The sequence below is a fragment of the Bosea vestrisii genome (assembly GCF_030144325.1).
Classification (GTDB): Bacteria; Pseudomonadota; Alphaproteobacteria; order Rhizobiales; family Beijerinckiaceae; genus Allobosea; species Allobosea vestrisii_A.
Genome location: NZ_CP126307.1, coordinates 1182245 through 2076330, shown reverse-complemented (window position 1 = coordinate 2076330; position 894086 = coordinate 1182245). Strand labels below are relative to the sequence as shown.

Sequence of the window (894086 nt, the reverse complement as noted above, 5' to 3'; positions counted from 1 at the left end):
GGAATTCGCGCAAAGGATCGAGGCTGCAGGCTCGTCCTACCTCGACGCGCCGGTCTCGGGCGGCGAGGTCGGCGCCAAGGCGGCAACACTCACCATCATGGTCGGCGGCCCGCAGGCGGCCTTCGACACGGTCAAGCCGCTGTTCGAGCTGATGGGCAAGAACATCACGCTGGTCGGTGGCAATGGCGACGGCCAGACCACCAAGGTCGCCAACCAGATCATCGTGGCGCTGACCATCGAGGCGGTCGGCGAGGCCTTGCTCTTCGCCTCCAAGGCGGGGGCGGACCCCGCCAGGGTGCGCCAGGCGCTGATGGGCGGCTTCGCCTCCTCGAAGATCCTCGAGATCCATGGCGAGCGCATGGTCAAGCGCACCTTCAATCCGGGGTTCCGCATCGGGCTGCATCAGAAGGACCTCAACCTGGCGCTGCAAACCGCGCGCGCCATCGGCGTCTGCCTGCCGAATACGGCGACGACACAGGAGCTGTTCAACGCCTGCGTCGCCCATGGCGGCAAGGACTGGGATCATTCGGCCATGGTGCGGGCGCTGGAGATCCTGGCGAACCATCAGGTCGCGAATCCATAAGAGCAAGAAAGGGACGGCCCATGAAGATCTGCATCTACGGCGCCGGCGCGATCGGCGGCTATATGGGCGTGATGCTCAAGCGCGGCGGCCTCGACGTCTCGCTGGTGGCGCGCGGCGCCCATCTGGAGGCGATCAAAACCAAGGGCCTGACCCTCGTCACCAAGACCGAGACGATCACCGAGCAGATGCCGGCAAGCCGGGATCCGAGCGATCTCGGCCGCCAGGACGTGGTGATCATCGCGCTCAAGGCGCACCAGGCCTGGGAGGCGGCGGAGAGCCTGAAGCCACTGCTCGGGCCGGATACCGCCGTCGTTACCGCGCAGAACGGCGTGCCGTGGTGGTATTTCCACGGCTTGGACGGGCCGCATGCCGATTTGCGCCTGCGCAGCGTCGATCCGAGTGACCGCCAGTGGAACGCAATCGGCCCCGAGCGTGTGATCGGCTGCACAGTCTATCCAGCAACCGAGATCATCGAGCCCGGCGTCGTCAAGCATATCTATGGCGACCAGTTCGGCCTTGGCGAGCCCAATCGCCAGGAAAGCGAGCGGCTGACGCGCTTTGCCGACGCAATCGCCACCGGCGGCATGAAGCCGAGGCTTTTCACCGATATCCGCGACGACATCTGGCTCAAGCTCTGGGGCAATCTCTGCTTCAACCCGATCTCGGCGCTGACCCATGCGACGCTCGACGTCGTCGCCACCGAGCCCGGCACACGGGCGCTGGCGCGCAGCATGATGCTGGAGGCCCAGGAAATCGGCGAAAGGCTCGGCGTCAACTTCCGCGTTGATGTCGAGCGCCGGATCAATGGTGCGGCCGGCGTCGGCGCGCATCGCACCTCCATGTTGCAGGATCTGGAGAAGGGCCGGCCGCTTGAGATCGACGCCCTGCTCGGCGCTGTTCAGGAGATGGGGCGGCTGACCGAAACGCGTACGCCCTTCATCGATGCCGTGCTCGGACTCGTCCAGCAGATGGCCGGCGTGAAGGGGCTCTATCCGACATTCCCGCCAGAGGCGCTCGCTGGGGAGGGAAGGGCGGCTGAACCCGCACAGGAGCGGCCGCGCCGGTTGGCGGCTTCGTGACGAGCGGAGGCGGGGTCATGTTGAACGCGACACTCAGGCAGGCAGTGCAGACAGAGAGCAGCCAGGCGAGCGCGCATTGGGTGCGCTTCGCGTATGCGGATCGCGACGGCTTCGGCACGCTTACTGGGGAGACAATCGCGATCCACAGCGGCGACATGTTCGCCGGCGCGCAGCCGACGGGTAAGACGGTGCCGCTCGACGAGGTCACGCTGCTGGCGCCGAGCACGCCCTCCAAGATCATCGCGCTCTGGAACAACTTCCACGCGCTCGCCGGCAAGCTGGCGATGCCTGTGCCGCCGGAGCCGCTCTATCTGCTGAAGGCGCCGTCCTGCGTGGCGGCGCCGGGCTTCACGGTGAGGCGCCCGCCATCCTATGCGGGCAAGGTGGTCTATGAAGGCGAGCTCGGCATCGTCATCGGCCGCAATTGCAGCCGGGTGAGCCCACAGGCCGCCGGCGAGTTCATCTTCGGCTATACCTGCGTCAACGACATCACGGCGCAGGACCTGATCGCGGCCGACCCGACCTTCCCGCAATGGGTGCGTGCCAAGAGCTTCGATGGCTTCGGACCTTTCGGGCCGGTGGTGGCGACCGGCCTCGATCCGTGGGAGCTCACGGTCCGGACGCTGCTGAACGGTCAGGAGCGCCAGAACTACCCGGTCGCTGACATGATCTTCCAGCCGCATGAACTGGTCAGCCGGCTCTCCCACGATATGACGCTGCTGCCGGGAGACCTGATTTGCTGCGGCACCTCGCTCGGCGTCGGTACGATCAAGGATCCGGTCAACACGATCGAGGTGACGATCGAAGGCATCGGCACGCTGGCGAACGCCTTCGTGCAGGACGGTTGATCGGGAAGGGGTCTAGTCGAAGATGTCGGCGTGCTCGTCGACATAGGCTGCAACGCCGAGCGTGTGGTCGCGCGACAATTGCTCGGCCAGCGTGACGTCGCGTCGCTCAAGGGCCTCGATGATCCGCAGATGCTCGACGATCGAGCGGCTGGCGCGGTCGTCGCGGCCGATCGTCATCTGGCGGATGCCGCGCACATGCAGCAGCAGGTTGTCAGTCATCTCGACGAGCAGCTGCGACTTGCTCAGCCCGATCAGGGTCTGGTGGAAGACGAGATTGGCTGACGAGTATTCGCCGACATGGTCAGACGGCTTGTGGGCCTCGTCGAAATCCTTGAACAGCGTGCGCAGCTTGCCGATCTCGGCGTCGCTGGCGCGCTGGACGACGAGGCGGGCGGCCATGCTTTCCAGCGCCGCCCAGGCCTGGATCATCTCGACGATCTCGTTCTTGGTCTTCTTCAGCACCATGATGCCGCGGCGCGGCAGCGACTTCACCAGCCCTTCCTGCTCGAGCATCGCGACGGCTTCGCGCACCGGCGTGCGGCTGACGCCGAGCTGCTCGGAGAGCTGGCGCTCGTCGATCCAGGTCGGCTCCCGCGAGCTATAGATGTCCATGGTGATGATCGCCTGCTTCAGCGAGGCATAGACCTTGGTCTTGAAGGTCTCTTCGGGCGCGAAGCGTTCGAGGACGAGCTTCTGTGTCGCGCTGTCGGGCGGGGTCGTGGCGCTGGGGGCTTTCAAGGTCGCTGCTCCTGCTTCCTGCAGCGCATAGCGCTCGTCTGACGCTACGTCCATGCAGGAGTCGCCGCTGATCCTCGTGGGGCGATCCCAAAAAGGCCTCGTGACCAGGGTGTCGCGGGGCCTTCAGGGATAGGAGGCCGGTTCAGCCGGTCACCGTGAGCGGTCAGAAGGACCACTCGATCTCGGCGCAGCGCTTCTGGATGCCGACCTCGCCGTTGAGCAGTTCCATCAGCGTCTTGCCGAGACGCGCCGGCGAGGGCGAGACCGTAATGCCGGCCGCTTCCATCGCCGCGATCTTGTCTTCAGCGCCGCCCTTGCCGCCGGAGATGATAGCACCGGCATGGCCCATGCGACGGCCGGGAGGCGCGGTGCGGCCGGCGATGAAGCCGACCATCGGCTTCTTGCGGCCACGCTTGGCCTCGTCCTTGATGAACTGCGCCGCATCCTCTTCGGCCGATCCGCCGATCTCGCCGATCATCACGATCGACTCGGTTGCGGGATCGGCCAGGAACATCTCCAGCATGTCGATGAACTCGGTGCCCTTGACCGGATCGCCGCCGATGCCGACAGCCGTGGTCTGGCCGAGCCCTTCACAGCTGGTCTGGAACACCGCCTCATAGGTCAGCGTGCCCGAGCGCGAGACGATGCCGACCGAGCCTGGCTTGAAGATATTGGCCGGCATGATGCCGATCTTGCTCTCGCCCGCCGTGACGATGCCCGGGCAGTTGGGGCCGATCAGCCGGGACTTCGAGCCGCTCAGCATGCGCTTGACCTTGACCATGTCCATCACCGGGATGCCCTCGGTGATGCAGACGATCAGCGGGATTTCGGCGTCGATCGCCTCGCAAATTGCGTCGGCGGCGCCCGCCGGAGGAACGTAGACGACGGACGCCGTGGCGCCGGTCTTCTCCTTCGCCTCGACGACCGTGTTGAAAACGGGCAGGTTGAGATGGCTCTGGCCGCCCTTGCCGGGGGCGACGCCGCCGACCATGCGGGTGCCATAGGCGATCGCCTGCTCGGAGTGGAAGGTGCCGTTCTTGCCGGTGAAGCCCTGGCAGATGACCTTCGTAGTCTTGTCGATCAGAATGGACATGGTCGCTCCCCCTGGATCACGTTGCATTGGTGGATTTTCGTCCCAATGCAGGAAGCGTGATCGTTTTTGGTTGTTCTGAGCATTTCCTCTACGGGAAACCTGTTCCCGCGCTGTCGCGCAGTGCCCTAGTTCTTGCGCACGGCGGCAACGATCTTCTGGGCGGCGTCGTCGAGATCGTCGGCGGGAATGACGTTGAGGCCGGAGGAGCGGATGATCGCCTTGCCCTCCTCGACATTGGTGCCTTCCAGCCGGACGACGAGCGGGACCTCAAGTCCGACCGTCTTCACCGCCGCGATCACGCCGCGCGCGATGACGTCGCATTTCATGATGCCGCCGAAGATGTTGACCAGGATGCCCTTCACCTGCGGGTCGGCGGTGATGATCTTGAACGCCGCGGTGACCTTCTCCTCGGAGGCGCCGCCGCCGACATCGAGGAAGTTCGCTGGGCTTTCGCCGTAGAGCTGGATGATGTCGAGCGTCGCCATGGCGAGGCCGGCGCCGTTGACCATGCAGCCGATCGTACCGTCGAGCGCGATATAGGCGAGGTCGTGCTTCGACGCCTCGATCTCCTTGCTGTCCTCCTCGCTCTCGTCGCGCAGCTTGTAGACGTCCGGATGCCTGTAGAGAGCGTTGTCGTCGAAGGAGATCTTGGCGTCGAGGCAGCGCAGCTTGCCGTCCTTGGTGACGATCAGCGGGTTGATCTCGAGCATCGCCATATCCTTGGCGATGAAGGCCGCATAGAGCTTCGCCGTCAGATCCTCGGCCTGCTTGGCGAGGTCCCCGGCGAGATGCAGCGCTTCGGCGACGGTGCGGCCATGCAGCGGCATGATCCCGGTCGCCGGATCGACCGAGAAGGTCTTGATCTTCTCGGGCGTATCATGGGCGACAGCCTCGATATCCATGCCGCCTTCCGTCGAGACAACGAAGGAGATCCGCGAGGTCTCGCGGTCGACGAGCATCGAGAGGTAGAATTCGCGGTCGATCAGCGAACCGTCCTCGATATAGAGGCGGTTGACCTGCTTGCCGGCCGGGCCGGTCTGGACGGTGACGAGGGTGTGGCCGAGCATCTGCTGGACGAATGCCTTCGCCTCATCAACCGATTTCGCCAGGCGCACGCCGCCCTTCTCGCCGGCCTCGGGCTCCTTGAAGCTGCCCTTGCCGCGGCCACCGGCATGGATCTGCGACTTGACCACCCAGACCGGGCCGCGCAGCTGCTTTGTCGCGGCTTCGGCATCGCCCGCCGTCAATATGGGAAACCCGTCCGGGACGGGCACCCCGAATTCCCTGAGCAACCCCTTCGCCTGGTATTCATGGATGTTCATCGCGATCTCTCTCGGATTTCGGGGAGAGCGACCGGGCCTTTCCGCGGCGCCGGCCATTCGGAACAGAAGCCTTGAATGATTTCGTCAGGGCCGCTCCCTCCTGCCGGATGGGGAGCGGTCACGCGATGCGTGCAGCCTGCGACGCTGGACGGAGTCCGGGCGTCGCAGGGAAACAGAGCCTGGCGCTCAGCCCTTGATCAGGCCGGCGGCGCGCGCCCATTTGTACTTGGCGCCGAGCACCTCGACGGGCGTCTCCGTGGTGTACGGATAGGCCACGATGCCGTGGTCGTAGAGCTTCTCGCAGGCCTTCTCGACCTCGACGTCGCCGACCAGCGACGCGACGATCGGCTTGTCGATGCCCTTGGCGCGGGCCTCGGTGACGACCTCGATCATCTTGTCGGCGAAGACCAGCGGCGGGGTCACGATCGTGTGCCAGTAGCCGAGGATGAGCGCGTGGATGCGCTCGTCGTTGAGGCCGAGGCGGACCGTGTTCTGGTAGGTCAGCGGCGGCTCGCCGCCGGTGATGTCGACCGGATTGCCGGCCGCGCCGAAGGGCGGGATAAACTTGCGGAAGGCCGCATCGAGATCGTCCGGCATCTTCATCAGCGTCAGGCCGTTGTCGAAGCAGGCGTCCGAGAGCAGCACGCCGGAGCCGCCGGCACCGGTGATGATCAGGACGTTCTCGCCCTTCGGCGCCGGCAGGACCTGCACGCCGCGGGCATATTCGAGCATGCCGCGCAGCGACGGAGCCCGGATGACGCCCGACGCCTTGAGGATGTCGTCATAGATCTTGTCGTTGCCGGCGAGCGCGCCGGTATGCGAGGCGGCGGCCTTGGCGCCATAGGCGGTGCGGCCGGCCTTGAGCACGATCACCGGCTTCTTCTTCGAGACGCGCTCGGCGACCTCGGAGAAAGCACGGCCGTCCTTCAGGTCCTCGCAGTGCATCGCGATCACCGAGGTGTTCGGATCCTGCTCGAAGAAGGTCAAGAGATCGTCCTCGTCGAGGTCCGACTTGTTGCCGAGACCGACGATCGCCGAAACGCCCATCTTGGTCGAGCGGGCAAAGCCGATGATCGACATGCCGACACCGCCGGACTGCGAGGACAGGGCCGCCTTGCCCTTGACGTCGAAGGCCGTGCAGAAGGTCGCGCAAAGGTTCTCCGGGGTATAGTAGAAGCCGTAGATATTCGGCCCCATGATCCGGACATTATACTTGCGGGCGGTCGCCAGCAGCTCTTCCTGCAGTTCGGGCTCGCCCGATTCGGCGAAGCCCGAGGGGATCATCACTGTGCCGGGAACGCCCTTGCGGCCGACCTCGTCCATGGCGCCATTGCAGAGCTTGGCCGGCACCGCGAAGACCGCGACATCGACCTCGCCCTCATAGTCCAGGATCGACTTGTAGGCCTTGATGCCCTCGATCGTGTCGGCCTTCGGATGCACGGGAACGATCGTGCCCTTGTAGCCGCCATTGATCAGGTTTCTCATTACCGAATTGCCGATCTTGCCGGCTTCGTTCGAGGCCCCGATCACCGCCACGGCCTTCGGATGGAAGATGCGGTTCATCGCCTTGACGATGCTGTCCTGATCCGGGCGGAAGCGCTCCTTGAGCGCCTCGAAATTGCAGACGATGCGGGCATCGACCGCGGTCGCGCCGGATTTCGTCGCGAAGACTGGGTTGAGGTCGAGCTCCTCGATCTCCGGGAAATCGTCGAGCAGCGCCGAGACCTGGACGAGGATCGAGGCAAGCGCGCCGCGGTCGACGGCTTCGCTGCCGCGCACGCCATCGAGCATCTCCTGGGCCTTGATCGAGCCGATCATCTCGAGCGCCTGCGCCTCGTTGACCGGCGCCAGGCGGAAGGTCAGGTCCTTCAGCACCTCGACGAGGATGCCGCCGAGGCCGAACGCCACGAGCTTGCCGAAGGAGGGATCGGTGATCGCGCCGACCAGCGTCTCGGTGGCGCCCGTCGGCAGCATCTGCTGGACCTGGATACCCTCGATCTTGGCGTCAGCCTTGTATTTGCGGGCATTGGCCAGGATCGTGTCATGAGCGGCGCGGGCCTCGGCATCGCTCTTGACGCCGACGATCACGCCCCCGGCATCGGTCTTGTGCAGGATGTCGGCGGATACGATCTTCATGACGACGGGATAGCCCATGCCGCCAGCGAGTCTGGCGGCCTCGTCGGCCGATTTGGCGAGGCCTTCCTTGGGCAGCGGAATGTCGTAGGCGTCGCAGACCAGCTTGGCCTCCGGGGCCGTCAGGCTGGTGCGGCCATCGGCCTTGACGCCGTCCAGGACCTTGCGGACCGTTGCCTGATCGACGGCCGTTTCGCGCGGCTTAATCTTGAGGGCTGCCTGGTTCGCCATGATTGCACTTCCTCCCATGGAATTTTCTTTTGCTGAGCCATCGTCGGGCTGTCCGCGTACTTCGGCGCGTTGGCCCGGTCGGGTTCTTGTTGGTATTTGGCATGCCAATTCGGGCCGCTGTCAAGAGGGGGAATGACGGCGTGAATCCGCGGAGCCGAGGAAGCGTATGCGGTTCACGGAAGGTGGTTGTTACAATCTGGTATTATGCATGCCAGAGGTTGGCACCTTAGAATCTTTCGGATAATCTCGCGTTTCGCCGCAAGTGCCGGATAACAGCACGAGGCAGACGGGATCCCGGTTCCGGTGAGGGAGGACATTTCGGCCGATGAGTGGGCAGCACGACCAGCGCAACCATAATGTCCACGCCTTCGAGCATCCCGGCCTTGGCCGGAAGCGCGCCAGATCGACACCGAAGGGGCGCCAGGTCGAACCTCGCGCACTGCAGGAGATCGCGGACCTGCTCGGCGAGCGCCCACGCCGGCGCGACCTCCTGATCGAGCATCTTCATCTGATCCAGGATCGCTACCACCAGATCTCGGCCGCCCATCTGGCGGCGCTCGCCGAGGAGATGCGGCTATCCTTCGCGGAGGTCTTCGAGACCGCGACCTTCTACGCCCATTTCGACATTGTGAAGGAGGGCGAGCCCGCGCTCCCGCCACTGACCGTGCGCGTCTGCGACAGCCTCACTTGCGCGATGCACGGCTCGGAAGAGCTGCTCGCAAGCCTGACCAACGCCGTCGGACCGTCCGTCCGGGTCGTTCGGGCGCCCTGCGTCGGGCTGTGCGACCAGGCTCCCGTGGCGGAGGTCGGCCATCATTTCATCCATGCCGCGACCACGCAGAGCGTCCTCGCCGCGATCGAGGCGGACGATACCCACCCGCATATGACCGATTACGTCGACTATGACGCCTATCGCGCCGGTGGCGGCTATGCGCTGCTCGACAGCCTGCGCTCCGGCGAGCGCAGCGTCGATTCGATCCTGTCCGTCCTCGACGATTCCGGGCTGCGCGGGCTTGGCGGCGCCGGTTTCCCGACGGGGCGCAAATGGCGCGCCGTGCTCGGCGAGCCGGGTCCGCGCCTGATGGCGGTCAACGGCGACGAGGGCGAGCCCGGCACGTTCAAGGACCGGTACTACCTCAACACCGATCCGCACCGCTTCCTCGAGGGCACGCTGATCGGCGCCCATGTCGTCGCGGCCACTGACGTCTACATCTATCTGCGCGACGAATACCCGCTGGCCCGCGAGATCATGGCGCGGGAGGTCGCGAAGCTGCCGCCGGGCGGGCCGGCGATCCATCTGCGCCGCGGGGCGGGGGCCTATATCTGCGGCGAGGAATCCTCGCTGCTCGAAAGCATCGAGGGCAAGCGCGGCCTGCCGCGGCACAAGCCGCCCTATCCATTCCAGGTCGGCCTCTTCGGCCAGCCGACGCTGATCAATAATGTCGAGACGCTCTACTGGATTCGCGACATCGTCGAGAAGGGCAATGGCTGGTGGAACTCCCATGGCCGGAACGGCCGCACCGGCCTGCGCAGCTATTCGGTCTCGGGCCGGGTCAGGGAGCCCGGCGTCAAGCTCGCCCCGGCCGGCGTCACCATCCGCGAGCTGATCGAGGAATTCTGCGGTGGCATGCAGGACGGCCACCGTTTCCGCGCCTATCTGCCGGGCGGCGCCTCCGGCGGCATTCTGCCCGCCGCGATGGACGACATCCCGCTCGATTTCGGCATGCTCGAGAAGCATGGCTGCTTCATCGGCTCGGCAGCCGTGGTGGTGCTCTCCGAGCAGGACGACATGCGCGCCGCCGCGCTCAACCTGATGCGCTTCTTCGAGGATGAGAGCTGCGGTCAGTGCACGCCCTGCCGCGCCGGTACGCAAAAGGCGGTGATGCTGATGCAGCACCCGGTCTGGAACCAGGAGCTGCTCGGCGAGCTCTCGCAGGCGATGCGCGACGCCTCGATCTGCGGGCTCGGCCAAGCGGCGTCGAACCCGCTGACCTGCGTGATGCGTTACTTCCCCGAGGAATTCATGACGAGGGATGCTGCGGAATGACCCAGAGCATCAGCTTCGAACTGAATGGCGAGCGCGTCGAGGCCGCCTATGGCGAGACGATCTGGCAGGTGGCGCAGCGTCTCGGCACCGCGATTCCGCATCTGTGCTACTCGCCGGAGCCCGACTACCGGGCCGACGGCAATTGCCGCGTTTGCATGGTCGAGATCGAGGGCGAGCGCGTGCTCGCCGCCTCCTGCATGCGCACGCCGACCGTCGGCATGAAGGTCCATACCGGGACCGAGCGGGCGGAGAAGGCCCGCAAGATGGTGATGGAACTGCTCGTGGCCGATCAGCCGGCGCGGGCGACCTCCCATGATCCGACCTCCAAATTCTGGAACTGGGCGGACAGAACCGGGGTCACCGAAAGCCGTTTCCCGGCCGTCGAACGCTGGAGCTCGGATGTCAGCCACACTGCGATGAGCGTCAATCTCGACGCCTGCATCCAGTGCGGCCTGTGCGTGCGGGCCTGCCGCGAGGTCCAGGTCAACGACGTGATCGGCATGGCCTATCGCAATGCCGGCGCCAAGATCGTCTTCGATTTCGACGATCCGATGGGCCAGTCGACCTGCGTCGCCTGCGGTGAATGCGTACAGGCCTGTCCGACCGGGGCGCTGATGCCCTCTGCCTTCCTTGACGAGAACCAGACCCGCACTGTCTGGGCCGATCGGAAGGTCGATTCGCTCTGTCCTTATTGCGGTGTCGGCTGCCAGGTCACCTACAACGTCAAGGATGAGGCGATCGTCTACGCGGAGGGGCGCGACGGGCCGGCCAACCGCAACCGGCTCTGCGTCAAGGGCCGCTTCGGCTTCGACTACATTCATCACCCGCACCGGTTGACCAAGCCGCTGGTGCGGCTGCCGAACATGCCCAAGGACGCCCGCGACCAGGTCGATCCCGCCAATCCCTGGACGCATTTCCGCGAAGCCTCCTGGGAGGAGGCGCTTGATCTCGCCGCCAAGGGACTGAACCGCGTCCGCGACGAGAAGGGGCGCAAGGCGCTCGCCGGCTTCGGCTCGGCCAAGGGCTCGAACGAGGAGGCCTATCTCTTCCAGAAGCTGGTGCGCACTGGCTTCGGCTCGAACAATGTCGACCATTGCACCCGGCTCTGCCACGCCTCCTCGGTGGCGGCACTGATGGAGGGCGTCAATTCCGGCGCCGTCACCGCGCCGTTCGCGGCCGCGCTCGACGCCGAAGTGATCATCGTCATCGGCGCCAACCCGACCGTGAACCATCCGGTCGCGGCGACCTTCCTCAAGAACGCCGCCAAGAAGGGCGCTCAGCTCGTCATCATGGACCCGCGGCGGCAGTCCCTGTCGCGCCATGCCTGGAAGCACCTCGCCTTCAAGCCGGGCAGCGACGTCGCGATGCTGAACGCGCTGCTGCACACCATCATCACCGAGGGGCTGACCGACGAGCAGTACATCGCCGGTTACACGGAGGGCTATGAGCGGCTGAAGGAGAGTATCCAGGCCTTCCCGCCGGAGAAGATGGCGGCGGTCTGCGGCATCCCGGCCGAGGAGCTGAAGGAAGTTGCGCGTGCCTATGCCCGTTCGCGCGCTTCGATCATCTTCTGGGGCATGGGCATCAGCCAGCACATCCACGGCACCGACAATGCCCGCTGCCTGATCGCGCTCGCCATGGTCACCGGCCAGATCGGCCGGCCCGGCACCGGCCTGCATCCGCTGCGCGGCCAGAACAACGTCCAGGGTGCCTCCGATGCCGGCCTGATCCCGATGGTCTATCCGGACTACCAGTCGGTCGAGAAGGCCGAGGTCCGCGCGATCTTCGAAGATCTCTGGGGCCAGTCGCTCGATCCGAAGAAGGGCCTCACCGTCGTCGAGATCATGAACGCGATCCATGCCGGCGAGATCAATGGGATGTATATCGAGGGCGAGAACCCGGCGATGTCGGATCCGGACCTCAACCATGCCCGCGGCGCGCTGGCGATGCTCGACCATCTGGTCGTGCAGGACCTGTTCCTGACCGAGACCGCCTTCCACGCCGATGTCGTGCTGCCGGCCTCCGCCTTCGCCGAGAAGGTCGGCACCTTCACCAATACCGACAGGCGCGTCCAGATGGCCCGCCAGGTCGTGCGCCCGCCGGGCGATGCCAGGCAGGACTGGTGGATCATCCAGGAGGTCGCCCGGCGGATGGGCTGCGACTGGCGCTATGACGGCCCGGCCGATGTCTTCGCCGAGATGGCGAAGGTCATGCCGTCCTTCCGCTACATCACCTGGGAGCGGCTGGAGCGTGAGGGGGCCGTGACCTACCCGGTCGACGGGCCGGACCAGCCCGGCAACGAGATCATCTTCGCCCGCGGCTTCCCGACCGAGAGCGGGCGCGCCAGGATCGTGCCGGCCCATATCGTGCCGCCGGACGAACTGCCGGATGACGAGTACCCGATGGTGCTGTCGACCGGGCGCGTGCTCGAGCACTGGCATACCGGCTCGATGACGCGGCGCGCCGGCATCCTCGACGATCTCGAGCCGGAAGCGGTGGCGCTCATGTCGCCGCGCGATCTGGGGCGCCTCGGCATCGCGCCCGGGGGCTTCGTCAGACTGGAGACGCGCCGCGGAGCGATCGCCGTCAAGGTGCGCTCCGACCGCGACGTGCCACAGAACATGGTGTTCCTGCCGTTCTGCTATGCGGAGGCCGCGGCCAACCTGCTGACCAATCCGGCGCTCGACCCCTTCGGCAAGATCCCCGAGTTCAAGTTCTGCGCGGTCAGGGCGCTCCCGGTCGAGGAAGCGCTGATCACCGCGGCGGAATGAAGCCCGGTGAGCTGCGCACTGCGCGAGATGCCATGGGGCAGGGCGGTCTCGCCGGGTGTCACCATCGACATGGTGGACGCGTGGGGAGCGGTTCTGGTCGGAATCGACACTATCCGGTGACGGCCTATCGGGCAGGCCCGTCGGCCAAAGCATCTCGTTGTCCGAAAAAGATCAGGCGGGCCGGGCGTTGCAGCGCCCGGCCCGCCTCTGCTGTGCGGTTAGGAAGGATCAGTAACCGAGGGCGGCTTCCAGCGGCCCCTTGGGCAGCGGCACCAGGAACCAGACCTCGAACATCATGAAATTGACGATCGCGATGCCGAGCGAGACGGCCAGGGCCTTCCACACCGGAAACTTGCCGAAGAAGACCATGAAGGTCCCGATATAGATCGCGGCCGAGACGTAGATGCCGATATAGTTCGTCGCCAGCACGAAGAGGACGGCGGGAACGAAGATCGCCGCCATGCGCTTGATGCCAGGTATGGTCGTCGCAATCCTCTCGCCCTCCGGCGTGCGTGGCAGCGCATTGGCCAGATTGACGAGGGAGGCAATGCCCATCGCCACGACGATGTAGAACGGGAACAGGCCGGGTTGCGGCCCCTCGTTCGGCTTCCAGGCGATGCCAAGACGCAGGCTGTCGGTTATCACGATCGCCGCGACGATCAGGAAGAAGATCGCGACCGAGATATCCAAGGTGCGATAGCTGACGAGTGGACGGCCTTCGGCTTCTTCGTTGCTGCTCATTATCTTGCTCCTGCTGCCGGCGCGCCAGCTCCGTGATGGTGGCTGATCGGAGCGCGGTCGCTAGCGCCGCGCTCCGGTGTCGAACTCACTGCGTCGCGAGGAAGCCGGCCTTCTTCATCAAGTCGGAATGCAGCGTCTCGGCGCTCGTCAACCACTTCTCGTAGTCGGCGCCGGTCATCACGGTCTGGTTGAAGGCGCCCTTCTCCATGAATTCCTTCCAGTCCGGCGTCGCCATCACCTTCTTGAGCAGGTCGACATAGAAGTTCACCTGAGCCGGCGTCGCGTTCTTGGTGGTGAAGATGCCGCGCAGCATCTGGTACTCGACCGGCAGCCCCGATTCCTTGCAGGTCGGGATATCGCTCCAGGCTTCCTTCTCGGTGACCTTGGCGGTGTAGGTCGAGCGCTGCGCATCGAAGATGCAGAGCGGCCTGAGCTGCCCGGCGCGCCATTGCCCGACGGCCTCGATCGGGTTGTTCACGGTCGAGTCGACATGGTTGCCGACGAGCTGCACCGCCACCTGTCCGCCGCCCGCATAGGGCACGTAGGTGAATTTCTTGCCGTCAGTCAGCTGCTCGACCGCCGCCGTGACGATCTGGTCTTCCTGTTTCGAGCCGGTGCCGCCCATCTTGAACTGGCGGTCCGTGCCGGCCTTGACCGCGTCGACATAGTCCTTCGCGGTCTTGTACGGCTTCTCGCTGTTCACCCACAGGACGAACTGGTCGAGCGCCAGCATTGCGACCGGCTTCATGTCCTTCCAGTTGAACGGCGAGCCGGTGCCGAGCGGGGTCGTGAACAGGTTCGACAGCGTGATCGTGATCTTGTGCGGGTCGCTGGCGCTGGCCTTCATCTCCAGGAAGCCTTCGGCGCCAGCACCGCCGGCCTTGTTGATCACGATGAGCGGCTGCTTCATCAGGTTGTGCTTCTGGACGACGCCTTGGATGAAGCGCGCCATCTGGTCGGCGCCGCCGCCGGTGCCCGCCGGGATGACCAGCGTCACGGGTTTGGTCGGTTCCCAGTTCTGCGCCCAGGCGGGCGAGGTAAGGCAGGCGCTTGCCGCCAGCGCTGCCGCAATCGTCTTGACCTTCGACACTTCTCTCCTGATCATCACGCTTCCTCCCATTATAGGCGGCTTTGTCGCCGCATTGGTAAAGTCATGAAGGCGAATATGTTGCGGGAACCGGGCCGGGCGGACGTCAGGCCGCGCGGGTAATGGCGCCGTTGCTCGAAAGTTTGACGCGCAGCGCCTGCAGCATCGGCCAGAACGCCATCACCAGGCCGAGGGTCATGATGCTGCCGCACAGCCAGTTCGACCAGAAAATGCCGACATGGCCCTGCGAGACCAGCATGGCCTGGCGGAAGGAGCTTTCCGCCTGGTCGCCGAGCACCAGTGCCAGCACGAGCGGCGGCAGTGGGTAACGCAGCTTGTTGAACAGATAGCCGAGCACACCGAAGGCCAGCATCAGCCAGACGTCGAACATCGCGTTGTTCACGGTGTAGGCGCCGATGGCGCAGACGAAGACGATCGCCGGGGCGATGATCGAGAAGGGCACGCGCAGGATCGCGGCGAAGAAGGGCACGCAAGTCAGCACCATGATCAGGCCGACGACGTTGCCGAGATACATCGAGGCGATCAGGCCCCAGACGAAGTCCGGCTGTTCGACGAAGAGCAGCGGGCCGGGCTGAAGGCCCCAGATCAGCAGGCCGCCGAGCAGCACTGCTGCGGTCGGCGAGCCGGGGATGCCGAGCGTCAGCATCGGCAGCAGCGCGGCGGTGCCGGCGGCGTGGGCGGCGGTCTCCGGCGCCACCACGCCCTCGAGTTCGCCCTTGCCGAAATTATCGCCCCGCTTCGACAAGCGCTTGGCGATGCCATAGCCCATGAAGGAGGCGGGCGTCGCGCCGCCCGGCGTGATGCCCATCCAGCAGCCGACGATGCAGCTGCGGAGGAAGGTCAGCCACATCCCGGGCAACTGCTTCCAGGTGCGGATGACCGCATCCATGCGCAGCTTGGCGGTGGCGCCATTGAACTTCAGCCCGTCTTCCATCGAGCAGAGGATCTCACCGATGCCGAAGAGGCCGATGACCGCGACGAGGAACTTGAAGCCGTTCAGCAGTTCGTCCTGCCCGAAAGTCATTCGCAATGTGCCGGTTACGCCGTCCAGGCCGACGGAAGCCAGCGCGAAGCCGAGGCACATCGAGGCGACGGTCTTGAACGCCGAGCCCCGGCCCATGCCGATGAAGCTGGCGAAGGTGAGAAATTGCACCGCGAAGAACTCCGCAGGGCCGAATTTCAAGGCGAATTTCGCGACCACCGGCGCAAGGAAGGTGATCAGGCAGACGGCGAAGATGGCGCCGACGAAGGAGGCCGTGAAGGCGCCGACGAGCGCCTCGTCGGCCTTGCCGTTCTGCGCCATCGGGTGCCCGTCGAAGGTCGTCGCCACCGACCAGGGCTCGCCGGGAATGTTGAAGAGGATCGAGGTGATCGCGCCGCCGAACAGCGCGCCCCAATAGATGCTGGTCAGCAGGATGATCGCCGAGGTCGGCGGCATGCTGAAGGTCAGAGGCAGAAGAATAGCGACACCGTTCGCGCCACCAAGCCCCGGCAGGACGCCGATGACGACACCGAGCGTGATGCCGATCACCATGAGCATGATGTGGTAGGCGCTGAGGGCAACGGCGAATCCGCCGAACAGGGCGTTCAGTTCATCCATAGCGCTTCGTCCCCATAGACTGGCCTTGTTCAGGGACCGCGCAAGTGACCAACGCAGAACCGACTGGCCTTGTTTGAGTTAGCCTAGGATGAAACTTCGTGGCATGCAATATGCCATATTTGGATGCGCTGCAGCATAATTATTGCGGGATTTCGGCCGTTGCGCGGCCTTTTCTTTCATTATATGGTATGCCAGAAACCACCGCTTCCGAAGCGCATGCTGCGCGCCGGTGGCGTCGCAAAGGCAACACGGAAATCGATTTCGCAATGGTCAAGGCACAGCTTGAAATTCAGCCCATCGAGGAGGTTCAGAGCCTCAAGAGCCGCACCTATGAGGCGCTGAAGGCCGCGATCGGAACGATGAAGATCTACGACGCCGGTGCCGAGCTGCGGCTCGACGAGCGCGCGCTGTCGCTTCAATTCGGTGTCAGCCGGACGCCGTTGCGCGAGGCACTCGCCCAGCTCGAGCAGGAAGGCCTGGTCCGGATCGCGCCGCGCCGCGGCATCTTCATCGTGCGCAAGACCAAGGCCGAGATTCTCGAGATGATCACGGTCTGGGCCGCGCTTGAAAGCATGGCTGCCCGGCTCGCCACCGAAGTCGCCTCCGATGCCGATATCGCCGGGCTGCACAACCTCGTCGACACCTTCGACAGCGCCGACATCGAAGAACATCTGGGCGAGTACTCGGACGCCAATATCCGCTTCCACGCGGCGATCGTCGCGCTCTCCGGCTGCAAACTCATCACCGAGATCACCACCGGCCTGTTCACGCATGTGCGCGCCATCCGCCAGCGCACGATCTTCGAGCGGGACCGGGCCCGCCGTTCCATCGTTGATCACAAGGAGATCGTCGAGGCGCTGGAAACGCGCAACGGCGAGCGCGCCGAGCGGCTCGTCCGCGAGCACACGCTCAAGCTGAGGCAACATGTCGAGCAGTTCGTCCAGCTCGACTGAGTGGGGCCAAGGCCAGCAACAAGAATAGCCAATAAGAAACAATCGACTAGGGAGAAAGCGGGATGTCCGCAGTCGTACAAAGCATCTCTTCTGCCGCGCCCGAAACAGAGCGCGAGCTGACCGACGGCTTCAACCTCATCATCGATGCGTTGAAGCTCAACGGCCTCGACACGATCTACGGCGTGCCGGGTATCCCGATCACCGATTTCGGCCGCATGGCGCAGGCGGCGGGCATTCGCGTGCTCTCGTTCCGCCACGAGCAGAATGCCGGCTACGCCGCCTCGATCGCCGGCTTCCTCACAAAGAAGCCGGGCGTCTGCCTCACCGTTTCGGCGCCCGGCTTCCTCAACGGCCTGACCGCGCTCGCGCATGCGACCACGAACTGTTTCCCGATGATCCTGATCTCAGGCTCGTCGGAGCGCGAGATCGTCGATCTGCAGCAGGGCGATTACGAGGAGATGGACCAGCTCGCCGTCGCCAAGCCGCTCTGCAAGGCGGCGTTCCGCATCCTGCACGCCCAGGATATCGGCATTGGCCTTGCGCGCGCGATCCGCGCCGCGGTCTCCGGGCGGCCCGGCGGCGTTTACCTCGACCTGCCGGCCAAGCTGTTCGGCCAGGTGATCGACGCCGAGGCCGGGGCGAAGTCGCTGGTCAAGGTGATCGATGCCGCGCCGGCGCAGATTCCGGCACCGGATTCGGTCCAACGTGCGCTCGACGTGCTGAAAGGCGCCAAGCGGCCGCTGATCATTCTCGGCAAGGGCGCGGCCTACGCCCAGGCCGACGACGCGATCCGCCAGTTCGTGGAAAAGAGCGGCGTTCCCTTCCTGCCGATGAGCATGGCCAAGGGCCTGCTGCCGGATCTCCATCCGCAATGCGCCGGCGCGGCGCGTTCGACGGTGTTGAAGGATTCCGACGTCGTCATGCTGATCGGCGCGCGACTGAACTGGCTCTTGTCGCATGGCAAGGGCAAGAGCTGGGGCGATCAGCCGAAGCAGTTCATCCAGATCGACATCGAGCCGAGGGAGATGGACTCCAATGTCGAGATCGTCGCGCCCGTGGTCGGCGACATCGGCTCCTGCGTCTCCGCGCTGCTCGCAGGCATGGGCAACGCATGGCCGGCGGCGCCAGCGGACTGGACTGCGTCCGTCGCCAAGAAGCGCGACGAGAACGTCGCCAAGATGGCGCCGCGCCTGATGAACAACAACGTGCCGATGGACTATCACGGCGCGCTCGGCGTGCTGCGCACGATCATCAAGGAGCGGCCGGACGCCATCCTCATCAATGAAGGCGCCAACACGCTCGACCTTGCGCGCGGTGTCATCGATATGCACCAGCCGCGCAAGCGCCTCGATGTCGGCACCTGGGGCGTGATGGGCATCGGCATGGGCTACGCCGTCGCCGCCGCTGTTGAGACCGGCAAGCCCGTGCTCGCCGTCGAGGGCGACTCGGCCTTCGGCTTCTCCGGCATGGAGGTCGAAACGATCTGCCGGTACAATTTGCCGGTCTGCATCGTCATCTTCAACAATAACGGCATCTACCGCGGCACCGACGTCAACAGTGGCGGCGACGATCCCGCCACGACGGTATTCGTCAAGGACGCGCGCTACGACCGCATGATGGAGGCCTTTGGCGGCGTCGGCGTCAATGCGACTTCGCCCGACGAGTTGAAGCGCGCCGTCAACGCGGCGATGGACAGCGGCAAACCCACTTTGATCAACGCGGTGATCGATCCGACCGCAGGCAGCGAAAGCGGCCGCATCGGTAATCTCAATCCGCAAAGCGCACTCAAGAAGAAGTAAGGGAGGAGGCAAAAATGAAAGCGCTCGAAGGCGTCAAGATACTCGACTTCACCCATGTCCAGTCGGGACCGACCTGTACGCAGCTCCTCGCCTGGTTTGGCGCCGACGTGATCAAGGTCGAACGTCCCGGCACCGGTGACATCACGCGCGGCCAGCTCTGCGACGTGCCGGATGCCGACAGCCTCTATTTCACGATGCTGAACCACAACAAGCGCTCGATCACGCTCGACACCAAGAACCCGAAGGGCATGGAAGTGCTCTGGGAGATGGTGAAGATCTGCGATGTGATGGTCGAGAATTTCGCCCCGGGCGTGCTTGATCGCATGGGCCTGACCTGGGCGAAGGTCCACGAGGTCAATCCGCGTATGATCGTCGCCTCGGTCAAGGGCTTCGGCCCGGGTCCCTACGAGGATTGCAAGGTCTACGAGAACGTTGCGCAATGCGCCGGCGGCGCGGCCTCGACCACGGGCTTCCGCGACGGCCTGCCATTGGTCACAGGCGCCCAGATCGGCGATTCGGGAACCGGCCTCCACCTCGCGCTCGGCATCGTCACGGCGCTCTATCACCGCACCCATTCCGGCCTCGGCCAGAAGGTCGATTGTGCGATGCAGGATGGGGTGCTCAATCTCTGCCGCGTCAAGCTGCGCGACCAGCAACGCCTCGGCCATGGTGCGCTCAAGGAGTACAGCCAGTTCGGCGAAGGCCTGCCCTTCGGCGACGCGGTGCCGCGCGCCGGCAATGATTCCGGCGGCGGTCAGCCGGGCCGCATTCTGAAATGCAAGGGCTGGGAGACCGATCCCAACGCCTATATCTATTTCATAACCCAGGCCCCGGTCTGGGAGAAGATCTGCGACGTCATCGGCGAGCCGACCTGGAAGACCGATCCGAACTACGCCAAGCCGCCGGCGCGCCTGCCCAGGCTGAACGAGATCTTCGGGCGCATCGAGCAATGGACGATGACCAAGACCAAGTTCGAGGCGATGGACATCCTCAACGAATACGACATCCCCTGCGGGCCGATCCTGTCGATGAAGGAGATTGCCGAGGAGAAGTCGTTGCGAGAGACCGGGACCGTGGTTGAGGTCGATCACCCCAAGCGCGGCAAGTACCTCTCGGTCGGCAACCCGATCAAGCTCTCCAACAGCCCGACCGAGGTCAAGCGATCGCCATTGCTCGGCGAGCACACCGATGAGGTGCTGCGCGACGTGCTGAAACTCGATGAGGGTCGCATCACGGCGATCATCGAGTCGGGCGCCACCGGCGCGTTGACACGGGCGGCGGAGTAACTTTCAAAGCCCGTCGGAAATTTTCGGGTGGCGCCTCGGCAGCGAGGCGCCACCTTTTTCGTGTCAGGCGGGAGCGTCCGACGAGGCCTCGATCGCCTCCGCGTCAGTCACTGACGAGCTTGCGTGCCTTCAGCAGCGCGAGCAGCCCTTCATCGCGGCGCTGTTCCAGTTCGGCGATGGAGCGGCCGGCCGCCTCTTCCGCCACGCCCGTGACGATCCTGGCTTGAACCTCTGCGTCCAGTGAAGGACTGCCCAGCGATTGCCAGCGCCGCACCTGGCTCGGCCCGAGATGGGCGAGATAGCCGGCGATGCCGCTTTCGCCGCCACCGAGGTGGTAGGTCATGTGTGGGCCCATCAATGCCCAGCGCAGGCCAGGGCCGTTGCATAAGGCTGCATCGATATCGGCGACGCTCGCGACACCCTGTTCGACGAGGTGGACCGCCTCGCGATAGAGCGCCGAGGCCAGCCGATTGGCGATATGCCCAGGCATTTCGCGGTTGAGCACCACAGGCCGCCTGCCGAGCGAGCGGTAGAATGCCGCGGCCCGCGCCACGATCCCGGTGTCGGCGCCGACGATCTCGACCAGTGGCACGAGATGCGGTGGGTTGAAGGGATGGGCCACGACGATGCGCCCAGGCCGGGCGCAATCGGCGACGATGGCGCTGCGGACGAGCGCCGAGGTCGAGCTGGCGATGATCGCCTCTGGCGCGGATAGCGCGTCGATTTCGGCAAGGAGCTTACGCTTGACCGCCTCGTTCTCCGGCCCGTTCTCCTGGACGAAGCCGGCCCCATCCAGAACTCTTTCGAGGTCGGTGGAGAAGCTGACCTCCGCAGTGCCCTCCAGACCCAGTTCCGCGAGCTGGTGGCGCGAGCGTTCCACATGGTCGAGGAAACGCCGCTCGGCTTCCGGATTGGGATCATAGGCACTGACTGGCAGGCCATGGGCGCAGGCGAGTGCGGCCCAGCTCGCACCAATCAGGCCAGCGCCCACAATCGCGAGACGTTCGATTTCCATCGTCATCATCCAAACCGGCTTGCGAGCAGGGTCATTCGGCCTTCAGGCCGGCGGCCTTGATCAAGTCGCCCCACTTCGCGATTTCGCTGTCGATCAGCTTCGCCGCTTCGGCAGGGGTGCTCGGCTTCGGATCGACGCCCTGCAGCGCGAGCGCTTCTTTCACCTTCGAGCTCCGGAGAGCCTTGTTCAGCTCCATATTGAGCTTGTCGGTGATCGCTTGCGGAGTGCCTGCCGGAGCAAGCAGGCCGAACCAGGACGAGACCTCGAAGCCGGCGAGGCCTTGCGATATCGCGGTCGGCGCCTCGGGCATGAACGGCGAAGGTTCGACACCCGTGGTTGCGATCGCTCGCAGCGAGCCCGCCTTGACGTGCTGCAGCACGGCCGGGATCGTGTCGAACATGACCTTGACCTGGCCCGCCACCATGTCGGTCATCGCTGGGCCGGAGCCGCGATACTGGACTGGGGGCATCCTGGTGCCGGCTTTGATGTTGAAGAGCTCGCCCGAGAGATGCTGGGGCGAACCCTGCCCGGACGAGGCGTAGGAGTAGCTGTCCGGGCTCGCCTTGATCAGCGCGATCAGTTCCGGAACCGTCTTGGCGGGGACGGAAGGATGGACGACGAGCGCCAGCCCGACATTGCCGGCGAGGCCGGCCGGGATCAGGTCCTTCTTCAGATCGAAGCCCGGCTTCGCCTGCAAGCCCATATTGATCGAATGGCTGGTGAGTGCACCCAGCAGCAGGGTGTAGCCGTCGGGCTGGGCGCGCGCGACCGCTGCTGCCCCGACGCTGCCGCCGGCACCTGCCCGGTTCTCCACCACCACGCGCTGGCCGAGGCCGTTCGACATCTCCTCGGCAACAACGCGGCCGATGATGTCCGTCGCGCCGCCGGGCGCATAGGGCACGACCAGCGTGATCGGCTTCTGCGGATAAGCCTGTGCGAAGGACGGGATGGGCAGCGTCAGCGCAAGGCTGGCAACAACGCTCATGACAAGGCGGCGGTCGAACATGCGTTTCCTCCGGGATGATTGTCGCGGACTGGTAGCTCCAGTCTCTCGGCAGACGTTTGGGCCGAGGTACCCGGCCAACAGCGTTCGAAGTCATCGTATGGGATTTCTGGAGTTTACGCCGGTGCAAATTGCAAGCGCCAGATCATTCGCCGTCGTCGGCGTCGGCGGTCTCATGACTGCCTGCGGTGGCCTTTCTCATGCCGTGCCTGAGGGCTTGGACCCGCTGGTTGAGCTCGATCATCTGGGGGATGTCGAAGCCGGAGTTGCGCAGGAGCGCATCGGTGAGGCAGCCGGTCCTGGGGTGGAGCGCGGTGCCCTTGGCGGTCAGATGGACCTCGACCAGCCGCTCGTCGACGGTGCTGCGCCGACGGGAGAGGAAGCCCGCCGCCTCGAGCCGCTTGACCGCCGGCGTGATCGTGCTGGGCTCGAGCGCGAGGCGCTCGCCGATCGCGCTGATCGTCAGCCCGTCCCGCTCCCAGAGGGCGCTCAGCACGAGATATTGCGTGTAGGTGACGCCGAGGCCGTCCAGCATCGGCTTGTAGACGCGCTGGATCGCCAGCGAGGCTGAGTAGATCGAGAAGCAGAGCTGGCCGTCGAGCGGCAGCGTCGGGGCGTCGGGCTTGGGCGTATTGGCCATTGGGCGAGCTCCGGAATCGGTCAATGTCGAGAAAAACAATATCGCGATAAAGAAAGTGCTTTACAAGCCTGAGATGGGTCTGTACGAGAATGCATATCGCGATAATGATTATCGCGAATAAAACGAACGGGAGCCCATCATGACCAAGACCCTGATCGCCGCCGCCGCCCTTTCCCTCGCCGCCGCTGTCGCCGGCACCTCCGCACAGGCCGCCCCCGCCGCCAAGAATGTCGTCCTCGTCCATGGCGGCTTCGTCGACGGCTCCGGCTGGCAGGGCGTCTACGATGTCCTGACCAGGAAGGGCTACAACGTCACCATCGTCCAGAACCCGACCACCTCGCTCGCCGACGACGTCGCCTTCACCCGGCGCGCGATCGCCCAGCAGGACGGCCCGGTGGTGCTGGTCGGCCACTCCTATGGTGGCGTCGTCGTCAGCGAGGCCGGCACCGACCCGAAGGTCAAGTCGGTGGTCTACATCGCTGCCTTCGCTCCCGATGCCGGCGAGTCCGTCTCCTCGCTGATCGCCAACCCGCCCCCCGGCGCATCGGTCCCGCCGATCCTGCCGCCGGTCGACGGCTTCCTTGCCCTCGATAAGGCGAAGTTCCACGCCGCCTTCGCCGCCGACGTCGATGCGAAGACGGCGGCCTTCATGGCGCACTCGCAGGTGCCCTGGGGCGTCGCGGCTCTGACCGGCGCCGTCTCCAGCCCGGCCTGGAAGCTCAAGCCCTCCTTCTACCTCGTCGCAACCGACGACCGCATGATCCCGCCCCCGGCCCAGCGCCAGATGGCCAAGCGCGCCGGAGCAGCCATCACCGAGACCAAGGCCAGCCACGCCCTCTACGTCTCAAAGCCAAAGCTCGTCGCTGACATCATCGAAGCCGCCGCGAAGTGAGCCAAGGCCCCGCAAGCGCATCTGCGCTGGCAAGCGACGACACAATCAGAAGCGGGCTCGAAAGAGCCCGCTTCTTGCTGTTCGGAGACGGACTGTGGCTGGGTATCTGGCGGACGCCGGAGGGTCGCGATGCGGTCCCGCTGTTCGACGACGATGAGCCTGTTCTAAAGGCCCAAATAGGCGGCCCGGATACGCTCGTCCGCGATCAGCTCGGCCGCCGGTCCAGCCATCGTGATCCGGCCGGTCTCCATGACATAGCCGCGATCGGCAATCTTCAGAGCGGCATAGGCGTTCTGCTCGACCAACAGGACCGTGACGCCGAGCGACTTCAGATTCTTCACGACGTCGAGAATCTGCGCCACGAGGATCGGCGCGAGCCCCATGCTCGGCTCGTCGAGCAGCAGGCAGGCGGGCCGCGCCATCAAAGCGCGGCCGATCGCCAGCATCTGCTGCTGGCCACCGGAGAGGCCGCCGGCCGGCAGGTTGCGCTTCTCCTTCAGGATCGGGAACATCGCGAAGGCGTCGGCCATGTCGCGCTCGACGCGTTCGTCTGCGAAGAGATAGGCGCCGAGCCGCAGGTTCTCCTCCACGGTCAGGTTGGTGAAGATCAGCCGGCCTTCCGGCGAATGCGAGAGACCCAGGCCGACGCGGCGATGGGCCGGAATCGCGTTCAGCGCCTCGCCCCTGAAGATGATCGCGCCGCCGCTCGCCGGCTGCACCCCGGAGATGCAGCGCAGCAGCGTCGTCTTGCCGGCTCCGTTGGCGCCGACGACGGTCACGATCTCGCCCGAGCCGACCTCGAGGTCGACGCCGTGCAGGACTTCGATGCGGCCATAGCGCGAGCGCAGCCCCTCAACCGAGAGCATGGCCCGTCTCCGTCGCTTGCGTGCCGAGATAAGCCTCGATCACCTTGGGATCGCGCGACACCGTCGCCGGTGAGCCTTCGGCGATCTTCTCGCCACGGTCGAGGACGACGATGTGGTTGGAGATGCGCATCACCAGCTTCATGTCGTGCTCGACGAGCAGGACGGCGACGCCGGACTTGGCGACCTCGGCGATCAGATGGTCGATCTCCTCGGTTTCGACCGCGTTGCAGCCGGCGGCAGGCTCGTCGAGCAGCAGGATGCGCGGCTCGAGCGCCAGCGCGCGGGCGATTTCGAGGCGCTTGAGGGCGCCGTAGGAGAGCGAGGATGCCTCGTGCTCGGCGGCGCGCGCCAGACCGACGCGCTCCAGCAGCTCGCTCGCGCGCACCTTCGTCACGGCACTGCGGCGACGCGAGGAGGGTAGGCAGAGAAGATCGCTGAGGATCGCGCCGCGCTCCTTCAGATGGCAGCCGGTCATGGCGTTCTCCAGCACGCTCATGCGCTGGAAGATCTGCAGATTCTGGAAGGTGCGCGACAGGCCGCGCTCGGCCAGCCGGTTGGGCGCCATTCCCGTCACGTCGTGGCCATCCAGCGTGATCTTGCCGCGAGCCGGCAGGTAAACGCCCGAGATCATGTTGAAGAGCGTGGTCTTGCCGGCGCCGTTGGGGCCGATCACCGAGACGATCTCGCCCGGCGCAACCGAGAAGCCGACATCGTTGACGGCACGCAAACCGCCGAAATCGATGCCGAGGCCTTCGACCTGGAGAAGCGCCATCAGCCTCTCCCCTTCAGGCGGCGCATGAGCGAGGGCAGGAGCCCATCACGCATGAAGATCATCACCAGCATCATGATCAGGCCAAGGATGAGATTCTCGTATTGCTGCAGCACGGTCAGCGCCTGCGGCAGCAGCGTCAGTGTGGCTGCGCCGAGGATCGCGCCCGGCACCGAGCCGACGCCGCCGAACACCGTCATCGTCACCAACTCGACCGAGTGCAGGAAGCCGGCGACATCCGGCGTGATGAAGCGGTTCATCAGCGCCAGCAGCGAGCCCGAAAGCGAAGCGTAGACGGCGGAGATCACGAACGCCGAGAGCTTCAGCCTGGCGACGTCGACGCCGACGGTGCGGGCCGCGACCTCGGAATCGTGCAAGGCACGCAGCGCCCGGCCGGTAGGGCTGTCCTGCAGGTTGAGCGCGATCCAGGCGCCGGCGAGCATCGACAGGCCGGTGGCGGCGTACCAGAACTGTGCGTTGCTGAGGCCGATGCCGATCGTGGCCAACGCGCTGCGCAAGCCGAGCTCGGCGACCTCGCGCCCATCCGGGCCGCCGGTGATCTTCGCCTCGTTGGCGAGCACCATCGAGACGAGGATGCCGAAGCCGAGGGTGGCGACGGCGAGGTAATAGCCCTTGAGCCGCAGGATCGGCCGGCCGATCAGCCAGGCGACACCACCGGAAAGCACGGCGCCGAGCAGCATGGCGAGGCCGGGATGCAGGCCGAGATAGCCTGGTGCGAGCGCGCAGGCATAGGCACCGATCCCGGCGAAGCCGGCGTGGCCGAGGCTGATCTGACCGGCAAAGCCGATCAGCACGACGAGGCCGGTGACCGCGAGCCCGTTCACAAAGATCAGCGCGCCGATGCGGTAATAGAAATTCGACGGGAAGAGCGTCGGCGCCAGCGTGATCAGCAGCGCCAGCACGATGAGGGTCAGATGCTTGCGGGACAGGCGCATGTCAGACCCGGTCCATCGCCTTGCGGCCGAACAGGCCTTGCGGCATGGCGAACAGGACCGCGAGGATGACCACGAAGGCGACGGCGTCCTTGTAGACGGAGCTGACATAGCCGGCCGTGAACGCCTCGATCAGTCCGAGCAGCAGGCCGCCGGCCAGCGCGCCGGCCGGGATGCCCATGCCGCCGAGCATGGCTGCAGCGAAGCCCTTCAGTGCGATCGCCACGCCAAGATCATAGCTCGTCAGGGTGATCGGCGTGACGAGCACGCCGGCCAGCGCGCCGATGGCAGCCGAGACCGCAAAGCTCAGCGTCATCATATGGTTCGGATTGATGCCGACCAGGCTCGCGGCGATGCGGTTGTTGGCGGTGGCGAGCACGGCCTTGCCGGTCAGCGTATGGGCGAAGAACAGCCACAGGGCGAGGAAGATCGCGACCGCGCCCGCGATGACCCAGAGGCTCTGGGGCAGGATCGTCGCACCGAGGATGCGGATCGGATCGTCGCCGGAAAAACTCGGAAAGCGGTGCAACTGCTTGTCGAAGACGAGTTGCGCGCCGCCGCGCAGAAAGATCGAGGCACCGATCGTGATGATGATCAGGCTGGCGACGGGCGCGCCCCGAGCCGGCTCGATCGCCAGCTTGTTGAGCAGTACGCCGACGCTCGCAGTGGCGATGATGGCCAGGATCGCAGCGAGCGGCAGCGGAATACCGGCCTGCCAGGCGAAGAAGCTGATCATGCCGCCCAGCATGACGAACTCCCCTTGGGCGAAGTTCACCACGTCGGAGGCGTTGTAGATCAGGGTGAAGCCGAGCGCGACCAGCGCATAGACCGCGCCGACCGTCACACCCGACAACAGGTACTGGAGAAGTTCCGCCACTCTATGCTCCCCGTGGCAAGCCGTCCCTGGCTGCCGACCGATGGTGGTCGCTTCCTCGTTCTAACAACGGCTCTCCAGCGGACGAAACCGATATGGCGGGCGCGGGGAACCCTTCTCCCGCGTGGGAGAAGGGCAGGGATGAGGGCCCGCCCCAACCGCAGAAGGCGCAACGGCGCCGCCTCGCCCTAGCAATCAGCGGCAATCCCTCACCCCTACCCCTCTCCCATCCGGGAGAGGGGATCCCACGCATGCTCTGTCTGTCACCGCTTGAAGGTGTTCAACCAGTGCAGCTTTACTGGACCAGCGCCCAGTCGCCGCGCTTGATCTCGAGCATCCGGAAGGCGGAGAGGTCGAGGCCAAGATGGTCGCCTGCCGCCATGTTGAAGGTGCCGGTCACGCCGACGAAGCCCTTGGTGCTTTCCAGCGCGTCGCGGATCGCCTTCGGCTCGGCCTTGCCGGCGCGCTTTATAGCGTCGACCAGCAGCCGCAGGCCGTCATGGGCGTAGCCGCCGAAAGTGGACGCGGGCAGATTGAACTTCGCCTGATAGGCGCTCGTGTAGGCGCCGACGACCGCCTTCTGCGGGTCGTTCGCCGGCAGAAGATTGGCGACGAGGACGGCGGTGCCGGGCAGGCGCACGCCTTCGGAAGCCGGACCGGCAAGGTCGATGAAGCTCTTCGAGGCGACGCCATGCGACTGATAGAGCGGCGTCTTGATGCCGAGCTGGCCATAATTGCGGGTGACGATCGCCGGGCCCTGGCCGAAGCCGGGATTGAGGATCGCCTGCACCTCGCCCTTGGAGCGGATATTGGTGAGCTGCGGGGTCATGTCGGCGTCGTTCGGGCCGTAGGTCTCCTCGGCGAGCACGGTAATGCCGAACTCGCCGATGACCTGCAGGCACTGCTTGCGCATCGAGGCGCCGAAGCCGTCGGAGCCCGAGATCAGGGCGATCTTGGTCAGGCCCTTGGCCTTCATGTCCTCGAAGATCTTGCGGCAGGCCATGCGGTCGGTATGCGGCGTCTTGAAGACGAAGGGCTTGACCGGATCGATGATCTCGATCGCACCCGCCAGCGAGATGAACGGGATCTTGGCATTCTCGACCACCGAGATGATCGACATGGTGGTGCCGGTGGTCGAGCCGCCAACGATGGCGACGACCTCGTCGTCCTCGACCAGGCGCGTGGCGAAGGTGCGCGCCTTGTTCGGGTCGCCGCCGTCGTCATAGAAGAAGAGCTTGAGCTTCTGGCCGAGCACGCCGCCGGCGGCATTGATCTCGTCGACCAGCAGCTTGAGGGTCTTGGCTTCGGGATCTCCGAGCGACGAGGCCGGTCCGGTCTCGGAGACCGAGGCGCCGATCTTGATGTCCGCGAAGGCCGGGCCAGCGAGGCCGAGCGTCAGCGCGAGCGCGCTGCCGAAGACTTTGAACTTCATCGTTTCCTCCCGGTGCCACGCATTTTTATGTCGCTCGTCGTCGCGCGGCTGAACGCTCAGAGCGCGGTCGTCGTCGTTCCCGCATGGCGCGTGGTCGACCTCAGGATCAGGCTCACAACCTTTGCCTAAGACCAATTCGCGCCTTCGTTGGATTAATAATTGACCGACCGTTCGGACTATGCAAGGGATTTTTTGAAGCGACGGCTCAAGGCCGCGACTGCATGGGAGGAAAAGCAGATGTCCGATACGGTCAAGGTGGCGCTCGCCGACGGCCTGCTCAGGCTGGCGCTCAATCGTCCGGACAAGCTGAATTCCTTCAATGAAGAGATGCATCTGGCCCTGCGCGCCGGCTTCCAGCGCGCGCATGACGAGAACGAAATCCGCGCGGTCCTGCTGACGGGCGCCGGTCGCGGCTTCTGCGCCGGCCAGGACCTGGGCGATCGCGACCCGCGCAAGGAGACGGCGCCGGATCTCGGCCGCACGATCGAGACCTTCTACAACCCGCTGATCCGCCAGATCCGCAGCCTCGACAAGCCGGTCGTTTGCGCGGTCAATGGCGTCGCCGCCGGTGCCGGCGCCAATATCGCGATCGCCTGCGATATCGTGCTCGCGGCGCGTTCGGCGAAATTCATCCAGGCCTTCTCCAAGATCGGCCTCGTCCCCGATTCCGGCGGCACCTGGAGCCTCGCGCAGCTGCTCGGCGAGGCGCGCGCCAAAGCGCTCGCCCTGATGGCGGAACCGTTGACGGCCGAGACCGCCGCTTCCTGGGGCCTGATCTGGCGCGTCGTCGACGACGCCGAGCTGATGGACGAGGCCGAGGCGCTCGGCAGGAAACTTGCCGCCGGCCCGACCTTCGGGCTCGGCCTGATCAAGCAGGCGATCCAGGCCTCGGCCGGCAATACGCTCGACCAGCAGCTCGATCTCGAACGCGACCTGCAGCGGCAGGCCGGGCGCAGCGCCGACTATGCCGAAGGCGTGATGGCCTTCCTCGACAAGCGCCAGCCTGAGTTCACCGGACGATGAGCTTCGACGTTTCCGATCCGGATGCGCTCGCCCGCGCCGTCGCCCAGGCGATGTGGGACAAGGATCTGGCGTCCCGCAGTCTTGGCATGAGCCTCGATTCAGCCGGCCCGGGCACGGCGACGTTGTCCCTGACCATCACGGCGGTCATGACCAACGGCCACAAGACCTGCCATGGCGGCTATATCTTCACCCTGGCGGACTCGGCCTTCGCCTTCGCTTGCAACAGCTACAACCAGAATACCGTGGCGCAGCACTGCTCGGTGAGCTTCCTGCGCCCCGCCTTCGAGGGCGACCGGCTGACTGCCAGCGCCCGCGAGGTCTCGCGGATCGGCCGCGGCGGCATCTACGACATCACGGTGACCAATCAGAACGGCGAGCATGTCGCGGAATTTCGCGGCCACTCCCGCACCATCAAGGGCACGCCGATCGCCGAACCAGGCTGAAGGCGCCGGCCGAGCCAAGAACAAAGCGGAGGAAGCCTATGGAAGACCTTTCGCCCCGTCCGGGCGATCTCGATCCCATCGAAACCGCCTCGCGCGACGAGATTTCGGCGCTCCAGCTGACGCGATTGAAGACGACGATCGAGCACGCCTATCGGAACTCACCGCATTACAGCGCGCAGTTCGACAAGGCCGGCGTGCATCCGGGTGACCTGAAGACGCTGTCCGACCTGTCGAAATTCCCGTTCACGGTGAAGCAGGACCTGCGCGACACCTATCCATTCGGCATGTTCGCGGTGCCGCGCGAGAAGATCGCCCGCATCCATGCCTCCTCTGGCACCACCGGCAAGCCGACGGTCGTCGGCTATACGCAAAACGACATCGAGATGTGGGCAACTTGCGTCGCGCGCTCGATCCGGGCGGCGGGCGGGCGAGCCGGCGACATCTGCCATGTCGCCTATGGCTATGGCCTGTTCACCGGCGGGTTAGGGGCGCATTACGGCGCCGAGAAGCTTGGCTGCACGGTGATCCCGATCTCCGGCGGCATGACCGAGCGCCAGGTGACGCTGATCCAGGACTTCAAGCCGCGCATCATCATGGTGACGCCGTCCTACATGCTGTCGATCCTGGACGAGTTCCGCCGCCAGGGCATCGATCCGCGCAGCTCCTCGCTCGCGGTCGGCATCTTCGGCGCCGAGCCCTGGACCAATGCGATGCGCGAGGAGATCCAGCAGGATTTCGACATGCACGCGGTCGACATCTACGGCCTGTCCGAGGTGATCGGCCCCGGCGTCGCCAGTGAATGCGTCGAGACCAAGGACGGGCTGCACGTCTGGGAGGACCATTTCTATCCGGAGATCATCGATCCGGAGACCGGCGACGTCCTTCCCGATGGCGAGCTCGGCGAACTGGTCTTCACTTCGCTGACCAAGGAAGCGCTGCCGATCATCCGCTACCGCACGCGCGACCTGACACGGCTTTTGCCCGGCACCGCGCGCGCCATGCGCCGGATCGAAAAGATCACCGGCCGCTGCGACGACATGATCATCCTGCGTGGCGTCAACATCTTCCCGACGCAGGTCGAGGAGCAGCTGTTGAAATGCGCTGGGCTTGCCCCGCATTTCCAGATCGAACTCGTGCGTGCCGGGCGGATGGACGACATGGTCGTGCATGTCGAAGCCATGCCACATGCCACTGATACGGCGGCGCGCACTGCGTCCGGCAGGGAACTTGCACACCACATCAAAAGCGTGGTGGGAGTCAGCACCAAGGTGGTGGTGGGCGATCCTGATTCGGTCGAGCGTTCGGCTGGAAAGGCGAGGCGCGTCGTCGACAACAGGCCGAAAGGATAGCAGGCGATGGCCCGGACCAGGGCTGCCGACTTCGACGAGAAGCGGCGCAGCATACTCGACAGCGCCGCGGCCGTTTTCACCAAGCTCGGCATGGAGCGCGCCTCGATGGCGCAGATCGCTCAGGAGAACAATGTCTCCAAGGCGCTGCTCTACCATTACTATCCGAGCAAGGACCTGTTGATCTTCGATATCGGCCGCACCCATCTCGTCGAGCTGGAGGCGGCGATCATCGAGGCCGACCGGCCCGACCTGGAACCACGGGCGCGCTTGCGCCACCTGATCGGCGGCGTGCTCGAAAATTACCGCACCGCCTCGAATTTCCACCAGGTGCTGCTCAACGGCACCGGCTCGCTCACCGAGCCGCAGAGGCTGGAACTGCGGGAGATGGAGCGCCGGATCGTCAAGGCGTTCTCGGATGTACTGATCGACATCAACCCGGCGCTGGCGCAGAGCCGCGCCGGCGTGACCCCGGTCACCATGTCGCTGTTCGGTATCCTGAACTGGGTCTACACGTGGTTCCGGCCGAGTGGTGCGCTCAGCCGCGAAGGCTATGCCGACATGGTCACCGCGCTGTTCCTCGACGGCGCTGGCGCGATAAAATAGGCCAGCGCAGCGATCGCGAAAACGCGGGTCAGGCGGCTTCCTTCGTGACCGCCACCGGGGCCTCGTTCAGCAGTTTCTCCACCGTCGCCTTGACCTGCATGACGGCAGCGTCCTTCACCGGGCCGTAGCCGCGGATGTCCATCGGCGCCTTGGCGAGCGGCAGCAGAGCGTCAGGCGCCTGCGCGGGCAACCGCGCCACCATCTCGTCGATGAGGCCTTCGTACCAGCCGATCAGCGCACGCTCCATTGTCCGTTCCGCCGTGTAGCCGAAGACGTCGAAGGCCGTGCCGCGCAGGCCCTTGAGCCTGGCCATCAGCCGCAGCGGCGTCTGGATCCACTGGCCGAAACGGCGTTTCAGCGGCCGGCCGCGCGCATCCTTGTCGCCGCCGAGGAAAGGCGGGGCAAAATGATAGTTCACCTTGAAGTCGCCGGCGAAGTTGCGCTTCAGCTCGTCGAGGAAGCCGGTCTGCATGTGGAGACGCGCAACCTCGTATTCGTCCTTGTAGGACATCAGCTTGAACAGCGAGCGGGCAACCGCATCGGTGAGTACTTCGCTGTCGAACGGCTTTTCCGCCGCGCGGAGCTTGTCGACACCAGTCCGGTAACGCTGCGCCCAGGCCGCATCCTGATAATCCACGAGGAAGCGCTCGCGCCGTGCGATCACCTCGTCGAGGCTCTCCGTCGCGAACGTAGCCGGGGGTGGCGCGAAGGCGGACGGATCGGCAGCCGCGAGCCGCCCCGCGGCAAAAGCCTGCCGATTGCGCTCAACCGCGATGCCATTGAGGTCGATGGCGCGGTGGAGAGCGTCCAGCTCGACCGGAATCAACCCCTGCTGCCAGGCATGGCCGAGCATGACGATATTGGCGAAGACGGCATCGCCGAACAGGCTCTCGGCCAGCGCATTGGCGTCGATGGCACGAACGTTTTCGGGACCGGCCACCTGTTCGATCTCCTTCAGCCGGCGGCGTGTCGCGAGGTCGGCGTCGCGCCGGCGTACGATGTCGCCCGTCGGCATCTCCGCCATGTTGACGATCGCGCGCATGCCGACCCGGTAGGTGGCGGAGGCCTTGGGCGAGGACGATACGACGATGTCGCAGCCAATCAGTGCATCGGTCGAACCGTTGTCGATGCGAACCTGATTGACCGCCTCTGGCGTTCCGGCGATCCGCAGGAAGGACAGCACCGGCCCGAATTTCTGGGCGAAGCCGGTGAAGTCGAGAACGGAGCTGCCTTTGCCTTCGAGATGGGCCGCCATGGCGATCAGCGCACCGATGGTGACAACGCCGGTGCCGCCGACGCCGGTTACGAGCAGATCATAGGGCCTGTCGAGCGTCGGCAAGGCGGGTCTCGGCAGCAACGCCGCCCGCCCGACGAAATCGCTTCCGCTCGCCTGGCGCTTGCGGCGGGTGGCGCCTTCCACCGTCATGAAGCTCGGGCAGAAGCCATCGAGGCAGGAGAAGTCCTTGTTGCAGTTCGAGAGGTTGATCTGCCGCTTGCGGCCGAACGGCGTCTCCTTCGGCTCGACGCTCAGGCAGTTCGACGCCACCGAACAATCGCCGCAACCCTCGCAGACGAGGTCGTTGATGTAGGCGAAGCGCTGCGGGTCGGCCATCGTGCCGCGCTTGCGCCGGCGGCGCTTCTCGGTGGCGCAGGCCTGTTCATAGATCAGTACCGAGACGCCCTTGATCTCGCGCAGTTCACGCTGGACCGCATCGAGCTCGCGGCGGTGGTGGATCGTGACGCCGTGCGGCAGGCCGGCGGGCGCGAATTTCTCAGGCTGGTCCGAGACCAGCGCGATGCGCTCGACGCCCTCGGCGCGGACTTCCTGCGCGATCGCGTGGACGCTGATCGGCCCGTCGACCGGCTGACCGCCGGTCATGGCGACGGCGTCGTTGTACAGGATCTTGTAGGTGATGTTGGCCTTGGCGGCGATCGCCTGGCGGATCGCCATCGAGCCGGAATGGTAATAGGTCCCTTCGCCGAGGTTCTGGAAGATGTGCCCCCTGCCGGTGAACAGGGAGGACGCCGCCCAGTTGACGCCCTCGCCGCCCATCTGGATCAGGGAGGTGGTCTCGCGGTCCATCCAGCTCGCCATGAAATGGCAGCCGATCCCCCGCCAGCGCCTTCGAGCCTTCGGGGACCTTGGTGGAGGTGTTGTGCGGGCAGCCGGAGCAGAAATAGGGCGTCCGGGTCGCGCCCGGCACCTGGATGAGCCGCCCTGACTCGGGGCTCAGCGTCGCAGCGCGCTCGGTCAGGTGAAGATCGGGGAACAGCGCGTCCAGTCGTTTCGCCACGATCGGCGCGAGCAGGCGCGGCGACAACTCCCCAATCCATGAGATCAGGCGGTTGCCGTCCTCGTCGCGCTTGCCGACCATGGAATGCGGCTTATGGCCGGGATAGTCGTAGAAATATTCCTTGAGTTGGCTCTCGATGATGCCGCGCTTTTCCTCGACGACGAGGATCTCCGTCTTGCCGCGCACGAACTCCAGCGCGGACCGGCGGGCCAGCGGCCAGACCATGCCGACCTTGTAGATGTCGATGCCGTGACTGCGGCAGGCCTCCTCGTCGAGGCCGAGCAGGCGCAGCGCTTCCATCAGGTCGAGATGCGCCTTGCCGGTGGTGACGATGCCGAAGGATGCGTCGGTGATATCGTAGATGCGCCGGTCGATCGGGTTTGCTTCCGCGAAGGCGAAGACGGCCATCTTCTTGGCCTCCATGCGCTCCTCGATCTGCGGCCCCGGCAGATCCGGCCAGCGATAATGCAGCCCTGTGGCCGGCGGCGTGTAGTCTGGCTCCTCGAACAGCCGCGGCTCCGGCAATTCGACCGACTGGCCGCTCTCGACCGTTTCCGAGATCGCCTTGAAGCCGACCCACATGCCGGAATAGCGCGACAGCGCGTAGCCATACTCACCGAAAGCGAGATACTCACCGACCGAGGCGGGGTTCAGCGTCGGCATGAACCAGGCCATGAAGGCGACGTCGGACTGGTGCGGCATCGACGACGAGACGCAGCCATGATCGTCGCCAGCGACGACCAGCACGCCGCCATGCGGCGAGGAGCCATAGGCGTTGCCGTGTTTCAGCGCATCGCCGGCGCGGTCGACGCCCGGACCCTTGCCGTACCAGAGACCGAAGACGCCCTGCACCGTCCTGTCCGGATTGGTCTCGACCTGCTGCGAGCCGAGCACGGCGGTCGCGGCCAAATCCTCGTTGACGGCCGGCAGGAACTCGATGCCGTGCTGCTTGACCAACTCCGTCGCGCGCCACAATTCGAGATCGACGCCGCCAAGCGGGGAACCACGATAGCCGGAAATGAAACCGGCGGTGTCGAGGCCTGCGGCGCGGTCCCGCCGGGCCTGGTCGAGCGCGATTCTGACCAGCGCCTGCGTGCCGGTCAGGAATACGCGCCCGGAGGTCCTGGTATAGCGGTCACTCAGCGCATACTCGGCAAGCTGGCTGGTGGACGACATATCGGCCATGGCATGGGCCTCCCGACAAGATTCATTCGGAAGATTCTAAACTCGGTCAGCTGGAAAGATTTGCCTGGTTTGCCGTTTCTCGTTGCCGCTTCGGTAAAATTGACCGACAATACCCTTGATTTGGGATAATATTTGCAGAGCGAGGTGATGCAGCTTACCGAACTGGACCGCAAGCTGATCACCCTGCTGCAAGCGGATGCTCGAATCTCCAATCAGGAACTGGCCGATGGTGCGGGCATGTCGGCCTCCGCCTGCTGGCGGCGGGTGCGGGCGCTGGAGGAAGCCGGCGTGATCTCGAGCTACCGCGCGGTCGTGGATCCGGCCAAGGCTGGGCTTGCCTTCAGTGCGATGGTGCATGTCGCGCTGGTGCGCCATGAGGCCGACCACGTGACGACGTTCATCTCACGTGTGGCGGCGCGGCCGGAGGTACTGGAATGCTTCGCGACCACCGGCGAGGCCGACTACCACCTGCATGTCGTCTGCCGCGACAAGGACGCCTACAACGATTTCCTGGAGCATTTCCTGTTCAGGCTGCCGGGCATCGCGAATGTCCGCACCAACCTCGTGCTGAGGGAGATCAAGGTGCACGGGCCGGTGCCGGTGTGACCGGCACCGTTTGTGCGACATCAAGGCTACTGCGGCCAGCTCTTCGCCACCATCGTCAGCACATCATACTGCGCGACGAGCTGCGCATCCTGATTGCTGACCGTGCAGTCCCAGCGCACCTCGCCATACTCTTCGGTTTCGCGCGGGTTGATCTGCTTGCAGGTCAGCGTCACCTGCAGCGCGTCGCCTGGATTGACCGGGGTCAGGAAGCGCAGCGCGTCGACGCCGTAATTGGCGAGCACAGGGCCCGGCGCCGGATCGACGAACAGCCCGGCCGCGAACGACACGATCAGATAGCCATGCGCGACGCGCCCGTCGAAGAACGGGTTCGCCTTGGCGGCCTCCTCGTCCATATGGGCGTAGAAGGTGTCGCCGGTGAAATGGGCGAAATGCTCGATGTCCTCCAACGTCACCATGCGTGAAGCCGTGACGAGCTGGTCACCGATCTCCAGTTCGGCGAGCGACTTGCGGAAGGGATGGACACCGTCCTGGCGCGTCTTCGCGCCCTGCATCCAGCGGCCGGTGACCTCCGACAACAGCCAGGGCGCGCCCTGGACGGCGGTGCGCTGCATGTAGTGTTTGACGGCGCGCATGCCGCCGAGCTCCTCGCCGCCGCCGGCACGGCCCGGGCCGCCATGGACCAGGACCGGCAAAGGCGAGCCATGGCCGGTCGAGGACTTCGCGCTGACGCGATTGCCGAGCATGACGCGGCCATGCCACGGCCCGAGCGCCTCTACGGCCTCGCGGGTGAAAGCGGGGTCATTGGTGAAGACAGAAGCGACGAGACTGCCCTTGCCACGGCGCGCGAGCTCCGCGGCCTCCTCCGCGGTCTCATAGGGGATGATCGTGCTGACCGGGCCGAAGGCCTCGACATCGTGCACCGCCCGGGCGGCACCCGGCTTGTCGCAATAGAGTAGCACCGGGCTGAGGAAGGCACCGGCTTCAGCATCGCCCGACATCAGCTTGGCTTGGCTCGGATCGCCCACGACGATCTCGGCATCCCCTTGCAGTTCGGCGATGCGGGCCCGCACCTCTTCGCGCTGGGCGAGGCTGGCGAGCGGGCCCATCCGCGTCGCTTCTTCGCCGGGATTGCCGAGCGCAGTCTTGGCGAGCCGGTCGCCGAGCGCCTTGATCAGCGGCTCGACCGCGGCGCGTGGCGCGATCACGCGGCGGATCGCCGTGCACTTCTGCCCGGCCTTCACGGTCATCTCGCGGGCGACCTCCTTGACGAAGAGGTCGAATTCCTCGGTCCCCGCGACGGCGTCAGGTCCGAGGATGGCGGCATTGAGCGAATCCGCCTCCATGGTGAAGCGCACCGAATTCTCGACGATCGCCTTGTGGGTCCGGAGCTTGCGCCCGGTCGCGGCCGAGCCGGTGAAGGTCACGACATCCTGGCAATCGACATGGTCGAGCAGGTCGCCGACCGAGCCACTGATCAGCTGCAGCGCGCCCTCCGGCAGGATGCCGGTCGCGATGATCCGGCGCACCATCAATTCGGTCAGATAGGCGGTCTGGCTTGCCGGCTTGATCAGCGCCGGCATGCCGGCGAGCAGCGTCGGCGCCAGCTTCTCCAGCATGCCCCAGCACGGGAAGTTGAAGGCGTTGATGTGGATCGCGACGCCTTCGAGTGGCGTCAGAATGTGCTGGCCGGAAAACGTGTTGTCGCGCGACAGGAGCTCGACATCGCCATCGACGAGCGTTCGCGTGTTCGGCAGCTCGCGCCGGCCCTTCGAGGCGAATGACAGCAAGGTGCCGATGCCGCCCTCGATGTCGATCCAGCTGTCGGTTCGTGTCGCGCCGGTGGCGGTGGAAAGGGCGTAGAACTCCTCCTTCGCCTCCATCAGCGCCTGGCCGAGCGCCTTCAGCATCAGGGCCCGCTCATGGAAGCTGAGCTTGCGCAGCGCCGGCCCGCCCGCCTCGCGGCCATGGTTCAGCGCACGCTTCATATCGAGGCCGCTGGCGTCGATCAGCGCGACTTCCGCCCCGGTCGCCGCATCGAGCAGCGGCACCGCCTTGCCGGCGCCGCGGACCCAGTCTCCGGCGATGTAGGATTCGAGCTGGCGGACGGTCTTCACTGGCGCGTTCATTCCTTGGAATCCCCTGTCGATCACGGGTGCGGCTTGTCGCCGTCCTCGGTTAGGTGTGTGGGTCAGGCCATGCCGATGGCGCGCAGCAGTTCGTCCACCTGCCGCTCCCAGGCGGCGGCGAGCTCGGCATTGCCGGTGTGGCGCAAGCCGAACTTCTTCTGCGTCGCGAAATGCGCCGAGCTGCCGCTGCCGAAGCTGGCGGCGACGCGCGGGCGCCAATAGGCGAGCGCCGCGACGACCAATAGCCGGTTGCCGGCGTCCTCCAGCAGCTTGCGCAAGCCTTCCTCGCCGAGCTCGGTATGCCGGCGCTCGCGCGGCAGGATGGCGCGAAAGATCTCGCCGAGCGGCTGGTAGGAAAGCCCGGCGAACTCCTCGATCTGGATCGTGACGGCCTGGCCCATCAGCACGTTCATTACGACCGCGTCGAGCCAGCCCTGCAGCGGGTAATGCAGCACGGCGAGCCGCATGTCGGAACCGTGCCGGGCGGCGCCGAGATCGCTGTCGCGCGCCACGCGGTCGGCCCAGGGATGATGGTTGGCATAGCGCGAGATGTCGGCGCCGAACTCGCCCATCACAGCGAGCACGCGCTCGGCATGGTCGAGCTTCTCCAGCACGATGCGGGAGGCGGCGATGCGCTCCTTGATGCCCGGCCCCTGGTTGATGATGTCGGCAAAGCCCGCGGCTCCGGCGAGCTCGCTGTCGACGAAGGTCGCCATCAGCCTGAGCAGTTCGCCGCGATAGCGCGGCGGCGCGTTCTCGGGCGTGGTCAGCTTGCCGCCCTGCGCGAGATAGGCCTCGAGCGGCATGGAGTCCGCGCTGTCGGTGGTGTCACTGGTCATAGGTCACCACCACGCGGTCCGAGAGCGGGTAGCACTGGCAGGTCAGCACATAGCCTTGGCGGACCTCGTAATCCTCGAGGGCGTGATTGGTCGCCATCTCGACCTCGCCTTCGACGACCATGGCGCGACAGGTCGAGCAGACACCCGCCTTGCAGGCATAGGGTGCATCGAGGCTGGCGCCGAGCGCGGCCTCCAGGATGGTCTGCCCGGTCTTGGCCATCTCGATCACCCGCGTCATGCCGTCGAGCGTGATCGTCGCGGTGCAGGTCGCGGCCTTGCCGTTGTCAGCAGCGGTCTTGACGACGTGCCTGGCGCGGCGCGGCGCGGAGGCGAACAGCTCGAACTTGATCTGGTCGTCGCGCAGGCCGTGCTCGCGCAGTGCCGCCGCGATCGCTAGCATCATCGGCTCGGGCCCGCAGATGAAGGCCATGTCGATGGCCGCGATATTGATCCAGCCCTTGAACAGCCTGGTGCATTTCTCGGCGTCGATGCGTCCGGAGAAGAGCTCGACGTCCTGCGCCTCGCTCTCCAGCACATGGACCACGTTGAAGCGGCCGAGATGGACGTTCTTGATGTCCTCCAGCTCTTCGCGAAACATGATCGAATGGATTGAACGGTTGCCGTAGACCAGCGTGAAGCGCGATTTCGGCTCGCGCGCCAGCGTCGTCTTGATCAGCGAGAGTACCGGCGTGATGCCGCTGCCGCCGGCGAAGGCGAGATAGTGCCGCTTTTCGCCCGGCTTCAGTGGCACATGGAAGGCCCCCATCGGCGACATCGCCTCGACCACGTCGCCGGGTTTCAGCTCCTCGTTCGCCCAGGTCGAGAAGGCGCCGCCGTCGACGCGCTTGATGCCGACCTTGAGCACGCCTTCGTCCCTGCCAGCGCAGATCGAATAGGAGCGGCGCAATTCTTCGCCCTCGAAGCTGCGGCGGAAGGTCAGGTACTGGCCTTGCGTGAAGTCGAAGGCGGCGCGGTCCTCGACCCGCGGTGCGAGCGTGACGACGACCGCGTCGCGCGTCTCGCGGCGGATATCGGCGACCTCCAGCGGAAAGAAGCGTGCCATCAGATGCTCTTGAAGTAATCGAAGGGTTCGAGGCAGTCGGTGCAGCGGAAATGTGCCTTGCAGGGCGTCGAGCCGAACTGGCTGATGCGCTCGGTCCGCTGCGAGCCGCAGCGCGGGCAGGACACAAGCAGCGGGACCAGCGCACCCGCGCAGGCGGCCGTGCCCTCGATCGGCGGCGCGATGCCGTAGTCGTGCAGCTTGACGCGGCCTTCGGCACTGATCCAGGCGGTGGTCCAGGCCGGTGATAATTGCCGCTTGAGCGAAATCTTCTCGATGCCGCGCTCGCGCAGGCCGCGATCGATCTCGAAATTGATGACGCCGGTCGCCGGGCAGCCGGAATAGGTCGGCGTGACCGTCACCTCCAGCACATCGCCCATCCAGGCGACGTCGCGGATGATGCCGAGATCGACCAGCGAGATCACCGGGATCTCGGGGTCCGGAATCTCGCCCAGCCAGGACCAGATTTCGGAGATGGCCGGGCGCGAGAGGATGACGGCGTCCATCAGCGCCTCCTCACCAGCGTGCACCGGGATAGGCGCGCTGCAGGAACTGCATTTCGGCAAGAATGAAGCCGAGATGCTCGGAATGGACACCACGCCGGCCGCCCTTCTGGGCAAAGCTCTTCTCCGGCGCCTTCAGCGTCGCATCCGCGAAGGTGCGGCCGACGTGCTCCTGCCAGGCAGCCTTCAGCGAACCGGGCTCCGGCGCGAGGCCTGAGGCCGCCAATTCCTCGTCGAGCGCATCGGCGATGAACATCTCGCCGGTATAGGGCCAGAGGAAGTCCACAGCCGCTTGCATGCGGTCATGGCTCTCCTTGGTGCCGTCGCCGAGGCGGATCACCAGATCGGCGCTGCGTTCCAGATGATAGGCGACCTCCTTGGAAGCCTTTTCGGCGATCGCGGCGATACGCGCATCGGCCGAGCTCATCAGCGCCTTCAGCAGCGGCAGATGCCAGGCGTCGAACAGATATTGCCGCATCACCGTGCGGCCGAAATCGCCATTGGGCTGCTCGACCAGGAGGAGGTTACGGTAGCCGGAGACGTCGCGCAGGAAAGCGAGCTGGTCGGATGTCCGGCCCTTGCCCTCGGCCTCGCAGGTGAGCTCCAGCCAGAGCTGGGTCTGGCCGATCAGGTCGAGCGCGGTGTTGGCGAGCGCGATATCCTCTTCCAGGGCCGGAGCATGGCCGCACCATTCCGAGTTGCGATGGCCGAGGATCAGGCAGCTGTCGCCCATGCGCAGCGCGAATTCGGCGATGGCCGGCGATGGGGCCAGGGCGCTCATCACATATGTCCCACTTCGTCGGGCACGTCGAAGAAGGTCGGGTGCCGGTACACCTTGGCATTGGCGGGATCGAACAGGGGCCCCTTCTCGGAGGGCGCGCTGGCGACGATGTCCGAGGAGCGCACCACCCAGATGCTCACGCCTTCATTGCGGCGCGTGTAGACGTCGCGCGCATTATGGATCGCCATCTCGGCGTCCGGCGCGTGCAGGCTGCCGACATGCCGGTGGTTGAGGCCGTGCTGACCGCGGATGAAGACCTCCCAGAGGGGCCATTCGCTCGACATCGTTTCGCTCCTTCCGCTGGCGCGCTATTCGGCGGCGATACGGGCGGCCTGACGCCGCGCCGCCTGTTTGTTCGCATGGGCGGTGAGCCCATCGCGGAACCAGGCGCCGTCATCCCAGGCCTTGCGCCGCGCCTCGAGCCGCTCGCGATTGCACGGGCCCTCGCCGGCGATCACCGCGAAGAACTCGTTCCAGTCCGGCTCGCCAAAGTCATGGCCACCCTTCGCCTCGTTCCAGGCGAGCGCCGGATCGGGAACGGTGAGGCCGAGGAATTTCGCCTGCGGCACGGTCTGGTCGACGAACTTCTGGCGCAGCTCGTCATTGGAATCCTGCTTGATGTTCCAGGCCATCGACTGCGCCGAATGCACCGAGGCGTCGTCGGAGGGGCCGAACATCATCAGCGACGGCCACCACCAGCGGTCGAGTGCGTCCTGCGCCATCGCCTTCTGCTCCGGCGTGCCCTTGCAGAGCACGCTCATGATGTCGAAGCCCTGGCGCTGGTGGAAACTCTCTTCCTTGCAGATGCGCACCATGGCGCGGGCATAGGGTCCATAGGAGCAGCGCTGCAGCGGCACCTGGTTCATGATCGCCGCACCATCGACCAGCCAGCCGATCGCGCCGATATCGGCCCAGCTCAGCGTCGGATAGTTGAAGATCGAGGAGTACTTCGCCTTGCCGGAATGGAGCTGCTCGTACATCTGGTCACGGCTGATGCCGAGCGTCTCCGCCGCGCAGTAAAGATAGAGGCCATGGCCGGCTTCGTCCTGCACCTTGGCGAGCAGGATCGCCTTGCGCTCCAAAGTCGGCGCACGTGTGATCCAGTTGCCCTCCGGCAGCTGGCCGACGATCTCGGAATGGGCGTGCTGGCTGATCTGCCGGATTAGCGTCTTGCGGTAGTCCTCCGGCATCCACTCCTTCGGCTCGATCTTCTGGCCGGCGTCGATGCGCTCCTGGAAGGCGCGCTCCTGCGGCTCCATCTCGTCGAGGCTGCGAACCCGCTTCGCCTCGGTCTTGACCATCTGGGCATACATCGGCCTGCCTCCTGTTTCGGTTCGCGCGTCAGACGCGCTCGAGGATCACTGCAATCCCTTGCCCCACGCCGACGCACATCGTGCACAAGGCGAAACGCCCACCGGTGCGCTGGAGTTGCCACATCGCCGTCGTCGCCAGCCGGGCGCCGCTCGCGCCCAAGGGATGGCCGAGCGCGATCGCGCCGCCATTCGGGTTCACCTGCGGGGCATCGTCCGGCAGGCCGAGCTCGCGCAGCACGGCTAACCCCTGCGCCGCGAAGGCCTCGTTCAGCTCGATCACGTCCATCTGCCCGAGTTCCAGCCCGGCGCGCTGCAGCACCTTGCGCACCGCCGGCACGGGGCCGATGCCCATGATGCGCGGTGCGACGCCGGCCGCCGCCATGGCGACGACGCGGGCGCGCGGCGTCAGGCCGTTCGCCTTTGCGGCAGCCTCGCTCGCCACGATCAGCGCTGCAGCACCATCATTGACGCCGGAGGCGTTGCCGGCGGTCACGCTGAGGTCGGGTCCGTTGACGCCCTTGAGCCTGGCCAGCTGCTCGAGCGTAACATCAGGGCGCGGGTGCTCGTCGCGGTCGACGATGACGGGATCGCCCTTCTTCTGCGGCACGGAGACCGGCGCCATCTCATCGGCGAAGCGGCCGGCGGCCTGCGCTGCAGCCCAGCGCTGCTGGCTGCGCAGCGCGAACGCATCCTGGTCGGCGCGCGAGACGCCGAAATCGGCTGCGACATTGTCGGCCGTCTCGGGCATGGAATCGATGCCATGCGCCTTCTTCAGCTTCGGGTTGACGAAGCGCCAGCCGATCGTCGTGTCGTAGATCGCGTTCGAGCGGGAGAAGGCGGCCTCCGCCTTCGGCATCACGAAAGGCGCGCGCGACATGCTCTCGACGCCGCCGGCGATCATCAGCTCGCAGTCGCCGGCGCGGATCGAGCGGGCAGCCAGGCCAAGCGCATCGAGCCCGGAGCCGCAGAGCCGGTTGACTGTGGAGCCGGGCACATCGACCGGCAGGCCGGACAAGAGCACGGCCATGCGCGCGACATTGCGATTATCTTCGCCGGCCTGGTTGGCGCAACCGAGAATGACATCGTCGATGGTTGCCCAGTCGACGGAAGGATTGCGCTGCATCAGCGCCGTGAGCGGGACGGCGGCCAGGTCATCGGCACGGATACCCGCGAGCGCCCCGCCATAACGACCGACGGGCGTGCGAACCGCATCGCAAATGAAAGCGTCCGCCAAGGTGCCTCTCCCTGAAATTCGTCGTCTCTTTTTATCAACCGACCGGTCGGTCATTTAATTGCATGAATTGATTCAAAGATCAACCGGGACTTCTCGCTGGAATCTCAGTTTTGCGGCGCCGCTGCCATGCCATACCGTGCCCCGCATTCTACGGATCGGGGTTCAAGCCGGGCCTACGGGCGCAGAGGAACGGAAAGCGAGAGGGCCTTCAGCAATCGCCCCAACCTGCCCAGGCCGGAAAAGCAAAAACCGCCAGGCAATAGGCTGATCTTGCTCCTCGGCTGCGAGGACGAGATCATGTCGATACGACGAGCGTTTCGGTTCGCTTCAAGGGCGACGACAGCCTGGTGCGGTTCGATCCACAGTTTGCCGGGGTAGAGACCACCTACCCCGCTGCGCCCGCTGAAGGCTTCGGCCAGGGGCGGGCGCCAGACCTGCCGCTGCCGCCAAGCCGCGCGTCTCAGTGCTTGGTCACCTTCGGTTCGGCCGGCCCTGCGGTTGAAGGCACGTGCCCGAGTGGGAAGCCGATGCTGATCAGGCCGATCGTGCCTTGCGGCCGATTCTCGACGCTGACCTCGCGCAAGATCTTCAGGCGGGCCGAGACCGGGGTTCCGGCGACGTTGAAGCTGTAGCCGATGGTGCCGCCGACCGCGGTGACCCGGCCCTTATAGGGGCCGAGCGAGGCGCCGCTGCCGCCGTCGCCGCTGACCTGTTGGTAGTGCGAGGCGACGACGCCGATCGACAGCTCCTTGCTCAGATACTGACTGATCGCGAGATCGGCATGGACGGCGTTGCCCGTCGAACTCTTCCTACATCAAGTTCCAGTACGATGCCGTCGGCGCGGCGCTCGCCAGCTCCCTGATCCTGATCTCGATTGTCGTGATGGTCGTCATCGACCGGCTCTCAGGTCTGCGTCGCGTGCTGCGTTGAGTTCCGGCGATGCCCGACCCGCAGAGATTTCGCCAATCCCGGATGCTCGAGGCGTGATCGAGCGCGCGGTGCTGAATAAGGAAGGACGCATCTCTGGTCGCTGCAGGCTCCGTTTGTGTTCGAGCAGAGGGCGAGCGGGTGACTTTCCTCGCTTCTCGGATTATCCGTGATCGGGTGTTCCGCCGTGTCGCGGTGCGGGCTCACGATGAACGCTACGCGATCACAGGTCTCAAGCTCATCAATGGCGGCGGTCGAGCTTCTTCGGCTAACGTCGAAGCAGGCTTCCTATGTTCCCTACCAATTGGCCTTTGGCCGCAAATGCGTGTTCGGTTTGACGCAGAATATAACCTGTCCTAGGCGCGGCAACCTCTACCGCGGCCGCTGATCGGCCCGAGGTTGGATGCAACCGAGCGACGCATTGGCCCTTCTCGACGTGGTCCCCGAGCGACATGCAATGCTCTACAAGGGCGGAAAATGGTGCCAGATACTGCCCTTCAGGGCCTGCAGTAAAATGCACCCCGGTAAAAGCGGACGGCTCTAGCTGCGGCTCGATCGCGCCGAAATTGGCCAGAGCGCGCAAGAGGCCTTCTTCCATGATCGCCAATTCTGCTGGCTTCATCCGTCCGCCGCCACCCTCGACCTCTATCGAGGCCAAGTCGGCGAGCTTGGCAGCGCCGCAAGCCGTCTCGTCGATGCCATCCACATGCTGGACGAAACGGTAGCCCCAAGCCTCCATCAGCAGATTGAGCCGGGCATCGTCGACCATGCTCTTTGCCGTCGCGAAACCGAACACCATCGGTACCACCGAGACGTCACCGCCACCGGCATGGACATCGATCAGAAGGTCGACGGCGGGGAAAAGGCGCTTCGTCACGAACGCGCAGAGCCGTTCCGTCGGCGTGCCGTCCTCCTTGCCGGGGAAACAACGGTTCATGTTCTGGCCGTCGAAGGGGGAGAGGCGCTTGCCTTTTTGCGCTGCTGGGAAATTGAGCGCGGGAATGATGATGACGCGTCCGGTGACGTCTGCGGGCTCCAGACGTTCGGCCAGCCGGCGCAGTACGATCTGGGCCTCGTACTCATCGCCATGGATGCCGCCGAGGAGCAGTACAGAAGGCCCTTCGCCATTGTTGATGCAGCAGAGGATTTCACCCTCGACCCCATCCAATGAACCCGCGACCGGGCCGAGATCGTAAACGGATTTGCCGGGGCGGGCAGCGTCGAAGTCGGTGAGCATGAAATCCATTTCCTGTTCGGCGGGAGATGCGGACAGCGCCGCATCTCCCGGTCTGAGCTTGACGATGTGGGAAAGTTCAGGCCGCTGCGCGGCCCAGAGCTGCGGCTTTGAGCAGTTCGGCCGGCTTGTGGAAGCGCAACGGCGAGAACGGCTCCAGCGCTTCCGGCTTCTCGTCCGTCTTGATCCAATCGGCCAACAGCTTGGTGAAGCCGAGCGAGATCGCGAAGCCGTGGCCCGACCAGCCATAACCGTAGATCAAATTCGACACCGCCTCCGCCTGTCCGATCAGCGGAACCTGATCGACGGCGACGGTCTCCACCCGCGATGCATCGGCGCTCAGGAAACTGGAATTGTCGATGAAGGGTAGCGTGAGAAGCGCGTCGGTGACGTTCTGCGTCATCGAACTCAGCGAACCCTTCCACAGCCCTTCCGGCGTGTAGCCGACATGGGCTCCACCCGAGAGCATGATCACACCGTCGGGAAGCTGCTTCACGGCAAGGCGGCGATGAGCGTGGGAGAGCAGATGGTTGATCGTCTTGTTCAGCGGATTTGAGACGAAATGCATCTGCGGCATGAGGTTCCAGACAGGGCCAAGTTCATGCGGCTTCAGAACTGGCTTCAGCAGGGCCTCGGCACCGGCGTTGGCGACGACGACCAGCCGCGAGCCGACCGGAATTATCTCTCCGCTCGCGAGCTTCACGGCCGTTGCTATACCGCGCGCCTGCACGATCTCGGCGACCTTGGCGCCGGTGCGGATGACGGCACCAGCCTTGGCGGCCTCCTTGGCGAACTGGCGCGTCGCAAGGGTGTGGTCGCCAACGCCGTCATGGGGGCACCAGATCGCGCCAAGGATGCCGGGAGCGAGCTCGGGCTCGCGCGCCAACGTCTCGTCACGCGAAAGAACTTCGGACGGCGAGCCGAGACTCGACTGCGCAGCCGCCGTCGCCTCCATGCGCCCGCGCACCTCATGCTCGCGATGGCCGTAGGATACGTCATAGATCTTGAGACCGCCGACGCGCCGGTAGCCGACCCCGCCCTCGAACTTCGCCTGATAATCCACCCACAGCTGCTGGGCGACAGCACAGACCGGCAACTCACGCAGATCGCGACCATTGGCGCGCACGCCGCGCTCGCCGGGACCCCCCGAGGCACCACCGGCGATCTCGGCAGCTTCAAGCAGAGTGACGCTGCGGCCGGATTTCGCGAGCTGGTAGGCCAGGCTCGTCCCATAGATGCCGCCGCCAACGATGACGACCTCGGAGGCGCTATTATGATCGGACATCGATCCTATCCTTCGTCTTTCAGCTATCTTGGACATGAGGGCGTTGATCCGCGAAATGGCAGCTCGCGGCACTGCGGCCCCCGGGCGCAGGGTGGAGAGCAGGGGTTTCTTGGACGCAGCGGCGTGGCAGGAGCCCGTCCGGGGTAGCGATGCTCGGTGTTCCCTCGGCGGCGCGCTGCCTGGCTAGAGGGCAGCGTGTGTGGAAGCTGCACCCGCTCGGGATGGCAAGCGGACTCGGGATTGAGCCTTCCAACAGGGCGAGCGATTGCCCTCGCCCCGACGGCGTCGCGGCCGCGGCGATTGCCATGAGGCTGCGGGTGTAAGGATGACGCGGCGCGCCGCAGACCTCCTCGACATCGCCCTGTTCGACGAAGCGGCCGAGATACATGACCCCGACCGCATCGGCCATGTGGGCAACCAAAGCGAGGTCGTGCGTGATGACGATGTAGGTCAGGGCGAGCCGCGCCTGGAGCTCTACCAGCAAATTGATGATCTGCGCCTGGACCGAGACGTCGAGAGCGCTCACCGGTTCATCCAGGACGAGGATGTCCGGCTCGCAGATGATGGCGCGGGCGATAGCGACGCGCTGACGCTGGCCGCCGGAAAGTTCATGCGGATAGCGGGCGAGATGGGCTGTGTTCAGCCCCACCATCGCTATAACGGCGTCCATGCGTTCGGACCGGGCGACACGCTCGCGGTGCAGGTCATGCACGGTCAACGCCTCCGCAAGCGTGTCGAACACGGTCATCCGGGGATCGAGCGAGGCGCGTGGATCCTGCAGCACCAGCTGAGCCTTGCGTCGAAGCGCGCGCAGGCCCGGTTTATCGAGGGTCGAGAGGCGCGTGCCGTCTACGATGACCTCACCGGCCGTCGGCCTCAGCAAGCCGACGATCAACCGAGCGAGCGAGCTCTTGCCAGAACCCGATTCGCCCACGATAGCGAAACAAGTTCCATGCGGGACGCTGAAGGACACGCCGTCGACAGCACGCACGACCGGCGCCGCCACACGGCTCAGCATTCCCTTCCGGCCGCCAAAATGCCGGCCGACACTGTCGACAACGACCACGTCGTCGATCTCGGCGGACGGATGGCGCCGCGGCGGGCGGAAAGCTGCGGTCATTGCAAGCCCTCCTCAGCGAAAGCGCAAGCAACGACCCGGCCAGCCAGCGGACGCGGTTCCGGCTCCTGCGCCGCGCATGCGGGACGGCCCTGCGTGCGTGGACAACGCGGACGGAAGGTGCAGCCATCGGGAAAGCGACCGACCAGCGGCGGCTCGCCGGGGATGCTGCGCAAGGGTTGGCCACGGCTCTCGCCACTGCCTGGAGCGGAGCTGCGCAGCGCCAGCGTATAAGGGTGTAGCGGCCGCTCCAGCACGGTTGCGACCTCGCCGCTCTCGACGATACGGCCAGCATACATCACCGCGACGTCGTCGGCGAAGCGAGAGACGATGCCAAGATCGTGCGTGACCAGCAGCACGGCCATCCCGCGTTTTTCCTGAATCTCACGGAGCAGGACGAGGATTTGCTGCTGGATCGTGACATCGAGGGCGCTGGTCGGCTCGTCGGCGAGCAGCACCTGCGGATCCTGGGCGAGCGCGATCGCGATAACGATGCGTTGCTTCATGCCGCCCGAGAACTGATGCGGGTACATGTCGAGACGCCGCTCGGGATCGGCGATCTTGACGTCCTTTAAAAGCGCGATGCAGCGCTGACGGACGGCTTGGGTGTCAAGACGCGTTCCCGTACGCACCGCCTCGGCGAGTTGATCCCCGATCGTCAGCACAGGGTTGAGCGCGCTCGCCGCATCCTGGAAGACAACGCCGATCTTGAGACGACGCAATTCGCGCAATGCCGTGGCGGAAAGTCCCAACGTCGGCTCGCCACCCACGCTGATGCTGCCTTGGGTGATCGCGATCTCCTGCGGATTGGCGAGGGTGCCAATCGCACGCAGCAAAGTCGATTTGCCGGAGCCGGATTCGCCGACCAGCGCAAGCGTCCGACCGGATTGGATCGCCAAGTCGACGCCACGAACGACATCAAGCGGCCCATCGCTGGTCTGGAACGCCATGCGCAGTGCCTTGACCGAAACAGCGCTCGAATCCGCGGAAGGCTCACCGTCGACGGCAACGGGTGCCATTACGGGACGGCGGCGCAGAAAGGCGAACAGGGGCGCCCGCCGGCCGCTTCGCCGGCTGGTGGGGTCGTAAATCACACGCAGCGCCTCGCCGAGCAGATTGAAGGCGAGCGCCGAGACGGCGAGAAACAGGCCCGGAAAAGTCGCCAAATACGGGTGGCTGCGAATGTAGGAGCGGCTTTCGCCGAGCATCGTGCCCCATTCCGGGAAGGGCGGCTGCGTGCCGAGCCCGAGAAATCCGAGGCCTGATGCCGAGAGCAAAGTCGAGGCGAAGAGCAGAGTCGAGAGTGTCAATAGCGTGCCGGCGATGTTCGGCAGCACATGGCGCAGAATGATGCGCATCGGACTCGCACCTAGGGCCGCTGCGCCCTCGATATAGGGCTCGGCCAGAATACTGAGCGTCACGGCGCGGGCCGTACGCGCGAAGACTGGAATCGCGACCACGCCAACCGCGATGATGACGTTCTGCGTATTGGCACCGAGGATCGCCACAACCGCCAATGCGAAGACGATGTCGGGAAAGCTCAGCATGATGTCGATGACGCGCATCAACAGCGCCTCGATCCATCCGCGCCGCCAGGCGGCGAGGATGCCGAGCGGCACGCCGATGAGGAACGCGACCGTAACGCCGCCGACGCCGATACCGAGCGTCGCGCGCGCTCCGATCAGCACGCGGCTGAAGACGTCCCGCCCAAGCTGGTCCGTTCCGAACCAATGCGCGGCAGAAGGTGGCCGAAGCGTCTGTGCGAAGTTCTGACGGAAAGCATCATGCGGAGCCAGCATGGGTCCGAGGATCGCGAGCAGCAGGTAAAGCACGACCAATGTCAGCCCGATCGCGCCCTTGGGCTGGACGAGGATGCGCCGCAGCAAAGTCCATCGCGGGCGTGGTGCGAGCGCTGCCGGGGCGGGAGGATGGCGCAGAGCGGCAGGCGCCATGTCCTGGAGCACGCTCATGCCGGCCTCTCTTGGTCCCGCGTGCGCGGGTCGAGCCATTGCGTCAGCAGGTCGGTGACGAGATTGATGAGGACGAAGAAGACCGCGAACATCAAGATCGCGTACTGGATGACCGGATAGTCTGCGCGCGATACCGCATCGACGAGCAGCCGCCCGACGCCGGGGATGCCGAAGACGGTTTCGGTCACGACCGAGCCGCCGAGCATGCCGCCGAACTGCACGCCGGCGACGCTGACCGCCGCGATCAATGAATTGCGCAGCGCGTGGGCGAGTACGACACGGGTCTCGCTGAGCCCCTTGGCGCGGGCCGTATCGAGATAGTCCTTGCCCATTGCCTCGGTCAGGCTCGCCGCGACAAGGCGACTAAACATGGCGGCGGGGCGCGTAGCGATCACAAGGATCGGCAGGACGAAATGCAGGGGCGTCGAGGCGCCTGCTGCCGGCAGCCAGCCGAGATTGACGGCGAACAGCCAGATGCAGAGCAGTCCTAGCCAATAGATCGGCATCGAGATGCCGGCGAGCGTCAGCACGGTGATTGCCGCATCCGCCGCCCCGCCCGGACGCATGGCGCTGACAATGCCGGCGAGCGTGCCGACGAGGACGCCGATCGCGAGGCCGCCGATCGAGACGATCAGCGTGTTCGGCAAACGCTCCGCCAGTTCAACCACGACCGGACGATGGGTGCGAAACGAGGTCGCGGCAGCCGGATCCCAGATGCCGCGGACGAAATGCCCGTAGCGTGTGAGCAGCGGCTCGTTGAGACCGAGGAACTTGCGAATGCTCTCGATCTCTTCGTTGGAGGCGGTCGGCCCAGCCAGGATCTGCGCCGGGTCGCCCGGAATGAGGTCGACGAAGAGAAAGACGAGGAGCGAGACCGCAAACAACGTCGGCAGCGCTCCGCCAATGCGTCTGAGAACGACCATCGTTCTGTCTCCGCTTCCGACGCTACTTGAGGGTCACCCTGTCGAAGACCAGCGTCTCGTTGGGCTGGACGGCAAAGCCCTGCACGCGGTTCGCAACGCCGATCGCCTGGGTTTGGTACCAGAGGAAGAGGAAGGGCTGATCCTTCCAGACGATCTCCTGGATTTCTCCGTAGATCTCCTTCTGTCTGGCCGGATCAGTCGTAGCGCGGCCTTCCTTCAGAAGGCCGTCCACGCGCGGATTCGAGTAGCCCGTGCGGTTGGCGCCGACGCCGGTGAAGAAGAGCCGGTAGAGGGTGTAATCCATCCCGGCCGTGGCACGCCCGACCATGCCCATATTGTCGGTGCGTTGGGCCGGCTCCATGCCGACCACCTTGGTCCAGGTGCCGCGATCGACGACGAGCGGTGTCGCCTTGATGCCGACATTCTCGAAGGACCCCGCCAGCGCCTGGCAGACCTGGACATCCTTGATGTAGCGCCCGGTCGGGCAGGTGAAGCTGAGAGCGAGCTGGCCCGGCTTGTAGCCGGCTTCCGCCAGCAGCTTCTTTGCTCCTTCGGGATCGAACTGGATCAAGGGGAAGGTCTTGCGCAATTCATCCTGCGTGCCGGGCCCCACCATACCGACCGACGGCGTGCCGAGTCCGCCGAGGACGCCCTTGGCGATGCCGTCACGATCGATCGCGAGGTTCAAAGCCTTTCGGACCCGCGGATCGGCGAGCGGACCGCGCAAGACCATCTCCATGTTGATGGAGAACATGCTCGGTGGCGTCACGACCTTCGCGCTCTTCAGAGCGTTGATCGCCTCAATCGACTCTGGTGGCACGCGCTCGACGATGTCGGCTGCGCCGGTTTCCATCAAAGCCATGCGCGATCCGTCTTCCGGCACGACGCTGAAGTCGATCGCTTTCAGGGTCGCGGGATAGTCGCCTGCATATTTCGGGTTCGGCACGAGCCTGAACCCTTCACCGCCGACGAAGCGCTCCACCATATAAGGACCGGAGCCGACCGGCTTGCGGCCGTACTCTGCCCCCATCTCCTTGAGCGCTTTGACGTTGACGATACTCGCTGCCGTGTTTGCGAGCAGCATCAGGATATGGCCGTTGGGTTCGGCGAGATGAAACTCGACGGTATCCTCTCCGACCGCCTTGATCGTGCCGAGCGAAGCGTAGAGGCCGCGATAGATCGAGCCTGTCTTCTCGTCGAGCATCCGATTGAAGCTGGCGGCGACAGCCTCGGCATTGAGCGGGTCGCCGTTGCTGAAGGTCCTGCCGGTCTTGATCTTGACGGTAAACACTTTGCCGTCTGGCGAGAAAGACGAATCCGTGGCCAGGTTCTTCTGGGCGTTGTTCTGCAGGTCAAGCCGGTAGAGCCCTTCGAGCACGGCGAGATCGACCGCGTTGCCCACGGGCAGATCGTTGAAGGCGGGATCAAATGTCGCCGGGTCGGCGCCCACCGCCACCCGCAGGACACCCGCGGGCTGAGCAAAGGCTTGCGCGGTGGCCAGAGACAGACCGGCGACGAGTGCCGCCACGGTGCACGAATGACGAAGACTGCGCATGTTCGCTGTTCCCCAAGCTGGCAATTTCGGCGGTCGCGCGAGCGCAGACGAACGCCTTTGCGCTCGCCGCTTTCGCGATGCGAAGTCAGTCTTTGGTTTTTTGGTCGCCTTCTTGCTCATCCTGTCGAGAGGCGATGGCGGCGACGAAAGCCAGCAGATCACAGTCTTTGATCTATCTCAAATTCATAAATTTACGATCTATATGAATTGAAGTTATGCTCGCCCCATGCATTACCGTCAGGTCGAAGTCTTCAAGGCAATCATGGATTCCGGCTCGATCACCGAGGCGGCCAACATCCTCCACATCTCCCAGCCGGCGGTCAGTAAGGCTCTCAAGCTGCTGGAGGCCGAACTCGGCCTGCGCCTCTTTGCCCGCACGACAAAAGGCATCGCGGCTACGGAGGAGGCTCGGTTGCTCTATACCGAGGTCGAGCGAACCTATTTCGGCATGCAAACCTGTCGCGCTTCGCCGCCAGTTTAAGGGATCGCAAGCAGGGGCGCATCGTCGTCAGTACGATACCCGCGCTCGGCATCGCCTGGCTTCCTGCAATGGTCGCGCGCTTCTCCGCGGCGCATCCGGATGTCTCGATCACGCTGCATTCGAGCAATTCCGTCGACGCCGCGCGCCTTGTTGGGAGTGGCGAGATCGACCTCGGCATCGCCCAACTCCGAAGCGAGGAATACAACCTCTCGCGCCGTAAGCTCTTCGATCTCGAAGGCATTATTGCTCTGCCCGAAGGGCACCCGCTCGCACGCAAGCCGGACATCGAGGCTCGCGACCTCGATGGGGAGACGATCGTCGCCCTCGGTCCGGAAGACGAATTCCGCCGCAAGTTGACCCAGGCTCTCGAGACAGCCGGGCAGCATCCGCGGACCGTCATCGATGCGAGCCTCGGCCTCACGGTCTGCGCGCTCGTCGCCGCGGGATGTGGCATCGGCATCGTCGACAGCGAGGCTGCTCGAGAGCGCAACAACCGCGGCCTCGTATTCCGCAGCTTTCGGCCTGCGATACACGTCCCGATCTTTCTGTTTCGACAGCGAGGCCGGCCGACCGGCAAGCTCGTCGAGGCGTTCAGCGCGGGCCTGAAGCCTCCGCCGCCGTTTTCCAACGCGCCGGACTAGGTCATCCTATTCGGAGCGGCATCAAAACGGCTCCGGGTCATCCACCTCCGCCCGTAACGCTACTTCCTTGCGGGGCGGGTTTCAGCGAACATCGCCTGCGCCGAACCTCGCAACCCTGACCACAAAGATGCGGCGGCCACATTCCTGCGAGGGGACCGATGACGATAAATCTCAGGCATGTTGAGCTTTTCCGCCACATCATGCGCTTCGGGACGCTCACCCAAGCGGCCGAGATGATGTCCGTTTCGCAGCCCGCCGCCAGCAAGATGCTGTATCAACTCGAGCGCGGAACCGGCATCATCCTTTTCCAACGTACGAAAGGGCGGCTCAGGCCGACGCGGGATGGCGAGCTGTACTTCGCCGAGGTTCAGCGTACCTGGGAAAGCGTCGAGCGTCTTGAGCGGATGACGAAGGACATCCGCGAGCTGCAATTTGGCCGTCTCAATCTCGGCGTCATGCCGATGCTGGCCGGGACGATCGTGCCGCCCCTGTTAACGCGCTTCTGCCGAAAGCACGAAAAAGACGGCGGTCAAGCTGCATTCGCGCAGTTCCGATCGCATTATAGAATGGGCCATTGCCGGGCAGATCGACCTCGGAATCACCGAGCATTCCACGCCGCATCCGAACGTCGTCTGCCGCATGATCGCACGCGTTCCCAATGCCTGCGTCTTTCCCGACGGTCACCGCCTGGCGACCCGGCAGAGAATCCGCCCAGAGGATCTCGACGGCGAGAGTTTCGTATCGATCGGATCGGTCGACCGCCGCGCAGCCGTTGAGAAGGTGTTCGAGCAAGCAGGCATCCTGCCGCGCATGTTCATCGACGCACCGATGGCCAACGTCGCTTGCGCCATGGTCGCCAGCGGCGCCGGAATTGCCCTCGTCGATGAACTCAATGCGCAGCAGTTCATCGGCCGTGGCCTCGTCGCCAGGTCCTTCGCTCCAGAGATATTCTCGCCGGTCTGGCATGTGCGCCCCAACAGCCTGATCAGTTCCTCGCTGGCCGAGGCGCTGATGCGGGACATCGAGGACGAGTTCGAGCGCCTTGGCTACCGCGTTGATCCGTGAGGTGGCTGCTCGCTACGGCGGCAGACATCATAACCTCAGGGAATGAACTGGCAAAATCATATTCTTTGACGCCCCGATTTTGCGTCCATACGCTGACCGTCATTGACTTAGATCAAGCAAGCCGACCGGTTTTTGGACGTGCCGAACAGCATATCCAGATCAGAGGCGATCTATTGTCAAAATTGAAGCGAGGATCCTTTTCGGGATGCGAATCGTCATCTTTCTTGCCAGAAGGTTGATCTTTGCGATCTTGCTGATGCTGGGCGTCAGTGCAGCAATATTCTTCCTCGTTAACGCCATCGGCAATCCGATCGAGCTTATGATGGCGGAGACGCCAGGCATGACTGGCGAGGTGATCGAGCGGATGAAGGCCTATTACGGGCTCGATCATCCTCCATTCACCCGCTATCTGCTCTGGCTCGGACGGCTGGTTCACCTCGATTTTGGCACCAGCATCGTCTACAACCAGCCTGTCGGATCGATGATCATGACCTGGGGCTGGGAAACCCTCAAAATCCAGCTCCCTGCCATCTTGATCGCTCTCGCGGTCGCAATCCTCTTCGGGGTCACAGCCGCACGCCGCCAGCATTCGCGCGCCGATTTTGCAGTGATGGGCACCGCGCTGCTTGGCCAATCGCTGCCCGCGTTTTTCCTCGGCATCCTGCTTATCTTCGTCTTCTCGTACACGCTCGACTGGCTGCCGAGCTATGGCGCCTATTCGACACGTAACCCGATCGGCGGAAGCCCCGTGCTCGACGCGCTCTGGCACATGGTGCTGCCGGTGGCGATGCTGACCTTCTTCAACACCGCCACGCTGACGCTGCTGATGCGCTCGAACATGGTCGACGTATTGAAGAGCGACTTCATCGCGGCGATGCGCGCCAGCGGCATTCCCGAACGACGCGTCATCTTCGTCCATGCGTTACGGGCGGCCTTCATCCCGATGCTGACCTATCTCGGGTTGCTGATCGGCCTGATGCTCGGCACGGCCCCGGTGACGGAATCCGTCTTCACCTGGCCGGGCCTTGGCTACCTCTACATCTCGGCGATCCATCAGCTCGACTACCCCGTGATCATGGGTGCGAGTGCGGTCATCGCCTTCATGCTGATCTGCACGACCCTGCTGACGGACGTCATCTACGTCCTCATCGACCCCCGCATCAGTCTGGAGTGAGCAGCGTGACCGATCAGACGATCACGAGCCGGCCATCTGTCGCGAGGCGGGTCGCCAAGCCCGCCAGGGGCATCTGGCGGCAGGGTTGGCAGCGCTTCACCAAGAGTCGCACCGGCATGCTCGGGCTGATCCTCGTGATGTTCGTCGTCGCGACCGCGGTGCTCGGCCCCTTCCTCGCGCCCTTTGATCCGCAGGACCAGAGCCCGATGATCGACCCCGGCTCCAAGGCACCGCCGAGCTGGACCCATCCGCTCGGCACGGACCGGATGGGCTACGACGTGCTCAGCCGGCTCATCTACGGTGCGCCGACAGCGCTCGCGGTGGGGCTGGGCGCCATGTCGATCGCCTCGCTGATCGGCGTTCTGGTAGGCGGATTCGCCGGCTATCGCGGGGGTACAACGGATGAAGTGCTGATGCGCTTCACCGACTTCTTCCTGGTTATTCCGGTCTTCGTCGTCATTCTGGCGGTGGTACGGCTGCTCGGGGTCGCGGTCGTCAACACGCCATTCGAGAGCATACCTTATCTCAATCTGAGTGTGATCATCCTGCTGATCGGCGTCTTTTCCTGGGCTCCGATCGCACGGATGACCCGTGCAGAATTCCTGCGGCTCAAGAATCAGGAGTTCGTCGAGGCAGCACGCTGCATCGGCGCTACCTCTGGCGACATCCTGTTCCGCCATATCCTGCCGAACGCTCTGCCCTCACTCGTCGTCATCATCGCGCTCGGTATCGGTGGAGCCGTGCTGTCGGAGGCGATGATCGGCTTTCTCGGCTTCGGTGACCCGGCTGCAGTGAGCTGGGGCCAGCTTCTCTACTTCAACTACGAGGCGCTGAAGGTCGCTCCCTGGGCCTCACTCAGCCCCGGCGCGGCGATCTTCGTCACGGTTCTCGGTTTCAATCTTCTGGCGGATGGGCTTACCGACGCCTTCAACCCGCGGGCGAAAAGCTGATGACGAGCCTCGCCGCCGAAAGACAGGCCCCAGCCGCTTCTTCTGAACGGCCCGAAGCCTCAAATTCACGGGCGCCAGTCCTGATCTCGGTCGAGAATCTTCGTATCCAGTTTCCGCCCTGGAGCGCGCCGGTCCGGATCGTCGACGACGTCAGCTATCAGGTCCGCGCCGGCGAAACGATGGGCATCGTGGGCGAGTCCGGCAGCGGCAAGACGCTCTCGAGCCTGGCGATCCTGAATCTGCTTCCACCTCCGGGACGGATCGCGGGCGGACGCATCGTCTTCGAAGGCCAGGACCTGGCGGCCAAGTCGCAGCGAGAGATGCAGAAGCTGCGCGGCCGGCGCCTTGCCATGATCTTCCAGAACCCCGGCTATTCGCTCAACCCTCTCTTGACGGTCGGTGCCCAGCTTGCCGAGATCCTGAAGGTTCACGAAAAGCTGCCGCGTGCTGCGGCATTCCAGCGAGTCGAGGAGCTGTTCCGCCTCGTCGGCATCACGGACCCCGGCCCACGCCTGTCGCAATATCCGCACGAAATGAGCGGCGGTATGAAGCAGCGCGTCTGCATCGCACGCGCGCTGCTGTGCAATCCCGCTCTGGTGCTGGCCGACGAGCCGACTACTGCCCTCGATGTAACCATCCAGGCGCAGATCCTCGACCTGCTGGATGAGTTGAAGCAGCGGCTCGGCATGTCGATGATCTTCGTCACCCACGACATGGGCGTGGTGGCGCGCATCGCCGATCGAATCACGGTGATGTACGCCGGGCAGGTCTGCGAAACCGGCGACAAGCATGCCGTCTTCGCTCGTCCGTCCCACCCCTACACGCAGGCCTTGCTCGCCTCGACGCCACGGATCGACAAACGCTACGTAATCGATGCCGAGGGGCGCCGCGAACGACTACCGACAGTCGGCCTCGCTGCAACCCCGGGCCAACCGCTCAGCGGCGGCTGCCGTTTCGCTGGCCGCTGCCCTGAAGCAATGCCGGAATGTTCCCGTCTCGTCCCGCAAGCAGCGGCGATCGAGCCCGGCCGTGTCGTCCACTGCCTGAAGCGCGGCAGCACCGGGGTGCCCGGCCATGGCTGAAACCTTGATCGAACCGATGGCCGATATTCGCCAGCGCGTCGCACAAAAGCCCCTGCTCAGCGTCGATGGACTCGTGAAAAGCTATCCGCTGCATCGACGCGGCCTCTTCCGCCAGACGGTCACGGGCGACATCCGCGCCGTAAACGACATCAGCTTCGATCTTGGCATCGGCGAGACACTGAGCATCGTCGGCGAGAGCGGTTGCGGCAAGACAACCGCCGCCCGCTCGATCCTGCACCTTGTCGCGCCCACATCCGGGACGATCCGACTCGGTGAAACCGATGTATGCGCGACCTTCGCCCGGGATCGCAGGCCCGACGTCCTCGCACTGCGCCGGCAGATGCAATACGTCTTCCAGGATCCCTATCTCTCGCTCAATCCACGCTGGAACGTCCGACAGATACTCTCCGAGCCGTTGCGGGTCCACCGCCTTCTCCCGCAGTCGCAATGGGACGGCGCGGTCGAGGCGCTGCTGGAGCGGGTCGGTCTCCCGGCCGAGCATGCCGAGCGCTATCCGCACGAGTTTTCCGGCGGCCAGCGACAGCGCATCGGCATTGCGCGCGCGCTGGCCGTCGAACCGCGTCTGCTGATCTGCGATGAGCCGGTATCCTCGCTCGATGTCTCGGTGCGCGCCCAGATCCTCAACCTGCTCGCCGAGCTGCAGGAGGAGCTGAAGCTCTCCTATCTCTACATCTCTCACGATCTGAGTTCGGTGCGGTTCCTGAGCAACCGCATCGCCGTGATGTATCTCGGCAATCTCGTTGAGATCGGGGAGGTCGACGAGATCTTCGCGCGTCCACGCCACCACTATACCGCGGCTCTCATCTCAGCGATCCCCGTGCCCGATCCGGCGCGACAAAAGCCACGCGACGCAATCAGTGGCGAGATTCCGAGCGTCCTGAAGCGGCCGCCCGGCTGCGTCTTCCATACGCGCTGCCCGGCTGCACTGCCGGTTTGCTCCCAGCAGGTTCCACCGCTGTCCGCTCCGGACGGCACCCACGCCTTTGCTTGCCACAACCCGCGCTGAATGCGGGCCAGACTACAGGACATGCCATGATGAACGTCATCGTCGTAGGAGCCGGAATCGTCGGCAGCTCGATCGCCTACCGCATTGCGCAGGGCGGTGCGAAGGTCACGGTGCTGGAGGCCGACCGCGTCGGCGGCGGCACCTCTGGTGTAAGCTTCGCCTGGACCAATTCCAACAACAAGACACCACGTCCCTATCACGACCTCAATGTCGCCGGCATGCGTGCCCATGCGGCGCTAAAGGAAGAGTTCGGCACCACACCCTGGTTCCACCAGAGCGGCAGCCTGGAATGGCGGATCGCACCGGCGGAGGTCGCCGCCCAGGCTGAGAAGGTCGCAAGGCTGCGCGCATGGGGTTACGACGCCCAGATCATCGATAAGAAGCGGCTCGGCGAACTTGAGCCCGAGATTGCGCTGGATGCGGTCCCGGATACCGCCCAGATCGTCTTCTGTCCCGAGGAAGGTTGGATCGATCCGGTGCTCTACGCCGGCACGATGCTGCGCGCCGCGCGCCAGCGTTATGGCGCTGCAATCAGGACAGGAGTCAGGATCACTGGCCTGGAGACCCGCAACGGCCGCGTGATCGGCGCACGCGATGATAGCGGCGCACTCCACGAGGCTGACCTCGTCATCAACTGCACCGGGCGCTGGTCGAACGAGACGGTCAACCAATCCGTGCCGAACATTCCGCTGGCACCAACCGTCGGCTTCCTGGTTTTCACGCCGCCGGTGGGTGTCGAGCTACGCCGACCGTTCCATGCCCCTGATGTCGATGTCCGCCCGGACGGCGCCGGACGGCTGATGGTGCGCAAGGACTCGCTCGACGACCGCTTTGCGGCTCTCGAAAGCCGCACGCCTGACTGCGAGGAAGCGCGGATCGCAATGGAAAGCGCCGCCGAGATCCTGCCGGGCCTGAAAGGCGTCAAGGCGGAGGCCGTGCGGACGACGGTGCGGCCCATTCCGGCCGATGGGCTCTCGACCGTCGGGCCGGCACGCGGTGTCGACGGCTACTACGTGGTCGTGACCCATAGCGGTGTCACGCTCTCCCCGTTCCTCGCCCAGGCTGTCGCGGACGAGGTGCTTCACGGACGCACGAGAGTCGAACTCGAACAGTTCCGTCCGGCCCGTTTTCAGGCCTGAGCCGCCAGCTTCCACTGCCGATCACACAAAAGAAGGGGAAAGCGATGACTGAGAAATCGACGCGACGTGACGTTCTCAAATGGACCGGCGCCGGAGCGGCGGCGCTCGCCGCTGGCGGGCTGCCGGAGCCAGCCTTGGCCAAGCCGCCCTTCTTCAAGCTCTATCTGATGATCTTCAACAACCTGCAGTCGCGGATGATCTGGACCGACCTGATAGGCAAGCAGTTTGCGCGGCTGGGCATCGACGTCAACGCCAGCTACCAGCCTCCATCGGTCGTGATCGCCAGGCGTGCGAACGACAGCGGCAAGACCCATGTCGAAGGCGGTTTCGACATGTATTCCGAGCGAATCTACTATAGTGGCCTGTCGCCAAGCCCGGAAACACTGTTTCACAGCAAGAACATTCCGCCCAACGGGCAGAACTACTACCGTGTCGCGGACAAGCAGATCGACGAGTCGATCGAGAGATACTCCCGCGCCGTGACGGCGGAAGACCGCAAGGCGGCGATGGGCGCGTTCGCGAAGCGCTGGTACGAGATCGAGCCGCTCCATATGGTCTTTTACCCGGAGGAGGTGATCATCACCAATCCCAAGCTGAAGGGCCTGGAATCGACGACCTACAACCCGGTCTTCTATCCGCGCCCGGAGGATTGGATGATCGAGGGGGCCACCGGCGACGTCACCGCCACTTTCGCTTCCTGGCAGCCCCCGAGCCAGCTCATCCCGATGTATGGCAGTGGCTATAACGAGGCCAACATCTTCGGCCCCGCCTACAACGCGCTGATGGAATATGACAGCTGGGCCAATAAGAAGCTGGTTCCGGCATTGGCGGAATCGGTCAAAGGTTCAGACGACGGCACGACCTGGGTGCTGAGCCTGCGCAAGGGCGTCAAATGGCATTCTGGCGAGGAGTTCACAGCCGAAGACGTGAAGTTCACCTGGGATACCATCATCGATAAAGCCTATGCGAGCCTGTTCCAGGCGCCACTCAGCACGGTGATGGGCTCGTCGGACGCCTACAAGATCACCGGCACCCACGAGATCACGGTTACGCTGCCGCAGCCGAACGCGATGTTCCTCGACTTCCTGATGCCGGTCATCGCGATCATGCCGAAGCACGCCTACAAGGGCCTCAAGCCGGAGGAACTGCGCGGCCATGTGATCAGCACCTGGTTGGGCACCTTCCCGGTCAAGACCTCGGACGGGACAGTCTTCGAAGCAAAAGGCGCCGTCGGCACCGGGCCGTGGATCCCGCAGGGTTTCGATCCTTCTCGCAAGGCTTACAAATACAGCAAGAACGAGAACTACTGGAAAAAGACGGAAGGCAACGTCAAGACCTTCTATGTCGTCAACATCCAGGGCGCGGATGCCCTGCTCAGCGCCATCAAATCCGGCGCCATCGATGCTCACGACCCGATGTACGACGTCGGCGGCCTGCTCGATACGGTCGATGCGTCCTGGGGCAAGGTCAATCGCTTCGACTCGTTCAAGTGGATGCAGACCTGCCTCAACATGGACCATCCGGTCTTCGGCACCGGTGTGGAGACGCCGCTCGGCAAGCAGGATCCCAGCCGCGCGGCCGAGGCCGCCGTGTATGTCCGCAAGGCGATGAGCCACATGATCCCGCGCGAGCAGATCATCAAGAACGTGGTTTCAGGGTTCGGCAAGCCAGGCACGGTGCCTCTGCCATTTACCTCCGAATACTACGATCACGACGCGCTAAAGCCGATCGCCTACGACTTCAACCTGGCCAAGCAGTATATGGAAAAGGCCGGTTACAAGTATTGACGCAAATTGCGTCCAGCATGACAGGCCGGACATGCATGCCCGGCCTGATCCGAAACCGCCAGCAACTCCCAAGGATCAGAACGATGCGTGTCGCAGTGCTCGGTGCGGGCTCGATTGCCTATGGCAATGCCGCTCTTCTTTCTTCTCTCGGCCACGAGCCGGTTCTATGGTCGCCGTCCGGGAAGAGCGGCCAGAGTATCGCCAAGGGCGAAGCGCTGACCGCGACAGGCAGCCTCGCAGGCAGCTTCAAGGTCGCCATGGCGGCGAGCGCAGCCGAGGCTGTTACCGGTGCTGGCGCGGTGCTTTTTGCCCTGCCGGCGAACGGTCACCGCAAGGCCATGGACGCCGCAGCGGCCGATCTTGTCTCCGGGCAGGTTGTGATCATCAGCTCCCATACGTCGTTCAGCGGGCTCTACATCGCGCGCCAGATCGCCGAGCGCGGCTTGGATGTGCCAGTCGCCGTCTGGGGAACGACGGTGACCGCCGGCCGCAGAACCGGCGATGCCAGCGTCAACGTTTCGACGATCCGCTCGAAGGTCGACATCGCCACAATCCCCGTCTCGGCTTCCGAGCGCGGCATGAAAATCTGCAAGGAGCTGTTCGGCGACCGTTTCGTTCAGCGCGACGACGCGCTTGCGATCTCGCTGTCGAATCTCAATCCGCAGAACCATCTCGGCATCGCCTTGTGCAACTTCACGCGCATGGAGCATGGCGAAACCTGGGGGCAAAACGAAAACAACACCGATTCGGTCGGGCGCCTCCTCGAAGCCCTCGACGCCGAGCGCCTCGCGATCGCGGAGGCGGCCGGCTACAAGGTGCGTACCATCCGTGAACACTACAACCTCTCCTTCCATGTCGAGCCCGCTCCCGTGGGCGAGATGGCCCGCCAGCTTGCCGCGCGCGGAAATGGTGGCAACGGGCCGAGCAGCATCGACACACGTTACGTGTTGGAAGACGCACCGTTCGGCCTGCACCCAACGGTGCTCCTCGGCAAGATGGCCGGCCGGCCCGCGACGCTGCACCAGGCAGGCGTGGACATCTTCTCGGCGCTATACGCTCGGGATTTCGCAGCCGAGAACGATTTGCTCGCTGAAATCGGATTGGAGACGATGTCGCTCTCCGAGCTGAAGTCGCTCGTGCGCGACGGCTGGGTCGCGAAGCGCGCGGCCTGAGGCCGGCATTTCCCTTCAAACGGATACGGATCATGACTGAGATCATCGTAGTCGGTGCCGGCGTCATCGGGACGTCGGTCGCCTATCGGCTGGCGCGTGCCGGCGCAAAGGTCACCGTGCTGGAAGCGACCCGTGTCGGCGGCGGTACGTCCGGCATTTCCTTCGCGTGGACGAACTCCAGCAACAAGTCGCCGCGCGCCTATCACGACCTAAATGTCGCCGGCATGAAGGCGCACGCCGCTCTGAAAGACGAATTCGGCGCGACGCCTTGGTGGCACGGCGGCGGCCGCGTCGAATGGAGGGCCGAATCCGAACAGGCCGCCTTGAAGGCCAAAGTCGAGCGACTGCAGAGCTGGGACTATGCGGTCGAGTGGATCGATCGCAAGCAATTGCTCGAACTGGAGCCGGACATCGCGCCCGAAGCGGTCGGCGATGCACCGATCGCGTGGTGTCCGAATGATGGCTGGCTCGATCCCGTGGTCTATGCCCACGCAATGATGAGTGCGGCCCGGCTCCACGGGGCGACGCTCCGCACCCAGACGAGGGTTGCCGGCCTGATCGTCGAGAGCGGCAAGGTTAAAGGCGTGCGCAGCGAAGGTGGTGAAAGCTTTTACGCCGACCTCGTTGTAAACTGCACCGGCCGTTGGTCAAATGATACCGTCGGCTCGGATCTCCCAAATGTGCCGCTGGCACCGACCGTTGGCTTTCTCGTTTTCACCCCGCCCGTACCAGCCAGCATCCAACGTGTCGTCGCATCACCGGTCTGCGATTTTCGCCCGGATGGAGCCGGTCGTTTGATGCTGCACTGGGGAGCTGCCGATGCGACCGTCACGCCGGAAATCGGCGTCAATCCTGGAATGGAACAGGCTGCCGATCTCGTCGACCGCCTCACCCGCATCCTGCCGGGCATCGCGCCGGTCAAGCCGGAGGCTGCGCGTGTAACTGTGAGGCCCATCCCGAAGGACGGTCTTTCAGCCATCGGGCCGGTCCCAGGCGTGGAAAACTATTACGTCATGGTGACCCATAGCGGCGCGACACTCTCCCCCCGCGCTCGGAGCTATGGCCGCGGATGAAATTATCAACGCGATCCAGCGGCCTGAGCTTGAGAACTTCCGGCCAGCACGCTTCTTTACTCAAGCGCGATAAACCGAGGCGGCGGCCGTAGAGCGCGACCCAATCGCACTCTACGGCACTCTGGTTACGGGATTTGCTCTCCAAGGGAGCAGTTCGTGCGCCGTGGCCCGTGCTCTCGTCACATCCCCGTGACGCAAGCTCTCGGCCGAAGATTTCGAAACGCGGGTGAGCAACCTGTCGGCGAAGAGCACACCGTTCGGCGCTTGCCACCAAGTCTATCCACCATGCATCCAGCTTGCAGCGCCTACCTCGGAAGTCGACCATGGTGTGTCGCGGTTAGTGCCTATCTGCGCGTCTACCCGCGTTCCACAGGCCTGGACATCGCCACGTCGCCACCTCAACCGCCGCCGTCGATTTTTGGATTCCTATAGCGCCAATTTATAATTATCGACGGCCATCTATAGCGGGTAGCATCATAAAAGCTTATCTACTCTCGATTCTGTAAAATCGTATTTTGCCGCCAAAATAAATGAATTGTATCGAAATATAACCGCCCTCATCTAAAACCTGTTATGATGTTTTACGGAAGATTTCTTCCGGTTCGGGAAGTCCGACATCATGAAAATTCCAGCAGAACTGAAGCCGGCCGCCTGGGGCGCCGTCGGCGGAGCTGTTGCACTCGCCGTCGTCGGTTTCACCTGGGGCGGCTGGGTGACGCAGAGCACGGCGGAACGTGAAGCCAAGGCACGCTCGAATACCGCCCTCGTCGCCGCTCTCTCGCCGATCTGCGTGGTGAGATTCCAGCAGCAGAACAATGCGACGGAGCAGCTCGTCGAGCTCAAGAAGATCAGTTCCTGGCAACAGGGCGACTTCATCGCAAAAGGGGGATGGGCAACAATGCCGGGCAGCTCATCGCCTGACTCGGACGTAGCCAAGGCCTGCGCGGCAGCTCTCGGTGTTCCGAAGACCTGAGATTGCTCGCCAGTCGCGCGGTTTGATGCCAGGCGGCTCCTCGTCGCGCGAAGCGGTTTCTCCGCATCGCGCGACCGGAGACCCCGGCCCGCCTAAGATACGCGCTTGAACTCGATCAGCTCCTTCGAGGATGATCTCATGAGTCTCCACTTCCCCAATCCGATCCGACGGTATGACGCCGCTCGAAACTGCGTCTGTTTCTGGGGCTCCGATTCCGCGCTGGAGATTGCATTCGAGGTCGAACTCGCGGCGTTGCACGGTATCGACGCTTCAGCCGGTCCGGACGAAGCGTCGACGCTAAGGGCGTATGATGGGCACCTTGCGACCATTCATAAAGCCGCCGGGGCCGCTTATTCCCGCAAGCGCCAGAGCTACCATCGCTTGACGGCCTCCGACTTCTAGTCGCGCTCGGGCTTTTCTGCCGACGAGGGACCAGCGGGTTTCTCTGAATCCCATGGCCGTCGCCTTCCGATCTTCCCATCGTCGTCAGCCGGCGCCGGCTTGGTTGGCGTGGCTGCCGTTTGCGGGGCAATGACTGGCTTATTGGTGTTTGCAGCCGGTTTCGGCTCGATCGTCCTGAAGCGGATCATCACTGTCCTGTCGGTTGGTCGAAGGCCGCAGCGTGCGCCTGGTCCCGGGGACCGCTGCCGAAAAGCACAAGACGCTATTTCTTTTTCGAAGCCGGAGCCTTCGCGACCGCAGTGGGAAGGCTGGCGGGGGCTGCGACTGCAATTTTCGGCTTTTCCTGCTTTGGCTTCTTGGTCTCGCGGTTTCCGCGTCGTTCGCCTTTTGACATGCCGTTCTTGTCCTTGTTCGGAGATCGCGATCGCGATCTCTCGGGTCGTACCGGCCGGAGCTGGCGCTTCGCAGGGCGATCGCCCATCGCAATGCGCATGCGTGGTTGAAGGCGCAGATGTCTTGCAAGGAGAGGCGAGCAGGTGCTCGTGTCAGCGCGGCCGGCTAGCAGCTGCCTGGGAACGGATCCAGGCAAGTCATGTCGAAGCAGAGTCGTAGCCTAGGCCAGGGCCGAGGAGAGCGCACGCCGTTTCTTTTGCATCTGCCTGCCGGGAGCGCCCGGGCCTCATCCGAGGATGGAGCGATACAGCTCGAGATAATGATCGGCCATGCGGTCGACGGTGAAGCGCGCCGCGACCGCTGCCCGGCAGGCGGCGCGGTCGATTTCGGAGAGGCGCGCGATCGCAGCCACGGCTTCCTCGGTGCTGTCGACCAGGAAACCGGTCACGCCGTGCTCGATCAGCTCCGGCATCGACCCGCGCCGTGAGGCGATGACCGGCGTTCCGCAGGCGAGCGCCTCGATCACCGACAAGCCGAACGGCTCCTCGAAGTTGATCAGGTGAAGCAGCGCCTTGGCCGAGCCAAGTGCATGCGTGCGGACGCTGCCGCCGACGGGGCCGAGATAGACGACGCTCTCGCCAGCCAGCGCGGGGGCGACCTGCGCGTCGTAATAGCCTTGGTCCTGGACGATACCGGCCATGACCAGCCGCCGCCCGGCGCCGCGCGCGGCGGCGATCGCCTCGGCCGCGCCCTTGTCGGGGTGGATGCGGCCGAAGAACAGCAGGTCGTCGCTCCCAATCGGATCGAACGGGAAATCCTCAAGCCGGATGCCGTGGTGGATCGTCGCCGCATAGCGCAGATCGGGGTGCCTATCGGCAGCGCTGATGGCAACATAGTGGACCAGGTCCTCATAGGTCTTGAAGGCCGGCAGGATGCGCTCCGAGGAGAAGCCGTGGATCGTCGTCACCACCGGCGTATCGACCAGGCGCGAGAAGGCGAGCGGCACGAAATCGGCCTGGTTGTGGATCAAGTCGAACTCGCCGGCGCGCTCGAAGACATGGGCGACGTGCAGCAGCTCCCAGACCTTGGCGTCGATCGTCGGATCCTCGGAATAGGGCGCAGGGCAGACGCCGGCCAAGGTACCCGCCGTGAGGCTGTCTTTCGTGGCGAACAGGGTGACGTCGACGCCGCGCGCCACGAGCGCCTCGGTCAGCAGGCTCGTCACCAGCTCCCATGGGCCGTAATGGCGCGGCGGCGTGCGCCAGGAGATCGGCGCCAGCATGGCGATGCGCAAAGCGTTCGTCCCTCCCTGTGGTCAGTCGGCGAGCGTCAGGATCACGCCCTCATCGGGCCGCAGCAGCAATGCGCCGTCCTGAATCGGCGTTACGTCGGCAAGCGTGGAGAGAAGGGGGCGGCAATCATGCGCCCATTCCGGCAAGGCCAGGCGCTGCGGCCGCGCCCCGAGATTGAGCGCCACGACCAGCCGGTCCGCACCATGCCGACGCTCATGGGCCAGGACGTCGTCCTCGGCATCCAGCAGCGCGAAATCACCTATCGCCAAGGCAGGATGGCTGCGCCGGGCCGCGAGCAGTTGGCGATGCAGCGTCAGCATCGAGCCAGGTTCGGCCAGCTGCCGCGCCACGTTCCGCGCCGGCCAGTCGGCGTTGAGCGGCAGCCAGGGCGGGGCCGTGCTGAAGCCGGCCTGCGCGCTGCCGTCCCACGGCATCGGCGTGCGGACCGGATCGCGCCCGAGGCCCTTTCCCGGCTCGCGCAGCTCGCGCGGATCCTGGGTCTGATCGAGCGGGATCGGCACATCATTCAGGCCGAGCTCATCGCCATAATAGAGGGTGGGCGTGCCCCGCAGCGTCAGCAAAAGCATCGCCGCGACCCGGGCCTGGCTTTCCCCGAGCCTGGTCGCGGCGCGCGGGCGGTCATGATTGCCGAGCACCCAGTTCGGCCAACCGCCGGGCGGCAGCGCCGCCTCGTATGCGGCGATGAGCGCGGCCAGAGACCGTGCCTGCCAGGGCGCCTCGATGAGCTGGAAGTTGAAAGGCAGGTGCACACCGGCCCGATCCTCGCCGTAATAGCGCATCAGCCGCTCGACCGGCAGGTAGATCTCTCCGATCAGCACACGTTCGCCTCGCCCCGCCGCGCCATACGCGTCCGTGAGTGTGCGCATGTCGGCTGCGATGCCATGGACCTCGGGCTGGTCGGTCGAATGCAGCTGGAGCAGGCGGTGCATCTCGCCGAGCGCAGGCCGATAGGCCGGGTTCGGCGGGTTGTCGGGAAAGTCGGCGGCCTTGACCAGGTGCCAGAGCACGTCGATGCGGAAGCCGTCGACGCCGCGGTCGAACCAGAAGCGCAGCACTTCGTGCATCGCGGCCCGCACCGCAGGATTGCGCCAGTTGAGGTCCGGCTGCTCCTTCAGGAAGGCATGGTAGTAATACTGGCCGCTGGCCTCGTCCCATTCCCAGGCCGGGCCGCCGAAATCGCTGATCCAGTTGTTGGGCGGCCCGCCTCCGGGGGCCGGATCACGCCAGAGATACCAGTCCCGTTTCGGATTGCTGCGCGAGGACCGGCTCTCCGCGAACCAGGGATGCCGGTCGGAGGTGTGGTTCGGCACGAAATCGAGCAGGACCTTGAGCCCGCGCGCATGGGCCTGCGCCAGCAGATCGTCGAAATCGGCGAGGGTGCCGAAGCGGGGATCGATGTCGCAATAGTCGGAGACGTCGTAGCCGAAATCGGCCATCGGCGAGGGATAGATCGGTGAAATCCAGATCGCATCGACGCCCAGCTCGGCCAGGTAGTCCAGCCGCCGGGTGATGCCCTTGAGGTCGCCGACCCCATCGCTGTTGGCGTCCTGGAACGAGCGCGGGTAGATCTGGTAGATCACGCCGCTCTGCCACCATGGCGCGATCATCGCCGCGTCACCGCATGCGAGGGCGATGCCTGAGAGCCGGCGGCGTGGGCTGGAATTCTATCCCCCTCTTCTCCGAACAGGCCCCGCACTGGACTTGTCGCCTTGGCTCGGAACAAAAGGCCTCCGGTGACGGTTGGTCTATTATGCCCATTTCCAGGACCATCCCGCCGACACCGCCTGTCGATCACGACATGGAACTGTCGCTTCCCGCAGATGCGCCGCGCAATATCGTCAGGAAGCGGCAGCAGCGGAAGGCGCGCTCGGTGGCGGGCAGCCATATCGATGAAGCGCTTTCGGGGCTTCCGATTTCCGATCAGGCCAAGGCCTCGCGCAAGGCGAGGCTGATCGACCTGCCGGATGACACTCCGCTCAAGCGGCGCGCCAAGGGTATTGAAGTCAAGCCGATTTGATCCGCGCCAGAGCGGAGCCGACCGGCCTTGCTCAGTCATCGGCAGCAGGCCCTTCATCTGCGGACAGCCGCCGGCAGGTACCCCGCGTAAAACGCTCGATCTCGGCTAGCGCGTCATCGAGGGATTTGAAGGGCCCCCGGCGCATGGCCTCCATCGTGTGCAGTGCCTGGCCCGCCGGATAAACCATGAACTCGCCCGCCGCTCTGTCCTCGATATATCCCATGTCGCGGCCGAGCAGATCGGTCAGCAACCAGGCCGTTCCATCCGACTTCTGGGTGACGTCGATATCCAAGCGAACTCCATGGGTTGGAACCCGCGATCAGCGGGTTCAAGGTGCGGGCTTCAGCCAGCTGGGAAAGCGGTCTTGTCGTCGAGGCTCCCGGAAATGGACATTGAGCCGGTCAAACAGTCCGTTTGCGCTTGGCCTTCGGTGGCGCAGACGCTGCAGCGGCGCGCTCGGCCTCTTCTTTCTGCAGCCGCAGCGCTTTCAAGCGCGCCGTGTTGGCGTCGCGCGCCTGGTTGATGGTCTCCGTTTCGGAAAGGACGCGGTTGCGCGTCAATGATTGGGTTTGCGTTCTCAGGAACGCGGCATCTGCCGTCACGCGGGACTTCGAGTTCTCAGCCAAGTGTCTTCTCCAGAAAAGTCGGCTTGCGGGATGAGATTAGCCTCGCAGTGAGCAATCATCCGGCGGGGCTGCGCACCGATTCTAGGCCGTCCGAAACAATCTGATCGTGCCCGATCGCCCGTTCATGGCCGTCGGCGCCGCGAACGCGATATTCACGCTCGCCGCTCGCCCGCGTCGGCATGATCCGCACGATCTCATACTCGCCGCTACCGGATTGATCGGCGAAGCCGAAGGACAGCCGGACCACATCCCCAAGCTTGATCGAGCGCTGGATTGCAGACTCGTGCTGGGTCATTTTCATCTTCCTTTCAATGAGCGGCGCCCTGCCGCAGATCGTGGGTCTCTTCCGCAGCAACGGGATCCAGGGCCTGCAGTAGCGCCTCGATCCTGATCGTCGCGAAATTGCAGTAGGTGTCGGAGACCGCGTAGGGCAGGACGATCTGTCCGCCATGACGCATCGCGCCGCAGGTATAGACGACGTTGGGAACGTAGCCCTCGCGCTCGGACGGCTCCGGTCGGACTAGAGGTTCGCGTGAGCGCGCAAGCACCCTCGACGGATCCTTCTTGTCGAGAAGGACGGCGCCGATCGCATAGCGCCGTACCGGCCCGACGCCATGGGTGAAGAGCAGCCAGCCCTCATCGAGCTCGATCGGCGAACCGCAGGTCCCGATCTGAATGAACTCCCAGGGATATTGCGGCTTCAGGATCGCGACCCCGCCGTCCCAGTTCATGAGATCGTCCGAATAGACGAGATAGAGGTTCTCGTTGTCCTGCCGCGCGATCATGGCGTAGCGGCCGCCGATCTTGCGCGGAAACAACGCCATCCCCTTGTTCACGGCAGCGCTGCCTCGCAGCGGTGACATCCGGAACGACAGGAAGTCGGTGGTCTCGATCAGCTCGGAGCGTATCCCCCTGCCGTTATAGGCCGTGTAGGTCGCGCGGAACACGGTTCGCCCACCCTCGTCGAACGCGACGAAGCGCGCATCCTCGATGCCATTCGACTGAGAAGCCGTGATTGGAAAGATCACCCGCTCGCTGATGTCGCCATCCGGGGAGAACACCACCTCGACGTCATCGCCATCGAGGCGCACCATGCGGTTGCGGAAGGTGGCAATCGTCGCGAGACGGGAGGTCGGATCGACGCTCAGGCTGCCGTCGGCGGCGACCGTGCCCGAGCGGAAGGTCAGGGATGAGATATGCCCCTCGCCGACCGCGCGCACGCTGAGAATGAAACGACACCCGCCTGGCGGAGCACCGGACTGGTCGGGGTGCAAGACGATGCTCGGGTTGAAGAGTGCCGCAGCCTCGAACGAATACTCGTGCAGGAAGTAAGATCCGACCAGCCGGCGCTGCGTTTTGGTGAACGCGCCGTGGACCGTGAACACCTCTTCCATCTCGTCGGCGCGCGCCTCGAAGCGCTCCAGCAGGTTCCGGTGCCGGCCGTTGAAGTTCTCCAGCACCTCGGCGAGCTGGCTTGCTGCCGCCTCATGGTCCAGTCCCATCACGCGAGCGACGATGTGGTTCGCACGCAGCTTGTCGGTCGGGTTCATGTCGCGCGGATCGGGCGAAGGCCCGAAACGGCGCACCACGACCCGGGCGGGATCCGGATGCAGGTGCAAGGCCTGCCGGTTCAGGAAGGTGGCTTGCGACACGTCGCCCCCAAGTCGGTTTGTGCGGATCGCCGGAGGCTCAGGCGTGCAAGACCCGAAGCGGCGCCAGTTTCGGGCGGTCCCCGCTCATGCGGGAAAGCTGGCGAATCTCGGCGAGGCTGAGAAGGTAGGATACCACGGATTCGCCGCCGCGGTTCTCATTGGGCCGATCGCGGTGCAGGCCGTCGCGGCAGGCGCCGGTATCCAGGTCGACCAGCGGGGTCGACAGATCGTTCTCACCCATGAACCAGGCGAAAGCTCTCACTGCTTCTGCCCGCCATTGCGGGTCGCCATCGGCACGCCAGGCAGCGAGGCAAGCCGAGATGGTCGCAGTGGCCTCCAGTGGCTGCTGGTCGAATGCCTTCGGCGGGCTAAGCCTGTCGCTGAAGCTGTCCGAGCCCACGGGCCTGAACAGACCGGCGGGCGTGCTCTGCACCCCGACCAGCCAGCGCAGCGAGCGCAGGCCAGCCTCGACATAGACGGGAGCCTGCATCGAAAGCCCGGTGGCGATCAGTGCCTGGGGCAGCCGGGCATTGTCGTAGGAGAGGCCTTCCTCGAACCAGGCCCAGTCCGGCGTCTCGACCGTCGACAGCAAGCCGAGCAGGCGGTCCGCCAGCAAGGAGCGCAGCCGGATGGTCGAGGGCGGCGCCGCGACCACGGCGCAGTAGGCATCGAGGCCGAGCAGTGCGAAACCCCAGGCACGGGGTGAGCTGAAGCTCTCGACGACAGGCAAGGCCTCGGCGAACAGCGCAGTCGCCCAGCGCCGCCGCGACGGGCTCGTGTCGCTGCGCGCGCACTCGCCAAGAGCCCAGAGCGTGCGGCCATGGCTGTCTTCCGAGCCGACCTCCTCGAGCCAGCGTCGATCGAAGCTCATGAAATTGCGGAAACGCTGCGCCTGCGGATTCCAGGCGTGCTGGACGAAGGACGCGAAGCGCGCCGTCAGCGGCTCGGGCAAGCGTTGCTCGCCGCCTCCGCCGAGAGCGCAGGAGAGCAGCAGTGCGCGGGCATTATCGTCGACGCAGTAGCCATGCGTGCGGTCGGGCACGGAATGAACGGCATGCTGGAACAGGCCGGTATCGTCGCACATGCAATGGAGATGCTCGGTGCGCAGCTCCGGTGGCGCCGAAGGCTGGAGGAACGGCCTTGCCTGCGCCGGTCCGGCGACCACGTTCAGCACGCGGCCGCGGCGCACCGTCTCGAATGTGGCGAGGTAGCGCTTTGCGGTCTGTTCCCAGGTCATGGAGCGGCTGCTGGCATAGGCGCGCCGGCGCATGGCCTGCCGCCTCTCGGCATCGGTCAGCAAAGCTGCGATCTCGTCGCCGGTCGCGACGACGTCGCCGAACGGCACCAGGACGCCGCGGCCGTCGGCAAGCAATTCCTGGGCATGCCAATAGGGCGTCGAGACGACCGCCTTTCCGAGGCCGAAGCTGTAGGCCAGCGTGCCCGAGGTCATTTGCGCCTCGTTGAGATAAGGCGTGACGTAGACGTCGCACATCGAGATGAAGCCGAGCAGCGTCTCGCGATCGACGAACTGGTCGAGGAAGACGACATTGTCCTCGATGCCGAGCTCGTGGACACGCTTCTGCAAGCCGATGCGATAGGTTTCGCCCTGCTCGCGGACGAGATGGGGGTGTGTTGCACCCAGGACGACGTAGATGGCGTCGGGCCGCCGTCTCAGGATCGACGGCATCGCATCGATCATTACCTCGATGCCCTTGTTGGGCGACAGCAGGCCGAAGGTCAGGATGACCGAGCGGCCGGCGAAGCCGTGCCTGGCCTTGGCGTCGTCCGGTTCGACAAAGGCGAAATCGGGAATGCCGTGCGCGATCACCTCGATCTTGTCGGCGGGAAGCCGATAGATTGTGCGCAGCAAGTCGCGCCCTTTCTCGGCCATGACGACCACCCGGGAGGAGGAATCGACGATCCGCTCCATGACGCTGCGCTGTGCCGGGCTTGGCTCCGACAAAACGGTATGGAGCGTGGTGACGACCGGCATCGTCAAACGCGACAGCAATCCTGTGACATGCGCGCCCGCTTCGCCGCCGAAGATGCCGAATTCGTGCTGCAGCGAGACCACGTCGAACCGGCCGGCATTCAGGAAATCGGCAGCGCCCGCATAATCCTGTATTTGGTCTTCGCGGATCTGGAAGCCGACGGAGCCTGGATAGTCGTAACCGTCACCATCGTTCATCGCCACGATGGAGGTTGCCAGATCGGGGTCCGATGCGGCGACCGCCTGCTGCAGATCCGTGGTGAAGGTCGCGATGCCGCAGCGGCGCGGCAGCGAGTTGCCGATGAAGGCGATGCGGTGAAGCGGGTTCAAGGTCGTGCCTCCATGAGGGGAGTGGGCGAAACGGCTGGTGCGGTGAGCTGGCGTTGCTGGCGAGATGCGGCACTCATCGGTGTGAGGGCGTCATTGGCCGCAAGGGGGCGAAGAAGGTCTCTGCTGGGTGCTGCGGCCGCGTAGGCCACGAGGCAGGTGAGGCCTTCTTCTCCTGCCTCGATGGAGAGGGTCTCGTTCTCAGCGAAGCAGCCCTCGCCGACACCAGCCTGCGCGGGGCCGAGCCACCCATCGCCGGCGATCACGATCAGCCAGGTCTCGGGCCGGGCACGCAGTTTCCACACGGATCCCGCTGTGAACTCGAGCCGTTCGAGCACGAAGAAGGGGCTCGCCACGAGCAGGGTCCTGGCGTTACCGAGCCGCCGCGGCGGCGCCTGCTCCGCAGCTGGGCCGGCATTGGCGGCAGCAATGCCGGATTCGACGTGGAGCTCGCGACCGCGGCCGTGATCGAACAGGCGGAAGGTTGTGTCGCTGCGCTGCTGGATCTCGGCGAGCACGAGGCCCGGACCGATCGCGTGTATCGTCCCCGCCGGCACGAAGATGACGTCTCCCGCCGCGGCGGTTCGCCAGGACATCTTCTCAACGATCGAGCCGTCCTCGATCGCGACTCGCAACTGCGCCCCTGAGAGCGATGCCTGCAGGCCGACCGCCACCGTGGCGCCGGGCTCGGCAGCAAGCACGTACCAGGCCTCTGTCTTGCCGCGTGTCAGCCCCATCGCCCGGGCGGCATCGTCACCCGGGTGTACCTGGATCGACAGGGCTTCGCATGTGAACAGCAGCTTGAGCAGCAAGGCTGGCTCGAAAGCCGGATCGTGACGCTGCAACCAGATTTCACCGATGGCGACGCCTTGATGATCAATTCCGCTCCACGGCAGGAGGTCGCGTGAACCCCAGGGTTTAGGTACGGCCTGTAAGCGAGCCGGTTCGAGAGCCATGGAGAACTCCAAAGTCGCCGGGCTTCGACAAGTTCGACAGAATTGTCGAACGACGCTGCGGCGGGGCCGGCAAGGCATTGATGTCGGCGGGAGACATCGGGTTCCCTCCGGGCTCGGTCTCTTGTGGGAACGAGTTCGAACCCAGGACTTTTAGTTCTCGACGATCACGGCAGCCGGCAGCTCTTCTCGAGGGCTGCAGTGAGGCTGCCAGCGTGCCTCGAAGTCCGGCAGCAGAAATGGCGACGAAAAGCGGACGGAAATTTCCGTGGCGCGATTGGTCGCGACGACCTCTTTCCTCAGAGCACGATCTCGAAGCGTCAGTGATTTCCGACAAACCGGGAAAGCGCTGCACGCAATAACCCGGCACTCGCGATCAGCGATTTTATTGCTGGTCGCCAAGGATCGGATATGGGTTCGACTCGGCTTTAAACAATGCACGAAAATATTTTTATTTTTAAGGCGACTCAAAATTGATCTTCAACAATAATTTTCTTACCTAAATCATTCTAAAAGGCTGATTACGTGCAGGTATTATTTTTTTCACAAAATCAATTGTTGATATTATTCTGCTCTTTGCCGCGTTCACCTTAGGCAATTTCGCTCGCACGATAAACAATCAAGGCCCGCCGAGTGCCGCTTGGCGGGCCCAATCGCAAGTAAAAGAACTCAGGCCGCTTTCGCGACGGCGGCCGAGTTCGTCGATTTGCTGATTTTGGTCAGCAGCTCGTCCGTCTTGGTCTCCTCGGCAAGGGTCGCGTCGAGCAAAGTGACGGCCTCCTTGTGGCCAAGCTGTTGGGCCCAGGATTTGAGGGTGCCATAGCGGGTCATCTCATAGTGCTCGACCGCCTGCGCGGAGGCCACCAGGCCGGCATCGAGTGCCGGGCTGCCGGCGTAGTCTTCCATGACGGCCTTGCCTTCCTCGAGAATGCCGAGGATGGCGTCGCAGGTCTTGCCGCGGGGCGCCTTGCCGATCGCCTCGAAGACGTCGCCGAGACGCTCGACATGGCCTTCGGTCTCGGTGCGATGGGCCTCGAAAGCCTTCTTCAGCTCGGCGGAATTGGCCGCCTTCGCCATCTTGGGCAGGGCCTTCAGGATCTGCTTCTCGGCGTAATAGACGTCCTTGAGCATGTCGTGGAACAGGTCGTCGAGGGCTTTGGGTGTGTTCGTTACCATGGGTCTCTCCGGCTTTTGAGGGATGTTGCAGGCTTAGTGATCAGACGTCGGCCCTGTCGCGTGCACGGCCACCGACGGTTGCGCCGTAGCTCGACGCCAGCGCGCCGATCAGCATCGCGATGAAAGAAGCCAGGGCGAACGAGGCAGCACCTTTACGGGCGGTATCTGCCGCCTCGCGGGCGGTTTGCTCCGCCTTGGCGGCGGTCTCCTTCGTCTTCGCGATTGCATCGTTGATGCGCTTTTCGGCGTCGGGCTGGCTGATGCCAGTCTGGGCCGCGATGACAGTTGCGACGTAGGTCTTGTCGGCCGGCGCGATGTCTCCATTGCGGATGCTCATGGCGACGATGCGGCCGACCTCGGCGCGAGCCGGAGCGGTGTCGGTCGACGCCGGAGCCGGGCGATCGGCGCGGAACAGGGTGTCGGTCACGTAAGCGGACGGGTCGAGGTTCGACAGGTCGACGCGGCCGGCTGCCTGACTTGCTGCACCGGAGACGGCCGAACCGACGCTCGATGCGGCATTGGCGCCAAGCCGGGCGGTGCCGCCAATAATCGCCGAGGCAGCCGAGGCCAGAAGAACGGCGCTGACAATCGCGCTGACGGCCCAGGTCATGAAGCCGTGAGCGGTATCGCGGAACGCGACCTCGTTGGTGTGCACGCCGACGCGCTTGGTCCGAAGCCGACCGGCGAGGTAGCCGCCGGCACCCGCAGCGATGAGATGAACGAGGGCCAGCCAGATCACGGCGGCGATGCCGAAGGTCGTGGCGGTGACGCCGGCGTTCGTCCATGGCGAGATCGATGTGAAGCCAAGGCCTGCGCCTGCGGCGAGGAGCATCAGGGATATCGACGCGCTTACGACAGCGCCTCCCAGGACCGCACCCCACGATACAGCGGAGGACGCGCGCGCAGTCGTGCCATCGGCGAGGCCGCTAGCGGTATAGTCTGTCATAGCTGAAGCACTTTAAGGGCGTCGCCTACTCGGCAATCGCGTTGCGGACGACCTGTTGGCCGTTTTATGTCGGTGCAACTGCCGAGCGCGTGAACAGTTCCGGATGACCCATCAGAAAGCTGTCGCGCCATCCGCGGATCCGACGTGTCGCCGAGAGATATCAACTACGACCTCGATCGATCGAGCCTTACGGGTTCTGTCTGCAGAGCATCGCGGTTAAATCTTGAGGGTGCGGGCGGCGCTCTTCGCAGGATAAGCCAGCAGGTTAGCAGAACGGTTAGAAGAACTATTGCGTAAAACCATTCGGTGCGATTTGGATTTCGGCGCATTTAAGCGTACTCATGCAGGCACCAGCCGAGCGAATAACACTTCTTAATTTCAGTTGTTCCGTAGATTTATTTATGGTGAGCAATTTAAAATTTAGGTTGAGTTTGGTTCTTTAAAAACTGCCATTGGAGGGAGGCCAGCCTCCTTCGTCTGATAGCCGTTTTCCGATCTCGTATGCGGCACGCAGGTGCGGCAGATCGGCTAAAGGCTCCGTCAGGAACCCACCAGGCGCGCAAGGTCAGCTTTCCACCCATTGCAAACGAACGCGGCTGAGCAGGCCGGCGCGATATTTGCGCCTTGGGCTCAGTCCGATTTCTGACGGCGGCGATCTCTTAAAAATTGATCGGTTCAGACAGTGCGCAATGGTCAACGCTGTTCCGACCGCAACAGCCAATGGCTGTCCGCCGCGGCCCGATTGATGACATTGCGAGCCGATCCCGAAGGACTCTGTCGGCGTTCACAATGTGAGTGGCAGTCACAGGGTAAGAGCCGCAATGGAAACGGGAGCCGGAAAATGATCAGGGCAACTCTCGCCAGCTTGGCCGGCGCCTGGGGCGCACGTGATATTGAGCAAGGAGATATCCCAGAGGGATTCTCAATGCCGCTCACGCTCTTGGTCGCCCGGCTTCCAGCACCTGTGCTCATCGCCGGGGCGATAGGTTACGGCATCTATCGCATGAATATCGAAGGCCGAGCGAAATGGGCCAAAGACATAACTCCAAAATCGCGTGCCAAGCCTCCGGTTCGAAAGGGAACCTCGAAACCTCGATCGCGCGCCAGGTAACTCCCCGGCGAAGTTACGCAGCCCCTGAGTGATCTGCAATCTGTCCAGAATCGCGAACTCAGCGCGAAGGGCCCTCGGGAAAGACCGTTTCAAGATCGTCAGCGAGTACGCAGAACCGCCTCGTTAGAGAGGCTGCGATTTTCAGAAGGTCAAGCTGGCCGTCGATCAAGACCGATTGAAGATCTCGATTGTCGAAGTCGCTGCCGCGGTTCGGAAGCTGCTTTTCAATCTCGAGATAGATCGCTTCTGCCAGCCGTTCGCAATCGCACGACATGCGTAATCCGGTCCTTCGATTTCTGCCTTTGCTACAGATGGGATCGGAATTTTTGAATGAAACCCCGGGGAGGCGCATGTACGGGAAACCGTATTGCGATACGCATTCCCCCGCCGACGCCATCCGCGTCGCAATGCCGGCCGCCGAATTCGCCGGCCTCGGCCAAAACCGCAAAAGCCTTCAGCGAGCGGTGAGGATCACGCATCCAGAAGGAATCCTAGTCGATCTCGCGCATTGCGAGTGAATTGCCTGGATTTGATGTCGTATAGACGGCGACAGCCGTTGCTTTTGGGGTCAACGCTCACTTAAAATGACAGTGTCTATTCTGAGGTCAAAAGCGTAATGTCAAGAAATTCAACGGAATTGCTCGAATTGTCTGCGATGGTAGTCGCGGCCTTCGTTCGCCATAACCGCCTTCCCCTGGCCGAGCTTGCCGGTCTCATTGAACAGACCCATGCAGCGCTGGGCCGCCTCGGCCAGGAGCCGGCAGCCCCGCCGGCCGAAAAGCCTGTTCCGGCGGTCCCGATCAGGAAATCCGTGACGCCTGACGCCATCTACAGCCTGGAGGACGGCAAGCCGTTCAAATCGCTGAAACGGCATCTGCGCTCGGCCTACGACATGTCCCCGGACGAATACCGCGCCAAATGGGATCTGCCGGCCGATTATCCGATGGTCGCCCCGAACTACGCCGAAACGCGCTCGCAAATGGCCAAGAGCCTGGGCCTCGGCCGGAAGAAGGGGCAGGCCGCCCCGCAAAGGCGAGAGAAGAGGGGCTGACCTAAGCTCCTGCGACAGCAGCGCCCTCGTCCGAGCGATGACTTCAATGCGGACGTGACCGCTTCCTCCCTAGCTGACATCCCGCCAGGTCACGCGTATCTTCCGCTTTGCCTCCTCGATGTCGTGACAACGGCCAAACTCGGCTGGCGACCGATGTTTGCCCTTTGACATCGCCCAGTGCCATCGCGGCGAGCCGTCCGGAGCGTACTTGTCGTGCGTGATGACGGCGATTTTCTCACCGGTTTCGTCTTCGACATGGAAGAGGTGATCGATTTCCGGCCACGTCCGCCGAACCCAAATTCGCGCCGCCATTGTTTGCCTCCCGCCAACCAGATGTTCTTAGTTTGTTCCGGAGAGCGAGATCAAGAGCATATCCGGACACAAGGCAGCGCACGTGCGGAAAGCAGACGAAATGCAGCCGATCGGGGAGCACGACAGTAAGCGAACGGCACCAGGCGTGCTGGGCGACGTTTCACATGCCCTGGTGGATGGAGCGGGTTACTTTTGGACGGTCAGTTAGGGGTTTCAGGCTCGTCAAGCATTTCGTGTATCGGCTCGGCCGCCTTTTCCGTCGAGATCGTCGTGACGCCCGAACTCGCAAGCCGGTCGAACATTTTCGCCACCGCTGCGATAGCGTCGCGCTCAGCTGAGATGGCCAAAGTGGCCTGAGCTAGGGCCGTGTCTCGATTGGCAAGAACAATCGGAGTCGACGACGAATGCAGCGTCGTCGCCATTTATGCGTCTAATGATCCCCAAACAGATCAACTATCTTGACGCGGCGTGTCACGACGCAAAGGCGATTGCCTGCGCAGAGGCGCGCATTGCGTCCGCAACGCCTCTGAATCTCCAGCCGACAAGCCAAATTTTTGCTGCGCCGCACAACGCGGCAAATGCTTTCTGCTGCTTGCCCTGCTTCCCGGCGGCGCCAGAGGGGCGGAGAAGCAGAAAGCGCCCCGAAGGGCGTACGCTAAGCGCTTGATTCTGTTGAGATTGTCTGGAGCGGGCGAAGGGATTCGAACCCTCGACCCCAACCTTGGCAAGGTTGTGCTCTACCCCTGAGCTACACCCGCATCCGAGACAGCCGCGCCGGTGGCGCGGCCGGGTTATTGCCCCAAAGCGGCGGCAAGCGCAAGCGCCTTGTTGCAGGAATTTCACACAGACCCGCGACGGGGCCAATTCTGCCCGTTGGAATCTGGACTTCCCAGCCTGTCGTTCCGATCTTCCCGCTTCAGCGATGAAGCGGGATCGGCATGGCGAAGGCGGCGGTAAGAGGCAGGGGCGAACGATTCGCGCGCGGGATGCTCCGCGTTGCGTTGATCTTGGTCGCATTGGTTCTCCTCTCCGCACTAGCGATCGTCGTTGGCGCCATTCCGCTTGCTTCCGGCCCGGCCCAGCCCGGCGAACGAAATGTCACGATCTATGTCGCGAGCAATGGCTTCCACAGCGACATCGTGCTGCCGACGGTAAGCGCAAATAGGGATTGGCGGCCGCTGCTGGCGGTCCCGCCATTGACCAAGCCCTATCGCGACGCGCCCTTTGTCGCTTTCGGCTGGGGCGCCGAGACGGCCTATACCGAGCTTGGCACCCTGGCCGATCTGTCGCTGGGCCTGATCCTGAAGGCCACCGCCTTCGATCGTTCTGTCGTGCATGTCCAGCCGGTGGCGGCGGTCCAGACAGGGATGGATCTGCGCAGCTTCACGATCAGCGAAGCGGGTTATCGCGCGCTCGTCGGCCATGTCGAGGCAAGCCTTGAGCTGGACGAGGCGGGCGGGCCCGTGATCCTGCCCGGAATCACGCATGGCGCCGGCGATGCTTTCCTGCGCGGGCGCGATCGCTTCTGGCTGTTGCGCAGCTGCAATGTCTGGGTCGGGGAGGGCCTGCGCAAGGCAGGCCTGCCGGTCGGGCTCTGGACGCCGCTCGTGCAATCGCTCATGTGGTCGCTCGGCCCTGGCGATGCCGGGGAGCGCTGACCAGAAAGCCCGAGCTGCCCGGATGAACTTCGCCCTGCCGATCGATATACCAAAGCCGGCGGCACCCGCCGACCTGATCGCCGCACTTGACGCGCTCGGCCTCGCGACCACGCGCATCGACCATGTCGCGGTCTTCACCGTCGCCGAATCGAAGGAATTGCGCGGCAAGGTCCCCGGCCACCACACCAAGAACCTGTTCCTCAAGGACAAGAAGGGGAAGCTCTTCCTGGTCTCGGCGCTGGAGAGCACGCGGATCGACCTGAAGCGGCTGCACGAGACGCTCGGCGCTAGCGGCCGGCTCTCCTTCGGTTCGGCGGAGCTCCTAATGGAGACGCTCGGGGTTACGCCGGGCTCGGTCACGGCCTTCGCCGTGATCAACGATCGCGGCAGGCGCGTTACCATGGTGCTCGACGCCGCCTTGATGGACGGGGATCGCATGAACTTCCATCCGCTGATCAACACGGCGACGCTCGGCATCGCACGCGACGACATGCTCGCCTTCCTGCGCGCAACCGGGCACGAGCCGCAGATCGTTGAACTTCCAGTGCCGTCGGACGATGGACAGAATGGCTGAAGCCACCCATCTATGGGACGGCCCGCTACGGCGGACATCCGGTTTCCCGGTTTTCAAGTCGACAGATTGCTAAGCGAAGGACGAGCCATGCTGGTCAATGGCGACGCGGCCCCGGACCAGGGGCTGATCAAGGATACGACGACGCAGGGCTTTCGCCAGGATGTCGTCACCGAATCGATGAACCAGCCGGTGCTGGTCGATTTCTGGGCGCCCTGGTGCGGCCCGTGCAAGCAGCTCACCCCGGTGATCGAGAAGGTGGTCAACGAGGCCGGCGGCAAGGTCAAGCTGGTCAAGATGAACATCGACGAGCATCCGGCGATTCCGGGCCAGCTCGGCATCCAGTCTATTCCCGCGGTGATCGCCTTCCAGCGTGGCCAGCCGGTGGACGGCTTCATGGGCGCTCAGCCCGAGAGCCAGGTGAAGGCCTTCATCGAGAAGCTCGTGGGGCCAATTGGCCCCGGGCCGATCGAGGAGGTGCTGGCAGCTGCGGCGGAGGCGCTGGAGGCAGGCGACGCCGCCGGTGCGAGCGAACTCTATGCCGAGGTTCTCGCAGCCGAGCCGGAGAACGTCGTGGCGATCGCCGGCCTGGCACGCTTGCATCTCGACGCCGGCGACATCGAGGGCGCCAAGGGCTTCCTCGCGATGGTGCCGGAAACGAAGACGCAGGAATCGGCCGTGGCTGCGGTCAGGGCCGCGGTCGAGCTTGCCGAGCAGGCTGCCTCGCTCGGCGACACGGCAGAGCTCGAGGCCAAGCTCGCTGCCAACCCGAAGGACCATCAGGCCCGTTTCGATCTGGCTTTGGCGCTGAATGGCCGCGACAGGCGCGAGGAGGCGGTCGATCATCTGATCGCGATCATCAAGGCCGATCGCAAATGGAACGACGACGGCGCCCGCAAGCAGCTGCTGCAGCTGTTCGAGGCCTGGGGGCCGATGGACGAGCACAGCGTCGCCGGCCGTCGCAAGCTGTCGGTCCTGCTGTTTTCGTGAGCTGAAGAGGAGCGCGAGCCCATGGGCATGAACGCGGTCTATTCCGGGCCGGAAGACTGCCCGGCGGTGATCCCGCTGTTTCCGCTCGCGGGTGCGCTGCTGCTGCCGCGCGGCCAGATGCCGCTCAACATCTTCGAGCCGCGCTATCTCACCATGATCGACGACGCGCTGCGCACGCATCGCGTCATCGGCATGATCCAGCCCGAACCGGAGAACGGGCGCCAGTCGCAGGTGCCGGCGCTGCTCCAGGTCGGTTGCCTCGGCCGCATCACCCAGTTCGCCGAGACCGGGGATGATCGCTACGTCATCACGCTCACCGGCGTCGCGCGCTTCCGGCTGGAGGAGGAGCTTTCCGTCACCACGCCCTATCGCCAGGGCCGCATCGCCTATGATGGCTTTACGCTCGATTTCCAGGCGCGCGCGGGTGAGGAGGGAGGTCGATCGCCCCGGTCTCATCAAGGCGCTGCGCCGCTTCGCCAAGGCGAACGAGCTCAAGATCGACTGGAAGGGCGTCAACGAGGCGCCGAACGAGGCGCTGGTCAACGCGCTCTCGATGATGTGCCCGTTCGGCCCGCCCGAGAAGCAGGCGCTGCTCGAGGCGCCGAGCCTGAAGAGCCGGGCCGAGGTACTGGTCGCGATCACCGAGATCGAGCTGGCGCGGGGCGGTTCCGACCCGGAAACGACGCTGCAGTGAGCGTCGTTTCCCTGCCTGCTTCCGACGAAGCGTCGGCGGTCTACCCGCCGCGGCGCTCGATCGTCGCCTGGATCTTTTTCGACTGGTCGGCCCAGCCCTTCTTCACCCTGGTCACCACCTTCGTCTTCGCGCCCTTCTTCGCGTCGGCGCTGGCGAGCAATCCGGCTGAGGGCCAGGCACTCTGGGGCTATGCGACGGGTCTCGCCGGGCTCGCCATCGCACTGGTCTCGCCCCTGCTCGGCGGCATCGCCGACAAGACCGGGCCGCGCAAACCCTGGATCGCGGTGTTCGGCGCCATGCTCGTCATCGGCTCGGCGATGCTCTGGTTCGCCAGGCCCGGTTCGCCCTGGGCGGTGCCGATCGCACTCGCCGGCTTCGTCATCGGCACGATCGGCGCGGAATTCGCGACGACCTTCAACAATGCGATGATGACGCGGCTGGTGCCGCCAGAGAAGCTCGGGCGGCTCTCGGGCACGGGCTGGGCGGTCGGCTATCTCGGCGGCCTGGTCTCGCTGGCGCTGACGCTCGGGCTTCTCGCCGCCGATCCGCAGACCGGCAAGACCTTGGCGGGCCTGTCGCCCCTGTTCGGGCTCGATGCCGCCGCCCGCGAGGGCGATCGCTTCTCGGGACCGCTCACCGCGCTCTGGTTCGTGATCTTCGTCACGCCGATGTTCCTGCTGACGCCGGATACGCCGCGCACCGGCATTCCGCTCAAGGCGGCGGCGGCTGGTGGCTTCTCGCATCTCAAGGCGACGATTGCCGAACTGCCCTCGCTGCCGGGGCTCGGCCGCTTCCTGCTCGCCAACATGATCTATCAGGACGGGCTGGTCGCGCTCTTCGCCTTCGGCGGCATCTACGGCGCCGGGGTGTTCGGCTGGCAGACGATCGAGCTCGGCGTGTTCGGCATCCTGCTCACCGTCACCGGCACGTTCGGCGCCTGGCTCGGCGGCAAGCTCGACGATCGCCTCGGTGGCAAGCCGGTGATCCTCGGCGCCATCGCCTGCCTGCTCTTCGCCTGCATCGGCATCCTCTCGCTCGGGCCGGGACAGGTCGCCTTCGTGATCGAGGCGGCGCCGGCGACGCTCGGCGACGGGCTCTTCGCCTCGTTGCCGGAGAAGGTCTATCTCGGCCTCGGGCTGCTGATCGGCCTCGTCGCCGGCCCCTTGCAGGCCTCCTCGCGCAGCCTGCTCGCCCGGATCGCGCCGCCAGCCCGGATCGGCGAGTTCTTCGGCCTGTTCGCGCTGGCCGGCAAGGTGACCTCGTTCCTCGGGCCGACTTTGGTTGCGCTGGCGACGACGATCTTCGCCAGCCAGCGCGCGGGCCTGGCGGTGCTGATCGGGTTTTTCCTGCTGGGCGGCTGGCTGCTGGCAGGGGTGAAGGTGAAGCGGCCCTAGTCTAACGCTGGGCGCATGCCTGGCATCGCTGCCGACTCCGGCTGGCAGCAGGCGCGCTATCGTTGCCCGCAAGCGGGTTCAAAGCCTGACTGCGCGGGAGGATGACAGTGCGGATCGTGGAAATGGACGCGCCCGCCGGGCAGGGCGCCCAGCTGAAACGGGTCGCGATCGGCGACAACCTCGTCGCGCCGCAAGCGGTGCTGAAATGGTATGAGATCGCCGAGGCGGGCATCGAGGCTGCGATCGTCGCGCTGGCGCGGCAGGCGGCGGAAGGCTTTGCCGCCGGCCGGCACGGCGAGGTCGGTTTCGCCATCCTGCACCGCTGCGGCGAGCACTTCCATTTCCTACTGCTCTGCACCTGGCGCGGCACTAACGAGCTCTGGGAAACCGTGCAGTTCATCGATGAGGGCATGGCGGCGTTTGCGCCCTTCGACGCGCCTCATGCCCATCGCGGGACGTTCTGCATCTGGGAGATGACCGCGGTTTCGCACGAGACCGCGGCATGGCGGAGGTTCCTGCTCTCGCCACGCCGCGAGGCCGATCTCGAAGACTATCTGCGCAATCGCTACGCCGGCGAGGCGTGAAAGAGCGTCATTCCCGGGCGGAGCGAAGCGCAGACCCGAGAATCTCGTGACCAGTGAGAGCTGGTTTCCGAGATGCTCGGGTCAAGCCCGAGCATGACGGCCTGCCTTACGGCAGCGACTTCAGGTATCTTACCGGCCGGCCCGGCGCCGCGGCGTTTGCCGCGTGCACGATCGCGTTCGCGTCGATGCCGAAATGGCGGTAGAGGTCGGCGACCGTGCCGGTCTGGCCGAAATGCTCGACTCCGAGCGCCTTTTGTCTGTGGCCATGGACGCTGCCGAGCCAGGCCAGCGTCGCCGGATGGCCGTCCAGCACCGAGACGATGCCGCAATCGCGCGAGAGCTCGCCGAGCAGGCGCTCGACATGGCTGGTGGCGGCCTGGTTGCCGCGCTGGCGCGCCCGCTCAGCCGCCTGCCAGCCGGCATTGAGCCGGTCGGCCGAGGTGATGGCGAGCAGGCCGACGTCGCGGCGGTCCTCGCCGAGCAGGCCGACGGCCTCGATCGCTTCGGGTGCGACGGCGCCGGTATAGGCGATGACGACCGAGGCGTTCGGGCCGGGCTTGCGTAGCCAATAGGCGCCGTCGATGATGTCGCGCTCCAGCTCCGGCGTCATGGCGCGCTTGGGTTGCTCGACCTGGCGGGTCGAGAGCCGCAAGTAGACCGAGCCGCCGGTCTCGTCGCGCAGCCAGGTGCGCTCGTCCGGGTCGCCCTCGCCATCCTTCTGCAGGTACTCGAACGACCAGCGCATCATCACTGCAAGCTCGTCGACGAAGGCGGGCTCGAAGGCGCAGAGACCGTCCTGGCTCATGCCGATCAGGGGCGTCGCGATCGACTGGTGCGCGCCGCCCTCGGGCGCGAGCGTGACGCCGGCGGGCGTCGCGACGACCATGAAGCGCGCGTCCTGGTAGCAGGCATAGTTCAGCGCGTCTAAGCCGCGCGAGATGAAGGGATCGTAGAGCGTGCCGATTGGGATCAATCGCTCGCCGAAGATCGAGTGTGACAGCCCAAGCGCCGAGAGGTTGATGAACAGGTTCATCTCGGCGATGCCGAGCTCGATATGCTGGCCCTTGGGAGAGAACTCCCATTTCTGCATCGAGGGGATGCGCTCGTCCTTGAAGGTGTCGGCCATCGAGGCCCGTGCGAACAGGCCGCGCCGGTTGACCCAGGGGCCGAGATTGGTCGAGACGGTGACGTCGGGCGCGGTGGTGACGATGCGGTCGGCGAGCGGCCCGCCGAGCTTGGCCAACTCGTCGAGCACCTTGCCGAAGCCCATCTGGGTGGACGTCACCGCCTGGATGCCGGCTTCCAGCTTGGCCGGGACAGGCAAGGCGGGCGACGAATGGCGCCGGCGGCCCTTGGCGAAGAAGGGCACCTTGTCGAGGAAGGCGCGGATCTCCTTCTCCGGCAGCGTCAGCCCTTCGAACAGATCCCATTCATGGCCGGGGCGGACCTTGTTGGCGGTCTTGAAGCCCTCCATCTGCTCCTTGGTCATCAACCCGGAATGGTTGTCCTTGTGCCCGGCCAACGGCAGACCGAAGCCCTTGACCGTGTAGGCCAGGAAACAGACCGGCCGGTCGTGGTCGATAGCCTCGAAGGCTTCGAGGATCGAGGGCAGGTCGTGCCCGCCGAGATTGCACATCAGCGCCGAGAGTTCGGCATCGGAACGCTTCTCGATCAGCTTGGTCACCGGGCCCTGATCCCCGAGATCGTCCATCAGCCGCTTGCGCCAGGCTGCGCCGCCCTGGAAGGTCAGGGCCGAGTAGAGCTGGTTCGGGCAGGAATCGATCCAGGCCTTCAGCCGCTCGCCGCCCTTTTCCTTGAAGGCGGCCTGCTGCAGCGAGCCGTATTTCAGCGTCACGACATCCCAGCCGAAATTCTTGAACATTTGCTCGAAGCGGTCGTAGAGGCCCTCGCGGATGACAGCGTCGAGCGACTGGCGATTATAGTCGATCACCCACCAGGTGTTGCGCAGGCCGTGCTTCCAGCCCTCCATCAGGGCCTCGAAGATGTTGCCCTCGTCGAGCTCGGCATCGCCGATCAGCGCGACCATGCGCCCTTCCGGCGCGTCCTTGGCCCAGCCATGGGCCTTCACATAGTCCTGGACCAGCGAGGAGAAGAGCGTCTGCGCCACGCCGAGGCCGACCGAGCCGGTCGAGAAATCGACGTCGTCGATGTCCTTGGTGCGCGAGGGATAGCTCTGCGCGCCCTTGTAGCCGCGGAAGTTCTCAAGCTTCTCCTGCGTCTGCAGTCCCATCAGATAGTTGATGGCGTGGAAGACCGGCGAGGCGTGCGGCTTCACCGCGACCCGGTCCTGCGGCTTCAGCGCGGCCATATAGAGCGCGGTCATGATGGTGGCGAGGGAGGCCGAGGAGGCCTGGTGGCCGCCGACCTTCATCCCGTCCTCATTGGCACGGATGTGATTGGCGTTGTGGATCGTCCACGAGGCCAACCAGAGGATCTTCTTCTCGAGCTCGGCGAGGATGGGTAGACGGGGATCGGACATGATGGCCTCCAGCGCAGGTCATCATGCATGGTTCGCGTGGTGAAAGCAGCTAAAGATCAGCTCCAACGTTGCCGGATTTGGCGGAAACCACCAAGATTGCCGGCAGTTCCTATTAGGGTGGCTGCTGCGGCAGGAGCCAATTCCTGTAGTCCTCGGCAAAATTGCCCGTCAACCGATCGATCGGCGCTGCCAGGAAGGCAGCATCGACGAGCGTGCCGCCTATGCCCTCGCCGGCGCGCGCGATCGACCGCTGCCCTGGGTGGGACAGGATCGGCACGCCGGTCTTGGCGTCGATGATCATAACGCCCGCAGTCATCTCATGCGGGCCTCCGACGAGGATGCGCTGAATGATCGAGGTCAGGCGGAGCTCGCGCAGCGCCACCACGACCTTGACCGGTCGCTGACCGACGAGCACAGGCCTGAGCTCGTGTTCGAGAGCGCCGGAGATCTTGTCCGAGGCGGCCTTGGCGATGAAAGCGCGGGCTTCCGGCGTCTTCGACAGCTCTTCCGAATTCTGTTCCGGCAGGCCCTTGCTGCGGGCATAGGCCCGGTCGCCATCGCCCCACCACAGGGTCGTCGCCGGGGTGATCTCGACGGTCACTGTCGTCAGGCGCAGTGTCTCGACCTGTTGCGGCGAGAGCGGATTGGGAACGGTGGCGCAGCCCGCGAGCGCGGCCGCGAGAAGGCAGAGCGAAAACAGGCGGTTGAGCATGTCGGAATCCGAGAGGAGGGAGCCCGACTAGACCTGAGTCGGGCTCGCAAGCCAGCGCTCGCCAACGCTGAAAACGCAGCAAAATTGCAACCGTGACGGGAATGTCACAATCATTGCCTGCACTTCCGCTTTTGGCGGCTTCCGCTAAGTTCGCAGTGTAAGGCGAGGGAAAATGCCAGAATTCAAACTTGACGAGATCGATCGCCGCATCGTCCAAGCGCTGCAGGCGGACGGGCGGATCAGCGTGCAGGAGCTGGCGGGGAAAGTCGGGCTTTCGCCGAGTCCCTGTGCCAGGCGCGTGCGCCTGCTGGAGGAAGCCGGGATCATCGAGGGCTATGTCGCCATCGTGAACCAGGAGAAGCTCGGCCTGCCGGTCTCGGTCTTCGCCTCGATCAAGCTGGAGCGCCAGCGTGAGGAGGAACTCGACCGCTTCGCTGCGGCCGTCTCGCGCTGGCCCGAGGTCGCCGACTGCTATCTGATGACCGGGCAGCGCGACTATCTCCTGCGCATCATCGTCAGCGACCTTGCCGCCTATGAGCGCTTCCTCAAGGACAAGCTGACAAGGCTCGACAATGTCGCCTCGATCGAATCGAGTTTTGCGCTCGGGCGGGTGAAGCGCTCCTATTCGGTGCCGGTGGAGCTGGGGCGGAGCTAGCCGGCCCCTCCGTTTCCGAATCGCATCCGATACTCGCCCGGCGCGACGCCATAGCGGCGCAGGAAGGCGCGGCGCAGGCGCTCGTCGTCGCCGAAGCCGGTACGGATGGCGATCTGCTGGATGCCGATATCCGTTTCTTCGAGCAGGTCGCGGGCGAGATCGAGCCGGACCGCCTCGACGGCCTTGGCCGGGCTCATACCGGTCTCCTGCGTATAGATCCGGGCGAAATGGCGCGGGCTCATCGCCATGATGCGGGCGAGTTCCGGCACGGAGAGGTCGCCGGCAGCGTGCTCGCGCATATGAGCGTGCAGGCGTTCGAACCGGCCCGACGCATCGCGTGACTGGCGCTGCAATTCGCCGCTGAACTGCGACTGGCCGCCCGGGCGCTTGAGGTAGAGCACGAGGTCGCGCGCCAGATTGAGCGCCGCCTTGCGTCCCAGGTCCTCCTCGACCATGGCGAGCGCCATGTCGATGCCGGTTGAGACGCCCGCCGAGGTCCAGATCCGGCCATTGCTGACGAAGATCGCGTCCGGCCGGACAGTGGTCGCCGGGTGGGCCGCGCCGAGCCGCTCGGCATATTGCCAATGTGTCGTCGCCTCGCCGCCATCGAGCAGGCCGGCGGCAGCCAGGATGAAGGCGCCCAGGCAGATCGAGCCGAGCCGGCGCGTCTTGCCGCTTTGATCGCGCAGGAAGGCGAGCAGTGCGGCCGAGCCGGCCGCGTCCAGCGCCGAGCGGCCACCTGAGACCAGTAGCGTATCGATCGGCTGTGCTGCGGCTTCGGCCAGTGAAACACTCGGCAGCGGCACGCCGGCATCGGTCTCGACCGGGCCGCCATTCTCCGAGGCAAGGGTGATCTCGTAGACAGCGCTGCCATCGGCGCGCTTCGCGTCGTTGAAAACCTGCAGCGGCCCGGTGACGTCGAGCAACTTGGTGCGCGGGAACAGCACGATCACGAGGCGGATCGGCGTCGTGGCAGCCATGGCAGGAAACGAGGTCATCTTGTCATTTATGACATCGCCTGATCATGGCATCCATTCCCCGTTAGGAGAGGAACGACGCCATGCTGCAACTTCGGCCGAACTGCGAACTCTGCGACTGCGACCTGCCGCCAGCCTCGCTGGAGGCGCGCATCTGCAGCTATGAGTGCACTTACTGCGCGGAGTGCGCCGAGAAGACGCTCGAAAATGTCTGCCCGAGCTGCGGCGGCGGCTTCGTGCAGCGGCCGGTCCGCCCGGTCGGCGATTGGGGCGGGCTCGGGCTCGGGCTCGCCAATCGGCCGGCCGCGACCGAACGCCATCACTCGCAGTGGACGGAGCAGCAGCGGCGCGAGCGCACCGAACTGCTGCGCAACGTGCCGCCGCAGGAACGCTGACGGGGCTGTGGCTCAGCGCCGCTCGAAATCGCGGTGGACGTCGTGGGTGACGATGCCGGCTCCGTCCGGCGGGATCGTCAGCCAGTCCTTGCGGGTCAGCGTCTGCTTGGTGTCCTCATAGCCGGAATGCCAGTGATCCTTCATCGAGGTGCGCGAGAACTCGTGGTCCTTGGCGTGGCTCTCATAGGTTTTCTGCTGGTAGATCAATTGCAGGATGGTGTGCTCGGGGATCAAGGCGAGTTCGTCGCGGAGCTTGCGGTCCTCCTCGCTCAGGGCGTCCTCGGGGATATGGGTCAGGGCTTCATGGGTCTTCTTCTTCCAGCCTTGCAGCGTCTGGAAGAGGTCGGTGACCATGCGGGTGCGCGAGGAGTACATGATGTCCTTGTGGCGGCCCATTACGTCCTGCATCGTGCGCGGGATCGGGCCACGCGACGAGAACAGATCGACCTGGAAGATCAACGAGTTCAGCGTGTCCTCCTGGGCGAGCAGATGCGACAGCGGCGTGTTTGAGACGATGCCGCCATCCCAATAGTGCTCGGTGCCGATCTGCACGGTCGGGAAGGCCGGCGGCAGGGCGCCCGAGGCCATGACGTGCTCGGGCGTGATCTCTTCCATCGTGTTGTCGAAATAGACAAAATTGCCCGAGAGCGCGTTGACGGTGCCGACGGAGAAATGCGTGCGCTTCGCGTTGATCAGGTCGAAGTCGACCAGCTCCAGCAGGGTCTCGCGCAAGGGCGAGGTGTCGTAGAAGCTGGTCGCGTCAGTGGCGCCGGCCGGTGCGAGCCAGGCGCTGGTGCGACGCGGCTCGAAGAAGCCGGGCTGCCCGAGCACCGTGGTCATGAAGGACGAGGTCGCATTGCGGGCCGGGCGAAAGACGTCGCCCTCGGGCGTGAACCACCAGACCTTGCGGTCGGTGATGCGGTTCCAGAAGGTCTCCAGCCGCTCGAGTCGGCGATCGCGCGGATTGCCGGCGATCAGCGCGGCATTGATCGCACCGATCGAGACGCCCGAGACCCAGTCCGGGGCGATATCGGCCTCGTGCAGCGCCTGGTAAACCCCGGCCTGGTAGGCGCCTAGCGCTCCCCCGCCCTGGAGCACGAGCGCGACGCGGTCGCAACGCTCCGGGCGCCAGCCGAGATGGCGCTCGGAGGAGGACGGGGACGGCGCAAAAGGGGCGTTCATGGCGCGGTTTCCGTTCGCTCGGTCTTTGGGGAGAGCTGGATTTCACCCATGTCTGAGGGGTGGGCGGTGACAGGCATGTGACGCGGGCAGGGTTGGATATCGGTGTCACGTCCCCGTCAGACAAGCTTCATCGCCCCGTCAGCTTGCTCTTCCACCTCAGCGGCATGGACCTTGCGACGAAGCATCGCGTCGTGTCCTCGCGGCTGGGAGATCAGAGCATGCTCAAGGGCAAGACTGCCGTCGTCACCGGCTCGACCTCAGGCATCGGGCTCGCGATCGCCCGCGCCTATGCAGCCGAGGGCGCCAATATCGTCATCAACGGCTTCGGCGAGCCCGCTGCGATCGAAAACGAGCGCGCCGGCATCGAGGCCGATTTCGGGGTGAGGGCGCGCTATTCGCCGGCCGACATGGCCCATGGCGGCGCGATCGCCACGATGATCGCCGAAGCTGAGGCCGAATTCGGCAGCGTCGACATCCTGGTCAACAATGCCGGCATCCAGTTCGTCGCGCCGGTCGAGGAGTTCCCGGTCGAGAAATGGGATGCGATCATCGCGATCAACCTCTCCGCCGCTTTCCACGCCATCCGCGCCGCGTTGCCGGGAATGAAGCAGCGCAAATGGGGCCGGATCATCAACACGGCTTCAGCCCATGCGCTGGTCGCGTCGCCGTTCAAATCGGCCTATGTCGCCGCCAAGCACGGCATCGCCGGGCTGACCAAGACGGTCGCGCTCGAGGCGGCGACCTTCGGCGTCACCGCCAATGCGATCTGCCCCGGCTATGTCTGGACGCCCCTGGTCGAGAAGCAAATCCCGGAGACCATGGCGGCGCGCAATCTCACCAAGGAGCAGGTGATCAACGACGTGCTGTTGCACGCCCAGCCGACCAAGCAGTTCGTCACCAGCGAGGAGGTTGCGGCGCTCGCTGTCTTCCTCGCCTCCGATGCGGCAAAGTCGATCACCGGCGTCATCCTGCCGGTCGATGGCGGTTGGACCGCGCAGTAAGGACGTCGCCATGAACCGCAAAGACATCCTCGACCTGCCCTCGATGCCGCTCGCCGGGCCGAGCTATCCGGCCGGGCCCTACCGCTTCATCGACCGCGAATACATGGTGATCAGCTACGAGACCGATCCGGAGCTGATCCGCCATCACCTGCCCGAGCCGCTGATGCCGATCGCGCAGCCGGTCGTGCATTACGAATGGATCAAGATGCCGGATTCCTCCGGCTTCGGCACCTATACCGAGACAGGTATCGTCATCCCCTGCCTGTTCGGCGAAGAGGAGGTCAGCTTCGTCTCGCAAATGTATCTCGACATCGAGCCGCCGATCTCGGCCGGCCGCGAGATCTGGGGCTTCCCGAAGAAATACGCCCATCCCAGGCTGGAAGTGGTCAAGGACACGCTGACCGGCACGCTCGAATATGCCGGCCAGCAGGTCGCCATGGGCACGATGGGCTACAAGCACGAGAGCCTCGCCGGCAACGGCGTCAAGACCACCGCGATGCTGACCAAGACGCAGGTCAACCTCAAGATCATCCCCGGCGTCGATGGCGAGCCGGAGATCTGCCAGCTCGTCGCGCTCAACCTCACCGACATCACGGTTAAGGGCTCCTGGATCGGTCCGGGCCGGCTGCACCTGATCCCGCACGTCAACGCGCCGGTCGCCGACCTGCCGGTGCGCAAGGTTCTGGGTGCGCATCATTTCATCGCCGACCTGACGCTGCCCTTCGGCCGCAAGATCCACGACTACATGAAGGGTTGATACCGCGGGTTGCGCTCGCGGCTCCGCCCACTATCTTGCCGCGCCGGGGGCGCGAAGGATTTCAGGGCGCGCATGATTGTCTCCTGGCTGGCGAAATTGCGCCAAGCGGTCGGTTCGAAGCTCACAATCGGGATCGGCGGATTGCTGGCGCTCGCCATCACCTCCGGCCAGAGCCTGCTCGAGGCGCTGGAGCCTCCGGTCCTGCCGGCGCTCGTCGCCGGCGCGCCGCTCGATGCCGGCCGCTGGCGCATCGCGCTGCACGAGGCCAAGCTGACGACGCAGTCGCGGCCAGATGGGCCGCCGGCGCCCGATGGCACGCAGTTCCTGGCGCTCGATCTCGACATCGCCAATCGCAGCTCGGAAACCGACAATACCTTTGCGCGCATCCTCACCGTCGATCCGCAGGTCGAGGGCCTGCAGCCCAGTCCGACCTTCTGGCTGATGCGCGACAAGGCGATGCTGAGCGCGCTGCAGCCCGGACTGCCGGAGCGCGTGCGAGTGATCTGGCGGCTTGCGCCTGGCGCGAAGGCGCCGGAGCGATTGCGCCTCGTCGTCAACGGCGAAACCTTCAAGCCGCGCGACAACCTCTTCGCGGCACCGGGCTGGTTCAATCGCAAGCCGATCGCGGCTGCGACCTTGCCGGTCGTCCGTGCCGAGGTGAAGCCGTGAGCGGCGCTTTCGCCAAGCTCGGCGCGCTCATGCTGGCCGCGATGCTGCTGGTCGGCATGCAGCGCTACACGCCGGGCTATGCCGAGATCACCGGTCCGATCCCGCTCAAGGGCGATCTCGGCGAGACGCTGGCCGGCCGTGGCTTCACGGTGCGGGGCGACAAGGTGCTGCTCGCCGAGACGCTGCGCTTCATGGCCTATGGCCGTGAGGTCGAGCGCAATACGGGCGGTATCTTCGCGCTGGTGATCGCAAGGCTCGAAGCGCAACCCGCCTCGGTCACGATCGGCAGTGCGATCTGGCGCAGTGCGCAGGGGGCTCGTTTCGTCGTGAGCCCGCGCTTTCAGGGAGCGCCACGGCTGCTCGGAACCGACCGGCTCGAGCCCGGCCTGCCGCAGCGCGGTGTCTTCATCTTCGAAGTGTCGCGCGAAGCTGTTGCAGGCGCGACGCTGTTGGTGGCGGCCTCGCGCTGGCCGCGGCTCGATACGCAGGCGGAAATCGCGCTGCCCGCGACGCTGGAGGCGCCTGCGCCGGTCCTCGACCTGAGTGAGCTCGCCTATGAGTGACATCGTCTTTTCCCCCGGCGCGGCGCGAGCGCGGCGTCTCGGCCTATGGGCGCTGCTGCCGGCGCTGGCTCTCGGTCTTTTCCTGCAATCCTATGAGAACGCCTGGGAGTGGTGGCGCTCGCGCGAGCTGTTCGCGCGGCAGGTCCCGGCCAGTGCCGCGGCGAACCTCGGAGGCGCCGAGTGGAAGCTGGTATCGCTGCGCCGCGTCGGCGAGCGCTCGGACGGCCGGGCCGTGATGCTGCTCGACATGGAAGCGGTGGTGCGTGATCCCGCAGCCTCCGCGGTACTGCCGTGCAAGCTGGTGCTGGAGGCGCAGGATGGCAGACGCTGGTCGCCGCAATTCCTGACGCCCAGCGAGGTCAACCGGTTGCCCGAGCGCCGCGGCCAGACCATTCCAACCTGCACCCAAGCGCTGGCGAGCAAGCCGGCGGCCGGTGCGACGCTCAGGATCAGCGAAGGCTTCGTCCTCCCGGCCGGGATGGCCGGAGAGGTCAGGCCGGTGCTCAGCCTGCCGGCCGGGCGGCCGGATTATCTGCGCTTTGAGGTTCCGGGCTAGCGCTGTCCCGGCTTTGTGCGGCGACGGCGCTCTCCATCACTGCCGCAAGCAGGCAGATGCGCAGGCTCTCGACCAGGATGCCGCCGCGGATCTCGCTGGGGCCGCCGAGCAGGAAAGCGATGAGGTTGGCGATCAGCTGCCAGCTGTCGAGATCGAGCGGGCCGATCAGGCGGGTGAGGCCGATCCAGAGCCAGGCGGCGGCGAAGCCGATGAAGCGATAGCCGATGACGAGTGCGATCAGCACGGAGAGGCTGGCGCCGAAGGCGAGGCGGACGCTGTTCACGACCGGCAGATAGCGCGAGCGGTAGCCGCCGATGAAATGCTCGGCGAAGTCGCGGGCGAATTTCGGGGCTGCCTGCCAGCGCGCCAGGGCTGCAGCGGCGCGCCGGTCACGGGCCAAGGCCGAGGGATCCTTGGCGTCGTAGCCATAGATCGTCGCGGCCATCAGCAACCAGACCAGCGGCAGCAGAGCGTAGAGGAAGAGGCTCTGCAGGCTGGTACTCAGCGCTGGTTCGGCGAGGTCGATCGCCTCCGGCATCGCCGCCTGCGCCTTGCCGACCAGCGCGAGCGTCCAGTCGTGCATAAGCCTAAGATAGGGCAGCGCGACGGTCTTGAGCCAAGTCCAGGCCGTGTCCTTCCAGCGCGACAATGCGTAGAGGCCGACGAAGATCCAGTTGGCGTCGCAGGCGATCACCAGGAACTGCCAGAAGGGAGAGGGCCGGTGCCCCTGAGCCGCCTTGGCGAGCTTGCGCACGAGCCAGGCCAGGCCGATGGCGAGCACGAACCAAAGCGAGAGCGGGACGTCGAGGACATTGACGCGCTCGCCGAGGCCGGCGGCGGCGAGTGCCCTGACCGAATAGTCGCGGACGGTGTCGCCGAGAAAACCCCAGGCAGCGTAGTAGGCGAAGAACGGGACGAGGGCGAGCGAGACCAGGCTGATCACGGCGCGCGCTCCGGCCGGCTGCGGCGCGTCGGATTGCGGGCCGGAGCCGGCGACCTGCAAGGCCGCCACCGCCGGCAGACAAGGCCGCAAGGCGACGAACATCAGCACGGTGACGATAAGTTTGGCGAGCACCAACAGCGCCAGCACGGCGAAGCCGGCGAGACTGTTGAGGTAGCCGAGCTTGACCGCAAGCGGCAGTAGGAGCTCGTTGGCGATCGAGCCGAGCGTCGCGAGCAGCAGCAGGACGGGCCAGGCCTGGCGCCAGAGCCGGACGAAGAGGCGGGCGAGGCCGGCGATCTCTTGCATGGGCTGCGTTTTACAGGCTCTGCCCCGAAGAGAGAACCCTCCGGGACCGATCAGGGCCTATCGCTGCCGCTCCATGCTGCGGCTCCAGCGCGAGAGCGCAAAGCAGATCAGCCAGTAGAGGCCGCCGGAGAAAACATAGGCCTCCATGTTCATGCCGACCCAATTGGGATCGGCGAGCGAGGCCTGGGCGATGCCGAGCAAATCGAGGATCGAGACGACGAGGACGAGCGTGGTGTTCTTGACCAGCGCGATGAACTCGTTGGTGATCGCCGGCAGCGAGATGCGCAGCGCCTGCGGCAGGATGATGAACCAAGTCGCCTTCCAGTAGCTCAGGCCGAGCGCGGTCGCGGCCTCGCGCTGGCCCTTCGGCAGCGCCTGCAGGCCGCCGCGGACGGCTTCGGCCATATAGGCGGCGATGCAGAAGCCGAGACCGATCACGGCGCGCGCCAACCGGTCGACGCCGATGCCGGCCGGCATGATCAGCGGCAGCAGCAGCGAGGCCAGGAAGATCACCGCGATGATCGGCACGCCGCGCCAGAACTCGATGAACAGCACCGAGATCAGCTTGACCACCTTGAGCTCGGATTGCCGCCCGAGCGCGAGCAGGATGCCGAGCGGGATCGCGATCAGGCTGGCATAGATCGAGATGAAGACGGTCAGCATCAGCCCGCCCCATTCGCGGGTCTCGATCGCACGCAGGCCGAAGCCGCCGCCGAGAAGCCAGACGCCGAGCGGCGGCAGGACGACGAGCGCGGCGAGGCCGAGGCTCAGCTTCAGCCGCTTCGGCGCGAAGACGATCGCTGCGCCGGACAGCGCGAAGGCGAGACCGGCGAGGTTCGGCCGCCAGCGTTCCTCTATCGGATAGAACCCGTACATGAACTGGCCGAAGCGCGCCTTGACGAAGACCCAGCAGGCGCCGGTGCCGGTGCAGTCGTTGCGAGTCTGGCCGTTCCAGGTCGCGTCGATCAGGGCCCAGCGGATGATCGGGACGGCGATCCAGGCGATCAAAGCGGCGAGCAGCAGCGTCACCACGGTGATGGTCGGCGTGCCGAACAGGCGTTCGCGCCAGCTCGTGGAGAGGGTTGCGGCGGCTCTCATCGGGTCACCAGCGCGATGCGGGCATTGTACCAGTTCATGAAGGCGGAGACGGCGAGGCCGATGACGAGATAGACAGCGAGCGTCATGGCGATGATCTCGATCGCCTGGCCGGTATTGTTGAGCGCCGAGCCCATGAACAGGCTGACCACGTCGGGATAGGCGATGGCGGCGCCGAAGGACGAGTTCTTCAGCACGTTGAGATACTGGTTGGTCATCGGCGGCGTCATCACCCGCAGCGCCTGCGGAATGGTGACGAGGCGCAGTGTCTGGGCGGGACGCAGGCCGAGTGCGCCCGATGCCTCGATCTGGCCGTGCGGGACCGACTGGATGCCGCCGCGCACGATCTCGGCGATGAAGCCGGCGGTGTAGGTCACGAGCGCCGCCAGCAGCGCGACGAATTCGGGAATGACGACGAAGCCGCCGCGATAGTTGAAGCCGCGCAGTACCGGGATGTCCCAGCGCGTCGCCAGCGTCGCCCAGGCGAGTGCCAGCACGGGGACGAGCAGGAGCAGGAAGAGGCCGACGCTCAGCACAGGCGCGTCCTGGCCGGTCGCCTCTTTGCGTCGCCTGGCCCAGCGCAGGAAGAGCCAGTGCAGCAGGCAGGAGATCGCGATCGCGATGAAGGCGTATCTGAAGCTCGCGCCGGCATCGGGGAGCGGGATGGTCAGGCCGCGATTGTTGAGGAAGGCGACGCCGAAGACCGAAAGGCTCTCGCGCGGCGCCGGCAGTGCGGCGATGACGCCGAAATACCAGAACAGCACGAAGAACAGCAGCGGGATGTTGCGGACGAACTCGACATAGGCGCCGGCGATGGCCTGAACCAGCCAGATCGAGGAGAGCCGGGCGATGCCGATCAGGAAGCCGAGTGCCGTCGACAGCACCAGCGCGATCACCGTCACCAGCATCGTGTTGGCGACGCCGGCCCAGAACAGCGCGAGGATGTTGTCCGACTGGGTGTAGTTGGTCAGGACGAAGGGCACCTCGATGCCGGAGGTGCGCCAGAGGAAGTCGAAGCCCGAGGCGATGCCGGCCTGGACCATGTTCTGCGAGGCGTTGCGGATGAAATAGACCAGCAGCGCCACGAGGCCGATCAGCAGCGCCGCCTGGTAGAAGACGTCGCGGACGCGCTTGTCGTTGATGAAGGCGAAGGCCTTGGCCACGGTGCTGGAGCTCGCTGGGATCGCCTGAGGAGCGGCCGTCATTCCGGCCGGAGCGAAGCGGAGTGCCGGGAATCCGTCGTAGGATTCCGGCGCTCTACGATGGCTTCCGGAGCTGTGTCGCCTCGCGGCTTGTCCGGAATGACGGCGGCTCAGATGTCGAGGCCGAGCCGCCGCTCTGCTCTCACTGGAACGGCGGGGTGAAGAGCAGGCCGCCCTTGGTCCAGAGCTGGTTCTGGCCGCGCTCGAGCTTCAGCGGCGACTCGAGGCCGACGGTGCGCTCATAGCTCTCGCCATAGTTCCCGACCTGCTTGATCGCCTTGTACATCCAGTCGTCGGCCAGGCCCATCATCGCGCCGAAGCCGCCCTCGGCGCCGAGCAGGCGGCGGACCTCGGTGTTCTTCGAGTTGGCCTTCATCTCGTCGACGTTCTTGGAGGTGACGCCGAGCATCTCGGCGGCGATGGTGCCGTTCAGCACCCAGCGCACGATCAGCTGCCAGCGCTCATCGCCGTAGCGGGTGACCGGGCCCTGCGGATCGTTCGAGATCGGCTTGGTCAGGATGGTGTGGTCGTCCGGAACCTTGAGCTTGGCGCGCTGGCCGGCGAGGGCGCCGACGCCGGCGGTGTAGGCGTCGCAGCGGCCGCTGTCATAGGCGGTGATGGCGTCGTCGTTCTTCTGGAAGTTGGTGATGGTGACCTTGAGGTTGCGCTCGCGGAACCAGTCGGCGGCGTTCTTCTCCTCGGTCGAGCCGGCGGCGACGCAGACCGAGGCGCCGTCGAGCTCCTCGGCCGACTTCACATTGGCCTTCTTGCGGACGATGAAGGTCTGGCCCTCGTAGAAGTTGATGCCCTGGAAGTTCAGGCCAAGCGTGGCGTTGCGCGAGAAGGTGATGGTCGAATTGCGCGAGAGCACGTCGACCTGGCCCGATTGCAGGATCGGCCAGCGCTGCTGCACCGAGGTCGGCGTGTACTTCACCTTGGTGGCATCGCCGAGCACGGCGGCGGCGAGCGCGCGGCAATAATCGACGTCAAGACCGGTCCACTCGCCCTTGTCGTTGGCGAAGGAGAAGCCGGGCAAGCCGAGATGGACGCCGCATTCGAGATGGCCGCGTGCCTTGATGGCGTCGAGCGTCGGGCTCGGGGCCAGCTGCTGCGCGGAAGCGGCGAGGGTGCCGGCGGCGAAGAGCGCCGCGGCGAGAACAAAGGTCTTCATGTGCGTTCCCCAGTCTGCGTCGGCGTAGCGCCGCGTTGGGGGCGACTATGCAACAGCCTGACCGGGGAAGGTAAGGGGGTGTTTGCTGTTTCCTGCCAAAGGCTGACGTCAGCAGCGCCTGCGGTCTACCAGCCGCGCTGGGCCTTGATCGCCTGCTTCTGCATGTCCTTCTGTTGGCGCCAATAGTCCTTCTGCGTATCGATCTGCATGCGCTGCCAGTCGCGAATGCGGTCCTTGCGCGAGGTCGCGTCGCGATAGTCGTTCCAGTCGTAATGGTCGTCATGGACATCGTCGTCGCCCAGCGCATCGAAGAACTTGCGCAGCGCCGAGCGGGCGGGCTCGACCGGCAGGGCGGAGGCTACCTTCGGCAGCGGTGTGAACGCCGGCGCGGCCGAGGCGTTGGAGCCGATGGCAAAGGCGATGGCAAGCAACGGGATAGCGGTACGGATCATGATGATGCTCCTCCTGTCACTGGGCCGCGCGGGCGAAGGAATGCGGCAGTTCAGGGCTGAGCCAGCGCATCTGCCCGATCTTGCCGGCAGCGTCGGTCTCGAAGCGCAGCCGGGTAAGGGGCTCGCCGCCGGACATCTCGGCCGGCGCGACGAAGGCCCCGGTCGGCGCCAGCCGCGCCTGGAACAGGTAGGGGTCGTCCCTGTTCGGCTCGAGCAGGATCTGCGCCTCGGTCTTCTCCAGCGTGAGGTTAAGCTTGCCCTCGGTGAGCGCGACGGTGGCGTCGCCGAGGATCGGCGAGGCGTAGCTGCCGGCGAAGGCCGCCGCGATCGGCGACAAACGCCCGGGCACGAAGCCCGCCGCCTCGGCCTGCGCCGCCTCTCGACGGCCTTTTGCACTGGCGGCCGCGAGCGCGATGTTATCGACGGCCGGGTTACCGAGCACGCGATCGTAGAACCACATCGCCAGCGCGTCGGGCATGCCGCCATTCTCGAGATTGGTCAGGATGACGATGCCGGTCCTGGCGTCGGGCAGGAAGCCGGCATGGGCGCCGAAGCCGGCGGTGCCGCCATTATGCCAGATGATCCGGCCGCGCGGCGTCGCGGTCGCGACCCAGCCGACGGCATAGCTGGTGCGCTCGTTCATGGCGACGCGCGGCATCCAGGTGATGTCGAGATTGGCCTCGGAGACCAGGATCTTGCCCTCGAACTGGCCGCGGCCGAGCTGCAGGCGCAGCCACTTCGCCATGTCGGGGATGTTCGAATTCAGCGCCCCGGCCGGGCCGAGCGCATAGGGGAAGGACGGGTGGAAGGGCACCGCGACCGGCTTGTCGGCGAGGCGATGTCCCTGGGCGTGGTTCGGAGCGGCGGTGATCGCCTCCGCCGTAGCCGTGGTCGCGTTCATGCCGAGCGGGGCCAGCAGGGTCTTCTGCAGCGAGTCGAACCAGGACGGCGCTGCGTTGACCTTGGCGATGATCTCGCCACCGACGACATGCGGGATGTTGAGATAGCGGAAATCGGAGCGGAACAGGCCGAGCTGCGGGGCGGCGCGCAGCGAGCGGATCAGCGTCTGCTTGTCGTAGCCGAGCATTGTGAGCGCGTCGTTGACGTAAGCCGTCAGGCCGGAGCGCTGGGCGGCGAGGTCGAGCACGCGGAAATCGCGGGTGACCCAGGGGTCGGCGAGCTGAAACTCGGGGACATGGTCGATGACCGGATCGCTCCAGCCGAGCCGGCCGGCATCGACCGCCTGCGCCAGCGTCGTGGCAAGGAAGGCCTTGGTCGTCGAGCCGATCTGGAAGATCGTCTCCGGCGTGACCTGCTCGGGCTTGCCGAGTTCGCGGACGCCGAAGCCCTTGGTGTAGATCAGCTTGTCGTCATGGACGATGCCGACGGCGACGCCCGGCACCGAGAAGGCCTTCATGCCCTCGGCGACCTGCTTCTCGAACTCCGGCAGCAGCGCTTCGATCGCGGCTTGCGCCGGCTGCTGTGCCTCCGCTTTCGTTACGCCGGAGAGGGCCGCGATGCCGAACAGGAGCGCGGCTCCGATAAAGCGCTTCATTCAATATCCCCCGGGGCATCGACAAGGCCAACAGATCACGTGACCGGAAGCGGGCCCGCCCGCCGGCGGCGCGACGATCTCACGCCATGTTCTGACCCTAGGTAAATCGGATCAGGAGATTGTGACGGGATTGGCGCCTTCGCCGGGGCGCCGCTCAGCCCGGCAGGAAGGCGAGGCGGCGTTGCGAGTGCCGAGGAAACTTAGTGTCTCGACATTGATCGAGCCGCCGAGCCCGGTCTCGAGCCCGCGCGGGCCTCGGGCATAATAGACGCTCGGGCGCTTCTCGGCGGGGATCGCGGCGATGCGGTCGCGGATGGTAGCGAAACTGTCCTCGCACCAGCGCGCCAGCGTCTCGGCGCGCGCGCTGCGGCCAGTGAGCTGGCCGAGGATGCGATAGCTCGCCGGGGTCTCGCTGAAACGGCCGTCGAGCAGGGCATAGGGGATCCCGGTCTGCTGCTGCACGCGCTCGGCGAGCTCGACATAGGTGCGGCCGGTCGAGCCGGAATCGATGATCAGGTCCGGCTTGGCCTGCAGCACGGCTTCAAGATTGGCGCTGTTGCCGCGGCCGGTGATGCGGCCGATCTCCGGCCGGTCGCCGATGCCGGGCAGCAGGAACTCGCGTTCCTCCGGCCGGTTGGCGCGCGGCCAGCCGATGAGAAGATCGGGAGCGAGCGTGTAGATCAGGATCGCCGCCGGCGGGCCGGCCGGAAAGATGCGCTCGACCTTGCCGGGAATCGGAATGTCGCGGCCGGCGCCGTCACGGATGGTCGCGGCACGGGCAATGCGAGGGGCGGCGATCGTCGCGCCGAGGCCGGCGAGGACGCTGCGGCGGTCAGGATGCGGCATGGGAGGTTTCCGTCGTGCCGTGCGAGTGGCTGCAGCGATGCGGCTTGATGTCGATGAGCGGCGTGCCGTCCAGACAGTCGAGCCCGCGCACCAGCAGGGCGCCGTCCTCGACGCCTTCGAGCTTCACCCGCGACAGCGCGATCGGGTTCGGGCGCACCGGCGAGCGCAGCGCAAAGGTGCCGAGCGTGCCGCCCCCGCGCGGCGTCTGCGTCAGCAGATCGCGCCTGGCTTCGTGCATCCAGTAAAGCAGATCGAGTTCAGCGAAAGCTTCGATGCCCTTGAGCGCCGCCTGCCAATGCGGGTCGATCTCGACCCGGCAGAGTGGCCCGTCCTGATCACCCTGGCGCGGGCAGTCGTCGCGCGTCGCGAAGGGCGTGCGGATGCGGCCGATGAAGACGAGGCGGGCATCGCTGCGCTCGGGCAGGGGCGCTTCGGTTTCGCCCGGCCGGGTCGCTTGCCAATCCATGATGGTGCCCTTCCCGCTATCTCGCGCGCGGCAGGCCCGGCGCGGCGAAGCCATGCCGGGCCAGGATCGCCTGCCCCTGCGGCGAGAGGATGTACATGGCGAGCCGGTAGCCGTTCGGCGAGGCCCTGTTCAGCACCGTCAGGCCGTAGTCGGCGTTGACTGCGAGCTGTTCTGGCAGGCGCAGCATCGCGATCCCCGGTTGTTCCTTCGCAAGCGGCTGGGCGTTGGTGCAATAGGCCAGGAAGATGTCGGCCTCGCCGCTCGCCAGCTTGTGACCGTAGACGTTGTGCCCTTCCGGTGCCGGCAGGCACTCCGGTCCGCCGGTCAGCTTCAGCGCCTTGGTCTCCAGCGCGGCCTTGGCGCCGGGCTTTATCGCCTCTGCCCTGGAGAAGACGGCGAAGGCGTAATCGCCTGATGGATCGGCTTTCGGCGTCGAGGTGCCTAGCTTGATCGTGGGGTCGAGCATCAGTTCGAGCAGGTCGGCGCTCGTGGCCGCCAGCCCCGGCCGCAGGAAGGCGCAGAGCTCGTTGCGGGCGAAGAGCACGGCCGGGCCGGCTAGCCCGGCGCGTGCCAGCGCCTGCGGATGCTCCAGATTGGCCGAGGCGAAGACCTCGCCGGCCTCGCCTCTGGCAAGCCGGTCCCTGAGCAGGCCGGAGGCGCCGAATTGCGAGGAGACGGGAACGCCCGTCTCGTTTTGGAAAGTGTCGGCGATATCGAGCAGGGCGCCGCGCAGGCTGCCGGCGGCGTGCAGGCTCACCGAGGCTGGCGCAGTCAAGATCTCACTTCCCCTCGCGTGGCAGGCTAGGCGCGACGAAACCGTGCCGCGCCAGGATGCGCTGCCCGTCGGGCGAGAGGATGAACATCGCCAGCCGGTAGGCGTTCGGCGAGGCGCCGTTCATCACCGTCAGCCCGTAATCGGCGCCGACCAGCAGTTTCTCCGGCAGCCGGACCATGCGGATGCCCGGCTGCTCGCGGGCGATCGGGTCGGCATTGGTGCAATAGCCCAAGAAGAGGTCGGCGGCGCCGGTCGCCAACAGATGGCCGGTGCCGTTGCGGTCGGGCGGGGTCGGGGCGCTGTTCGGGCCACCGACGAGCTGCAGCGCCTTGGCCTCCAGCGCCGCCTTGGCGCCGGCTTTAAGCTTCTCGGCCTTGGCGAAGACCTGCCAGGCATAGTCGCCGGACGGGTCGGCCTTCGGCGTCGAGGTGCCGAGCTTGACCTTGGGATCGAGCATGCGCGCGAGCAGCGTGTTGCTGGTCACGTCGAGCCCCGCACGCGCGAAGGCGCAGGTCTCGTTGCGCACGAAGAGCACGACCGGGCCGGCCTTGCCGTCCTTCGCCAGTGCGAGCGGATGGTCCATGTTGGCGGAGGCGAAGACCTCGGCCGGCTCGCCCTTGGATAGCGCCTCGCGGAGCAGGCCGGAGGGGCGGAAGCTGGTCGTAACCGGAATGCGTGCCGAGGCTTCGAAAGCCTTGGAGACCTCGGTCAGGGCATTCTTCAGGCTGCCGGCGGCATGGAGCAGCACCGGCTTTTCAGCCTGTTGCGGCGGGGCGAGCGCCGGCCACAAGCTGACGAAGGCGGCGAGTGCGAGCCTGCGCATCGGCTCAGGCGCCCGCCTGGCCGGCGTTCGGGAAGAAGAGCTGCTGGCCGTCGATCTTGTAGTCGGCGATCGCCTTCTGGCCTTCCGGGCTGGTCAGCCAGTCGGCGAAGAGCTTGCCGTCGGCGACCTTTACATGCGGGTGCTTGGCTGGGTTCACCGACATCACGCCGTACTGGTTGAACAGGCGCTGGTCGCCTTCGACCGAGATGACGAGATCGCCGCGGTTCTTGAACGAGATCCAGGTGGCGCGGTCGGAGAGAACATAGGCGCCCATCGCGCCGGAGGTGTTGAGCGCCGCGCCCATGCCCTGGCCGATCTCGCGGTACCAGGGGCCCTTCTGCGCGGCGATGTCGATGCCCGCGACCTTCCAGAGATTGAGCTCGGCGGCATGGGTGCCGGACTTGTCGCCGCGCGAGACGAAGGGCGCGGCCTTCTCCTGGATCTTTTTCAGCGCCGCGACGATGTCCTTGGTGCCGGCGACGCCGGCCGGATCGCTCTTGGGACCGATCAGGACGAAGTCGTTGTACATCACCGGGCGGCGCTCGGTCGAAAAGCCCTCCTCGACGAATTTCAGCTCCTGCGCCCTGGCGTGGACGAAGACGACGTCGGCATCGCCGCGGCGGGCGGTATCGAGCGCCTGGCCGGTGCCCTGCGAGATGACGCGGACCTCGATGCCGGTCTTGGCCTTGAACAGCGGCAGGATGTGGTTGAACAGGCCGGAATCCTGGGTCGACGTCGTCGAGGCCACGGTGATGAAGCGCTCGCCGGCCGGCGCCTGGGCGAGAGCGATGCCGGTCAGGCCGAGGAAGAGGCCGGCGGCGAGGAGGGAGCGGCGGGGCAGGGCGGTCATCGGGCGTTTCTCCTGTTATTGTCGTTGTGGTTCACCAGAGCAGCTCTCCTGCCAGGAAGGCGCGGGCCTCGGCCGATTGCGGGCCAGCGAAGAAATCCCTGGCGCGCGTGTCCTCGATGAGGCGGCCGCGATGCAGGAAGAGCACGCGGTCGGCGAGGCGGCGGGCCTGGCCGAGATCATGGGTCGACATCATCACGGTGATGCCCTCGGCGACGAGGCCGGAGAGCAATTCCTCGATCTGGCGCGTCGCGGCAGGGTCGAGCTGCGAGGTCGGCTCGTCCAGGAAAAGTAGCTCCGGCCGGAGCGCCCAGGCGCGGGCGATGGCGAGGCGCTGCTGCTCGCCACCGGAGAGCAGGCGGGCCGGCTGGCTGGCGCGCTCGGCGAGGCCGAAGTGCTGCAGCGCCTGGGCTGCGCGAGCCTTGCGCTCGGCGCCATTGCTGCCGGCGGCAGCGAGTGCATGGGTGATGTTGGCCTCGACCGAGCGGCGCAGCATGATCGGCTTCTGGAAGACCATGGCATGCCGCTTGGCGCGGCCGTCGGCTCCGGCGGCCCAGCGCACCGCGCCGCGGCTTGGCGCCAGCAGGCCGTGACAGAGGCGCAGCGTCAGCGACTTGCCGGCGCCGTTCGGCCCGAGCAGCACGGTCAAGCCCCCGGCCGGGATGGTGAAGCTGTTGGGCTCGACCAGAAGCTTGCCGTCGCCGGAGAAGGCGGCGGCCTCGACGGTGAGCGGCAGGATCGAGGTTGCGCTCAGCATGACGGCTCACCCGGCATAGCGCGCGCCGATCCGGCTTGCGCCGAAGGCGATGGCGTTGATGGCGAGGGTCAGCGAGAGCAGGACGAGTCCGAGGCCGAGCGCCAGCGGCAGGTCGCCCTTCGAGGTCTCCAGCGTGATCGCCGTCGTCATGGTGCGGGTGTAGCCGGCGATGTTGCCGCCGACGATCAGGACGGCGCCGACCTCGGCGCTGGCCCGGCCGAAGCCGGCGAGCAGCGCCGTCGCCAGTGCAAAGCGCCCGTCGAAGAGCAGGGTCGGGATGGCGCGCAGGCCTTCAAGGCCGACCGAACGCAGATGGTCGCGATACTCGCTCCAGAGGTCCTCGATCACCTGCCGGGTCAGCGCGATCACGATCGGCAGGACGAGGATTACTTGCGCGATGATCATGGCGGTCGGCGTGAACAGCAGGCCGAGCGGCCCAAGTGGGCCGGAGCGCGAGAGCAGCAGGAAGACGGCAAGGCCCGCGACAACTGGGGGCAACCCCATCAGCGCGTTCAGGCAGACGATGATGGCGGAGCGGCCCGGAAAACGCGCCAGTGCCAGCGCCGCGCCGAGCGGCAGGCCGATCAGCGCCGCGATCAGCACGGCGGTGAGCGTCACGCGCAGCGACAGGAAGACGATGCCGAGGAAGCCGGGATCGAGCCCGACCACCAGCGCAAATGCCGCCTGAAAGATCGCGCCGACGTCCAAAGCCTGCTCCCGCGCGCTCGCCTTGAGATTGCAAGCATTTGCAATTGGTAGAGTTCAATGCGACGAAATGCCAACAACGTAACCAACGCAGGCAAACGCAGGCTGATGCAGGATCAGGTCTGGCTTACGACAGAAGAAGCGGCCTCATACCTCCGCCTCAAGGACCGCAAGCTCTACGAACTGGTCGGGCAGGGGGCGGTGCCCTGCACCAAGGTCTCCGGCAAATGGCTGTTCCCGCGCGCTGGGCTGGATCGCTGGCTCGAAGCAGGGCTGGCGTATCCCGCTGGGCTCGAAGCGGCCTCGCCGCCGCCAATCGTTGGCGGCAGCCAGGATTCGCTGCTGGAGCTCGCCATCCGCGAATCCGGCTGCGGCTTGGCGCTGCTGGCCGAGGGCTCGCAGGCCGGGCTCGACCGGCTGGTGCGTAACGAGGTCGCGATCGCCGCGCTGCACCTGCATGCCACGCCGGATGACGACGCTGCCAATCTCGCGGCGATCCGGGCGGAGGTCTCGCTGCACGATGCGGTGGTGATCAATTTCGCCCGGCGCGAGCAGGGGCTGCTGGTCGCGCCCGATAACCCGCTCGGGATCGACGGTCTCGGCGCGGCGGTCGCGAAGGGCGCCCGCTTCGCCCAGCGCCAGCGCGGCGCCGGGGCGCAATTGCTGCTGCTGAGCCTGCTCGAACGTGCCGGGGTTCCGTCGGGGCGGATGGTCGTCGCCGACGGGACCTGCGCCACCGGCCAGGACCTGGCGCTGGCGATCCGCTCCGGGCGGGCCGATTGCGGCGTCGCCGCGCGCGCCATCGCCACGGCCTTCGGCCTCGCCTTCCTGCCGCTGGTCTGGGAGCATGTCGATCTGGTGCTGCGCCGGCGGAGCTATTTCGAGCCGGCGACACAGAAGCTGCTCGCCTGGATGCGTGGTCCTGACATGGCGGCGCGGGCGAGCGAGTTCGGAGGCTACGACCTCTCGATCAGCGGGAGCGTGCGGCTGAACCGCTGAGTTTCGGGCACTCGCGAAACAAGCTTGCAAATCGACCGGGCAATTGCAGCGCCTCTTGCGCCATCATCGAAATAGTGTTCGGGCCGGATACAGCAGGCGAGGACAGCCCGTGACGATTGATCTCGACACACTCGTGCAGGAGATGACCGGCTGGCGGCGCGACCTGCATGCCCATCCGGAATTCGGCTTCGAGGAGACGCGCACCAGCGCCTTCGTCGCGAGCAAGCTGCGCGAGTTCGGCTTTGACGACGTCGCCGAGGGCGTCGGCGGCACCGGAGTCGTCGGCACGCTGAAGCGCGGCAGCGGCAACCGGGCGATCGCGCTGCGGGCCGACATGGACGCCTTGCGTATTCCGGAGCAAGGCGAGCTGCCGCATCGCTCGCAGAACCCCGGCGTCATGCATGCCTGCGGCCATGACGGGCACACCGCCATGCTGCTCGGGGCCGCGAAGCTGCTGGCGACTGATGGCGGCTTCGACGGCACCGTGCGCTTCGTCTTCCAGCCGGCCGAGGAGTGGGGGCGCGGCGCGCTCGCCATGCTCGATGACGGATTGCTCGAGCGCTTCCCGTTCGAGGAGATCTACGGGCTGCACAATGCGCCGAGGCTGCCGGTCGGCCAATTCCAGACCCGGACCGGGCCGATCATGTCAGCGGAGGACAATTTCGAGATCGTCCTCACCGGCGTCGGCGGCCACGCCGCTCGCCCGCATGTCGGCAACGAGACCCTCGTCGCCGCCTGTGCCCTGGTCACCAGCCTGCAGACCATCGTCTCGCGCCGCCTGAGCCCGGCGCAGATCGCCGTGGTCTCGGTGACGGAACTGATCACCGACGGCACCCGCAACGCTCTGCCGGGACAGGCGCGCATCCTCGGCGATGCCCGCAGCTTCCACCCCGAGGTCAGCGCCGAGATCGAGGCGCAGATGCGGGTGATCAGCGAGGGCATCGCCCGCGCCTATAATGTCGAGCAATCGGTGAGCTACACGCGCGAATTCGTGCCGCTGCTGAACCAGCCGGCCCAGACGGAAGCGGCGCTGGAAGCTGCGCAGGCCGTGCTCGGCTCCGAGAATGTCTCCGTCGTCTCCGAGCCCTTCACCGGCTCGGAGGATTTCGCGCGCTTCCTCGCCCATGTGCCGGGCTGTTTTTCCTTCGTCGGCAATGGCGACAGCGCGCCGCTGCACAATCCGCGCTACGATTTCGACGATGCCGGCCTGATCCACGGCGCGCGCTTCCACGCCGAGATCGTCAGGCGACGGCTGGCGGTGGGGTGAGGTTGGAGGACGTGACGGACGTTTACGGTGCGATCCTAAGTTGATCTTGGTGCAGTCAACTTCTGGCCCTGCAGGCATCAGAACTGGTCAACTGACCACTTCGCAACCCCACCCGTCATAGGTTCCGCCCAGCTCCTTAACGCGGCGCGCAATGGGAACGACCACGTCATCAATGGCGTCGGGCTGATCAGCTCGTTCGAACCTCAGCATCACAGAGCCGCCGCCGACCTCCGGTTCAGAGACCGTGAAGCCCTGCCCGCCTAAAAGCTCTCGCAAGCTTGCTGCTGCGTGCGCGTTCGGCAGATAGGCGAGGTGATCGATAGGGCGCGCTTTAGAAAGCGCATCTCCGTGCTTTGCGAGATTGTCGGTGACCCTGCGGTTCAAGATGCGTTGCATGTCGTCAGCCGATGGATGGAGGAAGTTGAAGTAAGTCTCCCATTCGGGGTCGAGCCGCGCTCCCGTTTGAAATTCATAATCCGGGTAATCTGCCATCACCTCCTCAATGGAGGCCAAGAAAGCCGTCGTATCACTCGTATAGAAATAGAAGTCCCGATTGCCGCTTGATGTGTTTCGCCCGGTATAGGTTGTGATGCCGTTCGCAGCCACGCGCTCAATCAGAGCATCCTCCAATTTCAAGAGGACCGCGAACTCTTCGCTGCTCGACAGACCGTCCTCTCTTGGCTGCCGCATGAACACGCGCACATATCCCATATGCGGTTGATTCTTCACCGGCGCAGTCTTGGCCAGCCCCAAATCGGCATAAATTGAGGCAGGCTGGTTATCGATTAGGAGCGGATAGAAATCCCAATTATCGCTCACTGAATTTCTCCTGGCAGTGTCACCGCACCTTATTTGGAGGATTAGCCCATGTAATGTCGGCTACCTTCTCGAAGCGCCCCTCAGCCTCGCTCAAACCTCCGCCAAGCACAAACCCGATGCACAAACTCACGGTCGCGCTCGGCCTCGCCAAAGGGCGCGACCGGCCAGAGCCAGCTTTCGTCCTCCTTCGGCAGCTCGACGCCATAGGTCAGGTCGAGCCGGTCACGGAGCGCACCTTCGCGGTCGCGCTCGACCATCTCGACATCGCTGATCAGGCAGACATGGCCCTTGAAGCGGGCGAGGTCGTCGAGATGCCAGGCGATGCAGCGCGCCGGCAGGTTCGCAGGCAGCGCAGCGGCTCGGGCGGGATTGTCCTCGAGCCAGTCGGCCACCGGCCAGGCGAGTTGCGAGAGCAGATTGGCCGAGACGACAAGGTCGACGCTATCGTCGTTGACTAGATCGGCGAGCGGGTCCTGCCGGCCGTCCGCCTTGCCGGCGAGCCAGGCCATCGCGCCGGTGAGGTCGCGGGTAAGGAGGCTGACCTTCGCTTGCCGCCAGAGCTTCAGGCGCAGCAGCGGCAAATGGACGATGTCGACCAGCACGACCTCGTCGAAGCTCGCGCAGAGCGCCTCCAGCGGGATGTCGCGTGCGGGGCCGGAGCCGAGCACCACCGCCTTGCGGCGGCGTGGGAGTGCGGCCGCGACCTCAGCGATGATGGCGCGGCAGCGGGCCTGATGCGGCTCCCAGGCCTTGCGCTGGCGCCGGCCGCGCGACCAGAGCGATATGCCTTCCTTCAGCAGGCCGAACCGGCGCGCCATTGGCGCGGCCGGGGTCAGGGCTCGCAGCGCCAACTCTGCCAGCACGACTAGTTGAGCGCCCCGCGCCCTGCGACAGGCCAGACCGCCTCGACATGCGCATCCGGCCCTGAGAGCCCGCGCACGCAGACATACCAGTCGTGCAGGTTGACGGTCGGGTCGCAATGGCCGGGCACGAGTAGGACTCGGTCGCCGCGATGGGGCACCGCGACGGGGTCGCCGGTCAGGATGCCGTGCTCGTCGGACGGCTTGGTGTAGATCACGCCGTCGCGCTGCCAGGGCACCGGCATGCCGGAATCGACCGCGGCCGCCTTGTGGCCGGCATCGACGATGGCGCGGTCCGGCACCGGCTTGCTCATCACCCCGGCGAGCACGAAGAGCGCATGCTGGAAGGTGTGGAAGGGCGTGCCGTCGGCCATGCGGTTGCGGGAGTAGTCGGCATCCATGAAGATGTAGGAGCCGCATTGCAGCTCGTTCCAGATGCCGGAGCGGCTCTCCAATTCGAACGTGCCGGTGCCGGCCCCGCCGACGGTTTCGCAGGCGAGTCCGGCCTGAGCGAGGCGCTCGATCGCATTGCGCGTGAGCAGGCCGGCGCGCTCGATAGCTTCGCTGCGCTCGTCGATCGAGCGCATGTGCTGGGCCGAGCCGTGATAGGCCTGAACGCCGTGGAAGCGCAGCGTGTTGCTGCGTGCCACCGCCTCGGCGAGCCGCACCGCCGCCTCGCCGGGGGCGACGCCGCAGCGCCGGCCGCCAATGTCGAGCTCGACCAGCACATCGAGCACGACGTCGTTACGCGCCGCCGCTTCGGCCGCCTCATGGACTCCGTCGAGATGGTCGACGCAGAGCCCGATGCGGGCGTCGCGGGCAAGCTTCGCCAGCCTGTCGAGCTTGCTGGCCCCGGCGATCTCGTTGGTGACCAGCACGTCGGTAACACCGCCGGCGACCAGGATCTCGGCCTCGCTGACCTTCTGGCAGCATTGTCCGACCGCGCCATGGGCGATCTGGCGCATCGCGATCTCGGGGCTCTTATGCGTCTTGGCATGCGGGCGCAGGCGCACGCCGCTCGCCTCGGCGAAAGCCGCCATGGTGACGAGATTCCGCTCGAAGGCGTCGAGATCGATGATCAAGGCGGGGGTGTCGATCTCGGCGAAGGACTGTCCGGGCCGAGCCGGCGGGGTAAGGGGCATGGGCGCTCATATCTGGGGAATCAATCTGCGGCTATCGGACGTCAGGTTCTTGTCCGGAGCAAGACCGGCAGTGGCGCTCGCATGGCGGCCATGTTAGGCCGCGCCCCATGAAGATCGGCCGCGTCACCGACGACACCCTTGCGCTCTTTGCCCGAGTCTGGCGCGAGCGCGGACGGCAATACCTGCCGCAAATGCTCACCATCCTCGCCCTCGTCGTGGTCATCGCGGCGACGACGAGCTTCTATCCGCTCCTGATCAAGGCGGCCTTCGACGCCTTCGCCGACCCGATCGGGGCCGAGGCGACCGGCTTCGTGCGCCGGATGGAGCGGCTGGTCTCGAAGTCGATCAATATAGAGATCGGCGTCGTCAATGCCGTCGCCGTGGTCGTGGTGATCGTCACCGCGATCAAGGGCTTCTCGCTGCTGACGCAGACGGTGATGACCAACAGCGTCGTCAGCCGGATAGAAGCGGACATGCAGAGCGCGCTCTACGATCATCTGATCGACGCCGATCTGGCGCAGCTGCAGCGGGAGAACCCCGCCTCGCTGACCCAGCGCTTCACCACCGACTTCACCTTCGTCAAGGAGGCGTTGACGCGTCTGGTCAACATCGCGATCCGCGACGTGATGACGGCGATCGCGCTGGTCGGCGCCATGCTCTGGATCGACTGGAAGATGACCGCCGTCGTGCTCCTGATCGCGCCGATCGTCGCGCGGCCGATCGGCCGGATCGGCAAGAAATTGCGCCGGATGGCGGCCTCGCAGCAGGAGCAGACCGGCCTCATGGCGAGCCTGGTCACCGAGAGCCTGCAGGGCGCGCGCGTCGCCAAGACCGATTCGCTCGAGCCCTATCTGAAGGGGCGTGCCGCTGCCGCCTTCGAGACGATCCGGGCATTGAAGATGAAAGCGGCGAATGCGCGCGGCCGGCTCGATCCGCTGCTCGAGGTTGCCGGCGGCATCGCGGTTGCCGGCGTGCTCGCCGCGATCGGCGTGCGTATCACCTCGGGCAGTTCCACCGTCGGCGACTTCACCGGTTATGTCTCGGCGCTACTGCTGGCGGCACAGCCGATGCGCTCGCTCGGCAATCTCAACGCCATCGTGCAGGAGGCGGGCGCCTCGCTGAAGCGCTACTACGCGCTGATCGACGAGAAGTCGCTGATCACCGAGCGCCCCGATGCCAAGCCTCTGGCGGTCACGGGTGGCGAAGTCGCCTTCCGCGACCTGCGCTTCCGCTATCGCGACGACCAGCGCGGGCTCGAGGGCATCGACCTCGTCGCCGAGGCCGGCAAGACCACGGCGCTGGTCGGCCGCTCGGGTTCAGGCAAGTCGACCATGCTGGCGCTGGTGCCGCGGCTCTACGATCCGACCGAGGGCAAGGTCGAGATCGACGGGCAGGACACCCGCGACGTGACCTTGCACAGCCTGCGCAGCCAGATCGGCGTGGTCAGCCAGGACGTGGTGCTGTTCGACGATACTGTGCGCGCCAATATCGGCTTCGGCCGCCCCGGCGCCAGCGAGGCGGAGATCGTCGCCGCGGCCAAGGGAGCCGCGGCGCACGACTTCATCATGGCGATGCCCGATGGCTATGAGACGCGGGTGGGCGAGCGCGGTTCGCGCCTCTCCGGCGGCGAGCGCCAGCGCCTCGCCATCGCCCGCGCCATCCTCAAGGACGCGCCGATCCTGCTGCTCGACGAGGCGACGTCAGCGCTCGACACCCAGTCGGAGCGGCTGGTGCAGCAGGCGCTGGCCGAGCTGATGAAGGGCCGGACCACGCTCGTCATCGCGCACCGGCTCTCGACCGTGCGCGAGGCCGACCAGATCGTCGTGCTCGACGAGGGCAGGGTGGTCGAGACCGGCGATCATGACGGGCTGATCGCCCGCGATGGCACCTATGCGCGGCTCTACCGTTTGCAGTTCGCGGAGGGCTAGAGCCATTCGCCTGGAGACGGAACGCCTGATCCTCGATTTGCACGGCACCGAGCATTTCGAGCCGCTTTGCCAGATGTGGGGCGATGCGACGGTCGTGCATCATATCGGCCAGCCCTCGACGGTCCAGGAGGCGTGGATGCGGCTGCTGCGCTATCGCGGGCTCTGGCCGCTGCTGGGCTATGGCTATTGGGCGCTGACCGAGAAGGCGAGCGGCCGCTTCGTCGGCGATCTCGGCTTCGCCGATTTCCACCGGGCGGTCGAGCCGCCGATCCGCGGCATACCAGAGGCGGGCTGGGTGCTTGCGACATGGGCGCATGGCCGCGGTTTCGCCAGGGAAGCGCTGACGGCCGCGCTCGCCTGGCTTGATGGACAGACCGCGCATCAAAGCTCCGTCTGCTTGATCGCGCCGGGGAACGAGCCCTCGCTCCGGCTCGCCCGGGGGGCCGGCTTCCGCGACGAGCGCACGGTCGGCTTCCTGGGGCATGACACGGTGCTGCTCAGACGCGACCGGCCCGCGTAGCGCTGAGGTAGAGCTCCGGCACCAGCACAAGCATGCCGGGTATGCACAAGCGGCGGGCGGCTGCTGACAGGACCTGCCACATTCTGCAGGCAGTGTTCCGGCCTAAAAAATTGAAAAGAGATTTCGCCGTGACGACTTCGACTTCCGCCGCTGTGCCGGCGCGCAAGGCCACACGCCGCGAATGGCTGGGCCTGATCGCCATCGCTTTCCCGTGCATGATCTATTCGATGGACCTGACGGTCCTGAACCTGGCAGTGCCGACGCTGATGCGCGAGCTCAATCCATCGGCGGGGCAGCTGCTCTGGATCATCGATATCTACGGATTCATGGTCGCCGGCTTCCTGATGACCATGGGCACACTCGGCGACCGGATCGGCCGGCGCAAGCTCCTGCTGATCGGCGCGACTGCCTTCGGTGTGGCCTCGACCGTCGCAGCCTTTTCGACCAGTGCCGAGATGCTGATCGTGACGCGGGCGTTGCTCGGCATCGCCGGCGCGACGCTGGCGCCCTCGACGCTCTCGCTGATCGCGGTGATGTTCGAGGATGAGACCGAGCGCACTTTCGCGATCTCGATGTGGATCGCCAGCTTCTCGGCCGGTGCGGTCATCGGGCCGCTGATCGGCGGTGCGTTGATCGAGTATTTCTGGTGGGGCTCGGTCTTTCTGATCGCGGTGCCGCCGATGCTGGTACTGCTTGTGATCGGCCCGATCCTGCTGCCGGAATACAAGGCGCCGCAGGCCGGTCGGCTCGACATCGCCAGCGCATTGCTTTCCCTCGCTGCGATCCTGCCGGTGATCTACGGGGTGAAGCACTGGGCCGAGTTTGGGCTTTCGGTCTATGCCGTCGCCTTCATCCTCGCCGGGCTCGCGCTGGGCGTGGTCTTCGCGCGCCGGCAGAAGCGACTCGCCGATCCGATGGTCGACCTGACCCTGTTCGGGATTCCCGCCTTCCGGGCCGCGCTGGCGATCAATCTCGCCGGCATCATGGTGATGTTCGGCAGCTTCATCTTCGTGGCGCAGTACCTGCAGCTGGTGGCCGGGCTGACGCCGCTCGAAGCCGGTATCTGGTCTCTGCCGTCGGCGATCGCCTTCACGCTCGCGTCCTTCGCGGTCACGCCGCTCACCGTGCGCTTCAAGCCGGCGACGCTGATGGCCGGCGGCATGATCCTGTCGGGGCTCGGCTTCGTCTGGCTGGCCTTTGCGCCGAACCTTGTCCAGATCGTTGCTGCCTCGGTCATGTTCTCGATCGGCTTCACGCCGGTGATCGCGCTGACGACCGGGATCGTGGTCGGTTCGGCGCCGCAGGAGCGGGCCGGCGCGGCCTCCGCCATGTCCGAGACCAGCATCGAGCTCGGCGGTGCACTGGGGATCGCCGTCTTCGGTAGCCTCGGCACGGCGCTCTATCGCCAGAGCATGGCGGATATTTCGGTCGCCGGCGTCGACGGGGCGACGCTGGCACCGGCACGCTCGACCTTGGGCGGCGCGCTCGCGGCGGCGGAGCGGCTCGCGCCCGAGCAGTCGGCGCATCTGCTCCAGATGGCACGGGAGGCCTTCATGACCGGCTTCCACGCGGTCGCGCTGATCGCGATCGCCGGCATGGTCTTTTGTATCGCCGTGGCGCTGACCACGCTGCGTGATGCGCGGCCGACGGGCGCGCATTAAAGAGCGTCATTCTCGGGCTTGACCCGAGAGTGACGTGACGAGAAGGCGCTGAATGGTGACTCTTCCGGCCTGAGATGCTCGGGTCAAGCCCGAGCATGACGCCACTTATGGTTCGCGTTGCAATGCCTCGGCGGCGGCCGGGAAACCACGGAACGAGAGCGGCAGCGCGACCTCGCGCTTGGCGGCGTCGAGATATCGCATCTGGCCGGCCTCACCGAAACCGCGCCAGCGCTTGAAGACCTCGTCGCTCAAACTGGCTTCGGCGAAGCAGCCGCCGGGCAGGCAGCGCTGGAACACGGCGAGCGCTTCGTCCTTGTCTGCGACGGTGACGCGCACGCTCGCCTTGTCACCGAGCGAAAGGTTAGGCGGAACCTGGATCACGAGCTTGATCGGCTCGTCCTTGACCGGCCGCCCGATTGCGACCAGCGCGATAGGGCCGCGCTGGCCTTGCTGCTCGAGCGTCTGGACGATCTCGCAGACACGGGCCGCGACGCTCGCCTGACAGCGCATCACCCAGTCGCCATAGGTCGCGGTGGTGTTGTCGGGTTGGGAGACGGCGCCGGGGGCGGGCGCCGTCTGCGCCGGAGCCGGTGCGGTCTGCGCCTGGGCTGGCCGCTGCGGGGCAGGGCGCTGCGCGGGTGCCTGCGCCAAAGCAGCGCCAGCCGCCAGGACGGACATGGAGAAAGCGAGGATGGTCGGTCGGCTCATGGCAGGGCGTGTCCGGTCGCGGCGATAAATCGAGTTCAAGACCAGGATCGATCGTTGCGCAAGCCGGAGTTGTGAACTGCCGTCAAGGATGCCAGCCGGTGTCCTCAGCCGGCGCCTCATCCTTGGCCTCCTGGGCGCGCGCTTCCTCCACGATGGCAAAGACGGCACGCAGTGCCGCCTCGACGCCTTCGCCCGATGCGGCCGAGAGCGCGATCGGGGTGCGCCCGGCGGCGCGCTTGAGGCGGGCGAGCTGTTCCTTGCGCACTTCCGGCGTCAGCGCATCGACCTTGGAAAGCGCGACGATCTCCGGTTTCCCGTCGAGATCGGCGCCATAGGCGGCAAGCTCCTTGCGCACGGTCTTGTAGGCCTTGCCGGCATGCTCGGTCGTGCCCTCGACCAAGTGCAGCAGCACGCGGCAGCGCTCGATATGGCCGAGGAAGCGGTCGCCGAGGCCATGGCCCTCATGTGCACCCTCGATCAGACCGGGGATATCGGCGAGCACCATCTCACGAGCATCGACGCGCACGACGCCGAGGCCGGGGTGGAGCGTGGTGAAGGGATAGTCGGCGATCTTTGGCTTTGCCGCGGTGACGGTAGCGAGGAAGGTCGATTTGCCGGCATTGGGCAGGCCAACGAGGCCGGCATCGGCGATCAGCTTGAGGCGCAGCCAGACCCAGCGCTCCTCGCCCGGCAGGCCGGGATTGGCGTGGCGCGGCGCCTGGTTGGTCGCGGTCTTGAAATAGGCGTTGCCGAAGCCGCCATTGCCGCCCTTGCACAGGACAAAGCGCTGGCCGGGCTCGGTCAGATCGGCGACGAGCGTCTCGCCATCTTCGTCGAGCACCTCGGTTCCCGGCGGCACCTTGAGCACGATCGCGGTGCCATTGGCGCCATGCCGGTCCTTGCCCATGCCGTGCTCGCCGATCCGAGCCTTGAAGTGCTGCTGGAAACGGAAGTCGATCAGCGTGTTCAGCCCCTGGACGCATTCGATCACGACGTCGCCACCGCGCCCGCCATCGCCGCCATTGGGCCCGCCGAACTCGATAAACTTCTCACGCCGGAACGAGACGCAGCCGGCGCCACCGTCGCCGGCCTTCACATAGATCTTGGCTTGGTCGAGGAATTTCATGAGGAGTAGGTAGTCGCATGAGCGCTGGAGAGCAATGCGCTGCGACGCTTCTCGGGGCCAGCGGTGTCGCTCTTTTCCGAAATTATGTTGCAGTGCAGCAACGAATGACCATCTCGGACGTTGTCACCCGCCAGCGCCACTCCGGCAGCTCACGAAGCAAGGGCCATGACGATGCGAAAGCTCTCCGACACGATCGCCCGACTATCGGCCTACCGCACGCAGCTGGGGGCCGGGACGGGTATCGATGCGTCCGGCCGCCTCGGCACCTTGCCGGAGTTCGGCGGCAATCCCGGCGCGCTGCTCGCCCGGACCTATCTCCCACGCGAGCTTCCTGCCGGCGCGCCCCTCGTCGTGGTGCTCCATGGCTGTACCCAGACCGCTTCCGGCTACGATCTCGGCTCCGGCTGGTCGACCCTGGCCGACCGCGACGGCTTTGCGCTGCTATTTCCCGAGCAGCAGCGCGCCAACAACGCCAATCTCTGCTTCAACTGGTTCGAGCCCGGCGATACCCAGCGCGGCAAGGGCGAGGCGCTGTCGATCAGCCAGATGATCGAAGCCATGATCGCACGCCATGGCCTCGATCGGAGCCGCGTCTTCATCACCGGACTATCTGCTGGCGGCGCCATGGCCGGTGTCATGCTCGCGACTTATCCGGAGCTCTTCGCTGGCGGCGCGATCATCGCGGGACTGCCCTATGGCGTCGCAGCAAGCATCCCCGAAGCGTTTGACCGCATGCGAGCCCACGGGCTGCCGGACGAACAGCGGCTGCAGGATCTGGTGCGCTCCGCCTCCCGGCATGCTGGACCCTGGCCGAGGATTTCGATCTGGCAGGGCAGCGCCGATCGCACCGTCGCCCCTGCCAATGCCGCGGCGCTCATCGCGCAATGGCGTGGCGTCCACGGCCTGCCTGCCGAACCCTCGGCGAGCGAATCGGTGGCCGGCCATCGGCGCCGGGTTTGGCGCGACGCAGCGGGCCGTGACCTGATCGAGGAGTACAGCATTGCCGGAATGGGCCATGGCACGCCGATTGCTGGCGACGGCATCGGCCGACCGGGGCCGTACATGCTGGCCGCCGGTATTTCCTCGACGCAGCGGATCGCCGGCTTCTGGGGGCTGGCGGCCGGTGGGGCAGAGAAGGCCAGGCCGGACGCGAAAACGCCGGCCGCTTCCCTCCCGGTGAAAGAGCCCGCCATGGCTGCCGGTCCGGCGCGGCCGGAGCCTGAACGGTCGCGCGAGGCCGACAAGTGGGCTGCGCCGCCTGCAGCCGCCGGCGTGCGCAAGATCATCGAGGATGCGCTGCGGTCGGCCGGGCTGATGCGGTGACCAAATTGCCGGTCCCGCCCGAGGGCGGGACCGAGCGCGTCAGGCCATGCAGGGCTCTTCGCTGAAGCTCTCGGCCTGCTGCTGCTGTTCGGCAGCCGGCAGCGGAGCCCAGCCGGAGGCGCTCCAGCTCTTCAGCGCCGCCCAGGTCGAGCGGTCGAGCCGGAACTGCTCGCAGGGGAAGAGGCCACCGCGCGCCGGCAACGACTTGAGGAAGGAGCCTTCCTGCCGAAAGCCGCTCTTCTCCAGCACCCGGCGCGAGGCCGGGTTGATGACGCGGGTGTCGGCCTCGATCGCGTCGATCTCGACCAGCGAGAACATGGTGTCGATCAGTGCCTGCACCGCTTCGGTGGCGTAGCCCTTGTTCCAGTGGGGCGTGCCGAGCCAGTAGCCGAGGAAGGGCCGTCCGGTCGCCTGCTTGTGCGCGCCGATCATGCCGATGAGCTCGTTCGGCTTCTCGCGCGGGGTGATCGCCAGCACGAGATGCTCGCCGAGCGCATTGCCCTTGCGGGTGGCGAAGACGAAGGGGTCGGCCGCCTGCGTCGGATAGGGATGCGGGATCGAGGCCGTCATTTCCGCCACGGCCTTCTCGCCGGCAAGGCGCAGGATGGCGGTGGCGTCGGCGATCCGCGGCCAGCGCAGCCACAGCCGCCTGGTCTCGAGCCGGAAGACGTCGTCTCTCGTCAATTCGGGGAACATCAGGTTTCTCCGTCGGCGCAAACGAAAGGGGGAGATGGGCTTTGGTCCCATCTCCCCCTCGCTTGACCTTCGGGAAACCCGCTTGGGGTTCTTATTCCCTTGATCCGTCCGGTTCGATGGAACCGGCGGATCGAGAACATTCCCTATCCGCCGTTTACTCTGCGGCCTCTTGGGCCGGGACTACGTTCACGAAAGCTCGGCCGAGCTTCGTCGTGAATCGGACGCGACCGTTCGACGTGGCAAAGAGCGTATGGTCTTTGCCCATGCCGACGTTCACGCCGGCGTGCCATTTGGTGCCGCGTTGACGAATAATGATGTTGCCGGGCACGACCACCTGGTCGCCGAAACGCTTTACGCCGAGACGCTTGCTTTCGGAGTCGCGACCATTGCGCGACGAGCCGCCTGCTTTTTTGTGAGCCATAACGCCCTACCTCAAAAACTCTTCAGTCGATGTAACCCGAATCGGCGGCAAAAGCCACCCCGATCGGGCGTGAAAGCTGCGCGGAGCCTGTCAGCCCCGGTCAGTAGTCCTCGCCGGACGCCTGCTCGGCCTGGTCGGCCTTGGCACGCGGCGGCTTGCCGGCGAGCAGCTCCTTGGCCTGCTCGACCCACTCCTCACGGGTGGCGCGGCCACGAAGCTTGAGCTCCTCGTCCCACTTGGCGACATCGGCCTCGGTCCAGGCGGCGATGTCGTTCCAGGAGGTGATGCCGGCGGCACGCAACTTCTTCTCGATGGTCGGGCCGACGCCCGAGATCAGCGAGAGGTTGGAGGCGTCGAGGCCCTCGGCCTTGGCTTCAGCCTTGGCCTTCGCAGGCTTGGCCGCAGCGGTCTTGGCCGAAGCCTTGCCCTTGACGGTTTCGCTGCCGGCCTTGAGCGCGACGGGAGCGGCTTCGCCCTTCTTCATCTCAGGCTTCTTGCCGCCGGTGAGGATGTCGGTGATGCGCACAACGGTCAGCTCGGCGCGGAAGCCGCGCTTGCGCTTGGAATTCTGGCGGCGACGCTTCTTGAAGGCGATGACCTTCTCGCCGCGGGCCTGCTCGACGATCTCGCCGGCGACGGTGATGTCGCCGAGGAAGGGGGCGCCGATCGTCGATTTCTCGCCATCGGTCAGCATCAGGACGGAGCCGAAAGCGACGGTGTCGCCCGGGTTGCCCTCGATCTTGGCGACAGTAATGCGGTCATTGGCGGCGACGCGGAACTGCTTGCCGCCGGTCTTGATGACTGCGAACATCTTAGTGTTCTCCATGTTGAGCCCCGCCCTGTCATGAACCCCCTGAGGGGCGCACGCGGGACGGCTTTTTGGCAGTCGGTTGCGTGGTCGGGTTCGCTCTTGAAGCTCGCTGAGCCGTCCGCGTGGAGCGGCACCATCGGCAATAGCCAAAGAGATCAGGCGCGGGTTTCCCCACGCCGGATGCGGCTTCCTAGTCGCGCATGGGCGAGCCGTCAAGGAAAAGCAGCCTGGAGGCGAATGATTTCAGGGCCGCGACAGGCTCGTCACCGGATCGCATCGGAAAGGCTTGTGCGGAGGGGGCGCGTTGTGTAGTAACCAGCCCGCTTCGACCAGAGCGACCGCGGACAGGTGGCAGAGTGGTTGAATGCACCGCACTCGAAATGCGGCATACCCGCAAGGGTATCGGGGGTTCAAATCCCTCCCTGTCCGCCATTTTTTGATCTCACGCCAGTTCGATTCGCTCACGCCTCCGATGGCGCGGCCTGACTGGCCGACTGGCCGTCAGCTTTAAACGCTGCGCCTTCGATGCCCATGATCATGGAGCGTTCTGGCGAGCCCGCTCATTGCTGACCGCACCAAAGCTGAGCTGTCGGGCGCCTGATCAGGCATCCTTCCGCAGCTGCTCGCCGCGACGGAACTGTCTGATCCGTCGGCAGTTCTCCCGGCACTCGCCAAGCGCGAAAACCGGGAGAGCAGCAATGGACAGCATCATCTATCTGGTCGGCCTCGTGGTCGTGGTCATGGCGATCCTCTCCTTCATCGGCCTGCGATAGGAGCCTGCCATGGCAATCGAAACCACTGACATCATCGTCGCGCCGGCCGAACCCGCGGCGCATTCCGGCTCCTATCTCGAATGGAGCGCAATCCTTGGCGGGGCAGTCCTGTCCGCAGCCATCACGACTCTCCTCGCCACCTTCGGCTCGGCGATCGGGCTGTCCCTCGTCTCCGTCGAACCCTCGCGGTCGACAGGTCTGACCGCGCTGGCGATTGCCGGCGCGCTCTGGGTTCTGTGGGTGACCGTGATGGCATCCGGGGCTGGCGGTTATCTCGCGGGTCGGATGCGGCGTCCGGCCGCCGATGCCAGCATGCACGAACGCCACGTGCGCGATGGAGCCCACGGTTTGGTCGTCTGGGCTGTCGGGGCTCTGCTCGTCGCCGGGCTGGCGGCGTCCTCCGCTGTCGGACTTGCAAAGACCGCTGCAATGGGAGCCGCTGCCGCCACGAGCGCCGCTGGAACGGCACTGGGCCAGCAACCGGATCCGCTGGCGTCGGCGCTCGATACGCTGACGAGGACGAGCGGGACCGAGCCGGTGTCACAGGGCCAGCGCGAGGAAGCATCGCGCATCCTGTTGCGCAGCCTCGCGAGCGGCCAGCTCGATCAGGCGGATCGCTCCTATATTGCGAGCCGGATGGCGACCCGGATGAGCATTGCTCAGCCCGAAGCCGAGAAGCGGATCGACGACGCCTTCGCCCGTCTCAATCAGGCAAAGGAAACTGCCAAGCAAGCCGCCGAGCGCACCCGCAAGATGGGCGTTCTCTCGGCGTTCCTGACCGCAGCGGCGTTGCTGGTCGGCGCAGCCGCAGCCTGGATGGCGGCTCAGCTCGGCGGCAAGCACCGTGACGAGGAACTCGACCTGACGACCCTATGGGGCACGCGTTGAACGACAATCAAAGGAGCTCATCATGCGTGATGGACACGGCAATACATTGAGCCCTGAGCAGGAAGCGGACGTGAAATCCCGCCAGCCGGCGAAGCAGGACGCGGAGGGGCAATTCGCACCTTCGCAGGCGAAGCCGAATCCTGGAGGGTTGGTAAGCGCCAATCCGGTCGTGCTGTCGGGGGATGGCGACGCCACGCCCGGCAACGGTCATGGCCGCGATCGCGATCCGAGCGGGCCGCGCTCCGATTGATTGGAGCGAGCGATGGCAGCGCCGATGACGATTCTCGTCCTGCCCTTCGAGGAGCGCGGACCTATCCCGAATAATCCGCGCTTCCCGGCGCTCGTCTACCGGCAGGCTTTTCCTCGTGACCCGGCCGACCTCGCCAGCGCGATGGAGCGGCGTTTCGAAGAGAATGGCTGGCCGCCGGCCTGGCGAAACGGCATCTACGACTTCCATCACTATCATTCGAAGGGCCATGAGGTACTCGGCATCGCCAAGGGCTCGGCCGAGCTCGTCCTTGGCGGCGAGGGCGGCCGCGAGCTCAGCGTTTCGACGGGAGACGTGCTGCTGCTTCCAGCCGGCACGGGCCACCGCCGGCTCAGCGCCAGCAGCGACTTTCTCGTCGTCGGCGCCTATCCGCCGGGCAGAGCGGGGACATTCTGCGCGATGCCCCGAGCGGGGAGCTAAGGACGGCGATCAACCGCCTGGTCAGACCGGTGGCGGATCCAGTATCCGGGCGGGACGGACCGATGCTCGATCACTGCAGCGGCGGGCTCCAAGGATCGCGTTCAGACCGAACGCACCGCCCGGAACAGGAGTGAGCGGCTGGGCGTTTGCCGCGAGCATCTTCCGATGAATCTCGCGTTGGGGTCCGTGCCCGACACCTGGCTGAGGCGTGGCTATGAGCAAGCAGGCGAGACGCGCGCGTCAGCAAGAGCGCCCGGCGACCCGCATCGGTGTGTCAGGGTGGACGTATTCGCCCTGGCGCGGACACTTCTATCCGGAAGGATTGGTGCAAAAAAAACGAGCTCACCTTCGCGGCCCGGCAGTTTCCGGCCTTGGAGATCAACGGCACATTCTACGGGCTTCAAAAACCCGATGTCTTCGCGCGCTGGGCGCAGGCGACGCCCGACGGGTTCGTCTTCGCCATCAAGGGCTCGCGCTACATCACCCATATGCGCCGGCTCAGACATCGCGACGCCGCTCGCCAACTTCCTTGCGTCCGGCCTGCTTCAGCTTGGGTCGAAGCTGGGGCCGTTGCTCTGGCAGTTTCCGCCGAATTTCCGCTTCGATCCAGCCGTGATGGAGGATTTCCTTGCCTTGCTTCCGCAGGACACACAGGCGGCAGCGGCGCTGGCGCGACGGCATGACGAGCGTCTGGCGGGTCGAGCCTGGGTGCAGGCGGACGCGAAATGGCCGGTGCGGCACGCGATCGAGATCCGTCATGACAGTTTTCGCGACCCGGTTTTCATCGACCTGCTGCGTCGTTACGGTGTAGCGCTGGTTTGTGCCGACACGGTCGAGTGGCCCCGGCTGATGGATCTGACCGCTGATTTCGTCTACTGCCGGCTGCACGGTTCGGCGGAACTCTACCGCTCGCGCTACGAGAAGGCGGAACTGCAACGCTGGGCGGCGCGCATCGAGGCCTGGGCGGGTGGAGAGCCGATGCGGGACGGCGAGTTTGCCGGCGATGAAGGCGCTGCCCCCGCTCAGCCACGCGATGTCGTCGTGTTCTTCGACAATACCGATAAGCGCCATGCACCGGGCGATGCCGCAACATTGATGCGCATGCTGAAGCTGGTCTGGAATCCCGAGGCGGACAAGCAGGCCGCGTAAGACGACAGTCATCGCGGCCCGTTCTTTTGTCAGCTGCCGCTTTGGCACGATGCGGGAACAATCCCGTGGCGCGGAACGTTGCGCCGCCGTGATGAGCTTGTCCTCTCGTTTGAATGCCTTCTGGAAGGGCGATCGGCTGCAGCAGAATTCGGTGTCGCGGGCCTCGGCCTCGGTGCTCTGTCCCGGCCGCAACTGTTTCGATGTGGTGAAGGTGGAGCGCGCTGCCGTCCTCGTCGATGGCGCCGATTATTTCCGTCACCTCGAAAGCAGCCTTCGCCAGGCAAGGCGCTCGATCATCATCATCGGCTGGGATTTCGACGGTCGAATCCGTCTGCGGCCGCAAGCCGACGGCGAGGAATCGCCGCCTCTCGGGCAGTTGTTGCGCGCCCTTGTCGAAGCGAACCCGCAGCTTTGTGTTCACATCCTGATCTGGAGCGCTTCGGTGCTGCACGGCCCGAGCGCCATTGCGCCGGGCTGTTCGGCAGCGATTGGCGGGACCATCCGCGCATTGAGCTCAAATTCGACACGCAGCACCCGATCTATGGCTCGCATCACCAGAAGATCGTCTGCATCGATGGCGCGATAGCCTTCGTCGGTGGCATGGACCTCACGGTCCGCCGCTGGGATACACCGGAGCATCTGGCCAACGATCCGCGGCGGGTCGACTGCGATGGCAAGCCTTATCCGCCCGTCCACGATATCCAGATGGTCTTCGATGGCGGTGCGGCGGCTGCGATGTGTGCGGTGGCTGCCGAGCGCTGGCACTGCGCGACGGGCATGCCGCCGGGTGGTGCGGGTTCGTCAGCAGGCGCTGACGCAGGCGATGCATGGCCAGACGGCCTGATGCCGGACTTCCATCCTGCGGCTATCGCGATCGCGCGGACCGGACCGTCCTATGCCGGCCGCGCCGAGATTCACGAGTCCTCGACCCTGGCCCTCGACATGATCGCCGCGGCGAAGCGCGCCATCTACATCGAGGCGCAATACCTGACGGCGAAACGCATCGGTGCCGCTCTGTCGCGGCGGCTCAAAGCAGCCGACGGGCCAGACATCGTCATCGTGATGACGCAGGAATCCCGCGGTCTCCTCGAACGCCTCGCCATGTCGGAGAATCGCGATCGACTGATCCGTCGGCTTGCCCGGGCGGATCGCTTCGGCCGGCTTCGCGCCTTCTATCCGGTGGTTCCGGGCGCGAAGGCCGAGACCGAGGTCCTGGTCCACGCCAAGCTCATCATCATCGACGATCGGATGATCCGGATCGGCTCCTCGAACCTGAACAACCGCTCGATTGGCCTCGACACGGAATGCGACGTCGCAATCGAGGCGAACAGCCCGGCGGATCGTCGAAGCATCGCTGCTATCCGCAACCGGCTCCTGGCCGAGCATCTCGATTGCCCTGCCGGCGATGTCGAGACTGCCATCGCAGCCGATGGGCTCGCATCAGCCGTGGATCGGCTCAATCGCAATCCGCGCGGGCTCAGGCCATTCAAGATGAGCCCGACGGTAGGTCCGTTCCGATCGCTTCCAGGAACGCGGTTTCTGGATCCCGAGAGGATCTTGCGGCTGCCCTGGCCGTTCCGCTAGCCCTTGCGCCCGGACAGCAGGGGCGCGAGGAAGTAGACGGCGCCGCCACCACGGCCGAGCCCGAAATTCAAGAACGAGTGCGGAACGCGAGCCTTTTACAATGGAATCGTGGGTCGCTCCCGGTCCTGATTCCGAGAGCCTCTGGCCGATCTTCCGTTGTCGGAGAGTCGAATGAGCGAAGCTCCTGTAGGGCTCCGATTCAGCGGACAGCTTACGCGCCGAACAGCGGGATGCTCTTGGTCACGACGTAGGAATAGTAGCGCTCGATCCCGTTCGCCGGCTCCAGCAGCCGATCGATCAGGCGCTGATAGCTGTCGATGTCGGGCACGACCACCCGCATGATGTAGTCGATGCCGCCCCCGTGGCGTCGCAGGCGACGATGGCCGGCTCCCGGGCCATCGCCTCCTCGAAGCGGCGGAAATCCGCCTGCTGATGGCTCTTCAGGCTGATCTCGACGATCACCGTGGTGCGCGGAGCGTCGGGCTCCAGATCGACGATCGCGGTGTAGCCCTTGATCACGCCGGCTGCTTCCATCCGGCGCAGCCGCTCCCAGCAGGCAGCGGGCGACAGCGCCACCCTCTCGGCGAGCTTGAGCTTGGTCATGCGGCCGTCGCGCTGCAGGGCCGCGACGATCTTGAGGTCGATGGGATCGAGCTTCATCTTCGGTAGCCGCGCGTGCATAATGTCATGAACGATGCTTCTTAAGAACGAGACAATCTATGCGCCGTCAAGCCGACCAGTCTCCTGGCGCCCGACCTTCTCCGGCTCTGGAGAAAGCGGTCGAGTGGCAGCCGGTCCTGACGAAGCAGAAGGGGACGACCAAGCACGCCGCGCTGACCGAGCGCATCATCGCCGACATCGGCGCCGGCGTCCTGAAGCCGATGGACCGGATGCCGACCCATCGCGACCTTGCCCGCGAGCTCGGCATATCGGTTCAGACCGTCAGCCTCAGTTACAAGGAGGCCGAGCGCCTCGGCTATCTCAGCGGCGAGGTCGGGCGCGGGACCTTCGTGAAGAGCCGCGTCACCGAGCAGGCGGGGCGGCTCATGCTCGACCGCAGCCCAACGCAGGTCGTCGATCTCTCGATCGTGCGCGGGGTTTATCTCGATGCGCATGAGATGGCCTCGCGCCAGGCGCTGGCAGCGCTAGCAGAGGATGACAACGGCGCTTTCATGCGGCCTTGCCGACCGATCGCCGGTCTCGACCGCCATCGCGAAGCCGCTCGCCTCTGGCTGGAGCCGCTCGGCGTCGAGACATCGGTCGAGCGCGTCCTGATCACCAACGGCGCTGCGCATGCGCTGTTCCTGGCTCTGACCTGCGTGGTCCGCGCCGGCGACCTCGTCCTGACCGAGAATTTGACGGATCACGGTGTCATTGGCCTCGCCAACATCCTCGGCTTCAGCCTCAAGGGACTGCCTACCGACGAGGAGGGCATTCGCCCGGATGCGTTCGAGGCCGCCTGCCGTGCCGGCGGCGTGCGTGCCCTCGTCCTGATCCCGACACTCAATAACCCGACGAGCCATGTTGCCGGGCCCGAGCGTCGCCGCGCCATTGCTGAGATCGCGCAGCGTCATGGTGTCTTCGTCGTCGAGGACGAGGTCTACAAGCCGCTCATTGAGGAGCCGCTGCCCTCGATCACCGCGATGCTGCCCGAGCTCGGCTTCTTCCTCACCAGCTTCACCAAGACGGTGCTGACCGGCTTGCGCGTCGGCTATCTGGTCGTGCCGCCGCAATACTCGATCCGCGCCGCCTCGATCCTGCGTGTGACGAGCTGGAGCGGCACCTATCTGCCGGCCGAGATCGCGACGCGCTGGGTCGAGGACGGCACGGCGCAAAGGCTGCTCGCCGTTCAGCGCGAGGAAGCGAAGGCGCGCCAGCACATCGTCGCGGAGACCCTTGGGAAACACGTCGCCTCGAGCCATCCGCTCTCGCTCTGCGCCTGGCTCAAGGTGCCGGCGCATTGGACCGAGGACGGCCTCGTCCGCTCGCTTGCCGACCGGCGTATCGCCGTGACGCCGTCCGATCCCTTCGTGGCCGGCGCCGGCCATGGCGGCGGCATCCGCATCTGCCTGGGCGGGCGGATGAGCCATGATCTGCTGACCCGGACGCTGGCGAGCGTGCGACAAACCTTCGAACAGCTTCCGCCGGTCTTCGACATCGGCGCAATCGGCTGAATCTAGCGGCTTCGGACCGGCGCGGTTTTCCGCGTCGCCGTGGCATTCAACGGGCCAGTGTCATGATTGGATCATGACAATATAATAATTGACATGAATTTCTACCCCTCGCAGCATGACAAGCGAGAGGGGAATGACGGTGATCAAACCGCAGCTTGCCATCGTCGAGGCAAACCGACCGGCCGCGCCGCCGGCGTCAGTCGGCTTGCCCGACATCGAAGCGGCTGCAGCGCGCATAACCGGCAAGGTTGAGCGTACGCCGCTCGTCGCCTCGCCCTCCCTGAGCCGCCTGTGCGGCCAGCCCGTCCATCTCAAATTCGAAACCCGCCAGCCGATCGGCGCCTTCAAGCTTCGCGGTGCGATGAATGCGGTCCTGGCACTTGGCGAGGACCAGCGCCGGCGCGGCCTCGTGACCGCGTCGACCGGCAATCATGGCCGCGCGGTAGCTTATGCCGCCCGTGAGCTCGGCCTTGCCGCCGCCATCTGCATGTCGGCGCTGGTCCCGGCGAACAAGGTCGAGGCGATCCGCTCGCTGGGCGCTGAGATTCGCATCTTCGGCCGCTCGCAAGACGATGCACAAATCGAGGTTGAGCGGCTGGTTGCGGAGCGAGGGCTCATCCCGATTCCACCCTTCGACGATCCTGATGTCGTCGCGGGCCAGGGCACGATCGGCCTCGAACTGGTCGAGGAGCTGCCCGAGCTCGCCTGCGTGCTGATCCCGCTCTCGGGCGGCGGGCTTGCGGCCGGGATCGCCGTCGCGGTCAAGGCGCTGCGGCCCTTCGCGAGGATCGTCGGCATTTCGATGGAGCGCGGCGCCGCCATGGCCGCGGCGATCGTGGCCGGCCGCCCCGTCGAGGTGGTGGAAGAGGAGACTCTGGCGGATTCACTTGGCGGCGGCATCGGTCTTGCCAACCGGGTCACCTTCGCTCTGTGCCGTGAGCTTATCGACGAGGTCGTGCTGCTCAGCGAGGCCGAGATCGCCGCAGGCATCCGCCACGCTGCGCGCGAGGAAGGCGAGATCGTCGAGGGCGCTGGAGCGGTCGGCATCGCGGCCCTGCTCGCCGGCAAGGTCAGCCCGCAAGGCCCGACGGCGATTGTCGTTTCGGGCCGCAATATCGACGAGGCCGTGCACCGACGCATCGTCTCCGGAGCCGCCGCATGAGCCGCATGCTCGTCCTCACCGAAGCGGAACTGCGCCGCGTCGTCAGGCTCGATCTGAGCGCGATCGCCTGTGTCGAGGAGGCCTTCGCGGCGCTCGCGACCAAGGCTGTCGCCATGCCGCCGATCCTGCGGCTCGACATCCCCGAACATCGCGGCGAGGTCGACGTGAAGACGGCCTATGTGCCGGGCCTCGACGGGTTCGCCATCAAGGTCAGTCCCGGCTTCTTCGACAATCCCAAGCTCGGCCTGCCCAGCCTGAACGGGCTGATGATCCTGTTCAGCGCCAGGACCGGTCTGGTCGAGGCGCTGCTCCTGGACAATGGCTACCTCACCGATGTGAGGACGGCCGCGGCCGGAGCCGTCGCGGCGCGCCACCTCGCCCGGCCGGATGCGGCGGTCGCCACCATCTTCGGCGCCGGCATGCAGGCAAGGCTTCAGCTCGAAGCGCTGGCGCTGGTCCGGCCGATCCGCGAGGCGCGGATCTGGGCGCGTGACACGCAAAAAGGCCGGCAAGGTCGCGAGCGACCTCTCCCGGAAGCTTGGTTTTTCCGTCACGGCGATTATCGATCCTCGGGCGGCCGTACGAGGGGCGGATGTCATCGTCACCACGACACCCGCCGAACAGCCGATCCTGATGGCTGACTGGCTCGAGCCCGGCCAGCACGTCACCGCGATGGGTTCCGACAGCGAGCACAAGAACGAGATCGACCCCGCCGCCTTCGCTCGCGTGACCTATGTCGCCGACCGTCTCAGCCAGACGCAGCGCCTCGGCGAACTCGCCTCAGCGATCCGTGCTGGCGTCGCCACAGCCGATCAGGTTTTCCCTGAACTCGGCGAGATCATTGCCGGCGAGCACCCAGGCCGGACGCGGGCCGATGAGATCACACTGGCGGACCTGACAGGCACAGGTGTGCAGGACACCGCAATCGCCAATCTCGCCGCCGCGCGCGCTCGCAATGCCGGCGCCGGGCAGACCATCGACACCAAGGCCGAAGCGGGAGACGCCGCGTGACTGTGACCCTGAATTTCACGCGCGAGGAATATGCCGAGCGCCTCGCCAAGACCCGTACCGCCATGGAGCGGGCCGGCATCGAGCTGATGATCGTCACCGATCCCTCAAATATGCACTGGCTCACCGGCTATGACGGCTGGTCGTTCTACGTCCATCAATGCGTGCTGGTACCTCCCACGGGCGAGCCGATCTGGTATGGCCGCAAGCAGGATGCGAACGGCGCGAAGCGCACCGCCTATCTCGGCCATGACAACATCATCGGCTATCCCGACCACTATGTTCAGTCGACCGAGCGCCATCCGATGGATCTGCTGGCGCAGATCATCGCCGAGCGCGGCTGGGAGAGGCTCTCGATCGCCGTCGAGATGGACAATTACTATTTCTCGGCAGCGGCCTTCGCCTCGCTGCAAAAGCATCTGCCGAATGCCCGCTTCAAGGATGCCGGCGGGCTGGTGAACTGGCAGCGCGCGGTCAAGAGCACGGCCGAGCTCGACTATATGCGCAAGGCCGGCCGCATCGTTGAATTGATGCACCGGCGCATCGTCGAGGTCGTAGAGCCCGGCATGCGCAAATGCGACCTCGTCGCCGAGATTTACGATGCCGGTATCCGCGGCACGCCCGAATTCGGTGGTGATTATCCGGCGATCGTGCCGCTGCTGCCTTCGGGCGCCGATGCTTCTGCCCCGCATCTGACCTGGGACGACAAGCCGATGCGCTCGGGGGAGGGCACCTTCTTCGAGATCGCCGGCGCCTACAAACGCTACCACTGCCCGCTCTCGCGCACCGTCTTCCTAGGCAAGCCGACGCAGGCCTTCCTCGATGCCGAAAAGGCGACGCTCGAAGGCATGGAAGCCGGGCTTGCTGCGGCCAAGCCTGGCAATACCTGCGAGGACATCGCCAACGCCTTCTTCGCGGTGCTGAAGCGCTACGGCATCATCAAGGACAACCGCACCGGCTATCCGATCGGCCTGTCCTATCCGCCCGATTGGGGCGAGCGCACCATGAGCCTGCGGCCCGGTGACCGGACCGACCTCAAGCCCGGGATGACCTTCCACTTCATGACCGGCCTCTGGCTCGAGGATATGGGGCTCGAGATCACCGAGAGCATCGCGATCACTGAGAGCGGCGTCGAATGCCTGTCGAACGTGCCGCGCCAGCTCTTCGTCAAGGGTTGAGGGCATGCTGACCGCCTCGCCTCGTCCCTCGCCAGTGACGCCCACGGTCGATCTGTCGGTGCAGGGCGTCCAGCATGGCCATTTGCGCCTGCCTTATAGCCGCGACGACAGCGCCTGGGGCTCGGTGATGATCCCGATCTGCGTCATCGCAAACGGGGAGGGGCCGACCGCCCTCCTGATCGGCGCGAACCATGGCGACGAGTATGAGGGCCCGGCGGCGCTGTTCGCGCTGGCGCGCACACTCGACCCGGCTGAGGTCTCGGGCCGGGTGATCATCCTGCCGGCGCTGAACTATCCGGCCTTCCGCGCGGGAACGCGGACCTCGCCGATCGACAAGGGCAATATGAACCGCAGCTTTCCGGGCCGGCCGGATGGCAGCGTCACCGAGAAGATCGCCGACTACGTCACGCGCCATCTCGTGCCGCTGGCCGACATCGTGCTCGACTACCACTCCGGCGGAAAGACGCTCGACTTCCTGCCCTATGCCGCGGCGCATGAATTGCCGGACAAGGCGCAGGAAGCACGCTGCTTCGCGGCGGTCGCCGCCTTCTCCGCGCCCTACTCGATGAAGATGCTCGAGATCGACGCCGTCGGCATGCTCGACACCACCGTCGAGGAGATGGGCAAGGTCTTCGTCACCACCGAGCTGGGCGGCGCGGGAACCGCGAGTGCGCGCAGCATCGGCATCGCCCGCCGCGGCGCCGCCAACCTGCTCAGGCATGCCGGCATCCTCGCCGGAACCCCCGAGACTACGCCGACCCGCTGGCTCGACATGCCCTCGGCCGACTGCTTCAGCTTCGCCGGGGATGACGGGCTGATCGCCTTCGTGCACGACCTCGGCGAGTCCGTGCGCGCCGGCGAGGTGATCGCCCGCGTTTATCCCGTCGGGAAAACCGGGCTCGCCCCGGCAGAGTACCGGGCCGCCATGGACGGCATCCTCGCCGCCCGCCACGTCCCAGGGCTGATCAAGGCGGGCGACTGCCTTTCGGTGCTTGCCGTGCTGACGGAGGCGCCCTGACCCATTCGGCCGGGCGACCGGTCCAAGCCAATCCGCCGGCGCAAAGACGCCAGAGAAGCCGAAGCAATCGGCATGCGGAGAAACATCAACCAGAGGAGAATTGCACATGCCGTTTCTGAAGATCGCGGGGATATCCGCTTTCGCTGTCGCCATCGGCCTCTCGGCCGCCGGTGCCACCACGCTCAAGGACGTCAAGGACCAGGGCTACATCCGCGTCGCGACCGCCAATGAGGTACCCTATTCCTACATGAAGGATGACGGCACTTCGGCCGGCATCGGTCCCGACGTCGCCAACGCCGTGCTGAAGAAGCTCGGCGTCGCCGAGGCCAATTGGTCGGTGACGCCGTTCGGCACGCTGATCCCCGGCCTAAAGGCCAAGCGCTTCGACTTCGTCGCCGCCGAGCAGAACATCTCGCCGGAGCGCTGCAAGCAGGTCTCCTTCACCGAGCCGAACTCGTCCTATGGCGAGGGCCTGCTGGTGAAGAAGGGCAACCCGAAGAAGCTGACGACCTATGCCGACATCGCCAAGGATCCGTCGCTGAAGGTCGCGGTCGTATCCGGCGCCAACAATATCGACTTCCTGCGCGCCGTCGGCGTCAAGGACAGCCAGGTGATCTTCATCACCGCCAATGCCGACGCGCTCGCGACCGTGCAGAGCCGCGCCGACGCCTATGCAGCGACCGAGCTCACCGTCGCCTCGCTCGCCAAGGGCCAGGCCAATGTCGAGCAGGTCGCGCCCTTCACCGATCCGGTGGTCAACGGCAAGCCGGTTCGCAATTTCGGCGGCTTCGCCTTCCGGCCCGAGGACAAGGAGCTGCGCGACGCCTTCAACGCCGCCCTCGTCGAGTTCCGCAAGAGCGACGAGTACAAGAAGATCCTCGGCAATTACGGGCTGTCCGAGGCCAGCATCAAGGCAGCGGCGGATCGCAAGGTCGAAGACCTTTGCGCCGGCAAATAGCGCGCTAGCCGAATATCGTTCCGCTCGCCCAAGTGGCGGGCGGAACTCTGTGCCTGTTTCGACGCTCTTGCGGGAGTCTGCTGGATGGAGTGGCTGTCCTACCTGCCTGCGCTCTCGCGCGGCGCACTCGTCACCGCGGCGATCACGCTGTCGGCGATCGCAATCGGCGCGGTCGCCGCCTTCGTGGCCGGCATTGCCCGCGTCGAGGGCGGGCGCGTGCTTTCGACGGTTGCGCTCTGTTACACCGAGCTCTTCCGCGGGACGTCGCTGCTCGTGCAGCTGTTCTGGTTCTACTATGCCCTGCCTCTGGTCGGCGTCAGCTTCGAGCCCGTCGCCACCGGCATTCTCGTGCTGTCGCTGCATGTCGGCGCCTATGGCTCCGAGATCGTCCGCGGCGCCCTGCAGTCGGTCTCAGTCCAGCAGCACGAGGCGGCGCGGGCGCTGAACTTCGGCCGCGCCCAGACGCTCGTTCGTATCACCCTGCCGCAGGCGCTGGTCGAGATGATGCCGGCCTTCGGCAATCTCGCCATCGAGACCCTGAAGCTCTCGTCGCTGGTCTCGCTGATTTCGATCGCCGACCTGACCTTCCGGGCGCAGTCGATCCGCAACCTGACCCTCGACAGCGCCGGCGTCTACAGCCTGACGCTCGTCGGCTATTTCGCGATGTCGCTGGTGCTGATGCTGGTCATGCGCCTGATCGAGCGATGGGTCCGGCGCGGTGCGGCCTTCCCGCGCGCGGCGCATTCGTGAGGCTGACGGCATGATGTACGGCTTCGAATGGGACACGACGACGCCGCTGACCTATGCGGCCTCGATCCTGCCGATCATCCTGATCGGGCTTACCGTGACGCTGCAGGCGGCCGCAGCCGGCTTTGCGATCGCGCTGGTGCTCGGCCTCGTCTTCGCGCTGCTGCGCCGCAGCCGGCTCACGGCCGTGTCGTGGACCACGGCCATCGTCGTCGAATTCCTGCGCGACACGCCGCTGCTGGTACAGCTGTTCTTCCTCTATTACGTGCTGCCGGAATACGGCATCACGCTGCCGGCCTTCCTCACCGGGGCGCTCGCGCTTGGGCTGCAATATTCGGCCTATACCTCCGAGGTCTATCGCGGCGGGATCGAGGCCGTGCCGCGCGGGCAATGGGAGGCGGCGACCGCGCTGAATCTTTCCCGGCTGCAGACCTATCGCGACATCGTCGTGCCGCAGATCGTGCCGCGCATCCTGCCGGCGATGGGCAATTATCTCGTCGCCATGATCAAGGAGACGCCGGTGCTCTCCATCGTCACCGTGCTCGAGATGATGGGGCTCGCCAACATGATCGGCGAGCGCACCTTCGAATATTTGGTGCCGCTGACGCTGGTCGGCCTGATCTTCCTCCTCCTCACGCTGATCTGCTCGGCTGGCCTGCACCGGCTGCAGAAGGCGCTGCCGAAAGCAGGGATCCCGCTGCGATGACCGAGACTCCCAAGGTTGCCATTGACCCACAGCCGCCGATCATCGAGTTCGCCGGCGTGACCAAGCGCTTCGGCGCGCTGACGGTCCTCGACGATTTCAACTTCAGCGTCGCCCGCGGCGAGAAGGTCACGCTGATCGGCCCGTCGGGCTCGGGGAAATCGACGGTGCTGCGCATCCTGATGACGCTGGAGCCCTTCCAGGAGGGGCGACTGGCCCTCGCCGGCATGCCCTATCATGAGCCGAATGCCGGCGGACCGTTCAAGGCTTCGGACGCACATCTGCGCCAGATTCGCAGCCATGTCGGCATGGTCTTCCAGAGCTTCAACCTGTTCCCGCATATGACCGTGCTGCGCAATGTCGTCGAGGCGCCGCTGCGCGTGCTCGGCCTTCCGCGCGGCGAGGCCGAGTGCCGGGCGGTCGACCTGCTCGCCATGGTCGGGCTCGCCGACAAGAAGGACCACTATCCGGCGCAGCTTTCCGGCGGCCAGCAGCAACGCGTCGCCATCGCCCGCGCCCTCGCCATGCGTCCGCGCGTGCTGCTCTTCGACGAGCCGACTTCGGCGCTCGACCCGCAGCTCGTCGGCGAAGTGCTTTCGGTCATCCGCGGCCTCGCAAGCGAGCACGACCTCACAATGCTGCTCGTCACCCACGAGATGCGCTTTGCCCGCGAAGTCTCCGACCGGGTCTGCTTCTTCGACAAGGGTCGCATCTGCGAGCAGGGCGAGCCGGAGCGCATCTTCAGCGCACCCGAGCAGCCGCGGACGCGTGAGTTCCTGGCCTCGGTGCTGGGATGAACCGGCGCCGACACTCTATCGGCGGCGCCCCGAACTTCCGAGACTGTTTCGGCGCAAGGCCGGCACTTCAAAGACAGTCTCGCCAGTCTTCGACCTAGCCTCGTCGTCAACCGAGGGAGGATGGTCATGAACGCAATGACGGGTACAGCAAGGCGGGAAGCTGCGATCGCCAAGCTTGCTGAGCATCCCGGCCTCTTGCGCCTCGCCGATCGCCGCCTGCTCCGGCAGCTGTCCTATATCGGCGGACGCTGGACCGCCGCTCCCGACGGCGAGACCTTCCCGGTGACCGATCCCGCGACCGGCGCGCTCGTCGCGCAGGTCGCAGCGCTCGGCGCAGCCGAAGCGACGCGGGCGATCGACGCAGCCCACGCAGCCTTCCCGGTGTGGAAAGCGCTGCTGCCGCAGGAGCGTGCCGCGCTGCTGCGGCGCTGGCATGCCGGGATGCTCGCAGCGGCCGAAGACCTCGCTTTGCTGATGACACTGGAACAGGGCAAGCCGCTGGCGGAATCGCGCGGCGAGATCGCCTATGCCGCCGACTTCATCGCCTATTACGCTGAGGAGGCGCTGCGCCTGAATGCCGAGGGTGTGACCAGCCATCTGCCGGGCGCGCAGATGTCGCTGTCGCGCGAGCCGGTCGGCGTCGCAGCTTTGCTGACGCCCTGGAACTTCCCCTCAGCCATGTTGACGCGCAAGGCCGCGGCCGCGCTCGCTGCCGGCTGCACCATCGTCGCCCATCCCTCATCGCATACGCCGCTCTCGGCGCTGGCGCTGGCAGAGCTCGCCGATCGCGCAGGGTTGCCGGCTGGTGTGTTCAACATCGTCACCGGCGACGCCGCACCGATCGCCGAGACCTACTGCGCCGACACCCGCGTGCGGGCCGTCAGTTTCACCGGCTCGACCGAGATCGGCCGGATCGTCGCCCGCAATGCGGCGGCGACCGTCAAGCGGGTGGTGATGGAGCTCGGCGGCCACGCACCGCTGATCGTCTTCGATGATGCCGATCTCGATCGCGCCGTTGCGATCGCCATCGATGCCAAGTTCGCGACGTCCGGCCAGGACTGCCTAGCCGCCAACCGGATCTATGTGCAGCGCGGCCTCTATGAGCGCTTCTGCGCTGCCTTCGCCGAGAAGGCCGCGGCGCTGCGCGTCGGCTCCGGGCTGGAGGATGGCGTCGAGATCGGCCCGCTGATGCACGCCGCCGCCAAGCGCAAGGCCGAAGCCCAGATCGTCGATGCGCTGGTGCGCGGCGCAAGGCGGCTGACGCCGGAGCGCGCCATGCCCGGCCCGCTCTTTCTGGCGCCGACCGTGCTCGCCGACGTGCCGGACGGGGCTCTGATCATGCGCGAGGAGACCTTTGCGCCGGTTGCCGCCGTCGCCCCCTTCGACAGCGAGGACGAGGTCGTCACCCAGGCCAACGACACCGAATACGGCCTCGTCGCCTATGTCGTGACGCCCGACGGAGCGCGAGCCGCACGAATGGCCAGGGCGCTCGATTACGGCATGGTCGCGATCAACCGCGTCAAGATCACCGGCGCGCCGATCCCCTTCGGCGGGATGAAGCAGTCCGGCCTCGGCCGCGAAGGCTCGCGCCACGGCCTCGAGGCCTTCACCGACCTCAAATATGTCTGCCTCGATCTGAACTGAGGCGTCCTTTTTCCCGTTCCCGCGAAGGATGATTGCGATGCTCGACCAACCCGCCCGCACCGACAACGAACTGGACGCCTGGGACCGCGACCACTTCTTCCATCCCTCGACGCATATGGGCCAGCACGCCCGTGGCGAGACGCCGAACCGCATCATTACCGGCGGCGAGGGCGTCTACATCGTCGATCGCGACGGCAAAAGGAGCCTCGACGCCTTCGCCGGGCTCTACTGCGTCAATGTCGGCTATGGCCGCAAATCGATTACCGATGCGATCGCCGAGCAGGCGGCGAAGCTGCCCTATTACCACGCGTATGTCGGTCATGGCTCCGAGCCGTCGATCAGGCTCGCCAAGATGGTGGTCGAGCGCGCGCCCAAGGGCATGAGCCGGGTCTTCTTCGGGCTATCGGGTTCGGACGCCAACGAGACCAATCTCAAGCTGGTCTGGTACTACAACAACGTCCTGAAGCGGCCGGAGAAGAAGAAGATCATCTCGCGCTGGCGCGGCTACCACGGCTCGGGCGTGATGACCGGCAGCCTCACTGGCCTTGCCGCCTTCCACAATCTCTTCGACCTGCCGAAAGCCCCGGTGCTGCACACCGAGGCGCCCTATTATTTCCGCCGCGCCGATCGCAGCCTGAGCGAGGAGCAATTCTCGCAGCATTGCGCCGACAAGCTCGAGGAGCTGATCCAGGCCGAGGGACCGGAGACGATCGCCGCCTTCATCGGCGAGCCGGTGCTCGGCACGGGCGGCATCGTGCCGCCGCCCGCCGGCTACTGGGCGAAGATCCAGGCGGTGCTCCGGAAGTACGATATCCTGCTGATCGCCGACGAAGTCGTCACCGGCTTCGGGCGCCTCGGCAGCATGTTCGGCTCGGACCATTACGGCATCGAACCGGACCTCATCACCATCGCCAAGGGCCTGACCTCGGCCTATGCGCCGCTCTCCGGCGTCATCGTCGCCGAGAAATTCTGGCGGGTATTGGAGCAAGGTTCGGACGAGTTCGGCCCGATCGGCCATGGCTGGACGTATTCCTCGCATCCGCTTTGCGCGGCCGCCGGCGTCGCCAATCTCGAACTCGTCGACGAGCTCGATCTCGTGCGCAATGCCGGGGAGGTCGGCGCCTATTTCAATGCCGCGCTGAAGGAGGCCGTCGGCAGCCATCGCCATGTCGGCGAGGTCCGTGGCGAGGGCCTGCTGGCGGCGGTCGAATTCGTCCGCGACAGGGATGACCGTGTCTTCTTCGACACTTCGGAGAAGGTCGGTCCGCGCATCGGCGCCGCTCTGCTGGAGCAGGGCGTCATTGCTCGGGCCATGCCGCAGGGCGACATCCTCGGCTTCGCACCGCCGCTATGCCTGACGAAGCAGGAGGCCGATGAGGTGGTCGGTGCAACGCGGCGCGCAATAGAGAATGTGCTTTAACGTCGTCGCAGGCACTGCCTGATTCAGATCCGCTCCACGACGCCCTGCTTGAACAGCAATGACAGCTCCGGCGTCATGCCGTCGAAGACCGGCAGCGTCGCGGCGCCGAGGGCGGGCGTGTCCGGCCCCATCTCGGCGGCGATCAGGCGCGGCGTGTCGGCTGCCTTGTTGAGGCTGACGCTGCGCGGCAGCGGCTCGATCCGGGCGATCAGCGCCTCCAGCACGGGGCGGGGGAGCACGCCGCCGAGGATCACGGTCTGTGGGTCGAGCATGTTCTCGATCATCACCACAGCCTGGCGCAGGCTGGCTGCAGCCTCGTCCAGCCAGGCGAGCAGACGGATGTCACCATCTTCGAGCGCTTTGGCGATACGGTCCAGATCGCCGTGCCGGACGGTTGCCGCTTGGACATCGCCGAGCGCCTTCAGCGCGAGCGAGACCGAAGCGTAGCGTTCGAGACAGCCACGATTGCCACATGGGCACGGCCGCCCGTTGGTATCGACGACGAGATGGCCGATCTCGCCCGATTTGCCGTAGCCGCCGCGATAGGGCTGGCCGCGCAGGAAGAGCCCGCCGCCGATGCCGGCGCCGATATAGATGTAGGCGAAGTCGGTCAGAGTACGGCCGGCGCCATAGAGCCGCTCGCCGATCGCTGCCGCCGTCGCGTCGTTTTCGAGCAGCACGGGCAGGCCGAGCTTGTCCTGCAGCGATTGGCGCAGCGAGAAATCCTTCCAGCCGGGCAAGGCGACCTCGCCGAGCACCACGAGCCGGTCGTCCTGGAACAGGGCCGGGATGACGAGGCCGACGCCCCAGACACGCTGGCGCGCCACCTGCTGGCGCTCGAGCATGGCCGAGATCGTCGTCGAGATCTGGTCGAGCACCGCCTCGGGGGCATCGGAAGCAAGGTCGAGCTCGGCGCGATCACGCACCGTTCCGGCGACATCGGTGAGGATCACCAGCAGGACGCCATGGCCGAACGACACGCCGAAGGTGAAGCCGCCGTCCGGATTGATGTCGAGGTCGACCGCCGGCTGGCCGCGGGCGCCGCTGCGCCGGCTGACACTGCGCACCAGCCCGGCCTCGGTGAGCTCGCCGATGATGTTGGAAATGGTCTGAGGCGCCAGGCCGGTGGCGCGGGTGATCTCGGCGCGCGAGAGCGGCGCTTGCAATCGCACCGTCTCCAGCACGACCCGCCGGTTGAACCGGCGGGCATGATCCATGTTGGCGCCGAACAGCTTCATCTCAGCCTCTGAGTCATCGCCCCTGCCTACACCCGGGCGCTTGCCAGTCGAAGGGCTCTCTGATTAAATCACTTCATTGGAATAAATCAGGCGGCGGCGAAAGACCGCCCTGAACCAGCGGGGAACAGACCATGACGCAGCAGCGTGAAACGAAGAGTGGCCTGTCGCGCCGGACGGTGCTGGGCGCGGCCGGAACGATGGCGGCGAGCGCCTATGGCTTCGGCGCGCGGGCGCAGGAGATGAATGTCCGCTTCGTTGGCGAGCGCTACCCGGCTCTGGAATTCTACGTGAAGAAGCTTCAGAGCGCGCTGCCGAACGTCAAGGTCACCGCCGACCTGATGCCGAACGCGCCATTGAAGGAACTGCAGACGATCACGCTGTCGTCCGGTGCGGACTCGATCGACATCATGCTCGGCAACGATTTGACGATCGCCAATTTCGCCCAGAACGGCTGGCTCGAGCCGCTCGACGAGTACATCGCCAAGCACAAGGACGAGTACAAGCTCAACGACTTCGCCAAGACGGCGATGAGCTCGGCCTCGTTCGGCGGCAAGGTCTACGGCCTGCCGGTGCTGACCAACACCCAGCTCATGGCCTATCGGCAGGACCTGTTCGAGGCCAAGGGCCTGAAGCCGCCGACCTCCTTCGAGGAGTATATCGCCGCCGCCGGCGCGCTGAACTCACCCTCCATCGCCGGCACCGTGATGACGCTCAAGGGCGACGGCGTCCTCAACGAGGGTCACTGGTATCTGAATGCGCTCGGCGACGGCTGGTTCGACGCCAACAAGAAGCCGGTGTTCAACAGCCCGAAGGGCATCGCCGCGATCGAGACGATGAAGTCGCTGACGCGCTTCGCGCCGCGCGGCTACACCGCCAACGGCAACGACGAATCGACCATCCTGTTCCAGCAGGGCGCTGCCGCCATGGGCATGCAGTGGCTGACCCGCACCGCCGCGATGGACCGCCAGGACCAGTCCAAGGTGATCGGCAAGGTCAACTGGGCGCCGCCGCCGCGCGGCGGCCAGGTCGTGGTGGCCGACACCTTCGCCATCTCGAAGTTCACCTCGCGCAACAAGGACACGCTGTTCCGCCTGCTCGCCGCGACGCTGTCGCCGGCGAACCAGCGCGAGGGCGCGAGCCTCGCCTGTCCGACGCGCGTCTCGGTGCTGGAGGATCCGGAGCTGCGCCAGCGCTTCCGCTATTACAACGTGCTGGTGCCGGCGCTGGACAAGGGGGCGACCTTCCCGAAATTCGCCGAGTTCAAGGAAGTCAGCGAGACGGTGACGCGGCGCGTCCTGCAGGCCGTCACCGGCGAGATGCCGGTCAAGGAGGCGCTCGACACTGGCGCCAGGGAAGCCGAGGAATTCCTGACGCGCCGCGGCGTCTACAAGTGAGCAGGCTCGCTCCCGGAACGGTCCGGGCCTGAACCGGACCGTTCCAGCGCAAGGCAGATCAATGGCGTCGTCATCGGCGCGGGCCTATCCCCGCGAAATATCGCTCTGGCTGTTCGTGGTGCCGAGCGCACTCGTCGTGCTCGGCATACAGCTCTACCCGGTGCTCTACGCCGTTTATCTCAGCTTCTTCGACTACCATATCGGCCAGTCGCAGCCCCGTTTCGTCGGGCCCGACAACTACCTCGCTTTGCTTGGCCAGGACCGTGTCTGGGCCTCGCTCAGGACGACGGTGATCCTGGTCGCCTGCTCGCTTGCGGTCGAGTTCGCGCTCGGCCTGCTGCTCGCGCTCGGGCTCTACAAGCTGACGCGCGGCGCGCGCCTCTTCTCGACACTGATCTTCGTGCCCTATCTGATCACGCCGGTGGTCGCTGCGCTGTTCCTGCGCTGGATATTCGCGGCGCGCTGGGGGCTGGCCGACGCCGTCATCGCCTCCTTCGACATCTTCCCGCCGGACTGGCTGGGATCGCCCGTCTGGGCCTTCGTCACCATCATCGTCGCCGATGTCTGGCAGTTCACGCCCTTCGTCATGCTGATCCTCTATGCCGGCCTGCAGGGCATGGACGAGGCGTTGCTCGAAGCCGGCAAGATCGACGGCGCATCGGGCCCGCGCCTGGTCTGGCACATCATCCTGCCGTGCTTACGGCCGCAGATCCTGTTCGTGCTGGCGATCCGGCTGATGGATTCCTTCCGGACCTTCGACAGCATCTATGTGCTGACCGGCGGCGGCCCCGGCACGGCGACCGAGACGCTGACGATGTACACCTACGCCCTGGCCTTCAAGCAGCTCGACCTCGGTCGCGCCTCGACGCTGGGCGTCCTGACCATGCTGATCGTCACCGGGCTGACGCTGATGATCATCTCGCTGATGTACCGGCGCGAGCGGGGAGCGTTCTGATGCGCCGCCTCTTGGGCCAGCCGCTGGTCGTCTTCCTCCTGTCGCTGTTTGCGCTGTTCAGCCTGACGCCGATCATCTGGGCGGTGCTGATCTCGATCAAGCAGCCGGCCGATGCCTTCGCGATCCCGCCAAAACTGTTCTTCGAGCCGACCTTCCGTTTCCATTACGAGATCTGGGCCGAGCGCCGCTTCGTCGAGTTCTTCGCGAACAGCGCGATCATCGCGCTCGGCACCGTCTTCATCTCGGTGCCGCTCGGCACGCTCGCCGCCTACGGCCTGTCGCGGTTGGAGAGCAAGATGGCGCGCTCCTATCTGATGGGGCTCCTGGTGATCCGGATGTTCCCGCACATCCTGCTGCTGATCCCGTTCTTCATCGTGGCGCGCTCGCTCTCGATGATCGACACCTATCCGGCGATGATCGCGGCGATGGTGGCGATCAACCAGCCTTTCACCGTCTGGCTGATGCGCAGCTTCTTCCTGGAAATCCCGCGCGAACTCGACGAGGCCGCGACGATCGACGGCTGCAATGCCTGGACGACCTTCACCAAGGTGATCCTGCCGCTGGCCAAGCCCGGCATCGTCGTCACCAGCCTGTTCAGCCTGCTGCTCGCCTATAACGAGTTCCTGTTCGCGCTGATCCTGACCGGCAGCAACACCAAGACGCTGCCCGTCGCGATCGCCGAATATGGCGGCGAGGACCTGAACTACTGGTCGCTGTCGGCGGCCGGCGCGATCGGGATCATGCTGCCGATCCTGCTGTTCATGCTGTTCTTCCAGCGCCATCTCGTGCGCGGCCTGACCATCGGCGCGGTGAAGGGGTGACCATGGTCGACCAGAGCATCATCGACGGCTTCATTCGGGCGCAGGCGCAAATCGTGCCGGCGACGATCGTCGCCGTGCGCCAGCGACTGCGCGAGCTCACGCTTCCGCGGGCTGGGCACATCGTCCTCGTCGGCTCCGGTACTTCGCTCAATGCACTCATGGTGGCGAAGCCAGCGCTGGAAGCCAGCGGCGCCTTCGTCGAGGTGCTGAACCCGGGCGCCTTCCTGCAGCGAGAGCCTGTGCTCGGCCGCGAGACGCTGGTCGTCGCGCTGTCGCAGACCGGCACCAGCGAGACCACTGTCGCGGCGGTCAGGCGGGCGCAAGACAGCGGATTGACCACCCTCACCATCACTGCCGAGGCCGACAGCCCGATCGGGCAGATGGCGGCCGCGAAGATCGTGATGCCGATCGGGCCCGGAACCGGTTGGCCCGAAGACCAAGGGCTATGGCGGCTCGCTGGCGGCGCTGGCCGAGTTGGCGGCGGCGCTCGCCGGGCGCGATGGTGAGGATATTTCAGAACAGGCGATCGCCGGGCTGATCGAGGCGGCGACGCCGCCGGCCTTTGCCCTGGCGGCGGAGCTCGATGCGGTCGATGGGCTACTCTTCACCGGCGAGGGCCGCCATCTCGGCACGGCGCTCGAAGCCTCGCTCAAGCTCGCGGAGATGACCGGCGTGCCGGCGGCAGCCTTCCCGACCGAGGAAGCGATGCATGGCCGCCTCCATGGGCTGACGGCCAGGAGCCTGTGCGTCATGATTGCGGCGGACGCGGCCGAGTGCCAGCTTGCGGCCCATGCCGCGGGCGTGATGGCTGGGCTCGGCGTCGGTATCCTGATCCTCAATCTGACCGACGAGCCGACGCCGTTCGACTGGCTGCGGCTCGACGGTTTCGCGCCGCCCTATGACGCCCTCGCGGCGATCGTGCCGGTGCAGCGGCTTGCGCAGGCTATGGCAGCACGGCGCGGGATCCCGCCGCATCTGATGCGCTTTCCGGGTTTGTCCAAGAAGCTCGGCATCAAGATCGACCGGCTGCCATGAAGACCGTCTTCGCCTTCGATATCGGCGGCACTGCCGTGAAATTCGGGCTGGTGGCCGAGGGCGGCCGCCTACTGAAGCAAGGCGAGGTGCCGTTCGAGCGCGACCTGCCCTTCACAGCGCTCGGCGAGCGGCTGGCCCGGCTCTATGAGGACGTGATGGCGGGCGCCCCGGCCGACGCCCTGGCGGTCGCGATGCCGGGCTTCGCCTCGCCGGATAGCGGCATTGTCGTCGATGGCGGTGGCAATGTTCCGGCGCTGCGCGACGGCTCGATCGCGGGGGCGCTCGAACAGCGGCTTAGCCTGCCGGTCTGGTTCGCCAATGACGGTGTTGCCGCTGCGCTGGGTGAGATCAGGTACGGTGCCGGCCGGGCGCTCAGCCGCTTCGTCCTGATCACGATCGGAACGGGAGTCGGCGGCGCCGTCGTGCTCGACGGGAAGCCGGTCATTGGTCCGGACGGCCATCCTCCCGAGCTCGGTGCCATCGTCGTCGGTCTTGACGATGCGGGCAGGCCGCTTTCGCTCGAAGCCCGATCCTCGGCGCCAGCCATGCTGCAAGCTCATGCGGCCCGGATGGGGACTTCAACTGTGTCGGTACGGACGCTGTTCGCGCTGGCCGAGGCCGGCGACGCAGAAGCGGACGCGACCATCGATGCGGCCTGTCGCGGAATCGCCCAGGCAGCGGGCGCACTGACCAATACGCTCATGCTCGACGCGATCGTGCTCGGCGGCGGGGTGTCGGGAGCCGGCGAAGCCTTGGCGCGCCGGATCCGCGTGCTTCTGCCGGCCTATGTCTGGCCGGCTTTGGTGGCGAAGGTCGAGATCCGCATCGCCGAGCTCGGCAACACGGCCGGGTTGCTCGGCGTCGCCTCGCTTGCTTTCGAGGGGCTATCCGAACCGGCGAACGATCGCAGCGTCAGGCAGGTCGCCAAGTCCTGATCGGCTTGGCTGCCGGCTCCGGCATGTCCTGGCCGAGCACGCATCCCAGTGTTGGATGCAAGCTCGGCCCGGCTTCTCGTGACAAAGCTTTAGTTACAGAGTGGGTCCTCTAGAGACCAGCTCACTTGCCTTCAACGGAGCGGTGGCGCGTATTGCAGCCCGCCCTTGGACCAGAGATTGTTCGCGCCCCTTGGGATTCCGAGCGGCGAGTTCGGGCCGAGATAGCGCTCATAGCTCTCGCCGTAATTCCCGACCTGCTTGACGATCCGGTAGGCCCAGTCGTTGCTCAGGCCGAGGCCTTCGCCGAGCTTGCCGTCGACGCCGAGGAACCGCTTGATCTCGGGGTTGTTCGATTTGAGCTGCTCGTCGACATTAGCCGAGGTCAGGCCGAGTTCCTCGGCATTGACCATGGCGTAATGGGTCCAGCGGACGATGTTGGCCCAGGCCTCGTCGCCGCGACGCACCGCCGGGCCGAGAGGCTCCTTCGAGATCAGTTCGGGCAGGACGACGAAGTCCTGCGGATTCGTCGCCTTGAGCCTGTAGGCATAAAGCGCCGAGGCATCGGTGGTGAAGGCGTCGCAGCGCCCTGCCTCGAAAGCCTTGATCGCCTCGTCACCGGAGGCGAAGGAGACCGGGTCGTATTTCAGCGCATTCTTCTGGAAGAAATCGGCGATGTTCAGCTCGGTCGTGGTGCCGCCCTGGACGCAGATCGTGGCGCCGTTCAGCTCCTTGGCCGACTTGATGCCGAGGGTCTTCTTCACCATCAGCGCCTGCCCGTCGAAATAGGTGATCGCCGAGAAGGAGAGGCCGAGCGAGGTATCTCTCGACAGCGACCAGGTCGTCTGGCGCGACAGCACGTCGACCTCGCCGGACTGGACCACCGCGAACCGGTCCTTGGGGTTCAAGGGCACATATTTGATCTTGCTGGTGTCGCCGAGGACCGCCGCGGCCACAGCCTTGCAGAGGTCGGTGTCGAGCCCGTTCCATTGCCCTTGCGCGTTTGGCAGGGAGAAGCCCGGCACGCCCGGGCTCGTTCCGCAGACCAGCTGCCCGCGTGATTTTACCGCATCCAGGGTGGCGGCGCCCGCCGTCGACACCGAAAACACGATGCTCAGCGCGCCGAGCGCAGCACTCGTCAATCTCATATTCATCCCCTCCCGGGTAATTAGGTCATTAAACTAGCCTATATTCCTGTCTCGAAATTTGGTCAATCTACTGTTGCCCGCTTTAGGCAAGGCTATCTGTGGGGGCGGATTTCCTTGCCGCCTTGCATGTTGGCCTCGACAGCGCAGGGAAGATTGTTATAGGACATAAAACTAGCTGATAAGTTGAATATGGAGATGCTTCGCTTGGGCAAGATGCTGCTTCATTGGTCGCCGCGATCGCCTTTCGTCCGCAAGGCGATGGTGGCCGCGCATGAGCTCGGTCTGGTCGATCGGCTGACGCTGCGGCGAACCGTGGCGGCGATGACGGCGCCCAATCCGGACCTGCTGCCCGATAATCCGCTGAGCAAGATCCCGACCCTGGTGCTCGAGGACGGAACCGTCCTGATCGATTCCGGCGTGATCTGCGAGTATTTCGATGCGATCGCGGGAGGGGGCCTCATCATTCCCGCCGCCGGGCCGGAGCGCTTCCGGGAACTGAGCCGGCACGCCCTGGCGACCGGCCTCCTCGATGTCCTGATTCTGTGGCGCAACGAACGCGGAAAGCCGCAGGAGGCGCAGACAGCGGCATGGCTGACTGGTTTCGAGACGAAGTTCCTCGCCACGCTCGCACGGCTGGAGCGTGAGGCCAGGCCGATCGCGCCGGGACCACTTGGGCTGTCCTGGATCGCGCTCGGCTGCTGCCTGTCCTATCTCGACTTCCGCTTCGCCGATCTCGACTGGCGCTCAGGACGCCCGGCGCTCTCCGCCTGGCACGACGAGTTCCGCGCGCGTCCCTCAGCCATCGCGACCGAGATCAACGACGATGTCTGACCCCGCCAGCGCCCGACAGGGCCCCCTGTGCCATGTCCGCGTGCTGGATCTCAGCCGCATCATGGCGGGACCCTGGGCGACCCAGGTCCTCGCCGATCTCGGCGCCGACGTGATCAAGGTCGAACGCCCGGATGTCGGCGACGATACCCGCTCCTGGGGGCCGCCCTTCCTGAAGGATGAGCAGGGCCAGCCGACCCGCGAGGCCGGATATTATCTCTCGGTCAATCGCGGCAAGCGCTCGATCACGCTCGACATCGCAACGCAGGACGGCCAGGAGGCGATCCGCCGCCTCGCTGCGGTCAGCGACATCGTCGTCGAGAACTACAAGGTCGGAGCTCTGAAGCGCTACGGGCTCCACTATGACGGGTTGAAGGCCGTCAATCCGCGCCTGATCTACGCCTCCGTCACCGGCTTCGGGCAGAATGGTCCGCGCCGTGAGGCTGCCGCCTACGATTTCGCGATCCAGGCGATGGGCGGCCTGATGAGCATCACCGGCGAGCGCGACGGCATGCCCGGCGCCGGCCCGCAGAAGGTCGGCATCCCGATCGTCGACATCATGACCGGCATGTACACGGCCATCGGCGTGCTGGCGGCGCTGGCGCGCCGCGGCGAAACCGGGCAGGGCGACTATCTCGATCTCGCCATGCTCGACGTGCAGACCGCGTTCCTCGCCAATCAGGCGATGAACTGGCTGCTCTCGGGCAAGCCGCCGGCGCGCGGTGGCAATCGCCACCCGAATATCCAGCCGCAGGACGTCTTTCCCTGTGCTGACGGGGCGCTCGTCCTGGCCGTCGGGAATGACGGCCAGTTCGCCAAGCTCGCAGCCATCCTGGAACAGCCGGGCTGGGCGAGCGATGAACGCTTCGCGACCAACCCGGCGCGCGTCCGCAATCACGCTTTGCTCGACCCGATGCTGCGCGCGGCGCTGGCAAATCGCAGTCGCGACGTCCTAATTGCAGCGCTCGATGCTGCCGGCGTGCCCTGCGCGCCGATCAATACCGTGCCGGAGGTCTTCGACGATCCCCAGGTCAAGCACCGCGGCCTGTTGCGCGAGCTACCGCATCCCACCGCCGGCAAGGTTCCGCAGGTGGTCAGCCCACTGAATTTCCGGAACGAGCCGCTCGCCTTCGATCGGGCGCCGCCGCTGCTCGGGCAGCATACCGACGAGATCCTGCAGGAGATCGGGCTGGCTTGACGCCGGCTCGCGGAGATCAGCATGGCCCGCCTTCACCTCCCGACCCCCGACGAGCTGAGCGACGAGCAGCGCAAGGTCTATGACGAGGTCGTCTCAGGCCCGCGCGGCCGGCTCATCGGGCCGCTTCGCGCGATCATCCATAGTCCTGAGCTGGCGGCGCGATGGTCGCGCATGGGCGAGTTCCTGCGCTATTCGACGTCGCTTCCGGCAAAGCTGAACGAGCTCGCGATCATCGTCGTCGGTCGCCACTGGAACAGCCAGCTCGAATTCCATATCCATGCCGAAGCGGCGCGCGCGGCCGGGCTCGATCCCGCCTGTATCGAGGCGATCAGGCTTGGCGAGAGCCCGCTTTTCGTGGAGGCGGCTGAGGTCGAGATTTACGATTACGCCCGGCTCCTGCTGCAGACGGGGCGGCTTCCCGAGGCTGTCCATGCTGCCGTCGTGGCACGCTGGGGCGAGCGCGGCGCGGTCGAGCTGACCGGCGTCGTCGGCTACTACACCATGGTCTCGCTGACGCTGAATGCGCATGAGATTCCCCTGCCCGACGGGGCGCAGCCGCCATTGCCTGTCGAGGGAGCGGGCCCGACCGTGTTGCTGGCCTCACGGCAGGTCCAAAGCGCGGTGCAGGCAGGATGACCGAGACCACGACCCCAAGGTCGCATCGCCTGCCGGGCTGGAAGCTGCCTGACGGCGCCTGCGATTGCCATGCGCATGTCTTCGGGCCTTACGACGCCTTTCCGGTGTCGCATGCGATGCACTATGTGCCGCCGCTGGCTCCGGCCGGCGTCCATCGCGAGGTTCTAGATGACATCGGACTTACCCGCGGCATTCTGGTCCAGCCTGGCGCCTATGGCAGCGACCCGGCTGCGATCCTCGATGCTGCCAGCCGATCGGGCGGGCGCATCAGGGGCGTGGCGGCGGCGGATGGCGGCGTGAGCGATGCGCAGCTCGACGCCTGGCACGATCATGGCGTGCGCGGACTGCGCTTCAACGACATGACGGTTCCCGGCGGAACGGGGCGCTTCCCCGGCGCGGTCGGCACCGATGCATTGACGGAGCTGGCGCCGAGGTTGAGCGCGCGGGGCTGGCATGCCGAGATCTGGGCGAGCATCGACCAGCACGTCGCGCTGCTGCCGCTCTATCGGGCGGCAGGTCTCCCAGTGGCGCTCGACCATATGGCGGGCCTCGTTGCCGCGCGCGGCCTCGACGATCCCGCCTTCAAGGCGATCCTGGCGGCGCTGCGCGAGGGCTGGCTCTGGGTCAAGCTCGTGCTCTGCCGCTGCTCGCAGGCGTTTCCGGACTATGCCGATCTGCGGCCGTTCCACGACGCGCTGATCGACGCCAACCCGGACCGGGTGGTCTGGGGCTCGGACTGGCCGCACTTACGCCTCGCCGACAAGGCGCCCGATATCGGCCATCTGCTCGACCTGTTCCGGGACTGGGTTCCGGACGAAGCGCTCCGGCAGCGCATTCTCGTAGACAACCCGCGCATTCTCTACGGCTTCTGAGCCGACGCGGACAAGGAGACCGACATGACCGACGCCTATGAGTGCTTCAAGGTGAGCATTGCCGATCACGTCGCGACCGTGACGCTCGACCGCCCGCCGGTGAATGCGCAAAATCGCCGGTTCCGCGAGGAAATCGTCGCCATCTTCGACCGGCTGAACGACAGCGCCGAGGTCCGGGCGATCGTGCTGACCGGCGCCGGCAAGACGTTTTCGGCTGGCGCCGACCTCAAGGAGCGGCCCGGCCTGGCGGATGAAGCGGGAGCCTACCCCCGCCACAACCGGCTGGTGCGCGCCTCTTTCGATGCGGTGATGGAATGCGGCAAGCCGGTCATCGCTGCGGTCAACGGCGCCGCGATCGGAGCCGGCTGCGTGCTGGCGCTGTGCTGCGACATCCTTCTCGTGGCGGAAGAGGCGTTCCTCGCCATGACGGAGGTCGATGTCGGCCTCGCCGGTGGCGTCAGCCATGTCCGGCGCTTCTTCCGAGAATCCGATGCTCGCATGCTGATCTACACGGCGCGGCGGGTCCATGGCCCCGACCTCTACCGGATGGGGGTCGCTTCGGCCTGCCTGCCGGCGGCGGAACTGCTCGGCTTCGCACAGGACATGGCGCGCGATATCGCGGCCAAGAGCCCGCTCGCCGTCCAGGCCGCGAAGCGCTCGTTCAACGTGACCGAAGGCCTTGCGCTGCGGGATGCCTATCGCTTCGAGCAGTCGCAGACCGTCGCGCTCTCGCACACCGAGGACACGAAGGAGGCGCAACGCGCCTTCGCAGAGAAGCGCAAGCCGGTCTTCACCGGGCGCTGAGCATCGCCGGTAGCGTCACTTCAGCTTGACGTCGAACCTGACCACGTCGCCCCGGTAGAGCCCCTTGGCACTCAGGACCAGTACGCCGCGCTGGTCGACGGCCTGGCGATGCACGAAGGCGACCGGCGCATCGAGCGAGATCGTCAGGGCCTCGGCGGTTTCGACATCGGCCGTGCCGACGGTGAGGGTCTGGCGTGCATCGGCGATCTCCACGCCGGGCACTTCCGAGATCAGGCGCAGCGCCGTCTTCGATTCGAGATCGTGCTGCGAAATCCTGTCGCGCAGGGATTCGTCGATATGCAGGTCGGCCAACAGGAAAGGCTGGCCGTGCCGCCAATGACGGCGCCTGACCTCCCGGTAGGTCGGCGCGAGCTCGCCGATCTGGCCGTCGAAGGGGTGGAATACGCGGTCCGGCTCGTCGCGGAGGATCTCGATCGTGGCGCTGTAGTTCGGCCGCAGCAGGCCCGACCAATCCGTGCCGACCTCGCACCAGAGGTCCTCGGTCGGCCGCTTGCGGACGAAGGTGCCCCGGGCGCGATAGCGCTCGATCAGCTGATCGGCTTCGAGCAGATCGAGCGCCTGGCGGATCGTGGCGCGCGCCACGCCGCATTCGACAGCGAGGTCGTCGACCGTCGGAATCTGGGCGCCGACCGCCCATTGACCGGCTTCGATCCGCCGGCGGAACAGGGTCGCGAGCTGATTGTAGCGGGAGACCCCGGTGCGTTTGAAATCCAGCGGCTTCGTCACGGCGCGGCTAACGGTCATGCGGCTCCCTTCGCCGATGCGGTGTCGATCCGGCTAGCCCAACAGGATAGTTCATCATCCGCCCGAATGTAAGCCTGCCGACCGTGAGTGAGGCATAAAACATAATCAACTAGCTTATTGCCCTTTATGATCCGAATGAGCATGATCGGCTCCGGTCGCGCCACGGATGCGGCCGACTTGGGCAATCTAAAAGGTGACTGCGAATGCACGGCACGATCGAGATCACCGGGCGGGATCTCAACCCCGCGACGATCGTGCAGATCGCGCGGCATGGCGCGAAAGTCGTGCTCACTGCCGAAGCCGGGGGGCGTATCGAGGCCGCGCGGAAGGTCGTCGACGGGATCGTGAGCAGGGGTGAGAAGGTCTACGGCGTGACCAGCAGCGTCGGCGCCAAGACCGGCGTCATGCTCGCGCCCGAGCGGGTCGCCGAATTCAACCGGCGGCTGCTGCTCACACATAATATGGGGCACGGGCCGCTCGCCTCGCCGGAGACGGTGAGGGCGATGATGGCGGTGCTGCTGAACGCGATGGCCAGCGGCTATCTCGGCGTCCGCCGCGTGCTTGCCGACCGGCTCGTCGACGCCCTCAATACCGACCGCCATATCCCGGTGCATCTCTGGGGCTCGATGGGCGAAAGCGACATGTCGCCGGTGTCCGATCTCGCTCTCGAGCTCTACCGCGATCACGACTTTGCAGCCGGCGAGGCGCTCGCCCTACTGAATTCGAGCGCGCTATCGCTGGGCATGGGCGCGATGGCGTTCCACGACCTGTCGCGGATGCTGGACTTCGCGACCCTGGTCGGCGCGCTCAGCATGGAAGGGTTCGCGGCGAACCCATCGGTGGTATCGGAAGCCGCGTTGGCGTCGCGCCCGTTCGATGGCGTGCTCAGGCATGGCGGCGCGATCCGGCGCTACCTAGCCGGCAGCTACATCATGACGTCCGGCGGCCCGCGCCACCTGCAGGACCCGCTGAGCTTCCGCTCGCTGCCGCTGATTCACGGCAACGCCGCCGACAGCCTCGATTTCGCCGGGCGACAGCTCTCGATCGAGCTGCGCGCCAGCCAGAACAACCCGGTCGTCTCCGTCGAGCGGGGCGAGCTGGTCTCGGTCGCCAATTTCGACATGGTCGCCCTGGCAATGGCGCTGGACGTGGCGCGGCTGGCGATGTCGCCGGTGGTGACGAGTTCGACGGAGCGTCTCGCCAAGCAGGCCGACTCGTTCTGGTCGGGTCTGAGCGTCGGGCTGATCGAGGAGGATGGGGTCGGGCTGCCCGGGTTCAACGGCCTGGCGCAGTTCCACAAATCGATCACCTCGGAAGCACGCCTGCTGACGGCGCCGGTCGTCGGCGAGCTCGCCAGCTCGAGCCACTCGAATGGCAATCTCGACCGGGCCAGCATGGCGGGCCTCGCCGCGCGCCGCGCCGCCGAGCTTGCGACGCTGTGCCGGTCGATCTTCGCAATGGAGCTGCTCGTCGCTGCGCAGGCAGTCGAGATGCGCAAGGTCTCGCCGCTGGGCGCAACGACGCGCCGGCTCTTCGCCCTGGTGCGTGAGGCCGTGCCTTATGCCGGGCCGGGGCAGCGCGTGCCCCACATCACGGCGCTGCTCGATCATCTCGATGCGGAGGCGGCGCGGATCGACGCGTTGATGATGTCATCGGAGCAGGACTGACCAGCCTTGCGCGAGGAGCCGCACGGCCGCGACGAATGAACTGATCGACTGCACAAGACAAAAAGGGGAGACGACCATGAGAGCATCGCGTTTTCGAATAGTCGCGGCGGCGGTTGGCATGCTCGCGCTGAGCCTCAGCGGTGCGGCTGCGCAGGGTTATCCGACCAAGCCCGTCCGCATGATCGTGCCGTTCGCTCCCGGCGGGCGCGTCGAGGCGGTCGCGAGGCTGATTGCCGATGCGCTCAGCAAGGATCTCGGCCAGCCCTTCCTGGTCGAAAGCCGGCCTGGCGCAGGCGGAGCGATCGGCGCCGATTTCGTCGCCAAGGCCCAGCCCGACGGCCACACGCTGCTGCTTTGCTCCGCTGGCGTGCTGGCGATCCTGCCGAATGTCGACAAGAAGCTGCCCTACGACTCCGTCAAGGACTTCACGCCCGTCGCCCGGCTGATCGAGGGCTTCACCTTCATTGGCGCCTATCCCGGCCTGCCGGCGAAGTCGATCGCCGAACTCGTCGCGCTGGCCAAGCAGAAACCGAACTCACTTGGATATGCGTCGAGTGGCATCGGCACCTATAGCCATCTCGCTGGCGAACTGGTCGCCATCGCCTCGGGCGCGCCGATCAAGCATATCCCCTACAGGGGTAGCGGGCCGGCGCTGAACGACATCGTCGCGGGGCACGTGCCGCTGATGATCGGCGGCGAGCTCGGCGACCTCGCCAAGGCCGGCAAGATCCGCATCCTCGCGACCACGAACGAAAAGCGCTCGCCCGAATTCCCGGATGTTCCGACCATGAAGGAAAGCGGCTTTCCGCAGTTCGTCGCGCATTCCTGGGTCGGGCTGGTCGGGCCGGCCAACATGCCGTCCGCCATCGCTGACAAGCTAAACCTGACGCTGGCCCGCGTCATGGCCGATCCGGCGACGCAGGAGAAGCTGCGCGGGCTCGGCGGCGAGCCCGCCTATCTCGCGGCGGCTCCGTTCGGCAAGACGATTGCGAGCGATATCGCCATCTATGCCGACATCATCGCCAAGGCCGGGCTGAAGTTCGAGTAAGACAAGCCCGTCTCAGCCCGCGAGGGTCAGGCCCGTACCGGCTCCGGCCGGTACGGCGACCTCGCCGCCTTCCAGGCTCAAGCCCGAGAAGCGGTCGTCGTTCAGGAGCGCCATCTCGGAGAATTCGTGCGGAAAGCGCGGCGCCGGCAGGCTTGCCGCCAGATGCACGGTGTGGGCATGGATGATGCTCGAGCCGAACACCGCGCCGAAGCGAAAGCCGAGATCGGCGGCCCTGCAGATCGCGACCGCCTGCGCGGTCCGGCTCGGGCCGCCAAGGTTCAGGATCCGCAGGTTGATCGATTCGACATGGCCGGCCTCAGCGATCCGCAAGATCGAGGGCAGGTCCTGCGCGCTCTCATCGGCTTCCACGGGCACGTCGAGCGCACGCGCGACCGCGATGAAGCTCTTGAAATCGGTCGCCGCCGTCGGCTGCTCGACGAGCTCGAGACCGAAACGCGCCATCGCGTTGATGGCCCGCACCGCAGTCTTCGGGGTGTAGGCTTCATTGGCGTCGATCATCAGCGCGATGTCGGCCCCAACGGCGCTCCTCACGGAGCGGACACGGTCGAGATCGAGCTCGGGCTCGCCGGAGACCTTGACCTTCAGATGCCGAAAACCGGTACCCACGAGCCCCTCGGCGACCTCGGCCATGCGCTGCGGCGATTTCAAGGGGATGATCCGCGTATTGGCGAAGCGCTGCTGGCGCTTGCCGCCATAGAGATCGTGCAAGGGCACGCCGAGCGCGCGGGCCCGCAGGTCGAGCAGGGCGCATTCGATCCCGGCCTTCGCAGGCAAGGCGCCGTGCAGCCGGCGGTCTAATCCGTCCATGATCGCGCCGATCGCGGTCTCGTCCCGGCCGACCAGACCCTCGCAGAGATAGTCGAAGCTCGCTTTCACCGCCTCCAGCGGCTCGGTCCAGGGCGGCATGGCGCGGACATAACCATGCCCTTCGATGCCGTGCGCGTCGGACAGGATCACCGCGAAGCCCCGGATGCGGGTCAGCGGTCCCTGCGCGAAGCGCCATTCGGGGTCCGACAGCGTCTGGTCGATCGCGACCGTCCTGACTGCGCCGATTGCCATCGAAACTCCCGCTGCTTCGTTTGGTTGACTGGTCGATCCTATCACACCAGGCTTGTCATCAGGTCAATAGTATATAAAACTGGCCTAATGACATAATGAGCCGATCAAGGCTCTTGACCGTGGGGCGGCGAGGGAATGCAGAGCCAGGATGAAGCTCCTCCGGCAGGGCCGGGGGAGACGGTTGCCGAGGGCCCGGCCGTGCGTGCGGCCGGCGACATTCTGGCGGGCTTGCTGTTCGCGGGCCTGGGGCTCGCCGCGCTTCTCATCGGCCGCGCCTATCCGGTCGGCAGTTCGCTCGACATGGGGCCTGGTTATCTGCCGCGCGTCGTCGCGGGGGCCCTGGTGCTCACCGGCCTCGTCGTGATGCTCAGGGGCATGCGGCTGCGCGCCTTTCGCTGGCCGGCGTTGCCGCTGCGCGCAATGGGCTGGATCGCCGCTGCGATGCTGCTGTTCGCCGGCCTTGTCGAGAGAACGGGCCTGTTCGTCGCCTGCCTTGCCAGCATCCTGGTCGCGGCCCTTGGCGACCCGCAGGCGCGCTGGCGCGAGGTGCCGGTGGTCGCAGTGATCTTCGCCGGCTTCTGTGCGCTGCTGTTCGGCTATGTGCTGAGGCTGCCGGTCCGGGTCTGGCCGCTGTGAGCGAGGTTTTCTCCTCTCTCGGCATCGGGCTGGCCGTCGCCGCGACGCCGATGAATCTCTGGTACTGCTTTCTCGGCGCGCTGGTCGGCACGCTGATCGGCGTGCTGCCTGGGCTGGGGCCGATCGCCACCATGGCGATGCTGCTGCCGCTGACCTATTACCTCGAGCCGACCGGGGCGCTGATCATGCTCGCCGGGATCTATTACGGCGCGCAGTATGGCGGCTCGACCACCGCGATCCTGATGCGCTTGCCAGGGGAATCCTCCTCGGTCGTCACCTGTCTCGACGGTTACGAGATGGCGCGCCAGGGCCGGGCGGGCACGGCCCTGGCGACGGCGGCCCTGTCATCCTTCCTCGCCGGAACGATCACGACGCTGCTGATCGCCTTCTTCAGCCCGGCGCTGACCGCTGTCGCGCAGCGCTTCGGCCCGGCGGAGTATTTCTGCCTGATGATCCTCGGACTGACCGCGGCGATCGTGTTTGCACAGGGCTCGCTGCTGAAATCCTTCGGCATGATCCTGGTCGGGCTGCTGTTTGGCCTCGTCGGCGCGGACGTCAACACCGGGCTCGACCGGTTCACCTTCAGCATTGCCGAGCTGCGCGACGGCATTGGTATCGCGGCCCTGTCGATGGGCGTGTTCGGCATCGCCGAGATCGTGCTCAATCTGGCGCGGCCGGAGCAAAGCGGGGAGCGCGCCCAGAGCGTCTCGTCGCTGCGGCTGAGCGCGGCAGACTTCCGGGCGGCCTGGCCTGCCGCCTTGCGCGGGACGGGCATCGGTGCGCTGCTCGGCATCCTGCCGGGCGGCAGCGCCATGATGGCGTCGTTCGCGTCCTACTCGGCCGAGAAGAAGCTGTCCTCGTCGCCTGAGCGCTTCGGCCATGGTGCCATCGAAGGCGTCGCGGGCCCCGAAGCCGCCAATAATGCCGGCGCCCAGGCCTCCTTCATCCCGATGCTGGCGCTCGGCATCCCGAGCAACTCCGTCATGGCGATGATGGCCGGCGCTATGCTGATCCACGGCATTGCGCCCAGCCCGAACCTGGCAAGCGTCCAGCCCGGGCTGTTCTGGGGACTGATCGTCTCGATGTGGCTCGGCAACGTCATGCTGCTCATCATCAACCTGCCATTGATCGGCCTTTGGGTCAGGCTCCTGCAGGTGCCCTACCGGCTGATGTTCCCGGCGATCCTGCTGTTCTGCTGCATCGGCATCTATTCGGTGAACTACAGCGTTTTCGAAGTCGCCCTGCTCGCATTGTTCGGCGTCGCCGGCATCGTCTTCGCGCTGCTGAACTGTCCGCTGGCGCCGCTCGTCCTCGCTTTCATTCTCGGGCCGGCGATGGAGGAAAATCTGCGCCGCGCAATGCTGATTTCAAACGGAGATCTCGGTATTTTCACAAGTCCGGTGTGCATCGCCATGCTCGCCGCAGCGGTGATGATCTTGTCCATGATCATCTTCCCGTCGTTCCGCAGTGTCAGAGCCGTGGCCGCCGACGGATAGCTCCTCGACGACGGAACCCGCGCCTTCTGGTGAAGCGGATTCGTGGGCGGTTGAGCGACCGCGCTGGACGAGTGCCTGCGGCGCCGCGGGCTTTGCTTGCAGTCTGGAAGCGGACCTACCGAGCCAAACCTTCGGTGACCTCGGGGGACGCCGTTGGCGTTATCGCATCCTGAAGGCTATGTGGTCCGATGCGCGTGGATGTGCTCGGACTTCAGGCTTTCGTCAGCATCGCCGAGCGTGGCAGCTTCCGCGCCGCCGCCTCGCATCTGAACCTGTCGCAGACGGCGCTCAGCCATCGCATCCGCAAGCTGGAGGAATCGCTCGGTACGCCGCTTTTCCTGCGGACCACGCGCCAGGTCTCGCTGACCGCGGCCGGCACGACGCTGCTGCCGCGGGCGCGGCGCATCTTCGAGGATCTCGGCTTCGCCATCAACGAGGTCAAGGTCGAGCTGCGCGAGGGCGACGAGCAGGTCTCGCTCGGCTGCCTGCCGACCGTGGCGGCCCATTGCATGCCGGCGGTGATTGCCGCTTTCGCCGCGCGGCATCCCGGAGTGGGCGTCAGGATCCACGATAACTCCGCGTCCGAGATTGCCGACAAGGTCCAGTCCGGCGAGGCCGAGTTCGGTGTCACCATCGTCGCTGCCAATCGCTGGGATCTCGAGCTGAAGCCGGTCGTCAAGGAGCCATTCGTGCTGGTCAGCCATCGCGCGATGCCGCTGGCGCAAGCGACCTCTCTGACGTGGGCCCAATTGCAGGACGAGCCGCTGGTGCGGATCAGCGCCGAGACCGGCAACCGCATCCTGATCGACGATGCGCTCGGCGCGCGGCGTGAGACATTGACCTGGCGCTACGAAGTCCAACGCGTCGTCACCGCGGTCAGCCTGGTGCGCTCGCGTATCGGCTATGCGGTCGTGCCACAGCTTGCGCTCGATGTCGTCGATGCCGGCGATCTGGTCGCGATCCCGCTGCGCTCGCCGGCGGTGACCCGGACGCTCGGCATCATCACGCGCAAATCGGTGCCGTTGCGGCCGGTGACACGCGATCTCATCTCGCTGCTGAGCCAAGCCCTGAAGCGCAGCGTCGTGCCGCGGCGAGATGAAGAAAAGTAATCAATCGCTGCATTCTTATCATTTGATGGCAGAATAGCTTTGGCCGACCCTGACCGCGGGACGAAACGCGTGAGGAGAGGCCAGCGATGGCAGGCGCCAACACGGCAGCGATCGCCTTCATCGGCTTCGGCGAGGTCGGGCAGAGCTTTTCGCGCGGCCTTCTGGCCAATGAAGGCGTTGCCATCCGGGCCTACGATCTCCTGTTTGGCAGCGAGGCCGGCCGCCGTCTCGAGGTTGCAGCACAGGAACTCGGGGTCGTCTGTGCGTCCTCGGCGCAGGAGGCCTGCTCCGGTGCGGCCTTCGTCTTCTCGGCCGTCACCGCTGATCGCGCCGAGGTGGTGGCTACCGAAGCCGCAGCCTGGCTGAAGCCGGGGCAGATCTTCGTCGACGTCAACTCGGCCGCGCCCTCGACCAAGCAGCGGGCGGCGGCGGCGGTCACCGCGGGCGGCGCCGACTATGTCGAAGCGGCCGTGATGGCGCCGGTGCTGAAGCCCGGTCTCAAGGTCGCGATCCTCACCGGTGGCCCGAAGGCGCAGGCCGCATCCGACGCACTGAACACACTCGGGATGAACCTGACGCCGGTCTCGGAGGTCTATGGCCGGGCCTCGGCGATGAAGCTCTGCCGCTCGATCGTGATCAAGGGGCTGGAGGCGCTGATGGTCGACTGCGCCGCCGCCTGCGAGGCCTGGGACGTCAAGGATCCGGTCTTCGCCAGCCTCAACGCGACCTTCCCATCGATCGACTTCCATGCGCTTGCCGCGGACATGCGCGAGCGCGTCGCGACCCATGGCGTGCGCCGTTCCGCCGAGATGCGCGAAGCGGCTGAGATGCTGGCGGCAGCGGGTTTTCATCCGGGGCTCTCCGCCGCCATTGCCGATGCCCAGCAGCGCGGCGCCCGTCGCAAGGAGAGCGCTCGATGACGTTCGATCGCCGCTCCATCCTCGCCGGCCTCGGGCTTGCCGGCTTCGCCGGGCTTGGGCCGGTGCGCGCCCAGGCGGACTGGCCGAGCCAGCTCATCCGGATCGTCGTGCCGTTCACGCCCGGCGGCAGCACCGATGTGCTGGCACGGGTGATTGCCAACAGGCTCGAACGGGTCATTCCCGGCAAGGGCTTCGTGATCGAGAACCGGCCGGGCGCCGGCGGCATGACGGCCTCGGGACAGGTCGCCAAGTCCGAGCCGGACGGCCACACGCTGATGATGGGCCATATCGGGACGCTGGCCTTCGCGCCCTCGCTCTACGCCAATGTGCCCTATGATCCGGTCAAGGATTTCCAGCCGGTTGCGCTCGTCGCCATGCTGCCGAACATCCTGGCGATCAATCCGACACTGCCGGCCAAAACCCTCGCGGAATTCATCGCCTACGCCAAGGCGAATCCCGGCAAGCTAAACTACTCGTCGGGCGGGCAGGGCAGTGCCGCGCATATCGCCACCGCCTATTTCTGCCATCGCGCCGGCATCGAGGCGACGCATGTGCCCTATCGCGGCACTGCGCCCTCGGTGAACGACATCGTCGCCGGCAACATCCAGTTCACGCTAACCGGCGGGCCGGCCGTGTTGCCTCTCGCGGAAGGCGGCCAGCTTCGGGTGCTCGGCGTCGCCGGGCGCGAGCGTGTCGGCTTCGCACCTGATCTGCCGACGCTGTCCGAGAGCGGCCTGCCGGATTTCGAGGCTGTGCAATGGTACGGGCTCGTGGCGCCGGCGCGCACGCCGCGTCCGATCGTCGAGCGGCTCAACCGCGAGATCAACGCGCTGCTCGGCCAGCCCGATTTCGCTGCGGCCCTGGCCAGGGACGGCGCCATCGCGCGGCCTGAACCGCCCGAGGGCTTCGGCAAGCTGATCGCCTCGGAACTCGCGCTCTGGCGCGACGTCATCACCCGTGCCGGCATCAAGGCGGCGGAGTGAGGTAATGGGCCAGATCGCCGTTCCCTGCATGTTGATCCGCGGCGGCACCTCCAAGGGCGCCTATTTCCTGGCCGACGACTTGCCGGCCGATATCGCGGCGCGCGATGCCTTCCTGCTCGCGGTCATGGGCTCGCCCGACAAGCGTCAGGTCGACGGGCTCGGCGGCGCCCATCCCCTGACCAGCAAGGTCGCGATCGTCTCGCCCTCCAGCGAACCCGGCTGCGATATCGACTTTCTGTTCGCGCAGGTCGGCGTCGAGACGGCTTCGGTCGATACAACGCCGAACTGCGGCAACATCCTCGCCGGGATCGGGCCGTTCGCGCTGACGCGTGGTTTGGTAAAGGCTGGTGGCGCGCGCACCACGGTGCGGGTCCGGACGATCAACACCGGGACGATCGCCGACCTGACCATGGATACGCCGGACGGGCAGGCGAATGCCGAGGGCAATGCGCGCATCGACGGGGTTCCCGGAACCTCGGCGCCGATCGATATCGGTTTCCTCGATGCCGAGGGCTCGGTCTGCGGATCGCTGTTGCCGACCGGCAATGTCGTGGATGTGATCGAGGGCGTGCCCTGCACGCTGATCGACAACGGCATGCCGGTGATCGTGCTACGCGCCGCCGATGTCGGGCGGACCGGCTACGAGCCGCGCGACGAGCTCAACGATGATGCCGAGCTCAAGGCCCGGATCGAGGCGATCCGCCTTGCGGCGGGGCCGCTGATGAATCTCGGCGACGTCGCGAAGAAGGTCGTGCCGAAGATCGCGCTGGTCTCGGCGCCGCAGGCGGGTGGGGCGATCTGCACGCGCAGCTTCATCCCGCATGAGTGCCACGCCTCGATCGGCGTCTTCGCCGCGGTATCGGTCGCGACCGCCGCCGTGCTGCCGGGTTCACCTGCTGCGTCTGTCGTGGTGATGCCTGAGGGACGCGAGCGGACGCTCTCGGTCGAGCATCCGACCGGCGAATTCACGGTGACGCTGACGGTCGGTGGGTCGGCGGAGCAGCCGGTGGTCGAACGGGCTGGGCTGCTGCGTACCGCGCGCATCCTGATGGCCGGCGAGGCCTTCGTGCCGGCTGGCAGATTATGAGAGAGGAGCGCATTGCGATGAGCGCCCAGAAGACAGGCCTAGTGATCACAGCCCACCCCGGCGACTTCGTCTGGCGGGCGGGCGGCGCCATCGCGCTGCATGCGAAGCGCGGCATGCGCGTCAAGATCCTCTGCCTGTCCTATGGCGAACGCGGCGAGAGCCAGTTCGCCTGGAAGAAGGCGGGCGTGAAGATGGAAGAGGTCAAGGCGCAACGCCGCGAGGAGGCCGAGGCCGCTGCGACGCTGCTCGGCGCCGAGATCGAGTTCATGGATGCCGGCGATTACCCGCTGCGCACCACCGAGCCGATGCTGGAGCGCGCCATCGACATCTTCCATGAGCTGGGTCCGAGCTTCGTGCTGACGCATGCGCTCGAAGACCCCTACAATGTCGACCATCCCGAAGCGACGCGTTTCGCCCAGGAGGCGCGCATCATCGCGCAGGCCGCCGGGCATAAACCCGATCCCAGCCGCGCCTATGCCGCGCCGCCGGTCTTCCTGTTCGAGCCGCACCAGCCGGAGCAGTGCAATTTCAAGCCGAACGTCATTCTCAACATCGACGAGGTCTGGGAGCAGAAGCGGCGGGCGTTCGAGATCCTCGCCGCGCAGAAGCATCTCTGGGAATATTACACCCGCGTCGCGCTCAACCGCGGCATGCAGGGCGGCCGCAACTCCGGCAAGGCGATAACCTATGGCGAGGCCTATCAGCGCCTCTTCCCGGAAGCGCTGGAGACGCTGGCATGAACCCTGTCGTCATCCGCACGAAGAAGCGCGCTCCGGCCGCGGCGACGGCCGATCTCGCCGAGCTTGGCGTCTCCACCACGCATGAGGCGATGGGACGCTCCGGGCTGCTGAAGCCCTATATGCGACCGATCTATGCCGGCGCGCAGATCGCCGGCGGGGCGGTGACGGTGCTGGCCCAGCCCGGCGACAACTGGATGATCCACGTCGCGATCGAGCAGGTACAGCCGGGCGACGTGCTCGTCGTCGCCTGCACCGCCGACAACACCGACGGCATGTTCGGCGACCTGCTCGCGACCTCGCTCAAGGCGCGCGGCGGCATCGGCCTTATCATCGATGCCGGGGTGCGCGATGTGCGCACGCTCACCGAGATGGGCTTCCCGGTCTGGTCGCGGGCGATCTCGGCCAAGGGCACGGTCAAGGCGACGCTCGGCTCGGTCAATGTGCCGGTGGTCTGCGCCGGTGCGCTCATTCATCCCGGCGACGTGATCGTCGCCGACGATGACGGCGTCGTGGTGGTGCCGCGGCGCGATGCCGAGGCGGTCGCTGCCGCTGGTCGCAAGCGCGAGGCCAATGAAGACGAAAAGCGTAGACGCCTGGCTGCTGGCGAACTCGGGCTGGACATGTACGCTATGCGCGACGGCCTCGCCAAGGCAGGCCTTACCTATCGCGACGACGAAGACGTCTGAGCACAAGAAAGCCCCGGAAAGGGGTTTCGCAAAACACTCGGGAGGAACGACATGACGTATCGCAGGACGGTTCTCAAAGGAATGCTCGGCCTGGCGCTGGCGGCTTCGGTCAGCGGCGCGGCGCTCGCGCAGGACGCGGTCAAGATCGGCCTGATCCTGCCGATGACCGGCCCGTTCGCCTCGACCGGCCGGCAGATCGCCGCGGCTGCCAATCTCTACATTCAGGAGAAGGGCGCGACCGTCGCCGGCAAGAGGGTCGAGCTCATCCTCAAGGACGATACCGGTACCGCCGACGTCACCCGCCGCATCGCGCAAGAGCTGATCGTCAACGACAAGGTCACCGCGATCGCGGGCTTCGGCCTGACGCCGCTGGCGCTCGCGACGGCTCCGCTGGCGACGCAGGCCAAGACGCCGATGGTGGTGATGGCCGCGGCGACCGGGATCATCACCGAGCGCTCGCCCTTCATCGTGCGCACCAGCCAGGTCGTGCCGCAGATCGGCGCGCCGTTCGGCACCTGGATCGCCAAGCAGGGCACCAAGCGCGTCATCACCATCGTCTCCGATTACGGCCCGGGCCACGACGTCGAGAGCTCGTTCTCGGAGGCGTTCAAGGCGGGCGGTGGCCAGGTCGAGAACATCCGCGTGCCCCTGCAGAACCCGGACTTCTCGCCCTTCCTGCAGCGCGTCGCCGACGCCAAACCTGAGGCTCTGCTGGTCTTCGTGCCGTCCGGCGTCGGCGCCCAGTTCATGAAGCAGTTCGTTGAGCGCGGCCTCGACAAGAGCGGCATCAAGCTGATCGGCACCGGCGACCTCACCGATGACGACATCCTCAACGGCATGGGCGACATCGCCCTCGGCGTCATCACCGCCCAGCACTATTCGGCTTCGCATGACAGCCCGGAGAACAAGGCCTTCGTCGAGGGCTTCAAGAAGTCCAATCCCGGCATGCGTCCGAACTTCATGGCGGTCGGCGGCTATGACGGCATGCACGCGCTCTATGAGGGCCTGAAGAAGACCAAGGGCGAGGGCGGCGAGGCGCTGGTCACCGCGATGAAGGGCATGAGCTGGGTAAGCCCGCGCGGGCCGATCTCGATCGATCCGGAGACGCGCGACATCATCCAGAACGTCTATATCCGCAAGGTCGAGCGCGTGAACGGCGAGCTCTACAATCAGGAGTTCGAGACGATCCCCAACGTCAAGGACCCGACCAAGGCCAAGAAGTAAGCCGGCCAAGGCGGGCCCGACGTGCTCACCATCCTGTTCGACGGCGTCGCCTACGGCATGATCCTGTTCGTGTTGGCCTGCGGGCTGTCCGTGACCATGGGGTTGATGAACTTCATCAACCTCGCTCACGGCGCCTTCGCCATGCTCGGTGGCTATGTCACCGTGCTGGCGATGCAGCGGCTCGGCCTGCCGTTTCTCTGGGCGCTGCCGGCGGCTTTCCTTGCCGCGGCCGCCACGGGGCTGGTGCTGGAGCGGTTGGTCTACCGGCCGATGTACGCCAAGAGCCATCTCGACCAGGTGATGTTCTCGATCGGGCTCGTGTTCATGGCCGTCGCCGGCGCCGACTACCTGATGGGGTCGAGCCAGCAATTCGTGCATCTGCCGGCCTGGCTGAGCGGGCGCTTCGATCTCGCCGGCATCGGTGTCGGCCGCTACCGGCTCTTCATCATCGTGCTCTGCGGCGCCCTGGCCTTTGCGATGCAATGGGGCTTCACCCGCACGCGCTTCGGCAGCCGGCTTCGGGCTGCGGTCGACGATGCCAGGGTGGCGCGCGGGCTCGGCATTCCGGTCAACCGCCTGTTCGCGCTGACCTTCGCCTTTGGTTCCGGGCTGGCCGGCCTCGGCGGTGCGCTCGGCATCGAATTGATGGGGCTCGATCCTACCTTCCCGCTGAAGTTCATGATCTACTTCCTGATCGTCGTGACCGTCGGCGGCACCTCGACCATCTCGGGCCCGTTCTTCGCCGCGATGCTGCTCGGGGTCGCCGATGTCACCGGCAAGTACCTGGTGCCGCAGCTCGGCGCCTTCATCATCTACGCGCTGATGGTGGTCCTGCTGATCACACGTCCGCACGGCCTCTTCGCCAGGGGACGGGCATGAGCGGCGGCGGCATCGAGGCGCGCGTCCGGCGCTCGCTCTATGGCGCGCGCCGCTGGCATCCGGCCGAGATCGTGTTCTGGATACTAGCGGTGGCGGCCTTCTTCCTGCTGCCGCGCCAGCTCCTGATCCTGAACGAGATCGCGATCCTCGGGCTCTTTGCCGTCTCGCTCGACCTGATCCTCGGCTATGCCGGCATCGTCTCGCTCGGGCACGCCGCCTTCTTTGGCTTCGGCGCCTATGCCGCCGGGCTCTTCGCCAAGCATGCCAGCGCCGATCCGCTGGTGGGCCTCGCCGTCGGCATGGGGGCCGCCGGGCTGCTCGGGCTCCTCACCAGCCCGCTGATCCTGCGCGGCAGCGACCTGACGCGCCTGATGGTGACGCTCGGCGTTGCGCTGATCCTGGGGGAGCTGGCGAACTCGCTCGGCTGGCTCACCGGCGGTGCCGACGGCCTGCAAGGAATCGTGATGGGGCCTGTGCTGGGGCTGTTCGAGTTCGATATCTTCGGCAAGGTTGCCTATCTCTATTCGCTCGCCGTGCTCTTCGTGCTGTTCGTGCTGGCGCGGCGCATCGTCGGCTCGCCCTTTGGCCTGTCGCTGCGGGCGATCCGCGACAACCCGCTGCGCGCTTCCGCCTCCGGGGTGCCGCTGCACTGGCGGCTGGTTGCGGTCTACGCACTGGCGGCGGCCTATGCCGGGGCAGCCGGGGCGCTGCTCGCCCAGACCACGCAGTTCGTCTCGCTCGACGTGCTCGCCTTCCATCGCTCGGCCGACCTGATGCTCGTCCTGATCATCGGCGGGGTCGGCTACCTCTATGGCGGGCTGATCGGCGCGGTCGCCTTCAAGCTGCTGCAGGACGTGATCGCGAGCTTCACGCCGCAATACTGGATGTTCTGGATCGGGCTGTTTCTTGTCCTGTTCGTGCTCGGCGGGCGCGAACTGATCCATGGCGGGATCAAGGCTGTGGTCGGCCGCGTTGCGCGCCTCGGCCGGCGGTCGCCGACATGACGGCGGCGCTGCGCACCTTCGACCTCTGCAAGAGCTTCGGTGGCATTACCGCGACCGACCATGTCGATTTCACCCTGCAGAAGGGCGCGCGCCACGCGCTGATCGGCCCGAACGGCGCCGGCAAGACCACCTTCGTCAATCAGCTCACCGGGGTGCTGCGCCCAAGCTCCGGTCGGGTCGAGCTGCTGGGCGAGGACATCACCGCGCTGCCGCGCGAAGCCCGGGTCGGGCGCGGGCTGGCGCGGACCTTCCAGATCAACCAGCTCTTCGCGACGATGACGCCGGTCGAGATGATCGCGCTGGTGACGTCCGAACGCCTCGGCCGCGGCCGGCAGCCCTTGCGTGCGCTCGACAAGGACAAGGAGCTCGTCGCCGAGACGGCCGAGATCCTCGCCCGCTTCAGGCTCGACGACATCATGGACGAGCGCATCGCGACCTTGCCCTATGGCAAGCAGCGGCAGATCGAGATCGCTGCCGCCTTCGCGGCCAAGCCCAGCGTGCTGCTGTTAGACGAGCCGGCGGCCGGTGTGCCCGAGGCGGAACGCCGCGAATTGATGGCGATGGTCGCCGGCCTGCCCGAGGATGTCTCGGTGCTGCTGATCGAGCACGACATGGATCTCGTCTTCCGCTTCGCGACGCGGATCACGGTGCTGGTCAACGGCCATGTGCTGGCGGAGGGCGTTCCGGATGAGGTCGCCCGCGACCCGGCCGTCCGCGCCGCCTATCTCGGGGAGCACGCCCATGGCTGAGCTCCTCACCGTCGAGCGCCTCAGCGCCGGCTATGGCGAGGCCATGGTGCTTTTTGACATCGACCTTTCGCTCGCCGAGGGCCGTTCGCTCGCGCTGCTCGGCCGCAACGGCGTTGGCAAGACCACTTTGGTCAACAGCATAATCGGCGTCACCCGACGCCGCGGCGGCGAGATCGCGTTCGCCGGGCGAGACATCACTGCGGCCTCCCCCGAGCAGCGCGCCCATGCCGGCATCGGCTGGGTGCCGCAGGAGCGCAACATCTTCAAGTCGCTGACCGTGCTGGAGAACCTGACCGCCGTGGCGAAGCCCGGTTCGTGGACGGTGGAGCGGGTCTTTGCGATGTTCCCACGCCTCGCCGAGCGCAAGGGCAATCTCGGCAACCAGCTTTCCGGCGGCGAGCAGCAGATGCTGGCGATAGGCCGGGCGCTGATGCTCAATCCGAGGCTCTTGCTGCTCGATGAGCCCACAGAGGGCCTCGCGCCGATCATCGTCGAGGAATTGCTGCGCGCCCTGAAGCGGCTGGTCCGCGAGGAAGGGCTCTCGGCGATCGTGATCGAGCAGCACGCCCGCAAGATCCTCGACCTCACCGACGAGGCGATCGTGCTCGAGCGCGGCCGTGTCGTCCTCGCTGCCGGGAGCGCCGAGCTCCTCGCCGACCCGTCACGGCTGGAGCGCCATCTCGGCCTCGCCGCCGCCTGAGCCAACGACAGAACCGAGGAAAGGAAACGCCATGAGCCAGAGACAGAAGCCACCGTTCCGGGGCGACATGGTCGGCAGCCTGCTGCGCAGCGCGCCGGTCAAGGACGCCCGCGCCAAGCTCGCTGCCGGCGAGATCGGCCAGGCCGAGCTGACGGCGATCGAGGACGAAGAGATCAGAAAGCTCGTCCGCAAGCAGGAGGAGGTCGGCCTGCAGGCGGTGACCGATGGCGAGTTCCGCCGCGCCTTCTGGCATTTCGATTTCCTCGACGGCCTCTCCGGCGTCACCAGCTTCGAGACCGATTCAGGCATCCAGTTCAAGGGCGTCACCACCAAGGGGCATGCGGTCCGCGTCACCGGCAAGCTCGACTTCCCGGACGACCATCCGCATCTCGCCCATTTCAAGTTCCTGGCCTCGACGACCAGTCGCGTGCCGAAGATGACGATCCCGAGTCCGTCGATGCTGCATTATCGCGGTGGACGGAAGGCGATCGATCCTAGCGCCTATCTCAGGGTCGAGGACTACTACGACGATCTCGGCAAGGCCTACGCCAAGGCGATCAAGGCCTTCTACGATGCCGGCTGCCGCTATCTGCAGCTCGACGACACCAGCCTGTCCTATTTCTGCGATCCGGAGCAGCGCAAGATGCTGGCCGAGCGCGGCGACGACCCCGAACAGCTGGTCTTCATCTATCGCGACGTCCTCAACGCGGCGCTCAAGGCCAAGCCGGCCGACATGCAGATCACCACCCATACCTGCCGCGGCAATTTCAAGTCGACCTTCATCGCCTCGGGCGGCTACGAGCCGGTTGCCGAGATGGTCTTCAACGAGATCAATGTCGACGGCTATTTCATGGAGTGGGACGACGACCGCTCCGGCGGTTTCGAGCCGCTGCGCTTCCTGCCCAAGGGCGACAAGCAGGTCGTGCTCGGGCTGGTGACCTCGAAGTTCGGGGAGATCGAGAGCAAGGACAATCTCAAGCGCCGGATCGAGGAAGCCTCCAAGTACGCGCCGCTGGAACAGCTCTGCCTGTCGCCGCAATGCGGCTTCGCCTCGACCGAGGAGGGCAATGTCCTGGCCGAGGATGAGCAATGGGCCAAGCTCTCGCGCATCCTCGAGGTTGCCAAAGAGGTTTGGGGATGAGCGGGGAGCCCTGCTTCGACATCGCCCATCTCGGCCATGTCGAACTCTTCACCGATAAGCCGCAGGAGAGCCTCGACTTCTTCGTCAATATCTTCGGCCTGACGGAGAGCGGGCGCGAGGGCGACAGCGTCTATCTGCGGGCCTGGGACGACTATGAGTTCCACACGCTGAAGCTGACCGCGGCGAAGACCACGGGCGTCGGCCATATCGGCTACCGCGCCACCAGCGAAGCGGCGCTGCTGCGGCGCGTCGCGGCGATCGAGGCGATGGGCTGCGGCATCGGCTGGGTGGAGGGCGATCTCGGCCATGGCCGGGCCTATCGCTTCCGCGACCCGGACGACCATGTCTTCGAGATTTATTTCGAGACCAACAAATATGTCGCTCCCGAGAAGGAGCGGCCTGCCCTGAAGAACCAGGCGCAGCGCAACCATGGCCGTGGCTGCGCCGTGCGCCGGCTCGACCACCTCAACCTGCTGGCGCAGGACGTCGCGGCAATTCGCGACTTCATGCCGAAGGCGCTCGGCAGCCGAGTGACCGAGCAGATCGTGCTCGATTCCGGCGAGGTCGGCGGCTGCTGGTTCACCGTCAACAACAAGAGCTACGACATCGCCTATACCCGCGACCACACGCCGGCACGCGGGCGCTTCCACCATGTCACCTACGCCGTCGACCAGCGCGAGCACATCCTGGAGGCGGCCGATCTCTTCCTCGAGAACGGCGTCTTCATCGAGACCGGGCCGCACAAGCACGCGGTGCAGCAGACCTTCTTCCTCTATGTCTACGAACCCGCCGGCAACCGCGTCGAGATCGCCAATGCCGGCGCCCGCCTGATTCTTGATCCAGATTGGCAGACCGTGACCTGGACAGAAGAGGAGCGGAAGAAGGGCCAGGCCTGGGGGCTGAAGACGATCGAGAGTTTCCACACCCACGGCACACCGCCGTCGGCGAAGTAGCTCGGCTTTGAGAGCGCTGAAGCTGCGCTCTCAAACCACTTCCGAGACGATCTTGGCGATCAGCGCGTTCGACAGGATGACCGGGAGGCCGGCGGCAGCCGCCTCCTGGCGATGGCGCTCGACGAAGCCCATGCAGTCCATCAGCAGGATGTCGGCGCCGCGCTCGGCGAGCGCTTCGGCGGCCTCCAAGACCGACGGGCCGTCGCCACCATAGGGCGAGGCGGCGGCATAGATCGGCGGGCGGGCGAGCGGCGCCCATTTCCCGGCTTCCGAGGCGATCTGCTCGGCGAGCGGCACGATGATGCCGAGTTGGGCATCCTGGACCAGCGCCGCAACCGTCGGCGGCAGGATGCGGTCCGGCTCGATCAGTCGGGCACGCTCGGTCCGGAGACTCGCGAAATGCCCGGTGCAGAGCATCAGGATCGTGCTGCAGCCGGCCGCTTCGAGCGCGGCGAGCTTGGTTTGCGCTGCACGCTCGGTGCGCTGGCGGTCGATGACGACCGAGGTTCCATCGAGCAGCTTGGTGATCAGCAGCGCGCCGCCGGCCTCGGGTGCGAAGTCGCGGCTGATCTCCTTGCGCGACAGGCCATCGAGTACGCCGGCATGCAGTCGCAGCAGTTCCGGGCCCAATACTGAATCGAGAATCGGCGTGATGTCGGCGCGCGGCGCCTGGCCGATGGTGAGGGTGCCGAGCTTGGCCATGGAGGCCTCCTTCCAAAGATGCAGAGGCCCGGGTTGTTGCCAAGCCGGGCCTGTCGTCCTCAGCGCTTGAAAAAATTCTTCGAGACGGAGTCGAAGAAGGAGAAGATCGCGTCGCCGGCGATGACGCCCGCGGCGAAGACCTCCATGTCGCCTTCGCCGGACGAGCCGCGCAGCTTCTCCCAGACGAGGCGGCAGAGGATGCCGGCCAGCACCGCCCAGCCCGCCATCGGGAAGTTGATCAAAAGGCCGGTGGCGAAGAGCACGCCGATCTGCCGCTTCGGCCCACCGACAAATTGCAGGATCGCGCCGGGGATCGCCCAGAGGAAGAGCTGCCAGGCGACACCGGGCGCGACGCCGGCCTTGATCGTCGCGGCATAGACCTTGTCGACGGGGGCGACGAGGTTCTGGTCGAAATAGGACTGGTAGGAGACCAGCACGACCGCGCCGGCGATGACGAAAGCGAACATCGCGGCGAAGAGCTGCTGGCGGCGGCCTTCGCGCTCGAAGGCGGGATCGGCGCCATTGCCACGCAGGAGGTAGCCGGCCTTGAGGTCGTAGCCCATGTCGGCGAAGGCCGGACCGGTCGCGGCCGAGAAGCCGACGAGCAGCGCCAGCGCCGGCATCGGGAAGCCGATCAGCATGCCGATGATCAGGGTGATCAGCGCCACCGCGAAGGCCGGGAACCAGCCTGAATGCATCGCGGCCAGGCCGACGATCAGTTCATGCACATAGGCGGCGAAGGCGGCGTAGAGCACGAACAGGATCAGCATGCCGATCGACATGTCGGTCATCAGCCCGCCCACGAGCGCGATGAAGATGGCGATGACGAGATAACCGATCGTGCCGAGCCCGAGTGCGCGCTTCACCTCGGCGTCGGAGGTGCCGGAGGCGGCCTCGGCCTGCTTCTGGGCTTCGTCGCGGCGGAAGAGTAGGAGGCCGACCTGGAGCAGTGCGACGAGGCCGGCGCCGATCATGAAGCCGTGCGGGATATAGGCGGCCATCAGGTCGCCCTTGGGGATGACGGTCTCGAAGAGCGGGCCGCCGAAGATCTGGCCGGAATAGCCACGCAGCAACAGGCCGATGCCGAACATGGCCAGCGCCCAGATATTGCCGATGAAGGCGACGCCGAAGGCGGACATCGGAATGCCGGAGACGGCGGCCGAGCCGGCGAAGCCGATCCAGGCCAGCGGCACCTTGACGAAGCCTACGAGGATGGCGGTGACGAAGCCGACGCCCATCAGCACCGCCTTGCGGCCGCCCTCGTCGCCGGCCTTGATCGCTTCGGCGGCGGCGACGCCCGGAGGCCAGGCGCCGGTCGCCGGGAAGACACGGGAATCGAACATTCGGTAGAGCAGGTAGCCATCGAGCAGCATGGCGAAGAAGGCGCCGGCCAGCATCGGCAGCACCAGGTCCGGACGGCCGAGCAGCCAGGGGATGCCGACCGGCAGCAAGAGGCTGTTCGCCGCGCCGAAGGTGGCCGAGGAGATCGCGCTCTGGGCCAGGTTCTGGACATGGATCGAGCGGTAGCGCGAGAACATGGCGAGCGGCACACGCGCCAGCGCCATGGCGGCAAGCGCCCCGATCAGCGAGGTGTTGGCGGTGATGCCGAGCGACACCAGCAACTGCATCCCGATGATCGCGCCGAAGACGCAGAGGATCGCGATCAGCGCCAGCGTCGCCGGCTCGAACAGGCTGGGGTGCCGCCGAGGCACTCCGTCATTTTGCGTCGTCATGCCTTGCGTCCCCATTATTGGCCCCTTTGGGCGTGTCGTTCTCAATCGTTAGGCAACAAGGATGCCGGTCTTGGCTTCGCCGACATCCTGGGAAGCATGGGCGGCATGCATGCCGTAGTCGCGCCTGGCCGCCTCCGGCGAGACGAGGCCAAGCGCGATGTCGCGGGCGATCGCCTCGCGGGAGCGCTCGGTGGCCGGGCCGTAGCCGGCGCCGCCAGCGAGCACGAGCTCGACGATCTCATGCGGCTGCTTGACCTGGACGAGGTCGCCGGTGCCGACGTCCTTGAGGACATGGCCCTGCTCGTCGATGACGCGGCCCGAGGCGCCGCCGCCGGCCTTGCCCTCGAAGAGGCCTGGGATCGGGTTGTTGACCCCTTCCGGATAGAGCGAGACCAGCGTCGGCAAGCCGTCATCAGAGAGCTTGCGCAGGCGCACACGCTGGCCGAGGCCGCCGCGCCACCGGCCGGCGCCGCCGGAGTCGGTGAGGTAGGTCTTCTCGACCACCAGCACCGGCACACGCGATTCGAAGGTCTCGATCGAGGTGTTGGCCGCCGAGGTCGGGTAGAGCAGGCCGGACTTGCCATCGCCATGGGCCGATCCGCCCTGGCCGCCGCCGACGAAGAGCATGTCGGAATAGGTGTCGCCGGCCTGGTCGCGGCCATAGACGCTCGCGGCGACGGGGAGGCCGGTGAAAGCCTGAACCTGGCGAGGCGCCGCCTGCGACAAGGCGCGGAAGATGTTGGGCGCGAGGTACCAGCCGGTGCGGGTGCGCAGGTTGACCGCCAGCGGCTTGTCGCAGTTCAGGATCGAGCTCTTGGGCGCATCGATCGAGAAGGCGCGATAGCAGCCGGCATTGCCGCGCACCGACGGCGTCAGCATGCATTTCAGCGGGTAGGTCGCGTGCGCCATCGTATAGTTGAGCGTGCAGTTCAGTCCGCCCTGCGGCAGCTGCGGCGGCGCACCGGCGAAATCGAGATGGATCGTGTCGCCCTTGACCGTCAGCGCCAGCGGATAGGTCATCGGCGTGCCGAGCGGGTTGTTCGAGACGGTGCCGTGATAGGTGCCGTCCGGCAGTGCGCGGATGGCTTCGCGCATCGCCTTCTCGGAGCGGCTCTGCACGACATGGGCAAGCGCCCTGAGGTCCTGCATGCCGTAGTCGGTCAGGAAGGACGCCAGCCGTTCGGCGCCGATCGCGTTGGCCGCGACGAAGGAGTGGAGGTCGCCGAGCACCTGTTCGGAGTTGCGCACGTTCTCGGCGAGCAGGCGGACCAGCGTCTCGTTGATCCTGCCGGCTTCGTAGAGCTTCATCGGCGGGATCTGGAAGCCTTCTTCGTAGATCTCGCGGGCCCGCAGTGAGTCCTTGGTGCCGCCGATATCGGAGACGTGGCCGACCGTGCCCATCAGGCCGACGACGCGGTTGCCGAGGAAGACCGGAGTGACGATGGCGATGTCGAAGAGATGGCCGGCGCAGAGCCAGGGATCGTTGGTGATCAGGACGTCGCCGGGCTTCAGCGTCTCGGCCGGATAGCGTTCCAGCAGCGCCTTCACCGCGCGCGGCAGCGTCAGATTGAAGACCGGCATGGCGCGGGGCGAGTGCGCCAGCGTCTCGCCTTCCGGATCGAGCAGTTCGCAGGCGAAGTCCTGCGCCTCGGAGATCACCAGCGAGAAGGCGGTGCGGCAGACGGTCAGCCACATCTCCTCGACGACGTTGATCATCCGGCTCCACATGATCTCCAGCGAGATCGGATCGGCCTCGATGCGCCGCGCAGCCTCGGCGAGCGGCATGTCGGCGGTGATCGTGGTCTCGACCGCGTTGGCCTGGCCGACATGGATGATCAGGTTCAGGACATCGTCGATCGCGACGCTGTCGCCCGGCGGGACGATCGTGGTCGCCTCGCGCTCCTCGATGATGGCCGGGCCGCTGATGATGTCGCCCGAGCGCAGGGCGTAGCGGTCATAGACCTCGGCCTCGCTCCAGCCGCCCTCGAACCAGGCCTGGCGGCTGCCCTTGAGCTTGGCCATGGCGTCGCCGCCGCCGGCCGCGCCGGAGAGCGACAGCGTCGGCACCGGGCCGGCGCAGCGGACACGGAAGTTGATCGCCTCCAGCCGTGCGCCCTCGTAGACCGAGGTGTAGCGAGCCGAATAGGCCTTGCTGAAGGCGGCGCGGATCGCTTCCAGGCTCGACGCGTCGATCGCGCCGGAGGGCAGCGGCACGGAAATGTCGTGCATCTGGCCGACGAGGCGCATATCGGCCGAGCGCTCGACCGTGACGTCGGCGGGCTTCACCCCGGCTTCGATCAGGTGCTTGCGGCCCTCTTCTTCCAGCTCGGTCAGCACGCGGTTGACTGCGGTGGCATCGAAGCCTTCGGAGAATTCGACCGGCAGCGAGCGCACCTGGTCGAAGGAGAGCGGCGCGGCGAGGAAGCCGAGTGCCGAGGCAGCGCCGGAGGCCGGCGGGATGATGACCTGCTTGACGCCGAGCACGCGGGCGACATCGACGGCATGCGCCGGGCCGGCGCCGCCAAAGCCGACCATGGCGTAGTGGCGGGGGTCCTTGCCCTTCTCGACGAGATGGACGCGGGCGGCGGCGCCCATGCTTTCGACTACGACCTTGTGGATGCCCCAGGCCGCTTCCTCAATGGAGAGGCCGAGCGGCTCGGCCACCGTGGCGACGGCGTTGCGCGCCGCTTCCAGATCGAGCGCCATGCGCCCGCCGAGGAAGAAGCCGGGATCGTAATAGCCGAGCACGAGATTAGCGTCGGTGACGGTCGGCTTCACGCCGCCCATGCCGTAACAGGCCGGGCCGGGATCAGAGCCGGCCGAATGCGGGCCGACCTTGAGCAGGCCGACCTCGTCGATCGCCGCGATCGAGCCGCCGCCGGCGCCGATCTCGATCATGTCGATCACCGGCGCCTTGATCGGCAGGCCGGAACCCTTGGCGAAGCGGTTGACGCGGCCGGCTTCCAGCATCGGCGCGATCTCGGCGCGGCCGTCCTCGATCATGCAGGCCTTGGCGGTGGTGCCGCCCATGTCGAAGGAGATCACGTCCTTGTGGCCGGCGAGCTCGCCGAACAGGGCTGTGGCGAGGCCGCCGCCCGCGGGGCCGCTTTCGAGCAGGCGGATCGGGAAGGTGCGCGCCGTCTCGGGCGAGACCAGGCCACCGGCCGAGTGCATCAGCCGGAGTGCGCCGGTGAAGGAGCGGGCGGCGAGCTCGCGCTCCAGCCGCTCCAGATAGCGCCGCATCAGCGGCTGGACATAGGCGTTGGCGGCGGTGGTGACGAAGCGCTGGTACTCCCAGATCTCGGCGACGACCTCGCTCGACAGGGAGATGGTCAGCTCGGGGCAGGCCTCGCGGACGATGCGGCCGGCCTCCTGTTCATGCGCCGGGTTGCGGTAGCTGTTGAGGAAGCAGATCGCGATCGCCTCGCAGCCGGCGGCGGCGAGCTCGCGGGCGGCTTTGCGAACGGCCTCGGCATCGAGCGCGGTCACGACCTTGCCGTCGCGGTCGATGCGCTCGGGCACTTCGAGGCGGTGTTCGCGCGAAACCAGCGGATCGGGGAAGGTCAGGAACAGGTCGTAGATGTCGTAGCGCTGCTCGGTCCCCATTTCGAGGATATCGCGGAAGCCCCTGGTGGTGATCAGGCCGAGCCTGGAGCCCTTGCGCTCGATCACGGCGTTGGTGACGAGCGTCGTGCCGTGAACGATGTCGCCGACATCAGCGAGCGTGATCCCGGCCATCTCGACGAGTTCGCCGAGGCCGATCAGCGCCGCCTCGGAGGGGTCGTACGGCGTGGTCAGGCGCTTGTGCAGGAGGACCGAACGTTCCTGCCCGTCATAGAGGATGAAGTCGGTGAAGGTGCCGCCGATGTCGAAGCCGATACGCCAACGATTGCTCATGGAGCAGTCTCCGCGGGTGAGATGTTCAAGGGGAAAAAGCGTTTGTCGCGGGTCAGCGCGGCGATCTCGGCGGCGCCTTCGGCCAGGGATTCGATGATGGCAAGACGCTCGCCCGGCTCGACCGTCGCGGCCGGGAAGGAGATGCAGAGCGCGACCTCGTCGCCCGTCGCGGGATCGCCGAGGCCGACCGAGATGGCGCGCACGCCGCGCACCGCCTCGTCATGGGATTCGGCGAAGCCGGCGCGGCGGGTGTCGGCCAGCCGCGCCAGCAATTCGTCAATATCGCGCGGTGCGGTTTCGGACGGGGCGGCGAACCCGTCCGGGTAGAGCGCACGAACCTCGTCGTCGGACAGCCTTGCGAGCAGGGCTCGGCCGGTACTCGAGGCGAAGGCGGGAATGCGGTCGCCAATCGAGGTGACGACCCGAAGCGCGTGCCGGCCAGGATGGGCGGTGACGCCGATGATCTCGGTGCCACGACGCACGCTGATGTAGCCGGTATGGCCGATCTGGTCGGAAACGCGCCCGACCACGGCGTCGGCGCGGTCGATCAGCGATGCCGCGAAACGGTAGAGCTGGCCGACCTGGGCGAGCAGCAGGGACGGGCGATAGCGCTTGCTGTCGCCGACCGTCTCCAGAAGCCCCTCGTCGCGCATCGCCCGCAGCAGGCGCGAGGCGTTGCTTTTGGGCATGCCGAGCAGGGTCACGAGGTCGGTCACGGTCACGTCGTGACGCGTGCTGGAGAAGCAACGAAGTACGTCTGCGGCTGCCGTCAGGATGGACATCCGGTCGCTTCCAAGAAAGTTCCATAAAATGGAACTCTAGTTCCAATAAAGGGAACAATACTCTGGAGCGGTAATGAGTCAAGACGGTTTGTGTCGCGAGTGAAGGCGCACGCAGGCCGAATAATGCGCATGACCGCGCAACGGGCCGCGACACCCGGCAGAGCCGTCACATCATGCGGAAGCGCCTGCGAACAGGCTGCCGCAGAGGCATCGCCGGGTCGGACTGGCGTTATTTAAGGGGGATTTTTATCTTGCTAGAGCGTGCTGATGTCCCATGGAACCACCATCGTCATCCTGGGCGAGCGAAGCTCGGTCCGGGATCCATCGTAGAGCTCCGGACCCTTATGATGGATCCCGGAGCTGCGCGGCTTCGCCGCTTGTCCAGGATGGCGGCGGGGTTCCGAGTCAAATCAGCGGGCTTTAGCGGGGGCGAGGCCCGCCGCTCAGGGCACCAGGATCACGCCCGAGCTCGCAAAGGAGAGCCAGACCGGCGTGCCCGGCGCCAGCATGTCGTCGACGTCGTGGCTGATGACGAAGAGCTCGCCGACAGCGGTCTCGATCATCAGGTCGAGATGGTTGCCGAGATAGGCGCATTTGCGGACATTGCCGGGCAGAGCACCCTGGCTCTCATGGCGCGAGACCAGGAGGCTCTGCGGCCTGATCGCCGCCTTGGCCGCCCCGGGCTGCAGGCCGCGCGCCAGCAGCGAGACGTTCGCCGGGCCGATCGCGACCGCTGCTCGTCCATCCGCGACCGATTCCACGGTGACGTCGACCATGTTGGCATCGCCGATGAAGTCGGCGACGAAGGCGTCGGCCGGCTCCTCATAGAGCTGGCGCGGCGTGCCCTCTTGGGCAATGCGGGAATTCGACATCACGATGATGCGGTCCGAGACGGCGAGCGCCTCCTCCTGATCGTGGGTGACATAGGCGACGGTGAGGTTGAGCGTCTGCTGCAGCTCGCGGATCTCCTCGCGCACGCGCCGGCGCAATTTGGCGTCGAGATTGGAGAGCGGCTCGTCGAAGAGTAGGACCTGCGGCTCGAGCACGAGCGCGCGGGCGACCGCGACGCGCTGCTGCTGACCGCCCGACAACTCGGAGGGATAGCGCTTCTCGAAACCCTTGAGGCCGACGAGCGCCAGCTTCTCCAGCGCCATCTCCCGCGCCTTGGCCTTGGGCAGGCCCTTCACGGTCGGGCCATAGGCGGCGTTGTCGAGCACGTTCATATGCGGAAAGAGCGCATAGGACTGGAAGACCATGCTGACGTCGCGATCAGCGGCGGAAAGCCGGGTCACATCCTTGCCGCCGATCAGGATCTCGCCTTCGCTGGCGATCTCGAGCCCGGCGATCATCCGCAGCGTTGTGGTCTTGCCGCAGCCGGAGGGACCGAGCAGCGTCACCAGCTTGCCGGCCTCGACCGTGAAGCTGACATTGTCGACCGCCGTCACCGCACCATAGCGCATGCTGACATTGCGGAACTCGACGGAGGCGGGGCCGGCCTTGGACATTGGAAGCGCTTATCCTTGTTTGATCGGCTCGGCGGCGGAGGAGGCGAGGGCGGGCGTGCCGCGCCGGCCGAGCTTGCGCTCGCCGACGCCGAGCTGGATCAGGCTGATGCCGATCGCCATCACCACGATCAGCACCGAGGAATAGGCGATGGCGAGACCGAACTCGCCGGCCTCGACCCGGCCGACGATATAGGCGGTGGCGAGGTTGTACTCCGCCGAGACCAGGAAGATCACGGCGCTGACCGTCGTCATGCTGCGCACGAAACTGTAGACCAGCGCGGCGACGAGGGCCGGGCGCAGCAGCGGCAGCACCACCCGCCAGAGCGTGGTGAAGCTGCGGGCCGAGAGCGTCGCCGAGGCCTCGTCGAGACTCCTGTCGATCTGCGACAGGCCGGCGATGCCGGAGCGGACGCCGACCGGCATGTTGCGGAAGACGAAGGCGATGATCAGGATCAACCCGGTGCCGGTGATCTCGACCGGCGGGACGTTGAAGGCGAGGATATAGGCGACGCCGAGCACGGTGCCGGGAATGGCGAAGCTCAGCATGGTCGCAAATTCGAGCATGCCGCGCCCGGCGAAGCGCTGGCGCGTCAGCAGGTAGGCGGTGAGCAGGCCGATGATCGCCGTCAGCGGCGCCGAGATCGCCGCGAGCTTCAGCGTGGTGAAGAAGGATGGCCAGGCCGAGCCGTCGAAATAAAGCCCGCGGCTGAAATCGATCGAGAAGCCGGTGATGTAATGCTGCAGCGTCGGGGTGTAGTCGCGCCCCATCGTCTTCACGAAGCCGCCCATCAGGATGACGACGTAGATCACCGCGGTCAGCGCCACCCAGGGTACGATCACCAGCGCGGATATCCAGGTGATCCGACGCGGCAGTGGTGTCGGCAGGCCGGAATCGCCCTTGCCGGTGACGGTCGTATAGGACTTGCTGCCGAGCCAGTTCCGTTGTGCCCAGAACGCGGCCAGCGTAAATCCCAGCAGCACGACGGCGAGCACCGCCGCCTGGCCCTGGTTGTGCGCGGCGCCGACCACGGCGAAGAAGATCTTGGTCGAAAGCACCTCGAAATTACCACCGAGCACCAGCGGATTGCCGAAATCGGCCATGCTCTCGACGAAGCCGAGCAGGAAGGCGTTGGCAATGCCGGGGCGCAGCAGCGGCCAGGTCACGGTGCGGAAGGTGGTCCAGCGCTTGGCGCCGAGCGTCTGCGAGGCTTCTTCCAGGCTCGGTGCGATGCCCTGCACGACACCGATCAACACGAGAAAGGCGATCGGCGCGAAGGCGAGGACCTGGGCGAGCAGCACGCCGGGCAGGCCGTAAATCCAGCGCGAGCGCGGCACCCCGAACCACTCGAACATCATATTCGAGAACAGGCCGGACCGGCCGAAGAGCAGGATCAGCGCCAGGCCGATGACGAAGGGCGGCGTGATGATCGGCAAAACGGTGAGCAAGCGCATGGCGCGCTTGCCCGGCATGCCGGTGCGCAGGATGAGGAGTGCGCAGGCGAGGCCGAGCAGAGTGGTGATGACGCCGGTCAGCACCGCCAGGATCAGCGTGTTCCAGGCGACGCCGCAATTGGTGTTGGCGGAGAGGCAGCCCAGCCCCCCAGATCGAGGGGGCTCAAGAAGCGCTCGATGAATTCGCTGAGAACGAGGGCGCCGCTGGAATCGACCAGCGCGCTGCGCAGGATCGTCGAGACCGGCAGGAAGATGAACAGCGCGATCAGCATGACGACGATGCCGATCGAGGACGTCGTGAAGAGGTCGCCACGGCAGACGCCGCGATAGGCCAAGCCGTGGCAGAGCAGCAGCAGAAGCGAGACCAGCGCCACCAGCGCGCCAAAGCCCATGCCAGGCTGAGCGGCGCCGGCGCCACCCAGCAGGGCGGCCAGCGCCGGCATGCCCTGGTCTTTCAGGGTGATGGCGAAACCCTGGGCGAAGAAGAATACGAGGCCCGCGAGGCCGATCCAGGCCAGGAGCTTGCCGGTCACCGCGTTCTCCTGCCGGGCGCTGAGCAGGCTCGCCAGGACGAGGGCGATGCCTATCGGCAGGAGCCAGGGTGCTGCTCCCGAGAGCGCGAGAGCGAGCGCCGTGCCGCTCTTGCCGAACGGGTAACCGGCGAGGCTCATCCCCTCGGGCAGATACCAGGGGATGAGCGCATAGCCGAGCCAGCCGGCCAGCAGCACAAGCCTCGTCGCGGGACGCATCGTCTCTTGCCTCTCGTCTCAGATGTCCGCGATCAGTCTGCGCTCACTTGGGCAGCGCCTTGATCTCCTTGTCCCACTTCGTCAGCAGGCGGACGCGCTCGGCCGAGGAGCCGTATTTGACGAAGTCGTAGTTGATCAGCTTCATCTCGGACATCTTCGGCGCCTGGGCCGGCACCGGCGCATTCTTGTTCGACGGCACCTGATAGGACTTGGCCGGCGCCGCCAACGCCTGCGCCGCCGGGGTCAGGGCCCAGTCGTAGAACTTCTTGGCGTTGTCGAGATTGCGGGCGCCCTTGACGATCGACATCGAGCCGATCTCGTAGCCGGTACCCTCGCAAGGGGCGACGGCCTTGATCGGGTCGCCCTGCACCGCGAAGACGACGGCGTCATGGATGAAGACGATGCCGACGGCAGTCTCGCCGAGGCTCGCCGCCTTGGCCGGGGCGGCGCCCGACTTGGTGTACTGGCTGATGTTCTTGTGCAGCGCGCGCAGATAATCGAAGCCCTTGTCCTCACCCATCAGCTGCACGACCGTGGCGAGCAGGTTGTAGGCGGTGCCCGACGAATTCGGGTCGGCGACCTGGACGTCGTCCTTCAGCTTGGGATCGAGCAGGTCCGCCCAGCATTTCGGTTCGTTCAGGCCCTTGGCCTTGATCTGCTGGGTGTTGTAGCCGAAGCCGAGCGCACCGGCATAAATGCCCATCGAGCGCTTCTTGGCGGCGTTCCATTGCGCCAGAGCCCAGTCGTGCATGTCCTTGTTGGCCGGCGATTCATATTCCTGCGTCAGGCCTTCCTCGGCCGCCTGCAGATGCGGGTCGCCGGTGCCACCCCACCAGATGTCGCCGCGCGGGTTCGACGATTCCGCCTTGAGCTGGGCGTAGATTTCGCCGGCCGACTTGCGGGTCATCGCGACCTTGATGCCGGTTTCCTTCTCGAAGGCGCCGCTCATGGCGCGGCACCATTCCTCCTGCACGCCGCAATACATGACGAGCGAGCCCTGGGCCTGGGCCGGGGCAGTGGCGAAAGCAGCCCCGGTGGCCGCGACCGCGAACAGTCCGGCGCGAAGCCGGTTGAATGACAGCATGTTTTCCTCCCGATGTCTGGTTCTGACTTGTTCTTCTTGGGTCGATAGTGACCGTTTGCTCGAAAAGATCAACGATCCTTGCGCCGGCTTACTATGCCAGTGATGCGCTCCAACTCATCTTGCAGCTCCGGCGTGCAGCACAGGACGGGGTTTCCGGCCGCGATGGCATCGCCGCTGAAGAAGTCGTTGATCCGGGCGCCGGCCTCGGACGCGATCACCAGACCGGCGGCGACATCCCAGGCGTTGATGTGCAGTTCGGCATAGGCCTCGGTGCGACCGTTCGCGACGTGGCAGAGGCCGAGCGCGCCGGAGCCCGAGCGCTTCACGGACGCGCCGGCGGCGAAACCCCGGCCGACCATGGCGAGGTAATCCTCGTTCGGAATACGCGTCGACCAGCCGAATTCGAGATAGGCGCGGCGGATGTCGGCCGTGCCGGAGACTTTGATCGGCTCGCCGTTCATGGTCGCGCCGCGGCCGCGGCGGCCGAAATAGACCTCGCCCAGTGCAGGCGCGGCGATGATACCGATCTCGGGCACGCCGTTCAGCAGGAGGCCGATCGAGATGCACCAGGTGCGATCGCCGCGGGCGAAGTTCGAGGTGCCGTCGATCGGGTCGATGATCCAGACCGCATCCGCCGCTTCGCCGCCGCCCTCTTCGCCGATGACGGCATCAGCGGGGAGGAGCACGGCGAGACGTTCGCGCAGGAAGGCCTCGACGGCGCCGTCAGCGACGGTGAGCCAGTCCTGCGCGCCCTTCATGCTGACGCCGAGGCTGTCCTTGCGGCTGAAATAGCCGAGCGCCAAGCGGCTGGCCTCCTCGACGAGGCCGAGCACGGCGTACTGGCGCAGGTCCAGCTCTGCAGGTGTCATCACAGCGCCTCGAGCGAGACGGAGACCGGCTTGCCGGTGCGGCGCGATTCAGTCGCGGCCTCGGCCAGGATCTGCGCCTTCAAGCCGTCGAGCCCGGAAGGCGAGGGCGCGCGCCTGTCGCGGCAGGCCGTGATGAAGGCGTCGAGCTCGGCGCGATAGGCGGCGGCATAGCGCTCCAGGAAGAAGTTCTGCACCGGATCGGCGCGGAAGCCGGCGCCGGTCGCGATCTCGACTGTGGTCTCGTGGATGTTGCCGGCGCGCAGCATGCCCTTGGAGCCATGCACCTCGATGCGCTGGTCGTAACCGTAGGTGGCGCGGCGGGAGTTCGAGATCTGGGCGATGCGGCCGCTCGCGGTGCGCATCAGCACCGCTGCGGTGTCGACGTCGCCGGCGTGGCCGATCGCCGGATCGACCAGCGCCGAGCCGAGCGCGAAGACCTCGACAGGCTCCTCGGCGAGGAGGAAGCGCGCCATGTCGAAATCATGGATCATCATGTCGCGGAAGAGCCCGCCCGAGCGCTTGACGTATTCGACCGGCGGCGGGCCGGGATCGCGCGAGATCACGCTGACGATCTCGATCGCGCCGGCCTCGCCGGAACGCAGGCGCCCTTCCAGCGCGGCGAAATTCGGGTCGAAGCGGCGATTGAAGCCGATCATCAGCGGCTTACCGGATTTCGCGACCACCTCGAGGCAGCGGCGGATGCGGCCGGCGTCGAGATCGACCGGCTTCTCGCAGAACACGGCCTTGCCGGCGGAGATCGCGGCCTCGATCAGGTCGGCATGGGTGTCGGTCGGGGTGCAGATCACCACAGCGTCGATGCCTGAATCGGCGAGGATCGCCTCGGTGGTCGCGACCTTTGCGCCGGAGGCCTGGGCGAGCGAGGCGGCGGCGTCCGCCGAGGCATCGGAAAGCGCGACCAGCTGCGCATCGGAGCGCGCCGCGACATTGAGCCCGTGAATGCGCCCGATACGGCCGGCGCCCAGCAATCCAAATCTCATCACGTCCGTGGTCCTGCGGTTCGAGAGTGTTCCGGCGCTTCAGTCGTGCGCGCCGAGAATGGTCTGGTCGAAATCGACATTCGCGCCGGTCATCAACCCCGATTCGGATGACGCCAGATAGGCGACGGCCTTGGCGACCTCGCGCGGATCGATCAGGCGGCCGAATGGCCTTCCGGCTTGCGCCTGCTCCAGCCAGCCATCCTGCGCGCCATGGCGCAGGCGCATGATCGCGTCCTCGCCCGGCGTCGACATCCAGCCGATATTGAGGCCGTTGACGCGGATGCGATCGGCGAGGAGGCCGTAGGCGGCATTGCGGGTCAGCGTCGCCAGCGCGCCTTTCGAGACGCTGTAGGCGGCGAGGAAGGGCTGGCCGCCATGGGCCGACATCGACTGGATGTTGACGATGCTGCCTGCGATCTTCTCGCGCCGCATCAGGTTGGCCGCATCCTGGATCAGGAAGAAGGGCGCGGTCAGGTTGACCGCCATGATGTGGGCGTAGAGCTCGGGGCTGGTGTCGAAGATCGTGCCGCGATCGGTGTCTCCAGCGGCATTGACCAGGATGTCGAGCCGGCCGCAAGCTTGCTCGGCGGCAGGGACGATCTTGCGGACGGCATCGAGATCGGCGAGGTCCGCGGTATGGAAAATCGCTTTGCAGCGGGCCGTGGTAAGGCTGGTGGCGACGGCTTCGCCGCGTTCGCGGTTGCGGCCGGTGAGAATGAGGCCTGCAGCGCCGCGTGCCGCAAATTCCCGGGCGATCGCTTCGCCCAGGCCCTGGCTGCCGCCGGTGACGACGGCGACTTTGCCGTCGAGTTCGCGGCGGAAGTCGGTTGGCTGGGGCACCTCTGATCTCCCTGGCAGCGCCACTGTCACAATGGCACATTATTTTTATTGCGCTTGACTAATGGAACAAACATTCCATTCTCTCCCGGCACAAGTCAAGGCCGCGAAAGCCCCTATTCCCATGTCGTCGCCACTGCAGCAGGACCCGCCACGGGACGATTTCGACGGCTTCGTCGCGCTGCTGCGTGAGCGCGGGCCGAACCTGCCGAAACGGCTGCGGCAGGTCGCCGATTACGCGCTCGCCAATCCCGACGACATGGCGCTCAGCACCGCGGCGCAGGTGGCGCAGCAGGCGGGCGTGCAAGCCTCCACCCTGGTGCGTTTCGCCCAGGCGCTCGACTATTCCGGCTTCAGCGAATTGCAGCAGCTCTTCCGGTCGCGGCTGCGCCAGCAATTCCCGGATTATCGCGAGCGGCTGGTGGCGCTGCGCGAGGAGGGTGCGGCTGGGCCGAACATGGCCCAGGTGCTGCTCGACGGGTTTGCTGAGGCCAGCCGCAGCTCGCTGTCGCGTCTGCAATCGACGATCCGGCACCACGATGTCGACAAGGCGACGGACCTGCTCGCCGCAGCGGAGACGATCATCCTGATCGGCGCGCGCCGGATGTTCCCAGTGGTGTCCTATCTCGCCTATGCCTTTGGCAAGCTCGGCATTCGGGCGGTGCTGGTCGACAATATCGCCTCGCTCGGGCCCGAGCAGGCGGCGATCGCGCGCAAGGGCGATGTCGTCGTCTCCGTCAGCTGTGCGCCCTATACACCGGGAACGGTCGCGATCGCGGCTGCGGCTTACCAGAAGGGCATTCCGGTGATCGCGATCACCGACAGCGCGCTCAGCCCGCTCGCCCAGTACTGCTCCCTATGCCTCGAGGTCGAGGAAGCCGATTACGGCGCCTTCCGCTCGATGTCCGCCACCTTCGTGCTCGCCATGACGCTTGCCGTCGGCACCGCCGAGAAAGTCCGCTCCGATGTCTGAACCCGTGCTCGACCTGATCTCGATCGGCCGTTCCTCGGTCGACCTCTATGGCCAGCAGATCGGCGGCCGGCTGGAGGACATGGCCTCGTTCTCCAAGGCGGTCGGCGGCTGCCCGACCAATATCGCGATCGGCACGGCCCGGCTCGGCCTGAAATCGGCGGTGATCACCCGCGTCGGCGACGAGCAGATGGGCCGCTTCATCCTGGAGCAATTGCAGCGCGAGGGTGTCGCGACCAAGGGCGTCGTCGTCGATCCCAAGCGCCTGACCTCGCTGGTCATCCTTGGCGTGCGCGACGAGAAGACGTTTCCGCTGATCTTCTATCGCACCGATTGCGCCGATGCGGCGCTCGACGAGGGCGAGATCGACGAGGCCTTCATTGCCTCGGCGAAAGCGGTCGTGGTCACAGGCACGCATTTCGCGATCCCCAATGCCGCCAAGGCGCAAAGGAAGGCGATCGCGTTCGCCCGCAAGCACGGCCGCAAGGTCGTGTTCGACGTCGATTACCGGCCCAATCTCTGGGGTCTCGCCGGCCATGCCGCCGGCGAGGAGCGTTACATCCGCTCCGACACCGTGACCCAGCACCTCCAGGCGATCCTGCCGGACTGCGACCTGATCGTCGGCACCGAGGAGGAACTGCACGCCGCCGGCGGTTCCGAGGACACGCTCGCCGCGATCCGCAACATCCGCAGCCAGAGCAAGGCGACGATCGTCTGCAAGCGCGGGCCGATGGGCTGCGTCGTCTTTCCAGGCGCCATTCCCGCTTCGATCGAGGACGGCATCAAGGGGCCGGGTTTCCCGGTCGAGGTCTACAATGTCCTGGGCGCCGGCGACGCCTTCATGTCCGGCTTCCTGCGCGGCTATCTGCGTGACGAGCCGATCGAGACCTGCTGCACATGGGCCAATGCCTGCGGCGCGTTTGCGGTGTCGCGCCTACTTTGTTCGCCGGAGAGTCCGACCTTCGCCGAACTGCAATTCTTCCTGAAGCACGGCTCGCCGCACCGGGCGCTGCGCCATGACATCGCGATCAACCACGTCCATTGGGCGACGACGCGCCGGCCGCAGGCGCAGACGCTGATGGCGCTCGCCATCGATCATCGCTCCCAGATCGAGGCTATGGCCGACGAGGCAGGCGTGCCACGCGAGCGTATTGCGGTCTTCAAGCGGCTCGCGGTCGATGCCGCCGCGCGGATCGCCAAGGGTGCCGACGGCTTCGGCATGTTGCTCGACGGGCGCCATGGCCGCGAGGCGCTGTTCCGCGCCGGCGATCATGGCTTCTGGGTCGCGCGGCCGCTGGAGGTGCCGGGCTCGCGGCCGCTGCGCCTCGAAACCGATGCGGACGGCTCGCTCGGAGCGGTGCTGAACGAGTGGCCGGTCGATCATGTCGTCAAGGTGCTGGCCTTCTATCATCCCGATGATGATGCGGCGCTGAAGACTGAGCAGGAGGCCGTTTTGAAGCGCGCTGCGCTGGCCTGCCGGCAGGTCGGCCGCGAGCTTCTGGTCGAGATCATCTGCTCGAAGAACGGCCCGCTCAGTGATGACACCATGGCGAGCGTGATGCGCCGGCTCTATGACATCGGCATCAAGCCGGACTGGTGGAAGCTCGAGGGGCAGCCGACAACGGTGGCCTGGGCGGCGGTCGATGCCGCGATCGCAGAGAATGATCCCTATTGCCGCGGCGTCGTGCTGCTCGGGCTCGATGCGCCGCTGCCGGAGCTGGAGACGGCTTTCCGGCTGGCGCAGACGGCGAAGACGGTGAGGGGTTTCGCGGTCGGGCGCAGCATCTTCGGCGAGGCGGCACGCGGCTGGCTCGTGGGGACACTCGACGACGAGGCCGCGACCGCGATGATGGCCGAGCGCTTCGGCCGGTTGGTCGACGCCTGGCAAGGTTCGAATTCCTGAGTTTGCAAGACGCTTGCGCTCGTCCATCACAGGATAAGCGACGGGCGCGCCGAGGAGACGCACGATGAGTACTGTCAGGCTCACCATGGCGCAGGCGCTGGTGGCTGCGATGGCGGCGCAGAAGACGGTGGTCGGCGGCCGGACGCTGCCGCTCTTCGCCGGCGTCTGGGCGATCTTCGGTCATGGCAATGTCGCCGGACTGGGCGAGGCGCTGCATGGCGCCCGCGACATCCTGCCGACGCTGCGGGCCCATAACGAGCAGGCGATGGCGCACGCGGCGATCGCCTTCGCCAAGGCCTCGCGCCGGCGCCGGATGATGGCGGTGACGAGCTCGATCGGGCCGGGCGCGACCAATATGGTGACGGCCGCGGCGGTCGCGCATGTCAATCGCCTGCCGTTGCTCCTGCTGCCGGGCGATGTCTTCGCCGGCCGCCGGCCCGATCCGGTGCTGCAGCAGATCGAGGATTTCGGCGACGGCACCGTCTCCGCGAATGACTGCTTCAAGCCGGTCTCGCGCTATTTCGATCGGTTGACGCGGCCGGAGCAGCTGATCCCGGCTTTCGAGCGGGCGATGCAGGTTCTGACCGATCCGTCGGAATGCGGGCCCGTGACGCTGGCGCTGTGCCAGGACGTCCAGACGGAAGCCTATGACTATCCGGAGAGCTTTTTTGCCGAGCGGATCTGGACGCCGCGCCGGACACGGCCGGACGAGCAGGAACTGGCCCAGGCTGTCGCGCTGCTGAAAGCGGCAAAGCGGCCGCTGGTCGTCGCAGGTGGCGGCGCACTCTACAGCGAGGCCGAGGGTGAGCTTGCCCGCTTCTGCCTGGCGCACGGCATTCCGAGCGCCGAGACGCAGGCCGGCAAGAGCGCCTTGCCGCACGACCATCCGCTCAATCTCGGCGCGATCGGCGTGACCGGCACCGGCGGCGCCAACGACGCGGCGAAGGTGGCCGATGTCGTGCTCGCCGTCGGCACGCGCCTGCAGGATTTCACCACCGGCTCGCGCGCGCTCTTCGACGATCCGGAGTGCCGGATCGTCGGGCTCAATACGCAGGCCTTCGATGCCGGCAAGCACGGCGCTCAGCCGCTTGTCGCAGATGCCAAGGCGGGCCTCGCCGAGCTGGAAGCTGCACTTACGGGCTGGAAGGCGCTGGCTGGCTGGACGGCTCAGGCGCAGGCGTCCCGCGATGCCTGGCTCACCACCGCCGCGCGCTATACCGCGGCGAGCAACCAGGCGCTGCCAAGCGATGCGCAGGTTGTCGGCGCGGTGCAGCGCCAGAGCCGGACGAGCGATGTCGTGCTCTGCGCCGCAGGCGGCCTGCCGGGCGAATTGCACAAGCTCTGGCAGCCCGGCGCGCCTGGCGGCTACCATATGGAGTACGGCTATTCCTGCATGGGCTACGAGATCGCGGGTGGGCTCGGGGCCAAGCTCGCCGACCCGGCGCGCGAGGTCTTCGTCATGGTCGGCGACGGCTCCTATCTGATGATGAACTCGGAGATCGCGACCTCGGTGATGCTCGGGGTCAAGCTCACCATTGTCCTGCTCGACAATCGCGGCTTCGGCTGCATCAACCGGCTGCAGAACGCGACCGGCGGCGCCTCCTTCAACAACCTGCTGCGCGACACCCGCCACGAAACGCTGCCCGAAATCGATTTTGCCGCGCATGCCGGCTCGATGGGCGCGATTTCGCGCAAGGTCGCTGGTCTGGCCGAGCTGGAGACCGCGCTCGCCGAGGCCCGCGGTCATGATCGCACCAGCGTCATCGTCATCGATACCGACCCGCTGATCTCGACCGATGCCGGCGGGCACTGGTGGGAGGTCGCGGTGCCGGAGGTTTCGGGGCGTGACGAGGTCAAGGCGGCGCGCAAGCGCTATGACGATGCGCTGGCCAAGCGCGACAACTGACTGACGAGGACGACATGCCTATCCGTATCGGCGCCAACCCCATCGGCTGGTCGAATGACGATCTCCAGGACATCGGCGGCGCGACGCCGCTCGAAACCTGCCTGGCCGAAGCCCGTGAAGCCGGCTTCGTCGGCATGGAGCTCGGCCACAAGTTTCCGCGCGAGCCGAAAGCACTGAAGGCGGCGCTAGACCCCTTCGGCATGGCCTGCATCTCCGGCTGGTATTCGGCCGAGCTGCTGACGCGCGATGCGGATGCAGAGCTGCGAAGCCTCCGGCCTCATCTCGAACTACTCAAGGCGATGGGCTCGACCGTGCTGGTCTTCGCCGAGACTTCGAACGCGATCCATGGCGACCGCAGAAAACCCTTGTCGCAGCGGCCGGTGATGGCTGATGAGGATTGGGCCGAGTTCGGCCGGCGCATTACCCAGGTGGCGGAGCAGACGCGCGCCGAAGGTATCAGGCTGGTCTACCACCACCACATGGGCACGATCGTCGAGAGCGAGGCCGATATCGACGCCTTCATGGCGGCGACGGGCGAGGCAGTGCATCTGCTGCTCGACACCGGCCACGCGACCTGGGGCGGGGCCGATCCGGCCAAGCTCGCCGAGCGCTACCGGTCCCGTATCAGCCATGTCCATGCCAAGGATGTGCGCAAGGCGGTGATGGAGCAGGCGCGGCGGGAAGACTGGAGCTTCCTAGACGCGATCCTCGGCAAGGGCAAGGAATTGGGAGTCTACACCGTGCCGGGTGACGGCATGGTCGACTACACCGGCGTGTTCAAGGCGCTGCCGGACTATTCCGGCTGGGTCGTGGTCGAGGCCGAGCAGGATCCCGTGAAGGCCCACCCGCTCACCTATGCCAAGAAGGGCGTCGCCCATCTCAAGCAGAGCCTGAAGGAGGCCGGGTTCGCCTGAGCCCGGGAACGATCATGTCGAAGCTGCTGGTCAAGCCGCAGGCGCCCGATGCCGAGGGCCGCATCCACGAAGTCACGCCTGAAACGGCCGGCTGGGGACATGTCGGTTTCGCCGTGCACCGGCTGGCGGCCGGGCAGAGCCTGTCGCGCGAAACCGAAGACAGGGAGCATTGCCTCGTTTTGCTCTCGGGCAAGGTCGCGGCCAGCGCCGGCGGACAGGATTTCGGCGTGATCGGTGGGCGGGCCTCGCCGTTCGAGCCCGATCCCTGGTCATTCTATGTGCCGGCCGGCTCGAACTGGAGTGTCACCGCGCAGGGGCCGTGCGAAATCGCGGTCTGCTCGGCGCCGGGGACGGCCGGCACGCGTCCGCCCCGCGTTATCGGCCCAAGCGATGTCGGCAGCCTGACGCGCGGGGAGGGCAGCAACACCCGCCATGTCCGCAACATCCTGCCGGAGACGGAGGCCGCCGATGGTCTCCTCGTGGTCGAGGTGATCACGCCCTCTGGCTGCTGGTCGAGCTATCCGCCGCACAAGCACGATCAGGACAAGCTGCCGGCGGAATCGTTGCTGGAGGAGACCTATTACCACCGGCTCAACCCGCCGCAGGGCTTCGGCTTCCAGCGCGTTTACACTGATGACCGCTCACTCGACGAGACTATGGCCTTTACGGATGGCGACGTCGTGCTGGTGCCGAGAGGCTATCACCCGGTCGGCGCACCGCATGGCTATGATCTTTATTATCTCAACGTCATGGCCGGACCGAAACGGGTCTGGAAATTCCATAACGACCCCGCGCATCAGTGGATGCTGAAGGCGTGACGACCACGACGATGCAGGCCGAGCTGATCGGCGACGATGAGCTCGCCTATCTCCGCAGCCGGACGGCGTTGGTCGCCGGCGCTGGCATGGCGCTCGACGATGGCTACCGGCTGGCGCATCTGCCGCTGATCGACCCGCATCACCCAAAGGCGATCGCGCGCAAGGACGGGACGCATTACGAGAACGGCCGGCATCCGTCGATCTACTCGCTGGTGGTGCCGACGCTCGGCTTGCAGGAAGCGCCCGCCTACCGGGAACTCGAACAGGCGCTGCGTGACGCTCCGTTTGCGAGCAAAATCGCCTGGGACATCGTCGCACGGCGGCAGGCGAAGCTGCACGCGACGGTGTGTGGCTCACTCTCGGTCGGTGCGCCGCCGACGATCAACCAGGCTGCGCGGGACGCCCTGTCGCGCCTCGGCCCGGTTGAGATGGAGCTGCGCGGCCTGTTCTCCGGCAATGTCAATCGCGGCCGGCTCTATCTCAGGCTCTATCCGGAGCGTCGCGACGGGCAGAACGCCCTGCACCTGATGCAGCGGGCGCTCGGGAGGCCGACCAGCGATCTCTATGTCGTCGGCATCTGGAACCTCAGCGAGGATCTCGATGCGGCTGAGGCGGCAGTGCTCGCCGCCATCCTGGATCGCTGGTGGGACCGGCCGACCCTGCGCTTTACCGCGGATCGGCTCTGGCTGATGGGAGCGAGCGACGATCTCGTGCTCGACTCCGAGATCGTCGAAACGATCAGCCTGAAATAGGCCTTACGACGGAGAGGAGCGCCGTTGCGGCTTGCCTTGTCTGCGCGAGGGAGTTACCTCGCGCTCACAGCATTCTGCCGCCTCTGGGCGGCTCGCGATCCCTCGGCCCGCCCTGTGCGTTGCTGCCGGAGGGGTCGCCCAACCGACAAGGATCGATCATGGCCCGCAAGAAGTCGAAGCCGCTGGACGCCGCCTACGTCCTGTTCGATGTGTTCTACGAGGATGGCTCGCGCAGCTCCAATCGCCGCGTTCCCACCGAATTGCTGGGTGGGATCGACGGCGATGAACCGGCGCGAGATGCCATCCTGGAACAAGATCGCGTCATCGCTGAGCGGTCGGGCAAGCCGCCGCTCGCGATCACGAGCCTGGTCCGCGCTGGCGATGCCGAGAAGCAGGCAGCCCGCCAGGCGGAGAAGGCCTCGCGCCGGTCGGGCTGATTTCGCTCAATAGGACTTAGCGCTTGGTGCGGCGCGGCGCGGGCTCCGGCTGGCTTTCGCCGCGTAGCAGCGAGCCGATGACATAGAGGGCCAGGCCGACGCCGACCACGGCGGCGAGCGGCTCGCGTTCGCTGCGGCGCATCAGCATCTTTCCGCCTTCACGCGCATAGTCGCGGCCCATGTCGAGATAGTCCTGTCCGCGGGCGACATAGTCCCGGCTGTTGTCGAGCTGCTCGCGGCCGCTGCCGAGAAGGTTGCGGCCGGCGCGGATGGCATCGTCACTATAGTCGCGCAGCACGCGGTTCCAGCCGCTCGTATCCGGTTGCCAGCTCGAGCGGCGACCGGTGAAGGCCCAGGCGACGAGCCCAACGCTGACTGCGCCGATGGCAAAGGCTGCCAGGGGATGACGGCCTACCGTCTCTGCCGCAGCCTCACCGGTATCGCGGGCATGCCGCCCGGCCTCGCGCAGCGTGTCGCCAGGGTCGAGCTCGGCGAGCTTCTCCTTGGCGCGTCCGTAACCGTCCTTGACGGTCTCCGCCGTGCGGTTGGCGAGATCCGCGGCGCGCGCCGCAACGCTGCCGGTCGCGCGATCGATCTCGTCTCGCATGTCATCCGTATTGGGCACGTCCGGTGGCAGGCGCTTGTCGTTGTCCATCCGTCGACTCCATGAGCTGGAAAGTTTCTTGGCTCGAAAGCTCATGGTCGAAACGACGGAGCAGCGGCGTGGTTCCGCCGCTGCGCAAGAAAGCCGGATTTCGAATTACCGCGTCGCCCGGCGCGTGGTGCGAACCACCGTCGGAGCGGTGACCGCGCCGGCGGCCCCGCCGACCACGGCGCCGACTGGCCCGGCAACGACCGCCCCGGTGCCCGCGCCGACCGCAGCGCCGCCGACCCGTTGCTCGACCGTGCTGCAGGCGGCCAGGCCCGAAGCCATGATGGCGAGCCCGGCGAAGATGAAAGTCTTCATGATCTGATCCTTTATGTTGACCGGGGCTGTAAACGCCCGAGCAGCCCAGAAGTTGCCGCAAGGCGATGGCAGAGCTTCACATCGTTGGTTAAACTCGCCTCGGCGAGTTCGACTCACCGCCCCAGGGAGACTGCTCATGAAGACGCTTCTGTTCTCCACCGCCCTCGCTCTGATGACCGCAGGACTAGCCGCTGCGCCGGCCTCGGCCCTGACCATGAAAGAGTGCAGCACCAAGTATCAGGACGCCAAGAAGGCGAACACGCTGAAGGGCCAGAAGTGGAACGATTTCCGCAAGGCCAACTGCGCTGATGACGACGCCTCCGAAAACGATGCCGCGGCAGCTGTGACGGATGCTCCGGCGGCAACGCCGGCCGCGACCACGCCGGCCAAGCCCGCCGGCAAGGCCAAGGCAGCGGTCTTCCCGCGGGCCGTTGCGCCGAAGTACTCCGATGAAACCGCCGGCAAGGCGCGTCTCAAGACCTGCGTCGACCAGTACAATGCCAACAAGGCGGCCAACGCCAATGGCGAATTGAAGTGGATCGAGAAGGGCGGCGGCTACTGGAGCCAGTGCAATACGAGGCTCAAGGGCTGAGACGACAAACGGAGCGCGCCGGTTCACCGGGAGCGCTTCCGCCAGCGATCATCGAGCCTCCCGCGCATCGACGCGGGAGGTTTTTTCAATGCGCTTTGCCGGGCCGTGACGCTTCCCGCAGCAGCAGCTTCTGATAGGCGAGGCCGATGGCGACGAGGCTGGCGCCGAGTCCGATGAAGGACAAGGCCCTTAGCAGGCCTTCCAGCCCGGACATGTCGATCAGGAAAGCCTTGCAGATCGCGATCGTCACGACGCCGAGCGATGCGAGGCGCAGATCCTTCGACTGCAACCGGAAGCCGAGCGCGAGCAGCGCCACGCCATAGAGCAGGAGCGCTGCCGAATAGGCATAGAGCTCGCTGGCGCTGCCGGCATCGATCAGGAGATCGCGGCCGACGAAGCCACGCCGGACCTCGATCAGCAGATGGGCCAGCCCGCCGATGATGGCGGTGATACCGAAGATGCGCCGCGCCCCGGCGCCGGTGAGGTATTCCTTGGCCCAGCGCGCCGCCGCGAAGGTGAGCAGTGCCGGTAGGAGATAGCCGATCGCGGCGTTGTCGAGCAGGAGCGGGCCGGCGAGCGGCTGCTGCGTCACCAGCGGATTGGCGATGAGGCCGGGCAGGAGCGCGAACAGGCCGCAGGAGATGATCGCTGCCCAATCGGGGCCGACCGGCACCGAGCGACGGGGCAGGCGGACCGAGCCGGTGATCATGACGATGATGGCGGCGATGAAGCCGAAGGCGGCATAGAAACCCGCTTCGGCGAGGGTGACCGGGACGTCGGAGGCCAGCAACGGCCCGTGGAAGCCATGGCGTAGCAGGAGGAAGGCGCAAAGCGCCGACCCGGCCAGGGCCGTGCGCCGGAAGGCGACGCTGATCGCGGGCGTGATTTCGCGCAGCCACCAGGCCGCTCCGGCGAAGCCTGTGACCGCCGCGCCGTAACCCCAGAGGATGCGGTTGAAGATGACCGGCCCCTCGACACCGCTGTGATCGAACAGCGGATTGCGGCCGATGCCGAGCGCGATCACCGTCCAGCCGATCGCGATCATGGCGAGCGCGCGCAGGGCAAAGCCGGTTACGCGGCCGGGCGAGAGCTCGCGCCAGATCCGCGCCGCCGCCGTGAGCGCCAGCAGCAGCAGCGTGACCGTCACCACCTCGGCAAAGCCGGCGGTCCTGCCGTCCATCGGCGCCAGGACCGGGCCGGAGAAGGCATGCCGGACGATCAATATCGCACCGAGCGAGACCAGCACCGCAGCGCAAGCGTTGAGCGTGTCGCCCAGGCGCGAGCGGCCGTCTCGTCCGAGCCAGTAACCGAGCAGCCCGAGCAGGCCGCCGACGACGACATACCAGAGCAGCCGGTTGAATACCGGCCAGCCGAGCACCGATGTGCCGTCGAAGACCGGGTTGAGCACGGCGCCGAGCCCGCCGATGCCGACGAGAATCAGCGCGATCGCGGCGAGATCGGCGGAGATGCCGAAGACCCGTCCGCCGAGCCGGCGGGCAAGCAGGACGAAGCCTGCGCCGAGCAGCCCGAGCGCCATGACATGGCAGAAGACTTCCTCGAACAGGCGGTTGCGCGGGCCGAGATAGTGCAGGCGGACCAGATCGGCGGTCGGCACGAGATCCGGACCGGCGAAGGCCTGCCGGACTTCCAGCAAGACGAAGGCGGCGAAGAAGAAGGCGGCGAGCGCCTCATGGACCAGGCGCGGGCGATCCTGCCTTTCGCGCAGGGCCAGCGCGCCAATGGCGAAGCAGAGCGCCGGCAGGGCATAGGCCGGGATCAGCCAGTTGAGGATGGGCCAGGAGCCGACATCGCTGACGATCGGGTTCCAGATGAGCCGCGCCAGTGCGGCAGTGGCGAGCGCCGCCGACATGCTGCGCAGCAGCGGAATCGGACGCAGGGCGGACAGGAAGGCGACACCGGCGGCCGAAACCGCGAAGCCGACCACCAGCCAGGTCTCGCGCAGGGCGAAGGCAATGGCGAGGCCGAGCGCGATCGCACCGGCGGCGGCATAGGCGGCGGAGCCGATGAAGGCGAGCGGATTGGCGCGCGTCTTGGTGTTGCGGCGCTCGACCGGCAGGAGTAACTCCGAAGCGGCAAAGAGCGCGATCGTCAGCGCTAGGGCCAGTACGGCAAAGCCGGTCGAGCGCTCGAAGCCGTTGCTGCGCAGTGCCGTCGCCAGCAAAGGCAGACCGGCGCGAGCGCCGAGGCGAAGGCGAGGCAGCCGCGCGCCAGGACGCCGCCAGCGCCTGTCCCTTGCCGCGTCAGCAGAGCGAAGAATGGCGGAAGAGCAAGGAGCAGCGCAAAGAGACCGGCGGTCCAACGCAGCCCCGGGCCGGCGTCGGGCGCGAAGCTGAGGCGCATGAGGTCGAGCGGCAGCCTCAGTGACAGGCCGAAGGGGCCGTCATGGGTGGGCCAGAGCAGCACCATGCCGGCCGCCGCCGCGCCGGCGAGCAGCGCCAGCGGCGCCAGGTCGCGGTGCCGGACCGCGCCGGCAACGGCGACCGCCACCGTGACGATGATGGCGGCGTGCAGCGGCGCGGGTCCGCCATGGCTGGTCCAGAGGATGCCGGAGAGGACGAGCGGCACGCCGATGGCGATCAGGCTGGTCAGTTCGAAGCCAGCGATCCGCCAGCCGCCATCGGGCTGGACACGTCCGCGCAAGGCCGGCCATTCCCTGAGCAGGCCGAGCGCGAGAACCGAGCCGGAGGCGGCAAGCCAGGCGGCCCAACTCACATTGCCGCCGGCGAAGGCGATCAGCAGCGTCCAGGCGCCATGGCCAGCGACGGCGCCGAGTGTGACGACGCGGCTGGGCCGGCGCTGGTGCAGCAGGAAGGCGACAGCGGTGACGAAGGTGATGAAGAGCGCGAGCGCGACGAAGTTCGGCGCGGTGCTGGCGACCAGGAAGGGTGTCGCATAGGAGCCGAGCAGGCCAAACAGGCCGAGCGCCGGGCCGTGCAGCAACGAAGCAGAGAGCGCCGCCAGGCCGAGCAGACCCATCAGGGCGAAGGCGGTGCCCGGCCCAATGAAGCCGTAGACGGCATGGGCGGCGAAGATCACACCGAAGCCACTGAGCACGGCGACGCCCGCCAGCACGCCGGGAATGCTGGCATGGCCGAGGCTGGCGAGCGGGCCGGAGCCGGAGGTGATCGCGAGCGGCAGTTCGCGCCGGCGCAGATATTCGCTCGCGCCGGCTGCAGCGAGCGCGAAGGCGGCGCCGAGCAGCAGCCGGACGCCCGGGCCGAACAGGCCGGCTTCGATCGAGTAGCGAACCAGGAAAAGCCCGCCGAGTGCGAGCGCGACGCCACCGATCCAGACCGCCCAACGCGAGCCGATCGCCTCCTCGAAATCGCGCCGTGGCGCAGGCGCGGCGAGAGGCTCGGCTTCCGGCGGAAGCTCGCTGCGCTGGACGTCCAGATCCGGCTCGGGCGCTGCGGCGCTCGCGGCGAGCACCTCGATCGGAGTGGGCGCTTCCTCACGCACTGTCTGCGTGGTTGCGTCCTCGACGGCGCGCGTCGCGACGGGATCGATCTCCGGTGCCTCCTCGCGCGCGGCGGCGAGGTCGGCAGGCTGCGTCTCGGGGGTTTCCGCGACGATGGTGAGTGGTAGCTCGATGGCGGCGGGTGCTTCCACCGGTTCCTCGGTGTCCTCGGGGCGCGCCGCGACGACAGCGCCAGCGGCAATCTGCGCCCGCAAGATGCTCAGATCGGTACGTAGGGCGTCGATCTCCGCCCCCTGCCGCGCGGCGATGGCGAGCGCGGCATTGCTACGCGACAGGGCGGCGAAGGCGGCCCAGGGAACGGCGACGAACAGGAATCCGAAGAGGGCGAAGCCCAGGATCACGACTTCCATTGCGAAATCTCGATCCCTGCTGGCCGGTCGCGGACTCTGGTGGAAATAGCGCGGTGCGCGCTATCCTGTCCAATTATCGCGTTGCGAGCGGCTGAGCGCTTTTCGGGGTGGCGCAATGTCGATAGGCGGCCCCGCAAGGGAGATTTCGGAATGCCGGAAAAGGCGATCGGAGGCTGAGGGAGCCTCCGCTCTGTGCTTCAGCCCCTGAGAGCTATCGTTCCTAGGCCTTGCCGACGCTGCCGTAGACCATGCGGCCCTGATGGAAGGTGGCGCTGCGCGCCGGCAGACGCGCGACTGCCTCGGCGGAGCAACTGGCCCCCACCAATGTGAAGCCGGCATCGCTGCCGGCCTTCGGCCAGACCCGCTTGCCCTCGTCGTCGAGCGGCAGGATACCGCCGGTGGCGATGGCGAGCGAGCGCGACAGGCGGAACTCGTCGGAATTCCGGTAGACCTGCGCGTAGAAATAGGACCGCTCCAGCATGTCGCCGCTGCCGAAGGGCGACCAGTGATCGATCACGCTGTCGGTCCCGGTCATCACGAAGACGCCCTTCTCCTGCAGTTGCGGCAGCGGCATCGTCAGGGCGCCGAGCGGCACGGTCGAAGCGATCGTGATCTTCTGGGCCGAGAGGCGCGCGATCGTCTCGGCCTGGAGGCCCGGCGCCATCGTCGCCAGGGCAAAGCCGTGGCTGATCGTCACCTTGCCGCGCAGCGCCGGGTTCTTCTCGACCGTGTCGATCATGTAGGTGATTGCGGCGGCGCCGACCGGGCCGGTCTCGTGCAGGTGGATGTCGACGCCCTTGCCGGTGTCGAGCGCGATCTGGAACATAGCGTCGAGCGATTTCTCCATCGCCTTGTCGACATTGGTCGGGTCGAGCCCGCCGACATGCTGCACGCCCATCTTCATGGCTTCGCGCATCAGCCCGTCGACCTTGGAGTGCAGCAGGCCGTGCTGCGGGAAGGCGACGATTTCGCAAGCGAAGTCGTCGCGGTGATTTTCGAGCGCGCGAAGCAGGTGCTCAAGGCTCTTCAGCCCGCTGACCGGATCGATGTTGCAATGGCTGCGGGCGGTCGTGGTGCCCTTCGACTGCAGCAGGGTGATCAGGCCTTCGGCGCGCTCCTGCGAGGTCGGCAGCAGCGTGGGGATCAGCTTCTCCTCGAGCGCGATCATGTCCATGATCGTCTTGCCCTGGCGCGGACGCGGCGCCTGCCAGGGGCCGCCATAGAAGGTCTTGTCGAGGTGGATGTGCATGTCGCGCATCGCCGGCAGGGCGAGCTGGCCGTCGGCGTCGTAGCGCGGCAGCGTAGCGGGTAAGGGCGCGCCGGCGGGATGCAAAGCGGCGACCTTTCCGTCCTTGATCTCCAGCGTGTAGAGCCCGGTTCGGGTGCCGACCACGGTCTCGCCGTCATAGTCGAAGCCGTCTTCCAGCCGGACGTTTCCGAGATAATAGTGGCGGTCGGTCAGCGTGGTGACACCGGTCTTGCCGGCGTCCTTCGCGGTCTTGCCCGGCGCCGCCTGAGCGCTGCCACCGGACAGGCCGATGATCGCGGCGCTGGTGGTGAGCTGCCCCGTCTGCATGAGAAAACCCCTGCGGCTCTGCTGCTGCGCGCTGTCCATGTCGTTTCCCCGATCTGGATGTGAGCTTGTGGCTCTGATCTACGGGATGGCCGCGAGCGTTGGCAGCGATGTTTGCCCATGATGATCATTCGATTCAGCAATGATCAATGTGTTCAGCCCGATAGCCAATGTCCGCCGCAGATATCGTCCTAAGGCTCCAGCCCGCAGAAGGCGGCCAGCCTCTCAGCCAGGGCAGTCGCGGCAGCCGAGGCGGTATCGCGGTAATAGAGCGCCAGTTCGAAGCCGCTCACCTCCGGCAGGCCTTCCACTGATCCCAGCACGCGGTGGCCTTGCTGCCGGCAGCCCGCGGGCAGCAAGGTCAGGCCGAGCCCGGCGGCCGAGGCTGCCGTCAACGCGGCGAGACTCGTGCTGCTGTAGCTGACGCGCCAGCGAATGCCGAGCTTGTCCAGCGCTCCGCACAACTCCTCGCGGTAGAGCCCGTTCAATGGGAACACCGCCAGCGGCACCGGCGCGCGCTCGATGGCGGGTTGGGCCAGGCTGTCGAGCCAGAGCAGCGGCTCGGGCCGGGCAGCCCGCGGCGGCTGGCGGCGGCGCTGCTTGACCAGGACGAGGTCCAACTCCTCGCGCTCATAGGCGCCGTAGAGGTCGGCGCTGAGGCCGCTGGTGACGTCGAGCCGCAGATGCGGCTCCGCCAGGCTGAACTGCGCCAGCAAGCCGGCAGTGGGCACGGTGAAATCCTCGGGCATGCCGAGCCGCAACACGCCGTCGCGCCAGAAGCCGGTCAGCGCGTCATGCGCCTCCTCATTCAGGGCGAGGATACGCCGGGCATAGCTCAGCAGCCGGCCGCCTTCCTCGGTCAGTTGAACCTGGTGCGGGTTGCGCTCGAACAGTGGCTTGCCGAGCATCTCCTCGAGCCGCTTGACCTGCTGGCTGACGGTCGATTGCGACAGGGAGACCCGCTCGGCCGCGCGGGTGAAACTCATGCTGTCACAGACCGCGACGAAGCTCTGCAGCAGCTGCGGGTTGAACATCGGGTAGCGAGTCATCGTCGCGCCGCCATGCGGTTCGTGAGCCGATCAGCCACACTAGGCGGCGCAGGCGGCTGGAGCCAAGGCAGTACCCGCCGTCGATCTGACGACACCCACAATGCCGAACCGGGAGGCCGGTCCGTCAAGGCGTTTCAGTCAAGCGATTGCGGGAGATCAACGATCTGGCGTTGGCCTGGTGGAGCTGAGGTCCACCACACTGAGCTGACACAGGGTGCCAAAGCACGCCTTCTGTGCATAGGTTCAGTTTATGTCCCATCAAGTTCTTGCCCTGTTCTGCCTGCCCGTGCCACACAATGACCGCCGCCTGTTGGGGTAAAAGTTGGGGTAGCCGATGGCGCGAGCCGTCAAGAAGCTCTCTGCACGAACCGTCACGACACTGACGAAGCCGGGCCGCCATGGCGACGGGGACGGCCTCTATCTCGTTGTCGACCCGGCATCGACCAAGAATGATGGAGCAACAGCCGCTCGGCGCTGGCTCTTCATGTTCCGCTGGCAGGGCAAGCTGAAGGAGATGGGCCTAGGCGGAGTGTCTGCCGTCAGTCTGGCGGAAGCGCGCGAGAAAGCTGCCAACGCACGGAAGCTGCTCGATGCCGGCACCAACCCTATCGAAGCGCGCAGAGCTGTTCCGGTCGCCATTCCGACCTTTGGAGAGTTCGCTGATGATCTGGTGAAGGAGATCGGCGGAGGCTTCAGAAACGCGAAACACCTCTGGCAGTGGTCGCACACCCTCAAGACCTATGCTGCGCCAATTCGGGCGCTGCCAGTCAACGCCGTGACGACGGAACACGTGCTGGACGTGCTCAAGCCGCTCTGGTCGACCAAGCAGGAAACGGCATCTCGCCTTCGTGGCAGAATCGAGCGCGTTCTGGATGCCGCGAAGGCCAAAGGCCGGATTGCATCACCATGGGAGAACCCGGCCCGTTGGCGCGGCCATCTCGACAAGCTCCTTCCTCGCCGCAAGAAGCTCCAGAGGGGACATCACCCAGCGATGGCCTATCCAGACGTGCCGGCTTTCATCGCCGAGCTGCGACAGCGAGAGGCTGTTTCCGCGCTCGCGCTGGAATTCCCTCATTATCTGCGCCAGCCGGACTGGAGAGGTCATCGGAGCCAAATGGCCCGAGATCGATCGCAAGGCGAAGGTCTGGACGATTCCGCCCGAGCGCATGAAGGCCGGTAAGGAGCACCGGGTGCCGCTGACCGAGCGCGCGCTCACGCTTCTTGATGAGGCCGAAAAGGTAAAGACGAGCGATTACGTGTTTCCTGGCCAGCAGAAGGGAAAGCCGCTGTCCAACATGGCAATGGCGACATTGCTTAACGATCGAATGAAGAAGCCCGACATCACCGTTCATGGTTTCAGATCTAGTTTCCGCGATTGGGCCGGAGAAACCACGTCCTTCCCGCGCGAGGTCACCGAGGCGGCCCTGGCTCACTCGATCGGCGATGCGGTCGAGCGCGCTTATCGCCGCGGCGATGCACTGGAGAAGCGCCGGAAGCTCATGGACGCGTGGGCTCGATACATCAACTCGCCGAAGGCGAAGGATGGCGTAGTCACGCGGTTCCGCAAGGTAATGGATAGCGATTCAGACGGGCGGGGATAGGCCGGCCAGCCGACAAACCGAGGCGCACCACTCGGCTTCCCCGTTCCAACATTTAGGTGCGTCGCGGGGTGCGACGATGGTTGTCCGATTGGGATTGCCCGAAGGAAAAATTGTTCGTCTTCAAGAGGCGCTCACCTGGGCTTTCACGGGATGGAGCTGGTCGAACGCGACTGCTACCTTGAAAGAGGTCAGCGATGTCTCGCAGCGTGACGATTATCCCGCACCAGGGTCGCTGTACGCAGTATATGGCCTATTGCCCGAGCTTCCTGAGGAAGAAGCAAGAGAACGCGATCTATCCTTCTTTGCCCGGTTCGATGCGCTGCTAAGCGATGCGTGCTTTAGGGGAGACATCGTTCTGACTGCTCGCCGACCCGGAACCGCTCAGTCCGAGACGGTCCCGAACAGCTATTTCTTCAAGCCAAGGGGATTCAGCTTCTTTGGCGGAAACAAGATCGACGACACTCCCGCAAACGCCTCAATCGACACGATCCTAGACAGCGGCCGAGATGGCGATTGGGAGGATGCCAGCCTTGAGCGCGAGCTATTCCTATCCTGGTTCACCCGCTCGAAATCAGAGATCCTTGGCGAGCCTGCGGACGGTGCTCGCGGCCAGGGATTTGAGGGAGTAGGCGAAGCCGGCAGTGTCGCCGGCCTCTAGGTAGGTTTGCGCGAGGCCCGCGTGCATGCGGATCAGCCCGAGCTGTTCGAACAGGAAGGCCTCGGGGTCGATTGCAGCCGAGACAGGCTCGCGGTGTGCGGAGGCGGCGCCGATCATTGGAGCCCCCCGGTCTTGTCGATCAGGGGTAGCCCGAAGTCCGCAGCGAGCTCACCAGCGACCCGGCTTGCAGCGGGACGGCTCCTGCCGCCCCAGAGCATCGAGTAGGCGCCGTCAGCCTCGACGAGCAGGATCATGAAAAGATCCTGGCCGATGTCCGCTGGGTTCTCGGCGTCGGAAATAACCCCAGCGTCGATTTCGAGGTGTCGGGTGTGGAGCGGGACGACGTTGCTCATGCCGCCCTCCGCTCGATGACTTCGACCGGCACACTCAGGATGTACCGGGCGTGAGTGCCGGCGTAAGGGCCAGCATGCTTCTCGTCGTGGGTGACTATGCCGACCCCGCCACGGCGCAACTTGTAAATGTAATGGGACCAGCGCGGGCCGGGGTGGTCGATCGGCGTGCAACCGCGCTCGCCGGCGGCAATGAGGTTGTCCAAGGCCCAGGCATCGCGGCCCTTAAAGGTGCGCAGCGTCGGGTCGCCCTCCAACGCGACCGTGATGCTCTTCAGGTTTGCCATCAGCGCTGCTCCCGGATCAGGCCGGCATGGCGGGCCATGAGGAGCGCAACCGGCTCTGAAACGGCGACGCGGGCATAAATCCGCTTGAGCGCGAGAGCCGTCGTGGTAAGGTCCGATTGCGTAGCTGCCCAGCTTTGCAATTCGGACCCCGTGAACGCCCTGCCAGGCGTCGCGGGGTTCAGCTTTTCAAGGTGCATGGCGTTACGCGGCCTCCAAGTCAGCGACAGGGAGGTTGGCGAGCCAGTTCTTCAGATCCTCAGCGAGGATCAGCGTCTTGCGGTTCGACTTCCTGGCCTTGAGGTCACCAGCCTTCAGGCGGCGGTAAATGGTCCGCGGGCTCATGGCCGCCTCGTGGGCTGCCTCGCGGATAGTAAAAGCGGCTTTGTGCATCTGCAGCGCTCCGTGCCGTTGTCATCCGGCGGGAGGCGCCAAGCCTTGCCGCGTGATGACTACGCGAAGCTGCCGCACATCGAAATTTGGCTAGAAGCCCTAGCTAATTGGAACTCTATTTAATTAGGCCTCTCCTTTTCTGCTTACGGACTTGGGGCGGGGTCCGCGCTTCGCCGGTGCATTGGCGGCAGTACGGGCAGCAGCGATAACGTGTTCATCAAAGGCACGGCGCGACAAAGCATTGCCCGACGCTCTGACAGAGTCGTAAACGGATGTCTCGGTCGCTAGGTTGTTGTTTTCCCAAGCGCCAGTAGCCGTCACTATTGCCCGACGCACGTCTGAATTCATCGGGCCAATGGGATCATTGATAGACCGCGGGGCGTCCGTTTGCTGACCGCCCGGACGCGCGCCGTCGTCGGATTGGTCAATGACCTTGAGGCGCGCCAGCCGGAGGACCGCGCCAATGGGTGAGATCGACACTGATGGGTTGACGCTCGCGAGCGGCGCGAGGCCGATCCCCTTGAAGCTGGTCAACGGCGGGGGCTGGCCGCGGCCGGTCCCCATCGTCAGCACGCTTCCGCCGGTCGCCCGGTTTACCGCCGATCTGCTGCCGGACGATCTGCGCCGGTACGTCTTCGATGTGGCTGAGCGCCAGCAAAGCCCCGTCGACTTCGTGGCGGTCGCGATGCTCTGCGGCCTCTCTGCCGTCTTCGGCAACAAGGTTCGGGTTCGACCGAAGCAGCACGATGACTGGACCATCACGCCGAACCTGTGGGGCGCGCTGGTCGGGCCGCCCTCGGCGATGAAGTCCCCCACCATGCAAGCCGCGCTCGCCCCTGCTTACATGTTGCAGGACGAGATGCGGGCTCTTTGGGAGCAGCAATGCGCCTCGATTGCCGAGGACGAAATGCTGGCCGAACTCAGCGCGAAGACGGCGAAGAGCCAGGCGGCCAAGGCCATGAAGTCGGGCGATCGAGAGGCCGCTCGCAAGCTGCTGAAGGAATCGCAGGGCGACGGTGAGGAGATGCCACCTTGCCCCCGCCTGATCGTCAACGACGCGACAGTCGAGAAGCTCGGCGAGCTGCTGAACGAAAACAGAAACGGCCTGCTGCTGATCCGCGACGAGCTTCCGGGCTTCCTCTCCCGCATGGAGGATGTCGAGTGCCAGGGCGAGAGGGCGTTCTATCTCGAAGCCTTTAACGGCGATGGCTCATTCACCTTCGAGGCTGAGCGCTTGGCCCGCGTCGAGATCAGCGACACGATTCATTGAGGCGCCGAACACGACCGAACCCAACTGGGGAAGGAGCCTCAGCCCGGCCTCTATGAAATCTCGGGACCTGCCCATTGGCGCAACAAGGCCGATGCGGGCATCGTCGTGTACCGCGACTACGACGCCCGGAAGACCATCGTCTCAGCGAAGAAGATCCGGCGCCAGCCGATGTGTGGTGCGCCTGGCCAGGTCGAGTTCTGGTTCATGGGGCAGGAGCGGCGGTTTGAGGCGGTCGCCGGAAGTTATCGAGCTCTGGGAGCTGCGCCCTGAGATGGGAGTACGAGGGCGGCGCAGGGAAGCGCGACGGCGTGTGGATTTGGGGGCCGTCAGCAAAAAAAATCTGTTGGTAAGTGACGAAAACATGAGTCGCACCAAAGCCTTGGACGAAATTACCGCGATGATAACCCTGTGGAAAAGCTGTGATCTAGCGGGGATTCACGTAGATAACTCAATGAGTTATTCTCTGATTCGCTGCTTCGTGCTTGTTAGCGGCTGCTGAGAACGCGACACGGTGAAATTCTGCTTGCCGTAGCACCATCTGGGCAGATGGGAGCGCTTTGTGGGGTTTAAAGCAGGCCCCATCGTTCTCGGAAATGGCGGGCGACTTAGCCCAAGTCGCCCGCCTTCATATTTCAGTGTAGCGCTTGAGTTTTGACCGCAAGTCAGACGGCCTAATTTTGTACATTGAACAAACCCAAAGCTCATGGCCGCTAGCCGTTTTTTTTAGCGTAACGTGATAGTTTTGATCATCTTGCTCTAAAATGAAGAACACATACGGTGTTTTATTGCCTCGTATAAAGGATTTTCCTAAAGCTATTACAACAGGAAGTCGAAGCAGGGAGTACGTATCTATGTCTTTATGCTTTTCAAGAATGTGCTGCGCCGACCCTTTTTCGAGATAGACACACCCGGTAGAGCATTTTAAGCGGGCGCGAACACGCTCCGGGACCCCGCAAATCCAAAGCGGATTACTGCGGCCAGCAAGCAAGTTAGCGATTTGAGAGTGCTCTAGGGCCAAAATTTCGATAGCCTTCGGTCACGCTAGGTTAGCACGCCGCCAGTAGCCCTCCAATGGAGGCTGACCGGATGAGCTAACGCACGCTGGCGATCATAATGTATTGCTCGCTATTACTTACCCGGCGGTGGTCTTCCCGCCAAGCCATCCCCGACGAGTACGCAGTTAGGCACGGGCGGTCGTTGTGGTGGTGCGTACCGCGATGTGAGCGCGCGGGCCGTCGGGAGCCTGCTCTGTGTCGCGATTCTGGTGGCCGTGGCAGCTTGGCTGACCTCACTGGCGCTGGCGGTGGTCGAGGCCGGTTCTTGGGTCTTCGGCTAAGACCCGAAACCGCAGGACCGCGGCTCGCATCTGGCCAGCGCAGGCCCGGGCGCCGACGAGGATCGACCTCTGCCGCGACGGACCGCCCCTCCAGTGCAAGATGTGGCGCGCGGCTGCCAGTCCTACTTTTGCTCGCCGTCCTGAACAGCGGCGATTTCCCGAGCCAGCATAAGCACCTTGGCGTTGGCTTCGTGGAAAACTGCTGACGCTCCGCCGCCATCCTGCGCATCCAGGGCTGCAAGCGCTTCGCCTGCCGCCGAGCGCAGTGCTTCGAAAAAGCTCCCGCAAATCACGGATGCTGTGCGACGTTGCGTCGGACATACGCACTCCAAATATGAGGCCGCCGCTTTATAGCTACGGATCTCTGCCGACTGGTCAGGACTTCACTGATCTTGGGCCTGCCGGGAATTTCGCTAGCCCTCCGATCGGCTGCGGCCAGTACATCCGTGGCGACGCGATCAATGGAGAGCAGCAGCATCGTCTCCGACGCCGCGCATCCAACCGATTGGCTCGCTGTTAGTTCCTTTGAAAATCGGCATGGCGGTATCCTTCCACGACGCTCGCCTTCGTCATGAAAGAGCTGCGTTTGGCCAGGGTGCGAAATTGGCTATTGGGTCGCGTGAACAGGCTCAATACCGCAGTTTTTGTGCGTCGGATTGGTAGCCGTCCATTTTGGACAGTGGCCGATTCCGTGCGCTCACCGACAAACGACACCCTGTCCCCGCATCGCGCAGGTGACGTTAGACGCTCATCAGCGACGGTGGAAGTGCCGCCGACACCCGCCGACAGATAAGTCGATCCATCGCTTTGCATCGGATCGACGCCCAAGGGTCCCGACGCGCCGGGAGCAACACAACCGGCTAGCAACATGCAGCACGCGTTGCCGGTGCGATCCTGCCGGGGAGCGGAAGTAAAGTCACCTCCAGCGACGCGACCTTGCCGCGTTGCTGACACTGATCGGGACTGCGCGAGGCAGGAAACCGTATCGCGGGTTCGAGGGAGGGCGGTTCCGTCGAACTCAGGATCTAGCACTCGCCTTCCTGCAGCCACTTCCGAGTGCTCGACTTCGGATGCCGAAGGGGTGTCCAGCTCTGCTCGAACTTCTACACCCGGCAGGGCCAAGCCACGGAGATAGCGCCGGTGAGGTTAGGCAACGGTCCTAATCGGACGGGATGGAAGGTGTTGGCGCCCGTCGCTGGCCATCCTCCGATCGAATGATGTCCCGCAACAACCGAGATGGTAGAACCGCTTCGCGAGCTGGCGGAGCATTTGTCGATGGCGTTGGAGTCGGAGCTCTTCAAGAACGACCGCAAGCTTGAGGCTGCTGCGGTTTCAGATCATTCGCATGTGTTGAAGGGAGCGAGCGGCGATCATGTTGCCAAGATTCAGCAAGCGCTTCAGCTCCTCGATTCCGCCGTCATTGCCAAGGCCGAACTTAGTTCCAAACGATACGGCGCTTCCACGGCCAGTGCCGTTCTAACGTTCAAGCGCCGACGCGACATCGTAGCGAGGCCGCGCCAATCCCAGGCAGACGATGTCGTGGGCAAGATGACAGTGGCCGTTCTCGACGAAGAGATGAAGGCCTTTGAATTGTCAAAGCAGAGGAAAAGCGCTTATATTTGTGCAGATTACTATGGATGTGCGGAGCACGACCACTCCAAGTGCCGCCGGAAAGATAAAGAAGCGCAAGCCGAGATTGAAGTATCGCCGGATGGCACGATGAGTCATTTCGGCACGCCACGTAACCCGCTGGGGTCGGGTCGGATGGTCTGCATTGGAGGCGCTTGGGAGGCCGAATACCTAGGCTTCGAGAACTTCGTTCCCGACCCGCTCCAGGATCCAGACATGCTCCACAGCTGGGTCGGTGGCAGGCCGTTCACCCACACTCTTCGCCCCCAAAGCGTTAGCGACATCTGTTTCCGGAGCACCCCTCTGGATCGATTTATGCGCTGGGAGATTCTGCGAATCTGCATGCAGGGCGCCCGGCTGACCTATGTCAGCGATGATCCCGTGGTGAGGTCCTTGATGCGCTATTTCTCGGCGATCGGGCGGGTGATCGAAAGCGGAACGATCACCGAGCCGAGAGCAAATGCCGATGCGCCCAAAGTATCCAGCCGTTATGCCGTGACGACGGTGCTACGCATCAATCCGTGGCTTGATCCAAAATTGTTGTCGCGCATCTGACTGAGTGCAGCCCCAACGGAGGCCATGTTCTTGACTCAGCCGTGGCCGCTGCGATGGCCGCAGTGCTGGAACCTACAACCGCCGGACTAGGTTGGTTCGTTTACCCCTGGAAGGGAGGCGACGACATGAACCAGATCCTTAGAATCTGCCGACTGGGTAGCGACTGGGCCATGAAGGACGCTACTGGCTCCTTCTACTGCCGTTCCCCCAACCTCGACGAGGTGAAGGCTTACGCCGAGAAATGGGCCTCCCGGCTTGGCGCAAGGGTGGTGGTCAGGGATGAGCAGGGAGAGGAGAAAGCCTCAACCGGAAGGCGTCAGCATTAACTCGCGCTTCACCACGATCGGCGGCATTTGCCTAAAATACGATGCGCTCCCGGAACGACCTCGGCGTTGGGCAATTGTCCGGCCAAGAGGAGAGGTCCGATGCTGTACCGTATTCCTTTGGAATTCTGGATGTGGTGGGCACTCAGCGTGAACGTCGCGCTTGCCATTGGCATGTGCTTCCGCCCAATCGCCGTCGCTGGAGGGTAAGACTTTCCATGGGGATCGGCGCAGTTCTGCGCCAGCTGTTGCCCTCCTGGGTTCGATTGAACCACCGGAAATCGAACCCACAGGCCTATGCCTGTTCAGCCTTTCTCGAACCGACCCGGGGATGGACACGAGAGGCCCTGCGCACTCGGACGCAGACAATTGCCGCCGTCATGGTCGCGGCACCTGCCAAGCCAGCACCGAGAGCGAGCACCCGCGGTCGTGCGGCTCTCGCCAAATGCAGGTGCGCGTATTGCGAACTCAACTCCGGCGGTGCCGAGACCACACGAGGCCGCCTGCTTACGAGGCGCGCAACGACAACGCAACTCGCCGCCACCGCGAGCAGGCCACCCGCTATCGTCAGGCTGGCCGCTATTGGACCGTAGCGGAACATCAGTGCCGTGTAGCCGGCGTTGAGCGCGTAACCGAGCGCGAAGACGGCGATCAACGCGCCGAGCGTCATGAGAGAGTAGGTTACCGCGGCGCGTTTTAGAGCAGCTGTTGCCCGTACCGCGAAAAAGGCCAGCAACCCGCCCACGACCTATCTCGCTGCCCAGAAGCCGAAAACGACCCCAACTGCAGCCGCCCAGCCGAGGGCCCGTAATGGGCGAGCTCGGACTTCGTCGATGATGAGCTGCTGTAGTTCGCTTACCCGCTCCGTCGCCGCCTCGGTCATCACGTCCGTGTCCACACCATAGGCATTGAGGCGATCTGAGGGACCGTCCTGCGAGGATCCGCCTTCGGCCTTCTGAGACATTACCTTGAAGCCGTCTTCCATCCCTGAACCCCTTCACCGCCGCTGAGCCTGTCTGCGCCGTGAAGCGCCGCAATGACGTTCTAACGGACTGACCGAGCAGCGGTTCCGTGACCGAAATCACATCGGTCTTGGCCTCGCGACAAGCAAATGCGGTCGGAAATTCCGCGACCGTGGGCAGGACACCCAAGATTGCGCACGGAATGACCGGATTTCCGGCTGATTTTGCCGGAGATTTTGCGCTGCCGCCTGCTAGAATCTCAGCAGGTAGGAGAGACCATGGCGCTGACAGTTCGACTTTATCTGATCGAGGAAGACGGCACGATCAAACGCATCCCGCGACGCGTAGCCGATAAGATGACATCCGGAGATGACGCTATTCCTGCATATGCCGGTACGCCGGCAGAACTTCGCCCTGCGTGACGCGCTGCGGTGTCACCTGACCAGCGACACGAGCAACCGGCTGGTTGGGGATAGCGGTCCCCATCCAAGGCTGAGAGCCGCCCTCGCTTTGGAAGACCGGCGGCATGGGCGGCGCCTCGACTGCCGCAGCAGTCTGGCGGAAGGTCTGCGGGCTCATGACCTGCAGCGCTGGGCCGGTCACATTGCCCATCGGATCGACCGCGGGCATGCCGGCATTTTGGCCGCCAGGGGGATAAAGAACCCACGCTCGCCGGTTTCAGCCTCAGCATAACCGCTTCCGGGAGCAGGCAAGTCGGCCTGAGCGCTGCGTGAGCCCCGAGCCCCGAGGCGCAGATAGTCCATCAGCGAGGTGCCATTGGCGTCGCTCGGATTATATCGCCCGCCGCTGGCGATGAACTTCGCGAGTCCCTCCTTGCCGCCGAGATGGGCAACGTTTCGCATGCCCTCAACCGTCACAGGGACGCCATTGATCGAGGAGCCCACGACTCGGTCGAGGCCATTGCGAGCGATGTACTGATCGATGTCGCCGAAGTGCCAGTTCTCTGCCGCCTTCTGAAGCTCGGGCGAGCGCATAAACTGCTGCGGCGTAGTGCCCGGAGGGATGGCGCCAGCGGCAGCCGCTTCCTGCAAACGAGCCTGCCCAAACTGAGCCCGGCCGAAATGACCGCGCTGGCCACCAGACCCCACTTCGTTATTCTGGGCGGCCCAGTTGCCGCCGCTCTCGCTGATCTTTAGTGCGGTCGGAAGAGCGCTATCTTGGCCCTGGGATGGCGCGCTTGCGCCCATCGGATATCCGAGCGATCCGAGACCGCCACCGAGAGCATCTCCAAGAGCGCGGCTTGCGTCAGCGCCTGCCTGCCGCTGCTTTGCTGCCTCGCCAAGCTTCAGGAATTCGACGACTCCACCAAGGCTACCCAAACTGGCGATACGCCCAGCTGCCTGATTGTAGTCGAGCGTGCCGCTGGCCAGGCCTTGGCCGATCTCCTTCATGGTCGCGCGCTGTTCATCCTCGCGCCCGCGCTTTTCAGCGCGGTCGTAGGCGTCGGTAAACGCCTTTCCGAGATTGGCGAGCGGAGAAAAATTCAAAAGGGGCGGCCCGAAACCTGCCATCAGCCTTGCCCCTTACAGATGCGAACCTCGCGATAGGCCCGGTGGTGGTCGTCGATATCAAGGAGAGCGCCCAAGGCATCGTCGTAGACGCGGGCGAACGTCGTCGTGTCCTGCGGCGCGTGGCGGAGCAGAAGCAGCAGCTGTTCGATCAGGCCGCGGGTTCGCTCGGTTGCCAGTGCCGTGCCAACGATATGTTGCTCGATCGGCAGCGAGGGCGCGAAGCTCTCCGGCCGCGGTGGCTCAGGCTCTACGAAGCTATGGGACAGGTTGCTCATCGGGCGCCCGCCAGTTGCCGCCCGGCGGCATTTTGCGCTGCGAGCTGAGCGCGGATCAGCGCCCGGATTGTGCTCGACATCGACGTGTCGCGGCGGGCAGCTTCAGCCTCGATCGCCGCTCGCAGCTCTGGCTCGGCAGCGAGTACGAGCTGTTCCGATCGCTTGGGTCGGTTGAGACGCATGAATGCCTCCATTGTCTGGAGGCGAGATATACACCGGATGGCAATAAAAATATAGCTATATCAATAGGTTAGCTAAAGTCACGTCAAGTCATTCGCTGGCATTCGGTGGCATTCGCTGACAATCACTTTGGGAGGCGCCGAAACGCGAGCCGCGCATTTATCCATCAGTTTGGCCCTGCCTCTCGGCGGCCGTGCATATTAACCATCTTGCCCAGCGTTCCGACAGACGCCGAACCCTCCCAACTGCGCTGCGTTGGTCCCCATCGGCCTACCCGGAGACGCCTATGCTTGAAGACCTGACGACGTTCGCCAGCGTCACAATCGGAATGCTGGTGAGTGTGGGGGTCGGCTGGCGGCTCGGCAGGATCATGTCTCCACGGCCGCGTGAGCTCCGCGAGTTGGCGCGCGATCTGGAGCACGAGCGCCAACGCTGAACGGTATGGAACCGGTAGCCTCGCGGCGCGTTTCCGAAGCTCCTTTGACCAAGCCACCTCGGCCCCGCTGGCACCCTCCGGCGGGGCTTTTTTGTGCGCCGTGCCAAGCCCGCAGCGGCATTGTGCCGAACCGACTATCGGGCCGAACGAAGCCTCAGAAAATGGGGGAACAGAGGCCCTCTTGAACTCCGTTTGAGCCAACCCAAATCGATCGGTACCGATCGCCAATTGAAAGGGATCGGGGGTCGAGCCGGCGTCGGTAAGGCCTTCGCTCGACTGTTTTTGTACCCATGTTGCTCAATGGAGGATGTGGCTATGAGAACCGTGTCTGATTTTTCGCCGCTCTATCGGTCGAGCATCGGCTTCGACCGTGTGTTCAACGCATTGGAAGCTGCTAGTCGGCTGGATCCTGCCGGGAGCAGCTGGCCGCATTACGATATTCTAAAGACAGGGGATAATGAGTATCGCATCGTAATGGCTGTTGCCGGCTTCGGGCCGGATGACTTGACCATCATGCACGAGCCGAATGTTCTCCTGGTTTCCGGCCAGAAGGCGAGTGAGGACAGTCGCGAGTATCTGCATCATGGCATAGCCGAGCGTGGTTTCCAGCGCCGCTTCGGGCTAGCCGATCATGTGCAAGTCGTGGCGGCCAGCCTTGAAAACGGCCTGTTGACCATCGACCTGAGGCACGAGCTGCCAGAGGCACTGAAGCCGCGTCGGATCCAGATCGCGACGGGCCAGGAGACGCCGAAAAGCGATGTCCGGCAGATCGAGGCCAAAAAGACTGCGGCCTAGGAAAGCAGAGTCCGATGTTGGGGCCGGGTGTTGAGCCTGGCGTCCGTCACGGATCAGTGCATCCGAGCGAACGCCCCGCTGGCGGCTGCCAGCGGGGTCTTTTTTCCCCTCTTGCCGATGGCCAGAGGCACTCTACAACATTCAATGCTTAAGGCTTTTCGGGGGAAAGGGGATGCCATTCTCATCACTGACAGACCCAGTAAAACTGGCTCGGGCAGGCGCGGCATTAAAAGCCGCATGGGAAGAGGTCAGGACAACGCTGCCTGATCAATGTGATGAGCGCGAACGAACTCGATTGGCCTATATCGTGGCCAGCTTGGTGACGCTCGCAGTGGACGAGGGCGACCTCGCTCGGCGCGCTATCGAGCGTTTCCTGGCGAGATAGCGGAACATGACTGGATGCGGCGCATTTCTCGCTAAAGGAGCCGCGCCATGCCTAAATTCCGTGACCACCAAGGATCCGAGCGGCTCCGGCCGTCATCACATCGATTTTCCGAACGAACAGATCGCATCTGCCGACGCGCGGCGCTCATTGGTAGATATGGCCAGGGATGCTCTACCCGACGGCGAGCGTGCCAAGTTCAAGGTGCGGGTCCAGGATGAAGCTGGCGACGAGGTCTATCGCGCTTCTCTCGACTTCAATGGCGGCGGCCGGCGAAAAGCCGCCACGCCGGAGGAACCGGCCGGCGATTAGCCAGTTCATTGCGTGGCGCTGGTTGGTCCCTCGCGCCACGCCTCTCGCATGCGGTTACCCCCCAGCCGCCGCAGCAAAGGCACCAAGAACCCGTCGGCTCACGCTGGCGGGTTTTGCGTCTGGAACATTGAAGCAGCTTAGCCCAAACATCTTGGAGGTCGCTGACCGAGAGACGCATTTGCATCAGCTGCCGAAGGCCGACCGCCTCCATAACTTTTTGGACCGGTGGCTGCATCTCTCCTCCAGTAAAGAATGGTGAGAGCTTCGGCCAAATTTCGCTAAGAAGGAGGTAAGCCCCAATATCAAGGCAATATTTATCGCGGAAGTTCAATTTGGCTTCTAAAGTGCCGCATTCTACTTCAGCAATGTCTTTGAATTTGCGTAACGTATCCCGTGGATTATCTAGAAAGGAAAATACTTCCAAGCTAATCTCCGGGACGGTGGAGTGCGGGCGCCTAAGGGCGGATCTCCACCGGCCCTGCCGATCTGAGACGAGGCCGTCAAGAATGAAATCAGGTCGATACCTCGTTGCCAGTTGCTGCCGATTGAAGCTGTATCGCCTTCGACCCTTCCGAATGGCCCGGCGCAGTTGCTTGATTTTTTTCCTTGAGAACCGAGTGCGATTTAGCTTCTCCGGAGCAGTGCCTCGGCCGAGCGAATGGGCGCCCGTGGAAAGGGACTTGCGCTTCTCTCTTAGGACGTGGCGAAGAAGCTGATCGGCTGCCTCAAGGGAAAGTGCCCCGGAATCCTCATAATTTTGCTCTGACGAAGCTGGGGAAAACACTCGAAGGAAGCGGAGGGCGGGCGGCAAACGCAAAGAGGATTTCCGAGTTCTATCGCTACAGCTGCTTCGATATTCGTCATTCAACTAATCTTTGCAACCGTCGGTTACCCGTGCGCCATTCTCGCCCAGCTGATCCTTCGGCCCATATGGTGCGCAAGCGGCTTTCCGCGTCAGCTCGCGGATAGGTCACGGCAAATCTCTCTAGCTGGAACGTCTATCGGCAACCGGCGTTGAATCGCCAGTTTGTGTCGGAGTGGCGTGCCATGTGGCATCGCTGGTTCAGCTCAGCCGTCTATGTGGAGACCGATCGCGCCGGAACTTCTTGTGCGGTCACATCAGTCGAGAAGGCCGCCGAGCTGCTCATGGTTTGGCCGGAGCGCGGCAATGAATGGGAAGAGGCCTTTCGAGCATGTGCAGCCGCTATCCACGGCAAAGGGACAGCCGTCGAGGCTCGCAGCGCGTTCGAGAAGGCTGCGGCAGCTGCCAATCGTCTGATTTTGGCTACCACCGGTTAGCGGGCCATTTCGCTCCATCGTGAGAAGGCGGATGAGATGAAGATCTACCGCGCCAGCTGATGGTAAACGGACACCCCCAGCCCAACCCGCAGGAGCGGCTCCTGATCATGACCGGGTTCTTAATCGGCTGCATAGCGGCGCAGATCTGGATGCGGTTCGCCTAGCGACGCGCCCGACGCCCTTCGATATCCCGACGTCGACGGCCGCTGTGAGAAGCCCGATATCAAGAGCGCGGCATCACGGGCACCGGGTCAGCGTTCGCCCGGTCGATACGATCTCGAACAGACAGTCATCGATGAAGCGCACCGGCGAACCGTCATCAAGCGCATATCGCGTGACGGTCAAGCCGGGGAAGGGGCGGGAGACGATTACGGTGTAACGGTTGCCGTCCTCGTCTTCGCAGAGCTCGCGATAGAGCTCGATGGGTGCTGACGCGGGGCGGATCGTAACCTTGTCGCTGAGCCGGGACTGTTTCGGCTGGGTACGCATGACAACCCTCCAACGCAACTCGCCATGAAACCGGCGCGCCTTCGCACTGTTCCACCCCGCGGAAATTCTTCCGTCGGCTTAGGAACGTCGCACCTTGGCTGACGTTGAGTCGCCGTTAGTGTGTTGCGTTTGATGGTGTTCGGAAATGGCAGAGCGTTTGCGCCGAGCTTTGAGGGCCACCCCTGCCAGCGAGGTGCTGCGCAGCGCGCCAGTGAGGGCGCGTCGCGGCGCTGACAAACCCGATCTCTTCACCGACCCGATGCCGGCGCGGATCGAGCCTTGCTTGGCTCTCCTGCAGGCGAAGGCCCCGACAGGCCCTAATTGGGCGTTCGAGGTGAAGTGGGATGGCTACCGCCTGGCGGTCCACCGCGATGCCGGCGGCGTGCGCGTCATCACCCGCGGCGGACATGACTGGACGCACCGCTTCCCGTCGATCGTGGCCGAAGCGGCGGACCTCGACGCTGGCAGCTTCATCCTCGACGGCGAGGCGGTGGTCCTCGACGAATCCGGCCGGGCGGATTTCGGCTTGCTGCAGCAGGCGCTCGGCGGCCGGGGCGGCAAGGCACAGGCCGAACGTGCCATGCTCTTCGCCTTCGATTTGCTTTACCTCGACGGGCACGACCTGACGCGGATGGCGCTGAGCGAGCGGCGCGACATGCTGGAGGATCTACTTGCCGGCGAAACCGGGATGATCCGGTTGAGCGAGGAGGTCGAGGCCGAAGGCGCGGCGTTCCTCGCTGAAGCCTGCCGGATGGGCCTTGAGGGCATCATCGCCAAGCGCCGCGATGCCCCCTATCGGCCCGGCCGCGGCGGCGACTGGCTCAAGATCAAATGCATCCAGTCCGACACTTTCCTGATCATCGGCTACGAGCCGTCCAGCGCGGCGCTCGGCGGGATCGGCCGGCTGCTGCTGGCGGGGCACGGCAACTACGGCCTGACCTATGTCGGCAGCGTCGGCACCGGCTTCACGCACACCAGCGCCACAGCGCTCGCAAGCAGCTCGATCGGATCACCGCCGGTTCTCCGCCGGCGCGTGGCCTGAGCCGGAAGGGTGTCGTCTGGGTGAAGCCGAAGCTCACGGCCGAGATCGCCTATCGCGGCTGGACGCATGACGAGAAAGCTGCGCCACGCCTCGTTCAAGGGGCTACGCGAGAAAGCTGACGAGGCGAAGGTCTACCGGCTGGGCTGACGCCCAGTCGCTCTTTGCAGACGAAAACCGCTGTTCGCTAGCTCGTCGTCAGGTGCCTGAATAGGTAGAGCAGACCTATAAGAATTGGGATTGCCAAAAGCGCTTTACCCAAAGCGACGTTCCTTTAGGATAAGTCTCATCCACGAGTCTCGTGAAAGTTGCGCGACAATGCCTCATTTTGCGCCACCCGTCCACGGTGATCTATGCCCGGTTGACCGATGCCAAGTGGGGGTGAACGGTGGCGATCGCTCTCTTTAGTGTCGCGGTTGCGGCGGCTTCTGCTCTGGCATTCGAAACGATAGAAGCCGGTGTCGCCATGGGCACTTTCGTTGGGGCAGCCTTGTGGCTTGGTCGTCGAGCCATGAGCGACAGCTAGCGACCGACCGCCACGCTTCAGGCGCGCCGGCGCGTCAGTTCAAGTCGCTGGGCTGCACGCGCTTGGCTTCCCGTACCCAGTAAATGCCGTGATCCGAGCTTCACCGCCGCGGAGAATCCACTTTGGCGATATCAGCTAAAGTCTGCAAAGCTAGAGTGCGAGCAGCCGCTTCATCCTGCAGCTCACGGCCTCCGATATCGACGCGGTCAGACTCGCCATCGAAAATATCGAAGAAGTAGAGCGGCATAAGCTTATAGAACTGGCTTCTTTCGCTTCTTCGGCGCCGCTACCGACGCCGCTTGTCTTTCCGCCGCCTCCTTCTCCAGACGCTGGTGTCTCTGCCTGGCCATGTTCACATCGCGTTGATGAGCGATGCTGTCGAGCTCAGAGGTGATCCGGTTCCGCGCGAGCGACTGGGTCTGGGTCTTCATGAAATTGTTCTCAGCGCTGATGCGCTGTGTCGATTGCTCAGCCATTCCAAATCACATCTAGTGCGGCATGCGCCAAGAACATAAAAAAAAAGGCCAAGCATTGAGCTTGGCCTCCCGGGAACTGCTGTCGGCAATGCCAGTACATCCGTGGTCATCACCGACGAGACAGTTCGATCACGCCGTCTGAAGCTGCTCGGCGGCCATCTTGCCGGAACGGTTGTCCCGAGCGACCTCGAAGCCGAGCTTCTGGCCCTCCTGCAGGTCGCGCATACCAGCGCGTTCGACTGCTGAGATGTGAACGAACACATCCTGGCTACCGTCGTCAGGCTGAATGAAGCCGAAACCCTTGGTGGAATTGAACCATTTCACTGTGCCGGTGGTCATGAAAAACCCTCCTTTTGGCAAGACCTGTCGTTCGCCGAACAGGGTGCTCGGCGAATTCAGAACGATTTCGAAAGGGGGAGATTATCAGAACCGCGCCAAAGCGCGAAAATAACAACGACCGACCAACAAATATCGACGAACATCAACCTAAGCGCGGCTATCACGATTGTCAATCAATATCGCTAAGACTGGAGGTTACATAAAAAAGCCAGATGGACGCAGCTGCAATGGCAGTTGATCGGTCCGCGTCGCTTAGCAAAAGCGGTTGCTTAAGCCGCCTGCGCATGTTCCTCCTACGCCCCATCTTACTCCTTTTTACCAATTAGACGGTTGAAAGCCTCGGTGATGGGAATGCGGGGACTACGCGGCTCGGCGGGTCGGTTTCCGTTCGGCGCTGCGTCACTGATTTGCGATTCCCCGATAACCCGTTCCCGGTCATCGCTACCTCTCACGCGATACTGGGGCTCGCCGTCAGTTTGAAACGGCAGCAGGCGCGTGACCTCATACAAGCCGACTGCATCATGGTCGTAGAAACCAAACGCAAGGCGAACCTGGTCTCCAACTGCGTAGCGGTGCCCCATTTTACGCTCCTCTGTGCAAAGCCTCAGGCGGCGTCTACTCCGAGGATCCGGCGAGGTTCATCCGTCAGATCGGGTGATCCTTCGGCCTGTTGGTTCAATCTCGAAATTGTGCTCGTCGATGCACTTCACCGCTGTGCCGTCATCAAGCGCGTAGTCGGTGATCCCTAGGAAGGGGTACGGCCGGTAGGCGATCACAGTGTAACGATTGCCGTCCTCGTCCCGGAAGACTGCAGGTTGGATCGCCGGGGCGGATTCCGCACGTTCCCTGGTGACTCCGCCAGTCTTCTCAGGTTCCTCACTCATCGCGATCACCTAATGCATCAGAGCTCAAAACTACCGGCGGGCAAGGGCTGTTCCGACCGCGTATTAGATTCTCTCCTCAGTTTAGGAACGCCGGTGGCCGGTTAACGTTGAGCGCTCTGAGGAGCTGCCGCTATGAACGAGCCTGATCTCCCTTCCAATGCGACGGCGGCCGAGCAGATCGCTTTTCTCCGCGCTGCAGCGGCAAGGTGCCGTCGCCTGGCCAGCGCCACCGCCGATTTAGATTTGACCGGCACCTTGCTGGCGATGGCAATGGACTACGACACAAAGCTTCAGGCGCTCATCCATTCTTCGGAGGCAGCCCGGGACGAGCCTTGAGGATGCGAGGCATATCGGCCCGCCAGATGCCGCTCTCGACCCTTTGCTGACATCTGCACGGTAACTCCGATGACGACGTATCCGGCGTCCTCGATGACGGCTGCCGTACTCATCCGGATGATGAGCTCGTCTTCGACGACAAGGACAGTCTTTGTCATGCGCGCTTTCGTTAGCCTAACAACGAAGAACTGCCGCCAAATCGAATGGTTGCCGACCGATGGAAATAAAACGGGCGGTAATGCCCGCATTGCGTTGGTGACCCGATGAGAGCCGCCACTCTAGCGAGAATTAGAGGCGCACCTTAAGTCCAAAATCGCGATGTGATGCCGAACTCTCAGCGATAATTGTTTCATGATTATCAGCGAGCACGCAAAACCGCCTCGTGAGGGAGGTCGCAATTCTTAGAAGATCCAATTGGCCATCGATTAAGACCGCTTGCAGGTCATGATTGTCATCGCCGCCGCCACGTTCGGGGAGCTGCTTTTCGATCTCTCGATAGATCGCTTCGGCGAGCCGCTCGCAATCGCACGACATGCGTAATCCGGTCCTTCGATTTCTGCCTTTTCAACAGATGGGATCGGAATTTTTGAATGAAAGTCCCTGGGGCGCATGCGCAGGAAACCGTACTGGCGATACGCTTTCCGGCTCCTCCGGCGTACTCGCTGTGCGGTTGCCGAGCCCGCGCAGACGGCGACCTACACGCCGCGACTCTGGAGCCAGCTAGGCAGTATCAACGCAAGGCCTTTGCGCAAAATCTCAGCCGTCGTTCGACGAGTTTAGTTCATCTGACCCGAGGCCCTCGTCTGCCGGGGCCGGCAATGCCTTGCGAAGAAAAGCATTGATCCGGTCCTGCCAGCCAGGGCCACCGTCTTGGAAGTGGGCGAGCACCTCGCTATCGATCCGGAGCGTGACAACCTCCCTGGCGCCCGGAACGACAGCGCGCTTTGAGACTGGCGTTGACGTCACGGGAGCAGGAGCCTTGAACAAGGCCTCCGCATTATCGCGCGCGCTCGTGGGGCGGCGGGTGGTCCGATCGTTGTTCATTCAATCCTCATGAGAAGATGGTTCACTTTGGGGCTCTCCCTTTGTCGCGCGCCTTCTCCACCATAACTGGTTCGCCGGTCAGCGCACCGCGTCGCTCGGCCTTTTCTTGCTTGGTCGCGTCCATGTCGCTCATAGCTTCGTCGGCCGCGCTGGCCGCCTGCAAGCGCACTTCGGTAGCGCTGGCCTTCATCTCGTCCGGCGTCGCTCGCGAAACGCCAGACGGCTTCGCCAGGCGCACGCCAGCGCCGCCGCCGTTCTCTGGGATGAACTCAACCCCACCGGCTTCTAAGGCCGACCGGATCGCATCGACTGTCCGATCCTGAGCGCCGAGCACGCCGGGTTTGCCTTCAAGGCGCTTTATTGAAGGCAGGGATACCTTTGAGGCTTCTGCCACGTCTTTTTGCTCCCACCGAAGAAGCGCTCGCGCGGCCCGAAGCTGCTCACTCGTCAGCGGCATTTCAATTCCTCAGGAACTATATGATACCTGAGGTATTGAGAAATCCTCAGGGACTAATTTATACCTGAGGTATCGCACATCGCGGTCGTACGATCAAATCGTGGACCCGGCGCGAACTGACTGCCTGAGCCACGCCTTCAACATCGCTGGAGATACCCAATGCCGAACGCCATCGTTCGGGCAGCCGCCACCGGCTTGCCGTCTACCGACTTCGCGTCGCAGATCTTCCCGCCATCCAAGCTCGCCGCCATGAGCATGCACGATCTGGCGCAGCTGTCGCAGCTTCTGTGGGTCGTTCAGGGCGCAATTGCGCAAAGCGCCATTATCAATCATCCGGGCCCGATCACGCCGGCCTGCAACATGCTGCAAGATTTCAGCGGCGAGGTCGTCAGTGCGCTTTCCGACATAGCGGCGACCGCCAGAGCGCATCAGCCGACAGATGCCGCCGAAGCGAGGTGGCGTGCCTGGCTGCTGCTGAGCAGCGCTGCGCTCTTCAGCAACGACCTCGCCGAAATTGCCGTGACCGCAACGAACGCTGTCGCGGACGAGCGCTCGTTCGCAGGCTCGCACCACTAACCCGCCACCGCTTCCCTTCCTAGAGGAGTGCTCCATGCCCGCATTGAACCGCCGCGCCGCGATTAAAGGCGTACTCACTTCCGTTGCGGTACCGGCTGTGATTTCCGGCTGCGCCAATTCGCCTGCCGCTGCCGCCATCTGCAAGGCGGTACCCTATGTGCCCCCTCCGCTCGCGCAGGATATCGGCGCTGACGGCGCGCCCGACGCCAAGCTGTTCGCGCTGTGCGCGCAGTTCCACCGCTTAGACAAGGCCGAGGCAGCGGTGTTTGAACGCTATTGCTCCCTGCCGACCGATAGCCAGGAAGCGAAGGCTATCTCGGCCGAATTCGAAGGGCGTTATGCAGTTTGGGCCGCCGTCTCTGATGCCTGTTACGAAGCAGCGCCGCGGACACCGGCCGGGGCCGCGGCGCTGCTCGATGTCATCTTTGCTCGCGACTCCGAGTACATCGACGAAGCAGTCCAAAAGCCCCTGAAGCTAATTCGCGACTGCCTCAAAGCGATGGCGGAAGCATGAGCGCGATCCGCATCAACCGCAGCCGCGGCCGGGGCAAGCCCTCGCGCTCATCCGCCGTAAAACCCATCAGCCTGCCGACGTACTCGTTCTATGGCCATCTGCCCGTCGTCTTCGTTGACGGGGAATTGGTCATCGGCAGGCGCGTCCTTCCAATGGAGCGCCGCGCATGAACCGCCAGCAGTTTTTCCGCGAGACGCCAGTCGCCGCAGCGACCGTCTACGCCCATGAAGTCGAAGCTGAAGCCAAACGGATTCCTCGCGTCATGGCCTGCCTCGATCGCTGCGGCGCGACATTTGAGGCCGTGCCGGGCTGGCCTGGTTGGTATGCCGCTCGATGGAGCGATCAAGTCAACTTCGGCGACCACCTGCGCCGTTGGGCGTGCTGCACGGATATCGAGATGGATTGCGAATGGCCTTACGCACTCGCGTTCAAGGCGCGCGTCGAAGAGAGGGGGCAGCTATGAGCCTCGTGGGCGAGAACCTCTTCCCGCTCTTCGCTCAGCCACTCTCTGGAAGCGAAGATCTAACGCCGGCCGAATCGCGCGACGTGCTCCTGATCCTGGGAGAAGTCGCGAACCGGCTGGCACGCGCCACCAACTCCGCCGCCGGCCTCCGGCGCAGGCTCGACGCCATTGCCGGCGCCGTCGTCGCCTTCATGGATCAGATCGACGGCGATCCGGATCTTGAAGAGCAGTGTGAGGACGAGGGCGGACAGTGCGACGACGAAGGCATGCCCGATGACAACGGCATCGCGGACTTCGACGGCGAGGCGGAGCAATGGAGCACGCAGCACCGGCAAGGCGGGTGGATGACATGAAACTCCGAGACATCACCGACGCCATCAGCGGCGAGGACAAGCCAGCGCTCAGGCGGGCGTTCTGCGCCCTGGTTGAGCATCCCGAGGGTGAGGTCGTTGAGGCCTCCTCGGGTGGACTACTGATCGTGGCGCTTAACCGGCTGTGCGTCGCGCTGAAGAATGATGCGGCTACGATGCCGCCCGAGACCTGCGCGGCACTCCAGCTGCCTGCGGGCGCGACCTATGCCGATGGCGCGGCTCAAGCGAAGCGGGACAGCGCTCGGCTGGCGCGGCAACTCATAGCGGCCGGCGAGCGCTCGCAACGGAACGCCTGAGGCCTCTGCTCGTTCAATGAGTTCGAGCATGAGGAGGAAATCATGGACCACTCCAAGCATATCCGTCTTTCCAGCTCCGAGTTGACTGCCGACGCACTCGATGGGGCCACTATCTATGGGCCCGGCGACGATAAGATCGGCTCGGTCTCCCACATTCACGGTTCCGGGCCGACCAGTCAGGTCGTAATCGATGTCGGCGGTTTCCTTGGCATCGGCGCAAAGCCCGTAGCTGTCCCGATTGGCGAACTTGACTTCATGCGCGACGAAGATGGCGAAGTTCACGCGCTCGTCAGCTGGACCAAGGATCAGCTGAAGGCGATGCCCGAGCACATCGACCGCTGAGACAAAGGGTATGACGGGGCAACACAGGCGGCTAGGTTTTCTGATGCCGATGCCGCCTGGCGATGAAGCGTTCGGCCTGAAGGTTGGCGTGAGCGGCGGCCAGAACTAGGGGAGGGGGCGAATCGCCCGAGCCATTGTCGATCGCGAGCGCTGATTTCGTTGCGCATCGTCAGCCGAACAGGTCTGGTGCTCAAATGGAGACGACGCCTGCCTTCGGCGCCTGTTGGGGTAAATGTTGGGGTAATCCCAACCAGTCCCGCTAAAAACCGTTTAATCCCATATATTTAGCGAAAAACCTGGTGGAGCTGAGGGGATTCGAACCCCTGACCTCTGCAGTGCGATTGCAGCGCTCTCCCATCTGAGCTACAGCCCCAAGGCGCTGGCCTTCTAGGCCTTGCGTCGCGCTCCTGTCAATCGCTTGCGGCAGGAGTTTTGTGGGCGCTTCCGGCGGAGCGCCCGGCCTTCTCGGAGATACCGTTCGATGCGTGCCGTTCTCGACGTCGTGATGTTGGCGCTGAACCTCTATGTCTGGATCCTGATCGCCTCGGCGGTGCTGAGCTGGTTGATCGCCTTCAACGTCGTCAACACCCGCAATCAGTTCGTCTCCACGGTCTGGGATTTCCTCTACCGTATCACCGAGCCGGCGCTGCGGCCGATCCGGAACATGATGCCCAATCTCGGCGGCATCGATATCTCGCCGATCATCCTGCTACTGCTGATCTTCTTCATCCAGAGCGTGATCACTCGCTACATTTACCCCAACGTCTTCTAGCAGCAGTGACGGCCTGGTCCGTCACGCCGGACGGGCTCGCGATCGCCATTCGCCTGACGCCGCGCGGCGGGCGCGACAGCCTGGGTGGGATCGAGACCCTGGCCGATGGTCGCCAGGTGTTGAAAGCCAGGGTCAGGGCTGCCCCGACCGAGGGGGAGGCCAATGCCGCGCTGATCGTGCTTTTGGCCGAGGTGCTCGGCGTTTCCCGCTCGCAGCTGTCGCTGACGGCCGGCGCGAGTGCGCGACTCAAGCGCATCGTCGCCCGCGGCGATGGCGAGGCATTGGCGGCGCAATTGCAGAAGCGGATTTGCGAGATTTGATGCTGCATTGCAGCAGAATCATGCCAGCCAGCTCTTGACGAAGGCAGTCGCCTTCTGGCCCAACTGCGCGCCATGGACCAGCCAGCTTCAGAGCCGTTCCCGCAGCGCCTGACGGAAGGCTATCGCACCTTCCTCGACGATCGTTTCGTCCGCGAGCAGAGCCGCTACGAAAAGCTCGCCGAGAGCGGACAGACGCCGAAGATCATGTTGATCGGCTGCTGCGATTCGCGGGTTTCGCCTGAGGTGATCTTCGATGCGAGTCCGGGCGAGATGTTCGTGATCCGCAATATCGCCAACCTGATCCCACCCTTCTCGCCGGACGATCAGCTACACGGCACCTCGGCCGCGCTCGAATACGGCGTCCAGGCGCTCAAGGTCGAACATATCGTCGTGCTCGGCCATGGCCGCTGCGGGGGCATCAGGGCTTTCGCCGACGATGCCCAGGGCCCGCTTTCGCCCGGCGATTTCATCGGCAGGTGGATCACGCTGGTCGAACCAGCGGCCAGGCGCTCGGGCGGGCGCAGCCGCAATGAGAGCTTCGAGGCTTATGTCGAGCGCCTGGCCTTGCTCTCGATCCAGCAGTCGATCGCCAATCTGCGCACCTTTCCCTGCATCAGCATCCTCGAGGGTAAGGGGAGGATCCATCTGCATGGCGCTTATTTCGCGGTCGCGACCGGCGAGCTGATGCTGCTCGATCCCCAGTCCGGGCAGTTCGTCCCGGCGGTTGGCGAGATGCCGAAGAAGGTCCAGATGATCCGCTGCTCGGAAGCCGAACCGAGACAAGGCGGTTGACGTCTGCCCCCCATGGGGTGAATTTTGAACGATCCGCCGCTTGAAACGGCGTCTCTGGAGAAAAATTCGGCAATCCGGCAGCATTTCGCCGGACCAGAATTTTTGCTGCGCCGCCCCGATGACGAACCCCGAAGCTTGCGCTAGATTGCGCGCTCCCGGTCACTATCGTTGAAGCTGCATGTTCGATCGTCGTAAGCCCGCCGCCCCGGCACCGTTCGTCACCCACGAGAATGTCGAAGCCAAGATCAAGTGGTTCGATCCGGAGAAGGGCTTCGGCTTTGCTTCTCCGGCGGACGGCTCTGGTGACGTTTTCGTCCACGTTTCATCCATCGGCCCGCAAGATCCGCAGGACCTGCAGCCCGGTGCGACCATCATCTGCGATCTCGGCGAAGGCAGGCGCGGCCTGCAGGTTGTCGCGGTCCACGAGATCGACGCCTCGACCGCGACTCCGGCTGCGCCGCGGGCGCGGGCGGCGGTGGCGCTGGCGGCGGTCGTCCGTTCTCGCCGCGCCCGCCCCGTGACGATTTCGGCGGCGGCTATGGGGGCGGCGGCGGTTACGACCGCGGCGACCGTGGCGGTTTCGACCGTGGCGATCGCGGCAGCTTCGATCGCGGCGCTAGCGCCCCGATGGAGGGACCGTTCGACGGCGCGGTGAAGTTCTTCAACACCGAGCGCGGTTTCGGCTTCATTGCCCCGGACCAGGGCGGGCCGGACGTGTTCCTGCACGTCTCTTCGCTGAGCCGAAGCGGTTTGCAGCCGCCGATGGACGGGCAGCGCGTACGCTTCTCGATCCGGGCCGGCAAGAAGGGCCCGGAAGCGGCGAATATCAGCTACGTCTGATCCGCCTGCCTTGCGAGCATCGGTTTGAATGAGCGGCGTGGCTTTCGGGCTGCGCCGTTTTTCGGTCAACGAAGCGGCGGCCCGCCAGATCCGCCGCGTCGACGGGGCCTATGCCGAGGGGCTCAGACCCGTTCGAGCGCGCGATGCGGCAGCGCCGGCAAGGTCACGGCGATCGCGTCGCCCGGCCTGACTTTGCCGCCTGCAATGACCACCGCCATGACGCCGGCCTTGCGGATGAGGCTGCCATCGGCGGCCCGGCCGAGCACTGCCTTGAGGAGGCCGGGCTGGAAAGCCTGGATCTGGATGCAAGGATTGCGAAGGCCGGTGATCTCGACGACGGCCTCGTCCCCGAGCTGCAGGCGGGCGCCGATGGGCAGGCCGAGCAGATCGATCCCACGGGTGGTGACGTTCTCGCCCATCTCGCCTGGCCGGACCGAAAAGCCGGCGGCTGCGAGTTCGCTGAAAAGCTCGGCGTGAATGAGATGAACCTGCCGCAGATTAAGCTGGGTCGGATCGACCGCGACGCGTGAGCGATGCTTCACCGTCGCGCCGCAATGGGCATCGCCCTCGATGCCGAGGCCGGCAAGCAGGTGGATCATGGGCAGGACAGGCTTGCTGAAGTGGTGGCGGTCATCCCGGGCCACCGCGACGATCAATCCCATCCGCTTATCTCCATGCTGTCGGTCTGGTCTCTGGCATGGTGCGCCCCAGTTGGCGAGCACGGCGCGCAACAAAAACCGGACCTGTCGCCAGGCCCGGTTGGTCATTGCCACGAATCACCGTTGCTCAGTGTTGGTCGCCCTCGAGCCCGCCGATATGCTTCTGGGTGTAGAGTTCGAGGCCGATGCGGCCGATCAGGTCGAGTTGCGTCTCGAGGAAGTCGATATGGCCTTCCTCATCCTTCATCAGATTCTTGAACAGCTCTTCGGACGGGTAATCACCGACCTCGCGGCAGTATTTGGCGGCTTCCTGATAGAGCGCGCGCGCCTCGATCTCGGCCTTGAGGTCGCATTCGATCACTTCCTTGACGTTCTCGCCGATGCGCAGCGGGTCAAGCGTCTGCATATTCGGGAAGCCTTCGAGGAAGAGGATGCGGTCGGTGAAGCGGTCGGCATGGACCATTTCCTCGATCGATTCCTTCTTCCAGATCTTGGCCATGTCCTTCAGACCCCAATTGTCGAGGATCCGGTAGTGCAGCCAGTACTGGTTGATGGCCGTGAGCTCGGAGCGCAGGCCCTTATTGAGGTATTCGATGACCCTCTTGTCACCCTTCATCGCTGCTCTCCTGGCAATGAGCTACATTAGAATGATCCTAATGTAGAGCTTGGAGGCGCGAAAGGGAAGAGGGAGATCGTGCGGTATCAGGAAAAATCGTGCAACCTTGATCAGGCTGCGACGCGGTCGTCGTTCTCCTCGATGCCGGCCATCATCAGGCCGATAGAGACATGCACCGAGCAGGCGATTTCATGGCTGGCGCAGCTATGGCACTGGCTGGCGCAGGCCGCGCGCGCCTCCGTGAGCAGAGCGCGGACCTCGCGGGCGCAACGGCCGCAATCCGGGCTGCAGCCGAGGCAATCATAAGCCTCGCCCGCAGTGCGCGGACCGCTCCCATCCGGCGCGATCGTACCCTTGATCTGCCGGCAGGATAAAACGTTGCAGGAGCAGACGATCACGCCCGGCGGCCACCGGCGACCTTCGTCACCGTCTCCTCTTCATCGGCGCGGCGCAGGCGCACAATCACTTCGACGGAGGCGATCAGCATGCCTTCCGGGGCGACCGGCAGACCCGAGACATGGATCTCGGAACCCGGAATGTCGACGACGGTCTCGTCGTCTTCGTTGTAGAAGTGGTGGTGCTCCGAGACATTGGTGTCGAAGAAGGTCTTCGGCCCGGAGACCGAGACCTGGCGCAGCAGGCCGACCTCGGAAAACTGGCGCAGCGTGTTGTAGACGGTCGCGAGCGAAAGCGGTTCGCGGGCGCGCAGCGCCTCTTCATAGAGCATCTCGGCGCTGACATGGCGGTCGCCCTTGGCGAAGAGCAACCAGCCAAGCGCCATGCGCTGCCGGGTCGGCCGCAAGCCGACGCTACGCAGGCGCGCCTTGACGGCGCTGATCGGGCAGGCGGCGGGCGCCTTTTGCGGCCAGGGAATCTGGTCCGCCTGGGCTCGCACCGGGCTGCCATCCTTGAGGGACAGAATGCTCATGAACGCTTTCCAACTCGCAGATCAGTTCCAATGCAGTTTAGAATTTATCTAAACTACTGATATTACTCATATTTTTGACGCTTCCGAAGCCGACTGTCAATCTCTTCGCACCTGCGGCAAGACGCATCAGGGGGTTGTCCACCACGCGCGCCGGGCGGAGTTGGCCGCTCTTAGTGGCCGCCGCCACCGCCGGCGGGGGCCACGGCTGGCGGCTTGGTCATGAACAGGGACAGCAGCACCAAAGCAGCGAAAATGACGGTCAAGGCGAGAAAGACGTCGCCGAACGCCATGACCAGTGCCTGCTTGTGGGCCCGCTGCGTCAGCAGCTTCAGCGCCATCGACTGGGCAATGTCGCCATATTCGATGAAGCGCTGGGTCATCGATGCCAGATTTTCCTCGGCGATCTGGCGGCCGGCGGAGACGGCCTCGTGCAGGCGCGTGATGTGTAGATCGGTGCGGCCGTTGAGCAGGGTGTTGATCACCGCGAGGCCAACCGCGCCGCCGAGATTGCGGGTGAGATTGTAGAGACCGGATGCATTTTTGAGCTGCTGCGGAGGCAAGGTCCCGAGCGCGAGATTGTTGATCGGCACCATGCACAGCATTAGCGAACAGCCACGCAGAATCTGCGGGATCAACAGTTCGTGAAAATCCCAGTCGGCGGTGATCGAAGAGGCGAGCCAGGTGCCGAGCGCGAAGCCGCCGAAGCCAATCATCATCATGATGCGCGGATCGAGCTTGGTCGACAGGCGCCCGGCGATCGGCGCGGTCAGGAACATGGCAAGGCCGGTGACGAACATGGTCTCGCCGATCATCAGCGCGTCATAGCCGCGGATGCGACTGAGATAGACCGGGTAGAGATAGGTCAGCCCATAAAGGCCGATGCCCATGGTGAAAGAGAACAGCGAGCCAAAGGCGAAGTTGCGGTTCCTGAAGGCGTAGAGATCGACCAGGGGGTCGTCGCGCGTCAGCGCGCGCCAGAAGAACATGATGGCGCCGATGATCATCACGGCCGTGAAGAGAATGATCTCGTGGCTCTCGAACCAGTCGAGGCGGGTGCCTTCCTCGAGCACGTACTCCATGCTGCCGAGAAAGGCGGCCATGGATATGAGGCCGACCCAGTCGAAGCGCTTGAGCAGGCTATGATCGGGCTTGTCGAAATCGATCAGCGTCCAGGCGGCGATGGTGACGGCGATGCCGGGCACGACATTGACCAGGAAGAGCCAGTGCCAGGAGAAGGCATGGCTGAGATAGCCGCCGACAGTCGGGCCGATCGTCGGGGCGAGCGTGGCGATCAGGCCGATCAGCGGCGAGACGATCGGCCGCTTCGAGGCCGGGAAGATCGTGAAGGCCGCGGCGAAGACGCCGGGAATCATGCCGCCGCCGATGAAGCCCTGGATCGCGCGCCAGAGGATCATCTCGTTGATCGAGCTCGATGTGGCGCAAAGTATGCTCGCCACAGTGAAGCCGGCAGCGGCGATCGAGAAGAAGACACGGGTCGACAGCGCCCGGCTGAGATAGCCGGACAGCGGGATCATGATGACTTCGGCGATGAGATAGGCGGTCTGGACCCAGGCGATCTCGTCGCTGGAAGCCGAGAGACCGGCCTGGATCTCGGCGAGCGAGGCCGAGACGATCTGGATGTCGAGGATCGCCATGAACATGCCGAAGACCATCGCCAGGAAGGCGAAGATCCGGCGCATGGGGATGGCGTCGGCAGCCGGTGGGGCGCCGGTGGGGATCGCAGTCGCGGCGGTGGCCATGCCGGCCTCCTGAGCGGGCTTCAGCTTCGGGCTTCAGCTTGGGGTTTGAACCGGGCCCCCGGCCCGAGGAGCGCCGTGAGGCGCGCTGCGGTTTGGCTCAGAAGGGGCGAATGAGCCGCTGCGCATCGCCATTTCCCGGTCGGAAATGGCTCCTCGGGTCGGGGGCCCGGGTGTCTTAGTTCCCTGCGCTCGGGCGCGGGTCGATCGAAACCACGACCGACATGCCGGGACGCAGCACATGCCTGGCCGCCGACTCGGGCGACAGCGCAATGCGGACCGGCACGCGCTGGACGATCTTGGTGAAGTTGCCGGTGGCGTTGTCGGGTGGCAGCAAGGTGAAGACCGAGCCGGTGCCGCCGGCGATGCCGCTGACGGTGCCCGCGAAGCTCTGGCCGGGCAGGGCGTCGATGGTGACCTTCGCCTTGTCGCCGATCTTCAGCGGGCCGACCTGCGTCTCCTTGAAGTTGGCATCGACATAGACCTTGTCGAGCGGGACGATCGACATCAGGCGCTTGCCGGCGCTGACGAGGTCGCCGAGCTGCATGTTGGTATTGGCGACGAGGCCGTCGATCGGCGCGGAGATCGTCATGAAGGAGAGGTCGCGCGTGGCCTTGTCCTCGGCGACCTTGAGCTCGTCGATCTGGCGGGCGGCCTCGACACGCTGCGCCTTCAGCACTTCGATATTGGCCGTAGCCTGGACCACACCGGCCTTGGCGCTGGCCAGCGAGGCGGCGGCCTGGTCGCGCGCGGCGGTGGCGGCGTCGAGCGTCGCCTGCGAGCCATAGGACTTGGCGGCGAGGTTGCTGGCGCGGTCGAAATCGGCGGTGGTGCGAGTGACAGCGGCCTCGGCCGAGGTCTGCTGCGCCTGCGCCTGCAGCAGGCTGGCACGGGCAGCCTCGATCTGCGCGTCGATGCGAGACAGGGTGGCCTTCGCCGTGGCGCTCTTGGCCTGCGCACTTTCCAGCGCGATGCGCTGGTCGCCGGCGTCGAGCGCGACCAGAGACTGGCCGGCCTTGACCTCCTGGTTCTGCGTGACCGCGATCGTGGCGATGTTGGCAGGCAGCTTGGCCGAGATCGTCGCCATTTCGGCGCCGACATAGGCATCGTCGGTCGAGATGATGAAGCGGCCATTGCGCCACCAGTCGACGCCGAACCAGAGGCCGGCGGCGAGCGCCGTGCCGGCGACGAGGATCAAGGCGATGCGCTTGCTGCTGCGGCTCTTGGGCGCCGGTTTGTCGCCTGCCTGTGGGGCAGCGGTGCGCTCCTCGTCAGCCTTGCGGGCTTCGACGGGCGCGGGGGTCTGCTCGAGCACCGGGTCGACCAGCTTCAGCCGGTCGCGGCGGTCCTCGGAGCGCTTTTCAATGGCGGATTCGACAGTCATGGTGACAATGCCCTGACAATCACAATTCGAACCGCTTGGTTCGATTGCGGTTGAAATAGCGCCGTCCGCAGTGCATATCAAGAGGAAATCGAACCAAGCGGTTCGATTATTTTTGCAAGCGCGAACATGCGCGAAACGGATGGAACACAATGAGCGCGACGCTAGAGCCGCGACACGTCAAGGCGATCTCCCGCAACCGGCGCGTTGCCGGTGCCGACCCCGACAAGCGTCACCAGATCCTCGAAGGCGCACATGCCGTGTTCGCGGCGCGCGGCTTCGACGCGGCCAGCATGAACGACATCGCCGCAGCCGCAAACGTCTCCAAGGGCACGATTTACGTCTATTTCGAGGACAAGGAGCACCTTTTCGTCGCGCTTATCGAACGTGAGCGCGAGAAGCAGAAGCAGGGCATGTACGCAGCTCTCGCCGAGGAGCCCGACCTCAATCTGGCGTTGACGAATTTCGGTGCCGGGTTGGTGCGCCTGCTGACCGGTGCCTTCGCGCTGAGCGCCCACCGGATCGTGCTTGGGGTCGCCGAGCGCATGCCCGATCTCGGCCGTGAATTCTATGAGCGTGGCCCGATGCAAGGCGCACAGCAACTGGCCGCCTTTCTCGCCCGTCGCGTGACGCAGGGCGAGCTTGCGATCGAGGACACTGCATTGGCGGCGGCGCAGTTCGTCGATCTCTCGCAGTCGACCCTGATGCGCCCGCGTCTATTCAATGCCGTGCGTATGCCGCCGAGCGAGGAGGAGATCGCAGGCGTCGTCGGCGAGGCGGTGACGATGTTCATGGCCCGTTATGGAGCGTCGCCCAAGAAGCCCTAGGCCTTTGTGAAGCGCACGATATCGGCGAGAACCGGTGCGCCGCCCCGGAAGCCGTTGTTCAAGGCGAGCAGGATCCCAGCGTGGCCGATGCCGGGGTAGGTTTTCAGTTCGACCGCTACTCCCGCAGCGCGAAGTTTTGCGGCGAGCGCAATGCTATTGCGTGGCCTGACAGTCTCGTCCTCGTTGCCGGTTGCGAGGAAGGTGCGTGGCGCGCGAGCGCTGGCAAAGCTGATCGGCTGGGTGTCGAGCGGTCGCGGAAACTCGCCGAAGGCGGCGATGCTGCGTGGATCGTCGAGCGGCAGGAAATCATAGGGGCCAGCAAGCCCGGCGATGCAGCGCACGAAACCGGAAGGCAGGCCAGCGCGGGCGAGGAAACGGCGGTCGAGCGCCAGCATCATCGCATTGTAAGCACCGGCCGAATGGCCACTGAGCGCAATCCCAGTCGCATCTCCGCCATATCTTGCGATGTGGTCGCGGACCCAGCGCAGGGCGAGGGCGCCGTCTTCGACGAAAGCAGGGAAGCGGACTTGCGGCACCTGCCGGTAATCAGGGATGACCGTGACGAAGCCTTGAGCGGCGAAGGCGCGGCCGACGAAGGCATAATCGGCGCGCTCGCCATTGTTCCAGCCGCCGCCATAGAGGAAGACCATGACCGGTGCGTTGCCTGTGCTTTGCACAGGCACGTAGACGTCGATCTTGTGGCGTTCGTCCGGGCCGTAGGCGATGTCGCTGGCCGCAAGGCGGCCGCCGGCATCACCGGGCGTGAGGGCATTGAGCAGTCCGAGCGGCGAGCAGGCTGACAATAGCGCCGAGCCGGCTGTGAGGAAGGCGCGGCGGCCGAGGGCGATGAGAGAGGCCATTGCGGACCGAGGCTAGAGTGCGGGCAGAGTCCTGAATAGAGCGCTGCCCGCGAACTGGATGCAGCTTCAGCCTATCGTCCCGTGACCATGCGCGCCCGGATGCGCTCACGATGGGCGGTGTAAAGCCCGGACGCGATGATGATCGCCGAGCCGAACCAGGTGAAGGCGTCGGGCAACACGGAAAACAGAATGAAACCGAAGGCCGAGGCCCAGAGCAACTGCACATAGGAGAATGGCGCCAGCAGCGAGGCGTCGGCGTGCCTGAAGGCCTGGATCACGAACCAGTGCCCGACGGTCGAGAATACGCCGATGAACAGGCCGACCAGCAGCGCTTCGGTCGTCAGGGGCTGCCAGGTCAGCGGCTGCAGCGCCGACAGCACAAGGCAGCCGACAACGGCCGACCAAGCGAGGGTGGTGACCGGGTTCTCGCTCGCGCTCATCATCCGGGTGACGATCAGGGCAAAGGCCCAGGTCACCGCCGAAAGGACGGGAAGGATCGAGGCGAGCTGGAAGTCGCTGCCGCCCGGGCGGACGACGATCAGTACGCCGATCAGGCCGACGGCTGTCGCAGTCCAGCGCCGCCAGCCGATCCTCTCGCCGAGGATCGGGATCGACAGCGCGGTGACGAAGAGCGGCGAGACGAAGCTCGTCGCGGTCGCATCGGCGATCGGCAGGTATTTCAGTGACGAGACGAACAGGATCGAGGAAACCGTGACAGCGACGCCGCGCAGGATCTGCATGCCCATGCGCTTTGGCTTCAACTGCGCGAAGCCGCCAGGGGCGGCCACCGCCAGCATGATCAGCGCGAAGGCAGCATAGCGCAGCCAGACGACCTGGAGTGCAGGGGTCGTTGCCGTGAGGTATTTCGAGGCGACGTCGGCAGCGGACAGGAAGACGCTGCCGATCAGCATCAGACCGATGCCGCGCAGGCTGTTGTCGCGCCGCGGCGCGGGGCGCTGCGGCGGCTCGGCCGGGGCTGGATCGACCGGCAGAGGCACTCTCGTCAAGGTGTCGGGCAAGGTTTCGGCAAATCTCGATGAAAGGCCGACCGTAGCCGATGATCGCGGCGGACCCTTGCGCAAATCCGGTACGGCCGTCATGCGTCCGCGCAAGAAAAAGGCGGGCATGGTGCCCGCCTTGGAATTTTATTTGAACTGCCCGGTCCGAATTCAGGCGGCCTTCTTGCGCGGCTGGATCAGCTTGCGGTTGATCAGAACCTCGGCGATCTGGACCGCGTTGAGCGCCGCGCCCTTGCGCAGATTGTCCGAGACGCACCAGAAGGCGAGGCCGTTCTCGACCGTGGCGTCCTCGCGGATGCGCGAGATATAGGTCGCGTCCTCGCCGGCCGCCTCATGCGGGGTGATGTAGCCGCCGGGCTCGTGCTTGTCGATGACGAGGATGCCGGGAGCGGTGCGCAGCACCTCACGCGCCTCCTCGACGGTGACCGGCTTCTCGCACTCGATGTTGACGCTCTCGGAGTGGCCGATGAAGACCGGCACGCGCACGCAGGTGGCGGTCAGCTTGATCTTCGGATCGAGGATCTTCTTCGTCTCCGCCATCATCTTCCACTCTTCCTTGGTGTAGCCGTCCTCCATGAAGACATCGATGTGGGGGATGACGTTGAAAGAGATGCGCTTCGGGAACTTCTTCACCTCGACCTCGCCGGCGGCGAAGACCGAGCGCGTCTGGTTGAAGAGCTCGTCCATCGCCTCCTTGCCGGCGCCGGAGACCGACTGATAGGTCGAGACGACGACGCGCTTGACGCCGAAGCGGTCATGCAGCGGCTTCAGCGCGACGACGAGCTGGGCGGTCGAGCAGTTCGGGTTGGCGATGATGTTCATCTTGGTGAAGCCGGCCGCAGCAGCGGCGTTCACCTCGGGCACGACCAGCGGCACGTCGGGATGCATGCGCCAGGTCGAGGAGTTGTCGATCACGACGCAGCCCTGCGCGCCGATCTTCGGCGACCACTCCTTCGAGACCGCGCCGCCGGCCGACATCAGGCAGATATCGGTGTCGGAGAAGTCGTAATGCTCGAGCGCCTTCACCTTCAGCGTCCTGTCGCCGAAGGAGACCTCGGTGCCGATCGAGCGCGAGGAGGCGAGCGCCACCACTTCGCTGACGGGGAAAGCACGCTCGGCGAGGATGTCGAGCATCTCGTGACCCACATTGCCCGTGGCGCCGACGATCGCGACCTTGAAGCTCATCTCTAAGAATTCCTTCTGGCGAAACCGGTTCAACCTCCCCGGGGAGCCGTCGCCGCTGGTCTCGTTTGCGGGTTCGGCCGGTTAACCCCGGCCGGGGGAGAACCCGGAATCGAGGCGACGTGTCAGTGGGACGTCCGGGTTTTCCCGGCCGTCGTTTTGGTCGTGGTTTTCGTCGTCAGACGGAACGTCACAGAGCCAACCTGAACATCATCGCGAAGCCGGAGGAGAATGTCCGGCGCGCAATCCCAAACACAAGCCGCCGTAAAAAGTCAATCGTCAGAGCCGCCCCGCAGCATTAACCCTGCCTCCTTACCCGCCATTGACCCTGTTTCACGATGGAAGGTGCCTGGTAACGACCCGCTCACTCGCCCCGGCGAAAGCTCTGCTGCGAGTGGGCGAGGGCTGCGTGCAGGGGTGCAGGCGGTCAAAAACGGGTCGGGGTCTATTGTGTTCGGGGACTGGATAAACGCCACCTGGCAGCGCCTTCAGCCGCGCCTGCACGTCCTGGCGAACGCTGCGCCGGGACGCTTCGATCTCGCGGCGCGACTGGTCGATCTTGCCGATGCGATCGAGACCGGCATTACACGGATCATGCGGCCGATGCGGCGTGTCCTGCGCTCGGGAGCCATCGGCCTGACAGGCGGCCTCATCTGGCGCGGGCTCGCCGCCGTCACCGGGATCGGGTTGACCGCGATGCTCGTCGCCGGGCTCTCGTCTGGCTCGTCGGAGCCGGCGCTCGCCGGCTTGCCAGGACCAACGGAACTTTCGACCGGACCTGCGATACGCGACGTTCGCCAACAGGCACTGCCACTTGCCGCCGGCGAGGAAGGTTGGGTGGCGATCAGCCGGCCGATCGCGCTCTTCGGTGTGGAATCGCCGGAGCTCGACAAACGCAGCGCCTATGAGGCGCGGCGCAGCCAGGACGGCCAGCGGCGCGAGGATGTACTGACCTTCGGTGCGTTCGAGGACGGCAAGTCCTTCCTGTCGCTCAAATTCCAGGTCAATCGCGATGCGCAGGTGCAAAAGGCGCTCTCCGGTCTGTCGCAACCCTTCGTGATCACGCTGGTGCGCGAAGGCGCGGCGCGCGGGCTTTCGGTCGGGCGCAGCGGCGCAACGACAGCGATCGAGACCAAATTCGGTACCGTCGAGACTGCGGATACCAGCCTGAGCGACGGCGCAGCGGGGCGGGCCTGCATCGCCTTTCGCCATCTCGACGAGGCGGCTCATCTCTCCATTTCGGGCTGGTGGTGCGGCAGCGAAACCAAGCCGGCCGACCGGGCGCAACTGATCTGCCTGCTCGACCGGATCAATCTCCTGAGCGCCGGCGACGATCCGGAGCTGCGCGCCAGCTTCGCCCGCACAGAGCTCAATCGTCGCCAAGGCTGTTCGGTGCCGCGGCTGGCCGCGACCGGGCGCAAGGGCTCCTGGCTCGACGCCGACGCCAAGGCGCCAGCCCTGCGGTCGACCAGCGGCAAGCATGCGCAGGCGCGGTAACGGCCTCGTGTTGCGGCGGCGCACTGGCGAGGCGCAATAAAAGCATTAACTCTGGAATTGTATCGTCAGCGACAGCCGGTCCGCCAACAGCCTTGGCGGGGGCAACCGCCTCAGGAGATCGTCATGCGTTCGCTTTCCCGCCTTGCCGCCGGCCTGGCCTTGTCCGTCGCAGCCGTCACGTTTGCCGTATCCGTGGCTGAGGCTCAGCAGCAGCGCCGCCCGCTGCGCGTCACCGTGCAGAAGCGCAGCTATTTCGACGCCGGCAATGTCGTGCCGGTCGGCAGCATGAACCGCTATTCCACCCAAAATATTGTGACTAGCCCGGTCTATTCCGCGTCGGGCGAGCTCTATGGCGAGGGTACGCTGCCGTCGCGCATCGGCTCGGGCGCCAACCCATTCGCCAACAGCTTCTCGACGCCGCGCTTCTGAGCCGGCAGCCGGTTTGAAACGAAAAGGCCCGCCGTGAGGCGGGCCTTTGCTTTGGTGTCAGCGCACCAGGATGTTGCGGAACTGCCAGGGGTCGGAGGTGTCGATATCCTCCGGGAACAGGCCCGGGCGGCCGTCGAGCGGTGTCCAGTCGGTGTAGTATCCGGCAACCGGGCCGAGATAGGGCATCTGGATCGCCAGGCAGCGGTCGAGATCCATCTCCTCGACCTCGACGATGCCGGCAGTGGGGTTCTCCAGCGCCCAGACCATGCCGGCGAGCACGGCCGAGGTGACCTGGAGGCCGGTCGCGGTCTGGTAGGGAGCCAGGGTGCGCGCTTCGTCGGTCGAGAGCTGTGAGCCGAACCAGTAGGCGCCCTTGTCGTGGCCGTAGAGCAGCACGCCGAGCTCGTCGATGCCGTCGATGACCTCGTTCTCTTCGAGGATATGGTGCTCCTCCTGCGGGCGGCCGGCATTGCCGAACATCTCGTGCAGCGAGAGCACGGCGTCGTTGGCCGGATGATAGGCGTAGTGGCAGGTCGGCCGGTAGACCGCCTTGCCGCTGTCGTCGCGCACAGTGAAATAGTCGGCGATCGAGATCGACTCGTTATGCGTCACCAGGAAGCCGTATTGCGGGCCAGGAGTCGGGCACCAGCTGCGCACCTTGGTCTCGGCACCGGCCTGCATCAGGTAGATCGCTGCCTGCGAGCCGGTCTCGTGGGTGCGGGCGTTGTCCGGCATCCACTTCTCATGGGTGCCCCAGCCCAGTTCGGCCGGCTGCACACCTTCGGAAATGAAGCCCTCGACCGACCAGGTGTTGACGAAGACGCCCGGCGGCTTGGGGTTGCGCGAACGCTGCGTGTCGCGCTCGGCGATATGGATGCCCTTGACGCCGACCTGCTTCATCAGCCCGGCCCATTCCTCGCGGGTGGTCGGCTGCGGCACGTTGAGGCGCATGTCGGCGGCGATGTTCAGCAGCGCCTTCTTGGCGAGCCAGGAGGCCATGCCGGGGTTGGCGCCGCAGCAGGAGACGGCCGTCGTCGAACCCGGCGCACGGGCGCGCTTGGCGGCGAGCGTCATCTCGCGCAGCGCGTAATTCGAGCGCTCGCCCGGGCCTTTCGTCTCGTCGAAATAGAAGCCGAGCCAAGGCTCGTTGACCGTGTCGATATAGAGCGCGCCGAGGCCGGAGCAGAGCTCCATGATGTCGCGCGAACCGGTGTCGCAGGACAGGTTGACGCAAAAGCCCTGGCCACCGCCCGCGGTCAGCAGCGGCTCCAGCATGGTCTTGTAGTTCTCGAGCGTCACGGCTTCCTGGATGAAGCGGATGCCGCGCTCGTCCAGAAGGGCGCGGTTGTCGTCATCGGGTGCGATCACCACGAACCGGCTCTTGTCGAATTTGAGATGCCGCTCGATCAGCGGCAGTGTCCCGCGGCCGATCGAACCGAAGCCGATCATCACGATCGGGCCGCTGATCTCGCCGTATACGGGCCAATCCGTCATTCTTTTCAACTCCTGGGTTGGTTACTTGCAGAACAAGCGGACGCTGGTATGGCCTGGCGTTCCGGGGGTCAATCCCGCCGGCGCCACGCTTCTGCCCGTCAGTCGTGCGCACCGGGATAGTCGGCGTTGAGCACGAAGGGGTAGGGGCCCGGATAGCGCTCGACATAGGCCATGTGGCTGACGAGCCCGGTACCTGGCCGATAGCTGTGCAGGTAATAGGCCGGCGGCTCCATGTGGAAGGTCGCTGGGCCCTCGGGCGCGAGGTCGAGCGTGACCTGATGCGTGACGCTCGGTGCGATCTGCGCGATCGTGCCGGCGAAGCGCGTCGTGATCGGCCGGTGATGATGGCCGCAGACGATGCGTTCGATGTTCTGATGCCGGATAATGATCTCGCGGAAGCCATCGGCGCCGTCGAGCAGGCGGATGCGGTCCATGTGGACGATGCCGCAATCGAAGGGCGGATGGTGCATGAAGATGACGACCGGCTTGCCGTTCGCGCCGGCGAGCGCGTTCTCCAGGAAGGCGAGGCGCTTGTCGCAGAGCGCGCCGGCGCTCTGGCCCGGCAGCAAGGTGTCGAGGCCGATCAGCCTGATGTCGCCGATATCGGCGCTGAACTGGATGAAGCCGTCGTCGAGAACCGCATGCGGCCCGAGCTGGAGGCCGGCCGTCAGGGTTTCGCGACGATCGTGATTGCCGGGGAGCAGCAGCACCGGCACCTCGATGCGCGTGAGCAGGCTCGCCAGCAGCTCATATTCCTCGGCGAGCCCGCAATCGGTGAGATCACCGGTAATCACCAGCGCATCCGGACGCGGACGCAGGCCGGCAATGACGTCGAGCGCGCGCTCGGTCAGGGCGTTGGTCTCGGAGACGCGATAGGCCGGCTTGCCGAGCGGGCGGATGTGCAGGTCGGTGATATGGGCGATCAGCATCGAGCGGTATCCATGGAGGATCCGAGCATCGTGCTCGGCCTTGTAGTGAGCGCCCCGCCAGGTGGCGTGAGCGCCGGGGAGACGCGCATGGCCGGGACCAGCCCGACCATGCCGGTGGCGGTTGCCGTTCAGTTCGTCGGCAGCTTGAGCGCGGTCTGCTCGACATAGGGCTTCATGATCTCGTCGGCGGTCTTCTGGGCCGAGACCAGCGCCTCCTTCGGCTGCTTCTTGCCCGAGAGCACGGCCTGCAGCTCGTCCTCGATCGCCTTGCGGACGACGACGGTCTTGTAGGTGGCGAACCAGGGCTTGGCATAGGCGAGCTGGTCGACCGCGACCTTGGCGTCGGGGTTCTTCTCGAGGAAGGCCTTCATCTCCGGCAGGTCATAAGCGTTCATGTTCGGGGCGAAATAGCCGGTGGCGCGGCTCCACCAGCCGGACTTCTCCGGCGAGGTCATCCAGGTGATCAGCGTCCAGGCAGCCTTCCTGCGCTCGCCATCGACGCCGATCGGGATCACCAGCGAGGCGCCGCCGATCGGGACCTGATTCTGCAGGTTCTTCGGCACGAAGGCGACCTTGAGCGGGAACTTGGCGTTGTTGCGGACATGGGTCAGCGATCCCGTCGAGTTCAGCATCATCGAGGCCTGGCCCGAGAGGAAGGCGGTGGTGACCGCGCCGCCCTGCTGGACGCCGGGCTGCAGAGCCTTCTGCTTGACGATGAGATCGTTCCAGAAGGTCAGCGCGCCGAGGGTCGAGGGCGCGTCGTAATAGACCTCTCCGGCGTAATCGAGGTTGAACCAGCGGCCGCCGTTCGAATAGGTCAGCGCCTGCAGGATCCAGCCGCCGGTGTCGTATTGCGACGGGATCGAGATGCCCCAGCGCGTGACACGATCGCCCTCGCGCTTGGTCAGCTTCTTGGCGGCGGCGGCGAACTCGTCCCAGGTCTTCGGCGGGTTTTCAGGATCGAGTCCGGCTTCCTTGAAGTGCTCGGCATTGATGTAGAGCAGCGGCGTCGAGTTGTGGAACGGCACGCCGTAGACCGAACGCTCGATCACGGCATTGCCGTAGAGCGCCGGGAAGAACTGGCCCATGAAGCCGTCATTGTTCTTGCCGTCGGCCTTGATCAGCTCGTCGAGCTTCTGGATCTCGCCCTCGATCCTGAGGTCGAGCAGGAAGTTCGCCGACATGATCGCCGCCGCCGGCGGCTTGCCGGCCTTCATCGCGGCGCGGGTCTTGATCAGGGTCTCGTCATAGGAGCCGGTATAGACCGGGGTCGCCTTGATCGCAGGATGGGTCTCGTTGAACTCCTTGATCAGGGCCGCCATGTCGCGGGCGAGCTGGCCGTCGACTGGAACCGGGAAAAACAGCTCGATCTCGGTCGGCGCCTGAGCCATGGCCGGGGAAAGGGCGAGGGCGGCGGCGAAGGCCGCGCCGCCGAGGATGGATCGGCGTGTCGTGATCATGGTGGTCCTCATTTGATGCCGGAGGAAACGAAGGAATTGACGAAAGCCCGCTGGAACAGCGCAAACGCGATCAGCAGCGGCGCACTGACCATCAGGGTGCCGGCGGCGATGACGCCCCAGGCCTGCGCGCCCTCGGCGCCGCGGGTGAACGAGGCGAGGCCGAGAGTGAGCGGGCGCAGATCCGGCGAGTTGATCACCATCAGAGGCCAGAGGAACTCGTTCCAATGGCTGGTGACGGAGACGATTGCGAAGGCGATCAGCGAAGGCTTCGCCAGCGGCAAATAGATGAAGCCGATGCGCTGGCAGACGCTGGCGCCGTCGATCAGCGCCGCGTCCTCGAGCTCGCGCGGGATCGCCCTGAAGGCCTGGCGCATCAGGAAGGTGCCGAAGGCGGAGGCGAAATAGGGCGCCATCACGCCGAGCAGACTGTCATAGAGGCCGAGCTTCGCGATCGTCGCCAGATTGGGCACGAGCAGCACGACCGGTGCCAGCATCAGCTGCAGCAGGAAGAGATAGAAGCAGAGCGTCCGGCCGGGGAACTCCAGCCTGGCGAAGGCGTAGCCGGCCAGCGTGATCATCACGATCTGCCCGGCAAGGATGCCGAAGCTGATGATCGCGGTGTTGAGGCCGTAGCGCGGGAAATCGGCCGAAGCCCAGGCTTCGGCGAAGTTGTTCAGCGTCGGGACGTAGGACGGCACCAGCGAGGCCATGCCGGAGCCGCCATAGGTATGCGGGTTGAAGGCGGCGACCAGCATCCAGAGGAAGGGCGTCATCCAGAGCGCAGCGAGCAGCAAGGTCGCGGCGTAGCCGAGCTTGGGGCTGATCTCGCGATTGGCGACGCCGCTCGAGGCTTCGATCATGGCTCGCGCTCCCCGAAGGAGCGCTCGAGCGTGCGCAGCGAGCTCGCCGAGATCGCGAGCAGCAGAGCCAGCATCACCAGCGTGCCGGCGGCTGCGCGTCCTGCATCGTAGCTCTCGACCGCCTGCTGATAGACGTAGAACAATAGCAGATTGGTCGAGTCCGATGGGCCGCCCTTGGTCAGGACGAAGACGTGGTCGACCTGGGTGACGACGTTGATCAGCCCGATCACCAGCACGAAGCCGATGGTCGGCTTGAGATAGGGCAGGGTGACGTAGCGCAGGCGCTGCCAGGGATTGGCGCCGTCGAGGATCGCCGCCTCATAGGCGTCGGCCGGAACCGCCTGCAGCCCGGCCAGGAAGAACAGCATGTAGTAGCCGGCGTTCTTCCAGATGGTCAGGCCCATGATCGACCAGAGCGCGATATCGGGATCGCCGAGCCAGTTCGGGCCAGAGATCGCCAGCTTGGCGAGGTGGTAGTCGAGCAGCCCGGCATTGGGCAGGAATATGAACAGGAAGATCGAGGCGGCGGCGACGAGCGGGATCAGCACCGGCAGGAAGAAGAGCGAGCGGAGAAGCGCGTTGACGCGGCTCGACCTGGCGAGCGCCATGGCGAAACCGAGTGCCAGAACAAGGCTCGGGATCACCGTGCCGAAGGCATAGAGCAGGTTGTTGGAAAGCGCCTTGCGGAAGGCGGCGTCGGCGAAGAGCGCTGCGAAATTGGCGAGGCCGACATAGGTCTGCGGACCGCCGATCCTGATTTGGTTATGCAGGGCCTGCCAGGCGACCTGGATCACCGGCCAGTAGGTGAACAGCGTCAGCAGGATGAGCGACGGCGCCAGCAGGCTGAAGGCCAGCATCGTCTGACGGCGAGGCCGCCAGGCCGCGAGCCGCATCGCCTGCGGTCTTGCCAATCCGCTCGTCAGAACCGTGTCCGCCATCGTCCCCGCCTTCGCCGCGGGTGATGGCGCTGCTGGACGACAGTCCGGTGAAGGTGGGATGACGCTTCAGCAACGAAGCCGGTGAAATAACGGGCGCCTGAACGTAGAACGGGCAGGCCCTGAGGCCTGCCCGTCAAAGATGGTGCATGTCCGAAAACTCAGGCGGCACGACGTCGGAGACCCTCCGCGCCCTCGGCCGGGACCAGTACCCCCGTGGCTTTCAGCACGCCGGTCGCGTCCTGAAGCGCGCCCTCGCGCAATTCGAGACCGAGGAAGCGCTCGCGCTCGACCGGGCCGGGCATGGCGAGATCGGCCATCGACGCAGGCGTGAAGCCGAAACGCTCGTAATAGAGTGCGTCACCGACGAGCAGGATCGCGCCATGGCCGCGACAAGCCGCGCGCCAGATCGCTTCGCGCATCATCGCCTTGCCGACGCCTTCGCCCTGAAGTTCGGGCGCGACCGCGAGCGGGCCGAGCAGCAGCGCCGGCTTGCCGTTGGCCTCGACATGCCAGAGACGCACGGTCGCGACGAGAGCGCCGTCGCGTTCCGCCGTGAGGGCAAGCCCCTGCGCCGGCAGGCGGCCTTCGCGCAGGCGCTCGCTCGACTTCGCCGTGCGGCGCTCGCCAAGGCAGCGGTCGAGCAGGGCCTCGCGGGCCGGGACATCGTTCTCGATCTCGTCGCGGATCGTGATCATGACGCACCTCCTGCCGGAGCGCCCGCCATCTCGCGGACCTTCCCGGCGCCGCCCGAAAAGGTGGCCACAAGCAAACAGGGATGTGTGGAAGAGGGTCCGGCGGGAGCCACGCCCGCGCTCCATTCTTGGAGACGCGGACGCTCCGCCCGGTTTCCCGGGCAGCCTGCCGATAGATGACAGGGCGCTTCGCCGGACCCGATTGGACAGGGGCTGGCGAACCAGCCCCTATTCGTCAGATGACGTACTGCTTCAGCGGCGGGAAGCCGTTGAAGGCGACGGCCGAGTAGGTCGTCGTATAGGCGCCTGTGCCCTCGATCAGGACCTTGTCCCCGATCTCGAGGCTGAACGGCAGCATGTACGGCGTCTTCTCGTACATGACGTCGACCGAATCGCAGGTCGGGCCGGCCAGCACGCAAGGAACCGTGGCGTCGCCGTCGCGGATCGTGCGGATCGGGTAGCGGATCGCCTCGTCCATCGTCTCGGCCAGTCCGTTAAACTTGCCGATGTCGAGATAGACCCAGCGAACCTGGTCGTCCTCGCTCTTCTTCGAGATCAGCACGACCTCGGCCTCGATCAGGCCGGCTTCGCCGACCATGCCGCGACCGGGCTCGATGATGGTCTCAGGCAGACGGTTGCCGAAATGCTTCGACAGCGCCTGGAAGATCGCATCGCCATAGGCCGGGACGCCTGGAATCGGCCGCAGATAGCGTGCCGGGAAGCCGCCGCCGAGGTTGACCATCGACAGCGAGAGACCGCGGATGGCGCACTCCTTGAACACGGCCGAAGCCGAGGCCAGGGCCGAATCCCAAGCGTTCACGTTCGCCTGCTGCGAGCCGACATGGAACGAGATGCCATAGGCCTGGAGGCCGAGGCGATGGCCATGCTCAAGCACGTCCGCGGCCATTTCGGGCACGCAGCCGAACTTGCGCGAGAGCGGCCAGTCGGCGCCGGCGCCGTCGCAGAGGATGCGGCAGAAGATGCGGGCATCCTGCGCACCGGTGAGCTTGGCGGCACGGGCGATCTTGTCGACCTCGGCCGTGCAGTCGACGGCGAACAGGCGCACGCCGAGCTCCATGGCGCGAGCGACGTCGCGCTCCTTCTTGATGGTATTGCCGAAGGAGATGCGGTCCGCGGTGGCGCCGGCCGCGAGGGCGAGCTCGATCTCGACGACCGAGGCGCAATCGAAGCAGGAGCCGAGCTTGGCGAGCAGGCGCAGCACTTCCGGCGCCGGGTTCGCCTTGACCGCGTAGAAGACGCGGGTGTCCGGCAGCGCCCGGGAGAAGGCGACGTAGTTCTCGCGCACGACGTCGAGGTCGATCACGACGCAGGGACCATCCTCGCGGCGGTCACGCAGGAATTCACGGATGCGCTCGGTCATGAGACGCTTCTCCTACGGCGCAGGCGGCGCCGATGCGACATGAAGCCGGCTGACGCGTCAGCGATTCAAGGCGCGATGGAGACGCCGAGAACAGCCGAACGTGACGTCCGGACTCTGATAACCGTCGCTTGGGGAGACCCCGCACGCCCGGCAATGAAGGACAAGCCTCTTCGGTGCTGGTCTTTGGAGGACCAGCGAGACCAAAAAAGCCCGTTCCGTCGTTGCTTTAAGCTGCGTCCCCCGTGGAGATTCGGGGTTCGCCGGTTTCGCCTCCGGCTGCCAGTCGCTGTTCGGGAGCGGCCTTCTTGCGAAGACCGGGAGCGTGATTTGAGGGGATATCCATCCCCCTCCATCCGTTTCCCATCCCTGGCGGCTGTCCGGCCTCTTGTCCGGATGCCCACCGACTGACACGCGGCCACAGGCACGTGCGAATTGGGTGAGCTCCATATACGGATGGGTGCCCCGCGCTTCAAGTTTTTTCTGACGGCCGGAAGCGGATTTTTTACAGGACGGGGCCGAGGCTGCCGGGCGCTATTCTCGCGCCCTCTTAACGCTGGCCCATGCAGGCCAAGGCTGCGCCCTAGACCAGCCCCATTTCATCGCCTAAGTCGTTGCTGGAACGCGCTTCGCGCGCCTGGAGACGACCCAGTCGGTCTCCAGTCAAGAGTTATATAAGTCGGGGCAAGTTTCGATCATGACGGTTATCGATCGCCGCCGGGTTCTCGCCGGGCTGAGCGCCGCGCTGTGCGCCACCGTCGCGCCGCAGGCTTTGCTGGCGCAGCAGCCGGAGCAGGCGCCGCCGCAGCCGCGCTTCGGATTCGACGAGGTTGCGCGCCGGGCTCGCGAGATCGCCGCTGTACCCTATGAAGCGGGGCCGGCGCTGCCCGAGGTGCTGACGCGGCTCGATTTCGATGCCTGGCGTGAGATTCGCTTCCGGCCGGAGCGCGCCCTGCTCGCCCAGTCGAATTCCGGCTTCCGCATGCAGATGTTCCATCCCGGCTTCCTGTTCACTCGTCCGGTGACGGTGAACGTGATCCGCGACGGCGTGCCGACGCCGGTGCCCTACGCCGCCAATCTCTTCGATTATGGGCGGACCAAGTTCGACAAGCCGCTGCCGGTCAATCTCGGCTTCGCCGGTTTCCGGCTGCACTATCCGCTCAACGATCCGCGTGTTTTCGATGAGCTGATCTCCTTCATCGGGGCGAGCTATTTTCGCGTGCTGGGGCGTGGGCAGCGCTATGGTCTCTCTGCGCGCGGTCTTGCGATCGGCGCAGGTGTACCAGGGGGCGAGGAGTTCCCGGTCTTCCGCGAGTTCTGGGTCGAGACGCCGGCGGCCGATGCCGATCGCGTCACGGTCTATGCGCTGCTCGATTCGCCCTCGGTCACGGGCGCCTATCGCTTCCATGTCTATCCGGACGGGGACAGCGTGGTCGATGTCGGTGTGGCGTTGTTCCCGCGCAAGCCGATCGACAAGCTGGGTCTGGCGCCTCTCACCTCTATGTTCTTCACCGGCGAGAACGACCGGCGCTTCCACGAGGACTTCCGCACCGAACTGCACGATTCCGATGGCCTGCTGATCCATTCGGGTACCGGCGAGTGGATCTGGCGGCCGCTGCGCAATGCCCGCATCGCGGCTGCCTCCTCCTTCGTCGAGCGCAATGTCCGGGGCTTTGGCCTGATGCAGCGGGACCGCGTCTTCGAGCACTATCAGGATCTCGACCTCGCCTATGAACTGCGACCCTCCTATTGGATCGAGCCGCAGGGCGACTGGGGGAGGGCGTGGTCGAGCTGATCGAATTGCCGACCACCGACGAGACCAACGACAACATCGTCGCGCTCTGGGCGCCAAAGATGCTGCTGGAGCCGGGACGCGAGTTCCGCTTCGGCTACAAGCTGACGGCGATGGTCGATTCCAACGACCTGCATCCCGGCGGGCGGGCGATCAACACCTACCAGGCCAAGCCCAAAGCGCTCGGCTCGGGCGAGCCGGTGACGGAGAACGCCCGCCGCTTCATCGTCGACTTCGCCGGCGGTGATCTCGGCTATTATCTGAAGCAGCCGGAAAAGGTCGAGATCGTGCCTTCGATCGCCTATGGCCGGATCAACCGGGCCTTCCTGGTGCCGAATCCGAAGACGGACGGTTTCCGCGCTTTCATCGATATCGTGGTCGAGCCGGGCCAGCTTGCCGAGATGCGCGCCTTCTTGAAGAGCGGCAGCAAGACCCTGACCGAGACCTGGAGCTATCCCTGGCGGGCGCCCGACGCGGGCTGAGGCCGCGGACTTTAGAACTGCGGCGCGCTCGTGGTTCGGGCCGGCTTGCGTCGCTTTTCGGGAGCTGCCGCAATGACCTCGATCTCGACCTTGAACTCCGGCAGGGTGAAGCCGGAGACGATCATCAGGGTCGAGGCCGGCGGCGGCGTGCCGACATGGGCGTCGCGCGCTTCCATATAGCCCTTCATATGGGCGCGGTCGGTGACATAGGCGTTGACGCGGACGATGTCCTTCAGCGTCATCCCGGCTTCCCCCAGGATCGCGGCGATGTTGGCGAAGCAGAGATCGGCCTGCTCTCTCGCGCCTTCGGGAATTGTGCCATCGGCGGCGATGCCGAGCTGACCGGAGCAGAAGACCAGTCGCTGGCCGGCCGGCAACTCGGCGCCGTGGCTGTAGCGGGCGAAGGGAGCGCGGATCGAAGAGGGGTTGAGCGGCTTCATCGGTCGGTCCGGATGGCGGGGGCATCGTTCTGCCATGCCAGCCGCGCACTGCAAAACCATGTTGAGACTTGACCGGCGCCCCTTTGCGGCCTTGAACGCGCTCATGTCACGTTCAGGCGGCATGACCATAATGCCACGGATGGTCAGAGCCGGATCCGATCAGATTGGAACAACCTGGTCGGTGAATCCGTCTTTGACTCTGTGATAGAGATCGGGCCGGGCTCCAGGCTATCGAGATGACGGGGATGAGCTTGAAGACTTCTGCGCTGCTGCGGGCTGCGAGCCTGCTGCCTCTCGTGCTGCTGACCGCTTGCGCCGGCTCGCAACGCTTCGGCGGGTATGGCTCGGGTTCGGGGCAGGCCGTCGCCCGCGCGCCGATTTATGGCGAGCCCATTCAGTCGGCGCCGCCGGTCCAGTCAGCCCCGATCACGTCCGAGCCGCTGCCGCCGCCGGGGGGCTACCCGAGCGCGCCGCCGCAATCGGGGGGTATCCGGCCGGCGGTCCCGCGCCGGGGCCGGGCGGCATGCCGCCCCAGAATGATCCGTTCTTCGATCCGCAGGCGGCACAGCCCGGCCAGCAACCGCCGGCGCAGCGTGCGGTCGAACCGGCCCCGCCCCAGGTCGCCAATGCCAGTCCAGGTGGAGCGCCAAGTGGCGGCTCGACCCGCGCTGGCGCGGTCTCCACGCGCGACGGCGTCATCGGCAGCTGGACGGCGCAGGAAGCGACCGGCGGCTCCTGCCGGGTGCAGCTTTCGAGCTCACCCTCGCTCGACCTCTACCGCGCCAATGCCACGGGCTGCAGCAATCGCGACCTGCAGCAGGTCAACGCCTGGGATTATCGCGACGGCGAGGTCTATCTCTACCAGCGCGGCGGCGCGGTGGTGGCCCGCCTGCGCGTCGGCAGCGGCGGCGCCATGAACGGTGCGATCACGAAATCGGGCGCCGGGCTCTCGCTCAACCGCTGAACGCGACGCTCGATTTCGGAGTCAGTGCCGCGAAGCAGCCCGGCCGAACAGGGCCGAGGGCCAGAATTGGCGCTGCAGCGAGAGCGACAGGGTCGCGAAGCTGCGGGCATTGTCCATCGCCTCGTCAAGCAAGGTGAACGGGGTCGCCGCGCCGGTGGCGATCCGGCCCTCGACATCGTTGTAGCCGCCGACCATCTCGGCCTCGAACTGGCGGGCGAGGTTTCGCATCGCGGCGTTCTCGGGCAGGCAGGTCATATAGAGCGTGCGGATGTTGCGGTTGCGCGATGCGGTGATCAGGCGGCCGAACAGCGCTTCGCCGATGCCGCGCCGGCGCCAGTCGCGCTCGACGCTGAAGGCGGCCTCGCCGGTCTGGATGACGATTTCCTCGAGCCCACGCAGTTCGGCGGCGCCGCGGACCTCGCCGGCCTCGACATAAGCGTAGACGAGCCCGCCGACGCCGAAAGTGGTCTCGGCGTAGCTCGTGAGAAACTCATCTGTGACCGCCGTCCCAAAGCGCTCGCGCCGCGTCGCGGCATCGAGGCGAAGGAGATGGGCGGTGAAGAGATCGCGCTCGGCAGGCCAGAGACGCCTGACCTCGCCGTGTCTGGCTTTAGCGCCAGCTTTGATCGAACGATTCAATTGCAACTCCTGTGAAAGCGCAAATGCGCTGCCCAAGGAGGCGAATCTTCCCTAACTCGGAGACGAAGATGAGCCTCCGATCAGGGAATACAAGAGGCGCGATTGCGGCAATTTACGGCTAAACGGCTGTAAAAATGGCGGGAATGGTTAAGGCCGCGCGCTAACGCCACATGGTCGCGATCGACGCCACCAGCGCCAACGCGAGCGCGACATTCAGGATGCGCCACTGCCAGGCGTGCCGCAGCAGCCGCGCCAGAAGCAGGCCGGCGACGCACCAGAGCATCAGCGACAAAAGCGCGAGGATGCCGAAGACGGTGCCGAGCAGGGCAGCGAGCTCGGCTGCGCTGCGGGCGAGGCCAGCGAAGGAGGCTGCGGCGCCGAGCGTCATCGCCCAGCCCTTCGGATTCTGCAGCTGGATCCAGAGCGCCCCCAGGAAACTGGTCGGCCGCGCGATGCTGCGATCGAGATGCGGCGGGCCGCTGCGGGCGATCTTGATGGCGAGCCAGAGCAGATAGGCCGAACCGGCCAGCTTCATCGCAAATTCGAGGGACGGCATCGCCAGAAGCAGGCCGGCGAGCCCGGCGGCAGCGGCCACAGCCATCGCCGCCAGCCCGATGGCGACGCCGATCATGAAGGGCAGGGAGCGACGAAAGCCGAAATGCGCGCCCGAGGCGGTCGCGAGCGTGGTGGTGGCGCCCGGCGTCACGGTCGAGACGGCGGCGAAGGCGATGAGAGGCAGGAAATGCTCGAATGCCATGGGCAGGCTCCAAAGGGAGCCTGTTGGGTAGGTGCTCAGCTTGGATCATGAAAACGAATGTTGAAGCGATACGGCATTACAGATCATAATATAGGCCATGCGGAATCTCGATCTCGAACTGATCCGTGCCTTCGTCGCCGTCGCTGACCATGGCAGCATGACGATCGCAGGCAATGCACTGCATCTGACGCAGAGCGCCGTCAGCCAGCAGATCATGCGGCTGGAGCGGCGGCTCGGGCAGGTCCTGTTCCTGCGCGAGCGGCGTGGGTTGAAGCTGACGGCCGCCGGCGAGCGCCTGCTCGCCAAAGCGCGCCGGTTGATCAGCCTCAACGACGAGATCTGGGCGGAGATGACGACCAGTTTCGGCGGCACGGTGCGGCTCGGTGTGCCCTATGATCTCGTCGGCACAAGTCTGGCGCCGATTCTGAAGGGCTTTGCCGAAGCGAGTCCGCTGGTCGAGATTTCGCTGGTCTGCGCCTCCTCGCCGCAATTGCTCGAGGCCCTCGGCAAGGGCGAGGTCGATCTCGCTCTGGTCGAGGAGTCGCTCGCGGCCGCCGGTGGGGAATGCCTCGGCATCGAGCGGCTGGTCTGGGTCGGTGCGCGGGCGGGTAACGCCCATCTGAAGCAGCCTTTGCCGTTGTCGCTGGTCGCCGATAGCTGCGCCTTTCGGCCAGCGGTGACCGAAGCGCTCGACGCGCAGGGGCGCGGCTGGCGCAGCGTATTCGAGAACGGCAATATCGACGCGACCACGGCAACCGTCAGGACCGACCTAGCCGTCACCGCCTGGCTCGCCTGCACGGTCCCGCCCGATCTCGACATTCTCGGATCGGCAGAAGGATTACCCGAGCTGCCGCCCTTTGCGATCACGCTGCATCTGTCGCGCTCGCAGCCCTCGGAAGCGACGCGCGAGCTCGCCCGCCATTTGCGGGCCGGCTGGTTGCGCCCACGCCAGGCCGCATAGGCCGCCTGTCTCGCCGAGGGTTGCAGGCCGGCCCGCCCTGCCGTAACCCCAAGGACGACGTCCTTTCCTGCCTCAAGGCCATGTCCGCCACGCTCCCCGAACGTTATGACGCCCTGGTCGCCTCAGGTGCGATCGAGCGCGATCCGGCGCAGATCGCCGTCATCAGGCGGCTGCAGGCGCTGTCCGAGATGCTCGCCAACCGCAAGTTGGCGAAGAAGAGCAGCGCGCTCGGCTGGCTCTTCAGTCGCAAGCAATCGGCTACGGACACGGTCAAGGGCCTCTACATCTGGGGCTCGGTCGGCCGCGGCAAGACCATGCTGATGGATCTGTTCTACGAGACGGTTCCAGTCGCGGCGCGGCGGCGGGTGCATTTCCATGCTTTCATGGCCGATGTACATGAGCGCATCCATGCCTATCGCCAGGCGCTCAAGGCCGGGACGGTCAAGGAGCCGGACCCGATCGGTCCCGTGGCGGCCGAGCTCGCGGACGAGGCGAGCCTGCTCTGCTTCGACGAGTTCACCGTCACCGACATCGCCGACGCGATGATTTTGGGTCGGCTGTTCACGGCGCTTTTCGCCGCCGGCGTCATCGTGGTCGCAACCTCGAACGTCGAGCCTTCGCGCCTTTATGAGGGGGGCCTCAACCGCGCACTCTTCCTGCCCTTCATCGAGCTGCTCGCCAGCAAGGTCGACGTGATCAAGCTGGAGGCGCGCACCGATTTCCGGCTGGAGAAGCTTGGCGGCGCACCGACCTATCACGTTCCTGCCGACGACAAGGCGAGGGCTGCGCTCGACAAGGCTTTCAGCCAGCTTTCCGGCGTGGCACAGGGCGCCCCGACCACGATCTCGATCAAAGGGCATGAGTTGCAGCTGCCTCAGGCGGCGGGCGCAGTTGCGCGGGCGAGCTTCGCCGACCTCTGCGCCCAGGCCTATGGCGCCTCGGACTATCTCGCGCTCGCACAGCGCTTCCATACGCTGATCCTCGACGGGATTCCGATCATGGACATCGAGCGGCGCAACGAGGCGAAGCGCTTCATCACCCTGATCGACACGCTCTACGAGAGCCACGTGAAGCTCGTCGCCTCGGCGGCGGCGGAGCCGATCGGTCTCTATGTCGCGCAGTCCGGCCGCGAGGCCTTCGAGTTCGACCGGACGGTGTCGCGCCTGATCGAGATGCGCTCGGAGGAATATCTCGCCTTGCCGCATGGACGGGCCGACTCGGCGGCGAGCGGCAGTACGACCGGGTTGGTGGAGACCTGACCTTGGCCACGCAGCGCGAGCCGAGCGAAATGCGCATTCTCTCGGTCGCCGGCGAGCACTTACGCCAGCACGGCCTGCGCCGCTTCACCGTGGTGGCGGTGGCGGAAGAGGCCGGCATGACGCATGCCAATGTCTACCGCTACTTCCCCTCGCGCACCGCGCTGATCGATGCGGTGGTCGATGTCTGGCTGAAGGCGGCCGAGCGCTCGCTCGCCGACATCGCCGACGGGCCGGATCCGGCCGAGGACAAGCTCGAGCGCCTGATCCTCGCGCTCGCCAAGGCGAACCGCAACCTGCTGCACGAGGAGCCGCATCTGTTCGCAGCGCTGTCGCAGGCGGTCGCCAAGCGTCATGCGATCAGCCGGCGCAACCGTACCCGCGTGCGTGCCCTGTTCGAGCGCGTGATCGACGACGGCATCGCGACCGGCGCCTTCGAACCGCGCGATCGCGATCGCGCTATCGCCTTCGTGATCGATGCCACGCACCGTTTTATCCATCCTGCTTCGCTGGAGCTCGAGGCGGATGTGCCGCAGGCCTCGGTCGATGCCAGGCTCGCGACCCTGATCAGGGTGGCGCTGCGAACGCTCGCGACGGGCGTGATCTAAAAAAATGACAGATTTTGTAAAATGTAACTGCCTCATTACCGGGCAGGTTGACGATCCGATTTTAGGGCTTAGCTTCTAACGACTTGGTTTTTCTAGATTTTCCGCGATTATGATGCTGAATCTGCGATTTGGGGCAGTTCCAATGTCCGATCTCGCACAGGGTTGAGCCCGGCGGCGGCTTGCGTCAAAGAACCGTCGGCTTTTTGGCTTCAACTGCTCTCGCATCCAACAACAAGGATTCGGCAATGGCCCGCAAGAAGATCGCCCTCATCGGCGCCGGACAGATCGGCGGCACGCTCGCTCACCTCGCCGGTCTCAAGGAACTGGGCGACGTCGTCCTGTTCGACATCGCCGAGGGCATCCCTCAAGGCAAAGGCCTCGACATCGCCGAGTCCGCTCCGGTCGACGGCTTCGACGCCGGCTACAAGGGCACGCAGTCCTATGAGGACATCAAGGGCGCCGATGTGGTGATCGTCACCGCCGGCGTGCCGCGCAAGCCCGGCATGAGCCGCGACGACCTGATCGGCATCAATCTCAAGGTGATGAAGTCAGTCGGCGAGGGCATCAAGACCTACGCTCCCAAGGCCTTCGTGATCTGCATCACCAACCCGCTCGACGCGATGGTCTGGGCGCTGCAGAAGTTCTCGGGCCTGAAGCCCAACATGATCTGCGGCATGGCCGGCGTGCTCGACTCCGCCCGCTTCCGCCACTTCCTCGCCGACGAGTTCAAGGTCTCGGTCAAGGACGTCTCGGCCTTCGTGCTCGGCGGCCATGGCGACGACATGGTGCCGCTGGTCCGCTATTCCGGTGTCGCCGGCATCCCGCTGCCCGACCTCGTCAAGATGAAATGGACGACGCAGGAGCGTCTCGACGCCATCGTCGAGCGCACCCGCAAGGGCGGTGGCGAGATCGTCAACCTGCTCAAGACCGGCTCGGCCTTCTATGCCCCGGCGGCCTCGGCGATCGCCATGGCTGAGAGCTATCTCAAGGACCAGAAGCGCGTGCTGCCGGCGGCTGCGGCTCTCAAGGGCCAGTACGGCGTCAAGGACATGTTCGTCGGCGTGCCGGTGGTGATCGGCGCCAAGGGCATCGAGCGGGTCGTCAAGATCCGCCTCAACGGCGCCGAGAAGGAGATGCTCGCCAAGTCGGTCGCCTCGGTCCAGACCTTGATCGACGCCTGCAAGACGGTCGACGCGTCATTGGCGTGAGACAGATCGGTGGCGTGATGCCGCGCGGCTGCGACGCAGCCAGCCGTCACGCCGCCGCCTCTCCCTTTTCCGGCACAGGACATCAGGCATGAACATCCACGAATATCAGGGCAAGGCGGTTCTCAAGGAGTACGGCGCCCCCGTCTCCGCCGGCTTCCCGGCGCTATCGGTGGCGGAGGCCGTCGAGGCGGCCAAGAAGCTGCCCGGACCGCTCTATGTGGTGAAGAGCCAGATCCATGCCGGCGGCCGCGGCAAGGGCAAGTTCAAGGAACTGCCGGCCGACGCCAAGGGTGGCGTGCGGCTCGCCAAGTCGATCGAAGAGGTCGAGAGCCACGCCAAGGAAATGCTCGGCAACACGCTGGTGACGGCGCAGACCGGCCCGGCCGGCAAGCAGGTCAACCGCCTCTATATCGAGGACGGCTCGGACATCTCGAAGGAATTCTACCTCTCGGCGCTGGTCGATCGCGAGACCTCGCGCGTTGCCTTCGTGGTTTCGACCGAGGGCGGCATGGACATCGAGAAGGTGGCCCATGACACGCCGGAGAAGATCCTGACCTTCTCGGTCGATCCGGCGACCGGCATCATGCCGCATCATGGCCGCACCGTCGCCAAGGCTCTCGGCCTCAGCGGCGAGCAGGCCAAGCAGGCCGCGAGCGTGCTCGGCCAAGTCTATGCCGCCTTCGTCGGCAAGGACATGGCGATGCTCGAGATCAACCCGCTGATCGTGACGACGCAGGGCCAGGTCAAGTGTCTCGACGCCAAGGTCTCGTTCGATTCGAACTCGCTCTACCGCCATCCCGAGTTGATGGAGCTGCGTGACGAGACGGAGGAGGACGCCAAGGAGATCGAAGCGTCGAAATACGACCTCGCCTATATCGCGCTCGACGGCACGATCGGCTGCATGGTCAACGGCGCCGGCCTTGCCATGGCGACGCTCGACATCATCCAGCTCTACGGGGAAAGCCCCGCGAACTTCCTCGATGTCGGCGGCGGCGCCTCCGAGGAGAAGGTCACCGCAGCCTTCAAAATCATCACCGCCGATCCGAAGGTGAAGGGCATCCTGGTCAACATCTTCGGCGGCATCATGAAGTGCGACGTCATCGCCCGCGGCGTCATCGCGGCGGTGAAGACCGTCGGACTCGAAGTTCCGCTCGTCGTGCGCCTCGAAGGCACCAATGTCGAGGAGGGCAAGGAGATCATCCGGACCTCGGGCCTGAACGTCATTCCGGCTGATGATCTCGACGACGCGGCTCAGAAGATCGTCGCTGCGATCAAGAAGGCTTGAGGTAAACCGATGTCCATCCTGATCGACAAGAACACCAAGGTCATCTGCCAGGGCTTCACCGGCAAGAACGGCACCTTCCATTCCGAGCAGGCGATCGCCTATGGCACGCAGATGGTCGGCGGCACCTCGCCGGGCAAGGGCGGGGCGCTGCATCTCGGCCTGCCGGTCTTCGATACCGTCGCCGAGGCGCGCGAGAAGACCGGGGCGACCGCCTCGGTGGTCTATGTGCCGCCGCCGGGTGCGGCCGATGCGATCTGCGAAGCGATCGACGCCGAGATCCCGTTGATCATATGCATCACCGAAGGCATTCCGGTGCTCGACATGGTCAGGGTCAAGCGCTCGCTCTCCGGCTCGAAGTCGCGGCTGATCGGGCCGAACTGCCCGGGCGTCGTCACCGCCGGCGAAAGCAAGATCGGCATCATGCCGGCCAACATCTTCAAGCCCGGCTCGGTCGGTATCGTCTCGCGCTCCGGCACGCTGACCTATGAGGCCGTGTTCCAGACCACGAATGAGGGCCTTGGCCAGACCACGGCCGTCGGCATCGGTGGCGACCCGGTCAAGGGCACCGAGTTCATCGACATGCTCGAGATGTTCCTCGCCGACGAGAAGACCACGTCGATCGTGATGATCGGCGAGATCGGCGGCTCGGCTGAGGAAGACGCGGCACAGTTCATCAAGGACGAGGCCAAGCGCGGGCGCAAGAAGCCGATGGTCGGCTTCATCGCCGGCCGCACGGCTCCTCCTGGCCGCCGCATGGGCCATGCCGGTGCGATCATCTCCGGTGGCAAGGGCGGCGCCGAGGACAAGATCGCGGCGATGGAAGCAGCCGGTATACGGGTCTCGCCGTCGCCGGCTCGCCTCGGAAAGACCTTGGTCGAGGTGTTGAAGGGCTGATCGTTAGGCGCGGCGGCCGGGGCGACCCGGCCATGCGCTTCCCATCAGTGATGTAGACGATGGTCGGCGCGGGGCCGACCGTGACGCGGTAGGAAAAGGCAGGACGACCATGGCTCGCCAGGACATCAATGAGGCTCTCGCGCAGACCGGGTTCCTCTATGGCGGCAACGCGGCCTATATCGAGGACCTCTACGCCCGCTATCAGGTCGATCCGAAGTCGGTCGATCCGGAGTGGCAGGGCTTCTTCGCCGGGCTGAACGACGACAAGCAGTCGGTCGTCGACAACGCCAAGGGCGCGTCCTGGAAGAGGCCGAACTGGCCGATCCCGGCGGGCGGCGAGCTGGTCTCGGCGCTCGACGGCAACTGGGCCGCGGTCGAGAAGGCGGTCGGCGAGAAGCTTGGCGCCAAGGCGAAGGCCGCCGGCGCGACGCTGTCGGCTGCCGATGTCCAGCAGGCGACGCGCGACTCGGTGCGCGCGATCATGCTGATCCGCGCCTATCGCATGCGCGGCCATCTCCACGCCCAGCTCGACCCGCTGGGGATCGAGAGCCAGAAGGATCCGGAGGAGCTGTCCCCGGCCGCCTTCGGCTTCTCTGACGCCGATCTCGACCGCAAGATCTTCATCGACAACGTGCTCGGCCTGGAGTTCGCCACCATCCGCGAGATGACGGCGATCCTGCAGCGGACTTACTGCCAGACCATCGGCATCGAGTTCATGCACATCTCCGATCCCGAGCAAAAGGCATGGCTGCAGGAGCGGATCGAGGGGCCGGACAAGGAGATCGCCTTCACCCGCGAGGGCAAGAAGGCGATCCTGAACAAGCTCGTCGAGACCGAGGGTTTCGAGAAGTTCCTCGACCTGAAGTTCACCGGCACCAAGCGCTTCGGCCTCGACGGCGGCGAGTCGCTGGTTCCGGCCCTGGAGCAGATCATCAAGCGCGGCGGCTCGCTCGGCGTGCGCGACATCGTCTTCGGCATGGCCCATCGCGGCCGCCTCAACGTGCTGACGCAGGTGCTGGGCAAGCCGCATCGGGCCCTGTTCCACGAGTTCAAGGGCGGCTCCTTCGCGCCCGACGACGTCGAGGGCTCGGGCGACGTCAAGTACCATCTCGGCGCTTCGTCGGACCGCGAGTTCGACGGCAACAATGTCCACGTCTCGCTGACCGCCAACCCCTCGCATCTCGAGATCGTCGACCCGGTGGTGCTCGGCAAGGTGCGCGCCAAGCAGGATCAGTTCGGCGACATCGTCGAGCGCTCCAAGGTGCTGCCGCTGCTGATCCATGGCGATGCCGCCTTCGCCGGCCAGGGCGTGGTCGCCGAGTGCCTCGGCCTGTCCGGGCTGAAGGGCCACCGCACCGGCGGCTCGCTGCACTTCATCATCAACAACCAGATCGGCTTCACCACCTATCCGCGCTATTCGCGCTCCTCGCCCTATCCGTCCGACGTGGCGAAGATGGTCGAGGCCCCGGTCTTTCATGTGAACGGCGACGATCCGGAAGCGGTCGTCTTCGCCGCCAAGATCGCGATCGAGTTCCGGCAGAAGTTCCACAAGCCGGTCGTGATCGATATGTTCTGCTATCGCCGCTTCGGCCATAACGAAGGCGACGAGCCCGGCTTCACCCAGCCGCTGATGTACCGCAAGATCCGCGGCCACAAGTCGACGCTGGAGCTCTACGGCGCCAAGCTCGAGGCCGAGGGTGTGATCCAACCCGGCGAGCTCGATCAGATGCGCGCCGCCTGGAAGGAGAAACTCGAGGTCGAGTTCGACGCCGGCCAGGCCTTCAAGCCGAACAAGGCCGACTGGCTCGACGGCCGCTGGGCCGGCATGAAGGCGATCCGCGCCGACGAGGACGATCCGCGTCGCGGCGCCACAGGCGTGCCGGAAGCGGTGCTGAAGGAGATCACGCAGAAGATCACCGAGGTGCCGGAGGGCTTCAACGTCCACAAGACGATCCAGCGCTTCCTCGACAACCGTCGCAAGGCGGTCGAGAGCGGGCAGGGGATCGATTGGGCGACGGCGGAAGCGCTCGCCTTCGGCTCGCTGATGCTCGATGGCAATCCGGTACGCCTCTCCGGCCAGGATTGCGAGCGCGGCACCTTCTCGCAGCGTCATTCGGTGCTGATCGACCAGGAGACCGAGGCACGCCATACCTCGCTGAACCATATCCGCGAGGGCCAGACCCGCTACGAGGTCATCAATTCGATGCTCTCGGAAGAGGCGGTGCTTGGCTTCGAATACGGCTACACCCTGTCGGAGCCGAACGCGCTGACCTGCTGGGAAGCGCAGTTCGGCGACTTTGCCAATGGCGCGCAGGTCGTGTTCGACCAGTTCATCTCCTCAGGCGAGCGCAAGTGGCTGCGTATGTCGGGCCTGGTCTGCCTGCTGCCGCATGGCTATGAGGGCCAGGGTCCGGAGCACTCCTCGGCCCGGCTCGAGCGCTTCCTGCAGATGTGCGCCGAAGACAACATGCAGGTGGCGAACTGCTCGACCCCGGCGAGCTATTTCCACATCCTGCGTCGCCAGCTGAAGCGCGATTTCCGCAAGCCGCTGATCCTGATGACGCCGAAGTCGCTGCTGCGTCACAAGCGCTGCGTCTCCGACCTCAGCGAGCTGGCGGAGGGCTCGACCTTCCACCGCGTGCTGCACGACGATGCCGAGCGCGGCAAGTCGACCACCAAGCTGGTCAAGGATTCGAAGATCCGCCGCGTCGTGCTCTGCTCGGGCAAGGTCTATTTCGACCTGCTCGAGGAGCGCGAGAAGCGTGGGATCGACGATGTCTATCTGATGCGCGTCGAGCAGCTCTATCCGTTCCCGCTGAAGTCGCTGGCGCACGAGTTGGCGCGTTTCAAGAGCGCCGACGTCGTCTGGTGCCAGGAGGAGCCGAAGAACATGGGCTCCTGGACTTTCGTCGAGCCTTATCTGGAATGGGTGCTGGGCCATGCCGGCTCGAAGTCGAAGCGGCCGCGCTATGTCGGCCGCCCGGCCTCGGCCGCGACCGCGACCGGCCTGATGTCGAAGCACGCCGCCCAGCTCAATGCCTTCCTGGACGAGACCTTCGCGGTCTGATCCGGATTCATCCAGCGGAGCATGATCTTTTCCGAAAACCGGTTTCCACTTTTCGGGATCATGCTCAGATTAAAGACACGAGAAGAGGCCTGACATGGCGACCGAAATCCGCGTTCCGACCCTCGGCGAATCCGTCTCCGAGGCCACCATCGGCAAGTGGTTCAAGAAGCCCGGCGACGCGGTGAAGGCGGATGAGCCTTTGGTCGAGCTCGAGACCGACAAGGTGACGCTCGAGGTCAACGCGCCGGCGGCCGGCGTGCTCGGCGAGATCGTCGCCAAGGAAGGCGAGACGGTCGGGGTCAGTGCGCTGCTCGGCATGATCTCCGCCGGCGACGGCAAGGCCGCCGCCCCGGCCAAGGACGAGAAGAAGGCCGACGCCGCCGTTGCCCAGGCTGCCGGCAAGGCCGGTGCCGCAACCTCGGCCGACGCGCAGAAGAAAGCCGGCGAGGTCGCGGGCGACACGCAGATCAAGCCGGCGACCAAGGCTGCCGATTCCGGTCCGGCTGTTTCGCGCCTCGCCGCCGAGAGCGGTGTCGATCCGTCCAAGGTTGCAGCCTCGGGCAAGGATGGCCGCGTCACCAAGGGCGACATGTTGGCGGCGATCGCCACCGGCCCGGCCGTCGCATCTGCGGCGCCTGCTGCTCCGGTCCAGGTCCGGGCGCCTTCGGCTCCGGACGACGCCTCGCGCGAAGAGCGGGTCAAGATGACCAAGCTGCGCCAGACCATCGCGCGCCGGCTCAAGGAAGCCCAGACCAACGCCGCCATGCTGACCACCTTCAACGAGGTGGACATGACCAACGTCATGGCGCTGCGCAACCAGTACAAGGACGTGTTCGAGAAGAAGCACGGCGTGAAGCTTGGCTTCATGGGCTTCTTCGTGAAGGCCTGCGTGCAGGCGCTGAAGGAGCTTCCGGCGGTCAACGCCGAGATCGACGGCACCGACATCGTCTACAAGAACTACTACCACATCGGCGTCGCGGTCGGCACCGACAAGGGCCTGGTCGTGCCGGTGGTGCGCGATGCCGACGAGCTCTCCATCGCCGGCGTCGAGAAGAAGATCGGCGAGTTCGGCAAGAAGGCTAGAGACGGCGCCCTCAAGATCGAGGAGATGCAGGGCGGCACCTTCACCATCTCGAATGGCGGCGTCTACGGCTCGCTGATGTCGACCCCGATCCTCAACGCGCCGCAATCGGCGATCCTGGGCATGCACAAGATCCAGGAGCGCCCGATGGTGGTTGGCGGCCAGATCGTGATCCGCCCGATGATGTATCTGGCAGTCTCCTACGACCACCGCATCATCGACGGCAAGGAAGCCGTGACCTTCCTCGTTCGCGTCAAGGAAGGCCTGGAGGACCCGGCGCGCCTCGTCCTCGATCTCTGAGGGCGACGACCCGTGACGAGCATACACTTCATGGCGCCACTGATCGCCGGGAGTGTCGTCCTGCTCCTGGTCCATATCGGCGTTCAAGCCATTACGGTCACGCGCGAATTTGGTTCGACCTGGAATGCCGGACCCCGCGATGAGGAACTGAGGCCAAAGGGCGTTCTTGCGGGGCGTGCCGAGCGCGCGCTCCGCAACTATCTCGAAACGTTCCCCGCTTTCGGCATCCTGGCCTTGACCCTGGCGGCGATGGAGCGGGTCGATGGGCTGGGTTTGCTCGGAGCGCTGCTCTGGCTTGTGGCGCGCATCGTCTACCTGCCGCTCTATCTTGCTGGCATTCCGTACTGGCGCAGCCTGGTCTGGAGCGCGGCTGCTGTCGGATTATTGCTGATGGTCGTCCGCACGATCCTTTAGACGCGAAGGAGTAGGCCGTGTCTTTCGGACCCAACCCGCCACCGATCCAGGCGCATATCTGCGTCAAGGGCGGCGACGAGGCGATCGCCTTCTACGAGAAGGCCTTCGGTGCGCAGTGCACCTTCAAGGCGATGGCGGAGGATGGCGCACGTGTGATGCACGCCAATCTCGCGCTCTTCGGCAGCGAGGTGATGCTGCATGATGAATTCCCGGAATTCGGCGGCGATGTCATGGCGCCGAGCTCGCGTAGCGGCGCCAGCATCGCGATCAGCATCAACCTGCCGACGCCGGCCGATGTCGATGCCGCCACTGCCCGGGCCGCGGCCGCCGGCGCCGATGTCCTCATGCCGGCGAGCGACGTGTTCTGGGGCGCGCGCTATGCTCGCCTGCGCGATCCCTTCGGCCATGTCTGGGCCTTCAACGCGCCGTTGGCGCAACACTCATAGAACAGACTGAAAGAGAGACCATGTCCTACGATCTCGTCGTCATCGGAACCGGCCCCGGCGGCTATGTCTGCGCCATCCGTGCCGCCCAGCTCGGCCTCAAGGTCGCGGTGGTCGAGAAGCGCAAGACCCATGGCGGCACCTGCCTGAACGTCGGCTGCATCCCCTCGAAGGCGTTGCTACACGCGTCCGAGATGTTCGACGAGGTCAGCCACACCTTCCCGAGCCTCGGCATCATCACGGCTAAGCCCAAGCTCGATCTGAAGCAGATGATGGTCCACAAGCAGGAGACCATCGACGCCAACGTCAACGGCGTCGCCTTCCTGTTGAAGAAGAACAAGATCGAGGCGTTCCACGGCACGGCCTCGATCCCGGCCGCCGGCAAGGTCGTCGTCACCGCCGAGGACGGCAAGGCGCAGGAGCTCGAGACCAAGAACATCGTCATCGCCACCGGTTCGGAATCGACGGCGCTGCCGGGCGTCACCACCGACGAGAAGACGGTGGTGACCTCGACCGGCGCGCTCGAGCTTTCCTCCGTGCCGAAGGAGCTGCTGGTGGTCGGCGCCGGCGTGATCGGGCTCGAGATCGGCTCGGTCTGGGCCCGGCTCGGCGCCAAGGTCACGGTGGTCGAGTATCTCGACCGCATCCTGCCCGGCATGGATGACGAGATCGCCAAGCAGTTCCAGCGCATCCTGCAGAAGCAGGGCTTCACCTTCCATCTCGGCTCGAAGGTCACCAAGGTCGAGACCGGCAAGAAGGGCGGCGCTACCGTCACGGTCGAGCCGGCCGCCGGCGGCGAGGCCAAGACGCTGAACGCCGACATCGTCCTGGTCGCGATCGGCCGGCGCCCGAACACGGACGGCCTCGGCCTCGACAAGGCCGGCGTCGCGACCGAGCGCGGCCGCGTCGTGATCGACGACCACTTCAAGACCAATGTAGATGGCATCTACGCGATCGGCGACGTCGTGCGCGGGCCGATGCTGGCGCACAAGGCCGAGGATGAGGGCATGGCGATCGCGGAGATCATCGCCGGCAAGGCCGGCCATGTGAACTACGACGCGATCCCGAGCATCATCTACACCGCACCCGAGGTTGCCGCGATCGGCAGGACCGAGGAAGAGCTGAAGGCGGCGGGCGTCGCCTACAAGGTCGGCAAGTTCCCGTTCACGGCCAATGCGCGGGCCCGGGCGATGCGGCACACCGACGGCTTCGTCAAGTTCCTTGCCGACGCGGCGACCGACCGCGTGCTCGGCTGCCACATCATCGGCCCGCATGCCGGCGACCTGATCGCCGAGGTGACGGTGCTGATGGAGTTCGGCGGCTCGGCCGAGGACCTCGCCCGCACCTGCCACGCCCATCCGACGCTGGCCGAGGCGGTCAAGGAAGCGGCGCTCGCCGTCGACAAGCGCCCGATCCATATGTGATCCGGGCTACCGCGTCATTCTCGGGCGGCGCTTAGCGCCGGCCCGAGAATCTCGTGCAGGAAAGGGCGCCTTCTCGTCTTGAGATGGTCGGGAAAGTCCGACCATGACGGCTGGGGGATTACCCTCTGGCCGTTTGCTTTGGTTCATAGCTGATCTGATATAAGACAGTGCCATGACCCGTGACGAAGCCACCGCCGAGTTGGTCTGCCGTGCCAAGGCCTTGCGTGATCGTGGCGCACAGGCCGCGTTCGTCTATGGGTCGACCGCTCGCGACGAGGCAAGGGAAGACAGCGACATCGACATTTTCATCGATGTCGATCCCGGCCGGAAATTCTCGTTGCTCGATCTTGTCGGAATGCAGCGCTACCTGACGGAGGAGCTTGGTGTCGCCATCGATCTGACAACGCGATCGAGCTTGCATCCCAAGCTCCGGGCGCAGATCGAACGGGAAGCGATCCAAATCTTCTGATGGGGCGTCGAAGCGATGTCGTCCTTGAGGAAATCCTCGACGCGATCGCGCTCATTGAACATGAGCTTGCCGGCCATACCCGAGCATCGTTCGCGGCGTCGCTTTTTCTGCAGCGGGGCACGGAGCGGTCGCTGGAGATCATTTCCGAAGCCGTGCGGCATCTTCCCGATGCCTTGCTCGCAATGCGGCCGGACATTGCCTGGAATGATGTCCGCGCAATCGGCAACAGGATCAGGCACGAATATTGGCGCGTCGATCCGGCGTTGATCTGGTCAATCGCTGCCGACGACCTTCCGGCTCTCCGCGCCGCAGTCGAGGATCTGCTCCGGCGTGCCTCCCCGTAAGCGACGATCGCTGTGATTGAAGGATTATCCCCGCCGCGCGCGATAGGCAGTTAGCGTGTTGCGCAGCAGGCAGGCGATGGTCATCGGGCCGACGCCGCCGGGGACCGGCGTGATTGCGCCGGCAACCTCGGCCGCCTCGGCATAATCGACATCGCCGGCGAGCTTGCCGTCGGGCATGCGGTTGATGCCGACATCAATCACCGTCGCGCCCGACTTGATCCAGTCGCCCTTTATCATGCGCGGGCGGCCGACGGCCGCGACGACGATGTCGGCGCGCTTCACGACCGCCTCGAGGTCACGCGTGCGCGAATGGGCGATCGTCACGGTGCAGTCGGCCTGCAGCAGCAATTGCGCAACCGGGCGCCCAACCAGCTCGGAACGGCCGACCACGACTGCTTCCAGCCCCGAGAGCGACGGCAGTGCCTGCTTCAGCAACAACATGCAGCCGAGCGGCGTGCAGGGTACGAGGCCGTTCTTGCCGCCGGCGAGCAGTCCGGCGTTGATCGGGTGGAGGCCATCGACATCCTTGGCGGGGTCGATCGCGTCGATGATGCGACCGGTATCGATATGCTTCGGCAGCGGCAGCTGGACGAGGATGCCGTCGACGCCGTCATCGGCGTTCAGCTCGGCGAGCTTCGCGAGCAACTCGGCTTGGGTTGTCTCGGCCGGCAGGCGGTGGGCGACCGAGTTCATGCCGATTTCGGTCGCAAGCTTCTCCTTGGACGCGACATAGACCCGGCTGGCCGGATCATCGCCGACGAGCACGACGTGCAGACCGGGCGTCGGCTTGCCGGCGGTCTTGAGAGCAGCGACCTCGCGGCCGATCTCAGCCCTGAGCTCCGCAGCCGCCGCCTTGCCGTCGATGATGCGTGCCGTCATGATCAGCTCCGTCCTGTGCCGCTTGATCGCCAATCGTCCTGCTGGACGCAACGGCGATCGAGCTCCTTGTTGAGCATCGGATCGAAAAGCGGATTCCAGTTTTCAGTTTGATGCTCTGCGCCGTTCTCTTGCTGCATCGCGACAGAACGGACAAGTGCGGCTTTGCCCTGAATGTCTCGCGGGTGGGATTTCGTCGGCGCCGCTTGATCGCGGCGCGGCGAGCCAGCATGGTCGGCCTGTGATTCAGAACGTGGCGTGCAAGCCGGAGACAGCGACGTGACCACCGGCTTTGCGGCAATCCCGGCTTCCGGCAGCTATCTGCTGCGCAATGCCCGGGCACCCGCCTTCCTGGTCGAGGCCGGCACTCTCGCGAGCGATCGCGACGGTCTCGCTTTGCTGGACATCATGGTCGAGGACGGCGCCATCGCCTCGATCCTGCCAGCGGGTACGCCAGCGTTCGATGCCGGACTGGCGTTCGATCTCGACGGCGGCATCGCGCTGCCGCGGCTGGTCGACGTTCACACCCATCTCGACAAGAGCCATATCTGGCCGCGTCGGCCCAATCCGGATGGCAGCTTCATGGGGGCGTTGAGCGCGGTCGCGGCCGATCGCGAGGCGAACTGGTCCGCTGGGGACGTGCGGGCGCGCATGGAGTTCGGCCTGCGTTGCGCCTTCGCCCATGGCACGGCGGCGATCCGCACCCATCTCGACTCGCTCGGCAAACAGATCGGCATCTCCTGGCCGGTCTATGCTGACCTGAAGGCCGAATGGGCCGGGCGGATCGCGCTGCAGGCCTCGCCCCTGTTCGGTGTCGATGCCGTTGCCGACCCAGCGCATATGCAGGCGATTACGCGTGCCATCACGACCTATGGCGATAGGCTGCTCGGTGCCGTCACTTATATGGTGCCGGAACTGGACGCCGCACTCGATACGCTGTTCCGGGCCGCGATCGAAAACGGCTTCGACCTCGACTTCCATGTCGACGAGACCAATGATCCAGGAGCGCGCTCGCTCGAGCACATCGCCGACGCGGCGCTGCGCCATCGTTTCCAGGGCAGGATTCTGGCGGGGCATTGCTGCTCGCTCTCGCTGCAGCAGCCGCAGGATGAGGCGCGCATCATCGGGAAGGTCAGGGAGGCCGGCATCGCCGTGGTCTCGCTGCCGATGTGCAACATGTATCTGCAGGACCGGCAGCGCGGGCGCACACCACGCTGGCGCGGCGTCACCGCGCTGCACGAACTCAAGGCCGCGGGCGTGCCGGTGATGATCGCCTCTGACAACACCCGCGATCCGTTCTACGCCTATGGCGATCTCGACCTCGTCGAGACGCTGCGCGAGGGCACCCGCATCCTCCAGCTCGACCATTCCGACCGCGACTGGTCGAAGGCGATCGCCGCCGCGCCAGCCGATCTCATGGGCCTCTCAGGCACCGGTCGCCTTGCAGCGGGCAGTCCGGCTGACCTGGTCCTGACCCGCGCCCGCGACTGGACGGAGTTCTTCGCCCGGCCGCAGGCCGACCGGACCATATTGGTGGCTGGGCGCGCCATTGACCGCACCTTGCCCGACTATCGCGAACTCGATCACCTCATGAGCCGTTCCGCATGACCGCACACTACGACATCGATGCCCTGAAGCGCCGCCTCTCCGGCATCCGAACCGAGGACAATCCGGCGCTGGTCAAGCAGAAGAGCCGCGACTTCTTCTGGTACTCGCCGAAGCTGAAGCGCCAGCTCGACCATGTCGTCGCCGACATCATCGTCTCGCCGACCAGCGAAGCGCAGGTGTTGGAGACGCTCGCGGCAGCGCATGCGCTCGGCATTCCGGTGACGCCGCGCGGCACCGGCACCGGCAATTACGGCCAGGCGATGCCGCTCTCGGGCGGCATCGTGCTCGACCTCTCCGGCTTCAACAAGGTGACGGGCATCGAGGCCGGGCGCTATGTCGCCGAGCCCGGCGCCGTGCTGGCCAAGATCGACCAGGAGACGCGCACTCACTCCCGCCAGGAGATCAGGCTGCACCCCTCGACCTATCACACCGCCTCGGTCGGCGGCTTCATCGCCGGCGGCTCCGGCGGCGTCGGCTCGATCAAATGGGGCGGCCTGCGCGACTGGGGCAACATCATCTCCCTGCGCGTCGCGACGATGGAGGGTACCCCGCGCATCCTCGAGCTGCAGGGCGAGGACCTGCACAAGGTCGCCCATGCATACGGCACCAACGGCATCATCACGCAGGTCGAGATGCCGCTCGGCCCGGCCTATGCTTGGGTCGACGTCATCCTCGGCTTCGGCGATTTGCGCGCCGCGACCGAATTCGCCAACGCGCTCGGCGAGCAGGATGGGCTGGCGCTGAAGAACCTCGCAGTGGTCGCCGCACCGGCGCCGCACGACTATTTCCTGCGCCACAGGAAGTTCCTGCCGCGAGATAGCCATTGCGTCATGATCATGGTCGCCGACTTCGCCGTCGAATCCATGCTGGCCTTTGCCCGCCGTTTCGGCGGCTCGCAATTGCTGATGCGTTCCGACAAGCTGCCGGCGGAAGAGGCGAAGGGTCTGCCGCCGACCTTCGAGCTCGGCTGGAACCACACCACCTTGCGGGCGCTGCGGGTCGATCCCTCAATCACCTATCTGCAGGTGCTCTACCCCTTCCCGAACCAGGTCGAGCTGGTCGACAAGATCCATGCCCGCTTCGGTGACGAGGTTACCTGCCATCTCGAATTCGTCCGTTTCGATGGCAAGATCACCTGCTTCGGCTTGCCGCTGGTGCGCTTCACCAGTGAGGAGCGGCTGGAGGAGATCATGGCGATCCATGAGGAGATGGGCGCGCCGATCTTCAACCCGCACCGCTACACGCTGGAGGAGGGCGGGATGAAGCAGACCGACGAGATCCAGCTCGCCTTCAAGCGCGAGGCCGACCCGCAAGGGCTGCTCAATCCCGGCAAGATGATCGCCTGGGAAGATCCGGCCTACGACTACCGCTCGGGCAAGACCTTCCTGTTCAAGGCCCTCGGCGAAGCCGGCGTCGGCGGCTGAGTCGTCCGATGCGCGCACTCGTGCTCTACGCTCACCCTGACCCTGCGAGCTTCGGGGCGGCGGTTCATGAGACGCTGGTTTCGGGGTTGCGCCGGGCCGGGCACGAGGTCGACGATTGCGATCTCTACGCCGAAGGCTTCGATCCGGTGCTGAGCCGTGAGGAGCGTGTCGGCTACCATGATCTCGCCAGAAATCAGAGTTCTGTAGCCGGCTATGTCGAACGCCTGATGCGGGCGGAGGCGCTGTTCCTCTGCTTCCCCGTCTGGAACTATGGCTATCCGGCGATCATGAAGGGCTATTTCGATCGCGTCTTCCTGCCTGGCGTCTCGTTCAAATTGGTCGACGGTTCGATCCGCCCCAATCTCTGGAATATTCGCCGGCTGACGACAGTGACGAGCTATGGTGGCTCGCGCTGGCGCACGATGCTGATGGGCGATCCGCCGCGCCGGCAGATCAAGCGGGGTTTGCGCGCGGTTTGCCATCCGGCAGCGCGGGTTTCCTATCTGGCGCATTACGACATGAACCGGTCGACACCGGAGAGCCGTGCAACCTTTCTGGCCAAGGTCGAGCGGGAAATCGCACGGATTCAAGAGCCTGTCTGACAGTTGTCATCAGCCTGTCATGAAGGCGCGCGATTGCACAGCCGGCGAAAAGCATCCGCAACCTTTTCCAAGGGCCGGCTCATGACCAAGTCCCTCGAAAAAGCGTCGGCCGGGCCCTCCTGGTGACGGCGCGCCTGCACAGAGCGCGGATGGGCGAGCGCCTCAACGCGCTCGGACTCTTTCCGGGTCAGGAGCAGGCGCTGAAATCACTGCAGACGGCGCCGATGACGATGGGCGAGTTGGCGAGCCTGCTGCGGGTCAAGCCGCCGACCGTCTCGAAGACGATCGGCCGACTCTCGCTGCAAGGGCTGGTGACGCGCGAGGGCGGAGGCCGCGACGGCAGGCTGGTTCAGGTGGCATTGACCGAGAATGGGCAAAAGACCGCGGTCGCGCTCGATGCGGTCTGGAACCAGGTCGAGGAAGAGCTGCTCGAAAAGCTTGACGCCAAGGAGCGCAAGCAGTTGCGCAAGTTGTTGCGCAAGGCAGCGAAGGGCCTGTCAAAGGCCGGAGCCGATGTCGACGAAGCCGAGGACGAGGCCGAAGACGCTGCCTGAGGCCGGGCGCGTTCTCGGTATGACTCGCATGCGCTGAGGGGCTGGTTTCAAGTCTTAAATCGGTTCAATGATGGCTCGTCATTCCTCCAGAGCATGACGAGACGCTCAGCCTTGTCGGCCGCTCCCGCTCCGCTTCCGGATACGCGCCGGACACGCCTGACCGCCATCGCGCTGATGAGTGGGGCGATCGTCTGCTTTTCGCTGCTCGACGCCTGCGCGAAATGGCTCGGCGGGACGATGCATCCGATGCAGGTCGTGCTGGCGCGCTATCTGGTCAGCGTCGCGCTGGTCTCGCTCCTCCTCAACCCCTGGAGTCATCCCGGCATCGCCCGGACCAAGCGGCCCTGGCTGCAGGGCTTCCGCTCGCTGCTGCTGCTCGGCTCGACGGCGCTCAACTTTGTCGCGCTGCAGTATCTGCAACTGGCCGAGACGGTCTCGATCATGTTCGCGGCGCCCTTGCTGGTTGCGCTGCTTGCCGGGCCCTTGCTCGGCGAATGGGCCGGCCCCCGCCGGCTGATCGCGATTGGCGTTGGCTTCCTCGGGGTGCTGGTGGTGACAAGGCCCGGGGTGGGAGGCCTGCACCCTGCGGCGCTGCTCAGTGTCTGCGGCTGTTTCTGCTACGCCTTCTACAGCCTGTCGACGCGGATGCTGGCCTCGAGCGATTCCCCGCAAACGACGATGTTCTATTCCGGCATCGGCGGCGTCGTGCTGATGCTGCCGTTGCTGCCGCTGTTCTGGTCCTGGCCCCAGAACTGGCAGAGCTGGCTGCTGATGGGCGGAACCGGCTTCTTCGGGGCGCTCGGCCACTGGCTGCTGATCCTGGCGCATCAGCGCGCGCCGGCAACGATCCTGGCTCCCTTCATCTATTCCCAGATCGTCTGGATGATCCTGCTTGGCTGGTTCGTCTTCGGGCAGATTCCCGACCGTTTCACCTTCATCGGTGCCGCGGTCGTTATCGCCTCCGGGCTCTATCTGCTCTATCGCGAGCGCGTCCGGGCCGTGCCCGAAGGCTCGGCCCGGCTCGACTGAAGTCGGGTTTAGCCGAGCGAGACCTTGCTTTGCCCGGCGACAAAGTCGGAGAGCATGGGCACATATTTCTCACCCATGCCGCTCGCGACGGCGGCCGCATAGACGTTCTTGACCGCTCCGCCGACCGGGTTCGGGACGCCCGCGGCGTTGGCGAGACTCTCCAGATAGCGCACGTCCTTCAGCGCGTTGGAGAGCGTGAACTTGTGTGCGTCCGGATCGCGTTCGAGCACGTATTTCATGAAGGTCTGGTAGAAACCGCACTCCATGCGTCCGCCGGTGATGACGCTGTTGAAGGTCTGCGGGGTGATGCCGACCTTCTGCGCCAGGGTCAGTGCTTCGGCATAGATCGCGCCATAGCCGAGCGAAAGGAAGTTGTTGAGCAGCTTCATCTTATGGCCGTCGCCGACCGGGCCGAGATGCACGATCTTCTGGGCCCAGGCCTCGCAGACCGGATGGATGCGCTCGAAAACCGCGCTGTCGGCCCCAATCATCGTCGAGAGTTGACCGAGCTTCGCCTGGGCGGGTGTTCCGCCCAGCGGAGCGTCGCAGAGGTGCAGGCCCATGGCAGCGAGCCGTTCCGCCAAGGCGACCGTGGAGACCGGGTCGGAGGTCGAGCAGTCGACGATGATCGTGCCGGGCTTTGCGCCGGCGGCGATGCCATCGGGACCGTTGATGACCTGCTCGACCTGGGGTGAGCCGGTAACGCAGAGGAAGATGATGCTCGCCTTCCCGGCCAGCTCTCGCGGCGTTGCGGCTTCCGTTGCGCCCGCGGCCTTGAGCTCTTCGACGGGCTTGCGGTTGCGATGGCCCATGACGGTGAGAGGGAAGCCCTTGGCGAGAATACAGCTCGCCATGCCCTGACCCATGTAACCAACGCCGATGAAGCCGATCGATTCTTTAGTCGTGCTCATCTTCAGTTTCTCCGAATTATATGAGATGGAACAAGGGAATGCGGAACGATTTGGCCAAGAACTGGTTGAATGCAGCGGCTTCCAGGCTTCAGGAGAAGCGATTGATGGCTAATGACGGACACTCGCGCGACCCCTCGGGGGCCGGGAGGGCGGGTGTCAAACCCGGTGGCCGTGGCCGCGTTACCTTGCAGATCATCGCCGACCGGCTTGAGGTCTCCACCGCGACCGTCTCGCTCGCGCTGCGCGAGAGCCCGCTCGTCGCCGACGGCACGCGCCTGCGCGTACAGCAGATCGCGCGAGAGATGGGCTACAGCTACAACCGTAGCGCGGCCTCGCTTCGGACCGATCGGACCAACATCCTCGGCGTCGGCTTCCACGACATCACCAATCCTTACTTCGCCGAGCTGCTCGCCGCGATCGAGGAGACGGCGACGACGCATGGCCGCTCGATCCTGCTCGGAACCTATGCGGAGAACCTGCAGCGGCAGGACCGCGTCCTCAACACCCTCAAGGAATACCGGCCCGACGGCATGATCATCTGCCCGGCTGGCGGCACGACGGCGGAGACGCTGCAGCACCTGATGGCGGCGCAGGTGCCGCTGGTGCAGCTCTCGCGCGAGATTCCCGGCATCGGCCTCGATTTCGTCGGCTCGGATGACCGGCACGGCACCGTGCTCGCCGTCGAGCATCTGCTCGGGCTCGGCCATCGCCGTATCGCCTTCCTCGGCGAGAGCCCGCTGATCTCGACCGGCCGCAATCGCTATCGCGGTTATTGCGAGACACTGGCCAAGCACGGCCTGCCGCTCGATCCGACGATCGTCTACTCGGCCTATGGCACGCGCGAGAATGGGCTGAAGGGCGTCCAGAAGGTGCTCGATGCCGCTGATCCGCCGACTGCCGCTGTCTGCTTCAACGACCTCACCGCCTTCGGCGCGATGCTCGGCTTGCGTCATCGCGGCTTGGAGGCCGGCGCGGACTTCTCGGTCATTGGCTGCGATGACGTCCAAGAAGCATCGCAATGGTATCCGGCACTGACGACGCTGAAAAATTTCCAGGATGATATGGGGCGGACATCGGCGGAGTTGCTGCTGCGCCGGATCGCCGATCCGTCGGCGCCGCCGCAGCGCGTCGTGCTGACGCCCGAACTGGTTGTGCGCGGGACGACGGCGCCGCCGAAGACGCGCTGAGGCTAAAGCACTTCCGCGTTTCTCCGAACCGCGGAAGTGCTTTAGATTTCTGTTTTGACGCATTTTCTTCACGCGAACCGGTGCCCACTTCGCTCGAAAATGCTCTCGTTCAGGCATCGTTGTCCGGCTTGCGGTTCAACGCCCGGTAGGCGCGCACCACATGCGAGTCGTCGCGCCCGCCATGGCCGAGGCCCGAGGCGGCGAGGAACATCTGGTGGGCGGCCGCAGCGAGAGGCAGCGCCGCCTTGGCGGCGCGCCCGGCATCGAGGACGATACCGAGGTCCTTGACGAAGATGTCGACGGCGCTAGCGACCGGCGGCTCGTTTTCGAGCATGCGCGGGCCGCGGTCTCTCAGCATCCAGGAGGAGGCGGCCGAGCCGCCCATGATCTCGAACAGTACCTTGCCATCGATGCCGGCCTTCTGCGCCAGCGAGAGCGCCTCGGCCGCCACCGCGATATGGACGCCGCAGAGCAGCTGGTTGACGGTCTTCACCGTCGCGCCCTGGCCCGGCTTCTCGCCAACATGGAAGACCTTGTCACCCATGGCCTCGAGGACGGGCCTGGCCTTGGCGAAGCTCTCCAAGGGGGCGCCGACCATGATTGTGAGCGTGCCGCCCTGCGCGCCCTTCACACCGCCCGAGACCGGTGCATCGACGAAGTGTCGGCCGGTCTGCGTGACAGCTCCAGCGATGGCCTCGACCTCGCCCGGCGGACAGGTCGCCATCAGGATGACGGTGGCGGCGGGAGCGAGCGCGGCCAGCGAACCGGCCTCAAACAGGACTGAGCGGGCCTGAGCGACGTTGACCACCATCAGCACGAGCATCTCTGCGCCCTGGGCTGCAGTAGCAGCGCTGTCGGCAGCATGACCACCGGCGGCCACGAGTGCAGCGCGCGCACTCTCCCTCATATCGAAACCGGTGACGCGGAACTGGCGCTTGACGAGATTCTCGGCCATCGGCGCGCCCATGGCGCCGAGCCCGATGAAGGCAATGGAAGTCACGTGTCTTGGCCTTGGCTAGGGGCGGCCGGGAGGCTGCCCGTCTTACGACATCACTCCTTCACCGCGCCGGTCAGCGAGGCGACGTAGTAGTCGACGAAGAAGGAGTAGAGCAGGGCGACCGGGATCGAGCCCAGCAAAGCGCCGGCCATCAGCGAGCCCCAGTGGTAGACGTCGCCCTCGACCAGCTGGGTCAACACCGCGACCGGGACCGTCTTCTTCTCGGCCGACTGGATGAAGGCGAGCGCGTAGATGAACTCGTTCCAGGACAAAGTGAAGGCGAAGATGCCTGCCGAGATCAGCCCGGGCAGAGCCAGCGGCAAGGTGATCTGCCAGAGGATTTGCAGGCGGGTCGCACCATCGATCATGGCGCATTCCTCAAGCTCGTAGGGGATCGACTTGAAGTAGCCGATCAGGAGCCAGGTGCAGAACGGGATGAGGAAGGTCGGATAGGTGAGGATCAATGCCCATTGCGAGTCGAACAGGCCGAGCTGGAAGATCAGCGTCGCCATTGGGATGAACAGGATCGAGGGCGGCACCAGATAGGCGAGATAGATCGCGAGGCCCACATATTGCGAGCCTTTGAACTTGAGGCGCTGGATCGCATAGGCGGCGAGCACGCTGGAGAACAGCGAGAGCACGGTCGCGACGGTCGCGACTGTCATCGTCGTCAGCAGCCATTGCGGATAATCGGTCTGGAACAGCAGCCGCTTGATGTTGTCCAGCGTCGGCGAACTCACCCAGAACGGGTTGTAGGTCTTGTAATCGTAGAGCTCGGCATTCGGTTTGATGGCGGTGATCGCCATCCAGTAGAATGGGAAGAGCAGCACGATCACGAAGATCGAGAGCGGCAGGTAGACGGTGATGAAGCGGCGCGGGCCCGAGGACCAGTCGATGACGCCGCTAGTCTCCTTCTCGACGAGGTGCGGGCGCTCCGCGGCAGCGTGATCAGTCATTGTCTTCTCCCTGCTGCCATTTGCGGCGGGCGAGCGCGTAGTAGCTGAACAGGGTGGCCAGCACGAGGAAGGGGATCATCGCCACCGCGATCGCAGCGCCCTCGCCGAGCTGGCCGCCGGGAATGCCGCGCTGGAAGGCGAGCGTCGCCATCAGATGGGTCGAGTTGATCGGGCCGCCGCGGGTGATGGCGTAGACGAGCTGGAAGTCGGTGAAGGTGAACAGCACCGAGAAGGTCAGCACCACCGCGAGAATCGGCATCAGCATGGGGAAGGTGACGTGACGGAAGCGCTGCCAGGCATTGGCGCCGTCGAGCATCGCCGCCTCGTAGAGCGCCGGCGAGATCGTCTGCAGGCCGGCCAGCAGCGAGATCGCGACGAAGGGGATGCCGCGCCAGGTATTGGCGGCGATCAGCGACCAGCGCGCCGCCCACGGTTCGCCGAGGAAGTCGATATAGCTGGTGCGCCAGCCGAGCACGTCGACCAGCACATAGGAAATGATCGAGAACTGCGGATCGTAGATCCACCAGAAGGCGATGGCCGAAAGCACCGTCGGCACGATCCAAGGTACTAGGATCAATGCCCTGAGCAGCGACTTGAACGGCAGGTGGTTGTTGAGCAGCAGCGCCAGCCAGAGGCCGAGCGCAAATTTCGCGACCGTGGCGACGCCAGTATAGAGCAGCGTGTTCCAGACCGAGGTGATGAAGACCCGGTCCTGCATCAGCGAGGTGAAATTCTCAAAGCCGATGAAATGGCCGGAGCGGCCGATCTTCGTGTCGGTGAAGGCCAGCCAGATGCCCAGGCCCAGCGGATAGGTCAGGAAGATCAGCAGCAGGGCGGCGGCCGGAAGCAGGCAGAGGAAGATAAGACAGGATTTGTTGTCGAGCAGCCGGACCAGCCAGTTTTGCGGCAGATGGTGAGTGGTCCTGGCTTCGGCGGCTATCGTCATGGCGCTCTTCCCGTGAAGCAGCCGCGCCGCCGGAAGGTCCCGGCGGCGCAGTCGTGACGATCAGGTGCGGTAGTAGCGCTTGGCGCGGCGTTCAGCCTCGGCGGCGGCCTCCTCCGGCGTCGCCTGGCCGGCGCAGACGGAAGCAACCATCTGGACCATGACATACTCGGCATTGACGGTGCCGGCAGCCTCGGTGATCGCGCCCTTGTATCCGCTCCACAAAGCCCGCTCCCAGGTGTCGCGATAGACCAGGATCTTGGGATCGCTCTCCCAGACCTTGCTCTTCGCATAGCCCTTCAGCGGCTGCGTCCAGTAACCAAAGCAGCCGGTCAGCCACTTGTCGTACTGGTCGTTCTCCATCATGAAGCGGAGATATTCCTTGGCGGCGTTCGGGAACTTGGTGTGCTTGAACACCATGGCGTTGATGACCAGCGCCGTCTCGGTCGGCCGCCCGACGCCGGCGCCGACCGGCATCGGCGCATGGTTGAGATCCTTGCCGATCGCCGCGGTCTTCTCGTCCTTCGCGTTCTTGATCGAGAAGTAGAGCGAGACGCCGTTCTGGGTCAGGCCGATTTCGCCGGCGCTCAGCGCCTTGTTGTTGCTGATGTCGAGCCAGGACAGCGTGCCGGGGATGAAGGTCTCGTAGAGCGCCTTGGCGTATTTCAGCGCCTCGATCGTCTCCTTGCTGTTGATCGCGACCTTGTTGTTCTCGTCGACCATGTAGCCGCCATGCGACCAGACCAGCCAGTTGCAGAACGAGTTGCCGTCGCCGACCGCGTTGCCGAGCGCAAAGCCAGCCGGGTGGCCGTTGGCCTTGAGCTTGCGGGCAAGGTCGAGGAAGCCGGCATGGTCGGTCGGGAACTTGTCGAAGCCCGCTTCCTTGACCCAGGATTCGCGATAGACCGCCGGGCCGCCGGAACCGCCCATCGGGATCGAGATCCAGGTGTTGGTCTTGTCCTTCTTGCCGTATTTCTCGGCGACCGGATACCAGCCACCATATTTCTTGCCGAGATCCTCGGCGACCTGCGTCAGGTCGACCAGCTTGTCGGCGAAGATGTGCGGATCGTCGGCCCAGCCGACGACGATGTCGGGGCCGGCGCCGGTGTTGGCGGTGACGGCGGTTTGCGGGCGCAGATCCTCCCAGCTCGCATAGTCGACGCGGACCTGGACACCGGTCGCCTTGGTGAAGGCTTCGGTGTTCTCATTGAAGATCGTCTGGTCAGGGTCGACGAACTTGGTCGGACGCAGCACACGCAGCGTCGCGCCTTTCTCAATATTAGCCGCCTGAGCAATCGACGGCACAGGCATGGTGGCGCCGGCTGCGAGGCCTGCGCCACCAATCAATACGTCGCGTCTGGAAATCGTCATTGCTGTTCTCCTCCGGGTGGCCGCGAGGCCCTGCATGGGAGCCTCGTCGCGATTTGTCGGTATGAAGGCCGCTGCCGGAGTGTTCTCCGTGCAGCGGCCTCAATGTCTCAGATGCGCTTGCCGCTCGCGGCGTCGAAGAGATGGGTCACCGAGGTATCGGGGCGGATCTTGATCGTCTCACCGGGCTTGGCGGTGATGCGCTCGCGGAAGATGCAGGTCAGGTCCTGGCCGCCGCAGCGAACGACGACCTGGGTTTCCGAGCCCATCGGCTCGATGACCACGACTTCGGCGGAAAGGCCGCTCGGATCGAGCATGAGATGCTCGGGGCGGATGCCCAGCACGGCGGCCCGGTCGTTCGAATCGGCCGGATGCTTGCCGATCGGCCAGATCACGCCGCCTTCGGTCTCGAAGCCGTTGGCGCGGATCGTACCTTTCAGCAGGTTCATCGAGGGCGAGCCGATGAAGGCGGCGACGAAGAGGTTGGTGGGATTGTCGTAGAGATCCAGCGGCGCGCCCATCTGCTCGACGATGCCGTCATGCATCACGACGATCTTGTCGGCCATGGTCATGGCCTCGATCTGGTCGTGGGTGACGTAGACCGTCGTGGTCTTGAGGCGCTGGTGCAGCTCCTTGATCTCGGTGCGCATCTGCACGCGCAGCTTGGCGTCGAGGTTGGAGAGCGGCTCGTCGAAGAGGAAGACCTGCGGATCGCGCACGATGGCGCGGCCCATGGCGACGCGCTGGCGCTGGCCGCCCGAGAGCTGGCGCGGATAGCGGTCGAGCAGCTTGTCGAGGCCGAGAATGCCGGCGGCCTTGTTGACGCGCTCGTCGATCTCGGCCTTCGGCGCCTTCCGCAGCTTCATCGAGAATGCCATGTTGTCGGCGACCGTCATATGCGGGTAGAGCGCATAGTTCTGGAAGACCATGGCGATGTCGCGCTCTTTCGGCGGCACGTCGTTGACGACGCGCGGGCCGATGCGGATCTCGCCGCCCGAGATGTTCTCGAGGCCGGCAATCATGCGCAGCAAGGTCGATTTTCCGCAGCCCGAAGGGCCGACGAGGATGACGAACTCGCCATCGTCGATGTCGATGTCGACGCCGTGAATGACCTGCGTCGAGCCATAGGCCTTGCGCACGTCGGCAATCTGGACGGATGCCATCTTTGGTTTCTCTCCCGCTCTTTAGGTTGCCCCGGGGTGCCTGACACAATCCCCGTCGGCGGCGCTGCAGATCATCGGTTTCTGACGACCGATCGACGCGAGATCACGCAATCCAGGCGAGCCGCCTGTTGCGTCAACCTCGTTCGCGGATAAAGTCATACGATAGAAAGAGGCGTGTCAAGCGCGGGGCAGCCAGCGGGAGTACCTCTCCGACGCTGCCGATCTTCGGAGGAAAGGCGCGGTTCGATGCGGCTCCATGTCCATGCGCGCCCGACGAGGCTCAACCCCGACCGGCTTTTCAGCCAGGTGGCGCACCGGCTTGCGGTCGCGATCATTACCGGGGCGTCGCCGGCTGGCGCGCTGCTGCCGAACGAGGATGATCTGAAGGGCGAGATTTCGGTCTCGCGCACCGCCTATCGCGAGGCGGTCAAATTTTTGAGCGGCAAGGGGCTGGTCGAGGCGCGGCCGAAGAGCGGGACGCGAGTGGCGCCTCGCGAGGCCTGGAATCTGCTCGACCCGGATGTGCTGGCCTGGCATTTCGGAGCCGATCCGAACGAGAAGTTCATCCGTGATCTCTTCGAACTCAGGCTTTTCGTCGAGCCGAGCGCGGCACGTCTCGCGGCGCAGCGGCGCAGTGCGGCTGACCTGCAGCGGATCGAGGCGGCCTATCGCGGCATGGTCGAGAATCCGCCCTATGCCGAGCGGACCGTCAATGCCGACCTCGCCTTTCACGAAGCGATCTTCGCCGCGACCCGCAATCCGCCGCTGCAATGCCTGGCGCCCGCCGTTTGCGCGACGATCCAATGGTCGCTGTTCCTGAAGGCGCCCGACGACCGCTTCTTTTTCACCGCGTCATTGATCGATCATGAGCGCGTGCTGGATGCAATCGTGCAGCGCGACGGCGAGCTCGCAGCGGCCCGGATGAGCGGGCTGGTGATCGACAGTCTGAACAGCACGCTGCGTCTGCTCGCTGGTCGAGCGGAGGCAAATGCGAGCAGAATCGCGTGATTAAATCATACTATATCGAGCTGAATCGACAGCCGAGCCGGGATGTCATAACCGGCTCTGCAAGCAGCCCCTGCCTGCGCGCCATGGTAATTCCCCGGCGCTGCTCCGGCAGCTATGCTGATCTAATCGTTTTAAAAGTTTGAAATCAAGCCACGTACGCCCTCCAAGAAAGCAGGACCATGACCGCGCAGAACAAGATCGAGATCGTCATGACCGGGCCGCTGATGGCCTATGCCGCCGACCAGCTCCGGGCGCGCTTCACCGTGCATGAGCTTTGGAAGGAGCAGGATCGCCCGGCGGCGCTCGCGGCCGTGAAGGACCGGGTGCGCGGCGTCGCCGGTGGTGGCGCGCATGTGCGCATCGACGACGCGCTGTTCGATGCGCTGCCGAAGCTGGAAGTCGTCTCGAATTTCGGCGTCGGCTACGACAATGTCGATGCCAAGGCCGCCGGCAAGCGCGGCCTCATCGTCACCAATACGCCTGATGTGCTGACCGATGAGGTCGCCGATCTCGCCATCGGCCTGCTGCTGTCGACCGTGCGCCAGCTGCCTCAGGTCGACCGCTATCTGCGCGCCGGCAAGTGGCTCCAGGGCGCCTATCCGCTCACCACCTCGCTGCGCAAGCGCAAGATCGGCATCGTCGGCCTCGGCCGGATCGGCAAGGCTGTGGCGCGCCGGCTCGAAGCCTTCGACGTGCCGATCGCCTATCATGGCCGCTCGCGCCAGGCCGATGTCGCCTATCGCTACTATCCCTCGCTGGTCGAGATGGCCCAGGATGTCGACACGCTGGTCTCGGTCGCGCCGGGCGGCGATTCGACCCATCACATCATCAATGCCGAGGTGCTGAAGGCGCTCGGGCCGAACGGCATCGTCGTCAATGTCGGCCGCGGCACGGTGATCGACGAGCAGGCGCTGATCGAGGCGCTGAAGGCTAAGACCATCCTCTCCGCCGGCCTCGACGTGTTCGAGGACGAGCCGCGCGTGCCGGCCGAGCTGATCGCGATGGATCATATCGTGCTTCTGCCGCATGTCGGCTCGGCATCTGTGCATACACGCGAACAGATGGGCCAGCTTCTGGTCGACAATCTTGTTTCATGGTTCGATGGCAAGGGTCCTCTGACACCGGTTGCCGAGACGCCATGGACAAAAGCCTGATCACGACGGGAATGCGCTGGATGCAGCGGGGCTTAGCGATCGCCGCTTTGGCGCTGCTCGCCGCCTCGCCGGTGGGCGCGCAGACGCAATCGCTGCCGCGCGGCGCCGAGCAGGCGCCCGAGGCGCTCAAGCCGTTCATCGGCTCCTGGGACATCGAGAAGCTCGGCGCGTCGCGGAAATGCACCGTGACCTTCGGGGCAGAGGTCGCAGGGCAGGGCCGGCAGATCCGTTTCCCGGCGACGTGCCGGCGCGCCCTGCCGATCCTGGATGATGTCGTTGCCTGGGACGTGTCCGGTGGCGCGCCGCGCCTGCTCGATGGCTCCGGGAAGGCACTCGTGAGTTTCGACGAGAAAGCCGATCCCGGGCGTCGCGGCAAGGGCACCGATGGCAGCCAGTATGGCCTCGATCCGAAGGGGTACGTCCGTGCCGCGGCGCGACCTGCACCGGGCCGCGCGGAGCTCGCGGCGACGGCCGCGGCGCGCCCGACTGCTGTCGATCCGGCGAATGCGCCGGCGGCAGGGAGTGTTCCAGGCCGCTATACCGTGATGCGGCAAGCCGGGCGCGACATCTGCAAGCTCGTGCTCTCGACCGCTCCCTCGGCCAATGCCGGTGCTTCGGTCGTGAGCTTCGACGGGCTCTGCCCCGATACCGGGCTGACGATCTTCTCGCCGATCGCCTGGCGCTATGAAGCAGGCCGGCTCGAGCTGATCGCCCGCAAAGGCCACAAGGTCGAGCTGGTCTTCGAGGGTGGGCAGTGGCGCAAGGACCCGGCGGTCGGCGCGCCATTGATGCTGAGGAAGCTGCCCTAGACCACTGTCGTCATGCTCGGGCTTGACCCGAGCATCCCTCGCTCATTGAGAAGAGATGGTCGGGTCAAGCCCGACCATGACGTCCCGTGTCACGCGACGAAGGTGCCGCCGAGTTCGTCGTCGATATGGGCGCGGATGATCTCCTCGAAGCTCGATTCCGCCTTGAAGCCGAGCGCGGGCGCGCGCTTGGCATCGAAATTGCGCGGCCAGCCGGCGACGATGGCGTCGATCACCGGATCGGGCACGCGCTTGATGCGCTTGACCACGTTCTCGCCGGCGACCTTGCGCAGCGCCTCGATCTGCTCGGCGACCGTCGCGGAATAGCCCGGCATGGTCAGGGCGCGGCGGGGACCGATCGCATTGGTGTCCATTGTCGCGGCGTGGATAAGGAAGCCGACGGCCGAGCGCGGCGAGGCATGCCAATGGCGGACCTGGTCGGAGACCGGCAGCACCGCGTCCTGGCCGGCGAGCGGCTCGCGGATGATGTTGGAGAAGAAGCCGGAAGCGGCCTTGTTCGGCGCGCCGGGGCGCACGCAGATTGTCGGCAGGCGGATGCCGACGCCATCGAAGAAGCCGCGACGGCTGTAATCGCTGAGCAGCAGCTCGCCGATCGCCTTCTGCGTGCCGTAGCTGGTCAGCGGCGTGGTGAAGAACTCGTCCTCGATCTTGTCATGGAAGGGCGCGCCGAAGACGGCGATCGAGGAGGTGAAGATCACGCGCGGCTTGTAGCCGTCGCCGACAAGGCGGATCGCGTCGAAGAGGTAGCGCGTACCGTCGAGATTGATGCGGTAGCCCTTGTCGAAATCGGCTTCGGCCTCGCCGGAGACGATCGCCGCGAGATGGACGATCAACTCGGGGCGCGAGGCGATCAGCTTCTCGGCCTCGCCCGGCTGGGAGAGGTCGGAGGTCAGCGACTCGAAGGCGAAGGGCGCATTCGCCGGCGCGGCAGCCGGGAAGACGTCCTGCGCCGTCACCTGGTCTATGGCCTTGCCGCCGAGGCCGCGGTCGCGCGCCAGGCGCTCGATGAACTTGCGGCCGACCATGCCGGCGCCGCCGATGACGAGGATATGCATGCTTTTGTCCGATCTATGCTTCTTACGTTCAGTTGGGTAGGCGGCCGCCGAGGTCGTCCTCGATATGGACGCGGATGATCTCGTCGAAATCCTGTTCGGCCCGGAAGCCGAGCGACAAAGCGCGGCGGGCATCGAAGCGGGTCGGCCAGCCCTTGACGATGTCGGCGGCGGCCTTGTCGGGGGCGCGGCGGATCAGCTTGACCGCCTTGTCGCCGGCGATGCGGCGGAGTGCCTCGATCTGCTCGCCGACGGTGACGCAGACGCCCGGCATGCTGAGATTGATGCGCGGGCCGAGCTCTTCGCGGCTGAGCGAGGCGCCGTGCAGCAGGAAGCCGACGGCTGAGCGCGGCGAGGCATGGGTGAAGATGACGCTTTCGTCGACCGGCAGCAGTGCCTCCAGACCCTGCAGCGGCTCGCGGATGATGCCGGAGAAGAAGCCGCCGGCAGAGGCGTTGGGCTTGCCGGGCCGGATCACGATCGAGGGGAAGCGGATGCCGACGCCGTCAATGAACCCGCGCCGCGAATAGTCGGCGAGGAGGAGTTCGCCGATCGCCTTCTGTGCGCCGTAGCTGGTCAGCGGTGTGACATGGAACTCGTCGGAAATCGCAGGCGGGAAGGGCGCGCCGAAGATGCCGCTCGACGAGGAGAAGACGAGCTTGGGCACATAGGAGCCGTTACGGATATCCTCCTGCCGGATCGCCTCCAGCAGATTGCGCATGCCGTCGAGGTTGATGCGGTAGCCCTTGTCGAAATCGCGCTCCGCCTCGCCGGAGATGATCGCGGCGAGGTGGAAGATGATGTCGGGCCGAAGGGCCGCGAGTTCGGTCGCGATTGCAGGCGAACTGGAATCCTCGGTGCGGGCCTCGATCGGCCCGGCGAAGCCGGTCGGTCGCGGTGGCTCGAAGACGTCGGTCAGCGTCAGTCTGGAGAGCGGCTTGCCGTTGCATGCGCCCTCGCGGGCGATGCGCGCAGCCAGCCGCTGGCCGATCATGCCGGCGGCGCCAGTGATCAGGACGTGCATGGCGCTACTCAGAGCGCGAAGCCGCCATCGGCGAGATGGATCTGGCCGGTGGTATAGCTCGCCTCGTCCGAGCCGAGATAGACCGCAAGCCAGGCGATCTCCTCGGCGGTTCCGAGCCGGCCCATGGGCTGGCGGTCGACGAAGGCCTGGCGGGCGGCCGCCTCGGTCGTCTTCGTGACCTTGGCGAGCTCGACGATGCGCTGGTCGAGCGAGGGCGACTGGATCGTGCCGGGGCAGATCGCGTTCGAGCGGACGCCTTTCTTGATGTAGTCGGCCGCGACTGCCTTGGTCAGGCCGATCACCGCCGCCTTGGTGGCGCCGTAGACATAGCGGTTCGGGATGCCGCGGACCGAGCCGGCGCCGGAGGCGATATTGACGATCGAGCCCTTGCCGGCGGCGAGCATGCCGGGGACGAAGGCCTTGATCGTGCGGTGCATCGATTTGACGTTGAGGTCGAAGGAGAACTCCCAGGCCTTGTCGTCACATTCCAGGATCGTGCCGTGATGGACGTAGCCGGCAGCGTTGACGAGGATGTCGATGGTGCCGACCTTCTCGGCGAAGGCCTCGACCGCCTTGGTCGAGAGCACGTCGAGCTTGCGCTTCTTCGCCTTCGGGATGCCGTCAAGCAGGGCAACGTCCTTGTCGGTCGCCCAGACGGTCGCGCCCTCGGCGACGAAAGCTTCGGCGATCGCCCGGCCGATGCCCTGGCCGGCTGCGGTGACGACCGCGACCTTGCCCTTCAAACGTCCTGCCATGTCGTTTCTTCCCTTAATTGTCCGATTATCGGAGGCTGGTTATCGGAGGCTTTTGCGCATATGGATCAGCCGGCGATCCGGCAGATCCTCGAAATGGGTGGTCTGGTAGCCGAGCCGCTCGTACCAGCCGATGCGGTCGGCGAGCTTGGCGTGCGTGTAGAGATGGACGGCGTCATGGCCGAGCGCCTTGGCCCGCTCCTCGGTGAAGTCCATCAGTTGCGAGCCGATCTTCTTGCCGGTGGCAGCGGGTGAGACGGCGATGCTCCAGAGCGTGAATTTCGCCGGCTCGTCCTCGAGAACCAGAACGCCGTCGAGCGCCTCGTCGCTTTCCGCGAGCCAGACCTCGTGCTCCGCCAGCACCTGATGGTAATCGGCGATGCGCGGCAGCGAGGGGACGCCGATGATGCTTTCGTTCGGCAGATAGGCGGCCTGCGTCAGCGCAACGATCGCCGGGATATCGTCTGTCGAGGCGCGGCGCAGGGGCATGTCAGGCGGCCCCCGCAGTCTTCATGACATCAGCCAGCGAGGTCTTCTGCTGGCCTTGCGCATCGAAGTTCTCCGGCGCGAGCCAGTTCCGGAAGGCCTGCCCGACCTGCGGCCATTCGCTGTCGAGGATCGAGAACCAGGCGGTATCGCGGTTGGCGCCCTTCACGACCTGATGCTGGCGGAACAGCCCCTCATACTGGAAGCCGAAGCGCAGCGCGGCGCGCTTCGAGGGCTCGTTGAGATTGTTGCACTTCCACTCATAGCGGCGATAGCCGAGCGAGAAGCCATAATCGCCGACGAGATAGACGGCCTCGGTCGCCATACGCGTGCGCTGCATCGACGGGGAGTAGGTGATCCAGCCGACCTCGAAGACACCGTGCTCGGGCCGGATCTCCATCATCCAGAGATGGCCCTTGGCCTTGCCGTCGGCTTCGTCGATCACGGCGAAAGGAATGATGCCGGCCTTGCCCGCCATCATCGTCAGGAGTTCGCCATAGACCTCGCGGCTCGGCGGCAGTGTCGCGGGCAGCCAATCCCATACCGAGGCGTGGCCGGCCATGGCCTGCCAGATATCGTCGAGATGGCGGGCCGGATCGAGCGGCTCGAGCCGGCAATAGCGCCCCTGCAGCACCTTGGTCGGCGGGAAGGTGCGGGGTGTCCAGTCGAGCGTCATCATGCCTTGATCGTCCTGCGCCAGGCGGTGAAGTCGTGGCTGATCTGCCAGCCCGGGCCGAGTTCTTTGGCGATCGCGTCGGCCAGAGCGGCGCCTTCCGTTTCCCAGGCGAGCCGTTCGACTTCGCCAGCGAAATCGGAGGCTGCCTCGTCGGCCTCGTCGTAGATGGCGTCGAAGACGTCCATCCAACTCTCCAGCCGGTCGGCGAGATTGTCAGACAGGCCGACATCCTCGGCATCGACCGGCTTGCGCTTTCCTTTGGCGTCGATCAGCCAAAGCCCGCTCTTGCCGAGCCATTCCGGGACGATGAGAAGCTGCCCGCTCACGAGCGCCCCTTCAGATCGTCGCGGAAGAACGGATTGAGCGGGGCCGAGGGGCCGTTGCCGGCGAAGCCCTTGAAGCTGCCTTCGTCCTTGATCAGGCGCGTCGCCTCTATGAAGGCGGCCCAGGCGGCCCGCGCCAAGGCACCTCCGATCGAGATGCGGCGAGCTCCGGCGGCGGCGATGTCGGACACGCTGAGACCGAAATCGCCATAGACCAGAGCGTTGACCGGCTTGCCGCCGGCGGCTGCGACGATTGCCGCGATGTCGGCGGCAGTCCTGGGGCCGGGGGCATAGAGCACGTCGGCTCCTGCCTCGGCAAAGGCCTCGATCCGGCGGACTGCCTCCTTCAGCGGCTCGGGATGGCCCGTCAGGAAGCACTCGGCGCGGGCGGTCAGCAGCACGCCGGAACCAGTCTCGTCCACGGCGCGGCGCGCTGCCTTGATGCGTTCGACGGCAAGCTCGAACGGGTAGAGCGTCTCGCCTGCACGTCCGGTCGCGTCCTCGATCGAGAGGCCGGCGACACCGGTCGCGATGCAGAGCTTGACGTTGGCGGCGACGCCATCCGGCGTGTCCGCATAGCCGTTCTCGAAATCGGCGTTGACGGGCAAGTCCGGGACCGCCTTCACCAGCTCCGACAGATGCGCCAGCATCATGTCGCGCGGCACGTCCTGGTCGGCACGCGCCTGCGTGAAGGCGAAGCCGGCGCTGGTCGAGGCCAACGCCCTGAAGCCCTGGCCGCGCAGCCAGCGGGCCGAGCCCTCATCCCAGGGGTTCGGCATGACGAAGCAGCCGGATTCGTGAAGTTTGCGAAACGCGTCGACTTGCGGGCTGTAAGTCATTTTAAATCGTTTCAAATGAGCTCAGGGGCGTCATACTGTCGCTCGGCGAGCGATTTGTCAGCCCCGTTCGTACGCACTGGCCGGCGAGCGGCGATGCGCAGCGGGAATGCCGCCGTTCGCTGGGTTTCAGCCGCCAAGAAGGTTGGCCAGTCCGCCGAGGATCACGAGCAGGACGATGGCGACGACGATCACGCCGAAATGGACCATATAGGCGATCGCCGTGAGCGGCAGCAGGATCGCGCCAATGATAGCTCCGGTCGCGATCATGCCGCGCCCGCGGAACCAATGGGCAAGCGCACCTCCGAGCAGCGCGCCGACGACCGCCAGCAGGCCGGCGAGCGTCAGCATCTGCCGATCCATGCCGGCCAACTCCGCCAGCGAATCCATCATGTCCTCCGTCGAAAGACGTGAAACGGTCCGTCAGAGATGGAACACGAAGATCGCCAGCACGAGAAGCCCAACCAAGACCGAGCCGAAATAGCTGCCGAGCAGCGACGCCGCCGCAAGTCCCGCGACGGCGCCAATCGCTGCCGCGAGGGGAAGGGCCAGCCGCCGGCGCAGCGCGAGCTGCCGGCCGGCGAGGCCACCCAGCAGCGCGGCGAGCGCTGCCAGGGCGATGTCGAAGACGCCGAACGGCATCCGAAAGAGCAGTTGGAGCCGCTCAGTGATTGTCGCGCGGGATGCCGAATTTCTTGTGGATCTTCTGGTACTTGACCGCCGGCTTCAGCACCATGCCCTCGGAGAGCTCGTCGACGATCTTGCGCTGGATTTCCTGCCAGGGGGTCTGGCTCTTCGGATATTTGTAGCCGCCGGCAGCCTTGAGTGCGGCGCGACGCTTCTCCAGCTCTTCGTCCGAGATCAGCATGTTGGCTGTGCGCTTCTTCAGGTCGATGCGGACCTTGTCGCCGGTCTTGAGCAGCGCGAGGCCGCCGCCGGTCGCCGCTTCCGGCGAGGCGTTGAGGATCGAGGGCGAGCCCGAGGTGCCGGACTGGCGGCCGTCGCCGACGCAGGCAAGCGCGGTGACGCCCTTCTTGATCAGGTAATCCGGCGGCCGCATGTTCACCACCTCGGCCGCGCCGGGATAGCCGACCGGGCCGACGCCGCGGATGAACAGCACGGTGTGCTCGTCGATCCCGAGCGCGGGATCGTCGATGCGGTGGTGATAGTCTTCCGGCCCGTCGAAGACGACGGCCTTGCCCTCGAAGGCCATCAGATCCTTCGGATTCTCGAGATAGCGCTGGCGGAATTCCGGCGTGATCACCGAGGTCTTCATGATCGCCGAGTCGAACAGGTTGCCGGAGAGGTTGAGGAACCCAGCCTCCTTCTTCATCGGCTCGTCATAGGCCTTGATGACCTTGCGGTCGCCGGTGAAAGCGCCCTCGCAGTTTTCGATATGAGTCTTGCCGTTGGCGGTGATCGCGGGCTTGAGCCGGCCCTTGGCGATCAGCTCGGCGATCACGGAAGGCAGGCCGCCGGCGCGGTAATAATCCTCGCCGAGATACTCGCCGGCCGGCTGCATGTTGACCAGCAGCGGCGTGTCGTAGCCGATCTTGGTCCAGTCCTCATTGTCGAGCTTGACGCCGATATGCTTGGCGATGGCGTTGACGTGGACCGGCGCATTGGTCGAGCCGCCGATCGCCGAGTTGATGACGATGGTGTTCTCGAAGGCTTCGCGCGTCAGGATCTTCGAGGGGATCAGGTTCTCCCAGACCATCTCGACGATGCGGCGGCCGGTGAGATAGGCCATCTCGTAGCGGTCACGATAGGGCGCCGGAATCGCGGCGGCGCCGGGCAATGTCATGCCCATCGCCTCGGCCAGCGCGTTCATGGTCGAGGCCGTGCCCATAGTGTTGCAGTGACCCGCGGATGGCGCGGACGATGCAACAAGGTCGACGAAGCCGCGATAGTCGATTTCGCCGGCCGCCATCATCTGGCGCGCCTTCCAGACGATCGTGCCCGAGCCGGTGCGCTCGCCGCGGAAGGAGCCGTTCAGCATCGGCCCGCCCGGCAGGGCGATCGCCGGGATGTCGACGGTCGCTGCCGCCATGATCTGCGCCGGCGTGGTCTTGTCGCAGCCGGTCGTCAGCACGACGCCGTCGATCGGGTAGCCGTAGAGGATCTCGACCAGCGAGAGGTACTGCAGGTTGCGATCGAGCGAGGCGGTCGGCCGCTTGCAGGTTTCCTGGATCGGATGGATCGGGAACTCGAAGGGCACGCCGCCCATCTCGCGGATGCCGTCCCGGACGCGATGGGCGAGCTCGAGATGATGGCGGTTGCAGGGGGCGATGTCGGAGCCGGTCTGGGCGATGCCGATGATCGGGCGGCCCGACTGCAACTCCTCGCGCGACAGGCCGAAATTCATGGTCCGCTCGATATAGAGCGCGGTCATGTCGGCATTGGCCGGGTTGTCGAACCAGGCCTTGGAGCGCAGCTGCTCCGGCTTGATCTTCCGCACCGGCTTCTTGCCGTTCGGCGTCTTGCTGCTCGGCGTCTTGGCCATCCCGTCATCCCCTCTCGCGCCCGGGCGGCTTCGCGCCGCTTCGGCATCGTCTTTAAATCGATTTGACCGACAGGTCATGCCGGCCGCGGCAGAACGGCAAGGGCGCTTGCCGCAATCGCTGTATGCTGCATACAACGACTTGAGGCGCCGTGCCAATCGCTTGGAGGGCGCCTGCGCCAGCAAAGGTCGCCGCGGCGCAGTTTGCAAGTGTTCCAAATGCGTCCCTGTCCGGACCGGGACGCAAGAGGCGCACTTGCGCGGCTGCCGGCTTTGCGGCCAAGACAGGTTTGAGACGTCGCGGCGGCGCGCAGACCGACCGCGAGCGAAGAGGAAACCGCCATGACGCTTCAAGTCGTTCCCTCCTTCGGCCGCATCGGTGAGGAAAACGCTTTCGCCGTGCTCGCCCGGGCGACCGAATTGCAACGCCAGGGCAAGGACATCATCAATCTCGGCATCGGCCAGCCGGACTTTCCGACGCCGGAGCACATCGTCGAGGCGGCGGTGAAGGCGCTGCGCGACGGCCATCACGGCTACACCCCGGCCAACGGCATTCTGCCCTTGCGCGAGGCGGTGGCGGCCGACCTGCACAAGCGCTTCCAGGTCGACGTCTCGCCGGAGGAGGTGATGATCGTGCCGGGCGGCAAGGTCACCATGTTCATGGCGATCCTGATGTTCGGCGAGCCCGGCGCCGAGATCCTCTATCCCGACCCGGGCTTTCCGATCTACCGCTCGATGATCGAGTACACCGGTGCGACGCCGATCCCGGTGCCGATCCGCGAGGAGAACGGCTTTGCCTTCTCGGCCGAGGAGACGCTGGCGCTGATCACGCCGAAGACGCGGCTGCTGATCGTCAACTCGCCAGCGAACCCGACCGGCGGCGTCACGCCCAAGGCCGAGGTCGACAAGCTCGTCGCCGGCCTCGCCCGCTTCCCCGATGTCGCTGTCATGTCGGACGAGATCTACGACCAGATGCTCTATGACGGCGAAAAGCATGTCTGCCTCTTGAGCTATCCCGAGATCCGCGACCGCCTCATCCTGCTCAATGGCTGGTCGAAGACCTACGCCATGACTGGTTGGCGCATGGGCTTCTCGGTCTGGCCGAAGCCGCTCTACGACAACGCCCGCAAGCTCGCGGTGAACTCGCATTCCTGCGTCAACGCGCCGGCGCAATGGGCGGGGCTCGCGGCGCTGACCGGCCCGCAGGATGCGGTCGCGATGATGCTGGCGGAGTTCGACCGGCGCCGGAAGGCGGTGGTCGCCGGGCTGAACGGCCTGCCCGGCGTCTCATGCATCGTGCCAAAGGGAGCGTTCTATGCCTTCCCGAACGTGTCGCAGACCGGCTGGAAGGCGAAGAAGCTGGCCTCGGCCCTGCTGGAAGATGCCGGCGTCGCCACCATCGGCGGGCCGGATTTCGGCGTCCATGGCGAAGGTTATATCCGGCTCTCCTACGCCAACTCGCTGGAGAATATCGAGCGGGCGCTCGGGCGGATGGGCGAGTTCCTCAAGAACGCGAAGGCGGCCTGAGGATGATCACCTGCCATCTGCGTTACATCGTCGACCCCTATCAGCTCCCGGCCTTCGAGGCCTATGGCAAGGCCTGGATCCGGCTGGTCGAGAGGTTCGGCGGCAAGCACCACGGCTATTTCATGCCGTCGGAAGGCACGTCGAACGTGGCGCTGGCGATGTTCAGCTTTCCGTCGTTCGCCGCATACGAGACCTATCGCGAGGCCTCGTTCAAGGATGCCGAGTGCCTGTCGGTGGTCGCGGAGAACGAGAAGCACCGTTTCATCATCAGCTATGAGCGCAGCTTCTTCCGGCCGGTGTTCGAGGATGATCAGGGCGTCAGACGCGCGCCCTGATCATCGACTCGTCTCGCTGCTCAGGTGGCAGGCCGGACACGCCCCGGCACGAGCCGCACCTTTCGCGGCGCCGCCAGCCAGATCGCCGCCGCCGAGATGAGGCAGCAGACGATCGCCAAGAGGAAGGCCAGGCGATAGCTGCCGGTGGCATCGTGAATCGCGCCGGCCAGCCACGGGCCGGCGGCGCCGCCGCCGAGCAGCGCCACCGTGACCGTTCCGAAGATCGCGCCGAAATGCGGCCCCTCGAAAATCTCGACGACGATCGCGCCCATCACCGAGGCCAGCGCGTAGCCCAGAAAGCCCTGCGCGATCACCATCACATAAAGCAGCACGGGCGACGGTTGGTGCTCGAGCGCGATCAGCGCGCCGTAGCAGATGGCGAAGCCCAGGCAGCCCACCATCCAGATCCATTCCCGGCCGATGCGATCGGACAGGGCACCGAGACCGATCTGACCGGGGATGGCGACGGCGCTGACCAGCCCCAGCGCCCAGGCCGCGGTCAGCGGGGAAAAGCCGACCTCGATCAGGTACTTGGTCTGGTGGACCTGTACGGCATACCAGGCGACCAGCGCGCAGAAATAGCCGAGCATGATCCACCAGAAGCGCGTCGTGCGCAGCGCTCGTGCCAGCGTCCATTCGACTGCGACCCAGGCTTTGTCGACCACCGCGGCCGCATTGCGCGCTGCGCCGGCCGGAGCCGAGCCGGTCTCGCCGTCCGGGAGCAGGCCCAAATCCTGCGGCCTGCGACGAACCAGCAGATTGAGCGGACCGAGCAGAAACAGCACGATCAGGCCCATCACCCAGCAGGCCGCGCGCCAGCCTTCACGGCTAATGATCGATTGCAGCCAGGGCAGGAGCAGCAGCGCCCCGACGCCGACGCCCGAGAACGCGATGCTGATCGCAAAGGCTCGGCGGCGCACGAACCAGTTCGGCAGAAACAGCGATTGCGCTGCAAAGCCCATTAGATTGGCGCCGCAGCCGACCAGGACGCCGAGCGTCAGATAGAGATGCCAAGCCGTGCTGATCGCGGGCGCGATCAGCAGGCCCGCCGCCAGCATCGCTACGCCGGTCTCGATCACGACGCGCGGGCCATGCCTGTCCATGACGCGGCCGACGAATGTACTGGTCACGGCCGAGAGCAGGAAGCCGAACGAGAAGGCGCCTGAGGCGAGGCCGCGATCCCAGCCGAACTCATCGATCAATGGAGGCAGCAGCAGCGAGAAGGCCGTGCGCGCGCTGACCGCCACCGCCATGGTGACGAAGGCGATGCCGATGATGAGCCAGCCATAGTAGAACGGCAGGCGCGCCGACCAATGCGGAGATGGTGATCGCATCCCCTATCCGTCGGCCGGGCGCGCCGGGCGGTCAATCCGCGCCTGCGCACTCCGGGCCTGCGTCAGAGGTCAGACCTTCGCAGCACTCGCCGCTGCGTCGATGTTCGCGACCAGCTCGGCATCGAGGCCGAGCGAGCCGGCAAGGCCGGCGAGGAAGTCCTTCTCGGCCGGGGTGTCCGGATTGATGGCGACGCGGGCCGCAGTATAGATCTGCGCGGCGAGCTCAGGGGTCTCGGCGCCCTCGACCAGCGCATCGACGCTTGCCGGGTTGGCCAGCTCGTTGGCGAGCCATTCATTGGCCTCAGCGTCGAGCCCGGCTTCGCGCAGGCCGCCGAGGATTGCGTTGCGCTCGGTCTCGTCGATATGGCCATCGGAAGCAGAGGCGGCGATCATGGCCCGGATGAAGATCAGGGCGCTGGCATTGCTCGCCGCTTCCGGCTCGAAGCCGGAGCCGGACGGAGGCGGCAGCACGGCCTGCTGGTCGGCGCCGAGCAGCGGCTTGCCGGCCTGATAGTTCTGATAGGCCTTGTAGGCGAGGCCGCCGATGAGAGCGAGCCCACCGACCTTTACGGCCGAGCCAGCGAGCGAGCGGCCGGCTGAGGTCCCGAAGATCAGGGCGCCGAGCCCGCCGAGCAGAGCACCAGCGCCGAGCTGATTACCGCCAAGCATGCCCTTGGCCTGCTCGATCAATTGCTCAGGCGTCTTGCCGCCGGAGAACTGGCCGACGATGTCGGTCGTGCCCTGCTGCAGGCCGGTGTTGCGGGCGGCGTCCTGCACGCCCCGCGTCGCCTGGCCGAAGATCTGGCCGGCCATGCCGGTCAGGCCGCCGGGGCCGCCCGCCTGCTGGACCTGCTGGGCGAGATTGCCGAGCACGCCACCAAGGCCGCCGCTGGCCTGGCCACCCTGAGCCCCCTGGGCGCCGATCTGGCTGCCGGCGTTGACGAGGGCGTCGAGGAGGGACTTGGCGTTGAACATCGAGAAAACTCCCTGATAGGTCGACCGCGGCTGCAATCTAGGTATGCGCCAACCGGGATGCTAGGGCGGCCACGCGATTGCGACGGGAGCATGACGGGCCGTACAAGGCGCCGGAAATATGCGCCGGGGCCTTGCCAATCGTCGCAAAATCCTTATACAGCCGGCATCGCATCAGGCGCGCATGTCGTTTGTTCGATGAGAGCCGGTTCCGGTTCGCGTCGCGCCTTTCGTTTTGACCGATCTGGCCGAAAGGTCGATCGACGGGAGTCCGGACCATGAAGATCCGCAATTCGCTGAAGTCGCTCCGTGCCCGTCACCGCGACAACCAGCTCGTGCGCCGCAAGGGCCGCGTCTACATCATCAACAAGGTCCAGAAGCGTTTCAAGGCGCGTCAGGGCTGAGGCTTCGCGCGGCCCCTGGCCGCGCTGCAGGCTTCCTTGTCGAGATCGAAGAGCGGGCTGCACAGGGTGCAGCCCGCTTTTTTGGCGTGCGCTTCTCCCGCCCGCTCGCGATCTCGCCAGCCTGTGAATTGACGCGGACGCCCGCCCGTCCCACTTTGGGGATATGAGGTTCGCTCGTCTTGCCCGTCTTGCTCTGATTCCGGGGTTGCTTCTTGCGGTTGCGCCGGGAGCACTCGCGCAGGAAGCGCCGCTGCGCGACGGCGCGGTGCCGAATGCCGATCGCGACGACAAGCCGAATCTGCCGGAAGCGCCGCCGGCGCGTAGCCCGGCTGCTACGCTCGACCGCCTGTTCGAGCGACTCGCCGCGGCGAAAACCTCGGAAGAGGCGAAAGGCATCGCCAGCCTGATCCAGCGACGCTGGTCCCGTTCCGGTTCGGACACTGCCGATTTGCTGATGACCCGGGCGCAGGAGGCGCTGAAGGCGCGCGAACTGCCGCTGGCGATCGAGCTGCTCGATCGCGTCGTCACCCTGGAGCCTGACTGGGCCGAGGGCTGGAATCAGCGGGCGAATGCGCTTTTCGTCGCGGGCGATCCGATTCGCTCGATGCTCGACATCGCCGAGACGCTGAAGCGCGAGCCGCGCCACTATGGTGCGATGATGGGGCTCGGCACGATCCTGCGCCAGCAAGGCGACGACAAGCGGGCCATGGTCGCCTATCGGCGCGCGCTCGTGGTCTACCCGCAGCTCGACGCGGTGAAGGACGCTGTCGAGGCGCTCAAGCTCGAGGTCGACGGCCGCGACGCGTGAGGTCGCTCGGGCGGCCGGAAGTCCGTCATGCTCGGGCTTGACCCGAGCATCTCGAGCCGAGTGAAGCTTCCAATCAACGCTTTCTCATCCTCAGAATCTCGGGTCTCCGCCTCGCTCTGCCCGAGAACGACGCGCTTTCGAGTGCCCCCTTGCCATTTGGCAGCATTTTATCTATATTCTGCCAAATGGAGATTATCCGATGAGCCAGCTCTCGCCGGTTCCGACTTTGCCGGACGACTTTTCGCCCGCAGCGATCACCGAAGCCGAAGCGGCGGCAATGTTCCGCGCGGCGGTGAATCTGTTCCGGCAATGGGGTCTGACCGATGACGAAGCCGCGGTGCTGCTCGACCAGCCGGTGCGCAGCTATCGGCGCTGGAAGGCGGGCGAGATCGGCCGCCTCGACCGCGATGCCAGGGCGCGGCTTTCCAACCTGATGGGCGTCCACAAGGCGCTGCGGTTGATCTTCCGCGAGCCGCAGCGCGGCTATGCCTGGATCAAGGCGGGTAACGATGCCTTCGGCGGCAATTCGGCACTCGGTGTGATGCTGGGCGGCGAGCTCACCGACCTGATGCGGGTGCGCCGCTATCTCGACGCGGAGCGCGGCCTCTGGTGAGCGGCGCCGAATACCCGGTCGCGCGGGTCGAATGGCCCGGCGCGGTCCGTATCATCCGCAGCGCCTTTCCGCCGATCGACCTGTTCGAGGACATCGCCGACCCGGCCGACTGGCCGCTGCTGGTCCAGGCCGAGATGAAGACCAATCCGCGATTGATGGAGACGATCGGCAATCTAGACTTGGTGCCGCCGGCCCGCCGCGTCTCGGGACCGGGTGCAAGCTGGCTGATGGCGCCCTTCACCCATATCAGTCGCGATAGGCCGAGCCGCTTCAGCGACGGAAGCTATGGCGTGCTCTATGTCGCCGACAGCTTCGAGACGGCGCTGTTCGAGACCATTCATCACCACGGCCGCTTCATGGCGCGAACGAAGGAGGTGCCGGGCTGGACCTCGCAGTTCCGGGAGCTCGTGCTGTCGGTCGATGCCGCCCTGCACGATCTGCGCGGTGAGAAGGCGGAGGCGAGCGCGCTGCTGCGACCTGACGATTACATGGCCGGCCAGGCGCTGGGTTTGAGGCTGCGTGCCAACAAGTCGGAAGGCGTCGTCTATCCGAGCGTGCGCCGCAGGGATGGGGAGTGCGCCGGGCTGTTCTGGCCCGATCTCGCAGGCAATCCCGTCCAGGGGCGGCATCTCGACTATCACTGGAACGGGGAGCGGGTCGATCTTTACCGCGAGGCCGGGACCGGGAAGGTCTTCCGGATCGGCGAGGCCGCGACCTCCTAGACGGCGCGATGGAGCGAAAGCCGGCTTTTGCGTTCATGGGCCGGAAGGCAAGGATTCCATCGCCGCCTGCAGAGCGCGGAATGAAGCCCGGATAGCCGATCAGGGACGGCATATGCCGTATTGACCCATGCGGCTTCCTGACAGCAGGTTGCAGCCCAACGAGTTCCTGGGAGGGATTCGTATTCTGTCCCGGGGGCTGCGTGAACGTCCTGCCTATGCCTACCGTTGCGGCGCTGCTGCTGTCGACGGCTCTCATCACTCCGGCTGCGGCCCAGTCGTCCGGCCTGCTCACCGATCCCAACAGCTGGCGCACACCTGAATACAAGGCGCAGTGGGGGCTCGAGACGATCCGCGCCGCGAATGCCTATGCGCGTGGCGTCGACGGCACCGGCATTGTCATCGGGATCATCGACTCCGGCATCTTCGCGGCACATCCCGAATTCGCCGGCCGCTATGGCGGTGGCTACGACTACCCGACGGAGACGGCGCAGACGATCGACCGCGATGGTCACGGCACCGGGGTCGCTTCGGTGATCGTTGCCAACAGGAACGGCATTGGCATGCACGGCGTGGCCCCGGGCGCGACCGTCATTGTGGTCGGCGCCGATCACAGTGAGGGAGGGATCAGTTGGGATTTCGCCGCACGGGGTTACAACGAACTGATCGCGCGAGGCGTTCGGATCATCAACAACAGCTATGGCGATGACCGCCCGGTTACGGCATTCACGAGGGACAGCTACCTGTCGGAGGATGCGTCAAGCATCTCTGCCTATCAGCGCGCTGTCGCTGCAGGAGTTCTCAGCATCTGGGGCACGGCCAACCAGGGCCTGAATCAACCGAGCGCCCAGGCCGGCCTGCCTCACCTCTTCCCCGAATTGGAACGGGGCTGGCTCGCGGTTACGGCCGTCGGGCCGGGCTACGAGCCCGATTACACCAATCGTTGCGGCGTGGCGAAGAATTGGTGCCTGGCGGCACCCGGCGGCGGTGACTGGTGGTTCCCCAATCCCTATCCAGACGATCCCATCGTCGTCGCCAGCAAGGATGGGGGTTACACCAAGACCAATGGCACTTCGTTCGCCGCCCCGCATGTCGCGGGCGCCGCGGCGCTGGTCTGGCAGATGTTTCCGTTCTTCACGGCTGATCAGGTGCGCCAGACCCTGCTCGGCACCGCCCGCGATATCGGCCCGCCGGGCGTCGACGAGATCTACGGCTATGGCTTGCTCGATGTAGGCAAGGCCGTGCTCGGCCCGGGCCGCTTCGATTGGGGCGATTTCATCGTCGAGCAGCCCGGCGGTGTCGCTTTCTTCGAGAACGACATCGTCGGCGCCGGCGGGCTGGTCAAGCGCGGCGCTGGCGAGCTCGTGCTCACTGGCCAGAGCTCGTATGGCGGGGCGACGCGGATCGAGGGCGGCTTCCTCTCGGTGATGGGCAGCATCGTCTCGCCGACCAGCATCGCTGCTGCGGGCACCCTTGCCGGCACCGGGGTGATCACCGGGACGGTGACCAATGCCGGTGCGATCTGGGCCGGCGACCGGGACGGTATCGGCACGCTGACCATCAACGGCAATTATGTGCAGGAGGCCGGTGGCCTGCTGGTCCAGCAGGTCGGCTGGTCCGGCGGCCAGAACCGTCTTGCGGTCACCGGGACGGCGAGCCTCGCCGGCTGGGTTACCCTCGGCGGGCGGCCGCAGCTTCTGCCGCGTTCCCTCTCCGCGGCGATGCTCACCGCCGACCAGGGCATCACGGGCCGGTTCGCCGGCGTCGAGGGACCGTTTGGCGACGGCAGCGCGCCCTTCCTTCATGCAAGCCTGCGCTACCAGCCGAACACGGCCTATCTCGATATCCGGACGTTGCCCTTCGACACGCCAGGCATCTGCGCCTCAACCAATCAATGCGCTGTCGCCGTGGCGCTCGAGCACAGCCTGGCCGGCGCGGATCAGGATCTGCGCGACGTCGCCGGCCTGCTGCAGGCGGCCGGCACGCGAGAGGGCGCCCGGGGCGCGCTCTCCAGCCTCTCCGGCGAGGTGCATGCCGGTCTCTCCACCCTGGCGCTGGGCGGAGCCGCCCAGTTCGGCGGCATGATCTCGCAGCGCCTCGGCGCCTTGCGCTCCGGGCAGGCCGGAGCCAGCCTCGCCGACGCACCGCTTGCCTATACGTCGAGCATGGCGGCCAACCCTGCCGCGGCGATGCTGATGCGGCTGCCTGCGCAGGCGCCTACGTCAAACAACGCCTGGGCACGCGGCTATGGCTTCGGCGGCAAGCTCGGCGGCGATGCCAATGCCGGTGGCGCCACCTATCGCGGCGGCGGCGTGATCGGCGGATTCGACCGGCAGATCACGCCCTCCTTCCTGGCCGGGTTCAGCCTCGGCTATTCCAGCACCGACGCCGATTTCCGTCGGTTCTCCGGCAAGGGCAGCGTCGACGCCTATGAGGGGGCGCTTTATGGCAGCTATACCGCCGGGAAACTGCGCCTCGACGGCCTCGTCGGCTATGGCCGCCTCGGCCTTGAAAGCGAACGCAGCATCGCTTTCGGCGGTCTCTCGCGGCAAGCGAAGGCGAAGTATGACGGCGACCGCTTCACCGGCGCGCTGGAGGCCGGCTATGCCTTCGACCTCGGCTGGTCGACGATCGAGCCGCTGCTGGCGCTGCGCTACACCTTTTTGCGCCAGGACGCATTCAGCGAAACTGGTGCGGGCAGCATCGGCTTGTCTGTAGCCGGCCAGTCCGCTTCGAGCCTGCTCGGCAGCATCGGGCTGCGTCTGGCGCGGGAGTTCACGCTCGGCGAAGGCCGTTTCGCGGCCGAGGCGAGAGGCCGCTGGCAACACGAATTCCTCGATGACGCGGTGGCAGTCGATGCGGCTTTCATCGGGGCGCCGGCTGCGACCTTCTCCGTCGAGGCTGCCAATATCGTCCGCGACAGCGCGATCCTCGGCGTCGGCCTGTCAGCGCGTGCCGGCCGCAATGTCACGCTGTTCGCGGACTACGATGTCCGGCTCAACAGCGATACCACCGCACACGCGGTGACCGCCGGGCTGCGCGCCAGCTGGTAGCTCGATGCCAGCCGAGCATGGCGCATATGTCCGCCGCCTGCCGGCCGGACCTTCGATGTCCTCGCCTTCGCGGTCGTCGAGCAGCCCGAGGTTTCGGATCACCGGCCGCTGCTGCTCGAAATCTAGAAGCGCATTCTGCGCATCGCGCGAGTTTGCTCGCGAAGGGGCCGGCAGGAAATCCGCAGAAGCAGCGCGGCAGCAAGGTAGCTATCACGTCCGAGCTCGCTTCTGCGCGGCCACGGTTCAGGCTATCCTGAAAGAGTTGGGTGGAGGCTTTGCGGCGTGGCCAAGCTCGTATTCGGAATGAACCTGTCCCTGGACGGCTATGTCGATCACGAGGCGTTTGCGCCCGATGCCGTGCTCTTTCGCCACTGGATCGAGCATGTAAGGGGCCTCGCTTGCAGCATCTATGGTCGCCGCATGTACGAGATCATGCGCTATTGGGACGAGGACCATCCCGAATGGAGCGAGGATCATCGCGACTTCGCAGCGGCATGGCGGCGCCTGCCGAAATGGGTCGTGTCGCGCTCGCTGACGTCGGTCGGCCCCAATGCAACGCTCATCGCGGATGACATGGAGACGGCGATCCGCAGGCTGAAGGACAAGCTGGCCGGCGAGATTACGGTATCCGGGCCGAAGCTGGCGCATAGCGTGACCGAGCTTGGTCTCATCGACGAGTATCGGCTCTACTTCCACCCGCATGTACTGGGCCACGGCACGCCGTTCTTCGCAGGCCCCCGGCCGCCGCTCCGCCTTGTCGCCAGCGACCGCATTGGCGAGAGCGTGGTCAGGTTGATTTATGTTCCAGCCTAGCCGCGCAGGGCGCTTGCTGGTCCAGGCTGAAGCGGGAGGTCGGCTTCGGGTGGAAAGCGGACGTTCGCTCTCAACACCTCAATCGCGCGGTGGAACGGTGTCGTATTGCGGCAGGCCGTCTGCGATCTCGTAGTAGTCCCCCTTGTCGGCGCCGTAGATATGCAAATTTGCAGTGGTCTCTGTCGGTCCGTCGAAAGCACCCATTGCCACGGCGATCCAACCCCGATCCGACCGATCCCAGAATAGAGACGATCCGCATGTCGAGCAGAAGCCGCGTCGGACGTTCTCCGACGATTGAAACCACGTCAACTTCTCCTCGCCGACAATCGTCAAGGCAGTCCTAGTCACATCAGTGGACGCGAAGTGGTGGCCCGAGTGCTTGCGGCACATGCGACAATGGCAGAAGTTAGGATTTGGCAGACTGTCAGCCACTGTTAAGGTGACCGCACCACAAAGGCATGAGCCGCTGTGCATCCTCGATTTACTCCCACAGGCGTCTAGTCGGGGAAGCGTGGCATCGGGATTGCGACGTTGGCAAGAGCGTCCGCTATGGGTCGGAAGCTGACGTACAGAAAAGCCCGCTGCTAAACCCTCACCGCCTTCGCCTTCCGATCCGCCCCACCGAAGACCCTGAGATACCTTGTGATCTCGGCCGGGTCACCGGTCGCCTTGTTCGGGTTGTCGGAGAGCTTCACCGCCGGACGGCCATTGGCGCTGACGACCTTGCAGACCAGCGAGATCGGATCGAGATCGGGCGTGCCGACCGGCGAGCAGCCGACGAAGTCGTTGGTCAGGTTGGTGCCCCAGCCGAAGCCGGTGCGGACGCGGCCATGGAAATGCCGGTAGGCCTCCTCGATCGAGTCGATGTCCATGCCGTCGGAGAAGATCAGGAGCTTGGTCTTGGGGTCGCGGCCCTGGGACTTCCACCAGGCGATGATCTGCTCGCCTGCCTCGATCGGCGGGGCGCTGTCAGGGCGAAAACCGGTCCAGTCGGCGAGCCAGGACGGGGCATCGTCGAGGAAGGCGGTGGTGCCGAAGGCGTCCGGCAGCACGATCAGCAGGTTGCCGCCATAGACCTGGCGCCATTCGTCAAGCACGCGATAAGGCGCGCGCTTCAGCTCCTCGTCGCCATCGGCGAGGGCTGCGAGCACCATCGGCAGTTCATGGGCGTTGGTGCCGATCGCCTCGAGATCGTGCTCCATGGCAAGCAGGACGTTGGAGGTGCCGGTGAAGGTCGGCCCCAGTCCTTCCTTCAGCGCCTCGACGCACCAGCGCTGCCAGAGATGGCCGTGGCGGCGGCGCGTGCCGAAATCGGAGATGCGCAGGTCAGGCAGCTTTTTCAGTCGCTCGACCTTGTCCCAGAGCTTCGACTTGGCGCGGGCGTAGAGCACGTCGAGTGCAAAGCGGTCCCAGCCCTTCAGCGCCTGGCGCGAGCGCAGTTCGTTGACGATGGCGAGCGCCGGGATCTCCCACATCATCGAGTGGGTCCAGGGGCCGGCAAAGGTCAGTTCGTACTGGCCGTCGACCTTGCGCAGTTCGTATTCGGGCAGGCGGAACTCGGCGAGCCAGCCGATGAAGTCCGGCGTGAACATCTGGGTCTTGCCGTAGAAACTGTTGCCGGCGAGCCAGATCAGCTCCTTCTTGGTGAAGCGCAACTCGCGGGCGTGGTCGAGCTGGGCGCGCAACTCCGCTTCCTCGATGACGTCGGCGAGGCGGATCTGCTTGGAGCGGTTGATCAGGCCGAAGGTGACCCGCACTTCCGGATGGAAGCTCCTGATCATCTGCAGCATCAGCAGCTTGTAGAAATCGGTGTCGAGCAGGCTGCGGATGATCGGGTCGAGCCGCCAGCTGTGGTTGTAAGTCCTGGTGGCGATGTCGGTCAGGGCCATGGGCGTCGCGGGCTCGCAGAGGCTGATGGCTCAAGCAGTAGAGCAGGCATGGCCGCAGGGGAATGCGTAGGCTGCGAACCTCACCGTCTTTCCGGGGCAGGCCGAAGGACTGAGCCCGGAACCCATGAACACCGCGCTTGTAATGACCGGCATTCCCCAGGTCGCGTCTTCCTGAGGTAGGTCGTGTTCATGGGTTCCGGGCTCGACGGTGCGCGTCGCCCCGGAATGACCGAGAGGTTGGTAGGAATACGGTCAAGAAGCAGGCACTCACGCCTGCTCGACATGCTCTTTCGCGACGAAGGCGATGCGGACCATGTTGGTCGCGCCCGGCGTGCCGAAGGGGACGCCGGCGACGACGATGAGGCGGTCGCCCTCAGCGGCAAAACCCTCGCGCACCGAGAACTTGCAGGCGCGGAAGGCCATGTCGTCGACGTCGCTGGCGTCCTTCGTCACGACGGCGTGAACGCCCCAGACCAGAGTGAGGCGACGCGCCGTGGCGGCATTCGGCGTCAGCGCGATCACGGTCGAGTTCGGCCGTTCGCGGGCGATGCGAAAGGCGGTCGAGCCCGAGGAGGTCCAGGCGGCGATCGCCTTGAGATGGAGCGCGTCGGCGATCTCGTGCGCGGCCTTGGCGATGGCGTCGGCGCCGGTCGCCTCCGGCTCGGCCTTCTGCGATTCGAGGATCGAACGGTAGATGGATTCGCTCTCCACCTCCTCGGCGATGCGGTTCATCATCGTCACCGCCTCGATCGGGTACTGGCCGGCGGCGCTCTCGGCCGAGAGCATCACGGCGTCGGCACCCTCGAAGACGGCGGTGGCGACGTCGGAGACCTCGGCGCGGGTCGGGACCGGCGCGGTGATCATGCTCTCCAGCATCTGCGTTGCGACGACGACCGGCTTGCCCATTTTCCGCGCCATCCGGGTGATGCGCTTTTGCGTTCCCGGCACCTTCTCGATCGGCATCTCGACGCCGAGATCGCCGCGCGCCACCATGATCGCGTCGGAGGCCTCGATGATCTCCTCCAGCCGGGCCACCGCCTGGGGCTTCTCGATCTTGGCGAGCGCCAGCGCCCGGCCCCGCACGATCTTCCGGAGGTCCGCCATGTCCTCCGGCCGCTGCACGAAGGAGGCCGCGATCCAATCGACGCCGGCCTCGGCAGCGGCTTCCGCGTCGGAACTGTCCTTCTCGGTCATGGCCGAGACTGGGATCGTGGTGTCGGGCAGGCTGACGCCTTTGCGCGAGGAGAGCCGGCCGCCAATGATGACCTTGGTCACCGCCTGCTTTGGTGAGGCCTTCTCGACGACGAGCCGGATCTTGCCGTCGTCGAGGATGAGATGATGGCCGGGCTCCAGCGCCGTGAGGATCTCCGGATGCGGCAGGTGCACGCGCTTGGCCGTGCCGGGCGCCGGATCGGCATCGAGGATGAAGCGGGCGTCCTTCTCCAGCATCACGCCGCCATCGCCGCCAAACTGGCCGACGCGCAGCTTCGGCCCCTGCAAATCGGCGAGGATGCCGACCGGCCGGCGGAACTGCTTTTCCAGCCCACGCAGCATCGCGATCCGGGCCGGCAGGTCCTCGCGCTGGGTGTGGCTCATATTGATGCGGAAGACGTCGACGCCGGCCTTGAACAAGGCAGCGCACATCTCCGGCGTGGACGAGGCCGGGCCCAGCGTCGCGATGATCTTGATCCGCCGTTCCCGCTTCATCACGTCATTCCCTTAAAACCACATGTACCTGCCAACCGCAGGCCTCGCCGATTCAACCGATTAGAGCAAGCCGGTTATTGCGCCGCCGTTATGGGCGCGGTGCCGCCCCCGCCGTGTCGGTAAGCTGGATCGTCCAACCCTTCTGCTCGCCAGTGTCGACCTCGAAGAAACCGGAGCGCTCGTAGCCGCGCGCCAGGCAGTCTTCGATGCCGCGGATGGTGAATTCCTTGTTGCGCGTGCACATGACGGACTTTCCCGTCCACTCGCCGCCTTTGTCATAGTCGACAGCGTGAACGTAATAGAAGCGCGCGGCGAGCGTGCCGCGCAACAGGGTCTCGCAGGCGCGCGGCGCCAGGTTCCACCAGCCCTCGGTGATCCAGCCCTGTGCATCGCGATAGCCGAGGGCGACGCCGACGCGGCTGCCGGTGGTGTTGCACATGCGCAGGTCAGCCAGCGCGGGACTGGCGCTGGCAGCGAGCAGTCCTCCTGCCAGCAGGATGGAATGAAGGCGTCCACTTAGGCTCATGTATCGTTTCTTGGATCGATCAGAATCACGCGGCAATCGTTGACATTGGTCAGGGTCGGGCCGGTCTGCAACAGATCGCCGAGGGCACTGAAGAAGCCGGTCGAGTCGTTCTGGGCCAGTGATTGGGCGGGATCGAGGCCAAGGCCCTGTGCGCGTGCCAGCGTGGTCTCGTCAATGAGCGCGCCAGCCGGGTCGGTCGCTTCGCCGCCACCACCATCAGTGCCGTCGGTGTCACCGGAGAGCGCGATGATGCCGGGCTCGCCGGCGAGCGCGATCGCCAACGCCAGTGCGAATTCCTGGTTCGGCCCGCCACGGCCATTGCCGGCGATGGTGACGGTCAGCTCGCCACCGGAGATCAGCGCGACGCGGCGACCGGCGGCCTTGAGCGCGAGCGCCCGCTTTGCCTGGGCGGCTGCGACCTCACGCGCCTCGCCTTCGAGATCGGGACCGAGATTGATCGGCTCGTAGCCGGCCTCGGCAGCCGCCTTCACCGCGGCAGCGATGGCATCAGCCGGGCGGGCGACGATGCGGTATTCGCTTCCGGCGAAGGCTGGATCGCCCGGCTTCGGCGTTTCGCTGGCATCATCCGCAAGCAGTGCTTGCGCGGCCGGTGGCAACGCCAGCCCGTAGCGGGCGACGATGGCGCGGGCATCGGCCATTGTGCTGGGATCGGGCACGGTCGGCCCCGAGGCGATCGCGGCTGGGTCGTCATGCGGCACGTCGGAGACCGCGAGCGTGAGCATTCTGGCCGGCGCGGCAGCGAGCGCGAGCCGCCCGCCCTTGATGCGCGAAAGCCGCTTGCGGACGATGTTCATCTCGCCGATCGGCGCGCCGGAGCGCAGCAGCGCCTTGTTGACTGCCTGCTTCTCGGCGAGTGCTAGCGAGCCGGCTGGCGCGACCCAATTGGCCGAGCCACCGCCGGAGAGCAACACGAGGACGAGATCGTCGGCGGTGGCGGAGGCTGCGAGTTCGAGCGCCCGCGTCGCGCTGGCGATGCTGCCTTCGTCGGGCACGGGGTGGCCGGCTGCGAGCATCGGGATGTGGCGGGTCTGCGCCTCGTAGCCATGGCGGGCGACGGCGTGGCCGAGGAAGCGCTCGGGCGGCAGCTTCAGCGTATCGAGATAATGGGCTTCCGCCAGGACCGTCATGCTGCCGGCGGCCTTGCCGGCGGCGAGCAGGATCAGGCGGCCATTCTGCGGAGGAGAAGGCAGATGCGCGGCAAGCCAGCTCTGCGGATGGGCTTTGGCCACAGCAGCGTCGAAAATCCGGCGTGCGGTCCGGCGCCGCTCCGCGATTGCGTCTTGCCGCTGCTCCAAGCCGCTTCCTCGTGCGAATCTGCTGTTGGCAATCGACTTTCGTCTCAGCCCCTTCTATGTCGCGCAAGGCTGGGCGTCACCCGCGATTTGATGATGTAGTTCGAGGTCATGATGCGTGCGGACGAGAGCTTGCAGAGCAGTGCTCCGGTTCGGCAACCCGGTGATGTCGAAATCATCCCCGGCGATCCTGCGACCGGCGTGCTGCTGCTGTGTGACCATGCGACGAACGCGATCCCGCCCGGGCTGAACCTGCTCGGCCTGCCGCCGCAGCAGCTCGAGCGCCATATCGCCTATGATATCGGCGCTGCCGAAATGACCCGCGCCATGGCGCGGGCGCTCGGTGCGCCCGCCGTGCTCAGCAACTTCTCGCGCCTGCTGATCGATCCCAATCGCGGCCGCGACGATCCGACCCTCGTAATGCGGATTTCGGACGGCGCAATCGTGCCCGGCAATGCCCGGATCGACGAGGCCGGGATCGCCGAGCGGATCGCGCGCTATTATGCGCCTTATGACGCGGCGATCGATGCTGCGATTGAAACTGCGATCGCGGCCGGCCATCCGCCGGCGATCGTCTCGCTGCATTCCTTCACGCCGTTCTGGAAGGGCGTGCCGCGGCCCTGGCATGCCGGCGTGCTCTGGGATCGCGAGGGCCGGCTGGCAAAGTCGCTGATCGCTTCGCTGCAGGTGGAGGGCGACCTGATCGTCGGCGACAACGAGCCCTATAATGGCGGCCTGCCCGGCGACACGATCGACCGCCATGCGACGCGGCGCGGCCTGCTCGACGCGCTGATCGAGATCAGGCAGGACCTGATCGGCGAGCCGCACGCGGCCCGTGCTTGGGGCCTCAGGCTGGCGCGGCTGCTGCCGGGCGCGCTCGCTGCGGCACGAGAGATGTGAACTCAAGGCCGTTCTTGCTTGACCTCGCCGCTCATCCTTGCGAACCCCTGCGGCCGAATTCCGAAGAAGGGTTTTGAGAATGGACGATCCGGTTGCAGGCGATCAGCTCAAGAGCATCGTGCAGCGCATCGAGCGGCTTGAGGAAGAGAAGAAGACGATCTCCGACGATATCAAGGAGGTCTATTCCGAGGCCAAGGCCAATGGTTACGACGTCAAGGTGCTGCGCAAGGTCGTTGCGCTGCGCAAGCGTGACCTCGACGAGCGCAAGGAAGAGGAGGCGATCCTCGACCTCTATCTCCAGGCGGTTGGCGAGAGCGCCTGAGCTTCAATCTGTCGAACGTAAAACGCCGCCCGGGACTTTTCGGGCGGCGTTTTGCTTTTCAGGGATGTTATTCAGGCGACGGGCTTGAGCTTGGCGTGGGCGGTGCCGCTTGATCCCGAGCCCCGGTCAACGATGGGTGCGGAACCGCAGCTCATCATCGATGAAGGTCTTCTCCTGGAATGCCGCCTCATTGGAGCCGAAAGGCATTTGCGCAGTGAGCTTCCAGGACGCAGGGATGTTCCAGGTCTTGGCGACTTCCGCGTCAACGAGCGGATGGTAGTGCTGAAGGCTCGCGCCGATACCGACATCGGCGAGCGTGGTCCAGACCGCCAACTGCGCCATGCCGGTCGAATGTTCCGACCAGATCGGGAAGTTGTGCGCGTAGAGCGGGAAGTTGGCCTGAGAGCCTTGATCGGCTCCTGATCCTCGTAGAACAGCACGGTCCCCGCGCCGCTCGCGAAGCCGTCGAGCTTCTTACTGGTCGCTTCGAAATCGGCAGCCGGCACGATCGCGCGAAGCGCCTCTTTGGCGATGTTCCAGAACTTGTCGCTCTCCTTGCCGAAGAGAATGACGGCGCGCGAGCTTTGCGAGTTGAAGCTGGAGGGAGACAAGCGGATCGCCTCCCGGATCAGGCCATCCACCTGCGTTTCGGAGATCGGCAGATTCTTTCCAAGCGCGTATTGCGTACGGCGCCTTTTGAGCTTTTCGAGCATGGCTTCCTCATCTGTGAACGCGTGTCACGCCGGCAGGCCGATGAAACGGGTGGTTTTTCTCGGAGCGCCTCGTAAGGCGCCATCCCTGCGGAACCGGGATTTGATGAGGGAGAGGTAGCGGTTCACTTGCCGCACCGGAATGCCCATATTGGGCACCAGTCTGTTGCTCATCCAGGAACGCTTCATGTCCGAGATTGACGATATCAGGAGCTTCATCGCCGTCGCCGATGCCGGTGGCTTCGGCCGAGCCGCCCATAGTCTCGGCCTGGCGAAATCGATCGTCAGCCGCCGCATCGCTCGGCTGGAGGCCGATCTCGGCACAAGGTTGCTCAGCCGCACGACGCGCGGCGTCGCCGCCACCGAGGCGGGTCTGGAATTCAAGGCGCGCGGCGAACGCATCCTCTCGGAGCTCGCCGAGGCGCGCGAGGCGATGGCGCAGCAATCCGAGGGCGTCGCGGGACGCCTGAGGCTGTCGATGCCGCTCTCGTTCGGATACCGGCATCTCGCGCCGGTGCTGGCGGAACTCGCACAGCGGCACCCGCGGCTGGAGCTCGACGTCGAGGCCAGCGACCGCCAGGTCGACCTGATCGGCGAGCGCTTCGATGCCGCGATCCGGATCGGCTCGCTCAAGGATTCCAGCCTGGTCGCTCGCCGCATCGCGCCGGTGAAAGGAGCGGTGCTGGGCAGCCCGGATTATTTCGCCCGGCATGGTCGGCCGGAGACGCCGCTCGACCTCGCCCGCCATGAATGCCTGGTCTATTCCGGCAACAGCGTCGTCGACTGGGGGTTTCGCATGAACCGGCGCTGGGTCTCCGTGCGCCCCTCCAGCCGCTTGCGCTCTGACAATGGCGACACGCTGTTGCGCTGGGCCGAGGCCGGGCTCGGCATCACCGTCCTGCCGACCTTCATCGCCAGCGATGCGATCCGTGCCGGCACGGTCGAGCACATTCTCTGGCGCTATCCGATGCGTGAGAGCGCCCTGCATGTCGTGCGCCCGCCGGGGCCTTACGTACCTGGCAAGGTGCGGGTGCTGATCGACCTGATGCTCGAACGCTTCGGCAACACGCCCGCCTGGGACCCTTGCCAGGCGGCGGTGCAGGAGAAGATCGCGGCGGGAGAGCTGGCGCCAGAAGACTATCCGGCCGACGAGCATCAAATGGCGTGAAGTCAGGCTTCACGCGAATTGGCGTGGCAAGCGGCGCGCCAGCAGTCAGTGTTCCTCCCACAACAATGGGAGATCGCAATGCTGCTGGTTGGAATGCTCGACAGCCCTTATGTGCGGCGCGCCGCCGTCACCGGGACTTTGCTCGGCGTTGAATTTGAGCACCGCTCCGTCTCGGTGTTCCGGCACATGCCGGAATTCCGCAAGATCAATCCGCTGATCAAGGCGCCGACGCTCGTCACCGACGACGGCACCGTGATCACGGACTCGTTGCTGGTGATCCAGCATTTCGAGGATGTCGCCGGCCGCTCATTGCGGCCGCTCGATCCGGTGGCGCGGGTCAGGGATCTCAGCCTGACCGGCATCGGCATCGTCGCCGCCGACAAGGCGGTCTCGGTCGAGTACGAGCGCAAGCGGCCGGAAGAGAAGCGCTACGAGAACTGGCAGGAGCGCATCCTGGCTCAGCTCCACACAGCCCTCGACCTGCTCGACCAGGCCGCCCAGCGTGGCGAGATCGGCGCGGGGCCTGAGCTCGAGCCTGGCGACATCGCCGCGGCGATCGCCTGGGGCTTCTGCCGCTTCGTCATCCCGGATTTCGCCCCGGACGGGCGTTGGCCGGCGCTGGCGCGTCAGGCTGTGGCTTGCGAGGCGCTCGACGTGTTCAAGGCCTGGCCGATCGATAAAGAGTAAGCGGCGGGAGCGCGTTCGCGCTCCCGTTTCTTATTCTATCGCATTTTCTTCACGCGAACCGGTATCCACTTCGCTCGAAAATGCTCTGGGCGGTTCAGTTCTGAACGAAGGTCGTCGGCAAGGCCTTGACGGCAGGCCCGCTGAAGCCGCTCGTGCCGACATCGCTCGGCTCGGCGGCGGAGAAGCCGAGAGACGCGGCCGGGCTGGCGCCGACGACCCAGCCCTTGGCCTGGGCATCCGCACCGGCCTTCGGTCTGGCGGTCGCGACGGTTGCCCGACGCGCGGACGGCGCTTCCGGCGCCGCAACGGCAGCGAAGAGTGTGTCGAGGCCGGCGCGGTCGGCATTGTATTCGGCGGCGATCGGGGTGGCACGCGGCTGTGCGGCAATCTGGGTCGTGCCGGGCTGCTCAGGCGCAGCGCCCGGCGGACGCGGTCGGATCGGCGGCAGCGGATGGCGGACCGCGACGAGCTTTGCCCCGGCGGGAACGGCGTCCTCGGCCTCGTCGCTGAGCCGCAAGCCCTCGGTCGACAGGCTCGCCAGCGCGACCGGGCGGGAGGGCGGCAGGGGGGCCGAGACGGAGCGACCGGTGACGATGGTTTCGAGCGAGGGACCGGGCAGGTCGTGGGGCCGGCGCGGCGGAAGCGAGGCGAGGATGAGCTTCTGCTCGGCTGCCGGCAGCGGCAATGCCGAGGCTTCGGCGGCGAGGGCAGCGAGCTGCGGCGAACCGGCTGGCGGATTCGGTATCGGCGGTGTCAGGCCGCTCGGGCGTGCGACGGGGAGCGCGGTTGCGATCGGGCTTGGCTTCGGCGGCTCGGGCGGCGCCACTTCGGCGGGAGCGAGCGCCGCGACCTGGGTTTCCGCCGGCGGCTGTGTGGTGGTCGTCGTCGCGCGGTTCGAGCGCTCGCGGAGGACGGCGCGGCCGGCGGGCTCGGACTGGGCCGGCTGTGCGTTGAAAACGGCGAAGCGGCCGCCATCGCTGTTATTGCTGTCACCCGCATAGGCCATGACTGTCGGTTGCGGGGTCGGGGCACGCCGGGCTGCGGCGCGGCCGCGAGTCGGACGGGCGTCGGCTTCCTCATCGTCGCCGCCGAACAGCGCAGCCCAGAAGCTCTTGCCGCCTCCGCTGGAGGCCATGATCGCGCCTTCGTCAAAGTCCCCGGCGGCGTAGCCCATCACGGAGCCGCCGCTGGACATAATCTCGGCCTTGGCGGTTTCGTAGCCGCTGAGCGGTTTGCCATCCGCCGGCAGATGCACGGTCCTCTCATCGGGGAAGAGGCGCACGAGCTGATCGCGAGTCATGCGCGGCCAGGAACGGACGGAGCCGGCGTCGAGATGGACGAAGGGCGTATGGGCCCCGGGATAGAAGCCGACGCCGCCGCGCTGCATCCGCATCGCCGTCTCGCGCATGCGGGCGGTCGGAGTATCGGGCAGGTAGAAATCCATCGCCTTGCCGAGCATGTGCTGGCTGTGCTTGGCGACGCCGCGCGAGCGCCGGCGCAGCATCGAGTTGGTGCCGGGCGAGCGGTAGGCGGAGACGACGTGGAAGGGCTGGTCGGAGCCGACCTTGCGATGGACCTCCCAGGCGATGTCGAACAGGCGCGGATCCATCCGGATCGGCTCGTCGGTGCGCCAGTCGCGCAGTGCCCAGTTGAGCTTCTCCAACGCCGAGGAATCGTAGCGGCCATCACGCTTGAAGGTGACGGTCGTCTCTTCCTTGGTATGCATATGCTTGATGGTGATGGTGCGCGTGTCGCCATTGGCAACGGCATTCTGCGTGCCGCGGACCCCGATAACGAGGAGGCTAGCGCTGGCGGCCAGGAGCAAACCGACGCGTGTGCTGCGCCGCAAAGAATGCGGGAGCCGTGCTGCGATCTCGGCGTTCGACCTGCTCACTCTGTCTGACCCGTCTCGAAGCGCCGGGCGAGCCGGAGCGATAAACGTGAAGGAACAGTTGCCGAGAAGGCTTAACGGGAGGTTACCGGCGAGACAACTCCCCCGCCGGAATCCGGCAAGCAAGATTGCTCGCTACCGGCAGATCATGGCGAAACCGTGCCGAATGGGACTTTCCCAGGCCGAGATGGTCAGGAACGTTGCTCGAGTGCGTTCCGCACCAGCCTGTGGAAACCGTAGATGTCGTCGAATGTGGAGACCGCACCAGCCTCGTTGACGACGAATGTCTCGTAGACGAGGTGGATCGCCAAAGGCTGCGGCAGCTTGATGGTGCGCTCGCCAGAACCGATCAGCCGCTTCAGCCGCTCGGCTGTCCATTCCGGCCCGAGCACCTGGTCGGCGAGGGCGAACGGATTCTCGACGCGCACGCAGCCATGGCTGAAGGCGCGCTTGCCGGCACCGAACAGGCTGCGGTTCGGCGTATCGTGCAGATAGACGGCATGGTCGTTCGGGAACATGAACTTGATCCAGCCGAGCGCATTGCGCTCGCCCGGCGGCTGGCGCACCGAGATGTTGCCGTTCTTGCCGCGCGTCACGACGTAGCCGCGCCTGGCGCCATAGTTCGGATCGTTGGCGAGCCCTGGCAGGAATTCCTTCTTCAGGATCGAGGGTGGCACGAACCAGGACGGATTGACGACGACGTGATCCATCTTGTGCGAGAAGACCGGCGTCGCCGATTCCGGCTTGCCGACGATCACGCGTGCCTCGTGCACCAGCTTCTCGCCATGCATGACGCGCATCTTGTACTCGGGGATGTTCACGACGATACGGTTCTCGCCGAGATCCGTCGGCAGCCAGCGCCAACGCTCCATCTGGGCGACGATGTCGCTTTCCAGCCGCGTCGAGGGCGGCATCGCGAGCGCGGCGACGGTCTGGTCGCTGAGCACGCCGTCGGCGCGCAAGCCGGCCTGCTTCTGGAAATCGGCCAGCGCCAGCGCGGTCGAGCGGTCGAAGACCGGCTCCTCGCTGCTGCCGAGGCCGAGCCGGGCGCGGACGAGCGGCACGCGGGCATCGCGCATGCCGACCTTGAGGGCGGGGCCGGCCGGGATGCGAGCGACGGGCGTCTCGGGCTTGTGTATGCGCAGCTCGGCGAGCTTGGCCTTCAAGCGCTGGTAGCCTGCGTGCTGGGGATTGTAGGCGGCAAGCACTGCGCCGGCATCGGCAGAGCCCGTGAGCTCGGACAGCACCTCTGTCGCCGACGGCAGCTCGAGCTTCGGCGTGATCAGTTTCGAGAGGCGACGGGGATCGATGCGTCCGCCGCGGGCGTCGCGAGCATAGAGCACAGCGAGCGCCGAGAGCCGGATATCGGCCGCGGCGAGGCTGTCCTTGTCGTTCGCCTCGAAGACCGGCAGCAGGTAGTCGCCGGTGCGCAGGCCATCCTCGCCGGCATGGCCGAGACGGGCGGCGATCTGCTTGCCGGCGGCGCTGAGATCCTTGCCGTCGATCCAGAACGGCCGGTTCTCGTTGGCGGCATAGGCGGCGACGATATCGGCGCGCTCGCGAGCGGACAGGCGCGGCAGCGCCGCTGCGATCTCGGCTTGGGCGGCGATCCGGCCGGAGAGCTCGAGCCCGGCCGGCAGCGTGACCGCGACATCGGGCAAAGGCGGCAGGTCGATCTGCGGTGCGGCCGGCTTGGCCAGCTGCGGTTGCACCGGCTCGATCGGTTTGGTCAGCGCCGGGTCGACCGGCGGCATCTCCGGTTCGGGCAAATCGAGCTCGGGCTCGGTCAGGCTGCGATCCGGTTGGGTCGAGAGCGCGCCGGTGACCATGTCCTTGGCCTCGGCGGCCTCGGCCGACTGCAGATCTGTGGACGGGCGCAGATCGAGCGTGACCTCGGCCGGAGCGGGGATATCGAGCCTCTGCGGCTCGGCATCGCGCTTCACGATGACCAGGGCCGGCTGTTCGGGCAGCGGAATGCCGAGTTCGCCGGTGGTCTCCTGGGCAGTCGCTGGAGCGAGCAGGAGCGCGAGACCAAGAGCGGTGGCTGAGACGGTTTCCACCAGGCGGCGAAGGCGCATCGATTAACTTCCCCGGTCCTTGCCGATCCACGCCGATAACTGCGTGACTCGACCTGCTTCGACAAGATGCCGCCCTGCAACAGCGGCCGATATTCGCCCTCTGCAACCCGTCCCTGTGAGTCGCAGAGCGCGTTTCGATTTTGACGGACTTAAGCCGCGTCGGCGCCGTCGGAGACGTCCTCGCCTTCGATCAGCCCGTAATCCTTGAGCTTGCGGTAGAGCGTCGAGCGGCCGATGCCGAGCTTGCGCGAGATCTCGGACATGTGGCCGCGATAATGGGCGAGGGCGAACCGGATGATCTCGCGCTCCAGCTCGTCGAGCGTGCGCATGTCGGAGCCGGCGACGAGATCGAGCGCATTGGGATCGCGCACTGGCACCTGGATGATGCGCGGCGGCGCCTCGCCGCGCGGCTCGGCGGCGATCGAGGCCGGCGCAGGTGGAATCCGGACGTCGAAACCGTCCATCTGCGCCGCGATCTGCGGGAATTCGGCCACGGTCAGTTCGTCGCCATCGGAGAGCACGACGGCGCGGAACATCGCATTCTCGAGTTGGCGGACATTGCCCGGCCAGTCGTAGTCGGCGAGCAGGCCGAGCGCCTCGGCGCTGATGCCGCGCAGCTTGCGGCCTTCTTCGGCGGCGAAGCGGGCGAGGAAGCCGCGGGCGAGGTCGGCGACGTCCTCGCGGCGACGGCGCAAGGGCGGCAAGGTGATCGGGAAGACGTTGAGCCGATAATAGAGGTCCTCGCGGAACTCGCCGCGCTTGACCTGCTCCAGCAGGCTCTTGTTGGTCGCAGAGATGATGCGGATGTCGACGCGCACGGATTTCTTGCCGCCGACCGGGTCGACCTCGCTCTCCTGGATGGCGCGCAACAGCTTGACCTGCGCATCGAGCGGCAGTTCGCCGACCTCGTCGAGGAAGAGGGTGCCGCCATTGGCCTCGACGAACTTGCCGATATGGCGTTCGGTCGCGCCGGTGAACGAGCCCTTCTCGTGGCCGAACAGGATGGATTCGACGAGATTATGCGGGATCGCGCCGCAATTGACCGTGACGAAGGGCTTGCCCTTGCGGTCGCTGGTGCCCTGGATGGCGCGGGCCAGCACCTCCTTGCCAACGCCGGATTCGCCTTCGATCAGGATCGGGATGTTGGAGCGGGCAGCGCGTTCGGCCAGCTGAATGACGCGGCCCATGTCCTGGCTCTTGCTGGCGAGATCGCGAAAGCCGAGCTGGCCGGAGGCGCGCCGCTTCATATAGCGGATCTCGTGCTCGAGAGCTCCGAGTTTGAGCGCGTTCTTGAGCGAGATCTGCAGGCGCTCGGCGCCGGCCGGCTTGACCACGAAATCGACGGCGCCGGCGCGCATCGCCGTGACCACGGTCTCGATCGAGCCGTTCGCGGTCTGCACGATCACAGGCACTTCGCTGCCACGCTCGCGCAGCGCCGCAAGCACGCCCATGCCGTCGAGACCGGGCATGACGAGATCGAGGATCAGGCAGTCGATGCGCCGCGATTCGTCGACGAGGACGGCTAGGGCCTGCTCGCCGCCTTCTGCCAGCGCGACCTCGTAACCGAAGCGCTTCAGCATCGCGTCGAGCAGCCGGCGCTGTACGGGATCATCGTCGACGACGAGGATGGTTGCTGACATGAAACCTCGACAGGCCAGACTGTTAGCCGGAATCGGCTGTTCCGTTTCGGGTCACTGTCGAGGAGAACGGTTAAGCGCCGCTTAAGCCGGCGAAGCTGGCAGGAAATCGGCGCCTGTGACAGCGTCGCCGTTGATCGCGGGCGGCAGCCCGCGCATATGAGGGGGCCACAATCCTTCCCGACAGGCCGAGGCTGACGACGACATGACCCGCCCCTTCGACCGTCCCGCACCTGCCCGCGCCGCCCATGCCGGGGGCGCGGCCGAGGCGCTCGGCGCCCTGCCGGAATGGGACCTTACGCATCTTTATCCGGCGATGGATTCGCCTGCTTTCGCCGCCGATGTCGAGCGCGCGGCAGCTGAGGCGCGGCGTTTCGCCGAGCTCTATCGCGGCAAGCTCGCGGCGCTTGCCGCACGCGACGATGCCAGCGCGGCGCTCACCGAAGCCGTCAAGGCCTATGAGCGGCTCGAGGACCTGGTCGGCAAGATCATGTCCTATGCTGGCCTCATCTATTCCGGCGACACCACCGACCCGCAGCGCGCCAAATTCTACGGCGACACGCAGGACAAGGTCACCGCGATCTCGACCGAGCTCTTGTTCTTCGGGCTCGAGCTCAACCGGATCGACGAGGCGGTGCTGGCCAAGGTCGCGGCGCAGGCGCCGCTCAGCCACTGGAAGCCCTGGCTCGACGATCTCGCCAAGGACAAGCCGCACCAACTCGAGGATCGGATCGAGGAACTCTTCCACGAGAAGTCGGTCACCGGCCACGGCGCCTGGAATCGGCTCTTCGACGAGACCATCGCCTCGCTGCGCTTCAAGGTCGGTGACGACGATCTCACCCTCGAACTGACGCTGAACCGGCTGCAGGACGCCGACGGCGCCGTGCGCAAGGAGGCGGCTGAAGTGCTCGGCACGGTCTTCCGCCAGCATTTGCGCACCTTCGGCCTGATCACCAACACGCTCGCCAAGGACAAGGAGATCTCGGACCGCTGGCGCAAGTTCGAGGATGTCGCCGATTCGCGTCATCTGGCGAACCGGGTCGAGCGCGAGGTGGTCGATGCGCTGGTCGCGGCGGTGCGCGATGCCTATCCGCGCCTGTCGCACCGCTACTACAAGCTGAAGGCGCGCTGGTTCGGCCAGGAGGTGCTCGACTATTGGGATCGCAACGCGCCGCTGCCCAAGGTCGAGCAGCGCACGATTCCCTGGACGGAAGCGCGCGACACGGTGCTCTCGGCCTATGGCGCCTTCTCGCCGGAGATGGCGGGGATCGCACAGCGCTTCTTCGACGAAAGCTGGATCGATGCGCCGGCCCGCCCCGGGAAGGCGCCGGGCGCGTTTGCGCATCCGACCGTCCCGTCGGCGCACCCTTACGTGCTGCTCAACTACCAGGGCAAGCCGCGTGACGTGATGACGCTGGCGCACGAGCTCGGCCACGGCGTGCACCAGGTTCTCGCCGGTCCGAACGGGGCGCTGATGGCGCCGACGCCGCTGACGCTGGCCGAGACGGCGAGCGTGTTCGGGGAGATGCTGACCTTCCGCAAGCTGCTCGACGGGACCACGGATCAAAAGCAGCGCAAGGCGATGCTGGCGGCCAAGGTCGAGGACATGATCAACACGGTCGTGCGCCAGATCGCCTTCTATTCCTTCGAGCGCAAGGTCCACGAAGCCCGTCGGCAGGGCGAGCTGACGGCGGAGAATCTCTGCGATCTCTGGCTCAGCGTGCAATCGGAGAGCTTGGGCCCCGCGATCCGGCTCGGGCCAGGTTACGAGACCTTCTGGGCCTATATCCCGCACTTCATCCACTCGCCGTTTTACGTCTACGCCTATGCCTTCGGCGATTGCCTGGTTAACTCGCTCTACGGCGTCTACCAGAACTCGGCCTCGGGCTTTCAGGAGCGCTATTTCGCGCTGCTTTCGGCCGGCGGCACCAAGCATCATTCCGAGCTCTTGAAGCCCTTTGGCCTGGATGCGCGCGATCCGGCCTTCTGGCAGATCGGGCTCAAGATGATCGAAGGGCTGATCATTGAGCTCGAAGGAATGGAATGAAGCGAGGCGCGCGGTGAGCTCCGTCGTCTTCGACCGCGCGCTCTATCGCCGCCGCCTCGCGGCAGCGCTCGCAGCCGGCTATCCCGATTTTTTGTTGGCGCGCTGCGTCGCCGATCTCGACGAGCGACTTTCTGCGGTGCTGAGGCGCTTCGAGCGGGCGGCCGATCTCGGCACGCCGCTGCCACTGGCGGATCAGGCGCTGCGGGCGCGGGCAGGCGAACTGCTGCGCATAGCGGAAGTGCCAGACGCCAGCGCCGGCCTGGTTGGCGATCTGGAGGCGTTGCCCTTCACGGCGGAATCGCTCGATCTCATCGCCTCCCTCCTGTCCTTGCACGCCGTCAACGACCTACCCGGCACGCTGGTGCAAATCAGGCGGAGCCTGCGCCCGGACGGCCTCTTCATCGCCTGCCTGCTCGCTGGCCAGAGCCTGACAGAATTGCGCCAGTCGCTGCTTACGGCAGAAGTCGAGGTGACCGGCGGTGCGAGCCCGCGCGTCGCGCCTTTCGCCGATCTGCGTGACCTCGGTAGCCTGCTCCAGCGCGCGGGCTTTGCGCTGCCCGTCATCGACAGCGAGAGCGTCGCCGTGCGCTATGGCGACATGTTCGGGCTCTTGCGTGATCTGCGCGCCATGGGCTGGGCCAATGTGCTCACCGAGCGCAGCCGCAAGCCGCTGCGCCGCGGCGTGCTGCTGCGGGCAGCCGAACTCTATGCCGAGCGCTTTTCCGATCCAGACGGCCGCCTGCGCGCGACCTTCGAGGTCGTCTGGCTTTCCGGCTGGGCACCGCATGAGAGTCAGCAGAAGCCGCTTAGGCCAGGCTCCGCCAAGGCACGGCTGGCCGACGCGCTCGGCGCGGTTGAGATGGGCACCGGCGACAAGGCGGGCGGGGGAGAGCGATGAGCGAGAAGCCGGTCAGGCTCGGGCGGGCTGATTTCCGCCTGTTCCGCACGATCCCGACGCGCTGGGCCGACAACGACGTCTTCGGTCACGTCAACAACGTGATCTACTACAACTGGTTCGATACGGTGGTGAACGCCTGGCTGATCGAGCAGGGCTTCCTCGACGTGAAGGAGAGCAAGATCGTCGGGCTCGTGGTCGGCACACGGTGCGACTATTTCGACAGCGTCGCCTTCCCGGAGATCGTCGAAGGTGCGTTGGCGGTCGAGAAGCTCGGGCGCTCTTCTGTGACCTATCGCATCGGGATTTTCCGCCAGGGCGGTGCGCTGACGGCGGCGCAAGGGCTATTCACTCATGTCTATGTCGAGCGCGGCCCGCAGACGCCGGTGCCGATCCCGGCGAAGCTGCGCGCGGCCATGGCGGAGATCGGGGTGGGGTAGCATCACGCGATCAGCAGGCCGCAATGCTGGGCGAAAGGTTCGAAATCGCGATCCTGATGCAGAAGATGATGCCCATGCGCGATGCAGTAAGTCGCGATCACGAGATCGGGTGATTTTCGGATCGTCACGCCGAGGCCGCGCAGCTTGCGATAGTGGCGCGCAGCCTGAGACGCCAGCTCAGGAGACAGCATCGGCCGTAGCTGGAAACGGCGCAGTCGCTTTTCGATCGCAGCGGCATGAGCTTCATCACGAGCGCCGCGCAACACTTCTAGGAGCACAATGTCACCGACGAGGATTGATCTCGCGCTTTCGATCGCATTCAGGCGAGTGACAGCTTGAGAGGGCGTTCGGCGCAGAAGCGCGATCCAGACGGACGAATCGACCGCAATCACAGGCGCTGAGGGTCTGTGAGATCGGTCCTCATCTCGTCGAGGTCCCCTTCCCAGCCCAAACCCATCAAATCCCGGAGGGCGCGCCGTGCGTGATGCTCGCGCACGAGAATCCGCAACGCTTCTTCCACGGTCGCGCGCTTGGTCGGCAAGCCCGTTGCCTCCATAGCCTCGGCGAGCAAGTCGTCATCGAGCTCGATATTTGTGCGCATGGCAGCCTCGATGTGTATGAGATGTGTAGAACATACACATCATGTGCGTGCCGTTCAATCTGTGCGCTCCGCCGCGATTGTCTCAGCCGCCGCTTTTAGGCTATTGCCCCCGCTTGTGATCGAGCCCTGCGCTCGCCCCCTCCGTCAGGAACAGGCCGCGTGATTCCCAACGACATCAAGATCACCCCGCAGCTGGTCGCCGAGCACGGCCTCAAGCCGGACGAATATCAGCGCTTCCTGCACCTGATCGGGCGCGAGCCGTCGATCACCGAGCTCGGCATCGTCTCGGCGATGTGGAACGAGCACTGCTCGTACAAGTCGTCGAAGATCCATCTGAAGACGCTGCCGACCAAGGCGCCATGGGTGATCCAGGGCCCGGGCGAGAATGCCGGCGTGATCGATATCGGCGACGGGCTCGCCGTGGTCTTCAAGATGGAGAGCCACAACCACCCCTCCTTCATCGAGCCCTATCAGGGTGCGACCACCGGCGTCGGCGGCATCCTGCGCGACGTCTTCACCATGGGCGCGCGCCCGATCGCGGTGCTGGATGCGCTGCGCTTCGGCGATCCCAGCCATCCGAAGACGCGCCATCTCGTCTCCGGCGTCGTCGCCGGCATCGGCGGCTACGGCAATTCCTTCGGCGTGCCGAATGTCGGCGGCGCCACCGGCTTCCACCGGCGCTATGACGGCAACAACCTGGTCAACGCCATGGCGGTCGGCCTCGCACGCACCGACGAGATCTTCTACGCCAAGGCCTCGGGCGTCGGTAAGGCGATCGTCTATCTCGGCTCCAAGACCGGCCGCGACGGCATCCATGGCGCGACCATGGCCTCGGCCGCCTTCGGCGAGGGCGCCGAGGAGAAGCGGCCGACCGTGCAGGTCGGCGATCCCTTCGCCGAGAAGCTCCTGCTCGAAGCCTGCCTCGAGATCATGGCAGCCGGCCATGTCGACGCGATCCAGGATATGGGCGCGGCCGGCCTGACCTGCTCGGCCGTCGAGATGGGTGCCAAGGGTGATCTCGGCGTCGAGCTCGATCTCAACGCGGTGCCCTGCCGCGAAGACCAGATGAGCGCCTATGAGATGATGCTGTCGGAAAGCCAGGAGCGCATGCTCATGGTGATCAAGCCGGGCCATGAGGAGCCGGCCGAGGCGATCTTCCGCAAATGGGGTCTCGACTTCGCCGTCGTCGGCAAGACCACCGACACGCTGCGCTTCGTCGTCAAGCATGACGGCGAGACGATGGCCGACCTGCCGATCAAGGAACTCGGCGACGAGGCTCCCGAATATGACCGGCCCTGGGTCGAGACGCCGAAGCGGCCGGTGATCGAGGCCTCCAGCGTCACTCCGCCGATGTCGAACGCCGAGGCGCTGCTCGCGTTGGTCGGCTCACCCGATCTCTCGTCGAAGCGCTGGATCTACGAGCAGTACGACACGCTGATCCTCGGCAATTCGGCGGTGACGCCCGGCGGCGATGCCGGCATCGTGCGCATCGAGGATGGGCCGAAGGGCCTCGCCATGACCGCCGACGTGACGCCGCGCTATTGCGAGGCCGATCCGTTCGAAGGCGGCAAGCAGGCGGTCGCTGAAGCCTGGCGCAACCTGACCGCGGTGGGAGCCTTGCCGCTCGCCATCACCGACAACCTGAATTTCGGCAATCCGGAGCGGCCCGAGGTGATGGGCCAGCTCGTCGGCTGCATCCGCGGCATCGGCGAGGCCTGCAAGGCGCTCGACTTCCCGGTCGTCTCCGGCAATGTCTCGCTCTACAACGAGACCAACGGCGTCTCGATCCTGCCGACCCCGACGATCGGCGGTGTCGGCGTGCTCGCCGACGTGACCAAGCACGCGACGATCGGCTTCAAGGCCGAGGGCGAGGCAATCGTCCTGATCGGCGAGACCAAGGGCTGGCTCGGCCAGTCCTCCTATCTTGCGACGGTCTGCGGCCGCGAAGAGGGCGCGCCGCCGCCGGTCGATCTCGTCGTCGAGCGCCGCAATGGCGAGTTCGTGCGCTCGCTGATCACCGCGGGTCGTCTCACTGCCTGTCATGACCTCTCGGATGGCGGCCTCGCCGTCGCGCTCGCCGAGATGGCGATGGCGAAGGGCATCGGCGCCACCATCGCGGCTCTGCCCGCGGGGCCAGCTCATGCGGTGCTGTTCGGAGAGGACCAGGGCCGTTACCTGCTCTCGCTGTCGGCCGGCGCCGCTGAGGCGGTTGTCGCGGAGGCGAAGGCCGCGGGCGTACCGGCTGAGATCATCGGCAAGACCGGTGGCAGCGAGCTAGCCCTGCCGGGTGAGTCCGCCGTTTCGATCGCCGCCCTGCGCAAGATTCATGAGAGCTGGCTGCCGGACTACATGGCCGGCAAGGCCGCTTGAGGAGACCACCATGGCGATGGAAGCAAGCGAGATCGAGCGCATGATCAAGGCGGCGTTCCCCGACGCCGTCGTCGAGATCAAGGATCTCGCCGGTGATGGCGACCACTATGCCGCGACAGTGACCTCGGCCGCCTTCAAGGGTAAGTCACGCGTCCAGCAGCACCAGATGGTCTATGCCGCCTTGCAAGGAAACATGGGCGGCGTGCTGCATGCCCTTGCGCTGACGACGACGGTTCCCCAAGATTAGAACGAGTTCATCCGGCGGGCCTTGAACCCGCATTTGGAGATAAAGCCATGAGCGATGTGAACGCCCGTATCGACGCCGAAGTGAAGTCCAGCGACGTGGTGCTCTTCATGAAGGGCACGCCGCAATTCCCGATGTGCGGCTTCTCCGGTCAGGTCGTGCAGATTCTCTCGTACGTCGGCGTGCCGTTCAAGGGCGTCAATGTGCTCGAGGATCAGGAGATCCGCGAGGGCATCAAGGCCTATTCGAACTGGCCGACGATCCCGCAGCTCTACGTCAAGGGCGAGTTCGTCGGCGGCTGCGACATTACCCGCGAGATGTTCCAGGCCGGCGAGCTGCAGGCGCTGCTCGAAGAGAAGGGCATCGCTGTCAAGCAGGCGAGCTGAGTCCGCTCAAGCTTCGGCGCAGGCGGGCAATGCTTCGAGGGCGCTCCAGAGCGCCTTCGGCAGGCTGTCAGATCGCTCCATGAGAGCGAGGCAGCCCCTTTGCCCTTCGGCTACGACCTGCGGGCGCAATGTGGCGTTGTTGAAGACGCGCCACTGATCGACGGAGCCGATATAGGTCGGCAAGTTGGATATCGCTCTATCGAAGCGGCGGCGAACATCGGCTTCGGCAACGTCATGCCCGCCTTCGCTCACGCGGCGGGCGATGCGCGACAGCGATACTTCCGGCGAGGCGACCAGGAAAAAGAGCAGGTTGATTGCGAAGCCGGCTTCACGCGCGGCAGTGATCGTGCGCAGGTGCGTTTTACCCGACAAGGTCGTCTCTATCGAGAATGAGCGCCCTTCGGCGATCAATGACCGGGTCATTGCCAGCGCTACACGGGCTGCGCGTTGTTGCTCGGCCGACGGGTCGAGTGGGGAAAGGCCACGCGCGATCTCGTCGAGATTGACAAAGCTCGTGCTGCCCGAGACCGCCCTGATATGCCGGAAGGCGTAAGTGGTCTTGCCGACGCCGTTGGGCCCGGCGACAATCCAGAACTGCGGTTTTTGGGCGGTCATTTCGCTTGGCTAGCACGCCGTGACATCGTAGGCCACGGTCCGGTAGGCGATCACTTCACCAGCAGCCAGTCCTCGACCACGAGCGCATCGAGCCCACTCGTATAGAACATCAGGATGGCGTCCTCGCTGCTGTGCAGGATCGGCTTGCCCATGATGTTGAACGAGGTGTTGAGGATCACCGGCACGCCGGTGAGCTCGTGAAACGCCTTGATCAGCGCGTGGTAGCGCGGATTGCGCTCAGCGGTGACGCTCTGCAGGCGCCCGGTCGCATCCTCGTGGACGACGGCGGGAACGCGCGAACGCACCTCCGGCTTCCAGACAAGGGTACGCTCCATATAGGGCGAGTCCTGGTAGTCCTCGAACCAGTCGGGGCCGTGCTCGGCCAGGATCGAGGGCGCGAAGGGTCGGAAGGCCTCGCGATACTTCACCTTGGCGTTGAGGAGGTCCTTGGCGTTGGCCGGGCGCGGATCGGCCAGGATCGAGCGATTGCCGAGGGCGCGCGGCCCGAACTCGGCCCGCCCCTGTGCCCAGCCGATCAGCTTGCCTTCGGCCAGGAGCTTCGCCGTCGCGGTGATGATCTCGTCGGGTGAGAGCTTGCGCAGTCTGGGCTCCCAGGCGGCCATGCGCTCGAAGGGCTCGGTCGAGAGACCAGAGCCGAGATAGGGCGTCATCGGCCCCTTGGGCGCCTGCCAGTCCGGATTTGCCTCGGCATGGGCGAGCCAGGCGGCGCCGATCGCGTTGCCGTCATCGGCCGGGGCGGACGGGACATAGACCTGCTGGAAGCCGTGGCGGCCAACGATCTTGCCGTTGAAGGAGGAATTCAGCGCGCAGCCGCCGGCTAGTACGAGATTCTCGGATGGGCAGAGCGCGGCGGTCTCGACGAGCAGCGCTTCCATCATCTCGGCGAAGACGTCCTGGCCGCAGCGCGAGAGATCGGCCCAGCCCCTGTCGAGCGCGTCGGCCGGGCGGCGGGCGAGGATATCGGCGGCGACCTGCTGGACCGTCGCGGCATCGGCGAAGGTAAGCTTCGTGCCCTCGACGCGATAGAGCTTGCGCAGCAAAGCGAGCAATTCAGGATCGCTTCGGCCATAGGGCGCGAGCCCCATGATCTTCCATTCTTCGCCCTTGGCCTGGTCGAAGCCGGCGAGGTCGGTGACGAAGCCGAAATAGAAGCCGATCGATTCCCGGCCGCGATGGCGCTTCAGCTCGGTGAGGCGGCCATTCCTGAGCGCGAAGATCGCGGAAGCGCCGGTCTCGCCCATGCCGTCGACGACGAGGCAGGCGGCATCGCGGAAGGGCGACGACCATGAGGCGTAGGCGGCATGGCTGAGATGATGGCCGTAGCGCTTGATCCCGGTGACCTTCGCCTCGCCGAAGGCGCGGTCGAGCCCGAGCAAGGTGCCGAGGCCGGCACGCTGCTGCTGGTGATGCAACGAGGCGATCAAGGCGCGCTCGCTGCGCTCCGGCACGAGGGAGCGATTGAAGGCCGGCGAGAGCTTGAGGAGGGAGTCGAGGCTGAAGGCGCCACCGCGGCTCATCTGGTCGAGGAAGCCGGTGAATTCCTCGCCCCAGCTGGTCGCGAGCCTGATCTGCGCGCCCTTGGGAATATAGCGCTTGAGCAGGCTTTCCATCCGCACCGCCGTGTCCGGCTCGCAGTTCGGCGCCCGCTTGTATTGCAAATAGCGCTCGGTGGCCTCGGCGAACAGGACCTCCCCGCCAGGGTCGATGATGGCGATGGCCGGGTCATGGAAAGTGGTGGCGAGGCCGATGGTGTAGCTCATGGCCGGCAGCGTATGGAACAGCCGGCCGGCCATGGCAAATGTTGCAGATCGGCGACCCCAGGCCGGGACCGGCTGCGCCATCTGGCCTATTTGGCGAAGGTGATGCTGTCGGCGATCGTCTTTATCGCCGGCTCCAGCGTCGGGAACGTGGCTTCGTCGGCGCTGACGATCATGCGCACGAAGCGACCATCCGCGCCCAGGCCGATGTACTGGACGAAGCGTTTGGCGACCGCACCCTCCGTGGTCTTGCCCGAGAGCATCGCGCCGCTATCGCTGCCGGCGAAGGCGACCGTGTCGCGCTTGGTGATCTCGGCCTTCTCGAAACCGCGCGTCGTCGACAGCAGCTTTTCACCGACAGCGGCCAGTTGGCCGGCGGCGACCTGGCCGCCCGTCTGATAGCTGACGATCAGCATCGGCTGCGAGCCCTTCGGGTCGACGTTCAGCGGGCCGGAGGTCATCAACACGCCGAGGCCACCGAAGGTATCGACGACGCGGAAGGGCTCGGCGGCGCGGACACGGAAGGGCAGGGCCGCAAGCTTCTGGTCGAGCGTCGGCTCCGCCCCCAGCGAGACGGTCTTCAGCATGGCGACGACATCATCGCCATCGAGATCGGAATCATCCGGCGCCTGCACCGTGATCATCACGGTCTTGGCGCCCTTGAGCAGCACGATCCATTTGTCGAAGGTCGCAGCGCCCAACGCCTGCTGGCCGGTCAGGATGCGGCCCGTGCCAGCTGCGGTCTCGATGTCCTCGGCGTCATCGATGGTGATGTTCTGCTTCGCGAAGTTGGTCTTCGCCGTCTCCAGATTGGTGAACAGCGCCGACAATTGCGGATGCGCCTCGGGCGGCAATTCGACGACGAGCACGGAGGCTTTCGCCTCGACGTTCTCCAGGCCGGCGAACTTGGCCGACGGGGCAAAGCCCTTCAGCGGCGTCAGCGAGACCGTGGTTCCGGAAATCGCGGTACGCTCCTGCGCCTGCGCATTCGCTGTCAGCCCGGCGACCAGAAGGCCGCTCATCGCCAGGCGAAGGGTCGTTCGGGCGGCGTGGCGCACTGTACTCATGTCGAATCGGATCATCGCATCGCTCCTGTACGATCGGTGGGGCCCGCGTCGCCGACGGCAGACCGTGTTGTAATTGGCTCGGCGGGTACGGGTTCACATCCCGCGATCTTACGATCGAAGGATGAGGCCCGGGCCGCTTGTCGCTCTTGTGCGTGTCAGCGTCGTGATCGATTGAGCGTGATGGTCAGCGCCGGCCGATCGCAGTCGAGATCATCTCCTGGGCGTCGGCTCCTGCCCATTCGGCCGGGCCCTGGAGCAAGGCGAGCTCGCAGCCGGCCGGATCGATCAGCAGGCTGATCGGCATGCCCTCGACCTTCTTCACGGCGCGGATGTCCTGGAAGACCTTGGCCTGCGGGTCTGCATAATAGGCGAGGCGAGAGATGTTCTTGTCGGCCAGCCACTTCTTCGGCTTGTCGGGATGGCGCGTGTCGATATTGATCGCGACCACCTCGAAGTCCGGGCTGCCGAGCGCGCCCTGGAGCGCATCGAGTGCCGGCATCTCGGTCAGGCAGGGCAGGCACCAGGTCGCCCAGAGATTGACCAGCACCGTCTTGCCGCGAAAGGCTGACAGCGTCGTCGGCTTGCCGTCCGGGCCGTTGAAGGCGAGATCAGGCAGCAGCACGGGCTGCTTTGCGACCTCAACGGCCGCGACCTCGCCCTTCGCGAGGGGACGTAGCGCCTCCACTTTCGCTGTAGCTGCGCTGCAAGTGGAATTGCCCGCCGCCCCCCGCACGGAGTAGAAGGCCGCAACGCCGCCAAATACCAGCAGCGCCAGGCCCCCGCAGGCCACCACCATTTTCGACCGAGACGTCATCGCACGTCCTCAAAAGCAGGAAAGACTGATGTGAGCAACCGGATGTGGGGTGGGCGTTTCGCCACAGGTCCCGACGCCATCATGGAGGAGATCAACGCCTCCATCGATTTCGACCAGCGCCTGTGGCGCCAGGACATCCGCGGCTCGCTGGCGCACGCCGCCATGCTCGCTGAGACCGGTATCCTGACCCGTGAGGACGTGGACGTGATCTCGGCCGGACTCAAGGGCATCGAGGCCGAGATCGAAGCCGGGCGCTTCACGTTCTCGCGCGCGCTCGAAGACATCCACATGAACATCGAGAGCAATCTCAAGGAGCGGATCGGGCTCGCCGCCGGGCGCCTGCACACCGCCCGCTCGCGCAACGACCAGGTCGCCACCGACATGCGGCTCTGGGTGCGTGATGCGCTCGACCAGCTCGACGAGCAGGTCGCCGACCTCCAGCTTGCGCTGGCGCAGAAGGCCGAGACCTATGCCGGCGCGGTGATGCCGGGCTTCACCCATCTGCAATCGGCCCAGCCGGTCACCTTCGGTCACCATTTGCTCGCCTATGTCGAGATGCTGGCGCGCGACCGCAGCCGGCTCAGGGATGCGCGCGAGCGCATGAACGAATGTCCGCTCGGCGCCGCCGCGCTCGCCGGCACCTCCTTCCCGATCGACCGGCACATGACCGCCAAGGCGCTCGGCTTCACACGTCCGACGGCGAACTCGCTCGATTCGGTCTCGGACCGCGATTTCGTGCTGGAGACACTCTCGGCCGCCTCGATCTGCGCCATGCACCTGTCGCGCCTCGCCGAGGAGATCGTGCTGTGGGCGACGCCGCAATTCGGCTTCGTCAAGCTTTCAGACAAGTTCTCGACCGGCTCCTCGATCATGCCGCAGAAGCGTAATCCCGATGCGGCCGAACTGGTGCGCGGCAAGGCGGGGCGGGTATTCGGCGCGCTGCAGGGCATGCTGACGATGATGAAGGGCCTGCCGCTGACCTATTCCAAGGACATGCAGGAGGACAAGGAAGGCACCTTCGACGCAGTGCAGACCCTGTCGCTCTGCCTCGCTGCGAGCGCCGGAATGGTCCGCGACATGTCTCCCGACCTGAAGACGATGAAGAAGGCGGCTGGGCTCGGCTATGCCACGGCGACCGATCTCGCCGACTGGCTGGTGCGCGTGTTGAAGATGCCGTTCCGTGACGCCCACCATGTCACCGGCCGGCTCGTCGGCATCGCCTCGGCCAAGGGCGTCGGGCTGGAGAAGCTCTCGCTTGCCGAAATGCAGGAGGTCGAGCCGAAGATCGGCGACGAGATCTTCGCCGTGCTCGGTGTCGAGCGCTCGGTGAAGAGCCGCACCAGCTATGGCGGTACCGCTCCCGTCAATGTGAAGCGGCAGGCCAGGCGCTGGCTGAAGCTGCTCGCCAAGGACGCGAAGCCGCAGCCATGATCCCGGCGCAAAGGCTCGCAAGCTTGCACGCCATTCGCTACACTCGTCCCGAAGCTTCGCCCAAGGATCATCGTTCGTGCCGCAATCCCGCCTGAAACTCGGCCGCACCGTGCTGGTGGTCGGCCTGCTCGGCCTCGCGCTCGCGGCTTGCGGCCGCCGTGGACCGTTGGAGCCGCCGCCGAACGCCAAGAATGCGATCGACCTGCCGGACAAGCAGACTGGCGCCGTGGAGAACACTTTCGCGACGGACGCCTCGCCGCTTGGCAAGCCGCCGAAGCGCAACAAGGCGATCGAGGTTCCCGAAAAGTTTTTCGTGCTCGACCCGTTGCTCTGAGTCCCCGATGCATCACTTTGCCTATCGCGACGGCGCGCTCTTCGCCGAGGATGTCGACCTGCGCGAGATCGCGGAGAAGGTCGGAACGCCGGTCTACATCTATTCCTCGGCCACGATCGAGCGGCATTACCGCCTCTATGAAGCGGCGATGAAGTCGACCGCGCCGGGCAAGCCGGCGCATGTCTTCTACGCCATGAAGGCGAACAGCAATCTCGGTGTGCTGAAGACGCTGGCGGCGCTCGGTGCCGGCGCCGATACGGTCTCCGAGGGCGAGATCCGCAAAGCGCTCGCGGCGGGCTTCCCGGCCGACAAGATCGTCTTCTCCGGCGTCGGCAAGGCTGAGAGCGAGCTTTCCTTCGCCGTCGAGGCCGGCATCTTCCAGGTCAATATCGAGACGGAGGGCGAGCTAGACCTCCTGTCGAAGGTCGCGCAGCGCCTGGGCAAGCGTCAGGAAGCGGTGTTTCGGGTCAATCCCGACATCGGCGCCGGTGGTCACGCCAAGATCACCACCGGCTCCTCCGCCAACAAGTTCGGCGTCTCCTTCGAGGAGGTGCACCGGCTCTATGCCCGCGCCGCCAACATGGCGGGCGTCAGGATCATGGGCCTTGCCGTGCATATCGGCAGCCAGATCCGCGAGGTCGACGCCTTCGAGGCGGCCTATGCCAAGATGCGCGACCTCGTGTTGGCGCTGCGGGCTGAAGGGCACCGCGTCGACCGGCTCGATCTCGGCGGCGGGCTCGGTATCCCCTACGACATTCCCAGGGAATTCGATCATGGCCCCGGTCTGATCGAGGCCTACGCCGCGATGGTTGCCAGGGTAACCGAAGGGCTCGACGCCGAGCTCGGCTTCGAGCCGGGGCGGCTGATCGTCGGCAATGCCGGCATCCTCTTGACCAGGGTGCTGCATCTCAATCCTCGCCCGACCAAGCAGTTCCTCGTCGTCGACGCGGCGATGAACGACCTGCTGCGGCCGGCGATGTACGAGGCCTATCACGAGATCTGGCCGGTGGCAGAGCCGGCGGAAGGCGCGAAGACGATCGCCTATGACGTGGTCGGACCGATTTGCGAATCAGGCGACACCTTCACCACCGGGCGCGATTTGTCAGAGTTGAAGCCCGGTGACTTGATCGCCTTCATGACCGCCGGCGCCTATGGCGCCAGCATGTCCTCGACCTATAATCAACGCCCGCTGATCGCCGAAGTACTGGTGAAGGGCGACAAATTCGCCGTTACGCGGCCGCGCCAGACTTATGAAGAGCTGATCGGCACGGATCGTGCACCGCCCTGGCTGCCCTGACGACGCTTCACAATAAGCGGAGCGCCTGTGGGGTATCGCGCCTGAGTGCTGGTCACGCCACAATCACGTGCTAGCCTCTCCGCTCGATCGATGAAGCCAAGAGAGGCGCCGCGGGGGGCGGCTCGGAGCATCGGATGAGCGAAACACCGCGCCGGACGGCGCTCGACACAGGTGGGACGATCCGCAAGCGGCTGGAACGCCTCACCATGGCGTCGAGGCTGTCGCTGGCGTGGGAGCGTATCTGGCCGAAGCTGTGGGTGCCGCTCTGCGTCGTCCTGCTGTTTCTCGCCGTCTCCTGGTTCGGGCTCTGGCTGCATCTGCCCTGGTGGGGCCGTGCCGCCGGCTCCGCCGTCTTCGCCTTGGCGCTGCTCGGAAGCTTCTGGCCGGCCGTCACCGGCCGCTGGCCGAGCCGCCGCGAAGCGCTGGCCCGGCTCGACCACTCCATGGATGGCGCGCATCGCCCGGCGACTGCGCTCGAGGACACGCTCGCGGTCGGCGGCAAGGACCCGGTCTCGCAGGCGCTGTGGACGCTGCATATGCAGCGGCAGAGCGCCCATGTCGCGAGATTGAAGGTCGCGCCTCCGCAACCGCATATGGCCGGGCGCGACAAGCAGGCGCTGCGTGCGGCGCCTCTGGTTGCCGCTGTCGCCGGTTTCTTCGTCGCCGGGCACGAGGTCCTGCCGCGGCTCACCGCCGCCTTCGACTGGCGCGGACCTGCGCTCGCCGCCGCCGCGGTCCGGATCGATGCCTGGATCGACCCGCCGGCCTATACGCGGATGCCACCGATCCTGATCGACTTCGCCAGGCTGGCGAGCCCAAATTTCAACGTGCCCGAGAAGTCGACGGTGGTGGTGCGCATCGCCGGGCGCAGCGGCATGGATGTCGCGACCACCGGCCGGCTCGATGTCGTGCCGGTCGAGGGTAAGCCGGGCGAAGCCAAGCCGGCTGATGCCAAGGCTGCGCCGACCAATACTGTCGCGGTGACGGAGAAGCGCTATCTGCTCGCCGGCGACGGCACCTTGCGCATCACCGGCTCGGGCGCTCCCGCCCAGACGCTGAGCCTGCATGCGATCATCGACCAGAAGCCGGAGATCGCCTTCGTCGAACCACCGAAGCCGGTCAGCGGCGTGCAGGGCGGGCTCGGCATCAGCTATCGCGCCAAGGACGATTACGGCATCGCCTCGGCCGAAGTCATCGTCTCGCGCGTCGCTCCGCTCGCGGGCGGCCGCTCGCTGGTCGAGGCGCCGAAGCAGATCCTGCCGGTGCCGTCCTCCGGCTCCGGCGAAGACGAGATGAAGAGCACGGTCGACTTCTCGGCCCATCCCTGGGCCGGCGCCAAGGTCAATCTGAACCTCCTGGCGCGCGACGAGACCGGGCAGGAGGGGCGCAGCGAGACCGTCGAGATCGTGCTGCCGCAGCGGACCTTCACCAAGCCGCTGGCCAAGGCGCTGGTCGAGCAGCGACGCAAGCTGATCATGGACGTCGATACGCGCAAGAAGGTTCAGCTTGCGCTCGACGCGCTGATGATCGAGCCCGACCAGTTCATGAAGGAGACCGGCGTCTATCTCGGCATGCGCATGATCGGCGAGCGGCTGCGCCGGGCCGCTAGCGACGACCAGCTGCGCGACGCCGCCGAGATGATGTGGGCGCTGGCGCTGCAACTCGAAGATGGCGACCTATCGGACGCCGAAAAGGCGCTGCGGGCCGCGCAGGAGAATCTGCAGCAGGCGCTCGATCGCGGCGCCACCGAGGACGAGATCAAGAAGCTCACCGAAGAGATGCGCCGCGCCATGGACCGGTTCATGCGCGAGCTCGCCCAGCAGATGCAGCGCCAGCAGCAGAACGGCGAACGGAACCAGGCGCAGCTGCCCGAGAATTTCCGCACGGTGACACCGCGCGACCTGCAGAACATGCTCAACCGCATCGAGGAATTGTCGAAGCGCGGCGACATGGCCGAGGCGCAGCGCCTGATGGAGGAACTCAACAACCTTCTCAACAATCTCAAGACGGCGCGTCCCGGCCAGCAGGACCCGCGGCAGCGCGAGATGAACCAGGCGCTCGGCGATCTCGACCGGATGACACGCGAGCAGCAGCAATTGCGCGACGAGACCTATCAGCAGGATCAGCAGCGCCAAAATCGGGCCCAGCAAGGCCGCCGACCCGGCCAGCAGCAGGCGCGCCCCGGCCAGCAGGGCCAGCGCCAGCAAGGGCAGCAGGGCCAGCGCGGGCAACGTGGCCAGCAACCCGGACAGCAGCCGGGCGAGAACGGCGAAGAGGGTGAGGGCGAGGACGGCCAGAATGCCGAAGGCGGGCAGGGCCAGGGCCTGTCGCAACGCCAGCAGGCCTTGCGCGAGCGCCTGCAGGACCTGCAGCGGCGCATGCGCGGCATGGGCGCCGATCCAGGCGAGCTCGGCGAGGCCGAGGACGCGATGCGCGACGCGGAAGGCCAGCTCGGCCAGGGACAGGATGGGCAGGCGGTCGACGCGCAGGGGCGCGCGCTCGAAGCTTTGCGCAAGGGCGGCCAGAACCTCGCCCAGCAGATGCAGGGCGAGCCCGGCGAAGGCGAGGGCAACGAGAATGCCTATGGCGATCCGGACGGCCGCCCGGCTGGCCGGCCTTCGGCCCAGCAACCCGACAACAACGATCCGCTCGGGCGGCCGCAGCGCCAGCGTGACTGGGCCGATGGCCGCGTGCGCGTACCGGGTGCCGACGAGAGCGCGACACAGCGGGCTAGGCGCATCCTCGAAGAATTGCGCCGGCGCCTCGGCGATCCGCTGCGTCCGACCGAGGAACTCGACTACCTCGAGCGCCTGCTGCGGCGGAACTGATCCCGCTGTTTCACCGTCATTCCGGGGCGCCGCGCAGCGGCGAGCCCGGAATCCATGAACTCCGTCGTAGCTAAGTGGAACGCGGCGATTACCGCGCTTTAATTGCGATGACCTGTGTTGATGGATTCCGGGCTCATGCCTTCGGCATGCCCCGGAAAGACGGTTGCGGTACTGGTCGTTCAGCCGGCGCGATTGCCCGAGACAACCGCGAGCGCCGCGATGAAGCGGTCGAGGTCCGCCTCGGTCAGATAGGGCGCCGGCGAGATGCGGATGGTGTTGCCCTTGGCGACGCCGCCGCGACGCACCGTCATTACCTTGTGCTGGTCGCGCAGCGCCACGACGACGGCGTTGCAGTCGGCTGCGGAGCGCTTTCCGGTGAGCGCGAAGGAGGTGATGCCGGCGACCATCTCGGGATCGTCCGGGGTCTGGATCTCGACGCCCTTCAGCTCGCGCGCCCGGGCGACCCAGTAGTTGCGCAGGTGCCGGTAGCGCGCTTCCTTGGCCTGCGGTCCGACCTCCTGATGTAGCGCGAGCGCGGCAGGGACGGTGAGCTGGGCGGCGAAGTTCGGCGTGCCGGTGTGGATGCGCGAGCGGACATCGTCCGCCTTGAAGTCCTCGTCGCCATAATGGGTGTCGATGTCCGCCAGCCGCTCGCGGGCGATGTACATGACGCCGACGCCGAGCGGCGCGCCGATCCATTTGTGCAGGTTGAAGCCGATGAAGTCGACGCCGAGGTCCTTGGCCTTGAAGTCGACCTGGCCCCAGCTATGGGCGGCGTCAAGAATGACGTCGATGCCGCGCGCCCTGGCCATGGCGGCGAGCTCCTTGACCGGCATCATCAGCCCGGTGCGGTGGCTGATATGGGTTAGCAGCAGGAGCTTGGTCTTCGGATTGGCCTTGAGCGCGGCCTCATAGGCTGCGAGCACATTGGCCTTGGTCGCGGGCTCGGGGATGTCGAATTTCGCGACCTCGACGCCGCGCCGGCTCTTCAGCCAGTTCATCGCGTACTGCATCGAATCATAGTCGAGATCGGCATAGAGCACGCCGTCGCCGGGCTTGAGCTTGTTGTAGCCCGCGATCAGGGTCTGCAGCGCCTCGGTCGCGCCGCGGGTCAGCGCGACCTCCTCGCGCGCCACGCCGAGGAATCCAGCCACCGGTGTGCGGACCTCGTCGAGATCCTGGCCGATCTTGGTGCGGGCGTAGACCGTGTTCTCGAAGTTCACGAAATCGGTCAGGCGCTTGTACTCGGCCTTCACAGGCTCGGCCATGATGCCCCAATAGCCGTTCTCGAGGTTCACCATGTCGGGCGTTACGCTGTAGAGGCGCGCAACCGCGTCCCAGTAGCCGGTATCGGTGCCGAGGCCATTGGTGGGCAGGGCGGGGAGCGAGCGGGCGAGGGCCGGCGCGGCGAGGGCGACGGTGCCGAGGGCGGCGAGCAGCGTGCGGCGGCTAAGGGCGGTCTGGTCGGTCATGGCGGGTTTTTCCTGCGGGGTTGGCACTCGCTAGACACCGGCTGTTTCAGGGGCATGACGATGGTAGGGCCGATTTATCCCCGCGATGCGAAACCGGTGCATACTCGCGCAAAGCGCAAACGGGAGTGCCGCCATGTCGATGCAGGGATCGCCAGCCGAAGAAGCGCCGATCGAGGAGCCGCAGGTTCCGCGGGTGCCGGATCTTGCCGTCACCGTCGCGCGGCTCGCCCGCCTGGCGCCGATCGGCAAGGCGGAGCTGATGAACAATATCGCCCTGCATTTCGAGCGGCTGGCTGCCGAGGGCGATCTGAGGACGCCGCTGCGAGTTTGCCATTTCCTGGCGCAGGCCGCGCACGAGACCGACCGTTTCCGCACGCTCGAGGAGAAGGGCGGGAAGAAGCAGTTCGCTCGCTACGAGGGTCGTGCCGATCTCGGCAATACCGAGCCCGGCGACGGCGCGCGCTATCACGGCCGCGGCATCTTCCAGCTGACCGGCCGGGCCAATTACAAGCGGATCGGCCGGATGCTGAACATCGATCTGGAAGGGCGGCCGGAGCTCGCGCTCGACCCGCGCATCTCGGTCCAGATCGCCTTCGCCTATTGGCGCGACCGCAAGATCAACGCCGCCGCCGACCGCGATGACGCAGCGCGCGTCACCCAGCTGATCAATGGCGGTGCCAACGGCCTCGCCGACCGCCGGCAATTGCTGACGACGGCGAAGGGAATCTGGTTCTAGGCGTCATTGCGAGCGGAGTGAAGCAATCCAGGAGTGCCAGCGCTCGACGGCTCTGGATTGCTTCGTCGCTGACGCTCCTCGCGATGACGGGAAGCAGCCTCAGCGATGCCCGGCCTTCAGAGCCTGGTCGAGATCGGCGTAGAGATCGTCGACATCCTCGATGCCCGTCGAGAGGCGCAGCAGGTCGGGCGGGCAGGGTGAGCCCGCGCCCTCGATCGAGGCGCGATGCTCGATCAGGCTCTCGACGCCGCCGAGCGAGGTGGCGCGCTTGTAGAGCTCGACATGCGCGGCCGATTTAATCGCCGCCGCCTCGCCGCCGGTAACCTGGACCGAAAGCATGAAGCCGAAGCCACCTTCCATCTGGCGGGCCGCGATGTCATGGCCGGGATGCTGCGGCAGGCCGGGATAGAGTACGCGCGAGACCAGCGGGTGGGCGGCAAGCTTCTGCGCCAGTGTCATGGCTGAAGCCGACTGGCGCTCCTGCCTGACATGGAGCGTGCGCATGCCGCGCATCAAGAGATAAGCCTCGAACGGGCCGAGGATACCACCCTGGCCCTTGCGCACGGTCTTGATGCGCGCCCAGAAATCGTCGCCCTGCCGGGCACAGAGCGCGCCGGCGATTACGTCGGAATGGCCGTTCAACACCTTGGTGGCCGCATGCATGACGATGTCGGCGCCGAGCGTGAGCGGGCGGGTGTGCACGGGCGAGGCGCAGGTCGAGTCGACCGCGAGCCTGGCGCCGGCCGCATGGGCGATCTCGGCGGCGGCGGCGATATCGGTGATTGTCCAGAGCGGGTTGGATGGCGTTTCAATCCAGACCAGCTTGGTGACGCCGGGCTTCACGGCGGCCTTCAGCTTGGCGAGATCGTCGCTCTCGACGAAGTCGATCTTCAGCCCCCAGCGCGTCGCCTCGGTCAGCAGCCAGGAACGCAGCGCCCAGTACATCACCTTGGAGGCAACGACGTGATCGCCAGGAGAGAGCGCCTGGAACACGGCGGTCGCGGCCGCCATGCCCGAGCCGAACAGCAGGGCGCCGGCCTTGGCCTCCTCCAGCATGGCGAGCACGGCTTGCGCCTCGTGCACCGTCTCATTGTCCGGCCGGCCATAGATGAAACCGGATGAGTAGGCGTTGTCCTCGTCGCGGATATAGGTGCTGGAGAGATGGATCGGCGGCACCACGGCCTTGGTGAGCGGGTCGATCTTGCCCATCGCCTGGGCTGCCAGCGAGCGGGGATGGAGAGGGCGCTTGGTCATGCTCGATCCGATTTCTACTATGAGAGACAATTCATCTCATCGTGCTTGCTGCAGTGCAAGAGGCCTGTCTTGCCTGGGGTGCAGATGCACCCCATTCTCGCCGCATGAGCATATCGACAGATAGCGCCAGCCGTCAGCCGGCAGTGTGGCTCGCCGCCCTCATCGCCATCCTGCCGGTGTGGCAGCTTCGCTGATCGGCAGCGCGGTGACGGTGCCGCAAATTCCTGGCTGGTATGCCGGCCTCGCCAAGCCAGCCTTCAATCCGCCGAACTGGCTGTTCGCTCCCGTCTGGACGGCTTTATTCGCATTGATGGCGCTGGCTGCTTTTCGCGTCTTGCGTCTGCCGAATGGTACGCCGGGCAGGATGCAGGCGCTGCTTGCCTACCACCTCCAGCTCGCGCTCAACATGCTCTGGTCCTGCGTGTTCTTCGGCCTGAACAGCCCGGTCGGCGGGCTCGTCGTGATCGCGCTGCTGCTGGTGGCGATGGTCTGGACGATGCGGTGTTTCGCAGCACTGGGCGACCGGCTGTCCGTGGCCCTGTTCGTACCCTACCTCGCCTGGGTCTCGTTCGCGACCCTGCTCAACGCGTCGATCTGGTGGCTGAATCGCTGAACCAGTGAGCGCTCATCCGATCGAGCGCTCGATTACGCGCAGCACCGTCTCGCGCAGTTCGGCGATGGTGAAGGGCTTGGTCATCACCTCCGAGACGATCGTCTCCAGGCTCTTGGCCCGCTCGCGCTGCTCGGCATAGCCGGTCATCAGCATGATGGTGAGGTCGGGGAACTGTTGCTTGGCGGCGAGCGCCAGCGCGATGCCATCCATCAGCGGCATGCGGATGTCGGTGAGCAGCAGGTCGAACCGACCTTGCTCGGCCATCAGGATGTCGAGCGCTTCGGCGCCGTCGCCGGCGGTCAGGCAGTCGTGCCCGTCCAAAGCGAGGCCACGCGCGACCAGCGAGCGCAGGCTCTCTTCGTCGTCGACCACGAGAATGCGCGACATCGATCAGATCCCCGGCAGGCCGGCCTGGTCGGCGGTCTCGATCACGCCGACATAGGGCAACTGGCGGTAGGAATGGGCGACGTCCATGCCGTAGCCGACGACGAAATAATCGGGGCACTCGAAGCCGACATAGTCCGCCTGGATATTGACAGCGCGCTTGGCCGGCTTCTCGAGCAGGACGGCGGTGGAGACCCGAGCGGCCCCCCGCGCGGCCAGCAAGTCCTTGGCGAAGGCGAGCGTGCGGCCGGATTCGAGGATGTCGTCGACGAGCAGCACTTGCCTGCCGCGAACATCGCTCTGGACGTCGCGCAGGATCTCGACCTGGCCGGAAGAGATGGTGGCGGCGCGATAGCTGGAGAGGTGCACGAATTCGACCTGCGGGGTCATGCCGGTGCGATGCATGGCCCGGATCAGGTCGGCGACGAACATGAAGCTGCCCTTCAGCACCGCGACGACGAGCAAATCCTCGCCGGAATCGGCTGCGATCTCGGCAGCCATTTCGGCATTGCGGGCGGCGATGGCCGCCTCGTCGTAGAGAACGCGGATACGTTGGGGCTGGGACATCGACGACCGTTCCTTATCGGCGTGGGCCCGTGCCCGCGCAGCCCCATGATCGCGGGCTAAACTCTTCAGGCCTCAGTCATAGCGTCCATGCGCCGACAATTGAAGCGGCCTGGGCCCAGGAGTCGGGAAACCAGGTGTGGGAAATCAGTAGAGAGCGGCGATGCCGTTGGGGCTACTGGCGCCAAAGCGCAACTGGACCGAGCGGCCGTTTTCGGGCGGCGAGGCGAGGCGGGCACGAAAATGCATCAACTCGGCCGACTCCAGCGACGTGCGCGGTGGCTCCGTCGTCCAGCTGTAGAGGACTTTGCCGTCCTCGGCCTGCACCGTCACCGTGATCGGCGGCACCTTGGCCGCGCCCTTGGTGATGTTGGTGACGTCGCCCGTGACCACCAGGAAGCGCCCCTGCGGGTCCAGAACCAGCTCGCTTTCCACGGCGCTGAAGGTCAGACCGCGCACATTCACGGGCAAGCCGATTTTCGCGTAGAGCGCGGCAAATTGCGGCGCTGCCCTCACGACGCGCTCGCGTTGCCAGAGGCCCAGTCCGAGGATGGCGATACCTACCACCACGAGGACACTCGCGGCAGCCGATGGCAGGCGGGCAAGCGGGTTGCGGGCGCCGGCCCAGCTCCGCTTCCGAGAAGGAGGCTGTTCTAATGCGTCTGGCTGCCGGGACTCGGCCCGCTCAGCCGTGATCGCGGAGATGCCGGCGTCGATCTCGCTGGCGCGGCGCAGTTCCTCCTCCAGCTCTGCGGCGGTCTGTTCCGGGCTGGGAGCGGTGGGAAGGTCCGGGATCGCGGCATCCAGGTCGGATTGCAGGATGTCGTTCGCCGGGCGTGCTTCGGCAGCCTGCGGCGCCTCGATCGTCCAGGTCGTTTGGCAACTGGCACAACGCACCTTGCGGCCGCCGGCCCCGATCTTGGCCTCGGCGATCTCATATCGGCTGGCGCAGTTGGGGCAGACAATCAGCATGGTCCAGAAACGGTCGCTCCGTGCGGCATCGGTACGGAGCCTGATCCTCTCGCCGCCCCATGCAAGCAGAAGCGGAAGCGGCATGCGGCTCCACGCCTCATAGGGTCGATTTATGGTTAATGTCGCGTAAAGCCGGCTGTCAGCTTGGGCCGCGACCGCTTTATCGGTGACCTTGCCGTTCGGGCCGAACGAGGCGTACTCGATGCGGTTTGAGGAAAACACGTTCGGCGCTTCCCGCCGGGCTATGGTCTGGGTGTAGGATCGCGCCGGCTTGGCAACCGTCCGGCACGATTCGGACGCGAGTGAGCGAGAGGAGCGGCGTTGGTTCGGTTCGAGAATGTCGGGTTGCGGTACGGGATGGGGCCTGAGGTGCTGAAGGACATCAACTTCAGCATTGCGCCGCGCTCGTTCCAGTATCTGACCGGGCCGTCGGGAGCCGGCAAGACCACGCTGATCCGGCTGGTCTTGATGGCGCTCAAGCCGACCCGCGGCCTCGTCAATCTGTTCGGCCAGGACGTTTCGCGCCTCGAAGCCAACACGCTCACCGATTTTCGTCGCCGCATGGGCGTCGTCTTTCAGGATTTCCGGCTGCTCGACCATCTGACGGTCTATGAGAATGTCGCTTTGCCGCTGCGCGTCATCGGCAAGGAGGAGGCGAGCTATCGCGCCGAGGTCGTCGAGCTGCTGCGCTGGGTCGGGCTCGGCGAGCGCATGCATGCGGTGCCCGCCGTCCTCTCCGGCGGCGAGAAGCAGCGCGCCGCGATCGCGCGCGCCCTGATCAGCCGGCCGCAATTGCTGCTCGCCGACGAGCCGACGGGGAATGTCGATCCCGGTCTTGGCCGACGGCTGCTCCGGCTTTTCATGGAATTGCAGTCGCTGGGAACGGCAGTGGTGATCGCAACCCACGATATCGCCCTGATGGAGCTCTACGACGCACCGCGCCTCGTGCTGGCGGATGGGCATCTGCATGTCGATGCCTGAGCCTCTCGATATGGACGATGGGGAGGAGGAGCGCCCGCGCGCCGGCCAGCGGCTGCCGGCCAGCCTGCGCCGCGACCAGCCTTTGGTCCCGGTCGATTCGGTCGCTGGGCGCGCGCTCGTCGTCGTCATCGCCATCCTGACCTTCCTCGCTGCGCTGAGCGCCGGGGCGGCGCTGCTCGCCGCGCGCGCCTCGGAGCAATGGCGCGGTGCGGTCGCCAACGAGATGACGATCCAGGTCCGGCCCGATCCGCGCCGGAACATCGAGCAGGACATTGCGCGCGCGGTCGAGCTCGCCCGGGCTGTGCCGAGCGTGGCCGAGGCGCGGGCGATGCCGCGTGCTGAATCGGACAAGCTGCTGGAGCCCTGGCTGGGGGCAGGGCTCGATCTCGTCGAATTGCCGGTGCCGCGGCTGATCGTGCTGCGGCTCTCCTCAGCCGCCGCCAACGATCTCGTCGCCTTCAGCCAGGCACTGCGACGCGAGGTGCCGAGCGCGACGCTCGACGACCACCGGCTCTGGGTGCGCCGCCTCTCGACCATGGCCAGCACCATCATCCTGGCCGGCGTCGCGGTGGTTCTGCTCGTGTTGGTGGCGGCCGGGCTCGCGGTCGCCTTCGCCACGCGCGGGGCCATGGCGGGCAGTCGCGATTCGGTCGAGGTGCTGCATTTCGTCGGCGCAACCGACGAGTTCATCGCGCGCGAGTTCCAAACGCGCTTCGTCGCACTCGGCCTGCGTGGCGGCGCAGCCGGTGGATTGGCGGCGATCCTCGCGATCGCGTTGCTCGGCCTTTTGTCCTCGGCCTGGAGCGCTACGCCTGAAGCCGATCAGTTGCAGGCGCTGTTCGGGGCCTTCGAGATCGGCTGGTCGGGCTATGCGGCCGTCGTGCTCGTCGCGGCTGTGGTTGCGGCGATTGCGGGACTCGTCTCGCGGCTGACGGTGCGGCATTATCTGCGGGCGATGGGCTGACTCGCTTCGCGGCGGGATTGCGAAGGTGCCGTCATTGTGCCCGATTGGGCGGTTAGTTCCTGAACGTCATGGTGCTGCTTGGAACCCGGCAAGGCCATCTTCCCTATGTTGAGGACAGCCCGGCTGCCCTGCGACCGATGACGACGCTCGTCTCTCCGCGGCGCCGCTTTCTTCGCCGTTTCCTGTTCTGGTCATGCTTCGCCGGCGGCCTGGTCCTGGTCGCCGGCTATGTCCGGTTCGCCACCGCGCTGTCGGTGACGGAAGCTGGCTCGCCGCCCAGGACGGACGCGATCGTCGTCGTGACCGGCGGAGCGCAGCGGATCGGCGACGCCATCAGCCTGCTCAATGCCGATCGGGGACGCCGCCTGCTGATCAGCGGCGTCAATGAGAAGACTGGCCGCGACGAACTGGCCAAGCTCAATCCGACGGCGCGCGAGGCGCTCGCCTGCTGTGTCGATCTCGATTATCGCGCCCGCAACACGATCGGCAATGCGATCGAGGCGCGGCGCTGGGTCCGGCGTCACGCTTTCCGGTCGCTGCTGGTGGTGACCTCGAACTATCATATGCCGCGCACGCTGCTCGAACTCGCGCATGCGATGCCGGGCGTGCGCTTCGTGCCGCATCCTGTGGTGACCGACCAGGTCGACGTCAGCGGCTGGTGGCGCGACTGGCACGCGATCCGCCTGCTGGTGCCGGAATACCTGAAATATCTCGTTGCCGGCGTGCGCAGCAAACTCGAGACAGACCCCGAGACCTCGCGCCTTTCCGTGATCATCGGCGGGCGGAAGCCCGTCTCGCCGAAGCCCGGCGACCAGATCGGCCCCGAGCACGACAAGCGTTCTCGGGCGCCGTCGCCGGCACACGGGGCCTGACCCGATGCAAGAGGGCTCTTGACGCATTCGGGCTGTCGGGGTTCTTGCGGACCATGCTGCTGATCCGCTCACTCCTGTTCAACGTCGCGTTCTACCTGAACCTCGCATTCTGGGTGCTCGCAGCCATGGGGACGATGGTGTTGCCGCGGCGCTTCCTGCTGGCGATCGCGGTGCGCTGGGGACAGACCTCGCTTTGGCTGATGCGGGTGATCGTCGGCACGCGCTGCGAGATCGTTGGAACTGAGAACATTCCGCCGGGCGGCATCATCATGGCGGCCAAGCACCAGTCGACCTGGGAAACCTTCGCGCTGGTGACGGTGTTCCGCAATCCCGTCTATATCCTCAAGCGCGAACTGACCTGGCTGCCCTTCTTCGGCTGGTGCCTTATCAAATTGAGGATGATCCCGGTCGACCGCGGGGCGCGCAGCCGCGCCCTGCAGGAGGTGACGCGGCGTGCCAAGATCGAGCTCGGCGAGAACGGCCGGCAGCTGATGATCTTCCCCGAGGGCACACGCCGCCCCGCCGGTGCCGAGCCAGCCTATAAATATGGCGTCACCCATCTCTATACCGAGCTCGGCCTGCCTTGCGTGCCGGTCGCGCTCAATGCCGGGCTGTTCTGGCCACGCCGCAGCCTGATCAAGCGGCCGGGCACGATCCGCGTCGAGATCCTGCCGGCGATTCCGCCCGGCATGAAAAAGCTGGAATTCCACGCCCTGCTGCAGGAACGTATCGAGACGGCGAGCAACCGGCTCCTGGCAGATGGCCTTGCCGAACTCGCCCGCCTCGGAGTGCCTCCTCCTGTCAGTATACGGCAGGAGCCTCAACCCCGCGCCTGATCGGCCTTGACAAAGGTCGGGAGTGTTCCGATTTTGTTCTAGAACAAAGGAGGAACGACATGGCTGCTCTAGCCCGAGCCCGTTTCCCATTCGACCGCCACCGGTCGATCGACAAGATGCCGCGCCAGCTCAACCTGCTGGAGGCGCTGCAACCCGCCAGGACGGAGCGTGCTGCTCCATTGTTCGGCGATGATGCCACGCTGCCAGGACAGGTGCGGGAGATGCCACTGCGCGCTACCGCCCATCTCGCCGAGCGCCGTTTTACCGCCTGGCGCGGCCGCTCCGGCCGGCGCTATGTCGCCTCGGTCTTCGCCATCCAGGACGGGCACGCGCTCAGCTTCAGCGATGTGGTGCTGCTGGCGGTCTCGCCCGATCGCACGATCGTCGCTGCGCGCGACAGCGGGCCATTCGGCATCGATGCGGCGCTGACGCGCTGGCGCGATGCTGTCGCCATGGCCGGTGCCAGCGAGATCCATGTCCATCTGCTCGCCGAGGACGGCGCCAGCCGCCGCGCCGCGCTGTGCGACTTGATGCCCGAGGCGTGAGCGCTCAGATCGGCGCTGGCTACCCCGTCCTGTCGAGCTCGGCCACGAGATGGGCGAGCAGCGGGTCGTGGATGCCCATCTCGTGCAGATGCTCGTGGGTGCGCCGGACATAGTCCGGGTTCTCGCCCGAGACGCCCTTGCCCTGGCGCACCAAAGCGAGCACCGCCGCCTCCGGCAGGCGCCCGGCATATTGCTCATGCGCGCGGTCGGCGATGTAGGTGATGGCGTTGAGGCGCCGTCCGTCGTCGAGCCGTAAAGCGAGCCTGCGCTCAAGATAGACCGCCGTCGCCTGCTCCCGGGCGCGCAGATAGTCGATCGTCTCTTCCGCTTGTTCGGCGGGAATGCGGAAGGCGACCCCGCGGCAGATCCCGCCCCGATCGAGACCGAGCACCAGCCCCGGCACTTCCGGCGTGCCGCGATGGACATGCGAATAGATGCAGAGCGCGCGATGATAGCCGTGCAGGCGCGCGCTGGCACGCTCGACGAAGGCGAAGCCCGGGCGCCAGATCAGCGAGCCGTAGCCGAACACCCAGAGATCTTCCGGCGGAAGCGGCGCCGTCATCCCGTCCCTCACAATTTAGCCTGCTTGCCTCGCCAGAGAGGGCCTTCGCGATCCGTTGCTGGCAACCTCCGCCGGCGCTGGCGCGCAGCGGCCCCGGTCGCTATCAACCCGCCAAGGTTTTCGCAATGGAGCGCCCGCGCATGCCCGATATTACAGCCGTGCGCCGGCACAGCCGCTTTTGGCTCTATGCACCCTTCGTGCTGCTGGCACTGCTGGCTGCCGGCTGGTCGGGGATCTGGGGCTTCGCGCGCAACAAGGTCGACCAGGAGCTCGATGCCGGCATCGCCCGCGAGGCCCGCGCCGGACGCAACTGGACCTGCCGCGAGCGCGATGTCGGCGGCTATCCCTTCCGCATCGAGGTGCGCTGCGCCAGCCTGACGCTGACCTCCTCGCGCTGGGGCGACGAGGTCAAGGTCGATGCCGGCCAGGCGGTCGCGGTCGCGCAGGTCTGGACCCCCGGCCACATCATCCTGCAGATGACCGGGCCGATGCTGGCCAACCTGCCGCAAGGGCGGAAAGCTGCCCTCGACTGGAAGGGGCTCGCCGCCAGCCTGCATCTCAGTGGCCTCGCCTTCGAGCGTTTCTCGCTGGTGCTCGGCGAGCCTGTGCTGACCGTCACCGAGCCCGGACAGGCCGCCGCCGAGACCTGGCGGGCGACTGCCACTGAGATACATCTGCGGCCCAATCCGCAACGCTTCACCAGTGAGGGTACGGTCGATCTCGCTGTCAACGCCAAGGGCGGCGTGCTGCCGGCGCTGGAAGTGCTGATTGGCAATGGTCAGCTCGCCGATCTCGACCTGCAGGCCAGCTTGTCGCGGGCGCCAGCCTTCCGGCGCGGCTTCAACCCCGATGCGCTCGAAGCCTGGCGTACCTCTGGCGGCGGGCTCGACGTGACCAAGCTCGTCCTGACGAAGGGGCCGGTGCGGCTCGAGGCCAGCGGCCTGATTGCGCTTGACGAGGCGCATCGGCCGGCTGGCAAGGTCTCGGCGGCAGTCGCCGGCGTCGATCGTATCGCTGGCATCAAGGTCGGCGGCCTGGCGGCAGGCCTCGGCGCCCTGTTCGGTGGACGTGGTGGCGATGGCACGCAAAACAATACGGCGGCAGGGCTTTCGCCCCTGCCGCCGCTGGTCCTGCGCGAGGGCAGGGTCTTCCTTGGGCCGCTCCGGCTGCCCTTGCAGCCGTTGCTACCGCTCTACTGATCAGGCCGCGGGCAGGGCGGCCCGCGGCGCCTCGATCTTCACCAGCGCCTTCTTGACCGCGTCCTGCACCTTCTCGAAGGCGCGGACCTCGATCTGGCGGACGCGCTCGCGCGAGACGCCGAACTCCTCGGAGAGCTCCTCCAGGGTGATCGGGTCCTCGGCGAGACGGCGCGCTTCGAAGATGCGGCGCTCGCGATCGTTAAGCACGCCCAGCGCCTCACGCAGGGCCAGATGGCGGTTGTCGCTCTCTTCGGAGTCGGCAAGGCGGCGCTCCTGGCTCTCGCTGTCGTCGACGAGCCAGTCCTGCCATTCGCCTTCGCCATCCTCGCGTAGCGGCGTGTTCAGCGAGGCGTCGCCGCCGAGGCGGCGGTTCATGTCGATCACGTCCTGCTCGTTGACGCCGAGCTTGGTCGCGATGGTCTTGACCTGGTCGGGCTTGAGATCGCCCTCGCCGAGCGCCGAGATCTTGCTCTTTGCCTTGCGCAGGTTGAAGAACAGCTTCTTCTGGTTGGCGGTGGTGCCCATCTTCACCAGCGACCAGGAACGCAGGATGTATTCCTGGATCGAGGCCTTGATCCACCACATCGCATAGGTCGCGAGCCTGAAGCCCTTGTCGGGCTCGAAGCGTTTGACCGCCTGCATCAGGCCGACATTGCCTTCCGACACGACTTCGCCCATCGGCAGCCCGTAGCCGCGATAGCCCATGGCGATCTTGGCGACGAGGCGCAAATGCGAGGTCACGAGCCTATGGGCCGCGTCGCGGTCGCCATGCTCGCGCCAGCTCTTGGCCAGCATGAATTCCTCGTTCGGTTCCAGCATCGGAAACCGACGAATCTCATCCAGGTAACGTGAAAGTCCGCCCTCCGCGGACATGACGGGCAGCGATGCAATCGCCATGCTCGTACTCCTTTTCCGGCTCCCGCTTCACGGCGAGCCAACCACCCGATGTTCCATCGGGCAGGATTTTTCGGTGCTCCCTCCAGCGACGACCTCCGTCGAATCGCTGGCTCAGCACCTCAGCGGCGCCCCTTTAGCCATCCGCTTTCGCAGTGCAGTATAGACGATGCGAGGGTGGCGGAAAGTGGGCAGCGCAGCAAAAATCCGTCACAGGATCGAGAGCTCGGCTTGCAAACGTGCAAAGTCGGTCGGCGGTTCCGACTCGAAGCGCAATTCCTCGCGAGTGACCGGATGTTCGAATCCGAGCAGGCGCGCATGCAGCGCCTGGCGGCCGAGATCGGCGAGCGCGGCCTGGGCTTTCTCCGGCAGGCGGCTCGCTTTGGTCATGAAGCCGGAACCATAGAGCTGGTCGCCGAGCAGCGGGTGGCCGATATGGCTCATATGCACGCGGATCTGGTGCGTGCGGCCGGTTTCGAGCTGGCACTCGACCAGGCTCGCCAGCGCCTCGATCTCCTCATGACCGCGCAGCAGAGGCGGGTAGCGCTCGATCAGCTCGATATGCGTGATCGCCTCGCGGCCGCGCCCCTCACCGACCACCATCATCTTCTCGCGATTGCGGTTGGAGCGCTCGATCGGGGCATCGATCGTGCCGGTCTGCCGGCGGGGCGAACCCCAGACTATAGCGAGATAGGCCCGCTCCAGCGGCCCGGTGCGGCCATGGTCGGCGAATTGCTTGGCGAGGCCGCGATGGGCCTTGTCGTTCTTGGCGACGACGAGCAGGCCGCTGGTGTCCTTGTCGAGCCGGTGGACGATGCCCGGCCGGCGCACGCCGCCGATGCCGGAGAGGCTCTCGCCGCAATGGGCGATCAGCGCGTTGACCAGCGTGCCGTCCTCATGGCCGCCGGCGGGATGGACGACGAGCCCGGCCGGCTTGTCGATCACGATCAGGTGCTCGTCCTCGAAGACGACGGTGAGCGGGATGTCCTGGCCGATCGGCGCGGCGGGCTTCGCTTCGGGCATCACGAGAGAAAGGCGCTGGCCGGCGACGACCTTGCGGCTGCCATCGACGACAACCGCGCCGTCGACGCTGACGCCGCCCTCCTTGATCACCTGCTGCAGGCGGGCGCGCGAGACCTCGCCGCCGAGCAGTGCGAGAGCCTTGTCGAGGCGCAGGCCTGCCTGCTCGGGGGCAATGACGAGTTCGGTGGCAGTTTCGGGTGTGGTCATGCGCCGTCTATAGGCGCTCGGGGAAAAAATCACACCCTGGGATCATGCGTCATGCTCGGGCTTGACCCGAGCATCTCAGGCCGGAGGAGGCTCCGATTGGAGCTTTCTCGTCACGAGATTCTCGGCTCTTCGCTACGCTTCGGCCGAGAATGACGTGCTTGTCAGCTGAAGATCCGGAAGCGACCCTTGGCCTCGCCTGGCGCCTGCTGCTCGGGGCCCGGATCGTCCGGGGCATGCGCGACCGGGAAGACAACCGGGGCGGGTTTGGCCTGCTGCGGCGCCGGCTTCGTCGTTACTGGCGCGATCTCGACGACAGGCTCCGCCGGGGGCGGAGCCGGCGCGGCAGGCGGTTCCACTTTGGCCTCAGCCTTGGGCTCCGGCTTTGCCTCGGCTTTTGGCTGCTCGATCGTCACGGGCGGGGCAAGCCCGGCCGGCACCGTCACTGCCTCCGCGACCTCGGCCTTGCCTTCCAGCAATGGCGCCGAGGGCTCGTCGAGATCGGCGAGGACATCGTCGTTGAGATGGGCGCCCTGGCTGCCGAGCGTCGCCGGCGGCACGGTCCAGACAAAGGCATCGAGCCGGCCGGAGATCGGCGAGACCGGCAGCCACTGATCGGAGACGAGGCCATCGGCGACCCAGGCGGCGTCACGCGGGGCGCGGGTGGCGCGCCCCAGCCATTCGCGGACGCGGCCGGTTGCGCCGTGCTCGGCCTCTTCCAGCTCGGCCATCAGCAGGCAGGCGCGGACCGAAGCGCCGCCGGCGAGCAGCGGCTTCAGCGTGGAACGGGCGCGGGCAAAATCCTGGGCGTGGATGGCGGCGCCGGCCAAGGCCAGCACGCCTTCGGGATCAGCCGGGCGCAGCTTGGTCAGCGTCTCGGCACGGGCAAGGCGGTCGCGGGCACTGTCGCCGGGCCGGACGTCGAGATAGGCGCTGGCGACATCGGGATGCGAGACCTGCTTCCAGGCCGCTTCGAGCAATCGTGCCGCCTTCTTGATGTCGCCGCGTTCCGACAGCATTCGGCCGGCCAAGGCGGCGGCTGGGGTCAGACCTGGCGCGAGCTTGACCGCTTCGAGCGCGGCGGCAAGCGCCTTCTCAGGCTCGCGATCCTTGGCGTCGAGCGCCTCGGCTGCGAGCAGGACAGCGCGCTGGCGTTTGGCCTCGCCCTTGTCGGAGAGGCGCAGCGCGGCCCGGCGCTCGACCGCGGTGCGAGCCGCCTGCCAGTCGCCTGCGGCGGTGTGGAAGTCGAGCAGGGCGTCGTTGGCCCAGGCGAGCGAAGGCGAACGGCGCACCGCATCGTCGGCGAAGGCACGGGCCGCGGTCATGTCGCCGCGCCGGCGCGCTTCGACGAAGAGCCCGCGCAGGCCGAGCACGCGGGTTTCCGGCTTGTCGAGCATCGCCTTGAAGGCGGCCTCGGCCTGGCCGCGATCGCCGGAGAGCTGGGCCGACTGCGCTTCGAGCAGCAATGTCAGCGGCTCATTGGCCACGAATTTGCGGGCATCGACGGCATGGCGTCCGGCGGCGATGGGATCGCCAGCACCGATCGCGACCATGCCGCGCGAGATCGCCTCGAAACCGCGAGCCCGGCGCCGTGCCCGCGAGGCAAAGCCGAAAGCGGAGGGCAGGCCGAAGACGAAGCGCATGATCGCCCAGGCGACCAAAGTGAGAAAGGCGAGCACGACGACGCCGATCGCGGCGATCGCGACGCTGGTCTCGATGCGGTAGCCCTGCCAGAGGATCGAGACCTCGCCCGGCCGGTCGGCGAGCCAGACCGCGCCGATGGCGACGAGCGCGATGATGAAGAGATAGACCAGTACGCGAACCATCGGGATCTATCCTTCTCAGCCTGCCGTACCCAGCGCCGCGACCGCATCCTGCGCGATGCGGTTGATCGTCGATTCCGCGATCGCTCGCAGCCTCAACGCCAGGCCGAAAGCTTCGCTGCCACGCCGTGCCGGCTCGGGCAATTGCGTCCAGAGCTCAGCCGCCTTCACGACGTCGTTCTGGGTGAGCGCCGCTTCCAGCCGAATCGGCAGGGTCGCGGGATCGGTTGAGCCGGACTCGCCGACCGGGCGGATGGTGACGATGCGGCTCGCCAGCCCAAGCAGCTTGTCTTCCCAGCTGTTCGCGGCCGGCACGGTTTCGCGCACGAAAAGGGCGCGATGGCTCCTGAATTGCGTCAGCAGCTGGTCGCGAGTCGCGGCGCCAGTACCGGCCACCGCGGCGAGAGCTGCGCGCTGCTCGGCGGGGATGTCGCCGAGGGCGGCGAGATCGGGCTGGAAGGGCCGGCCCGATCCGATCGCGTCGCGGATGCGCTCGGCCAGGACGACGCGCGCAGCGGCCACTGCCTGCTTGCTCGGCTGGGCAGCGCTCTTGGCGGCCGCTTCGACGCCAGCGAGACGCTGGCCCAGCGTCGCGGCTGCGTCGCGAGCCGCGGTCGCGGTGCTGTCGGCGCGGTCGAGCTTCTCGTTCAGCCCGGCGGCGATCGTCGCACCGGCAGCCGGAGCTGCCTTGGCCAGTTCGGCGAGCCGAGCGGCATTGGCCTGCGCCTCGCCGCTTGCCTTGGCGGCGCTCTCGGCCGCTGCCGCTGCCTTGCGGTCGACGGCATCGAGTGCTGCGCGGTTGGGCAAAGCGGCGCTCTGTGCCTGCAACGTCTCGACGCGCTTGGCAAGCTCGGCCAGTTGCGCGCCGTCATCCGGACCGGAGAGGCGCAGACCCAGCAGCACCAGGCCGGCGCCGATCACGCCACCGGCGAGGCCGGCGAGCGCGACGGTCGGCAGATTGTAGCGGCGCTGATGCTCGGGCACCGGTGGCGGCGTGAATTCCTGGGCGAGCGCTTCTGTCGGTAGCACCGCTTCGGCTTGTGTCTCGGTGCGCTCGGCCGCGGCCGCGCTTGTCGCCGAAGCGGTGGCCTCGGCAGATAAGGTCTCGACAGTGTCGGTAGCCGCAAGCTCGATGGTCGGCGGTGTCCTGCCGGAGCGATTGCGGCGCTTGCCGGCCGGGCCCTGTTCGCTGCTCGGCTCTGCCGTCATGCCGTCCTTGTCCTCTGCCGCTTCCGGCTCCTTAGCATCGCCAGTCAGCAGAGTGCGAGCGGGAAGCTGGTCGAGTGCGGCGAAGAGGGCTGCTTCTTCGGGATGTTCGGCGACGAGCACGGTGTCCGAACCGGCCGCGATCAGGGGCGCGGCGACCTCGATCGAGAGTGCGATCTGGGGCAGCGCCTGTGCCTGCTCGGCCAGCCCGGCCTTGCCGGCGAGGTCGAGGAAGATTTGGGCGCTGCGCGGCGAATAATGCAGGGCGGCGTCGGCCGAGCCGTCACGCAAGGCGTCGGCGGCCGGGGCGGGCAGGGCATCGACAGCCTTCGCCTCATAGGCCGTCCACAGGGCCACCTCGTGACCGGCATCGCGCAATTGCTGCGGCAAGTCCTCGTGGCGATCACGGCCAGCGACGAAGAGCAGCTTCTGGCCCTTCGGCAATTGTTGGAGGATCAGCGCCAGCAGCTCGGCGCGCCCGCCTTGAGCGCTGTGCGCGGTGAAGCCGAGCTTGCCGACCGTGTCCGCCGTGCGCGTGCCGACGCAGAAGGCTGGCAGGGTCTCGCGCCAAGCCTTCGGCAGGGTTTCCACTGCCGGCACGGCATTGGCGCTGGTCAGGACGAGGGCGTCGAACGGCCCCTTCGGCGGCTTCTCGCCGCTCGGTATGATCTGGAACAGCGGCGCGACCACCGGATCCTGGCCGCGCTCGCGCAAGGCTTGCGCGCTGCGCTCGGCATCCTGCTGAGGTCTGAACACCAGAACGCGCATATCGTCTCCTCGTGCGGACTTTGCTCAGGCCGGATCGTAGATGCCGGCCGGGGCGCGGGCGCGCAATTCGCGCCCAAGATCGGCTCCCAGTTGCGCGGCCTCCGTGACGGAACCAAGGCGCTCGCCCTCGGCGCTCGCCTTACCGTCGGGCGAGAGCAGAAGGCCACGCAAGTGCAGGCGGTCGCCGTCGACGGTGGCGTGGCCGGCGATCGGTGTGCGGCAGGAGCCGTCGAGCTCGGTCAGGTAGGCACGCTCGGCAGCAAGGGCATGGCCGGTGTCGCGGCAGATGATCGGGCCGAGCGCTGCGGCGGCGGCAGCGTCATTGGCGCGAATCACCACGGCGATCGCGCCCTGTCCAACGGCGGGCAGGCATTCCTCGAGCGAGAGGATGCCGCTTGCCTTGTCGGCAAGGCCGAGGCGGCGCAGGCCGGCGAGGGCGAGCAGGGTCGCATCGATCTCGCCGCTCGCGACCTTCTCCAGTCGCCGTCCGACATTGCCGCGCAGCAGTGTCACCTCGAGATCGGGGCGGGCCCGCTTGAGGATGGCCTGGCGCCGCAGCGAGGCTGAGCCTACGACGGCGCCCTGCGGCAGGTCGGCGAGGCGCGAGATGCCGCGCGCGATCAGCGCGTCGCGAACGTCCTCGCGTGGCAGATAGCCGGCGATGACGAGGCCATCGGGCAGGGCGGTCGGCAAATCCTTGGCGGAATGGACGGCAAAATCGATGGTGCCGGCGAGCTGGGCGGCGTCGATTTCCTTGGTGAAGAGCCCCTTGCCGCCCGCTTCCGACAGCGCGCGATTCTGGATCGCGTCGCCGGTGGTACGGATCACATCCAGTGGCAACTCGGCGCTGTCCCAGCCATGGGCGGCGCCGAGCCGGCGCGCAAGCTCGTGCGCCTGCGCCAGGGCCAGTGGGCTGCCACGCGTGCCGAGAATGAAGCGGCCAGGGAGCCGGCTTTCGCGTGGCGGGGTCGGCATATCGGTCATTCGCTGCGAGGTCTCCGCTTTCGCGCCATCAACCGGCGCTGGCCATTGGCCTTCGCCTTCATGCAGCACTATACGGAGGAAATCCCCGCGCGAAACCGCGCACCCTGGCGGCGCCCCGGCTTCAGGGTCGATGCCCGCCCAACGTCACGATGAGCATGCGAGTTCTGGGCATAGAGACGACCTGCGACGAGACGGCCGCCGCGATCGTCTCGGTCGAACGCTCTGGCGAAGCCAAAATCCTGTCGAACGAAATCCTCAGCCAGATCGCGGCGCATGCCGCCTATGGCGGCGTCGTGCCCGAGATCGCCGCGCGGGCCCATGTCGAGGCGATCGACCGGATCGTGATGCGCGCCTTCGAGACCGCCGGCATGAAGCCGTCCGAGATCGACGGCGTCGCCGCAGCGGCTGGGCCGGGGCTGATCGGCGGCGTCATGGTCGGTCTCACCACCGCCAAGGCGATCGCGCTGGTGACGGGCCGGCCCTTCATCGCGATCAACCATCTCGAAGGCCATGCCCTGACGGCGCGGCTGACCGACGACATCGCCTTTCCCTATCTGCTGCTGCTGGTATCGGGTGGTCACACGCAGTTGCTCGCGGTGCGCGGCGTCGGCGACTACCTCCGGCTCGGCACCACGATCGACGATGCGGTCGGCGAGGCCTTCGACAAGATCGCCAAGATGCTCGGCCTGCCCTATCCAGGCGGTCCCTCGGTCGAGCGCGAGGCGAAGGCCGGCGATCCCGAGCGCTTCGAATTCCCGCGGCCGATGAGCGGACGGCCCAATCCGGATTTCTCGCTGTCGGGCCTTAAGACAGCGGTGCGGTTGGTTGCCGAGCGGATCGCGCCGCTCTCCGACCGTGACGTCGCCGATCTCTGCGCCTCCTTCCAGGCGGCGGTCGTCGACGTGCTGGTCGACCGGACGCGGGCCGGCCTGCGCGCCTGCCGCGAGGCCGGGATCAAGCCGACCTCGCTGGTCGTGGCCGGGGGCGTCGCCGCCAACCAGCAGATCCGCAACGGGCTGGTGCGGCTCGCGACAGAGGCCGGTCTACCGATGGTCGCGCCGCCGATGGCGCTGTGCGGCGACAATGGCGCGATGATCGCCTGGGCCGGTCTGGAGCGCCTGCGGCTCGGCCTGGTCGACGATATGACCGCAGTGGCGCGCCCGCGCTGGCCGCTCGACGAACTCAGGGCGAAGGCATGAGCGGACAAGCCCGTTACGGGACGATCGGCGTCGCCGGTGCCGGCGCTTTCGGCTCGGCGCTGGCGCTTGCCGCGGCGCGGGCCGGGCGCCGGGTGCTGCTCTGGGCCCGCGACGAGGAGACCGTGGCGAGCCTGCGCGACAAGCGCGAGGCACCACGATTGCCGGGTGCAAAGCTACCCGACGCGATCGAACCGGTTTCGGATATCGCGGCACTGGCACAGGCCGAGGCGCTGATCCTGGCGGTGCCGACACAGGCGCTGCGTGCGGCTTCCGAGCTACTCGCCCCGCCGCTGCGCGAAGGGCTGCCGGTGATCTCGGCCGCCAAGGGTATCGAGCAGGGCAGCGGACGCTTCACCACGCAGATCATCACCGAGGCAATGCCGCATGCGGTTCCTGCGGTGCTGTCGGGGCCGAGCTTTGCCGCCGATATCGCCCGTGGCCTGCCGACAGCGCTGACACTTGCCTGTAGCGACGCCGTACTGGCACAGGGACTGGCCGAGGCGCTGAATTCATCCGCGCTGCGCATCTATCACAGCAGCGATCCGCGCGGCGTCGAGATCGGCGGTGCCGCTAAGAACGTGCTTGCCATTGCCGCTGGCATCGCGATCGGTCTCGGGCTTGGCGAGAGCGCCCGGGCCGCACTGGTGGCGCGCGGCTTTTCGGAACTGCGCCGCTTCGGCGAAGCCCATGGCGCGCAGGCCGAGACCTTGATGGGGCTTTCGGGACTGGGCGACGTCGTGCTCTCCTGTGCCACGGCGCAATCGCGCAATTTCGCTTATGGCCAGGCCCTGGGGCAGGGCAGATCGCCGACCGAAGCCGCCGGTGGCAAGCTCGCCGAGGGTGCCTTCACCGCCTCCGTGCTGGTCGAGATGGCGCGGGCGCAGCAGATCGACATGCCGATCGCCGAGGCGGTCGCGACCATCATCGCCGGCACCGTCGGCGTACGCGAGGCGGTCGCCGATTTGCTGGCTCGGCCGGTGCGGGCCGAGAATTGATGAGGTTGATGCTGAAGCGCATCGTCATTCTCGCCGTTGCAGGAGCGGCTCTAGCTGTTGGCCTGGAGTTCATGCAGGTGTTCCGGGTGCCGCCGGCGGTCGCGTCAACCGAAACACAGGCGACGCGGGTCGTGGTCGAAAAAGCCGCCCGTCGGCTGACACTCGAACGCGATGGCCGGGTGCTCGCCCGTTATGCCGTCGCCCTCGGCCCGAGCCCGATCGGGCAAAAGGCGCGTGAAGGCGATGGACGCACGCCGGAAGGCGTCTACGCCGTCGATTTCAAACATCCGCGCAGCCGCTATCATCTGGCCCTGCGCATCTCCTATCCCGATGCGCGCGCGAACGAGGCGGCGCGGCAGGCCGGCGTCTCGCCCGGCAGCGACATCATGATCCATGGCATCCGCAATGGCCTCGGCTGGCTCGGCAGGCTGCATCGCGAACGCGACTGGACGGATGGCTGCGTTGCCGTCACCAATGCCGAGATTCGTGAGATCTGGTCGCGTGTTCCCGAAGGGACGCCGGTCGAGATCCGGCCATGAGGTTCGGTAGCGGAGACACTAATGGCGAATGACTGGTCCGATCTGACGAAGCGCGTGGCGCGGGGCATCGCCGAGGTGCGCAAGACCACTGGCGCGGAACTGGTGAGCGAGAGCCAGCCGGTGCCGCTCGCCGGGCGCATCGCCGGGCGGGTGATCGAACTGCGCCGTCGGCGCGCCGAGGACACGCACCGCTTCGTGCTGATCCTGCCTTTCGGCGAGGGCGAGACCCGGATCGAGCTCTCGCCCGAGGATTATGCCGCGCTGACGCGCGAGATGGTCAGGTTCTGGAACGAGAACGGCGAGGCGGCGTCGCGGCCGCCGGTGCCTTTGAAGGAAGAGGATGAGGGCTGATGGCGCACTGGTTGATCAAATCGGAACCCTCGGTGTTTTCCTGGGAGGACCAGGTCAAGGCCGGTGCCAAGGGCACGCATTGGGACGGGGTGAAGAACCACACCGCCAAGCTCAACCTGATAGCGATGAAGAAGGGCGACCAGGTCTTCTTCTACCATTCCAATGAGGGGCTCGAGGTCGTCGGCATCGTCGAGGTCATCAAGGAGCACTATCCCTGGACCGAGGCCGGCCCGCCCTGGGTGCTGGTCGACTTCAAGGCGGTGAAGCCCCTGCCGAAACCGGTCTCGCTCGCCGCGGTCAAGGCCGAGCCGAAGCTCGCCAAGATGGCGCTCGTCACCTCCTTCCGCCTTTCGGTTCAGCCGGTCACGAACGAGGAATGGGCGCTCGTCTGCAAGATGGGCGGGCTCTGAGCGTTCCCATCCTCGCCGAAAGTCGCAGCAACCAAAGTGCGAGCCCGCTGCGGCTTGCCGGCTGAGGTTCGCGCCCTATGATGCGGCGAAATTCAAGAAGCCGATGGGATGTCGGGCTGACGCTGCGCGCCAGCTGGCGCTGATCGGCCCCAACGATGGCCCAAGTCTGGGGAGACGCCTGAGATGACCGAGATGATCTACGATGTGCCGGCTTCCTGGGCCAAGAAGGCATGGCTGAACGACGCCAAGTACAAGAAGATGTATGCGGCCTCGATCAAGGATCCGGACAAGTTCTGGGCGGAGCAGGGCAAGCGGATCGACTGGTTCAAGCCCTACAGCAAGGTCCGCAACGTCAGTTACAAGCCGGGCAAGGTCTCGATCAAATGGTTCGAGGACGGCACCACCAACGTCGCGTATAACTGCATCGACCGGCACCTCGCGACGCGGGCCAAGCAGACGGCGATCATCTGGGAGGGCGATGATCCCTCAGAGTCGAAGAAGATCAGCTATGGCCAGCTCTATACCGAGGTCTGCAAGTTCGCGAACGTGCTGAAGGCCAAGGGCGTTAAGAAGGGCGACCGGGTCACGATCTACCTGCCGATGATTCCCGAGGCGGCCTACGCCATGCTGGCCTGCGCCCGCATCGGTGCAATGCATTCGGTGGTATTCGGCGGCTTCTCGCCGGATTCGCTGGCGAGCCGCATCGAGGACTCCGATTCAAAGATCGTGATCACGGCCGATGAAGGCCTGCGCGGCGGCCGTGCCGTGCCGCTGAAGAAGAATGTCGATGCTGCCGACGACAAGGTGAAGGGCGGCATCGCCACGGTGATCGTGGTCAAGCGCACCGGTGGCAACGTCACCATGAAGGACGGCCGCGACGTCTGGTACCATGACGAGGCCGCTAAGGTCTCGGGCCATTGCCCGCCGGTCGAGGTCAAGGCCGAGGATCCGCTGTTCCTGCTCTACACCTCGGGTTCGACCGGCAAGCCCAAGGGCGTGCTGCATACGACCGCCGGCTATCTCGTCTACACCGCGATGACGCATCAATACGTCTTCGACTACCATGACGGCGACATCTACTGGTGCACCGCCGATGTCGGCTGGGTCACCGGCCACAGCTACATCCTCTATGGCCCGCTCGCCAACGGCGCGACGACGCTGATGTTCGAGGGCATCCCGACCTATCCGACGATCTCGCGTTTCTGGGAGGTCATCGACAAGCACAAGGTCAACATCTTCTACACCGCCCCGACCGCGATCCGCTCGCTGATGGGCGCCGGCGAAGAGCCGGTGAAGAAGACCAAGCGCAAGTCGCTGCGCCTGCTCGGCTCGGTCGGCGAGCCGATCAACCCCGAGGCCTGGGAGTGGTATCACCGCGTCGTCGGCGAGCGCCGCTGCCCGATCGTCGACACCTGGTGGCAGACCGAGACCGGCGGCATCCTGATCTCGCCGCTGCCGGGCGCGACAAAGCTCAAGCCCGGCTCAGCGACGCGGCCCTTCTTCGGGGTCAAGCCCGAGCTGGTCGACGCCGAAGGCAAGGTGCTGGAGGGCGCGGCCGAGGGCAATCTCGTCATCGCCGAGAGCTGGCCCGGCCAGATGCGCACGGTCTATGGCGACCATAAGCGCTTCGAGGAGACCTATTTCGCGACCTATCCGAACAAGTACTTCACCGGTGACGGCTGCCGGCGCGACGCCGACGGCTACTACTGGATCACCGGCCGCGTCGACGACGTGATCAACGTCTCCGGCCACCGGATGGGCACGGCCGAGGTCGAATCGGCGCTGGTCGCGCATCCCCAGGTCTCGGAGGCCGCGGTCGTCGGCTATCCGCACGACATCAAGGGGCAGGGCATCTACGCCTATGTCACGCTGATGGCGGGCGAGAAACCCTCGGCCGACCTGAAGAAGGAACTGGTCTCCTACGTCCGCAACGAGATCGGCCCGATCGCCTCGCCGGACCTGATCCAGTTCGCGCCCGGCCTGCCCAAGACCCGCTCCGGCAAGATCATGCGCCGCATCCTGCGCAAGATCGCTGAGGACGAGTTCGGCGCGCTCGGCGACACCTCGACGCTGGCCGATCCGGCCGTCGTCGACGACCTGATCGCCAACCGGCAGAACAAGCGCAAGGCGGGGTGAGGCCATAGAGGCCGCCGCGACGTCATGCTCGGGCTTGTCCCGAGCATCCACGCCTTGAAAGCCGTTTCTCACGAAGGAAGACGTGGATGGTCGCCACAAGGGCGACCATGACGGAAAGGGGCGTTACGCTTCCTTCTTGCCGGGCTTGCGCCGCACCGGCTTGGTCTGGCGCCCATACAGTTCCAGCTTGTGCCGGACGATCTCGTAGCCGAGTTCGGCCGCGATCTTGGCCTGGAGCGCCTCGATCTCCGGCGAGGAGAACTCGACGACCTGGCCGGTCTCGACATCGATCAGATGATCGTGGTGCTGCTGGTCGGCGTGCTCGTAGCGCGAGACACCGTCCTCGAAGGCGTGGCGCTCGATCGCGCCTTGGGTCTCCAGCAGCTTCATCGTGCGATAGACGGTCGAGAGCGACAGCGTCGGGTCGTGCACGAAGGCACGCGTGAAGATGCCCTTCGCATCGGGGTGGTCGTCGGCCTCGGCCAGGACCCGCAGGATCAGCCGGCGCTGCTGGGTCATGCGCAGCCCCGCCTTGCGGAGCTGGAGCTCGAATGCCGCCACGCGCTGGTCGATTCCCTTCATGCGCGAGAGGTAGCAACCCTGAGAGGCATTTGCAAAAACTGCTTTATCGCAATTCGTTTGCAACTGCGTTGACAGATGCAAGTGGTTTGCAATAGCGTTACATCATCGCCTGTTTCGCTATTGGAGAGACCATGTCGTCGCGCCGCTATTTCCTTGGCCTTGCCGCCGCCACGACACTGGCCTTCGGCCTTGCCGGTTCTGCCTTTGCGCAGGCCACGCCGGGCAAGCCCTTGCGCGTCGTCACCACCTTCACGGTGATCCAGGACATCGCCCAGAACGTCGCCGGCACGGCCGCGATCGTCGAATCGATCACCAAGCCCGGCGCCGAGATCCACGATTACCAGCCGACGCCGCTCGACGTGGTGAAGGCGCAGTCGGCCGATCTCGTCTTGTGGAACGGCATGAACCTCGAGCGCTGGTTCGAGAAGTTCTTCGACAATGTGAAGAACGTGAAGAGCGCGGTGGTGACCGACGGCATCGCGCCGATGGGCATCAAGGAGGGTCCCTATGAGGGCAAGCCCAACCCGCATGCCTGGATGTCGACGGCTAGCGCGCTGATCTATGTCGAGAACATCCGCAAGGCGCTGGCCGAGGCCGACCCGGCCAATGCCGCGACCTATGCCAGGAACGCCAACGACTACGCAGCGCAGATCAAGGCGATGGATGGCCCCCTGCGTGCTCGGCTCGACAAGGTCCCGGCCGACAAGCGCTGGCTCGTTTCCAGCGAAGGCGCCTTCAGCTATCTGACGCGCGACTATGGCTGGCGCGAAGCCTATCTCTGGCCGATCAACGCCGATGAGCAGGGCACGCCGCAGCAGGTGCGCCGGCTGATCGACCTCGTCCGCAAGAACAAGATTCCGGCTGTGTTCAGCGAGAGCACGATCTCGGACAAGGCTGCCAAGCAGGTCGCGCGCGAGACCGGCGCCAGATATGGCGGCGTGCTCTATGTCGACTCGCTCTCGGATGCCCGCGGCGCGGTGCCGACCTATCTCAAGCTGCTCGAAGTCACCGTCGATACGATTGCGAAGGGGTTCGGCCAGTGAACCGGCAGACCGCGGAGATCCGCGCTGGGCAGGGACCGACGCCGTCGATCGTGGTCAGCGGCGTCACCGTCCGTTACGCCAATGGCGTCACCGCGGTGAACGACGCGTCCTTCGCGCTCGGCCCGGGTACGATCTGTGCGCTGGTCGGCATCAACGGCTCCGGCAAGTCGACGATCTTCAAGACGCTGATGGGCTTCCTGAAGCCGGCGCAGGGGCTGGTCAGCATCGCCGGCATGGAGGTGCGCCAAGCGCTGAAGCGCGGCCTCGTCGCCTATGTGCCGCAGGCCGAGGAGGTCGACTGGACCTTCCCGGTGCTGGTCGACGACGTCGTGATGATGGGGCGCTACGGCCATATGGGCTTCATGCGCCTGCCGCGGAAGGCCGACCGCGAGGCGGCCGAGCAGGCGCTGGAGCGCGTCAACATGCTGGAGTTCCGCCGCCGCCAGATCGGCGAGCTCTCCGGTGGCCAGCGCAAGCGCGTCTTCCTCGCCCGCGCGCTGGCGCAGGGCGGGCAGGTGATCCTGCTCGACGAGCCCTTCACCGGCGTCGACGTCAAGACCGAGGATCAGATCGTCGGGTTGATGCGCGAGTTGCGCGCCGAGGGGCGGCTGATGCTGGTCTCGACCCATAATCTCGGCTCGATCCCGGATTTCTGCGACCAGGTCGTGATCGTCAACAAGACCGTGCTCGCGGCCGGCCCGACCGAGACGACCTTCACGCAGGATAATCTGCAGCGGGCCTTTGGCGGTGCGCTCCGACATTTCCGCCTGGAAGGCGCCAGCCTGCACGCCGATGCCGACGACCGGCGCGTCACCGTGATCACCGACGACGAACGCCCGCTCGTCTTCTATGGCGAGCGCGACCATGAAAAGCCCGCTGCCGGCAGGAAGGATGGCCGGCCGTGATCGAACTCCTGCTCGAACCCTTCGGCTACCAGTATATGGTCAAGGCGATCTGGGTCTCGGCGCTGGTCGGCGGCGTCTGCGCCTTCCTGTCCTGCTATCTGATGCTCAAGGGCTGGTCGCTGATGGGCGATGCGCTGGCGCATGCGATCGTACCCGGCGTCGCGCTCGCCTATCTGTTGAAGGTACCCTATGCCGCCGGCGCCTTCTTCTCCGGCCTGCTGGCGGCGCTCGCCATGGCGCTGGTCCGGGTGCGCACGCAACTGCGCGAGGACGCCGTCATCGGCATCGTCTTCACCAGCTTCTTCGCCGTCGGCCTGCTGATCGTCTCGATCAACCCGACCTCGGTCAACGTCCAGTCGATCGTGCTCGGCAATATCCTCGGCATCTCCGACGAGGACGTGATCCAGGTTGCGATCATCGCGTTCGTCTCGCTGGCCATCCTGCTGCTGCGCTGGAAGGATTTGATGCTGGTCTTCTTCGACGAGAACCAGGCGCGCGCCGTCGGGCTGTCACCGACACGGCTGAAGATCCTGTTCTTCGTGCTGCTCTCGGCCTGCACCGTCGCGGCCCTGCAGACGGTCGGCGCCTGCCTCGTCATCGCCATGGTGGTGACGCCGGGTGCGACCGCCTATCTGCTGACCGACCGTTTCGGCCGGCTGATCGCGATCGCGGTTGCCATGGGCGTCGTGACCTCGGCGGTCGGGGCCTATGCCAGCTATTTCCTCGACGGCTCGACCGGTGGGCTGATCGTCGTCTTCCAGACGGCGCTGTTCCTCCTCGCCTTCCTGTTCGCGCCCAAGCATGGCCGCCTCGGCGCGCGCCGCGCCGCCAGTGCAGGAGGCGCGGCATGAGCCTGCTTCAAACCTGGCTGCTCGCACCCTTCGCCCACGAGTTCATGCTGCGCGGGCTCGCCATTGCCGTGATGGTCGGTTTCGTCTGCGCTGTTCTTTCCTGCTTCCTGGTGCTCAAGGGCTGGTCGCTGATGGGCGACGCGGTCTCGCATGCCGTGCTGCCCGGCATCGTGCTGGCGCATATCGCGAGCCTGCCGCTGGCGCTCGGCGCCTTTGCGGCGGGCCTCACCTGCGCCTTTGGCATCGGCTACCTCAAGGAGAACAGCCGGGTGAAGGAGGACACGGTGATGGGCATCGTATTCTCCGGCATGTTCGCGCTCGGCCTCGTGCTCTTCGTCAAGGTCGATAGCGACCAGCACCTCATGCACATCCTGTTCGGCAACATGCTCGGCGTGACCTGGAGCGACATCGCCGAGACGGCGCTGATTGCCCTGCCGGTTGCCGGCCTCATGTTGATAAAACGACGCGATTTCCTGCTGCATGCCTTCGATCCGGCACATGCGCGAGCGATCGGCTTGCCGGTCAGGGCGCTGCATTTCGGCCTGCTGGCGATGCTGGCGCTGACCATCGTCGCGGCGCTGAAGGCGGTCGGCATCATCCTGGTCGTCGCGATGCTGATCGCGCCCGGTGCGATCGGCTACCTGACGACGCGCCGCTTCGACCTGATGCTGCTGGTTGCGATCGCCGCGGCGGTGACGTCGAGCGTCCTTGGCACGATCCTGAGCTTCCATCTCGATGTCGCGACCGGACCTTGCATCGTCGTGGTGCAGGCAATGCTCTTCCTGGCCGCGCTGGCACGCAGCCTCCTTAGGGCGCGAAGGCTGGCCGCGGTGCAGCCGGCCTGAATCGTACGCGAAAATCGTCCCCTCCGGAATAAGGCCGATCGCCACTCGTTCTTCCCAAATCCGCCAAGTTGTCCCGCTGCCATGGGGCATGGTCGGTATAGAGGAGACGATGATGAGCGAGACCGACGAAGGACGGCGGAAGCTGCTGCGGCTGGCGCTTTTTGCGTTGCCCATGGTGATCGCCGGCTCAGTGCTGACCGCGACGGCAGCGCGGGCCGACGATGATGACGATGATGACGATCGTCGGCGCCGCCGGTGGTATCGCCGCCGCTATTACGACGATGGCTACCGGCGGCGCTGGCGCGATGACGATTACTATCGCTGGCGGAGACGCAGCCGCCGTCGTGACGATGATGACGACGATGATTGATCGCCGCGGCTGAGCGGCCGGCTCATCACCGGGTCAGGCCGCCTCGGCCGGCTCGCTGTCCTCGATCCGCGTGACCTCGACCCATTGGCTGAGGCACTGGCACAGGCTGCCGCTGGTCAGGAAGGCGATGTCGGCGGCGTCGCGCCCGGCGGCGATCCGGACCATGCCGTCGATCGGTGCGAGCCGGGTCGGATCGACCAACCACCAGCGCCCGTCGAGGAAGACCTCGAAGACCGCGTGGAAATCCGGCGGATTCAGCTCGGCGGCATAGACGCTGACGGCACGCGCCGGCAGGTTGAGCGCGCGGCAGAGCGCGATGCCGAGATGGCTGAAATCGCGGCAGACGCCGGCGCGGTCGATGAAGGTCTGTTCGGCCGTGGTCTGGGCGTTGCTGACGCCATGGACGTAGTCGACATGCTCCTGCAGCCAGTCGACCACGGCGAGCACCTTGGCACCGCCGGCCTCGATGTCGCTGAACTCGCGCTGGGCGAAGCGCATCAGGCTGTCGGAGGGACAGAAGCGGCTCGGCAGCAGATAGGGCAGCACCTCCGCCGGCAATTCGGCCCAGGCATGCTGATGCGCGCCGGCCTGCAGGAAGGGGCGCGCGCCATTGTCGATCACGCCCTGGTACTGGATCGAGACCTGCCCGGAGAGCACAGCGCGAAAGCGACGGACGCCCGTGGCGGGATCCTCGTCTCGGATCAGCTCGGCCGCCTGGTCGATCAGCAACCGGTCCGAGAGGATGGACTGGTCCGAGGACCGCGCCGGCTCGATCGCAACGATCACCGGCGTTTCATGGTCGAAGCGATAGACGAGAGTGGCGACGACCTTCAGCTGCACAACCTGCTCCTTGCGCGACCGCGCCGGGTGGCGCGTGCGTCAACCTGATGGGGAGCAGGATGTTCCGCTGGTTCCGCGACAGCAGTGCGAAGGTTTCGCGCCGTCGTCAGCGCTTGGTGAGGAATGCCATGAAGGCGGCCTGCGCCTCGGCTGACTGCAGCCGCTCGCCGAAATGGCGCGCCTCGGTCGCGATCGTCTCCGCCACGGCGGCGGCACTGCCGCGCTTGAGCAGGGCCTTGGTCAGCGCGACCGACTGTGGAGGCAGGGCCGCCAGCGCCTTGGCTTTTTCCAGCGCAAGCGCGAGCGCGCCGCCTTCTTCGGCGACGCCGTTGATCAGGCCGGCTTCCTGCGCCAGCTCGGGGCCGAAGGCCTCGCCCAGCATCAGCAATTCGGCGGCGCGCTTGCTGCCGGCGACCAAAGGCAGGAGATAGCTCGAGCCGCCCTCCGGGCAGAGGCCGAGGCTGACGAAGGGCAGGCGAAAGCTGGCCTCGCGTCCGGCGAAGGCGAGGTCGCAATGCAGCAGCATGGTGGTGCCGATGCCGACGGCGAAACCCTCCGCCGCCGCGATGATCGGCTTCTTCGCCGTCGAGATCGCGTTCAGGAAGTCGATGGCGATCTCGGCGCCGACGCCGGTCGCAGCCGCCACCGCGAAATCCTTGATGTCGTTGCCGCTGGTGAAGCAGCCGCCCGCGCCGGTGAGCACGACCGCACGCACCGAGGCGTCGGCGTCGGCCGCGGCGAGCGCATCGATCAACCCTTGATAGGTGACGCGGTCGAGCGCGTTGCGCCGGTCGGGCCGGTTCATGATGATCTGCCTGATGCCCTCGGCCGGGGTCTCGCTCAGAACGGTCTGCGTCATGCCAGCCTTCTCATTTCGATCCCGCCGAAAGCGGGCGGCAGACGATGGGCGAGGCAAGCTGGCCGGTCAAGGAAGGGGCGGGGCAACGGTACCCCGGCTTGACAGCACCCCTCCCGCCCGGCTCCTTGCGGCGCGCAGCACAAATGGAGGCAGGCATGCAGACCGTCACCCTCACCCGCCAAGGCCAGGTGGCGATCGCGACGCTGCACAATCCGCCGGTCAACGCGCTCGGCGCTGCGCTGCGTGCCGATCTCCTGCAGGCGCTGACGCAAGCGCTGGCCGACAGCGACGTGGTTGCACTGGTCATTGCCGCACAGGGCAAAGCCTTCATCGCCGGGGCCGACATCAGCGAATTCGGCAAGCCGCCGGCGCCGCCGATCCTGCCCGATCTGCTCGATGCCATCGAGAAAGCCGCGAAGCCCGTCGTCGCGGCGATCGAGGGTGTCGCGCTGGGGGGCGGGCTCGAAGTTGCGCTCGCCTGCCAGGGCCGCGTGGCGACGCCTGCCGCCAGGCTCGGCTTGCCGGAAATCAAGCTCGGACTAATCCCCGGCGCCGGAGGCACGCAGCGTCTGCCGCGCCTGATCGGGGCAGCCGCCGCCTTCCCGATGATGCTCTCGGGCGAGCCGATCGCGGCCCAGAAGGCGCTTGCGCTCGGACTGGTCGACAGGCTGGTCGAGGGCGATGCCGTCGGAGCGGCGGTCGCGCTGGCACAGGAGCTGGCAGGCAAGGATGCTCCCGCGAAGACCGGCGAGCGGGCCGACAAGCTGACAACGGGCGATCGCGAAGCTTTCGAAGCGTCGGCGAAGGATGCGCTGGCGAAGTCCGGCGACATGCCGAATGTCGCGGCGCTGGTCGAGGCGGTGCGCGGCGCTTTCACGCTGGCGCCGGCGGCGGCGCATGCGAACGAGCGCGCACTGTTCGTGAAGCTCCTCGCCGACGAGCGCTCCAAGGCGCTGCGCTATGCCTTCTTCGCCGAGCGCGAGGCGGCGAAGGTTCCGGGCATCGACGACAGCATCAAGCCGCGCTCGATCGCGCGCGCTGCGGTGATCGGCGCCGGCACGATGGGCGGCGGCATCGCCATGTGCTTCGCCAATGCCGGCATCCCGGTGACGCTGATCGAGACGACGCAGGAGCAGATCGACAAGGGTTATGCCCGGGTGCGCGACACCTATGGCTTCTCGGTCAAGCGCGGCTCGATGATCGAGGCGGTGCGCGAGCAGCGCATGGCCCTGATCACGCCGGCGGTCGGGCTCGCCGCTGCCGCTGAAGCCGACATCGTGATCGAGGCCGCCTTCGAGGAGATGGGCGTCAAGCGCGAGATTTTTGGCGCGCTCGATGGGATCGCCAAACCGGGCGCGATCCTCGCCAGCAACACCTCCTATCTCGACCTTGCCGAGATCGCTGCGATCACGACCCGACCAGGCGAAGTGCTCGGCATGCACTTCTTCAGCCCGGCCAATGTGATGAAGCTGCTCGAGATCGTCCGCCCGGTCGGAGTCGCTGGTGATGTCGTCGCGACCGCGATCGCGCTCGGCCGCAAGCTCGGCAAGGTGCCGGTGGTGGTCGGCAACTGCTTCGGCTTCGTCGGCAACCGTATCCTGGAAGCGCGGACCCGCGCGGCCGAGCGCCTGCTGGTCGCAGGCGCCTTGCCGCATGAAGTTGATGCGGCGCTGACCGGCTTCGGCTTCAAGATGGGGCCTTTCGCCATGTCCGATCTCGCCGGCAATGACATCAGCTGGCGCAGCCGCAAGGCGCGCGGCAAGACCGCCGCGGTGGCGGATGCGATCTGCGAGCGTGGCTGGTTCGGCCAGAAGGCCGGGCGGGGCTATTATCGCTATCCCGAGGGCGCCCGCAGCGGCGAGCGCGATCCCGAGGTCGAGGCCCTGATCGCCGCGGTCTCGACAGAGAAGGGCGTGACGCGGCGCAGCTTCACCAGCGAGGAGATTCTGGCGCGGCTGCTCGATCCGATGGTCAATGAGGGCGCGCGCATCCTCGAGGAGGGCATCGCGACGCGCGCCGGCGACATCGATACGGTCTGGCTCAACGGCTACAACTGGCCGGCCTGGCGCGGCGGGCCGATGCATTGGGCCGAGAGTGTTGGCCTCGAGGTCATCGTCAAGCGGCTGGAGCAGCAGGCGGCGGAGAGCGGCGATGCTTCGCTCGAACCTGCGCCGCTGTTGCGCAAGCTCGCCGCCGAGGGCAAAGGCTTCTCCAGCGTGAAGGCTGCAGCCGCCTGAAGGCGGCCCGACACGAGCCGACACCCAAGTTAAAATGGCGGCCGCGGCCGCAATGCCAGACAGGATGTGAAGCGCCATGACCGAAGCCGTCATCGTCTCGACAGCCCGCACGCCGATCGGCAAGGCGCATCGCGGTGCCTTCAACCAGGTCCGCGGCGCCGACATGGCCGCCCATGCGATCAGGCACGCCATGGCCCGGGCGAAGCTCGAGCCGGAAGGCGTCGAGGAGGTGGTGCTGGGTTGCGGCTATCCTGAGGCTGCGACTGGCGGCAATGTCGCGCGCCATGGCGCGCTCGTCGCCGGCATCCCGGTGCAGTCGGCCGGCGTCACCGTCAGCCGCTTCTGCGCCTCGGGGCTGGAGGCGATCGCGCATGCGGCGCGGCGGGTCGTGATGGACGGCGTACCGGTCGCGATCGGCGGCGGGGTCGAGTCGATCTCGCTGGTGGGGCCGGTGGTGCGGCGCGACCTGACCGAGAACGAATGGCTGAAGGCCAACAAGCCGACGATCTACACGTCGATGATCGAGACCGCCGACATCGTCGCCGAGCGCTATGGCATCTCGCGTCAGGCGCAGGACGAATTCTCGGTCGAGAGCCAGCGTCGCACGGCCGGCGCCCAGCAGCGCCAGCTCTTCGACGACGAGATCGTGCCGATGAGCGCGGTGATGGCCGTCACCGACAAGGCGACCGGCGAGGTTCGGCAGGAAGAGGTCACGCTGTCGAAGGACGAGGGCAACCGCCCCGAAACCACGCTGGAGGGCCTGCTCAAGCTCAAGCCCGTGCGTGGCGAGGACAAGTTCATCACTGCCGGCAATGCCAGCCAGCTTTCCGACGGCGCTTCCGCCAGCGTGGTGATGTCGGCCGAGGAGGCCAGGCGCCGTGGCCTCACGCCGCTCGGCATCTTCCGCGGCTTCGCCTCTGCCGGCTGCGAGCCCGACGAGATGGGCATCGGCCCGGTCTTCGCCGTGCCGCGCCTGCTCGAGCGCAACGGCCTCAAGGTCTCCGACATCGATCTGTGGGAGCTGAACGAGGCCTTCGCCTCGCAGTCGCTCTATTGCCGGGACACGCTCGGCATCGATCCCGAGAAGGTCAACGTCAATGGCGGCGCGATCGCCATCGGCCACCCCTTCGGCATGAGCGGGGCACGGCTCGTCGGCCACGCACTGCTGGAGGGCCGCCGCCGCAAGGCGCGCTATGCCGTCGTCACCATGTGCGTTGCCGGCGGCATGGGCTGCGCCGGTCTGTTCGAGATCAACAGGTAGGCCATTTCCCGTACATGGTCGGGCTTGTCCCGACCATCCCCGTCTTTGCTGGTCGAGGGCCGTGTTCAAGACGTGGATGCTCGTCATAAGGGCGAGCAGGACGGAGAGGAGATCACCCCTCGGTGGCGAAGCCGAGCGGGATCGCCGTGGTCGACTTCAGCTCCTCCATGGCGAACATGGAGGTGACGTCGCTGAGTTCGATGCGGGCGATCAGCTTCTTGTAGAGCGCGTCATAGGCGGCGATATCCGAGACATAGGCCTTGAGCAGATAGTCGATGTCGCCGCTCATCCGGTAGAAGTCGACGATCTCGGGCAGATCGTGCACGGCGGCGTGGAAGCGCTCGAGCCATTCCATCGTATGGCGCGCCGTCTTGACCGCGATGAAGACGGTGACGCCGGCCTTGAGCTTGTCGCGGTCGAGCAGCGCGACCCGCCGCCGGATGTAGCCTTCCGCCTCGAGCTTCTGGATGCGCCGCCAGCATGGCGTCGGCGACAATCCGACGGCCTCGGCGATCTCGGCCAGCGGCTTGCTCGCATCCTCCTGAAGCAGCGCGAGGATGCGCAGATCGAAGGCGTCGAGCTTGACCACAGGCTATGGACCTTCTCGGAACAGAATACCGCTCGCTATGCGCGAGTAGAAATTCCTTTCTCATATCTTGGTCGGGATTGGTATCAGTTTCCAAGTTTGCCTTGCTTGGAGCGGAGGATCGCAAACCATTCCCACTGTGTCCGGCCTATCATTCTCCCTCATTGGACGTGACCGGAGATGAGGGACAATGCAGGGCTTTCTCGGCGAGGAGCGGCGTGGCGCGGTGCTGAATGCGTTGCGGACGCATGAGGGAACCTGCTCGCGCGACTATCTTGCCGCGGCGCGCAGCGTCCTCAACGAGCTCGTCGCCATCCCCGACCTGATCCAGCGCCTGCCGCTGCTGCGCAAGCAAGGCGGCTATACCCGCAACCTGCTCGCCGGCAATGAGGCGGTCAGCGTCTGGGCTATCGTCTGGGGTGATGGCGCCACCACCTGCATCCACGACCATCATTGCTCATGCTGCTTCGGCGTCGTCTCGGGCACGGTCACGGAAACCTGGTATCGCGCCATTGATGCGAGCCGCGCCGTGCCGACCGAGGAGCAGGAGCGGCAGGCCGGTTATGTCGCCTGCATGCTACCGACGGGTCCGAACATCCACCGCATGCAGAACCGTGGCGTCGGTGACGCTATCTCGATCCACATCTACGGCTACGATCACCAGCTCCACGATTCCTCGGTCGAGACCGAGTACACCGCCGTGGCGGGCTGAAGCGCGCGACAGCTCGGTTGGAGCACCGGCGAGGATCGGGCAGCACTGCATCTCCGCCATCAAGATGTCGCAACCCTCGCCAATTCTGCCGGCGGGGAGATCATTGACGATCAAAACGGGTGGGCTAGCTGTCAAGGAGACTTGAGGCATGAGCCTGAACGTTCGACAAATCCGTTGGGACGGCACCGAGGGTGATGATTCCTGGGTGGCCGACGACATCACAAAAAGTTGGGCCGCTTACGGCAATGGCGGCGATGACCATCTCACGGGTGGCTCGCTCGGCGACACATTGTCCGGTGGGGACGGCTTCGACGTCATTTATGGCGGCGGCGGCAATGATCGCCTCTACGGAGGCGAAGGCCAGGACCAGCTCTACGGCGGTGACGGCAACGACCTCATCGACGGCGGCGGGCAGTACGACCTGATCTATGCCGGCAACGGCAATGATGTCGTGCTCGGCGGCGGCATCGCCTATGGCGAGGCTGGCAACGATACGCTCTACGGTAGCGACGAACGCGACATCCTCGTTGGCGGCGACGGCAACGATACGCTTCAGGGCGGCAATGGCGCCGACTACCTCATAGGCGGCAACGGCTCCGACACGATCCATAGCGGTGGCGACAATTCCGGCAATTTTTTCTACACGGACGAGCTGCAGGGCGATGGCGGCAAGGACTTCCTTTACGGCGATCTAGGCCGCGATGTCTTCTTCTACTGGAACGCCAGCGACAGTGCTCCAGGACCAGCCGGGCGCGACATCATCTACAACTTCACGCAGGGCGCAGACGACATCCAGTTGGCGATCGATGCCAACGCCAACACGGCCGAGCAGGAGGATTTCGTCTTCATCGGCACGGATGCGTTCAGCGGCGAGGCGGGTCAGCTTCGCTACGAGATTTCGAACGGCAGCACCTTGGTCACCGGCGATGTGAACGGCGACAGCCTGGCCGATTTCGAGATCGAGCTCGTCGGCGAGGTCAACCTCTTGGCCTCGGACTTCATGTTCTGAGTCCAAATGCTTCGAGCTAATCCAGCCAGCTGGTGAAGCCCTCGACTGGCTCGCGCTCGGGCACGAGCCGGTTGGCGGGGGCATCCGGATCGGCCTTGCCGAGCGCGATGCCGCAGACCACGACCTCGTTTTCCGGGATGGCGAGCTCGCGCCTGACGACCCCGTGGAAGCTGGCGAAGATCGCCTGCGGGCAGGAATCGAGGCCGTGGCCCTGCGCCGCGACCAGCATGGTCTGGACGAAGGCGCCGAGATCGAGCCAGGAGCCGATCTCGAGATCGCGGTCGACCGTCAGCATCAGCGCAATCGGTGCGCTGAAGAAGCGCAGATTCGCCTCGGTCTGGCGGCGCATGCCGGCATGGTCACCCTTGGCGACGCCGAGCAGGCCGTAAAGATCCCAGCCGACCTTGCGGCGGCGCGAGAGATAGGGCTCGCGGAAGGTCGCCGGATAGTAGCGGTATTCCTCCTCGCGTGGCGAGGGATCATCGAGCGCAGCGACGAGGGCTGTCTCCAGCCTGGCACGCGAGCGAGGGCCGAGCACGCGCAGGCGCCAGGGCTGCATATTGGTGCCGCTCGGCGCCCGCGCCGCCAGTTCGATGAGGCGGCGCAGCAGCGCAGGATCGACCGGGTCCGGCAGGAAGGCGCGCACGGCGCGGCGGCCGGTGATGGCCTTTTCGACCGCCTCCGACGCCAGCGCCGCCATGGTCAGGCGCTGAGCTGCTGGCGCGCCGCCAGGAAGGCCTCGTGCTCGCGGATCAGGCCGCCGTCGAGGGCCTTGGCGATCAGCTTGCGGGTGTTGTCGAGCCCGTAGATCGCGGCGAAGGAGCCGAAGCGCGGGCCCTGATCCTCGCCGAACATCACCTGATAGATCGCCTTCCACCAGTCGCCGGAGACGCCCGGCCGTTCCGGTGTCGCATTCTTGGCGGTGAGGTTCTGGTAGCGCGGGATGGCGCGGGCCACGTCGAGCGCTGCATCCTGCACCGCCTCGGCGCCGGCATCGGCCGGCAGAGCGGCAATCGCGGCATCGAGTGCGGTGAAGGCCGCACGCTCGGTCTCGTCAGCCGAGCGATAATGCTTTGCCGGCTTCACGAAGTCGCGGAAATAGGCGAGAGCGTAGCCGACGAGAGCGTCGAGCTGCGGATGGGTCGCAGGCGAGATGCCGGGCGCATAGCGCTGCAGGAAACCCCAGAGCACGGCCTTGTCCTCGGAGTTCGCGACGGCGACGAGGTTCATCAGCAGCGAGAAGGTGATCTGCGTGCGCACCGCATTGTCACCCGCGCCGGCGGCGATCACCTCCGGCTGCGGCGGTTCGCCGGCATGGATGTGCCAGGCCGGGTTGCCCAAGCGATTCTTCCAGTCCTGCCGGTCATAACCGCCGAGGAACTGCAGGTAGTCGTCGACCGCGCGCGGGATCACGTCGAAATGCAGCTTCTTGGCCTCGCGCGGACGCGAGTACATGAACAGCGCCAGCGACTCCGGCGGGCCGTAGCTCAGCCAGTCCTCGATGGTGAGGCCGTTGCCCTTCGACTTCGAGATCTTCTGGCCCTGCTCGTCGAGGAAGAGCTCGTAGTTGAAGCCCTCCGGCGGCGTGCCGTCGATGGCGCGGGCGATCTGCGAGGAGACCTTGACCGAGTCGATCAGGTCCTTGCCGGCCATCTCGTAGTCGACGCCGAGTGCGACCCAGCGCATCGCCCAGTCCGGCTTCCATTGCAGCTTGGCGTGGCCGCCGGTCACCGGGGTGGTGAAGCTCTCGCCAGTCTGCGGATCGCTCCAGGTGATGGTGCCGGCCTCGACGTCGCGCGCCTCGATCGGCACCTGCATGACGATCCGGGTCTTCGGGTGGATCGGCAGGAAGGGCGAATAGGTCGCGGCGCGCTCCTCGCGCAGGGTCGCCAGCATGATCGACATGATCTTGTCGAAGCGGGCCAGCATCCTGAGCAGGGTCGCGTCGAACTCTCCGGCGCGGTAGGCGTCGGTCGAGGACTTGAACTCGTAGTCGAAGCCGAACTGGTCGAGGAAGGCGCAGAGCCGGGCATTGTTGTGCCGGCCGAACGAGTCGTGCGTGCCGAACGGATCCGGCACCTCGGTCAGCGGCTGGCCGAGATGGCGGGCCAGAAGCTCCTTGTTCGGGACGTTGTCCGGCACCTTGCGCAGGCCGTCGAGATCGTCCGAGAAGGCGATCAGGCGGGTCGGGATGGCGCCGTCGGTCAGGACCTGAAAGGCGTGACGCACCATCGAGGTGCGTGCGACCTCGCCAAAGGTGCCGATATGCGGCAGCCCGGAGGGGCCATAGCCGGTCTCGAACACCGCCTCCCGCTTGCCCGATTTCTGCAGCCGCGCGACGAGCTTCTTGGCTTCCTCGAACGGCCAGGCGGCCGAGACGCGGGCGGCTTCGATCAGCGCGGGGTCGAAAGCGGGCATTTTGGCTTCAGGTCTCGCTGGATAGGGCAGGGAAGCGCGCGGTTTCGCAGATATGCGCTTGCGGTGCAACATCCGCGGAGCAGCCTGCCGGCAAGATGGAAAACGCCTGCCCAAAAAAGCGGCAGACAACCCCGGCCGGTCGATTGACTCCCGATAAGGCCCCGCTAGCGTCGTCGTACAACATAAGCAGGGGTCGGCTTCGATGGTTCGTGATGTGAAATGGGGGCAGTCCGGCTCGCAGCCGGCCGGCGAAGGTCTGGTGTGGGCACTCACCCGCCGTATCGCATTGGCGGGTGCAGCGGCTCTGGCCCTGGGAGCGATGTCTCCGGCACAGGCGCAGACCGCGGTGAAGTTCACGCTCGACTGGGTGTTCCAGGGGCCGACCTCGCCCTTCCTGGTGGCGCTGGAGAAGGGCTACTACAAGGCCGAGGGGCTCGACGTGACCATGGATCCCGGCCAGGGCTCGGCCGGCGCGGTCCAGCGCGTCGCCACCGGCGCCTACGATATCGGCTTCGCCGATGTGAACTCGCTGATCGAGTACAACGCCAAGAACGCCGGCAAGGAGATCCTCTGCGTCTTCATGGCCTATGACTTCCCGCCCTTCGGCGTGCACACGCTGAAGAAGACCGGGATTTCGAAGCCGGCCGATCTCGCCGGCAAGAAGCTCGGCGCGCCAGTGTTCGACGCCTCGTTCCGGCTCTTCCCCGCCTTCGCCAAGAAGGTCGGCATCGACGCCAAGACCGTCAATCACGTCAACCTGACGCCGCAGCTGCGCGAGCAGTCGATGGTGCAGGGCACGGTCGACTTCATCAGCGGGCACTATTTCTCGTCGGTGCTCGACCTCAAGGCGCGCGGCGTGAAGCAGGAGGACATCGTCTCCTTCAACTACTCCGACTACAAGATGGACGTGTACGGCAACGGCATCATCGTCTCGCCGGCCTTCGCGGATAAGCCGGAGGTGGTCAAAGGCTTCCTGCGTGCCACCGCCAAGGCCTGGAAGGAAGTCGCCGCCAATCCGGCTCTCGGTATCGCCGCCGCCAAGAAGCGCGACCCGCTGATCGACGAGAAGCTCGAGACCGAGCGCCTCGACCTGTCGCTGAAGATGAACGTGCTGACGCCCTTCGTGAAGGAGAACGGCATGGGCGATGTCGATCCGGCGCGCTTTGCCCGCTCGGTTGTCGACGTCGCCGATGCCTTCGGCCTGCCTGCTGCGCCGGCGGCCGACAAGGTGTTCACCAACAAGTTCCTGCCGCCCATGGCGGAGCGCATGGTCGCGCCGTAGTGCTCAGCGGAAACGGCCGGGCTTGACCCGGCCATCTCCTGGAGTTTCCTCGTCCTGAGTTTCTCGGGACAAGCCCGAGAATGACGCCTTCCATGCCGGCTTCCTCCGACACCCCCCTCGTCGAATTGCGCAAGGTCAGCCTCGCCTATGGCAGCGGGCCCTCGCGCATGCTGGCGCTGGAGGATGCGACGCTCGACATCGCCAAGGGTGAGTTCATCGCCGTGGTCGGCCCCTCCGGCTGCGGTAAGTCCACGCTGATGAAGCTCGTCACCGGCCTGCTGCCGCCGACGGGTGGCGAGGTCCGCGTCCACGGCCAGCCGGTCAAGGGGCCGATCCGCGGTGTCGGCATGGCCTTCCAGGCGCCGACGCTGATGCCCTGGCGCACGACGCGCGACAACATCCTGCTGCCGCTCGAAGTGGTCGAGCCGCACAAGCGCCGCTTCCGCAGGAACAAGGCGGAGTATATCGAGCGCGTCGAGAAGCTCTTGGCTTCGGTCGGTCTCGGCGGCTTTGGCGACAAGTTCCCCTGGCAGCTTTCGGGTGGCATGCAGCAGCGTTCCAGTCTGTGCCGGGCGCTGGTGCACGAGCCCGAGATCCTGATGCTCGACGAGCCCTTCGGCGCGCTCGACGCCTTCACGCGCGAGGAGCTCTGGGGTGTGATGCAGGCGCTCTGGCTCGAGCGGCGCTTCACCGCCGTGCTGGTGACGCACGATCTGCGCGAAGCGGTCTATCTCGCCGACACCGTCTACGTGATGAGCCGGCGGCCGGGCAGGATCGTCAAGGTCAGCAAGATCGAGCTGCCGCGCCCGCGCACGCTGGAAACCACCTTCACCGCCGAGTTCGTCGACATCGTCCACGACCTGCGCGAGCGCATCCATATGGAGCATGCGTGATGCAGCCCCCGGCAGGATCGAAAAATGACTGATCGGCAGAGGCAGGTCCTGCTCGTCGCCATGCCCTGGCTCGCCATGGCGGCGCTGCTCATCCTCTGGGAACTCGCCTGCATCGTCTTCGACGTGCCGGAGATCCTGGCGCCAAGGCCGACGCGCATCTTCGAGGTGATGGTCCTGCGCTGGGACATCCTGCTGAAATACTGCCTGGAGACATTGTGGACGACGGCGATCGGTTTCGTGCTGGCGATCGGCTTCGGCGTCCTGCTCGGCCTCGCTGTCGGCGCCTCGCCCTTCGTCTATTCCGGGCTCTACCCGCTGCTGATCGCGTTCAACGCCGTGCCCAAGGTCGCGATCGTGCCGATCCTGATGATTTGGCTCGGCGTCGGCGCCTTGCCGGCGATCATCACCGCCTTCGTCATCTCCTTCTTCCCGATCGTGGTGAACGTCGCCACCGGCCTCGCCACGATCGAGCCGGAGATGCGCGATGTGATGCGCTCGCTCGGCGCCAGCCAGTGGGAGATCCTGACCAAGGTCGGCGTGCCGCGCGCCATGCCCTATCTCTTCGCCAGCCTGAAGGTGGCAGTGACGCTCGCCTTCATCGGCTCGGTGATCTCCGAGACGGTCGGCGGCAATCGCGGCATCGGCTTCCTGATGCTCTCGGCCGGGGCGCGTAACGACTCCGCCACGACCTTCGCCGGCCTCTTCGCCATCGCGATCATGGGCGTGCTGATGTACGCAGCCTGCGCGCTGGTCGAGCGTCGCATGACGCGCTGGGCTTTTCGCGGCGAGATCGTGGGCTGAGAGGACATTCCGCCGCTAGTGACAGAGCGTTCGCGCAACAATATACAGTCAATCCATTCAGCGCTTCGCCTCACTCGGACCCGCATCGATGGATTGGCTTCCGGACCTGACCCAGAGCGACAAGCCGCGCTATCTCGCCATCGCGGACCGCATCGCCGCCGATATCGCAGCGGGAGCGCTCATAGCCGGTGACAGGCTGCCGCCGCAGCGACGGCTGGCTGAGGCGCTCGCCGTCGACTTCACCACGGTGGCGCGCGGCTATGTCGAGGCGCAGCGGCGCGGCCTGGTCGAGTCGCGGGTCGGGCAGGGGACTTTCGTCAAGGTCGCGGCGGCGAAGGTTGCGGCGCCGCGGGCGCCATCGCCGGAACTGGTCGATCTCTCCATGACCTTGCCGCCGGAGCCCGACGATCCGGCACTGGTTGCCCGGCTGCAGCAGGGCATGGCAGAGATCGGCCAGCGGCTGGTCGGCCTCATGCGCTACCAGCCGCTTGGCGGCTCGCCCGCGGACAAGGCGGCGGCGGGGCTATGGCTGGGCCGGCGTGGGCTCACGCCGGCGCCCGAGCAACTCTTCGTCGTGCCGGGTGCCAATGCGGCGCTGCTGGCGATCCTGAGCAGCCTCGCCAAACCGAGCGATGCGGTGCTGTGCGAGGCGCTGACCTATCCCGGCATCCGCTCGATCTGCGCACAGCTTGGCCTGTCCCTGACTGGCCTGGCGATGAATGGCGACGGGCTCGATCCCGGGGCCTTCGCGGAGGCCTGCGCGCAATTGAAGCCAAAGGCGCTCTATCTCAATCCGATCCTGCAGAATCCGACCACCATCACCATGCCGGAGCGGCGGCGCCTTGAGATCGTGGCGATCGCCCGCCAGCACGGCGTGGCGATCATCGAGGACGATGCCTATGGCTTCGTGCCGCTGGCGGCGCCCGCTCCCTTCGCCGCGCTTGCGCCTGAGCTGACCTGGCACATCGCCGGCTTGTCGAAATGCCTCGGGGCCGGCTTGCGCCTCGCCTATGTGGTCGTGCCGGATATCCGCTCGGGCTGGCCCTTTACTGCTGCGCTGCGTGCCAGCTGCATCATGGCCTCGCCATTGACCGCTGCGCTGGCGACGCATTGGATCGACGATGGCAGTGCCGATGCGCTGCTCGATTTTCTCAGGACGGAGACGGCGGCGCGGCAGCGGCTCGCGGCAGAGATCCTGCCGGTGGGCTGCTATCGCGTCGATCCGCTGAGCTTCAATCTCTGGCTCGAATTGCCGCCGCCCTGGACCCGCTCCGCCTTCGTCGGACAGATGCAGGCGACCGGGATCGGCATCGTCGCCAGCGATGCCTTCGCCGCGTTGGGGCCGGCTCCAGAGGCCGTCCGCATCTGCCTGGGCGGGCCGATCGGCCGCAAGGCGCTCGGCGACGTGCTCGCCTTCATGGCGCACGCCCTGGAACATGCGCCGGAAGTCAACGCCCGCGCGCTCTAGCGAGGCGAACGCGCGCGGAGCGCACGGCCTGCGACATTGTTGCATGTCCGCCAATATTGACTGCAATCAATATTGGCATTATGTAGCGATTGATCTCCGGTGAATGCAGTCAATCATGTTGCGTCACCGCTAGGAGGACGACATGGCACATCAGCATTGGCCGGCGCTGTCTCCGCTCAAGACCGGCTTGCGCGGCCGCTGCCCGCGCTGCGGCGAAGGCCAGCTCTTCGACGGCTTCCTGACGCTGAAGCCGCGCTGCGAGGCCTGTGGGCTGGACTATTCCTTTGCCGATCCGGCGGACGGCCCGGCCTTCTTCGTGATGATGTTCGTCTGCGTGCCGGCGGTCGCCTTCCCGCTCTGGCTGGAGCTAAGCTACCAGCCGCCGACCTGGGTGCATCTGGTCACGACGCTGCCACTCGTCCTGCTGACCTGCATTCCGCCCTTGCGGCCGCTGAAGGGTTGGCTCGTCGCCTCGCAATTCTTCTACAAGGCCGAGGAGGGTCGGCTGGCGAAGCCGAGCCAGCCCGCCAAGGACGAGCCTCAGAACGGGCTCACCGGGAAGAACCGGATGAATAGCCTGGCATAAGTGCCATCGTCCCAGAGGCCCTGCAGCGCGTAGTCGACCGCCCGCTTCAAAGCGAGGTCGTCCTTGCGCAGCAGGAAGCCGATGCCTTCGCCGAAATAGCGCGCCTCGAGATAGGGGCCGCCGGCGAAGGCGAATTCGCTGCCGCCACGCCCGGCGATGGTCAGCGCCAGCGAGACGCCGTCGCCGAAGACGTATTCGGCGTCACCGCTGCGCAACAAGGCCAACGCCGCCTGCAGGTCCGGCGCCGAGCGGCGCTGGATGAAGGGCGCGAGGCGTTCGAGGAAGGCTTCGTGCGCCGTCCCGGCGACCACGGCGACGCGCTTGCCGCGCAGCGCGATCAATTCGAGCTCCGGCTGCGCGTTGCCGCGCGTCGTCAGCAGTCGGCCCGGCGAGCGATGATAGATCTGGCTCGCGGCGAAGCGGGTGCGCAGCTCAGCCGTGACAGGAATCGCGGCGGCGAGCACATCGCCGCGACCCTCGGCCAGTGAATCCAGCAATGTGTCGAAGCGGCGGGCCTGGATGGTGCAGCTCAGGACGAGCTTTTCGCAGACCGCGCGCGCGAGCTCGACAGAGAAGCCGGTGATGCCGCCCTCCGGCGTGGCGAAATGCATCGGCGGGAAATCGTCGTCGGTGAGGAAGCGGATCACCCGCGGCGGGCCGAGGTCGGGCCGCTCGACCCGGACATTCGGATCCCAGTAGTTCGGCACGACGTAAGATGAGGCCGGCTGCGCCTGGGCCTTCGCTCCGCACGAGGGCAGGAGCAGCAGCGCGGCGAGGGCGCTCGTGGCCAGGGCGTTGGCGAAGCGGGCGATCATGCCGGCATCTGGCGCCAGGGTGAGGTGGGGATCAAGAGGGACGAGGCGCGTCATTCTCGGGCGAAGCGAAGCGCAGACCCGAGAATCTCAGGACGGAAAGGCACGATGGGAGGCTGATCCGGCCTGAGATGCTCGGGTCAAGCCCGAGCATGACGGGTGTCCTTACCCCAGCGCTGCAGCCGTCGCCTTCGCGCCCTTCTGGAACAGGCTGTCGAGATGGCGCGCCACCTGCCCGATGAAGCGCTCCTCTCGCGGCAGGTCATCGCCGAAGATCGCGCCGATGCCTAACAGGGCCGTGCTCAGTGCCACGGCATCGCGGCCAAGGGCCTTGGCGCGTAGCGCGAACTCGGCCGCCAAAGGATCGCGCACGTCGATCGGCTGGCCCTTCTCGTCGATCCCGGCGGCATAGGCCATCCAGGCGGCGACGCCGAGCGCGAGATGCTCGATCGGCGCGCCAGCCTTCAGCCGCTCGCGGATGGTGCCGAGCAGGCGCTGCGGCAGCTTCTGCGAGCCGTCCATGGCGATCTGCCAGGTGCGATGCCTGATCGCCGGGTTCTGGAAGCGGGCGAGAAGATCGCTGGCATAAGCCTTGAGATCGACGCCCTGCGGTGCCGGCACGGTCGGGATGATCTCGCCCCAGAGCCCTTGCAGGAAGCGGGCGAAGACCGGATCGCCGCTCGCGGCCGCGACCGTCTCGTGCCCGGCGAGATAGCCGAGATAGGCGAGGCTCGAATGCGCGCCGTTGAGCATGCGCAGCTTCATGAACTCGAAGGGGGCGACCTCCGAGACCATCTGCGCGCCAACCTCGTGCCAGCGCGGGCGGCCAGCAGCGAAGACGTCCTCGACCGCCCATTGCCGGAAAGGCTCGCCTATCACGGGCGCGGCATCATCGAGCCCGAGCAGGCTCGCGACCTCGGCGATGTCGGCGTCGGTCGTCGCCGGCACGATGCGGTCGACCATGGTCGAGGGGAAGGCGCCGTTGGCCTCGATCCAGGCAGCCAGGGCGTCGTCGCGCAGCGCAGCGAAGTCGCGGACGAGGCCGGCCAGCACATGGCCGTTGGAGGGGAGGTTGTCGCAGCAGAGCGCGGTGAAGGGGCCGAGGCCCGCGGCCTTGCGCGCCGCGAGGCCGGCGACGATCAGGCCGACGGCCGAGCGCGGTGCATCCGGATTGGCGAGGTCGTGGACGATGTCGGGATGATCGGCCTTGAGCTTTCCGGTCGCCGGGTCGTGGCAATAGCCCTTCTCTGTGACGGTGAGCGAGACGATCCTGGTCTCGGATGCGGCGAGCCTTGCGACCAGCGTCTGCGGGCTCTCGGGGGCGACGAGGACGTCGAGCACCGAACCAATGACGCGCAGCTCCGGTCCGGAAGGCGCGCGCTTCAGGAAGGTGTAGAGCCCGTCTTGCGGTCTGAGCCGGTCGCGCTGGTCGGGCCGCTGCAGGCTGGCGCCGATGATGCCCCAGGCGCCGAACTCGGTCTCCAGCGCGTCGTCGGTGAACTCGCACATATGGGCGCGCGTGAAGGCACCGAGGCCGAGATGGACGATGCCGGGCGTGAGCGTGCTCCGATCATAGCCCGGCCGCCTGACGGCAGCCGGAAGGGAAGCGAGCGTGGCGGAGGACAGGCGCGTCAATGGAACAGCCTCGGCAGCCAGAGGGAGATGCCGGGCACATAGGTCACCAGCAGCAGCACGGCAACCGAGGCGCCGTAGAAGGGCCAGATCGTGCGCATGGATTCGCCGATAGAGATCCGCCCGATGGCGCAGGCGACGAACTGCACCGAGCCGACCGGCGGGGTGTTCAGTCCGATGCCGGCATTGAGGATCAGGATCACGCCGAAATGCACGGGGTCGACGCCGAAGGCCTTCACCACCGGCAGGAAGATCGGCGTGCAGATGATGATCATCGGCGCCATGTCCATGAAGGTCCCGAGCACCAGCAGGATCAGGTTGATCATCAGCAGGATGACGAGCGGGTTGTCGGAGACCGCCTTCATCGCCGCGATCGTCGCCTGCGGCACCTCCAAGAAGGCCATCAGCCAGCCGAAGGAGCCGGCCGTGCCGATCACCAAAAGCACCATCGCCGTGGTTCTGACAGCGCCGAGCGTCGCCTCGACGAAAGCGGTCCAGGTCAATTGCCGGTAGACCAGGATGGTGACGAGGATGGCGTAGACCACCGCAACGCAGGAGGATTCCGTCGCGGTGAAGACGCCGGAGCGAACGCCGCCGAAGATGATGCCGATCAGCAGGATGCCTGGCGTGGCGACGACGACATAACGGCCGACGGCGGCGAAGCCCGGAAAGGCCTCGCGCGGATAGCCGCGCTTCACCGCCACTGCCCAGGCGGCGAACATCAGCGAGCCGCAGAGCAGCAGGCCGGGAACGACGCCGGCGGTGAACAGGTCGGCGATCGAAATATTGCCGCCCGCCGAGAGCGAATAGATGATCATGTTGTGCGAGGGCGGGATCAAAAGCGCGATGATCGCCGCGTTCGCGGTGACGTTGACGGCGTAGTCGGCGTCGTAGCCGCGCTTCTTCATCTGCGGGATCATCAGGCCGCCGACGGCGGAGGCATCGGCCACGGCCGAGCCGGAAATGCCGCCGAAGAGCGTGCAGGTCACGACATTGACCTGGCCGAGGCCGCCGCGCAGATGACCGACGAGGCTCGACGCCATCTGGATCAGCCGCTCGGCGATGCCGCCGCGGATCATCAGGTCGCCGGCATAGATGAAGAACGGGATCGCCATCATGGCGAAGGCGTTCATGCCGGAATTCATCTGCTGGAAGACGACGACCGGCGGCAGGCCCATATAGGCGACGGTCGCGACCGAGGCGATGCCGAGGCAGAAGGCGACGGGCACGCCGATCAGCAGCAGCAGCGAGAAAGTGCCGAAGAGAACCCAGAGTTCCATTCCTCAGACCTCCTGCTCGGAGCCGAAATGGCCGAAGCCGAGCGGGGCCTGCGTCAGGCCGGTGACGAAGAGCAGCATCTTCTCGAGCGCGAACAGCGCGATCAGCGCACCGCCGGCGGCGATCGGAACATAGTCCCAGCCGCGCGAGATGCCGATGATCGGCATGCGGTCGCTCCAGGTCCCGGCGGCGAGCTGGCTGCCATAGCCGAGCATCGCCAGGCCGAAGAGGCAGACCAGGCCCTCGCCGATGAGAACGAGCGCGGCCCGCAGCGGCGGCGGCGACATGGCGAGCCCGACTTCGAAGCCGAGATGGTCGCTCTCGCGGACGCCGACGGCGGCGCCGAGCAGGATGAACCAGGACATCAGGAAGAGCGAGCCGGCCTCGACCCAGATCGGCGTGTCGTTCAGCACATAGCGGCCGAACACGCCCCAGGCGACCATCACCGTCATCAGCACGAGGCCGGTGCCGGCGGTGAACAGGGCATAGAGGCTGAGCTTGGCGCCGAGGCGCGTCAGAAGCGCGGTGAAGGCGTGCATGGGATGTCCGGTGCCGGGTTTTCTATGCTCAGCCCTCATCCTGAGGAGCCGCGAAGCGGCGTCTCGAAGGATGGTTCCAGCGTGCACTGGATCATCCTTCGAGACGCGATCTGCGATCGCTCCTCAGGATGAGGGCTTTGGAAGTCGGGGCGGCCCGGAGGCCGCCCCGCAGTTCAGCTCACTTCACCGCCTGGATGGCGGCGACCATGTCCTTGAGCTTCGCGTCGGTGACGAACTTGTCGTAGACCGGCTTCATCGCGTCGATGAAGGGCTGCTTCTCGATGGCGTTGACCTGGGCGCCGCCGGCCTTGACCTTGGCTTCCGAGGCCTTCTCGCGGGCGTCCCAGAGCTCGCGCATCTTGAGGACGGACTCCTTCGCTGCCGCCTTGATCAGCGCCTGGTCGGCTGCGTTGAACTTGTCGAAGCTCTTCTTCGACATCACCAGCACTTCCGGCGAGAGCGAGTGCTCGGTCACCGAATAGAATTTCGAGACCTCGAAATGCCGGGTCGACTCGTAGGAGGGCCAGTTGTTCTCGGCGCCGTCGATGACGCCGGTCTGCAAGGCCGAATAGACTTCGCCGAACGGCATCGGCGTGGCGTTGGCGCCGAGGGCCGAGACCAGCGCGACGAACATGTCGGACTGCTGTACGCGGATTTTCATGCCCTTCATGTCGGCGGGCGTGTTGATCGCCTTCTTCGAATTGTAGAAGGAGCGCGAGCCGGAATCGTAGAAGGCGAGGCCGATCAGGTCGTGCTTCTCGAAATCCTTGAGCAGGTTGTCGCCGATCGAGCCGTCCATGACCTTCCGCATGTGGTCGACCGAGCGGAAGATGAAGGGCAGGGACGGCACGTTGGTCGCCGGGATCAGGTTGTTGAACGGCGCCATGTTGATGCGGTTGATGTCGATCACGCCGAAGCGCGTCTGGTCGATCGTGTCCTTCTCCTGGCCGAGCTGGGCCGAGTGGAAGACGTTGATCTTGATCCGCCCTTGCGTGCGCTCCTCGAGCAGCTTGCTCATGTGCCGGACGGCCTCGACCGTCGGATAGTCGGTCGGATGGATGTCGGTCGAGCGCAGGGTGACGTTCTGCGCCTGCGCCGAGGTCGCGAGCAGCGCGGCGAAGGCGACGCCGGCGAGCGCGGAGAAACTCCGTCGATTGAGCATGGTCTTGTCCTCTCCCCAAAATGATCGCCGGCTTATTCCGGTCGTTCTTGTCCCCTGACGGGAGCCGCGCCGGCACGGCCGGCACGGCGAGCTCTCACAAAAATTCCGTCCGCATCGGTGTGAAGGAATCGATCAATTGCCCGGCCTCGATGTTGACCACGCCGTGGACGAGGTTCTCGGGCACGAAGAAGGTGTCACCGGCGGCAAGCCGGCTGGTCTTGCCGTCGATGGTGACGTCGAAGACGCCGCTCTCGACATAGGACGCCTGGCGGTGCGGATGCTGGTGCGCCTTGCCGATCGCACCTCGCTCGAAGACGACGCGCACCACCATCAGGTCCGGCCCATAGGCCATGATCTTGCGCCTGACACCGGGCTCGGTCGGCTCCCAGGCGATGTCACCGTCGCGCTGGAAGAAGGAGTTGAGACGGTTCGTCATCGGGCCAGCCAGCCTCCGTCGACGGGAAGGATCGCGCCGTGGATGTAGGCGGCCGCGTCGCTCGCCAGGAACACGGCCGCGCCGCCGATATCCGAGGGCTTGCCCCAGCGGCCGGCCGGGATCCGGGCGAGGATCGCGGTGTTGCGGTCGGCGTCGGCGCGCAAGGCTTCGGTGTTGTTGCTCTCGACATAGCCGGGGGCGATCGCGTTGACGTTGATGCCCTTGGCCGCCCATTCGCAGGCGAGCAGCCGCGTCAGGCCAGCGAGCCCGCTCTTGCTCGCCGTATAGGAGGCGACGCGGATGCCGCCCTGGAAGGAGAGCAGCGAGGCGATGTTGACGATGCGCCCGCCGCGGCCGGCGGCGAGCGCCGCCTTGGCGAAGGCCTGGGCCAGGAAGAAATTGGCCTTGAGGTTGAGGTTCATCACCTCATCCCAGTCGCTCTCGCTGAAATCGAGCGCGTCGGCGCGGCGGATGATGCCGGCATTGTTGACGAGGATGTCGAGCGGGCCGGTGAGATCCGAGGCCTGTTCGATCACGCGCTGGGCGATGCCGTTCTGCTGCAGATCGACCTGAAGCGCGAAGCAGGTCCCACCTGCCTCGGCGATCAGCTTTTCCGTCTCCGCCATGCTCGAACGGCCGGCCGCGACGACCCTGGCGCCGGCCTCAGCCAACGCCAGCGCAATGCCCTGGCCGATACCGGTATTGGCGCCGGTGACCAGCGCTCTGCGGCCTTCCAGCGAGAAGGGCGAACGCGTCACCATCAGCGCAGCGTATCCACCGGGGCGGCGTCCATGTCGGTGAACTCGACATTGTCGCCGGCCATGGCCCAGACGAAGGCATAGTTCGAGGTGCCGCAGCCGCAATGGATCGACCAGTTCGGCGCGATCACCGCCTGCTCGTTGGCGACGAGCAAATGGCGGGTCTGCTGCGGCTCACCCATGAAGTGGAAGACGCGGTGGGCGGGATCGAGGTTGAAGTAGAGATAGGCTTCCATCCGCCGCGTATGCGTGTGGCAGGGCATAGAGTTCCAGACCGACCCCGGCTCCAGCGCCGTCATGCCCATCACCAGCTGGTTGGTGCCGGTGCTGTTCGGCATGATGTATTGCCGGATAGTGCGCTTGTTCGAGGTTTCGCTAGCGCCAAGATGGATGGTGTTGGCGTCTTCCTTGCGGATGAGCTGGTGCTTGGCTTCGCGATGGGCCGGAGCGCTGGTCAGGTAGAACTTCGCCGGGTTGGCCGGGTCGGCGCTGGCGAAGGAGACGTCCTTTGCGCCGAGGCCGACATAGAGCGCGTCGAGCGACGGCAAGTCGAAGCGCTCGCCATCGACCGTGACCGAGCCGGCGCCGCCGAGATTGATCACCCCGAGCTCGCGGCGTGCCAGGAAGAAGGGCGTGCCGGTCGGCGGGAACGGATCGAGCGTCAGCGGCTTTGCGGCCGGCGTCGCGCCGCCGACGATCATGCGGTCATAATGGCTATAGGTCAGCGCGACCTCGCCGGGCACGAAGATGCGCTCAATCAGGAAGTCCTGGCGCAGGGTCTCGGTGTCGTAGCCCTTCACGTCACGCGGATGGGCAGCCTGACGTTCGTCGATGGTTTTTGCAGCACTGGTCACAGCCGGTAAGCCTCCTTGGCCAGGCGGTAGGCGAGATCATGGGCGACTTCGGCAGCCTCGTCCTCGTCGAGCCGATGCTCGGCGACGAGCTTGGCGAGGTAGGCGCAGTCGCAGCGGCGGGCGACGTCGTGGCGCGCCGGGATCGAGAGATAGGCGCGCGTGTCGTCGTTGAAGCCGACGGTGTTGTAGAAGCCGGCGGTCTCGGTGGTGAGCTCGCGGAAGCGCAGCATCGCCTCGGGCGCATCGAGGAACCACCAGCCAGGCCCGAGCTTCAGCGCCGGGTAATGGCCAGCGAGCGGAGCGAGCTCGCGCGAATAGCTGGTCTCGTCGAGGGTGAAGGCGATGACGGTGAGGTTCGGCTCGTTGCCGACGGCGTCGAGCAAGGGCTTCAGCGCCGAGACATAGTCCATGCCGCGCGGGATGTCGGAGCCCATGTCGCGGCCGAACTGTTCGAACAGATGCGGGTTGTGGTTGCGGTGGGAACCGGGATGGATCTGCAGGACGAGCCCGTCGTCGAGGCTCATCTTCGCCATCTCGGTCAGCATCTGGCCGCGGAAGACGTCGGCGTCCTCGGCCGAGAACTTGCCTTTCAGGATCTTGGCGAAGAGCTTCTCGCACTCGGCCGAGGTCAGGTTGGCGGTGCGGGCCGTGGCATGGCCATGGTCGGAGGAGGTCGCGCCGTGCTCGATGAAATAGGCGCGGCGCTTGCGGTGGGCTTCGAGATAGCCGTTCCAGCTGCCGACATCCTCGCCTGTCAGCTCGCCGAACTGCTCGAGATTGCCCTTGAAGCCCTCGAATTCGGGATCGACCACGCTGTCGGGACGATAGGCGGTGACGACCTTGCCGCCCCAGCCTGAGTCCTTGATCATGTCGTGCCACTTCAGCGGATCGAGCGCGCCCTCGGTCGTCGCGATCGCCTCGATGTTGAAGCGCTCGAACAGGGCGCGCGGGCGCATCGCGTCCTGCTCCAGCTGCTCGGCGATGCGGTCATAGATGCGGTCGGCGCTCTCGGCCGAGAGGCGCTCGGTGATGCCGAAGATCGTCCAAGCCGCATGCTCGAACCAGAGCCTGGTCGGCGTGCCCCGGAACAAATGCCAGTTGCTGGCGAAGAGCTTCCAGACCTTGCGCGGATCGGCTTCGACCTCGCCACCGTCCTTGCGGGCGATGCCGAGCTGTTCGAGCCGGACACCCTGCGAATAGAGCATGCGGAAGATGTAGTGGTCCGGCTTGACGAAGAGGGTCGCCGGATCGGGGAACGGCTCGTTCTCGGCGAACCAGCGCGGATCCGTGTGGCCGTGCGGCGAGATGATCGGCAGGTCGCGAATGCCGGCATAGAGGCGGCGCGCGATTCCGCGGGTCACCGGTTCGGCAGGCAAAAGACGATCGTCGTGCAGCAGCATTGCTGGCGTTTCCTCTGGCGGGCCGGACCATAGGGCCGGCGCTGGTGGCGCGTCAATATACTAATATACTAGTATGCGTTGGTCCGACGTGTTACGCCCTTATTGGCTGCGGAGCGCGCATCGTGGTCCAATAAGGGACTGATCATGGCCGGGATAGGACGATGTCGGAAGCGCTAGGGGGAGGCGAGATTGGGGCACTACGCCGCGAGCGCAAACCGCAGCGCCTGGCCGCGGCATCCGCAGGCCGCGCCACGGCCGCTTCCGTCGTGCAGGACGAGCTTCGCCGCGAGATCCTCGACATGGTGCTGCGGCCCGGCGTGGCCCTGTCCGAGAAGGATCTCACCGCCCGCTTCGGCATGAGCCGCACGCCCGTACGCGAGGCGCTGATTCGGCTGAAGGAAGAGGGGCTGGTCGAGATCTTTCCACAGGCCGGCACCTTCGTCGCCCGCATTCCGGTGGGCGCGATCCCCGAGGCGGTCTTCATTCGCCAGGCGCTTGAATGCGCCACGGTCGAGGTGCTGGCGCGGATCGCGAGCGCCGACGATATCGCCCGGCTCGATGCGACGATCGCGACGCTGCACGAATCGCATGAGGCGAACGACCAGGAGCGTTTCCACCTTGCCGACGAGGCTTTCCACGAGGTGCTCGCCGAGGGGGCCGGCTATCCCGGCGTCTGGAAGCTCGCCCATGCCGCGAAGAGCCAGATCGACCGCTGCCGGCGCATGACGCTGCCGGTGCCAGGACGGATGGCGATGGTGATCCGCGAGCACCTCGCCATCGTCGACGAGATCAGGCGGCACGACGCCTCGGCCGCGGTCGTCGCGATGCGACAGCATTTGGGCACGCTGCTGCCCGACCTGGTGCATCTCAAGGCGAGCTATCCGGATTATTTCGTGTGATCGAAGCCGTCATTCTCGGGCGAAGCGAAGCGCAGACCCGAGAATCTCAGGACGAGAGGACGCTATCGGAGCCTCTTCTGGCCTGAGATGTTCGGGTCAAGCCCGAGCATGACGCCCTCTTCACTGCACTTGCCTCGCTCCCATCTCCCGCGCCATCTTGCGCCGCCACATCAGGGAGGCGGGATGATGACGACGCGGCGCGATCTTCTGGCGGGAGCGGGCCTCACCGCGCTTGCAATTCAGCTTCCGCTCTCCGCCTTCGCGCAGGCTAAGGATAGCGTCACCATCGGCATGACACTGGAGCCTCCGACGCTCGACCCGACCTCGGGCGCGGCCCAGGCGATCCGCGAGGTCGTGCTGCAGAACATCTTCGAGGGGCTGGTGGCGATGGATCGCACCGGCAAGCTCGTGCCAGCGCTGGCCGAGAGCTGGACGCTCGCCGCCGACAACCTCACCTACACCTTCAAGCTCAGGCCCAACGCGCGCTTCCATGACGGCACGCCGTTCTCCTCGCGCGATGTGAAGTTCTCCTTCGAGCGGGCGGTCGGACCCGATTCGACCAATGCCCAGCGCTGGATCTTCACGCCGATCGAGAGCATCGAGGCGCCCGATCCGGTCAGGCTCATCATCAAGCTGAAGCAGCCAACGGCGAACTTCGTCTACGGACTGAGCTGGGGTGATGCGATCGTCGTCTCGTCGGCGACGGCAGCGAACAACAAGACCAATCCGATCGGCACTGGCCCTTTCAAGTTCGCGCGCTGGAACCGCGGCGACCGGCTCGAACTGGCACGCAACGACGAGTACTGGGGCGCCAAGCCTGCGCTGGCGAAGGCGGTCTTCCGCTTCATCTCCGACCCGCAGGCGCAGGTCGCGGCGCTCAGGGCCGGCGATATCGACGTCTTCACCAATCTCTCGGCGCCGGAAGCGATCCCGCAGCTCAAGGCTGATCCCAAGCTCAAGGTCACGCTCGGCAAGACCGAGGGCGAGACCATCCTCGCCATCAACAACGCCAAGGCGCCGTTCAGCGATGTCCGCGTACGCCAGGCGATCTCGCATGTGCTCGATCGCAAGACGATCGCGCTCGGCATCTATGGATTCGACCTCGACTATATCGGCAGCCATTTCTCGCCGCTGCACCCGGCTTATGTCGATCTGACCGGGACCTATCCGGTCGACCTCGCCAAGGCGAAGAGTCTGCTCGCTGCGGCCGGCTTCCCGAAGGGCTTTGAATGCACGCTGCGCCTGCCGCCGCCGGCCTATGCCAGGCGCGGCGGCGAGATCGTCGCGGCGCTATTGGCGCAAATCGGGATCACCGCGAAGATCGAGCCACTGGAATTCCCGCAATGGCTGGAGCGGGTGTTCAAGGCGCGGGATTTCGACCTGACGATCATCTCGCACACCGAGCCGCTCGACATCGCCAACTACGCCCGCGACGACTATTATTTCCAGTACAGGAACCCCGAGTTCAAGGCGCTGATCGAGAAGATCGATCGCACCGTCGACGAGGCCGAGCGCAACAAGCTCTATGGCGACGCCCAGCGCATGCTGGCGCGCGACGCTGTCAACGGCTTCCTCTTCATCCTGCCGAAGATCACGGTGACCAAGGCTGATCTCGACGGCATGTGGACCGACTGGCCGCTGCCGCTGACGCCGCTGGCGGAGGTGCGCTGGCGCTGAGGCTCCGCGATGACGGGCTACCTCCTGCGCCGGCTGCTGTCGTTTTTCGCGACGTTGCTCAGCGCGGCGATCGTCATCTTCCTCGTGCTGGAGGTCCTGCCGGGTGATCCCGCGGCGGTGACGCTCGGCCTCAACGCGGCGCCGGAAGCGCTCGCGGCACTGCGCGCCGAGATGGGCCTCGACCAGCCGGCGCTGCTGCGCTTCTTCTCCTGGATCGGCGGCCTCATCACCGGCGACCTCGGCCTCAGCTACACCTATCGCGTGCCGGTGACGCAATTGATCGGCGAGCGCATGGTGGTGACGCTGCCGCTCGCCTCGATGGCGATCCTGCTCGCCTCGGCTATCGGGATTCCCTTGGGGGCGCTCGCCGCGGCCAACCACAACCGTGCTGGCGATGCGGCGGTGATGGTCTTCGCCCAGGCTGGGCTCGCCATCCCGAACTTCTGGTTCGGCCTCCTGCTCGTGCTGGTCTTCGCGGTCGGCGCCGGCTGGCTGCCGGCCGGTGGCTTTCCGGGCTGGCATGCCGGCTTCTGGCCAGCACTGAAATCGCTGCTGCTGCCCGCCGTTGCGCTCGCTCTGCCGCAGGCGGCGATCCTTGCCCGTGTCACCCGCTCGGCCATGCTGGAGACGATGCAGGAGGACTATGTCCGTACCGCCCGTGCCAAGGGCGTCAGCCGGCGCCGCACCATGCTGCGCCATGTGCTGCGCAATGCGCTGATCCCGGTCGTGACCGTGCTGGGCCTGCAGTTCTCGGTGCTGCTGGCCGGCGCGATCATCATCGAGAACGTCTTCGCCCTGCCTGGTCTTGGCCGGCTCGTCTTCCAGTCGATCGCCCAGCATGACCTGATCGTGGTCAAGGACCTCGTCATGCTGTTCTCAGGCCTGGTCGTCTTCATCAATTTCGCGATCGAACTGCTCTACGGGCTGATCGATCCGCGCCTGCGGCAGGCGTCATGAGCGCGGTCGCGCCCCGTTCGCGCCCGCGGCGCTGGTGGGCCGGCCCGTCCTTCCTGGCCGGCCTGCTGCTCGGCGGGCTCGTCGTCGCGATGGCGCTGATCTCCTATCTCTGGACGCCCTATGAGCCGACCCAGATGGCGATCCTGAAGCGCCTGCGGCCGCCTTCGGCCGAGCACTGGTTCGGTACCGACCAGTTCGGCCGCGACGTGTTCTCGATGATCATGGTCGGCGCCCGCAATTCGCTGGCGGTGGGACTTGGCGCAGTTGGGCTCGGCCTGACCGTCGGCAGCGCGCTCGGGCTGATCGCGGCGATCCGGCGCGACGGGCTGCTCGACAACCTGATCATGCGTATGGCCGATTTCAGCCACGCTTTCCCGGCCGTGCTCTCGGCGATCATGATCAGCGCGGTCTGGGGTCCCGGCATGATGAACGCCGTGATCGCGATCGCGCTGGTCAGCCTGCCCTATTTCGCAAGACTTGCTCGGGGAGCGGCGCTGCAATGCTGGGCGCTCGATTATGTGCTGGCGGCGCGCGCAGCCGGGCTGACCGAGATGGCGATCACGCGCCATCATGTCCTGCCCAACATCGCCGGCGTGCTGGTGGTGCAGGCGACGATCCAGTTCGCGCTCGCCATCCTGGCCGAGGCCGGCCTGTCCTATCTCGGGCTCGGCACGCAGCCGCCGGCGCCGTCCTGGGGCCGGATGCTGAACGAGGCGCAGACCTTCATGGCGGCGCAGCCCTGGCTGGCGATCTTCCCGGGCGCAGCGATCGCGCTCTCGGTGCTGGCCTTCAATTTGCTGGGCGACGGCTTGCGCGACGCGGTCGATCCGCGCATGCGCCGGTCCCGGGATTAGTCTGGATATGCTTGCGGAGCCTTCCTCATGATCGAGTTCGCCGATCTCAGCGCCGTCGACATGCTCCGGGCCTTCCGTTCGCGCGAGCTTTCGCCGCTTGAGGTCACCGAGGCGGTGATCCAGCGCATCGAGATCTGGGAGCCGTCGCTGAAGGCGCTCTATGCCTATGATCCTGATGGCGCCCGCGCCGCCGCGAAGGCGAGCGAGGCGCGTTGGCGCAAGGGCGAGGCGCTGGCGCTCGACGGCGTGCCCTGCACCATCAAGGAGAACATCGCGACCAGGGGCACCCCCGTGCCACTCGGCACGGCGGCGATGGAGCTTGCCCCCGCAGCGGCCGACGCCCCGCCGGCGCAGCGCCTGCGCGAAGCCGGCTGCGTCATCCTCGCCAAGACGACGATGCCCGATTACGGCATGCTCTCCTCCGGCCTGTCGAGCTTCCATGAGCTGGCGCGCAACCCGTTCGACCTCACCAAGAACCCGGGTGGCTCGTCGGCCGGGGCCGGGGCGGCGGGAGCGGCCGGCTACGGGCCCCTGCATGTCGGCACCGATATCGGCGGCTCAATCCGCCTGCCGGCCGGCTGGTGCGGGCTCGTCGGCCTGAAGCCGAGCTTCGGCCGCGTGCCGATCGACCCGACCTATTACGGCCGCGTCGCCGGGCCGATGACGCGCACCATCGCCGATGCTGCGCTGATGATGCGCGAACTCTCCAAGCCGGACGAGCGCGACCCGATGTGCCTGCCACCGGAGGAGATCGCCTGGGGCGAGCTCGAGCGCGAGCCGCGCGGGCTCAGGATCGGATTGCAGCTCGAAGCCGGCATCGGCCTGCCGGTCGAGCCGGAGGTGAGAGCGGCGATCGTCAAGGCGGCCGACGCCTTCCGCAAGGCGGGTGCGATCGTCGAGCTGGCGCCGCCCTTCCTGACGCAGGACATGCTCGACGGGCTCGACGATTTCTGGCGCCAGCGCGCCTGGGCCGAGATCGGCGCGCTACCGAGGGAGCGGCAGGACAAGGTGCTGCCCTATATCTACGCCTGGGCCGAGCGCGGCCGCTCGCTCACCGGAGCGCAGGTCCATCGCGGCATGAGCCAGATGCTGACGATCCGCCATGCGGCGCTGAAAGCGATCGCGCCCTTCGACTATGTGCTCTCGCCGGTCTCGCCGGTGCCGAGCTTTGCCGCCGAGCTCGCTTCGCCACTCCACGATCCCGAGCGGCCGTTCGAGCACATCGTTTTCACCGTTGCCGCCAACATGTCGGACCAGCCGGCGATCTCGGTGCATGCCGGCATGACTTTATCCGGCCTGCCGATCGGTCTGCAGATCACCGGGAAACGCTTCGACGATCTCGGCGTGCTGCAGATGGCGCGGGCCTGGGAGCGCTTGCGCGGGCAAGGACCGGAATGGCCTCGCGCTCCCCAGCACGCGGGTTGATCAGGCCTTCTTCGGTTTCTTCCCGGCCGTGTTCAGCGCTACCGCAGCCCGAATGAGCGCTGCCAGCGCCGCTTCGTCGATCGCGGAGCTCGCATGGATGTCGATCGCGCGCCTCGTGTTGCCGTCCAGGCTGGAATTGAACAGGCCGGCGGGATCGGGCAGCGAAGCGCCCTTGGCGAAGGTCAGCTTGACCGCGCCCTTATAGGTCTCGCCGGTGCAAATGATGCCGGCATGCTCCCAGACCGGGACGCCGCGCCATTTCCAGGTTTCGACCACCTCGGGATCGGCCTGCCGGATGATGGCGCGGACCCTGGCGAGCGCCGCCCCGCGCCAATCGGTCAGTTCCGCGATCCGGGCGTCGATCTGCTCGGAGGCCGAGGCTGCGTCGGTTCTCTCATTTGCCTGCTTCATGGGGCCGATATCCTCGTTGTCACATCTTCTCGCCGGGCAAGGTGGCGGCCTGCTTCACCCAGGCGCTGAACTGCGCCTCGTCGAGTTCGTCATCCTCGCGGATGTCGAGATAGCGCACCTCCTTCTGCTTGGAGGGGCCGGGTGGGACAGGATCGAGCCCGGCGCCGCGGAAGAAGGCGACCTTCACATATTTTGCGAAGACATGGATGCCGAGGAACCAGTAGTCGTCCTCCATGCCGTAGAGCGGCGAGTTCCACTTCACCGCCTTCCTGACGCCGGGCACGGCGGCGGTTATCAGCGCGTCCAAGCGGGCTCCGAGCCTGCTCTTCCAGCCAGGCATGGCGGCGATATAGGCCTGCACCGGCGCCTCGCCATAGCCCTTGGCGATCTGCGGATTGCCGCCCGAAAGCAGGACGGGTTCCGTGCTCGCGCCGGCCCCTCCTGCCGTCTTCGTCGCTGTCTTCTTCGCCGATGCTTTGGTGGTCTTGCCCGCCATGTCTCGACTCCTACCCGTCAACCCGCTGCCCGCTCCGCCAGCCGGCGACGTAGGGCAGTGCGAACATATAGAGACCCGAGAAGATCAGCAGGAACAGCGGCAGCAGCGGCGAATAGACGATCCAGGCCGGTGGTGGTCCCAACGCCATGACGACGAAATTGGCGATCACCGTTGCCGTGAAGATGATGGCGAGCCAGCGATGGCCCTGACGAATAGCGCTGCTCCAGGTCACGAGAACCTCCTTGCAAATATGAGAATCGACATGGTCACTCCGCCCGCTCCAGCAGCTGCTCCAGCTTGCCGAAGAACTCCTGCCAGCCCGCCCGGGCGCCGCCAAAAGCCTGCTTCTGCTCCGGCCGGAAGCCGGCCTGCTCCATGCGCAGCAATGTGCCTTTGGCCGTCGGGGTGAGCGTGAAGGTCACGACGCTCTTCATGTCGAAGGCAGGGTCGTCATGGGCAAAGTCCCAAGTGTAGGACAGCGTCCGGTTCGGCTCGATGTCGAGGACTTCGCAATCGAGCACGCCGCCCCACTCGCCGCGCAGGTTGAAGCGATGGCCGACGACCGGCGCGAAGTCGTTCTTCATCAGCCATTCCGCGATCAGATGCGGCTGCGTCAGCGCGCGCCAGAGCTTTTCCGGCGGATGGGCGATCTCGCGCTCGACGGTGACGGAGCGCGTTTGCGTTGCGGCGGTGCTCATTGATCCATCCTTGTGAGCAAATTTTCGAGGTCGTCGAACCGCGCCTCCCAGAACCCGGCCATCTGGCTGGTCCAGTCGATCAGCGGGGAGAGCGCGCCGAGCTGGGCGCTGTAATGGGTCTGGCGGCCGGCATGGCGATCGCGCACCAGCCCGGCCTGCTTCAGCACGCCGAGATGTTTCGAGACCGCCGGTTGCGAGACCCCGGCCTGCGCGGTCAGCGCCCCGACCGTCTGCTCGCCGTCCCGGCACAAGCGCTCGAAGATGGCGCGCCGCGTCGGGTCGGCCAGCGTCCTGAACAGCAGATCGTGAGCATCCTGCATCGAGATCGATAACCCGTTGGCTATGGGTTTATTCATAACCACAGAGATATGGGTGGTCAAGCGCTCTCGCGAACGATGCGGGGCAGAGCCGCGGCAGACGCGCTGGACCATGTGGCGCGGCTCCCGCAGGATGCCTAGTGAAACTGCGGGAACCTTGCTGTCAGCACGCTCCCACGATCACGTCTTCAAGGAACCCCACCATGGATCTGATGCTGAACGGCAAGCGCGCTCTGGTCACGGGCGGCAGCAGGGGGATCGGCCGCGCCATTGCGCGGCAGCTGGCGCTCGAGGGCGTCGACGTCGTCATCGCCGCGCGCAACCAGGCGGAGCTCGACGCTGCCGCTGCCGAGCTGGCGCGGGAGACCGGCCGCAAGGTCGTCGGCCTGACCGTGGACACGCAGGACGATGCCTCGGTGAAGGCAGTCGTTGCCGGCACGGTCGCGGCGCTGGGTGGGCTCGACATCTTAGTCAATGCCGCTGCCAAGCCGGGCGGGCAGGCGACGCCGCCCAAGCTCGCCGAGATCACCGACGCGCTGTTCTTCGACGACGTCAACGTCAAGGTGATGGGTTATCTCAGGATGGCGCGCGAGGCGGCGCCCGCGATGGAAGCCAATGGCTGGGGCCGGATCATCAACATCAGCGGGCTCGCGGCGCGCCTGACCGGTTCGACCATTGGCTCGATCCGCAATGTTGCCGTCGCGGCGCTGACCAAGAACCTCGCCGACGAGCTCGGCCCGAAGGGCATCAACGTCACGGTAGTGCATCCCGGCACGACGCGCACCGAGAAGACGCCGGGCGTGGTTGCGGCGCGGGCTGCGGCGTCCGGAATGGCGGCCGAGGAGGTCGAGCGCCGCATGGCCGCCAATGTCACGATCGGCCGGCTGGTCGACATGGCCGAGGTCGCCGACATCGTCGCCTTCCTGGCCTCACCGCGCAGCGTCGCGATCAATGGCGACGCGATCGCCTGCGGCGGTGGCTCGAAGGGCGCGATCCACTACTGAGCGGTCGCCCCGCTCGCCGGCTAGAACAGCGCGGTCGGCGCGACCTCGGCGACGATCATCAGCGCAAGCCCGAGTGCTCCCAGGCCGACGCCGGTCCAGGCGAGCAGGGCGACGCCGGTGATGATCGCCGCCGAGGCGACGACGATGGCGATCTGCAGCAGGCCCGAGACGATGTCGTATTTGTCGTCGCGGGCGCTGGAGATGTCGCGCCTGGCCTCGGCCGCCTTGGCGCGGACGATCAACTCCTTGCGGCCCTCATTGGTCTCGGGCTCGGATTCGTAGCGGGCGATCGTCGCCTTCCAGCCGTCGATGCGCTTCTGCAGGCGTTCGCGCACGGCCGGATCGGTGGCGCCCGCAAGCTCGACCTCCATCGCGTCGGCGGCGGTACGCAGCGTCGTGCCGCGGATCGTCTTGGCCTGAAAGAAGGCCCAGAGATTGGAGGCTTCGATGTTCTTGGACAGCGCGTCCTGCTCGGCGTTCTTGCCGCCGATTTCGGAGAAGGCGAGCAAGAGCGCGAGCACGCCGATCAAAAGGGCGATGCGCTTGTTGGATTTGCTGGTCGGCTGATTGTCTTCGGTGACGTCTGGTGCAGCTGAGGCCACGAACTGATTCCCCCGGAAAGGCCCTGCGTGATGGCCGGGTCGGGTGACGGAATCAAGACGATTTTACGGAAGGTAAGGGAGTTATCCGCGGGCTCGTGGATGGGCGGAATCATAGGCCGCGAGCAGGCGGGTGGAATCGATGCGGGTATAGATCTGCGTCGTCGAGAGCGAGGCGTGGCCGAGCAGCTCCTGGATAGCACGCAGATCACCGCCACGGCCGAGCAGATGCGTGGCGAAGGAATGGCGCAGCGCATGCGGCGTTGCGCTGCCCGGCAGCCCGAGCGAGCCACGCAGGCCCTCGACGGCGAGCTGGATGATGCGCGGCGAAAGCGGTCCACCCTTGACGCCGACGAAGAGCGGGCCTTCGGGCGCGAGCCGCCACGGGCATTGCGCGAGATAGGTGGCGATGGCCTCGATGACGATGGGCAGCACCGGCACCATCCGGGTCTTGCCGCCCTTCCCGAGCACGGTCAGCGCATCGGCGGTGCTCACCGGGGCCTGCGAGCGTTTCAGGCCGAGTGCTTCGAAGATGCGCAGGCCGCTGCCATAGAGCAGCGAGAGTACTGCGGCATCGCGGGCCAGCACCCAGTCGGGCCGCTCCTCACCGGCACGGCTGTCGGCTTTGGTTACCGCCGCGGCTGCTTTCGCATCGAGCGGGCGGGGCAGGCCCTTGCCGAGTCGCGGTCCGCGCGTCGCGGCGAAGGCGGCGGCGGTCAGCCGGCCGCTGCGCTCGCCGAAGCGAGCCAGCGAACGCAGGGCCGCCAGTTGGCGCATCAGCGTGCGGTTGCCGACGCCGTCGCGGCGGCGATAGCCGAGAAAGGCGCGCAGGTCCGCCGGCTTCAGGGCGGCAACAGCCTTCAGCGTCGGCGCTGTATCGAGATGATGGGTGAGGAAGGTGGCGAACTGGGCGATGTCGCGGCCATAGGCCTCGAGCGTCTTCGGCGAGAGCCGGCGCTCATGGCCGAGATGGGCGAGCCAGTCGCGCCGGAGGGTGTCGAAATCGCTCATCGTGCCGATCTTGCAGCGCGAGGCTTAACAAGCGTTGTCTGGCTCGACCACCGCCTGCTATGAACCCCCCATAAATTTGTTCAGGGCTGACCAAGTTGCACGCTCCCGATCCGCACGGCCTGATCTTTCCCTTTCCCGAGCCGCCGGCGCCCGGCCAGCTGATCGAGGTCGCGCCGGGCATCTTCTGGGCGAGGATCGCGCTGCCGTTTCGGCTAGACCACGTCAACATCTACCTGATCGAGGACGGCGACGGCTTCGCGGTGATCGACACCGGCATCGGCGACGAAGCGACCAAGCAGGCATGGCTCGCGCTGACCGCGGGCGCTCTCGCCGGCAAGCGGCTGACCCGGCTCTTCGTCACGCATTTCCATCCCGACCATATCGGGCTTGCCGGCTGGCTGCACGAGCGCTTCGGCACGCCGCTCTTGACCAGCCAGACGAGCTATCTCGGCTGCCTCAACATCTCGCTCAGCCCGGGGGCGGCGGAGGCGCCGGTCTACAAGGATTTCTACCTGCGCCACGGTCTCTCTGCCGAGGTGACTTCGGTCGTCTCGACGCTTGGCCATGGCTATCTCCGCCAAGTCACCCCGCTGCCGCCGACCTTCACCCGCGTCGTCGCCGGCGATGTGCTGCGCATTGGCGGCCGCGATTTCTTCGTGCTGGCGGGCGACGGCCATGCGCCGGAGCAGCTGATGTTCCACTGCCCGGAGGCGAACGTCTTCCTGGCGGCGGACCAGGTGCTGGCCAAGATCACGCCCAACATCAGTGTCTGGGCAGTCGATCCCGAGGGCGATCCGCTCGGCCTCTATCTGCGCTCGCTGAGCGCCCTGCCGCAGGCGATCCCGCCGGGGACGCTGGTCCTGCCCGGCCATCAACTGCCGTTCTACGGCCTCGCAGAGCGCTGCGCCGCGCTCGCCGCCCATCATGGCGAACGCTGCCGGCTGATCTCCGATGCGGTCGCCAAGGGGGCGCATTCGGTCGCCGAACTGGTGCCGGTGATGTTCACCCGGCCGCTCGACCCGCACCAGCTCTCCTTTGCCTTCAGCGAGGTGTTTGCGCATGTGAACGCGATGCTGCGGCAGGGGGAACTGCGCTGGGCCGAGCCGCAGGCCGGCACCATGCGGGTCATGGTGGCCGGCTGAGACCGGGGCATTTGAAAATTAAGGATGATCCGAGAAGACGGGTCCACTGAGCCCGCCGGTCCACCCGGAATTAGGATTCCCATCGCATCAATGCACGTGATGAGCGCGGGCGGTTCGGAAGAATCCGAACCGGGCGGTGTCATGTGTTGGGCAGGCGGCGAAGCGGGGACGATGGCTCTACCGGCGATGCTTCGGGCGATGCGGCCGCATCATTGGGCGAAGAACGGCCTCGTCTTCGTGCCGATCCTGCTCAACCATGATGTCTTCGCCTCGAAGGCGCTGCTCTACGGCCTCGTCGCCTTCGTTTCCTTCTCGCTGATGGCGTCGTCGATCTACCTCCTCAACGACATCATCGACGTCGAGGCCGACCGCCGTCACCCGACCAAGTGCAAGCGCCCGCTCGCGGCCGGCGAGATCACCAAGGGCCAGGCCTATGGGATGGTCCCGGGCCTGCTGATCGCCTCGGTCGCCCTGACGGCGCTGCTGCCGCGGCCGGATCTCTACCTGATGGCCTGGGGCGCCTATCTCGTTCTGGCGCTCGCCTATCTCTTCGTGCTGAAGCGCAAGCTCCTGGTCGATGTGCTCGGCCTCGCCGCTTTGCACACGGTTCGCATCATCGCCGGCAATGCGGCGGCGGCGATCCCGATCTCGTCCTGGCTGCTCGCCTTCTCGATGTTCCTGTTCCTGAGTCTGGCGCTGATGAAGCGCTATGCCGAGCTGCGCATCACCCAGGACCAGTCCGGGCTGAAGAAAGCGGGCCGCGGCTACCAGGCCGAGGACATCGAGGCGCTGTCGCAACTCGGCATGGCCTCGGGCTGCACCTGCGCGCTGATCATGGCACTCTATGTCGACAGCGCCGCGGTCAAGCAGCTCTACCGTCATCCCGAGATGATCTGGTTGGTCTGCCCGATCATCCTCTATCAGATCGCGCGCATGTGGTTCCTGGCGCGGCGCGGCAACATGCCGGACGATCCTCTGATGTTCATGATCCGGGATTGGCGCAGCCAGCTGATGGGTGCGGTCGTCGTCTTGATCATGCTCGGAGCGAAAGTGCTGCCGTGAGCAAGGAGCGCGCCGTGTTGCGCTCATGGGGCGGGCTGGAAGCCAGGGATTCCACGCTGATCGAACCGGATGACTGGCTCGTGGGGCTCCGGGGCAGCGAACCGGTGCTGGCCTACGGCAATGGCCGCTCCTATGGCGATTCCTGCCTGAACGATGGCGGCGGCCTGATCGCGGCGCGCCGGCTCGGCCGGATTCTCTCCTTCGACGCCGGGACCGGGATCATGGTCTGCGAGGCCGGGGTGCTGCTCGACGAGGTGCTGAAGCTCTGTGTGCCGGCTGGCTGGTTTCCCCCGGTGTCGCCCGGTACCAGCCTCGTCACCATCGCCGGGGCGCTCGCCAACGATGTCCACGGCAAGAACCATCACCGCGCGGGGACCTTCGGGCGGCATGTGCGCAGTTTCGAGCTGGCGAGATCGGACGGCTCGGTCCTGACGTGCTCGCCGATTCAGAATGCCGAGCTCTTCGCGGCGACGATCGGCGGGATGGGGCTGACCGGGCTGATCACGCGGATCGAGCTGCAATTGATGCCGGTCGATTCCGCCGAGATGCTGCAGGAGGTGATTCGGTTCGACGGGCTCGACGGCTTCTTCGCCATCGCCGCTGCGTCCGACGCGACGCATGACTACACCGTCGCCTGGGTCGATTCACTTGCCGGTGGTCGACAGTTCGGGCGGGGCGTATTCTTCCGTGCCAACCATGCACCAGCCTCCGACGTCCCGCCGGCGAAGGCCGGGCCAACCCTGCCGTTTCCGCTGACGCCGCCATTCCCGCTGATCAATCGGCTGAGCTTGCGCGCCTTCAACGCGCTCTATCGCGCCGCCCAGCCGCGGACGCCGGAGCCGCGGCGCATCGCCTATCACCCGTTCTTCTATCCGCTTGACCGCATCCGCGACTGGAACCGCGCCTATGGGCCCAGGGGCCTGCGCCAGTTCCAGTGCGCCGTGCCGATAGCGAATGCGCGCGAGGCGGTCGAGGAGATGCTGCGCCTGACACTGAGGGCCGGCGAGAGCTCGTTCCTCACCGTGCTGAAGCTGTTCGGCGACGGGCCCTCGCCGGGGATGATGTCTTTCCCGATACCCGGCGCGACACTGACGCTCGATTTCCCGCATCGCGGCGAGCGCACCCTCAGACTACTGGATGCGCTCGACCGCATCGCGATCGAAGCCGGCGGACGGGTCAATCCCTACAAGGACGCGCACATGTCGGCTGCGACCTTCGAGGCCTCGTTCCCGCACTGGCGCGACTTCGCGCGCCATATCGATCCTGGCTTTTCCTCGAGCTTCTGGCGGCGGGTGACGGGCGTTTAGCTCAGCCTGGCCCGGCCTTGCCAGCCACGACGATGTCCGTGCGGGTAAAGTCGTCCCCGACGAAGAGCAATGGGCAATCATGCTGCCGCGCCAGTTGGTAGGAGAAGCAGTCGCCGAAGTTGAGCCCGGCTGGAGCGACACCCTTGCCCCAGGCGCGATAGGCATCGGCGACGCCGTGCGCGGTTGAAAGATCAGCCGTCTCGACCGCGAAGCCGAGACCGCCAAGCAAGTCCGTCATCTCGGCCTGCACGCCGCGCCGCTCCGCCACGATCAGCGCCTCGGCAATGGTCACCGCCGAGATCGAGAGATTTGGCTCCTCTGCGAGCGCGGTCATGCAACGCTTTGCTTCCGGCTCGTCGAGCACGATCGCCATCAGTGCCGAGGTGTCGACGACGATCATCGCGGCATGCCGTCATCGTCGTAGAGGAAGTCCTGACTGCGCGCCGCGTCCGGCCCGGTCAGAGCTTTCGCCGCTCCCGAAAGCCGTACGCGCTCCATCAGTGTGCGGCGCTCCACTCTTCCGACAATGCGCTGTACTGGAACCAGACGCACGGCTTCTTGGCCGTGCCGGGTGAGAACGACGGCTTCGCCCGCTTCTGCCCGGCGAACCAATTCGGTGAGCTGAGCTTTAGCGTCGCTGACGGATATGCGCATGGCGGGGCGACCTCCGATACGGTCGCCAATGTGGACCATTCAATAGTCGATATCAATGAAAGAAGAGAGTCAGATCGCGGCCATGGCTGCCTGCTCGACCGCCGTCACCGTCAGCACGTGCTTCTTGCCGTCGCGGGCGGTCCAGGCGATCGACTGACCGGCGGCGAGGCCGATCAGTGCCGCGCCGATCGGGGTCAGCACCGAGATGCGGCCCTGCTCGATGTCGGCCTCGCCGGGATAGACGAGCTGGACGCGGCGATGCTGGGCGCTGTCGGAATCGAAGGTGACGAAGGAGCCCATGCGCACGACGTCGGCCGGCAGCTTACCCGGCGCGACGACCTTGGCACGGTCCATCTCTGCGAGCAGTTCCTCGGCGACCTCGGGCACGCGCTCGAGGGCCGTGGTGGCGAGGCCGGTCAGGCGCTCATGGTCGATCTCGCCGACGATGATCTTCGGCTTGCGATGGGTCTTCTGGGTCGACTGGGTCATGGGTTTCGTATCCTGCGATGACGCGCACAACGGCGGCGCCAGAGCGCGACCGGCAAGTTCGGGAGGTTCTTTTGGGGAGAGACGCCTTGGAGGCCATGCTGCACCAGGAAAGGACAGCATCGGTGGCGCCCCTGGACTCGGGGCGCGCTCGGGCCGAGTCCGGGGCTAGAATTCCGCGATCGGGGCGACCCGGAATATGAGGCTGCTGCGCTTCGTCGTCATACCCATAGACTTGGGGGCTTGGGCCTTGCTGTCAAGGCTGGCTGGAGCTTCGGCCCAACGCAAAAGGGCCGGCACGAGCCCGCCCTTTGGGCAAGTGAGGTAATCAACCGGGCTCAGCTCTTCGCCACCGCGACCTTGCGCAGATAGTCGGTGACGATGCGGGTGATGCCGCGCGAGAGCAGGTCGTCGAGCGCGTCTATGAACTGATCGCACTGCTCGCGGGTGACGATCAGCGGCGGCTCGAGCCGGATGACGTTGCGGTTGTATTCGGTGAAGGCGACGAGGACGTCGTAATCCTTCAGCAGGAGCGCGCCGATGAAGCCGCAGAGCGAGCCCTTCAGCTTGTCGTCGAGCAGCGCGACCATGTGCTTCACGCCGAAGGGCATGGCCTCGCTGATGTCCTGGAACTCGACGCCGATCATCAGGCCGCGGCCGCGGATTTCCTTGAGCAAGGTCGGGTGCTTGGTGCGAAGTTCGCTCAGGCGCTCGATCAGATAGTCGCCCTGGCGCCTGGCATTGCCCATCAGGTCCTCGTCATAGAGGACGTTGAGGGCCTCGATCGCGCTGACGCAGGCCTCGCCCATGCCGCCGAAGGTGGCCTGGGCATGGATCAGCGCCGTCTTCGGCTTGCCATAGGCCTTCATGTAGAGCTCGCGGCGGGCGATCATCGCGCCCATCGCGGCCTTCGAGCCGCCGAGGGCCTTGGCGAGCGCGGTCACGTCCGGGACGACGCCGTCGCGCTCGAAGGCGAAGAACTGGCCGGTGCGGCCGAGCCCGCACTGCACCTCGTCGGCGATCCAGAGCACGCCGTGCTTGTCGCAGAGCACACGCAATTGCCGCCAGAAGCCATCAGGTGCCTCGACGATGCCGCCGCCGCCCTGGATCGTCTCCATCACGACGATGCCGATCGATGGATCGCTCTCGAGCGCTCGGCGCACCGCGTCGATCTCACCGAACGGCACTTTCACCCGGTTTTCGACCAGCTTGAACCCAGACTGGTAGAGCGTCGAATCGGTGATCGAGAGCACGCCCTTGGTCTTGCCGTGGAAGGAATTGGCGGCGTGCAGGATCTTGGACCTGGCCGGCCCCTGCGCCTGTTCGGCGACCTTCAGCGCCGCTTCCATCACCTCCGAGCCGGTCGAGCCGAGGAAGACCATGTCGAGATCGCCGGGCGCGATGGTGGCGAGGTTCTTCGCCAGCGCCGAGGCGTATTGCGACATGAAGGCCATGCAGATCTCATGGCGGTTCTCGTCCTGGAACTTCTTCCGGGCGGCGACGATGCGCGGATGGTTGTGGCCGAAGGCGACCGAGCAGAAACCGCCGAAGAAATCAAGGATCTTCCGCCCGTCCTTGGTGATGTAGTGCATGCCCTCGGCGCGATCGACGATGATCTTGTCGAAGCCAAGCAGCTTGAGGAAATGCACCTGGCCCGGGTTGATATGAGCGGTAAAGAGCTCCTTGACCTGCTGGGCGTCGAGCTGCTTGGCGGCCTCGACGCTGATCAGCTGCGGGCGCGAGGGCTGCGAAGCGGGCTCGTCCGTCTTGTAGGCGGGCATGCTCATGCGGCCTTCCTTCTCTGTTCGTGCGTCTTCAGCGCGTCCTTGGCCTTGCGGTATTCCGTATAGGCCGCCAGCAGCATGTCCTCGTCGCGATGTTGCGGCGCCCAGCCGAGCTCGCGCTTTGCCTTGAGGTGTCGAGGATGCAGATCTCGTCGGCGATCATGTACTGCTCGGGGTCCATGATCGGCAGGTTGATCGCGTCGAGACCGTTCAGCGTCAGCTTGACCAGCGAGGCCGGCGTCGGCAGCAGGATCGACTTCGAGCCGGCATGGCGGATCAGGTCGCCGAGCAGCTTCTTCACCTGCGGCGGGTCGTCCGAGCCGAGATTATAGGCGCTGTTGGGGAAATCGGCCTTCCAGGCGGCAATGCAGGCGCTGGCGCAGTCGAAGACCGAGATGAACTGGTAGGGGTTGTTCCCTGAGCCGATCATCGGCACCGGCAGGTTCATGTCGATCAGGCGGAAGAGCTTGACCAGGATGCCGAGCCGCCCTGGCCCGATGATCAGGCGCGGCCGGAAGATCGGGATGCGGAAACCCTTGTCGCGGTAGCTCTGGCAGAGCGCCTCGGTCGCGAGCTTGCTCTCGCCGTATTCGCCGAGTGGCTTTGCCGGATGGGTCTCGTCCTGCGGGACGGTGACCGAATGGCCGTAGATCATGTCGGTGGTGAAGTGGACGAGCCGATTGGCGCTGCCCTTCTCCATCCAGGACAGGATGTTCTGCGTGCCGTGATAGTTCACCGGCCAGAAGAAGTCGTGGCGCTCCTTCCGGGTCACGATCGGCGACAGCATTTTGGCCGAGAGGTTGTAGACGAGATCATCGGGCGTCAGCGCGATCGCCTCGACGCTCGCTGGATCGGTCACGTCGATGCGCTGGAACGGCACCTTGCCGTAGTGCGGATGGGCGCTCTGCTGGATGTCGCAGACGAGAACGTCCTCGCCCATGGCCGCGAGATCCGCTGCCAGATGCGAGCCGACGAAGCCATCGCCGCCGATGATGATGTGCTTCATGGATCAGCGTCGCTGGTCGGGGCGGCGCGCCGGGACCGGGATCGGCTTCAGCTGCAGGCTGCGCCGGAGCGAAGAGGGTGCCGAGACGGAGAATGAAGCGGGCGAACAGGTCCATGACGTCCCTCAGCTCTGTGCGATGAAAATGGTGCCCAGGACGATGAAGCCGATGCCGGCGATGCGAGCCGGGCTCAGATCTTCCTGGAAGACGAAGTAGGCGTAGACGGCCACCACGACATAGGCGAGGCTCAAAAACGGATAGGCGTAGCTGATCTGCACCTTCGATAGCACGATCAGATGCGAGGCCATGCTGACCACGAAGGTGCACAATCCGGCGAAGACGAAGGGGTTGAAGACGACGCGGAAGACGGTGGGAATCAGTCCGTCATTGCCGACGTCGAGCGCCCCGACCCCGCCCATGCCGCGTTTCAGCATCAGTTGCGCCGCTGCGTTGGTCAGCACCGTGAACAGAATCAACGGCAGGTAGGCGTTCATCGGCGCTGGAATTCCGCGTGGCAGATACAGCCTTGGATTGCGCGAAAACTACTTCAAATGCCTTACGCTACAGAAGGTTATCGGCCTGTAACCTTAAGAGTGTCCTGCACCGAACGATGAAACCCGCAAGAGATGCGCGTGTCGGGGTGCGCGGGAGGCGATGCTGGTGGACAACGCGACGATTGAACCATGCCGCCGGCTCGCTTATGGCTAATGAATCGTTAACCGAGGATGCCTTCCGATATGGCCAGTCTGTTCCGGCTCGTGCCCGATATGCGCGCCGAACTGCTGCAGGTGAATTCCTGGGCGCGGCCGCATCAGGCCGGCTTTGTCGCTGCGCAGCGTGCGGCGCGCTACGGCGCGGCTGGGCCGGAGGCCTCTGCCTTCATGGCAGCCAGGCGCGAGGCGACGCTGGCGCGGCTCGGAGAGGGAGCTGCGAGCTGGAACGGCTGGGCCGGAGAGATGGCGCGGCTGCGCGGCCGGATCGGTGCCGACGGGCCGTTCCTCGCCCTCTGGCGCCTGCTCGCCGATGTCGAACTGGTCGACGAGATATTCGAGGGCGAGTTCAACGTCGCCGGCATCATCTTCCCGGCGGCAGCCCGTTTCGCCGGCAGCGCCTTTTGCGGCGACGCCTGGTTTTCCGAGGCGCATTTTCACGGTCCCGCCAGCTTCCGCGATGCGAGCTTCCGCAGCGATGCCTTCTTCGACCGGGCGCATTTCGCCGGAGATGCCGATTTCGGTGCGGCGACCCTCCACGGCACGGCTGAGTTCCGCGACATGCGCTGCGAGGGCACGGCCTGCTTCGTCGAGGCGGAGTTCACCGGCGACGCCTGGTTCCGCGGCTCGCGCTTCGATGGCGTGACGCAGTTCCGCGGCGTGCGCCATGCCGGCGAGGCCGGCTTCGGCGAATGCCGCTTTGCCGCTGCCGCCGATTTCGGCGAGGCCGAATTCGCCGGCAATGCCGGCTTCGAGGAAGCCCGTTTCGGGCAGCTGGTGACGTTCGCCGGCGCGCGCTTCGATCGCGGTGCCTGGTTCAGCAACGCTGCCTTCGACGGCCGCTCGAATTTCGAGCGTGCCCGCTTCCGCGGCCGCCGCCACTTCGAGGGGATTTCGCTGGCGACCGAGGTCTCTCCGGTGGCGCAGCAGATCGCGGCGCTGGAGCGCCTGCAGTTCAGCAGACGCTGATCCAGCGACCACCGGTTCTTCATCCACTTCCGCCGCTTCTGGCCCGTGCCTTGCTAGCCCTCCTGCCAACGACCGCCGTGAGCGGTTGCGGTCAGCGAGGACGAGATGAAGCGCGAAGAGCTCACCGAGAAGATTCTCGACATCAAGCGCGAGAAGGGCTGGAGCTGGAAACATATCACCGATGAGATCGGTGGCATGTCCGAGGTACTGGTGGTCGGTGCCCTGCTCGGCCAGATGAAGCTGGTGAAGCCGCTGGCCGAGAAGGCGGCGGCGCTGTTCGGCCTCTCGGAGGTCGAGAAGCGCATGCTCAACGAAGTGCCCTATCGGGGCACCGGCACGCCGATGCCGCCGACCGACCCGCTGATCTACCGCTTCTACGAGATGGTGATGGTCAACGGCCCCGCCTGGAAGGCCTTGATCGAGGAGGAGTTCGGCGACGGCATCATGTCGGCGATCGACTTCAACATCGCCTTCGAGCGCGAGCCGAACCCCAAGGGCGACCGGGTCAGGATCGCCATGTCCGGCAAGTTCCTGCCATATAAATATTACGGCAACGAGCAGGGCATTCCGGACTACGGCTTCAAGGAGGAGTGACTGGGCTCAGGGCAGCTTGCTCAGGGTACTTGGCCGGGCTCGAGCGTGCCGTCCTTCTGCATGGTCCGCTGCAGGGCGGGGCGCTCGATCATCCGCGCCATATAGGCTTCGAACACCGGCAGGCGCGGCAGCACGCCGACGATGTTCATGCCGAAATGGATGCCGGCGCCGAGCTGGGTGTCGGCGGCGGTGAAGCGCTCGCCGGCGGCATAGGGGTGCTCGCCGAGCTTCTTTGCGAGATTGGCGACGGTGTCGGCATGCGAGCCGAAGGAGAAGCCGCGCGCCTCGTACTGGTATTTGTGGACGGAGGTCGCGATGATCGGGTCGAGCACGGCGTCGGTATAGACCAGCGAGGTCAGGAAGCTCGGGCGGTCGGCATCGCCGATGGCGGGAGCGAGCCCGGCATTGGGGAACTGCTCGGTGAGATAGAGGCAGATCGCGGCGCGCTCGGTGACGGTGGTGCCGTCATGCACGATCGCCGGCACCTTCTTGTGCGGCTGGACAGCGCGATAGCTTTCCGGCGGGCCGCCTTCGGCGCGGATATCGACGAGCTTCATCTCATAGGGCTGGCCGAGCTCCTCGAGCAGCCAGAGGATCGAGAACGAGCGCGATTGCGGCGCGTGATAGAAGGTCAGCATGGCGGTGTTCCTTTTGGCGTTTCCCTGAACGATGGCCGAGGCTGATAGGGGCTTTGGATGTCAGTAGTTGTCAGGAGCGACGCAGCCCTGGCTAACTCGCTTGGATCGAAACGCGGGTCAGTGCGGATTGCTCCGCGCAGTCCGGGTCGCCCGGATCAATTCCTGCGTGCCATGATGAAGGGACGGCTGTCCTTGCCCCGGCTCGCATGGCTCTCCGTATTGAGGATCTCGAAGCCCGCAGCCGATATGAGCTGCTTCAGATCCGGCGCCCGGAAGACGCTGACATAGGGCGCTTTGCCAATGGCGCGCGCCAGCGGTAAAGCAAGCCGGATGAGCAGGTTCATGTCGCCGAGACAGGCTGTCTTCGAGATGAACAACCCGCCCGGGGCGAGCAGTGTGTGGATGCTGCGCAGCGTGCCGGGAAGGTCGCGCACGAGATGAAGATAGTTGAACCCGAGAACCGCATCGAACCGGGCCGGCTCGGATGCGAGCGCTTCCGCCGTCGCGGCGCGGAAGGCAAGCCCCGCAATCGGGCTGGCTGTGCGCTTCTCCTCGGCGATGGCGATCATGCCTGAGGAGATATCCGTCGCGAGATAGCTTTCGACCTCGCTTGCAAGCCGCAACGCCGTCGTCCCGGTTCCGCAGCCGAGTTCCAGCACCCTGTCGTCCGGCTTCAACAGGGCGCGGGTCCGTTCTAGCGTGCACTCATATCCGGCCTGGTCCGAGATCGGCGACTTGGCATATTTCTGTGACGACCGGTCCCAGAAACTGGCATCGCTCGCTGTGCTCATCCCGTGTCCCCATTCTGCGCGGCGGCCCAGCATCGGAGCCGGTACGGTTCGTAAGCCCTCGGCTTGCGAGGCAGGCTGCGAAATCACACAGTTCTTGTTGCCGAGAGATGACCTGACTGATCGGCAGGTTCAAGCAGCAGGTCTTCATCTCACTGTATTGTTATAATGTTACAATACACTCGGCCAAACAGTAATCATAGTGTCATCTCGCGCGCCTAACGGACCGCCCACCGGGCTTTCACTGGGGTGGAGAGGTATCATGCAGAAGCGAACTTGGCTGATGGCGGCGGCGATGCTCGCCAGTGTGGCGCCGTCGGCGGCGCAGACCATCTATCCGCTGAACCGTGCGGAGATTCTCGAAGGCTCGCGCTTCGACTTCAAGGTCGAGTTCCCCAACGCCCCGACCTCCGCCGACGTTAAGGTCACAATCAACGGCAAGCCGGTGAACGAGGCCTTCGGCCGCGAGGCCCAGTTCGTCCAGAACGAGGAAGGCCAGAAGCACTCGGCGCTCTGGCTGCGCGGCGCGCAGCTTCCGGCCGGCCAGTACGCCATCGAGGCGACGCAGGGCAGTGAGAAGGCGACCGTCAACTGGACCGTCTACGCGACCGAAGCGCGCAAGGCCAAGAACGTCATCCTCTTCGTCGGTGACGGCCTCTCGGTCGCGCATCGCACCGCCGCCCGCATCCTGTCGAAGGGCTGGGAGCAGGGGCTGTATGGCGGCGAGCTCGCCATCGACGACATGCCGAACATGGCGCTGATCTCGACCTCGGGCACCGACTCGATCGTGACCGACAGCGCGAATTCCGCCAGCGCCTACACCACCGGCCACAAATCCTGCGTCAATGCGCTCGGCATCTACTGCGCCAAGAACGCGCTGACCCTCGACCATCCCAAGGTCGAGACCATCTCCGAGGTGATCAAGCGCAAGCGCGCCGGCATGGCGATCGGCGTCGTCACCAATTCCGAGATCGAGGATGCGACGCCGGCCGCGATGGTCGCCCACACCCGCCGCCGCTCGGACTTCAACGACATCGTCAAGATGTTCTTCGACGTGCAGCCCGACGTGATCATGGGCGGCGGCTCGCCGAACTTCCTGCCGAAGTCGACCCCGGGCACCAAGCGCACCGACGATCTCGACTTCATCGCCAAGTTCAAGGAAGCGGGCTACGCGCTCGCCACCACCAAGACCGAGATGAACGCCGCTGTCGCCGGCGGCTCCAAGAAGCTGCTCGGCCTCTACAACACCTCCAACATCGACGGCGCTTTCGACCTGCGCCTCGCCAAGAAGGGCTCGATCTCGAAGTTCCCGGATCAGCCGGATGTCGTCGAGCAGACCAAGGCTGCGCTCGAGATGCTGAAGGGCGCGCAGGACGGCTTCTTCCTGATGGTGGAATCGGCCCGCATCGACAAGTACAGCCACTCGCTCGACTGGGAGCGCGCGGTGTTCGACACGATCATGCTCGACAACGCGGTCAAGGCAGCCAAGGACTTCGCCGGGGATCGCAACGACACGCTGATCATCGTCGTGCCGGACCATGCCCATCCGATCTCGATCATCGGCACCTATGACGATGATCGTCCCGGCCAGCTGCTGCGCGACAAGCTCGGCACCTACAACGAGTCGCTGCCGCCGAACTACGGCCCGCGCGATGCCGACGGCTACCCGACCAAGCTCGACACCTCGCGCCGCCTCGCTGTCGCCTTCGGCAGCTATCCCGACACCTGCGACACCGGCCGGCCCTATCTCGATGGCGAGCGCGTACCGGCCGTGAAGGGTCCGGACGGCAAGACCAACATCGCCAACGAGAAGGACTGCACCGGGCCGCTCGCCACCCGCAAGCAGGGCAACCTGCCCTTCGACGCCAACTCCGGCGTCCATGCGGCCGATGACGTGCTGCTCACTGCCATGGGCCCGGGCGCCGAGCGCTTCCGCGGCCACAAGCCGAACACCTTCGTCTTCCGGGTGATGGCGGAAGCGCTGGCCCTCGGCGGCAAGTGATCTATGATCCGGTAGGACGCATGATCTCGCATCGGCCGCACCTGCTCCCGACGCTCTCCCGCCGCGGGCTCCTCACGGGGCTCGCGGCGTTGCCTGTCTCGCTGCGCGCATTTGCGGCGGAGGCGGAGACATTGACCTTCGACGGGCTCTACAAATCCTTCGGCGTGCTCGGCTTCCAGTTCTCCGACCGGGCGACCTTTCTACGCGGCAAACCGGTCAGGATGCTCGGCTACATGGCGCCGCCGCTGAAGCCGGAGAGCCATTTCTTCGTATTGACGCGCGAGCCCTTGGCGATCTGTCCGTTCTGCCAGTCGGATGCCGACTGGCCGGTCGACATCGTCGTGGTGTTCATGCGCGCGGCGACGCCGATGGTCAGCGCCGGCCAGAAGGTCGCGGTCAGCGGCCGGCTCGAGATCGGCTCGGCGACCGATGCCGAGACCGGCTTCGTCAGCCAGATCAGGCTCGTCGATGCCGGTTTCCACAGTGTCTGAGTGGCCTCCCGGCGTGGCCCGGCCCTTGCGGTTTTCCGGTATCCAGGTCGATCACCGCGACGGCGACGGGCGGCCTTTTCGCGTGCTCGACGTTCCCGACTTCGCCGTGCCGCCCGGCGCGCTGATCGGGCTGCGCGGTCCGTCCGGCTCAGGCAAGACCTCGCTGCTGCATCTTGCCGCCGGCCTGTTCTCGCCCGATGCCGGCAGTGTCGACTGGGGCGATATCGCGGTCTCCTCGCTGCCGGGCGGGAAGCGCGACCGCTGGCGGCGCGAGACGGTCGGCTTTGTCTTCCAGGATTTCCATCTCGTGCCCGAGCTCGACGTGCTCGCCAACATCACCCTGCCGGCGAGTTTTTCGCGTTGGCGGCGGACGGACAGCCAGATCTCGCATGCGACCGCGCTCGCCCACCGCATGGGGCTGACCGATCTGCGCCGCCGCGCCGCCGTGCTCTCGCGCGGCGAGCAGCAGCGCGTCGCGATCGCCCGCGCCCTGTTCAATGAGCCGGCGCTGATCCTTGCCGACGAGCCGACGGCGAGCCTCGATCCGGCCCATGCGGCCGAGGTTGGGACCCTGCTGGTCGAGATCGCGGCCGAGAGCGGCGCGACGCTGCTCTGCGCGTCGCATGACCAGGCGCTGCTGGCGCGGATGCAGCATGTCGTGGCGATCGGCGATGGTCCGCTTCTCCTGAAGGCGGCGGCATGAACCCGCTGCCGATGGTGATCGCCGATCTCAGGGCACTGCGCTGGACGGCCGCGGCGATCGTGGCGCTCGTTGCGCTGGCGGTGGCGATCGGCGTTTCGATCGGTGCGCAGGAGCGGGCATTGCGCCAGGCTTCGGCCCGGGCGGCAGATGATTTCGACCTGCTGATCGGCGCGCCCGGCAGCCAGATGCAATTGCTGATGTCGGCGATCTATCTGCAGCCGGAAGCGCTGCCGCTGATCGATGGGCGCCTGCTCAACGAACTTTCCCGCGACCCGCGCGTCGCTGCCGTGGCACCGCTCGCCTTTGGCGACATTGCCCGCGGGCATCCGGTGATCGGCACCACGCTTGCCTTCGCTGGCCGCTGGGGCCGCCTGCGGCCGAGCGAGGGCCGCCTGTTCGCACGCGAGGGCGAGGCGGTGCTCGGCGCCGACGTCACCTACAGGCTGGGCGACAAGATCGAGCCTTCGCACGCCATCGCCGGGCATTGGCCGAAGCGCGGCGTCGCCGATGCGGAAGAGGCGAGCCATCGCCATCAGGGCCATGCCTATGTCGCGGTCGGCCGGCTGCCGCGGCTGGGCTCGCCCTTCGACCGGGCAATCCTGGTGCCGGTCGAGAGCGTCTGGAAGGTGCACGGGCTCGGCAACGGCCATGCCGTCGAGGGCGCGGCGCTAGGGGCCGCCTTTCGACAGCCAGCGCATTCCCGGCGTGCCGGCATTGGTGGTGAAGCCGAGGGCGGTTGCCGACGCCTATGCGCTGCGGGCGCGCCACCGGCAAGGCGGCACCACGGCCTTCTTCCCGGCCGAGGTGTTGGTCGGGCTTTACCGCACGCTTGGGGATGTCGGGCAGGTGCTGAGTGTCGCCTCTGTGCTCAACGCGGTGCTGATCCTGGCTGCGATCTTCCTGCTGCTCGTCGCGGTAACTGGCCTGAGGCGACGCCGCTACGCCGTGCTGCGCGCGCTCGGCGCACCACGCGCCTATGTGCTGCTGGTGGTCTGGCTCGGCATGGCCGGGCTGGTCGCAGCCGGCTGCCTCGCCGGCCTCGGCCTGGGTGCGGCCGCAACGCTCGCGGTCTCCGAACTGTTCGAGGCGCAGACGGGCCTAAGGCTCTCTTTCGCGCTGGGCCGGCCGGAGCTGGCCCAGGTCGGGTTGATCCTGCTCCTCGGCTCGTGTGCTGCGCTCATTCCGGCGGCGCTGTCCTATCGCCGTTCGATCACTGCCGGCCTGCGCGGCTGAGCCGGGGTTGACCCCGCTTTGCCTCTTCCGGTTAAATCCTGCTGGGGGGCGTTGCAGGGATCATCATGCTCCGCGCCATTATTCTGACTGCCACGATTCTCGCCTTCGCTACGCCTGCGTCGGCCTATTCCAATCCGATCAGCCGCGGGCTCGCGGACTTCCTCAACATCTTCAGCGAACAGCCGGTGCCACGCCAGGTCGTGCCTTGGAGCGGCAAGCAGCCGCCCGGCACGGTCGTGGTCTCGACCAGCCAAAGGCGGCTCTACTACGTGCTCGGACAGGGGCAGGCCATCCGCTATGGCGTCGGCGTCGGCCGGCAGGGCTTCAGTTGGTCCGGCACCAAGACCGTCACGCGCAAGCGCGAATGGCCGGACTGGCGCCCGCCCGCGGCGATGCTGAAACGTCGGCCAGACCTGCCGCGCTACATGGAGGGCGGAATGGAGAACCCGCTCGGCGCACGAGCGATCTATCTTGGATCGAGCCTCTACCGCATCCACGGCTCGAACGAGCCCGATACGATCGGGGCAGCGGTCTCGTCGGGCTGCATCCGGATGACCAATCGCGATGTGACGGATCTCTACGATCGCGTCAGGCCGGGCACCAAGGTCATCGTGCAGCGCTAGCTGTCGCTGTGGCCGCGCCTGATGCGCCGGACCATCAGCCAGACGCCGAGGATCGCGACCGGCACGAACAAGGCGGTCGCGATACCGACATCGATCGGCAGGTAACCGGCATCCTTGGCGCCCTTGGCGAGATAGCCGAACAGGCTGACGATGTAATAGCCGATCGCCGCGACCGAGAGCCCCTCGACCGTCTGCTGCAGGCGCAGCTGCAGCCGGGTGCGGTCGTTCATCGCCGCGAGCAAATCGCGGTTCTGCTGCTCGAGCGCGACATCGACGCGGGTGCGCAGGAGATTGGCGGCGCGGGCGAGCCGGCGCGACAAATCGAGCTGGCGCTGCTGCAACATCTGGCAGGTGCGCATCGCCGGCGCCATCCGCCGGGACAGGAAGGCGGCGATGGTCGGCCAGCCGCCATAGGGCGCCTCGCCGATCGCCTCAAGCCGCTGGCCGACGATGCTGTCATAGGCGCGGCTGGCGCCGAAGCGGTAGTTCGACAAGGCCGCTTCCGATTCCATCGTCGCGGCGATGGCGGTCATCTCGTCGAGCAGGGCATTGTCGGCGTCGAGCCCGTCGGTCTGCATCATCGTGCCGGCGATGTGCACCAGCACCTCCTCGGTGCCGCGCACGGAGGGGGCGAGGCGGTGCGCCTCCGGCAGGCCGAGCAGAGCAAGAACGCGATAGGTCTCGACCTCGAGCAGTCGCTGCGCCAGTGCGCCAGCCCTTGCCGGGGTGAGCGCCCGGTCGAGCACCAGGATGCGCACGAAGCCGTCGGCGCCGGCGCGGAAATCGGTCGCGGCAATGGCCGCCTCGCCATCGACCAGCGAGGCGGCGAGGCTCGCCGGGTCGAATAATGGTTCCAGATCGGGTGCAGCCATTTCGGGCAGCAGATGCAGGTCGACAGCCACCAGATGCGGCCCGGGTTGCGGCAGAGCGTGCATGCCGTGCGGCAGGACGGTGCTCGCCGGCAGGAAGGGCGGCGCGCCGGGCGAGGGCAGTTCCCAGGTGTAGGTGGTGAACTCGCTGTGCTGCTCCCAGCGCAAGCTGACGTCGCTGAGCCGGGCGCGATGGTGCTTGGCGCCCTCGGCCGGGCCGGGCACGCCGCGCTCGGCGCAGAAGCGGGCCAGCGCCTCGCGATCGGCGGCGGCCTGCGCCTGGTCGGTCATGAATGCGAAGTGCAGCAGCCGCTGTGGCGTCGACAGGGCTGCGAAAGGGCGGGCATGAATTTCGCCGAGGATCGCGCCGCGCGAAGGATGCGCGACGAGCGGCTGAGCAGCGCTCTCGGTCGTCTGGTCCATGCCGTCCTGCCCCTTTGCGCGCTCGCCCCCCTTCGGCTTGTCCGCGCATTGGGAACCTTGCCGGAAAGCGAGGAGTGCCGCGAGTCCGGCACGGTGTCGCAAGGGCAGTGCGCTGGTGACATGATCCGGCGTCGCCGCTGACTAGGCTCGCCCCATGCCGCTGCCCAACCGCATCCGCCCCGACGGCTCGCTCTTCGCCGACCCGGCGCGCGGCCTGCTGTTCGGCAATCGCGGCGGCAAATTTCACGATCCGGCGACGCAGGCGCTGCCGACACGCCTGTTTGCGACCAAGCAGTGGATCTGCTGCGTGCTCTCGTTCAAGGGCCGGCAGCGCAATGTCTGGGGGCGCTACTACACCGAGCTGTTCTTCTGCGACGAGGTGACGGCGCTCGCTGCCGGCCATCGCCCCTGTGTCGAATGCCGGCGCGCCGATGCGCATGCCTACCGGGCGGCGCTGGTCGCGGGGCTTGGGCTAGGTGAGGTGCCGCTCTTCCCAGCGATCGACGAGCGGCTCGATCACGAGCGGCGCGATGGCCGCAGGAAGCGCCTGCACCAGCTGCCGGCGGAAAGCCTGCCGGACGGGGCAATGCTCGCCACGCCGGAGGGCGAATTCCTCGCCTTGCGCGGGGACAAAGCCTTGCTCTGGTCGCCTTCCGGCTATGTCGCGGCGCGGCCTCTGCCGACCGGTTTGGTCACCGCCGTCACCCCGCCGTCATCGCTGGCCGCGCTTGTGAACGGCTATCAACCGCTCTGGCACCCGACAGCCGCCGAACTGGCCTGAATCGCGGTCTGCGCGCCTTGTCAGCGTGAAGCGCGGCAGCGCAACGTCCCGCCTCGTGGGCTCGCGGGCCGAGCCGATTCCGGGGAGTTCCGATGTTGAAGATGGTTTTTGCGCTCGCTGTCGCGCTGGTCGGTTTCAGTGGCTTGCCGGCGCTCGCCGGGGCGCTTCAGATCACTGATGAGGATCCCGTCGCCGTGGTCACGGTGCCGGACGCCTGGACGACGGCGAAGATCAAGCGCGGCGTCGAGATCAAGACGCCGGACGATGAGATCTATCTCTGGTTCGAGCTCGTGGCACCCGACCAGATCGATACGCTGCAGAAGGAGCACAACGGCTATTTCGACAAGGAAGGCGTCACCATCACCGGCGCTTCCGAGACGATCAAGCAAGAGGTCAAGGGCAAGGCCTGGTCGTTCACCGAGCTCAAGGCCAAGAGCAAGGACGGCGATTCGCTGATCCGCTATGTCGCGATCAATCCGAACGTTGCGAGCGGCAAGATCATCATGATGACCTATTGGGCCTCGCTCGACGGTCACAAGACGCATGACGCGGCGATGAAGGGCATCATCGACAGCATCGCCTACAAATAAGATCGGCTTTGCGCGAGGGAACCAGCGGCCGGCTCACGACGTTGTCCCGTCATCTTCATCCGATGACAATCAAGGGGTTAGCGTCGATGCGTTCAATCATTCTGTGGCTGGTGGGCATTCCGATCCCGATCATCATCCTGCTCTGGTTCTTCATGCGCTGACAGGAACTGGTAGAAGGACTTGCTATGGCCGGGCTTGCCCGGCCATTCTTGTTTCGCGGGATGTCGTGCCGGCAGGGCGAAACGGCACCATCTCGCCTTCACCCCTTTGCCGTGCTGCGAGTATAGCTTTCGCCCATGCAACCCATCATCCAGATATCCGACCTGTCGAAGACCTATGCTTCGGGCTTCCAGGCCTTGAAGAGCGTCACGCTCGACATCAGGCGTGGCGAGATCTTCGCCCTGCTCGGGCCGAACGGCGCCGGCAAGACGACGCTGATCAGCATCGTCTGCGGCATCGTCAATCCGAGCACCGGCAAGGTCCTCGCCGACGGCCACGACATCATCGGCGACTATCGCGCCGCCCGCAGCCAGATCGGGCTCGTGCCGCAGGAATTGACCACCGACGCCTTCGAGACGGTCTGGGCGACGGTGTCGTTCAGCCGCGGCCTGTTCGGCAAGCCGAAGAACCCGGCTATCGTCGAGCAGGTGCTGCGCGACCTCTCGCTCTGGGACAAGCGCAACAGCAAGATCATGACGCTGTCGGGCGGCATGAAGCGGCGCGTGCTGATCGCCAAGGCGCTGGCGCATGAGCCGCAGATCCTCTTCCTCGACGAGCCGACCGCCGGCGTCGACGTCGAGCTCAGGCAGGACATGTGGAAGCTGGTACGGCGGCTGCAGGAGAGCGGTGTCACCATCATCCTGACCACGCACTATATCGAGGAGGCCGAGGAGATGGCCGACCGGGTCGGCGTGATCAGCAAGGGCGAGATCATCCTGGTCGAGGAGAAGGCCGAGCTGATGCGCAAGCTCGGCCAGAAGCAGCTCACCCTGCACCTGCAGACGCGGCTGGACGCGGTGCCCGAGGCCCTTTCCGGCTACGGCCTGACGCTTCAGGCCGAGGGCGAGGAGCTCGTCTATACCTACGACACAAAGGCCGAGCGCACTGGTATCACCGCCCTGATGAAGGATCTCGCCGACGCCGGCATCCGCTTCAGCGACCTGCGCACCAGCCAATCCTCGCTCGAGGACATCTTCGTCGGCCTGCTGAGGGCGAACGCATGAACCTGCACGCAATCAAGGCGATCTATCGCTTCGAGATGGCCCGCACCTGGCGCACGCCGCTGCAGAGCATCCTCTCGCCGGTGATCTCGACCTCGCTCTATTTCGTCGTTTTTGGCGCGGCGATCGGCTCGCATATGGGCGCGATCGACGGCGTGCCTTACGGCGCCTTCATCGTGCCCGGCCTGATCATGCTCTCGCTGCTGACGCAGAGCATCGCCAACGCTTCTTTCGCGATCTACTTCCCGAAATTCGTCGGCACGATCTTCGAGCTGCTCTCGGCGCCGGTCGCCTGGTGGGAGGCGGTCTTCGCCTATGTCGCGGCAGCGGCGACGAAATCGGTGATCCTGGGATTGATCATCCTCGCCACCGCCTTCCTGTTCGTGCCGCTGAAGATCGAGCACCCGATCTGGATGCTGCTGTTCCTGATCCTGACGGCGGCCACCTTCAGCCTGTTCGGCTTCATCATCGGCGTCTGGGCCGACGGGTTCGAGAAGCTGCAGGCGATCCCGCTCCTGATCATCACGCCGCTGACCTTCCTTGGCGGCTCGTTCTACTCGATCGACATGCTGCCGCCGTTCTGGCGGGCGGTGACGCTGGTCAACCCGGTCGTCTACCTGATCAGCGGCTTCCGCTGGAGCTTCAACGGCGTCGCCGATGTCGGTATCGCCGTCAGCCTTGCCATGACGCTGGTCTTCCTCGCCGCCTGCATCGCGGTGATCGCCTGGATCTTCAAGACCGGCTACCGGCTGAAGAACTGAGGCCTCTCAGGCGGCCTTGATCTGGCCGAAGAAGGTCGCGACGGCGCCGCGTAGCGCTTCCGCCTCGCGCGCCAGGTTCTCGGCGGTGCGCAGCGTGACGGACGCCGCGCCGGTCGCCTCGCCGGAGGCCGCGGCGAGGCTGTCGAGCGCCAGGGCCGCGGTCGCAGCGCCGTCGGCAGTCGCCTGGGCGCTGCGGGCGATTTCCGAGGTGGTGCTCTTCTGCTGCTCGGTCGCGGCGGCGATGGCCGTGGTGTGCTGCGATACCTCGGTGATCGTCGCGGCGATCGCGCCGATTGCATCGACGGCGCTCGCGGCCTCGCCGCGAAAGGCCCCGATCTGGCTGGCGATGCTGCTCGTCGCCTCCGCGGTGCGGCTCGCCAATGTCTTGACCTCGGTGGCGACGACGGCGAAGCCGCGCCCGGCCTCGCCGGCGCGGGCGGCCTCGATCGTCGCATTCAGCGCGAGCAGATTGGTCTGCTCGGCAATGTCGCGGATCAGGTCGATGACGCTGACGATGCGCTCCGAGGCCCGGGCGAGACCGTCGACGCGTTGACTCACGTCTTGTGCCTCTTGGGCGGCGCCGCTGACCATGGCGCTCGCCCGCATCACGCGGTCGGCGATCTCTGCGATTGAACTCGACAGTTCCTCGGCGGCGACGGCGACATGCTGGACCTTGTCGGACGCGTCCTGGGAGGCGTTCTGCGCTCCACCGATCTGCACCGTGCGGGCGCTGGCGATCTCGCTCACGATCCGCGCCGCGCCCTCGAGCGTGTGGGCACCGGTCTCGACGGTTTCGAGAGCATCGGCGAGCCTGGCGTCGAAGGCTGCGACGATCTCGGCCATCCGCTGCTGGCGCGCGGCGCGTCCGGCGTCCTCCTGAGCGGCGGCGACCTCAAGCATCTCGCGAGCCAGGGCGTTGTCCCGAAAGACTTCAACCGAGCGTGCCATGCCGCCGATCTCGTCATGGCGCCGTACCAACGGAACATCCTTGACCGGTTCTGCTGCGGCCAGACTGTTCATGGTCGTCGCGAGCTTGCGCAGCGGGCGGGAGACGCGGCGATGAACGACCAGGACGGCGAGACCTAGTCCGGTCAGGATCGAGAGGACGCCGAAACCGATCTGCAGGTTGACGCTGTCGCGCTGCATGGCTTCGAGCCGGGCGTCGAGCGCCGCGCTGCGCCCGTCATAATTGCCGGCGATGCGTTTCAGGGTCTCGTTGAGCGCCTTTCGGTTCTCGCGATTGGCATCGTCATTGCCGGCTGCGCGCGCCGCCCGCGTAGCGCCCTGACGTCCGAGCCGGACGATCTCGCGCCGGAAGCGGATGAATTCCTGAACGCGCGCGTCGAGGGTTTCGAAGGTGGTCCGCTCATGATCCTCGACGAGCGGCCGCCAGTCAGCCATCAGCAGTTCGATCTCGGCGAGATTCTGCAGCAGCGGCGGCGCAAAGCGTTCTGCGCCCGGGGCGTCCTCGCTCATGTAGATGCCACGCGACTCCATCACGACCGCGTTCACCAGCCCGTTGATCCGCTCGGCGATGGCGGAGCGGTGCGAGACAGCCTGCATCTCGTTCGTCGTCGTCGCATAACGGTCGAGGCTGTGGACGCCGAGGCCGATCGCGATAGCAGCGGCTATGACGAGAAGCGATATCGCGGCGAGGATCTGGCTCGAGATGGTGCGCAGCGTAGCCATCTGTGTCGCGAGTCAGGAGGCCGCGGCTTTGTCACGGTGCGCAGCTGGGAACCTGCCGGCCACCAAAGCATGGCTCGGTTAAATTTGCGTTGGAGGGCACGCGATACGCGCGGCGCGGCGTGGCGATGACAGCGCGCCGGATTGACTTGCGCGGCGCATCCTGTCTTGACCACGCGATGACCGATCCTTCGACCCTCGACATCCCGGCTGGGGCCGCGGCGCCCCATGCGCGCCGGCGCACCTTCGCCATCATCTCGCACCCCGACGCGGGCAAGACCACGCTGACCGAGAAGCTGCTCTATTTCGGCGGCGCCATCCAGCTCGCCGGCGAGGTGCGCGCCAAGGCCGGCCGGCGCCAGACCTCCTCCGACTGGATGAAGATCGAGCGCCAGCGCGGCATCTCGGTCGTCACCTCGGTGATGACCTTCGAATATGACGGGCGCGTCTTCAACCTGCTCGACACGCCGGGCCACGAGGATTTCTCGGAAGATACCTATCGGACCCTGACTGCCGTCGACTCGGCGGTGATGGTGATCGACGCCGCCAAGGGCATCGAGGCGCGCACCAAGAAGCTGTTCGAGGTCTGCCGTCTCAGAGACATCCCGATCGTCACCTTCATCAACAAGGTCGACCGCGAGACGCGCGATCCCTTCGACCTGCTCAACGAGATCGAGACGACGCTGGCGCTCGACGTCGCGCCGATGACCTGGCCGGTTGGGCGCGGGCGCGAGTTCGTCGGCACGCTCGACCTCGCCTCCAACACGCTGCGGCGCAACCAGAAGGGCGACGAGAGCGATGCCGGCCAGACGGTCGATGGAGAGGACGACAAGCTCTTCGACGAGCTCCTGCCCAATGGCGCCGTCGACACCTTCCGCGAGGAGGTCTTCCTGGCGCGCGAGGGCTGCAAGCCCTTCGATCTCGAGGCCTTCCGCGAGGGGCATCTGACGCCGGTCTATTTCGGCGCGGCGCTGCGCGACTACGGCGTGCGCGACCTGATCGATGCGCTGGGGCGGCTCGCGCCGAGCCCGCGCGCGCAATCGGCCGATAAGCGGACGATCGAGGCGGGCGAGCCGAAGATGACCGGCTTCGTCTTCAAGATCCAGGCGAACATGGATCCGAACCATCGCGACCGCATCGCTTTCATGCGCGTCTGCTCGGGCAAGCTCTCGCGCGGAATGAAGGCCAGGCTGGTGCGCACCGGCAAGCCGCTGCCGCTGAACGCGCCGCAATTCTTCTTTGCCCGCGACCGCTCGATTGCCGAGGAGGCCTATGCCGGCGACATCGTCGGCCTGCCGAACCATGGCACCCTGCGCATCGGCGACACGCTGACCGAGGGCGAGGACATTGTCTTCCGCGGCGTGCCGAGCTTCGCGCCGGAAATCCTGCGCCGCGTCAAGCTCAAGGACGCGATGAAGGCCAAGAAGCTGCGCGAAGCCTTGCAGCAGATGGCGGAGGAGGGCGTGGTCCAGCTCTTCCTGCCGCATGATGGCGCCCCGGCGATCGTCGGCGTCGTCGGCGCGCTGCAGCTCGACGTGCTCAAGGAGCGCATGGAGGCGGAGTACTCGCTTCCCGTGGATTTCGAGCCCTGCCAGTTCGCCATCGCGCGCTGGATCTCGAGCGACGACAAGGCGGCGCTGCAGAAGTTCGTCGGCGCCAAGCCCTCGTCCATGGCGGACGATCTCGACGGCGACCCGGTATTCATGGCCTCGTCGCAGTTCACCCTGAAATACGATGCCGAGCGTGCGCCGGAGATCAGTTTCTCCGATGTGAAGGACTATCAGAAGGTGGCGGGGGGCTGAGAACGACGGCTCGTGGGCATCATGGAAATGTGCATCGTTTGATGTTACATTTGATGCGCGCACCGGAGGGCAGGCCTGATGCGGACGACCGTAACGCTCGATGATGAGCTTATCGAGAAGGCCCAGTTCTATACAGGCATCACCGAACGCTCGGTGCTGCTGCGGGAAGCGCTGACCGCGTTGATCCAGCGAGAAGCCGCGCGAAGGGCGATCAAGCTGGGTGGCTCCGACCCCGATGCGACTGCGGCACCGCGCAGGCGTCAGCCTGCGGCGTGATCCTGCTCGATGCCTCGGTCTGGATCGACCATCTGCGGCGCGGCGAGCCCCGCCTTATCGGGATGTTGTCGGAGGGGGATATCCTGATCCATCCCTTCGTGACCGCCGAGGTGGCGCTCGGTTCGATCGCACGGCGTAGTACCGTGATAGCTGTACTTGATGCACTTCCCCAGGCGCCGGTCGCGACACATGGCGAAGTCATGCGCCTGATAGCGCACGAGCATCTGCATGGGCTCGGCATTGGTTATGTCGATGCCCATCTCCTGGCGTCAGCACGCCTTGCCGACGCTGGCCTCTGGAGCAGAGATCGCCGATTGCTCGCTGCAGCGGAGCGGCTGGGCGTCGCAGCCGAGGCAACCTGAGTCCCAGCCATGCGACGAGACGGTGAGTTTCCAAAGCGATCGTGGCGCCGGCGCTGGATCAGGCGCTTTACGATTGCGGTAACGGGCCTGCTCGTCCTCGTCGTCGCGCCGCTTGCGGTCATCCTTTACCCGACGCTGAAGCGTTACTCGCAGGAGAGTTTCCCAACGGCTGTCTCGAAGCGGGACAGGAACCTGCAGGACCTCGCGCATCTGCGGCGCCTGCCGGAGGTCGAACGCAGCTTCACGGCCGAGAACCGGGCGGCGTTCGACCAGGCCATCGCCGCCATCGAGCAGCGTGCGGGCGAGCTCGACCGGGCAGGCCTGGCCATGGCTGCGGCTAAGGCCGTGGCTCTCGCGGACAACGGCCATACCAACGTGCTCGGGCTTGCTGGCGACCACGGCTTCAATGCTGTGCCGATCCGTCTCGGCTGGTTTGCCGACGGGCTGTTCGTGATCGCAGCCGACGATGACCGACGTCATCTTCTCGGCGGGCAGGTGCTCGGCGTGAATGGACGTGCGATCGCGGCGCTGGTGGAGGCGCTGCGTACCTATGTCGGTGGCCCCGCCAATCTCGCGAGGGAGTTCGTGCCGAACCTTCTGATCTCGCCGGAGCTTCTCAATGCAGCCGGTCTTTCCGAAACGGCGAATGGCAGCACCTTCGAAATCCGCCTCGCAGAGGGAAGCGCAGCTTCAGCCGACCTCGCCGCTGAGCCGGCCAAATACCCGTCCTTGACCGCGCAGCTCTGGCCCAAGCGCAATCTCAGCCCTACCGGAGACGCCGCCCGCCCGACACGGTGGCGGCATGTCCTCGACGGAGTCGCACTGCCGGCCTACCTCTCGCGCCCTGACACGAACTACTGGCACGATTATCCGGCGGCCGATCTGCTCTATGTCCAGATCAACCGGGTGAGCGACCAGGCGCCGGTCGATACATCCCGCTATCTCTCCGACATGCTCGATGAAGCTGCGAAGAAGCCCATTCGCAACGCGATCGTCGATCTGCGCCTCAACCGCGGCGGCGACTATACCTTGACGGCCGATTTCACACGCCGGCTGCCGCAGCTTCTGCTGCCGACCGGCAAGCTCTTCATCCTGACCAGCGCCAACACCTTCTCCGCCGCGATCAGCACGGCGGCAAGGCTGAAGCATTTCGCCGGAACGCGTGCCGTTCTCGTTGGCGAGCCGGTGGGTGATCGTTCGCAGTTCTGGGGCGAGGGCGGGCTCACCTTGCTGCCTAACGCGAAGATTGCGGTCCGCTACACGACCGCCTTCCACGATTGGGAACACGGTTGCGGCCTGTCGCAGGTCACGACCTGCTTCCTGCTGAACTACGTCTATGACGTGCCGGCAGGGTCGCTTCAGCCGGTGGTGACATTAGCGCCGAACTTCGCCGACTATGCCGCCGGCAAGGATCCCGTGATGTCCGGAAGCCATGCGCCAGCTGGCACCGGGCCAGGGGCGCTGAAGCGTTGGACTCGCCTCAGCCCTGCCAGCGACTCAGCGCCTCGGCGATGGTCCGGTTGCCGGCGCCACCCTTCTCGAAGGTGATGATGCCGCGCCGGCCGGAGGCGAAGCGCACCGGCAGGTCGATCCAGGTGCGATTGCGCAGCAGGTCGAGATTGCGCTCGGCCTCGACCGGGACGTTCGACAGGGCCGCGACGAAGAGGTTTTCGCCCAGCGCCGAGGAGATTGCCGAGAGCGGAGCGCCGCGCTCGCCCTCTTCGAGCTTGAACTGCGGCACGCCGACCTCGCGGATCGCGTCATTCGCGGCTTCGCCGGTGGTGGTGAAGCGCATGCCGATGATATGCGAGGCCGGGAAAGCCGGATCGGTGTTGCGCCGGATGGTGAAGTCGAGCGAGAGCCCGGCATCGGCGACCTCGACGGTGCTGCGGACGATGGTTTCGACCGGCTGGCCGGGGCCGGTGATGTCGCTGTCGAGCCGCCAGAGGACGCGCCCCTGGACAATGCGCGGCTGTGCATCCGGCACTTCGATATAGAGGATGGCGCGCTGAGCCACGGCGATGTCGCTACCAGGCTGGGCGCCGGCCTGCTGGTTCGGGCGCTGGCCGGTCTGCGGGTTCGGCGTCGGTGTCGGTTCGCCTCCGGCGCGCTCGCTGATCTTGCCAGCCTGGTCCGGCTGTGCGGCTGGTGCCTGAGCCTCGACGCGCTGCCGGACCGGCTGATCCTGCGGCGCGATCTTGTTGACGTAATAAGCCGCGCCGGCGATCACCGCGACGGCGAGCGCGACGCCGCCGCCGACGATGGCAGTGCGGACATGGCCGGGATCGACGCTGCGCTTTCGCGGCGGCGCGACGCGCGGACGGATCGGTTGCGCATCTTCCTGGGGTGCTGCCCGCTCGTCGAAGCGCGGCGTCTCCTGCGGGAGAGCCTGGCGTGGCTTCGCCTCGGGTTGCGGGCGGGCAATGGGAGACGCAGGCGCGGGCACCGGCTCGTCGGTGGCCAGGGGCGGCAGACTCGGCTCGATCGCTTCGGCGAGCGCGATCTCGGCCTCGATGCGCGACACGGCCTCGTCGAGCGAGAGCCGCTCGCGGGTGATGTCGGCTTCCGATAGCGGCGGGTCGAGGCTGCGCAATTGCCCGAGCAACGCCGTGCGCGCCCGGTCATAGACGGAGCGGCGCGCTTCCGGCGACTTGTCGGTCAGTCCGGCGATCGCACGCGCCAGAATGGGGTGGAAATCGGCCATTGGCCTCACATGTCCGCGTTATTCGGGCCCGTCAACCCTCGAACGGGTTCTGGACCAGGATCGTATCGTCGCGCTCCGGGCTGGTGGAGAGCACCGAGACGGAGGCGCCGATCAGCTCTTCGATGCGCCGAACGTATTTGATCGCCTGCGCCGGAAGCTCCGCCCAGGAGCGGGCCCCGGCGGTCGAGCCTTCCCAACCCTCGATCACCTCGTAGATCGGCTCGACCCGGGCCTGGTCGCTCTGGCCGGCGGGCAGATGCTCGATGATCTCGCCGTCGAGCCTGTAGCCGGTGCAGACCTTGATCTCCTTGAAGCCGTCGAGGATGTCGAGCTTGGTCAGGGCGATGCCGTCGATGCCGGAGGTCTTGACCGTCTGGCGCACAAGGCAGGCGTCAAACCAGCCGCAGCGGCGCTTGCGGCCGGTGACGACGCCGAATTCCTTGCCCTTCTGGCCGATCAGTTCGCCGATCTCGTCGAAAAGCTCGGTCGGGAAGGGGCCTTCGCCGACGCGGGTGGTGTAGGCCTTGGCGATGCCGAGCACATAGCCGACGGCGGAGGGACCGAGGCCCGAGCCGGTCGCGGCCTGACCGGCGACGATGTTCGAGGAGGTCACGAAGGGATAGGTGCCGTGGTCGACATCGAGCAGGGCGCCTTGCGCGCCCTCGAACAGGATGCGCTTGCCGGCGCGGCGCTGGGCATCGAGCAGGGCCCAGACCGTATCGGCATAGGGCAGGACCTCGGGGGCGATCGCGACGAGCTGCTTCAGCAGTTCGCCGCCGTCGACTTCGGCGATGCCGAGCCCGCGGCGCAGCGCGTTGTGGTGAGCGAGCAGGCGCTCGATCTTGGCCTTGAGGACTGCCTCGTCCTTGAGGTCGATGACGCGGATGGCGCGGCGGCCCGCCTTGTCCTCATAGGCCGGACCGATGCCACGCTTGGTGGTGCCGATCTTCAGCGCCGAATTCGAGGTCTCGCGAAAATGATCGAGCTCGCGGTGCAGCGGCAGGATCAGCGTTGCATTGTCGGCGACGCGGAGGTTCTCGGGAGAAATGGCGACGCCCTGCGTGCGCAGCCGGGCGATCTCCTCGACCAGGTGCCAGGGATCGACGACGACGCCGTTGCCGATCACCGAGAGCTTGCCCGGGCGCACGATGCCGGAAGGCAGCAGCGAGAGCTTGTAGACGGTGCCGTCGATGACGAGGGTATGGCCGGCATTATGGCCGCCCTGGAAGCGCACCACCACATCGGCCTGGCTCGACAGCCAGTCGACGATCTTGCCCTTGCCCTCGTCGCCCCACTGGGCGCCGACCACGACCACGTTCGCCATGGTGGTGATTCCCTCTCGCTGACTTACAGGGCCAGCGCGAACTCCTATCGCCCGATCGGGATCGGTCGATTTCGGAAACCACACTGACGCAAGCGCCCGCACGAACAAAAACCCCGGCGCAAGGCCGGGGTTTCGGGTGGGTCCTTGCAAGCCCTCTTCGGCCAAGAGCATGGCAAGGTCAAGGCTGACGGCGGCAAAGCCGGGGAAAGAATTTTTCGGGACGCTGTCGATTCCGCCGTTTCTCCTTCGACGCCTGGGCAGAGGGGCAGCGCAGTGCTGCTCGGCGGATCATCGGAGAAGCAGCATGCGCAAGCTCGTCGTCACCCAGTACATCTCGCTCGACGGTGTCATCGAGGACCCGGTCGGCATGGAGAACTCCGGCCTCGGCGACTGGACCGGACCGTTCTCGCGCGGGCCGGAAGGCGAGCGGCTGAAGCAGGAAGAGCTCGACGCCGCGGATTCGCTGCTGCTCGGCCGCCGGACCTATGACGCTTTCGCCGCGGTCTGGCCGCACGTCGCCGACAGCCCCTTCGCCGACCAGATCAACGCGCTGCCAAAGCATGTCGCCTCGACGACGCTGGCGAAGGCCGAGTGGCAGGGCACCTCGATCCTCGCAGGCGACGCGCTCGCTGCCATCGCTGCGCTGAAGCAAGGGCGCGGCGGCGACATCCTGGTCTATGGCAGCCTGAAGCTCGTCCACGGCCTGCAGCGCGCCGGGCTGGTCGATGCCTACAACCTGATGGTCTATCCGGTCGCGCTCGGCGCCGGCGGGCGGCTCTTCGCCGCTGGTGTGCGCAGCAATCTCGTGCTCGCCGGGGCCAAGACCCTGGGCGAGGGCATCCAGTGGTTGCGCTACGAGGCCAGACGCTGACGGGCAGGGCAGCCCTGCGGGAATGGCCGTTGCCGGCGCGCAGCGGGAGGATTAACCCGGCGCCATCAACCCTGCGGGACCCAAGCTGATGCAGCCGATCGCCATTTCCATCCTCACCATCTGCGGGATCGAGGAGCTGCCGGCGCAGAGCGCACGCAAGGTCAGCCATGTCCTGTCACTGCTCGATCCAGACCTGCCGGAGATCGAGTCCTTTGCGGCCTATAACGCCCATGAGCGCGTGACGCTGCGCTTCCACGACATCATCACGCCGCAGGAAGGCCGCGTGCATCCGACGGAAGCACATGTCGCCGAGATCCTCGACTTCGGCGCCAGCTTGCGTGAGACGGCGCTGAAGCGGCAGGAGGGGCATCTGCTCGTCCATTGCCATATGGGCATCTCGCGTTCGACGGCGGCGATGCTGTCCTTGATGGCGCAGGTTCATGCCGACGAGAGCGAGGATGCGCTGTTCGCGCGCCTGCGCGATATCCGGCCGCAGGCCTGGCCGAACTCGGTGATGATCGGCTTCGCCGATGCGCAATTGAAGCGCGGCGGCCGGCTCACTGACGCACTCCGCCGGCACTACGCCCATCAGCTCGAGGCGCAGCCGCGCTATCGCCAGTGGATGGCCGATCTCGGCCGCGGCGCCGAAGTCGCGATGGCGGGCTGAACGGCTTTACCTCGGCCCATGCTCATCACCCCCGATCTGCCGTCAGTCTCCTGGAGCATGGCTGTTTTGCCGTGTTCGCAGAATGAGTTGGCCGCGATCCGCCGTATGAGATTGAAGAGGCGGCGAACGGCACTGGCATGAGCCGTGCTTGCAAAAGAACGCCGCAGGCTGGGAAACGACAATCATGACGAAGCTCGACGACTGGCTCGGCGCGCACCACGCCGAATTCACGGCGATCCGCCGTGACATCCACGCCCATCCCGAGCTCGGCCTCGAGGAATACCGCACCGCCAAGCTGGTCGCCGACAAGCTGCGCGAATGGGGCGTCGAGGTCACGGAAGGCATCGGCCAGACCGGCGTCGTCGGCGTGATCCGCGGCAATGGGCCCGGCCAGCGCGCCATCGGCCTGCGCGCCGACATGGACTGTCTTGCGCTGGAGGAGCTGACGGAGCTGCCGCATGCCTCGAAGTTCCCAGGCCGCATGCATGCCTGCGGCCATGACGGCCACACCACCATGCTCCTCGCCGCGGCCCGCTATCTCGCCGAGAACCGGGATTTCGGCGGCACGGTCAACCTGATCTTCCAGCCGGCCGAGGAAGGCCGTGGCGGCGCCAATGCCATGCTCGCCGACGGGCTGTTCGAGCGCTTCCCCTGCGACGCGATCTACGGTCTGCACAATACGCCCGGCGTGCCCGCCTCGCATTTCGGTACGGCGGTCGGTCCCTTCCTGGCGTCGGCCGACTCTTGGCGAGTGACCTTCCATGGCGTCGGCGGTCATGGCGGCTCGCAGCCGCATCGCTCGACCGACATCACCTATGCGCAGGCGCATTTCGTGCTCGGGCTGCAGGGCATCGTCGGGCGCAATGTCGCGCCGCTCGACACGGCCGTGATCAGCGTCGGCTTCATCCATGGCGGCGACGTGAACGCGTCGAACGTCATCCCCTCCGAACTCGTCATCGGCGGCACGGCGCGCACCTATTCGAAGGAAGTGCGCGATCTGATCGAGCGGCGCATAGCCGAGCTGGCGACGGCGACGGCGCAGGCCTGGGGTTGCGAAGCCGAAGCTCACTATCATCGCGGCACCAGCCCGCTGGTGAACGCAGCCGAGCAGGTGAAGGTCGCTGTCGCGGCGGCGTCCGCCGCCGCCGGGCCTGCGCATGTCGATGGCGAGATGCGGCGCGGCACGGGCGGTGAGGATTTCGCCGAGATGATGCTGGTCTGCCCCGGCGCCTTCATGCGCATCGGCAACGGCGTCGAGGCGGACGGCTCGTTCAAGGGGCTGCACACCCCGCTCTACGACTTCAACGACGAGATCATCCCGGCGGGCGTGCGCTACTGGGTCGGCCTGGTCGATCAGGAGCTCGGCCAGGGCTGGCAGGCGATAGCGGCCGAGTAGGGTGTCGGGAACGGGCTAACCCGTCATTGCGAGGAGCCGCAGCGACGAAGCAATCCAGGGCAGCAGAGCTCTACGTCCCCTGGATTGCTTCACTTACGCTCGCAATGACGGGAGCTACCGCCGCGTCTGATCGAAGATCACTTCGCGGTCGCCGGGATACTTGATCCGGTAGGCGAGGCGGATTTCCTTCTGCGCGCCCGGCGCGAGCTCGAAGCTCCAGGCCGAGACGCCGCGCTTGTCGCCGACCTGCTTCTCGGTCGGCGGCGTGCTCTGCGACAGGAGCTCGACCGTGATCGCGCTGTTCTCCGAGAACGGCACGCGCTCGATCACGGTGAGCTTCACCGGCTGGGCGTGCAGACTCTTCACCACCGTCCTGAACTCGCGCTGGTCGGTGCGCGTCGAGCCGAGCCAGCCGGAATCGTTCTCGCGCCGGCGCACGGGCACGCGCGTCACCTTGAGGCGATCGTCGGCGCCGAAACCGAGCTCGACCTTGTCGCCGGGCGCGACCTGTCCGAGGCGGCCCTTGCCGATATAGGCGCCGTCGCGGTGGAGAAAGACCTCGCCGGCGAGCAGTGGCGCCTCGTCCTCGTGGCTGAAGCTGGCCTCGAGATAGGCCTTCTCCTCGAGCTCCGGCGTGGCGCGGGCGGAGAGCTCCGGCTTGACCTTGGCTTGCGTCAGCACCACCGCCTTGCTGGAGCCGTCCTGCGGGATGCTGACTCGGCCCGGCACCTTGAAGCTCGCCTGATAGGCCCCGGCCGTCACGGTCGCGGTCTGGACCTCGGCGCGCTGCTGTTCGGCTTCCTTGGGGGCGGGGGCGACGACCGCATCGACGTCCGGCGCGGCGCCCAGAGGCGCTGCCGGTCGCGCCGTCGCGGGGGCGCTGCGGCGGAGGCGCTCCTCATAGACCACCGGCGGCTCGTAGAAGGCGATGCGCAGCGGGTTGAGGTCCGGAGCGCGGGTGCCTTGGGCCGAGCGTGTCGTTGAGAGCTCGACCGCGACCTCGCTCCAGTCTTCGCCGGTGCGCTGGCGCAGGTCGGCGCGGCGGGTGAAGGCGATCTCGGCGGCGTCATTGGCACTGCCGGTGGTCAGCCTCGCCTCGTAGACCGGCAACCAGCTGGCGCCGGAGACGCGGTAGCTGACGGAGATATCGGCTGCGACCGGCGCCTTGGCCTCGACGGCGATGGCGACGTCGCGCTTGGGCTGGCTGGCGCGCGGCGCCAATGGCCGTGCCTTCTCCAGCGCGGCGATCTCGGCGTCGAGATCGGAAATGCGGTTGCGCAAGCCGAGCAGTTCGCCCTGGACCTTGACCAGCGCGGTGCCGATCGCGTCGAACACGGCCGGCCAGTCGCTCACGGGGAGGACCTTGCCGCCTTCGCCGAGCCTGTCCGGGCCGACCTTGCCAAAGTTTTCGATGGTGGCGCGCTTGGCCTCGATCGCGCTGATCTCGCCGGTGAGCTTGGCCTTCTCGCCCTGAAGAGTCCGGATCTTGCCCTCGAGGACCTGGTCGAGGGCAGGGCGGGCTTCGCCCGGAACCTGGCGGACATCGACCGCGCCGATCGAGAAGGCGCCGTCGCCCTGCGCCTCGACCCGGATCGAGGCCGGGTCGATGCTGGCGGGCAGGCCACGCAGCACGATCTGGGAGGCGCCTTGCAGCAGTGCGGCCTTGCCGAGACGCGTCACCACCGCACCATCCGGATAGACGGTGACGCGATCGATCTTCGAGGCGAATTCGATCTCGGCCGCGCCAGCGAGGCTCGGCGCGAAAATCAAGGCTGCGGCCAGTCCGGTCTTCATCATGGTGTCCCCCGACAAATCAAAGCAGCCGCGATTTGCCCGGTGGATTTCGGCGCGGCGAGGGCGGAATTGGGCCGGAAGGTGGAAAGGCGCCGCGAGGGCGCAATCACCGCCCGGCGACGATGGCTGCCCCTTGCCGCTGCCAGCGCGGTTTTCGCTACGTCAGGTGCTAATTCGAGCCTTCACGGCGTAGGCAGCGCTGGGACCATCGGCTCGAAGCCGTCGGAATTCTTCTGCCGGGCCCGGTCGTGCAGGTAAGCTACGATCTGCGCCAGCGTGTTGGCGTTGTTGAGCGCTTTGGCCGTCGTATCCACCCCCTCGATATCGTCGACGCCGATGATGTGGAAATATTCATGGGTCACGACATCGCGCTGGAGATCAGCACTGGCGTTGAACCAGATGGTGCAGAGATCGATGTCCGGTGGATTGGTGCCGCCGTTCGCCGCGGCCCAAGGCTGCGGGGAACGGGCGCATTTGCCGCCGTCGCGCGCCGCCTTGAGCGATTTGGGCAAAGCCAGGTTCTGCTCGAACAGGCGGATGGTGCTCGCCAATGCGCTGCGGAAAGCCGGATCCATCGGATTCAACGGCACCAGGAGCTTGCGCGAGATCACAGCCATGTCGCGCCGATAGTTCCGGCGCAATTCGTTGAAGGCATCCTCGCTGCCACCCGAATCCTCGAAATACTTGATCTGCCGCTGCAGCAGCTTCAGCCGGTTCAGCGCGAAGCGGAGTGAAGAGCGGCTTGCCTCCCAGGCTTTGTCGATCAGGTTCGCATCGGTCGGTCCCGATGGCGGGCTCGGCGACGGAGCGATGTAGCCGGTTTTCTCGATCCGGTACTTGCCGCGATAATAGGGTGCCTCGTACCAGGTGTGGTCGTTGCCGGTCGTCAGCGGCCTTTGCCAGCTTTCGCGGGTGGTCGAGCCCTTCCACCACATGTTGACCAGCTTGGAGGTGGCGGCCCAATTGCCGACGCCGCTTTCCATACTGCCGAGATCGCGCCAGGTCACGCCACCATCGCTGCGGAAATCATACTCCCAGACCCAGCTCTTGACCCGGACCGTCCAGGTTCCGATCAGCAAATCGAGATCGCCGGCCATCTGCCATCTCCATCCGGAGCCAAGTCGAGGCTACCCGGTCGGGCGGCCTGTCCCTACGAAAGGCAAAGTACGCATCTTCAGAAGAATGATGACTAGACTTGCACGAAGCGATGACGCCAACAAGATGGTGGTGGGCAGTCCGCATGCCAGTAGTTTAGCCAGCGAATTCGGTCCATTTGTAAGCGATGTCCGCGCAGATGACGCGTGGCTCGGTCAGCAGACGGCGCCTCCAGTTCAGCTCCGCAAGCCCGGCGCCTCCTGGCCGGTGCTGGCGACGTATTCGGTGTAGCCGCCGCCGTAATTGTGGACGCCGTCCGGCGTCAGCTCGAGCACCCGGTTGGAGAGCGCCGCCAGGAAATGGCGGTCATGGCTGACGAACAGCATGGTGCCCTCATATTGCGCGAGCGCCGTGATCAGCATTTCCTTGGTGGCGATGTCCAAGTGGTTGGTCGGCTCGTCGAGCACGAGGAAGTTCGGCGGGTCGTAGAGCATCTTGGCCATGACCAGCCGCGCCTTCTCGCCGCCGGACAGGAAGCGGCAGCGCTTCTCGACATCGTCGCCGGAGAAGCCGAAGCAGCCGGCGAGCGCGCGCAGCGAGCCTTGCCCGGCCTGGGGGAACGAGCCTTCGAGCGATTGGAAGACGGTTTCGTCGCCGTCGAGCAGCTCCATGGCGTGCTGGGCGAAATAGCCCATCTTGACGGTGCCGCCGACAACGACCGTGCCTTCGTTCGGCTGCGTGGCGCCGGCGATCAACTTGAGCAGGGTCGACTTGCCGGCGCCGTTGACGCCCATCACGCACCAGCGCTCCTTGCGGCGGACCTGAAAGTCGAGCCCCTCATAGATCGTCTTGCTGCCATAGCGGACATGCACATTCTTGAGGGTGGCGACATCCTCGCCCGAGCGCGGCGCCGGCTGGAACTCGAACTGCACGGTCTGGCGGCGCTTGGGCGGCTCGACGCGCTCGATCTTGTCGAGCTTCTTGACACGGCTCTGGACCTGCGCCGCATGTGAGGCGCGGGCCTTGAAGCGCTCGATGAAGGCGACCTCCTTGGCGAGCATCGCCTGCTGGCGCTCGAACTGCGCCTGCTGCTGCTTCTCGGCCAGCGCCCGCTGCTGCTGATAGAACTCGTAGTCGCCGGAATAGCTGGTCAGCGTGCCGCCATCGATCTCGACGATCTTGCCGACGATGCGGTTCATGAACTCGCGATCGTGCGAGGTCATCAGCAGGGCGCCGTCATAGCCTTTGAGGAAGCTTTCCAGCCAGATCAGGCTTTCGAGGTCGAGATGGTTGCTCGGCTCGTCGAGCAGCATGGCGTCGGGCCGCATCAAGAGGATGCGGGCAAGTGCCACGCGCATCTTCCAGCCGCCGGAGAGCGCGCCGACATCACCCTCCATCATCTCCTGGCTGAAGCCGAGGCCGCCCAGCACCTCGCGGGCGCGACCGTCGAGCGCATAGCCGTCGAGCTCCTCGAAGCGCCCCTGCACCTCGCCATAGCGGGTGATCAGATCATCCATCTCGTCGGCGCGATCGGGATCGCCCAGCGCGACCTCGAGCTCCTTCAGCTCGGCGGCGATGGCGCTGACCGGGCCGATGCCATCCATGACCTCGGCCACGGCGCTGCGGCCGGCCATGTCGCCGACATCCTGGCTGAAATAGCCGATGGTGATGCCACGATCGACCGAGACCTGGCCCTCATCCGGAGCTTCCTCGCCGGTGATCAGCCGGAATAAAGTGGTCTTGCCGGCGCCGTTGGGGCCGACGAGGCCGACCTTCTCGCCCTTCTGCAGCGCCGCCGAGGCTTCGATGAAGATGATCTGCTGGCCGTTCTGCTTGCTGATGCTTTCGAGGCGAATCATGGTGTCCGGGGCGCTGAGAGACTGGAGTTGCCGCGGACTTACAGGGCCGGCGGGTGCCGAGCTAGCCCTTTGCGCTGCGCGCGACCATGGCGGTGATCGTCTCGAACAGCTCCCGCTTCGCCTCCTCGGCGCCGACCTCGCCGGTCGCGGCAGCATGCGACAACGCCTCGGCGGCGCCGAGCATGGCGCGTAAGCCCGCAGTCGGGATTGTCCTGCCCTCGGCGAAGGGTGCGAGCAGGGCCCGGCAGCGCTCGAGGAAGATCACGTCGCAGTCGCGCTTGACCGCAGCGAGCTCGGGCGAACCCGCCAGGGCCGCCACGACGCCCGGGATCTCGCGCCCCTGGGTCAGCACGCAATCGACATAGGACGAAGCGATCGCCCCGGCCTTACCGGCAAGGCTTGCCTCGCTGCCTTCGAGCGCCGCATCCATGATCGCGTATTCCCGCAAGTCGAAGTCGCGATAGAGCGCGATCAGCAATCCGCTGCGGGTGGAAAAGTGGCTGTAGACCACCGGCTTGGTGACGCCGGCCCGCTCGGCGAGGCGGCCGAGCGTCAAGGCGTCGGTGCCTTCCTCGCCGACGATCCGCCAGGCGGTCTCGATGAGCTGGCGCTGGCGATCCTCGCGCGTCAGGCGCTGACGGCGCGGCCGTTCGGTTTCGAGACTTGACATGTCTTATATACCAAAAGTAACTTACAATAAGTATATAGCGATTGCACGCCGATCGCAATCAACCCAGGAGACATCGCATGCATGCCCTTATCGTCGTCGCTCATCCCGATCCCGCCTCGCTCAGCCATGCCGTGGCGCAGGCGCTGGCCGACGGCGTTTCAGGCGCCGGCCACAGCGTTGAGATCGCCGATCTCGCCAGGGAAGGCTTCGATCCACGCTTCTCGCTGAACGATCTTGCCGTCCATCGCCGCGAGATCGCCCAGCCCGCCGACATCGCCTTCGAGCAGGCCAGGGTCGACCGGGCCGATGCGCTGGTGCTGGTCTACCCGATCTACTGGTGGTCGATGCCAGCACTGCTGAAGGGCTGGATCGACCGGGTCTTCGCCAATGGCTGGGCCTATGAGGAGCTCGAGGAGATGAAGACGATCAAGAAGCTCGAGCACCTGCCGGTCCATCTCGTCGCGCTCGCCGGCGCGGACATGCGCACCTTCGCCCGCCACGGCTATTACGGGGCGATGAAGACGCAGATCGACCACGGCATCTTCGGCTATTGCGGCGCGCCGGTCGTGACCTCGGAGTTCCTGGTGCCGGTGCCGGAGATGTCCGACCATCTCGATACGGCGCGTGCGCTCGGCGGCAAGGTGTTCGAGGCGGCGGTGAACAAGGTGGCCGAGGCGGCGTAGCCCTGTCATTCCAGACACCGCGATTTCCGTCATGGTCGGGCTTGTCCCGACCATCCACGTCTTTCCTCCTGCAATGCAGTGTTTCAAGGCGTGGATGCTCGCCAGAAGGACGAGCATGACGGTCTCACGCCCGCCCGCGCACGCTGGCCTGCGGCTTCACCCGCATCTCGAGGAAATTCCTGAGCTCGGTCACGCGCTTGACGGGATCGAGTACCTCCTCGTCGAGGCCGTGCGCCCAGGCCAGGTCGCGGCGGGCGGGATCAGCGTCGAGCGCGTCGAGATCGGCAAGCCAGGCATTCGTGTCGGCCTCATCCTTGCGGGAAGCCCTGCTCGATCAGGATCCGGCTGTGCCGCCGCAGGATCGTGGCGACAAGGCGCAGCGAGAACTCCGGGTGGTACTGTACGCCCCAGAAGCTGCCGCCATCCTGGCGGAACTCGGCGGCCTGGATCGGGCTCATCGCGTTCGAGGCGAGGATGGTCGCGTCGGTCGGCGGGGCGACGATGCTGTCGAAATGGATCGCCGGTGCGTCGAAGGCGGCAGGCCGGCCGGCGAGCAGCGGGTGCTGCGCGCCGGCTTCGGTCAGGCTGATCCGGCGGGCAAAGCCGATTTCGAGCCCGTTCGGGTTCAGCGCAACCGCCCCGCCCGCTGCGACAGCACCGATCTGGATGCCCCAGCACGAGCCGAAGCAGGGCGTGCCGCTCTTGTAGATCGCCCGCATCAGCTCGATCTGGCGCGTCACCGCCGGCTCCGGGCTGTGGATGTGGAGCGAGGAGCCGGTCAGAGCGATGCCGTCATAGGAGGCGAGGCCGGAGCCGTCGGGCAGGTTGGCGCCTTCGTCGGCCGGCAGGCAGATATCCGTCACCAGCGCCGGCTCGATCCGGCGCAACTCTGCGGCATAGGCTTCCGACGGGGTCGCGCCGGCGTCGCGAATATACTCCTCGCGCTGCTCACGCTTGTAGCCGTCGACGACGAGGACACGCAGCGGCTTGCGACTGAACATGTTCATGGCTTCCTCGGCACGTTTGCGTGCGGCGACGGGCTGCATTGCGCCTCCTCTCATAGGAAAAGCGCGGCCGGCAAGGCTATGCAAGCGCTTCGCAGACATGAGGATCATGCATCTTGCAGCCTGCCGCCTCCCTTTCTCAGCGCGTCTGGGCAAATGCCTATGTCCTGCTGACGCTGACGACTCTGATGTGGGCCGGCAACGCCGTCGCCAGCCGGCTCGCCGTTGGCGAGATCGCGCCGATGACGCTGACCGCGCTGCGCTGGGTCTTCGTCTGCGCGGTCATGCCCTACATGTTCCGTCAAGGCCTGCGCGAATACTGGCCGGTGCTGAGGGCGAACTGGCTCAAGGTGACGCTGCTCGGCGCCTTCGGCTTCACCGCCTTCAACACGCTGATGTACATCGCCGCCTATTCCACCACGGCGATCAATATCGGCATTCTGCAAGGCTCTATCCCGGTCTTCGTGCTGCTGGGCGCCTTCCTCGCCTTCCGCACGCCGATCGGCGGCCTGCAGGCGCTCGGCGTCGCCGTCACCATCCTCGGCGTGTTGGTCACGGCGAGCCGCGGCGACTGGCACATCCTGCTTCAGCTCAGCTTCGTGCCGGGCGATGTGTGGATGATCATCGCCTGCGTGTTCTATGCCGGCTACACCGTCGGCATCCGCACGCGGCCGCCGATGCCCGGGCTGATCTTCTTCACTGCGATGGCGATCGTCGCCTGCCTGGTCTCGCTGCCGCTGCTCGGCGTCGAAATCGCGACCGGCCGGGCCAATTGGCCGACGCTGAAGGGCTGGCTGATTCTGATCTATGTCGTGATCGGCCCCTCGATCCTGTCGCAGCTCTTCTTCATGCGGGCGATCGAACTGATCGGCCCTGGCCGAGCGGGCGTCTTCGTCAACCTCGTGCCGGTGTTCGCACCCTTGCTCGCGGTGGCGATTCTCGGCGAGCAGCTCGCGACCTATCACGGGTTGGCGCTGGCTCTGGTGCTGGGCGGCATCTGGATCGCGGAGCGCAAGCTGCGCTGAAGGGCGCGACAGCGGCTGGCGCAAGCGCACGAAAGGGTGGGCGCGTCGATGACATGCTGGACGCTACGCGCCTATGTCGCGGGCATCGAGAGGCGCCGGGGCGTTGCTGTGGCGACCCGTGCGGTCGCTAGGAGAGGGCTACTTTGCTCGCCGAGCCCTGGGCTTCTTTGCCGGTTCGCTTGGAGCCAGCGCCGCGGTTGCGGCATCGGCAGCCTCCTTGGCGAGTCGGAGCGCGCGCAGCCTTACAGTCTTCTCGGCTACAGCGCGCTGTTCGGCGCGCACCGCTTCGAGCGCGCTCTCCGCTTCTTCCCGCCGCTTCTCGACCTTGGCGAAGTTCCGTTCCGCCCGAAGCTTGGCTTCCTCGGCGGAGAGTCCCTTGGTTGCCATGGCTGCGGCTCCTCTGACCTGGATCAGGCGACGGCCGGGCGCGGCGGCCGGGCCGGACGCGGCTTCGGCTTGGGAGCGGGGAGCAAGCCCTCGCGCTGCGCCTGCTTGCGGGCAAGCTTGCGGGCGCGCCGGATGGCATCGGCCTTCTCGCGGACGCGCTTCTCGGACGGCTTCTCATAGGCAGAACGCCGCTTCATCTCGCGAAACACGCCCTCGCGTTGCATCTTCTTCTTCAGGACGCGCAACGCCTGTTCGACATTGTTGTCGCGGACGAGAACCTGCATTCGGACTTCCTCGTGTAAACGTCTCTTCGAAACAAAAAAGGGCCGGGCTGATCCCGACCCTTCCTCAGCTATCCTGCGCGGAGCGGGTCTGGCGCCGGTACATCCGCGGTCGCCTGCCCCTGATCTCTTATGCTGGACAGCGCGTCAGCTCACTCGGCGCGCAGGTTGTCGGCCGACATCTTGCCCGAGCGCTTGTCCTGGACGAGCTCGTACGAGATCTTCTGACCGTCGCGGAGATCGCGCATGCCGGCGCGCTCGACAGCGCTGATGTGGACGAACACGTCCTGGCCGCCATCATCCGGCTGGATGAAGCCGAAACCCTTGGTCCCGTTGAACCATTTCACTGTGCCACTGGCCATAATCATATTCCTTCTTGCGAGCGGTAGTTCACGCACAGCAGCATGCCATGCGTGTTTTCGATTTGAGCAGGAAGGTCGTCAGCGGTGCGCAGAAGCTGCGCGGGCCAATTCGTTCGGCCTAGATCGAGCGCCATAAATGGGGGTTTGCCCTGCATTTGTCAACGCAACTTTGCCGGGCATGAGTGATAGGGCATCGACCGGACGGCCAGGGTGGGAGCGGCGATGAGCCGATCGCAGGCTCATTGCTGCCGGCGGGGGCGCGGTCAACCGCGCGATACGGCCATCCGCGCGACCACGGACAAGGCGAATTCCACGAGATAGCTGTTGAGCGCCAACGAGGCCGCGCTGGCTCCGGACATGTCCCTCGCGGCGATCGCCCGCAGGATGGCCTGGTGCAGCAGCTTTCCGTGCGCGATCTCCTGTTGCTCGTCCCGCACATGCATGACCCAGAAACGCCGGGAGAGGGTCTGCAGCGGAACCATCACGGCTTCCAGATAAGGGTTGTGAGCAGCCTGAATGATCAGCGCGTGCGTCTGGCGAACAGTCTGCGAATAGTCGCGAAGATCGAACTGGCCATCCAGCGCTACCGACAACGCCTCGATCTCCCGGATGTCCTTCGCCGAACCCCGGCTGCAAGCGAGCTCGACCGCCAGAACCTCGACGGCGCGACGGACTTCCAGTCCGCTGAGCTGGTCCTCGACGGAGATCGCTGGAATCTCGATGCCCTTGTTGGGGTGGATCCGCAGCATGTGATTGAGGGCGAGGCGCTGGATCGCCTCGCGCACCGGCGTCCGGCCGAGCCCGGTCAGCTCCATCAAGCCGCGTTCGGACACCATGGAGCCCGGCTTGAGGGCGCCTTGCTCGATCAGGCGCTCGAGGGCGCCGAGCGCCTGCTCCGACTGATTCATCCGGCCTTTCCAGAGCGATGGCCGGGCCCGGTCAGGCGCGGCGAATCCCGAGAATGTCGATAGCCGAATTCACGGGCTTTCCAAACCGCCATTCATCCGATATATCGGTAAGATATTGTTTGAATGCCACTCACGCAGCGGGATGCACCATGAAGTATTCGCCCCAGACCGAGGAAAGCCCGCTGCCGTATTCGCCGTTCAAGAGTTGCACCGTGCCGCGGCCGATCGGCTGGTTGTCGAGCGTGAGCGCCGCGGGCGCCGAGAACATCGCGCCCTACAGCCAATGGCAGAACCTGACCTTCGACCCGCCGATGGTGATGTTCTCGGCGAACCAGTATCCGGACGGCCGGCGTAAGGACACGGTGCTCAACGCCGAGGAAACCGGCTGGTTCGTCTGGAACATGGCGACCTACGATCTGCGCGAGGCGGTCAATCTGAGTGCGATGGCGCTGCCCCCGCATGAAAGCGAATTCGATCGCCTGAGCGTGACCCGGGAGTATGCGGACAATGCGCGCATCCCGATGGTCAAGGAAAGCCCGGTCAAGTTCGAGTGCCGATATCTCAGCACGCACCGGATGAAGGGTAATTCAGCCGTCGGCACGATCGATATCGTCTTCGCCCAGGTCGAGACGATCCATATCGACGACAGGTTCATCACGGCTGATGGCAAGCTCGATATCGCAGCGATCAAGCCGATCGCTCGCCTCGGCTATTTTGACTACGCGGTGGTGAAGGAAACCTTCGAAATGCGCGTGCCGGGGGCCGATGCCGACGCCCGCTTCGGCCTTGAAGGTCGTGCCGCCAGCCGCTGACGCACGGCGCGGAACGTCTCGTCCGGACAAGAACAAACATCAATAAAAGAGGGGGGTCATCATGTCTGAAATCGCTGCAGCAGGCGAGCTTCGTCCTGCCGTGTCCCGGCGGATGAAGGATCTCATCGCCGTCAATTTCGGCAACACGCTCGAATGGTTCGATTGGGCGATCTACACGATCTTCGCGCCCTATTTTGCGCTCCAGTTCTTTCCGTCGGCCGACAAGTCGGCGGCGCTGCTCGCGGCTCTCGCCGTCTTCGCTGCCGGGTTCCTGACCCGCCCGCTCGGGGGCTTCCTGTTCGGGCTCTATGCCGACCGCGTCGGACGCAAGAAGAGCCTGACGCTGGCGATGTTCATCACCGCCGGCGGTAGTCTCGTCATCGCCTGCGCGCCGACCTTCACGACCGTCGGGCTTGCCGCCTCCGTCATCCTGCTCGTGGCACGGCTCGCCCAGGGCATCGCCCATGGCGGCGAGATGGGCACATCCGTCACCTATCTCGTCGAGCGTGCGCCGCGGCATCGGCGCGCCCTCTATGGCAGCACCTCCTGGATGAGCGTCGTGCTCGGCACCATGATCGCGACCGTCACCGGCCTCCTGCTCAACGCCAATCTCGACCGCCCGGCGCTGGAAAGCTGGGGCTGGCGCATTCCGTTCGCGCTCGGTGGCTTGCTCGGCCTCTACGGGCTCTATCTCAGGCGCAAACTCACCGAGACCGACAGCTTCGAGAAGGTGAAGGCAAAGCGCTCCGGCACCGAGACCGGGCTCCGGCCCCTCGTCCGGAACTGGCGCGGCGTTGCCGTCGTCTTCGGACTCTCGGCCGGCGGCTCGATCATGTTCTACACATGGCTGATCTACAGCCCGACCTTCGCGCAGATCAATCGCGGCCTCGATGCCCGATCGGCACTGACAGCGAGCCTGATCGCGCAGGCCGTTTTCTTCATCGCGATCCCGATCGTGGGCTGGCTCGCTGACCGCTTCGGGCGGCGCATCTTCATCATCCTGTTCGGGGTCGGCTTCATCGCCGCGACCTTCCAGCTCGACGCTCTGATCACCAACAGCTTCTCCGGCCTGCTGACGGCGATGATCTCAGCCCTGCTGATCCTGGCCTGCCTGTTCGGCGTCAACACCGCGGTCTGGGCCGAGGTCTTCCCGACCGAAGTCAGGGCGACCGGGGTGAGCGGACCGCTCTCGCTCGCGACCGCGATCTTCGGCGGCACCGCCCCCTATGTGAACACTTATCTCTCGCAAGTGGGCGAGCACCGGCTGTTCCTGGTCTACCTAATGGTGGTTTCCGGGATCACCCTGATCACCGGCCTGCTCATTCCGGAGACCCGGACGCTCGAGCTCGACCGGCCGGACACCGGCCGCCTGTCCAACTAGGCGACCCCGCTCGCAGAAACCTGCGGGCGCGCTCCGGGATCGGGTGCGCGCCCGCGATGACTTTGCGCGTTATCGCAAGCTCTCCACCGCCAGGCGCGCCACCGCGGCATGGGCCGCCTCGCGCTCCTTCTCGCCGACCTGCGCACCGGCGAGATAGACCGCGATCGCGAAGCGGCGCCCGTCCGGCAAGGTGACAATGCCGATATCGTTGGTGGCGTGATTGAGCCCGTCGGCGCTCGGTCCGAGACCGGTCTTGTGGGCGAAGCGCGCTCCGGCCGGAAGGCCGGCCTTGATCCGGCTCGGGCCGGTCTTGGCCTCGAGCATGATCTTGTCGAGCAGCGCGGCGTTTGCGGGATCGCGCAGCCAGGTGCCCTTGGCGAGGCCTTCGAGGAAGGCGATCGAGGCCTCGGGCGTCGCAGCGTCGCGCTTGTCAGTCAGCGTCGCCGCGAGGCGCTTCTTGCGCTCGGCTGCGGGGATCGCCTGGATCGCCTTGTAGAACTTGGCGGTGTCGATCGCCTGGTCCCAGCCATAGCCGGGCAGCCCCAGAATCTCGGGCTGGAAGACGCGCTCATAGCGATCGACCGAGATGCCGCTGACGCCGCCATCTTTCAAGAGCGCGGTCAGCGCCTGCGGGCCGCCGATCAGGCGCAGCAGCAGGTCGGCGGCGGTGTTGTCGCTCTCACGGGTCGATCGGGCCAGAAGCTCGCGCAGCGGATACTCGTTGCGTTCGCCCCTGAAGGCCTTGGCGAGCGGGCTGTGATAGAGCGAGAGATCGTTGCGGGTGACGGTAATCTTCTGGTCGAGCTTCAGCTTGCCGGCCTCGACCGCCTGCAGCACGCCGATCGCCAGCGGCAGCTTGAAGACGCTCTGCAGCGGGAAGAGCTCGGCCCCGCGAGAGGACCAGCCCTTGCGGTCCTTGAGATCGATCAGGCCGACGCCGAGGCGGCCCTTCGTGCTCTGTTCGATCGTCTTGATGCCGCTATCAAGTTTCGCCTTGTCCCAGTCGGCGAAGGCGGGCGAGGCAGCAAGGCCGGCAAGAGTGAAGGCGAGGGCGCAGGCAAGGCGGGTCGGCATGAAAAATCCCCTGTGACGGATGCCACAGGGGAGGGAGATTGCGGCGCGGTTTGGGCGCGATCTCGGCAGTCTTCAGAACTTCAGCCTTCTCGCCCGCTTGACCATCGGGATCTCGTGGATCTTGGCGAGCAGTTCGTCCGAGACCGGTTCGTCGACGGCGACGTAGCAGATCGCGTCGCCGCCCGGCTTGTCGCGGCCGAGATTGAAGGTCGCGACATTGACGCCGGCATTGCCGAGCAGCGAGCCGAACTGGCCGATGAAGCCCGGCTTGTCGGCATTGCGGACATAGAGCATGTGCGGCGCGAACTCGGCGTCGACCTGGATGTCGCGGATCTCGATGATGCGCGGCTTGCCGTCATGGAAGACCGTGCCCGAGGCATGGCGCGGCATGTCCTCGGCCTCGACGACGATGCGAATGACGCTTTCGAGATTGCCGGCGACCTCGCGGGTCAGCTCCTCGACGACGATGCCCTTCTCCTTGGCCACCATGGCCGAGTTGACCATGTTGATCTCGGGCAGGAAGGGCCTGAGCACGCCGGTGATCGCCGCCGCCGAGATCGCCTTGAGGTTCAGGCTCGCGACCGCTCCCTCGTATTCGATCCGGATGCCCTTGACCGGCGCCTCCGTCAGCTGGCCGAGGAAGGAGCCGAGTTTTTCCGCCAGATCGACGAAAGGCTTGATCCGCGGCGCTTCCTCGGCCGAGATCGACGGGAAGTTCACCGCATTGGTGATCGCGCCCTTGAGCAGGTAGTCGCTCATCTGCTCGGCGACCTGCAGCGCGACATTCTCCTGCGCCTCATTGGTCGAGGCGCCGAGATGCGGGGTGCAGACGACGTTGTCGAGACCGAAGAGCGGGTTCGATTCAGCCGGTTCCTGCGAGAACACGTCGAAGGCGGCGCCCGCGACATGGCCGGACTTGATGAGGTCGGCGAGCGCGGCTTCGTCGACCAGCCCGCCGCGGGCGCAGTTGATGATGCGCACGCCCTTCTTTGTCTTGGCGAGGTTCTCGGCCGAGAGGATGTTCTTGGTCATCGCCGTCATCGGCACGTGCAGCGTGATGAAGTCGGCGCGCTTCAGCAGGTCCTCGAGCTCGACCTTCTCGACACCCAGCTGCACCGCCCGCTCCGGCGAGAGATAGGGGTCGAAGGCGATGACGCGCATCCGAAGGCCGATGCCGCGCTCGGCGACGATCGAGCCGATATTGCCGCAGCCGATCAGGCCGAGGGTCTTGGCCGTGATCTCGACGCCCATGAAGCGGTTCTTCTCCCACTTGCCGGCCTGGGTGGAGACGTCAGCCGAGGGGATCTGCCGGGCGAGCGCGAACATCATCGCGATGGCGTGCTCGGCGGTGGTGATCGAGTTGCCGAAGGGCGTGTTCATCACGATGACGCCGCGGGCGGTCGCGGCCGGGATCTCGACATTGTCGACGCCGATGCCGGCGCGGCCGATCACCTTCAGCCTGGTCGCGGCCTCCAGCAGCTTGGCGGTCGCCTTGGTCGCCGAGCGGATGGCAAGGCCGTCATAGTCGCCGATCACAGCGGCGAGCTTGTCCTTGTCCTTGCCGAGGTTCGGATCGAAGGTCACGTCGATGCCGCGATCCCGAAAGATCTGGACGGCGGCGGGGGAAAGGGCGTCGGAAATCAGGACGCGGGGTTTTGTCATCGGGATGGCTCCGGCTGCGCCGCGCTGCACGAGGAGCGTTTCGGCGCTGAGAAGGGGGGAGGGCGCCCCGCCTGTCATTCCGGGGCGGCGAAGCCGAACCCGGAACCCATGACGGGGTGCAACGCTGCGGTTCTGGATCAAGCGGTGGAGAGGGCTCGCCCGGTCGTGGGTTCCGGGTTCGCGGGCGAAAGCCCGCGCCCCGGAATGACAGGGAAAAGCGCCTCAGGCCGCCTTCTTGCCCAGCGAAGCCTTCGCCTCGTTGAAGGCGTATTCGATCCACGGCAGCAGTGCCTTGAGGTCGCGGCTCTGGACGGTCGCGCCGCACCAGATGCGCAGGCCGGGAGGGGCGTCGCGGTAATGGCCGAGATCGTAGCCGGCGCCGGCCTTCTCGATGATCGAGACGACCTGCTTGGCGAAGGCCGCCTGCGCGTCAGCCGGCAGCGCCGTCACCGCCGGATCGGTGAACCTGAGACACACCGAGGTGTTCGAGCGCGTCTTCGGCTTGACTGCGAGGAAGTCGATCCAGTCGTTCTCGCGCACGAACTTGGCGATGACGCGGGCATTGCCGTCGGCGCGCTTCACCAGCCCGTCGAGGCCGCCGACCTTCTTGGCCCAGGCCAGCGCATCGAGATAATCCTCGACCGCGAGCATGGACGGCGTGTTGATCGTCTCGCCGGCAAAAATGCCCTCGGAGAGCTTGCCGCCCGAGGTCATGCGGAAGATTTTTGGCAGCGGCCAGGCCGGCTTGTAGGTCAGCAGCCGCTCGACCGCGCGGGGCGAGAGCACGATCATGCCATGCGCGGCCTCGCCGCCGAGCACCTTCTGCCAGGAGAAGGTGACGACATCGAGCTTGGGCCAGTCGAGGCGCTGGGCGAAGGCGGCCGAGGTCGCGTCGCAGATCGTCAGCCCCTCGCGGTCATCGGCGATCCAGCTGGCGTCGACGACGCGCACGCCGGAGGTCGTGCCGTTCCAGGTGAAGACGACGTCGCGGTTCCTGGTGTCGACCTTCCTGAGGTTCGGCAATTCGCCATAGGGGGCGGTGAAGGTGCGCACATCCGCCAGCTTGAGCTGCTTGGCGACGTCGGTGACCCAGCCTTCGCCAAAGCTTTCCCAGGCGACCATGTCGACGCCGCGGGCGCCCAGCATGCTCCACATCGCCATCTCGACGGCGCCGGTATCGGAGGCCGGCACGATGCCAATGCGATAGTCGGCCGGGATCTGCAGCACCTCGCGCGTCAGGTCGATCGCGAGTTTGAGCTTGTCCTTGCCGATCTTGGCGCGGTGCGAGCGGCCGAGTGCTGCGTCACCGAGAGCCTTGAGGGTCCAGCCGGGGCGCTTGGCGCAGGGGCCGGACGAGAAATGCGGCACGCGCGGGCGCGCTGCCGGAATCGTATTCGCCATCAATGTCTCCATCCTTACAGATGGGCGCGCCGCGTTGGGGCGGCGTGTCCCGTCGATGGGCGTAGGATGGGGAGGGTGAGGGAGTCAAGCGGGGGCGTTAATGTCGCGCTAATAGCCAAATGACCGGCCGATCGAAAATTCTCACAGAGCGTAAGCGTCCGGCTCGGGGGATCGAATTTCGTCCGAGCGGCTGAGTTCAATCATTGAGCCTTGAACCTGGGGTACGCTTAGCCCAGGGCTGAAAAACATCGCTTCTGTCCCTCGACCGCGCTCGCGAGCGCTGTACCCAATGCTGTATCGAAGCAAAGGCGCATCGCGATAAAGATCTAAGATCGGGCCGACGTCATCGTATGAAACGATCCAGTGCACATTCTGGAGATTGTGAGTAGCGAATGCTACATCAGCATGATCGCCGTGTTGATAGAAATTATAGTACAGTTCTCGACCTTTATCATAATACGGTGGATCGAGATAAATTAGCGCCTTTGGTCCCCACGATTTGCTCTCGGATTTGAGAAGCTCGACCGCGTCAGAATTATGAAGCGTGACACGTTTCTTAACGCTGCTGATCGCTCTTATTCGTTCACATAGTTCCACTTTGTTAAATCGAGCATCTATTTTCCATTTACCGGTCTGCGCTTTGCCTCCAATAGCGCCGCCATTGAGGATTCCTGATCGATTAGTTCGATTTAGGAAGAAGGTCGCGAAGCCTAGTTCTAGCCCTTGGCTAGAACGATCCATAAAAATCGTTTTTGCACGCTCCCGTGATTCTATTGTCACCGGGGTGCTTTCGATTAACTGAATAAGTTGCTCGGTTCTCGTAAGAACCGACTGCCAAAATTCAAAGACCGGCTTGTTCAAGTCATTAATTACGACTCGCCTAACCACTCCTGTCAGTAGAAGCTCCCAAGCTACAGCAGCCCCTCCAGCATACGGCTCGATGTATGTGCCGTCGCTGAGGTTATTGATCCTAACAATGTCCGCGATGAAATTCGCGAGCTTTCCCTTTCCGCCAGGATATCGCAGCGGAGAGAAACGACCTGACTGGGTCTGGAGCGGTGCGGACCTCACTTTGCTGCTCCGTATACAGCAGTAAAAAATGGCACTGCGTGTTCCCAAGCGATCCGAAGGTTTTCGGCAGTTGGCATTTGGAAACTATTATGAATAAAACCATTAAGAGCGCCTACTGACATAGGTCCGGTGTTAAGAGTTGAACGAATGGCCGCTAAATCAGCATTTTTAGCGCGGCTATTAGAAACAAGATGTGTGGTCACTCGGTCCAGTCGCTGTTGTAGGTTTAATTCTTTGTTTTGTTCGAAGGCCGGGATGCCGTGCGCCTTCATATAGGTATCGACGGTATACTCTATGACAGCGCGAAAGCAGAAAGCGGCGCTGAGCGGTGTTTCGCGTATTTTCAGGCGGGCTGCTTCCCTTAAAAGCTGTTGTCCTTTTTCGCCTGGCGGCGCGGCGAAAGTGTGCTTCTGGGGCGCGAGAGTTCGACGGGGTGGAGGCGTTTTCTTCTCTTTTTTAGTGGGAGTGGGATTGATCTTCGGTAATTGTCGTGGCCGGGTCTTCCCGTCCTTAATCATGGTGTCAGCGAATGCTTTTGGAGCGCCGGTTTTAACACCTTTTGCTTTCAATTCTTTTGGAAGCGATTCAAAATAACCATCAATATCAGACGCAGTGTTATGCGTTCGGCTAGTTACCGCGCCAGCGTCTATATCGGCTACCACTTGGGACAGGACGGATAGGACAAATTCTGGATCTTTTGTGAAGGTCGGGCCTGCCTGTTTTACACCGGCGTTATACCCGATCACGTTCTTGCCAGGCTTCGAATCCAAGAAACGCTTCAGTGTGCTCGTATTTTTACGACGTGACCTTTGATTCGGTTCCACTCATCGTCAGCAAAAGTGGAATTTTTTTCAACGAACTCGATTACATCGAGTACGGAGCGGTCATTTTGGAAACGCTGGATTTCAAAAGAATTCCAGGCAATGCGGCCTTCGCCGTCAGGCCCTTGCCGTGCCGCCGCTCGATCCATTCACCTGCATCTTCGCGATTTGCAAACAATACGGCACTCACCGAAAAATCGTCGGGCAGCTGGAAGCCCTCAGTCTCTTTGACGAGAGGGCGCTGGATGGTATCGGGCAATTGAGTGCCCTTTAGAAGATCGGGGTTCTTCAGCACCTTGAGAGCCGCCAGTCGGCGGTTGCCATCCACGACCGTGTATTCAGCGTCTATATCCAATTGGACAAGGTAGAAGGAGTCCCCAGGATCAAGCCCATGATCTTTTATGCTTCTCATCATGTTGCGGAAATTCGATGTGCTCAGCCGAATTATCGCGGCGAGGGCCTCGGCCTGAGAGCCGACATGGCCAGTGCGTGGATTATCTTGATCGAGGAGCAATTCCTCGATCTCCACATCGAGTTTATCTACCATTTTTCCCCCAGACCCCATAGTTCGTATACAGCCCGAACTGATAACAGCGCGTGACCACCTCCTGCGCAACCTTTGCGTGAGATCAAATGCGCTACCACTGCGAAAGTATGACTTCCTAACCTGTACCGACTTCGAGCGCGATCACCCGTCGTTTTACAAATTGCCCTCAGACTTCACTGGCGCTCACGCCACCTTCTCTCATGTGGAATGGGACGAGGTTCCAGCGCTCAATGGTGATAGACCGCCAACTTATCCCGACCTCCCGTATACTCCGCCGCATCCCATCCCCGAGGGGCGGCCATCCGGAGGCATGTCGTTTGGCGGGGTGGGTGCGGCGCCTGCGGGCGAGGGTTGCGCCTCGCTCCCGGGAGGCTTCGGGAACCGACCTGGGGGTACTACGGCCCCTGCGCGAGGAGCTCGCTAGCTGGACGCCCGCCGATGACCAACCGCCCGAGCGCCGACGCGACGACCCGATGAGGGACACTGGCGAAGGCGGCGGGCGGGATCGGCGGCCGATCCGAAGAAGCGCGGCCCGGAGCTTTAAAATCGCCGATGGCGGAGCGCCACGGGGCGTGCGGGTGGTGGCTCAACCCATCCGCCGCTTCCTGGCTCAATGGAAGCGGAATACCAAACGCGCCTCGCGGCGCTCCGCTGCCCCTCGATTGCGATAACGCCCGCGGGACGAGCCTGCGGGCGGGGATGATGCTTGGGCGCGGGAAGCGCGGGGAACCCCTCTCCTGGAAGGAGAGGGGCAGGGGTGAGGTGTTCGGACTGGAAACGTTCGCCTGAACCCAACCGCGCGGTGAGCGCTCGCAGCACTGGTCCGATCTCCCACACCTCACCCTGCCCTCTCCTTCCAGGAGAGGGTTCCCCGCGCTCTTCACCTTCGGACGGAGCCCTCTGGAAAGGAGCCTCTCATGCCCCGCAATCCCGACCATCGCGGCGCGACGAAAGAGGAGTTCGAGCGCTTCCAGCGTGAGCGGCCGATCATGCTGCGCAGGGTCGCGACGATCTGGGAGCTCTGGCGCCTGTGCGGCCGCAAGGACTGCCGGCGGGCAAAAGCCTGCACCGGGCCGAATGGCGACCAGTGCGCCGGCGAGTTCATCTCGACCGCGCTCTCGGAGGAAGAGCGCGCGACCTTCCAGGAGGCGATCCGGCTGCGTAGCCAAGGTGCCGACGCCGACACGGCGTGGCGCGAGGCGGAGCGGCGGATCGCCGCGCACAAGGCGCAGCTCGAGGCGATTCCGGGGATGCGGGGCGAGCGCTATGCGGGCAGGCTGCTATAAGCTCGCCTTCAATCGCGATTCACGGAAAACACAGATCATGGCCAGGAAGACCCCCGAACAGCTCGCCAAGGAATTCGAGGGCCGCAAGGCCAAGGGATTGGCCAAGGGCGGCGCGGCCTTCTGGCCGAACGTGCTGTCGAATGCGGTGCTGAAGCTCGTCGCCGCCGGCGAGGTGCTCAGCGTCGAGGCCCTGATCGCCCGCATCGAGCAGGATTCCGGCTCGCTCGACATCCAGGTCAAGGCAGGCGCCGACGAGGCGATCGCGCGGCTGCGCCAGGCCGTGGCGAAGGCGAGCTGAGTAGGGCGGGAGACGCGACGGAACCCCCTCTCCCCTTGCGGGAGAGGGTTGGGGTGAGGGGTCTCTCCACCTAGCGGGAGTGGTACTTCTTCTCTGCCAAAGCCGACAGCGCAGCGCGACCCTCATCCGGCCCTTCGGGCCACCTTCTCCCGCAAGGGGAGAAGGAAAAGGCTCACTCCCCCATCGCGATCAGCGAGGCGTTGCCGCCCGCCGCCGCGGTGTTGATCGTCACCGTCTGCTCGGTGGCGAAGCGGGGCAGGTAGTTCGGGCCGCCGGCCTTGGGGCCGGTGCCCGACAATCCGTGGCCGCCGAAGGGCTGCACGCCGACGACCGCGCCGATCATGTTGCGGTTGACATAGATGTTGCCGGTCGAGAGCCGGTCGACGACCAGCTCGACCGTCGTCTCGATGCGCGAATGCAGGCCGAAGGTCAGGCCGTAGCCGGTCGCCTCGATCTCGGCGAGCACCTTGTCGAGCTGGCCCGCCTTCCAGCGCACGACATGCAGGACCGGGCCGAAATGCTCGGCGGCGAGGTCCGCGACCTTGTCGAGCCGGATGATGTGCGGGGCGACAAAGGTGCCGGGCAGAGAAGGCATCTTGCCGGCATAGGCGACGCGGCCGGCGGCGCGCATCGCGGCGATGTGGGCATCGAGCCGTTCCTTGGCGGCGGCGTCGATCACCGGGCCGACATGGGTCTCGATCGCACGCGGATCACCCAAGGTGAGTTCGCTGGCGGCGCCCTCGATCATCTCGACCATCTTGTCGGCGACGTCCTCCTGCACGACGAGCAGGCGCAGCGCCGAGCAGCGCTGGCCGGCCGAGCGGAAGGCGGAGAGAACGACGTCGTCGGCGACCTGCTCGGCCAGCGCGGTCGCGTCGACGATCATGGCGTTGAGGCCACCGGTCTCGGCGATCAGCGGGACGATCGGGCCGTCCTTGTTGGCGAGGGCGCGGTTGATGGCGCGGGCGGTCGCGGTCGAGCCGGTGAAGGCGACGCCGGCGACGTCCTTGTGCGCGACGAGGGCAGCGCCGAGCTTGCCGTCGCCGGGGGCGAAGTGCAGCGCGGTCTTGGGGATGCCGGCCTCGTGGAGGAGGCGCACGGCGAGCGCAGCGATCAGCGGGGTCTGCGGCGCCGGCTTGGCGACGACGCTGTTGCCGGCGACGAGCGCAGCGGCGACCTGGCCGACGAAGATCGCGAGCGGGAAGTTCCAGGGGGCGATGCAGACAAACGGGCCGCGGCCGCGCAGGATCAGGCGGTTCTCCTCGCCGGTCGGGCCGGGAAGGGCGGTCGGCACGGCGAACTTCGCTTCGGCCTCCGCCGCGTAATAGCGCAGGAAGTCGACGGCCTCGCGCAGCTCGGCGATGGCGTCGTCCAGCGTCTTGCCGGCCTCGGACTGGAGCAGCGCCAGGATCGGGCCGCGGCGCGCTTCCATCAAATCGGCGGCCTGGCGGAGCGAGGCGGCGCGGTTGCGAGCCGGTGTCGCGTTCCAGGCGTGGAAGCCGGCCTTGGCGGCGGCCATCGCCTTGTCGGCGCTGGCGGCATCGCCCTCGGTGACGCGGCCGACCGGTTTGCCGTCGATCGGCGAGAGCACGTCGCGGGTCGTGCCGGAGCCGGGCTTGCCGTCGATCAGCGGCACGGCGTCGGGCACGGGCTTGGCCGCGGCGGCGCGGATCTCGGCAAGCAGGGTCGCGAGGCTTTCCGCATCGCCGAGCTCGACGCCGGCGGAGTTGCGGCGCGAGGGTCCGAAGAGCTCGGCCGGCAGCGGGATGCGGCGATGGCGCGCCGCGCTCGGCGTACCGATCAGGTCGGCTGGCGGCACCAGGAGCTGGGCGACAGGCACGTCGGGATCGCCCGAGACCGAAACGAAGGAGGAGTTGGCGCCGTTCTCGAGCAGGCGGCGGACGAGATAGGCGAGCAGGTCCTGATGGCCACCGACCGGAGCGTAGGTCCTGCAGGCGAAACCGGAATCTTCCTGCAGCAGGCGCTCATAGAGCGCCTCGCCCATGCCGTGCAGGCGCTGGAACTCGAAGTTGTCGGCGTTGCCGGCCATCTCGGCGACGGCCGCGACTGTCAGCGCGTTATGCGTGGCGAACTGGGGGATGATGCGCGGGCGCAAAGCGAGGAGCTGCCTGGCGCAGGCCTCGTAGTTCAGGTCGGTCATCGCCTTGCGGGTGAAGACCGGATAGTCGGGCAGGCCGCGCTCCTGGGCGCGCTTCAACTCGGTGTCCCAATAAGCGCCCTTGACCAGGCGCACCATCAGGCGGCGGTCGTAAGTCTCGGCGAGGGCAGCGATGTGGTCGATCACCGCGGCGGCGCGCTTCTGATAGGCCTGGATGGCGAGGCCGAAACCGTCCCAGCTGGCGAGCGAGGGATCGGCTAGCACTGCGGCGATGACGTCGAGCGAGAGCTCGAGCCGGTCGGCCTCCTCGGCGTCGACGGTGAAGTTGAGGTCGTACTTCTTGGCCTTGCGGGCGAGCTCGACGACCTTCGGGGTGAGTTCGGCCAGCACGCGCTCGCGATTGGTCGCCTCGTAGCGCGGGTGCAGCGCCGAGAGCTTGACCGAGATGCCGGGCCGGTTCGGCAGCTTGTCGTTGCCGGCCGAGCGGCCGATGGCGTCGATCGCGTCGGCGTAGGAGGCGTAGTAGCGGTCGGCGTCGGCTTGGGTGCGGGCGCCTTCGCCGAGCATGTCGAAGGAGTAGCGGTAGAGCTTGCCGGAGCCGGAGCGGGCGCGCTTCAGCGCCTCCTCGATCGTCTGGCCGAGGACGAAATGATTGCCCATGACGCGCATGGCCTGGCGCGTCGCGGTGCGCACCGCGGGCACGCCGAGGCGCTTGGAGAGGCTGCCGATGATGCTGGTCGGGGTTTCGCCGGGCTGGATGATGCGGGCGGTGATGCCGAGCGCCCAGGACGAGGCCGAGATCAGAAAGGCATCGGACTTGGATTCATGGTGGGCGAAGTCGCCCTGGCCGAGCTTGTCCTCGATCAGCCGGTCGGCGGTGGCGGCGTCGGGCACGCGCAGCAGCGCCTCGGCCAGTACCATCAGCGCGAGGCCTTCCTTGGTCGAGAGCGAATACTCGCGCAGCAGTTCCTCGATGCCGCCGAGGCCGACCTTGCGGGTGCGGATCGCCTCGACCAGCGAGGTGGCGCGGGCATCGATCCGGGCCTTGGCGGCAGGCTCGCGCCGGCCGCCGGAGAGCAGGCGACCGGCGATCGCGGCGTCGTCCTCGGCATAGGGCGCGTGGAAGACGGGCGCAGTGTCGGCGGCAGGTCGCGGGGCAAAGGCTGCCATGAAGAGGGCTCCGGGTCTCGGCGGCGGGATGATCTGCAGAATCATCGCAAGCGGGCTGGATATCAATGAAGATTTCAGCGAATATGCCGTAGGTAATCCCGTAGGAATTTCAGATGGCAGAGAATAATCCGGTTCTTGATCGGACCGACCGGCGCCTGCTCGCTCTGCTCCAGAACGACGGCCGCGCAGCCGGCGTCGAGCTGGCGGAGAAGGTCGGCCTGTCGCCGACTGCGACTGGCGAGCGGTTGAAGCGGCTGGCGCGCGAGGGCTTCATCACCGGCTATCGCGCCACGCTCGATCCGGTGAAGCTCGGCCTGCACCTCCTGGTCTTCGTTGAGGTCTATCTTGACAAGACGACACCCGATGCCTTCGAGCGCTTCGCCGCGGCGGTGAAGCGGGCGCCTGAGGTGCTGGAATGCCATATGGTCGCCGGCGGCTTCGATTATCTGGTCAAGACCCGGGTCGCCGACATGAACGCCTATCGCCGCTTCCTCGGCGAGGTCCTGCTGGCGCTGCCGGCGGTGCGCGAGACGCGTACCTATGCGGTGATGGAGGAGGTCAAGACCGACGGGGCGCTGCCACTGTGACTCTGGTAGCGCTGCCGTAGAAAAACGTAACCATTTCCGCGATTTCGCCGTGTTCTCGCCCTGTTGCCGCTTGACCTTCCGGCTAGTTGGGTCCTTCTAGGCGAATGCTTCTCCGGCACGATGTTTGCTGGAACGGAGTCCGTGAGTTGCTGCCGCCTCTAGATCACGTGATTTTGGATCGAACCGATCCAAAATCATAAACGTGATCGGTTCTAAGAGTTTAGAGCGGGATCGACGCGAAAAACCGGTTCCCACTTTTCGCATCCCGCTCTATCGGCCGCCGTTATTCCGGAGCCTGACATGTCCGCTGCGATCCCCCCGTTTCACGTGCCGTTGTCGCGGCGCGGCTTCGGGTGCGTTCTCGCCGGAGGCGCGCTGGCCGCGTCGACGGGGTTTTCCGGGCGCGCCACAGCCGCAACGCAGCTCAAGTTCACGCTGGACTGGCGCTTCGAGGGGCCGGCGGCGCTGTTCCTCATCGCGCTGGAGAAGGGCTATTTCGGCGACGAGGGCCTCTTTGTCACGATCGAGCCCGGCACAGGCTCGCGCGAAGCCATTCCGCGGGTCGTGACCGGTGGCTATGACGCCGGCTTCGGCGATGTGAACTCGCTGATCCGCTTCCGCGACGAGAATCCCAGCGTCGATCTCAAGGCGGTGATGATGGTCTATGACCGGCCGCCCTTCGCTATCGTCGGGCGCAAGAGCCGCGGCATCACGACCGATCCCAAGAGTCTCGAAGGCAAGAAGCTCGGCGCGCCAGCGGCCGATGGCGCCTTCGCGCAATGGCCGGTCTTCAAGAAGGTCAACGGCATCGACGATGCCAAGATCAGGCTCGAGAATATCGGGTTCCCCGTCCGCGAGCCGATGTTGGCTTCCGGGGAGGTCGATGCGATCTTCGGTTACGCGCATACCTCCGTCGTCAACATGAAGGCGCGCGGCGTACCGGCCGAGGACATCGTCACCCTGCTGATGGCCGATCATGGCGTCGAGCTCTACGGCAACGCCGTGATCGTCTCGCCGAAGCTGCTGGCCGAGAAGCCGCAGGCGGTGCGTGGCCTGCTGCGGGCGATCACGCGCAGCGTCAGGGACGTCGTCGCAGATCCCGATGCGGCGATCGCCGCCGTGCTCCAGCGTAATGAGGGGGCGCGCCCCGAGATCGAGCTGCAGCGCCTCAGGATGGCGCTCGATCACTATGTGATGACGCCGAACGTCAAGGCGAACGGCTTCGGTGGCATCGACAAGGCCCGCTGGCAGAAGGCACTCGATCAGATCGCGCTAACCTTCCCGTTCAAGGACAAGGCGAAGGCCGGCAACGCCTTCGCCGAAGGCTTCCTGCCAGCCGAAGCCGAACGGGCGTTCTGAGCCGCCCGCTGGTTTACTTTAGGCCAAGGTGACAATGCGTTCGGCCTTCGCATATCGTGCGCGCCCTCAGACCCAGGGCCTGCCGCATGCTTCCCGATATCCGCGACTATGAGCGCCTGCGCGCCGCGTTCCGCTGGCGGATTCCGGAGCGTTACAATATCGGCGTCGATTGCTGCGATCGTTGGGCCGTAGCCGAGCCCGGCAAGGTCGCGATCCTCGAAATGCAGCCCGACTGGTCGGTCGTACCGGTCAGCTATGGCGAGTTGCGCGCGCAGTCCAATCGGCTGGCCAATGCGCTGCGCCGACGCGGTGTCGGGGAGGGCGACCGCATCGCGATCCTGCTGCCGCAGGGACGGCATGTGCCGATCGCCCATATGGCGGCCTACAAGCTCGGCGCCATCGCGGTGCCGCTTGCGGCGCTGTTCGGAGCCGATGCGTTGTCCTATCGGCTGCGGGACAGTGCGGCAAAGGCGCTGATCACCAATGCCGCGGGGCTTGCGAAGCTCGGCCAAATTGTCGAGCCGCTGCCGGAGCTCGAACTGGTGATCTCGGTCGACGGATCGGATGGGCGAGCGGAGGGGTTTGCTCGCGCGCTGGAAGCCGAAAGCGGGGAGTTCGCGCCGATCGACAGCGGACCGGACGATCCGGCGCTGATGATCTACACCTCCGGCACCACCGGCAACGCCAAGGGCGCGCTGCACGGCCATCGGGTCATGCTCGGCCATCTGCCAGGGGTGGAAATGCCGCATGAATTCATGCCGCAGCCGGGCGACCTGCTCTGGACGCCGGCCGACTGGGCCTGGGCCGGCGGCTTGCTCAACAACCTGCTGCCGGCACTGCATCACGGCATCCCGATCGTGGCGCGACCGGCGGCGAAGTTCGATCCCGATGAGGCATTGCGGCTGATGGCGGATGTCGGGGTGCGCAACTGCTTCATTCCGCCGACGGCGCTGCGCATGCTGCGGGCGGTCGAGAATCCGCGCGGACGCTACGATCTCAAGCTGCGCACGGTCGCCTCGGGCGGGGAATCGCTCGGAGCCGAGACCCTGGCCTGGGGCCGCGAGAAGCTGGGCCTCACCATCAACGAATTCTACGGCCAGACCGAGTGCAACCTCGTGCTCGCCTCCTGCGCCGCGATCGGCGTGGTCAAGCCGGGCTTCATCGGCAAGGCGGTGCCGGGCCATGAGGTCGCGGTGATCCGGCCTGATGGCAGCCTGTGCGAGCCGGAGGAGGAGGGGCAGATCGCGGTGCGCCGGCCCGACCCGGTGATGTTCCTGCATTATTGGCGCAAGCCCGAGGCCACGGAAGCCAAGTTCATCGGCGACTGGATGACGACGGGCGACCAGGGCTCGCAGGATGCGCAGGGCTATATCCGCTTCGTCGGCCGCGACGACGACGTCATCACCTCGTCCGGCTATCGGATCGGGCCAAGCGAGATCGAGGATTGCCTACTGCGCCATCCGGCGGTCGCGCTCGCCGCCGTGGTCGGCAAGCCCGACGCGCTGCGAACCGAGATCGTCAAGGCTTTCATCGTGCCGAAGCCCGGCTATGAGGCCTCGCCGCAGCTCGTCAAGGAGATCCAGGGCTTCGTGCGCGAGCGGCTGGCCGCGCATGAATATCCGCGCGAGATCGAATTCCGCAGCGAATTGCCGATGACCACCACCGGCAAGATCATCAGGCGGCTGCTGCGCGACGCCGGATGATGATCGGTGCACGGCGGGCCGCCGCCGTCGAGACGGAAAGCCGGATGTCGCGGAGCCGCAGCGGCGCCGTGACGGCGTGCGGGCCGGGGACGTCGCCGATGATCTCGCGCTGGCGACCGCGCCGGCCGAGCCAGGCGACGAGCTGCGCCAGCGGCGCGAAGCTGACGAAGCGATCATCCTCCGCGCCGGAATAGAGCCAGAGGCGTGGTCCCTTGCCGATCAGGATAACGCCGGCGATGGGCTTGTCGTCGAGGTTGAGCAAACCGACTCGGCAGCGATGCGCGCCCGCGAGATTGCGGGTCATGGTGCGCAGGAAGGCGCTCTCGCGGATGTCCTGAAGCGCGGCGGCGCCGGCGCGTGCCAGTGGGCCAGAGGCTTCGAGCGCGAGGTGAAGCTCGACCATGTCGCGCAGTTCCTGGCGCGAGCCGGACTCGGTGAAGGCGAGCTTGCCGTGGCGCGACAGGCCGTGGCGCAAGGCCGTGAGATCCGGTGCGCCCACGCTGGCTGGCGGTTCCGGCGCCGGTTCGAGCGAGGCGGCGTGGCCCGTGTGTTCGGCAACCCGCAACAGGCTGCGCAGGAACGGGCCATCGAGATCAAGGTGGTGCAGCTGGAGGTTTTGCGTGTTGGCAAGACCCCATCGGCCGGGGGCGTGGAGCAGGGTGGCGACGACGCGCTCCGCCTGATCCGCGTCGATCAGCGGCGTGGCGATGCCAAGGCGGGGGTTGCTCAAGCCGGTCAGCTCGTCATGACCGAGCAAGCGGCGTTGGAGACGAGCCGGGACGAAGCCGAGCAGGCGCCGCGATGCGGCCGCACCGCTCCAGATCAGCAGCACGGGCGTGTCGCGGAAATCGACGAGGTGCTGGGCGGCAGGGAGGGCGAAATCGGGCTCGAAGAAGGGGTTTGCCTCGATGGCGCGGGCGGCGAGGTCGCGCCATTCAGTCTCGATGGCGGCGCAGGCGGCGAGCGTGCGGCGCTCGAGCCGGAGCGGGCTTCCGTCTGCAGAGGGCTCGACGGTGCGGGCACGCTCGAGCGCCGTCAGGCTCGCTGGCATCGCAGAGGCGGCAAGGTTCGGCATGGCGCAGCCCTTTCGCGGCTCGCCCTGCTTCGGGGCGCTTTCGTGCCGGATCGGCACGCAGGCGCGGGACGGCGCAGGGGTCTGCGCGCTACGAACCAAGAAACGGGCCGGGCGGGGCAAGCCGGTCAGGCGTGATGGTGGTGGTGATCAGGCTGCGCCTGGGCAGGTGCGGGTCGGCCGAGGAAGGCCGACCAGAGCCGGGCGACCGTCTCCTCCTCCAGATCCTTGACGATCAGGACGAGGCGGGAGCGATGATCAGCATCCGGCCAAGCAGGGAGCATCACCGGCGGGTGCAGGATCTGCTGGACGGCATGGACCAGCAACGGTCCGTCGGGATGCTCGGCGAGCGCGACCAGCCCCTTCAGCCGGAGCAGCCTGGCGCCATGGGTCGAGCGCAGCAGGGTCCAGAACAGGTCGAAGGTCGCCTCGCGGATCGGCGTCTCGGCCGTCAGCGTGAAGGCGCGGATGCTGGCGTCGTGGCGGTTGATGTCATGGTGATGATGGTTGTGGCTGCCGTGATGGCCATGGGTCTCGCCATGATCGTGGTGATGATCGTGATCGTGATCATGGCCATGCAGAGTTTCGGCGGCGAGCCAGCGGCGCAGTTCGTCCGGGCGCTCGGCGATGTCGTAGAGACCGGCGCCGACCAGCGCCTCAGCCGGGGCATCGGGAGGCAGGATCGCAATGCCGGGATTGAGCTCGCCGAGCCGCTTGCGCAGTGCTGTGACGGCCTCTTCGTCGGTCGCGATGTCGGCCTTGGTCAGCACTAGCCGATCAGCTGCAACCACCTGTCGGAGCGCTTCGGGGTGTGCGTCGAGGGTTGCCATGCCATTGACGGCGTCGACCAGCGTGACGACGCCGTCGAGCTTGAAGCGCATGGCGAGATAGGGGTGGTTGATCAGGACGTTGAGGACCGGCGCCGGGTCGGCGAGGCCGGTGGTCTCGATCACCAGGCGCTTGAACGGGGCGACGCGGCCATTGTCGAGTCGGCGCAGCAGGTCCTCAAGGGTGACGATCAGGTCGTCGCGGATGGTGCAGCACAGGCAGCCCGAGGCAAGCAGGATCATGCCGTCCTCGATGCCCTCGACGAAGAGATGGTCGAGGCCGATTTCGCCGAACTCGTTGACCAGCACCACGGTCTCGGCAAGGGCCGGGTCCTTGAGCAACCGGTTGAGCAAGGTGGTCTTGCCGGCGCCGAGGAAGCCGGTCAGCAGCGTCAACGGAATCGGCGCGGGGCGCAGGGGCTGCTCAGACATGCGCTTCAGGTTCCTGGCGCGGCCACCACCGGCAGCCGGCGGGCTCGCTTTTGTTCCAGTATTACATTGGCGATGATCGCGGCGACGACAAGAGCGCCACCGGCATATTGCAGGGAGCCGACGCGCTCGCCGAGGAAGACCGCGGCGATCGCCACGGCGAAGACCGGCTCGGCGCAGAAGGCGAGAGCCGCCGGTCCGGGCGCGACGCGTGCCAGCGCCAGCACCTGGAGCAGAAAGCCGATCAGATAGCCGCCGATCGTCACCGCGACTGCGATCGGTGCGAGCGCCAGCGCCGAGGGCGGCTGGAACAGGCCGGTGAGGGCGAGGATCGCCAGCGTCACCGGCAGGATGATGAGATGCGACCAGAACAGCTTGGGCAAGGTTCCGGTGTCGCCGCAGCGGGCCGCCGAGAAGAACTGCACTGCGGCCAGCACGCTCGCGGCGAGCGCGAGCGCGAGGCCGCGCGGGTCGAGCCCGTGCCAGTCGGGCCCGACCACCATGGCGACGCCGAGGAAGGCGACGAGCGCGATCACGACCCGGTCGAGGCTGAAGCGGGCCGGGGTGAAGAGTGGCTCGGTGAGCACGATCAGGATGGGGAAGGTGTAGAAGACCACGGCCGCCACCGTGATCGGCAGAAAGGCGACCGAAGAGAGATAGGCGCAGGCGGTGAGCGCCGTGCTGATGCCGAACAAAGCGAGCGCCGGCCAGCGATGGCGCGGCACGGAGAGGCTGGCGCGCCAGAGGAAGGCCGCGCCGACGACGAGCGCCAGCATCAGGAAGACGCGGTAGAAGACGATGAGCGGGCCGCTCAGCCCGGCATGGCCGGCGAGCTGGGCACTGACGATGTTGGTGCCGAAGGCGGCGGCGGAGGCAAGCGCGAGCACGAGGCCATGTTGGGCCGAGGAGACGCCGCGCTCGTGCACGTTACGCCGCCGGGTCAGGCGTCGGGCTTGTTGGTGTCGGGCTTGGCAGCCGGCTTCGCGCCCGGCCGGGCCGGCGGCTTCGCGAGAGGCTTGGCCTGCGCCTGGCTCGGCTTGGCTTTGGCCGGAGCTGCCTTGTCCGAAGTCGGCTTGGTCAGCAGCGGCTTGGCGGCGGGCTTGTTCGCCGCCTTGATGCCGGCGGCAGCACCGGGGCGCAGGCTCGTAGGTGTCGCGGCACCGGGCTGGATCGCGCCCTGCAGGCGCATCGGGCCGGAGCCGAGCGCGGCAGCCGCAGGCCGTTCCTCCGGCGTCGGTGTGACTGGCGCGAAAGCGGAGGAGGAAGGCGGGATCGCGCCATTGCCGGAGAAGGTGCGGCTACCGGCGACGAGTCCGGCCGCGACCGGGGCACCGGGCTTGATCGTCTCGCGCGCGACCTGGGTCTCGGGCCTGGCCACGGCATTGGCGGCGAGCGGCGCCGAGGCCGAGCCGGGCGAGCGGCCGAAAGAGACCTGGACGGGGTCGAACTTGACGCGCGGTCCTAGCGTGATGCGGCCCGAGGGCGAGCGGCCCAGCACCGAGCCGGAAGCGCCACCCTGCGGAACGGCCACGGCGAAGCGGTCCGAGGTGCCTTCGGCATTGCCGCCGAGGCTGAAATTGCTGCTGGTGAAGCTGATCGGCCCGGCCGTCTCGGCATCGTCGCCGAGTGCGTGGCCGCCGCGGCGGACGCTGTCGCAGATGCTGTAGGCGCGCCCGCCATTGCCGGAGGACATGCTGGAGATGCTGCCGCCGAAGCCGCCCCATTTGCCGAAGCCATCATCGAGCAGCTGCGCCGCCTTGACGGTGCGTTCCGCGCCCGAGGTCGCGCCCATGACCACCGCGATCAGGGTGCGGCCGTTGCGCGTCGCGGTCGAGACGACGTTGAAGCCGGAGGCGCAGACGAAGCCGGTCTTCATGCCGCTGATGCCGTAATAGCGGCCGACGAGACCGTTGGTGTTGTTGAGCACCTGCTTGCCGAGCTGGACCGCGCCGGTGTTCCAGTAGTCAGAGTACTGGCTGAACTCGTTCATCAGCGCCATGGCGAGCACGGCGAGGTCGCGGGCGCTGGTCTGCTGGTCCGGGTGGTGCCAGCCATTCGGATTGACGAAATGGCTGTCGCGCATCCCGAGCCGCTGCGCTTCGGCGTTCATCATCGAGACGAAGGTCTCGACATCGCCGCCGACGCCCTCGGCAATGACATAGGCGATGTCGTTGGCCGACTTCACCATCATGATGCGCATGGCGTTGTCGAGCGTGATCTCCTGGCCGGCCTTGATGTAGACCTTGACGCGCGGCTGGCTGGCGGCGCGCTTCGAGGCGGGGATCGCAGTTTCGAGCCCGATCTTGCCCTCGCGCACGGCCTTGAGCGCGAGGTAGAGCGTCATCATCTTGGTTGTGGAGGCCGGATGCCAGGCCTGAGTCGGGCTCTCGCTCGACAGCACGGCGCCGCTCGAGGCGTCGACCACTACGCTCGTGCCGGCTTCAGCCGGAGCGGCGACAGCGAGAAGCGAGGCGAACGTGGCGCCGGCGGCGAGGCGGAACGAGATCATCGGCTGGGGTCTGAACCTGTCTTGGCGGGGGTCGAGGGCTTCAACGCGACGCTTGAGGCATTTTCGAGACGGCGGGCGACAAATCTGCCTCGCTGATGACGCATACCTACCCCTCATCGGACGATTTGCCTAGCGGGGCGTGGCGGTCCAAAGCATCCGCGGTGCTTTTTCTTCGGGATGCCAGCGCGTGAGTCTCAGCCTTCTGTGGATACCGGTGACGCTCGTCGCCTCGCTGCTGCAGACGGCGCGCAACCTGACCCAGCGCTCGTTGACGGAGGTGATCGGCGTCGTCGGCGCGACGCAGGTGCGCTTCCTGTTCGGGCTGCCCTTCGCGCTGATCTTTCTCGCCCTCGTCTGCCTCGCCAGCAGCAGCCCGCCGCCGACGCCGGATCTGCGTTCCTTCGGCTTCGCCGTATTCGGGGCGCTGACCCAGATTCTGGCGACGGCGCTGATGCTGGCAGCGATGCGTGAGCGCTCGTTCGCTGTGACGACCGCCTACACCAAGACCGAGCCGGTGCAGGTCGCGCTTTTCGGCACGGTGCTGCTCGGCGATGCGCTGGGCTGGGCGAAGTTCGCAGCGATCGTCGTCGCCACCGCCGGCGTGGTGCTGATGTCTTGGCGGCCGGGCGACAAGCTCAGCGCCGCGGGCTTGCGCCCGGCGGCGCTCGGGATCGGCGCCGGCGCTGCCTTCGCGCTGTCGGCGATCGGCTTTCGCGGCGCGATCCAGGCCTTGCCGGAAGGCCATTTCCTGATGCGGGCGACCACGATCCTGGCGTTGGGCCTTGCTATGCAGACCCTGATCCTGACGCTCTACATGCTCATTGCCAATCGTGCGGCACTGATGCTCAGCCTGCGCAACTGGCGCCGCTCGCTCGCTGCCGGCTTTCTCGGCGCCGCCGCCTCGCAATGCTGGTTCATCGGCTTTTCGCTGACGACGGCCGCCAATGTGCGCACGCTCGGGCTGGTCGAGGTGCCGCTGGCGCAGATCGCCTCGCGCCGGATCTTCTCGGAAGGCACGAGCTGGCGCGAGCTCACTGGCATGGCGATGATCGTCGCCGGTGTCGGTGCCCTGCTTCTGCTGGCGATTTAAAAAACCGAGCCACGCATTTGTCGCAGTCCGTGCGTAGGCCGACGGGATTGGCCTTGGGAGACGTGCGATGGCGGCGAACTATCACTACGTTGGAACCTACGACGAGCGGATTTTCGAGCAGGAGTTCAGGGACCGCTTCGGCAAGAAGCCGCGTTACAACGCCAACGCCATTCCGGATCTGCTGGTGCTGCTGCGCCTGATCAGCCGGGACACCAGCATCACCGACATCCGCTGGGCCGCCTATATGCTGGCGACCGTCGCCTGGGAGACGACGAGCCCGGTCACCCAGTTCGTTCAGGCCAAGAACAAGAAGGGCAAGCCGCTGGTCGACAAGGCCGGCAAGGCCGTCATGCTCAAGCGCAGGGCCTGGCTGATAACGATGGCGCCGGTCGACGAGGTCGGCCACGGCAAGGGGCGGAAGTATCACGAGCCGGTCAAGGTCGCGAAGCTCGCCGACGGCAGCGTCCGGATCACCGAGCAGGACGGCGACCAGTTCAAGGTCACAGCCGGCGGGGTGGTCTCGAAGCTGACCAAGGGTGCCAAGATGGGCACCGTCGATGGCGGCGCCGCCGACAAGGCCTATAATGACGACACCGGTGCCGAGCTCGCCTATTTTGGCCGTGGCTATGTCCAGCTGACCTGGTGGTCGAATTATGCGACGACGGGCGCCGCCATAGGCCAAGGGCTCAATTTGCTGCTCGATCCGGAATTGGTGAAGACGCCCGCCATCGCCTACGCGGTGATGTCGCATGGCATGCTCACCGGCGACGGCTTTGCCAATGGCCGCAAGTTTTCGACCTATTTCAGCGGCAAGTTGCGCAATTATGTCGGCGCACGCGCCATGGTGAACGGCTCCGACCACGCCAAGGACATCGCTGCGATCGCCGAGGTGTTCGAGGCGGTGCTGCTCGCAGCCGGGCCGCAGCGGCCGATCACCTTCGCGCCACCGATCGATTCCAGCCTCGCCGGCATGCCGCTTCCGGGCGCGCGGTTCACCAGCCAGTCGAGGTTCTTCCAATGAGCCGTCGGTCGTTCGCCGGAGCCGCGGCAGCATTGATCCTTGGCGCCGGTGTCGCCGTTGCGCAGCAGCCGGTCAGCGCGCAGCGCTGCGGCTGGCTCGACAATCCGACCCCGGGCAATGCCTCGCTCTACGACAAGGATGGCGAGTGGACGATTGCCGTGCAGGGTGGGCATCAGGCGAAGGGCGACTGGCCGCCGCCCTACAAGGCGGGCGAATGGCGCAAGAGCGGGAACGGCAGCTACGGCTATGGCTGTGCCTGCATGACCGTGAAGGTCGACTTCGAGGAGAAGAACGTCCTTGAGATCGTCTCCGCGAAGGCGAGGCCGCTGGCCGCCTGCCGGAAGGACAAGGCGCTGTCGGAGGTCGAGAAGACGCTGCGCTAGCTTTTCCATCCGCCGCAAGCGATCGAACGAGGGTTTTCCGCGGGGTCTCGCCATGCCCTGATTGCAGGGGCGGTCTCCGCTTGCCCGAACAGCGTCCTATCTGGCTTGACTTGACCCGGCTTCCGTTGGCCTTTCCACGCACGGGAGGAATGCGCGCTTGCCGGCTTGCAGCCGCAGGCGCGCAGGGGCAGATACAGTGTATCTGCACATTAATCAGGAGAAGGTCATGAGCGCTGCAATCGTCGGCTGGGCACATACCCCCTTCGGCAAGCAGGACACCGAGACGGTCGAGAGCCTGATCGTGCGCGTCGCGACCGATGCGCTGGTCGATGCCGGCATTACCGCCGATCAGGTCGACGAGATCGTGCTCGGGCATTTCAACGCCGGCTTCTCGGCCCAGGACTTCACCGCCTCGCTCGTGCTGCAGGCCGACCCGGCGCTGCGCTTCAAGCCGGCGACGCGCGTCGAGAACGCCTGCGCCACCGGCTCGGCCGCGGTGCATCAGGGCGTTCGTGCGATCAAGGCCGGCGCTGCCAAGGTGGTGCTGGTGGTCGGCGTCGAGCAGATGACGACGACGCCCGGCCCGGAAATCGGCAAGAACCTGCTGAAGGCCTCCTATCTCGCGCAGGAGGCCGACGTGCAGGGCGGCTTCGCCGGTGTCTTCGGCAAGATCGCCAGCTCCTATTTCCAGCGTCATGGCGACCAGTCGGACGCGCTCGCGATGATCGCGGCGAAGAACCACAAGAACGGCGTCGACAACCCTTACGCTCAGATGCGCAAGGATCTCGGCTACGCCTTTTGCCGCGAGGAGAGCGAGAAGAACCCCTACGTTGCCGGCCCGCTGAAGCGCACCGACTGCTCGCTGGTCTCGGACGGCGCCGCGGCGCTCGTGCTCGCGGATGAAGAGACCGCCAAGACGATGCGCCGCGCCGTCGGCTTCCGCGGCATGGCCCATGTCCAGGACTTCCTGCCGCTGTCGCGCCGCGACATCCTGAAGTTCGAGGGCGGCGCGCGCGCCTGGCAGCAGGCGCTGGCGCAGGCCGGCGTCGTGGTCGACGACCTCTCCTTCGTCGAGACGCATGACTGCTTTACCATCGCCGAGCTGATCGAATACGAGGCGATGGGCCTGACCAAGGAAGGCGACGGCGCCCGCGCCATCAAGGAAGGCTGGACGCAGAAGGACGGCAAGCTGCCGGTCAACGTCTCCGGTGGCCTCAAGGCCAAGGGCCATCCGATCGGCGCGACCGGCGTCTCCATGCATGTGCTCTCGGCCATGCAGCTCGTCGGCGAGGCGCCAGAGGGCATGCAGGTGCAGGATGCCCGTCTCGGCGGCATCTTCAACATGGGCGGCGCAGCGGTGGCGAACTACGTCTCGGTGCTCGAGCGGGTGAAGTGAAGCGAGGGGCCGCCGTCGAATCTGAAGCGGCGGTCGTCCTGCAACTGGCCGGAGGCGCGGCGTGACCATCTTTTTCGCGCTGCTGCCGGCCTATGTGCTGTCGATCTTCTATCGCTCCTTCCTGAGCGTGATCGCCGGGCCGGTGATGGGCGATCTCGGTATCGGGCCGGCCGAATTTGGCCTGCTCGGCGCCGCCTGGTTCATGGCCTTCGCGCTGGCACAGTTCCCCGTCGGCTGGGCTCTCGACCGGATCGGGCCACGCCGGACGGTCGCGGTGACCATGGCGATCGGCAGCGTTGGCGCCTTCCTGTTCGCGCAGGCCGGTAACGCCGACACGGCAACGGTGGCGATGGCTCTGGTCGGGGTCGGCTGCTCGCCGATCTTCATGTCGTCGCTCTATCTGTTCGCGCGGACCGAAGCGCCGGCGCGTTTCGGCCTGCTGACCTCGATCTTCATCGGCCTCGGCTCGCTCGGCAACCTCGTCGGGGCTGCGCCGCTGGCGCTGGCGGCACAGGCCTATGGCTGGCGCCCGACCATGCTCGCTTTCGCCGTGGCCTTCCTGCTCGCGACCGTGCTCGCAGCTGCGCTGGTGCGCGATCCCCCGCCGGTCACCGACGCCTCGGGCAAGCATGAGGGGCTGCTGCAAGGTCTCAGGAGCATCGTCGCGATCGGGCCACTCTGGCTGCTCGCGCCGATCACGCTCGTCGGCTACGCGATCATCGCGACGGCGCGGGGCCTGTGGATCGCGCCCTATATGACGCAGGTGCACGGGCTCGACGGCATCGCCGCCGGCCATGCGACGCTCGGCATGGCGACGACCATGATCGTCGGAGCCTTCGTTTATGGCGGCTTGCAGAAGCGCGCGGGGCGCAGCAAGGCGCTGGTCGCCTGGGGGACAGTCGTGACCGGAATAGGCTTTGGCCTGCTCGCGCTCGTCGGCGATCGGTCCATGCTCGGCGCCGTGGCCCTGTTCGCGCTCGTCGGTGCGACGGGCTTCACCTATGCGATCCTGATGGCGCATGCGCGCGAGTTCTTCCCGCCGCACCTGGTCGGGCGCGGCATGACCTTCATCAATTTCCTGTTCATCGCCGGAGCCGGGCTGATCCAGTGGGGCTCGGGCTGGTTTGTCGCGACGCAGCGCGCCGGCGGGCAGGGCGCAGCGTTGGCCTACGCCAACATGCACTGGGGCTTCGCGGCGCTGCTGCTCGTCTCGACCGCGATCTATCTGGCGACGCCGGAGCGGAAGGCAGCCTGAGGCTCAGGCCTCTCCTGGTGCGCGCGCCACAATCGCGAGCGCGTGCACGCTGCCGGCAAGTTCCTCGGAGAGCGCCGCATTGACCAGGCGGTGTCGCTCGAGCCGGCTCTTGCCGGTGAATGCAGGCGAGACGATCTCGACGCGAAAATGCGTCTCGCCGCCCTCACGCCAGCCGGCATGGCCGTGATGCTGATGCGATTCGTCGATCACCTTGAGATGCTCGGGCACGAGCTGAGCGGTGAGCTTGCCGGTGATCCGGTCGGCCATGGTCGGCATGCGGGCTCCTATCAGGTTCATTGGAGCTGCTTGCTCCGGTTCCGGGGCAGTCTCATAGTCCCTCGGGGGCAGGGCGGATACGCGTCTTTCGCGTGGAGGCGATGATGATGATCTGGCGTATGCTCGCCCTGGCTCTTTCCGTCGCTGCAAGTCCGGTGCTGGCGCAAGACGAAGGGCGTGTTGCCGACTACAAGCAGAGCGAGGCAGTGCTGGCGCGCTACAAGCCGGTGCCGATCGCGCTCGCGACACCGGCGCTGACGCGCGGCACGCCCGGACTGACGACGCAAGCCGAGCTCGACGCCTTCGTTGCTGACCTCGCCGCCAAGGCCTCTGGCCGGGTTGCGCTCGGCTCGCTCGGCAAGTCGCAGCAGGGGCGCGATCTACCTTATCTGATCTTCTCCAAGGAGGGACTGAGCGACCCCGCCGCGCTGAAGGCGCTGGGGCGGCCGGTCGTCTGGTTTGTCGGCCAGCAGCATGGCAACGAGCCGGCCGGGGCTGAGGCGATGCTGGCGCTGGCTCATGACCTGGCGACCGGCGATCTTGCCGCTGTGTTCGACAAGCTCGTGGTGGTGATCGTGCCACGCAGCAATCCGGATGGCGCTGCCGCCGACAAGCGCCCCGGCGCCAGCGGCTTCGACCTCAACCGCGACCATCTGCTGCTGACCCTGCCGGAGACGCGGGCGCTGCATGCCAAGCTCGCCGAGCTGCCGGCCGACGTGATCGTCGACGTGCACGAATTCTCGGTCGCCAATCGCTGGCTGGAGAAATTCGGCGGGCTCAATGCCGCGGACGCGATGATCCTCTACGCCACCAACCCGGCGGTGCCGCAGCCGACGACCAAGATCGCGGCCGAGTTGGTCAAGCCGGCCATGGACAAGGCGATGGCGGAGAAGGGGCTCTCCTCCTTCTGGTACTTCACCACCAGCTACCGCAAGGACGACAAGCTGGTCTCGATGGGCGGCAATGCGCCGGGCATCGCGCGCAACCTGTTCGGGCTTTCCGGCGCGGTCTCCTTCCTGATCGAGACGCGCGGGGTCGGCTTGCAACTGGAGAACCTGGAACGCCGCATCGCCACGCATTACGTGATTGCGCGCGCCGTGCTCGACACGGTCGCGGCCAATGACGAGGCCGTGCTAGGGGCGGTGAAGGCGGCGCGGGCGGAACTGGCGCGCAACCAAGGCGAGCTGATCGTCGGGCACCGTATCGCGACGGAGACCGTCGCGATCCCGCTCGTCGATCCGGCGACCGGTGCCGATATGCCGACCCCGGTCGAGTTCCGCGACTCGCGCAAGGTCACGGTGACCAGCCGCCGGGCGCGGCCGGAGGGCTATCTCGTCCTGCCGGCAGGGCAGGCGGCGCTCGATGCGCTCAGGCTCAAGGGCATCGCCACCTGCGCGCTCGGCGGCCCCGCGACGCTCGAGGTCGAGGCCTTCATGGTCGAGCAGAAGGGGCCGGTGAAGAAGATCGACCGCGAGAACATCAACCCGGACCAGGCGGTGAAGGTCGAGCTCAGGCCGCGCCGGCTGGAGGTATCAGCCAATGCCGTCTTCGTGCCAATGACGCAAACAGGCGCCAATGTCATTGCCGCCTCATTGGAGCCGGATTCTCCGGGCTCTCATGTCGGTGTCGGGGTGGTGGAAACCGCTTCGGCTTCCGGAGAGGCGCCGATCTATCGCGTGCCTCGTGGAACCAGGCTCGCGCTTGCGGCCGGGGGCGATCCTGCCTGCGGCCGTTGAGTTTCGAGCGTGGAAACACTATTTAGGGGAGGTTTCGGCCGTCTCGGCCGAGCCGGGTTCCTTAAGCAATCAGGGTCAAGCTGTCGCCAAGGCGATTGGCTTGCTGCAGGTGCGGGGCGATCCGCGCAGCGGCCGGCTTGTCGACGCAGCATTCCACCCGCATAACCATGAGACGATGAACTTCAACTCGCGCCTCTTCGACCGGATCAGGATCGGCCCTTCCGAAGCGGAAGAGGTGGTCGAGGCCGATGCGCGCCATTGCGACCACGCCGGCTGCACCAAATTGGGCGAATTCCGCGCGCCGATGGGGCGCGGCAAGGAAGGCAAGTTCTTCCAGTTCTGCCTTGAGCATGTGAAGGCCTACAACGCCACCTACAACTACTTCTCCGGCATGAACGACGAGGCGCTCGCGGCTTACGCCAAGCAGGAGGAGATCGGCCACCGGCCGACCTGGAAACTCGGCGTCAATGCCAGCGCGGCCCGAATGGCGCAGCGCGGGCGCGGTCCCAGCGAGCAGGATGGAGCGGACATGCAGGACGCCTTCAACCTGTTTCGGGGCCGCACCGGTCGCGAGCAGGAGCAGGCTGCGCCGCGCGTTGGTGTGGTGGCCAGGAAGGCGCTCGAGACGCTCGACCTCGACGAAACCGCCGACCGGGTCGCGATCAAGGCGCGCTACAAGGAATTGGTGAAGCGTTTTCACCCAGACGCCAATGGCGGCGACCGCTCACGCGAAGGCCGGCTGCAGGAAATCCTCAAGGCCTACCAGACGCTCAAGACGAACGGACTGGTCTAGCGCTTCGCAGTCTGGACCGAGACCTTCGGTCCCGATAGGAACCCGCAGACATATCAGTCGGCGGAGCAAATCCATGGCCACGGACTCGCAGATGATCGCCCCCGTCGATGCGGCGGAGCGGCGGGCCAGGCCGCCGGTCGTGGTCTATCCCAATGGCAGCCTGCCCGGCGCCGACATGGCGATGCTGGAACAAGCCCGCCAGACGCTGACCAAGCGCGACGAGATCATCGTCCCGCCGCGCGAAGCCGGCAGCTTCCACGTGCCGAAAGGCCATTTCTTCCGCGTCGTCAGCATCGAGGGGCCGCAGGTCGGCGACCTCAACCTCTGGAATGCCGATGATCTCGACGAGCGTTTCTTCAGCGGCAAGACGCGTGCCCTGCACGCGACCCATGTCGGTACCGGCGACCGGCTCTGGAGCAACCTACCGCATCTTCGGCCGATGGCGACGATCACTCATGACACGCTAGGCTGGTACGGCTTCGACCAGGATGGCGCCGGCGTGCATGACGTGATCGGCACGCGCTGCGATCCGTATACGCATCGGCTGCTCGGCGATGGTGGCGAGTACCACCATTGCTGTCATTCCAACCTCGCCCGTGCCTTGGGGCAGGCGAGGGGACTGCGGGCGCGCGAGGTCGAGCATCACGTCCATGACGTGCTCAACGTTTTCATGTGCACCGGCTTCACCCGCGATACGCAGCAGTACTTTATGAAGGCGAGCCCGGTCCGGCCAGGCGATTTCCTCGAGCTCTTCGCCGAGATCGACCTGCTCGGGGCGATCTCGGCCTGTCCGGGCGGCGATTGCGGCCAGACCCATTCGAGCGATGTAGCCGTCTGTCATCCGCTCAAGGTCGAGATCTACGAAGCCGACCCCGCCGCGCTGGTCGGCCGGCGTTCGCCGCCGCGCAGCCCCTATGGGCGCAGCCACGGCGAGGCTGGCTGAAGGCCGACAGGCTTTGAGAAACTCGTTGTCTTTCCGGGGCAGGCCGTAGGCCTGAGCCCGGAATCCACGAACACTGCCATTTCCGTCATGGTCGGGCTTGTCCCGACCATCCACGTCTTCACGTCACTGATCGCAGGTGGTGTTCAAGACGTAGATGCTCGCCACAAGGGCGAGCATGATGAGCTGGATCGGCGTCGTGTTCATGGGTTCCGGGCTCTTCGCTGCGCGAAGCCCCGGAATGACAGCTACCGCTCAGTTCTTCAGCAGCGAATTCATCCCGTCGGTGTCGAGATTGTCGGAGCCGCGCACCGCGCTGCGCTCGGTCGAGCTTGGCTGGTCGTCCTGTCCGCCGCCCGACGCGACCGAGCCGCCATCCGCAGCCGGCGCCTGCCCGCCCGCACCGGCCATCTTGCGCAGCAGGGGGCTGGCCTGGAGCAGCGCGGTCATGCTGGTGGCGGTGTTGTAGCTGTTCGGGTCGTTGGGCGCGAGGCCGCCCTGCTTGTGCAGCGCGATACCGGAATTGCTGGCGTTGTAGAGAAGCGAACCGGAAGAACCGCCGAGCGTGTCGCAGCGATGGCGCAGCTCGGCTGCCTCGCCTTGCTGGCGTGTCGCCATGCAGCGGAAGCGGCTCATCACCTTGGGCCGGCCGGCCGGATGATGGATGACCATCAGCGAGGGGGCGCCGCCGGACGGCGTCGCTGCGAGCTTGACCGAACCATAGGTCGCGGTCGGATTGCCCTTCGCCTTGGCGATGGCGTAGTCGAGATTGGCATTGAACTCGACCGGCTTGGGATCGAGTTCGAAGACTTTCGCGCCTTTGCCGTCCTGCGTCAGGAAATCCATCACGATGATGGCGCGCACTGGCGTCATCTCGCCGCTCTGCGGCAAGCAATGATGGTTGGTGAGGACATAGTCACCCGGCAACAGCTCGCCGGTGCAATGGGCGCCGGACTGCTTGCCGGTCTTGTTGTCCTTCAGCAGGATATCGATGCGCCCGACAGGCTTGGCCATCTTCGCGAGCGGATCGCGCTGATCGAGCTCCGCGATCGGCTCGAAGGCGCCCTTGTTGTTCTCGATCTGGGTCGCGGCGTCGCCGGTGCTCTGCCGGCGCGGCATGCTGACCTTGCCGAAGTCGCTGGGATCGAAGCCCATGGTCTGGGCCGCGGCGGGGCCCGCAAGGGCGAGGCCCATGGCACCGATCAAGGCGGCGCGGATGTTGGCCTTGGTCGAATTGGTCTGCAGCCATGCGGGCATGCGCTTCTTCCTCTCCTCAAGCGGGTCCCTCGCGGCCCTGCCGACGACCGCCTTCAGGCACGGGCCGGCGCCGCGGAAAGCGGGCACGACCGAGCAGTACCGGGACGATAGTCGTCCGCACGCGCTTGGGAAACCCTGAGTGCTTTTCGCACAGGCGAGAAGCTGGGGAAGGCGATCGGCTCTCAGCGCTTCTTCGCCGCCAGCCCGGCGACATCGGCGATGATGCCATCGAGGGCGAAGTCCTTCGGGGTATAGACGCGCGCCACGCCCATGTTCTTCAGCGCGTTCTCGTCGTCGGGCGGGATGATGCCGCCGACGACCACCGGGACGTTCATGCCGGCGACGCGCAGCCGAGCCGTGACGTCGCGGACCAGCGGCAAATGCGAGCCGGAGAGGATGGAGAGTCCGATGATGTCGGCCTCGGTCTCCTGCGCCTGCGTCACGATCTCCTCGGGCGTCTGGCGGATGCCGCCATAGGAGACCTGTATGCCGGCGTCCCGGGCGCGCACCGCGATCTGCTCGGCGCCGTTCGAGTGACCGTCGAGCCCCGGCTTGCCGACGAGGAAGCGCGGCGGCCTGCCGAGTTTCTCGGTAGCCAGGGCGACGGCTGCCTTCACGGTAGCGAGCCCGGCATCGTCACCGAGCTTGGTGGTGTCGACACCGGTCGGGGCGCGGTACTCGCCAAAAATCTCGCGCAGGGTCTGGGCCCATTCGCCGGTGGTGACGCCGGCCTTGGCGCAGGCGATCGAGGCCGGCATGACGTTGCGGTCTTCTTTCGCTGCGTTTGCCAGTTCGGCCAGTGCCGCTTCGGCTGCTCTCGTATCGCGTGCGGCGCGCCAGGCCTTCAGCCGGCCGACCGCCTCGATCTCGACCGAGTCCGGAACCGTGACGACATTGCCTTCGCCGGCGGAAAGCGGCGAGGGCTCGCTGGTGGTGAACTTGTTGACGCCGACGACGATCTGCTCGCCGCGCTCGATCGCCTCGATGCGGCGGGCGCCGTTCTCGACCAGCGCCATCTTCATATAGCCGCTCTCGACGGCGGCGAGCGCGCCGCCCATGGCGTCGATCTTCGCCAGCTCCGCGAGCGCGGCCGCTTTCAGCTCTTCGACCTTGGCATCGACCTCTTTCGAACCGTCGAATATGTCGCCGAATTCGAGCAGATCGGTCTCGTAGGCCAGGACCTGCTGCATGCGCAGCGACCATTGCTGGTCGAAGGGGCGGGGCAGGCCGAGCGCCTCGTTCCAGGCCGGCAATTGCACGGCGCGGGCGCGGGCCTTCTTCGACAGCGTCACCGCCAGCATCTCGATCAGGATGCGGTAGACGTTGTTCTCGGCCTGCGGCTCGGTCAGCCCGAGCGAGTTGACCTGCACGCCATAGCGGAAGCGGCGATGCTGTTCCTCCAGCACATTGAAGCGCTTCAGCGTGATCTCGTCCCAGAGATCGACGAAAGCCCGCATCTTGCAGAGCTCGGTGACGAAGCGCATGCCGGCATTGACGAAGAAGGAGATGCGGCCGACGACGCTGCCGAATTCCTCTGGGGCGACTTCTGGCCGGGCCTTGATCAGAATCGAGGAGAGCGATCGCGGTCGCGAGCGCGAAGGAGAGTTCCTGCACCGGCGAGGCGCCGGCCTCCTGCAGGTGGTAGGAGCAGACGTTGGTCGGGTTCCATTTCGGCAATTCGCGCGCCGTGAACACGACGATGTCGGTGGTCAGCCGCATCGAGGGGCGCGGCGGGAAGACGTAAGTTCCGCGCGACAGGTATTCCTTGACGAGGTCGTTCTGGGTCGTGCCCTGCAGAGCAGCGCGGTCGGCGCCCTGCTCGTCGGCGGTGGCGATGTAGAGCGAGAGCAGCCAGGCCGCCGTCGCATTGATCGTCATCGAGGTATTCATCTGCGCCAGCGGGATCTGGTCGAACAGCGCCCGCATGTCGCCGAGATGGGTCACCGGGACGCCGACCTTGCCGACCTCGCCGCGCGACAGCACATGGTCGGGGTCGTAGCCGGTCTGGGTCGGCAGGTCGAAGGCGACGGAGAGGCCGGTCTGGCCCTTGGCGAGATTGTTCCGGTAGAGCTTGTTGGACTCCGCGGCATCGGAATGCCCGGCATAGGTCCGGAAGATCCAGGGCTTGTCGCGCTGGGTCTGTTTCCCGAGCGGGTCGATCGCGTTCATGGTCGCTCCCCTGCCGTGCCGTCTCTGAGCTCGTGCAAACTGATTGTTGCACTGCAGCGAAGATAACGCCAGTGGGTGGGAAAGGTCGCGTCAGACGTTCGGATAAGAGGGCGCGCTACTCCGCCAGCTCCCGCATCAGCCTGATCAGGTCGCTCTTGCCCTCGAAACCGATGCCGGGCAGCTCCGGCATGGTGATGACGCTGTCCTCGACGCGGACCGAGTCGGGAAAGCCGCCATAGGGCTGGAACAGGTCAGGGTAGCTCTCATTGCCGCCTAGTCCGAGGCCGGCGGCGATGTTGAGCGACATCTGGTGGCCGCCATGCGGGATGCAGCGATCCCAGCCCCAGCCAGAGACCTTGAGCGCGGCCAGCGTGCGCTGGTACTCGCAGAGCCCGTAGGAGAGGGCGCAGTCGAACTGCAGCCAGTCGCGGTCCGGCCGCATGCCGCCATGGCGCAGCAGATTGCGGGCGTCCTGGTGGCTGAACAGGTTCTCGCCGGTCGCCATCGGGCCGGGATAGAACTCGGCCAGCGCCGCCTGCAGCGCATAGTCGAGCGGATCGCCCGCCTCCTCGTACCAGAACAGCGGATACTCCCGCAGCGCCTTGGCATAGGCGATGGCGGTCTCCAGATCGAAGCGGCCATTGGCGTCGACAGCGAGCTCAGCATCACTGCCGATCTCAGTCAGCACCGCCTCGATGCGGCGGCGATCCTCCGTGAGGGGGCGCCGCCGATCTTCATCTTCACGACGCGGTAGCCGCGGTCGAGATAGGAGCGCATCTCGGTGCGCAGCGCATCGTCGTCCTTGCCGGGGTAATAGTAGCCGCCGGCGGCGTAGACGAAGACGCTCGGGTCGGCCTCGCGGCCATGGCGGTCGGCGAGCAGGCGGAACAGCGGCATGCCGGCGATCTTGGCGGTCGCGTCCCAGATCGCCATGTCGAGCGTGCCGACGGCGACCGAGCGTTCGCCATGGCCGCCCGGCTTCTCGTTCTTCATCATGGCTGCCCAGCAGCGGTCGGGGTCGAGATTGTCGCCGGAGTCGTTCATGAGGCTTTTGGCCTCGGCTTCCAGCAGGCGGGGCGCGAAGCGCTCGCGGATCAGCCCGCCCTGGCCGTAGCGACCATTGGAATTGAAGCCGTAGCCGACGACGCGGCGGCCGTCGCGGACGACGTCGGTGACGACCGCGACGAGGCTCGTCGTCATCTTCGAGAAGTCGATATAGGCGTTGCGGATCGGCGAGGCGATCGGCTGCGTGACCTCGCGGACATCGACGATGCGCATGCTCTGTTCTCCCTCGCTTCGCTTATGCCCCGGCCGGGGCTGGCGAGCCACTGCCGATCCCGATCGAGGCCATGCGTTTGCCGTGGTTTCGCTGGACAGCCTGGCTCTGTAGGCTTCGCCGCCATCGTCACGCAGTATCAGGCTAGGCATGTCCTCTCCCAAATCGCCCCCCGCCCGGCCGGCCTTTGCCCGCTGGCTCTCGACCGGCAACAGCATCACCCAGCAGTTCATGGCGATCGGCGGGCGGGCGGATGTCGTCAGCCTCGCTGGCGGCCTGCCGGCTCCCGAGCTCTATCCGGTCGAGGCGATCGCCGCCGCGCAGGAGCGGACGCTGATGCGGTGGGGCACGCAGATCCTCGAATATGGGGCGATCGAAGGGCTGCCGGCGCTGCGAGCCGCGATCGCCGAGCGCTTCAGCGCTACGACTGGACGCCGCTTTGGGCCTGAGAACGTACTGCTGACCACGGGCGCGATGCAGGGGCTCGACCTTGTCGGCAAGACGCTGGTCGATCCCGGTGAGATGATCCTGTCGCAATTCCCGACCTATCTCGGCGCACTCGATGCCTGGCGGCCGCGTATGCCGCGTTATGAGAAACTCGACTGGAGCCTTGAGGCGCCCGGGCAGGACGCGGCGCTGCGGCAGGCGAAATTCGTCTATGCCGTGCCGAACTATTCCAACCCGACCGGGGTGCTGGTGCCGCAGGATCAGCGCGCCGCCATGCTCGACAAGGTCGAGGCGGCCGGGACCTGGCTGCTCGAGGACGATCCCTATCTGCCGCTGCAATTCGACGGGCCGGCCGGACCGAGCATCCTCGCCCATCATGCGCAGCGCCATCCCAACGGCGCCTATGCCGGGCCGGTGATCTATCTGGGCACGCTGTCGAAGAGTCTGGTTCCGGGCCTGCGCGTCGGCTGGGTCGTGGCCGACGCCTCGCTGATTGCGACGCTGGCGCTGGCCAAGCAGTCGACCGACATCGCCTCCAGCCTGCTGACGCAGGCGATCGCGCTGGAGATGATCGAGAGCGATTTCGAGGCGCAGCACATTCCGAAGATCGTCGCGACCTATCGCGAGCGGCGCGACGCGCTGTGTTCCGCGGCGGCCGAGCATCTCTCGGAGTGGTTCGACTGGGAGGTGCCGCCGGGCGGCATGTTCGTCTGGATGCGGGCCAAGGATGGGGCGATCGACACCGACGCGCTCTATACTCATGCGCTGGCCGAGAACGTCGCCTTCGTGCCGTCGAGCGTGTTCGATCCGACGGGCGCCCTGAAGAGCGCGATGCGGATCAATTTCACCCGCTCGGCGCCGGACGTCTTGGTCGAGGGCGTGCGCCGGCTGGCGCGGGCGGTAAGGCGTCTTCTCGCCGAGCGGCCCGGCCGGGCGGCGTGAACCTGACAAACAATAAAACGAGGAAACGCCGATGCCGACCCGTCTCGCCACGCCTGCCCATCCGCGCCTGCCGCAGGTCCTGATCGATGCTTGGCAGGCGGTGCCGAGCTCGGTGATCGCCGACCAGCTCGGCGGCATCGGTCATGCCGATCCGGCGATCCGTCCGATCCGGCCGTTCGCGCCGGGCAAGCGCCTGGTCGGCCAGGCGATCACCGCCTGGTGCGAGCCGGCCGATTACGGGCCGGTGCATCATGCGATCAGCATCGCCGAGCGCGGCGATGTCGTGGTGGTCGCGGCCGGCGGGCGCAAGGATGCGGCGATGATCGGCGACCTGCTCGGCGGCGCCGCCCGGCGCAAGGGCATTGCCGGCGTCGTCGTCGACGGCGCCGTGCGCGATGTCGGGCCGGTCTCGCAATGGCCCGACTTCGTGTTCTTCTCGCGCTGGATCATGCCGCGCGGCCCGTCCTCGATGGAGCGCGGCGTCGTCAACGGATCGATCGTCTTCGGCGGGGTCGCCGTATCGCCGCATGACCTTGTCGTCGGCGACGATGACGGGCTCGTCTTCGTGCCGCACGGTCTAGTCGAGGCCAAGCTTGCTCCCTGCCTGGCGCGGGTGAAGGCCGAGGCCGAATGGGAGGTCCTGCTCGCCGGCGGCGCCTCGACGGTCGAGACCTTCAAGGTGCCGCCGATCGAGAAGCTCTGACCGGCGTCAGAAGCTCTCGAGCCAGGGCCTGAGCTCGACCTCGAGCGACCAGGCGCTGCGCGGCTGTCTGAGCACGTCGAGATAGCTCTGGGCGATCGCATCCGGGTCGAGCGTGTTGTCGTTCGTATCCGGATGGCGGGTGCTGCGCACGGCGCCGTCGATGACGAAATGCGCGACATGGATGCCCTTCGGCCCGAGCTCGCGCGCGGCGCTCTGGGCGAGGCCGCGCAGGGCGAACTTGCCCATAGCGAAGGGCGCCGACAGCGCGAAGCCCTTGATGCCTGCGGTCGCACCGGTGAGCAGGATGGCGCCGCGCCCATGCGGCAGCATCCGCCGCGCCGCCTGCTGCGTCACCAGGAAGGCGCCATAGGCGGTGACCGCGAGCGCCTGCGCGACCCCTGCTGGATCGAGCTCCGTGATCGGCCCGCGCAGCCGGCCGCTGGCGTTATAGACAACGATGTCGGGCTCGCCGATCTGGGCCTCAGCCGCTTCGAACAGGCCGGCGACGGCGGCCGGATCGGAGGCGTCGACTGTGAAGGTCGCGGCGCCCGTTTCGGCAGCGAGCGCCGCGAGCTTGTCGGTATTGCGCGCGGCGAGGCCGACCTTGATGCCTTGTGTGGCAAGCGCACGGGCGACCGATGCGCTGATGCCCGAGCCGGCTCCGACGATCAGGGCGCTGCGATAGGGAAGGGATGTCATCGTCAGGTCTCCGTTCAGGCGGCTGCGGGCACGGGCTTCGCCTCGCCACCGCGCATCATGATGCAGAAGCCGGCGGCGAAGAGGCAGAGCGCGCCGGCGATGAAGAAGGCCGGCAGATAGCTGTCATAGACGGTGCGGCTGAAGCCGGCGCCATAGGCGGCGAAGGCGGCGCCGAGCTGGTGGCCGGTGAAGACCCAGCCGAAGACGAGCGTGGCCTTATCGCCGAAGCGGTCGGCGGCGATCTTGATCGTCGGCGGCACGGTCGCGACCCAGTCGAGCCCGTAGAAGATGGCGAAGATGGAGAGGCCGTAGAAGGAGAAGTCGGTAAAGGGCAGGAACAGCAGCGAGAGCCCGCGCAGGCCGTAATACCAGAACAGCAGCCAGCGGCTGTCATAGCGGTCGGAGAGCCAGCCGGAGCCGACCGTGCCGAGGAAGTCGAAGATGCCGATCACGGCGAGCACGCTCGCCGCCGTCACCGCCGCCATGCCGTAATCGCCGCAGAGCGAGACGAAATGGGTCTGCACCAGGCCGTTGGTGCTGGCGCCGCAGACGAAGAAGGTGCCGAACAGGATCCAGAAGGTGCTGGTCTTCGCGGCTTCGCGCAGCGCGACGATCGGGGAGGCGAGCATCGCCTTGAGGCTGGTGGCTTGCGCCGGTGCCGGCACGATCTGCGTCCCGCCATACGGGGCAAGGCCGACATCGGCCGGGCGGTCACGCATCAGGGCGAGCACGCCGACTGCCGCGAGAGCGATCATGCCGAGCACGAAGATCATGGCGGCGCGCCAGCCGACCTGCTCGGTCAAGGCTGCGAGCAAAGGCAGGAAGACGAGCTGGCCCGTCGCCGTGCTGGCGGTGAGCAGGCCGACGACGAGGCCGCGGCGATGCACGAACCAGCGCGTCGCGACGGTTGCGCCGAGCACCATGGCGGTGAGCCCGGTGCCGAAGCCGAGCACGATCCCCCAGAGCAGCACCAGCTGCCAGAGCTGCGTCATGGCGAAGGAGCCGAGGATGCTCACGGCGATCAGGCTGAGCGCGACCATGGCGACGGGCCGGACGCCGAAGCGGTTCATGAAGGCGGCGGCGAAGGGCGCCATCAGCCCGAACAGCAGCAGCCGGACCGCCAGTGCCGAGGAGATTTCGGAGGTCGCCCAGCCGAACTCCTTCTGCAGCGGCAGGATAAGCACGCCGGGCGCGCCGACCGCGCCGGCGGTGACCAGCATGGTCAGGAAGGTCACCGCCGCCACGGCCCAGCCATAATGGATGCCGCGGCGGGCGAAGGCGGCAGCGAGGCCGATGGGTTGAACTGGTTCTGCGAGGTCGGTCGGCATTAGTGGCTCCCTTTGCGGGTATATGCCCGCATATGCATGAGAAAATCAGAGTGAATCGAGCGCGACGTGAAGTTGTCGCATGAATTCGACGCCGAGGCGGTCGTCGAGGGACTTCTGGGCGCCGTCCCACAGGGGCGCGCCGTCTTCCAGTACCTTGTGTCCGGCCTCGGTCAGCGTGACCGTGGCCTCGCGCTGGTCCTCGCCACGGCCGAGCACGACCAGGCCCATCTTCTCGAGCACGCGGACATTGCGGCCGATGGTCGAGCGATCGAGCTCGACGCGTCGGCCGAGTGCGGTCAGCGTCACCGGTTCGACCCGCGCAATCGAGCGCATCAGGCTGAACTGCGCGATGTTGACCCCGACCGGAGCGATCGTCTCGTCATAAAAGGCGATCATCCGGCGGGAAGCCGAGCGCAGGGTCGTGCAGATGCAGGGAACCGACATGGGTGCGGGTATATGCCCGCGATGGGGCGAATGCAAGCGGTATGAGTGGGAAGCCGAGCGAACCTCTCACTGTCATCCCGGACAAGCCGCGTAGCGGCGCAGAGCCGGGATCCATTCCTGAACCTTTATCGTACAGGTTCAGGAATGGATCCCGGGTCCCCTGCGGTCGCCCGGGATGACCAAGTTTTATTGATTAGATGGGCGAGACTAGTTCCGCCCTTCCGGCAGGCGTGGCAGCGGCATGAACTCGACGCCTTCCTCATGCAGCATCTGGGCGTCTTCGGCGCTGGCCTCGCCATAGATGGCGCGGCTCTCGCTCTCGCCGTGATGGATCTTCAGCGCCTCCTCGGCGAAGTTCTTGCCGACAGGCTCGGCATTCGCGGCGACATGCTCGTGCAGTGCGGTCAGCATCGCGCGAAACGCCATCTCCTTCTCACCCATCAGCGCGGCAGGCTGAGCGGCGGGGGGCAGGGGAAGGAGCGGGGGCGGACGGCGGCGCGGCAGCCTCCGGTGCAGGCACGGCCGGCCGTGGCCCGCGATCGGTCCGCGCCACGGCCGGGGCCATCACAGCGCGCTCGACCTTGGCGCTGTCGCAGATCGGACAGGTGACGAAGCCGCGCTTCGCCTGCTCGTCGAAGCTGCCGGAACTCGCGAACCAGCTCTCGAACTCGTGGGCGTTGTCGCAGATCAGGGTGTAACGGATCATCTCAACTCAAAACCGGCGGTAACGGCTGCAGATAGGGGCGCGGCCGTTCCGCGACAAGTTTTGCTCCCAATGCTCACTCGGCTGCGTCGAGCTTGGGTTGTTCGCCCTTGCGGGCCTCGACCGCGAAGGAGCGGGTGTGGCGCAGGGTCGGGATGCGCTGACGGGCGTCCGCGACCAGGGCAAGATCGATCTCGGCCATGATCAGCCCGGGCTCGTTGCCGGCCTCGGCCAGCACGCGGCCCCAGGGATCGACGATGATCGAGTGGCCGTAGCTCTCGCGGCCGTCCTCGTGCACGCCGCCCTGCGCCGCCGAGATCATGAAAGCGCCGTTCTCGATGGCGCGGGCCCGCTGCAGCACCTGCCAATGCGCCTCGCCGGTCTGGCGGGTGAAGCAGGCCGGCGCGGTCAGCATGAAGGCGCCGGCCTCTGCCTCGGCGCGATAGAGATAGGGGAAGCGGACATCGTAGCAGATCGACATCCCGATCAGCCCCCAGGGCGTCTCGACCAGGGTCGCCCGGTCGCCGCCGGAGAAGGTGTTGGATTCGCGCCAGGTCTCGCCATTGGGCAGGTCGACGTCGAACAGGTGAATCTTGTCATAGCGCGCAGCGATCTCGCCGGCCGGGTCGATCATATAGCCGCGGTTGGCGATCTTCTCGCCAGCCCTGACCGAGAGCGAGCCGATCTGCAGCCAGATCCTGGTCTCGCGGGCAGCCTCACGCAAACCGGCCAGCACCTCGTGCTGCTCCTCGCCCTGGCTGATCTCGCGCAGCCGCTTGGTATCGCGCTCGCAGAGATTGGTGACCTCCGGCGTCTGGACGAACTGCGCCCCGGCTGCCGCCGCCTCGCGGATCAGGCGCACCGCGTCGTCGCGATTGCGCAGCGGATCGCGCGTCGAACGCATCTGGACGCAGGCGGCGGTGAAGCGGGGCGCGGTCATGTGCGTTCTCCGGTCAGGCCGCCTTCAGCAGCGCATCGAGCTCGCCACGCGCATCGAGCGCGTGCAGGTCGTCCGAGCCGCCGACATGGCGCTCGTTGATGAAGATCTGCGGCACGCTGGTGCGCCCACCGGCCTTCGCCGTCATCTCCTGGCGCAGCTCGCGCTTGCCATCTACGTCGATCTCCTCGAAGGCGACGCCCTTCCTGGTCAGTAGTCCCTTGGCGGCCTGGCAATAGGGACACCAGCCCGTGGTGTAGATCGTAACCTGCGGCATCGGCCTGTCCTGAAAAAATGCTTCGCCTCGCAATATAGGGAGCCGTCACGCTTCCGTCACGACCCGGGCGAAGGTCAGCACGTCGACGGCGCTCGCTCCACCACGCAGCAGCGCGCGGGAGGCGGCATTGGCGGTCGAGCCGGTGGTCAGGACGTCGTCGACGAGCAGGATGCGCCGGCCCTCGACCAGCGGTCGCATCCCCGGCAGGACCTTGAAGGCGCCCTGCAGGTTGTCGGCGCGCTGCGCCCTGGTCAGCCCGACCTGCTGCTTCGTTCGTTTGACGCGGGCGAGCGCCTGTGGCGCGAAAGGGCGTCCTGATTGCCCGGCGATCGCCGCGGCCAGCGCCGCTGCCTGGTTGAAGCGCCGCGTCCACAGGCGGAAGCGATGCAGAGGCACGGGCACGATGAGATCGGCCTCGGCGATCAGCTCGCGGCCGGCCTGTGCCATCATCCGCCCGAGCATCAGGGCAAGCTCGGTCCGGTCGCCATATTTCCGCCGGTGCACCAGCTCGCGCGCCGTACCGTCGAAGCGGCAGGCGGCGCGCGCCCTGGCGAAGACCGGCGGATCGGCGATCGCGGCCGGTGAGATCAGCCCCGGGCCGAGATCGATCTCGAACGGCGTGCCGAGCCGCTCGCAATAGGGTCGCTCGATCAGGCTGAGTCCGGCCCAGCACTGGGCGCACAGGCCCTGCGCCTCGCTCGTGGCGGCCCGGCAACTGACGCATGAAGGCGGGTAGACGAGGCTGACGACGCCCGTCGTGCCGCTGAGCAACCAGCTGCGCCCTCGACGCAACCAGCGCAGGGAGAGCGTTTTTTCTACGTCCTCGGGATTTTCGGAAAGGCTCATGCGCGATCGGGTCCGCAAAGGGAGAGTCTTCGCTTTCTCGCGAGCAGGGCAGGGCGGCCTCTGCCAATTCCTGCCATGTGGCCTATGTTCTTTGCGACGGCCCCGGCCCGCATGACGGTGACTGGCGCCATGGATGCCTCCCTCGGCCTTAGCGCCGCTTCGCGACAAGGATCGCCACGATGAGTCATGCCTCCCCCGCCAAGCTGTTCACGCCATTCCGCCTCGGCGACCTCGAGCTGAAAAACCGCGTCGCCATGGCGCCTTTGACCCGCAACCGCGCCAACAAGCACGATGATGCGCCGAACGCGCTCAATGTCGAGTATTACCGCCAGCGTGCCGGCGCCGGGCTGATCATCACCGAGGCGACGCAGATCTCGCAGCAGGGCCAGGGCTATATCTGGACGCCCGGCATCTATCGCGATGCGCAGGTGGCCGGCTGGAAGACGGTGACCGACGCCGTGCATGAAGCCGGCGGGCGGATCTTCGCGCAGCTCTGGCATGTCGGGCGCGTCAGCCACGTCTCGCTGCAGCCCGGCAACCAGGCGCCGGTCGCGCCTTCGGCCGTGCTGGCCAAGACCAAGACCTATATCGAGAGCGGCTTCGCCGAGGTCTCGGAGCCGCGTGCGCTCGGGCTCGACGAGATTCCCGGCATCGTCGCCGATTTCGTCAGGGCGGCGGAGAACGCCAGGGCGGCCGGCTTCGACGGCATCGAATTGCACGGCGCCCATGGCTACCTGCTCGACCAGTTCCTGCGCGACGGCTCCAACCAGCGGCAGGATGCTTATGGCGGCTCGATCGAGAACCGTGTGCGCCTGACGCTGGAAGTGGTCGATGCGGTCACCAAAGTGTTCCCGAAGGAGCGTGTCGGCATCCGCATCTCGCCGGTGAGCCCCGCCAATGACTCCCGCGATACCGACCCGCAGGCGCTGTTCGATTACCTCGTCGCCGAACTCGACAAACGGGGCATCGCTTTTATCCATGTCGTCGAGGGCGCGACGCGCGATGCGCGCGACTACCTGCCCTTCGACTACCAGCGCCTGCGCAAGGCCTTCCGCGGCGCCTACATCGCCAATAACGGCTTCAACCGCGAGCTCGCCATCGAGACGGTGGAGAAGGGCGAGGCCGACCTCATCGCCTTCGGCCGGCTCTTCATCGCCAATCCCGATCTGCCGGAGCGGCTCAAGGTGGACGCCCCGCTCAACACGCCGGATGTCGCGACCTTCTATGGCGGCGACGCCAAGGGCTACACCGACTATCCGGCGCTGGCGCCGGCCGAGCGCTCGCACGCCGCGGGTTGAAGGCCAGCCAGCTCCTGCGTGTATCGCTTTTCTGCCGCAGGTTTTTCTTCCACGACTGCACGGAAGGGCTTGCAGCGCGGTCCGGTGCCGATTATACGGACGGCCTTGCCGCGCTGCTCCCATCGTCTAGCGGTTAGGACGTCGCCCTCTCACGGCGAAAACTGGGGTTCGATTCCCCATGGGAGCGCCATCGGCCAGCTAAGTCCTTGAAGGACTTAAACTCTCGAAAAATCAACGGTTTACTCGGCTCGGGCTGTCATACATTTTGGCATACATGAGCAGCGAGATCGTGCCCAAAACGCCCTATCTGATCGTCCGTAACGGTCGGTTCTATTTCGATATGCGCGTGCCGGAGGACGTAGTCGGAGCCTTCAAGCACAAGTTCAAGCGAAAGACCGGGACCATCCGGGAAAGCCTCAAGACGAAGGACCGGAAACGGGCGCTTCGCGAGATGGGTGAGAAGCTAAGCTTCTACTTAGCTCAGTTTGACGAACTGCGCCGCACGAGCGACGCGGAGCTGGTGCTCGCGAACAAAGTCAGTCGCCGTGATCTGTCCAAGCTCAGCAGGGCCGAGCTGGAGAAGCTCGTCGTCAGCTACTATCGTGATGTGCTCAGGCCTTCCGCCCTCAGCCCGCCAATCGATAGCGAAGACCGGGCCGAGCTTGTCGAGGAATGGTCCGACACGCTCGCCCGCGTGAAGGATCGTCGTGACGAAGAAGGCAACGAGCGGGTCCAGAACACTGCCGATCATGTCTTGCTCAAGGCCGGTTGGCCGAGCACCAGAACTAAGGCAGGCACCATCACGCGGCATTTGCCCAGCGTTGACGTAGATCGGGCGGCCGAGCAGTACGAGGCGCTCATGGACCTTGTGCGTCGCGCTAGCATAGACGGCAGCCGTCTAGCCTTGGCCGAGTTGAAGGGCGCGTCGTTCACGCCAGTCGATCCTCTGTTTGCAACCGGGTTCAATCTCGCTGAGGCGAACGACAAGCTCGGGCCGTTCCTATCCGAAGCCTTGGCCGGATGGAAAGTGGGCAGTGGCGTCCGAGGCAGCCGGAAGCCACGCGAGCTAACCGCGATGGAGGCCGCGAGCGCTGTTCAGCGGTTCATCGAGCTTCACGGCGACATTCGCATCGGGGAAGTCAGCAAGAAGCGAGTGCAGGAATTCGCCTCCGCCATGTCGGCGCTGCCAGCGCGGCTCCCGAAGAAGCTCTCCAGTATGGCGTTGCCGGAGCTACTGCGTGAGGACTTGAGCGCGTTTCCATCCAGGGCGCCTGCCACGATCAATAAGGCGTTCACGCTCCTCTCCGCGATAGTGGAGCATGCTCGGAAGCAAAGCGACCTAGAAGACGCTACGTCGTGGCCCAACCATTTTCCGTCCGCGTGGATCGAGGAAAACGGGCATACGCAGCCTGATCGAGTGCCTTTCACTGCTGACGACCTTCGCCGCATCTTCGTCGATGGGCCGGTGCATGGGCAGGGCAGGCGGCAAGAAGGCGGGCAGGGGGAGGCGCAATACTGGATGCCCTTGCTGGCGCTTTTCGCGGGTGCGCGGCTCTCTGAGCTGGGCCAGCTCCGGGTGTGCGATGTCCGCTTAGACGATGGCGGGGTGCCGTATCTGGATATCGGGACGTCCGGCGGTCGCACTGTGAAGACGCGCAACAGCGTTAGAAGGGTGCCGGTACATCCAGCGCTGCACCAGCTCGGTTTCCTCGCCTATGTCGAGCGCGTTAAGTCCACTGCCGGAGTTGAGGCGACGCTATGGCCCCGTATGAGGTCGGCGGAGCGTCGGGCGCGGACCGCCTCGTGGTCGCAGTGGTTCGGGAACTACATTCGTCGGAAACCGATCTCCATCGGCGACAAGTCAAAGGTATTTCACTCGTTTCGGCACCTCTTCAAGGACATGTGCCGCGATGCAGGCCTCTCAGAGGACGTGCATGATGCTCTGACGGGGCACGCTGCCGGCAAGAGTGTGGGGCGCAGCTACGGCTCGGGCCATTCAGTGGCGCGCCTGTATGCCGAGATCAGCAAAATAAAAGTGCGGGTAGACCTCACGCATCTCCATACGACGTAGGTACGCAAGGCGCCGGCCGGTTGGGCTTCGCTATACCGCAGCGTGCCTCCGGGCCGCCGATCAAGCAGGAGCTTGAGCAAAGTCTAAGAAAATCAGCTGATTGCCTCGAAATGCTTCCACTCGTATGAGTAGTAAAACGTGGGCTGCATTGGGGGAATTGTGGGGTTTGAACGCACGGGTCTTTGGAAAAGGACGCTCTCGCAGGAAGCCGAGTTCGCCGACCGTCACGGACATGACAGGTTACGTTCAGGCTTTCTAAGCCTTCGAGATAAGGCAGCGCAGTTAGTCGAAAAGATCGCCGCGGACTGTCCAGGGCTCACTGTGCACAATGTAAGCCATCTCGACAGTCTCTGGGAGATGGCCGATCTGATTGTCGGAAGCGATTACAATTTAAATCCGGCGGAAGCATTTGTTTTTGGCTGTTCGGCGTTGCTTCATGATGCGGGAATGACTATTGCCGCCTTTCCCGGCGGTCTGGATGAACTTTCGAAAACGGCTGAGTGGCAAGATGCCGAAGCTTTTATCAAAAAGAAATTGGAGCAAGCAAATGGAGTAACTATTTCAGATTTGCCAGATAATATTAAGAGGCAGGTGAATTTTACTGCCCTTAGAGCGCTTCATGCTGAAAATGCCGAGCGTCTGTTAGATATAAATTGGCAAAATGGCAAAACCGGCGCACCTCAGCGGTTGTTGGATGATGAAGCGCTTCGGGCGGCGTACTCCCGCAGCATTGGTCGCATTGCGCACAGTCATCATTGGAGTTTTGAAAAGCTCCTCGATAATTTAAATCATGCTGTTGGTGCGGCTCCAGAAATAGACGGAAACTGGCCAATCGATGAGGTTAAGATAGCGCTTATATTGCGGTGCGCCGATGCTGCTCATATCGATAGAAGAAGAGCCCCGTCTTTTGATTTTGCGCTTTCGAAGCCAACCGGTCTATCGTTTGATCACTGGGCATTTCAAAATAGGTTAAATGCCCCAACCGTCGTTGGCGAGGAATTATTTTTCTCAAGCGGTACAGATTTTCCAGTAGAAGAGGCCGGTGCATGGTGGCTTTGTTACGATGCATTACGAATTTTAAATAAAGAAGTATCGGGGTCAAACGCTATATTGGTCGAGATGGGGTCGCCTCCATTTTTGGTAAAGCGTGTACATGGAGCTGATAGCCCTCGGATAATGGCCAAGAGGATAAGGCCCCAAGGCTGGAAACCCGTGGATGCTGAAATTCGCGTGAGCGCGCCGGCCGAGTTGGCTAAAACGCTGGGCGGAAAAAACCTTTACGGCTCGGGACCGCTCGCCCCAATAAGAGAGCTCCTTCAAAATTCTGTTGATGCGATCCGCGCGCGCCGTGTCCACGAGCAAGACCCAGACCTCGGTCAAATAAAAATATCGATTGATCTAGGGCAGGGCGGGCAAAAGTGGCTTCATATTGAAGACGATGGGGTCGGGATGTCCGAGCGGGTGCTAACTGGGCCCCTTCTGGATTTTGGGCAATCTTTCTGGTCCTCCGCTGCCGTGCAGCAAGAGTTTCCCGGGCTTCTTTCCAAGGGCATGAACCCTATTGGAAAGTTCGGAATTGGTTTTTTCTCTATATTCTTGCTAGGAGACCATGTGAAAGTGGTTTCGCGACGTTTCGATGCTGCACGATCTGAGACGAAAGTACTCGAATTTTCGTCTCTTGACGCTAGGCCTATTTTGCGGGCTGCCGACTCCTCCGAAAATCTCAAGAGTTTTTCTACGAGGGTTAGTGTGGCGATTAAAGAAAATCTCAGAGAAATCCATGTGGCAGATGATGTATACCCCGGCGCATCGGTTAGAGAATATTGGGACTTGAGTAACACGCTGTCAAAAGGCGTCCGCCATTTGGTATCACCACTCGACGTAAGAGTAGAGTTTGAGGATGATACGGCATCATCAACAGTGGGATTTTTGCACAAAGCCGAATGGGGCAGTACCTCTCCAGATATATTTTTGGGTGAATTGCTTTCTAGGAGTGAAAAGAGTGATGTTGGCGAGGTGATCTATGCTCACGCGCCTCAGGTTAGAAATTTAACTGACGCCGAAGGCCGACATTTTGGCCGAGGTGCATTAGATATGCTTCATGGTGAGCGAGATGGGCGCTTGAACGGTTGCTATATATCGGTTGGGGGATTTTGCTCACCTGGGACTTATCGGCGGACACTGGGGGATCGCCCCCTATTTTGGGCGTTCTCAGTGGAGAAACAGAAGATATCAGCCGGCGGACAGCGGAACACAATGTGCCGGCGGCAGTCCTCAAAGCCTGGGCTACAGAGCAGGCGTTGCTGATCGACCAAAGGGGATTTTCGAAGTATAATTTGCTAAGAGCTGCTGCTAGAATTCTATCTATCGGTGGCGATCCAGGACCACTGCCGTTCTGTTTTATTGGTGGACGTTTCGCGACATTTAACGAATTTCGAGATGTTGCGCTGAGTTCGTCTCGAATAATTATTCCTGCCAAACGTAGTTACGCTCATAATTTTAACGTCACCGGTATTAACCAGGCTCCATCGACCTTGTTTTTTGAGCGACCCATTGAGAATGTGGCGCTCCTCGAAATCGATGATGTCTCAGATGTGTTGGATAAATTGCATGCAGCTGAGACGGAGCACTCAAACGTTATTGTGATGGACAAGCCGGAGATCGATCGGCTTGTGTCACGCCCCTACGCGCCTCTCGGCTTCGCTCTAAAAGTATTGGAGGAGAACTGGGGGCGCTCCCCGCGGTTCTCATTCTCAAGATTGGAGCTTCTCTCGCCCGACTACAAGCTCGGCGGCGGATTGCGGTGGGTTCTAAACATAGAACGTTCCGAATTAAATTAAGGGGATTTTGACTTACCGCTTTGGCTTGCCGGGCAGCCCCGGAACTCGGTGAGCATCGCCGTTCGCGGGCTGCCCAATGTGGCGCAACAATTCCGCGGCTTCCGTGCCCAGTACAGCAGCGAGCCTATCGACAACGTCGATACTCGCTGCGTATCGGCCGCGCTCCAGCGCGCTTACGTAGGTCCTGTCAATGTCGGCCCGGTGCGCCAGTTCCTCTTGAGAAAGCCCCACGGCGCGCCGGTAGCGCTTTAGGTTGACGGCGAAGACATCTCGAATGCCCATGGGTTCGAGAGGGCTCTGATGATGAGTATTTCACCACGGAGTATTTCCAACATTTGTAGGTTCCTGCTATGACTGCGGAGCGCCATCCATCCAACCTTGCGGCGCTCCGGGGGCCATCCAATGATCCGTATTGCTCTCTCAGCTGTTGCGCTTTCGGCCGTTTTTCTCTGCCCGCGCGCGCAGAAAACCCGATCCTAGCGGCCGACCTTGTCGGCAAATATAGAGCCTATAAGTCGTACTGCTCGGGCGAGACCGACCGCGTCACAGAACCGGAGGTGAAAGCGCTTTCCCAAATAGCTGTGGTGCTTGGCTATGACGGCAAGGATAGCAGCCTAAATGACCTCGCCTACAAACGGGAGAATGATTACACAACACTCTGGATAAATATGGGCAGGAAGTACTCGACTTGCGTCGAGACGCTGGCCTTTCTGCGAAGCCTCGCTAAGCAGGTGGCGCGATAGGCTTCGATCCGGAGTATATTTCTGCTCACATGCATCGGTTAGGGCGTTGCAACTGGGTGCACGCTATAACAGCCGAAGCAATGCTTGTCGCCCCGTTGTCTTGTGCCTCTTTCGCGAAACGCGAGCGTACGCCAGCGCTTTCGGTTACGCCTCAAGTGCGCGGTAGACGGATGCGCGGCCAATCCCAAGGCGCCGGGCAATCTCGGTGGCGCCGATACCTTCGGCATCAAGTGCGCGAACTTGCGCTGTGTCGATGGAGGGCTTCCGGCCCTTGTAGACACCTTCGGCCTTCGCCTTGGCTATACCTTCCATCTGGCGCTCCTTGCGGATGGCCGTCTCAAACTCGGCGAAGACGCCGAGCATCTGGAGGAAAGCGCGGCCGGCAGCGGTGCCGGTATCGATAGGCTGTTCCGTCGCCCGGAGGGAGACGCCTTTAGTCTCCAGCGTGCGGACGATGCCAGCGAGGTCGGCGATGGACCGAGCAAGACGATCAATACGGGTGACCACGATGGCATCGCCCTTCCGGGCGAAGTCGATCAGCGTCCGGAGCTCAGTGCGGCCTTCGGTGCTCGTGCCCGAGCGCTTCTCCGAACGAACGATCTCGCAGCCGGCGGCGCGGAGGGCAGTTTCCTGAATGGCCAAGTCCTGATCTGTGGTGCTGACCCGAGCATAACCGTAAGTCGCCATGATCTCCGCCCCCAATTATCTCGATAGGCTCTAGACCCTTTTCTTGTATCGTCTCGCAATTTGAATGTAAACCCTATTGAGACAGAATTTCTGTCTCAGCCCATTGCCTCGCAGGGGTATACCCTTCTTGGACAAACCGGGCCGGTAGGCCTGCTCGGTGGACCGAGGCATTCGCGTGGCGGTTGCAGGTAGTGATAAGCTGCCGCTTCGAGGGCCAAAAACCTCGCGGGGCTGCTTAGATGTTCAATGTAATTATGCGCCATTATGATTGGAACGATCAGACGGCATCAATGGACCTTCGTCGGATGTTCGAACACACCGATGAAGGGGTCGCTGCGCAGTTTCAGGATGGCAATTTTCCTGCGTTAGATCGCCTTATGCGCCTGCCTTGCCTCTTCATTCCAGAAGGTATCGGCGACGAAATTTGCCGTGTGGGAACCGTAACTTCGGCGCGAATTACGAACGGAGAAGTGCGGTTCGAGTACACGCTCGATCCTGATGTTCCCCCAATGCAAAATTCAACCCTTCACGCGCAGAAGGGTCGGCTCGACATGGACCGGGATAGGCATAACTTCGACTGGCACCGCAATCATTGGGCGGTAAAGGACATCGATCTGTACCGTATCCTCTTCCGAAGCGTGAACCCTCGCCGGCAGCGGCCCTCGGTGTTCAACATTCCGGAGCATGAGAGGATTGAAGCGCAGTTGATGTCGGTGATGATGCCATTCGATGCTGGTTTCGCGTCGGTCTACGCCGCCATTCAAGAGGCAGGAGTTGCCTGCAACCTCCTCACACGACGCGCAGACGAGATATGGGAGGCCCCAGGCATAATCCAAGACGTAGTAAGCTTGATTGATCGGGCGCGCATCGTTGTGTGCGACCTTACGGGTAGGAACCCGAACGTCTTCTATGAGGCTGGGATCGCACATACTCTCGGCCGTGAAGTAATAATTATCACACAGAGCGAACATGACGTTCCGTTCGACCTTCGGCATCTTCGCCATATTCGCTACCTCAACAATAATGAGGGCCGCGTCGCCTTGAGGCAGGCTTTGCAAGCCCGGATCGCAACAATCCTGGGCCACTGACCGCGATTTCTGAGCACGCATATCCGCGAGCGCCATGGGCCGCAGTGCAACGCTGGGTCGGCTTGACTCATTCTCGGCTCAAATGTTCTTATTATGTTCTCATTTTCGAGGACGAGAACCATGTCAGCGCAGCCAGCCGACCAGCGGGTCGAGGACGCGTCCCTTGATGCTGAAATCACGGGGATGATCGCCGAATTGATAGAGGAGCACGGTTCCGAACAAGCCGCGCTGCGCGCATTGGCGCATGACTTTCTCGTGTTGCTCGCCGACGCTGATCGCTCAGTCTCGCGCGGCTTCTTACGCGGCGTGTTCTCTCAGGGGGCTCGTCCCGTCTCTGGAGAGGACGACTGATGGTCAAGCGGTCGAAGCGCAGTCTCTATCCGAGCGACGCAGCGGCGATGCAGGAGAAGGTGAGAGCGTTCCACTGGGAGGTTCGGAAGTGGTGCGGTGAAATTCCGCTCGGCTCAACCGTCTACGTGGCGCTGGAGGGCCTCAATAGCGCGCTGGAGCTGGCCAACCGCCAGCTCAATGGCGCGCTTGATGATGCTAGGCGTGACCCGGCGGGCCATGGCAGAAATGGGCTGGAGGACTTCTAAGAGGCCCATAGGTAAGGAGCGATTGCGTGTGCGGCAGGTTTAGCCAAGCCTACACATGGGGTGAGATTTACGATTTCAGTCAGCCGCTGACGGTTCCGGCCGAGCCGGCGCGCAACCAGCAGGCGCGCTACAATATCGGCCCTACCACGCTGATCGATATCATCGTGAAGACACCAGCTGGCCGCGAAATCTGGAAGGTGCGCTGGGGGCTGATCCCGCCGTGGCACAAGGGCACGGCGAAGCAGATCAAGCCGCACATCAACTCGCGCATCGAGGCCGTCGACACCAACGGCCTTTTCAAGCGCGCCTACGTCAAGAACCGCTGCATCATCCCGGCAAGCGGCTTCTACGAGTGGACCACCGAGGCGAATGGCGACAAGACGCCCCACTACATCAGCGCGAAAGACGGCACGATCCTCGCGTTCGCCGGCATCTGGGAGCGTTGGCGTGACGAGAACGGTGAGGAGATAATCAGCGCTAGCATCATCACCCGTGACGCTGACCGATTTATGGAGAGCATTCACAACCGCATGCCGGCGATGCTCCACCCGGACGACTTCGATGCTTGGCTGGACGGTACAGCGGGCAAAGAAATCTTGATGAGGCCCCCTCCAGAATTGCGCGAGTGGATCGTCAGCCGCCGGATGAATAAGACCGGCTTCGGAGATGACGATCCGGCAACAACCGCCGCGCAGGTTGAGCCCGAGGTCTCACCACCGCCGGCAGAGCCTCCGCCCCAAGGTAGCCTGTTCTAATGGGTCACTGGGAGCAGATTGGCGTCGAGAACCGCAAGGAACGCGAACGGCGGGCAAAGTGGCCGAGCTGGCGGCGGGAACTGTATCGCTATGCGGACGCAGCGATCCCCGTGGCAGCCACGGCTGTCCTATTGGCGATAGGCCTCTGGGCTTCCGGCCTGCTCTGAGAAGTCGTCAGGCTCGAACTCGAGTTCGTCTCGCCATTCGCGCAGCAGAGCCAGTGTGATCGTGCCATCCGCCTCGACGCGCAGCTCTGCCTCGGCTGACCATTCACCGTCGTTGTCAACCAGAATTGGCTCACGCCCGCTTGCCGTTAGTGGTTCCGGCAGGCGCCTCTGGCTTCTCAACGCTGCACCGGAACCGGAGCGACTTGAAGGTCCGTAGGGCTCTTCGGTGCGTCTCTCTGGTCAACCTGACCCGTCTGCCGCTCGCGCAGGGTGTCCGCGTGATAGAGATTGAAGCCAACGAAGATGGCTACGACCATCGCCCCGATTATGGCGACTGCCAACAGGGCAGCCTTTCCGGCCTTCTTAGGCGAGGGAGGGCTTTCGGGCATTGGTTCGCTCCCTTTGGGTTCCTGCCCTAAGAACCTTTGGAGAGCGTGCACCGTTCCGCCTTGCCCATGAGCGGCGAGGGGGCTGTCACGGTGCGCAGACAATGAGCGTCCCGCATTCGTTGTCGCTGATCTGGGAAAGGACCAAGCGGCGAGCCTGGACACCGGCAGCATCGAGGCACCCTGCCGCTGACAGCGCAGCGTGACAGAGGTCGCGGTTGTCACTCCTCGTGCGTTGTCCCTGTCGGGGCGTGGGGCAGCTCCTTGAGGTCGGTGCCATCATCGAGCGAGAGGCATGAGGTCACTAGCTCCCGGAACATCCCGATCAGATCATCCGTCGAGTTGCCGTCGCGCTGCTGGCGTTCGGCGAGGGTATGTATGCGGAAGTGGTCGAAAGCTCCCAGCTCGCGCATCCATTCCCGGCTCTCTTTATCTTCGGCGAGCTGATGCCGCAGAACGTCTAGCTGGGTGCGTACATCGCCGCGAACCTCTGCCTGCGCTTGCAGACGGGCGAGGGCGCGGGCGCGAGCGTCCCGTTCGGCCCTGTGCTGAGCGACCAGCTCTTCTACAGTCTCTGATCGAACGCGTTCCACGGCGTTGTCGGTGGCGCGGCGGATGATCTCACCAACGGTGCTCGGGTGGACGCCGATGGCGCGGGCGATGTCGGAACGGGTGCAGCCACGAGCCTTCATGCGCAAGGCGATGTCGAGTTGTTGGGCTTCGTCCACGGGGCGCGTGCGGCGCCGGACGGTCGGGGTAGCCGAAGTATTTTGGGGCACGGCGTTGCAACCGGGTGCAACGGTCTCACCGGCTGGAGCGCTAACCATGTGCTCCTTACGGTGGCGATGCAAAGAGTTCCGGTTGAGATTGGGATAGTCGGCGGCCACAGCACGAAGAGACCGCCCCGCTTGCAGGGAAGCCTCTATGGCTATCCGGTTAGGGTGGCGGCAGATGATGCACATGGTCAGGCAACGGCGCGAGCACGCTTCCGGGGGCGAGGCGGCTTCATCACGGTGTAAACCAAGGCGGCGCGGTATTCGACATCATGGACGCCCGAGCTGTCGGCGGCCAATGGGGTGTCCTGCATTTCGCCTCGGCTAACGCGAGCATAATTCTTCAATGCGGTTGACGTGGCCAGTGCCTTGGTGGTCGAGCAGGGCATAGCAACCGTCATTGCAAGGGTTCCACTTGTGCGGGTGCATAGTTCTGTGAACTCGACGCATGCACCGTCCTCGCGGAGTTTTCCGGCAAGCAGGTCGAGAACATCGCGGAGCTTGCGCACAAACGCTGTCGGGTCAGGATCGAAGATTGGCATTGCTCAGTTCCTTTCTCAAAGGCTCTCGCGCAGCGCGTTCAGCCAACCGAGCGCCAGCCAAACGGGCCAGAACAGGATGAAGCACCAGCGGGTGAAATGCGCGTCGATGCGGCGAGCGGCGAGGTCGGCACGGAACGTGCTGCTCTCGGCCAAATCGGGATGGACAGCGGCGTCGTGGCGCTCAATCAGGGTCCAATGGGCGCGGCCCCCTTCGATGTAGATGAAGGTAGCGAGAACAATCAGCAAGGCGTCGGCAACAGGCATGGCGTGATCCTGTTCGGGGTGGAGGTGAAAAGAGGGAGACCGGCTCGCACCGATCTCCCTCTGGGGCGCCCGGATCGTCAGGCCGGGCTACGGCGCGGGGAGGATGAGACCGCGCGCCGATCTGGTCAGAGTTTGCAGCGCCAGTAGCTGTTGGCGAGGGGCTCAATGAACCCGAGCTGGGCGGCCTTGCGCGTCAATTCCTCGGCGCGCTGCGTCGTGATCCCGAGGCTGCGGCCGATGTCGCTTTCGAAGACCTGTGCCGGCCCGTTCATCGCCTTGGATGCCCGGTGGATGATCGCAACGGCCTCTAGCATGGGCAGGTCCGTGACCCCGGCCTCGGTCGCGAGCTTCTGGACAACCTGCGGGAGAGCGTCGAGCCGAGCGGCGCGGGCATCCTTTTCGGCCTGTTCGGCCTTCCACGACGGCGCATACGCATCTGCGAAGCTGACGCCCATCCCCGACGATGGGGCTGCCGGGGCAGTCTTGGCGCTGAAATCCATGAGCGGGCCGCTGTGGTTCCGGTTGCCGAAGGCAGTAGCTGCTGCTGCGGCGCGGCGGCGCTCATCGCGAGTATGTTGGGTGTCGGAGACCGGGGCGCTTTTCCGGACATCGCCGTACGGGATCATCAGTTCTGGTCCTTTTTCTGTTCGGAGGCGGTGCTGGTCTGTGCCAGTCCGCGCTTGATGAGGTCATTGATGACGGCAGCGCGCGTAGCTGCCCGGCCCGGCGCGTTCTGAATGCGACGGGTGAAGACCATCCGGTCGACCGCGTTGAGCGATCCGGGATCAATGCGAAGTGTAATGTGCGGCTTTTCCATATCGTCGCTCCTTCGTGCTAAGAGATCATGAAATCACGCCAAGTCAATATGCGTTTATCAAAAATAATTTGCACCCAGTTTCAAACTTTGCACCGTACGAAGACAGTGTATCACTCTAGAGATGTAGGCACTCGCAGCGAACGAAAACTGTCAGTTGCTTATATTTCGTGGTCTGATACCACGTTGGAGCTGGAGTATGGAGGTGCCACGATGAACGGGGTAGGTAAGGGAGCAGGCGCCGCTGCGGCGCCGGCCGATCCTGTCCGCAAGGCGCCTTGGGTCACGCGCCCGGATGTCGAGTTCTTGAACTCGCTACATCCTCGTGGCGGAGTTGAGTTCCCGCAGATGGACGAATTTATCGGCGATCATCGCGAGTTGCAGGACGCATTTAAGATCGGCTTCCGGGCGGTGAAAGACCGCTGGGAAGCCAAGATGCCTGAGGCGATCCGTGACCTAAGTAAGTATGAGCTCAAGGTATATTGGGCGATCAAGTCGCGAACATTGGATTTTGGAAAGCTGTTCGAGAAAATTCCAGAGCGCCACTTTCGAGATGGGCTGTGCAATGACGACGGATCGTTGAAGATTGGAGATAATGACTATCCGATATTTCCACCGGTAGGCATCCCAGATCACGGCAATTTAGGTAGAACTATCAAAGCGCTCCTAAGGAAAAAGGCCATTAGCCGCTTTGAGAGCGACAAGCATCCCGTGCACGGGATGGCGCACATCTACACACCTATGAACCTGATGGTCCTGTGGAACACCCTCATAAGGGCGGCACGGTTCGCGTACATCGGGGCAAACCAGTCGCGTGAACAGGATGAGTGGAAATCCTTCGCGAACGTTCTGAGAAGCCGCACACGCCGCCTAATGGATGAGCTAGACAATGAACCAAGGCGCCCTACTGCTCCGTCGGATGCCCATCGCGCGGTGGTCGCGGCCAACGATCAAGGTGACGGATCAAAGCCGCAAGTGCGCAAACGGGTCCGTAGCTTGGTCAGGGCTGCCGAAGGGTAGGTCAGATTTCCGGTCGGGCTGGATCGGATTTTTCCGGAGTCGAGATTTTCGGTCTGGTCCGGGTCGGATTTTGGAACCGCGACGGAAAACGGTTTGGGCTCCGAGATCGGATTTTCCAATAAAGCCAATCAGACAGCTCGGCGATAGCCGGGCTAGGTGACTTGGTTCTTTAGGTCTTGGTCTTTTAGATATTGAGGGGGTCTCCCTAGACACAGCCGCAGTGTCTCTACAGACCCGCGATCTGTGTCTCTACAGACACAAGGATTTCCGAGAGGCCGCCCCATTACGGGCGCTTCGAGGTTCGTCCATCGCCAAAGAGATCGCGTGACTTTTGTCATACATTTTGGCATGCATGCCCCCATGACGACCTGCTCTCAGGGCCGTATTTTTCGATAGTTTCGTGGCGAAACGCCCCTTCCCCATGGGAGCGCCAAGGTTTCCCCAAGTAGCTAATTTTTCTGGAAACCCTTGTCTAACAAGGCGTGCGGCTGACCCGGCCGCTTCCTGATCGACGCCCCTACCATATTCTGAACGCCAGCTCGTCAGCAGGGCTGGCAGAATCCGCGGCATCGATGCTGCGGCGGGCGCTCGCCGTTCTTCCAGTCGCTGCCGGATGTGCCGAGCCTCGGCATTGATAGCCCTGCCTTATGAATACATAGCGTTTATCGGGATTGCGGCATGTTGTCGGCCCGGCAAAGCTTTGTCCCGTCAGGCGCCGCGCTGCAATGGAGGGCGCGAGAACAAGGGGCGACACCATGGAGCGCGACATCCTCGGCAGGACAGCGAAGACGCTCCTGATGGCCGCGGCCTGCGGCCTAAGCCTTGGTCTTTCGGCGGCACAGGCGGCGCCGACGATCTCCGTCGATGGCGGCATGCTGGAAGGCGTCGCCAAGGGAGGTGTCGAGCAGTTCCTCGGCGTGCCCTTCGCAGCGCCTCCCGTCGGGGAGCTCCGCTGGGCGAAGCCGGCGCCGGTGAAGTCATGGCCGGGCACCCGCCCTGCGACCGCCTTTGCAAGCAAATGCGTCCAGAATGGCTGGGTGAAGCCGATCCAGCTCTATCGGGATGAGGATTGCCTCTATCTCAACGTTTACCGGCCGGCGGCGCCTGCCACGTCACCTCGTCCCGTGCTCGTCTGGTTCCATGGCGGAGCCTCGGTGGCAGGCGCTTCGCAGGACATTGACGGCTCGGTCTTCGCCGAGAAGGCGGACCATGTCGTGATCGGCGTGAACTACCGCCTCGGCGCCTTCGGCCTGGCATCCTTCGCGCAATCGGGCAGCAATTTCTGGCTGATGGATCAGCAGGCGGCCTTGCGCTGGGTCAAGGCGAACGCAAGGGCGTTCGGCGGCGATCCCGACCATGTCACCATCATCGGGCAGTCGGCGGGCGCCTATTCCGTGGCCGCGCACATGGTCTCGCCGGAGAGTGCCGGGCTCTTCCACCGGGCTATCGCGATGAGCCTGCCGGTCGGGCCGCTTCATGCCGCTCTTTCAGCGGAGGAGGAGCGCCAGAAGGGCCCGACGGCGCGGATGGTCGAGAAGGCCGGATGCAGTTCCGCCGCGGACGTGCTCGCCTGCATGCGTGGGAAATCCACTGAGGAGGTCTTCGAGGCGGGCGGCGGCGCGGCGACGCGGGCGGCCGGCTGGCAGATGGTCGTCGACAAGCAGACCATTCCCGACACTCCGATGAAGCTGTTTGGTCGCGGCGAGTTCCACAAGGTGCCGGTGCTGGTCGGCTTTGCGAGCGAAGAGCAGGGCTTCTTCCTGCAAGCCCGCCGGGCCAGCGGCCAGCCGCCTCTCAGTGCCGACGCCCTGGCGAAGACGATTGCGTCACGGCCGAACGGCGCGCGGATCGCCGAGATCTACAATGTCGCGACCTATGGCTCCCCGACCCGCACGGACATTGCGCTGACCAGCGATCGCTGGGGCTGCGACGTCCGGCAATGGATCAAGGTCGTCTCGAGCGCGATTCCGGTCTTTTCCTATGAGTTCGCCGATCCGAAGGCACCGACGACGATCTTCCATGTCGACGAACCTGTCGATGGGCCGTTCCATAATTCGGATATCCCATACGTTTTCCAGCGCGGTTATCCGAACGAGCAGCAGGCGGACGCCCCTGCCTGGACGCCGGCGCAGAAGACTCTGTCGGACCGGATGCTGGGCTATGTCGCGAGCTTCTCCAGGAGCAGCGTGCCGTCCGCCGATTGGCCAAAGGTGGAGACGATGATCCTGCATCCCGAGGGCGACAGGGCCGAAGCGGATGCGGCCTTCGTGAAGCGCCATTCCTGCGAAGTCTGGGAGCGCTAGAGTATTTCCGCATTTCTTCGAATCGCTGAAATTCTCTATCTCTTTGTTTTATCGCATTTTCTTTACGCGATCCGGTGCCCACTTCGCTCGAAAATGCTCTAGAACCAGACGATCGAGATGCTGGTCATGCCCTCGAGCCTGATCATCTAAGGCTGCCCTCCAGATCGCCGATCGGGGCCTTTTCTTCCTGCGCTCAGCCGTCGAGGAAGGCGGCGATCTCCGGGGAGGCTCGCAAGGTCGCCAGCTCCTCCGGCGTCGGCAAGGCAGGGCGGTCCCGGGTGGCGTCGACCAGGCATAGAAAGCCGAGCGGCTCGTCGGGCGCGGCCTTGAACTGATGCCAGGTCCAGCCGGGGATGGTGACAAGGTCGAGTGGGCCGATCTCGCTCACGTCAGAGCCGACGAGGCAGCGTCCACGGCCGCGTACGATGACGACACCATGGACATGGCCGTGGCGCTCCAGCGTGGTATGGCCGCCGGGACCGACCTCGAAGTAACGCAGCTCGCCGGCGAGGTCAGGCCGCGAGAACAGGGTCTGGCGGGAGACGTCGTGGAACGGCGCATCTCCGTCCTGCTTGTAGGCGAGGCGTTGCACACCCTGCCAGGCGAAACCGTCTTCGTGACGACGCAGGTTAGGTGCCTCGTTCTTGATGGCGTCAGACATGGGATTCTGCCCGGACTTGTGCTTGCGAGTGCTGGTGGACCTGCGCGACGAACTCGGCCGTGGCCTCGCGCAGCCTGGCGCCTTCGGCCAGCAGGTTGCCACCGATCAGCAGCATGACGTCGCGGCCGTAGAAGTCGAGTATCTCCGGGACGCGCGCGACGCTCATGCCGCCGGCCGGAACCGGAGCGCTCGTGGCAAGCCCCGGCTCGGGTGCGAGCGCGGCCTCGGCAATGCGCCGGCAGGTATCCGTGGAGTAGCCGAAGCGGCCGCCATGATTGGGGAAGATCACCGCATCGACGCCGGTGAGCCGCCAGAGCTTGGTCAGGCAGGCGGGGTCAATCCGGGCGGCGCCCGCCGGGCTCGGATGGGCGAAGAACGCAACCTGCGGATAGTCGCGCTTCAACGCCTGAACGTTGGCGAGGCCGAGGATCGCCGGCGCGACCATCGCCGTGTCGAGCCCTTCCTCTTTGACGATGCGCAACTGCGCGCGCACGGCGTCGAGGCTGCCGGAGAGGCTCGGCACATAGCGGGTCGGATGACCCGTCTGCGCGGAGGCGCGGCGCACCGCGGCGGCGCAGGCCGCGACGCGCTGCGGGAACGGACTGTAGCGCTGCGTTGCCAGCCCGTGATCGTCCTTGACGTAGTCGATGCCACCGAGCGCGAAGGCTTCCGCCAGGCGCGCCAGGTCCGCCGGTGGCAGCCCTTGCGGTTTGATCGCTGAGCAGGTCAGAGCCCGCGCTCCCGCGCCGACGCGTTCGCGCAGACCGTCGAAGCCGATTTGCGGACCGTCGCCGAGCGCGGAGCGTAGCTCCTTTGGCAGGGCGAAGTCTGCGAGCGTCAGATCATCGTGTAGCGAGGAGTTGCCGAACAGCATGTTGAGAAGCTGGCCGGCATCGTCGCCCACTGTCGCGGCGGCGAGCAGGATGCGGATCGCGTGCAGGCCGCAGCCCCTGGGCTCGACCCCAACGACGCGGCCGAGGATCTCGCCGAGAACGAAGGGATCGTCGACCGCCTCGGGCGGCATCTCGATGCTCTGCTCGATAGCGATCGCCTTGGCGCGCACTTCGGCCTCCTCAGGCGCACCGCGCAGATGATAGGTGACTTCGATCCAGCTCATCGTCGATCCCGCCGAGGTGGGGCTCCGCCATTCCTGTCCCGCACCACTATAGCGCTGCGGGGGCGAGCGCACCTCAGCGCAGCGCGAAGCCGAGCGCGGTCAATGCATCGCGGATACGGTCGCGACCGCTCAGGGATTGCGGACCGGCAACGCGGGCGAGCGCCTGTCGCGACCAAGGCACCTGTGGGATCTTCTGCTCGCTTTGGAAGTCCTGGATCGCGCCGTCATAGGCCGCGACCGGCTCCGGCGCATAGCCGGCGCCGTATTGCTCGCGGTGGAGGACGAGGGCCGGCGAGAGCCGCGGCTTGATGCCAGTGACGACCTCGGGGGCGGGATAACCGACACACAGCCCGAACACGGGGAACACCTTCGGCGGCAGTCCGAGCTCCCCGGCGACCCGCTCGGGATCGTTGCGCAGCGCGCCGATATAGACCGTGCCGAGGCCGAGGCTCTCGGCGGCCAGAACCGCGTTCTGCGCGGCGAGCGCCGCGTCGATGATGCCGACGAACAGGGTCTCGAGATAGTCGAGGGCATCGACCGCATGCGCCCGCGCCGCGCCAAGCTCGCCCAGCCGGCTGAGATCGGCGAGGAAGACCAGCAAAGTCGGGGCCTGCAGAATGTGCTTCTGATTGCCGGTGACCTCGGCGAGGCGCGCCTTGCGGGCGGCGTCGGAGACCGCAACCACGCTCCAGGTCTGCAGGTTGGAGGAGCTGGCGGCGGATTGCCCGGCCGCGACCAGCGTCTCGATCGTGCCTTCGGGCAGCGAGTCGGGCTTGTAGGAGCGCACCGAGCGATGCGCCAGGATCTGCCCGATGACCTCGTTCCAGTGCGCCGGTTCCGGCTGGCCCGCGGCGCGATAGCGCGCCCGCAACAGCGTTTGCGCGTCGTCTCCGGCGGAGACCTCGGAGAGTGCGGAAGGAGGGGCGGCGTCGGCAGTCAGGGTCGCGGTCATGGGCTGAAGTCCGTTCAGGAAAGCATGCGTCATCGCAAGCGACAGCGGCATCAGCGCGCCATCCCCCAGCGCCGGATCGTCGTTTTCTCGATCGCCGCGAAGACGAGGTTCTCGACGGCGAGGCCGATCAGGATCACCAGGAGCAGGCCGGCGAAGACCTTGTCGGTATAGAGCTCGTTGCGGTTCTGGAAGATGTACCAGCCGAGGCCGCCACGGCCCGAGGAAGCGCCGAAGACGAGCTCGGCGGCGATCAGCGTGCGCCAGGCGAAGGCCCAGCCGATCTTGAGGCCTGACAGGATCGCCGGCAGCGCCGCCGGTACGAGAATGCCGAAGACATAGCGCAGACCGGTGAGCCCGTAATTTCGGCCGGCCATGCGCAGCGTATCGGGCACGCCCTGGAAACCGGCGAAGGTGTTGAGCGCGACCGGCCAGAGCACCGAATGAATCAGCACGAAGATCAGGCTGCCCGAGCCCAGGCCGAACCAGAGCAGCGCCAATGGCAGGAGCGCGATCGCCGGCAATGGGTTGAACATCGCGGTCAGCGTCGAGAGCAGGTCGCGCCCGATCTGGGTCGAGATCGCCAGGGTCGTCAGCAGGAAGGCGAGCGTCAGCCCTGCGACATAACCCTGCGCCAGTACGACCAGCGAGAGCCGGGCGCGTTGGAGCATTTCGCCACTAGCCAGCCCTTCGACCAGGGCCTCGACCGTCGCAAGAAAGGTGGGCAGCAACAGTTCATTGTCTTGCCAGCGTGCCAGCGCCTCCCAGAGAAGGGCGAGGACGACGAGGATCAAACCCTTGCGCAGCCAGCCCTGTCCGGCGAGGCGCTCGACCAGCGGACGCGGCCGCTCGAGCGCCGTCGCGACGAAGAGCGGCAGCGGCTGGTCATATTCCGGCCGGATCGGCGGCTGGGACAAGCTCATGGCTTCGCCTCTCCCGCGACGGCGTGCTCATGCTCGAACAGCCGCTCGTGCAGGCGCCGAACGGCGGCCTGAAACGGCGCCCCGCCAGTGCTGGCAAGATCGAATTCGTGGCTGTTGAACTCAGCGCGCAATCGACCGGGATGGGCTGACAGCACCGCGACCCGGTTGCCGACGATCAGCGCCTCCTCGATCGAATGGGTGACGAAGAGCAGGGTGAAGCGGACCTCGTCCCAAAGCGCGAGCAACTCTTCCTGCATCCTGCGCCGGGTCAGCGCATCGAGCGCGGCGAAGGGCTCGTCCATCAGGAGGATGCTCGGCTGCATTGCAAGAGCGCGGGCGATCGCCACACGCTGCTTCATGCCGCCGGAGAGCTGGTGCGGATAGCTGTCGGCGAATTTGGCGAGCCCGACCTTCTCGACATAGTGATGCGCCCGCTCTTCAGCCTCGCGGCGGGGAAGCGTGCGTGAGGCCGTGAGCGGGAAGATGACGTTCTGCAGCACGGTCTTCCAGGGCGGGAGCTGGTCGAACTCCTGGAAGACGACGATGCGGTCGGGACCCGGTCCGCTGACCGGCCGGCCGCCGAGCCTGATCTCGCCCTCGACCGGGGCGATGAACCCGGCGACGGCCTTGAGCAAGGTCGACTTGCCGCAACCGGACGGGCCGAGCAGCACGAAGCGGTCGGCCTCGTAGACGTCGAAGCCGACCCGGTGCGTGGCCCGAACGATCGTCTCGGCCGTGCGGTATTCGAGGCTGACGCCGTCGACTTGCAGGAGCGGGGCGGGCAGGGCGGGCGAGGCCAGTTCCTCATCGGCCCGCGTAGCCACACGGTGCAGAGGCAGCAGGCTGTCCTGCTGCCGTCTCTCGGCGACGAGTGTCATGCCGTCGCTCAGCTGCCGGTGGCGATGCGCGGGTCGGTGAAGAAGTAATCCGACAGCGCCTTGGGCTCGTTCTTGATCGCGCCGACGCGGTGCAGGAACTGGCCGAGGCCGAGCGTGTTCTGCGGCTCGACCTTGAAGGTCACCTCGGGATTCCTGATGACCTGGAGCAGCAGCTTGCGGTCACCCTTGCCGCCATTGGCCTTGAGATAGATGTCGGCGGCCTCATCGGGATTGTTGGCGATGAACTTCGCGGCTTCATCGAGCGCGTCGAGGAAGGCGCGATAGGTCTTCGGAGCGTCCTTGTAGAATTTCTCGGTGCCGTAGAGCACGGTCGAGGAAGCCGGCCCGCCCTGGACCTCGTAGGAGTTCAAGACGATGCGGGCTTTCGGGTTCTCGGCCAACTCCTGCTCCTGGAAGGGCGGGTTGCCGAAATGGCCGGTGATCTCGGTGCCACCCTTGATGATCGCGGCGGCAGCCTCGGGATGGGGCAGGGCGACGCTGATTTTGTCGAGCCGGTCGAACTCCTTATCGCCCCAAAGCTTGGCCGAGGCCCATTGCAGGATGCGCGACTGCACGGAGACGCCGACGGCCGGCAGGGCGATCCGGTCCTTCTCGGTGAAGTCGGCGATCGTCTTCACATTCGGATTGTTGGTGACGAGGTAGTAGGGGAAGTTGCCGAGCGAGGCGACGCCCTTGACGTTCTGCCTGCCCCTGGTGCGATCCCACAGCGTGAACAGCGGGCCGACACCGGCGCCGGCGATCTCGATCGAGCTTGAGAGCAAGGCATCATTGACCGCCGCGCCACCGGAGAGCTGCAGGAATTCGACCTTGATGTCGACGCCGGCCGCCTTGCCATGCTTTTCGATCAGCTTCTGCTCGGCGGCGAGATCGAGGAGCAGGTAGACGACGCCGAACTGTTTGGCGATGCGCAGCTGGCCCTCGGCGGCCGACGCCGCCCCGCCGATACCGAACGACAGCGCCGTGCCGACCATCAATGCGGCCGCCTGCCGGCGCGACAAGAGGTTGTTCCAAATCGCCATGTCGAACTCCCGAAAACGCTGCGGCGGCCCGTGTCCAAGGCCGCGTTGAGCCATGCCGAAATTTGCGGCTCGACAGAGAAAGCGTCAATGAGAATGTTCTTTTTAAAGAACGAATGGCGAGGGTTGTTTATTATCTCGAACGCAGTAGCGAGGAAAGATTTATCTTCTTGGCTTAAAGCTTCGACGTGCCTTCGATTGACGGGAAGAATTCAGGGATATTTTGCAGGTGTATCGTTCTCTTTAAAAAACGTTCACCGGGAAGCTTGCCCCGCCATGAACGCGGCGAAGAAGTCGGCCAGCGCGGCGTAATCATCGAGTGGTAGCAAATTGGCGACGTACTGATCGGGCCTCACGACCACCACGCAACCGCGCTCGCGATCGATGCCGCGTGCGTCGAAGATGTCCTGACCGCTGCGAAGATCGGGGCAGAACACCTTCTCGTAGTCGATCAGGCCGAGGCGGCCCTTGCGGGGCAGGAGCAGGCTCGGCAGCGTCTCCACGGCGACGTCGCGATGGGCCTGCTGGAGGATGGCGCGAAGATCAATGACCGCGTCGATGTCGTCACCCGACCGCGTGTGCCGGCGCAGGGGCGAGGAGGGCGCGTCCACCAGGAAGTCGCAAAGCGCCCGCAGGCGCGACGTTGCCGAGGACGGATCGGCCCTGTCGGCGAAGGCATAGAGGCGCCAGCGGCCGTCGGCCTGCGCGACATGGCCGAGCTCGACCGGCTTGGCGTCGCCAAGGCGGATGACAGGCGCGGAATGGAAGCGCGCGCCGATCGGCAACCCTGTCGCCAGGCCAGCATGGGTCGGCTCGCCCGTCAGGGTCGAGGGCGCATAGCGGGTCGCGGTGCCCGCCGTGTAACGGCCATGCCTGACGAAATAGGCCTCGACCTCCTTGGGATCGACACCGTCTCCGGTCTCCGAGGTCTTCAGGGGCGCGCTCAGCATCTTCGCCCATTCGCGATCGAAATCGATCAGCTCCTTGGCGATCGCCTGGCGTTCGGCCGAGTAGCTGTGCAGGAGCTTCGGCGGGCATTGCCTGCGCAGGACTGCGGCCAGCTTCCAGCCGAGGTTGAAGCTGTCCTGCATCGAGACGTTCATGCCCTGGCCGGCCTTCGGGCTGTGGGTATGGCAGGCATCGCCGGCGATGAAGACGGCCGGCAGGCGCTGCCCGACCTCCTCCGCCGGCACGTCGTCGAACTTGTCGCAGAGGCGTTGGCCGATCTCGTAGACCGACCACCAAGCGACCTCGCGCACCTCGAACGTATACGGACGGAGGATGCGCTGCGCCGCGGCGATGAGATGCTCGACCCCGATATTGCGGCTCGCGACTCGCTCGTTCTCGCTGAGCTTGTCGAGCTCGACATAAATCCGGATCAGATAGCCGCCCTCGCGGGGGATGATGATGATCGTGCCTTCGCCGGCGGACTGGATCAGCGCCTTCAGCCGGACATCCGGGAAATCGGTGACGGCGAGAACGTCCATGACGCCCCAGGCCTGCTGGGCGGAATCGCCATGCAGCGTGCGCCCGATCGATTTGCGCACAGCGCTGCGGGCGCCGTCGCAGCCGACGACATAGCGGGCCCTAACAGTCTCGACCTCTCCCTCATGGGCGGGATCGAGCCGCTCCAGTTGCACCGTCACCGGGTGCGATGACGCGCTTCCGTCGGCATTGCGGGCGGTGTCGATCTGTAGGTCGAGCAGGCGCCGGGAATAGTCCGGCTCCAAGCGGCTCGGCGAGCGCCGCATCACGTCGAGGAAAAAGTCATGCACCCGCGCCTGGTTCAGGATCACATGCGGGAACTCGGAGAGCCCGTCCTCGACATCCTGGATCCGGCCGCTGCGGACGATTGCCTCAGGCCGGTTCGCGTCGGGCTTCCAGAACACCGTCTCGTTGACCCAGTAGCTCTCCTTGAGCACGCGCTCGGAGAAACCGAAGGCGTCGAACATCTCGATCGTGCGGCAGGCGATGCCGTCCGCTTGGCCGAGCTCGAGAGGTCCGGGCTTCTGCTCGACGATCCGCGTCGTGATCTCGGGAAAGGCCGCCAGTTGCGCCGCAAGCGTCAGTCCTGCAGGGCCGCAGCCGACGATGAGGACGTCGACCTCAGTGGGCAAGGAGGCGCTGGCGGAGGAGGCCGGGAGATTGGTGGCGGGCTCGGAAACGGCGGGATCGCCGGTCCGAAAGCCGTTGAGATGAAACTGCATGGAAGCCCCCTTCAACGAGGCGGAATGATCGAGGCGGCTGCGTCAGCCAATCGCCGTTAGCGCCGGCGTGCGTGGGCCTGTTCGAGCCACATTTCCCAGGGGCGATGGACCTGCGCCTCGATGCTGGCGACGCAGGCGCGGCTTTCACCCTCGGTGAGGTAAGTGACGTCACCGAGCTGCATCGCCTGGAGCTGATAGCGCGCATTGAGCTCGGCATAGACGGCCCGGTAGACCGCCTGTTTGATCGAGCCGCCGACCACGGTCGAGCCATGGCCGCGCATCAGGACGATGTCGTGCCCGTCGAAATGCTCGGCGAGGGCGCGGCCGAGATGATTGTTGCTGATCAGGAGATCGGTCGCGTCGCCTCCGGCCTCGCGGATCTCGAAGACGGGCGCGCCCTGGCCAACGAAACCGGCCATGTGGAACATCGCCCTGAGCCGCGTGCCCTTGACGACGCTGAGGGGCACGATCGAATGCGAGTGGCTGTGGACGACGGCCATCACGTCCGGGCGCTTGCGGAAGATCTCGGCGTGGATGAAGCGTTCGAGGTAGACCTTGCGGCCGTTGGCGTTCACCGCCTCCCCATCGAGCGTGAACTCGACGATATCCTCGGCCTCGACCCGGCTCGGCGCCATGTTGCGGGCGAGCAGGAAGCGGTCGGGCCGGCCGTCATGGCGCACGCTGATATGGCCGAACGCATCGACGACGCCCTGATCGAACAGGATGTGATTGGCCGCGACGAGGTCCGCGACGATCGCCGGTGACGGCGCGACCGAGGCTGTGGCCGTGTCGGCGACGTCGACGGCGATGGGGTGGTTGCCATGGTCCGAAGTGCACATAGGTCGGTCTCTCCGAAATCGCCTTGATCGAAGCGTTCTACAGGCCAGCCAGTGCCGGCACAGCAGTCGATCGCCGTGCCGGCGCAGACCATCAGAAGGGATCGAGGATGGTGCGAAGGTGTTGCGGCACCGCGAATTCCCGAAACCGGAAATCGCCAGGCCATCCTCCCATCTGCTCGATCTTTGATAGATCGTCCGTATACTGATTAACAGGATACGCGCAGATTTTGGGCTGTCAACCGCCGGCGGCGTCGGGTGTCATAGCGCTCTGCAGGGTAGGGCCAAGGGCTCGGTTGCGTGATCGAGATACGCCGTCGCTTCGTGGCGAGCGCTGGGATCAGTTTGACCGCTTACGGAATGAAAGCATACGATCTATAGCGGAAGCTCGCCGATCTGGCCGGGCAATATTCGCTTCGGCCAGCTGACGAACAATCTGCGGTTCTGACATTCAGGCGGCGAGACCTGCCGCTATTTCATTAAGACAAAGCGACGATGGCGATGGACGATATCTATCATATGCCCGGCCATCTCATCCGGCGTGCGCAGCAGATCGCCGTCTCGATCTTCCTCGAGGAATGCGCGCCGCTCGACCTCACGCCTGTTCAGTACGCGGCGCTGGTCACGGTCCGCGAGAATCCCGGCATCGACGCGACCCGTCTGTCGGCCCTCGTCGCCTTCGACCGTTCGACGCTCGGCAACGTACTCGAGCGGATGGAGGCGAAGGAACTGATCCTGCGTTCGGGCAGCAAGGACGACAAGCGCATCAAGGTGCTGCATCTCTCGCCCAAAGGCGAACGCGTCCTGCAGGAAGCCGGGCCACTGGCGCAGCGCGCCCAGGAGCGCATCCTCGCCCCGCTTATTCCCGAGGATCGGGAGGCCTTCATGCGGATGCTCGCGCAGCTCGTCGAGCTCAACAACGACGCCTCGCGCGTGCCGCTGCGGCTGGCTGCGGCCCGTTCCTCCGACGCGGCCTGACCGCTCCGCATTTCCCGCATCAAGATCGCGGTCAAAGCCTCCTGACGAACTCCGATGTGCCGGAGTTCGTGAGCTTGCGTTTGACAGGTCCAATATGTGATGCATACTGATAATGAGTATGCGTTCTTATCTCGCGAAGCGGGCCTGCAAACATGCTGACCGCACCCGATCCGGATCGCGGACGGACCTTTCGACGTGAATCGAGAACCGCCGGCAAGGCGGCCATATCTGGAGGAAATCCTGGTGATCATCACACGACGTGCCGCCTTGATCGGGCTTGCTGGCAGCGCGCTGGCGTCCCGGGCCGCCCTGGCTCAACGCAAGATCGTGAGGCTCGTGGTGCCTGCCGCCGCGGGCGGCGCGATCGACGTCATCGGGCGGCTCTATGCCCAGCGCATCGCGCCGGCGCTCGATGAATCCTGGGTGGTCGAGAACAAGGCCGGCGCCAGCAATACGCTCGGCGCCGCCGACGTCGCGCGGTCCGCGCCCGACGGCACGACCTATCTGACCAATGCCGACATCCACATCATGGCGAAGCACGTGATGCGCAGCGTATCCTACGACCCGCTAACGGATTTCACGCCGATCTCGCGATTTGCGACCTCGCCGATGGTGCTGATCGGCTCGACCAAGACGCCCGCGACGATGCCGGCGCTGATCGCCGACATGAAGGCCAACCCCACCGAATACACCTTTGCCAATTCGGCGCTGGGCAGCATGGGCCATCTTGCCACCGAGAGCTTCAAGCGCCGCACCGGCACGAGCGCGGAGCTGGTCAATTATCGCGGTACCGCCCCGGCGATCACCGATGTCGTCGCCGCCCAGGTCCCGCTGATGGTCGCCCCGCTCGGTTCGGCCCTGTCGTTCATCACCGACGGGAAGGTGCGTGCCTTCGCCATCATGGGCGCGCAGCGCAGCAAGCTCCTGCCGAACGTGCCGACCGCCGGCGAACTCGGATTGGCGGATATCGACTTCACGCTCTGGTATGGCCTGTGGGGGCCGAAGGGCCTGTCGGCGGAGACAGTGCAGCGCGTCAACGCGACGGTGCAGGCGGCCTCGAAGGATCGCGAGATCGTCGAGAAACTGACCGCGCTCGGCGCCGAAGCGGTGACCGAGGACGCGGCGAGCTTCGCCAAGTTCATCGAGGCCGAGACCCAGCGCGCCAACCGCGTGGTCGAAGAAGCCGGCATCAAGCCGGGCTGAACAGCTCGGTCGCGGCCGGAGTCCGGCTCGAGCCAATAGGCGCGATGCTGCGCGCTTCGCGCCTGAGATACTGCGTCAGCCCTGCGCCGGCTGTCTGCTCGCCTTGCCGCTCTTCAGCGAGGCGAGGATGGTCCAGCCGATGATGCCGATCGTGATCGCGGCGAGGACGGCGGCGATCGGCCGGTCGACCAGGCCGATCAGCCGGCCGTCGGACTTGATCATCGAGTTGATGAAATACTCCTCCAGCAGCGGCCCGAGCACGACGCCGAGGATCACCGGCGCTACCGGAAAGTCGTTCTCCTCGAGGATGAAAGCGAGCACGCCGAAGGCGAGCATGACGCCGACGTCGAACAGCGAGTTGTTGATCGCGTAGGAGCCGACGATCGCGAAGAGCAGGATGATCGGCATCAGCACGCGTCGCGGCACGGAGAGCACGCGCGTCGCGACCTTGATGATCGCCCAGCCGAGCGGCAGCATCAAAAGGTTGGCGATGACGAAGACCAGGAAGACCGCATAGACGTTCTCCGGGTTGTTGACGAAGATCGTCGGCCCCGGCGCCATGTTCTTCATCATCAGCACGCCGATGGCGATGGCGGTGATCGAGTCGCCGGGGATGCCGAAGACCAGGGCAGGAATCCAGGCGCCGGCGAGCGAGGAGTTGTTGGAGGCGCCGGCCTCGATCAGGCCCTCGGGGTGGCCGGTGCCGAACTTCTCCGGCTCCTTCGAGAAGCGCTTGCTCATCGCATAGGACATCCAGGCCGCCATGTCGGCGCCGCTGCCTGGCTGGATGCCGATTATGGTGCCGAGCGCGCTGCCGCGGATGAGCTGCCAGGGGTACTGCTTGGTCAGGCGCCACATATTGGCGAAGATCGGCCCGATCTTCTTGACCACGGCATGCGGGGCGCTGCCGTCGGAGACCATGTGGCGCATCACCTCCGAGCAGGCGAACATGCCGACCATCATCGGGATCAGCGAGACGCCGCCGAGCATCTCGGTCGAGTCCATGGTGAAGCGCGGCTGGCCGGCCGGATTGTTCATGCCGATCATCGCGATCAGCAGGCCGATCAGCAGCGAGATGCAGGCTTTCAGCGGCGTCGAGGAGCCGATGAAGACGGCGCCGCCTAGGCCGAGCATGACGATCCAGAAGAACTCGACCGAGCCGAAGCCAAGCGCGAAATCGGCGATGGCCGGGGAAGCCACCATCATCACCGCGGTGCCGAACAGGCCGCCGAGCACCGAGAACCACAGGCCGATGCCGAGCGCGAGCTCGGGCTTGCCCTGCAGCGTCATCTGGTAGGAATCGTCGACATAAGCGGCCGAGGCCGGCGTACCCGGGATGCGCAAGAGGCAGCCGGGAATATCGCCGGAGAAGATCGCCATGGTCGAGGTGGTGACGATCGCGGCGATCGCCGGTACCGGCGGCATGAAGAAGGTCAGCGGCACCAGCAGCGCGGTCGCCATCGTGGCCGAGAGGCCAGGAATGCAGCCGACGATGAGGCCGTAGATCGCCGAGGCGGTGATGACGAAGAGCACATAGGGATCGAGCACCATCCCCAGCGCGGTGACATAGGCGTCGAGCATGGCGGCTTACCAGCGCAAAGGTTCGAGCGGGCCCCAGGGCAATTGCACGCCGAGGGCAAGATAGAAAATCGAGTGGATGACGAGCGCCGCTGCGAGCGAAAGCCCGATGGCCTGCAGCGACCTGGTGCCGCCGGCCAGGAAGAGCACGACGAGGATCAGCGGCGCACAGATCAGGAAGCCGAGCGTCTCGGCGAAGAGCATGTAGAAGATCACCGCTGCCGGGACGAGCAGCAGGCGCGCGAGCGCACTGCCGCTGCGGGCCCAGTCGGCAAGGCCGACCAGCGGCCCGCCTTGCGTCGCGCGGGCGCCGTTGACGGCGAGGATCGCGGCGCAGAGAGCCAGCAGTCCCGACAGGATCAGCGGGAAGGCCGACGGACCGAGCGGCTGCTCGGACGGGTTCGGCAGGCTCCAGGATGCGGCTGCAACCAGGCCCGACAGGACGAGGACGAGGAGGCCGGTGAAGAGATCGTTGAACTTCATGATGTGCCCGGTGTGCAAGGGGCGGGCGCGGCGAAGGACGCCGCGCCCCGATCATGCGAAAGGCGGATCGACTACTGGCGCAAGCGCAGGCCGAGCGCGCCCATGATCTCGCCGTTGTTCTTGTGCTGGGTCGCGAGGAAGGTGCCGAAGGCCGGGCCCTTGGCGAAGGCGTAGCCGAAGCCGCGCTCGGCCAGGAAGGACTTGTAGGCCTCGGAATTGGCGACCTTCTCCGTCGCCTCGACCAGGCGGGCGGTCACATCGGCTGGCAGGCCCGCAGGAGCTGCGAGGCCGCGCCAAGTGCCGCCCTCATAGTCCTTGCCGATCGCATCCTTGACGGTCGGTACGGTCGGGAAGGCGCCGATCTTCTCCTTCGACATCACCGCCAGCGACTTGACGCGGCCGGCATCGAACATCGGCTTGCCCTCGGGCAGCGAAGACGGGACGATCTGGGCGCCTCCGGAAGCCAGTTCCTGGAAGCCGGGAGCCGCGCCCTGGCTCGGCACCACCGTGACGCTCTTGGGGTTGATGCCCTCGAGCTGGAGCAGGCCGGCGAAGGCGAGGTGATAGGCGGCTCCGGCGGCCATGCCCGAGAGCTTGTAGTGGCCGACAGGCTGCTTCTTGATGTCGTCGAGCGCGGCGCGCAGATCGGCCCAGGGCGAGTTCGCGGCGACGTTGAAGGCGGCCGAGTCGAAGTTCACCAGCGCGATCGGGGTGAGCTTCTCATAGGTGAAGGGAGCGGTGTTCGACCAGTAATAGGTCGTGACCTCGGCTGTCGCGAGGCCGATCGTGTAGCCGTCCGGCTTGGCGTTGACCATTTCGGTATGGCCGACCACGCCGCCGCCGCCAGTGCGGTTGACGACGTTGACCGGCTTGCCGAGCTCCTTCTCCAGCCCGGCTGCCAGGATGCGGGCGACGGCGTCGGTTCCGCCGCCGGCGGCCCAGGGCACGACCAGGGTGATCGGGCGCTCCGGCCAGGCTGCCGAGGCGGGCAGCGACACCGCTGCGACGGCGGCAGCGAGCAGCAGCTTTGCGAATTTCATGGCGTTTCTCCCTGTTTGATTTTTTGGGTCGGGTTGGTTCCACCCGCGAGAGCGAGGCTGGAAAGCATGTGGCCGCGCGTGTAGCCAAGCACCTGCCGCATCGCCTGGCGGGCCTCTTCAGGTTGGCCAGCGGCGATCGCATCGACGACCGCGGCATGGTTGGCGAGGTTGCCGGCGAAGACGTCGACGGTGAAGTCGAACATCGCGCTCAGGATCGTATCGATCGCGCCGCGGAAGCTGCGCAGGATCGGGTTGTTGGTGGCGTCGAGGATCGAAAGGTGAAAGCGCTTGTCGGCGGCGATGGCGGCTGCCGGATCGTCCTGGCCGGCTTCCATGTCGGCGAGCGCGGCGCGAATGCGAGCGAGATCCTCAGGTGTGGCGCGGCTCGCGGCCAGGGCAGCGGCTTCCGGCTCGATGATCTCGCGCGTCTCCTCCAAAGCGAGCAGCAGGTCGCGATCGAGCCCGTCCGCACCGCGCATCCAGCCGAGCACTTCGCGGTCGAGCAGCGTCCAGTCGTGCTGTGGGCGCACCTGCGTGCCGTGGCGCGGGCGCACGGTGAGCAGGCCCTTGGCGACGAGGGTCTTCACGGCTTCGCGGACGACGCTACGGCCGACGCCATAGCGCTCGGCCAGCTCCGGCTCGGCCGGCAGCACGGTTCCCGAGGCGATCTCGCCGCGCACGATCGCGGCGCCGAGCGCCGCGACCATCGTGCCGATCTTTCCTGGCTTGCTGCCTCGCGCCATGACCCGTTTTCTCTCCCGCGGCGGGAAACTGTCACGACCAGGGCTTGCATGCAAGCATTCATCTGATGTTTAACATCTGACCATTGAAGCGAGGCACGGCCATGACCACTCAGACCGCGTTCACCGGCATCCATGCGATCCTCTATGCGCTGTTCGACACGCAGGAGCGGCTCGACCGAGAGGCGATGCGGCGGCAGGTCGAGATCTGCCTGCAACACGGCGCCCATGGCATTGCGGCGCTCGGCCTCGCGACGGAGGTCTCCAAGCTGACGGTGCCCGAGCGGCGCACGGTGATGGAGTGGACCTCGGAGGATGTCGGGGGCGTGAAGCCGCTCGGTTTCACGATCTACGGAACCTCGGTCGGCGAGCAGGTCGAGCTGGTCAGGGCCGCGGAAGCGGCGAAGGCCGATTGGGTCATCCTGCAGCCGCCGATGGTCGGCAGCTTCGCGGCGGGCGAGTACATCCGCTTCTTCGGCCGGGTCGCGGATGCGACCAACCTGCCGGTCGCGATCCAGAACGCGCCGGCCTATATGGGCCGCGGTCTCTCGGCGGAGGATATCCGCAGCCTCGTCGCGCAGCACCCCAACATCAAGCTGGTGAAGGGCGAGGGGGCGGCGACCGAGATTCGGCAGCTGATCGAGACGACCGAGGGTCGGCTGCCGGTGATGAACGGCCGCGGCGGTCTCGAGCTGATCGAGAACCTGCGCGCCGGCTGCGTCGGCATGATCCTCGCCCCCGAGATCATCGATTTCACGACCAGGGCCTATGACAGCTTCCTCGCCGGCAACGAGGCCGAGGCAGAGCGCATCTATCGCGACATCCTGCCCGTCATCGTGTTCATGATGCAGTCGCTGGAGAGCCTGATCTGCTACGGCAAGCGCATCTTCGGAGCGCGGGCCGGTATCGTAATCCACGACCGTGCGCCTGCCATGCGGCCGACGACCTTCGGCGAAGAGCTCGTTCGCCAGCATGTGGCGAAGCTCGGTGTCTTCCCGGGTACGCCGGCAGCCGGTCGCGGTTGAGACCGGCCCTCGGTCCGCTCAATCGGCCGGGGCGTCCGGCGCGTCGCTGCCGACGCCGGCCATGGCCTGCTCGAGCTCGGCGAGCAGGCTCTGCAGCTCGGCCAGCTTGTCCGCGCCGAAGCGCTGGCTGATCTCGCGGTAGATCGCCTCCGACACTGGTGTCACCGTGTCGATGAGGGCGGTGCCGGCGGGGCTGAGCGAGATCATCCAGCGGCGCAGATCGGCCGGGTCGGCCGTCCGGACGATCAGTTTGCGCTGGTCGAGATCAACCAGGATCCGCGACAGGCTGGGGCCGAGCAGGAACGTCGCCCGCGCCAGTTCCGCCACCTCCATCTGCGGCATGGTGCTCAGCGCCCGCAGCACCCGCCATTGCTGCTCGGTTACGCCGAATTCGCGCAGGGATTTGCGGAAATGCCGCATCACCGACTCGCGCGCCCGCAGCAGCGACATCGGCAGCGATTTGGAGAAATGGCGCAGCCTTAGCCTGGTCGCAGCCGGACCCGTGGCGCCCGTGGTCTTCGAATCGTCGGTCAAACCTTGAAACCCATCTGAGATTTGCGCCACCCTAGCGCAGGCAGCAGTCCGAGCCAAACTAGCTTGCGACGATAAATTTAACATGTTATCTAATTTGGATACGGAGGAGCAGCGTGCCCCATATCGTCGTCGAATACTCCGCCAATCTCGAGGACGAGGTTCGCCCGATGCGGCTGGTCGAGGCACTGCACGCCGCCGCGCTGGAGACGGGTGTCTTCCCGCTGGCCGGGCTGCGATCCCGCGCGGTGCGGCGGGAGCATTATCTGGTCGCCGATGGTGATCCCGAAAACGCCTTCGTCGCCGTTTCGGTGCGGATCGGCGAGGGACGCGATGCCGCGACCCGCCGGCGCGTCGCCGAGGTGCTGATGGCGGCGCTCGAGCGCGAGACGGCCGAGACCTTCCAGCGCCGGGGTCTCGCTCTCAGCGTCGATGTCGCCGAGATCGACGGCACGGCGTCGCTGAAGACCAACAATCTGCACGAACGCCTGAAAGCGAGGGCGAAGCCATGACCGTGACCGATACGAAGCTGACCGCGAACCTCGCCAAGGCACGCCAGGCTATGGAGCGCTTCACCACAGGCACCGTGCCGCATCTGATCGCAGGCGAGGCCGTCCTTTCGGCCTCGGGCGCGACCTTCGATACGCTGGACCCGACCACGAACGAACGCCAGGCCGTCATCGCTGCCGGCGACAAGGCGGAGATCGACCGGGCGGCCAAGGCGGCGCGCAAGGCCTTTCCGGCCTGGAAGAAGGCCTCCGGCGCCAAGCGCCGTGCCGTGCTGCATGCGATCGCCGATGCGATCGAGGCGCGGGCCGAGGAGATCGCCCTTGTCGAGAGCAGCGATACCGGCCAGGCCATCCGCTTCATGTCGAAGGCGGCGCTGCGCGGGGCTGAGAACTTCCGTTTCTATGCCGACCGGGCGCCGGAAGCCGGCAACGGCCTGTCGCTGCCGGATGAAGGCCATATCAACTACACGCTGCGCCAGCCGATCGGTCCGGTGGGTGTGATCACGCCGTGGAATACGCCGTTCATGCTCTCGACCTGGAAGATCGCGCCGGCGCTCGCCGCCGGCTGCACGGTCGTCCACAAGCCGGCCGAATGGTCGCCTCTGTCCGCCACGCTGCTCGGCGAGATCATGGACGAGACCATCCGCAAGCACGGCTTTCCGGCAGGCGTGGTCAACGTCGTCCACGGCCTCGGCGAGAGCGCCGGCAAGGCGCTGACCGAGCATCCGGACATCAAGGCGGTGGCCTTCGTCGGCGAGACGACGACCGGCCAGCACATCATGCGCCAGGGCGCGGACACGCTGAAGCGCGTCCATTTCGAGCTTGGCGGCAAGAATCCGGTGATCGTGTTCGAGGATGCCGATCTCGACCGCGCCCTCGATGCGGTGCTGTTCATGATCTACTCGCTCAACGGTGAGCGCTGCACCTCGTCCTCGCGCGCGCTGGTTCAGCGTTCGATCTACGACGCCTTCTCCGCCAAGGTCGCCGAGCGGGTAAAGCGCCTGCGCGTCGGCCATCCGCTCGATCCGGCGACCGAGATCGGGCCGCTGATTCATCCGCGCCATGCCGAGAAGGTGTTGTCCTATCCTGCCCTTGCGCAGGGCGAGGGCGCCCGTGTCGCCTGTGGCGGCGGGCGGGCAATGGACGGCGCCGGCAACTACGTCGAACCAACGCTCTATCTTGATGCCAGCAACGGCATGCGGATCGCTCAGGAGGAGATCTTCGGGCCGGTCCTGACCATGATCCCGTTTGAGGACGAGGCGGACGCAATCGCGATCGCCAACGACGTCCAGTACGGGCTGGCAGGCTATATCTGGACCCGCGATGTCGGGCGCGCCCATCGCGTCGCGCGTGACCTCGACGCCGGGATGATCTGGGTCAATTCGGAGAATGTCCGCCACCTCCCGACCCCGTTCGGCGGGGTGAAGTCATCCGGCATCGGACGGGATGGCGGCGACTATTCCTTCGACTTCTACATGGAGACGAAAAACGTCGCCGTGGCCTTCGATACCCATCAGGTGCCGCGGCTGGGGATCTGAAACCGCGGCCTAGAAAGACAAGAAGAACGATCTCCAGGAGGAACCATGCCCGTCCCGTCCAGCGTCCTCAATCCGTCCTTCCATGTCGTGCGCCTGAACCACGTCGTGCTGACGGTCCGTGACCTCGTCGCTGCGAAGGCGTTCTGGGGCGACACGCTCGGTCTGCAGCTCACGCAGGAGACGCCGGAGCGGCTCTATTTCCGGGCCATGGAAGAGCGCGGCCATCACTGCATCGTCCTGGAGAAGGGAGCCGAGCCCGCTGCCCGCCATCTCGGCTTCAAGGTCTTCTCCGAGGAAGATCTCGACAGGGCCCAGCACTTCTTCCGCAGCAAGGGCCTGAAGGCCGAGTTCGTCGAGGAGCCCTATCAAGGGCGAACCTTGCGCACCAGCGATCCGCTTGGCGTTCCCCTGGAATTCTACTTCCATATGGACAAGCTGCCGTCGGTTCACCAGAAATACGCGCTCTACAAGGGGGTGAAACCCCTGCGCATCGACCATTTCAACTGCTTCTCGGACGATGTCGACGCCTCGGTCGCATTCTACAACGAGATCGGCTTCCGGGTGACCGAATACACCGAGAACGAAGATCGCACGCGACTCTGGGCCGCCTGGATGCATCGCAAGGGCGGTGTCCACGACATGGCCTTCACCCATGGTGTGGGGCCGCGGCTGCACCATGTCGCCTTCTGGGTGCCGACGCCGCTCAACATCATCGACCTGCTCGATCTGATGGCGACCACCGGCTATGTCGGCAATATCGAGCGCGGTCCGGGGCGCCACGGCATCTCCAACGCCTTCTTCCTCTATATCCGCGACCCCGACGGCCATCGCATCGAGATCTATTGCTCGGATTATCAGACGATCGATCCCGATCACGAGCCGATCCGCTGGGATCTGCGTGATCCACAGCGCCAGACGCTGTGGGGTGCCCCCGCGCCGAAGAGCTGGTTCGAGGAAGGCACCGCCTTCGAGGGTACGCCTGTGCGCCAGCCGGCCTACGCAGCTTCTCCGATCATCGCCGCCTGAGGGCGCTGCCCGGTCGATCGAGGACGGATTGCCGGTCAGCCAATGGCCCGCAGCGGCAGCTCCGTCGTCGTCTTGATCGATTTCAGCACCACGCCGGTCCGCAGCGAGGCGAGGCCGCCGGTGACGGCGATCAGCCGGTCGATGAAGTCGCTGAGATGAGGAAGGTCGCGCGCCACGATCTTGAGGATCATGTCGGCATCGCCGGTCTGCGCGTGGCATTCGAGTACCTCCGGCGACTCCAGCAGGAACTGCTGCAGCATTGCGTTCTGCGAGGCATCGTGCGCCCGCAGGCTGAGCAGCGAATGGGCCATGACCTGCAGGCCCAGCGCCGCCGGACTAAGCAGGCAGACGACCTTCTCGATATAGCCCTGCTTGCGCAGCCGCTCGATGCGCCGGGCGCACTGGCTCGGCGAGAGATGGACGCTTTCGGACAGTTCGACATGGGCGGCGTCGCCCTTGCGCTGGAGCGCGGAGAGGAGTTTCACGTCGTAAACGTCGAGCATAGGCGGCGATCTCCGTGATCCAAAGGGCATCGCGCTATTCTCACGCGCAGAATGCTTCAATTATGCAGGAAACTAGCAACGGTGCCTGAAATGGTCATCACGAAAGCGCGGACACTGCATCGCCGCCGCGTTACGGTTGCCTGAACTTGGAGCGGAACATGTTCGAGAGCCTGAAGCCGAAGCCGGCAGATGCGATCCTTGCCCTGATCTCGGCGTTCAAAGCGGATCAGCGAACCGGCAAGATCGATCTCGGTGTCGGGGTCTATCGCGACGAGCAGGGCCGCACGCCGGTGTTTGCGGCGGTGAAGCAGGCGGAGCGCATCCTGCTCGATGAGCAGCCGAGCAAGTCCTATCTCGGCATCGAGGGCGATCCGGTCTTCGTCGACCTGCTGAGGCCGATCGTCTTCGGCCAGCGCATCCCACAGGACGACATCGTCGGCTTCCAGACCCCAGGCGGCAGCGGCGCGCTGCGCCTCGGCGCCGACCTGATCGCCGCGGCGCGGCCGCAGGCGCAGATATGGCTGGGACTGCCGAGTTGGCCCAACCACGCCCCGATCTTCCAGGCCGCCGGGTTGACGGTGCGCGACTATGCTTTCGCTGACCTGACGACCCAGACCCTCTCTTTCGAGGCGATGATGGCGGCGCTGTCCTCGGCGCAAGCCGGCGATGTCGTCCTGCTGCATGGCTGCTGCCACAACCCGACCGGACTCGACCTGGACGCGGCGCAGTGGGGGGCGGTGACGGCACTCTGCCTCGAGCGCGGCCTCATTCCCTTCGTCGATCTCGCCTATCAGGGCCTCGGCGAGACGCTTGACCTGGACGCAGCCGGAGCGCGGCGCATCGTCGAGGCCTGTCCCGAGGTGCTGGTCTCCTATTCCTGCGACAAGAATTTCGGGCTTTATCGCGAGCGGACAGGGGCGCTTTACGTCAAGTCGCGCACGCCGGGGACGGTCGCCAGCAACATGGCTGCGGCGGCGCGGGTGAGCTGGTCGATGCCGCCCGATCACGGCGCGGCCGTGGTGCGCGCGATCCTCGAAAGCGAAGCGCTGACCGCCAATTGGCGTGGCGAGCTCTCCGGCATGGCCGAGCGCATCCATTCGGTTCGCTCTGCGCTCGCCGCCCTGCATCCGGCGCTTGCCGGCATCGCCCGGCAGCGCGGGCTGTTCTCGACGCTCAAGCTGACGCGCGAGCAGGCCCAGGCGCTGCGTTCCGAGCACGCCGTCTATCTCGTGCCGAGCGGGCGCATCAACCTTGCCGGATTGCGCAGCGAGGATGCGCCGCGTTTCGTCGAGGCGCTCATCGCCGTCGGCGTGCTCGCCCGGCCCTGACCTTAAACCGCTCCCTTCCAACACAGCCGGGATGCCAGAGATCATGCTGAAACCTGTTCTGCCGCAGCAGATGACCGGCGGCGCCGCTATCGTCGAAGCGCTGATCGCCAATGGGGTCGATACCGTCTTCGGCCTGCCCGGCGCCCAGATGTACGCGTTCTTCGACGCGCTGCAGCAGCGCTCCGACGCGATCAGGACGTTCGGCGCGCGGCATGAGCAGGCCTGCGCCTATATGGCCTTCGGCTATGCCCGCTCGACCGGGCGGCCGGGCGTCTACTCGGTGGTGCCGGGGCCGGGCATGCTCAACACCACTGCGGCGCTCTCGACCGCGCTCGGCTGCAACGCGCCTGTGCTCTGCATCACCGGCCAGGTGCCTACCGCTTTCATCGGCCGCGGCAGGGGCCATTTGCATGAGCTGCCGGACCAACTCGCGACGCTGCGCACCGTGACCAAATGGGCTGAGCGGATCGAGCGGGTCGAGGACACCGGCGCGATCCTCGCCGAGGCCTTCCGGCAGATGATGAGCGGGCGGCCCGGGCCGGTCGCGGTCGAGATGGCCTGGGATGTGATGGCCGGGTTGGGGAGGACGCCCGAAAGCTTCTCCGCGGCGACACAGGAGGCTGCTCCGGTCGCGGAGGAGGCTGCGATCGAGGCTGCGGCGCGGGCGCTGCTTTCGGCCCGCTCGCCATTGATCATGCTGGGCACCGGCGCGCAGGATGCCGGCGCCGAGATCGCCGCGCTGGCCGAGGCGGTCGGCGCGCCGGTCGCGGCCTTCCGCGGCGGGCGTGGTGCGGTGCCGGAGGATCACCCCTTCAGCCTGTCCTCCTATGCCGCAGCAAAGCGCTGGGCCACGACCGATCTCCTGCTCGGCATCGGCTCTCGCCTGGAAGCGCCTTATATGCGCTGGGCCAATCCGATGAGCTATGTGCAGGAGCCTGCCGGCGCGCGTCAGCTCATCCGTATCGACATCGATCCAGCCGAGATGGAGCGACTGGTGCCGACGATCGGCATCGTCGCCGACGCGAAGCCGGCTGTCTCGACACTGCTCGCGGCCGTGCGCCGTCTCGGGAGTTCAGCGCTACCGGAACGGACAGCCGAGCTGCAGCAACTGCGCGCCTCGGCTAGGGCTGAGACCGAGCAGGTCCAGCCGCAGCTCTCCTATCTCGATGCGATCCGCGAGGTCCTGCCGCGCGACGGCTTCTTCGTCGGCGAGCTCTGCCAGGTCGGCTTCACCTCCTATTTCGGCTTCCCGGTCTACGAGCCGCGCACCTATGTCAGCGAGGGCTATCAGGGCACGCTCGGCTTCGGCTTCCCGACGGCGCTCGGCGTCAAGGTCGCCCACCCCGATCGCGCCGTGGTCTCGGTTACCGGCGATGGTGGCTTCATGTTCGCGGTGCAGGAACTGGCGACGGCCGTGCAGGAGAAGATCGGGCTCGTCACCATCCTGTTCAACAACAACGCCTATGGAAACGTGCTGCGCGACCAGACCAACAATTTTGGCGGTCGCCAGATCGGCTCGGCACTGGTCAATCCCGACTTCGTTCGGCTGGCGGAGAGCTTCGGCGTCAGGGCGCATAGCGTGACATCACCGGCGGCGCTGCGTCCGGCGCTGTCCGAGGCGATCGCCTCGAACGCGCCGACGCTGATCGTCGTCGAGGTCGAGCGCGGCTCGGAGGCCTCGCCCTGGCCGTTCATCCATCCGCGCTTCGACTGATCGGCGGGCCCTAGACCAGGTCGAGCGCGGGCGGAAGGACCTTGCCGGGGTTCATGATGTTGTCGGGGTCGAGGCTTGCTTTAAGCGTGCGCATCACCTCGACGGCGGCGTCGCCATGCTCCTTTCGCAGGAACTTCGCCTTGCCATAGCCGACGCCGTGCTCGCCGGTGCAGGTGCCGCCGAGTTCGATGGCGCGGTTGACCAGGAGCCCGTTCAGCCGCTCGGCCTCGCGGATCTCGTCGGGCGAATCCATCCTGATCAGGAAGCCCATGTGGAAATTGCCGTCCCCGACATGGCCGAGCGCCGTCACCGGGAAGGGCGCGTCCTTGGCGTGCTCCCTGATTTCGGTGATGCAGGTGGCGAGCTGCGAGATCGGCACGCAGGTATCTGTGCCCCAGCTGCTGGCGCCGGGACGCAAGGCGAGCAGCGCGTAGTGCAGGTTGTGCCGGGCCTGCCAGAGTTTGCTGCGTTCCTCGGCGCTGGCGGCAAAGCGCCAGCCTTCGCCCCCATGGCCTTCGGCGAGCGCCTCGACCATCTGCGCCTGCGAGACCACTGCCGCGTCCGTGCCGTGGAATTCGAGGAAGAGTGCGACCGTCTCGGGATAGCTCAGATTGTTGTGGCGGTTGATCGCGCGCATGCAGGTCTCGTCGAGCAATTCGACGCGGGCGACCTGGATGCCGCACTGGATCGTCTCGATGGCGCAATTGACGGCGCTGGCGATGTCCGGGAAGGAGCAGACCGCGACCGAACTCGCCTCGGGGATGCCGTAGAGCTTCAGCGTGATCTCCGTGATGACGCAGAGCGTGCCTTCCGAGCCGACGAAGAGACGGGTCAGGTCGTAGCCGGCCGAGGATTTGCGTGCCCGGCCGCCGGTCTTCACGATCGAGCCGTCGGCGAGCACCACCGTGAGCGCCAGGACATTGTCCTTCATCGTGCCGTAGCGCACGGCGTTGGTGCCGGAGGCGCGCGTCGCGGCCATGCCGCCGAGCGTGGCGTCGGCACCGGGATCGACCGGGAAGAACAGGCCGGTGTCGCGCAAGTGCTCGTTGAGCTGCTTGCGGGTGACGCCGGCCTCGACCGTGCAGTCGAGGTCCTCGGCGTTGACTTCGGTGATCGCGGTCATGCGCGAAAGGTCGATGCAGACGCCGCCGTGCAGCGCAACGACATGGCCTTCGAGCGAGGTGCCGGCGCCGAACGGAATGACCGGCACCTTCGCCTGATGGCAGAGCCTGACGATCCTGCTGACCTCCTCGGTGGTCTGCGGATAGCAGACGACGTCCGGCGCCTTGGCCGGATGATAGGATTCGCCATGGCCGTGATGCTCGCGCTCGCTGTCCGAGGTCGAGCAGCGCGGGCCGAGAAGCTCGCGCAGGGAGGCGGTCAGGCCGTCGAGGGCGGGATGCCGGGCGGTGCCCGGCGTGGTGGCGGCAATGGTCATGCAGCTCTTCATATCCGATGGAGGCGGCGTCAACCTTCCTTGTCCCGAGGGCGTCCGCCATGGCGGACGCAGCATGGCTGTCCTGCGCCGGAAACGGAAGAGACGCTTTATGCCGTGCCGCGCTCAGTCGAGATGCAGTCCGTAGACCGCGGTGAGCGCGCTGCGCAGATCGTTCCAGTCTGCAGCGGCCAGATGCGGCACGGCGCTGGTGTCGCGGCCGCTGGCCTTCAGGCCGCAAGAGGTCGAGATGTGGATGATCGGTCCTTCGGGTACCACGTTCTCATCGGCCCAAACGCGCAGAGCCGCGAGCCCCGCGGCCGAGGCTGGCTCGCTCCACAGCCCGTCCCGCGTCAACGCAGCTTGTGCAGCTGAGATCTCGGCGTCGCCGACAGGGATCGCATAGCCCCGGGACCGGCGCAGGGCGGCGAGCCCGCGATAGCCGGCGCGCGCCGAGCCGATGCCGTGAGCGATCGTGGTGGAGGGCTCGCGTGTTGCCGGTGCGACATCGCTCCAGAGCCGTCCCAGCGCGTTGCCGCCTTCGGGCTCGGCGGCGATCAGCATCGGCTCGCTGGTGGTAAGACCGAGCGCCTTCAGCTCGGCGAAGCCCTTGCCGATGCCGAACAGCAATTCGCCGTAGCTGGTCGGCACGGAGACGGCGGCGGGCACCCGGCCGAGCTCGAGGAAGAGTTCATAGGCGATTGTCTTGTAGCCCTCGGGGCCGAACGGGTGGCCGGTATGGGTCGGCGCCGTGTTGCCGATCAGATACCAGCCTGGCTGGCGCGACAGGAGATCGAGCAGCGGCCAGCGGGCGGCGCGCGGCATGGCGACCACGGCGGCGCCATAGGCGCGCATCTGCCGTGCATGAGGCAGCGAAACCGCGTCGTCGCAGAGCACGATGCATTTCAGCCCGGCGCGGGCGGAATAGGCGGCGGCCGAGGCGCCATGGTTGCCGGATGAGGAGATGACCGTGCCGATCGCGCCGGCGGCCGCAGCGGCACTGACGGTGCACAGGCTCAGCCGGTCCTTATGGCTCCAGCTCGGATTGGCGCTCTCGTCCTTGACGAGGAGCTCGGGCAGGCCGGCCCAGGCGGCGGCCTGGCGTGCCGGAACCAATGGTGTCCCGCCCTCGCCGCAGGACAGGCCGGGCAGGAGAGGTGGCAGCAGCGGCGCCCAGCGTTCGAGGCCACTGCCGAGGTGCGACGCGAACAGGCCCTCGCGAAGACGCTCGTAGGCGTAGCCGACCTCGTAGGGATAGTGGAACGGCTCGTCGCCTGCCTCGTCGACATGGGCGACGAACGGGGCAATCTGCGGATAGAGCGGGCGCCGATCGCCATCGAACATCGAGATCAGGGCGTCGGCCAGAGATGGCGAGGTGGTGACCCAGGACGGCAGAGCCGCCTCCGGGCCACGATCGGCAAAGCAGTCCATATTCACTTCAGCGCAACGGCAAGGCGTAGATCTGGCCGCCGCGCGTCCAGAGATCGTTCTGGCCGCGATCGAGGCCGATGCGCGAGCCCTTGCCGAGATTGCGCTCGAAGATCTCGCCATAGTTGCCGACCGCGGTGATCATCCGCGCCACCCAGCGCTCGTCGAGTCCGAGCGCCTTGCCGAGGCCGGGCTCGCTGCCGAGCAGGCGCTTGACGGCGGGCGGGCCTTTCGCGGCGAGCTCGGCGGCATTGGCGGAGGTGACACCCATCTCCTCGGCTTCCATCAATGCGAAGATCGCCCAGCGGACGACGTCGTAGAACTGCTCGTCGCCCTTGCGGATCGCCAGCGCAGTCGGCTCCTTCGACAGGCGCTCCGGCAGCAGGATGTAGTCGTCGGGCCGTTCGGCCTTGAGCCGCATGCCGATCAGCGGGGTCGAGTCGTTGCTGTAGGCGTCGCAGCGGCCCGAGAAGAAGGCATCCTCGACCGCATCGAGCGTCGCGACCGTCACCGGCGAGAACGTCATGCCGTGCGTGCGGAAATATTCGGAGAGGTTGAGCTCGGAGGTGCTGCCCTGCTGCACGCAGATGGTCGCGCCACTGAGCTGCCTGGCGCTGGAAACGTTCAGCTTGCGCGCGACGATGATCGCCTGTCCGTCATAGAACCAGATGGGCGCGAAGCGCAGGCCGAGCTGGGCCTCGCGGGTCAGGGTCACTGTCGCGGTGCGCGAGAGGACGTCGATCTCGCCGCTCTGCAAGGCGGTGAAGCGCGTGACCGTGGTCGTCGGCACGAAATCGACCTTGGTCGCATCGCCAAGCACCGCGGCCGCGATGGCGCGGCAGAGATCGGCATAGATGCCGGTCCACTTGCCCTCCCGGTCCGGCATGGTGATGCCGGGCGTGCCTTCGGAGGTGCCGCATTTGAGGATGCCGCGCTGTTTCAGGACATCGAGATGCGGCCCGGCGACGGCCGATGGCAGAGAGAACAGCAGCAGGCCGGCTGCGAGCGCCGTTGTCTTGAGCAATTCCGTGATCATTCGCCCCTCCATTCTTGTCTGCTTGGGGCGAGGCTAGGCAGGGCGACGCTATGCGTCCAATATCGAAGTCCGGCCATTTGATAACAAGAGCTGATAGGCATGCAGCACCGCCAGCTCGAAGCCTTCGCCGCCGTCATGACCAGCGGCAGCGCGTCGCGCGCAGCCGAGCTGCTCGGCGTGAGCCAGCCGGCGATCAGCCGCTGCATTGCCGAACTCGAGCGCGACCTCGGTTTCAGCCTGTTCGATCGGATTCGTAGCCGCATGGTTCCGACCTTCGAGGGGCGGATGTTCTTCCGCGAGGTCGACAGTCACTTCCTGGCGATGGCCAAACTGGAGGCCGCCGCCGCCCGCATCCGGGAGTTCGGAGCCGGCGAGCTCAAGGTCGCAAGCCTGCATTCGCTCGGAGGCCGGCTGGTGCCGAAGGCCCTGGCATCGTTCCAGAAGGCGTTCCCGCGCATCAATGTGACCCTGCAGGTGCAATCCTCCAGCCAGGTCCGGGATCTCGTCGCGTCCGGGCAGTTCGATGTCGGGCTGTGCTCGGAGGAGATTGATCTCAACGGCGTCGAGCACCAGCATTTCGCCGATTACCGGATGGTCGCCGTGCTGCCGCGCGCTCATCCTCTCGCAAGCCGGGCCGTGATCCGGCCCGAGGATCTGCACGACCAGCCCTTTCTGCAGCTCGACTTCGACGAGCGCCTGTCGCGCGATCTCGCCGCTGCGTTTGCGGCTGTGGAGGCAAAGCCGCGTGTGGCCGTGGATGTGGAGTATTCCGCCACCGTCTGCGCGCTGGCCTCGGAAGGGGCGGGGGTCGGCCTCGTCAATCCCGCTGCGATCGCCGGGCTTGACCGCTCCGGGTTCAGGGTGCTGCGCTTCGAGCCCGCGCTTTATTTCCGCAAGCATCTCGTCTTCCCGCCGGGGCGGCCGCGGCCGCAACTCGTCCGCGATTTCCTGGCGGTGCTGACGGAGGTGCGAAACCGGTTCGCGCTCGAAGCGGAGACCGCCTGAGCCGGCGGCTCACTGCTCCCGTTCGGCCACCCCGAGCAGGTACTGGCCATAGCCGCTCTTCGACAGCGCCTGGCCGAGCGCGCGCAGTTGCTCGCGGTCGATCCAGCCGTTTTCGAAGGCGATCTCTTCCGGGCAGGCGATGCGGAAGCCCTGGCGGCGCTCCAGCGTGCGCACGAACTCCGAGGCCTCGACGAGGGAATCCGGTGTGCCGGTGTCGAGCCAGGCATAGCCGCGACCGAGCCGCTCGACGCTGAGCGCGCCGCGTTCGAGATAGGCGAGGTTGACGTCGGTGATCTCGAGCTCGCCGCGGGCCGAGGGCTTCAGCTTGCGGGCGATCTCGACCACCTCGGCGTCATAGAAATAGAGGCCGGTCACCGCCCAGTGCGAGCGCGGGACCTTGGGCTTCTCCTCGATCGAGAGCGCCTTGCCGGCGGCGTCGAAGGAGACGACGCCATAGCGCTCGGGGTCGCTGACGCGATAGGCGAAGACGGTGGCGCCGCTGGTCCGGGCCGCGGCGCGGTGGAGCACATCGGTGAGGCCGTCGCCGTAATAGAGATTGTCGCCGAGGATCAGGGCGGAGGGGCCGCCGGCGACGAAATCGGCGCCAATATGATAGGCCTGCGCCAGGCCCTCCGGCCTGGGCTGCACCGCATAGGAGAGCTTGAGGCCCCAGCGCTCGCCATTGCCGAACAGCGCCTCGAAGCGCGGGGCGTCCTCCGGCGTCGAGATGATCAGGATCTCGTTGATGCCGGCGAGCATCAGCGTCGAGAGCGGGTAATAGATCATCGGCTTGTCGTAGATCGGCAGAAGCTGCTTCGACGTCACCATGGTCATCGGGTGAAGCCGGGTGCCGCTGCCGCCGGCGAGGATGATCCCCTTCATCGATAGCTCCTTCAGCTTCAGGGTTGCGCGAGCAGCGTGGCGACGCAGGCTTGGACCGAGTCCTGCCATGGCGGCAGGTGCAGGCCGTGCCGTTCGGCTAGCAGGCTGCAGTCGAGCCGCGAATTGGTTGGCCGCCGGGCAGGGGTGGGGTAGTCCAAAGTCGCGATGCGCCTGACGGTCGCGCTCGGTCCGCCGAGTGCTGCCGAGGCGGCGAAGACGGTCTCAGCGAGATCGGCCCAGCTTGCCTCGCCGGTGCCGGCGGCATGGAAGATGCCGCGCAGCGAGGCATCGCCGGGGCGGGCGACCAGCGCCTTCGCGACCGCGATGATGGCGTCAGCGAGGTCGAGCGCGCTGGTTGGCGAGCCCAGCTGGTCGGAGACGACACCGACCTCGTCCCTGCTCTCAGCGAGGCGCAGCATGGTCTTCACGAAGTTCGCGCCATAGGGGCTGTAGACCCAGGCGGTGCGCAGGATGGCGTGGTTACGCGTCGCGGCCGCGACTGCGTCCTCGCCGGCCAGTTTGGAGAGGCCATAGGCGCCGAGCGGGGCGGTCGGATCGTCTTCGCGCCAGGGCCGCGAGGCCATGCCGTCGAAGACATAGTCGGTGGAGATCTGGATCAGCGGCACGCCCAAGGCGGCAGCCGCTGCGGCCACAGCACCGGCTCCAGCGCCGTTGATCCGCATGGCGAGCTCCGGTTCGGTCTCGGCCTTGTCGACGGCAGTGTAGGCGGCGGCGTTGACGACGCAGTCGGGCCTTGCCGCCGCGAGAGCCTGCTGAACGCTTTCCGGCTGCGCCAGATCGAACTCAGGCCGGCCGACCGGGATGACCGTGACGCCGGCCGCCCCGGCGCGGGCGAGGAGGGATTGGACGACCTGCCCGGTCCGTCCGGTCACGGCTATGCGCATCGGGCCTTCGCCATCGGAAGCATGGCGGTCGGTCTAGAGCATGCGTCCGGTGGGCTCAACCCGCGGCCTCGAAGCGGCGGGCCTCCTCGCAGAGCCAGGCGACCAGCGTGTCGAGGGCCGGGCTGTGCTCGCTCTGCGAATTGACGGTCAGCCAGCAGCCGGTCGCGCTGTCGAAGTCGAGGCCGAGCGGATTGACCAGCGCGCCGGAGGCCAGTTCCTCGGCGACATAGCAGCGAGGGGCGAGCGCGACGCCGAGCCCGGCGACGGCGGCGCGGATGATCACGGAATAATAGCCGTAACGCACGGTATGGGCCGGCACCGCGCCACGCAGGCCATGCGCCTCGGTGAACTCGGCCCAGAAGGCCGGCATCTGGAAATGCTGCAGCAGCGTCATCTTCTGGATGTCGGCGGCACGGGCAAAGCCGCCCAGGCGTTCGAGCGCTGCGGGTGCTGCAACCAGCGCGACCCGGCGGCCGAAGAGATAATGCGACTCGCGATCCTGCCAGGGGCCGAAGCCGTGGACGATCTCGAGGTCGGCCTCCTCGATCTCCTTCTCGCTGACGAAATTGGTGAACTGGACGTCGATCTCGGGATGGGCCTGGGCGAAGTCCGGGAAGCGCTCCATCAGCCAGCGCTCGCCGGCGATGGCGATCATGTGCAGGCGGATCGGCCGGCCGATCGCGGCGCGCTCGGCGAGGCGGCGGGCGCCGCGCTCCATCTGCTCGATCGCAGCTTCAGCATAGGGACGGTAGATCGTGCCGGCCTCGGTCGGTTTCAGCCCGGCCGGGCTGCGCTCGAACAGGACAGTACCGAGATGCTCCTCCAGCGCCTGGATCTGCTTGGAGACGGCGCTCTGGGTCAGGTGCACCTCGCCGGCCGCCTTCGCCGTCGAGCCGAGGCGGGCGACGGCAAGGAAGACCCGAAGCGCCGTGGTCGACGGCGGGAGGTTGCGACCGGCCAAATAGATATTCCTTCAGCGACTACCCTGGAGGAGATCGTTTCGTTTGCCGGTTGCGCGGTCAAGGGGGCAGTGTTTTGCGTAAGGGGAGAAGCATCATGAACCAGACCACGCGTCTCTGGGGCGGCCGTTTCCGCAAGCCGCCGGACCCGCGCATGATGAAGCTGTCGAGCGCGGCCGGCGCCCATGCCCGGCTGGCGCCGCAGGACATTGCTGGCGGCAAGGCGCACGCGGCCGAGCTCGAACGTGCCGGATTGCTCAGCCAGGATGAGTTCCGGACCATCGTCGCGGCGCTGGAGGTGATTGCCGCCGACCTCGCGGCCGGGACGCTTGCACCGGACGAGAGCGACGAGGACGTCCATACTTTCATCGAGCGCGTGCTGATCGCGCGGATCGGCGCTACTGGTGCCAAGCTCAGGGCCGGGCGTTCGCGCAACGACCAGGCCGCCAACAACCTCAAGCTCTATCTGCGTGCCGAGGCGCGGACGATCGGCGCGATGCTGGCCGAATTGCTCGATGCGATCGCCGGCCAGGCCGAGCGGCACGCAGGCTCGGTCTGCCCCGGATTCACCCATCTGCAGAGCGCCCAGCCGGTCACCTTCGGCCATTGGCTGATGGCGCATGGCCAGGCGCTGTCGCGCGATGCCAGCCGCCTTCAGGACTGGGAGAAGCGCTCCTCGCTCTCGCCGCTGGGCGCTGCGGCGCTGGCCGGCTCGGCGATCGCGCTGACGCCGGAACTCAGCGCCAAGGCGCTCGGCTATGACGGCCCCTGCGAGAACTCGGTCGACGCGGTCGGCGCACGCGATCATGTCGCGGAGTTCCTATTCGTTGCCGCGATGCTGGCGACGAACCTGTCGCGACTGGCGGAGGAGGTGACGCTCTGGACCTCGCGCCAGTTCGGCTGGGTCGTGCTCGACGACGCCTTCGCGACGGGCTCCTCGATCATGCCGCAGAAGAAGAATCCGGATATCGCCGAGATCTCGCGCGGCCGGGCGGCGCGCCTGACCGGCGATCTCGTCGCCATGCTGGGCGCGCTGAAGGGCTTGCCGCTCGCCTATAACCGCGACCTCGCCGAGGACAAGCGCGCCGCCTTCGACGCGGTCGACGTGCTCGGCGAAGTGCTGCCGGCCTTTGCCGGGCTGGTCGCGACGATGGAGGCACGCATCGACGTGATGCGGGCGCAGGCCGGTGCCGGCTTTGCGCTCGCGACCGAAGTCGCCGATCATCTCGCCCGCAAGGGCGTGCCTTTCGCCGAGGCGCATGAGATCAGCGGCGCGCTGGTGCGCTATTGCGAGGAGATGGGCCGCGAGCTCGAAGGGCTGGAGCCGGTGGAATTGCGCGCGATCGATCCGCGTCTCGACGAGAGCGCGCTCAAGGTGCTGACGCTCGATGCGGCGGTGGCGGCACGCAGCGGCCATGGCGGGACGGCTCCGGCCAGGGTCGCCGAACAGATCGGCCGCTTCCGCGACTGGCTCGCCGGCTTCTCGCAATGGACGAGGGAGGGCGCGGCATGAGTGACGCAAGCCGGACCATGCCGGATCGCGGCCTCGCCGAGATCGCCGGCCTGACCATCGTGCCCAAGCGCTTCTATGGGCGCTGGATCGCCGCCGCGGCGATCCTGTTCGTGCTCGCCTGGATCGTGAAGGCGTTCGCGCAGGGGCAGATCGCCTGGCCGGTGGTGGCGCAGTTCTTCACCGCGCCGGCCATTCTGGCCGGCCTCGTCAACACGCTGATCATGACCGCTTGCGCGATGGGGCTCGGCATCGTGCTCGGCGTGGTCTTCGCGATCATGTACATGTCGCCGAACCCGGTGCTGCGCGGCGTCGCATTGTTCTACATCTGGTTCTTCCGGGGCACGCCGCTGCTGCTGCAATTGCTGCTTTGGTTCAATCTGGCGCTGGTCTTCCCGACGATCGGCATCCCCGGCGTGATCGAGTGGCGCACCATCGACGTGATCGGGCCGTTCATGGCGACACTCCTGGGTCTCGGCATGAACCAAGGCGCCTATACCGCCGAGGTGGTCCGCTCCGGCATCCTCTCGGTCGATCTCGGGCAGACCGAGGCCGCCAAGGCGATCGGCATGACAAGGTTGACGACTTTGCGTCGGATCGTGCTGCCGCAGGCGATGCGGGTGATCATCCCGCCGGTCGGCAACGAGGTGATCAGCATGGTCAAGCTGACCTCGGTCGCCAGCGTGATCCAGTTTTCCGAGATCCTGCGCAATGCGCAGAATGTCTATTACGCCAATGCCCGCGTCATCGAATTGCTGATCGTCGCGGCCGGCTGGTACCTGCTCGTCGTCACTCTCCTGCAGATCGGCCAGTTCTTCCTCGAACGCGCCTTCTCGAAGGGCAGGGGCGAGCGCCGCGCCAAGCCTCAAATCGCCGAGGAGGCCGCCGCGTGACCGCTTTGTCCCCGATCGTCGTCGCTGCCAGCGTCACCAAGCAGTTCGGCCCGTTGAAGGCGCTGAACAAGGTTTCGCTGTCGGTCCTGCCGGGCGCGGTGCAATGCATCATCGGTCCGTCCGGCTCGGGCAAGTCGACCCTGCTGCGCTGCATCAACCAGCTCGAGAAGATCGACGCCGGCGCGATCACCGTCGCCGGCGAGCTCATCGGCTATCGCCGCGTCGGCAATGAGCTGCACGAGCTCAGCGATGTCGAGATCGCGCGCCAGCGGCTGAAGACCGGCATGGTCTTCCAGCGCTTCAACCTGTTCAACCACATGACGGTGCTGCAGAACATCATCGAGGGCCCGCTCACGGTGCTGAAGCGGCCGCGGCGCGAGATCATCGCCGAGGGCATGGCCCTCCTCGAGCGTGTCGGCCTCGCCGAGAAGCGCGATTCCTATCCGATCGAGCTCTCCGGCGGCCAGCAGCAGCGCATCGCGATCGCCCGCGCACTGGCGATGAAGCCGCAGCTGATGCTGTTCGACGAGCCGACCTCGGCGCTCGATCCCGAGCTCGTCGGCGAGGTGCTGAACGTGATGCGCGACCTTGCCGCCTCCGGCATGACCATGATCGTCGTCACCCATGAGCTCGGCTTCGCCCGCGAGGTCGCGAGCGACGTCGTCTTCATGGACAAGGGCGAGATCGTCGAGCAGGGGCCGCCGCAGCAGGTGCTGGTCGCGCCGCAGCAAACCCGGACCCGCGACTTCATCGCCGCCGTCCTCAAATGACTCAAGACCGAGCCGATCCAAGCAAAGACAAGAGGGAGATCACCATGCTTCGCCTTTCGCTCGCCGCCGCGCTGCTCGCCGGCACCGCGCTCGCCGCCCAGGCCCAGGCCCTGCCGGACCGGATCAAGACCGCCGGCAAGATCGTCATCGCGACCCAGCCGAACTATGCGCCGATCGTCTACAAGGACCCGGTGACCAACACGATGGCGGGCTTCGACTACGAGCTCGGCGAGGCGATCGCCAAGGAGCTCGGTGTCAAGGCCGAATGGCAGGACACCGCCTTCGCCCAGATGCTGCCCTCGCTGACCACCGGCCGCGTCGACATGGTGATGGCCGGGATGAGCGACCTGCCGGCGCGGCGCGAGACGGTGGATTTCGTCGACTACATGGTCTCGGGCGCGCAGTTCTATACGGTCACCGCCTTCGCCTCGACGATCAAGTCGGTCGAGGATCTCTGCGGCAAGAGCGTCGGCGCCAGCCGCTCGACCAACTGGCCGAAGCAGATCGGCGAGTGGAGCGATGCCAACTGCGTCGCCAAGGGCAAGCCGGCGATCACCGTGGTCGGCACCGAAGGTTCGGTCGACGCCCGCACCCAGCTCAAGACACAGCGCCTGCAGGGCGGCGTCCAGGGCAGCGAGACGATGACCCACTTCCAGAAGCTCGAGCCGAACACCTATATCCCGCTGGGCGAGCCCTTCACCCGCTCGCTCACCGGCATCCCGTTCCCGAAGACGGCCGAGGGCGGTCAATTGCGCGACGCGGTCAAGGGCGCGCTGGAGCGGCTGCAGGCGAACGGCACCTATGACGCGCTGGTCGCCAAGTACGTCCAGCCGAGCAACGTGCTGAAGCCGATCTCGGTCAACAAGGGCGAGTGATCGCTTGACCCTGCCGGCCTCGGCGGCTTCGCTGCCGTCGATGCCGGCGGCCTCCTCGCCGGAATGCCAGCGAGGATAACGTGCTGACCTTCCGCCAGATCGAGGTGTTCAAGGCGGTGATGGCGGCCGGCAGCCTCGCCGGCGCCGCCCGCGAGTTGCGCATCGCGCAGCCGACGGTGACGCGGATGATCCTGCGCATGGAGGATCAGCTCGGCGCCAGGCTGTTCAACCGGGTTCGTGGTCGGCTGACGCCGACGCAGGAGGCCTCGCGCTTCCTCGCCGAGATCGACCGCGCCTTCGAGCAGATGCGCTCCGCCGTGGAGCGGGCGGCGCAGGCGGCGCTGCCGGAACGCGCTGTGTTCCGCTGCGGCGCCTCGCCCAGCATCGGTCGCGGGCTCGTTCCCGCCGCGCTGGCGCGGCTGCTCGGACGCATGCCGACGGTCTCGCTGCAGCTCGACATCCTGACCGTCAGCCAGGTGCTGCCCTATCTACTCGACGGCTCGGCCGATGCTGCGGTGACGCTGTTTCCGGTCATGCATCACGAGGTGGTCAGCACGCAGGTCGGCAGCGGCCGGCCTATGCTGCTGATGCCGGCAAGCATGGACGATGTGCCCGCTGGCGAAGCAAACCTTGCCAGCCTCGCCGATCGCGCCTGGATTGTCTTCCAGCCGCGCTCCGTCCACGGCGACATGGCGGCCGGCATTCTGTCGGATCACGGGTTGCGGCCCGCCCGGACGCATATGGTGCGCTTCGCCGAAACGGCGGTCGCGCTGGTCGAAGCGGGAATCGGCGTCTGCATCGTCGACGAGTTCACGGTGCGTGCCGCCGACATGTCGCGTTTGCGCTGCCTGCCGGTGCCGACGAGCAGGCGATACGAGGCCTATCTGCACCGCCCACTCGCAGCGGGTGGCGAGGTGACAGAGCATTTCGAGAATTGCCTGAAGGATGAGCTGCAAGCCGGCTCTATGCCTTAAGGCTATAGCCTTGGCATACAACGTCGCTTGAATCGGCCAGCCGGCTCCGTTTGAGTGCGCGCAGAAAAATCCAGGGAGGGTTCCAGCATGCAGAAGCGTCAACCGGCCGTGAGCCGGCGGTTCGTCCTGTCCGGCATGGCGGCCACGATGGCCTGCCCGGCGCTGGCGCAATCCTACCCGGCCAAGCCCGTGACGCTGATCGTCACCTTTGCCGCCGGCGGCGGTGTCGATGTCACGGCGCGATTGATCGCTGAATCGCTCAGCCAGATCCTCGGACAGCGCGTCATCATCGATAATCGCGGCGGTGGCGCGACGATGACGGGCACGCAAGCCGTGACCAAGGCCGATCCCGACGGCTACATGCTGCTCGCCGCGCCGACGACGATGGTGATCAATCCGGCGCTGCGGGCGAGCATGCCGTTCGACTGGCGCAGCGACCTCGTGCCGATCGGGCTGATGGCGAAGCTGCCCTTCGTGGTGGTGACCCGGCCGGATTCGCCGGTGAACACGATGAAGGATTTGGAAGCGCTAGCGAAGAAGCGGCCTGAGCCCGTCCTGTTCGCGTCGGGCGGCACCGGGACCGTCGCCCATCTCGCTGGCGAGCTTTTCGCCATGCGCACCGGAAGCAAGATGCAGCATGTGCCCTATCGCGGCGAGGGACCGTCACTCGCGGATGTCGCGGGCGGGGCGCTCGACGTCACCTTCGCGACGCTGGCGGCGGTCGCAGGACAGGTGGAGGGCGGCTCGCTGAAGGCGCTGGGCGTCACCACCAGCGAGCGGGCCGGGCTGCTGCCGAAGGTTCCGACCGTTGCCGAGCAGGGCTATGCCGATTTCGACGTCTCGGCCTGGGTCGGCCTGATGGCGCCTAAAGGCACGCCCGCGGCGCTGACGGAGAAGCTGCGCGCCGCGCTGGCGACGGCGCTGGGCGACGCTGAATTGCAACGCAAGCTCGCGGCCAGTGGCTCGATCCCTGCGGCCGTCGGCTTCGACTTCGACGGCTTCCTCAAGCGCGAAAGCGAGATCTGGAGCAAGGTCGTCAAGGAAGCCGGCGTCAAGGTCGACCCGTAAGAGCGCGGTCATGCTTGCGATCCGCAAGGCCACGCCGGAGCCGGGGCTCGTCTGCCGCGAGGTCGAGGCGCCCGTTCGCGGGCGCGACGACGAGGTCCTGGTCCGGGTCGAAGCCGCCGGCATCTGCGGCACCGATCTGCACATCGCCGATTGGACAGCGGGCTATGGGGCGATGGCGAGCGCCATGCCGGTGACGCTTGGCCATGAATTCGCCGGCAGAATAGAGCGCGGCCCGTCCGAGTGGCTCGGACAGCGCGTGGTGATCAGGCCGTCGGTGACCTGCGGGCGTTGCGAAGGCTGCCGGCAATGCGGCGAGGATGGCTGCACGGCGCGCACCGGCATCGGCATCCGCCGCGATGGCGGCTTCGCCAGCATGGCGAGCGTGCCGGCGCGCAATTGCGTTCACGTGCCCGACGAGCTCGATCCGGAGCTCGCGGCCCTGACCGAGCCGCTGACCGTCGCGGCGCAAGCCGTGGCGCGCGCCGGCTCTGTCGAGGGCAAGCGCGTGCTCGTGCTCGGGCCGGGGCCGATCGGGCTCAGCGTCGCGCTCTTCGCCGAACGGGCCGGAGCGGCCGCGCTGACGATCGCCGGGCGCGACGATGGGGCGAGGCTGGCTTGCGCCCGCGCACTCGGTTTCGCCGATACCAGGGACGCGCTCGCCGATAGCGAACCGTTGGCACCCGCCGGCTTCGATGTGATCTTCGAGGCGACCGGGGTGCCGGAGGTCGCGAGCGCGGCGCAGCGCCTGCTTGCGCCCGGCGGCGTCCTCGTGATCTGCGGTATCCATGCCCGGCCGGCCAGCTTCGACCTGACGGCGATGGTACGGCTGGAGCAGAGCGTCGTTGGCTCCTATCGTGCCCCGCTCGCGCGCTGGGGCGAAGTGGTCGCGGCGATTGCCGCGGCGCCGGAACGCTTTCGCAAGCTGATCAGCCATCGTCTGCCGCTGAGCGAGGCGCTGGACGGCTTTGCCCTGATGCGCAGCCGTGCCGCGATCAAGGTGATGCTGCAGCCATGACGTCCACCGCTTCAGTGAGCAGCGCTTTCCTCGTCTTCGCCAACGATGTCGTTTCCGAGCAGCGCGAAGCCTATGAAAGCTGGCATGGCCGCCATCATGTCCCGCAGCGGCTGACGGTGCCGGGCATCCTGCGCTCCACGCGCTACCGGACGAGCGGCGGCTCACCGGAATACCTGACGGTCTACGATCTCGCTGACATCGCAGTGCTCGCTTCGCCCGATTATCGCCGGCTCGCCGAGCAGCCCGATGCGGTTACGCAGGCGATGCGGCCTTATCTGCGCAATCCGCTGCGGCTCGCCTGCCGCGCCCTGATCGGCGCCGATTGTCCGCATGGCGAGTTCCTCGTCATTCTGCGGATGCCCGATGCGAGCGCGACGCGCGCAGCCGAATGGATGGCGGCCAAAAAACCCGCGACGATCAGGCTTGGCAGGACCGCGCCCGATGCCGGCGGCCATCCGATCATGAAGCAGGCGGGCATGCCGGAGGAGGCGGTCGCGCTCGTCTTCGCCGCAACATTCCGGGCGGCTCGGGCCATGGCCGAAGGCATGCGGGATGCAATGCAGGTCGAGACCCTGTCGGCTCCCGGCTCGGGCCTGATCTATGAGCGGATCGAGAGCTTTCCCTGACCTGGCCGGCCGGCTCCCACTGCCTGCCGGGCTGCGCGTGGGCGGAGTTCGTGTTATACGGTTTGTATAACGCCGCTCAAGGAGCACGCCATGAACAAGCCCGAGAAGCCTGCCGGCGAGCAGGCCATGGTCCTGCAGGTTCGCAAGATCGGCAATTCAGTCGGCATCATCCTGCCGAAGGAATTGCTGGCGCGGCTGAAGCTGGCGGAAGGCGACAAGCTGACGGTGGTCGAGCAGCCGGAAGGCGCCTTCAAGCTGACGCCTCATGACGACCTGCACGAGCGCACCATGGCGATCGCGCGCAAGGCGATGAAGCAATATGCCAATGCGTTGCGCGAGCTGGCGAAATGAGCGAGCCGTTCTGGCTCACGCCCGACGTCGTCGCCGATATCCATTCCGAGCAGTTGGCGCTCTTTGGCGGTCCTGACGGTATTCGTGATCGGGGCTTGCTGGAATCGGCTCTGGCACGGCCGATCAACCGCTTTGCCTATGGCGAGACCGACATGGCTGCACTGGCGGCCGCTTATGCGTTCGGCATCGCCAAGAACCATCCCTTCATCGATGGCAACAAGCGCGTCGCGCTGCTGGCGCTGATCATCTTCCTTCGGCTGAACGGGATCGAGTTCGCGCCGAGCGAAGCCGATGCAGCTGCCATCATCCTTGCGCTCGCGGCCGGCGAGGTCGAGGAAGAGGGGCTGACGCGCTGGATCCGTGACAACTGGCCGAAGGATGCGCCTGCATGACCACGCCGATCTGGATCGAGGCTGCGATCAACGGTCCCTGGGGCAAGGAACGCCAGCCCGGCATCCCGATCGCAATTCCCGACATCATCGCGGACGGGATCGCGGCGGTCGAGGCCGGTGCGGCGATCGTCCATCTGCATGTCTACGACGTCGAGACCGGCCGGCAGCGCGACGATTGGGAACTGTATGCGCAGGCGATCGAAGGCATCAGGGCCAAGGTGGATGCGATCATCTATCCGACGATTCCGATCCTCGGCTCTGGTTATGCCGGCGACATGATCGGCTCCGGCCGCTACACGCATCTGGAGGAGCTGGCGAAGCGCGGCCTCGTCGAATGGGGCGTGCTCGATCCCGGCTCGTGCAACTGGACGACCTTCGCCGGAATCCCAGACGGCGAGCCGGGCTTCATCTACCAGAACCCCGGCGAGCATATCCGCGAGGGGATGGACGTCGCGCAGCGCCACAAGATCCATCCGAGCTATGCGATCTACGAGCCCGGCTTCACCCGGCTGGGGACAGCACTTGCCAAGGCTTATCCCGGCATGCCGACGCCGATCTACCGGCTGATGTTCTCCGATGCCTTCGCCTGGGGCTTTCCGCCGAAGCCCTACGCACTGGACGCGCATCTCGCGCTGCTGGCCGACTGTGCGCCGCAGGTGCCGGTGATGATCGCGGGGCTAGGTGTCGACCTCGGCGAGATTGTCGGGCCGGCGGTGGCGCGCGGCGTCCATGTCCGCGCCGGGCTGGAGGATGCGGCCTTCGGGGAGACGCGCAGCAATGCGCAATTGACTACCGACATGGTCCGCAAGGTCGAGGCTGCCGGCGGTCGACCTGCGAGCGTGGCGGAAGTCAGGGCGAGCTTGGCGGCTTGACCGAAGTGGCGGCGACCGCCACGAGCGGTTAGCCTCTCGTGTTTCCGGTACGCGAGGGGAACGCCATGGCGTCGGTGACGGTCGAACTGCGCAATGTCGAGGGCACGCAGGCGGCGATGGGCTGGGCGGGTGCGCATACCGTCATCGTCGATCGACCGGAGGGCAGGGCCGGCGGGATGGGGCTCGGCTTCAACGGCGCGCAATTGCTCGGGCTCGCACTGGGCGGCTGCTTCTGCAACGATCTGCGTTATGCCGCCGATGAACTCGGCGTCGCGCTCGGGCGGATCGCCGTCTCGGTCACGGTCGAGCTGGAGGGCAGCCCGCTGCTGACGACGGCGGCGACGATGAGCGTCGCGTGCGAGATGCAGGACGGCTCAGACGCTGCTGCCGTCATCGAAAAGGCCAAGGCGATCTGCATGGTCGCCAACTCGCTCGGTCGCGGCTTTCCGGTGGCGATCGAGCAGGCCGGGCGCTCCTGAGGCAGCGCGCCTGCTGGCTTTCCGCGGCGGAGCGCCTACATCGGGTAGCAGCCCGTCATAGCGCCGTGAGCCTCAATGTCCGAACGCGATAGCGAAGCCAACCGATTCTCCGCCCGTGCGGCGCGCTACGCCCGTGTCGGCGCCAATGTTGGCGGCGTGGCGGCGCGCATCGCCGGCACCAAGCTGTTCGGACTGGAAGGCCGCAATGCCACCAATGCGGAGGCACTCGCCAAGGCGCTGGGCGGGCTGAAAGGCCCGCTGATGAAGGTGGCGCAGCTCGTCGCCACCATCCCCGACGTCGTGCCGCCGGAATACGCTGCCGAATTGCAGAAGCTGCAATCGGAGGCACCGCCGATGGGCGCCGCCTTCGTCAAGCGCCGGATGCAGGCAGAGCTCGGCGCGAGCTGGCGCGAGCGCTTCGCCGAATTCGACTTGAAGCCGGCAGCCGCTGCCTCGCTCGGGCAGGTACATCGGGCGACCGCGCAGGGCGGCGCCCCGCTCGCCTGCAAGCTGCAATATCCCGACATGGAATCGGCTGTAGAGGCCGACATCTCCCAGCTGGAGATCCTGTTCGGGCTGCACCGGCGCATGGGCGCGGTGATCGACACCAGCGAGATCGCCAAGGAGATCAGCGCCCGCGTCCGCGAGGAACTCGACTATCGCCGCGAGGCCAAGCATGTCGCGCTCTACCAGAACATGCTGGCTGCCACGCCCGAGGTCCGCGTGCCCGATGTCGTGCCGGAGCTGTCGACGCGCCGGCTGCTGACCATGGGTTGGCTCGAGGGCGACAAGATCCTCAACCACAAGCAGGCGAGCCAGGAGGTCCGCGACCGGATCTCGACCGCGATGTTCCGGGCCTGGTGGCGGCCGTTCAGCCATCACGGCGTCATCCACGGTGATCCGCATCTCGGAAACTACACGGTTTTCCAGGAGGGCGGCGAGCCTGGAGGCATCAACCTGCTCGACTATGGCTGCATCCGGATCTTCCCGCCGAGCTTCGTCGGCGGCGTGGTCGATCTCTATCGCGGCCTGCTCGAAGGCGAGGAGGGGCGCGTCGTCCACGCCTATGAGATCTGGGGCTTCAAAGGCCTCAACAAGGAGTTGATCGACACCCTCAACATCTGGGCGAAGTTCATCTATGGCCCGCTGCTGGAGGATCGCACGCGTCGCATTGCCGAGGGCGTCAAACCGTCGGAATACGGCCGCAAACAGGCCTTCCAAGTTCATTCGGCCCTGAAGGCGCGTGGGCCGGTGACGGTGCCGCGCGAGTTCGTCTTCATGGACCGGGCTGCGATCGGCTTGGGGGCGTCTTCCTGCATCTCGACGCCGAGCTCAACTTCCACCGCCTGTTCGAGCAGGAGATCGAGGCTTTCAGCGTCGCGAGGGTGGCAAGCGAGCAAAGTGCGGCGCTGGCGGCAGCTGGTCTCAGCAGTTCCTGACGATCAGAATCGTCAATGCACTTATGATCTGGTGCAGGTCCGCCGGAGCTGCTGCCATAAGCCGCGCTCATTGCCTTGTATTTAAATCGATTTAATTGACAGGGAGCGGGGTTTTCCCTAGCGTTGTGTTGTGTCCGCTCAGAAAATGAGCACAGCCACTCCGGCGCTCCGTTGCCGACCCTTGGCAGGTGCGGTACAGGGCGTCAGGATAGGGTGAAACTCGGGACTTTTTCATGGCCGACCACGGACACGCTGCCGACATTCCGCAGATGGATTACCCGGAGCATGAGCGCACCTATGTGGGCTTCGTGCATTTTGCCGAGGTCGGTACGGTGGCTTGCCTTGCCATCGTCGCTGCGCTCGCAGTCGGTGGCACCAAGCACGCCTGGGGTACCGCCATCATCGGCACGCTGCTGACCCTGATCGGCACCGGCGTCGGCATCGCCGCCCCGTCGATCGGCTGGCGTGCCACGCTCGTTCCCTTCGTTCTGATGCTGCTCGCGCTCCTCCTCTACTAAGCCCGAAAGGCCTGGCCTCCATGCGCATCGCTGTCCCAGCCGAAACGCAAGGGGCGGAGACCCGCGTCGCCGTGACGCCGGAAACCGTCCGCAAGTTCATTGGCCTCGGGGCCGAGATCGCAGTGGAGAAGGGGGCAGGGCTCGCTTCCGGGATTACCGACGGTGATTACGAGGCGGCTGGTGCCAAGCTGGCAGGCAGTGCCGCCGAGGCGCTGGCCGGCGCTGACATCGTGCTGAAGGTGCGCCGCCCGGGTGAGGGTGAGATCGCCGGCCTGCCGGCCGGTGCGCTCGTCGTCGGCATCATGGACCCCTATGGCAGCGAGGCGCAGGTCGAGGCGCTGGCCAAGGCCAATGTCGCGGCCTTCGCCATGGAGTTCATGCCGCGCATCACCCGCGCGCAGGTGATGGACGTTTTGTCCTCGCAGGCGAACCTTGCGGGCTACCGTGCCGTGATCGACGGCGCGGCTGAATATGGCCGCGCCTTGCCAATGATGATGACGGCGGCCGGCACCGTGCCGGCGGCAAGGATCTTCGTCATGGGCGTCGGTGTTGCCGGCCTGCAGGCGATCGCCACCGCGCGTCGCATGGGCGCCATCGTCACCGCGACGGACGTCCGCCCGGCCACCAAGGAGCAGGTCGAGTCGCTCGGCGCAAAGTTCCTCGCTGTCGAGGACGAGGAATTCAAGCAGGCGCAGACCGCCGGCGGCTACGCCAAGGAAATGTCCAAGGAATACCAGGCCAAGCAGGCCGAGCTGACGGCGAGCCATATCGCCAAGCAGGACATCGTCATCACCACTGCGCTGATCCCGGGCCGCCCGGCGCCGAAGCTGATCTCGGCGGCGATGGTCGAGAGCATGAAGCCCGGTTCGGTGATCATCGACCTCGCGGTCGAGCGCGGTGGCAATTGCGAGCTCGCCAAGCCAGGCGAGGTCGTGACCACGCCGAACGGCGTCAAGATCGTCGGCCATCTCAACGTGCCGGGCCGCCTGCCGGCGACCTCCTCCAGCCTCTACGCCAAGAACCTCTTTGCCTTCGTCGAGACGCTGATCGACAAGGCCGAGAAGAAGCTCGCGGTGAACTGGGACGACGAACTGGTCAAGGCGACCTGTCTGACCAAGGACGGCGCGGTGATCCATCCGAATTTCGCGGCGAAGGCCTAACAACAGCGCAGAGGGAGTGTCACTTCATGGCTAATCCGGCACCCGAACAGGCGCTCGAACAGGCTCGCTCCGCCGCGGCACTGGCGAAACAAGCAGCAGAACTCGCGGAGAAGTATGCAGAGCAGGCCGCCGCCGCCGCCGGCGCCGCGACCGGTGTCGACCCGACGGTCTATCGCCTCGCCATCTTCGTGCTCGCCGTCTTCGTCGGCTACTACGTCGTCTGGTCGGTGACGCCGGCGCTGCACACGCCGCTGATGTCGGTCACCAACGCGATCTCCTCGGTCATCGTCGTCGGCGCGCTGCTCGCGGTCGGCGTCCAGGCCGCGCCCGCGATGGGCGACGGCCCGCTCTGGGCCAAGGTCTTCGGCTTCATCGCGCTGATCCTGGCTTCGGTGAACATCTTCGGTGGCTTCCTCGTCACCGAGCGGATGCTGTCGATGTACAAGAAGAAGGGCTGACGCGCATGGCCGCCAATCTCGCCGCCCTTCTCTACGTCGTCTCCGGCGTCCTGTTCATCATGGCCCTGCGCGGGCTGTCGCATCCGACGAGCTCGCGCCAGGGCAACCGCTACGGCATGATCGGCATGGCGATCGCCGTGCTGACCACGGTCATCTTCTATCCGCCGGCCGGCTTCTCCGGCTGGCTGCTCGTCATCCTCGGCATCGCGATCGGCGGCGGCTTCGGCGCCTATATGGCCAAGCGCGTGCAGATGACGCAGATGCCGCAGCTCGTCGCCTTCTTCCACTCGCTGGTCGGCCTCGCCGCCGTGCTGGTCGCGGCCGCGGCGCTCTATGCGCCTGAGGCGTTCGGCATCGGCCAGGTCGGCAAGATCAAGGGCGCCAGCCTGTTCGAGATGGCGCTCGGCGTCGCCATCGGCGCGATCACCTTCACCGGCTCGATCATCGCCTTCCTCAAGCTCGACGGGCGCATGAGCGGCAAGCCGATCATGCTGCCACAGCGCCACGGCATCAATATCGGTCTCGGCATCGCGCTCCTGGTGATGCTGCTGATCTTCCTGAAGACGGAGAGCCATCTCGTCTTCTGGCTGATCGTCCTGGTTTCCTTCGCGCTCGGCGTGTTGCTGATCATCCCGATCGGCGGCGCGGACATGCCGGTCGTCGTCTCGATGCTGAACTCCTATTCCGGCTGGGCAGCGGCGGGCATCGGCTTCACCCTCGGCAACATGGCGCTGATCATCACCGGGGCGCTCGTCGGCTCGTCTGGCGCGATCCTGTCCTACATCATGTGCAAGGCGATGAACCGGAGCTTCATCTCCGTCATCCTCGGCGGCTTCGGCGGCGATGACGCTGCGGCCGGTGCGGGCGGCGCAGCCGAGGCGCGGCCGGTCAAGCAGGGCTCGGCCGACGACGCGGCCTACATCATGAAGAATGCCGGAAAAGTCCTGATCGTGCCGGGCTACGGCATGGCGGTGGCGCAGGCCCAGCACGCGCTGCGCGAGATGGCCGACCTCCTCAAGAAGGAGGGCGTCGAGGTCAAGTACGCGATCCATCCGGTGGCGGGCCGCATGCCCGGTCATATGAACGTGCTGCTGGCCGAGGCCAACGTGCCCTATGACGAGGTCTTCGAGCTCGAGGACATCAACTCGGAATTCGGTCAGGCCGACGTCGCCTTCGTCATCGGCGCCAACGACGTCACCAACCCGGCTGCCAAGACCGACAAGAGCTCGCCGATCTACGGCATGCCGATCCTCGACGTCGAGAAGGCCAAGACCGTGCTCTTCATCAAGCGCGGCATGGCGGCCGGCTATGCCGGCGTCGAGAACGAGCTGTTCTTCAGGCCCAACACGATGATGCTGTTCGGCGACGCCAAGAAGGTCACCGACGACATCGTCAAGGCCATGGCGCACTGACCAGCGCAGCGATCGTCACAGCGATGTTGCAAGGGGCCGGCTCGATGCCGGCCCTTTCGTTTCAAGCGGCTGCCGAAGGCAACAGGCGATGCGCAGAATCCTGAAGCTTCTCGTGATCGGCGGGTTCGGCGCCTATGTCGCGGTGCTGGCGCTACTCTACGTCAAGCAGGGCGACCTGCTCTATCCGCGCAACCCGGCTCGTATCGCTATCGCGACCGTCGACCTGCCGGGCGTCGAGGAAACCGATCTGACGACCTCTGATGGTGAGCGGCTCATTGCCTGGGTGGTGCCACCGCGCGAGGGCAAGCCGGTGCTGCTGTATTTCCACGGCAATGGTGGCAATCTCGGGCGCGGCAGGCGTCCGGCACAGCTCAGCTCGCTGACTGAGGATGGCACCGGGCTCTTCGCCGTGAGCTATCGCGGCTATGGCGGCTCTACCGGAATGCCGAGCGAGGAGGGGCTGTTGTTCGATGCTCGCGCTGCCTATGCCGCTGCCGTCGCGCGCTTCGGGGCCGAGCGCCTGATCGGTTATGGCGAATCGCTTGGCACCGGCGTCGTCCTGAAGCTCGCGGTCGAGCAACCGCTCAAGGCCGTGATCCTGGATGCACCCTATCTATCGACGGCATCCGTGGCGCAACTGGCCTACCCTTATGTCCCGGTCGCGTTGTTGATGAAGGACAAGTTCCACTCGGACGCGGTGATCGGCAAGATCCACGCGCCGCTGCTGGTGCTGCATGGCGAGCGCGACAGGGTCGTACCCTTCGCGCAGGGGCGGGCGCTCTACGAGATGGCCAATCCGCCGAAGCGCTTCATTCGCTTCCCGAATGGCGGGCATAGCAACCTGTCCACCCCGGGCTCGGTGCCGGAGATCCGACGCTTTATCACGGATGTCGTAGCCGGTTCGTTTTCCGGTGAAGAGACGCGAACGGTACCGTAAGTCGCTGAGGCCGGGCCTGGCTCAGAAGCGGAACATGCCGCCACCGCCGCCGAGGCGAGCCGCGCCGGCGCGAGCGATCTGGTTGTTGCCGTCGAGGCCGAGGGCGCGCTGGTAGGCCTCGCTCGCCTCGGTCTTCTTGCCCTGCTTCTCGAAGGCAAAGCCGCGGCCGGCCCAGGCAGCGGCATTGCGGTTGTCGACATTGAGCGCGGCGGTGAAGTCCTCGAGCGCCGGGTCGTATTTGCCCAGCGCGTTGAGGCTCTCGCCGCGGGCGATGTAGGGCGGGGCGGTATAGGGGTTGCGGTCGATCACCGAGTCGAAATCGGTGACGGCGTGCTGGTGCTGGCCTTCCTTCTGATAGACCAGCCCGCGGGCATGGAAGGCTTCGGCGGCTTCCGGGTTGAGGCGGATCGCGGTGTTGAGATCGGCCAGCGCCTGCTGGCTGTTGCCCTGCACGCGCAGCAGATTGGCACGGGCGATGTAGGCCGGGGCGTAGTTCGGATTGGCCGTGGTCGCGCGATTGAAGTCCTGCAGCGCGGCGTCGTTGCGCCCGCTCTGGCGCAGCGCCAGGCCACGATTGGTGTAGGCCGGCGCGAAATTGGAATCGATCTGCACCGCCTTGGTGAAGTCGGAAATGGCGTCGGAGTAGCGGCCGACGCGGGCATAGGCCGCGCCGCGGGTGTTGTAGGCCTGCGGGTCGTTCGGGTTGCGGCTGACCACCTCGCTGAGCGAGCCGATATTGACGCTCGCAGCTTCGGTGTTCTCGGTCTGGAGCTCGGCGATGCCGGCGCCGGAGCCCATGCTCACTGTGTCGCAGCCTGCGAGCGCGAGCGCGAGGCCCGTCGCGATCAGCCAGTTCCTGCCTGTGACCATGCTCTTACCCATTGCTCAAGCTCTCGCCTGCCATGCGGCACGACCGCCCCGGTGTGCCGCCCGTCCTTCAAAACGCCTAACCCCTGACAAAGTTTGGTTAACGACGCTAGAGCCGGATGACCTCAAATGGAATCGCTAAGCGATCCCATTTGAGGTCTGAATCCGTCTCTTATCAAAAAGTTAGAGCAGGATTTATGCGAAAAACCGGTCTCCACTTTTTCGCATCCTGCTCTGAAAAACAACAGCGCCCGGAGAAGCTCCAGGCGCAGAAAGATATCGGAAGAGAGCTGGGCGGCTGCCAAGCCTCTTGCGCGGTCAGATCGCTGGCCGAGCGGGGCGCTCAGGACGCTTCGGCTTGACCGGCGCCGGCAGGAGGCCTTCGCGCTGCAGCTTCTTGCGGATCAGCTTGCGGGCGCGGCGGACGGCCTCGGCCTTCTCGCGCGCCTTCTTTACGGACGGCTTCTCGTAATGGCCGCGGAGTTTCATCTCACGGAAGATGCCCTCGCGTTGCATCTTCTTCTTCAGCGCCCGCAGCGCCTGATCGACGTTGTTGTCGCGAACGAGAACCTGCACGTGGGTGTCCGTCGTTGTCGGTGGTCCGGAATCAGGGCGGCGACCTCTCCAGGGAAAGACCGCCGCGAAGGTGGTGCGGATACCAGAATTCCCGTGACCTGTCCACGCCGCACCGCGGCAAAACCGGCTAAAATACGCGGTTTTGGTGGGCTTGGGCGTTCTCCGCTCAGCCGGCTTCGGGGAGGATGCGGGTGACGTGGCCCATCTTGCGGCCGGGCCTTGCCTCGCGCTTGCCGTAGAGGTGCAGGTGCGCGCCGGGTTCCGCCAGAAGTGCGCGCCAGTCCTGCGCCTGGGCGCCGATCAGGTTCTCCATGGTGACGCGGCCGCGCCGCGCCGTCGCGCCGAGCGGGAAGCCGCAGACGGCGCGGACATGCTGATGGAATTGCGAGGTCTGCGCGCCCTCGCTGGTCCAATGTCCGGAATTGTGCACGCGCGGAGCGATCTCGTTGACGACGACCTGCTCGCCGCTTTCACCCTCGACGAGGAAGAACTCGACGGCGAAGACGCCGACATATCCCAGCGCCTCGCCGATGCGCCTGGCGGCCTCGATGGCTGCGTCGGCGGCGGCTGGGCTGATGCGCGCCGGTACCTGCGTCAGCGCCAGGATGTGGTCGCGGTGCTCGTTCTCGCAGACGTCGAAGGCGGCGAAGGAGCTGTCGGCGGCGCGGGCGGCAACAACCGAGACCTCGCGCGCGAAGGTGACGAAGCCCTCGAGGATCGCTGGGAAATGGCCGATCTCGTCCCAAGCCTGCGCGAGATCGACGCCGTCGGCGATCTTGATCTGGCCCTTGCCGTCATAGCCGAAGCGCCGCGTCTTCAGCACGGCCGGGCGGCCGAGTCTGGCGACGGCCTGCTCGAGATCAGCGAGCGAATCGACCTGCTCGAACGGGGCGACCGCAAGGCCCAGCCCTGCGACGAAGCGCTTCTCGCTGAGACGGTCCTGCGTCACCGCGAGCGCCCGCGCCCCGGGATGCAGCGGGGTGCGGGCGGCGAGGAAGGCTGCGGTCGCGGCCGGGACGTTCTCGAATTCGTAGGTCACGACGTCGACGGCATCGGCAAAGCTGGCGAGCGCCGCCTCGTCCTCATAGGCGCCGATGGTGTGGCGGGCGGCGACCTCATAGGCCGGGCTCTCGGGTTCGGGCGCGAAGATATGGGCGCGCACGCCGAGATCGGCGGCCGCCAGTGCCAACATGCGGGCGAGCTGCCCGCCGCCAAGGATGCCGAGGACGGCGCCGGGGCCGAGCCCGCGCGGATCGGGCTGGCTCATGCCTCGTCCTTTGGCCGTTCGGCGACGGCGTTGCTCAGCCTTGCGCGCCAAGCGTCGAGCCGTTCGGCGAGGGCCATATCGGAGAGGGCGAGCACAGCAGCCGCGAGCAAAGCGGCGTTGATCGCGCCGGCTTTGCCGATGGCGAGCGTGCCGACCGGAATGCCGCCCGGCATCTGCACGATGGAAAGCAGGCTGTCCTGGCCGGAGAGCGCCTTGGACTCGACCGGCACGCCGAAGACGGGAAGGGGAGTGAGCGAAGCGGTCATGCCCGGCAGATGCGCGGCGCCGCCGGCGCCAGCGATGATCACCTTGAACCCTTCCGCCCTGGCGCCCTTGGCGAAAGCGTACATCCGGTCGGGCGTGCGATGAGCCGACATGATGCGCGCGTCGAAGGCGATGTCGAGCTCGCCTAATGTCTCGGCGGCGTGGCGCATCGTCGCCCAGTCGGACTGGCTGCCCATGATGATGGCGACGGGAGGGGTCGACTCGGCCATGAAATGCGCGCTTCCCGGGAGGAGGGAGGAAGCGCGCGATCTAGACCGGCCGCAGCGTCACAGGCAAGCGCCGAATCAGGATTCTTCCGGAATTCCCGCACCCTAGGCGATGATATCCGGCGTCAGCTGATCCTCGAGATAGGAGATGCGGTCGCGCAGATAGAGCTTGCGCTTCTTCAGGCGCTGGATCTGAATCTGGTTGACCGGGCCGAGCCGCTCGAGGGCGTCGATGGCGCTATCGAGGTCGCGATGCTCCTCGCGCAACCGCGCCAGCTCCGCCTCCAGGACTTCGATCTCCTCCTGGCTCAGTTCGAATCCCATGAAGCCGTCTCATCATCGCCGCGATCGGGCGTGACTATGCGCAGGCGCGGACGGCGCGGCAAGGGTGCCGACCGTGCAGATGCGGGCCGGCTCGCTCGCATTCACGCGCCTCGGGAAAGGTCTCGGAAGGGATCACAGAAACTCATGGTGCGGTGCACGTCTGCCCCGCAGACGTGAAGCCGGCTCTGTGTCAGAGTTCACCCTGCCAGAACGCTCATCAGGAGGATCCAGATGTCGCTGCAGACACATCTCGTCGAGCTTGAACGCAAGCATCGCCAACTCGAGGAAGCTATCGCCCAGGCGGTATTGAGCCCCTCGTCGAACGATCTCAGCGTGGCCGAGCTCAAGCGAAAGAAGCTGCTGCTGAAGGATGAGATCGAGCGCGTGCGGCTAACCATGCCGTCACCGACATTACACTAAGCCACAGCGGGCCGCGGCGGCCCGCATCGAACTCACCGCAATGCGGACAGCCGGCCCCGAGAGGGGCCGGTTTTTCTTTGAGAGAAATCGGCTCCCGGATGTGTTGGGACATGGCTGATTCGGGGGCGAGAACAGCAGAATCGGCGGCGACCCGCTGCTCTGGAATCAGAGGGTTTGAAGCGCTCGGCCAACAATGCAAGAATCAGCCGAGACAGGGAGACGTGCCGTTGCCTCGCGTCGATCCACGCAACACCACCCGCTACTGGAACGCCTCCGGCGTCGATGGCCTCAGCTGCCTTCACGCCGACTTCACGACGCATGACTATGCGCCCCACCAGCACGAGGCCTTCGTCGTCGCCGTGACGGAGAGCGGCGGCTCCGAATTCAAAAGCCGCGGGCGCAGCGACGAGGCCCGGGAGAGCGTCCTGCTGGTCTTCAACCCCGCCGAGCCGCACTCAGGCCGCATGGGCTGGAGCAAAAGCTGGCGCTATCGCTCGCTCTACCTGACGCAGCCCGCCATCGAGGCAGTGACCGCCGATCTGGGGATCGCGCAGCCAGCCTATTTCACGCGCAATGTCGTTGCCGATGCCGATCTGATCGCGGCCTTTTCCCGCCTGCATCGCAGCCTGGACGATGGTCACGACCCGCTCGAAGAGCGCGAGTTGCTCGTCGCCAGCTTCGGCCAGCTCTTTCTGCGCCATGGCGACGGCGCCCGATCGATCCCGATCGCCCCGCGCGACGAGGCCGCGGTCTCATTGGTGGCGAGGCGGATGGCCTCGCAGCATGCCGAAAGCGGGCTGAGCCTGAGTGAGATGGGACTCTGGGTCGACATGACGCCGTTCCAGCTCATCGGCCTCTTCAAGCGCACGGTCGGGCTGACGCCTCATGCCTATCTGACCCAACTCCGGTTGAAGGCGGCGATCCGGCAGTTGAAGGGCGGCGCGCCCATTGCGGAAGCTGCCCTGACCAGCGGCTTCTATGATCAGAGCGCGCTGACCAGGCACTTCAAGCGCTCGTTCGGAATCACGCCCTTGCAGTATCAGCGGGCAGGTGCGGCCGGCTTGGCCCGCTGATCAGTCAATTTCCGCCAATACCGCGCTGAAGCAGCCCGCCAGACTCCTCATGGAAAAGGAGTCTTCGGGTGACGCGCTATTTCTGCCTGGACGAGCCGGAGGTGTTCGACCTTGAAACCGCGGTGACGGCTGCCGAGCCGGGCCGCGTCCAGCTAGATCGTTCGCCATTCTACCCCGGCGGCGGCGGCCAGCTCGCCGACAGGGGCATGCTGCAATGGTCGGGCGGCGAGATCGCGATCATCGGCTTCGAGACACAAGCCGACGGCATTTGGCACCTGCTCGCCGAGCCGGTCATGCCCTCGGGCGCTGTGATGGCGCAGGTCGATCGTCCGTTCCGGCAGCTGATGCGCGAGCTCCACACCGACCTGCACATCGTCAACGCGCTCGTCTACCAGGGCTTCGACGGTGCGCTCGTGACCGGTGTGCAGATGAACGATGACGGCACCGCGCGGATCGATTTCGACTTAGCCGAGGCCGACAATGAGCGTCTGCGCGGCCTCGAAGGCGCGATCAACGACGTGATCAGGCAGAACCTGCCGGTTCGCGAGACCTATGTGAGCGAGGACGAGGCTTTCGACGAGCCCGGCCTGATCCGCTCGCGCTCTGTCACGCCGCCGCCGACGGCCGACGGCCGGATCAGGGTCGTCGAGATCGCCGGGCTCGATCGACAGGCCTGCGGCGGCACGCATCTGGCGGCGACGGGAGGGTCGCGCCCGCTGCGCATCCTGAAGATCGACAACAAGGGCCGCCATAACCGGCGTCTTCGCATCGGCCTTGACGGCGTGTGAGGCCAGCCATGTCAGCCTTGCTGAACGGGCTCTGGGCGCGGCCGCTCCTACTGCTGTGGCTGCCGCCGCTATTCTGGGCCGGGAACCTCGTCCTTGGCCGCGCGCTGGGCGCGAGCTTTCCGCCGGTTTCGCTCGCGGTCGGGCGCTGGCTCGTGGCGCTGGCCTGTCTTGCCCCCTTCATCGGCCGGCAGGCCTGGCGGGAGCGGGCGTTGCTGCGACAGCACTTCGCCCTGATCGTCGCCTGCGGTGCCTTCGGCGTTGCCGGCTACAACGCGCTCGGATATCTCGCCTTGCGGACGACGCCTGCCGCCAGCGTCGCCTTCCTGAATTCGATGCTGCCGCTGATGGTGCCTTTGGCCGCCTTCGCCCTCGGGGTCGAACGCGTTTCCGGCCGGACGCTCGCTGGCATCGCGATCTCCTTCGCCGGGGTCGTCTGGATCGTCGCGCGCGGTGATCTGCAGCAGCTCGGCGGCTTGCGGGCCGATGGCGGCGAACTCCTCGTGCTCATCGCTGTTGCGAACTATGCCGTCTATTCCGTCCTGCTGCGGCGCAAGCCGGCAGCCTTGAGCCCGCTCGTCTTCCTGGCCGCCACCATGGCTGCCGGCCTGCTGGTGCTTGCGCCGTTCTGGGCCTTCGAAATAGCGCAGGGTGCGCGCATTCCGACCGATGCGGGCTCGTTCGCGGCCGTTCTCTATATCGGCGTGTTCGCCTCGCTGCTCGCCTTCATCCTCTGGGGTCATTGCGTCGCGACCCTCGGGCCGAGCGTCACCGGCGTCTCGTTCCATCTCGTGGCGCTGTTCACCGCCATTCTCGCTGTGGCGGTTCTGGGTGAGCCGGTGCGCGGCTTCCACCTCGTCGGCATGGCGCTGATCCTCGCCGGATTCTTCTTGGCAACCGGCAACTGGACAGGTGCCCGGCTGCGGCCGGCACGGCCACCCGGCGCGTCCCGGCTCTGAAGGTGACCATGGATACGGTCGATATCCTGCGCCGGCTCGTGGCCTTCGACACCACGTCGCGGCGCTCCAATCTCGATCTGGTCCACTGGGCCGCCGACTATCTGGAAAGCGCGGACGCTCGGGTGCGCCTGACCCGCGACGATACGGGTTCGAAGGCGACCATCCTGGCGACGATCGGCCCCGATGCACCGGGCGGCATTGTCCTCTCCGGGCATACCGATGTCGTTCCGGTCGACGATCAGGATTGGGCGAGCGATCCTTTCGTGCTCGCGAGCCGGGATGGGCGCCTCCATGGCCGAGGCGCCGTCGATATGAAGGGCTTTGTCGCGGCCTGCTTGGCAGCCGTTCCGTACTGGCAGGCCCGCGGGCTGCGTCGGCCGATCCACCTTGCCCTGTCCTATGACGAGGAGGTCGGCTGCCTCGGCGTGCCGCTCCTGATCGCCGACATGCTCGCGCACGGCCCACGTCCGGCGCTCGCGATCATCGGCGAACCCACCCAGATGCGTATCGGGCTCAGTCATCGCGGCTTCTACGGTTATCGTAGCGTTTTCCATGGCCGCGCCGCGCATTCGAGCGACCCTAGTCTCGGCGCCAGCGCGATCGAGCCGGCTGCGGCACTCGTCGCGGCGCTTGCCACGTTCGGAGCAGGGCGGGGCGACGGAACCACCGTTAACATCGGCAGAATCGAGGGTGGCAGCGCCATCAATATCATCCCCGAGCGCTGCGAGATCGTCTGGGAGTTCCGCCCGTCCGATGGAGCTGCGTCACGGGCCGTGCTCGCCGTCGTGGAGGGCTTGGCGGCTGGGCTGGCTGCCGGGGTGAGCGTCGAAACGGTCTCGCTCGCCAGCGTGCCGCCGCTCAACTGCGATCCGGACGATCCAGCGGTCGCAGTGGCGCGCGAGCTCGGTGGCCTATTGCCGCCGATCGCGATGCCGTTCGGGACCGAGGCCGGTTTCTTCCAGCAGGCGGGCATCCCGGCTTTGGTCTGCGGCCCCGGCTCGATCGCGCAGGCGCATCAGCCGAACGAGTGGATCGCTCTCGCCGAGCTTGCCGCGGCGGCTCGCTTCATGAGGCGTGTCGGAGACTGGGCAGCCGCCGCGCCCTGAGGCCCGGTCACGCCGCGGTGAGCTTCTGCTGCGCGGCCTGGACCAGTGCCTCCAGCGTCGGGCGCGTTGGAGCGAAGAAGGTCGTGCCGGTGTGCGGTGTCGAGACATCCAGCAACCGGTCGTAGGCCCCCGGCGGGTCGCCGAGATACATGCGCTGCAGCATCTTCTCGATCACCCAGAGATAGCGCGAATAGCCGATGAAATAAGTGCCGAACTCCCGTTGGCCCGGCCGGCCGAACGGCATGTTGTCGCGCAGGATGTCATGTTCGTTGCCGTCGGCATCGACGATCGTGGCGAGCGATTTGTGTGACTTGCGCGGCGCGTTGTCGTCATCGATTTCGATGTTGTCGATCTTCGTACGCCCGATGATCGCTTCCTGAAGCGGTGTCGGAACCGCCGCCCAGGCCTTGAGATCGTGCAGGTATTTCTGGATGACGACGTAGCTGCCGCCCGCGAAATCGGCATCCTCGTTACCGACGAGCGCCGATCTCGGCAGATCGAGGCCGGTCGGATTGGCAGTGCCGTCGACAAAGCCGAGGAGGTCGCGCGCATCGAAATAGCGAAAGCCCGAGACTTCATCGACGACCGACACACCGGCGCCGAGGCTGTCGAGCAGAAGCCGCTCGAACTCGAAGCACAGATCGGGGCGTTCGGACCGGATATGGAAGAGAAGATCGCCTGGTGTCGACGGCGCGGTATGGACCGCTCCCGCAATCGGCGCGAAGGCCTTCAGTTCGTGCGGCCGCTTGCCGAGGCCGAGACGATCCCAAAGATCGCTTCCGATTCCGACGATGCACGATAGCCGGGCGGACAGATCGCGAAACCCCACGGTCTTGACGAGATCGTCGAGACCGGCGAGCGCCGAGCAGGCCTTTGCCAGAGCAGCCTGCTCGTTCGCGACGGTGACCACGAGGAAGATGGCGGCACGCGACAGAGGCGCATCGATGCTCTGCGCCTCGATCGGCACCCGGTCCCAGTTCTTCCCCGTCATGCCGAGCTCTCCGCCTGTTCCTGGCAGAGTTATAAACACGGCGGCTGCGGTCCTGCCATCGCGGGCGCTGGCGGGGTTTTTGTTTCAGGGAGCTGCGGCGAGGGAAATCTCACGACTTCGGGGGGCTCGGCTGACCGCCGGAGCCTCGACGCGGCAGGCTTCGTCGACTGTCGGCCTGGTGGCGGTTCTGGTCAGGTCGAATCTGGAGCAGAGATTGCCGTATCCGGGTGTCGCCACCGTGCCCGACATACCCGCCCCGCCCGATGCGATCCGCCCGTGGAGGTCGACGGTGATGTAGCCGGCTGGCCGCTTGATCCAGGCTGCGCCGACGATGTCGACCGCTCCGCCGCTTCTGATCCGGCCTGAGACCGTGAAGCACCCTTCCGGCACTGTGATGTTCTCGCGCACGGCGTAGAACTGGAACACGCCGGAAAACTCGCGGCCGTCTTGCCGGTCGATCGTCAGGGTCAGCCCGGTCTTGCCCTGCGCGCAGACATAGGAGCCCTGCCAGTTTCCGGTGACGGATGCCTCCTGCGCCTGAACAGGCGCGAGCCCGGCCAGAAGCACAAGGGCCGGGGCCGTGATCGATCTCGCCTGGCGCAGCGACATCACAGTGCCCGCGCCATCTCGCGCAGCTTGAACTTCTGGATCTTGCCGGTCGAGGTCTTCGGCACTTCGGTGAAGACCACGGTCCGCGGGCATTTGAACGAGGCGAGCAGGGTCTTGCACCAGGCGATGATCTCGCCTTCCGTCACGCTCTGGCCGGGCTTCAGCTCGACGAAGGCGCAGGGCGTCTCGCCCCATTTCTCGTCGGGGCGGGCGACGACGGCGGCGGCCTGTACCGCCGGGTGCTTGTAGAGCGCGTCCTCGACCTCGATCGAGGAGATGTTCTCGCCGCCGGAGATGATGATGTCCTTCGAGCGGTCCTTGAGCTGGATATAGCCGTCGGGATGCATCACGCCGAGATCGCCGGAATGGAACCAGCCGCCCTCGAAGGCGGCCTTGGTCGATTTCGGATTCTTGAGGTATCCCTTCATCACGACATTGCCGCGGAACATCACCTCGCCGAGCGTCTGGCCGTCATGCGGCACCGGCTCCAGGGTCTCGGGATCACGGACATCGAGCCCTTCCAGCGCCGGATAGCGCACGCCCTGGCGCGCCTTCAACGCCGCCTGCTCGCCGCCCGGCAAGGCGTCCCAGGCGCCGTTCCACTCGTTGACCACGGCGGGGCCGTAGACCTCGGTCAGCCCGTAGAGATGGACGACGCTGAAGCCGGCCTGCGCCATCCCCGCGAGCACCGCCTCGGGCGGCGGCGCGGCCGCGGTAAAGAAATTGACCTTCTGGGCGAAGCTGCGGCGCTCGGCATCGGGCGCGTTGAGCAGCGCCGACATCACGATCGGCGCGCCGCACATATGGGTGACGCCATGGTCGGCCAGCGCGTCGTATATCGCCTTGGCGCGGACCTGGCGCAGGCAGACATGGGTGCCGGCAAGCAGCGAGATCGTCCAGGGGAAGCACCAGCCATTGCAGTGGAACATCGGCAGGGTCCAGAGATAGACCGGGTGCTTCCCCATGCCGCCAGTGAGCACGTTCGAGGTCGCGAGCAGGTTGGCGCCGCGATGGTGATAGACGACGCCCTTGGGGTCGCCGGTGGTGCCTGACGTGTAGTTCAGCGCGATCGCGTCCCACTCGTCCGAAGGCATGACCCAGTCAAAATCGGGATCGCCCTGCTTGAGGAAATCCTCGTATTCGATGCTGCCGAGGCGTTCGCCCGGCCCGTCATAGACCGGGTCGTCATAGTTGATCACCAGTGGCTTCACCTTGCAGAGCGCCAGCGCCTCCTTGACCGTCCCAGAGAACTCGCGGTCGGCGATCAGGACCTTGGCCTCGCCATGATCGAGCGAGAAGGCGATGATCGCGGCGTCGAGGCGGGTGTTGAGCGTGTTGAGGACGGCGCCGCACATCGGCACGCCGTAATGGCATTCGAGCATGGCCGGGGTATTCGGCAGCATCGCCGCGACGGTGTCGTTCTTGCCGATGCCGTGCTGCTTCAGTGCCGAGGCGAGCCGGCGGGTGCGGGCGTAGAGCTCGGCGTAATTCCGTTTCAGCGGGCCGTGGATGACGGCGACATGGTTCGGGAAGACGCTGGCCGCGCGCTCGAGGAAGGGCAGCGGCGAGAGCGGCTGGAAATTCGCCGGGTTGCGGTGGAGATCGGTGTCATAGGGCGAAATCGGCATGGTGTTCAGCGTTCCCGGCTGTCGTTGCCGGTCAGCCTAGAAGCGCTGCCCGCTGCGGGCAATCAGCCGAAGAGCGGACGCAGGCCGTCGAAGATCAGTTTCACGCCGACCGCGACGAGCAGCCAGTAGATGATGGTGTAGAAGCGCTCGGCGGGGACGCGCCTGACCAGCCAGACGCCGGCGATGGTCGAGAGGATCGCCACGGGTGCGAGCGCGGCCGAAGCCGAGAGGTTCTGCGGGCTGAACTGGCCGAGGATGAAATAGGGCAGCACCTTGATCCAGTTCATCAGCGCGAAGAACAGCGCGCCGGTACCGACGAAGACGGCCGGAGGCAGGCGCTGCGGCATGGTGTAGATCTGGAAGGGCGGGCCGCCGGCATGGGCGATCATGCTGGTGAAGCCGCAGATCGCCCCCCAGATCGTTCCGGCCGTATAGTTTGCCTGCGTCACCGGCTGGGCCGCCGTCTTGCCGGCGAGGAGCCGGCGCAGCGCAAAGCCGATCGAGATCACCCCGACCGCGAGGCCGACGATGGCGTCGGAAACCTTCGCCGCCAGCAGGTAGCCTGCGAGCACGCCAAGCAGCATGCCCGGCATCAGCGTCGCCAGGTTCCGGCGGTCGAACTCGCGGCGATAGGACCAGACGGTGACGACGTCCTGGATGATCAGGATCGGCAGCATGATCGCGGCCGCCTGCACTGGCGAGACGATCAGCGCCATCAGCGGCAGCGAGAGCAGGCCGAGCCCCGAAAAGCCGCCCTTGGACAGCCCCATCAGGACGACGGCGGGGACCATGACGGCGAAGAAGGTGAGGTCGAAGGTCATCGTCCCGCGCGGCTGCCGGCTGAGCCGGTTGTGCAGCGCAGCCCATCCGGTTGCGCTGAAAGTCTGAGAGGCGGACGCTTGCATGCTGACGGCAGGACTGGGCACAGTCCGCGCCAAATCCGGCCGGGCGCTGCATCTCTGATGACGCTCTAGGCTGAATGCCGGCGGAGAGGAACGCTTTTGATGACTGCCAGCCATGCAAGCCGCTATGCGCAGACCTATGCCGCCTGGCAGCGGGATCCGGAAGCCTATTGGGCCGAGATCGCTGAGGGCATCGAGTGGATCAAGCCGCCACAGGCGATCTTCGATGCGAGCGCCGGCATCTATGGCCGCTGGTTCCCCGATGCGAGCTGCAATACCTGCTTCAACGCACTCGACCGGCATGTCCGCGACGGCCGGGCCGAGCAGACGGCGCTGATCTACGACAGCCCGGTCACCGGCACCAAGGCGAGCTTCACCTATGCGCAGATGCTCGACGAGGTTTCGACCCTCGCGGCCGTGCTGCAGGATCAGGGCGTCGGCAAGGGCGATCGCGTCATCCTCTACATGCCGATGATCCCGGAGGCCGCAATTGCCATGCTGGCCTGCGCCCGGATCGGCGCGGTGCATTCGGTGGTGTTCGGCGGCTTTGCGGCCAAGGAACTGGCGACCCGCATCGACGACGCCACGCCGAAGCTGATCATGACCGCGACCTGCGGTATCGAGCCGACCCGCGTGGTCGAGTACAAGCCGCTGCTTGACGCGGCCATCGAGATCGCGACGCACAAGCCCGACGCCTGCATCGTGCTGCAGCGGCCGCAGGTCGACGCCTCGATGCACGTCACGCGCGACAAGAACTGGCGGACGCTCGTCGCAGCCGCCCGCGCCAATGGCCGCAAGGCCGATTGCGTCGAGGTCGCCGCGACCGACCCGCTCTATGTGCTCTACACCTCGGGGACAACGGGTAAGCCCAAGGGCGTGGTGCGCGACAATGGCGGGCACATGGTCGCGCTGCTGGCGACGATGACGCAGCTTTACGACGTGAAGCCGGGCGAGGTGATGTTCACCGCCTCCGATGTCGGCTGGGTCGTCGGCCACAGCTACATCGTCTATGGGCCGCTGCTGCTGGGTGCGACCTCGATCCTCTATGAGGGCAAGCCGGTGGGCACGCCCGATCCCGGCGCCTATTGGCGGGTGATCGCCGAACACAAGGCGGTGGCGATGTTCACGGCGCCGACCGCCTTCCGCGCCATCCGCAAGGAGGACCCGCAGGCGACCTATCTCAAGAATTACGACCTGTCGGCATTCCGCACACTGTTCCTCGCCGGCGAGCGGGCCGATCCCGACACGCTGAAATGGGCCGAGGACGTGCTCGGCGTGCCGGTGGTCGACCATTGGTGGCAGACCGAGACCGGCTCCTGCATGGTCGGCAATCCGGTGGGGCTCGGCCTTCTCCCGATCAAGCACGGCTCGCCGAGCGTGCCGCTGCCGGGCTATGACATCCGGTGCCTCGACGAGGGTGGCAAGCCGGTTCCGCCCGGCACGATGGGCGCGATCGTCGCCAAACTGCCGCTGCCGCCCGGCGCGTTGCCGACTTTGTGGCACGACGATGCCCGCTTCCGCAGCGCCTATCTCGAGACCTATCCGGGCTACTACAACACCTCGGATGCCGGCTTCATCGACGAGGACGGCTATGTCTTCATCATGGGCCGCACCGACGACATCATCAATGTCGCTGGCCACCGGCTCTCGACCGGCGGCATGGAAGAGGTGCTGGCCTCGCATCCGGCGGTGGCGGAGTGTGCCGTGGTCGGGATCAGGGACGCGCTCAAGGGCGAGCAGCCCTGCGGCTTCGTCGTGATGAAGGCCGGGGTGACGCAATCGCCGGCCGAGGTCGAGAAGGAGTTGGTCGGGCTGGTGCGCGACAGGATCGGCCCCGTCGCCGCTTTCAAGCTTGCGATCACCGTGGCGCGGCTGCCGAAAACGCGCTCCGGCAAGATCCTGCGTGCGACGATGAAGAAGATCGCCGATGGCGAGGAATACGCCATGCCGGCGACGATCGAGGATCCGGCGGTGCTGGCCGAGATCGGCGTCGCGCTGAAGGGCAGGGGGCTGGGCTGAAGGCGCTGCCGGGCGGTTCGACGAAAGTACAACTTTACGTTGTTTTAAATAGAATCGTTCAGGATCGCAGGCGCTTATCCCGCCGGATTTAAACGATGGCGTTTCGCCCACGCATCGGACTGCTGGCCCTGGCGATCGGTGCGCTGCTGGCGCCGATCGGCGTCGTTCTTGCGCCGCGCGACGGCGCAACCGTTCTCGTGCTTGCCGCGAGTTCCGCGGCGGCCGCGGAGGCGGTGAGCCTTGCGGATGGCGTGATCCTCGCATCGGTCGGCCGTTTCGGCTTGCTGGCGCGTTCGCAATCTCCCGGTTTTTCAACGCGCCTCTATCAATCCGGCGCCGCGCTCGTCCTGGCAGGACTGGGCGGCGGTTGCTCCGGCCAGGCGCGCGATCCCCTCATCTCAGCGAGACGGTCTCCATGAACCAGAGCCTCGAGACGTTCCGCCGGGCCTTTGCCGCACCGCTCATGACAGGGCAGTGGCTGCTGGTGCCGGTGACCTGCGGCGTTGGCTGGCTCGCCGGCCATCCGGCGCTGCTCGCGATCGGACTGGTCTCGACCCTGCTTGCCGCAGCCACGACGCTCGCCTGGCGCTCCGACGGGATTGGTCTCTCGACGCGCCTGATCTCGACCATCGCGATCAACGGGCAGGTGGCGCTGCTGGTCTTCGCCTGCGAGGGCACGCGCTATCAGATCGACCTGCACATGGCCTTCTTCGCCGCGCTCGCGGTGATGACGGCCTGGTGCTGCTGGCGCTCGATCGTGGCCGCGACGGCGGTGGTGGCGGTGCATCACCTCGTCCTCAATTTCGCCTATCCGGCGGCGGTATTCCCTGATGGCAGCGAGTTTCTCCGCGTCGTCGTCCATGCCGTCATCCTGCTGGCCGAGGCGGGAGCGCTGATCTGGATCGCGCACCGGCTCGCGGCTGCGCTCGACCAGGCCGACGAGGCGGCGGCCACTGCCCTGCTGAACCAGGAGAGCGCCGAGGCGCTACGCCATGACAGCGCGGAGGCGGAAACCGGGCGGGGCGAAATCGAGGCGCGGCTGATCGAGGCGGTCTCGGTCGTGGTCGATGCGGCCAAGCGCGGCGATTTTTCGGTCCGGACCGCGCAGACTGCCGAACTCGGCCGCTTCAGCGCGCTGGTGCGCGGCATCGATGAGTTGACCGGGGCCTGCGAGAGTTTCCTGGACGAGACTGACCGGGCCCTCGCGGCCCTGGCCGATGGCGATCTGACGGCGAGAATGTCGGCCGGCTTCGAGGGACGGCTTGCCGCCGTCGCCGGCAATTTCAACCGTTCGACGGAGGCGCTCGCTGGGGCGCTGGCGGCGGTAGTGCAGAACGCGGGGCAGACGCGCACCGCAGCCGAGGACATCCTCTCGGCGACGCTCGACCTGTCGCAGCGTGGCGAAAGCCAGGCCAGTGCGATCCAGGACACCTCCAGCGTCATCGAGGAGATCGCCGCGACCGTGCGTCAGACCTCCGACATCGTCCAGGCAGCGGCGCGCAAGGCGCGCGCGACCGCCGACGATGCCGGAGCCGGCGTCGCGGTGGCCGAACGCGCGGTCGAGGCGATCGACAAGATCGACCAGCAGTCGCGCCGGATCGTCGACATCGTCGAAGTCATGGACGGGCTCGCCTTCCAGACCAACCTCCTTGCGCTCAACGCTTCGGTCGAGGCGGCGCGGGCCGGCGAGGGCGGGCGCGGCTTCGCCGTGGTCGCGACCGAGGTCCGCCGGCTCGCCCAGCAATCGGCCGACGCGGCGCGCGACGTGCGGGCTTTGATCAGCGAAACCAAAGTGCATGTGGACGAGGGCGTGAAGCTGGTGCGCGAGGCCGGCGCCAGCCTCACCACCATCTCCGGCGAGGTCGAGGAGGTCGCCCAGGCCTTCGGCGAGATCAGCCAGGCGACGGCAGAGCAGTCGCAGGGCGTCGGCGCGATCGAGCGGGCACTGGTCGAGATCGACGCCGCTACCCAGGACAATGCCCAGGCCGCGGCGCGCACCGCCGCAGCCGGGCGCGGCATGGCGGAGGCCGCCGAAGCGGTCGCAAAACTGGCGGGAGGCTTCCGACTCGGCGGCGTGCAGGATCGTGCGGGGCTGCGCCGGGCGGCCTGAGCGGCAGCTCGCTTATCAGAACCCCAGCGCGGCGCCGTTCCAGCGCAGCAGTCGCGCCGGCAATTCCAGCCGCATCAGGTCTTCTCCGACGATCAGCGGCCCGGCATAACCGCCAGCGCGAACCTCGGCGAAGAGCGACGTAGTGTCGGCCCCCGGCGGGACGATATGGGTCAGCGCCAGCGCCTTGACGCCGGCGCGCTCGGCAAGGCCGGCCACAACCGCCGGCGTCATGTGATAGCTCTGGACCGAAGCGACGGTCTCGGCCGAGCGGACGCCGGCGGTGACCGGCATCTGGCTGTCGATGAAGACCTCGCAGACGAGGAGGTCGCAACCCTGCGCGGCCTGCTTCAGCGACGGCGTCAGGCGCGTGTCGCCGGAGAAGACGATACGGCTGCCGCCCGCCGACAGCGATAGTCCGAAGGCTGGCTCGACCGGCTTGTGGTCGACGAGGAAGGCCTCGACCACAAGAGAGCCCAGTCCCGCGATCGGGCCTTCGCGCAATTCCTCGAAGACGACCTCGAGACCGGTCGCGTCCGGACGTTTCTCGAAGGCGATGCGCAAGGCGCGCTCGCGGGTGAAAGCCTGGTACTGGCCGCGCATGTTGGCGAGCGCCGGCTCCGGCGCGATCACCCGCCAGGGCCGGTTCCGACCCTGGTGCCAGGACGAAACGATGAGCTGGTAGAAATCGACCAGATGGTCGGAATGCTCATGCGTGACGATGAGTGCGTCGATCTGCGCTCCGGCATGGCCGGCGGCGACGAGGCGCTGGCTGACGCCAGAGCCGCAATCGATCAGAATCTTGACACCAGCTGCCTCGACGAGATGAGCCGGGCCAGCGCGGCGCAGGCTGACCGGCGGTGCTCCGGTGCCGAGGAAGGTGAAGGCGAGATCAGTGGTCACAGTCACTCGCCTCCAGCTTTGTCCGGTCAGCCGAGCTCAGTAGCCGCCGTCGTCGTCCTCGTCGGCCGGGCGCTTGAGCTGCTTCAGCTTGGCGAAGACGGAGTCGACGTCGATCTTCTCCTCTTCCTCGCGCTTCGGCCGGCTCATATCGGCGAAGGGCTGCGAGGCCGGTGCCGGCTGCGGTGCAGTCGTCACCTCGGCGGGAAGCAGGGTCGAGCCGGTTTCCTGCACGACCATGGCCGGGCGGTCCTTGGCGGCGCGCGCGACTTCGAAATCGAGGTCGATCTGCGAGGACAGGCCGAGGCTGACCGGATCGATCGGCTGCAGCTGCTGGGCGTTCCAGTGGGTGCGGTCGCGGATCTGGGCGATCGTCGTCTTGGTCGTGCCGATCAACCGGATGATCTGCGCGTCCTTGAGCTCGGGATGGTTGCGCAGCAGCCAGAGGATCGCGTTCGGACGGTCCTGGCGCTTGGAGACGGGGGTGTAGCGCGGCCCCTTGGTGCGCTTGATCTCGGGCACCTTGACCTTGCGCTCGGCGAGCTTGAGCTGGTGCGCCGGATTCTTGGCGGCGCGCTCAAGCTCCTCGCGGGTGAGCTGGCCGGAGGTGATCGGGTCGAGGCCCTTGATGCCGGCCGCGACTTCGCCGTCGGCGATGCCGCGCACTTCGAGCGGGTGCAGTTTGCAGAACTCGGCGATCTGCTCGAAGGTCAGCGAGGTGTTCTCGACCAGCCAGACCGCAGTGGCTTTCGGCATCAGCGGCGTTTGTGACACGGGCCGTCTCCTGGAATGTCGCGGGCAATAGCTCTCAGGCGCAGACCGGCCGCCCCGGCCGGTCATCCAAATCATCGACGATGAGGAGGATGGCGGGCCTTATAGGCAAAGCCGCGATTGCTGTCCAATCAAACCAATGGATCAGATTGTCAGCACGATCTTGCCAATATGGGCGTTGCTCTCCATCAGCCGGTGCGCCTCAGCGGCCTGCTCCAGCGGGAAGCGGGCATGGATCACAGGCTTGCAGCGCCCTTCGGTCAGCAGCGGCCAGACCTTCTCCTCGAGCTCGCGTGCGATTCCCGCCTTTTCGGCGATCGTGCGCGGGCGCAGGGTCGAGCCGGTATGGGTCAGGCGTTTCATCATCAGGCGGCTGAAATTGACTTCGGCCTTCGGTCCATTGAGGAAGGCGATCTGGACGATGCGGCCGCTCTCGGCGGCGGCGTCGTAGTTGCGGTTGATGTAGTCGCCGCCGACCATGTCGAGGATCAGGTTGACGCCGCGCCCGCCGGTTGCCGCCTTCGCCGCGGCGACGAAGTCCTCGCTGCGGTAATTGATGGCGTGGTCGGCGCCGAGGTCGCGGCAGGCGGTGCATTTTTCGTCCGACCCTGCAGTGGCCAGCACAGTCGCGCCGAAGGCCTTGGCGAGCTGGATCGCTGTGGTGCCGATGCCCGAGGTGCCGCCATGCACCATGAAGCTCTCGCCCTTCTTCAAGCCGCCGCGCTGGAAGACATTGGTCCAGACGGTGAAATAGGTCTCCGGGATCGCGCCGGCTTCCTCCAGCGACAGCCCGGCCGGGATCGGCAGGGCATTGTCCTCGTGGACCACGGCGTACTCAGCATAGCCGCCGCCGGCGACGAGCGCGCAGACCTGATCGCCGACCTCGTAGCGCGAGACGCCCTCGCCGAGGGCGACGATCCGGCCGGCGATCTCGAGACCGGGAATATCGGAGGCGCCGGGCGGCGGAGCATAGCCGCCCATGCGCTGCAGCACGTCGGGCCGGTTGACGCCGGCGACCGCGACATGGACCAGGACCTGGCCGGGACCGGGCTGCGGCACCGGGCGCTGCTGGGCTTTAAGGACCTCAGGGCCGCCAGGGGTATCGAAGCCGATGGCGGTCATCAATGCGGGCAGGGTGGTCATGGATATCTCCTCGCCTGTGGTGCTGGCGTTCGCCTCCGATTAAGCTCGCGTGTCCGGAGGATGCAAGGCGAGGCTACGATGGCTGGATTTCTCGACGACGACCGCCCGTTGCCAAAGCGGGCTCACGAGATCGGGCAGGACCTGTCGCAGCTCGCCGTTGCCGAGCTCGACGAGCGGATCGCCCTTCTCGAAGCGGAGATCGCGCGGCTGAAGGAGGCGTTGGAGAAAAAGACCGCCTCGCGCTCGGCTGCCGACGCCTTCTTCAAGGCGAAGGCTTGAGGCGAAACCGCGGCGGTCAACCGCGAAGGCAGGGCCGGCGGCACTTGGCGAGCGGTTGAGTCCTTCCTGCCACGCGACAAGATGCGCCAGCAGATGAACGGATATTCATCTTCGCCTGGAGGGCCGAAGCACCTATCCTGAGGGCGTGGAGAAGGCGGCCGGATGCCGCCTGCCCGCGCCGACGCATTGCCTCGGCCGGGGCCACTTCCGACAATGACAGCAGGTGGAAACGAGGCGGCAGAGACGGCTGAAGGCCGTACCCGATCGTGCGCCTGCCATCGACAGGAGAGAGCCGATGCGCTTGGTCGCGCTCGCCATTGCCTTGCTCGCGGCCGCTCCGGCCGCCGCTATCGAGGACACCGCCCGGGTAGGGCTGCGGGAGGATGGCGGAAAGCCCATGGCGACCTTCCAGCTCCGCCTGCCGCAGACTGTCCTGATCATGCAGGCGCCGGTCGCGATGCTCGGCGGTCACAGCATCGAGATCCGGCGCGAGATCGCGCCCAGCATCAGCCTTGGCGGGACCTATCGTTATTCGCTCGGCGAGCGCTTCGTCAGCGAGCGTTTCGGCCTGAAGCTGACGGTCACGCGCTAGCAATCCAGATTTGGCTCAGGATCGTTCGAATTTGTCGCATTTTCGAGTGCCGTTAACGGTCGCTTAACGATTCCAAAGTATGAATCGCATCATCCAGTTTGTCTGGATGTCGAGTGGCTCCTGCCCACTCTGTTTGACGCCTCCCTGTTGACCTTCGAGCCGCCTTCGGGGCGGCTCTTTTTTTGTCTCTGCCCGGATTTTCCGGGCGAGGTGAGGGCGTCACCGCGCCGGACCATCGCACCGTTAACCTTAACGACACGTTACCGCGGCGCAGACAACGCTGTGGCGTTATCCTTGCGATGTCCCGGCAGGAGTCGGCGTCGCGTCCTTTAATCGCGCGCCATTGTGCCGATTGGAGACATGGGTATGACCGATCTGACGATGCTGAGGCCCGAGGCCGAGGACGGCGCGATCTCGTTCGCGCGCGGCTTCGTCAAGTCGGACGCGTTCATGCAGCTCTTCCGCGAAGGAATGGGGCTGGTCGAGGCAACCGCATCCTATCTCGACGGCGACGGGCGGGCCGAGTCGGCGGCGCTGCCGCGCGAGGTCTCGCTGACCTATGCGACCGAGAGCATGCGCCTGACGACGCGCCTGATGCAGATCGCCTCCTGGCTGCTGGTGCAGCGCGCCGTCGCCGAGGGCGAGATGAGCGCCGACCAGGCGCGCAACGAGCACAATAAGGTCCGCATCGCCGAGTCGATGCTACAGCCGAGCAGCGCCGAGGCCGAGCGCCTGCCGCAGCGCCTGCGTGATCTCGTCGCCCATTCGGTCCGCTTGCAGGAGCGCATCCGCAATCTCGATGAGCAGATGTCCGGCGCGGGCCGACCCGTCGCGGCGAATCCGGTGCGCGGCCAGCTCGAAAGCCTGCAGGCGCGGCTCGGTCTGTTGCGCTGACGGCGGCTAATGGCCTTTTTTGAAGCCGCGTCGCCCTTAGACGCTGGATATCCACTGCCGACGTCGCTGCGCGGGCCCTTGGAAGCCCAAAGCGCTTTCCACGCGCATATTTGTTAAACTAGGCTTCCGAATCGGATGAGCCGGCGTGGCCGGCCGCAGAGGAAGAAGCGTGGCGTCTCCAGGACTGGATCACGCCCTGTCGCGTCTCGAAGGCGCGCTCGGCCAACTCGAAGCAGCCGCCCGCAGGCGGCTCGAGGTCGAGCGTGGCCGCGGCAATCTCGAAACCGAGCTGACCCTGATGCAGGACGACCGTGCCCGCCTCGCCGTCGAATTGGACGGCGCCATGGCCAGGATCGGTCAGGTCCAGGGCGTTGCGGAAGAGGTCGATCGCAAGCTCGACCGTGCCATGACGGCGCTCGCAGAGGTCATCGCGCGCGTCGAAGTCCGCCCTGACGACGAAGCCGAACAGGACGCGTGATGCCGCAGGTCAACGTCACCATCTCCGGCAAGGCCTACCGCATGGCGTGCGGCGAGGGCGAGGAGCCGCATCTGGAGGGGCTCGCGCAGTTCTATGACGGCAAGATCGAGGAAATGCGCCAGGCTTTCGGCGAGATCGGCGACATGCGCCTACATGTCATGGCGGCGCTGATGGTCGCCGACGAGGTCAGCGAGCTGAAGAAGAAGGTCGAGACGCTTGAAGGCCGGCTGCAATCGATCCAGGGCGATGCGGGTACCGCCGACCAGCGCGCCGGCGAGGTCGAAGAGAAGGCGGCCGCCGCCCTCGTCGCCGCGGCCGAGCGCATCGAGGGGGTGGCGCGGAGCCTGCTGCCGGGGCAGACGGGTTAGGCGATCAATTCCACACGGGCGTCATGCTCGCCCTTGTGGCGGGCATCCACGTCTTGAACACCACACTCGATCAGTAAGGAAAAGACGTGGATGGTCGGGACAAGCCCGACCATGACGACCAACTATTGCAGCCTGCCTTTGCAATTCCTCAATCATGCCTGACTGACGCTCGCAGCTGAGATGAGTCGATGAAGGCAGGGACAATGAGCGACAGGGTGCGGGTGGCAATTCTCCTCGGTGGCAAATCGGCCGAACACGAGGTCTCGCTGATGTCCGCCACCAATGTGGTGAAGGCGATCGACAAGGCGCAATACGACGTCGTGCCGATCCTGATCACCAAGGCCGGGCAATGGCGTGAGCTCGAACTGCAGAACGGCGTCCTGCCTGACCCGATCCCGCAGGACGGTGCCGAGCTCTGCCTGCTGCCGGGCGGGGGTGGACGCCTGCTGCGCCTTCAGGACGGAGCTGCTCCGCAGACGCTCCAGAAGATCGACGTGCTCTTCCCGGTGCTGCACGGCCTCGACGGCGAGGATGGCTCGGTCCAGGGCTTGGCCCAGGTCGCCGGCATCCCGCTGGCGGGCTGCGGCATCGTCGGCTCGGCCAATGCGCTCGACAAGGACATTGCCAAGCGGCTGCTGCGCGAGGCCGGGCTCGGCGTTGCCCGCTCGCTCACCGTCCGGCAGGGCGAGACACTCAGCTTCGATCGCGCCAGCGCGGCGCTCGGCCTGCCACTCTTCGTCAAGCCGGCCCGGCAGGGCTCCTCGGTCGGCGTCAGCAAGGCGACGAGCGCGGAGGCTTTCGCGGCGGCACTCGCCGAGGCCTTCCGGCACGACCGCGTCGTCCTGGTCGAGGAGTTCATCGAAGGCCGCGAGATCGAGCTCAGCGTGCTGGAGCAGGCCGATGGCGAGACGATCGTCTCGCTGCCGGGCGAGATCGTCGCCGCCGCGAGCCACGGCTTCTATACCTATGAGGCCAAATATCTCGATGAGGACGGTGCCCGGGTAGATGTGCCGGCCGACCTGCCCGAGGACGTCATCGCGAATCTGCAGGTGCTGGCCAAGCGCGCCTTCTACGCGCTCGGTTGCGATGGCATGGCGCGTGTCGACTTCTTCCTGCGGCCGGATGGTAGCGCGCTGGTCAACGAGATCAACACCATTCCCGGCTTTACCGACATCAGCATGTTCCCAAAGGCGCTCGCCGCCAGCGGCATCGCCTATCCCGACCTGATCGACCGGGTGATCCGGCACGGGATTGTGCGCGGGGCCTGACGGCACGAAATTCCCGCACCTTCCACCAAACGCCTCTGGCGCTTTGCCGGCATGCGTCTTACCTTGGCTTGGCGGGGCTGCCTGGTGCGTGCGAGTTATGTATTCCCGGGCCCATACGACTCCCTAGGGAGCTGTCCCTGACCGGGTCCCTGGACCCGGACACACGGCGCCCACCTACTTTGTAGGTGTCCCGGGATCGAAATCTCCACGGCCAAGGTGGCTCCGCACTTCCCATGACCGATGCCGTCTCTCACACTCCCTCTCCGCGCAAGGCGGTGCTGCGTGCCGAGGCACTGGCCCGGCGCGACGCCCTCGAACTCGACGATCGCCTGATCTGGGACGAGGCGATCGTCGCGCGTGCCCTGGCGCTGCCAGTGTTCGCGCAAGGGCCGGTCTCGGCTTATTGGCCGATGCGTTCGGAGGCCGATCCGCGCCCGATCCTGGAGGCCCTGCACGAGCGCGGCCTTTCGCTCTGCCTGCCGGCGATCGTCGAGAAGCACATGCTCTTCCGTCGCTGGGCACCGTGGGAGCCGATCGTGCCCGGTGGCTTCGGTACGCTGGTGCCGGCCCCTGAGGAGCCCGAGGCCAGGCCCATGATCCTGATCGTCCCGCTCGCCGCCTTCGACCGGCGCGGGTATCGCATCGGCTACGGCAAGGGTTATTACGACCGCGCCATCGCCGAGCTCGAGCCGGTCACGACCATCGGCATCGCCTATGCCGCGCAGGAGATCGCGGAAGTGCCAGCCGAGCCGCACGACCGCCGCCTCGACTGGGTTGTGACGCAGGACGAGGCGATCCGCTGCGGTTGATTTCGCTGCGATGATCACGTCATTAGCACGCGCCTTTCATTCAAGACGCAGTCGTCCCGCCGTGCTTTCCTCAAAACCGCGAAGTCCTGCGTGGCCTCGCCGCTCCGGCCGGGACGACGGCACCTTGGGTGAAAGCGCGACGGAACGGGCCGCCATGTGGCGGCCCAATCACTGGATAGTGTCATGCGTCTACTCTTTCTCGGCGACATCGTCGGGCGCGCCGGCCGCCTTGCCGTGCAGGATCGCCTCCCTGGTCTGCGCGAGCGCTGGAAGCTCGACTGCGTCGTCATCAACGGCGAGAACTCAGCCGGCGGCTTCGGCATCACCGAGGCGATCTGCGACGAGACGCTGGCCGCCGGCGCCGACGTCATCACGCTCGGCAACCATTCCTGGGACCAGCGCGAGGCGATGGTCTTCATCGAGCGCCAGCCGCGCCTGATCCGGCCGGCGAACTATCCACCCGGCACGCCTGGCCGTGGCGCGACCGTGATCGAGGCCAGGAACGGCGCGCGCGTCCTCGTCGTCAACGTGATGGGCCGGCTGTTCATGGACGCGCTCGACGATCCCTTCGCCGCGCTTGAGCGCGAGCTTGCCGCCTGTCCGCTGGGGGATGCCGCCGACGCCGTCATCGTCGACGTCCATGCCGAGGCGACCAGCGAGAAGCTCGCCATGGCCTATTATCTCGACGGTCGCGCCAGTCTCGTCGTCGGCACCCATACCCATGTCCCGACCTCGGATACGCGCGTGCTGCCGGCCGGCACCGCCTATCAGACCGATGCCGGCATGTGCGGCGACTACGAGTCGATCCTCGGCATGCAGAAGGAGGAGGCGATCCGCCGCTTCCTGCAGAAGACGCCGGGCTCGCGGCTGGAGCCGGCGCTCGGCGAGGGCACGCTGTCGGGTATCGCTGTCGAGACCGATGACCGGACCGGCCTCGCCAAGGCGGCCTGGCCGGTGCGTCTCGGCGCCACGCTAACCGAGACCTGGCCGACCGCCTGGGATCAGCAGGGCTGATGTCGCAGCTCTTCTCCGCTGTTGTCGCCGTCTTCGTCGGTTATGCGGCTTCGGTCGCGGTGATCCTCGCCGCTGCGCAGGCGCTCGGCGCGACGCCGGGACAGACCGTCTCATGGCTCGCCGGGCTCGCGATCGCCAAGGGGCTCGCCAGCCTCATCCTGTCCTGGCGGCACCGCATGCCGATCATCTGCGCCTGGTCGACGCCGGGCGCGGCGCTGATCGCGGCGGCGAGCGGCCTCGACATGGCCTCGGCCGTCGGCGCCTTCCTCGCAGCGGCTGCGCTGATGATGGCAACTGCCGCTTTCCGCCCGCTCGGTGCGCTGGTCGAGCGCATTCCGATGAGCATCGCGGCGGCCATGCTTGCCGGCGTGATCTTCCGCTTCGTCGTCGCGGTCTTCGACGAGATGAAGCTGCAGCCGGCTTTGGTGCTGACGTTGCTCGTCGTCTTCCTGCTGGCGCGGCTGTGGAATCCCTTCCTCGGCGTCATCGCGGCGCTTGCTGCCGGCCTCGCGCTCGCCTTCGCCACGGGCACGGCGACGCTGCCGGCCGGGCCGGTGGCGCTCACGCATATCGAGCTGATCGCTCCACATTTCGACCTGACTGCGATCGTCGGCATCGGCATCCCGCTCTACCTCGTCACCATGGCGGCGCAGAACCTGCCGGGCTTTGCCGTGTTGCGTGCTTCCGGCTACCAGCCGCCGACCGCCTCGTGCCTGTTCGTCACCGGGCTGATGTCGGCCCTGACGGCGCCGACCGGCGCGCATATGGTCAACATGGCGGCGATCAGCGCCTCGATCTGTACCGGCGCCGACACCCATCCCGATCCGAAGCAGCGCTGGAAGGCTGGGATCTGGTACGGCTTCTTCTGGCTCGCCATTGCGGCGACCGCCGGCCTCCTGCTCGCGTTGATCCTCGCCATGCCCAAAGCGCTGATCGTCGCGGTCGCGGGCCTTGGCCTCGTCGGCTCGCTGACCGGGGCGCTCGGCCAGGCGATGGGGAGCGAGAAGGATCGCTTTGCCGCGGTCGTCACCTTCGCCGTCGCGGCCTCCAGCCTATCGCTGTTCGGCGTCGGCTCGGCCTTCTGGAGCCTGGTCGCTGGACTTATGGTCTTGACATTGGATCACGCGGCGGGCCGTTTGCGCGCAAGATCATGACCACGACCCCGCCCCGCACCCGCCTGATGCTCGTCACGCCGCCGATCCTGGATCCCGGCGCGATCACCTTTCGCCTGATGCAGGCCTTTGCCGGCGGTGATGTCGCCGCCGTGCTGCTGCGGCTCGCGCCCGGCGACGAACGCAGCCTGACCGAACGGGTCAAGGCGCTGGCCCCACCGGTGCAGGCGCAGAACGTCGCTCTGGTGGTCGAGGCCTCGGCCCAGGTCGCCAGCCGCGGCGGCGCTGATGGCGTCCATTTGACCCAGGGTGCCGATGTGATCGCCGATGCGCGTTCCAGCCTGAAGCAGGAACGCATCATCGGGGTAGGGGGCCTGCGCTCTCGTCATGACGCGATGGATATGGGCGAGGCCGGCGTCGATTACGTCATGTTCGGCGAGCCACGGCCGGACGGTTCACTGCCGCCCTTGCCGGCCGTGATCGAGCGCGCTTCCTGGTGGGCCGAGATCTTCGAGACGCCCTGCATCGCCTATTGTCCGGATGCCGAGTCCGTTTCTGCGCTGATCGAGACCGGCGCCGAGTTCGTCGCGCTTGGCGAATGGGTGTTCGCCGAAGGCGTCGACATCCGTGCCGCGGTCACCGACGCCGATGCTGCGATCGCGGCCCAGCACGCCCGCAGGACGGCGCGATGAGGCTTGCGCTAAGCGCGCTCGCCTTGACGCTTGCCCTACCGGCCGCCGCGGCAGGGCCGGTGCCGGACCTCGCTTACGGTGCCTATCAGGCCGGGCATTACCGGCGCGCCCAATCGGAAGCCTTGAAGCGGCTCGAGGCCGATCAGAACGACGCTGCGGCAATGACGTTGCTCGGCGAGATCTATCGCCAGGGGCTCGGCGTTCGTGACGACGCCAAGGCCGCAGCCGACTGGTATCGGCTCGCGGCCGACAAGGGCGACGTCAACGCCACGTTTGCGCTTGCCATGGCGATGCTGGAGGGGCGCGGCGTTACGCGTGAGCCGAAGAAGGCCGGCACCCTGCTGGAGAAGGCCGCTGCCGCCGGCCACCCCTCCGCCAACTACAATCTCGCCCTCGCTTTGCTCGCGACAGGACAGCCGCAGGACGACCAGCGTGCCATCGGCTGCCTCAGGGTCGCTGCCTCCGCTGCTCTCGGCGACGCTCAGCATGCGCTCGCCGTGCTCTACAAGATGGGCCGCGGCCTGCCGCAGGACGACGGGATGGCCGCCGAGTGGATGAGCAAGGCCGCCGCCAGCGGCCTCATCGCCGGCGAGGTCGAGTACGCAATCATGCTGTTCAACGGCGACGGCGTCGCCAAGGATGAACGCGCCGCGGTGAAGCTCTTCATCCGCGCTGCCAACAAGGGCAACGCCATCGCCCAGAACCGGCTGGCCAAGCTCTACCAGTTCGGCCGCGGCATCTCGCCGGATCTCTCGGAAGCTGCCGCCTGGCACCTCGCAGCGCGGGCGCAAGGCCTGTCAGATGCCACCCTCGACCAGGTTCTGGAGCGGCTGTCGCCGGAACAGCGCGCTCGCGCCGCCCGCCTCGCTGCCGACCGAATCGAGGCCACGGCCTTGACGACGCCGAGCCAACCGAGCAAGTGACGGCGAAATTCGCGCCGCGTCGTCGGCGCCGCTCTTTGATAGCCTGTTCCATTCTGCCGCGCTTCGAGCGCCGGAGGTCTCGACAATGATCCGCTCCCCCTGATGACAGTGATGACCGATGCCGTGATGAAGGCGTCGCGTTCGCTGAAGCGCGATTTCGGCGAGGTCGAGAATCTGCAGGTTCTGGCCAAGGGCCCGGGCGACTTCGTTTCCAAGGCCGACCACAAGGCCGAAGAGATCCTGCGCGCGGCGCTGGAGAAGGCACGGCCGGGCTACGGCTTCGTCATGGAGGAGAGCGGCGTCGTCGTTGGGACCGACGAGAGCAATCGCTGGCATGTCGACCCGCTCGACGGCACTCACAACTTCCTGCGCGGCATCCCACACTGGAACATCTCGGTTGCGCTGGAGCGCGACAACCAGTTCATCGCCGGCGTGATCTATGACGCGGCCAAGGACGAGCTCTTCATCGCCGAGAAGGGCAAGGGCGCCTATGTCAACAATCGCCGCATGCGCGTCTCCGGCCGGCGCGAATCGCCGGACATGCTGATCGGCATGGGCGTGCCCCATATCGGCAAGGGCGGCCACCCGCTCTTCCTGAAGGAGCTCGGCGCGGTGATGAGCCGCTTCGCCAATGTCCGGCGCATGGGCTCGGCTGCGCTCGATATCGCCTATGTCGCCGCCGGCCGCATGGATGCTTATTGGGAACGCGGCCTCAACACCTGGGATTTCGGCGCCGGCGCGGTGATGGTGCGCGAGGCGGGTGGCACCTTCGGCACGCTCGACGGCAAGCAGCCGACATCGGCCAAGGATGTGATCTGCGGCAACGAAGCCGGTGAGCCGGCTTTGCGCGCAGCTCTCAAGACCGTGCTGTGAGCGCGACACCGCGCTTTCCTGCTTGATCCTTGCGTGGCGGGAGGCGACAGTCGCCGCCGCGACGAAACCGGATCGGATGAGCAGGCATGGCCAATGACGAGGCGGCCCCCGAGGTCCAGCCGCTGGAGCCCCTGGCTGAGGGAAGCTCGGCGGCGGCGATGCATCGGCCGCAGACGTTCCGGTTCTCCCGTCCGCTGCGCTATTTTCTTCGCGCGCTGGTCTTCCTCGCGCTGATCGGCTTCCTCGTCTACATCCTGCACGCTGGCCTCGTTACCGCCGTCATGGCCAATCCCGGCCTCAACGGCCTGATTCTCGGCGCGCTCGCTGTCGGCATACTGATTACGCTGCGCGAGCTCTGGCGCGTCGACAGCGAGGCGCGCGCCGCCACCCGTCTCGCCGCCAACCCGGCGGGCGTGACGATCCGGCGCAACCAGGTGATCAGCCCACTCGGTGCTGTGCTGCCCGCGCTGGAGCGGCGCACGCTCGCCCCGGCGCAGGCTGCGACTCTGCTCGAGTCGATCGCGGTCCGGCTCGACGACGGGCGCGAGGTGCTGCGCTATATCGCCGGACTTCTGGTCTTCCTCGGCCTGCTCGGGACGTTCTGGGGCTTGCTCGATACGATCTCGTCGATCGGCAACGTCATCAAGAGCCTGCGCACCGGTGCGGAATCCGGCGTGCTCTTCGACGAGCTCAAGACGGGCCTCGCCGCACCGCTCGCCGGTATGGCTCTGTCTTTCTCGGCCTCGCTGTTCGGCATTGCGGGCGCGGTTCTGCTCGGCTTTCTCGATCTTCAGCTCGGCCAGGCGCAGCGCCGCTTCCGCAACGAGGTCGAAGACTATCTCGGCTCCGCCACAGCAAACTCCGCGACGATCCCGCTGGCGATGCCGGTTGCCGGCTCCGCTTCGGGCGACATCGTGGTCGAGCGCCTCGACAAGCTCCAGGCGGCGATGCAGGACGGGAGCAACAACCGCGCCGCGACGCAGGCGCTCGCCAACCTTGCCGAGGGCATCCAGGGCCTCGTCCAGCACATGCGCTCCGAGCAGCAATTGATCCGCGACTGGGTCGAGGCCCAGGCGGCGCGCGAGAAGGACTTGAAGCGCCTGATCGAGCGCCTCGCCGCCGAACGCGTCGGTGAGTCATGACTCTGCCATGGTGCTGCGGCATCGCAGGCGCTGATCGCAAGAAAGGCTGAGCATGGCCCTGTCGCGCGCGCATCGCCGGGAAGAGACCAACTTCTGGCCGGGTTTCGTCGACGCGCTCTCGACGATGCTGATCGGCATCGTCTTCCTGCTCTCGGTCTTCGTCCTCGGCCAGTTCTTCCTGTCGCAGGAAATCAGTGGCAGGGACACGGTGCTCGACCGGCTGAACCGCCAGATCTCCGAGCTCAGCGACCTGCTCGCCCTCGAGCGGTCGACCGGCAAGGAGGCCAAGGATTCGCTCGCCTTGCTGCAGTCCTCGCTCACCAGCGAGCAGGCCGAACGCGCCCGCGTCCAAGGCCTGCTCGACGGTGCTGCCAGCAATGCTCCGGCCCAACTCGCCGAGACCCAGAAGGCGCTCGACGCCGAAAAGCAGCTCTCGGCCAAGGCTCAGACGACCGTCGAGATGGTCAACCAGCAGATCGTCGCCATGCGCCGCCAGCTCGCGGCGCTGGAGGAGGCGATCGGCGCGGCCGAGGCCAAGGACAAGGAATCGCAGACGCGGATCTCCGAGCTCGGCTCGCGCCTCAACGTCGCGCTGGCCCAGCGCGTCCAGGAGCTGGCGCGCTACCGCTCCGATTTCTTCGGCCGCCTGCGCCAGGTGCTCGGCACGAGGCCCGATATCCGCGTGGTCGGCGACCGCTTCGTCTTCCAGTCCGAGGTCTTCTTCGACGCCGGCCAGGCCGTGCTGAAGCCGGAAGGTCGGGGCGAGCTCGACAAGCTCGGCGCCATCATCGTCGATCTCGGCCGCGAGATGCCGCCGGACCTGCCCTGGATCCTGCGCGTCGACGGCCATACCGACAACCGGCCGATCCGCTCGGCGCAGTTCCCGTCGAACTGGAACCTGTCGACGGCGCGCGCCGTCGCCGTGGTCGAATATCTGGTCAGCAAGGGCATTCCCGCCGACCGCATCGCCGCGACCGGCTTTGGCGAATTCCAGCCGCTCGACATCGCCAACAATGACGACGCCTGGCGCCGCAACCGCAGGATCGAGTTCAAGATCACCGAGCGCTGAGGGGAAGGCGGACAGCGCCCGCTTGATACTCCAGCCCTCATCCTGAGGAGCAAGCGAAGCTTGCGTCTCGAAGGATGCTCCAGCTGGTTCGGGAGCCTCCTGAAGCATCCTTCGAGACGCCGCTGACGCGGCTCCTCAGGATGAGGGCTGAGGGTGTTTTCGCGTGGACTTCAATGCCGCTGGGCGATCTGGATCAGGTTGCCGCAGGTGTCGTCGAACACGGCGGTCGTGACGGGCCCCAGATGGACCGGCGGCTGGGTGAAAGCGACGCCGAGCGCCGACAGGCGCTGATGCTCGGCATGGACATCCTCGACCCCGAACGAGGTCGCCGGGATGCCGTCGGCGACGAGCGCGGTCTTCCAGGGCTGCGCCGCGGGGTGCTCGTCCGGCTCGAGCAATAGTTCGACGCCATCAGGATCGCCGGGTGAGGTCAGGGTCAGCCAGCGATGCTGGCCCATCGGGATGTCGTGCTTCGGCTCGAAGCCCAGAATGTCGCGGTAGAAGCGCAGCGCCTTGTCCTGGTCATCGACCAGCACGCTCGTCACGACGATCTTGATCGGCATCCGTCTTCTCCTTCTCCGGCGGCTCGGCCAGCGGCCGCATCCACACATCCCACATCTGCCGCAGCGGCACGCGCTCGAGGAAATGATGCTTGCTGCGCCAGCGCCATTCGGTTCGGATCAGGCTGGCCTCCTCCAGCAGTTGGAGGTGCTTCGACAGAGCCTGCCGGGAAAGGCTCGCCCCGTGCCAGCTGATCAGGCGCACATGCAGCTCGAACAGCGTCTGGCCGTCCCGCTCCGTCAGCTCGGCCAGCATGCGGCGGCGCGTCGGATCGGCCAGCGCCCGAAAGAGGCGGTCGAGGTCCATGGGCTGTTGCTAGCACGTGTGCTTCTCTCATGCAATCATGTGGTTGCATGATCAGTAAACGGTAGAAGGCCGAAGTTCACGCTCTATGACCGGCGCAAGCCTGCTGAAGACCCTAGGTGAGAGACCATTCGGATGTCGGTCGGGGCTGGTGGAACAGACTTGAGGCCGCTTAATCCGCAGACGTATTGAAGACCGGCATCTGCTGTTAGCATGGCGCCTCCTGAGGCCCGGTACCAAGGCTCACTATGCCCGCAAATAACCCGCTGTCATGGAGCGCGGACAGCCTCCGGCGTGCGATCGGCGCGGCCGGGGTCGCCCTGTGGTCGTGGAACGTCGAGACCGACCGGTTCGCCATGGACGAACGGGGATATGCCTTATGGGCTCTGCCGCAGAGCGAGCACGTCAAGTTCGAGGATATGTCGGCCCGCGTTCACCCCGCCGATCGGGATAGGGTCAGGGCAGCCTTCATGGCGACCCGAGGCGTCGTCGGCGCCTATGAGATCGACTTCCGCATCATCATCGGAGACGAGATCCGCTGGATTTCGGCCCGCGGCATCGGCGACGATTCGGCGCTGCACGACAACGTAGCTTACGGCATCTTCCTTGACGTAACCGGGCGCAAGCAGGCCGAGGAAGGTCACGAACTTCTCGCCGGCGAGATGAGCCATCGGGTTAAGAACCTGCTGGCCATCGCCGCGGGACTGACTCAGATCTCATCCCGATCCACCATGACGGCCAAGGAGATGGCCACCGAACTCACAGGCCGGCTGGCGGCACTTGGCCGGGCCCACGACCTGGTACGGCCTCTTCCCGGTCATCAGGGCCAGGCGGCGCTGCTAGGCGACCTGCTTTCGATCCTGCTCGCGCCCTACGAGGACATGGGAGCCTTCAGCGGGCGAATTCGGGTCGCCGTTCCGCGCATGGGTGTCGGCGAAGTGGCCGCAACGACGCTTGCCCTGATCATCCACGAACTTGCGACGAACTCGCTGAAGTATGGATCTCTATCCGCCGAGACAGGAACGCTCGACGTCTCGGGCAGTCTTGAAGACGCAGATGTGAAAATTATCTGGGTCGAGCGCGGAGGGCCGAGCGTCGAACCTCCCAACGGCGCAGGCGGCTACGGCAGCCGTTTGGTCGTGCGCAGCATATCGGGGCAACTCGGCGGCTCGATCGACTACGATTGGTCGGCCGAGGGCGTCATCGTCGCCCTGAAGATGAATACGGCGAAACTGGCTGGCTAAGCGGCCTCCCTGACAGCGGCGAGAACCGCTGCCTCGCTGTATGGCTTTCGAAGAAACGTGACATCGGTAGGCATCTGATCAGGCTCGGGCCGGATGCGGCCGGAAGCGATGATAATCACTACAGGAGGCCAGCGGTCGCGCACCGCGAAGGCAAGTTTCAAGCCGTTCATCGACCCGGGCATCTCGATATCAGTGAAGACAACGTTGATGTCTGACCGAGCTTCCAAGATGACGATCGCCTCATCGGCGCTTGTTGCCTCGATCGCTTCGAATCCAGCCTCAATGATCATCGATGCGGTATCCATCCGGACAATCGCATCATCTTCGACAACTAGCACGACTAAGGGCATGGGACTGACTCGCTAGCGGAGTAATCTCAACGCGGCCGCCTTACGAGAGTTGCAGGTTATCAGAATGAAATGCGCGCCACGCCTGACATTCACCGGTGGTTGTGAGCGTGCCCCCGGTCGAAGCTGGGCCTCGGCTCAACGGCGGCCATAGAGGGACTGCGCGCTAAGGTGGTTTTCCCCGTTGGTCTCTGGCTTAAACGAGCGGCAGGATCGGGCGTCATAGTGCCGGAGATGGGTTGAAAGCCCGCTGTAGCGTACCTCGCAATGTTCCGTTGCCGCTAATTCGATGAACGCCCCAAGCGTGAGCCTGAGGGCGCGTGCAAACCTATGCGCGCAAGTCAGGCAGAAAGCTGCAGCGCGCCATGCCTTTACGACAGGTGCGCGGTCTCGCGCCCGTGCTAGCGTGAGGTCTGGTATGGTAGTATACCACCTCGTCAAAGCCGGCAGGACCCGCATGATCGATATCCGCATCACCCCCGACAAGAACGAGCTCGGCCGGCAGGCCGCCGCGCTCGGCGCCGAGACGATCCGGGCTGCGATCGCTCGCCATGGCGAGGCGACGATCATCGTCGCCACCGGCGCGAGCCAGTTCGAGATGCTGCAGAACCTCGTCGCGGCCGAGGGCATCGACTGGTCGAAGGTCACCGCCTTCCATCTCGATGAATATGTCGGCCTGCCCAAGAGCCATCCGGCGAGCTTCCGCGGCTATCTGGAAGAGCGCTTCCTCGCTCAGCTCCCGGTCAAGCCGGCCTTCATCCCCGTCAATGGCGAGGGCGATCCCATCGCGGAGACCAGGCGCCTCAATGGGCTGATCGCCGGACGCCGTATCGATCTCTGCTTCGCCGGTTTCGGCGAGAACTGCCATCTTGCCTTCAACGATCCGCCGGCCGATTTCGACACGGATGAGCCCTTCATCGTCGTCACGCTCGACGACGCCTGCCGCCAGCAGCAATTCGGCGAGGGCTGGTTCGAGAGCCTTGCCGCGGTGCCGGAACAGGCGATCTCGATGAGCATCCGCCAGATCCTGAAGAGCGAGTTGATCATCCTGTCTGTGCCGGACGCCCGCAAGGCGCAGGCGGTGAAGGATGCGCTCGAAGGCGAGATCACGCCGCTGCATCCGGCCTCGATCCTGCAGCGCCATCCCAACACGGTGCTGTTCCTCGACCCGCCAGCCGCCTCGCTGCTGAAGACGGGCTAAAGCGGCGATGCCCGTCTCGCCCGGCCTGGTCGACCTCCAGATCAACGGCTTCGCCGGCGTCGATTTCAACGACCCGGCGATCACGGCGGCCGATCTCGACCGGGCGCTGGAGGCGATGCTGGCGACTGGCGTCACCGCCTGCCTGCCGACGATCATCACCGCCCATCCGCACGAGCTCGTGGAGCGCTTTCGCGCGCTCGATGTGGCGGTGGCCGGGAGCCGGCTCGGCTCGCTGATGTGCCCGGGTTATCATCTCGAAGGCCCGTTCCTGAACCCGGCGCCGGGCTATCATGGCTGCCACCCGCCGCAGGCGATGACGGCGGCCAAGGCCGAGCTGATCGCCGAGGTCGAGCGCGGCCTGTCGCGGCCGATCCTGATGGTGACGCTCGCCGTTGAAAGCGAAGGCGCTGTCGCGCTGACGAAAACCCTGGCCGAGGCCGGCAAGATCGTCGCCATCGGCCACTCAGCCGCCGATTTCGATCAGGTCTCGGCCGCGGCCGATGCGGGCTTGTCGCTCTCGACCCATCTCGGCAATGGCGTGCCGCAGACCCTGCACAAGCTCGCCAATCCGATCTTCGCCCAGCTCGCCGAAGACCGGCTGATGGCGGGCTTCATCGCCGACGGCATCCATGTCCATCCTAGGGCGCTTGCCGCGCTGATCCGGGCCAAGGGCTTCGAGCGCTCGATCCTCGTCACCGACGCGGTGGTGGCCGCCGCTACGCCGGTCGGCCGCTATCATTTCGCCGGCATGGCCGTCGACCGCATGCCGGATGGCTCGGTCCGGCAGGAAGCGGGACTGCTCGCCGGCTCGGCGCTCTGCCTGGACGAGGCCGTGCGCAATGTCGTCGCCTGGGGCATCGCGACGCCCGAGCAGGCTTTCGCCATGGCGGGGAGCCACGCGCTCGCCGCGATCCGGCCGGCGCTTGAGGCGCACGGCATCGCGCTTGCGGAGGGCGAGGTCGAGTGGTCGGATGAGCTTTTCGTCCGGCGGGTCCGCCTCGCCGATCAGGAACGTCGCTACGACGCATGAGTGCCGCCATCAACGGCGCGACAACAAAGGGGGAAGGCAATGACCAAGCATCTTCATGGCATCGACCGTCGCACCGTGCTCGGTGGCCTCGGCGCGCTTGCCGCCGGCGGCCCGGCATTCGCCGCCTCGCCGCCGCTGCCGACCAGTCCCGTCGTGATCAGCGTCATGGATGTCGGCGGTGCGCTTGCCCTGATGCAGCGGGCGTTCGAGGATTACCGCACGGCCAATCCCAAGCTGGTCTCGCGCATCGCCTTCGTGAAGGCGCCAGCCCCCGAACTCGCCAGCAAGCTCAAGGCTCAGCAGGATGCCGGCAAGGTCGATCTCGACCTGATCCTGACCGGTAGCGACGGCCTTGCCGCCGGCCTCGACCAGAAGCTCTGGCAGAAGATCCTGCCCGATTTCTCCGACAAGTTCCCGAACATCGAGGCCAATTACGAGCCGGCCGCGCTCAACCTGCACAAGGTCCAGGGCGACGGCTTCGGCGTCGTCGTCAACTACTACCCCTCCGGCCCGCTGCTCGAATACATGCCGGACCGGGTCAAGACCCCACCGACCACCGCCGAGGAGCTGCTCGCCTGGGCCAAGGCCAATCCGAACAAGTTCATGTATGCCCGCCCGACCAATTCCGGCCCGGGCCGGACATTCATGATGGGGCTGCCCTACATCCTCGGCGACAAGGATCCGCAGGATCCCGTCGGCGGCTGGGACAAGACCTGGGCCTATCTGCAGGAACTCGGCCAGTACATCGAGTATTATCCAGCCGGCACCGGCGCGACGATGAAGGAGTTCGGCGACGGCTCGCGCGACATCATCATCTCGACCACCGGCTGGGACATCAATCCGCGCGCGCTCGGCATCGTGCCCAAGGAGGCGAAGATCCAGACGCTGAAGGGCTTCCACTGGGTCTCGGACGCCTTTTTCATGTGCGTGCCGAAGGGCCTGCCGAACGATCGGCTGGCGGTCGTGCTCGACATCATGGCGCATGTGCTGACGCCGAAGATGCAGGCCTATTCCTATGACGAGGGCTATCTCTATCCCGGCCCAGCGGTGAAGAACGTGCCGCTCTCGCTGGCGCCCGAGGCGAGCCAGAAAGTCATCGCCGAGTTCGGCCGGCCGGAATATGCCGACCTGATCGCCAACAACCCGATCGAACTGCCGCTGAAGCCCGACAAGATGGTCGTCGCGTTCCGCAAGTGGGACGAGCTGGTGGGGGCGAAGCGGGCGAAGTGAGCCTCCACGCGAAACCCCTCTCCCGGATGGGAGAGGGGTAGGGGTGAGGGACCTCCGCTGATCATTGGCGGGATGCGGCGCAGTTGTGCTTCCTGCGAGTAGGGCAGGCCCTCATCCGGCGCTCCGCGCCACCTTCTCCCGTGCGGGTTCCTCTGCGAAAGACTGATCGCCTGGGCTCCTCCCTTCCCCCTTGTGGGGAAGGGTATGGGGATGGGGGCGACCGACTGGGTGCAAGGTTGCTTGTAGAAGCGGATCGGGCCAATTCCCCGTGAATTCGCTTCGACTTTCCGCCCCCACCCCTTCCCCTCCCCACAAGGGGGAGGGGTTTCGCGAGCCTCGTCCGGTTTCGCAGAGGAATCCATCCGGGAGAAGGAAGGGGGCGTTGTGGCCGGCATCGCCAGCGATTGACTCCACCGCCGCCATGCGCTTTTCATCGCTGCAGAGCGCATGGGGCGCCACCAGTCCGCGGCAAGGGAGCCTGCTCCCACCCATATCCAAGCGACGACATCGCATCATCGCTTTCTTCCGGCCTGTCGAGCGGACATCAGGCTTTCTTCGGAAGGAAGACCCATGTCCGACGTTACCCGCGAACTCACGCCCCGTTCGACCCTCGAGACGATCCGCCGCCAGGCCAAGCGCTGGCTGAAGGAGATCGAGGCCGGCGATGGCGAAGCGATCGCCCGCTTTCGCGAGCTGATCCCGAACCATGCCGGTGCGCCCAAGCTGCGCGAGGTCCAGCACGCGCTGGCCCGCGATTACGGGCTAACGAGCTGGGCGGTGCTGAAACAGGAACTCGCCGTGCGCGAGGCTGCGGCGCGCGGCCATGCTGCGCTCGTCGAGCTGTTCCTGGAAAAGTCTGCGTTGCGCTACGGCGTCAGGCCGGGAACGCAAAGCTGGGGCGAGTACGAGGCCGACCGGCCGGCACGCGGCGCACTCGCCCAGCGCCTGCTCGAACGCCATCCGGAGATCGCCGGCGACAGCATCCACACCGCCATCGCCGCGCATGATCTCGATGCCGTTCGTGATTTTCTCGGCAGGGACACGATGCTCGCGGACAAGCCGAGCGATTTCGACGGCTGGACGCCGTTGGTTCGCCTCGCTTTCACCCGCTTGCCGAACGAGGCGCTATCACGCAATGCCGTCGCGATCGCGCGGCTCCTGCTCGATCATGGCGCCGACCCGAATGCGCTCTTCAGCGATGGCAGCAACCATTTCACCCCGCTGACCGGCGTCATCGGTGGTGGCGAGGGCAACCAGCCGCCGCATCCCCAGGCGGAAGCGCTGGCACGGCTCCTGATCGCCCGCGGCGCCGATCCGCTCTACGGCCAGGCGCTCTACAATTCGTCGCTGGGCGCCGACGAGGTGTTCTGGCTCGATCTGCTCTGGAGCGAAACGGAGAAGCGCGGGGAGGGCGCGCGTTGGCGCGAACCAGTGCGCGAATTGCCGGCGCCGCCGCTCGACTACCTGCTCGGCAATGCCGTGCCGCGGCAGCCGAAGCGCGCAGCCTGGCTCCTTGCTCATGGCGCCCGGGCCCAGGCGCTCAACGCCTATTCCAAGCAGAGCCTGGTCAAGCAAGCCATGCTCGATGGCCGCAGCGATCTCGTTCGCCTGCTCGTCGACAATGGCGCCAGCCCGGTCGAGCTCAGCGGGCAGGAGGCCTTCACCGCTGCGGTCGCCCGCGGCGATGAAGCCGAGGCACGCCGGCTGCTCGACGGCAATCCGGACTTCCTGATCAACCCAGCCCCGCTGCTGGTCGCGATTCGGCAGAGCAAGCCGGAGACCGCGGCGCTGGCGCTGCGACTGGGCGTCTCGCCGGATGCGCAGACACGCGATGGCGTCCGCGCCCTGCACGAGGCGGCTGGCAGCGATGCGATCGAGATCGTCGCTCTGCTGGTCGAGGCGGGTGCCGCGATCGATCCGATCGAACGCCGCTATGGCTCGACCCCGCTCGGCTGGGCTCGCCATCAGGGTGCAAGCGCCGCGCAGATCTATCTGGCCTCGCGCAGTCACGACATCGAAGCTCTGTGTCAGGCCGGCGAGATCGAGCGACTGGAGACGCTCTTCGCCGAGGCTCCTGTGCTCGCCAATGCGTCGGCCCGCTCAGGCGAGCCGCCCTTGTTCTGCCTGCCTGATGACGACACCAGCGCCTGCGATCTCGTCGAATTCCTGCTGGCGGCGGGGAGCGATCCGAAGGCGCGGAACAAGCAGGGGCTGACGCCCGCGCAGGCGGCGCGCAAGCGAGGCCTACTGGATACCGCGGCGCGGCTGGAGGCGGCTCTCCAGTCGGCGGGCTGACTATGCCGCCTCCAGCCCGAACTGGAGCGCGGCCAGCCGCGCATAGAGCCCGCCCTTGGCGACGAGGGCGGCATGCGTGCCTTCCTCGACCACCCGTCCGTCCTCCATCACCAGGATGCGGTCGGCGGAGAGGATGGTGGCGAGCCGGTGGGCCACGACCAGCGTGGTCCGGCCCTGCATCAGCCGGTCGAGCGCGTCCTGTACGGCGCGCTCGCTCTCCGAATCGAGCGCCGAAGTCGCCTCGTCGAGTAGCAGGATGGGCGCGTCCTTCAGCACGGCGCGCGCGATGGCGAGGCGCTGGCGCTGGCCACCCGAGAGCGTGACGCCGCGCTCGCCGATGACGGTGTCGTAGCCATCAGGCAAAGCCCGGATGAAGCCGTCCGCAGCGGCGAGCTGCGCGGCTTCCTCGATTTGCGCGCGCGCCGCACCCGGCCGGCCATAGGCGATGTTGTCGGCGACCGAGACGCCGAACACGGTCGGCTCTTGAGGCACCAACGCAAAGCGGCTGCGCCAATCGGTCGGGTCGGCTTCCGGCCCCGCGACGCCATCGACGACGACGCGGCCGGCGAAGGGGTCGTAGAAGCGCAGTGCCAGTTGCAGCACCGTGCTCTTGCCGGCGCCGGACGGGCCGACCAGCGCGACCCGCTCGCCCGGCCTGATCGTAAGGTCGAGATCGGCGAGCGCGAGATTGCTGCGGCCGGGATAACGGAAGGAGACGCCCTCGAAGGCGAGGGCGCCGACCGGCGGTGTCGGCAACGCCTTGGGATGGGGCGGAGCTGAAATCGCCGGCTTGGTCGCGAGGATTTCGCCGAGCCGTCCGGCAGCACCGGCCGCAGCCGAGATGTCGCCATAGACTTCCGAGAGCTGGCCGAGCGAGCTCGCGGCGAGGACGGCATAGAGCACGAATTGCGACAGGCGCCCGCCGCTCATCCGGCCGGCGAAGACCTCGGTCGCACCAACCCAGAGCACCAGCACGACGCTGGCCGAGACCAAGAAGATCGCAATGCCGGAGAGCCAGGCGCGGGAACGCGTCGCATCGCGCGAGGCATCATAGGCGCCATCCGAGGCGCCTTGGAAGCGCTGCGTCGTCTCGCGCTCGGCGCCGAAGGACTGCATCGTTCGAATCGCGCCGATCGCCTCGGCGGCGAAGGCGGAAGCGTCGGCGAGGCGGTCCTGCGCGGCCCGGGCCCGCTTGCGTACGCTGCGGCCGGAAAAGACCAGCGGCAGCACGATCAGCGGGATCGCGCCGATGACGATCGCCGAGAGCTGCGGGCTGGTGAAAATCATCATCGCCAGCGCGCCGAGGAACATGATGCCGTTGCGCAGCGCGATCGAGGCGGTCGAGGCGAAGGTCGACTTGATCTGGGTGGTGTCAGCGGTCAGGCGCGAGACCAGGTCGCCGGCCCGGCTGGCGTCAAAGAAGGCCGGCTCAAGCCTTGTTAGGTGGCGGAAGACGTCAGCACGCAGCTCCGAGACGACACGCTCACCAACCGTCATCACCAGGTAGAAGCGGAACGAGCTCGCCAGCGCCAGGATGGCGACGACGCCGATCAGGATTGCGAAATAGGAATTCGCCAGCTGCTGCTCGCCACCGGAGAAGCCGACATCGATGACGCGCCTCACCGCCATGGGCAGTGCCAGCGTCGCCACCGAGGCGACGATCAACGCGACGAGCGCGAAGGCGATCCGTTGCTTTTGCGCCAGCGCATAGGGCCAGAACGAGCGCAGCGCGCTGAAATCCGGCCGCGCCTTGTTGTCTTCTTTGGTCTCGTTCGCCACGCTTACCTATCCCGAAAAGCTTGCACCGTCGCTGCGGCTGCGCTATGGGCACCCGACTTCACGACAGGCTCATACGAATTGTTCGAAGAGCCGGCGATGTGCGCCGAGTTCCGGCCACCCGCTTTTCGACAATTGAGGATTTCGCCATGAAGACCGGCATTCATCCCGACTACCACACCATCAAGGTCGTCATGACCGATGGCACCGAATACTTCACGCGTTCGACCCTCGGCAAGGAGGGCGACACGCTGAACCTCGACATCGACCCGAAGACCCACCCGGCCTGGACCGGCGGCACCCAGCACATGCTGGACCGTGGCGGCCGCGTCTCGCGCTTCAATTCGCGTTTCGGCGCGCTGGGTGCGCTCGGCAAGAAGTAATCCGCGTTTTCGCAACCTTTTCGGGCTTGCGACCGCAACAGGAAAGCCCGGCCTCGCGGCCGGGCTTTTTGCATGGATGGCGACGATCCGCCGCGGCTCGTGCCTTATCGTTCGGGCGATCGCCAAGCCGTGCGCCGGAATTGTTCGCGGGACATGCATTCTTTGATCGCTTCCAAGCGGCGCATGGCGAATTGACTCAGCTTGAGCCGGCGGCCTATCGAACGCGCGACCTTTTTCGCAAGTTCGCTGCTCGCTGCCGGCCAGCTCCGGCGCGCGAGTCTCGTTCCCGCCTCGCCGGAGAGACTTCATGACGACGCCCGCGATCGACCGCGCTTTGCACGAGCGGCTGGCCAATGCCATCCGCTCGCTCGCCATGGATGGCGTCGAGCAGGCCAAGTCCGGCCATCCCGGCCTGCCGATGGGCGCGGCCGATGTCGCGACCGTGCTGTTCACGCGCATCCTGAAATATGATGCGGCCGAGCCGCGCTGGCCCGACCGCGACCGCTTCGTGCTCTCGGCCGGCCACGGCTCGATGCTGATCTACGCGCTGCTGTACCTAACCGGCACGCCCGGCCTGGAGCTCGACGACCTCAAGAAGTTCCGCCAGCTCGAATCGAAGACCCCGGGCCATCCCGAGAACTTCATGACGCTCGGCGTCGAGACCACGACCGGCCCGCTCGGCCAGGGACTCGCCACCGCCGTCGGCATGGCGATGGCCGAGCGCATGCTCGCCGCCGAATTCGGCAAGAAGCTGGTCGACCACAAGACCTATGTCCTCGCCTCTGACGGCGACCTGATGGAGGGCATCAGCCAGGAGGCGATCGCGCTCGCCGGCCATCAGAAACTGAACAAGCTGATCGTGCTCTGGGACGATAACGGCATCTCGATCGACGGGCCGCTCTCGATCTCCGACTCGGTCGACCAGGTCGCTCGCTTCAAGGCCTGCGGCTGGAAGGCCGAGCGCGTCGACGGGCATGATCCCGATGCGATCGAGGCAGCCGTCCGCCGTGCTCAGAAGTCGAACAAGCCGACGCTGATCGCCTGCAAGACCGTGATCGGCTTCGGCGCCCCGAAGAAGGCCGGCACCTCGAAGGCGCATGGCGAGCCGCTCGGCGCGGAAGAACTCGCCGCCGCCAAGAAGGCGCTCGGCATCACCGGCGGGCCGTTCGAGGTCGCGGCCGATGTGCTCAAGGCCTGGCGCGGCTTCGGCGCCACCGGCTTCGCCGAGCGCAAGGACTGGAATACGCGTCTGGCTGCGCTGTCCGAGCGCAAGCGCGGTGAATTCGAGCGCCGGCTGTCGCTGACTCCGCCGGCCAAGCTCGCCAAGGCGCTCGTCGCTCACAAGAAGGCGCTCGCCGCGAGCCCGGTCACGGTCGCGACCCGCAAGGCTTCGGAGCTGGCGCTTGAAGCCATCATGCCGGTCATGCCGGAGCTGGTGATGGGCTCGGCCGACCTCACGCCGTCCAACAACACCCGCACCAAGGCGGCCGAGGACTTCACGCCGAAGACTCCGAAGGGCCGCTATGTCCGCTACGGCATCCGCGAGCACGGCATGGCCGCGGCGATGAACGGCATCACGCTGCATGGCGGCTTCCGCACCGCCGGCGGCACCTTCCTGGTCTTCGCCGACTATGCCCGCCCGTCGATGCGGCTCGCCGCGCTGATGGGGCTGCCGGTGGTCTACGTCATGACCCATGATTCGATCGGCCTCGGCGAGGACGGCCCGACCCACCAGCCGGTCGAGCAGATCGCCAGCTTGCGCGCCATGCCGAACATGCGCGTGCTGCGCCCGGCCGATGCGATCGAGACGGCGGAAGCCTGGCAGATCGCGCTGGAGCGCACCGACGGGCCGACCGTGCTGGCGCTGTCGCGCCAGAACCTGACGCCGGTCCGCACCGATGGCACCGCGACGAACCGCTCGGCCAAGGGTGCCTATGAGCTGCTGCCGGCCGAAGGCGGCAAGGCGCAGGTCTCGCTGTTCGCCTCGGGCTCCGAGGTCGAGATCGCGGTCGCTGCCCGCAAGCTTCTGGCAGAAAAGGGCATTCGCGCCCGCGTCGTCTCGGTGCCATCGCTTGAGCTGCTGCTCGAGCAGGACGAGGCGACCAAGGCCGGGATCATCGGCGAGGCGCCGATCAAGATCGCAGTCGAGGCTGCCGTGCGCTTCGGCTGGGATGGCGTGATCGGCGCCGATGGCGGCTTCGTCGGCATGTCCTCCTTCGGCGCGAGCGGCCCCTACAAGGAGGTCTACAAGCATTTCGGCATCACGCCGGAGGCGGTGGCCGAGGCGGCGATCAAGCGTCACAACGGCTGAGCCTTCTTGAAATTTTTAAGGCCTGCCCTTGCGTTCCGCCATGGTTTGGCCGATTTGCCCGCGTGAATGACGGCGGCGACGCTGAACGGCGAAGGAGAGGATTGAGATGACGGTCAAGGTGGCGATCAACGGCTTCGGCCGTATCGGGCGCAACGTGCTGCGCGCGATCATCGAGTCGAAGCGCAAGGACATCGAGGTCGTGGCGATCAACGATCTCGGCCCGGTCGAGACCAATGCCCATCTCTTCCGCTTCGACTCCGTGCATGGCCGCTTCCCCGGCACGGTGACCGTCTCCGGCGACACGATCGATGTCGGCCGCGGCCCGATCAAGGTCACTGCGATCCGCGATCCCAAGGACCTGCCGCACAAGGCGCTCGGCGTCGACATCGCGCTAGAATGCACCGGCATCTTCACCACGCGCGACAAGGCGGCGGCGCATCTCGTCGCCGGCGCCAAGCGCGTGCTGGTCTCGGCCCCCTGCGACGGCGCCGATCTGACGGTCGTCTTCGGCGTCAACAACGACGCCCTGACCAAGGACCACATCGTCGTCTCGAACGCCTCCTGCACCACCAACTGCCTGGCCCCGGTGGTCAGGGTGCTGCATGACGCCGTCGGCATCGACAAGGGCTTCATGACCACGATCCATGCCTATACCGGCGACCAGCCGACGCTCGACACGATGCACAAGGACCTTTACCGCGGCCGCGCCGCCGCGATGTCGATGATCCCGACCTCGACCGGCGCCGCCAAGGCGATCGGCCTCGTCATCCCCGAGCTCAAGGGCCGGCTCGACGGCACATCGATCCGCGTGCCGACGCCGAACGTCTCGGTCGTCGACTTCAAGTTCATCGCGAAGCGCAAGACCACGGTCGAGAAGATCAACGACGCCATCATCAAGGCGAGCAAGCGCGGCGCGCTGAAGGGCATCCTGGCCGTCACCGACCAGCCCAACGTCTCGATCGACTTCAACCATGATCCGGCGTCGTCGACCTTCGCGCTCGACCAGACCAAGGTCCTGGACGAGAAGTTCGTCCGCATCCTCACCTGGTACGACAATGAGTGGGGCTTCTCGAACCGCATGAGCGACACCGCTGTCGCCATGGCGAAACTGATCTGACCCATACTCCCTTCGCAGCCGCGCCGGACAGGCGCGGCTGCGCCTAAAATTGCCGAGGAACGGACCGCGCAATGAACAAGATCGAGCCGACCGTCGCCACGTCGACCACGCCCGTCGAGACCATTACCGTGCCGCCGGCGCAGAGCATGGCCGAGGTCGCCGCATCGCGCGTTACCGAAGCGAAGCCGGCCGAGCCACTCGCCGCCAGCGACCCGCGCAAGCTCGACCAGCTTTCCCGGATCGAGGACAAGGCGGCCCGGATCGAAGAGAAGTTCGCGCGCTACGAGGCGGTGCTGACCCGCGCCGAGGCGTCGCTCGATCGCAGCGCCCAGAAGGTCGAGCTCGCCGCCGGCACCATGGATTTCGCCGGCCTGCGCGAAGAGCTCTCGGCGCTGCGTCAGCGCGTCAGCGCCACGCCGCGCTTCGGGGCGCTGCTGCTCACCGGCATCGTCACCGCGATCCTGACCGTCGTCCTGACGGTGATCGTACTGAAGAGCGGCGTTCCCGGCGTGCTGCCACCGATCCTGCCGCGATGAGCTTTCGCCCGGCCGCTCGATCACGTCGCATTTTGACGCTTCCGTCAAAATGCGAAAAACGTGATCGATTATAAAAGTTCAGAGCATTGCTCTTGCGAAAAACCGGTTCCCACTTTTTCGCGCAATGCTCTAGCCTCGCGGGCGGGCGCAATGTCCGCTGGCGGGCGCTGGAAGGCGACGGGCTCGAACATCTGACGCTGCAGGCAGACGCGGACGGCTTTCGCGCCGATTCCGTGCTGATCGGCGAGCGCGGCGGGCAGCGCTACGGTGCGACCTATCGGATCGACTGCGATCCCGATTTCACGGTCCGCTCCTTCGAGATCACGACGACCGATGGCCGCGACCTCGTCATGACCCGGCGCGACGGTGCCTGGCACGACAGGGCCCGCGGCCATCTGCCGGCGTTCGACGCCTGCATCGACATCGACCTCTCGGCCACACCCTTCACCAACACGCTGCCGATCCGCCGCTGCGCTTGGCAGCCGGATCAGCAGCGGCGCATCGCCATGCTGTTCGTGCCGTTCGACAGCCTCGAGCCCTTCGTCACCGAGCAGCTCTATACCTGCCTTGCGCCGAGGCTCTTCCGGTTCGAGACAGCCGATGGCAGTTTCACTGCCGAGCTTCCGGTCGACGAGGACGGTCTCGTCATGGATTATCCCAGCCTGTTTCAACGCTTGTGAGAGAGTTCTCCATGCCTGCTTTCCGCACCCTCGACGACGCCGATCTCGCCGGCAAGCGCGTCCTCGTCCGTGTCGATCTCAACGTGCCGACGGAGGAGGGCAGGGTCACCGACACCACCCGCATCGACCGCATCCTGCCGACGATCCGCGAGATCGCGCAGAAGGGCGGCAAGGTCATCCTGCTCGCGCATTTCGGCAGGCCGAAGGGCCGTGACGAGAAGAACAGCCTGCGGCAGATCGTGCCGGCGCTGGCGCATGCGCTCGGCCAGCCGGTGATCTTCGTCGGCGATTGCATCGGCACGGAAGCGCCAAAGGCGATCGCCGCCGCCAAGAACGGCGAGATCCTTCTGCTCGAGAACACCCGCTTCCACGCCGGCGACGAGGCGAACGATCCCGACTTCGTCAAGGCGCTCGCCGCCAATGGCGATCTCTATGTCAACGACGCCTTCTCGGCGGCCCATCGCGCCCATGCCTCGACCGAAGGGCTGGCGCATCTTCTGCCGGCCTATGCCGGGCGCAGCATGCAGGCCGAGTTGGAGGCACTCTCTTCCGGTCTCTACAATCCGGCCCGGCCGGTGATGGCGATCGTCGGCGGCGCCAAGGTCTCGACCAAGCTCGAGCTGCTCGGCAACCTCGTCAAGAAGGTCGACGTGCTCGTCATCGGCGGCGGCATGGCCAACACCTTCCTCGCCGCGCGCGGCGTCAATGTCGGAAAATCGCTCTGCGAGCACGATCTCGCCGGCACCGCCCGCGAAATCGAGGAGAAGGCCAAGGCGGCCGGCTGCGAGATCCTGCTGCCGGTCGATGCGCTGGTGGCGCGCGAGTTCAGGGCTCATCCCGGCCACCGCGTCGTCTCGATCGGCGAGGTCGGGCCCGACGAAATGATCCTCGATGCGGGCCCGCTCAGCGTCGCCGAGGTCGTGCTCAAGCTCAACACCGTGAAGACGGTGGTCTGGAACGGCCCGTTCGGCGCCTTCGAGCTGCCACCCTTCGACACGGCGACGGTCGCGGTCGCCAAGGCGGTGGCGGAGCGCGTTCGGGACGGCAAGCTCGTCGCGGTCGCCGGCGGCGGCGACACGGTTGCGGCGATGAACCATGCCGGCGTCGCCGAGGACCTGACTTATGTTTCGACCGCCGGCGGCGCCTTCCTCGAATGGATGGAAGGCAAGGCCCTGCCGGGCGTCGAGGCGCTGCGGAAGGGCTGAGCGGCGACGCAGCTTCCGATTGCGCGGCGCAGTGTTTATGCTATGTTCTCGTTACGGCATGACGATTTCGCTGGAGCCGCTACGCGATGAGCGAGAATGTCCAGACTGCAATGTTCGAGATTCTGAAAAGGCTTCAGAGCGACTTTGCGTCTTTCCGGTCCGAAACGAGCGAGCGTTTCGAGCGACTGGAGGACCTCGTCCGCAAGCAACGGCGTGACACGGCCGGCTTGCTCGTCATGGCCAAGGCCGTGACGGGCGACTTTGCCGAGCAGGTCGCGGCGATCGAGGAGCGCGTCAGGGTCCTGGAAGCGCGCGGGCGCTGATCGCGTTCACGTTTTTGGCCGGTTTCGCTTTGCGTCCGCCACAGTTCGATTCTAAACCCTCCGGATAAGCAGAGCCCAACCGGAGGATCATCGTGGCCCGCATCACGCTTCGCCAATTGCTCGACCATGCTGCCGAGAACGACTACGGCGTTCCGGCCTTCAACATCAACAACATGGAGCAGGCGCTCGCGATCATGGCCGCGGCGGACGCGACGGATGCGCCGGTGATCATCCAGGCCTCGCGCGGTGCGCGTTCCTACGCCAATGACATCATGCTCAAGCACATGATGGACGCCGTCACCGAGATCTATCCGCATATCCCGGTCTGCGTGCATCTCGACCACGGCAACGAGCCGGCGACCTGCATGACCGCGATCCAGGCCGGCTTCACCTCGGTGATGATGGATGGCTCGCTCAAGGCCGACGGCAAGACCCCGGGCGACTGGGACTACAATGTCGGCGTGACCAAGACCGTCACCGAGATGTCCCATCTCGGCGGCATCTCCGTCGAAGGAGAACTCGGTGTCTTGGGTTCGCTTGAAAGCGGCGAGGGCGAGAAGGAGGACGGCCACGGTTTCGAGGGCAAGCTCAGCCACGACCAGCTCCTGACCAATCCGGACGAGGCGGTGAAGTTCGTCGCCGAGACCAAGGTCGATGCGCTCGCCATCGCCATGGGCACCTCGCACGGCGCCTACAAGTTCACGCGCAAGCCCGACGGCGCGATCCTGGCGATGCACGTCATCGAGGAGATCCACAAGAAGCTGCCGAACATGCATCTCGTCATGCACGGCTCGTCCTCGGTGCCGCAGGACCTGCAGGACGTGATCAACCAGTATGGCGGCAAGATGCCCCAGACCTGGGGCGTGCCGGTCGAGGAGATCCAGCGCGGCATCAAGCACGGCGTGCGCAAGATCAACATCGACACCGACAACAGGATGGCGATGACCGGCCAGATCCGCAAGATCCTCTCCGAAAACCCCGGCGAATTCGATCCGCGCAAATATCTGAAGCCGGCGATGGAGGCGATGACCGCGCTCTGCAAGAAGCGGCTCGAGGAATTCAACACCGCTGGCCAGGCCTCGAAGATCAAGCGCGTCATCACGCTCGCGGACATGGCCAAGCGCTACGCCAAGGGCGAGCTCGACCCGACCTTCGGCGCAAAGAAGGCGGCGTAATCGCAGCACCTGCCAGCGCTTCGGCTCCTGCAGCCAAAACGCCCGGCTCAGGCCGGGCGTTTCTCGTTTCGGGCAGGTCGATCGAGCAAGGAACCGGAGCGCCTCAGGCGGCGCGGTTCTGCCGGGTCAGGTTCTCGAAGGCTTCTGTCAGGGTTTCGGCCTGGCGCGTCAGCGCCTGGGCGAGGCCGAGCATCTCGTCGACGCCCAGGCCGGCGGCCTGGGCGGACTCGTTGACGCTGGCGATGGCGTGAGAGACCTCCTGCGTGCCTTGCGAGGCGAAGCTGACGCTGCGGGCAATCTCCTGGGTCGCTGCCCGCTGCTCGTCGACGGAGCTCGCGATCGTCAGCGTCGTGTGGTCCATGTCGCCGACGAAGCCGACGATGCTCTCGATCGCTTCGACCGCCTCCTGCGTCGCGGCCTGCATGGCCGGAACCTGGGCCGCGATCTCGTCCGTTGCCTTGGCGGTGCGGGCGGAGAGCTGTTTCACCTCTTGCGCGACCACCGCGAAACCCCGCCCCGCCTCGCCGGCGCGCGCCGCCTCGATCGTCGCGTTGAGGGCGAGCAGATTGGTCTGTGCGGCGATGTCGCGGATCAGGCCGACGATGGAGCCGATCGTCTGCGCCGATTGTGCGAGCCCCTTGACGATCGCCTCGGTTCGCAACGCTGCCTGGCTGGCATCGTGCGCCTTGGTCGTGGCGCGGGCGACTTCCTCGGAAATCTGGCTGAGCGAGATGGAAAGCTCCTCGGCGGCGCTGGCGACGCTGGCGACATTGTCGGAAGCCTCGTCCGACGCACGTGCGGCTGCGACGGCCTGCGTGCCGGTCTCCTTGACGATGCCGTTCATGCTATGCGCCGTCGCCTCGACGACACGGGCGCTACCGGTCACCGCGCCGACCACATCGCGAACCGTGACCTCGAACGCCGAGATCTCGCGCTGGATGGCCTCGCGACTCTGCCGCTGGACATGCGAATAGGTCTCGAGCAGCAGTTCGAGATCGAGCTGTACCGCCTTGTTCAGGGCCGCGCGCAGGGCGATGCGCCGGTTGTACTCCTTCGCCTGCCAGACATGGCTGAGCTTGGCGAGGCCGTCGCGCAGCAGGCCGAGTTCGGCGCCGATCGCGTTGCCGACGATGGCATGACAGATCGCGACGGCGTGGGCGGGAACGCCATTATCGTTGAAGGCGCCGGCAACGGCGTGCGCCGATTGCAGATACCCATCCTCGATCTCGCCCGACACCAGCCTGATCCAGTGCGCGAGCCTGAGCTCGTGCACCTCCGGGCGCTGCATCGCGCTCAGGATTTGGGGCCAGGCCTCGAAATGCTCATGCAACTCAGTCAGCAAGGCCGGCAGGCGCCGGCGCGCGAACTCAGCCTGCTGCCGCAAGAGGCGGATGTCGATTGCGTCGATCCGAAAGGTTCGCAGGCGCGCCGCGTGCTCGGCGATTGCGTTAGTCATGCGCGCTGCGTTCTATTCCGCTGGTGGGCCTGCCTCCGACATTGCGGACAGTTCGCGAATAAACGCTTAAGCATGAGCCCGCCGGAAACGCTGCCGCCGCGCTTGCCTCGCGTCGAGCCGGCTGAGTATAAGCCGGCCGACGCATGAAAGCGGAGATCTGGGCGTATGGCCGGCCATTCACAGTTCAAGAACATCATGCACCGCAAGGGCAAGCAGGACGCGGTGCGCTCCAAGCTGTTCTCGAAACTGGGCCGCGAAATCACCGTCGCCGCCAAATTGGGCATGCCGGACCCGAACATGAATCCGCGCCTGCGCATGGCCGTGCTGGCGGCGCGGGCCGAGAACATGCCGAAGGACAATATCGAGCGCGCGATCAAGAAGGCGCTCGGTGGCGAGGGCGACAACTATGACGAGGTCCGCTACGAAGGCTATGGACCCGGCGGCACCGCCGTGATCGTCGAGGCTTTGACCGACAACCGCAATCGCACGGCCTCGGCGGTGCGCTCCTACTTTACCAAGTCCGGCGGAGCGATGGGCGAGAGCAACTCGGTCTCGTTCATGTTCAACCGCGTCGGCGAAGTGAGCTATCCCGCTGAAGCCAATGATGCCGACAAGGTGATGGAAGCGGCGATCGAGGCCGGCGCCGACGATGTGATTTCGGACGAGAACGGCCACACCATCCTGTGCGCCTTCGATGCGCTCAACGAGGTCTCCAAGGCGCTCGAAGGCACGCTAGGCGCGCCGACCTCGGCCAAGCCGGTCTGGCGACCGACCACCACGACGCCACTCGACGAGGAGAAGGCAGCATCGATGATGCGGCTGATGGAGGCGCTGGACAATGACGACGACGTCCAGAACGTCTTCGCCAATTTCGAGATTGCCGACGAGGTGATGGCCAAGCTCGGCAACTGAGTTCAGCGCCCGATCAGCCCGTCCCAGAACGGCAGGCTGACGAGCGCGCTCAGGAAAATCGTCAGATAGGCGATTCGGCGGAAGGTCTGCTCGGAGGCCAGGCCGAAGGCGTGGGTTCCGAACCAGAGGCCGACGCCGTAGACGGCAAAGAGCGGTAGCGCCATCACCAGCGAGGTGAAGGTGATGATGGCCTTTGCCCACAGCACCGCGCCGCTGACAACTGTGCTCAGCCCGAAATACGTTTGCATGTTGGCGCGCGTCTTGTGCCGATCGTTGCGCTGCGCGCCGAGCCAGAACACGGCGAGCGGCATGCCGCCGATGCTGGCGAGACCGTTGCACAAGCCCGAGGCCGCGCCGACGCCGAGCGAGAGCGGGATGCCGGGCTTGCCGTGATAGCGCCAGCCGGATGCCATCAGCGCGACGGCGGCGAGCACGAGCAGCGCCAGGAGCCAGCGCATGGTCTCGCGATCGAGCCAGGTCAGCAGGGCGATACCGAGCGGCAGGGTCAGCGTCGCGGCGATCAGGAGTGGAATGACCTCGCTCCATTCCGCCCGCTTTGCCGAACGCGCCGCAAGCGGCAGGGCGAATGGCAGGTCGATCACCCAGATCAGGCCCAGCGCCGCGACCGGGCCGAGCACAATCGAGGCCAGCGGCATGAACACCATCGCGAAGCCAAAGCCGGTGAAGCCGCGGATCAGCCCGCCGAGCAAGGTCGCGCCGATCAGGACGGCGATGCCGTCGAGCGAGACACCGGGAAAGAGCGAAGTCAGGAGAGCTGTCATCGGTACGCCGGGGAAGGATCTTCTTTCCTTCACGCAAGGTGGGAAAGGATCAACCCCCGTTGCCGTGATGGCGGCGATGAGTATCGCTCATCGATGATGTCAGCCGCGTCCCTGCCTTCCGTCCTTTTCCCAAGGTCGGCGGGTGCTTCGCGCCGGTCAGGGCCGCGACAGGCTGCTGGGCCAGATACCTTACAAAACTTTAATACAACCCGTCATTGCGCGTTCATCTTGGCGGTCCTAGCGTCCTTTGGCCGCGTGACCTCCCGGAATGTTTCGCCTGGCCGACGCTGCATCAACCTGGCCCCACAGGGGATTGCGATCATGACACGCACCAGATTTGCGCTTGCCGCCGGGCTCTTCGCACTGACCGGCAGTCTCATGCTGCAGACATCGTCGCCGGCACTGGCGCTGACGATGAAGGAGTGCAGCACCAAGTACAATGCCGCCAAGGCCGGGAATACGCTGGCCGGGCAGTCATGGAACGACTTCCGCAAGGCGCAATGCGGTGACGCAGCTGCACCTGCTGCCGCGACTGCTCCGGCTGCGGCGACACCGGCCAAGCCTGTTGCCAGCGCCCCTGCCAAACCCGCGGCCGCTACGCCTGCCGCAGCCGGGAATGCCATGTTCCCGAGCAAGGTCGATCCGAAATACTCGACTCTCTCGGCCGGCAAGCAGCGCTTCAAGACCTGCAACGACCAGTACAACGCCAACAAGGCCAATGGCGGCAATGGCGAGCTGAAGTGGATTCAGAAGGGTGGCGGCTATTACAGCCAGTGCAACACCCGGCTGAAGGGCGCCTGAGCAAAGCGCTCTCATTTCGCTTCACCCACAAAGTGGCCGGGGCTCTTGCCTCGGCCTCTTCTCGCGCCGCGACAGGGTGCGCCGGAGACCGATCGGGAATAGCGTTCGCGCATGTCCGATCCGATTCGCATTCTCGGCCTCGATCCCGGTCTCAGGAAGACTGGGTGGGGCATCGTCGTCAGCGAGGGCACGAAGCTGTCCTTTGTCGCCTGCGGCGTGGTCGAGAGCGACGAGAAGCAGTCGCTCGCCGAACGCTTGCGGCAACTGCATGACGGCATCGCCGGCGTGATCGCGCGGCATCAGCCGCATGAGGTCGCGGTCGAGGAGACATTCGTCAATCGCGATCCGCAATCAGCCTTGAAGCTCGGCCAGGCGCGCGGCATCGCGCTGGTCGTGCCGGCGCTGGCTGGGCTCGATGTGGCGGAGTACGCCGCCAATCTGGTGAAGAAGACCGTGGTCGGCGTCGGCCATGCCGACAAGAAGCAGGTACAGGCGATGATCCGCGTGCTGCTGCCCAAGGCCGAGACGCGCAGCGCCGACGCGGCGGATGCGCTCGCGGTCGCGATCTGCCATTCGCAGCATCGTGGCGCCAGGGCACTGCTGGCGCGGTATCAGCTGCGGAAGGCGTAGAGCTCGGCGTCCGGATCGCCCTTGCCGAGGAGGCCGGAGCGAATGATCTCGGCACCGACACGGCTATAGGTGATGCCGTTGCCGCCGAAGCCCATCACCGTCCAGCAATTCTTGAGATCCGGCATCGGGCCGATGGTCGGCAGTCCGGTCGTCGAGGCTCCGAACGTGCCGGTCCAGGTGTAATCGGCCTCGGTCGAGACCCCGGGAAGGAGCTTGCCTAGCTTGCGCTGGATGGCTTTCGTCTTCTGGCCCATCAGCGCGTCGCGCTTGTCCTCGTCGACGAAATCCTCGTCCTCGCCACCGCAGATGATGCGGCCGTCGGGGGTCGTGCGCATGTAGAGATAGGGGTCGGACGCTTCCCAGATGAAGCAGCATCGTGGCCAGAGGCTACGCTTCTGGGGCGCGGTGGCGAGGGCCCAGGTCGAGAGCACGCCATGTCCCTTTGGCATCTCGCCGAAGGGCAGTTCGTAACCGGTGCAGAAGACGAGATGGCGGCAGCGGATGCGGTGGCCGTCCCTGGTGCGCAGGCTGACCGAGCGTGGCTTGGCGTCGAGGTCGACGATCTCGACCGGCCAGGCGAGGCGGGCGCCGCGGGAGATCGCCATGCGCAGGAAGCCGGTCGCGAGCACGACCGGATCGGCCTCGATGTTGTCGTAACCCAGCAGCGCCGCATCGCGGTCGATGCCGAAGCGCTCGCCCAGCGTTGCAGCGTCGAGAAAGGCGTTCTCGATGCCGGCGTGGCGGCGGGCCTCGTGTTCCTGCTTCAAGGCTGCGACATCCAGCACATCGCCGGCGAGGTAGAGCGAATCGCGGCGTATGACCGGGGCGATCGATAGCGCCCTGATGCGCGACCCGAGCCCGTCGACGGCGAGGCGCGAGCGGCGCCAGGCGCGGATGGCGGCCTCCTCGCCGATCTGGCGCTTCAGCTTGGTCAGGGGTTGGTCGATCTCGTATTGCAACAGGGCCGTGCTTGCAGGCGTCGAGCCGCGGACCGGGCCGCGGCGGTCGACGACCAGCACGCTGAAACCCGCCTCACTCAGCGCGTCGGCCTGCATTGCGCCGGAGATGCCGGCGCCGATGATGACGACGTCGCTCTCGATATCCTTGGTGATGCCTTGCTTCGGAAAGCGCGGTGGTCGCTCGCCCTGCCAGACCGAGCGCCCGGTCCGCAGGTTCCTCGCTTTCGTCAGCACGTGCCACACCCTCCATATCGCCGGTGGAGAACGCATGATCGCCACGAATGATCCGGTCTGGCGGCGGGCTACCGCCATGCTAACAGGAGGCATGATCGGAAAGCTCAAGGGCCTCATCGATTCGTATGGCGAGGACTTCGTCATCGTCGACGTACAAGGCGTCGGTTATGTCGTGCAGTGCTCCTCGCGCACGCTGCAGCGCCTGCCCAAGGTTGGCGAGGCGGCCGCGCTGTCGATCGAGACGCATGTCCGCGAAGACGCGATCCGGCTCTACGGCTTCATGTCGGACAATGAGCGCGACTGGTTCAGGCTGATGCAGATGGTGCAGGGAGTCGGCGCCAAGGTCGCGCTCGCCATTCTCTCGACGCTCGATCCCGGTGCGCTCGCGACCGCGATCGCCAGCAACGACAAGGCGGCGGTGGCGCGCGCGCCCGGCGTCGGCCCCAAGCTCGCCCAGCGCATCTGCGCCGAGCTCAAGGAGAAGGCGCCGGCCTTCGGTCATGTCGACCCGGCTATCGCGCAGCTCTCCGGCGCACTCGAGGACAAGAGGCTGCCGCAGCCGGTGGCGGACGCCGTCTCGGCGCTGGTGAATCTGGGCTACCAGCAGGCGCAGGCGGTGGCGGCGATCGCGGCTGCGTCGCGTGCGGCGGGTGAGGGGGCCGGTACGGCGCAACTGATCCGGCTCGGGCTGAAGGAGCTTGCCAAGTGAAGAACGGACCGACGGCGATCTTCCGGGAGATCGCCGACAAGTCGGCGTTCCTTGCGCTGATGATGCGGCATTGGGGCTCGCATCGCATGGTGATCGGCCTGAAGCTCTACGACTGCGCCGAATTACCCCTGCTCGGCATGTTCACGGCCGAAGGCGAGCTGCTGGCGGTGGCGAGCTGGGCGCATGACGGCGAGATCGCGGTACTGTGCGCCTTGCATTCCCTGAAACAGGGGGAGGGCGCCGCGTCCCACATGCTCGAAGCGGTGAAGGCGGCGGCGCGAGCCGCCGGCGCGCTCAAGCTCAGGGCGATGCTGACCAATGACAACATGCCGGCCCTGGCCTTCTACCAGAAGCACGGCTTCCGCTTCTCCGGCCTCTATATCGAGGCCATCGATGCCTATCGTTCGGTGATCCCGACGATCATCAAGATCGGCTACCAGGACATTCCGGTGCACGATGCATTGGAGCTGGAGATCGCATTGTGAGCGAATCGAAGCGGCCCCGCCTGATGACGGCGGACAAGCGCGACGACGATAGCGAGACCTCGCTGCGGCCGCTTTCGCTCGCCGATTTCACCGGGCAGGCGGCGGCGCGCGCGAACCTCCAGGTCTTCATCAATGCGGCGCGTAGCCGTGGTGACGCGCTCGACCATGTCCTGTTTGTCGGGCCGCCGGGGCTGGGCAAGACCACGCTGGCGCAGATCGTGGCGCGCGAGCTCGGTGTCAGCTTCCGCTCGACCTCGGGGCCGGTCATCGCCAAGGCCGGCGACCTTGCGGCGCAGCTCACCAACCTCGAAGAGCGCGACGTGCTCTTCATCGACGAGATCCACCGCCTCAATCCCGCGGTCGAGGAGATCCTCTATCCGGCGATGGAGGACTACCAGCTCGACCTGATCATCGGCGAGGGGCCGGCGGCGCGCTCGGTCAAGATCGACCTGCCGAAGTTCACGCTCGTCGGCGCCACCACCCGCGCCGGCCTCTTGACCACGCCGCTGCGCGACCGTTTCGGCATCCCGATCCGGCTGCAATTTTACACGGTCGAGGAATTGCAGAGCATCGTCGCGCGTGGCGCGCGGGTGCTCGGGGTGCCGATGTCGGATGACGGGGCGAACGAGATTGCGCGCCGCGCGCGCGGCACGCCGCGCATCGCCGGCCGGCTGCTCAGACGGGTGCGCGACTTCGCCATCGTCGACGGCGACGCCATCGTCACCCGCAAGGTCGCCGACAAGGCGCTCGGCCTGCTCGATGTTGACGCCATTGGCCTCGACCAGATGGACCGGCGCTATCTCACCACCGTCGCGATCAATTTCGGCGGTGGTCCGGTCGGGATCGAGACGATCGCCGCCTCGCTCTCCGAGCCGCGCGACGCGATCGAGGAGATCATCGAGCCCTTCCTGCTGCAGCAGGGCTTCATCCAGCGCACGCCGCGCGGGCGGCTGCTGACGCCGCACGCTTTCCGGCATCTGGGCATGCCGGAGCCGAGCCGGGAGGGTGCGCAGTTCGGGCTGTTCGGTAGCGAGGAAGAAGACTGAGCTTCCTCCACGCGAGCCCTGCATTTGGATGATGCGGCGCATGCGTGATCGTGATGTTGTCCAGGGCGAGATGGGCGCCCAGGAGAAACTCATGCGATCTGCGCTTGTGGCGGCCGGCCTGATGTTGGCATCTGTGCTCGGTCACGCTGCCGAGCCCACGCCCGATGCCACGGTGCGCAAGGCCTATGAGGTCACGCAGAGGACCCTGGATGGCGGTGGTGAGCCGCCCTGGAGGCCGCCGCATCGCGACGCGCTGATGAGCAAGAGCCTGGCGGCGCTGTTTGCCCGCGACGACCGTTACCAGGACGAGAGCGGCGATATCGGCCATATCGGCGCCGATCCGTTCATCCAGGGCCAGGACGGCGAGGTGAAAAACCTCAAGGTCACGGTCACGCAGGCTCCGGCGGCCGGCAAGGCACTGGTAACCGCGAGTTTCCGCAGCTTCGGCAAGGCGATGTCCGTGCCGTTCCGCATGATCGAGGAAGGCGGGGGCTGGCGCATCGACGACATCGGCGCCGGCAAGAACTCGGTGCGGCGCGACCTGTCGCAGCCCTATGATTGCGGCTCGTTCATGGGCAAGCCCTGCAAGCGCTGACGCCTCACTGGCAGTTGTACTGCACTCTGGCTCGTTGAAAGCTTGCCGGCATAACTCGTGATCCGCTGTGCCCCTGCAGATGACGCGCCGAATCTAGCGTAACAGAAGTGTACCCTGATGAAGGGATAGGGAGCGGCCTGTGATTCTAGGCGACGGAAATCCCCACTTCCTGCACTCCACGCTGCGTGAAAAGATCGCCGAGCACCTTTTCGTCGGTGAGCTTCTCCGTCGGCTCTGGCAGCTTGGCGTGTTCGACGCCGAGGTGTTGCGTTCTGAATTCGATGCCGGGGGCTATGATCTCGTCCTGAGCTGCCGCGAGATTGTCAGGCACATTCAATTCAAGACGATCATCGCCGGCGGTAAAGCGCAAAGCGTCAAGCTGAGTCTTCGCCTGGCGGAGAAGCCAAGTGGTTGCGCGGTCTGGATGGTTCTTGGCCAGGATTTAACAATCAGGTCGTTCTTTTGGTTCGGCGGAGAGCCCGGCCAGCCGCTCCCGGATATCCAGGGAGGTAAGATCGCCCGGCACACCAAGGCTGATGCAACTGGGAAAAAGGCTGGTCGCGAAAATCACCGCGTTGTCGCCCGCAGTCGTTTTGATGAAGTACCGTCACTTGACAAGCTGATCACGAAACTGCTCGGCACTGTGAATGTGCCTATCAAAACAGACCAAGCTAGTTCCCGATGATCGATTTGCAGCCCAAGCCTAGCGCCCACAGCATCTCTGTCCGTGTCTACTATGAAGACACCGACTTCTCCGGCGTCGTCTACCACGCCTCCTATCTGCGCTTCATGGAGCGTGGTCGCACCGAGTTGATCAGGGCGCTCGGCATCGAGCAGCGTGAGCTTTTCGACGGCGACGCGGCGCTCGGCTTCGCGGTCCGGCGCATGCTGATCGATTTCGTGCGGCCTGCCGTAATGGACGATCTGCTCACGGTCGAGACGAAGCCGACGGTGGCGCGCGGCGCCACCATGGAACTCGACCAACGCATCCTGCGCGGCGAGGAGGTGCTGATCACGGCGCAGGTCAAGGTCGCCTGCGTCGGCGGCGGCAAGGCGCGGCGCATCCCCGACGTGTTGCGGCATCGGCTCGGACTGGAAATCGTCTGACCGGTGGCAGTGGCCTGGCATCGACGCTGGCCGGTCACCATGTTAGGGCCCGTAACATGAGCTGGAAACGCAACGAGCCCGAGCAGCCGCGTGGCTATCACCACGGCAACCTCAAGGAGGCGCTGGTGCGCGCCGCTTTGGGGCTGATCGGCGAGAAGGGCCCGAACGGCTTCACCTTCGCCGAGGCCGCGCGCATGGCCGGTGTCAGCCCGGCAGCGCCCTACCGGCATTATCGCGACCGCGACGAACTGCTGGCCGATGTCGCGGTGCGGGGGTTTACCGCCTTCGAGGCAGCCCTGGCCAAGGCCTGGAACGGCGGCAAGCCGGATGCCGAGACGGCCTTCCACCGGCTCGGCCCGGCCTATCTCGCCTTCGCCCATGATGAGCCGGCCTTCTATTCGGCGATGTTCGAAGCCGGCGTCCCGCTCGACGCGAGTCCGGAGCTGCGCGCCGCCGCCGATCGCGCCTTCCAGCAACTGCGCCAGGCCGCGGAGACGCTGATCGCGGTGCTGCCGCAAGGAAAGCGACCACCTGCGCTGATGATGGCGCTGCATATCTGGGCGATGTCGCACGGCGTCGCGGCGCTGTTTGGCCGCGCCGATGCCGGCCGGCGGCCGCTGCCGATGTCGGCCGCCGACCTGCTCGAGGCTGGAATGCTGGTCTATCTCAAAGGCTTGGGCCTGCCCCCCGATCAAGCCGTCTGACGTTCTGCAGAAAATTTTGATCCGGCTGCCTTGAAAGCCTTGGCAGGTGCGGCCAGATATGTGAATGTGATTTACATTCACACGGTCGGCGAGGGCCGGATCTGATCAGGTTGGATAACCTGATCAGTGAATCCGTCCCTCACTCCAAGACGGAGTCGATCGGGAGGTTGGCCGGCAGCGGCATCCGCCGCTGCCATTCAGGTTCGAGAGGAATCGATGCCGATCGTCGCAAAGCTTGATGAATACGGAAAAGGAGCCTGGCTCGCCTTTGCGGTGCTCGGCTTCATCATTTTCTGGCCGCTGGGTCTGGCGACCCTGGTCTTTCTGTTCTGGAGTGGACGCATGGGACATGGTTGTGGACCGGCACGTTACGAGCACCGGATGAATCGCCTGCAGGACAAGATGGAGCGCCTGCGCGAACGCATGGGCGGGGCTCAGCCCTTCGGTCGTGGCGGTTTCGGCGGCGGCTGGGGCCGCGGCGCGTCGAGCGGCAACCGCGCCTTCGACGAGTATCGCGACGAGACGCTGCGCCGTCTCGAGGACGAGCAGCGCGAGTTCCATGATTTCCTCGGCCGGCTGCGCATGGCCAAGGACAAGGCGGAGTTCGACCAGTTCATGAACACGCGCCGTCCCAGCACCGGCACGGATACTGTCGAAAGCGCCTGACCCGCCCCGTCAGTCCTGTCGACTATCGGCGGCCCGCTTCCTTACGGAGGCGGGCCGTTGGCTTTTCCCGGGGTTGCTGCAGCCGGTGGCGGCTCCGGCTTGCCCCTGTTCGTGGTCACGAAGAAGATCACGATGGTCAGGGCCGAGGTCAGCGAGGCGAGGACCGCGGTGATCTGGGCTTTCAGGCTCTCGATCTTGCCGATGCGTCCCGTGACGATGTTGTGACGCAGCTGGAGCGCGGTCAGCCGCGCGCCTGCTCCAATCACCATTGCGCTTTCGATCGCCTGGATGGTCTGGACCGTTCCGGCGTCGCTGTAATCCTGGTCGACCAATGCGTCATAGGACGCCATCCGGCTTTGCCAGTCCTGCGGATGGACGATGGCGGCCATGCGGCGCACCGCCTGTTTCGCATTCTGTCGGAACAGGCGATCGAGCAGGTATTTGTGCTGCATGTCGGCTTGCGAACCATTCAGCACCAGCAGCAAGGCGCCGCGGCCGAGCTGCAAGGTCTCGAAGGTCTTCACCTGTCCGTCGAGCCCGGCGAGGTCGCGCGTCAGGGTGTCGCGCTCGTCGGTGAAACGCGCGATGCGCCGGTCGAGGGAATTCGACAGGGCGAAGGTGGCGATGGACGAAACGATCGCCGGCGAGACGATTAGGAGCGCGCTGAGCGTCGTCCGGTTCCAGACATAGTGCCGGGCATGGCCCGCGATCCGCTCGCTAAACCGCATCGACCCAGCCCCCGCCGCGCCCGCTTCGTGATCAGCCGCATGGCCGTCATAACGCGATATTAACCATGACGGTCCTTAACCTCGATGGGGATTTAGCGGGACACAAGGCCTCCGGCGCACGCGAGCACCGCCGTTTGGCCCATCTTTCGCCGAATTCAGCGGCAATTGGTGTCAATGGCATATCCCCGGAGCGCAGATCGGGCGGCGGCGCGACCTTCGCGGCGCAAGCTACAGGCTGTGCGGGACTGAACTTAGTTTCGCGCCAGCCAGGCAGAAGGATGACAGGATGAACCCCGCCGTGGAGATCGCGCAGGCCGCGCCGCAGATCGACATGTCTTTCTGGTCGCTGTTCTGGCATGCCCATATCGTCGTCAAGCTCGTGATGATGGGTCTGCTCGGCGCTTCGGTGTGGTGCTGGTCGATCATCGTCGACAAGACCCTGCTCTACCGCCGTACCCGCCGCGATATGGATGCCTTCGAGGAGGTGTTCTGGTCCGGCCGTTCGCTCGAGGAGCTCTATCGCGATCTCGCCAACCGGCCGGTCAACGACATGGCCGCTGTCTTCGTCGCGGCGATGCGTGAATGGAAGCGTTCTTTCGAGAATGGCGGACGTTCGGTTGCGAGCCTCTCGGCGCGCATCGACAAGGTGCTCGACGTCACCATCCAGCGCGAGGCCGAGCGCCTCGAATCGAAGCTGCTCGTACTCTCGACCATCGCCTCGGCCGCCCCGTTCATCGGCCTGTTCGGCACGGTCTGGGGCATCATGAATTCCTTCACCGCGATCGCGGTCTCCAAGAACTCCTCGCTCGCCGTCGTTGCGCCTGGCATCGCCGAAGCGCTGTTCGCCACCGCGATCGGCCTGTTCGCCGCGATTCCGGCGCTGATGGCCTACAACAAGCTGCAGGCCGAGGTCGCCAAGGCCCAGAACCGGCTGGAAGCGTTCGCCGACGAGTTCTCCGCGATCCTGTCGCGGCAGATCGACGAACGTCTGGCGGCGTGAGGGCCTGAATCATGGGCATGTCAGCCGCAGCCGGGGGCAAGGCCGGAGGACGCCGCGGGCGTCGCCCGCGCCGCCATGGCGCCATCGCCGAGATCAACATGACGCCGTTCATCGACGTCATGCTGGTGTTGCTCATCATCTTCATGGTCGCCGCGCCGCTGATCGCGACCGGCGTGCCGATCGACCTGCCGCAGACCGGTGCCAAGCCGATCAATGTCGATCAGAAGCCGATCACCATCGCCATCGACGACAAGGGCCAGATCTTCCTGCAGGACCAGCCGACGCTCGAGCCCGATCTGGTGCAGAAGCTGCAGAGCATCGCCAAGCAGGGCTTCGAGGACCGGATCTATGTGCGTGGCCACAAGATGGTGGACTACGGCCGCGTCGCTTCGGTGATGGCGACGATCACCAGCGCCGGCTTCAGGCGGGTGGCGCTGGTCACCGAACCGAATTCGCGTTGAACGAGAAGGTGCCGTCGCGTTGATGGTTTCGCGTTCCGAGCCGGGCTTGGCGATCTCCGCCCTGGGCCACGCGACCGTTCTGGTCGCGGGGCTGCTGGCGTTTGCAGGCGCCGACGCCGCTGCCCGAGCATCAGGAAGCGATTGCGGTCGAGGTCGTAGATCCCTCGGCGCTGAACCAGGTGACGCGCGGCGAGCGCCAGGCCGAGAAGGTCCAGGAACAGCCACAGCAGCGCGCCGAGCGCCAGTCCGAGGTCGTCGAGCGCAAGGAGGCGGGCGAGGCCAAGCAGGATACGCCTGCGCCGCCCTCGCGTCCGCCGGAGCTCAAGGTCGCCGACGACAATGCCGCGGCGCCGCTGCCGCCGGCACGTCCGACTCCAAAGCCGACGCCGCCGGCCGAGCCGGTCAAGCAGCCGCCGCAGAAATCCGAACAGGCCGCCGCTCAGGAGGCCGAGCAGCGCCGCGAGGAACTGGCCAAGCTCGCCGAGGAAGCCGATCGCGAGAGCAAGGCGAAGCAGGCCGAGCAGGAGGCCAAGGCCGCCGCCAAGGCGAAGGCCGAAGCCGACGCGCAGGCGCGCGTCGAAGCGGCCAAGGCTGCCAAGCAGAAGGCCGAGGCTGAAGCCAAGGCAAAGGCGGAAGCCGAGCAGAAGGCCAAGATCGCTGCCGAAGCCAAGGCTAAGCGCGAGGCGGAAGCAAAGGCCAAGCGCGAGGCCGAGATCGCCAAGAACTTCAACCCGAACGATATCGCCAAGCTCCTGCAGTCGAAAGAGCAGGCGCAGTCCTCGGGTTCGAGCGCGCCGCAGATCAACCGCACGGCCTCGCTCGGCACCCAGACCGGCTCCTCGCAGAAGCTCTCGCCGTCGCTCAGGGCGCAATTGATGGGCATCATCCAGGACCAGCTGCAGAAGTGCTGGAACGTGCCGATCGCGCTGCAGAGCGCGCAAAAGCCGGTGGTGCCGCAGGTGCGAATGAAGCTCAACACCGACGGTTCGCTGATCGGCCAGGCGAGCGTGACCAATTCCTCGCCCGACCCGCTCTTCCGGGTTGCGGCGGATTCGGCGCTGACGGCGACGCGCCGTTGCTCGCCGCTGCGCATTCCCGCGCAATTTGCTTCCTATTATGACGATTGGCGCGACGTCATCGTCAACTTCGACGCCAGGGACGTGCTGTGACCGCCATGGACCGCATCCATCATCCTGCCCTTCACCCGGCTGGCAGGGCTACCGGGCCGACCCGCCGGCACGCGCTCGCGCTGGCCGGCTCAACGCTGATCTTGCCGGCGCTGATCGCCCCGGCGCAGGCCGAGCTGGTGATCGATCTGCGCAAGGGCACTTTCCAGCCGATGCCGATCGCGGTCGCCGACTTCGCCGGCGAGGGCGGCGCGCTGGTCTCCGGCATCATCACCAACAACCTGAAGCGCTGCGGTTATTTCCTGCCGATCGAGAAGGCGCGCCACCCCGAGAAGAACCCGCCCTTCGACGCCGCTCCCCAGTTCGAGGCCTGGAAGGCGGCCGGCGTGCAGGCGCTGGTGATCGGCCGGGTCTCGCGCGATGGCGGCCGGCTCAAGGCCGAGTTCCGACTCTGGGACGTGGTCGCCGGCCAGCAGATCGACGGCCAGCAGTATTTCACCGACCCGAACAATTCGCGCCGGGTCGGCCACATCATCTCGGATGCGGTCTTCACCAAGATCACCGGTGTCGGCGGCTTCTTCGATACCCGCGTCGTCTTCGTCGATGAATCCGGCTCGAAGGAGGCAAGGCGCAAGCGGCTCGCCATCATGGACCAGGACGGCGCCAATGTGCGCTACCTGACCGATGGCGCAACCTCGGTGGTGACGCCGCGCTATTCGCCGGTGGCCCAGGAAGTGACCTATATGGCGCAGCGCACCGGCGAGCAGCCGCGCGTCCATGTGCTGAACATCGAGACCGGGCAGCGCCAGGTCGTCGGCAATTTCCCTGATATGACGACGAGCCCGCGCTTCTCGCCCAATGGCGCGCGGATCGCGCTCAGCCTGCAGCAGGGCGGCAACGCCAATCTCTATGCGATCGACATCGGCTCGCGCACCACGCAGCGGCTGACCTCGACCGCGGCGATCGACACCTCGCCCTCCTATGCGCCTGATGGATCGCAGATCGTCTTCGAAAGCGACCGCGGCGGCTCGCAGCAGCTTTACGTCATGGGAGCCGGCGGCGGCGAGGGCAAGCGCATCTCCTTCGGCCAGGGCTCCTATTCGCAGCCTTCCTGGTCGCCGCGCGGGGACCTGATCGCCTTCACCCGTCAGGGCGGCGGCGCCTTCTCGATCGGCGTGATGAAGCCGGACGGTTCGGGTGAGCGCATCTTGACCGAAGGCTTCCACAACGAGGCGCCGAACTGGGCGCCAAACGGCCAGTACCTCATGTTCTTCCGCGATCCCGGTGGGCAGTCCGGCGGCAAGCTCTACATGGTCGACATCACCGGCCGTGTCGAAGTCCCGGTGCCGACGCCGGCCTTCGCCTCGGACCCGACCTGGTCGCCGCTGCTGACCGCCGCGCGCTGATCGAGGTCACGGTCGACCTCTACTATTCACGAGGGTGTGAGCGCCGTCGCCTTGGACATGGTGCCGACCTATTCATCAGCAACACGCGGTGAATGGAACGGGAGGTAGCCCAATGACGCAAGCCGGTCTCGCGCAAGACGATGTAGTGGCACCCGCACCGTCGCGCCGGAGCGTGAAGGTGTTGCTAGGTATACTGGTCGCTCTACTGATCGGCTATTGGCTGTCGCCTTACGTTGGGGTGGCGCGCTTCCTCATGGCGGCCCAGACGGGGCGGGGCGAGGAGGTGCTCGGCCGGGTCGATCTTCCTGCCGTGCGCGGCGCGCTGGCCAAGCAAGTGGTTCGCGCCTACGTGGCCCGCGAGCCGCAGATGCGCGAGTTGGATCCGCTTGCGCGCCGGGTCGTTTCGGGCGCCGCGGTGGGCTATGTCGATGCGATCATCGCCGAGCACATGACGCCGGAGGCGATTACGGCTCTGCTGGCGGCGCGAAATGCTGGGAGCCGGTCTGGCACAGGTCCCGCCGGTTTGACCTTGCCGCGTGCGGGCGAATTCGCTGGCGCTTGGGACCTCTTCGCCGCGTCAGGTTTCGATGGGCCGGCAGATTTCGTCGTCGTGCTGCCGCAGGCAACCGACGCAAACGAGGCAGAGCGCTATCGATTGCGGTTCGGCCTCAAGGGCTGGCGCTGGCAGCTGCGCGCGATCGAGCTACCTTCGGCAACCATTTCACGCCTCGTCGAGGAGCTGAAGGCGCGCGTTGGTCGCGGCTCCTGATGCAATATTGCATCACTCTCTGGAATGCCGCCCACCGCCACATTTGGTTAACCATACGCCGCAATGCCGCCACTTCGCCTTGTTCTGGCAAGGTCTCGTTTAGGTTGACACTTCATTGATGGGTAACGCGTGACGCCGCCCGGCGCGCTCCGCGTCCGAAATTCGGAGAGAATTGACATGCTCGCCTCGTTTGCCGCCAGCGCCCGTAACGTGCGCCTTGCTGCCGCCCTCATGGGCGCGCTCGCCCTCGGCGCCTGCGCCAAGGATCAGAACGCCGATGGTTTTGGCGCTGGTGGCGCCGCCACTCCCGGCAGCGCGCAAGACTTCGTCGTCAATGTCGGCGACCGCGTCTTCTTCGAGACCGACTCGACCGATCTGACCTCGACCGCGGTCGCAACTCTCGACAAGCAGTCGGCCTGGCTCGGGCGCTATCCGCGCTACACCTTCACCATCGAGGGCCATGCCGACGAGCGCGGCACGCGCGAATACAACTACTCGCTTGGCGCCCGCCGCGCCCAGACCGTGCGCGACTATCTCGCCTCGCGCGGCATCCCGGGCAACCGCATTCGCACGATCTCCTATGGCAAGGAGCGGCCGGTGGCGGTCTGCAACGACATTTCCTGCTGGTCGCAGAACCGCCGCGCCGTGACGGTGCTCGACGCCGGTGGCGGTGTCTGAGCCCAGGCTCGACAAAGCTTGACGTGGCCGGCGCTTACCGCAAGGAAAGCGCCGGCTTTTCCATATTTTGGCCGTGGTATTCGCGTGTAGTAGTTCTGACCCCCGGGGCGATGCGGTTTGCTTGACATGAGCTTTGCGACGATTTCGATTTTGAGCCCTAAGCGGCTCTCGCTGCGGCGCGGCCTGCTTGCTGGCTTGTCGCTCCTGGCGATCGGCCTGATCCAGCCTGCCGCTGCGCAGGATGCAGCCGATCTCGTGGTGCGGACGAGCCGTCTCGAGAACCAGTTGCGCCAGCTCTCCGGCCAGATCGAACAGTTGCAGTTCGAGAACCGGCGCCTGACCGAGCAGCTGCGGAAGTTCCAGGAAGATGTCGACTTCCGCCTATCGGAGCGCGGCGGACAGCGCGGCAATGCCAGCCCAGCGCCGCAGGGCGCCCGTCCGGCCAATCCTCCGCCACCGCCCGGGCGCGAGCGTCGCGGTGACGCCTTCGATCCGGCTGCTCAGCCGGGAGCCGCGGGCGGGCCGCGTCAGCTTGGCCAGATCATCGACGAAGAATTCGCCGGCAATCAGGGGCAGGGTCCGATGGACCTTTCCAATGTCGGTCGTCCCGTGCCGGACGGCGCGCTACCGCCGACGGCGCCGCGTGGCCCGAGCGTCGCTGCGACCGGGCAGGCCGGAACCCCGCGCGAGCTCTACGATCTCGCCTATGCGCATGTGCTGCGCAAGGAATACGAGCGCGCCGAGATGAGCTTCCGCGAGTTCCTGCAGAGCTATCCGCGCGACCGGCTGGCGCCCGACGCGACCTTCTGGCTCGGCGAGAGCTATTTCCAGCGCCAACGCTATCGCGAGGCTGCCGAGCAGTTCCTGAAGATCTCGCGCGACTATCCGAAGGCCGGCAAGGGCCCCGACAGCCTGCTCAAGCTCGGCATGGCGCTGAACGGGCTTGGCGCGCGCGACCAGGCCTGCGCCACCTTCGCCAAGGTCGGCGTCGACTATCCCGCCGCCTCGAACACGGTACGTCAGGGCGTGGAGCGCGAGCAGCGGCGCGCCCGCTGCGCTTGATCGCGACGCCTCCAGAGACTGCCGAATACGAACCCCTGACGGCGGCGGATGCCGCCGTCCTGTTTGCTCCGCTCGCCGGTGAGGACGCCTTGGTCGTCGCGGTCTCGGGTGGGCCGGATTCCGTCGCTCTCCTCGCGCTTCTCGCCGAATGGGCCAGAAGCGGCCACCCGCGACTCCTGGTGGTCACCATCGATCACGGCCTGCGCCCCGAGGCGGCAGCGGAGGCGCTGATGGTCGGCGAGCTCTGCGCCGGACTGAAGCTCGAGCATCGTACGAGGCGCTGGTCGGGCCATAAGCCGCAGACCGGGCTACAGGAGAAGGCACGAGCTGCGCGCTACGCCCTGCTGGCAGAGGAGGCGAGGGCGTCTGGCGCCACTGCCATTGTCACCGCCCATAATCTCGACGACCAGGCCGAGACTCTGCTGATCCGCATGGCTGCAGGCTCTGGCCTTACTGGCCTCGCAGGGATGGCACCGCGCAGCTCGGCGAGCGGAGTCGTGCTCGCAAGGCCGCTGCTCGGGACCGAGAAAGCCCGGCTCGTCGCAACCTGCAAGGCGCGAGGGCTCTCCTTCGTGCGCGATCCGTCCAACGACGACCCGCGCTTCGCCCGCATCCGCTGGCGCGAGTTCTTGCCGGAGCTGGCGCAAGAGGGATTGACCGCCGAGCGGCTCGGTCAGCTCGCCCGCCGGCTGGCGCGGGCCGATGAAGCCCTTGATGTTCTGGCAGTGCGTGCCTTGGCGACGTTGCCGGCGGGCGGGGAGGCGGGAGAGCGCTGGTTCGATTTCGCGCGGCTCTGCCACGAGCCCGAGGAGATCATCATCCGGAGCCTCGCTCTCGCGCTCGCCGCGGCGCAGGACAGCGACGAAGCGGCCGACGGGCCGTTGCGCCTGGCACGGATCGAGGGCTGCGCGCAGGCCCTGATCATCGCAGCCCGCGAGGGCAGGGCGCTGCGCCGTACGCTCGGCGGCTTCCGTCTCTTGCTTGCCGGCGACGGCCTCTTGACACTCAGGCGCGAGGGCGAAAGGCGCCGCGGCGTTCACCCTGCGACGGTATAACCCGAAGAAGGACCGCGCTTCCCTTGGCAAGGGGGCATGACAGTCTTAGATTAAGCAGCGAAAACCACAGGCTCGCGCGGCAATTCCGCTGGCGAGCGGATCGGAACCCTGATGAATCCGAACTTCCGCAATTTCGCCCTCTGGGTGGTGATCTTCCTGCTGGTTCTGGCGCTGGTCACCTTGTTTCAGAGCCCGAGCCAGCGCGCCAGCACCAACGAAATTCCCTTCAGCCAGCTGATCAACGAGTCCGAGGCCGGCCGCATCGCCAGTGTGGTGGTGGCAGGGCCGGAGATTACCGGCACCTTCTCGGACGGCCGAAGCTTCGTTGCTTACGCGCCATATAACGATCCGCAACTCGTCAGGACCCTGGCGCAGAAGGGCGTGCAGGTCTCGGCCCGCGCTCCCTCCGAGGGCACGCCCTGGTTCATGGCGCTGCTCGTCAACTCGCTGCCCTTCGTGATCTTCATCGGCCTGTGGATATTCATGTCCCGCCAGATGCAGAATGGTGCCGGGCGGGCGATGGGCTTCGGCAAGTCAAAGGCTAAGCTCCTCACCGAGGCGCATGGCCGCGTTACCTTCGAGGACGTTGCCGGCATCGACGAGGCCAAGGAAGATCTGCAGGAGATCGTTGAGTTCCTGCGGGATCCGCAGAAGTTCCAGCGCCTCGGCGGGCGCATCCCGCGCGGCGTGCTGCTGGTCGGCCCTCCCGGTACCGGCAAGACCTTGACCGCGCGCGCCGTCGCCGGCGAAGCGAACGTGCCGTTCTTCACCATCTCGGGCTCGGATTTCGTCGAGATGTTCGTCGGCGTCGGCGCCAGCCGTGTGCGCGACATGTTCGAGCAGGCCAAGAAGAACTCGCCCTGCATCATCTTCATCGACGAGATCGACGCGGTCGGCCGCCATCGCGGCGCCGGCCTCGGCGGCGGCAATGATGAGCGCGAGCAGACCCTGAACCAGCTCTTGGTCGAGATGGACGGGTTCGAGCCGAATGAGGGCGTGATCATCATCGCCGCGACCAACCGGCCCGACGTGCTCGACCCGGCACTGCTGCGCCCCGGCCGCTTCGACCGCCAGATCGTGGTGCCGAATCCCGATGTCGCCGGGCGCGAGAAGATCCTGCGCGTGCATGTGCGCAAGGTGCCGCTCGCCCCCGATGTCGATCTCAAGGTGCTGGCTCGCGGCACGCCGGGCTTCTCCGGCGCCGACCTGATGAACCTCGTCAACGAGGGCGCGCTGCTTGCCGCCCGGCGCGGCAAGCGCATGGTCACCCATGCCGAATTCGAGGATGCCAAAGACAAGGTCATGATGGGCGCCGAGCGCAAATCCATGGCGATGTCCGAGGAGGAGAAGAAGCTGACCGCCTATCACGAGGCCGGTCACGCCATCGTCGGCCTCTACGTGCCCGCCGGCATCCCGGTCCACAAGGCGACGATCATCCCGCGCGGCCGCGCGCTCGGCATGGTCAAGTTCCTGCCGGAAGGCGACCGCTACTCGATGAAGTTCAAGGAGTTTACCTCGCAGCTCGCGGTCGCCATGGGTGGGCGCGTGGCGGAAGAGATGACCTTCGGCATGGAGAACGTGACCTCCGGAGCCACGGGCGACATCCAGCAGGCGACCAAGATGGCCAAGGCCATGGTCACGCAGATGGGCTATTCCAAGGAACTCGGCATGGTTGCCTATGGCGACAACCAGGAAGAGGTTTTCCTCGGCATGTCGATGGGCCGGACTCAGAGCCTGTCGGAGGCGACCGCGCAGAAGATCGACTCCGAGGTGCGCAAGCTGGTCCATCAGGGCTATCTCGACGCCACGGCGATCCTGACCGAGCATCACGAGCAATTCGTCGCCGTCGCCGAGGCGTTGCTCGAGTTCGAGACGCTGACCGGCGACGAGATCCGCGACCTGATCGCCGGCAAGCGCCCGTCGCGCGATGCCGACGACACCCCCCACGCGCCGCGTGGCTCGGCGGTGCCGAGCGCCGGCAAGGGCCGCAAGCGCGACGAGCCCGATGCAGGGCTGGAGCCGCAGCCGCAGGCCTGAGAGAGCTTGAGACTACCAAGATCAGCGAGGGCGGTCTTCGGGCCGCCCTTTCTGTTGGCCTGTCCCCGCAATTCACGTGGGACGGCGCTACCGGAGCTTGACGGATACTGTCCGACACAATTTGTGAGAAGCTGAGCAGGCGAAGAGCCTGTATGAGCTGAAAAAAAGCAACAGTTCGGACCGGGCTCCGAGGGCACTCCTGATGACACGCAAATATTTCGGCACAGATGGCATTCGCGGGCGCGCCAATGGCGTGATCACGCCCGATCTGGCGTTGCGGGTGGGCCAGGCTACCGGCATCGCCTTTCGCCGCGGCGAGCACCGCCATCGCGTGGTGATCGGCAAGGATACCCGTCTGTCGGGCTACATGATCGAGAACGCGCTGGTCGCGGGCTTCACCTCGGTCGGCATGGACGTGCTGCTGCTCGGCCCGATGCCGACGCCGGCCGTGGCGATGCTGACCCGCTCGATGCGAGCCGATCTCGGTGTGATGATCTCGGCCTCGCACAACCCCTACGAGGACAACGGCATCAAGCTGTTCGGGCCGGACGGATACAAGCTCAATGACGAGGTCGAGGCGGAGATCACCCGGCTGATCGATTCCGATCTCGGCAAGCAGCTGTCTTCCTCGGCGATGCTCGGCCGCGCCAAGCGCATCGAGAGCGCGCATGCCCGCTATATCGAGTTTGCCAAACGCACGTTGCCGCGCAATCTCGGCCTGGACGGCCTGCGCATCGTGCTCGATTGCGCCAATGGCGCCGCCTACAAGGTCGCTCCGGAAGCGCTCTGGGAACTCGGTGCCGAGGTCATCACCATCGGCGACGAGCCGGATGGCTTCAACATCAACAAGGATGTCGGTTCGACCAAGCCAGCGGCGCTCAGCCAGAAGGTGCGCGACCTGCGTGCCGATCTCGGCATCGCGCTCGATGGCGACGCCGACCGTGTCCTCGTCGTCGACGAGCAGGGCCAGATCGTCGATGGTGACCAGCTGATGGGCGTGATCGCGCGCAGCTGGCAGGAGGATGGGCGGCTTTCCGCGCCCGGCATCGTCGCCACCGTGATGTCAAATCTCGGCCTCGAGCGCTATCTGGCGGGCCTCGGCTTGTCGATGGCGCGCACTGCTGTCGGCGACCGCTATGTGCTGGAGCACATGCGCGCCAACGGCTTCAATCTCGGCGGCGAGCAGTCCGGCCACATCATCCTCTCCGACTACGGCACGACCGGCGACGGGCTGGTAGCGGCGCTGCAGCTCCTCGCCGTGGTCAAGCGGCAGGAGAAGCCGGTCTCCGAGGTCTGCCATTGCTTCGAGCCTTTGCCGCAGATCCTTAAGAACGTCCGCTACAAGCAAGGCCGTCCGCTGGAGGAGAAGCCGGTGGTCAGCGCGATCAAGGCGGCTGAGTTGATGCTCGGCGAGACCGGACGGCTGGTGATCCGTCCCTCGGGCACCGAGCCGGTGATCCGCGTCATGGCTGAAGGCGACGATCGCGACCTCGTCATGCGCGCCGTCGACGAGGTGGTCGATGCGGTGACGAAGGCAGCGGCCTGAGCGGACGTCGTCGCGGTTTCCGGGCGGGCCGTCGGACCCGAGCGGAGAATCAAGGACCAGCGCTGGCGCCGGGAAGGCGGGCCAGCAGCTTTGCCGGCCAATCGCCATCGTTCTGGATTCCGCCGCTTTGCATCGCTCCTTCGTGTAGGAGAAGGAATCCCGCGACCCGCAAAGCAGCCGTTTACGGGGCGATAGGGTTAGTTTTTAGGGTTAAGCCTCGTTTAAGAAATCCGTGGCAAGGTTTCCCCATCGGTAACTCGCGTGCGCTTGAGTCCAGCTGCATGCAAACTCGAAGGGGCCTGCCATGCGCAGCCTGAAAACCCTTGCGCTTGCAGGCGCCATGGCCGTGAGCGCGTCCGCCATCGCCCAGGCCGCAGACTTTCCGATGGCCCCGCCGCCCGCTCCCCCGCCGCCGGAACTGCGGGGCACGATCAGCTCGGGCATCTATCTGCGCGGCGATATCGGCGTCGGCGTCACGAATTACGGTAGTTACCAGCAGGCGGAGATCAGCCAGTTCGGCGGAAGCTTCGTCACCAAGGAAGACAGTTCCACCTCCTTCTTTGCCGGCGCGGGTATCGGCTATCGCTTCAATAACTGGTTCCGCGTCGACGGCACGTTTGAATATCGCGGCGGAGCCACGATCGGCGCCACGGACGTGGTGTTCAACCCTTTCATCGGCGGCAATCAGACCAACACGTACAAGGGCAACCTCTCTTCGATGGTCGCCCTGTTCAACGCCTATGTCGATCTCGGCACCTGGAACTGCCTGACGCCCTATATCGGCGCCGGTATCGGCTATGCGACCAACCGCATCAGCGGCATGACCGACCAGGGTCTGCAGTTCACCGGTGCCGGCACGCTGGGCACGGCCGGCAATGGCGACAAGTCGGGCGTGGCCTGGGCGCTGATGGCCGGCGTCGGCTACGAGGTGAACAAGAACCTCACGCTCGAAGTGGGCTATCGCTATCTCAATCTCGGCGATGCCCATTCGGGTCGTATCCGCAACGCCTTCCTGAACGAGACCTACTCGCCGCTGAAGGTCAAGGATATCGACAGCCACGATTTCCGCATCGGTATGCGCTGGAACTTTGGCGAGCCGGATTGCTGCGGCCCGGTCGAGAGGCCGGTCACCTACGCGCCAGCCCCGGTCGTCCGCAAGTACTGACCAATCCGCCAATCCACACGGACAGCCGCGCGAGCCCAGCTCGCGCGGTTTTTCTTTTGGCGGCACCCTGATCAGGGATCGCCTCGACACGATGATTGACATACTCCCATGGAGTATCTTAGCCGTATGGCATGAGGTGCCATGCCGCATAGCCCGGACGAGAAGAAGCGCGCCGTTACACGCCTGCGCCGCATCAAAGGCCAGGCGGAAGCGCTGGAGCGTGCGGTCGAAGCCGGTGTGGATTGCAGCGCGCTCCTGCAGCAGATCGCTGCGCTTCGCGGGGCTGCCAACGGGCTGATGGCCGAGGTCCTGAAAGCCATCTGCGCGAGACGTTCGGGCAGGCGCAGGAGACTGGCGGGCTGGCTGGACGGGGCGGGGAGACCCGCCTTGATCTCAATGCCGAGATCGACGGAATCATCCGGACATTGCGAACCTATCTAAAATAGGCGCGACTGAGAGTTGAGGGAGATATCGAGATGAAGACACGTGCCGCAGTCGCCTGGGAAGCCGGAAAGCCGCTGACGATCGAGACCATAGAGATCGGCGGGCCGAAGGCCGGCGAGGTGCTGGTCGAGGTGATGGCGACCGGCATCTGCCACACCGACGCCTACACGCTCTCGGGCCTGGACTCCGAGGGCAAGTTCCCGGCGATCCTCGGCCATGAGGGCGCGGGCATCGTCCGCGAGGTCGGGGCGGGCGTCACGACGCTTAAAGCCGGCGACCATGTCATCCCGCTCTACACGCCGGAATGCCGCAGCTGTAAATCCTGCCTGTCGCGCCGCACCAATCTCTGCACCTCGATCCGCGCCACGCAGGGGCAGGGCCTCATGCCCGATGGCACGAGCCGCTTCTCCTGCGATGGTGGCGAGGTCTTCCACTATATGGGTTGCTCGACCTTCGCGAACTTCACGGTGCTGCCCGAGATCGCGCTCGCCAAGGTCCGCGAGGACGCCCCCTTCGACAAGATCTGCTATATCGGCTGCGGCGTCACCACCGGCATCGGCGCGGTGATTTACACCGCCAAGGTCTGGCCGGGCGCCAATGTCGTGGTCTTCGGCCTCGGCGGCATCGGCCTCAACGTCATCCAGGGCGCCCGCATGGTCGGCGCCGACAAGATCATCGGCGTCGACATCAATCCGGCCAAGCAGGAGATGGCGAAGAAGTTCGGCATGACCGACTTCATCAACCCGAAGGAGGTCGGCAACGACAAGGTGGTGCAGGCCATCGTCGATCTGACCGGCGGCGGCGCCGATTTCTCCTTCGACGCCACCGGCAACACCAATGTGATGCGCCAGGCGCTGGAGTGCTGCCATCGCGGCTGGGGCGAGTCGATCATCATCGGCGTCGCCGAAGCCGGCAAGGAGATCGCGACCCGGCCGTTCCAGCTGGTCACCGGCCGTGTCTGGAAGGGCACCGCCTTCGGCGGGGCGAGGGGCCGTACCGACGTGCCGAAGATCGTCGACTGGTACATGGAGGGGAAGATCAACATCGACGACCTGATCACCCACAAGCTCTCGCTCGACGAGATCAACCACGGCTTCGACCTGATGCACGAAGGCAAGTCGATCCGCTCGGTCGTGGTCTACTGAGAATACGAGGCCGGCCCCCGGAACGCTTCTGCCTGATCATGGTTGATCGGGACGGCACATTGGGGGACCAGCCATGACAGCAGCCAAACCGGGGAGCGGCAGCCGCTCGCTTTTCACGCGCCTGTCCCAGGCGACGGCGCATTGGGCCGGCAGGCCGCAGACCTTCTTCATCGCGCTCGCCATCATCGTCGTCTGGGCGGTGTCGGGACCGTTCTTCGGTTTCAACGATACCTGGCAACTGGTGATCAATACCTCGACGACGATCGTCACTTTCCTGATGGTGTTCATCATCCAGAACAGCCAGAACCGCGATACCGCGGCGATGCAGATCAAGCTCGACGAGCTGATCAACAAGATCGAAGGCGCGCGCGAGGAACTGCTCGATCTCGAGGAGCTCGACGAGGACAAGCTCGAGGAGATGCGGGATGAATTCGAGGAGCTGGCGCGCAAGGCACGCGCGGCTCGCGAAGCCCGCTCCGGCTGAAATTAGCTGATCGGCGGCTGGAGTCTTACCCAACTAGACGCTGGCAGGCGCCGCGCTATCCTTCGTCGCGGAGCGCGGTTGCGTTGCGAATCGGCTGGGGACGACGCCATGCGAGGGGCGGGTTGGCGCAGGCTTGGTCTGGCAATGTTGCTTTGGGTCGCGGGTACGGCCGTAGGTGCGGCCGAACCGCTGCTCGATATCCAGGACGTCGCGACGCTGCGCCGCCTCGAAGGAGCAGGCTACGCGCTGGCGGATGTTCTCGGTGCGGGCGGGGCCGACAGCACTGCCGCATTGGCTCGGGACAGCACTGCCTTCCGCACGATCGCCAGCCATGTCGGCGAGGACGTCACGGCGCTGCGCGCCGAGATGCTGGCCAATGGTCGCAGGCTCTATGAGGTCACCGATGGCAATGTCGGGCGCGTGATCGACCTGCGCTGGCTGCGCTCGCCGATCGCGCGCTTCCAGCTGGCCGCCGTGGTCAACCGGCTCGACCGGCAGGACTTCGCCGCGCTCTCCGGCGAGACCGGCTGCGGCGAGGTGCGCCTGATCTACCGGCTCGCCTATGCCTTCGACGATGCGAAGCTGAAGCGCCGGCTGGCCTCGCGCCTGCCGTTTACGCTGAACGCGGTCTTCAGCGTCAGAGCGGGCGAGGGCGGCTCCTGCGGCGAGGCCGCGCAGGCTTGGCTGATCGCGCCCGGTGGCGATCCGGCCTTGGTGGCGCGGCAGCTCGTCAGGGGACCGCTGGCGAAGGAGCGGCTCAGCCTCAAGCAGATCGAGGTCAACGCCCAGATCGTGCGCTTCCCGTCCGGCATGGAGACCGAGTTCGGCGGGCAGGCTGCCTATCTGCAGCGCGTCTTCGCGGTATCGCGCAGCGACGGAAGCCTCTCACTCAAGCCGAAGCCGCTGGAGAACACGCCCGATGTGGCGCGGCTGAAGAGCGATGCCGCGCTCCGACAGGAGCTGATCGACTATGTCAGGAGCAATCTCCCGGCGATCGACCGGGGCGTCTACCAGCTGCCCGAGCGCTTCCTTACCACCAAGGCGATCTCCTATTCGACCTTCGGCAGCGCCCGGCTGGCGAATCACCCCTTCACCGAGGCCTTGCCGGCGAGCGCACTGACGGGGCTCGATTTCAGCCGGGCTCGGCTGGTGCGCAACGAGAAGGCGCTGCTGGAGCGGCTCGACAACGGCTCATGCATGGGCTGCCATCAGGCCGGCGCCACCGCCGGCTTCCACATGTTCGGGCTCGATGACGGCTCGACCTCGGCGCTGAACCGGATCAAGACCGGCATATCCCCGCATGTCTATGCGGAAGGTTTTCGCCGCGCGGCCTATGTCGCAGCGGTCGCTGATGGCACCGAGCCGGAGCGCTACCGCCCGCCATCCTTCGCGCCGCCGGCAACCTGGCAGGCGGGCCGGAGCTTCGCCTATCGGCAGGCGGCGCTGACCATGCCGTGCCTGACGGGCGAGAGTGCGAAAGCCTTCGGCGAGGGCTGGGGGTGCGCCGCGGGCTCGGTCTGCAAGCCGCTGGTCGAGAGCAAAGCGGTCGGGATCGAGTTCGGCCAATGCGTCAGACTTGACGAAGCCCGCAACTTCTCCGGCCAGCCCTGCCTGAACGGCGCGATCACCACCGCAGTCGGCAAGCCTTATCTCGACCGCTACCGCAAGACCGGACAATTCGGCGCCTTCGCCACGGGCTTCTCGCAGAGCGCCTTCAACTGCCGGCCGGCGAAGATCGGCGTTCCCGCCGGAATGGCCTATCGCCAGTGCACGCCGGCCGACCGGACCTTCGCTGGTTTCGCCAACGGCAAGGTGCCGGACGAGATCTGCGGACTCGCCGGCGGCAAGGCCTTCGATGATTGTGTCGCGACCAACCGTTTCGATGACTGTCTGTCGAAGGCGGTGACGCGCGGCAATCGCGGCACCTGCAGCGCCAACAGCTTCTGCCGCGAGGACTATATGTGCCAGGCGATCCCCGACGACGTGCCGGGCGCGACCACGACGGTGAAGGATTACGGCTTCTGCTCGCCGACCTATTTCCTGTTCCAGATGCGGATCGACGGGCATCCTGATCCGCAGGCGCAGCTGTAGCGCTTATCCTGCCAGCACGAAATCGAAACGGCCGAGCTGGCCGCCTTCGGCCAGGCGCAGGCTCATCAGCAGCTTCTGGTCGAACAGGCCATCGCGGCGATTGCCGGGCTCGTCCGGGAAATAGAGCTGGGTGGTGAGCACCGGGCTCTGCGTGCCGGCGCGCACCTTCACATGAAGATGGCGGGTGCGGCCGGTGTAGAGCCCCGGGGCGCGGGTGATGAACTGGTAGCGTCCCTGCTGGTCGGAGAAGAGGTGGCCGCGGAAGCGAAAGCCGCGATTGTCGTATTGGCCGTCCGCATCGGCATGCCAGAAATCGAGCAGGGCGCCCGCAACCGGCCGACACTGCCGGGTCAGCACGAAGCCGCTCAGCACCAGCAAGGTGCCATTGCCATCGGCCCGCAGATCGGCCCGCTGGGGAGAGGACGGGGTGAAGAAGGGGCCTTCGGTCTGGCGTGGCGTCGCGGTGGCGTGTCCCTCGCAGGCTGGGGTCGCCGGCAGTTCGACGCCTTGTGCGAATGCATCGGCGGGGGAGGGTGAGGCTTGCAAAGCCTGCGGCCGAGAGGCGTGCGAGCAGGTCACGGCGGCTTGGAGCGTCTGACATGGTTTCCCTCCTCACGCCTTGCGGCGCCGCCATTCTTGCCACAGGAGCCATGTCCGATTTCGGGCGAAGGCGACGCCTCGCCGAACTGTGATGGTGCAGGGGCCGGAAGTCTCCTGTGGGCACATTGCATCCATGTGCCGGCGCGCTGGCGACCGGCGGCGTTTTTCGGCAATAGTCGCGCCCGCGAGGGAAATGGCCGGCGAGGCGTCCCGTTTGAGCAGACGCTGAGGGACGGCATGTCGACCGATATCGAGATCGCCCGCGCGGCGACACTTAAGCCGATCGGCACGATCGCCGACGAGGCCGGCATTCCTGATGCAGCGCTGCACCCTTATGGGAAGTACATCGCCAAGGTTGAAACCGACGCGATCCCGGATTTCGCGGCGCGGCCGGACGGCAAGCTCATCCTCGTCACCGCGATCAGTCCGACGCCAGCCGGCGAGGGCAAGACCACGACGACGGTCGGCCTCGGCGACGGGCTGCGGCGCCTCGGCAAGCGCACGATGATCGCGCTGCGCGAGCCTTCGCTCGGCCCCTGCTTCGGCCAGAAGGGCGGAGCGGCTGGTGGCGGCTATGCCCAGGTCGTGCCGATGGAGCAGATCAACCTGCACTTCACCGGCGACTTCCACGCCGTCACGAGCGCCCACAACCTGCTGGCGGCGATGCTCGACAACCATGTCTATTGGGGCAACGGGCTCGATCTCGACGAGCGCCATATCGCCTGGCGCCGCGTCGTCGACATGAACGACCGCGCGCTGCGCTCGATCGTCTCCTCGCTCGGCGGGGCGATGAACGGTTTCCCGCGCGAGGATGGTTTCGACATCACCGTCGCTTCCGAGGTGATGGCGATCTTCTGCCTCGCCAATGATCTCGCCGATCTGGAAGAACGGCTCGGCCGGATCGTCGTTGGCCGCACCCGCAGCAAGCGCCCGGTTACGGCCGCGGAGCTCAGGGCGCAGGGCGCGATGACCGTGCTGTTGCGCGATGCGCTGATGCCGAACCTGGTGCAAACGCTGGAAGGCACCCCTGCCTTCGTCCATGGCGGGCCCTTCGCCAACATCGCCCATGGCTGCAATTCGGTGATCGCGACGCGTGCTGCGCTGAAGCTCGCCGACTATGTCGTGACCGAAGCCGGCTTCGGCGCCGATCTCGGGGCCGAGAAGTTCTTCGACATCAAGTGCCGCAAGGCCGGCCTGAAGCCGGCCGTCGCGGTGGTGGTCGCGACCGTTCGGGCGCTGAAGATGCATGGCGGCGTCGCGCGCGACATGCTCGGAGCCGAGAACCTCAAGGCGCTGGAAGCGGGCCTTTCCAATCTCGCGCGCCATGTCGAGAATATCAGAAAGTTCGGCGTGCCGGCGATCGTCGCGATCAACCATTTCACCAGCGACACGCCGGCTGAGCACGCGCTGATCCAGAATTTCTGCCGCAACCATCTCGGCGTCGAGGCGGTGATCTGCCGGCATTGGGCCGAGGGCGGGGCAGGCACCGAAGAGCTCGCGACCAAAGTTGCGGCGTTGACGGAAAGCGGCGAGGCCGATTTCGCGCCGCTCTATCCGGACGCGATACCCCTGCGCCAGAAACTCGAGACGATCGCGCACGAGATCTATGGCGCCGCCGGTATTTCCACCGACGCCAAGGTCACGGCCCGCATCGCCGAGCTCGAAGCGGCCGGCTATGGCAACCTGCCGATCTGCGTGGCGAAGACGCAGTATTCCTTCTCGGCGGACCCGACGCTGCGCGGTGCGCCGTCCGGCCACATCGTGCCGGTGCGCGAACTCAGACTCTCGGCCGGCGCCGGCTTCATCGTCGCGATCTGCGGGGACATCATGACCATGCCCGGCCTGCCGCGCGAGCCAGCGGCCGAGCGCATCTACATCGATGCGCACGGCCAGATCGAGGGGCTGTTCTAACGGCGCAGGGGGCTCGCCCGCCGCATTCGTCAACGAACCGTAAACCACATCTCTGCCACCATGGGCCCTGCGCGATTCCGAACATGTCGGAAGGCGGGGGGATGCCGACGAAATGGGTTTGCTGACCGCCTGGACCAATTCGGGCCTGAAGGCGCGTGTGCTCATGCTCGTCCTGGCGACGCTGGTCGCGATCGCGGTTCCCGCCTCCGGCATCTTCCTCTGGATGGTCAACGGCACGGTGGTGAAGCTCGGCACGCTCTTCGCCGAGAAGCAGATCCTGTTCGATCGCTATCGCGGGCTGGAAGCGTTGATGCGCGAGGTCTCGCTGGCCGAGACGGTGGCGCGCGCGCCGGTGATCGTCGAATGGGCCCAGGATGAGGCCGATCCCGAGAAGGCCAAGCGTGGCCTCGCCGAGCTCGAGCACTACCGGCTCTCCTTCACCGACCGCAGCTATTTCGCCGTCGTCGACAAGAGCGGCAACTACTATTTCAACGACAAGGACAACAGCTACGAGCACAACCGGCTGCGCTACACAGTCTCGCCGAATGCGCCGCAGGACATCTGGTACTTCAAGACGCGCGCGCTCGGCACGGGCTGCCATCTCAACGTCAACCGCGACGAGGTGCTGTCGGTCACCAAGGTCTGGATCAACTGCATCATCCAGAAGGACGGCAAGGTCCTCGGCCTGATCGGCACCGGCGTCGACCTGACCCAGTTCATCAAGGAGGTCGTCGAGTTCCCGCAGACCGGCGTGCAGAGCATGTTCGTCGACCTGCAGGGCGCGGTGCAGGCGCATCGCGACCCGCGCGTGGTCGACTTCCACAGCCTGACCAAGGATGCCGCGGCCAAGAAGACGATCTTCCGCCTGCTCGACGAGGAGGGCGACCGCAAGGCCCTCGCCGACATGATGCAGCGCGTCGCCAAGGGCGAGGCGCTGGTGCTCTCCCGCTTCATGCAGATGGATGGGCACGAGGTCCTGGTCGGCGTCGGTTTCCTCGATCGGCTCGGCTGGTTCAACGTCACGGTGATGGATGTCGACGCTATCATCGACCGCAAGCTGTTCGCGCCGATCGCCGGGTTGATGGTGGCGATCCTCATCGTGGCCGCCGGGCTGATGACCTTGCTGTTCAAGCGCAAGGTGCTCGACCGGCTGGCATGGGTCGAGCAGGGCGTCGTTCGGGTCCGCGCCGGCGACTTCTCGGCCGTCGCGAAGGAGGACGGGAATGACGAGATCTCGCGGCTGTCGCGCGCCTTCAACGAGATGGCCCAGGCCGTCGGTGACAATACCGGGCGGCTCGAGGCGATGGTCGCCGAGCGTACGCAGAAGCTCGAACAACTGGCGCAGCATGATCCGCTGACCTCGGTGCTGAACCGTCGCGGCTTCGAGGAGGTTTTCGCGCGCGAGCAGAACCGGGCCCGGCGCGATCGCAAGGCCTGCGGGCTCATCATCGTCGACCTCGACCGCTTCAAGCTCGTCAATGACGACTATGGCCACCATGCCGGGGACGAGGTGCTGATCGCTTGCGTACGCCAGATGCGCTCGGCCTTGCGCAGCTACGATGCCTGCGCCCGCTGGGGCGGCGACGAGTTCATCCTGCTGATCAGCGACTGCACGGCGGATTCGCTCGCGACGATCGCGGGCAAGATCGGGGCACTGCTCCGCGAGGCGCCGGTCGCGCTCAGCGATGGCCGGGCAGTGCCGATGACGGCGAGCCTGGGCGCAGCGATGGCGCGCCCAGAGGACAGCCTGACCGATGCGGCCGCGCGTGCCGACGCGGCGCTCTACCAGGTCAAGCGCAACGGCCGCGACGGCGTCGCGATCGATGAGCCGCAATCGGCCGCCATGCTGCGCCGGTTGGTTTAGGCGAAGGCGTCATTCTCGGGCGTAGCGAAGCGCAGACCCGAGAATCTCAGGACGAGAAGGAGCTTGGCCGGCGCCCCACCCTGCCTGAGATGCTCGGGTCAAGCCCGAGCATGACGTGGTTCAGCCGAAGACCAGCTGCACCTTCATCGCCCGGGACTTGTCGGCAGCGAGATCGAACGCCTCGACGGCGCGCTCGATCGGGATCGAGGCGGTGAGCAGCGGCGAGAGGTCGATGCGGCCCGATGCGATCAGCTCGACCGCCCAGTCGAACTCCTCATGGAAGCGGAAGGAGCCGCGCAGGTCGAACTCCTTGGCGACGACGACATTCATCGGAATGGTGAAATTGCCGCCGACGCCGATCTGGACGATCACCGCGCCGGGGCGCAACGCATCGAAAGCGCCGGTCAGCGCGTGCTGGTTGCCCGAGCACTCGAACATCACGTCGAAGGCGCCCTTCTCAGCGCCATAATCGGCCTTCAATCGCTCCGGCTCGGCCATGACGTTGATCGCTGCTGTCGCGCCCATCTTGAGGGCGATCGGCAGCGGGCCGTCGACCACATCTGTGACGACGATCTCGCTGGCGCCGGCGGCGCGGGCCGCGACCACAGTCAGCACGCCGATAGGCCCGGAGCCGGTGACGAGGACGCGCTTGCCGAGGAGTGGTCCGGCGCGCTTGACCGCATGCAGGCAGACGGCGAGCGGCTCGGCGAAGGCGGCCTGCGCTGCGCCGACACGGCCGGGCAGCTTCACCGCCTGGCGCTCCTCGATGACCAGCACCTCGCGGAAGCCGCCCTGGACATGGGGGAAGCGCATGGCGCTGCCGTAGAACAGCATGTCCAGGCAATGCTGCTGCTGGCCGGCCTGGCAGTAGCGGCAGCGGCCGCAGGCCCGGCTCGGATTGACCGCGACGAGGTCGCCCGGCTTCACCCGCGAGACCTCGCTGCCGACCGCCTCGACGATGCCGGCGATCTCATGGCCGAGGATCAGCGGCTCACGGACCCGGATCGTGCCGAAGCCGCCATGGAGATAATAATGCAGGTCGGAGCCGCAGATGCCGCCAGCCTTGATCGCGACCTTGACGTCGAGCGGGCCGAGTTCCGGAACGGCTGTTTCCTCGACCCGCAGGTCCTTCTCGGAATGGATCACGACGGCACGCATGGCGAAGTCTCCTGTGAGCGGCGGCCATGCGGCAGCGGCATTGTCTAATCGTTTTAAACCGCTTACCCAAGCCTGGACGCACTGCCAAGTCGCAAGATCAGCCGCCGTACGGGAGGATAGGATGTCGCTCAATCTGTTCAAGCTCGACGGGCGCATCGCGCTGGTCACCGGTTCCGGCCAGGGCATCGGGCTCGCGATTGCCGAAGGCCTTGCTGCCGCCGGCGCCCATGTCGTGCTGAACGGTCGTGACACCAGCAAGCTGGAGAAGGCGTGCAGCGCCATCGCCGCCGCCGGCCACAAGGCCTCAGTCGCTGCCTTCGACGTCACAGACCAGAAGGCGGTCGAGGCCGGCGTGGCCAAGGTCGAGGCCGAGATCGGGCCGATCGACATCCTGATCAACAATGCCGGCACGCAGAAGCGCGGCGCCTTCGTCGACTTCCCGGTCGAGGACTGGCACTTCCTGATGGCGACGAACCTGCATTCGGTGTTCTATGTCAGCCAGGCGGTGGCCAAGCGCATGGCCCCGCGCAACCGTGGCAAGATCGTCAATATCGGCTCGGTGATGAGCAAGCTCGGCCGGCCGAGCATCGTGCCCTACACCGCCTCGAAGGGCGCCGTCAGCCTGATGACACAGGGGCTCGCGGCCGAGCTCGGCAAGCACAACATCCAGGTCAACGCGATCGGCCCCGGCTATTTCGTGACCGAGCTGAACCAGGCGCTGCTCGCCGACGAGACCTTCTCGAACTGGGTCAAGAGCCGCGCTCCGGTCGGCCGCTGGGGCGAGACCAAGGAGCTGGCGGGTGCCGCGATCTTCCTGTCCTCGGAAGCGTCCGACTATGTCAGCGGCCATCTGCTCATGGTCGATGGCGGATTGACTGCGGTGGTGTGAGACTACTGCGTCATGCTCGGGCTTGACCCGAGCATCTCAGGCCGGATGAGGCTCCTAACAGCGCCTTCTCGTCATAAGATTCTCGGGTCTTCGCTACGCTGCGCCCGAGAATGACGGCCTACATTCGCACGGAGCTTAGGCGGGCTCATCGCCTTGCTTCGACATAAGGCCCGAGTTTGCTCAGCGACGAGATCGTCAGGTCCGCGCCTTCGCCGAGCTGCTCTTCCTGCATGCGCAACGCCTTGAACAGGCTCTTGGGGCCGATCACCGCTGCGCCTGCGAGTTCGTCGCACAGGGCATGCGGCGTTACCCGCTCGATGCGCGCCACCGTCATGCCGTAGGCCTTGGCGCCGGCGATGTCGAAGCCGTTGGAGGAGACGAACAGGATCTCGTCGCGCGTCAGGCCGAGCCGTTCCTCGACCAGACGGTAGCCGCGCGGATCGGGCTTGTAGGTGCCGATCTCGTCGACGCTGATCACGGTCTCCAGCAGCGTGTCGATGCCTGCCTGCCGGGTGAGATTGGTCAGCATGGCGGGGCTGCCATTGGAGAAGATGGCGAGGCGTGTGGGGGCGAGACCCTGCAGTGCCGCCAGTGCTTCCGGATAGAGCGAGAGCGCATCATAGGCCGCAGCGATGCGTGCGAGGAAATCGGGCGTCGCTTCGAGCCCGAGCGTCTTCAGCGTGAAGTCGAGCGAGGCCTGCGTCACGCTCCAGAAATCCTCGTAGCGGCCCATCAGGGCGCGCAGCCAGGTGTATTCGAGCTGCTTCAGCCGCCAGATCTGGGTGATGGTCTCGCCATGGCCGGGGAAGGCGGCATCGGTGACGCCGGCGACCGACTGCACGTCGAACAGGGTTCCGTAGGCATCGAAGACGACAGCCTTGATCGGCATGAGGGCGTTCTCCTCCGCAGCCTTTGCGCGGGCTGCGCCACTATTCTTAGCGCTCGCCTTGGCCGCGCGGAGCGTGATATCCGCACAAGCACTTGTTCGCAGACGCACAGGATACGCGAATGTCCAGCCGCCCCGTCATGCTGATGATCCTCGATGGCTGGGGCTGGCGCGACGACAGGGACAACAACGCGGTCCTCTTGGCGAAAACTCCGAATTTCGACCGGTTCTGGGCCTCGTCGCCGCACGCTTTCCTGCGCACCTCCGGGCTCGATGTCGGCCTGCCCGAGGGGCAGATGGGCAATTCCGAGGTCGGCCACCTCAACTTAGGCGCCGGCCGCGTGGTGATGCAGGACCTGCCGCGCATCAACCAGGCCGTTGCGGACGGCACGCTGAAGCAGGCGCTGGACGGAAGCGGTCTGATCGATCGGCTCAAGGCCAGCGGCGGCACCTGCCATATCCTCGGCCTGGTCTCGCCAGGCGGCGTCCATGCCCATCAGGACCATGCGGTGGCGCTGGCCAAGCTCGTCGTGGCGGCCGGCGTTCCGGCGGTCATGCATGTCTTCACTGACGGCCGCGATACGCCGCCACGCTCGGCGAAGGACTATGTCGCGGCGCTCGAAACGGCGCTGCCGCCGCAGGTCAAGGTCGCGACAGTGAGCGGTCGCTATTACGCGATGGATCGCGACAATCGCTGGGAGCGGGTCGAGCTCGCCTGGAAGGCGCTGGCGCTCGGCGAGGGCGAGCGGATGCCGACCGCGGGCTCGGCGATCGAAGCCGCCTATGCCGCTGACGTCAGCGACGAGTTCATCAAGCCGGCGGCGATCGGCGATTACAGCGGCATGGCCGATGGCGACGGCCTGCTCAGCTTCAACTTCCGCGCCGACCGTATCCGCGAGATCCTGGCGCCGCTGCTCTTCGCCGAATTCAGCGGTTTTTCGCGTCCGCGCATGCCCAAGCTCGTCGGCGCGGTCGGGATGACCTCCTACAGCTCCGAGCTCGACCCGATCATGCCGGCGCTGTTCGCGCCGCAGAGCCTCGCCAACGGGCTCGGCGAGACGGTGTCGCAGGCGGGCCTCAAGCAGATCCGCTTCGCCGAAACCGAGAAGTATCCGCACGTCACCTATTTCTTCAACGGCGGCCGCGAGGAGCCTTTCGCAGGCGAAGAGCGCAGCATGACGCCGTCGCCGAAGGTCGCGACCTACGATTTGCAACCTGAGATGTCGGCTCCGGAGCTGACCGAAAAGGTCGTCGCCGCTGTCGAGAGCGGGCAGTACGACCTGTTCGTGCTGAACTTCGCCAATCCCGACATGGTCGGCCATACCGGCGTGCTGTCGGCGGCGATCAAGGCTGTCGAGACGATCGATAGGAGTCTGGGCCAGATCGCCGAGGCCATCCTGGCCAAGGGTGGGGCGTTGATCGTGACCGCCGATCACGGCAATGCCGAGCTGATGGTCGATCCCGTGACGGGCATCCCGCATACCGCACACACCACCTTTCCCGTGCCGGTCATGCTGATCGGCGGGCAGGCGACTGGGCTGGCCGAGGGCCGCCTCGCCGATGTCGCGCCGACGCTGCTCGCGCTGCTCGGCTTGAAGCAGCCGGCCGAGATGACGGGCCAGTCGCTGCTGCGCTGACCGGAGCGCTCAGGCCGGTGCGATGCCGGGGATCGCGGCAATCTCCGCAGCCAGGAAATCGATGAGCAGACGGACGCGGGCGACAGATGCTCGCTCCGGAACGATCAGCATGCTGAGTGGCACGGTCGACAAAGCGTAATCGGTCAGTATCGGCTCCAGCCTGCCAGCCGCCAGCAGGTCGTCGACCAACCAGCGATGGGTCGGGGCGATGCCGCGGCCAGCGAGAAGTGCCTCGCGCACCGCCAAGCCGTGATCGACCCGTAATCGCCCGTCGAAGGGAACGCTGTAGTGCTCGCCGCCGGCGCCCTCGAATGCGATCAGGGCACTGCCGGCAACGTTCGACATGCGAATTCCCTGATGCCCCGCAAGATCGTCCGGCGACACAGGGGCTCCGTGGCGCGCCAGATAGTGCGGTGCGGCGACGAACAATCGGCGTGACCGGCCGAGTGATCGCAGCTTCATGGTGCTGTCGGCGAGCGGACCGAGGCGGATGGCGATGTCGACGCCGTCGCGGACGAGATCGACGCGCTCGTCGCTCAAGCTGAGGTCGACGCCGATATCGGGGTGGCGATCCTGGAAGGCGAAGATCAGCCGCGTCATGTGCAACACGCCGAAAGCGGCAGTGCAGGAGACGCGTACCGTGCCGGAATGCCCGCCGCGGGCGCTGCGCGCCTCGTCGCCGGCGTGTTCGACCAGCCGCAGGATGGAGAGGCTGTGCTGGTAATAGCGGCTGCCCTCGTCGGTCAGCGTCACGCGCCGGGTCGTGCGGCTGAGCAAGGGGACGCCAAGGGCCTGCTCCAGTTCATTGAGATGCCGCGTCACCGTCGATTGACCGAGGCCGAGCTCGCGCGCGACCGCCGACAGGCTGCCGCGCTCAGCGACGCGGACGAAGCTGCGCATCCGTTCCAGCGTGACGTCAGATTTATCCATAAATCGGCATAATCATATGCATTGCTGCATTGTAGCGCGGATCTGAAACAGCGCCTAGCTCGGAAGCCGGTTCCCACTCGGAAAGGCTCTCCCATGAAGGTTCTGCTGGTTTTCGCCCATCCTGAAAGTCATTCGCTCAACGGCGCGCTGCGCGACGTCGCCGTCGCCGAACTCGAAGCCCAGGGCCATGAGGTTCGTGTTACCGACCTCTACGCCGAAGGCTGGAAGTCCGAGGTCGATCGCGCCGATTTCCCGAACTGGCCGGAAGGGGAGCGTTTTGCCGCCGGCGCCGCCTCGAAGCAGGGCCTTCGGCGAGGGTACGCTGACCGACGACGTCAAGGCCGAGATCGAGAAGCTGCTCTGGGCCGACATGCTGATCCTGCAGTTTCCGCTGTGGTGGTACACGATGCCGGCGATCCTCAAGGGCTGGGTCGACCGCGTCTATGCCTATGGCTTTGCCTACGGTGTCGGCGAGCACAGCGACAGGCGCTGGGGCGACCGCTTCGGCGAGGGCACGCTCGCGGGCAAGCGCGCCATGCTGATCGTCACGGCCGGCGGTTGGGAGGAGCACTATTCACCGCGCGGCATCAACGGGCCGATCGAGGACCTGTTGTTCCCGATCAACCACGGCATACTTTGGTACCCCGGCTATGAGGTGCTGCCGCCTTACGTCGTCTACCGGGTCGACCGATTCGGCGATGCAGATTTCGACCGCGCCGCCGACCGGTTGCGCGAGCGCATGCAGACGCTGGCGACGGCGGCGCCGATTCCATACCGCCGTCAGAATTTCGGCGACTACCTCATCCCGGCGATGACGCTGCGGCCGGGGCTGGAGCAGCCTGAAGCGCGCGGATTTGCGCTGCATGTCGACGGTGGAGCCGGATCCGATCAGATTGAATCAATCTGATCGGTAAAACGTTCTCTAGAGCGGCAGGCAGCCGTAGCGACGGAACCCGTGAGGCATGGGGCGGTTGTCCAACATGAAAGGATCGCCTCATGCCGCACAAGCACAACGATCGCCCAACCGATACGCCCGCCGCCTTCGCGACCGCGCCGCGCCCAGGCCAGTCCGGCGCGCAAGAGCAGCGACGAGCAGGCCCGAATCCACGCTCTGCTCACCCGACCGGGCCGCATGCCCCCTATGAGCCCGACGACCCAGAAGGCTTGGCCGCTAGCAAGCACGAGCGTGATCAACCGATCCGCAAGGGCTGACTGCTTCAAATCCCAAGGTGATTTGCGTCGTGCCATAAACGTAATCTTTGGTGTGCTGCCTGATTCGGGCGGCGTTGTGGTATAGTGGCAGAATTGCAGCCGGTGTCAGGTGGCTTCTGGCTTGGCTATTCCTGCAGAAAATGCCAGTAAGTAGGTATATGTTTTAGATTTGAACTATCGTTTGGTTGAATAATTATGGACGACTGTCGCGTTTGGGGTGGAAACGGATAGGTTGTCGTCTTGATCTGTTGCGCAAGGGAAAGTAGTACGCGGCCCAGGGCCTGCGGGCCATGCGTTCACCGGGTTTGGACTTCGTGGATGCCAAGGGCGAGCGGGCCAGGAATGAAACTGCGCAGTGCGAGACGGCCGGCAAGCGCCGGAGCTGTGGATACGGCGAAGCAGAACCCGATGCGAGGTGAGATACTCGACGCAGCAGCCGAGATCATCGTGCGGGACGGCTACGATGCCTGCACGATGCGGGCGGTGGCGGCGCTAGTCGATATGAAGGCGGGCAGCCTCTACTACCACTTCAAGTCGAAGGACGAGATCGTCGAGGAGATTCTCAACCAAGGGATCGAGGCGCTCTATGCCCGAGTGGCGCAGACGCTTCGCGAACTGTCGAAGGAAGCCCCGTTCGCAGAGCGGGTTTCTGCGGCGGTCGGGGTGCATGTGTCCAGTCTGGTCGGCAAGGATCAGACCTACATGCACGTCTACGAGCATTTGCCGCCGATCATCAAGCGGCGCAGCCGCAAGATGCGCGAGACTTATGCACGGCTCTGGCACGATCTCTTTGCTGGAGGCGTGGCGAGCGGGGCAGTCGATGCCGACATCGATCTGCGCCTTCTGGTGCCTTATTTCCTCGGTGGACTGAACCGGGTGCCGGAATGGATCCGCACCAGCGGCGCCAATGGCGAGCAAGTCGCCAGGCTCGCCATTGCCACCCTGCTCGACGGAATCAGCGCCAAGCGGTAGCAGGTGGCGGTGCGGCCGCGCGATGCGGCTGCTTGATGCCATCAGCCCTGCTGGAAGCCATGTCCGAGACCTTAGCCATCAGCCTGAATGACACCACCGATCTGCCCGCCGGCAAGATCGCAGCGGTCGTGACCTCGCTGGAGATGTTCTCGGCGCCGGCGCGACGGCCCGATCCGCCGGGCGTCGAGGGGTTCTCGCTGGAGCCGATCGGGTGCGAGGACGTGGCGCGGTATCTGGCGGTCTATCGTCTCCTCGGCGAACGCTGGATGTGGTTCAGCCGCCTGGTCAAGCCAGTCGAGGAACTGCGGGCAATCCTCTCCGACTCCGCCGTCGACTTCTTTGCGGTACGCTTCGATGGGCGTGACGTCGGCCTGCTCGAACTCGACTTCAGGGTTGAAGGCGAGGGTGAGCTCGCCTTCTTCGGCCTGGACGAGAGCGTCGTCGGCAAGGGGGCAGGACGCTGGCTGATGAACCGGGCGCTCGAGCGTGCCTGGGCAAGGCCGATCGGGCGCTTCTGGGTGCATACCTGCACGCTCGACCACCAGGGGGCGGTCGAGTTCTATCAGCGCTCGGGCTTTTCGGCATTCAAGCGCGGGATCGAGGTGGCTGACGATCCGCGGCTCGGCGGGGCGATGGCGCGCACCGCAGTCCCGCATCATCCGGTGATCGACTAGGCGCCGTCTTCAGGCGCGCGAGCGCAGGCCGATCGAGTCCATCATCGCCTGGTCGCGGGCGGCTTCGGCGGCACGCTCGGTGGCGCGTTCGCGATCGTCGAGGATCTCGACCTTCTTCATGTCCTCGAAGGCTTCCTGCAACTCAGCCTTGGCCTCGTCGAGCTGGCCCTGCAGGTTGTCGGCGGACTGGCGCAGATTGTCACGACGCCCGAGTGCCGCCTTGGCATAGGTCGGATAAGCGAAATGGGCCGGATCGGAGATACCGGCACGCGTTTCCTCATTCTGGATCTCGCGATCGAGATCGGTCGCCATCCGGTTGAATTCCGCGATCATCATCTCAATCTGGCTTACCCGGCGGCGCTTTTCGTCCACCTGGAAGCGTTTGAGACGCAAAAGGGTCTCTCGCGACTTCATGTCGTGCCCAACTCCTGATTACGCATCGAGTTTCGGCATTCAAGCGCGGGATCGAGGTGGCTGACGATCCGCGGCTCGGCGGGGCGATGGCGCGCACCGCAGTCCCGCATCATCCGGTGATCGACTAGGCGCCGTCTTCAGGCGCGCGAGCGCAGGCCGATCGAGTCCATCATCGCCTGGTCGCGGGCGGCTTCGGCGGCACGCTCGGTGGCGCGTTCGCGATCGTCGAGGATCTCGACCTTCTTCATGTCCTCGAAGGCTTCCTGCAACTCAGCCTTGGCCTCGTCGAGCTGGCCCTGCAGGTTGTCGGCGGACTGGCGCAGATTGTCACGACGCCCGAGTGCCGCCTTGGCATAGGTCGGATAAGCGAAATGGGCCGGATCGGAGATACCGGCACGCGTTTCCTCATTCTGGATCTCGCGATCGAGATCGGTCGCCATCCGGTTGAATTCCGCGATCATCATCTCAATCTGGCTTACCCGGCGGCGCTTTTCGTCCACCTGGAAGCGTTTGAGACGCAAAAGGGTCTCTCGCGACTTCATGTCGTGCCCAACTCCTGATTACGCATCGAGCCCGTTACGGTCTGCTTGCATTGCAAGCCGGCCGTAAAACGGTCTCCAACTTTCGTTCAGAGACGGATTCACCGATCGGGTTGGTTCAACCTGATCGGATCCGACTCTGGCGGCGTGCCGACCCCTCGGCTCGCCACCGGAACACTTCCGCGAGACGAAAATCACAATGGCGCAAGGAGGTTGATCGTTCCTTACCAGGATCGCTCGCTTTCGATGCATGCAACGGGTGCGTTCCAGGCTCTGCCGATCGAGGGTGGCCCGCGCTAGGCTGGTGCGAATCAAAACAAGGGGCGCGCACCGGCGCGCCGGACACATCCTTGCCCGCCTCGCGCCGCCTTCCCGAATATAGTCTGCTGCTGAGCGGACTTGCCCTGACGCGGATCATCGGCTGGGGCTCGATCTACTATTCGCCTTCGGTTCTGGCGAGCTATCTCGATCGCGAACTCAAGCTCGGACCTGCTGTCATCTTCGGTGGGATCACGATCCTGCTGGTGATCGGAGCGGCGATCGCGCCCTTGCTCGGGCGCCATCTCGACCAGCGCGGCACGCGTCACGCCATGGCGCTGGGCGCCGTGATTTCGGGACTGGGGCTGGCGTTGCTGGCGCTGGCGCAGGGGCCGGTCAGCTATCTTGCGACCTGGCTCGTGATCGGCATCGGCCACGCGATGCAGCTCGCCAATACCGGCAACGTCACGGTGGCGCAGCTGATGGGCGAGCGTACCCGTCGCGTTATCGGGCTGATGATGCTGGTGACGGGTCTTGCCTCCAGCGTGTTCTGGCCGCTGACCGCCTGGCTCAGCGCAGACTATGGCTGGCGCGCCTGCCTCATGGTCTTCGCGGCGATCCAACTCGTGATCGTGCTACCAATCCATCTCGCCATCCCGGCCTATCGCGCCAAACCATTGTCCGAGCCCGGCCCGTCCGCCATGCCGGCCGAAGAGCAGGGCAGGGTGCCGGTTGGCGAGCGGCGACCGGTGTTCTGGCTGCTGACGCTGAGCTTTTCGGCGAGTGGCCTGGTCTCCTGGGGATTGCCGCTGCACATCATCGGTCTGATGCAGGGCGCTGGCATCGCCGGTGTGAGCGCAGTTGCGATTGCCTCGCTGAGCGGCCCTGCGACCCTGGTGGCGCGAGCGGTCGATGCTGCCGCGGGCGAGCGTCTCCCCGTCGAGCGGGTGGCTCTGGCCGGGCTCGCGCTCGGACCCGCAGCCTGCCTGCTGATGGCGTTGGCGCCGGGGTCGAGCGCTATCGCGGTCGCCTTTGTCATGCTGTTCAGCGCGGCCATGGGCGTGATCGCGGTCGCGCGCGCGACCCTGCCGCTGGCGCTATTCGGCCGCCAGGGCTTCGGCACGATGCTCGGCCGCCTGACCGTGCCGCAGAATCTGACCTTCGCGGCGGCCCCGCTGCTGTTCGCGCTGATGATCGAGCGGCTCGGCGCATCGGGCACGCTCGTTGTGTCGGCGATGATCCAGAGCAGCGCCTTGCTCGCGATGATCGTGCTGGTGCGCAGGCTCAAGAGCTAGCGCCGTCTCGGAAACGACATGGCCGGCTGCGTCACTGACGCGATCGTGCATAGGGACATGGCGGACGCCGCCCTATCACGCGGCCTTTCCGACGTAATCGAGCTTAAGACGACATGCCGCCCTGTTCATTGACCCGCCGCCTTGCCCTGCAGGCCACACTCGGACTGCTCATGGGGCCGGCCGAAGCGCGGCTGCCGCAGTTCCGCACGGCGCGCTACCAGTTCATCGAGCTCGACCCGGTCGAGGCCTTGGCGCCGCTCTCGCTGCAAGGGCTCGACGGCAAGCCCGCCATTGCCCGCCCGGTGCCGGGCAAGGTCTGTCTCATCTATCTCTGGGCGACCTGGTGCCCCGTCTGCCGAATCACCTTGCCGCGCTTCGAACGGCAACTCGTCGACTTCAAGGCGAGGGACGTCGAGCTCGTGACCATCAGCACCGATGAGCGCGAGCTCGCTCATGTCCGACAATATCTGGCGCGCCTCGGCATCAAGCGGCTGCCGGTGTTCTACGATCGTGCCGGCAAGGCCATTGCGACGGCAGGGGCGAAGCAGCCGCTGTCGACAGCTGAAGGGCTGCCGGTGGTTTACGTCACCGACCGGCGTGGCGGCGTGCGCGGCTATATGCTCGGCGAGGCGGACTGGGCGTCGCCGCAGGCGACAGCGCTGCTCGATCATGTCGGGCGGCTGTGAGGCTCACATCCCCATGATTCGGGCGAGCCGGGAATAGCCGTCGGCAAGGCCGGTCGCCTCGTCCTTGGCCTGCTTCAGGAAGGCTTCGAGCTCGGGATTGAGCCGGATCGCCTCGTCGACCTCGGCGGAGGCGCCCTGGCGATAGGCGCCGAGCCGAATCAGCTCTTCCATGTCGGCATAGGTCGCGAGCGTGGCGCGGGCCTTCTGCACGACCGGATAATAGAGCGGGTCGCAGGAGCGCGGCATGGTGCGCGACACCGATTTCAGGATATTGACCGCCGGGTAGCGGCCGCGCTCGGCGATGGAGCGCTCCATCACGATATGGCCGTCGAGGATGCCGCGCACGGCATCGGCGACGGGCTCGTCATGGTCGCCGCCGTCGACCAGCACGGTGAAGAGACCGGTGATCGCACCGTCGCCGGTGCCAGGGCCGGCGCGTTCGAGCAGGCGCGGCAGTTCGGCGAAGACGGTCGGGGTATAGCCTTTGGTCGTAGGCGGCTCGCCGGCTGCGAGGCCGATCTCGCGCATCGCCATGGCGAAACGCGTGACCGAATCCATCAGGCACATCACCTGCAGGCCCTGATCGCGGAAGAATTCGGCGAGCGTCAGCGTCGTCAGCGCCGCCTGCTTGCGCATCAATGCCGGCTCGTCCGAGGTCGCGACCACGACGATCGAGCGAGCAAGGCCATCCGGCCCGAGATCGTCCTGGAGGAATTCCTGAACCTCGCGGCCCCGTTCGCCGACGAGGCCGATGATGTTGACGTCGGCCCTCGCATAGCGCGCCAGCATCGAGAGGAGCACCGATTTGCCGACGCCGGAGCCGGCGAAGATGCCCATGCGCTGGCCGAGGCAGCAGGTGAGGAAGGCATTGAGGGCGCGCACGCCGAGATCGAGCGGCCCGCCGACGCGCCTTCGGGCATGGGCTGACGGTGGATCGTTGCGGAAGGGTATGGTGTGCTCGCCCTGCGGCAGCGGCGGGCCGCCATCGACGGGCCGGCCGAGCGCATCGACGACGCGGCCGAGCCAGGCGGGAGTCGGGCGCAGGCCGGCGACGGTGCGGTCGACATAGGCCGGGCAGCCGCGGCGAACACCGTCGAGCCCGCCATAGGGCATGACCAGTGCCTTCTCGCCGGAAAAACCGATGACCTCACAGGGAACACGGACGCCAGGCGCGATCTCGATGCCGACTCGGCCGCCAAGGCTCATCGCGCTGATCGGCCCGGAGACCTCGACGAGCAGGCCGCGCACGGCGGTGACGCGACCATAGACCGAGGTGGCCTCGAGCTCGCCGATCATCGCGGCGAGTGTGGATAACCGATCCTGGCCTGTCGAAGTGCCGCTCATGGACCCTGCCGTAAACCTTTCATTAAGCTGAGTGATTAACACTGCGTTTCGAAGCTGCGTCGGAGAGTTAAGCGTTTTGCGCCTGATTCCTCGACGCGAGCTTACGCGAAAGGTGCTTTCGCGGCTGAAGCGCGTACGATCCGTGTCAAATTCGACTCACCTCGACAAGGATCGTCAACCTTTCGCCAAGAAGCGCTTGCGCCAGGGAATCAGGGTTTGTTAACCATTTCCCCGTAGCGTGTCGCGTGGCGTTTCATCGGGCAAGCGTTCGTCTCCAGGACCACGAGGGTTTTGGGGGAATGAACGGGATCGCTGCCTCGGGGCGAAATTGGGGACGTGACATGCGGGTTCTGCTGATCGAAGACGATAGCGCGACCGCTCAAAGCATCGAGCTGATGCTGAAGTCCGAGAGCTTCAACGTCTACACGACCGATCTCGGCGAAGAGGGCGTCGATCTCGGCAAGCTCTACGACTACGACATCATCCTGCTCGACCTGAACCTGCCCGACATGTCGGGTTACGAGGTGCTGCGCTCCCTGCGCGTCGCCAAGGTCAAGACGCCGATCCTGATTCTCTCCGGTCTCGCCGGGATCGAGGACAAGGTGAAGGGTCTCGGCTTCGGGGCCGACGACTATCTGACCAAGCCATTCCACAAGGACGAACTGGTCGCCCGCATCCACGCCATCGTGCGCCGCTCGAAGGGCCACGCCCAGTCGGTGATCACAACCGGCGACCTTGTCGTCAACCTCGACACCAAGACGGTCGAAGTGGATGCAGCCCGGGTGCACCTGACCGGCAAGGAATACCAGATGCTGGAGCTGCTCTCGCTCCGCAAGGGCACGACGCTCACCAAGGAAATGTTCCTGAACCACCTTTATGGCGGCATGGACGAGCCCGAGCTCAAGATCATCGACGTCTTCATCTGCAAGCTGCGCAAGAAGCTCGCCAACGCCTCCGACGGCAAGAACTACATCGAGACGGTCTGGGGCCGCGGCTACGTGCTGCGCGAGCCGACCGAGGTCGAAGAACGCATTCCGGCCTGAAGCTCGTCATCCCGGCGTCATCGTGGACGCCCAAGAGTTAGATCGCCTGATCGTCGGATGTACACGACAGGTGAACGGGGACCCCGCCGCGAGGCGGGGTTTTTGTTTGTCGGCGAGATCAGCCCTCGTCGAACACCGGGACGATCGCCCAGCGATCAGGTCCGGGCGGTCTTGAGCGGGGAAGCGCGCTGCCGCGCTCTGCCGCAGCGGCAAAGCCCGGCCGTCGCGCCTGTGCGGTCGAAGCGGCGTCGCGGTAGACACCGCGGTATTGCGGGTCCGGCACCAGCGTCGTGGTGATGCCGATGACGGTTTCTGCCGCGCCGAGGAGGAAGGCGCCGTTTTGCGCGAGCCGTGCAGCGAGCGCGGCCATCACGCGCGCCTTCGTCGGGACGTCGAAATATATCAGCACGTTGCGGCAGAAGATGACGTCGAACTGGCCGAATTGGTGATTCGGCTCCAGGAGGTTGTGCTGCTTGAGTTCAACCCGGTCACGGATGCGCTCGGACAGACGCCATTTGTCGCCCTCCTGCCGGAAATGCTTGAGCAGGAGCTGGATCGGCAAGCCGCGCTGCACCTCGAACTGGCTGTAAAGCCCTTGGCGCGCCCGCTCGAGGACATCGGCGGAAATGTCCGTGCCGACGATCTCGACCGTCCACCCGACGAGGCGGTCCGCTACCTCGTCGAGCAGCATGGCGAGCGAATAGGCTTCCTGCCCGGTCGAGACCGCGGCGCACCAGATGCGCAGCGTCCGGCTCTGCGCATTACTGGCGAGCTTCTCGGGCAGGATGACATCGCGGAACAGGTCGAAGGGCGTGCGGTCGCGGAAAAACAGCGTCTCATTGGTCGTCATAGCGTCGACGACTGCGGCTTCGAGTTCGGAAGCGGGGCAGATGCGCAACTGCGCCACCAGGGCCGGTATCCCTGCGATTCCGCGCCGCCGGCAGAGCATGCCGAGCCGGCTCTCGACGAGATAGCGCTTTTCCGTGCTGAGAAAGAGGCCTGAACGCCGTTGCAGGAGCACGCGCAAGAAATCGAAATCCAGCTCAGTCATGCGGGATGGCTCCCACAGACGAGTGCCCGGATCGCCGGGCCGATATTGCCGAGCGGCAGGACTGCGCTCGCTTGCCTGGCGCGTACGACCGAGCCCGGCATGCCCCAGACCGTGCTCGAGGCCTCGTCCTGGGCGATGACCGCGGCGCCCGTACGCCGCAAAGCAGTCGCTCCTTCGGTGCCGTCGCTGCCCATGCCGGTCATGACGAGGCCGAGCGCGGCCGGGCCGAGATGGCGCGCGGCTTCATTGAACAGGACATCCACAGCCGGCCGGCAGAAATGCACCGGCGGGCCGTCGCTGATGCTGGCGACGATATGGCCGAGCTTCCGTTCTATGCCGAGATGGCGCCCCCCGGCGCGACGTAGATTGTGCCACGGGCGAGCCGCTCGCCGTCATGTGGCTCGCGTGCCGGCAGCCCAAGCTGCGCAGAAATCTGCTCGGCGAAAGAGGCGGTGAAGAGCGGCGGCATATGCTGGACGACCAGTATGGCCAGGCTGGCTGCCGCGTCGCCGAGATCGCCGAGGACGCGCGCGACGGCACGCGGCCCGCCGGTCGAGGCGCCGATCACCAAATAGCGCGGCATCGCCGACACCAGCGGGCGCAGGTCGACGATGCCGCTCGGCGGCGAGGTCGCATGGTTCGCCTCGGCGCCACCGTCGCCGTGACGCAACCGGGTCTGTGCAATGCTTCCCAGCTTGCTCAAAAGCTCGCTGCGGAAACCCAGCGACAGCGTCAGGCCGCTGCGACTGTCCGGCTTGGGCAGGACGTCGACGGCGCCCATGCTCATGCATTGCAGCGCGAGTTTCGCATTGCGCTCGGTGAGCGTGGTCGTCAGCAGGATAGCGGTTCTGGGACTCTGCTTGACGATTATGGGCAAGGCCTCGACGCCGTCCAGCACGGGCATGTCGAGATCGAGCACCATGATATCGGGGTGATGGCGCTCGGCATGCTCGATTGCCGCTTCCCCGTCGCCTGCGACGCCGACGACATGGAAGCGACCGCTTTCGCCGAGCCAGCGCGCGAACAGCCCACGCACGACCATCGAGTCATCGGCGATCACGACCGTGCTCGGACGCACACGGGCCTGGTCGGCGAGATTCGGCAACGTGATCATCGCGCAAAATCAAGAAGTTGAGCAGGCTCCGACCGCAAAAGTGGGATCCACTTTTGCGGAACATGCTGTGGTGCAGCCGACGTGCAGGGATGTCGCATGTCGTGCGGCTTTTAGAGCAGGCCGACCTGATGGAATTTCGAGGCCACGATCTCCTTGTCGAACGGCTTCATGATGTACTCGTCGGCGCCTGCATGCATGGCGCGGGCGATGTGGGCGATGTCGTTCTCGGTGGTGCAGAACACGACCTTGGGCCGTTTGCCGCCAGGCATCTGCCGGAGATTCCGCAGGAAGTCGTAGCCGTCCATGACCGGCATGTTCCAGTCGAGCAGGATGGCGTCCGGCATCTCGCCCTTGCAGGCGTCGATCGCGCGCGCGCCGTCCTCGGCTTCGGCGATGCGGAACTGCAGCCCTTCCAGGATGCGGCGGGCAACCTTGCGGATGACGGCGGAGTCATCGACGACGAGGCAGTATTTCATGGCGTGGCTCCAGGCAGCGGCGATGCCGTCAGGCGGCGACCGGCAGTTCGATATTGAGGACGGCGTCGACGTCGATCACGACCAGGAGGCGATCGTCGAGACGGTGAACACCCTTGGCGAGGGCAGCCCAGGCGCGATCGAGATGGATCGGAACGAGCTCGAAGGTCGTGCGGCTGAGGCGCATCACCTCGCCGACCGTGTCGACGATGAGCGCGAAGGCCTCGCCGCCCTGATCAATGCCGACGGCGGTCAGTTCGCTCTTGTCGGCGCCGCCCGGCGCGGCGTCTGCGTGACCCATCCGACGGCGCATGCAGATCGCGGTGACGACGCGCCCGCGCAGATTGATGAGGCCGACGATCTCGCTCGGCGCCAGCGGCACCGGCGTGATGCGGGTGGCGATGAAGACGTCCTGGACGCGCGCGATCGGCAGGCCGAGCAGCTGTCCACCGACCGTGACGGTGACGTAGTCGAGCGAATCCTCGAAAGCCGCCAGGCCGGGTTCGATAGCGTCGCTTGCGCTGGTCATGCGGCTTGCCTCAGCTTCGGCCGGCATTCTGCGAGTTCCGCAATCAGCGCGCGCCGATCGAATTTGGCGACAACTTCGTCGAATTGCGCCTGCGCGGCCATGACATGGAGTTCGGGGGTCGGCAGACTTGCGAGCCCGATGATGCGCAGACCGGTATGCCGACCTTCGGCGCGCAGGCGCGCGGCGAGTGCGAATGCGGCCTCGGCGTTACGGTCGAGATCGATCACGACGGCGTTCAACTCGGTGCCGCCTGAGGCGAGGCCGGCCGCCATGCCGAGGTCGGCTGCGTGAATCACATGCAGGCCGGCGGCCTTCAGTATGGGGGCGAGCATCTCGCGCAGAAACTCGGAGGGCTCGACCAGCAGGACGCGTGCTCCACCCGGCTCGCTCCGGCGCACATGCAACCAATTGGGGTTGGCCTTGGGAAGGTAATGGGCCAGGTCGAGGATCTCGGTCGCGCGGCCTCTGACGATCGCCGAGCCAAGCAAACCCTGCTCGGGCATGGCCAGCATCTCGATGTCGAGCACTTCATCGACGATGTCGACGATGGCATCGACTGCCAGCGCCATGCTGAAGTCGCCTTCCGAGAAGATCACCAGCGGCTGCAGGCCGGTCTGCCGGAGTTGAACCTCTTCGACGGGGACGACCGGCATCAGCCTGCCGCGATAGTTGAGCAGCGTACGCCCGCCGCCGCTCTCGAACAGGCCAGCATCGACCTCCTCAAGTCGTGTGACCAGGGACAGCGGGACGGCCTTCAGCCTATCCTTGCCGGTGCGGAAGACCAGCATCGTGGTACGCTCCAGGGGGAGGACGGCTTCGGCGGAGATGTCCGAGCCAGCTTCATCCTGAGGCGCCGTCACGCCGACCAGGCGCGCCACGCCATTGGGATCGACGATCAGCACGACGGCACCGTCGCCGAGAATGGTGTTGCCCGAAAAGAGCGGGATATGGCGCAGCCGCGTCGACATCGGTTTGACGACGATTTCCTCGGTGTGGAACACGGATTCCACGAGAATGCCGAACTGGCGCTCACCGACTTGCGTCACGACGATGAAGCCGTCGTCGATGGCCGCGTCGCTCGCCTTGTCCATCACCCCGGCGAGGGCGATGATCGGCAGCAACCGCTCGCGCAGTCGCAGCACGGGCGCGTTGTTGATGCGTTCGATGCTGTGTTCGCCGCCGGCCTTGACGCGCACCAGTTCGCGCACAACCACCTGCGGGATGGCGAAGCGCTGGCCAGCGGTCGCGACGATCAGAGCCGAGACGATCGCCAGCGTCAGCGGGATCTTGATCGTTATGGTGGTGCCTGCGCCAGCGATGCTGGTGACGTCGATCATGCCGCCGATCGCATCGACATTGACCTTGACCACGTCCATCCCGACGCCGCGTCCGGAAATGGCGGAGACGGTATCGGAGGTCGAGAAGCCCGGATGGAAGATGAAGCGCAGGACCTGCGTTTCGCTCAGCCGTTCTGCCTCCGCCTCACCGACCAATCCCCGCTGCACCGCCTTGCGGCGGATCCGGGCGGTGTCCATGCCGCGGCCATCATCGGTGATCGCGATCGTGACCGAGCCGCCTTCGTGATAGGCCGACACACGGATCGTGCCCATTTCGGGCTTGCCGAGCGCGGCGCGCTCCTGTGGTTCCTCGATCGCATGGTCGGCGCAGTTGCGGACCATATGGATGAGGGGGTCCTTGATCAGTTCGAGGATTTGCCGGTCGAGCTCGGTGTCGGCCCCTTCCGTCACCAGCTCGATCTTCTTGCCGAGATCGGTGGAGAGATCGCGGACGATGCGCGGCAGCTTCGACCAGGCATTGCCGATCGGCTGCATGCGCGTCTTCATCACGCCGTCCTGCAACTCGGCGGTGATGAGCGAGAGCCGCTGCAGCGGTCCTTTCAAGCCGGCATCCTCCTGCCGGCGGGCGATCTCGAGCAGTTGGTTGCGGGTCAGCACCAGCTCCGAGACCATGGTCATCAGATGCTCGAGCGTGTCGACATTGACGCGCAACGTCGCCGGCCCAGCTGCCCTTGCGTCCCGGGCAGCATCGCCATGAGCCTGTCCGGGCTGGTCGAGCGGGCTCGGCGCTGCGCGGAAGACAAGGTCCATCTCGTCCATCGCCGCAGCGGGCGGGGGCGTAGGCTCTGCCGGGCGAGTCCCAGCAGTGCGGGCGAGATAGGCTGCAACCGGATCGAGCGGCTGTGTCTGCCGGACGGCCAGTTCCTGCTTCGCCCGCTGGGCGAGGGCGCGCAATTCGTCGATCAACTGGCCGTCATGGCCTGGCGGCTCCTGCCCCTTCTCGGTGAGCTCGGCCATGATCTCCTTGATCCGGTCGATGGTCTCGAGGATTGCGGTGACCGCGGTCGAGGAGACGCTCGCGCCGTCGCGGAACTGACCGATGACGGATTCGGCCGCGTGCGTCAGCGCTTCGAGCCGCGGCAGCCCAATGAAGCCACAGGTGCCTTTGACCGTGTGAACGAGCCGGAAGATGTTGCGCAGGATATCCCCGTTATTGGGCTCCTGCTCGAAGCGGACGAGCTCCCGATCGACCATATCGAGATGCTCGCCGGTCTCGCCGAGAAACTCTTGCAGCAACTCGTCCATGCACGGACTGCTCACTTACATCACGGATTTGCTCCGGATAGTGCGGTGCAAGGGTTTATGATCAGTTGAGAGCGAGCGGAAACCGCACAATATTACATTAGCCAAAAGCTGTTTTTCTGGCGCTCAGGCCGCTTCCGCATTGATGCTGACGGTATCGCCGTCGATCGCGAAGGCGATCTTCATCCCGGCGGCGCGGGCGACCAGGCCGGTATAAAGTGGCTGGACCGCATGAGCGTCGATGACGCCGCTTTCGGAGCGCCCGGCAATCAACTCCTCGACATGGGCGGGAATGCGCGCATGCGAGCCCGTCGCGGTGATGGCGAAGCTACCCTGCTCGCCGGTGACGGTGGCTCGGGACGTGATCTTGCCGCCGCGCGGGATCGCCTGCGTCGCCAGAACAAGCAGGTTGAGCACCAGCTTGACCTGATTCTTCGGCAGGAGGGCACGCGGCGCCTCCCAGTCGAGCGACAGTTTCTCGTCGTTGAGAAAGCCGTTGGCGACGGCGCCGGCATCGCCGAGATCGATCATCGCGCCGGCCGAGCCGGCCGCGCCGAAGGCGAGCCGCGCGAATTGCAGGCGGGCGGAGGCATTGCGCGCGCTCTTCTTGATCAGGTCGAGCGCGAAATCCTTCATCGAGGGGTCGTCTTCCTCGAGCACTTCGAGCGCGTTGACGATCGCGCCGACCGGACTGATCACATCATGGCAAACGCGGCTGCAAAGAAGCGCGGCCAGATCGAGCGGCTCGAGCGAGATGGCGGTCATGATCCGGTCCTGCGATCAAGAGAATCAGGGCGGTACGCGCCCAATGTGATGGTGCAGCATGCGCTACGCTGGTTTGCAGCTGGTTAACCATAGCCGCGAGAGTATCACGGTCGGAACGTCCCGCTCCGGCATGCCGGCGCAAGATGGCTGCCAGAAGGCGAGCCGGCTTTTTCTTTAGTACGCCATGCACTATCTAGCAGAACGAGACCGCCGGAGGCGCCGCCCGGCATTCGCACTGCATGGCATACGGCGCCGGCGAGACTGGTTCGGGACATGACCATCGCTCACGACGATCCTCGTCTGACCGACCGGGACGGGCTTGCACGCTCGCTCGGCGAGGCGGCGCGGCGCACGGCTGCGGTCTTGCTGGCGAAGCGGGCGGCGCGCGATGTCAGGCTCAAGGCGGACGGCTCGCCGGTCTGCTCTGCCGACCTCGCTGCGGATTTCGCCGCGAAGCAGGCGCTGGCCGAGTTGCTGCCCGGCTTTCCGGTGGTCAGCGAGGAAAGCGTCGGCGAAGTGGCGCCAGCTTCGGTCTTCATTCTTTTAGATCCGCTCGATGGCACGCGTGAGTTCCTGGCCTCCGGCGACAGCTATTGCGTCGCCATCGCCGTGATCCACGATGGGCGGCCGCTCGCCGGGGCGATCGCCGCCCCGGCCATAGGCCGGCTCTGGTATGGTGGAGACCGGAGCTTCGCGCAGGCATTGGACGCAGACGCGGCGCCGCTGGGCGCAGCGTGCGAAGTCCATGTCCGCACGGAGCCGACAGACGGGCCGCGGATGCTGGTGAGCCGCTTCCACGGAGATACGGTCAGTGCCGGGGTTGCGACTGCGCTCGCGAAGGGGGAGGGCGCGCCGGTGTCTTCGGCCGTGAAGTTCGGGCTTATCGCCAGCGGCGAGGCCGACCTGCATGTGCGCGGCGGCACCACGATGGAATGGGACATCGCCGCCGGCGATGCGATCCTTGCGGCTGCCGGCGGTGTGCTTTTGACCCTCGACGGCGAAAAGCCTGTTTACGGCAATGCCGATCGCGATTTCCGCAATCCGCCTTTCGTCGCTGCGAGCTGTGAGAGACTGGCTAGGCTCGCGATCGAGAAGGCGGCGACCTGCCGCTGCTGAACCGGCCCTTGCACGCCTTCAGCGTGCGATCAATGTGGTCACCGCTGACCAGCGTTCCTGGGCTTTCACCCGCAACGTCGCCTCGGCGAGGAAGCGCTGGCGATTCTCGTCGCTGCGGAAGAAATAGAGACGTGATCCGATAACGGCGAAACGGCGCGGGTCGGCATCGACCGCGCGTCCTTCCGCGACACCGCTGGCATCAAAGCCGCCGAAGCGTGGGGTATAGACCTCCGGCGCTTCCCGAAAGGCGTCCCGATTGGCGGCGCTCGCGAAGCGCCAGACCGTTCCGTCGGAGATCAGTTCGTAATCGGGTAGCCCCGGCACTGCGGCGTCGTTCAGGAAATAGGCGACGGGATCGAAGCCGGAGAGCGCAAAGCCCGAACGATTGTCGCGCTGCATGCTCTCGCCGAGGCTAGGCATTTGCGGCAGGCCCGGGGGCAGGGCTGACGCCCGACTCGCTACGGCCGCGAACGGAAGCGCACAGCTTAATCCGATGCCGGCGAGCACAATCCCGGCATGCCTTGCTGCGGCCTTCATCGACACCAATCCTTGGCTCAAGTCGCGTCACGGCGCGTTCTGCGCCGCAGTTCACCGCTTGGATACACATACAGCGTATCCAGGAGGTTACCGTGGTCACGAGGATTCGCACGACCCACCGTCGACGCCACCCGGCAGGAGGCCGAATGCCCATGCCCGGCGCTTGCCTGGAGACGATGAGATGAACCATACCCGCCGCACCCTGTTCGCCAGCGCGCTGCTGCTCGGCGCAGGCCTGGCCGCCGGTCCCGCCGCCGCGCAGCAGAACGAGCGCTCCTTTTCACAGAACGAGCTGGTTACCTCCGGCCATCAGTTCTTCGGCAATGTCTCGCGCGGTCTTGCCCTGACGATCGAGGAGGCGGTGCGTCGCTGGGGCGAGCCGAACGGCTATGTCCTCGGCCAGGAAGCGTCCGGTGCTTTCGTCGGTGGGCTGCGTTTTGGCGAGGGCACGCTGTTCACCCGTAATGCGGGCGACCGCAAGGTGTACTGGCAAGGCCCCTCCGTCGGCTTCGATTTCGGCGGCGACGGCGCCCGCACCATGATGCTGATCTACAATCTGCCGAGCGTGGGCGCGCTCTATCAGCGTTTCGGCGGAGTCGACGGTTCGGTCTATTTCGTCGGCGGCTTCGGCTTCACCGCGCTGACGGCCGGAGGCGTGACGGTCGTGCCGATCCGGACCGGTGTCGGCTGGCGGCTTGGCGTCAACCTCGGCTATCTGAAGTTCACGCCGCAGGCGACCTGGAACCCGTTCTGATCTGATAATTCGGCGCCGCTGGTCTTATCTTGCAAGGCATGGCAGCCTGACATCGGGCTGATCGCAGACACGGGAGCCGTTCCGCCTTGATTGAAGCCGTCATGCTCGTTGCGCTCGGCTTTCTGTCGGCTAGCCTGCTCGCCCTCACGGCGCTGCCGGCTCTGAGCCGCCGGGCCGACCGGCTGGCGCGGCGGCGAGCCGAGGCCGCGTTTCCGCTGTCGCTCGCCGAAATCGCTGCAGACCGCGACCATTTGCGCGCAGAGCAGGCGATCCGCGAGCGGGCGCTGGAGCAGAGGGCCGAGAGTGGCTTTGCCGCGAAGGCCGGCGCGATGAGCGAGCTCGGCCGGCGCGACATGACGATAAGCCGGCTCGAAACCGACCTGATCGAGCGACGGCAGAAGATCGCTGACCTCGAAACGGAGCTGCGGCAGGCGACGCAGGAACTCGCGGAGACACGCGAGGCGCTGGCCGGGGAGAGCACCGGGCATCAGACGACGCAGGCGACGCTTTCGACCCGCATCGCTGATCTTGCTGCCATCGAGGCGCAGCTTTCCGAGACCCGCCAGGCGCTCAGCGGCAGCTCTGCCGATCTGGCGGCGCGCAACCAGGACCTCGCCGAGCTGCGGGCGCTTCACACCCAGCTCGAAACCACGCTCGCCGAACGCGACCAGGCGCTCACGGTGCTGCGCGGCGAAACCGACGGCCAACGGGTCGCACTGATCGAGGCAGGCACATTGCGGCTGACGCTGGACGCTGAGCGGGACGACCTGTCGGCGCGGTTGACGATGGCCGAGTCGGCGCTCGCCGAAGCGCGCGCGAGCCACTCTGCCATGAAGCTGGACCGCGACAGCGAGAGGCTACGCGCTGACGCTCTTTCGACGCGCGCGACCGAGGCCGAGGCAGCGACGCGAGCTGCCGATGCGAGCGCCGTCAAGCTCGGCGCTGAGATCGCACGACAGGAGGCGGCCGTGACGCAGGCATCCGTGGAGCACGCCGAGGCGCTGGCCCAGATCAAGGTGCTGGAAGACAAGATCGAAGCCGCCGTTGCGGCCGAAGCCCGCTTGAAGGGACAGCTGGCCAGCGATGCGGCGGCTCACCGCGACGCCTTGCGCGAACGAGACGAGACGGTCGAAGCGCTCCATGCCGAGCTGGGCACCGTCCAGGGCGCCCGCGATCAGGCGCGGACCGACCGGGCCGGCCTCAAGCGTGAGCTTGCGGCCTTGCGCAAGCAGAGCGGTGGCAAGGTGCCCGGTGAAGCGGCCTTGCGTCAGGAGATCGTTCGGCTGGCCGATGCTCTGCTGGTTGCATCGGAAAGCCGCGAGGCGGCGGAATAGGCGCCTGCCCGGCAGGGCCTTTCCAGTTTTGCCGAACATGTTCTAGGGAGGACCGGGTCGCGCTTGCGGCCGGCGGTTTCGGTTGGGATGATGACGGACATCGTTTGTATCGGCGAGCCTCTCGGCGAGTTCAACGCGACGCGGGGCGAGACCGGCGCCTATCGCTTCGGCCAAGGCGGCGACACCTCCAACTGCGCGATCGCGGCGGCGCGGCAGGGGGCAAAGGTCGCCTATATCGGCGCGTTGGGCGATGACGAGCCGGGCCGTTCCTTCCGGACGCTGTGGGCTGAAGAAGGTGTCGACGACACCCATGTCTCGACGCATCCCTCGGCGTCGACCGGGCTTTATTTCGTTTCCCATGGGCCGCAGGGCCACGTCTTCTCCTATGTGCGTGCCGGCTCGGCTGCTGCCCTCTATGGCCCGGCGCAATTGCCTAGGGATCTTATCGCTTCGGCCAAGGTGATCCAGGCTTCCGGCATCAGCCAGGCGATCTCGGCGAGCGCCTGCGATGCGGTGTTCGAGGCTTTCGCGACGGCGCGCGAGAACGGCGTGCTGACAGCCTACGATACCAATCTCAGGCTGAAGCTCTGGCCGCTGACACGGGCGCGGGCGATCATCCATGCCGCCTGCGGGATGGCCGACATCGTCTTGCCGGGCGACGGCGACGCCAAGCTGCTGACTGGGCTGGAACAGCCCGACGCGATCGTCGATTTCTACCTCAAGCTTGGCGCCAGGGTCGTGGCGCTGACGCTCGGCCATGAGGGCTCGCTGGTGGCGACGCCTTCCAGCCGCCAGCGCTTCGTGCCGATCAAGGTCGACGCGATCGACGCGACCGGCGCCGGCGATTGCTATGATGGCGCTTTCCTCGCCGAATACATCCGCACCGGCGACGCCTTCGCGGCCGGCGCCTATGCCAATGTCGCGGCGGCACTGTCGACGCAAGGGTACGGCGCTGTAGCGCCGCTGCCGCGCCGGGCCGAGGTCGAGGCGCGGATCGCGCAGGAAATGGCTAGCCGAGCATGAGCGTTCCAGTCCTGATCGAAGCGGGCGCGCTACTCGCTCGCTATGATGTGCTGATCAGCGATGTCTGGGGCGTCGTGCATGACGGTGTGCTGGCGCTCGGGCCGGCCTGCGATGCCCTGATGCGCTATCGCGAAGGCGGCGGCACGGTGGTGCTGCTCTCGAACGCGCCGGGGCCCTCGGCGCAGATCGCCGGCGTGCTCGACGAAAAGCGCGTGCCGCGCGCCGCCTGGGATCGGCTGGTGACCTCGGGCGACGTGACGCGGGCACTGATCGCAGAGACGCATCTGCGCAAGGCCTACCATATAGGCTGGCATGAGGACCGTGCGGTGTTCGAAGGCTTCGACATCGAGCTCGTCGGCGAGGCCGAGGCCGAGTTCGTCGTCGCGACCGAGCTCAACGATTATCGCCGTGAACAGCCCGAACAGTACCGGCCGCTGCTGTCGCGTTTTGCCGAGCGCGAACTGCCCTTCATCTGCGGTAACCCCGACCTCGTCGTCCATGTCGGCCATGACCTCCTGCCCTGCGCTGGGGCGCTGGCGACGATCTACGAGGAGCTCGGCGGCCACGTCGCCTGGGCCGGCAAACCACATCGCCCGGCCTATGATCTTGCGCTCGCAGCGGCCCGTGAGGCGCGCGGCGGCCGGGATGTCGGCCCCGCCCGCGTGCTGGTGATCGGCGATGCGGTGCGCACCGATTTGGCCGGCGCCAAGATGATGGGCTTCGACAGCCTGTTCATCGCCGGCGGCATCCATCGCGACGAGACGATCCGGGATGGCTCCGTCGTTCCCGACGGGCTCGCGCGGGTGCTGGCGGCGCACCGGCCGCTGCCGGTCGCGGCGATGGCGGCGCTGGGCTGATCAGACCGGCGGCGGGTTCGCCTTGCGGATCCGCTCGCCAATCGCGTGATAGAGCCCGTCGAGCGGGCGGAAGACGAAGCGGATCGTCGAGCGGCCGGGCGGTACCTGCACGGCGCGGAAGATGACGTTGGCGCGCAGGAGTTCGGCCGGCTTGCCGTCGACCTCGACCTGCCACCAGGGCTGCCAGACATCGTTCAGCACGACGAAGCCGCCACGTGGCGCGTCGGCGTCGAGCAGCACCTCGGTCGTGCCGTAATTGCGGATGCGGACGCTTCCTGCCTGGGCCGGGCCGGTCGGCAAAGGCGGCGGCGCCTTGTCGAGCAGGACGGTGCGGCGCGGATCGAAGCCGGCGGGCCATTGCCCGTTCTTCAGGATGGCGCCGAAATCGGCGGCTTGCGCTTCCGTGACGAGGAGCACGCGCGGCAAGGCGCGCGGGTTCTCGTAGACATAGGCGTCTTTGGTGCGCGCGATCTGAACGAGGTCGCCGGGCTTGAGCTTCTTGTCGATCTCTTCGACAGGAACGCCGGTCGCGATGAAGCGCAACCCCAGCATGTCGGCGAGCAGGGAGCGGTAGGATGGCATCAACGCCGAGAAGGTGCGCTGGTCGGGCAAGGCGACATGGTCGCCGGCGCCGGTCGCCTGGCTATAGAGACCGAGCCGCAGCGGGTTGTAGCCCAGCGTGTTGTCGAGCCCGTGCACCAGGCTGGCATTGGGCCAGTGGAAGTTGATGCCGGCGAGCTCGATGCGGTCGCGCCGGTCCGGGCCGGCGGTGCGGGCCGTCTCGCGCTTGAGCAGGGCGATCGTCTCGTTGGTGCTGTCGGCGCGCAGCACCTCGTAGTGCTCGGCCGGCAGCGCGGTCGACTCGCTCGGGCCGTTGTTGACCGAGAGATCGACGACCATGGCGATGGCGAGAATGATCGTCGCGGCCATGCCGGCGCCCTGCAGAGCGAGCCCGCGCGCCGCGACCAGCGCACCCGCGACCAGCATCAGGCAGAGCGCCGCCGTGACTAGTGGCACGAAGGCGACATGCAGGCGGCCGACCGTCCAGGCTAGCCAGATCGCGAGACTAAAAGCCGCCAGTAGCAGCAGGATTTCGAGCGCGATCTGCCAGCGGCGCGGCCGCGGCGCGGTATCGGTTAGGACGAGATGGGTCAGGTAGCCGCCAAGGATCGAGAGCAGCGCGCCGAGGATGAACAGCGCATCGGCCGGACGGCGATAGAAATCGATGCCGGGCAAATGGAAAAGCAGGGCAAAGCCCGGCGTATAGCGACCAAGCGCAAAGACCAGCACGATCAGCGCGGCGGCGCTCAAAGCGACGATCTCTCGACGCAGCAAGGCGCCGCGGACGATGCCGACACCGACGACGAGCAGGATCGGCAACAGGCCGAGATAGAGCTCGCCCATATTGCGCGCGAGGTAGAGATCGAGTGAGCCGAAGCGCTTCTCCCATGCCGGGCTGGGCGGCCCCCAGAAATTCTCCAGCGGCCCGGAGGCACCGTAGAGATTGGCGATCAATCCGGTCAGCAGCGAGCCGGGATTCAGCGAGCCCTTGCCGGCCCCGGCGAGATCGATCACCGGCCGGTTGGATTCCTCTGCCAGGACGGCGGTGAGCAGGATCGGCACCGTCGCGACGATGATGGCGCCGAGCACGCCGAGCAGCAGCGGCATGAGGCTCGCCCGCAGCGCCGCGAGCGGCTTGTCGGCCATGGCGATGGCGGCGAGCACCAGCCCGGCGAGGACATAGACGCCAAGCAGCGCGACCTGGTCACGCCCGAGCACCATGAAGCCGGCGGCAAGGCCCGCCGCGAAACCGTAGCGCCAGGAGCTGCGTTCGAGCGCACGGGAGAGCAGCAGCAACGTCACCGCGAAATAGGACAGGCTCAACACCTGGCCGACATGCTGGATGCGCCAGGCGGCGGCGGCGCCGAACGCGAAGGAGAGGGCGCAGACGACTGCGCCGGCCGGATGCCAGCCGCGATCGCGGAAGAGCAGGACAAGGCAGAGTGCGCCGACGAGCAGCGAGCCGAGCAGGGCGCCGTCGCTCCAGCGGAAATCCGGCGTCGGATTGAGCAGGGCGATCAGGAAGAAGGGCGGCGAGAAGATCAGCGATTGCGGATCGGCGACCTGCGGCGAGCCGGCGAAGACGAAAGGCGTCCAGAACGGCGACAGGCCCTTGTGCAGGGCGCTGGCGAGGAATTGCAGCTGCGGATGGAAATGCGCCTTGGCATCCCAGGGGATGGTCACGGCGCCGGAGAGCCAGGGCCAGGACAGAGCGAGCCAGCCGGCGCAAACGAGCAGCATCACCCTGGCGGTCGGCCAGGGTGCGGGTGGCGGTTCGGTGTTTAGGCGGTCCCGATCGGGCATGGTGGCTTCCTGCCCCAGGCCCGGCGCGGGATCAATGCCGGCTCCAATCAATCCTTCGGAGCGGCACGCGCCATCAGCGCATCCATGTCGATGAAGTGGCCGGCGCGGTCACGCTTGGAGGCGAGATAGCGGACATTGTGGACGTTCGGGCGGCCGAGCACGCGCTGCGTCGCGGCGACTTCGAGCCCTGCGGCCTTGATCGCCCCGACCTTGAGCGGGTTGTTGGTCAGCGCCGTGACGCTGGAGACGCCGAGCTGCTTCAGCATCGCGGCGGCAAAGTCGAAATGCCGCTGGTCGAGATCGAAACCGAGCACCTCGTCGGCGTCGTAGGTGTCCCAGCCCTGGCTCTGCAGCTTGTAGGCGCGCATCTTGTTGGAGATGCCGTTGCCGCGGCCTTCCTGATCGAGATAGAGCAGGATGCCGCCCTCGTTCTCAGCCATCCACTGCACGGTCTCGCGCAACTGGTCACCGCAATCGCATTTCAGCGAACCGAACAGGTCGCCGGTCAGGCAGGCCGAGTGCAGCCGCACGGGCACGGCAGTCGAGAGGTCCGGCTTGCCGACGATGATCGCGACCTGATCGCGCAGGCCTTCGCCGCCGCGGAAGACGACGAATTCGGTATCGGGCGCTCCCTCCAGCGGCACCGGCGCACGGCCGACGATGGAGAGGCGCGCGACCTGAGCGGCGCGATAGCCGTTGACGGCTTCGGTGGTGACCTCGATCAGCGGCTCGCCGGCGATCTGCGCAGCCGAAACCGGGACGAGGATCACTGCCGGCAGCACCAGTGCGAGGCGGGCGAGTTCGAGTGCGGCATTGTCAAGCACATTGGCGGGCCCGACCGGCGCATCGACGCGGGCGTCGAGCTTCAGCGCAAGGGTCTCGACGCGGGGAAGATCGATCACCGGCATGGCAAGGATGCCGGTCTCGGTGCGGCCTTTGGCGCCCAGACGACGCAGACGCGCGGCGCTCATCACGAGGCGGGCATTGCCAGCGGAGAGGTCGTCGAGACGGGCGGCAAAGTCGGTCTCTGCGAGCTCGGCCGACAAGGCCAGCGCCAGCTCCTCGCCATGGCGCAGCAGCACCGGGCGAGCGGCGCGGAACTCGGCGAGAGCGCGGTCTACGGTGACCAGATCGGTTTCACCCGGCCGGCCGAAAAGCGTACGCGACTGAGGCATCGGAAGGTCCGTCAGATTGCGCCCGAAAGCGGCGGAGGAAGTATGCTTGCTACGCGCGTATCGCTCGGACGGATGCATCCGATGCAATATCGCGTTCGTACAACGTGCCCGTTTCTGCGTGGTTCCCAAGACAGTGCCTGCAATCCACCTGATCGCCAGCGGATTGCAGACTGGCCTATAAAAGCGCGAGATTGAACACCAGATGAATAGTCCCAGCAGGGGCCGAATATGGCGATCGGGAGCGTCGAAGGGAAATGACGCAGCGACATGACGAGGTGACGGCCGGAGCGGGACACGCCGCCGTCTACAGCGCGATGGCGCGGCGGCTGCATTGGATCACGGCCGCGGCGGTGTTCGTAATGGTGCCGCTGGGACTCGCCATGACCTATCGCGGCAACACGCTCGATATCTGGGACGGCGTGACCGACGCGCTCTATTCGACTCACAAGCTCCTCGGCTTCCTGGTGCTCTGGCTCAGCGCCGGCCGGCTGATCTACCGGCTGATGCACGGCGCACCGCCCGACGAGCCGACACTGGAGTGGTGGCAGAAGGCCGCCTCACATCTCGTGCATTGGGCGCTCTATGGCCTGCTGCTGATCGTGCCGCTCCTCGGCTGGATCGGTATCTCGCTGTTCCCGTCGCTGACGGTGTTTGGCCTCTTCGACTTGCCGGCGCTGGCGCCGCCCAATGAAGACGCCGCCAAGCGCGTGCTCTTCGTCCATGGCTGGCTCGCCATCCTGCTGGCGCTGCTGGTCTGCGGGCATATCGCGGCCGCGCTATTCCATCATGTCATCCGCAAGGACGGGGTGCTGCGCCGGATGCTGCCCGGGCTGAAATAGCGCTACCATTCCGCCGGCAGCGCCGTCCCGTCGATGATCTCGGCGAGCCGGCGGCGAGTGCCCGGCGTCGTCTTGTCAGGCAGGGCCGAAAGCGGGAAGAAGCGCGCTTCGGCAATCTCGTGATCCGACTCTTTCGGCGCGCTCTGCGTGAAGGCGCGGACGATGAAGACGGCGACATGATCGCGGTCGGAGGCATGGCGGTTTAAGAAGACACCGTGCAGCACGGCCGGAGCGGTCAGTGCGATGTTCGCTTCCTCGCGCAGCTCCTTGGCGACCGCGTCGGCCAGCGTCTCGTTTGGTTCGACGCCGCCACCGGGCAGGTGCCAGCCGGGGGGTGTAGGTGTGGCGCACCAGCAGGACCTCGCCGGCCTCGCTCAACACGGCGGCGCGCACACCGAGCGTCATGCCGCGGCGCAGGCGGAAATAGAGATGCAGGCCGCGGCCGGCCAATCGCCGGAGCCCTCGCGGCACCCGCTCTATTCCCGCCGCGCCGGAGCGCGGCCCGGACCCATCATCATTGCTCACGATTTGGGCAGATCCCAGTGCCGGGGTTAATTCTTCATGCGTCACATGCATATCAGAACTCTATTTCGCCTCTCGATATAACACAAACGCGCCTTATATGAGGGTTACAAACTTCGCATCACCGCTGGGGAATTGTCATGCTTCTCGCCTTCATCACTGCCCGTCTGAACGCCAAGCCCCGCTTCGTCTGGAAGCCGGCGGTCACCCTGACCGATCCGCGCATCGTCTCGGAGCTGATGGGTTCGGCCAACTGAGCCTTTTCAGGCTGCGTCATCTTCGCCCGCCGCCGCCGTCGCGCTTGACGCGGCGCGGGCGTTGAAGGCAAGCGCTGGAGCGTGTTCACGCTCGCGCATCTCTCCGACCCGCATCTTGGGCCGCTGACCAAGTTCTCGCTGCGCGAGCTGATCGGCAAGCGCGCGACCGGATATGTCAACTGGCGACGCAAGCGCCGCCATGCTCATGACATGGAGATTCTCGGGCTGATCGTCGCCGACATCCTGGCGCAGAAGCCCGACCATATCGCCTGCACCGGCGATGTTTCCCATATCGGCCTGCCGACCGAGTTCAAGACGGCGCTCTCCTTCCTCGATACGCTCGGCCCACGCGATACTGTCAGCTTCGTGCCGGGCAATCACGATTGCTATGCCCGCTCGTCGCTGTCGGCGTTGGCGCGCGAGCTCGCGCCCTGGTGCGCCAGCGACGGCGGCGAGGCCGGTTATCCCTGGTATCGCAAGCGAGGGCCGGTCGCGCTGATCGGAATGAACACCGGCATCCCGACCATGCCGCTGATGGCGACCGGACGGGTCGGCTCGGCCCAGATCGCCGCGACGGAGAAGCTGCTGGCACGGGCCAAGGCCGAAGGGCTGATCCGCGTCGTGCTGATCCACCATCCGCCCTATGTCGGCGGCGCGCGGCGCACGCGTGAACTGATCGACGCCGATGCCTTCGAGGCGATGCTGCGCCGGGCCGGGGCCGAGCTCGTCCTGCACGGCCACAACCATCGCTTCTCGCTGGCGTGGCGGCCGGGGCTCGATCACGACGTACCGATCGTTGGCGTGCCCTCGGCCTCGATCGGCCTGCGCGGCGGCGATAGTGAGCTTGCCTGCTGGCATCTCCTGCGCATCGAGGGGCCGCCGGCGGCCCCTCATATCAGCCTGGAGCGCCGTGCCTTCGATCTCGACGGCACGGTCAAGCTGCTGCAGTTGATGCCGCTTACGGGCGGGGGGATGGTCTAGCCGTCATTCTCGGGCGGAGCGAAGCGCAGACCCGAGAATCTCTGGAGGAGAGGGGCCGGGAGGAGCCCCCTCCTGCCTGAGATGCTCGGGTCAAGCCCGAGCTGACGCTTGTTCGAGCCGTCAGACGCAGCGGCCGCCGTCGACCGCCAGCACCGAGCCGGTCACCATCTCCGACTCGTCCGAGCACAGGAACAGCGCCGCATTGGCGATGTCCTGCGGCGTCGAGAAGCGGCCCCAGGGAATCGTCGCGGTGAAGGCCTTGCGTTTCTCCGGCGTGTCCTCGCCCATGAAGGTCGCAAGCAGCGGCGTCTCGCCAGCGACCGGGGCGATGGCATTGACGCGGATGCGGTCAGGCGCGAGCTCGACCGCCATCGACTTCGAGAGCAGGTTCGCAGCGCCCTTCGAGCCGTTGTACCAGGTCAGACCGGGACGGGGGCGGACGCCCGCGGTCGAGCCGATATTGAGGATGACGCCGCCGCCATGCTCGCGGAAATGCGGCACGGTGGCCTTGGCCATCAGGTAGATCGACTTGACGTTGACGTCGAAGACGCGGTCGAACTCGGCCTCGCTGACATCGAGCATCGGCTGGTTGCGATGGCTGATGCCGGCATTGTTGACGACGATGTCGAGGCGGCCGAAACGGGCGATCACCTTCGCCACGGCGCTGTCGACGCTTTTGCCCTTGCCGACGTCGCAGGCGACCGCGAAGGCCTTGCGGCCGATCGCCTTCGCCGCTTCCTTCGCCTTGTCGCCATTGATGTCGAGCACGGCGACGCGGGCGCCCTCGCGTACGAAGGTCTCGGCGATGCCGAGGCCGAATCCTTGCGCCGCGCCGGTGATCAGCGCGGTCTTGCCCTTCAGTCTCATGGTGTTCCCTCGGATGCTTTGTGCCGAGTGACTGTGGGGCGATTTGGCGGCCGAGATAAATACGCTTTCGCGATTGGGCGGATAGCAGAATTGTATGGGCGGCAGCGTCATTCTCGGGCGGAGCGAAGCGCAGACCCGAGAATCTCAGGACGAGAAGGCGCCGACCCGAGCCTCTTTCGGCCAGAGATGCTCGGGTCAAGCCCGAGCATGACGGCTGGCTCAGGCCTCGATCTCCTCGCGCAGCATCTCCAGCGCGAGCCAGCGCTCCTCGGTTTGCGCGATCTCGCGCGTGACCTCGTCGAGCCTTGCCGTCGCCTTGGCGAAGAGCTTGGGATCGCGCGTGTAGAGATCGCCCGCCAGCGCCGCATTGAGCTTGCCGGCCTCGGCCTGCAGCTTTTCCACCTGCTGCGGCAGGGTCTTCAGCGCGTGCTGCTCGTTGAAGGAGAGCTTGCGCTTCGCGGCGGCCTGGCTTGAGGCAGGTTTCTGCGTTTCGGCTGCGGCGACCTTCATCGGGACTGCCCGCGCCTTGGCGCCGACGCCGCGCCCGCGCTGGGCCAGCATGTCGGAATATCCGCCGGCGAACTCGGCCCAGACGCCGTCGCCATCCGAGATCAGGGTCGACGAGACGACCCGGTCGAGGAAGTCGCGATCATGGCTGACGAGCAGGACGGTGCCGGCATAGTCGGCGAGCAGCTCCTGCAGCAGGTCGAGCGTCTCGATGTCGAGATCGTTGGTCGGCTCGTCGAGCACCAGAAGGTTCGACGGCTTGGCGAGGGCGCGCGCCAGCATCAGCCGGCCGCGTTCGCCGCCGGAGAGGGCGCCGACCGCGGTGCCGCGCTGGATCGGCTGGAACAGGAAGTCCTTCATGTAGCTGATGACATGGCGTGGCGTGCCGCCGACCATGACCTGGTCGGAGCCGCCGCCGGTCAGCGCATCGCCGAGCGGTGTCGCCGGATCGAGGCTCTCGCGGCGCTGGTCGAGCGTCACCATTTCGAGGGTGGCGCCGAGCTTGACCTTGCCCGAGTCGGGCTTGAGCGCGCCGGTCAACAGGTTGATCAGCGTCGTCTTGCCGGCGCCGTTGGGACCGACGATGCCGATGCAGTCGCCGCGGGCGACGCGCAGCGAGAAGTCCTTGACCACCGGCCGGCCGTCATAGGCCTTGGCGATGTCGACGGCCTCGATCACCAGCTTACCCGAGGCCTGCGCCTCGCTCGCTTCGAGCCGGACCGAACCGACGGCCTGGCGGGCGGTGCGGCGCTGCTCGCGCAGGCCATGCAGTTCGCCGAGCCGACGCTGGTTGCGGGTGCGGCGGGCACTGACGCCATAGCGCAGCCAGTCCTCCTCGCGGGCGATCTTGCGGTCGAGCTTGTGGCGGTCGAGCTCCTCCTGCGCCAGGACCTCGTCGCGCCAGGCCTCGAACTCGCCGAAGCCGCGCTCGACACGGCGGGTGACGCCGCGGTCGAGCCAGATCGTGGCGCGCGAGAGCGAGCTCAGGAAGCGACGATCATGGCTGATCAGCACCATGGCCGAGCGCAGCGATTTCAGCTCGCTTTCGAGCCATTCGATCACCGGCAGGTCGAGATGGTTGGTCGGTTCGTCGAGCAGCAGGATATCGGGCTCGGGCGCGAGCACGCGGGCGAGCGCGGTGCGGCGCGATTCGCCGCCCGACATGCTGGCGGGATCTTCCTCGCCGGTCAGGCCGAGTTCCTCGATCAGGTATTGCGCGCGATAGGCATCGTCGCCGGGTCCGAGCCCAGCCTCGACATAGGACAGCGAGGTCTTGTAGCCGGAGAAGTCGGGCTCCTGCGGCAGATAGCGGATGGTCGCGCCCGGCTGGACGAACCGCTCGGCGCTGTCGGGCTCGACCAGTCCGGCGACGATCTTGAGCAGGGTCGACTTGCCGGAGCCGTTGCGGCCGACCAGGCAGACCCGCTCGCCGGCCGAGACGGCGATTTCCGCGCCCTCCAGCAAGGGCTGGCCGCCGAAGGTGAGCGCGACGTCGCGTAGGTGGAGTAAAGGAGCCATGGGGCGGGGGGATAGACTGCGGCGGAGCCCCTGTCACCCCGCCGGGTCTTGTCGGGTGCTCCGCCTTGATCCACTATGAGGTACGATTTGTATCTCATATGAGATGATACTCATGAGACAGCCGGCTCTCCGCAAGCCCCGCACCGCCCGCATCGGCGATAATGGCGGCCCTCCGCTGGAAGAGAAGCAGCGCAAACCGGCAACCGACAAAAGCGAGATTGGCCATTCCTTTGACTGGCGCTTCGCCCATCGCAAGGCCTGGAAGAAGCCGCGCGAAATCGCGCTGCGGCGCCAGGAACGGGCCGAGGTCCTCGGCCTGACCTATGAGGAATATACGCTCGAAGTGCTGGAGCGCGGCTACTTCCCGCAGCTCGAACATGTCGAGACGATCGTCGCCAAGCGGCCCCAGCGCCGGCGCGATGGCGGCGTGGTCGGGCAGTCGTTGAAGGGGATGCGGTTGAAGAAATCGTAAACTGTCATTCTCGGACGGAGCGAAGCGCAGATCCGAGAATCTCCTGACCAGCTAGCTGGTTTCCGAGATGGTCGGGTCAAGCCCGACCATCTCGGGGTGCTAAGCCCGCAGCGCCCGCCGCAACACCCTGGTCATTGGCCGCTCGAACCAGTGGTAGACCGCCAGCGCCGCGAGCACCGCGGCCACTAGCGCCAGGACGATGAAGAGGCCGGTTGCACTTGGAGCGAGCCGGGCGAAGACCTCGCGCAGCGCCCGCATGGCGAAGGGGTGGACGAGGTAGAGCGCATAGGAGGCATCGCCCAGAACCGCGAGGGAACGCACCAGCGCCGATGGAGCGGTGACATTGCGCCCGCAGGCGGCAGCGGTGACGAGGAGGAGCGCGGCGGGCCCGCGCAGCGCGACGGCGCCCCAGGAGGTCTGGGCCCAGCCGTCGCCGGAGGCGAGCACGAACAGGGCGATCCCCCCTGCCGCCATCAGCCAGCGCAGGCGGCCGTCGAGCCTGAGGCCGTTCTGGCGCAGCAGGCCGATCGCCATGCCGGCGGCGAATTCGAGCACGATCGGCTGGCCCCAGAAGCCGAAGGGCAGGGGCAGCGGCCCGGCGAAGGCCTGTGCAGCGACCAGTCCGGCAAGCGCGGCACAGACGAGCGGCACGACCAGCCGGCCCGGCGCGAGCAGGGCCGCGCCGAACAGGACGTAGAACAGCATCTCGTAGTTCAGCGTCCAGCCGAGCGAATAGATCGGCTGCAGCTGGCCGGCGACGTTCGGCATCGGCCAGAACAGATAGGAAGCGGCAAGCTGCTTGAGGCTCGGCGTGTCGGAATTGATCAGCGCGGGCGAGGCGAGGAGGACGGCGAGAAAGAGCGTCGTCGCGGCCCAGTAAAGCGGGACGATCCGGGCGATACGACGGGCGATGAACAGGCGCGCGCCGTCCGGCTTGCCGAACAGCCCGGCCGAGGAGTGCACCATGATGAAGCCGGAGATGACGAAGAACAGGTCGACGCCGGCGGTCCAGGGCAAGGCATGCGAGGGCGTGAAGCTGGTGCCGGCCTTGGCTGCGAGGAATCCGGCATCGCCCTGGACGTGATGGACAGCGACCATCAGCGCCGCGAGCGCGCGCAGGACCTGAATGCCGTAGAGCTGGGGCAAGGTGGGAATCGTCTTTGAAAGAGGTCAGGTGAGCGCGGTTGCGCTCAGCCAAACCACAAGCGCGCGGGATCGTCGAGACCGAACCGGTTAGGAGTGGCGGCGATCGCTGCCAGGCCCTGTTCGGCAGCGTCATCGGTGGTGATGACGTTGAGCGCGAAGCGGGCGGCGAGATCCTCGACCGGCGGCTTGCCGGCGAAGACCGCATGGATCGTCGCCTTGTCGGCGAGCGGCAGGATGCGCGGGGCGATGCCGCCGGCGAGGTAGACCCCTCCCGTCGCCTTGAAGCCGAGCGCGAGATCGCCGGCGACGCGGGCCAGCAGCCGCCAGAAGCAGACCACAGCCATCAGCGCGGCCGGATTGCCGTCGAGGGCGAGCGCGGAGACGTCGGCTGCGCTGACATCAGGCTCCGCGACATCGGATTGGCGCATCACCGCGCGGTGGAAGCGGATGAGGCCGCTGCCGCTGAGCAATTCCTCGACGGTGACGCGCGGCAGGCCCTCGGCCAGAGCTGGCCAGAGCTTCACTTCGGTCGGGTCCTCGGGGCCGATGCCGATATGGCCGGATTCAGTCGGCACCAACATGCCGGTCTCGCCACGTCGTAGCAGGGCGGCGGCGCCGAAGCCGGTGCCAGGGCCGAGCACGAGGCGCGGACCTTCAGGCTCCGGTTGGCCGTGGACGAGATTGAACAGGTCGCGATCCCTCAAGACCGCCAGCGAGGCCGCCAGCGCCTCGAAATCGTTGACCAGCAGGCCCTGCTCGAAGCCGAGCGCCTTGCCGAGTGCCGGGCCGTCGAAGTGCCAGCTGGCATTGGTGAGTTGTGCCTTGCGCCCATCGAGCGGGCCGGCGACGGCGAGGATCGCCGAGCGCGGCTTCACCGTGAGGGTCGAGAGCACCGAACCGAGCGCTGCCTCGGGCGTCGGATGCACGCCGGTGCTGATCCGCGCCAGCGGTTCGTGCAGGGCGCCCGGAGTCGGCACCAGCGAGAGTCGGCAATTCGTGCCGCCGATATCGGCGACGAGGACTGGATGAGGGAATCTTGAACCGCTCACGCGTGCTTCTTCCAAGGCGAGAACCAGCCGAGGCCTTCGAGCGTGCCGGCGCGCGGGCGGTATTCGCAGCCGACGAAGCCGGGATAACCGAGCGAATCGAGCTGCGTGAACAGCGTAGGGTAGTCGGGTTTCGTTCCGTCGGGCTCGTGCCGCCCCTCGGCATTGGCGATCTGGACATGCCCGACCAGCGGGTAGAGCGCCTCCAGCCGCGCGCCGACATCGCCGTGGATCAACTCGCAATGATACATGTCGAACTGCAGCTTGACGTTCGGTCGGCCGGATTCGCGGACATAGGCCGCCGCCTGGTCGAAATCGTTGAGGAAATAGCCCGGCATATCCTTGCCGTTGATCGGCTCGAGCAGGAGGTCGACGCCATGTTCGCCGAGCTTGTCAGCGGCGTAAGCGAGCGAGGCGCGATAGGCCTTCTGCGCCGCCGGATCGTTCGGGTCGGTGAGCCCCGCCATCATGTGTACGCGCTTGACGCCGGTCTCGTGGACATAGGCCAGTGCCGTCTCGATGCCGTCGCGGAATTCCTGCTCGCGGCCGGGCAGGGCCGCCATCCCGCGCTCGCCCTTGGCCCAGTCGCCGGGCGGTAGGTTGAACAGCGCCTGCTCGAGCTCGCCGCCAGCGAGCGCAAGGCCGACCTTCTCCGGCGCATGCTCATAAGGGAAGAGGAACTCCACCGCCTCGAAGCCGGCCTCGGCGGCCGCCTTGAAGCGGTCGAGGAAATCCCACTCGTTGAACATCATCGAGAGATTGGCGGCAAAACGCGGCATGGACAGTCTCGTCAGTCAGATTGTGGGCGGCAAGCTAGCCCGTTCGGATGGGCACGTCATTGGTAACCTGTAGGGCGCGGGACAGTTCCGCGTTCTTAGCCACCGAGCAAACGTGGCAGCGACGACATCAGTAATGCGAGGCCCGACAGCGTCAGCAGGGTCAGCACAACGCGACGGAAGGCCTGCTCACTGATGCCGATATAGAGCCGCCCGCCGAGGAGGGTCGGGATCAGCATCGCCGGTGCGACGATGGCGAAGGCCGGCCACATCGAGCGTGTGACGTTTCCGGCCAGCACATAGCCCAGCATGGTGGCGGCGAGCATCGTCAGGTTGAAGTTCTGGACGATCGAACGCTGCACGTCCTTGTCCATGCGTCGCAAGCTGCACCACAGCGTTGGCAGCACGCCGGTGAAGCCGCCGAAGCCGCCCATGACGCCTCCCATCAGGCCGATCGCGCCATCCGCCAGGCGCCCGCCGGCGCGGACCGGCGGCAGATGCGGCGCGAACAGCATGATCGGGCACCAGACGGCCAGGAGGATGCCGAGCCCGGCCTTGAACAAATTGGGCTCGACCAGCGGCAGCAGCAGGACGCCGACCGGGATGCCGGCGAGGCCGCCGAGCAGGAAAGGCCAGAGTCTGGCGAAATCGAAGCCGCGGCGCACGGTTACGGCCGCGATGGTCTGGCCGGTCAGGCCGCCGAACACCGCCATGACTGCGGCGAGCTTGGGATCGAGCGTCCAGGCCCAGACCGACATGGCGACGAGGCTGAAGGCGAAGCCGGATAGACCCTGCACGAAGCCAGCTAGCACCGCGCCAAGCACGAGGCTCGCGATCGGGATGTCCATCAGCTGCCCCGCAGCGCCTTCAGGCCGAGCGCGCTGGGCTCACTTCTTCGCTTCCGGCTTGGCGGGCGGGTTCGGGTCTTTCGAGAAGTTGCGGAAGACCATGTCGGGCGAGGAGGTGTTGTGGCGCGAATGGGTGGTGCGGCCCATCCAGACATCGGTCGCCTTGCCGCCGGTGAAGGGCATCAGCGCCTCCTCGCGCCAGCCCTTGGCGCCGGGCTCGCGGATGGCGATGCGGGCGACGTCGTTGTTGAACTCGGTGACATACATCGAGCGCAGGGCGGCGAAGGCCTTGCCACCGGTGACCGGCTTGTCGAGCACGGCGTCGAGCACCATGCGGTTCTCGTCGACGCTGTCGAGCTTGAGGGTACCCGAGCTGCCATCCTTGAAGGCGAGGTTGAAGGAGAGCGTCTTGGGATCGAAGGCGATCTCCCTGAGGTTCACCACCGGCCGCGCGCCGTCCTGCTCGACTGGTCCGAACAGGAAGGAGGAGCCATAGGCGGCGGCCGAGAGCTGCTGCGGCGGCAGCGGCCGGACGCGCCAGTAGCCATCCTGCGGATAGACGACCAGCACCTCATAGGAGCCGGTCTTGCCGAGCTTCCAGAGCTGGACGAGGTGCAGGCCCTTCTCGACGCGGTCGCCGACCCGGAAGGTCGTCTCGGCCGGGCGCCAGAAGCTCTCGAAGGTGTAGCCGACGAGCCAGTACTCGATGCTCTCGTAGAAGGTGATGCGCTGCGGCGGTACCGGCGCCTTGTGGACGGGATCGCCGCTCATGTCGCAATCGGTCCAGTCGGCATCCCAGTTGTCGCGCAGCAGGCCGGCGATGTAGGCCGGGTGCGCGGCCTCGATGCGGAAACGGCGGACCTCCGGCGAGATCGCCTTGATGCTGACGTTGTCCTTCTCGGCGCAGGCGACCTGTTCCGACTCGTTCTTGATCTCGACGGCGACGTCGCCGGCGGCGTGGGCAATGCCGGTGGTGAGCAGGGTGAGCGGAAGGAGCAGGGCGCGCAGCCGTGCAGTCAGGGTCATCATCATCGATCAGCCTTGCAGAAGGGCGTAGACGTCGCCGGAGTTCGCATCATGCGGCAGCTCGCGGATATAGCCGGCCATGGCTGCGGCGGGAACCGCTTCGGGGAAAGCGAGCGTCTGGCTCTCACCCAGCGCGACGTTGAAGCGATAGGGGCCGACGGCGGCGAGCCGGGCAAGGCACGCCTGTGCGACGTCGCGCTGGATGGTGGTGAACTCGAAGGAGAGGGCAGGTGGCGTCTGGTTGAGCCCGGCGAGCACCTGCGCCTCGAAGCCCTCGACGTCGATCTTGACGAAGGCGGGCAGGCCGTATTCGCCGATCAGCGCATCGAGCGTGGTGCAGGGCACGGTGAGCTCGCGATCCCAGACCTGCTCGCGCCAGCCATCCTGGCCCTGCGCCGCATCGACGAACTCGGCCGACAGGGTCGAGACGGTCGGGTTGGCGCTGTTTATCCTGAGCGTCGCGGTGCCCAAGCTGTCGCCACAGGCCGCCTCGACCAGCGTCACCTTGGGATCGCGGCCATGGATCAGACGTAGCGCCCGGGCCGGACCGGGTTGTGGCTCGAGGGCGATGACGCTGGCGCCGAGCCGGCGGAAGGAGGAGATGCGGTCGCCGACATGGGCGCCGATGTCGAAGGCAAGATCGCCCGGCCGCAGGAAGCGGGCATAGAGCGAGTCCATCGCGACCTTGCGGATATGGTCGCCATGATAGATGCGCAGCGAGCGCCCCAGGCTTTTCGCCGTGCCCTTCGGATAGGCGACCGGCTTCATCGGGCGTCGCTACCCTGGATCGCGACGATCTCGGCCGGCGGATCGAAATCCTCGGGGATGCCACAGAGGCCCGAGCGGACGAACCAGCCTCCCAGCGCCGGCGCGGCGGTCAGCATGGCGAAGGGGATGGCGAGGATGTAGCCGGCGGTCAGCGGCAGCGACCAGATCAGCACGGTCGGCGACAGCACGGCGAGCGTGCCGAAGATGTAGAGTCCGAACAGCAGATGCGGCCAGAGGCCGGCGAAGGCGGTGGCGAAGGAGAGGGCGTGGGCATCGCGCGCCTGGCCGTTCCAGCCGATTCTGGCCTTGCCGAAGGCGAGGCCGATCATGAAGAGCGTGGTCCGGAAGGTCGAGACCGCGCCCTGCAGGAAGGCGAAGACGATCTCGATCAGCGAGGAGACGACGAAGCGCAAGGTGCCGCCATAGCGCTGCGTGCCGCCCTTGCTCAGCAGGATATCGGCGAAGCCGGCGAGCTTCGGCGAGAGATACATCGCGAAGAACAGCACATAGAGGAAGGCGGCGAAGCCAGCGGGATAATCGGCGATGCCGCGATCCTCCAGGACCTTCAGCGGCAAGAGCGCGATCATCAGCGTCCATGCCGGCAGGCCGATGAACATCAGGATCGCCCAGGCGAGCTGGAAGCGGCTCATCGCCTTGAGGCCCGGGATATCGAGTATCTTCAGGTATTGCAGGTTGCCGAGGCACCAGCGCAGGTCGCGCCGGGCGAATTCCAGCATGGTCGGCGGGTTCTCCTCCCAGCTGCCGGCCTCAACCGGGAGCACGCGGACCTCGTAGCCGGCGCGGCGCATCAAGGTCGCCTCGACCTGGTCATGACTCATGATTGGCCCACCGAGCGGCGGCCCGCCCGGCACGGTCGGCAGATGGCAATGGTCGCGGAAGGGCGCGATCCGCACCATGGCGTTATGGCCCCAGAACGGGCCGCATTCGCCGATCCACCAGGCCGAGCCCATGGTGTAGGGCCGCATGCCGTGGCGCATGCCGAACTGGAAGATGCGGGCGAAGGCCGATTTGCTCGGCATGCCGACGACGAGGCTCTGCAGAATGCCGAGCTTCGGATAGGCCTGCATCATCCGGGCGAGCTTCACGATGGCGTCGCCGGACATGACGCTGTCGGCGTCGAGCGGCAGCATCAGCTCGTAGCGGTCGCCCCAGCGCTCGCAGAAATCGCGGACATTGCCGGCCTTGTAGCCGGCATTGTCGCTGCGGCGGCGGTAGACGATCGTGCAATCCTCGCCTGCATCGCGGGAGAGTTCGGCCGCAAGCGCCTCCTCGCGGGCTGCAACCGCGGGATCGTTCGTGTCGGAGAGCACGAAATAATCGAACCAGCCGCCTTCGCCGGTGGCGTTGACGCTGTCCTTGACGATGCGCAGCCGCGCGAAGGCGCGGGCCGGGTCCTCGTTGCGCAGCGTCATCAGCACGGCGGTGCGGACGGTGAGTGGCGTATCGACCTCGCCGGCGGCGGCGAAGGGCGCGACCTGCTCGAGTCCATCCTTAGTGCCATGAAGCAGCCAGAGCCCGATCACGGCATTCCAGAAACCGAGCACCGTCCAGGGCGCGCCGAACAGAAAGGCGATGAAGATCGCGATATCGGCAAGGCTCCAGCCGCCGGCAGAGAGCACGCGCGACAGGCCGTAAAGCAGCGCTGCCAGCGTGATGAGGTTCAGGGCCGCGACGAGCAAGCGCCGCGCCCGCAAGGTGGAGAAGGACTGCAGCCCCGCCGGCGTCAGCCTGGTGTCCTCTTGCGCCGCCGCCTGGAACGTGGTCGGAGCGGGACGCTGGTTCATGGCGGTTTCCGTCATGTGCTCATCAGGCTGGCGGGGAACGGCGCGGAGGGCGATGCGTGGTAAAGCCGGCAACTGCGAATGAAGCAAGCGCGCAGGCGACCGCGCTCTGGTATGCCGCCGCGCGTGAATGCGTCCTGAACACGGAAGAGCTGACAGCGCCGGGGCCGGACGAGTGCCTTGTGCGCACGCTCTGGAGCGGCATCAGCCGCGGCACCGAGCGGCTGGTCTTCGAGGGGCGCGTGCCCGAGAGCGAATATGAGCGCATGCGAGCCCCCTCCAGCAGGGCGCGTTCCCGTTTCCGGTGAAATACGGCTACTGCGCCGTCGGCATGGTGGATGCGGGGCCGGCCGAGCTGCTGGGCCGGACGGTGTTCTGCCTGCACCCGCACCAGGACCGCTTCGTCGTTCCGGCGGGCCGCGTGGCACTGGTTCCCGAGGGCGTTCCGGCAAGGAGGGCCGTGCTCGCCGCCAATATGGAAACCGCGCTCAACGCGCATTGGGATGCCGGCTCGGGGCCGGCTGACCGCATCGTCGTGGTCGGCGGCGGTGTCCTCGGCCTGCTCGTTGCGTATATCGCGGCGAGGCTGCCGGGCGCTGAGGTGACGCTGGTCGATCTCGACGAGAGCCGCGCCGGGCTCGCCGAGGCGCTGGGCTGCCGGTTCGCGCTGCCGGCGGACTGCCCGCAGGATGCCGACCTCGTCTTCCACGCCAGCGCGAGTGCCGCCGGCCTTGCCACGGCGATCGGCGCAGCCGGATTCGAGGCGCGGATCGTCGAGCTGAGCTGGTATGGCGAAGGCAGCGTCGCGGCACCGCTTGGCGGCGCTTTCCATGCCAGGCGCCTGCAACTCGTCTCCTCGCAGGTAGGGCAGGTTTCGCCGTCGCGGCGGGCGCGGTTCGATTATGCGCGACGTGCCAATGCCGCACTGGCGTTGCTCGCCGACATTCGGCTCGATGCGCTGATCACGGACGAGATCGCGTTCAAGGATGCGCCTGCGCACTTGCCGGCGCTGTTCGCCGGCGCAAGGCTGACGGCGGTTCTGCGCTATTGACGTCGCGCACCGGCCTTCGCCAAGACTGCGCGCGCTGAAGGAGACTGCCCATGTTTTCCGTCGAAGTCCGCGATCGCATCATGATCGGCCATTCGCTGCCCGACCCGTTCTTCGGCCCGGCGCAGGGGATGCACGGCGCGACCTTCGTCGTCGATGTCGCCTTCTTCCGCGAGACTCTCACCCGACAGAATGTCGTGGTCGACATCGGCGCGGCGCTGACCGTGCTGAACCAGACGCTGAAGCCGCTGAACTACCAGAACCTCGATGCTCTGCCGCAGTTCGCGGGCGTGCTGACCACCACCGAATTCCTCTGCAAATACATCTTCGACGCGATGGCTGCCGCGGCGCGTTCCGGCAAGCTCGGTGCCGACGCCGCCGATCTCGCCAAGATCCGCGTCATCCTGCACGAGACCGATCTGGCCAGGGCAAGCTATGAGGGCGCGCTCGCGTGAGCGCGATCGTCTTCGCCATTCCGGGCGACCTGTCGCTGCCGACCGGCGGCTATGCCTATGACCGGCGATTGCTGAAAGAGTGGCGCGAGATGGGCGTCGCGGCACGGCATCTGCCGCTGCCGGGAGGCTTTCCGAATCCGAGCGAGGCCGATCTCTCCGAAACCGGCCGGGCGATCCTGTCGCAATCCTATGACCGCGTGCTGCTGATCGACGGCCTCGCCTATGGCGCCTTTCCGGAGAGCATAGCAGCTGGGCTTGCGGGCCGCGTCGTCGCGCTGGTGCATCACCCGCTCGGGTTGGAGACGGGGCTGTCGCCGGTGCAAGCGGCGGAGTTCGTCAGGCGCGAGGCGGCGGCCTTGCGCTATGCGGCTGGAGTCATCGTCTCCAGCGAGACGACCAAGCGGCTGCTCGTCGCCGATTTTGCCGTGCCCGCGGAGCGGATTACGGTGGCCGAGCCGGGCGTCGACCCGGCGGAGAGGGCGACCGGTTCCGGTGGCGAGAGCGTCGAGTTGCTGGCGGTCGGCTCGCTCGTGCCGCGCAAGGGCTATGACGTTCTCATCGCAGCGCTGGAAGGATTGGCCGGCAAGCCGTGGCGCCTCACCATCGTCGGTGCTGACGATCGCGCGCCTGCCACCACAGCTGCGCTGAAGACGCAGGTCGCAAGCACTGGGCTGTCCGAGCGGATCAGGCTTGCCGGCGCGCTCAGGCAGGCCGAGCTCGACGCCGCCTATGCCAAGGCTGATCTCTTCGTCATGCCGTCGCTGTTCGAGGGCTATGGCATGGTGCTGACCGAGGCGCTGGCGCGTGGCCTGCCGATCCTGTGCACGACCGGCGGTGCAGCGGCCGAGACAGCTCCCGACGAAGCTGCGCTGAAGGTACCGCCGGGCGACGTCGCGGCTTTGCGCGCCGGGCTGGCACGGTTGTTGGATGATGGGGACCAGCGTCGACGCCGCGCCGACGCGGCCTGGCATGCAGCCCGCGCATTGCCGCGCTGGCGGCGGACTGCGACGATCGTCGCCGAAGTTTGTGCGAAGGTTATTCCATGAGCGGATTTTCTCCCGATTGGCTCGCTTTGCGCGAACCGGCCGACCATGCCGCGCGCAATCCGCAGGTGCTCGCCGCGGTCGGTTCGACCTTTGCCGGCCGGCAATCGCTGTCGATCGTCGATCTCGGCTGCGGCGCCGGCTCGAACCTGCGTGGCAGCTACAGCGTGCTGCCCGTGCGCCAGCACTGGACGCTGGTCGATGCCGATTCGCGCCTCTTGTCCGTCGCGCGGCGCAAGCTCGCCGAATGGGCGCAAGAAGCGCAGGAGCAGGGCGAGGAACTCGTCCTGCGCAAGGACGACAAGACGCTGACGGTGGATTTCCGCCAGGCGGACCTCAACAAAGATCTCGAATGGGTGCTCGGCTGGCAGCCGGACCTCGTCACAGCCGCGGCGCTATTCGATCTTGCCTCGGCGCGCTGGCTCGAACGTTTCGTCGCCTCGCTCGTCAGCATGCGGCTGCCGCTCTACACGGTGTTGACCTATGACGGCCGCGAGAACTGGGAGCCCGCGCATGCCGATGACCAGCGCATGCTCGCCGCCTTCCACCATCACCAGCGCAGCGACAAGGGCTTCGGCCCGGCGGCCGGACCCGATGCCACCGAGGCGCTGGCCCAGGCCTTCCGCAAGGCAGGCACTGCGGTCACGGTCGGCGAAAGCCCCTGGCAGCTCGGAGCGGGCCAGCCCGATTTGATCCGCGAGCTGGCGGCCGGGATCGGCGGTGCCGTCGCCGAGACCGGGCATGTCGCGCCGGAGGCGATCGCGAGCTGGCTGGAGGCAAAGCGGAGCGCGACGTCCGTCCGCGTCGGCCATCAGGACCTCTGGGCGCGGCCGGTGTGAAGCCGGCGCCATTGCCATTCCTGCCGAATTCGGCCATGCCGCGAACCCGACCATGACCTCGCTTCCCCTCACCATCCGCCAGGAATTGCCTGGCGACGCCGCGGCGATCGAACGCCTGCACGAGCGCGCCTTCGGGCCGGGCCGCTATGCCCGCACCGCCTTCCGTCTGCGCGAGGGCGCGCCGCCCGATCCGGCGCTCTCCTTTGCCAGCCATGTCGGCACCTTTCTGGTCGGCGCGGTCCGGGTGACGCCGATCCTGGCCGATGGTGCGCCGGCTTTGATGCTCGGGCCGCTCACGGTCGATCCCGCCTTCGAGGGCCGGGGGATCGGGGCAGCGCTGATGAATGCCGCGATCGAGGCGGCGCGCGAGCGCGGCCACGAATTGATCCTGCTGGTCGGCGACGCGCCCTATTACGCCCGCTTCGGCTTCAAGCCGGTGAAGCCGGGCCAGCTCGTCCTGCCGGGGCCGGCCGATCCGGGGCGTTTCCTCGCGCTGGAGCTGACCGAGGGCGTGCTGGCGCAGCGCAATGGCGCGGTTACGGCGCTCAGATAGGGAAGGGCGTCATTCTCGGGCTTGACCCGAGAATCTCGTGACAAAAAGGCGCAGACCGGAGCCTCTTCCGGCCTGAGATGCTCGGGGCAAGCCTTAGCATGACGGCGGGGATTACGCCTCGCGCTTGAATCTGCGACCGCTCTCGCCGATCCAGCCGGCGACCAGCGCGCCGAACAGGATGGCAAGCCCGATCAGCCCGACGAAGAGCGGCGAGATCGAGACGCCGCGGACGATGCCGGAATCGCTGATGCGCAAGCCGATCCAGTCGGCGCCGGCGAACTGACGCCCCGAGCGCACCGGCACGATGCGCGGGATGGTGACGCCCGAGCCGTTCTCCTGTCCGATCCGGCGCGAGGAACCGCCGGTCGCTTCCGCCAGAGCCTGCAGCTTGCCGGGGTCGCTGACCACCTCCATCAACTCGCGCGGGTTCTCCGGGCCGATGCTGGCGAAGGCGGTGAGGTTCTCGGTGGTGATCTTGTGCAGGCCGAATTCGCTCGCCGCGGTACGGGCGATGAAGAGGCCGGGGCGGCCGGGCTCGAACGGCACGGTACGGGTCGAGCCATCGGGCGCGGTAATGATCGCGGGCGCCGGGTTGTCGCCGAGCGTCTGCCGCTCGATCTCGATATTGCGGCCGCGGGCACTGGCCCGCAGCGCCTCTTCTTCCAGGTCCGGCTCCTTCATCAGCCAGTGGCCGAGCCGGCGCAGCAGGTCGAGATGCGGGCCGCCATCGCGGAAGCCGCGAGCCCAGAGCCAGGCATGATCGGAGAGGAAGAGCGCAACGCGGCCCTTCTGCTCGCGCGCCAGCAGCAGCAGCGGGCGCTCGCCCGGCCCGGTCATGACGGCCGAGCCAGAGCGGGTACGGGCGCCGACCATGCGCAGCCACTCACCCCAGCGCGGCGGTTCGGTCTCGGAGCCCGGCAGGTCGCGGGTGACGGGGTGGCGCTTGCCGGGCTCGCTGACGCGGGCGCGATAGGCCTCGTCGATGACACTGCCATCAGGCTGCGCCGGCAGGATCTGGCCGAGCGGGGTGCGCGCCAGCGACTGGGCGCCTGAGTATTCCGGCCCCGCCGCGATCAGGAGCGCGCCGCCGTCGCGGACATAGCGGACGATGTTGTCGAAATAGACCAGCGGCAGGATCGACTGGTTGGCGTAGCGGTCGAAGATGATCAGGTCGAAATCCTTGATCTTGACCTGGAACAGCTCGCGCGTCGGGAAGGCGATCAGCGAGAGCTCGTTGATCGGCGTGCCGTCCTGTTTCTCCGGCGGACGCAGGATGGTGAAGTGGACGAGATCGATATTGGCATCGGCCTTGAGCAGGTTGCGCCAGGTGCGTTCGCCCGGATGCGGTTCGCCGGAGACCAGCAGCACCCGCAGCTTGTCGCGGACGCCCTCGATGGTGATGACGGCGCGGTTGTTGGCGAGCGTCAGTTCGTTGTCGAGCGGAGCCGCCTCGATCTCGATCACATTCGGGCCGCCGCGGTCGATGCGGACAGGGACCTGGATCGTCTCGCCGGTGATCGCCTCGCGCCTCGCGATGATCTCGCCGTCGCGGCGCACCGTGATCGCGGCCCGGCCTGGCCCGCCCTTGTCGACGACGCGCAGGCGGACGTTCTGCTCCTTGCCGACGATGCCGAAGCGCGGCGAATCGACCAGCACGATGCGCCGGTCGGTCTCGCGCTCGCGGCCGGTGGTCAACACATGCAGCGGCGCGCGCAGGCCGAGCGCCTCGGCCGTGGCGGGGGCGTCATGGGCAAGGCCGTCGCTGAGCAGGATCGCCCCGGCGACGCGCTCGGACGGCACGTCGGCAAGCCCGGAGGCGAGCGCCTCGAACAGGCGGGTGCCATCGCCGGCGCCCTGCTGGTCGGTGACCTCGATCGTCCGCGTCTCGACGCCGGAAATACCGCGCAATTGCCGCTCGACTTCGGCCTGGGCCGCTTGCGTCTGCTGCGAGCGATCGGAGAGGCGGTTCGAAGCGGACCTGTCGACGACGACGGCGACGACGTCCTTGACCGGCTCGCGGTCCTCGAAGACGAGCGAGGGGTCGGCCAAGGCGACGGCGAGCACGGCAAGCGCCAGCGCGCGCAGGATCGCGCCACGGCCAGCCAGCACGAGCGCCATGCCGGCGGCGACCGCGGCCAGGATGGCGAGGCCGATCAGCAGCGGCAGCGGGACGAGCGGGGCGAAGGTCAGGCTCCACATTAGCCTGGAATCCTCTCGTTCAGCACCTCGGCATCATCCATGAGGCGCGGGAGCCCTCTCCCGGAACGGGGGAGGGTGGGGAGGGGGCTGGCACTGGCTGGCGTTGAGCAGGCCCCCTCTCTATCTCTCCCCCTGAAGGGGGAGAAGACCTGTCGCGGTTCCCAGGCGAAACGCATCGTCATTGTCCCAGCCTTTCCAGCAAAGCCGGGACATGGACCTGATCGGCCTTGTAGTTGCCGGTCAGCGCGTACATCACAAGGTTGACGCCGGCGCGCAGCGCCATCTCGCGCTGGCGCGGATCGGAACCGGACATCGGCACGAGCGCCTCGCCGCGCCGCCCGACGGCCCAGGCGGCGGCAAGGTCGTTCGAGGTGATCACGATCGGCGAGACGTTGTCGCCGGCGCGGGCCGGGCGGCGGCCATCCTCGCTGGCAGGCGGCAGCACCTCGACCCAGGTCGTGCCGGTGTCATAGCGACCGATGAAGCCGTCGAGGATGTAGAAGGTCTTGGTCAGGACGTGGTCGCGCGGGATCGGCTCCAGCTCGGGAATGTCGAGCGTCTGCAGCATGCGGCGGAGCTGATCGCCCTCGGGCGTGGTGCCGCCGCCCGGCCGGGTGCTCATCGCGTCGCGCGTGTCGAAGATTACGAGGCCGCCGCCCTTCATATAGGCTTCGAGCTTGCGCAGCGTCTCGGCTGCCGGGATCGGCCGGCCGGCGACCACCGGCCAATAGAGGATCGGGTACATGGCGAGCTCGTCGCGGGCGACGTCGACGCCGGCCGCCTCGCCCGGCTCGAGCGCGGTGCGGGCGCCGAGCACGATGTTGAGGCCGGCCATCCCGGCCTTGGACATGTCGTCGACCGCCCTGTCGCCGGTGACGACATAGGCGAGCCGGGTCGCGCTCGCGGCCGTGACGATGTCGCGGGTCACAGGGGGACGCTGATCGGCCGGCGGGGCAGGGGGCCCAGGCTGCTGAGCGCGCGCCGCGTCCGGAATGAAGAGAGTTCCGAGAGCTAAGCCTAACAGCAGCGCAGCCGGTACCGCGCGGCGGAAGCGCGCGAGATTCATCCGGCCGCCGAGCCAGAGCGTCGCCAGGGTGTCGGCGACGAGCAGAATGAGGGCCAGTACCAGGAGCTGCGGGCGGATATCGCGGGCGACCGGCTGGTCGATCGGCAGCACGGTTGCGCCGAGCGCGGGGAGGTCGAGCGCGGTCAGTGTGTCGGCGGGAGCCAACGTGTTCACCGCCATGGCGCCGTCGGTCGGGCCGTAGATGCCAGGCGGATGGGCGAGTGTGGCGCGCCCGGCGAAGGTGCGTGCCACAGGTTGGGCGGTTGCCGGCGGGCTGCGGAAGGCGCCCTGGCCGTCGAGCACGCGCGTCGGCGACAGGGTCTCGACCTTGACCTCGCCGCCTTGTCCCTCGGTCGCGCTGGTGCCGGACATGGCAACGACCTTGCGCAGCATTTCGACGAAGAGGCCAGAGAGCGGCAGGTTCGACCAGGTGGTGTCGGCGGTGACATGGACCATGGCGAGCACGCCGTCGCCGCGGCGCTCGCCGGTGACGACCGGGGTGCCGTCCTCCAGCGCCGCCCAGGTCTTGCGAGCGAGATCCGGCTCGGGCTCGGCCAGGATCTGACGAGTGACGCGGACATCCTCGGCCAGGGACGAGCCGAAGAACGGGCTTTCGCGGGTGAAGGGCGCGAGCTTGCGCGGGGTCTCCCAGGAGAGGCCACCGCCGAGGGTGCGGCCGCCGCGGCGCAGCCGCACCGGCGTCAACTCGTCCGAGGAGGCAGCCAGGCGCGCCCCGGCAAAGCGCAGCAGCACGCCGCCACGCTCGACGAAGGCCGAGACCTTGGCCGCCGTGTCGCTGTCGAGCGCGCCGATATCGGCGAGGACAAGGACGGAGAGGTTCTGCGCCAGAAGCTCGCCGACCGGATCGGTCGAGCCGGAGCGGGGCTCGCGGATCTCGGCGAAGGGCGAGAGCGCGCGCGAGACGTAATAGGTCGGCGACAGCAGCGGCTGGGCGGTGTCGGCGGTGGCGCCGGAAACGATGCCGACGCGGCGACGCTTGGCACGGTCATCGAGGAGAGCGACGGCGCCGGCGCTGCGCTCGCCGGTGATCTCGAGCCGGGAGACGGCGTTGCGGACCTCGATCGGCAAGGTCAGCCGCGCGGTGGTCGCGAGCTCATTGCCGCCGAAGACGAAGGGGGCGTCGCCGAGCGGCAGGCCCTTGAGGTCGAGGGCGCGGACCTGGCCGCTCGCTGCGGTGTTCACAGTCGGGCGCAGCACCTTGACGGTCAGCGCGCCGGCGAGGTTCTCGGGCGCGGTGAGTGCGCGCTGGTCGGCCGGGCCGGCATGGATCGACAGCCGGTTGGCACCGGCCTCCTGCTTCAGCCGGGCGAGGAAATCGGCGTCACCGCCACCGATACCAAGCGCATCGGCAACCCAGACCGTCTCGGCCTGGGGCTGGGCGCGCCAGAAGGCTTCGAGCCGCTGGAGATGGGCGCCGCGATCGGGCGCATGCGGCTGAAGGCTGAGCGCGCGCAGGCGCTCGAGCGCGCCCTGCGGCTGGGAGAGGGCGATCTCTGCCGGCGCCTCGGCGAGGCCGACGACCGCGACCGGGCGGCCCTCGCGGGTCGCCGCAGCAATGCGGCTCTCGGCGATGGCCTGACGCTCGGGCCAGTCGGTCGCGGCGCCAAAGCCGTTATCGACCAGGAGCAGCAGCGGGCCGCGCAGGGCTGCTGCGTCGCGTACCGGATTCCAGACCGGGCCGGCGACGGCTAGGATCGCCAATGCCGCCACTGCCATGCGCAGCGCCAGCAGCCACCAGGGCGTATGCGCCGGCGTCTCGCGCTGCGGGATCAGGTCGCGCATGATCTTCAGCGGCGGGAAATCGATGCGCTTGGGCCGCGGCGGCGTCACCCGCAGGATCAGCCAGAGCACGGGCAGGACGGCCAGCGCGATCAGGGCCAGCGGCGCGGAGAAGGCGATCGGCAGCGATGAGAGCATCGTCCGTTCTCCCCTCAACCTGCCGGGCCGCCGCGCGAGGCGGCGATCAGGCTGGCGATGCGTAGAACCCCTTCGCTCGCCGGGCGGTCAGTGCGGTGCAGGGTCAGCGTCCAGCCGGCATGGCGGCAGGCCTCGCGGATGGCGTCGCGATGAGCTAGCAGCCGTTCGCGATAATCCTCGCCCCATTTGCCGGCATCACCGACCCGCAGCGACAGGCCATCCTCCAGGTCGAACAATTCGGCCTGTCCGGAGAAGGGAAAGGTCTCCTCGATCGGGTCGGCTATCAGGAGGATATGGCCCTTGGCTCCGCTGCTTGCCAGCGTGGCGATGCGCTTGGCCAGCGCTGCGGCCGGCGTCAAACCGTCGGTGATCAGGATCGCGTCGGCGAGGCGTGGAAGCGGCTCTGCCGGCGGCAGGTCGGCCTCGCCATTGCGACGGTCGGCCAGGATCGCCTGCGCCAGCATTTCGACGATCCGACGCGAGGCCATCGGACGGGTGAGGCCGAGATGGCCGACGCGCTCGCCGCCCTCGACCAGCGCTTCCGCCAGCGCGAAACCGGCGATCAGCGCGCGATCGACCTTGCTGCTTTGCGCGAGCGAGGACGCAAAACCCATCGAGGGCGAACGGTCGATCCAGAGCCAGATCGCATGCGAGGCCTCCCATTCGCGCTCGCGCACGAAGAGGTGGCCGTCGCGGGCCGAGCGGCGCCAATCGATGCGCGAGGCGGCTTCGCCGGTGACCAGCGGCCGGTATTGCCAGAAGGTCTCGCCGGGGCCGGAGCGCCGGCGGCCATGAATGCCGTGCACGCTGGCCGAGACCCGCCGCGCTTCCAGCACCAGCCTGGGCAGGCGGGCGGCGAGATCGAGCGATGCCTTGAGGACCGGCTGTCCCGGCTGGCGTTCAGCTTGGCCGAGGACGCGCGTGCGCAGCATCAGCTTTTCCTCAACCCAGGCGCTCTACCAGCTTGGCGACGATACCCTCGACCGTCTCGCCATCGGCGCGGGCGGCGAAGGTCAGCGCGATGCGGTGCTTCAGAACCGGAGCGGCGAGCGCCGCGACATCATCGACCGAGGGCGCGAGCCGGCCTTCGACAAGGGCACGGGCGCGGGCGGCGAGCGTCAGCGCCTGGCTGGCGCGCGGGCCGGGGCCCCAGGCGAGCTTGTCGGTGATCGCCTTCTCGCCATCGCCGGGGCGGGCCGAGCGGACGAGATCGAGGATCGAATCGACCACCGCCTCGCCGACCGGGAGGCGGCGTACCAGGCGCTGCGTCGACATCAGGGTCTCAGCGGTCATTGCCTGTACCGGCTTGTGCTCGGCGGCACCCGTGGTCTCGAGCAGGATGCGGCGCTCGGCTTCGCGATCGGGATAGCCGACATCGATCTCGAGCAGGAAGCGGTCGAGCTGCGCTTCCGGCAGAGGATAGGTACCCTCCTGCTCGATCGGGTTTTGGGTGGCGAGCACGTGGAACGGCGCCGGCAGGTCATGGCGCTCGCCGGCGACGGTGACGTGGTGCTCCTGCATCGCTTGCAGCAGGGCCGATTGGGTGCGGGGCGAGGCGCGGTTGATCTCGTCCGCCATCAGCAATTGCGCGAAGACCGGGCCCTTGATGAAGCGGAAATGGCGCTTGCCGCCCTCGCTCTCGTCGAGGACTTCGGAGCCGAGGATGTCCGAGGGCATCAGGTCGGGCGTGAACTGGACGCGGCGGGCCGAGAGGCCGAGCACGGTGCCCATGGCTTCGACCAACTTGGTCTTGGCGAGGCCGGGCACGCCGACGAGCAGGCCGTGGCCGCCGGCAAGCAGGGTGATCAGCGAGAGATCGACGACCTTCTGCTGGCCGAAGATGACCTGGCCGATCTCGGTGCGGGCGGCGCCGATGGCGGCGAGCGCCGCCTCGGCCGCCTCGACCACGCCGGTGTCGAGGTTGATCGGGGCGTTGGCATCACGGGCTTGCGCCACCATGTCGATCTCCTTCAGCCTCGCGCTGGCGGGGCCTTCCTGTCCGATTCCAAACTCTGACCCTCGCGGGAAACATGCTCAAGGGGCAGAGAGCGGCGGTGCACAACAGTCCGCTTCACGATTATGTAGAGTTCAAGGCGAGAGGACGATGCAACCGGCATGCCGATGACGAAAGCGCGAGGTGAGATGACGACCGAGGCGGGCGGGGCGATGAATCGACTGCTGAGCGCGCTCGGGACCGGTCCTTCCCGTGGGCTGCCGCCGGTCGAGCGCTGGAATCCGCCCTTCTGCGGCGATCTCGACATGCGTATCGCCGCCGACGGGACCTGGTTTTATCTGGGCACGCCGATCGGTCGACCGGCCCTGGTCAAGCTGTTCTCTTCGGTGCTGAAGCGCGAGGGCGACGATTATTTTCTCGTGACCCCGGTCGAGAAGGTCGGAATCAAGGTCGAGGATGCTCCCTTGCAAGCCGTCGAAATGGCGGTGGAGGGTGAAGGTGACCAGCGCAGCGTCGCGTTCCGGACCAGTACCGACGACCTCGTGACGGTCGGGCCTGACAACATGCTGCGCTTCGCCCGGGCTGCTAACGAGGGTGTGAAGCCCTATGTGTATGTCCGGCGGGGGCTCTGGGCCCGGCTCACGCGGGCGCTGACCTATGATCTCCTGGCGCTCGGCGAGATCAGCGAGGTCGATGGGCAGGCGCAGTTCGGCATCGCGGCCGGCGGCGCCTTCCACATCGTCGCGCCGGCCAGCGAGATCGAGGGACTGTGATGCAGCATCCGGCGAAACGGCCGGCCGAGACCGCGTTCTGGAACGGCGACGACCTCGAGGCGCTGCTGCTCCGCAGCCTGCGGGCTGAGCCGCCGGCCCATGGCGATCTGATCGCACGGCCGCGCGGCGATCACGACCTCCAGTCCGAGCCGATCGACATCCCGGACGAGACGAGCGCGATCGAGGCGGCGGTGCTGATCCCGATCGTGTTGCACCCGGGCGAGCCGACGGTGCTCTTGACCCAGCGCGCAGCGGCGTTGCGCAAGCATTCGGCGCAGATCGCCTTTCCGGGCGGGCGCATCGACGCCACCGACGGCTCGCCGCTGGTTGCGGCGCTGCGCGAAGCGGAGGAGGAGGTCGGGCTTGCTCCCGACAAGGTTCGCACGGTCGGCTACCTCGACGCCTATCTCACCGGCACCGGTTATCGCGTCACGCCGGTGGTCGGGCTGGTCGAGCCGCCGCTCGCCCTGACGATCAATCCGCACGAGGTCGACGAGGCCTTCGAGACGCCGCTCGCCTTCCTGCTCGATCCGGCCAATCACCAGCGCCATGGTCGCGAATTCAGGGGGCGTCATCGCACCTACTATGCGATGCCGCATGGCGATCGCTATATCTGGGGAGCGACGGCCGGCATGATCCGCAACCTCTACGAGCGGCTCGCCGGACACTGAGACTGGACGGATTGGACTGGCCCGATGCTGCGCTCGCTGATCGAGGAGTTCTTGCTCTTCGTCCTGCCTTTCTGCCTGTTCGCGGGCTATCTCGTGATCCGGCGACGCAATCCGTTCGACGTCGAGCACTGGAGCCGGCATCTGTTCTGGCTGTCGGTGACGGGGCTCGTCCTCGGCATCGCTTCCTTCATCTTCGCCGGGCTGGTCGCGCCGCAGCACACCGGCCCCTTCGTTCCGCCACATGTCGAGAACGGCCGGCTGGTGCCAGGCTATTTCGACGACCGGCCGAAGCCGTGACCGGAATCGAGCGGCAGCGCCTCGTCGCACTGCTGGCGCGAGCCGATGTAGTGACGCTTCTCGCCGCGCTGAACCGCGACGGCGAGGAGGCTCGCATCGTAGGCGGCGCCGTGCGCAACGCGCTGCTCGGCGAGGCGGTGGCGGATATTGATATCGCAACGACCTGCCTACCGGACGAGACGATGCGGCGCGCGCGCGCGGCCGGCTTCAAGGCGGTTCCGACCGGGATCGATCACGGCACGGTTACGATTGTCATCGATGGTACGCCGTTCGAGGTCACGACGCTGCGCCGTGATGTCGAGACCGATGGTCGCCATGCCGTCGTCGCCTTCGGCCGCGATTTTCGCGAGGATGCGCTGCGGCGCGACTTCACCTTCAATGCGCTCGGGCTCGATGCCGCAGGCGTGCTGCACGACTATGCCGACGGGCTCGCCGATCTCGCAGCGCGGCGCGTGCGCTTCATCGGCGCGGCGAGCGAGCGGATCGCGGAAGACTACCTGCGCATCCTGCGCTTCTTCCGCTTCCATGCCCGCTATGGAGCAGGCGAGCCGGATCGGGCTGCGCTTGACGCCTGCATCGCGGGGCGTGCCGGGCTCGATGGATTGTCGCGCGAGCGGGTTTGGGCAGAATTGCGCAAACTGCTTGCCGCGCCGCGCGCTGCCGAGACCGTGCAGGCCATGGCGGGAGCGGGACTGCTGGTGCCGGTGATCGGCGGCGTGCCCCATCTGTCGCGTTTCGCCGCGATCGCCGATGCGCCAGGGGACAAGGTATATCCGGCGTCCCGGCTTGCGGCGCTCGCCGTCACAGTCGGCGAGGATGTGCTCAGGCTGCGCGAGCGGCTGCGACTCTCCAACGCCGAGTTCGAGCGGATCGCCGGTATCGCTGCGGCACTGGAGGCGTTGTCGGGCCGGGAGACGTTGCCGGAGATCGCGACGTTGCGCCACTTGGCTCATCGCATCGGAACGGATGCTGTCGCGGGCGGGCTGGTGTTGTCGGCGACAGCCGGAAGATCGGCTGACGTTCATGCGCTAATTGCCGAGATGGCGCGGACGCCGCCATTCCTGCCGACGGGCAAGGACGTGTTGGCGCTCGGCGTCAATGCCGGTCCGAGGGTCGGGCAGGTACTCGGTTCGGCGCGGGAAGCCTGGATCGAGGTCGGTTGTCCGGCTGGGCGGGAAGCGCAATTCCAGATGCTGGCTGAAGCCGCGGACGGGTCGGATCGCTGACCCGGAAGCTTTCGAGCAGTGTCGCGGTCAGGCGACCTCTTTCATACCCACGCGCTCATAGAGTCGCCGCGCGCCGGTGGGATTATCGATCTCGACCTTGAGATCCACGATATTGGCGCCGCGGGCGGTGAACTCGACGAACGCGTGGTGCAGAAGCGCCTCGCCGAGCCCCTGCCGTCGCGCCGAAGGGTGCACCACGAGGTCTTTGACGAAGGCCGAAGCCCAGCACTGACAAACCGCGGCGATGACGCCCTGCGCATCGCTGACGACAAAGACCAGAGCCGGGTCGAAATCGCTGTCGCCGAGGAGAGCGGCCTTCCACTCCTCGAACGCGGGGACGCGGCCGCCGCCGAGGCTGTAGCCAACGCGCAGCAATCCGTGAATCGCCGACATGTCCGTGATGGCGAACGGCACGAGGCGATATCCTGCGGGCCAGATTGGAGCGGGCGCAGGTATCGCCAGCTCGCGCCGCATGCGAACCCACGGCGGCGGGGTCACGGCGACCTCATGGCCACCTGACCGTCGGCGGCATCGAGGACAGGATCGAGGCGACGTTGCCGCCCGTCTTCAGGCCGAAGATCGTGCCGCGGTCGTAGAGCAGGTTGAACTCGACATAGCGGCCGCGGCGGACCTGCTGCTCATGGCGCTCGGCATCCGTCCAGGACTTCGTAAGGTTGGCACGCAGGATGCGCGGGTAGCTGTCAAGGAAGGCTTCGCCCACCGCCTTGGTAAAGGCGAGGTCGGCGTCCGGATCGCCCGACCAGAGATAGTCGTAGAAGATGCCGCCGATGCCGCGCGGCTCATTGCGGTGCTTCAGGAAAAAGTACTCGTCGCACCAGGCCTTGAAGCGATCGTAGTCGGCGACGCCGGCATGGGCCTCGCAGGGCGCGCGCATCGCGGCATGGAAGGCGATCGCGTCGGGATCGTCCTGTGTCCGCCGGCGGTCCAGCACAGGAGTCAGGTCCGCGCCGCCGCCGAACCAGGGCTTCGTCGTCACGACGAAGCGGGTGTTCATGTGCACGGTCGGCACGTGCGGGTTCCAGGGATGAGCGATCAGCGAGATGCCGGTGGCATGGAAGCGCGGGTCCTCGGCCGCACCGGGGATCTGGGCGGCGAATTCCGGCGCGAAGCTGCCATGCACGGTCGAGACGTGGACGCCGACCTTCTCGAAGACGCGCCCCGACATCAGCGACATCACGCCGCCGCCACCCTTCGCGCCGTCATGGTTGGTGCGCTGCCAGGGCGTGCGCACGAAGCGGCCGGGCTCGTCGGTTTCGGCGGGGAGGGGGCCGGTCGTTTCGTCCTCGATCTGCTCGAAGGCGGCGCAGATGCGGTCGCGCAGGCTCTCGAACCAGGCGCTCGCGCGCGGCTTCAGTGCCTCGACGACGGCGGGATCAAAGGCGGCGACTTCAGTGGCTTGTCCGGTCATGGCGGCCTCTTTGTCAGATATCGGCCGGCCCGGGATAGGCGCCAAGCTGACGCAGCGCTTCGCCCACGACCATCGCCGCGGCCATGGCGACATTGAGCGAGCGCAAATCGCGGCGCATCGGGATATGCACGCTCGCCTCGGCGGCGGCATAGACTTCCGGCGGCACGCCGGCGGATTCACGGCCGACCATGATGATGTCACCGGGGCGGAAGGCGAAATCCGTGTGCGCGCTGGCGCCGTCGGTCTCGGCCAGCACGAGGCGATGGCCGGCCTCGCGGCGCCAGGCTTCGAAGGCGCGGAAGCTGTCGTGGCGGGTCACCGCTGCCCGCTCGATATAGTCCATGCCGGAACGGCGGAAATTGCGGTCGGAGACGTCGAAGGCGGCGGGCTCGACGATATCGACGGCAACACCGAGGCAGGCGGCCAGGCGGATCATCGTGCCGGCGTTCTGCGGGATGTCGGGCTGGTAGAGGGCGAGGCGCAACATGGCGAGCGTCATGCTGCGCCTCGCCCGCCATCGTCAAGCTTCGCCGCCGGCCGGGTCGCCCCGGCTCTGACCAAAAGTGAGAGACGGTTTCACCGATCAGGTTGATTCAACCTGATCGGATCCGGCTCTAGTGGCGAAGCAATGCGTCAGACGGAGTGCATCTTGCCGGCGAGCTCCCACATGGCGTCGACCAACTGGTCGACATCGCCCATGTTGCTCCACAGATGGGTCGAGACGCGCACGCCGTAGTGCTCGTCCTTCTGGCCCGCGACCGGGAAGTTCGAGTTGCGGATGACGAAGCCGTACTCGTCCAGCATGCGCTTCACGAACGTGTCCGACTTCACCTTGTCCTTCACATCCATCGGATTGCGGAACGGATTGAAGGCGGTGAGCGCGCAGACAAGGCGCGGATCGTCCTTCGGCGAATAGAGGGAATCGACACCCCATTTCGCCGCGATCTTCTCCTTGAGGTGCTGCGCCATGCCGACCGTGTAGGTCGCGATCTTGTCGCGCCCGATCCGGTCCCAGATCTCGACCGACTTGGCGAGCGCCAGGTAGACGGGCGCGTTGCGGCTGCCGGTGCTCTGGATGCGCGCGGCGAGGTCGTCGCTCTCCTTGCTCGTCCTGGTGCGCTGGGGGAGGCCGCCGGAGGCCGGATAGGCGCTGGTCACCACCGGAAAATAGTCCGGCAGTGGCAGCGGGTTGAACTGCGGCAGCACCTTGTTGCGGACATAGAGGATGCCGGTTCCGAGCGGCCCGCATTGCCATTTGTGGCCGGCGCCGGCGAGGAAATCGACGCCGAGGTCGCGCATGTCGATGTTGATCATTCCCGGCAGGTGCGCGGCGTCGCAGACGCTGACGATGCCCTTGTCCTGGGCGAGCTTGGCCAGCATCTTGACCGGCAGCAATGTGCCGGTCTTGTAGGTCGGCGCCGAGAAGACCATCGCCTTGGTCCGAGGGCCGATCGCGGCCGAGAACAGCTCGACATAGTCCTCCGCCTTCTGCTTGTTGCCGACCGGCAGGATGACGCGCTTGATCACCACGCCGTAGCGATCCTGCAGCAGCGCCATCGGCGCGTTGCCGCCGGAATGCTCGTGATTGGTGGTGACGATCTCGTCGCCCGGGCGCCAGACCATGCCGAGCAAGGCGTGGCACATGCCGTCCGAGGTGTTGCCCGACATGACGATCTCGTCCGCGTCGCAGCCGAAGCTCTTCGCCAACGCCTGGCGCTGCGGCAGATAATTGCCATAGCCGCTCATCGACTCGTGAGCGTGCCGGCGCGACTCGGCGTGGAGGAAGGCTTGCGTCTCGACCGGCATGGAACCGGCAGTGCCGATGTTCATGTAACGGACGCCGGGCTTCTGATCGAAGAGCTTGCGGACATCCGCCCAGAAGGCGGCGTCATTGGCGAGGGCCGCGGCCGCAGGCGCCTGAGCGCTCGCGCCAGTCGGTACGAAACTCGCCAGCGAACCGGCGAAGGCGGCGGAAGAAGCGAGGGCGCCGATAAAGGCGCGGCGGTTCGGGTCGAAAGCGAGCGTCTTCTCTTCCGAGGCTTGCATGGGCCTACTCCATGGTTGCGAGGGATCCTGTTGTCGGGCGGTGAGCTGCCGGGCGGTGCGGCAGCTCAGGGGCGGACGGCGATAGCGCCGATCTCGACCTTCACGTCTCTGGGGAGACGGGCGACCTCGACGGTCGCGCGTGCGGGCGGCGCGGTCTTGAAATAGGTCGCATAGACCTCGTTCATCTTGCCGAACTCGTTGAGGTCCTTCATGAAAACGCTCGTCGAGACGACATTGTCCATCGTCAGCCCATCGGCCTCGAGCACGGCCTTGAGATTGTCGAGGACGAGCTTGGTCTGATCCTCGATGCTGGCGTCCTTCATCAGCTGCTTGGTCTTGGGATCGATCGGGATCTGCCCGGCCAGGAAGACCGTGTTTCCGGCCCTGATCGCCTGCGAATAGGGACCGATCGCCTCCGGTGCGTTCGGCGTCGAGATCACCGTCTTGCCGGCGGTCTGCGCCTGCACGGAAACCGGCAGGACAAGCGCGCCCGCCAGAGCGAGCCCGCAAAGCATCTTGGTCATTGTCGCCTCCAAATCGCCGCTGTCACTTGCGGCGCAGGGGCATGCTCGGCGTGTCCGGACGACGCAGGCAAGGATGCAGATGTGCACTCCGTCATGCGGAAGTAGCAGTTCTTTTGTCGTACGACTGTTGGTAAGATTCTTCCAATAATGCGCGCTCAGGTGGAATTTTATTCTACGTTCCCGCAATGCCTGTGCAAGCGCCTGAACGGTCCGCACTCCCTAGCCTTCCAACCGCCAGTCTTCCGTCCGTCATGCATTGCTGTCATGGCCTGACCGGGGTGCGTCACAAGCTCTGGCCACGGCGCGCGATGCGCCCCATATCGGTATCGACCGATCCGAGGAGGGCGGCGCCCCGCATGTTCGCCCCGCTCTTCCGTTTTCTCGAAAGCCGCATCGATGTCTTCGCGCCGTTCGACGAGCGCGAAACGCCGCCGACCGGCGTGTTCCGTTTCATGTGGCATCACATCCGGGGCGCGAAGGGCTGGATGGCCCTGATCATGCTGACCGGCCTCGGCTTTTCCGGCATCGAGGCGGCGATGTACCTGATGGTCGGCTGGTTCGTCGATCTATTGACGAAGAACTCGCCGGAGCAGGTCTTCAGCGAGCACGGCTGGCTTCTGATCGGCGCGGCGGTGCTCGTCACCGTGTTCAGGCCGCTGGTCTATTTCGCCAATCACGCCATCGTCGATCAGGTCGTGGTGCCGCAGATCACCAACCAGATCCGCTGGCGCAACCATGTCTACACGCTCGGCCACGCGCTCTCCTATTTCCAGAACGACTTCGCCGGTCGGCTCTCATCGCGGGTGATCCAGGCCGGGCAAGCGATCCGCGGCGCGACGATCGAGGTGATCGACGATCTCTGGTACGCGCTGATCTTCGCCTCGGTCGCGCTCGGCTTTTTCGGCTCGACCAGCATCTGGCTCGCCATGCCGGTGATCGTCTGGCTCGCCGCCTATGTCGTGCTGCTGGTCTATTTTGTGCCGCGCGCCAAGAAGCGTTCGGAGGCGAACTCGCTCGGCCGCTCGACCACGACGGGCCGGATCGTCGATGCCTACACCAACATCCTGACGGTCAAGCTCTTCGCCCGCGCCGATGCCGAGCGCTCGGCGGTGCGCGACGCGCTGACGCGCTGGAACGCCTCTTTCCTCAACCTGTCGCGGCTGATCACCGGCGTCAGCGTCATTCTGCAGACGATGAACAGCCTGCTCGTCGTGGCAACGGCTTGGCTCTGCCTACTGCTGTGGAGCCAGGGCGAAATGTCGCCGGGTGCGGTTGCCGCCGCCATCGGCCTCGTGCTGCGCCTCGTGCAGATGTCGAGCTGGCTGATCCATCTGGTGCGCGGCGTCTTCGAGAATATCGGCTCTGTGCAGGAGAGCATGGAGACGATCGCCAAGCCGCATGACTTGCCGGATGCGCCGGACGCCGTGCCGCTCAAGGTTGCGCAGGGCGGCGTCCGCTTCGAGCATGTCCGGTTCAATTACGGCAGGCCGTTGGGGCTGTTCGAGAATCTCGACCTCGAGATCAAGCCGGGCGAGAAGATCGGGCTCGTCGGCCCCTCAGGCGCGGGCAAATCGACGCTGGTCAACCTGTTGCTGCGGCTCTACCCGCTCGATTCGGGCCGCATTCTGATCGACGGGCAGGACATCGCCCGGGTTACGCAGGAATCGCTGCGCAGCCAGATCGGCATGGTCACGCAGGACAATTCGCTGCTGCACCGTTCGATCGGCGACAATATCGCCTATGGCCGCATCGGCGCGACCCAAGAGGAGATCGCGATAGCGGCAAGGCGCGCCGCCGCGCATGATTTCGTGCTCGGCCTCAGCGACCAGGACGGGCGCAAGGGCTTCGACTCGCGCGTCGGCGAGCGCGGCGTCAAGCTGTCCGGTGGCCAGCGCCAGCGTATCGCGATCGCGCGCGTGCTGCTCAAGGACGCACCGATCCTGATCCTCGACGAGGCGACCTCGGCGCTTGATTCGGAAGTCGAGGCCGAGATCCAGGCGCAGCTTTCCACATTGATGGAAGGAAAGACTGTGATCGCGATTGCGCACCGCCTGTCCACCATCGCCGCACTCGATCGGCTGATCGTGCTCGACAACGGCCGGGTCGTGGATATGGGCAGCCATGACGAGCTGGTGCGGCGCGAGGGCCTCTACGCAAGGCTGTGGGCGCGGCAGTCGGGTGGCTTCCTGGCGCTTGCCGATAGCGACCGGATGCCGGTCTGAGTTGGCTGCACGGCGGCCTTGCTGCGATGCGGTGGGCTGCGGCACGGGGAACAGTAGACTTCGTCAAAACTGCATGCCAAAGAGCGCGGCAGGCGACGCGCCGCTTCACGGCGGCTTGGCGCTCGCGCCCCCGTGAGGGCGCCTGAGGTTGTTTCAGCCGGTCAAGCCGGCCGCCGAGCAGGGAATTGGATCGTGGCGCACGTGACCGGAACGACAGGCACCGAACCCACCCGCCGCGATTTTCTGATGCTGACCACAGCCGCTGTCGGCGTCGTCGGCGCCGGCTCGCTGCTGCTGCCGCTGCTTGGGCAATTGGCGCCAGATGCGCAGGTCGTCGCCGCCGGCGCTCCGATCGACCTCGATCTCGCCCCGATCGCGGAAGGCCAGGCGATCAAGCTGTTCTGGCGCGGCAAGCTGATCTTCGTGCGTCACCGCACCAAGAAGGAGATCGACGAGGCCAAGGCCGTCGACGTCGCGACGCTGCGCGATCCGCAGACCGACGAGCAGCGCACCAAGGCCGGCCATGAGCCGTTCCTCGTCATTTACGGCAACTGCACCCATCTCGGCTGCGTGCCGCTCGGCACCGCGCCGGGCGAGCCGAAGGGCGAGTTCGACGGCTGGTTCTGCCCCTGCCACGGCTCGCACTACGATTCCTCCGGCCGCATCCGCAAGGGTCCCGCGCCGCTGAACCTGCCGGTGCCGCCCTATGCGTTCACCGCGGACACCAAGATCAAGATCGGCTGAGCCTCTTAAGGCGAAGACGGCATCGGGCGGATTTGAGAGAGCTTGAGGCGAGCAGAATGAGCGGTCACAGCAGCTACCAGCCGAAGACAGGGATCGAGCGCTGGCTCGATGCGCGCCTGCCGATCGTGCGGCTCATGCACGATTCAGCGGTGTCCTATCCGGTGCCGCGCAACCTCAACTATCTTTGGACCTTCGGCGGCATCCTCACCTTCATGCTGGTGGCGCAGATCATCACCGGCGTGATCCTGGCGATGCACTACACGCCGAACGCGACCATGGCGTTCAATTCCGTCGAGCACATCATGCGCGACGTGAACTATGGCTGGCTGCTGCGCTATCTGCACTCCAACGGCGCCTCGATGTTCTTCGTCGCGGTCTACATCCACATCTTCCGCGGCCTCTACTACGGCTCCTATAAGGCGCCGCGCGAGGTGCTGTGGATCCTCGGCGTCATCATCTTCCTCCTGATGATGGCCACGGCGTTCATGGGCTACGTCCTGCCCTGGGGCCAAATGTCGTTCTGGGGTGCGACGGTCATCACCAACCTGTTCTCGGCGCTGCCAGTGATCGGCGAGACGATCGTCACCTTCCTGTGGGGTGGCTACTCGGTCGACAACCCGACGCTGAACCGCTTCTTCTCGCTGCACTTCCTGCTGCCGTTCATGATCGCTGGCATCGTCGTCCTGCACATCTGGGCGCTGCACCATGTCGGCCAGAACAATCCGACTGGCGTCGAGGTGAAGGACGTCAAGAAGGACACCGTGCCGTTCACGCCCTATGCGACCATCAAGGACCTGTTCGGCATGGTCTGCTTCATGCTGGTGTTCGCCTGGTTCGTGTTCTACCAGCCGAACTTCATGGGCCATGCCGATAACTATATCCCGGCCAACCCGGCGGCGACGCCCGCTCACATCGTGCCGGAATGGTACTTCCTGCCGTTCTACGCGATCCTGCGCGCCATCCCCGACAAGCTCGGCGGCGTGCTCGCCATGGGCGGCGCGATCGTGATCCTCGCCTTCCTGCCCTGGATCGACACCTCCAAGGTCAAGTCGATGACCTACCGACCGATCGCGCGCCAGTTCTTCTGGATGTTCGTGCTGGTCTGCATCGGGCTGGGCTATCTCGGTGCGATGCCGGCCGACGAGCCCTACGTCACCATCTCGCGAATCCTGACGGTGCTGTATTTCGGCTTCTTCCTGGCGCTGGCGCTGATCGGCATCTTCGAACGGCCGGCCCCGCTGCCGACCTCCATCGCCGATTCGGTGCTCGGCGGCTCGGGCGCACGCCTCGCCCACGCCACCGCTTCGGAACCGCAGGCCAAGGGCTGAACGCGACCATGAGCAAGATGTCCCTCCGCCTGTCGCTTGCTGGCCTCGTTGCAGGTCTTGCCATCGCCGCTGCCGCACCGACCCTGGCCGCGGAAGGCGGCCCGAAGCCGCCGGCGCAGAGCTGGTCGTTCTCAGGCCCGTTCGGCAAGTTCGACCAGGCTCAGCTCCAGCGCGGCTTCAAGGTCGCCAAGGAAGTCTGCGCCAGCTGCCATGCGATGAGCCTGGTCCGGTTCCGCAACCTGGCGCAGCCGGGCGGCCCAGGCTTCACGCCCTCGCAGGTCGCGGCGCTGGCCGCGAGCTATACCAACATCAAGGACGGCCCGAACGATGCCGGCGAGATGTTCGAGCGCCCCGGTCGTGCCGCCGACGCCTTCCCTGCACCGTTCCCGAACGAGCAGGCAGCGCGTGCCGCCAATGGCGGCGCCTATCCGCCGCCGATCGACATGCTCGCGAAGGCACGTACCTATGAGCGCGGCTTCCCGAAGTTCGTCTTCGACATCTTCACCCAATATCAGGAGCAGGGGCCGGACTACATCGTCGCGCTCCTGACCGGCTATAAGGATCCGCCGAAGGACTTCCCGCCGCTGCTGCCGGGCCAGAACTACAACACCTATATGTCCGGCCATCTGATCGCGATGCCGAAGCCGCTGAACGACGGTCAGATCGAATACCCGAAGGGACCTGACGGTAAGTCACCGGTGCCGGAGACCGTCGAGCAGTACGCCAAGGACGTCTCCGCCTTCATGGTGTGGATGGCGGAGCCGCATCTCGAGGCGCGCAAGCGCATGGGCATGCAGGTCATGCTCTTCCTCGCGCTCTTCGCCGGCCTGCTCTACTTCACCAAGAAGAAGATCTGGTCGCGCCTGCCCGACCACGCCTCGACGCATTGAGCGGAATTGAAATCAGAAGGGGCCCCGGAAACGGGGCCTTTTTCGTTCGTGGCCAAGGCTGTGGATCGACGTGTGTCGCAGCCGTCCGCGGTTGCGCGGACGTCACAAACTTCTGATCCTTGGCCGGGAAAGCTTTCGAGGGCAGGCGACATGGCTGAAGCGGTTCTGGGCATCATCGGCGGCTCCGGCATCTACGACCTGCCTGGGCTCAGCGACCTTCGCGAGGAGCGGATCGAGAGCCCCTGGGGCGAGCCCTCCGACGTGCTGCGGATCGGCCGGATGGGGGAGACGAAAATCGTCTTCCTGCCGCGCCATGGCCGCGGCCATGCGATCCCGCCGTCAGAGATCAACTACCGCGCCAATATCGACGTGCTGAAGCGGGCAGGGGTCACCGATCTCGTCTCGCTCTCGGCCTGCGGCTCCTACAAGGCCGAGCTCTATCCCGGCCTGTTCGTGCTGGTCGACCAGTTCGTCGACCGAACGGCGGGGCGCGCGAGTTCCTATTTCGGCAAGGGCTGCGTTGCCCATGTCTCGGTGGCGCATCCGGTCGGACCGGCTCTGCAGGAGCGGATCGCGGCTGCTGCCACCGCGGAAGACCTACCTTTTGTGCGAGGCGGCACGCTCGTCACCATGGAAGGCCCGCAATTCTCGACGCTGGCCGAATCGCTGACCTATAAGCGGCTCGGCTACGACCTGATCGGCATGACGGCGATGCCGGAGGCCAAGCTCGCGCGCGAGGCCGAGATCACCTACGCGACCGTCGCGATGGTGACCGATTACGATTGCTGGCATGAGGAGCATGGCGCGGTCGACGTCGCCTCCGTGATCGCCGTGCTGCACGCCAATGCCGACAAGGCTCGCCAGCTGGTGGCGCGGCTCGCGGCCGATTTCCCGCGCGAGCGCGAGCCTTGCCCGGTCGGCTCGCACAATGCCCTCGACTTCGCGATTGTCACCGCGCCGGAGTTCCGCGACCCCAGGCTCATGGCCAAGCTCGATGCAGTGGCCGGGCGGGTGCTCAAGGCGCAGGGCTGACGCTGCGCCGGCTTTCCCGCAGCAGGCCCCTTGCGCTAAGAGGGGCCCCCAGCCGATGGACTTTGTCATGGACCGCAGCGCGCTCGACGATCTGAAGAATGCGATCCGGACGATTCCCGACTATCCGGCGCCCGGGATCCAGTTCCGCGACATCACCACGCTGCTCGGCGATGCCCGCGCCTTCCGCCGCACGGTGGACGAGCTGGTTCAGCCTTTCGCCGGGCTGAAGATCGCCAAGATCGCCGGTATCGAGGCGCGCGGCTTCATCCTTGGCGGCGCCGTGGCGCATCAGCTCTCGGCCGGTTTCGTGCCGGTGCGCAAGAAGGGCAAGCTGCCGCATGAGACCGTCGGCATGCCCTATTCGCTCGAATACGGCGCCGATGAGATCGAGGTGCACAAGGATGCGGTCTCGCGCGGCGAAAGGGTCCTCCTGGTCGACGATCTCGTCGCCACGGGCGGCACGGCTGAGGCGGCGGTGAAGCTGCTCTCCTCGCTCGGCGCCGAGGTGGTCGCGGCCTGCTTCATCATCGACCTGCCGGACCTCGGCGGCGCCGACAAGATCAGACGGCTCGGCGTGCCGGTGCGCACGCTGGTCTCCTTCGCCGGACATTGACGCCATGAAGATCCACGGGCGGCACTATCGCACCATCTGGCTCGACGAGGATGGCTGGGGCGTACGCGTCATCGATCAGACGCGGCTGCCCTTCCATTTCGAGACGGCCAGGCTCGCGACTGCCGAAGAGGCAGCCCACGCCATCCGCCACATGACGGTGCGCGGTGCGCCCCTGATCGGTGCGACGGCGGCCTATGGCGTGGCGCTGGCGCTGCGGATCGATGCCTCTGATACCGCGCTGGAGCAGGCGCTGGCGATGCTCGGCGCCACCCGGCCGACCGCGGTCAATTTGCACTGGGCACTGGCGCGGATGCGCCGGAGCCTGATCGATCTCCCGGAAGCCGAACGGGTCGCTGCGGCCTATGCCGAGGCGGCGGCGATCTGCGACGAGGATGTCGCGCTCTGCCATGCCATCGGCGAGCACGGGCTCGGCGTGATCCGCAAGATAGCGGCAAATAAACCGGCGGGCGAGCCGGTCAATATCCTCACCCATTGCAATGCAGGCTGGCTCGCCACGGTGGATTGGGGCACGGCGCTGGCGCCGATCTATCTCGCGCATGATGCCGGCATCCCTGTCCATGTCTGGGTCGACGAGACGCGCCCGCGCAACCAGGGCGCGGCGCTGACGGCCTACGAGCTCTGCAGTCATGGCGTGCCGCATGCCGTGATCGTCGATAATGCCGGCGGCCATCTGATGCAGCGCGGTGAGGTCGACATGGTGATTGTCGGCACCGACCGGACGACCGCAACCGGCGACGTCGCCAACAAGATCGGCACCTATCTCAAGGCGCTGGCGGCCAGGGACAATGGCGTGCCGTTCTATGTGGCGCTGCCGTCGCCGACGATCGACTGGACGTTGCAGGACGGGCTGAAGGAGATTCCGATCGAGGAGCGCGCAAGCTACGAGGTCACGCATCTGTTCGGACAGAGCGAAGATGGCCGCACCGGTTTCTTCCAGGTCACGGCACCCGGTAGCCCGGCGTGTAATCCGGCCTTCGACGTCACCCCGGCGCGGCTCGTCACCGGCCTGATCACCGAGCGCGGCGTCGCGCCGGCGAGCGCCGAGGGACTGGCGAGGCTCTTTCCTGAGATGACGAGTGGTGTGGCGGCATGAACGAACTGACACTGCGTGAGGAGATCGTTGCGGTCGCGCAGGCGATCGACAAGGCCGGCTTCTGCCCGTCGAAATCGGGCAATGTCTCGGCCCGTTTCGAAGGCGGGCTGCTGATCACGCCGTCCGGCCTGCCTTATGCGAAAACAAGGCCGGAGGACCTGATCCATCTCTCGCTCGATGGCACGACGCTCTCGGGCGAGCGCAAGCCCTCGTCGGAATGGCCGTTCCATGTCGAGATTTACAAGGCGCGGCCTGATGCGCAGGCGATCGTCCACACGCATTCGCCGCGGGCGACGGCGCTCTCTTGCGCGCGTCGCGGCATCCCGGCCTTCCACTACATGATCGCGCTGTGCGGCGGGGCTGATGTCCGCTGCGCCGACTATGCCACGTTCGGCTCGCCGGAGCTGGCTGCCAACGCGGTTCGAGCGCTGGAAGGCCGCAAGGCCGTGTTGCTCGCCAATCACGGCGTGATCGCGCTCGGCGCGAGCCTGGCTGGCGCGCATACCATCGTCGCCGAGGTCGAGAATCTGGCTGGGCAGTATCTCGACCTGCTGGCCTCCGGGCTTGAGCCGGTTATCCTCGACGCGGCCGAGATGGAGCGTGTTTCGGCTCGATTCTCGGGTTACGGAAAGGTCGGTTGATCTTAAAGACCGATCTCACCGGTTGTTAACGGCTCTCGTCTAATGACGTTGGGATGAAGCTCTCGCGCTATCTGCTCGATTCGCTCGACGCCCTTGGTATAGGCGTTTGCGAATACGATGAGCAGATGAGGGCCCTGTGCTGGAACCAGACCTTCCTGCAGTTCTTCCCCGAGGACGAAGGCGAGATCTACGTCGGCGAGCCTTACGGGGACAATCTGGTGCGGTTCTATCAGCGCCGTCTCTCGCCGGAGGAAATGCCGGACATCGCGCTGCATGTCGCCGAGGGCGTGACGCGCCACGAGAACCAGACGCAGCCCTTCGAATTCATCCATAACGGCCGCAAGCTGCGCGCGTCATCGCTGCGGGCCCCGGATGGCGGCCGCGTGCGGCTCTGGCAGCGGCTGGATGTCGAGAGCCATTCCGAGACGGCCTCCGAGCTGGTGCTGCCGGTGATGGATGCGCTGCGCTTCATCCCGGACGGCGCCACGATCCTGGATGCGAAGGAGCGGGTGATCGCCGCCAACAACGCTTTCAGACGGCTCTACGATCTGCCCAAGGGCACTCCGGTTGTGGGTCGCACATTGGACGAGATCATCGCCTGGTGCTGGCGCGAAGCCTCGCCGGTCGGCGCCTGGCGGGCGGCGATCAGCAATGGCCTGCGCTATGACGGCGTGCCGTTCGAGATCGAGTTGCCCGGCCAGCGCTGGCTCCGCCTGATCGCGCGGCACAGCACCGGCGGCGTCAGCTTCTTCACCCATGCCGACATTACAGCCACCAAGCGCCAGCAGATGGAGCTGTTGGAAGCGCAGGAGGCCTTGCGCCGGGCCAATGTGGCGCTGGCAGAACTCGCCGAGACGGACGGGCTGACCGGCCTTGCCAATCACCGCCGCTTCGTCGGCCGTCTCGCCGATGCGTCAGCCCGACCGGAGCCGCTCTCGCTGCTGATGATCGATGTCGATCATTTCAAGACGATCAATGACCGTTTCGGCCATCTGGTCGGCGACGCCTGCCTCAAGGCCATCGCCGGGGTCATCGCGGCACAGGTCACGTCGGCTTCGGCGCTGGTGGCTCGGGTCGGCGGCGAGGAGTTCGGTGTCCTGCTCGGCGACACTTCGATCGAGGCGGCTGAGGAGGCTGCGATGGCCATTTGCCGTGCCTTGCGGCGAGTACCGTGGCGTCTGCTTCATAGCGAACTGACAGGGGTGACTGTCTCGATCGGACTTTGCGCGGGAGAAGGACCGTTGGACGGCACGAGCCTCCACGCTCGTGCCGACGAGGCGCTCTATGCCGCCAAGCGCAATGGCCGCGACCGTATCGAGGTGGCGAGCCCGCCGGCGGCTTCGCGGCGCGTTGCCGGATAGAGCAGGTTTCCAACCGGAGCGGCCTGCCCGAAGCAGTCTAGAGCCCTTTCGGAAGGGTCTCCAGCGCACCTTCCAGATCGGCGAGGAGGTCCTCGACCTCTTCGAGCCCAATGTTCAGCCGCACGAGGCGCGAGCCGTAGGCGCGATGCTGGCGCCGGACGTGGAAGTATGGCACCGCCAGGCTGGTGACGCCGCCCCAGCTATAGCCGATCTTGAAGAGCGTCAGCGCGTCTATGAAGCCGAGCAGGTCCTTCTCCGCATAGCCGGCCTTGAAGACGATCGAGAAGACGCTGGCCGAGCCGGTGAAATCGCGCTTCCAGATCGCATGCCCGGGCGAGGCGGGGAGGGCTGGATGCAGCACGCGCTCGATCTCGGGACGCTGCTCCAGCCATCTAGCGATGGTGAGGCAGGATGCTTCGAGCCTCTCCAGTCGAACGCCCAGCGTCTGCAGCCCGCGCAGCACGAGGCTGCAATCGTCGGGTGAGACCGCCATGCCGAGCATCTGGTGCATCTCGCCGATCCTGGCATAGCGCACCTCGTCTTTGACGGAGATCGAGCCCATCAGGATGTCGCTATGGCCGCCGATGTATTTGGTCAGCGCCTGCAAGGTGACATGGGCGCCGTGGCTGAAGGCATCGAACATCACGCCGGCGGAATAGGTGTTGTCGATCGCGATGGTGATGTCGCGTCCAGTTGCGGCCCGTGCGATCGCCGGCAGGTCCTGCACTTCCATCGTCACCGAGCCCGGGCTCTCGCACCAGATCACCCGGGTGTTGTCACTCAGCAGCCCGGCGATGCCTTCGCCGATCAACGGGTCGTAGTATTCGACCTCGATGCCGAACTTGCGCAGCAAGCCGTCTCCGACGAGGCGATGGGGACCATAGATCGATTCCGGTATCAGGACATGGTCGCCGGGGCCGAGGAAAGCGAGATTGACCAGCGCGAGCGCGGCCTGGCCGCCTGGAGCCAGAAAGGTATGCGTCGCGCCCTCCAGCTCGGCGATGCGCGCCGCCAGCTCCAGCGTCGTCGGTGTGCCGTAGAGTCCGTAGGTGTAGGCCGCCTCGTCCTGCCGCCAGGTATCGCCGACTGAGGCTGCATCCCTGAACAGCGTCGTCGAGCCGCGATAGACCGGCGTGATCAGCGAGCTGAAGCCATCTGGAGCCTTGGCGGCCGAGTGAACCAGCTTCGATTTCCAGCTGAGCTGCCGTTCCTTGGCCATCGCCTGCTCCCGCCCTTGCTTCTTGGACAGGAAGAATCACGCAAGGTGGCAGTGGCGGCAACGGGCTCCGGCGCCGGTAGCCATGCGCCAGCCGTGGACATCAGGCCGGCTTGCGCTCGATGAAGACGCAGCCGTCGAAGCTGAAGACCGTCTCGCCGTTCTGGTTGACGCCGGTGTTGTGGTGGAAGAACAGGCCCCACTCCGGACGCGAGAGGCTCGGGCGCTTGTCAGCAACGGTCGAGTGATAGGTGATGCGGTCGCCGGCATAGACCGGCTTCAGCCAGCGCAGGTTCTTGAAACCGGGGGAGGGGCCGAGGCGCGGCGCTGCGGCTGGCGCGACTAGTGCCTCCTGCCGGCGGCGGTGGCTGACCATCGCCGCCATCCAGCCGGCCGCCGTGTGCCAGCCGGAGGCGCAGAGGCTGCCGAAGGAACTCTTGCGCGCGGCCTCCTCATCCATGTGGAAAGGCTGCGGGTCGAAGGAGCGGGCGAAGGCGACGATCTCCTCCGGCGTGAAGACGAGGCTGCCCAGCTCCCAGGTCTCGCCGATCACCAGTTCGTCGAAGAAGCCAGAAGGCGCGGTCGGCAGAGCGGGCGGCTCGACGACAACGGTCGTGTGTGGTGGCGCGTAACCTACCGAATGCCCGAGCCAGTCACCGCCTGCCGTTTCGAAGCCGGAGCCGCGGCGGCCGAACATCACCCAGTTGTTCTGTTCGACCACCGACTCGCCACGCTGGTTCAGCAGCTCGAAGCGGAATTTGACGAGTCCCATTTCGGGTCTGGAGCGCGACTCCTTGGTTTCGCTGATCGTCCAGCGCAGTTTCAGCACGTCACCCGGCTTCACCGGCCGCAGCCATTTGACCTCCTCGACGCCGGGTGAGCCCATCGAGGTCGAGTCGAGGAAGAAGGCCTCGGCTGCGAGCCGCATCAGCAGGGCGCAGCTGTGCCAGCCGGACGCGATCAGCGAGCCGACGAAGCTCGCCTTGGCCTTGTCGGGATCGATGTGGAAGTCCTGTGCATCGAAGCGGCTCGCATAAGCGAGGATGTCGTCCTGCGAGACAGGAAGCGCGCCATACTCGCTCACGGAGCCGGCGATGAAGTCCTCAAAATAGAGCATTGGTAGCCCATCTCACTGATCAGGCCCGCATTCTGCTCGCGGGATCAATCACGAGCGAGCGGTAAACGTGCAAACTCCGAACGCCGACCATGCATGGCGCCGGAGCGGATCGCGTTCCGGCGCCGCAGGCTCAATTGGCGAAGCGGAAATGCAGCACGTCGCCATCTGCGACCACGTATTCCTTGCCTTCGAGCCGGAACTTGCCGGCCTCGCGCGCGCCGCTCTCGCCCTTGTTGGCGACATAGTCGTCATAGGCGATGGTCTCGGCGCGGATGTAGCCCTTCTCGAAATCGGTATGGATCACGCCGGCGGCGGCAGGGCCCTTGGTGCCCTTCTCGATCGTCCAGGCGCGGGCTTCCTTCGGGCCGACGGTGAAATAGGTGACGAGGTGGAGCAGCGCATAGCCGGCGCGGATCACACGATTGAGGCCGGGCTCTTCGAGGCCGACGGCCTCGAGATAATCGGTCTGCTCCGCGGCCGGCAGCACGGCGATCTCGCTCTCGATCTTGGCCGAGACGACGACGGCGACCGCGCCTTCCTCGGCGGCGCGGGCCTTGACCTGCTCGGAGAAGGCATTGCCCTTGTCGGCACTGGCTTCCTCGACATTGCAGACATAGAGCACCGGCTTCGACGAGAGCAGGCCGAGCGTCTCGAAGGCGCGGCGCTCGTCGGCCGCGACCTGGACGAGGCGGGCCGGCTTGCCCTCGCGCAGCAGCACGAGGCAGCGATTCATCAGGTCGGCCAGTTCCTTGGCTTCCTTGTCACCGGACTTGGCCTTCTTCTCCAGCGGCAGCACGCGCTTCTCGAGGCTGTCGAGGTCGGCGAGCATCAGCTCGGTCTCGATCGTCTCGATATCGTCGATCGGCGAGATCTTGCCTTCGACATGGGTGATGTCGCCATCCTCGAAGCAGCGCACGACATGGGCGATGGCGTCGCATTCGCGGATATTCGCGAGGAACTGGTTGCCGAGACCCTCACCGCGGGAGGCGCCGCGGACGAGGCCGGCGATGTCGACGAAGGTCAGCCGCGTCGGGATGATCTCCTTCGAGCCGGCGATCGCGGCGAGCTTCTCCAGCCGCTCGTCGGGCACAGCGACGTCGCCGACATTCGGCTCGATCGTGCAGAACGGATAGTTCGCCGCCTGCGCGGCAGCTGTCTGCGTCAGCGCGTTGAAGAGGGTCGACTTGCCGACATTCGGCAGGCCGACGATACCGCATTTGAAGCCCATGCTTGCTCGTCCAATGCATCGCGGGCCGGCTGCGGCCACCGCGGAAAGATCTCTCGGTTCTCCCCGGCCTTATTGGGTGCGGAGCAGCAAAAGACAAGATGGCGGGCGCGAGCGTGGATCACGCGAAAGTGCATGGCGGCGCGATTGCCGACCGCGCACGAGTGGAGCGCGACTGAAAAGATCGGCTAACGGAGCTGCTCCATGCGCCTCGCCTCATTCACCCTGATCGGTCTCGTCACGCTTTCCGTAGCGGGTGTACTGGCGCAGACGCCCCAGACACCCCAAACACGTGTGCGCGGCACGGTCGAACGTCTCGAAGGCCAGTCCCTGACGGTCAAGACGCAGGAGGGCACGACGACGACAATTGCTCTTGCGCCCAATTATTCAATCGGAGCCGTGGTCAAGGCCGCGATCGCCGATATCAAGAAGGGCAGCTTCATAGGTGTCGGCGCGCGCCCGCAGGCCGGCGGCGGGCTGACGGCCGTGCAGGTCTTCATCTTCCCTGAGGCGATGCGGGGCACGGGCGAGGGCCACAAACCCTGGGGCGTTCTGCCGGATTCGACGATGACGAACGCGACGGTGGCCGAGACGGTCTCGCAGGTCGAAGGCGGCAGCGTCACGCTGACCTATCCCGGCGGCGAGCAGAAGATCGCGATCCCGCCCGAGGCCAACATCATCATGGCGGCGCCGGCGCAGACCGGCGACCTCGTCGCCGGAGCGCAGGTGGCGATGACCGCAAGCCGGGAGGCGGATGGCAGCTTGTCGAGCAGCCGGGTGACGATCGCCAAGGCGGGTGCCCAGCTCCCGCTGTGACAGCGAGCCCTAATCCGTTGCCTTCTCGCCAAGGCGCTTCACCGCGCCGTGGCCGCGCGCCTCCATGAAGAGGTGGACCTTGTTCTGGAAGCCGGCGTCGTCATGGCTCGCCAGCAGGGCCGCATTGTCGGCGCAGGCGGTGCAGAGGTCCTCGACCCAGGGCTCCTCGGCCTTGCCGAAATCGTTCAGCACATAGGGATGGACGAGTGCCTTGTCGCCGGGATGGCCGATGCCCATCCGCACGCGGCAGTAATCGTTTCCGATCGCTGCCGTGGTCGAGCGCAGGCCGTTATGGCCGGCATTGCCGCCGCCGAGCTTCACGCGCAGCTTGGCCGGCGGCAGATCGAGCTCGTCATGGAAGACGATGACGTCGGCAGGCGCGACCTTGAAGAAGCGTGCGGCTTCGCCGATCGCGCGGCCGGATTCGTTCATGAAGGTCTGTGGCATGAGCAGCAGCACCTTCTCGCCGCCGATCGTCGCCTCGCAGGCATGGCTCTGAAAGCGGGCGCGCCAAGGCGCGGCACGGGCAGCGCGAGCGATCGCCTCGACCGCCATGAAGCCGATATTGTGGCGGTTGCGGGCATAGCGGGAGCCCGGATTGCCGAGGCCGGCGAAGATCAGCATGGTTCGGTCCCGCACCGGTTGTCATAGCAAAACGGCCGGGCATGCCCGGCCGTCCGCAAGCGTTCGTTCCGCAGGGAACGTAAAGCTCAGGCCTTGGCGGCTTCGGCTTCGCCCTCGGCAGCAGCGGGCTCCTCGGCCTCGACCGTCGGCGGAATGATCGTGACCAGGGTCCGATCCTTCGCCGAGGTCAGGCTGACGCCGGCCGGCAGCTTGAGTGCGTTGCTGTGGAGCGTATCACCGACCTCGAGGCCGGCAACCGAGACCTCGATGAACTCAGGGATGCTCTCGGGAGCGACTTCGATCTCGAGCGAGTGCTCGACGATCTGCAAAGCGCCGCCGCTCTTCAAGCCGGGCGACTGCTCCTGGCCGACGACGTGCACGGGAACCTCGACCTTGATGGTCTGGCCGGCAGCGATGCGCAGGAAATCGACATGGATCGGGAAATCCTTGACCGGGTCGAGCTGGTAGTCGCGCGGGATGACGCGCGTCTTCTTGCCGTCGACGTCGATCTCGAACAGCGTGGTCAGGAAGTGACCAGCATAGATCATCTGGCGGGTCTTGTTGGCATCGAGCGCGATGGCCACAGGCGTTTCGCCCGCACCGTAGATGACGGCGGGAGTGAGGCCCTGGCGACGAACTTCCCGGGCGGCCCCCTTGCCGACCTGGGCGCGCGCCGAAGCCTGAATCTGCTTCACGGCGGTCATGTGTTTGATCCTTAGCTTTTTAAAGACATGGCCGCCAGCGGGCGGCCATTGCGGTTCGCGTCCCTGCCTCCAAGGGTGTCAGTGGGACGCGAGCAGGCTCATAGGCGAAACTGCGGACAATCTCAAGCCCGCAGGCCGATTCAGGCGGCCGTGGCGGCCGAATGCGATATTGCGACAGGTGCTGGCTGGGCGAAGCTGCGAACGAAGGCGGCGACCGCTTCGGCCGGCATCGGCCGCGAATAGTGGTAGCCTTGGCCGAGCGGGCAACCCATCGCGGCCAGACGCCGCGCCTGGCTCTCACTCTCGATGCCTTCCGCGACGAGCCGCATGCCAAGTCGGCCCGCGATGCCGACGAGCGCCTCGACGATCGCTCCGCTTCTCTTTCCGCCATCGATGCTGCCGACGAAGGAACGGTCGATCTTGATCGCGTCGACCGGGAAGTCGAGCAGGTGGGTAAGCGAGGCGAAACCGGTGCCGAAATCGTCGAGCGCGACCATGATGCCGCGCTCGCGCAAGGCGGCCATGGTGCGCGCGACGCCGTCGCGGCGTCCGCCCATGATCACCTGCTCGGTGATCTCGACGACCAGATGCTCCAGTGGAACCTGCATCCGCTCGAAGGCCCTGACGATGCGTTGAACAAGGTCGCCCTTCTGAAAGTCGGCGGAGGTAACGTTGATGCCGACATAGCGGATGGGCAGGCCCTCGCGCAGCCATTGCGCCATGTCGACCGCAATCGCCGCCAGCATCTGGCCCGAAATGCGGTAGGCGAGCTTGGGGTCGAGCAAGGCATCCTGGAATTCGCCGGCCGCCACGATACGGCCGTCGTCGAGGCGCAGCCGCGCCAGGGCCTCCATGCCGGTGATCTCGCCAGTGTCGAGCCGAACGACCGGCTGATAATAGGGTACGAGGCGTCCCGCGCTCAGTGCCTCGTCCACGGTTCGGACCGTCTGGATGCGGCGGGTCATCGCGGTGCGCAGGCCGCCCTTGAAACGGACATAGCCGCCGCGCCTTGTCTCCTTGGCGTGGTAGAGCGCGAAGTCGGCATTCTGGCGCAAGGTGACACTGTCGGCGCCATCCTCCCCGGCGATGGCTCCGCCGATCGTGACGCCGGGGACGATGGTCGTGCCCTCGCAGTCGAGTGGCCCCTGCATCGCGGCGAGGATAGCGCTGGCCACGCCGCGCAATTGCCCGGCCTTGTCGCAGCCGGGCAGGAGGACCGCGAATTCGTCGCCGCCGATCCTGAATGCTGTTCCATTCGGCGCCACCGCAGCAAGCCGCGAGCCGACAGCTTCGATCAGCAAGTCGCCGACGGCATGACCCATCGTATCGTTGATCGCTTTGAGGTGGTCGATGTCGATCAACATCAGACCGAATCCGGACCGGGACCGGCTCGTTGCCTGGGCGATCGCCTCATTGAAGCGGGCCCGGTTCGGCAGTCCGGTCAGCGTATCGAAATAGGCGAGGCGGTGATTGCGGGCGTTGACCTCCTCGTGCTCGATCGCGATGGCGCAGAGATGGACGCAGGTCTCGACGATCCGGCGCTCGAAGGGCGTCGCACCGCGCTGCTCGCGATAATAGAAGGCGAAGCTGCCGACGATCCGGCCGTCACGCGCTGCGATCGGGCTCGACCAGCAGGCGCGCAGGCCGAGCGGCAACACGAGCTCGCGGTAACCCTCCCAATGCGGGTCGGTGGCGATGTGGGTCACTTCGACCGGATGCTTGCGATAGATTGCCGTGCCACAGGAGCCGACGCGCGGGCCGATCGGCGTGCCGTTGATCGCCTCGCCATAGGAGCGCGGCAGGCTGGGGGCAGCAAGAGCGCGCAGCCTGAATTCGTCGTCGATGGTCACGACCGAGCAGACCACGTCAGGCGCAAGCGCTTCGACCTGCTCACAGAGCGCCGTCATGATCGCCGCCAGCTCCTCACCGCGGGCGATCGATTCCAGAATGGCGTTTTGCAGGGATTGCAGACGCTCGACGGAATCGTGACGGCGCATCGTGGCACTCGGCGGACGGGAGGCGCCATCATGCCGCAGGGCAGTGAAACCGCGGTTTCCCCCTTAGATCGAATTGTCGGCTTTTGCGGCCTTCAGGCGGGAGCGAGCCCGATCCGCTCATCACGCCGACGCAGCAGGTGCATCAGCGGCAGTGCGAGCAGCACCATCCAGGCCTTGCCGATGATCTGACCGGTGAGGAAGTCGAGGCTGCCGAAGGCGAGCCAGAGGAAGACGAAGCTGTCGACCACGAGTCCGAAGACGCTCGACGCGGCGACGGCGGCGACGAAATTGCGGCGCTGGAGCGGAGTGTAGACCGCAAAGTCTGCCAGCTCGGAGAGCAGGAAGGCTACGGTCGAGGCCAGAACGATAGCCGGCGGTGCCAGCATGCCGGAAATCAGCGTACCGATCGCAATCGCGCCGAGGCCTGCGAGAGGGCCGAGGCGCCGCTGAACGATATCGCGCAGGACGAGTGCGAGGCCCACCATCAGAACACCGCTCGGTGCCTTTATGCCGGGGGCGACCGGGACAAGGCAGGGGCCATCGGGCACGCAGATCGTGCCGACATTGCCGATCAGCCAATTCGCGAGCGGGATGGTGACGGTGAAAAGGGCGAGAGCGACGAGGCCCTCGATACGGCGTTGCCGATCAATCGTCATGGTTCGGTCCGCTGTCGTTCGGTGCGGCCTCATAGGCCGCAAAGCCCCGGGCTCGCAAGTCGCAGGCCGGGCAATGGCCGCAGCCATAGCCCCAGGCATGCCGCTTCGTTCGGTCGCCGAGATAGCAGCTATGGCTCTCCTCGACCACAAGGTCGAGCAACGCCTCGCCGCCCAATTCCTTGGCCAGGGCGAAAGTCTGGGCCTTGTCGCGCCACATCAGCGGCGTGTGCAGCACGAGCCGGCGGTCGAGCCCGAGGCCAAGCGCGACCTGCATCGCCTTGATCGTGTCGTCGCGGCAGTCGGGATAGCCGGAATAGTCGGTCTCGCAGACGCCGAGCACGATGTGCTTGGCATGGCGGCGATAGGCCAGCGCCGCTGCGAAGGTCAGGAAGATCAGGTTGCGGCCTGGGACAAAGGTCGTCGGCAGGCCGGCATCAGTGAAGGCGATCTCGCTCTCGCTGGTCAGCGCGGTATCCGAGATCGCGCCGAGCGTCTTGAGGTCGAGAAGATGATCCGGCCCCAGCCGTTCGGCGTAGGCCGGCGACAGTCCGGGGAACTTCGCCCGGATCGTCTCGCGGCACGCAAGCTCGATATGATGACGCTGGCCGTAATCGAAGCCGACCGTCTCGACCGCACCGAAACGGGCAAGCGCCCAGGCCAGCGCGACGGTGGAATCCTGGCCGCCGGAGAAGAGGACGAGGGCCCGGTCCGCGCCGGTCGTGGCGGCCGTCATCGCCCCGTTCCCATCAGTCGAACAGGCTGGAGACGCTCGATTCGCTCGCGGTGCGCTCGATCGCTTCGCCCATCAGCCCGGCGATCGAGATGACGCGGATGTTGCGTGCGACCTTCACCGCCTCGGTCGGCATGATCGAGTCGGTGATCACCAGCTCTTTCAGCTTGGAGGAGGCGATGCGGGCCACGGCGCCGCCGGAGAGCACGCCGTGGGTGATGTAGGCGTAGACTTCCTTGGCGCCCTGATCGAGCAGGGCCTCGGCGGCGTTCACCAGCGTGCCACCGGAATCGACGATATCGTCGAGCAGGATGCAGGAGCGGCCTTCGACCGAGCCGATGATGTTCATCACTTCGGATTCGCCCGGCCGGTCGCGGCGCTTGTCGACGATGGCGAGCTGGGCGTCGATGCGCTTGGCCAAGGCACGGGCGCGCACCACGCCGCCGACGTCCGGCGAGACGACCATGGCGTTCTTCCAGTCGAGCCGGTCCTTGATGTCGCGCGCCATCAGGGGCGCACCGAACAGATTGTCGGTCGGGATGTCGAAGAAGCCCTGGATCTGGCCGGCGTGCAGATCGAGCGTCAGCACGCGGTCGACCCCGGCATGGGTGATCAAATTGGCGACGAGCTTGGCCGAGATCGGGGTACGGCCGGAGGCGCGCCGGTCCTGCCTGGCATAGCCGAAATAGGGGATCACCGCGGTGATGCGCCTCGCCGAGGAGCGGCGCAGCGCATCGGTGATGATCAGCAGCTCCATCAGGTGGTCATTGGTCGGAAACGAAGTCGACTGGATGATGAAGACATCCTGGCCGCGGACGTTCTCCTGAATCTCGACGAAGATTTCCATGTCGGCGAAGCGGCGGACCTGGGCCCGGGCGAGTGGGACATCAAGATGGCCACAGATAGCTTCGGCGAGGGCGCGGTTGGAATTGCCGGCGACGACTTTGAAGGTAGAGGGCATGCCGGGCGCACCAGAAACGCGGGTCAAGGCGAGCCGTCCGAGCGGGGGCGGCTCAGTTTCGAAGGGCTCATAACAGCGTGATGACGTCGAGTCGACCGAGGAGGCGCGGCGTCCCCATGCAAATGCTGCACTGCACCCGCGAATGATGCACGTTGTCCGGGATATCTGCGACGCATTCGACCCGAAGGCGCACGCGGGCCGCGAGCTGAGCGACTAGCGCTTCTTTTCGGGAGCCGCCTGGGCCGTGCGTGTCTTGCCCTTAGCGTCTTCCTTCGGCTCGGGCACTGGCGCCGTCGTCAGGAAGCTCGCGATCGCGTCGGCCGATTCGGATGCGGCCTTGGCGACGATGGTCTGGTCGATGCCGGCCCATGGGTCGGAGCCTCCGCCGCGTCGGCCGAGGCTCTCGCCCTGGACCCGCTGCGCCCGCTTCTTGCTCTCGTCATAGACGTCCCAGACGAAGGCGAGAGCGGTCTGGCCATCCTCGGTCGGCTGGGCGGTGAGATAGCCGCGCACCCGGAAACGGGCCGGCTTGTCGCCCGGGACGATCTCCATCTTGCGCTCGGCTGCGGCCTCGCCGAGCAGGCCGGCGAAATGCGCCGTCACCTGGTCGGGGGCACCGGAGATGCTCTGGACCGAGACCGGGACGCCCGGCGCATCGACGCGCGGCCGCGCGGCGGTGGTGGTTTCCTGGCAGCCTGCGAGCGCAAGCGCAACAAGCGGCCCCAGAACGAGGCCGTAAGAACGAACCGACATGACGCCTCCCGCCCATTGTTTGGGCTCGGATTGCTGGTCTTCCCTGCGGCGCTCGTTGTAGGCGCAACCATCGGTCAGGTCCAGATAGGGCAGGCGAGGGCCGGAACGAACCCGTCGCGCCACGGTGATTGCGCTGTGGACGCTCCTTCGCCATATCTCCCGGCAGGCGCATGGGGCGCCCGCCGGAGAGCTTCGATGGTCAGCACGTCCAACCGTATCCTCGACGATATCGCCCGGCTGGCGACCGATGCGGCCGGCGCGGCGCAGGGCGTGCGCCGCGAGGTCGAGACCGTGATCAAGACGCAGATCGAGCGGCTGCTGCGCGATCTCGACGTCGTGACGCGCGAGGAATTCGAGGCAGTGCGTGAGATGGCGCTGCTGGCGCGCGAGGAGAACGACAAGCTCGCTGCCCGGCTTGCGGCGCTCGAGGCGCGCGCGGCAAAGGAATGAGCCCGTTCCGGCGCGCGCTGTGGACAGTCGCGCGTAGGGATTGAGCCGACGTCCGAATCCGCAGAGTCTGCATCGCGTTGTGGGCGGGTTAACCGGCCTGCGCTATCGTCGATGAAGAGAGGTGATTCGTCGTTCGGCCCTGCCTCAAGGGGTGGTTCGACGGAGTGAAGGTCGCCCAGCGGCTTTCTTGTCGGGTTGTGTGCCTTACGCTTTTCCAGTCGCCGTGTACCCGTTCTCAGACAAGCCGCGCCTGCCCTTAAAGGTCAGATGCCGGCTGTTGGACCTTGGGCATGATGGACCTTGATCTGGACGCCGATACCGAACGCCCCTCTAACCCCCTCGACCTCGTCGAACGCCTGGCCGCGCTGAACGACTGGAGCTTCGATCGCGACAGCGATGACGAACTCTCCGTCTCCGTCACCGGTGGCTGGGCCGATTATCACGTTGCGATCACCTGGCTCTCCGAGGTGGAGTCGATCCACATCGCCTGCGCCTTCGACCTCAAGGTGCCGGACCGGCGCCGCAACGAGGTCATGAACCTCGTCAGCCTCGTCAACGAGCAGCTCTGGCTCGGGCATTTCGATCTCTGGAGCCGCGAGAACGTGGTGATGTATCGCCACGCGCTCCTGCTCTCCGGCGGCGCCGAGCCGACCGAGGAGCAGGCAGCCGGGCTGATCAAGGCGGCGATCGACGCCTGCGAGCGCTATTACCAGGCTTTCCAGTTCGTGGTCTGGGCCGGCAAGAGCGCGCGCGAGGCACTCGAAGGCGCGTTGCTGGAGACGGTCGGCGAAGCGTGAGCACCGGCCAGGCCCGGGCTTGACCCGGGCCGCGCTTGGCGGTTCAGGTCCGTGCGTAACCGCGCATCGACCGGAGAGAAGCCATGCCCAGCCCGCTTCCGCAATCGCTCACCCTCGTCGGGGCCGGCAAGATGGGCGGCGCCATGCTCGAGGGCTGGCTGCGCATTGGTGTGAAAGGGGCGGGGATCACGCTGATCGACCCGCATATCTCGAACGAGATGCAAGCCCTCGCCGCTGCCGAGGGCATGGCCGTCAACCCCGTTGCTCCGGCACAAGCCGAAGTCGTGGTGCTCGCCACCAAGCCGCAGATGCTCGACACGGCCGCGCCCGCCGTCCAGGCGCTGATCGGCCCGAGGACGCTGCTGATCTCGATCCTCGCCGGCAAGACGCTCGGCGACCTCTCGGCTCGCCTGCCCAATGCCGGCGCTATCATCCGCGCCATGCCGAACCTGCCGGCCTCGGTCAAGCGCGGGGTCACCGCTGCCGCCGCAGGCGAGGGCGTGAGCGACGTACAGCGGCAGCTGGCTGATGCGCTGCTTGCCGGTGTCGGCAAAGTCGAGTGGCTCTCGGATGAAGGGCTGATCGATGCCGTCACCGCCGTCTCCGGTTCGGGGCCGGCCTATGTCTTCAACATGGTCGAATGCCTCGCCGCGGCCGGGACCGCGGCGGGTCTGCCGGCAGATCTCGCCGAGCGGCTGGCGCGCGCCACCATTGAAGGCGCGGGCGAGATGCTGTTCCAGTCGCCTTTGCCGCCGGCGACACTGCGCCAGAACGTGACCTCGCCCGGCGGCACGACCGCTGCGGCGCTCGAAGTGTTGATGGCCGACAATGGCCTTGCGCCATTGATGCGACGCGCGGTCGCTGCTGCCAAACGCCGCGCCGAGGAGCTTTCCGGCTGAGGCGGCCTTTCAACCAGCCCGCGCAAGGCCTAGCTTCTCTCCATCAATTCGCGACAGGAGAGATACCGATGGCGCGCAAACCCGTTTCCCCCGAGGCCGAGAAACCCGCTGCAAAGCCCGATCCGCGGCGCGCCGTGGTCGATGCCCTGTTCCGGTTGGCCGCGACGCAGGGCTGGGACGAGATCGAACTGCCGGCGATCGCTCGCGAAGCCGGGATCAACCTCACCGAACTGCGTGGCCTCTTCCCTTCGAAGCTCGCGATTCTCGGCGGCCTGGGTCGCATTCTCGACGATGCCGTGCTGGCCGGCAGTTCCGACGACCTGGCGGAGGAATCCTACAAGGAGCGCGTCTTCGACCTGGTGATGCGCCGGCTCGATGCGCTCGCGCCCTACAAGGCCGGCCTGAAGGCGCTGATGCCGCATCTGCGGCGCCAGCCGCTGGCTCTCGCCGCGCTCGGGCGCAATTCGGTGAATTCCTGGCGCTATCTGCTGGCTTCGGCGGGTATCCCGACCGAGGATGACCTCGGCTCCGTCCGGGTCAGGGGCGCGACGCTGCTGATGGCGCGCGTGCTCGACACCTGGCTGGAGGATGACGAGCCCGAGCTGTCGCGCACCATGGCGAAGCTCGACCGTGAGCTGAAGACGGCAGGCCAGATCATGACGCGCGTCGAGGACGTCCACCGGCTGACGGCGCCGTTGCGCGGTCTTGCCCGCACGCTCTGCTCGGGCGTTCGACGGACACCGCGGCGCGAGCGCATGCGCGGCGAGGAAGGCGACGATTACGCCCCGGCGATCTGAGCGCAATCACAGATTGTAGTCAGCAACCGGCGATTGTGGCGAAATCGTGGCAGCGTTAAGCAGGCATTAGCCGTTTCTTGCGAATTTCGAGAATCACGTTCGCAAGGGGCGACCATGTCGTTGATGAAGAAGCTTACTGCGCTGTCGATCAGCCGCTCGTTCGGGCTGGTCGCGATCCTGGCCGCGGTCGTTACGGTCGCGAGTGTTGCCGTGACGCTCCGGCAGGCGCGCATCGACATGCTCGATCTCAAGCGGGCCGAGGTGAAGAATGCGGTCGAGGCCGCAGCCTCCACGGTGAACGCCTATGTGGCGAAGGTGGAGAAGGGCGAGCTCAAGGACGCCGACGCGCAGAAGCTCGCGCTCGACGCGATCGCCAATGCCCGCTTCGACGACGGCAACTACTTCTTCGTTATCCGCTATGACGGCGTCAACATCGCCCATGCCAGCCCGAAGCTGGTCGGCACCGACATGTCGCCGCTCAAGGACCCGACCGGCAAGCTCTTCGTCAAGGAACTCACCGATACGGCGCGGACCAAGGGAGCCGGCTTCGTCGACTACATGTGGTTGAGAATCGGCGACAAGGATCCCTCGCTGAAGATCTCCTATGTGGCTGGCGTGCAGAAATGGCAGTGGGCGATCGGGACCGGGATGCATGTTCATGCGGTCGACGTGGCCTTCTACGGCATGATCAAGGATGTCGCCGTGGTGCTGGTGCCGCTGGCGCTGCTGCTGCTCGGGCTCGTCATCATGCTGAGCCGCCGCGCTTCCGGGATGCTGCGCGCGGTCGCCGGCAATATGAGCGCGCTGGCCGCCGGCGACCTCAAGGCGCCGATCGCCTATCAGGAACGCCAGGACGAGGTCGGTAGCATGGCGCGTGCGCTCGTCGTCTTCCGTGACGCGGCGCTGATGAAGCAGCAGGTCGAAGCCGAGAAGACCCAGGCCGAAGCCGATGCCGGCGAGCAGCGCCGGGCTGCCGATACGCAGCGCAGCCTCAACGAGGCGCAGCGCGGCGAGGAGGCGAAGAAGCAGGCCGTCGTCGTCGATGCGCTCGGCGCCGGCCTTGAGCGCCTGACCGAGGGTGACCTGACCTACCGCATCGAGGCCTCCTTCAGCGCCGAATACGCCAAGCTCAAGAACGACTTCAATGCTGCGATGGTGCATCTCGAAGAGACGATGCGGCAGATCGCGACCAACACCGAGAGCATGAAGGCTGGCGCCGGCGAGATCAGTCAGGCGGCCGATGACCTTGCCAGCCGCACCGAGCAGCAGGCCTCCTCGGTCGAAGAGACCGCAACCGCGCTCGACCAGTTGACCGCCACCGTGCGCCAGACTGCGGAGGGCGCGCGCCAGGCCAGCCTCGCCACCAGCCAGGTCAAGGGTGAGGCCGAGCAATCGGGCGAGATCGTCCGCGATGCGGTCGCCGCGATGGGCGGCATCGAGAAGTCGGCTGAGGAAATCTCGCAGATCGTCGGCGTCATCGACGAGATCGCCTTCCAGACCAACCTGCTCGCACTCAACGCCTCGGTCGAGGCGGCCCGTGCCGGCGACGCCGGCAAGGGCTTTGCCGTCGTCGCCTCCGAGGTCCGGGCGCTGGCCCAGCGTTCGGCCGAGGCGGCCAAGGAGATCAAGGGGCTGATCACCGCCTCGTCCATCGAGGTCGAGAAGGGCGTCGCTCTGGTCGGCCAGACCGGCAGCGCGCTTGGCCGCATGTCCGGCGAGATCACGCGGGTCACCTCGCTGGTCGCCGAGATCGCCTCGGCGGCCCAGGAGCAGGCGACCGGGCTGCAGGAGGTCAACACCGCGGTCAACGAGATGGACCAGGCGACGCAGCAGAACGCCGCCATGGCCGAGCAGTCGACCGCCGCCTCGCAGGCGCTGGCCCAGGAGGCCGACAGGCTCGCCGCGCTGGTCGGGCGCTTCCGGCTCAGCGGCGATGTCGTTGCCTTGAAGACTATGGCGAGCAAGATGGCCAAGGCTGCGGCGCCTGCGCCGCGCCCGGCGCGCGCCGCCGCGCCCGTGCAGACTCATGGCAGCGCCGCGCGCAAGGTCGCCAATGGCGGCGATCGCGGCTGGGAGGAATTTTGAGCGAGCCCACCGAGATCGCCGCAGAGATCGGCTTCGATGATTTCCTGAAGGTCGACATCCGTGTCGGCACCATCGTCGAGGCCGCTCCCTTTCCCGAAGCGCGCAAGCCGGCGATCAAGCTGGTGATCGATTTCGGCGGCACGATCGGCCGCAAGAAATCATCGGCGCAGATCACCAGGCATTACCGGCCCGAAGATCTCGCGGGCCGGCAGGTGCTGGCGGTGGTGAACTTCCCGCCGCGCCAGATCGGCAAGTTCATGTCGGAGGTGCTGACATTGGGCGTGCCGGACAGCGACGGCGAGGTCGTGCTGATCGGCCCTTCGTTCGACGTGCCCAAGGGCGGGCGGCTCTTCTGAGGCCAGCCGTCAGGCGGCTTCGTGGTGCCGCCAGGTTCCGGTCGCCAATGTGGTTGGCGCCGGCTCGGCTTCGGCCCAGCGCAAGGGCAGGGCCGCCTTGCGCCGCCAGGCGCGCGTCACCTCGATGTGCATGAGACGCCTGGCGCCATCGAGGCCGGCCAGCTCAGGCCCGTCCCAGACGATCTCCGCCATGCCCTGCAACTGCAGCAGGTCTCCCTTCGCGAAATCGATGAAGAGCAGGGACGTGGCCGGCTCGCGCAGCAGATTGCCGAAGGTGTTGAAATAGCTGTTGCCGGCGAAGTCCGGCACCGTCAGCTGCCCGCCCTCGATCCGGACGAAGCCCGGCCTGCCGCCGCGATGCGAGATGTCGAGCCCGCTTTCCGAGCCGCTGGCGATGAAGAGCGTGTCCGAGCGCAGGACCAAGTCCCGGGCCGATTCATCCAGACTGGTGAGTTCCTCGGCTGCAGTGCCGGCTGTGGTGGGCGCGAACGCGTGCTGCCTGAGCTGGATGTACTTGGCGCAGTTGCCGAAGCTCTGCGTCACGGCGATCCGCAGCCCGTTGCCATCGCGCTCGCTGATGATGCCGTTGGCGCGGTTGCGGCGGCGGGTGCGCAGATCGAGCCCGAGCAGGCCAATGGGAGCGCTTGCGCTCAGTGCGGGACCGGCCGGATCGTCGGGAGCGGGCAGGGCAGCGATGGCGAGCGCATTCGGTGCCGGGCTGGTGATGAAGCCTTCCGGCCCGGTGAGGATGGTCGCGATCGGCCTGCCCTGCGCATCGCGGCCGGCCGCGAAAAGGTAGGGCAGCAGCGCGAAGAAATCGCGGTGCTGGTCCGGCATGAACTCGCGGATGCCACCCCCTCGCGAACTCTCGCCGGCGCGTGCCTGCGCCTCCAACTCGCCTTCGTGGAACGGAGAGGCGTCCATGGCGTCAGCCTTTCACGGGTATGGGCGATGGCGGGATCGGCTTGAAGAAGGGCAGGGCCTCGACACGCGCTAGCCAGGCCCGCACTGCCGGATAGGCATCGAGCGGAATGCCGCCTTCGGGTGCGTGCGCCACATATGAATAGCAGGCGAGGTCGGCGAGCGTCGGGTGTTCGGCGGCGAGGTAACTGCGGCCAGCGAGATGCCCTTCCATGAAGGCGAGCAGCCGGGCCGCGATACGCTCGGCCCGCGCCGGGTCGTCGGGGAAGCCGAACTGCGCGATCATCCGGGCGATCGACGGACCGTGCATGACCTCGCCGGCGGCGATCGAGAGCCAGCGCTGCACTTGCGCGGCCGCGACCGGCTCGGCCGGAAACCAGTCGCTCTGCGGGGCGTAGCGCTTCGCCAGATAGACCATGATCGCATTGCTGTCGGCCAGGGTGAGGTCGCCGTCCTGCAGTACCGGGATCTGGCCGAGCGGGTTGAGCGTCGCCCGGTATGCCTCGCTGCGGCGGACTTCTGCGGGGGCCGGAGCGAAGTCGAAATCGAGGTCGAGTGCGCGCAGCAGGAGCTCGACGCGGTGGGTGTGGCCCGAGAGGGCGGTGCCGTGGAGCGTGATCTTGGCTTGGGTCATGCGGGCCTCGCGATTGTGCGAGGTGGAGTGTGATTGTTTCAGAAATTGAGCGATAGCTGATAGATTGGCAAATCAGAATTCCCTCTGATGGAATTATCATGGATCGACTCGACGAACTCGCCATCTTCGTCGCAATCATCGACACAGGCAGCCTCGCCGGTGCGGCGCGCCAGCTTCGGCGCTCGCGGCCGGCGGTGACGCGGGCGCTTGCCGCGCTGGAGGAGCGGGCCGGCGTCAGGCTGATCGCGCGCACCACCCGGCAATTGATGGCGACCGAGGCGGGGCGGGAACTCGCAACCTCGGCCCGCAACATCCTCGCCGAGTATGAGGCTTCGCTCTCCGGCGTGACGGCGGCGCCGATGCGCGGGCTGATCAGGATCACCGCGCCGCTCGCCTTCGGCCGCCGCCATGTCACGCCGGTCGTCGCCGAATTCCTCGACCTGCATCCGGAGATCCAGATCGAACTGGTGCTGGCCGACCGCAACCTCGACCTGATCGAGGAGGGCCTGCATCTGGCGGTCCGGATCGGCCCGCTGCCGAGCTCGCGATTGGTCGCGCGCAGGGTCGGCGAGGTCCGGCGCGTGCTGGTCGCGGCACCGGCCTATCTCGAGCGCCGCGGCACGCCGATGCGGCCGGCCGATCTGGTGGACCACGACACCATCGCCAGCATCGCGGCCGGCCAGACCATGCTCTGGCGTTTCGCCGGTGGCGCGCGCAGCGCAACCGTGACGGTGACGCCGCGCCTGATCGTCAATGAGGTCGAGGCGGCGTTGATCGCCGCGCGCTCGGGTCGCGGCATCGCTCGCGCCTTGTCCTATCAGGTCGCTCCCGATCTCGAGGCCGGCACGTTGGTGCGGGTGATGCGCGACTGGGAGCCGCCTGCAGCGCCAGTCCAGCTCGTCGTGCCGAGCGGGCAGCACCTCCAGCCGAAGGTGCGTGCCTTCCTTGACTACGCCGCTGTGCAATTGCAGCAGCTGCCGGTGATCAGGCCGGAGCGATAAAGGTCAGCGCAGCGAGCCGACGAAGCCGGTGATCGCCGAGACGACGGCGCCTTCACGGCCGATGAAGCCGTGATAGGCGCGCGCCTGGCAAGGGTCGCCGGACGAGCTGCCGCCGTCGATCCAGAGCAGGCGGGCGCGATTGCCGGTCCATTGCTGGAAGGCGATAGCGGACTCCGGCAGCGTCAAGCGGCAGCTGTCCTGGCGATGCTGGATGATCAGTGTCGGCGGCAGGCCGGCGGGATCGCCGAGCGAAGGCTTGGCGGCATCGAGCATGGCTGAGGCGAAGACGATTCCATCGGGCCGGGTCGAAAGCGTGCCCGGCACTTTCAGCGCGCCGCGGCTCATCGCGACCACGACGACGCGGGGCGCGATGGTGCGCATCAATTCGATCGCCTTGTTCGGATCGGCGCCGCCATCGAGCGTGATGCTGGCGATGCCGCTCCTGGCATAGGCGGCGCGGGTGCGGACGATCCAGTTGCCGCTGCGCTCGACGCTGCCGTCGCCACCGATGCCGATATAGCCGTCGCCACCGGTCAGCAGCACGACCCCGGCCCGCGCCTTGCCGGCAGGCTTGTTGAGCAGCGCCTTGCCGCCACCGAAAAAGCCGCCGAGATCGACAACTTCCTCTGCTGAAGCAAGGCCAGGGACCAGCGCCAACAGCGCCGCGAGCAGCAATTGTCTCATCATGGCGATCATCCCCTGCGGCCTCGAGCCGGATCACGCGTCCCGCCCGGATCATGAAAAATCGGGCGTCGGCACGCCAGCCCCATTTGAGGGCAAGCGCGCCGGGATCAGCGCAAAGTCGCGTGCTTGGCCGCCTCGTCGTGGATCCAGCTGCGGAAGGCTGCGATCGCGGGCCGCTCCGCCACCGCCTCGGGGCAGACGACATAGTATTGGGAGGCGCCAGGCAGCTGCTGTGGGAAGGGACGGACCAGGCGCCCGGCTTCGAGATAGTCGCCGATCAGGGCGCTGGTCGCCAAGGCGACGCCCTGGCCGGAGGAGGCGGCCTGCAAGGCGAGGAAGGTGTGCGAGAATCGCGGGCCATGTTCCGCATCGATGTCGTCGACGCCGGCGAAGGCGAGCCATTGTCGCCAGGTCACGTATTCCGGGATGCCTTCGGCGAGCTCGTGCAGCAAGGTGTGATGGCGCAGGTCTGAAGGTTGGCGCAGCGGCCGCTCCGGATCGTTGAGGAGCGCGGCATTGCAGACCGGGAAGAACGTCTCCGTCATCAGGAGTTCCGAGCGCAGGCCGGCATAGGCGCCCCCGCCCATAGCGGACCGCAACATCGACATCCTCGCGGGCGAAATCGGTGAGGTGCAGCGACACCGAGATGCGCACCTCCAGCTCAGGGTGGCTCTGCTTGAGCGAGCCGAGCCGCGGGATCAGCCAGCTCAGCGCGAAACTCGGCATGGTGCTGACCGTGATCACATTGGCCGCGTCGGGCCGCAGGGCCCTGGCCGTGGCCTCGTCGAGCTGATCGAGCAGTTGCGAGATCGCGGTGGCATAGCGCTGGCCGACTGTGGTCAGGGCGACACCCTTGCTCGGCAAGCGCGTGAAGAGCGGACGGCGAAGCCAGGCTTCGAGAGTCTTGATTTGCTGGCCGACGGCGCTGGCGGTGACGGCGAGCTCGTCGCCCGCCCGCTCATAGTTGAGATGCCGTGCCGCGGCCTCGAAGGCGCGTAGCGAGGTCAGGGGCGGCAGGTGGCGGCGGATCATGGCGTGGCCAAGTTCTGCTTGGGCTTAGGCAAAGAACTTCTCATTTGCTTCAGAGCGCTGCAACCCCCAAATTCTCGGGCATAGAACTTGTCAAAGGAGGCCGCCATGTCGGCCAGGATCGCCACAGAAAATCTTTCGTTCTCCGCGACGCAGCATGCTGCGCACGGGCTCGCCGGGCTGTTCCTTCGCTTCGAGGACTGGCTCACCCAGCGCGCCAGCGCGAGGACGCTTTACCGCATGGACGACCAGGCGCTCTCCGATATCGCCCTGTCGCGCAGCGACGTTGAGCGGGTGAACGATACGGCTCGCAAGGCTCTGTGGCGCCACTGACGCAGTCCCCGTCATTCCGGGGCACGCCGAGGGCGTGAGCCCGGAACCCCTGAACACCGTCCCGTTCGCAAAGACGTGGCAATTGCCGCGTCTTTCTGGGCATCGTCGTGTTCATGGGTTCCGGGCTCTTTGCTGCGCAAAGCCGCGGAAAGACGGCGCGACTCCTTGCGCCGACCTTGTTAGACCGGCAGCCTGACGGTCGCGCGCAGGCCGCCCAGCGGTGACTCGCCGAGGATGATGTCGCCGCCATGCGAGCGGGCGATGTTGCGGGCGATGGCGAGGCCCAGGCCCGTGCCCCCGCCATCGACATTGCGCGCCTCGTCGATCCGGAAGAACGGCTTGAACACGTCCTCGCGCAGCTCCGACGCGATGCCGGGGCCGTCATCGTCGACCATGACGATCAGGTAGCGCGCGTCATGGGTAGCGCGGATGGCGATGCGGTCGCCGAAGCGCGCGGCATTCGAGACCAGATTGGTGAGCAGGCGCCGGATCGCGTCCGGCCGGACCACGACCAGCGGGTCGCCGATGACGGTGAGCTCGGTCTGGTGGCCCTGCCGCTCTGCATCGGCTTTGAGGGCTTCGAGCAGAGCGCGGATGTCGGCCTCGACCGGCGCCTCGCCGGCATCGCCACGGGCGAAGGCGAGATAGTCCTCGAGCATGCGGCTCATCTCATCGACGTCCTTCTCCAGTGCCTCGAGGTCGGGAGACCTTTCAAGAAGCGCAAGGGAGAGCTTGAAGCGGGTCAGAATGGTGCGCAGGTCGTGGCTGACGCCGTTCAGCATCATGGTGCGCTCGCCGATCGAGCGCTCGACGCGGCGCTTCATCTCGATGAAGGCGTTGCCGGCGCGGCGGACCTCGCTCGCGCCCCGCGGTCGGAACTCGGCGTCGCGGCCCTTGCCGAAAGCCTCGGCGGCATCGGCGAGGCGCAGGATCGGGCGGATCTGGTTGCGCAGGAACAGCACCGCGATGGTCAGCAGGATCAGCGAGGTGCCGATCATCCAGAGCAGGAAGATGTGGCTGTTCGAAGCATAGGCCTGGCTGCGGCGGGTCAGTACCCGCATCACGTCCTTGCCGAGCTTGATGCGGATCTCGATCAGGCTGGAGCGGCCGACCGTATCGAGCCAGAACGGGCGCTTGACCTGCTGGGCGAGTTCGGCCGAGAGCGCGCTGTCGAGCAGGGAGAAGAAGGGGCGGGGGCCGGGCGCCGGCAGGTCGGTGTCGGGTAGGATCTCGACATCCATGCCGAGCCGATCCTCGGCGATGCGGCCGAGAATCGTCGCCTCGTTATCCTGCGGGTAGCTCTCATAGACGTCGATGAGGGTTGAGATCTCGGAGGCGACCGCCGACGACAGACGCTGCGTCACCGTCTGCCAGTGCCGCTCCATGAAGACATAGGCAACGACTGACTGAAGCAGCACGACCGGTGCGATGACGATAACGAGCGCGCGCGGATAGAGCCCCTTCGGCATGATGCGCGCGATCGGGCGCAGCGACCGGTCAGGCAGGCGTCGCAGCGGCTTGAGCACGGTGGAAAGCGTTGACGCGGCCCTGTTCCAGATGGCCTGCAGTCCGGCCGCCGCCCTTGCGACGAGCGGAACGAGGCGACGCCGGAACGAAGCATCCGCCATGCCGGTCAGGTCCTGTCGACGACGAGGCGGTAGCCGATGCCGCGCACGGTCTGGAGATAGAGGGGATCGGCTGGATCACGCTCGATCTTGCGACGTAAGCGGTTGATCTGCACGTCGATGGTGCGGTCGTTGGCGGCGGAGCCCTGGTTGGCGAGCTGTTCGCGCGGGACATGCTCGCCGGCGCGCTCGGCCAGTGCGGTCAGGATTTCGCGTTCGCGCTCGGTCAGGCGGATCGATTCCTCGCCCTGGCGCAATTCGCCGCGGGCAAGGCCGAAGACGAAGGGGCCGAAGCGGACATAGTCGGGCCGCATCGGCGCAGCGGGCGCCTCGGGCTGGGCGTTGCGCTTCAGGACATTGCCGAGGCGCAGGATCAGCTCGCGTGGCTCGAACGGCTTGGCGAGGTAGTCGTCGACGCCGATCTCCAGGCCGTTGATGCGGTCGTTCGGGTCGGCCCGGGCGGTCAGCATCAGGATCGGCACCTGCGAGCTCTGGCGCAGGCGGCGGGCGAAGTCGAAACCATTCTCGCCGGGCATCATCACATCGAGCACCATCGCGTCGAAGACGAGACGGCCCAGCCGGGAATCGGCGTCAGCCGCGTTGGCTGCGGTGGTGACGCGGTAGCCATGGTCGCCGAGGAAGCGCGCCAGGAGATCGCGCAGACGGCGGTCATCGTCGACCACCAGAACATGCGGGGCGTCGTCTGGCACTGGCTTGAGCACGCTGGCCGCCATCTGGGCACCTTTTTCGTCTTCGGCGCCGGCTGAGCGCACCGCTTCGTTCTCCCAAGGTAGCACAGGCCGTCCAGGCAAAGGCCGGGCTTGGTCAAGTCTCAGATAACATTGTCTAACGTTCTGCAACCGCTTCGGCAGGGCGTAACGCGCTTACCTTGGCCCGGCGAGCAGGTCCTGCACCTTCGGGCGCTCGGATGGGTCGATCAAGGCCGCCAGATAACGCGCGATGACCTCATTCGCTTCGGGCCCGACGAGGGTGAGCGCGCTGTTGATGCGCTTTGCTTGCAGCTGCGCCAGCCTGATGGCGAGTTCGCGGCCGGCGGTTGTGGCGTGGAGATTGCGCTGGCGCTTGTCCTGCGTACCTGTGCGCGACTCGACGAAGCCGGTCTCGACCAGCTCCTTCAGCACCCGGTTCAGGCTCTGCTTGGTGATCTGCAGGATGTCGAGCAGCTCGGCGATGGTCAGCCCCGGCCGGCGCTGGACGAAGTGCAGCACGCGGTGATGGGCGCGGCCGAAGCCGTAATCGGCGAGGATACGGTCGGGGTCGCCGACGAAGTCACGATAGGCGAAGAAGAAGAGCTCGATCAGATCGTAGGGCACGTCGGTATGCGCCGCCTCGGGCGGGGCGGCAGGCGCTGGATGCAATACGGGGGTGCTCAACGTCATGCTCATTTTTTATGTCAGCCTTGTTGACATATCTCAGACGTAAGATTACCGGTCAAGCACGCGGGGCGACCGATTATGTCGCATGTGCCGGTTCCGGCGCAGCAAAGATACCGCGCTTGCACGCCCTCAGCGCCTGTGGCGGAGTGCCTGCAAGAAGACCATCTGGAGGACTGTACCATGTCTGTCATTCCTTTCGACCAGCGCGACGGCGTCATCTGGTTCGACGGCAAGCTCGTGCCGTGGAAGGAGGCCAAGGTGCACGTACTCACCCACGGCCTGCACTACGGTTCCTGCGTCTTCGAGGGCGAGCGCTCCTATGACGGCGTGATCTACAAGTGCACCGAGCATTCGCAGCGCTTCCACAAGTCGGCCGAGATCATGGATTTCACGATCCCGTATTCGGTGGCCGAGCTCGATGCCGCCAAGTATCTCTGCCTGAAGGAGAACGGCCTCAAGGACGCTTATCTGCGCCCGGTCGCCTGGCGCGGCTCGGAGATGATGGCGGTCTCGGGCATGAACAACACGATCCACACGGCGATCGCGGTGTGGGAGTGGCCGAGCATGTTCGACATGGCCCAGAAGCTGAAGGGCGTGCGCCTCGACCTCGCCGAATATCGCCGGCCCGACCCGGCCTGCGCGCCGGTCCATGCCAAGGCGGCGGGTCTCTACATGATCTGCTCGCTGTCCAAGCATAAGGCGGAGCGCGGCGGCTATGCCGACGCGATGATGCTCGACTGGGAAGGCAATGTCGCCGAATGCACCGGCGCCAACATCTTCTTCATCAAGGACGGCGTCGTTCATACTCCGCAGGCCGATCGCTTCCTGAACGGCATCACCCGCCAGTCGGTGGTCGATCTCTGCCGGAAGCGCGGCTTCGAGGTGGTCGAGCGCCGGATTCGGCCGGAGGAGCTCGAAGGCTTCAGCGAGTGCTTCATCACCGGCTCGGCTGCCGAGGTGACGCTCGTTTCCGAGATCGGGCCCTACAAGTTCATCACCGGCAATATGGGCAAGGTGATCATGGAGGACTATTCGGACGAGGTCCGGCAGAAGTCCAAGGTCGCGGCCTGAACCTCAGCGCTGTCCTGATCAAATCCGTCCCGGGTGGTCTTGGCCGCCCGGGATTTTTCATTTCACCGCTTTGTGCTCGCTGCGGAACAGGTTGAGCCACTCGTCGGGTGGCAGCCCGCGGCAGACGCTCATCTCGTTCCAGCTCGCCAGGACGAAGCTGCGGCCGTTCCAGGCATAGATGCCTGACGTGCCGCAATCGGCGGGGCCCCGGCCTTTGCTGAAGAAGTCCATCAGGCCCGAAGCTGGGTCGTAGCTGCTGTTGACCAGATCATCCTGCGGCTTGCCCGACGGCGTCGGGAAGGCGATGCGACGTGAGCTCGCCACCTTGCCCTGCTCGACCAGCCAGTAGCCGGCACCGATATTGTAGGCGCCGCGATAGCAGACCAGGCTGACAAGGTGGGTGCGCGGACCCAGTGGCCAGGCGCTGTCGTAATTCTCGGAGCCCTCTTCCGCTTCATCGCAACTGTCCGGCGCGGCGCGCTTGAGATGGGCGCGCAGCTCGCGTGGCAGTGCCTTGGCGTCCTTTTCGCTCAGCTTGGGCAGGCTGGCAGTCGCCCGCGATTCCACGACCGGCAAGGTCGGCGCAGCCGGCAGCGAAGCTGCCGGCTTGTCGCCTTTCCGGATCAGCGCCGTCACCGTGCCGAGCCGGCCTTGCTGCTCGTCGACCCAGAGCAATGCCGCAACCGCGCCGGCGAGCGAGAGGGAGAATGTCTTGTCGTCGAAGGCGATGTCGAGTTTCGTGCCCTTGCGCGCGGCTGCGATCAGCGCCTCACCATCCTGCGGCGGCAGGTCGATCTCGCCAACTTCACCATCGCTCGAGGTGCCGCCGAATGTCCGCCCCGCTGTGGGGAAAGCGGCTCCGTCAATCGTCAGCCGGGCCTCGAAGGACTTTTTCAGCTTGGTGTCGCGGATCTGCAGGGACAGCGTCGCGGTATCGCCGGGACCGCCACCGCGCGCCATTCGGACATAGGAGACCGTGTCGGCGGCTTCGCCCGGCAAGGACAACGCGGTGCATTTGCGAAGATTGTCGCAGCCGGCGACCCAATCGCGAAAGACCTTGCTCGCGCCCGCGCTCGCCTGACCCGCAGCGAGGCTCGCAGCCAGCGCGAAGCAGAGGCCGGCAAGGCTGCGAGGCGATATCATCGATTCGTCTCCCAGCGCCTCGCCGAATCGTCGTCGTCCGCCTTGGCCTCGACCCAGCCGCCGAGCGTGCCGTCGGCGAGGTGCTCGCGCTTCCAGAACGGGGCGCGGGTCTTGAGATAGTCCATCAGGAAGTCGGCGGCTTCGAACGCCTCGCGGCGATGGCTCGAGGTCGCGATCACCAACACGATCTGCTCGCCCGGCCGGATCAGCCCGAAGCGATGAATGGCGACGAGGCCGGAAAGCGGCCAGCGCTTGGCGGCTTCTGCCGCGACGCGCTCGATCTCGGCCTCCGCCATGCCCGGATAATGCTCGAGTTCGAGCGCGTCGAGGCGACCGCTCTCATCGCGGCACAATCCGGCGAAGCTGACGACGGCGCCGATACTGGCGTTGCCGCGTGTCAGTGCTGCGATCTCGGCGCCGATGTCGAAATCCTCGCGCTGGATGCGGACGAGCGGCGTCATTGTGCCGGCTCAGCCGCCGGTCATCGGCGGGAAGAAGGCGATCTCGCGCGCGCCGGTGATCGATGTCGCTGGCTTGGCATGGGTCTGGTCGATCGCGGCGCGCACGATCGCCTCGTTCTCGAAGGCGAGTTCATAGCCTTCGCCACGCGTCTTCAGCCAGCGGACGAGGTCGGCGATGGTCGTCGTGCCGGCGGGTGGCATGACGGTCTCATCGGTGAGGCCGATACGCTCGCGCACCCAGGCGAAATAGACCAGGCGCAGGCCGGCGGGCTCGGTTATGGCCGTGTTCATGACGTGCGCTCGTCTTCCTGGACGAGGTGGCGGATGCCGGAGTTGAGATAATCCCAACCGGTGTAGATCGTCAGCAATGCCGCGATCCACAGCATCACGATGCCGATCTGGGTGTTGTAGGGCAGGACCTTGTCGCCAGCGGGGCCGGCGACGAGGAAGCCGAGCGCGAACAACTGCGCCGTGGTCTTGTATTTGGCGACCTTGCTGACGGGCACGCTGACCTTGAGCTCGGCCAGGAATTCGCGCAGGCCCGAGACCAGGATCTCGCGGCAGAGGATGACGATCGCCGCCCAGATCGCCCAGCCCTTGATCGTTTCGGTGTGGACCAGCATCAGGAGGAGGGCGCAGACCAGCAGCTTGTCGGCGATCGGGTCGAGCATGCGGCCGATCGCCGATTGCTGGCCCCAGCTGCGGGCGAGCCAGCCGTCGAGATAATCGGTGACGGCGGCAACGACGTAGATCCCCAGCGCCGTCCAGCGCGCCCAGGCATCCCAGGGCCAAAACAGCAGCGCGACCAGCGCCGGAATCGCGAGGATCCGGCCGTAGGTCAGGAGATTCGGCAGGGACCAGGGGCCGCGCCGGCGGATGGCTTCGTTCAGACTCGTCACGACGCTCACCAAAACAGCCCCTTCATGACAGCGTCAACACGCCAGAGTGTGACCCGGCCATTCGCCACACATGCCCCGCACCAAGGACAGCAGCTTCGCGGCGAGAACATGCTCAAATTTGTGAGCTGGCGCGAATTCTCGCCGCTTCGCCGATGTCACCCGAAATGAGTTCACTAATGCTCGTGGAAATGGGCATGGACCGCCTTGGCGGTGGCCGCATTGACACCGGGCGTGCGCATCAGATCGTCGAGCTTGGCGCGCTGGATGGCCTTCACCGTGCCGAAATGCAGCAGCAGTGCCCGCTTGCGCGACGGGCCGATGCCTGGAATCTCGTCGAGCGGGTTTGTCTTGATGTCGCGCTTGCGCTTGGCGCGATGCGTGCCGATGGCGAAGCGGTGGGCCTCGTCGCGCAGGCGCTGGATGAAGAACAGGGCGGGATCGCGCGGCGGCAGCTTGAACGGCTCCTTGCCGACCATGAAGAAGGTCTCGCGCATGGCGTTGCGGTCCTCGCCCTTGGCGATGGCGACGAGCGCGATGTCGGTCATGCCGCATTCGGCCATGATCTTGCGGGCAGCCTCGAACTGGCCCTTGCCGCCGTCGACGATCACGAGGTCGGGACGGGAGGGGAAGGTGTCTTCGGGCTCTGAGATGTCCGGTTCGGGCTCAACCCCTCCCCCTTGTGGGGAGGGGATGGGGTGGGGGCGTCCCGCTCGGCGAGCGCTGGCAGAACGACTTCGATGGCATCGACCGGGAGGCTGGCAGGGCTGGCGGGTTGCTCTGGCTTTTCGCCCCCCACCCCTATCCCCTCCCCACCAGGGGGAGGGGAAGCGCCTTCGTTGGGAAGCGCTGACGCTGCCCCGCTCTCCTTCGCCAGCCGTGTGAACCGTCGCTTCAGCACCTCGCGCATCATGCCGAAATCGTCGCCGGCGATGGTGTCGGACGAGATGTTGAAGGTGCGGTAGTGGCTCTTCATGAAGCCGTCCCGCCCGGCGACGATCATGCCGCCGACCGCGTTGGTGCCCATGATGTGCGAGTTGTCGTAGACCTCGACGCGGCGCGGCGCTTTTTCCAGACTGAACGCGGCTCCGAGCGCGTTGAGCAGGCTCTGTTGGCCGGCGCTGTCGGCAAGCTTGCGGGCGAGCGCCTCATGCGCGTTCTTCTGGGCATGGGCGACAAGGTCGCGTCGTTCGCCGCGCTTGGGCGTCGCCAGCTCGACCTTGCGGCCGGCACGTTCGCAGAGCGCCTGCGCGATGAGATCGGCCTCGGCCAGTTCATGCGAGAGCAGGACGAGTCTCGGCGGCGGCTTGTCGTCGTAGAACTGGGTGACGACCGAGGCCAGCACCTCGGCCGGGGTCAGGCTCTTGTCGGCGCGCGGGAAGAGGGCGCGGTTGCCCCAGTTCTGCTTGTTGCGGAAGAAGAAGATCTCGACGCAGAACTGCCCGGCCTGCTCGTCGATGGCGAAGACGTCGGCCTCCTCGACCCCTTGCGTGTTGATGTCCTGCCCGGCCTGCACGGCCGAGAGCGCCGCCAGCCGGTCGCGATAGCGCGCCGCCTTCTCGAATTCGAGTTCCTCGGCCGCCGCCTGCATGCGCTTGGAGAGCAGTTCCTTCACCGCCGAGGAACGGCCGGAGAGGAAGGCGCGCGCCTGGTCGGCGAGGCCCTGATAGTCGGTATGCGAGATCTCGCCGGTGCACGGCCCCGAGCAGCGCTTGATCTGGAAGAGCAGGCAGGGCCGCGTGCGGTTCTCGTAATAGCTGTCCGAGCAGGAGCGCAGCAGGAAGGCCTTCTGCAGCGCGTCGATGGTACGCTCCACCGCCCAGACCGAGGCGAACGGCCCGAAATAGTCGCCCTTGCGCTGGCGCGAGCCGCGATGCTTGGCGATCTGTGGTGCTGGGTGATCGCCCGAGAGGAAGATGTAGGGGAAGGATTTGTCGTCGCGCAGCAGCACGTTGTAGCGCGGCCTGAGCTGCTTGATCAGGTTCGATTCGAGCAGCAGCGCCTCGGTCTCGGTGCCGGTGGTGACGAACTCCATGTTCGCGGTCTCGGCGATCATCCGCGCCACCGCATTGGTGTGCGCCATGCCGCGCGCATAGGCGGTCACCCGGTTCTTCAGGCTCTTGGCCTTGCCGACGTAAAGCACCTCGCCGGCACGATCGAACATCCGGTAGACGCCGGGCCGGTTCGGCAGGTGTTTGGCGAAATCGGCGATCACCTCGATGCCGGCCTTGAGCGCGCCGGGAGGCGCCTCGCCGGGATCGAGCGCGGCCTCGGGCGGGGGAAGGATGTCCTCCTCGTCCTTGAAGTCCTCGTCCGGCAGCTCTTGCTCCGGTGGCTCTTGGCGTTCGCGATTCATGACCTGCATGTAGGATGCCGCAGGCGCTTCGTCATGTCAGGAGCGCAGCCAAGATTTCGGAGCTGTCTCTAGGCTGCAGCGATGCAGTCGATCTCGATGTCGAAAGGCCCGAACCAGACCGGCACGCAGAGAAAGATGCGGGCCGGCGGATCCTTGGGGAAATAGCGGGCATAGACCGCGTTGACGGCGGCGAACTTGTCGGGGGAGGTGCAGTAGACATTGCATTTGAGCACGTTCGCCAGCGACGAACCGGCGGTTTCGAGACAGAGTTTCATCTGCTCCAGCACGATCTCCGTCTGGCGTTCGACCGGCGCCTGGACGATTTCGCCAGTGGCAGGATCGAAGGGCGGAATGCCGGAGACATAGAGGGTGTCGCCATGGCGGACCATCGGCGAGAACGGTACTTTTAGGCGCTCGCCCCAACTCGAGAATGGCTCGACGCGAATGACTTCTCGGTTCATTGGGCTCTCCTGCGTGGCCAGGCCGCCAGGCTAGCAGGCGTTTCGACGATGCGAGAGCGCGAACGCTACGGTTCTGACCGAAGTATTCCGGCCTCCATAGCGGCAGCGAGTGGCAACAACTTCTTTGCCAATCCAGCGGGTTGCGCTTCGGGTTTGCCGCAGGGATCGGTAGAAGCGGTCTGCTCTCGCCCGAGGCCTGCCATGTCTACCGACTCGTTGATGAAAGCGGCGCTGTTCGTTCCGGCCTTCATGGCGCTGACCGCGCTTTGCGTCTGCCTGCAGCGGCGGCGCGCGCGGCGGCATGGCGAGTGGAAATATCTGACGCCCGGCCCGTATTTCTGGCTCGGCCTGTTCGCCGGCCTGCTGATTACCGCTGTCGCGACGCTGGTGGTCGCGGCTGGGCGCGTCGAGCGGAGCTCGGGCCTGCTCTTCACCAGCGCGTTCGCAGGCATCACCCTGTTCCTTGCAGCTCAGGCCTTGATCGAACAGGTGCGCTGGAACGGCCAGCGCATCGAGCGCCGCACGATCACCGGCCGCGTGATCTCGCTGAGCTGGCATGAGCTGGCGCGGTTCGGCGAGGAGGTGACCGGCTATCTCTGGATCGCCTCTTTCGCGGGGCCACGTCTGCGCTTTTCGACATATGACAACGGCTTCGACGAACTCATCCTGACGATCCACCAGCATTTGCCGACCGATCTGCCACCGGCCTCGCCCGAACTGGGCGGCGAACCGATGCTGGCGGAAGCGCGGGTTCGCGGGCGGGCTTGAGCGCGGCTCTCTGACCTCTTGACCCGGATGCCGCGCCGCCTGCATCACCGCAGCGCGCAACCCGGACCCATCGCCCATGCCCGTCTTCGCCATTCCCTTCCCGGTGATCGATCCGGTCGCGCTCCAGCTCGGGCCGCTCTCGATCAAATGGTACGGGCTCGCCTATGTCGCCGGCCTGCTCGGCGGCTGGTGGTATGCGCGCCGGCTCGCCTCGGCCGAGCGGCTCTGGGGCGGGCGGACGCGGCCGGACCCGGATTCGCTCGACGATTTCCTGCTGTTTGCCGCGCTCGGCGTCGTGATCGGCGGCCGGCTCGGCTTCGTCTTGTTCTATAATCTCGGCGAATATCTCGCCAATCCGCTGGAGATCTTCGCGGTGTGGAAGGGTGGCATGTCCTTCCATGGCGGGCTCGCCGGCGCCGCGATGGGATTGTGGGTCTTTGCTCGGCGGCGCGGCTATCCGCCGCTCTCGGCGCTCGATCTCGGCGCTGTCGTCGCTCCGATCGGCCTGTTCCTCGGCCGTATCGCCAATTTCGTGAATGGCGAGCTCTGGGGGCGACCGGCGCCTGATGTGCCCTGGGCGATCGTGTTTCCGCATGGCGGCCCGGTGCCGCGCCATCCGAGCCAGCTCTACGAGGCCTTCAGCGAGGGGCTACTCCTGCTGGTGATCCTGATGATCGTGGTCCGTGTGGGTGGGCTGAAGCGGCCGGGCCTTGCGGCCGGGCTGTTCGGCATGGGCTATGGCATTGCCCGCACCACCTGCGAGTTCTTCCGCGAGCCCGATCCCCAGCTCGGTTTCCTGTTCGGGACCGGCTGGCTGACCATGGGCATGGTGCTGTCGGTGCCGCTGTTCCTGGCCGGCGTGGTGCTGGTGCTGCGGCAGCGGCGGGAATCGGCTGAAGCGTGAATTCCCTGGCGCAGGAGCTCGTAGAGCTGATCCGCCAAGAAGGGCCGATCAGCATCTCGCGCTACATGGCGCTCTGCCTCGGCCATCCGCGCCATGGCTATTACATGAAGCAGGACCCATTCGGGGCCGACGGGGATTTCACCACTTCGCCCGAGATCAGCCAGATCTTCGGGGAGCTGATCGGTTTATGGGCCGCGAGCATCTGGCAGGCGATGGGCGCGCCGGCTTCCGTCCGCCTGATCGAGATCGGGCCGGGGCGCGGCACGCTGATGCAGGACATGCTGCGGGCAGCGCGGGCGCTCCCCGGTTTTCGCGATGCGCTCTCCGTCCACTTGGTCGAAACTAGCCCGGTGCTGCGCGAGCGGCAGAGGACGACGCTGGCCGGAAGTGGCGCAACGCCGCAATGGCATGAGCGGATCGACCAGGCGCTCGAAGGACCGGCAATCGTCGTCGCCAACGAATTCCTCGACGCGCTGCCGCTCGACCAGTTCGTGGGTACGCCGGAGGGGTGGCGGGAGCGGCTGATTGGGCTCGATGGCGAAGGGCGCCTGGCCTTCGGTTTGGCGGCCGAGCCCGACAACGCCGTCACGGTCGCGGCGCCCATTGGCGCCGTGCTGGAGCAGCCGGCAGTGGCACTGGAGGCGGTTGCGGCCGTCGCGCGCCACGTTGCGGCGGAAGGCGGTGCCGGGCTCTTCATCGACTATGGCCCGACCTGCTCCGGCTTCGGCGATACGCTGCAGGCCATGAAGCGCCACGCCTTCGTCGATGTGCTCGCCGAACCGGGCGATGCCGATCTCACGGTGCATGTCGATTTCGCCCGGATGGCGCAGGCGGGGCTCGCTGTCGGCGCCGCGGCGCATGGCGCTGTGACGCAGCGCGACTTTCTGCTGGCGCTTGGCCTGCAACAGCGGCTCGAAGCGCTGTCTCGCCGCGCGACGCCGGCGCAGGCCGAGGCACTCGCGAGCGGCGCTGAGCGCTTGATCGAAACCGGGCCGACGGCGATGGGCGAACTCTTCAAGGTGCTGGCGGTCGCGGACCCGAATCTACCGCCCCTGCCCGGATTTGACCTTCATCGCCTGCCAGAGCAGGGCTGACCTTTAAATGGATGCGCCGCCATGTTCATCACCTCGCCCGATCTCGCCCATGAGCCCGGCATCCGCCATGCCTTCTTCACCCGCGAGGGCGGCGTCTCGACCGATATCTACGCCTCGCTGAACGGCGGGCTCGGCTCGAACGACGACAAGGCGCATATCGCCGAGAATCGTGCCCGCATGGCCGGGCAGATGGGTGTCGAGCGCGACCGGCTGGTCAGCGTCCATCAGGTGCATTCGCCGGATGTGGCGATCGTAACCGGGCCCTGGCCGGCGGAGCGGCCCAAGGCCGATGCGATGGTTTCGGTCGCACATGGTGTCGCGCTCGGAGTCTCCACCGCCGATTGCGGCCCGATCCTGTTCGCCGACAGCGAGGCCGGCGTCATCGGCGCGGCCCATGCCGGCTGGAAGGGCGCCTTCTCGGGCGTGATCCACGCGACCGTGACCGAGATGGAGAAGCTCGGCGCCCGGCGCGAGCGCATTATCGCCGTGCTCGGGCCGACCATCAGCGCCGCCGCCTATGAAGTTGGTCCAGAATTCATCGAGCGCTTCAAGGGCGAGAACGCGACCTTTGCCCGTTTCTTCCACGCTTCGGAGCGGCCGGCGCATGCGATGTTCGATCTGCCGGCCTTCATCGCGCATCGCGCGCAGGAAGCCGGCATCGGCCGATTCTATGATCTGGGCCTGTGCACCTATGGCGACGAGGCGCGCTTCTACAGCTACCGGCGCACGACTCATCGGCAGGAAGCCGATTACGGGCGCCTGATCTCGGCCATCGCGCTGGGCTAGAGGTCATTTCTCCTGGCTTGGGCGCAGCGGGCTCGTGATTTCGGTTCGTAAGTCGGCGCAACGTACCGTTGCAGGCGCCGTTTCCATCGATGCCGAGTTGCGCGCGCCATGACGGAGAGGCATCCTCCCTTCGCCATCCACCTTGGCTGAGGGATTGAACATGGAACAGATCCTGATGAACCTGGTCGCAGGCGCGATCGGTGGTAATGCGGCCGGCAAGGCTTCGCCGACCTTCGATATAGGTACGATCGGCAATACCATCGCGGGCCTTGTCGGCGGCGGCGTACTCGGCCAGCTGATCCCGGTCCTGCTGCCGGCGATCTCCGCCGCAGCAATGGGCGGCAATCTCAGCGTTGGTGGCATCATCACCAACCTGATCAGCGGCGGCGCCGGTGGCGCTATCCTCACCGCGATCATCGGCGCCATCAAGAACAAGGCGGCGGCCTGATCCCTCTCTCGTGGCGCCGCCAAGGCGGCGCCACGACCCTGTTGATCGAAGCGATCACGACAATTGACGCCGGGCGAGCTTGCCCGGTTCAGCCATCAGCGGGCATCGTCCGGCTCTTGCTTGCCTGAGGACGCCGATGTCACGCCAGATCGACTATTATTTCACGCTGCTTTCGCCCTGGACCTATCTCGGTCACGGCGCCTTCATAGAGCTGGCGAGACAGCACGGGCTTTCGGTTCGCTATCGGCCGACGCCGCTGCGCTCGGTCTTCGACGAGACCGGCGGCCTGCCGCTGCCGAAGCGGCATCCGGTGCGGCAGCGCTACCGCGTGCTCGAGCTTCAGCGCGGGCGCGCCAAACGCGGCCTGCCACTGACGCTTTTCCCGAAGTTCTTTCCCTATGACGTGTCGCTGGCGGACAGGATCGTGCTCGCCGTCATCGCGCGCGGAGAGGATCCCACGGGCTTTGTCGGCGAGGTGCTGGCCGATGTCTGGGCCCGCGAGCTGGACATGTCACGGCCAGAGCTGATTCTGGCGGCAGCCGAGCGGGCCGGGCTCGACACTGCCGGCCTGGCTGAGGCGGCTGGAAGCGAGGCGACCACTCAGGCCTATCAGGCGGCGATCGCGGAGGCGGTCGAGGCCGGCGTGTTCGGCGCGCCGAGCTATGTGCTCGATGGGGAGATATTCTGGGGGCAGGACCGGCTCGACCTTCTGGCCGACGCGCTCGCTGCCGGCAGGGTGGCCTATCGCAACGACGCGACGGTCTGAGACGATTCGCGTCAGTCGACGATGTCGGGCGTGCGCCAAGCGATGTGCTGACCGGCATCGACAGCGATCATCTGGCCGGTGATCGCCTTGGCACGCGCGAGATAGAGCACAGCCTCGGCGATATCGGCGGCCTCGACCTTGTGGCCGAGCGGAGTGCCGCCGGCCTCCGTCGTCAGCAGCGCCTCGCCGTTGTGCGGGTTGGCGAAGGTCGGGCCGGGGCCGACAGCGTTGACGCGGATGCGCGGCGCCAGAGCCTGCGCCATGGTCGTGGTTGCGGTCAGCAGCGCCGCCTTGGTCAGCGTGTACGAGTAATATTGCGGCGTCAGTTTCCAGACGCGCTGGTCGATGATGTTGACGATCGCGCCCTGCCTGTCCGGCGGCAGGCGGTTGGCCATCGCGCCGGCGAGCACCGAGGGCGCGCGCAGATTGACTGAGAACTGGCGGTTCCAGGTCGGGACATCGAGCGCGAGCAGGTCGTCGACCAGGAAGCTCGAGGCGCTGTTGACGAGCAGGCTGACCGGCCCGAGCGCGGCTTCGGCCTCGGGCACGATCCGCTCCACGGCTGTGGGATCGGCGAGATCGGCGACGATGACACAGGCCCGCCCCCCTGCCGCAGCGACGTCGGCGGCGAGAGCCTCGGCCTCCGCGCGCGAGGTGTTGCAATGGATGGCGACTGAATAGCCGGCGCCGGCGAGGCGCAAGGCGATCGCGCGGCCGATGCGCTTTGCGCCGCCGGTGACAAGGGCGACCTCAGCCACCATGCTAGTTTCCGTTTGCACGCGAGCCGCGGCGCCGAAGCCGGCGCTCCCAGTGCTTGGCGACGCGCAGATAGCGATAGAAGGCGTAGTTCATCGCGGTCATGAAGCCATAGACGCCGCGCAGAGCGTGACGTCGCCCGATATAAGCCTTGATGAAGTTCGCCGGAAACTCGGCAACCAGTCGAAAAACGGAGAGCGTCTCGCCGCGCGCGTCGAGATCGTCGGCCTGCGCGTCGCTATAGGCATTGAGCTTGGCCATTTGCTCGCCGAGCGAGCGAACCGAGTAGTGATGGAGCGTGCCCTTGAGCTTGCCGATGCGGGCATCCGAGGCGAGATCGACACGGTCATGCACCGGGGACGGGGAGTAGCGTCCCTTGTCCATCCGGTAGAGACGAATCGGTGACAGCGCATAGGCGAAACGATGCGGCGCGCCTTCGCCCGGGAAAGTCTCGGCGATGCGGATGCGGTAGGCGTCGCGCGTCGGCTCGCCCTCGGCGAACAAAGCAGCGATCTCGGCCGCGAGTTCCGGTGGCGTCACCTCGTCGGCGTCGAGGTTGAGCAGCCAGGGATGGCGGCACTGCTCCTCGGCGAAGCGCTTCTGCGGGCCATAGCCCGGCCAGTCGCGCTCGATGACGCGCGCGCCGAGATTCATGGCGATGGCCTGCGTGCCGTCGGTCGAGCCGGAATCGATCACGACGATGTCATCGCTCAACACGCGAACCGCGGCTATGGTGCGGCCGATGCGGTCGGCTTCGTCGCGCGCGATGATGAAGATCGAAAGCGGTAACACTTAAGGCGGATCTCGAAAGGCGGGGCCCAGTCGGCTAAAGCACGCGCGAGGGCAGGCTGCAAGCACGGGGCGCATGGCGGATTTGCGCCAGCCAGGGAACCCAAACCGGTTTGCGGCGGTTATGTGATGGCCGTGCGTAGTCGCTGACGTTGCGTTAGTAATTGGTTAGCCATTCACACTGTCTTAACAAAGACTAACCGGAATTGACCAATATGCCTTGCTTGTTCCGGATCGTGCCGCAATTTCGCCTCGGTCTGGCAAGCAGATGTGTTCTCGCCGCAACAGACACGGCCCGCTACAAACCCTATAAAGGGGTCACTGAAATCACCTGCCGGCCAGCGCCGGGAAATACGATGACTAAGGAGTTTGTCATGAAGAAGTATCTGCTTTCGGGCGTTGCGGCCCTCGGCCTCCTCGCTGCCGGCGCTGCCTCCGCTGCCGACCTGCCGAGCCGCAAGGGTCCGGTTGTTGCCCCGGTCTACGCTCCGGTGTTCACCTGGACTGGCCTCTACGTCGGTGTTAACGCCGGCTACGGCTTCGGCAACGTGAATGCCAACGGCTTCGCCAATGTCGGCGATCTCGACGGTTTCATCGGTGGCGGCCAGATCGGCTACAACTACCAGATCGGTCAGCTCGTCCTCGGCGCTGAAGCCGATTTCCAGGGCGCTGACCTCAGCAGCGGCAGCAACCTCGGCCTGGTCAACGTCAAGACCGAGTACTTCGGTACCGTCCGTGCTCGCGCTGGCTTCGCCTTCGACCGCTTCATGGTCTACGCGACCGGTGGTTGGGCCTACGGCAACGTCAAGACCGCGATCCCGGCACTGGCCTTCTCGTCCGACCGCACCCACACCGGCGGCTTCGCTGTCGGCGGCGGCGTCGAGTATGCCTTCACCAACAACATCATCGCCGGCGTCGAATACCTCTACGTCGACCTCGGCGAGAAGAACATTGCTGGCGCTGGCACCAAGATCGGCACCGACTTCTCGGTCGTGCGCGCCCGTCTCAGCTACAAGTTCTGATTTCTCCTCACGGAGACAGAGCGAACCCGGTGGCCTCGGCCACCGGGTTTTTTGTTGTTCGTTGTCATGTCGAGCCGTCATTTCGGGTGCACAGCTCCGGGTACCCGCCTTTGTGGAGGCAGCGACCTAATCCAGGGAGACGGAACTCTGCCGTCCTCGGATTGCGTCAACGTTGCGCTTCTCGCAGTGGCGGCTCCGGTGGTCGGGGTCGATCGAAAAACGCTTAGCCTTTGAAGCGCGTCGCCTCGAAAGCGGGCACCCGCGCGGCGAATGCGTCGAGCCAGGCGACCAGGGCTGGATGGCCGGTCCGCCAAGCTCCGTCGAAGCGCAGATCGAGATAGCCGAGGGCGCAGGCGAGCGCGATCTCACCTATGCGCGGCCGGTCGTAGACCGGGGGCACGGCCTCGAGCGAGGCGAGCGCGCGGGCCACCTTGCCGGCCTGATTCTCGACCCAGGCGGCATTGCGCATCTCGGCCGTGCGCAGACGAGCCTCATAGACCTGTAGCAAGCCGGCGTCGCAAATGCCGTCGGCGACAGCCTGCAGGCGCAATTGCGCGAAGCGGGCGTCGCCCGCCTGGAACAGCCTGCCGCCGCCAGCGAGATGGTCGAGATACTCGGCGATCACGCGCGAATCGAACAGCGTCGTGCCGTCCTCGAAGACCAGAGTGGGCACCTTGCCGAGGGGATTCTGACGCCGCAGCGATTCCGCGGGGTCGTTGGTGTCGGCCGGCACGATCTCGATCCGGTCTTCCAACCCCAATTCCGCAATCGCGATCTTGATCTTGCGGCCGAAGGGGGAGGTGGGGGGAGGAGCGCAGGATCAGCATCGGTCATGGCCTTCGGCTTGGCGGACGGGAACGCTCAGCCGTCGGGGCTGATCGTTTCACAGCGATAGCGCGGGCTCGGTCCCTGCGCGAGCCGCTCGCATAGGGCGGGCAGCAGAATCTCGGCTTCCTCCGCCAGCAGCCAGGGCGGATTGACGACGAGCATTCCTGTCGCGCTCAGGCCGCCGGCGGCATCGGGCCGGTCGACATCGACCTCGAGCCGGAGCAGGCGGCCGATGCCGGCATCGAGAATCGCGTCGAGCAAGCGATCTACGGCGCGTTCGTCCTTGATCGGGTACCAGAGCGCGTAGATGCCGGTCGGCCATTTGCGGTGCGCGGCGATGAATTCGGCCGCCAGCGTCGCAAACTCGTCCTTCTCCTCGAAGGGCGGGTCGATCAGGACGAGGCCGCGGCGCTCCTTTGGCGGGACATTGGCGCGCAAGGCCGTCCAGCCGTCGATCTCAAGCGTCTTGCAGCGCTCGTCGCGGGCGAGCGCCTGTGCGAGCTTGCGGAAGGTATTCTCGTGCAGCTCCGCCGCGATCAGGCGATCATCCGCTCGCATGGCATGCCGGCAGAGCCAGGGCGAGCCGGGATAGGTCTCGGCACAGTGGCGGGCACGGGCGGCGGCGAGTGCCTCGCGCCAGGGCGTCAACAGGTCCTCGACCTTCGGGGCGAGCGGCGCCTGCTCGAGCCTGGCGACGCCGTCGCGCCATTCATGCGTCTTCAGGGCCTCTTCGGAGCCGAGATCGTAACGGCCTGCGCCGGCATGGGTGTCGATGACACGCCAGGGCTTATCCTTGGCGTTGAGATGCGTGAGGATGCGCATCAGCACGACGTGCTTGAGCACATCGGCGAAATTGCCGGCATGGAAACCGTGGCGGTAGTTCATCCCGGATCAGCGAATCGCGTTGACGCGAAAATCCCGCGCGCGGCAACCGGAGCGGTCGACCTCCTCGCAGGTCCTGAAATTACGTAGGTCCTTGCTGAAGCAGATGCGGACCTCCTCCAGCACGCCGCGTCGACAGGAGACCGACATCATGTCGGTCCGCAGTCCCGGATTGGCGGCGACGAAGGCGCGTTCGAGATCGAGCGCTGTCCAGCTCTGCTCGCTGTCGCCCTTCTGCAAGGCGGATGGGATCACGACCTTGTCGCGGGCCCGGCGCGCATCGGCGAAGTAGTCGGCCGGGCTCGAGCCTGAGCAACTGCCGTGCTTGCGCCATTGGTAGCGGGCGAGACTCTCCGTCGGGAACAGGCCCTCGGCCTGCTCCATGGCGATTCGCGAGGGTGAACGGCCCGACGGGCCGCAATCGCTCGGGAAGCCACGCTCGTATTGTGGCCAGAGGCCATGCACCACGAAGCCGAGATTGGCGCCGGCGGCGCATTGCTCGCGGTTGCGGCCGCGGCCGCCATCGAGTTCGCAGAAGCCCGGCGACCAGGAGAGCGCGAGGACGTAGAAGTCGAAATCGCCCGGCGAGCCGCCGCGCTCATAGCGTCCTTGCGCGAGAGCCGAGCCGGCCAGCGTGCAAGCGGCCAGAAGGCCAAGGGCGACTCGCTTCAGGGACATGGTCTGTCGGATCAGGGCCGCGCCATCTTGCAGTCGGGCGCATAAGCGCGATGGCGGTCGAGGCCGGAGACGCACCAATTGACGTTCCAGGACCAGCCGAACAGCCCGAGGTTCTCGCGGACCGAATAGTCGACCCGGCGCAGCACGCCGTCATTGGTCAGCACGCGCGCGGTGCAGAAACGGCGCGGGATGAAGTCGTCGCCCCAGGGCCGCCAGGCGACGGGCCGGACGCGGTCGAAGCTGATCGCCTGCAACGGTCCCCAGAACTTGGCCTCGCGCGAATTGAACCAGCTGGTGATCTCGCCGAGCACGGCCAGATCCTCGCAGACCGGCAGATTGCCATACATCGGAATGATTCGTTCTTCCGCCCGGTCGGCCGGGTGGACGTAGCGCCCGCCCGCCGCCTGGGCGGAGAGGCCGGCCAGGCACAGCCCGGCGATGAGAGCAGAGAGAAACGAAACGCGGCGCATAGGGGCCTCGCGAGGGGAGTGGATCCGTTGCGGGCACGATGGCCGGGGGGCGGCTACGGTCAAGGCGGATAGGCGGGGCACCACATGTCGAGCGAGGCCTGTGGCTTTTCGATCCGGCCGCGGGCTGCGGCAGATAAAGAAAAAAGGCCGGCGTCCCGAAGGAGCCGGCCTGAAAGTTTGAAACATCCAGCGCAAAAAGCGCCAAACATCTCAGAGGGGAACGGCTGGAACGAACTCAACGCCGGGAGGAGATGCGGAGCCCGTTCCGAACAACCGTGAGTGAAATATCGAGCAGACCCTGCCTTTTTGCAATGCAGCATTGGTCGGGTCGGTTATGCGCTGGCGACATGACTTATTGCTAGAATTCGTCACAATTGCCAGGAGACCGCGCGTGGCACGCATGCGCAGTCGGCGTAAGACACGGTGCTGCCGGATTTTCCGGCAGCACCTGCCTGTCGTTCAATATGTCCAGCGCTGCGACTTCTGGATCAGGAAATCGCGGAAGACCTGCACGCGCGCGACCGATTTCATCTCCTCCGGATAGACCAGATAGCTCTCGAGCTGCGGCATCTCGGTCTCGCGCATCAACTGCACGAGCGGCGAGCCAGCCTCGATCAGATAGTCGGGCAGGATGGCGATGCCGGCGCCCGAATCGACCGCGCGCTTCATCGCCGTGATGTTGTTCACGGTCAGATGGATCGGGCGCGGATTGCGCTGGTCGCGGCCGAGCGTGCCGAGCCAGTGCACCGCCGTCAGATACGACGGCGAGGACGCCCCGAAGGACAGCAGCCGGTGGTTGTCGAGTTCCTCGTAGCTCTTCGGTTCGCCGAAGCGCTTGATGTAGGCCGGCGAGCCGTAGACGTGAAAGTGCACCGTGAAGAGCCGGCGCTGGATCAGGTCGGGCTGTTGCGGCTGGCGCAGGCGAATCGCGATGTCGGCCTCGCGCATCGACAGGTCGAGTTCCTCATCGGTGAGGATCAGCTCGACCTTGATGTCGGGGTAGAGATCGAGGAACTCGGCGAGGCGCGGCGTCAGCCAATGCCCGCCGAGCCCGCGGGTAGCGGTGACCTTGAGCTCGCCGGAGGGATGCTCGCGGGTCTCCGAGAGCTGGGCGCGCGTTCGCTCCAGGCGCTGCGTCATCTCGCGCGCAGCGCGCCAAAGCAATTCACCTTGCTCGGTGAGAATGAGGCCACGTGTGTGCCGATGGAACAGCGGGGCGCGCAATTCGCGCTCCAGTGCACCAATCTGGCGGCTGACTGCCGACTGGCTAAGACCCAGCCCGTCGCCTGCTTTGGTGAAGCTTCCCGATTCAGCGACCGTGTAGAAGATTCGGATGCGGTCCCAATCCACCGCTTTCCCCCTGTTATGCGTTCAGCGCATGATGGGGGGATAGAGTTGTCCGGTCAACGACTCCTTTGCCGGGGCGGTTGATTTTAGCCGTTAATATCGTGCTGAAACTGATCAATTCCAGTGATGGGAGCGGCTTCCCGGTTATTCCGCTGCCTCGCGAATTCCCAGTTCCTGCGCCATTAGCCAGCGCTCGGCGTCGAGCGCCGCCATGCAACCGAGGCCGGCGGCCGTCACGGCCTGACGGTAATGCTCGTCGGTGACGTCTCCGGCGGCGAAGACGCCGGGCACATTGGTCTGGGTCGTACCAGGGGTGACGTCGAGATAGCCCGAATCGCGCATGGCGAGCTGGCCGGCGAAGAGCTCGGTCGCAGGCTTGTGGCCGATGGCGATGAAGACACCGTGCGTTGCAAGATCGCGCAGCGCCCCGCTTTTCAGATCGCGCAGGCGGACATGCGTGACGGAGGGGGGCTGCGTGCCGCCGAGTATTTCGGCAACCTCCGCATTCCAGACCATCTCGATCTTGGGGTGCTTGAACAGGCGTTCCTGCATCACCTTCTCGGCACGCAGCGAATCGCGCCGGTGCACCAGCGTGACCTTGCTGGCGAGATTGGCGAGATAGAGCGCTTCCTCGACCGCGGTATTGCCGCCGCCGACCACGACGACCTCCTTGTTGCGGAAGAAGAAGCCGTCGCAGGTGGCGCACGCCGAGACGCCGAAGCCCTGGAATGCCTGCTCGGAAGGCAGGCCGAGCCATTTCGCCTGCGCGCCGGTCGCGACGATCAGCGAGTCGCAGGAATAGGTGTCGCCGGCGTCGCCCCAGAGCCGGAAGGGGCGCTGCGAGAGATCGACCTTGGCAATATGGTCGGAGACCATCTTCGTGCCCATATGGACGGCCTGCGCCTGCATCTGCTCCATCAGCCAGGGGCCCTGGATCACATCGGCGAAGCCGGGATAGTTCTCGACATCGGTAGTGATCATCAGCTGGCCGCCGGCCTGCAGTCCGGAGATCATCACCGGCTCGAGCATGGCGCGGGCGGCATAGATCGCGGCGGTGTAGCCAGCCGGGCCGGAGCCGATGATCATCACCTTGGCATGGGTATGGGCCATTATCTGGTTCCTGAGCCGGTACGAGCCGGAGATATCGGTATGGGAGTGGCTTCAGTCCAGCCCCGTTGCAGCCTTGTGATGCCGCCAGCCCTCGAGCACGGCCGCAGCGATCGTTCCGGTCGAATCTAGCGGCTCGTAGCGGGAGCCTTCAAGCTTGCCCTGGAAGTGATGCACAGCGCCGTGGCGTTTCAGTGCCTCCAGGAACTTCGCCAGCTTGCCGTGGCCGCCATGCGGCTCGAACACCAGGATGGGCGCGCCGGTGGCGGCCGCCTCGCCGATCATGTTGGTCGAATCGGCGGTCGCGACGATGGCGTCGGCATTGGCGAGCAGTGGCACATAGGGATTGTCGCCGCTGCCATCCCACCACCAGCCGCCATGGCGGCGGAAGACCTCGGCGATGGCGGCGTCGAGCGCCGGCGGGGTCCGGCGCGAGCGCGAGCCCATCAAGGCGACGCCGGAGGCGGCGAGTGTGTCGAGCTCGCGCGCGAAGCGTTCGATATCGTCCGGCCGGAAGCGGTGGTGGCGGCTGTCGCCGCCGACGAGCACGGCCGCGCGAGGCGACGGCAGGGCAGCGAGCTCGGGTGGTGGCGCGGCGCGGGCAGTAGCGAGGGCTTCCGGCGCGAGCCGATGAGGCGAGGTGATCGTCACAAGCACGTTCTCGCCGCGCAGGCGGTCATGCTCGGAGACCCAGATCAGGTCGGCAGCGTCGGGGCCGATGCGCGGGTCTTTCAGGAAGACGGTGAAGGTCGCGCCGTTCGAGGCCTTCTTGACGGCGCGGAGATAGGCGACGGCGCGCCGGCCCGAGGCAATGGCGATGTCGGGGAAGGGTGGGCGGATCGGGCTGCCGGGCCGGTCCGGGGCCTCGCGCGGATCGATCGGCCCGCGCGGCATCAGCCAGCTCCAAGGCCGGCCGGGATTGATCCGGCGAAGCTCGGGAGCGACACCCAGGCGCTCGGCGACGCCGAGGCATTGCACCTCGTCGCCGGCCTTGCCGTCGGTCAGCACCCAGAGGGAAGGCGTCGATTCTGGCGGCACGGTCGGCTGGCCCGGGTTTGACGTGGTCGACGCCTTGTATCGCGTCAGCGGCCCGTCTACACCAGCGCGTTCCATTTTCAGGAGGATTTGTGCGCGCCAAACTCGACGAGATCGATCTCCGTATCCTGACGGAGCTGCAGAGCGACGGGCGCATGACCAATGTCGAGCTCTCGAGCCGGGTCGGCATCTCGCCGCCGCCCTGCCTGAGGCGCGTGCGTGCGCTGGAGGAGGCGGGCGTCATCACCGGTTATCGGGCGCTGCTCGACGAGCGAAAGCTCGGCATCGAGGTGGTGTGCTTCGCCTTCGTCCATCTCGCCAGCCAGGCCGAGGCCGATCTCGCCATCTTTCAGCAGCGGATCCGCGAATGGTCGCTGGTGCGCGAATGCTGGACGCTGTCGGGCGACATCGACTTCATCCTGAAATGCGTCGCGACCGATCTGAAGGCCTTCCAGGATTTCGTCGCCGACCTGACGGCGCTGCCGAATGTGCGCAATGTCCGCACGGCGCTGGCGCTCGACCGGGTCAAGGACGAGCCGATCGCGCCGCTTTAGGACGCTCGTTCAGCCACCGACCGCGCGCCTGATCCATTGGGCGTTGCTTGCAACGAGCGCCTCGACCCGGCGCTGGTTGACGTCCGGGCGGTACCACGCCCCGCCGGAGCTCGGAGCCATGATGGCGAGGATCGGGTAGCGGGCGATCTCGCGGCCATCTGAACCGATAAGCACGGCCTCGCTTTCCAGCGTGTCATTGCCGAGCGTCGCCGCCGCGCCACCGGCATAGCTCGTCAGATAAAGGCCGGTGACCGTGACCTGCAGGATCGCGCCGCGTCTGCTGTCGGTCGTGCGAAGGCTGGCGAGCTCGCGCTCCAGCATCGGCTTGATCAGTGCCGCGGTGGCGCTCTGGCCTTTGGCCGCCAGGGGCGCAGTGTCGACGCGAATCGTCTGGATTGCGACAGGTGGAGCGGTTTGAGACGTCGTCCGGCAACCTGCCAGCAACGTAGCGGCTAGGCCTGTCAGGACGATCCGGCGTGCGAGGAGCATGGCGTCAAGCGCCGAGATAGCGCTTGATCCACTGGGCGTTGTTCTCGAGCAGGGCCGTGACGCGGTATTGATCGACATCGGGCCGGTACCAGGCGCCGCCGGAGGAGGAGAGCAGCATCGAGCGGATATCGCGGCTGAAGAGCACGCGGCCGCGGTCGATCACCTCGGCGACGCTGTCCATATTGTCGTTGTCGCCGCCATCGCCGGCGCCGCCGGTGCCGGCCGAGCTGGCGAGCCAAAGGCCTTGCAGCGTGACATGAAGCGTGGGGCCGCCGCGCTGGCGCAACGGTGCGAGCTGGCGTGCGAGTTCCTGCTCCATGGCGCGCGCGATCCGGGGGCGTTTTCGCCCCAGCCCTGCGGGCCAAGGCGTCGCGCATCGACGCGGATCCCGCCGATGGCGATGCCTTGCGCCCGGGCCGGAAGCGAAGCGAGCCCGCCGGCGGCAAGCACGGCGGACCCGGTGAGAAATGCGCGGCGCGTGGTCATGGGTGGTCTCCGGCGGCAGTCAGGCCCTCAATGTAGGGACTGCCGCCGGTCTGGCCAAGCGGTGCCGTCAGCGGAAGGCGACGCTGACGACCTCATAGGACTTGCCGCCGCCAGGCGTGTTGACGTGGACGGAATCGCCGACCTTCTTGCCGATCAAAGCGCGCGCGATCGGCGAGCCGATCGAGACCTTGCCGGACTTCACGTCCGATTCCGGCTCGCCGACGATCTGGTAGAGCTTCTCTTCCTCGGTGTCGTCGTCGATCAGCTTGACGGTGGCGCCAAACTTGATCGTGTCGCCGCCGAGCTTGCTGACATCGATGATGTCGGCGCGGCCGATCAGCGATTCGAGCTCCATGACGCGGCCCTCGTTCAGCGACTGGGCTTCCTTGGCGGCATGATACTCGGCATTCTCCGAGAGGTCGCCCAGCGCGCGCGCTTCGGAGATCGCCTGGATGATGCGCGGGCGCTCGACCTGCTGACGCTGCTTCAATTCGACCTCGAGGGCGGCGAAGCCACCCGCCGTCATAGGAACCTTTTCCATCGTCCCGTCCCAGTTATAAAAAACGAATACGCGCGCCGGCAATGGCCGACGCGCCCGCATCGCTCCGATCGTCAGAAAACTATTTCGCCGCGCGGCCGATCAGGCGGCGCGGCCGAAATAGGATTGCAGCGACCTCACTTCGAGATCGCCGCTGCTATAGGCCTTGATGCCCTCCGCGGCGGCGATCGCTCCGGCCAAGGTGGTATAATAGGGCACCTTGTGCAAGAGGGCCGCGCGGCGCAGCGAGCGCGAGTCCGCGAGAGCCTGCGGGCCGTCCGTGGTGTTGAAGACGAGCTGGATCTCGCCGTTCTTGATGGCGTCGACAACGTGCGGTCGGCCTTCCAGCACCTTGTTGATCTTGCTGGCGCGGATGCCGTGCTCCTGCAACAGGCGCAGGGTGCCGCCGGTGGCGACGATCTGGAAGCCGAGCTCGGCCAGCATCGCCATCGCGGGCAGGATGCGCGGCTTGTCCTCGTCACGGACCGAGACGAAGACCGTGCCCTTGACCGGCACCTTCGAGCCGGCGCCGAGCTGGCTCTTGGCGAACGCGACGTCAAAGGACCGGTCGAGGCCGATGACCTCGCCGGTCGAGCGCATCTCCGGGCCGAGCAGCACGTCGACGCCGGGGAAGCGGGCGAAGGGGAACACCGCCTCCTTCACGCCGACATGCTCGAGCTTCTCCTGTTTCAGGTTGAAGCTTGCGAGCTTCTCGCCCGCCATCAGCCGCGCCGCGATCTTGGCGATCGGCTGACCGATGACCTTGGCGACGAAAGGCACGGTACGCGATGCCCGCGGATTGACTTCGAGCACGTAGATGTCGCCGTCCTTGATCGCATATTGGACGTTCATCAGCCCGCCGACATCGAGGGCGAGCGCCATCGCCTTGCTCTGGCGTTCCAGCTCGGCGATCAGCTCGGGCGAGAGTGAGCGCGGCGGCAGCGAGCAGGCCGAATCGCCGGAGTGGATGCCGGCTTCCTCGATATGCTCCATGATCCCGGCGATGAAGGCGTCCTTGCCATCGCAGAGGCAGTCGACGTCGACCTCGATCGCGTCCGACAGATATCGGTCGAACAGCAGCGGGTTCTTGCCGAGGACGGTGTTGATCTGCCCGGTCTTGTCGTTCGGGTACTTGGCCTTGACCTCCGAGGGGATCAGCGAGGGCAGCGTGCCGAGCAGGTAGTCCTCGAACATCACCTCGTCGCGGATGATCGCCATGGCGCGGCCGCCGAGGACGTAGGACGGGCGCACCACGAAGGGCAGGCCGAGCTCGGCCGCGATCATGCGCGACTGCTCGACCGAATAGGCGATGCCGTTCTTCGGCTGCTTGAGATGCAACTTGTCGAGCAGGCGCTTGAAGCGGTCGCGATCCTCGGCGAGGTCGATCGCGTCGGGTGTGGTGCCGAGGATCGGGATACCGGCCTGCTCCAGCGCATGCGCCAGCTTCAGCGGCGTCTGGCCACCGAACTGGACGATGACGCCGTGCAGCGTGCCGTTCTGCTTCTCGGTCTCGAGGATCTCAAGCACATCCTCGGCGGTCAGCGGCTCGAAATAGAGCCGGTCCGAAGTGTCGTAGTCGGTCGACACCGTCTCGGGATTGCAGTTGACCATGATGGTCTCGTAGCCGGCGTCGCGCAGGGCGTAGCAGGCATGGCAGCAGCAATAGTCGAACTCGATGCCCTGGCCGATGCGGTTGGGGCCGCCGCCGAGGATGACGACCTTCTTGGCGGAGGAGGGCTGTGCCTCGTCGGCCGGCGCGCCGGCGAAGGGCATGGCGTAGGTCGAATACATATAGGCCGTGGGCGAGGCGAACTCGGCGGCGCAGGTGTCGATGCGCTTGAATACCGGACGCACCTTCAGCGAGCGGCGGAGCGTGCGGACCTCGTCCTCGGTCTTGCCGGCGACGGCGGCGAGGCGCTTGTCCGAGAAGCCCATCGCTTTGAGCTGGCGGAAGGCGATCGGCGTCTGCGGCAAGCCGTGGGCGCGGATCTTTTCCTCGGTCTCGACGATGCCGCGCATCTGTTCGAGGAACCAGGGGTCGATCTTGCAGCTCTCATGGATCTGCTCGTCGGTGAAGCCGGCGCGCATCGCCTGGGCGACCTGCAGGATGCGGTCCGGAGTCGGGGTCGAGAGCGCCGCCTTGATCGCGTTCTTGTCGTCGCCATGGCCGACGCCCTCGATCTCGATCTCGTCGAGCCCATCGAGCCCGGTCTCGAGCGAGCGCAGCGCCTTCTGCAGCGATTCCTGGAAGGTGCGGCCGATCGCCATGGCCTCGCCGACCGACTTCATCGCGGTGGTCAGCGTCGGTTCGGCGCCCGGGAATTTCTCGAAGGCGAAGCGCGGGATCTTGGTGACGACATAATCGATCGTCGGCTCGAACGAGGCCGGTGTCGCGCCGCCGGTGATGTCGTTCTCGATCTCGTCGAGCGTGTAGCCGACCGCGAGCCGCGCTGCGACCTTGGCGATCGGGAAGCCGGTGGCTTTGGACGCCAGGGCGGACGACCTCGACACACGCGGGTTCATCTCGATGACGATCATCCGGCCGCTCTCGGGATCGACCGCGAACTGGACGTTGGAGCCGCCGGTCTCGACGCCGATCTCGCGCAGCACCGCCAGCGAGGCGTCGCGCATGATCTGGTATTCCTTGTCGGTCAGCGTCAGCGCCGGAGCGACGGTGATCGAATCGCCGGTGTGGACGCCCATCGGGTCGATGTTCTCGATCGAGCAGACGATGATGCAGTTGTCCGCCTTATCGCGGACGACCTCCATCTCGTACTCCTTCCAGCCGAGCACGCTCTCCTCGATCAGCACTTCGCTTGTCGGCGAGGCGTCCATGCCGCGCTCGACGATGTCGATGAACTCGCCCTTGTTGTAGGCGATGCCGCCACCGGTGCCGCCCATGGTGAAGGACGGGCGGATGATAGCCGGCAGGCCGATATCCTCCAGCGCGTCGAGCGCGGCGCCGAGCGTCTTGACGTGGTGCGAGCGCGGGGTTGAGAGGCCGATCTTGGTCATCGCCTCGCGGAAGCGCTCGCGGTCCTCGGCCTTGTCGATCGCGTCGGCGGTGGCGCCGATCATCTCGACGTCGAATGTCTCCAGCACGCCCATCTTCTGCAGCGAGAGCGCGCAGTTGAGTGCGGTCTGGCCGCCCATGGTCGGCAGCAGCGCGAAGCCGCCGGGCAGGACGTTGCGCTCCTTTTCGATGATCTTGGCGACGATCTCCGGCGTGATCGGCTCGACATAGGTCGAATCGGCCAGGTCCGGATCGGTCATGATCGTCGCCGGGTTCGAGTTGACCAGGACGATGCGGTAGCCCTCGGCCTTCAGCGTCTTGCAGGCCTGGGTGCCCGAATAGTCGAACTCGCAGGCCTGGCCGATGATGATGGGGCCGGCGCCGATGATCAGGATCGTCTTGATGTCTGTGCGCTTGGGCATGGTCTCGACCGGTTCCGTGCGGGCGCGCACGGCCCCTCCGTTCGAAAGGAGCGGAAGCCAGCGAGCGCCAAAGATGAATGCTAGGCGCTCGCTATAGACGTGGGAGGCGGCGGGGGGAAGCGGAAAGCGCTTCTTCCTGTCATGCGCGCACAGGTGGCGAGTTTCTCCCTTTGCGCAGTTGAGCGTTGCCATGCGGGGTATAGCATCGGCCGCTGCGATGGCGTCGAGCCGGTTCGCGTCGGATTCCGGCCACGCCCTCCCCAACCAGAGGAGCCTGGCCATGCGTCAATCCGATCCGCAAAAGCTCGATGCCTTGGTGGGACGTCTCGTCGGAGATGTCGGAGCCTGCGTCACGGGCTCCCTCATCGTGCTCGGCGACCAGCTCGGCCTCTACCGGGCCATGGCCGATGGCGAGTCCGTCACGGCGGCGGAACTCGCCGGCAGGACCGGCTTGAAGGAGCGCTATGTCCGCGAATGGCTCTCGGCTCAGGCCGCTGCCGAGTACGTCCAGTATGACGAGGGGAGCGACAGTTTCAGCCTGTCGCCGGAGCAGGCCATGGCCTTCGCCGAAGAGGGCAGCCCGGCCTTCTTCGCCGGCGCCTTCGAGATCGTCCAATCCATGTGGGTCGACGAGCCCAAGGTCGAGGAGGCCTTCAGGACCGGCGCCGGGCTCGGCTGGCACGAGCACAGCAACTGCCTGTTCCGCGGCACCGAGCGCTTCTTCCGGCCGGGCTACAACACCAACCTCGTGAACAGCTGGATTCCGGCGCTCGACGGCGTCAAGGCCAAGCTCGAGGCGGGAGCCGTGGTCGCCGATGTCGGCTGCGGCCATGGCGCCTCGACCATCCTGATGGCGCAGGCCTATCCGAAATCGCGCTTCTATGCCTTCGATTACCACGGCCCCTCGATCGAGAAGGGTAGGGAGGCGGCGGAGAAGGCCGGCGTCGGCGATCGCATCGTCTTCGAACGGGCCAGCGCCAAGGACTTCCCGGCCGCGAGTTACGATCTCGTCGCCATGTTCGATTGCCTGCACGACATGGGGGACCCGGTCGGAGCCGGCCGCCATGTCAGGGAGACGCTGGCCGAGGACGGCACCTGGATGATCGTCGAGCCCTTCGCCCACGACAATCTCAAGCAGAACATCAACCCGGTCGGCCGGATCTTCTACGGCGCGTCGACGATGATCTGTACGCCGGCCTCGATGGCGCAGGAGGTCGGATTGGGACTCGGGGCCCAGGCCGGAGAGTTCCGTTTGCGCAAGGTTGCGCTCGACGCCGGCTTCTCCCGCTTCCGCCGCGCGACCGAGACGCCGTTCAACATGGTGTTCGAGGTGAGGGCCTGAGTTCGGCACACGCCGCGTGGTCGCTCAAGCCTGGGTAATGATACTGCTAATGCAAACTAGTTGCAATTATAATGGAGAAATGGCCAAGCGAGAAGGTTGAAGGAGTACGAGACATGCGAGCGACTGCTTTGGTCACGGCGCCCCCTTTGGCTCCGCTCTGCGAAGTGCGTTCGATCCTGAAGGGCGCCGGCTTGCGGCCGACCCGCCAGCGCCTCGCGCTCGGGCGCGCGCTCTCCGGGTCCAGAAAAGTATCCTGACGAAAAGTCGTATCAAGTTTCCGTGTGGCTCGTGTCCCCTTGCGGAACCAAATCAGATTTTCCTTAGTTGACGGCCGTGAGCTTGATGCAATTCATCATGTTATCGCGCGCATTGGCCAAGATGTGCGGCAATTATTTCGCCTGCGACTGAACGGCCGGGGGGCTCGTTTCCCAGTATCGTCACCACGATGCTCCAAGCCCGAAAGACGCCACCATGAACAGACGCTCCGTTTTGACCGGCATCGCATTCGCCGGAACTCTCCATGCGACCCTCGCACGGTCCCAAAGCCGCGGCGCGGCCATGCCCGCGATGGCGGCGACGAATCTGGCGGAGGTGAAGACCGCCGCGCAGTATTACGCCGGCGTGATCGGCCGAGCCGAGATGTCGCTGGCCACCTCCGCCATGGCCGTCGAGATGACGACGAACAAGAACGCGCTCGAATTCGCCGGCTTCGAACTCGGCGAGGCCGTCGGGGTCAACATGGTCCTCAAGGACATCGGCACGACAGCGCCCAAGATGGACGCCGCCGGCATGGCCGTGATCGAGACGATGAAGGCTGCCGCCAAAGGCGCTTCCTTCGACCGCGAATACATCGCCTTCCAGCTGACGAATCATGAGCAGCTGCGCGATCTTGCCGACGCCTATCTCCACAATTCCGCCGGCGCGAGCGATCCGGCCGAGAAGCAGGGCCGCCATCTCGGCGCGCTGATGCTCGGCGCGTTCAAGGAGCATGTCGCGATGTGCAAGCGCATCGCCGGCGAACTCAGAGCCTGAGTTCTCGGATTCATGCCGCGCGACAGCCGAGGGTTTCGCGCGGCCTTTCAGATCGAGCACCGGCGCACGCCGGACCCCTCCTGCAATGACAGAAAGATCATCATGAAAACCGTAATTCGCTCTTCTGCGCTGGCGGCCCGTCTTTTAGCCGGTGTCGCGCTGTTTGCCGCGCCCGTCGCGTTCGCGCAGGCGCCAGCACCCGCGAGGATGGCCGCCAATGCGCTGGCGGAAGCGCCCGATAGCGGCACGATGAAGCGCGCCGACAAGGAGGACATGGTCCTCGTTTTGAAAAAGCTTCACGAACTTGGCGCAAAGCCGATCGAGTCGCGCAGCGTCGACGAAGCCCGCGCCCAACCGACCCCGGCCGACGCAGTCAAGGCCGTCTTGAAGGACCAGGGCAAGGACCCGATGGCGCTGATGGCGGCGATGAAGGTCGCCAAGAAGGATATGACCTATCCAATCGCCGGCGGCACGCAACCGATCCGGATCTACACGCCGGACGGCGCGGGCGCCGGCCCGCTGCCGGTCGTGGTCTATTATCACGGCGGCGGCTGGGTCATCGCCGACATCGACACCTATGAAGCCTCGGCCATGGCACTCGCCAAGAAGACCGGTGCGATCGTCGCCAGCGTCGAATACCGCCACGCGCCGGAGCACAAATTCCCGGCCGCGCATGAGGATTCGTTCGCGGCCTACAAATGGGTGCTGGCGAACGCAGGGCAATTCGGCGGCGATCCAGCGCGTGTCGCGCTTGCGGGCGAAAGCGCCGGCGGCAACCTCGCGGCCAATGTCGCCATCATGGCGCGCGATCAGAATCTGCAGAAGCCGCTGCACATGCTGCTGGTCTATCCTGTTGCCGGCACCGATATGACGACGCCGTCCTATGTGGCGAACCAGAACGCCATGCCGCTATCCAAGGGCGCGATGGGCTGGTTCATCGATAAGGTTCTGGCGAAGCCCGAGGACGCCAAGAGCCCGATGCTGAACCTGACCACCATGGCCGACCTCAAGGGCCTGCCTTCAGCGACCATCATCACCGCCGAGATCGATCCGCTGATGTCGGACGGTGTGCTGCTGGCCGAGAAGCTCAAGGCCGCCGGCGTCCAGACCAGCTACCAGAACAGCGAAGGCGTGACGCATGAGTTCTTCGGAATGGATGCGGTGCTCGACGACGCCAGGCGGGCTCAGGACTTTGCTGCGAAAGGCCTGAAGCAGGCTTTCGCAGCGCCCGTGCCGACGCGCTGAGACGTTGCATCGGAGCCGAGCCGCCATCGCCAGACGGCGCTCAGCCGGGCTTGCACCCAGGCTGAAAGCTCGGTTCGCTCGTGACGAGAACGCCTCAGCGCACCGGCGGGGCGATCGCGATTTCGCTGACACGGGCTGCATCACGCATGGCCGCCTTGCGCCGCCGCGTCGCGATCAGCAGCAAAGCGAGCGCGCCGAGCTCGCAGGCTGCTCCGACGAAGCCGAGCTGCCAGGAGGCGCCATGGCGCAGCACCTGCTGGCCGAGTGCGGCACCCGCGGCGATGCCGACATAAAGCGCCGAGGCATTGAGTGAGAGCGCGACCACGACGGCATCCGGGGCCATCGCAGCGAGGCGCGACATCTGCGAGGGATGTCCGGCCCAGCCGGCGCCGCTCCAGATCATCAGGATCACCGGCAGGACGAAGATCGCGACCGCTGGCGGCAAGGTCACCGCGACGAGCGAGGCGGCGGCCAGCGAGGCTGCGAGCAGGGTCAGCACGAAGGTCAGCGTCGGCACGGGGCCGAAGCGGTCGCTGGCCTGGCCGCCGAGCTGGTTGCCGAGCGCCGAGCCGATGCCGGTGATGACCAGCGTCGCGCTCAGCCAATGGCCGGAGATGCCGGCATGGGCCGAGAGGAAGGGCGCAACATAGGTATAGAGGGTGAAGGCGCCGGTGGTCCAAAGCGCGGTGGTGCCGAGCGCCAGCAGGACGTCGCCGCGGCGCGCGACCTGCAGCCGCTCGGCCAGCGTATTGGCGCCGCGCGGCAGTCCGGCTGGCATCTTGAAGAGCAGGCCGGCGAGCGCGAGCGCGCCGAACAGCGCCACAACCAGGAAGGGGAAGTGCCAGCCCAGCGTGGCGACGGCGGTGCCGAGTGGGACGCCGAGAATCAGCGAGACGGTCATGCCACCGGTGACGAGCGCGATGGCGCGAGCCCGGCGCTCGGGCGGCACCAGCGCGACCGCGACGGCGTTCGCTGCCGGCATGAACACGCCGGAAGCGAGCGCCATGACGATGCGCGCCAGCATCAGCGAGGAGAAATCGCTGGTGAACGCGGCGACGAGATTGGCGAGCGTGAAGACCGTGAGCGAGCCGACGAGCACGAGCTTGCGGTCGAGATTGCCGAACAGCGTCGAGAGCACTGGCGAGCCGATGGCGTAGGCGATGGCGAAGATCGAGATCAGCAGGCCGGCGGTGTCGACGCTGACGCCGAAGGCGGCAGCGAGATTGGGCAGGATGCCGGTGATGACGAGGCTGCCGGTGCCGATGGCGAAGGCGCCGCCGGCCAGCAGGAGGAGACGGATATCCATGGCAGAGGGCTCCGTGGGGAGTTGCCGACAATTTCAATGATCGTTGAATCATGATCGTCGGGCGACCATGAGTCAATCTTAATTTCAAGGATCGTTGAAACTTGTCAGGAGCCGCCGCGTCAATTAAGTCGGAGAGGTCATGAAGCAGCAGCTCTTCCATCCGGAGATCGAGGACGTCCTGCCGGCCGACGTGTTCGCGGCGCTGGGCGATCCGATCCGGCTCGGCATCCTGGTCTCGCTCGCCGATTGCGACGAGGTCGACAAGGCGCGCTGCGGCGCCTTCACCGAGCTCGCCTCGCCCTCGCTGCTCTCCTACCATTTTGCCAAATTGCGCGAGGCGGGGATCACGCGGTCGCGGGCTGAAGGGACGGTGCGCTATCTCAGCATCCGCCGCGAGGAATTCGACCGGCGTTTCCCAGGCCTGCTCGACACCGTGATCGAGACGGCGCGGCGCGATCCTTCGGTACCGCGCGCCAAGCTGATAGTCTGATCAGCCGCAGCACGGACAGCCCGGCCCGAACACCGCCCGGCTGCCGAGCGCCGCGAGCCTTCCGCGCCAGCCTGGGACATGCTCCTTGATGCGCGCCATCGTCCTATCGCGGTCGAGGCGGGTCGGGCGGCCATGCTCGACCACGATCGCCCCGTCGACGATGCTCGTCACCACGTCGCTCGCTTTGGCGTAATAGACCAGCGCGGCGTAGTCGCCGTAATAGGGCTGGAGGTGCGGGCGGTCGATGTCGATCATGATCAGGTCGGCCTTCTTGCCCGGTTCGAGCGAGCCGATCTCGTCCTCAAGGCCCATGACGCGGGCGGCGCCGATCGTGTGCAGTTCCAGCGCCTGGACGCAGGAAAGGGCGGTCGGGCTGGCGAGGCGCAGGCGCATGGCGTTGAGGGCGTTGCGCATGCCCTCGAACGGGTCGTTCAGCATCCAGTCGGTGGCGAAACCGGTCGGGATGCCGCGCGCCATGATCTCCTCCAGGGGCGGATAGCGGCCGCGGCGCGGATAGATCGTCGGGCAATGGGCATAAGCCGCGCCGCTCTCTTGGACGGCGTCGAGATCGCCCGCCCCGGCGAAGACGAGATGGGCGAGCACGACGTCGGGGCCAAGCATGCCGACATCTCTAAGGAACTCGACCGGGCCGCAGCCATGGGCCGCCTTGATCTGCTCGACCTCGGCGACGCTCTGGGCGGCGTGGATATGCATGCCGATACCGAGCCGGTTCGCCTCTGCGCGGGCAGCTTTCAGCAGGTCTGCCGAGCAGGTGTCGGTCGCGTGCGTGCCGATGCGCGCGGTGATGCGGCCATCGGCGACGCCATGCCAGCGCTCGGCGAAGGCGACACCATCGCGCAAACGCGCCTCGCCGATGTCTGGATGATGCGTGTAGTCGCCGCGCCAGAGCTCGTGCAGGCGGACGTCGAAGACCTTGTGGGCGATCTGGGCGCGTAGGCCGCAGGCTTCGACCGTCTGCGCGAGCCGGTGCGGCGCGTACCAAATGTCGTTGATGGTGGTGATGCCGGCCTGGAGCATGTCGGCGCAGCCGGCCTCGGCCAGCAGCGCCCACTCGTCCTCGCTGATGTCCTTTTCCATCCGGAAGGCGACTTCGAGCAGCGCCGCCTTGGCGGCGTGGTCGTCGGTCTGGCTGCGGAAGACCAGCGATGCCGCGTGCGAATGGCAGTTGACGAAGCCGGGCAGCACGGCCCGCCCGGAGCCGTCCAGCGTGCGGGCAGGGGCCCAATATCCGTCCGGCTGGCGTGGGCCGGCATGGAGGATGCGCCCACCCGCGATCGCGACCTCGCCATCCGGGATCACCGGCAGGCCGGGGCTGACCGGGTAGAGAAACTCGGCGCGGACCAGCAGGTCGATCTCGATCATGGCGGCCCTTCCATCGGCATCTGGAGGGCAGCTTAGGGCTCGGACTGTGGAAGGCCAGCGACCTGCCCGCACGGCAGCCTTGCGTCCGCGATTTGCTCTCGCTATGAAATGTTACAACATAACAATATAGGAATCCGAGATGGACGCCCGCCTTCCCGTCACCGTGCTCTCCGGCTTTCTCGGCGCCGGCAAGACGACGCTGCTGAACCACGTCCTCAACAACCGCGAGGGCCGCAAGGTCGCGGTCATCGTCAACGACATGAGCGAGGTCAACATCGACGCCGATCTGGTGCGATCAGGCGGCGGCGATCTCTCGCGCACCGACGAAAAGCTGGTCGAGATGAGCAATGGCTGCATCTGCTGCACCTTGCGCGATGATCTCTTGGCCGAGGTCAGCCGGCTCGCGCGCGACGGCCGCTTCGACTACCTCCTGATCGAGGGCACCGGCATCGCCGAGCCGCTGCCGATCGCGGCGACCTTCGAATTCCGCGACGAGGACGGTTTTTCGCTCTCCGACCTCGCCCGGCTCGACACCATGGTGACGGTGGTCGATGCGGTGAACCTGCTCAGGGATTACGGCTCGCGCGACTTCCTGCGCGAGCGGGGCGAGACCGCCGGCGAGGGCGACGAGCGCACTCTGGTCGATCTCCTGGTCGAGCAGATCGAGTTCGCCGACGTCGTCGTGCTCAACAAGGTCGGCGATGCCGGGCCGGAGGCGACGGCGCAGGCCAGGCTGGTGATCCGGGCGCTCAATCCTGATGCACGCCTGATCGAGGCCGATTTCGGCCGCGTGCCGCTGGACGCGATCCTCGATACCGGCCTGTTCGACCATGAGAAGGCGCAGGAGCATCCGCTCTGGCACAAGGAGCTCTACGGCTTCAAAGACCATGTGCCGGAGACCGAGGAATACGGCATCGCCTCCTTCGTCTACCGGGCGCGCCGGCCCTTCCACCCAGAAAAATTCAACGCTTTCCTTGCGAAGAGCTGGCCCGGGCTGATCCGGGCCAAGGGCCATTTCTGGCTGGCGACGCGGCCCGAATGGGTCGGCGAGATGTCGCTTGCCGGCGCGATCTGCCGCACCGAGGCGATGGGGTTCTGGTGGGCTGCGGTGCCGCGCCCGCGCTGGCCCGACCACCCGGAATGGAAGGCGATCCTGAATCGGCACTGGCACTCGGTCTGGGGTGATCGCCGGCAGGAGCTGGTCTTCATCGGCTCGGGGATGAACGAGCGCGCCATCCGCGCCGGGCTCGATGCCTGCCTGCTCGGCGAGACGCCGACCATCGCCTTCAAGCCCGAGCGCTATCGCGACCTGCCCGACCCGTTCCCGGCCTGGCGCCGTGCCGATGCCGCCTGAAACCTCATCCGATCCGTTCCGCCATTCCCTTACTGCCCGTCCTGGAGACTGCCATGCGTCCGCTTTCCCTGTTGTCCTCCCTCGCGCTTTCGGCCGTATTCGCGAGCCTGCCGGCGCTCGCTCATGACCATGCCGTGCTGCGCGGCCGGCTGGTCTTCGCCGATCATGAGAAGCCGGTCGTGCGCGTGCTCGATCTCGATACCGGCGAGGTCACGCACAGCTTCGACCTGTCCAAAGCCAATCCCGGTTTCGCCACCGCGCAGGGCGGCCGCTTCGTCGTGATCAAGACCGGCGACGATGCCGGCACGATCCGCTTCCTCGACACCGGCCTGACGATCGAATCGCATGGCGACCACAACGACATCGAGAAGGGGGCGGTGAAGCTCGTCGACCTGACGCTGACCGGCCAGAAACCAGCCCATGTCATCTCGGGCCATGGCCAACTCGCTTTGTTCTATGACGGCATCCGCCCCTGGGACGGCCAGAGCACGGCGAAGGCGGTGCTGGTCGCGATCAACGATCTTGCCAAGGACAAGCCGGCGCTGACGGAATGGCCGAGCCCGGGCCCGCAGCACGGCATCGTCGTGCCGATGGGCGAGGGGCGCTGGCTGATGTCGGTGCCGAACCCAGCCTACGTCAAAGGCGATGACCGCAGCGCCTCGTCTCGGCCGGATGGCTTCGAGATCCTCGACCGGACCAAGGGCGGCTGGGCCAGGCTCGCCAGCTTCAACGACCCGGCCAAGGCGGACGCCTCCTGCAAGCTCTATCACGGCCATGCCGCGGCCGATGGCCGGCATGTCTTCGGCTGCGCCGAAGGCGAGGGCGGTGGCATGCTGGTGCTGTCGCAGGCCGGCGCCAAGTTCAGCGCGCACAAGCTCGCCTATCCGGACGAGCGCCGGATCAGCGCGATCAAGGCGAAGACCGGCGCGAAGTTCATGGTCGCCAATTACGGCAAGACCTCGCCCTATGACGGCCTGCTCAGGGTCGACCCCGCCGCCAAGTCGCTGACCTCGGCCGATGTCCTGCCGGTGCCGGGCGGCCAGTCGGCCTGCCAGTTCGAACTCTCTGCCAATGGCCGGCGGCTCGCCAATCTGACGCCGGACGGCAAGCTGCGGGTCTATGACGTTGCCGCCTGGAAGGAGCTTGCCAGCTTCGACGCTGTGCCGGCTTTCGACTGCCAGTACGGGGCGAAGACGCCGACGCCGTCGCTCGCGGTTGTCGGCGGCAGCGCCTATGTCAGCGATCCCGGCAATGGCCGCATCCGCGAGTACAATCTCGAGACGCTGAAGCAGGCGCTCGACCTCCCGGTCGAGGGCATGCCGGCCAATCTCGCCGGAAGCGATGCGGGCTGAATACCGATAGGCTTCCGTTCAGCATCCGGGGTATAGGCATCCCGGATGCTGCAACGTCTTCCTCGCCACAGCCGCCAGGTCATTGCCTATGCCTTCTCCGGCGGGGTGACGGCCGTCGCGCATTACGCGCTGCTGATCGGCCTCGTCGAGCTCGGCGGGGTCGATCCCGTCCCGGCCTCGCTTGCGGGCTTTGCGCTCGGCGCGGTCGTCTCCTACACGCTGAACCGCTGGCTCACCTTCGAGGCGACGCGGACCCATGGCGAGGCGAGCTGGCGCTTCGGCCTGATCGCCTTCGGTGGCTTCCTGCTGACCGGCGTGCTGATGCACCTTTTCGTCAAGGTCGCCGGCCTGCCGTATCTGCCGATGCAGGTGGTCACCACGCTGATCGTGATGATCTTCACCTTCGCCGGGCACAAATTCTTCTCCTTCGCCGACCGGGCGGAGTGAGAGCCTGCTCCGCTTCTAGGACTGGACACCGCTCAAGGTCTTGCGCCCCGCAGCGAGGTCGGCAAGCAGCGCGACATGGACATCGAGGGCATCGACGATCCTGTATCCCGGGTCCTGCCCATCGAAAGCCAGATTGAGATCGGTTCCGGCGAGAACGATGGCGTCGGCCCCGGCGGCGACCATGCGCCGTCCTGCATCGAGAAACAGCTCCTGTTGTGAGGCTGAGCAGGTGCCGGCGACGGCGACGTCTTGGTAGGCTTGGCCGAGGATCTCGATCTCGTCGTCCAGCGCCAAAGCCTCGGTGCGGGCGAGCTGGCCGTAAAGGCGCGTGCGCATCACCACCCTCGTGCCGAGCAGCCCGACCCGCTTGATACCCTGATCGACGAAATAGGCGTCGAGCGGGGCGACGGCAGAGACGATCGGCAAAGGCGACATGGCCGCCAATTCATCGAAGCAGAAATGCGCGCCGAGCGAGGACAGGGCGGCGCAATCGCAGCCCGCGTCCTTCAAGCGGGTGACGAGAGGCAGAAACGCCTGCGCCTGTTCGGCCCTGCGGTCGGCGAGATTGTTACGGATCAGTTCATGGATCTCGCCGTGGACGATCGTGAGCTCGAGTTTCGGCACGCCCCGCGCCGCTGCAGCTGCTGTCAGGCGCTGGTAGTAGACCACCGTCGCCGCAACGCCGATGCCTCCGATCAAGCCGATATGCATTGGATCCCTCGCGTGATCAGGCCTTGCCGGCTGCGTAGAGCGCCCAGCCGATGAGGCCGAGGGTCGCGACGCTCGAGACCGTGCGGATGTGATTCCACAGCGTCCAGGGGATCGAATAGCTCTCCCAGACCGTGCGAGCAGCCTCGATCTCTGTGGGGATCCCCGTCCGGGCGAGCCTTTCATTCATCGGGACATTGAGCACCATCGTGACCAGGAAGGTGCCGACGAGATAGGCGATGGCCGCAAGCGCCAGCAGAAGGGCGACATCGTGCAGGCCCTGTGCTCGCCACAGCCCGGCGGCGATGAGCGCCACCACCGGCGTGCCGAAGAAGGCCGGGAAGAAGATCGCATTGCGCACGATGATGTTGATGCTCTGCATCGACGCGATCGCGGCCTTCGGATCGACCGCGTCGAGCGCCCACATAACCGACATCGAATAGGCGTAGAAAAAGCCGGCCATGGCGCCGGCCAGCACCAGCGCGACGAAGGTGAGAGCGAGCGCGAGCGAGGCCATGGCGTCAAACCTCCGGTATGAGCTGCTTCCTGGCCGAAAAGGCCATGCGATGCGGGTTGTGGCCGAAATTCTGGCGGCGCGCGACGCCCTTGAAGCCGGCCGCCTCGACCAGCGCGGCGATGCCGACGGCGCTGTAGGTCGAAAGACCGTATTGGGCGCGCAGCTTGCGGTAGTCCGAGAAGGCGGTGCGGACCAGCCCGCCGAGCGCCGCGACGAGGAAGCCGCCGCGCCAGGCGAAGCCGAGCAGCTCGGTCGCGTCGGTCAGCGGCGAGAGGGCGGGCGGGATGACGTCGGCGAGGATGAGCTCGCCGCCCGGCTTCAGCTTGGCGAGCCAGGTCGCCAGCGCCCGCTTCAATTCGTCCTCGCTCAAATACTGGATCAGCGAGTTGGCGACGACGAGATCGAGCGAATCATCCGGCAGCGCCTCAACCTCTTCCGGCGAGACGACCGAGAGATTGGCGAGCGCGCCGAAGCGGGTTCTCAACTTGTCGCGGACGGTCGGCGCTGCCTCGCACAGAATCAGCCTGCCGCTGGCCGTGGCGACGAGATCGGCCGAGAGCGCTTCGCCGCAGCCGACATCGAGGACGGCGGCGTCCTTCGAGGGGACGGCGGCGGCGATGTCCTGCGCGATGCGGCGATAATGCAGGGCCTTGTGACGATCCGAGACGTAGATCGCATGCTCGCCATTCCAGAAATCACGCCAGGACATCGGGTCTCCGTATCGAGAACGGCGCCGGAAGGTGCCTTTGCCCTAAGCCCTAGCATGGCCGCAGCGACTGTGGAGTCAGGTTGATTGCACGCGGGCTTTACGGGACGGCAGGCGAGACAATAGCTTGCGCGACCGACCGGAGCCTGCCCGACCATGCTGCTGTTGCCGAAACTGCTGAAGCGCTCGATCCGCAAGGGCCGGTTGACCGTGATCGCGCCGGATGGAAAGCGGCATGTCTTCGGGCCGGGCCGGACCGAGTTCCCCTTCGCCGGCAAGCCCGTCGTCGCCGGTGAGGTGACGGTGCGCTTCAAGGATACGAAGATCGAGCGCGAGCTCTTCCTCAATCCGGAGCTGGCGCTGGCCGAAGGCTATATGGACGAGCGGATCGAGTTCGAGGACGGCTCGACCATCCACGACCTGCTGACGTTGTTCTGGATCCAGCGCAGCGAACTGCGCAAGCATCCGCTCCAGGCGGCGATCCGCAAGATCCGCTTCAAAATCCGGCGCTGGCGGATGCACAACCCGCTCGGCGTCGCCGGCAGACGAGTCAAGCACCACTACGACATCCCGACCGATTTCTACCGGCTCTGGCTCGACGAGACGATGACCTATTCCTGTGCCTATTGGCATAGCCCCGAGGTCGGACTGGAGAACGCGCAGAAGGCGAAGCTCCGGCACCTGGCCGCCAAGCTGAAGATCGAGCCGGGCATGCGCGTGCTCGACATCGGCTCGGGCTGGGGCGAGCTTTCGATCTATCTCGCCAAGGCCTGCGGGGCGAAGGTCACCGGCCTCAACGTCTCGCCCGACCAGATGGCGGCGGCGCAGAAGCGGGCCGAGGCTGCCGGCGTCGGCGATGCCGTCAGCTTCATCAACAAGGATTATCGCGAGCTGACCGGGAGCTTCGACCGCATCGTCTCGGTCGGCATGATGGAGCATGTCGGCGTCGCGCATTACCTCGAATATTTCGAGAAGATCCGCGACCTGCTCACCCCGGACGGGATCGCGCTCGTCCACTGCATCGGCCGCGTCGGCCCGCCCGGCTTCACCGGCCCGTTCTTCGACAAGTACATCTTCCCGGGTGGCTATGCCCCGGCGCTGTCGGAGGTCTTCGCCGCGGTCGAGCAGACCGGGCTCTGGCATTCCGACTGCGAGTTCTGGCGCCGGCACTATCACTGGACGCTGGAGGCCTGGCGCGAGCGCTTCATGGCGCACCGCCCGGAGGTGGTCGCGATGCTCGGCGAGCGCTTCGCAAGGATGTGGGAGTTCTACCTTTCCGCCTGCTCGATCTCCTTCGACATCGGCGGCGACATGGTCTTCCAGCTGCTGCTTGGCCCGCACAAGAGCGCCGTGCCGGTGATCCGGGACTACATCACGGAAGCCGAAGCCGAGCTGGAACAGCGGGGCTTCTAGCGATGGCCGGACATTTGCCGATCGGGCAGGTCTCGGACCTGCTGCGCGAGGTCGCGGCTGAGGTGGTGATGCCGCGCTTCCGGAAGCTGGCGGAGGCCGAGGTTCGAGTGAAATCACCCGGCGAGGAGGTCACGATCGCCGACGAGGAAGCCGAGCGGCTTCTGAATGTCCGGCTGCCGACACTCCTGCCTGGATCGCGGGTGATCGGGGAAGAAGCGGTCTCGGCCCAGCCGGAGCTGTTGCAGGGGCTGGGCGAGGGCACCGTCTTCGTGGTCGACCCCGTCGATGGCACCGCCAATTTCGTTAAGGGCAGCCCGTGCTTCTCGATGATGGTGGCGCTGCTGCGCGAGGGCGAGCCCGTCGCCTCGTGGATGCTGAGCCCGGCGACCGATACGCTGCATGTCGCCGAGCGCGGCGCCGGCGCCTGGATCAATGGCGAGCCCGTCAGAGTCGGGCAGCCACCGCAGTGGACTGCGCTGCGCGGCGGCGTGCTGACCCGCTTCCTGCCCGCCGAGATCACGGCGCGGGTGCAGGCCAATGGCCGCGATCTCGCCGCCATCCTGCCGGGTATGCACTGCGCCGGCGAGGAATATCCCGCGATCGTGCGCGGCGAGCAGCATTTCGTCGTGTTCTGGCGCGGTTTGCCTTGGGACCATGCGCCGGGCACGCTCTTCCTCGAAGAGGCCGGCGGCCGGGCGGCCCGTTTCGACGGGCGCCCCTACAGACCGGCCGAGCAAGGCTTCGGCATCCTGGCAGCGCAATCGCCGGAGCTGTGGGACGAGCTGCAGCGACGGCTTTTCGCGGAAGATTAATGGCAGGCTTCGCCCACGCAGTGGATCAGGGCCTGCGCCAGATATAGCGTATGTCGGGCTCACGCTCTTCATTGCGCGTCCCGTCCGTCAGCTCTGCCGCGACGAAGCCCTGCCGTTCATAGAAGCGACGGGCGATGGCGTTGCGCTGAAATGTCCAGAGGTTCAGCTCGGGGTAACGATCCCGCGCGATCTCCAGCAAGGCGCTGCCCACACCCTGGCCCTGATAGGCCGGCAGCACGTAAAGCTGGTCGATCCAGCCATGACGGAAGGCGATGAAGCCGGCCAGCGCCGGGCCGTGGACACTGCCCCACACTTCGCATTCGTCGAAGACCACGCTCCCGAAATAGGCACGGTCTTCCTCGGGCGTATGGAGCCCCGCTAGCCAGGGTAGGCGATCGTCGAAACTCGCGCGGTGCACGGCAGCCACCGCGTCCATGTCACTTCGCTGGAGCCTGGTCGGGTGACTGAGCATTCTCCCGCGTAGCAGAGGCTCGCTCAGCCCGGCAACGGTTGGTCGATCGCACTCAAAACCCCGCCGGCTTGCACCGCGAGGGTTTGAGGCAGAACGCCATCCGAGGGAGGGCGCGGGGCTAAGGCGGCGTCGCAGTCGACGGCTGCGTGCCGAATGTCGATGTCGAATTGTCGAGGCAGCGCCACTGGCCACTGCCCGAACCCCGCGCGCGGTTCTCTGTGAGCTTTCGGCGTCTGTTTATGTCCGGCGGGACCGGGACCGCATGTCCCGAACGACGATCACCCTCCGCAGCTACGTTGGACCCGCAACAGTCCTTTCGCCACGGACACCGCTCTCCCGCCCGGCCTCATGATGCCTCGCGAAGCCCCCTCGGTTCGGGCGGGACGGGGAGAAGCATACGTGAGGTTTTTGCAGCGGGGATTGATTGGGGAGTTGTCCCCGCATGAGGTCGCCGCGCGTGAAGCAGAAGCGCGGGGAACCCTCTCCTGGAAGGAGAGGGCAGGGTGAGGTGTAGGCCCTGTGACCAGTGCCGTGAGCGCTCACCACGCGGTTGGGTTCAGGCTCACGATTTCCCTCCGAACACCTCACCGCTGCCCCTCTCCTTACAGGAGAGGGGTTCCGCGTCGCGGTTGCCGTGGTTTCTGCAGAAGCTGGGCTATGGCGCCCTTGTCGCTCAATACTAAGGAATTGACCTAAGTATTGAGTCCGCCTATCACTGCCTCGCGCAGACCGCTGCGCAGCCGTCGGCAGGGAGGAAGGCTGTGACACCGCAAATCGGCGCCAGTGCGCAGCAGGCGCCCCATCCTGTCGTCGTGGACCAGGTCTTCCGGGCCTTGTCCGATCCGACGCGGCGGCATGTTCTGGAGCGCCTGACCGCGCGGCCGGCTTCGGTGAGCGAACTCGCCGCACCCTATGCCATGGCCCTGCCGTCCTTCGTCGAGCACCTGAAGGTGCTCGAAACAAGCGGTCTCGTGCGCTCGCACAAGACCGGGCGCGTCAGAACCTACGAGCTGGCTACGGACCAGCTGAAGCTCGCCGAGGATTGGCTCGGGCGCCAGCGCAACCTCTGGGAGCGCCGCCTCGACCAGTTCGACGCCTATGTCATGACCCTGAAGGAAGAGGAGAGCAAATGACCTTGCCTGCGATCACGATCAATCCCGAGCTCGACCTTGTGCTCGAACGCAAGCTCGACGTCCCGGTCGAGCTGGTCTGGCGTGCCTGGACGACGCCGGAGCACCTGCGCAACTGGTTCGCGCCGAAGCCGTGGGCGATCTCCGCCTTGGACCTCGACCTGCGTCCCGGCGGCGCGATCAACTTCACCATGCGCTCGCCCGAGGGCCAGGAGTTCGCCAACACCCAGTGCTATCTCGAGGTGAAGCCGCTGGAGCGGCTGGTCATGACCGACACGCTGCTCGGCGGTTATCGGCCTTCGCCGAACCCATTCTTCACCGCCATCCTGGATCTCGCCAGTGATGGCAACGGCACGCATTATCGGGCCGTCGCCATCCATGGCAATGATGCCAGCCGCAAGCAGCACGAAGAGATGGGCTTCCACGAAGGCTGGGGCACGGTCGTCAGCCAGATGGTCGAGTACATCAAGGCCGGGCGCCTCCAGCCCTGACAGGCGCACGGACCGATCGATCCCGAGGGCGGCGCCGTGGCGCCGTCCTCGCCCGTCAGCGCTTCGCGCCGCCTTCTTCCCCGTAGGGAAGGGAAACCCGCTCAACCCGGCAACGATTGGTCGGCCGCGCTCAAAAGCCCCGCCAGCTCATGCCGCGAGGGTTTGAGGCAGAACGCCATCCGAGGGAGGGCGCGGGGCTAAGGTGGCGTCGCAGTCGACGGCTGCGTGCCGAATGTCGATGTCGATGATGTCGAGCCAGCGTTACGGGTCGCTGCCCGAGCCCGCGCGACGGCAGAATTGAAAGCGGGGATGCTCGCCGCGGGGGCGAGCGGCCGGCGTGCGGTCAGGCGCTGACGATTTTGCGGCGTGCCTTGGGCTTGGCGGGTGCCAGGGCCTGCGCCTCGCGCTCCAGTGCTTCCTTTTGCAGCCGCAATTGCCTCAGCTTCGCTGTATTCGCATCGCGGGCCTGGGCGATGCTGTCAGCCTCGGAGATGATCCGGTTGCGGGCAAGCGACTGGGTCTGCACCTTCAGGAAGTTGTTGTCGGCATCGGTGCGCTGCTTTGAATGATCAGCCAAGATGGCCTCCCGTTAGTTTCGCTGGTGAGGTCAGGCACAAAAAAGGCCAAGCATGCGCTTGGCCTTCCCTTGGAAGTCATTCCAGTCAGTGGTGCCGGTACATCCATGGTCACCGCGACGAATGACGTCCGGATCACGCAGCCTGAAGCTGCTCAGCGGCCATCTTGCCCGACTTGTTGTCGCGAGCGACCTCGAAGCTGATCTTCTGGCCTTCCTGCAGATCGCGCATTCCAGCGCGCTCGACAGCGGAGATATGGACGAAGACGTCCTGGCTGCCGTCGTCAGGCTGAATGAAGCCGAAGCCCTTGGTGGAATTGAACCATTTCACTGTGCCGGTGGCCATTGAAGAACCCTCCTATTGGCAATACCTGTCGTCCGCCATGCGATTGCTCGGCGGATTCAGAACGATTTCGAAAGGGGGAGTTCATCAGAAGCGTGCCGAAGCACGAAAATAAAACCGACCGTCCAAGCAAATATCGACGAGGACAATCTACGTTTTTCTGAGCGAGATGTCAATCGTCGCTCTTGTTTTTCATTTCCACTGCGTCGAATTCAGGGCCTGAACTCGGGTTTTTAGTGAATGAAGACCAGATTTAAAACCCGAGTTCAGTGAATTTTTGCAGTATCATCTGCTTCGTTATTTTTCAGGGTCGGTGCGGGCGAGCGGGCTCGCGCCTCACCTCTTCAGAGTGGCGATCGCCACTCCAGCCAGCGCCATCGCGCTGCCGATCAGGCCGAGTCCGGTCGGGATATCGCCGAGCCATGGCGCGCTCGACCAGCAGGACGTCCCAGCCCCTCTCCTCCTGGGAGAGGGGCTCCTCAGCGAATCTCAGCCCGCCGGCATCGCTGACGTGTCGAGGAAGACGGCCTCGAAGGTGTGGCCGTCGCCGTCCTCGAAGGCGCGGTTGTAGAGCCAGCCCATATCCATTGCCGGACGCGGATCGGCCTTGCCGCCGGCATCTGCCGCAGCCTTGACCACCGCATCGACCGCAGCGCGGCTCTCCTGCGTGAGCGCCAGCAACACCTGCGCCCCGGCATGGGCGTCGGCGACGGGCTTTGCGGTGAAGGTCGCGAAGTAGTCGCGGCTCAGCAGTTGAAAGGTGATCGTCTCGGACCAGACCATGCTCGAGGACTGGTGATCGCTGAAATCGGGGTTCTGCGTGCAGCCGATCGCCTCGTAGACGCGGGTCGCGGCAGCGATGTCGGTGACGGGCAGGTTGATGAAGATCATCTTGGACATGGTGGTTCTCCTTCTTGCTGGGGTGGGGGGACGTCAGAGGTTCTGCTGCAGGATCCGCCCGTTCGGGTGGACGCAGATCAGCTCTAGCCGGCTTTCGCCGACATTCTCGAAGCGATGCGGGACGTCCGGCGATGCGACGATGATGTCGCCGGGATAACCGCGGGTGGTTTCGCCACCGACGGTGAACTCGGCCTCGCCCTTCTGGACGATCCAGGTCTCGGAATAGGGGTGGACATGCATCATCGAGCCCTGGCCCGGCTCGGCATCGACCATGAAGAACGAGATCGGCCCGCCGAGCGCTTGCCCCTCGAAGCGTAGCGTGCGGTTGGCGCCGCGCTGCTGGTCCTGTGCACGAAGGATATTGAACATCGCTGCCTCCCTGGCTGCCAGTGATTTATCTTCACGAGAAGATATCTATCGCAGGGGTATCTTCCCGTCAAGATAAATATCTTTGCGCAGAGATATCTTGGCCAAAGGGCACGTGCCGTGTATGTCTCACCGTTGGGGCAGCGACGGCCAAGGCACGGAAATGACGAACGAATCGGGGAATCTGGAAGAGGTGGGCGAGGACCATGTCGACCGCCTGCGCCGGCAATGGGCGCGGGAACTGCCCGGCCTCAACACCGAGCCGATGGCGATCCTCGGCCGGGCTTTTCGGCTCGGCAACATGATCCGGCCCAGCATCGAGGCGACCTTCGCCGGCTTCGGGCTCGATCGCGGCGAGTTCGACGTGATCGGGACCTTGCGCCGGTCCGGCCCGCCTTACCGGCTGACGCCGACCGAGATGTACGCGCTCCTGATGATCTCCTCGGGCGGGCTGACCCACCGGCTCGACCGGCTGGAGAAGGCCGGGCTGATCCGACGGGAAAAGTCGCCGCAGGACGGGCGCAGCGTGCAGGTCGCCCTGACGGAAAAGGGCTCGGCGCTGGCCGAGCAGGCGTTTCGGACCGACATGGCGAGCGAGCTCGCTTTCCTTGAGCCGCTCGATGCGCAGGAGCGGGAGATGCTGGCGGGGCTGCTGCGGAAGCTGATCCTCGGGGTCGAGCAAATGGCGGCGACACGGGGACCGCAGTGAAGACCCGTCATGCTCGGGCTTGTCCCGAGCATCTCAGACCAGGTGAGGCTCCAATCCGCGCCTTCTCGTCACGAGATTCTCGGGCCTGCGCTTCGCTTCGCCCGAGAATGACGACGTGTTCACCGCTTCAAATTGACGATCACCACGCCGGCTAGCGCCATGGCGCCGCCGATCAGGCCGAGCGTCGTCGGGATCTCGCCGAGCCAAAGGAAGCTGATCAGCATCGCCGCCGGGGGCACGCAGTACTGGAAGTTGGAGGCGCGGGCGGCCGGCAGGCGCGACAGGGTGATCGCCCAGGTGCCGTAGGCGACGACGCTCGAGACCAAAGCGAGCCAGACCACAGACCAGATCGCCTGCGCCGGGGCGGCCGGCAGTTGCTGCAGCGCGCCGGGCAGGAAGGGGGTGAGGGCGAGCCCGCCGAGCGCCATGTTCCAGGCCGCGACGGTGAGCGGCTTGTGGCGGGCGAAGAGCGGCTTCTGGACCACGGTCGAGACCGAGTTGCACAGGGCGGCGCCAAGGATCAGCAGGACGCTGACGCCGATATTGAGGTCGAGCCCGTTGCCGAGCGCGATCACGCCGATGCCGGCGAAAGCGATTGCCGTGCCGAGCCAGGCGATCAGGCTGAAGCGCTCGTTCAGGACCAGCATGGCGAGCGCCGCCGTCATGATCGGGTTGGTGTTGATGATGAAGCTCGCCGCGCCCGCCGGAACGACGCGCTGGCCGAGATTGAGGAAGATCGCATAGAGCGCGATGAAGACGATGCCGCCGGTGAGGAAGCGCCAGATGTCGGCGCGCTCGGGCAGCTTCGGGCGCATCACGATCAGGAAGAGCGCGGCGAACACGCCGGCGATGGCAAAGCGCAGGGCAGCCAGTTCGAGCGCGCCGAAGCCGGCAAGGCCGGCCCGGATCGCCGGGAAGGAGGAGGCCCAGGCGATGACGGTGAAGGGAATGGTGAAGAGCAGCATGGCGTCGAGGGTGGAGCCTGGCCGGGAAGACGCGGCGGAGGGTACGGTTGTCATGACGAGCCCCTTTCGGGCGAATGACGGTTCGCCCCCGATAGACGCCTCAGTGAGCTGATTGACAAACGAGTAATTCAATGACGAGCTGTGAGCATGGATCACAGCTCGCCACTTCCGCCTTTGGACACGCTGCGCGCCTTCGAGGCCGCTGCCCGCTCCGGCAGCTTCTCGGCCGCAGCCGAGGCGCTGAACCTGACCCATGGCGCGATCTCGCGGCAGGTCGCCAAGCTCGAGCATTGGCTGGGCCTGCGCGTGTTCGAGCGCCAGGCGCGCGGGGTCGCGCTGACGCCGGAGGGGCAGCGCCTGTTCCAGCGCACGCAGGAGGCCTTCCAGGTCTTCGCCGACTCGTCCGACCGCTGGAGCGAGCCGCGCGGGACGGCGGTGGTGCGCTTCAGCGCGACGCCGTCGGTCTGCTCGCTCTGGCTGATGCCGCGCTGGCAGCTTCTGGAGAGCGGCGATCCCGCCGTGCGGATCATGCTGCAGGTCGACCATCGCAAGGTCGACCTCGAGGAGGAGGGGATCGACCTCGCCATTCGCTGCGGCCGCGGCGGCACGCCGGGACGGGTCTCGGTGCAGCTCTTCGAGGAATGGTGCTACCCGATCGCCTCGCCGGAGCTGGCCAGGGCGATCGGCGACGGCAAGCCGGAGCGCTTCCTCGACCAGCCGCTGATCCATGATTCGGACGCCGCCGGCTGGCGCGCCTGGTTCAATGCACAGGGGCTCGACTTCCGGCCGCGCCAGCAGGACCGGAGGTTCGAGGACTACAACCTCGTCCTCGATGCCGCCGCCAGCGGGCTCGGCGTGGCGTTGTCGCGCCCGCCCTTGGCGCAGGCGCAGGTCGATGCCGGGCGGATCGCCAGGGTCGACCAGCGCACGGCGCTCAACCCGGTCTCCTATTGGCTCGACCGGCCGATGGGCCAGCCGCGGCCGGCGGCGGTGGCGCTGGCGACGCGGATCGCAAGCGAGGCCGGGCTGCCGGCGAGCAAGCTGGCGGGGTTCCTGCGGCAGGAGGCGAAGGCGGCCTGAAATCGCTCCGGTCAGATCGTTTCGATCCAATTTTGGGGCTTCCGGATCGGGCGCAACCCTCCCCCTTGTGGGGGAGGGTTGGGAGGGGGGTATGCAGGGCTCCGCCCGTTTGAGGGGCTCGACTGCAAAGCCGATGTTTCCCCCGCGCGGCTGACTACCCCCCTCTCCAGCTCTCCCCCACAAGGGGGGAGAGGGTGCGTTGCGGCTCCAGTGCCAATAAAGGACCGGTGTCGTTGGAGGCCGAGTGGTCCAGATGCGCCCGCATCTCCTCGGCCAGGGCAAAAAACCGGTCGCGCACCGGCCGCGCATGCGGGTTGGCCTGCTCGATCGCCATGAAGACGCCGGGGCTGTCATGACGCACCATCTCGGTGGCGCGCATCAGGAGGTCGAAGCTCGCCGTGGTCATCCGGCGCGGCAAGGGCTCCATCTTAACCAGGATCTTGGCGATGAGATGGGTCAGGCCCTGGACCAGCGCCGCCTCGCGGTCGTGCGCCTCTGGCGTCGTCATGATCACCTGAAGGCGAAGCACACGGCGCAGGAAGGCGGCGATACGCCAGGCGCTGCGCCCCCTGATCGGGCAGATCGCGATCTTGAGGCCGGCAATGCCGTCGCGCCCGCTCTGCGGACCGAAGAGCGGGTGCGTGCCGACGATCTCGACGTGATCGGGCAGCTCGGCCAGCATGGTCGCTGCCGGGCCGATCTTGACCGAGCCGACATCGATGACGATCGCGCCGGCACGCAGATGCGGCCGCAGGGTCGCGATTGCCTCCGAGAGCGCCGCGACCGGCACGGCGAGGATGACGATGTCGCAGGCGGCGATCCCGGCCGGTGCGGCGGCAATGATGCCGCCCGCGGCTGCGTCGGCCGGCAATGCCGGATCGAAGGCGAGCAGTCGGCAATGCGGTCGCAGATGGCGGGCGATCAGGCGGCCGAAGGCGCCGAAGCCCATCAGGCCGACGGAAGGATTGTGGTTTTTCGGGATAAGCATCGCGTTGTCCTCGGGAGGGGCCGCGATGCCGGGTGACTGCCTGATTTCAACCGCCAGCGCGGCGGTTGAGCATGGGAGTGCGACCGCCTTCTATGAGGACGGCGCGTAATAGTTGCGGGCGAGCAGGCAGGGACCAGTCATGGCGCGCTTAGAGCGCGGGCGGGCGGGCCTGTCAATCACAGGGGCGGAGAATAGTCGGTCGGCATCAGCACCCGGTCCTCGATCGCGCCGACGAGGTCGCCGTGCTCGATGACGCTGACACGCTTGATTTCGATCCATTCGGGGTCGGCCATGAATGCGGTCCAGCGCGCCGTCTTGGTCTCGAGATCGGGCCAGGCGAGGAGATAGGCGAACTCGGTACGCCCGGCGCTCCTGGTCTCCCACATCGCCAGGATGCGGAAGCCGTGGCGGGCCATGATCCGGCTGGCATGATCTCTGAAGCGGGCGTGGAACGCCGCCTTGTTGCGTTCGAAGATCTCGTTGATGCGCAACTGGTGGATCATGGCGAGCTCCCTGGAGCATTTCCGCGTTTCTTCGAATCGCGGAAATGCTCCATCTTCTTATCCTATCGCATTTTTTTTCACGCGAACCGGTGCCCACTTCGCTCGAAAATGCTCTAGTCAGGCGGCCTTCTTCGCCTTCTCCGCTTCCATCAGCTCGACGAAGCGGGCGAAGAGGTAGTGGCTGTCCTGCGGGCCGGGCGAAGCTTCCGGATGGTGCTGGACGCTGAAGGCCGGGCGGTCGTTCAGGGCGATGCCGCAGTTCGAGCCGTCGAACAGCGAGACATGGGTCTCGGTCGCGTTGGCCGGCAGCGTGGCGGGATCAACCGCGAAGCCATGGTTCATCGAGACGATCTCGACCTTGCCGGTGGTCTTGTCCTGACCGGATGATTGGCGCCGTGATGACCCTGCTTCATCTTCATGGTCTGGCCGCCGATGGCGAGCGCCAGCATCTGGTGGCCGAGGCAGATGCCGAAGGTCGGGATCTTGCGATCGAGCAATTCCTTGATCACCGGCACGGCGTATTCGCCGGTCGCGGCCGGGTCGCCCGGGCCGTTCGACAGGAAGACGCCGTCGGGATTGAGCGCGAGGATGTCCTTGGCTGATGCTGTCGAGGGCACGACCTCGACCTCGCAGCCGGCCTTGGCCAGCAGGCGCAGGATGTTGCGCTTGACGCCGTAGTCGATGGCGACGACGCGGTGGGCCGCAGACTCGCGCTTGCCATAGCCGCGCGGCCACTGCCAGGGCGTCTCGTCCCAGTCATAGCGCTGGGTCGCGGCGACGAGCGGGACGAGGTCGAGACCGGCCATGTCGGGCAGGGCGGCCGCCTCTTTCTTCAGGCGCTCGATGTCGAAATTGCCGGCGGGATCATGGGCGATGACGGCGTTGGGCATGCCGTTCTCGCGGATCAGCGTGGTCAACGCGCGGGTGTCGACGCCGCAGATGCCGACGATGTTGCGGGCCTTGAGCCAGGCGTCGAGATGCTTGGCCGCACGCCAGTTCGAGGGCTGCGTCACCTCGGCATGCAGCACGATGCCGCGCACGCCGGAGGAGGCGGCGGCGTTGACCGTCTCGGTGTCCTCTTCGTTGACGCCGACATTGCCGATATGCGGGAAGGTGAAGGTGATGATCTGCCCGGCATAGGACGGGTCGGTCAGGATTTCCTGATAGCCGGTCATTGCCGTGTTGAAGCAGACCTCGCCGGGCGCCTGCGCGATCGCGCCGAGGCCGAAGCCTTCGAGCACCGTGCCGTCGGCCAGCACCAGCACCGCGGTCGCGCGCGGCTCGCTCCAGCCTTCTTGCCAGCCCTCTTGCCCGCCTTGCGCGGCGGGGTTTCCTTCATGAGCGGTCATGTCTATGTCTCGTCCAGGCCGCTGGAAGCTGCGGCAAGCGTGAAGGCTGCGCGCGGGTGGCGCTGCCGGTCTGGAGCGCGAGCCTTAATCAGGCGCCCGCGCCCCGTCAATGAATGAAGAAGGTTTGCAACATCATGTCCAACCTGCGTGAGCAGTTCACCGCTGACCTGAAGACCGCGATGAAGGCCGGCGAGAAGGGCAAGGTCTCGACCATTCGCCTGGTCCAGGCGGCGCTGAAGGACAAGGACATCGAGGCGCGCGGGGCCGGCAAGGGCGAGGCGACGCCGGACGAGATTCTCGCGCTGCTGCAGAAGATGATCAAGCAGCGCCAGGAATCGATCGCGATCTACGACGCCAATAGCCGGCCGGAACTGGCTGACGGCGAGCGCGCCGAGGTCGCGGTGATATCCGCCTATCTGCCGAAGCAGATGAGCGACGAGGAGATCAAGGCGGCGATCGAGGAGGTCATCGCCGAGACCGGCGCGGCTTCGGTCAAGGACATGGGGAAAGTGATCGGCGCACTGCGCGGCGCCTTTGCCGGCCAGATGGACTTCGCCAAGGTCTCGCCTATGGTAAAGCAGTTGCTGGGCGGCTGACCCGCGGGCGGCATTTCCGCCACTTCGACGGGCAGCGTTTCGGCAAAGGAGGCTTCCGATGTCGAAACAGCTGATCGCTGTCCTGGCGCTCGGACTGGCCTTGCAAGGCCCGGCCGCCCTTTCCCAGTCACAAGGCTGGAGCACCGGCTACCAGATGGGCACGTCCTATGCTGGGGTGAGCGGTTCCGACGGGACGCGGCTCACCTTCTATTGCGGGGATGCGGCGGCTGCTCGCGCCAACCCGGCGATTGCCGGCGGCCCCTATCTGATGGCCGTTCTGCCCAAGACACAGCTCAAGGAGGCCTTGCCGTCGGCGATCGAGATCGTGACCGATGGCAAGGCGACGCGCGTGCCGGTCAAGGCCCAGGCAGGCATCGACGAAGTCGAATTGACCTGGACACCTGACGGTAGTTTCGGTCTGGCTCAGATGAGCCCGGTGGTGGCGGGCCTGCGCGAGGCGAAGCGGATCGAATTGCGCGCCGCCGAGGCCTCGGTCCTGCTGCCGACGGAGGGCGTGGCGACGGCCCTGGCTGACGATCCGCTGCGCTGTCCGTAAGGAGCCGGCTGCTTACGGCGAATAGCTCGTGCGCTGCATCACGCGCTCCTCGATCGCGCCGACCATGCGGCCGTGCTCGGCGGCGCTGCTGTCCTTGATCCTGGACCATTCCGCATCCTGCATGAAGCGGGCCCAGCGCTCGCGCATCGTCGCCTCGTCGGGCCAGCGCAGCACATAGACGAACTCGGTACGGTCCTTGCCCTTGGCTTCCCACATCGCTGCGATGTCGAAGCCATGGATCTTCATGATGCGGGCGGCATGGTCGCGGAAGCGGGCGTGGAAGGCCTCTTTGTTGCCGTCGAAGATCTCGTAGATGCGCAGTTGCTCGATCATGGTCGCTCGCTCGGTCGCTGAGGCAGGGATGGCGAAGGCGGCCGCCGCGGTGAGCGCGGCCGCAAGCAAGGCTGATCGCCGGATGGGGCGGTGCATGAGCTGAAGCTCCTCGGCTATTGCTGTGCGAGGAGCCTGCCTGCCTGGCTGCTCTCAGTAAAATATATTGTTCGTCCTATTTTGATACTTTTTGCATATCACTGGCTGCCTGCCGAAGCACGGCAAGGAAATTGTCGCGCGCCGGTGCGCTGCGCGTCGCATCCCAGGCAGCGATCAGTTCGACATGCGCCATCTCCGGCGGCGCCTCGACAGCGATCGGCCGGAAGGCAACGCCGGCGCGCGGCATCAGCGCCAGCGAGGCCGGGATCAGCGCGACGCCGAGCCCGCTCGCGACCAGGCTGGCGACAGTCTGCATCTGGCGGGCTTCCTGGGCGATGCGCGGCGAGAATCCGGCGAGCCGGCAGAGCCCGATGATCTGGTCGTGGAAGCCGATGCCGAGCTGGCGGGGCGTGCCGATGAAGTCGTCGCCGGCGAGATCGGCGAGGGCGATGGTCTTGTGTCCAGCGAGCGCGTGATCGTCCGGCAGGGCGGCCAGGATCGGCTCGCGCAGCAGGCATTCGCTCGCGAGCTGCGCGACCATGATGCCAGGCTGGCGCATCAGGCCGATATCCGCCTCGCCGGCGGTGATCGCCGCGAGCTGCTCGCCGGTGGTCGCCTCGCGCAGGATAAGCTCGATGCCGGGGAATTCGGCGCGAAAGCGGCGCAGCGCCAACGGCAGGAGATCATGGGCGGTGCCGACGAAGGTGATAGAGAGGCGGCCGGCCTGGCCGGCGGCGACACGCTGCGCCTCCCTGATGCCGTCGTCGAGCTGGGCGAGGACGCGCCGGGCGGTGACGAGGAACGCCGCGCCGGCAGCTGTGAGCGTGACGCTGCGGTTGCTGCGCTCGAACAGGCGGAGGCCGAGCGCATTCTCAAGCTTGCGGATCGCCTGGCTGAGCGGCGGCTGCGCCATATGCAGCCGCTCGGCCGCGCGGTGGAAATTCAGTTCTTCGGCGACGGCGATGAACTGGCGCAGCAGCCGCGTCTCGATCATCGGGCGCGCTCCTGCCTCGCTTCGCCAGCATGGCTGGCTATCACGCGCTGTGGATTGCGCCAATAATCGGGGGAGCGCTGCGATCGGCGATTGGCACAAGCTCTCCGCATCGCCAGATAGGAAGCCATGAAGTTCCCGCCCTCCGTCCTTGAGGAGATCAAGGCGCGGCTGCCAGTCTCGGCGGTCGTGGGCAAGCGCGTGCGCCTTGCCAAGGCCGGCCGCGAATGGAAGGGGCTTTCGCCCTTCAATGCCGAGAAGACGCCGTCCTTCTTCGTCAACGACCAGAAGGGCTCGTTCTTCGATTTCTCCTCCGGCAAGAACGGCGACATCTTCAAGTTCGTGATGGAGACCGAGGGGCTCTCCTTCCCCGAGGCGGTCGAGAAGCTCGCCTCGGAAGCCGGCGTTGTCTTGCCGAAAGTCTCCGTCGAGGCGCAGGTACAGGAGGAGAAGCGCAAGGGGCTGCATGAGGTCGTCGAGCTCGCGGCGCGCTTCTTCGAGGCCGAACTGCAATCCGAGCGCGGCGGGCTGGCGCGGCGCTACCTTTCCGGGCGCGGGCTGGAAGCGCAGGCGCGCCAGCTCTTTCGCATGGGCTATGCCCCGCCCGACCGATTCGCGCTGCGCGACCATCTCGCGGGCAAGGGCGTCGGCGCGGATGCGATGATGGAGACCGGGCTCCTGGTGCATGGCGAGGAGATCGCCGTACCCTATGACCGTTTCCGCGACCGGGTCATGTTTCCGATCCACGATGCGCGCGGCCGGGTCGTTGCCTTCGGTGGCCGGGCGATGAGCGCCGATGTCCCCGCGAAATACCTGAACTCGCCGGAGACGCCGCTCTTCCACAAGGGCGGGCTGTTGTTCAACCATCACAATGCCCGCAAGGCTGCGCACGACACCGGCCAGGTCATCGTGGTCGAGGGCTATGTCGACGTCATCGCCATGACGCTCGCCGGCTTTCCGCAGGTGGTGGCGCCGCTCGGCACGGCGCTGACAGAGGATCAGCTTTCGCTGCTCTGGCGCATGGCGGGTGAGCCAGTGATCTGCCTCGACGGCGACAAGGCCGGCCGCAAGGCGGCGGGACGGGCGATCGATCTCGCCTTGCCAATGCTCGAGCCGGGACGCTCGCTCTCCTTCGCGTTGCTGCCGGAAGGACAGGATCCCGACGATCTCGCGCGCTCGGGTGGCAAGCAGGCGGTCGCGGAGGTGATCGGCTCGGCGAAACCGCTGGTCGACATGCTCTGGGCCCGCGAGTTCGAGGCGAGCCAGCTTGACACGCCCGAGCGGCGCGCTGCCTTCGAGCGCCGGCTGAAGGAGCCGCTGGGCCTGATCCGTGACGAGGCGACGCGCCGGCATTATCGCCGCGAGATCGACGAGCGGCTCAGCCAGCTCTTCGCGCCACCCCAGCAGGAGCGCTTCGAAGGGCGCCGGCAGGGCGGGTTCAGCGGCAATGCGCGCGGCGGGCGCGGTTTTCAGCGCGCCCCAGAGAGACAGCCGCTGTCGCTGGTGCGGCCGAGCCCGCAGCTCACCAATTCACCGATGCTGCAGCGCAGGCATGGCGAAAATCCCCGAGAGGCGTTCATCCTGCTGGCGCTGGCGAGCCATGCGGATCTGGTCATGCGCTGCGTCGACGAGATCGCCGAGCTTGCGCTCGACGGACTGGCGGCCGAGCGTTTCCGCCAGGCGCTGCTCGAAGCCGCCTTCGATGGCAGCTTCGACCAGGAGGCGTTCGGGCGCAGGCTGGAGCAGACTCGCGTGGCGGAGGCGAGGGCGGCGCTGCTGGCAGTCACCCAGCCGGCCGAGCGGCTGAAACTCCTGCAAACGGCTGATCTGGAATCGGTTTTTGATTCGATTCGTCAGGCTCTCGTCTTGCATCATCGCGCACGAACGCTACATAGCGAGCTGAAGGCAGCCGAACGCGCATTGGCTGACGAACCAACGGAAGCCAATTTCGCCTGGATGAAGGACGTCAAGGCCCGCCTCGAAGCTGTCGAGGGGACCGAGGCCAATCCTGAGGACTGACCAGGCAAGGTGCGTTGCTCATTCGTCGGCAGATCCGGGGTGACTTTCGAGATGGTGCACGATTCATCAATGATGGTCGGCGCTATCTGTGACGGATGAGTAGGTTGGGGTGCGCGGCAGCAACGGCAGCCGCGGCGCCCTTTTCTGCGTCGGAGCGGCTGCATCCGACGCGCAAGATGGCGGAGCGCTGATTTATGGCGACCAAAGTGAGCGAGCGGGACAAGTCCGAAGCGGGTTCCCCGGAAGCGCCCCCGAGCCCGGACAGCCCCCTGCTGGATCTCACCGATCAGGCCGTCAAGCGGATGATCAAGCTCGCCAAGAAGCGCGGCTATGTCACCTATGACGAGTTGAACGAAGTTCTTCCCTCGGAGGAGTTCTCCTCCGAGCAGATCGAGGACGTCCTCGGCCAGCTCAGCGAGCAGGGCATCAACGTCGTCGACAACGAGGATCCGGAAGCTGCCGGCGAGGAGCGGGCCGCGCGCGGCAAGGAAGGCGAAGAGGACGAGGCCGAAGGCGGCGATCTCGTCGAGGCTTCGCGTCCGTCTCTGCCGGTCGAGACCAAGCGCAATCTCGAGCCGACCGAGCGTACCGACGATCCGGTGCGGATGTATCTGCGCGAGATGGGCTCGGTCGAGCTGCTCTCGCGTGAGGGCGAGATCGCGATCGCCAAGCGCATCGAGGCCGGCCGCGAGGCGATGATCGCAGGGCTCTGCGAGAGCCCGCTGACCTTCCAGGCGATCATCATCTGGCGCGACGAGTTGATGGAGGGCAAGGTCCTCCTGCGCGACATCATCGACCTCGAAGCGACCTATGCCGGCCCCGACGGCAAGAATCCGGACCAGATGCCGGGTGAGGGTGAGGAGCCGGCCGAGGCCGAGGAGGCTGCGCCTGAGGGCGAGGCCCCGCCCGAGGGCATGGACGACGACGACATGGAGAACAACGTGTCGCTCTCGGCCATGGAAGCCGAGCTCAAGCCGCGCGTGCTGGAGACCTTCGACTCGATCGCCAGCAACTACACGAAGCTGCGGCGCCTGCAGGACCAGGACATCGCCAACCGGCTGGAGAACACCAAGCTCTCGCCGTCGCAGGATCGCAAATACAAGAAGCTGAAGGACGACATCATCACCGCGGTGAAGTCGCTTTCGCTCAACAACAACCGCATCGAGGCGCTGGTCGAGCAGCTCTACGACATCAACAAGCGCCTGATCTCGCACGAGACCCGCCTGCTGCGCCTGGCCGAGAGCTATGGCGTCGGCCGCGAGGACTTCCTGAAGCAGCATATCGGCGCCGAGCTCGATCCGAAGTGGCTGCTGCGCGTCTCCAAGCTCGGCTCGCGCGGCTGGAGGGAGTTCGTCGCGCAGGAGAAGGAGCGCATCCGCGAGCTGCGCGAGGACGTCCATACCCTGGCGTCGGAGACCGGCCTGGAGATCCAGGAGTTCCGCAAGATCGTGCTGATGGTCCAGAAGGGCGAGCGCGAGGCCAGGCAGGCGAAGAAGGAGATGATCGAGGCCAATCTGCGTCTCGTGATCTCGATCGCCAAGAAGTACACCAACCGCGGCCTGCAGTTCCTCGACCTCATCCAGGAAGGGAACATCGGCCTGATGAAGGCGGTCGACAAGTTCGAGTACCGCCGGGGTTATAAGTTCTCCACGTACGCTACATGGTGGATCCGGCAGGCGATCACCCGTTCGATCGCCGACCAGGCCCGCACCATCCGCATCCCGGTGCACATGATCGAGACGATCAACAAGATCGTCCGGACCTCGCGCCAGATGCTGCACGAGATCGGCCGCGAGCCGACCCCGGAGGAGCTGGCCGAGAAGCTCGCCATGCCGCTGGAGAAGGTGCGCAAGGTCCTGAAGATCGCCAAGGAGCCGATCTCGCTGGAGACCCCGATCGGCGACGAGGAGGATTCGCATCTCGGCGACTTCATCGAGGACAAGAACGCGATCCTGCCGATCGATGCGGCGATCCAGAGCAATCTACGCGAGACCACGACGCGCGTGCTCGCCTCGCTCACCCCGCGCGAGGAGCGCGTGCTGCGCATGCGCTTCGGCATCGGTATGAACACCGACCACACCCTCGAAGAGGTCGGCCAGCAGTTCAGCGTCACCCGCGAGCGCATCCGGCAGATCGAGGCGAAGGCGCTGCGCAAGCTCAAGCACCCGAGCCGCAGCCGGAAGCTCAGGAGCTTCCTGGACAACTAGTCGCCCGGCTTCTGGCCTCGGGGCACGCATGGAAAACCCCGGAATGCGTGCCCCGGGGGCCAGCGCTGCCGCCATCTGGCCGCCGCTCGCCGGCTTCATCGATTTTGAACATCGCCTCGGCAAGCGCATGGCCGGCCGTCCGGTCATGTCGGGCGTCTACGAGTTCATCCGCTTCGGCATGAAGCAGGCCTGGGCCTGCCTGTTCGGCGGCATTGTCGTCTTCCTGCAGATCGCGACCTATCTCGTCTATCCGCGCGATGCGGCGTTGGCGCGCTACGATTTCCTCTTCCTGAGCATGGTGGCGGTCCAGGCCGGGCTGATCCTGACGCGGCTCGAGACGGCCGAAGAAGCCAAGGTCATCCTGATCTACCATGTCGTCGGCACGGCGATGGAGATCTTCAAGACGGCTGTCGGCTCGTGGATCTATCCGGAGCCGAGCTTCTTCCGCATCGGCGGCGTGCCACTGTTCACCGGCTTCATGTACGCCTGCATCGGCAGCTATATCTGCCGGGCCTGGCGGCTGTTCGATTTCCGCTTCTCGAACCACCCGCCGGGCTGGGCCCTGATCGCGCTCAGCGTGCTGATCTACGTCAATTTCTTCATGCATCACTATGTGGTCGATACCCGTATCGGGCTCTTCCTGCTCGCCGCGGTTCTGTTCGCGCGGACGAAAATCTATTTCAAGGTCTGGCGCGTGCATCGGTCGATGCCGCTCCTGCTCGGGCTGTTGCTGGTCGCGCTGTTCATCTGGTTCTCGGAGAACATCGGCACGTTCACGCGGACCTGGCTCTACCCTTCGCAATTACAGGGCTGGTCGATGGTCTCTTTCGCCAAGCTCGGCTCGTGGTCCTTGCTGCTGATCATCAGCTACACGCTGGTGACGCTGGTCAATCGCCCGCAACCGCTCGACCGCCCATGATGGACATCCGGCCGTTGCGGCGTGTCGTGCTCGCGCTTTTCGCGATCGTCATCATCGCGATCGGCCTGACGACGCGCCTGCCGGGCGTCGCCTGGCCGCCCATATTCGCAAAGTGCCTCGGCTCCGCACTCTGGGGCGTCATGGTCTATTGCGTGGTCGCATGGCTGCGCCCGGGCTGGCACCTCGCCCGGGTCGCGCTTGCCGCATCGTGTGTTGCAGTGGCGGTCGAGCTCAGCCAGCTCTGGCATCCAGCCTGGCTGGATGCGTTTCGGGCAACGCGTATGGGCGTTCTGCTGCTCGGTCGCTTCTTCGCATGGGCTGATATCGTGGCTTATCTTGTGGGGATCGGCGCAGCAGCGGCCACCGATGCCGCTTTGAGGGCGCGCTAGCGATTGCGTTCCATGGTTTCGTTGTACTCGTTCCACGCATCCCGAATGTCCAAGCCTGCGAAGAGGACGGGAAGGTACACACCGGCCCTTGTGGCCGATGCAGCTGCGCTCTTGTGCTTGGCTATCTCCGCCGTGCGTGTCGCTACGCGTGTCATGTTGTCGGCCACCCTGCGGGCCGCTTTCTCTGAGGCCTTCCGGGTCAGTCCTTCTTGAGCGAGCCGAGCCGAGTATTTGTTGATCTCGCCTTGGGCCGAGCGCATCGCCTGCTGGGCCTTCGCCGATCCGGCGAGGGCTTTTTCGAGCGTGTGCTCCACGGCCCGGTCCCCTACGTGGCCTACCAGAGTTTTCCCCACTTCCTTTCCGACATCCTCGTTCACGATCACAGCCACTTGAGCCTCCGCGCCGGCCTCCCAGTTCTTGATGATCGAATGGGTGATCGAATGAGCGAAGCCGGCAACAGCAAACCCTCCCGCCGTGGTGCCCGCCTGGAGGCCGAGAATCGTGAGACCGCCGCCGGCGGCCAGAGTGCCGCCGACTAGCACAGGCGCGACAAATCCGACTCCGACGATGCCGCCGATGACTGCGACGCCAACCTGCGCGCCGAGCTTGATGCGAGCGAGATTCTTGATGCCCTGCTGTGTTTCCCGGATGACGTCGCTATTGATGCCGGAGACCTCGCGATAAAGGTTCAGGATGTCGTTCCGCGCCATGTCGCGAAGGTGCCCGAGGAACGACAAGTACTCTTGTCCGGCGCGGGGGCCCTGTTCGGCCAGTTTTCGGACCCAGGCCAAAATGAACCGCTCGAACATCTGATCCGTGCGCCGTTCGATTTCGGCCGGAGCCCCATCCTTCACCACGGCTATGCCTGGCGGTTCCTTCCAGAAGAAGACCGTATAGATGGCATTGATGACCTTGCTGTCCCGGTAGGTTTCCCATTCAACCTTCATGGAATGCTGTGTCGCGATGACCAGCGCGCAGGAACGAATAAACCGGCTGATCGTGGGTAGATCATAGCAGACGACTGAAATATTCTTTTGCATGTTTCTGCCCTTGCTGGAGTCGAATCAAGTTTTTCGATACCCTGATGATGACGTAAGGAAATTTGATGCGTCTCGAGGAATGTCATTCGTGCCACGATCAGCTTTCATCGCTGGATCGCAGGGCGCGATTGGGCACTTCAGGGCTGGTTTCGACCTGGCGTTGCTGGCCAAGGGCGACGCGAGCCGCCCTTTCTGCTCCGAAGTCAGCCTGCCGGCGCGACGAGCATCGCGGTGATCCGACGGGCCATCGGCAGCGCCAACAGCAGGACCGGAAAGGCGATCAGCCAGCTCAGGCCCCAGGCGCCGGCCCAGTTCTGCAGGAAGGCCGGCGTCGGGCCGAGGACGCGCAGCGTCGAGATGCCTGAGACGATCAGGGTCATCAGGCCAGAGAGGATCAAGGGGGTGACGAGCGCGCCATAGCGCGCCGGGAGCTTGCGAAAGCGGTTCATGGAAACATCCGTAAGGATTGGCCGCGCCGTCATGGCCTTAATGCATCCTGGCGGCGCTAAGCCGGGTGGATGCGTTGCCTGACGTGAGACGCTTACGGCCGCCCAGAGGGACGCGCGGGTTGCGCTTTACGGCCGGCCTGGGCAGGAGGCAAGCAGAATCCGCTCAGTCCGCCACAGTTCTGCTAAGGTCAGCCCCACAATCGGGGCTTCCTTGGAGGAGCAGGAATGACCGGTATCCCGACCGCCGATGAGATCGAAGCCACCAAGGCGGCGCTGCAGGCGAATCTTCCACCGCAGGCAAAGAAGCAGGAAGAGGAAGGCTCTGGTGTCGGCGAGATCGTCGAGGGTGTTCTTGATATCGCCAGCAATGTCTCGATCGAGGCGGTCGGCGTTGCGGTCAAGGCCGTCGGGACCGTGATCGAAGGCGCCGGGACCGCCGTGGTCGCCACGGGGGAGGTGGTCGTCACGGTGATCGGCGGCATCTTCGAAGGGCTGGGCTAGCAAGGCCTCGGCAGTCGGGATATCGATGCGGCTCCGGCAGCGTCGCTGGAGCTGGAGTGAAGCATGTCCCTCGAATTCCTGCTGACCTCGCTGATCATCGTCGCTTCGCCCGGGACGGGCGCGATCTACACCATCGCCGCCGGGCTGACGCGCGGGGCCAAGGCCAGCGTGCTCGCCTCCTTCGCCTGCACGCTCGGCATCGTGCCGCATCTGCTCGCCGCGATGATGGGCCTCGCGGCCCTGCTGCACGCGAGCGCGCTCGCCTTCGAGATCGTCAAATATGCCGGCGTCGCCTATCTGCTCTGGATGGCCTGGCAGACGCTGAAGGAGCAGGGCGCGCTCAGTGTCGAGACCAAGGCCGACAAGCGCTCGGCCTGGCGCGTGCTGGTCGACGGCATCGCGATCAACGTGCTCAACCCCAAGCTCTCGATCTTCTTCGTCGCCTTCCTGCCGCAGTTCATCGCCGCCAACGAGGCGAGCCCGATGGCGCGCATGCTCGAGCTCTCGGGCGTGTTCATGGCGATGACCTTTATCGTCTTCGCGCTCTACGGCCTGTTCGCCGCGGCGATGCGCGACAAGGTGGTGAGCCGGCCAGCGGTGATGGCCTGGCTCCGGCGCACCTTCGCGGCGGCCTTCGTTGCTCTGGGCGCCAAGCTCGCCCTGACCGAGCGCTGATGGCCGCAAAGCAGACCCGCCTCGCGATCGAGACACGCGGAGCGGGACTCTATGAATTCACCGATGCCGCCGTCCGCTTCGTGCGCGAAGCAGCGGTCGATCTCGGCCTGCTGACGCTGTTCGTACGCCATACCTCCTGCTCGCTGCTGATCCAGGAGAATGCCGACCCGGACGTGCAGCGCGATCTCGTCGCCTTCTTCACCCGCCTCGTGCCGCCGGCGGACGATCCATCGATGGCCTATCTGACCCACCGTGCCGAGGGGCCGGACGACATGCCGGCCCATATCAAGGCGGCCGTGCTGCCGGTCACGCTCTCGATTCCGGTGAGTGGGGGTAGGCTCGCACTCGGGACCTGGCAGGGAATCTACCTGTTCGAGCATCGCACCAGCCCGCACCGGCGCGAGGTCGTGCTGCATCTCGCCTGAGCCGGTCAGCTCCCAGCCGAGTGGGTGAGCAGCCGCGTGAAGGAGCGGTAGCATTCGTGCAGATCGTCCGGCGACAGGCCGAGATCGAGCTGCTGGAAGCCGATGAAGGCGGCGTATTCGACGCGGGCCAAAGCGAGGGCCTCGTCGGGCGTGAAGCGCTTGGTGTCGCTATGGAGCTTCTCCAGATAGCCGATGCGCTCGCGGTCGACCTCGGCGCAGGTTGCCGCGACACCGGCATCGAGCTGGGCGAGGCGGCGCATGCCCTGCTCGACGCGGACGTCGAGGGCCAGCGCCATCCGGTCGAGCGCGATCAACCTGTCCTGCGCCGCTTCGCCCTTGTCGGCCTCCTGCATCAGGCGAAGCGTATAGGTCTCGCGCCAATGCAAGGCGAGCGCGGCGTGGTAGGCTTCGATCGCCGGAAAATGCGCGTAGAATGAGCCCTTGGTCTTGCCGGCGCGCCGGCAGAGCGCCTCGATCGTCAGCCCGGCCGGTCCCTGCTCGGCGAGTGCGGCGAGGCCGAGCGCGAGCCAGTCGGGCGGGCGGAAGCGGGGAGGGGGAGCTACTGCCACAGGCCGATCGCGCCGCTGACGGCGGTCGCTGCGAACAGCGCCCATTGCGGGAAATGCGCGATCCGCAGGCGGAACAGCCCGATCATGGCGAGGCTCCACAGGCAAAACAGCGCAGCGCCGGCGGTGGCGAAGAGGGCGAGGTCGCGACTGCCCTGGCCGGTCGCCGCGAGGCCAAATGCGAGCGCCAGCGCGGCGAGCACGATCGTGACCAGATGCCAGCAATAATACATGGTGAATTTCGGCACGGCGTGCAGCCGCTCGGTCGCCAGCAGAGGTGCGGCGACGTGCCTGCCACCGAGAATGAAGTGGATCAGCGTGGTGGCAGCCGCCAAAGCGGCGGCAAGGGCGAGCCAGATGTTCATGGCGATCTCCGGAATAATACCATCTAGTATGGTATTATTCCGGAGATGAACGCAAGCGCCCCGTCAGCGGGGGAGGCGATGTGGGGAAATAGGGTGGCTGCGCTGCTGACGCCGGGAGCGTCGTGCAATCTGTCCGCGCGACCTGCCGAGCTCTCATCGGCCGGCATAATGCTCGTACTCAGGCGGCGGCTCCCAGGACTGCCCGGTGGCGATCAGGCAGCTCACGCCATACGGCAAGGTCGCGAACAGGGTGAAGGAGCCGTTCGGAGCGGCGAAAAAGCTCGATCACGCTGCCGTTCGCGGCAAGGCCGTAGCCGATCCGGCGCTCGCCATAGAGTTCACGCAGTTGCGTCGTCGCCAGGTTGCGATCGGCACAAGGAAGATCGGCGGGAACCTGCGCGCGGGCGTTGCCGGACAGAAGTGGCAATGCCAGCAAGAACGGCAGAAGAGATTTGAAGAAGCGCGTCATGGCTGCTCCTGCGACAGAGCGGGCCAAGAAGAGCGCGAAAGGTGGACGGGCCTCTATTCCGCCCTGTCTTCAAGAAACATGGGGATGCTGGCGCCGTTTCGCCAGTGGCCCTGTACCCGCAGACGCGCAAGCTCGTGTGGCCGGTCGCCCTTGCCGTTCCTCACGCCCGGCAAGGGATGGCATGGCCCCTTGGCCAAGCAGGCAGCATCTGCGCTATACAGCGCGGGTCAGATGGAGCCCGCTCATGTCCTTTCTCAAATCCCTGTTCGGTCGCAAGGAAGCCAAGCCGGCCGGTCCTGCCGCGCCGCTGAAGAGCACCGAGTACAAGGGCTTCACCATCCATGCGACACCGTTCCCCGAGGGCGGGCAGCAGCAGCTTGCAGGCGTGATCGAGAAGGAGATTGACGGCGAGGTGAAGAGCCATCGCTTCATCCGGGCCGATCGGTTTCCGGGCGCGGACGAGGCGGCTGACTTCGCCATCATCAAGGCCAGGCAGTTGATCGACGAGCAAGGCGAACGCCTGTTCAAATAGGGATTTACGATAATCTCGACTCTGCCGAGAGCAATGTTTCAGACAGACATCCGTGGAAATCGATTAAAATTTTTATGTTTCAGTGAATATCGCTGTGCCCTTGGGACACTTAAAGAATTTGACTTGAATTATACGTCTTCCGTGAATTGTTTCTCGATGACCCGGTTAGGTATTTGGCTGGGGTGCAGCCTGGGCTCCTGCCATTTAAAACTTTATTCGGTTTTTCGGGCTTTGATATCGTCATCGCGCCTGTCTTACCGAGACCCTTTTCATGCCGCCGAAGCCCCCCGGTAACTCGAAGCCGGAGAAATCCCAGGATGTGGGGCCCGGCCGCGGTGGCGACAGCCAATTTCGCGAGATCGTGGCACGGTTGCCGGTGGCGCTCTATGCGACCGATGCCGACGGGTTCGTGACTTATTTCAATCAGGCGGCAGTCCGTCTCGTCGGGCGCGAGCCGCAGCTGGGCCAGGATCGCTGGTGCATCAGCCATAAGCTGTTCCAGATCGACGGCTCGCCCCTACCGCTCGAAGATTGTCCCTTGGCGGTCGCGCTACGCGAAGAACGCGAGGTGTGGGGCGTCGAGGCGCTGGCCGAACGGCTCGATGGCAGCCGCGTGCGCATCATGCCGTTGCCGACACCACTCTACGATGCCGCGGGCAAGCTCACCGGCGCAATCAATCTGCTCGTCGACGTCACGTCGGGGCAACAGCCCGGTCCAAGTGCTCCGAGCGGCCGCCATCATCTCGCCGAAGATCTCGAAGCCGCGATCACGCAGAAGCGGCTGCATCTGCACTATCAGCCGGTCTTCTCGGCGGCGGGCGTCCTGACCGGCTTCGAGGCGCTGGCGCGATGGATCCACCCCGAACGTGGCGTCGTTCCGCCGTCCGAGTTCATTCCGGCGGCGGAGGAAAGCGGGCTGATCCTGCCGCTGGCGCGGGAGCTGTTGTGCCAGGCCTGCACCGAGGCGGCGAGCTGGGCGAAGCCGCTGCGCATCGCCGTCAACGTCTCGCCGCTGCAGTTCCGCCATGGCGACCTGCCGGGGCTGATCGACGAGGTGCTGATCGAGACCGGCCTCGAGCCGGAGCGGCTCGAGCTCGAGATCACCGAAGGCGTGATGATCACCGATTTCGACCGCACCATGCTGGTGCTACACCGGATCAAGGCGCTCGGCGTGCGCATCGCGCTCGACGATTTCGGCACGGGTTATTCCTCGCTCTCCTATCTGCACATGTTCCCGCTCTCGACGCTGAAGATCGATCGCAGCTTCGTCGCCAATCTCGGCGTCGCCTCGGAGGCGGCGGCGATCACGCGCGCGGTGATCGCGCTCGGCCATGCGCTCGACATCGAGGTGGTGGCGGAAGGCGTCGAGACGCGCGAGCAGCTCGACTTCCTGATCGACGAGGGCTGCAACTACATGCAGGGCTATATGCTCGGGCGGCCGTTGCCTGCCGAGCAATATGCCGAGCTGACCGGGCGCAAGAGCTGAACTAGCTCCGCCTGGCGCTTGTTCGCAGTTCAGCCAGCAGAGTCTCGCCGCTCCAGCTCTGTTTTCCGCCGCTCGCCTCGGCTGCATGGATGAGCGCGACCAGTCGCTCGTTCGCAGGGGCGCTGCGAACGAGCCGCTGTGCGAGGCGCACCACCTCGCCATTGATCCAGTCGACCTCGGTCGCGCGGCCGGCGGCAAGATCGTCGGCCATGGACGAGCGGGCCAGCGGGTCGATCGCCAGCATCTTGCGGGCGAGCCGCGTGAAGAGCGCGTCGGGCAGGCGCAGCAGCGCCGGGATCCAGCGCGCCGGCAGCGGCGTCAGCCGGGCGGGCGTGATCCTGGCTTGTGCCATTAAGTCGAGCGCCTCGGCCTGGGCGAGGGCAAGGCAGCGGCGATAGCCGCGCTGCCCGAGCTCCTGCTGCAATGGCAGGCCGGAGAGGGCGTTGACGGCGTTGTTCAGGTTGAACAGCAGCTTGGCCCATTGCACCGGCAGGATGTCCCTATGCCGGGCCAAGGCGAAGCCGGCGCGGGTGAAATCGGGGAGAAAAGGAGCCAGCGCGGCTGCGTCCTCGACTTCGGGTTCGCCCTCGGATGCCTGATGGAAGGCGCCCGGGCTGCGCCGAACGACATTGAACGGCACCACGCCGGCGAGCACGGTGCGGCCGGGCAGGGCGGCGCGCAGGGTGTCGGCATTGCCGAGGCCGTTCTGGAAACTGATCACGACGGCTTCTGGCGCAACCACATCCGCAAGCTCGGCCGCGGCCTGCGCTGTCGCACCCGATTTCACCGTGACGAGGACGAGATCGGCGTTCGCTGCTGCGCTCGGATCGGTCGAGAATACGATGGCATTCGGCGCGACCCGCCAGCTCCCGCCGTCATAATGCGTCAGCGTCAGGCCATGGGCGCGGAGCTCTTCGCCGACGCCGGAGCGGCCAATGAGTCCGACCTCGGCGCCACCGGCAGCGAGGCGCCCGCCGAGATAACAGCCGATCGAGCCGGCGCCGTAGATGCAGATCCTGGCCATCGCGCTCCCGGGGACAAGGCGTGCAGCATGCCGAGCGCGTCGCTTCAATGGCAAGCGCTGCGGGCAAAGTGGCATGATGCACCCACATCCGCGCTGCATCGCCCCGGCGCCCGCGCGCTTGTGGCGGCGTTCAACGCTGCCTAATGCTCGGGCAGAGAGAAGATCGTTCTCCGTCGCGCTCGCGAGGAAACATGGACGCCCAGGACGCGCGCTATGCGCCGGATTCGCCCTATGCCTGGTTCAGGCTGGCGCTTGCCCTGCTGATCGGGACTGTGGCCTGCGTCGGCTCCTGGTCGGCGGTCGTGGTGGTGACGGCGGTGCAGCAGGAGTTCGGCGTCATGCGCGCCGATGCGACGCTGCCCTATACCTTCGCCATGATCGGCTTCGGCATCGGCAATATCGTCATGGGCCGCCTGGTCGATCGCTTCGGCATCATGTGGCCGATCGTGCTCGGCGCATGTTTGCTGGCCGCCGGCTATTCACTGGCATCCGTGTCCGGCACGCTCTGGCAGTTCACGCTGGCGCATGGCTTCCTGATCGGGCTCGGCGCCGCGACCGGGTTCTCGCCGCTGATCGCCGACCTGTCGCACTGGTTCAAGCGCTATCGCGGCCTCGCCGTCGTCTTCGGGGCTTCGGGCAGCTATCTCGCCGGCATGTTCTGGCCGCAGCTCATCAACTGGGGCGTCGAGACGCATGGCCTGCGCACGACGCATCTCTGGCTCGGCATTGCGGCGTTCGCGGTGATGATGCCATTGGCGCCGCTGTTCCGGCGCCGGCCGAATGCGGCGACCCTGGCGGCGGCCGAGGTGATGAGCGCTGGCGCACGCGGCAGCCTCGGGCTGTCGCCGAACCAGCTGCAGCTGCTGCTGGTCGTCGCCGGCTTCTGCTGCTGCGTCGCGATGTCGATGCCGCAGGTGCATATCGTCGCCTATTGCAGCGACCTCGGCTATGGCGTGGCGCGGGGCGCCGAGATGCTGACGGTGATGATGGCGCTCGGCATCGTCAGCCGCGTCGGCTCGGGCTTCGTCGCCGACAGGATCGGCGGGACCGCGACGCTCGCTCTGTCCTCGCTGATGCAGGGCATGGCGCTCTTCCTCTATCTCTGGTTCGACGGGCTGAGCTCGCTCTTCGTCGTCACCGGCATCTTCGGCCTGTTCCAGGGCGGCATCGTGCCGATGTATGCGGTGGCGATCCGCGATTACATGCCGCCGCGCGAGGCAGGGGCGCGCATCGGCGTGGTGATGTCGGCGACGATCTTCGGCATGGCCTTCGGCGGCTGGGTCTCGGGCGTGATCTTCGACGCGACCTCGTCCTACCGGCTCGCCTTCCTCAACGGCCTCGCCTGGAACCTGATCAATCTCGCGATCGTCTGCTGGCTGATGCTGAAGGCGCGGCCGAAGCTGGCGGCGGCGTGACGCCCACAGCCCTCATCCTGAGGAGCAGACGTCAGTCTGCGTCTCGAAGGATGCTCCAGCTGGTTCCAGAGCTTCCTGAAGCATCCTTCGAGACGCCGCTTCGCGGCTCCTCAGGATGAGGGCTCCACTTGTTCCGGCTCTCGGTCAGGCCGAGGCAGCTCCCGGCCGGTAGGTGCCGAAGCACCAGATGTGTCCCTCCGGGTCCTTGCAGATGAAGTCGCGGCTGCCATAGGTCTGGTCGCGCGGCTCCATGCAGATTTCGGCGCCGGCCGTGCGGGCGCGCTCGCAGAGCGCATCGATGTCGGTCGTCGCGATATAGGGCGAGGCGGTCGTGCCGCCGAGCTCGGCCGGTGTCTGGACGAGCTTGGCGAAGTCGGTGCCCTCGCTCGAGCCGAACATCACGATGCCCTCGCCGAGGCGCAGCTCGGCATGCACGACCTTGCTGCCGTCATCCGAGAGGAAGACGGCGTGCTTTTCGAAGCCGAAGGCCTCGACGAGCCAGTCGACCATCTTGACCGCATCGCGGTAGCGCAGGCTGAAATAGATAGCGGCGGGCTGCGGCATGTGCGGCATCTCCGGTTGCATGTCGCGCCAGCAAAGCCGATCGGGCGCGCGCGGTCTTGAACGAAACGGACTTCAGCCCGGTTCCAGGATGCCATGCTCGCCGGCGTCGTTGCGGGCGAGGGCGGCGGGCGGCAGGCCGCTCAAAGCGGTGAATTCGCGGGTCATATGGGCCTGATCGGCATAGCCGGCGGCCTGGGCGATCGCGGCCCAGCCACCCGGCTGGCCGCGCGCCGCCAGTTCGCGCGCATGCTCGAAGCGCTGGATGCGGGCGATGGTCTTCGGCCCGGCGCCGGTCTCGCTGACGAAACGCCTGGTCAGGTGGCGCTCGCTCCAGCCGGCCGCAGCCGCGAGTTCGCGCATGCGGCCCCTGCCGCGCCGCGCCGCCAGCCAGGCGAGACCGGCGGCGACCTCCGGCGACAGGTTGCGCCCGCGCGCCAGCCTTTGGCCGATGACGCGATCGAGCAAAGCGAAGCACGCAGCCCAGGACAGGCACTCGCGCAGGCGCGGGCCGAGATGGCGCAATTCACCGAGATCGTCGAGGTCGACGATGCGGCCGGCCATGTCGCGCTGGTCGAGCTGGAAAAAGCCATAGGCGCCGGCCGGGGTGAAATCGACCTGCACGCAGGCGGCGAGGCCGGTGGAGGAGACCAGGACCGGGCGGTCGATCAGGCCGGCTGCGAAGCCCTGCGGCGCGCTGCTTTCGCCACCGGCGACGGACAGCGTGAAGGGGGCGGCGAAGTTGACGATCAGCGGCAGGATCAGCCCGGGCACTTCGCGGCGCAGGACCGGCTCGGCGCGGTGCTCGCGATAGCCGGTATAGCCGAGCACGGCGCCCGCCAGATCGGGCCGCGGCGGCGCCCGCACCAGTTCCCAATCCGCCTGCATTGCCGGCCCCGCGATGTTCGGCGAATAGTGGCGCGTATCGGCTGCCGGCTCAACGGCAAAGGGGGTATGCCATGCTCATGACCAGACCGTCCGACACCCCGTTCGGACTGCCCCGACCCGCCGAACTGACGAGGTGGTGATGCCGCGCCTGATGCAATTCGAACGCCGCCATGAGCGGCTGGTCCCGATAAGGCGCTTTGCCCTGCGTCTGGGGCGGGCGGTACTGCTCTGGCTGGCGCTGACCGTGGTCGGGCTCGCTATCGGCATGGCAGGCTATGCGGTCAGCGAGGGCATGAGCGCGGTCGATGCGTTCGTCAATGCGGCGATGATCCTGTCGGGCATGGGGCCGGTCGCCGAGCTCAAGACCGTCGGCGGCAAGATCTTCGCAGGTGCCTATGCACTCTTCTCGGGTCTGTTTGTGGTGATCGCCACCGGCTTCGTGCTGGCGCCGATCCTGCATCGTGTGCTCCACTCCTTCCATATCGAGGAAGGGAAGGGCAACGATGACTGAGCCTGGCGTCAATCCCGTCGAGGAGCCGTGCGGCACACTGACCGTGCGCACCATCGCCATGCCGGCGGACACCAACGCCAATGGCGACATCTTCGGCGGCTGGGTGATGTCGCGGATGGACCAGGCCGGCGGCATCGCCGGCGTCGAGCGGGCGCAGGGACGCGTGGTGACGGTCGCGGTCGAAGCGATGACCTTCATCCGCCCGGTCAAGGTCGGCGACGTGCTCAGCGTCTACACCTCGGTCAAGTCGGTCGGGCGGACCTCGATGAAGATCCAGGTCGAGGCCTGGGCCAAGCGCTTCCGCACCACGCTCCACGAGAAGGTCACCGACGCGAGCTTCACCTTCGTCGCGATCGACGATGACGGCCGGCCACGGCCGGTGCCACCGGTGTCGGAGGGGTGATTCCGGCGCCGTAAATCCTAACGGAACCTGAACCGGCCCGCAGGCCGAGTGATTCAGAAGAATCCGGCAACTTAAGCGTTCTTTAAGCGAACCTCCGCAATTCTGCCGGGGATCGATCCACCGGGATCGGTCAGCCTGGGGCTGGGAGGTCCTGCATGATCGATCGCCGTCGCATGTCGACGGACGTGGCCCGGCTCGCGCCGCCGCTCGCACGCGGCACGATCGAGCCGGCGAGCCTTTGCTCCGAGTTTTTCCAAACGCATCCATTCCACGGCTGACCATTGTCGGCCGCCGCCTATCGTCCGTGATCCGCTACCGGCCAGCGCCGCGCTGCCGGGCTTGTCTTCAGGAGTACCGCGTCAATGTCGAAGACTGAGAAGCCTGCGCGCCAGAAGGCGTCGCGTGTCGGCATCGCCGCCCGCATCTATGCGGCGCTCGGCGTCCTGACGGTGTTGACGATCGCAGCTTCGCTGGTCGCCTGGTTCTCCTATGGCCGGGTCGGCAGCACAGTTGCCGACATGGTCGAGCGCAAGATGCCGGTGGTCGAGTTGGCGCTCGAGCTGTCGCAGGCGGCGACGGCCTCGACGGCGCTGGCGCCGCGCTTCATGGAAGTGCAGACCGTGCGCGAGCGCGCGGCGCTGACCGGCGAGTTCGACAAGGTCGAGGCTCGGCAGTTCGATCTGGTCCGCAAGATCGGCGAGCAGGGCAATGTCGACAACAAGAAGGCGCAGAGCGCGCTCGACGGCCTCTCGCGCCAGATCAACGACATCAACGACCTGACCGGCGAGCGCCTGCGCAACGCCTCGGAATCGGCCGCCGCGCTGGAGAAGCTCGGCAAGGCCTACGAGGCCTTCGTCAAGGCGGCGAGCGGCGAAGCCGAACAGGCCAAGTTCGCGGTGACCTTCGGGCTCGACGATCTCGCCGTCCTATCCGGCGAGGCGCTGACCGGCGCCGTCAAGACGCTGATGGACCGTGACTTCGCCATTTTCGACCTGGCGCGGACGCTGCAGGCCAATGTCAACGAGATGGTCGGCGTGCTCCGCGAGATCGCGCAGATCAACGACAAGGAGAAGCTCGGCTTCGCCCGCGAGCGCTTCAACGGCATCGCCTACCGGCTGCGGACCCTGCTGGCCGACGCCGAGAAGATCACCACCAACAAGGCGCGGGCCAGCACGGTCGAGGCCCTGATCGCGGTCGGCGAGGGCAGCGACGGGCTGGTCGACATCCGCATCCGTGACATCACCACGCGTGAAGGCATCACCCGTGGGCTGAAGGAAGTCGACCAGGCGGCGGCGAATCTTCGCCGCGAGGTCGATGCACTCGTGCAGGGCGCACGTGGCGAGGCGCAGGCCGCCGTCGTTTCGACGCAGAAGCTGATCGAGACGAGCAAGCTCTGGCTCGGCATCATCGGCCTCGGCTCGCTTATCGTCGCGCTGGCACTGGCGCTGTTCTATGTCCGGCGCCAGATCGTCGGCCGCCTCAACCGGCTCTGGGCTGCGACCAGGGCGATCGCCGACGGGCAGCTCGAGACCCAGGTCGAGACCAAGGGCAATGACGAGATCGCCGACATCTCGAAGAGCGTGCTGCTCTTCCGCGACAATGCGGTGGCGCTGCGCGCCGCCGAGCTCGCCAAGGTCGAGGACGAGGAGCGCGCCCGCGAGCAGCGCCGGCAGATGATGGCGGAGCTCGGCGAGGCCTTCGGCGTGGTCGTCGCGGCGGCGGCGCAGGGCGATTTCAGCCGGCGCGTCGACGCCAACTTCGCCGACGCCGAGCTCAACGCGCTCGCCGGCTCGGTGAACGAGCTGCTGGAGACGGTCCAGGCCGGTCTGTCGGAAACCTGCGAGGTCCTCGGCCACCTATCCGATGGCCGCCTGGTCGCCCGCGTCGAGGGCCGTTACCAGGGTGCCTTCGCCGAGCTGAAGAATGGCACGAACAGCCTCGCCGGCGAGTTCGAGAGCACGCTGGCGCGCCTGTCGGAGACCGTCTCGGCCGTGCGCAGCGCGACCAGCGAGATACTCGACGGCGTCACCGATCTCGCCGAGCGCACCAGCGAAGAGAGCAACGCGGTCTCGGTGGCGACCAACCAGCTCGGCGCCTTCGCCAGCAATGTCCAGAAGACCGCCAAGGACGCCGCCCAGGCGGTCGGCATGGCCCAGAGTGCCGAGGAGCGCGCCCAGCAGGGCGAGCAGGTCGTCGCATCGGCGCTGGAAGCGATGCACCGCATCCGCGTCTCCTCCAGCAAGATCTCGGAAGTGATCTCGATGATCGACGAGATCGCCTTCCAGACCAATCTCCTGGCGCTCAACGCGGCGGTTGAAGCTGCTCGCGCCGGCGATGCCGGCAAGGGCTTCGCCGTCGTCGCCAGCGAGGTGCGCAGCCTCGCCAAGCGCTCGGCCGACGCCTCGAACGACGTCAAGAAGCTGGTCGAGGCGGCCCATGGCGACGTCAAGGTCGGCGTCGGCCTGGTCGAGCAGAGCTCGGCCGTGTTCGGCAGCATCCTGACCTCGGTCAACGATCTCTCGGCACTGATGAACGGCATCTCGCAGACGGCGCGCGGCCAGGCGACCGATGTCTCGACGATCAACAAGGAGATCGACGGCATCGGCACCATGGCGCACCAGAACGCCGCGCTGGTCGAGGAGACCAATGCCGCGCTCGCCCTGACCGACGAGCAGACCCGTTCGCTCACGGAGCACATCTCCCGCTTCAGCTTCCGCGAGGGCGGGGCAGCGGAGCACGAACACGAGCAGGCAAGGGCGGCCTGATCCAGGCTGTCCAAGACAGGTTCACCAGAACGCCGCCGCTCTCATCGAGCGGCGGCGTTTTCATTACTGCCGGCTGCCGCCTCACGCCGGCATGACGGGAAGGTGATGGCCCAGCCGATGGACTTCGCCGGCCGCGGCTTCTTAGATGGGACAGACAAGACGATGCGTCGGGCGGAGGCCCGTGGCTGCCTCCGGCCATGCCGCCCAAAGTCTTTCCTGACGTCAGATGAAAATGGCGAGGATCAGATCATGACCGTGACGATCATCCATCCCAACCGCAGGATCCTGCTCCTTGGCGCAGCTTCTGCGGGCGTCGTCGGCCTGCTGCCACGACATCTTGCTACCGCGAGCGCGCAGACCGGCGTTCATGCTCCGACCCAGACGATGCCCGGCGGCGCCAACAACTACATGCCGGGCGCGCCTCTGGTCGAGAACCTCGGAACCGGCTTCGTCGCGTCGGGCATCGTGCGCAAGGCCGGTAGCGGCGAGCCGTTGCGCAATCTCCGCATCCAGATCTGGGCGGCGACCGATCGTGGCGGCGAGCGCGAGCCGAGCAATCGCGGCAGCGTCATGACCGACGCGAACGGCCGCTATCGGCTCGATATCTCGCCGATCGTGCCGCAGTTCGGCCAGCCGCATATCCATATCGCCTATGACGATCCCGGCTTTGCGACCCTGTTCCTGCGGCCGGTGCTGAACAGCCGCCACGACAAGAGCATGGCCGTCGACTTCGTCCTCGCTCCCGCCGCGGGCAATGCCGGCAAGTCGAGCTGACAAGAGCCGACGGCGCATCGCCTGGCTGGCGATCGCGGCCGTCGCCACCATCCCCGTGGTCGCGGCGGCGGTAAGCCCGCTGCAGCGCGGCCGCGAGTTCCTCTGGGTCATCGGCGGCATGGCCGGCGTCGTGGCGCTCAGCCTGCTGTTCGTGCAGCCGCTGCTGACCGCCACCGCTCCGGTTCTCATGCCGGCCGCGCGCGGGTTGCGTTGGCATCGCTGGGGCGGAATCGCGATCGTTGCCGCAGTCGCGCTGCATATCGGGGCGCTCTATGCCTATAGCCCCGAGGACGTGATGGATGCGCTGCTGCTGGTCGCGCCGACGCCGTTCTCGCTCTACGGCGTGATCAGCCTGTGGTGCCTCGTCCTCACAGCCCTCCTCGCCGCGACGCGCCGGCGCTTGCGCCTCTCCCATCGGAACTGGCGCATCGCCCACAGCGTGCTGGCCGTGGCGATCGTCAGCGCCGGGGTGGTCCACGCCATCCTGATCGAAGGCGCGATGGAGGAGATCTCGAAGCTCATGGTCTGCATCGCCGCGCTGGCTGCGACCACGGTCGGCGCTCTCGAGATCAATGTCCTCGGCCCCTTGCGCCGGCGCCGCAATCTGCAGCGCGCCTAGCCCGATGCAATTGCGGATGGGATCGGTGACTTCCCGGCTGACAATTCCCAGGTTCGCCGCAAAGCCGTTGCACGCCTCGCCGCCCGGATGCTAGGCGTGCTGCGGGCCGGTAGCTCAATGGTTAGAGCTCGCTGCTCATAACAGCGCCGGTGCCGGTTCGAGTCCGGCCCGGCCCACCAGCCTTCGCTCTGCGGGCTACGGCTCGGCGAGCCGGAGTGCCGCCGCTCACCCCACGACGATATCGTCATACTCCGGATGGCGGCTGACCCAGCCGGCCATGAAGGAGCAGCGCGGCACGACCTTGCGGCCCGAGGCCTTGATCTGCTCGAAGACGCCCTTGGCCAGCCGCGAGCCGACGCCCTGGCCCGACAGCGCCTGGGGAACCTCGGTGTGGGTCAGCACGACGCGGTCGCCGTCGAGCCGGTAATAGGCGAGGGCGAGTTCGTCGCCGACGGCGAGTTCGAAACGGTTCTGGTCGGGCCGGTCGACGACTCCGGTATCCATCGGATCATCCTCTTTCAGTCGTGGGCCGCGGGTGCGGACGCTTGATCAACGGCAGTCTGGAGCAGCGGCGCGGTACTCGGCAAGGCAGGCCGGCATCGAGGCGGCGAGCGCAGCGATGCCGGGCAGGCGCGCTGCGCCGATCCGAGCCTTCAGGCCGCGAGCTTTGCCGCGATGCCGGCGACGTGGCGGCCTTGATAGCGGGCGCCTGCAAGCTCGTTCTCGGAGGGCTGGCGCGAGCCGTCGGCGCCGGCGATCGTGCTCGCGCCATAGGGTGAGCCGCCGCTGATCTCCGTCATGATCATCTGACCCTGGAAGGCATAGGGCAGGCCGACGATGACCATGCCCTGATGCAGCAGGACGGTGTGGGTCGAGAGGATCGTGCTCTCCTGGCCGCCATGCTGGGTGTTGCTCGAGGAGAAGACGCTGCCGACCTTGCCGACCAGCTTGCCCTGGAACCAGAGGCCGCCGGTCTGGTCGAGGAAGTTCTTCATCTGCGCCGGCATGTTGCCGAAGCGGGTCGGCACGCCGAGGATGATCGCGTCGTAATCGGGGAGCTCGTCGACCGTGGCGATCGGCGCGGCCTGATCGAGCTTGAAGCCGGATTTGCGGGGGACCTCCTCAGGGACGAGTTCGGGCACGCGCTTGATCACCACCTCGGCGCCGGCCTCGCGCACGCCCTCGGCGACAGCCTGCGCCATCGTCTCGATATGGCCGTAGCTGGAATAGTAGAGAACCAGAACCTTCGTCATCGGAATCATCCTTCTCGGGCCAGTTGTCGGATCGGAGAGGTCAGGCAGCTCAAGTTGAGCGTACGAGAGCGCCCGTCCATTCACGAGCGCGACAATCCGGACGCGCGAGCGGGAGCCGATAGCAAAAGCGGCCGAGCATCTGCCCGGCCGCCATTGAGTGCCTTACTATCGGTGGTCTCGCCTACTTGAACGCGATCACCACGCCGTCGGCACCGATCGTGGCCTGCAGGCCCTGGCGGCGCGTGTCGAGGCTAAGGGTCACGCCCTTGTCGTTCTTGAGCCAGACACGGCCCTGGCCGGCGCGGCCAACTGCCCAGCCTTCCTTGAGCTGGACATAAGGACCGGCGAGGTCGTTGCGGGTTGTCAGGCCGTAGACGCGCCCGCTGGCGACGACGCGCGCGGCGCCGATGCCGCCGATCCCGAGCCCGCCGACCGAGATCGGATAGGAGCGGCCGCGATAGGTGAAGGTGCCGCCGCCGAGCTCGCCGGAGGCGATGAAGGCGACGGAGATCTGCTCGATCTTGACCGTGCCGGTCTGCGGGCCGAGCGTGCGCGGCTGGGCCATGGCGGAGCCGGAAACCAGCATGAGCGCAGCAGCGCCGGCGAAGAGGGATTTGATGGCGGGCACGGTCAGTACTCCTTGGTGATGCAACGGAGTCTACAACTGCCGGGAAGCCCGGCAGTTCCGTGCGCTCGCCGCGCCGCCTAGCGGAATGGCGGGCTGTACTGGATGCCGCCCTTGCTCCAGAGCTCGTTTGGGCCGCGTGCGAGCTGCAGGCGCGAGCTCTTGCCGAGATGGCGCTCGAAGCTCTCGCCGTAATTGCCGACGGCTAAGATGATGCGCACGACCCAGTCGTTGCTGACGCCCATCGCCTCGCCCATCTTGCCGTCGAGGCCGAGGAAGCGCTTCACCTCGGGGTTCGAGGACTTCAGCATCTCCTGGACATTGGCCTTGGTGATGCCGAGCTCCTCGGCGTTGATCAAGGCGAGCACGGTCCAGCGCACCAGGTTGAACCAGGTCTCGTCGCCGGTGCGTACCCAGGGGCCGAGAGGCTCCTTCGAGACCACCTCCGGCAGGATGACGTGTTCGTCGAGGTCCTGCAGCTTCATCCTGACGGCCGAGAGGGCCGAGATGTCGGTGGTGTAGGCGTCGCAGCGGCCGGACTCGTAGGCCTTGAGCGCCTCCTCGGAGGTGCCGAAGGCGGCGGCCTCGTATTTCATCCCGAGCTTGCGGAAGTAGTCGGCGAGGTTGAGCTCGCTGGTCGTGCCCTGCGCGACGCAGACCGAGGCGCCGCCGAGCTGAGCCGCGGAGGAAACGCCGAGCTTCTTCGAGACCATGAAGCCCTGGCCGTCATAATAGTTGACGGTGGTGAAGGTGACGCCCTGGCTGGCATTGCGCGACAGCGTCCAGGTGGTGGTGCGCGGCAGGACGTCGATCTCGCCGGCCTGCAGCGCGATCAGCCGATCCTTCGAAGTCAGCGAGACGAAGCCGGCCTTCTCGGTGTCGTTGAAGATGACGGCGGCGAGCGCCCGGCAGATGTCGATGTCGAAACCCTGCCAGCGGCCATTGGCATCCTGGGTCGAGAAGCCGGCGACGCCGGGGCTGGTGCCGCAGATGATCTTGCCTCGGTCGCGGATCATCTTGAGCGTGTCGGCGCCGGCGGGTGCCGCGAAACCGGCGGCGAGCGCGAATGCGGCTGTGAGGCGAAGCAATATCCGTTTCATCGTCGATCCCCTGTTGTTGTTTTCAGGCAAAGCTCTCCCGCCGCGGCGGAGGCGTGCCCCGCCGCGTTCGTCATCTGTCGTCTTCCCGTCTCAGGCGACCTTGGCGGCCGCCGGCTGTTCGAGCGCGACCAGCAGCGTGTCGAAGTCGTTCCAGAGGTCGTCCGGGTCCTCGAGGCCGATGCTGATGCGCAGTGCCGGTCCCGGATGTGGCCAGGGGGTGACGGTGCGCTCGCCTTCCGGAGCCAAGGGCGCGATCAGGCTGCGCGTGCCGCCCCAGGAGGCGCCGATGGCGAAGACCTCGAGCGCCGAGAGTGCCGCCTCGAATAGTGCGTGCGGCACCGGCTTCAGCACGATACTGAACACGCCCGACGAGCGGCCCATGTCGCGCTTCCAGAATTCATGACCGGGGCAGGAGGGCAGGGCCGGGTGCAGCACCGTCTCGACTGCGGGCGAGCGGGTGAGACGCCGGGCGAAATCCTCGGAGACCTTGCCCATATGGGCGAGGCGCAGGGCCAGAGTTTCCAGGCCGCGCAGAGCGAGCTGGCACTCGTCGGGCGAGACGCCGACGCCGAAACCGCGCAGCGTCTCCTTCAGCTTCTCACGCAAGCCGAGATCGGCAACGGTGATCGAGCCGAGCAGCAGGTCGGAGTGGCCGCCGACATATTTCGTCAGCGCCTCGCAGGCGAAGTCGGCGCCGTGCGCCAGCGGCTTGAAGATCAGCGGCGTCGCCCAGGTGTTGTCGCAGCCGACGAGCACGCCCTTCGCCTTCGCCGCCTTCACGATGGCGGGCACGTCCTGCACTTCTATCGTATTCGAGCCCGGTGACTCGACCCAGACCAATTTGACCCGCTCGTCGATCAGCCCGGCGATGCCGGCGCCGATCAGCGGGTCGTAGACGGCGTAGTCGATGCCGCGCGGCTTCAGGTACTCCTCGCAGAAGCTGCGCACCGGCTGGTAGACCTGATCGGGGATCAGCACCTTGTCGCCGGGCAGCAGCACCGAGAGCATGACGATGGTGACCGCCGCCTGACCGGAGGGAACGAGCACAGTGCGCACACCGCCATGCAGGGCCGTGAGCTGGGCCTCCAGCGTGCGCGTCGTCGGTGTGCCGTGCAGCCCATAGGTGTAGCCGTCGAAACCGCGATGCTTGCGGGCGAAGAAGCTCGCCGCGTCGGGGTAGACGATGGTGGAGGCGCGGTGGGTCGGCACCGTCAGGCTGGCATAGCCGTCCTCGTTGACGGCCGGATGGTGAACGCTGCGGGTGGTGTCGTGCATGGGGGCTCCTTTGAAGGGCATGTTCCCTCCACGGCGCCCTGCCGGCTATCAGCGAAAACTTATGGCTCGATGCCGCAATGTTATAGCTTTTGGTCTTGCGCGAATTCTTGTCGTTCGACCGATTTCGGCCGAACGGAATGCGCGTCAGCGGACTTCCATCAGGCAGTCGATGAAGTCGCGCACCAGCTGGGATTTCGGCCGGTCGAGCGGCAGGATCAGCAGGCTGCGGCTCTGCACCTCCGGCTCGAAGGGCCGCAATACCAGCCGCGACGGATCGGCGCCGGCGACCGCATAGGGGCTGACCAGACCGATGCCGACGCCTTCGGCGACGAGGGCGCAGACGGTCGCGGCATAGATGGTCTCGACGACGATGCGTGGCTTGACGCCGGCCTCGGCGAAGATGCGGTCGAGTCGCTGGCGGGCGCGGTCTTCCGGGACATAGGCGACGAAGGGGACGCCATCGAGATCGGCCGGCTTGATCAGTTCCTTCTCGGCCAGCGGGTGGCCGAGCGGCATTGCGCAGAGCGCGCGTGGCTGCACGAAGGGCTGGTGGAGGACGCCGGATGTGTCGATCTCGTCGGCGGCGAGGCCGATGTCGAAGGCACCGGAGGCGACGCCGTCGCGGACATCGCGCGAGGGCAGGACCATCAGCGTCACCGCGATGTCCGGGCGCCGGTCGCGGAAGCGGCGTACCGCCCGGGGTACCAGCGAGGAGCCGAGCGCCGAGAGCGAGCCGACACGCAGTTGCCCGGCACCGTGGTCGCGGATGCGGGCGGCGGTGGCGCGCAGCGTGTCCATGCCGAGGAAGGAGGCCTGGACCTGGGCGTAGAACAGCTTGCCCTCAGGCGTCGCGACGATGCGGTTGCGGATACGATCGAAAAGCATGAAGCCGAGCGAGCGCTCGAGCTCGGCGATGGCGCGGCTGACGCCGGGCTGGGTGACGCCGAGGAGCTCGGCGGCGCGCGAGATCGTGCCGGCCTTCATCACCGCGGCGAAGGTTTCGAGCTGTCGGCTGTTCAAGCGGTGCGTCCCAGGCTGTCGTCCCGCCGGCAGCCTAGTCGTGGCGCCGGGCCGAGGAAACCGCACGCGATAGGTCTTAAAGGAGCATCCGCGCCATTAACGGCGGATTTACCGCATTCCTTTAGGTTCGCTTGGCAGAACTCCAACATGGATGCGCAGCGTAAATGCACGCCCAGGCCCTGAAGTTGCCTGATCCCGCCAATGAGGATGCGCCCGGGGCGGAGGCCGCGTCACGCGCGGTGCGCGAGATCGCCGAGCGTTTCGGCAAGCTCAGCGCCGAGATCACCGACATGTCCGGCCGTATCGGCGACGTCAATGCCGAGCTCGACAGGCAGACAGACGGGTTGCACCGCATGGTCGCCTCGGTCGATCAGGTGTCGCGCTCCAACAAGGCGATCCAGCACTCCGCCGAGGCCGCCCAGGAGGCGGCGTCCGTGGTCAAGAGCGGGCTCGAACGTGTCACCGGTGCGGTCCGCCAGGGCCTCAACGCGGCGCAGAACGATATCGCCGAACTGTCCGACGGTGCCCAATCGATTTCGCAGGCGCTGAGCGAGGCGGTGAGCCGGGCGCACAAGGTCCGCGAGGCCAGCGAAGCGATCCAGACGATCACGCGCGAAATCCAGCTGCTGTCGATCAATGCCGGCGTCGAGGCCGCGCGCAGCGGTGTCGCTGGCCGCGGCTTTGCCGTCATCGCCGCGGCGGTGAAGCAGCTTGCCGAGCAGACCCGCGACGCCACCTCAGCGAGTGCCAAGCAGCTCGAGGCGCTGGTCGCGACCGTCGACCAATTGGCGAAGCAGAGCAAGGCGAATGCGCAGGCAGCTCGGCGCGCCAGCGAAGAGAGCCAGGGCATTTCGCAACAGATCGGCGAGCTCGACCATTTCGGCCGCTCGGTGGTCGGGCTGATCGGCGAGATCGACTCGATCTCGATCCCTGCACGCGAGAACGCCGTCGCCTTCGCACAGGTCGGCGACGAGCTGAGGGATCTCGTTGCCGGCGTCGACCAGTCCGGCCGCAACCTCGAGGTCGCGGCGCGGCGAGGGGCGTCGCTGGTTTCGACCAGCGAGGCGATCCTGGGCGCGATCGCTGGCTCGGGTGTGCGCACGCCGCAATCGGACATGATCGAGATCGCCGTCGAGGCGGCGGCGACGATATCGGACCTGTTCGAGCAGGCTGTCGCGAAGGGCGAGGTCGGCCTGGCCGAGCTGTTCGACGAAGCCTATCGACCGGTCCCTGGCAGCGATCCCCAGCAGTTCCTCAGCCGCTTCACGGCCTTGACCGACCGATTGCTGCCGCCGGTGCAGGAGAGACTGCTGACGGTGAACAAGCGCATCGTCTTCTGCGCGGCCATCGATCGCAATGGCTACCTGCCGACGCACAACCGCAAATATTCGCAGCCGCAGGGATCGGACCCGGTCTGGAACAACGCCAATTGCCGCAACCGTCGGATTTTCAACGATCGCACCGGGCTCGCTGCCGCGCGCAACCAGAAACCGTTCCTGCTCCAGACCTACCGGCGCGACATGGGCGGCGGCAATTTTCTGGTGATGGAAGACCTGTCGGCGCCGATCTTCGTCCGGGGCCGCCACTGGGGCGGGGTCCGGTTCGGGCTCAGCGTCTGAGAGGCGGTACGGGAACCGGAGCGGTCGTCTCCAATGTCGTGTTGAGTACGGGTTTTGAGTTGCCGACATGCATATCGCGCCATCCTTCCCCAACCTCTCGGTGCTGCTGATCGACCCCAGCCCGCACTATCGGCGCATCATCCGCACCATGCTCTACCAGGCGCAGCTCCAGCGCGTCTTCGAGGCGGCCGATCTCTCCACCGCCGCGACGACCTTCATCCAGAAGCAGCCCAACATCGTGATGCTGGACTGGGACCTGCCCGATGGCGACAGCCTGAAATGCCTGGCCTCGATCCGCTCGTTCAAGACCTCGCCCTTCGCCAAGGCGCCGGTGCTCGTGATGATGGAGAAGCCCGACCGGCGCTCAGTGGTGCAGGCCGCCAAGCTCGGCGCGCACGAGATCATCGTGAAGCCGATCTCGCCCAATAATCTCTGGCTGCACCTGTCCGGCATCATCAACGTGCCGCGCAAGTACAAGGAAGCGAACGGCGCCATCACGCTGGTGCCGCGCGCGATCAGCAACAGCCTGTTCTGAAGCAGGAATTGTTGCCCCGGAATGGTCACAATCCTTGCCGCGGCAGCGCCAGCTTAGTGAAATTTTTACTAATCGTGCAGATTCTGCCTAGTCACCAATCACAGGGCGCGCCGTCGTGGTCATCACCGTCTCCCTTCCGCCTTTCCTCGGTCGATCAGAGGCTGCTGCGTTCCGCAATCAGCTCCTCGTCGCGCTGGAGCAGAAGGAAAGCATCGCAGTCGAATGCGCTGAGGCCGGTCCGTTCCCGAGCCTGTGGATCCAGCTGATGCATGCGGCGGCGACCAGCGCCAAGGCGCGTGGGCTCAGCGTCACGCTCAAGGCGGTGTCCGACGAATGCCGCCAGTCCTTTCAGGCGATCGGGTTCAACCCGGCCCAAAGCGCTCTCGTTCTGGAGTGACCCCGCGATGAAGATTCTCGCGATCGACGATACCAAGACCCTGCTCAGCCTGCTCAGCATGACGCTGCGCAATGCCGGTCATGAGGTCGCAGAAGCGGAGAATGGCGAGGAAGGGCTGGTGCGCTTCGACCAGTTCAAGCCCGACCTCGTCATCACCGATCTCAATATGCCGATCATGGACGGCATCGAATTCACGCGCGCCTGCCGCGCGCGGGCTGCGGGCCAGAACACGCCGATCATCGTGCTGACCACCGAGAACGGCGCCGAGATCAAGGCGGAAGGCCGCCGTGCCGGCGCCAGCGCCTGGATGGTCAAGCCGTTCGAACCCAACACCCTGCTCGGCCTCGTCGCGCGCTACCAGAACTGAGGCGGTCTATGGATCCGTTGGCGGAACTCAAGCAGACCTTTTTCCAGGAGTGCGAGGAACTCCTCGGCGCGCTGGAGCAGAAGCTCCAGTTGCTCGATGAAGGCTCGAGCGATCCCGAGGACGTCAACGCCGCCTTCCGCGCCATCCACTCGATCAAGGGTGGCGCAGGCGCTTTCGGCTGCACCGACCTTGTCGGCTTCGCACATGTCTTCGAGGCGGCGCTCGACCATCTGCGCTCGGGCCGCGTTGCGCTCGGGGATGCGCCATTCGCCCTGTTCCTGCGCTGCTCGGACGCGGTCTCCGATCTCGTCAACGCTGCGCGCAACGACGAGGTCGCGCCGGTGCGCTCCGATCTGCTCGCGGCGCTCGAGCAGGTCGGGCAGGCCAAGCTGGCCCCATCGGCTGCCCCGGCTCCGGCCGCTCCCGCGGCCGATGCACCACCCGGCATCGCCGCGCTCGGCAATCTCCTTGCCCTGGTCGACTCCAAGATGGGCGCGCCGGCACCGGCCGCGCCCGCGAAGGCCGATGACGGCTGGGACGACGAGCCCGCTGCCGCCGCGCCGGTCCGCAGGCTCGGCCATGACGTCCGCATCAAGATCACGCCGGAAGCCGACCTGTTCCGCCGGGTGATCGAGCCGCGCGTGGCGATTGGCATCCTGCCGGCGGAGGAGATCGTCTCGGTCGCCTGCGATCTCAGCCACGTCCCGCCGCTCGAGACGCTCGACGTCACCGATTGCCATATGCGCTTCGAGGTGATGCTGCGGACGGCATTGTCGGCCGAGGAAATCGTCTCGAAATTCGACTTCACCCTCGCCAATGAGGAGTTCGAGGTCGAGGTGCTGACAGATGCCGAGCCGGAGGCTGACCCGGCCGCGCCGGCAGAGGTGCCGCAAAGCGTCGCTGCCGACCTGTCGGCGATCCTTGCCCGGCTCGGGCCGAGCGCCGATGCCGCGCCGCAGCCCGACATCCAGCCCGTCGCTGCCGTGGTTCCGGTCGCGGCTGCCGCTGTGGCCGCAGCCCCGGCGGCGCCGCGCGCGCCGGTGCGGCCCGCCGCCAACGATGCCGCCGCCGCCCGCCAGCGCCAGGCGGTCAGCGTCCGTGTCGATCTCGATCGGATCGACCGGCTGATGAACCTGGTCGGCGAGATCGTCATCACCCAGTCCATGCTGGTCGAATGCGTGCGCTCGCTGCCCTATGACGTCTATGCCAAGACCGCCGAGGGCATCCTGACCCTGTCGCGTCAGACGCGCGAGTTGCAGGACCACGTCATGGCGGTGCGGGCCCAGCCGGTGAAGGCTGTGTTCCAACGCATGCCGCGCCTGGTGCGCGAACTCGCGCAGACGCTCGGCAAGGAAGTGAAGCTCGTCCTCGAAGGCGAGAACACCGAGGTCGACAAGACCATCATCGAGGAGCTGGCCGATCCGCTCACCCACATGATCCGTAACTCGATGGATCACGGGGTGGAGACGCCGGAGGAGCGCATCGCCGCCGGCAAGCATCCGGAAGGCACGATCAGGCTCATCGCCGAGCACCGCGCCGGCCGCATCGTCATCAGCGTCACCGATGACGGGCGCGGCATAGGTCGCGACAGGCTATTGGCCAAGGCGAAATCCCGCGGCCTTGTCGGAGCGGACGAGAAGCTCGCGCCGGAGGAGATCGATCAGCTGATCTTCGCCGCGGGCCTGTCGACGGCGGACGCGGTCAGCGACATCTCCGGGCGCGGCGTCGGCATGGATGTCGTCCGCCGCAATGTCGAATCGCTCGGCGGCCGCATCAGCGTCGATTCCGAGCCGGGTCGCGGCTGCAAGTTCACGCTCGCCTTGCCGCTGACGCTCGCCGTCCTCGAAGGCATGGTGATCCGCTGCGGCGACGACCGCTACGTCATCCCGATCGCCAGCGTGATCGAGACGCAGCACCTCGCCAACACGCCGATAGAGCACCTGACCTTCGGCCAGGAAGTGCTGCGCTGGCGCGGCGAGATCACGCCGCTCCACCGGTTGGGGGCCGTGATGGGCTCGGCCGGCACGCGCGACGAGAACATCATCATCATCGCGGAGACCGAGCGCGGCGGAAATGTCGGCATCGCCGTCGACGAGATCGTCGGCCAGCAGCAGGTCGTGGTGAAGAGCCTCGAGTCGAACTACGGCACGGTCAACGGCGCCTCCGCTGCGACCATCCTGGGCGACGGTCTCGTCGCGCTCATTCTCGATGTCGACTCGATGCTGCGCGTGGCCGCATCGGGCGTCCGCCAACCCGTTCCCGAACTCAAACTGGCTGGATGAACCATGTCCCTGCAGCTCAGCGAAAAGCACTTCACCTCGGCGCAGCCTGAGTCCGCGGCGCGCCGGATCGTCACCTTCCGGGTCGGCGACCGTACCTTCGGCATCGATGTCGGCATGGTCCGCGAGATCAAGGGCTGGCAGGCGACGACGCCGCTGCCGCATGCAGCCCCGCATGTGCGCGGCGTGCTCAACCTGCGCGGCGTGATCCTCGCGGTCTACGATCTGCGCACCGCGATCGGTCTCGGCAGCACGGATGCCACCGCGACTCATGTCATCGTCGTCGTCGATGTCGAGGACAAGACCGCCGGCCTCTTGGTCGACTCGGTCTCCGACATCGTCGACGTGCCGGTCAGCGCGGTGCGTCCGGCGCCGGACCTCGAGCGCGACGAGCACGGGCTGATCGAAGGCCTCGTCCTGCTCGACACCGAGATCGTCGCCCTGCTCGACCTTGCGGCGGTGATCCGTGACGGCGGTGACAACCAGGACAAGCAACTGCGCGTCGCCTGACCATCCGATGGCCCGCCGGCAGCGCCCAGCCGACAGGCCAGAGATCAGTTCGATCGCTTGAGAGACAACGAGCCGATGAGCCAACTGGGCGTCCTCTCGAAACTATCGGTCAAGCTGCCGGCGCTCTTCGCCGGCGGCGTTGCTGTTTCGGGCGGGCTCGTTGCATTTGCCGTGCAACAGAGCGCGGCGGCCCGGCTTGGTGCCCTCGGCCTGTCCAGCCAGCAAGCCGAGGCGACGTTGGCGGGCCTCGCAAGTCTGGCGCTACCGTTCGGCGCCGCCGGCCTCGCCATCGCCGCCGGCCTCGGCTGGCTGGCGGCCCGCTCGCTGACGCGGCCGGTAGCGGCGCTACGCGAGGGCATGGAAAAGCTCAGCGAAGGGGTGCCCGGCGACCTGCCGGAATTCGCCCGCCGCGACGAAATCGGCCAGCTCTCGCGGGCACTGCGCCAGGTCCAGGAGAGTTCCATCGAGGCTGGGCGCATCCGTGCCGCGCTCGACGGCTGCCGCACCTGCATCATGGTCTGCGACGCGCAGGACCGTGTCGTCTACGTCAACAAGTCCCTGCTGAGCTTCTTCAGCGGGGCGCAGGAGGATTTCCGCGCCGCCTTCCCGGGCGTCTCGGCCAAGGACATGCTCGGCAAGGTGCTTGAGCTGTTCGCCGGTCCGCAAGGCGTCCCCGAAGCCCGCACCATGCGCGTGCCGCTAGGCCGGCGCATGGTCGCGCTGACGCTGACCATCATGACGCAGCCTGGCGGCCAGAGGCTCGGCTCGACGATCGAATGGCGCGAGCTGACCGAGGAATTGCGTGCCGCCGATGAGGTTGCGGCAGTCGTCGCGGCCGCCGCCGGGGGCGATTTTTCCCGGCGCGTGCCGCTCGCCGGCAAGCCGGAGGCGCTGCAACGCATCGCCGAAGGCATCAACGAGATCAATACGATCGTCGAGGCTGCCACAAACGAATTCGCGGCGGTTCTGTCAGGGCTCAACGAGGGCGACCTGACCGGCCGCGTCGACGGGAGCTATGATGGCCGTCTCGGCGAGCTGAAGGCCGGGCTCAACCAGACGCTGGCGCGGCTGACCCAGACGGTCTCAGGCATCCAGGTGGCAACGGCACAGGTCGCCGCGACGGCCGAGGAAATCAGGGCCGGTGCGGAAGACCTCGCCGGCCGCACCGAGCAGTCGGCTGCCGGCCTGGAAGAGACATCGGCGACGACCGGCCAGCTCGCGGTCTCGATCGGACAGAGCGCCAGCCGTTCGCGCGCCGCGACTGCGCTTGCCGGCGAGGCGATGGCGGTCGCCGGCAGCGGCCAGGAGGCCGTGGCCGAGACGATCGGCGCGATCGGGCGGATGGAGCAGTCCTCGGCGCGCATCGCCGAGATCGTCTCTGTGATCGACGGCATCGCCTTCCAGACCAATCTGCTGGCGCTGAACGCCGCGGTGGAAGCGGCCCGGGCCGGCGATGCCGGCAAGGGCTTCGCGGTGGTCGCGAGCGAGGTGCGCACGCTGGCACAGCGCTCGGCCACGGCCGCCAAGGACATCAAGGGCGTGATCGCCAATTCCAACGCGGAGGTCGCCGAGGGGGTGCGCCTTGTGCGCAGGACCGGCGAGACGCTCGGCCGTATCGTCACGGCGGTGGAACAGGTCTCGGCGACGGTCGCGGAGATTTCGCAGGCAAGCGCCGGGCAGGCGACCGACATCGCAGCGATGAGCCGATCCGTCGCGACGATGGACGAGGCGACCCAGCAGAATGCGGCGCTGGCCGAGCAGAGCGCCGGCTCGGCTGCGAACCTCGCCGAGCAGACACAGGCGCTGCGCGAGCTCGCCGGCTTCTTCCAGCTGGGCAGGGCGCCGGTCCAGGCGCGGCCGGCTCCGATCGAACCGAGCTGGCAGCGCCCGGCCGCCGCGAATGCGCCGACCGAGCCGCGGCGCCTGCCCGCCCGCCAGGACACCCATTCCACCGAATCCCGCCCCGTCACTCCGCGCCGCCGCGTCGCCGGCGGAGGGCGGAAGGACGAGTGGGCCGAGTTCTAGTTCTTATCGCCAAGGCCGAAGCATGCTTGCGCCTCAAACCGTCCAGTCGGACACCACGCTCAGCCGGGACGACATGGCCCTTGTGGCCAAGCTCGTCTACGAGCATGCCGGCATCGTCATCCGCGAGCACAAGGAGGCAATGGCGCGCGGGCGGCTGGCGCGCCGGGTCAAGGTACTGGGCCTCGGCTCGATCGCGGAATACTGCGCCTATTTGCGTACCGCGTCGGCAGTGGATGAAATTCCGGAGCTGATCAACGCGGTCACCACCAACCACACCGCCTTCTTCCGTGAGCGCCACCATTTCGACCATCTGCGCAAGGATGTGCTGCCGCGCCTGATCCAGGAGCGGGCTGGCCGCCGGGGGCGCATCCGGATCTGGTCGGCGGCCTGCTCGTCGGGCGAGGAGCCCTACAGCGCCGCGGCGATCTCGCGCGACGTGATCGGCCATCGCAGCGATCTCGACTTCAAGATCCTGGCCACCGACATCGACACCGACATCCTCGACCGGGCAGCCTCCGGGCAATACCCGACCGAGCAGTTCGACAGGCTGCCGGCGGACTTACGCCCGCTGCTCAAGCTGGAAGGCCAGAACGGGCGCGGCGAAGCGCGTATCGCCGAAGAGCTCAAGCGGCTGATCGCGTTCAAGCGGCTGAACCTGATCGAGAACTGGCCGATGAAGGGGCCGTTCGACGTCATCTTCTGCCGCAACGTCTTCATCTATTTCGACACGCCGACCAAGGCCGCGATCCTCGACCGCTACGTCGCGCTACTGCAGCCCGGCGGCTTCCTCTATCTCGGCCATTCTGAATCACTGCCCCAGCCACACCCGCAATTGCGGCTGATCGGCCGGACGATCTACGAGCGCACGCCATGAGCCTGAACCGATCCTCACGGCGCTATTTCGATCAGCGCTTCGACGCCACCATCATCACCGTCGCGCCGGGCGAGCACGAGATTACCGCGGCCAAGGACGAGATCGTCGCCACCGTGCTCGGCTCCTGCGTCTCGGTCTGCATGCGCGATCCGCAGATCGGCGTCGGCGGGCTCAATCATTTCCTGCTGCCCAAGAACAATGGCGGCACTGATACCCATGCCGGCGAGCGTTATGGCGATACCGCCATGGAGGTACTGATCAACGGTCTGTTGAAGCGGGGTGCCAGGCGCGGCCAGCTCGAGGCCAAGGTCTTCGGCGGTGCGCGCGTGCTCTCCGGCGCTACCATGCTGGCGATCGGCGAGGGCAATATCATCTTCGTCAACGACTTCCTCGCCCGCGAGGGCATCCCGGTCGTCTCCAGGGATGTCGGCGGCACGCGCTCGCGCCGGATCCACTACCAGCCCGCGACCGGGCGCGCCTGGGTCCAGCATGTCCAGCAGGCGGCGCGCGATCCCGAGCGCGAGCAGGAAATGGCCTATCTCAACCGCCTCAAGACCCAGCCTGTTGCCGGCGAAGTGGAGATCTGGTGATGAGCATGCTGACCTCCGGCGGCCCGGTCAAAGTCCTCGTCGTCGACGATTCCGTGCTGATGCAGAAGTTGATGACGCAGATCGTCAACTCGACGCCGGGCTTCCAGGTGATCGGTGTCGCCGGCAGCGCCGAGGAGGGCTGGGATGCGATCCAGGACCTGCGGCCCGACATCCTGACGCTCGATATGGAGCTGCCGGGCCGTCACGGGCTCAAGTTGCTGGCCCGGGTGCTGAAGCAGGACCCGCTGCCGGTGCTGATCGTCTCGGCCTTTGGCGGGCCGGGTGCAGACAACACTATCCAGGCGCTCGAGCTCGGCGCGATCGACTTCATCGAAAAGCCGGACGGGGCGACGCATACGCTCGAAGGCTTCATGAAGCATGTCGCCGCGGCGCTGCAGCGCGCCTCGGCCAGCCGGCGCCTGATGGCGGCTGCGAAGGAGATGGTCACGCAGCAGCGGCCCCAGAGCGCTCCGGCCCGGCCCGTCGCGGTGCATATGCCGGCCAACCACGGCAAGGTCTCGCTGATCGCGATCGGCGCCTCGACCGGTGGCGTGCCGGCGGTGCAGACCGTGATGCGCGATGCAGCGCATCTGCGCCTGCCGATCGCCGTGGTCCAGCACATGCCGGCCGGCTACACGGCCAAGTTCGCGGCGAGGCTTTCAGCAGCGACCGGGCTCGATGTGCGCGAAGCCGCCGATGGCGAGCGCTTGCGCCCGGGCATGGCGGTGGTGGCGCCGGGCGGGCTGAAGCATCTCGAGATCGAGGAGCGGCGCGGCGAGCTCATCTGCCATCTCAAGGACGCGCCGCTGGTCAGCGGACATTGCCCCTCGGTCGACGTGATGTTTCATTCGGTGGCCCGCTCGCTCGGCAGCCATGCGATCGGCGCACTGCTGACCGGCATGGGCCGCGATGGCGCTGACGGTTTGTTAGCCATGCGCAAAGCCGGTGCTGCGACGTTAATCCAAAGTGGCGAGACCTGTGTGGTAAACGGGATGCCGAAAGCCGCGTTCGAGTTGGGCGCCGCTGATCGGGTCGTGCCGCTCGACCAGATCGGAGGCGCCATCGCGGGACTGCTGGGCGAGCGCCCGCAGCAGCGCACCGCGTAGATCATCGCGCGTCCGAACGGACGCGGTCACGATGATCTATCACATTGTTATCGCATCGGATTCCTCCGAAAAGTGGAATCCACTTTTCGGTCCGATGCCAGGGAGAGTGCCATGTCCAAGGCGAGAAGCGAGTACCGCATCCTCGTGGTCGACGACCAGAAGAGCATGCGCGGACTCGCGACCTACTTCCTCAAACAGATCGAGTTCCAGGACATCGACGAGGCGGAGAACGCCCGCGAGGCCCTGATGAAGATGCAGACCAAGCGCTACGATCTGCTGCTGCTCGACTGGAACATGGACGGGATGAGCGGCATCGACCTCCTGCGCGCCATCCGCTCGGTGCCGGAGCTCAACCAGATCAAGATCATCATGGCGACCTCGGAGCGCTCGGTCGACAAGATGGACGAGGCGACCACCAACGGCGCCGACCATTATGTCGTAAAGCCCTACGAGCTGCGCGATCTCGAGGTCCGCGTGAAGAAGGTTCTGGCCTGCTGAGTGGCCGGCGCCCCTCGCGAACGATCGACGCCCCGACCCGCGCCGGGGCGTTTTCGTTTCCGCTCGCGGATATCTTACTTGGCGAGTAGGCTGTCGCGGCAGTAGCCTGGCACCATCGCGGAGCTTCCCATGCGCTTCCATCGCCGCCAGATCCTCGCTCTTCTCGCGCTCGCACCGGCCGCTCCGGCGCTGGCCGCGCAAGGGGAGAGCAATGCCTACGCCTTCAGCTTCGACCGGGCCGAAGGCGGGCGCATTCCGCTCTCGGCCTATCGCGGCAAGCCGATCCTGATCGTCAACACGGCGACGCAATGCGGTCTTGCCGGGCAGTTTGCCGGGCTCGAGCAGCTCTGGCAGCGCTATCGCGACCGCGGCCTCGTCCTGATCGCGGTGCCGAGCAACGACTTTGGCGGGCAGGAGCCGCTCGACGGCGCAGCGATCGCCGAAGCGGTGCGGCAAAGCCATGGCGCGAACTATCCGATCACCCAGAAGAATGTGGTCCGCGGGCCGGAGGCCCATCCGTTCTACCGCTGGGCGGCGAACCAGCGCCCGACGGAATTGCCGAACTGGAACTTCCACAAATACCTGATCGGCCGCGACGGCAGCCTGATCGGCAGCTTCAGTTCGGGCAGCGATCCGCTGGCGCCCGAGCTCATCCGTGCGATCGGGCAGGAGCTGGAGAAGGGCTGAGTAGTCGAGCTGGGCACTACACCGTCATGGTCGGGCTTGTCCCGGCCATCCACGTCTTCATTTGGAGCGGGTGGTGTTCAAGACGTGGATGCTCGCCACAAGGGCGAGCATGACGGACTCGAAACACGCCGCCGCGAGCAAATCTCTCAGCTGCGCGCGTAGATGTCCTCGATGCGAATGATGTCGTCCTCGCCGGTATAGCTGCCGACCTGGACCTCGATCAGCTCGAGCCCGATCTTGCCCGGGTTCTTCAGCCGGTGCGTGCAGCCGATCGGCAGGTAGACCGACTCGTTCTCGTGGACGAAGCGGACCGTGCCGTCGAGCGTGACCTCGGCCGTGCCTGTGACCACGACCCAGTGCTCGGCGCGATGGAAATGCTTCTGCAGGCTGAGCTGGCCGCCTTCCTTGACGTGAATGTGCTTGACCTGGAAGCGGCTGCCGATGTCGATGCGCTGGTACCAGCCCCAGGGCCGGTAGATGCGCAGATGCTCGCTGGCCTCGGGGCGCCCTTCCGCCTTCATCTGCTCGACCAGCGCCTTGACCTTGCCGGCGGCCGCCATCGAGGCGACGAGCACGGCGTCGCGGGTCGAGACCACGACGACGTCGTCGAGGCCGACCACGGTGGTCAGCACGTCCTCGCTGCGGATCAGCGAGCGGCGTGTGTCGAGCGCGACCGCGGGGCCCTCCAGCACGTTGCCGTCTTTGTCCTGCGGCTTGATCGCGTGGATCGAGTCCCAGGAGCCGACATCGGACCAGTCGAAGGAGGCGGCGAGCATGCCGGCATGGGAGGTGCGCTCCATCACGGCATAGTCGATCGAGATCTTGGTGGCGCGGCTAAAGCTCTCCGGATCGAGCCGAAGGAAGTCCAGATCGCGTTTGGCGCGGCCGACCGCGGCTTCGGCGGCGGACAGCACCGCCGGCGCGTGGCGCGCCAGTTCCTCGCGCATGGTGCCGGCCGAGAACAGGAAATTACCGCTGTTCCAGAGATAGCCGTCGGCGAGGTACTGCTTCGCCAGGTCGAGCTTGGGCTTCTCGACGAAGCGTTCGAGGCGGCTGGCGCCGGGCTCGGGCAGCGCTTTACCGGGGGCGAGATAGCCATAGGCCGTCGAAGGCTGCGTCGGCTTGATCCCGAGCGTCATGATCAGCCCGCTGGCGGCGAGGCCGGCGGCGCGCTTGCAATCCTGGCGGAAGGCCTCGGCATCGGCGACGACATGGTCGGAGGCGAGCGCGACGCAGACCGCATCGGGATCGCGCTTTTCCGCCATGACCATGCCGACGGCGATGGCCGCGGCGGAGTCGCGCCGCTCGGGCTCGAGCACGATCTCGCCCTGGATGCCGAGCGCCAGCATCTGCTCGGCAGCGATGAAGCGGAAATCATTGTTGGTGATGACGATCGGCGCGCCGAAGGCCGGATCGGCGAGGCGCTGCAGCGTCGCCTGGAAGGTCGAGAGACCGTCCTCCAGCAGCGGGATGAACTGCTTCGGCATGGTGTCTCGCGACAGCGGCCAGAGCCGGGTGCCGGAGCCGCCTGCCATGACGAGAGGGACGATCTTTGAAGCCATGGAGGGGTTCCGGCGGGATCTGACCCCAATTCCTACAGCATCGAAGCTACCATCCGATAAACGCTCATATGGGGAGGGTAGCGGTATCCGTCGAGGTATCGTTCACCCTTTCGGCTTCTGCCCCGGCCGAAAGGCGACGATCATCGCGGGATCTGTCTCCAAATAGGGTCCCTCGATCAGGTCGATGCAGTAGGGGATGGCTGGCATCACCGCATCGAGGCACTCGGCGATGGCACGCGGGCGGCCGGGCAGGTTGACGATCAGCGACTTGCCGCGAATGCCGGCGAGCTGGCGCGAGAGGATCGCGGTCGGCACCTTGGCGAGGCTGACCTGGCGCATCAACTCACCGAAGCCGGGCATCAGCTTGTCGATCACGTCCTCGGTCGCTTCGGGCGTGACGTCGCGCGGGGCAGGGCCGGTGCCGCCCGTCGTGACGATCAGGCAGCAGCCTTCCTTGTCGGCGAGCTCGATCAGCGTCTGCGCAATGCCGTTACGCTCATCTGGGATGACGCGTGTGATCGCCTGCCAGGGGCTGGTCAGCGCCTTGGCGAGATAGTCGAGGATGGCCGGGCCGCCTTCGTCGGCATAGACGCCGGCCGAGGCGCGGTCGGAGACGGTGACGATGCCGATCTTCGCAGGCGAAGCCATGATTTCCCTCAGACGCGGTAGAAGTCGCGATACCAGCGCACCATGCGCCCGATGCCGTCGGCGAGCGGGGTATGCGGGCGAAAGCCCACCGCCGCCTCCAGCGCCGAGACGTCGGCGGCGGTGCGCAGCACGTCGCCGGGCTGGCGCGGCTTCATCTCCATCACGGCTTTCCGGCCGACCGCCTGCTCGATCGTGGCGATGAAATCCATCAGCGGCACCGGATCGGAATTACCGATGTTGTAGAGCCGCCACGGTGCCGAGGAGGTCGCGGGGCTTGGCTCGTCGCTCGACCAGCCGGGGTCGGGCGCCGCGACCTGGTCGAGCACGCGGACCACACCCTCAACGATATCGTCGACATAGGTGAAGTCGCGCTCGTGCTTGCCTTCGTTGAAGACCTCGATCGGCTCGCCGGCCAGGATCTTCCTGGTGAAGATCATCGGCGCCATGTCAGGCCGGCCCCAGGGGCCATAGACGGTGAAGAAGCGCAGGCCCGTGGTCGGCAGCCCGTAGAGATGGGCGTAGGCATGGGCCATGCCCTCATTCGCCTTCTTGGTCGCGGCATAGAGGCTGACAGGGTGGTCGACATTGTCCTCGACGCGAAAGGGCGTGCGGGTATTGGCGCCGTAGACCGAGCTCGACGAGGCATAGACCAGATGCTCGACGCCATTGCGGCGGCAGCCTTCGAGGACATGGCCGAAGCCGGTGAGGTTGGAATCGAGATAGGCCTGCGGATTGTCGATCGAGAAGCGCACGCCGGCCTGGGCGCCGAGATGGACGACGCGCTCGAAACGCCCCTCGGCGAAAAGCTTGGCCATGCCGTCGCGATCGGCGAGATCGAGCGTCTCGAAGCTGAAGCGGTTATGGCCATCGAGGCGCGCCAGCCGCGCCAGCTTCAAAGCGGGATCGTAATAGTCGTTGAGATTGTCGATGCCGACGACCTCGTCGCCGCGTTCGAGCAGAACCCGGGCCGTCTCGTTGCCAATGAAGCCGGCAGCCCCCGTCACCAGAACGCGCATGATCCTCCTCGCGCCAATCGCGCCGTTGCCGGACATGTCTATCGAGCAGCTTGCAGCCCCGGTCAACGCGAGGGCTCGCGGGCGGCGGCGCGATCTGCTAGCGCCGCGGCATGACCACCGTGCCGAGCAGCGCCATCCTCGATCAGCCCGTCCCTGGCCGCGGCTTCGCAGTGACCTTCGTCGCTGTCGTCGCGGGTGTCCTGCTAATGACGGCTGCAGCGACTCTTTGGCGCGACCCGTTCTGGGTCTTCCGCGCCGCGCCGCCCTGGACCCGTGACGGTGCAGGGGCCAGCCGCCTGCTCGACACGCAGATGCGCCGGATCAAGCCGCTGCAGATCGCCAATCTTAGGCCAGGAACGCTGCTTATCGGCTCCTCGGTGATCTATCGGGGGCTCGACCCGCGCGACCTCGCGCCCGGTCTGCCGCAGCCGGCCTACAATGCCGGTATCGCCTCGCTGATGGCACAGGAACTACCCGTGCTGGCCATGCTTGCGCGCGATGTCGGGAGCGTGCGCCGCGTCGTCATCGGGCTCGACTACTACATGTTCACCCGGCTGCCGCCGCCTCCACCGCTGCGGTCGGACCTGGCGAGCGCGTTCGGGCGCGCCGAGATGCGGCTAAAGCTGATGTTCAATTCGGACGCGCCGGAGAACCTGCGGGGCGGCGGGCAGCGGCGTACCGAGCCCGGCCTCTGGCGCGGCGACGGCTTCAAGACGACACCCGATTTCGACGCTGCGCTGACGCGCAAGATCGCGGCGGCCCAGGATATCGCGGCAATGGCCTATGAGCCGGAGCGGCTCGCGGCGCTCGACACTGCGCTTGGCGCTCTGCGCGGCCTCGACATCGCGCTCTATCTCTCGCCGTTGAGCGCCGCGCAGCTTCGCCTGCTGGCGGAAGGTGGGCGGCGGCCTGAGTTCGAACGCTGGCGTATGGACATAGCCGCGGTGACGGCCCGGTATGGCCTCACCTTGTATGATCTGGCGACGGAGCATCCCTTCGACGATTTCGATCCCGACAAGGGCTCGTCGCGCTTCTGGGTCGACAATGTCCACTTCAAGCCTGAGGTCGGGCGCTGGGTTCTGGCCCAGCTCGGACTCGCGTCAGGCACGGCCGCGCCAGCGCCTTAGCCGCATGCGCCCCGTCGCTGCCAGCCGGGGCAAGAGCGCGGAGCCGCCCGCGAGCGCGACGATCGCGTTCGCCATCTCCTGCCGCTCGCCCCAGGGATAGGCTGAGGGATCGACCCCGTCGCCGGCGCCGCTGTCGAGCCGGAACGGGCGACCGGCGGCGAAATCGGCACGCAGCATCTCGATGGCGAGGGCCCGGCCGGGCGAGAGCCTGGCCTTGGTCTCGTCATAGGCGATCTTGAGGAAATGCGACTGCCCGGCGAGATCGAGCAGCAGTCCGCCGGCGATCGGCGCGCCATCCAGCTGGAGCAGGTCGATACGGATGCCATCGGAAGCGGCGAAGTTCCGGACGATCTCGCGGATATAAGCGACATGCTGCGGCAGGCGGGCGAGCGCGGTGCCGCCACGGCCCTTCCAGCCGGCTGCTTCGAGCGCGAGGAAATCTTCCAGCGCGGCGACGGCGTCAGTGCCGCGATGGCGCTCAAAGACAAGGGCGCCGGCCTTCTCGAGCTGGCGATGCTGCTGCATGCGCTTCTTGTGGCCCTGGCCGAGCGCACGGCGCAGATAGCGCTCGGCATCGTCACCCGGCTCGGGGACCAGCATCGGCCGCTGCCAGCGCTCGAAGCTCGCGATGGTGCTGCCGGTCGCCGCCAGCGCGGATTCGATAGCGGCGAAGACGTTACCCTGCATGGGTAATAGCGGCAGCTTCAGGATCTTCGGCAGGTCGGGCGTCTCGGCGATGGCCCGCACCAGTGCCAGGACGGCTTCGCCCGCGTGCTCACGATCGAGCACCGGCGCTGAAGAAATTTCGTAGAGCGGCACCAGTGGCGCTTCGAGGACGCGGGCGAAGCCGGTATGGGGGCTGCGGGTTCGGCGCAGAGCCCAGAGTCCGAGCAGGCGTTCTTCCGCGGGCGCTTGGGCTGCGAGCACAACGATATCGTCTTCGTCGATGCCGAAGCTCAGCGCAGCTGCAATAGCGGCGGGAGCCATATGGAGGTTGGGCGCCTCGGCCCTTCGGCAGAGATCGGCGAAGGCTTCGGCGTAATTTGCGCCATAGGTCCCGGCCGGCAGGCGGCGGACCGCGACAGCTGAGCTCATGGGCGCGGCGGGCCACCGCTGCGGCGGCGCAGGCCGAGCACGAAGGCGATCACCTGCGCGGTGGCGAGATAGAGCTCCTCGGGGATGCTGTCTTCGAGCTCGACGGCCGAAAGCGCCTGCGCGAGGGCGGCGTTCTGCTCGACGGCGATGTCGTGCTCGCGCGCGGTCTCGATGATCTTCTCCGCGACGACGCCATGGCCCTTGGCGGTGACGCGAGGGGCGCCTTGACCGTCATATTCGAGCGCGACGGCGAGCGGCAGCGGCAGAGACTGGGTCATGAGCGGCGGTCCAGGAACTGGCCGGCGCTCGCCTTGGCCTGCTGCGGGTGGCCGGTGAAGACCTCGAATTCGGCGCTGTCGAAACGCGACCTGAGCAAGGAGGTCTCCAGATCGGGCGTCGCCTGGCGTAGCAGGCGGCTGGTCTCTTCGCGCTCGGCCCAGAAGGAGACGCCGATCGCACGGCCCTGCAATGTCACCACGCCCTGCAAGGCGCCGAGCGGTTCGACATCGAGCGCGAAGCGCACGCGCCAGAGCGGCGCGTCGGGCGTCGCCGAGCCGGATTGCGGCGGATCGCGCTCGATCTCGAGCGGCAGCACGGCCGTGCCGTTCGGCAAGGCGAGCGGGATTTCCGTCAGCCAGCGCGCCGGTGGCTGCTGGTCGAGGCGAGCGGCCTCCTGCGGCAGCGAGGCGTATTGGGCGAGCGCGATACGGTCGAGCGCCGCCTCCGCCTGGCCGAACAGTGCCTGTGCGATGGTGGCCGGACGGGCGGCGCTGTTGAGGCTCGGCTCGGCGGCGGGCTGCGGCGTCAGCAATCCGTCGCGCGGCGGGGCAGGGCGGGCCTTGGCCGGGGTCGATGCGGCGGCATCCTGTTCGGGCGTGCTGCGGATGGCCGAACGTCCAGGCTGCGGTGTGGCCTCCGTCGTGGTCTCGCCGGGAAGCGGCGGTCTCGCTGTGGGCGCACCCTCGACCGCGGGCTTCAGCAGATCGCGCAGGCTTTGCAAGGCAGCCTTGAGGTCGGTCTGCGGCGTCGGCGCCTCTCCGGCCGCCTGCCTGGCTTCGAGGAAGACACCGGAGCGGGCGACGGCTGCCTTCAATGTTTCAGCCGTGACGGGTCTCGTTTCGGCGGTCGGCAGGCGCTGGGCGAGGATCTGGTCGACCAGGGCCATCAGCGGCTTCGGCAAGGTCAGCGCGACCGAGCCCTGTGCCAGGCCGCCGAGATTGGCGAAGAGCGGGGCGAGGCTGTCCTGCCGCCCGAGCGCGGCACCGAGCAGCGGCCCGGCGATCGCGCGGGGTGAAGCAGGCGCGGTCTGCGGAGCGACTGGGACGGTCGCGGTGGGAGTCGTGCGGCCGGCCTGCAAAGCAGCGGCGGGCGTCGCCACCTGCGCCGTTGCCGAGGGGATCGTTGACGGGATCGCCGCCGGCGTCGACTGCGGAGCTGGCGGCGTGGTGCCGACAGTTGGTTGTCCGGCCGGTGCCGAAGGGGTGGCGTTGCTGGCCGGTGGCGGGCGGATGCCGACCAGTGTCGCCTGCAGCGGCGCGCCTGGCTCGGCCGGCGCGGCGAGCTTGAGCATCAGGCTGGCGCCCGGCTGCAAGGCCACCTGCCTGGCTTCGGGGCCGGCCAGCACGAGCGCGACCTTGATGCCGTTGACGAGGGCCGTGGCGTTGCCGTCTGCATCGAGCGCGACGAGCTTGGCCTCGACCGTCTTGCCGGCGGCGAGGCCGCCATTGCCAGTCATCGTCGCGAGCAGGGTCGCGAGATTCTGGCTCTTGATGAGCGCCGCGAGTTGCGCCGGATCGGGCGGGATGGCTGCCATCCGAAAAGCCTGCCACGAAATGTTAAGGATTTTCTTGCGCTGGACGGCGTTGCGCTTTCGGCGCTGGTGCGAGCGCCGGCTCTGCGGCAGGTTTGCTCGCCTGCTCAGGAGAGATCGTCATGGACTACCGCGCACTCGGCCGTTCCGGCCTCAAGGTCTCGCCGCTCTGCCTGGGCACGATGATGTTCGGCGCGCAGACCGAGGAAGCCGATGCGCGGGCGATCATCGACAATGCCGCGGCCGCCGGGATCAACTTCGTCGACACGGCGGATGCCTATGCCGAAGGGCGCTCGGAGGAGATCACCGGCCGCGCCATCGCCGGCAACCGCCATGGCTGGGTGCTGGCGACCAAGGCGGCGAATGCGATGGGCGAGGGGCCGAACCAGCGCGGGCTCTCGCGCAAATGGCTGATTGAGGCCTGCGACGCCAGTCTGAAGCGGCTCGGCAGCGATTTCATCGACATCTACTACCTGCACAAGGAGGATCACGAGACGCCGCTCGCCGAGACGGTACGCGCGATCGGCGACCTCGTGCGGGTCGGCAAGATCCGCTATTTCGGCGTCTCGAACTATCGCGGCTGGCGCGTCGCCGAGATTTGCCGCCTCTGCGACGATCTCGGCATCGACCGCCCGGTGGTCAGCCAGCCCTATTACAACGCGATGAACCGCATGCCCGAGGTCGAGCACCTGCCGGCCTGCGGCTATTACGGCCTCGGTGTCGCCAGCTATTCGCCTTTGGCCCGCGGCGTGCTGACGGCGAAATACGCGCCCGGCCAGGCGCCGCCGGAAGGCACGCGGGCCGGCCGCGCCGACAAGCGCATCATGCAAACCGAGTGGCGCGAGGAATCACTCGTCATCGCCCGCACCATCGCCGACCACGCCGCGGCGCGCGGGCTGACGCCCGTGCAGTTCGCGGTCCGCTGGGTGCTGAACAACAAGCTCCTGACCGCGGCCGTGGCCGGCCCGCGCACCATGGAGCAATGGCAGGGCTATCTCTCGGCGCTGTCAGCCGATTTCACCGCCGAGGACGAGGCGCTGGTCGACAGCCTGGTGCCGGCGGGCCATCCCTCGACGCCGGGCTATAGCGATCCGGCCTATCCGCTGGAGGGGCGGCTGGGGCGGACGGAGTGAGGACTCCGTTCTTCCCTTCTCCCCCTGCGGGAGAAGGTGGCCCGCAGGGCGGATGAGGGTCGCGCTGCGCTTTCCGTCATGCTCGCCCTTGTGGCGAGCATCCACGTTTTGAACACTGCCCTCGATCACGGAAGGCGTGGATGGTCGGGACAAGCCCGACCATGACGATGAAGCGTCGCGCGACCCCTCACCCTAACCCTCTCCCGCAAGGGGAGAGGGGACTGCCGCCGCTCTATGGATGCAGCTTCAGCCCCTTGATCGCCTTGTCGACCGCCTTGCGCTCGCCATGCAGCGCGATTCCAACCAGGTCGAGCGCATCGGTGGCGACAGCCGCGACGGCGGCGCGGTTGGCCTCGTCATGGCCGGTCGCGAACAACTCGCGAGTGTAGAGCGAGGGCCTCAGTCCAGCATCGCCGGCGCGGCGCAGCACGCGGGTGAGGTCGGCGGAGCTCGCGGCGAAGATCAGGATCGGCTGGCGCACCAGCGGACCGTAGACCTTGCCGGACCGGTCGCGGTAAGCTTGCCCGCCGAGTTCCGGCGCGGCGGCGACCAGCCCGCCCGACAGGAAGGCGGTGACATTGAGCCTCTGCCAGGCGGCGAGCTCTTCTTGGACGATGATGGCGATCTTGGTGTCGAAGCGCATGCCGACAGCGATAGAGCCCGCCCGCCCCGGCGGTCTTGAACGTTCGTGCGCGACCGCCTCGCCCGGCGACTGGATTCGTACCGCGCCGGACGGCGAGGGGCCGGAGCGGATCGAGGCCTTCTTCAGCGGCCATGCCTATGACACGCACCGGCATGACACCTACGCCATCGGCTACACGATCAGCGGGGTGCAGAGCTTCGACTATCGCGGCGCGCAGCGGGATTCGACGCCGGGCGACCTGATCGTGCTGCATCCGGACGAGTTGCATAATGGCCGGGCCGGGATCGAGAGCGGCTTCCGTTACCGGATGGCCTATGTCGAGCCGGGCCTGATCATGGCGGCGCTCGCCGGGCGCGCCAGCGCGATCCCGTTCATCGGCAATGCGGTCTGCCGCGACGGCAGCCTGATGCGGGCACTGGTCGGCCTGCTCGGCGATGTCGAGCACGCGCTGGAGCCGCTGGAGCGCGATGCGGCAGTCGGTGCGCTGGCCGACGCGCTGCTCCGGCTCGATCTGTCCTGCGCGCTGAATGGCGGGGAGACGCCGGCGATGCGGGCCTGCGAGCGGGCGCGCGACTTCCTCAGTGAGAGCCGAGATGAGACGATCGACTCGACCATGTTGGAGGCGGTCACCGGGCTCGATCGCTATGCGCTGGCGCGGCAGTTCCGCCGCCGCTACGGCACCAGCCCGCATCATTACCTGGTGATGCGCCGGCTGGAGCGGGCGCGATTGCTGATCCGCCGGGGCGAGGCTTTGGCCGACGCCGCTGCCGTCAGCGGCTTCGCCGACCAGAGCCATATGACCCGGCATTTCCGCCGCGCTTATGGACAATCGCCCGGGCGCTGGCGGGCGATGCAGGTCGGTGGCGTGCCGGAAGCCGCCTGAGCGGCACTCAATTCAGGATGCAGAAGCCGCCGACAACCACCTGCGAGCGGCACCAGACACGCGCGTCCGCGGACTGCGTGCCGCGGAGATCGGCCGTCTCGACCGCAGCGGCAGCGGGCGTCGCGACGCGGAGAGGCTCGCTTGCCGCGGCGTTCTGTGTCTGGCGGTTGCGCAGTGTCGGCGTCACCACGACATGGGAGCCGTCACGATGGCCCTGGCCGGCATGGGTGGTGGACGAGCGGCCGCCACCGAAGCGGAACTTGGCGGCTTCGGCGCTCGCCGGCAGCAGAGCGACAGCGAGGGCGGCGACGGCGAGACGACGGATCATGCCAGGCTCCATTGCGCGGCATGACTGTGCCCGAGCGGGCCCGGACTGCCCAGCAAAGCCTCGGATCAGGCTGAGCAAGGCGTTAAACGGATAGCGTGGGCTGTGCGACCTTCAGGCCCGGGCTCTGGTCAACCCTTCCCAGGCCAACATCGCCCCGTGCGCCACGGCTTCGAGCTCGGCGCGGGTCGCCCCGTCACGCGCGCGGATCGACATGCCCTGTTGCACCGTGATGTAGAAGGACGCGATGGCTGAGATGTCGCATGATGCGGGAAGGGCGCCTTTCGCGGCCTCGGCCCGCAACCGGGCCTCCAGCAGCCCCTGCATCTCGGCGCGGGCGTCGCGCAGTTCGCAGGCGGCCTCCTCGCTCACTCCGGCAGCCTGGATGACGGAGAGCACGACCATGCAGCCTGCCGGTTTGCCGGGGCGGGTGAAGAGCCTGGCCGACCCTATGAGATAGGTCTCGATCGCCGCGTGCGCGTCCGGAGCGGCAGCGAGCGCGGCGGCGAAGCCACCGCCTTCGTAGTCGTCATAGAGCGCCATCGTCTGGCGATAGAGCGCTTCCTTGCTGCCGAAGCAGGCGTAGAGACTGGGCGCGTTGATGCCCATCGCCGCGGTGAGCTCGCTCATCGAGGTGCCCTGATAGCCCTTCTCCCAGAACAGCAGCATTGCCCGGTGGAGGGCTTCTCCCCGGTCGAAGGCGCGTGGGCGGCCTCGTTCGGCCATGGCTGTCACCTTTCTGTATCGACCGATAAATAAATCGCTTGACGCGCCGGGGCAAGCGCATCATCTGTATTTGTATCAATCGATACAGATATAGGTGACCCATGACGAAATTGACGGGCAAGAAAGCCCTGGTGACCGGCGGCAGCCGGGGCATCGGCGCGGCGACGGCTCTCAGGCTGGCGCAGGATGGCGCGGATGTGGCGCTGACCTATGAACGCGCCCGCGACAAGGCTGAAGCGGTGGCCGCGCAGATCCGCGCGCTTGGCCGCAAGGCCGTGGTGCTGCAGGCCGACAGTGCCGATCCGGCTGCGGTGACGGGCGCGGTCGACAAGGCGGCAGCCGAGCTCGGCGGGCTCGACATCCTCGTGAACAATGCCGGCATCTGGCACTATGGCGAGGTCGGCAGCTGGGACCTCAAGGAGATCGACGCGATCATCGCGGTCAATGTCCGGGCGGTGATCATCGCCTCGCAGGCCGCCGCCAGGCACCTGCCCGATGGCGGGCGGATCATCACAACCGGCTCATGCCTCGCCGAGCGCGTGATGGAGCCGGGCATCGCGCTCTATGCGATGAGCAAGGCGGCGCTGATCGGCTTCACCAAGGGTCTTGCCCGCGATCTCGGCCCGCGCGGCATCACCGTCAACGTCGTCCATCCCGGCTCGACCGACACCGACATGAACCCGGCCGATGGCGAGCATGCCGAGGCGCAGCGCCAGCGCATGGCGATCCCGCGCTATGGCAAGGCGGAGGATATCGCCGGCCTCGTCGCCTATTTGGCGAGCGAGGAGGGGCGCTTCATCACTGGCGCGGGGATCGCGATCGACGGCGGGGTCAACACCTGAGCGCTGCGGCGCTCAATGCCCAGGCAGGACGATGATCGTCGGCTTGGCTGGCAGCGTTGTCTTCGACAGCACGATCTCCGGCCGGTCGCGCCGCTCGACCGGCCAAAGATCCTGCGAGCGGCCGAGGAAGCGGTTGAGCGTGCCGCCGCCGAAGAAGTGCATGGGGATCATCACGCGGGCCTGCAGGGATTTCAGCACCTCCAGCATGCCTTCCTGGTCGAGTGTGTAGCTGCCGTCGACCGGGAATAGCACGATGTCGACCCGCCCGAGCGCACGCAGATGGCCGGGCTCGAGCGGGTGATGGAGATGGCCGAGATGGGCGATGCAGAGCTCGCCGATCTCGAAGACGAACATCGAGTTGCCGTCGAAATCGGTGCCGCCGGAATAGGTGCGGATATTGGTCGGGACATTGCGCACGCGCATGTCGCCGAAGGTGACGTCATGGGCCGCGGGGCCCTTGCCGGAGGGGTCCCAGCCCGGCAGCACCTGCTTGATGGCGGGATCGGGCGCGCGGGAATAATGCGTCGAATGCGCCTTGTTCATCGTCGCGATGTCCGGCGTCACCGGCGGGCGGACATAGTCGTTGTAGTCGGTCGCGACCTTCACGCCGCCCGGCGTCTCGATCAGGAACGTGGCGTGGCCGATGAAGGTCAGCCGGACCTCGTCCTTCGCCAGATTGGCGCGCTGGATCGGCAGGCGGTAGCTCGCCATTTCCGGCCGGCAGCCGGGATCGTTCGCCTGAGCGAGGGCGGGAGAGAGCAGGGCAGGCGCGGCGAACGCGAGCACGCCGAGAAGAAGCTGCCAGCCCGCCCTGATGCCGAAGCCCGCCATGCCAATTCCTCCGCCGTGCCGCCTATCGGAGCTTAGCTGCTCGCAAGAGCGGGGCCAGCCCTCGCGGCGTCCGCTCGCGAATTCGTGGGTGAGCGGGCGCATGGTAGTGGATAGTCCTCCGCCCGTTGCCTTCGCCGGCCTCGTCGCCTATCTAGCGGCCAGATTTCCCCAAAGCCCGAACGCCAGCCGCAAGCGGAGCCCGCACGCCTCATGTCTCGTCAGTTCATCTATCATATGCGCGGCCTGTCGAAGACCTATCCGGGCGGCAAGCAGGTCCTGAAGGACATCCACCTGTCCTTCTATCCGGATGCCAAGATCGGCGTACTCGGCGTCAACGGCGCCGGCAAGTCGACCCTGCTCAAGATCATGGCCGGCTTCGACAAGGAGTGGACCGGCGAGGCCTGGGTCGCCGAGGGCGCGCGCGTCGGCTACCTGCCGCAGGAGCCGAAGCTCGACGAGACCCTCAACGTCCGCGACAACATCATGCTCGGCGTCGCGCCGCAGAAGGCGATCCTCGACCGCTATAACGAACTCGCCATGAACTATTCGGACGAGACCGCCGACGAGATGACCAATCTCCAGGACGAGATCGAGGCCAAGGGCCTGTGGGATCTCGATTCCAAGGTCGACCAGGCGATGGACGCGCTGCGCTGCCCGCCGGACGACTGGGAGGTCGGCAAGCTCTCGGGCGGCGAGCGCCGCCGCGTCGCACTGTGCAAGCTCCTGCTGGAGCAGCCGGAGCTCTTGCTGCTCGACGAGCCGACCAACCATCTCGACGCAGAGACCACCGCCTGGCTCGAAGGCCATCTGCGGACCTATCCGGGCGCGATCCTGATCGTCACCCACGATCGCTACTTCCTCGACAATGTCACCAGCTGGATCCTCGAGCTCGATCGCGGCCAGGGCATCCCCTATGAGGGCAACTATTCGGCCTGGTCGGTGCAGAAGCAGAAGCGCCTCGCCCAGGAAGGCCGTGAGGACGTCTCGCGCCAGAAGACGCTGGAGCGCGAGCAGGAGTGGATCTCGGCCTCGCCGAAGGCGCGCCAGGCCAAGAGCAAGGCCCGCATCCAGCGCTATGACGAGCTGGTGCAGAAAGCCTCGAACAAGGGGCCGGACACCGCGCAGATCATCATCCCGATCGCCGAGCGGCTCGGCAACAACGTCGTCGATTTCGAGGACCTGTCGAAGGGCTTCCAGGACAAGCTCCTGATCGACGGGCTCTCCTTCAAGCTGCCGCCGGGCGGCATCGTCGGCGTGATCGGCCCCAACGGCGCCGGCAAGACGACGCTGTTCAAGATGATCACCGGGGTCGAGAAGCCCGATGCCGGCACGATCAAGATCGGCGAGAGCGTCCAGCTCGGCTATGTCGACCAGAGCCGCGACTCGCTCGACGACAAGAAGAACGTCTGGGAGGAGATCTCGGGCGGCAACGACATCATCTATCTCGGCAAGAAAGAAATCAATTCAAGGGCTTATTGTTCCGCCTTCAACTTCAAGGGTGGCGACCAGCAAAAGAAGGTCGGCTCGCTCTCGGGCGGTGAGCGCAACCGCGTCCATCTCGCCAAGATGCTGAAATCGGGCGCCAACGTCCTGCTGCTCGACGAGCCGACCAACGACCTCGACGTCGACACGCTGCGGGCGCTCGAAGAGGCGCTGGAGGATTATGCCGGCTGCGCCGTGATCATCAGCCACGATCGCTGGTTCCTCGACCGCATCGCGACCCACATCCTCGCCTTCGAGGGTGACAGCCATGTCGAGTGGTTCGAGGGCAATTTCCAGGACTACGAGGAAGACAAGCAGCGCCGGCTCGGGATCGATTCCACCATTCCGAAGCGCATCCAGTACAAGAAGTTCACGCGCTGAGCCGCCTCGCTTTCCGGCGGATTTCGTGTTAGCTAGCCTAGCTAATGTCGCGATCCGCCGCGGAGGCGCCGATGACCGTCGTCAATGTCCATGAGGCCAAGACCAACCTGTCGCGCCTGATCGAGCAGGCGTTGCGGGGCGAGGAGGTCGTGATCGCGCGCAACGGAGTCCCGGCCGTGCGGCTGGTGCAGGTCGAGGCTGCCGAGCAGAAGCCGAAGCGGCAGGGCGGGTTCTGGGCTGGTCAGATCAAGGAGATCGATCCGGACTGGTGGAAGCCTGATGATGAGCTTGCCGATCTTTTCGAAGGTAGCGAAAGCTTTGAAGACCGTGACGGCAATTGGCTGAAGCCGAAGTGAGGCTGCTGCTCGACAGCCACATCCTGTTCTGGTGGGCGACAGGCCAGCACGATCGGTTGCCGCCCGCTGTCAGCGAAGCGATCGGAGCCGCCGAAGATATCTTTGTCAGCGTCGCGACGGCTTGGGAACTTGAAATCAAACGCAATGCGGGCCGATTCAACGCTGGCTCCCTGGATTGGGCGGCTCCGCCAAGCCATGGCATAACTCTGTTGCCGATCGATCTCGACGACACACTCGCCGCGGCCCGTCTGCCTCTCATCCATCGCGATCCGTTCGACCGGATGATCGTGGCGCAAGCAATGCGGCGCAGGCTTACTCTGGTCACCGCCGATAGTGTGCTCGGCGAATACGGGGTGGCGATCCTCAAGGCGTAGCGGCCATCACGGCCGAGCCTCCCCGCCGAGCAGCCTCTGCAGCGCCACGAGATCGGTGCCGGCGAAATCCGAGGAGCGGCTGACATCCGCCCATTCGGCAGCCTGCTTCTGTCGCTCGGCCTCGGCCTGGGCGAGGACGAAGAGCGCGTCGCTGCCGAGGACGAGATGGGCCGGCAGGGTCTCGCGCCGGCTGAGGTTGAGGACGATCCCGGCAATTCTTTCGAGATCGCCGATTTCGTTGCCGACATAGGCCTTCAGCAGGTCGAGCACGGCGCCGACGCTGGGCTGGTAGTCCGGCATCACGGAAGGGGCGTTGCCGCGAGCGATCTCGCCCCAGCCGGTGCGCATGCCGCCGGGCTCGACCGAGACGATGCTGACGCCGAGCGGCGCGACCTCCTTGGCGATCACCTCGGTGAAGCCGCCGACCGCCCATTTCGCCGATTGATAGGCGCTGAGGCCGGGCGTGCCGGTGCGGCCGCCGACCGACGAGATGTTGATGATATGGCCGGCGCGCTGGGCCCGCAGCACCGGCAGCGCGGCGCGGGTGAGGTTCACGACGCCGTAGAAATTGGTCTCGATCTGGGCGCGGAAGCTGTCGTCGCTGGTCTGCTCGAAGGCGACGGCATGGCCGTAGCCGGCATTGTTCACGAGCACGTCGAGCCGGCCGAAGGTGTCGACCGTGACGGTCACGGCCACGCCCGCGGCCGCCATGTCGGTGACGTCGAGCGCGAAGGAGAGCAGCGTGTCGGGGTATCGGACCTCGAGATCGGCAAGGCGGCCAGGATTGCGGGCGGTCGCGACGACGTTGTCGCCGGCGGCGAGAGCCGCCTCGGTGATAGCGCGGCCGAGGCCGCGGGAGGCGCCGGTGATCAGCCAGGTCTTGGTCATGAGATGTCCTCTCGATATTGTGAGTGAGTACTTGCTCATTTAAATCAGTCAAAAAAGGGCCCAAGCGGTCCTTTCTCGGCAGGTGTTAGGCGGAGATGCCGTCCCAGAAGACCGAAAAACCGGTCTTCCTGTAGTACTCGTGCCGGCTCGGCTCCTGCGCGATCAGGTCGAGCGTCATGGTGCCCATGGCGTCGAGAACCGCGCCGATGAAGCTCTGCGGCTGGTTTTTGAGCACGCCGTCCTGGTGACCCTGCTCGAACATGGCGCTGATCTCGGCGAAAGCCGTGGCGGCCTTGCCGCGGGTTTCCTGGGTGATCCGGTCGGAAACGGCGAGCTGGCGCAGAGCCTTACGCTTGGCGGGATATTTCGCGCCCCAGTCGATGAAGCCGTTCCAGAAGTGCTCGAACCGGTCGCGCACGCTGCCATTGGCCGGATAGGAGGCCACGGTGAGCTTGGCGAAGTCGGTCTTGAGGTCGAGATAGAGCTGGTTCAGCAACTCGTCCTTGTTGGCGAAATAGGTGAAGAGCGTGCCCTCGGCGAGCCCGGCCTCCCTGGCGATCTTCGCGGTCGGCGCGCCAGTGCCGTGTTCCGCCACCAGCTTGCAGGCAGCGGCCAGGATCGCTTTGCGCTTCGCTTCGCTAAGGGGGCGGGCCACGGTTTGCTCGAACCAGAATGAGTGAGTGATTGCTCATTTATCTGGATGCGGTGCGTGCGAGAGTCAAGGCCGCCGGCGTTCGATTTTTTAAAGCGAGCGCCCGACCCGCTCGATCGTCGCCAGGAACCAGGACAGGGCCGGGTCGCTTGTGGCGCGGCGGCTATGCAGCAGGTCGATCGCGAAGGGCGGCGCGTCATAGGGCAGGGGCATGAGCGCGACGCCAGCGAACGCAGCGAAGCGCGTGGCGATGCGCCTTGCCATGGTCGCGACGAGATCGGTGCCGGCGACGGCGAAGGGCACGGCGACGACATGGGCGAGCGTGACCGCGACCCGGCGCTTGCGCCCTTCCATGGCAAGGATGGCGTCGACGACGCCGGGCGACCCGTCGCCACCGGCGGAGGAGAACAGCGCATGCGGCAGCCGGACATAGTCGTCGGGGGTGAGCGGCGCGGCGTGCGCCTTGTCGCGAATGCAGACGAAATCCTCCTCGAACAGCCTGTGCCTGACGATACGTGCAGAGTCCGGGAGATGGCCGCCGATCAGCGCATCGACATCGCCGCGCTCGAGGGCGGCGAGGCTGGCTGTGGGGTCGGCGATCGGCCGGACGATGAGATCGATGCCGGGCGCCTCCTGCCGCAGCAGGGCGACCAGCGCCGGCACGACGACGAGGTCGCCATAATCGGTCACGGCGATGGTCAGGCGGCGGCGTGCCGTCGCGGGATCGAAGCCGGTATCCGGCGCGAGCGTTGCCCTGATCTGAGCGAGCGCCTCGCCGATCGGCCGGGCCAGCGCCAGTGCCCTGGCGGTCGGCTGCATGCCCGCGGCGGTGCGGATGAAGAGTTCGTCGCCGAACAAGGCGCGCAGACGGGTCAGCGCGCTGCTCATCGAGGGCTGCGCCAGGCCGATGCGCTGGCCGGCGCGGGTGACGTTGCGCTCCTCCATCAGCGCCTCGAAGGCGACGAGGAGGTTGAGGTCGACGGCAGCTAAATTCATTTGAGCAATAGTACCGATAGTAAAAATCGATTTCCACAATGCCGTGCGAGCTGGTGAAAGGAGCGCGCTTGAAACGACCGGACGAGGCGCATGCGAGCATCCCTATCGCGCCTCGTGCCGCGCGGGCCGACGATCCTGGCGCTCGGCGTCATCGTCGGCCTTGCCTTTCCGGCGCTGGCGGAACTGATCCGGCCGTCGATGCCGGCGATGATCTTCATCATCGTGCTCGGCACGCTGCTGCGGACCGACGGCAACGCCGTCATCGCCGTGCTCGGCCGCCCGGCGCTCTCCGTTCTGCTCCCCGTCACCGTCATGGTCGCGTGCCCGGTCCTGGTCGGGCTGATCGCCCACCGTCTCGGCCTCGGCGCCGAGCTGGCGCTCGCGCTCGTGCTGGCGACCGCGGCGCCGCCATCGAGCGGCACGGCGGCGGTGGCGCGGATGCTGGGGCTCGACGGCACCGTTCCGCTCGCCGTGACGCTGCTCTGCATGGCGCTCGCGCCGCTCACCGTGTCGCTTCTCGCCGGCTGGTTCGGCGGGATCGGGCTCAACGCCGTCGATCTCGCCCTGCGCCTGGCCTTGCTGGTCGGCGGCGCGGAGGGCGTCGCCCTGCTGCTGCGACGCTTTGCGGGATCGCAACTGCACAGCCATGGCGAAGCCGTCGACAGGATCGTGGTCGCGGCGCTGCTCATATTCGTGGTCGCCACCATGGCGGGCGTGCGCGCGCAGATCGAGGCGGACTGGCAAAGCGCGCTCCTCTGCCTCGCGCTCGCCTTCGCCTGCAATCTCGGCCTGCAGGGCGCCGGTGTCTTCCTGCTGCCGGGCACGCTTGCCGAGCGGCTGACCGTCGGCCTCATCCTCGGCAACCGCAATGTCGGGCTGGTCTGGTCGGCGTTCGGCGCCGCCGCCTCGCCGCGCATGGCGCTGTTCTTCGCGGCGACTCAGTTGCCGATCTATCTCACCCCGCGCCTGATCGACATGATCATCAGCTACGCCAGAGCAAGGAAGCCAACATGACCGCTGCCCGTTTGACGGAAGAGCTCGCGCTCCGCTTCGCCCGCATCGCGCTCGGGCATGTCGGGCGCGAATATCCCAACAAGCCGGACCATACGCTGGCAGGGCCGCAGGATGCGCTGACCCCGCGCGAGCTGCATCCGATCTTCTATGGCAGCTATGACTGGCATTCCTGCGTCCACAGCTACTGGATGCTGGCGCGGCTGCTGCGGCGCTACCCCGGGTTCGAGGCGGCTGCCGATATCCGCGCGCTGTTCGACGCGCAGCTCACGCCGGAGAAGGTCGCGGTCGAATGCGCCTATCTCGCGGCTCCGACCGCGCGCGGCTTCAAGCGCACCTATGGCTGGGGCTGGCTGCTGAAGCTGGCGGCGGAATTGAGCCTGCTCGACGACAAGCGCTGGTCTGAAGTCTGCACCCCGCTGGCCGAGGTCTTCGCGCAGCGCTTTCGCGACTTCCTGCCGCTCGCGACCTATCCGGTGCGGGTCGGCACGCATTTCAACACCGCCTTCGGCCTGCGCATGGCGGCCGATTATGCGACCGCGACGGCGGATGACGATTTCGCCGCCTTGCTGCGCGAAACAGCCCTGCGCTGGTATGGCGCCGATGTCGACTGCCCGGCCTGGGGCGAGCCGAGCGGCGACGATTTCCAGTCCTCGGCCCTGATCGAGGCCGAATGCATGCGCCGCCTGCTCGCACCTGAGGCGTTCCTGCCCTGGTTCGACCGTTTCCTGCCGAGGCTGGAGCGCCAGGAGCCGGCGACGCTGTTCCGCCCCGCGACCGTCACCGACCGCAGCGATGGCAAGATCGCGCATCTCGACGGGCTGAACCTCAGCCGCGCCTGGTGCTGGCGGGCGCTGGCCGGTGCATTGCCGGAAGGCGATGCCCGCCGGGCGGTGGCGAAGACAGCCGCGGCCGAGCATCTTGCCGCGGGCCTCCCGCATATCGCCGGGGACTATATGGGCGAGCACTGGCTCGCCAGCTTCGCCGTTCTCGCTTTGGAAGAGGAGCCCTGAGCGCAAGGACCTCAGCGGCTTTTCGAAAACTCCGAGCCCTCATCCTGAGGAGCGATCATGAGATCGCGTCTCGAAGGATGCTGCAGCTGGTTCCGGAGCTTCCTGGAGCATCCTTCGAGACGCCATTCCATATGGAATGGCTCCTCAGGATGAGGGCTATGGGGGCTGTCAGGCCTTGCCCTTGACCAGGATGTTGGCGTCGACATCCTGGATGTCGCGCTTGCCGCAGAGGGCCATGGTGATGTCCATCTCCTTGCGGATGATCTCGAGCGCGAGCCTGACGCCCTCCTCGCCCATGGCCCCTAACCCGTAGAGGAAGGGGCGGCCGATCAGCACGCCGCGGGCGCCAAGAGCCACCGCCTTGAGCACATCCTGGCCGGAGCGGATGCCGCCATCCATCCAGACCTCCATGCGGCCGCCGACCTGCTCGACGATACCGGGCAGGGCCGCGATCGAGGAGACCGCGCCATCGAGCTGGCGCCCGCCATGGTTGGAGACGATCAGCGCATCGGCGCCGCTCTGGGCTGCGAGCTCGGCATCCTCGGCGTCGAGGATGCCCTTCAGGATCAGCTTGCCGCCCCAGCGGTCCTTGATCCACTTGACGTCGTCCCAGCTCAGCGTCGGGTCGAACTGCTCGGCCGTCCAGGCCGAGAGCGAGCTCATGTCGCCGACGCCGGTGGCGTGGCCGACGATGTTGCCGAAGCTGCGCCGCTTGGTGCCGAGCATGCCCATGCACCAGCGCGGCTTCAAGGCGAGGTTGATCAGGTTGGCGAGCGTCGGCTTCGGCGGCGCGGAGAGGCCGTTGCGGATGTCCTTGTGGCGCTGGCCGAGGATCTGCAGGTCGAGCGTCAGCATCAATGCCGAGCAGCCGGCGGCCTTGGCGCGGTCGATCAGGCGCTCGATGAAGGCGCGGTCGCGCATGACGTAGAGCTGGAACCAGAACGGCTTGTCGGTGTTCTCGGCGACGTCCTCGATCGAGCAGACGCTCATGGTCGAGAGCGTGAACGGTACGCCGGCCCGGGCGGCTGCCTTGGCGGCGAGGATTTCGCCGTCGGCGTGCTGCATGCCGGCGATGCCGGTCGGCGCCAGCGCCACCGGCATCGAGACCTGCTCGCCGATCATGGTCGAGGCGAGCGTGCGATTGGTCATGTCGACGGCGACGCGCTGGCGCAGCTTGATCCCGGCGAAATCGGCCTCGTTGGCGCGGTAGGTGCTCTCGGTCCAGGCGCCGGAATCGGCATAGTCGTAGAACATGCGCGGGACGCGGCGTTTTGCCAGCAGACGCAGGTCCTCGATGGTCAGAAGCTGGGCCATGGTCGCCAAATCCCGCGTTTTCTCCGTGTCGCTCGGTCGCATGGAACGGCACGGGAGGCAACCGGGGAGGGCGCGCGCCCTGGCATGGCGGCCTCGCTTCAGGCCTCGTTCATCGCAATGCGGCGATGGCGGCGGTTGAGCCCAGCGGCCCGATCCTGTAGGGGCCGTTCATCCCTTCCGCCCGTTCAGCGAGACATTCCTCATGCTTCTGCGGCTCGTCGCTGCATTCCTGTTCTGCGGCCTTGCGACCTTTGCCCACGCGCAGCAGCAGGGCGTCGGCTGGAAGAGCGGCCGCGAGGCCGCCGAGATCGAGCGCAAGATCACGACGCTGATCGGGAAGATGACGCTGGAGGAGAAAGTCGGCCAGCTCCACCTCTCCGGACGCGGCGAGGGCTTCGACGTCAACCAGGTCAAGGCCGGCCGCATGGGCGCGGTAATGAATTTCGTCGTGCCTCAGGAGGTCCGGCAGGTCCAGGAGGCCGTCAGACAGTCCCGCCTCAAGATCCCGTTGATCATCGGGCTCGACGCCGTCCACGGCTTCTCGACCTATTTCCCGCTGCCGCTCGGCCAGGCTGCGAGCTGGAATCCGCAACTGATCGAGCAGGCGGCCTATTGGACCGGGCGCGAGGCGCGCGCCGCCGGCGTCAACTGGACCTTCGCACCGATGGTCGACATCTCGCGCGATCCACGCTGGGGCCGCGTGCTGGAAGGGGCGGGCGAGGATGCCCATCTCGCCAGCGTCATCGCGGCGGCGCGGACGCGGGGCTATCAGCGCGGCGGCGTTGCGGCGAGCGTGAAGCACTTCGTCGGCTACGGCGCCGCCGAGGGCGGGCGCGACTACAACTCGACCTGGATCCCGACCAGCCAGCTGCACGATCTCTTCCTGCCGCCGTTCAAGGCCGCCTTCGACGCCGGCGCGATGACGGCGATGGCGGCGTTCAACGCGCTGAATGGCATGCCGGCCACTGCCCATCGCGGCATGCTGACCGATCTTCTGCGCGGGCAATGGGGTTTTCGCGGCTTCGTCACCTCGGATTTCGGCTCGATCACCGAATTGCGCCTGCACGGCATCGCCAAGGATGATGCCGAGGCGGCGCGCAAGGCGCTGCTCGCCGGCATCGACATGGACATGATGGGCGACGTCTACCACAAGCACCTCGCCAATGAGGTCAAGGCCGGCCGCGTGCCGGTGAAGGCGCTCGACGAGGCGGTGCGCCGGGTGCTGCGGGTCAAGTACCATCTCGGCCTGTTCGAGCAGCCGGATGTCGACGTCGCCGCGGCGCCCTCCCTGATGCAGACCGAGGAGGCCCGCAAGGTCGCGCGGCAGGCGGCGCGCGAGGGCGTGATCCTGCTCCGGAACGACAAGCAGACGCTGCCGATCGCGCCGGCGGTGAAATCCGTCGCGGTCATCGGCGCCATGGCGGTGCCGGAGGACGAGCGGGTCTGGACCGATCCGGCCGGCCTCGGCCGCCGTGTCGTGCAGCCGCTGCCCGAGGCGCTGCGCGAGCAGCTGCCCTCCGATGTCACGATCGCTTACGAGCCCGCCTTCGCCAAGGCCTGCGGGACCGAGTTCAAGGACAAGGACGCCGCGGTGAAGGCGGCGGCCGCCGCCGACCTCGTCGTCGCCATGCTCGGCGAGGATTGCGAGTTCATGGGCGAGGGCGCCTCGCGCACCGATCTTGGCCTGCCCGGCGTGCAGCAGGAGCTGCTCGAGGCACTGGTCGCGACCGGCAAACCGGTGGTGCTGGTGCTGGCGACGGCGCGGCCGCTGGTCCTGACCTGGGCCGACAGGCATGTCGCGGCGATCGTGCAGACCTTCCATGGCGGCACCGAGGGGCGCGCCGCGATCGCCGAGGTGCTGGCCGGCAAGGTCAATCCGGCGGGACGCACGCCGATGAGCTTTCCGCGCTCGGTCGGCCAGATCCCGGTCTATTACGACCAGCTGCCGACCGGCCGGCCGCAGAAGATCCGGCAGCGCTACGAGTCGATCTACATGGATGAGGCCAACGAGGCGCTCTACCCGTTCGGCTTCGGGCTGTCCTATAGCCGCTTCGCCTATGCCAATCCGCGCGTGACGAACGGCCGGGTGCCGTTCAATGGCGCGACCGAGGTCGCCGTCGACGTGACCAATCAGGGGGATCGCGACGGCCAGGAAGTCGTACAGCTTTATATCCGCCAGCCCGTGGCCGAGCGTTCCCGTCCGCTGCGTCTGCTCAAGGGTTTCGACAAGGTCGCGCTCAAGGCCGGGGAGACGAAAACGGTCACGTTCCAGCTGGAGGGCAGGGCGCTTGGCGGCCATGACGATGCCGGCCGCTACCAACTCGATCAGGGTATCGTCGAGGTTTATCTCGGGGGTTCTTCACTCGCGACGGTAAAGATACAATTCGAATTGACGAAGCCTTGACCGGACGTAACGGAAACTGCCGCCGCTTTCATCTCGACAAGCTTGCGTTTTCGGTCAATCCTTGCTGCGCGGGGCCTTTTCGACGTCGATGCCGAGGGGCTCCGTTGCGACCACGGATGCTCCAAGGGATGCGGCGATGGCGACCGGAACCGTCAAATGGTTCAATACCGAGAAGGGCTACGGCTTCATTCAACCTGCCGATGGCGGCAAGGATGTGTTTGTGCACATCACGGCCGTCAAGGAAGCGGGCCTGATGTCCCTGACCGAGGGACAGAAGCTCTCCTTCGACCTGAAAACCGAGCGCGGCAAGACCGCTGCTGGTGACCTGAAGCTGCTCTGAGGCAGCTGCGGGCATGATCGAGGTGACGAAGGCTGCGCCTGCGGCAGTGAAGACTGCGCCCAAAGCCGGCAGGCTCGTCGCCACATTGACAACCGGCCCCGACCGGCGCCGTAGCCACGCGTTCGTGACAGTGCGCGCCGCCGCCCTCGATTTCGACCTCCTCGGTATTCCCGGCGATCTCCACCATGGCCCGTCGCGACGCGCCGGTGCCCGCGAGCCCTGGCTGCCGCGCGGCACGGTGATCCGCAACGACCGCCAGATTTCCGCGCTCGGCCTCGACGAGCTCGCGGAGGTCGCCGGACGCCTCGGCCTGGCGGCGCTGGAGCCGGAATGGCTCGGCAGCAATCTCCTGATCGACGGCATCGCCGATTTCTCGCGGCTCGCACCGGGCAGCCGGCTCGCCTTCGGCGGCAGCTGGGGTGGCAAGGGCCGCTTCGACGGCGGCGTCGTGCTGCGCGTCGAGGCCTACAACGCGCCCTGCCGCCAGGCAGGACGGGCGGTTGCGGCGATGGCGGATGATGCCGCGCTGGAGTTCGCCTTCGTCAAGGCGGCGGCCGGCCTGCGCGGGCTCGTGCTCAGTGTCGATCGCGCCGGACGGGTGGCGCCCGGCGATGCGGTGATCGTCCTGCCGCCGGTCACGGCCTGACTCTAGAGATCGGTGAATCCGTCTCTCACTTTGAGTTAGAGACCGTTTTACTGATCAACTCGTGGTGCAAGTTGATCGGAACGGGCTCTGGTCAGCGCGCGTAGCGCCGGGCTCCCGCGACGCAGAGGACCACCGCAGCCGAGGTCGCGATCATCTGCCAGCCGACGGTCTCGCCGAGCAGCAGCCCTGCCAGCGCCAGGCCGAAGAAGGGCTGCAGCAATTGCAATTGCCCGACCGCGGCGATGCCGCCCTGGGCGAGGCCGCGATACCAGAAGACGAAGCCGATCAGCATGCTGAACAGCGAGACATAGGCTAAGCCTAGCCAGGCGCCGCCGCCGGCCTGCGCGAACGAGGCCGGCAGTGTCATCAGCGTCAGGCCGGCCATGATCGGCAGCGACAGGACGAGTGCCCAGGAGATCACCTGCCAGCCGCCGAGATGGCGCGACAGCCGCCCGCCCTCGGCGTAGCCAAGGCCGCAGATGATGACCGCGGCCAGCATCAAGAGGTCGCCGATCGGGGAGGCGGCGATGCCTTGTGTCCAGGCGAAGCCGACGACGCAGAGGCTGCCGAGGATGGCGAAGAGCCAGAAGGCCGGGCGCGGCCGCTCGCCGCCGCGCAGCACGCCGAAGATGGCGGTCGCCAGCGGTAGCAGGCCGATGAAGACGATCGAATGGGCGGAGGTGACGTGCTTCAACGCCAGCGCGGTGAGCAGCGGAAAGCCGACGACCACGCAGAGCGCGACCACGGCGAGCGGCAGCAGGTCGGCTTGGGCGGGCCGCTTCTGCCGCAGTACCAGCAGGAGGGCGAGCCCGAGCAGCCCGGCTATGGCAGCGCGTGCGACGGTGAGGAAGACCGGATCGAAATCGGCGACGGCGACGCGGGTCGCCGGCAGTGAGCCGCTGAAGATGACGACGCCGATGAAGCCGTTGAGCAGGCCGTTCGCAGTCCGGTCCATGATACCTCCTGAAGCCAGCCTGCATGCGGCGAAGCCCTGCAGATTTCCAGAGACAGTCCAGTACAGTTCGGGCAAACTGTGCTGATGCTGGAAGCAGGACAGATTAAGCATTCCGCCGATTTTGCGGCGGCCGGCGACACCCTCGTCGGGCGCGTCATGGCAGCGATCCGCCAGCGGATCGCCGGGCGGACGCTGGCGCCGGGGGCGAAGCTGCCCTCGATCCGGGGCCTTGCCGAGAGCATGGGCGTCTCGAAATCGACCGTGGTCGAGGCCTATGAACGGCTGGCGGCGGAGGGGGCGATCCAGGCAAGACGCGGCTCCGGCTTCTATGTCCGGCGCCTGCCACCACTCTCGCTCGCCGATGTCGCGCCAAAGCTCGACCGGGCCGTCGACCCGCTCTGGATCTCCAGGCAATCTCTGGATGCCGGTGTCGGCAGCCTGAGGCCAGGCTGTGGCTGGCTGCCGCCCGACTGGATGCCGGAAGCCTCGCTCCGCCAGGCGCTGCGCCGGCTCAGCCGGGCCGAGGCCGGGACATTGGCCGAATACGGCACGCCGCTCGGCCTGCCGGCGCTGCGTCATCTGCTCGCCCATCGCCTGGCCGAGCGCGGCGTCGAAGCTTCGCCCGACCAGATCGTCCTGACCGAGTCGGGCACGCAGGCGATCGACCTCGTTTGCCGCTTCCTGCTCGAGCCTGGCGACACCGTGCTGGTCGACGATCCCTGCTACTTCAATTTCAATGCGCTTTTGCGCGCGCACCGGGCGAAGATCGTCAGCGTGCCCTATACCCCGTCGGGGCCTGATCTTGCCCTGTTCGCGCAGGCGCTGACCGAGCACCGGCCGCTGCTCTACGTCACCAATTGCGCCCTGCATAACCCGACCGGCGCGACGCTCTCGGCCGCGACCGCGCATCGCCTGCTCAAGCTCGCCGAGCAGGCCGGGCTGACCATCGTCGAGGACGATATCTTCGGCGATCTCGAACCGGAGGCGGCGCCGCGGCTCGCCGGGCTCGACGGTCTGGAGCGGGTGATCCAGATCGGCAGCTTCTCCAAGACGCTGTCGGCGTCGGTACGCTGTGGCTACATCGCGGCGCGGCGCGACTGGATCGAGGGGCTGATCGACCTCAAGGTCGCGCTCTCCTTCGGCGGCGGGCGGCTTGCGGCCGAGCTGGTGCTCGACCTGTTGAAGGACGGCAGTTATCGCCGGCATGTCGAAGCACTGCGCCAGCGTCTGGGGCGGGCCATGGCAGAGACGCGGGGCCGGCTTGCCGAGCTCGGCATCGAGCCCTGGCTGACGCCACGCGGTGGGCTGTTCCTGTGGTGCCGCCTGCCGGGAGAGCTCGACGGCGCCGAGATTGCCCGGGATGCGCTGGGCGAGGGGGTCGTACTCGCGCCGGGCAATGCCTTCAGCCTGTCGCGGACGGCCCGGCATTTCATGCGCTTCAACGTGGCGCAGGCTGCCGACCCCAGGATTTTCACCGTGCTGCGTCAGGCGATGCGGGTGGGATCAGCGCAATGATTTCCGGAACCGTTACGCCGCCGCAATGTCGGTCTGTGAGAAATCATTGCCCTTGAAGAGCAAAGGTTCTCCGCTCGCTTTCGCGAGGGCATAGGCAAAACAATCGCCGAAATTCAGTCCCGCCCGGTGGCGCCCCTTGCCGAAATCGAGGAAAGCCTGACGCGCCAGATCACCATGATCCACGGACACCGGCTCGATGATGATCCCTGCACGCCGGAAGAACGCTTCGGCTTGGCGCATCCCCTCGGGGCCAAGCTGATGTTCGACGACCATCGATAGCTCGACATAGTTCGCAACGCTGATCCGGCTGGTTTCGGCCGCGTGGATGCGCTTGACGAAGGCTTCAGCTTCGGGCTCGCGATAAAGGATCGCGACGAGCGCAGATGTATCGACGATCATTTCGGGATACCGCTCTCATCATAAAGCAGGTCCGCGTGGTCGGCATATGGGCGCTTCACATGGCCGGCGGCGCGTTCGGCAATCTGCAGAAGCTCCTCGACGCTTGCGCGCCCCTTTTGCCGTTCGATTTTGTTCCAGCGTTCCCGCAAGGCTTCGGTCACGACACGGGTCATGCTTTCGCCCGTGGCATGAGAGATCGCCTGGGCAAGGCGATGGGCTTCGGGATCTTTGATGCTGAGACTCATGATGCTCCTCATTCTAGAAATATTTCGTATGTTCTACCATTCTACCGTGCGGTCGCTCGAATTCAAGCGACCTGCAAAGCGTCCAATAAAGCCGCGAATATCGATGTCGGTGAGTGATGCGGGCTTGCATAATTCCTGCGTCTGACATAAAGATATCTTTATATCTTTCACAGAGAAAATCGAGGCCACTCGTAGTGACCCGTCCTTCCCATCATTCGCTGCCGACCTTGCTGTCCTGCCTGCGCGCGGCGGGCGAGGAAACGCGCCTGCGGATCCTGGCGTTGCTGGCGGAAGGCGAGCTCTCAGTCTCGGATCTCACCGACATTCTCGGCCAATCGCAGCCGCGCATCTCGCGCCATCTCAAGCTGATGGCCGAGGCCGGGCTGCTGCGCCGCTCGCGCGAGGGCGCCTTCGCCTTCTTCCGGCTCGACGACGGGACGGCGGGCGGTACGCTGGCGCTAACGCTCGCCCGCGATCTCGATCCCGCGGATCCTGTCCTGGCGGCCGACCGCGAGCGCCTCACGGCGGTGCGTGCTAGCCGGGCTGCGGCGGCGCAATCCTATTTCGCCAATGTCGCGCGTGAATGGGACCAGCTGCGCTCGCTGCACGTGCCGGACGCGGCCGTGGAAGCGGCCGTCGAGGCCGCTGTCGGCGAGACGCCGATGCAGGCGCTGCTCGATCTCGGCACCGGCACCGGGCGCATGCTCGAGCGGCTGGCGCCAAAGGCGGCGCGCGCGGTCGGCGTCGATGCCAGCCACGCCATGCTGGCGGTGGCGCGGGCCAACCTGGAGAAGGCAGGGCTGTCGCGGGTCGAGCTCCGGCAGGGCGACATCTATGCGCTGCCCTTCGCGCGCGGCTCCTTCGACCTGGTGATCGTGCACCAGGTCCTGCATTTCCTCGACGACCCGGCGCGCGCACTGCGCGAGGCGGCGGCACTGCTTTCGCCGGGCGGGCGGCTGATCCTGGTCGACTTTGCTCCGCACGAGATGGAATTCCTGCGCACCGAGCACGCCCATCGCCGTCTCGGCTTCGAGAAGGACGAGATCGCCGCCTGGTTCGCCGAGGCCGGCCTCGACTGCGATCTCGCCGAGGAGGTCACGGCTCCCGACGGGGCTTGCGGCCAGCTTGGCGTCATGCTCTGGCGCGGGCGCGACCGGCGCCTCCAGGGTGATTTTCCGATTCGTCAGTTCGATCGTGAGGTTGCGTGATGAACGCGTTCCGTCCCAGCCGCCACGGCTCGCGCCGCCCGCGCGTCTCCTTCGAGTTCTTCCCGCCGAAGAACGAGGAGATGGAGGTCAATCTCTGGGACAGCGTGCGCCGGCTGGAGCCGCTCGGTCCGGCGTTCGTCTCGGTGACCTATGGCGCCGGCGGCTCGACCCGCGAGCGCACCCACAACACCGTCAAGCGCATGATCGACGAGACGGGCCTGAAGCCGGCGGCGCATCTGACCTGCGTCTCCGCCTCCTGCGCCGAGGTCGACGACGTCATCCGTTCCTATTGGGCGGCGGGCGTGCGCCATATCGTGGCGCTGCGCGGCGATCCGGCCGGTGGGCTCGGTACCACCTATGAGCCGCACCCTGAGGGCTATCACCAGACCTCCGACCTGGTCGAAGGCATCCGCAAGATCGGCGAATTCGAGGTCACCGTCTCGGCCTATCCTGAGAAGCACCCGGAGGCGGCCTCGCTCGATGCCGACATCGATGCGCTCAAGAAGAAGGTCGATGCCGGCGCGACCCGGGCGATCACCCAGTTCTTCTTCGATAACGACGTCTATTTCCGCTATCTCGACAAGGTCCGTGCCAGCGGCATCGATATCCCGATCCTGCCCGGCATCGTGCCGGTGCAGAACTTCAAGCAGACCGCCGGCTTTGCCCGCCGGACCGGGGCGAGCGTGCCGCAATGGCTGGCCGACCGCTTCGAAGGGCTGGAGGACGACCCGGCGACGCGCCGGCTGGTCGCCGCCGCCGTCTGCGCCGAGCAGGTGCTCGACCTGATCGATCGCGGCGTCTCCGACCTGCATTTCTACACGATGAACAAGGCCGACCTGGTCTATGCGATCTGCCATCTCGTCGGCTTGAAGCCGGAGAAGGCGCAGGCGCAGCAGGTGGCGGCGGAGTAGCCTGATGTCCGACTACAAGCCCACTCCCGTCGACGGCGCCGAGATCGAGCGCGCCCTGCGCCAGGCCGCCTCCGAACGCATCCTCATCCTCGATGGCGCGATGGGGACGCAGATCCAGGACCTGAAGCTGACCGAAGCCGATTTCCGCGGCGAGCGCTTCAAGGGCTGGAACCATGACCTCAAGGGCAATAACGACCTGATCGCCCTGACACTGCCCGACGCGCTGCGCGACATCCATCTCGCCTATTACCGGGCCGGCGCCGACATCGTCGAGACCAACACCTTCTCCGGTACATCGATCGCCCAGGCCGACTACGGCATGGAGGCGATCGTCTATGAGCTCAATGTCGAATGTGCCCGGCTCGCCCGCGAGGCCGCCGAGATCGCCCGCAAGGAGGACGGCCGGCGCCGTTTCGTCGCCGGCGCGATCGGCCCGACCAACCGCACGCTCTCGATCTCGCCCGACGTCAACAATCCCGGTTTCCGCGCCGTCACCTTCGATCAGGTGCGCGACTCCTATGCCGAGCAGGTGCGCGGGCTGATCGACGGCGGCTCGGAATTGCTGCTGATCGAGACGATCTTCGACACGCTCAACGCCAAGGCCGCGATCGTCGCGATCCAGGAGGTTTTTCGCGAGAAGGGCATGAAGCTGCCGGTGATGATCTCCGGCACGATCACCGATCTCTCCGGCCGCACGCTGTCCGGCCAGACGGTCGAGGCCTTCTGGAACGCGGTGCGCCATGCCGATCCGTTGACGATCGGCCTCAACTGCGCGCTCGGCGCACGCGAGATGCGCGCCCATATCAAGGACATGTCGCGCGTCGCCGGCACCCTGGTCTGTGCCTATCCCAATGCCGGCCTGCCCAACGAGTTTGGCCTCTATGACGAGCGGCCGGAAGCGACCGCCAAGATGCTGGGCGAGTTCGCCGATGCCGGCTTCGTCAACATGGTCGGCGGCTGCTGCGGCACCACGCCGGACCATATCCGCGCGATCGCGGAGGCCGTCGCCGGCAAGGCGCCGCGCAGCGTGCCGGAGCCGAAGCCTTATCTCAGGCTCGCCGGGCTCGAGCCGTTCACGCTCGACGAGACCATTCCTTTCGTCAATATCGGCGAGCGCACCAACGTCACCGGCTCGGCCAAGTTCCGCAAGCTGGTCACCGCCGGCGACTTCGCCGCCGCGCTCGATGTCGCGCGCGATCAGGTCGCCAATGGCGCGCAGGTGATCGACATCAACATGGATGAGGGCCTGCTCGATTCCGAGAAGGCAATGACCGAGTTCTGCAACCTGATCGCCTCGGAGCCGGACATCAGCCGCGTGCCGATCATGGTCGATTCCTCGAAATTCCATGTGATCGAGGCCGGCCTCAAGACGATCCAGGGCAAGCCGATCGTCAACTCGATCTCGATGAAGGAGGGCGAGGAAGCCTTCCTCGAGCATGCCCGCATCTGCCGGCAATATGGTGCGGCGGTCGTGGTCATGGCCTTCGACGAGACCGGCCAGGCCGACACCTACCAGCGCAAGATCGAGATCTGCACGCGGGCCTACAAGCTGCTGACCGAGCAGGCCGGCTTCCCGCCCGAGGACATCATCTTCGATCCGAACATCTTCGCGGTGGCGACCGGCATCGAGGAACACGACAACTACGGCAACGACTTTATCAACGCGACCCGCACCATCCGGGAGACGCTGCCGCACGCCCATATCTCAGGCGGCGTCTCGAACCTGTCCTTCTCGTTCCGCGGCAATGAGAAGGTCCGCGAGGCGATGCATTCGGTCTTCCTGTACCATTGCATCAAGGTCGGGATGGATATGGGCATCGTGAATGCCGGCCAGCTCGGCAGCTACGATGATCTCGATCCGGAATTGCGCGAGCTTTGCGAGGACGTCGTCCTCAACCGCCGCAAGGATTCGACCGAGCGCCTGCTCGATGCCGCTCCGCGTTTCAAGGGCGACGGCTCGGCGGCGGTCTCGGGCAAGGATCTCGCCTGGCGCGAGACCGATGTGCACGAGCGCCTCAAGCACGCGCTGGTCAATGGCATCACCGAGTTCATCGACCGCGACACCGAAGAGGCGCGCACTCAGGCCGAGAAGCCGCTTCATGTCATCGAAGGGCCGCTGATGGCCGGGATGAACGTCGTCGGTGACCTGTTCGGCGCTGGCAAGATGTTCCTGCCGCAGGTGGTGAAGTCGGCCCGCGTGATGAAGCAGGCGGTCGCCTATCTCATGCCGTACATGGAGGAGGAGAAGCGCCTCAACGGCGGCGGCGAGCGCTCGGCGGCCGGCAAGGTGCTGATGGCGACGGTGAAGGGCGATGTCCACGACATCGGCAAGAACATCGTCGGCGTCGTGCTCCAGTGCAATAATTACGAGGTGATCGACCTCGGCGTGATGGTGCCGACGCAGAAGATCCTCGACACGGCGCGCAAGGAGAAGGTCGATATCATCGGGCTCTCCGGCCTGATCACGCCCTCGCTCGACGAGATGGTCACCGTCGCCTCCGAGATGGAGCGCGAGGGCTTCGACATCCCGCTCTTGATCGGTGGGGCGACGACGAGCCGCGTCCACACCGCGGTGAAGATCCACCCGGCCTATGAACGCGGCCAGACGGTCTATGTCACCGACGCCTCGCGTGCGGTCGGCGTCGTCTCCAGCCTGCTCTCGCAGGAGCAGAAGGGGCCTTACGTCGAGGGCATCCAGGCCGAATACGAGAAGGTCGCAGCCGCGCATCGCCGCTCGGAGGCCGACAAGCAGCGCCTGCCGCTGGCGAAGGCCCGCGCCAATGCCTTCAAGCCGGACTGGACCAGTTACCAGCCGCCGAAGCCGACCTTCCTCGGCACGCGCGTCTTCCGGACCTATGATCTCGCGGAGCTCGTTCCGCTGATCGACTGGACGCCGTTCTTCCAGACCTGGGAGCTGAAGGGCCGGTACCCTGCGATCCTCGAGGACGAGAAGCAGGGCGAGGCGGCGCGCGCGCTCTGGGACGATGCGCAGGCGATGCTGAAACGCGTGGTCGAGGAACGCTGGTTCAATCCGAAGGCGGTTGTCGGCTTCTGGCCGGCGAACGCGGTCGGCGACGACATCCGCCTCTATACCGGCGAGAGCCGGCAGGAGACGCTCGCCACCTTCCACGGCCTGCGCCAGCAGCTCTCCAAGCGCGACGGCAAGCCGAACATGTGCATTTCCGACTTCATCGCGCCCGAAGGTATCGAGCGGCCCGATTATGTCGGTGCCTTCGTGGTGACGTCGGGCGCGGAGGAAGAGCGCATCTCGGAGAAATTCGCGCGCGACAATGACGATTACCGCTCGATCATGGTCAAGGCGCTGGCCGACCGCATTGCCGAAGCCTTTGCCGAGCGCATGCATCAGCGCGTGCGGACCGAATTCTGGGCCTATGCGCCGGACGAGAGCTACTCGAACGAGGACCTGATCCGCGAGGAATACCAGGGCATCCGCCCGGCGCCGGGCTATCCGGCCCAGCCGGATCATACCGAGAAGGCGTCCTTGTTCGAGCTGCTCCAGGCCGAGCGCCGCGTCGGCGTCAAGCTGACCGAGAGCTATGCGATGTGGCCGGGTTCCTCGGTCTCCGGCCTCTACCTCTCGCATCCGGAGGCCTACTATTTCGGCGTCGCCAAGGTCGAGCGCGACCAGGCCGAGGACTACGCGGTCCGCAAGGGCATGGACATCCGCGAGGTCGAGCGCTGGCTCTCGCCGATCCTGAACTACGAGCCGAGCGCTTATGCGGAGGCGGCGGAGTAGAGGCGATTGGGCCTCACCCGCCGCAGCGCTGCGCCATCACGGCAAAGCCCTTCTGCCCGCCGGCGAGCGGGAAGCTCTGGGTCTCGCCCTCGATGCGAAGCGTCAGGCTCTGGCCCTTTCGCAGCACCGACTGGAGCGCGGGCGTCAGCGTCGTCGTCGTCTCGAAATGATTGCCCATCTCGTCGTTGATCAGCTTCATGCTCAGATCGGCCTGCCCGCCGCTCGACGATAACCGGGCGCTTGTGACGGCGTTGTCCTTCATGCCTTCCTTGAAGAAGGGAACCCGCACGGTCAGGCTCTTGCTGGCGAAATCGCAGGAGAAGAACAGGCGCTGATCGTCCGTCTGCGGCATCTCATAGGCGACGACGATGCCCTCACCATCCTGCCGAATCCCCCAGCTCAGACCGTCCTTGGCCAAAGCAGCGGCGGTCTGGAGCGCCAAAGCGGGCGCCAGCAGGAAAATCGCCTTCGACGTCATGATAGCTGTCCTCGTATCCGGTAGTCGCCGCGCCCTTGCGCGGAGCAGGCGCCAATTCGCGTGTTGCACCGCCATTGCGGCTGCTTGGTTTCGCTTGCAATCACGACCAAAAATTGAGCGGACAAAAGCAAACAGGCCGCCCGAAGGCGGCCTGTCCACAACCCAGCGATGTCAGCCAGCTCAGGCCGGCACGGCGGCGGCGCCGAAATCGCCGGCTTCGCGGCTCTGCTTGCTGGCCTCCGTCACCGGCACGACACGTGAGACCGAGCGGCGCTCTTCATCGATGCGCTCGATCAGGAAATAGGCGCGCTCGGCCGAGCCGAGCAGCGCCAGGATCGCGCCACGCTCGACCCAGGGCAGCTCGGCGCCAAGGCGCAGGCAGCGCTCGCGGACAGCCGTGAGGGCGGAGATGCGCGGCTCGGCCTCGGCCGAAACGATCGGCCCGTCCTGCCCGGCCGGAACGATGGCGCGCATCGCCTCGGCGACCTGGTCGACGACGCTGTCGACGATCTCCCGGCCAGGCGCGCCGAAGGGCTGGCGCTCGATGCGGCGGGCGATCTGGTAGAGCGTCTCGCCGAGGCTGGCGGTGAAGTCCTCTTCCTCGATCAGGCTCGCCACCAGGTCGGCGCGGGCATAGGGCATCTCCGACGTGAACATGCCGGAGGTATAGGCGCGGATGTCGCGGTTGAGCACGTCGATCGCAGTGTAGAGTTCGTCGCTCTTCTCCGGCGCGTCCGGCTTGTTGCGGGCGATGTCGAGAAAGAGCTGCGTCGCCTGGAGATAGCGACCGGTCTCCTGCTGGATGTTCGCGACGGCATGGCCATGGTCGGTCGCCTTGGCGAGGAAACGCGGCTGCGAGTAGTCCTCGACATCGTCCAGATGCGACGCGCCGACCTTCAGCAGCACGCGCTCGAAGACGCCGACGAAGGGGAAGAGCAGGACGGTGTTGAAGATGTTGAAGAAGGTCGAGTAGAGGCCGATCGCGACCGGGATCAGCGGGAAGGTCTCCTTGCCGTCCTTGATGACCGCCACGCCCGGATTGCCGCCGAACCACTGCATGGCCCAGGTCAGCACGTCCATCGAGACGAAGAAGAGCGGTATCGTGATGGCGACGCCGATGATGTTGAAGGAGATGTGGAAATAGGCGGCGCGCTTGGCGTTCTTGGTCAGGTTGAGCGAGGCCATCCAGGAGGTGATGGTGGTGCCGAGATCGGCGCCGAGCGAGAAGGCGACGGCGGTCTTCCAGTCGAGGATACCGGCGGCGCCGAGGCCCATGACGATGCCGATCGTCGCCGAGGAGGAGTGAATCATCGCGGTGATGCCGGCGGCGATCAGCACGCAGTAGAGCAGGCCGAGATAGCTGTCGGCCTTGAGCGAGGAGATGACGCCCATCACCTCCGGCATCGAGCGCAAGGGGCGCAGGCCGCCGGTCATCAGGTTGAGGCCGTAGAAGATCAGCGCGAAGCCCATGCAGGCAAGCGCGATGTTCTTCACCTTGTCGGTCTTGGCGAAGATGTGCAGCAGCGCGAAGATGCCGGCGAGAAACAGGCCTAGCGGGCCGAGCGGCAGGGCGATCAGGCCGTTGCCGAGGGTCGTGCCGATATTGGCGCCCATGATCACGCTGATCGCGGGCCGCAGGCCGATCACCCCGGCGTTGACGAGGCCGACCACCATCACGGTCATCGCGGTCGAGGACTGGATGATGCCGGTGATGAAGGTGCCGGCGAGGACGCCCTTGACCGGCGTGCCGGCGATCTTGGCGAGCAGCGCCCGCATCTTGTTGACGGCGAGATTCTGGATGCCGTTGCTCATGAATTCGAGGCCGAGCATGAAGATGCCCAGGCCACCGATCACAGGCACGATCACCTGCGTGAAGATATCGACTTGCATGCTCTCGACTCCGACAAGGGGGCGCGGTCGCCTCTGCGGCCGGTCGGGGCATCACGGCGAGCATCAGCGCACGCGTCCCGCAACGGACACGCGCGCTCTTCCGTGCCGGTTTCCCCACCTGGCCAGCGGAGTCCTAGGCAGGTCGTGCGACAGCCCGGTGACTATGCGTCACGACGGTGGCCGGTCGCTGGCAGTGCGTGGCCGCCGGCTCCAATGCCTGCCGGCGGCCTGTTGTCGGTTGCTCAGGCTGCTGCCTCGTCGAGATCGAAATGGAAGACCTTGGCGATCACGCGCCAGTGTCCGTCGAGCCTGACAAAACTCAGGAGGTCGGTGAAGCGCTTGGGGCCGATGGCGCATTCGACCCGGGCGAGGGCGGTCACCGGCCCGGCGAATTCGATCGAGAGGATGCGGTCATAGCGGGGCTCGCCGCGACTTGCCGGTGAAGGCCGCTTCGCCACCATCGGCAGATACTCCGCCATGGTCAGGTAGGTCAGGCTACCCTCGGTGCCGCAGGCATAGATCGCCTGCGGGTGGAAGAGCTGCCCGAGCTTGCCGGCATCGCTGTGATGGAGCCCGTCGAAATAGTCGCCAAGCGCGGCAACGATCTCGGCAAAGCGCGGATCGGCGCTCACTGGAGCAAGCCCTCGGCCCGCATTGCCTCCTGCACGCCGACGCGGGCGCCGATCCGCGCCATGAACGCTCGCAGCTTCGGGAAGGCGTCGAGCGGAACGCCGCGGCTGTCGGACCAGTTGACGATGGTGAAGAGGTAGCCGTCGGCGACGGTGAAATGCTCGCCGAGGAGATGGCTGCGGCCATCGGCGAGGAGGGCTTCGATATAAGCGAGCTTCCTGGCGACGCGGGTCCGCGCCGCCACCTTGCCGTCCTCGGTGGTGTCTGGGAGGAAGAGCGGCGTATAGGCCTTGTGCAACTCGCTGCCGATGAAGTTCATGACCTCCTCGAGCTTGAAGCGCTCGAAGCTGCCGGGCTTGGGCGCCAGATCGGCAGCGGGGGCAAGATCGGCGATGTAGCGGGCGATGACCGCGCCTTCGGTCAGCACAGTGCCGTCGTCGAACTGCAGTGCGGGGACGTAGCCCTTCGGATTGACCGCGGCATAGTCGGCGCCACTCTCGGTCCGACCGGCGATCAGGTCGACTTTCTCCAGGGTGACGGGTAGGCCGGCCTCGCGCAGGGCGATATGGGGCGAAAGCGAGCAGGCGCCCGGCGAGTAGTAGAGCTTCATGGTGGTTTCCTCATCCGCGTTGACGATGGCGGAGAGCTAGGCGGAGGCAGTTACCTTTGTATATGGGGTAACTTGTTGTAACTGCGTTTTCCGGTATCCTCCCGGTAACCGGAGGGATTGCCGCATGGCCTTGAAACTCAGGAAGAACCGCGCTTTGCCGCAGCCCGAGACCTGCAATGTCGGCGCCTGCATGCAGGTGCTCGGCGGGGCCTGGACGCCGAATGTGATCTGGTTCCTGAGCGGCGGGCCGCGTCGCTTCGGGGAACTCAGGCGCGACATCCCGGCGATCTCGGCCAAGATGCTGAGCGCGCGCCTGCGAGTGCTGGAGAGCAAGGGTGTCGTCCACCGCAAGGTGGTGCCGACGACCCCGCCCTCGACCGAATATGCGCTCACCGACCTTGGGCAGGAGTACGTACCAGCGATCCTTGCGATCGCCGAGGTCGGCGCCAAGCTGAAGGCGCAGGCCACGGTGCGAGCGCAGGCGGCCTGAGCGGCGGAACTCAGCCCTTTGCCGCGGCTTCCAGTCCGGCGATGTCGAGCTTGACCATCTTCAGCATCGCCTCGGCGACGCGCTGGGCCTTGGTTCGGTCGGTGTCGCGGATCAATTCGCCGAGGCGCTTGGGCGTGATCTGCCAGGACACGCCCCAGCGATCCTTGAGCCAGCCGCATTGCTCGAATTGGCCGCCCTCGCCGAGCGCCTCCCAGAGCCTGTCGATCTCGGCTTGCGTTTCGCACTCGACCACGATCGAGAAGGTGTGGTTGAACGCATCGGAGCGCCCGGCCTCGAAAGCCTGGTAGCGCTGGCCGCCGATGGTGAAGGAGGCGATCTTGACGCTCTCCGCCGGTCCGCTCGGCGATTCCGCCGGCAAAGCGCTGCTCCATTCGAGCGCCGAGTTCGGGATCAGCGAGGTGTAGAGGCTGATCGCGGCCTCCATATCCTTATCGAACCAGAGATTCTGGGTGACCTTCATCGCGATGCTCCCTGCTGCGCCATCAAGCCAGAGATTGGCCTGTCGCTTCAAGGACGAACGAGAGAAGAAGGTTCCGACAAGGACGAGACGATTTTTCCGGAGGAGGTTGGGACCGCGAGGGTTGAGGGCGCCTCATCCCGCTTGCCTCCTGCTCACGCTCCCCGTGTGCGTGCAGCGGCCCCGCTTCTTAGCGAGGCCGCTGCTTCAGCTCACCAGCGATCGTAGCGTGGGCGACCATAGCCGTCGCCATATCCGCGCCGGTAGCCGTAACCGCCTCCGTAGCCCCCGCCATAACCGCGTCCATAGCCACGCCCGTAACCGTCGCCGTAACCGCGCCCGTAGCCGCCACCGCGGCCATAACGCTGGCGATCGAGGTTGTTCTGGATGATCTGCATCCGCCGCATCTTAGCGTCGCTGGCGGTGAACTCGGTCGGCAGTTTGTCGAGTTGCTGCGCGGTCGCGGAGGGAAGCGATCCGCTGAGCTCGGCCGCGGAGGCGGTGTTGACCGCCGTGGCGGAGCCGATGAGCAGGGCAGCGGCGATCAATAGATGTCGCATGAAAGGTCTCCTGATTTGTTGAGGCGATGATCGCAGTCGCAATTGCAACGCCACCTGAACGGAATTGTTCGCTCGCGTTCAGCGAACGCGCGGACCGAGCGGCCACTTTGGACACGACGCGAGCGCCGTCAGCCGAATCGGCCCGCTTGCGGACGATGGTCCAAAGAAGGTTGCCGAAAGGTTGCGGCGCTGTCTGACGGATTTACGTCAGATCACGCCAGCGCGGCTGTGGCGCGCTCCACGATGATGGGTGGCGTCGATGTCCGGAGTGGGGGGAGAGCGGACGCTTCTGAACTGCAGTCGGCGCAATCAGCTCGTCACCGAAATTTCTTAACGCGTGAGCGTTATAGGCCTTGCCACCCAAGGTAGTGAGACGGCATGGGCGGAGGCGAACGTGAGGAGCTTGATCGCTTGGTGGTGTGCACTGTTTGGGCTGAAAGATCAGGTTCTAGTCAACTTGGTCACGGCCATCATTGCGGCTGCCACCCTCCTGTGGGCGCTTTCGACCATTGTTTCGGTAGTGGTCGCTTTCTTGTTTCGCGCTTTTGTGTGGCGTTGACGTCTTCCGGAAAGCACGCACTACCGGCCGGTGAGCGATGGGAGCCCGCCACACTGCCGGTCGATGAGTAAAATTTCGGCAGCTATCCATCGCAGGGAGATTTCGGTGAGTGTTAGATCCTTAAAGCTGCTCCATGATGCAGGGTGGATCCTTACCATTCTTCCGCTTGCCCTAATGTCTTTTGAACGAATTTACACTCCGTGGCTGCTGATCGCCAATTTTATTGGCTGTGGTATGATAATATTTGCCTTCGTTATCACAAGAAAAACTCCTGAAGCTCGCCTTAACGACGAGCTGATACAGAATGAGACCAGGGAGTATTATCTCCAGGGAGTATTATCTAAAGTATCCTTGGCGGCCTATTGCAAAATGTTTACTCGTTTCATTTGGATTATTTCTGCCGATTATCAAAGGATATTTTACTTCACAGATTCTCAAGTAATCTACATCGCGTTATTGTTATGGTATACGCCGCACATGATCGGCAATGCGTTTTTCGGCGGCCGGCGAGCGTTGCGGATCAAAAGCCCGCAGCGAGTGGGCGGCCAATAGTAGCGAATGTCCGTGACGGGTCGGGAGCTGCCACTCCAGCCCAGCAGTTCTCTGCCTAGACCGCGCGCAGCGCCCCAACGCCGACCATCGCCACATCCCCCGCCTCCTGCACCGGATCGCCGAACAGGCGCAGGCAGTTGCGGCCGGCCGCCTTGGCGACGTAGAGCGCCGAATCCGCTTCGGCGAAGCGCCGCTCGGGGTCGTGCAGGAGGCCGGGGCGCAAGATGGTGGCGCCGATCGAGGCGCTGACCTCGATCTGTGTCTCGCGCCACGTGACCGGACGGGACAGGGCCTTCTGGGCCTGCTCCAGCCGGTGGAGCAGATAAGGCCGGCCGGCGGCCGAGCAGAGCAGGAGGCCGAATTCGTCACCACCGATGCGGGCGATGATCGGGGCATCGCTCAGCGAGGTCTCGAGCCGCATCGCGATCTGGCGCAGGCATTCATCGCCGGCGGCATGGCCGAAGCGATCGTTGATCGGCTTCAGATTGTCGAGGTCGACGATGGCGAGCAGGCCGAGCGCGCAATTGTCGCCGGTGTGGCGGCGCAGATCGGAGAGCTGCATCTCGAAGGCGCGGCGGTTGGCGAGGCCCGTCAGCGGGTCGCTATAGGCGAGCCGGCGCAGCCCCAGCCACATGTCCTTCTCGCCGGTGATGTCCTGCTTGGCGCCGTGGATGCGGACCGGCCGGCCGTGCTCGTGCGTCACAGAGGCGGAGAGGCGCATCCAGCGCTCGGCGCCGGCGGCGGTACGGATCCGTGCGTCAATGCTGAAGCCCTGTCCGGATGCTATCAGCCGGCCACGGAGACGCTCCATCTCGGCGCGTGAGTCATCGTAGTAGAGATCGACGATCGAAGGGCGGTGGATCGCCGAGCCGCGTGGCAGGCCGAAGAGGTCGTAAATGCCGTCGGTCCAGCTCAATTGGGTGTCGGCGAGCCGGCATTCCCAGGCGCCGATGCCGGCCATCAGCGCAGCCTGGTCGTAGAGGCGTCTGGCTTCGGCGTCGGAGAGCGGCATCGTCTGGCTCTGCGCCCTGCGTCAGGTGATCGGCGAGTCCCGTGACGCTAGAGCGCAACGGTTAACGAAGATTGCCGAGTCACTCGCGTCGCAGCGCCTCGATCGGGTCGAGCCGGGCGGCCTGGCGTGCCGGGTAGAAGCCGAAGAACACGCCGATCAGGCCGGACACGCCGACGGCGACCAGGATCGTTTCCGGCGAGATCACGAAGGGCCAGCCGGCGAAACGGGCGATTCCGGTGGCGGCGCCGATGCCGAGCGCGATGCCGACGGCGCCGCCGATGGTCGCCAGCGTCGTCGCCTCGATCAGGAATTGCGAGAGCACGTCGCGTTGGCGGGCGCCGACGGCGAGGCGCAAGCCGATCTCGCGGGTGCGCTCGGTCACCGAGACCAGCATGATGTTCATGATGCCGATGCCGCCGACCAGCAGCGAGACGCCGGCGACCGCCGCGAGCAGCCAGGAGAGGGTGCTGGCGGCGGCGGTCGCGGTATTGGCGATCTCGGTGAGGTTGCGGACGATGAAATCGTCCTCCTGATCCTCGGCGAGCCGATGGCGCTGGCGCAGCAGCGCGCGCGTCTGCTCGATGCCGGGGTTGATCGCCTCCTCGCTGGCGAACTTGACCATGATAGTCTGGACCGAGCGGTCGCGGGCGTAATTGCGGCCGATGATGCGGCGCCGGCCAGTGTCGAGCGGCACGAAGATGACATCGTCCTGGTCCTGCCCGAGCGCCGACTGGCCCTTGCCCGCCATCACGCCGATGACCTTGAACGGCACGTTGCGGATGCGGAACATCTGGCCGAGCGGATCGCTCTCGCCGAAGAGGTTCTTCGCCACCGTCTGGCCGATGATCGCGACGATCTCACCGCGGCGCAGCTCCTCGGGCTCGAACAGGCGGCCCTCGGCCAGTGCCCATTCGCGGGCGGCGAAGAAATCGAGATCGGTCGCGGTGATCGTCGTCGACCAGTTGGTGCCGGCATAGACCGCCTGGGCGCGCGTGGTTATCACCGAGGCGGAAGCGGTGACGTTCTCGACCTCGTTCAGGACGGCGCGAGCATCCTCGTCGGTCAGGGTCGAGGAGGCACCGGCGCCGAGCCGGACGCCGCCCTGCGTGACGTTGCCGGCCTGGATGATGGCGAGATTGGCGCCGAGCGACTTGATCTGGCTGTCGACGCGCTCGCGGGCGCCCGAGCCGATCGCGACCATGGCGATCACGGCGGCGACGCCGATGATGATGCCGAGCATGGTCAGCGCCGAGCGCAGCGCATTGGCGCCGATGGCGGAGAGGGCGGAGCGGATCGCTTCCAGCAGGCTCATTCGGCGGCCTCCGGCAAGGGGGAAGCCGTATCGTGCGCGGCCAGCGCGGTGCGCGCATCGGCCGGCTCCTGCCTGGTGTCGGCGATGACATGGCCGTCGCGGAAGCGCACGACCCGGCGGGCATGGCGGGCGACCTCGGCATCATGCGTCACCAGCACGACGGTGACGCCCTCGCGGTTGAGGTCCTGGAAGAGGGCCAGGATCTCGAGCGCGGTGCGGCTGTCGAGTGCGCCGGTCGGCTCGTCGGCGAGGAGCAGGCGTGGCTGGTTGACCAGCGCGCGGGCGATCGCGACGCGTTGCTGCTGGCCGCCGGAGAGCTGCATCGGCCGATGATGGGCGCGGTCGGCAAGGCCGACGCGGGCCAATGCGGCAAGTGCACGCTCGCGCCGGGTTTTGCCGTCGAGCCCGGCATAGACCATCGGCAATTCGACATTGGCGCAGGCATCGACCCGCGGCAGCAGGTTGAACTGCTGGAAGATGAAGCCGAGCTTGCGGTTGCGGAGTGCGGCGAGCCCGTCGCTGGAGAGCGTCTCGACCGCGACGCCGTCGAGACGGTAATGGCCACCGGTCGGCCGGTCGAGGCAGCCGATCAGATTCATGAAGGTCGACTTGCCCGAGCCGGACGGCCCCATCACAGCGACGAGTTCGCCGGCCTCGATGTGGAGCGAAACCCCGCCGAGCGCGGTGACGCGGCCGGAATCGAGATCGTAGACCCGGGAGAGATCGCGCACCTCGATCAGGGGCATGGCTGCGGCCCTCAGAACAGGCGCGGGCCGCGCGGGGCGGGACCACGACTGGCGGGCGTCGGCTCGGCGGTGCGCGGGCCGCCGCCGATCAGGACCTCGATACCCTCGGCGATACCGGCGGCCGGCAGGATTTGGGTGAAGGCGCCGTCGCTCGGCCCGAGCCGGATAGCGACCGGTTTGGGCTGGCCCTGGCCATCGAGCACGTAGACGCGACCGGGTGTGACCTCACTTTGTGCCGCCGGGCGGCCTTCCTGGATCAGCGCCTCGAACTTGGCGCGGCGCTCGGGATCGAGCACGGCGGCGACCTTGGCGCGCAGCTCGCTGCGGGCTGCGCGGAAGGCGGCGCGGCGCTCCTCCTCGGACAGGCCGGCCGTGGCCTGGCGGTTGCCGGCGCGCTGCTCGGACATGATCGCGGCGATCGCCTGCTTCTGCTCCGGCGTCGGCTGGACCTCCTCATCGATGCGCTCACGCAACGCGCCCGCGGCACGGCCACCACCTCCGGCCCGCCCCGCCGGCGTCTCGGCCGGCGCAGCAGCGGGCAGGGCGGTCGGCCCGCCGAGCGGGCGGAAGCGCAGTGCCGCATTGGCGACGCGCAGCACGTCCTGGCGGTCATCGGTGACGATCTGGAGATTGGCGGTCATGCCCGGCAGCAGAGCAAGGTCACGGTTCTCGACACGGACGACGCCGGTATAGGTGACGACGTTCTGGATGGTCTGGGCGCCGAGGCGGACCATCTGCACCTTCCCCTGGAAGGTCCGGTTCGGATAGGCGTTGACGCTGAACGAGACCTCCTGACCGACCTTGAGCCGGCCGACATCGGCCTCGTCGATATTGGCGTAGATGTCGATGGTGCGCAGGTCCTGCGCGATCTGGAACAGAACCGGTGCCGAGAGCGAGGCGGCGACGGTCTGGCCGAGATCGACCTGGCGCTGGACGACGACGCCGTCGACAGGCGAGCGGATATCGGTGCGCTCGAGATCGATCAGGATGTCCTTCAGCTTGGCGTCGCGCTGGGCGATCAGCGCCTCGCCGGACTGGACCTGGCCTTCTGCCAGCGCGATGTCGGCGTCGAGTCCGCTGATCTCGGCCTGGAGCGAGGCGATCTGCGCCTCGTTCGAGGCGAGTGTCGCGGTCTGGATCTCGACCTGGGTGCGGGCGCTGTCCAGGCCCTGCTGCGCACCGGCGCCGCGCGTGAACAATTCGTTCTGGCGATCATAGGTGCGCTTGGCGTCGGCGAGCTGGGCGCGCGTGCGGTCACGCTGGGCCTCGAGGTCGTTGACGGTCGAGTTCGCCTTGGTCCGCGCCACCTTGGCCCGCGCGAGCTGGGCGCGCTTGACGACGAGATCGGCCTTGGCCTGCTGCAGGTCGGCGGCGGCTGCGTCGCGGCGGGTCTTGATCTGGTCGCTGTTGAGGCGGGCGACGACCTGGCCGGCCTTCACCTGCGAATTATAGTCGGCGAGGATCTCGACGATCTGCCCGGAGAGCTGCGATCCGACCACGACGGTGGTCATCGGGGTCAGCGTGCCGGTGGCGCGCACCGAGGCGGTGATCCGGCCGCGGTCGATCGCGGCAGTGCGATAGGGTGTGTCATTGGCTGCGCCGCCGGTCGGCCGCAGCGCGAAATAGCCGGCTGCCAGCGCGCCTGCGCCGACCACCGCACCGATTGCCCAGAGACGCACGTCCGTTCACCCTCCGAGGCCGAGGAAATACCAGCCTTCCATTGCCGCGCATCATGCCAGATTCACGCGGCGCAGACGAGTTAACTCGCTGCAATGTTGCGGAAAGCTTGCGCGACGCGGTGGTTCAGGTCGTCCGGGCTTCCTGCGTGAGCGCCAACAGGTCGCGCAGGGTGGTGATGGTCGAGCCATCGGCGACACCGTCGACCTTCTCCGGCCGCCAATGGCGTTGGAAGGCGGCGACCACCGCCTCGAAGTGCTCGTCATAGGTCCCGTCGACCGAGACGCCGTAGCCGAGCATCGCGAACATCGCCTGCAATGCCTCGACCGGCGGGCCGGCATCGCCGCGGGCGAAGAAGCGGCCGCCCTTGATCGGCGCCGGTTCCGTCCAGAGGCCGATGCCGCCCTCGGCAAAGCGGCGCCAGGGGAATGTCTCGCCCGGATCGATCTTGCGGCCGGGCGCGATGTCGGAATGGGCCAGCACGCGTTCGGGCGGAATCTGCCAGCGCTCGCAGATGTCGCGGCAGAGGTTCAGCGTCGCAGCGATCTGCGCCTCGGGGAAGTCGGGCAGGCCGCCGGGATGGCCGGGATTGGCGATCTCGATGCCGATCGAGGCCGAGTTGAGATCGGTCTCGCCGGCCCAGTGCGAGGCCCCGGCATGCCAGGCGCGGCGCGCCTCCGGCACCAGCTGGAGCGTGTGGCCATTCTCGAAGACGAAGTAGTGCGACGAGACCTGCGAGACCGGGTTGCACAGCCACTGCAGCGCCTCGCCGGCGTCGGGCATCCCGGTATAGTGCAGGATCAGCGTGTCCGGGCGGCGATCGGTCGAGCCGTCACTGAACTTGCGCTCGCCATGATTGGGCGAGGGGAAGACCTTGGCGGCGAAGCGGCTATCGGGTTCGAGGACGAGGCTCACGCCGGCTCCGCCTGCTTTCGCCCGATGCCGCGTTCCTTCTCGATCGCGTCCCAGGCCGCATTGATAGCGGCGAGGCGGCGGGTCGCGATGCAGATCGCCTCCTCGGGCAGGCCGCGGGCGATCTCGCGATCGGGATGGTTCTCGATGACGAGACGGCGATGGAGCTGCTTGAGCTCGCCGTCGCTCATCTCGCGGTCGGCGCCGAGCACGATGTAGGGATCGTCGCGGCGGCGCAAATGGCGCGCCTCGATGCGGGCGAAACCGGTTTCGTCGATCCTGAAGATCGTCGCGACGTCGCGCAGATAGGCGTGCTCGTGCTCGTGGATCGCGCCGTCGGCGGCGGCGATCAGGAAGAGACCGTCGAGCACGTCCTCGATCAGAGCCGGCTCGTCGCGGAAGGCTTCGGCGATCTGTTGCGCATAGGCCTCGAAGCCGGCGCTGGTCTGCTTGGCAAGATCGAACAGGCGCTCGATATGGGCCTGCTCCTCGGGAGGTACGGTGACGATGCGCTGGAAGGCTGCGATCTCGTCGCGGGTCACGACGCCGTCGGCACGCGCCATCTTGGCGGCGAGCGCGACCAAGCCTGTCGTGAAGATCAGCTGCTTGGGCGCGGGCCCGAACAGCGCTCCTTCACGATCGACCAGCACATGCCCAGCCACAGCGCCGACGAGCGCGCCGAGCGGTCCGCCGAAGGCGAAACCGAGGCCGCCGCCGCCCAATGCTCCCCCAGAAAGACGACTTCATCGCTCATCCAGCCATGGCCGTTCCGGGCCATGGCATCTGCGTAGAATGCCAGCGGCTCAGCGGCAATAGAGCCGGCCGTAATAGTCGCGGTAGTAGCCGTAGGGACAGCCGCCGTAGCCGTCGTCGTAATAGTAGCCGCCGCGGCGATAGGGCGAGGTCGCCGAGCCGATGATCGCGCCGCCGGCTCCGCCGATCGCGGCTCCGGCCAGCGCGCCGCCAGCCCGGCCGGTGGCGAGCCCACCGATCACGGCGCCAGTGGCCGCGCCGACCAGGGCGCCGCCACCGACACGTTCCTCATGTGGTGTGCAGGCGCCAAGAGCGAGCCCGACAACCGCGATTGCCATCAATGTCTTCATCTCATTCCCCCTTCTCGGGTCGCTTGCAGCGGCACGATCCCAGCCTCAGCCGACTTTTTGCATTGCGACCGGGAATTGCGGTCGCAGTGCGGCGATGATTTGGCGTGCCGCCATAACTGCGTCAACGCCGGGCAGGGTGAATCGTTCCGCCGCTCAATACATGATAATTACTGCTCTCGAAACGAGGCTAAAGTATTTATCGACGTTCGGTAATGGCTTGGTTATCTGTCGTATCGGCCAGATTGTCGTCACATTCATCTATCATTGCACCGCCCTGTTTTGCGCTGCACAAGAAAGATGAGGCTTCCTCTGCATGAACAAAATCTCCGGTAGCGGCTGCGCCGCCTTTGCGATTTGCCTGGCCTTTCTTCAGCCCGCTTCTGCCCAGGTGAACGCCGAGACGGACGCCCGCGCCTTCATCGTGCGGGAGGCCGAAATCCGGCGCCAGGCCGCCGCTGCCGAGCAGGGCCAGGATCCGCAGAAGGAGACAGCCGAAACCGCCCAGACGAAGGGCGGGCGGAAGGCGCAGGCCAAGGGAGGCAGGACCGTTCGCGAAGCTCGCACGCCACTCGCGGCACCCGCCGGCTCCGAGGGCTGCGCGCGCTGGTCGCCCGTCATGCCGCTGCCAATGGCGTGCCGTTCTCGCTGGCCGACGCCGTGGTGCGCATCGAGAGCCGCTACAATCCGCGCGCTGCCAATGCCGGCAACTTCGGCCTGATGCAGATCCGCCATCAGACCGCGCGCGGCGTCGGCTACAGCGGCGGCGCAGCAGGCCTGCTCGATGCCGACACCAACGCCCGCTATGCCATGAAATATCTCGGCCAGGCCTACAAGCTCGCCGGCGGCGACACCTGCCGCACCGTGATGATGTACCAGAGCGGCCACATGGCGACCCGCATGAGCGGCGCCAACCGCGCCTATTGCGGCAAGGTGCGCACCATCACCGGTGCGGCCCAGGCCAGCAACTGAGCTTTGAGTCCGGCAGATCGCTTCGCGATGCCGGATTCATCCATCGTTGAAAATCAGGCACTTGCGTGATTTTCAACGAGCGGAGTACGCAATCCCTCAACGGGATTGCGTATGCGCTTGACGGCTCCGGCCTTTACAGCGCACAGGGGGCCGGCCAGTCGGCCGGACGGCCGCTCCCGCAAGAGCTCAGGTTCTTTCGGGGGAGGAAAGTCCGGGCTCCACGGAAACACGGTGCCGGATAACGTCCGGCGGGGGCGACCCCAGGGAAAGCGCCACAGAGATCGAACCGCCTCGCGCTTCGGCGCGCGGTAAGGGTGAAAAGGTGCGGTAAGAGCGCACCGCGGACCCGGCAACGGGGACGGCATGGCAAGCCCCACCGGGAGCAAAACCGAATAGGGACGATGCTCGCCCGCAAGGGAGGAGGGGCCGGTTTCCAGGTCCAGTCGTCCGGGTTGGTTGCTCGAGGCGCGCAGCAATGCACGTCCCAGAGGAATGGCCGTCACGTCGGGGGCAAGTTCCTGCGGGAGCCTGCTCCCGGCCATCCAAAACCCGGCTTACAGGCCGGCTGGCACCCTCATCGCAGCGAAAAGGGCCGGGAGCGATCCCGGCCCTTTCGTGTTTGCGTAAGGCTGCGATCAGAGCGTGTAGCTCCACTCCGCCGTGGCGAAACGGTAGCCATTGCCTTCCTTGCTCACCTTGCCGAAGCCGGGGAAGGGGATGTGGGCGCCGCTGATCACCAGCCTGTCTGCCGCCGCCATATCGAGCACACGCCGGCGCGAGGCGACGGCCTGCTTGGCATCGGCGTCGAAGGTGAAGGTGATCTCGGGCTGGGCGGTCTGCAGCACGACATTGTGGATGCAATCGCCGACGAGTAGGAGCTGCTGGTTGCCGGAGGACAGCCGCAGGATGCTGTGTCCCGGCGTATGGCCGGGAGCGTGCTCGAGCGTCAGGCCCGGCGCCACCTCGCCCGCCTTCACCTTGCGGGTACGGCTGGCATAGGGCGCAAGCGCCCCGCGGGCGGAGGCGAAGAACGGCTTCACCTCCGTCGGCGCCTGGCTGAGGATGCCGTCATCATGCCAGAAGGCGTGTTCGGCTTCGTGGATGATCAGCTCGGCATTGGGGAAGCGGGCCGTCTTCTCGGCTGTGAGCAGGCCTTCGTGATGATCCGGGTGAGCATGCGTCAGGATGATCGCGTCGATCTGCGCCGGCTCGATCCCGGCGGTGCGCAGATTGCTCTCGGCCCGGCCCATGGTGTTGCCCATGGCGCTCCAGGCGCCCGAACCGGTGTCGACGAGATAGGTCCGGTCCTTGCTGTTGACGACGAAGGCGTTGACCGAAGTCGGCAGGCTTTCGTCGAGGCCGGCGCCGGCGATGAGCTGACGGACGGTTGTCGGCTCAGGGCCGGCGAAGGACTGGGCGCCGAGCGGGACATAGCCGTCAAGAAGCGCAGTGATTTCGAGGTCGCCGAGCTTGCGGCGATAGATGCCCGGCACCTGCGCGCCGGTCAGAGGAGCGCGGGCGTGCGCGGGCAGGGCAGGCGCGAGTGCGGCTGCTGCAGCCGCTGTGAGGAAATGGCGGCGATCGATCATGGGATGTTCCAGAGGCTTTGAGGTTGAGGCTTCCGGAAACGAGGCCGGCGGCAGGGCAGGCCAAATCGTCTCACGGCCGGAGGGATGCCCGGCCGTGAGGATCAGATGGGTGGCGCCAGTTCAGGCCGCAACCGTCAGCTGGACGTCAATATTGCCCCGGGTCGCATCCGAATACGGGCAGACGATATGGGCCTTCTGGACGAGGTCCTCGAGCTTGGCCTTCTCGATGCCGGGCGCCGAGATCGTCAGCTTGACGGCGATGCCGAAGCCCTTGCCGTCATCGCGCGGGCCGATGCCGACATCGGCGCTGACGCGGGCATCGTCCGGGATCTTCACGCTCTCCTTGCCGGCGGCGAACTTGAGCGCGCCGAGGAAGCAGGCGGAATAGCCCATGGCGAAGAGCTGCTCGGGATTGGTGCCCTCGCCACCGCCGCCGCCGAGTTCCTTCGGCGTGTTCAGCACGAGCTTGACGTTGCCGGTATCGGTCGCGGCCTGGCCTTCGCGGCCGCCGGTGGCGGAACCATGGGCGGTGTAGAGGATCTTCATCGTTGCTCTCCTTGCTGGGCGGGGCGTCCGCCGTGGTCGATGCAAATTAGATTGTGCACAATCGAATTGTCTGCAATTCAAATTTCCGTGAACAGGCAGCGCTCGGTGCAATGAAAGAGTATCTTGGATCCATCGCAGGGTGAGACTGTTTCATGGGCGGGTTGTTCCAATCCGATCGGATCGCTCCCCCTCTCTGAGGAGCCATGATGCGGTCGACTGACGGCAAGGCCATGACAAAGGATGCGAAGGCGACATTGGTGCGCGGGCTCGACGAGCAGATCTGCTTTGCGGTCTATTCGGCCGCACATGCCTTCAACCGGGCCTATCGGCCGTTCCTCGCCGAGCTCGGGCTGACCTATCCGCAATATCTGGTCATGCTGGTGCTGTGGGAGCAGGACGGCCAGAGCGTGAAGGCGATCGGCGATCGATTGATGCTCGATTCCGGCACGCTGACGCCGCTGCTGAAGCGCCTCGAAGGCAACGGCCTCATTCTGCGCAAGCGTGGCCGCGAGGACGAGCGGCAGGTGCTGGTCGAGTTGACCGGCGCTGGCAATGCCCTGCGCGAGAAGGCGAGCCTGTCAGCCAATCCCGTGCCCTGCGCGATCGAGGACAGCGGTGTCCCGCCGGGGCGCCTGCTGGACGATGTTCGGGCCCTGCGCGAGGCGCTGCTGCGCAGGGCGGCGGCAGAGGACTGAAGGACGGCCGAGCAGGGCGCGTAACCTCGAAAATATTTCTTCGCAGATCCGGCGGGTCGGCCAGCTCTCATAGGCGCCGCTGGGCCTTTGCGCGAGCCAAAAATCCTCGTTTTTACGGATAGTTAACCTTAACGGGCTGTGATGCCTGCAGGCTCGGGCAGACCTCCGTCTGCAGCGCTGGATCCGTTGACGCCCATATTGTCCCATGCTATCCCAAATCATCCCGTCGAGACCGACAGGCAAGCAACAAGTCAGAGCCCGTGTGCCGCGCGGATTTTGGCTGACGGCTCCGCCATGTCGGGATCGACGGGGGTATCGATCACCGGCGCCTGCCGGCGCGCCTCGCGCCGTCAGAGTCCGACCGGAAGTCCGACCAGGAGGCGGCGTTGACGGACCGCTTCGTCTCCCATTTCACCAACAGGCTGGACGCCAAGGGGCGCGTCTCGATCCCGGCTCCGTTCCGCGCGGTGCTGGCGAAGGACGGCTACGAGGGGCTCTACGTCTATCCGGCGCTCGACCAGGCCAGTCTCGATTGCGGTGGCCATGCGCTGCGGGCGACGATCGACGAGATCCTGTCGCGCTTCTCGCCCTTCTCCGAGGAATGGGAGTCGCTCTCGACGGCGCTGAACGGCACCTCCGAGGTGTTGAAGGTCGACCCCGAAGGGCGGATGATGCTGAGCGAGGCGCTGAAGGCGCATGCCGGCATCGGCGATACCGTCACCTTCGTCGGGCAGGGCCACAAGTTCCAGATCTGGGAGCCGGAGCGCTTCAAGGCGCATCTCGAGGATGCCAGGGGAAAGCTGCGCGACGTCCGGCGCATGCTCGGCGCGAGGACGATGCCATGACCGGCGAATCCCACATTCCCGTGCTGATGGACGAGGCGCTCGATGCGCTCGCGCTCAAGCCCGGCGGCCGCTATCTCGACGGAACCTTCGGCGCCGGTGGCTATTCGCGCGCACTGCTGGAGCGTGAGCCGGAAGCGACGCTGCTCGCGCTCGACCGCGATCCGACCGCGATAGCCGGCGGCGCCGACCTCGTCCTGGCGATGGGCGGGCGGCTGACGCTGGCCGAGGCCCGCTTCGGTGCGCTGGCGGAGGAGGCCGAGCGCTTCCAGATGGTGCCGCTCGACGGTGTCGTGCTCGACATCGGCGTCTCCTCGATGCAGCTCGACCAGGCCGAGCGTGGCTTCTCCTTCCGTTTCGACGGGCCGCTCGACATGCGCATGGGAGCGAGCGGCCAGAGCGCGGCCGAGCTCGTCAACGAGGCCGACGAGGGCGTGCTCGCCAACATCATCTATCACTATGGCGAGGAGCGGCGCTCGCGCGCCGTGGCGCGCGCCATCGTCGAGGCCAGGCGCAAGGCGCCGATCACGACGACGAAGCAGCTCGCCGACCTCGTCGCCGGCATCGTCCGGGGCGAGCCGGGCGGCGCGCATCCGGCGACACGGACCTTCCAGGGCCTGCGCATCGCGGTCAATGACGAGCTCGGCGAGCTGGTCAGGGCGCTGCATGGCGCCGAGGCGGTGCTGAAGCCGGGCGGGCGGCTGTCCGTCGTCACCTTCCATTCGCTCGAGGACCGCATCGTCAAGCAGTTCTTCGCCGAGCGTTCGGGGAGGGCGCCGACCGGCTCGCGCCATGCCCCGGCCGTGGCGCAGCCGCAGGCGACGTTCAGCCTCGTCACTAAAGGCCCGGTCGCGCCGTCCGTTGCCGAGAGCAGGGCCAATCCCCGGGCACGTTCGGCCAAGCTGCGCGCCGCGGAGCGTACCGACCTTCCGCCGCGCGCGCCCGATCCCGACCTCGTCGGGCTCGCCGTCGTACCCGCGCCGCAAGCCCGCCGGAGGAGCTGAGCATGATCAAGCTCTTGCATATCGTCGCCATCGGCGCGCTGGTGTCCTCGGCGCTCTATGCCTACTCGATCAAGTACGAGACGACGCTGCAGGCCGAGCAGTTGCAGAAGCTGAAGGCCAAGGCCCAGCGCGAGCGCGAGGCGATCGCGGTGCTCAAGGCGGAATGGCAGTTCCTCAACCGGCCCGAGCGCCTGCAGGCGCTGGCTGACAAGCATCTCGATCTGCAGCCGCTGGCGATCACACAGATCGTGCGCCTGTCGGACATTCCCAATCGCGGGCCGAAGGTCGACTCGATCGGCCGCAAGCTGGAAGACCTCGGCCTCGGCCTACCGACCGAGACGCCGAAGGACCGCAAGAGCAACGCCGTGACGACGCCGGGAGCCCGCCCATGAGCCAGGAGCTCAACCAGCACGCCGGGGCGCCCGGGATCGGTGCCGCCGCGATCGAAAAACCCGTGGTTGCGAAGCGCAAATGGCGCTTCCGTATCGAATGGCTGCGCGACGTCTTCCGGATGAGCGGCGAGAAGAGCGAGCCCCGCGTTGGACTCGTCATTCTCGGCTTCAGCGGGCTGTTCGTGGCGATCGTCGCCAGGCTCGTCATGCTGGGGGCCTTCCCGAGCGACCAGGTCGGCCTGCGCCGTGCGACCTCGAACGCGATCTCGGCGGCGCGGCCTGACATCCTCGACCGCAACGGCATCCAGCTCGCCACCGATGTGCGCACCGTCTCGGTCTTCGCCGAGCCGCGCAACATCCTCGACAAGGACGAGGCGACCGAACTCCTGACCGCGGTGCTGCCCGACCTCAACGCCAAGGAGCTGCGCGACAAGCTCGGCACCAAGAAGGGTTTCGTCTGGGTCAAGCGCGAGATCACGCCGCGCCAGCAGGCCGAGGTCCACAGGCTCGGCATTCCCGGCGTCGGCTTCGTGCCCGAGAACAAGCGCGTCTATCCGAACGGCAATGTCGCGGCCCATGTGCTCGGCTTTGCCAATGTCGACAATATCGGCATCGCCGGCATGGAGAAGTACATTGACTCGCAGGGGCTGCAGGACCTGAACGGCGCGGGCTTCGCGGTACAGGCCTCCGACCTCAAGCCGGTGCAGCTCTCGGTCGACATGCGCGTCCAGCACCTCCTGCGCGACGAGCTGGTCAAGGGCATCGAGAAATACCGGGCGATCGCCGCGGCCGGCGCCATCATGGACGTCAACACCGGCGAGGTGATCGCGCTGGTCTCGCTGCCCGATTTCGATCCCAACAATCCGGTCGACGCGCTGGAGAAGGACCGGATCAACCGGATGAATGTCGGCGTCTACGAGATGGGCTCGACCTTCAAGGCGCTGACCATCGCGATGGCGCTCGATTCCGGCAAGGCCAACATCAATTCGAGCTATTCGACCGCTGGCGGCATGATGCGGTTCGGCCGCCAGGTCATCAAGGAATACCACGGCACCGGCCGCACGCTGACCGTGCCGGAGGTGTTCCTGCACTCGTCGAACATGGGCTCCATCAAGATGGCGCTCTCGGTCGGCGTCGAGGGCCACAAGGCCTTCCTAAAGAAGATGATGCAGCTCGACCGCATGACGACCGAGCTGCCGGAAAGCGCCGCGCCGATCGTTCCGCAGCGCTGGGGCGAGATCAACACCGCGACGATCGCCTTCGGCCACGGTCTCGCGGTCGCGCCGCTCCAGGCGCTGGCCGCGGTGGGCGCCCTGGTCAATGGCGGCTACCTGATCAGGCCGACCTTCCTGAAGCGCTCCGAGGAAGAGGCCAAGAAGGACGCGGTCCGCGTGATCAAGCCGGAGACCTCTGAGGCCATGCGCTTCATCATGCGGCTCAACGGCGACAAGGGCTCGGCCCGGTTCGCGAACATTCCCGGCTATTTCGTCGGCGGGAAGACCGGCACGGCCGAGAAGGTCATCAACGGTCGCTATGCCAAGAACAAGAACTTCACCACCTTCACGGCGATCGCGCCCTCGGACAAGCCGCGCTATGTGTTCCTCGCCATCTATGACGAGCCGAAGGGCTATGCCGAGAGCGGCGGCTACTCGACCGCGGCCTGGAACGCCGGCAAGACCACCGGCAAGGTGATCGAGCGGGCGGCGCCGATCCTCGGCATGGCGCCGCGCTTCGAGCCGCCGGTCGCGCCGTTCCCGCTGATGGCAAGGCTGAACGCCTGGGGCTCGCGGTAAAAGGGGCGTCGTGCTCGAGCTTGTCCCGAGCATCTCTGGACGGAAGGGAGCTTGATCCTGCATGAGATTCTCGGGTCTACGCTTCGCTTCGCCCGAGAAGGACGCATTGGCTTTCGCGTCGGCAAGGATACGCGCTTTTGACTGACACCAGCTTCAGCCTCGGCCAGCTCTTTCCCGGGGCGTTTCCGGAGTCGGGCGAGCGCCGCGTCAACGGCCTCGCTTTCGACAGCCGCAAGGTCGCGGCCGGCGATGCCTTCGTCGCGCTCGCGGGGGCCAAAGCCGATGGCGCCCGCTTCATCGCCGATGCGGTCCAGCGCGGCGCGGTCGCGATCGTTTCCAACGGGCCTCGCCCAGCCGATCTCCCGGACGCGGTCGCCTATGCGCGGGTCGAGGATCCGCGCCGCGCTCTGGCACTGGCGGCCGCGACGGTGCATCCACGCCAGCCCGGTACTGTCGTTGCGGTCACGGGCACGAGCGGGAAATCCTCGGTCGCCGAATTCACCCGCCAGATCTTCATGGCGCTCGGGCGCAAGGCGGCGAGCGTCGGCACAATCGGCATCGTCACCGAAGACGGGGCTGATTACGGCTCGCTGACCACGCCCGATCCGCTGTCGTTGCACGCTTCGTTCGACAGGCTGGCGAGCGATGGCGTCACGCATCTGGCGATGGAAGCGTCCTCGCACGGGCTCGACCAGCGCCGCCTCGACGGCGTCAGGCTCGCCGCCGGCGCCTTCCTCAATCTCGGCCGCGACCATCTCGACTACCATCCGAGCGTCGAGGACTATCTCGCTGCCAAGCTGCGGCTCTGGGAGCTGCTGCCGGCCGGCGCACCGGTGGTGATCAATCGCGATGAACCTTATGCCGCCGACGCGGAAGCTGCGGCGCGCGCAGGCGGCCATCCGGTGATCGGCATTGGCCGGGGCGGCGATCGTCTGAAACTGCTCGATGTCGCCCGCGAGGGCTTCTCGCAGCGTTTGCTGGTCGAAGTCGACGGCTCACGGATCGAAGTACTGCTGCCGATGGTCGGTGATTTCATGGCCGGCAATGCGCTGGTCGCGGCCGGGCTCGCGATTGCGACGGGCGAGGATGCGGCGGCCTCTGTGCAGGCGATTGCAAGTTTGAAGGGCGTGCCGGGCCGGCTGGAGCGCGTCGGTAAGCACAATGGCGGGCTCGTCGTGGTCGACTATGCCCATAAGCCCGATGCGCTCGCGGCGGTGCTCAAAACCTTGCGGCCCTATGCTAGTGGCCGGTTGATCTGCGTCTTCGGCTGCGGCGGCGACCGTGATCGCGGCAAGCGCCCGCTGATGGGCAAGATCGCCGCCGATGGCGCCGATATCGCCATCGTCACCGACGACAATCCGCGCAGCGAGGATCCCGCCGCGATCCGTGCCGAGGTCCTGGCGGCGGCGCCGGGCCGTCTCAGGGAAATCGGTGACCGGGCCGAGGCGATCGCGGCCGGTGTCACCATGCTGCAGCCTGGGGATGTCCTGGTCGTTGCCGGAAAAGGCCATGAAAGCGGCCAGATCGTCGGCGATCGGACGCTGCCGTTTTCGGATCATGACGTGGTCCGGGAGGCGATCGCGGCATTGGCTGGGGGAAGACGGGGATGACGACCGAACCGCTGTGGACCGGCGCGCGCCTGATCGAGGCGATGGGCGCCCGTTCGCAAGGCCCTGCACCGGCTGCCGTGACCGGCGCCTCGATCGATACGCGCACGCTCGAGCCGGGCGACGCCTTCTTCGCGATCACGGGAGCCCGCGACGGGCATGACTTCGTCGCGGCCGCGCTCGACAAGGGCGCGGCGCTCGCTGTGGTCGATGAGGCGCATGCCGGCGCTTTCCCGGCGGATGCGCCGCTTGCCGTCGTGCCCGACGTGCTGCGCGCGATGGAACAGGCCGGCATGGCGCGCCGGGCAGAGCTCTCGGCCAAGGTCGTCGCGGTGACCGGCTCGGTCGGCAAGACCGGCACCAAGGAGGCGCTGCGACTGGTGCTCTCGCGCCAGGGCAAGACGCATGCGCCGGTCGCCTCCTACAACAACCATTGGGGCGTGCCGCTGACGCTGGTGCGGACGCCGCGCGACGTGCGCTACGGCGTCTACGAGATCGGCATGAACGCGCCCGGCGAGATCCTGCCGCTGGCGAAGATGGTCCAGCCCGACGTTGCCGTGATCACCACGATCCAGCCGGTGCATCTGGCCGCCTTCGAGTCGCTGGAGGGGATCGCCCGCGAGAAGGCGGCGATCTTCGGCGGGCTCAAACGCGGCGGCACAGCGATCATCAACGCCGACATCCTGCAGGCCGGCCTGTTGCGCGAGCTGGCGCTCGCCGGCGGGGCAGGGCGCGTCATCTCCTTCGGCGAGAGCGAAGAGGCGGATGTGCGGCTGCTCGGCTGCGCGCTGAAACCGGACGTCTCGACTGCCAATGCCAGCGTGCTGGGTCAGGCGGTGACCTACAAGCTCGGCAGCCCGGGCAAGCACATCGTCCTGAATTCGCTCGCCGTGCTGGCGGCGGCCGAGGCGCTCGGCGCCGATCTCGCTCTGGCCGCGCTGGCGCTCGCCGACCTGACGCCGCCCTCGGGCCGCGGCGCCCGGCAAGTGCTGCATGCGCCGGCGGGTCCGTTCACGCTGATCGACGAGAGCTACAACGGCAACCCGGCCTCGATGCGCGCCGCGATCGAGAATCTCGGCCGCATGCCGGTCACCGGGAGGGGCCGGCGCATCGCCGTGCTCGGTGACATGCTCGAGCTCGGCGAAACCGCGCCGGAGCTGCACAAGGGGGCTCGCCGATGCGGTCACCGGAAACGGAATCGACCTCGTCTTCGCCTGCGGTCCGCTGATGAGAACCCTGTACGACGCCTTGCCATCGCACCGCCGCGGCGCTTATGCCGCACAGGCGACCGGTCTCGAGCCCTATGTGCTCGACGCCCTCCGCGCCGGCGATGTCGTCACGGTGAAAGGCTCGCTCGGCACGCGCATGGGGCCGATCGTCAAGGCGATGACGGCTCGCTTCCCGGTCGTCCAGGCCGACGACTGAGTAAGGAATAGAGTTCGATGCTGGTCTGGCTTGCCGATTTTGCGGGGACGTTCCCGATCCTCAACGTCTTCCGCTACATCACCTTCCGCGCCGGCGGGGCGACCGCGACCGCGCTGCTTTTCGTCTTCTTCTTCGGGCCGTGGGCGATTTCCTGGCTGCGGCTCAAGCAGGGCAAGGGCCAGCCGATCCGCACCGACGGGCCGGAATCGCATCTCGCCAAGCGCGGCACGCCGACCATGGGCGGCCTGATGATCCTGACCGGGCTGTTCGTCGCGACGCTGCTCTGGGGCAATCTGCGCAATCCTTACGTCTGGATCGTGCTCGGCGTCACCGCGACCTATGGCGCGATCGGCTTCTACGACGACTTCCTCAAGGTGACGAAGCAGTCGCACAAGGGCTTCTCCAGCAAGGCGCGCCTCGGCCTCGAGATCGTCATCGCGCTCGCCGCCTGCACCGCCATCATGCAGGTCAGCCCGCCTTCGATCGCGAGCGGCTTCGCCATGCCGTTCCTCAAGGAGCTGATGATCCCGCTTGGCATCCTGTTTCCGGTTGTCACCGCTTTCGTCGTCGTCGGTGCCGGCAATTCGGTGAACCTGACCGACGGGCTCGACGGGCTCGCCATCGTGCCGGTGATGATCGCGGCCGGCACCTTCGGCTTCATCGCCTACCTCGCCGGTAACGCCATCTTCGCCAACTACCTGCAGATCCACCATGTCCCCGGCGTCGGCGAGCTTGCGGTGATCTGCGGCGCGATGATGGGGGCGGGGCTCGGCTTCCTCTGGTTCAACGCGCCGCCGGCCCAGATCTTCATGGGCGACACCGGCTCGCTCGGCCTGGGCGGCATGCTCGGCACCATCGCGGTCGCGATCAAGCACGAGGTCGTGCTCGCCATCGTCGGCGGCCTTTTCGTGGTCGAGGCGCTCTCGGTGATCATCCAGGTCGCGGTCTTCAAGCGCACCGGCAAGCGCGTCTTCCTGATGGCGCCGATCCACCATCATTTCGAGAAGCTGGGCTGGACCGAGCCGCAGGTGGTGATCCGCTTCTGGATCATCTCGGTGGTGCTGGCGCTGGTCGGCCTCGCCACGCTGAAGCTGCGTTGATCCGATGACGCCGGTCACCGTTTTCGCAGGCAAGACGCTTGCCCTGTTCGGCCTGGGCGGCTCGGGTCTGGCGACGGCGCGTGCGCTCGTTGCCGGCGGGGCACAGGTTGCCTGCTGGGACGATAATCAGGCGAGCCGCGACAAGGCTGCAGCCGAGGGGTTTTCCGTCGTCGATCTCGCCTCCGTCGACTGGTCGGGCTTTGCCGCCTTCGTGCTCTCGCCCGGCGTGCCGCTGACGCATCCGGCGCCGCACTGGACGGTCGAGAAGGCCAGGGCGGTAAGCGTTCCGGTGATCGGCGACATCGAATTGTTCTTCCTGGAGCGGGCGAAGATCGCGCCGAACGCACCGGTGGTCTGCATCACCGGCACAAATGGCAAGTCGACGACGACGGCCCTGATTGCGCATGTGCTGCAGGCGGCCGGCCGCGACGTGCAGATGGGCGGCAATATCGGCACCGCGGTGCTGGCGCTGGAGCCGCCCGCCGACAACCGTATCCATGTGGTCGAGTGCTCTACTTTCCAGATCGACCTGGCGCCCTCGATGAAACCCAGCGTCGGCATCCAGCTGAACCTGACGCCCGATCATCTCGACCGGCACGGTACCTTCGAGGCCTATGGTGCGATCAAGGAGCGGCTGGTCGCGGCCTCCGACATCGCGGTGATCGGCGTCGACGACGAGCCTTCGAAGCAGATGGCGCGACGGCGCGCCGCCTCGGGGAAGTCACTCGTGAAGATCAGCGGCGAGCAGCCGCTCGACGAGGGCGTCTTTGCCGGCGTCACCGCCAATGCTGGCCAGCTCGATACGCGGATCGTCGAAGTCAGGGATGGCAAGCCCAAGGTCGTGGCCAATCTCGCCGGCATTGGTAGCTTGCGCGGCAGCCACAATGCCCAGAACGCGGCAGCTGCCTTTGCCGCCTGTGCGGCACTGGGCCTTTCGGCCGAGGAGATCGCTGCCGGTTTCAGGAGCTATCCTGGGCTGAAGCACCGGATGGAGGAGTTCGGCCGCATCGGCCGGATCATTTTCATCAACGATTCCAAAGCGACGAATGCCGACTCGACCGAGAAGGCCCTGACCTCCTTTCGCGAGATCTTCTGGATCCTCGGCGGCAAGGCCAAGGAAGGCGGCATCGAGTCGCTCAGGCGCTATTTCCCCAACATCGCCCGCGCCTATCTCATCGGCACGGCGAGCGACCTCTTCGCCGCAACCTTCGACGACGACGGCCGAGTCGCTTACGAGCGCAGCGGCACGCTCGACGTCGCCGTCGCCGCGGCGGCGAAGGCCGCGCTGGCGCAGCAGGGGAGTGGGGAGATCGCCGTGCTGCTCTCGCCAGCCTGCGCGTCCTATGACCAGTTCCCGAACTTCGAGGTGCGGGGGGACGCGTTCCGGGCACTGGTCAAGGCGCTGCCGGGGTTTGAGCCGAGCGAGCGATAGAGTTCACGCCGCGCTAGAGACTCGATCCGTCAAGTGACAATTGACGCGCGACAGTCTGCGCGCTAACCTCCTCCGATGGAGATCGCGAGCATCAGGCACAAAGCGCTCCGACAGTTCGCGGAAACCGGGAAAAGCAAAGGTCTGCCCGGCAATCTCGTGGATCGGCTTCGGAACATGCTCGCCTATCTGGCTGCAGTTGATGCCGCCGACGAGCTGAAGAATCCGCCCAATTATGGGGCCCATCAGCTCACGGGCGACCGGGCGGGCGAATGGTCGCTCGTCGTGACCAAGAACTGGCGCATGACGTTTTGCGTCAATCAGGCTCTCGCGATCGAGGATATCGATCTGGAGGATTATCATTGATGGCCATCAAGCTTCATCCGAGCTTCGCCGTACATCCCGGCGCGTGGCTGCGGACCGAAATCGTCGAGCCCTATGGCTTGAGTGTGACTGTCGCGGCCGAGAAGCTGGGTGTGACGCGGCAGGCCATGAGCAATCTTCTCAACGGCAAGGCCGCCTTGTCCGCCGAGATGGCGATCCGGTTCGAGAAAGCCTTCGGCGTCCGGGCGGAGACGATGCTGCGCATGCAGGCGGCGTATGATCTCGTCGAGGCCCGCGCCCATGAGGACGAGATCAAGGTGGAGCGCGTCGCGGCGCTGGCTTAGTGGAGCCTCTGCGGCCCCGACATCCGGGAGACCTTTATGCCCAAGATCGACGTCGCGGCCGTGCCGGAGCGCAAGGGTTCGGGCTATCCAAAGCCTTTCGATGCTCCCTGCGCCGAACGCATCCGCAAGCGGCTCGGCAATGCCGGTGGCCTGAGCGATTTCGGCGTGAACCTGATGCGGCTTCCGCCGGGCGGCTGGTCGAGCCAGCGGCACTGGCATTCGCATGAGGACGAGTTCATCTATCTGCTCGAAGGTGAGCTGGTCCTGGTCGAGGATGAAGGCGAAACCGTGCTGCGCGCAGGTGACTGCGCCGCCTTCGCCAAGGACAGCGGCAACGGCCACCACATGATCAACCGATCGGATAAGGTCGCGGTCTATCTCGAAGTCGGCAGCCGCCATGGAGCCGACCTGACCACCTGCTCCGACATCGACATGATGAGCGCCAATGCCGATGGGCGCTTCGTGCACAAGGACGGAAGGCCCTATCCCGAGACGTGAGCAGCCTGTGCATGAGGAGCCGAGCTCATCGACAAGCCGACGATCGGAATCAATCGGTTAACCATTCATTGACAGAGTGATTCGCCGGAGCGGGCGCCTTCGATCTGCCTGCTCGTCGACGGAGCCTTGGAACGATGGTCTCGCGCGCAGAACCCAGCCTGAGTGGCCGCTGGTGGTGGTCGATCGACCGCGTCATCCTGACGACGCTGGTGACGCTGATGGTCTCCGGCGTGGTGCTGCTGATGGCGGGCGGGCCGCCTGTCGCCGAGCGGCTGGGCCTGTCGACCTTCCATTTCGTCAACCGCCAGGTGGTCTATCTGCTGGTGGCACTGGCGATCTTCCTCTCGACCTCACTGCTCGCGCCGCGCCAGGTGCGGCGGATCGCGCTGGTCATCTTCCTGTTCTCTCTCGCCGGCGTGATCGGCACGCTCTATTTCGGCGTCGAGGTCAAGGGCGCCAAGCGCTGGCTGACGCTCGGGCCGCTCGGCTCGATCCAACCCTCCGAATTCCTGAAACCGGCCTTCGTCGTGCTTGCTGCCTGGGCTTTTGCCGAAGGCCATCGCCGGCCGGAGCTGCCGGGCACGATCATCGCCTTCCTGCTGCTGCCGATCACGATCGTGCCCTTGGTGCTGCAGCCCGATTTCGGCCAGACCATCCTGGTCACCCTGGTCTGGGCCGGGCTGTTCTTCGTCGCCGGCCTGCACTGGTTCTGGGTCCTGGGGCTCGGTGGCATCGGCGCCGTCGGCCTCTTCATCGCCTATGAGCTCGTGCCGCACGTGCGCGCCCGCATCGAGCGCTTCATGGACAAGGGCTCGGGCGACACCTTCCAGGTCGACACCGCGCTGGAGAGCTTCGCCCAGGGCGGCTGGTTCGGCAAAGGCCCGGGCGAGGGCACGGTGAAGCGGATCCTGCCCGACGCACATACCGACTTCATCTTCGCGGTCACCGCCGAGGAGTTCGGCATCGTCGTCTGTATGGTGCTGGTGCTGCTCTTCGCGGTCATCGTGCTTCGGGCATTGTTCGTGGCGCAGCGCGCCGAGGATCCGTTCGTACGCCTCGGCGTCACCGGCCTCGCTCTGCTCTTCGGCATCCAGGCCGCGATCAACATGATGGTGAACCTGCACATGATGCCGGCCAAGGGCATGACCTTGCCGTTCATCTCCTATGGCGGCTCCTCGCTGATCTCGCTGGCGCTCGGCACCGGCTTCCTCCTGGCGTTGACCCGAAAGCGGCCGCGCGCCGAGAGCTTCGGCAAGCCGGAGCGCAGTTCGTGAGCGCAGAAGCGTCGGCGCCGCTCGTCGTGCTCGCCGCTGGCGGCACGGGTGGGCACCTCTTTCCGGCCGAGGCGCTGAGCCATGCCTTGCACAGTCATGGTGCCAGGGTGGCGCTGATCACCGATACGCGCGCTGCCGAATACGCCGGCAACTTCCCGGCCGAGTCGATCCATGCGGTGCCGGCGGCGACGCCCTCCGGCAAATCGCCGGTCGCGATGGCGAAAGCCGCGCTGGTGCTCCTGCGCGGCGGGCTGGCGGCGCGCCAGGCGATCAAGCAGCTGAAGCCTGCCATCGTCGTCGGCTTCGGCGGCTATCCGACGGTGCCGCCGGTCTTCGCCGCGGCGCTGATGGGTGTGCCGACCATGGTGCACGAGCAGAATGCCGTGATCGGCCGGGCAAACCGCTTCCTCGCCAGCCGGGTCAAGGCCATCGCCACAGGCTTTGCCGAGGTCGGCGGGCTGACGCCGGAACAAGCACGGAAGTGCACCCAGGTCGGCAATCCGGTCAGGCCGGCGGTGATCGAGGCGGTCTCGCCCTATGGCGAGCCGGACGGGCGTATTAACCTGCTCGTCTTCGGCGGTAGCCAGGGCGCGCGGGTGATGGCCGATATCGTCCCACCGGCGATGCAGCTGCTCTCGCCGGAGGAGCGCAGCCGCCTGTCGATCGTCCAGCAGGCGCGGGCCGAAGACGACGAGCGGGTGCGGAAGATCTATGCCTCTCTCGGCATCAAGTTCGAGATCGCGCCCTTCTTCAAGGACCTGCCAGCGCGGATGGCGGCGGCGCATCTGGTGATCGCACGCTCAGGCGCCTCGACCATCGCCGAGCTTACGGTGATCGGCCGGCCGTCCCTGCTCGTGCCGCTGCCGGGCTCGCTCGATCAGGACCAGGCCGCCAACGCCGGAGTGCTCGCCAGGGCCGGCGGGGCAATGATGATCTTGCAGAGCGATTTCTCGCCTCGGCGGCTTGCCGCCGAGCTGTCCGTGCTGCTTGCCGAACCGTTGCGCTTGACGGCGATGGCTCAGGCGGCCAAGAGCGCGGGCATACCGGATGCGGCCGACCGCCTGGCGCGGCTCGTGCTGCAGACCGCCCAGAACTGATCTTTCAGGACGCGATACCATGAAGCTGCCGCCGAAACTCGGCTCCATCCATTTCGTCGGCATCGGCGGCATCGGCATGTCCGGCATCGCCGAGGTGTTGCATAATCTCGGCTACAAGGTGCAGGGCTCGGACGCCTCCGACGGCGCCAATGTCAAGCGCCTGGCGCAGAAGGGCATCAAGACCTTCGTCGGCCACAAGGCCGAGAATATCGGCGATGCCGAGGTGGTCGTGGTCTCGACCGCGATCAAGCGCGACAATCCTGAATTGATGGCGGCGCGCGAGCAGCGCCTGCCGGTGGTGCGCCGCGCCGAGATGCTGGCTGAGCTGATGCGGCTGAAATCCTGCGTCGCCATTGCCGGCACGCACGGCAAGACGACGACGACCTCGCTGGTCGCGACCCTGCTCGAAAAGGGCGGGCTCGACCCGACCGTGATCAATGGCGGTATCATCAACGCCTACGGCACCAATGCCCGCATGGGCGAGAGCGACTGGATGGTGGTCGAGGCCGACGAATCCGACGGCACCTTCCTGAAGCTGCCGGCCGATGTCGCGATCATCACCAATATCGACCCGGAGCATCTCGACCATTTCGGCTCGTTCGATGCGATCAAGGCGGCCTTCCGCGCCTTCGTCGAGAACCTGCCCTTCTACGGCTTTGCGGTGATGTGCATCGACCATCCGACCGTGCAGGAGCAGGTCGGGCAGATCGAGGACCGCCGCGTCATCACCTATGGCGAGAACCCGCAGGCCGATTTCCGCCTGCTCGATATCGACCTCTCCGGCGGCCGGTCGAAGTTCACGCTGCTGATCCGCGACCGCAAGCGCGGCCGCGAGGAGGTGGTGCGCGACCTCGTCATGCCAATGCCGGGCCATCACAACGCGCTCAACGCCACCGCCGCGATCGCCGTCGCCTATGATCTCGGCGTGCCGGTGGAACAGATACGCGCCGGGCTTGCCGGCTTCGGCGGCGTGAAGCGCCGCTTCACCAAGACCGGTGAGTGGAACGGCGCGCTGATCTTCGACGATTATGGCCACCACCCGGTCGAGATCGCCGCGGTGCTCAAGGCGGCGCGCGCCTCGACCAAGGGCAAGGTCATCGCGGTGATGCAGCCGCATCGCTACAGCCGCCTGTCGAGCCTGTTCGCCGACTTCGCCGCCTGCTTCAACGACGCGGATTCGGTGATCATCGCGGATGTCTACGCGGCCGGCGAGCAGCCGATGCCGGGCATCGATCGCGATTCGCTGGTGGCGGCGATCAAGGCGCGCGGCCATCGCCATACGCTGCCGCTCGAATCCCCGGACAAGCTCGCCGGCATGGTCGCCGAGCTGGCCGGCCCGGGCGATTATGTCGTCTGCCTCGGGGCAGGCAATATCACGCAATGGGCCTATGCCCTGCCGGGGGAACTGGTCGCCTTGGGGGCGAGGCAGTGAGCTTCCTCGATATCACCTCCGATATCCGCGCCGCCGCGCCCGAGCTGCGCGGGCGGCTCACCGCCAACCAGGAGATGGCGGGGCTGACCTGGTTCCGCGTCGGCGGGGCGGCGCAGGTGCTGTTCACCCCGGCCGACGAGGCCGATCTCGCTTATCTGCTCGGCAGGCTGCCGGCCGAAATCCCGGTCACGGTGGTCGGGCTTGGCTCGAACCTGATCGTGCGCGATGGCGGCATTCCCGGTGTGGTCATCCGCCTTGCCGGCAAGGGCTTCGGCGAGATCGCCCGCGAGGAGGGTGACCGGTTGCGTGCCGGGACAGCGGTTCCGGACGTGAAGGTGGCACGCGCTGCTGCCGATGCCTCGCTCGACGGGCTCGCCTTCTATCGCGGCATTCCCGGCTGCATCGGCGGGGCGCTGCGGATGAATGCCGGTGCACATGGCGGCGAAACCACCGACGTTCTGGTCGAGGCGCGGGGCGTGACGCGCGCCGGTGAGATCGTCACCTTCTCGCACGCGCAGATGGGCTTCAGCTATCGCAACTCGACGGCGCCGACCGACATGATCTTCACCTCGGCGCTCTTCCAGGGACGGCCGGGCGACCAGGCCTCGATCCTGGCCGAGATGGACCGGGTGACCTCGGCTCGCGAGGCGGCGCAGCCGATCAAGGAGCGCACAGGCGGCTCGACTTTCAAGAATCCAGAGGGTGGCAAGGCCTGGCAACTGATCGATGCCGCCGGCTGCCGGGGCCTGCGCGTCGGCGGGGCGCAGGTCTCCGAGATGCACTGCAATTTCCTGATCAATACCGGCGGCGCGACGGCCGCCGATATCGAGGGACTGGGCGAAGAGGTCCGCCGCCGGGTCAAGGACAACTCAGGCTATGAGTTGCACTGGGAGATCAAGCGGTTCGGCGTCGCGGCCTGATCAGGCGCCGCCGCTTCGGCCGGCTTGCGCCGTGACAGCAGGATGCCGGCGACGGTCGAGCCGAAGATGATGGCGATGCCGAGCCATTGCTGGGCGTGGAACCATTCGCCCAGCAGGGCCGCGCCGAGGAATGTCGCGACCAGCGGGCTGAGCAGGCTGAGGAAGGCGACGCCCGTGCCGATTGTGGCGATGCCGCGCACCCAGAGCCAATAGGCGAAGGCGGTGCCGATCACGACCAGATAGGTCAGCCCGGCGAGGTTGCGCATGGTCGGTACGGGCGGCAGGCCTTCGACCAGGAGCGCGACCGGCAGGAGCAGGAGCCCGCCGAGGGTGAGTTGCCAGGCGGCGAGCGCCAGCGGCGAACCGATCTTGCCCCAGCGCTCGATCAGCACGGTGCCGGTCGCCATCGAGGCGGCGCCGACGAGCGCCGCGGCGACGCCGATCGCGTCGAGCTTCACAGTATTATCGATCACCAGCAAGCCAACGCCGATCGTGCCGGCGAGCGCGGCGAGCACCTGCCCGAGGCGAGGGCGGCGCAGCAGCGGCCAGGCGAGGAAGGCGACGAGCAGCGGCTGCATCGAGCCGAGCGTCGCGGCGAGTCCGCCAGGCAGGCGCGAGGCGCTGAGGAAGAGCATGCCGAAGAACAGGCCGATATTGGCAAAGCCGATGATGGCGAGCGGCAGGAGCTTGTCGCGCGGTGGCAGGCCCGGCCCGAGCAGCATCAGGAGGATGCCGGCGGGCAAAGCGCGCAGCGCCCCGACCAGCAGCGGATGCTCGACCGGGAGCGTCTGGGTGAAGATGACATAGGTCGAGCCCCAGAGGAGGGGCGCCAGGATCGTCGCGAGCAGGATGCGGGTCTTGTTGTCGGCCATGGCGGCCTCCCTTTGCATCGAGGGTTGTGGATGCGTAGGATAGTTCGATAGAAGATAATTCGATATCGAATTACTTGATGACGGATAATTAGGCGCAGGATTTCCATGAGTCAAGCTGACGAGGCGAATGGGCAGGGTGGGCCACTGGATTCGATTCTGGCCCAGTGGCGAGTGGCGCGACCGGACATCGATCCCAGCCCGATGGCGGTCTGTGGTGCGGTCTGGCGCGCAGGCGAGCGGATTCGTCAGGGCCTGGCCGGCAATCTCGCCGGGGCCGAGCTCGACTTCGCCGGCTTCGACGTGCTGATGACCTTGCGCCGCCAGGGCGAGCGCGGCGGCTCGCTGACCCCGTCGGAACTCGCCAAGGACATGATGCTGTCGACCTCGGCGATGACGAATCGGCTCGACCGGCTGGAGAAGCGCGGGCTCGTCGCAAGGCAGGCCGATCCGCAGGACAGGCGCAGCCTGCGCATCTTGCTGACGCCGGAAGGATTCGCGCTGATCGAGCGGCTCGTGGTCTCGCATGTTGCGACGGAGGAGCGGCTGCTTTCGGCGCTCGGCGCGTCCGAGCGCGCGCAACTCAAGGCCCTGCTGGCCAAGGTCGCGGCCGGCGAGGGGGAGTGAGTCCTGCGCGCAACAGGGGCGCTTCCATTAACCGGCGGGGCGCTTCGTTAACGCGTCGTTAACCATGTCGGCTCAGGTTCGGCCCGAGGAGTTCGGTGTCAGGAACCTTGATGAGCAAGCATGTCGCAGTGCTGATGGGCGGGTGGTCGGTCGAGCGCGAGGTCAGCCTCAGCAGCGGCGCGGCCTGTGCTCGGGCGCTCGAAAGCGTCGGCTATCGCGTCACGCGCGTCGAGGTCGGCCGCGACGTTGCCGAGGTCCTGGCCAGGCTGAAGCCTGAGGTCGTCTTCAACGCCCTGCATGGCCGCTTCGGCGAGGACGGCACCATCCAGGGCATGCTCGAGATCCTCGGCATTCCCTATACCCATTCCGGCGTGCTCGCCTCGGCGCTCGCCATTCGCAAGGACAAGGCCAAGATGGTCGTGTCTGCCGCCGGCGTCCCGGTCGCGCATGGCATCAGCGTCTCACGCTTCGAGGCCGCGAAACGGCACCCTCTGCCACCGCCCTATGTGATCAAGCCGATCGACGAAGGCTCATCGGTCGGGGTGGTGATCGTTAAGAAAGGCCGCGAGCACCCACCCCAGGAGATCGCCCGGCCGGACTGGCCCTGCGGCGAGACCATGCTGGCCGAAACCTTCATAGCCGGGCGCGAACTGACCTGTGCGGTGATGGACGGCAAGTCCTTGGGGGTAACGGAGATTCGGGCGGCGACGGGCGAGTTCTACGACTACGACGCCAAATATGCCAAAGGCGGTTCAATCCACATCTGCCCGGCTCAAATTTTACCGAATATTTACCAGCGGATCGAAGAGTGTGCGTTAACGGCGCATCAAGCAATCGGGTGCCGCGGCGTCAGCCGTTCAGACTTCCGCTACGACGACGAGAGCGACACGCTCGTCTGGTTGGAAGTCAACACGCAGCCGGGCATGACCGAGACTAGCCTGGTGCCCGAATTAGCCGCCCATGCGGGCATGAATTTCGGTGAGCTCGTCAGATGGATCGTGGAGGACGCCTCCTTAAATCGGTGAAGGTGGAACCGGTGTTTGCCGGCGCCAACCTGCCGATGCGCGTGACGGGGCCTCAGCTCCTCGTCGGCGAGCGCTCGCGCCGCTGGTTCCGCGGCTCGCGCCGCAGCGCCGTCGCGGTGCCGCTGGCCGAGCGGCTGCCGAGCGGCCTCGGCTCCTGGCTGGCGATCGGTTTCCTGACGCTCACGGGCGCGACCGGGGCGATCCTCGGTGGCCACTACGAGACCTTCCGCGAGACCTATGGCGAGCCGAGGCACGCGCTGGCCCGGGCTGTCGGACTCGGCATCGACCGGATTACCATTTCGGGCCTGAGCGGGCTCTCGGAGATCGAGGTCCTGGTCGCGGCCGGCATCGATCCCAAGATCTCGCTCGCCTTCTTCGATGCGGACGAGGCCCGCAAGCGGCTCGAAGCGACGCCGATGATCCGCGAGGCCTCGGTCCGCAAGCTCTATCCCGGCGAGATTTCGATCAATCTCACCGAGCGCGAGCCCTATGCGCTCTGGCAGGTCAAGGGCGAGCTTTTCCTCATCGCCCAGGACGGCACGGTGATCGACAAGATGGATGATGGCCGCTTCGCCAACCTGCCGCTGGTCGTCGGCGCCGACGCCAATCTCAAGGCAAAGGACTATCTCGCGCTGCTCAGCGAGGCCGGCCCTTTCGCTGCACGCATCCGCGCCGGCAGCCTCGTCGCCGGCCGGCGCTGGAATCTCAAGCTCGATACCGGCGCCGACATCAGGCTGCCGGAGCAGGGCGCCGGCGCCGCCGTGAAGCGCCTCGCCAGTCTCGAGCAGGACTTCCGAATCAGCGAGAAGGATTTGATCGCCATCGACATGCGCCAGCCTGACCGCGTGACCATGCGCCTGACCGAAGAAGCCGCGACCGCGCGGGCCGAGCAGCTCAAGAGCAAGACGAAGAAGAAGGGCGGCGAGGCATGAGCTTGACCTCGCAGGGCCTGACGCCGCGGATGCGGCCCTTGTCGTCGCGCAAGAGCGCGACCTTGTCGATTCTGGACATCGGCACGAGCAAGGTCGTCTGCCTGATCGCCGAGCTCAACCCGGCCGAGGCGAACGAGCGGCTGCGCGGGCGTACCCATGTCGCGCGCATCATCGGCATCGGCCACCAGCGCTCGCTCGGCCTGAAGGGCGGGGCGATCATCGATCTCGAAAGCGCCGAGCGTGCCATCCGTGCCGCCGTGGACGCGGCCGAACGCATGGCCAAGGTCGAGGTCCAGTCGGTGATCGTGAACCTCACCGGCGGGCGCCTGAACTCGCAGCATTACGCTGCCAGCGTGGACCTGCGCGGCGGCTCGGTCGGCGATTCCGACGTCAAGCGCGTGCTCGCCGCCGCGGCGAACCACGCCATCCGCCCGGGCAAGGCGGTGCTGCACGCGCTGCCGACCGGTTACGCGCTCGACGGCTCGCCCGGCGTCCTCGACCCGCGCGGGCTGATCGGCGGCTCGCTCTCGGTCGACATGCACGTCGTCGCTTCTGAAGCCGCTGCGGCGCGCAACGTCATGCTCGCGGTCGAGCGCTGCCATCTCGAGGTCGAGGCGGTGGTCGCGACCCCCTACGCGGCGGGCCTCTCCGTTCTGGTCGACGACGAAGCCGAGATGGGCGTCGTCGTGGTCGACATGGGCGGCGGCACGACGTCGCTCGGCGTCTTCTCCGGCGGGCACCTGACCCATGCCGACGCGATCGCCGTCGGTGGCAATCACATCACCATGGACGTGGCGCGCGGGCTCTCGACCCGGGTCTCGGCGGCCGAGCGGCTGAAGACGCTTCACGGCTCGGCCATCGCCAGCCCCTCCGACGAGCGCGACATGATCGCGGTGCCGCAGGTCGACGATGACGAGCGCGACATGCCGAACCACCTCTCGAAGTCGCATCTGGTGCGGATCATCAAGCCGCGCGTCGAGGAGATCCTCGAGCTGGTGCGAGATCGGCTGAAGGCGGCCGGCTTCTCGGCCGAGGCCGGGCGGCGGGTGGTGCTGACCGGCGGCGCCTGCCAGCTCACCGGCATGCCGGAAGTGGCGCGGCGCATACTCGGCGGCCAGGTCCGCACTGGCCGGCCACTCGGAATCAAGGGCCTGCCGGAAGCCGGCAAAGGCCCGTCCTTCGCGGCGGCGGTCGGCCTCTTGGTCTATCCGCAGGTCGCGCATGTCGAACATTTCGAGCCGCGGGCAGGGGCGTCCTTCTTCGCCCATGCGACCGACGGCTACTTCTCCCGCGTCGGCCGCTGGCTGCGCGAGAGCTTCTAGAGTTGCGGGCCGCGGCGCCGAGAGGCGAGGCGACCCGGGGTGAGTTTTAACAGAACGGGGCCACGGCCCCTGGCGTGGAAGACGGGACGGCCCGCCAGGAGCCGGACAGGACAGTGAAAGAGGCAATCATGGCGATGAACCTGCAAGCCCCGGACATCCGGGAACTGAAGCCCCGGATCACCGTGTTCGGTGTCGGTGGCGCCGGCGGCAATGCCGTGAACAACATGATCGAGGCCGGGCTCGACGGCGTCGACTTCGTCTGCGCCAACACTGACGCGCAGGCGCTCGCTCTCGCCCGCGCTCCGCGCATCATCCAGATGGGCCTCCAGGTCACCGAAGGCCTCGGTGCCGGCTCGCAGCCGGAAGTCGGCCGCGCGGCGGCGGAAGAGGTGATCGACGAGATCCGCGATCATCTCGCCGGCGCGCACATGGTCTTCATCACGGCCGGCATGGGCGGTGGCACCGGCACGGGCGCGGCTCCCGCGATCGCCCGAGTCGCCCGCGACATGGGCATCCTCACTGTCGGCGTCGTCACCAAGCCGTTCCAGTTCGAGGGCCAGCGCCGCATGCGCATGGCAGAGGCCGGCATCGGCGAGCTCAACGAAGCGGTCGACACGCTGATCGTGATCCCGAACCAGAACCTGTTCCGTGTCGCCAACGAGAACACCGGCTTCGCCGACGCCTTCGGCATGGCCGACCAGGTGCTCTACTCCGGCGTCGCCTGCATCACCGACCTGATGGTCCGTCCCGGCCTGATCAACCTCGACTTCGCCGACGTCCGCGCCGTGATGCGCGGCATGGGCAAGGCGATGATGGGCACCGGCGAGGCCCAGGGCGAGAAGCGTGCGCTCTCGGCCGCCCAGGCCGCGATCAACAACCCGCTGCTCGACGATGTCTCGATGAAGGGGGCGCGTGGCCTGCTGATCTCGATCACCGGCGGGCGCGACATGAAGCTCTACGAGGTCGACGAAGCCGCCACCCGCATCCGCGAGGAGGTCGATTCCGAGGCCAATATCATCGTCGGCGCCACCTTCGACGAGGCGCTGGAAGGCACGATGCGCGTCTCGGTGGTCGCCACCGGCATCGACAAGCCGATGAGCGCCCATGGCGAGCTCGACCCGACCGAAGCCCGCATCGCCGAGGTGGCCGAGCGGCTGAAGGCCGAGGCTCGGCTGCGTTCGGCCGTCCCGAACGTCCGCACCTCCGCCGCTGCCCCGGCTCCGGCTCCGATGCCGGCCCCCGTGGCCGAGACCATGATGCCGGAACCGGTCCGCGCTCCGGCTCCGGCGGCCTATGCCGCCGATGTCCGCATCGAGCCGGCCCAGCCGCGCCCGGCGATGATGGCGCCGCCAGTCGTGGAGCCTCGTGCTCCCGAAGCATCGGTGCCGCATTTCGAGGACAGCTTCATCCCGCCGGCGCCCGAGCGCGCCGTGATCCGCCCGACCCGCATGCCGCGCGTCGAGGACTTGCCGATGCCGGCCCAGCACCAGATCGCGCAGAGCCGCGGCGCCGTGCCTGCTCCCGCGCCGGCTTCGGCCGAGCAGAAGCGCATGTCGCTGATGCAGCGCCTCGCTTCGGTCGGCTTTGGCCGCAAGGAGGACGATTACGCCGACGTCCCGGTAGCGCCTGTTCCGGCTCCGGCTCCACGTCCGGCGCCTCCAGCTGCCGCGGCCGGCCCGAGCGCAGCCCATGCCGAGTTCATGCGCCGTCCGCCGGCGCCGGCCACCCGGCCGGCCCAGGGTCAGCTGGATCAGCTCGGCCGCGCAGCTCCGGCGCGCAACACGGAAGAGGACCAGCTCGAGATTCCGGCGTTCCTGCGCCGCCAGTCGAACTGAGCTTTCCGACTCCGTTCAACCGGTTTAAACACTCGGCCCGGCGGGACCTCCCGCCGGGCCTTTTTAACGTCTGAAAAACCATATACATCAATCAGATGGTTAAGGTTTTATGGCTTCGTAAGCTCTGTTACAGAGCGAAAGAAAGCGTGATTTTGAAGGTTGTGCGCCAGCGCGTATCTTGCAGCGCATCAACGGGTAGGGGGATTCGGGATTAATCCCGAGTTCGCTGCAATTCAGGGAACCGCGTCGATCGTCGAACAGGTTGCGTCGCAAGGCGCCGCCCACCGAGGTTTGCGCGTTTGAGACGGATATCGAGTATGATGGCTGAACGGCAGACGACCCTACGCTCGCCCGTGACCCTGCAAGGCATCGGCGTTCATTCCGGGGCTCCCGCCTGCCTCACGCTGCGTCCTTCCACTGCCAATTCCGGCGTCGTCTTCCTGCGCAAGGGCCTCGAAGGTGGCCACGAGCAGTTGATCCACGCCCGCCATAACAAGGTCAGTGCCACCGAGCTGTGCACCGTGATCGGCGACCAGGCTTCCGGCTCCGTCGCCACGATCGAGCATTTGATGTCGGCCTGCGCCGGCCTGGGCCTCGACAACGTGCTGATCGAGATCGACGGGCCTGAAATGCCGATCATGGACGGCAGCGCCTCCGAATTCGTCGCCGCCATCGAGTCGACCGGCCTCGTCGCGCTCGGTGCGACCCGTCGTTATCTCAAGGTGTTGCGTCCGGTCCGCATCGAGCAGGGCCGGGCCTTCGCCGAGCTGGCGCCATCCGAGAACGGTTTCCGCCTCGACGTCGAGATCGACTTCGACACCCCGGCCATCGGCCGCCAGCGCAAGATCTTCGATCTCGACCCCGAGGCTTATGCCCGCGAGATTTCCCGCGCCCGCACCTTCGGCTTCATGCGCGACGTCGAGCAGCTCTGGAAAGCCGGCTTCGCGCTTGGCGCCTCGCTCGACAACACCGTCGCGATCGGCGACGACAAGGTGATCAACCCGGAAGGCCTGCGCTACGCCGACGAGTTTGTGCGCCACAAGGTCCTCGACGCCGTTGGCGACTTGGCTCTGGCCGGTTATCCGATCCTCGGCGAGTTTCGTTCCTATTGCGGCGGTCACCGCATGAACGTCCGTATCCTCGAGGCGCTGTTCGCCGACCGCGCCAACTACGCGATCGTCGAGGCCCAGCCGGTTTACGGACACCACGCCGTGCAGATGGCGGCTGGCCCGATGCCTGCAGCACTCGCGCCCGATCTGCACTGAGCAGGGTATTACGCGACGCCACGCCTTGCATTCGCCCGTTTCCTGTAGGAAACGGCGATCGCACTGCATGAAGCGCCCGTCACGCTTGGCGAAAAGGCTGCTTCTGAGCTAAAGCCAATTCGCGCGCTCTTGTCGAAGGGGCGTCACAAGGACGGATGAAGTGAGCGTCATGCGGCTGAAGACATTCAATTCCGGCGAATCGACACGGGGTGGCAAGCGCCTCGCGCTGGTTTTCGCCCTCGCGGCTGCGCTCGGCGGCTGCGACACGGTTAGCGCGCTCAACCCGTTCGACCGGCCAGAGGTCTACAAACCCGAGGTGGTGGCGGAGGTTCCGGCCGACAAGCTCTATAATGAGGGGCTTGCGCGTCTGAAGAACGGCGACACCGAAGGCGCGAACAAGAAGTTCGACGAAATCGACAAGCAGGCGCCGTTCTCGCCCTATTCGAAGAAGGGCCTGATCATGGCCGCCTATGCGAATTACGAGGCGGCCAAATACGACGACGCGATCACCGCCTCGAAGCGCTTCCTGGCGCAGAACCCGGCGAGCCCGGATGCGGCCTACGCGCAGTACATCCTCGCGATGTCCTATTATAACCAGATCCCGGATGCGACGCGCGACCAGGAGCGCACCGACCAGGCGCTGCGCGCGATGCAGGAACTGCTCGACCGCTATCCGAAGTCGGAATACGTGCTCGACGTGCGCGAGAAGATGCTGGTCGCGCGCGACCAGCTCGCCGGCAAGGAAATGAATGTCGGCCGCTTCTATCTCGAGAAGCGCAACTACACGGGTGCCGTCGGCCGCTTCCGCGATGTCATCACCAAGTACCAGACGACACGCCATGTCGAAGAAGCGCTGATGCGCCTGACCGAGGCCTATATGGCGCTCGGGATCACCAACGAGGCGCAGACCGCCGCGGCGGTGCTCGGCCACAACTTCCCGGACAGCCCCTGGTACAAGGACGCCTATACGCTCCTGGAGAGCGGCGGCCTGCAGCCACGTGAGGATCGCGGCTCCTATATCAGCCGGGCCTTCAACGGCTTCACGCGCGCGGTCGTGGGGATAACTGGTCTCGGCCGCCTCTAAGTCGGTCTGCTGGTGCCCCGGCGAGGCCATCTCCTGCCGGCACAAGGGAGCTGAGTTGCATGCTCGCTCAGCTCTCGATCCGCGACATCGTTCTGATCGACCGGCTCGACCTGGGCTTCGAGGGCGGGCTCAGCGTGTTGACCGGCGAGACCGGCGCCGGCAAATCGATCCTGCTCGACGGTTTTGCGCTCGCTCTCGGCGCGCGCGGCGATGGCGGGCTGGTGCGCCATGGCGAGACGCAAGGGCAAGTCAGCGCCGTCTTTGACCTGCCGATGTCGCATCCGGCGCGTGTGCTCGCTCAGGCGCAGGAGATCGACACTGACGGCGACCTGATCCTCAGGCGCGTGCAATATGCCGATGGCCGGACCCGCGCCTTCGTCAACGACCAGCCGGTCAGCGTGCAGATCCTGCGGATGATCGGCGCGGCGCTGGTCGAGATCCATGGCCAGCATGACGACCGGGCGCTGACCGACCCGGCCCAGCACCGCACCATCCTCGACGGTTTCGGCGAACTCGCCGAGCAGGCGGCCGAGGTCGCCCGCGCCAGCGAGACGCTGAAGAAGGCGCGGCAGGCGCTGCAGAGCCAGCGCATGCGGGTCGAGACCGCGCGCAAGGAGGCGGACTTCCTGCGCCATGCCGTGGCAGAGCTTGGCAAGCTCGCCCCCGGGCCGGGTGAGGAAGAGGCTCTCGCGAGCCAGCGCCAGGGCATGATGGCGGCCGAGAAGGTCGCCCGCGACATCATCGAAGCCTATGAGGCGGTCGGAGGCACAGCCTCGCCGGTTTCCGCCCTGTCGGGCGTGCTGCGCCGGCTGGAGCGCCGCGCCACCCAGGCGCCGGGGCTGGTCGACCCCTCGATCGCGGCCTTGACCACGGCGGTGGTCGCGCTGGAGGAGGCGGGGGGAGACGCTGCAGGCGGCGGTACGCGCTGCCGAATTCGATCCGCGCGTGCTGGAGCGCGTCGAGGAACGGCTGTTCGCGCTACGCGCGGCGGCGCGCAAATTCGACGTCCCGGTCGATGCACTGGCGGCCCTGGCCGAGACCATGGCGGCAGACCTCGCCGCGCTGGACGAGAGCGAAGGCTCGCTCAAGCGCCTGGAGGCCGAGCTCGCCGAAGCCGAGGCGGCCTATGTCACGCTGGCGACAGCGCTGTCTGCCGGGCGCAGGCGGGCCGCATCGGCGCTCGACGCCGCGGTCAAGGCGGAACTGCCGCCGCTCAAGCTGGAGCGGGCACGTTTCATCACGCAGATCGACAGCGATCCCGATGCGCGCGGACCGGAGGGTTTCGACCGCGTCGAATTCTGGGTCGAGACCAATCCCGGCACACGCCCGGGGCCAATGATGAAGGTCGCCTCGGGCGGCGAACTGTCGCGCTTCATGCTGGCGCTGAAGGTGGTGCTGGCCGAGCGCGGCTCGGCCCCGACGCTGGTCTTCGACGAGATCGACACCGGCGTCGGCGGCGCGGTGGCGGATGCGATCGGCGAGCGGCTGGCACGGCTGGCGGCGCGGGTGCAGGTCGTTTCGGTGACGCATGCGCCGCAGGTCGCGGCCAAGGCCGGGCAGCATTTCCTGATCGCGAAATCGGCCCACGGCGGGGAGGGCGCCGACGAACGCACCGTCACGCGCGTCTCGTCACTGGAAGCTGGCAGCCGGCGCGAGGAAATCGCCCGCATGCTCGCCGGCGCCTCGATCACCGAGGAGGCGCGGGCGGCGGCCGGCAAGCTGCTCGATGCGGCCGGGATGCGCGGCTGACGCTGTCAGGCCGGGATCAATTCATACCCCGAGCCACTCTCGTTGACGCGTCTGAAACCTTCGATATGGCCGCCCGATACGAGCCAACCTTCGTGCGCGGCGCGTTCGAGGATGGCGCGGCGGGAGGCGACGGCGGTTGTGGCGTCGAAATCATAGACCAGGCCGACATCCGGATCGAAGGCCTGCAGGTCGGATAGATGCAGCGCATCGCCCCAGAGCAGGAGGCTCTCCTCGCCTTCGATCAGATAGCCACTATGGCCGAAGGTGTGGCCGGGAAGCGGGATCAGCGCGATACCGGGTCGCACGGTGCCGACCGGGACGGGACGGATGCGGCCGGCATAGTGCTTCGTCACGGCCGCGGCGACGGCAAAGCCGCCCTGCCTGTTCTGCGGCGTCTGGGCGCGATTGGCTTCCTCGCCGAAGAAAGCGAGATCGGCTTCCGGCACGATGATCTCGGCATTGGCGAAACGGGCGCGATCGCCGTCGAAAAGGCCGAGTGCATGATCGCCGTGCAGATGTGTGATCAGGACTCGTTCGACCTGCTCGGGGGCAATACCGGCGCTCGCCATGGCGGCGGGTGCATGGCCCATCGCTTCGCCCCAGGAGGGGCCGGTGCCGGCATCGACGAGGGTGATCCCGTCGGCATTCTTCAGGGCGAAGCAATTGACCGGGATGCTGATCTTCGGCTTGCCCCAGCGCGCCACGGCTTCGTCACGGGCGGCCTGGCCGCCCGCATGGACCAGGACGTCCAGTGGCGCCTCGAAGATGCCGTCGTGCAACGTGAGCACCTCGTAGGAACCGAACCGCCGCCACGTCCCGCTCATGTCTGCTGGTCTCCGATCGCGTTCGATCTGCTTAGATCACGAGGTCTGCGTTGCGGACAACGGAGCGGGCAACATGGTCGATATCCGGCTTCGCATGCCGGAAGGGATCGCTGCTCCATTTCCTTTTTGCGCGATCTGCTCTATGTGCGGCAGCAACTGCGTGCGCCGTATCCGGTGCCGCCCCTCGATCTGCATGCCGCCAGCCCGCCGGTTGCAACCTAAGGCCTGACATCAATGTCCTTCATTTCCACGAGTGCGCCGCTCGCGCGTGCGCTCGCCGACCGCAATTACAATGAGCCGACGCCCGTCCAGGCCGCCGTGCTGGAAGAGGCCGCTGCCGGCCGCGATCTCCTGGTCTCGTCGCAGACCGGTTCGGGCAAGACGGTGGCCTATGGCCTCGCCATCGGCGCCGACCTGCTCGGCGAGGCCGAAGCCCTGCCGCGGGCCGAACGGCCGCTGGCGCTGATCGTTGCGCCGACGCGCGAGCTCGCCCTCCAGGTCCAGCGCGAGCTCAGCTGGCTCTACAAGCAGACCAATGCCCGCGTGATCTCCTGCGTCGGCGGCATGGACCCGCGCCGCGAAGCGGCCCCTGCTCGACGAGGGTGCGCATATCGTCGTCGGCACGCCCGGCCGTCTGCGTGACCACATCGAACGCCGTCGCCTCGACGTTTCGGGCCTGCGGGCGGTCGTGCTCGACGAGGCCGACGAGATGCTCGATCTCGGCTTTCGCGACGATCTCGAATTCATCCTGAAGTCCGCGCCGGCAGAGCGCCGCAGCCTTCTGTTCTCGGCGACGCTGCCGAAGGCGATCATCGCCCTGGCACGCAGCTATCAGCGCGATGCCCTGCGCATCGAGGTCGCCGGCGGCGAGCGCGGCCATGCCGATATCGAGTACCGCGCCATCCGCGTCTTCCCGAAGGAGGCCGAGCTCGCGGTCGTCAACCTGCTGCGCTTCCACGATTCGCCGACCGCGCTGGTGTTCTGCAACACCCGCAACGCTGTGCGTCATCTCGAGGCGATCCTGCTGGAGCGCGGCTTCTCGGCTGTGGCGCTCTCGGGTGAGCTCAGCCAGAGCGAGCGCAATTCGGCGCTGCAGGCTTTGCGCGACGGAAGGGCACGCGTCTGCGTCGCGACCGATGTCGCGGCGCGCGGCATCGACCTGCCGGGCCTGACGCTGGTCATCCATGCCGAGCTGCCGAACGATCCCGAGGTGATGCAGCATCGCTCGGGCCGTACCGGGCGCGCCGGCAACAAGGGCACGAGCGTGCTGCTGGTGCCGGCCTCGCGCCGGCGCAAGGCCGAGATGCTGATCGCCGAGGCCAAGATCGAGGTGAGCTGGGCCGGTCCGCCGACGCAGGACGAGATCCGCGTGCTCGACGAGCAGCGCCTGCTGAGCGATCCCCTGCTCTCCGGCGAGGCGAGTGAGGACGATGCGCCGATGGTCGCGGCCCTGCTTGCGGGGCGCTCGACGCAGGAGATCGCAGCAGCGCTGGTGCGTGTCTATCGCTCGCGCCTCCCCGCGGCCGAAGAGGTCGGCGATCCCAACTTCGGTCGTGACGAACGTCGCCCCGTGCGCAGCGCCGAGGATTACGCAAGGCCACGCGAGCATGGTGGCGCCGAGCGGCCGGAGCGCCGCGAGAGATCGGGTCCGCGCGGCGATACCGTCTGGTTCCGCCTCAATATCGGCCGCAAGGACGGTGCCGATCCGCGCCAGCTCCTGCCGATGCTGTGCCGACGCGGCAAGATCACGCGCGACGAGGTCGGTGCGATCCGCATCTTCGACAAGGAAACCAAGGTCGAGATCGATGCCGAGGTCGCGGAGCGCTTCGCGCAACTCACCAAGGCTGTCGACCGCGACAAGATCATCATCGAGCCGGTGACCGGCGAAGAGGAGCGCCGCCCGGCCAAGCCCTTCGCCGAGAAGGCGAGCCATGCGCCGCGGGCGCCCTATCAGGCCCGCGAGCAGCGCGACGAGCGTTCGACGGCGCCCGCGCGCAAGCCTTACGAAGGCAAGGGCAAGCCGTTCGGCGCCAAGCCTTATGATCCGGCGCGGCGTGATCGCGAGCCGGCCTATGAGGAAACTGCGATCCTGCGGCCGGAACGACCCTTCGACAAAAAGGCTGAGCACGGCGGCAAGCCGTTCGCCGGCAAGTTCAAGGGTGGCAAGAAGCCATTCGGCGCGCAGCATGGCGGAGAGCGGCCGGCTGCCGGCGACGCACGGCCTGCGGGCAAGAACTTCGGCGAGAAAAAGCCTTTCGCTGCTAAGAAGCCCTTCACTGGCAAGAAGCCCTTCGCAAGCAAGAAGCCGCGCCGCGACGATCGCTGACGCTGGCTGATTGCGGCTTCGCCGTCATGGTCGGCCTTGTGCCGACCATCCATGTTTTCCTTCCTGCAAAACGCTGCTCTAGCCGTATGCTCGCCACAAGGGCGAACATACGGCTAGAGCAGCGTTTTGCGCTGGGCCTCAGGCGGCTGTCATCAACGCAGTCCGAGGAAGGACAGAATCGCCAGAACGACGACGACCAAGCCGATAATGTAGATGATGTTGTTCATGGTGGAGCCCCTCCCGGTTGCGGTGCCGTCGCATCTGCACGGCTGACGGTGCGTGCGACCTTGCCGCAGCACTCTCGCAACGCGACGCATGGTCGGATTGTTCCGGAATCGTCGCATAGCTGTTGCACTCGCCAGCCATCCGCTCCCACAATGCCCGGCCGGGCAGAGACCCGGACGGGGGAATGCCATGAGGACGATTGGTAAGGCGCTCGGCGCCATGTTGATGTTGGCCGGGCTCAGCCTGCCCGCCGCCGCGCAGGACCGGCTGGTGATCGCCGGGCGCGATGCCGGCTTCGCCCCGGCGCTGGCCAAGATGGTCGAGCTCTACCAGGCCAAGAATCCCAGTGTGAAGATCGAGCGGCTCGAGCTCGGCGGCGGCCCGCTCTATGAGCGCCTTGCAGTCGGCGCGCGCGAGAAGACGGCGGCGACCGATGTCGCCATGCTCGACGACATCTGGGCGCCGGAGTTCATGGCGCGCGGCTGGCTCACCGATCTCGGCACTGTCGGCGGACTGCCGGGCGAATTCGTCAAGTCGGCGATGGATGTCTCGCGGCATGACGGCAAGCTCTATGCCGCGCCCTTCGTCGGCAACATCGCCATGTTCGCCTATCGCAAGGACCTGCTCGCCAAGCACGGCTTCGAGCGGCCCAAGACCTGGAGCGACGTCGTCAAGGCGGCGCAGGTGATCCAGGACAAGGAGCAGGGCGTCTCCGGCCTCGTCTTCCGCGGCATCAAGGGCAACCCGATCGTCACCTCCTTCCTGCCGGTGCTGTGGGCGCATGGCGGCGACGTGGTGAGCGCCGACGGCAAGGCCGTGCTCGATACCCCCGCGGCCGAGAAGGCGCTGACGCAGTTCCTCTCCTTCAAGGCGCTCGCGCCGAAGGGCGTCGAGACCTACAACGCCACCGAATTGCGCGACGCGATCCAGCAGGGCCGCGCCGCGATCGCGGTCGAGATGTGGTCGTCATGGGCCGGCACGCTCGACGGCAGCGCTTCCAAGGTCGCGAACCAGGTCGAGGTCGTCGCGACCCCGGGCGAGGTCAAGGGGCCGGCGCCGATGCTGGGCGCCTGGCTGCTCGCCATCCCGGCCGACTCGCCGAACAAGGCGCGCGCTGCCGACTTCATCCGCTTCGTCACCAGCCCTGAGAACCAGAAGCTGATCGCGCTCGAGACCGGCAACCCGCCGACGCTCACCGCGCTGTTCAACGACAAGGATCTCGTCGCCAAGTACCGCTGGTACCCGGCACAGCTCGAAGCGCTCAACGTTGCACAGGCGCGTCCGCGCATCAGCCAGTGGGCCCGCGTCGAGACCATTCTGGGCGATTATCTCCAGCTCGCCCTGATCGGCCAGCTGCAGCCCAAGCAAGCGCTGACCGAGGCCAACGCCCAGATCACCCGCGCGCTGACGCGCTGATCGTCACACGGGCCGCCTTGCATCGGGGCGGCCCGCTTTCCGTCTGGACGTAATGACCGCTTCCCGCCGCCTGCTGCCCTGGCTCCTGCTGACGCCGGCGCTCCTGATCTTCGCCGGGCTGACGCTCTATCCGCTCGGGCGGACGCTGGCGTTGTCCCTGTTCGCGACCGATTACGGCTTCGAGAACGCCAAGTTCGTCGGGCTGGAGAATTTCCAGGAGCTCTGGGACAGCCGCTTCTTCCGGCAGGCGGTGACGAACACCGTTGTGTTCACCGTGGTTGCGACCGTGCTCGAGGTCGCGGCGGGGCTGGGCCTTGCCCTCCTGCTCAACCGCGCCTTTCCTGGCCGCACGCTGGTGATGACGCTGCTGCTCGCGCCCTTCGTGCTCTCGACCATGGTGGTGACCGCGATCTGGCGGGCCTGGTTCCATTTCGATCTCGGCTTTCTCAACAACCTCTTGCGCGCCATCGGCCTGCCCGGCGTGCCCTGGCTGTTCGATCCGAACCTCGCGCTCTGGTCGATCGTGCTGGTCGATCTCTGGCAGACCGCGCCCTTCGCCTTCCTGATCATCTTCGCCGGCCTGCGCCTGATTCCGCAGGACGTCTACGAAGCCGCCCGCGTCGACGGTGCCGGGCCGTGGCGGCGCTTCCGCGACATGACGCTGCCGCTGCTCGCGCCCTATCTCTTCGTCGCGGCGCTGCTGCGCTCGGTCGACAGCTTCAAATTATTCGACAAGGTCTACGCCATGACCGGCGGCGGGCCGGGGCAGGCGACCGAGACGGTCTCGATGTTCGTTTACCGGCAGGGCTTCCGCTTCTTCGACATCGGGCTGGCCTCGGCCGCCGCCGTGGTGATGATCGTCGTCGCGGGGTTGCTCGCCGTCGTCTATGCGGCTTCGCTGCTCAAGGGGGCGGGCCGATGATCCGGATTATCGCCGCCTTCGCGCTTTGCGCGCTCTCGCTGATCCCGCTGCTCTGGATGGTGGCGACCTCGCTCAAGCCACCGGCCGAATACATCTCGACCTCGATCGCGCTCTGGCCGCAGGATCCGACGCTGGCGCATTACCGCGTGCTGCTCGACAGCGGGATGTGGCGGCTCGGGCTCAACAGCGTCGTGGTGGCGCTGGGCACGGTCGGGTTGTCATTGCTCGCCGGCCTGCCGGCAGCCTACGCGCTGGCGCGCTTCGAATTGCCGAAGCGCTTCGACATCGTCTTTCTCGGCTTCGTGCTGGTGATCAAGCTGGCGCCGCCGATCGCGCTCGCGATCCCGCTCTACCAGGTGCTGCGGGCGCTCGGCCTGCTCGACACCCATCTCGGCCTGATCCTCGCCAACCAGATCCTGGCGCTGCCTTTCGCGATCTGGATGCTGCTCGGTTTCGTCCGCGATGTGCCCTATTCGTTCGAGGAGGCGGCGATGCTCGACGGCGCGGGTTTTGTGAAGCGGCTGCTGGAGATCGTCGTGCCGCTCTTGATGCCCGGGCTGGTCGCGACCGCGGTCTTCGTCGCGATCATGAGCTGGAACGAGTTCCTGTTCGCGCTGCTCTTCATCCAGACGCCGTCGAAGTTCACCCTGCCGGCCTTCATCGCGACGCTGATCAACGAGGACGAGACCTTGTGGGGCAGGCTCTCGGCGATGGGGCTGATCGCCTCGCTGCCGGTCCTGCTCGCGGTCGGGCTGGTCAGGCGCGGGCTGACGCGCGAGGTCTCGGTCGATCAGCATTGAAACATTGAAGCGTCATTCTCGGGCGCTGCGAAGCGCAGACCCGAGAATCTCGTGACGATGAGGCGCCAGCCAGCGCCTCGTCCGGCCTGAGATGCTCGGACAAGCCCGAGCATGACGGCTAGAAGCTACCGCGGCACGACCTTGCGGTAGAGATGCCAGCTGGCGTGGCCGAGCACCGGCATCACGATGATCAGGCCGACCAGCACCGGCAGCGAGCCGAGCACCAGCAGCGCCGTGATCGTCAGGCCCCAATACATCATCACCCGCGGGTTCTTCTCGACCGCCGCGACCGAGGTGCGGACTGCCGTTGCCATGTCGACATGACGGTCGAGCATCAGCGGGAAGGAAACCACGGTTATCGAGAAGACGACGATCGCGAAGAGCAGGCCGAGCGAGTTGCCGAGGATGATCAGCGTCCAGCCGTTCACCGTGGTCAGCAGTGGCGTGGCGAAGCTCTCGAAGGAATCGAGCGGGACGTCGCCCATCAGCCAGCGATAGATGATCCAGGCGCTGAACAGCCAGGTGAGGAAGGCGCCGGTCAGGAGCGCGCCGAGCAGGGCGATCTGGCCGATGCCGGGCGAGTGCACGACATCGAGCGCATGCTTCCAGGAGGTGTCCATGCCGAGCTCGCGGCGGCGGCTGATCTCGTAGAGGCCGATCGCTGCGAACGGGCCGAGCAGGGCGAAGCCCGAGGCCAGCGGGAACAGCAGCGGGAAGATATTGTAGCTCACCGTCAGCCGGGCGAGCAGAATCCCTGCGATCGGATAGATCAAGGCGATGAAGAGCAGATGGCTCGGCTGGGCCATGAAGTCGGAATAGCCCTGCCTCAGAGCATCCTTGATGTCGGCGATGCCGATCTCGCTGACGGGCAGGGCGTCGGGCGGTGCAGCATCATTCGCCGCCACGTGGTCGTGATGGAGATGGGTATCGGCCATGGCGTTCTTCCCGGTTCGGCCCGGTTCGCCTTAGCGGTCCTGACGCTATCCTCCGGTCAAGACCTGCGAGGCGTCGAGCATCCATTCTCAGCGGGGAAAGCTTACACCCGACCTGCTCCTGCCACAAATCGGCGTGCCCAAATCGTGAAACAGGAGCTTCGCAGAAAACTTCCCCTGAACTAGAACTGCGCCATGGCCGATCCTGTTCCCACGCCCGTCGAAGATTTGACACCCGAGGATGCGCGCGCCGAGCATGAACTGCTCGGGCCCGAGATTGCCGCCGCGAATGCCGCCTATCACAGCGACAGCGCGCCGATCATGGACGACGCGACCTTCGACGCGAAGTTCCGCCGACTCACTGCGCTGGAAAGCGCCTTCCCCGAGCTCAAGGGGAGTGAGGCGCTCTCCGACAAGGTCGGCGCCAAGCCATCGGGCAAATTCGCCAAAATCCGGCATCGTGTGCCGATGCTCTCGCTCAACAACGCCTTCGCCGACGAGGACATCGCCGACTTCGTCACGCGCGTGCGGACCTTCCTCGGCCGCAAGGACGATCAGCCGATCGCCTTCACCGCCGAGCCGAAGATCGACGGCCTCTCGCTCTCGCTGCGCTACGAGAATGGCGAGCTGGTCAGCGCCGCGACCCGCGGCGATGGCGAGGAGGGCGAGGACGTCACGGCCAATGCGCGCACGATTTCCGAGATCCCGCACCGGCTGAAGGGTAAGGATGTGCCCGAGATTGCCGAGGTGCGCGGCGAGATCTATCTCGGCCATGCCGATTTCGCCGCGATCAACCAGCGCCAGCGCGAGAAGGAGGAGCGCGAATTCGCCAATCCGCGGAACGCCGCAGCCGGCTCGCTGCGCCAGCTCGACGTCTCGATCACCGCAAGCCGGCCCCTGCGCTTCTTCGCCTATGCCTGGGGCGAGATGCCGGAGCTGCCGGCGCCGACTCAGTTCGGTGTGGTCGAGGTCTTCGCGCGTTGGGGTTTCAAGACCAACCCGCTGATGGCGCGCTGCGAGAGCGTCGAGGCATTGCTGGCGCATTACCGGTCGATCGAGGCGCAGCGCGCCACGCTCGGCTACGACATCGATGGCGTGGTCTACAAGGTCGACGAGCTCGCGCTGCAGGCAAGGCTCGGCTTCGTCGCCCGCGCGCCGCGCTGGGCGATCGCCCACAAGTTCCCGGCCGAGCTCGCCACCACGGTGCTCGAGGCGATCGACATCCAGGTCGGTCGCACTGGCGCGCTTTCGCCGGTGGCGCGCCTGAAGCCGGTGACGGTCGGCGGTGTCGTCGTCACCAATGCGACGCTGCACAACGAGGACTACATCCGCGGCTTCGATTCGAAGGGGCTGCCGATCCGCGACGGCAGCGACATCCGCATCGGCGACACGGTGACGGTGAAGCGCGCCGGCGACGTGATCCCGCGCGTCGAGGCGGTCGACCTCGCCAAGCGCCCGGCCGACGCGCAGCCTTATGTCTTCCCGGCGACCTGCCCGGTCTGCGGCTCGGACGCGGTGCGCGAGCACAATCCGCGCTCGGGCAAGGAGGATGCGGTGCGGCGCTGCACCGGCGGGCTGATCTGCGCGGCGCAGGCGGTCGAGCGATTGAAGCATTTCGTCTCGCGCGACGCGCTCGACATTGACGGGCTCGGCGACAAGCAGATCGAATTCTTCCACACCGATCCGGACCTGCCGGTAAAGGAACCGGCCGACATCTTCACGCTGGCGCAGCGCGACGGGGGCGAACCTCAAGAAATTGAAGGACAAGGAAGGTTTCGGCGCGACCAGCACCAAGAAGCTGTTCGAGGCGATCGACGACCGGCGTAAGCCGCCGCTCAACCGCTTCATCTTCGGGCTCGGCATCCGCCATATCGGCGAGACCAATGCCCGTCTGCTGGCGCGCCATTACGGCTCGTTCGAAGCGCTGGAGGCGGCTTGCCTCGCTGCCGAGAACGCGGAAAGCGAGGAGCGGGCGGCGCTCGATGCGATCGATGGCGTCGGCCCGACCGTGGTCGAGGCACTGCTGCAGTTCTTCGCCGAGGAGCACAACCAGCAGATGCTCGGCCGGCTGCTTGCCGAGGTTACGCCGCAGCCGCTGGAGGCGGTGGCCTCGTCCAGCCCGGTCGCCGGCCAGATCGTCGTCTTCACCGGCGCGCTCGAACGCATGACCCGCGACGAGGCCAAGGCGATGGCCGAGCGGCTCGGCGCCAAGGTCGCCGGCTCGGTCTCCTCGAAGACCGACCTCCTGGTGGCGGGGCCGGGCGCGGGCTCGAAGCTCAAGGATGCCGCCAAGCACGGCGTCAAGGTGATCGACGAGGCCGGCTGGTTCGAGCTGGTTGGCGGGTAACAGCCGCTGTCGATCGAATAAGCGCGTGTCATCCCGGGCGCAGCGAAGCGAAGGCCCGGGATCCATTCCTGAACCGTTCCGGTATGGATCCCGGATCGGCGCCGCTGCGCGGCTTGTCCGGGATGACATTGAGCTAGGTTGAAGGTTGCCCCGCCCCCAGCGTGCAGATCATCCGCGCCACCTCGTAGGACTTCTCGAAGGCCGGGACCGGCAGGAACTCGTAGCGCGAGTGGAAATTATAGGCGCCGGTGAAGAAGTTCGGTGTCGGCAGGCCGCGGGCCGAGAGCGCCGCGCCGTCCGTGCCGCCGCGCATCGGGATCTGCTTCTTCCTGATCTGCAAGCGCTCCAGCGCGCCGAACAGCAGTTCGACCGGGCGCTGGTCGTCACCGAGACTGTCATGGATGTTGCCATAGGTGTCGCTGACCACGCATTCGACCCGGCCGGTCGGATAGAGCGCGGCGATCTCGGCCGCGAC

At 66.1% G+C, this 894086-nt stretch carries 896 protein-coding genes, 5 tRNA genes, 2 other RNA genes and 25 pseudogenes (2 of these 928 running past the window's edge); 500 read left to right on the top strand and 428 right to left on the bottom strand.

The window, feature by feature from the left end:
• The 3 genes in view from glxR to QO058_RS10380 are tightly spaced (at most 20 nt apart) and all read left to right on the top strand, a layout consistent with a single transcriptional unit that may run on beyond the window.
• A protein-coding gene (glxR, locus tag QO058_RS10390) for a 2-hydroxy-3-oxopropionate reductase (protein ID WP_284171935.1) crosses the window boundary here: on the top strand, positions 1-583 show its 3' portion. Its footprint begins 308 nt before the window's first position; only the last 583 of its 891 coding nucleotides appear in the window; the start codon falls outside the window, past its left edge; it ends in the stop codon at positions 581-583.
• 20 nt (positions 584-603) lie between these two features.
• Positions 604-1662, top strand: a complete 1059-nt coding sequence (locus QO058_RS10385) for a 2-dehydropantoate 2-reductase (RefSeq protein WP_284171934.1) — start codon at positions 604-606, stop codon at positions 1660-1662.
• A gap of 17 nt (positions 1663-1679) precedes the next feature.
• Entirely contained in the window at positions 1680-2510 is an 831-nt protein-coding gene (locus tag QO058_RS10380; RefSeq protein ID WP_284171933.1) for a fumarylacetoacetate hydrolase family protein, read from the top strand.
• 12 nt (positions 2511-2522) lie between these two features.
• Here the strand turns inward: QO058_RS10380 and QO058_RS10375 are convergent, their stop codons facing one another.
• The 4 genes from QO058_RS10375 to QO058_RS10360 all read right to left on the bottom strand — a co-directional run bounded on the left by QO058_RS10375 (position 2523) and on the right by QO058_RS10360 (position 8027).
• Positions 2523-3302 (bottom strand): GntR family transcriptional regulator, encoded by a 780-nt coding sequence (locus tag QO058_RS10375; protein ID WP_284171932.1) that lies wholly within the window; start codon positions 3300-3302, stop codon positions 2523-2525.
• A 109-nt stretch (positions 3303-3411) separates the two neighbouring features.
• A complete protein-coding gene (sucD, locus tag QO058_RS10370; RefSeq protein ID WP_284171931.1) occupies positions 3412-4341 on the bottom strand; it encodes a succinate--CoA ligase subunit alpha in 930 nt (309 codons plus the stop codon).
• A 125-nt stretch (positions 4342-4466) separates the two neighbouring features.
• Positions 4467-5663, bottom strand: a complete 1197-nt coding sequence (gene sucC / locus QO058_RS10365; RefSeq protein WP_284171930.1) for an ADP-forming succinate--CoA ligase subunit beta — start codon at positions 5661-5663, stop codon at positions 4467-4469.
• Between the two features lie 186 nt (positions 5664-5849).
• Positions 5850-8027 carry an acetate--CoA ligase family protein gene (locus QO058_RS10360; protein WP_284171929.1) on the bottom strand — a complete coding sequence of 726 codons (2178 nt, stop codon included), beginning with the start codon at positions 8025-8027 and terminating at the stop codon, positions 5850-5852.
• Positions 8028-8352: 325 nt separating this feature from the next.
• Between QO058_RS10360 and QO058_RS10355 the strand changes: the two genes are divergently transcribed.
• On the top strand, positions 8353-10074 hold the full coding sequence (locus QO058_RS10355) for an NAD(P)H-dependent oxidoreductase subunit E (protein ID WP_284171928.1): 1722 nt from the start codon (positions 8353-8355) through the stop codon (positions 10072-10074).
• Positions 10071-12845, top strand: coding sequence for a formate dehydrogenase subunit alpha (gene fdhF, locus QO058_RS10350; RefSeq protein WP_284171927.1), 2775 nt, complete (start codon positions 10071-10073; stop codon positions 12843-12845). The genes QO058_RS10355 and fdhF overlap by 4 nt, the downstream gene beginning before the upstream one ends.
• A gap of 228 nt (positions 12846-13073) precedes the next feature.
• Here fdhF and QO058_RS10345 read toward each other — a convergent pair whose 3' ends face one another.
• The 3 genes from QO058_RS10345 to QO058_RS10335 all read right to left on the bottom strand — a co-directional run bounded on the left by QO058_RS10345 (position 13074) and on the right by QO058_RS10335 (position 16294).
• A complete protein-coding gene (locus QO058_RS10345; RefSeq protein ID WP_284171926.1) occupies positions 13074-13586 on the bottom strand; it encodes a tripartite tricarboxylate transporter TctB family protein in 513 nt (170 codons plus the stop codon).
• Between the two features lie 85 nt (positions 13587-13671).
• Positions 13672-14691, bottom strand: coding sequence for a Bug family tripartite tricarboxylate transporter substrate binding protein (locus tag QO058_RS10340; protein ID WP_284171925.1), 1020 nt, complete (start codon positions 14689-14691; stop codon positions 13672-13674).
• 88 nt (positions 14692-14779) lie between these two features.
• Positions 14780-16294: a tripartite tricarboxylate transporter permease gene (locus QO058_RS10335; protein WP_284171924.1), complete on the bottom strand. Its 1515-nt coding sequence runs from the start codon at positions 16292-16294 to the stop codon at positions 14780-14782.
• 266 nt (positions 16295-16560) lie between these two features.
• Between QO058_RS10335 and QO058_RS10330 the strand changes: the two genes are divergently transcribed.
• From QO058_RS10330 to frc, 3 genes are all read left to right on the top strand, one after another.
• On the top strand, positions 16561-17247 hold the full coding sequence (locus tag QO058_RS10330; protein ID WP_284172864.1) for a GntR family transcriptional regulator: 687 nt from the start codon (positions 16561-16563) through the stop codon (positions 17245-17247).
• Positions 17248-17309: 62 nt separating this feature from the next.
• On the top strand, positions 17310-19046 hold the full coding sequence (oxc, locus tag QO058_RS10325; protein WP_284171923.1) for an oxalyl-CoA decarboxylase: 1737 nt from the start codon (positions 17310-17312) through the stop codon (positions 19044-19046).
• 14 nt (positions 19047-19060) lie between these two features.
• Positions 19061-20332: a formyl-CoA transferase gene (gene frc, locus QO058_RS10320; protein ID WP_284171922.1), complete on the top strand. Its 1272-nt coding sequence runs from the start codon at positions 19061-19063 to the stop codon at positions 20330-20332.
• A gap of 103 nt (positions 20333-20435) precedes the next feature.
• On the opposite strand, the gene QO058_RS10315 is transcribed toward frc, so the two are convergent.
• From QO058_RS10315 to QO058_RS10305, 3 genes are all read right to left on the bottom strand, one after another.
• Entirely contained in the window at positions 20436-21347 is a 912-nt protein-coding gene (locus QO058_RS10315) for a 3-hydroxyacyl-CoA dehydrogenase NAD-binding domain-containing protein (RefSeq protein ID WP_284171921.1), read from the bottom strand.
• Between the two features lie 31 nt (positions 21348-21378).
• Positions 21379-22353 carry a Bug family tripartite tricarboxylate transporter substrate binding protein gene (locus tag QO058_RS10310; RefSeq protein ID WP_284171920.1) on the bottom strand — a complete coding sequence of 325 codons (975 nt, stop codon included), beginning with the start codon at positions 22351-22353 and terminating at the stop codon, positions 21379-21381.
• A 142-nt stretch (positions 22354-22495) separates the two neighbouring features.
• Positions 22496-22990 carry a MarR family winged helix-turn-helix transcriptional regulator gene (locus tag QO058_RS10305; protein WP_284171919.1) on the bottom strand — a complete coding sequence of 165 codons (495 nt, stop codon included), beginning with the start codon at positions 22988-22990 and terminating at the stop codon, positions 22496-22498.
• A 139-nt stretch (positions 22991-23129) separates the two neighbouring features.
• Between QO058_RS10305 and QO058_RS10300 the strand changes: the two genes are divergently transcribed.
• A complete protein-coding gene (locus QO058_RS10300; protein WP_284171918.1) occupies positions 23130-23882 on the top strand; it encodes an alpha/beta fold hydrolase in 753 nt (250 codons plus the stop codon).
• A 164-nt stretch (positions 23883-24046) separates the two neighbouring features.
• On the opposite strand, the gene QO058_RS10295 is transcribed toward QO058_RS10300, so the two are convergent.
• The 5 genes from QO058_RS10295 to QO058_RS10275 all read right to left on the bottom strand — a co-directional run bounded on the left by QO058_RS10295 (position 24047) and on the right by QO058_RS10275 (position 28776).
• Positions 24047-24748 (bottom strand): ABC transporter ATP-binding protein, encoded by a 702-nt coding sequence (locus QO058_RS10295; RefSeq protein ID WP_284171917.1) that lies wholly within the window; start codon positions 24746-24748, stop codon positions 24047-24049.
• Positions 24735-25520, bottom strand: coding sequence for an ABC transporter ATP-binding protein (locus QO058_RS10290; protein ID WP_284171916.1), 786 nt, complete (start codon positions 25518-25520; stop codon positions 24735-24737). The genes QO058_RS10295 and QO058_RS10290 overlap by 14 nt, the downstream gene beginning before the upstream one ends.
• Positions 25520-26473: a branched-chain amino acid ABC transporter permease gene (locus QO058_RS10285; RefSeq protein WP_284171915.1), complete on the bottom strand. Its 954-nt coding sequence runs from the start codon at positions 26471-26473 to the stop codon at positions 25520-25522. The genes QO058_RS10290 and QO058_RS10285 overlap by 1 nt, the downstream gene beginning before the upstream one ends.
• Position 26474: 1 nt before the next feature.
• Entirely contained in the window at positions 26475-27347 is an 873-nt protein-coding gene (locus QO058_RS10280; protein WP_284171914.1) for a branched-chain amino acid ABC transporter permease, read from the bottom strand.
• Positions 27348-27639: 292 nt separating this feature from the next.
• Positions 27640-28776 carry an ABC transporter substrate-binding protein gene (locus tag QO058_RS10275; protein WP_284171913.1) on the bottom strand — a complete coding sequence of 379 codons (1137 nt, stop codon included), beginning with the start codon at positions 28774-28776 and terminating at the stop codon, positions 27640-27642.
• A gap of 237 nt (positions 28777-29013) precedes the next feature.
• On the opposite strand from QO058_RS10275, the gene paaG reads away from it, so the two are divergent.
• The 4 genes from paaG to QO058_RS10255 are packed head-to-tail and all read left to right on the top strand — an operon-like array spanning position 29014 to position 32194.
• Positions 29014-29799, top strand: coding sequence for a 2-(1,2-epoxy-1,2-dihydrophenyl)acetyl-CoA isomerase PaaG (gene paaG / locus QO058_RS10270; protein WP_284171912.1), 786 nt, complete (start codon positions 29014-29016; stop codon positions 29797-29799).
• Entirely contained in the window at positions 29796-30242 is a 447-nt protein-coding gene (paaI, locus tag QO058_RS10265; RefSeq protein ID WP_284171911.1) for a hydroxyphenylacetyl-CoA thioesterase PaaI, read from the top strand. Before paaG ends, paaI begins: the two co-directional genes overlap by 4 nt.
• 38 nt (positions 30243-30280) lie before the next feature.
• The gene (paaK, locus tag QO058_RS10260) at positions 30281-31591 is read left to right on the top strand and encodes a phenylacetate--CoA ligase PaaK (protein ID WP_284171910.1); all 1311 of its coding nucleotides are present in this window, start codon (positions 30281-30283) and stop codon (positions 31589-31591) included.
• A 6-nt stretch (positions 31592-31597) separates the two neighbouring features.
• Entirely contained in the window at positions 31598-32194 is a 597-nt protein-coding gene (locus tag QO058_RS10255; RefSeq protein WP_284171909.1) for a TetR/AcrR family transcriptional regulator, read from the top strand.
• 28 nt (positions 32195-32222) lie between these two features.
• On the opposite strand, the pseudogene QO058_RS10250 reads toward QO058_RS10255, so the two are convergent.
• A pseudogene (locus tag QO058_RS10250) lies at positions 32223-35664 on the bottom strand (indolepyruvate ferredoxin oxidoreductase family protein).
• Between the two features lie 156 nt (positions 35665-35820).
• Here QO058_RS10250 and QO058_RS10245 point away from each other — a divergent pair.
• A complete protein-coding gene (locus tag QO058_RS10245; RefSeq protein ID WP_284172863.1) occupies positions 35821-36279 on the top strand; it encodes an Lrp/AsnC family transcriptional regulator in 459 nt (152 codons plus the stop codon).
• A 26-nt stretch (positions 36280-36305) separates the two neighbouring features.
• Here QO058_RS10245 and paaZ read toward each other — a convergent pair whose 3' ends face one another.
• The 9 genes from paaZ to QO058_RS10200 all read right to left on the bottom strand — a co-directional run bounded on the left by paaZ (position 36306) and on the right by QO058_RS10200 (position 44841).
• Positions 36306-38366 carry a phenylacetic acid degradation bifunctional protein PaaZ gene (paaZ, locus tag QO058_RS10240; RefSeq protein WP_284171908.1) on the bottom strand — a complete coding sequence of 687 codons (2061 nt, stop codon included), beginning with the start codon at positions 38364-38366 and terminating at the stop codon, positions 36306-36308.
• Positions 38367-38428: 62 nt separating this feature from the next.
• Positions 38429-39205: a Phenylacetic acid catabolic protein gene (locus QO058_RS10235; RefSeq protein WP_284171907.1), complete on the bottom strand. Its 777-nt coding sequence runs from the start codon at positions 39203-39205 to the stop codon at positions 38429-38431.
• On the bottom strand, positions 39195-40268 hold the full coding sequence (gene paaE, locus QO058_RS10230) for a 1,2-phenylacetyl-CoA epoxidase subunit PaaE (protein WP_284171906.1): 1074 nt from the start codon (positions 40266-40268) through the stop codon (positions 39195-39197). Before paaE ends, QO058_RS10235 begins: the two co-directional genes overlap by 11 nt.
• Positions 40268-40771: a 1,2-phenylacetyl-CoA epoxidase subunit PaaD gene (gene paaD / locus QO058_RS10225; RefSeq protein ID WP_284171905.1), complete on the bottom strand. Its 504-nt coding sequence runs from the start codon at positions 40769-40771 to the stop codon at positions 40268-40270. Before paaD ends, paaE begins: the two co-directional genes overlap by 1 nt.
• Before the next feature lie 10 nt (positions 40772-40781).
• A complete protein-coding gene (paaC, locus tag QO058_RS10220) occupies positions 40782-41549 on the bottom strand; it encodes a 1,2-phenylacetyl-CoA epoxidase subunit PaaC (RefSeq protein ID WP_284171904.1) in 768 nt (255 codons plus the stop codon).
• Positions 41549-41833, bottom strand: a complete 285-nt coding sequence (gene paaB / locus QO058_RS10215) for a 1,2-phenylacetyl-CoA epoxidase subunit PaaB (RefSeq protein WP_129156722.1) — start codon at positions 41831-41833, stop codon at positions 41549-41551. Before paaB ends, paaC begins: the two co-directional genes overlap by 1 nt.
• Positions 41834-41857: 24 nt before the next feature.
• The gene (gene paaA / locus QO058_RS10210) at positions 41858-42862 is read right to left on the bottom strand and encodes a 1,2-phenylacetyl-CoA epoxidase subunit PaaA (RefSeq protein ID WP_284171903.1); all 1005 of its coding nucleotides are present in this window, start codon (positions 42860-42862) and stop codon (positions 41858-41860) included.
• A gap of 28 nt (positions 42863-42890) precedes the next feature.
• Entirely contained in the window at positions 42891-44096 is a 1206-nt protein-coding gene (pcaF, locus tag QO058_RS10205) for a 3-oxoadipyl-CoA thiolase (RefSeq protein ID WP_284171902.1), read from the bottom strand.
• Between the two features lie 460 nt (positions 44097-44556).
• A complete protein-coding gene (locus QO058_RS10200; protein WP_284172862.1) occupies positions 44557-44841 on the bottom strand; it encodes a transporter in 285 nt (94 codons plus the stop codon).
• Between the two features lie 288 nt (positions 44842-45129).
• On the opposite strand from QO058_RS10200, the pseudogene QO058_RS31385 reads away from it, so the two are divergent.
• Positions 45130-45284: pseudogene (locus QO058_RS31385) on the top strand (HNH endonuclease); the annotation flags it as partial.
• A gap of 7 nt (positions 45285-45291) precedes the next feature.
• Here the strand turns inward: QO058_RS31385 and QO058_RS10195 are convergent.
• The 6 genes from QO058_RS10195 to QO058_RS10170 form a co-directional block, all read right to left on the bottom strand.
• Positions 45292-46260 (bottom strand): M14 family metallopeptidase, encoded by a 969-nt coding sequence (locus QO058_RS10195; protein ID WP_284171901.1) that lies wholly within the window; start codon positions 46258-46260, stop codon positions 45292-45294.
• A 76-nt stretch (positions 46261-46336) separates the two neighbouring features.
• Positions 46337-47542: an NAD(P)/FAD-dependent oxidoreductase gene (locus QO058_RS10190; RefSeq protein WP_284171900.1), complete on the bottom strand. Its 1206-nt coding sequence runs from the start codon at positions 47540-47542 to the stop codon at positions 46337-46339.
• A 19-nt stretch (positions 47543-47561) separates the two neighbouring features.
• Positions 47562-48662, bottom strand: coding sequence for an ABC transporter ATP-binding protein (locus QO058_RS10185; RefSeq protein WP_284171899.1), 1101 nt, complete (start codon positions 48660-48662; stop codon positions 47562-47564).
• The gene (locus QO058_RS10180) at positions 48659-50629 is read right to left on the bottom strand and encodes a dipeptide/oligopeptide/nickel ABC transporter permease/ATP-binding protein (protein WP_284171898.1); all 1971 of its coding nucleotides are present in this window, start codon (positions 50627-50629) and stop codon (positions 48659-48661) included. Before QO058_RS10180 ends, QO058_RS10185 begins: the two co-directional genes overlap by 4 nt.
• Positions 50626-51552 (bottom strand): ABC transporter permease, encoded by a 927-nt coding sequence (locus QO058_RS10175; RefSeq protein WP_284171897.1) that lies wholly within the window; start codon positions 51550-51552, stop codon positions 50626-50628. Before QO058_RS10175 ends, QO058_RS10180 begins: the two co-directional genes overlap by 4 nt.
• Positions 51553-51574: 22 nt before the next feature.
• Positions 51575-53107 carry an ABC transporter substrate-binding protein gene (locus tag QO058_RS10170; protein WP_284171896.1) on the bottom strand — a complete coding sequence of 511 codons (1533 nt, stop codon included), beginning with the start codon at positions 53105-53107 and terminating at the stop codon, positions 51575-51577.
• Between QO058_RS10170 and QO058_RS10165 the strand changes: the two genes are divergently transcribed.
• The 15 genes and pseudogenes from QO058_RS10165 to QO058_RS10095 all read left to right on the top strand — a co-directional run bounded on the left by QO058_RS10165 (position 53106) and on the right by QO058_RS10095 (position 66073).
• Entirely contained in the window at positions 53106-53318 is a 213-nt protein-coding gene (locus QO058_RS10165; RefSeq protein WP_284171895.1) for a hypothetical protein, read from the top strand. The two genes, QO058_RS10170 and QO058_RS10165, sit on opposite strands and share 2 nt — an antisense overlap.
• A 15-nt stretch (positions 53319-53333) precedes the next feature.
• Positions 53334-53588, top strand: a complete 255-nt coding sequence (locus QO058_RS10160) for a LysR family transcriptional regulator (protein WP_284171894.1) — start codon at positions 53334-53336, stop codon at positions 53586-53588.
• Positions 53564-54229 carry a LysR substrate-binding domain-containing protein gene (locus QO058_RS31380; RefSeq protein WP_432212057.1) on the top strand — a complete coding sequence of 222 codons (666 nt, stop codon included), beginning with the start codon at positions 53564-53566 and terminating at the stop codon, positions 54227-54229. The genes QO058_RS10160 and QO058_RS31380 overlap by 25 nt, the downstream gene beginning before the upstream one ends.
• Before the next feature lie 158 nt (positions 54230-54387).
• Positions 54388-54567: pseudogene (locus QO058_RS10150) on the top strand (LysR family transcriptional regulator); the annotation flags it as partial.
• A gap of 196 nt (positions 54568-54763) precedes the next feature.
• Entirely contained in the window at positions 54764-55294 is a 531-nt protein-coding gene (locus QO058_RS10145) for a LysR substrate-binding domain-containing protein (RefSeq protein WP_347976554.1), read from the top strand.
• A gap of 205 nt (positions 55295-55499) precedes the next feature.
• Positions 55500-56468, top strand: coding sequence for an ABC transporter permease (locus QO058_RS10140; protein ID WP_284171892.1), 969 nt, complete (start codon positions 55500-55502; stop codon positions 56466-56468).
• 5 nt (positions 56469-56473) lie between these two features.
• The gene (locus QO058_RS10135) at positions 56474-57418 is read left to right on the top strand and encodes an ABC transporter permease (protein ID WP_284171891.1); all 945 of its coding nucleotides are present in this window, start codon (positions 56474-56476) and stop codon (positions 57416-57418) included.
• Positions 57418-58500, top strand: coding sequence for an ABC transporter ATP-binding protein (locus QO058_RS10130; protein ID WP_284171890.1), 1083 nt, complete (start codon positions 57418-57420; stop codon positions 58498-58500). The genes QO058_RS10135 and QO058_RS10130 overlap by 1 nt, the downstream gene beginning before the upstream one ends.
• Positions 58493-59527, top strand: a complete 1035-nt coding sequence (locus QO058_RS10125) for an ABC transporter ATP-binding protein (RefSeq protein ID WP_284171889.1) — start codon at positions 58493-58495, stop codon at positions 59525-59527. Before QO058_RS10130 ends, QO058_RS10125 begins: the two co-directional genes overlap by 8 nt.
• 26 nt (positions 59528-59553) lie before the next feature.
• On the top strand, positions 59554-60666 hold the full coding sequence (locus tag QO058_RS10120) for an NAD(P)/FAD-dependent oxidoreductase (RefSeq protein ID WP_284171888.1): 1113 nt from the start codon (positions 59554-59556) through the stop codon (positions 60664-60666).
• A gap of 44 nt (positions 60667-60710) precedes the next feature.
• On the top strand, positions 60711-62453 hold the full coding sequence (locus QO058_RS10115; RefSeq protein WP_284171887.1) for an ABC transporter substrate-binding protein: 1743 nt from the start codon (positions 60711-60713) through the stop codon (positions 62451-62453).
• 83 nt (positions 62454-62536) lie between these two features.
• Complete coding sequence (locus QO058_RS10110; protein WP_284172860.1) at positions 62537-63625, top strand: NAD/NADP octopine/nopaline dehydrogenase family protein; 1089 nt, start codon at positions 62537-62539, stop codon at positions 63623-63625.
• Positions 63626-63657: 32 nt separating this feature from the next.
• The gene (locus tag QO058_RS10105) at positions 63658-64698 is read left to right on the top strand and encodes an NAD(P)/FAD-dependent oxidoreductase (protein WP_284171886.1); all 1041 of its coding nucleotides are present in this window, start codon (positions 63658-63660) and stop codon (positions 64696-64698) included.
• A gap of 619 nt (positions 64699-65317) precedes the next feature.
• The gene (locus QO058_RS10100) at positions 65318-65671 is read left to right on the top strand and encodes a hypothetical protein (protein WP_284171885.1); all 354 of its coding nucleotides are present in this window, start codon (positions 65318-65320) and stop codon (positions 65669-65671) included.
• Positions 65672-65776: 105 nt separating this feature from the next.
• A complete protein-coding gene (locus QO058_RS10095) occupies positions 65777-66073 on the top strand; it encodes a DUF1488 family protein (RefSeq protein ID WP_284171884.1) in 297 nt (98 codons plus the stop codon).
• Positions 66074-66752: 679 nt separating this feature from the next.
• On the opposite strand, the gene QO058_RS10090 is transcribed toward QO058_RS10095, so the two are convergent.
• Both QO058_RS10090 and QO058_RS10085 read right to left on the bottom strand, forming a co-directional pair.
• Positions 66753-67760 carry a glycosyltransferase family 4 protein gene (locus tag QO058_RS10090; protein ID WP_284171883.1) on the bottom strand — a complete coding sequence of 336 codons (1008 nt, stop codon included), beginning with the start codon at positions 67758-67760 and terminating at the stop codon, positions 66753-66755.
• Positions 67761-67781: 21 nt separating this feature from the next.
• Positions 67782-69386 (bottom strand): alpha-amylase family glycosyl hydrolase, encoded by a 1605-nt coding sequence (locus QO058_RS10085; RefSeq protein WP_284171882.1) that lies wholly within the window; start codon positions 69384-69386, stop codon positions 67782-67784.
• Between the two features lie 191 nt (positions 69387-69577).
• Here QO058_RS10085 and QO058_RS10080 point away from each other — a divergent pair, with 191 nt between their 5' ends.
• On the top strand, positions 69578-69796 hold the full coding sequence (locus QO058_RS10080) for a hypothetical protein (protein ID WP_284171881.1): 219 nt from the start codon (positions 69578-69580) through the stop codon (positions 69794-69796).
• 31 nt (positions 69797-69827) lie between these two features.
• Here QO058_RS10080 and QO058_RS10075 read toward each other — a convergent pair whose 3' ends face one another.
• The 9 genes from QO058_RS10075 to QO058_RS10035 form a co-directional block, all read right to left on the bottom strand.
• Positions 69828-70088 (bottom strand): hypothetical protein, encoded by a 261-nt coding sequence (locus QO058_RS10075; RefSeq protein ID WP_284171880.1) that lies wholly within the window; start codon positions 70086-70088, stop codon positions 69828-69830.
• A 109-nt stretch (positions 70089-70197) separates the two neighbouring features.
• Positions 70198-70422 carry a hypothetical protein gene (locus tag QO058_RS10070; RefSeq protein WP_284171879.1) on the bottom strand — a complete coding sequence of 75 codons (225 nt, stop codon included), beginning with the start codon at positions 70420-70422 and terminating at the stop codon, positions 70198-70200.
• A 55-nt stretch (positions 70423-70477) separates the two neighbouring features.
• Positions 70478-70717: a hypothetical protein gene (locus QO058_RS10065; protein WP_284171878.1), complete on the bottom strand. Its 240-nt coding sequence runs from the start codon at positions 70715-70717 to the stop codon at positions 70478-70480.
• A 13-nt stretch (positions 70718-70730) separates the two neighbouring features.
• Positions 70731-72074, bottom strand: a complete 1344-nt coding sequence (locus QO058_RS10060; RefSeq protein ID WP_284171877.1) for a glycoside hydrolase family 130 protein — start codon at positions 72072-72074, stop codon at positions 70731-70733.
• Between the two features lie 37 nt (positions 72075-72111).
• Positions 72112-74394 carry a glycosyltransferase family 4 protein gene (locus QO058_RS10055; RefSeq protein ID WP_284171876.1) on the bottom strand — a complete coding sequence of 761 codons (2283 nt, stop codon included), beginning with the start codon at positions 74392-74394 and terminating at the stop codon, positions 72112-72114.
• Positions 74391-75347 (bottom strand): class I mannose-6-phosphate isomerase, encoded by a 957-nt coding sequence (locus QO058_RS10050; protein ID WP_284171875.1) that lies wholly within the window; start codon positions 75345-75347, stop codon positions 74391-74393. The genes QO058_RS10055 and QO058_RS10050 overlap by 4 nt, the downstream gene beginning before the upstream one ends.
• Positions 75348-76013: 666 nt before the next feature.
• On the bottom strand, positions 76014-76520 hold the full coding sequence (locus QO058_RS10045) for a YciE/YciF ferroxidase family protein (RefSeq protein ID WP_284171874.1): 507 nt from the start codon (positions 76518-76520) through the stop codon (positions 76014-76016).
• A 40-nt stretch (positions 76521-76560) separates the two neighbouring features.
• Complete coding sequence (locus tag QO058_RS10040) at positions 76561-77259, bottom strand: hypothetical protein (protein ID WP_284171873.1); 699 nt, start codon at positions 77257-77259, stop codon at positions 76561-76563.
• A 1376-nt stretch (positions 77260-78635) separates the two neighbouring features.
• Entirely contained in the window at positions 78636-78851 is a 216-nt protein-coding gene (locus QO058_RS10035; protein WP_284171872.1) for a hypothetical protein, read from the bottom strand.
• 372 nt (positions 78852-79223) lie between these two features.
• On the opposite strand from QO058_RS10035, the gene QO058_RS10030 reads away from it, so the two are divergent.
• Positions 79224-79628 carry a Ros/MucR family transcriptional regulator gene (locus QO058_RS10030; RefSeq protein WP_347976247.1) on the top strand — a complete coding sequence of 135 codons (405 nt, stop codon included), beginning with the start codon at positions 79224-79226 and terminating at the stop codon, positions 79626-79628.
• Positions 79629-79697: 69 nt separating this feature from the next.
• On the opposite strand, the gene QO058_RS10025 is transcribed toward QO058_RS10030, so the two are convergent.
• The 3 genes from QO058_RS10025 to QO058_RS10015 all read right to left on the bottom strand — a co-directional run bounded on the left by QO058_RS10025 (position 79698) and on the right by QO058_RS10015 (position 80698).
• On the bottom strand, positions 79698-79940 hold the full coding sequence (locus tag QO058_RS10025; RefSeq protein ID WP_284171870.1) for a hypothetical protein: 243 nt from the start codon (positions 79938-79940) through the stop codon (positions 79698-79700).
• Positions 79941-80140: 200 nt separating this feature from the next.
• Positions 80141-80362: a hypothetical protein gene (locus tag QO058_RS10020; RefSeq protein ID WP_284171869.1), complete on the bottom strand. Its 222-nt coding sequence runs from the start codon at positions 80360-80362 to the stop codon at positions 80141-80143.
• Between the two features lie 261 nt (positions 80363-80623).
• Positions 80624-80698, bottom strand: a tRNA-Gly gene (locus QO058_RS10015).
• A 228-nt stretch (positions 80699-80926) separates the two neighbouring features.
• On the opposite strand from QO058_RS10015, the gene QO058_RS10010 reads away from it, so the two are divergent.
• From QO058_RS10010 to QO058_RS09985, 6 genes and pseudogenes are all read left to right on the top strand, one after another.
• Complete coding sequence (locus QO058_RS10010) at positions 80927-81598, top strand: TIGR02117 family protein (RefSeq protein ID WP_284171868.1); 672 nt, start codon at positions 80927-80929, stop codon at positions 81596-81598.
• A gap of 22 nt (positions 81599-81620) precedes the next feature.
• Positions 81621-82172, top strand: coding sequence for a prolyl-tRNA synthetase associated domain-containing protein (locus QO058_RS10005; protein WP_284171867.1), 552 nt, complete (start codon positions 81621-81623; stop codon positions 82170-82172).
• A gap of 87 nt (positions 82173-82259) precedes the next feature.
• A complete protein-coding gene (gene trxA / locus QO058_RS10000; protein ID WP_284171866.1) occupies positions 82260-83159 on the top strand; it encodes a thioredoxin in 900 nt (299 codons plus the stop codon).
• Positions 83160-83180: 21 nt separating this feature from the next.
• Positions 83181-83853, top strand: a pseudogene (locus tag QO058_RS09995) (LON peptidase substrate-binding domain-containing protein).
• Positions 83850-85247: an MFS transporter gene (locus tag QO058_RS09990; protein WP_284171865.1), complete on the top strand. Its 1398-nt coding sequence runs from the start codon at positions 83850-83852 to the stop codon at positions 85245-85247. Before QO058_RS09995 ends, QO058_RS09990 begins: the two are co-directional and overlap by 4 nt.
• A 122-nt stretch (positions 85248-85369) precedes the next feature.
• The gene (locus QO058_RS09985; RefSeq protein WP_284171864.1) at positions 85370-85831 is read left to right on the top strand and encodes a hypothetical protein; all 462 of its coding nucleotides are present in this window, start codon (positions 85370-85372) and stop codon (positions 85829-85831) included.
• 106 nt (positions 85832-85937) lie between these two features.
• On the opposite strand, the gene QO058_RS09980 is transcribed toward QO058_RS09985, so the two are convergent.
• Together QO058_RS09980 and QO058_RS09975 are read right to left on the bottom strand one after the other, a co-directional pair.
• Positions 85938-88331: a transketolase-like TK C-terminal-containing protein gene (locus QO058_RS09980; protein WP_284171863.1), complete on the bottom strand. Its 2394-nt coding sequence runs from the start codon at positions 88329-88331 to the stop codon at positions 85938-85940.
• Between the two features lie 112 nt (positions 88332-88443).
• The gene (locus QO058_RS09975; RefSeq protein ID WP_284171862.1) at positions 88444-89043 is read right to left on the bottom strand and encodes a hypothetical protein; all 600 of its coding nucleotides are present in this window, start codon (positions 89041-89043) and stop codon (positions 88444-88446) included.
• A 172-nt stretch (positions 89044-89215) separates the two neighbouring features.
• On the opposite strand from QO058_RS09975, the gene QO058_RS09970 reads away from it, so the two are divergent.
• The gene (locus tag QO058_RS09970) at positions 89216-89698 is read left to right on the top strand and encodes an Lrp/AsnC family transcriptional regulator (protein WP_137884354.1); all 483 of its coding nucleotides are present in this window, start codon (positions 89216-89218) and stop codon (positions 89696-89698) included.
• Here the strand turns inward: QO058_RS09970 and QO058_RS09965 are convergent.
• Positions 89695-90696, bottom strand: a complete 1002-nt coding sequence (locus QO058_RS09965; RefSeq protein ID WP_284171861.1) for a GlxA family transcriptional regulator — start codon at positions 90694-90696, stop codon at positions 89695-89697. The two genes, QO058_RS09970 and QO058_RS09965, sit on opposite strands and share 4 nt — an antisense overlap.
• A 62-nt stretch (positions 90697-90758) precedes the next feature.
• On the opposite strand from QO058_RS09965, the gene QO058_RS09960 reads away from it, so the two are divergent.
• Positions 90759-91070 (top strand): DUF1272 domain-containing protein, encoded by a 312-nt coding sequence (locus QO058_RS09960; RefSeq protein ID WP_284171860.1) that lies wholly within the window; start codon positions 90759-90761, stop codon positions 91068-91070.
• A gap of 12 nt (positions 91071-91082) precedes the next feature.
• On the opposite strand, the gene QO058_RS09955 is transcribed toward QO058_RS09960, so the two are convergent.
• Positions 91083-92252: a patatin-like phospholipase family protein gene (locus QO058_RS09955; protein WP_284171859.1), complete on the bottom strand. Its 1170-nt coding sequence runs from the start codon at positions 92250-92252 to the stop codon at positions 91083-91085.
• A gap of 218 nt (positions 92253-92470) precedes the next feature.
• Between QO058_RS09955 and QO058_RS09950 the strand changes: the two genes are divergently transcribed.
• The 5 genes from QO058_RS09950 (at position 92471) to QO058_RS09930 (ending at position 95798) form a co-directional block, all read left to right on the top strand.
• The gene (locus QO058_RS09950; protein ID WP_284171858.1) at positions 92471-93253 is read left to right on the top strand and encodes a 3-hydroxybutyrate dehydrogenase; all 783 of its coding nucleotides are present in this window, start codon (positions 92471-92473) and stop codon (positions 93251-93253) included.
• A gap of 10 nt (positions 93254-93263) precedes the next feature.
• Positions 93264-94010, top strand: coding sequence for an acetoacetate decarboxylase (locus QO058_RS09945; RefSeq protein ID WP_284171857.1), 747 nt, complete (start codon positions 93264-93266; stop codon positions 94008-94010).
• Positions 94011-94082: 72 nt separating this feature from the next.
• Entirely contained in the window at positions 94083-94679 is a 597-nt protein-coding gene (locus QO058_RS09940) for a hypothetical protein (protein WP_284171856.1), read from the top strand.
• The gene (locus tag QO058_RS09935; RefSeq protein WP_284171855.1) at positions 94676-95242 is read left to right on the top strand and encodes a hypothetical protein; all 567 of its coding nucleotides are present in this window, start codon (positions 94676-94678) and stop codon (positions 95240-95242) included. Before QO058_RS09940 ends, QO058_RS09935 begins: the two co-directional genes overlap by 4 nt.
• Positions 95235-95798 (top strand): hypothetical protein, encoded by a 564-nt coding sequence (locus QO058_RS09930; protein ID WP_284171854.1) that lies wholly within the window; start codon positions 95235-95237, stop codon positions 95796-95798. Before QO058_RS09935 ends, QO058_RS09930 begins: the two co-directional genes overlap by 8 nt.
• On the opposite strand, the gene QO058_RS09925 is transcribed toward QO058_RS09930, so the two are convergent.
• From QO058_RS09925 to QO058_RS09865, 13 genes are all read right to left on the bottom strand, one after another.
• Positions 95746-97047: a hypothetical protein gene (locus QO058_RS09925; RefSeq protein WP_284171853.1), complete on the bottom strand. Its 1302-nt coding sequence runs from the start codon at positions 97045-97047 to the stop codon at positions 95746-95748. The two genes, QO058_RS09930 and QO058_RS09925, sit on opposite strands and share 53 nt — an antisense overlap.
• Before the next feature lie 57 nt (positions 97048-97104).
• The gene (locus tag QO058_RS09920) at positions 97105-98145 is read right to left on the bottom strand and encodes an amino acid ABC transporter permease (RefSeq protein ID WP_284171852.1); all 1041 of its coding nucleotides are present in this window, start codon (positions 98143-98145) and stop codon (positions 97105-97107) included.
• Complete coding sequence (locus QO058_RS09915; protein ID WP_284171851.1) at positions 98142-99305, bottom strand: amino acid ABC transporter permease; 1164 nt, start codon at positions 99303-99305, stop codon at positions 98142-98144. Before QO058_RS09915 ends, QO058_RS09920 begins: the two co-directional genes overlap by 4 nt.
• Positions 99306-99486: 181 nt before the next feature.
• Positions 99487-100515: an amino acid ABC transporter substrate-binding protein gene (locus QO058_RS09910; protein ID WP_284171850.1), complete on the bottom strand. Its 1029-nt coding sequence runs from the start codon at positions 100513-100515 to the stop codon at positions 99487-99489.
• A 125-nt stretch (positions 100516-100640) separates the two neighbouring features.
• Positions 100641-100967 carry a hypothetical protein gene (locus tag QO058_RS09905; protein ID WP_284171849.1) on the bottom strand — a complete coding sequence of 109 codons (327 nt, stop codon included), beginning with the start codon at positions 100965-100967 and terminating at the stop codon, positions 100641-100643.
• Between the two features lie 16 nt (positions 100968-100983).
• Positions 100984-102522: a serine hydrolase domain-containing protein gene (locus QO058_RS09900; RefSeq protein WP_284171848.1), complete on the bottom strand. Its 1539-nt coding sequence runs from the start codon at positions 102520-102522 to the stop codon at positions 100984-100986.
• Positions 102523-102633: 111 nt separating this feature from the next.
• On the bottom strand, positions 102634-103368 hold the full coding sequence (locus QO058_RS09895) for an ABC transporter substrate-binding protein (protein ID WP_284171847.1): 735 nt from the start codon (positions 103366-103368) through the stop codon (positions 102634-102636).
• Positions 103355-103834 carry a tRNA (N6-threonylcarbamoyladenosine(37)-N6)-methyltransferase TrmO gene (gene tsaA / locus QO058_RS09890; protein ID WP_284171846.1) on the bottom strand — a complete coding sequence of 160 codons (480 nt, stop codon included), beginning with the start codon at positions 103832-103834 and terminating at the stop codon, positions 103355-103357. The genes QO058_RS09895 and tsaA overlap by 14 nt, the downstream gene beginning before the upstream one ends.
• A 16-nt stretch (positions 103835-103850) precedes the next feature.
• Entirely contained in the window at positions 103851-104609 is a 759-nt protein-coding gene (locus QO058_RS09885; protein ID WP_284171845.1) for a molybdate ABC transporter substrate-binding protein, read from the bottom strand.
• 4 nt (positions 104610-104613) lie between these two features.
• Complete coding sequence (locus QO058_RS09880) at positions 104614-105432, bottom strand: molybdate ABC transporter substrate-binding protein (protein ID WP_284171844.1); 819 nt, start codon at positions 105430-105432, stop codon at positions 104614-104616.
• Between the two features lie 4 nt (positions 105433-105436).
• Positions 105437-106282 (bottom strand): ABC transporter substrate-binding protein, encoded by an 846-nt coding sequence (locus tag QO058_RS09875; protein ID WP_284171843.1) that lies wholly within the window; start codon positions 106280-106282, stop codon positions 105437-105439.
• Positions 106283-106313: 31 nt separating this feature from the next.
• Positions 106314-107036 (bottom strand): ATP-binding cassette domain-containing protein, encoded by a 723-nt coding sequence (locus QO058_RS09870; RefSeq protein ID WP_284171842.1) that lies wholly within the window; start codon positions 107034-107036, stop codon positions 106314-106316.
• Positions 107037-107042: 6 nt separating this feature from the next.
• Complete coding sequence (locus QO058_RS09865) at positions 107043-107744, bottom strand: ABC transporter permease (RefSeq protein WP_432212033.1); 702 nt, start codon at positions 107742-107744, stop codon at positions 107043-107045.
• A 105-nt stretch (positions 107745-107849) separates the two neighbouring features.
• Between QO058_RS09865 and QO058_RS09860 the strand changes: the two genes are divergently transcribed.
• Both QO058_RS09860 and QO058_RS09855 read left to right on the top strand, forming a co-directional pair.
• Positions 107850-108740, top strand: coding sequence for a helix-turn-helix transcriptional regulator (locus QO058_RS09860; RefSeq protein WP_284171841.1), 891 nt, complete (start codon positions 107850-107852; stop codon positions 108738-108740).
• Between the two features lie 109 nt (positions 108741-108849).
• A complete protein-coding gene (locus QO058_RS09855) occupies positions 108850-110007 on the top strand; it encodes a M20 aminoacylase family protein (RefSeq protein WP_284171840.1) in 1158 nt (385 codons plus the stop codon).
• An 87-nt stretch (positions 110008-110094) separates the two neighbouring features.
• On the opposite strand, the gene QO058_RS09850 is transcribed toward QO058_RS09855, so the two are convergent.
• The 3 genes from QO058_RS09850 to QO058_RS09840 all read right to left on the bottom strand — a co-directional run bounded on the left by QO058_RS09850 (position 110095) and on the right by QO058_RS09840 (position 112828).
• Positions 110095-110826, bottom strand: a complete 732-nt coding sequence (locus QO058_RS09850; protein ID WP_284171839.1) for a DUF695 domain-containing protein — start codon at positions 110824-110826, stop codon at positions 110095-110097.
• Positions 110827-110906: 80 nt separating this feature from the next.
• A complete protein-coding gene (locus QO058_RS09845) occupies positions 110907-111644 on the bottom strand; it encodes a hypothetical protein (RefSeq protein WP_284171838.1) in 738 nt (245 codons plus the stop codon).
• Between the two features lie 47 nt (positions 111645-111691).
• Positions 111692-112828, bottom strand: coding sequence for a DSD1 family PLP-dependent enzyme (locus QO058_RS09840; protein ID WP_284171837.1), 1137 nt, complete (start codon positions 112826-112828; stop codon positions 111692-111694).
• Positions 112829-112935: 107 nt separating this feature from the next.
• On the opposite strand from QO058_RS09840, the gene QO058_RS09835 reads away from it, so the two are divergent.
• From QO058_RS09835 to QO058_RS09825, 3 genes are all read left to right on the top strand, one after another.
• A complete protein-coding gene (locus QO058_RS09835) occupies positions 112936-114756 on the top strand; it encodes an ABC transporter ATP-binding protein (protein ID WP_284171836.1) in 1821 nt (606 codons plus the stop codon).
• Positions 114710-115276, top strand: a complete 567-nt coding sequence (locus QO058_RS09830; protein WP_347976231.1) for a GNAT family N-acetyltransferase — start codon at positions 114710-114712, stop codon at positions 115274-115276. Before QO058_RS09835 ends, QO058_RS09830 begins: the two co-directional genes overlap by 47 nt.
• 128 nt (positions 115277-115404) lie before the next feature.
• Complete coding sequence (locus tag QO058_RS09825) at positions 115405-116937, top strand: MFS transporter (protein ID WP_284171833.1); 1533 nt, start codon at positions 115405-115407, stop codon at positions 116935-116937.
• Positions 116938-117042: 105 nt separating this feature from the next.
• Here the strand turns inward: QO058_RS09825 and QO058_RS09820 are convergent, their stop codons facing one another.
• Together QO058_RS09820 and obgE are read right to left on the bottom strand one after the other, a co-directional pair.
• Positions 117043-117645, bottom strand: coding sequence for an invasion associated locus B family protein (locus tag QO058_RS09820; RefSeq protein WP_284171832.1), 603 nt, complete (start codon positions 117643-117645; stop codon positions 117043-117045).
• A gap of 82 nt (positions 117646-117727) precedes the next feature.
• The gene (gene obgE / locus QO058_RS09815; protein WP_284171831.1) at positions 117728-118771 is read right to left on the bottom strand and encodes a GTPase ObgE; all 1044 of its coding nucleotides are present in this window, start codon (positions 118769-118771) and stop codon (positions 117728-117730) included.
• A gap of 171 nt (positions 118772-118942) precedes the next feature.
• On the opposite strand from obgE, the gene QO058_RS09810 reads away from it, so the two are divergent.
• Positions 118943-120094 (top strand): extracellular catalytic domain type 1 short-chain-length polyhydroxyalkanoate depolymerase, encoded by a 1152-nt coding sequence (locus QO058_RS09810; RefSeq protein ID WP_284172859.1) that lies wholly within the window; start codon positions 118943-118945, stop codon positions 120092-120094.
• 39 nt (positions 120095-120133) lie between these two features.
• Here QO058_RS09810 and QO058_RS09805 read toward each other — a convergent pair whose 3' ends face one another.
• The 3 genes from QO058_RS09805 to QO058_RS09795 form a co-directional block, all read right to left on the bottom strand.
• Complete coding sequence (locus QO058_RS09805; RefSeq protein ID WP_284171830.1) at positions 120134-120790, bottom strand: GNAT family N-acetyltransferase; 657 nt, start codon at positions 120788-120790, stop codon at positions 120134-120136.
• Positions 120791-120944: 154 nt separating this feature from the next.
• A complete protein-coding gene (gene rpmA / locus QO058_RS09800; RefSeq protein ID WP_129156727.1) occupies positions 120945-121211 on the bottom strand; it encodes a 50S ribosomal protein L27 in 267 nt (88 codons plus the stop codon).
• 100 nt (positions 121212-121311) lie between these two features.
• Positions 121312-122022 (bottom strand): 50S ribosomal protein L21, encoded by a 711-nt coding sequence (locus tag QO058_RS09795; protein ID WP_284171829.1) that lies wholly within the window; start codon positions 122020-122022, stop codon positions 121312-121314.
• A gap of 342 nt (positions 122023-122364) precedes the next feature.
• On the opposite strand from QO058_RS09795, the gene QO058_RS09790 reads away from it, so the two are divergent.
• From QO058_RS09790 to QO058_RS09760, 7 genes and pseudogenes are all read left to right on the top strand, one after another.
• Positions 122365-122454: transfer RNA gene (locus tag QO058_RS09790), tRNA-Ser, on the top strand.
• Positions 122455-122804: 350 nt separating this feature from the next.
• Positions 122805-123683 carry a hypothetical protein gene (locus tag QO058_RS09785; protein WP_284171828.1) on the top strand — a complete coding sequence of 293 codons (879 nt, stop codon included), beginning with the start codon at positions 122805-122807 and terminating at the stop codon, positions 123681-123683.
• Positions 123684-123705: 22 nt separating this feature from the next.
• Complete coding sequence (locus QO058_RS09780) at positions 123706-123933, top strand: hypothetical protein (RefSeq protein WP_284171827.1); 228 nt, start codon at positions 123706-123708, stop codon at positions 123931-123933.
• Between the two features lie 12 nt (positions 123934-123945).
• A complete protein-coding gene (locus tag QO058_RS09775; RefSeq protein ID WP_284171826.1) occupies positions 123946-124371 on the top strand; it encodes a cupin in 426 nt (141 codons plus the stop codon).
• Between the two features lie 214 nt (positions 124372-124585).
• Positions 124586-125520, top strand: a pseudogene (locus QO058_RS09770) (DUF72 domain-containing protein).
• Between the two features lie 49 nt (positions 125521-125569).
• Entirely contained in the window at positions 125570-126106 is a 537-nt protein-coding gene (locus QO058_RS09765; RefSeq protein WP_432212032.1) for a phospholipase D-like domain-containing protein, read from the top strand.
• Positions 125995-127104: a phospholipase D-like domain-containing protein gene (locus QO058_RS09760; protein ID WP_432212056.1), complete on the top strand. Its 1110-nt coding sequence runs from the start codon at positions 125995-125997 to the stop codon at positions 127102-127104. The genes QO058_RS09765 and QO058_RS09760 overlap by 112 nt, the downstream gene beginning before the upstream one ends.
• 211 nt (positions 127105-127315) lie before the next feature.
• Here the strand turns inward: QO058_RS09760 and QO058_RS31055 are convergent, their stop codons facing one another.
• A complete protein-coding gene (locus QO058_RS31055; protein ID WP_347976227.1) occupies positions 127316-127432 on the bottom strand; it encodes a hypothetical protein in 117 nt (38 codons plus the stop codon).
• Positions 127402-127764 carry an Lrp/AsnC family transcriptional regulator gene (locus tag QO058_RS09755; protein WP_347976225.1) on the bottom strand — a complete coding sequence of 121 codons (363 nt, stop codon included), beginning with the start codon at positions 127762-127764 and terminating at the stop codon, positions 127402-127404. Before QO058_RS09755 ends, QO058_RS31055 begins: the two co-directional genes overlap by 31 nt.
• 59 nt (positions 127765-127823) lie before the next feature.
• Here QO058_RS09755 and ehuR point away from each other — a divergent pair, with 59 nt between their 5' ends.
• The 11 genes and pseudogenes from ehuR to QO058_RS09700 all read left to right on the top strand — a co-directional run bounded on the left by ehuR (position 127824) and on the right by QO058_RS09700 (position 139913).
• Positions 127824-129278 (top strand): MocR-like ectoine utilization transcription factor EhuR, encoded by a 1455-nt coding sequence (gene ehuR / locus QO058_RS09750; RefSeq protein ID WP_284171823.1) that lies wholly within the window; start codon positions 127824-127826, stop codon positions 129276-129278.
• A 133-nt stretch (positions 129279-129411) separates the two neighbouring features.
• Entirely contained in the window at positions 129412-130440 is a 1029-nt protein-coding gene (gene eutB, locus QO058_RS09745; RefSeq protein ID WP_284171822.1) for a hydroxyectoine utilization dehydratase EutB, read from the top strand.
• Positions 130437-131451, top strand: a pseudogene (gene eutC, locus QO058_RS09740) (ectoine utilization protein EutC). The gene eutB and the pseudogene eutC overlap by 4 nt, the downstream one beginning before the upstream one ends.
• Positions 131448-132626, top strand: a complete 1179-nt coding sequence (doeA, locus tag QO058_RS09735; protein ID WP_284171821.1) for an ectoine hydrolase DoeA — start codon at positions 131448-131450, stop codon at positions 132624-132626. The pseudogene eutC and the gene doeA overlap by 4 nt, the downstream one beginning before the upstream one ends.
• 4 nt (positions 132627-132630) lie before the next feature.
• Positions 132631-133644 carry a N(2)-acetyl-L-2,4-diaminobutanoate deacetylase DoeB gene (doeB, locus tag QO058_RS09730; RefSeq protein ID WP_284171820.1) on the top strand — a complete coding sequence of 338 codons (1014 nt, stop codon included), beginning with the start codon at positions 132631-132633 and terminating at the stop codon, positions 133642-133644.
• Between the two features lie 106 nt (positions 133645-133750).
• Positions 133751-134602, top strand: a complete 852-nt coding sequence (ehuB, locus tag QO058_RS09725) for an ectoine/hydroxyectoine ABC transporter substrate-binding protein EhuB (RefSeq protein ID WP_284171819.1) — start codon at positions 133751-133753, stop codon at positions 134600-134602.
• 84 nt (positions 134603-134686) lie between these two features.
• Positions 134687-135352: an ectoine/hydroxyectoine ABC transporter permease subunit EhuC gene (ehuC, locus tag QO058_RS09720; protein WP_284171818.1), complete on the top strand. Its 666-nt coding sequence runs from the start codon at positions 134687-134689 to the stop codon at positions 135350-135352.
• Between the two features lie 10 nt (positions 135353-135362).
• A complete protein-coding gene (gene ehuD, locus QO058_RS09715) occupies positions 135363-136055 on the top strand; it encodes an ectoine/hydroxyectoine ABC transporter permease subunit EhuD (protein WP_284171817.1) in 693 nt (230 codons plus the stop codon).
• Complete coding sequence (gene ehuA, locus QO058_RS09710; protein WP_284171816.1) at positions 136052-136849, top strand: ectoine/hydroxyectoine ABC transporter ATP-binding protein EhuA; 798 nt, start codon at positions 136052-136054, stop codon at positions 136847-136849. Before ehuD ends, ehuA begins: the two co-directional genes overlap by 4 nt.
• 135 nt (positions 136850-136984) lie before the next feature.
• Positions 136985-138493 (top strand): NAD-dependent succinate-semialdehyde dehydrogenase, encoded by a 1509-nt coding sequence (locus QO058_RS09705; protein WP_284172858.1) that lies wholly within the window; start codon positions 136985-136987, stop codon positions 138491-138493.
• A gap of 37 nt (positions 138494-138530) precedes the next feature.
• Positions 138531-139913 carry an aspartate aminotransferase family protein gene (locus tag QO058_RS09700; protein WP_284171815.1) on the top strand — a complete coding sequence of 461 codons (1383 nt, stop codon included), beginning with the start codon at positions 138531-138533 and terminating at the stop codon, positions 139911-139913.
• A 23-nt stretch (positions 139914-139936) separates the two neighbouring features.
• Here QO058_RS09700 and QO058_RS09695 read toward each other — a convergent pair whose 3' ends face one another.
• Positions 139937-141151 (bottom strand): ROK family transcriptional regulator, encoded by a 1215-nt coding sequence (locus QO058_RS09695; protein ID WP_284171814.1) that lies wholly within the window; start codon positions 141149-141151, stop codon positions 139937-139939.
• Positions 141152-141282: 131 nt separating this feature from the next.
• On the opposite strand from QO058_RS09695, the gene QO058_RS09690 reads away from it, so the two are divergent.
• The 6 genes from QO058_RS09690 to QO058_RS09665 all read left to right on the top strand — a co-directional run bounded on the left by QO058_RS09690 (position 141283) and on the right by QO058_RS09665 (position 146291).
• Positions 141283-142545 carry an extracellular solute-binding protein gene (locus tag QO058_RS09690; protein WP_284171813.1) on the top strand — a complete coding sequence of 421 codons (1263 nt, stop codon included), beginning with the start codon at positions 141283-141285 and terminating at the stop codon, positions 142543-142545.
• 61 nt (positions 142546-142606) lie between these two features.
• Positions 142607-143500, top strand: coding sequence for a carbohydrate ABC transporter permease (locus QO058_RS09685; RefSeq protein WP_129156259.1), 894 nt, complete (start codon positions 142607-142609; stop codon positions 143498-143500).
• Positions 143500-144321: a carbohydrate ABC transporter permease gene (locus QO058_RS09680; protein WP_126115223.1), complete on the top strand. Its 822-nt coding sequence runs from the start codon at positions 143500-143502 to the stop codon at positions 144319-144321. The genes QO058_RS09685 and QO058_RS09680 overlap by 1 nt, the downstream gene beginning before the upstream one ends.
• Positions 144322-144323: 2 nt before the next feature.
• Entirely contained in the window at positions 144324-144827 is a 504-nt protein-coding gene (locus QO058_RS09675) for an SIS domain-containing protein (RefSeq protein ID WP_284171812.1), read from the top strand.
• The gene (locus tag QO058_RS09670) at positions 144796-145356 is read left to right on the top strand and encodes a phosphoheptose isomerase family protein (protein ID WP_284171811.1); all 561 of its coding nucleotides are present in this window, start codon (positions 144796-144798) and stop codon (positions 145354-145356) included. The genes QO058_RS09675 and QO058_RS09670 overlap by 32 nt, the downstream gene beginning before the upstream one ends.
• Positions 145353-146291 (top strand): ROK family protein, encoded by a 939-nt coding sequence (locus QO058_RS09665; RefSeq protein ID WP_284171810.1) that lies wholly within the window; start codon positions 145353-145355, stop codon positions 146289-146291. Before QO058_RS09670 ends, QO058_RS09665 begins: the two co-directional genes overlap by 4 nt.
• 131 nt (positions 146292-146422) lie before the next feature.
• Here the strand turns inward: QO058_RS09665 and QO058_RS09660 are convergent, their stop codons facing one another.
• On the bottom strand, positions 146423-147442 hold the full coding sequence (locus QO058_RS09660; protein ID WP_432212031.1) for an amino acid ABC transporter substrate-binding protein: 1020 nt from the start codon (positions 147440-147442) through the stop codon (positions 146423-146425).
• A 207-nt stretch (positions 147443-147649) separates the two neighbouring features.
• Here QO058_RS09660 and QO058_RS09655 point away from each other — a divergent pair, with 207 nt between their 5' ends.
• Genes QO058_RS09655 through QO058_RS09635 form a run of 5 tightly spaced genes read left to right on the top strand, consistent with a single transcriptional unit; the run spans position 147650 to position 151774 of the window.
• Positions 147650-148267 carry a glutathione S-transferase family protein gene (locus QO058_RS09655; protein ID WP_284172857.1) on the top strand — a complete coding sequence of 206 codons (618 nt, stop codon included), beginning with the start codon at positions 147650-147652 and terminating at the stop codon, positions 148265-148267.
• Positions 148260-149462, top strand: a complete 1203-nt coding sequence (locus QO058_RS09650) for a CaiB/BaiF CoA transferase family protein (protein ID WP_284171808.1) — start codon at positions 148260-148262, stop codon at positions 149460-149462. Before QO058_RS09655 ends, QO058_RS09650 begins: the two co-directional genes overlap by 8 nt.
• 21 nt (positions 149463-149483) lie before the next feature.
• Complete coding sequence (locus tag QO058_RS09645; RefSeq protein ID WP_284171807.1) at positions 149484-150098, top strand: carboxymuconolactone decarboxylase family protein; 615 nt, start codon at positions 149484-149486, stop codon at positions 150096-150098.
• Positions 150095-150970, top strand: a complete 876-nt coding sequence (locus tag QO058_RS09640; RefSeq protein WP_284171806.1) for an amidohydrolase family protein — start codon at positions 150095-150097, stop codon at positions 150968-150970. Before QO058_RS09645 ends, QO058_RS09640 begins: the two co-directional genes overlap by 4 nt.
• A 24-nt stretch (positions 150971-150994) precedes the next feature.
• Positions 150995-151774, top strand: coding sequence for an enoyl-CoA hydratase/isomerase family protein (locus QO058_RS09635; protein ID WP_284171805.1), 780 nt, complete (start codon positions 150995-150997; stop codon positions 151772-151774).
• A 15-nt stretch (positions 151775-151789) separates the two neighbouring features.
• Here the strand turns inward: QO058_RS09635 and QO058_RS09630 are convergent, their stop codons facing one another.
• Positions 151790-152539, bottom strand: coding sequence for a GntR family transcriptional regulator (locus QO058_RS09630; protein WP_284171804.1), 750 nt, complete (start codon positions 152537-152539; stop codon positions 151790-151792).
• A 203-nt stretch (positions 152540-152742) separates the two neighbouring features.
• Between QO058_RS09630 and QO058_RS09625 the strand changes: the two genes are divergently transcribed.
• Both QO058_RS09625 and QO058_RS09620 read left to right on the top strand, forming a co-directional pair.
• Entirely contained in the window at positions 152743-154206 is a 1464-nt protein-coding gene (locus tag QO058_RS09625) for an aromatic amino acid ammonia-lyase (RefSeq protein ID WP_284171803.1), read from the top strand.
• A 118-nt stretch (positions 154207-154324) separates the two neighbouring features.
• Positions 154325-155254 (top strand): Bug family tripartite tricarboxylate transporter substrate binding protein, encoded by a 930-nt coding sequence (locus QO058_RS09620; protein WP_284171802.1) that lies wholly within the window; start codon positions 154325-154327, stop codon positions 155252-155254.
• Between the two features lie 12 nt (positions 155255-155266).
• On the opposite strand, the gene QO058_RS09615 is transcribed toward QO058_RS09620, so the two are convergent.
• Positions 155267-156334, bottom strand: a complete 1068-nt coding sequence (locus QO058_RS09615) for a mandelate racemase/muconate lactonizing enzyme family protein (RefSeq protein ID WP_284171801.1) — start codon at positions 156332-156334, stop codon at positions 155267-155269.
• A 135-nt stretch (positions 156335-156469) separates the two neighbouring features.
• Between QO058_RS09615 and QO058_RS09610 the strand changes: the two genes are divergently transcribed.
• The 15 genes from QO058_RS09610 (at position 156470) to QO058_RS09540 (ending at position 170641) form a co-directional block, all read left to right on the top strand.
• Complete coding sequence (locus QO058_RS09610; protein ID WP_284171800.1) at positions 156470-156970, top strand: tripartite tricarboxylate transporter TctB family protein; 501 nt, start codon at positions 156470-156472, stop codon at positions 156968-156970.
• A 50-nt stretch (positions 156971-157020) separates the two neighbouring features.
• Positions 157021-158466, top strand: a complete 1446-nt coding sequence (locus QO058_RS09605) for a tripartite tricarboxylate transporter permease (RefSeq protein ID WP_284172856.1) — start codon at positions 157021-157023, stop codon at positions 158464-158466.
• Positions 158467-158654: 188 nt separating this feature from the next.
• Positions 158655-159575, top strand: coding sequence for a LysR family transcriptional regulator (locus tag QO058_RS09600; protein WP_284171799.1), 921 nt, complete (start codon positions 158655-158657; stop codon positions 159573-159575).
• An 86-nt stretch (positions 159576-159661) separates the two neighbouring features.
• A complete protein-coding gene (locus tag QO058_RS09595) occupies positions 159662-160495 on the top strand; it encodes an NAD(P)-dependent oxidoreductase (RefSeq protein ID WP_284171798.1) in 834 nt (277 codons plus the stop codon).
• Positions 160492-161478, top strand: coding sequence for a Bug family tripartite tricarboxylate transporter substrate binding protein (locus tag QO058_RS09590; protein WP_284171797.1), 987 nt, complete (start codon positions 160492-160494; stop codon positions 161476-161478). Before QO058_RS09595 ends, QO058_RS09590 begins: the two co-directional genes overlap by 4 nt.
• Positions 161479-161482: 4 nt before the next feature.
• Complete coding sequence (locus QO058_RS09585) at positions 161483-162565, top strand: 4-oxalomesaconate tautomerase (RefSeq protein WP_284171796.1); 1083 nt, start codon at positions 161483-161485, stop codon at positions 162563-162565.
• 17 nt (positions 162566-162582) lie between these two features.
• A complete protein-coding gene (locus tag QO058_RS09580; RefSeq protein WP_284171795.1) occupies positions 162583-163305 on the top strand; it encodes a PIG-L deacetylase family protein in 723 nt (240 codons plus the stop codon).
• Positions 163302-163991: a 4-carboxy-4-hydroxy-2-oxoadipate aldolase/oxaloacetate decarboxylase gene (locus QO058_RS09575; RefSeq protein WP_284171794.1), complete on the top strand. Its 690-nt coding sequence runs from the start codon at positions 163302-163304 to the stop codon at positions 163989-163991. The genes QO058_RS09580 and QO058_RS09575 overlap by 4 nt, the downstream gene beginning before the upstream one ends.
• A 51-nt stretch (positions 163992-164042) precedes the next feature.
• Complete coding sequence (locus tag QO058_RS09570) at positions 164043-165215, top strand: ABC transporter substrate-binding protein (protein ID WP_284171793.1); 1173 nt, start codon at positions 164043-164045, stop codon at positions 165213-165215.
• A 21-nt stretch (positions 165216-165236) separates the two neighbouring features.
• Complete coding sequence (locus QO058_RS09565) at positions 165237-166094, top strand: branched-chain amino acid ABC transporter permease (RefSeq protein ID WP_284171792.1); 858 nt, start codon at positions 165237-165239, stop codon at positions 166092-166094.
• A complete protein-coding gene (locus QO058_RS09560) occupies positions 166091-167098 on the top strand; it encodes a branched-chain amino acid ABC transporter permease (protein WP_284171791.1) in 1008 nt (335 codons plus the stop codon). Before QO058_RS09565 ends, QO058_RS09560 begins: the two co-directional genes overlap by 4 nt.
• On the top strand, positions 167095-167847 hold the full coding sequence (locus tag QO058_RS09555; RefSeq protein WP_284171790.1) for an ABC transporter ATP-binding protein: 753 nt from the start codon (positions 167095-167097) through the stop codon (positions 167845-167847). Before QO058_RS09560 ends, QO058_RS09555 begins: the two co-directional genes overlap by 4 nt.
• Positions 167840-168547, top strand: a complete 708-nt coding sequence (locus QO058_RS09550) for an ABC transporter ATP-binding protein (protein ID WP_284171789.1) — start codon at positions 167840-167842, stop codon at positions 168545-168547. Before QO058_RS09555 ends, QO058_RS09550 begins: the two co-directional genes overlap by 8 nt.
• 31 nt (positions 168548-168578) lie before the next feature.
• Positions 168579-169688, top strand: a complete 1110-nt coding sequence (locus tag QO058_RS09545) for a 5-methyltetrahydropteroyltriglutamate--homocysteine S-methyltransferase (protein WP_284171788.1) — start codon at positions 168579-168581, stop codon at positions 169686-169688.
• Positions 169685-170641, top strand: coding sequence for a catechol 2,3-dioxygenase (locus QO058_RS09540; RefSeq protein ID WP_284171787.1), 957 nt, complete (start codon positions 169685-169687; stop codon positions 170639-170641). The genes QO058_RS09545 and QO058_RS09540 overlap by 4 nt, the downstream gene beginning before the upstream one ends.
• 30 nt (positions 170642-170671) lie before the next feature.
• On the opposite strand, the gene QO058_RS09535 is transcribed toward QO058_RS09540, so the two are convergent.
• From QO058_RS09535 to QO058_RS09485, 10 genes and pseudogenes are all read right to left on the bottom strand, one after another.
• Positions 170672-171343 carry an AroM family protein gene (locus QO058_RS09535; protein WP_284171786.1) on the bottom strand — a complete coding sequence of 224 codons (672 nt, stop codon included), beginning with the start codon at positions 171341-171343 and terminating at the stop codon, positions 170672-170674.
• Between the two features lie 59 nt (positions 171344-171402).
• Positions 171403-173076, bottom strand: a complete 1674-nt coding sequence (locus tag QO058_RS09530; protein WP_284171785.1) for an OPT/YSL family transporter — start codon at positions 173074-173076, stop codon at positions 171403-171405.
• Positions 173077-173124: 48 nt separating this feature from the next.
• Positions 173125-176973 (bottom strand): hydantoinase B/oxoprolinase family protein, encoded by a 3849-nt coding sequence (locus QO058_RS09525; protein ID WP_284171784.1) that lies wholly within the window; start codon positions 176971-176973, stop codon positions 173125-173127.
• Positions 176970-177755, bottom strand: a complete 786-nt coding sequence (locus QO058_RS09520) for an IclR family transcriptional regulator (RefSeq protein ID WP_284171783.1) — start codon at positions 177753-177755, stop codon at positions 176970-176972. The genes QO058_RS09525 and QO058_RS09520 overlap by 4 nt, the downstream gene beginning before the upstream one ends.
• Positions 177756-178198: 443 nt before the next feature.
• Positions 178199-179260, bottom strand: a complete 1062-nt coding sequence (locus QO058_RS09515; RefSeq protein ID WP_284171782.1) for an ABC transporter ATP-binding protein — start codon at positions 179258-179260, stop codon at positions 178199-178201.
• A gap of 9 nt (positions 179261-179269) precedes the next feature.
• Positions 179270-181461: pseudogene (locus tag QO058_RS09510) on the bottom strand (ABC transporter permease).
• Positions 181462-181504: 43 nt separating this feature from the next.
• Positions 181505-182545, bottom strand: a complete 1041-nt coding sequence (locus QO058_RS09500) for an ABC transporter substrate-binding protein (protein WP_432212030.1) — start codon at positions 182543-182545, stop codon at positions 181505-181507.
• Positions 182546-182613: 68 nt separating this feature from the next.
• A complete protein-coding gene (locus tag QO058_RS09495) occupies positions 182614-183414 on the bottom strand; it encodes an inositol monophosphatase family protein (protein WP_284171779.1) in 801 nt (266 codons plus the stop codon).
• Positions 183414-184415, bottom strand: coding sequence for an inositol 2-dehydrogenase (gene iolG / locus QO058_RS09490; protein ID WP_284171778.1), 1002 nt, complete (start codon positions 184413-184415; stop codon positions 183414-183416). The genes QO058_RS09495 and iolG overlap by 1 nt, the downstream gene beginning before the upstream one ends.
• A gap of 36 nt (positions 184416-184451) precedes the next feature.
• On the bottom strand, positions 184452-185252 hold the full coding sequence (locus tag QO058_RS09485) for an SDR family oxidoreductase (RefSeq protein ID WP_284171777.1): 801 nt from the start codon (positions 185250-185252) through the stop codon (positions 184452-184454).
• Positions 185253-185373: 121 nt separating this feature from the next.
• Here QO058_RS09485 and QO058_RS09480 point away from each other — a divergent pair, with 121 nt between their 5' ends.
• From QO058_RS09480 to QO058_RS09450, 7 genes are all read left to right on the top strand, one after another.
• On the top strand, positions 185374-186222 hold the full coding sequence (locus tag QO058_RS09480) for a MurR/RpiR family transcriptional regulator (RefSeq protein ID WP_284171776.1): 849 nt from the start codon (positions 185374-185376) through the stop codon (positions 186220-186222).
• Positions 186215-188122, top strand: a complete 1908-nt coding sequence (locus tag QO058_RS09475) for a bifunctional 5-dehydro-2-deoxygluconokinase/5-dehydro-2-deoxyphosphogluconate aldolase (RefSeq protein ID WP_284171775.1) — start codon at positions 186215-186217, stop codon at positions 188120-188122. The genes QO058_RS09480 and QO058_RS09475 overlap by 8 nt, the downstream gene beginning before the upstream one ends.
• A 64-nt stretch (positions 188123-188186) precedes the next feature.
• Complete coding sequence (iolD, locus tag QO058_RS09470) at positions 188187-190028, top strand: 3D-(3,5/4)-trihydroxycyclohexane-1,2-dione acylhydrolase (decyclizing) (RefSeq protein WP_284171774.1); 1842 nt, start codon at positions 188187-188189, stop codon at positions 190026-190028.
• 14 nt (positions 190029-190042) lie between these two features.
• Positions 190043-190942, top strand: coding sequence for a myo-inosose-2 dehydratase (gene iolE / locus QO058_RS09465; RefSeq protein ID WP_284171773.1), 900 nt, complete (start codon positions 190043-190045; stop codon positions 190940-190942).
• A gap of 14 nt (positions 190943-190956) precedes the next feature.
• Positions 190957-191760, top strand: coding sequence for a 5-deoxy-glucuronate isomerase (iolB, locus tag QO058_RS09460; RefSeq protein WP_284171771.1), 804 nt, complete (start codon positions 190957-190959; stop codon positions 191758-191760).
• Complete coding sequence (locus QO058_RS09455) at positions 191757-192512, top strand: hypothetical protein (protein WP_284171770.1); 756 nt, start codon at positions 191757-191759, stop codon at positions 192510-192512. The genes iolB and QO058_RS09455 overlap by 4 nt, the downstream gene beginning before the upstream one ends.
• 158 nt (positions 192513-192670) lie before the next feature.
• Positions 192671-192949: a hypothetical protein gene (locus QO058_RS09450; RefSeq protein WP_284171768.1), complete on the top strand. Its 279-nt coding sequence runs from the start codon at positions 192671-192673 to the stop codon at positions 192947-192949.
• 16 nt (positions 192950-192965) lie between these two features.
• On the opposite strand, the gene QO058_RS09445 is transcribed toward QO058_RS09450, so the two are convergent.
• Both QO058_RS09445 and QO058_RS09440 read right to left on the bottom strand, forming a co-directional pair.
• Positions 192966-193604, bottom strand: a complete 639-nt coding sequence (locus QO058_RS09445; RefSeq protein WP_284171767.1) for an ElaB/YgaM/YqjD family protein — start codon at positions 193602-193604, stop codon at positions 192966-192968.
• A 105-nt stretch (positions 193605-193709) separates the two neighbouring features.
• Positions 193710-193916 (bottom strand): hypothetical protein, encoded by a 207-nt coding sequence (locus QO058_RS09440; protein WP_284171765.1) that lies wholly within the window; start codon positions 193914-193916, stop codon positions 193710-193712.
• 136 nt (positions 193917-194052) lie between these two features.
• Here QO058_RS09440 and QO058_RS09435 point away from each other — a divergent pair, with 136 nt between their 5' ends.
• A complete protein-coding gene (locus QO058_RS09435) occupies positions 194053-194508 on the top strand; it encodes a hypothetical protein (RefSeq protein WP_284171764.1) in 456 nt (151 codons plus the stop codon).
• Positions 194509-194593: 85 nt separating this feature from the next.
• Here the strand turns inward: QO058_RS09435 and QO058_RS09430 are convergent, their stop codons facing one another.
• The 4 genes from QO058_RS09430 to QO058_RS09415 all read right to left on the bottom strand — a co-directional run bounded on the left by QO058_RS09430 (position 194594) and on the right by QO058_RS09415 (position 200979).
• The gene (locus tag QO058_RS09430) at positions 194594-196690 is read right to left on the bottom strand and encodes a DUF2339 domain-containing protein (RefSeq protein WP_284171763.1); all 2097 of its coding nucleotides are present in this window, start codon (positions 196688-196690) and stop codon (positions 194594-194596) included.
• A complete protein-coding gene (locus tag QO058_RS09425; RefSeq protein WP_284171762.1) occupies positions 196624-198357 on the bottom strand; it encodes a DUF2339 domain-containing protein in 1734 nt (577 codons plus the stop codon). Before QO058_RS09425 ends, QO058_RS09430 begins: the two co-directional genes overlap by 67 nt.
• Before the next feature lie 220 nt (positions 198358-198577).
• Positions 198578-199972 (bottom strand): amidohydrolase family protein, encoded by a 1395-nt coding sequence (locus QO058_RS09420; RefSeq protein WP_284171761.1) that lies wholly within the window; start codon positions 199970-199972, stop codon positions 198578-198580.
• 149 nt (positions 199973-200121) lie between these two features.
• Positions 200122-200979, bottom strand: a complete 858-nt coding sequence (locus QO058_RS09415; protein ID WP_284171760.1) for a LysR family transcriptional regulator — start codon at positions 200977-200979, stop codon at positions 200122-200124.
• A gap of 334 nt (positions 200980-201313) precedes the next feature.
• Between QO058_RS09415 and QO058_RS09410 the strand changes: the two genes are divergently transcribed.
• On the top strand, positions 201314-202159 hold the full coding sequence (locus QO058_RS09410; RefSeq protein WP_347976203.1) for a tyrosine-type recombinase/integrase: 846 nt from the start codon (positions 201314-201316) through the stop codon (positions 202157-202159).
• Positions 202053-202580 (top strand): tyrosine-type recombinase/integrase, encoded by a 528-nt coding sequence (locus QO058_RS31050; protein WP_347976549.1) that lies wholly within the window; start codon positions 202053-202055, stop codon positions 202578-202580. Before QO058_RS09410 ends, QO058_RS31050 begins: the two co-directional genes overlap by 107 nt.
• Positions 202581-203151: 571 nt before the next feature.
• Here QO058_RS31050 and QO058_RS09405 read toward each other — a convergent pair.
• The 4 genes from QO058_RS09405 to QO058_RS09390 all read right to left on the bottom strand — a co-directional run bounded on the left by QO058_RS09405 (position 203152) and on the right by QO058_RS09390 (position 204265).
• Positions 203152-203355 (bottom strand): hypothetical protein, encoded by a 204-nt coding sequence (locus tag QO058_RS09405; RefSeq protein ID WP_284171759.1) that lies wholly within the window; start codon positions 203353-203355, stop codon positions 203152-203154.
• Positions 203352-203591, bottom strand: a complete 240-nt coding sequence (locus QO058_RS09400) for a hypothetical protein (RefSeq protein WP_284171758.1) — start codon at positions 203589-203591, stop codon at positions 203352-203354. The genes QO058_RS09405 and QO058_RS09400 overlap by 4 nt, the downstream gene beginning before the upstream one ends.
• Entirely contained in the window at positions 203588-203875 is a 288-nt protein-coding gene (locus QO058_RS09395; RefSeq protein ID WP_284171757.1) for a winged helix domain-containing protein, read from the bottom strand. The genes QO058_RS09400 and QO058_RS09395 overlap by 4 nt, the downstream gene beginning before the upstream one ends.
• 201 nt (positions 203876-204076) lie before the next feature.
• Positions 204077-204265, bottom strand: a complete 189-nt coding sequence (locus QO058_RS09390) for a helix-turn-helix domain-containing protein (protein ID WP_284171756.1) — start codon at positions 204263-204265, stop codon at positions 204077-204079.
• A 463-nt stretch (positions 204266-204728) separates the two neighbouring features.
• On the opposite strand from QO058_RS09390, the gene QO058_RS09385 reads away from it, so the two are divergent.
• A complete protein-coding gene (locus QO058_RS09385) occupies positions 204729-205535 on the top strand; it encodes a DUF3987 domain-containing protein (RefSeq protein ID WP_284171755.1) in 807 nt (268 codons plus the stop codon).
• Between the two features lie 1036 nt (positions 205536-206571).
• On the opposite strand, the pseudogene QO058_RS09380 reads toward QO058_RS09385, so the two are convergent.
• Positions 206572-206719 (bottom strand): annotated as a pseudogene (locus tag QO058_RS09380) (IS1595 family transposase); the annotation flags it as partial.
• Positions 206720-208107: 1388 nt separating this feature from the next.
• Between QO058_RS09380 and QO058_RS09375 the strand changes: the two are divergent.
• Complete coding sequence (locus QO058_RS09375) at positions 208108-209055, top strand: hypothetical protein (RefSeq protein ID WP_284171754.1); 948 nt, start codon at positions 208108-208110, stop codon at positions 209053-209055.
• 125 nt (positions 209056-209180) lie between these two features.
• Positions 209181-209381: a hypothetical protein gene (locus QO058_RS09370; RefSeq protein WP_284171753.1), complete on the top strand. Its 201-nt coding sequence runs from the start codon at positions 209181-209183 to the stop codon at positions 209379-209381.
• A gap of 745 nt (positions 209382-210126) precedes the next feature.
• Here the strand turns inward: QO058_RS09370 and QO058_RS09365 are convergent.
• Positions 210127-210363 carry a hypothetical protein gene (locus tag QO058_RS09365; protein WP_284171752.1) on the bottom strand — a complete coding sequence of 79 codons (237 nt, stop codon included), beginning with the start codon at positions 210361-210363 and terminating at the stop codon, positions 210127-210129.
• Between the two features lie 255 nt (positions 210364-210618).
• Here QO058_RS09365 and QO058_RS09360 point away from each other — a divergent pair, with 255 nt between their 5' ends.
• Positions 210619-210762, top strand: a complete 144-nt coding sequence (locus QO058_RS09360) for a hypothetical protein (RefSeq protein ID WP_284171751.1) — start codon at positions 210619-210621, stop codon at positions 210760-210762.
• Between the two features lie 177 nt (positions 210763-210939).
• On the opposite strand, the gene QO058_RS09355 is transcribed toward QO058_RS09360, so the two are convergent.
• From QO058_RS09355 to QO058_RS09345, 3 genes are read right to left on the bottom strand one after another with little or no spacing between them, the layout of a single operon-like run.
• Positions 210940-211872 (bottom strand): hypothetical protein, encoded by a 933-nt coding sequence (locus QO058_RS09355; protein ID WP_284171750.1) that lies wholly within the window; start codon positions 211870-211872, stop codon positions 210940-210942.
• The gene (locus QO058_RS09350; RefSeq protein WP_284171749.1) at positions 211872-212147 is read right to left on the bottom strand and encodes a hypothetical protein; all 276 of its coding nucleotides are present in this window, start codon (positions 212145-212147) and stop codon (positions 211872-211874) included. Before QO058_RS09350 ends, QO058_RS09355 begins: the two co-directional genes overlap by 1 nt.
• Positions 212144-212329, bottom strand: a complete 186-nt coding sequence (locus QO058_RS09345; protein ID WP_284171748.1) for a hypothetical protein — start codon at positions 212327-212329, stop codon at positions 212144-212146. Before QO058_RS09345 ends, QO058_RS09350 begins: the two co-directional genes overlap by 4 nt.
• 284 nt (positions 212330-212613) lie before the next feature.
• On the opposite strand from QO058_RS09345, the gene QO058_RS09340 reads away from it, so the two are divergent.
• The 4 genes from QO058_RS09340 to QO058_RS09325 all read left to right on the top strand — a co-directional run bounded on the left by QO058_RS09340 (position 212614) and on the right by QO058_RS09325 (position 215551).
• Positions 212614-212763, top strand: a complete 150-nt coding sequence (locus tag QO058_RS09340; RefSeq protein WP_284171747.1) for a hypothetical protein — start codon at positions 212614-212616, stop codon at positions 212761-212763.
• A 315-nt stretch (positions 212764-213078) separates the two neighbouring features.
• Positions 213079-213558 carry an Hsp20 family protein gene (locus QO058_RS09335; RefSeq protein ID WP_284171746.1) on the top strand — a complete coding sequence of 160 codons (480 nt, stop codon included), beginning with the start codon at positions 213079-213081 and terminating at the stop codon, positions 213556-213558.
• 445 nt (positions 213559-214003) lie between these two features.
• The gene (locus tag QO058_RS09330) at positions 214004-214252 is read left to right on the top strand and encodes a DUF6894 family protein (RefSeq protein WP_284171745.1); all 249 of its coding nucleotides are present in this window, start codon (positions 214004-214006) and stop codon (positions 214250-214252) included.
• A gap of 1014 nt (positions 214253-215266) precedes the next feature.
• The gene (locus QO058_RS09325; protein WP_284171744.1) at positions 215267-215551 is read left to right on the top strand and encodes a DUF982 domain-containing protein; all 285 of its coding nucleotides are present in this window, start codon (positions 215267-215269) and stop codon (positions 215549-215551) included.
• A 237-nt stretch (positions 215552-215788) separates the two neighbouring features.
• On the opposite strand, the gene QO058_RS09320 is transcribed toward QO058_RS09325, so the two are convergent.
• The gene (locus QO058_RS09320) at positions 215789-216040 is read right to left on the bottom strand and encodes a hypothetical protein (protein WP_284171743.1); all 252 of its coding nucleotides are present in this window, start codon (positions 216038-216040) and stop codon (positions 215789-215791) included.
• Between the two features lie 145 nt (positions 216041-216185).
• Between QO058_RS09320 and ligD the strand changes: the two are divergent.
• Positions 216186-217229, top strand: a pseudogene (gene ligD, locus QO058_RS09315) (non-homologous end-joining DNA ligase).
• Between the two features lie 476 nt (positions 217230-217705).
• Here the strand turns inward: ligD and QO058_RS31375 are convergent.
• From QO058_RS31375 to QO058_RS09295, 5 genes are all read right to left on the bottom strand, one after another.
• Positions 217706-217852, bottom strand: a complete 147-nt coding sequence (locus tag QO058_RS31375) for a DUF6894 family protein (protein ID WP_432212029.1) — start codon at positions 217850-217852, stop codon at positions 217706-217708.
• A gap of 4 nt (positions 217853-217856) precedes the next feature.
• A complete protein-coding gene (locus QO058_RS09310; RefSeq protein WP_284171742.1) occupies positions 217857-218081 on the bottom strand; it encodes a hypothetical protein in 225 nt (74 codons plus the stop codon).
• A gap of 129 nt (positions 218082-218210) precedes the next feature.
• On the bottom strand, positions 218211-218420 hold the full coding sequence (locus QO058_RS09305) for a cold-shock protein (RefSeq protein ID WP_284171741.1): 210 nt from the start codon (positions 218418-218420) through the stop codon (positions 218211-218213).
• 305 nt (positions 218421-218725) lie between these two features.
• Positions 218726-219001: a hypothetical protein gene (locus tag QO058_RS09300; RefSeq protein WP_284171740.1), complete on the bottom strand. Its 276-nt coding sequence runs from the start codon at positions 218999-219001 to the stop codon at positions 218726-218728.
• Between the two features lie 57 nt (positions 219002-219058).
• Positions 219059-219304, bottom strand: coding sequence for a hypothetical protein (locus QO058_RS09295; RefSeq protein ID WP_284171739.1), 246 nt, complete (start codon positions 219302-219304; stop codon positions 219059-219061).
• Between the two features lie 132 nt (positions 219305-219436).
• Between QO058_RS09295 and QO058_RS09290 the strand changes: the two genes are divergently transcribed.
• Positions 219437-219640 carry a hypothetical protein gene (locus QO058_RS09290; protein WP_284171738.1) on the top strand — a complete coding sequence of 68 codons (204 nt, stop codon included), beginning with the start codon at positions 219437-219439 and terminating at the stop codon, positions 219638-219640.
• Positions 219641-220396: 756 nt separating this feature from the next.
• Here the strand turns inward: QO058_RS09290 and QO058_RS09285 are convergent.
• Positions 220397-220684, bottom strand: coding sequence for a BrnA antitoxin family protein (locus QO058_RS09285; RefSeq protein ID WP_284171737.1), 288 nt, complete (start codon positions 220682-220684; stop codon positions 220397-220399).
• Between the two features lie 22 nt (positions 220685-220706).
• Positions 220707-221141 (bottom strand): helix-turn-helix domain-containing protein, encoded by a 435-nt coding sequence (locus QO058_RS31045; RefSeq protein WP_347976194.1) that lies wholly within the window; start codon positions 221139-221141, stop codon positions 220707-220709.
• Positions 221142-221300: 159 nt separating this feature from the next.
• Between QO058_RS31045 and QO058_RS09275 the strand changes: the two genes are divergently transcribed.
• Genes QO058_RS09275 through QO058_RS09245 form a run of 7 tightly spaced genes read left to right on the top strand, consistent with a single transcriptional unit; the run spans position 221301 to position 223703 of the window.
• The gene (locus tag QO058_RS09275) at positions 221301-221717 is read left to right on the top strand and encodes a hypothetical protein (RefSeq protein ID WP_284171736.1); all 417 of its coding nucleotides are present in this window, start codon (positions 221301-221303) and stop codon (positions 221715-221717) included.
• A gap of 34 nt (positions 221718-221751) precedes the next feature.
• Positions 221752-222231 carry a hypothetical protein gene (locus QO058_RS09270; RefSeq protein WP_284171735.1) on the top strand — a complete coding sequence of 160 codons (480 nt, stop codon included), beginning with the start codon at positions 221752-221754 and terminating at the stop codon, positions 222229-222231.
• Positions 222228-222401, top strand: coding sequence for a hypothetical protein (locus tag QO058_RS09265; RefSeq protein WP_284171734.1), 174 nt, complete (start codon positions 222228-222230; stop codon positions 222399-222401). The genes QO058_RS09270 and QO058_RS09265 overlap by 4 nt, the downstream gene beginning before the upstream one ends.
• Positions 222398-222694: a hypothetical protein gene (locus QO058_RS09260; RefSeq protein WP_284171733.1), complete on the top strand. Its 297-nt coding sequence runs from the start codon at positions 222398-222400 to the stop codon at positions 222692-222694. Before QO058_RS09265 ends, QO058_RS09260 begins: the two co-directional genes overlap by 4 nt.
• Positions 222691-223047, top strand: a complete 357-nt coding sequence (locus QO058_RS09255) for a hypothetical protein (protein WP_284171732.1) — start codon at positions 222691-222693, stop codon at positions 223045-223047. The genes QO058_RS09260 and QO058_RS09255 overlap by 4 nt, the downstream gene beginning before the upstream one ends.
• Positions 223044-223361 (top strand): hypothetical protein, encoded by a 318-nt coding sequence (locus tag QO058_RS09250; protein ID WP_284171731.1) that lies wholly within the window; start codon positions 223044-223046, stop codon positions 223359-223361. Before QO058_RS09255 ends, QO058_RS09250 begins: the two co-directional genes overlap by 4 nt.
• A gap of 42 nt (positions 223362-223403) precedes the next feature.
• Positions 223404-223703, top strand: coding sequence for a PRC-barrel domain-containing protein (locus tag QO058_RS09245; RefSeq protein WP_284171730.1), 300 nt, complete (start codon positions 223404-223406; stop codon positions 223701-223703).
• Between the two features lie 297 nt (positions 223704-224000).
• Here the strand turns inward: QO058_RS09245 and QO058_RS09240 are convergent.
• Positions 224001-224076 (bottom strand) — tRNA-Ala (locus QO058_RS09240).
• A gap of 108 nt (positions 224077-224184) precedes the next feature.
• On the opposite strand from QO058_RS09240, the gene QO058_RS09235 reads away from it, so the two are divergent.
• From QO058_RS09235 to QO058_RS09215, 5 genes are all read left to right on the top strand, one after another.
• The gene (locus tag QO058_RS09235; RefSeq protein ID WP_284171729.1) at positions 224185-224475 is read left to right on the top strand and encodes a YggT family protein; all 291 of its coding nucleotides are present in this window, start codon (positions 224185-224187) and stop codon (positions 224473-224475) included.
• A 5-nt stretch (positions 224476-224480) separates the two neighbouring features.
• On the top strand, positions 224481-224795 hold the full coding sequence (locus QO058_RS09230; protein ID WP_284171728.1) for a DUF167 family protein: 315 nt from the start codon (positions 224481-224483) through the stop codon (positions 224793-224795).
• A 72-nt stretch (positions 224796-224867) separates the two neighbouring features.
• Positions 224868-225587, top strand: coding sequence for a carbonic anhydrase (locus QO058_RS09225; RefSeq protein WP_284171727.1), 720 nt, complete (start codon positions 224868-224870; stop codon positions 225585-225587).
• Positions 225588-225765: 178 nt separating this feature from the next.
• The gene (locus QO058_RS09220) at positions 225766-226242 is read left to right on the top strand and encodes a cold-shock protein (RefSeq protein WP_284171726.1); all 477 of its coding nucleotides are present in this window, start codon (positions 225766-225768) and stop codon (positions 226240-226242) included.
• Complete coding sequence (locus tag QO058_RS09215) at positions 226215-226427, top strand: cold-shock protein (RefSeq protein ID WP_248309784.1); 213 nt, start codon at positions 226215-226217, stop codon at positions 226425-226427. Before QO058_RS09220 ends, QO058_RS09215 begins: the two co-directional genes overlap by 28 nt.
• Positions 226428-226549: 122 nt before the next feature.
• Here the strand turns inward: QO058_RS09215 and QO058_RS09210 are convergent, their stop codons facing one another.
• From QO058_RS09210 to QO058_RS09185, 6 genes are all read right to left on the bottom strand, one after another.
• Positions 226550-227089 carry an MOSC domain-containing protein gene (locus tag QO058_RS09210; protein WP_284171724.1) on the bottom strand — a complete coding sequence of 180 codons (540 nt, stop codon included), beginning with the start codon at positions 227087-227089 and terminating at the stop codon, positions 226550-226552.
• Between the two features lie 124 nt (positions 227090-227213).
• Positions 227214-227702: a bacterioferritin gene (bfr, locus tag QO058_RS09205; RefSeq protein WP_284171723.1), complete on the bottom strand. Its 489-nt coding sequence runs from the start codon at positions 227700-227702 to the stop codon at positions 227214-227216.
• Between the two features lie 110 nt (positions 227703-227812).
• Entirely contained in the window at positions 227813-228100 is a 288-nt protein-coding gene (locus QO058_RS09200) for a (2Fe-2S)-binding protein (protein ID WP_284171722.1), read from the bottom strand.
• Positions 228097-228630 carry an iron response transcriptional regulator IrrA gene (irrA, locus tag QO058_RS09195; protein ID WP_284171721.1) on the bottom strand — a complete coding sequence of 178 codons (534 nt, stop codon included), beginning with the start codon at positions 228628-228630 and terminating at the stop codon, positions 228097-228099. The genes QO058_RS09200 and irrA overlap by 4 nt, the downstream gene beginning before the upstream one ends.
• 170 nt (positions 228631-228800) lie before the next feature.
• Positions 228801-230390: a DHA2 family efflux MFS transporter permease subunit gene (locus QO058_RS09190; RefSeq protein WP_432212028.1), complete on the bottom strand. Its 1590-nt coding sequence runs from the start codon at positions 230388-230390 to the stop codon at positions 228801-228803.
• A 175-nt stretch (positions 230391-230565) separates the two neighbouring features.
• Complete coding sequence (locus QO058_RS09185) at positions 230566-231771, bottom strand: HlyD family secretion protein (RefSeq protein ID WP_284171720.1); 1206 nt, start codon at positions 231769-231771, stop codon at positions 230566-230568.
• 149 nt (positions 231772-231920) lie between these two features.
• On the opposite strand from QO058_RS09185, the gene QO058_RS09180 reads away from it, so the two are divergent.
• Entirely contained in the window at positions 231921-232595 is a 675-nt protein-coding gene (locus tag QO058_RS09180; protein ID WP_284171719.1) for a TetR/AcrR family transcriptional regulator, read from the top strand.
• On the opposite strand, the gene QO058_RS09175 is transcribed toward QO058_RS09180, so the two are convergent.
• The 3 genes from QO058_RS09175 to QO058_RS09165 all read right to left on the bottom strand — a co-directional run bounded on the left by QO058_RS09175 (position 232592) and on the right by QO058_RS09165 (position 235659).
• Positions 232592-233455, bottom strand: coding sequence for an alpha/beta hydrolase (locus QO058_RS09175; RefSeq protein ID WP_284171717.1), 864 nt, complete (start codon positions 233453-233455; stop codon positions 232592-232594). The two genes, QO058_RS09180 and QO058_RS09175, sit on opposite strands and share 4 nt — an antisense overlap.
• Positions 233456-233526: 71 nt before the next feature.
• Entirely contained in the window at positions 233527-234582 is a 1056-nt protein-coding gene (locus QO058_RS09170; protein WP_284171716.1) for a DMT family transporter, read from the bottom strand.
• A gap of 42 nt (positions 234583-234624) precedes the next feature.
• On the bottom strand, positions 234625-235659 hold the full coding sequence (locus tag QO058_RS09165; RefSeq protein ID WP_284171715.1) for an aspartate-semialdehyde dehydrogenase: 1035 nt from the start codon (positions 235657-235659) through the stop codon (positions 234625-234627).
• A gap of 228 nt (positions 235660-235887) precedes the next feature.
• On the opposite strand from QO058_RS09165, the gene QO058_RS09160 reads away from it, so the two are divergent.
• Both QO058_RS09160 and QO058_RS09155 read left to right on the top strand, forming a co-directional pair.
• The gene (locus QO058_RS09160; protein ID WP_284171714.1) at positions 235888-237153 is read left to right on the top strand and encodes a hypothetical protein; all 1266 of its coding nucleotides are present in this window, start codon (positions 235888-235890) and stop codon (positions 237151-237153) included.
• A 123-nt stretch (positions 237154-237276) separates the two neighbouring features.
• Positions 237277-237582 carry a hypothetical protein gene (locus QO058_RS09155; protein ID WP_284171713.1) on the top strand — a complete coding sequence of 102 codons (306 nt, stop codon included), beginning with the start codon at positions 237277-237279 and terminating at the stop codon, positions 237580-237582.
• 57 nt (positions 237583-237639) lie between these two features.
• Here the strand turns inward: QO058_RS09155 and QO058_RS09150 are convergent, their stop codons facing one another.
• The 7 genes from QO058_RS09150 to QO058_RS09120 all read right to left on the bottom strand — a co-directional run bounded on the left by QO058_RS09150 (position 237640) and on the right by QO058_RS09120 (position 245336).
• Positions 237640-239076 (bottom strand): homospermidine synthase, encoded by a 1437-nt coding sequence (locus tag QO058_RS09150; protein WP_284171712.1) that lies wholly within the window; start codon positions 239074-239076, stop codon positions 237640-237642.
• A 98-nt stretch (positions 239077-239174) separates the two neighbouring features.
• A complete protein-coding gene (locus QO058_RS09145) occupies positions 239175-240005 on the bottom strand; it encodes a phosphodiesterase (RefSeq protein WP_284171711.1) in 831 nt (276 codons plus the stop codon).
• 128 nt (positions 240006-240133) lie between these two features.
• Positions 240134-241465, bottom strand: coding sequence for an ABC transporter substrate-binding protein (locus tag QO058_RS09140; RefSeq protein ID WP_284171710.1), 1332 nt, complete (start codon positions 241463-241465; stop codon positions 240134-240136).
• A gap of 8 nt (positions 241466-241473) precedes the next feature.
• Entirely contained in the window at positions 241474-242325 is an 852-nt protein-coding gene (locus tag QO058_RS09135) for a carbohydrate ABC transporter permease (protein ID WP_284171709.1), read from the bottom strand.
• Complete coding sequence (locus QO058_RS09130) at positions 242322-243263, bottom strand: carbohydrate ABC transporter permease (RefSeq protein ID WP_432212027.1); 942 nt, start codon at positions 243261-243263, stop codon at positions 242322-242324. The genes QO058_RS09135 and QO058_RS09130 overlap by 4 nt, the downstream gene beginning before the upstream one ends.
• Positions 243264-243421: 158 nt before the next feature.
• Entirely contained in the window at positions 243422-243958 is a 537-nt protein-coding gene (locus tag QO058_RS09125; protein ID WP_284171708.1) for a GNAT family N-acetyltransferase, read from the bottom strand.
• Between the two features lie 232 nt (positions 243959-244190).
• On the bottom strand, positions 244191-245336 hold the full coding sequence (locus tag QO058_RS09120) for a type III PLP-dependent enzyme (RefSeq protein WP_284171707.1): 1146 nt from the start codon (positions 245334-245336) through the stop codon (positions 244191-244193).
• Between the two features lie 694 nt (positions 245337-246030).
• On the opposite strand from QO058_RS09120, the pseudogene QO058_RS09115 reads away from it, so the two are divergent.
• Positions 246031-247607: pseudogene (locus QO058_RS09115) on the top strand (OpgD/OpgG family glucan biosynthesis protein).
• Between the two features lie 11 nt (positions 247608-247618).
• Here QO058_RS09115 and QO058_RS09110 read toward each other — a convergent pair.
• Positions 247619-248047 (bottom strand): RidA family protein, encoded by a 429-nt coding sequence (locus QO058_RS09110; RefSeq protein WP_284171706.1) that lies wholly within the window; start codon positions 248045-248047, stop codon positions 247619-247621.
• Positions 248048-248570: 523 nt separating this feature from the next.
• Here QO058_RS09110 and QO058_RS09105 point away from each other — a divergent pair.
• The gene (locus tag QO058_RS09105; RefSeq protein ID WP_284171705.1) at positions 248571-249011 is read left to right on the top strand and encodes an AprI/Inh family metalloprotease inhibitor; all 441 of its coding nucleotides are present in this window, start codon (positions 248571-248573) and stop codon (positions 249009-249011) included.
• 21 nt (positions 249012-249032) lie between these two features.
• Here the strand turns inward: QO058_RS09105 and QO058_RS09100 are convergent, their stop codons facing one another.
• The gene (locus QO058_RS09100) at positions 249033-249650 is read right to left on the bottom strand and encodes a GNAT family N-acetyltransferase (RefSeq protein WP_284171704.1); all 618 of its coding nucleotides are present in this window, start codon (positions 249648-249650) and stop codon (positions 249033-249035) included.
• 160 nt (positions 249651-249810) lie between these two features.
• Positions 249811-250407, bottom strand: a complete 597-nt coding sequence (locus QO058_RS09095; RefSeq protein ID WP_284171703.1) for a LysE family translocator — start codon at positions 250405-250407, stop codon at positions 249811-249813.
• 97 nt (positions 250408-250504) lie between these two features.
• Here QO058_RS09095 and QO058_RS09090 point away from each other — a divergent pair, with 97 nt between their 5' ends.
• The 13 genes from QO058_RS09090 to QO058_RS09030 all read left to right on the top strand — a co-directional run bounded on the left by QO058_RS09090 (position 250505) and on the right by QO058_RS09030 (position 264161).
• On the top strand, positions 250505-251368 hold the full coding sequence (locus QO058_RS09090; protein ID WP_284171702.1) for a LysR family transcriptional regulator: 864 nt from the start codon (positions 250505-250507) through the stop codon (positions 251366-251368).
• A gap of 80 nt (positions 251369-251448) precedes the next feature.
• A complete protein-coding gene (zapE, locus tag QO058_RS09085; protein WP_284171701.1) occupies positions 251449-252627 on the top strand; it encodes a cell division protein ZapE in 1179 nt (392 codons plus the stop codon).
• A 2-nt stretch (positions 252628-252629) separates the two neighbouring features.
• Positions 252630-253232: a TetR/AcrR family transcriptional regulator gene (locus tag QO058_RS09080; protein ID WP_284171700.1), complete on the top strand. Its 603-nt coding sequence runs from the start codon at positions 252630-252632 to the stop codon at positions 253230-253232.
• 245 nt (positions 253233-253477) lie between these two features.
• The gene (gene mdh, locus QO058_RS09075; protein WP_284171699.1) at positions 253478-254440 is read left to right on the top strand and encodes a malate dehydrogenase; all 963 of its coding nucleotides are present in this window, start codon (positions 253478-253480) and stop codon (positions 254438-254440) included.
• A gap of 88 nt (positions 254441-254528) precedes the next feature.
• Positions 254529-255725, top strand: coding sequence for an ADP-forming succinate--CoA ligase subunit beta (sucC, locus tag QO058_RS09070; protein WP_284171698.1), 1197 nt, complete (start codon positions 254529-254531; stop codon positions 255723-255725).
• A 9-nt stretch (positions 255726-255734) separates the two neighbouring features.
• The gene (gene sucD / locus QO058_RS09065) at positions 255735-256619 is read left to right on the top strand and encodes a succinate--CoA ligase subunit alpha (protein ID WP_284171697.1); all 885 of its coding nucleotides are present in this window, start codon (positions 255735-255737) and stop codon (positions 256617-256619) included.
• 109 nt (positions 256620-256728) lie between these two features.
• Positions 256729-259686, top strand: a complete 2958-nt coding sequence (locus tag QO058_RS09060; protein ID WP_284171696.1) for a 2-oxoglutarate dehydrogenase E1 component — start codon at positions 256729-256731, stop codon at positions 259684-259686.
• Positions 259687-259780: 94 nt separating this feature from the next.
• Entirely contained in the window at positions 259781-261067 is a 1287-nt protein-coding gene (odhB, locus tag QO058_RS09055; protein WP_284171695.1) for a 2-oxoglutarate dehydrogenase complex dihydrolipoyllysine-residue succinyltransferase, read from the top strand.
• 30 nt (positions 261068-261097) lie between these two features.
• Positions 261098-261481, top strand: a complete 384-nt coding sequence (locus tag QO058_RS09050) for an MAPEG family protein (protein ID WP_284172852.1) — start codon at positions 261098-261100, stop codon at positions 261479-261481.
• 17 nt (positions 261482-261498) lie between these two features.
• On the top strand, positions 261499-261927 hold the full coding sequence (locus tag QO058_RS09045) for a VOC family protein (RefSeq protein WP_284171694.1): 429 nt from the start codon (positions 261499-261501) through the stop codon (positions 261925-261927).
• A gap of 20 nt (positions 261928-261947) precedes the next feature.
• Entirely contained in the window at positions 261948-263348 is a 1401-nt protein-coding gene (gene lpdA / locus QO058_RS09040) for a dihydrolipoyl dehydrogenase (protein ID WP_284171693.1), read from the top strand.
• A 172-nt stretch (positions 263349-263520) separates the two neighbouring features.
• Complete coding sequence (locus QO058_RS09035; RefSeq protein WP_284171692.1) at positions 263521-263817, top strand: nucleotidyltransferase family protein; 297 nt, start codon at positions 263521-263523, stop codon at positions 263815-263817.
• Positions 263817-264161 (top strand): HepT-like ribonuclease domain-containing protein, encoded by a 345-nt coding sequence (locus QO058_RS09030; RefSeq protein WP_284171691.1) that lies wholly within the window; start codon positions 263817-263819, stop codon positions 264159-264161. The genes QO058_RS09035 and QO058_RS09030 overlap by 1 nt, the downstream gene beginning before the upstream one ends.
• A gap of 24 nt (positions 264162-264185) precedes the next feature.
• Here the strand turns inward: QO058_RS09030 and folD are convergent, their stop codons facing one another.
• Positions 264186-265040: a bifunctional methylenetetrahydrofolate dehydrogenase/methenyltetrahydrofolate cyclohydrolase FolD gene (gene folD / locus QO058_RS09025; protein WP_284171690.1), complete on the bottom strand. Its 855-nt coding sequence runs from the start codon at positions 265038-265040 to the stop codon at positions 264186-264188.
• A 276-nt stretch (positions 265041-265316) separates the two neighbouring features.
• Between folD and QO058_RS09020 the strand changes: the two genes are divergently transcribed.
• From QO058_RS09020 to QO058_RS09000, 5 genes are all read left to right on the top strand, one after another.
• The gene (locus QO058_RS09020; protein ID WP_284171689.1) at positions 265317-266645 is read left to right on the top strand and encodes a cytosine deaminase; all 1329 of its coding nucleotides are present in this window, start codon (positions 265317-265319) and stop codon (positions 266643-266645) included.
• Positions 266642-268069: an FAD-binding oxidoreductase gene (locus QO058_RS09015; protein WP_284171688.1), complete on the top strand. Its 1428-nt coding sequence runs from the start codon at positions 266642-266644 to the stop codon at positions 268067-268069. The genes QO058_RS09020 and QO058_RS09015 overlap by 4 nt, the downstream gene beginning before the upstream one ends.
• Before the next feature lie 8 nt (positions 268070-268077).
• Entirely contained in the window at positions 268078-268671 is a 594-nt protein-coding gene (locus QO058_RS09010; RefSeq protein WP_284171687.1) for an NAD(P)H-dependent oxidoreductase, read from the top strand.
• 122 nt (positions 268672-268793) lie between these two features.
• Positions 268794-269225: a MarR family winged helix-turn-helix transcriptional regulator gene (locus QO058_RS09005; protein WP_284171686.1), complete on the top strand. Its 432-nt coding sequence runs from the start codon at positions 268794-268796 to the stop codon at positions 269223-269225.
• 111 nt (positions 269226-269336) lie between these two features.
• Complete coding sequence (locus QO058_RS09000) at positions 269337-270254, top strand: DMT family transporter (protein ID WP_284171685.1); 918 nt, start codon at positions 269337-269339, stop codon at positions 270252-270254.
• An 8-nt stretch (positions 270255-270262) separates the two neighbouring features.
• Here the strand turns inward: QO058_RS09000 and QO058_RS08995 are convergent, their stop codons facing one another.
• Positions 270263-271165, bottom strand: coding sequence for an NAD(P)-dependent oxidoreductase (locus QO058_RS08995; protein ID WP_284171684.1), 903 nt, complete (start codon positions 271163-271165; stop codon positions 270263-270265).
• A 104-nt stretch (positions 271166-271269) separates the two neighbouring features.
• Here QO058_RS08995 and QO058_RS08990 point away from each other — a divergent pair, with 104 nt between their 5' ends.
• Positions 271270-272352 (top strand): LacI family DNA-binding transcriptional regulator, encoded by a 1083-nt coding sequence (locus QO058_RS08990; protein ID WP_284171683.1) that lies wholly within the window; start codon positions 271270-271272, stop codon positions 272350-272352.
• 109 nt (positions 272353-272461) lie between these two features.
• On the opposite strand, the gene QO058_RS08985 is transcribed toward QO058_RS08990, so the two are convergent.
• The 5 genes from QO058_RS08985 to QO058_RS08965 all read right to left on the bottom strand — a co-directional run bounded on the left by QO058_RS08985 (position 272462) and on the right by QO058_RS08965 (position 277779).
• On the bottom strand, positions 272462-273352 hold the full coding sequence (locus QO058_RS08985) for an NAD(P)-dependent oxidoreductase (RefSeq protein ID WP_284171682.1): 891 nt from the start codon (positions 273350-273352) through the stop codon (positions 272462-272464).
• Between the two features lie 50 nt (positions 273353-273402).
• A complete protein-coding gene (locus QO058_RS08980) occupies positions 273403-274305 on the bottom strand; it encodes a carbohydrate ABC transporter permease (RefSeq protein WP_284171681.1) in 903 nt (300 codons plus the stop codon).
• Positions 274298-275251 (bottom strand): carbohydrate ABC transporter permease, encoded by a 954-nt coding sequence (locus tag QO058_RS08975; RefSeq protein WP_284171680.1) that lies wholly within the window; start codon positions 275249-275251, stop codon positions 274298-274300. Before QO058_RS08975 ends, QO058_RS08980 begins: the two co-directional genes overlap by 8 nt.
• A gap of 60 nt (positions 275252-275311) precedes the next feature.
• Positions 275312-276619: an ABC transporter substrate-binding protein gene (locus QO058_RS08970; RefSeq protein WP_284171679.1), complete on the bottom strand. Its 1308-nt coding sequence runs from the start codon at positions 276617-276619 to the stop codon at positions 275312-275314.
• A 107-nt stretch (positions 276620-276726) separates the two neighbouring features.
• Entirely contained in the window at positions 276727-277779 is a 1053-nt protein-coding gene (locus tag QO058_RS08965; protein WP_284171678.1) for an ABC transporter ATP-binding protein, read from the bottom strand.
• A gap of 246 nt (positions 277780-278025) precedes the next feature.
• On the opposite strand from QO058_RS08965, the gene QO058_RS08960 reads away from it, so the two are divergent.
• From QO058_RS08960 to QO058_RS08950, 3 genes are all read left to right on the top strand, one after another.
• Positions 278026-278787 carry a FadR/GntR family transcriptional regulator gene (locus tag QO058_RS08960; protein ID WP_284171677.1) on the top strand — a complete coding sequence of 254 codons (762 nt, stop codon included), beginning with the start codon at positions 278026-278028 and terminating at the stop codon, positions 278785-278787.
• A gap of 179 nt (positions 278788-278966) precedes the next feature.
• Positions 278967-279941 (top strand): 2-hydroxyacid dehydrogenase, encoded by a 975-nt coding sequence (locus tag QO058_RS08955; RefSeq protein ID WP_284171676.1) that lies wholly within the window; start codon positions 278967-278969, stop codon positions 279939-279941.
• Entirely contained in the window at positions 279926-280750 is an 825-nt protein-coding gene (locus QO058_RS08950; protein ID WP_284171675.1) for an AprI/Inh family metalloprotease inhibitor, read from the top strand. The genes QO058_RS08955 and QO058_RS08950 overlap by 16 nt, the downstream gene beginning before the upstream one ends.
• An 89-nt stretch (positions 280751-280839) precedes the next feature.
• Here the strand turns inward: QO058_RS08950 and denD (QO058_RS08945) are convergent, their stop codons facing one another.
• From denD (QO058_RS08945) to QO058_RS08900, 10 genes are all read right to left on the bottom strand, one after another.
• Positions 280840-281823, bottom strand: coding sequence for a D-erythronate dehydrogenase (gene denD, locus QO058_RS08945; RefSeq protein ID WP_284171674.1), 984 nt, complete (start codon positions 281821-281823; stop codon positions 280840-280842).
• 28 nt (positions 281824-281851) lie between these two features.
• Positions 281852-282844 (bottom strand): D-erythronate dehydrogenase, encoded by a 993-nt coding sequence (gene denD, locus QO058_RS08940; RefSeq protein WP_284171673.1) that lies wholly within the window; start codon positions 282842-282844, stop codon positions 281852-281854.
• 8 nt (positions 282845-282852) lie between these two features.
• Entirely contained in the window at positions 282853-283599 is a 747-nt protein-coding gene (locus QO058_RS08935) for an SDR family oxidoreductase (protein WP_284171672.1), read from the bottom strand.
• Between the two features lie 39 nt (positions 283600-283638).
• Positions 283639-284085: a GNAT family N-acetyltransferase gene (locus QO058_RS08930; protein ID WP_284171671.1), complete on the bottom strand. Its 447-nt coding sequence runs from the start codon at positions 284083-284085 to the stop codon at positions 283639-283641.
• Position 284086: 1 nt separating this feature from the next.
• Positions 284087-284761, bottom strand: a complete 675-nt coding sequence (locus QO058_RS08925) for a GNAT family N-acetyltransferase (RefSeq protein ID WP_347976166.1) — start codon at positions 284759-284761, stop codon at positions 284087-284089.
• Positions 284758-285084 (bottom strand): hypothetical protein, encoded by a 327-nt coding sequence (locus QO058_RS08920; protein WP_284171670.1) that lies wholly within the window; start codon positions 285082-285084, stop codon positions 284758-284760. Before QO058_RS08920 ends, QO058_RS08925 begins: the two co-directional genes overlap by 4 nt.
• Positions 285081-285920: an isocitrate lyase/PEP mutase family protein gene (locus QO058_RS08915; RefSeq protein WP_284171669.1), complete on the bottom strand. Its 840-nt coding sequence runs from the start codon at positions 285918-285920 to the stop codon at positions 285081-285083. Before QO058_RS08915 ends, QO058_RS08920 begins: the two co-directional genes overlap by 4 nt.
• Before the next feature lie 126 nt (positions 285921-286046).
• Entirely contained in the window at positions 286047-286307 is a 261-nt protein-coding gene (locus tag QO058_RS08910; protein WP_284171668.1) for a hypothetical protein, read from the bottom strand.
• A 33-nt stretch (positions 286308-286340) separates the two neighbouring features.
• Positions 286341-286559: a hypothetical protein gene (locus QO058_RS08905; protein WP_284171667.1), complete on the bottom strand. Its 219-nt coding sequence runs from the start codon at positions 286557-286559 to the stop codon at positions 286341-286343.
• A gap of 22 nt (positions 286560-286581) precedes the next feature.
• Positions 286582-288420 carry an IlvD/Edd family dehydratase gene (locus QO058_RS08900; protein ID WP_284171666.1) on the bottom strand — a complete coding sequence of 613 codons (1839 nt, stop codon included), beginning with the start codon at positions 288418-288420 and terminating at the stop codon, positions 286582-286584.
• Positions 288421-288759: 339 nt separating this feature from the next.
• Between QO058_RS08900 and QO058_RS08895 the strand changes: the two genes are divergently transcribed.
• Both QO058_RS08895 and QO058_RS08890 read left to right on the top strand, forming a co-directional pair.
• Complete coding sequence (locus tag QO058_RS08895) at positions 288760-289944, top strand: pyridoxal phosphate-dependent aminotransferase (protein ID WP_284171665.1); 1185 nt, start codon at positions 288760-288762, stop codon at positions 289942-289944.
• Positions 289945-289946: 2 nt separating this feature from the next.
• A complete protein-coding gene (locus QO058_RS08890) occupies positions 289947-290279 on the top strand; it encodes an NIPSNAP family protein (protein WP_284171664.1) in 333 nt (110 codons plus the stop codon).
• A 20-nt stretch (positions 290280-290299) separates the two neighbouring features.
• On the opposite strand, the gene QO058_RS08885 is transcribed toward QO058_RS08890, so the two are convergent.
• Both QO058_RS08885 and QO058_RS08880 read right to left on the bottom strand, forming a co-directional pair.
• Positions 290300-291613, bottom strand: a complete 1314-nt coding sequence (locus QO058_RS08885; protein ID WP_284171663.1) for an MFS transporter — start codon at positions 291611-291613, stop codon at positions 290300-290302.
• A gap of 69 nt (positions 291614-291682) precedes the next feature.
• Entirely contained in the window at positions 291683-292588 is a 906-nt protein-coding gene (locus QO058_RS08880; RefSeq protein WP_284171662.1) for a tellurite resistance TerB family protein, read from the bottom strand.
• Positions 292589-292863: 275 nt separating this feature from the next.
• Here QO058_RS08880 and ykgO point away from each other — a divergent pair, with 275 nt between their 5' ends.
• From ykgO to QO058_RS08850, 6 genes are all read left to right on the top strand, one after another.
• Entirely contained in the window at positions 292864-292989 is a 126-nt protein-coding gene (gene ykgO / locus QO058_RS08875) for a type B 50S ribosomal protein L36 (protein ID WP_038363015.1), read from the top strand.
• Between the two features lie 205 nt (positions 292990-293194).
• The gene (locus tag QO058_RS08870) at positions 293195-293797 is read left to right on the top strand and encodes a tetratricopeptide repeat protein (protein WP_284171661.1); all 603 of its coding nucleotides are present in this window, start codon (positions 293195-293197) and stop codon (positions 293795-293797) included.
• A gap of 199 nt (positions 293798-293996) precedes the next feature.
• The gene (locus QO058_RS08865) at positions 293997-294410 is read left to right on the top strand and encodes an MbcA/ParS/Xre antitoxin family protein (protein WP_284171660.1); all 414 of its coding nucleotides are present in this window, start codon (positions 293997-293999) and stop codon (positions 294408-294410) included.
• Positions 294404-295132 carry an RES family NAD+ phosphorylase gene (locus QO058_RS08860; protein WP_432212055.1) on the top strand — a complete coding sequence of 243 codons (729 nt, stop codon included), beginning with the start codon at positions 294404-294406 and terminating at the stop codon, positions 295130-295132. The genes QO058_RS08865 and QO058_RS08860 overlap by 7 nt, the downstream gene beginning before the upstream one ends.
• A gap of 215 nt (positions 295133-295347) precedes the next feature.
• Positions 295348-298182 carry an autotransporter domain-containing protein gene (locus QO058_RS08855; RefSeq protein ID WP_284171658.1) on the top strand — a complete coding sequence of 945 codons (2835 nt, stop codon included), beginning with the start codon at positions 295348-295350 and terminating at the stop codon, positions 298180-298182.
• Positions 298183-298464: 282 nt separating this feature from the next.
• Positions 298465-298995, top strand: a complete 531-nt coding sequence (locus tag QO058_RS08850; protein WP_284171657.1) for a dihydrofolate reductase family protein — start codon at positions 298465-298467, stop codon at positions 298993-298995.
• Positions 298996-299073: 78 nt separating this feature from the next.
• On the opposite strand, the gene QO058_RS08845 is transcribed toward QO058_RS08850, so the two are convergent.
• The 5 genes from QO058_RS08845 to QO058_RS08825 form a co-directional block, all read right to left on the bottom strand.
• A complete protein-coding gene (locus QO058_RS08845; RefSeq protein WP_284171656.1) occupies positions 299074-299469 on the bottom strand; it encodes a GFA family protein in 396 nt (131 codons plus the stop codon).
• A gap of 110 nt (positions 299470-299579) precedes the next feature.
• Positions 299580-300884, bottom strand: coding sequence for a nicotinate phosphoribosyltransferase (gene pncB, locus QO058_RS08840; protein ID WP_284171655.1), 1305 nt, complete (start codon positions 300882-300884; stop codon positions 299580-299582).
• Between the two features lie 267 nt (positions 300885-301151).
• Positions 301152-302591, bottom strand: coding sequence for a pyruvate kinase (pyk, locus tag QO058_RS08835; protein WP_284171654.1), 1440 nt, complete (start codon positions 302589-302591; stop codon positions 301152-301154).
• 88 nt (positions 302592-302679) lie between these two features.
• On the bottom strand, positions 302680-303117 hold the full coding sequence (locus tag QO058_RS08830; protein ID WP_284171653.1) for a DUF1036 domain-containing protein: 438 nt from the start codon (positions 303115-303117) through the stop codon (positions 302680-302682).
• Positions 303114-304433 carry a glycerate kinase type-2 family protein gene (locus tag QO058_RS08825; RefSeq protein WP_432212026.1) on the bottom strand — a complete coding sequence of 440 codons (1320 nt, stop codon included), beginning with the start codon at positions 304431-304433 and terminating at the stop codon, positions 303114-303116. Before QO058_RS08825 ends, QO058_RS08830 begins: the two co-directional genes overlap by 4 nt.
• A 111-nt stretch (positions 304434-304544) precedes the next feature.
• Between QO058_RS08825 and QO058_RS08820 the strand changes: the two genes are divergently transcribed.
• Positions 304545-305330: an N-formylglutamate amidohydrolase gene (locus tag QO058_RS08820; RefSeq protein WP_284171652.1), complete on the top strand. Its 786-nt coding sequence runs from the start codon at positions 304545-304547 to the stop codon at positions 305328-305330.
• 79 nt (positions 305331-305409) lie between these two features.
• Positions 305410-305652, top strand: a complete 243-nt coding sequence (locus QO058_RS08815; RefSeq protein WP_057191700.1) for a DUF2312 domain-containing protein — start codon at positions 305410-305412, stop codon at positions 305650-305652.
• A 126-nt stretch (positions 305653-305778) separates the two neighbouring features.
• On the opposite strand, the pseudogene QO058_RS08810 reads toward QO058_RS08815, so the two are convergent.
• A pseudogene (locus QO058_RS08810) lies at positions 305779-306365 on the bottom strand (nitroreductase family protein).
• A gap of 24 nt (positions 306366-306389) precedes the next feature.
• Positions 306390-306536, bottom strand: coding sequence for a hypothetical protein (locus QO058_RS08805; protein WP_284171651.1), 147 nt, complete (start codon positions 306534-306536; stop codon positions 306390-306392).
• 13 nt (positions 306537-306549) lie between these two features.
• Here QO058_RS08805 and QO058_RS08800 point away from each other — a divergent pair, with 13 nt between their 5' ends.
• Together QO058_RS08800 and QO058_RS08795 are read left to right on the top strand one after the other, a co-directional pair.
• Positions 306550-307530, top strand: a complete 981-nt coding sequence (locus tag QO058_RS08800; RefSeq protein WP_284171650.1) for a LysR family transcriptional regulator — start codon at positions 306550-306552, stop codon at positions 307528-307530.
• Positions 307531-307608: 78 nt separating this feature from the next.
• On the top strand, positions 307609-308217 hold the full coding sequence (locus QO058_RS08795) for a glutathione S-transferase family protein (protein ID WP_284171649.1): 609 nt from the start codon (positions 307609-307611) through the stop codon (positions 308215-308217).
• A gap of 94 nt (positions 308218-308311) precedes the next feature.
• Here QO058_RS08795 and QO058_RS08790 read toward each other — a convergent pair whose 3' ends face one another.
• The 3 genes from QO058_RS08790 to QO058_RS08780 form a co-directional block, all read right to left on the bottom strand.
• A complete protein-coding gene (locus QO058_RS08790) occupies positions 308312-310111 on the bottom strand; it encodes a peptidoglycan L,D-endopeptidase MepK (RefSeq protein WP_284171648.1) in 1800 nt (599 codons plus the stop codon).
• Between the two features lie 188 nt (positions 310112-310299).
• Positions 310300-312186: a L,D-transpeptidase family protein gene (locus tag QO058_RS08785; RefSeq protein ID WP_284171647.1), complete on the bottom strand. Its 1887-nt coding sequence runs from the start codon at positions 312184-312186 to the stop codon at positions 310300-310302.
• Between the two features lie 149 nt (positions 312187-312335).
• Entirely contained in the window at positions 312336-313826 is a 1491-nt protein-coding gene (locus QO058_RS08780) for a sigma-54-dependent transcriptional regulator (RefSeq protein WP_284171646.1), read from the bottom strand.
• A gap of 202 nt (positions 313827-314028) precedes the next feature.
• Here QO058_RS08780 and QO058_RS08775 point away from each other — a divergent pair, with 202 nt between their 5' ends.
• The 3 genes from QO058_RS08775 to QO058_RS08765 are packed head-to-tail and all read left to right on the top strand — an operon-like array spanning position 314029 to position 317205.
• Positions 314029-315870 (top strand): M3 family oligoendopeptidase, encoded by a 1842-nt coding sequence (locus QO058_RS08775; protein ID WP_284171645.1) that lies wholly within the window; start codon positions 314029-314031, stop codon positions 315868-315870.
• Positions 315871-315883: 13 nt separating this feature from the next.
• Positions 315884-316768: a methyltransferase domain-containing protein gene (locus tag QO058_RS08770; RefSeq protein WP_284171644.1), complete on the top strand. Its 885-nt coding sequence runs from the start codon at positions 315884-315886 to the stop codon at positions 316766-316768.
• The gene (locus QO058_RS08765) at positions 316765-317205 is read left to right on the top strand and encodes an acyl-CoA thioesterase (protein ID WP_284171643.1); all 441 of its coding nucleotides are present in this window, start codon (positions 316765-316767) and stop codon (positions 317203-317205) included. The genes QO058_RS08770 and QO058_RS08765 overlap by 4 nt, the downstream gene beginning before the upstream one ends.
• A gap of 2 nt (positions 317206-317207) precedes the next feature.
• Here QO058_RS08765 and vapC read toward each other — a convergent pair whose 3' ends face one another.
• Entirely contained in the window at positions 317208-317597 is a 390-nt protein-coding gene (gene vapC / locus QO058_RS08760; protein WP_284171642.1) for a type II toxin-antitoxin system VapC family toxin, read from the bottom strand.
• Positions 317594-317806: a type II toxin-antitoxin system VapB family antitoxin gene (locus QO058_RS08755; protein WP_284171641.1), complete on the bottom strand. Its 213-nt coding sequence runs from the start codon at positions 317804-317806 to the stop codon at positions 317594-317596. The genes vapC and QO058_RS08755 overlap by 4 nt, the downstream gene beginning before the upstream one ends.
• 159 nt (positions 317807-317965) lie before the next feature.
• Here QO058_RS08755 and purL point away from each other — a divergent pair, with 159 nt between their 5' ends.
• From purL to grxD, 3 genes are read left to right on the top strand one after another with little or no spacing between them, the layout of a single operon-like run.
• Positions 317966-320176: a phosphoribosylformylglycinamidine synthase subunit PurL gene (gene purL, locus QO058_RS08750; protein WP_284171640.1), complete on the top strand. Its 2211-nt coding sequence runs from the start codon at positions 317966-317968 to the stop codon at positions 320174-320176.
• Between the two features lie 10 nt (positions 320177-320186).
• Positions 320187-320423 (top strand): BolA/IbaG family iron-sulfur metabolism protein, encoded by a 237-nt coding sequence (locus QO058_RS08745; RefSeq protein ID WP_110491483.1) that lies wholly within the window; start codon positions 320187-320189, stop codon positions 320421-320423.
• Positions 320424-320470: 47 nt separating this feature from the next.
• Complete coding sequence (grxD, locus tag QO058_RS08740) at positions 320471-320806, top strand: Grx4 family monothiol glutaredoxin (RefSeq protein WP_091836387.1); 336 nt, start codon at positions 320471-320473, stop codon at positions 320804-320806.
• Positions 320807-320812: 6 nt separating this feature from the next.
• Here the strand turns inward: grxD and QO058_RS08735 are convergent, their stop codons facing one another.
• From QO058_RS08735 to tlpA, 4 genes are all read right to left on the bottom strand, one after another.
• Positions 320813-321421, bottom strand: coding sequence for an AAA family ATPase (locus QO058_RS08735; RefSeq protein WP_284171639.1), 609 nt, complete (start codon positions 321419-321421; stop codon positions 320813-320815).
• 50 nt (positions 321422-321471) lie between these two features.
• Positions 321472-323202 carry a carbamoyltransferase family protein gene (locus tag QO058_RS08730; RefSeq protein ID WP_284172849.1) on the bottom strand — a complete coding sequence of 577 codons (1731 nt, stop codon included), beginning with the start codon at positions 323200-323202 and terminating at the stop codon, positions 321472-321474.
• Positions 323203-323288: 86 nt separating this feature from the next.
• Positions 323289-324281 carry a hypothetical protein gene (locus QO058_RS08725; RefSeq protein ID WP_284171638.1) on the bottom strand — a complete coding sequence of 331 codons (993 nt, stop codon included), beginning with the start codon at positions 324279-324281 and terminating at the stop codon, positions 323289-323291.
• A gap of 169 nt (positions 324282-324450) precedes the next feature.
• Entirely contained in the window at positions 324451-325080 is a 630-nt protein-coding gene (gene tlpA, locus QO058_RS08720) for a thiol:disulfide interchange protein TlpA (RefSeq protein WP_284171637.1), read from the bottom strand.
• Positions 325081-325110: 30 nt separating this feature from the next.
• Between tlpA and argH (QO058_RS08715) the strand changes: the two genes are divergently transcribed.
• From argH (QO058_RS08715) to QO058_RS08700, 4 genes are all read left to right on the top strand, one after another.
• Positions 325111-326511: an argininosuccinate lyase gene (gene argH, locus QO058_RS08715; RefSeq protein ID WP_284171636.1), complete on the top strand. Its 1401-nt coding sequence runs from the start codon at positions 325111-325113 to the stop codon at positions 326509-326511.
• Between the two features lie 76 nt (positions 326512-326587).
• Positions 326588-326845, top strand: coding sequence for an LPS translocon maturation chaperone LptM (gene lptM / locus QO058_RS08710; RefSeq protein WP_284171635.1), 258 nt, complete (start codon positions 326588-326590; stop codon positions 326843-326845).
• 7 nt (positions 326846-326852) lie between these two features.
• Complete coding sequence (gene lysA, locus QO058_RS08705; RefSeq protein WP_284171634.1) at positions 326853-328142, top strand: diaminopimelate decarboxylase; 1290 nt, start codon at positions 326853-326855, stop codon at positions 328140-328142.
• 134 nt (positions 328143-328276) lie between these two features.
• Positions 328277-330970 carry a TIGR02302 family protein gene (locus tag QO058_RS08700; protein ID WP_284171633.1) on the top strand — a complete coding sequence of 898 codons (2694 nt, stop codon included), beginning with the start codon at positions 328277-328279 and terminating at the stop codon, positions 330968-330970.
• A 179-nt stretch (positions 330971-331149) separates the two neighbouring features.
• On the opposite strand, the gene QO058_RS08695 is transcribed toward QO058_RS08700, so the two are convergent.
• A complete protein-coding gene (locus tag QO058_RS08695; protein ID WP_284171632.1) occupies positions 331150-332442 on the bottom strand; it encodes an aminotransferase class V-fold PLP-dependent enzyme in 1293 nt (430 codons plus the stop codon).
• Positions 332443-332575: 133 nt separating this feature from the next.
• Between QO058_RS08695 and QO058_RS08690 the strand changes: the two genes are divergently transcribed.
• Positions 332576-333178, top strand: a complete 603-nt coding sequence (locus QO058_RS08690; protein ID WP_284171631.1) for a glycoside hydrolase family 19 protein — start codon at positions 332576-332578, stop codon at positions 333176-333178.
• A 99-nt stretch (positions 333179-333277) separates the two neighbouring features.
• Here the strand turns inward: QO058_RS08690 and QO058_RS08685 are convergent, their stop codons facing one another.
• Entirely contained in the window at positions 333278-334432 is a 1155-nt protein-coding gene (locus QO058_RS08685) for a trans-sulfuration enzyme family protein (RefSeq protein ID WP_284171630.1), read from the bottom strand.
• A gap of 178 nt (positions 334433-334610) precedes the next feature.
• On the opposite strand from QO058_RS08685, the gene QO058_RS08680 reads away from it, so the two are divergent.
• Entirely contained in the window at positions 334611-335045 is a 435-nt protein-coding gene (locus QO058_RS08680; RefSeq protein ID WP_284171629.1) for a TspO/MBR family protein, read from the top strand.
• Positions 335046-335057: 12 nt separating this feature from the next.
• Here the strand turns inward: QO058_RS08680 and QO058_RS08675 are convergent, their stop codons facing one another.
• The 3 genes from QO058_RS08675 to QO058_RS08665 all read right to left on the bottom strand — a co-directional run bounded on the left by QO058_RS08675 (position 335058) and on the right by QO058_RS08665 (position 337187).
• Positions 335058-335432, bottom strand: coding sequence for a response regulator (locus QO058_RS08675; RefSeq protein ID WP_284171628.1), 375 nt, complete (start codon positions 335430-335432; stop codon positions 335058-335060).
• Positions 335433-335435: 3 nt separating this feature from the next.
• Entirely contained in the window at positions 335436-335996 is a 561-nt protein-coding gene (hpt, locus tag QO058_RS08670; protein ID WP_110491471.1) for a hypoxanthine phosphoribosyltransferase, read from the bottom strand.
• A gap of 144 nt (positions 335997-336140) precedes the next feature.
• The gene (locus QO058_RS08665; RefSeq protein WP_284171627.1) at positions 336141-337187 is read right to left on the bottom strand and encodes a zinc-ribbon domain-containing protein; all 1047 of its coding nucleotides are present in this window, start codon (positions 337185-337187) and stop codon (positions 336141-336143) included.
• Between the two features lie 135 nt (positions 337188-337322).
• Between QO058_RS08665 and ftsE the strand changes: the two genes are divergently transcribed.
• The 5 genes from ftsE to QO058_RS08640 all read left to right on the top strand — a co-directional run bounded on the left by ftsE (position 337323) and on the right by QO058_RS08640 (position 341163).
• Positions 337323-337946, top strand: coding sequence for a cell division ATP-binding protein FtsE (ftsE, locus tag QO058_RS08660; protein WP_284172848.1), 624 nt, complete (start codon positions 337323-337325; stop codon positions 337944-337946).
• Positions 337933-338910: a cell division protein FtsX gene (locus tag QO058_RS08655; RefSeq protein WP_347976146.1), complete on the top strand. Its 978-nt coding sequence runs from the start codon at positions 337933-337935 to the stop codon at positions 338908-338910. Before ftsE ends, QO058_RS08655 begins: the two co-directional genes overlap by 14 nt.
• Positions 338911-339047: 137 nt before the next feature.
• A complete protein-coding gene (locus QO058_RS08650; RefSeq protein ID WP_284171626.1) occupies positions 339048-339782 on the top strand; it encodes a YdcF family protein in 735 nt (244 codons plus the stop codon).
• Positions 339783-339835: 53 nt separating this feature from the next.
• The gene (locus QO058_RS08645) at positions 339836-340618 is read left to right on the top strand and encodes a lysophospholipid acyltransferase family protein (RefSeq protein WP_284171625.1); all 783 of its coding nucleotides are present in this window, start codon (positions 339836-339838) and stop codon (positions 340616-340618) included.
• A gap of 59 nt (positions 340619-340677) precedes the next feature.
• On the top strand, positions 340678-341163 hold the full coding sequence (locus QO058_RS08640) for a hypothetical protein (RefSeq protein WP_284171624.1): 486 nt from the start codon (positions 340678-340680) through the stop codon (positions 341161-341163).
• Positions 341164-341182: 19 nt separating this feature from the next.
• Here the strand turns inward: QO058_RS08640 and QO058_RS08635 are convergent, their stop codons facing one another.
• Positions 341183-341725, bottom strand: a complete 543-nt coding sequence (locus QO058_RS08635; protein WP_284171623.1) for a gamma-glutamylcyclotransferase — start codon at positions 341723-341725, stop codon at positions 341183-341185.
• A gap of 140 nt (positions 341726-341865) precedes the next feature.
• Between QO058_RS08635 and QO058_RS08630 the strand changes: the two genes are divergently transcribed.
• Complete coding sequence (locus QO058_RS08630) at positions 341866-342924, top strand: DUF2125 domain-containing protein (protein ID WP_284171621.1); 1059 nt, start codon at positions 341866-341868, stop codon at positions 342922-342924.
• Here the strand turns inward: QO058_RS08630 and rpoH are convergent, their stop codons facing one another.
• The 5 genes from rpoH to hemC form a co-directional block, all read right to left on the bottom strand.
• The gene (rpoH, locus tag QO058_RS08625) at positions 342925-343821 is read right to left on the bottom strand and encodes an RNA polymerase sigma factor RpoH (RefSeq protein ID WP_129159708.1); all 897 of its coding nucleotides are present in this window, start codon (positions 343819-343821) and stop codon (positions 342925-342927) included.
• Positions 343822-344028: 207 nt separating this feature from the next.
• The gene (locus tag QO058_RS08620) at positions 344029-345048 is read right to left on the bottom strand and encodes an RluA family pseudouridine synthase (RefSeq protein ID WP_284171620.1); all 1020 of its coding nucleotides are present in this window, start codon (positions 345046-345048) and stop codon (positions 344029-344031) included.
• Positions 345049-345209: 161 nt separating this feature from the next.
• Entirely contained in the window at positions 345210-346871 is a 1662-nt protein-coding gene (locus QO058_RS08615) for a heme biosynthesis protein HemY (protein ID WP_284171619.1), read from the bottom strand.
• A 15-nt stretch (positions 346872-346886) separates the two neighbouring features.
• Entirely contained in the window at positions 346887-348842 is a 1956-nt protein-coding gene (locus QO058_RS08610; protein ID WP_284171618.1) for a uroporphyrinogen-III synthase, read from the bottom strand.
• Between the two features lie 24 nt (positions 348843-348866).
• Positions 348867-349826 carry a hydroxymethylbilane synthase gene (gene hemC / locus QO058_RS08605; RefSeq protein ID WP_284171617.1) on the bottom strand — a complete coding sequence of 320 codons (960 nt, stop codon included), beginning with the start codon at positions 349824-349826 and terminating at the stop codon, positions 348867-348869.
• Between the two features lie 155 nt (positions 349827-349981).
• Between hemC and tsaD the strand changes: the two genes are divergently transcribed.
• From tsaD to acs, 6 genes are all read left to right on the top strand, one after another.
• Complete coding sequence (tsaD, locus tag QO058_RS08600; protein ID WP_284172846.1) at positions 349982-351025, top strand: tRNA (adenosine(37)-N6)-threonylcarbamoyltransferase complex transferase subunit TsaD; 1044 nt, start codon at positions 349982-349984, stop codon at positions 351023-351025.
• A complete protein-coding gene (locus tag QO058_RS08595) occupies positions 351022-352020 on the top strand; it encodes an NAD(P)H-dependent glycerol-3-phosphate dehydrogenase (RefSeq protein WP_284171616.1) in 999 nt (332 codons plus the stop codon). The genes tsaD and QO058_RS08595 overlap by 4 nt, the downstream gene beginning before the upstream one ends.
• Positions 352020-352559 carry a L,D-transpeptidase family protein gene (locus QO058_RS08590; protein ID WP_432212025.1) on the top strand — a complete coding sequence of 180 codons (540 nt, stop codon included), beginning with the start codon at positions 352020-352022 and terminating at the stop codon, positions 352557-352559. Before QO058_RS08595 ends, QO058_RS08590 begins: the two co-directional genes overlap by 1 nt.
• A 21-nt stretch (positions 352560-352580) precedes the next feature.
• Positions 352581-352910 (top strand): hypothetical protein, encoded by a 330-nt coding sequence (locus QO058_RS08585; protein WP_284171615.1) that lies wholly within the window; start codon positions 352581-352583, stop codon positions 352908-352910.
• Positions 352910-353320 carry an EVE domain-containing protein gene (locus tag QO058_RS08580; protein ID WP_284171614.1) on the top strand — a complete coding sequence of 137 codons (411 nt, stop codon included), beginning with the start codon at positions 352910-352912 and terminating at the stop codon, positions 353318-353320. Before QO058_RS08585 ends, QO058_RS08580 begins: the two co-directional genes overlap by 1 nt.
• 183 nt (positions 353321-353503) lie before the next feature.
• Positions 353504-355456 carry an acetate--CoA ligase gene (gene acs / locus QO058_RS08575; protein ID WP_284171613.1) on the top strand — a complete coding sequence of 651 codons (1953 nt, stop codon included), beginning with the start codon at positions 353504-353506 and terminating at the stop codon, positions 355454-355456.
• 123 nt (positions 355457-355579) lie between these two features.
• Here the strand turns inward: acs and QO058_RS08570 are convergent, their stop codons facing one another.
• Positions 355580-356038, bottom strand: coding sequence for a Fur family transcriptional regulator (locus tag QO058_RS08570; RefSeq protein WP_284171612.1), 459 nt, complete (start codon positions 356036-356038; stop codon positions 355580-355582).
• 131 nt (positions 356039-356169) lie between these two features.
• Between QO058_RS08570 and QO058_RS08565 the strand changes: the two genes are divergently transcribed.
• The 5 genes from QO058_RS08565 to QO058_RS08545 all read left to right on the top strand — a co-directional run bounded on the left by QO058_RS08565 (position 356170) and on the right by QO058_RS08545 (position 360052).
• Positions 356170-357081: a metal ABC transporter substrate-binding protein gene (locus QO058_RS08565; RefSeq protein WP_284171611.1), complete on the top strand. Its 912-nt coding sequence runs from the start codon at positions 356170-356172 to the stop codon at positions 357079-357081.
• The gene (locus QO058_RS08560) at positions 357078-357986 is read left to right on the top strand and encodes a manganese/iron ABC transporter ATP-binding protein (RefSeq protein WP_432212024.1); all 909 of its coding nucleotides are present in this window, start codon (positions 357078-357080) and stop codon (positions 357984-357986) included. The genes QO058_RS08565 and QO058_RS08560 overlap by 4 nt, the downstream gene beginning before the upstream one ends.
• Positions 357983-358837 (top strand): metal ABC transporter permease, encoded by an 855-nt coding sequence (locus QO058_RS08555; RefSeq protein WP_284171610.1) that lies wholly within the window; start codon positions 357983-357985, stop codon positions 358835-358837. Before QO058_RS08560 ends, QO058_RS08555 begins: the two co-directional genes overlap by 4 nt.
• Positions 358834-359682, top strand: coding sequence for a metal ABC transporter permease (locus QO058_RS08550; protein WP_284171609.1), 849 nt, complete (start codon positions 358834-358836; stop codon positions 359680-359682). The genes QO058_RS08555 and QO058_RS08550 overlap by 4 nt, the downstream gene beginning before the upstream one ends.
• Before the next feature lie 112 nt (positions 359683-359794).
• Positions 359795-360052, top strand: coding sequence for a hypothetical protein (locus QO058_RS08545; RefSeq protein ID WP_284171608.1), 258 nt, complete (start codon positions 359795-359797; stop codon positions 360050-360052).
• 33 nt (positions 360053-360085) lie between these two features.
• Here QO058_RS08545 and QO058_RS08540 read toward each other — a convergent pair whose 3' ends face one another.
• Together QO058_RS08540 and QO058_RS08535 are read right to left on the bottom strand one after the other, a co-directional pair.
• On the bottom strand, positions 360086-360892 hold the full coding sequence (locus QO058_RS08540; protein WP_284171607.1) for a transglutaminase-like domain-containing protein: 807 nt from the start codon (positions 360890-360892) through the stop codon (positions 360086-360088).
• A gap of 106 nt (positions 360893-360998) precedes the next feature.
• Positions 360999-361751: an enoyl-CoA hydratase-related protein gene (locus QO058_RS08535; protein WP_284171606.1), complete on the bottom strand. Its 753-nt coding sequence runs from the start codon at positions 361749-361751 to the stop codon at positions 360999-361001.
• A gap of 155 nt (positions 361752-361906) precedes the next feature.
• Between QO058_RS08535 and QO058_RS08530 the strand changes: the two genes are divergently transcribed.
• Entirely contained in the window at positions 361907-363988 is a 2082-nt protein-coding gene (locus tag QO058_RS08530) for a 3-hydroxyacyl-CoA dehydrogenase NAD-binding domain-containing protein (RefSeq protein WP_284171605.1), read from the top strand.
• 76 nt (positions 363989-364064) lie between these two features.
• The gene (locus tag QO058_RS08525) at positions 364065-365249 is read left to right on the top strand and encodes an acetyl-CoA C-acyltransferase (protein WP_284171604.1); all 1185 of its coding nucleotides are present in this window, start codon (positions 364065-364067) and stop codon (positions 365247-365249) included.
• A gap of 112 nt (positions 365250-365361) precedes the next feature.
• Here the strand turns inward: QO058_RS08525 and QO058_RS08520 are convergent, their stop codons facing one another.
• The gene (locus tag QO058_RS08520) at positions 365362-365838 is read right to left on the bottom strand and encodes an Lrp/AsnC family transcriptional regulator (protein ID WP_284171603.1); all 477 of its coding nucleotides are present in this window, start codon (positions 365836-365838) and stop codon (positions 365362-365364) included.
• A gap of 187 nt (positions 365839-366025) precedes the next feature.
• Here QO058_RS08520 and QO058_RS08515 point away from each other — a divergent pair, with 187 nt between their 5' ends.
• Together QO058_RS08515 and QO058_RS08510 are read left to right on the top strand one after the other, a co-directional pair.
• The gene (locus QO058_RS08515) at positions 366026-366547 is read left to right on the top strand and encodes a cysteine dioxygenase (RefSeq protein WP_284171601.1); all 522 of its coding nucleotides are present in this window, start codon (positions 366026-366028) and stop codon (positions 366545-366547) included.
• Between the two features lie 148 nt (positions 366548-366695).
• The gene (locus QO058_RS08510; RefSeq protein WP_284171599.1) at positions 366696-367556 is read left to right on the top strand and encodes a calcium-binding protein; all 861 of its coding nucleotides are present in this window, start codon (positions 366696-366698) and stop codon (positions 367554-367556) included.
• A 16-nt stretch (positions 367557-367572) separates the two neighbouring features.
• Here the strand turns inward: QO058_RS08510 and QO058_RS08505 are convergent, their stop codons facing one another.
• On the bottom strand, positions 367573-368256 hold the full coding sequence (locus QO058_RS08505) for a nitroreductase (RefSeq protein ID WP_284171598.1): 684 nt from the start codon (positions 368254-368256) through the stop codon (positions 367573-367575).
• A 2-nt stretch (positions 368257-368258) separates the two neighbouring features.
• The gene (locus QO058_RS08500; RefSeq protein ID WP_284171596.1) at positions 368259-369974 is read right to left on the bottom strand and encodes a lysine--tRNA ligase; all 1716 of its coding nucleotides are present in this window, start codon (positions 369972-369974) and stop codon (positions 368259-368261) included.
• Positions 369975-370176: 202 nt separating this feature from the next.
• On the opposite strand from QO058_RS08500, the gene QO058_RS08495 reads away from it, so the two are divergent.
• The 5 genes from QO058_RS08495 (at position 370177) to QO058_RS08475 (ending at position 375004) form a co-directional block, all read left to right on the top strand.
• Positions 370177-371256 (top strand): ABC transporter substrate-binding protein, encoded by a 1080-nt coding sequence (locus tag QO058_RS08495; protein ID WP_284171594.1) that lies wholly within the window; start codon positions 370177-370179, stop codon positions 371254-371256.
• Between the two features lie 92 nt (positions 371257-371348).
• Positions 371349-372149 carry an ABC transporter ATP-binding protein gene (locus tag QO058_RS08490; protein ID WP_284171593.1) on the top strand — a complete coding sequence of 267 codons (801 nt, stop codon included), beginning with the start codon at positions 371349-371351 and terminating at the stop codon, positions 372147-372149.
• Positions 372150-372173: 24 nt separating this feature from the next.
• Entirely contained in the window at positions 372174-372950 is a 777-nt protein-coding gene (locus QO058_RS08485) for an ABC transporter permease (protein WP_284171591.1), read from the top strand.
• A gap of 88 nt (positions 372951-373038) precedes the next feature.
• Positions 373039-374418, top strand: coding sequence for an aminotransferase-like domain-containing protein (locus tag QO058_RS08480; RefSeq protein ID WP_284171590.1), 1380 nt, complete (start codon positions 373039-373041; stop codon positions 374416-374418).
• Between the two features lie 142 nt (positions 374419-374560).
• Positions 374561-375004: a DUF983 domain-containing protein gene (locus tag QO058_RS08475; RefSeq protein WP_284171589.1), complete on the top strand. Its 444-nt coding sequence runs from the start codon at positions 374561-374563 to the stop codon at positions 375002-375004.
• On the opposite strand, the gene QO058_RS08470 is transcribed toward QO058_RS08475, so the two are convergent.
• The 9 genes from QO058_RS08470 to uxaC all read right to left on the bottom strand — a co-directional run bounded on the left by QO058_RS08470 (position 374959) and on the right by uxaC (position 383875).
• Positions 374959-375819 (bottom strand): transporter substrate-binding domain-containing protein, encoded by an 861-nt coding sequence (locus tag QO058_RS08470; protein WP_284171588.1) that lies wholly within the window; start codon positions 375817-375819, stop codon positions 374959-374961. The two genes, QO058_RS08475 and QO058_RS08470, sit on opposite strands and share 46 nt — an antisense overlap.
• Before the next feature lie 162 nt (positions 375820-375981).
• Positions 375982-377451 carry a mannitol dehydrogenase family protein gene (locus tag QO058_RS08465; protein ID WP_284171587.1) on the bottom strand — a complete coding sequence of 490 codons (1470 nt, stop codon included), beginning with the start codon at positions 377449-377451 and terminating at the stop codon, positions 375982-375984.
• Positions 377448-378728 carry a TRAP transporter large permease gene (locus QO058_RS08460; RefSeq protein ID WP_284171586.1) on the bottom strand — a complete coding sequence of 427 codons (1281 nt, stop codon included), beginning with the start codon at positions 378726-378728 and terminating at the stop codon, positions 377448-377450. The genes QO058_RS08465 and QO058_RS08460 overlap by 4 nt, the downstream gene beginning before the upstream one ends.
• A 3-nt stretch (positions 378729-378731) precedes the next feature.
• Positions 378732-379265 carry a TRAP transporter small permease gene (locus QO058_RS08455; protein WP_284171585.1) on the bottom strand — a complete coding sequence of 178 codons (534 nt, stop codon included), beginning with the start codon at positions 379263-379265 and terminating at the stop codon, positions 378732-378734.
• Positions 379266-379443: 178 nt separating this feature from the next.
• Complete coding sequence (locus QO058_RS08450) at positions 379444-380427, bottom strand: TRAP transporter substrate-binding protein (protein WP_284171584.1); 984 nt, start codon at positions 380425-380427, stop codon at positions 379444-379446.
• 94 nt (positions 380428-380521) lie between these two features.
• Complete coding sequence (locus QO058_RS08445; protein ID WP_284171583.1) at positions 380522-380863, bottom strand: cupin domain-containing protein; 342 nt, start codon at positions 380861-380863, stop codon at positions 380522-380524.
• Positions 380860-381624, bottom strand: a complete 765-nt coding sequence (kduD, locus tag QO058_RS08440; RefSeq protein ID WP_432212023.1) for a 2-dehydro-3-deoxy-D-gluconate 5-dehydrogenase KduD — start codon at positions 381622-381624, stop codon at positions 380860-380862. Before kduD ends, QO058_RS08445 begins: the two co-directional genes overlap by 4 nt.
• On the bottom strand, positions 381624-382475 hold the full coding sequence (gene kduI / locus QO058_RS08435; protein ID WP_284171582.1) for a 5-dehydro-4-deoxy-D-glucuronate isomerase: 852 nt from the start codon (positions 382473-382475) through the stop codon (positions 381624-381626). Before kduI ends, kduD begins: the two co-directional genes overlap by 1 nt.
• A complete protein-coding gene (gene uxaC / locus QO058_RS08430) occupies positions 382472-383875 on the bottom strand; it encodes a glucuronate isomerase (RefSeq protein ID WP_284171581.1) in 1404 nt (467 codons plus the stop codon). The genes kduI and uxaC overlap by 4 nt, the downstream gene beginning before the upstream one ends.
• A gap of 161 nt (positions 383876-384036) precedes the next feature.
• Here uxaC and QO058_RS08425 point away from each other — a divergent pair, with 161 nt between their 5' ends.
• The 5 genes from QO058_RS08425 to QO058_RS08405 all read left to right on the top strand — a co-directional run bounded on the left by QO058_RS08425 (position 384037) and on the right by QO058_RS08405 (position 389687).
• Complete coding sequence (locus QO058_RS08425) at positions 384037-384774, top strand: GntR family transcriptional regulator (protein ID WP_284171580.1); 738 nt, start codon at positions 384037-384039, stop codon at positions 384772-384774.
• Positions 384775-384960: 186 nt separating this feature from the next.
• Positions 384961-386451 carry an ABC transporter substrate-binding protein gene (locus tag QO058_RS08420; RefSeq protein WP_432212022.1) on the top strand — a complete coding sequence of 497 codons (1491 nt, stop codon included), beginning with the start codon at positions 384961-384963 and terminating at the stop codon, positions 386449-386451.
• 9 nt (positions 386452-386460) lie between these two features.
• Entirely contained in the window at positions 386461-387408 is a 948-nt protein-coding gene (locus QO058_RS08415) for an ABC transporter permease (protein ID WP_284171579.1), read from the top strand.
• A complete protein-coding gene (locus QO058_RS08410; protein WP_284171578.1) occupies positions 387405-388262 on the top strand; it encodes an ABC transporter permease in 858 nt (285 codons plus the stop codon). Before QO058_RS08415 ends, QO058_RS08410 begins: the two co-directional genes overlap by 4 nt.
• Positions 388263-388289: 27 nt before the next feature.
• Positions 388290-389687, top strand: a complete 1398-nt coding sequence (locus tag QO058_RS08405) for an amidase (RefSeq protein ID WP_284171577.1) — start codon at positions 388290-388292, stop codon at positions 389685-389687.
• Here the strand turns inward: QO058_RS08405 and QO058_RS08400 are convergent, their stop codons facing one another.
• The 5 genes from QO058_RS08400 to QO058_RS08380 are packed head-to-tail and all read right to left on the bottom strand — an operon-like array spanning position 389688 to position 391612.
• Entirely contained in the window at positions 389688-390098 is a 411-nt protein-coding gene (locus QO058_RS08400; RefSeq protein ID WP_284171576.1) for a DUF1801 domain-containing protein, read from the bottom strand.
• Positions 390099-390117: 19 nt separating this feature from the next.
• On the bottom strand, positions 390118-390594 hold the full coding sequence (locus tag QO058_RS08395) for a DUF1801 domain-containing protein (protein ID WP_284171575.1): 477 nt from the start codon (positions 390592-390594) through the stop codon (positions 390118-390120).
• Positions 390595-390604: 10 nt separating this feature from the next.
• The gene (locus QO058_RS08390; RefSeq protein WP_284171574.1) at positions 390605-390826 is read right to left on the bottom strand and encodes a hypothetical protein; all 222 of its coding nucleotides are present in this window, start codon (positions 390824-390826) and stop codon (positions 390605-390607) included.
• Positions 390827-390860: 34 nt separating this feature from the next.
• Positions 390861-391292 carry an SRPBCC family protein gene (locus QO058_RS08385; RefSeq protein ID WP_284171573.1) on the bottom strand — a complete coding sequence of 144 codons (432 nt, stop codon included), beginning with the start codon at positions 391290-391292 and terminating at the stop codon, positions 390861-390863.
• Entirely contained in the window at positions 391289-391612 is a 324-nt protein-coding gene (locus QO058_RS08380) for an ArsR/SmtB family transcription factor (RefSeq protein WP_284172841.1), read from the bottom strand. The genes QO058_RS08385 and QO058_RS08380 overlap by 4 nt, the downstream gene beginning before the upstream one ends.
• Positions 391613-391812: 200 nt before the next feature.
• On the opposite strand from QO058_RS08380, the gene QO058_RS08375 reads away from it, so the two are divergent.
• Positions 391813-392613 (top strand): SDR family NAD(P)-dependent oxidoreductase, encoded by an 801-nt coding sequence (locus tag QO058_RS08375; protein ID WP_284171572.1) that lies wholly within the window; start codon positions 391813-391815, stop codon positions 392611-392613.
• 20 nt (positions 392614-392633) lie between these two features.
• Here the strand turns inward: QO058_RS08375 and QO058_RS08370 are convergent, their stop codons facing one another.
• Both QO058_RS08370 and QO058_RS08365 read right to left on the bottom strand, forming a co-directional pair.
• Positions 392634-393215 carry a DUF4337 domain-containing protein gene (locus QO058_RS08370; protein ID WP_284171571.1) on the bottom strand — a complete coding sequence of 194 codons (582 nt, stop codon included), beginning with the start codon at positions 393213-393215 and terminating at the stop codon, positions 392634-392636.
• Positions 393216-393296: 81 nt separating this feature from the next.
• On the bottom strand, positions 393297-394223 hold the full coding sequence (locus QO058_RS08365; RefSeq protein ID WP_284171570.1) for a tyrosine recombinase XerC: 927 nt from the start codon (positions 394221-394223) through the stop codon (positions 393297-393299).
• Positions 394224-394318: 95 nt separating this feature from the next.
• Here QO058_RS08365 and QO058_RS08360 point away from each other — a divergent pair, with 95 nt between their 5' ends.
• The 3 genes from QO058_RS08360 (at position 394319) to QO058_RS08350 (ending at position 397734) form a co-directional block, all read left to right on the top strand.
• Positions 394319-395365 carry an MBL fold metallo-hydrolase gene (locus tag QO058_RS08360; protein WP_284171569.1) on the top strand — a complete coding sequence of 349 codons (1047 nt, stop codon included), beginning with the start codon at positions 394319-394321 and terminating at the stop codon, positions 395363-395365.
• Between the two features lie 141 nt (positions 395366-395506).
• On the top strand, positions 395507-396427 hold the full coding sequence (locus QO058_RS08355; RefSeq protein ID WP_284171568.1) for a UbiA family prenyltransferase: 921 nt from the start codon (positions 395507-395509) through the stop codon (positions 396425-396427).
• Positions 396424-397734, top strand: coding sequence for an FAD-binding oxidoreductase (locus QO058_RS08350; protein ID WP_284171567.1), 1311 nt, complete (start codon positions 396424-396426; stop codon positions 397732-397734). Before QO058_RS08355 ends, QO058_RS08350 begins: the two co-directional genes overlap by 4 nt.
• 1 nt (position 397735) lies before the next feature.
• Here the strand turns inward: QO058_RS08350 and QO058_RS08345 are convergent, their stop codons facing one another.
• From QO058_RS08345 to QO058_RS08320, 6 genes and pseudogenes are all read right to left on the bottom strand, one after another.
• Positions 397736-398134, bottom strand: a complete 399-nt coding sequence (locus QO058_RS08345; protein WP_284171566.1) for a type II toxin-antitoxin system VapC family toxin — start codon at positions 398132-398134, stop codon at positions 397736-397738.
• Positions 398131-398388 (bottom strand): type II toxin-antitoxin system Phd/YefM family antitoxin, encoded by a 258-nt coding sequence (locus QO058_RS08340; protein ID WP_284171565.1) that lies wholly within the window; start codon positions 398386-398388, stop codon positions 398131-398133. Before QO058_RS08340 ends, QO058_RS08345 begins: the two co-directional genes overlap by 4 nt.
• Positions 398389-398457: 69 nt before the next feature.
• Positions 398458-398877, bottom strand: a complete 420-nt coding sequence (gene rnk, locus QO058_RS08335) for a nucleoside diphosphate kinase regulator (protein ID WP_284171564.1) — start codon at positions 398875-398877, stop codon at positions 398458-398460.
• 335 nt (positions 398878-399212) lie between these two features.
• The gene (locus QO058_RS08330; protein WP_284171563.1) at positions 399213-400661 is read right to left on the bottom strand and encodes an aspartate aminotransferase family protein; all 1449 of its coding nucleotides are present in this window, start codon (positions 400659-400661) and stop codon (positions 399213-399215) included.
• A pseudogene (locus QO058_RS08325) lies at positions 400658-401664 on the bottom strand (NAD-dependent epimerase/dehydratase family protein). Before QO058_RS08325 ends, QO058_RS08330 begins: the two are co-directional and overlap by 4 nt.
• A 123-nt stretch (positions 401665-401787) precedes the next feature.
• On the bottom strand, positions 401788-402156 hold the full coding sequence (locus QO058_RS08320) for a DMT family transporter (protein ID WP_110488518.1): 369 nt from the start codon (positions 402154-402156) through the stop codon (positions 401788-401790).
• A 243-nt stretch (positions 402157-402399) separates the two neighbouring features.
• Here QO058_RS08320 and QO058_RS08315 point away from each other — a divergent pair, with 243 nt between their 5' ends.
• Both QO058_RS08315 and cynS read left to right on the top strand, forming a co-directional pair.
• Positions 402400-403341 carry a pentapeptide repeat-containing protein gene (locus tag QO058_RS08315; RefSeq protein WP_284171562.1) on the top strand — a complete coding sequence of 314 codons (942 nt, stop codon included), beginning with the start codon at positions 402400-402402 and terminating at the stop codon, positions 403339-403341.
• A gap of 105 nt (positions 403342-403446) precedes the next feature.
• On the top strand, positions 403447-403935 hold the full coding sequence (gene cynS, locus QO058_RS08310) for a cyanase (RefSeq protein WP_284171561.1): 489 nt from the start codon (positions 403447-403449) through the stop codon (positions 403933-403935).
• Between the two features lie 20 nt (positions 403936-403955).
• Here the strand turns inward: cynS and QO058_RS08305 are convergent, their stop codons facing one another.
• Together QO058_RS08305 and QO058_RS08300 are read right to left on the bottom strand one after the other, a co-directional pair.
• Positions 403956-404573, bottom strand: a complete 618-nt coding sequence (locus QO058_RS08305) for a glutathione S-transferase family protein (protein WP_284171560.1) — start codon at positions 404571-404573, stop codon at positions 403956-403958.
• A 155-nt stretch (positions 404574-404728) separates the two neighbouring features.
• Entirely contained in the window at positions 404729-405364 is a 636-nt protein-coding gene (locus QO058_RS08300; protein ID WP_284171559.1) for a class I SAM-dependent methyltransferase, read from the bottom strand.
• Positions 405365-405623: 259 nt separating this feature from the next.
• Between QO058_RS08300 and QO058_RS08295 the strand changes: the two genes are divergently transcribed.
• The 5 genes from QO058_RS08295 (at position 405624) to QO058_RS08275 (ending at position 410413) form a co-directional block, all read left to right on the top strand.
• On the top strand, positions 405624-407363 hold the full coding sequence (locus tag QO058_RS08295) for an alkaline phosphatase (RefSeq protein WP_284171557.1): 1740 nt from the start codon (positions 405624-405626) through the stop codon (positions 407361-407363).
• 20 nt (positions 407364-407383) lie between these two features.
• Positions 407384-407854 carry a hypothetical protein gene (locus tag QO058_RS08290; RefSeq protein WP_284171556.1) on the top strand — a complete coding sequence of 157 codons (471 nt, stop codon included), beginning with the start codon at positions 407384-407386 and terminating at the stop codon, positions 407852-407854.
• Positions 407855-407867: 13 nt separating this feature from the next.
• Positions 407868-408557 carry an ABC transporter ATP-binding protein gene (locus QO058_RS08285; protein WP_284171555.1) on the top strand — a complete coding sequence of 230 codons (690 nt, stop codon included), beginning with the start codon at positions 407868-407870 and terminating at the stop codon, positions 408555-408557.
• A gap of 705 nt (positions 408558-409262) precedes the next feature.
• Complete coding sequence (locus tag QO058_RS08280; RefSeq protein WP_284171554.1) at positions 409263-409790, top strand: FtsX-like permease family protein; 528 nt, start codon at positions 409263-409265, stop codon at positions 409788-409790.
• Between the two features lie 65 nt (positions 409791-409855).
• Entirely contained in the window at positions 409856-410413 is a 558-nt protein-coding gene (locus tag QO058_RS08275; protein ID WP_284171553.1) for a L,D-transpeptidase, read from the top strand.
• On the opposite strand, the gene QO058_RS08270 is transcribed toward QO058_RS08275, so the two are convergent.
• Positions 410410-411705 carry a DUF3422 family protein gene (locus QO058_RS08270; protein ID WP_284171552.1) on the bottom strand — a complete coding sequence of 432 codons (1296 nt, stop codon included), beginning with the start codon at positions 411703-411705 and terminating at the stop codon, positions 410410-410412. The genes QO058_RS08275 and QO058_RS08270 overlap by 4 nt on opposite strands.
• A gap of 154 nt (positions 411706-411859) precedes the next feature.
• Here QO058_RS08270 and QO058_RS08265 point away from each other — a divergent pair, with 154 nt between their 5' ends.
• The 4 genes from QO058_RS08265 (at position 411860) to QO058_RS08250 (ending at position 415057) form a co-directional block, all read left to right on the top strand.
• Entirely contained in the window at positions 411860-412486 is a 627-nt protein-coding gene (locus tag QO058_RS08265; protein ID WP_284171551.1) for a hypothetical protein, read from the top strand.
• Positions 412487-412578: 92 nt separating this feature from the next.
• Positions 412579-413076, top strand: coding sequence for a hypothetical protein (locus QO058_RS08260; protein ID WP_284171550.1), 498 nt, complete (start codon positions 412579-412581; stop codon positions 413074-413076).
• Between the two features lie 296 nt (positions 413077-413372).
• On the top strand, positions 413373-414299 hold the full coding sequence (locus QO058_RS08255) for an ABC transporter ATP-binding protein (RefSeq protein ID WP_284171549.1): 927 nt from the start codon (positions 413373-413375) through the stop codon (positions 414297-414299).
• Complete coding sequence (locus QO058_RS08250; RefSeq protein WP_126115780.1) at positions 414296-415057, top strand: ABC transporter permease; 762 nt, start codon at positions 414296-414298, stop codon at positions 415055-415057. Before QO058_RS08255 ends, QO058_RS08250 begins: the two co-directional genes overlap by 4 nt.
• A 6-nt stretch (positions 415058-415063) precedes the next feature.
• Here QO058_RS08250 and QO058_RS08245 read toward each other — a convergent pair whose 3' ends face one another.
• The gene (locus QO058_RS08245) at positions 415064-416746 is read right to left on the bottom strand and encodes a methyl-accepting chemotaxis protein (RefSeq protein WP_284171548.1); all 1683 of its coding nucleotides are present in this window, start codon (positions 416744-416746) and stop codon (positions 415064-415066) included.
• 176 nt (positions 416747-416922) lie between these two features.
• Between QO058_RS08245 and QO058_RS08240 the strand changes: the two genes are divergently transcribed.
• The 4 genes from QO058_RS08240 to QO058_RS08225 all read left to right on the top strand — a co-directional run bounded on the left by QO058_RS08240 (position 416923) and on the right by QO058_RS08225 (position 420731).
• Entirely contained in the window at positions 416923-418545 is a 1623-nt protein-coding gene (locus tag QO058_RS08240; protein ID WP_284171547.1) for a peptide chain release factor 3, read from the top strand.
• A 78-nt stretch (positions 418546-418623) separates the two neighbouring features.
• Entirely contained in the window at positions 418624-418821 is a 198-nt protein-coding gene (locus tag QO058_RS08235) for a type II toxin-antitoxin system VapB family antitoxin (protein ID WP_284171546.1), read from the top strand.
• A complete protein-coding gene (locus tag QO058_RS08230; RefSeq protein WP_284171545.1) occupies positions 418818-419183 on the top strand; it encodes a type II toxin-antitoxin system VapC family toxin in 366 nt (121 codons plus the stop codon). The genes QO058_RS08235 and QO058_RS08230 overlap by 4 nt, the downstream gene beginning before the upstream one ends.
• Before the next feature lie 9 nt (positions 419184-419192).
• Positions 419193-420731, top strand: a complete 1539-nt coding sequence (locus QO058_RS08225; RefSeq protein WP_284171544.1) for a S41 family peptidase — start codon at positions 419193-419195, stop codon at positions 420729-420731.
• Here QO058_RS08225 and QO058_RS08220 read toward each other — a convergent pair.
• Together QO058_RS08220 and QO058_RS08215 are read right to left on the bottom strand one after the other, a co-directional pair.
• Positions 420664-421887 carry a histidine kinase gene (locus tag QO058_RS08220; RefSeq protein WP_284171543.1) on the bottom strand — a complete coding sequence of 408 codons (1224 nt, stop codon included), beginning with the start codon at positions 421885-421887 and terminating at the stop codon, positions 420664-420666. The two genes, QO058_RS08225 and QO058_RS08220, sit on opposite strands and share 68 nt — an antisense overlap.
• 31 nt (positions 421888-421918) lie before the next feature.
• On the bottom strand, positions 421919-423211 hold the full coding sequence (locus QO058_RS08215; RefSeq protein ID WP_284171542.1) for an adenylosuccinate synthase: 1293 nt from the start codon (positions 423209-423211) through the stop codon (positions 421919-421921).
• Positions 423212-423515: 304 nt separating this feature from the next.
• Here QO058_RS08215 and QO058_RS08210 point away from each other — a divergent pair, with 304 nt between their 5' ends.
• The 3 genes from QO058_RS08210 (at position 423516) to QO058_RS08200 (ending at position 426145) form a co-directional block, all read left to right on the top strand.
• On the top strand, positions 423516-424082 hold the full coding sequence (locus QO058_RS08210) for a dihydrofolate reductase family protein (protein ID WP_284171541.1): 567 nt from the start codon (positions 423516-423518) through the stop codon (positions 424080-424082).
• An 88-nt stretch (positions 424083-424170) separates the two neighbouring features.
• Positions 424171-424749 (top strand): tyrosine phosphatase family protein, encoded by a 579-nt coding sequence (locus QO058_RS08205; RefSeq protein ID WP_284171540.1) that lies wholly within the window; start codon positions 424171-424173, stop codon positions 424747-424749.
• Positions 424750-424933: 184 nt separating this feature from the next.
• Entirely contained in the window at positions 424934-426145 is a 1212-nt protein-coding gene (locus QO058_RS08200) for a M20 aminoacylase family protein (RefSeq protein WP_284171539.1), read from the top strand.
• A gap of 114 nt (positions 426146-426259) precedes the next feature.
• Here QO058_RS08200 and QO058_RS08195 read toward each other — a convergent pair whose 3' ends face one another.
• The 4 genes from QO058_RS08195 to QO058_RS08180 form a co-directional block, all read right to left on the bottom strand.
• The gene (locus tag QO058_RS08195; protein WP_284171538.1) at positions 426260-427939 is read right to left on the bottom strand and encodes a mucoidy inhibitor MuiA family protein; all 1680 of its coding nucleotides are present in this window, start codon (positions 427937-427939) and stop codon (positions 426260-426262) included.
• A gap of 182 nt (positions 427940-428121) precedes the next feature.
• Complete coding sequence (locus tag QO058_RS08190) at positions 428122-429036, bottom strand: hypothetical protein (RefSeq protein WP_284171537.1); 915 nt, start codon at positions 429034-429036, stop codon at positions 428122-428124.
• Positions 429037-429270: 234 nt separating this feature from the next.
• Complete coding sequence (locus tag QO058_RS08185; RefSeq protein WP_284171536.1) at positions 429271-430893, bottom strand: ABC-F family ATP-binding cassette domain-containing protein; 1623 nt, start codon at positions 430891-430893, stop codon at positions 429271-429273.
• A gap of 61 nt (positions 430894-430954) precedes the next feature.
• The gene (locus QO058_RS08180; protein WP_284171535.1) at positions 430955-431563 is read right to left on the bottom strand and encodes a TetR/AcrR family transcriptional regulator; all 609 of its coding nucleotides are present in this window, start codon (positions 431561-431563) and stop codon (positions 430955-430957) included.
• A 77-nt stretch (positions 431564-431640) separates the two neighbouring features.
• Between QO058_RS08180 and QO058_RS08175 the strand changes: the two genes are divergently transcribed.
• Positions 431641-432246 (top strand): NAD(P)H-dependent oxidoreductase, encoded by a 606-nt coding sequence (locus QO058_RS08175; protein WP_284171534.1) that lies wholly within the window; start codon positions 431641-431643, stop codon positions 432244-432246.
• 308 nt (positions 432247-432554) lie between these two features.
• Here QO058_RS08175 and QO058_RS08170 read toward each other — a convergent pair whose 3' ends face one another.
• A complete protein-coding gene (locus QO058_RS08170; protein ID WP_347976115.1) occupies positions 432555-433253 on the bottom strand; it encodes a type 1 glutamine amidotransferase in 699 nt (232 codons plus the stop codon).
• Between the two features lie 113 nt (positions 433254-433366).
• On the opposite strand from QO058_RS08170, the gene QO058_RS08165 reads away from it, so the two are divergent.
• A complete protein-coding gene (locus QO058_RS08165; protein ID WP_284171533.1) occupies positions 433367-434275 on the top strand; it encodes a DMT family transporter in 909 nt (302 codons plus the stop codon).
• Positions 434276-434413: 138 nt separating this feature from the next.
• Here QO058_RS08165 and QO058_RS08160 read toward each other — a convergent pair whose 3' ends face one another.
• The 4 genes from QO058_RS08160 to QO058_RS08145 all read right to left on the bottom strand — a co-directional run bounded on the left by QO058_RS08160 (position 434414) and on the right by QO058_RS08145 (position 436213).
• Positions 434414-434662, bottom strand: coding sequence for a hypothetical protein (locus QO058_RS08160; protein WP_284171532.1), 249 nt, complete (start codon positions 434660-434662; stop codon positions 434414-434416).
• 23 nt (positions 434663-434685) lie between these two features.
• Positions 434686-434946 carry a 30S ribosomal protein S21 gene (rpsU, locus tag QO058_RS08155; RefSeq protein WP_284171531.1) on the bottom strand — a complete coding sequence of 87 codons (261 nt, stop codon included), beginning with the start codon at positions 434944-434946 and terminating at the stop codon, positions 434686-434688.
• A gap of 149 nt (positions 434947-435095) precedes the next feature.
• A complete protein-coding gene (locus QO058_RS08150; protein ID WP_057191831.1) occupies positions 435096-435305 on the bottom strand; it encodes a cold-shock protein in 210 nt (69 codons plus the stop codon).
• Positions 435306-435568: 263 nt separating this feature from the next.
• Entirely contained in the window at positions 435569-436213 is a 645-nt protein-coding gene (locus QO058_RS08145) for a GntR family transcriptional regulator (RefSeq protein ID WP_284171530.1), read from the bottom strand.
• A 17-nt stretch (positions 436214-436230) separates the two neighbouring features.
• Here QO058_RS08145 and QO058_RS08140 point away from each other — a divergent pair, with 17 nt between their 5' ends.
• Together QO058_RS08140 and QO058_RS08135 are read left to right on the top strand one after the other, a co-directional pair.
• Complete coding sequence (locus tag QO058_RS08140; RefSeq protein ID WP_284171529.1) at positions 436231-437025, top strand: flavin reductase family protein; 795 nt, start codon at positions 436231-436233, stop codon at positions 437023-437025.
• Positions 437026-437086: 61 nt separating this feature from the next.
• Positions 437087-438406, top strand: coding sequence for an MFS transporter (locus tag QO058_RS08135; protein ID WP_284171528.1), 1320 nt, complete (start codon positions 437087-437089; stop codon positions 438404-438406).
• A 69-nt stretch (positions 438407-438475) separates the two neighbouring features.
• On the opposite strand, the gene bla is transcribed toward QO058_RS08135, so the two are convergent.
• From bla to QO058_RS08105, 6 genes are all read right to left on the bottom strand, one after another.
• A complete protein-coding gene (gene bla, locus QO058_RS08130) occupies positions 438476-439480 on the bottom strand; it encodes a class A beta-lactamase (protein WP_284171527.1) in 1005 nt (334 codons plus the stop codon).
• A gap of 72 nt (positions 439481-439552) precedes the next feature.
• Positions 439553-441142, bottom strand: a complete 1590-nt coding sequence (serA, locus tag QO058_RS08125) for a phosphoglycerate dehydrogenase (RefSeq protein ID WP_284171526.1) — start codon at positions 441140-441142, stop codon at positions 439553-439555.
• A gap of 222 nt (positions 441143-441364) precedes the next feature.
• Positions 441365-442543, bottom strand: coding sequence for a phosphoserine transaminase (locus QO058_RS08120; RefSeq protein WP_284171525.1), 1179 nt, complete (start codon positions 442541-442543; stop codon positions 441365-441367).
• Between the two features lie 141 nt (positions 442544-442684).
• Positions 442685-443614, bottom strand: coding sequence for a DNA adenine methylase (locus tag QO058_RS08115; protein ID WP_284171524.1), 930 nt, complete (start codon positions 443612-443614; stop codon positions 442685-442687).
• The gene (locus QO058_RS08110) at positions 443611-444384 is read right to left on the bottom strand and encodes a hypothetical protein (RefSeq protein WP_284171523.1); all 774 of its coding nucleotides are present in this window, start codon (positions 444382-444384) and stop codon (positions 443611-443613) included. The genes QO058_RS08115 and QO058_RS08110 overlap by 4 nt, the downstream gene beginning before the upstream one ends.
• Before the next feature lie 94 nt (positions 444385-444478).
• Positions 444479-444982, bottom strand: coding sequence for a hypothetical protein (locus QO058_RS08105; RefSeq protein ID WP_284171522.1), 504 nt, complete (start codon positions 444980-444982; stop codon positions 444479-444481).
• Between the two features lie 917 nt (positions 444983-445899).
• Here QO058_RS08105 and QO058_RS08100 point away from each other — a divergent pair.
• The gene (locus tag QO058_RS08100; protein ID WP_284171521.1) at positions 445900-446268 is read left to right on the top strand and encodes a hypothetical protein; all 369 of its coding nucleotides are present in this window, start codon (positions 445900-445902) and stop codon (positions 446266-446268) included.
• Between the two features lie 37 nt (positions 446269-446305).
• Positions 446306-446566, top strand: coding sequence for a hypothetical protein (locus QO058_RS08095; protein WP_284171520.1), 261 nt, complete (start codon positions 446306-446308; stop codon positions 446564-446566).
• Positions 446567-446738: 172 nt separating this feature from the next.
• On the opposite strand, the gene putA is transcribed toward QO058_RS08095, so the two are convergent.
• Positions 446739-449855, bottom strand: coding sequence for a bifunctional proline dehydrogenase/L-glutamate gamma-semialdehyde dehydrogenase PutA (gene putA, locus QO058_RS08090; protein WP_284171519.1), 3117 nt, complete (start codon positions 449853-449855; stop codon positions 446739-446741).
• A 113-nt stretch (positions 449856-449968) separates the two neighbouring features.
• Between putA and QO058_RS08085 the strand changes: the two genes are divergently transcribed.
• From QO058_RS08085 to QO058_RS08075, 3 genes are all read left to right on the top strand, one after another.
• Positions 449969-450442: an Lrp/AsnC ligand binding domain-containing protein gene (locus tag QO058_RS08085; protein WP_152012054.1), complete on the top strand. Its 474-nt coding sequence runs from the start codon at positions 449969-449971 to the stop codon at positions 450440-450442.
• A 300-nt stretch (positions 450443-450742) separates the two neighbouring features.
• Entirely contained in the window at positions 450743-451801 is a 1059-nt protein-coding gene (locus QO058_RS08080; RefSeq protein WP_284171517.1) for an ABC transporter substrate-binding protein, read from the top strand.
• A gap of 86 nt (positions 451802-451887) precedes the next feature.
• Positions 451888-453504, top strand: coding sequence for an acyl-CoA synthetase (locus QO058_RS08075; protein WP_284171515.1), 1617 nt, complete (start codon positions 451888-451890; stop codon positions 453502-453504).
• On the opposite strand, the gene QO058_RS08070 is transcribed toward QO058_RS08075, so the two are convergent.
• From QO058_RS08070 to QO058_RS08055, 4 genes are all read right to left on the bottom strand, one after another.
• Positions 453476-454579: a GNAT family N-acetyltransferase gene (locus tag QO058_RS08070; RefSeq protein WP_284171514.1), complete on the bottom strand. Its 1104-nt coding sequence runs from the start codon at positions 454577-454579 to the stop codon at positions 453476-453478. The genes QO058_RS08075 and QO058_RS08070 overlap by 29 nt on opposite strands.
• Before the next feature lie 125 nt (positions 454580-454704).
• Complete coding sequence (locus tag QO058_RS08065) at positions 454705-455835, bottom strand: CobW family GTP-binding protein (RefSeq protein ID WP_284171513.1); 1131 nt, start codon at positions 455833-455835, stop codon at positions 454705-454707.
• Positions 455836-455840: 5 nt separating this feature from the next.
• Positions 455841-456758: a DMT family transporter gene (locus QO058_RS08060; RefSeq protein ID WP_284171512.1), complete on the bottom strand. Its 918-nt coding sequence runs from the start codon at positions 456756-456758 to the stop codon at positions 455841-455843.
• Positions 456759-456772: 14 nt separating this feature from the next.
• A complete protein-coding gene (locus QO058_RS08055) occupies positions 456773-458341 on the bottom strand; it encodes a D-alanyl-D-alanine carboxypeptidase family protein (RefSeq protein WP_284171511.1) in 1569 nt (522 codons plus the stop codon).
• A gap of 187 nt (positions 458342-458528) precedes the next feature.
• Here QO058_RS08055 and QO058_RS08050 point away from each other — a divergent pair, with 187 nt between their 5' ends.
• From QO058_RS08050 to QO058_RS08030, 5 genes are all read left to right on the top strand, one after another.
• Positions 458529-459431, top strand: coding sequence for an EamA family transporter (locus tag QO058_RS08050; RefSeq protein ID WP_284171510.1), 903 nt, complete (start codon positions 458529-458531; stop codon positions 459429-459431).
• A 67-nt stretch (positions 459432-459498) separates the two neighbouring features.
• Entirely contained in the window at positions 459499-460452 is a 954-nt protein-coding gene (locus QO058_RS08045; RefSeq protein ID WP_284171509.1) for a glycoside hydrolase family 19 protein, read from the top strand.
• Positions 460449-460835, top strand: a complete 387-nt coding sequence (locus QO058_RS08040; RefSeq protein ID WP_284171508.1) for a DUF4087 domain-containing protein — start codon at positions 460449-460451, stop codon at positions 460833-460835. Before QO058_RS08045 ends, QO058_RS08040 begins: the two co-directional genes overlap by 4 nt.
• A 226-nt stretch (positions 460836-461061) precedes the next feature.
• Positions 461062-462231, top strand: a complete 1170-nt coding sequence (locus QO058_RS08035) for an acetyl-CoA acetyltransferase (protein WP_284171507.1) — start codon at positions 461062-461064, stop codon at positions 462229-462231.
• Between the two features lie 61 nt (positions 462232-462292).
• Positions 462293-463486: an MFS transporter gene (locus tag QO058_RS08030; RefSeq protein WP_284171506.1), complete on the top strand. Its 1194-nt coding sequence runs from the start codon at positions 462293-462295 to the stop codon at positions 463484-463486.
• A gap of 3 nt (positions 463487-463489) precedes the next feature.
• Here QO058_RS08030 and QO058_RS08025 read toward each other — a convergent pair whose 3' ends face one another.
• Positions 463490-463783, bottom strand: a complete 294-nt coding sequence (locus QO058_RS08025) for a BolA family protein (RefSeq protein ID WP_432212021.1) — start codon at positions 463781-463783, stop codon at positions 463490-463492.
• Positions 463784-463866: 83 nt separating this feature from the next.
• Between QO058_RS08025 and QO058_RS08020 the strand changes: the two genes are divergently transcribed.
• From QO058_RS08020 to QO058_RS08010, 3 genes are all read left to right on the top strand, one after another.
• Positions 463867-465498 (top strand): M14 family metallopeptidase, encoded by a 1632-nt coding sequence (locus QO058_RS08020; RefSeq protein WP_284171505.1) that lies wholly within the window; start codon positions 463867-463869, stop codon positions 465496-465498.
• 109 nt (positions 465499-465607) lie between these two features.
• Positions 465608-466291 (top strand): J domain-containing protein, encoded by a 684-nt coding sequence (locus tag QO058_RS08015; protein WP_347976543.1) that lies wholly within the window; start codon positions 465608-465610, stop codon positions 466289-466291.
• Positions 466292-466364: 73 nt separating this feature from the next.
• Positions 466365-467234, top strand: a complete 870-nt coding sequence (locus QO058_RS08010; protein ID WP_284171504.1) for an urea carboxylase-associated family protein — start codon at positions 466365-466367, stop codon at positions 467232-467234.
• Positions 467235-467486: 252 nt separating this feature from the next.
• On the opposite strand, the gene QO058_RS08005 is transcribed toward QO058_RS08010, so the two are convergent.
• The 3 genes and pseudogenes from QO058_RS08005 to QO058_RS07995 all read right to left on the bottom strand — a co-directional run bounded on the left by QO058_RS08005 (position 467487) and on the right by QO058_RS07995 (position 471935).
• Positions 467487-468488, bottom strand: coding sequence for a trypsin-like serine peptidase (locus QO058_RS08005; protein WP_284171503.1), 1002 nt, complete (start codon positions 468486-468488; stop codon positions 467487-467489).
• Between the two features lie 182 nt (positions 468489-468670).
• Positions 468671-470657 (bottom strand): annotated as a pseudogene (locus QO058_RS08000) (methylmalonyl-CoA mutase family protein).
• A gap of 115 nt (positions 470658-470772) precedes the next feature.
• A pseudogene (locus tag QO058_RS07995) lies at positions 470773-471935 on the bottom strand (mandelate racemase/muconate lactonizing enzyme family protein).
• Between the two features lie 148 nt (positions 471936-472083).
• Between QO058_RS07995 and QO058_RS07990 the strand changes: the two are divergent.
• Positions 472084-473322, top strand: a complete 1239-nt coding sequence (locus QO058_RS07990; protein WP_284171502.1) for an aminotransferase-like domain-containing protein — start codon at positions 472084-472086, stop codon at positions 473320-473322.
• A gap of 31 nt (positions 473323-473353) precedes the next feature.
• Positions 473354-474025 carry an RraA family protein gene (locus QO058_RS07985; protein WP_284171501.1) on the top strand — a complete coding sequence of 224 codons (672 nt, stop codon included), beginning with the start codon at positions 473354-473356 and terminating at the stop codon, positions 474023-474025.
• Positions 474026-474031: 6 nt separating this feature from the next.
• Here the strand turns inward: QO058_RS07985 and QO058_RS07980 are convergent, their stop codons facing one another.
• From QO058_RS07980 to QO058_RS07950, 8 genes are all read right to left on the bottom strand, one after another.
• On the bottom strand, positions 474032-474724 hold the full coding sequence (locus QO058_RS07980) for an SDR family NAD(P)-dependent oxidoreductase (protein ID WP_284171500.1): 693 nt from the start codon (positions 474722-474724) through the stop codon (positions 474032-474034).
• A 14-nt stretch (positions 474725-474738) separates the two neighbouring features.
• The gene (locus QO058_RS07975) at positions 474739-476052 is read right to left on the bottom strand and encodes an MFS transporter (RefSeq protein WP_284171499.1); all 1314 of its coding nucleotides are present in this window, start codon (positions 476050-476052) and stop codon (positions 474739-474741) included.
• Between the two features lie 45 nt (positions 476053-476097).
• The gene (locus QO058_RS07970; RefSeq protein ID WP_284171498.1) at positions 476098-476496 is read right to left on the bottom strand and encodes a MarR family winged helix-turn-helix transcriptional regulator; all 399 of its coding nucleotides are present in this window, start codon (positions 476494-476496) and stop codon (positions 476098-476100) included.
• 207 nt (positions 476497-476703) lie between these two features.
• Positions 476704-476922 (bottom strand): DUF1178 family protein, encoded by a 219-nt coding sequence (locus QO058_RS31035; protein ID WP_347976101.1) that lies wholly within the window; start codon positions 476920-476922, stop codon positions 476704-476706.
• Positions 476923-476929: 7 nt separating this feature from the next.
• The gene (locus tag QO058_RS31030; protein WP_347976099.1) at positions 476930-477202 is read right to left on the bottom strand and encodes a DUF1178 family protein; all 273 of its coding nucleotides are present in this window, start codon (positions 477200-477202) and stop codon (positions 476930-476932) included.
• 73 nt (positions 477203-477275) lie between these two features.
• Positions 477276-478139 carry a carbon-nitrogen hydrolase family protein gene (locus QO058_RS07960; RefSeq protein WP_284171497.1) on the bottom strand — a complete coding sequence of 288 codons (864 nt, stop codon included), beginning with the start codon at positions 478137-478139 and terminating at the stop codon, positions 477276-477278.
• A gap of 13 nt (positions 478140-478152) precedes the next feature.
• Positions 478153-478413 (bottom strand): glutaredoxin 3, encoded by a 261-nt coding sequence (grxC, locus tag QO058_RS07955; RefSeq protein ID WP_284171496.1) that lies wholly within the window; start codon positions 478411-478413, stop codon positions 478153-478155.
• 45 nt (positions 478414-478458) lie between these two features.
• Entirely contained in the window at positions 478459-479259 is an 801-nt protein-coding gene (locus tag QO058_RS07950) for a ComF family protein (RefSeq protein ID WP_284171495.1), read from the bottom strand.
• 179 nt (positions 479260-479438) lie between these two features.
• Here QO058_RS07950 and QO058_RS07945 point away from each other — a divergent pair, with 179 nt between their 5' ends.
• The 5 genes from QO058_RS07945 (at position 479439) to QO058_RS07925 (ending at position 485468) form a co-directional block, all read left to right on the top strand.
• Positions 479439-480557: an alkene reductase gene (locus QO058_RS07945; RefSeq protein WP_284171494.1), complete on the top strand. Its 1119-nt coding sequence runs from the start codon at positions 479439-479441 to the stop codon at positions 480555-480557.
• A gap of 115 nt (positions 480558-480672) precedes the next feature.
• A tRNA-Glu gene (locus tag QO058_RS07940) sits at positions 480673-480747 on the top strand.
• Between the two features lie 84 nt (positions 480748-480831).
• On the top strand, positions 480832-482628 hold the full coding sequence (locus tag QO058_RS07935) for a site-specific integrase (protein ID WP_284171493.1): 1797 nt from the start codon (positions 480832-480834) through the stop codon (positions 482626-482628).
• A 138-nt stretch (positions 482629-482766) separates the two neighbouring features.
• On the top strand, positions 482767-484935 hold the full coding sequence (locus QO058_RS07930) for an HD domain-containing protein (RefSeq protein WP_432212020.1): 2169 nt from the start codon (positions 482767-482769) through the stop codon (positions 484933-484935).
• A complete protein-coding gene (locus tag QO058_RS07925; protein ID WP_284171491.1) occupies positions 484887-485468 on the top strand; it encodes a hypothetical protein in 582 nt (193 codons plus the stop codon). Before QO058_RS07930 ends, QO058_RS07925 begins: the two co-directional genes overlap by 49 nt.
• A 12-nt stretch (positions 485469-485480) precedes the next feature.
• Here the strand turns inward: QO058_RS07925 and QO058_RS07920 are convergent, their stop codons facing one another.
• Together QO058_RS07920 and QO058_RS07915 are read right to left on the bottom strand one after the other, a co-directional pair.
• Positions 485481-485750 (bottom strand): helix-turn-helix domain-containing protein, encoded by a 270-nt coding sequence (locus QO058_RS07920; protein WP_284171490.1) that lies wholly within the window; start codon positions 485748-485750, stop codon positions 485481-485483.
• A gap of 605 nt (positions 485751-486355) precedes the next feature.
• Positions 486356-486898 carry a recombinase family protein gene (locus tag QO058_RS07915; protein WP_284171489.1) on the bottom strand — a complete coding sequence of 181 codons (543 nt, stop codon included), beginning with the start codon at positions 486896-486898 and terminating at the stop codon, positions 486356-486358.
• 239 nt (positions 486899-487137) lie between these two features.
• Here QO058_RS07915 and QO058_RS07910 point away from each other — a divergent pair, with 239 nt between their 5' ends.
• The 4 genes from QO058_RS07910 to QO058_RS07895 all read left to right on the top strand — a co-directional run bounded on the left by QO058_RS07910 (position 487138) and on the right by QO058_RS07895 (position 489337).
• On the top strand, positions 487138-487986 hold the full coding sequence (locus QO058_RS07910) for a hypothetical protein (protein ID WP_284171488.1): 849 nt from the start codon (positions 487138-487140) through the stop codon (positions 487984-487986).
• 120 nt (positions 487987-488106) lie between these two features.
• Positions 488107-488337, top strand: coding sequence for a hypothetical protein (locus QO058_RS07905; RefSeq protein WP_284171487.1), 231 nt, complete (start codon positions 488107-488109; stop codon positions 488335-488337).
• Positions 488337-488582, top strand: a complete 246-nt coding sequence (locus QO058_RS07900; RefSeq protein WP_284171486.1) for a hypothetical protein — start codon at positions 488337-488339, stop codon at positions 488580-488582. The genes QO058_RS07905 and QO058_RS07900 overlap by 1 nt, the downstream gene beginning before the upstream one ends.
• A 26-nt stretch (positions 488583-488608) precedes the next feature.
• Entirely contained in the window at positions 488609-489337 is a 729-nt protein-coding gene (locus tag QO058_RS07895; protein ID WP_284171485.1) for an SOS response-associated peptidase, read from the top strand.
• A 774-nt stretch (positions 489338-490111) separates the two neighbouring features.
• Here QO058_RS07895 and QO058_RS07890 read toward each other — a convergent pair.
• The 5 genes from QO058_RS07890 to QO058_RS07870 all read right to left on the bottom strand — a co-directional run bounded on the left by QO058_RS07890 (position 490112) and on the right by QO058_RS07870 (position 492286).
• Positions 490112-490618 carry a hypothetical protein gene (locus QO058_RS07890; RefSeq protein WP_284171484.1) on the bottom strand — a complete coding sequence of 169 codons (507 nt, stop codon included), beginning with the start codon at positions 490616-490618 and terminating at the stop codon, positions 490112-490114.
• Positions 490619-490854: 236 nt separating this feature from the next.
• Complete coding sequence (locus QO058_RS07885; protein ID WP_284171483.1) at positions 490855-491205, bottom strand: hypothetical protein; 351 nt, start codon at positions 491203-491205, stop codon at positions 490855-490857.
• Between the two features lie 15 nt (positions 491206-491220).
• Positions 491221-491469, bottom strand: a complete 249-nt coding sequence (locus QO058_RS07880) for a hypothetical protein (RefSeq protein WP_284171482.1) — start codon at positions 491467-491469, stop codon at positions 491221-491223.
• A gap of 125 nt (positions 491470-491594) precedes the next feature.
• Positions 491595-492095 carry a hypothetical protein gene (locus tag QO058_RS07875; RefSeq protein WP_284171481.1) on the bottom strand — a complete coding sequence of 167 codons (501 nt, stop codon included), beginning with the start codon at positions 492093-492095 and terminating at the stop codon, positions 491595-491597.
• Positions 492095-492286 carry a hypothetical protein gene (locus tag QO058_RS07870; RefSeq protein ID WP_284171480.1) on the bottom strand — a complete coding sequence of 64 codons (192 nt, stop codon included), beginning with the start codon at positions 492284-492286 and terminating at the stop codon, positions 492095-492097. Before QO058_RS07870 ends, QO058_RS07875 begins: the two co-directional genes overlap by 1 nt.
• A gap of 210 nt (positions 492287-492496) precedes the next feature.
• Between QO058_RS07870 and QO058_RS07865 the strand changes: the two genes are divergently transcribed.
• Entirely contained in the window at positions 492497-493303 is an 807-nt protein-coding gene (locus tag QO058_RS07865; RefSeq protein WP_284171479.1) for a hypothetical protein, read from the top strand.
• Between the two features lie 755 nt (positions 493304-494058).
• Complete coding sequence (locus QO058_RS07860; protein WP_284171478.1) at positions 494059-495606, top strand: carboxylesterase/lipase family protein; 1548 nt, start codon at positions 494059-494061, stop codon at positions 495604-495606.
• A gap of 193 nt (positions 495607-495799) precedes the next feature.
• Here QO058_RS07860 and QO058_RS07855 read toward each other — a convergent pair whose 3' ends face one another.
• From QO058_RS07855 to QO058_RS07820, 8 genes are all read right to left on the bottom strand, one after another.
• Positions 495800-496267, bottom strand: coding sequence for a cupin domain-containing protein (locus QO058_RS07855; RefSeq protein WP_284171477.1), 468 nt, complete (start codon positions 496265-496267; stop codon positions 495800-495802).
• Positions 496260-497384 carry a RuBisCO large subunit C-terminal-like domain-containing protein gene (locus tag QO058_RS07850; RefSeq protein WP_284171476.1) on the bottom strand — a complete coding sequence of 375 codons (1125 nt, stop codon included), beginning with the start codon at positions 497382-497384 and terminating at the stop codon, positions 496260-496262. The genes QO058_RS07855 and QO058_RS07850 overlap by 8 nt, the downstream gene beginning before the upstream one ends.
• Before the next feature lie 73 nt (positions 497385-497457).
• Positions 497458-498336, bottom strand: coding sequence for an NADPH-dependent oxidoreductase (locus QO058_RS07845; protein ID WP_284171475.1), 879 nt, complete (start codon positions 498334-498336; stop codon positions 497458-497460).
• A gap of 50 nt (positions 498337-498386) precedes the next feature.
• Complete coding sequence (locus QO058_RS07840; protein WP_284171474.1) at positions 498387-499256, bottom strand: ABC transporter permease; 870 nt, start codon at positions 499254-499256, stop codon at positions 498387-498389.
• A complete protein-coding gene (locus tag QO058_RS07835) occupies positions 499253-500134 on the bottom strand; it encodes an ABC transporter ATP-binding protein (RefSeq protein WP_284171473.1) in 882 nt (293 codons plus the stop codon). Before QO058_RS07835 ends, QO058_RS07840 begins: the two co-directional genes overlap by 4 nt.
• 8 nt (positions 500135-500142) lie before the next feature.
• Positions 500143-501174, bottom strand: a complete 1032-nt coding sequence (locus tag QO058_RS07830) for an ABC transporter substrate-binding protein (RefSeq protein WP_284171472.1) — start codon at positions 501172-501174, stop codon at positions 500143-500145.
• Between the two features lie 251 nt (positions 501175-501425).
• Entirely contained in the window at positions 501426-503378 is a 1953-nt protein-coding gene (locus tag QO058_RS07825) for an FAD-binding monooxygenase (RefSeq protein ID WP_284171471.1), read from the bottom strand.
• Between the two features lie 56 nt (positions 503379-503434).
• Positions 503435-504217, bottom strand: coding sequence for a class II aldolase/adducin family protein (locus QO058_RS07820; RefSeq protein ID WP_284171470.1), 783 nt, complete (start codon positions 504215-504217; stop codon positions 503435-503437).
• Positions 504218-504715: 498 nt separating this feature from the next.
• Between QO058_RS07820 and QO058_RS07815 the strand changes: the two genes are divergently transcribed.
• Entirely contained in the window at positions 504716-505192 is a 477-nt protein-coding gene (locus QO058_RS07815) for a MarR family winged helix-turn-helix transcriptional regulator (protein ID WP_432212019.1), read from the top strand.
• Positions 505193-505435: 243 nt separating this feature from the next.
• Positions 505436-506395, top strand: a complete 960-nt coding sequence (locus QO058_RS07810; RefSeq protein ID WP_284171468.1) for a Bug family tripartite tricarboxylate transporter substrate binding protein — start codon at positions 505436-505438, stop codon at positions 506393-506395.
• A gap of 75 nt (positions 506396-506470) precedes the next feature.
• On the opposite strand, the gene QO058_RS07805 is transcribed toward QO058_RS07810, so the two are convergent.
• The 4 genes from QO058_RS07805 to QO058_RS07790 form a co-directional block, all read right to left on the bottom strand.
• Positions 506471-507976, bottom strand: coding sequence for a tripartite tricarboxylate transporter permease (locus QO058_RS07805; RefSeq protein WP_284171467.1), 1506 nt, complete (start codon positions 507974-507976; stop codon positions 506471-506473).
• Between the two features lie 6 nt (positions 507977-507982).
• Positions 507983-508456, bottom strand: a complete 474-nt coding sequence (locus tag QO058_RS07800; RefSeq protein ID WP_284171466.1) for a tripartite tricarboxylate transporter TctB family protein — start codon at positions 508454-508456, stop codon at positions 507983-507985.
• 71 nt (positions 508457-508527) lie between these two features.
• Complete coding sequence (locus tag QO058_RS07795) at positions 508528-509496, bottom strand: tripartite tricarboxylate transporter substrate binding protein (RefSeq protein WP_284171465.1); 969 nt, start codon at positions 509494-509496, stop codon at positions 508528-508530.
• Positions 509493-510239, bottom strand: a complete 747-nt coding sequence (locus QO058_RS07790; protein WP_284171464.1) for a FadR/GntR family transcriptional regulator — start codon at positions 510237-510239, stop codon at positions 509493-509495. Before QO058_RS07790 ends, QO058_RS07795 begins: the two co-directional genes overlap by 4 nt.
• A gap of 101 nt (positions 510240-510340) precedes the next feature.
• Here QO058_RS07790 and QO058_RS07785 point away from each other — a divergent pair, with 101 nt between their 5' ends.
• A complete protein-coding gene (locus QO058_RS07785; RefSeq protein ID WP_284171463.1) occupies positions 510341-511261 on the top strand; it encodes a dihydrodipicolinate synthase family protein in 921 nt (306 codons plus the stop codon).
• An 18-nt stretch (positions 511262-511279) separates the two neighbouring features.
• On the opposite strand, the gene hpaR is transcribed toward QO058_RS07785, so the two are convergent.
• Positions 511280-511711 carry a homoprotocatechuate degradation operon regulator HpaR gene (gene hpaR, locus QO058_RS07780; protein ID WP_284171462.1) on the bottom strand — a complete coding sequence of 144 codons (432 nt, stop codon included), beginning with the start codon at positions 511709-511711 and terminating at the stop codon, positions 511280-511282.
• A gap of 197 nt (positions 511712-511908) precedes the next feature.
• Between hpaR and QO058_RS07775 the strand changes: the two genes are divergently transcribed.
• Genes QO058_RS07775 through hpaD form a run of 3 tightly spaced genes read left to right on the top strand, consistent with a single transcriptional unit; the run spans position 511909 to position 514865 of the window.
• On the top strand, positions 511909-512304 hold the full coding sequence (locus QO058_RS07775; protein ID WP_284171461.1) for a 5-carboxymethyl-2-hydroxymuconate Delta-isomerase: 396 nt from the start codon (positions 511909-511911) through the stop codon (positions 512302-512304).
• A complete protein-coding gene (hpaE, locus tag QO058_RS07770) occupies positions 512301-513839 on the top strand; it encodes a 5-carboxymethyl-2-hydroxymuconate semialdehyde dehydrogenase (RefSeq protein ID WP_284171460.1) in 1539 nt (512 codons plus the stop codon). Before QO058_RS07775 ends, hpaE begins: the two co-directional genes overlap by 4 nt.
• Before the next feature lie 45 nt (positions 513840-513884).
• Positions 513885-514865 (top strand): 3,4-dihydroxyphenylacetate 2,3-dioxygenase, encoded by a 981-nt coding sequence (gene hpaD / locus QO058_RS07765; RefSeq protein WP_284171459.1) that lies wholly within the window; start codon positions 513885-513887, stop codon positions 514863-514865.
• Between the two features lie 35 nt (positions 514866-514900).
• On the opposite strand, the gene QO058_RS07760 is transcribed toward hpaD, so the two are convergent.
• Positions 514901-515368, bottom strand: a complete 468-nt coding sequence (locus QO058_RS07760; RefSeq protein WP_284171458.1) for an Lrp/AsnC family transcriptional regulator — start codon at positions 515366-515368, stop codon at positions 514901-514903.
• 158 nt (positions 515369-515526) lie between these two features.
• Between QO058_RS07760 and QO058_RS07755 the strand changes: the two genes are divergently transcribed.
• Together QO058_RS07755 and QO058_RS07750 are read left to right on the top strand one after the other, a co-directional pair.
• Positions 515527-516696 (top strand): amino acid aminotransferase, encoded by a 1170-nt coding sequence (locus QO058_RS07755; protein ID WP_284171457.1) that lies wholly within the window; start codon positions 515527-515529, stop codon positions 516694-516696.
• Positions 516697-516739: 43 nt separating this feature from the next.
• Entirely contained in the window at positions 516740-518410 is a 1671-nt protein-coding gene (locus QO058_RS07750; RefSeq protein WP_284171456.1) for a thiamine pyrophosphate-dependent enzyme, read from the top strand.
• A gap of 10 nt (positions 518411-518420) precedes the next feature.
• Here QO058_RS07750 and QO058_RS07745 read toward each other — a convergent pair whose 3' ends face one another.
• The 3 genes from QO058_RS07745 to QO058_RS07735 all read right to left on the bottom strand — a co-directional run bounded on the left by QO058_RS07745 (position 518421) and on the right by QO058_RS07735 (position 522309).
• Positions 518421-519848: an FAD-binding oxidoreductase gene (locus QO058_RS07745; protein WP_284171455.1), complete on the bottom strand. Its 1428-nt coding sequence runs from the start codon at positions 519846-519848 to the stop codon at positions 518421-518423.
• Between the two features lie 123 nt (positions 519849-519971).
• Positions 519972-521276 (bottom strand): threonine synthase, encoded by a 1305-nt coding sequence (locus tag QO058_RS07740; protein WP_284171454.1) that lies wholly within the window; start codon positions 521274-521276, stop codon positions 519972-519974.
• Between the two features lie 7 nt (positions 521277-521283).
• Positions 521284-522309 (bottom strand): amino acid ABC transporter substrate-binding protein, encoded by a 1026-nt coding sequence (locus QO058_RS07735; RefSeq protein ID WP_284171453.1) that lies wholly within the window; start codon positions 522307-522309, stop codon positions 521284-521286.
• Positions 522310-522408: 99 nt separating this feature from the next.
• Between QO058_RS07735 and QO058_RS07730 the strand changes: the two genes are divergently transcribed.
• Positions 522409-523314, top strand: a complete 906-nt coding sequence (locus QO058_RS07730) for a LysR family transcriptional regulator (RefSeq protein WP_284171452.1) — start codon at positions 522409-522411, stop codon at positions 523312-523314.
• Positions 523315-523323: 9 nt separating this feature from the next.
• Here QO058_RS07730 and rfbA read toward each other — a convergent pair whose 3' ends face one another.
• From rfbA to QO058_RS07715, 3 genes are read right to left on the bottom strand one after another with little or no spacing between them, the layout of a single operon-like run.
• A complete protein-coding gene (rfbA, locus tag QO058_RS07725; RefSeq protein ID WP_284171451.1) occupies positions 523324-524196 on the bottom strand; it encodes a glucose-1-phosphate thymidylyltransferase RfbA in 873 nt (290 codons plus the stop codon).
• Between the two features lie 17 nt (positions 524197-524213).
• On the bottom strand, positions 524214-525101 hold the full coding sequence (gene rfbD / locus QO058_RS07720) for a dTDP-4-dehydrorhamnose reductase (RefSeq protein ID WP_284171450.1): 888 nt from the start codon (positions 525099-525101) through the stop codon (positions 524214-524216).
• A 55-nt stretch (positions 525102-525156) separates the two neighbouring features.
• On the bottom strand, positions 525157-526062 hold the full coding sequence (locus tag QO058_RS07715) for a LysR family transcriptional regulator (protein WP_284171449.1): 906 nt from the start codon (positions 526060-526062) through the stop codon (positions 525157-525159).
• Between the two features lie 95 nt (positions 526063-526157).
• Here QO058_RS07715 and argH (QO058_RS07710) point away from each other — a divergent pair, with 95 nt between their 5' ends.
• From argH (QO058_RS07710) to QO058_RS07625, 18 genes and pseudogenes are all read left to right on the top strand, one after another.
• The gene (gene argH / locus QO058_RS07710; protein WP_284171448.1) at positions 526158-527573 is read left to right on the top strand and encodes an argininosuccinate lyase; all 1416 of its coding nucleotides are present in this window, start codon (positions 526158-526160) and stop codon (positions 527571-527573) included.
• On the top strand, positions 527570-528463 hold the full coding sequence (locus QO058_RS07705) for an amino acid ABC transporter permease (RefSeq protein WP_284171447.1): 894 nt from the start codon (positions 527570-527572) through the stop codon (positions 528461-528463). Before argH (QO058_RS07710) ends, QO058_RS07705 begins: the two co-directional genes overlap by 4 nt.
• A gap of 5 nt (positions 528464-528468) precedes the next feature.
• Positions 528469-529233, top strand: a complete 765-nt coding sequence (locus QO058_RS07700) for an amino acid ABC transporter ATP-binding protein (protein WP_284172838.1) — start codon at positions 528469-528471, stop codon at positions 529231-529233.
• Between the two features lie 44 nt (positions 529234-529277).
• Positions 529278-530108 (top strand): ABC transporter substrate-binding protein, encoded by an 831-nt coding sequence (locus QO058_RS07695; RefSeq protein WP_284171446.1) that lies wholly within the window; start codon positions 529278-529280, stop codon positions 530106-530108.
• An 80-nt stretch (positions 530109-530188) separates the two neighbouring features.
• Positions 530189-531082 (top strand): LysR family transcriptional regulator, encoded by an 894-nt coding sequence (locus tag QO058_RS07690; protein ID WP_284171445.1) that lies wholly within the window; start codon positions 530189-530191, stop codon positions 531080-531082.
• An 87-nt stretch (positions 531083-531169) separates the two neighbouring features.
• A complete protein-coding gene (locus QO058_RS07685) occupies positions 531170-532150 on the top strand; it encodes a Bug family tripartite tricarboxylate transporter substrate binding protein (RefSeq protein WP_284171444.1) in 981 nt (326 codons plus the stop codon).
• Positions 532151-532160: 10 nt separating this feature from the next.
• A complete protein-coding gene (locus QO058_RS07680) occupies positions 532161-533165 on the top strand; it encodes a zinc-dependent alcohol dehydrogenase (protein WP_284171443.1) in 1005 nt (334 codons plus the stop codon).
• Positions 533162-533791, top strand: a complete 630-nt coding sequence (locus QO058_RS07675) for a hypothetical protein (protein ID WP_284171442.1) — start codon at positions 533162-533164, stop codon at positions 533789-533791. The genes QO058_RS07680 and QO058_RS07675 overlap by 4 nt, the downstream gene beginning before the upstream one ends.
• A gap of 90 nt (positions 533792-533881) precedes the next feature.
• Positions 533882-534142, top strand: coding sequence for an AbrB/MazE/SpoVT family DNA-binding domain-containing protein (locus QO058_RS07670; RefSeq protein ID WP_390893357.1), 261 nt, complete (start codon positions 533882-533884; stop codon positions 534140-534142).
• Entirely contained in the window at positions 534139-534534 is a 396-nt protein-coding gene (locus QO058_RS07665; protein ID WP_284171441.1) for a type II toxin-antitoxin system death-on-curing family toxin, read from the top strand. The genes QO058_RS07670 and QO058_RS07665 overlap by 4 nt, the downstream gene beginning before the upstream one ends.
• Positions 534531-535406 (top strand): beta-keto acid cleavage family enzyme, encoded by an 876-nt coding sequence (locus tag QO058_RS07660; protein ID WP_284171440.1) that lies wholly within the window; start codon positions 534531-534533, stop codon positions 535404-535406. Before QO058_RS07665 ends, QO058_RS07660 begins: the two co-directional genes overlap by 4 nt.
• A gap of 65 nt (positions 535407-535471) precedes the next feature.
• Positions 535472-535885, top strand: coding sequence for an OsmC family protein (locus tag QO058_RS07655; RefSeq protein WP_284171439.1), 414 nt, complete (start codon positions 535472-535474; stop codon positions 535883-535885).
• A gap of 75 nt (positions 535886-535960) precedes the next feature.
• Positions 535961-537324 (top strand): annotated as a pseudogene (locus QO058_RS07650) (ABC1 kinase family protein).
• 233 nt (positions 537325-537557) lie between these two features.
• Positions 537558-537842, top strand: coding sequence for an aa3-type cytochrome c oxidase subunit IV (locus tag QO058_RS07645; protein ID WP_284171438.1), 285 nt, complete (start codon positions 537558-537560; stop codon positions 537840-537842).
• A gap of 20 nt (positions 537843-537862) precedes the next feature.
• Positions 537863-539002, top strand: coding sequence for a Re/Si-specific NAD(P)(+) transhydrogenase subunit alpha (locus QO058_RS07640; RefSeq protein ID WP_284171437.1), 1140 nt, complete (start codon positions 537863-537865; stop codon positions 539000-539002).
• 26 nt (positions 539003-539028) lie between these two features.
• Positions 539029-539460, top strand: a complete 432-nt coding sequence (locus QO058_RS07635; RefSeq protein WP_110488650.1) for an NAD(P) transhydrogenase subunit alpha part 2 — start codon at positions 539029-539031, stop codon at positions 539458-539460.
• A 5-nt stretch (positions 539461-539465) separates the two neighbouring features.
• Positions 539466-540872, top strand: a complete 1407-nt coding sequence (locus tag QO058_RS07630; protein WP_284171436.1) for an NAD(P)(+) transhydrogenase (Re/Si-specific) subunit beta — start codon at positions 539466-539468, stop codon at positions 540870-540872.
• An 88-nt stretch (positions 540873-540960) separates the two neighbouring features.
• Entirely contained in the window at positions 540961-541809 is an 849-nt protein-coding gene (locus QO058_RS07625) for an alpha/beta hydrolase (RefSeq protein WP_284171435.1), read from the top strand.
• A 21-nt stretch (positions 541810-541830) separates the two neighbouring features.
• On the opposite strand, the gene QO058_RS07620 is transcribed toward QO058_RS07625, so the two are convergent.
• The 5 genes from QO058_RS07620 to QO058_RS07600 all read right to left on the bottom strand — a co-directional run bounded on the left by QO058_RS07620 (position 541831) and on the right by QO058_RS07600 (position 545334).
• The gene (locus QO058_RS07620; RefSeq protein ID WP_284171434.1) at positions 541831-542691 is read right to left on the bottom strand and encodes a tetratricopeptide repeat protein; all 861 of its coding nucleotides are present in this window, start codon (positions 542689-542691) and stop codon (positions 541831-541833) included.
• Between the two features lie 303 nt (positions 542692-542994).
• On the bottom strand, positions 542995-543252 hold the full coding sequence (gene rpsU, locus QO058_RS07615) for a 30S ribosomal protein S21 (RefSeq protein WP_284171433.1): 258 nt from the start codon (positions 543250-543252) through the stop codon (positions 542995-542997).
• Positions 543253-543418: 166 nt separating this feature from the next.
• Positions 543419-544519: a 5-(carboxyamino)imidazole ribonucleotide synthase gene (locus QO058_RS07610; RefSeq protein WP_284171432.1), complete on the bottom strand. Its 1101-nt coding sequence runs from the start codon at positions 544517-544519 to the stop codon at positions 543419-543421.
• Positions 544516-545013 (bottom strand): 5-(carboxyamino)imidazole ribonucleotide mutase, encoded by a 498-nt coding sequence (gene purE, locus QO058_RS07605; protein WP_284171431.1) that lies wholly within the window; start codon positions 545011-545013, stop codon positions 544516-544518. Before purE ends, QO058_RS07610 begins: the two co-directional genes overlap by 4 nt.
• A 102-nt stretch (positions 545014-545115) precedes the next feature.
• The gene (locus QO058_RS07600; RefSeq protein ID WP_057190632.1) at positions 545116-545334 is read right to left on the bottom strand and encodes a YdcH family protein; all 219 of its coding nucleotides are present in this window, start codon (positions 545332-545334) and stop codon (positions 545116-545118) included.
• A gap of 231 nt (positions 545335-545565) precedes the next feature.
• Here QO058_RS07600 and QO058_RS07595 point away from each other — a divergent pair, with 231 nt between their 5' ends.
• The 5 genes from QO058_RS07595 to argE all read left to right on the top strand — a co-directional run bounded on the left by QO058_RS07595 (position 545566) and on the right by argE (position 549677).
• Positions 545566-545754, top strand: coding sequence for a YdcH family protein (locus tag QO058_RS07595; RefSeq protein ID WP_284171430.1), 189 nt, complete (start codon positions 545566-545568; stop codon positions 545752-545754).
• 221 nt (positions 545755-545975) lie between these two features.
• A complete protein-coding gene (locus tag QO058_RS07590) occupies positions 545976-546827 on the top strand; it encodes an AraC family transcriptional regulator (protein WP_284171429.1) in 852 nt (283 codons plus the stop codon).
• Between the two features lie 68 nt (positions 546828-546895).
• Positions 546896-547615 carry an alanyl-tRNA editing protein gene (locus QO058_RS07585; RefSeq protein WP_284171428.1) on the top strand — a complete coding sequence of 240 codons (720 nt, stop codon included), beginning with the start codon at positions 546896-546898 and terminating at the stop codon, positions 547613-547615.
• Positions 547616-547623: 8 nt separating this feature from the next.
• The gene (locus QO058_RS07580; protein ID WP_284171427.1) at positions 547624-548571 is read left to right on the top strand and encodes a DMT family transporter; all 948 of its coding nucleotides are present in this window, start codon (positions 547624-547626) and stop codon (positions 548569-548571) included.
• 8 nt (positions 548572-548579) lie between these two features.
• Complete coding sequence (gene argE / locus QO058_RS07575; RefSeq protein ID WP_284171426.1) at positions 548580-549677, top strand: acetylornithine deacetylase; 1098 nt, start codon at positions 548580-548582, stop codon at positions 549675-549677.
• 7 nt (positions 549678-549684) lie between these two features.
• Here the strand turns inward: argE and QO058_RS07570 are convergent, their stop codons facing one another.
• The 4 genes from QO058_RS07570 to QO058_RS07555 form a co-directional block, all read right to left on the bottom strand.
• A complete protein-coding gene (locus QO058_RS07570; protein WP_284171425.1) occupies positions 549685-550668 on the bottom strand; it encodes a Dyp-type peroxidase in 984 nt (327 codons plus the stop codon).
• An 84-nt stretch (positions 550669-550752) separates the two neighbouring features.
• The gene (locus QO058_RS07565; protein WP_284171424.1) at positions 550753-551277 is read right to left on the bottom strand and encodes a hypothetical protein; all 525 of its coding nucleotides are present in this window, start codon (positions 551275-551277) and stop codon (positions 550753-550755) included.
• Positions 551277-552905 carry an acyl-CoA synthetase gene (locus tag QO058_RS07560; protein WP_284171423.1) on the bottom strand — a complete coding sequence of 543 codons (1629 nt, stop codon included), beginning with the start codon at positions 552903-552905 and terminating at the stop codon, positions 551277-551279. Before QO058_RS07560 ends, QO058_RS07565 begins: the two co-directional genes overlap by 1 nt.
• Positions 552906-552967: 62 nt before the next feature.
• The gene (locus tag QO058_RS07555) at positions 552968-553726 is read right to left on the bottom strand and encodes a sulfite exporter TauE/SafE family protein (RefSeq protein ID WP_284171422.1); all 759 of its coding nucleotides are present in this window, start codon (positions 553724-553726) and stop codon (positions 552968-552970) included.
• Between the two features lie 183 nt (positions 553727-553909).
• Between QO058_RS07555 and QO058_RS07550 the strand changes: the two genes are divergently transcribed.
• The 3 genes from QO058_RS07550 (at position 553910) to QO058_RS07540 (ending at position 557936) form a co-directional block, all read left to right on the top strand.
• Complete coding sequence (locus QO058_RS07550) at positions 553910-555826, top strand: propionyl-CoA synthetase (protein WP_284171421.1); 1917 nt, start codon at positions 553910-553912, stop codon at positions 555824-555826.
• 95 nt (positions 555827-555921) lie between these two features.
• Complete coding sequence (locus QO058_RS07545; RefSeq protein WP_284171420.1) at positions 555922-556245, top strand: hypothetical protein; 324 nt, start codon at positions 555922-555924, stop codon at positions 556243-556245.
• A complete protein-coding gene (locus QO058_RS07540) occupies positions 556242-557936 on the top strand; it encodes a methyl-accepting chemotaxis protein (RefSeq protein WP_284171419.1) in 1695 nt (564 codons plus the stop codon). The genes QO058_RS07545 and QO058_RS07540 overlap by 4 nt, the downstream gene beginning before the upstream one ends.
• 15 nt (positions 557937-557951) lie before the next feature.
• Here the strand turns inward: QO058_RS07540 and QO058_RS07535 are convergent, their stop codons facing one another.
• From QO058_RS07535 to QO058_RS07525, 3 genes are all read right to left on the bottom strand, one after another.
• Complete coding sequence (locus QO058_RS07535; RefSeq protein WP_284171418.1) at positions 557952-558836, bottom strand: MBL fold metallo-hydrolase; 885 nt, start codon at positions 558834-558836, stop codon at positions 557952-557954.
• Between the two features lie 36 nt (positions 558837-558872).
• On the bottom strand, positions 558873-559607 hold the full coding sequence (locus QO058_RS07530) for a DUF1013 domain-containing protein (RefSeq protein WP_284171417.1): 735 nt from the start codon (positions 559605-559607) through the stop codon (positions 558873-558875).
• Between the two features lie 141 nt (positions 559608-559748).
• On the bottom strand, positions 559749-560747 hold the full coding sequence (locus QO058_RS07525) for an NAD(P)H-quinone oxidoreductase (RefSeq protein ID WP_284171416.1): 999 nt from the start codon (positions 560745-560747) through the stop codon (positions 559749-559751).
• A gap of 78 nt (positions 560748-560825) precedes the next feature.
• On the opposite strand from QO058_RS07525, the gene QO058_RS07520 reads away from it, so the two are divergent.
• From QO058_RS07520 to QO058_RS07450, 15 genes are all read left to right on the top strand, one after another.
• Positions 560826-561026: a DUF1192 domain-containing protein gene (locus tag QO058_RS07520; protein WP_284171415.1), complete on the top strand. Its 201-nt coding sequence runs from the start codon at positions 560826-560828 to the stop codon at positions 561024-561026.
• A gap of 295 nt (positions 561027-561321) precedes the next feature.
• A complete protein-coding gene (locus QO058_RS07515; RefSeq protein ID WP_284171414.1) occupies positions 561322-561618 on the top strand; it encodes a hypothetical protein in 297 nt (98 codons plus the stop codon).
• A gap of 366 nt (positions 561619-561984) precedes the next feature.
• Entirely contained in the window at positions 561985-562512 is a 528-nt protein-coding gene (rcdA, locus tag QO058_RS07510; protein ID WP_284171413.1) for a protease adaptor protein RcdA, read from the top strand.
• A gap of 169 nt (positions 562513-562681) precedes the next feature.
• The gene (locus tag QO058_RS07505) at positions 562682-562990 is read left to right on the top strand and encodes a DUF4164 domain-containing protein (RefSeq protein WP_284171412.1); all 309 of its coding nucleotides are present in this window, start codon (positions 562682-562684) and stop codon (positions 562988-562990) included.
• The gene (locus tag QO058_RS07500) at positions 562990-563358 is read left to right on the top strand and encodes a cell division protein ZapA (protein WP_284171411.1); all 369 of its coding nucleotides are present in this window, start codon (positions 562990-562992) and stop codon (positions 563356-563358) included. Before QO058_RS07505 ends, QO058_RS07500 begins: the two co-directional genes overlap by 1 nt.
• A gap of 203 nt (positions 563359-563561) precedes the next feature.
• Positions 563562-564626 carry a D-alanine--D-alanine ligase family protein gene (locus QO058_RS07495; RefSeq protein WP_284171410.1) on the top strand — a complete coding sequence of 355 codons (1065 nt, stop codon included), beginning with the start codon at positions 563562-563564 and terminating at the stop codon, positions 564624-564626.
• Between the two features lie 71 nt (positions 564627-564697).
• A non-coding RNA gene (gene ssrS / locus QO058_RS07490) (6S RNA) lies at positions 564698-564853 on the top strand.
• A gap of 6 nt (positions 564854-564859) precedes the next feature.
• Positions 564860-565435, top strand: coding sequence for a 5-formyltetrahydrofolate cyclo-ligase (locus QO058_RS07485; RefSeq protein WP_284171409.1), 576 nt, complete (start codon positions 564860-564862; stop codon positions 565433-565435).
• 183 nt (positions 565436-565618) lie between these two features.
• Positions 565619-566449 (top strand): TIGR00282 family metallophosphoesterase, encoded by an 831-nt coding sequence (locus tag QO058_RS07480; RefSeq protein WP_284171408.1) that lies wholly within the window; start codon positions 565619-565621, stop codon positions 566447-566449.
• Positions 566449-567603, top strand: a complete 1155-nt coding sequence (locus QO058_RS07475; protein WP_284171407.1) for a benzoate/H(+) symporter BenE family transporter — start codon at positions 566449-566451, stop codon at positions 567601-567603. Before QO058_RS07480 ends, QO058_RS07475 begins: the two co-directional genes overlap by 1 nt.
• Complete coding sequence (locus QO058_RS07470) at positions 567600-568253, top strand: thiamine phosphate synthase (RefSeq protein ID WP_284171406.1); 654 nt, start codon at positions 567600-567602, stop codon at positions 568251-568253. Before QO058_RS07475 ends, QO058_RS07470 begins: the two co-directional genes overlap by 4 nt.
• Complete coding sequence (locus QO058_RS07465; protein WP_284171405.1) at positions 568250-569176, top strand: tetratricopeptide repeat protein; 927 nt, start codon at positions 568250-568252, stop codon at positions 569174-569176. The genes QO058_RS07470 and QO058_RS07465 overlap by 4 nt, the downstream gene beginning before the upstream one ends.
• Positions 569177-569278: 102 nt before the next feature.
• Positions 569279-570049, top strand: a complete 771-nt coding sequence (locus tag QO058_RS07460) for an inositol monophosphatase family protein (protein ID WP_284171404.1) — start codon at positions 569279-569281, stop codon at positions 570047-570049.
• 86 nt (positions 570050-570135) lie between these two features.
• Positions 570136-571191 carry a MotA/TolQ/ExbB proton channel family protein gene (locus tag QO058_RS07455; RefSeq protein ID WP_284171403.1) on the top strand — a complete coding sequence of 352 codons (1056 nt, stop codon included), beginning with the start codon at positions 570136-570138 and terminating at the stop codon, positions 571189-571191.
• Positions 571192-571243: 52 nt separating this feature from the next.
• A complete protein-coding gene (locus tag QO058_RS07450) occupies positions 571244-572260 on the top strand; it encodes a peptidoglycan -binding protein (RefSeq protein WP_284171402.1) in 1017 nt (338 codons plus the stop codon).
• 170 nt (positions 572261-572430) lie between these two features.
• Here the strand turns inward: QO058_RS07450 and QO058_RS07445 are convergent, their stop codons facing one another.
• Together QO058_RS07445 and QO058_RS07440 are read right to left on the bottom strand one after the other, a co-directional pair.
• A complete protein-coding gene (locus tag QO058_RS07445; protein ID WP_284171401.1) occupies positions 572431-572823 on the bottom strand; it encodes a VOC family protein in 393 nt (130 codons plus the stop codon).
• On the bottom strand, positions 572783-573127 hold the full coding sequence (locus QO058_RS07440) for an ArsR/SmtB family transcription factor (protein ID WP_284171400.1): 345 nt from the start codon (positions 573125-573127) through the stop codon (positions 572783-572785). Before QO058_RS07440 ends, QO058_RS07445 begins: the two co-directional genes overlap by 41 nt.
• Positions 573128-573372: 245 nt before the next feature.
• Between QO058_RS07440 and QO058_RS07435 the strand changes: the two genes are divergently transcribed.
• Positions 573373-574368, top strand: a complete 996-nt coding sequence (locus QO058_RS07435) for a sensor histidine kinase (protein ID WP_284171399.1) — start codon at positions 573373-573375, stop codon at positions 574366-574368.
• On the opposite strand, the gene QO058_RS07430 is transcribed toward QO058_RS07435, so the two are convergent.
• Positions 574365-574718 carry a response regulator gene (locus tag QO058_RS07430; RefSeq protein ID WP_284171397.1) on the bottom strand — a complete coding sequence of 118 codons (354 nt, stop codon included), beginning with the start codon at positions 574716-574718 and terminating at the stop codon, positions 574365-574367. The two genes, QO058_RS07435 and QO058_RS07430, sit on opposite strands and share 4 nt — an antisense overlap.
• A 454-nt stretch (positions 574719-575172) precedes the next feature.
• Here QO058_RS07430 and QO058_RS07425 point away from each other — a divergent pair, with 454 nt between their 5' ends.
• The 4 genes from QO058_RS07425 (at position 575173) to QO058_RS07410 (ending at position 580471) form a co-directional block, all read left to right on the top strand.
• Complete coding sequence (locus tag QO058_RS07425; RefSeq protein WP_284171395.1) at positions 575173-575916, top strand: glucosamine-6-phosphate deaminase; 744 nt, start codon at positions 575173-575175, stop codon at positions 575914-575916.
• Between the two features lie 7 nt (positions 575917-575923).
• A complete protein-coding gene (locus tag QO058_RS07420; RefSeq protein WP_284171393.1) occupies positions 575924-576946 on the top strand; it encodes an N-acetylglucosamine-6-phosphate deacetylase in 1023 nt (340 codons plus the stop codon).
• A gap of 39 nt (positions 576947-576985) precedes the next feature.
• Positions 576986-578176, top strand: a complete 1191-nt coding sequence (locus tag QO058_RS07415; protein ID WP_284171392.1) for an ABC transporter substrate-binding protein — start codon at positions 576986-576988, stop codon at positions 578174-578176.
• Positions 578177-578746: 570 nt separating this feature from the next.
• Complete coding sequence (locus tag QO058_RS07410; protein WP_284171390.1) at positions 578747-580471, top strand: ankyrin repeat domain-containing protein; 1725 nt, start codon at positions 578747-578749, stop codon at positions 580469-580471.
• Here QO058_RS07410 and QO058_RS07405 read toward each other — a convergent pair whose 3' ends face one another.
• Positions 580472-582250, bottom strand: a complete 1779-nt coding sequence (locus QO058_RS07405) for an ABC transporter transmembrane domain-containing protein (RefSeq protein WP_284171388.1) — start codon at positions 582248-582250, stop codon at positions 580472-580474.
• 146 nt (positions 582251-582396) lie between these two features.
• Here QO058_RS07405 and rpmE point away from each other — a divergent pair, with 146 nt between their 5' ends.
• From rpmE to fba, 8 genes are all read left to right on the top strand, one after another.
• A complete protein-coding gene (gene rpmE / locus QO058_RS07400; protein ID WP_066471911.1) occupies positions 582397-582630 on the top strand; it encodes a 50S ribosomal protein L31 in 234 nt (77 codons plus the stop codon).
• Positions 582631-582937: 307 nt separating this feature from the next.
• Positions 582938-584941 (top strand): transketolase, encoded by a 2004-nt coding sequence (gene tkt / locus QO058_RS07395; protein WP_284171383.1) that lies wholly within the window; start codon positions 582938-582940, stop codon positions 584939-584941.
• A gap of 106 nt (positions 584942-585047) precedes the next feature.
• Positions 585048-586058, top strand: coding sequence for a type I glyceraldehyde-3-phosphate dehydrogenase (gene gap, locus QO058_RS07390; protein WP_284171381.1), 1011 nt, complete (start codon positions 585048-585050; stop codon positions 586056-586058).
• Positions 586059-586129: 71 nt separating this feature from the next.
• Positions 586130-586594, top strand: a complete 465-nt coding sequence (locus tag QO058_RS07385) for a hypothetical protein (protein WP_284171379.1) — start codon at positions 586130-586132, stop codon at positions 586592-586594.
• Positions 586595-586686: 92 nt separating this feature from the next.
• Positions 586687-587274: a putative glycolipid-binding domain-containing protein gene (locus tag QO058_RS07380; protein WP_284171377.1), complete on the top strand. Its 588-nt coding sequence runs from the start codon at positions 586687-586689 to the stop codon at positions 587272-587274.
• Positions 587275-587285: 11 nt separating this feature from the next.
• The gene (locus QO058_RS07375) at positions 587286-588479 is read left to right on the top strand and encodes a phosphoglycerate kinase (RefSeq protein ID WP_284171376.1); all 1194 of its coding nucleotides are present in this window, start codon (positions 587286-587288) and stop codon (positions 588477-588479) included.
• Between the two features lie 86 nt (positions 588480-588565).
• Entirely contained in the window at positions 588566-588802 is a 237-nt protein-coding gene (locus QO058_RS07370) for a hypothetical protein (protein ID WP_284171375.1), read from the top strand.
• 92 nt (positions 588803-588894) lie between these two features.
• Positions 588895-589977 (top strand): class II fructose-bisphosphate aldolase, encoded by a 1083-nt coding sequence (gene fba / locus QO058_RS07365; RefSeq protein ID WP_126115974.1) that lies wholly within the window; start codon positions 588895-588897, stop codon positions 589975-589977.
• Between the two features lie 103 nt (positions 589978-590080).
• Here fba and QO058_RS07360 read toward each other — a convergent pair whose 3' ends face one another.
• Entirely contained in the window at positions 590081-591433 is a 1353-nt protein-coding gene (locus QO058_RS07360; protein ID WP_284171373.1) for a globin-coupled sensor protein, read from the bottom strand.
• Positions 591434-591598: 165 nt separating this feature from the next.
• Between QO058_RS07360 and QO058_RS07355 the strand changes: the two genes are divergently transcribed.
• Entirely contained in the window at positions 591599-592345 is a 747-nt protein-coding gene (locus tag QO058_RS07355) for a YebC/PmpR family DNA-binding transcriptional regulator (protein WP_284171371.1), read from the top strand.
• 2 nt (positions 592346-592347) lie between these two features.
• Here QO058_RS07355 and QO058_RS07350 read toward each other — a convergent pair whose 3' ends face one another.
• A complete protein-coding gene (locus tag QO058_RS07350; RefSeq protein ID WP_284171370.1) occupies positions 592348-593127 on the bottom strand; it encodes a sulfite exporter TauE/SafE family protein in 780 nt (259 codons plus the stop codon).
• 321 nt (positions 593128-593448) lie between these two features.
• On the opposite strand from QO058_RS07350, the gene QO058_RS07345 reads away from it, so the two are divergent.
• On the top strand, positions 593449-593928 hold the full coding sequence (locus QO058_RS07345; protein WP_432212018.1) for a hypothetical protein: 480 nt from the start codon (positions 593449-593451) through the stop codon (positions 593926-593928).
• A 111-nt stretch (positions 593929-594039) separates the two neighbouring features.
• Entirely contained in the window at positions 594040-594558 is a 519-nt protein-coding gene (ruvC, locus tag QO058_RS07340) for a crossover junction endodeoxyribonuclease RuvC (protein ID WP_284171369.1), read from the top strand.
• Here ruvC and QO058_RS07335 read toward each other — a convergent pair.
• Positions 594540-595751, bottom strand: a complete 1212-nt coding sequence (locus tag QO058_RS07335; protein ID WP_284171368.1) for an NAD(P)/FAD-dependent oxidoreductase — start codon at positions 595749-595751, stop codon at positions 594540-594542. The genes ruvC and QO058_RS07335 overlap by 19 nt on opposite strands.
• Before the next feature lie 91 nt (positions 595752-595842).
• On the opposite strand from QO058_RS07335, the gene ruvA reads away from it, so the two are divergent.
• The 8 genes from ruvA (at position 595843) to QO058_RS07295 (ending at position 601063) form a co-directional block, all read left to right on the top strand.
• Positions 595843-596460 (top strand): Holliday junction branch migration protein RuvA, encoded by a 618-nt coding sequence (gene ruvA, locus QO058_RS07330; RefSeq protein WP_284172836.1) that lies wholly within the window; start codon positions 595843-595845, stop codon positions 596458-596460.
• On the top strand, positions 596457-596945 hold the full coding sequence (locus QO058_RS07325; RefSeq protein ID WP_284171367.1) for a GNAT family N-acetyltransferase: 489 nt from the start codon (positions 596457-596459) through the stop codon (positions 596943-596945). Before ruvA ends, QO058_RS07325 begins: the two co-directional genes overlap by 4 nt.
• A 23-nt stretch (positions 596946-596968) precedes the next feature.
• Positions 596969-597991, top strand: a complete 1023-nt coding sequence (ruvB, locus tag QO058_RS07320; RefSeq protein ID WP_284172835.1) for a Holliday junction branch migration DNA helicase RuvB — start codon at positions 596969-596971, stop codon at positions 597989-597991.
• 91 nt (positions 597992-598082) lie between these two features.
• Positions 598083-598586, top strand: a complete 504-nt coding sequence (locus QO058_RS07315) for a DUF3828 domain-containing protein (RefSeq protein ID WP_284171366.1) — start codon at positions 598083-598085, stop codon at positions 598584-598586.
• A gap of 139 nt (positions 598587-598725) precedes the next feature.
• Positions 598726-599271 (top strand): hypothetical protein, encoded by a 546-nt coding sequence (locus QO058_RS07310; RefSeq protein WP_284171365.1) that lies wholly within the window; start codon positions 598726-598728, stop codon positions 599269-599271.
• Positions 599268-599693: a tol-pal system-associated acyl-CoA thioesterase gene (gene ybgC, locus QO058_RS07305; RefSeq protein ID WP_284171364.1), complete on the top strand. Its 426-nt coding sequence runs from the start codon at positions 599268-599270 to the stop codon at positions 599691-599693. Before QO058_RS07310 ends, ybgC begins: the two co-directional genes overlap by 4 nt.
• Before the next feature lie 56 nt (positions 599694-599749).
• Entirely contained in the window at positions 599750-600397 is a 648-nt protein-coding gene (locus QO058_RS07300) for a TetR/AcrR family transcriptional regulator (protein ID WP_126115985.1), read from the top strand.
• A gap of 216 nt (positions 600398-600613) precedes the next feature.
• Positions 600614-601063 carry a DUF2852 domain-containing protein gene (locus tag QO058_RS07295; RefSeq protein ID WP_284171362.1) on the top strand — a complete coding sequence of 150 codons (450 nt, stop codon included), beginning with the start codon at positions 600614-600616 and terminating at the stop codon, positions 601061-601063.
• 41 nt (positions 601064-601104) lie between these two features.
• Here the strand turns inward: QO058_RS07295 and QO058_RS07290 are convergent, their stop codons facing one another.
• Complete coding sequence (locus QO058_RS07290) at positions 601105-601791, bottom strand: hypothetical protein (RefSeq protein WP_284171360.1); 687 nt, start codon at positions 601789-601791, stop codon at positions 601105-601107.
• 286 nt (positions 601792-602077) lie between these two features.
• Here QO058_RS07290 and tolQ point away from each other — a divergent pair, with 286 nt between their 5' ends.
• The 15 genes and pseudogenes from tolQ to QO058_RS07215 all read left to right on the top strand — a co-directional run bounded on the left by tolQ (position 602078) and on the right by QO058_RS07215 (position 618261).
• Positions 602078-602791 carry a protein TolQ gene (gene tolQ / locus QO058_RS07285; protein WP_126115987.1) on the top strand — a complete coding sequence of 238 codons (714 nt, stop codon included), beginning with the start codon at positions 602078-602080 and terminating at the stop codon, positions 602789-602791.
• An 11-nt stretch (positions 602792-602802) separates the two neighbouring features.
• On the top strand, positions 602803-603252 hold the full coding sequence (locus tag QO058_RS07280) for an ExbD/TolR family protein (protein WP_284171359.1): 450 nt from the start codon (positions 602803-602805) through the stop codon (positions 603250-603252).
• A gap of 101 nt (positions 603253-603353) precedes the next feature.
• Positions 603354-604421 carry a cell envelope integrity protein TolA gene (gene tolA, locus QO058_RS07275; RefSeq protein WP_284171358.1) on the top strand — a complete coding sequence of 356 codons (1068 nt, stop codon included), beginning with the start codon at positions 603354-603356 and terminating at the stop codon, positions 604419-604421.
• A 5-nt stretch (positions 604422-604426) separates the two neighbouring features.
• On the top strand, positions 604427-605785 hold the full coding sequence (gene tolB / locus QO058_RS07270; protein ID WP_284171356.1) for a Tol-Pal system beta propeller repeat protein TolB: 1359 nt from the start codon (positions 604427-604429) through the stop codon (positions 605783-605785).
• Between the two features lie 112 nt (positions 605786-605897).
• Positions 605898-606554 (top strand): DUF2939 domain-containing protein, encoded by a 657-nt coding sequence (locus tag QO058_RS07265; protein WP_284171354.1) that lies wholly within the window; start codon positions 605898-605900, stop codon positions 606552-606554.
• Between the two features lie 177 nt (positions 606555-606731).
• Complete coding sequence (pal, locus tag QO058_RS07260; RefSeq protein ID WP_284171352.1) at positions 606732-607232, top strand: peptidoglycan-associated lipoprotein Pal; 501 nt, start codon at positions 606732-606734, stop codon at positions 607230-607232.
• 150 nt (positions 607233-607382) lie between these two features.
• Positions 607383-608294 carry a tol-pal system protein YbgF gene (gene ybgF / locus QO058_RS07255; RefSeq protein WP_284171351.1) on the top strand — a complete coding sequence of 304 codons (912 nt, stop codon included), beginning with the start codon at positions 607383-607385 and terminating at the stop codon, positions 608292-608294.
• Positions 608291-609349 (top strand): tRNA lysidine(34) synthetase TilS, encoded by a 1059-nt coding sequence (gene tilS, locus QO058_RS07250; protein ID WP_284171349.1) that lies wholly within the window; start codon positions 608291-608293, stop codon positions 609347-609349. The genes ybgF and tilS overlap by 4 nt, the downstream gene beginning before the upstream one ends.
• 111 nt (positions 609350-609460) lie before the next feature.
• Positions 609461-611386 (top strand): ATP-dependent zinc metalloprotease FtsH, encoded by a 1926-nt coding sequence (gene ftsH, locus QO058_RS07245; RefSeq protein WP_284171347.1) that lies wholly within the window; start codon positions 609461-609463, stop codon positions 611384-611386.
• A gap of 202 nt (positions 611387-611588) precedes the next feature.
• Entirely contained in the window at positions 611589-612932 is a 1344-nt protein-coding gene (gene glmM / locus QO058_RS07240) for a phosphoglucosamine mutase (protein ID WP_284171345.1), read from the top strand.
• A gap of 346 nt (positions 612933-613278) precedes the next feature.
• Positions 613279-614097, top strand: coding sequence for an outer membrane protein (locus tag QO058_RS07235; protein ID WP_284171344.1), 819 nt, complete (start codon positions 613279-613281; stop codon positions 614095-614097).
• Positions 614098-614238: 141 nt separating this feature from the next.
• A pseudogene (locus QO058_RS07230) lies at positions 614239-614543 on the top strand (metal-sensing transcriptional repressor).
• Between the two features lie 30 nt (positions 614544-614573).
• Positions 614574-615686: an S-(hydroxymethyl)glutathione dehydrogenase/class III alcohol dehydrogenase gene (locus QO058_RS07225; RefSeq protein WP_284171342.1), complete on the top strand. Its 1113-nt coding sequence runs from the start codon at positions 614574-614576 to the stop codon at positions 615684-615686.
• A gap of 73 nt (positions 615687-615759) precedes the next feature.
• A complete protein-coding gene (locus tag QO058_RS07220) occupies positions 615760-616170 on the top strand; it encodes a low affinity iron permease family protein (RefSeq protein WP_284171341.1) in 411 nt (136 codons plus the stop codon).
• 144 nt (positions 616171-616314) lie between these two features.
• Entirely contained in the window at positions 616315-618261 is a 1947-nt protein-coding gene (locus QO058_RS07215) for a hypothetical protein (RefSeq protein ID WP_284171340.1), read from the top strand.
• 3 nt (positions 618262-618264) lie between these two features.
• On the opposite strand, the gene QO058_RS07210 is transcribed toward QO058_RS07215, so the two are convergent.
• A complete protein-coding gene (locus QO058_RS07210; protein ID WP_284171339.1) occupies positions 618265-618807 on the bottom strand; it encodes a dioxygenase family protein in 543 nt (180 codons plus the stop codon).
• A gap of 291 nt (positions 618808-619098) precedes the next feature.
• Between QO058_RS07210 and QO058_RS07205 the strand changes: the two genes are divergently transcribed.
• The gene (locus QO058_RS07205) at positions 619099-620772 is read left to right on the top strand and encodes a formate--tetrahydrofolate ligase (RefSeq protein WP_284171338.1); all 1674 of its coding nucleotides are present in this window, start codon (positions 619099-619101) and stop codon (positions 620770-620772) included.
• Between the two features lie 112 nt (positions 620773-620884).
• Entirely contained in the window at positions 620885-622636 is a 1752-nt protein-coding gene (locus QO058_RS07200) for a sensor domain-containing diguanylate cyclase (RefSeq protein ID WP_284171337.1), read from the top strand.
• A 120-nt stretch (positions 622637-622756) separates the two neighbouring features.
• On the opposite strand, the gene QO058_RS07195 is transcribed toward QO058_RS07200, so the two are convergent.
• Positions 622757-623794, bottom strand: coding sequence for an L-idonate 5-dehydrogenase (locus QO058_RS07195; protein ID WP_284171336.1), 1038 nt, complete (start codon positions 623792-623794; stop codon positions 622757-622759).
• Between the two features lie 121 nt (positions 623795-623915).
• Between QO058_RS07195 and QO058_RS07190 the strand changes: the two genes are divergently transcribed.
• Positions 623916-624683, top strand: a complete 768-nt coding sequence (locus tag QO058_RS07190; protein WP_284171334.1) for a glucose 1-dehydrogenase — start codon at positions 623916-623918, stop codon at positions 624681-624683.
• Between the two features lie 145 nt (positions 624684-624828).
• Here QO058_RS07190 and QO058_RS07185 read toward each other — a convergent pair whose 3' ends face one another.
• Positions 624829-625572, bottom strand: coding sequence for a haloacid dehalogenase type II (locus QO058_RS07185; protein ID WP_284171333.1), 744 nt, complete (start codon positions 625570-625572; stop codon positions 624829-624831).
• A 119-nt stretch (positions 625573-625691) separates the two neighbouring features.
• Between QO058_RS07185 and gpmI the strand changes: the two genes are divergently transcribed.
• Positions 625692-627206 (top strand): 2,3-bisphosphoglycerate-independent phosphoglycerate mutase, encoded by a 1515-nt coding sequence (gene gpmI, locus QO058_RS07180; RefSeq protein WP_284171332.1) that lies wholly within the window; start codon positions 625692-625694, stop codon positions 627204-627206.
• Between the two features lie 9 nt (positions 627207-627215).
• Here the strand turns inward: gpmI and QO058_RS07175 are convergent, their stop codons facing one another.
• Positions 627216-628136 carry a LysR family transcriptional regulator gene (locus QO058_RS07175; protein WP_284171331.1) on the bottom strand — a complete coding sequence of 307 codons (921 nt, stop codon included), beginning with the start codon at positions 628134-628136 and terminating at the stop codon, positions 627216-627218.
• A 93-nt stretch (positions 628137-628229) separates the two neighbouring features.
• On the opposite strand from QO058_RS07175, the pseudogene QO058_RS07170 reads away from it, so the two are divergent.
• The 3 genes and pseudogenes from QO058_RS07170 to QO058_RS07160 all read left to right on the top strand — a co-directional run bounded on the left by QO058_RS07170 (position 628230) and on the right by QO058_RS07160 (position 630994).
• Positions 628230-629043, top strand: a pseudogene (locus tag QO058_RS07170) (NAD(P)H-dependent oxidoreductase).
• Between the two features lie 713 nt (positions 629044-629756).
• The gene (locus QO058_RS07165; protein ID WP_284171330.1) at positions 629757-630320 is read left to right on the top strand and encodes a TetR/AcrR family transcriptional regulator; all 564 of its coding nucleotides are present in this window, start codon (positions 629757-629759) and stop codon (positions 630318-630320) included.
• A 59-nt stretch (positions 630321-630379) separates the two neighbouring features.
• Positions 630380-630994 (top strand): GNAT family N-acetyltransferase, encoded by a 615-nt coding sequence (locus QO058_RS07160; RefSeq protein WP_284171329.1) that lies wholly within the window; start codon positions 630380-630382, stop codon positions 630992-630994.
• 9 nt (positions 630995-631003) lie between these two features.
• On the opposite strand, the gene fliJ (QO058_RS07155) is transcribed toward QO058_RS07160, so the two are convergent.
• Both fliJ (QO058_RS07155) and fliJ (QO058_RS07150) read right to left on the bottom strand, forming a co-directional pair.
• Positions 631004-631408: a flagellar export protein FliJ gene (fliJ, locus tag QO058_RS07155; RefSeq protein ID WP_284171328.1), complete on the bottom strand. Its 405-nt coding sequence runs from the start codon at positions 631406-631408 to the stop codon at positions 631004-631006.
• A 137-nt stretch (positions 631409-631545) separates the two neighbouring features.
• Entirely contained in the window at positions 631546-631950 is a 405-nt protein-coding gene (gene fliJ, locus QO058_RS07150) for a flagellar export protein FliJ (RefSeq protein ID WP_284171328.1), read from the bottom strand.
• 347 nt (positions 631951-632297) lie between these two features.
• Between fliJ (QO058_RS07150) and QO058_RS07145 the strand changes: the two genes are divergently transcribed.
• Both QO058_RS07145 and QO058_RS07140 read left to right on the top strand, forming a co-directional pair.
• Positions 632298-633500, top strand: coding sequence for an MFS transporter (locus tag QO058_RS07145; protein WP_284171326.1), 1203 nt, complete (start codon positions 632298-632300; stop codon positions 633498-633500).
• Between the two features lie 128 nt (positions 633501-633628).
• On the top strand, positions 633629-634186 hold the full coding sequence (locus QO058_RS07140) for a TlpA disulfide reductase family protein (RefSeq protein WP_284171325.1): 558 nt from the start codon (positions 633629-633631) through the stop codon (positions 634184-634186).
• 3 nt (positions 634187-634189) lie between these two features.
• On the opposite strand, the gene fliI is transcribed toward QO058_RS07140, so the two are convergent.
• On the bottom strand, positions 634190-635530 hold the full coding sequence (gene fliI, locus QO058_RS07135) for a flagellar protein export ATPase FliI (RefSeq protein ID WP_284171324.1): 1341 nt from the start codon (positions 635528-635530) through the stop codon (positions 634190-634192).
• Positions 635531-635871: 341 nt separating this feature from the next.
• Between fliI and ctrA the strand changes: the two genes are divergently transcribed.
• A complete protein-coding gene (gene ctrA / locus QO058_RS07130; protein WP_114829414.1) occupies positions 635872-636573 on the top strand; it encodes a response regulator transcription factor CtrA in 702 nt (233 codons plus the stop codon).
• A 118-nt stretch (positions 636574-636691) separates the two neighbouring features.
• On the opposite strand, the gene QO058_RS07125 is transcribed toward ctrA, so the two are convergent.
• The 6 genes and pseudogenes from QO058_RS07125 to chpT all read right to left on the bottom strand — a co-directional run bounded on the left by QO058_RS07125 (position 636692) and on the right by chpT (position 643105).
• Positions 636692-637624 carry a CheR family methyltransferase gene (locus QO058_RS07125; protein WP_284171322.1) on the bottom strand — a complete coding sequence of 311 codons (933 nt, stop codon included), beginning with the start codon at positions 637622-637624 and terminating at the stop codon, positions 636692-636694.
• Positions 637621-638666, bottom strand: a pseudogene (gene cheB / locus QO058_RS07120) (chemotaxis-specific protein-glutamate methyltransferase CheB). The gene QO058_RS07125 and the pseudogene cheB (QO058_RS07120) overlap by 4 nt, the downstream one beginning before the upstream one ends.
• Before the next feature lie 182 nt (positions 638667-638848).
• Positions 638849-639214: a response regulator gene (locus QO058_RS07115; RefSeq protein ID WP_110488743.1), complete on the bottom strand. Its 366-nt coding sequence runs from the start codon at positions 639212-639214 to the stop codon at positions 638849-638851.
• Positions 639215-639242: 28 nt separating this feature from the next.
• Positions 639243-639740 carry a chemotaxis protein CheW gene (locus QO058_RS07110; RefSeq protein ID WP_284171321.1) on the bottom strand — a complete coding sequence of 166 codons (498 nt, stop codon included), beginning with the start codon at positions 639738-639740 and terminating at the stop codon, positions 639243-639245.
• Positions 639737-642343 carry a hybrid sensor histidine kinase/response regulator gene (locus QO058_RS07105; protein ID WP_284171320.1) on the bottom strand — a complete coding sequence of 869 codons (2607 nt, stop codon included), beginning with the start codon at positions 642341-642343 and terminating at the stop codon, positions 639737-639739. Before QO058_RS07105 ends, QO058_RS07110 begins: the two co-directional genes overlap by 4 nt.
• A gap of 123 nt (positions 642344-642466) precedes the next feature.
• Complete coding sequence (chpT, locus tag QO058_RS07100) at positions 642467-643105, bottom strand: histidine phosphotransferase ChpT (RefSeq protein WP_284171319.1); 639 nt, start codon at positions 643103-643105, stop codon at positions 642467-642469.
• Positions 643106-643378: 273 nt separating this feature from the next.
• Between chpT and QO058_RS07095 the strand changes: the two genes are divergently transcribed.
• Complete coding sequence (locus QO058_RS07095; RefSeq protein ID WP_284171318.1) at positions 643379-644221, top strand: 3'(2'),5'-bisphosphate nucleotidase CysQ family protein; 843 nt, start codon at positions 643379-643381, stop codon at positions 644219-644221.
• Between the two features lie 18 nt (positions 644222-644239).
• Here QO058_RS07095 and QO058_RS07090 read toward each other — a convergent pair whose 3' ends face one another.
• Entirely contained in the window at positions 644240-644728 is a 489-nt protein-coding gene (locus QO058_RS07090; RefSeq protein ID WP_284171316.1) for a YHS domain-containing (seleno)protein, read from the bottom strand.
• A 211-nt stretch (positions 644729-644939) separates the two neighbouring features.
• Here QO058_RS07090 and QO058_RS07085 point away from each other — a divergent pair, with 211 nt between their 5' ends.
• The 4 genes from QO058_RS07085 to QO058_RS07070 all read left to right on the top strand — a co-directional run bounded on the left by QO058_RS07085 (position 644940) and on the right by QO058_RS07070 (position 648726).
• Complete coding sequence (locus tag QO058_RS07085) at positions 644940-645512, top strand: DUF1134 domain-containing protein (RefSeq protein WP_284171315.1); 573 nt, start codon at positions 644940-644942, stop codon at positions 645510-645512.
• Positions 645513-645598: 86 nt separating this feature from the next.
• Positions 645599-646846 (top strand): coiled-coil domain-containing protein, encoded by a 1248-nt coding sequence (locus tag QO058_RS07080; protein ID WP_284171314.1) that lies wholly within the window; start codon positions 645599-645601, stop codon positions 646844-646846.
• A gap of 90 nt (positions 646847-646936) precedes the next feature.
• Positions 646937-647869 (top strand): sugar kinase, encoded by a 933-nt coding sequence (locus QO058_RS07075; protein WP_284171313.1) that lies wholly within the window; start codon positions 646937-646939, stop codon positions 647867-647869.
• Complete coding sequence (locus QO058_RS07070; protein ID WP_284171311.1) at positions 647866-648726, top strand: TIGR01459 family HAD-type hydrolase; 861 nt, start codon at positions 647866-647868, stop codon at positions 648724-648726. The genes QO058_RS07075 and QO058_RS07070 overlap by 4 nt, the downstream gene beginning before the upstream one ends.
• On the opposite strand, the gene QO058_RS07065 is transcribed toward QO058_RS07070, so the two are convergent.
• Together QO058_RS07065 and ribA are read right to left on the bottom strand one after the other, a co-directional pair.
• A complete protein-coding gene (locus QO058_RS07065; RefSeq protein ID WP_284171310.1) occupies positions 648727-651090 on the bottom strand; it encodes a glycosyltransferase family protein in 2364 nt (787 codons plus the stop codon). It lies immediately after the preceding gene.
• 47 nt (positions 651091-651137) lie between these two features.
• Positions 651138-652265, bottom strand: a complete 1128-nt coding sequence (gene ribA / locus QO058_RS07060) for a GTP cyclohydrolase II RibA (protein ID WP_284171309.1) — start codon at positions 652263-652265, stop codon at positions 651138-651140.
• Between the two features lie 254 nt (positions 652266-652519).
• Here ribA and QO058_RS07055 point away from each other — a divergent pair, with 254 nt between their 5' ends.
• Positions 652520-653104, top strand: coding sequence for a cytochrome b (locus tag QO058_RS07055; protein WP_284171307.1), 585 nt, complete (start codon positions 652520-652522; stop codon positions 653102-653104).
• 2 nt (positions 653105-653106) lie between these two features.
• Here QO058_RS07055 and QO058_RS31025 read toward each other — a convergent pair whose 3' ends face one another.
• Positions 653107-653391 carry an NUDIX domain-containing protein gene (locus QO058_RS31025; RefSeq protein WP_347976539.1) on the bottom strand — a complete coding sequence of 95 codons (285 nt, stop codon included), beginning with the start codon at positions 653389-653391 and terminating at the stop codon, positions 653107-653109.
• Positions 653392-653964: 573 nt separating this feature from the next.
• On the opposite strand from QO058_RS31025, the gene QO058_RS07045 reads away from it, so the two are divergent.
• Positions 653965-654864: a metallophosphoesterase family protein gene (locus tag QO058_RS07045; protein ID WP_284171306.1), complete on the top strand. Its 900-nt coding sequence runs from the start codon at positions 653965-653967 to the stop codon at positions 654862-654864.
• A 120-nt stretch (positions 654865-654984) separates the two neighbouring features.
• On the opposite strand, the gene QO058_RS07040 is transcribed toward QO058_RS07045, so the two are convergent.
• The gene (locus tag QO058_RS07040) at positions 654985-655731 is read right to left on the bottom strand and encodes a glucose 1-dehydrogenase (RefSeq protein WP_284171304.1); all 747 of its coding nucleotides are present in this window, start codon (positions 655729-655731) and stop codon (positions 654985-654987) included.
• Between the two features lie 219 nt (positions 655732-655950).
• Positions 655951-657756, bottom strand: coding sequence for an ABC-F family ATP-binding cassette domain-containing protein (locus QO058_RS07035; RefSeq protein ID WP_284171303.1), 1806 nt, complete (start codon positions 657754-657756; stop codon positions 655951-655953).
• A 112-nt stretch (positions 657757-657868) separates the two neighbouring features.
• Between QO058_RS07035 and QO058_RS07030 the strand changes: the two genes are divergently transcribed.
• Entirely contained in the window at positions 657869-658228 is a 360-nt protein-coding gene (locus tag QO058_RS07030; protein ID WP_284171302.1) for a hypothetical protein, read from the top strand.
• 99 nt (positions 658229-658327) lie between these two features.
• Here QO058_RS07030 and QO058_RS07025 read toward each other — a convergent pair whose 3' ends face one another.
• The 7 genes from QO058_RS07025 to mdoH all read right to left on the bottom strand — a co-directional run bounded on the left by QO058_RS07025 (position 658328) and on the right by mdoH (position 665643).
• On the bottom strand, positions 658328-659374 hold the full coding sequence (locus QO058_RS07025; RefSeq protein ID WP_284171301.1) for an acyltransferase family protein: 1047 nt from the start codon (positions 659372-659374) through the stop codon (positions 658328-658330).
• A 44-nt stretch (positions 659375-659418) separates the two neighbouring features.
• On the bottom strand, positions 659419-660423 hold the full coding sequence (locus tag QO058_RS07020; protein ID WP_284171300.1) for a glucokinase: 1005 nt from the start codon (positions 660421-660423) through the stop codon (positions 659419-659421).
• A complete protein-coding gene (gene otnI / locus QO058_RS07015) occupies positions 660420-661199 on the bottom strand; it encodes a 2-oxo-tetronate isomerase (protein WP_284171299.1) in 780 nt (259 codons plus the stop codon). Before otnI ends, QO058_RS07020 begins: the two co-directional genes overlap by 4 nt.
• Positions 661200-661294: 95 nt before the next feature.
• A complete protein-coding gene (locus QO058_RS07010) occupies positions 661295-662044 on the bottom strand; it encodes a sulfite exporter TauE/SafE family protein (protein ID WP_284171298.1) in 750 nt (249 codons plus the stop codon).
• Positions 662045-662083: 39 nt separating this feature from the next.
• Entirely contained in the window at positions 662084-663070 is a 987-nt protein-coding gene (locus tag QO058_RS07005; protein WP_284171297.1) for a hypothetical protein, read from the bottom strand.
• A gap of 9 nt (positions 663071-663079) precedes the next feature.
• Complete coding sequence (locus QO058_RS07000) at positions 663080-663838, bottom strand: FkbM family methyltransferase (protein ID WP_284171296.1); 759 nt, start codon at positions 663836-663838, stop codon at positions 663080-663082.
• Positions 663835-665643 (bottom strand): glucans biosynthesis glucosyltransferase MdoH, encoded by a 1809-nt coding sequence (gene mdoH, locus QO058_RS06995; RefSeq protein ID WP_284171294.1) that lies wholly within the window; start codon positions 665641-665643, stop codon positions 663835-663837. The genes QO058_RS07000 and mdoH overlap by 4 nt, the downstream gene beginning before the upstream one ends.
• Positions 665644-665699: 56 nt before the next feature.
• On the opposite strand from mdoH, the gene QO058_RS31370 reads away from it, so the two are divergent.
• The 6 genes from QO058_RS31370 to QO058_RS06970 are packed head-to-tail and all read left to right on the top strand — an operon-like array spanning position 665700 to position 669578.
• On the top strand, positions 665700-665948 hold the full coding sequence (locus tag QO058_RS31370; protein WP_432212017.1) for a hypothetical protein: 249 nt from the start codon (positions 665700-665702) through the stop codon (positions 665946-665948).
• Positions 665945-666691, top strand: coding sequence for a zinc-dependent alcohol dehydrogenase (locus tag QO058_RS06990; protein WP_432212016.1), 747 nt, complete (start codon positions 665945-665947; stop codon positions 666689-666691). The genes QO058_RS31370 and QO058_RS06990 overlap by 4 nt, the downstream gene beginning before the upstream one ends.
• Positions 666692-666741: 50 nt before the next feature.
• Positions 666742-667143, top strand: coding sequence for a 6-pyruvoyl trahydropterin synthase family protein (locus tag QO058_RS06985; RefSeq protein WP_284171293.1), 402 nt, complete (start codon positions 666742-666744; stop codon positions 667141-667143).
• On the top strand, positions 667140-668189 hold the full coding sequence (locus QO058_RS06980) for a glycosyltransferase family 4 protein (protein WP_284171291.1): 1050 nt from the start codon (positions 667140-667142) through the stop codon (positions 668187-668189). Before QO058_RS06985 ends, QO058_RS06980 begins: the two co-directional genes overlap by 4 nt.
• Complete coding sequence (locus QO058_RS06975; protein ID WP_284171289.1) at positions 668186-669025, top strand: class I SAM-dependent methyltransferase; 840 nt, start codon at positions 668186-668188, stop codon at positions 669023-669025. Before QO058_RS06980 ends, QO058_RS06975 begins: the two co-directional genes overlap by 4 nt.
• A 52-nt stretch (positions 669026-669077) precedes the next feature.
• Positions 669078-669578, top strand: coding sequence for a GNAT family N-acetyltransferase (locus QO058_RS06970; protein WP_284171287.1), 501 nt, complete (start codon positions 669078-669080; stop codon positions 669576-669578).
• A gap of 111 nt (positions 669579-669689) precedes the next feature.
• On the opposite strand, the gene QO058_RS06965 is transcribed toward QO058_RS06970, so the two are convergent.
• From QO058_RS06965 to QO058_RS06950, 4 genes are all read right to left on the bottom strand, one after another.
• A complete protein-coding gene (locus QO058_RS06965) occupies positions 669690-671777 on the bottom strand; it encodes a hypothetical protein (protein ID WP_284171286.1) in 2088 nt (695 codons plus the stop codon).
• A 178-nt stretch (positions 671778-671955) separates the two neighbouring features.
• On the bottom strand, positions 671956-674781 hold the full coding sequence (locus tag QO058_RS06960; protein ID WP_284171285.1) for a DUF4159 domain-containing protein: 2826 nt from the start codon (positions 674779-674781) through the stop codon (positions 671956-671958).
• Between the two features lie 14 nt (positions 674782-674795).
• Complete coding sequence (locus QO058_RS06955; RefSeq protein ID WP_284171284.1) at positions 674796-675713, bottom strand: DUF58 domain-containing protein; 918 nt, start codon at positions 675711-675713, stop codon at positions 674796-674798.
• A 10-nt stretch (positions 675714-675723) separates the two neighbouring features.
• On the bottom strand, positions 675724-676740 hold the full coding sequence (locus QO058_RS06950) for an AAA family ATPase (protein WP_284171282.1): 1017 nt from the start codon (positions 676738-676740) through the stop codon (positions 675724-675726).
• Positions 676741-676923: 183 nt separating this feature from the next.
• Between QO058_RS06950 and QO058_RS06945 the strand changes: the two genes are divergently transcribed.
• From QO058_RS06945 to QO058_RS06930, 4 genes are read left to right on the top strand one after another with little or no spacing between them, the layout of a single operon-like run.
• Entirely contained in the window at positions 676924-677508 is a 585-nt protein-coding gene (locus QO058_RS06945; protein WP_432212015.1) for a DUF1285 domain-containing protein, read from the top strand.
• Entirely contained in the window at positions 677508-678179 is a 672-nt protein-coding gene (locus QO058_RS06940; protein WP_284171280.1) for a CoA pyrophosphatase, read from the top strand. Before QO058_RS06945 ends, QO058_RS06940 begins: the two co-directional genes overlap by 1 nt.
• Positions 678180-678203: 24 nt before the next feature.
• Positions 678204-678476, top strand: a complete 273-nt coding sequence (locus QO058_RS06935) for a DUF6111 family protein (RefSeq protein ID WP_284171278.1) — start codon at positions 678204-678206, stop codon at positions 678474-678476.
• The gene (locus QO058_RS06930) at positions 678473-679702 is read left to right on the top strand and encodes a CCA tRNA nucleotidyltransferase (RefSeq protein WP_284171276.1); all 1230 of its coding nucleotides are present in this window, start codon (positions 678473-678475) and stop codon (positions 679700-679702) included. Before QO058_RS06935 ends, QO058_RS06930 begins: the two co-directional genes overlap by 4 nt.
• Before the next feature lie 27 nt (positions 679703-679729).
• On the opposite strand, the gene QO058_RS06925 is transcribed toward QO058_RS06930, so the two are convergent.
• From QO058_RS06925 to QO058_RS06905, 5 genes are all read right to left on the bottom strand, one after another.
• Complete coding sequence (locus tag QO058_RS06925) at positions 679730-680116, bottom strand: GNAT family N-acetyltransferase (protein ID WP_284171274.1); 387 nt, start codon at positions 680114-680116, stop codon at positions 679730-679732.
• A 91-nt stretch (positions 680117-680207) separates the two neighbouring features.
• The gene (hemF, locus tag QO058_RS06920; protein WP_284171273.1) at positions 680208-681131 is read right to left on the bottom strand and encodes an oxygen-dependent coproporphyrinogen oxidase; all 924 of its coding nucleotides are present in this window, start codon (positions 681129-681131) and stop codon (positions 680208-680210) included.
• A 13-nt stretch (positions 681132-681144) separates the two neighbouring features.
• On the bottom strand, positions 681145-681618 hold the full coding sequence (locus tag QO058_RS06915) for a tRNA (cytidine(34)-2'-O)-methyltransferase (protein WP_284172833.1): 474 nt from the start codon (positions 681616-681618) through the stop codon (positions 681145-681147).
• 146 nt (positions 681619-681764) lie between these two features.
• Positions 681765-683177 carry an aminotransferase class V-fold PLP-dependent enzyme gene (locus QO058_RS06910; RefSeq protein WP_284171272.1) on the bottom strand — a complete coding sequence of 471 codons (1413 nt, stop codon included), beginning with the start codon at positions 683175-683177 and terminating at the stop codon, positions 681765-681767.
• A 65-nt stretch (positions 683178-683242) separates the two neighbouring features.
• Positions 683243-683701: a RidA family protein gene (locus tag QO058_RS06905; protein ID WP_236846472.1), complete on the bottom strand. Its 459-nt coding sequence runs from the start codon at positions 683699-683701 to the stop codon at positions 683243-683245.
• Positions 683702-684057: 356 nt separating this feature from the next.
• Between QO058_RS06905 and QO058_RS06900 the strand changes: the two genes are divergently transcribed.
• The 9 genes from QO058_RS06900 (at position 684058) to QO058_RS06860 (ending at position 693646) form a co-directional block, all read left to right on the top strand.
• Positions 684058-685923 (top strand): ABC transporter ATP-binding protein, encoded by a 1866-nt coding sequence (locus QO058_RS06900; protein WP_284171270.1) that lies wholly within the window; start codon positions 684058-684060, stop codon positions 685921-685923.
• Positions 685924-686124: 201 nt separating this feature from the next.
• Complete coding sequence (gene petA / locus QO058_RS06895) at positions 686125-686667, top strand: ubiquinol-cytochrome c reductase iron-sulfur subunit (RefSeq protein ID WP_284171268.1); 543 nt, start codon at positions 686125-686127, stop codon at positions 686665-686667.
• Between the two features lie 56 nt (positions 686668-686723).
• Complete coding sequence (locus tag QO058_RS06890) at positions 686724-687995, top strand: cytochrome b (protein WP_284171267.1); 1272 nt, start codon at positions 686724-686726, stop codon at positions 687993-687995.
• Between the two features lie 8 nt (positions 687996-688003).
• A complete protein-coding gene (locus tag QO058_RS06885) occupies positions 688004-688885 on the top strand; it encodes a cytochrome c1 (RefSeq protein ID WP_284171266.1) in 882 nt (293 codons plus the stop codon).
• A 150-nt stretch (positions 688886-689035) separates the two neighbouring features.
• Positions 689036-689917 carry an S-methyl-5'-thioadenosine phosphorylase gene (locus tag QO058_RS06880; RefSeq protein ID WP_284171265.1) on the top strand — a complete coding sequence of 294 codons (882 nt, stop codon included), beginning with the start codon at positions 689036-689038 and terminating at the stop codon, positions 689915-689917.
• Between the two features lie 67 nt (positions 689918-689984).
• The gene (locus QO058_RS06875; RefSeq protein WP_284171264.1) at positions 689985-690530 is read left to right on the top strand and encodes an adenine phosphoribosyltransferase; all 546 of its coding nucleotides are present in this window, start codon (positions 689985-689987) and stop codon (positions 690528-690530) included.
• Positions 690531-690534: 4 nt separating this feature from the next.
• Positions 690535-691644 carry an S-methyl-5-thioribose-1-phosphate isomerase gene (gene mtnA, locus QO058_RS06870; protein ID WP_284171262.1) on the top strand — a complete coding sequence of 370 codons (1110 nt, stop codon included), beginning with the start codon at positions 690535-690537 and terminating at the stop codon, positions 691642-691644.
• Positions 691641-692285 (top strand): class II aldolase/adducin family protein, encoded by a 645-nt coding sequence (locus tag QO058_RS06865; RefSeq protein ID WP_284171260.1) that lies wholly within the window; start codon positions 691641-691643, stop codon positions 692283-692285. The genes mtnA and QO058_RS06865 overlap by 4 nt, the downstream gene beginning before the upstream one ends.
• 53 nt (positions 692286-692338) lie before the next feature.
• A complete protein-coding gene (locus tag QO058_RS06860) occupies positions 692339-693646 on the top strand; it encodes a sensor domain-containing diguanylate cyclase (RefSeq protein ID WP_284171259.1) in 1308 nt (435 codons plus the stop codon).
• Between the two features lie 37 nt (positions 693647-693683).
• Here the strand turns inward: QO058_RS06860 and QO058_RS06855 are convergent, their stop codons facing one another.
• The 3 genes from QO058_RS06855 to ychF form a co-directional block, all read right to left on the bottom strand.
• On the bottom strand, positions 693684-694865 hold the full coding sequence (locus tag QO058_RS06855) for a cystathionine beta-lyase (RefSeq protein WP_284171258.1): 1182 nt from the start codon (positions 694863-694865) through the stop codon (positions 693684-693686).
• A 100-nt stretch (positions 694866-694965) separates the two neighbouring features.
• A complete protein-coding gene (locus QO058_RS06850) occupies positions 694966-695979 on the bottom strand; it encodes a MaoC family dehydratase (RefSeq protein ID WP_284171257.1) in 1014 nt (337 codons plus the stop codon).
• A gap of 130 nt (positions 695980-696109) precedes the next feature.
• Complete coding sequence (ychF, locus tag QO058_RS06845; protein ID WP_284171255.1) at positions 696110-697207, bottom strand: redox-regulated ATPase YchF; 1098 nt, start codon at positions 697205-697207, stop codon at positions 696110-696112.
• 201 nt (positions 697208-697408) lie between these two features.
• On the opposite strand from ychF, the gene QO058_RS06840 reads away from it, so the two are divergent.
• Positions 697409-698020, top strand: coding sequence for a hypothetical protein (locus tag QO058_RS06840; protein WP_284171254.1), 612 nt, complete (start codon positions 697409-697411; stop codon positions 698018-698020).
• 9 nt (positions 698021-698029) lie between these two features.
• Here QO058_RS06840 and pth read toward each other — a convergent pair whose 3' ends face one another.
• The 7 genes from pth to QO058_RS06805 form a co-directional block, all read right to left on the bottom strand.
• Entirely contained in the window at positions 698030-698644 is a 615-nt protein-coding gene (gene pth / locus QO058_RS06835; protein ID WP_284171253.1) for an aminoacyl-tRNA hydrolase, read from the bottom strand.
• Positions 698645-698730: 86 nt separating this feature from the next.
• The gene (locus QO058_RS06830; RefSeq protein ID WP_284171251.1) at positions 698731-699348 is read right to left on the bottom strand and encodes a 50S ribosomal protein L25/general stress protein Ctc; all 618 of its coding nucleotides are present in this window, start codon (positions 699346-699348) and stop codon (positions 698731-698733) included.
• Between the two features lie 140 nt (positions 699349-699488).
• Positions 699489-701345: a putative bifunctional diguanylate cyclase/phosphodiesterase gene (locus tag QO058_RS06825; protein WP_284171250.1), complete on the bottom strand. Its 1857-nt coding sequence runs from the start codon at positions 701343-701345 to the stop codon at positions 699489-699491.
• Between the two features lie 92 nt (positions 701346-701437).
• Positions 701438-702001 (bottom strand): VUT family protein, encoded by a 564-nt coding sequence (locus tag QO058_RS06820; protein ID WP_284171249.1) that lies wholly within the window; start codon positions 701999-702001, stop codon positions 701438-701440.
• Positions 701991-702734 carry a 7-cyano-7-deazaguanine synthase QueC gene (gene queC / locus QO058_RS06815; protein WP_284171248.1) on the bottom strand — a complete coding sequence of 248 codons (744 nt, stop codon included), beginning with the start codon at positions 702732-702734 and terminating at the stop codon, positions 701991-701993. The genes QO058_RS06820 and queC overlap by 11 nt, the downstream gene beginning before the upstream one ends.
• A gap of 13 nt (positions 702735-702747) precedes the next feature.
• Positions 702748-703692: a ribose-phosphate pyrophosphokinase gene (locus QO058_RS06810; protein WP_284172832.1), complete on the bottom strand. Its 945-nt coding sequence runs from the start codon at positions 703690-703692 to the stop codon at positions 702748-702750.
• Positions 703693-703905: 213 nt separating this feature from the next.
• Positions 703906-704445: a hypothetical protein gene (locus QO058_RS06805; RefSeq protein ID WP_284171247.1), complete on the bottom strand. Its 540-nt coding sequence runs from the start codon at positions 704443-704445 to the stop codon at positions 703906-703908.
• Between the two features lie 195 nt (positions 704446-704640).
• On the opposite strand from QO058_RS06805, the gene QO058_RS06800 reads away from it, so the two are divergent.
• The 6 genes from QO058_RS06800 (at position 704641) to QO058_RS06775 (ending at position 709829) form a co-directional block, all read left to right on the top strand.
• Positions 704641-704895, top strand: a complete 255-nt coding sequence (locus tag QO058_RS06800) for an accessory factor UbiK family protein (RefSeq protein WP_284171245.1) — start codon at positions 704641-704643, stop codon at positions 704893-704895.
• A gap of 290 nt (positions 704896-705185) precedes the next feature.
• Entirely contained in the window at positions 705186-705692 is a 507-nt protein-coding gene (locus QO058_RS06795) for a type III secretion system chaperone family protein (RefSeq protein ID WP_284171244.1), read from the top strand.
• A gap of 83 nt (positions 705693-705775) precedes the next feature.
• Positions 705776-706591: a pyrroline-5-carboxylate reductase gene (gene proC / locus QO058_RS06790; RefSeq protein ID WP_284171243.1), complete on the top strand. Its 816-nt coding sequence runs from the start codon at positions 705776-705778 to the stop codon at positions 706589-706591.
• A 68-nt stretch (positions 706592-706659) separates the two neighbouring features.
• Positions 706660-707388 carry a TetR/AcrR family transcriptional regulator gene (locus tag QO058_RS06785; RefSeq protein ID WP_284171242.1) on the top strand — a complete coding sequence of 243 codons (729 nt, stop codon included), beginning with the start codon at positions 706660-706662 and terminating at the stop codon, positions 707386-707388.
• Between the two features lie 114 nt (positions 707389-707502).
• Complete coding sequence (locus tag QO058_RS06780) at positions 707503-709473, top strand: methyl-accepting chemotaxis protein (protein ID WP_284171240.1); 1971 nt, start codon at positions 707503-707505, stop codon at positions 709471-709473.
• On the top strand, positions 709467-709829 hold the full coding sequence (locus tag QO058_RS06775) for a tRNA-binding protein (RefSeq protein ID WP_432212054.1): 363 nt from the start codon (positions 709467-709469) through the stop codon (positions 709827-709829). The genes QO058_RS06780 and QO058_RS06775 overlap by 7 nt, the downstream gene beginning before the upstream one ends.
• A gap of 9 nt (positions 709830-709838) precedes the next feature.
• Here the strand turns inward: QO058_RS06775 and QO058_RS06770 are convergent, their stop codons facing one another.
• Both QO058_RS06770 and QO058_RS06765 read right to left on the bottom strand, forming a co-directional pair.
• Positions 709839-710753 carry a pyridoxamine 5'-phosphate oxidase family protein gene (locus QO058_RS06770; protein WP_284171238.1) on the bottom strand — a complete coding sequence of 305 codons (915 nt, stop codon included), beginning with the start codon at positions 710751-710753 and terminating at the stop codon, positions 709839-709841.
• Between the two features lie 4 nt (positions 710754-710757).
• Entirely contained in the window at positions 710758-711384 is a 627-nt protein-coding gene (locus tag QO058_RS06765; protein ID WP_284171236.1) for a glutathione S-transferase, read from the bottom strand.
• Between the two features lie 98 nt (positions 711385-711482).
• On the opposite strand from QO058_RS06765, the gene QO058_RS06760 reads away from it, so the two are divergent.
• Positions 711483-712385, top strand: a complete 903-nt coding sequence (locus QO058_RS06760) for a LysR family transcriptional regulator (protein ID WP_284171234.1) — start codon at positions 711483-711485, stop codon at positions 712383-712385.
• Positions 712386-712388: 3 nt separating this feature from the next.
• Here the strand turns inward: QO058_RS06760 and QO058_RS06755 are convergent, their stop codons facing one another.
• The 4 genes and pseudogenes from QO058_RS06755 to QO058_RS31360 form a co-directional block, all read right to left on the bottom strand.
• Entirely contained in the window at positions 712389-713072 is a 684-nt protein-coding gene (locus QO058_RS06755; RefSeq protein ID WP_284171233.1) for an alpha/beta hydrolase, read from the bottom strand.
• A 104-nt stretch (positions 713073-713176) separates the two neighbouring features.
• A complete protein-coding gene (locus QO058_RS06750) occupies positions 713177-713671 on the bottom strand; it encodes a LysR substrate-binding domain-containing protein (protein ID WP_284171232.1) in 495 nt (164 codons plus the stop codon).
• Between the two features lie 34 nt (positions 713672-713705).
• Positions 713706-713768 (bottom strand): annotated as a pseudogene (locus QO058_RS31365) (hypothetical protein); the annotation flags it as partial.
• Positions 713769-713906: 138 nt separating this feature from the next.
• A pseudogene (locus QO058_RS31360) lies at positions 713907-714101 on the bottom strand (LysR family transcriptional regulator); the annotation flags it as partial.
• Between the two features lie 105 nt (positions 714102-714206).
• On the opposite strand from QO058_RS31360, the gene QO058_RS06745 reads away from it, so the two are divergent.
• Positions 714207-714431: a DUF1127 domain-containing protein gene (locus QO058_RS06745; protein WP_284171231.1), complete on the top strand. Its 225-nt coding sequence runs from the start codon at positions 714207-714209 to the stop codon at positions 714429-714431.
• Positions 714432-714610: 179 nt separating this feature from the next.
• Here the strand turns inward: QO058_RS06745 and QO058_RS06740 are convergent, their stop codons facing one another.
• The 3 genes from QO058_RS06740 to QO058_RS06730 all read right to left on the bottom strand — a co-directional run bounded on the left by QO058_RS06740 (position 714611) and on the right by QO058_RS06730 (position 717456).
• Positions 714611-716059: an ATP-binding protein gene (locus QO058_RS06740; protein WP_284171229.1), complete on the bottom strand. Its 1449-nt coding sequence runs from the start codon at positions 716057-716059 to the stop codon at positions 714611-714613.
• A gap of 5 nt (positions 716060-716064) precedes the next feature.
• Positions 716065-716790 carry a response regulator gene (locus QO058_RS06735; protein WP_284172831.1) on the bottom strand — a complete coding sequence of 242 codons (726 nt, stop codon included), beginning with the start codon at positions 716788-716790 and terminating at the stop codon, positions 716065-716067.
• 150 nt (positions 716791-716940) lie between these two features.
• The gene (locus tag QO058_RS06730) at positions 716941-717456 is read right to left on the bottom strand and encodes a MarR family winged helix-turn-helix transcriptional regulator (protein WP_347976018.1); all 516 of its coding nucleotides are present in this window, start codon (positions 717454-717456) and stop codon (positions 716941-716943) included.
• 177 nt (positions 717457-717633) lie between these two features.
• On the opposite strand from QO058_RS06730, the gene QO058_RS06725 reads away from it, so the two are divergent.
• Complete coding sequence (locus QO058_RS06725) at positions 717634-718524, top strand: branched-chain amino acid aminotransferase (protein WP_126109362.1); 891 nt, start codon at positions 717634-717636, stop codon at positions 718522-718524.
• A gap of 57 nt (positions 718525-718581) precedes the next feature.
• Here the strand turns inward: QO058_RS06725 and QO058_RS06720 are convergent, their stop codons facing one another.
• The 7 genes from QO058_RS06720 to QO058_RS06690 form a co-directional block, all read right to left on the bottom strand.
• Positions 718582-719667: a DUF1176 domain-containing protein gene (locus QO058_RS06720; protein WP_284171227.1), complete on the bottom strand. Its 1086-nt coding sequence runs from the start codon at positions 719665-719667 to the stop codon at positions 718582-718584.
• Positions 719664-720128 carry a molybdenum cofactor biosynthesis protein MoaE gene (locus tag QO058_RS06715; protein ID WP_284171226.1) on the bottom strand — a complete coding sequence of 155 codons (465 nt, stop codon included), beginning with the start codon at positions 720126-720128 and terminating at the stop codon, positions 719664-719666. The genes QO058_RS06720 and QO058_RS06715 overlap by 4 nt, the downstream gene beginning before the upstream one ends.
• Before the next feature lie 9 nt (positions 720129-720137).
• Positions 720138-720389, bottom strand: a complete 252-nt coding sequence (moaD, locus tag QO058_RS06710) for a molybdopterin converting factor subunit 1 (protein WP_284172830.1) — start codon at positions 720387-720389, stop codon at positions 720138-720140.
• A gap of 26 nt (positions 720390-720415) precedes the next feature.
• Complete coding sequence (pgsA, locus tag QO058_RS06705; protein ID WP_347976016.1) at positions 720416-721027, bottom strand: CDP-diacylglycerol--glycerol-3-phosphate 3-phosphatidyltransferase; 612 nt, start codon at positions 721025-721027, stop codon at positions 720416-720418.
• A gap of 173 nt (positions 721028-721200) precedes the next feature.
• Positions 721201-721635: a helix-hairpin-helix domain-containing protein gene (locus QO058_RS06700; RefSeq protein WP_432212014.1), complete on the bottom strand. Its 435-nt coding sequence runs from the start codon at positions 721633-721635 to the stop codon at positions 721201-721203.
• Positions 721632-723389: an excinuclease ABC subunit UvrC gene (uvrC, locus tag QO058_RS06695; RefSeq protein ID WP_432212013.1), complete on the bottom strand. Its 1758-nt coding sequence runs from the start codon at positions 723387-723389 to the stop codon at positions 721632-721634. Before uvrC ends, QO058_RS06700 begins: the two co-directional genes overlap by 4 nt.
• Before the next feature lie 59 nt (positions 723390-723448).
• Entirely contained in the window at positions 723449-723841 is a 393-nt protein-coding gene (locus QO058_RS06690; protein WP_284171225.1) for a RidA family protein, read from the bottom strand.
• 201 nt (positions 723842-724042) lie between these two features.
• Here QO058_RS06690 and QO058_RS06685 point away from each other — a divergent pair, with 201 nt between their 5' ends.
• The 6 genes from QO058_RS06685 (at position 724043) to QO058_RS06660 (ending at position 728607) form a co-directional block, all read left to right on the top strand.
• Positions 724043-724609, top strand: a complete 567-nt coding sequence (locus QO058_RS06685) for a hypothetical protein (RefSeq protein ID WP_284171224.1) — start codon at positions 724043-724045, stop codon at positions 724607-724609.
• Positions 724610-724685: 76 nt separating this feature from the next.
• Complete coding sequence (gene lgt, locus QO058_RS06680; RefSeq protein WP_284171222.1) at positions 724686-725513, top strand: prolipoprotein diacylglyceryl transferase; 828 nt, start codon at positions 724686-724688, stop codon at positions 725511-725513.
• Positions 725510-726607: a class I SAM-dependent methyltransferase gene (locus QO058_RS06675; protein ID WP_284171221.1), complete on the top strand. Its 1098-nt coding sequence runs from the start codon at positions 725510-725512 to the stop codon at positions 726605-726607. The genes lgt and QO058_RS06675 overlap by 4 nt, the downstream gene beginning before the upstream one ends.
• 21 nt (positions 726608-726628) lie before the next feature.
• The gene (gene pgeF, locus QO058_RS06670; protein WP_284171219.1) at positions 726629-727393 is read left to right on the top strand and encodes a peptidoglycan editing factor PgeF; all 765 of its coding nucleotides are present in this window, start codon (positions 726629-726631) and stop codon (positions 727391-727393) included.
• 160 nt (positions 727394-727553) lie between these two features.
• Positions 727554-727841 (top strand): hypothetical protein, encoded by a 288-nt coding sequence (locus tag QO058_RS06665; protein WP_284171218.1) that lies wholly within the window; start codon positions 727554-727556, stop codon positions 727839-727841.
• Positions 727842-727977: 136 nt separating this feature from the next.
• Positions 727978-728607: a 2-hydroxychromene-2-carboxylate isomerase gene (locus QO058_RS06660; RefSeq protein ID WP_284171217.1), complete on the top strand. Its 630-nt coding sequence runs from the start codon at positions 727978-727980 to the stop codon at positions 728605-728607.
• An 11-nt stretch (positions 728608-728618) separates the two neighbouring features.
• Here QO058_RS06660 and QO058_RS06655 read toward each other — a convergent pair whose 3' ends face one another.
• Together QO058_RS06655 and QO058_RS06650 are read right to left on the bottom strand one after the other, a co-directional pair.
• Complete coding sequence (locus tag QO058_RS06655; RefSeq protein WP_284171216.1) at positions 728619-729368, bottom strand: SDR family oxidoreductase; 750 nt, start codon at positions 729366-729368, stop codon at positions 728619-728621.
• 1 nt (position 729369) lies between these two features.
• A complete protein-coding gene (locus QO058_RS06650; RefSeq protein ID WP_284171215.1) occupies positions 729370-730155 on the bottom strand; it encodes a glycosyltransferase family 2 protein in 786 nt (261 codons plus the stop codon).
• 371 nt (positions 730156-730526) lie between these two features.
• On the opposite strand from QO058_RS06650, the gene QO058_RS06645 reads away from it, so the two are divergent.
• Positions 730527-731174 (top strand): outer membrane protein, encoded by a 648-nt coding sequence (locus QO058_RS06645; protein WP_284171214.1) that lies wholly within the window; start codon positions 730527-730529, stop codon positions 731172-731174.
• Positions 731175-731397: 223 nt separating this feature from the next.
• Here QO058_RS06645 and QO058_RS06640 read toward each other — a convergent pair whose 3' ends face one another.
• The 7 genes from QO058_RS06640 to QO058_RS06610 form a co-directional block, all read right to left on the bottom strand.
• Positions 731398-731928 (bottom strand): glutathione S-transferase family protein, encoded by a 531-nt coding sequence (locus QO058_RS06640; protein ID WP_347976011.1) that lies wholly within the window; start codon positions 731926-731928, stop codon positions 731398-731400.
• Positions 731929-732035: 107 nt separating this feature from the next.
• Positions 732036-732887 carry a 23S rRNA (adenine(2030)-N(6))-methyltransferase RlmJ gene (locus QO058_RS06635; protein ID WP_284171213.1) on the bottom strand — a complete coding sequence of 284 codons (852 nt, stop codon included), beginning with the start codon at positions 732885-732887 and terminating at the stop codon, positions 732036-732038.
• A gap of 6 nt (positions 732888-732893) precedes the next feature.
• Positions 732894-733562 carry a ribonuclease T2 family protein gene (locus QO058_RS06630; RefSeq protein ID WP_284171212.1) on the bottom strand — a complete coding sequence of 223 codons (669 nt, stop codon included), beginning with the start codon at positions 733560-733562 and terminating at the stop codon, positions 732894-732896.
• Positions 733563-733573: 11 nt separating this feature from the next.
• A complete protein-coding gene (locus QO058_RS06625) occupies positions 733574-734032 on the bottom strand; it encodes a hypothetical protein (RefSeq protein ID WP_284171210.1) in 459 nt (152 codons plus the stop codon).
• 459 nt (positions 734033-734491) lie between these two features.
• Positions 734492-735382, bottom strand: coding sequence for a LysR family transcriptional regulator (locus QO058_RS06620; protein ID WP_284171209.1), 891 nt, complete (start codon positions 735380-735382; stop codon positions 734492-734494).
• Between the two features lie 141 nt (positions 735383-735523).
• A complete protein-coding gene (gene trxB, locus QO058_RS06615; protein WP_284171207.1) occupies positions 735524-736489 on the bottom strand; it encodes a thioredoxin-disulfide reductase in 966 nt (321 codons plus the stop codon).
• A gap of 51 nt (positions 736490-736540) precedes the next feature.
• Positions 736541-737524, bottom strand: a complete 984-nt coding sequence (locus tag QO058_RS06610; RefSeq protein WP_284171206.1) for a mitochondrial fission ELM1 family protein — start codon at positions 737522-737524, stop codon at positions 736541-736543.
• 89 nt (positions 737525-737613) lie between these two features.
• Here QO058_RS06610 and QO058_RS06605 point away from each other — a divergent pair, with 89 nt between their 5' ends.
• Positions 737614-738075, top strand: a complete 462-nt coding sequence (locus QO058_RS06605; RefSeq protein WP_284171204.1) for an Lrp/AsnC family transcriptional regulator — start codon at positions 737614-737616, stop codon at positions 738073-738075.
• A 9-nt stretch (positions 738076-738084) separates the two neighbouring features.
• Here the strand turns inward: QO058_RS06605 and QO058_RS06600 are convergent, their stop codons facing one another.
• From QO058_RS06600 to carB, 4 genes are all read right to left on the bottom strand, one after another.
• Entirely contained in the window at positions 738085-738564 is a 480-nt protein-coding gene (locus QO058_RS06600; RefSeq protein ID WP_284171203.1) for a hypothetical protein, read from the bottom strand.
• A gap of 4 nt (positions 738565-738568) precedes the next feature.
• On the bottom strand, positions 738569-738883 hold the full coding sequence (locus QO058_RS06595; protein WP_284171201.1) for a hypothetical protein: 315 nt from the start codon (positions 738881-738883) through the stop codon (positions 738569-738571).
• Positions 738884-739117: 234 nt separating this feature from the next.
• A complete protein-coding gene (gene greA / locus QO058_RS06590; protein WP_284171199.1) occupies positions 739118-739591 on the bottom strand; it encodes a transcription elongation factor GreA in 474 nt (157 codons plus the stop codon).
• Positions 739592-739690: 99 nt separating this feature from the next.
• Positions 739691-743023, bottom strand: a complete 3333-nt coding sequence (gene carB, locus QO058_RS06585) for a carbamoyl-phosphate synthase large subunit (protein WP_284172827.1) — start codon at positions 743021-743023, stop codon at positions 739691-739693.
• Positions 743024-743303: 280 nt separating this feature from the next.
• On the opposite strand from carB, the gene QO058_RS06580 reads away from it, so the two are divergent.
• The 3 genes from QO058_RS06580 to QO058_RS06570 all read left to right on the top strand — a co-directional run bounded on the left by QO058_RS06580 (position 743304) and on the right by QO058_RS06570 (position 746642).
• Complete coding sequence (locus QO058_RS06580) at positions 743304-744365, top strand: class I SAM-dependent methyltransferase (RefSeq protein WP_284171197.1); 1062 nt, start codon at positions 743304-743306, stop codon at positions 744363-744365.
• Positions 744366-744836: 471 nt separating this feature from the next.
• Positions 744837-745397: a DUF305 domain-containing protein gene (locus QO058_RS06575; RefSeq protein WP_284171195.1), complete on the top strand. Its 561-nt coding sequence runs from the start codon at positions 744837-744839 to the stop codon at positions 745395-745397.
• 102 nt (positions 745398-745499) lie between these two features.
• Positions 745500-746642 carry an alpha/beta hydrolase fold domain-containing protein gene (locus tag QO058_RS06570; protein WP_284171194.1) on the top strand — a complete coding sequence of 381 codons (1143 nt, stop codon included), beginning with the start codon at positions 745500-745502 and terminating at the stop codon, positions 746640-746642.
• Positions 746643-746736: 94 nt separating this feature from the next.
• Here the strand turns inward: QO058_RS06570 and QO058_RS06565 are convergent, their stop codons facing one another.
• Positions 746737-747948 carry an MFS transporter gene (locus QO058_RS06565; RefSeq protein ID WP_284171192.1) on the bottom strand — a complete coding sequence of 404 codons (1212 nt, stop codon included), beginning with the start codon at positions 747946-747948 and terminating at the stop codon, positions 746737-746739.
• Between the two features lie 139 nt (positions 747949-748087).
• On the opposite strand from QO058_RS06565, the gene QO058_RS06560 reads away from it, so the two are divergent.
• The gene (locus tag QO058_RS06560) at positions 748088-748438 is read left to right on the top strand and encodes an ArsR/SmtB family transcription factor (protein WP_284171190.1); all 351 of its coding nucleotides are present in this window, start codon (positions 748088-748090) and stop codon (positions 748436-748438) included.
• Here QO058_RS06560 and QO058_RS06555 read toward each other — a convergent pair whose 3' ends face one another.
• On the bottom strand, positions 748439-749821 hold the full coding sequence (locus QO058_RS06555) for an amidohydrolase family protein (RefSeq protein WP_284171188.1): 1383 nt from the start codon (positions 749819-749821) through the stop codon (positions 748439-748441).
• 139 nt (positions 749822-749960) lie between these two features.
• Between QO058_RS06555 and zigA the strand changes: the two genes are divergently transcribed.
• From zigA to QO058_RS06540, 3 genes are read left to right on the top strand one after another with little or no spacing between them, the layout of a single operon-like run.
• Complete coding sequence (gene zigA, locus QO058_RS06550; protein WP_284171187.1) at positions 749961-751175, top strand: zinc metallochaperone GTPase ZigA; 1215 nt, start codon at positions 749961-749963, stop codon at positions 751173-751175.
• A 53-nt stretch (positions 751176-751228) separates the two neighbouring features.
• Entirely contained in the window at positions 751229-752527 is a 1299-nt protein-coding gene (locus tag QO058_RS06545) for a YncE family protein (protein ID WP_284171185.1), read from the top strand.
• 45 nt (positions 752528-752572) lie between these two features.
• Complete coding sequence (locus QO058_RS06540; RefSeq protein WP_284171184.1) at positions 752573-752974, top strand: GtrA family protein; 402 nt, start codon at positions 752573-752575, stop codon at positions 752972-752974.
• A 15-nt stretch (positions 752975-752989) separates the two neighbouring features.
• On the opposite strand, the gene QO058_RS06535 is transcribed toward QO058_RS06540, so the two are convergent.
• Genes QO058_RS06535 through QO058_RS06525 form a run of 3 tightly spaced genes read right to left on the bottom strand, consistent with a single transcriptional unit; the run spans position 752990 to position 754908 of the window.
• A complete protein-coding gene (locus QO058_RS06535) occupies positions 752990-753685 on the bottom strand; it encodes an aspartate/glutamate racemase family protein (RefSeq protein WP_284171182.1) in 696 nt (231 codons plus the stop codon).
• Between the two features lie 16 nt (positions 753686-753701).
• Complete coding sequence (locus QO058_RS06530; protein WP_284171180.1) at positions 753702-754199, bottom strand: anthrone oxygenase family protein; 498 nt, start codon at positions 754197-754199, stop codon at positions 753702-753704.
• A 4-nt stretch (positions 754200-754203) separates the two neighbouring features.
• Positions 754204-754908, bottom strand: coding sequence for a class I SAM-dependent methyltransferase (locus QO058_RS06525; protein WP_284171179.1), 705 nt, complete (start codon positions 754906-754908; stop codon positions 754204-754206).
• A 153-nt stretch (positions 754909-755061) separates the two neighbouring features.
• Between QO058_RS06525 and QO058_RS06520 the strand changes: the two genes are divergently transcribed.
• Together QO058_RS06520 and QO058_RS06515 are read left to right on the top strand one after the other, a co-directional pair.
• Positions 755062-756318, top strand: coding sequence for an SAM-dependent methyltransferase (locus tag QO058_RS06520; protein ID WP_284171177.1), 1257 nt, complete (start codon positions 755062-755064; stop codon positions 756316-756318).
• Positions 756319-756320: 2 nt separating this feature from the next.
• A complete protein-coding gene (locus QO058_RS06515) occupies positions 756321-757130 on the top strand; it encodes an inositol monophosphatase family protein (protein WP_284171176.1) in 810 nt (269 codons plus the stop codon).
• Between the two features lie 25 nt (positions 757131-757155).
• Here the strand turns inward: QO058_RS06515 and QO058_RS06510 are convergent, their stop codons facing one another.
• Positions 757156-757566: a GNAT family N-acetyltransferase gene (locus QO058_RS06510; RefSeq protein WP_284171174.1), complete on the bottom strand. Its 411-nt coding sequence runs from the start codon at positions 757564-757566 to the stop codon at positions 757156-757158.
• Between the two features lie 797 nt (positions 757567-758363).
• Here QO058_RS06510 and QO058_RS06505 point away from each other — a divergent pair.
• Together QO058_RS06505 and QO058_RS06500 are read left to right on the top strand one after the other, a co-directional pair.
• A complete protein-coding gene (locus QO058_RS06505; protein ID WP_284171173.1) occupies positions 758364-758735 on the top strand; it encodes an ArsR/SmtB family transcription factor in 372 nt (123 codons plus the stop codon).
• Positions 758732-759223 (top strand): SRPBCC family protein, encoded by a 492-nt coding sequence (locus QO058_RS06500; protein ID WP_284171172.1) that lies wholly within the window; start codon positions 758732-758734, stop codon positions 759221-759223. Before QO058_RS06505 ends, QO058_RS06500 begins: the two co-directional genes overlap by 4 nt.
• Positions 759224-759566: 343 nt before the next feature.
• Here the strand turns inward: QO058_RS06500 and QO058_RS06495 are convergent, their stop codons facing one another.
• The 4 genes from QO058_RS06495 to QO058_RS06480 form a co-directional block, all read right to left on the bottom strand.
• Positions 759567-759800, bottom strand: coding sequence for a hypothetical protein (locus QO058_RS06495; protein WP_284171171.1), 234 nt, complete (start codon positions 759798-759800; stop codon positions 759567-759569).
• A 133-nt stretch (positions 759801-759933) separates the two neighbouring features.
• The gene (locus QO058_RS06490; RefSeq protein WP_057190805.1) at positions 759934-760143 is read right to left on the bottom strand and encodes a cold-shock protein; all 210 of its coding nucleotides are present in this window, start codon (positions 760141-760143) and stop codon (positions 759934-759936) included.
• A 486-nt stretch (positions 760144-760629) separates the two neighbouring features.
• Positions 760630-761040 carry a VOC family protein gene (locus QO058_RS06485; RefSeq protein ID WP_284171170.1) on the bottom strand — a complete coding sequence of 137 codons (411 nt, stop codon included), beginning with the start codon at positions 761038-761040 and terminating at the stop codon, positions 760630-760632.
• Between the two features lie 33 nt (positions 761041-761073).
• Positions 761074-761409 carry a cupin domain-containing protein gene (locus QO058_RS06480; protein ID WP_284171169.1) on the bottom strand — a complete coding sequence of 112 codons (336 nt, stop codon included), beginning with the start codon at positions 761407-761409 and terminating at the stop codon, positions 761074-761076.
• Positions 761410-761569: 160 nt separating this feature from the next.
• On the opposite strand from QO058_RS06480, the gene QO058_RS06475 reads away from it, so the two are divergent.
• Positions 761570-762115 (top strand): MarR family winged helix-turn-helix transcriptional regulator, encoded by a 546-nt coding sequence (locus QO058_RS06475; protein WP_284171168.1) that lies wholly within the window; start codon positions 761570-761572, stop codon positions 762113-762115.
• A 119-nt stretch (positions 762116-762234) separates the two neighbouring features.
• Here QO058_RS06475 and QO058_RS06470 read toward each other — a convergent pair whose 3' ends face one another.
• Entirely contained in the window at positions 762235-763134 is a 900-nt protein-coding gene (locus QO058_RS06470) for a DMT family transporter (protein WP_284171167.1), read from the bottom strand.
• Between the two features lie 93 nt (positions 763135-763227).
• On the opposite strand from QO058_RS06470, the gene QO058_RS06465 reads away from it, so the two are divergent.
• Complete coding sequence (locus QO058_RS06465) at positions 763228-764160, top strand: LysR family transcriptional regulator (protein WP_284171166.1); 933 nt, start codon at positions 763228-763230, stop codon at positions 764158-764160.
• Between the two features lie 154 nt (positions 764161-764314).
• On the opposite strand, the gene QO058_RS06460 is transcribed toward QO058_RS06465, so the two are convergent.
• The 3 genes and pseudogenes from QO058_RS06460 to carA all read right to left on the bottom strand — a co-directional run bounded on the left by QO058_RS06460 (position 764315) and on the right by carA (position 767000).
• Positions 764315-765148, bottom strand: coding sequence for a prephenate dehydrogenase (locus QO058_RS06460; RefSeq protein ID WP_284171165.1), 834 nt, complete (start codon positions 765146-765148; stop codon positions 764315-764317).
• A gap of 176 nt (positions 765149-765324) precedes the next feature.
• Positions 765325-765651, bottom strand: a complete 327-nt coding sequence (locus tag QO058_RS06455) for an NIPSNAP family protein (protein WP_284171164.1) — start codon at positions 765649-765651, stop codon at positions 765325-765327.
• A gap of 117 nt (positions 765652-765768) precedes the next feature.
• Positions 765769-767000, bottom strand: a pseudogene (gene carA / locus QO058_RS06450) (glutamine-hydrolyzing carbamoyl-phosphate synthase small subunit).
• Between the two features lie 134 nt (positions 767001-767134).
• Here carA and QO058_RS06445 point away from each other — a divergent pair.
• Together QO058_RS06445 and QO058_RS06440 are read left to right on the top strand one after the other, a co-directional pair.
• Positions 767135-767596 carry a GatB/YqeY domain-containing protein gene (locus QO058_RS06445; RefSeq protein ID WP_284171163.1) on the top strand — a complete coding sequence of 154 codons (462 nt, stop codon included), beginning with the start codon at positions 767135-767137 and terminating at the stop codon, positions 767594-767596.
• A gap of 58 nt (positions 767597-767654) precedes the next feature.
• Positions 767655-768152 carry a hypothetical protein gene (locus tag QO058_RS06440; RefSeq protein WP_284171161.1) on the top strand — a complete coding sequence of 166 codons (498 nt, stop codon included), beginning with the start codon at positions 767655-767657 and terminating at the stop codon, positions 768150-768152.
• Positions 768153-768164: 12 nt separating this feature from the next.
• On the opposite strand, the gene QO058_RS06435 is transcribed toward QO058_RS06440, so the two are convergent.
• Together QO058_RS06435 and QO058_RS06430 are read right to left on the bottom strand one after the other, a co-directional pair.
• On the bottom strand, positions 768165-768581 hold the full coding sequence (locus tag QO058_RS06435) for an NIPSNAP family protein (RefSeq protein WP_284171160.1): 417 nt from the start codon (positions 768579-768581) through the stop codon (positions 768165-768167).
• A 76-nt stretch (positions 768582-768657) separates the two neighbouring features.
• Entirely contained in the window at positions 768658-769575 is a 918-nt protein-coding gene (locus QO058_RS06430) for a LysR substrate-binding domain-containing protein (RefSeq protein WP_284171158.1), read from the bottom strand.
• A gap of 126 nt (positions 769576-769701) precedes the next feature.
• On the opposite strand from QO058_RS06430, the gene dnaG reads away from it, so the two are divergent.
• The 4 genes from dnaG (at position 769702) to QO058_RS06410 (ending at position 775106) form a co-directional block, all read left to right on the top strand.
• Positions 769702-771591 carry a DNA primase gene (gene dnaG / locus QO058_RS06425; protein WP_284171157.1) on the top strand — a complete coding sequence of 630 codons (1890 nt, stop codon included), beginning with the start codon at positions 769702-769704 and terminating at the stop codon, positions 771589-771591.
• Positions 771592-771785: 194 nt separating this feature from the next.
• Positions 771786-773798, top strand: coding sequence for an RNA polymerase sigma factor RpoD (gene rpoD, locus QO058_RS06420; protein WP_284171156.1), 2013 nt, complete (start codon positions 771786-771788; stop codon positions 773796-773798).
• A gap of 43 nt (positions 773799-773841) precedes the next feature.
• Complete coding sequence (locus tag QO058_RS06415) at positions 773842-774717, top strand: DUF817 domain-containing protein (protein WP_284171155.1); 876 nt, start codon at positions 773842-773844, stop codon at positions 774715-774717.
• On the top strand, positions 774714-775106 hold the full coding sequence (locus QO058_RS06410) for a ribosomal maturation YjgA family protein (RefSeq protein WP_284171153.1): 393 nt from the start codon (positions 774714-774716) through the stop codon (positions 775104-775106). The genes QO058_RS06415 and QO058_RS06410 overlap by 4 nt, the downstream gene beginning before the upstream one ends.
• Here the strand turns inward: QO058_RS06410 and QO058_RS06405 are convergent.
• Together QO058_RS06405 and QO058_RS06400 are read right to left on the bottom strand one after the other, a co-directional pair.
• The gene (locus tag QO058_RS06405; protein WP_284171151.1) at positions 775103-776146 is read right to left on the bottom strand and encodes a hypothetical protein; all 1044 of its coding nucleotides are present in this window, start codon (positions 776144-776146) and stop codon (positions 775103-775105) included. The two genes, QO058_RS06410 and QO058_RS06405, sit on opposite strands and share 4 nt — an antisense overlap.
• 203 nt (positions 776147-776349) lie before the next feature.
• Positions 776350-776595, bottom strand: coding sequence for a DUF2798 domain-containing protein (locus QO058_RS06400; RefSeq protein ID WP_284171150.1), 246 nt, complete (start codon positions 776593-776595; stop codon positions 776350-776352).
• A gap of 225 nt (positions 776596-776820) precedes the next feature.
• Here QO058_RS06400 and QO058_RS06395 point away from each other — a divergent pair, with 225 nt between their 5' ends.
• The 3 genes from QO058_RS06395 (at position 776821) to QO058_RS06385 (ending at position 778196) form a co-directional block, all read left to right on the top strand.
• A complete protein-coding gene (locus QO058_RS06395) occupies positions 776821-777096 on the top strand; it encodes a hypothetical protein (protein ID WP_284171148.1) in 276 nt (91 codons plus the stop codon).
• A 63-nt stretch (positions 777097-777159) separates the two neighbouring features.
• A complete protein-coding gene (locus tag QO058_RS06390) occupies positions 777160-777771 on the top strand; it encodes a LysE family translocator (protein ID WP_284171146.1) in 612 nt (203 codons plus the stop codon).
• A complete protein-coding gene (locus QO058_RS06385; protein WP_284171145.1) occupies positions 777771-778196 on the top strand; it encodes a secondary thiamine-phosphate synthase enzyme YjbQ in 426 nt (141 codons plus the stop codon). Before QO058_RS06390 ends, QO058_RS06385 begins: the two co-directional genes overlap by 1 nt.
• 5 nt (positions 778197-778201) lie before the next feature.
• Here QO058_RS06385 and QO058_RS06380 read toward each other — a convergent pair whose 3' ends face one another.
• The 3 genes from QO058_RS06380 to QO058_RS06370 all read right to left on the bottom strand — a co-directional run bounded on the left by QO058_RS06380 (position 778202) and on the right by QO058_RS06370 (position 779596).
• Entirely contained in the window at positions 778202-778765 is a 564-nt protein-coding gene (locus tag QO058_RS06380) for a TetR/AcrR family transcriptional regulator (protein ID WP_284171143.1), read from the bottom strand.
• A complete protein-coding gene (locus tag QO058_RS06375; protein WP_284171141.1) occupies positions 778756-779127 on the bottom strand; it encodes a hypothetical protein in 372 nt (123 codons plus the stop codon). Before QO058_RS06375 ends, QO058_RS06380 begins: the two co-directional genes overlap by 10 nt.
• A gap of 178 nt (positions 779128-779305) precedes the next feature.
• Complete coding sequence (locus QO058_RS06370) at positions 779306-779596, bottom strand: hypothetical protein (RefSeq protein WP_284171139.1); 291 nt, start codon at positions 779594-779596, stop codon at positions 779306-779308.
• Positions 779597-779840: 244 nt separating this feature from the next.
• Between QO058_RS06370 and QO058_RS06365 the strand changes: the two genes are divergently transcribed.
• Positions 779841-780128, top strand: coding sequence for an HlyU family transcriptional regulator (locus QO058_RS06365; protein ID WP_284171137.1), 288 nt, complete (start codon positions 779841-779843; stop codon positions 780126-780128).
• Positions 780129-780399: 271 nt separating this feature from the next.
• Complete coding sequence (locus QO058_RS31355; RefSeq protein ID WP_432212012.1) at positions 780400-781614, top strand: putative bifunctional diguanylate cyclase/phosphodiesterase; 1215 nt, start codon at positions 780400-780402, stop codon at positions 781612-781614.
• A 1-nt stretch (position 781615) separates the two neighbouring features.
• Here QO058_RS31355 and QO058_RS06350 read toward each other — a convergent pair whose 3' ends face one another.
• Positions 781616-782638, bottom strand: coding sequence for a 2-dehydropantoate 2-reductase (locus tag QO058_RS06350; protein WP_284171135.1), 1023 nt, complete (start codon positions 782636-782638; stop codon positions 781616-781618).
• 191 nt (positions 782639-782829) lie between these two features.
• On the opposite strand from QO058_RS06350, the gene QO058_RS06345 reads away from it, so the two are divergent.
• The gene (locus QO058_RS06345) at positions 782830-784053 is read left to right on the top strand and encodes an MFS transporter (protein WP_284171133.1); all 1224 of its coding nucleotides are present in this window, start codon (positions 782830-782832) and stop codon (positions 784051-784053) included.
• A 144-nt stretch (positions 784054-784197) separates the two neighbouring features.
• Here QO058_RS06345 and QO058_RS06340 read toward each other — a convergent pair whose 3' ends face one another.
• Together QO058_RS06340 and QO058_RS06335 are read right to left on the bottom strand one after the other, a co-directional pair.
• Positions 784198-784617 (bottom strand): VOC family protein, encoded by a 420-nt coding sequence (locus QO058_RS06340; RefSeq protein WP_284171131.1) that lies wholly within the window; start codon positions 784615-784617, stop codon positions 784198-784200.
• Between the two features lie 72 nt (positions 784618-784689).
• Positions 784690-785502, bottom strand: a complete 813-nt coding sequence (locus QO058_RS06335) for an AraC family transcriptional regulator (RefSeq protein ID WP_284171130.1) — start codon at positions 785500-785502, stop codon at positions 784690-784692.
• A 139-nt stretch (positions 785503-785641) separates the two neighbouring features.
• Between QO058_RS06335 and QO058_RS06330 the strand changes: the two genes are divergently transcribed.
• From QO058_RS06330 to QO058_RS06300, 7 genes are all read left to right on the top strand, one after another.
• Positions 785642-786013 carry a hypothetical protein gene (locus QO058_RS06330; RefSeq protein WP_284171128.1) on the top strand — a complete coding sequence of 124 codons (372 nt, stop codon included), beginning with the start codon at positions 785642-785644 and terminating at the stop codon, positions 786011-786013.
• Positions 786006-786416, top strand: coding sequence for an acyl-CoA thioesterase (locus tag QO058_RS06325; protein ID WP_284171126.1), 411 nt, complete (start codon positions 786006-786008; stop codon positions 786414-786416). Before QO058_RS06330 ends, QO058_RS06325 begins: the two co-directional genes overlap by 8 nt.
• Positions 786417-786571: 155 nt before the next feature.
• The gene (locus QO058_RS06320) at positions 786572-786694 is read left to right on the top strand and encodes a hypothetical protein (protein ID WP_284171124.1); all 123 of its coding nucleotides are present in this window, start codon (positions 786572-786574) and stop codon (positions 786692-786694) included.
• An 84-nt stretch (positions 786695-786778) separates the two neighbouring features.
• Complete coding sequence (locus QO058_RS06315; protein ID WP_284171122.1) at positions 786779-789181, top strand: methyl-accepting chemotaxis protein; 2403 nt, start codon at positions 786779-786781, stop codon at positions 789179-789181.
• A 249-nt stretch (positions 789182-789430) separates the two neighbouring features.
• The gene (locus QO058_RS06310) at positions 789431-789955 is read left to right on the top strand and encodes a peptidase associated/transthyretin-like domain-containing protein (RefSeq protein ID WP_284171120.1); all 525 of its coding nucleotides are present in this window, start codon (positions 789431-789433) and stop codon (positions 789953-789955) included.
• Positions 789936-790574, top strand: a complete 639-nt coding sequence (locus tag QO058_RS06305; protein WP_284171119.1) for a ferric reductase-like transmembrane domain-containing protein — start codon at positions 789936-789938, stop codon at positions 790572-790574. The genes QO058_RS06310 and QO058_RS06305 overlap by 20 nt, the downstream gene beginning before the upstream one ends.
• Positions 790575-790677: 103 nt before the next feature.
• Positions 790678-790753 (top strand) — tRNA-Ile (locus QO058_RS06300).
• A 46-nt stretch (positions 790754-790799) separates the two neighbouring features.
• Here the strand turns inward: QO058_RS06300 and QO058_RS06295 are convergent.
• From QO058_RS06295 to QO058_RS06270, 6 genes are all read right to left on the bottom strand, one after another.
• The gene (locus QO058_RS06295; protein WP_284171117.1) at positions 790800-791078 is read right to left on the bottom strand and encodes a GNAT family N-acetyltransferase; all 279 of its coding nucleotides are present in this window, start codon (positions 791076-791078) and stop codon (positions 790800-790802) included.
• A 149-nt stretch (positions 791079-791227) separates the two neighbouring features.
• Positions 791228-791827: an NAD(P)H:quinone oxidoreductase gene (gene wrbA, locus QO058_RS06290; RefSeq protein WP_284171115.1), complete on the bottom strand. Its 600-nt coding sequence runs from the start codon at positions 791825-791827 to the stop codon at positions 791228-791230.
• 181 nt (positions 791828-792008) lie between these two features.
• A complete protein-coding gene (locus QO058_RS06285) occupies positions 792009-792455 on the bottom strand; it encodes a hypothetical protein (protein WP_284171113.1) in 447 nt (148 codons plus the stop codon).
• Between the two features lie 77 nt (positions 792456-792532).
• The gene (locus tag QO058_RS06280; protein ID WP_284171111.1) at positions 792533-793552 is read right to left on the bottom strand and encodes an amino acid ABC transporter substrate-binding protein; all 1020 of its coding nucleotides are present in this window, start codon (positions 793550-793552) and stop codon (positions 792533-792535) included.
• Positions 793553-793642: 90 nt separating this feature from the next.
• Entirely contained in the window at positions 793643-794827 is a 1185-nt protein-coding gene (gene metC / locus QO058_RS06275) for a cystathionine beta-lyase (protein WP_284171110.1), read from the bottom strand.
• Positions 794828-794971: 144 nt separating this feature from the next.
• Positions 794972-795847, bottom strand: a complete 876-nt coding sequence (locus tag QO058_RS06270) for a LysR substrate-binding domain-containing protein (RefSeq protein ID WP_284171108.1) — start codon at positions 795845-795847, stop codon at positions 794972-794974.
• Between the two features lie 164 nt (positions 795848-796011).
• Here QO058_RS06270 and QO058_RS06265 point away from each other — a divergent pair, with 164 nt between their 5' ends.
• The 12 genes from QO058_RS06265 (at position 796012) to QO058_RS06210 (ending at position 807334) form a co-directional block, all read left to right on the top strand.
• Positions 796012-797466: a methyl-accepting chemotaxis protein gene (locus QO058_RS06265; RefSeq protein WP_284171106.1), complete on the top strand. Its 1455-nt coding sequence runs from the start codon at positions 796012-796014 to the stop codon at positions 797464-797466.
• A 67-nt stretch (positions 797467-797533) separates the two neighbouring features.
• Positions 797534-798001, top strand: a complete 468-nt coding sequence (locus tag QO058_RS06260; RefSeq protein WP_110488886.1) for a response regulator — start codon at positions 797534-797536, stop codon at positions 797999-798001.
• 115 nt (positions 798002-798116) lie between these two features.
• Positions 798117-798398 carry an STAS domain-containing protein gene (locus tag QO058_RS06255; RefSeq protein ID WP_284171104.1) on the top strand — a complete coding sequence of 94 codons (282 nt, stop codon included), beginning with the start codon at positions 798117-798119 and terminating at the stop codon, positions 798396-798398.
• Between the two features lie 7 nt (positions 798399-798405).
• Positions 798406-798765, top strand: a complete 360-nt coding sequence (locus QO058_RS06250; RefSeq protein WP_126109519.1) for a response regulator — start codon at positions 798406-798408, stop codon at positions 798763-798765.
• Between the two features lie 8 nt (positions 798766-798773).
• Positions 798774-801047 carry a chemotaxis protein CheA gene (locus QO058_RS06245; RefSeq protein ID WP_284171102.1) on the top strand — a complete coding sequence of 758 codons (2274 nt, stop codon included), beginning with the start codon at positions 798774-798776 and terminating at the stop codon, positions 801045-801047.
• Between the two features lie 3 nt (positions 801048-801050).
• Positions 801051-801554 carry a chemotaxis protein CheW gene (locus tag QO058_RS06240; protein WP_284171100.1) on the top strand — a complete coding sequence of 168 codons (504 nt, stop codon included), beginning with the start codon at positions 801051-801053 and terminating at the stop codon, positions 801552-801554.
• 75 nt (positions 801555-801629) lie between these two features.
• Positions 801630-803579: a methyl-accepting chemotaxis protein gene (locus QO058_RS06235; protein ID WP_284171099.1), complete on the top strand. Its 1950-nt coding sequence runs from the start codon at positions 801630-801632 to the stop codon at positions 803577-803579.
• A gap of 22 nt (positions 803580-803601) precedes the next feature.
• Entirely contained in the window at positions 803602-804453 is an 852-nt protein-coding gene (locus tag QO058_RS06230) for a CheR family methyltransferase (RefSeq protein ID WP_284171097.1), read from the top strand.
• Positions 804450-805043, top strand: a complete 594-nt coding sequence (locus QO058_RS06225; RefSeq protein ID WP_284171096.1) for a chemoreceptor glutamine deamidase CheD — start codon at positions 804450-804452, stop codon at positions 805041-805043. The genes QO058_RS06230 and QO058_RS06225 overlap by 4 nt, the downstream gene beginning before the upstream one ends.
• Positions 805043-806149, top strand: coding sequence for a chemotaxis-specific protein-glutamate methyltransferase CheB (cheB, locus tag QO058_RS06220; protein ID WP_284171094.1), 1107 nt, complete (start codon positions 805043-805045; stop codon positions 806147-806149). The genes QO058_RS06225 and cheB (QO058_RS06220) overlap by 1 nt, the downstream gene beginning before the upstream one ends.
• 111 nt (positions 806150-806260) lie before the next feature.
• The gene (locus QO058_RS06215) at positions 806261-806647 is read left to right on the top strand and encodes a response regulator (protein WP_110488895.1); all 387 of its coding nucleotides are present in this window, start codon (positions 806261-806263) and stop codon (positions 806645-806647) included.
• Positions 806648-806776: 129 nt separating this feature from the next.
• The gene (locus tag QO058_RS06210; RefSeq protein WP_284171091.1) at positions 806777-807334 is read left to right on the top strand and encodes a glutathione peroxidase; all 558 of its coding nucleotides are present in this window, start codon (positions 806777-806779) and stop codon (positions 807332-807334) included.
• Positions 807335-807480: 146 nt separating this feature from the next.
• Here QO058_RS06210 and QO058_RS06205 read toward each other — a convergent pair whose 3' ends face one another.
• From QO058_RS06205 to QO058_RS06195, 3 genes are all read right to left on the bottom strand, one after another.
• The gene (locus QO058_RS06205) at positions 807481-808896 is read right to left on the bottom strand and encodes a mannose-1-phosphate guanylyltransferase/mannose-6-phosphate isomerase (RefSeq protein ID WP_284171090.1); all 1416 of its coding nucleotides are present in this window, start codon (positions 808894-808896) and stop codon (positions 807481-807483) included.
• 102 nt (positions 808897-808998) lie between these two features.
• Positions 808999-809544 (bottom strand): molybdopterin adenylyltransferase, encoded by a 546-nt coding sequence (mog, locus tag QO058_RS06200; RefSeq protein ID WP_284171089.1) that lies wholly within the window; start codon positions 809542-809544, stop codon positions 808999-809001.
• A gap of 8 nt (positions 809545-809552) precedes the next feature.
• Entirely contained in the window at positions 809553-810560 is a 1008-nt protein-coding gene (locus QO058_RS06195) for an NAD-dependent epimerase (RefSeq protein WP_284171088.1), read from the bottom strand.
• 110 nt (positions 810561-810670) lie between these two features.
• Between QO058_RS06195 and QO058_RS06190 the strand changes: the two genes are divergently transcribed.
• Positions 810671-811687, top strand: coding sequence for a hypothetical protein (locus tag QO058_RS06190; RefSeq protein WP_284171087.1), 1017 nt, complete (start codon positions 810671-810673; stop codon positions 811685-811687).
• On the opposite strand, the gene QO058_RS06185 is transcribed toward QO058_RS06190, so the two are convergent.
• The 3 genes from QO058_RS06185 to fliK are packed head-to-tail and all read right to left on the bottom strand — an operon-like array spanning position 811661 to position 814595.
• Positions 811661-812782, bottom strand: coding sequence for a GNAT family N-acetyltransferase (locus QO058_RS06185; RefSeq protein ID WP_284171086.1), 1122 nt, complete (start codon positions 812780-812782; stop codon positions 811661-811663). The genes QO058_RS06190 and QO058_RS06185 overlap by 27 nt on opposite strands.
• Positions 812779-813060 (bottom strand): EscU/YscU/HrcU family type III secretion system export apparatus switch protein, encoded by a 282-nt coding sequence (locus QO058_RS06180; protein WP_284171085.1) that lies wholly within the window; start codon positions 813058-813060, stop codon positions 812779-812781. Before QO058_RS06180 ends, QO058_RS06185 begins: the two co-directional genes overlap by 4 nt.
• The gene (gene fliK, locus QO058_RS06175; RefSeq protein WP_284171084.1) at positions 813057-814595 is read right to left on the bottom strand and encodes a flagellar hook-length control protein FliK; all 1539 of its coding nucleotides are present in this window, start codon (positions 814593-814595) and stop codon (positions 813057-813059) included. The genes QO058_RS06180 and fliK overlap by 4 nt, the downstream gene beginning before the upstream one ends.
• Before the next feature lie 119 nt (positions 814596-814714).
• Here fliK and QO058_RS06170 point away from each other — a divergent pair, with 119 nt between their 5' ends.
• The gene (locus QO058_RS06170; protein WP_284171083.1) at positions 814715-815725 is read left to right on the top strand and encodes an aldo/keto reductase; all 1011 of its coding nucleotides are present in this window, start codon (positions 814715-814717) and stop codon (positions 815723-815725) included.
• A 232-nt stretch (positions 815726-815957) separates the two neighbouring features.
• Here QO058_RS06170 and QO058_RS06165 read toward each other — a convergent pair whose 3' ends face one another.
• On the bottom strand, positions 815958-816368 hold the full coding sequence (locus tag QO058_RS06165; RefSeq protein ID WP_284171082.1) for a DUF2000 family protein: 411 nt from the start codon (positions 816366-816368) through the stop codon (positions 815958-815960).
• Between QO058_RS06165 and QO058_RS06160 the strand changes: the two genes are divergently transcribed.
• Complete coding sequence (locus QO058_RS06160) at positions 816367-817251, top strand: AraC family transcriptional regulator (RefSeq protein WP_284171081.1); 885 nt, start codon at positions 816367-816369, stop codon at positions 817249-817251. The two genes, QO058_RS06165 and QO058_RS06160, sit on opposite strands and share 2 nt — an antisense overlap.
• A gap of 7 nt (positions 817252-817258) precedes the next feature.
• On the opposite strand, the gene QO058_RS06155 is transcribed toward QO058_RS06160, so the two are convergent.
• Both QO058_RS06155 and QO058_RS06150 read right to left on the bottom strand, forming a co-directional pair.
• The gene (locus QO058_RS06155) at positions 817259-817579 is read right to left on the bottom strand and encodes a hypothetical protein (RefSeq protein WP_284171079.1); all 321 of its coding nucleotides are present in this window, start codon (positions 817577-817579) and stop codon (positions 817259-817261) included.
• A 111-nt stretch (positions 817580-817690) separates the two neighbouring features.
• Positions 817691-818302: a TetR/AcrR family transcriptional regulator gene (locus QO058_RS06150; protein WP_284171078.1), complete on the bottom strand. Its 612-nt coding sequence runs from the start codon at positions 818300-818302 to the stop codon at positions 817691-817693.
• Positions 818303-818403: 101 nt separating this feature from the next.
• Between QO058_RS06150 and QO058_RS06145 the strand changes: the two genes are divergently transcribed.
• A complete protein-coding gene (locus QO058_RS06145) occupies positions 818404-819144 on the top strand; it encodes an SDR family NAD(P)-dependent oxidoreductase (protein WP_284171076.1) in 741 nt (246 codons plus the stop codon).
• A 12-nt stretch (positions 819145-819156) separates the two neighbouring features.
• Here the strand turns inward: QO058_RS06145 and QO058_RS06140 are convergent, their stop codons facing one another.
• On the bottom strand, positions 819157-819975 hold the full coding sequence (locus QO058_RS06140) for an MBL fold metallo-hydrolase (protein ID WP_284171074.1): 819 nt from the start codon (positions 819973-819975) through the stop codon (positions 819157-819159).
• A gap of 210 nt (positions 819976-820185) precedes the next feature.
• On the opposite strand from QO058_RS06140, the gene ettA reads away from it, so the two are divergent.
• The 3 genes from ettA (at position 820186) to QO058_RS06125 (ending at position 822568) form a co-directional block, all read left to right on the top strand.
• A complete protein-coding gene (ettA, locus tag QO058_RS06135) occupies positions 820186-821838 on the top strand; it encodes an energy-dependent translational throttle protein EttA (protein ID WP_284171072.1) in 1653 nt (550 codons plus the stop codon).
• Positions 821839-821909: 71 nt separating this feature from the next.
• Positions 821910-822194, top strand: a complete 285-nt coding sequence (locus QO058_RS06130; protein WP_284171070.1) for a type II toxin-antitoxin system Phd/YefM family antitoxin — start codon at positions 821910-821912, stop codon at positions 822192-822194.
• The gene (locus QO058_RS06125) at positions 822176-822568 is read left to right on the top strand and encodes a type II toxin-antitoxin system VapC family toxin (RefSeq protein WP_284171069.1); all 393 of its coding nucleotides are present in this window, start codon (positions 822176-822178) and stop codon (positions 822566-822568) included. Before QO058_RS06130 ends, QO058_RS06125 begins: the two co-directional genes overlap by 19 nt.
• A gap of 6 nt (positions 822569-822574) precedes the next feature.
• Here the strand turns inward: QO058_RS06125 and QO058_RS06120 are convergent, their stop codons facing one another.
• From QO058_RS06120 to QO058_RS06110, 3 genes are all read right to left on the bottom strand, one after another.
• Positions 822575-823456, bottom strand: coding sequence for an SDR family NAD(P)-dependent oxidoreductase (locus QO058_RS06120; protein WP_284171067.1), 882 nt, complete (start codon positions 823454-823456; stop codon positions 822575-822577).
• Positions 823457-823541: 85 nt separating this feature from the next.
• Positions 823542-824111 carry a TetR/AcrR family transcriptional regulator gene (locus tag QO058_RS06115; RefSeq protein WP_284171066.1) on the bottom strand — a complete coding sequence of 190 codons (570 nt, stop codon included), beginning with the start codon at positions 824109-824111 and terminating at the stop codon, positions 823542-823544.
• Between the two features lie 87 nt (positions 824112-824198).
• Entirely contained in the window at positions 824199-825104 is a 906-nt protein-coding gene (locus QO058_RS06110) for a LysR family transcriptional regulator (protein ID WP_284171064.1), read from the bottom strand.
• A 90-nt stretch (positions 825105-825194) separates the two neighbouring features.
• On the opposite strand from QO058_RS06110, the gene QO058_RS06105 reads away from it, so the two are divergent.
• Positions 825195-826118: a hypothetical protein gene (locus tag QO058_RS06105; RefSeq protein WP_284171062.1), complete on the top strand. Its 924-nt coding sequence runs from the start codon at positions 825195-825197 to the stop codon at positions 826116-826118.
• The gene (locus tag QO058_RS06100) at positions 826115-827128 is read left to right on the top strand and encodes a DUF2891 domain-containing protein (protein WP_284171061.1); all 1014 of its coding nucleotides are present in this window, start codon (positions 826115-826117) and stop codon (positions 827126-827128) included. The genes QO058_RS06105 and QO058_RS06100 overlap by 4 nt, the downstream gene beginning before the upstream one ends.
• Before the next feature lie 168 nt (positions 827129-827296).
• Here QO058_RS06100 and QO058_RS06095 read toward each other — a convergent pair whose 3' ends face one another.
• On the bottom strand, positions 827297-828442 hold the full coding sequence (locus QO058_RS06095; protein ID WP_284171059.1) for an alpha-hydroxy acid oxidase: 1146 nt from the start codon (positions 828440-828442) through the stop codon (positions 827297-827299).
• Between the two features lie 202 nt (positions 828443-828644).
• On the opposite strand from QO058_RS06095, the gene QO058_RS06090 reads away from it, so the two are divergent.
• The 3 genes from QO058_RS06090 to QO058_RS06080 all read left to right on the top strand — a co-directional run bounded on the left by QO058_RS06090 (position 828645) and on the right by QO058_RS06080 (position 831832).
• Positions 828645-830846, top strand: a complete 2202-nt coding sequence (locus tag QO058_RS06090) for a glycoside hydrolase family 3 N-terminal domain-containing protein (protein ID WP_284171058.1) — start codon at positions 828645-828647, stop codon at positions 830844-830846.
• Positions 830847-830982: 136 nt separating this feature from the next.
• Positions 830983-831186, top strand: a complete 204-nt coding sequence (locus tag QO058_RS06085) for a cold-shock protein (RefSeq protein WP_057190882.1) — start codon at positions 830983-830985, stop codon at positions 831184-831186.
• Between the two features lie 13 nt (positions 831187-831199).
• Positions 831200-831832 (top strand): MOSC domain-containing protein, encoded by a 633-nt coding sequence (locus tag QO058_RS06080; RefSeq protein WP_284171052.1) that lies wholly within the window; start codon positions 831200-831202, stop codon positions 831830-831832.
• Positions 831833-831923: 91 nt separating this feature from the next.
• Here QO058_RS06080 and QO058_RS06075 read toward each other — a convergent pair whose 3' ends face one another.
• A complete protein-coding gene (locus QO058_RS06075) occupies positions 831924-832787 on the bottom strand; it encodes a DMT family transporter (protein ID WP_284171051.1) in 864 nt (287 codons plus the stop codon).
• Between the two features lie 84 nt (positions 832788-832871).
• Here QO058_RS06075 and QO058_RS06070 point away from each other — a divergent pair, with 84 nt between their 5' ends.
• Entirely contained in the window at positions 832872-834302 is a 1431-nt protein-coding gene (locus tag QO058_RS06070) for an aminotransferase-like domain-containing protein (RefSeq protein ID WP_284171049.1), read from the top strand.
• Positions 834303-834314: 12 nt separating this feature from the next.
• Here the strand turns inward: QO058_RS06070 and QO058_RS06065 are convergent, their stop codons facing one another.
• Complete coding sequence (locus QO058_RS06065) at positions 834315-834701, bottom strand: type II toxin-antitoxin system VapC family toxin (protein WP_284171047.1); 387 nt, start codon at positions 834699-834701, stop codon at positions 834315-834317.
• On the bottom strand, positions 834698-834946 hold the full coding sequence (locus QO058_RS06060) for a type II toxin-antitoxin system VapB family antitoxin (RefSeq protein ID WP_284171046.1): 249 nt from the start codon (positions 834944-834946) through the stop codon (positions 834698-834700). The genes QO058_RS06065 and QO058_RS06060 overlap by 4 nt, the downstream gene beginning before the upstream one ends.
• Before the next feature lie 194 nt (positions 834947-835140).
• Here QO058_RS06060 and QO058_RS06055 point away from each other — a divergent pair, with 194 nt between their 5' ends.
• From QO058_RS06055 to metH, 3 genes are read left to right on the top strand one after another with little or no spacing between them, the layout of a single operon-like run.
• Complete coding sequence (locus tag QO058_RS06055; RefSeq protein ID WP_284171045.1) at positions 835141-836154, top strand: ArsR/SmtB family transcription factor; 1014 nt, start codon at positions 835141-835143, stop codon at positions 836152-836154.
• The gene (gene metF / locus QO058_RS06050; RefSeq protein ID WP_284171043.1) at positions 836154-837065 is read left to right on the top strand and encodes a methylenetetrahydrofolate reductase [NAD(P)H]; all 912 of its coding nucleotides are present in this window, start codon (positions 836154-836156) and stop codon (positions 837063-837065) included. Before QO058_RS06055 ends, metF begins: the two co-directional genes overlap by 1 nt.
• 4 nt (positions 837066-837069) lie before the next feature.
• Positions 837070-840822 (top strand): methionine synthase, encoded by a 3753-nt coding sequence (gene metH, locus QO058_RS06045; protein WP_284171040.1) that lies wholly within the window; start codon positions 837070-837072, stop codon positions 840820-840822.
• A gap of 13 nt (positions 840823-840835) precedes the next feature.
• Here metH and QO058_RS06040 read toward each other — a convergent pair whose 3' ends face one another.
• From QO058_RS06040 to gstA, 4 genes are all read right to left on the bottom strand, one after another.
• A complete protein-coding gene (locus QO058_RS06040; protein ID WP_284171039.1) occupies positions 840836-841300 on the bottom strand; it encodes a hypothetical protein in 465 nt (154 codons plus the stop codon).
• A 180-nt stretch (positions 841301-841480) separates the two neighbouring features.
• On the bottom strand, positions 841481-843190 hold the full coding sequence (locus tag QO058_RS06035) for a Na/Pi cotransporter family protein (RefSeq protein WP_284171038.1): 1710 nt from the start codon (positions 843188-843190) through the stop codon (positions 841481-841483).
• Positions 843191-843432: 242 nt separating this feature from the next.
• Positions 843433-843822: a nuclear transport factor 2 family protein gene (locus tag QO058_RS06030; protein ID WP_284171036.1), complete on the bottom strand. Its 390-nt coding sequence runs from the start codon at positions 843820-843822 to the stop codon at positions 843433-843435.
• Positions 843819-844430 carry a glutathione transferase GstA gene (gstA, locus tag QO058_RS06025; RefSeq protein ID WP_284171035.1) on the bottom strand — a complete coding sequence of 204 codons (612 nt, stop codon included), beginning with the start codon at positions 844428-844430 and terminating at the stop codon, positions 843819-843821. Before gstA ends, QO058_RS06030 begins: the two co-directional genes overlap by 4 nt.
• 124 nt (positions 844431-844554) lie before the next feature.
• On the opposite strand from gstA, the gene QO058_RS06020 reads away from it, so the two are divergent.
• Positions 844555-844920 (top strand): winged helix-turn-helix transcriptional regulator, encoded by a 366-nt coding sequence (locus QO058_RS06020; protein ID WP_284171034.1) that lies wholly within the window; start codon positions 844555-844557, stop codon positions 844918-844920.
• Positions 844921-844930: 10 nt separating this feature from the next.
• Here QO058_RS06020 and QO058_RS06015 read toward each other — a convergent pair whose 3' ends face one another.
• Together QO058_RS06015 and grrA are read right to left on the bottom strand one after the other, a co-directional pair.
• Positions 844931-845401 carry a VOC family protein gene (locus tag QO058_RS06015; RefSeq protein WP_284171033.1) on the bottom strand — a complete coding sequence of 157 codons (471 nt, stop codon included), beginning with the start codon at positions 845399-845401 and terminating at the stop codon, positions 844931-844933.
• Between the two features lie 209 nt (positions 845402-845610).
• Entirely contained in the window at positions 845611-845958 is a 348-nt protein-coding gene (gene grrA, locus QO058_RS06010) for a GrrA/OscA1 family cyclophane-containing rSAM-modified RiPP (protein ID WP_284171032.1), read from the bottom strand.
• A gap of 664 nt (positions 845959-846622) precedes the next feature.
• Here grrA and QO058_RS06005 point away from each other — a divergent pair.
• A complete protein-coding gene (locus QO058_RS06005) occupies positions 846623-847069 on the top strand; it encodes a hypothetical protein (protein ID WP_284171030.1) in 447 nt (148 codons plus the stop codon).
• Positions 847070-847124: 55 nt separating this feature from the next.
• Here the strand turns inward: QO058_RS06005 and QO058_RS06000 are convergent, their stop codons facing one another.
• From QO058_RS06000 to QO058_RS05970, 7 genes are all read right to left on the bottom strand, one after another.
• Entirely contained in the window at positions 847125-848081 is a 957-nt protein-coding gene (locus QO058_RS06000; protein ID WP_284171029.1) for a diguanylate cyclase domain-containing protein, read from the bottom strand.
• A 79-nt stretch (positions 848082-848160) separates the two neighbouring features.
• Positions 848161-849393, bottom strand: coding sequence for an ABC transporter permease (locus tag QO058_RS05995; RefSeq protein ID WP_284171027.1), 1233 nt, complete (start codon positions 849391-849393; stop codon positions 848161-848163).
• Positions 849390-850139, bottom strand: a complete 750-nt coding sequence (locus tag QO058_RS05990) for an ABC transporter ATP-binding protein (protein WP_284171026.1) — start codon at positions 850137-850139, stop codon at positions 849390-849392. Before QO058_RS05990 ends, QO058_RS05995 begins: the two co-directional genes overlap by 4 nt.
• 11 nt (positions 850140-850150) lie before the next feature.
• On the bottom strand, positions 850151-851818 hold the full coding sequence (locus QO058_RS05985; RefSeq protein WP_284171024.1) for an efflux RND transporter periplasmic adaptor subunit: 1668 nt from the start codon (positions 851816-851818) through the stop codon (positions 850151-850153).
• A 124-nt stretch (positions 851819-851942) separates the two neighbouring features.
• The gene (locus QO058_RS05980; protein WP_284171022.1) at positions 851943-852731 is read right to left on the bottom strand and encodes an N-acetylmuramoyl-L-alanine amidase; all 789 of its coding nucleotides are present in this window, start codon (positions 852729-852731) and stop codon (positions 851943-851945) included.
• Positions 852728-853450: a TerB family tellurite resistance protein gene (locus tag QO058_RS05975; RefSeq protein WP_284171020.1), complete on the bottom strand. Its 723-nt coding sequence runs from the start codon at positions 853448-853450 to the stop codon at positions 852728-852730. The genes QO058_RS05980 and QO058_RS05975 overlap by 4 nt, the downstream gene beginning before the upstream one ends.
• Before the next feature lie 81 nt (positions 853451-853531).
• Positions 853532-853831, bottom strand: a complete 300-nt coding sequence (locus QO058_RS05970) for a glycine zipper domain-containing protein (protein WP_284171019.1) — start codon at positions 853829-853831, stop codon at positions 853532-853534.
• Between the two features lie 354 nt (positions 853832-854185).
• On the opposite strand from QO058_RS05970, the gene QO058_RS05965 reads away from it, so the two are divergent.
• Positions 854186-854800 (top strand): lytic transglycosylase domain-containing protein, encoded by a 615-nt coding sequence (locus QO058_RS05965; protein ID WP_284171017.1) that lies wholly within the window; start codon positions 854186-854188, stop codon positions 854798-854800.
• 154 nt (positions 854801-854954) lie between these two features.
• Positions 854955-855373, top strand: an RNA gene (rnpB, locus tag QO058_RS05960) — RNase P RNA component class A.
• A 62-nt stretch (positions 855374-855435) separates the two neighbouring features.
• Here the strand turns inward: rnpB and QO058_RS05955 are convergent.
• Positions 855436-856389: an MBL fold metallo-hydrolase gene (locus QO058_RS05955; protein WP_284171016.1), complete on the bottom strand. Its 954-nt coding sequence runs from the start codon at positions 856387-856389 to the stop codon at positions 855436-855438.
• 120 nt (positions 856390-856509) lie between these two features.
• Complete coding sequence (locus QO058_RS05950; protein WP_110488942.1) at positions 856510-856935, bottom strand: organic hydroperoxide resistance protein; 426 nt, start codon at positions 856933-856935, stop codon at positions 856510-856512.
• A gap of 230 nt (positions 856936-857165) precedes the next feature.
• On the opposite strand from QO058_RS05950, the gene QO058_RS05945 reads away from it, so the two are divergent.
• From QO058_RS05945 to murB, 16 genes and pseudogenes are all read left to right on the top strand, one after another.
• Positions 857166-857630, top strand: coding sequence for a MarR family winged helix-turn-helix transcriptional regulator (locus QO058_RS05945; RefSeq protein WP_284171013.1), 465 nt, complete (start codon positions 857166-857168; stop codon positions 857628-857630).
• A gap of 386 nt (positions 857631-858016) precedes the next feature.
• Entirely contained in the window at positions 858017-858475 is a 459-nt protein-coding gene (locus QO058_RS05940; RefSeq protein WP_284171011.1) for a division/cell wall cluster transcriptional repressor MraZ, read from the top strand.
• On the top strand, positions 858472-859476 hold the full coding sequence (gene rsmH / locus QO058_RS05935; protein WP_284171009.1) for a 16S rRNA (cytosine(1402)-N(4))-methyltransferase RsmH: 1005 nt from the start codon (positions 858472-858474) through the stop codon (positions 859474-859476). Before QO058_RS05940 ends, rsmH begins: the two co-directional genes overlap by 4 nt.
• A gap of 2 nt (positions 859477-859478) precedes the next feature.
• Positions 859479-859868 (top strand): cell division protein FtsL, encoded by a 390-nt coding sequence (gene ftsL / locus QO058_RS05930; RefSeq protein ID WP_110488944.1) that lies wholly within the window; start codon positions 859479-859481, stop codon positions 859866-859868.
• Positions 859865-861661, top strand: coding sequence for a peptidoglycan D,D-transpeptidase FtsI family protein (locus QO058_RS05925; RefSeq protein ID WP_284171007.1), 1797 nt, complete (start codon positions 859865-859867; stop codon positions 861659-861661). Before ftsL ends, QO058_RS05925 begins: the two co-directional genes overlap by 4 nt.
• Before the next feature lie 137 nt (positions 861662-861798).
• Complete coding sequence (locus QO058_RS05920; protein ID WP_284171006.1) at positions 861799-863271, top strand: UDP-N-acetylmuramoyl-L-alanyl-D-glutamate--2,6-diaminopimelate ligase; 1473 nt, start codon at positions 861799-861801, stop codon at positions 863269-863271.
• Positions 863268-864693, top strand: a pseudogene (locus tag QO058_RS05915) (UDP-N-acetylmuramoylalanyl-D-glutamyl-2,6-diaminopimelate--D-alanyl-D-alanine ligase). The gene QO058_RS05920 and the pseudogene QO058_RS05915 overlap by 4 nt, the downstream one beginning before the upstream one ends.
• Positions 864694-864710: 17 nt before the next feature.
• The gene (gene mraY, locus QO058_RS05910; protein WP_129159517.1) at positions 864711-865793 is read left to right on the top strand and encodes a phospho-N-acetylmuramoyl-pentapeptide-transferase; all 1083 of its coding nucleotides are present in this window, start codon (positions 864711-864713) and stop codon (positions 865791-865793) included.
• A gap of 4 nt (positions 865794-865797) precedes the next feature.
• Positions 865798-867225 (top strand): UDP-N-acetylmuramoyl-L-alanine--D-glutamate ligase, encoded by a 1428-nt coding sequence (gene murD, locus QO058_RS05905; RefSeq protein ID WP_284171003.1) that lies wholly within the window; start codon positions 865798-865800, stop codon positions 867223-867225.
• Between the two features lie 75 nt (positions 867226-867300).
• Positions 867301-867588, top strand: a complete 288-nt coding sequence (locus QO058_RS05900; RefSeq protein ID WP_284171001.1) for a type II toxin-antitoxin system RelE/ParE family toxin — start codon at positions 867301-867303, stop codon at positions 867586-867588.
• On the top strand, positions 867588-867890 hold the full coding sequence (locus QO058_RS05895; protein ID WP_284170999.1) for a HigA family addiction module antitoxin: 303 nt from the start codon (positions 867588-867590) through the stop codon (positions 867888-867890). Before QO058_RS05900 ends, QO058_RS05895 begins: the two co-directional genes overlap by 1 nt.
• 36 nt (positions 867891-867926) lie before the next feature.
• Complete coding sequence (locus QO058_RS05890) at positions 867927-868388, top strand: cupin domain-containing protein (RefSeq protein WP_284170998.1); 462 nt, start codon at positions 867927-867929, stop codon at positions 868386-868388.
• A 134-nt stretch (positions 868389-868522) separates the two neighbouring features.
• Positions 868523-869662 carry an FtsW/RodA/SpoVE family cell cycle protein gene (locus QO058_RS05885; RefSeq protein ID WP_284170996.1) on the top strand — a complete coding sequence of 380 codons (1140 nt, stop codon included), beginning with the start codon at positions 868523-868525 and terminating at the stop codon, positions 869660-869662.
• On the top strand, positions 869659-870759 hold the full coding sequence (gene murG, locus QO058_RS05880) for an undecaprenyldiphospho-muramoylpentapeptide beta-N-acetylglucosaminyltransferase (RefSeq protein ID WP_284170994.1): 1101 nt from the start codon (positions 869659-869661) through the stop codon (positions 870757-870759). Before QO058_RS05885 ends, murG begins: the two co-directional genes overlap by 4 nt.
• 19 nt (positions 870760-870778) lie before the next feature.
• Positions 870779-872191, top strand: coding sequence for a UDP-N-acetylmuramate--L-alanine ligase (gene murC / locus QO058_RS05875; protein WP_284170992.1), 1413 nt, complete (start codon positions 870779-870781; stop codon positions 872189-872191).
• On the top strand, positions 872188-873111 hold the full coding sequence (gene murB / locus QO058_RS05870) for a UDP-N-acetylmuramate dehydrogenase (protein ID WP_284170991.1): 924 nt from the start codon (positions 872188-872190) through the stop codon (positions 873109-873111). Before murC ends, murB begins: the two co-directional genes overlap by 4 nt.
• Here murB and QO058_RS05865 read toward each other — a convergent pair.
• Complete coding sequence (locus QO058_RS05865; RefSeq protein ID WP_284170989.1) at positions 873066-873983, bottom strand: DMT family transporter; 918 nt, start codon at positions 873981-873983, stop codon at positions 873066-873068. The genes murB and QO058_RS05865 overlap by 46 nt on opposite strands.
• Positions 873984-874088: 105 nt before the next feature.
• Here QO058_RS05865 and QO058_RS05860 point away from each other — a divergent pair, with 105 nt between their 5' ends.
• From QO058_RS05860 to recN, 8 genes and pseudogenes are all read left to right on the top strand, one after another.
• A complete protein-coding gene (locus QO058_RS05860) occupies positions 874089-874607 on the top strand; it encodes a MarR family winged helix-turn-helix transcriptional regulator (RefSeq protein WP_284170987.1) in 519 nt (172 codons plus the stop codon).
• Positions 874608-874717: 110 nt separating this feature from the next.
• Complete coding sequence (locus QO058_RS05855) at positions 874718-875632, top strand: D-alanine--D-alanine ligase (RefSeq protein WP_284170986.1); 915 nt, start codon at positions 874718-874720, stop codon at positions 875630-875632.
• A gap of 11 nt (positions 875633-875643) precedes the next feature.
• On the top strand, positions 875644-876564 hold the full coding sequence (locus QO058_RS05850; protein WP_284170984.1) for a cell division protein FtsQ/DivIB: 921 nt from the start codon (positions 875644-875646) through the stop codon (positions 876562-876564).
• A complete protein-coding gene (gene ftsA, locus QO058_RS05845) occupies positions 876561-877886 on the top strand; it encodes a cell division protein FtsA (RefSeq protein ID WP_284170983.1) in 1326 nt (441 codons plus the stop codon). Before QO058_RS05850 ends, ftsA begins: the two co-directional genes overlap by 4 nt.
• Positions 877887-878014: 128 nt before the next feature.
• Positions 878015-879721, top strand: a complete 1707-nt coding sequence (ftsZ, locus tag QO058_RS05840; RefSeq protein WP_284170981.1) for a cell division protein FtsZ — start codon at positions 878015-878017, stop codon at positions 879719-879721.
• A gap of 317 nt (positions 879722-880038) precedes the next feature.
• Positions 880039-880986: a UDP-3-O-acyl-N-acetylglucosamine deacetylase gene (lpxC, locus tag QO058_RS05835; RefSeq protein WP_284170979.1), complete on the top strand. Its 948-nt coding sequence runs from the start codon at positions 880039-880041 to the stop codon at positions 880984-880986.
• Positions 880987-881155: 169 nt separating this feature from the next.
• On the top strand, positions 881156-882070 hold the full coding sequence (locus tag QO058_RS05830; protein ID WP_284170978.1) for an outer membrane protein assembly factor BamD: 915 nt from the start codon (positions 881156-881158) through the stop codon (positions 882068-882070).
• A gap of 59 nt (positions 882071-882129) precedes the next feature.
• A pseudogene (gene recN / locus QO058_RS05825) lies at positions 882130-883819 on the top strand (DNA repair protein RecN).
• A gap of 5 nt (positions 883820-883824) precedes the next feature.
• Here recN and aidB read toward each other — a convergent pair.
• Positions 883825-884643, bottom strand: coding sequence for an AidB family quorum-quenching N-acyl homoserine lactonase (aidB, locus tag QO058_RS05820; protein WP_284170976.1), 819 nt, complete (start codon positions 884641-884643; stop codon positions 883825-883827).
• A 234-nt stretch (positions 884644-884877) separates the two neighbouring features.
• Here aidB and QO058_RS05815 point away from each other — a divergent pair.
• The 4 genes and pseudogenes from QO058_RS05815 (at position 884878) to QO058_RS05800 (ending at position 890332) form a co-directional block, all read left to right on the top strand.
• Positions 884878-886969: pseudogene (locus QO058_RS05815) on the top strand (DEAD/DEAH box helicase).
• 414 nt (positions 886970-887383) lie between these two features.
• Positions 887384-888610 (top strand): extracellular solute-binding protein, encoded by a 1227-nt coding sequence (locus QO058_RS05810; protein ID WP_284170975.1) that lies wholly within the window; start codon positions 887384-887386, stop codon positions 888608-888610.
• Between the two features lie 52 nt (positions 888611-888662).
• Complete coding sequence (locus QO058_RS05805; protein WP_284170973.1) at positions 888663-889532, top strand: carbohydrate ABC transporter permease; 870 nt, start codon at positions 888663-888665, stop codon at positions 889530-889532.
• Entirely contained in the window at positions 889529-890332 is an 804-nt protein-coding gene (locus QO058_RS05800) for a carbohydrate ABC transporter permease (RefSeq protein ID WP_284170972.1), read from the top strand. Before QO058_RS05805 ends, QO058_RS05800 begins: the two co-directional genes overlap by 4 nt.
• A 125-nt stretch (positions 890333-890457) precedes the next feature.
• Here QO058_RS05800 and QO058_RS05795 read toward each other — a convergent pair whose 3' ends face one another.
• On the bottom strand, positions 890458-891267 hold the full coding sequence (locus QO058_RS05795) for a DUF2189 domain-containing protein (RefSeq protein ID WP_284170971.1): 810 nt from the start codon (positions 891265-891267) through the stop codon (positions 890458-890460).
• Positions 891268-891459: 192 nt separating this feature from the next.
• On the opposite strand from QO058_RS05795, the pseudogene ligA reads away from it, so the two are divergent.
• Positions 891460-893611, top strand: a pseudogene (ligA, locus tag QO058_RS05790) (NAD-dependent DNA ligase LigA).
• Positions 893612-893744: 133 nt separating this feature from the next.
• On the opposite strand, the gene pepT reads toward ligA, so the two are convergent.
• Positions 893745-894086 carry the end of a peptidase T gene (pepT, locus tag QO058_RS05785; protein WP_284170969.1) on the bottom strand. Its footprint extends 894 nt past the window's final position, so only the last 342 of its 1236 coding nucleotides appear in the window; its start codon lies off the right edge, out of view — the gene reads right to left on this strand; the stop codon is at positions 893745-893747.

Excerpts from the sequence above, each read along its gene's own strand:
- QO058_RS07630 (WP_284171436.1), top strand. The coding sequence starts at position 539,466 with ATGGCCGCCAATCTCGCCGCCCTTCTCTACGTCGTCTCCGGCGTCCTG.
- ehuC (WP_284171818.1), top strand. The coding sequence starts at position 134,687 with ATGGAGTGGCTGTCCTACCTGCCTGCGCTCTCGCGCGGCGCACTCGTC.
- QO058_RS06525 (WP_284171179.1), bottom strand. The coding sequence starts at position 754,908 with ATGTCCTGGCGTGATTTCTGGAATGGCGAGCATGCGATCTACGTCTCG.
- QO058_RS07815 (WP_432212019.1), top strand. The coding sequence starts at position 504,716 with ATGGACGATATCTATCATATGCCCGGCCATCTCATCCGGCGTGCGCAG.
- QO058_RS06320 (WP_284171124.1), top strand. The coding sequence starts at position 786,572 with ATGATCGATCGCCGTCGCATGTCGACGGACGTGGCCCGGCTCGCGCCG.
- QO058_RS07665 (WP_284171441.1), top strand. The coding sequence starts at position 534,139 with ATGAGCGAGCCGTTCTGGCTCACGCCCGACGTCGTCGCCGATATCCAT.
- paaE (WP_284171906.1), bottom strand. The coding sequence starts at position 40,268 with ATGGCACGCTTCTTTCCGCTGGAGGTCGCCGATATCCGCCGCGAGACG.
- QO058_RS08815 (WP_057191700.1), top strand. The coding sequence starts at position 305,410 with ATGGACGATCCGGTTGCAGGCGATCAGCTCAAGAGCATCGTGCAGCGC.
- QO058_RS09515 (WP_284171782.1), bottom strand. The coding sequence starts at position 179,260 with ATGTCCAAGGCCGGCCCCGCCTCCGTCGAGTTCCGCAATGTCAGCATG.
- QO058_RS09290 (WP_284171738.1), top strand. The coding sequence starts at position 219,437 with ATGAACGAGCCTGATCTCCCTTCCAATGCGACGGCGGCCGAGCAGATC.
- QO058_RS07835 (WP_284171473.1), bottom strand. The coding sequence starts at position 500,134 with ATGACACTCGTCGCCGAGAGACGGCAGCAGGACAGCCTGCTGCCTCTG.
- QO058_RS07685 (WP_284171444.1), top strand. The coding sequence starts at position 531,170 with ATGCAGAAGCGTCAACCGGCCGTGAGCCGGCGGTTCGTCCTGTCCGGC.
- QO058_RS07205 (WP_284171338.1), top strand. The coding sequence starts at position 619,099 with ATGTCGACCGATATCGAGATCGCCCGCGCGGCGACACTTAAGCCGATC.
- QO058_RS09520 (WP_284171783.1), bottom strand. The coding sequence starts at position 177,755 with ATGTCCATCCTGACGGCAGCCGCAGACGTACTTCGTTGCTTCTCCAGC.
- QO058_RS08295 (WP_284171557.1), top strand. The coding sequence starts at position 405,624 with ATGCAGAAGCGAACTTGGCTGATGGCGGCGGCGATGCTCGCCAGTGTG.
- ftsH (WP_284171347.1), top strand. The coding sequence starts at position 609,461 with ATGAATCCGAACTTCCGCAATTTCGCCCTCTGGGTGGTGATCTTCCTG.
- QO058_RS06715 (WP_284171226.1), bottom strand. The coding sequence starts at position 720,128 with ATGACGCCGCTCGTCCGCATCCAGCGCGAGGATTTCGACATCGGCGCC.
- QO058_RS07440 (WP_284171400.1), bottom strand. The coding sequence starts at position 573,127 with ATGGACCTCGACCGCCTCTTTCGGGCGCTGGCCGATCCGACGCGCCGC.
- QO058_RS07840 (WP_284171474.1), bottom strand. The coding sequence starts at position 499,256 with ATGAGCTTGTCCCAGCCGCCGATCCGGCCGGAATATGACCAGCCGCTG.
- QO058_RS06415 (WP_284171155.1), top strand. The coding sequence starts at position 773,842 with ATGCGTGCCCCGGGGGCCAGCGCTGCCGCCATCTGGCCGCCGCTCGCC.
- QO058_RS09900 (WP_284171848.1), bottom strand. The coding sequence starts at position 102,522 with ATGAAGCGCTTTATCGGAGCCGCGCTCCTGTTCGGCATCGCGGCCCTC.
- QO058_RS06110 (WP_284171064.1), bottom strand. The coding sequence starts at position 825,104 with ATGAATTTAGCTGCCGTCGACCTCAACCTCCTCGTCGCCTTCGAGGCG.
- QO058_RS07845 (WP_284171475.1), bottom strand. The coding sequence starts at position 498,336 with ATGACCGCGACCCTGACTGCCGACGCCGCCCCTCCTTCCGCACTCTCC.
- QO058_RS08460 (WP_284171586.1), bottom strand. The coding sequence starts at position 378,728 with ATGGAACTCTGGGTTCTCTTCGGCACTTTCTCGCTGCTGCTGCTGATC.
- QO058_RS06645 (WP_284171214.1), top strand. The coding sequence starts at position 730,527 with ATGAAGAAGTATCTGCTTTCGGGCGTTGCGGCCCTCGGCCTCCTCGCT.
- QO058_RS09695 (WP_284171814.1), bottom strand. The coding sequence starts at position 141,151 with ATGAAGCTGTTCGGCGCCAACATGGATCATGCCCGCCGGTTCAACCGG.
- QO058_RS07290 (WP_284171360.1), bottom strand. The coding sequence starts at position 601,791 with ATGCGGTTTAGCGAGCGGATCGCGGGCCATGCCCGGCACTATGTCTGG.
- ehuA (WP_284171816.1), top strand. The coding sequence starts at position 136,052 with ATGACCGAGACTCCCAAGGTTGCCATTGACCCACAGCCGCCGATCATC.
- QO058_RS09640 (WP_284171806.1), top strand. The coding sequence starts at position 150,095 with ATGACCGAGACCACGACCCCAAGGTCGCATCGCCTGCCGGGCTGGAAG.
- QO058_RS07825 (WP_284171471.1), bottom strand. The coding sequence starts at position 503,378 with ATGCAGTTTCATCTCAACGGCTTTCGGACCGGCGATCCCGCCGTTTCC.
- kduD (WP_432212023.1), bottom strand. The coding sequence starts at position 381,624 with ATGGTGACGCGTTCGCCCTTCTCGCTGGAAGGCCGCAGAGCGCTGGTC.
- QO058_RS09820 (WP_284171832.1), bottom strand. The coding sequence starts at position 117,645 with ATGAGCCGACCGACCATCCTCGCTTTCTCCATGTCCGTCCTGGCGGCT.
- tsaD (WP_284172846.1), top strand. The coding sequence starts at position 349,982 with ATGCGAGTTCTGGGCATAGAGACGACCTGCGACGAGACGGCCGCCGCG.
- QO058_RS09495 (WP_284171779.1), bottom strand. The coding sequence starts at position 183,414 with ATGACACCTGCAGAGCTGGACCTGCGCCAGTACGCCGTGCTCGGCCTC.
- QO058_RS08735 (WP_284171639.1), bottom strand. The coding sequence starts at position 321,421 with ATGACCGCCCAAAAACCGCAGTTCTGGATTGTCGCCGGGCCCAACGGC.
- QO058_RS05810 (WP_284170975.1), top strand. The coding sequence starts at position 887,384 with ATGAGGACGATTGGTAAGGCGCTCGGCGCCATGTTGATGTTGGCCGGG.
- QO058_RS10315 (WP_284171921.1), bottom strand. The coding sequence starts at position 21,347 with ATGGAAATCGAACGTCTCGCGATTGTGGGCGCTGGCCTGATTGGTGCG.
- QO058_RS06245 (WP_284171102.1), top strand. The coding sequence starts at position 798,774 with ATGGATCCGTTGGCGGAACTCAAGCAGACCTTTTTCCAGGAGTGCGAG.
- QO058_RS10110 (WP_284172860.1), top strand. The coding sequence starts at position 62,537 with ATGCGTGTCGCAGTGCTCGGTGCGGGCTCGATTGCCTATGGCAATGCC.
- QO058_RS10065 (WP_284171878.1), bottom strand. The coding sequence starts at position 70,717 with ATGACCCAGCACGAGTCTGCAATCCAGCGCTCGATCAAGCTTGGGGAT.
- QO058_RS05800 (WP_284170972.1), top strand. The coding sequence starts at position 889,529 with ATGATCCGGATTATCGCCGCCTTCGCGCTTTGCGCGCTCTCGCTGATC.
- QO058_RS09365 (WP_284171752.1), bottom strand. The coding sequence starts at position 210,363 with ATGGAAGACGGCTTCAAGGTAATGTCTCAGAAGGCCGAAGGCGGATCC.
- paaA (WP_284171903.1), bottom strand. The coding sequence starts at position 42,862 with ATGTATGCCCAGATGGTCAAGACCGAGGCGAAGCGGGTTCGCAGCCTC.
- QO058_RS09955 (WP_284171859.1), bottom strand. The coding sequence starts at position 92,252 with ATGAACGCCCCTTTTGCGCCGTCCCCGTCCTCCTCCGAGCGCCATCTC.
- QO058_RS09840 (WP_284171837.1), bottom strand. The coding sequence starts at position 112,828 with ATGCCCCTTACCCCGCCGGCTCGGCCCGGACAGTCCTTCGCCGAGATC.
- QO058_RS06760 (WP_284171234.1), top strand. The coding sequence starts at position 711,483 with ATGGATCGACTCGACGAACTCGCCATCTTCGTCGCAATCATCGACACA.
- QO058_RS08730 (WP_284172849.1), bottom strand. The coding sequence starts at position 323,202 with ATGAGCTACACCATCGGCCTCGCCACCACTTTCCATGACCCGGCCATC.
- pncB (WP_284171655.1), bottom strand. The coding sequence starts at position 300,884 with ATGGCCCTGACCGACATCGCCACCAGGACTTACAACCACAGCTGGCGG.
- QO058_RS10115 (WP_284171887.1), top strand. The coding sequence starts at position 60,711 with ATGACTGAGAAATCGACGCGACGTGACGTTCTCAAATGGACCGGCGCC.
- QO058_RS09530 (WP_284171785.1), bottom strand. The coding sequence starts at position 173,076 with ATGACGACGCAAAATGACGGAGTGCCTCGGCGGCACCCCAGCCTGTTC.
- tsaA (WP_284171846.1), bottom strand. The coding sequence starts at position 103,834 with ATGGATTGGCAAGCGACCCGGCCGGGCGAAACCGAAGCGCCCCTGCCC.
- QO058_RS07415 (WP_284171392.1), top strand. The coding sequence starts at position 576,986 with ATGACCAAGCATCTTCATGGCATCGACCGTCGCACCGTGCTCGGTGGC.
- QO058_RS06485 (WP_284171170.1), bottom strand. The coding sequence starts at position 761,040 with ATGTCCAAGATGATCTTCATCAACCTGCCCGTCACCGACATCGCTGCC.
- QO058_RS08515 (WP_284171601.1), top strand. The coding sequence starts at position 366,026 with ATGCAGGGCTTTCTCGGCGAGGAGCGGCGTGGCGCGGTGCTGAATGCG.
- iolE (WP_284171773.1), top strand. The coding sequence starts at position 190,043 with ATGCCTATCCGTATCGGCGCCAACCCCATCGGCTGGTCGAATGACGAT.
- QO058_RS09620 (WP_284171802.1), top strand. The coding sequence starts at position 154,325 with ATGCTCGCGCTGAGCCTCAGCGGTGCGGCTGCGCAGGGTTATCCGACC.
- QO058_RS09610 (WP_284171800.1), top strand. The coding sequence starts at position 156,470 with ATGCAGAGCCAGGATGAAGCTCCTCCGGCAGGGCCGGGGGAGACGGTT.
- QO058_RS08120 (WP_284171525.1), bottom strand. The coding sequence starts at position 442,543 with ATGGCGAATACGATTCCGGCAGCGCGCCCGCGCGTGCCGCATTTCTCG.
- QO058_RS06685 (WP_284171224.1), top strand. The coding sequence starts at position 724,043 with ATGTCTACCGACTCGTTGATGAAAGCGGCGCTGTTCGTTCCGGCCTTC.
- dnaG (WP_284171157.1), top strand. The coding sequence starts at position 769,702 with ATGAAGTTCCCGCCCTCCGTCCTTGAGGAGATCAAGGCGCGGCTGCCA.
- QO058_RS07410 (WP_284171390.1), top strand. The coding sequence starts at position 578,747 with ATGTCCGACGTTACCCGCGAACTCACGCCCCGTTCGACCCTCGAGACG.
- QO058_RS06090 (WP_284171058.1), top strand. The coding sequence starts at position 828,645 with ATGCTTCTGCGGCTCGTCGCTGCATTCCTGTTCTGCGGCCTTGCGACC.
- serA (WP_284171526.1), bottom strand. The coding sequence starts at position 441,142 with ATGACAAAACCCCGCGTCCTGATTTCCGACGCCCTTTCCCCCGCCGCC.
- QO058_RS07560 (WP_284171423.1), bottom strand. The coding sequence starts at position 552,905 with ATGCCGATTTCGCCCTATGACACCGATCTCCACCGCAACCCGGCGAAT.
- denD (WP_284171674.1), bottom strand. The coding sequence starts at position 281,823 with ATGCATATCCTCGTCATCGGCGGCGCCGGCATGGTCGGCCGCAAGTTC.
- QO058_RS07445 (WP_284171401.1), bottom strand. The coding sequence starts at position 572,823 with ATGCCGATCAAGATCGTCGTGACGAGCGTGCTGGTCGATGACCAGGAC.
- lpxC (WP_284170979.1), top strand. The coding sequence starts at position 880,039 with ATGATGGCTGAACGGCAGACGACCCTACGCTCGCCCGTGACCCTGCAA.
- QO058_RS07820 (WP_284171470.1), bottom strand. The coding sequence starts at position 504,217 with ATGTGCACTTCGGACCATGGCAACCACCCCATCGCCGTCGACGTCGCC.
- QO058_RS05805 (WP_284170973.1), top strand. The coding sequence starts at position 888,663 with ATGACCGCTTCCCGCCGCCTGCTGCCCTGGCTCCTGCTGACGCCGGCG.
- QO058_RS09355 (WP_284171750.1), bottom strand. The coding sequence starts at position 211,872 with ATGGCAGGTTTCGGGCCGCCCCTTTTGAATTTTTCTCCGCTCGCCAAT.
- iolB (WP_284171771.1), top strand. The coding sequence starts at position 190,957 with ATGTCGAAGCTGCTGGTCAAGCCGCAGGCGCCCGATGCCGAGGGCCGC.
- lysA (WP_284171634.1), top strand. The coding sequence starts at position 326,853 with ATGCATCACTTTGCCTATCGCGACGGCGCGCTCTTCGCCGAGGATGTC.
- QO058_RS08140 (WP_284171529.1), top strand. The coding sequence starts at position 436,231 with ATGGCCGGGCCCGGTCAGGCGCGGCGAATCCCGAGAATGTCGATAGCC.
- QO058_RS06955 (WP_284171284.1), bottom strand. The coding sequence starts at position 675,713 with ATGCTGCGCACGCGCGTCCTCGGCCAAGCTGAACGCCAGCCGGGACAG.
- QO058_RS09700 (WP_284171815.1), top strand. The coding sequence starts at position 138,531 with ATGCTCGACCAACCCGCCCGCACCGACAACGAACTGGACGCCTGGGAC.
- QO058_RS05860 (WP_284170987.1), top strand. The coding sequence starts at position 874,089 with ATGAGTCAAGCTGACGAGGCGAATGGGCAGGGTGGGCCACTGGATTCG.
- QO058_RS07110 (WP_284171321.1), bottom strand. The coding sequence starts at position 639,740 with ATGACCAGCGCAAGCGACGCTATCGAACCCGGCCTGGCGGCTTTCGAG.
- QO058_RS09260 (WP_284171733.1), top strand. The coding sequence starts at position 222,398 with ATGAACCGCCAGCAGTTTTTCCGCGAGACGCCAGTCGCCGCAGCGACC.
- QO058_RS08505 (WP_284171598.1), bottom strand. The coding sequence starts at position 368,256 with ATGGCGGCGCTGGCGTCGGAGGCGGTCGAAAAGGCCATCACCGGCCGC.
- proC (WP_284171243.1), top strand. The coding sequence starts at position 705,776 with ATGCCCAGCCCGCTTCCGCAATCGCTCACCCTCGTCGGGGCCGGCAAG.
- QO058_RS07860 (WP_284171478.1), top strand. The coding sequence starts at position 494,059 with ATGGAGCGCGACATCCTCGGCAGGACAGCGAAGACGCTCCTGATGGCC.
- QO058_RS07345 (WP_432212018.1), top strand. The coding sequence starts at position 593,449 with ATGACACGCACCAGATTTGCGCTTGCCGCCGGGCTCTTCGCACTGACC.
- QO058_RS06325 (WP_284171126.1), top strand. The coding sequence starts at position 786,006 with ATGACTGAGCCTGGCGTCAATCCCGTCGAGGAGCCGTGCGGCACACTG.
- QO058_RS07975 (WP_284171499.1), bottom strand. The coding sequence starts at position 476,052 with ATGCCGACCGACCTCGCAGAACCAGTTCAACCCATCGGCCTCGCTGCC.
- QO058_RS09660 (WP_432212031.1), bottom strand. The coding sequence starts at position 147,442 with ATGAATATGAGATTGACGAGTGCTGCGCTCGGCGCGCTGAGCATCGTG.
- QO058_RS06750 (WP_284171232.1), bottom strand. The coding sequence starts at position 713,671 with ATGTTGCGGTCCGCTATGGGCGGGGGCGCCTATGCCGGCCTGCGCTCG.
- QO058_RS10085 (WP_284171882.1), bottom strand. The coding sequence starts at position 69,386 with ATGATCGCGCCATGGTGGCAGAGCGGCGTGATCTACCAGATCTACCCG.
- QO058_RS06465 (WP_284171166.1), top strand. The coding sequence starts at position 763,228 with ATGGATCACAGCTCGCCACTTCCGCCTTTGGACACGCTGCGCGCCTTC.
- QO058_RS07065 (WP_284171310.1), bottom strand. The coding sequence starts at position 651,090 with ATGCCCGATCGGGACCGCCTAAACACCGAACCGCCACCCGCACCCTGG.
- QO058_RS09425 (WP_284171762.1), bottom strand. The coding sequence starts at position 198,357 with ATGGAAGTCGTGATCCTGGGCTTCGCCCTCTTCGGATTCCTGTTCGTC.
- QO058_RS07200 (WP_284171337.1), top strand. The coding sequence starts at position 620,885 with ATGGGTTTGCTGACCGCCTGGACCAATTCGGGCCTGAAGGCGCGTGTG.
- QO058_RS06720 (WP_284171227.1), bottom strand. The coding sequence starts at position 719,667 with ATGATATCGCCTCGCAGCCTTGCCGGCCTCTGCTTCGCGCTGGCTGCG.
- QO058_RS09905 (WP_284171849.1), bottom strand. The coding sequence starts at position 100,967 with ATGATCCGTACCGCTATCCCGTTGCTTGCCATCGCCTTTGCCATCGGC.
- QO058_RS07420 (WP_284171393.1), top strand. The coding sequence starts at position 575,924 with ATGCCCGTCTCGCCCGGCCTGGTCGACCTCCAGATCAACGGCTTCGCC.
- gstA (WP_284171035.1), bottom strand. The coding sequence starts at position 844,430 with ATGAAGCTCTACTACTCGCCGGGCGCCTGCTCGCTTTCGCCCCATATC.
- grrA (WP_284171032.1), bottom strand. The coding sequence starts at position 845,958 with ATGCGACATCTATTGATCGCCGCTGCCCTGCTCATCGGCTCCGCCACG.
- QO058_RS08580 (WP_284171614.1), top strand. The coding sequence starts at position 352,910 with ATGGCGCACTGGTTGATCAAATCGGAACCCTCGGTGTTTTCCTGGGAG.
- QO058_RS09595 (WP_284171798.1), top strand. The coding sequence starts at position 159,662 with ATGGCAGGCGCCAACACGGCAGCGATCGCCTTCATCGGCTTCGGCGAG.
- QO058_RS06600 (WP_284171203.1), bottom strand. The coding sequence starts at position 738,564 with ATGCTCCTCGCACGCCGGATCGTCCTGACAGGCCTAGCCGCTACGTTG.
- rpmA (WP_129156727.1), bottom strand. The coding sequence starts at position 121,211 with ATGGCTCACAAAAAAGCAGGCGGCTCGTCGCGCAATGGTCGCGACTCC.
- QO058_RS07095 (WP_284171318.1), top strand. The coding sequence starts at position 643,379 with ATGACCATCGCTCACGACGATCCTCGTCTGACCGACCGGGACGGGCTT.
- acs (WP_284171613.1), top strand. The coding sequence starts at position 353,504 with ATGACCGAGATGATCTACGATGTGCCGGCTTCCTGGGCCAAGAAGGCA.
- glmM (WP_284171345.1), top strand. The coding sequence starts at position 611,589 with ATGACACGCAAATATTTCGGCACAGATGGCATTCGCGGGCGCGCCAAT.
- QO058_RS07880 (WP_284171482.1), bottom strand. The coding sequence starts at position 491,469 with ATGCCTGTTGCCGACGCCTTGCTGATTGTTCTCGCTACCTTCATCTAC.
- QO058_RS08315 (WP_284171562.1), top strand. The coding sequence starts at position 402,400 with ATGGCCAGTCTGTTCCGGCTCGTGCCCGATATGCGCGCCGAACTGCTG.
- QO058_RS09180 (WP_284171719.1), top strand. The coding sequence starts at position 231,921 with ATGAGCGCGACGCTAGAGCCGCGACACGTCAAGGCGATCTCCCGCAAC.
- QO058_RS07670 (WP_390893357.1), top strand. The coding sequence starts at position 533,882 with ATGAACAAGCCCGAGAAGCCTGCCGGCGAGCAGGCCATGGTCCTGCAG.
- QO058_RS10180 (WP_284171898.1), bottom strand. The coding sequence starts at position 50,629 with ATGAGCGTGCTCCAGGACATGGCGCCTGCCGCTCTGCGCCATCCTCCC.
- QO058_RS08070 (WP_284171514.1), bottom strand. The coding sequence starts at position 454,579 with ATGCCGAACCTTGCCGCCTCTGCGATGCCAGCGAGCCTGACGGCGCTC.
- QO058_RS06225 (WP_284171096.1), top strand. The coding sequence starts at position 804,450 with ATGAGCCTGAACCGATCCTCACGGCGCTATTTCGATCAGCGCTTCGAC.
- QO058_RS09155 (WP_284171713.1), top strand. The coding sequence starts at position 237,277 with ATGCGTTCGCTTTCCCGCCTTGCCGCCGGCCTGGCCTTGTCCGTCGCA.
- carB (WP_284172827.1), bottom strand. The coding sequence starts at position 743,023 with ATGCCCAAGCGCACAGACATCAAGACGATCCTGATCATCGGCGCCGGC.
- QO058_RS08785 (WP_284171647.1), bottom strand. The coding sequence starts at position 312,186 with ATGCGCCTTCGCCGCCTGGTGGAAACCGTCTCAGCCACCGCTCTTGGT.
- QO058_RS09120 (WP_284171707.1), bottom strand. The coding sequence starts at position 245,336 with ATGACCGAGCGCATCCGTGAATTCCTGCGTGACCGCCGCGAGGATGGT.
- QO058_RS06785 (WP_284171242.1), top strand. The coding sequence starts at position 706,660 with ATGGCGCGCAAACCCGTTTCCCCCGAGGCCGAGAAACCCGCTGCAAAG.
- QO058_RS07175 (WP_284171331.1), bottom strand. The coding sequence starts at position 628,136 with ATGGATAAATCTGACGTCACGCTGGAACGGATGCGCAGCTTCGTCCGC.
- QO058_RS08610 (WP_284171618.1), bottom strand. The coding sequence starts at position 348,842 with ATGCGCGTTCTGGTGTTCAGACCTCAGCAGGATGCCGAGCGCAGCGCG.
- QO058_RS31035 (WP_347976101.1), bottom strand. The coding sequence starts at position 476,922 with ATGGCGTTTCGCGCGATGCTGACCGCACTGCACGAGCATGTCGCCGCG.
- ruvC (WP_284171369.1), top strand. The coding sequence starts at position 594,040 with ATGTCCGATCCGATTCGCATTCTCGGCCTCGATCCCGGTCTCAGGAAG.
- QO058_RS09400 (WP_284171758.1), bottom strand. The coding sequence starts at position 203,591 with ATGAGCAACGTCGTCCCGCTCCACACCCGACACCTCGAAATCGACGCT.
- QO058_RS05950 (WP_110488942.1), bottom strand. The coding sequence starts at position 856,935 with ATGAAGATCCTCTACACCGCCCATGGTTCCGCCACCGGCGGCCGCGAA.
- QO058_RS07195 (WP_284171336.1), bottom strand. The coding sequence starts at position 623,794 with ATGCGTGCCGTCGTGATCCATTCCGAGAAGGACCTGCGGGTCGAGGAA.
- QO058_RS08445 (WP_284171583.1), bottom strand. The coding sequence starts at position 380,863 with ATGACGAACCGTCTCAACTCCTTCTTCCAGCGCGACGGTGACATCGCC.
- mog (WP_284171089.1), bottom strand. The coding sequence starts at position 809,544 with ATGGCTTCGCCTGCGAAGATCGGCATCGTCACCGTCTCCGACCGCGCC.
- QO058_RS06480 (WP_284171169.1), bottom strand. The coding sequence starts at position 761,409 with ATGTTCAATATCCTTCGTGCACAGGACCAGCAGCGCGGCGCCAACCGC.
- metH (WP_284171040.1), top strand. The coding sequence starts at position 837,070 with ATGTCCGACTACAAGCCCACTCCCGTCGACGGCGCCGAGATCGAGCGC.
- QO058_RS05795 (WP_284170971.1), bottom strand. The coding sequence starts at position 891,267 with ATGGCCGATACCCATCTCCATCACGACCACGTGGCGGCGAATGATGCT.
- QO058_RS08255 (WP_284171549.1), top strand. The coding sequence starts at position 413,373 with ATGCAACCCATCATCCAGATATCCGACCTGTCGAAGACCTATGCTTCG.
- sucC (WP_284171698.1), top strand. The coding sequence starts at position 254,529 with ATGAACATCCACGAATATCAGGGCAAGGCGGTTCTCAAGGAGTACGGC.
- QO058_RS07315 (WP_284171366.1), top strand. The coding sequence starts at position 598,083 with ATGCGATCTGCGCTTGTGGCGGCCGGCCTGATGTTGGCATCTGTGCTC.
- QO058_RS08635 (WP_284171623.1), bottom strand. The coding sequence starts at position 341,725 with ATGACGGCGCCGCTTCCGCCGGAAGATCTCTGGGTGTTCGGCTACGGC.
- QO058_RS08930 (WP_284171671.1), bottom strand. The coding sequence starts at position 284,085 with ATGCCCCTGCGCCGCGCCTCGACAGACGATATCCCGGCGATCGTTGCG.
- QO058_RS06765 (WP_284171236.1), bottom strand. The coding sequence starts at position 711,384 with ATGACCCAAGCCAAGATCACGCTCCACGGCACCGCCCTCTCGGGCCAC.
- QO058_RS09980 (WP_284171863.1), bottom strand. The coding sequence starts at position 88,331 with ATGTCCGATCCCCGTCTACCCATCCTCGCCGAGCTCGAGAAGAAGATC.
- QO058_RS08890 (WP_284171664.1), top strand. The coding sequence starts at position 289,947 with ATGATCACCTGCCATCTGCGTTACATCGTCGACCCCTATCAGCTCCCG.
- QO058_RS06575 (WP_284171195.1), top strand. The coding sequence starts at position 744,837 with ATGAACAGACGCTCCGTTTTGACCGGCATCGCATTCGCCGGAACTCTC.
- QO058_RS08725 (WP_284171638.1), bottom strand. The coding sequence starts at position 324,281 with ATGATCCGATTCGACATGAGTACAGTGCGCCACGCCGCCCGAACGACC.
- QO058_RS08345 (WP_284171566.1), bottom strand. The coding sequence starts at position 398,134 with ATGATCGTCGTCGACACCTCGGCACTGATGGCGATCGTGCTCGACGAG.
- QO058_RS06035 (WP_284171038.1), bottom strand. The coding sequence starts at position 843,190 with ATGCAAGTCGATATCTTCACGCAGGTGATCGTGCCTGTGATCGGTGGC.
- QO058_RS08100 (WP_284171521.1), top strand. The coding sequence starts at position 445,900 with ATGCCCCGCAATCCCGACCATCGCGGCGCGACGAAAGAGGAGTTCGAG.
- QO058_RS08055 (WP_284171511.1), bottom strand. The coding sequence starts at position 458,341 with ATGATCTCGTTCCGCCTCGCCGCCGGCGCCACGTTCGCCTCGCTTCTC.
- QO058_RS08185 (WP_284171536.1), bottom strand. The coding sequence starts at position 430,893 with ATGATTCGCCTCGAAAGCATCAGCAAGCAGAACGGCCAGCAGATCATC.
- QO058_RS09545 (WP_284171788.1), top strand. The coding sequence starts at position 168,579 with ATGAGCCAGAGACAGAAGCCACCGTTCCGGGGCGACATGGTCGGCAGC.
- QO058_RS07550 (WP_284171421.1), top strand. The coding sequence starts at position 553,910 with ATGACTGCCAGCCATGCAAGCCGCTATGCGCAGACCTATGCCGCCTGG.
- QO058_RS08205 (WP_284171540.1), top strand. The coding sequence starts at position 424,171 with ATGCAGCCGATCGCCATTTCCATCCTCACCATCTGCGGGATCGAGGAG.
- QO058_RS09225 (WP_284171727.1), top strand. The coding sequence starts at position 224,868 with ATGGACCAGCCAGCTTCAGAGCCGTTCCCGCAGCGCCTGACGGAAGGC.
- QO058_RS08245 (WP_284171548.1), bottom strand. The coding sequence starts at position 416,746 with ATGGCTACGCTGCGCACCATCTCGAGCCAGATCCTCGCCGCGATATCG.
- QO058_RS09835 (WP_284171836.1), top strand. The coding sequence starts at position 112,936 with ATGAAGATCGGCCGCGTCACCGACGACACCCTTGCGCTCTTTGCCCGA.
- QO058_RS09575 (WP_284171794.1), top strand. The coding sequence starts at position 163,302 with ATGAACCCTGTCGTCATCCGCACGAAGAAGCGCGCTCCGGCCGCGGCG.
- QO058_RS10330 (WP_284172864.1), top strand. The coding sequence starts at position 16,561 with ATGGTCAAGGCACAGCTTGAAATTCAGCCCATCGAGGAGGTTCAGAGC.
- QO058_RS09960 (WP_284171860.1), top strand. The coding sequence starts at position 90,759 with ATGCTGCAACTTCGGCCGAACTGCGAACTCTGCGACTGCGACCTGCCG.
- hpaR (WP_284171462.1), bottom strand. The coding sequence starts at position 511,711 with ATGTCGCTGCTGCGGGCGCGCGAGTCGGTGATGCGGCATTTCCGCAAA.
- uxaC (WP_284171581.1), bottom strand. The coding sequence starts at position 383,875 with ATGCTGCTGCACGACGATCGTCTTTTGCCTGCCGAACCGGTGACCCGC.
- QO058_RS09645 (WP_284171807.1), top strand. The coding sequence starts at position 149,484 with ATGGCCCGCCTTCACCTCCCGACCCCCGACGAGCTGAGCGACGAGCAG.
- tolQ (WP_126115987.1), top strand. The coding sequence starts at position 602,078 with ATGAACCCCGCCGTGGAGATCGCGCAGGCCGCGCCGCAGATCGACATG.
- QO058_RS08455 (WP_284171585.1), bottom strand. The coding sequence starts at position 379,265 with ATGCACGCCTTCACCGCGCTTCTGACGCGCCTCGGCGCCAAGCTCAGC.
- eutB (WP_284171822.1), top strand. The coding sequence starts at position 129,412 with ATGACGGTGATCAAACCGCAGCTTGCCATCGTCGAGGCAAACCGACCG.
- QO058_RS06170 (WP_284171083.1), top strand. The coding sequence starts at position 814,715 with ATGGACTACCGCGCACTCGGCCGTTCCGGCCTCAAGGTCTCGCCGCTC.
- QO058_RS09925 (WP_284171853.1), bottom strand. The coding sequence starts at position 97,047 with ATGCAAGAGATCGCCGGCCTCGCCCGCCTCTTCGTCCGGCTCTGGCGC.
- QO058_RS09095 (WP_284171703.1), bottom strand. The coding sequence starts at position 250,407 with ATGGCATTCGAGCATTTCCTGCCTCTCATCGCCTTCGCCGCCGTCTCG.
- QO058_RS06545 (WP_284171185.1), top strand. The coding sequence starts at position 751,229 with ATGCGTCCGCTTTCCCTGTTGTCCTCCCTCGCGCTTTCGGCCGTATTC.
- QO058_RS07920 (WP_284171490.1), bottom strand. The coding sequence starts at position 485,750 with ATGGGCATTCGAGATGTCTTCGCCGTCAACCTAAAGCGCTACCGGCGC.
- QO058_RS10380 (WP_284171933.1), top strand. The coding sequence starts at position 1,680 with ATGTTGAACGCGACACTCAGGCAGGCAGTGCAGACAGAGAGCAGCCAG.
- QO058_RS09625 (WP_284171803.1), top strand. The coding sequence starts at position 152,743 with ATGCACGGCACGATCGAGATCACCGGGCGGGATCTCAACCCCGCGACG.
- rpsU (WP_284171531.1), bottom strand. The coding sequence starts at position 434,946 with ATGCAGGTTCTCGTCCGCGACAACAATGTCGAACAGGCGTTGCGCGTC.
- QO058_RS09305 (WP_284171741.1), bottom strand. The coding sequence starts at position 218,420 with ATGACCACCGGCACAGTGAAATGGTTCAATTCCACCAAGGGTTTCGGC.
- QO058_RS06855 (WP_284171258.1), bottom strand. The coding sequence starts at position 694,865 with ATGGCCAAGGAACGGCAGCTCAGCTGGAAATCGAAGCTGGTTCACTCG.
- otnI (WP_284171299.1), bottom strand. The coding sequence starts at position 661,199 with ATGCCGCGTTTTGCCGCCAATCTCTCGATGATGTTCAACGAGTGGGAT.
- QO058_RS09870 (WP_284171842.1), bottom strand. The coding sequence starts at position 107,036 with ATGCTGAGCGCAACCTCGATCCTGCCGCTCACCGTCGAGGCCGCCGCC.
- QO058_RS08975 (WP_284171680.1), bottom strand. The coding sequence starts at position 275,251 with ATGACGATAGCCGCCGAAGCCAGGACCACTCACCATCTGCCGCAAAAC.
- QO058_RS07010 (WP_284171298.1), bottom strand. The coding sequence starts at position 662,044 with ATGGACATCCCGATCGCGAGCCTCGTGCTTGGCGCGGTGCTAGCTGGC.
- QO058_RS09895 (WP_284171847.1), bottom strand. The coding sequence starts at position 103,368 with ATGCCGCATCCTGACCGCCGCAGCGTCCTCGCCGGCCTCGGCGCGACG.
- QO058_RS05995 (WP_284171027.1), bottom strand. The coding sequence starts at position 849,393 with ATGAGCCTGCTGGAAGCGATCCGCTCCGCCCTCTCCGCCATCGGCGCC.
- QO058_RS08150 (WP_057191831.1), bottom strand. The coding sequence starts at position 435,305 with ATGGCCAGTGGCACAGTGAAATGGTTCAACGGGACCAAGGGTTTCGGC.
- argH (WP_284171448.1), top strand. The coding sequence starts at position 526,158 with ATGAACCAGACCACGCGTCTCTGGGGCGGCCGTTTCCGCAAGCCGCCG.
- QO058_RS08305 (WP_284171560.1), bottom strand. The coding sequence starts at position 404,573 with ATGCTGACCTTCTATCACGCGCCGCAATCGCGCTCGTTCTCGATCCTC.
- QO058_RS06080 (WP_284171052.1), top strand. The coding sequence starts at position 831,200 with ATGATCGAGGTGACGAAGGCTGCGCCTGCGGCAGTGAAGACTGCGCCC.
- QO058_RS07985 (WP_284171501.1), top strand. The coding sequence starts at position 473,354 with ATGCCGACCCGTCTCGCCACGCCTGCCCATCCGCGCCTGCCGCAGGTC.
- QO058_RS06400 (WP_284171150.1), bottom strand. The coding sequence starts at position 776,595 with ATGAACCGCTTTCGCAAGCTCCCGGCGCGCTATGGCGCGCTCGTCACC.
- QO058_RS07830 (WP_284171472.1), bottom strand. The coding sequence starts at position 501,174 with ATGGCGATTTGGAACAACCTCTTGTCGCGCCGGCAGGCGGCCGCATTG.
- QO058_RS09910 (WP_284171850.1), bottom strand. The coding sequence starts at position 100,515 with ATGAAGACCTTTGTTCTCGCCGCGGCGCTCTTCGCCGCCGGCACCCTC.
- ftsZ (WP_284170981.1), top strand. The coding sequence starts at position 878,015 with ATGGCGATGAACCTGCAAGCCCCGGACATCCGGGAACTGAAGCCCCGG.
- QO058_RS06015 (WP_284171033.1), bottom strand. The coding sequence starts at position 845,401 with ATGAAGGTCACCCAGAATCTCTGGTTCGATAAGGATATGGAGGCCGCG.
- QO058_RS06385 (WP_284171145.1), top strand. The coding sequence starts at position 777,771 with ATGGCCGCAAAGCAGACCCGCCTCGCGATCGAGACACGCGGAGCGGGA.
- QO058_RS08500 (WP_284171596.1), bottom strand. The coding sequence starts at position 369,974 with ATGCCCGCTTTCGACCCCGCGCTGATCGAAGCCGCCCGCGTCTCGGCC.
- ftsA (WP_284170983.1), top strand. The coding sequence starts at position 876,561 with ATGAGCTTGACCTCGCAGGGCCTGACGCCGCGGATGCGGCCCTTGTCG.
- QO058_RS10080 (WP_284171881.1), top strand. The coding sequence starts at position 69,578 with ATGGAACTGTCGCTTCCCGCAGATGCGCCGCGCAATATCGTCAGGAAG.
- ehuB (WP_284171819.1), top strand. The coding sequence starts at position 133,751 with ATGCCGTTTCTGAAGATCGCGGGGATATCCGCTTTCGCTGTCGCCATC.
- QO058_RS09585 (WP_284171796.1), top strand. The coding sequence starts at position 161,483 with ATGGGCCAGATCGCCGTTCCCTGCATGTTGATCCGCGGCGGCACCTCC.
- QO058_RS08675 (WP_284171628.1), bottom strand. The coding sequence starts at position 335,432 with ATGTCGCGCATTCTCGTGGTCGACGACGAAGAGAGCCTGCGCTCGCTG.
- QO058_RS05955 (WP_284171016.1), bottom strand. The coding sequence starts at position 856,389 with ATGATCGATCGCCGCCATTTCCTCACAGCGGCTGCAGCAGCCGCACTC.
- QO058_RS07790 (WP_284171464.1), bottom strand. The coding sequence starts at position 510,239 with ATGGCGCGAGGCAGCAAGCCAGGAAAGATCGGCACGATGGTCGCGGCG.
- QO058_RS07525 (WP_284171416.1), bottom strand. The coding sequence starts at position 560,747 with ATGACCACCCTGCCCGCATTGATGACCGCCATCGGCTTCGATACCCCT.
- QO058_RS10275 (WP_284171913.1), bottom strand. The coding sequence starts at position 28,776 with ATGAAGTTCAAAGTCTTCGGCAGCGCGCTCGCGCTGACGCTCGGCCTC.
- QO058_RS07760 (WP_284171458.1), bottom strand. The coding sequence starts at position 515,368 with ATGCTCGACGTTTACGACGTGAAACTCCTCTCCGCGCTCCAGCGCAAG.
- QO058_RS07520 (WP_284171415.1), top strand. The coding sequence starts at position 560,826 with ATGGCTGGATTTCTCGACGACGACCGCCCGTTGCCAAAGCGGGCTCAC.
- QO058_RS08470 (WP_284171588.1), bottom strand. The coding sequence starts at position 375,819 with ATGATCGCCCGCTTCGCCAACGCCCTGGCCACGAGCGCCCTCGCCGCG.
- QO058_RS08855 (WP_284171658.1), top strand. The coding sequence starts at position 295,348 with ATGCCTACCGTTGCGGCGCTGCTGCTGTCGACGGCTCTCATCACTCCG.
- QO058_RS09300 (WP_284171740.1), bottom strand. The coding sequence starts at position 219,001 with ATGGGGCACCGCTACGCAGTTGGAGACCAGGTTCGCCTTGCGTTTGGT.
- QO058_RS09250 (WP_284171731.1), top strand. The coding sequence starts at position 223,044 with ATGAAACTCCGAGACATCACCGACGCCATCAGCGGCGAGGACAAGCCA.
- QO058_RS08865 (WP_284171660.1), top strand. The coding sequence starts at position 293,997 with ATGAGCCAGCTCTCGCCGGTTCCGACTTTGCCGGACGACTTTTCGCCC.
- QO058_RS07475 (WP_284171407.1), top strand. The coding sequence starts at position 566,449 with ATGTCGCAGCTCTTCTCCGCTGTTGTCGCCGTCTTCGTCGGTTATGCG.
- QO058_RS07185 (WP_284171333.1), bottom strand. The coding sequence starts at position 625,572 with ATGCCGATCAAGGCTGTCGTCTTCGATGCCTACGGAACCCTGTTCGAC.
- QO058_RS06250 (WP_126109519.1), top strand. The coding sequence starts at position 798,406 with ATGAAGATTCTCGCGATCGACGATACCAAGACCCTGCTCAGCCTGCTC.
- QO058_RS08915 (WP_284171669.1), bottom strand. The coding sequence starts at position 285,920 with ATGACTTACAGCCCGCAAGTCGACGCGTTTCGCAAACTTCACGAATCC.
- QO058_RS06890 (WP_284171267.1), top strand. The coding sequence starts at position 686,724 with ATGAGCGGTCACAGCAGCTACCAGCCGAAGACAGGGATCGAGCGCTGG.
- QO058_RS08365 (WP_284171570.1), bottom strand. The coding sequence starts at position 394,223 with ATGAGCGATTTCGACACCCTCCGGCGCGACTGGCTCGCCCATCTCGGC.
- QO058_RS09375 (WP_284171754.1), top strand. The coding sequence starts at position 208,108 with ATGGTAGAACCGCTTCGCGAGCTGGCGGAGCATTTGTCGATGGCGTTG.
- QO058_RS08765 (WP_284171643.1), top strand. The coding sequence starts at position 316,765 with ATGAGCGAGAAGCCGGTCAGGCTCGGGCGGGCTGATTTCCGCCTGTTC.
- QO058_RS06280 (WP_284171111.1), bottom strand. The coding sequence starts at position 793,552 with ATGAAACGGATATTGCTTCGCCTCACAGCCGCATTCGCGCTCGCCGCC.
- QO058_RS09475 (WP_284171775.1), top strand. The coding sequence starts at position 186,215 with ATGTCTGAACCCGTGCTCGACCTGATCTCGATCGGCCGTTCCTCGGTC.
- frc (WP_284171922.1), top strand. The coding sequence starts at position 19,061 with ATGAAAGCGCTCGAAGGCGTCAAGATACTCGACTTCACCCATGTCCAG.
- QO058_RS08415 (WP_284171579.1), top strand. The coding sequence starts at position 386,461 with ATGACGGGCTACCTCCTGCGCCGGCTGCTGTCGTTTTTCGCGACGTTG.
- QO058_RS09970 (WP_137884354.1), top strand. The coding sequence starts at position 89,216 with ATGCCAGAATTCAAACTTGACGAGATCGATCGCCGCATCGTCCAAGCG.
- QO058_RS08265 (WP_284171551.1), top strand. The coding sequence starts at position 411,860 with ATGCCGCTGCCCAACCGCATCCGCCCCGACGGCTCGCTCTTCGCCGAC.
- QO058_RS09130 (WP_432212027.1), bottom strand. The coding sequence starts at position 243,263 with ATGGCGGACACGGTTCTGACGAGCGGATTGGCAAGACCGCAGGCGATG.
- QO058_RS09140 (WP_284171710.1), bottom strand. The coding sequence starts at position 241,465 with ATGATCACGACACGCCGATCCATCCTCGGCGGCGCGGCCTTCGCCGCC.
- QO058_RS07030 (WP_284171302.1), top strand. The coding sequence starts at position 657,869 with ATGAGACAGCCGGCTCTCCGCAAGCCCCGCACCGCCCGCATCGGCGAT.
- QO058_RS06860 (WP_284171259.1), top strand. The coding sequence starts at position 692,339 with ATGAAGCTCTCGCGCTATCTGCTCGATTCGCTCGACGCCCTTGGTATA.
- QO058_RS07610 (WP_284171432.1), bottom strand. The coding sequence starts at position 544,519 with ATGAGCCAGCCCGATCCGCGCGGGCTCGGCCCCGGCGCCGTCCTCGGC.
- ehuD (WP_284171817.1), top strand. The coding sequence starts at position 135,363 with ATGATGTACGGCTTCGAATGGGACACGACGACGCCGCTGACCTATGCG.
- QO058_RS09810 (WP_284172859.1), top strand. The coding sequence starts at position 118,943 with ATGCGAAAGCTCTCCGACACGATCGCCCGACTATCGGCCTACCGCACG.
- QO058_RS08545 (WP_284171608.1), top strand. The coding sequence starts at position 359,795 with ATGAGCGAGACCGACGAAGGACGGCGGAAGCTGCTGCGGCTGGCGCTT.
- QO058_RS09615 (WP_284171801.1), bottom strand. The coding sequence starts at position 156,334 with ATGGCAATCGGCGCAGTCAGGACGGTCGCGATCGACCAGACGCTGTCG.
- QO058_RS06075 (WP_284171051.1), bottom strand. The coding sequence starts at position 832,787 with ATGGACCGGACTGCGAACGGCCTGCTCAACGGCTTCATCGGCGTCGTC.
- QO058_RS06440 (WP_284171161.1), top strand. The coding sequence starts at position 767,655 with ATGTCGAAACAGCTGATCGCTGTCCTGGCGCTCGGACTGGCCTTGCAA.
- QO058_RS06555 (WP_284171188.1), bottom strand. The coding sequence starts at position 749,821 with ATGATCGAGATCGACCTGCTGGTCCGCGCCGAGTTTCTCTACCCGGTC.
- QO058_RS08950 (WP_284171675.1), top strand. The coding sequence starts at position 279,926 with ATGGACAAAAGCCTGATCACGACGGGAATGCGCTGGATGCAGCGGGGC.
- odhB (WP_284171695.1), top strand. The coding sequence starts at position 259,781 with ATGGCGACCGAAATCCGCGTTCCGACCCTCGGCGAATCCGTCTCCGAG.
- QO058_RS09685 (WP_129156259.1), top strand. The coding sequence starts at position 142,607 with ATGGCGTCGTCATCGGCGCGGGCCTATCCCCGCGAAATATCGCTCTGG.
- QO058_RS08095 (WP_284171520.1), top strand. The coding sequence starts at position 446,306 with ATGGCCAGGAAGACCCCCGAACAGCTCGCCAAGGAATTCGAGGGCCGC.
- QO058_RS06965 (WP_284171286.1), bottom strand. The coding sequence starts at position 671,777 with ATGTGGAGCCTGACCTTCGCCCCGCTCGTCCCGCTGCCGCTGCTGATC.
- QO058_RS10010 (WP_284171868.1), top strand. The coding sequence starts at position 80,927 with ATGCTCCGCGTTGCGTTGATCTTGGTCGCATTGGTTCTCCTCTCCGCA.
- QO058_RS09940 (WP_284171856.1), top strand. The coding sequence starts at position 94,083 with ATGATTGTCTCCTGGCTGGCGAAATTGCGCCAAGCGGTCGGTTCGAAG.
- QO058_RS10355 (WP_284171928.1), top strand. The coding sequence starts at position 8,353 with ATGAGTGGGCAGCACGACCAGCGCAACCATAATGTCCACGCCTTCGAG.
- QO058_RS10175 (WP_284171897.1), bottom strand. The coding sequence starts at position 51,552 with ATGGTCGTTCTCAGACGCATTGGCGGAGCGCTGCCGACGTTGTTTGCG.
- uvrC (WP_432212013.1), bottom strand. The coding sequence starts at position 723,389 with ATGCAGGTCATGAATCGCGAACGCCAAGAGCCACCGGAGCAAGAGCTG.
- sucD (WP_284171931.1), bottom strand. The coding sequence starts at position 4,341 with ATGTCCATTCTGATCGACAAGACTACGAAGGTCATCTGCCAGGGCTTC.
- QO058_RS06475 (WP_284171168.1), top strand. The coding sequence starts at position 761,570 with ATGACGAACGAATCGGGGAATCTGGAAGAGGTGGGCGAGGACCATGTC.
- QO058_RS07910 (WP_284171488.1), top strand. The coding sequence starts at position 487,138 with ATGTTCAATGTAATTATGCGCCATTATGATTGGAACGATCAGACGGCA.
- QO058_RS09675 (WP_284171812.1), top strand. The coding sequence starts at position 144,324 with ATGGTCGACCAGAGCATCATCGACGGCTTCATTCGGGCGCAGGCGCAA.
- QO058_RS08275 (WP_284171553.1), top strand. The coding sequence starts at position 409,856 with ATGCTCCGCGCCATTATTCTGACTGCCACGATTCTCGCCTTCGCTACG.
- QO058_RS08530 (WP_284171605.1), top strand. The coding sequence starts at position 361,907 with ATGCAGACCGTCACCCTCACCCGCCAAGGCCAGGTGGCGATCGCGACG.
- QO058_RS06340 (WP_284171131.1), bottom strand. The coding sequence starts at position 784,617 with ATGCCGCAGCCCGCCGCTATCTATTTCAGCCTGCGCTACCGCGATGCG.
- QO058_RS08510 (WP_284171599.1), top strand. The coding sequence starts at position 366,696 with ATGAGCCTGAACGTTCGACAAATCCGTTGGGACGGCACCGAGGGTGAT.
- aidB (WP_284170976.1), bottom strand. The coding sequence starts at position 884,643 with ATGAGCGGGACGTGGCGGCGGTTCGGTTCCTACGAGGTGCTCACGTTG.
- QO058_RS08175 (WP_284171534.1), top strand. The coding sequence starts at position 431,641 with ATGCATGCCCTTATCGTCGTCGCTCATCCCGATCCCGCCTCGCTCAGC.
- QO058_RS07190 (WP_284171334.1), top strand. The coding sequence starts at position 623,916 with ATGTCGCTCAATCTGTTCAAGCTCGACGGGCGCATCGCGCTGGTCACC.
- QO058_RS09555 (WP_284171790.1), top strand. The coding sequence starts at position 167,095 with ATGACGGCGGCGCTGCGCACCTTCGACCTCTGCAAGAGCTTCGGTGGC.
- QO058_RS10235 (WP_284171907.1), bottom strand. The coding sequence starts at position 39,205 with ATGACCAGTGACACCACCGACAGCGCGGACTCCATGCCGCTCGAGGCC.
- fliK (WP_284171084.1), bottom strand. The coding sequence starts at position 814,595 with ATGGCAGCCATCCCGCCCGATCCGGCGCAACTCGCGGCGCTCATCAAG.
- QO058_RS07085 (WP_284171315.1), top strand. The coding sequence starts at position 644,940 with ATGAACCATACCCGCCGCACCCTGTTCGCCAGCGCGCTGCTGCTCGGC.
- QO058_RS06260 (WP_110488886.1), top strand. The coding sequence starts at position 797,534 with ATGCATATCGCGCCATCCTTCCCCAACCTCTCGGTGCTGCTGATCGAC.
- QO058_RS07000 (WP_284171296.1), bottom strand. The coding sequence starts at position 663,838 with ATGAAGCCGGTCGCCTATCCGAAGGGCACGGCGAAAAGCCTGGGGCGC.
- QO058_RS06850 (WP_284171257.1), bottom strand. The coding sequence starts at position 695,979 with ATGCTCTATTTTGAGGACTTCATCGCCGGCTCCGTGAGCGAGTATGGC.
- ettA (WP_284171072.1), top strand. The coding sequence starts at position 820,186 with ATGTCTCGTCAGTTCATCTATCATATGCGCGGCCTGTCGAAGACCTAT.
- QO058_RS10035 (WP_284171872.1), bottom strand. The coding sequence starts at position 78,851 with ATGTCGTGCGATTGCGAACGGCTGGCAGAAGCGATCTATCTCGAGATT.
- QO058_RS10385 (WP_284171934.1), top strand. The coding sequence starts at position 604 with ATGAAGATCTGCATCTACGGCGCCGGCGCGATCGGCGGCTATATGGGC.
- QO058_RS08805 (WP_284171651.1), bottom strand. The coding sequence starts at position 306,536 with ATGAGCAACAGACTGGTGCCCAATATGGGCATTCCGGTGCGGCAAGTG.
- QO058_RS08830 (WP_284171653.1), bottom strand. The coding sequence starts at position 303,117 with ATGAGCCTAAGTGGACGCCTTCATTCCATCCTGCTGGCAGGAGGACTG.
- QO058_RS08980 (WP_284171681.1), bottom strand. The coding sequence starts at position 274,305 with ATGACTGATCACGCTGCCGCGGAGCGCCCGCACCTCGTCGAGAAGGAG.
- sucC (WP_284171930.1), bottom strand. The coding sequence starts at position 5,663 with ATGAACATCCATGAATACCAGGCGAAGGGGTTGCTCAGGGAATTCGGG.
- QO058_RS07370 (WP_284171375.1), top strand. The coding sequence starts at position 588,566 with ATGAGCGAGAATGTCCAGACTGCAATGTTCGAGATTCTGAAAAGGCTT.
- QO058_RS06865 (WP_284171260.1), top strand. The coding sequence starts at position 691,641 with ATGAACGAACTGACACTGCGTGAGGAGATCGTTGCGGTCGCGCAGGCG.
- gpmI (WP_284171332.1), top strand. The coding sequence starts at position 625,692 with ATGTCCAGCCGCCCCGTCATGCTGATGATCCTCGATGGCTGGGGCTGG.
- QO058_RS08220 (WP_284171543.1), bottom strand. The coding sequence starts at position 421,887 with ATGGCCGATTTCCACCCCATTCTGGCGCGTGCGATCGCCGGACTGACC.
- putA (WP_284171519.1), bottom strand. The coding sequence starts at position 449,855 with ATGGCAGCCTTTGCCCCGCGACCTGCCGCCGACACTGCGCCCGTCTTC.
- QO058_RS07640 (WP_284171437.1), top strand. The coding sequence starts at position 537,863 with ATGCGCATCGCTGTCCCAGCCGAAACGCAAGGGGCGGAGACCCGCGTC.
- hpt (WP_110491471.1), bottom strand. The coding sequence starts at position 335,996 with ATGTCCCAGCCCCAACGTATCCGCGTTCTCTACGACGAGGCGGCCATC.
- QO058_RS09175 (WP_284171717.1), bottom strand. The coding sequence starts at position 233,455 with ATGGCCTCTCTCATCGCCCTCGGCCGCCGCGCCTTCCTCACAGCCGGC.
- QO058_RS08745 (WP_110491483.1), top strand. The coding sequence starts at position 320,187 with ATGGCGATGGAAGCAAGCGAGATCGAGCGCATGATCAAGGCGGCGTTC.
- QO058_RS09255 (WP_284171732.1), top strand. The coding sequence starts at position 222,691 with ATGAGCCTCGTGGGCGAGAACCTCTTCCCGCTCTTCGCTCAGCCACTC.
- QO058_RS08490 (WP_284171593.1), top strand. The coding sequence starts at position 371,349 with ATGCCGGCTTCCTCCGACACCCCCCTCGTCGAATTGCGCAAGGTCAGC.
- QO058_RS06520 (WP_284171177.1), top strand. The coding sequence starts at position 755,062 with ATGCTGCTGTTGCCGAAACTGCTGAAGCGCTCGATCCGCAAGGGCCGG.
- QO058_RS07675 (WP_284171442.1), top strand. The coding sequence starts at position 533,162 with ATGACGTCCACCGCTTCAGTGAGCAGCGCTTTCCTCGTCTTCGCCAAC.
- QO058_RS09345 (WP_284171748.1), bottom strand. The coding sequence starts at position 212,329 with ATGCGTCTCAACCGACCCAAGCGATCGGAACAGCTCGTACTCGCTGCC.
- QO058_RS05990 (WP_284171026.1), bottom strand. The coding sequence starts at position 850,139 with ATGCCCCTGATCGAGGTGCGCGATCTCTCCCGGGTCTACGATCTCGAT.
- QO058_RS06770 (WP_284171238.1), bottom strand. The coding sequence starts at position 710,753 with ATGGACGCCTCTCCGTTCCACGAAGGCGAGTTGGAGGCGCAGGCACGC.
- QO058_RS08200 (WP_284171539.1), top strand. The coding sequence starts at position 424,934 with ATGACGAAGCTCGACGACTGGCTCGGCGCGCACCACGCCGAATTCACG.
- QO058_RS07805 (WP_284171467.1), bottom strand. The coding sequence starts at position 507,976 with ATGCTCGACGCCTATGTCACCGCGCTGGGGATGGTGCTCGATCCCTAT.
- pyk (WP_284171654.1), bottom strand. The coding sequence starts at position 302,591 with ATGAAGCGGGAACGGCGGATCAAGATCATCGCGACGCTGGGCCCGGCC.
- mraY (WP_129159517.1), top strand. The coding sequence starts at position 864,711 with ATGCTGGTCTGGCTTGCCGATTTTGCGGGGACGTTCCCGATCCTCAAC.
- QO058_RS06350 (WP_284171135.1), bottom strand. The coding sequence starts at position 782,638 with ATGGCCAGGATCTGCATCTACGGCGCCGGCTCGATCGGCTGTTATCTC.
- QO058_RS07885 (WP_284171483.1), bottom strand. The coding sequence starts at position 491,205 with ATGCCAATCTTCGATCCTGACCCGACAGCGTTTGTGCGCAAGCTCCGC.
- QO058_RS08300 (WP_284171559.1), bottom strand. The coding sequence starts at position 405,364 with ATGAGCACAGCGAGCGATGCCAGTTTCTGGGACCGGTCGTCACAGAAA.
- QO058_RS08690 (WP_284171631.1), top strand. The coding sequence starts at position 332,576 with ATGTCGATGCAGGGATCGCCAGCCGAAGAAGCGCCGATCGAGGAGCCG.
- QO058_RS08590 (WP_432212025.1), top strand. The coding sequence starts at position 352,020 with ATGAGGTTGATGCTGAAGCGCATCGTCATTCTCGCCGTTGCAGGAGCG.
- QO058_RS06330 (WP_284171128.1), top strand. The coding sequence starts at position 785,642 with ATGCCGCGCCTGATGCAATTCGAACGCCGCCATGAGCGGCTGGTCCCG.
- greA (WP_284171199.1), bottom strand. The coding sequence starts at position 739,591 with ATGGAAAAGGTTCCTATGACGGCGGGTGGCTTCGCCGCCCTCGAGGTC.
- QO058_RS08550 (WP_284171609.1), top strand. The coding sequence starts at position 358,834 with ATGAGCCTGCTTCAAACCTGGCTGCTCGCACCCTTCGCCCACGAGTTC.
- QO058_RS09370 (WP_284171753.1), top strand. The coding sequence starts at position 209,181 with ATGAACCAGATCCTTAGAATCTGCCGACTGGGTAGCGACTGGGCCATG.
- hpaD (WP_284171459.1), top strand. The coding sequence starts at position 513,885 with ATGCCCGTCCCGTCCAGCGTCCTCAATCCGTCCTTCCATGTCGTGCGC.
- QO058_RS07040 (WP_284171304.1), bottom strand. The coding sequence starts at position 655,731 with ATGAGACTGAAGGGCAAGACCGCGCTGATCACCGGCGCGGCGCAAGGA.
- QO058_RS07360 (WP_284171373.1), bottom strand. The coding sequence starts at position 591,433 with ATGACTAACGCAATCGCCGAGCACGCGGCGCGCCTGCGAACCTTTCGG.
- QO058_RS08535 (WP_284171606.1), bottom strand. The coding sequence starts at position 361,751 with ATGACGCAGACCGTTCTGAGCGAGACCCCGGCCGAGGGCATCAGGCAG.
- QO058_RS10290 (WP_284171916.1), bottom strand. The coding sequence starts at position 25,520 with ATGGCGCTTCTCCAGGTCGAAGGCCTCGGCATCGATTTCGGCGGTTTG.
- QO058_RS07750 (WP_284171456.1), top strand. The coding sequence starts at position 516,740 with ATGCTGAAACCTGTTCTGCCGCAGCAGATGACCGGCGGCGCCGCTATC.
- murD (WP_284171003.1), top strand. The coding sequence starts at position 865,798 with ATGACGCCGGTCACCGTTTTCGCAGGCAAGACGCTTGCCCTGTTCGGC.
- cynS (WP_284171561.1), top strand. The coding sequence starts at position 403,447 with ATGAAGCGCGAAGAGCTCACCGAGAAGATTCTCGACATCAAGCGCGAG.
- QO058_RS05925 (WP_284171007.1), top strand. The coding sequence starts at position 859,865 with ATGAGCCAGGAGCTCAACCAGCACGCCGGGGCGCCCGGGATCGGTGCC.
- QO058_RS09535 (WP_284171786.1), bottom strand. The coding sequence starts at position 171,343 with ATGGCCAAGCTCGGCACCCTCACCATCGGCCAGGCGCCGCGCGCCGAC.
- QO058_RS06205 (WP_284171090.1), bottom strand. The coding sequence starts at position 808,896 with ATGGCTTCAAAGATCGTCCCTCTCGTCATGGCAGGCGGCTCCGGCACC.
- QO058_RS08800 (WP_284171650.1), top strand. The coding sequence starts at position 306,550 with ATGTCCGAGATTGACGATATCAGGAGCTTCATCGCCGTCGCCGATGCC.
- QO058_RS08215 (WP_284171542.1), bottom strand. The coding sequence starts at position 423,211 with ATGGCGAACGTGGTCGTGGTCGGCGCCCAGTGGGGCGACGAGGGCAAG.
- rfbA (WP_284171451.1), bottom strand. The coding sequence starts at position 524,196 with ATGAAGGGGATCATCCTCGCCGGCGGCAGCGGCACCCGGCTTCACCCG.
- mtnA (WP_284171262.1), top strand. The coding sequence starts at position 690,535 with ATGAAGATCCACGGGCGGCACTATCGCACCATCTGGCTCGACGAGGAT.
- hemF (WP_284171273.1), bottom strand. The coding sequence starts at position 681,131 with ATGACCGGACAAGCCACTGAAGTCGCCGCCTTTGATCCCGCCGTCGTC.
- QO058_RS08425 (WP_284171580.1), top strand. The coding sequence starts at position 384,037 with ATGTCGGAAGCGCTAGGGGGAGGCGAGATTGGGGCACTACGCCGCGAG.
- QO058_RS07635 (WP_110488650.1), top strand. The coding sequence starts at position 539,029 with ATGGCTAATCCGGCACCCGAACAGGCGCTCGAACAGGCTCGCTCCGCC.
- QO058_RS08845 (WP_284171656.1), bottom strand. The coding sequence starts at position 299,469 with ATGCACAGCGGCTCATGCCTTTGTGGTGCGGTCACCTTAACAGTGGCT.
- QO058_RS08640 (WP_284171624.1), top strand. The coding sequence starts at position 340,678 with ATGGCTGCTCTAGCCCGAGCCCGTTTCCCATTCGACCGCCACCGGTCG.
- QO058_RS06755 (WP_284171233.1), bottom strand. The coding sequence starts at position 713,072 with ATGATGAGACAATTGCTGCTCGCGGCGCTGTTGGCGCTGGTCCCTGGC.
- QO058_RS06665 (WP_284171218.1), top strand. The coding sequence starts at position 727,554 with ATGGAACAGATCCTGATGAACCTGGTCGCAGGCGCGATCGGTGGTAAT.
- QO058_RS06985 (WP_284171293.1), top strand. The coding sequence starts at position 666,742 with ATGTTTTCCGTCGAAGTCCGCGATCGCATCATGATCGGCCATTCGCTG.
- irrA (WP_284171721.1), bottom strand. The coding sequence starts at position 228,630 with ATGAGCATTCTGTCCCTCAAGGATGGCAGCCCGGTGCGAGCCCAGGCG.
- QO058_RS06140 (WP_284171074.1), bottom strand. The coding sequence starts at position 819,975 with ATGGCGGGCTTCGGCATCAGGGCGGGCTGGCAGCTTCTTCTCGGCGTG.
- argE (WP_284171426.1), top strand. The coding sequence starts at position 548,580 with ATGGATACGGTCGATATCCTGCGCCGGCTCGTGGCCTTCGACACCACG.
- QO058_RS07500 (WP_284171411.1), top strand. The coding sequence starts at position 562,990 with ATGCCGCAGGTCAACGTCACCATCTCCGGCAAGGCCTACCGCATGGCG.
- QO058_RS07515 (WP_284171414.1), top strand. The coding sequence starts at position 561,322 with ATGCGCTTGGTCGCGCTCGCCATTGCCTTGCTCGCGGCCGCTCCGGCC.
- QO058_RS09210 (WP_284171724.1), bottom strand. The coding sequence starts at position 227,089 with ATGGGATTGATCGTCGCGGTGGCCCGGGATGACCGCCACCACTTCAGC.
- QO058_RS09125 (WP_284171708.1), bottom strand. The coding sequence starts at position 243,958 with ATGATCACGATCCGCGACGAGATCGAGAACGATGTCCCGGCCCGCGAG.
- QO058_RS08820 (WP_284171652.1), top strand. The coding sequence starts at position 304,545 with ATGCGTGCGGACGAGAGCTTGCAGAGCAGTGCTCCGGTTCGGCAACCC.
- QO058_RS08960 (WP_284171677.1), top strand. The coding sequence starts at position 278,026 with ATGCGGCTCCATGTCCATGCGCGCCCGACGAGGCTCAACCCCGACCGG.
- rpoH (WP_129159708.1), bottom strand. The coding sequence starts at position 343,821 with ATGGCGATTGCATCGCTGCCCGTCATGTCCGCGGAGGGCGGACTTTCA.
- QO058_RS07755 (WP_284171457.1), top strand. The coding sequence starts at position 515,527 with ATGTTCGAGAGCCTGAAGCCGAAGCCGGCAGATGCGATCCTTGCCCTG.
- QO058_RS07655 (WP_284171439.1), top strand. The coding sequence starts at position 535,472 with ATGGCGTCGGTGACGGTCGAACTGCGCAATGTCGAGGGCACGCAGGCG.
- QO058_RS08045 (WP_284171509.1), top strand. The coding sequence starts at position 459,499 with ATGGCGGCGAACTATCACTACGTTGGAACCTACGACGAGCGGATTTTC.
- QO058_RS10295 (WP_284171917.1), bottom strand. The coding sequence starts at position 24,748 with ATGCTCTCGGTTGAGGGGCTGCGCTCGCGCTATGGCCGCATCGAAGTC.
- QO058_RS07350 (WP_284171370.1), bottom strand. The coding sequence starts at position 593,127 with ATGACAGCTCTCCTGACTTCGCTCTTTCCCGGTGTCTCGCTCGACGGC.
- QO058_RS08065 (WP_284171513.1), bottom strand. The coding sequence starts at position 455,835 with ATGTCTGAGCAGCCCCTGCGCCCCGCGCCGATTCCGTTGACGCTGCTG.
- QO058_RS06395 (WP_284171148.1), top strand. The coding sequence starts at position 776,821 with ATGACCGGTATCCCGACCGCCGATGAGATCGAAGCCACCAAGGCGGCG.
- QO058_RS06795 (WP_284171244.1), top strand. The coding sequence starts at position 705,186 with ATGATGGACCTTGATCTGGACGCCGATACCGAACGCCCCTCTAACCCC.
- QO058_RS07485 (WP_284171409.1), top strand. The coding sequence starts at position 564,860 with ATGACCGATGCCGTCTCTCACACTCCCTCTCCGCGCAAGGCGGTGCTG.
- QO058_RS09780 (WP_284171827.1), top strand. The coding sequence starts at position 123,706 with ATGCGTGATGGACACGGCAATACATTGAGCCCTGAGCAGGAAGCGGAC.
- QO058_RS06915 (WP_284172833.1), bottom strand. The coding sequence starts at position 681,618 with ATGTTGCGCCTCGCCCTCTACCAGCCCGACATCCCGCAGAACGCCGGC.
- QO058_RS07355 (WP_284171371.1), top strand. The coding sequence starts at position 591,599 with ATGGCCGGCCATTCACAGTTCAAGAACATCATGCACCGCAAGGGCAAG.
- rfbD (WP_284171450.1), bottom strand. The coding sequence starts at position 525,101 with ATGCGCATAGCCGTGACCGGACGGACCGGGCAGGTCGTCCAATCCCTC.
- QO058_RS07555 (WP_284171422.1), bottom strand. The coding sequence starts at position 553,726 with ATGACCTTCGACCTCACCTTCTTCGCCGTCATGGTCCCCGCCGTCGTC.
- QO058_RS08135 (WP_284171528.1), top strand. The coding sequence starts at position 437,087 with ATGTCTGAAATCGCTGCAGCAGGCGAGCTTCGTCCTGCCGTGTCCCGG.
- QO058_RS08025 (WP_432212021.1), bottom strand. The coding sequence starts at position 463,783 with ATGAACCTGATAGGAGCCCGCATGCCGACCATGGCCGACCGGATCACC.
- QO058_RS08080 (WP_284171517.1), top strand. The coding sequence starts at position 450,743 with ATGTCCGCTGCGATCCCCCCGTTTCACGTGCCGTTGTCGCGGCGCGGC.
- bla (WP_284171527.1), bottom strand. The coding sequence starts at position 439,480 with ATGCCGACCCGCCTTGCCTGCGCCCTCGCCTTCACTCTTGCCGGCCTT.
- QO058_RS09190 (WP_432212028.1), bottom strand. The coding sequence starts at position 230,390 with ATGGCCACCGCCGCGACTGCGATCCCCACCGGCGCCCCACCGGCTGCC.
- QO058_RS07115 (WP_110488743.1), bottom strand. The coding sequence starts at position 639,214 with ATGAAATACTGCCTCGTCGTCGATGACTCCGCCGTCATCCGCAAGGTT.
- ftsL (WP_110488944.1), top strand. The coding sequence starts at position 859,479 with ATGATCAAGCTCTTGCATATCGTCGCCATCGGCGCGCTGGTGTCCTCG.
- QO058_RS08180 (WP_284171535.1), bottom strand. The coding sequence starts at position 431,563 with ATGTCAAGTCTCGAAACCGAACGGCCGCGCCGTCAGCGCCTGACGCGC.
- zigA (WP_284171187.1), top strand. The coding sequence starts at position 749,961 with ATGGACGCCCGCCTTCCCGTCACCGTGCTCTCCGGCTTTCTCGGCGCC.
- metF (WP_284171043.1), top strand. The coding sequence starts at position 836,154 with ATGAACGCGTTCCGTCCCAGCCGCCACGGCTCGCGCCGCCCGCGCGTC.
- obgE (WP_284171831.1), bottom strand. The coding sequence starts at position 118,771 with ATGAAATTCCTCGACCAAGCCAAGATCTATGTGAAGGCCGGCGACGGT.
- QO058_RS09105 (WP_284171705.1), top strand. The coding sequence starts at position 248,571 with ATGCCGCCCCAGAATGATCCGTTCTTCGATCCGCAGGCGGCACAGCCC.
- QO058_RS07215 (WP_284171340.1), top strand. The coding sequence starts at position 616,315 with ATGTTGCTTTGGGTCGCGGGTACGGCCGTAGGTGCGGCCGAACCGCTG.
- QO058_RS08650 (WP_284171626.1), top strand. The coding sequence starts at position 339,048 with ATGACGACGCTCGTCTCTCCGCGGCGCCGCTTTCTTCGCCGTTTCCTG.
- QO058_RS07425 (WP_284171395.1), top strand. The coding sequence starts at position 575,173 with ATGATCGATATCCGCATCACCCCCGACAAGAACGAGCTCGGCCGGCAG.
- grxC (WP_284171496.1), bottom strand. The coding sequence starts at position 478,413 with ATGCCGCAGGTTACGATCTACACCACGGGCTGGTGTCCCTATTGCCAG.
- queC (WP_284171248.1), bottom strand. The coding sequence starts at position 702,734 with ATGACGGCCGCCACGACCGGCGCGGACCGGGCCCTCGTCCTCTTCTCC.
- QO058_RS06820 (WP_284171249.1), bottom strand. The coding sequence starts at position 702,001 with ATGACGATTGATCGGCAACGCCGTATCGAGGGCCTCGTCGCTCTCGCC.
- QO058_RS08320 (WP_110488518.1), bottom strand. The coding sequence starts at position 402,156 with ATGAACGCCTACCTGCCGTTGATTCTGTTCACGGTGCTGACCAACGCA.
- QO058_RS06530 (WP_284171180.1), bottom strand. The coding sequence starts at position 754,199 with ATGGCCTCGCTCGCGCTCGCTCTCACCTTCGTCGCGCTGGTGCTGGCC.
- QO058_RS06800 (WP_284171245.1), top strand. The coding sequence starts at position 704,641 with ATGGTCAGCACGTCCAACCGTATCCTCGACGATATCGCCCGGCTGGCG.
- QO058_RS07430 (WP_284171397.1), bottom strand. The coding sequence starts at position 574,718 with ATGCCCTTAGTCGTGCTAGTTGTCGAAGATGATGCGATTGTCCGGATG.
- QO058_RS06445 (WP_284171163.1), top strand. The coding sequence starts at position 767,135 with ATGTCCAACCTGCGTGAGCAGTTCACCGCTGACCTGAAGACCGCGATG.
- QO058_RS07375 (WP_284171376.1), top strand. The coding sequence starts at position 587,286 with ATGCCTGCTTTCCGCACCCTCGACGACGCCGATCTCGCCGGCAAGCGC.
- QO058_RS06405 (WP_284171151.1), bottom strand. The coding sequence starts at position 776,146 with ATGCAAAAGAATATTTCAGTCGTCTGCTATGATCTACCCACGATCAGC.
- QO058_RS06370 (WP_284171139.1), bottom strand. The coding sequence starts at position 779,596 with ATGACGCGCTTCTTCAAATCTCTTCTGCCGTTCTTGCTGGCATTGCCA.
- mdh (WP_284171699.1), top strand. The coding sequence starts at position 253,478 with ATGGCCCGCAAGAAGATCGCCCTCATCGGCGCCGGACAGATCGGCGGC.
- QO058_RS07450 (WP_284171402.1), top strand. The coding sequence starts at position 571,244 with ATGGCCCTGTCGCGCGCGCATCGCCGGGAAGAGACCAACTTCTGGCCG.
- QO058_RS09450 (WP_284171768.1), top strand. The coding sequence starts at position 192,671 with ATGGCCCGCAAGAAGTCGAAGCCGCTGGACGCCGCCTACGTCCTGTTC.
- chpT (WP_284171319.1), bottom strand. The coding sequence starts at position 643,105 with ATGACCGCCATCTCGCTCGAGCCGCTCGATCTGGCCGCGCTTCTTTGC.
- QO058_RS09215 (WP_248309784.1), top strand. The coding sequence starts at position 226,215 with ATGGAGGGACCGTTCGACGGCGCGGTGAAGTTCTTCAACACCGAGCGC.
- QO058_RS07075 (WP_284171313.1), top strand. The coding sequence starts at position 646,937 with ATGACGGACATCGTTTGTATCGGCGAGCCTCTCGGCGAGTTCAACGCG.
- QO058_RS10195 (WP_284171901.1), bottom strand. The coding sequence starts at position 46,260 with ATGCTCACCGACTTCGACGCTGCCCGCCCCGGCAAATCCGTTTACGAT.
- QO058_RS06830 (WP_284171251.1), bottom strand. The coding sequence starts at position 699,348 with ATGACCGCCGTGAAGCAGATTCAGGCTTCGGCGCGCGCCCAGGTCGGC.
- QO058_RS08775 (WP_284171645.1), top strand. The coding sequence starts at position 314,029 with ATGACCCGCCCCTTCGACCGTCCCGCACCTGCCCGCGCCGCCCATGCC.
- QO058_RS06910 (WP_284171272.1), bottom strand. The coding sequence starts at position 683,177 with ATGCAAGCCTCGGAAGAGAAGACGCTCGCTTTCGACCCGAACCGCCGC.
- oxc (WP_284171923.1), top strand. The coding sequence starts at position 17,310 with ATGTCCGCAGTCGTACAAAGCATCTCTTCTGCCGCGCCCGAAACAGAG.
- QO058_RS08190 (WP_284171537.1), bottom strand. The coding sequence starts at position 429,036 with ATGGCCGGCGATCTCGATTTGCTGATCGGAACCTGGACGGTCCGGGTC.
- QO058_RS09860 (WP_284171841.1), top strand. The coding sequence starts at position 107,850 with ATGCAGGATCAGGTCTGGCTTACGACAGAAGAAGCGGCCTCATACCTC.
- QO058_RS05855 (WP_284170986.1), top strand. The coding sequence starts at position 874,718 with ATGAGCAAGCATGTCGCAGTGCTGATGGGCGGGTGGTCGGTCGAGCGC.
- wrbA (WP_284171115.1), bottom strand. The coding sequence starts at position 791,827 with ATGACGAAGGTTCTGGTTCTCTACTATTCCAGCTACGGCCATATCGAG.
- QO058_RS07705 (WP_284171447.1), top strand. The coding sequence starts at position 527,570 with ATGAGTGACGCAAGCCGGACCATGCCGGATCGCGGCCTCGCCGAGATC.
- QO058_RS08880 (WP_284171662.1), bottom strand. The coding sequence starts at position 292,588 with ATGTTCAACGCCAAGTCCCTCCTCGACGCCCTCGTCAACGCCGGCAGC.
- QO058_RS08965 (WP_284171678.1), bottom strand. The coding sequence starts at position 277,779 with ATGGCATCCGTCCAGATTGCCGACGTGCGCAAGGCCTATGGCTCGACG.
- QO058_RS07905 (WP_284171487.1), top strand. The coding sequence starts at position 488,107 with ATGTCAGCGCAGCCAGCCGACCAGCGGGTCGAGGACGCGTCCCTTGAT.
- QO058_RS05970 (WP_284171019.1), bottom strand. The coding sequence starts at position 853,831 with ATGAAGACATTGATGGCAATCGCGGTTGTCGGGCTCGCTCTTGGCGCC.
- QO058_RS08885 (WP_284171663.1), bottom strand. The coding sequence starts at position 291,613 with ATGCGATCACCATCTCCGCATTGGTCGGCGCGCCTGCCGTTCTACTAT.
- paaG (WP_284171912.1), top strand. The coding sequence starts at position 29,014 with ATGTCCGATACGGTCAAGGTGGCGCTCGCCGACGGCCTGCTCAGGCTG.
- QO058_RS09805 (WP_284171830.1), bottom strand. The coding sequence starts at position 120,790 with ATGTTCCCCGAATTGACGAGAGACGACGTCTTCCGGCTCGAGACCAGG.
- QO058_RS08955 (WP_284171676.1), top strand. The coding sequence starts at position 278,967 with ATGACCGCGCAGAACAAGATCGAGATCGTCATGACCGGGCCGCTGATG.
- QO058_RS06315 (WP_284171122.1), top strand. The coding sequence starts at position 786,779 with ATGTCGAAGACTGAGAAGCCTGCGCGCCAGAAGGCGTCGCGTGTCGGC.
- QO058_RS08405 (WP_284171577.1), top strand. The coding sequence starts at position 388,290 with ATGATCGAGTTCGCCGATCTCAGCGCCGTCGACATGCTCCGGGCCTTC.
- ehuR (WP_284171823.1), top strand. The coding sequence starts at position 127,824 with ATGCGCCGTCAAGCCGACCAGTCTCCTGGCGCCCGACCTTCTCCGGCT.
- fliJ (WP_284171328.1), bottom strand. The coding sequence starts at position 631,950 with ATGAAGTCGCGAGAGACCCTTTTGCGTCTCAAACGCTTCCAGGTGGAC.
- zapE (WP_284171701.1), top strand. The coding sequence starts at position 251,449 with ATGTCCGCCACGCTCCCCGAACGTTATGACGCCCTGGTCGCCTCAGGT.
- QO058_RS07545 (WP_284171420.1), top strand. The coding sequence starts at position 555,922 with ATGGCGTTTCGCCCACGCATCGGACTGCTGGCCCTGGCGATCGGTGCG.
- QO058_RS06265 (WP_284171106.1), top strand. The coding sequence starts at position 796,012 with ATGCACGCCCAGGCCCTGAAGTTGCCTGATCCCGCCAATGAGGATGCG.
- tkt (WP_284171383.1), top strand. The coding sequence starts at position 582,938 with ATGACGACGCCCGCGATCGACCGCGCTTTGCACGAGCGGCTGGCCAAT.
- QO058_RS06730 (WP_347976018.1), bottom strand. The coding sequence starts at position 717,456 with ATGACGTTGAGCACCCCCGTATTGCATCCAGCGCCTGCCGCCCCGCCC.
- QO058_RS08570 (WP_284171612.1), bottom strand. The coding sequence starts at position 356,038 with ATGAAGGGAATCGACCAGCGCGTGGCGGCATTCGAGCTCCAGCTCCGC.
- QO058_RS08595 (WP_284171616.1), top strand. The coding sequence starts at position 351,022 with ATGAGCGGACAAGCCCGTTACGGGACGATCGGCGTCGCCGGTGCCGGC.
- QO058_RS07945 (WP_284171494.1), top strand. The coding sequence starts at position 479,439 with ATGAGTCATGCCTCCCCCGCCAAGCTGTTCACGCCATTCCGCCTCGGC.
- QO058_RS06515 (WP_284171176.1), top strand. The coding sequence starts at position 756,321 with ATGGCCGGACATTTGCCGATCGGGCAGGTCTCGGACCTGCTGCGCGAG.
- QO058_RS09705 (WP_284172858.1), top strand. The coding sequence starts at position 136,985 with ATGACGGGTACAGCAAGGCGGGAAGCTGCGATCGCCAAGCTTGCTGAG.
- QO058_RS06745 (WP_284171231.1), top strand. The coding sequence starts at position 714,207 with ATGTCGGCCAGGATCGCCACAGAAAATCTTTCGTTCTCCGCGACGCAG.
- QO058_RS08910 (WP_284171668.1), bottom strand. The coding sequence starts at position 286,307 with ATGGATTCGCTGGCGGAGTTGGCCGGCATGGATCGGCAGATGCTGACG.
- QO058_RS08905 (WP_284171667.1), bottom strand. The coding sequence starts at position 286,559 with ATGCCGTTCGGCGTCTTCGACATCGCCCTGGCAGCGCTCGCCGCGCTG.
- QO058_RS09310 (WP_284171742.1), bottom strand. The coding sequence starts at position 218,081 with ATGGCTGAGCAATCGACACAGCGCATCAGCGCTGAGAACAATTTCATG.
- QO058_RS10100 (WP_284171885.1), top strand. The coding sequence starts at position 65,318 with ATGAAAATTCCAGCAGAACTGAAGCCGGCCGCCTGGGGCGCCGTCGGC.
- QO058_RS10165 (WP_284171895.1), top strand. The coding sequence starts at position 53,106 with ATGTTCGCTGTTCCCCAAGCTGGCAATTTCGGCGGTCGCGCGAGCGCA.
- QO058_RS07915 (WP_284171489.1), bottom strand. The coding sequence starts at position 486,898 with ATGGCGACTTACGGTTATGCTCGGGTCAGCACCACAGATCAGGACTTG.
- QO058_RS06625 (WP_284171210.1), bottom strand. The coding sequence starts at position 734,032 with ATGCGCCGCGTTTCGTTTCTCTCTGCTCTCATCGCCGGGCTGTGCCTG.
- QO058_RS08355 (WP_284171568.1), top strand. The coding sequence starts at position 395,507 with ATGTGTTGGGCAGGCGGCGAAGCGGGGACGATGGCTCTACCGGCGATG.
- QO058_RS05895 (WP_284170999.1), top strand. The coding sequence starts at position 867,588 with ATGGCCATCAAGCTTCATCCGAGCTTCGCCGTACATCCCGGCGCGTGG.
- bfr (WP_284171723.1), bottom strand. The coding sequence starts at position 227,702 with ATGAAGGGTGACAAGAGGGTCATCGAATACCTCAATAAGGGCCTGCGC.
- QO058_RS07865 (WP_284171479.1), top strand. The coding sequence starts at position 492,497 with ATGAACGGGGTAGGTAAGGGAGCAGGCGCCGCTGCGGCGCCGGCCGAT.
- QO058_RS09360 (WP_284171751.1), top strand. The coding sequence starts at position 210,619 with ATGGCGCTGACAGTTCGACTTTATCTGATCGAGGAAGACGGCACGATC.
- QO058_RS08695 (WP_284171632.1), bottom strand. The coding sequence starts at position 332,442 with ATGACCGACCAGACCGCCCTTAGCCGCCGCACGCTGCTCGCCGCCCTC.
- QO058_RS09785 (WP_284171828.1), top strand. The coding sequence starts at position 122,805 with ATGGCAATCGAAACCACTGACATCATCGTCGCGCCGGCCGAACCCGCG.
- QO058_RS09090 (WP_284171702.1), top strand. The coding sequence starts at position 250,505 with ATGCGGAATCTCGATCTCGAACTGATCCGTGCCTTCGTCGCCGTCGCT.
- QO058_RS08260 (WP_284171550.1), top strand. The coding sequence starts at position 412,579 with ATGTTGAAGATGGTTTTTGCGCTCGCTGTCGCGCTGGTCGGTTTCAGT.
- QO058_RS06490 (WP_057190805.1), bottom strand. The coding sequence starts at position 760,143 with ATGGCCACCGGCACAGTGAAATGGTTCAATTCCACCAAGGGCTTCGGC.
- QO058_RS06690 (WP_284171225.1), bottom strand. The coding sequence starts at position 723,841 with ATGAACCGAGAAGTCATTCGCGTCGAGCCATTCTCGAGTTGGGGCGAG.
- tolB (WP_284171356.1), top strand. The coding sequence starts at position 604,427 with ATGGACCGCATCCATCATCCTGCCCTTCACCCGGCTGGCAGGGCTACC.
- QO058_RS07875 (WP_284171481.1), bottom strand. The coding sequence starts at position 492,095 with ATGATCCCGTACGGCGATGTCCGGAAAAGCGCCCCGGTCTCCGACACC.
- QO058_RS10310 (WP_284171920.1), bottom strand. The coding sequence starts at position 22,353 with ATGTTCGACCGCCGCCTTGTCATGAGCGTTGTTGCCAGCCTTGCGCTG.
- QO058_RS05945 (WP_284171013.1), top strand. The coding sequence starts at position 857,166 with ATGACAAAGGATGCGAAGGCGACATTGGTGCGCGGGCTCGACGAGCAG.
- QO058_RS06120 (WP_284171067.1), bottom strand. The coding sequence starts at position 823,456 with ATGACCAAGACCTGGCTGATCACCGGCGCCTCCCGCGGCCTCGGCCGC.
- QO058_RS09440 (WP_284171765.1), bottom strand. The coding sequence starts at position 193,916 with ATGAAGACTTTCATCTTCGCCGGGCTCGCCATCATGGCTTCGGGCCTG.
- QO058_RS09030 (WP_284171691.1), top strand. The coding sequence starts at position 263,817 with ATGGGGCGTCGAAGCGATGTCGTCCTTGAGGAAATCCTCGACGCGATC.
- QO058_RS09665 (WP_284171810.1), top strand. The coding sequence starts at position 145,353 with ATGAAGACCGTCTTCGCCTTCGATATCGGCGGCACTGCCGTGAAATTC.
- QO058_RS07980 (WP_284171500.1), bottom strand. The coding sequence starts at position 474,724 with ATGACATCCCTTCCCTATCGCAGCGCCCTGATCGTCGGAGCCGGCTCG.
- folD (WP_284171690.1), bottom strand. The coding sequence starts at position 265,040 with ATGACGGCACGCATCATCGACGGCAAGGCGGCGGCTGCGGAGCTCAGG.
- QO058_RS31030 (WP_347976099.1), bottom strand. The coding sequence starts at position 477,202 with ATGATCCGTTACACCCTGATCTGCGACAACGCCCACGAGTTCGAGAGC.
- QO058_RS08935 (WP_284171672.1), bottom strand. The coding sequence starts at position 283,599 with ATGGCAGGACGTTTGAAGGGCAAGGTCGCGGTCGTCACCGCAGCCGGC.
- QO058_RS06185 (WP_284171086.1), bottom strand. The coding sequence starts at position 812,782 with ATGAGCTCAGCTGTCGCGGTCCGCCGCCTGCCGGCCGGGACCTATGGC.
- QO058_RS06375 (WP_284171141.1), bottom strand. The coding sequence starts at position 779,127 with ATGAACATCTGGCTCGCCCTTGCCGCCGCTTTGGCGGCTGCCACCACG.
- QO058_RS08040 (WP_284171508.1), top strand. The coding sequence starts at position 460,449 with ATGAGCCGTCGGTCGTTCGCCGGAGCCGCGGCAGCATTGATCCTTGGC.
- QO058_RS06655 (WP_284171216.1), bottom strand. The coding sequence starts at position 729,368 with ATGGTGGCTGAGGTCGCCCTTGTCACCGGCGGCGCAAAGCGCATCGGC.
- QO058_RS06500 (WP_284171172.1), top strand. The coding sequence starts at position 758,732 with ATGACCTTGCCTGCGATCACGATCAATCCCGAGCTCGACCTTGTGCTC.
- QO058_RS09285 (WP_284171737.1), bottom strand. The coding sequence starts at position 220,684 with ATGAACAACGATCGGACCACCCGCCGCCCCACGAGCGCGCGCGATAAT.
- QO058_RS09435 (WP_284171764.1), top strand. The coding sequence starts at position 194,053 with ATGAAGACGCTTCTGTTCTCCACCGCCCTCGCTCTGATGACCGCAGGA.
- QO058_RS09220 (WP_284171726.1), top strand. The coding sequence starts at position 225,766 with ATGTTCGATCGTCGTAAGCCCGCCGCCCCGGCACCGTTCGTCACCCAC.
- QO058_RS07435 (WP_284171399.1), top strand. The coding sequence starts at position 573,373 with ATGCCCGCAAATAACCCGCTGTCATGGAGCGCGGACAGCCTCCGGCGT.
- QO058_RS06430 (WP_284171158.1), bottom strand. The coding sequence starts at position 769,575 with ATGATCGAGACGCGGCTGCTGCGCCAGTTCATCGCCGTCGCCGAAGAA.
- QO058_RS09395 (WP_284171757.1), bottom strand. The coding sequence starts at position 203,875 with ATGGCAAACCTGAAGAGCATCACGGTCGCGTTGGAGGGCGACCCGACG.
- QO058_RS06560 (WP_284171190.1), top strand. The coding sequence starts at position 748,088 with ATGAAGCAGCAGCTCTTCCATCCGGAGATCGAGGACGTCCTGCCGGCC.
- QO058_RS09390 (WP_284171756.1), bottom strand. The coding sequence starts at position 204,265 with ATGCACAAAGCCGCTTTTACTATCCGCGAGGCAGCCCACGAGGCGGCC.
- rcdA (WP_284171413.1), top strand. The coding sequence starts at position 561,985 with ATGACCGATCTGACGATGCTGAGGCCCGAGGCCGAGGACGGCGCGATC.
- QO058_RS08085 (WP_152012054.1), top strand. The coding sequence starts at position 449,969 with ATGGCAGAGAATAATCCGGTTCTTGATCGGACCGACCGGCGCCTGCTC.
- QO058_RS06840 (WP_284171254.1), top strand. The coding sequence starts at position 697,409 with ATGCGCCTCGCCTCATTCACCCTGATCGGTCTCGTCACGCTTTCCGTA.
- QO058_RS08925 (WP_347976166.1), bottom strand. The coding sequence starts at position 284,761 with ATGATGACGCTCGACTGGACACCCCGCACCTTCCCGCCGACCAAGGTG.
- QO058_RS06410 (WP_284171153.1), top strand. The coding sequence starts at position 774,714 with ATGATGGACATCCGGCCGTTGCGGCGTGTCGTGCTCGCGCTTTTCGCG.
- QO058_RS06190 (WP_284171087.1), top strand. The coding sequence starts at position 810,671 with ATGACCACCGTGCCGAGCAGCGCCATCCTCGATCAGCCCGTCCCTGGC.
- cheB (WP_284171094.1), top strand. The coding sequence starts at position 805,043 with ATGAGCATGCTGACCTCCGGCGGCCCGGTCAAAGTCCTCGTCGTCGAC.
- QO058_RS08035 (WP_284171507.1), top strand. The coding sequence starts at position 461,062 with ATGAGCGCTGCAATCGTCGGCTGGGCACATACCCCCTTCGGCAAGCAG.
- QO058_RS06735 (WP_284172831.1), bottom strand. The coding sequence starts at position 716,790 with ATGGCGGCCAGCGTGCTCAAGCCAGTGCCAGACGACGCCCCGCATGTT.
- QO058_RS06105 (WP_284171062.1), top strand. The coding sequence starts at position 825,195 with ATGCGAGCATCCCTATCGCGCCTCGTGCCGCGCGGGCCGACGATCCTG.
- QO058_RS07625 (WP_284171435.1), top strand. The coding sequence starts at position 540,961 with ATGCGCAGAATCCTGAAGCTTCTCGTGATCGGCGGGTTCGGCGCCTAT.
- QO058_RS09110 (WP_284171706.1), bottom strand. The coding sequence starts at position 248,047 with ATGAAGCCGCTCAACCCCTCTTCGATCCGCGCTCCCTTCGCCCGCTAC.
- QO058_RS09165 (WP_284171715.1), bottom strand. The coding sequence starts at position 235,659 with ATGAGCTTCAAGGTCGCGATCGTCGGCGCCACGGGCAATGTGGGTCAC.
- QO058_RS06160 (WP_284171081.1), top strand. The coding sequence starts at position 816,367 with ATGCCGACAGCGATAGAGCCCGCCCGCCCCGGCGGTCTTGAACGTTCG.
- QO058_RS06580 (WP_284171197.1), top strand. The coding sequence starts at position 743,304 with ATGCGTCAATCCGATCCGCAAAAGCTCGATGCCTTGGTGGGACGTCTC.
- QO058_RS09060 (WP_284171696.1), top strand. The coding sequence starts at position 256,729 with ATGGCTCGCCAGGACATCAATGAGGCTCTCGCGCAGACCGGGTTCCTC.
- QO058_RS08290 (WP_284171556.1), top strand. The coding sequence starts at position 407,384 with ATGATCTCGCATCGGCCGCACCTGCTCCCGACGCTCTCCCGCCGCGGG.
- QO058_RS10345 (WP_284171926.1), bottom strand. The coding sequence starts at position 13,586 with ATGAGCAGCAACGAAGAAGCCGAAGGCCGTCCACTCGTCAGCTATCGC.
- QO058_RS07800 (WP_284171466.1), bottom strand. The coding sequence starts at position 508,456 with ATGAAGTTCAACGATCTCTTCACCGGCCTCCTCGTCCTCGTCCTGTCG.
- QO058_RS08485 (WP_284171591.1), top strand. The coding sequence starts at position 372,174 with ATGACTGATCGGCAGAGGCAGGTCCTGCTCGTCGCCATGCCCTGGCTC.
- QO058_RS07455 (WP_284171403.1), top strand. The coding sequence starts at position 570,136 with ATGGCCAATGACGAGGCGGCCCCCGAGGTCCAGCCGCTGGAGCCCCTG.
- QO058_RS06880 (WP_284171265.1), top strand. The coding sequence starts at position 689,036 with ATGGCTGAAGCGGTTCTGGGCATCATCGGCGGCTCCGGCATCTACGAC.
- hemC (WP_284171617.1), bottom strand. The coding sequence starts at position 349,826 with ATGACCGATATGCCGACCCCGCCACGCGAAAGCCGGCTCCCTGGCCGC.
- ribA (WP_284171309.1), bottom strand. The coding sequence starts at position 652,265 with ATGCCTCAGTCGCGTACGCTTTTCGGCCGGCCGGGTGAAACCGATCTG.
- QO058_RS06000 (WP_284171029.1), bottom strand. The coding sequence starts at position 848,081 with ATGCCGCTCTCCGACGCCGAAGCCAGACGCCTCTACGACCAGGCTGCG.
- QO058_RS06660 (WP_284171217.1), top strand. The coding sequence starts at position 727,978 with ATGTCACGCCAGATCGACTATTATTTCACGCTGCTTTCGCCCTGGACC.
- QO058_RS07900 (WP_284171486.1), top strand. The coding sequence starts at position 488,337 with ATGGTCAAGCGGTCGAAGCGCAGTCTCTATCCGAGCGACGCAGCGGCG.
- QO058_RS06810 (WP_284172832.1), bottom strand. The coding sequence starts at position 703,692 with ATGCCCTCTACCTTCAAAGTCGTCGCCGGCAATTCCAACCGCGCCCTC.
- QO058_RS06970 (WP_284171287.1), top strand. The coding sequence starts at position 669,078 with ATGACCTCGCTTCCCCTCACCATCCGCCAGGAATTGCCTGGCGACGCC.
- QO058_RS08380 (WP_284172841.1), bottom strand. The coding sequence starts at position 391,612 with ATGCAGGATGCTCACGATCTGCTGTTCAGGACGCTGGCCGACCCGACG.
- QO058_RS10170 (WP_284171896.1), bottom strand. The coding sequence starts at position 53,107 with ATGCGCAGTCTTCGTCATTCGTGCACCGTGGCGGCACTCGTCGCCGGT.
- QO058_RS31355 (WP_432212012.1), top strand. The coding sequence starts at position 780,400 with ATGCCGCCGAAGCCCCCCGGTAACTCGAAGCCGGAGAAATCCCAGGAT.
- QO058_RS08225 (WP_284171544.1), top strand. The coding sequence starts at position 419,193 with ATGCGACGAGACGGTGAGTTTCCAAAGCGATCGTGGCGCCGGCGCTGG.
- paaK (WP_284171910.1), top strand. The coding sequence starts at position 30,281 with ATGGAAGACCTTTCGCCCCGTCCGGGCGATCTCGATCCCATCGAAACC.
- QO058_RS07730 (WP_284171452.1), top strand. The coding sequence starts at position 522,409 with ATGCAGCACCGCCAGCTCGAAGCCTTCGCCGCCGTCATGACCAGCGGC.
- QO058_RS31045 (WP_347976194.1), bottom strand. The coding sequence starts at position 221,141 with ATGCCGCTGACGAGTGAGCAGCTTCGGGCCGCGCGAGCGCTTCTTCGG.
- QO058_RS08270 (WP_284171552.1), bottom strand. The coding sequence starts at position 411,705 with ATGGACCAGACGACCGAGAGCGCTGCTCAGCCGCTCGTCGCGCATCCT.
- trxA (WP_284171866.1), top strand. The coding sequence starts at position 82,260 with ATGCTGGTCAATGGCGACGCGGCCCCGGACCAGGGGCTGATCAAGGAT.
- QO058_RS06210 (WP_284171091.1), top strand. The coding sequence starts at position 806,777 with ATGCGCTTCCATCGCCGCCAGATCCTCGCTCTTCTCGCGCTCGCACCG.
- QO058_RS08795 (WP_284171649.1), top strand. The coding sequence starts at position 307,609 with ATGCTGCTGGTTGGAATGCTCGACAGCCCTTATGTGCGGCGCGCCGCC.
- QO058_RS06630 (WP_284171212.1), bottom strand. The coding sequence starts at position 733,562 with ATGTCCCTGAAGCGAGTCGCCCTTGGCCTTCTGGCCGCTTGCACGCTG.
- QO058_RS09010 (WP_284171687.1), top strand. The coding sequence starts at position 268,078 with ATGCGCGCACTCGTGCTCTACGCTCACCCTGACCCTGCGAGCTTCGGG.
- QO058_RS07970 (WP_284171498.1), bottom strand. The coding sequence starts at position 476,496 with ATGTCGGTTCCCTGCATCTGCACGACCCTGCGCTCGGCTTCCCGCCGG.
- QO058_RS08480 (WP_284171590.1), top strand. The coding sequence starts at position 373,039 with ATGGATTGGCTTCCGGACCTGACCCAGAGCGACAAGCCGCGCTATCTC.
- QO058_RS08565 (WP_284171611.1), top strand. The coding sequence starts at position 356,170 with ATGTCGTCGCGCCGCTATTTCCTTGGCCTTGCCGCCGCCACGACACTG.
- QO058_RS08895 (WP_284171665.1), top strand. The coding sequence starts at position 288,760 with ATGACGCTTCAAGTCGTTCCCTCCTTCGGCCGCATCGGTGAGGAAAAC.
- QO058_RS08995 (WP_284171684.1), bottom strand. The coding sequence starts at position 271,165 with ATGAGCACGACTAAAGAATCGATCGGCTTCATCGGCGTTGGTTACATG.
- QO058_RS06455 (WP_284171164.1), bottom strand. The coding sequence starts at position 765,651 with ATGATCCACCAGTTGCGCATCAACGAGATCTTCGAACGCAACAAGGCG.
- QO058_RS09560 (WP_284171791.1), top strand. The coding sequence starts at position 166,091 with ATGAGCGGCGGCGGCATCGAGGCGCGCGTCCGGCGCTCGCTCTATGGC.
- QO058_RS08645 (WP_284171625.1), top strand. The coding sequence starts at position 339,836 with ATGCTGCTGATCCGCTCACTCCTGTTCAACGTCGCGTTCTACCTGAAC.
- QO058_RS07660 (WP_284171440.1), top strand. The coding sequence starts at position 534,531 with ATGACCACGCCGATCTGGATCGAGGCTGCGATCAACGGTCCCTGGGGC.
- QO058_RS06165 (WP_284171082.1), bottom strand. The coding sequence starts at position 816,368 with ATGCGCTTCGACACCAAGATCGCCATCATCGTCCAAGAAGAGCTCGCC.
- QO058_RS09265 (WP_284171734.1), top strand. The coding sequence starts at position 222,228 with ATGAGCGCGATCCGCATCAACCGCAGCCGCGGCCGGGGCAAGCCCTCG.
- QO058_RS07870 (WP_284171480.1), bottom strand. The coding sequence starts at position 492,286 with ATGGAAAAGCCGCACATTACACTTCGCATTGATCCCGGATCGCTCAAC.
- QO058_RS07460 (WP_284171404.1), top strand. The coding sequence starts at position 569,279 with ATGACAGTGATGACCGATGCCGTGATGAAGGCGTCGCGTTCGCTGAAG.
- QO058_RS06540 (WP_284171184.1), top strand. The coding sequence starts at position 752,573 with ATGCTGCAACGTCTTCCTCGCCACAGCCGCCAGGTCATTGCCTATGCC.
- QO058_RS09050 (WP_284172852.1), top strand. The coding sequence starts at position 261,098 with ATGGCGCCACTGATCGCCGGGAGTGTCGTCCTGCTCCTGGTCCATATC.
- QO058_RS06825 (WP_284171250.1), bottom strand. The coding sequence starts at position 701,345 with ATGCGCCGTCACGATTCCGTCGAGCGTCTGCAATCCCTGCAAAACGCC.
- metC (WP_284171110.1), bottom strand. The coding sequence starts at position 794,827 with ATGCACGACACCACCCGCAGCGTTCACCATCCGGCCGTCAACGAGGAC.
- QO058_RS06905 (WP_236846472.1), bottom strand. The coding sequence starts at position 683,701 with ATGACCAAGATGCTTTGCGGGCTCGCTCTGGCGGGCGCGCTTGTCCTG.
- QO058_RS05885 (WP_284170996.1), top strand. The coding sequence starts at position 868,523 with ATGGTCTCGCGCGCAGAACCCAGCCTGAGTGGCCGCTGGTGGTGGTCG.
- QO058_RS09965 (WP_284171861.1), bottom strand. The coding sequence starts at position 90,696 with ATGACCTCGTTTCCTGCCATGGCTGCCACGACGCCGATCCGCCTCGTG.
- QO058_RS10105 (WP_284171886.1), top strand. The coding sequence starts at position 63,658 with ATGACTGAGATCATCGTAGTCGGTGCCGGCGTCATCGGGACGTCGGTC.
- QO058_RS09605 (WP_284172856.1), top strand. The coding sequence starts at position 157,021 with ATGAATCTCTGGTACTGCTTTCTCGGCGCGCTGGTCGGCACGCTGATC.
- QO058_RS10285 (WP_284171915.1), bottom strand. The coding sequence starts at position 26,473 with ATGCGCCTGTCCCGCAAGCATCTGACCCTCATCGTGCTGGCGCTGCTG.
- mdoH (WP_284171294.1), bottom strand. The coding sequence starts at position 665,643 with ATGAACCAGCGTCCCGCTCCGACCACGTTCCAGGCGGCGGCGCAAGAG.
- QO058_RS06595 (WP_284171201.1), bottom strand. The coding sequence starts at position 738,883 with ATGGAGCAGGAACTCGCACGCCAGCTCGCACCGTTGCGCCAGCGCGGC.
- paaD (WP_284171905.1), bottom strand. The coding sequence starts at position 40,771 with ATGGACGCCGTCATCCTCTCGCGCCCGGCCATCTCCGAAATCTGGTCC.
- murC (WP_284170992.1), top strand. The coding sequence starts at position 870,779 with ATGAAGCTGCCGCCGAAACTCGGCTCCATCCATTTCGTCGGCATCGGC.
- QO058_RS09135 (WP_284171709.1), bottom strand. The coding sequence starts at position 242,325 with ATGATCGAAGCCTCGAGCGGCGTCGCCAATCGCGAGATCAGCCCCAAG.
- QO058_RS07165 (WP_284171330.1), top strand. The coding sequence starts at position 629,757 with ATGCGAGGTGAGATACTCGACGCAGCAGCCGAGATCATCGTGCGGGAC.
- QO058_RS08235 (WP_284171546.1), top strand. The coding sequence starts at position 418,624 with ATGCGGACGACCGTAACGCTCGATGATGAGCTTATCGAGAAGGCCCAG.
- QO058_RS10335 (WP_284171924.1), bottom strand. The coding sequence starts at position 16,294 with ATGGATGAACTGAACGCCCTGTTCGGCGGATTCGCCGTTGCCCTCAGC.
- QO058_RS09880 (WP_284171844.1), bottom strand. The coding sequence starts at position 105,432 with ATGCGCAGGCTCGCACTCGCCGCCTTCGTCAGCTTGTGGCCGGCGCTC.
- paaB (WP_129156722.1), bottom strand. The coding sequence starts at position 41,833 with ATGTCGAGCGAATGGCCCCTCTGGGAGGTCTTCATCCGCGGTCAGCAC.
- QO058_RS06365 (WP_284171137.1), top strand. The coding sequence starts at position 779,841 with ATGTCCTTTCTCAAATCCCTGTTCGGTCGCAAGGAAGCCAAGCCGGCC.
- QO058_RS06310 (WP_284171120.1), top strand. The coding sequence starts at position 789,431 with ATGACCGTGACGATCATCCATCCCAACCGCAGGATCCTGCTCCTTGGC.
- QO058_RS08160 (WP_284171532.1), bottom strand. The coding sequence starts at position 434,662 with ATGGCAACCAAGGGACTCTCCGCCGAGGAAGCCAAGCTTCGGGCGGAA.
- QO058_RS10020 (WP_284171869.1), bottom strand. The coding sequence starts at position 80,362 with ATGGCGACGACGCTGCATTCGTCGTCGACTCCGATTGTTCTTGCCAAT.
- QO058_RS08450 (WP_284171584.1), bottom strand. The coding sequence starts at position 380,427 with ATGCTCAATCGACGGAGTTTCTCCGCGCTCGCCGGCGTCGCCTTCGCC.
- QO058_RS09320 (WP_284171743.1), bottom strand. The coding sequence starts at position 216,040 with ATGCGTACCCAGCCGAAACAGTCCCGGCTCAGCGACAAGGTTACGATC.
- QO058_RS09405 (WP_284171759.1), bottom strand. The coding sequence starts at position 203,355 with ATGATCGGCGCCGCCTCCGCACACCGCGAGCCTGTCTCGGCTGCAATC.
- QO058_RS09145 (WP_284171711.1), bottom strand. The coding sequence starts at position 240,005 with ATGCTGATCGCCCATATCACCGACCTGCACATCCGCCCGCTCGGCAAG.
- QO058_RS10360 (WP_284171929.1), bottom strand. The coding sequence starts at position 8,027 with ATGGCGAACCAGGCAGCCCTCAAGATTAAGCCGCGCGAAACGGCCGTC.
- QO058_RS07265 (WP_284171354.1), top strand. The coding sequence starts at position 605,898 with ATGACGCAAGCCGGTCTCGCGCAAGACGATGTAGTGGCACCCGCACCG.
- QO058_RS08410 (WP_284171578.1), top strand. The coding sequence starts at position 387,405 with ATGAGCGCGGTCGCGCCCCGTTCGCGCCCGCGGCGCTGGTGGGCCGGC.
- QO058_RS09690 (WP_284171813.1), top strand. The coding sequence starts at position 141,283 with ATGACGCAGCAGCGTGAAACGAAGAGTGGCCTGTCGCGCCGGACGGTG.
- hpaE (WP_284171460.1), top strand. The coding sequence starts at position 512,301 with ATGACCGTGACCGATACGAAGCTGACCGCGAACCTCGCCAAGGCACGC.
- QO058_RS08210 (WP_284171541.1), top strand. The coding sequence starts at position 423,516 with ATGCGCAAGCTCGTCGTCACCCAGTACATCTCGCTCGACGGTGTCATC.
- QO058_RS09680 (WP_126115223.1), top strand. The coding sequence starts at position 143,500 with ATGCGCCGCCTCTTGGGCCAGCCGCTGGTCGTCTTCCTCCTGTCGCTG.
- QO058_RS06095 (WP_284171059.1), bottom strand. The coding sequence starts at position 828,442 with ATGGCCCAGCTTCTGACCATCGAGGACCTGCGTCTGCTGGCAAAACGC.
- QO058_RS08420 (WP_432212022.1), top strand. The coding sequence starts at position 384,961 with ATGACGACGCGGCGCGATCTTCTGGCGGGAGCGGGCCTCACCGCGCTT.
- QO058_RS06230 (WP_284171097.1), top strand. The coding sequence starts at position 803,602 with ATGCTTGCGCCTCAAACCGTCCAGTCGGACACCACGCTCAGCCGGGAC.
- ychF (WP_284171255.1), bottom strand. The coding sequence starts at position 697,207 with ATGGGCTTCAAATGCGGTATCGTCGGCCTGCCGAATGTCGGCAAGTCG.
- QO058_RS07645 (WP_284171438.1), top strand. The coding sequence starts at position 537,558 with ATGGCCGACCACGGACACGCTGCCGACATTCCGCAGATGGATTACCCG.
- pal (WP_284171352.1), top strand. The coding sequence starts at position 606,732 with ATGCTCGCCTCGTTTGCCGCCAGCGCCCGTAACGTGCGCCTTGCTGCC.
- QO058_RS09550 (WP_284171789.1), top strand. The coding sequence starts at position 167,840 with ATGGCTGAGCTCCTCACCGTCGAGCGCCTCAGCGCCGGCTATGGCGAG.
- sucD (WP_284171697.1), top strand. The coding sequence starts at position 255,735 with ATGTCCATCCTGATCGACAAGAACACCAAGGTCATCTGCCAGGGCTTC.
- QO058_RS10025 (WP_284171870.1), bottom strand. The coding sequence starts at position 79,940 with ATGGCGGCGCGAATTTGGGTTCGGCGGACGTGGCCGGAAATCGATCAC.
- QO058_RS07035 (WP_284171303.1), bottom strand. The coding sequence starts at position 657,756 with ATGGCTCCTTTACTCCACCTACGCGACGTCGCGCTCACCTTCGGCGGC.
- QO058_RS09335 (WP_284171746.1), top strand. The coding sequence starts at position 213,079 with ATGAGAACCGTGTCTGATTTTTCGCCGCTCTATCGGTCGAGCATCGGC.
- trxB (WP_284171207.1), bottom strand. The coding sequence starts at position 736,489 with ATGGCCCATACCCATGCCAAGGTGATGATCATCGGCTCCGGCCCGGCT.
- QO058_RS07740 (WP_284171454.1), bottom strand. The coding sequence starts at position 521,276 with ATGGACTGCTTTGCCGATCGTGGCCCGGAGGCGGCTCTGCCGTCCTGG.
- QO058_RS06975 (WP_284171289.1), top strand. The coding sequence starts at position 668,186 with ATGAGCGGATTTTCTCCCGATTGGCTCGCTTTGCGCGAACCGGCCGAC.
- QO058_RS06145 (WP_284171076.1), top strand. The coding sequence starts at position 818,404 with ATGACGAAATTGACGGGCAAGAAAGCCCTGGTGACCGGCGGCAGCCGG.
- QO058_RS08010 (WP_284171504.1), top strand. The coding sequence starts at position 466,365 with ATGGCCACGGACTCGCAGATGATCGCCCCCGTCGATGCGGCGGAGCGG.
- lgt (WP_284171222.1), top strand. The coding sequence starts at position 724,686 with ATGCCCGTCTTCGCCATTCCCTTCCCGGTGATCGATCCGGTCGCGCTC.
- QO058_RS07540 (WP_284171419.1), top strand. The coding sequence starts at position 556,242 with ATGAACCAGAGCCTCGAGACGTTCCGCCGGGCCTTTGCCGCACCGCTC.
- QO058_RS06940 (WP_284171280.1), top strand. The coding sequence starts at position 677,508 with ATGCAGCATCCGGCGAAACGGCCGGCCGAGACCGCGTTCTGGAACGGC.
- QO058_RS09920 (WP_284171852.1), bottom strand. The coding sequence starts at position 98,145 with ATGAGAGCCGCCGCAACCCTCTCCACGAGCTGGCGCGAACGCCTGTTC.
- QO058_RS09415 (WP_284171760.1), bottom strand. The coding sequence starts at position 200,979 with ATGACTCGCTACCCGATGTTCAACCCGCAGCTGCTGCAGAGCTTCGTC.
- QO058_RS08145 (WP_284171530.1), bottom strand. The coding sequence starts at position 436,213 with ATGAATCAGTCGGAGCAGGCGCTCGGCGCCCTCGAGCGCCTGATCGAG.
- QO058_RS09275 (WP_284171736.1), top strand. The coding sequence starts at position 221,301 with ATGCCGAACGCCATCGTTCGGGCAGCCGCCACCGGCTTGCCGTCTACC.
- QO058_RS10140 (WP_284171892.1), top strand. The coding sequence starts at position 55,500 with ATGCGAATCGTCATCTTTCTTGCCAGAAGGTTGATCTTTGCGATCTTG.
- QO058_RS06900 (WP_284171270.1), top strand. The coding sequence starts at position 684,058 with ATGTTCGCCCCGCTCTTCCGTTTTCTCGAAAGCCGCATCGATGTCTTC.
- QO058_RS09035 (WP_284171692.1), top strand. The coding sequence starts at position 263,521 with ATGACCCGTGACGAAGCCACCGCCGAGTTGGTCTGCCGTGCCAAGGCC.
- QO058_RS07850 (WP_284171476.1), bottom strand. The coding sequence starts at position 497,384 with ATGAGCTGGATCGAAGTCACCTATCATCTGCGCGGTGCGCCTGAGGAG.
- ctrA (WP_114829414.1), top strand. The coding sequence starts at position 635,872 with ATGCGGGTTCTGCTGATCGAAGACGATAGCGCGACCGCTCAAAGCATC.
- QO058_RS06100 (WP_284171061.1), top strand. The coding sequence starts at position 826,115 with ATGACCGCTGCCCGTTTGACGGAAGAGCTCGCGCTCCGCTTCGCCCGC.
- QO058_RS09525 (WP_284171784.1), bottom strand. The coding sequence starts at position 176,973 with ATGAGCAATCGTTGGCGTATCGGCTTCGACATCGGCGGCACCTTCACC.
- fdhF (WP_284171927.1), top strand. The coding sequence starts at position 10,071 with ATGACCCAGAGCATCAGCTTCGAACTGAATGGCGAGCGCGTCGAGGCC.
- QO058_RS10255 (WP_284171909.1), top strand. The coding sequence starts at position 31,598 with ATGGCCCGGACCAGGGCTGCCGACTTCGACGAGAAGCGGCGCAGCATA.
- QO058_RS06180 (WP_284171085.1), bottom strand. The coding sequence starts at position 813,060 with ATGACCCAGTCTCTGCCGCTGCCGCTCGCCGTCGCGCTCGAATATGAC.
- rpoD (WP_284171156.1), top strand. The coding sequence starts at position 771,786 with ATGGCGACCAAAGTGAGCGAGCGGGACAAGTCCGAAGCGGGTTCCCCG.
- QO058_RS08970 (WP_284171679.1), bottom strand. The coding sequence starts at position 276,619 with ATGACGATTTCCAGACGCGACGTATTGATTGGTGGCGCAGGCCTCGCA.
- ruvB (WP_284172835.1), top strand. The coding sequence starts at position 596,969 with ATGACGGCGGACAAGCGCGACGACGATAGCGAGACCTCGCTGCGGCCG.
- QO058_RS09150 (WP_284171712.1), bottom strand. The coding sequence starts at position 239,076 with ATGACGGATTGGCCCGTATACGGCGAGATCAGCGGCCCGATCGTGATG.
- QO058_RS09235 (WP_284171729.1), top strand. The coding sequence starts at position 224,185 with ATGCGTGCCGTTCTCGACGTCGTGATGTTGGCGCTGAACCTCTATGTC.
- pth (WP_284171253.1), bottom strand. The coding sequence starts at position 698,644 with ATGCTGATCTTCGCCGGCCTCGGCAATCCGGGCTCCCGCTATGCCCGC.
- QO058_RS09185 (WP_284171720.1), bottom strand. The coding sequence starts at position 231,771 with ATGACTGTCGAATCCGCCATTGAAAAGCGCTCCGAGGACCGCCGCGAC.
- QO058_RS09500 (WP_432212030.1), bottom strand. The coding sequence starts at position 182,545 with ATGCTGTCATTCAACCGGCTTCGCGCCGGACTGTTCGCGGTCGCGGCC.
- QO058_RS09775 (WP_284171826.1), top strand. The coding sequence starts at position 123,946 with ATGGCAGCGCCGATGACGATTCTCGTCCTGCCCTTCGAGGAGCGCGGA.
- paaC (WP_284171904.1), bottom strand. The coding sequence starts at position 41,549 with ATGAGCGCCCTGGCCCCATCGCCGGCCATCGCCGAATTCGCGCTGCGC.
- QO058_RS08615 (WP_284171619.1), bottom strand. The coding sequence starts at position 346,871 with ATGGTTCGCGTACTGGTCTATCTCTTCATCATCGCGCTCGTCGCCATC.
- QO058_RS05865 (WP_284170989.1), bottom strand. The coding sequence starts at position 873,983 with ATGGCCGACAACAAGACCCGCATCCTGCTCGCGACGATCCTGGCGCCC.
- QO058_RS09950 (WP_284171858.1), top strand. The coding sequence starts at position 92,471 with ATGCTCAAGGGCAAGACTGCCGTCGTCACCGGCTCGACCTCAGGCATC.
- QO058_RS10340 (WP_284171925.1), bottom strand. The coding sequence starts at position 14,691 with ATGATCAGGAGAGAAGTGTCGAAGGTCAAGACGATTGCGGCAGCGCTG.
- QO058_RS09340 (WP_284171747.1), top strand. The coding sequence starts at position 212,614 with ATGCTTGAAGACCTGACGACGTTCGCCAGCGTCACAATCGGAATGCTG.
- QO058_RS10245 (WP_284172863.1), top strand. The coding sequence starts at position 35,821 with ATGCAGCTTACCGAACTGGACCGCAAGCTGATCACCCTGCTGCAAGCG.
- lpdA (WP_284171693.1), top strand. The coding sequence starts at position 261,948 with ATGTCCTACGATCTCGTCGTCATCGGAACCGGCCCCGGCGGCTATGTC.
- QO058_RS07125 (WP_284171322.1), bottom strand. The coding sequence starts at position 637,624 with ATGACTGAGCTGGATTTCGATTTCTTGCGCGTGCTCCTGCAACGGCGT.
- QO058_RS07595 (WP_284171430.1), top strand. The coding sequence starts at position 545,566 with ATGTCGCTGCAGACACATCTCGTCGAGCTTGAACGCAAGCATCGCCAA.
- QO058_RS09420 (WP_284171761.1), bottom strand. The coding sequence starts at position 199,972 with ATGGACAGCGCGCAGCAGCAGAGCCGCAGGGGTTTTCTCATGCAGACG.
- iolD (WP_284171774.1), top strand. The coding sequence starts at position 188,187 with ATGAGTACTGTCAGGCTCACCATGGCGCAGGCGCTGGTGGCTGCGATG.
- QO058_RS08900 (WP_284171666.1), bottom strand. The coding sequence starts at position 288,420 with ATGGCCAAGACGCCGAGCAGCAAGACGCCGAACGGCAAGAAGCCGGTG.
- QO058_RS06335 (WP_284171130.1), bottom strand. The coding sequence starts at position 785,502 with ATGCAGGCGGATTGGGAACTGGTGCGGGCGCCGCCGCGGCCCGATCTG.
- purE (WP_284171431.1), bottom strand. The coding sequence starts at position 545,013 with ATGGCCGAGTCGACCCCTCCCGTCGCCATCATCATGGGCAGCCAGTCC.
- QO058_RS08170 (WP_347976115.1), bottom strand. The coding sequence starts at position 433,253 with ATGAACATGTTCAGTCGCAAGCCGCTGCGTGTCCTCGTCGTCGACGGC.
- QO058_RS08240 (WP_284171547.1), top strand. The coding sequence starts at position 416,923 with ATGACCGATCCTTCGACCCTCGACATCCCGGCTGGGGCCGCGGCGCCC.
- QO058_RS08375 (WP_284171572.1), top strand. The coding sequence starts at position 391,813 with ATGGATCTGATGCTGAACGGCAAGCGCGCTCTGGTCACGGGCGGCAGC.
- QO058_RS07935 (WP_284171493.1), top strand. The coding sequence starts at position 480,832 with ATGAGCAGCGAGATCGTGCCCAAAACGCCCTATCTGATCGTCCGTAAC.
- QO058_RS06950 (WP_284171282.1), bottom strand. The coding sequence starts at position 676,740 with ATGGTGGCGCAAGCCCGTGATGCCAACGCCCCGATCAACCTCGACACC.
- QO058_RS09630 (WP_284171804.1), bottom strand. The coding sequence starts at position 152,539 with ATGACCGTTAGCCGCGCCGTGACGAAGCCGCTGGATTTCAAACGCACC.
- QO058_RS09350 (WP_284171749.1), bottom strand. The coding sequence starts at position 212,147 with ATGAGCAACCTGTCCCATAGCTTCGTAGAGCCTGAGCCACCGCGGCCG.
- QO058_RS06535 (WP_284171182.1), bottom strand. The coding sequence starts at position 753,685 with ATGCATATCGGCTTGATCGGAGGCATCGGCGTTGCGGCGACGGTGGTC.
- rsmH (WP_284171009.1), top strand. The coding sequence starts at position 858,472 with ATGACCGGCGAATCCCACATTCCCGTGCTGATGGACGAGGCGCTCGAT.
- QO058_RS10160 (WP_284171894.1), top strand. The coding sequence starts at position 53,334 with ATGCATTACCGTCAGGTCGAAGTCTTCAAGGCAATCATGGATTCCGGC.
- QO058_RS07680 (WP_284171443.1), top strand. The coding sequence starts at position 532,161 with ATGCTTGCGATCCGCAAGGCCACGCCGGAGCCGGGGCTCGTCTGCCGC.
- QO058_RS08495 (WP_284171594.1), top strand. The coding sequence starts at position 370,177 with ATGGTTCGTGATGTGAAATGGGGGCAGTCCGGCTCGCAGCCGGCCGGC.
- QO058_RS06570 (WP_284171194.1), top strand. The coding sequence starts at position 745,500 with ATGAAAACCGTAATTCGCTCTTCTGCGCTGGCGGCCCGTCTTTTAGCC.
- QO058_RS09985 (WP_284171864.1), top strand. The coding sequence starts at position 85,370 with ATGGACGCGCCCGCCGGGCAGGGCGCCCAGCTGAAACGGGTCGCGATC.
- QO058_RS10120 (WP_284171888.1), top strand. The coding sequence starts at position 59,554 with ATGATGAACGTCATCGTCGTAGGAGCCGGAATCGTCGGCAGCTCGATC.
- QO058_RS05900 (WP_284171001.1), top strand. The coding sequence starts at position 867,301 with ATGGAGATCGCGAGCATCAGGCACAAAGCGCTCCGACAGTTCGCGGAA.
- QO058_RS08475 (WP_284171589.1), top strand. The coding sequence starts at position 374,561 with ATGGCACATCAGCATTGGCCGGCGCTGTCTCCGCTCAAGACCGGCTTG.
- QO058_RS09650 (WP_284171808.1), top strand. The coding sequence starts at position 148,260 with ATGTCTGACCCCGCCAGCGCCCGACAGGGCCCCCTGTGCCATGTCCGC.
- QO058_RS08395 (WP_284171575.1), bottom strand. The coding sequence starts at position 390,594 with ATGGCGGGCAAGACCACCAAAGCATCGGCGAAGAAGACAGCGACGAAG.
- QO058_RS07990 (WP_284171502.1), top strand. The coding sequence starts at position 472,084 with ATGTCCTCTCCCAAATCGCCCCCCGCCCGGCCGGCCTTTGCCCGCTGG.
- QO058_RS07795 (WP_284171465.1), bottom strand. The coding sequence starts at position 509,496 with ATGAAATTCGCAAAGCTGCTGCTCGCTGCCGCCGTCGCAGCGGTGTCG.
- QO058_RS07960 (WP_284171497.1), bottom strand. The coding sequence starts at position 478,139 with ATGACCGCGCCCCGCTTCACCGCCGCCTGCGTCCAGATGCGTTCGACG.
- QO058_RS10125 (WP_284171889.1), top strand. The coding sequence starts at position 58,493 with ATGGCTGAAACCTTGATCGAACCGATGGCCGATATTCGCCAGCGCGTC.
- QO058_RS07225 (WP_284171342.1), top strand. The coding sequence starts at position 614,574 with ATGAAGACACGTGCCGCAGTCGCCTGGGAAGCCGGAAAGCCGCTGACG.
- QO058_RS07300 (WP_126115985.1), top strand. The coding sequence starts at position 599,750 with ATGAGCTGGAAACGCAACGAGCCCGAGCAGCCGCGTGGCTATCACCAC.
- grxD (WP_091836387.1), top strand. The coding sequence starts at position 320,471 with ATGAGCGATGTGAACGCCCGTATCGACGCCGAAGTGAAGTCCAGCGAC.
- QO058_RS08780 (WP_284171646.1), bottom strand. The coding sequence starts at position 313,826 with ATGTCAGCAACCATCCTCGTCGTCGACGATGATCCCGTACAGCGCCGG.
- QO058_RS10045 (WP_284171874.1), bottom strand. The coding sequence starts at position 76,520 with ATGGTAACGAACACACCCAAAGCCCTCGACGACCTGTTCCACGACATG.
- QO058_RS08620 (WP_284171620.1), bottom strand. The coding sequence starts at position 345,048 with ATGACCACACCCGAAACTGCCACCGAACTCGTCATTGCCCCCGAGCAG.
- QO058_RS09445 (WP_284171767.1), bottom strand. The coding sequence starts at position 193,604 with ATGGACAACGACAAGCGCCTGCCACCGGACGTGCCCAATACGGATGAC.
- paaZ (WP_284171908.1), bottom strand. The coding sequence starts at position 38,366 with ATGAACGCGCCAGTGAAGACCGTCCGCCAGCTCGAATCCTACATCGCC.
- QO058_RS06470 (WP_284171167.1), bottom strand. The coding sequence starts at position 763,134 with ATGACAACCGTACCCTCCGCCGCGTCTTCCCGGCCAGGCTCCACCCTC.
- QO058_RS08755 (WP_284171641.1), bottom strand. The coding sequence starts at position 317,806 with ATGCGCACAAATATCGAGCTCGATGACGACTTGCTCGCCGAGGCTATG.
- QO058_RS09755 (WP_347976225.1), bottom strand. The coding sequence starts at position 127,764 with ATGAAGCTCGATCCCATCGACCTCAAGATCGTCGCGGCCCTGCAGCGC.
- QO058_RS07695 (WP_284171446.1), top strand. The coding sequence starts at position 529,278 with ATGCTTCGCCTTTCGCTCGCCGCCGCGCTGCTCGCCGGCACCGCGCTC.
- QO058_RS08400 (WP_284171576.1), bottom strand. The coding sequence starts at position 390,098 with ATGAAGCAGGCAAATGAGAGAACCGACGCAGCCTCGGCCTCCGAGCAG.
- QO058_RS07385 (WP_284171379.1), top strand. The coding sequence starts at position 586,130 with ATGAACAAGATCGAGCCGACCGTCGCCACGTCGACCACGCCCGTCGAG.
- QO058_RS06155 (WP_284171079.1), bottom strand. The coding sequence starts at position 817,579 with ATGATCCGTCGTCTCGCCGTCGCCGCCCTCGCTGTCGCTCTGCTGCCG.
- QO058_RS06215 (WP_110488895.1), top strand. The coding sequence starts at position 806,261 with ATGTCCAAGGCGAGAAGCGAGTACCGCATCCTCGTGGTCGACGACCAG.
- fliI (WP_284171324.1), bottom strand. The coding sequence starts at position 635,530 with ATGAGCGGCACTTCGACAGGCCAGGATCGGTTATCCACACTCGCCGCG.
- QO058_RS08020 (WP_284171505.1), top strand. The coding sequence starts at position 463,867 with ATGATGATCTGGCGTATGCTCGCCCTGGCTCTTTCCGTCGCTGCAAGT.
- QO058_RS07105 (WP_284171320.1), bottom strand. The coding sequence starts at position 642,343 with ATGGACGAGTTGCTGCAAGAGTTTCTCGGCGAGACCGGCGAGCATCTC.
- QO058_RS06195 (WP_284171088.1), bottom strand. The coding sequence starts at position 810,560 with ATGCGCGTTCTGGTGACGGGGGCTGCCGGCTTCATTGGCAACGAGACG.
- QO058_RS09410 (WP_347976203.1), top strand. The coding sequence starts at position 201,314 with ATGGCGCGAGCCGTCAAGAAGCTCTCTGCACGAACCGTCACGACACTG.
- QO058_RS07580 (WP_284171427.1), top strand. The coding sequence starts at position 547,624 with ATGTCAGCCTTGCTGAACGGGCTCTGGGCGCGGCCGCTCCTACTGCTG.
- QO058_RS10305 (WP_284171919.1), bottom strand. The coding sequence starts at position 22,990 with ATGGCCAATACGCCCAAGCCCGACGCCCCGACGCTGCCGCTCGACGGC.
- QO058_RS09580 (WP_284171795.1), top strand. The coding sequence starts at position 162,583 with ATGAGCGCCCAGAAGACAGGCCTAGTGATCACAGCCCACCCCGGCGAC.
- QO058_RS06460 (WP_284171165.1), bottom strand. The coding sequence starts at position 765,148 with ATGCTTATCCCGAAAAACCACAATCCTTCCGTCGGCCTGATGGGCTTC.
- QO058_RS10185 (WP_284171899.1), bottom strand. The coding sequence starts at position 48,662 with ATGACCGCAGCTTTCCGCCCGCCGCGGCGCCATCCGTCCGCCGAGATC.
- QO058_RS09590 (WP_284171797.1), top strand. The coding sequence starts at position 160,492 with ATGACGTTCGATCGCCGCTCCATCCTCGCCGGCCTCGGGCTTGCCGGC.
- QO058_RS10050 (WP_284171875.1), bottom strand. The coding sequence starts at position 75,347 with ATGGCTCTCGAACCGGCTCGCTTACAGGCCGTACCTAAACCCTGGGGT.
- QO058_RS07220 (WP_284171341.1), top strand. The coding sequence starts at position 615,760 with ATGACAGCAGCCAAACCGGGGAGCGGCAGCCGCTCGCTTTTCACGCGC.
- QO058_RS07785 (WP_284171463.1), top strand. The coding sequence starts at position 510,341 with ATGACCACTCAGACCGCGTTCACCGGCATCCATGCGATCCTCTATGCG.
- QO058_RS05890 (WP_284170998.1), top strand. The coding sequence starts at position 867,927 with ATGCCCAAGATCGACGTCGCGGCCGTGCCGGAGCGCAAGGGTTCGGGC.
- QO058_RS09795 (WP_284171829.1), bottom strand. The coding sequence starts at position 122,022 with ATGTTCGCAGTCATCAAGACCGGCGGCAAGCAGTTCCGCGTCGCCGCC.
- QO058_RS09570 (WP_284171793.1), top strand. The coding sequence starts at position 164,043 with ATGACGTATCGCAGGACGGTTCTCAAAGGAATGCTCGGCCTGGCGCTG.
- ykgO (WP_038363015.1), top strand. The coding sequence starts at position 292,864 with ATGAAGATCCGCAATTCGCTGAAGTCGCTCCGTGCCCGTCACCGCGAC.
- QO058_RS07480 (WP_284171408.1), top strand. The coding sequence starts at position 565,619 with ATGCGTCTACTCTTTCTCGGCGACATCGTCGGGCGCGCCGGCCGCCTT.
- QO058_RS07950 (WP_284171495.1), bottom strand. The coding sequence starts at position 479,259 with ATGAGCCTTTCCGAAAATCCCGAGGACGTAGAAAAAACGCTCTCCCTG.
- QO058_RS06510 (WP_284171174.1), bottom strand. The coding sequence starts at position 757,566 with ATGGACGCGGTGGCTGCCGTGCACCGCGCGAGTTTCGACGATCGCCTA.
- QO058_RS07055 (WP_284171307.1), top strand. The coding sequence starts at position 652,520 with ATGACGCAGCGACATGACGAGGTGACGGCCGGAGCGGGACACGCCGCC.
- QO058_RS06565 (WP_284171192.1), bottom strand. The coding sequence starts at position 747,948 with ATGGATATCCGTCTCCTCCTGCTGGCCGGCGGCGCCTTCGCCATCGGC.
- QO058_RS07565 (WP_284171424.1), bottom strand. The coding sequence starts at position 551,277 with ATGTCGCTGCGCCAGGCGAGATCGATCACGGCCCCGGCCCTTGTGCTT.
- QO058_RS07570 (WP_284171425.1), bottom strand. The coding sequence starts at position 550,668 with ATGACGGGGAAGAACTGGGACCGGGTGCCGATCGAGGCGCAGAGCATC.
- QO058_RS06635 (WP_284171213.1), bottom strand. The coding sequence starts at position 732,887 with ATGAACTACCGCCACGGTTTCCATGCCGGCAATTTCGCCGATGTGCTC.
- QO058_RS10190 (WP_284171900.1), bottom strand. The coding sequence starts at position 47,542 with ATGTCCGATCATAATAGCGCCTCCGAGGTCGTCATCGTTGGCGGCGGC.
- paaI (WP_284171911.1), top strand. The coding sequence starts at position 29,796 with ATGAGCTTCGACGTTTCCGATCCGGATGCGCTCGCCCGCGCCGTCGCC.
- QO058_RS09270 (WP_284171735.1), top strand. The coding sequence starts at position 221,752 with ATGCCCGCATTGAACCGCCGCGCCGCGATTAAAGGCGTACTCACTTCC.
- QO058_RS09875 (WP_284171843.1), bottom strand. The coding sequence starts at position 106,282 with ATGACCGCCCTGCCCCGCCGCTCCCTCCTCGCCGCCGGCCTCTTCCTC.
- QO058_RS09830 (WP_347976231.1), top strand. The coding sequence starts at position 114,710 with ATGGCACCTATGCGCGGCTCTACCGTTTGCAGTTCGCGGAGGGCTAGA.
- QO058_RS09600 (WP_284171799.1), top strand. The coding sequence starts at position 158,655 with ATGCGCGTGGATGTGCTCGGACTTCAGGCTTTCGTCAGCATCGCCGAG.
- QO058_RS06130 (WP_284171070.1), top strand. The coding sequence starts at position 821,910 with ATGACCGTCGTCAATGTCCATGAGGCCAAGACCAACCTGTCGCGCCTG.
- QO058_RS06065 (WP_284171047.1), bottom strand. The coding sequence starts at position 834,701 with ATGATCGTCGATACATCTGCGCTCGTCGCGATCCTTTATCGCGAGCCC.
- QO058_RS08700 (WP_284171633.1), top strand. The coding sequence starts at position 328,277 with ATGAGCGAAACACCGCGCCGGACGGCGCTCGACACAGGTGGGACGATC.
- QO058_RS07070 (WP_284171311.1), top strand. The coding sequence starts at position 647,866 with ATGAGCGTTCCAGTCCTGATCGAAGCGGGCGCGCTACTCGCTCGCTAT.
- QO058_RS09245 (WP_284171730.1), top strand. The coding sequence starts at position 223,404 with ATGGACCACTCCAAGCATATCCGTCTTTCCAGCTCCGAGTTGACTGCC.
- denD (WP_284171673.1), bottom strand. The coding sequence starts at position 282,844 with ATGCACGTCCTGATCACTGGCGCCGCCGGCATGATCGGCCAGCGGCTG.
- QO058_RS06295 (WP_284171117.1), bottom strand. The coding sequence starts at position 791,078 with ATGGATACCGGAGTCGTCGACCGGCCCGACCAGAACCGTTTCGAACTC.
- QO058_RS09765 (WP_432212032.1), top strand. The coding sequence starts at position 125,570 with ATGCGGGAACAATCCCGTGGCGCGGAACGTTGCGCCGCCGTGATGAGC.
- QO058_RS09975 (WP_284171862.1), bottom strand. The coding sequence starts at position 89,043 with ATGCTCAACCGCCTGTTTTCGCTCTGCCTTCTCGCGGCCGCGCTCGCG.
- pgeF (WP_284171219.1), top strand. The coding sequence starts at position 726,629 with ATGTTCATCACCTCGCCCGATCTCGCCCATGAGCCCGGCATCCGCCAT.
- doeB (WP_284171820.1), top strand. The coding sequence starts at position 132,631 with ATGCTGACCGCCTCGCCTCGTCCCTCGCCAGTGACGCCCACGGTCGAT.
- QO058_RS08105 (WP_284171522.1), bottom strand. The coding sequence starts at position 444,982 with ATGGTAGATAAACTCGATGTGGAGATCGAGGAATTGCTCCTCGATCAA.
- QO058_RS07620 (WP_284171434.1), bottom strand. The coding sequence starts at position 542,691 with ATGGGTAAGAGCATGGTCACAGGCAGGAACTGGCTGATCGCGACGGGC.
- QO058_RS07855 (WP_284171477.1), bottom strand. The coding sequence starts at position 496,267 with ATGTCTGACGCCATCAAGAACGAGGCACCTAACCTGCGTCGTCACGAA.
- QO058_RS09930 (WP_284171854.1), top strand. The coding sequence starts at position 95,235 with ATGAGTGACATCGTCTTTTCCCCCGGCGCGGCGCGAGCGCGGCGTCTC.
- QO058_RS06240 (WP_284171100.1), top strand. The coding sequence starts at position 801,051 with ATGTCCCTGCAGCTCAGCGAAAAGCACTTCACCTCGGCGCAGCCTGAG.
- QO058_RS07745 (WP_284171455.1), bottom strand. The coding sequence starts at position 519,848 with ATGACCATTGCCGCCACCACGCCGGGCACCGCCCGGCATCCCGCCCTC.
- QO058_RS10300 (WP_284171918.1), top strand. The coding sequence starts at position 23,130 with ATGACCAAGACCCTGATCGCCGCCGCCGCCCTTTCCCTCGCCGCCGCT.
- QO058_RS06885 (WP_284171266.1), top strand. The coding sequence starts at position 688,004 with ATGAGCAAGATGTCCCTCCGCCTGTCGCTTGCTGGCCTCGTTGCAGGT.
- QO058_RS07735 (WP_284171453.1), bottom strand. The coding sequence starts at position 522,309 with ATGATCACGGAATTGCTCAAGACAACGGCGCTCGCAGCCGGCCTGCTG.
- QO058_RS06390 (WP_284171146.1), top strand. The coding sequence starts at position 777,160 with ATGTCCCTCGAATTCCTGCTGACCTCGCTGATCATCGTCGCTTCGCCC.
- QO058_RS06780 (WP_284171240.1), top strand. The coding sequence starts at position 707,503 with ATGTCGTTGATGAAGAAGCTTACTGCGCTGTCGATCAGCCGCTCGTTC.
- ruvA (WP_284172836.1), top strand. The coding sequence starts at position 595,843 with ATGATCGGAAAGCTCAAGGGCCTCATCGATTCGTATGGCGAGGACTTC.
- QO058_RS09845 (WP_284171838.1), bottom strand. The coding sequence starts at position 111,644 with ATGGCGCGCCGGTTCGGCCTGCTGAAGGAAGGCATATCGCTCTGGTCG.
- QO058_RS07600 (WP_057190632.1), bottom strand. The coding sequence starts at position 545,334 with ATGGGATTCGAACTGAGCCAGGAGGAGATCGAAGTCCTGGAGGCGGAG.
- QO058_RS06305 (WP_284171119.1), top strand. The coding sequence starts at position 789,936 with ATGCCGGCAAGTCGAGCTGACAAGAGCCGACGGCGCATCGCCTGGCTG.
- QO058_RS06070 (WP_284171049.1), top strand. The coding sequence starts at position 832,872 with ATGCTGGAAGCAGGACAGATTAAGCATTCCGCCGATTTTGCGGCGGCC.
- QO058_RS07470 (WP_284171406.1), top strand. The coding sequence starts at position 567,600 with ATGACCACGACCCCGCCCCGCACCCGCCTGATGCTCGTCACGCCGCCG.
- QO058_RS31375 (WP_432212029.1), bottom strand. The coding sequence starts at position 217,852 with ATGCCGCTCTACTTCTTCGATATTTTCGATGGCGAGTCTGACCGCGTC.
- QO058_RS08525 (WP_284171604.1), top strand. The coding sequence starts at position 364,065 with ATGACCGAAGCCGTCATCGTCTCGACAGCCCGCACGCCGATCGGCAAG.
- fliJ (WP_284171328.1), bottom strand. The coding sequence starts at position 631,408 with ATGAAGTCGCGAGAGACCCTTTTGCGTCTCAAACGCTTCCAGGTGGAC.
- QO058_RS05830 (WP_284170978.1), top strand. The coding sequence starts at position 881,156 with ATGCGGCTGAAGACATTCAATTCCGGCGAATCGACACGGGGTGGCAAG.
- QO058_RS07465 (WP_284171405.1), top strand. The coding sequence starts at position 568,250 with ATGAGGCTTGCGCTAAGCGCGCTCGCCTTGACGCTTGCCCTACCGGCC.
- QO058_RS09385 (WP_284171755.1), top strand. The coding sequence starts at position 204,729 with ATGGGTGAGATCGACACTGATGGGTTGACGCTCGCGAGCGGCGCGAGG.
- QO058_RS06875 (WP_284171264.1), top strand. The coding sequence starts at position 689,985 with ATGGACCGCAGCGCGCTCGACGATCTGAAGAATGCGATCCGGACGATT.
- QO058_RS06060 (WP_284171046.1), bottom strand. The coding sequence starts at position 834,946 with ATGAGTCTCAGCATCAAAGATCCCGAAGCCCATCGCCTTGCCCAGGCG.
- rnk (WP_284171564.1), bottom strand. The coding sequence starts at position 398,877 with ATGACCCAGTCGACCCAGAAGACCCATCGCAAGCCGAAGATCATCGTC.
- QO058_RS06740 (WP_284171229.1), bottom strand. The coding sequence starts at position 716,059 with ATGGCGGATGCTTCGTTCCGGCGTCGCCTCGTTCCGCTCGTCGCAAGG.
- QO058_RS06235 (WP_284171099.1), top strand. The coding sequence starts at position 801,630 with ATGAGCCAACTGGGCGTCCTCTCGAAACTATCGGTCAAGCTGCCGGCG.
- tlpA (WP_284171637.1), bottom strand. The coding sequence starts at position 325,080 with ATGACGTCTCGGTCGAAAATGGTGGTGGCCTGCGGGGGCCTGGCGCTG.
- QO058_RS08005 (WP_284171503.1), bottom strand. The coding sequence starts at position 468,488 with ATGCCCGCATGGCTGCAGACCAATTCGACCAAGGCCAACATCCGCGCC.
- QO058_RS08330 (WP_284171563.1), bottom strand. The coding sequence starts at position 400,661 with ATGAGCATGCCCGCCTACAAGACGGACGAGCCCGCTTCGCAGCCCTCG.
- QO058_RS08075 (WP_284171515.1), top strand. The coding sequence starts at position 451,888 with ATGCTTCCCGATATCCGCGACTATGAGCGCCTGCGCGCCGCGTTCCGC.
- QO058_RS09295 (WP_284171739.1), bottom strand. The coding sequence starts at position 219,304 with ATGAGTGAGGAACCTGAGAAGACTGGCGGAGTCACCAGGGAACGTGCG.
- QO058_RS06935 (WP_284171278.1), top strand. The coding sequence starts at position 678,204 with ATGCTGCGCTCGCTGATCGAGGAGTTCTTGCTCTTCGTCCTGCCTTTC.
- QO058_RS10130 (WP_284171890.1), top strand. The coding sequence starts at position 57,418 with ATGACGAGCCTCGCCGCCGAAAGACAGGCCCCAGCCGCTTCTTCTGAA.
- QO058_RS06805 (WP_284171247.1), bottom strand. The coding sequence starts at position 704,445 with ATGTCGGTTCGTTCTTACGGCCTCGTTCTGGGGCCGCTTGTTGCGCTT.
- QO058_RS08655 (WP_347976146.1), top strand. The coding sequence starts at position 337,933 with ATGTCGATGCCTGAGCCTCTCGATATGGACGATGGGGAGGAGGAGCGC.
- QO058_RS07280 (WP_284171359.1), top strand. The coding sequence starts at position 602,803 with ATGGGCATGTCAGCCGCAGCCGGGGGCAAGGCCGGAGGACGCCGCGGG.
- QO058_RS06945 (WP_432212015.1), top strand. The coding sequence starts at position 676,924 with ATGACGACCGAGGCGGGCGGGGCGATGAATCGACTGCTGAGCGCGCTC.
- rpmE (WP_066471911.1), top strand. The coding sequence starts at position 582,397 with ATGAAGACCGGCATTCATCCCGACTACCACACCATCAAGGTCGTCATG.
- QO058_RS08340 (WP_284171565.1), bottom strand. The coding sequence starts at position 398,388 with ATGCGCATATCCGTCAGCGACGCTAAAGCTCAGCTCACCGAATTGGTT.
- QO058_RS10375 (WP_284171932.1), bottom strand. The coding sequence starts at position 3,302 with ATGGACGTAGCGTCAGACGAGCGCTATGCGCTGCAGGAAGCAGGAGCA.
- QO058_RS09170 (WP_284171716.1), bottom strand. The coding sequence starts at position 234,582 with ATGCCCGCCTTTTTCTTGCGCGGACGCATGACGGCCGTACCGGATTTG.
- QO058_RS09945 (WP_284171857.1), top strand. The coding sequence starts at position 93,264 with ATGAACCGCAAAGACATCCTCGACCTGCCCTCGATGCCGCTCGCCGGG.
- QO058_RS06960 (WP_284171285.1), bottom strand. The coding sequence starts at position 674,781 with ATGCTCTCATCGCTGCCGATCGCCTTCTCCGCGCCGCTGGCCCTGATC.
- QO058_RS07160 (WP_284171329.1), top strand. The coding sequence starts at position 630,380 with ATGTCCGAGACCTTAGCCATCAGCCTGAATGACACCACCGATCTGCCC.
- QO058_RS08685 (WP_284171630.1), bottom strand. The coding sequence starts at position 334,432 with ATGACCAAGCGCCCTCTCCATCCCCGCTCGCTGGCAGCCCAGGCGATG.
- QO058_RS08250 (WP_126115780.1), top strand. The coding sequence starts at position 414,296 with ATGAACCTGCACGCAATCAAGGCGATCTATCGCTTCGAGATGGCCCGC.
- QO058_RS06345 (WP_284171133.1), top strand. The coding sequence starts at position 782,830 with ATGGACGCCCAGGACGCGCGCTATGCGCCGGATTCGCCCTATGCCTGG.
- QO058_RS06435 (WP_284171160.1), bottom strand. The coding sequence starts at position 768,581 with ATGCACCGCCCCATCCGGCGATCAGCCTTGCTTGCGGCCGCGCTCACC.
- QO058_RS09540 (WP_284171787.1), top strand. The coding sequence starts at position 169,685 with ATGAGCGGGGAGCCCTGCTTCGACATCGCCCATCTCGGCCATGTCGAA.
- QO058_RS08630 (WP_284171621.1), top strand. The coding sequence starts at position 341,866 with ATGCCCGATATTACAGCCGTGCGCCGGCACAGCCGCTTTTGGCTCTAT.
- QO058_RS06085 (WP_057190882.1), top strand. The coding sequence starts at position 830,983 with ATGGCGACCGGAACCGTCAAATGGTTCAATACCGAGAAGGGCTACGGC.
- QO058_RS09015 (WP_284171688.1), top strand. The coding sequence starts at position 266,642 with ATGACCGCACACTACGACATCGATGCCCTGAAGCGCCGCCTCTCCGGC.
- QO058_RS08195 (WP_284171538.1), bottom strand. The coding sequence starts at position 427,939 with ATGAAGACCGGACTGGCCGCAGCCTTGATTTTCGCGCCGAGCCTCGCT.
- gap (WP_284171381.1), top strand. The coding sequence starts at position 585,048 with ATGACGGTCAAGGTGGCGATCAACGGCTTCGGCCGTATCGGGCGCAAC.
- QO058_RS06150 (WP_284171078.1), bottom strand. The coding sequence starts at position 818,302 with ATGGCCGAACGAGGCCGCCCACGCGCCTTCGACCGGGGAGAAGCCCTC.
- QO058_RS09655 (WP_284172857.1), top strand. The coding sequence starts at position 147,650 with ATGCTGCTTCATTGGTCGCCGCGATCGCCTTTCGTCCGCAAGGCGATG.
- ftsE (WP_284172848.1), top strand. The coding sequence starts at position 337,323 with ATGGGGCCTGAGGTGCTGAAGGACATCAACTTCAGCATTGCGCCGCGC.
- QO058_RS06040 (WP_284171039.1), bottom strand. The coding sequence starts at position 841,300 with ATGACGTCGAAGGCGATTTTCCTGCTGGCGCCCGCTTTGGCGCTCCAG.
- QO058_RS08990 (WP_284171683.1), top strand. The coding sequence starts at position 271,270 with ATGGCTAATGACGGACACTCGCGCGACCCCTCGGGGGCCGGGAGGGCG.
- QO058_RS09635 (WP_284171805.1), top strand. The coding sequence starts at position 150,995 with ATGACCGACGCCTATGAGTGCTTCAAGGTGAGCATTGCCGATCACGTC.
- QO058_RS09480 (WP_284171776.1), top strand. The coding sequence starts at position 185,374 with ATGTCGTCGCCACTGCAGCAGGACCCGCCACGGGACGATTTCGACGGC.
- QO058_RS09160 (WP_284171714.1), top strand. The coding sequence starts at position 235,888 with ATGTCCGGCGCGCAATCCCAAACACAAGCCGCCGTAAAAAGTCAATCG.
- QO058_RS08385 (WP_284171573.1), bottom strand. The coding sequence starts at position 391,292 with ATGAGCACCGCCGCAACGCAAACGCGCTCCGTCACCGTCGAGCGCGAG.
- ybgC (WP_284171364.1), top strand. The coding sequence starts at position 599,268 with ATGATCGATTTGCAGCCCAAGCCTAGCGCCCACAGCATCTCTGTCCGT.
- QO058_RS07295 (WP_284171362.1), top strand. The coding sequence starts at position 600,614 with ATGCCGATCGTCGCAAAGCTTGATGAATACGGAAAAGGAGCCTGGCTC.
- QO058_RS07005 (WP_284171297.1), bottom strand. The coding sequence starts at position 663,070 with ATGACCCTGACTGCACGGCTGCGCGCCCTGCTCCTTCCGCTCACCCTG.
- QO058_RS07495 (WP_284171410.1), top strand. The coding sequence starts at position 563,562 with ATGAGCGACAGGGTGCGGGTGGCAATTCTCCTCGGTGGCAAATCGGCC.
- QO058_RS06725 (WP_126109362.1), top strand. The coding sequence starts at position 717,634 with ATGTCTGTCATTCCTTTCGACCAGCGCGACGGCGTCATCTGGTTCGAC.
- QO058_RS06020 (WP_284171034.1), top strand. The coding sequence starts at position 844,555 with ATGGCCTTGAAACTCAGGAAGAACCGCGCTTTGCCGCAGCCCGAGACC.
- QO058_RS08585 (WP_284171615.1), top strand. The coding sequence starts at position 352,581 with ATGGCGAATGACTGGTCCGATCTGACGAAGCGCGTGGCGCGGGGCATC.
- QO058_RS10005 (WP_284171867.1), top strand. The coding sequence starts at position 81,621 with ATGAACTTCGCCCTGCCGATCGATATACCAAAGCCGGCGGCACCCGCC.